The following is a 902971-nucleotide window of genomic DNA, read 5'->3' on the forward strand; positions in this document are numbered from 1 at the left end:
CGGCAACAACCGGGTCGAGGGCGCCAGCGGCTGGATCTGCCTCGACCATTACGGCAACCCCTACAACAAGACCGTCTCCATCGTCCATCTCGACCCGACGACCAAGACCGCCGTCTTCGACGGCATCGCCTGGCCCGCGGGCCACGCCCCCGACCCCAACTGCTCCATCCCCAACTGAGGCCGACGGCAAGCCCCGCCCCCGCCCGACGCGCCCGCCCGGCCGCCCGCCCGTCGGGCGGGGTTCGCTGCAGTTGTCGTCAGAGTGTCACGGCCGCATCAGGAGCGATGCGAGCGTGACGGCCGCCAGAACTGGGCGGCCCTGTCGTACCCGGTCGCAATGCCGCACCACCGCTTCAAGCCGTTGAGGCACCGTTCCACGACGTTACGGTGCTTGTAGACGCTGCGGTCGAATGTCGGCGGGCGGCCGCCGCGGTTGCCTCGCCGGGCCGGTTGCGGCCCTGGTGGGAACGCTCGGGAATAACGGCACCGACCCGGATCTCCGGTCTGTCGCCATCCGGACCTGCGGCGACGACTTCGCCCAAAAGAAATGCAGGTATCGCTCGTAAGCCGGAAGGTCTGTCCGGTTCTGGTCGGGCGAACCGCACGGGCTGGTCGCCTCTACGACTCTCGATGGAGCCCGACCTGCGGCCGCTCACGAGGTGCGAGAGCATGCGCGCAGAGTTGTGGCTCCGGTAGGCGGTGCGGCTTTGAGCACAGCGTCGGCCTGTCACCGTTCCGCGTCTTCACCCCAACGACGATGAGCACCAACCCCACGACGACGCCGAGGCAAGCGGTGGGTGGCGGAGAAGCTCAGCGATGACGTCGGCCGAATCACTGTGCCCATGTGCGCCTGGGCCGACAAGGACACGACGGCCGCAGTGGCGGTGGCCACCGCGGAGACACCGCAACCAACCCCCGAAAGCATCGATCTCACCAAGGTAGCCACCACAACACTCAAGGTGCGGGCAGAATCCGGTAGCCCATCAAATGATGGGCTACCCCCCGACCTGACCAAGTCTCACCAGCGGCGGCCCCCATTCCCCCTGGGGTGCGGCAGCCACCTGGTGTAGGCAGGCCACCGACCTGAACCGGTACCTCTGGTAACGAACCCCGCCGGGGTGCCCACTCGTCTTCACCGAGAAGTGAGCCGCGACGGGCCGCCGTGCACCGCCTGATCGGCCCGGGCCGCCCGGCAGCCCCCGCCGGACGTCATTTCACCGAGCCCGCCATCACACCCTGCACGAAGTGCCGCTGGAAGGCGAAGAAGACGATCAGCGGGACCACCAGGGACAGGAACGCACCCGGCGCGAGGACGCCGATGTTGCTTCCGAACTGCCGCATCTGGGACTGGAGGGCGACCGTGAGGGGCTGGGACTCACTGTCGGCGAAGAGCAGCGCCACGAGCATGTCGTTCCAGACCCAAAGGAACTGGAAGATGGCCAGGCTCGCGATGGCCGGGCGGCCGAGCGGCAGCACGAGCCGGGTGAAGATCCGCCATTCGGTGCCGCCGTCCATCCGGGCGGCTTCCAGCATTTCGCCCGGGATCTCGGCGAAGTAGTTGCGCAGCAGGAAGATCGCGAACGGCAGCCCGTAGGCCACGTGGAAGAGGACCACTCCCGGGATGGTCCCGAACAGGCCGACCGCACCGAACAGTTTGGCCACGGGCAGCAGCCCGATCTGCACGGGTACGACCAACAGACCGACGACCATGAGGAGGACGCCGTCCCGTCCGGGGAAGTCCAGCCACGCGAAGGCGTATCCGGCGAGTGCCGCGATGCCGACCACCAGGAGGGTGGTGGGCACCGAGATCAGGACGGTGTTCCCGAAGGCCGCCACGATGCCGGAATCCTTCAACAAGGCGGTGTAGTTGTCCAGAGAGAGCTGGGACGGGTCGGTGAGCGCGTTCCACCAGCCGTCGGAGGCGTTGTCCCGTTCGGATCGCATCGACGAAAGGAACAGCCCGGCCAGTGGGGTGATCCACACCAGGGCGATCAGGAGCAGCAGTGCCTGGACGGCCGAGCTGCTCAGCAGGCGCGACAGCCGGCCCTTGCGGGGCGGCTTGGGCCCGGATGTGGCAGGGGTGGGCGGGACAGCGGTCGTACGCCTGGGCCTTCGGCGCTCGATGGTGCCGTGGCTGCTCATGTCGCACTCCTTCGGAAGCGCCGGATGTTGAAGATCATTGCCGGGACGACCAGCAGGAGGAGCACCACGCTGAGCGCACTTCCGAGGCCCTGGTTGTTGCCTCCGCCGAAGGAGACCAGCCACATGCGGGTGGCCAGCACGTTGGCTTCTTCCTGTACGGGTCCGGGCGCGATGATGTAGACGAGGTCGAAGACCTTCATCACGTTGATCACCAGCGTGACGAAGACGACGGTGAGCACCGGCGCGAGCAGCGGCACCGTGATCTTGCGGAATATCTGGCTCTCGGTGGCACCGTCCATCCGGGCGGCCTCCAGCGCGTCGCGCGGGATGGCGGCGAGCCCTGCCCCGATGAGAACCATGGCGAAGCCGGTCCACACCCACAGGTAGGCGCCGATGATGGCCGGTGTCACCAGAGCCGGGCCGAGCCAGTTCACGCCTTGGTAGGGGGGCGCGAAATTGGCCGCGGGCAGTCGAAGGGTGTACTCGCCGTCGGCCAGCCCCGTGAGGCGGAAGGAACCGTCGGCGGCGGAGGTGGCGGTCGCGGCCGTCCGGCCGTCCCGCACGGCCTCGACCGTCATGCCGGGCAGGCCCTTCTCGCCCCGGTCCACCTCGCCCGGCGTTCCGGAGCCGCCAGGGGCGAAGTCGAGGTAGACGACGCCACCGATACCGTCGGGGCCGGGCGCCGTGGCGGCAGCCGGCTTCGCCCCGGCGGGGACCGCGTCAGGTGCGACGCCGACGAGGCCGAGGTTGACCGAGCCACCGGGACGCATCGCTTTCACTGTGCTGTAGGGGCCGCCCGCGCTCCCCGTCAGTGCCTGGCCCTCGCGGACACGGGCCGTCGGATAGGCGGCGGCGTCCTCGAAGGTGTCGTGGACACCGACGACGACCGCGTTGAGCACGCCCCTGCTGGGATCCTGCTCGTAGGCGAGTCTGAAGACGATGCCCGCGGCGAGGAAGGAGACGGCCATCGGAAGGAAGAGCGTCAGCTTGAACGCGGTCGCCCAGCGCACCTTCTCGGTGAGGACGGCGAGCATCAGTCCGAGTCCGGTCAGCAGGGTCGGGGCCACGACGACCCATATCGCGCTGTTGCGGATCGCTTTGAGGGTGGCCGGATCGTGGACGATCGCCACGTAGTTTCCGGCTCCGACGAAGCGGTCGCCGCTGGCGTCGAAGAGGCTGCGGCAGAAGGAGAAGACGACCGGGTAGACGACCAGCGCGCCGAGCAGGAGCAGGGCCGGCAGTACGAAGACGGCCGCGAGGCGGCGTTTCCTGTTGTGGGCCCGGCGCCGGGCATCGGCCGCGGCGCGGGCGGGCAGGGTGTCAGCCATGGGGTCCGCCTCAGTTCCCGTACGCCTTGGCCGCTTCGGCCTCGAGCTTCGCGGCCGTGCCCTGCGGGTCCGAAGGGTCGCGCAGGAAGTCCTGGAGGAGCTTCCACTCACCCGCACCCTTGGTGCCGCCGAAAGCCGCCGGAGCCTGGTCCGACATGTCGAAGCGGACCGAGTTCCCCGCCGCGACGAGCGACTGGGCGGTGCTGCGGCTGGTGTCGTCGCCGTACGCGCCGAAGTCGACCTTGGTGTTCGGGGACAGGAAGCCGCCCGCGCCGGCCCAGACCTCGGCTGCCTCGGGGCCGGCCAGGAACTCGAGCAGCCTCATGCCCGCCTTGCCGTTCTTCCCCGCCTTGAGGACGACGGCCGCGTCCCCGCCGCTGACGACGGGTGGCTTGCCCCCGTCCACCGCCGGGAAGGGGAAGAACTTGGCGTCTTGCCCCGGCTTCTTCCCGAACTGGTCCTTGGCCACGCCGCCGACGAAGTCGCCCTCGTAGACCATGCCGGCCTTGGGCTGGGGCCCGAATACCTGCTCGACCGAGGAAGGGAAGTCGGTGCGCAGCGCCGTCTCGGCACCGCCGGCGACGAGTTGCTTGTCCTTGAACAGTTCACCGAGGGCGGTGAGGGCCTTCACGACGCTGTCGTCGGTCCACTTGAGCTTGTGCTGGGCGAGTTGGTCGTACTTCTCGGGCCCCGCCTGGGAGAGGTAGACGTTCTCGAACCAGTCGGTGAGGGTCCAGCCGTCCTCGCCCGCCACGGCGAAGGCCGGGCGCCCGGAGTCGGCGAGGGTACGGCCGGCCTTCAGCAGATCGGCATAGCTCTTCGGCTCGCCGACTCCGGCTTGGGCGAAGGCGTCGGGGGCGTACCAGACGGTGGACTTGTGGGCGGCCTTGAAGTAGAGGCCGTAGTACGTCCCGTCGACGGTTCCGTAGTCCTTCCACACCGGGGGAAGGGTGGATCCGGCCGTCCGGGCGGCCTGGTCGGACAAGGGCTGGAGCCAGCCCTCCTTGGCGAACTGCCGGAGCACGCCGACTTGGGGGATCATCACCACGTCGGGCGCGTTGCCGCCCTCGATCTTGCTTCCGACGAAAGTGGAGACGTTGTCACCGGAGGGGACGAAGACCGCCTTGGCGCCGGTCTTCTCGGTGAAGGCGTCAAGGACCTTCTTGAAGTTCTTCTGTTCGCTGCCCGTCCAGACACCTGCCACGGTCACGGTCTGGCCGCTGAGTTCGCCACCGCTCGCGGGTGCGGTGGTACCGCCACAAGCGGTTGCTCCGATTACGAGGAGAAGGGTTGCCGACGCGGTGGCCGCGGTCCGTCGGGTCGTCTTGCCGGGTCGTTGCATGATGGGTCCTTTTCTAGGAAGCGGTCCGGGACGGCGGAGTCGCGTCCGGCGTCACCGCCAGGGGGGTTGCGTCGGCTCACGGGGATGCCGCTCGCTGGTTCAGGGAGCCGGGTACTCCGATGTCCACCAGGCGGCCGTCGCCGCCGGGAGTACGCCGTCCGGGCAGGGTCCGCTGGCGAGCAGCGGTGTTCCCGCGACGGGGGCGGGTGCCGCCTCCGTGCCGAAGTTGACCGCGCAGACCAGGCCGTCACCCCGGACGATGGCCAGCACCTGCCGGGGCGTCTCAAGCCAGCGCAGGGTGCCGTCACCGAGTTGCGGCAGGCTGCGCCGCAGTTGAAGGCCCTCCCGGTAGAGGTGCCAGAAGGAGCGGGTGTCGGCCAGGGCGCGGTCAGTGGCGTGCTCGGCGAACCACTCAGGCTGCGGCAGCCACGGCTTGGCGCCGGCCGCACCCTGGCTGAAGCCGAACGGGGAAGCGTGGCCCGACCAGGGCAGCGGTACCCGGCAACCGTCCCGGACCCGCTTGCGGCTGCCGGTGCGGTGCCATATCGGGTCGGTCAGGACCTCGTCGGGCAGGTCGAGGACCTCGGGCAGGCCGAGCTCCTCCCCCTGGTAAACGTAGGCCGCGCCGGGCAGGGCGAGCATCAGCAGGGCGGCGGCGCGGGCGCGGGCGGCTCCCAATCCGCTGCCTTCCACACCGGGCTCGCCCGCGTAGCGGGTGACGGTGCGGACCTGGTCGTGGTTGTTGAGCACCCAGGTGACGGTGGAGCCGGTGTCGGCGATGTCGCGCATCGCCTCGGTGATCGTCGAACGGAAGGCATCGGCGTCCCACGGGGCGCTGAGCAGGTCGAAGAAGAACGCCTGGTGCAGTTCGTCGGGCCGGACGTACTCGGCGTGTTCGCGCGCCGTCGGTACGGACACCTCGCCGACCAGCAGCCGCTCGCGGCCGTCCCGGGTGGTGTACTCCTCGCACACGGCGCGCCAGCGGCGCCATACGTCGTGGACCTCGGGCCGGTTCCAGGCGAGCTGGTTGACGGAGTCGCGGGCCCGCTCGTCGGCCTCCGGGTCGTCCGAGTCGGGCAGGTCGGGGTGCTTGAACAGCCCGGCGGCGACGTCGATGCGGAAGCCGTCGACACCGCGGTCCAGCCAGAAGCGCAGCACGCGCTCGAACTCGTCGCCCACCACCGGGTCGCGCCAGTTCCAGTCCGGCTGCTCGGGCGTGAACAGGTGCAGGTACCAATCGCCGGGGGTGTCGTCAGGCCCCGTGGTCCGGCTCCAGGCGGGGCCTCCGAACATGGCGCGCCAGTTGTTGGGCGGCTCCGTCCCGTTCGCTCCGCGGCCGGGTGCGAAGTGGAAGCGGGAGCGCGCGGTACTGCCGGATTCTGCGGCAAGGGCCTCGCGGAACCACGGGTGCTCGCTGGAGCAGTGGTTCGGGACGATGTCGAGCAGCAGCTTGAGGCCGAGGCGGCGGGCGTCGGCCACCAGCCGGTCGAACTCGGCGAGGTCGCCGTACACGGGGTCGACGTCGCAGTAGTCGGCCACGTCGTAGCCGTGGTCGTGCTGCGGCGACGGGTAGAAGGGGCTGAGCCAGATGCCGTCGACGCCGAGCTTCCTGAGGTAGGGAAGTCCGGCCCGTACGCCGGCCAGATCGCCGATGCCGTCCCCGGTGCTGTCGAGGAAGCTGCGGACGTAGACCTGGTAGATGACCGCGTCGCGCCACCAGGAGTCGGGTGTGGTGACGCTGCGGGAGGGGTGGCCGGTGCCGGCCGGAAGGGTGCTGAGCATCTCGCGTCGACCTGTTTCTGCTGAATGCGAGAGCGCACTGAGACATGCGCTGTTATGCATGCATGTTAGGTAGCAGCGACTGGAGAGTGTCAACGATGTGTCCGAAAGCCATGAAAAGTTGGGGTGATTAGTCCCTAAATCAGAGCGGAAGTAAGCAGGGCATCTACCTAACATGTAGGTAGATGCCCTGGAGAGGATCGCTCAGGATCGTGTGGGATCAGCCGGTGCGCGAAACGCCGGCGAGCTCACGCGCAAGCCGTGCCACCGCCTGATCGGGTGTCTCGCGCTGCGCCATCAGGTCCTGCGCCACGGCCTGTACGGCCAGGCTCACCTGGTCGTAACGGGCACTCTTGGGGCGTGGCACAGCCGACAGCACGCTCTGGCGGAGCGTCGACAGGTACGGATAGGCGCGCATCAGCTCGGGGTCTTCGTAGAGCGCGGCACGCACCGGTGGAAGCGAGCCCTCGGTCAGCACCTTCCGCTGGACCCGTTCGCTCGTGAGGTAGGAGATCAGATCGGCCGCCGAAGCCGGATGCCGGGAACGGCTGCTGACGGCCAGGTTGGAGCCGCCCAGCACGCTGGTGCCGGGCCCGTCGGGTCCGGGCAACGGCACGACGCCGAACTTCCCCGCGACCTTCGACCCCGCCCCGCTCGCGTCCGCGTAGACGTAGGGCCAGTTCCGCAGGAAGAGCAGCCGGCCCTCCTGGAACGCCTGTCGGGACTCCTCCTCCTTGTAGCCGAGGGCGTCCCGTGGGATCCAACCGTCGCGAACGCCGTCCGCGAGGAACCGCAGCCCGGCGCGCGCCGCGTCGGAGTCGACCGTCACGCGGGCGCCGTCGTCGCGCAGGATCGAACCGCCCGCCGAGTGAACGGCTTCGGTGACGTTGACGGTCAGCCCCTCGTACGGCAGGAACTGGCCGGCGTACCCGTCCAGTCCGTGCTTCGGGGCGATAGTGCGCGCCTGGCGGACAAGGTCGGCCCAGGTACGCGGTGGCTGTTCGCCTTCCGCGTCCAACACGTCCTTGCGGTAGTAGAGCAGCCCCGCGTTGGTGACGTACGGGACCGCGTACAGCCTGCCGTCGAAGGTGGCGGTGTCGACCACCGGCCGCAGGAACGCGTCCAGGGAGAAGCGGCTGCGGTCGAGCGGGGCGATCCATCCGGCGGCGGCGAACTCGGACGTCCAGGCGACATCGATGTTCAGCACGTCGAAGCGGTTGCGGCCCGATCGCAGTTCACTGATCATCTGGGCACGGGTCTCGTCGGCGGAGTCCGGAAGCTCGACGAGCGTGACGCGCTCGGCGGGATGTCCGGCGTTCCAGTCGTCGAGCAGCGGGGAGAGGTAGCCGGTCAGGTCTCCCGCCGTGACCAGCGTGATGGGGCCCCGGCCACCGGAAGCCACGGCGTCGCGGGCGCGCACGTCGAAGCCCGCGTACCCAGCCAGCACCACCGCCACGACCAGGAGAGCCCTACCCGCGGCACGCATCCACCGCATAGGTTCCTCCCAATGCACGATCCGGCTGCGTCGCCGACCATCGGGGCCTATATATACCCGTTAGGCATGGGCGATACTAGACGTCCAGGCAGACGGGCAGGAGGCGGAGCCAACCGGCCACTGCCGGGTGAACAGGCGACTACCGAGCGGGAGGGAGGCGGAGCGAGTGCGGCTGCCGCTCCTGGCACTCCTCACCCGTGGCCCCGCCCATGGTTACGAGCTGAAGCAGGACCTTGAGAAGCTCTTGGGCGCCGCGTACCCTCAGCCCAACGTCGGCCAGATCTACGTCACCCTCGGCCGACTGGAGAAGAGCGGTCTGATCGAAGGCGAGGACGTCGAGCAGTCGGGCCGGCCCAACAAGCGCACGTACAGGCTGACCGACGCCGGGCAAGAGGCCGTGCTCGCCTGGTTCGACGACACCGCCGAGGAGCCCCGGGTACGGGACGAATTCTTCATGAAACTCGCCCTGGCGCCTCAGTCGGGTCTGGCCGACCCGGTCGCGTTGATCAACAAGCAGCGACGCCAATACCTCAACACGATGCGGGACCTGTCGAAGCTGGCTGCGGCAGAAGACCGCGACAACAAGATCTCACAACTGCTGATCGAGGGCGCCATGCTGCATTTGCAGGCCGACCTCGACTGGCTGGAACGCTGTCAGGAAGAGCTGGAATGAGCGAGGACGCCGCGACCGCTCCTGCCGTGCCCATCGTTCGGGCCGAGGGCCTGTCCAAGACGCACCACGGAGAAGGCACGCCGGTGCACGCCGTGCGCGAGGTGGACCTGACCGTCCAGCCCGGCGAGTTCGTCGCGGTGACCGGACCGTCGGGCGCCGGAAAGTCCACACTCCTGCATTTGATCGGGGGCCTCCAGCGGCCCGACGGCGGGAAGCTGTGGATCGACGGGGTGCGCGTCGACGAGTACCGGGAGGCCCGCTGGGCCGTGCTCCGCCGCCGCAGCGTCGGAGTCGTCTTCCAGTTCTTCAACCTGGTCTCCAACCTCACCGTCGCCGACAACGTCGAGCTTCCCGCTCTGCTCGCCGGAGCCTCCCCCAAATCCGCGCGCGAGTCCCGCGCCGAACTTCTCGCCGAACTGGGGCTCGAAGGCCGCGAACGCTCGATGCCCGGCGAACTCTCCGGCGGCGAACAGCAGCGGGTCGCGCTCGCCCGGGCCCTGGTCAACCATCCCGCCCTGCTGCTCGCCGACGAGCCGGCCGGCAGCCTCGACAGCAAGGGCACCCGGGAGGTGCTACGGCTGCTCTCCCGCTTCCACCAGCGCGGCCAGACGATCATGATGGTCACCCATGACGCCCGGATGGCCAGCGCCGCCGACCGCGTCATCAGTTTCTTCGACGGCCGCATCGCCGACGACGCCCAGCTCGGCGACGGACGCCGCGGGCGGGCCGGCGGGGTGTCCCGCGTACTCGAACTGAAGGAGTGAGCGTGCGGGCTACTCTGCGCTGGGCGCACGCCGACTTCCGAGCACACCGCGGGGAAGCCCTCTTCGTCGTCGTGGCCAGTGCCGGGATCATCGCCTCGCTCCTGCTCGCCGGCGCGATGTTCAGCTACGCCGCGAACCCGTGGCAGCGGATCTTCAACCAGTCCCAGGGCGCGCACATCTGGCTGCACACCCGTGCCCGGGCCGCGGACGTGGCCGCCCTCGGCCACCTGGACGGGGTCGCGGCCCTCTCCGGGCCCTACCGCACAGCGGCGACGACGGTCGAGTCGCGCGGCGCGCGAGCCGGGGTGACACTGCGAGCGGCCTCGGTGCGGCCCCCCGAGATCGGACGGCCGCTCCTCACCGCGGGCAGCTGGCTGCCCGCGGCGGACAACACGGCCGCGGCCGTCGTGCTGGAGAATTCCGTCGCACGGGCGCTGTGGGCGGAGCCGGGCGAGACGGTGCGGGTCACCGGACCGGACGGCGCCCCCCACGAACTACGGGTGGCCGGCATCGCCGAGGTGCCCGAACCCCGCTACCAACCGGGCGGCGCACCGGGCATCGGCTGGGTGCTCTCCCCCACCCTCGACGCGATCGCCCCCACGGACACCGGGCAGAGTGTGGGGCTGCGCCTCAAGGATCCGGCAGACACCGACTTCATGGTCCAGCGTGCGGTGACCGCCTTGGGCGCCGACCGGGTCGCCCAGGTGACCAAGTGGCAGCAGGCCCGGGGGGAAGCGGGCGGGGACGACCGGCTCCTCGGACAAATGTTCGCCGTGTTCGGTCTCGGTGCGCTGCTCGCGGCGGCACTCGCCGCTTCCGGAGCCGTCGGTACGCGCGTTCGCGGCCAGCTCCGGGACATAGCCATCCTCAAGGCCGTCGGCTTTACTCCCGGCCAGGTGGCCCGCGGGTTTCTCGTACAGCATTCGGCCTTCGCGCTGCTCGGGGTCACCCTCGGCACGACGGCGATCGCCCTGCTGGGCGCCCGGATACCGGGGCACGTCGGGGAAGCGGCGGCGGTCTGGCAGGACCTGCCTGGACACACGGCGCTGATGATCGGCGTCCCCTGCGGCTCGGTCCTACTGATCGCGGCTGCCACGGGCGTCTCGGCCTGGCGGGCCGGTCGGGTGCCACCGCTGCCCGCGGCCCGCGCGGCGTTGCCGGCCGCAGCGCCGATGACCGCCCTGGGCAGGCGGGCCCTGGGGATGCGCGTGCCTGCCGCCTTCGTGCTCGGATGGCGCGCGGCGTTCCCGCGCCGTGCCCGGACGCTGGCATCCGTGGGCCGGCTGGCCCTGCCACTCCTCCTGATCACGGTGGCGCTCGTCGCGTGGTCGACGCTGGACCAGTTCCGCAGCCGGCCCGCGCAGATGGGCCTGTCCGCGGCCCTGACCGTACGGGCCGATCAGCCGACCGGGCCGTCGGACGCGGAGTTGGAGAAGACCCTGGCGGCGATCCCGGGCGTCGCCGCGGTCCATCCCGGCGCCGAGATGGCGGCCCTGGTGCCGGGGCAGACCGGCACCGTCACGCTCCGCGGGCTGGGTACGACCGCACGCCCCTACCCTTCCACGGTGGTGGAGGGACGGGCGATCACCGGCCCGGACGAGGCGGTGGCCGGGCAGGGACTGCTGGACCTCCTCGGCGTACGGGTCGGTGACTGGGTACGCATGACTGTCGAGGGACGACCACAGATACTGCACCTCGTCGGCCGAAGCATCGAGCCCGATTCCGGTGGCCGCGTCATCACCACCACCCTGGACGCGCTGCGCGAGCGTGATCCGCGGCTACGGCCTCACTTCCAGGCCTTGTTGCTGCGCAAGGGCGCGTATCCTCGGGCCGTGAGGAGCACGCTCGCCGCGGCGACCGGGGGAAAGCTGGAGATTCGGGAGACGCCCAATCCGGCCGACCGGCTGCAACCGGCACGCGCAGTGATCGCCGCCCTGATCGCCGTATTGGCGCTGATCGGTCTGATCGAACTGCTGACCCTGATCAGTGCGGGAGTACGCGACCGGGGCCGGGACCTGCTCGCACTCAAGGCAATGGGGCTGACGCCACGGCAGATCGGCTCGATGATCGTGGCGGCCGCCGGACTGACCGCGCTCGTTTCCGCCGTGGCCGCAACGGTGGTGGGCGTTGTGAGCGGCCGCTGGCTCGTGGACGCGCAAGGCGCGTCGAGCGGGATCGGCGCGGGCATCGCCCAGCCGCCGTCACTGCCCGTGCTGCTGACGGTGATCGTCGGAGCGGTGCTGGGTGCGGTGGCGGCGGCGACCCTGCCGGCCACGCGGACGGCGCGGCGGAGGCCGGCGGACTCGCTGAGCGAGACGCTCTGAGCCCGCCGAGGGGCTGTCAACCTTGACTCCCTGCTTCCCGCCGCCCAGGCCGTCGCCGCTGCACGGGGCGCAGCCGACAGCGGTCCCGGCGCGGCCGAAGGTGGTGGAGCCGGCGAGGACCAAACAGGGCGGGCAGCCGGCGCACACGAGCAGTAGGTCCGACGGCGGGGGGCGGGGACCGGCCGGTTCCCGCCCCCCGCTCACCGAGCGGGGCGGCTCAGCTCCAGGGCTGGGCGACCAGCCAGCTGGTCTCGGCACTCCAACCGGTGCTGTTGTCCCAGCTGTTGGCTCCCCCGTTGCCGGCGACGTAGACCGAGTAGTTGTAGTGGCGCAGGTACTTCGTTGGGTAGTTCACCGACTGGAAGGAATAGCCGGTCCCGCTGTTACCGGCGGTGGGGCAGAAGGTGGCGTCCTGGGCGAACGGGCTTCCCCCGTCGTCCGCGCCGAGGCGGCAGAGTAATACGGCTGTGACCTGCCGCTATTCAGTTGGGTCGGGTTGATCACTAAGGTTCTCGGGTGCCTGACAACAACGAGATACCCACGGGTCGGAGCGACCCGGACCCGGACGAGTGGAATGACTTCGTCCGGCGGTTCGAAGCAGAAAGCCCGGGTCAGCAGCCCGCGCCCCGGACGCGGCGCGTATGGCCGCTGAACCTGGCACTGGCACTGGTGGCGGCGGTGGCCGCATTCGCCGTGCTGAAGTACGCCGGAGCCTCGCCCGGCAACGGAACCGCCGCTCCCGCTCCGGCCGCGCCCACACCTGCCAGGGCTACGTCCGCCGCGCCGTCGACCGCGCGGCCGTCGTCCGCGCCGCCGCGGAGCACGACGGCCGCGGTCGCCGGCGCGCCTGCTGTGATGCCGCTCGCCGAATTGTTCCCGGAGCAGGTCAAGGGTGCTTCCGCGGCCACCTTCACCCGGCTGGGCTCGAGGGTGATGGACTCCTGCACGGAGCCCGAAGAGGTCGGACGCCGGCTGGCCGCCATGATCGAGGACAGCGCCGGCTGCGTCGGCGAGCAGGTCGCCCTCTACAAGGACGACCGGAACAACCAGTACAACATGGCCGTTTTCACGATGAAGGACCCGCAGGACACTCTGAGGTTGGTGACCGAACTGTCGATGGCCTTCGACGACTACCAGGTCGCTGTTCAGGCTCCGCCTCCCGGATCGGGTCTGTCGACGCTGCCCGCGGACAGCGGGCTGGTGCAGGCTTTCACCGGCCACGGCCGGGTCATGGTGGTCGCCATGGGCCAGTGGTCCGACGGCCGGACCGCTGACTTCCAGCAGCTGGTGGACCGGATGACACCGCTCCAGGACGCGGTCTCCCGGAAGGTCGGCGCGCACGAGGGCGCAGGCTGAGACCGGGCGAGAGGACTGTTCAGTCGACGGGCCAGCTGTGGACCGGGGCGTTCATGTGCATGAAGTCCATGTACTGGCACGTCATCCGACGCAACGACTCGTGGCGGCGCAGGTTGTCGTCGAGGTGGTGGAACATCTCCGACTGCCAGGTGGCGCCGTTGCGCCCGGACACACAGCGCTGTTCGATCACGCCCAGCAGCTGTTCACGCCACATGTCGTCCATGCCCGTGGCTTCCAGGCCCCGGTGCGCCAGCGGCAGCAGTCGGCGCAGGACGAGTTCGGCGGCCGGGACCTCACCCATGCCGGGCCAGTAGAGCGAGGCGTCGATTCCGTGCCGGGCGGCCAGGTGCAGGTTCTCCTCCGCGGCGGAGAAGGACATGCGGGACCACACCGGGCGCTCCTCCTCGACCAGCGCCCGGGTCAGGCCGAAGTAGAAGGCGCCGTTGGCGAGGATGTCGGCCACGGTCGGCCCGGCCGGCAGCACCCGGTTCTCCACGCGCAGGTGCGGTTTGCCGTGGGCGACGGCGTACACGGGTCGGTTCCACCGGTAGATGGTTCCGTTGTGCAGACTCAGTTCTGCCAGCTCGGGCACGTTCCCCGCGTGGAGGGTGGCGTGCGGGTCCTCGTCCTCGCAGAGGGGAAGCAGCGCGGGGAAGTAGCGCTGGTTCTCCTCGAAGAGGTCGAACACGCTGGTGATCCAGCGCTCCCCGAACCACACCCTGGGCCGTACGCCCTGCACCTTGATCTCCTCGGGGCGGGTGTCGGTGGCCTGCTCGAACAGCGGGATACGGGTCTCTCGCCACAGCTCCTTGCCGAACAGGAAGGGCGCATTGGCGGCGAGGGCGACCTGGACCCCCGCGATGGCCTGCGCCGCGTTCCAGTAGGCGGCGAAGTCGTCGGGGGCGACCTGGAGATGGAACTGGACGCTGGTGCAGGCCGCCTCGGGGGTGATCGTGTCGGCGTAGGCCCGCAGCCTCTCCACCCCGTCGAGCGCGATCCGCAGGTCCTCGCCGCGGGCCGCGAACACCTGCTCGTTCAGGAGGTGGTAGCGCGGATTCTCCGAGAGGGCGTGCCCTCCCACGTCCTTCTGCTGGAGCGTCGGCAGGATGCCGATCATGACGAGGTGGGCGCCGACCGTCGCGGCCCGTTCCTCTGCGTGATTGAGCGCGTCACGGATCTCACGCTCCCAGGCGTCAGGACCGCCCTCGGCCAGCCGCCGGGGCGGAAGGTTGATCTCCAGGTTGAAGCGGCCCAGCTCAGTCGACCAGGCGGGGTCTGCGATGGCGGCGAGAACGTCGCTGTTGCACATGGCCGGCTCGCCGGAACCGTCGACCAGGTTGAGCTCGATCTCCAGGCCGACCTGGGGCCGCTCGTAGTCGAAACGGGCCTCGCGCAGCATGCGGGCGAACGCGTCGAGGCAGGACTGCGTCTTGTTCCGGTAGCGGCGCCGGTCCTCCCGGGTGAACATCAGCGCCGGGACATCGCGTCCCATCGGACCTCCCGCGTCACCCGGCGCTCGGGTCCGGGTGCTCGTGGACGTTCTTCCTCCAGCGTCGCACGCCGCACGCCGCAGCGCCCGCGGCGGCTGGCTGCGGCGGCAGCCGTCACGGGGTGGAGATGCCCCCGCCGGGGAGGGAACGCGCGTCAGTCGATCAGAAGTCGGCCTTCCGGAAGAGGGTGGAATTCCCCGCAAGGAGACCGGTGCCCCGCAGGAAGCCCGGGGCACGATCGTGTAGGCGACTGAGTCCGGAGAGACGTCACGGCCGCCGCACGCCGGAGTGCTACCCGGGCGGCCGGACAGCAGGTACGGCTGACCGCCCTGGGCGTCGAAGCCGCCCAGGCCCCGTCCCCCTCCCCCCGGACGCGCATACGGCGAAAGGGCCGGAGCCTGGTCTCGCGGGTCTGCTTCTCCGGTCCCGCAAACCCCGGTGGTGTCTGAGCCGTCCCGGGCACTGACCGATGGGGACAGGAGCTGGTCATAGCCCTACGGCCGCGCGGATCAGACCGGCCACGGCGAGGGAGCGGCTGTGGGCGGGCCAGGCGATGTGGGTCACGATGGGCGGCGCGTCGGTCAAGGGGACGGCTGTGTGCTCGGCCCACAACCAGGAGCGGGCGGAGTCGGGGACGACCGCCACGGTGCGCCCGAGGGCGATCAACTGGGCCAGTTGCGTCTGGTTGTGGATCTCGGGGCCAGGGCCGGGTGCATAGGTGCCGCGGGTGGGCCAGCGGGCGAGCGGCAGATCGGGGACGTCCCTGACATCGGCCAGGGACAAGGTCTCGCGGGCGGCGAGGGGGTGCGCGGCAGGCAGGACGGCGACCTGCCCCTCGGTCGTCAGTGCCTCGCTGTCGAACCCGGCGAGGGAGTTCCACGGCGTGTGCATGAGCGCGACATCGGCGCGTCCGTCGCGCAGCAGCTCTTCCTGCTCGCAAATGCCGCACGGCAGCACCTCGATCTCGGCACTGTCGGGCTCAGCCGCGTAGGCGTCGAGAAGTTTCCGCAGCAGTTCGTGGGACGCGGCGGCCTTCACTGCGAGGACCAGCCGGTTACGGGGGCCGCCGGGGCTGTCGGCGCCGCCGGCGCGCCGGGTGCGGCGAGCGGCGGCGGCGGTCGCGTCGAGGGCCGCCCGGCCCTCGTGCAACAGCACCTCTCCGGCGCCGGTCAGGCGGACACCGCGGCGGTTGCGCTGCAGCAGGCAGACCCCGAGGCGCCGTTCGAGCTGCTGGATAGCCCGCGACAGCGGCGGCTGGGCCATGCCGAGGCGCTCGGCGGCGCGCCCGAAGTGCAATTCCTCGGCGACGGCCACGAAGTACCTCAACTCGCGGGTCTCCAGGGTGTCCACGGCCGCAGCATACGCGGTGATACCCGGCAGGTATGACAGGACACCGTATCGGTGTTGGCCGCACTGTTCGTCCGCGAGCCACCATCATCGGCATGAGCGAAACGATGATCGCGCTGGTGACCGGCGCGAACAAGGGCATCGGGTACGAGATCGCGGCCGGGCTGGGCAGCCTCGGCTACCGGGTGGGCGTGGGGGCCCGTGATGAGACCCGACGCGAAACCGCCGTCGGGAAGCTGCGCGCCCTCGGCGTGGACGCGTTCGGGGTACCGCTGGACGTGACCGACGACCGGAGCGTCACCGATGCCGCGGAGATGATCGAACGACTGGCCGGACACCTGGACGCCCTGGTCAACAATGCAGGCATCTCAGGGGAGATGGGCCCGGGGTGGGAGCAGGACCCGACCGCGCTCGACCTGGAGGTGCTCCACACGGTCGTGGATACCAACGTCATGGGTGTCGTCCGGGTGACCAACGCGATGCTGCCACTGCTGCGGCGCTCGGCCTCGCCACGCATCGTCAACGTCTCCAGCAGCGTCGGCTCCCTGACCCGGCAGGCGGACCCGGACATCGAGATAGGCCCGATCATGGCGGCCTACGCGCCGTCGAAGTCGTTCCTCAACGCCCTCACCGTGCAGTACGCCCGGCAGTTCACCGGCACGAACATCCTGATCAACGCCGCCTGCCCGGGCCTGGTCGCGACCGACTTCACCGGCTTCCACGGACCCCGCACCCCTGAACAGGGCGCCGCCACGGCGATCCGACTCGCCACCCTGCCCGACGGCGGCCCGACCGGTTCGTTCTTCGAGGACGACGGCGTCGTCCCCTGGTGATCACGAACGGCCCTGAGCCGACGAAGCCCCGGCAAATCCACCAAACGGTGCGGACGGACCGGATCGACTGAGACAGCGTCAGGCGCCTGCCCGACAGAGACCAGACCGACCGGGATCTCCGGCGACGCGGTGCGACCGCCAGAACCATGCCGCCCGGCGTGAACCGGATCCCGTCGGACTTCCTTAATCCTTCTTGGTCTCGCCGCAGGACGGGGCCGCCGATACAAGCGGTTCGGCGGCGGATACGTCGAGCACGGCGTCGCTGGGGTCGTCCGGTTGCCGTCCCTGCCCGCTTCAGGTCCACACTCATGGCGCCGCTCCGGATGGCGAAGCTCTGGCCTGTCGGCCGAGGGACTGCGACTGCGCGCTACCTGCCTTCTCTCACGGCAGCCCGCTGCGACCAGCGCCGGCGCAGCCGTGCCCGGAGGGAGGTAGGGGCAGCGGCCGGGAGGGGGTGCGCCTGCGTGGCGGCGGTCGTCATGCGGCCGAGTTCCGCCCGGATTCCGTCCTTTCGGAGCCATCCGTATCCGCCGTCCTGAAGGCGGCGCCACCGACGACGACGGCCCTCTCGTCGCCGCGGACCTGGGCCCGGCCGCAACCGGCCGGGTCCCGCCCCCGCCCCCGTCCGCCGAGCGAGGCGGCTCAGCTCCAGGGCTGGGCGACCAGCCAGCTGGTATCGGCACTCCAACTGGTGCTGTTGTCCCAGCTGTTGGCTCCCCCGTTGCCGGCGACGTAGACCGAGTAGTTGTAGTGGCGCACATACTTCGTTGGGTAGTTCACCGACTGGAAGGAATAGCCGGTCCCGCTGTTACCGGCGGTGGGGCAGAAGGTGGCGTCCTGGGCGAACGGGCTTCCCCCGTCGTCCGCGCCGAGGCGGAGCTCGAAGTTGTAGTGCCGGAGGAACCGGCCGGGCTTGTCGAGCGACTCGAACGTGAGGCAAGAGCTGTTCGCCAGGCCGGCACGGACGATCCACGTCGCATCGGCCTTGAGGGCGGAAGGGCTTGCGGAATCAACTGGCGAGATGGTGGCCTTGTCGTCCGCGTCGGCATGGGTGAGGAAGTCGCGGTTGCAGCACGTCGTCGTGGCTCGCAGTGACACGCGTGAACCCGGTGTCAGGGCGCCGGCTTCGGTGGCGACGCTGCTGTATCCGGTGGCGGCGATGTTGGCCTGGACAGCGTTCTCGGTAGTGTCCGAGGGGTAGCCGGAGGTCATGACGCCCTCGTAGAAGGTGCCCGCCGAGCCCTTGCTGTTGTCGCCGCCGATGCCGAGGATGATCGCACCCTCCTTGTGCATCGGGTTGTACCCCGCCACGTTGGGCCGAGGCCCGCTGTAGTACGTGGAAAGGCCGCCCGCTTGAGCGTTGCCCGCGCGAATCGCCCACTGGTTCGGCGCCCCTTTGACGACCGCGGTCAAAAAGCGGTTGCTGACACTCGGGTCGTTGGCGTTGTACCGGGCGTTGACCCCGGAGAACAGTCCGTTCTCCAGGTCTGCCATCACCCACGGCCCGGCGCCGGAACCGTACCCCCAGACCTTGATGTTGCCGAAGTAGATGGCCTCCATGTGGCCGTTGCCGGTGTCATTGCTGCTGGTCTCGGCGTTGCCGTAGTCGAAGCAGCAGCCGCCGTTGTAGTGCGTTCCGTCCAGGACCGCGTACATGCCCTCGGACTGGTCGCCGACCGCGATGCCGTTGGTGTGGTTGTTGCGATAGCCGGTTCCGGGCGCGATGTAGACGCCGTACGCCTTGTGACCGCCCACCGTGACCGGGGCCTCGACCGCGTTGGCCAGGTCGTCCGGCCCGCCGGCCGCCCCGCCGGCCGGCGCCTGGGAGAGGTGGTTGCCCTTGCCGGACTGGTCGTAGATGACGGTGATCACGCAGCTGGTGCCGGTGCAGAAGGCGTCCTGTGCGGCGGCGTTGGCGTAGCCGCCGGGGCTGAGCACGCCGATGTCCTTGAGTGCGCCGTCCGTAGCGCGCTTGACCTGGTAGAGCGCGCCACCGTACGAACCGTACAGTGACCGCGTCGTACTGTGCGCCGCCACACAGGGCGTACCGCCCGCCGCGTAGATGTCGCACGGCCCCTGCGTGGCGGCTTGCGAAGTGGCAGCCGTACCGGTGATGAACCCGGCGGTGAGTGCGACCGTCGCTCCGGCAGCGAGAAGGGTGCGCCGCGTACGGCTGATCAACTGATGGAAGGCCATAAAGAGCTCCTGCACGTCGGATGGGAGGAGAGCTTTGTTAGCGCTAACAATTTCTGGTACGAGCGATGGCAGACCTGTAATTCTGAGGGGAGGTACGCGGCTGCCCACACCAAGTGGCACTCACTATCACCACACACTGACATGGCGTCAAGACGTGCCGCACACATCAAAACTGCATGACGGCGGCCCCCACCCGTCCCGGAAGACCATCGCACCCACACCATGACCCCAACACGCCGCCGGGGGTCGTACGCGCACAGCCGAGGTGAGTCATACGAGGCACAACGCGTCATGAGCCGCAAGTTCCTGCTGTGAAGCCGATGTTCCCGGACGGCTGGAGCAGCCCTTGGCGGTCTTGATGGGGTGGGCGCAGCCGTAGGGGGCGAGCAGCGGGGCCCCCGGTCAGGTGGGTGGTGTTGGTGCCCCGAGCCAGGGTGCGGCTCACACCGAGCGCCCCGTCGGTCTCGAACCGCCTTGCCCGCGCGGCGGCTTCATCGCCACGTCACCAACCCAGCCCTGACACCGGCCGCCTGCCACCGCGAGGCTCGCCCCTACGCCGCGATGGCTGCGATCGGCTGATCAAGATCGAATGGCACGCTGTGGGCGCGCGGGCCATCCGGCACCCTGCCGGCTCGACCCCAGAGTGGGCGGGCCAGGCAGGACGGCGGAGACCGAGTCAGGTGGCGCAGCCGCTGGGTCCAGTGGTCGAGGAGACGGGTCCGTGCCCGGCCGGCGACGAACAACGTGAAGTACGCCCGCCCTCCCCGATCAATGAGCTTCTTCGAGTTGGCCACCGATCGGGTGATGGGCCGTGACGCGCAACGAGCGAGGCCCCCGAGCTGTTGATCGAGATGTCTGACGTCTCAATCACGTTGCTCGGGGGCCTCGTTGGTCATCCATCCTGCCGCACTCGACCTACCGCATGCGCTCGTGGAGTGGGTCACCATGCTGATCGTCACCCGTGAGGGCGACCGGCGGTGCAAGCTCCGTCCGTCCCAGCGCGCGATGGTGGCACTGGTGTACCTGCGCGAACACACCACTCTGGCGAAGATCGCTGCCGGTTTCGGGATCAGCGAGTCCACCGCCCACGCCTACACCAACGCGGTCGTCGACCTGCTCGCCGCACGTGCGCCGGGGCTGCTCAAGACGCTGCGCGAGCGTGATCCCGACTTCGTCCTTCTCGACGGGACCCTCGCCGAGTGCGACCGGGTCGGCGACGGCCGGGCCGACTACTCCCACAAACACCGGCGCCACGGCGTGAACGTGCAGGTCGTCACCGACCCCGGAGGCCGGCTGCTGTGGCTCTCGCCCGCCCTGCCGGGCCGCACCCACGACCTGACCGCCGCCCGCACTCACCGGATCATCCGGATCTGTGAGCGCCAGGGCGTTCCCATCGTGGCTGATCTCGCCTACCAGGGCGGCGGTCCCTGGCTGACCACCGGCATCAAACGCAGGCCCCGGCAAGACCTCACCCCCACCGAGAAGACCCGCAACCGTGCCTTGGCCGCGGCACGGGCACCCGTCGAACGCGGCGTCGCCCGCCTGAAGTCCTGGCGGATCTTCCGCAGATCCCGGTGCAGCCCCAACCGCATGACGTCAATCGCCAAGGCCGTCCTCACTCTAGAGCGGCAACGCTGAAGAAGCTCAGTGACACCGGCACCTTGGCCGGCACGTCGAGGCGGGCGGTCTACCGGCAGATCAGGGCGAGGTAGAGGCCTGGACAAGGTACCGGCGTTCAGGTAGAACTGCCGCCCGGCTGTCGCGAGTTCCCGGCCCTCCTGGCGGATCTCGCAGGTGCCCGACTCGCGGTCCGTGGCGGTGGCCGCGAACACCGCGGAAGTGCACCTGCATTGCCGGCAGCCAGGACTCCCAGGTCTCCGGTATGACCGCGCCGGGGTCGCCGATGCACCGGACGTGCGCCACCTTCAGGGGCGTCATGACCGCGCTCGTCCTGGCGCCGTGCGATGTCTCGATGGTTCCCAGCGACCGGCCCGCCCGTCAGATGGGGAATTCGCCGAGCCACCCACGGGTCAGCAGGTGGTGCGGAAGGTAGCCCGACTCGACCTCGATCGGCATCTTGCCGTCGAAGGCGAAGCACGCGATGGCCAAAGGGGCCAGCGCGAGATGACCGCCCGGGCTCTCCACCCGCTTCTCGTCAGCCGTCCAGTACGCCTTGTGTAGCTCCAGTGCCTGCACCAATGCCTCGTTGAACCCGTCCGCGTTCTGGGTGATGAACAGGTAGAAGAGGTTGATCGGAGGTGCCAGCACCCCCTCCAGCAGCTCCCGCGGAGCTTGTACGGCGATGCCCGGAGTCGACATCTCGACGGCGCGGGTCAACTTCCCCACCAAGTCCGGCCCCTGCAGCCAGTACGTCTGCAACGTGTCGACCCAGTGCCGGACGAACTCGTCGAACCCGCCCCCATGGAGCCGGTCGAGCGGGAAGCGGGCCAATTCGGTGATCCGAGCCTGGTCGCGGCACACCACGGCGAGCCAGAACGTGGTCAGCCAGGTCCCGAGGTCGGTGAGGCCCTGATCCTTACCCGTGGCCGGCAGCGTTCGGATCTGACGGTTGATCCGGCACTCCACGGTCCCCTCGGTCGCGGAAGCCGTGGCGAAGATGGCGGATCCCACCTGCAGGGCGTTGACGACCGCTTCCCAGGTCTCCAGCTTCGCCGCACGGGGGTCGACCGTGCAACGTGCGCCGAGGTGGAGGAGCGCGTTGTTGAAGACCCGCCCCAGGGCGTGGGGGCGCCGCTCCAGCTTGTCGATGTCATCGGCCAGGTCCTCACCGAGCGACTCGGCCCACTCTTCTTCCGTTGCCCCCGGTGACGCAAAGTGCCTACTGACTATGGTGGTCACCGGAGGGTCCCCTTACTGATGTCGAAGCGCTGGTACTGGTAGCCACTGTACTGGAGCCCGTTTCGGTCGCCCTTGACGACCACATATTCCAGCTTTCCGTCATCGAAGGCGTCTTCCAGCGCCTTCGCGAGCCTCCGCTCGCTCGGGATGGTCTTACCGCGCTCCTTCATTTCGCGGATTATGTCGAAGAAATATTCCTGGGAACCTTGCGAAACACTGCGGCCGTCGGGGAGGTTTCGACGGCCGAGCTGGGTGTTGACACTGCTCTTCGCTTCGACCACGACATAACGACCATCCGCAGTGCGCCACACCTGGTCGAACTGGTCATTGCCGTTCTTGGGGCCGTGCAGCGTTTCCTTCGCGGACCCGGCGTAGCGCTCGGCGATGTAGTGGTGCTCCGCGACGTACTCGCCATGGGCACCCGTCTCTTCGATCATCGACTTGTGGTAGTGACGGTACGCCTCGCGACCCTCCGCCAAGTCGTGCGCGGTGGCCTCGGTGCCGTGAAGCGCGTGGTTGGTGTCCGCTTCCTTCTTGAACGTATCGGCGAGCTGATCCGCCCATACCGAATAGAAACGCTTCCGTGTGGCTTCTTTCAGCCCGGCAAGACGTGCGGGATCGGTGACGGAACCCGGAGCCTCGTGCACGTACTTGGGATCAAGATAGTGCGGCGTAGGTGGTTCGGGAGCGTCCTTCGCGCGAATCCAGGGAGAATGCTCGTCCGCCCTGGTGAGCTGCGGTGGCGTGCTGCCGCTCTCGTCTACGAAATCGAGGTTCTTCCGATTTCCGTTGTTCTTGTAGTAGTCGTCGAAATACCCCGGTTCCTCGTTGGCCCGGTACACCTGGATCTCTTCGACTTGGGCCTCGGTCAGGTGCGGCCCGTAGGGATTGTCGCCGTGCTGCATGAAGCTGGGTCGCTCCACCGGTTCCCGGGTGACCGGGCCGTTGCCGGTCGCGTCGTCGCCCGCACGCGCCGCGTCGTCCAGGCCGCCCGCGCCCGGGGTGTCCGGGAGGTGGGGGCCGCCCGTGGACGGGCCGTCGGGGTGGGCGCCGCCGGTTGAGGGGCCGTCGGGGTGGCTTCCGGTGCCCGGGCTGTCGGGGTGGTGGCTGCCCGTGGACGGGCCGTCGGGGTGGCCGCCGATGGAGGGGGTGTCGCCGCCCGGGTGGGGGGTGCCCGGGGTGGTGTTGAGGTCGTTGCGTGGCATGCCGTCCGGGGCGTGGCCGCCGGGGGTGTGGTTGCCGGTGTGGGCGGCGTTGTCGGCCGCGTGGACCGGGTCGGACATGTCGGAGCCGAGGCGGATGGCGTTGTCGGCGTTGTGGGCGCCGACGCCCACCAGGACGGGGGCCTCCACCTTCGGGGCGTGGGCCGTGGTCGGGCCGGTATCGACCTTGGCGTCCTCGGCGCGCTGGAAGAGGCTGAATGAATCATGACTGAAAGGTATAAGGACGCCATTGAGCTTCTTCGAGTTGGCCACCGATCGGGTGATGGGCCGTGACGCGCAACGAGCGAGGCCCCCGAGCTGTTGATCGAGATGTCTGACGTCTCAATCACGTTGCTCGGGGGCCTCGTTGGTCATCCATCCTGCCGCACTCGACCTACCGCATGCGCTCGTGGAGTGGGTCACCATGCTGATCGTCACCCGTGAGGGCGACCGGCGGTGCAAGCTCCGTCCGTCCCAGCGCGCGATGGTGGCACTGGTGTACCTGCGCGAACACACCACTCTGGCGAAGATCGCTGCCGGTTTCGGGATCAGCGAGTCCACCGCCCACGCCTACACCAACGCGGTCGTCGACCTGCTCGCCGCACGTGCGCCGGGGCTGCTCAAGACGCTGCGCGAGCGTGATCCCGACTTCGTCCTTCTCGACGGGACCCTCGCCGAGTGCGACCGGGTCGGCGACGGCCGGGCCGACTACTCCCACAAACACCGGCGCCACGGCGTGAACGTGCAGGTCGTCACCGACCCCGGAGGCCGGGACCCGCAACCGTGCCTTGGCCGCGGCACGGGCACCCGTCGAACGCGGCGTCGCCCGCCTGAAGTCCTGGCGCAGATCCCGGTGCAGCCCCAACCGCATGACGTCAATCGCCAAGGCCGTCCTCACTCTAGAGCGGCAACGCTGAAGAAGCTCATTGATCCGCCCCTATGCCCACTTCACGCTCGACCACGCCGATCACGCTGGCATCGCAAGGAACGAGGTACAGGCGGCATGATCCTTCGCTTCGTCATCCGGAAGAGGCGGAAGTGGAACGCCGTCGACGAATCGTTACAGTTTGTCGTCCACAAGACGAACATTTCCTGCCGCGCAATCTCCATCCCCGCAGGCAGGAGCCCTGCACGGGCAACGCTGCCCGCCGATCTTCGCTTGGTCCCTGGGTGTACAGCCGCGGTTGTGCTAGCCTCACGGACGGCTTCAGAGGAGAGCGATCGAAAACGGGGAGATGATCGTGTTACGGGGGCGCGTGCTCGTTATTGGGGACAGCATCCGATTAGTTTCGAAGGCAAAGTCGGCCGGTATAGACGTTGCCTATATGCAAAAGCCGTCACAGTTCGATCCCACACTGATTCCACACTGCGAGCAGCTCGCCCTGGTGGACTATCAGCACGTGCCCAGCGCCGCCGCCATGGCCACCGCGCTGCACCGGATCGCACCGATCACGCGGATCGTCACACAGACCGAGGCAGCACAGCTGGTGGCCGGTCATCTGACCGACACCCTGGGAATTGCCGGCACATCGGAACGTTGCGCCCGGCTGCTGCACGACAAGTCCGCGATGCGGGCACTACTGGACGAACAGGGCATCGGGGCCGTCCCTTATGAGGTGAATCCCACCCTGGCCCGGCTCCGTGAGTTCGTCGTCTCCAACGGGGCGGCCATCGTCAAACCGACCAAAGGCTCGGGCAGCCTCGGAGTGCGCCGGATCGAGTCGGTCGAGGACGTCGACGACGTATGGGCGTGGTGCCAGTCGTTCGAGCTCGGTGAATTCCAGGTCGAGAAGCTTCTGGTCGGTCCCGAACTGAGCGTGGAAGCGTTTTCCGAATCGGGTCGGCACACGATCATCGCGGTGACCGCAAAGGACACCGAGGGCGGTACCGTGGAACTCGGGCACGTCATTCCGGCGCCCTTGGCGGAGGACCAGCTCGACCGGATCCGCGTATTGACGGTGCGGCTGCTCGACGCGGTCGGTCTTGAGGACGGCCCGTCGCACACAGAGATCATCCTCACCGCCGAGGGACCGCGGGTCGTCGAATCGCACACCCGCCGCGGGGGCGACCGGATCAATGATCTCGTCAGGATGGTGTACGGGGTCGACATGGAGGAGGCCACCTATCGCCTCGTCGGCCACGGTGCCCCGCTCGACGGTCATCTGCACCCCGCCCGCGGCGCGGCCGCCATCCGTTTCCTGACCGCGGCCCCGGGGGTCGTCACCTCCGTCACCGGCTTGGACACGGCGCGGGCCGTCGACGGGGTGGAAGAGGTGTCGGTGAGTGTGAAGGCGGGTTCGGTGGTGTCCGAACTCCGCTGGTCGGACGATCGCTGCGGGCACGTCATCGTACGCGCCGCCGACGCCGACACGGCCGTCCGTCTGGCCCGCACTGTCGCCGGACACATCTCCATCAACACCGAGCCCGTCACGGGCGAGTGTCCGGATCGGGACGCGGCGGCGCCGGACACGCTGAGCTCCATCCTGCGCCCGTACGACGAGGTGTTCGATCCGTTCCACGAGGCCGTGACGGCGCCTTAGCCGCGGTCCGGGATCCGGCCCACCCGGCCGGGTCCCGCAGGATCAGTCCCCGTCATCGCGAGGGCCCGGAAAGCACGGGCTCCTCGGCATGCCGGGACGTGGACAGCGGCGCCCCGCCCGCCGTACCGGACACCGCACGGCACGGCCCGGAGCGCGCGTCCGGAACACCCGGGTGCCCCGGACCTCGTGCGGCAGGGCGCCATCCCTTGCATCTACATCGCTCGTCACCTCAACGAGCCGAGTTTCGTTCCGAGTTTGGAGTGCGGTATGGCCGGGGAACCGGACACAGGCGCAAGCACGCTCTCGTACACCCAGGAAAGCCTCTGGCTCTTCCATGAGCTCGCCGGCTCCGACGAGCCCGCGTACAACGAATCGGTGGCCTTCGAAACGTCCGGCGACCTCGATCCGGACGCGCTACGCCACGCCATCCGTGCCACCGTCCTGCGGCACGACGCACTCCGCACGACGTTCCACGAGACGCCCGACGGACCGCGGGCCCGGGTGCACGACGCCGGCGGGGACACCCTTCCCGACAGTACGACCGTAGTCGACCTGCGCACCCTCACCGCTGCCGAAGCCCGTATCCGGGCGGAGGAGGTGCTCGCCGAACACCACCGGCGACCGTTCGACCTGAGCGCGGCTCCCTTGCTGCGGGCGGTCGTGGTGGCACTACCGGGTGCCATCTGGCTCCTGGGCCTGACAGCTCACCACATCGTCATCGACGACTGGAGCATCCGCCTGATCCTCGACGAGATAGGCGAGAACTACCGCACCCTGGCGACCACCGGAAGGCCGCCGCAGCGTCCCCTCTCCGGCGCCGCGTTCCGCGCCTTCGTCACGGAGAGCCGCTCGGCGGCCGCAGACGAGAAGCAGACAGCCGCCGTCGAGCGCTGGCGCCGGTCGCTGGCCGCCGCCCCGGAACTGCTCGGCATGCCACTGGACCGCCCGCGACCCGCGGTTCAGACCTTCCGCGGCGACAGCATGACCATCACCGTGCCCAGCGCGGACATCGAACCGCTGCTGAAGGAATGCGCCCGCGCCTGCCGCAGCACCGCGTTCCCGGTGTTCCTCGCCGCCTATGCGCTGTTGCTGCACCGCTACACACGTCAGGAAGGGTTCGCCATCGGCACCACGGTGCTGAACAGGCCGGGCGTCGAGGATTTCCAACAGGTCGGCTGCTACGTCAACACCCTGCCCCTGTTCGTACCCGTGGACCCGGAGGATACGTTCCGCACGGTGCTGTCCGGCGCCCAGAAGGCCGCCGAGCGATTGCTGGACGACGGCGACGCGCCTTATCCGAAGGTGGTGGAGGCACTCGGGGCCGAGCGGGCCCGGAACCACAACCCGGTCTTCCAGACGATGCTCACGATGCTCGACGGCCGTCCCTCCATCGACCTCGGCCCGCGACTGGTCTCCCGGTACCACCCCGTCCGCCGGACAGCCGCCAAGTTCGACCTGATGCTGTACGTCAACCGGGCAGAGGACGCGTACGAGTTCGAGCTCGAGTTCAACACGGATGTGTTCGACCGGGACACCGGGGAGCGGATCCTGCGCAACTACACGCGACTGCTGGCCTCGCTGGCCGACGCCGGCGTCGACGCACCGGTGGGCACGCCGTCGATGACCCGGGAGGAGGATCGGAACCTGATCCTCGGCGACTGGAACAACACGCAGGTCGCCCACCCGGACGGCACGATCGCCGATGTCATCGAGGAGCAGGTCCGCCGGAGCCCCGACAGCCTGGCCGTCGAGTTCGAAGACGAGGCGTACACCTACGACGAGTTGAACCGGCGGGCCAACCAGGTGGCGAGCCGCATCCGCACCATCCTCGCGGCGACCGGGGCCGGTCCCTTCGTCGGGGTGTTCATGGAGCGCTCCGCGGAAATGGTGATCGCGCTGCTCGCCGTCGTCAAGGCGGGCTGCGCGTACGTGCCCATCGACCCCGAATACCCCGCCGCCCGCGTCGAGTTCATGATCCAGGACGCCGGTGTTCCACTGATCCTCACCCAGCAACACCACCTCCCGGCCCTCGGCAGCGCCGCCGCACAGCTCCTCGTCCTCCCGGACGAGTCCCTCGACCACGAGGACGACACCGATCCCGTCCGCGAGCTGGGCCCCGACTCGCCCGTGTACATGATCTACACCTCCGGATCGACGGGGCGGCCCAAAGGCGTGATCAACCGCCATGACGCGCTGGCCAACCGGCTCCACTGGATGCAGTCCGCCTTCCCGTTGAACGACGGTGCGGGGGCGGACCGGGTGCTCCAAAAGACCCCGTACAGCTTCGATGTCTCGGTATGGGAGTTCTTCTGGCCACTGATGACCGGGGCCGCCATCGTCGTGGCCCGGCCCGGCGGACACCGGGACCCCGACTACCTCAAGGAACTCATCCGGTCCCGGGCCGTCACGACCGTGCACTTCGTCCCCTCGATGCTGAACGTGTTCCTGGAGGCGGAGGAACTCGCCCGGCACTGCGGCCCGCTCAAGCGGGTCATCTGCAGCGGCGAGGCACTCTCCCGCAAATCCATCGAGGTCTTCGCCGCCACGCTCCCCTCCTGCGAACTGCACAACCTGTACGGCCCGACCGAGGCCGCGATCGACGTCTCGCACTGGCCCTGCCGGGCCGACTACCCCGGAGAGCTCGTCCCCATCGGCAAGCCCATCGACAACGTGCGGCTGTACGTCCTGGACCGGGACCTACAGCTCCAGCCGGTCGGCGTTCCGGGGGAACTGTGCATCGGCGGCGTCGCGGTGGCGACCGGGTACCACCGGCGCGACGACCTCAACGCCAGGGTGTTCGTCCCCGACCCCTACGGAACGGCCCCGGGGGCCCGCCTCTACCGCACCGGCGACCTGGCCCGCTTCCTGCCCGACGGTCAGATCCAATACCTGGGACGCATCGACAACCAGGTCAAATTGCGCGGTCTGCGGGTCGAGCCCGACGAGATCGCCGCGGTCCTGCGCGACCTGCCCGGCGTCCAGGACGCGGCCGTCGTCGTGGACGCGTCGGGTCCCGCGCAGGCGCTGGCCGCCTACGTCGTGAGCACCGCGTTCGACCCCGACGACCTGCGTGCCCGGCTGCGGAAGCTGCTGCCCGAATTCCTCGTCCCGCACCACCTCATCGAGGTCCCCGAGCTGCCCACCACTCCCAACGGCAAGCTGGACCGGCGTGCCCTGCCTTCGCCGACGGCTCACACGGCATCGGCCGAACGGGCCGGCCGCCCGCCCGCCACGACCGCCGAACAGGACGTGGCCCGTGCCTGGCGGGACGTTCTCGGCCTTCGGGAACCGGTCGGCGCGGACAGCAACTTCTTCGCCCTCGGCGGCGACTCGATCACGGCACTGCGCGTCAGTTCCCGGCTGCGTGCGGCCGGATACGCGGTCAACCTGCGCGAAGTGTTCGCACACACGTCGATCGCGGAGCTTGCCGCCTCGCTGACCCGACAAGACCCGGCGTCTGCCCACCCGGCCGCGACCGAGGCGTTCGGACTGCTGACGGCCGACGACAAGGCCGCGCTCCCCGCGGCGGCGGAGGACGCCTGGCCGCTGACGAAGCTCCAGTCGGGCATGATCTACCACTCGCTGCTCAACGAGGACTCCCCCGTCTACCACGACATCTTCGACTACGAGTTCGCCGGCGTGGCCGACCCGGCCGAACTGGGCCGTGCCGTACGGGAAACCGTGGCACACCACGCTCAGCTACGGTCCCGCTTCGACCTGGAGCGCTACGACGAGCCGCTCCAAGTCGTGCTCCGCCCGGACGCGGCCGGCGCCGCCCCGTCCCTGGAGGTCGTGGACCTCACCGGGCTGCCCACCGACGCGCAGGACCGGGCGGTCGAGCAGTGGATCGACGCCGAGAAGCGCCGCCCCCTGGACCTCGCCGGCCCGCCCCTGCGCTTCTGCGCCCACGTACGGGGCGACGGCCGTGTCAACCTGGCCTTCTCGTTCCACCACCTGATCCTCGACGGGTGGAGCGTCGCCCTCGTCATCGAGGAGATCCGGCGCCGCTGCGCCGGGCTCCCCGCCGGACGGACGGCCGACGCCGCCCCAGACCCCGGCTACGGCACCTACGTGGCACTGGAGCGCGAGAGCGCACGACGCCCGGCGGACGAGGAAGCCTGGCGCAGGCTGCTCGACGGCTTCTCCGCGACGCTGCTGGCGGGCCACCACGGATCAGCGGCGCCGGCGACGATGGACACCGCGGTACTGGAGAAGGCCGTTCCGGCAGGGCTGGAGGAGCGGCTGCGCCTGCGCGCCGCGGCCCTCGGACTCCCGCTCAAATCCCTCTATCTGGCCGCGCACTGCGCGGCCCTGGCGGACCTGACCGGCAGGTCCCACGTGGTCACCGGGCTGGTCGGCAACGGCCGGCCGGACGTGCCCGGCGGCAGCGAGATGGTCGGCCTGTTCCTGAACACCCTTCCGCTGCCCGTCGAGGTGCGCGAGGCGGACGACGCGGAGCTGCCGGCCTCGGTCTTCGAACGCGAACGGGAACTCGTCCCGCTCCAGCGGTTCCCCCTCGCCGACATCGAGCGGCAGCAGGGCGGAGCTCTCTTCGACGTGGTCTTCAACTACACCGATTTCCACTCCTACGCGACGGCCGGTGACACGGCCGCTGCCACGCGCGACCCGGTGACGATCGAGAACGCCCGGTACTTCGAACTCACCAGCTTCCCGATGACCGTCCACGTGCACCGGGACCACTTCGCCGGTGCGACGCAGCTCGCCGTGTCGCACGACCCCGGGCGGGTCAAGACCTCCACGGCGGAGCAGTTCCTGGGCGAATTCCTGGCCGCCCTCGAACGGTACGCGGGCCAGGAAGCGGCCGACGGCCGTCCGGACGCCGCGGAGCGTACCGTCGCCGCGATCATCGCGAAGGTGGTCGGCAGCGAGACGATCGGGGCGGAGGAGAACTACCTCGACACCGGCGTGGACTCGATCAGCTCCATCCGCATCCTCGCCAAACTGCGCAGGCAGTTCCCCGGTGCCGCGCTGCGCGATGTGATGGAGGCGCGCACGGTGCGGGCCCTGGTCCGCAGGCTGGCGGCGCGGGCGCCCGAGCCCGAGACCGCGGAGTCGGTGGGCAGCGCCGGGGAATCCCCGGGCGTGTCACTCGACGGACTCCCTCCGGGAGTCGTCGACGCCTACCCCCTCACCGCCACCCAGCTCCGGATGATCAGAGCGACGAGGCGGGACCCCGCCCAGTCCGCCTACCACGACGTCTTCGCCTACTGCGTCGCGCTGCCACTGGACGCTCCCCTTCTGCGCGCGGCACTGCGGCGGATGACCGCGTCTTGCGAGACGCTGCGCGTCGCCGTCGACCTGGCGGCGTCACCCGTCCCCCGACAGCTCGTGTACGCCTCGGTCGAGCCCGATCTCACCGTGGTCGACGCCGTGGACAACCCCTCGGCGGCCGACGAGTGGTTCGAGAAGGAACGCGGTTCGGGATTCCGCTGGGAACAGCCCGGGCTCATCCGGTTCGCGGCACACCGCGTCGCACCGGACCGCTTCGTGCTCTCGCTGAGCTTCCACCACGCGGTCGTCGACGGCTGGAGCCTCTCCCTCCTCGTCCGGGACCTCCTCCTCTCGTACGCATCGGAGGTCGGCGCGTCCGCCGGCGGCGGAACAGGCGCCGATGCAGGGCCCGTCCGGTCCGACCACGAGACCGGCTCCTTCCGCGACTACGCCATGGCCGAGACGGCCGCCCGCTCCTCGACCCAGTCGCGGGAGTTCTGGCACGACGTACTCGCGGGCCACCCCGGAGCATGGCTGCCCCGCTACCCGTCCGACGGCGGCGCCCGTTGGGCCGAGGCGACCGTCGCCCTCCCGCCCGAGCGTGAAGCCCGGCTGCGCCGGGTCGCGCGCGACACCGGTCACCCGTTCAAGTACCTCCTGCTCGCGGCACACTTGAGGGTGCTGGCCCTGGTCACGGGCGAGCCCGATGTCCTGACCGGGGTGTTCACGCACGGCCGACCCGAGACCGACGACGCGCAGGAACTGGTCGGGATGTTCCTCAACTTCCAGCCGCACCGCGTCCGGATCGAAGACCAGACGTGGCCGCAGCTCATCGACCAGGTCTTCACGTTCGAGATGCGCGCGCTCGCACACCGCCGCTGCGCCGCGACCGGCGACGGCCCGGACGACTGGCCCCGCTACTGCGCCCTGTTCAACTACACGGACTTCCCCGCGTACGCGGACGCCGCCCACGGTGGTGGACACCTCACCGGCGTCCGATGGTTCGAGCACACCGACGCGCCCTTCCTCGCGACCGTGGGCCGCGACCCGGACGGTTCCGCGCTGGAGATCACCCTCAACGCCGACGGCAGGTTCCTCCCACAGGGCGTGGTGGACGACCTGGCGCGCCTGTACGAGGCCGTCCTGACGCAGATCGCCGAGACCCCCGGCGGCTCCGTCCGTGATACCACCGACCTGATCGAGATGTGTGTGGACGGCCTCGGCGCGCGCCGGAACCCGTCCGTCTGAAAGGGAACAGAACTTCCGTGAACACCTTCCGAAACCCCCAGGGGATCGCGGCGCCGCTCGCCGCCTACTCGCACCAGGCCGAGATCTCCGGGCAGGTCCGCTGGCTCGTGATCTCCGGCCAGATCGGCATGGCCCCCGACGGCGAGCTCCCCGAGGACCCGGTCGAGCAGCTCGGCATCGCGCTGGACAACGTCACGGCCAACCTCGAAGCGGCCGGAATGCGCCATGAGGACCTGGTCAAGCTGACGTTCTACTTCGCCGGCGAGGTAGATCTGCAGCGTCGGCGCCGGCGGATGGGCGAGTGGCTGGGCGACCTGCGCCCCTGCATGACCGTCATGACGGTGGCCGCACTGGCCACGCCCGCGCTGCGCGTCGAGGTCGAGGCGCTCGCGTGCACCGAGGACATCCCGGCGACACAGAGGAGAGAGCGACAGTGATAGTCCAGACCACCTTGGAAGGCGTCCACACCTTCGAGCAGCCGGACGGGTACGTCACTCACTACCGGCTCTGGGGCGCCGAGACCGCAGCGGACCTCGTGGTGATGCTGCACGGGGGCATGAGTCACGCGGGCTGGCAGGCACCGCTCGGCGCCCGGCTCACCGAACTCGGTGACGACGTCGCCTTCCTCGCCGTCGACCTGCGCGGCTCAGGGCTCAACGCCGTGCGCGGACACATCCCGGACGGCGACCTGGCCGTCCGGGACATCGCTCTGCTGTTGGGCAGTCTCAAGGAAGCCCGCCCAGGAACCCGCATCCACTTGGCCGGCTGGTGCTTCGGCGCCCAGGTGGCGACGGTCGTCGCGGCCGGGCTCGCCGACCGCGACGTACTCGCGAGCCTGCTCATGGTCTGCCCCGGCTTCTTCTTCAACGACCGCTACTCCGACGTGCTGGACCGCTCGATCGACGCCGCCCTGGAGGTCATCGAGGAGCTCGGCATCACCGTCGAGACGACGCGTCCCTTCATCAGGGTGCCACTGCGCCCGACCGACTTCACCGATCGTGCGCAGTGGCTCGCGGCCATCGAGGACGACAAGCTGAAGCTCTCGCACGTGACGGTCGGCACGATCGACTCGTGGGAGGCCATCGCCGTCAAGTCGGAGACGGACTACGGACGCATCGGGCCGCTGCCGGTACGGGCTGTGTTCGGCACCCGGGACAAGCTGGTCGACAACGACCGCGTGCGCACCTTCCTCCAAAGCCACCCCGACCTGGAGACGCACGACCTCGCCGCCGGCCACGCCGTCCACTTCGAGGAGACGGAGGCACTCACGCGCCTGCTCTCGGGCTTCGTGGCCGAGCTGAAGCGATGATCGCGGGAGTCACGCGCTACCGCACGGTCCTGTCGACCCCGGGCGCCTGGGGGTTCTTCCTCCCCGGCATGCTCGCCAGGTTCCCTCTGGGCATGACGGGCATCAGCATCCTGCTCTTCGTCTCCAGGACGCGGGGGGACTACGGCACCGCAGGCGCGCTGTCGGCCGTCTCCGCGGTCGGGTACGCGGTGACCGCACCTCAATTGGCCCGTGTGGCAGACAAGGTGGGGCAGTACAAGGTCCTGCTCTGCTGCGCGGTGCTCTGCGCGGTCAGCGGCGGCGCGTTCGTCGTGAGCACGCTGAACGACGGAACGCCGCTGTGGGTTCTGTTCGTCACGGCGGCGCTGACGGGTGCGGCGACACCCGCGTTCGGTTCGATGGTCCGGGCGCGCTGGAGCGGCCTGCTGGACGGCTCGTCCTTGAAGGGGACCGCCTTCGCACTGGAATCCCTGGTCGACGAGGTCGTCTTCATCGTCGGCCCGGTCATCGCCACCTCACTCGCCGTCGGGGTGAGCCCGGCCGCCGGCCTGGTCGGCGCGCTGATCCTGGTGTGCGGCGGCAGCGTCCTGCTCTCGTTCAGCCGGCGCACCGAGCCGCAGCGCAAGCCCGGCCCCAAGTCCGGCAGGAGCGCCCTGTTCCTGGGACCGGTCGCCCTCGTGGCGGCCCTGAACCTGTGTTTCGGCGGCATGTGGGGCTCGGTCGACATAGCCACGGTGGCGTTCTCCGGTGAGGAGCAGCAGCCCTTCATGGCGGGGGTCCTGCTGGGGATCTACGCGATCGGCAGCTCTGTGGCGGGAGTGGCGTACGGTGCGCGGGAGTGGTCGGCTCCCCTGCCGCGGATCCTGTGGGTCTCCACCCTGATCATGGCGGTCGGCATCCTGCCGATGCTCGTGGTCCACACCTTCACCGGGGCCGCCCTCGTGCTCCTCCTGGCGGGTTCCAGCTCTTGTCCGGCCATGATCGTGGCGATGATGCTGGTCGTGGACGGAGTGCCCGCCTCCCACCGCACGGAGGCACTGGCCTGGCAGTCCACCGCTCTCTGGCTCGGGGTGTCCATCGGTTCCTCGGTGAGCGGCCACCTCGCGGACTCCCGAGGCGCGCAGGCCGCCTACGCCTTCGCGGCCCTCTGCGGCGGCGTCGGCTTCGTGGTCGCCCTGGCCGGCGGCCGACGACTGCGTCCGGTACAGGCCGAGCCCATGGACCCCCCAGCCGCTGACGACCGTCTGAACCTCCCCACCGAGTCAGGTATCCGATGACCACGATGACCACCAACAGCTACATCAGTCCTCCTGTCACCACGGCAACCCCTCGATGGGTGGCCGACCGGATCGGCGCGACGGCCGGACACCCGGACACGGCGGTACGCGAGCGCGTCGCCCTACGGACCGCGGACGCGACCGTCACCTACGCCGAATTGTGGGAGCGCGCACAGAAGTCCGCCGTCGAACTGTCGACGCTGGGAGTGGGCGCCGGTGACCTCGTCGGTCTGCGGCTGCCCTCCGGCCCCGGCGCGGTCGTCGCCATGCTGGCGTGCTGGCACGTCGGCGCCGCCTTCCTGCCCATGGACGCCGGGGCCCCCGACGCGTACCGCGATCGGCTGCTGAGCCGTTCCGGAGCCCGGGCCTTATTCGGCCCCGACGGCCCCCGGGCACTCGCCGACACCGCTCCCGCCGCGCGTCCGGCGACCGGCCGCCCCCGGGAGCGGGCGGCCTACGTGATCTACACCTCGGGTTCGACCGGCACCCCCAAGGGAGTGCTCGTCGGCCAGGACCCCTTCGCCGACCACACCACCGGAATCGGCGACCTCCTCGATCTACGCGACCGCGACACAGTGCTCCAGTTCGCGGGGCTCGGCTTCGACGTCGCCCAGGAAGAGATCTGGCCGACGCTCGCCGTCGGCGGCACGGTGGCCTTCCTGGACTCCGCGGACCGCGCCCTGAGCCCGGCGGAGCTCGCCCACCGGGTACGCGACCTGGGTGTGTCGGTACTCCAACTCCCCACCGCGTATTGGCGTCTGGTCTGCGCCCAAATACAGGGGACGGAGGGCGCCGGCCTCTCCTTCGACGGCGTACGCACCGTCGTGATCGGCGGCGAGGCCGCGAGCACGAAGGACATCCACGTGCACCGGAACGGACCGATGGGCCACTGCACGCTGGTCAACGGCTACGGGCCGACCGAGACGGTGGTGACCTGCGCGGCTTTCGTCCTGCGGGCAGACGAGCCCGTCCCGGCCACGACCGGCCTGCCCATCGGCGGCCCGGTGGGCAACCGCCGGCTCTACGTCCTCGATGCCGATCAGCGTCCGACCGAGGACGAAACCCCCGGCGAGCTCTGGGTGGGCGGCAGTCCGCTCGCCGACGGGTACCTCGACGACCCGGCGCGTACCACCGAGCGCTTCCGCCCCGACCCGTTCACCACGGTGGTCGACGCGCGGATGTACCGCACCGGCGACCTGGTCGTACGCCATCAGGACGGCGCGTTGGAATTCCTCGGCCGCCTCGACAATCAGGTCAAGGTCCGCGGTTTCCGGATCGAACTCGACGAGGTGGACCTGCACTTGACGGCCACGCCAGGCGTCACCGCGGCCACTGCGGTGGCCCTCGACGACGGAAGCGGGACCGGGGGACGCATCCTGGCCGCCGCCCTCTCGGTGACCGCGGGCGGCCCGACGGCCGCGCAGATCCGCGAGGATCTGCGCGCACGCCTGCCCTCCCACCTCGTCCCCGGCCTGATAAGCGTCCGCGACGCGCTTGCGCTGACCACCTCCGGCAAGATCGACCGCCGTGCCGTGGCCGCGGTGCTCGCGCAGGAGTACGCGGGTTCCGCACCGCAGGCCACCGCACAGGAAGACCCCGCGGCCGAGGACAACGCACCCACGCCTGCCATGGCGCCCGCGGCCGACTCCGACAGGACGGACGAGGCCGCGAAACTCACCCTGGTCCTCGAACTGGCACGCACCCTGCTCCGCGCCCCGGACTTCGGCCCCGACGACGACTTCATCGCCCACGGCGGAGACTCGCTCGTCGCTCTCCGGGTGAGCGGCGCGATGCGCGAACGCGGTTGGCACCTGCGGCCCTCGGACCTCCTGACGGCGGGCGACGCACGGTCCGTAGCGACCCGCATCGTGCCGTGCTGAACGGGGAGCGCGGTACCGACGTGACGAGCCGCCGGCCCGGCCGAAGATCAAATCAGCAGACCAACAAGCACAACACGCCAGTCCGATACGCCGAGGGAGAGGTTTCATGACTGCCGTACCCGTCCGTGACCAGTTGGCGGCCTGGATCGAGAGCGAGGAGTTCTCCTGCCTGGGGGCCAAGTCGGCCCTGCGCCGCGAAAGCCTACGCCAGGCCCACGTGGGGGTCATGGGCACCGAGAGTGCGACGGCCGCGCTCCACGACGCCCTCACCGAGTTCGTCTCGCACGACCTCAACCCCGAACAGAACTTCGCCACCATCGTCGCCGTCTTCGAGGGCCCGCTGGGGCTCCCGGAGCCCGACTTCCACGCATTGCTGTGGCGGCAGCTGACGGACCTGCACGCCTTCGACGGCAACCGCGGTTTCGCCTGGGCGGAAGGCGCGGATTCGGATCCCGACTCCCCGAAGTTCGGTTTCAGCGTGGCCGGGCACCCGTTCTTCGTCGTGGGCATGCACGAGAACGCGTCGAGGATCACCCGGCGCTTCCCCTTCCCCGCGATGGCGTTCAACTCACACCACCAGTTTCGCCGACTGGTGGAGAACGGCGTCTACGGAGGTCTCCAGCGCCGCATACGTGAGCGCGAGATGCGCCAGCAGGGTTCCATCAACCCGAACCTCGCGGAATTCGGCGAGTCGTCCGAGGTGCGGCAGTATTCGGGGATGCAGACGGACGCGCAGTGGCAGTGCCCTTTCGCCCCTCGGGACGCATCAGCCGCAGGACCCGCGGCCACGCACCGGTCCGACGCGTGAGCAGTTCGCACGGCTCCGTGCTCAGCGTCAACGTCGGCCGGGCCCGCGCGGTGCCCTACACGGACGCCCCGGGCGGCGCGACGGGAATCGACAAACAGCCGGTGGACGGGCCGGTCCGGGTGGCCCCGGCAGGGCCACCCGGGGTCGCGGGCAGCGGAGTCAGCGGTGACTCGGTGTGCGACCTGCGCTTCCACGGCGGCACCTGCCGCGCCGTCTACGCCTTCGCCCGGGAAGAGCTGGACGAGTGGCAGCGGGAGCTGAACCGAGAGTTGGGCAACGGCTCCTTCGGCGAAAACCTGACTGTCCTCGGCCTCGACCTCCGCCACGCGCTGATCGGAGAACGGTGGCGGGTCGGCCGCGACACCGTTCTGGAGGTGACCGGCGGACGTATCCCCTGCCGCACCTTCGCCGGCTGGCTCGACGAGAAGGGCTGGGTACGCCGTTTCACACGCGCCGGGTCCCCCGGAGCGATGCTCCGCGTCATCGAGGCGGGCGACGTCAGCGCGGGCGACCACATCACCGTCGAGCACCGCCCGGACCACGATGTGACCGTGTCCCGCCTGTTCCGCGCGGTGACCACGGAACGGACGATGCTGCCCGACGTACTCGTGGCGGCGCCCTGGATGGAGCGCGAACAACTGGAGATCGCCCAGCAGTACACCGCCAAGTACGCCACACGCACGGACCGATAGTCCGCTCCCCCACACCCCCGGCCCCGACCCCCATGGCGATGCGGGGCTCCGGATCGAGGGCCCCGTTCGGCTCTCGCACCCCTGACAGGTCGGCGGGGGCTCGTACGACATCGTGATGGAGTCGACCGGGTGCCGCGCCCTCCCCCTGGCGCTCGCCCGGCGGGGTACCTGCCAGATCCCGCGGCACCGGCCGCATCCGAATCGCAGGCACCGGTCGCGCCGCGTATCCGCTATGGATGTGGGCCCGCCGGGGCTGTGCACCGGGTGCGGGTCAGCGGGCGATCGAGATCGCGAAGGGCGCATATCCGCCGGCCCGAATCACGTGGGGTACGAACAGCATCGCGGCCTCCGTGGCGCGGGCGGTCCCGATCCCGCCGAGATCAGTGATCCACTCCTTGCGCCAGCCGAGATCGACGAGCAGTTCACGGACGGCCTGCTTGGCCTGCGGATCGTCACCGGAAAGGAAGGCGTCGGGTGCCTGGGCGAGCATCGCCGGTGCGGTCATCACCGGGAAGAGCATGGTGTTGAGTGTCTTGACGACGCGCGTTCCGGGGAGCGCTTCCTGCAGTTGTTCGGCGAGGCTTGAACCGGGATAGAGCAGATCGGCGGGCAGCCCGTCCGGGCCGTCGACGGTGGCGTTGGACACGTCGACGAGGATCTTGTCGCGCAGTTCCCCACGCAGGGCGGCGAGCCGGTCCAGCGAGCCGGCTCCCGGGGTTGCGTTGATGACGATCTGCGCTGTCCGGGCAGCGTCGGCGGCGGCGCCCGGCGTACGGTCCGCCACGGCCACCTCATGCCCCGCCCGGGCGAGGGCGGTGGACAGGTTGCCTCCGACGCGGCCGTTCCCGAGAACTGCGATCGTGGTCATGATGATTCGGTCTTCCTTCCGTGCGTGCGGGTTGTGGTTCGCGGTCAGCGAGAGAGGGTTGCTACGGCCTCGGCGTGGACGCCGGGGGCGGCGGCCAGGAAGCTCTCGCTCTTCGGGGTCCAGGGGCGCCCCTCGGCATCGGAGATCTGCCCGCCGGCCTCGGTGACGAGCAGCGCCCCGGGCAGCAGGTCGGCGCGGGCGCCGGCGAACTGCCAGAAGGCGTCGACCCGGCCGGCGGCCACGTCCAGCAGGTGCAGGGTCGCGGGCACGGCGGCGCGGACGACGAGCGCATCGAAGAGCATCGCGGTGATCGAGGAGCCGACTCGCCGCACGACTTTCTCATCCTCGTCCGGTCGGGCTTGGCTGGTGGCCACGATGCTCAGGCCGAGTTCCGCGGTCTGGGAGACGTGCAGCGGTCGGCCGTCGAGGTAGGCGCCCGCGCCCGTGGCCGCGGTGTAGGTCTCGCCGGTCAACGGCAGGTGGACCGCGGTGAGCACCGGCTGGTTCTCCCGCACGAGGGTGGCGGTCACCGCCCACTCCGGCAGGGCGTGCAGGTGGTTGACGCTGCCTTCGGCCGGATCCACGACCCACCACTCGCCGGGCGGCAGCGCTCCGCCGTCCAGTTCGTCCTCCACCCATCCTGCGTCCGGCCGCAGGCGCGAGAGGCGGGGGCGCAGGATGTCGAGGGCCGTGTCGTCGTTGGCGGCGAGCGCGCGCATCAACTCTTCGCGGGTCTCGTAGCGGACCACCCCGCCGAAGCGCTCGCGCAGCGCCGAACCGGCCGCGCGCACGCTGTCCGCGGTTTGGGCGAGCAGGTCGGCGTCGGAAGAGACCAGGCCAATGGTCTGAAGCGTTTCGGACATGGTGGTACTCCTGTCGGAGAGGGGTTGATGAGGCAGGTGGCGGCCACGCTGTGCGTTCCGTCTTGCGCTTGTCTCGAAGGTATCCAGAGCGGCAATTAACATCAACTGCATGTAAAGCACGGCTAGGATTACTCACATGCAATTGGACTTGAATCTGCTCACCGCACTCGACGCGCTGCTGGAGGAGGGCAGCGTGGCCGGGGCAGCCGCACGCCTACATGTCACGGCCCCCGCCATGAGCCGGAGTCTGGGCCGAATCCGGCGCACGACCGGGGACCAGATCCTCGTACGCACCGGTCGCACGATGACCCCGACGCCGTACGCGATCGCCGTCCGGGAACAGGTACACGAGCTGCTGCATCAGGTCCAAGGGGTGCTGGCGCCGAGCCGTGAACTAAACCTGGCGACCTTGGAACGGGCTTTCACCCTCCGCTGGCACGATTCCCTGGTCGCCGCGAGCGGCCCCGCACTGCTCTCGGCCGTACGCGGACAGGCGCCGGGCGTGCGATTGCGCTTCGTCGCGGAATCGAGCACCGACACTCCCGCGTTGCGGCGCGGCGAGGTGGACCTGGAGGCGAACGCCAACCCCCCGAGCACACCGGACATCCGTGCCGAGAAAGTGGGCGAGACCCGCCTCGTCGTCGCCGTCAGGCAGGGGCACCCCCTCACCCGGGTCAGGACCCTCACCGCAAAGCGGTACGCCGCCGCCGAACACGTCACCGTCTCGCGACGCGGGAACCTCGGCAATGCCCTCGACGACGCCCTCGCGCGGCTGGGCCTCACCCGCCGCGTGGTGGCGACCGCGCCCACCGAAGCGGCCGCGCTGCGGTTCGCGCGCGGCTCCGATCTCCTGATCAGCGTCCCCGAAGCCACCTCGCGCTCCGCGGTCGCCGACCTCGGCTTGGTCGTGCTCCCGCTCCCCATCGAACTTCCGCCGGCGTCCGTATACCTGTCGTGGCATCAGCGCTACGACACCGACCACGCCCACGCCTGGTTGCGCAAGCTGGCACGAACCGCTCTGACCATGAACGGCGCCTCATAGCCCCTGCTGCAACGTCAGCGGCGGCCTGTCCGTGCGCGTGCCCGGCGCGGGAGCTGCCAGGACTCGGTGCTGAGCTCTCGGCAGGAGTGAAGCCCCCGGCAGAAGTGGTTGGTCTCGTCGCCGGTCGGCTCTTGCGCCGCGTCGGTCGCATCCGGGCAAGGAGCCTCTCCCTCGTGCGAGGGAGACGCCCGAACGCTCGCGCCACCCGAGCGGTGGGCAGTTCGGATCTGGGTGGGCCCCGCGGCCGCCATTACCTGGGTGGTAATCGCGTGGTCGGGCGGGGCGCGGCAGAGTGGAGACATCGGGTTCCGGGACGGCGCCCTGCGGCCCAGGACCCGAGACAACTCGCCCGACGTGTAGGGCACTTCAACCGACCAGGAGTTCTGTCATGACGATGTACGACGCTGCCGTCGCCCGCTACTTCGAAGCGTGGAACGCCCCTGACGCCGACGCTCTCATCAAGGCGGTCGCCGCAGCCTGGGCCGAGGAAGGCACCTACACCGACCCGCTGGCCGACGTGCGCGGTCACGAGGCGATCGCGGCGGTCATCCGGGCCGTACACGGGCAGTTCCCCGGCCACGAGTTCAAGCCGGTCGGTGAGGTGGACGGCAACCATCACATCGCCCGCTTCCGCTGGGAGTTGATGTCCACCGCCGACGGCTCCGCTCCGGTGGCCGGATCGGATGCGATCACCCTGGCCGAGGACGGCCGGATCACCTCCGTCCTCGGCTTCCTCGACCGGCTCCCCTGGGCATGACGTGCGAGGCACTCGTCGGGCAGGTCACTGCACCTCGATCCTGGCCTTCCATGGAACGATCACCAGTGGACAGACTCGGCCCTGGTCGGCGCGGCAGCGAGGCACGACGGTGATGGTGGCGACGCCACCGCGTTCCGCGTGTAAGACCGCTGCCGCGTCGCCGCTCGGTGTCGTACTGTCGGAGGTACGCCGGAGTACGGCGGGCTCACTGGACGTCGGAGTCCCCCATGTGTAAGTGAGTCCGTCAACGCGGTGATGCGTGAGCCGCACTTCGACGTCACCGCCAGGACTCGCGGTCACGGTCCGGCCGGCGTCGGCGTTCGTGAGCACCATGCGCTGGGCGGACCGGGCTCGGTCGGGTACCCGGCCGAGGGCAGTCGTCGGCCCCGCGGCAGCGGTGACTGCGAGCAGGGCCAGAGCCAAGCCCCATGGAGCGGCGGACCACTTCGTTCCCACGATGATTCCCTCTCTGCGATCCCGCCGGACCGGAAGTCACTCCGGACGGCAACAGCAGCGCCATCCTTTCGGGCCGCTCGACCCGGCACCGAAGAGTCGAGCCGGAAATCACCCGACCGGCGGCGGCCGTTCGGTCGGTACGACGCCGTTCCGGACGGAGCACTGTCGCTGCCCGACCGGGTCGGAAGCGATCACGAAATCCAGGGTGTCGATGGGTTCGTCGCGCAGGAAGCGCAGTACGAGGTGGGCGTATTCCGCGTCGCGCTCCAAGTGGGCCATGTGGTCGGCTTCCTTGATCAGGACCAGGCCGGCGCCGGAGATGGTGTCGGCCACGTCTTGATTCTGCTGCGGGGACGTGGTGATGTCGTGCTCTCCCGTGAAGACCAGAGTGGGGACGCGGACGATGCCACCGGGCGGGATCAGAGCGGGGTCCAGCACACGTCGGTGGCAAGCGGCGTGACGTTGTGCCTGCCTCCACGTCGTACGCAGTGCCTGTCGTCGCAGCAAGCGCTGTACGACGACCGACTGCCTGACGCGGTCGGGCTCGTCGGTGTTGACCAGGTACCGCACCAGCAGGTCGGCGTGGTCGGCGTTCCCCGAGCACGGACCGTCGAGAGGCTGTCCCGGCTCCGGAGCTGCTTTCTCGATGTGGTGGACGGCTTCCAGCAAGAAGGCCCGCATAGCGCCCGTGACCCGGTGGGTGGCCCCCGCCAGTAGGAGGCGGCTCACACGGCTGGGGCAACGCTGGGCCAGCCGGTAGGCGATCGGCACTCCGTAGGAGGCTCCGAGGACGTTGACGCGAGGCAGGCCCAATTCGTCCAGCAGGTGCGTGGCAGCGGTGGCGCGGGGACGACGATGGCGTCGGCGAGCGAACCGTCGCTGCCCCACGCCACCGGCCCCAACGCCCCCTCGGCATGCGCCGGGCCGGCCTCGAGAACGACGGCGCCGGCCCCCTCGCCGAAGATCGGAGCGGTCGCACGATCGTCGGGATTGACGATGGAGGTCATCGCCTCGGCGCCCACCACGAGGACGCGGCCCGCCGCACCCGAGGCGATCAGGCCGGCAGCAACCGTACAGGCGTAGACGAATCCCGAGCAGCCTGCCATGACGTCGAACGCCGCCACCGCGGGCAATCCCAGACGGTGCGCGACCCACGGCGCCGTCGCGGGACACGGATGGTCAGGAGTACTCGATGCCAGCACCACCGCGTCCACGGCATCGACCCAGGCGGACGCCATGGCGCGCGCACCCGCTTCCACCGCCATGTCGCCCGTCGCGATGTGCGGGTCCGCGATCCGGCGCTCGGCGATGCCGATGCGCTCACGGATCCACTGGTCCGACGTATCGATCCGGGTGCACAGCTCACTGTTGGGAACTCGGCGCGGCGGCAGCCACGCGCCCAGGCCGGTCAGCACGGCAGCGGCACCGGGGCCGGGACCAGGGCCAGGGCCGGGACCGCCATCCGTGGCACCGAGGATGTCCGTCACGGATGCTCCATTGCTCGGGCGGCGCGCAGCCGGAAGTCGACGTCTGCCTCGCTTCCACGCGAACCGCGCTGATCGGCAAATTCATAGCCAAACGCTCACCGCCACACCCCCACAGCCACACCGGGAAGGCACCACTACCCCCCGAAAGGGCCGGCGCGTCCCACGCCGAGCGGCGAATGCGCGCCCGGCGAAGGCGGCGTGGCTCGCCGCCGCAGCCCCGGGGAGGCGACGCCCGGACGCACCGGCAGTCGCTGTGGAGTGCGGGGGCACGCGGTTCCCTGATGGCGGAGCTCGATCGCCTTGCATCCGATCAGCCGTCGTGTCCCAGCGATCCGCAGGCCCTCTGTCTGTGGGGGGGGCTCGTAAGTCCCCTGGTTCTTTGCGAGGTGACCCCTGCGAACCGGCTTGGACTACGAACGGCAACGATCCGATCCTCGGACTGGTTTCCGCGCGGACACGGTGGTGCCGGCGGACGGGACCGGGCGTCGGCTCTTGACCAAGGGATCGGGTCCCAGGGGTGCCTTGCGACTCACTCCCGGCACCGACCGCTACCACCACGAACGGGCTGTGAAGCCGGAGGCAACACTCTTTTTCAAGACCTCTGGGGCCGGGTAACGGGTAGCGATCTACCGGCTTCGCTGCCCATTAGGTAACGGGGGGCCGGCCCGGCGGCTGATCGTCGGGGTGCGGTAGCGGGTCATTGTCAGTGCCTGATGACACCCTCGGGGTATGAGTGATGCGTCTTTCAACTGGCACGAGTTCCTGGGGCGGTGGCAGGAGGAGTGGGTCCCGCGCCTGGATGCGAACGAGGACGACGAGGGCGGTCTGAGTGTCGAACTCCCCGGCCGGCCCGGCGCGGACGAGTCGACGATAGCGGCGACCGAGGAGCGGTTGGGGCGGCGGCTGCCGCCCTCGTACCGGGCGTTCCTGGCCGTGAGCGACGGATGGCACGTGGACCAGGCGGCCGGGGTCTACCACCTCGGCGGCGCCGCGGACATCGACTGGTTCGGGGATCCGTTCGACATGACCCCGATGTACGAGGAGAGCCTGGGCGACGACCCGCGCCAGGAGGACGTCCTGATGGCCGGGATGTGGCGTCGGGCGCTCCAGTTGGAGACGGACTCCGACATGACGTACGCCCTCCTCGACCCGGGCGACACCGGCCCGGACGGCGAGTGGGCGCTCTACGTCTACCAGGGCTGGAGCGGTGAGTCTCCGGTCCGTTACCCGTCGTTCCGGGCGTACATGGAGGCCATGTACCGCAGCTTCCACGCCGATCGGGTGGGGCGGGCCGACTTCGTGAACGCGACCACCCGCGCCCAGGACGCTCGTGTCGAGGAGGCCCGCCTGCTGGCCCTGCGCGGACGGTACGAGGAGGCGCTGCCGATGCTGGAGGAGGCGGCGGCCTTCGGACGGCCCCGCAGCGCCTTCCTGCTGAACCAGCTTCGGCAGTTGTCGGCCCGCGGCAGCTTCCGTGGGTACGGCGACCTGGTCGCGGACCCGCGCTACCTTCCGGAGATCCTGCCGGTGGAGGCCATCGAGCCCGCCCGCGGCCAGTGGCGGCTGGGCGGCGACGACCATTGGCTGGGGATGATGGTCGCGCGCGGGGCCGCCCGGGAGTCCGCCGGGGCGATACTGAACGGGATGCGGGACGGCACCTACCGCTATGCGCCGGCCGGGGCGTGGGGCCGGTCCGTGGCCGAGGCCTGGGAGGTGGCCCGCTGGGGGGAGACCGACACCGCGTGGCGGGTGCTGCGGGAAGGGTTCCCCTCGTGGGAGGCGCCCGGGCCCTGCCTGATCGCCCCGGTCGGCCTGCTCGCCGATCCGGTCCTGGGTCCGCTGGTCACCCCGGAGCGTGGGCGGGAGCTGCTCTCGACACCGCGGTCCGGGGAGAGGGGGCCTGTTCCCGAGCCGCTGCCCGATCTCGACCCGCCGGGCCTCCTGTGGCTGACCGAGACCGTGGGGAGCCGCCGGCCGGAAGGCGGGTACCGCTGCGTCTGGATAGAAGGGGGCCACCCCTCCCGCCTGCCCGCCCTGATCGGCGAGGAGGGTGCCGTACTGAGCCCGCCCACGGATCGGTTCGGGTCCTGGCGGGTGTTCCGGCGCGACGAGCGCGAGGACGTGCCGATGTGGGAGGACCGGGCCTTGGCCGCCGTCGGCCGCACCGCCGGAGGCTGGGCCTTCGCTTTCGACGGCGACGCCCCCCACCTGAACGAACGGTTCGTGTCCCCCGCTCCGGCCGCCTCCGCCGCAGGCCGCGCGGTGGTGGTGTGGCGCGAGCCGAGGCGCTCCTCCGTCGGTGGGGGCCCGGCCGCGTTCCACCTGTCCGTGGCCGAAGGGGGCGAGGAGGTGTTCTCGTGCACCGTGCGGGGCGCGGAGATCGAGCGCTCCGGCGCCATGCCCTGCGCTCTGGACCCCGTACGTCTCTTCCGCCCGCAGGACACCGAGCCCGAGAACGAACGCCGGGTGCTGGAGGCTCTCCACGCCGAACTCGGGCTCGCGCTGCCCTGCCTCGCGCTGACCCGGGGCAGGCTCAGCACCTTCACCACACGCTCCTGGACGCGGGCGCCGCGCGAGGGCGAGCCCTTCGCCTACCTCAGCTTCTCCCGGATCCGGCACACAAGGGGAACCGTCGGGTGAGCGCATGCCCGCGTGGTCCCAAGTCAGGACGCCGTTGTCGCTTGTCTGCTCGCCGAGTGTCGTGCCGTCCCCGGTGAAGTGGACGGTCTCGAAAGGGGACTGCTTGGATCTTCGGCGGCCCAAGGGGTCGTGCGTATACCGCCAGACGGTGCCGTCCGGTGGCGTCACTGCGGTGAGACGGTCCTCCGCGTCCGATTCGTGGTGGCAGGTGTCGGGCTTGCGGGAGAGCCGGGGCTTTTGCCGCAGGACGATGCGACCTTTTGTTGTCGTGTTCGTAGCGGACGGCGCCGGCCGGCTGCGTAGGAGGACGACGGGCGACGATGTGGATCACAGGGAGTGGAGCAGGGCGAGGGTCTGCCGCAGCTCGTCCCGCAGCGCTCGTCCGGCCGCCTCGGCGTCCCCCTGTACGACGGCGTTCACCAGGGCGGCGTGCCCCGTGTCGCCGTGGTTCGGATCGTCGGAGCGCAGGTCGAGCAGCTCGACCAGATCGAGCAGCCGTTGCCGTAGCACCGGTACGAACTCGGTGAACAAGCCGGTAAGTACCGGGTTGTGGGCTGCGGCGACCATGACCTGGTGCAGGGCGATGTCGGCCTCTACGAACTCGGTGTTACCGGCGTTCGCGGCGTCACGGCGCCTGGCCAGGGCCTCGTGGAGGGCGGTGATGTCGTCCTCGGTACGGCGCTGCGCAGCCAGCTGCGCGGCCTCCACCTCAAGGAGCATCCGCACCTCGTAGACGTCCGTGATGAGCGCCTGGCGGAGCTGGGTGGACCAGTCCTCCTTGGGGTGGGACGCGATGACGAACACACCGGATCCCTGGCGTGCCTGCACCAGTCCCGCGCCGGCCAGTGCGCGCAGGGCCTCACGGACGGTGGAGCGGCCCACGCCAAGGGACTTGGCGAGGGCGGTCTCGCCGGGGAGCTTCGTCCCCACGGTCCACTCGCCGTCGGTGATCTGCTCGCGCAAGTGTTCCGTGGCTTGTTCGACCAAGGGTGACGGGCGCAAGGCGCTTAGCGACATGTGGGGTTCACCTTTCGCCTACCTCTCGGGTTGTCTGAGGAGCTGAGTTGTCGTTACTGTACCTCGCATGCTGCCGCACGAGTTCCTTCTCCTTGGCTGCCGCTGCGGGGCCTGACACGACCGGCACCCCGCAGCGGGGTACCGGGCTGTGCCGGTCACACGATGGCCGACCGAAGGAACTTCAGGACCCCATGGCAACTCCCTCTCAGAGCACGACGTTTCCCACCCTGCGTACTCCCGCCGGTGACATCTCGGCGGATGCGCCGCGTTGGAACCCCCAGCGTCCGAGCGCGATGCCGCACCACCGTTACCAGCCTGCCCACCAGCGGGTCGCCCTGCCCCTGACAGACCGCACCTGGCCCTCCCGACGGATCGAGCGGGCACCGTTGTGGGTGCCGGTCGACCTGCGCGACGGCAACCAGGCGCTGGCCGAGCCGATGGACACCGAACGCAAGCGCCGGATGTTCGACCTCCTGGTAACCATGGGCTTCAAGGAGATCGAGGTCGGCTACCCGTCCGCCAGCCAGACCGATTTCGATTTCGTACGGCACCTGGCCGACAGCGGCACCGTCCCCGACGACGTGACCATCTCCGTGTTCACTGCGGCCCGCGAAGACCTGATCGACCGGACCATCGCCTCCGTCGAAGGCCTCCCCCGCACCCTCGTACACCTCTACACCGCGACCGCGCCCACCTGGCGGAACGTGGTCCTGTCCCGCTCCCGCGCGGAGGTCCACCGGCTGATCCTGGACGCGGCCGGCCACCTGCTGCGCAAGGCCGAACAGCGGCCGGGCGCCGACATCCGGTTCGAGTTCTCCCCGGAGGTCTTCAACCTCACGGAGCCGGACTTCGTCCTGGAGGTGTGCGACAGCCTGACCGAGCTGTGGGAGGCGAGCCCCGACCGGCCTGTGATCCACAATCTGCCTGCGACCGTGGAGATCGCCACGCCCAACGTATACGCGGACCAGATCGAGTACATGGACCGCCATCTGGCGCGCCGCGACTCGGTGATCCTCTCCGTCCACCCGCACAACGACCGCGGCACCGGAGTCGCCTGCGCCGAACTCGCCGTCATGGCGGGGGCGCAGCGCGTCGAGGGCTGCCTGTTCGGCAACGGCGAGCGCACCGGGAACGTCGACCTGGTGACCCTGGCCCTCAATCTGTACGCGCAGGGCGTGAACCCGATGGTCGACTTCTCCGACATCGACGCGGTGCGCGAGGTGGTGGAGCACTGCAACCGGCTGCCGGTCCACCCCCGCCACCCCTACGGCGGCGACCTCGTGCACACCGCCTTCTCCGGCACCCACCAGGACGCCATCACCAAGGGCATGGCCCACCACGCCAAGCAGGCCGCCGAGCAGGGCCTCGCCGCCGAGGAGGCGCCGTGGGCGGTGCCGTACCTGCCCATCGACCCGGGTGACATCGGCCGTACCTACGAGGAGGTCATCCGCATCAACTCCCAGTCCGGCAAGGGAGGCATCGCCCACCTGCTGCGCACCCACCATGGCTTGGACCTGCCCCGGGCGATGCGTCCGGACTTCTCCCGCACGGTGCAGCACGTCACCGACTCCACCGGCCAGGAGCTGAGCCACAAGGAGCTGTGGGAGCTGTTCCGCACCACCTACATCGCCCCGGCTCTGGACGGCAGTATCGCCCTGGCCTCCTGGAACGCCACGGAACCCGCCCCCGGCGAGCACCGGTTGACCTGTACCTTGCGTATCGGCGGGCAGGAGCACTCCTGCCACGGCGCCGGCAACGGACCGCTGTCCGCCCTCGCCGACGCACTGCGCACCGTGGGCGTCGGCGTCGACATCCTCGGCTACACCGAGCACTCCACCGGCAGCGGGCCGGGCAGCCCCGCCGTGGCCTACGCCGAGTGCCGTGTGAACGGCGTGACCTGCTGGGGCGCGGGCTGGGACACCTCCGTCCTGACCGCGTCGGTCCACGCGGTCATGGCCGCCGTCAACCGCTGCGAACAGGCATCCTCGTGACCACAGCACCGGTACTCCGGGCGCAGGACGTGGAGGTCGTCCGCGACGGCAGCGCGATCTTGAGTGACGTGTCTTTGACCGTACGGGCCGGCGAGCACTGGGCGCTGCTCGGCCCCAACGGCGCGGGCAAGACCACCTTGCTCGCTCTCCTCGGGGCGCTCACCCACCCCACTCGCGGCACCGTCGAGGTATTGGGCCACCGGCTGGGACGTGTCGACATGCGCCAACTGCGGTCCTCCGTCGGACACGTCAACCCCCGGCACGACCTGCGCTCCTCCCTCAGGGTCCGCGACGTGGTGCTGACCGGCGTCACCAACTCCCTCGAACGCGTTCCCCGCTGGACCCCGACCCCCGAGCAGGTCGCCCTGGCCGACCGCCTCATCGAGCTGCTCGGCCTCGGCGACCGCCGCGAGGCACGGTGGCCGACCCTGTCACAGGGCGAGCGGGGCCGTACGCTGATCGCCCGGGCGCTCATGCCCAGTCCGCGACTCCTGCTGCTCGACGAACCCGCGACCGGTCTGGACGTCGCCGGCCGCGAGCAGCTCATCGACCGACTCGACACGTTGCAGCAGACCTACCCGGACCTCGCCTCGGTTTTGGTCACCCATCACCTGGAAGAGCTCCCTCCCGGGACGACCCACGTGCTGCTGCTGCGCGAAGGCCGCGCTCTGGCCTCCGGGCCCGTCGACGATGTCCTCACCAGCGACCAGGTCAGCAAGTGCTTCGACCACCCCATCCGGCTCACCCGCACCGACGGACGCTGGACCGTGACGGCCCGCCGCGCGCCCCGGCCGCACGTCGGCTGAGGCGGCCGGTAGCGGTGGTGCGCGCCGGCCGACGCGCACCACCGCTACCCCGTCCGTCAGGCCGGCGACCTCCCGGCCTTCTCCACGGCGTCCCGCACCAGGCCCCAGTCCCCGCCGAAGTGGTCCGCCGGCGCAAGCAGCCGGCGCTCGACGCCGAAGCCGACACAGCTGGTGGACGCCGGTTTGCCGGCCGGCAGCGAAATGGAGCACCGCCCACCGCAGGACGAGGCGGCACTTGAGGCGTGCCCCGGACCCACGCGGGCGCTCTCTCCCTGTAACGTCCTCCCGGTCAACCACGTCTGACGCGGTCGCCTGCTGTCGGAACCGTCGAGCCGTCCGGAACGTCGAAGTTCTGGCTCCGGTGAAAGGGGTGGTCGGCGTGTTGTGTGCGAGGGCGCGGGGTCTCAGTCTGCTGCGGCTGAGGCTCGTGCCGGTACTGGTCGTACTGGTGGCTGCGGCGACCGCCTGCGTGAACGACAGTGATGTCCACGGGGGTGCCGGGCCGCAGGGTCCGTCGCCGCTCGTCTCCACCGGGCGTGCGACCGGCTCCGGCTCGCCCGATGCCCAAGAATCAACATCGGGTGCCTCGCTGTCCTCTGCTGTGGCTTCGCCCCCGAACGACGCGAGCCCGCGCCCTGGTGGCTGCGTCTCGGGTGCGGTGACGGTCACCATGCGGCCCGGGGAGTTCGCCGTCCAGCGGGTGTGCGTGAGGGTCGGCGCCACCGTCACGGTCGTCGTGCCTGCCGGCCCGAGTGGCGCTTGGCCGGGGCCGAGCACGAGCACTCCGATGCCGGCCGTGATCACTGCGGCCACGACCGATACGGAGGGCACGGGCCACGTCACCCTTCGCGCGGCCCGGCCGGGCGTGGCCTTGGTGACCTGGGGGACACAGGGCGCGCCCGTGTTCAGCCTGCGCCTAGACGTGGCCGCCTTTCAGATCCCCTGACGGCCGGTGCGATCTCCGTGAGGGGGCCGCACCGGCCGTTTGGCCACGGGACCTGGTCAGTCGTTCGTGCGGCCCCTGAGGCGCCGAGCGTCGAAGGACCAGATGCCGCGTCCGTGGGTGGCGGCGTACAGGTTGCCGTCCGGGCCGAGGCGCAGTTGCATGACGGCCGTGGTGGGCAGTGCGTTGCCGAGTACCTGCCACTGGCTCGCGCCGGCGGGGCGGTAGAAGACGGCCAGGTCGGTGGCGAGGGAGAGGCCTGCGCCGGGTACGAGCTTCACCGAGTTGGCGGGGACATCGGGCAGGTTCGCCGAGATGTCGGTCCAGTCGGCCCCGCCGTTCTTCGATTCGAAGACGTGGCCGACGCCTGCGCCGGGGCCTTCGGTCCATTTTCGGGAGAAGCCGTTGACGGCGACGTACACGTGCCGGGCGTTGGCCGGGTCGACCTCGAAGCCGGAGATGTAGCGGTTGGGGACGGCGCCGTCGACGGGGAGGTTCAGCTGGTGCCAGCCGGTGCCGTCGGCGTTGCCGGTCGCGATGCCGCGTGCGAAGTCCTGGTTGTTGCAGGGGCCGCACCAGCCGGCGTAGACGGTGCCGCCGGAGGAGGCGACGGCGGTGGCCACGTGGCCTTCGCCCAGGTCGTAGGCGTTGTTCCACTCCGTGCCGGAGCGGATCGCGAAGCCCTTGTTCTGGACCCACACGTGGCGGCCGCCGGCCACCCAGGTGTTGACGTCCTTGGCGTCGGAGGCGATCGGCGCGATGAAGCGGGCGCCCGCGCCGCCGAGGTCCTTGTCCGGGGGTGCGACCTCGTACTCGGTGGCCTTGGCCGGGTCCGTGGCCCAGGAGCCGTTGTTCACCCCGCAGTTCTGGGTAACCCACATGTCGAGGTAGACGTACTCCTCGGCGATGTCGCAGCCGTTGTTCGGGTCGGTGATGGTGTCGCCGCCGTCACCGCCGAAGTCGGATCCCATCACCTTGTCGCGGCCGCGGAGGATGGACTGGCCGTTGTCCTGCAGGCCGCCGGTGACCGAGACGCCGCCGTAGGCGAGGTCCTTGCCGACGCCCACCGAGTAGAACTGGAGGGTGTCGATGGTGCCGTCGTTCAGCGACTGCCAGTCCTTGGCGTGGCCGCCGGAGTCGACCGCGCCGTTGACCGGACGGCGGTAGATGCCGCCGTCGTTGCCGACGTACGCGTAGGTCTTGCCCTTGTACGTGCCGATGGCGACCGCGTGCTGGTCGGAGTGCGTGGTCGGTGAGCAGTCGCCGGTCTGCTTGGCCGGGTCGATGCTCCAGCAGGGGAAGGGGAAGTTCCAGTACGGCCCCGGGGTGATCCAGTTCGCGCCGCCGTTCTTGGTCTCGAAGACCTCCTCCAGGCCGAGGTAGACGTGGTCGGCGTTGGCCGGGTCGACCTGGAGGAACTGGTTGTACCAGGACTGGATGCCCGGCATGTAGCCGTCGCCTTGGAGCGCCGAGCCGGACGCCTTCAGCTTGGGGTAGTCGGCGATCTGCGTCCACGGCCCGAAGGGCGAGCCGTTCTTGGACACGTAGACGCCCTTCAGCCCACTGTTCGGGTCTGCGGCCAACTGTGCCGGGGACTGGTCGATGGCGTACATGCGCGAACCGTCCGCGGCGGACGCGAACGTCACGTTGCCGACGTCCTCGTGGTTCGTCGGCAGGTCGCCCATACCGGCGGCCGGCTGCCAGGTGCCGTCACCCTGCTTGGAGTAGAGCCCGTTGTAGGTGTCACCGCCCCGCCAGCCGACCGCGAGCAGCACCTTGGACGGGTCCTTCGGGTCCACGGCGATGTCGTTGGCGATGTTCTTGTACGGTGCGCTGGGGTCGGAAGCCTTGGAACCGCCGGGCAGATAGTCCGGGTTGGGAGCGAACTCCAGCTTCCACGGGCCCGACAGTGTGGTAGTGGAGTGCGACCACACGCCCCGGCTGGTGGCCGCCCACACCGTGGTACCGGCGAACCGCAGGGCGTGGATGGTGGTGCTCTCCAGCTCCGCACCGCCCACCCGGCCGCCGGGCTGGAACTGTCCGTGCCGCGGATCGGCCAGCACGTAGACACCCGTACCGACGTATGAGGTCGCGCCGGTGTTGGACTCGCCTGTGGCGTACCAGAGCCGCTTGGAGCCGTCCAGGGCGAGGGTGCCCGTCGACAGCGAGGGCAGCTTGTCCGCGATGGGCTCCCACTGCCCGCCGCCGGTCTTCGACCGGAACACCCCGCCGTTGGCGCCGCCCGCGTACACGTAACCCTGGTCGTCGGCGGCGACCCCGGTGATGCGGCCGGTAACATCGCCCGAGCCGCCACTGGAGTTGGAGTTGAGGTCGCGGTAGCGGGGGTCGTCGGAGTTGTACGCCTTCTTCGTGACGTGGTTCCAGTCGCCGCGGGTGTGCTGCATCGACTGCAACTGCGCCCAGGCCGCCCCGTACGCGCCGGGCGCGACGACGCCGGGCGCCGTTCGGGCCTCGGTGTACTGGGCGGTGCCCTCGGCGGAGTTCTCCGCTTCGTCGGAACCGTCGTCCTCGCTCCCGGATGCCGCGAACGCGGACCTGCCGTGAGCGGCGTTCACCGCTCTGGTGTGCTGGCGGCCGATGTCCGCCTGGTGGCGCGCGTTCCAGGGCCGGGGTCGGGTGTCACTGGACGCTGCGAACGACTGGGTGCCCACCAGTCCGAACGCGGCGGCTACGACGGTGCAGGTGATGAACCGTCGCCGATGCCGTTGAGGCATCATGCGCTCTCCTCCCTACGGTCGGGCACCGGATGTGGCCCGACGCGGGGAGATCTTGGCGTGTCCGCGACAGGCGGGAAAGGGGGGCGGGGAAAAATGAGCCGGAGTTTGCCATTCCGCTCTGAGGCGGGCAATCGAGGCCGCCGAGGGACGCCTCGTCAACGAGCGCGGCGGGTACAGCCGGATGGTCCGGCCGTACCCGCTGGGGTTTTCAATGCTGTGCGCTCGGCGTGCGGTGGGCGGGGAGCCGAGGCCGGGAACGACCGCAGTTGTCCCAGGTGCGTGGACCGGGCGAGCACCCCGACGACTTCCGAACCCGTCCCCGCCCGAGAATCAACCACGTCCAGCGCTGGTCACACTGGCGCCGCAGACGCCAATACCCAGCCCGCACCAGCCACTACAAACGACGTGGCCACACACCACCGGAAACCATCGAACCATCAGAACAAACACCCGTGCAGTACCAGGACGTTCATCGAAAGTATTTCCGGAGCGGTCATCGGGCCACTCCGCTACGGTGCGGCCATGGCGAACTTTGTACTGATAGCAGGTGCGCGGCTCGGATCGTGGGCGTGGGACGATGTGGTGCCGCATCTGCGCGCGGCCGGCCATGGCGCCCACCCGCTGACGCTGTCCGGTCTCGCTGAGAAGCAAGGTGTGCCGGCTGGTCAGCAGACTCACGTACAGGACATCGTTGATGAGGTCGAGCGCCAGGACCTGCGTGAAGTCGTTCTGGTAGGTCACAGTTACTCGGGTGTCCCAAGCGGTCAGGCAGCCGGGCGGATCGGCGACCGGCTAGCGCACGTGGTCTTCCTTGATTCCAGTGTTCCGGCCGATGGTGAACCGTTCGTCTCCACTTGGCCGGACGGCGGGGCGATGGTGAGGGAATCGATCGCCGCGAACGGAGGATTCTGGCCGGTCGCGCCTGCGGCCCACTTCGAGGGGCACGGTCTCACCGATGAGCAGATCGCGCGGATCGTGGGCGGTGCGACGCCGCACCCGGGTGCCACGCTGACCGAACCCGCTGTGTTGGAAAGGTCGCTCGGCGACCTCCCGACGACTTACGTCAAGTGCACGCTAGGTGACCCCGAGCCGAGCGGCGACGTGGCCAAGCTGCTGACCAATGGGCACTGGCGTCTGATCGAGATGGATACCGGCCACTGGCCGATGTTCTCCCAGCCACGCGAACTGGCGCAGGTCCTCCTCGACACAGCCGGGGCGTGACCGCAGAGCCGTGCTTGCGGACGACTGGATGGTGCAGCGGATCCCGCGCCGGCCGCAGACAAGCGGCGTTCTTCCGGGAGGCGTACGCCTTGTCGGCGCACACGCGACCTGGCCGGCCTCGCGGCGGGTGCCCCCACAGGGTGGTGCGGTACTTCCCTGTGGCCACGTCCCACATTTCGACGCGCTGTCCTCGGTGGCCTTCAGCCCCGACGGCCGTACCGCTTGCCACCGGCAGCGCGGACAGGACGGCCAGGCCGTGGGACGTCCGCCGGCCCCCGCCCGGCGAGGCCATCAAGACGATCTGCCGCGCGGTCGGCCGCGACCTGACCCTCGCGGGGCGCACGGCGTACCTACCGGGGCGGTCCCCCGGCCCCGTGTGCGGCTGAGCGCCGGGTGTCGTACGCCCGACGAGGCGTGTGGGGGGACCTGCGGTTGGACGGCACCGACCGGCGCCAACGGGTTCATGCCTGCATGAGTGTGGGTTCGGGAAGCGGTGGCGTCGAGGGTACGACGGCCGTGGGCGCCGGCTTCGGGCTGTCGGACGTGAGCAGGCCGTGTCGGTGGGCCAGGTACCCGAGCTGGAAGCGGCTCGTCGCGCCCAGTTGGCGCATGAGTGCGGAGACGTGGCGCTGGCAGGTCCGCACGGAGATGCCCAGGGCGCGGGCGGTGGCACGGTCGTCGTCGCCTTGCACCAGGTGCTGCAAGATGGAACGTTTCGCCTGGTCGGCGACGTCCTGGATGAACGCCTTTTCGCGCGGTTGGCTGAGGTGCTCGCCAGTGGCCCAGAGCAGTTCGATCATCTCGGCCACGAACGCGACCAGATCCGGGCTGCGTACGAGCAGCGCCCCGCCCGTCGCGTCCTGGAGAGGGAGGACGAGGAGGGTCCGGTCGAAGACGAGGCAGCGGAGCAAGCCTCCGGAGACCGTTCTCGCCTCGGCTCCCAGATCGGCCAGCTCCGCCTCGTACCGCACGGTGGGCGGGTCGAAGCGGGCAGAGTGCTGGTAGAGGGTGCGGACTCGGACTCCGCGGGTCAGCAGGATCCGGTTGCGCTCGTGCGCACGGCGCAGGTCGGCGGTCGGCTGGGGGCCGCCGGGCTGGGCGCTGAGCACCTCCTGGTCACATTCGGCCGCTTGCTGGTCGAGTATGCGTCGTAGTTCGGCGGCAGATTCGATCCGCTCCAACGGCGGCCCCTGGAGGGTGCGTTGGCGGGCGGCGTGAACGATGGCGAGTTCTGCCAGTTGTCCCCGCATGCGCAGCAGGTCGAGTTGGGCCCCCTGAACCCTCTCCTCCCACCGTTTTAACAACTCCTCCGATACCTCCACTGGGTTGGCTGCTGCGAAGCAGTCGGGCCCGATCTGCTGCACCAGGCCGGCGGCGAGGAGGGACTCGAGGGTCAGGCGGGAGTTGCCGGGAGCAGTTCGGGTGTACAACTGACTCGTTCGGAGGGGGCCATGTTCAGCGAACTCACGATAAAGGTTCATTTCCTCGGCGGTGAGCTCCCTGGGTCGGTCGCGGTCCTGCGGGCGTTGCAGTGCGGCTGTTTCCATGTCGCTGCTCTCTCGTTCACATCCGTCGCGACCGCGATGCTAAAAGACTCTCGACCACCGCGCCCGCACCGGGAATGTGTATCAGACACGCTTTACCGGGCGGGTGGCGTTCCCACGACGGGCTCATGTCCGCGCGCGATCCGGGAAGGTAGCGGGTCTTACCTGGCGGATCGCCGAAAGCGGGCACCCCGCGCGGTTGGCTCGGGATGCCCCGAAATGCGGCTGAAACTTACCGCAACTCCTTGCCGTCGTCTTTCCGACAGTCCGCAATACGACGGTCGGACCCTGTTGGCGACGGGCGGACCGCTCCTGAATGCTGAACACGGCGCACCGGTCCCGGATGCGCGCCGCGCACGAAGGACACACCGATGTGAACCCCAGACGATCGGCCGGACCCGTTCCGGCGCCACCGCTCAGTCGTTCGCCGGATGGACCACTTCGACCCCCTGGTCCCGCAGCATCTCGATGGCGGGGGAATCGGCGGGGGCATCCGTGACGACGAGGGCGATCTCCTCCATCGAACAGATGCGGCCCAGCGCACTGCGGCCGATCTTGTCGGCGGTGGCCACGAGGATCACCCGCTGCGCGGCGGCCACGGCGGCCCGCTTCACTTGGACGTCGTCAAGGTTGTAGGCCGTGGCGCCTTGGACCGGGTCCACGCCGCAACAACCCAGGATGAAGGTGTCGAAGCACAGGTCCTTGAAGGTCTGTACGGGGGCGTGGCCGTAGAACGAGAGCTCCTCGGGGCGCACTTGCCCCCCGGGCATCACCAGTTGGACGCCGGACTGCCCGGAGAGGGCGAACGCGGCGTGCAGGGAAAGGGGGGTGACCGTGAACTGCCGGCCCGCCATGGCTTTGGCGACGGCCACGGCGGTGGTGCCGGTGTCGAGCGCAACCGTCTCACCGTCGGTGAGGAGGGCGACCACGGCACGGGCCAGCCGCTCCTTGGCCTGCGAACCGGACATCGCCCGGATCGCATAGGGCGGCTCGACGCCACCGGGCAGGCTGCTCACGGCGCCGCCGCGCACCCGGCGCAACGCCCCTCGGGACTCCAGGACCTCCAGGTCTCGCCGGATGGTCATCTCGGACGCCCCGGTGGCCTGGGCCAGCTCGGCGACGGTCGCGCGGTTCTGCTTCATGAGCAGTCCCACCACGAACTTGTGCCTCTCCATCACGTTCATGTGTCTGCTTTTAGCACAGACGGGGCACACACGGACTCCGGATGTGCGTTCCGGACACGCTATCTGTTGAAACGAACATGGCGCGTGCATATAGTGAGCGATGCAGTGTGAACTTGAGACTGCTATGAACGTGGACCATGTTCATTCGACTCTGAACCACGAGGAGAGCGATGTCCGCCACTACTGAGGCCGACCCGCCGGGAGCGGGAAAGCCTCTCCTCACCAGCCTCGCGATCGTCGCCTCGTGCGTGGCCTTCGTGGTGATCGGCGCCCTGCAGGCGCTGTACGGTCCCGCGATCCCGGCCCTGCGGGAGGAGTACGGCATCAGCCCAGCCGTGGCCGGGCTCAGCCTGAGCGCCCACTTCGTCGGCGCGCTGGCGGGCGTACTGATCTACCACCTCCTGCGGGGCCGTCTGAACAACCGGGTGCTGCTCGGCGGCTCCTACGTGCTCATGGCCGCCGGCGCCGCCGTCTTCGCCTTCTCACCGAACTGGATCATGGCCCTCCTCGGCACGTTCGTGATCGGTCTGGGCTTCGGCGGCATCGACTACGGTCTCAACCAGCTCTTCGCCGTCGGCTTCGGCCGCCGCAGCACCGCCATGCTCAACCTGCTCAACGGCCACTTCGGCATCGGCGCCATCGCCGGACCAGCCCTGATCGGGTGGCTCGGGGCGGACAAGTACCCGCAGATCTTCCTCGGCATCGGTGTGATCAGCCTGCTGATCATGGTCACATTGGGTGGAGTGGCCGCCCGGGAACCACAGCCGGCCCCGGTCGAGGGCGTCTCGACCACCGGACCCCGCGTACTTCCGATCATCGCGGTGTTCATCGGCATCTACGTGCTGCACGTCGCCATCGAGACCGGTGTCGGCGGCTGGGAGCCCACCCATCTCGAAGCCGTCGGATACGGCGCAGCCACCGCCGCCACCGCCACCTCCGCCTACTGGGCGGCCATGACCATCGGACGCTTCGTCGTCGCGCCTCTCAGCCTCCGCTGGTCCGCGCCCTCGATCCTGATCGTCTGCTGTGCCGGCATGGCGGGCTTCCTCCTCCTGGCGACCATTCCGGCCGTGGCCCCCTACGCCTACTTCGGCGTCGGCCTGATGATCGCGCCGATCTTCCCGACCTGTCTGCCCTGGCTGAACCGCGCCGTCCCCAGTGTGGCCGCGGCCGGCGCCTACGTGATCGCCGCCTCGATGATCGGCGGCGTGGCCTTCCCGCCGCTGCTGGGAGGCGTCATCGACACGATGGACGTCAAGACCGTGCCCCTGGTCCTGTTCGTGCTCGCCCTGCTCTGCGGCGTCCTGAGCCTTTGGCTGCGGCGCAACGCCCCCGACCCCGGCGGTGTGGAAGCTCCCCGCGAGGCGGGCCACACCGACGCCGTCGCCGCCCCCCGCACATGAAGAACACCGTGAAGGTGAGGAACGTGAGGAAGCCCCGCGCATGAAAGCCGTCCTCTTCGACCTGTTCGGAGTCATAGCCCGCGTCCAGTCCTCCGAGTCCCAAGCCGCCCTGGTACGCACGGCCGGCGCCGATCCCGAGCTCTTCTGGGAGGCGTACTGGTCGCAGCGCGCCCCCTACGACCGTGGTGAGGTGACGGGACCCGACTACTGGCAAAAGGTATCCGCACAGCTTGGAATCCCACTCGACGCCCGCTTGACCGCGGACCTGATCAGCGCCGACGTCGCCAGTTGGAGCGAGATCGACCCGCAAGCCGTGGAGCTGCTGGGCTTCCTGGCCGACCGCGGGTTCGCTCTCGGGCTCCTGTCCAACATTCCCGAGGAACTCGCCGCATGGTACGAGGCGACCCAGCCCTGGCTGGAGCGCTTCGCCGTCCGCGGTCTCTCCTGCCGCATCGGCAGCGCCAAGCCCGAACCGGCCGCCTACCAATGGTGCGTGCGGGCCCTCGAACTCGCCCCCGAGGAGATCCTGTTCGTCGACGACCGGGCCGACAACGTCCGGGCCGCACGCGAACTGGGGCTCCAGGCGCATCTGTTCACCTCGCCTGCAGAACTGCGCGCCACGCTGGAGGCGGCGTCGCCGTGACAACGACGCCCCTGCTCTACACCCTGTGCGCCGCCGCCGCGGACGGCCGCTTCCCGCCGGCGCACCGGGAGATCGAAGCCGGCCGGGGGCTCGTCGGCGCCCTGTTGGTCCAGGGCGCGCTGGCCGGCCGGCTGCAAGTGCGCCCGGACCGCGTCCGGTTGACCGGTGGCGGCCCACCGGACGACCCGCCACTGGACGCGTTCCTGGACCGGCTCGACACCTCATTCCCCGGCCGGCGAAGGGCCGGCCGGACACCGGCGGACCGGTCCCCGGCCGACTGGGTCCGGGAGTTGGGCCCCTGGGCGCTCGCCGCCCTCCACCCTGCTTCGCGTCCCGCTCGCCGTCCGACACCTCAAGCCCGGCTGCGCATGCGGCCCGGGGAGGCGGTGCGCACGGTGCGCACCGCCGTCGAGGAGCCCGGTCCCGCCACACTCCCCGCAGTGGCCGCGGGCGTGCTTCTCGCAGCCTCCGGCCTGCACGGGGCGGCCTGGCCGGACCTGCCCCGAGCCGAGGCGTCGCGCCGTGGCCTGCGGGCCGTAGCCGCGATGGGGGCCGCCGGTGCGCCCGTAGCCGCGGCCGCGGCCGCCGTCTGCGACTCGCTCACATCCTCGGCCACCTCTCTGACCTTTCCCGGTTAGCGCTTTTCCGGTGAGGGTCCTTCCGTTGATGCGCGTCCGGCGAAGCATGCCCCGCACGAATTTGATGCACATTCCCAAATTGCCCCTTGCCAGGGGCCCTTCGAATGTGATCACATGAATGCGAAGGCGCTGCCGCGAGATCCCTGTCTGAAAACGGGTGAAGTATTCCGGGCCGCCCCCACCGGCATCAAGCCGCATCCCATCCCCGACCTCCTGGACGTGAGTTGTCTTTCACCGTCCGCCCCGTGTTGTTTATTTCAGTGACCCGCGTGAGAGGGAACGATGGAAACCAAGGATGTTACCGAGCACATCTATTACCCCGTCAGTGACTACAAAATGGCGCGGGGTGAGGGTGTCTACCTCTACGACGAGGACGGAAAGAGTTACCTCGACTGCGCGTCGGCGACGTTCAACCTGAGCCTCGGCTATTCCCACCCGGCCGTCATCGCCGCCATGAAGGACCAGCTCGACAAGGTGATCCACATCACCTCCTCGTACCAGAGCGACCCGGTGAACGGGCTCGTCCAGCGGCTGGTGGAAGTCTCCCCCGCCGGTCTGACCAAGGTGCACCCGAAGGTGTCCGGCGGCTCGGTCGCCAACGAGGGCGCCATCAAGATGGCGCAGCTGGCCACCGGGAAGTCCGAGGTCATCACCCTGTTCCGCAGTCACGTCGGCCAGACGATGATGATGACATCGATGTCGGGCAACTCGTTCCGCCGCGAGCCGTTCCCCAGCCTCTTCCCCGGCAGCCTCCAGGTCCCCGACCCGTACTGCTTCCGCTGCTTCTACGGGCAGAAGAAGGAGACCTGCGGGATGATGTGCGTGGATCGCCTCGAAGACTTCGTCGATTACGCGAGTTCCGGCCGTGTCGCCGCCGTCCTCATCGAGCCGATTTCCGGAAACGGCGGGAACATCGTTCCGCCGGACGGCTACATGCAGAAGCTGCGCGCCTTCTGCGACGAGCAGAACATCGCCCTCATATTCGACGAGATCCAGACGGGTATCGGTCGGACCGGCCACATGTTCGCGGCCCAGTATTTCGGTGTCGAACCCGATGCCATCACCACGGCCAAGGGGCTCGGCGGATCGGGTGCCCAGGTGGCGGCGATCCTCACCAACGAGCGTCTGGCCGGTCTCCCCGCGAGCCACCATTCCTTCACCTACGGCGCCAACCTGCTGGCCGCCGCGGCGGCGAACGTCACCCTCGACATCGTGCGGCAGCCGGAATTCCTGGCGAACGTCACGCGAACCGGCGACTACATCATGGAACGCCTCGAGGACATGAAGCGCCGTTATCCGGCCATCGTCGACGTCCGCGGTGTCGGCCTCATGATCGGCTTCGAGATCGCCGAGGCGGACGGCAAGCCGGCCGTGAAGCTCACCAACCACCTGGCCGCCAAGGCCATGGACCACGGTCTGATCCTGCGCACCTCGCGCTACGGCTACGGCAACGTCCTCAAGATCCGTCCGCCGCTGATCCTCACCATGGACCAGGCCGAGGAGATCTGCGACAAGCTGGAGAACCTCTTCATCGCGGAGCTGGCCCGATGACCGTCGCCAACCCCATGAAGCACCTCCTCACCTCACTCGGGCAGTACGTCCGCTCCGAGCTGCTGTCCTACGAGGCCGGCGGCCGCGAACGTCAGGTCCACGGCGACTCCCCCGGCGGCGACGCGCAGTTCGACGTCGACGAGGTGGCCGAGAAGGCCGTACTGGACTACCTCCGCGCCCACGCCGAGGTACCGACAGCCCTGTACACCGAGGACGGCTCCTACGTCGAGCTCGCGCCCGATCCGCAGATCCTCCTGGTGGTCGACCCGATCGACGGCACCCGCCCCACCTCGGCCGGGCTGGAGATGGGCATGGTGTCCATCGCGGCCGCCCCCTACGGTGACGGTGCACCCACTCTCGCCGACGTCGACGCCGCGTGTCTGGTGGAGATCAAGAGCGGTGCGTGGCTCTACGGGGACGACACGGAGGGACTCGACAGCGGGGGCTTCCCCGCTCCGGTGCCGCGGCTGAGTCGCAACACCGACCTGACCCGGATGTTCTGGTCGATCGAGTTCAACGGCCACCCCATGGACCTGATGACCCGGGCGTACGGTCACCTCGTCGACCGTTCGGCGAACACCGGCGGCATCTTCGTCTTCAACAGCAGCACCTTCTCCATCTCCCGGATCATCACCGGTCAGCTCGACGCGTACGCCGACATCGGCAACCGCGTCCTGCGCGACCACCCGGACACCGAGGAGGAGTTCCTGCGGGCGGGCCGCGGCTCGATCCTGCACCTGTTCCCCTACGACATCGCCGCCGTGGTGTACCTCGCCCGGCTGGCCGGTGTCGTCATCACCGACGCCTACGGTGACGACCTCGGCAGCACCTCCCTGGTGGACCTCGGCCCGATGAACCAGAAGTCCTGCATCGCCGCGGCCACCCCCGAACTCCACAAGCAGCTGCTCGAATCCATCCGCTGGGACCTCGGCCGCGGCACCGACGCGTCCGCGAGGGAGGAATCATGAAGGCCCTGACGCTCACCGCCGACCGCGGGCTCGCCCTCGTCGACCACCCCAAGCCCGAGCCCCTGGCCGCCGACGACGTCATCATCCGCGTCACCCAGAGCGGCATCTGCGGCACCGACCGCAGCGTGCTCGTCGGCAAGTTCCCCGCCGAGACCGGCGTGGTGATGGGCCACGAGGCCGTCGGCGTCGTCGACGCCACCGGCCCGGGCGTAACCCGCTTCGCCGTCGGCGACCGGGTCATCGTCAACCCCACGCTGTACTGCGGCAGCTGCCCCGCCTGCCTGGAGGGCCACTGGAACTTCTGCGGCCACAAGGCGGGCACCGAGGTCGGGCTGGACTACGACGGCTCCTTCGCCGAGTTCATCCGCCTCCCCGAGCTCTTCTGCCACGCCATACCCGAGGGCATGAGCTTCGACCGCGCCGTCGTCGTCGAGCCGCTCGCCTGCGCCCTCAACAACATCGAGGCCGGCCGCCTCGCCGCGGGCGAGACCGTCGTCGTCGTCGGTGGCGGTCCGATGGGTGTCGTCACCGCCATGGCGGCCCACCTCCACGGAGCCACGGTCCTCCTCGTCGAGCCGGACCCGGTCCGGCTCAAGCTCGCACAGGGGGTCTTCGACACCCCCGAGTTCGGCAACCGCGTCAGCGTCCACACCCCCGACGACCCGGCGCTCGTCGAACGCGGCGACCTGGTCGTCGACTCCGTCGGCAACCTCCTGGAGCAGAGCATCGGGTACGCCGCGGTGCGCGGGCGGGTCGTCATCATGGGCTTCAACAGCAACGCTTCCGCCACGGTCCGCCCGCTGACCCTGCTCCAGCGGGGGCTACAGATCATCGGCGCGGGCGACTACAACAGCATGATCTTCCCCAAGGCCGTCGAACTGGCCCGCCGGCTGCCGCTGGAGCGCGTGGTCACACACCGCTTCGCCCTCGCGGACCACGAGGAGGCGTTCAAGGCACTGGCGGCCGTCCCCGGCGCCGAGTACGCCGCGCTGAAGGTCGTCCTCGTACCGCCGCACGCCGGGGCGGACGCATGAGCCCCTTCGCGCGTACCACGCTGGCCGAGGCACTGGTCCCGGGCACCACACGCCCGGTCGTCGTCGGCGAGTACCCGTACTACCGGGCCGATCCCGCCAACTGGGCGTCCAACCTGAGGGAACTGCGCCGCTTGGGCGTGGACGTCGTGTCCTGCTACCTGCCGTGGCGGTTCCACGAGATCGGTGAAGGCGCCGACCGCTCCTTCGACTTCACCGGGAAGACCGACCCGCAGCGCGACGTGGTAGGGCTGCTGGAGCTGGCCGCCGGCGCCGGGCTGGGCGTGCTCCTCAAGCCCGGCCCGTTCATCCACGCGGAGGTCCAGCTCGGCGGACTGCCCGACCGGCTGTGCGGCTCCGCGCACACGCCGTACCAGGGCCTGGACGGCACGGTCCTGACCTCCCAGGGCAAGCCCCTGCCCAGCCTCCTCGACCCGGGGGTGCAGGCCGAGACGGAGACCTGGCTGAAGGCCGTCGCCGACGAGGTCGTCGCCGGGGCGGTCGCCCCCGACGGCCCCGTGGTCGCCCTCCAGCTCGGCAACGAGGGCACCTCGGGAGACGCCCACCTGCCCGTGGACGCGCAGGACGCCTCACCGGCCGCCCGCGAGGCGTTCACCCGCTGGCTCACCGGACGCGGCCTGCACGACGAGGCCGCGCACACCGGCGAGGACGTCGCCCGGTGGACCAGTGCCCTGCGGCAGCTGTGGTCCCAGTGGGCCGGGTACGCCATCGTCGGATTGTGGGACCGGATCTCCGCGCTGTTCCCGGCAGGACCCGTCCGGCTGGCCAACGTGCCCCTGACCGATCTCACGGCACCGCGCGCGGCCTTCGACGCCTGGGCCGCCCGGCAGCGCGCCATCCAGGGCTCACGGCACCTGATCGGACACACCGAGTGGGTCGGCAACCCGGCCCGCGACACCACCGCCTTCGGCTCCCACCTGACCGGGATCCTGTTCGGCGGCACCGACGTGGTCGAGGCGAACTGGGGCTTCACCTGGACCGACGAGACCTTCGCCGAGCCGGCCACCCCGGTCTTCAACGCGCTCCTGGCGCTCCTGCTGGGCTCCACCACCCTCAGCGTCTACACGGCCTGCGCCACGGGCAACTGGGGCGACCTGGTGGACATGGACCCCGAAGGGCTGCGCTCCGAAGGCGTCGACCCGGCCCTGCACGCGCCGCCGTACAGCCCCGGGGCGCCGCTCGCCGAATCCGGCGCGCACCAGGCCAACGCCGAAGGACTGCGCCTGCTGTCCGCGTTCCTGGAACGCTTCGGCGACCTGCTGCTCGCAAGCGTGCCGGAGCGCGACGCGGTGGTCCTCGTCGACCGGACCCTGCCCGAGGCGGGAGCCTGGCAACGCACCGGACGTACCGTCCTCGCGGAGCTCGCCGACGCCGTTCACGAGCAACTGGCCGGCTCCGGCCGGCAGCTCGGCTTGGGCTGGCTCGACGGCCACCCCGGACCGGCCGCAGTCAGGGACGGGCTGCCCGTCGCCATCCTGCGCGCCGGCCACCCCGACGGCTCCGACGGCCCGCGCGAGATGACGCTGTCGGCCGGGGAGCCGGCCGACGGAGCGGTGGCCTCCTTCGTCGCCGCGTTCGCCGCCTCGCTGCCGGTCCCGGACGGCCGGCGCTGGACAACGGCGCACGGCAGGGCGCGCGTGCTGAGCCGCTCCGGCCCCGGGGGCGTCCGCATCGTCGGCGCCTTCAACCCCACCGACGGCGACGATCGGGTCACCGGCACGGGAGGCGGCTGGACGCTGGACCTCCCCGCCGGGTCCGCCGCCGTGACCGTCACCCGCGACGGCGAACTCTTGGGGTGGCTGGCCACCCCGGAGTCGGCGTCCACCTCCCCCGCCGTTCTCACCTGGGACGGCGCACAGGCCGACGCGACACGCGTGCGGGCCTCCTGAGAACGCGGGCGGCGGGAGAACGTACCTGACAGCGCGCCTCCCGCCGCCCGCTCCCCCGGGCCCACCGCCCGCACCCCACGCCTACCGGCTTCCCGCCCGGCCTTCCGCCTTACCGCATCCCGCGGACCACCTCCCACGAGCGAGACGGCACCATGCCCCCGAACCCTCCCGCCACACCCGGCCTCGAGCCGCACCTGCGCCCGGCCGGCCCGCAGACCCTCGGCATCCTGGCCGAACTCATCGCGCAGGAACAGCCGGTGTTCGCGATGCCCTCCTGGTTCGTGACCACCGAGTCCGCCCAGGCGGGCCACCTCGTCAGCGAGTTCGTCCGCGAGCTGGGCGGCCGCCCCGCCGGCGCCGGGGCCGGGGCCGACTACCGCAGCTTCTTCGCCAACTCCCGCTACGAGGCGCTGCACGGTGCCGTCAAGCTCCTGCGCCACCGGGCCGCCGCGACGTCGGCCGACCACCGGGGCCGCGTCCTGGTCTTGGACCCCGATGGCACACTCACCCGTCGCGTCGACCCGCTCGGCGAAGGCCCCGACCGCGCTCTCGCCCCGGGCCTGCTGACCCATGCCACCGTCGCCGGACTGGGCGCGGCCCTGCGAGGCACGGCCGTGTGCGGGCTCGTCGTACGGGCCGCGGAGCGGCTCGACGGGAGCGACCTCCACGCCGTCACGGAACTGGCCCGTCGGGCCCGGGCCGCCGGGGCCCGGATCGTGGTGGACCTCAGCGACATCGCCCCCGACAGTCCGGCCGTCCCGGCCGTCACCGCCCTGCGCCCCGACCTCGTCGTGCTCGGCGAGTCCCTGACGGGGCACGAGGTCCCCTTCGGTGCCTTCACCGGCACCCAGGACGTGTTCGCGCCGTGGACCACCCCGAAAACCGGTTTCCTGCACTCCAACACCTACGGCGGCAACAGCGTCGCCATGCGCGCCGTCATCGCCCGGCTGCTGCCACGCTGGGACGCCGGCGCCCCCGTGCACCGCCGGCTCGCCGCGGCCGCCGCCGACCGCCAAGCCGCGCTCGACCTCTACGCCCGGCACGTGAACCCGATGACGGTCCGCATGCACCGCAAACTGCACGGCGCGCTGAACGTCGTACGCGCCAAGGGCTCGCGGCTCACCGTCCGCCTGGACTCCGGCCGCGAACTGGACCTGGTGGACGGGTTGTGCGGAGCCGGGCTCGGCGTGGCGGGCCACAACCCCACCGACGCGTTGACCGAGGTCGTTCGTGGTCACGACCACGCCCGCGACCACGTCCGCGAGCTGGAAGAGGTGCTGGCCCGGGAGACCGGTCTGCCCCGCACCTTCCCCGCCGTCAGCGGCGCCTCGGCGGTGGAGAGCTCGCTCACCCTCGCCCGCCTCGCCCGGCCCCGGCAGCGGCGCATCATCGTCTTCAAGCACAACTACGGCGGCAAGACGCTCGTCTCGCTGCTGGCCACCGCCGCCGACCGCACGCGCGCCCCCTTCGGTCCCCTCTACGACGACATCCGCTACATCGACCCCTTCACCCCGCACGCGGTGGACGAGTTCCGCAAGGAGGTGGCCGGCGGCACCGTGGGGCTGGTGTGGATCGAGCTGGTCCACGGCAGCTCCGACGCCTACGCCCCGATCCCCGGGCCGCTCCTGGACGCCGTCACCGAGGGCCGGAGCGCCCACGGCTACCTCGTCGGCGTGGACGAGGTGCTGACGTCGTACTACCGCTGCGGCCCCCGCTTCGCCCACCACGGCCGGCTGCCCCACGTCGACCTCATGAGCCTGTCCAAAGCGCTGAGCTACGGCTGCTTCCCCACCGGCGCCGCCCTCGTCTCGCAGGACGTGTACGACGCCGCCCGCGAGAGCAACCCGCGGCTGGTCGAGGAGTTGCGCACCCACCACGCCCACGGGCTGGGCGCGCACTTCGCCCTCCAGGCCATCGCCCAGGTCGACGCGCTCGGCCTGCCCGAACGCGTCCGCGCCCTGTCGCGCACGGTGCGATCGGGGCTCGCCGCCCTGGACACCGGCCCGCGCGGCGTCGTCGGCCGTCGCTTCGCCGAGGGTCTGCTCGGCAGGCTGGAGCCCCGAGTGCCCGGGCCGCTCGGCCGCTTCATCGATCCCGAGGGCGAGTTGATGACGTACTCGCTCATCGTGTGGTGGATCACCCGCGCCCGTGCCTTCGTCGTCTACGACGTCTTCCTGCTTCCGCTGACCGCGACCGAGCGGGAGATCCGCCAGGTCATGCTCGGCGCCCGAAGGCTCTCACGCACCGGGCCGGCCCGTCTGCTGGCCCGGGCGGCGCTGTTCCGCCTCGGCCAACGCCTGTCCCGGCGGCCCGCCCCGCGCCCGTCGCGCATCCCCACGAACCCCGGGAGCACCACATGAGCACGCAGAACGTCGAAGTGATCCGTCGCTTCTTCCGGCTCTTCGAAGAGGGCCGGCTGGGCGACATCGAGCCGCTGCTGGCACCGGACTTCGAGTGGGTCTACCACGGCCCCGCCTCGCTGCCCTGGGCCGGTGTCTACCACGGTGTCGAGGGTTTCCGGGAGTTCTTCACCATTGTCCGCGAGTTGATCCAGGTCCAGGAGTGCACGGCGTACGACTACCTCGACGCGGGGGACAGGGTCGTCGTGCTGGGTCTGAGCCGGACCCTGGTCCTGGCCAACGGCTCGCGCTACGAGGCCCACTGGATGAACGTCTTCACCGTCCGCGACGGGCTCATCTCGCGCTACCTCGACCTCTACGACACCGCCAGCGTCGTAGAGGCCCTGGAACGCGCGCCGCTGGAGGTGACCTCGGCGCCGTGAACCTTCCCGCCACATCACCCGCCGCCACCTCCCTCGGCGCGGCCTTCTCCGCCGTCGCCCGCGCCCACCCCCACCGCACCGCCCTCGTCCAGGGCGACCTGAGGATCGGCTACCGCGAACTCGCGGCCCGCGCCGCCGCGGTCGCGCGCCGACTCGACGGCCGGCTGGAGCCCGACGAGCCCGTAGGAATCTGTGCCCGCCGTTCGGTCGCCGCGATCACCACCCTGCTCGGCACCGTGCTGGCCGGGGGCGCGTACCTGCCGCTCGACCCGGACGCTCCGGACGAGCGGATCCGCGCCCTCGTCGCCGACAGCCTCGTGCGCACGGTGTTCGCCGCCGGGCGGGACGTCCCGCGGCTGCGGGGCGTGCTGCCGCCCGGCGTGTCGGTACTGCCCCTCGAGGAGGAGGTGCCGGAGCCCGCTGTGCAACCTCCCTGCGCCGTTCCGGAAAAGGCCGCGGCGCAGGGTCCGGACTCGCTGGCATACGTCATCCACACCTCGGGCAGCACCGGGACGCCCAAGGGCGTGCAGGTCACACACCGTTCGGTCCTCGCCCTCGCGCACGCCCCGGAGGCCGGCCTCGGCCCCGACGACGTCGTCCTGCAACTCGCCCCCCTCCACGTCGACCCGTCGGTATTCGAGATCTGGGGGGCGCTGCTGCACGGCGCACGGCTCGTCCTTCCGCAGGCCGAACGGCCCGGGGTGCACGAGATCGGCCGGGAATGCGCCCGCCACGGGGTGAGCGTGCTCCGGCTCGCCGCACCCCTGTTCCGGTTGGCGATGGAGCACATCACGGCCGATCTGCGTGGGCTTCGGCTCTGTATCTCCGGCGGCGACCGGGCCGATGCGCACGCGGTCCGCACCGCCCTGCGCGAACTCCCCGGATGCCGGATCGTCAACGGCTACGGTCCCACGGAGACCACTGTCTACGCGTGCTGGCAGACGTTCGACGGGCCGGAGGGCTGGGACGGCGGCTGGGGGGACGTGCCCATCGGCCGTCCGTTCGGCGGGGCCACCGCGCACGTGCTGCGCGCCGACCGCACCCCGGCCGCGCCCGGCGAGGAGGGCGAACTCTGCATCGGCGGCCCCGGCGTGGCCCGCGGGTACCGCGGTCGGCCCGGAGCGGCGGCCGAGCGTTTCATTCCCGAGCCCGGCCGCCCCGATCGCACCGCCTACCTCACGGGTGACCGGGTCCGGTTACTCCCCGGCGGTGAGCTGGCCTTCCTCGGGCGCTTCGACGACCAGGTCAAGATTCGCGGCCACCGGGTCGAGCCCGTGGAGACCGAACGGGCGCTGCTGGCCCACCCGGCGGTCCGGGAGGCCGTCGCGGTCCCGTACGGCTCCGCGGACAACCGTCGGCTCGCGGCCTTCGTGGTCCTGGCGCCGGACAGCGCGCTCGGTGGCGACGCCTCCCGCGTCCTCGCCACGCACGCCGCCCGGACCCTGGCCGCGCCGGCGGTTCCGGTGCTCGTCACTTTCCTGACGGCGTTGCCGGCCACCGCCAACGGCAAGCCGGACCGCCGGCTCCTCTCCTCCATCGCGGAGCAGGCGGCCCGCGGGACCGACGCGGAGCCCCCCTTGGAACCGGGCGACGGCCCCCGACAGGCCGTCACCGCGCACTGGGAGGCCGTCCTCGGCCGGGTCGCCGGCCCGGACACCGACTTCTTCGCCGCGGGCGGCGACTCCCTGTCCGCCATGGCGATCCTGGCCCGTCTGGAACGCGACCAGGGCGTGGCCCTCACCCTCGCCGACCTCTTCGAGGCACCGACAGTCCGGGCCCTGGCCGCCCGGGTGGCCGCCGTGACCGACACGGCCGCAGACGCCGGCGAGTCGGCCGGCGCCCCGACCGCGTCCGCGCGGCGGGGCACCGGCTGGCTGCCGTTGTCCGCCGGACAGGAGGGCATCTGGTTCGAGCAGGAGGCCGCCGGGAACGCGGCCCGTTACGTCATCGGACGCGGCTTCCTGGTCGAAGGACCGCTGAACCTCGCGCGGCTCAGGGAGGCGCTCGGCCGGTTGGGACAGCGGCAGGCCGCTCTGCGGACCGTGGTACGACGCGACGCCGACGGCTGGCGACAGCGCCTGTCCGCCGACCCGGGCGCCACGATGCGCCACCTCGACCTCACCGGTATCCCGGCCGAGGACCGTGAGACCCGGGCCCGCGCCCTGGTCGCCGACGAGCTGTCCGCCGGCCCGGACGCCGACGGCACCCCCCTCCTGCGCTCCCTGGTGCTGACACTCGGCCACCACCGCACCCTCGTCCACTTCGCCATCCACCACGCCATCGCCGACGACTGGTCCCTTGACCTCTTCCTCGCCGAGCTGTCCACCCTGTATGCGGACCCGGCCGCCGCGTTGCCGCCGCTGCGCCTGACCTACCCCGACCACGTGGACCGGGCCCTCGCCCTGCCACCGGAACGGCTGGCGGTGGCGTCCGAGTTCTGGCGCGGCGCGCTGTCCGGAGGGGCCGCGACCCTCGACCTCGTGACCGACAGACCCCGGCCGGCGGTGCTCAGCGGCTCCGGCGACCGGGTGCGGCTGCGGATCGGTCCGGGGCAGCACGCCCGCCAGGCCGAGGCCGCCCGCCGGCACGGCGTCAGCCCGTACATGCTGTGCCTGGCCGGGGTCTACACGGTCCTGGCCGCGCATGCCGAGCGCGACACCCTGACCCTGGGCACCCTCACCGCCGGCCGGAGCCGGGCGGGCGCGCAGGATCTCATCGGCTGCTTCGTCAACCTGCTGCCCGTACGTGTGGAGGCCGAATCCGCCACCACGGTCTCCACCCTGCTCGGCCACATCCGTGCCGCCTGTACCCGGGCCCTACGCCACCAGGACGTGCCCTTCCAGACGGTGGGACGGGAACTGGCGCCGGTCACCGCCGCGCGTGCCGCCGTACCGTTCCAGGCCGTCGTCAACTACCACCGGCGACAGGGGCGTTCGCTCGACCTTCCCGGTACGCAGGTGGCTCCGTGGGATGCCGGGGACCGCGGCACGGCCACCTTCGAACTGGCCTTCACCTTCCAGGAAGCGGGCGACGGCCTCGACATCGAGGTCGAGTTCAGCACCGACCTCTACAGTCGTGCCACGGCCCGGCTGCTGGCAGGTCAGGTGGCCGCCGTGCTCGACCGTCTCACGGACGGCGACCCACCCCTGAGGGACGTGACGCTGTTCGAGCCGGGAGAGTACGAACACCTGTGCAGCGGTCCGGAACCGGCGCCGGAGGGAACGGACGCCAACCTGGCTGCCCTGGTCGCCCGGCAAGCCGCCGCACGCCCGCAGAAGATCGCGGTGGTCGGGGCGGGCACCAGCCTCACCTACGCCGAACTCGACCGTCTCTCCGACACCGTGGCCGCCCGCCTGAGCGCCCGGGGCATCCGGCCCGGCGACCACGTCGCCGTGTGCCTGGAGCGTTCCCCGCTGCTCGTGACCACCCTCCTCGGGGTCCTGAAGGCGGGCGCCGCCTACGTCCCGCTCGATCCGGCGTACCCCCCGCAGCGGCTTCGCCACTGCGTCGCGGACGCCGGCGCCGGCGCGCTGGTCTGCGCCAAGGACACCGCCGACACGCTGTTCCCGCACGGCCCGACCCCTCGGCCGGGACCGCCGGTGGTCGATGTCGAGGCCCTCACCGCCCCCGGCACGGCGGCCGGTCCGGCCGTCGTGCCGGCCGATCCCGGCGCGGCGGCGTACCTCATCTACACCTCCGGCAGCACGGGCCGACCCCGTGGCGTCAGCGTCCCGCACCGAGCGGTCGCCAACACCCTGCTCGGCTGTCTCGAGCGGCATCCGTTCACCGCCGACGACGTCTGGCTCCAGCTGACCTCGCCCGGCTTCGACGTGGCCGCCTTCGAGCAGTTCATGCCGCTGGTCAGCGGCGGCACCCTGGTCTACGCGGACGACGCGACCCGGACCGACGGGGCCGCCCTCACCCGCACCCTGCGAACCGCCGGGGTGACCGTCATGGTCACCGTCCCCTCGCTTCTGCGCGCTCTGGACCGTCCCGACCTGGCATCCGTACGCGTCCTGCTCGTCGCCGGCGAGCCCGCGGACGTCCATGACACCCGCCATTTCGCCCGGAACCGGGTCGTGATCAACGGGTACGGCCCCACCGAAGCCGCGATCCTCGCCACCACGCACCAGGCGCACCCCGACGACCGCCGGGTCCGGGTGCCCGTGGGCAGCGCGCTGCCCGGTACGGCCGCCCACGTCATCGACCGCCACGGACGGCTCAGCGCCACCGGGGTGCCGGGCGAGCTGTGGCTCGCGGGCGCGGGACTCGGCGCCGGCTACCACGACGATCCCGACCAGACGGACCGGTTGTTCACCACCCATCCCGCGCTCGGCCACGCCGGGCGCTGCTACCGCACGGGAGACCGGGTGCGGAGGTTGCCGGACGGCGCCATCGACTACCTCGGACGGCTCGACCACCAGATCAAGCTGCGAGGTTTCCGCATCGAGCTCGGGGAGATCGAGGCCGCCCTCACCCGACACCCCCGGGTCCGGGAAGCCGTTGTGGTCCTGCTCGGCACCGGAGCCGACGCCGAGCTGGCCGTGGGCTACGTCGGGCGGGCCACCCCGCAGGAGGCCCGCACCCACCTGGCCCGGCTGCTGCCCGACCACATGGTGCCGCGCCTCGCCGTCGCCGTGCCGGACCTGCCGACCGGCAGCCACGGCAAGGCCGACCGCCCGGCGCTCGCGGCCCGACTGACCGCCCGGCGGCAGCAGCCGCATCCCGCCGGTGGCCCCGCGCCGGACGGCCCGGCGGACGACACCGAGCGGCGGCTGCTGAGTCTGTGGGGGGAGGTCCTGGGTGGCTCCTGCGGTTCGCCCGAGGACGACTTCTTCGCCCTCGGCGGGCACTCCCTGCGCGTCGTCCGGCTCCTGGGCCGCATCGAGCACGAGTACGGAATCCGGATTCCCGTCGCCGACTTCCTCGCCGCGCCGACCGTGCGCGCGGTCGCCCATCGGCTGCGGGGGGCCTTCCCGGCAGCCGCCCGCGTTGGTCCCGAGGACGCGCGCCTCGCTCCCGACGTGGTTTTCGCCGCCCGACCGGGCCCGGCCCGTCCTCGCGACGGCGTCCTGCTCACCGGGGCCACCGGATTCGTCGGCTCCCATGTACTCGCGGAATTGCTGGACCGCACCACGGGTCCGATCCTGTGCCTGGTCCGTGCCGCCGGCTGCGAAGCGGCCCGCGCACGGCTGGCCGACGCCCTGCGCCGCCACGGGCTGCGCCCCGACGCGGCGGACCCGCGCATCGTCGCCGTCCCCGGCGACCTCTCCCTGCCGGACCTCGGCCTGGAGGACACCCGGTGGCACGGCGAGGTCCGCCGGGCAGCCGCCGTCCTGCACCTGGGCGCCGAGGTCCACCACCTGTCCGGCTACCAGCACCTGGAGGACACGAACGTCCGGGGCACCGCCGAACTCCTGCGGATCTGCGCCGAGGGCCTACCGGCCCGCTTCCACCACATCTCCACCCTCGGAGTGTTCCAGGACGGACCCCGCGGCGCCCCACCGCGCACCATCACCGAAGCCACCTCGGCGGCCGGTGAACGGCACCCGCGCGGCCGCGGCTACGCGGCCGGCAAGTGGGCGGCCGAGCACCTCGTCGTCCAGGCCCTCGACCGCGGCGCCGACGCGCGGATCTACCGGCTCGGCCGGGCCGGCGGGAGCACGACGGGAGCCGTCAGCCACGACGACTTCCTCAGCCGCCTGCTGCTCACCTCCGCCGCCCTCGGCTGCCATCCCGACGACCCGCGGCTCGCCACCGACGCGCTGCCCGTGGACACCATGGCCCGCGCGCTGGTGGCCCTCGCCCTCGCCGACGGTCGGCCGGGCGTCGTCCACCACCTGCACCATCCTCGGCGCACCCCGCTCTCGTCGCTGATCGCCGTGTACGACCGGCGTACCGGCCGGACCAATCGTGCCGTCCCGCTCGACGCGTGGTTGCGCCGCCTGGACGAGGCCGCGGCCGCCGGTACCGCCCTGCCCGCGCTCGCGTACCGCGAGCACCTTCGGGACCTTCGCGACAACCCGGGCGCGGGCCGCCTCGACCACCGCAACGACGCCACCCTCGCCGCCCTGGGCACCCTCGGCATCACCGTGCCCGCCCTGGACGACGCCCTGGTCGACGGCTGGTGGCAGAACCTCGACCGGAGCGTCCACGATGACTGACCCGACAACCCGCCCGGCGACCGACGGGACGACCGAGCTGCACTACCCCATGGACCGCCAGTGTCCGTTCGCCCCGCCCGGTGAGGTCACCAACGTCCGGAACGCGGGCGCCGTACCCCGGGTGACGTTGTGGAACGGCGTCCGGCCCTGGCTGTTCACCCGTTTCGAGGACGCCCGCATCGTCCTGTCCGACCTGCGGTTCAGCGCCGACAAGAGCCGCCCCGGGTACCCGCTCTCCAGTGCCGTCGCCCTCGCCGAGACGGCCGTCGAACCGACCCTGCTGGTCATGGACAACCCGCGGCACGACGCACTGCGCCGCCTCGTCCTGGGCGAGTTCACCGTCAAGAGGGCCGAAAGGTGGCGGCCCGCCGTACGCGCCGTGGTGGACGGGTGCATCGACCGGATGTTGCGCGGCACCGAGGCCGACCTGGTGGCCGACCTGGCGCTGCCGGTCGCGCTCACCGTCATCTGCGAGTTCCTGGGCGTGCCCTTCGAGGACCGCGAGCTGTTCCGCGACCTCACCCACACCATGAACGTGGTCGCCGGCAGCACCGAGAGCGCCGCTGCGGCCCGGCAGGCCCTTCAGGACTATCTGGAGGAACTGGTGGCCGCCCGCGCACTGCACCCGCAGGACGACTTCATCGGCCGGATGGCGGCACGACACCTGCCCGACGGGTCCATGACCCGCCGTCAATTGGCCGCGATGGCACTGCTCCTGCTGACCGCGGGACACGACACGACCGCCAACATGATCTCCCTGGGCGTGCTGACGCTGCTGCGCCACCCCGCGAACTTCGCCGCCCTCGGCGCCGGGGAGGACCCCGTACACCTCGCCGGAACCGTCGAGGAGATGCTGCGCCACCTCACCGTCGTCCAGCGCGGCATCCGCCGGATAGCCGTCGAGGACGTCGAGGTCGGCGCTCACCTGGTCCGGGCCGGGGAGGGCGTGGTCGCCGCGATCAATGTCGCGAACCGGGACCCCGAACGCTTCCCCGCAGGGGAGGCGTTCGACCCGACGCTCCGAGCCCAGGGGCACCTCGCCTTCGGGTTCGGACCCCACCAATGTCTGGGCCAGTCGCTGGCCCGGGTGGAACTCCAGGAAGTCTACGCCGCCGTGGCACGCCGGATCCCGACGCTGCGCACCTCCGTGCCCGTCGAGGAGATCCGCTTCAAGTCCGACATGGCCGTGTACGGGGTCCACGCGCTGCCCGTGACCTGGTGAGGCCGCGGCCCACCTGGCGGTAGCGCCCGTGCCCCGCCCCCGCTCCCCCACCGCCTTGACGCCCTCCTATCCACATGCCCCGAAGGAGCCGACCCGTGAAAGTCACCCTCGATCCCGAGCGCTGCGTCGGCGCCGGCCACTGCGTGCTGTCCGCCCCCGAGGTCTTCGACCAGGACGAGAGCGACGGCGTCGTCGTGCTGCTGGACCCCGAACCGGCCGCATCCCTCGCCGACGCCGTCCACGAGGCCGCCGACCTGTGTCCCGCCCAAGCCATCCTCGTCGCCGGGTCCGCCGGACGGACGGCATGAGCACCACCCTCCTGGCCGCCCTGCGCTCCGCGGTGGGCGGCGGCGGACTGATCGACTCCGCAGAGGCCACCGCCGGGTACGAGCACGACATGATGCCGCTCGCTCCGCACGGCCGGCCGCTCGCGGTCGTCCTGCCCACGTCGACCGAGCAGGTGCGGGCGTGCGTCCGAGCCTGCGCGGCGGCGGGCGTCCCGATCGTGCCCCGCGGCGCCGGCACCGGGCTGACCGGGGGCGCCAACGCCGTCGACGGTTGCGTCGTCCTGGCCACCACCCGGATGAACCGGATCCTCGAACTCGACCCGGACAACCGGCTGGCGGTCGTGGAGCCCGGCGTCGTCAACCGGGACCTGAAGTCGGCCGCCTCCGGCCACGGTCTGTTCTACCCGCCCGACCCCTCCAGCCTCGACACCTGCACCCTCGGCGGCAACCTCGCGACCAACGCCGGCGGCCTGTGCTGCGGCAAGTACGGGGTCACCGGCGACTACGTCCTGGGCCTGGAGGCCGTCCTCGCCGACGGTTCCCTGCTGCGGACCGGCCGCCGCACCGTCAAGGGCGTCGCCGGCTACGACCTCACCCGCCTCCTCGTGGGCAGCGAGGGCACGCTCGGCATCATCACGCAGGCCACCCTCGCGCTGCGACCGTTGCCCGCCGCGCCCGGCACCGTCATCGCCGCCTTCGACTCGGTGGCCCAGGCGGGCGCCAGCGTCAACCGAGTCGTGCGGGCCGGCCTGGTGCCCTCCCTCATGGAAATCATGGACGCGACCTCGCTGCGGGCCTCCTCCGCCTACCTCGGCACCGACCTGACCGGCCCGGGGGACCAAGCCCTGCTGCTGTGCCAGTCCGACGCGCCCGGAGCTGCCCGAGGGGCCGAACTCAACGAATTGGAAAGCCTGTTCCGACAGGCCGGCGCGGCCTATACGCACGCCACGCAGGACGCGGCGGAGGGCGCCCTGTTGTTGCGCGCCCGCCGGGTCAGCCTGGCCGCCCTGGAGGCCCAGGGCGCCTGCATGACCGAGGACGTCGCGGTACCCCGTACCTGCATCGCCGAGCTCATCGAAGGAAGCGCGCGGATAGGCGCCGACGCAGGGCTGACGGTCGCGGTCGTGGGCCACGCCGGTGACGGCAACATGCACCCCACCATCCTCTACGACCGCTCCAGCGCGACCCAGTTCGCGCGGGCCCGCGCGGCGTTCGACGCGATCCTCGCCCTCGCCCTCTCCCTCGGCGGCACGATCACCGGCGAACACGGCATCGGCAAACTGAAACAGGAATGGCTGGAGAGGGAGCTGGGCCCGGTGGCGCTGCGCGTGCACCGCGCGGTCAAGGACACCCTCGACCCGGCGGGTCTGTTCAACCCCGGCGGCATGCTGATGCGGCGGGCCGCCGGGACCCACCGTGATCGCTGAGACCTGGCGGACGGTGGCCGGGCTCGCACCTCCCCTCCGGACGCTCTTCCTGACCACGCTCATCTTCCGCACCGGCACCATGGCCTACCCCTTCCTCACCCCCCACCTTCTGCGGAGCGGCGGACTGGACGCGGCGTCCACGAGCCTGACCGTCACCGCCTTCGGCGTGGGGGCCCTCGTCGCCGACTTCGCCGCCGGCCGGCTACTCGGCCTGCTGCACCCGCACACGCTGATGCGGGGCGGCTTTCTGCTGGGCGCCGCCGCGGTGGCGGTGGTCCCGATGTTGCGCGGGCTGCCGGCCCTCGCCGCCGGAGTGCTGGTGTGGGGGTTCGCGTACGAGATCGTCACGCCCGCCGCGTACGCGGCGACCATCGCCGGATCGCGGCCTGAGCAGCGCAAGGTCGCCTTCTCCTGCTACCGCCTCGCGATCAACCTCGGTCTGGCGGCAGGCCCGCTGATCGGCGCGCTGGTCTTCGCGATCGACTCGTACGCCGTGTTCTGGGCCAATGCCCTGTGCGTGCTGGCGGCCGCCGCCTTCCTGCACGCCCGCTCCCGGCGCGACGCCCGCTCCCGCAGCGCTCCTGCCGGACGGGCCGACGGGCCGGGCCCGCGGCACCGGGCCCGGGACCGGCTGGCACGGCCCGAACGCCTGCGGTTCTGGACGGTGTTCGGCCTGTCGCTGCCCATCCAACTGGCGTACGCCCTGCCCTCCGTCTTCGCCGCCGGGTACGTCATCGTCGGACTCGGCCTGCCGGGCTACTGGGCCGGCGTGGTCTTCACGGTCAACGCCCTCGGGATCGTCCTGTTCGAAGTCCCGCTCAATGTCCGCATGGCGCGCGTCGGGGACCTGGCGACCCTCGTGACCGGATACGCGCTGGCCGGCGTGGGATTCCTGCTCATGGCCCTGGCGACCACCGGACCGGCGCTGGTCCTCGCCACCCTCGTGTGGACGGCCGGGGAGATCGTGGTCTTCCCCGGCCTGCTCGACTACGTCAGCCGACTCTCCGGTCCCGCGGCCGACCGCACCATGGGCCTGTACTCCGGCGGCGTCAACCTGGCCTTCATCGCGGCCCCGCAACTCGCCCTGCACCTCGCCGGCCCCGGCCACCCGGGCACCCCGTGGGCGGTCGCCGGAGCCGCGGTCGGTGCCGCCTGCCTGCTGCTCCTCGCCGCCCGCACCCACCCGTACACCTGGCACAAGGAGGAACCGTGCACAAGCGCGACCTGACTCCCTTCATCGGCGTCGAATACACCGGCCTCTCCCACGACGAGCTGACCACCCCCGAGGTCTTCGACGACATCGTCGCCTCCCTGCACCGGCGTGACCTCGTCGTCGTCCGCGGCATCGACCTCACCCCGCGACAGCAGATCGACCTCGCCGCCCGCATCGGGCGACCCGTCCCCTTCCTGCTGGCGGACTGGCGCCACCCCGAGTTCGCCGAGATCCTCGTCTCCTCGAACGAGCAGAAGGCCGGCCGGCCGGTGGGGATCGAGCGGGTGGGCCACTTCTGGCACCAGGACTCCTCCTTCGATGCCGACCCGTCCGCCTACACGGTGCTGCACGGCGTCAACGTGCCCCAAGACTGCGGACACACGGTTTTCGCCGCCGCCTCCGACGTGTACGACCGACTGCCGCACGAGTGGAAGGTGCTCCTGGAGGACCGCGTCGGACGGCACACCCTCACCAAGCAGCAGCGCATCGCCCCCGAGCACGTGGGCCTGTCCATCGCCGAAGTGCGCGCCCTGGTGGCCCGGCAGTACCCGCCCGTCGAACATCCCGTGGTCCGCCGCGACCCGCACACGGGCCACCGCTTCCTGTACGCGGCCCGGGCGTACATGGACCGGGTCGTCGGCCTCGACGCCAACCAGAACGAGGCGTTCTTCGACCTCGTGGACACCCTCCTCGCCGACCCCGAACACACCTACACCCACCGCTGGACCCCCCAGGATCTCCTGCTGTGGAAGACCGCCACCACCTACCACGTGGCCACGGACCTCCCGCCCGGCGTCCGGCGCACCGTCCACCGGGTCAGCGTCGCGGCCGCGTGACACGACCGACACCCGCTCCCGGCATCCGCCCCCACGCACCCGAGGACAGGAACCCCGTGCCCACTCCCGGCAACCACCGGCCCCCCGTCGGCGTGATCGTCGACGGCTACTCGGTCGGCAAGTACCTGCCCGCCGCCTTCAAGCGGCTCGGCGCCGACGTCGTCCACCTCCAGAGCACTCCTGCCTTTCTGGACTCCGTACCCCCGCCGGATCTTCGCCCCTACCGGGCCAACGTGGTGCAGGACTCCTCGGATCTCGGCCGCACCGCCGCGGAGTTGGCCGCATACGGTCCCTGCGGCGTACTGCCCGGCCAGGAGACCGGCGTTCCGCCGGCCGACCGGATGGCCGAACTCCTGGGCCTGCCGGGCAACCCCTCCGCGACCTCCGCACTGCGCCGCGACAAGTACCACATGATCGAGGCGCTGCGAGCCGCCGGTATCCGGTGCGCGGAGCAGCTCAAGTCCGACGACGTCGACGAGGTGCTCGCCTGGGCGCGGGCCACCGGGTACCCGGTGGTCGTCAAACCGCTCAGCTCGGCCTCGACCGACAAGGTCTCCGTCTGTCACGACCCGGGCCGGGTACGCGCCGCGGTCGCGGAGATCCTCGGCAGTCACGACATCTTCGGCCGCCACAACACCGAAGTCCTCGTGCAGTCGTTCCTGGAAGGCACTGAGTACATCGTGGACGTTGTCAGGGTCCCGGACGCCGGACGGCGCGTGTGTGGGGTCTGGCGCTACGAGAAGATCCTCATCGGGGGCCGGCCGGTGTACGACCGCGATGTGCTGCTCGACCCGGACGCGCCGCAGGTCGCGCCCCTCGTCGCTTACCTGGACAGCGTTCTGGACGCCTTGGACATCCGCTTCGGCGCCGCGCACGCCGAGATCATGCTGACGGCCGCCGGGCCCGTGCTCGTCGAGGTGGGCGCACGGCTGGACGGCCTCATGGACCCGGGCCACCACGACTCCTGCCTGGACGGCAACCAGGCCGATCTGCTCGCGCTGGCATGCGTACGTCCGGAGGAGTTCGCACGCAGGTACCCCGGCAACACCATGTATGACAAACATCGCGAGGGAATAGTGGTGCACGCGCAGACCACCCGCAGCGGCGTGGTCGAGACCGTGGACGAGGATGCCCTCGCACGGATCAGCGCCCTGGACACGGTGCACCTGGCCGTGCCCCGTCTGGCCCCCGGTGACCGGATGCGGCCCACCACCGATCTGCTGTCCAGTCCCCTGCGCGTCTTCCTGACCGGCGACAGACGGGAGGAACTCCTCGCCGATCACCGCCGGATCCGGCTGATGGCCGACGACGTGTTCCTCCTCGCCCCGCAGTGACCGGAGGTCGGACAGCACAGATCGCCCGTCCCCCCGGCCCGTCATCCCAGTCCGTCACCCCAGCCGTCACCCCAGCCGTCACCCCTGAGGAGCCCGAGGAGCCCCGTGCCCGTTTCGATCCGCGCCGACCTGGCCGCCGTACCCGACTACAACATTCCCGCCGCCGCGCCCGGCGCCGTCCGGCTCAACTCCAACGAGAGCCCGCTCCCGCCGCCGCCCGCGGTGGTCGAGGCCATCGCCCGGGCCGCCGTCGAAGGCCATCGCTATCCCCAGTGGTTCTCCGACACCTTGGTGAGCCGGTTGGCGTCCGGACTGTCCGTCCCAGCCGACTGGATCGCCGTCGGCTGCGGATCGACCAGCCTCTGCCGCGACCTGATCCAGGCGTTCTGCGGGCCCGGGGACGAGGTGTTGTTCGCCTGGCGTTCGTTCGACGCCTACCCCGTCTTCGCGCGGGTCGCCGGAGTCCGCGCCCGCACCGTTCCCCTCGATGCGGAACACCGGCACGACCTCGACGCGATGCTCGAAGCGGTCACCCCGGCCACCCGCGTCGTCTTCGTTTGCAACCCCAACAACCCCACCGGTACGGCGGTCCGCAGCCGTGAACTGCTCGACTTCCTCGACCGTCTGCCGCAACGGATCCTGGTCGTACTGGATGAGGCCTACCGGGAGTTCGTCGACGACCCGGACGTGCCGGACGGCGTCGCGCTGGTCCGTCAGCGCCCGAACGTGGCCGTGGTGCGCACGTTCTCGAAGGCCTACGGACTGGCCGGAGTGCGGATCGGTTACTGCGTGGCCGCTCCCGCGGTGGTGTCGGCAGTGCACAAGGTGTCCGTGCCGTTCGCGGTCAGCAGGCTCGCCCAGGCCGCGGCCCTCGCCGCACTCGACTGCGCCGAGCAGGCACCCGCGCGCGCCGCGACGGTGGTGCGGGAACGGAGGCGGCTGTACGCCAGGCTGGTTCAGGACGGTCTTCCGGCGACTCCCTCTCAGGCCAATTTCGTGTGGATGCCGCTGGCGGAACAGGCCGCCGAATTCGCAGACTTCTGCGCCGGCCACAACGTGCTGGTACGTGCGTTCCCGGGAGACGGGGTGCGCGTGACGGTCGGGCTCCCCGAGGAGAACGGCGCCTTCCTGACCGCAGCCGCGCAGTACCGGGTGCGCACCCGTTCTCCCTTCGGCACGGCATGAGTCGCGCCCACCCACTCCCGGCGCCGCGGGCGCGGGCGCGGGTGGGCCCCGTCACTGCTGCACGAAGGCACCGGTCTCCGGCCACCCGGAACGACGGGCGAGCGTGGCGCGACCGCCGGCTCCGCCCCACTGACCGGGGCGAGGGCACCCGTACTCGTTGGCCGGCCGGCTCCCGTAGGTGAACGAGCGTGGACCGAGGTCCTCCCGCGCGTTCCCCTCCAGCCCGACGCCCTCCACCGGCTCCCCCTCCGCGCACCGGCCACGGCCACCCATGCCCGCCTCGACGTCTACCCCGACGGAGGACTGGCCCACCTCCGACTCCACGGCGCGCTGACCACGGCAGGGATGGCGGGCCTACACGACCGCACCACCCGCGCGCGACAGGGCTGAAGGGCTGAAGGGCTGAAGGAGCCGGCCCCGGCGCGTCAGCCGGGTCGGTGCCCACGCGGTCACAGCACGAGCGGCCCCCGCCCGGCGGCCGGGGGCCGGGCGGGCGCGTCGGACAGAGGCGGGGCTAGCCGTCGGCCTCAGTTGGGGATGGAGCAGTTGGGGTCGGGGGCGCGGCCCGCGGGCCAGGCGATGCCGTCGAAGACGGCCGTCTTGGTCGTCGGGTCGAGATGGACGATGGAGACGGCCTTGTTGTACGGGTTGCCGTAATGGTCGAGGCAGATCCAGCCGCTGGCGCCCTCGACCCGGTTGTTGCCGTGCAGCCGCAGCCAGCTGTCGGCGACCTCGGAGAGGGACGGCATCTTCACACCGCCCACGGCGTCGTTGCGGATGCCCGCGATGGCGGTGGAGACCGCGTCGTAGGTGATGATGACGCGGCCGTCGGAGAGGTTGGCGGGGCCGATCGAGTCGGGCTCCTTGGTGCCGAACTTCTGGACCAGGTCGGTCAGCTCCTTCAGCGCCGCCTTGGAGCCGCCGGTCGGCGTCGTGCTCCGCTCCCCCCAGGCTTCGGGGTGGGCCAGGCCCGGGTAGCGCAGGGTGATGCCGGCGCCGTTCGTGAGGGCGCCCCACTGGTCGGTGAACTTCTCGTCGACCGTCAGGGTCGAGGCGTGCGAGCCGCTGATGACGGTGTAGTGCTTGTTGCACTTGCGGTTGCCCAACTCGACGAGGAAGAGTCGCAGTTGTACCGGACGGCCGGCGAAGTAGAGGGTCTTCGCGTCGGAGGAGCAGATGTCCGGCACCATCTGGTGGAAGTCGTTGGCGAGGTTGCCCTCGTCGTTGAAGTCGGGCGGCGACCGGAAGGTCTCCGGGGCGTTGGGCGCGCCCTTGGCCAGCTTCTCGAAGGTCTGGCGCAGGCTGGCGAGGTAGTTGTCGCCCTCGCGGATGTCCTCGACCACCAGCGTCTCTGCGGGCTTTGTGTCCGACCCGTACGAGGCGAGGGCGTCGGCCTGGTCGGTGTTGCCGGGGGCGATCCGGGCCAGGCCCGGGTAGCGGTGCGGGTCGGCTGCGGTGTTCTTGATGTCGTCCGCGGTCATGGGGCCCGCGACGACCGGGATCCCCTTGTCCTTCGTGAGGTAGCGGACGGCCTCTTCCGTCTCGGTGATACTGATGTTGATGCCGGCGACGGCGCGCAGGTTCTCCTTCTTGTCGGCCGCGGCCCCCGCGAGCTGGTCGGCGACGGTACGCCACTCCTTGTACCCCCGGCCGGGGTTGGCGAGCACCAGCCGGATGGGCGGCTGCTTGCCGTTGGCCTGGTGGTTGGCGCGGTACTGGGCCAGATAGGCGCCCTGCACCTGCTCGACGTACTCCTGCTGCTCTGCCTGGGTGTCGGAGATCATGGGGATCATCAGGGCGATCGTGGCGGCCGACTTCCCGGCGACGCTGTCGTTCTCCGCCTTGATGCGACCGGTGACCTGCTTCAGCGACGGGGCGAATACGTAGCCGCCGTCGGTGACGCCGACGCACTCGTGCCGGGGGCCTCGCTTCGCCACGCCGGGGGCGCAGGCCGGGTCCTCGGCTAGCCACCGGTCGTAGGAGACGTAGCCGCCGGTTCCCAGGACGACGGCGACGACGGCGATCAGCAGGGCGCGGTTCAGCGGTCCGGCGGGCCAGAGTGTCATGGGCGGAGCTCTCCGTAGTTCGGCAGATCGGGTGCCTGGATCCAGCGGTTCAGCAACCGGGGCCACTCCTCGTAGGCCTGGTAGAAGACCTCTTGGGGGCCGACGGCGCTGTTTTGGGCCAGGGTGAGCAGTTGCAGCCGGACGGCGTTGACCTTCCTCGCGTCGGGGTGTGCGAGGGGGTGCGACTGCCGCCACAGGTTGAGGACGAGGAGCTGCACGGCTTGGCGCACGGGGTCGTTGTCGGCCGGGAGCCGGTCTTCCACGGGAGCTGCGGCCGGGACGGCCGGGTACTCCGGGGGATGCGGTGCGGCGCAGACCAGGTTGAGAGTGGCGAGCCACCCCGGCGCGTCCTGCTCGGCCAGGCCTCGGTGCAGGGCGCGCACGACGACGTCGGTGTCGCCGATCGCGAGCGAGTGGTGCAGGTAGCAGGCCTCGCGCGGGTCGGCGGCGTCCGGCGCGTACAGGAGGCGCAGCCGCCGGTGGCTGCCCCGCCAGTCGCCGTCCCCGGGCGCCGCGCCGGTGCGGGTGCGGAGGTCGTGTACGAGCAGCGCCCGCAGGGTGGGATCACCGACGAAGGGGCCGCCGGTCCCCGGCCAGGGGTGATGGCTCCAACATTCCTTCCGTAAGAGGTGCTTGGTCTCCGCCACTGGCACTCTGGGGGCCGCCGCCACGGTCTGTCCGTCAGCTCCGTGCGGCACGTGGTCGGCGTCGAGGGCGTGGGCTGCCGCGTCGTCCAGCGCCGGGGTGTAGGAGGCGAGGCGGGCCCGGGCGTGGGGGTCGGGGATCAGGAGCCGGAGCAGCCGTTCGTACACGGGCAGTGTCGGCCCGCCGTCGAGCGGCAGATCGAGCGGCAGATCGAGCAGCGCGCCGTGGTCGACGGGCTCATGGAGGCCGATCTTCTGCCGGACGGACAGCACCAGGGCGTGGGTTATCCCGGCGCGTCCAGCGCTGAGCCGGTGGATCACGTGGGCGGTGTCGGGCCCCGGCCGATCGTCGCCGAACATCTCCTTGACCTCGTCGAGGACGAGCTGTGCCATCGGCAGCCTCAGCACCCAACCGGCCGCCGTCTGCGGACGATCCTGCCGCCAGTACGGGCCCGCCGCACTCCTCGTCGACGGGGCGGTGCCCTCGCGGTCGGGCACGGGGGACTCCTGGGCGAGGGCCGCCGCGACGACACCGGGGTGCGTCCGCGTGGGCTCGTCGTGCCAGGCGCGGGTCAGCGCGTCCAGGACCGCCACACCCAGCGGGGTGTGGACGTTGTCCAAGAGCAGCAGCGGGCGCGGCACCCGGTTCTTCAGGCGCATCCAGGTGTAGTGGTCGGCCATGTCCTCCAGGAGGGCGGCCACCAAGTGGTGCTCCGCCCGCCGCCGGTCGCCCGCGTCGCCGCGGAAACACATGGCGAGATCGGTCAACTGGGCATGTCCGTCCCCCTGGGGCCCGACCCGACGGCCGGCCCACCACCCCAGGCCCTGCTTGTTGGCGCGCGGGCCGAGCAGTTCGGTGGTGACGATGTCGGTGAGCGGCCCCACGAGTTCGCTGACCCCGGGTCCCAGCCCCGCTGCGGCGGTGATGCCCTGGGTGACCTGTCCGATCCAGCCCGACACCCGCTGGTTGCGCGCCTGGAGGTCGGGCTGGCTCTCCCGTAACAGCCCCGCGAGGCGGCGACGGGCGGCCTGCAGCTCGGCGGGCTGGACGTCCTCGGACTGCCAGCTGGTGACCGCGAGCAGCCCCTGGGTGAGCCGGGGGAAGGACAACTTCCCGGCGAACTCGTTCGGCTTCCGGCTCAACCCGTCCATGAGGTAGAAGAGCAGGTCCGAGGTGCGTGAGGCGTTCGCCGTGGTCTCGTCGGCCAGGGAGGCGAGCCCCGATTGGCCGAAGTCCGCCGCGCCGAGGTCGGCGTACGCCTGCGGTACGCGCTGCGCGTACCGCTTCGAGAGCTCCTTCAGCAGCGCGGTCTTGCCGGTGAGTCGCCCACCGCCGCACTCGATCAGCAGCGGCCTCCCGCCCGGTATCCGCAGCCGGGCGGCCCCCTGCGATTCGAGCCCCACCAATGAAGGCACGACGGCATCGAGCACCGCCGCCCGTCCGTACAGCGTCAACGTGACCCCCCAGTCATGCGGCTCGGTGGTGCACCGCCGCCGCATTGAAAGGAGCGTAAGGGGGTGGCTACATGTCGCCACCGACATTCGACGAAGCCGCACCTCCCGGTTACGTTTTCGTGACCCACAGTGGGCGGAACACTCCTTTGGCCCCTTGTGTCGCCCCTCCGAGTGAACGATCACGGTTCGTGGGCGTGGAGATCCCACGGTTGACCAGTGGGCGCTGTTGGAGCCGTTGTCGCCGAAGGGCACGCGAGCGGGTCGGACGCTTGTGCGTTCCGCCGGTGGCAGCGGGGGGCACCCGACACCACGTTCACGCCTCCGGCATGCGACTCGGTCCGCGTTCGCGGCGTCGTCAGGAGCGCGCGAGCCGGGCCGTGAGATAGGGCGCGGTGGCGCTGCGGCGGCTCCTCGCCACCTTGGCCGGTGGGCCCGCCGCGACCACCCGCCCGCCCGCGTCGCCGCCGCCCGGCCCGAGGTCGATGACCCAGTCGGCGGTGGCGATCGTGTCCAGGTCGTGCTCGACGAGGACGACCGTGTTGCCGGCGTCGACCAGTCGGTGCAGTTGGCGCAGCAGCAGAGCGATGTCCGAGGGGTGCAGCCCCGCCGTCGGCTCGTCGAGCAGGTAGAGCGCGTGCCCGCGGCGGGCTCGCTGCAGTTCGGTGGCCAGTTTGATGCGTTGTGCCTCACCACCGCTGAGTTCCGTCGCGGGCTGTCCCAGTCGCAGGTACCCCAGTCCCACCTCGCGCAACGTCTCCAGACTGCGGGAGGCGGCCGGGACGGCGGACAGGAACGTGGCGGCGGCGTCGACGGACAGCGCCAGCACTTCCGCGATGTTCTTGCCGCGGTAGGCGACCTCCAGCGTTTCGGCGTTGTACCGGGCGCCCTGGCAGGTCGGGCACGGCGCGTAGGTGCCGGGCAGGAACAGCAGTTCCACCGCGACGAATCCTTCGCCCTGGCAGGTCTCGCACCGCCCTTCGGGCACGTTGAAGGAGAACCGCCCGGCCGAGTAGCCGCGCGCCCTGGCCTCGTCCGTCGCCGCGTACAGCTTGCGCACCGCGTCGAACATTCCCGTGTACGTGGCCAGGTTGGACCGGGGGGTTCGGCCGATGGGCCGTTGGTCGACCCGGACCAGCCGGTCGAACGACTCGACCCCCGACGCGCCTTGGACGTCGACCTCCAGCCGCGCCTCGTCGGGCTCCTCGGGTTCGAGTCCGAGGTGACCGCGGACGACCTCGGCGAGGACCTGCGTCACCAGCGTCGACTTCCCGGAACCGGACACGCCCGTCACCGCCGTCAGTACGCGGAGCGGTACGTCGACGGACACGTCGTGCAGATTGTGGCGGGAGACGCCGCGCAGGTGCAGCCGGCCGTGCGGCGTACGCGGACGGTGATCAAGCGGCTGGGCACGCCCGAACAGGTACTGGCTCGTGGCCGACTCCGCGACCCGCTCAAGACCGGCGACCGGGCCGCTGTACAGCACGCGTCCGCCGCCCTCGCCCGCGCCGGGGCCGATGTCGACCACCCAGTCCGCCCGCCGTACGACGTCCATGTCGTGCTCCACGACGAACAGCGAGTTGCCCGCCGCCTTGAGCCGGCCCAGCACGTCCAGCAGCGGTTCCGCGTCAGCCGGGTGCAGGCCCGCGGAGGGTTCGTCTAGGACGTAGACGACGCCGAACAACCCCGAGCGCAGCTGGGTGGCGATCCGCAGGCGTTGCGCCTCGCCGGGCGACAGGGTCGTGGAGCGGCGCCCGAGGCTGAGGTATCCGAGGCCCAGGTCGAGCAGTACGTCGACCCGCCCGACCAGATCGCCGCAGATGCGGACCGCTACCTCGGTCGTCTCCCCGGAGCGGGCGGTCGACGTGGTGGCGTCGGCCTTGGACCGCCCCGCGACGGGCCGCAGCAGCGCCACGACCCCCGTGAGCGGCATCGCGTTGATCTCGGCGATGGAACGTCCGGCGAAGGTCACGGCGAGCGCCTCGGGCCGCAGTCCGCTGCCGTGACACTCGGGGCAGGGCACACTCCTGACGAACCGGAGCGCCCGTTCGCGCATCTTCTCGCTCTTGGAGTCGGCGAGGACGTGCATGACGTGCTTGCGGGCGCTCCAGAACTTGCCCTGGTAGCCGTAGTCGACGCGGTCCTCCTCCGGCTCGATGTACACGGAGGGCTGCTCGTCCGTGTACAGCAGCCAGTCCCGGTCCTTCTTCCCGAGCCTGCGCCACGGTCGGTCGATGTCGATCCCCAGGCCGCTCACGACACTGCGCAGGTTGGCGCCCTGCCAGGCACCCGGCCAGGCGGCGATAGCCCCCTCGCGGATGCTCAGCGAGGGGTCCGGGACGAGCAGGTCCTCGGCGACGTCGTGCACGAGGCCCAGTCCGTGGCACTCCGGGCATGCGCCGGCCGCGGTGTTCGGTGAGAACGACTCGGCTTCCAGCCGTGCGGCCCGGGGCGGATAGGTGCCGGCGCGGGAGTACAGCATGCGCAGCAGATTGGACAGCGTGGTGATGGTGCCGACCGTCGAGCGCGAGCTGGGCGACCCACGTCGCTGCTGCAGGGCCACGGCGGGCGGCAGTCCGGTGATTTCCTGCACGTGCGGTGCGCCGACCTGTTGCAACAGCCTTCGGGCGTACGGTGCTACGGACTCGAAGTAGCGCCGCTGGGCTTCCGCGTAGAGCGTGCCGAACGCGAGCGAGGACTTGCCCGAGCCGGAGACACCGGTGAAGGCGACCATCGCGTCACGCGGAACGTCGACATCGATGTTCCGCAGGTTGTTCTCACTGGCGCCCCGGACATGCACGAAGGGGTCGCTCGGGTCCTTGTTCACCGTTCCTGATTACCTGATCGCGCCGGGAACCGCGCGACAGGCGCCGTCGCCGGGCCCCCGCTCACACGAGAAACCGGAGAGTCCCGGTACGAGCCGCTCCCGGGCACGCGAACGGGCGGGGCCGCAGCTGGGTTCGCCTGCCGATTACCGTCCTGGCGGCGGGTTGGGGCCCTCGCGTTCCCAACCGGGAGAGCGGATCTCCAGGCCGACGTCCGGGTTGCGTACTTCTTCGCCGCAGGTCCGGCAGGTCCAGGCCGCGTCCAGCAGGTGGTCGGGGTGGTCCGGCCGGTCCGCCGGGTGGTGGCGCAGTACCACCGGCGGCTCCGGGGACAGCCAGCGGTCGCCCCAGGCGAGCAGTGCCTGGGTCAGTGGGGCGAGGTCCCGGCCGGCGTCGGTGAGGTGGTACTCGTAGCGCGGCGGCCGCTCGCTGTAGGCGCGGCGCTCTATCACTCCAGCCTCTTCCAGTGCCCGCAGCCGGGCGGTGAGGCGGTCCCGCGGCGCGCCGGTGTTGGTGGCGATCCGGTCGAAGCGGTGGTTGCCGTAGAAGAGCTCGCGCACGGCGAGCAGCGCCCACTTCTCGCCGAGGACCTGTAGCGCGGCGGCGATCGAGCAGGGGCGGCCCGGCAGCGGCGCGGCCGCTTGGCGGTCGGTGGTGTGGTCGGTGGTGCGGTCGGCGGCGGGCTGGGTCACTCCACCAGCCTGCCATAGCGGGTTGCGTATTCAAACTCACTTCCGCTAGCTTCCCCGGCCATGAAGATAGTTGGAATATCAAACCCACCGACTGTGCCCGCCGACCGGCACCGGCCCCACCGCCGCGCAGCGTTCCTGGTGATCGCCGCCGCGGTCTTCGTCTCGAACCTCGATCTGTTCATCGTCAACGTCGCGCTTCCTGCGATGCAGCAGGATTTCCACGGCAGCAGCCTGGCCAGCCTGTCCTGGGTGCTGAACGGCTACGCCATCGTCTTCGCCGCGCTGCTCGTCGTCGCCGGACGGCTGGCCGACCGGATCGGCCACCGAAAGGTGTTCCTCGCCGGCCTGGCCGTCTTCACCACCGCCTCCGCGCTGTGCGCGCCGGCCCCCGCCGTCGGGTGGCTGGACGCCGCACGCGTGGTCCAGGCGGCGGGCGCGGCGGCGCTGATGCCGACCTCGCTGGCGTTGCTGCTGGACGCCACTCCCCCGGCCGAGCGCCCCCGCGCCATCCGGGCCTGGGCTTCCGTCGGCGGGATCGCCGCCGGGCTGGGACCGGTCCTCGGTGGACTGCTCGTCGAGGCCGACTGGCGCTGGGTGTTCCTCGCCAACGTCCCGGTCGGCATCGCCGCCCTCGCCGTGGGCGCACGCGTACTGCCCAGGCTGCGCGGTCGGGAGAACGGGCCGCTGCCCGACCTGTTCGGGGCGGCACTGCTCACCCTCGCCATCGCCGCCCTCGCCGTGTCCCTGGTCAAGGCCGACGCCTGGGGCTGGGGCTCGACCAGGGTGCTCGGCGGCCTGCTCGCCGCCCTCCTGTTGACCGGCGGTTTCCTGCACCGCTCGGCGTACCACCCGGCGCCCATCGTCGAACTGTCGCTGCTGCGAGTGCCCGGCTTCGCCTCGGCCAACACCGCCGCGCTGCTGTTCACCGCCGCCTTCGCCGGGATGCTGCTGACCTCGGCGCTGTGGTGCCAGCAGGTCTGGGGGTACTCGGCGCTGCGCACCGGACTCGCCATCTCGCCCGGGCCGCTGCTGGTCCCGCCGGTCGCGCTGGGTAGCGCCGCTCTGGTGCGCAGGTTCGGACCCGGACGGCTCGCCGCTCTCGGCACCCTGCTGTTCGCCGGCGGCGTCGGCTGGTGGGCCGCCGACATCGCGGTCCGCCCCGGTTACGCCACCGAACTGCTCCCCGGGATGCTGCTCACCGGCCTGGGCGTGGGGCTCGTACTGCCCACGCTGATCGGAGCCGCGGCGGCGGCGCTGCCGCCCGCGCGCCTCGCCACCGGATCCGCCGTCACCACGATGGCGCGACAGATCGGGGCCGTGGTAGGCGTCGCCCTGACGGTCAGTTTGATCGGCACCCCATACGGTCCCCAGGCCACGCTGGAGGGCTTCCGGCGCGGCTGGACGGCGATAGTCGTGGCGGCGCTGCTGGCCGGAGCGGCCGCCCTGGTACTCGGCGCAACCCAACGCAGGGCGACAGCAAGGTAGCCCTGGACCACGGGCGGCATTCCGCAAGCCGATGGGCACCGGCCGTGGCCGGTGCCCGCCCGGTCCGCCGCGCCAGGACAGTCGTACGCCGGGCGCGGGCTCAGCAGTCAGACCCGAGGCCAAGTGCCGGACCACAGCCCCGTGTCGCCGGCAGCGCCTGCACGCAGATCAAAGTCATTCGTCGCTGACAGCGGAAGGTTGCGGCGGTCCCCTGTGCTGCCGCAACCTACCGCCCGTCAATGGAACGTGGGTGTGGTCGTCAGCGACGACTGCCATACCCGCTGGAACATCAAGAATCCGCGCGGAAAACCGTGCCACGGACCCAACAGTGCCGCGCCGGGAGTCTGCAGCCTCCTGGCGAAGCCCGCGTATCAGCTCAGGCGGGTGTCGGCGTAGGCGACCATCGCGTCGCGCTGGTAGGCGGCCAGGCCCTCGGCGATCTTGTCGAAGTTCTCGCGGAACTGCGGGTCCTCGACGTACGTCCGACCCAACCCCTTGTACGCGGTCGCGTTCGGAGTCCAGAACCGGCACACGCCCCGGTAGTGGGCGTCGATCTCCGCCTGCACCGCGGGATCGGCCACCGGCGTGCCGGCCGCCATGAACTCCGCGACGCGGATCATCTGCGCCGTCACCTCACGCTGCCACTGCTCCATCTCCTCGGCGGACAGCGTCTCGATGACCTGCCGGGACTGCTCCCACGCCTGCGGCCACCGCTCGCGCGCCTCCTGCGACTGGCGTGTGCCGTCGAACCCCTCGAACAGGTTCTCCGGCCTGTTGATCTTCGTCATCTCGTCCTTGCCTCTCGCTTCCTCGAGCTCGGCGATGGTGCGGCCGACGGTGCGGGCCAGCGTGTCCAGGCGATCCCGTTCGGCCACGAGCCGAAGGTGGTGCGCCCGTAGGGCCTCCACCTGGTCGACCTGCTCGGCCAGTACCGCCCCGATCTCCACCAACCCCAGGCCCAGCTCCCGCATCACGAGGATCTGCTGCAATCGCAGCAACTCGTCTTCCCCGTAATAGCGGTAGCCGTTGCTCCCCACCCATGCCGGAGGCAACAGGCCCACCTCGTCGTAATGACGCAGCGTCCGCGACGTCACACCCGACATCCGGGCCACCTCCGCGATCGACCAGGCCATCACCGACTCCCATCCCGACCGGACCCTCCGGCCACACACGACCGTAGAAGTTGCCGCAACGGCAAAGTCAACCTCCCCAAACCGGCAAGGGGCATCGCATCGGCGTCTGCCTCCGCAGCAGGACGAAAGCCGCAGCCGCCCAGACCCGTCGCCGGGAGGCCCGAACGCGCATTCCCCGGCGTAGCTTCCCGGCTACAGCGCCTACTTGTGCGCCTCATACGCGGGCCGTGCGGGCGGGTACGCATGGCCCACCTCGCGGGGGCCGGCCTGAGGGGCGGGGATCGCTCTCCGGACCACTCCCTCGGGGCGCTGCGGGTTTATGGCCGCCCGTCTTCTTCGCCGCTGCTGTTTACCAGCCGCGCCGTCTTCAAGGGGTGCGGTCTGCTGTTGCTGCCGTACGGGACGGCCGGCAGATTCATGTATCACACCCGTTCGGCTTCACCGGCCGCCGGCCGGGCCCGCGGGGCATCGGCCATGTTCTCGCCACCCGCGGCTGCGGGCTCGACCACCGCCCAGCCCACCCGGCCGTCGGGAGCGGGAACCATGACGACTCCCGGATCGGCCCGGCCATCGTATGGGCCCGGAGCAAGAGCATGAGGGTGGTCACCCGCCCATCAGCCCCGTCACCAAGCCCGCAGGCCACTACACCAGAGTGCCGCCGCCCGAGCCGGCCATGTGGTCCCTGCGACGGAAGGCAGCCCGGTAAGCGTTCGGACGGTGGCCGGCGTGGCGGGCGAAGAGGGCGGCGAACGTGCCGGGGTCCTGGTAGCCGACCGCTGCGGCGACGGCGGCGACTGTGCGGTCGGTGGTCTCCAGGAGATGGCGGGCGCGGCGGACACGAGAGGCTTGCAGATGGGCCAGCGGGCTGCGTCCGGTCTCTTCGGCGAAGCGGCGCAGCAACGTGCGCGTGCTGACCCGGAAGGCGTCCGCGAGCGCGGCGAGGTCGTACCGTTCGGCGAGGTTCTGGTCGAGCCGCCTCATGACCCGCTGGGAGAACTCCCGTCCGGGCTGCGGGAGCAACTGGGCATCGACATAAGGGGTCTGGGAGACACGGGTGTCGTCGACGAGCGCCACCCGGGCGGTGGAGCGGGCCACTCCGGCGCCGCTGTGCCGACGGATCAGGTCCAGCGCGAAGTCGTACATGGCGCTGAAGGCGGCCGTGCTCGTCACTCCCGTATCGGTGATGACCAGGTGCTCCGGGCGCACGTCGGCACCGGGGCAGCGCCGGGCCAGTTCAGCGGCGTACAGCCAGGAGGTGGTGGCCCGGCGCCGGTCGAGCAGCCCCGCCTCGGCGAGCAGGAACGCACCGACGCAGAGGGAGACTACGGCGGTACCGGCGGAGGCCTGCGCGCGGATGGCAGCTATCTCGGGGGCGAGTCGGGCGAGTCGCTCATCGAGATCCGATACCCGTGGCAGTTCGAAACCGGGGACCACGAGGACGTCGACCACGCGCAGAGGACGCACGTCCAGGCTGACGCCGCCCGAAGCGACCACGCGGCGGCGGGGCGAGAGAACAGCCACCTGATAGCCGGGGGCGTCAGGGCCCGCTATGTGCCGGGCCATCGTCAGCAGGTCGGGGATGCCGAAGATTTCGGACGCGAAACAGCCCGGGTATGCCAGTACCCCGATCCGTAACACACCCGGACCGTTGTCCGGACGTTCACCGTCCTTTGCCTGTCGCCCGGTCTCCCCCATTGCTGGTACTCCCCTGATCTCCGCCGGCATTGGGAGGCTGACCTTATCGCCCGTTCCCCTGCGAGCTGCGAGCTGCTTCGCTGTCGACGGCAAGCCCGCACAGGCCGGTAAGGCCGCAGTGGCGACCACGGGCACCCACTCCGTTTCGGTCCGGCCGAACCCGGCCGCGGTGAGCTTTTCCGATGCCGCGCGGGCGGTGCGGCCCACGGTGACGGTGCCATCAACTCCCGTTCCCGGCAGGGGTGACGTCCGGTGACTTCAACGGCGACCGCCGCGACGACGTGATCGCCGTCGCCTACGAAGGATCCCTTTTCCGCTACAGCGGCAAGGCCAAGGGCGGCCTCTGGAACAACCAGCGGCGCTTCAACTTAAACAAGGGCAACGGCCAGGGCACGACCGCCCTCGGCGAGAACGCCTGGCCCGCCAACCCGTAACCCGTAACCCGTGACACTGCCGCGGGCCGCTCTCGAGCGCGTAGGTGGCCGGGACGACCGGTCTTCACCGCGCTGGGCGATGGGCGTCAGCGCGGATAGCGCACAACCAGCAGTGCCTCGACGTCTTCCGACGGCGCCTGATACACGTGTGGGACGTCGGCGGCCCAGCCGGCGTGCATGCCGGGGCCGATCAAGGCCGGGGCGGAGAGGACGCCGACGCGTGCGGTGCCGGTGAACACGATGATGTGTTCGGTCGTGCCGGGGCCATGGGCGGCGGACTGCTGCGTCATTCCGCCACGGATGCGTACCCGGTAGGTTTCCGTCAGCGCGGCCGCGTCCTCGAACCGTTCGGTGAGGACCGCGTCCACAGCGCCGCCGGAAATCTCGACCGGGTGCGTAGGGTCGTGCAGCGCGGTACTGAGGGGAACTCCGAGCGCTGTCGTCAGGGCGTAGAGCGTCTCCAACGTGGGGTTGCGCCGACCGCCCTCCAGCTCGGAGAGCGTGCCCTTGCCGATTCCGGCTCGGCGCGCCAACTCGGACAGCGACATGTCGCGTGCCTCGCGCAACTCCCGCAAACGCGCGCCGACACGAACGGCCAGACCCATGGTGTCGTGCCCCTTCTCTTTCGCGGGGACCCGGTTGCTCCGGGCCCCCGGCACCGCCTATCGTTCCACAAACAGAACGTTCCGTATACGGAACGACTTTCAGACCCTTCGTGAAGGAGCCACATGACGCCCCAGGAAGACACGGCGGCCCTGCCCGCCCGCAGTCAACAGGTGGCCCGCCTCCTCACGGCGGCCGGCGTCACCGGCCGGGTGCGGGAGCTCACCGAGTCGACGCGTACCGCCGCCGAGGCCGCCGCCGCCCTGGGATGCGAGGTGGGCGCGATCGCCAACAGCCTCGTGTTCATCTCCGATGACGTGCCCGTCCTGGTGCTGACCAGTGGTCGGCACCGGGTGGACACCGAGGCACTCGCCGCCCGGTGGGGACGCGGCACGCTCCGGCGGGCCACCCCGGAGCAGGTACGCGAGGCCACAGGGCAGGCCATCGGAGGCGTGGCCCCTGTCGGCCACCCCCGCACCCTTCCCGCCGTGGTCGACGAAGCCCTGGCCGACTACCCCCGGGTCTGGGCCGCCGCCGGAACTCCCCGTACGGTCTTCCCCACCACAGTCGGAGAACTCCTCCGGGTCACGGGGGGCCTACTGCTGCCCGTCGGCCCGTGACCGGCGACTCGTCCGGGGCTCGACCCGCCCAGCGCGCTTCACGGCGATTGATACCCTCCCCGTCATGATCGACACGGGGGAAGAGGTACGAACTCGGCCGGAGAACCGCGCCGCCGTAATCAGCTCGGGCGCCGCTCTGGCGGCGGGCATCGTGGCGAGCGGCTCCATGTGGGCGACGGCGGTGAGCTTCTACATGCCTGCGACGATCGGTTGGTTCGTGTTCGTGGAGGTGGCCGCCCTGACCGCGATCATCTCGGGCCATGTTGCCCGTCGGCGAGCCAAGCGCCTTGGGTTGCCCGGCCGGTGGTCGGCGCTCGCCTCGATCGTGGCCGGGTGGGTGTGCGCGCTGTACGCGGGCGTCGTCATGGTGGTGGCCGTCGGGGTGTTCGCCGGCCTCGCCATGCTCTTCGGAGCCATGCAATGAGCATTCCGCCGGTGCGGAGTCGGGGAGGAGACCGAGGTGTTCGGCAAGAAGAAGGTTCACCCGCCGGTCGTCGCGTAGTCCGCAACAGGGGCTCGACCACCGCCCAGCCCGGTCGGTCGTGTGGCGGCCGCCGCGTCGTCACGACCGCCACCGAGAAGCCGCGAGGGCCCCGGGCCGGTAGAATTGGTACATCAGGCCCGCAGCGTCCAGCCGCCGAGTACGCCGCTCGATCGGTGGTCCGCGAGACCAGTGGACAGATCCTGTCGTCGCGCCGGAAACAGGCAGTCCCCCTCGCCAATGGAGGAGTTGACGCCATGAGCAACGTCGTGACCCGGGCAACGACCATCGCGGCCGCAGCCCTCCTGGCAACCGCCGGCGCCTCGGTCGGCGCCACCCAGGCATCAGCCCTGCCCAGTACCCCTACCTGCCATGTAGCCGACCTGAACCTGACGGTCGGCGAGCCGGAAGGCGCTGCGGGGTCTCTCTATTACCCGATCCTATTCACCAACACCTCAACCCGCACCTGTACATTGCGCGGATACCCCGGCGTCAGCGTCGTGGACGTCCGGCATCATCAGATCGGCACCTCGGCGATCCGCACCGGCGAGCCGGTGAACACGGTGTCCGTCTTCCCGGGCGAGACCGTGACCGCAGTCTTCCGCACCAACAGCCAGGGCGTGGTGCCGAGCTGCCGGCCGATGTCGACCTACGTCAAGGTCTACCCGCCGAACAGCTTCCAGGCCGTGCAGATCCCCTCCCACCTGCGGCTATGCGGGGCCTTCGAGATCAGCCCGGTGCACGCCTCGGAATGACCACCGAGGAGAACCCGCGTCCGGACTTCCCGAGTGCAGGTGGATTCCGGTTCTCCGGAGCGGGCCTGGCTGTCCTCGGTCTCCGCGCACGAAGCGGTGACAACTGCCGCGACCGCGCCCAGGCATCCGTCGACCGCATCGAGGCCGCACTCGCCCACCCGGCCCAGCTGGCGCCTGTTCGCGGCCGGGGGGAGCTTGCCGACTTGCTCCTCCCCGAGGGACAACGGCCCGCGCGCTCCGGACGAACTCCCAGAGCGCGCGGGCCTCTGCGGCCATCCCATCAGACTTGTCACCACACTGTGACGAGGACATCGAGGTTCATGCTCATGGGCCGTGAACCCGCGCGCGTCCCACGCTTGGTCCCCCGGCATCGCGACCTAAGGTGGCGCCGTGAGCGGTCATCAGAGAGTGCGGGACGATGAAGGCAGCGCGGCCAGGCTCCTCGCGCTGTCGGACGGCGTCTTCGCCATTGCCATGACGCTGTTGGCATTGGACATCTCGCTACCCGCCGGCCTGGATCCCCCGGGGTTCGATCGGGCGCTGGAGGAGTTGGTTCCCAACCTCTGGGCCTACGCCCTCAGCTTTTTGGTCATCGCCGCGTTCTGGCGGGGACACCACCAGATCTTCCGGTACACACGGGAGGTCGACGGGACGGTCATCAGACTCGCACTGCTGGGCCTGGGGCTCATCGCCTTGATGCCCTTCCCCACCACCCTGCTTGCCGAATACGGGGACCTGCCGCCGCCGGTCGCCATCTATTCAGCCGCCGTTGCCGCCATGGGGGCCACGCAACTCGTGTTGACGGTAGTCCTGTGGAAGCGCCCATGGCTGGCCCGTGCCGCGCTGCCCGACCCCGTGGCGTGCAACGACGTGGCCGATCTGGCGTCGACGGTCCTGGTCTTCGCCGTCGCCGTGCCGCTCGCCTTCGTTTCCCCGATGGGTGCGAAGCTGTGGTGGGCGGTGCTGATCCCGATGAAGGTGGTGACTGGGATGCGCGCCAAGCGTCTGCGTACGGCCGCCCGACGACCGGAGGCAGCCGAGTAGGACTCCGGTACCAGCGGCGCCTTCGGGCGAACGGCGGGAGATCGTACCTCCAGCCCTACCTGTCACACCAAGCTGGTCACTCAGGCAACCGACCGCCATTCTGAGCCTTCGGATGTACATCGCCGGGTGTACTGCCCGCGCGTGCACCCGCCGCAGCGGACGCCGCGACGTTGGATGAGCGCTTCGAGCTGTAGTCGGACCCGCCGCCCGGCCTGAACCGGGCAGGCGGTGCCCCGGCCGGGGCAGGGAGGGAAGGCCGACGGCGAACGGTGGCTGCATGTCCGGCAGACATCGCAGGCCTCCGATGCCGAAGCGGTCCGACGTTAAACGGCAAGGTGAGGGCGGCGGAGTCGGACAGGGCGGTCCCGGCGATCATCGACAGCACCCCGGGAGAAACAACACGAGCTCAGCCGGTACGCCCTCGCCGATCTGATCCTCAGCAGGCGCGGACCGGCGAGGCGAGGCGACTACGCCGACCCCCGTGGCGGAACCTGCAATCGTGCGCACGCCCGCGAAACTGCGACTTGGTTGCGACATTGAGGGTTTGTGGTTCTGACGTCCTTTGACCCGGGACGGCTGGCGCATGATCTGTACGCCGCCGCGAGCCGGCATGCGGCAGCCGGCCAGGTGGGGGCGGGGATCTCCCGCGTACTCGCCCCCCTCCCGTGTTGCCGGAAGACGTCCTGCGGCTGCGGAGTCGTCCGCGGACCCGCCCCGCTCCCCCGGCCGACGCCGGCTCGGCAAAGGGGCGGAAACAGGCCGCGCGCTGACCTCCCGCGTAGCGACCGCGGGCAGCACCCGTGCCGATCCGACCCGCGGGGTCGCTGTAACCGGCGCCCTTCGGTGGACCCCGAAACGGCCCACACCACGCCTGCGGCCGGGGGATGCCGCGCCTCGCACTGACGCCGGTGAGTGTCGGATCAGGATGGAGGCTGCACGGGGCTCGGTGCGCCCCAGACCCCAACCGGCCCGGGTCCCGGGGAAAACGCGCCGGCCGGCCCCTTCCACCGCCGGCGCGACGGCTGGTCACAAGCACCTGCCACGTCCCGTAGAGTAGGGATCACCGACGCGGGGTGGAGCAGCTCGGTAGCTCGCTGGGCTCATAACCCAGAGGTCGCAGGTTCAAATCCTGTCCCCGCTACAAAAGAGACCGGCCTCCTCGACGCACACGCGTCGAGGAGGCCGGTCGCGTTTACGCGGCACCCGTATGCGTCGTGCATGGCGTCGGCGGTGCGGGCCGGGTTTCCTGCCGGTAGATCGCCGCCGGCTCCGTGGTGCCGAGCCGGCCCCGCGCCCGCGGGCCAGGCGGCCTCTGCGCAAACGACGGTGGTCGCCGGGCCAACTGGTCGCGGGGACCCGGGCACGTCCTGACCGCCGCCCGTCGAGCAGGGCCAGAAGCTTCTGGCGATCGTGATCACTGCTGGACCCCGTGGTGCTTGCCCGAAGTTCGAGCGATCAAGGCCACCATCCCAGTCCCTGCGGGCCGGGTCCGCAACAGGACTCAACGGCCTCAAGCGTCACCGTGCGGTCGCCCCCCAGCTGCGGCAACTATGCCGTCCGCTACGAAGCAATCGTGCTGGTCGCAGCCATCAACGAGTGGCTGTGAGCAGCACCCGCAGAACATGCCCTAGCAGCTCGGCCGAGCTGCATCGCCACACGAACCGGCCGATGTCGCCATCACTGTCGCCGGAGTCCGCTTCGACTGGCTCGTACTCGGACCGGCCGCTCACCCTCACGGCGACCGTCCTCCGACGAGACTCGAAGTCTCACCCGCTCCCGGCTGACCACCTGGACCAGACAGGCTGCGGGCGGGTATTGAACCGGCCGGCAAGCACGACGGGCGAGTGCAGGTCGGTCATATGCAAAGGTGCCGGTCAGCTCTTGGCGCCCCGAGGTCTTGAGCCACCCGCTTTCCCTGCGTCGGACTGATGTTCCACGGCGTCCATCAGGGGCCGCGGGAAGAATTCCTCGGCGGGGTGCGCTGAGGAACGTATGACACGTGGACACGACATCACCATCGACCAGGGCACCGAGCACGTGCGCGTCGTGAAGGACGGGCAGGTGCTGGCCGAAAGTGGGCGACCTTTGGTGCTGCGCGAGACGGGTTGCCCCCCGCGGTACTACCTGCCGCCCGAGGACGTGCGCACCGACCTGCTGACCCCCTCCGACACCAGTACCCACTGTCCGTTCAAGGGGGACGCCAGCTACTGGTCCGTACCTGGCGCCCCCGACCTCGTCTGGGCGTATGCGGACCCCAAGCCGGACGTCGCCGCGATCAAGGACCACCTCTGCTTCTACGACACCGAGATCGTCTGAACCCGCCCGCGGTGATGCGACCTGTCGCACGGGCTCGACGGGGCCGTAGGATGCCGGCCATGGACACCTCAGGGGTCGGGGCGCCCTGCGGGCTCTGCGGGCAGGTGACGCGCGCCCAGCATGAGCAACACCACGAGGAATCGGTGGGCAGCGCGGGCAGGCGTGTGGAGTACGTGGTGATCGAAGTGCGGGGCGCGTGTGCCCACTATCAGGCTGCCGATACCCACTCTCGGACCCGCAAGACCGGTGCCGTCGGACTGGCGGAGGCACTAGGGATCGGCCTCGCAGATCTCCCCGGCCGCCGTTACACCTGCTGGGAGACGCCTGCGGAGTACGGTGTCATCCGGAGTGGCTTCGAGCTGTCCTGACGCGCACCCGCACCGGACTATTGCCCGTGGAACATGGATCGGCTGCTGACCGCCGGAGAGGACGGCAACCTGGAGGGGAGCGCCGCTGCTGCCGGCGGACACCGGGGAGCGGTTGTCTTGGCGGCGTCCGATGCCGGCCCGGGGCGGCCGGCGTCTGAGTACCCGCACTCATGCCGTCGACCTATCGCCGGGCAAGAATGTGCGGGTCCCTGACCGACCTCGATTCACCGGAGCCCGTGATGCGTCCGAGGCACCCGGCTCGGGCGGTGCCCGAGTATCCATACGGTCCGACGGCGCCCGGGCGACGTCGCCCACACGGCGGGTGGTACGCCGCGCCGGCCGTTATGGCACTCGGTGCGCTGCTGCTGTCTCTCTACGGCGTCCTGTGGGGCCTGCTCGCGAAGGTGGGGAAGCACGTCGTGTGAGCCTCGACCACAAGCTGCGCCGCGTCCCCCTACGAGGCGGGCCACACCGCTCCCGAGTGGCCCCGCTGGCCGTTCATCACGGCCGGGACGCTGTTCGCCCTGGCGCTGCCGGCATACGTGGGACTGCTCGTCGCCCGCCGCAGCCGGCCCTCCCGGGCGGCAGCGTGAACGATATCGCGGATGCGGAGAATGAGACCTGACCGGCCGTCAACCATCTGGTTCGGTTTCGTACTTCGCGTGGGTGGTGTCACCCCCCTGAGCACCCCTCGGCGATCCGGCCCACCTGCGCCGGCAACATCCGGCCCCGGCCCGGAACGATCGGATTAAGGGCGGCGAGCGCGGGAACAGCGGCCCGCCTCCACTGTGCGCACCGCCCGCCAATCCATCAGCGGGCGCACGACGGGCAGCAGCGCCACGTCGTCGGCGGATTCCCGTCCAGTTGGCTCAAGAAGTAGAACTTGACGGGGAAGCAGCTGCGGACTTTGCTGTGCTGCCCGGGGCGCCGCTCCCTCCTGGCTGCCCATAATTCGGCGGTGACGGACTAGGGCCGTGTCAAGAGCATTGACAGAAGATGAACACAACCGGACGCTGAGAGCGCTTCCAGGCTTCAATGCATCTACCCATGTCCGGCCGCCTCTCCAACGGCAGCCGCCCACGCAAGGAGGTAGAGAGTGTTCCGCTTATCCAAAGTGCTCGGCTTCGGTGTCTCGGCGATGGTGGCCGCCGCCGGTTTCATGTTCATCGGGCCGTCATCGTCCGCAGAGGCCGTGTCGGCGACCATCCCGCTCACGATCAGGAACACCTCGGGCCGCAGCGAGCCGGTCTACGTCTACAACCTCGGTACCCTGCTCGCGACGGGCCAGCAGGGTTGGGCCGACGTCAACGGCACGTTCCACCCATGGCCCGTTGGGGGCACCCTGCCGACCCCCGCGCCCGACGCGTCGATCGAGGGGCCGGCCAACGGTCAGACGCGGACGATCCGGATGCCCAAGTTCTCCGGACGCGTCTACTTCTCCATCGGCCAAAAAATCGTCTTCAAGGTCAGTACCGGCGGCCTGGTGCAGCCTGCCGTGCAAAATCCCACCGACCCCAACCGGGGCATCCTGTTCAACTGGTCCGAGTACACGCTCAATGACGCCGGACTGTGGATCAACAGCACCCAGGTCGACATGTTCTCCGCCCCCTACGCGGTGGGCGTGAAGGCGGCCAACGGCACGGTCAGCACCACCGGCCGGCTCAAGCCGGGCGGATACAACGCCGTCTTCAGCCGGCTGCGTTCGGCCGGCTGGGGCGGATTGATCCAGAGCCGCCCCGACGGCACGCCGGTGCGGGCACTCTCACCCGGTCACGGCATCGAGGCGGGCGGAATCCCGGCTGACGTCATGAACGACTACATCAACCGAGTCTGGAGCAAGTACAGCGCGTCCACGCTCACCGTGACGCCGTTCGTGAACGAACCGAATACCAAGTACTACGGACATGTCTCGGGCAACGTCATGAACTTCACCAACAGCTCGGGAGTGGTGGTCACCAGCTTCCAGAAGCCTGACTCCGACAGCGTCTTCGGCTGTTACAAACTCCTGGACGCACCGAACGACACTGTCCGCGGTCCGATCTCCCGCACCCTGTGCGCAGGCTTCAACCGGTCGACGCTCCTGACGAACCCGAACCAACCCGACGCGAACGGGACCGACTTCTACCGCGACGCCGTCTCCAACCACTACTCCCGCATCATCCACGAACAGATGGTCGACGGTAAGGCGTACGGCTTCGCCTTCGACGACGTGGGCGCTCACGAGTCGCTGCTGCACGACGGCAACCCGCAAGAAGCCTTCATGACGCTGGAACCGTTCAACTAAGGGATTGCAGAAAAGGTTCTTGCTTCCCGACTTGGGGCTCGTTGGTCTGCTGCTGGACGAGACCCGTGACCGACTCGGCGCAAAGTTACCGGTGTTGTTCCCGTATTCGGACGAGCGGCGGCGACGGCTGTTGATGGAAACCGAGGCCCGTCCGCCGGGGCATGGCGGCATCCGCGCTGTCGCTCGGGGAGCGCAGGTCAGTGAGACGACGGTCCGCAAGGGTGTATCCGAGTCGGAATCCGGAGGAGAGGGGCCGTTGGGGCGGATCCGGCGTCCCGGCCGGCCCGTATGATCGCGGCGGAGCCGGTCCGGGTCGGGCACCGGATCAGCGCCGACACCGTGGGCGACCTGCTGCGGGAAGGAGGCTTCAGTCTTCAGGCCAACGCGAAGACACTCGAGGCCAGTCGGCATCCGGACCGGGACGCCCAGTTCCGTTGGACAAAGGCCGTCCCGTATGGGATCTACGATCTGAACACGAACACCGGCTGGGTCAACGTCGGTACCGATTACGACACCGCCGCGTTCGCCGTGGAATCCATCCGCCGCTGGTGGCTCGGTCAGGGCCAGGCTGCCTGCCCCCAGACGACACAGCTGCTGATCACCGCCGACGCCGTCGCATCCAACGGCTACCGCACCCGGGCCCGTGACCGGCTGCGGCTCCAACTGGCCTGCCCGGTGTGGACCTGGCATTTACCGTTCAGCGTACGGACCTTGCTTTCGGCGCCGATGAACGAAGCCGGGACGGATCGGACCACCTTCCTGGAGCGATGCTCGACACCGCTGACATCGCGGTTTTCCCCGGCCTGGAGCCGGCAGGGCCCACCACCAATGCCACGGACTGACCGCCCCTGGGGAGCCCTCTACGACGAACAACTGCCCAACGGCTAACCGAGACTGAGGCCGTCTCCGACAAGCTGAGGGCGAAGATCGGGACGGTACTCGTGATCGTGGACCAGCCGGCCCGCACCGGCGCCCTACCCCTCACCGTGACTGCGGGTGAACGGTGGTTCCACATCGGCTGAACGTCAGGCCGATGTTGCGGTGGCCAACCCGCGCCACCCGTCAGGGGTATCGCGGACCGCTCCCGGCGAGTGGGAGGGTAGGCGCGTGATGAAGCGACGGGAGACGCAGACAGGGACCGGTAGTTGCAGTTCAGACCAGGGGGCGCTGGGGCGCCGTAGATTCCTGACGGCACTGGGCACCGCCGCCACCACCGTGGCCATGGGCGTTCCCGCGTACGCCTCCGGCGCAGCGCGCGACGGCGGCACCGCTGACGAGTACGTCGACGTACAACTGCTCAGCATCACGGACCTGCACGGGTATCTCCAGGGCGCGCCCGCCGGGTACTCCGTCATCCACGGCAATGGCGGTAAGAGCTATACGGTCGGTGGCGTCTCCTACATGGCCGCCCACCTCGAGCGGCTCCGCGACGGGCACCTGAACTCCATCTTCTTCGCGCCCGGAGACCTCTTCTCGGGGTGGGAGTTCGATGCGTGCGCCTTCGCCGACGAGCCGACCATCGAGGCCCTCAACCGCATGGGCCTGGCCTTCGCCACAGCGGGCAACCACGAGTTCGACAAGTCGCCCGGCATGATCCGACTGCACATGGAGAAAGGTGTTCCGTTCCCTGTGGCGGGCCGGGACACCTCCTTCCCCGACTCCTCGGGCCGTGTCTTCCACGGCGCCGACTTCCCGTACTACAGCGCGAACACCACCTGGACAGCCTCGGGGCTGAACGTCCTGCCGCCGTACAACATCGAGTGGGTGCGCACCCCCGGCGGCGGGAAGCTCCCCATCGGTTTCATCCACCTCACCGCCCTCGGTACCGAGTCGTTCCCCGGGTCCTTCCAGCCGGGCATCTCCACCCTGGAGGAGATCGCCACCGCCAACCGCTACGCGGCGGAGCTCAAAAAGCTCGGGGTCAACGCGATCGTCCTCAGCATGCACGACGGCGCCGTGGCGGGCGGTGACTTCAACAGCGGCGTCGACCCCTCCGGCCCCGCCTTCGACCTCGCACTCCGTGTCTCCCCGGACATCGACGCGATCGTCACCGGCCACTGGCACAAGCGCTTCAACATGATGGTTCCCGACCCGAACGGTGTCCCACGGCCTTTCGTCGAGGCGGGGTGCTATGGGCAGGTCATCAACGAGATCAACCTGCGGCTCGACCCGAGCACCGGCAAGGTGATCCGCCGGCTCACCACCTCCACCAACCACCCCAACAGTCACGACATCACCCCGCATCAGGGGCTCACCCAACTCACCCGCTTCTGGGCGGGGCAGGCATCCAAGCGCGATCGCAGCCGGATCGGGCGGCAGACGGGCTCCTTCCTGCGCACCCGGAACACGGCCGGGGAAAGCACCATGGGCGACTTGGCCGCCGACTGGGCGCTGTGGGCGGGCGGCAGGCCGACCGACCCCGCCAACGACGCCAACATCCACCCCAACGCTCCGGCCGAGCTCGCCGTCGTCGCCGTCGCACCCAGCGCCGGCGTGGCGATCATCGCGGGCGATCTGGTGTACGACGCCTCCTCCGACGGTGCGATGACCTTCGGCCAGGCATGGCGGGCCGTAGGGTTCGGCGACCCGGTCGTCGCGGCGTGGGTCAGCGGACAGCAGATCCACGACGCCTTGGAACAGCAGTGGACGCTCACGCCGACCGGAGAACTGCGCTTCGCGCCGCTCGCCGTCTCCCACAACGTGCGCTACAGCTTCGACGCGCTCGGCGCCCCGGGCGACCGAGTAGCGCCCACAGACATCCTGATCGACGGCCGCCGGCTCGACCTCGCCCGGAGGTACCGGCTGGCGGCCCCTTCCTACACCTTCCTCGGCTCCGACGGCTACCCGGCCTTCTCCGGCTTCCAAGAGCCCTACCGCCACCAACGCGACTTCGAAAGCTTCATCGCATTCATCCGCGACCGGCAGTCCCTCTCACCCCAGCCGACGGACCGGGTCACCGTGAAGCACTCGACAGCGGCAGCCGCGGACCCGGGAACCGTCGTGGACCCCGTGCGGCCCCTGTTGGCCGACGGCACCCCCATGCCACGCGCCGAAGCCGCCCTCCTCACTGCCGCCAGGCCCCTGACAACCGCCCGCCCCGGAGCGGACGTCTTCCGACCACCGTGCTGAATCGGGAGATCTCGTCGAGTGGCAGTCCGAGCCCCCAGACCACATAGAACTGCCGCCACACTGCGGCAGAACGAACTCCCGCCGCCGCCGACTGCGGGGGCGGGGCAGCCTCGACCGAGCGGTACTCGACGCGCCGAGAGCCCCCTTGCCACGGCACGCAACCGAGCCGCCCTGCGCAGCACAAGGCTGGAACGGCAACCGCCGGCTGATCAGCACCGCCCTCACCACCGATCGCCCGGACCGGAACCGGCTCTCGTTGGATCGCACAGTCACACATCGTGACCTGCGGTGATGCCGCTCCTTACCGGTCGGCCTCGCGGGGGTTATGGTCGTCCGGTCACGGACGGCAATCGGCCGTCTGTTCAACCCAGGGGAAGCGCCATGACTGATCTGAACTCGCTTCGGGCAAGCCTTGCGTCGGGTGAGCACGAGTTCGCCAACACCTTGGCCTTCGTCGCCGCGCACTACGAGTACCAGCCGCAGGCGTTCCGCAACGGGGGTCTGGAGAATGCCGCAGGTGAGAACGAGGGTTCCTGCAAGACGCTGGGACTGGCCCTGCTGGAAGGGCTGAGCGATCAGGAAGCGCTGCTGGCATTCGGTGAGCACTATCGCAGCGTGCTGGCGACGCCGAACGACACTGATCACGGCAACATCCGCAACCTCATGGCCCATGGCCTGGCAGGGGTGAGCTTCGCCGGGCAACCACTGACCCGCAAGAGCTGAACATCGACGGCACGGTCAGCAGGGTGAGTCCGGCCTACGCGGGACGCGCCCGAGCTACGACGAGCTACTCGCGTACCGCGGGCCCGTCTCCGCGAAGGGGGTCTCGGGCTCACGCACGGAGCATGTCCACCCCGGCAAGCTGCTGGAGGAGTACGTCCGCCGGATGGGGCTGACGGGCCGCTTCGCCGAGATGCTGCCGCAGCGGGCCCGCCGGCTGTGGGTGCGCCTGCGGCACTTGCTCGGGCAGATCCGCCAGGACAGGAGATGGCTGGCCTCAGGCCGCCGCCCGGCAGCTGCGGGCCATCGCATCGGTAACGGCCGGCCTCCCGGCATGGTGTCGTCGGCCCCTGCTCAGGGGCGGGCGCGCAGTCCTTGCCCATCCGGTGGCGGGGCGCCGGTGATGTTGGTGACGAGGTCGGTACACAGGTCGCGGAGTTTGACGTTGCGGTGCTGGGAGGCGGTGCGCAGGATCGCGAAGGCTTCCTCCGCGCCGCAGCGCTGCTGGCCCATGATGATTCCGGTGGCCTGGTCGATGACGCTGCGGGACGTGAGGGCCGTCTGTAGGTCGGCGGTGAAGGCGCGGGCGTCGGCGATGCGCTGGGCCAGGGCGATGCCTCCCGTTGCCTGGGCTGCGAGGCTGCGCAGGTCCGTGAGGTCGGCGTCGGTGACGGCGTCCGGCTTGCCCGCGTAGATGTTCAGGGCGCCGGCGGTGTCGGTGTGTGCGGCGATGGGTAGCGACATCGAGGATCGTGTGCCGAGGGCGGCGGCGTAGGCGGGGTAGGAGCCCCAGCGCGTTTCGCCGAGCATGTCGGCCACCGGCACCTCCTCGCCCGCGCGCAGGGCTTGCAGGCAGGGCCCGTCGTCCTGTCCGTACTGTGCTTCGTCGAGTTCGGGGGCGTTCTGGCCGGCGCTGACGACGGTGATGGGGCGGCTTTGGCGCTCCAGGGTGATACCGCAGCCTTCAGCCGCCGGCACCAGTGCCAGAGCAGCGTCGGCCAGGCTCTGAAGGAAGCTGTCGAGGGAATCGGTGTCCAGCAGGATCGAGGTCACATCCGGCAGACCGGGGGTGGGAGCGATGGACATGATCGTTTTCCCTTCGGAGCTGAGCCCGCAGATGGTCGACGTCGACGTCGGGTGCCGCCGGAGGTCTGCGGAGTCCAACCCGAAGGGACACCTCCAGCGCGAGCGGCCATCAGCGCCCCCAGGGGGCGTGGAAGGTGACAGCCTCTGACTTCCACTATGCGCCTCGAAATCGCCCCCTAATCGCCCCGTGATCCCCCTCCTCCCCCGGATGCGGTGGGGCGGCCTGCCGGGACGGACGGGTCCGGCTCGGCTCGGCTCGGCTCGGCTTACTGGCAGAATGAGCGGTGGGTCAGGAAGCGGCCTCTCGCTTTGTGCTGCTTCCACGGAGACACAGTTGTCCGCTTCGCCCCACAGCCGCCGTCTCGACGGCCACCGCCCGGCCATCGCACACCGGGAGTCCATCGGCTTCGACACCGAAACCTCAGACGGCAAGGCCGCCGAATGAGCGTTCCTGACGAGCTGCCTGTTTTGTTGGTGACAACCAGACCGTTTCCGCTGGATGCCGACGGCGCGAAGATCGGCCTCTCCTTGGCTGTCGTCACCGTATCCGGCCGCCTGGACCACACCGTCGGCTGGAAGCTGCGCGGTGTGATCAGCGATTGCCTGTTACAAGACGTGACCGCGCTCGTGCTGGATCTGAGCGCCCTGGATGCCTGCGACGACGCCGGCCTGAACGTCCTCAGTGGGGCTGCCACCAGCACCGCTGCCATCGGCGGCGTTCTGTACCTGGCTGCCGTTCCCGAGTATCTGCGACCCCGGCTGACGGCCATTCTCCCGCACGAGTCGTTGCCCCTGTACGCCGATGTGGATGCGGCTGTTGCCGCCGCCCAGGCGAAGGACGCGGACGGTGCACGGTAGATGACCCTGGCCTGGCCAGCCAGCCTCCGGCACGCCCTGCCCGCCCGCGACAGACCCTGGCACTGCCGCGCCGAACGCCTACGCCTGTGGTGACGTCCCGAGGTCGAACCTGCCGGCGACGTCCGCGGGGGCTGGTGCCTCGGTAGCCGCATCACCGCTACGACGCATGAAGTCGATGTCGATGGTGATCGGCGCCAAATTTCAGCTGCACCTGCGTCTGTGCCTCTTGGGCGTCGCGTCGCAACCAGCATCGGCCCGCACCCTCATTGCGATGTGACTCACGTCACATGCAGCTCCTGTCAGGAATCGAGCCGCTGTTCCGCTCAAGTCACCGGTAGCAAGCCAACCGACAAGGAGCAGCTCATGAAGCACCGCATCGTCGTCCTCGGCGCCGGATATGCCGGGTGCTACGCGGCCGGGACCCTGGCACGTCGGCTGTCCCCGGCGGACATCGAGATCACCGTGGTCAACGCCGAGCCGGACTTCGTCCAGCGGCTGCGGTTGCACCAGCTCGCCGCCGGCCAGGAGATCGAGGCTCCGCAGCTCGCCGAGGTCTTCGCGGGCACGGGAATCCGGCTGCGCGTGGCCCGCGTCACCGGCGTCGACGCCGATCGCCGGGTCGTCACTGTGGCCGGCGCCGAGGGCGGCGATGAGCTCGGATACGACACGCTTGTCTGCGCGCTCGGCAGTCACGGCGCCGACGGCGGTGTCCCCGGCGTGGCCGAGCACGCCTTCGACGTCGCCGCCCGGCCCGCGGCGCTGCGCCTGCGCGAGCGCCTCGACGGCCTGGGCGGGCGGGACGAGGGCAGGAGCGGGAGCGGGAGCGTCCTGGTCGTCGGCGACGGATTGACCGGCATCGAGACCGCCACCGAGATCGCCGAGTCCCGGCCCGGTCTTTCGGTGACGCTGGTCGCCCGGGGCGAGCTGGGTGCCCCGCTCTCCGCCGGAGCCCGCGGCCACCTGCGCCAGGCCTGCGACCGGCTGGGCGTCACGGTCCTTGAACACACCGAGGTCGCGGCCGTGGAAGCGGCGCGGGTGTTGTGTGCCGACGGCAACGTCCTGACGTCCGACGCGACTGTGTGGACGGCAGGGTTCGCGGTAAGCCCCCTCGCTGCCGCCGGCGGACTGCAAGTCACCGAGAACGGGCGGATCGTCGTCGATCGCACCATGCGGTCGCTCTCGCACCCGAACGTCTACGCCATCGGTGACAGCGCCTACGCCATCGGCGACAACGACCGGCCGCTGCCGATGTCCTGTGCTTCGGCCGGCTACACCGGCATGCAGGCCACGGCCGCGATCGTGGGACACCTGACCGGCCGCGCGATCGCGAACACCAAGCTGGAGTACGTGGGCAACCACATCAGCCTCGGACGGCGGGACGGGATCCTGCAGATGGTCGACGGCCAAGGGCGGGCCAAACCCGGTTACATGGGCGGCCGGAGGGCCGCGCGGATCAAGGCGGCCATCCTCAAGATGTCGCTGTGGGCAAACGCGCACCCGACCTTCGGCCTGCCCAAGCGCAAGCTCCACCTGGCCGCCGCCACCATGCCCTCCCCCCTGGACGCCTCCGCCGAGAAGGCGGTCGCGTAGTCGATCAAGATCCACTTAGGGTGACCCGCATGGACAGCACCGCCATCGATAGCTTCGACACCAGTCGCTTCGAGGCCGGCCGCAACCGGCTGGCCTCGCTGGCGTACCGCCTGCTGGGCTCCGCCGCCGACGCCGAGGACGCGGTGCAGGACGCGTTCTTTCACTGGCAGGCCGCGGACCGGCAGCAGATCAAGGTGCCCGAAGCGTGGCTGACCAAGGTCGTCACCAACCTGTGCCTCGACCGGCTCCGCTCGGCACAAGCCCGCCGCGAACGCACCGCCGGCGCCTGGCTTCCCGAACCGCTCCTCGACGGCGACCCGATGCTCGGCCCGGCCGACACGTTCGAGCAGCGCGAATCGGTCTCCCTGGCCGTTCTGACTCTCGTGGAGCGCCTCTCCCCGCTCGAACGGGCCGTCTACGTCCTGCGCGAAGCGTTCTCCTACAGCCATGCCGAGATCGCCGAGATCCTCGACATCACCGAGTCCGCAAGCCAGCAGCACCTTCACCGGGGACGGCGCCACATCACCGCCGCGCGCCGCGGCGGCGGCGAAGTCGACCCGGCGTCCGCCCGCGGGATCGTCGAGGAATTCCTCGCCGCTGCCGTCTCTGGCCGCACCGAACGGTTGGTGGCGCTGCTCACCGACGACGCGACCGCGATCTCCGACGGCGCGGGGGGCCTGGCCAAGATCCTGCTGCGGTACGACACCCCGCAGCGCATCGCCTCCGTCGTACGGGCCGGCTTCAAACCCACCCCCGCGAAACGGCGACTGGTCGGCGGCACGCCGGCCATTCACTACGCGGTCGTCAACGGTGCCCCCGCCATCCTCTTCGTGGTCGGCGACCAGGTCATGGGCTCCATGACGTTCGACATCGCGGACGGCAAGATCGCCACCGTGCGCGGCATCGCCGCCCCCGCCCGCCTCGCCCGCCTCACCCACGCCTGGCGTCGACACGAACCGGACACGCCGCTCATCGCCGGGTGGTGACCGGGCGCCGACCACGGCCACGCACAGATCCCCACGTTTCAGAGGTGGTCGTGAGCCACCCATTCCCAGCCCCCGACCCACCAGTCCCGGACACCGCCTCCTCGCAGTGGCACAGGCACCGCCCGTGAACGCCGTGCCGAAACACCGAGCCCTACCGGCCGCGCCCCACACCCTTGGCAGGCGCAGGCTCCGGCGGCGCGGGGGCCGTTTCGGACTGCGGTTCACGGCGGGGCGCGAGGCGAACCACGAGGGACGGGCGGCCCGTTGGTGTGGTGCGGCCATCCGGTGTCGTGAGGGCCTGGACCTCGATGTCGTTGCCGTGGTTGGCGAGGGCGACCGGGCAGACGTCGGCGGGGCCGCCGCTGACGGCAGCCCCGTGGGAGCGCGCTGCTAGGGGGCGAGGACGTCCAGCTCCTCCAGGGCCCCGAGGGCGATCTGCCGCGTCAGCGCCTCCGCGCGTTCCGCGTCCCCCTCCCGCACCGCCTCGGCGACCCGTACGTGCAGGGTGACCGCGGCCGGGTCGGGGTCGTGGAACATCACGGAGTGCTCGGTGCGCCCGGTGAGCACCTCGGCGACGACGTCGCCCAGGCGGGCGAACATCTCGTTCCCGGAGGCGTTCAGCACCGTGCGGTGGAAGGCGATGTCGTGGCGGAGGTAACCCTCCAGCTGGTGGCCGCGCGAGGTGCGGACCATGCCGAGGGCGGCCTCGGTGAGTTGCGCGCACTGCTCGGGGGTGGCCCGGGCAGCCGCCAGGCCCGCCGCGACCGGTTCGACGGCCGAACGGAGCACCGTCAGGGAGCGCAGTTGGCGGGGGCGGTCGGTGCCGGCGAGCCGCCAGCGGATGACCCGCGGGTCGTAGACGTTCCACTCCTCGTCGGGGCGCACGGTGACGCCCACCCTGCGGCGGGACTCGACGAGCTGCATCGACTCCAGGACGCGGACCACTTCGCGGACGACGGTGCGGGATGCCTCGAAGCGCCCGGCGATCTCGTCCGTGCGCAGCACGCTGCCGGGCGGGTACTCCCCCGCCGTGATCGCGAGGCCGAGAGTGTCCAGCACCTGGGCGTGGAGTCCTGGTCCCGGACTGCCTTCGGTCGTCATGGCGTAAGCGTACGGTGACGAGCCAGCGAACAAATGGTGTGATGTTTTGGCGACGGACCCTTGAATAAGTAGTACTTAATGCGGTTCAGTGGTCTCCCACCGGGCCTCCCCCTCCCGGTCCGATGTCAACGAGGACAGCGAGGTACGACGTGAGTTCCCAGCGCGTCATTGTGGTGATGGGCGTGGCCGGCACGGGCAAGACGACCGTGGGCCGACTGCTCGCGGAGGCCCTCGGCCTTCCGTACGCGGAGGGCGACGCCTTCCATCCGGCCGCCAACGTGGCCAAGATGTCGGCCGGAGTCCCGCTCGACGACGCCGACCGGCGCCCCTGGCTGGACGCGATCGGCGAGTGGATCCATCACCGGGCGGGACAAGGCGGTGGTGTGGTCGCCGCCTCCTGCCTCAAGCGGGCCTACCGGGACCGGCTGCGCGCCACCGCCCCGCACGCGGTCTTCGTCCACCTGTCCGGCGACCGGCCGTTGATCGAGAGGCGGATGACGGACCGCAAGGGGCACTTCATGCCCCCCTCCCTGCTCGACTCCCAGTTCACGGCGCTCGAACCGCTCCAGGCGGACGAGACCGGCGCCGCCGTCGACGTCACCGGCACCCCCGAAGAGATCACCGAACGGGCCCTGGCCGCCCTGCGCGACCTCGGCGTCGCTTCCTAGGACTCCCTCGGCCTGCCCCGCCCCACTCCCCGACGATCACGCCCCGAGAGGAAGCACCACCGTGACCGGTCTCAGCGTCGAGACTCTCCTGCCCCTGCCCCTGCCCCTGCCCCTGGCCGCGGCGGCCCCCGACCCCATCACCTCGGCCGGCAACGTCCAACTGGGCATCGCCGTCATCGCGGGCATCGCCGTCATCGTCCTGCTCATCACCCGACTCAAGATGCACGCCTTCCTGGCATTGACGCTGGGCTCCCTGGCCCTCGGGTGCTTCGCGGGCGCCCCGCTGAACAAGACCATCGCCAGTTTCACAGCGGGTCTCGGTACCACGGTCGCGGGCGTCGGCGTCCTCATCGCGCTCGGCGCGATCCTGGGGAGGCTGCTGGCCGACTCCGGCGGCGCCGATCAGATCGTCGACACGATCCTGGCCCGGGCCAAGGGTCGGGCCATGCCCTGGGCCATGGTGCTGATCGCCTCGGTGATCGGGCTGCCGCTGTTCTTCGAGGTCGGCATCGTGCTGCTGATCCCCGTGGTGCTCTTGGTCGCCAAGCGCGGCAACTACTCCCTGATGCGGATCGGCATCCCGGCGCTGGCCGGCCTGTCGGTGATGCACGGGCTGATCCCGCCGCACCCCGGGCCGCTCGTCGCCATCGACGCCTTGCACGCGAACCTGGGGATCACGCTCGCCCTCGGCGTGGTCGTCGCCATCCCGACCGTGATCATCGCCGGGCCCCTGTTCTCCCGGTACGCGGCCCGCTGGGTGGACATCCCGGCTCCGGACCGCATGATCCCCGAGCGCCCCTCGGCGCAGTCGCAGCGTCGCCCCTCGTTCGGCGCCTCCCTCTTCACCGTGCTGCTGCCGGTGGCCCTGATGCTGGTGAAGGCCCTGGTCGACATCGTCGTCGACGACCCCGCCAACGGGGTGCAGAAGGTGACCGACGTGGCGGGTTCCCCGTTGATCGCCCTCCTCGCCGCCGTGCTGGTGGGCATGGTCACGCTCGGCCGGCCGGCCGGGTTCACCCGGGCGCGGCTCTCGGTCACGGTGGAGAAGTCCCTTGCCCCGATCGCCGGCATCCTGCTGATCGTGGGTGCGGGCGGCGGCTTCAAGCAGACCCTGATCGACGCCGGCGTGGGCAGGATGATCCTCGACCTGTCGCAGAGCTGGTCCATACCGGCCCTGCTGCTGGGCTGGCTGATCGCGGTGGCCATCCGCCTGGCGACCGGTTCGGCCACGGTCGCCACCATCTCGGCGGCGGGCCTGGTGGCTCCTCTCGCCGCAGGCATGTCCACCACCGAAACCGCGTTGCTGGTGCTTTCGGTCGGGGCGGGCTCACTGTTCTTCAGCCACGTCAACGACGCCGGGTTCTGGCTGGTGAAGGAGTACTTCGGGATGACCGTCGGCCAGACCCTCAAGACCTGGTCGGTGATGGAGACCATCATCTCGGTGTGCGGTCTCGGCTTCGTCATGCTGCTGTCACTCGTCCTCTGAACCGGGCCCCCCGCCCGCGTCCCCGGCCCCCGGCGCCTCAGTGGCGCCGGGGGCCGGCGCCGTCCAGTCGGGCGACGGCCGGGCCGAAACCGTCGGCGGCGGTGGCAGGGTCTCGCCGGGCGCGGACAGCGGTAGGAGTCGGGTGGCCGTCACCGGGCCCTCGATGGCGGCGGCCCCCGGCTCGGGGCGGGCGGACCAGGCGGGTCCGGGGGTCCGCGGGGATGCGGGGATGCGGAAGTCAGCCGGGGAGGCGACGGTCACCAGGTGGGTGACTACGTAGGCGGCGGTGAACTCCCGGTCGCGGCCGAGGTCCATGGCGGTGAGGGCGCCCATCCGGTGTTCGACGAGGGCCAGTTCGGCGCCGGACGAGATCGGGGCGCGAACCCCCCGGGCCCTCACCCACATCTGCGCACGCTCAGTGGTCGGCTCCGAAAATCCTTCTGGGGTTGACTGTGGAGCCTGTGTCGTGGGTGGTGCGGGCGGTCAAAGGCTGGGGGCGGTGAGGTAGAGGCCGCAGGCGCAGTCGAGGGCGTCTTCGGGTGCCGGCGAAGTCGCTGGGGGTGGGCAGGATGGCGTCTTGCTACGCATCGGTGCTCGCGAGGGAGAGGGCGAGGCCTCAGGTACTGACGGAACCGCCGCCGCGCAGACGCATCCGTTCGCCGTCATTCAATCGAGGCGTTTGACAGCGAACCCAGTCGTTCAGGCTTCCTTGTCAGCGACGTTGGTCGCTCTTCGCCCGATGCCTTTCTTCCTGGTCGGGGTTCCGTCCGGGGCGAATGAGTGACGGAAGGTGAAGGCGTGCGGCGCGGAGCCGTGGTCGTGGACGTGTTCCAGCCTGGAAACCCCGTCCTGCCAGGTGGGTATCACGCCGTCGGAGACCCACCAGCACACGTAATTCGGGTGTCCTGTCCTCTCGAACCAGTCGTAACGCCTGTTCAGCGCCTCACGGTGCAGACCGGTGTAGATGGCGTCGACGGCGGGGCGCAGGTCGGTCCAGAGTGAGAGTGTCGCGGCCAGGGCGGTGGTTTCCACCATACGGCCCTTGCCGTACCAGCTCGGTACGGCGAACTCTCCCCATGCGCCCCAGTCCGCCTCGAAGATCATGCCCCGATCACCGTCTGCCGCTTCGGCACGCCCGAGGTATCCGGGGTGCTGACTGATCTTCCGGTAGACGGCCTCACCAATGTCGTAGAACTCGCGCGTGAGAGGTGCGGGATCGGCGAGTGGTGACTTCAGGACGCCGAATGTGTACAGAGCAAGATGGTGCATGCGTCTCTCCGTGGTTGGGGCCGCCTGCGCGGAGCCGGCTCGGTGGCTTACGCATGGGGGCGAGGGTTCCTGGGGCATGACCGCCTCGTCCCGTCGAGGGTGGCTCAGCCTGAAGGAACTCCTGCGCGACCTTGGGCGATCGCCGAAGACCAAGTGAAGGTAGCTGCCTCTGCGGGCCATGTCGAAGTTGCGTTTTGCCTGTCCAAGTGGCCTCTTGTACCTGCCATTTGCGAGGGCCGGGCCTGTGACGGGCAGGACAGGCTGCGGCCCCACGTCGAGGAACTCGCGTACGGGACGCGGTGCGGCTGTCCGGCCATGCAAGCGAGTGCGGGAGGCGCTTCGTACCCGTGTTGGCGTGACCGCCTTGTTTTGACGGCACCCGAGGGCTTGCGGTGCGAGGCGACCGCCGCTCCAGCCTCGGCCGGCGGCATCGGCGACTTCCTCTCTCCCTCCTTCGGCACGACGTGTGTCAACCGGGAACCGGGAGCAGGGGCGGACGGGACCACGCGCCAAGGCACCGCAACGCTTGGCGGGAACCTGGCCGGACTCCTCATTGGGTCACCCGCCAGCCAGTGCGGCGGCGCAGATCTTCCACATGTGCAACGAGCGATGCGGACTGTCATGGAACTCGGTATTGCAGAGCCGCTGAAACCAGCAGGGTGACGAGGCAGACGAGCACGCCGCCGGGTTCTCAGTCGGGCCGGTCAGCCGCGCTCTTTACGTGCCCAGTGCCGTTGCGGTTACCTGGAGGGCACGGATACGAGCCACGGGGGCGGGCATGGCGGGCCGGCACGGGGGATGGGGACGCGGGCTCTGGCGGACCGCGGTGGCTCTGGCAGCGCCGCCGCTGGCCGCGGCCATGGCGTTCGGGGTGGCCTGGGAGTCGGCGTACGGGTCGCTGGGCAACTGGGGGTTCTACCTCGGCGGGATGCTGCTCCCGCTGGTCCTGCTCGGCTGGCACGCCACCCTCGCCGGCCGCCGCGGCGCCTCGCTCATCGCTCTGTCCGCCCTCCCGGCCGGCCTCGGTGCCATCCTCGCACTCGCGTCCGTGGGGCACAGCGCGTTGGAGGACCGGGGCGTCGAAATCAGCTGCGTCGTGCTGAAGGTCACCGAGCACACCGAGACGGAGTCCTCCATGGATGCTCAGGGTCACTGGACCTCCACGACCCGGACCTCGTACGACCACCGCTTGGACTGCCCAACGGGCGGCCCGGAGCACTTGGACACCCCCTCGCGCCTCGCAAAGCAGGGCGAGTCCCTTGCGGTGGTGTACGACCCGCAGGGCAAGGTCTCGCCGCGGGCTGCCGGGGACATCCACGGCTGGGGCCTACGCACCGCGGCCGAGGTGGCGGTCGGAGCGGCAGTGCTGCTGGGGCTGGCCGGCGGAATCCGGGAGGCGTACGAGAAGCGGCGCCGCAGGCCGCGGCGGCCGGCGGCGTGACGACATGAGCGAACATCCCTCAGAGCGGGCCGCCGAAGTGAACGGCAGCCCGCTGGTTACCGAGGTCGAGGCGGCGGGCCGTGAACGTGCGGTAGACGCACCGCACTCTGCGCCACGGCGGCGTGGCCGCTGTCGAGAGTCATGATGCGGGTGGCGCCGTAGCGGCGGCGCACATCTGTGATCGCGTCCAGACGGCCACCGGTCAGGACCCCTCGGGCACGTCACGTCCGCACCGACATGCCTCCCGGCACTGCTTGGTGCTGCCGGCCGTCGCAGGCAGCCATCGTCACCGGTGGGGCCGTTAAGGACCCGCGAGTGGCCAAGTAGTGCGCTAGAGGTGGACCGGCACGCCGAATCCCATTGTCCTGAGTCACCGAGGGTCAACCGGTGTCGCCGAAGGTGAAAAAGGCAGGGCTCGGCAGGAGGACGAGAGCCGGGACGACGGGACGACGCACACCGCTGCGCCGTCGGTGCACCCTCCGGAGCGTGACGCCGGCACTGGCAGGGCAGGCGGAAGGGGACACCCCGCTGCCGGAGGTACGGCGGCGGGGGACGGAGCCGGTCGGTGAGCGCGGCACGGCGGCCGCCGAGGAGGAGAGGCATGATGGCAGCATGTGGGGAAGCGGGCGCTGCCGCGGCCCGGATCGAGCGCACCGCGGCCGACGTGTTCGGCTGGGAGGAGCTCAGGCCCGGGCAGCGGGCGGCGATGGAAGCCGTACTGGCCGGGCGGGACACCCTCGTCGTGATGCCGACGGGGGCCGGCAAGTCAGCCGTCTACCAGGTGGCCGCCCTCTGCCTGACCGGCCCCACGGTGGTCGTGTCTCCGCTGCTGGCCCTTCAACGCGATCAGATCGCCGGCCTGCTGCGGCACGGCGCCCCGGAGGGCGTCGCCGTCAACTCCGACCAGACGGCCGAGCAGACGTCGGCCGCCTGGGAGGCGGTACACGGAGGGGACGCCGAGTACCTCTTCCTCTCCCCCGAACAGCTGGCCAACGACGAGGTGTTGGACCAGTTGGCCGCGGCCCGGCCGGAACTGTTCGTCGTGGACGAGGCCCAATGCGTGTCGACGTGGGGACACGACTTCCGTCCGGCGTACCTGCGTCTGTCCCAGGCGATGCAGCGGGTCGGCCGCCCCACGGTGGTGGCCCTCACGGCGACGGCGGCGCCGCCAGTGCGCGAGGAGATCGTCGAGCGCCTGGGGATGCGTGAACCGGTGCTGGTGGTCGCCGGCTTCGACCGGCCGAACATCGCACTGGAGGTCCGCCGTTTCGCGGACGAGGCGGACAGGCGCCGGGCGGTGGTGGAGAGGGCCGCCGCCGAGCCCAAGCCGGGCATCGTCTACGCCGCGACCCGCAAGGACACCGAGGAGTACGCGGCGGAACTTTCCGGCATGGGCTTGACGGCCGCCGCCTACCACGCGGGCCTGCGCGCGGCGGAGCGCTCCCGCGTGCACGACGCGTTCCTGTCGTCGGAGTTGGACGTCGTCGTCGCCACGTCGGCCTTCGGGATGGGCATCGACAAGGAAGACGTCCGGTTCGTCCTGCACGCCGCGCTGCCCGGCTCGGTCGACGCCTACTACCAGGAGATCGGCCGGTCGGGGCGGGACGGCGGACCCGCCGTCGCCGTACTCCACTACCGGCCGCAGGACACCGGCATGCAGAAGTTCTTCGCCGCCCGCGGGCCGGGAGAGGACACCCTCACCGAGGTGGCGGTCCGCTTGCACGAGCACGAGGAGCCCCTGGCCCTGGACGACCTGCGCGAGGAGACCGGCCTGTCGCGCAACCGCGCAACCGCCGCGGCGAACCTCTTGGAGCAAGCGGGGGCCGCGATCACGGACGAGGACGGAGGAATCGCCCCGGCGGCCGACATGACTCCCGAGGAAGCCGCGGAGCGTGCCTCGGAAGCCGCGGAGGCCCGACGGAAACTGGAGCGGTCCCGCGTCGAGATGATCCGAGCCTACGCCGAGACCACCACGTGTCGGCGCCGCTTCCTCCTCGGCTATTTCGGCGAGGACTACGCGTCTCCCTGCGGAAACTGTGACGTCTGTGCCTCGGCCGGATCCGGGGCGGCGAGCACCGTCGAAGCCGGAGCGCGAGCGGACACCGGGCCCGCAGCCCACCCGGCGGCGGCCTCCTTCCCCACCGGGACCCGGGTGCGCCATCGCGAGTGGGGGGAGGGAATGGTACTCAGCGAGGACGGCGACAGGATCACCGCACTGTTCGACTCGATGGGCTACCGCACCCTCTCACTGGCCGCGATCAGCGAGCACGACCTCCTGGCCCCCCTCCCGGACGGGCCGGCCTGCGACGCCGCATCCAGCCGGGTCGGTGAAGGATCGCGCCGTGAGGCGGCGACCAGTGCGCAGCGGCGACCAGTGCGCCATCCGGAGTCGGAGCCGGCGCAAGGGGCATCCGAGGGCGCCCCTTCGGGTAGGCCGGAAGGAGCCCCCAGCCATGAGGGCGCGGTGCCGATAGGGCTGCCATCGAGCCGCCTGGGAAGCTTGCGTACCGCCCCGGCGCATCAGCAGAGGGAGACCTGACAGCCATGACAGACGACGAGGTCGGAATGTCCGCCCGGGACTTGGCGGAAGTCCAGCTGCTCAAGGAGCTGGAATCCATCCACCGCACCCGCCACGAGACTCTCCTGCACGGGTCCGACGACGCGTTGGAGACCCATACGAATCGGATGCGGGAGCTGGAGCACGAGTACCTGCGCCGGCACCCGCAGCGCGCCCAGAGCCCCGGACGCACCCGCTCGGGCGCCCGCGCCCGTAGCGGCGACGAGACGGAGGGTTGACGAGACGGAGGGTTGACGCCGCGCCGGCCGGGCAGCGGGTTTACGTTTCCCGGTACAACGCCTCACGGCACACCCTCCACCGGAACGTCGGCTGAGGAGGCCGGTGAGTATTTCCGCCGGGTTGGAAGTCCAGGTCCGTCCGTCCGTCCGTCCGTCCGTCCGTCCGTTGCGCAGCGTCAACGACCCCCTCCCCCGCCTGTCAAGGGGCACCGTCGGCCGAACTCGTGTCCCGTTCAAACGGTTCCTGGTACTTCCTCGTCGTGCGTTCCCTTCGTCGACTGGCTGCCTCGGACCGCCGTCCGGCTGTGCATCCGCCCGGGGGACCCCCGCGCTCCTGCCCGGGAGTGATGTCGTTCTCGCTCCTGTCGGCGTACGACAGGCGGGGCCGCGGGGGGGGGCGCTGCACCTACAGGTTCTCGTCCGCATCCTCATCGACGACGTGGACGGCGGCTTCCTCGGCGCTCGCGGCGCCCGAGTCGACACCGTGGTCCTCGGCGATGAGTTCCTTCGTCGTATCGGGATGCGCGCCCTCGTCCGGGGCGGTCAGACGGCCGGCGCGGGCGGTACCCGTCTCGGGGTCCGACCCTTCCGCCTCGCCCCCGGGAAGATCCCCCGGATCCTGGCCCACCTCGGGGACCTCCTGCTTCAGCCGCTCGTCCAGGGACTCGCCTTCGTGCTGTTCCGCAGCGGTCGTACCGTACTTCGTCACGCCGAGGGGCTTCTCGGGAGGCGAGTAGCCCTCGTCGAGCATGTCGTCATACGAACGCTCGTCCATGGCGTTCTGGAGATCCAACGGGGCCGCGTCCTCCTGTTCCTCGTTCGTGCCGGTGGGCTGATACACGTCATCCGCCATCTGATCGTCACTCATGGCACTTCCCTGTCGAGTCGGCCTGTGCGGCTGCTTTCTCCCTTACGTGCGGTCTGCGCCTTTCCCAGCTCAGCGGTTTTAAGCACGCCGGTGGGGTGTCTCCTTGCGCCGGTGCTGGTCGTACACGATGTCCGGCACGGTCTGCCGCATCGTGTCGCGCCCGCGCTGCGAACGGACGAGCGGCCCACCGACTGCCCGGGCTGACCTCCGTCACTGCGGCGACACACCTGGCCGCCCTACGACACCTTCACTGCGGCACCCGCACCGCACCGGCGCTGTGGAGGGACATCATGGGCCGCGGCGCGGCAGTGGCCCGCGTACACACCGAGGAAGCCGTCGTTTTGCCCTCACGATTGGGCGCGGACTCCGGCCTCATGGATCACTTGGCCGTCTCGTCGTGCCAGGTGCCGCTGAGCGCTTGACTACCTGCCCCGTGGCGCCACGCGGGCAGCACGGGACGGCGGTGCCGGTCTTCGAGGGCGAGCGCGAAGGCCGCGTACACCGCGGCGCCCGCGAGGACGAGACCGATGTGCCTGCGGCCTGCTTCCATGACGGGGAACCGGACAGCTCGTAGATACCTGTTGCGGCGAACCGGATGGATGCGAGCGTGATCACGGCGGAGGCGACGGCCTTCGTCGTCCCGGCGGCGGTGACCGGCACCCACAGCGCCAGGGCGGCGAGCAGCAGCAAGAGCCCTGCGGTTTTGCCGTGGTTGTGGCGGCCGCCACCATGCCGCCGCCGGCGCTGGTCATGCCGTGCAGAACGGCGTAGGCCATGCGTGTGCCGCGAGGGGCAGCGGTATCGGAGCAGTCGGGTACCGCTGCCTTCCACACCGCCCCGTGGCTTCCCACAGCGCCCGCGGGATCAGCGGGGCGTCACCCGACTGTTGCGCGGGCTCCAGTACGAGGTCGCGCACCCCTCCCCGTCGGACGGGCAGACTCGGTACTCGCCGCGGCCGCCCAGCAGTCCGGAAAAGACAGCGCCGCTGTGCCACGCGGGCGCGCACAGCCAGGCCACCTCTCCTCGCGGCCCGATCAACGCGCCACGCTCGCCTCGGCGATCAGCGCGTAGTCGCGTAGCATCCACGGGCCTTCGGCCGGCGTCACACGCGTCGCCTCGGTCACCGTCACTCACCGAAACCGGTAACGGTCGGCGACCGCCCGGTTCACTTCCAGCCCGTGTCCGGGCGCACCGGAGGAGCCGGGGCTGACCGCGCCGCCGCCGGGGTCGAGCACTCCGTGGAACAGCATGCTCTCGATACGGGCGTGGTCGTGGAACCACTCCAGGTGGCGGGTGTTGGGCACGGAGGCGGCGACATGGGCGTGCATGTGCGGGGCGCAGTGGCCCGAGATGTGCAGGCCGAGGGCCTCGGCCACCGCGGCGACGCGAAGCCACACCGTGATGCCTCCGCAACGGGTGGCGTCGGCTTGGAGGCAGTCGACGGCTCCTGCGCCCGCCATCCGGGCGAAATAGGGCAGGGCGTATCCGTACTCGCCGGCCGCGACATCGGCGGTGACCGCGTCGCGGACCTCGCGCAGACCGGTGAGGTCGTCGGATGAGACGGGCTCCTCGAACCAGGTGACGCCCAGGTCCGCCGTCGCGGCGGCCACCCGGATCGCCTGTTTGCGGGTGTAGCCGCCATTGGCGTCGACGTACAGCTCGGCCCGGTCCCCGATGACGCGGCGGGCCAAGCGGGTGCGGTGCAGGTCACGGCCTTCCTGACGCCCCCACGACTCGCCGATCTTGATCTTCACGCGTGCGATGCCCTGCTCGGCCCATCCGTGCAGCTGTTGCCGGAGCTGCTCGTCGTCGTAGGTGGTGAGGCCGCCACTGCCGTACACCGCCACCTCGCCGCGCGCGGCCCCGAGCAGACGCACCAGAGGCAGGCCGAGCAGTCTGGCCTTCAAGTCCCACAGCGCGTTGTCCACGGCGGAGATCGCGCCGGCCGCGACGCCGGGACGACCCGTGTTGCGCACCGCACGGCTCATCGTGTCGTTGGCGGCGGGGACGTCGAAGGCGTCGTGTCCGACGACGAGACTCGCCAGCTCCCCGTCGACGACCGGGGCGGTGGCGGGCGAGCCGTAGGTCCAGCCGATGCCCGTCTGTCCGGCCGCGGTGACCTCGACCAGGACGAGCGTGGTGGAATCCCACGTCAATGTGGCGTCCCCACCGGGCAGGTCGGTGGGAACACGGTAGACGGCAGCGGCCAGGTGTTCCACGCGCGGGCCGTGGAGCACCTGGCCGGCCTCCCTCACCTGTTCCCTTCGGCGCTGTCGTCCCGGCCGGCCCCGGGACGGTCGGCACGGTGCCGCGTGCCGGGCAGGAACTCCTGCACCTTGGCCTTGAACCCCTGCTTGATCATGGAACCCCGGTCACTGTCACCCTGCAGGATGGCGGAGGCGGCCGACTCGATCTGGTCCAAGGTGGCGTGCGGCGGGATCGGGGGAACGGCCGGGTCGGTACGGAAGTCGATGACGAAGGGGCGGTCCGCGGACAACGCCTGGTCCCACGCCGACTCCACGTGCTTGGGCTTCTCGACCCGCACGCCGTCGAGCCCGATGAGCCGGGCGATGTCGGCGTAGGGCAGGTCGGGGATGTGTTGCGACTCCTCGAACTGCGGCGCGCCGGACATGGCACGCATCTCCCAGGTCACCTGGTTGAGGTCACCGTTGTTGAGCACGGCCACGATCAAGCGCGGGTCGGACCACTCGCGCCAGTACTTGGCGGCGGTGACCAGCTCCATCATGCCGTTCATCTGCATCGCGCCGTCGCCGACGATGGCGATCGCCGGACGGTCCGGATGGGCGAACTTCGCGCCGATCGCGTACGGCACGCCAGGTCCCATCGTCGCCAGGGTGCCCGACAGCGAGCCGCGCATCGTGCCGCGCAGCCGCAGGTGCCGGGCGTACCAGTTGGCGGCCGAGCCGGAATCGGCGGCCAGGATCGCGTTGTCGGGAAGCTTTCCGTCCAGGGCGTGGACCACGTACTCGGGGTTGATCGGGTCGGCGGACACCGCGGCACGTCGCTGCATGACCTCCCACCAGCGGGCGACGTTCTTCTCTACCGTCTCCCTCCAGGCACGGCTCGTCTTGCGGTGCAGACGCGGCAGAAGCCGCTGGAGCGTCTCCCGTGCGTCACCGACGAGGTTCACCTCGAACGGATAGCGCAGCCCGATCATGTGTGGATCAATGTCGATCTGAACCGCACGTGCCTGATCCAGTTCCGGCATGAACTGCGTGTACGGGAAGCTCGAACCGATCATCAGCAGGGTGTCGCAGTCCTGCATCAGCTCGTACGACGGCCGCGTGCCCAGCAGGCCGATGGAGCCGGTCACGTACGGCAGGTCATCGGGCAGTACGTCCTTGCCCAGCAGGGCCTTGGCCACGCCCGCTCCGAGAACGTCCGCCAACCGTTCGACCTCGGCACGCGCCCCGCGGGCTCCCTGCCCGATGAGGACGGCCACCCTCTCGCCCGCGTTCAGTACCTCCGCCGCCCGCTCGATGTCCGCGTCCGCGGGCACCGGAGCGTAACGGCTCATGCCCATGCTCGAAGGCACCATCTTGAACGCGTGCGTCGGCGGGCTGTAGTCCAATTCCTGGACATCGGCCGGAATGATGATCGCGGTGACGGTGCGCCTGGCGTACGCGGTCCGCATCGCCCGGTCGATCAGGTTCGGCAGCTGCTCGGGAACGGTCGCGGTCTCACAGAAGTCCGAGGCGACGTCCTTGTAGAGGTTCTGCAGATCCACCTCTTGCTGGTACGAGCCCCCGATCGCACTGCGGTTCGTCTGCCCGACCAGCGCCACGACAGGAACGTGATCGAGCTTGGCGTCGTACAGACCGTTGAGCAGGTGGATGGCCCCCGGCCCGGAAGTGGCCGCGCACACGCCGACCTTGCCGGAGAACTTGGCGTAGCCGACCGCCTGGAAGGCGGCCATCTCCTCGTGGCGGGCCTGCACGAACTTCGGCTTGTTGCCGGCGCGCCCCCACGCGGCGAGCAGACCGTTGATGCCGTCACCGGCGTACGCGAAAACATGATCGACCTCCCACTCGCGCAGCCGGTGGAGGATGTAATCGGACACCTTCATGCTGGCCATCGACACTCCGTTCCTGCTCATAGCGGCTCCGCCCGTGGGCTGGGTCCGGATACGGACGGAGGGTGGCATGACATCTCATGGGTAAACCGCGCGAATCCAATGCAAACGTTGCCCACCAGCCGATACTGGAATGGACTCGTCGCCGGCCCGTCGAGGGCCCGGAGGTTCACGCTCCGGCTCCGTGGTCTTCACGGGGATGGGTCAGTGGCCGGCCAGTTCGCCGGTGAGCCTGCCGTGGAGGTCGGTGCTGGGGTTGTTCAGGCCGGTGATCTCCACGCTCTTGCCGCGCTGGGCGTACTTCGTCTCGATGGCGTCCAGGGTCGCGACCGAGGAGGCGTCCCAGATGTGTGCGTGGGACAAGTCGATGACGACCTTGTCGGGGTCGCCCGCGTAGTCGAACCGGCCGACGAGGTCGTTGGAGGAGGCGAAGAACAGCTACGTCGCCGAGCGCGAGATCCTGCTGGGCCGCGTGCGGGAGTACGAGCGGACCGCAACCGAGCGGGTCGACAAGCTCCGTGTCCAGTTGTCCCGCGCCGAGGACTTCGCCGCCACCCTCCGCGGCCGCCTGGACCCGAGCACCCCCGCCCTGCGTCAGGGATAGCAGAGCCAGAAGGCCCCCGTACGGAAACACTTCGAGCGCGACCTCGACGCCGTCATTGCGGGCCCCACGCCGCCCTGAAACTCAAGCGTCGTGGAGGGGGGCCACGCCAACCGGGTCAAGAGGCTCACACAAGGCCGTCACGGCCTTTGATGACGGGCGTTGTGCCGTTGCGCTTTGGCTCGGTTGCCGCACCCGGCCATCGAGCACCACCGGCGGGTGCCGTTCTTCGACACGTCGAAGAAGTGCAGGACGCATTCCGCGTTCGCGCAGGGGCGGACGCGGTCGGGCCGGCTGCTGATCATCCACAGCCAATTCTCGGCAGCGTGCCAGGCGGGCAGCCAGGACGGCGAGTCGACCTCCACGACGGTGCGCGGTGTCCCGTCGGCGTCCAGTTCCCGCAGGATCCGGCCGTGCGCCAGGACGTCGTTGAGGGCCTGGACCCCGTTCGCTGTCGGCTGGTCCGCTTCGGCGACCAGGACGTCGAGTGCCCTGCGCGCCATCAGTAGGCGGTTCAGGGTGTCGCGGTCGGCCGGAGGAAGGTTCCCGCCGACAGAGGGCCTTTACCGCCCTGCTCGCTTCAGCCCCATTGCCGCTCGACGGCCGGCGACACGGATTCGCTATCCGCCCTGCTTCGGCGTGTCGCTTGCGTGCTTGTCGTGTCCACCCCGGCCGGAGGGCCGCCTGCGCCGGCGCAGGTGCCACACGATCAGCCCTGCGATCACGAGAGCGGCGAGGACCACCGCGATGATCCGGCCGACCTGGTGCTCGACTTTGGTGTAGGCGGTGCCGGCGAAATAGCCCAGCAGCGTGAAGCCGATGCCCCAAACCAGACCGCCCAGGGCATTGAAGAGAAGGAACCTGCGGTAGGGCATACGGGACGTGCCGCCGAGGGCGGGCATCATCGCGCGAAAGAAGGCGACGAAGCGGCCGAAGAACACGGCGGCGGCCCCACGGCGGCGGATCATGTCCTGGGCCTGCTCGACCCGGTCGCGGTGTCGGCGCAGCGCCCGGGTGTCCAGAATCCGCGGGCCGAAGTGGTGGCCGACCTGGTAGCCGACGCTGTCACCGGCGATGGCGGCCACCACGACGACCAGGGCCAGCCAGTACACGGAGACCTTGCCTTGGCTTGCGAGGACTCCCCCGATGACCACCGCGGTCTCGCCGGGCAGGACGAAGCCGAAGAACAGAGCGTCCTCGCAGAACACCAGGGCGGCCACGACGGCGTAGACCACGGGTCCTGAAAGGCCGCCCAGCCAATCGGTGATCGTGTGCATCCGCCGTCCCTTCGGCGTGCGCCCGTGGACTGCCGCCCAAGGGGAAAGCCACGTCCACGTTACAAGAGCCGGCTGGTCAGGAAGTAGACGGCGGGTGCATGAGCCCAAGATCGCCCGGTACCCGTCGAGCTTCTACTCAAAGCAAGATCGAGCCCCCGCCCGCACCGGGACCACCTCGATGGCCCGCCCCGGCACCGGCTCAACAGGCGGACGCAACGTCACCCCAAAGGTGGAGATCCGACTCCGAGGGCCGGCCCGGGCAGGGACAACCACCGCGCACCTACACACCGACGGCCGCCTCGACCTCCACCGCCGCGTCGTGTACCGCACGCACCCGGATCGAAGGCGCCGGCAGGTCAGTCATCCTCCTAGTCGGCGATGTTGACGTGCATGTTGAAACGGACCCCGCCGATCTTCACCAGCAGGTCACCCTGCACCTTGCGCGTTTCCTTCGTGTCGCCCACATTCCCCTTGTTCGCCGCCGGCTTGTTCTGCGGGGGGTGGCTCACGAAATCCGTGAAGACCCCACCTGCGGCGAGCTGAGCAGCGACGTTCCATTCACCGCGCAGCTCCGCGTATCGCGTCTCGTCCATGGGATGTCCACCGAGGGTCAGATATACGCGGTGGCCGGCGACGTATGCGTCGGCGAGCTGCTGGAGGATGCCGGCCACCGTCGTCTTCAGCGAGTAGTGGCCCGTCGCCGTGGCGAGGAGGTGCGCGGCGTCCCCGTCGAGCCGGGCCCGACGCGCGTTGCGTGCCGCCGCTTTGAGAAGCTCGACTTTGTCCTCGTCGATGCTCTTGAACGCCTCGGTGTACCCCGTCGTCTTGTCCTGGGCGATCCTGATCGCCGCGTCCCACTGCGGCGCGCTGATCCACTCGTGGTCGAACGAGATGTCCTCGCAGTACGTTTTCAGCTCCGCCTCGGCTTCTTCGGCCGACTTGGCATGGCCGTTGTTCGGCATGTGAGTGCCCCCCGTCGTCATGGCGAACCATGAACGTGTCACGAGGAACGCTCCCTGTCAGCCGGATCCGAAAACCGCCGGACAGGGCCGCGCGTACGTAGTGGCCGCAGGGGAGGATGAGGCGCGAAGGGGCGCGTGGTCCAAGGGATCGTCAGCGCCGTGATCCCGTACGGGGTCAGGATCTTCTGCCCGGCGACGCCCCACGCGAGGCCGAGTCCGAGGCCCATCAGCGCGCCGTGGACGGCGATGAGCACCGATTCGAGCCGAACCATTCGGCCGATCTGTTGCCGGGAGGTGTGATCGCGCGGAGTAGGCCGATCTCGCGGGTGCGTTCGATCCGACAGGGCCAAGCCCGCGCCGCTACGGATTCGAGGCGGGTTCGTCCAGGCCCCGGCGCCGCGGGGCGGGGGAAGCGCGGAAGGCGAGTGACCGGTCCAGAGCGAGCGCGCCGGGGCCGGTGAACACCAGGAGCAGGAAGACCCAGCAGAACATCGCGGACGCTTCGCCACCGTTTTGCAACGGCCACAGGGCGCGTGGCTGGTGGACGGTGAAGTACGCGTACGCCATCGATCCCGACGCGAGGAGGGCGGCCGCCCGGGTACCCAGGCCCAAGACGATCAGAATCCCTGTGATCAGTTCGATGACGGCCGCATACCAGTCGGGCCACAGCCCGAACGGGTACGTTCCGCCGCCGTGCGCGCCGCCGAGGACGCCGAAGAGGGCGCAGGCCAAAGTGAGGCCGCGGACGATGCGCTTCACGGGTGAGCCTTTCGGTTCAAATCCGGAGCGGACGTCGATGACGCCAAGCCGACCCGTCCGGACGCGCCTGCCGATGAGGGCAGACGGATCAAAGGTGCGCCGGGGTGACGGCGTGTCCCGACGGGACCGGGTGGCGGGGGCCGGTGCAACGCGGCTTACAGGGGTAGATCGGCATGCCTGTCTCGGTGGCGATGGCCTGATGCCCGGTCACCTCCCGGCGCGGCGGCGGCCCCAGGTGGGCGTCCTGCGCAGTGGGGCGGGAACCGCGGGCACCGGTACGGCCCATGGGTCCCGCGGGTCGGTTCCGGCGAGCACCTCGTAAGCCAGTCGCAGGTCGCTGATCCTGCGGGCCGGCGGCCCCGTCGGTGACGTGCATCTGTGAGGCCGGTCCGGGGTCGTCCGGACCGAGGACGCGATGGTCGGCGGAGACCGCCCCGGGGTGGGTTTCAGCCCGACCGCGCCGCGGAACGAGGCCGGGATCCGTACTGATCCACCGGAGTCATTGCCGAGTCCTCAAAGGGCCAGCTGGCGCGCCCAGTCGGAGCCGGGGCTGGGCGCCGTAGTCGGCCGCGTTGAGCACACCTGTTGGCCAACGCGCTTGTGGCGGACGCTATACAGGAACGGCATCGCGGTCGAAGCCGGTCAGATCACAACTCGCCTCCCACAACCGCGCCGCGACCGAGGTGTCGGCGAGGTGGTTCCACACCGGTTCGCGTCGGGGCTCTCCGCGCAGCCCGAAGACGCGCGGTCCCCACAGCTGGCCTCCCCGCACATCCGGGTCGAGCACGGCCCGCACCGCGGGCCAGGCGCCGGCGTCCTTTCCTTGGACGACGAGGGCCGCGGGTGCCGCCCTCAACCGTGCGCCGAGAGTTCGCGCGTGGAGCGGCGGTCGCGACGGGGTGAGGGAGTCCAGCGCGCCGCCCGGATGGACCACCACGCTGGCCACCGTGCTGCCCGCCACGCGCAGTCGACGGTCGAGTTCGACACCGAAGTACATCTGCGCCAGCTTGGAGCGTCCGTAGGTGCGCTTGGGCCGGTAGTCCTTCCTGGACTGCAGGTCGTCCGGATCGAGCCGCTCGGACTTGGCCGCGAAGCTGCCCATGGTCACGATGCGGGCTGCCGGCGCGGCCGACAGCAGCGGCATGAGCCGCTGGGTCAACGCGAAGTGCCCCAGGTGGTTCGTGCCGAACATGAGCTCGTGACCGTCCGCGGTCGCCCTTCGCGGCGGGTCGTCGAGCGCGACGCCGGCGTTGTGGACCACCGCGTCGAGGCGTTCCACTTCCAGTGCTTCCACCGTCGTTTCGAGCGACGACAGGTCGGCGAGGTCCAGCCGCACGGCTCGCACCTGGGCATCGGGGACACGCGCGCGGATCGAAGCCATCGCGGCCTCGGCTTTCGTGGGATTCCGGCTGCCCAGGACCACGGCAGCCCCGCTTGCCGACAACTGCTCCGCGACGAAGTACCCGATGCCGGCGTTGCCGCCAGTGACCAGGAAGACGCTGCCATCGGCACGCGGCAGCCGTTGGACATCCCAGGGCGGAGTGGAAGGCGTGGACCGCATGGCGAGGGGCTCCCCTGCTGGTGAAGGCTGTACGGCTGCCCTGTTGGGCACCCGATACCCATGGTTCCAACAGCCACCGACACATCGTCTACAGATCACCGACAACACGAGGCGCTCGGCGGACGAGCCGGCTAGCGCGCCACGCGGTAGCGCAGGTAAACGACGTTTGAGCTGAAGGTGCGGGTCTCGACGAGTGCGAGATCCACCCGGCGCTCGTGCTGGGGGAAGAACGGAATGCCACCGCCGACCAGCACCGGGTAGACCCTCGCCCGATACTCGTCGATCAGGCCCGACGCGGCCGCCTCGGCGGCGAGAGTCGCACCGCCGATCGCGATGTCACCCTCTCCCGGCTCCGCTCGCAACCGCTCGATCTCCTCCGCCAGGCCGCCGGAGGCCAGGCGGGCATTGCCCTGTACCGCCGACAGCGTGGTGGAGAACACCACCTTGGGGAGCAGCTTCCAGATCGTGGCGAACTCGAGCGTCGAGAAGTCGAGCGACGGATCCTGGCCGGCGGTCTCCCAGTACAGCATCGTCTCGTACAACCGTCGTCCCATCAGGTGGACGCCGACCTCTCGCACCTCGTCTGTGGCGAAGCGAAAGACCTCCTCGTCCGGATCCGTCCAGTCGAAGCCGCCGTCCGGCCCCACGATGTAGCCGTCAAGCGAGACGCCCATCGAATAGGTCACGCTGCGCATTGGAAGTCCTCCTTGATGACGGGTTCGACACTACGACCGCCGGACGCCTCAAGGTCGGCCCGTCCGGCCATGGGACACGAACAGTCTCGCGCGCCGGCCGCAACGGCTCACCACGGCGATCGCAGTGATGCTTCATACGCCTCGCGGTGGGGGCAGCGATGCGTCCCAGGTCATTTCCGTGGCAGCCGCTCGCCCGGGCCCAGAGCCGTATTACCGCGGTCTCCGGACCGTGGCCGTACCCAGGGACTCTGGACGTTTCCGACGGGGGGCGGGGGTGCGCTCGGGCGAACGTGACGGCGTGTGCGGAGTGCGTGTGGGTGGCGCCGCCGATGGAGGGGAAGGCCCGGTAGAGGCACCAGACAGGTCCTTCAGGGTGGTCTGCGCGATGCGGGCTGCCCCTGGGAGAATTGTGAACGTTAACTCCGGTCGACAAGCCTCGATCGGTCCGGGATGTGTGCGGGCCACCGCTGGTTCGGTACCGTGAGGGAAGGCCGCTCGATGAGGAAAGGCAGAGTGTTGACCCAGCTACCGGACGTCTCGCGAGCGCCCACGATGACGGACGTCGCGCGTGTCGCCGGCGTGTCCCATCAGACCGTTTCACGGGTGCTCAGCGACCACCCGAACGTCAGCGCCAAGACCCGGGCCGCGGTGACGCAGGTCATCGAGCAGCTCGGCTACCGCCGTAATTCGGCGGCCCGGGCCCTGGCCACCCGCCGGACCCACACGCTGGGGGTCATCGCGGTCAACACCACGCTGCACGGGCCGGCCAGCACCCTGGCGGGGGTCCAGGAAGCGGCTCGGGAGCGCGGCTATCTGACGTCCGCCGTCACGCTTCGGACCGCCACGCAGACGGCCCTCGCCGAAGCCATGCAGCACCTCGCCGGATGGGGCGTGGAGGGAATCGTCGCCGTCACGCCCCAACGCGACGCGGTGAGGGCCCTGGCGGCATTGGAAGCCCCGTGCCCGGTGGTCACCGTGGAAGGCGGCCACACCCTGGACCTGCCAGGGGTGTCGCTGGACCAGAACCTCGGCGCCCGCATGATCACGGAGCATCTTCTCGCGTCGGGCCACGCCACGGTGTGGCATGTCGCGGGCCCTGCGGACTGGCTGGAGAGCGAGGCCCGCACGCAGGGGTGGGAGGACGCGCTCCGCGAGGCCGGCGCCGAGGTGCCGCCCCTGCTGCGCGGCGACTGGAGTCCGCTGTCGGGATACCAGGCCGGTCAGCAACTCGCGGGGCGGGTCCGGGCGTCATCAGGCCGGGGAGCGGGCCTGACCGCGGTGTTCGTGGCCAACGACCAGATGGCCCTCGGTGTCCTACGGGCCTTGCGGGAAGCGGGCCTGCGCACGCCGGAGGACGTGGCGGTCGCCGGTTTCGACGACATCCCGGAGGCGGAGTTCTTCCCTCCACCGCTGACGACGATCCGTCAGGACTTCGCCTCGCTCGGCCGCGACAGCATAGGGCTGCTGCTGGACCACATCGAAGGGCGGACGGACGAGTCGACGCACCTGGTGGTGGCGCCCGAGCTCATCGTGCGCGCCAGTACGGCCCGCAGGAGCTGACCGCCCGCGGAACGAACCCCGCCGCACGGGGATCCCCCCTCGGCGCGGAAATCCGGGCCCGAGTCGTTGCCTGGCCGGAGCCGCCGCCCTCAGGCGGTGACCGTGGTGAAACTGTGGATGGTGGTGGACCGGTACAGCTCACCCGGGCGCAGGAGGACGGTCGGGTAGTCGGGGCGGTTCGGGGAGTCGGGGAAGTGCTGGGTTTCCAGCGCGACCCCCGCGTAGGCGCGGTACGCACCGCCTCCCTTGCCGGTGACGTCACCGGTCAGGCCCTGGGCGGTGTAGACCTGGATGCCCGGTTCCGTGGTGCGCACCTCCATGCGGCGGCCGGATGCGGGGGCGTACAGCACGGCTGCCTTCCAGGGTCGGGATCGACGGGCGCCGTCGAGGACCCAGTTGTGGTCGAAGCCGCCGCCGGCGAGGGCCAGTTGGGCATCCGTCTGGACCAGGACGTCGGCGAGCCGCGGGCGCCGGCGAAGGTCGAACGGGGTGTCGCTGACCGGGCGGTGAGCGCCGGTGGGGATCAACTCGGCGTCGACGGGGGTGTAGCGCGAGGCCTGCACCTGAAGATGGTGGGACAGTACGTTGCCGCGACCCTCTCCTTCGAGGTTCCAGTAGGCGTGGTTGGTGAGGTTGGCGACCGTCGGCGCGTCCGCGACCGCCTGGTAGGACAGGGTCAGGTTGTCGTCACGATCCAGTGCGTAGGCGACGCTGACGCGCAGGGCACCGGGGAATCCCTGGTCGCCGTCGGGGCTGTGCAGGAACAGGCGGACGCCGGTGCGGTACGCGGAGTGGAAGGGTTCGCACCGCCACTCGCGCTGGTCGAACCCGTCGGGGCCGCCGTGCAGCGTGTGCCCGTTGTCCTGGGTCGCGAGCCGGTGGGTGACGCCGTCGACGACGATCCGGCCGCGGGCGATGCGGTTGGCGTAACGTCCCACCGTCGCGCCGAAGTAGCGCGCGGGGCCCTCGAAGTCGGCGGGGTCGCGGGCGGCGAGCACCACATCGGCCGGGTGGCCCCAGCGGTCCGCCACGAGCAGGGAACACAGGCGGGCGCCGCGCGTGTGGACCTCGGCGCGGGCCCGGCCGGGGAAGCCGAACCGCCACCTCTCCCCCGTTCCCTCATCGACCGTGCGTAGGGGACGGCCCGTCCGCGGCCAGCCGGCGATCTGCCCCGGCTCGACGGCCTGGCCGGCGGATTCGTGTGTGGATTCGTGTGCGTGTTCCATGGCGGTGTTCCCTGGAAGTCGGTCCGTCGGAGGGCGTCCGGAAGAAGACGCGGTGATCGCTGCACTCGAAGGCGGTGACACGCGCGGATGCGCGCAGGAGGCGGGAGTCAGTAGGCGGTGGGGCGGCGTCCACTCATCAGACGCTGCAGCACGATGAACACCAGCAGCAGGACGCCGATGACGATCCGGGTCCACCAAGAGCTGAGCGTGCCCTGGAAGTTGACGACCGTCTGGATCATGCCGAGGACGAGCACGCCGAGGGCGGTGCCCAGGACGAAGCCGGAACCCCCGGTCAGCAACGTGCCGCCGATCACGGTGGCGGCGATCGCGTCGAGTTCCATGCCCATGGCGTGGAGTGCGTAGCCGGAGAGCATGTAGAAGGTGAGCAGCAGGCCGCCGAGTGCGGAGCACAGGCCGCTGACGGCGTACACGACGATCTTGGTGGCGCCGACCGGAAGACCCATCAGGCGCGCGGAGGACTCGTTGCCGCCCAGCGCGTAAACGGTGCGGCCGAAGCGCGTGTGGTGCAGGACGACGAAGGCGAACACCAGCACGGCCAGGGCGATGACGACGGGGATCGAGACGAACAGCCCACCCGGGCCGTACAGCCGGGTCTGCGCGATGCCAACCGTGGTGGGATCGCTGATCGTGATCGATGCGGTGCTGATCGTGTAGCAGAGCCCGCGGGCGAGGAACATGCCGGCCAGGGTGACGATGAACGGCTGGATCTCGAAGGTGTGGATGATCCAGCCCATCAGCGCCCCGCTCGCGGCGCCGACCAGCAGGACCAGGGGGATGACGCCGGCCAGGGGCCAGCCGTGCGACTCGACCAACGAGGCGGTGAGCATGGTGGAGAGGGCCACCATGGAGCCGACGGACAGATCGATGCCGCCTGTGAGGATGACGAAGGTCGCGCCGACCGCGACGACCAGCAGGAATCCGTTGTCGACCAGCAGGTTCAGCACGACCTGCGCGGAGAGGAAACCCTCGTAACGTACGGATCCGACGCCGAACATGACGACCAGCAGGACGGCCGTGACGATCAGTGGGATACGGGTGCGGGTGCGCGGGGACACGGTCGCGAAGGGGCGGGTGCGGTGCGCGGCGGCGCTCGCGATGACGGTACTCACGCGCCTACCTCCTGCTGCTGCGGGGCGGCGCCCGCCGTGGTGTGGGATCGGGGAATGGTTGTCCGACGGCGGCCCGGGATCTTGGCCCGGAAGACCGGTGACTGCACGAGGCAGACGACGATGACGACGAAGGCCTTGAAGACGAGGGTGGTCTCGGGTGGTACGCCGAGGGTGTAAACGGTGGTGGACAGGGTCTGGATGATCAGGGCGCCCAGGACGGTGCCGCCGAGGGAGAAGCGTCCTCCGGTCAGGGCGGTGCCGCCGATGACGACGGCGAGGATCGCGTCGAGTTCGATCCACAGCCCGGCGTTGTTGCCGTCGGCGCTGGAGACGTTGGAACTGATCATCAGCCCGGCGATCGCGGCGCACAGCGCGCTGAAGACGTAGACCAGGGCGAGCAGGCCGCCGGCACGGATGCCGACCAGCCGGCCGGCGGTGGGGTTGCCGCCTACGGACTCGATCAGCATGCCGAGTGCGCTGCGACGGGTGAGGTAGGCGGTGAGCGCGACGAGGACGGTCGCCAGGAGGACGGCGAACGGCAAGGTCAGCCAGTAGCCGCCGCCGATCATCTTGTAGGGCCCGCTGGTCACCGTGACGATCTGGCCGTCGGTGATCAACTGGGCGACGCCTCGACCCGCGACCATGAGGATCAAGGTGGCCACGATGGGCTGCACTCCCAGCCCGGACACCAGGAAGCCGTTGGCGAGGCCGAGCACGAGGGCGACGCCGAGCGCGAGGGCGACGGCCGTGAGCACGGTGGCGACGCTGCCGGGACGCGTGGCGGTGGACAGGTGCCCACAGGCGACGGCGCCGGCGATGGCGACGGTGGAACCCACCGAGAGGTCGATGCCGCGGGTGGCGATGACGAGGGTCATGCCGAGTGCCACCAGGCTGAGGGGCGCGCCGAACTGCAGGATGTCGACGAGGCTGCCGTAGAGGTGGCCGTCGCGTACGCGGACGGAGAAGAAGTCGTGGTGGAAAGCGAGGTTGCCGAGGAGCAGCGCGAGCAGGATGAGCGCCGGCCACAGCAGGCGGTGGCCGGCCAGTCGTCTCCCGATTCCGCCGGCCGCCCCGGGCGAGGTGGGTTGGGGGGTCATGAGTTCGCTCCGGTGGCGATGGTCGTGAGGATCCGTTCGGGCGTGACGGTGTCGTCGTTCGTGAGGGTGGCGACCATGCGGTGGTCGCGGAGCACGGCGATGCGGTGGCTCAGGCGCAGGACCTCTTCGATTTCCGCCGAGATGAACAGCACTGCGGCGCCTTCGCTCGCCAGGCGGGCCACGAGTTTCTGGATCTCCGCCTTGGCCCCGATGTCGATGCCCCGAGTGGGTTCGTCGAGGATCAAGAGCCGGGGCTCGGTCAGCAGCCAACGCGCGAGGAGGACCTTCTGTTGGTTGCCGCCGCTGAGGTGGCGTACTTGCGCTTCGGGGTCTGCGGGGCGGATGTCCAGGGCTTCGATCCACTGCTGCGCCAGCTCGTCCTGTTTCCTGCGGGCCAGCGGCCTGGCCCAGCCACGGGCGGCCTGCAGGGCGAGGATGATGTTCTCGCGGACCGTGAGTTCGCCCACCAGTCCCTCGGACTTGCGGTTCTCGGAGCAGAACGCGATGCCTCGGGCGATGGCGTGGCGGGGCGTGCGCAAGAGCACCCTCTCGCCCTCGATGCTCACTTCTCCGGCGTCCGCGCTGTCCGCGCCGAACAGGAGGCGCGCCACCTCGGTGCGGCCGGAGCCCAGGAGGCCGGCGAGTCCGATGACCTCGCCGGCATGGATGTCGAGGTCGTACGGTTCGATCGAGCCGGTGCGGGCCAGTTGTCGGGCCTGGAGGAACGGCCGGCCGGCCGGCCGTTCGACCGCTTGCGCGTGGGCACGGTCGGAGAGCTGGTCGAGGCCTGCCAGTTCTCCGCCGATCATGCGCTGCACCAGCGTCACCGGGGTGAGTTCGCCGATGGGGTACTCGCCCTCCAGGCGGCCGTTGCGCAGGATGGTGACGCGGTCGCAGAGATCGAAGACCTGGTCGAGGAAGTGCGTGACGAACAGGATGGCCACACCGCGATCCCGTAGGCGCCGCACGAGGGCGAAGAGTTGGGCGACCTCCTCGCGGTCCAGGCTGGAGGTGGGCTCGTCGAGCACGAGCACCTTCGCCGAGACGTCCACCGCCCGGACGATGGCAACGAGTTGTTGCACCGCCAGGGAGTGCGAGCCGAGCAGAGCGGTGACGTCCAGGTCGAGGTCCAGTTCCGTCAGCAGTTCGGCCGCCCGCTGCCGCGTCGCGGACCAGTGGATGAGACCGAACCGGCGTGGTTCCCGCCCGATGAGGATGTTCTCGGCGACCGAGATGTTCGGGCAGAGGTTGACCTCCTGGTAGACGGTGCTGATTCCGGCCTGTTGCGCCTGGAGGGGGTCCGCGAACGTGTGGGGCCGGCCGTCGACGAGGACGGTGCCGTCGTCGGCGGGATGGACACCGGTGAGCACCTTGATCAACGTGGATTTCCCGGCGCCGTTCTCGCCCATCAGGGCGTGCACCTCGCCGGGGAAGAGCCGCAGGGCGACTCCGTCGAGGGCGAGCGCGCCCGGGAACTGCTTGCGGATGCCCTGGGCTTCCAGGACCGGCGGCGGGCCGCCGGTGTCCGTGGGCGGCGGGGTGGACGGCGATGCCATCCGCCCTCCTCTCGTGGGTGGGGTGGTGGAGCAGGCTCCGGACACAGTGCAGGAGTTACCGGGGCCGGGCCGGGCCTCCTCCGGCGGCGGAACGTGGCGCGTCAGGAGTTCCGGAACGTGCCGCTCAGGACTTCCGGAACGTGCCGCTCAGGAACTTGCCGCGCCGGGATTTGCGGAACGCCGGCGAGCGTCAGTAGTTCCGGGACGGCAGCGCGGCCGCGGCCTTGTCCTGCGGGAAGACGCCCTCCACGGTCTCGACGCGAGCCGGCACGCTCTCCCCCGCCGCGACCTTCTTGGTCAGCTCCATCAACTGGTCACCGAGCAGCGGGTTGCACTCCACCACGACGTTGATCTTTCCCTCGGTCATCGCGACGAAGGCGTCCTTGATCCCGTCCACCGAGATCACCTTGATGTCAGTGCCGGGCTTCTTGCCGGACTCCTCGATGGCCTGGATGGCTCCGAGTGCCATGTCGTCGTTGTGGGCGTAGAGGACGTCGATGTCCTTCTGGGACTTCAGGAACGCCTGCATGACTTCCTTGCCCTTGGCACGGGTGAAGTCGCCCGACTGCGAGGCTACGATCTTGAACTTGGCGTCGGCCCGGATGACGTCGGCGAAACCGCTCTTGCGGTCGTTGGCGGGTGCGGAGCCCGTGGTGCCCTGGAGCTCGACGATGTTGACCGGGCCCTCCTCGTTCGCGTACGCACCGGTCAGCCACTCGCCGGCGGACTTGCCCTCCTTGACGAAGTCCGAGCCCAGGAAGGTCTTGTAGAGGGAGGTGTCCTTGGTGTCCACCGCGCGGTCGGTGAGGATGACCGGGATGCCCGCGTCTTTGGCCTCCTTGAGCACCGTGTCCCAACCGGACTCCACGACCGGCGAGAAGGCGATGACGTCGACCTTCTGCTGGATGAAGTTGCGGATCGCCTTGATCTGGTTCTCCTGCTTCTGCTGCGCGTCGGAGAACTTGAGGGTGATCCCGGCCTTCTTCGCCGCCTCCTGGACGGACTTGGTGTTGGCGGTACGCCAACCGCTCTCGGCGCCGACCTGGGCGAAGCCGAGCGTGATCGGGCCGTGGGAGCCCTTCTTGGCCCCCGGGGAGGTACCGGGGGCGGGGCTCTCGGTCGAGCAGGCGGTCAACGCCGAGGAGGCGAGAAGGGCGGCGGCGAGGACGAGAGCTGCTCTGCGAGCCATGTCGAATGTCCTTTTCGGGGTGTACGGAAGAGGTGTACCGGAGAGGCGCCGCACGGCCGGTGGGCGGGGGCCGGGGCTGGGCATCCTGGTCGGGGTCGGGTCTGGTCGGCAGGGGTGGGCCCCTCGAAGAGGGTGCGTCGTCGCATTGTGAGCGCTAACAAGACGGGTTCTCAACCCCTGGGCGTGCGTTATCTGTCCGTTATCATGCCGATCCGCCAGCACTGGCCTACGGGCCGTCGATCTCCTGCCTATCCGTATTGTTAGCGCTCACACCACGGAGACCACCAGGTCCCCCGCCCCACGACCAAACGGCCCTTCGAAGGGGACAACTGGCTGAAAGTCGCATGGGTCCGACTCGATGACCGCACCAGCCGCGTCTATGTCAGTGGCGTCGACTGAACCTCGACCAGAGGTTGGCCGCAGGGGCTTCCGGGCACTCGGGCCCCCTCCCGGTCGATGTCGGGGGACAGCGCCTCCCTGTCCCCCGAGCTGCCGAAGGACGAGTCCCCCGTGCAGGCGCTGCGGCACACACCGACAGCCGAAGAAGTGGCCGAGACCGTTCCGCCGATGAAGTTGCCGGGTGGCGGTCGCGGTACCCATCGATGCGACCAGGCCAAGGCAACCCCCGGGCCATGCCCGGTGAAACGGTTGAAGACAACGACTGCTTCCGGTCCGTCCCGATGTTCGAGTGACCTCCCGTACAGCGCGACCCGCGTCCGAGCGATGCCCTCCCCTCACATCACCCCGGCCACACCCCCAATACGACTCGCGCCATTCGGTGCAAGGAAGGCAACACGCCACATTTGGGCGCATTAGTGGGATTTCCTGACACAAGGTGGAACTGTCATCACCCTGTTGATGGCACGGTGTCCGGGGGCGCCAGTGACGGTGTGCACCCGGCATGGGCAAAGCCCGCCGGCCAGAAAGTAGCCGTCGATGTCCTGAGGAGCGCCTTGATGACCGTGACCAACGTCCCGGCGAGAGTCTTCCCGGACTGCCGGGCCACCGCCGCCTTCTGGCTGATCCTCGGCGGCGGCCTCGACCAGGACCGGATCACCGCTGAACTCGTAGATGGTTTCGAAAGCGTCCTGGGCGACCGCAGTGCGGTGATGCGGACCAGTGACCTCGTACTCGGCGTGACCGGTGGGCGTCTGACACTGCACGACCTCCAAGGGGTGCCTCTGGCGGCGCCGGAGCTGGCCTATGCGCGCCTGTCCACACCCATGCTCTCCACGGACCGGGAGATCACCCTGCTGCGGCACCTGGAGGCCATGGGCACGGTACTGCTCAACCCGATCGACGCGGTGCTGGCATGCGTGAACAAGTTCTGGCACCTGCAACAGCTCGCTGTCGCCGGGCTTCCCGTACCCGATACCCGCAGCTACGTCGACGCGTCGATGACGGACGTGCTGCGCGCGGGGGTGCCTGAGCCGTGTGTGGTGAAGTCGGTACGCGGCCACCGCGGGCGACGCGTCTTCCTGGCCCCTGACGCGGCGATGCTGCACGACATCCAGGGCAGCCTCAACGACGACGCGCCCTACCTGTTCCAGGAGTATGTGCAGTACTCCCACGGGCGGGACCTACGGGTCGTCGTGGTCGACGGCCGGGCCGTCGCGGCGCAGGTCCGTGTGGCCGCCGACGGCGGGCTCAAGTCGAACCTGGCCCAGGGCGGAACCGCCACCGTGTGCACCGGCCTCCATCCGGCCGGGGAGGCACTCGCCGTGGCGGCGGCGAAGGTCCTGGGACTGGGGGTCGCGGGGGTGGACCTGCTCTTCGAGCCGGACGGCAGCTTCACCATCTGCGAGGTGAACGCCAACGTCGGATGGCGCGAACACCTGAACCAGATCGTCCCCGCCATCGCCGAAACCTGCGACGCACGACTTCGCCCCGGCAGGTGACCCGCGCCGTCGGGGTGAGCGCGGCGGGGCTGAGCGACGCGAGGGTGAGCGACGCGCCTGGGGGTGAGGGGCTGCCGCGCCGGGCCTGTTCGGGGCGCAAGCCCCCAGTGGGCCATCCACACGCCTTCCACGGCATGGCGCCCGGGAACGCGGGTGGATGGTGGGGACCGCCGCCAGGTGCAGGTCGGTCCTCCCTCGGCTTCCTCCTCGCCGACCGCAACCCCCGCGCCCGCGGCGCGTCCTGGGCGGTCTGCGCTGCTTAGGACGTCAGCCGGCTCAATACGAGGCCCAGCAGGAGGAAACGGTCGTGCGCCCGAACACACCGCCTGACGAAGACACCACCAGTCCCGGGGCCGGGCCCCCGGCGCGGGACGCCGGAAACCGACGGATGCTCAGATCGTTGCGGCACCGGGAGTTCCGGCTGCTCACCACCGGCCAGCTTGCCTCCCACACCGGGACGTGGATACAGAAGGTGGCGCAGACCTGGCTGGTCCTTGACCTGTCCCATGGTGACGGCACAGCCGTCGGCATCATCACGGCGCTCCAGTTCCTGCCGCTGCTGATCTTCGGGCCCTGGGGCGGGGCGCTGGCGGACCGCTGTCCACAGCGGCGGATCCTGCTCGTCACCCAGTCCGTGCTGTGCCTGGTCTCCCTGCTTCCGGGAGTGCTGGCCATGACCGACACGGTGAGTCTGGGGGCCGTCTACGGCGTGGCGCTGGCAATGGGACTGACCCTGGTCGCCGAGAAACCGGCCCTGCAAGCGTTCATCGCACAGACCGTTCCCGCCGCGGACCTGCCCAACGCGGTGGCCCTGGACACCGCGGTGTTCAACCTCGCCCGGATCGCCGGACCCGCCCTGACCGGTCCCCTGATCGCCGGCTTCGGTGTCGCACCCGCGTTCTTCCTCAACTCCTTCTCCTACCTCATCGTTCTCGGCGCCCTGCTGCAGATGAAGCCCGGGCACCGGGGTCCGGACCGGAACGCCTGCCCGGGCCGTCGCCGCAGGGGCCAGGTGCGGGAGGCGCTACGCCACGTGAGAGCCCGCGCGGATCTCAGCGCCCCACTCATCCTGGTCGGGGTGGTCGCCGGCTTCGGCATGAACTTCCAGATCACCACCGCCCTGATGGCAAGAGACGTCTTCCACACCCCTCCCGGCGTATTCGGACTCGGCTCCACCGCATTCGCCGTCGGCGCAGTCACCGGATCGGTGGCGGCGGCCCGCAGGGGCCAATGGGGCCGCCGCTACCTCGCGGGTACGGCGTTCGGCTTCGGGGTCCTGGAAGTCCTCACGAGCACGATGCCCACCCACGCGGCCTTCCTGCTCATGCTGGTACCCACCGGCGCCGTGCTGATGCTGTTCATGACGGCCGCCAAGTCCCAGCTACAGCTCGGCTCGGACGACGCCATACGCGGCCGCATCATGAGCCTGTACACACTCGCCTCCCTCGGCACCACACCACTCACCGCACCCCTGATCGGCTGGATCTCCAGCGCAGTCCACCCTCGCGCCGGCCTCGCAGCCGGTGGCCTCGCCTCCGCACTGGCCGCCGTAACCGTCACCGCACACCGGCGACGGCCCACGAGCCCCTCGACCGCCCCCTCCATGCCGCCCCACAGCGACGCCGCACAGGCCTTCTCCAGACCCGCGAGACGCTGAACGTGACACTGAACCACCGAAAGCAGCACATCGCCGAGTCGGGGCTCGTGGTTCTGGCCGGCGGCCTCCAGCGTCAGTGGGCCGACGCACCGAATTCCGCGTGCTGCGTATGGAAGGCGTACTCCGCGTCATCGTCCGAGGCGGGAACAGGAAACGAGATGTCGTGTGCTTCCGCCCGCGCCTGGGCCAGGAGCAGTTCGAACTCTTCGTCGGTCATGGCTCCCACCTCACAGGTCCTCTCACAGGTGATTCGCAGCGCGCCCGCGACCGGATCGGCGCGATGGCTCCCCTCCGGCCGGTCGACTCCTCGGGGCATTCCGGCCCTCTGGCCGGGCGCCGCCCATGCGCCGAGCCCGTTCCCGCAGAGTCTGTTCCCCCAGAGCCCGTTCGCGCAAAGCCCGTTCGGTCGTCGCCGGGGTGTCGATCGTGACTCAGGTCGGCAGCGGAAGCAGGACCAAGGGTGGGCTGGTGGGCTGGGCTGATCCGGCGGCGGGTTCCAGGGTGAGGCCGACTGCTCGGGCGCCGGTGGTGTCACCGTTGAGGAGTACGGCGCCGTCGTGGGGCAGGAGCCCGGCGGGGCGCATGGTGCCGTTGTGGTCTAGCCATAGTTGGTAGGTCTTGCCCGTCCCCGGGGCGGGCAGCCCGACGGCGGTGAAGACGGTCTTGTTCAGCCGTTGCGAGGACACCACTGAGGTGGCGGCGCCGTTGCCGGCGCGTGCGTGGACGGTGCGGGCGTCCGGGGCGGACAGGACCGAGTTCATCTCGTCCAGTCGCTGTTCGCTCTGCGTGGCGCGGCGTCCGGCTTCCAGGTTCTCCTGGTGCTGCCAGGTGGCCACGCCGGCGAATGCGGCGGCAGCGGTCAGGCTGGCTGCCACCGCGATCGTGGCGGCTTTGCGCCGTAGTACGCCCGCCCAGTTGACGGAGGCGGTGGTGGTGAGCCGGGGTGGGAGTTGGCGCACGGTGTCGATGCCCGCCATGACCTGCGCCTTGAGTGCTGGGGGCGGAGTCTGTGCGGTGCCGGCAGCCATCCGGGCGGCCGTGGCCTGGAATTCCGCGACCTCCCTCCGGCACGCCGCGCAGCCGGCGAGGTGCGCGGTGAACCCTTCGTGCTCGGCGGGGTCGAGGGCGTTGAGGGCATAGGCGGCGGTGAGGGCGTGCAGGTCGTCGTGGTGCTGTTTCATGCGGTCACCCCCATGCAGTCGCGCAGCCGGATCAGCCCGTCGCGCATGCGTGTCTTGATGGTCGCAAGCGGTGCGTCCAGCGACTGGGCGACTTCACGGTAGGTCAAGCCCCCGTAGTAGGCCAGCGTCACCGCTTGGCGCTGCAGTTCCGTCAGACCGCGTAGGCAGCGGCGAACCTGCTCGCTCTCCAGTCGGGTCTCCACCTGTTCGGTGACCTCGTCGAAGGGGCGCTGCTGATCGCGGACGGCGGTGGTGTGCTCTCGGTCGGCCGCGGCTTGTGCGGAGCGGACCCGGTCCACGGCCCGACGGTGGGCGATGGTCGCCGCCCAGGTCCGCACACTGGCGGTGGCCGGGCTGTAACGGGCGGCCTGCCGCCACAGATCGATCATCACCTCTTGGGTGACTTCCTCGGATTGGGCACGGTCCCGTACGACTTTCAGCACGGTTCCGTAGATCAGGGGTGCGAGGGCGTCGTAGAGGGCGGAGAACGCCCGCTTGTCGCCGCGGGCGACTTCCTCCATGGCCGCGGCCAGGTCTGTTCCGGGCGTGGGTGTGCCGCGGAAGGGCAGTGGATGGCTCATCGGCCGGCCGCCGGTTGTGGCGACCAGGCGCAGGTAGAGCCTGGGCGGGATGTCCATCGCATGGCTGTCCTTCGCTGGCGCGGTGGCCGGACGGCGCTGTGGGGGGTCCGGCCACGAGATTCGGGAGGGCGTCTCATGCTCTCTTCGTAGCGGACACGCGTACGGATGGGCGGCGCCGTCACGTCCTCTTCCCCCCCCCCCCCCCCCCCCCGGGTACGCCCTTCGGGTGAACCCTCCGTCATCGACCAGCCGTCCGGAGGTCTGGGGCGAATGGGGCGTGCAAGTCCCGGACCGTCCGGGCAGCACCGGACGCGCCGTGTGATCCGGTGCTCGCACCGTTTGTGGAGGCAGCTGTGACTGGTCTGTTCAAGAGCGCCGCGATCGCGTTGGCCGCGGGAGTGGCCGTGGTCGGCGGGGCGTCCGCCGCCATGGCCGACGCGGGAGCGCAAGGCGTGGCCGCGTATTCGCCCGGCGTGGGCTCGGGCAACCTCATCCAGATCCCGATCCACATCCCGGTCAACGCGTGCGGCAACAGTGTGAGCGTGATCGGTCTGCTCAACCCGTCCTTCGGCAACACCTGCATCAACGCCTGACCGCAGGCACATCAGGACTCCGGTCCGCCGCCGGTAACGGGGTGGCGGCGGACCGGACGACCTCGTTCCCCTCGGCGTGCGGCGCGTTCGTGCCCTGTCACTGATGCCGTCGCGGGTCCGAAGGGAAGCGGGGCAGGGTGCGGGTGACGGCAGTCGGCGCCGCCACCCGCGCTCACTCGTGGCCCCCCGCCAGGCTTCGTCAACAAGCGGGCCGATCTTCAGCTGATCGAATGAGTCGCCGGCCGGCACCCATCCGGGATCCCTGCGGCGCCGAATGCCGGGTGTGAGCAACCTCCGCGATCGATTCGCCCGCCCGGCCGCCGGGATCATGTCCGGGCTGCTGTCCGCTCTGACCGCGCTCGCGGTGGCCGAGTTGGCCTCCGCCCTCACACGGCCCCAAGCCGGGCCGGTCAACGCCGTCGGTTCGGCCGCGATCGACCTCACGCCCGCCCCGGTGAAGGACTTCGCGATCCGCACCTTCGGCGAGAACGACAAGACTGTGCTCCAGCTCGGCATCCTCACCGCTCTCACCCTGTTCGCCGCCATCTTGGGGCTGGGAGCCCTTCGCTACCGACGTGCCGCCTCGGTGGGGGTCCTCCTGTTCGGTGTGGTGGGCACCGTCGCGGCCCTGAACCGCCCCGACACCGCCGGCCCGGTCGACGCCCTGCCCTCCCTGGTCGGCGCGCTGGCGGGCGCGGCGGTGATGTACCTGCTGGCCGGCAAGGCCTCCCGCGTTGGCGCCCGCGCGCCGAGCGAGAGCGACGGGGCGGGCTTCAACCGGCGGGGGTTCCTCGCGATCTCGTCCGCCACAGCGGTGGCCGCCGTCGGTGCCGGAGCCCTGGGCCGGGCGCTGAACGGCAGGCAAGGGCGGGGAGCCGTCGCTTCCCGTCAGGCGGTGCGCCTGCCCGCTCCCGCCTCCCCCGCGCCGGCCCTGCCCAAGGGCGTCCAGCCACCCGTGGCGGGGATCAGCTCCTTCACCACGCCCGTCAAGGACTTCTACCGCGTCGATACCGCCTTGGACGTGCCCAAGGTCGACGCCGGCACCTGGCAGCTGCGGATCCACGGCAAGGGCGTACGAACCCGCGTCCACACCTTCGCGGAGCTGCTCGCCCGTCCGCTCATCGAGCGGGACATCACCTTGACGTGTGTCTCCAACGAGGTCGGCGGCCCCTACGTCGGCACCGCCCGCTGGCTTGGCGTCCCCCTCGCGGAGCTGTTGCGTGAGGCGGGCGTCCGGCCCCCCTCCCGGGGAGGGAAAGCCGACCAGCTCGTCGCCCGTTCGGTCGACGGCATGACCCTCGGCTCTCCAGTGGAGGACGTCATGGACGGCCGCGACGCGATGCTCGCCCTCGGCATGAACGGCCAACCGCTGCCCTTCGATCACGGTTTTCCCGTCCGCATGCTCGTCCCCGGTCTGTACGGCTATGTCTCCGCCTGCAAGTGGATCACCGACATCGAACTGACCACCTTCGACGCGTACGACCCGTACTGGGTCAAACGCGCGTGGGCACGCCGCGCCCCCATCAAGACCCAGGCCCGCATCGACACACCCAAGCCTTTCGCCCGCCTGAGCGAGGGAACCGTGCGGGTCGCCGGCGTCGCCTGGGCCCAGCACCGCGGCATCACCCGCGTCGAGATCCGCATCGACGACGGCCCTTGGCAAGACGCAGACCTCGCCCCCCAAGCCTCCCTCGACACCTGGCGCCAGTGGTCCCACCCCTGGCGATCCGGCCCCGGCGGACACACCATCACCGTCCGCGCCACCGACGGCACCGGACAGATGCAGACCGAACGGCGCACCCGGACCATCCCCGACGGCGCCTCCGGCTGGCACAACGTGTTCACCACCGTCACCTGACCCTCGATCCCCCATCCCTCGATCCCTCATCCCCGAACCGCCGCCCACCCGGCGCGGCACAGCACAAGGAGAAAGACCCATCATGAGCAACACCCTGAACACCCTGAAGTTCCGTCGTACCGCGATCGCCGTGGCCGCCGCGGCCATCCTGCCGTTCTCGCTGGCAGCCTGCTCCTCCGACGACGGCACGGGCAACTCCTCGCCGGCCGCCTCCGCGGACAGCTCCAACGGCGCCGCGAACCAGGCGCCGTCCCAGAACAGGGACGCGTCCATGGCTGACGCGCCGTTCGGCCCTGCCTGCGCCGGGGTGCCCAAGGAAGGCGCGGGTTCCTTCAACGGCATGGCCAACGATCCCGTCGCCACCGCCGCGTCCAACAACCCGGCGCTGTCCACGTTGGTCGCGGCCGTCAAGCAGGCCGGCCTCGTCGACACCCTCAACAACGCCAAGGGCATCACCGTCTTCGCTCCCACCAACGACGCCTTCGCGAAGATCCCCAAGGCCGACCTGGACAAGGTCCTCGCCGACAAGGCCACGCTGACGAAGATCCTCACGTACCACGTCGTCGGGCAGGAACTCGCCCCCAAGCAACTGGAGAACGGCTCCTTCGAAACCCTCCAGAAGGGCATGATCACGACCAGTGGTTCCGGTACTTCCTACAAGGTCAACGACAGCGCGAACGTGGTCTGCGGCAACGTCAAGACCGCCAACGCCAACGTGTACATCATCGACGCCGTCCTGATGCCGAAGTAGCGGTACCGACAGAGCTTCCCCTCCCGGCGAGGCCGCCCGACACGGCGGCGCCGCCGAGAGGCGCCTTCCCTGCGAGTAGCCGCACAGCTGCCGCACAGCTGATGCGGCCAAGGCGGCAGTCCGTCGAAAAGCGTGCCGTCGACGTCAACGAACCCTCAGTAGAACGCACCGCGGTCGGGGCTGATGAACATCGCACATCAACCGTTGCAAGCGGAGGTAAGTGAACGCGGCTCCGCGCTGCGCGCCGCCCTAGAACGGCAACTGAACCTGTGGGGGGCGGCAGGGCTCGCCGATGACATGGCGCTGATCGCCACCGAACTCGTGAGCAACGCCCTGCTCCATGGACAGCCACCGGTGCGGGTGCGGCTGGGGCGCCGGCAGGCAACCGACGGAGGAATGGTCGTGCGGGTCGAAGTCAGTGACACGGGCGCCGGCCTCGACGTCGCGCGCATCCGGGCTCACTGGTCCCACCCCTCCTTCAGCCTCGCCGAGGGAGGAAGGGGCCTCTACCTGGTAGACGCCCTGTGCGCCGCATGGGGAAACGTCCTCAGATCGCGCACTCACACCGTCTGGGCGGAGGTCCGTGCGCAAAGCCGTGCGGGTGAATGAGGCACCGCACCCGCCCGCGCGGAGAGAAAGGGAAGACGACTACGGCAGAGGGAGAAGAGGCGCCTCTGCCGCAGTCGTCGGGTGGCGATGCTGTGACGGCCTGCCACCAACCACTGATGATGATGTCGCGACGTGCTCGTCCGCACACGGCGCGCTGGAAAGTGCACCGTGTGGACGAAGTCCTTGCCACGGATCGTGCCGGCGTCACCGTGCGCGGCCGGCCGTGCCACTGCACAGGCTCTTGACGCAGCCGCTTGGCTACTGGTGCCGGTCCATCGCGTGCATGGAGTTCAGGGCTCCGCACAGGGCGGGCGCGGTGGCCTCCTGTGGGAGCTTCGGGTCCAGTTCGCTGGCGCCCAGGACGTTGTCGTACCTGCCGTTGTGGTTGTAGTCGATACCGTGCACCACGATCACGGCGTTGTCGGCGCGGATCTGCCGCGCCACATCCGGGGTCACGGTGATGGTGCGGGTGTAGGAGAACGACCCGCTGCTGGGGAAGCGATCGACAGCCAGGGCGCTGTTGGGGCTGGTGTCTCCGCTTGTGGTGAGCGAGGTGCCGATCTTGCCGTAGGCGGGCAGGCCGTCGGCGGTGCTGACGGCCCTGTGCCCGTTGTGCATGCGTGCCGCATCCGCCGCGGGGCATTCCCCGGATCCCTTGATGTGGATGTGCTGGGCGTGCGGTGCACTGTCGAGGAGGCGGTTCGCCTTCACGGTGATGGTGGCCGTGTTACCGGAGAGGCGGACGGACGCGCTTCCCGCTCCGTGGACCATGTTGGTGGCCACCGGCTCGAGCCGCGCCTCGTAACGGTGCCGTCGCCGCCAGTGTGGGCTGAGGCGATGGCCGGCGCGGCGAGCGGGAGACCGAACGCCGCGATGCCGAGCAGAGGCAGGAGTTTTCTGTTCATGGCTTCTCCAAGCCGGGGCCGCGCCGCGATGCGGTACCGCGTGCGCTATGCAGCCCCTGTGCCTTAGGGGAGGTGCGTCGGCCGGAGATGTTCGACCGGTCGCCGCGAAAACCTCACATCAGGCATTCGGAGCCACCCGGCGAAGGGTTTGGTCGGGTTTGGCCACATCGCGCCGGGGCCACTCGACGCAAGGCCTCCCGTAATGATCCCCGAGTCGGTGAAGACCGCCCCGCCGCGCCTCGGACCCATTTCGTGACCCATTTCGCTGACGTCACAAGCCACCGGCGTCAGGGGGCCGGCGCGGCGGCGGGCCGAGTCGGGCTGAGCGCCACGCACGCCAGCCACCTGCATGACCGGCCGCACCTCGCTCAATGACGGCCGGTCAGAAACACCGAGCGCAGCTTCAGACGGTCGCCGGCGGGCTTTCCGTGCGGGCGCAGCGTCCGGGAATCGCCTGTGCAGTCGGGCTCGGTGAATACCATCACCCACTCGTCGGTCTCGTTGTGCGGGGCGAAGGCAGGCTCGGAGGATCCGGGGTCCGCGACCTCGGGGAGCACGACGCAGCCGGGACTCGCGGGGTCGTGGAGGGTGGCCGACTGCGGCGTGCCGTCGAGCCCGACGAACCGGTAGGAGAAGTCACCGGTGGCGGCGCTCGCGGACACCGACTGCGTAAGGAGGAGTGCGAGAGCGCCGAATGCGGCGGCCGATGCGTGCCGAAGTTTCATGGCACCCGTTTCTATCGAGGATTCGGCGACTCCTCGGAGCCGGTTCCTGGCGAGCCGCCCTGGCTGCTCGTCCATCCCCTGGCAATGGCACCCCGATGCGGGATGTCACTCGCGCGGGTCCGGTGTATCGATTCTTCCTACTCCATGCAGATCGCCGAGCGGCGCGCCTGGTCAACGAGCCGAAGCCCCGGCGAGGCGTCGCCACCCATCACGACATCACACAGGCCGCGGAAGGGTGGCTGCCGGCACCGGGAGCGGGCCACGCCCTTTCGTCCCCCCGGCGTTCGCCCGCACCCGGTCCCGCAGGAGAGCAAGGACGATCAATACGTCTGGCCGGCCCGGTGGACCACCTCGCCCGCGACCACCACCGTCTCGGCCACCGTGCCCGGGATGCGCTCCGGGGCCACGGCCAGGATGTCCCGGGACAGCACCACGAAGTCGGCCGCCTTGCCCACCGTCAGCGAACCCCGTTCTTTCTCAAGGAAGTTGGCGTACGCCGAGCCCATCGTGTAGCCGTACACCGCCGTCGCGACGTCCACCGTCTCGGCCGGCTGCCACGGATCGCCGCCGCCCAGCGGGCGGCGGGTGATCGCCGTGTAGATCCCGATCATCGGGTCCATCTCCGCCACGTTCCAGTCGCTCGAGAACGCCAGCACCGCGCCGGCCTCGTACAGGCTCCGCATCGGCCAGGCCTTGTGCCAGCGGCCCTCTCCCACGTTCTCCGCCCAGTCCTGGCCGGGACCGGCGATCTCCGGCGCGCAGTGCCTCGGCTGCATGCAGGCCACCACGCCGAGCCCGGCGAAGCGCGACACGTCCGCCGGGTCCAGGCATTCCACGTGCACCACCTGATGGCGGGCATCCCGCGGGCCGTTCACCGAACGGGCGTGCTCCACCGCGTCCAGGACCGTACGGATGCCCCGATCGCCCGTGGCGTGCACGAAGCACTGGAAGCCGCGCGCGTCCAGCCGGGCCAGCAACTCCGCGAACTCCTCCGCCGGGTAGAAGGTCTCGCCCCGGTGCGCACCGCAGCCGGTGTACGGCTCCAGCAGCGCGGCCGTGCGCGGCTCGACCACGTCGTCGATGTACAGCTTGAGCGGACCCACCCGCAGGCGATCTCCCGTGTACGTCCGGGCCGCCGCCGCGAACGCGTCGAGTTCCTCGTCCGTGGTGCCGCGCGGGTGGAACAGCGCCGCCACGATCCGCGAGCGCAGCCGGCCCTCGGCGCGCGCCCGTTCGTACAGTTCCAGGTCGTCCAGGGAGTTCTGCGGTTCCACCACCGTGGTGATGCCGAAGCCGATCGCGTCGTCCAGGCTCTTGGCCAGCCGGCCGTACTGCCGGTCCGGCGAGGCCCACGGCACCCCGAGCTCGCGCAGCGCCCGGTGGCCGTCCCGGGAGAGTCCCTTGATCGCGAAGTCCTTGACGAAGCCGGTGGGTTCGCCGGTCTCCGGATCGAGGGCCGCAGTGCCGAAGGGCAGGTCGGTGCGGTCCTTCGCGACGCCCAGCCGGCGCATCGCCGCCGTGTTCAGCCAGGCCGTGTGCACGTCGTAGGAGAGCACGATCGCCGGGACGTCCCCGGTGACCGGGTCGAGGTCGGCTGCGGTGGGCATCCGGCCGCCGGGGATCGCGGAGTAGTCGAAGGTCTCGGCCTCGATCCACGCGGCGTCCGGATGGGCTTCGCGCCAGGCCCCGATCCGGTCGAGGATCGCCTCCAGGGTGCGCACCCCCGCGAGCTGTACGCACGCGTCGTCGGAGCCGAGCCGGACGTGGTTGTGGGCGTCGATGAAGCCGGGAAGCACCAGCCGACCGCCCGCGTCGATCCGTTCGGTGTCCGGGCCCGCCCATGCGGCGGCCTCCGCGTCCGGGCCGAGCCAGACGATCCGGCCGTCGGACACGGCCAGCGCCTCGGCCTCGGGGAGGTCGGGGTCGACGGTGTGGATACGGGCCCCGGTGAGCAGCAGATCGGCGGGGAGGGGGTGCGGCATGGTTGGTGCTCCTGTACAGAGATTGGCGGTGCGGGAGTGAGGGCGGGCGGGTACGTCCTTCTCGTGCACAAGGGGGCGCGCGAGGGGCGCACGTAGGCGTGGACGAGGGGCGTACGGGGCGAGTCGAGGGGCGCGGGATGCGAGTACGACGCGCTCAGACGGCAGGGGCGTACGCCGGGCGCAGCTTCCGCCGGGCGAGGGCCAAGTACGTGAGCGCGGAGACGACCGAGCCGAGCAACGTGAGGTCGGCGCCGCCGAGCGGGGCCACCAGCGGGCCGGTCCACAGCTCGGAGTCGCAGGTCAGCGCGGCAAAGGCCATGCCGGCGAGCAGTGCGGCCATGCCTGCGGGGTGGTAGCCGGCCCGGTACCAGTAGGCGCCGGCGCTCCCGGCGTGCAGTGCGTCGGAGTCGTAGTGGCAGCGGCGCAGCAGCATGTCGGCGAGGAAGACCCCGCCCCAGGGCGCGAAGACGATGATCAGCAGCGAGAGGAACGAGAGCAGCGAGGTGGTGAAGTCGGTCAGGAAGAGCGCGGCGAGCGATCCGGCCGCGGTGACCGCGGCGCTGATCACGATGGCGCGGGCGCGGCTCCACGGGATGCCGAGGACCTGGAGGTTCAGGCTGGAGGAGTAGAGGGTGATGATCGAGTTGGTGACGGAGCCACCGAGGACGAGGGCCAGGAACACCGGCTTGTACCAGCTGGGGAGCAGGCTCTCGGCCCCTGACACGGCATCGGTCATGTCGGTCTGGGTGGCGGCGGCGACCCCGGCGACGCCGAGGGCGACGGAGGAGACGAACCCGCCGAGGCCTCCCATCCAGGTGATCGACTTCAGCGAGGTGGTCCGGGGCAGGTAGCGGGTGTAGTCGGCGGGCATCGGCAGGTAGGAGAAGGGCCCGGCCAGCATCACGACGAAGGCCAGGCTCCAGCCGGACACGCCCGGGGCTGCGGCGCCGGCCGGGGCGACGGTCTCGGCGCCGGGCAGGACGAAGACGAGGAGCACGCCGAAACCGAGGGCGAGGACGTACGCCATCCAACGCTCGGCGAACTGGACGGTGGCGTGGCCCCACATCGCGACGGCGAAGGTGAGCGCGAGGGTGATCCCGAGGGCGAGGGCCCGCACCCCGGTCCCCGTGCCCAGGCCCGTCTCGGCGAAGAACACCTCCAGTGCGAGGGTGCCGACCACGGTGTTGACGATGGTGTAGCCGATGCTCACCACCCAGTTCAGGACGCCGGCCGGGAAGTTTCCGCGCACCCCGAAGGCGGCCCGGGAGATGACCAGGGTGGCGGTGCCGGTGCGGATGCCGCTGAGACCGGCGGCGCTGACCGCGAGGAAGGACAGTCCGCTGACAACGACCACGGCGGTGGCCTGCCAGAAGGAGAGGCCGAAGGCCACGGCGAGGGCGCCGTTGATCACGTAGGTGAAGGTGAGGTTGGAACCGAACCAGAGCCAGAAGAGGTCCCGGGCGCTCCCGTGCCGCTCCGCGTCGGGTATGGGGTCGATGCCGTGGGTCTCGACCCGGAACACCTCGTCGACGTCGGCCGTCGTGTCCTGTTGCGTCATGCGCCGTACCCCTGACTGTGGACCCACTGAACCTTGAACAACGTTCTAAGTTCTTGAATGGCATTCAAGATGCTTCGCCGAACGGGACCGCGTCAAGACCTCGCCCGGGATAAGGTCGGGCCACGAAGATCGGGAAGGCGGGCACGGTGGCCGGAGCAGCGGGGTCGGCGCGACGGCGTGACGGGCGGATCGCCCAGGAGCGAATGCTCGAAGAGGCCATGGCGGCGATCGCCGAGGGCGGCCTCGCGGAGCTCACCATGTCCGCGCTCGCCGAGCGCCTCGGCACCAGCGGCGGCCACATCCTCTACTACTTCGGCAGCAAGGACCGGTTGCTGCTGGCCGCACTTCGCTGGAGTGAGGACCAACTGGCGGCGGAGCGAGCACAGTTGCTGGAGCGCCGGGTCACCGCACACCGCAAGCTCGCGCTGTTCCTGGAGCTCTACCTGCCGCGCGGGCCCCGCGATCCGCGCTGGACCCTGTGGATCGAGCTGTGGGCCCGCACCCCCTCCAACGAGGACCTGCGCGCCGCCCAGCAAGAGATGGACGACGGCTGGCAGCGGGACCTGGAGGCCCTGCTCGCCAAGGGCGTGGCCCAGGGACGTTTCGCCGCCGGCCTGGACGTGGCCGCCCGCGCGTCGGAACTGCTCGCGCTGCTGGACGGGTTGAGCACCCGAGTGGTGCTCGGGCAACGCGGCGCCGACCGCGCCTCCTCCCTGAAGCACGCCGCCTCGGCGGCGGCACTTCTCGTCCCGCACACCTGAGGCTGTCCAGGGATGTTCCGTTCCGCCTCGGCCCACCCCGGGGCAACCCGACGCCCTCCTTCCACCTCGGCTCGCCCCGGGAGCAACCCGACACCCTCGCCACCCGGGAGGCGCCGACGACGACAGCCTGCCGGTGACCGAACCAAGGAGAAGACGGCCCAGGGGCCGCGCGCTGAGTAGTATTCCGGCATGGCGAAGACCACTGCGGGGAAGCTGGGCATCAAGGAGGGCGCGACCCTCCTGACGTTCGGGGCGCCGGCCGACTGGTCGTTCGGACCTCTTCCCTCGGCCGCCACCGTGGCCTCGGAGGCCAAGAGCCCGAACTTGGTGTTGCTCTTCGCTCCCGACGCCGCGACCCTCGACGCCACCGTCAAGAAGGCACTCGGCGCGGTCCCGTTCGACGGTCTGGTCTGGGTCGCCTACCGCAAGGGCGGCGTGAAGGCCGGTACCGACCTCAACCGCGACGTCCTGCAGGACCGCCTCTCCGGCCACGGGCTGGTCGGCGTCACGCTGATCGCTCTCGATGCGACCTGGTCGGCCATGCACGTCCGCCCGCTGGATCGGCCCGGCCGGCGCTGACAGCGCGCGACCTGGCGAGCGCCCGTGCCACTGCCGACTCTGCCACTGACGACTGAGGACTGACGACCGATCACAGCCGGTGGCAGAAAGCCCATGCAGGCCGATGCGACATGAGGTCCGACATGCCGCACCCCGACCGCCACCAGAGGCCGGAAGTACACCACTTCCCCACTGCCATCAAGACCATCCGCGAGATGCCGCACCGCAAAGCGGACGATAGGATGAAATCGCCATCAGTACGGCGTAGCGGCTGGCCCGCTGCCGCGGGTTTCGGAGCCGCCACGCCTCACCGGCCGCACCCTCAGCCCCCAAGGCAGGTTGAATGATGAACCGGACACGTCGTCTTGCAGCACTCACGCTTTTGATGGCCCCCGCTCTCGCGGTGGGCCCGACCCTCGCCGCCCACGCCTCGACCACCGCGGCCCCCGCCGCCGCGAAGTGCAACGTCGAGGTGGACTCAGCCGGTAAGTACCATCTGTGGGGGCAAGGATTCCCCGCCGGCACGAAGGTGACCTACTCCGGCTCCGCCTCGGGCTCGGTCTCCACCGACAAGTCGGGACGGTTCGACCTCGGCGGTCTCGCCGGAAGCAAGTACGTAGTCAAGTCAGCAGACGGCAAGACCACGGTCACCTGCACAGCGGTCCATCATTGAGGCCGCACGACCGACTGAGGGCCAGGTGGAGGAGCACCCTCTGATCTGGCCCCTTCGTCGTTCAGAGCAGTCGACGGGAATCCAAATGACGCAAGCCGCTCAAGTGGCCACAGCCATAGGCGAACTCCAAGACGCGTCTGCCGACCTTGTTCCCGACGATCTCCGGGACGCATAGCCTCCGCCCGTTCCGGCCCGGCCTGCCCGGCGCCGTAGCCACCCCGAGCCGGCGGCCACGCGTGGCGCCTGCCAGTTCGAGGTGGCCGAGACCTCCGACCCCAAACGCGTCCCCCGAACCAAGGCACGCACGGGCCGGCGCATTCGCGAGCGCCTTCCATACTGGATGCCCTCGCTCGGGCCACCGGCGGCCACCACCGCCTGCGAGCGGCCCGCCCGGCGACGGTCCGGGCCACGCCGGAATCAGCCGCCGCGACGATCGAGTCCGGATTCCTGCGGGACCGGCGGGTGGCAGGCGGCGCGGGCGTCGCCCTCCTCCGTGCGCGGCCAGTACCGCCCTTCGAGGGCCTCGGCGCTGCGGTTGAGCCGGACCAAGACGTCCTCCAGCTCCCGGATCTCCTCAGGGGACCAGTCGGCGACCACCCGCGCCAGGCAGGACCGGTTGATCTCACGGTCTCCGGCGAGCCGGCGCGCGCCTTCGGCGGTGATGCGCAGCTTGCGGGCCATGCCGCCGTCCGGGTCCGCGACGCGCTCGGCCAGTCCACAGCGCAGCAATGCGGCCGTCTGGCGGTTCACGGTCGAGGTGTCGAGCCCGAAAGCCTCCGCCAACTGCCCTATGGACATGGGGCCTTGGGTGTCGATTCGGCTGAGCAGCAGGTACGCCGACCGCTCCAGGCGTTCGGCGTCGCGCTCGCGCCGGGCCAGCACTTGGTGCCGCGAGAGCAGCATCAGCTCCCGCTCCAGTTTCTCCAGCACTACGCCTCCCACTCCCTCCGGCGCTCCATTATCGCGGACCAGTGGACCGGTGGGCCTTTTGCAGGGGCGGCCCACGGACGGCTCCGCGAGGACCGGCCACAATATGCATGATACATAGTGTGTGTACTATGCACTCCTGGTTGTCACCTCGACGAGCCACAGCCTCAATCCGGAGGACCCGCATGACCGTCACCACGTCCACCGCCTCCCGCGCGGCCGAGATCCTGTCCCGGCCCGTCACGCTGAACGGCCTGACCGTCCCCAACCGCATCGCGATGGCTCCGATGACGCGGATGTTTTCCCCGGGCGGCGTGCCCGGCGAGGACGTGCAGGCGTATTACGCCAGCCGGGCCGCCGCGGGTGTGGGCTTGATCGTCACCGAGGGCACCTACGTCGGTCACGAGTCCGCCGGGCAGAGCGACCGGGTGCCGCGGTTCCACGGCGAGGACCAGCTGGCGGGGTGGGCGAAGGTCGCCGCCGCCGTGCACGAGGCGGGCGGCACGATCGTGCCTCAGCTCTGGCACATAGGCATGGTGCGCAATCAGGGCGAGGCACCGTACGCCGACGCGCCCGCCGTCGGCCCCTCCGGCATCCGCGTCGACGGCACCGAGGGGACCGGCAAGGCGATGACCCGCGCCGACCTCGACGACGTCATCGGCGCGTTCGCCGACGCCGCCGCGGAGGCCGAGCGGATCGGCTTCGACGGCGTCGAACTGCACGGTGCCCACGGCTACTTGCTCGACCAGTTCCTGTGGGAGCGGACCAACCGCCGCACCGACGCGTACGGCGGCGACGCGGTGGCCCGTACGAAGTTCGCCGCGGAGATCGTGGCAGCGGTCCGCGAGCGCGTCTCGGCCGACTTCCCGGTGATCTTCCGCTACTCGCAGTGGAAGCAGGAGGCCTACGACGCCCGGCTCGCGCAGACCCCTGAGGAACTGGAGGCGATCCTGGCCCCGCTGACGACGGCGGGCGTCGACGCGTTCCACGCCTCCACCCGGCGCTACTGGCTCCCGGAGTTCGAGGGCTCGGACCTGAACCTGGCGGGATGGACCAAGAAGCTCACGGGCCGGCCGACCATCACCGTCGGCTCGGTCGGCCTCGACGGCGACTTCATCCGCTCCTTCGCCGGCGAGGGTGCGGCCCTCGGCGACATCGACAACCTCCTGGACCGCATGGAACGCGACGAGTTCGACATGGTCGCCGTCGGCCGGGCGCTGCTCCAGGACCCGCAGTGGGCGGCGAAGGTCCTCGGCAACCGTTTCGACGAGCTGAAGCCGTACGACGCGGCGGCGCTCAAGTCGCTCAGCCGGTAACCAGTAGCTGGTAGTCGGTGCCCGGTTCGGCTTATCGGAAGCCGGCGGCCATTCGGACGGCCGGTCCGCGAACGCCCCGCGACGTCAATGCGCCGACGTCACGGGGCGTTCGTGTTCCGGTCCGTACGGCAGTCCTCACCGGACGAAGCCGGTGGCCTCGGGTTCGCGAATCTGGGACCGGTCGATGCCCGACGCCTCCGCGAAGGTGGAAATCGCCGCCACAAGCCGATCCGGCACACCTCCTCGGCACGGTTCCGTGCGACCTCGCGCGGGCGGTGCCGGCGGCTGGGGGAATCGCAGACCCGGCGGCTCGCGTTGTGCCTCTTATGGCCGATGCATCCCCGTACGCGTACGGACACGACGTGTGCGGCCCGTCCACCGTTGCGACGGCCCGCGCACGCCTGGCGGCCGACCGCGCCGACACCCTCGCGCGGGCGGCCGCGCTGAGCCGTGATTTCGACGGGATCGTCGCGGCTAACGCCTTGGTCGCGGTCGACGACGAGCACGACCCCGAGGGTGGCAGCACCGCCTTCGAGCGAGCCCATGTGGCCGCCCTGATGGCACGGGCACGCGAGCACCTGAAGGAACTGGACCAAGCACTGGAACGACTCGAACGGGGACAGTACGGACAGTGCGAGGTTTGCGGCGGGAGTATTCCGCCCGAGCGTCTGGAGATCCGTCCGGCGGCCACCACCTGTGTGCGCTGCGCCGGGTCAGACCCGCGCAGAGCGCCGCGCCCCGCGTGACGTCGGATGCCTGACGCCTGCCGGTATCCGGCGCCCTGCCCGGCCCGATGCAGCGACCGCATAGCCGTGTCCAGACCCCGCGCCGGAGCTGGTGCGCGCCCTGGACACGGCTATGCGGAGGCTACGACCTCACCGGCCATGACCTGGGGAGGTTGAGGGAGAAGGGCAGCCAGCTTGTCGCGCACGAAGTCCGCCGCCCGCTCGATGGACTCTTCGGCGCCGGCACGGTCCTGGAAGACGCTGGTCGAAAGCATCACCCCGTTTCCGGCATCGACCCAGTAGTAGGCCACGAATCCGGGGACCTGGCGCATGAGCGGCACGAAGCCCTCTTTGACGAGGCGTCCCGCTTCGGCCGGGTCGGTCACCCCTTCATATCGCCGGACTGCTACGTACATGGTCGATCTCCTTCAACAGTTTTCGGCGTCGCCGTCGCCGTCGCCGCCGGCGTTCGCGTTGGGGTTGGCATTGAGTCGGTGTCCTACCCCGGCGATACGTGATTGCCTCGCGAGACACCCGGCAACCACCGGAAGGGCCCCCCTTGGTCATGCGAACGGTGGCTTCCATGGACCGCCCGGCCGGAGTTTGCCACCACTGCGCGCGCAGGCGGGCGCACGGACCTCGTTGGCCGGCGATATGCCGGCAGTCGCTTGTCAGGGGCGCCCGTGCCCAGCCGCGGAAGAATCCGGCGCGTAGTGAACCACTAAACTGCCAAGGCGCTGCCGCGCCCACGTCCATGCTTGATAGCACCTAGCCTGACCAGCGCGGATCTGTCAGGCAACCGAGAGGGCAAACCATGAACCACACGCTGCACGGAGACAACGTCGAGATCACCGACGCACTCCGCGGTCTCGTCAGCGAAAAGCTGGCCACGCTCGGACAGGGCACCGACACCACCAGCGCTCGCGTGGCCCTGAAGACCGACGGCTCGAAGCAGTCCGCCACGGGCACCCTCCAGGTGAACGGCCAAGACCTCACCACCATCACCGCAACAGCCTCCGACATGCGCACGGCCGTCGACCAACTCGTCAACAAGCTCTCCGCCCAGCTCAAGAGGCACAAGCAGAGGCAGCACGGACGCCCCCAGTAATAACGCCCGCCTGCGCATCAGCGGCGCGATGCACTGTGGACGCTCGACTCTCTGCCGGCGGCACGGAGTGCGCGCCGGAAGTCGCCGATGCCATCTGGTGCCGAGGCGCACTGGCCAGAAACGGTGACGATCCTCGATGACCGTCGGTGCTGGGAGCGGAGCGTCGGCCTCAGGGCTGCGGCCCGCATGTGATCGCGGTCGGTGACGAACCCACGCGGCCGCAGATCAAGCCCGTGCTCCGACACTCCGCACAGCCCCTCCATCACGGACATGCGAAGACGCTCGGCCGGGGTCCCGGCCGAGCGTCTTCGCATGTCTACCCGCTGGTGGCTTAGTACCAGTGGTTGGCCTGCCAGAAGTTCCAGGCGCCCACGGGGCTGCCGTAGCGGGAGTTCATGTAGTCCAGGCCCCACTTGATCTGAGTGGCCGGGTTCGTCTTCCAGTCGGAACCGGCAGAGGCCATCTTCGACCCCGGCAGGGCCTGGACCAGGCCGTACGCGCCGGAAGAGGCGTTCGTGGCGGTGTGGTCCCAGCCACTCTCGTGGGAGATGATCTTGTCGAAGGCGGCGAACTGGGCCGGGTCCTTGATCATCTGGTGCGCGATCGCCTTGGCGCTCGTCGGGGCCGCCTGAGCGGGGACCGTGGCGAGCATGGAACCGGCGACGCCCAGGGCGACGATGCTGCCGGCGAGGGTCTTCTTCGAAGCGGCGATGCGACGGATGACTGCGTTGGACACGGACGAACCTTCCGAAGGGGACAAGGGCGGTCGCGGTGCATGCCGAGGACATGCGTGAGCCACTCACGCGAGGGAGAGGGGTTCGTGGGCGGCGGGTGAAGCACCCGTGCCGCCCGGCGACATCAACCAGTTAGCCAGGCCCTCGCGGCCCTGGCAACGACCTCTGCTACTAGGCACTTTCATAGCTGGGCCTGGCGACCACTCACTGCTTTGACCTAGGTCCGCGCAGGTCAGCCCGGTCTCGGCGCACCGACTCGCACCTTTGTGAGTTACTAGCCACGTTCGTATGTGACGCGGGTCCTATGGGGCGAGTCACCACCGGAGCCCCCCAATCTCACCGTAAGTGACCATGCGACCCATTCAGTGATGGAAATCGAAGCGAGGCCGGCCGCGTGAGGTGCGGGGGCTCGGCCGCGACGGGGGCATATTGGTCGGCGTCCTCTACCTGCTCGTGCACAAGCGGTGTGCCAGGTCGAGCAGGCGAGCGACCGCACCGGGGAGCCCTGACGGCTGTATGGGCCGCCGGAGCCGCCGGATGGCGGGCGCTCGCCTCACGTTAGGCTTTCCCGCCTGCGGTGATGTGGAGCGAGGGGGCGCGGGGGCGTGAGCGGGACCGGTCAGATGCTGGCTTCGAAGTGGGACGCCGCGTACGGCGTCGTGGTGTTCATACGGGTCTTGCTCGGTCATCTGCCGACCTGGGCGAAGTCGACCATCTACGTGCTCCTTGGCGCCATCGCCCTCGGGGAGGGTTACCAGTGGTGGCGCGGGCGGAGGAAGGCCACCCGATAGCTGAAGCCGGGCGCTCGCGTGGGATGAGCCGCGCGCGAACCGCCACCCCACCCGTCACAACAGGACATGAGTAGAGAGCCGCATGCCCTATCACCTGCGATTCTTCTTCGAGGCCGGCGTTCCGCACACCCCGCTGTGGCCCGGCCCCAAAAACGATCCGGACATCGACAGCCCCTACGGCTCCCCCTGCGAACTGGAACGCCTGCCCATCAGCACAGCCACGCGGACCGAGCTGGAAAGACTCTGCCGGTGGTACCAGTCGTCCATCGACTGGGAGTACCCATCCGCCCCGTCACCGTGGACCCGGGAGCAACAGAACCTGTTCAGGCAGCAGACGGACGCCGCAGTGGACGCTCTCTGCCGCGAACTGGGTGACGACTGGATAGTCGAGGACCGGCGCGTCACCCCGTGACACGAAGGCGAAGGAGCACGCGGCCATCAAGACAGCCCCTGCAAGCGTGGCAGACAAAGCTCGTGCGGACTCAACGCAGTCAACCCAGGTCGACGCGCGCCAGCCTGGCTTGCACACACCTGACCTGCGGTGGAGGAGGACCGGTATCTCATGGCCCCAACGCTGTTTCCCCACCGCTCGGGGCCGGGGCGATGTATACCGAGACCTGGGTCGGCCTTCCGCCGGTGTATCGGGCTTCGGCGAGGCCGGCGACCACGTCGCCGAGGATGTCGAGCGCGATCCAGAAATCACCCTCGGCGCCCTCGACGGGCCGGGCGTCGGGCCACACGATAACCACGCGGGAAGCCTTGAGCTCATGGAGCCCGCCCCAGATCGAATCCGAGAGGGCGTCCCAAACCATCCCGAAGGTCCCGAGCGGCGGGTCCAAGACAAGTGTCTCCCGCACCGCCCCGAAGAACGCCTCCTTGTCGGTCCGCCCGGCGGTGGAGAGTGTGAACACGGGAACCTCCTGACGGGCGGCCTCATCGACTATCCCGGGAATGTCCGCGCCGGAAACCTCATGCAGCCCTCTAGTGATCACCATGCGCAGAACCGTAGCGGCAGGTCCTCCCGGTCCGGAGCGCGCCCGCTGATCAACGTACGAGCGGCTCGCGGCCGGGAGCCCAGCGGTTCGGTTGTCAATGCCACGGCACGGTAGACACCGCTTGCAAAGGAGCAGCCCCGCTACATGCACGACTTGTCGCCAGTCTGGACGACACGACACTGCCCCTGATCGTTCGAGTCGTCACCGACCGCCGGCAGGCGATTCGTTGCTCTCGGCAGCGGCGAGGCGCCAGCGCACCGCGGACAACTCGACGAAGTCGGGCCGCGAGGTGACGAACCCTACGGAGCCGGGTATGGCCTCGTCGGCCAGCCGGCCAATGTTCACAGGCGGTGGCCCTGGGCGGCGAGCCAACGATGGACAGCCGACTTGTCCGAGACGCTGATACGGGTGGGACCAGTGCGACTCGGACCCTCCTCCTCGTTGAACGCCGTCTCGGTGACACGGGCCGTCACCCAATCGGCCAACTCCAAGGCTGCTTCGGCCGACAGGCACCGGTGTTCCCAGTCCTTCGCGGCTTCGCGGGACGCGGGGGAATCATGCGACTCCGCCTCCCGCAGCCACACCGGCACGAGCCGTTCGACGACCTGCTCATCCGACGGCGCGGCGGACTCCTCACCTGATTCGCTCACCCTCATACGCTGACAGCTCAGACCACGACCCCCCGCTTTCACACTCCGCCCGATCCCCCTGATGCCACACCACGGACACTCCGAGCGCATCTGATTGGGGCTGTGGATCTTCGTACTTCAATCAGACCGGCTGGATCGCGATCTTCAGCGGTAGCGCGTGAGGAGCGCCAGGGCCCGGCGGGGCCAGGGGCAGGGGCCGCTGTGCTGTCAGCCTGCCTGCCCGGTGCGCAGCCGTCTCACATCCCGTACGAGCGTGTACAGGGCGACGAGGAATATCGCGGCTCCAGCCACGATCCACAGAGCCGATGCCTCCGAACGGAACTGGCGATTGGCAACGCCGAGCAGCATCATGCTGATGAGCAAGCCGCCGGCCGAGATCAGGGCGTTGATGCGAGTCATCACAAGGCCATCATCAACGACAACCTCAGCCGGCGGGTGTGATCTGACCGCCCTTTCAGCGGGCCCCGTGGGAGGCCCTCCGTCGTTCATCCCGCCCATCCGGCACTGGCACGGCATGGTAGAGCGGGAAGAGGCCCCCGATCGACCTGAGGGCCGCGGGTTACCACCTTTGCCTGATGTTCACGCCCGACGCAGTGCGGAGCGGCCCGCGAAGCGCGCCGAGTCGCCCAACTCCTCTTCGATCCGGATCAGTTGGTTGTACTTCGCCGTGCGGTCGGAACGGGAGAGCGAGCCGGTCTTGATCTGACCACAGCCGGTCGCCACCGCCAGATCCGCGATGGTGGTGTCCTCCGTCTCGCCCGAGCGGTGCGACATGACAGCCGTCCAGCCCGCCTGGTGTGCGGTGGTCACCGCGGCGAGCGCCTCGGTCAGTGTCCCGATCTGATTGACCTTGATCAGGACCGAGTTGCCGACGCCGGTGCGGATGCCCTCGCGCAGCAGGGTCTCGTTGGTGCAGAACACGTCGTCGCCGGTGAGCTGACAGCGGTCGCCGACGCGGGCGGTCAGCTCGCGCCAGCCGTCCAGGTCGTTCTCCGCCATCGGGTCCTCGATGGAGACGATCGGGTAGGCGTCGATGAGCTTGGTCAAGTAGTCCGCGTGCTCGGAGGGAGTGCGGCGCACCCCCTCGCCCGCGTAGTCGTACACCCCGTCGCGGAAGAACTCGGACGACGCCGGGTCCATGATCAGGCCGATGTCGGTGCCGGGGCGGTAGCCGGTGCGCTCGATGGCGGTCATGACGAAGTCGAGCGCCTCCTCAGCGGTACGCAGCGCGGGCGCGAAGCCACCCTCGTCGCCGACGCCCGTCGAGTGCCCGGAGGCCAGCAGATCGCGGCGCAGGGTATGGAAGACCTCGCTGCCCATGCGGACGGCTTCGGCGAAGGTGTCGGCGCCCACGGGTACGATCATGAACTCCTGGAAGTCCAGCGGATTGTCGGCGTGGGCACCGCCGTTGACGATGTTCATCATCGGCAGCGGCAGGAGGTGGGCATCGGCGCCGCCGAGGTAACGGTAGAGGGGACTGCGGTGTGCCGCCGCGGCGGCCTTTGCGGCGGCGAGCGAGACGCCGAGGATCGCGTTGGCGCCGAGCCGGGACTTCGTGGCGGTGCCGTCGAGGGCGACCAACGTGGCGTCGAGACCCGCCTGGTCCGTCGCGTCCCGGCCGCGCACGGACGCCGCGATCTCGCCGTTGACGTGGGCCACCGCCCGGTCGACGCCCTTGCCGTGCCAGCGGGCGGAGTCCGCGTCGCGCAGTTCCACGGCTTCCCGGGCACCGGTGGAGGCGCCGGAGGGGACAGCCGCGCGCCCCAGGGAGCCGTCCGACAGGACGACGTCGACCTCGACCGTCGGGTTGCCGCGGCTGTCGATGATCCGGCGGGCGATGACGGTCTCGATGGCGGCGTCGACGGTTCCGACTGCCTTTGCGGACATGGGAGTTCCTTCCCGTTGTCGTGTGCCGTGGCTTCCGCTGCGACAACACTGGCGCATGGCCCGACAGCACCAAACCCTACAGCAATACTGTCCAGTTTTGCTGTACAGAATCGCTGTGCAGCATTGCTGTGCAGGTCAGGCGCACAGCAACGCCGGCCAGCGGGTTAGAGTGCCCTATGCCCACGCCGGAAGCCGCCGCCATCGCCGCCGAACTGCGCACCGCGATGGGCAAGCTCACTCGACGCGTCAAACACGAGGACCGCATCCCGCTGGGTCAGGTCGCTGTGCTCGGCGCACTCGATCGCGACGGAGCCATGACCACCAGCGACCTAGCTGCCGATCAGCGCGTACGCCCGCAGTCGATGGCCCGGGCGGTGGGGCTGCTCATGGAACAGAACCTGATCACCCGCCGGGCGCACCCCACCGACGGCCGCAAGTCGCTGGTCGAACTGTCGGACGCGGGCCGGGCCGCGCTGGAGGCGGAGCGCCGGCGCAGGGTGGGATGGCTCGCCCAGGCCATCGAGGCCGAACTCACGGATGAGGAGCGGCTGTTGCTGGCACGGAGCGCCGCCCTGCTGGAGCGGCTCGCCTGCCGCTAGCGCCCCGAGGGGCGGTGTTCGCCCGGCGCATTCCCCCCCATGCCTCGGATCCGGGCTAGGCGGTTTCGTTTGGATCACCGGGCGGACCAAAGGAAGATGCCCGCAACATGTAGCCTGCCAGGTAGCTAGTCGCCGTCTTCTCGTAGCGGGTGGCGATGCCGCGCCACTGCTTTAAGCGGTTGATGCATCGCTCGACCGTGTTGCGCCGCTTGTAGGTCTCGCGGTCAAAGGCTGGTGGCCTGCCACCCCAGCTGCCTCGGCAGCTGCCTCGGCGCAGCCTGTGGCCCCGCTGGTCCGCCGGAACAGGGATCACCGCCCGGATACCGCGCCTGCGCAGGTGCTCGCGGACGGCGCGTGACGAGTACGCCTTGTCGGCCAGGACCAATCCGCGCCCACTGCGCGTCAGTCAACGGCACAACGAGACCAACGATCAGATGATCTGAAAGAAGCGGGCCTACCATCCTTCTCATGGGGACAGTGATCTTGACAGTCGGTCTGGCCTTCGCCGGTTACCTGGCGACGTACGTCAATGGGCTGAGGCTCGCGCAGCGACAGTCCCGGCTCACCCGAGTGAACCAGCAGTTGAGCGACTTCTAAGGCCCACTCTTCGCACTCATGGAGGCCAACACTCGCGCCTATGAGGGATTTTGCGAGAGGTACGCCCGCCCTGATGGGGTACATCCCTTCGACCACGACGTTCCCCCCCACCGAGGAGGAGCTCGCCGAGTGTCGCACCTGGGCCACGACTGTCTTCCTGCCCAACATCCAGAAGATGCGCGACGTGGTCGTCACCAAGGCCGACCTTCTCATCGAGGAGGAGGTGCCGCCTGTCCTGCTCGAACTGTGCGCTCATGTCTCCGGCTACGAGATCACTGCAGCGCGCTGGGCATGTGGTGAGTTCGGCGAATACAAGTCCGTCATCCAGTTCCCGGGGCCGGAGCTGAAGGAGTACACCACCACGCGCTTCGCGCGACTCAAGAAGGAGCAGGCTGCCCTTCTCGGTCGGCGCCGGTGACATCCGGCCGGGACTGGGCGTACTCGCAGATCAGAGATCGGATGCTCCGAAAGAAACGCCCTAGTCCGGCCCCGCCGGTGTTCTGGATGTCGTACGCCGCCACAAGGCGGACCTGCGGTCCCTCCTCGCGGAGCTGCCGGCCGGGACCGGCCGGAGCTGGCCGACCAGTTGCTGCTTTTGGTCGAGGGGGCGACAGCGGTGGCCGCCGTCGCCCCCGGTCCCGAACCGGCCCATCGCGCCCGCGCCGCGGCGTCCGTCCTGGCGGCAGCGGCCAAGGCGTGACGGCCCGATGGCGCGATGGCCCGATGGCGCGATGGCCCGACGCGGCAGGCACAGACCGCCGGTGGCGCAGCCCCGAACCGGGACCTGGGCCCGGGCCCGGAGCCGAGGGGTCCCGGGGCAGGCCGCCGGCTCCGGCACGTGTCGACGTAGGTCGCCGGCCGGAGCATCACGCGAGAGGCGAGACTCGAACCAGGGAGTTTCGAGGTCAGTCGCTGGACAGCGCCTGGAGGAGGTCGCCGACCTTGGGGTCGGGCAGCGCGCGGGCGACATCGGCCTGGGCGACGATGCCCACCAGGCGGTGCCCGTCGATCACCGGAAGCCGGCGCACCTTGTGCGAGGTCATCGTGCGCAGGATCTCCTCGGCGTCGTCGTCGGCGCCGATCGTGACGGCCTCGCCCTGCGCGAGGTCACCGGCCTTCACCTGACCCGGGTCCTTGCCGACGCCGAGAACCTTGACCACGATGTCACGGTCGGTGAGCATCCCCTTGAGCTTGTCGTCCGTCCCACAGATGGGCAGCGCGCCGACGCCCATCCGCGTCATCTTCTTCGCCGCCTCCAGCACCGTCTCCTCGGCACCGATGCACTCGGCGCCCTCGGTCATGATCTCGCGAGCCGTCGTCACCACAGCACTCCTTCCATCAACGGATGCGGCCCCGCCCTCCGAGCGGCGCCGCCAGGACGCACCAGATGTGCCCCGACCGGCGAACGCGTAACGACGCACCACCGAACAACCACCCCGTAGTGCATGATCCTCACCCATTGACCAACGAACCGGGTGGGCTCCGCGCGTCTCGTCCACACCCGCCCGGCGCCGGCGCTGGTCGTCCGCGGACGTCAGCCGAGCCAGACGATGTCGATGACGTACAGGCGGCCGCTGGGCCGGTTGATGAAATAGACGGCCGTCAGCTGCCCGACGGAGGCAGACCGTATGTCCTCGCCTTCAGGGTCACGGCTGTCGAAGGCCGCGAATGACCAAGGGTCACGGGAGGCGAGGTCCAGGACATCGCGGACCATCTCCACAGCGTGGTCAGGGAGCGCGGTGAGCACCTTCGCTGCCTGAGGGGAGAGCCGGGCAGGCCATGCGCTCACGGACGTGCCCCGAGAACGTCCGCCAACTCGACTCCGTCGGAGTCGTCCAGCCCGGAGGCGATGAAAGCATCGACCGCCGAGGCTGCCGCCAGGCGGCCCTTCCAGGCGCGGACGACCTGGTGGAGCGGGGTGAGGCTGTAGCTGTGCCGAGAGTCTTCCAGCGCCTGGGTCCAGTCCCGCTCGAACGCCGGCACCCACTGTGCGGCCCGGGGCGTCTCCCGGACCCGGGCCAGGAGCTCCGCGGCCGCGGTGGGAGCGGGGGCCGGGGGTGGTGCGGGCGCGTATTCGGGCTGGGCGCTCATGGGCTCCTCCAAGTGTGTCTCCCGACCACGGTACCGGGCCTGGTAACGCTCCATGGGGGATCGTGTGTTGTCCTTCGTGCTGCCGGATCGGGTGGCGGAGAGCCGGATCGGCGGGGTCTCGTGAAAGGAAGTCTGCGGCGGCCTGCGTGCGTGGACGAGGTGGAGGGATCAGTGCGTCCCGGCGGTATCGGTCCGCCGTTCGGGCGCGGTGTTCCGTCCGTCAGCCGCACGGGTCCAGCCGGACCGCACCGGCGCGAGACCCGGCGGACGCGACAGCAGGGCGCGCCGTAGCGCCTGGGGTCCGTACGCATCGTCGGGACGGACCCACGCGCTGACCGGCGACGGCGTCCCCGGCTCGGAGAACGGCGGCGTGTCCTGCCCGCAGCGCGCTCCTTCCGGGGGCAGCGCGCCGGTGGTCATGTACCGGACCACATGGTGCTTCACACACGCGCTCGGGTTGTCGAGCGCGGTGTGCCCGTAGCCGTCGAGCGTCAGCAGCCTGGCCCGGGCGAGTTCCGCGGCCATCGCCTGCCCGGCGCGATAAGGGGTGGACGGGTCGTACACCGAGTTGACCACCAGCACCGGGTGCGCGGTGATCCGGTTCCAGGGGCCCGTGTACGGGTCGGCGGCCCGGGCCGGCCACACGGCACAGGGCTCGTTCGCCCATACCCACCACCGGGCGAGCGCGCCGGACTCCTTCACCGCCTGCTGCTCCAGTACCGCGTACCGCTCGGGCGACGCGGGGTTGGGGCTCTCGGCGCACAGGACCGCCGGCGACTGCTCGAAGCCGGGGTAGCGAGCGGCCCCGGCCAGCTCCAGCGGCTCCGCCGGCGTCCGGCCCTGCCACAGCGACTGCAGGGTCGCGGCGGTTCCGCTCCAGCCCGGGTGCACGGTGTAGAGGCCGCCCCGGACCTCGCTCACGGCGCGGGCGTACGTCCAGCTCCCGATCGGCCGCTTGGCAAGGCGCGCCAGCAGTGTGTCGTACTTGGCCCGGGTGGAAGCCGGACTGCCGGCGGAGAAGGGGCAGCGGGACATCGGCGCCCGGCCGCAGAGATCGAGGAACTGCCCGAGCGTGGCGGCGGAGCCGAGGTGCGAGCCGAGGCGCAGGAACGTGTTCCGCCCGGGCTCGGCGTCCGACCCGTGATTCACCCATGCCTGAGGGTCGACATTCCCGTCGAGGACGAGCCGCCCGACACGGTCGGGGAACAGGTTCGCGTAGGTCGCGCCGAGGAGGGTGCCGTACGAGATGCCCCAGTAGCGCAGCCGGTCCTCGCCCACCGCCCGGCGCAGCAGATCCAGATCGCGGGCGGTGTCGGCGGTCGAGATGTGGCGCAGGAGCTCGGGGTCCCGCCGCTCGCACCGTTGCGCCAAGTCGGCGTACGCGGCGGTGTACGCCCGCTGTTCTCGCCCTCCGACCGGGAAGGGTGGGAGCTTCTCGTGCCAGGAGGTGGCCTGCGCGGCGGTGTCGAAACAGCGAGCCGCTGTGCTCTGGCCGACACCGCGCGGGTCCCAGCTGACGATGTCGTAGCGGTCCTTCAACTCCGGGGGGAACTTGCGGTACAGCTCGGGCAGTCCGAGGGTGCCGGGGCCGCCTGGGCCGCCGGGGTTGAAGAACAGCGACCCGGCGGCGTGACCACGGCCTGCCGCCCTGTGACGGATCACCGCCAGGTCGATCATCCGGCCCGCGGGGGCGGCGTGGTCGAGGGGCACCTTGGCCACCGCGCACTCGAAGCCCGCCTGCGCCGCTCGCAGGCACGGCCGCCAGCGCAGTACGACGTCTGCGTCGGCGTCGCCGCTGCCCGGTCCCCCGGCCCATGCGGGCCCGGCAGCCGACACCAGAGCGAGCAGGTACCCCGCCAGCAGGGCCGCAGCGCCGCGCAACGACAGCGACGTACCGCTCGTGCGCCCTCCGGTCGTTCGCATCGCCGACCCCTTAGCTGTGGGAGACCGGCATACGCAGGGCGCGGGCCTCGTGTGTCATGACATCGGCGGCCGGTTCGCCGGGCAACCGGCGCGCGTCCGAACGGGTTCAGGCACTGTTCATGTGCGTCCTGGCTTCCCCTCCCCCCTTGAGGAAGCTCCGAGCCGGGTTGAGCCGTTCGGACCAGCCGAGATGTCGTCGTACCGGGGCCGGGCTAGCTTCTGCAGACATGACAGCCATACCGAACGCCCCTGGTTCATCGCTCGCAGCGGAGACCGAAGCCGAGGCAGAGGCGGGAGCCGCCTTCGGGCCCGGTGCCACCGGCAATGGCACCACACGCCGGGCCCTGCTTGTCGCCGGAGTCGGGGTGGGAGCCGGACTCGCCGCAGGCTGCGCTCCGGCCGGTGTGTCCGCCGCGGCCGCGCCCTCTGCCGGCGGCTCCGCCTCACCCGGCGGCGCCACGAACGGCGCCACCCCCGGTGCCATGACGCTCTTCAAGGATCCGGCGTACAACTTCAACGGCCTCCTCGCCCTCGGGGCCGCCGGCGCCGGCAGCAGCGAGGTCGGTGAGGTGCTCACCGCCGTGAACGCCATCAACGGCGCCGGCCTCTCCGCGCAGAGCTACGTCGACACCTTCCGCAAGCTCGGCGACCAGCTACTCAAGGCGCCTCCCGGCGCGCCGGCCGACAGCCAGACCAAGCGGTTCCGCGCCCTGCGTGCCGCCCAGTACTACGGCCAGGCGCTGTTCTTCGTCCTTGGATCCGACGACCCGGGCAGCGAGGAGAAGCTGTACAGATCCGGGCGCGCCGCCTGGGACGCCTTTTGCGACCTGTGTGAGCCCGCCGCGGTCAAGGCCACCGTCCCCTACGGCACGACACCTCTTCCGGTGTGGTTCTTCCGTCCTGACGAGTCGAACACGCCGCGCCCGACGGTGATCCTGACCAACGGCAGCGACGGCCAGAACGTCGACATGTGGACCTACGGTGTGCCCGCCGCTCTCGAACGTGGCTGGAACGCCCTCGTCTACGACGGGCCGGGGCAGGGCCAGTTGCTCTTCGTCGACCGGGTGGTGTTCACCCCCACCTGGGAGAAGGTGGTGAGCCCCCTGATCGATTGGCTGTCCGCCCGGCCCGACGTGGACCCTCGCAAGATCGCCCTGACCGGCCTGAGCATGGCGGGAGACCTCGCGCCCCGGGCCGCGGCCTTCGACAACAGGATCGCGGCACTCGTCGCCATGCCCGGCTGTGTCGAGCCGTGGCTCGGCTTCCCACCGGAGATCCGGCAGATCCTCACCCCCGACAAGGAGAAGACGAACGACATCTGGAACAAGGAGGTCGTTCCCGAACTGCCTGCCGATGCCGCCGCCGTCATGAAGAAGCGCTTCGAGCCCTTCTCCGTACCGGCCATGCTCGACGCGCGCCAAGGCAAGCTGTTCACCGACTTCTACACGCCCGCCACCCGCGTCCAGGCGCTCTCGATCACCTCCGTCGTCAGCCGCATCAAGGCCCCCACACTGGTCCTGGACTACGACGACGAGCAGTTCTACCCGGGCCAGCCGCGCCGACTGTACGACATGCTCACCTCGCCCAAGGACTATCTGAAGCTGACCGCAGCGGAGGGCGCGCAGCTCCACTGCTCGCCGATGGCCCCGCAACTTCACTGTGAGGTCGTCTTCGACTGGCTCCAGAAAACCATTGCGGGCACGTGACGCTTCCGGCCGGGCGATCGTCAACTTCGTGGAGTTACGCCGCACGTAATGACACTTCCTGCCTCCGTGAGGAGACTCCGTGACCGACACGCCCCGCCGGATTCTGGTGACCGGTTCCGCCGACGGCCTTGGACTCGCCGCAGCGCGTTCGCTGCTGTCAGCGGGACACGAGGTGGTGGTGCACGCCCGCAATCAGGAACGCGCTGCCGGCCTCGGACCACTGCTGGAGCAGGGGGCGGGGCTCGTGGTCGGCGACTTCACCGACCGCGAAGCCGTACGGCGCATCGCCGCGGAGCTGGACGACGCACGGCCCCTCCACGCGGTCATCCACAACGCCGGCGTGTGGAGCGGCCGGCCGGTCATGCCGGTCAACATCATCGCGCCGTACCTGCTCACGGCCCTGCTGCGTGCACCGCGACGGCTGGTGTACCTGAGCAGTGGCTCGCATTTCGGCGGCCACCCCCACTCCTCACTGGCCGGCATCGACTGGGGCGGCGAGCACCCGGGCTCGTACGCGGACAGCAAACTGTTCGTCACGGCGCTCGCCGCCGCGGTGTCCCGCCTGCGCCCCGAGGTGCTGAGCAACGCCGTGGACCCGGGCTGGGTGCCGACGAAGATGGGAGGCCCGAACGCCCCGGACGACCTCGAACTGGGCCATCGGACACAGGAGTGGCTGGCGTCGAGCGACGATCCCCAGGCCCTGACGAGTGGCGGATACTGGTATCACCGTCAGCGGCGGGAACCACACGCGGCGGTCCACGACCACGGGTTCCAAGACCGCCTCCTGGAGGCGCTGGCGCATGAAACGGGCGTCTGCCTGTGAGCGGTCCGGCCCGGTGCTGTGGCCAAGGGAGCGTGGTGGTCGCACCCCGGTGTCGGGACCGGAATCCGCGGTGCCCCGACGCGCGACGCGCCGCTACGCTGCACCGCGTGATCCACTCATACACGAGCCATGACGACACCGGAGTCGCGATAGCCGCGGCAGGCGCCGGAGCGGAGGTGGTGCGCAGTTTGTACGGCCGGCGGCTGGCCCGCGTCGACAAGGGCGCCGGCGACTTCGCCACCGTCGCCGACGTCGAGGCGGAGAAGGCGATCCTCGACGTGATCCGGGCCGCCCGACCCGATGACGCGGTACTCGGCGAGGAGGGCGGCGAGCAGGGCGCCGCCGAGGCCGCGCGCCAGTGGCTGGTGGATCCGCTGTGCGGCACGCTGAACTACGCCGTCGGCAACATGCTGGTGGCCGTGAACGTGGCGCTGCGAGGCGGGGCCGCGGCGGTGGCCGACCCGTTCAGCGGCGAGGTGTTCTTCACCGACGGCGAGACGGCCACGGTGCGACGCGACGGGGTGGACACGCAGCCGGCGCCCACGTCCGCCACCCGGCTGGTGGACGTCAACCTCGATCCGCCGTTCCCGAGCGCGCCCCGCCTGCGGGCGGTCGACCTGCTGGCCCACCCCGGGTTCGTGGGCCGGTTCCGGCCGCGCGTGGTGTCCACGACGCTCGCTCTGGCCTGGGTCGCCGCCGGCAAGCGTGCCGCGTACGTCACCGATGGCGGCGACCTGTCCGGGAGCGTCCACTTCGCCGCCGGTATCGCCCTGTGCCGGGCCGCCGGCTGTGTGGTCACCGGGATCGACGGCGCACCGGTCGGAGAGGCCGGCCGCGGACTCGTCGCGGCCGCCGACGCCGAAACCCACGACCTGCTGATGTCGTTGATCGGCGGCAGCCGAGGCTAGCGAAGAGGACGAACCCGACCCCATCGTCAAGAAGACGGCCGAACCGCCGCGTATCTCGACCTACTTGAGCGCCGTCCCACCCGAGTTGTGGTAGGCGATCGTCTTGTTGATCAGGTTTGCGCCGTCGGTCTCGATCGAAGTCTGTTCCTCCTGCCCCGCGCCGAACAACAGGCCGGCGATGTGCGCCTTCGCCACTTGGTCCATGTGCGCGAAAAACCAATCCACCTTGTCGTCCTTGTAATGGTTGAGGGTGTTGTTCTGAGCCATGTTGCCCACCGGGATCTGCCACAAGACCACCGGCTTGCCAACGGACTCGGCCATCGCCTTGTAAAATCCCAGCGCCGCGGCGGCCTTGTGGTCGGTCCAGAAGTTGTCCTGGCCGCCGTGGGCCGGCTGTGCGTACCAGCCTGCATCCCGGTCCGAGACATCGGCGACCAGGAAGTCGGCGTTCTGTGCCCCGAGGTTCGCGTAGTCCTTGGCGCATCCTTGTGTGTTGCTCTGCCAGTCCCAGCAGGAAAGGCGCATCCCCACGGTGGTGCTCGGCGCGTATTTGCGCGCCATCGCGATCATGCAGCGGGTGAGTCCGGCAGCGCTGTTTTCCTGCGATCCGCAATCCGTCGGATTCGCGCCCGACACCTGCGCGGCAACCTGGTGCGGGTTCCCGAGCGACCGGACGTAGCCCCAAAAGTCAGGCTCAAGGTCGATCATGTCGTGCGAATTGCCGATCTTCTGGAGGAAGAAACGGTAGTCGTTTATGTACCGGGTGAGTAGGTCGACCCTGTTGATGGCCTTGACCTCGCCCGGGCCGCCGCCCGAGCCTGCCAGATCCCCGAGATCGCGCAATGAGTACCAAGTCCAGAAGGACTTCTGCGGACGCGGGCTGCCCTTGTAGGTCGCCTGGGCCACATGGGCGTCTGACCAGGTCACGTAAGCGCCGGGCGCCGTGGTGCTGCCGGACCAGCAGCCCCACCAGCTCGTCCACGCTTCCTGGCAGAGCGTCGCCGAATAGTAGGCAGACGAGGGCGCGGGCCGGCTGTGCACATAGGCGTACCGCACGTCGAACGGCGCGGCGGTCGCCGAGGCGTCGGCCATCGAGCCGCCGATGAGCACCGTGTTGCTCCCCATGAACCGTGTCGTCGAGCTGCCGCCACCGGCCGCAGGAGACGAGGTCGACGACGGACGGGGGCCGCTCGAACGGCTTGTGGGAACACTGCCGGCCGTCGCGGTGGGAGTGCCGGCGTTGCCGACGCTCCTGGCCGGGACGAGTTGCCACTGCTGGTTGGCGCCGCCACGGTCGCGGTCCTGGACGATGTCGCCCCCGCCGGCCTTGGCGGCGTTGTGGACCTCGACGGCCATGCCACTGAAGCGATTGATCAAGCGCACGTAGCCGTCCGAAGACTGCGCCAGTTTGAACTGCTGGTTGGCGCCGCCGGTACGCGCCCACTGCACCACCGCCGCACCGTCGTTCGTGGCATAGGCGCGGTCATCCAGCGCCTTGCCGCTGTCACGGTTGACCAGCACGTACCACGTCTTCGGGTCCACGGTTCCCGCTGAGGCACTGCTGACCACAACAGCGGAGCCGGCCACGACGGCCATGACGACGGCCGCCCAGAAACCCCGGCGCGCGAACAACCGACGGCCACGATGCCTCGGGCGACTACCGCGGGGATGACCGCCGGCACGGCGGCCCCCGGCGCGGGACGCCACCGATGAAGAGAGTGGGCGAGGGACATGTCTGTCTCGCTCAAGGGGCATGTCTGTGCTCTCTTTCACCACTGCGTCCGACCGGACCATCTGCCCGGACCACACCCAGTGGTCGCCGACGGCCGAAAAGGTTGCCGCGTCACGCGAGGATCACCCGGCGGCGGTGACGGTGCGCGGACGTCAGTCAACGGCAACCTTCCCCGCACCGGCGGCAACTTACCGGCGACCCCTGGGTGCTGACGTCCGCGTTCGCACGCACGCGGTCGTTGCGATCCCGCCCCCACACACCGCCGTGCGCGGCCGACCCGAGCGGGTCGTTCCGGGCAGGGCCGAAGCGAGGAGTAGCCCCATGAACGAGACCGACCCCACGGTGGAGGGCCGCGGCCGACGCTCCGGCCCGACCGGTGACCCGCAGCGTCCTCGGGGGCGTCATCGTCGGCGACGCACGGTACTGGGCCTTTCGCTCGGTGTGTCCGGTGTCCTCGGCCCCTATCTGCTCTTCGTGCAAGTCGACTCGCAGGCCGCCACGGTGGATCCCGGTGCCTACTACGAGTTGGTCTCCGTACGCAGCGACAAGCTGCTGGACGCGCCCGGAGCGGACACGTCGGACGGCGCGCGGATACGGCAGGCAAGCCGCGTCACGGGTGCCGCGAATCAGCAGTGGCGGCTGATCCCGGCAGGGAACGGCTACTACGAGCTGGAGAACCGCGGCAGCCACAAGGTCCTCGGAGTGCGGGGTGCGTCCAAGGACCCTGCCGCCGCCGTAGAGCAGCAGACGGACCGTGGTTCCGCCGCGCAGCAATGGAAGATGAGGGACGCCGGCGACTCCGCGGTGAAGTTCGTCTCCCGGAGCAGCGGCATGGTGTTGGACGTGCTGGGCGGCTCCGGCGCCGAGGGGGCGCCGCTCATCCAGTACGCCGACCACGGCGGCAGCAACCAGCGGTGGAGGCTGGTGAAGGCGGCCGGCTCCGGCGGGTACGCCTGGCACAACGCCCAGATCGTCGGCGGCGGGTTCGTCACCGGGCTGGTCTTCAACCCCTCCCGCAAGGACCTGCTGTACGCCCGGACCGACATCGGCGGCGCGTACCGCTGGGACGCGAGCGCCGCCCAGTGGACCTCCTTGACCGACTGGATCGGCGGAGCCGACTGGAACCTGCTGGGGATCGAGAGCCTGGCGACCGACCCGGTCGACCCGAACCGCCTGTACCTCGCGAGCGGCACCTACACCAACGGCTGGGCGGCCAACGGCGCGATCCTGCGCTCCACCGATGAGGGCAGGACGTTCCAGCGCACCGACCTGCCGTTCAAACTGGGCGGCAACGAGGACGGCCGGTCCATGGGCGAGCGCCTGGTCGTGGACCCCTCCCAGCACGGCACGCTCTACCTGGGCACCCGTAAGAACGGGCTTTGGCGCAGCACCGACTACGGCGTGACCTGGAGCCAGGTCGCCGCTTTCCCCGTCAAGGACGGTGCGAGCAGCGGCGTCGGCCTGTCCTTCGTGACCTTCGGGCCGTCCGGCAGCCGGACCATCTACGTCGGGGTGGCCGACAAGACCACCTCCCTCTACCGCTCAACCGACGGCGGCAGCACCTGGCAGGCCGTGCCCGGCCGGCCCACGGGGCAGTTGCCGCAGCACGGTGTGCTGTCCGGCGACGGCTCCCTGTACGTGACGTACACCAACGCGCCGGGCCCCAACGGGGTGACGGCCGGTTCGGTGTGGAAGTACACGCCGTCCACCGGGGGCTGGACGAACGTCTCACCGTCCAGCGGCAGTTACGGGTTCGCCGGCCTGGCGGTCGATCCCCGGCACCCGTCCACGGTCATGGTCACCACGCTGGACCGTTGGTGGCCCTCGGACGAGGTCTACCGGTCGACCGACGGCGGCGCCTCCTGGAAGGCGCTCGGCGCGACCTCGGTGCGGGACAGCTCCGCGGCGCCCTACGTGGGTACCGGCATCGGTCACTGGATGGGCGCCCTGGCCGTCGACCCCTTCGATTCCGGGCACGTGCTGTACGGCACGGGGTCGGGGATGTGGGGCAGCAACGACGTGACCGCGGCGGACGGGGGCCGGGCGACGCACTGGACCATCCCGGCCAAGGGCCTGGAGGAGACCGCGACGCTCGGACTGATCAAGCCTCCCGGTCTTCCCTTGATCAGTGCGCTCGGCGATGTGAGCGGCTTCCGGCACGAGGATCTGACGAAGGTCCCCTCCAAGGCGCTCTCCGACCCCTTGTTCAGCAACACCACCGGTATCGATTTCGCCCAGTCGAAGCCGCGGTTCGTAGTACGGGTGGGGCTCGGCGGCGCGCAGCACGGCGCCTATTCGGCCAACGGCGGGGCCGACTGGGTACCGTTCGCCGCGTCGCCGGTGAGCGACGCGGGCGGCGGCTCCGGGGCTGTCTCGGCGGACGGCGCCACCGTGGTGTGGACCCCCGCGGGCCAGGTTCCGTACTACTCGACCAGCCGCGGCTCGGCCTGGACCGCGGCCTCCGGTCTGCCCAAGGACGCGGTCGTGGTCGCCGACCGTTCGGCGGCGAACGCCTTCTACGCCCTCAGCGGCGGCACCCTCTACGCGAGCAACGACGGCGCCAGGCACTTCAGCGCCCGCGCCACCGGCCTGGGTGACGGACAGCTCAAGGCGACGCCCGGCATCGCCGGTGACCTGTGGATCGCCGGTGGAGGCAACGGCCTGCGGCACTCCACCAACGGCGGGGCGAGTTTCGTCAAGCTCGGCGGCGTGGAGCAGGCGAGCGCCATCGGGTTCGGCAAGCCGGCCCCGGGCGCCGGATACCAAGCGCTCTACCTCAGCGGGAAGGTGAAGGGCGTCACCGGGCTGTTCCGTTCCACCGACGGCGGCTCGGGCTGGGTCCGGATCAACGACGACCAGCACCAGTTCGGCGGACTCGCCGTCAACGTCATCAGCGGCGACCCCGACGTGTACGGCAGGGTGTACCTGGGCGCGTACGGCCGTGGCGTGGTGTACGGCGACCCTTCCTGACCGAGCCGGTCCGTGGACGGCGGGCCGGTTCCGGGAGGAACCGGCCCGCCGTGCCTGGCCGTCATGCTCCTGAGCACAAGGCACGCTGAGCGCACCTGCGTCCGCGCCGCCCATCAAGGGCCGGGCGGCACGGTCCGAATCGTCAACGAGTGCCCGTGGCCCCGCACCCACGCAGCTCGGCCGCGACGACCAGACCCCCGCCGGGCTCGACGATCCCACGCCGGCGGGCGTCCGGTCGCTTGGACGCCGTCAGGCGCGAGGCCGTTCTTAGATCTGACATCACTGTGCGTTTCATGAGGTGGATACGGCCCGCACCGACGGGGGCCGCCTGACGTCTCGTCCTTCTCGGGGCGGGCCGAGGGATCGTCGTGCCGCTATCGGCCGGCGGTGGTCGCGCCCGTCGCGGTCAGTACGCCCGCCCCCGTCGTCTTGGTGAGCTTGGCGGGCAGAGCGCTCGCCGGCTCCAGGCCCGCGTTCAGCTTCGGCGTCCAGTTCACGGCCGCCTCGATCTTCTTGCCGGAGTGCTCGGCGTTGTACGCGCCGACGAGGTCGGTCACCGTGCCGTTGACCAGGTTGCCGCTGCCCGCCACCGCGCCGGTGCCGTCCCCGCTGAGCAGTTGCGAGGCCTTCCGGCCGTCGGAAAGAACCCAGTAGTTGTTCTGGGCGACGACCTGCGCGTCGGCGCGCGAGTTGATGCTGTAACTGTGGGCGTAGCCGTTGAGCGTCGCCGTTTCGTAGTAGTTGTCGTACAGGTGGATCTGGCCGACCCGGGCGAGCGGGGCGCGCTGGACGATCCCTTGGAAGAGATTGTGATGGAGCGTCACCCGAAGCTTGGTGTCCTTGTCGCTGCTGCCGATGAGCATGGTCTTGTCGTGATTGGTGAACCGGTTGTACTCGACGGTCACGAGGTCGGAGGCGTTGGTGATGTCCAGGGCGCCGTCGTGGACCTGGTACTCGCGGCCGAAGTAGGAGGGGTTCGAGCTGTCGTAGTGCGGGCCGTCGCCGAACGTGTTGTGGTCGGCCCAGACGTGGGTGGAGCGGCGCACGGAGACCGCGTCGTACTGGGAGTTCCAGTTGCCGGTGGATCCGTCTGTCGGATCCCACTGGGGGGAGCAGTCACGGGTGTCGCTGAAGCTGAGATTGCGGATGATGACGTTGTCCGCGGTACTCACCTGGAGGCTGCCGCCGACGATCCCCGCGCCGGAGCCGGGCACGCCGACGATCGTGGTCGTGGAGGGAACGTTCAGGACGACGCGTGCGGCCTGCCGGGCTTGTGCGGCGGCACGCGCCGATTCCTGTGCGCCTGAGGGCAGCTTGGAGCGGCCCCAGGTGGCCGGGTCGTAGGCCTTCAGGTACGAGTTCAGCGAGTAGCCCGTGCCGGCTGCGTAGTCGGCACAGGTGAGGGGCTTGCCGGAATCGTCGGTGTTCATGTCGATCGCACCTTTGATCCGGATGATCCTCGGGGTCCCCTCGGGGCCGGCCTTGAGGGCTTTGGCCAGCTCGGCGCGGGTCGAGACGGTGAAGGTATGCGCCGCGTCGGCGGCGTGTCCGCCAGTGGTGCCCGAGCCACTGGCAGCCCAGCCGTCGTTGGCGGGCAGCACCGCGTGCGCGAGGTCGACGGTGGCGGCGCCCGCGCTCATGGTCAGCGGCACGACGGCGAGACCGGCGGCCACGAGGGAGGCGGCGCCGACCAGGGCCAGGCGTTTCGGGGCGGGCGAGCGGCGGTGCGATGAAGCAGACACGTGATGTCGATCCTTCGGTGAGGCGGACTGTCAGTGCTCAGTTGCCGCCGCAGCGCGATAGGTTGCCGCCCGTTGCCGCCGACCTGGGTCGAGGCCGCGTCATCTTGCGCCTGGCCCTTGGGGTGTCACTGGACGGGTCGGTGCCGGCACATCACGCATGGCGTCTCACACACATGCCTCGGCGCGCGGATTCCACGCGACTCCAGCCGGTACGTCCGTGAAGGACCATTCAGCTGGTGCGCGCGAAATCACCCCAGACCGCGGCCTTGCCGGCAGGGGTGGTGGCCTCGGCGCGGTAGCCGTCGTCCTTGGCGTCGCGTCCGCCGGGGGCGTGATCGTACTGACCGGCGAAGACGTGCTGGCCGGCCGGGACCGTCTTTCCGGGCTTGAGGGTCCATCGGTAGACCAGGAAGCGGCCCTCCTCGTGGACGGAGACGTCGAAGTCGGCGGCGGGGCGGGTCAGCCAGCTGCCGGTGGTCTTCACCCCGCCTCCCAGGGCGATCCGCAGTTCGACGGTGAGAGCCGAGAGCGCGCTGCGCGTCTTGAGGGTGACGTTGCTCTGCGCCCAGTAGACGTTGCTGTGGGGGTCGACGGAGCCGTCGGCCCACAGCGGACCGTCCGACGTGCGGGCGCCGGCTGCGGATGGCGTCGGGCGAGGGCCGGTCGGCGCGGAGCCGGAAGGGGACGGGCCGCCGGTGGTGGGCCCCGCGGGGGTCCGGCTGGAGTCGGGCGCGGCGGGGGTGGACGGCGGCGCGGCGGAGGGAGTCCCGGCCGGGGAGGGCGGTGCGGGGGTGGGGGTGCCGGCGTCGGTGGCGATCGTGGTCCGCGGCGCCTCGGGGGCGCGGACGACGGCGACGACCGCGAAGCCGCCCACCGCCAGGGCGCCGGTGGTGGCCAGGGTCGCGAGGATGACCTTCGGCCAGGGCAGGGCCCCGCCACGTTCGCGGTCGTGTGGGCGGCCGGGCGGCTGTGGTCGGGTCGTGCCGCGCTCCACCCGGGCCAGCATGCGGGCCCGGTCGGGCCGGTGGGTCTCGGCGCTCCCGCGCAGCAGGTGGCGAAGTCCGTCCGTCATCGGTTCTTGCTCCCCACCAGTTCGCCTGCGGCCCCGGCACCGAGCAGCCGCTGCAGTTCCGCCGTCCCCTTGGAGGTCTGGCTCTTGACCGTACCCACTGATATGCCGAGCACGTGCGCGGTGTCCTTCTCCGAGAGGTCGAACGCGTACCGCAGGACGACGCAGGCGCGCTTGCGGAACGGCAGCCGGTCCAGTGCGGCGCGTACGTCCATGACGGCGGCCACGTCCGGCCCGTCGGTACGTTCCGGGCGGTGCGACCAGAACAGCAGTACGCGCCGTCTCTCGCGCACCGTGCTCCGGATCCGGCTGCGGGCGAGGTTGGCCACGACCCCGCGGGCATAGGCGGCCGGGGAGTCGGCGCGGCGGACCCGGTCCCAGCGGTGCCAGAGCGCGACCATCGCGTCGGCGGCGAGGTCGTCGGCGGCGTCGGCCTCGCCGGTCAGCATGTAGGCGAGGCGGGAGAGTTCTGCGTGGTGGCGTTCGAAGAAGTCGTGGAAGTCATCGGACGCCTCATCGGTGGTCATGGCCTCGGTGCGGCCTCTCGGTGCGATGTGGGGCGTTCCCGGGCGGGTGCGGGAGCGTAGCAGCCCGTTCGACGGTCGTTCGGCGGCCTCGGCCGGCCGGGGGCGGTTCTGCGTGGTCGTGCCCATCAGAGCGTCGGGCTCCCGCCGTCGGCGCCGGCCGAGTAGGAGCGGGCTGTGTGGGTGGTCGCCGCCCGGGCCCCTGTCAGCCAGAAGGGGTCCGGTCCCCCACCGGCGCCGAGGCCGGTTCGGGCGTTGGCGTACTCGGCGAACAGGGCGAGCCTTCGACGGCCGACGGCGCGGTGCTGGGGGGAGGCGGGGGACATGCGTGGTCGCTCCTAGGGGTGAGGTGCACTGTTCCCCCTCAGTTGCCACCGCGTACGGAAAGGTTGCCGCTGATCGTGGAAATCCTCACGAGCGGCTCGTCCCGTCTTGAACCAGGCCTCGGGGCCGCCCGCCGTCGCGGTGTCGTGGTCGGCCGTCGGCACACCACGGGGCACCGAGCCGGCGGCCGTACTGACCGCGGCGGGCGCCTCGGTCGCGTCGAAGAATGCGGCAGACGCCGGCAGACCTCTCCGTGACCGGGCTCCCCACGAACCGAATCGGAGCGCGGATTCGGACTCACCGTCTTGTTCGTCGTCGGGCCTGCCGATGCGGCCGGCCGCCTGAAATCCGGGAGCCGGACCGTGGCGGCCAGACGACGACCCAGTGGCGTGCGGCGCCGCCACGGGGGGCAGTCGAGGGAACTGCACCGTAAACCGTGACGCGGGCAGACAACGCAACGGCGCCCGCCTGGGACGGCGGGCGCCCTGCACAGTGACTTCCCCCCGAAGGGTCAGGCGGCGCGGGTGATGTTCTCCGCCTGCGGGCCCTTCTGCCCCTGGGTGACGTCGAAGGTCACGGTCTCGCCCTCCTGCAGCTCCCGGTAGCCGTTCCCGGCGATGTTGGAGTAGTGGGCGAAGACGTCCGGGCCGCCTCCGTCCTGGGCGATGAACCCGAAGCCCTTTTCGGAGTTGAACCACTTCACCGTGCCACGCGCCATGATCATTCCCTTGTACATGCCCTTACGGCGATCCGAGGATCGCCCCGGCCCCCGGGTGGAAGCCCGTTCCCTGCCTACCCCGCTGGGCTTCGCTCCACACCCGCCGTCCCCCCGGTGGTCGCCGTTGACGTGAACGACGCCGGGCGCCGGAGCCGTGTCTACGAACCCGCGACCTGGGTCAGGACTTGTTCAGGTAGGTGAGAACCGCGCGGACACGGCGGTTGGTGTCATCGTCGTCCGTGACGCCGAGTTTGCCGAACAGGGACGTCGTGTACTTGCTGATGGCGCCCTCGCTGAGGAAGAGGCGCCGTGCGATGGCGTGGTTGGACAGACCCTCGGCCATCAGGCCGAGCACGGAGTACTCGCGCTCGGTGAGCCGCCCCAGCCCCCGGTCGGGGGCGCTGCCCGACAGGAGCTTCGCGATCACGGCCGGGTCCATGGCGGTGCCGCCCGCCGCGACGCGCTCCAGGGAGCCGATGAACTGGTCGGCGTCGAACACGCTCTCCTTGAGGAGGTAGCCGACGCCGCCGGAGCCGTCGGCCAGCAGTTCGCGGGCGTACAGCTGCTCGACGTGCTGGGAGAGGATCAGGATCGGCAGGCCGGGGGTCTCGGCGCGGGCGGTGAGGGCCGCGCGCAGGCCCTCGTCCGACTGGGTCGGGGGCATGCGGACGTCTATGACGGACACGTCCGGGCGGTGCGTCCGCAGTGCTTCGAGCGTCTCGGGCCCGGTGGCTGCCGTGGCCACCACCTCATGCCCGAACGCCTCGATCAGGCGGACCATCCCGTCGCGCAGGAGGTACAGGTCTTCGGCTACGACTATTCGCATGGCACGGCCATCCTGGCACGGGTCGGGCCGCCTTGGGGACTGGTGATCGCGAGCGTGCCGTCGAAGGCGGCCAGCCGGCGGCGCAGGCCGGCGAGTCCGCCGTCTGGCCTGATGTCGGCCCCTCCCCGGCCGTCGTCCTCGACCTCCACGACGATGCCCGTGTCGTCCCGGACGAGGGAGACGCGTGCCCGGGCCGCCCCGGCGTGCTTGACCGCGTTGGTGAGGAGCTCGGCGACTCCGAAGTAGACGGCGGACTCGATCGGCGGGTCCAGGCGCAGCGGGCCGCCGGCGCTGACGGCCACGCCGAGGGGGACGTCCAGCGCGAGCGCGCGGACGGCGTCGACGAGCCCGCGCTCGGTGAGGACGGGAGGGCTGATACCCCGTATCAGCTCGCGGAGTTCGGTCAGCGAGGCGGCGGCGCCGGCCCGCGCCTCCCGCATCAGCGCCTTGGCCTGCTCGGGGTCCCGGTCCATCAGCCGCTCGGCGGTGGCCAGGGAGAGCCCGAGTGCGACGAGCCGGGCTTGGGCGCCGTCGTGGAGGTCCCGCTCGATGCGGCGGATCTCGGCGGCCTGCGCGACGGTGGCGTCGGCGCGTTGGGAGGTCAGCTCGTCCACCCGCTCCGCCAGCGCCATCGCGGGCGAGGGCCGCAGGAAGCGGACGGCCACCCGGTGGAGGGACCGCCAGGCGTACGGGGCGCAGCCGACGGCCACGACCAGGGCGCACGCGCCAACGAGGGGCGCGACGGTTTCGGGTCGGGCGAGCCCGAGGAGGGCGACGGCCAGCGCGGCCGGCGGGAGGGCGGCCGCCACCCCCGCCGTGAACGGGGCGATGACGGCGAACCGCAGGTCACGCCAGGTGGCGGGGTCGCTCCACCACAGCCGCATCCGCTGGTCCATGACGGCGTCCCGGCGGCTGCGCTCATAGCTGAAGCCGTTCCACCAGTAGCCGGTGGACAGTTGCGTCACCGGCCCGGCCTCCCGGTACCCGGTGGGGATGTGGGTTCCGGTCCACCGCGCGACGAGGAACCGGACCGCCCGGCAGACGGTCTGCGCCAGGGCGAGCGTGCCCGCGCACACGATCACGGCGGGCCCGATCCACGACCACGGGTGCTCCGCCCCGCACCACACCCCCAACCCGACTGCGGCGGCCCACACCACCGGCACCAGCATGCAGACGGCGGCGCCGACGCATGCGCGCCCGAACCCCACCCCGGCCCGCACCACCCAGGAACCCACCTGTCCCATGACTCCCCCTCGCTTCTCGTTCGCTGCCCCCACTGTGCACTGCCCGCGGCCCGCGACGTCCCGGCTAGGCCGGGGAGTGGGGCCGGCCCCACCCCGCTGTGGGCCCAGGCCGATACCGCGTCATACGGCTGCTCCGTAGCGTCACAGCCATGGAAACCAACGCGAACACCACGACCACCGACCCGGTCCTCCTCAACTCCCCTGCTGCACGCTCTGCCTTCGGCGCGAATCGGGTCAACGTCAAGATCTACGGCGCGCTCACCGCCGCCGCACTCCTGGCGGTCATCGCGGTCGCGAGCACGGGTCACATGGTGAACCCGTTCATGTGGGTCCGCGCGATCCTGCTCCCCCTCATCGCGGTGCTGCTCCACCGCCTGACCGTCTCCGCCTCCCAGGGCTCTCGACGCGCCTTCGAGCGTCTGCGCGGCATCTCGATCGTCTTCCCGATGGCGATCGTCGGTGTGGACCTGATCCCGGGCGTCTGCCCGTGGTGGTACGCGGCGATGCAGGCTCTCTGCGTACTCCCGGTCGTCCGCGTCGCCCTCACGATGCGCGGCACGACCCTACGAGCGGTGTTTCCGAAGACGCGCTGACGCGCGCCGACCCCGAGCCGCTGCGGATGAGGCGCCGTCCTCTCGTTCCGGCTGGAGCCCGGCCGACAGGGGCGGTGCGCCACCGCTCGGTCGGCAGTAACTGCCCTATGGGAGTCGCCATCTGGCAGGCTTTGATCATGAACATGCACAGTGTGTTGCTCTATGGGTGCGCGGTGGTGGTCGTCGTGTCGGGCATCCGGCTCCTGGCGACGCTAGCGGGAGAGCGTCGCGAGGAGATGGCTCCTCCGCCGGCCTTGCTTCGGGCGTGGCAGCGGCCGGTCCCGAAGGCCGCCGCGGGTCTGGTGGCCACCATGGTGGTGCTCGGCGTGGCCCAGGCGGTTGTTCCCGCCATGATCGATGCGCTGGAGCGACACCCTCATGGTGCGTGGTGGCGAGCCGTGACAGCCTTGCTGGTGCAGTCGTCGGGATGGTTTCAGCTCTTGGTCAACCTGGCCTCGCTTGCCATCGTCGCTCCGATCGCCGAGCGGCAGTTCGGCCCCTGGCGTATGGTCCTGGTCTTCGCGACGAGCGGTGTGACGGCGCAGACGGTGAGCATGGCCGGCTGGAGCCTCCAAGGTGGCGGCGACTCGGTGGCGATCTGCGGCCTCGTGGGCGCACTCGCCACCTGGTACGCGGCGCGCGGTAGCGTCGTGGCCCTGCGCTGGGTGGCTCTCCTCATCCCGGCCGCAGGTCTTGTGCTGTGTCTCCTCACCAACAACCACGGCGTGGGCCTCCTCGTCGGCGGCGTGCTGGGAGTCGCACTGGCAGCTCCCGCTCGCCCACCCCTGGCGGCATGACTCGGGGTGGGGATGGCGGCCGGATAGCGGACGAACTCCGCCACCCACCTCTCAAGCAGGGCCGTCGGGTACAGCCCCCTGCCTCGATGCCGGGTTCACCGGTCTGTCGGCCGCCTTCGCGGGCGCCCCGAATCGGGCCAGGTAGTGCCACACCTTCTTGACCGCCGGCGGGTCAAAGCGGTCGGCACGTGCTGCGTCGCCGACGATCCTGGGATCGAGCACGCCGTCGACCGCCATCCGCGTGCCCAAGTCGACGTACTCCTGGCCGCGGTAGCCGGGGTGACGCCGGAGTTCTTCGACCCCGAGTCGAAAGCCCGGGTGCCACTCCACCGGGCAGCCAAGTCGCAGGGCCGCGGCCTCGACCGTCGTGCCGCGGTAGCAGGGGTCCAAGACCAGCGCCTCCGCATGGCAGCGCAGCCGTACCGGCCCGTGCACTTGGGCCTCGATGTAGTCGTCGAGCTCGTCCTGGCTATCGGCGAGGGCGAGTTCGAGGAGCCCCATGCGGGCCGCGACACCGAAGTTCGAGGGTTCGAGGAAACTGTCCGGGTAGCAGAACGTGGTCCGCGCCGGCGTCTCGGCACCCAGTCGAAAGTGGGCGGATCCGAATCGTGGCGCCCCGCCGACGGGCTTGCGGCGGAAGTTCAAAGCCCCGTAGACGGGCCGCTCATGAGCAGGTGCCTCGTCGTACGCCCCGTCGAAGATCCGGCTCTCCCATCGCCATCGGTCGCCACCTGGATACGCGGTCAGTCCGCCGTTGCCGGTCCCCGTGACGAACTGCGAGCGGTAGACGCCGTCCTCGGCCAAGGTGTCCAGGATCGGCTTGCCGTGCACCAGTCGGTCCGGGTGGAAGTTGAGGGTCACCCGCAGCGTCGGGTCCACAGGAGGGCCCGACGCCATTTCCGCGACGTGGTGAAGGGCCCGTTCCTGCGCTGTCCGGGAGCCTACGGAGTTCATCCGCACAGTGTTCCCCAACTCGATCGATCGCCGCACGGGGATTGTCCGCCGGCAGCTCGCACCCGTCCCGGCGTCACAGAGCGCCGCTCGCCCGGCCTGTGCGGCGACTCAACCGCTGCGCTCCCCCCGGCCAGGCGTCACACGCTCCTCAGGCGCGTGTGCGGCGCCGGTAATAGTGCACGGTGACCACGGCCAGCAGCGGGCCCCACGCCACCATCGGCACGTAACAGATGTTCATCAGCCACTCGCCCCACACCGTGATCGCCATCTCGCCGTGGAGCGTCGTCCAGACGAAGAGCACACCGTAGACCGTGCAGGCGAGTGCGCCGAGCGCCGCTGGCACGACCGCGGCGGCCACGGGGATGCGTCGGCCTCCCAGGCGCGGGATCCACCGCGGCCACATCTCGCCCCAAGGCCGGACCAACCCCAGCGTCAGCCAGGCCAGCCCCTCCTGCACCGCGCACAGCAACGGCAGGACGAGATACCCCCAACCGGGTAGGAGCATCGCGTCGTACTCCGACTCGGCAAGCCCCAGCGGAACACCGACCACCACGGCAAGCCGCCACAGCGCCGAGGGCAGGGACACCCATAAGGTCGCGGCCGCCGCGCGCCGAGCCCACAAGGGGACGGCCGGAGCACTCACGAGGTTCGAGGGCGCGGGCAGCGGCGCGGTGATGGACACGAGGGCAACTCCTAGGGTGGCGGGCTTGTTTCGACACCCCAGAGATTGTCAGGCCGCCCCGTCCGACCGCGTCCGCCCGCAGGATCGGACGACGTCCGTCTTGAGGCGCACTCACGTAGCGCGGAGTCAGACCTCGGACTCAGTATCCACCTTGAGTCATAGCCCGGTTGGGGTGGTCATCCTGCGTGGACCTCGTCGCGCTCGACGAGGACACCGCGGCCGGGGTGGGTGCGGCGTGGTCCACAGGGTGGGCGCGGTTGAGCCCGGCTGGCGGGGCGACCTGTCTGCCGGCGTACGCCGAGACCGCCCGAACGCTTCGCGCGCCCTCCTTCACGCCCTGCTGCTAATGATCTTCAAGCTTCATGATCGCCGTGTGGCATATGCGTGAGGCTTTTGCCACCAAGCTGCGAGATGAGAGAGCGGGAACACCTACGTGAGCGGTACGCAAGGAAACAGGCCTACAGGAGCATCGGTCGGCGTGGTCACCACGGCACAGCTGAAGCAGGTCGCCGACAACGGCATCTGGGGGGCCGGGGCGAGCGTCAACAGGGAGGCGGCCGACCTGGGCGAGGCACTGGTCGCCACATTGCAAGGGACCGCCACGCAGAGTCTGCTCACCCCCGAGTTGAAGGAGCTCACCGACACCGTGCTGCGCCTGGCCACGGTCGGGTTCCCGTGGATCGAGACGGCGGACGGGAAGCGGCTCGCGGCGCACACCATCAAGCTCAAGACGAGCGAGCCTCGCCCACTGGTCATCGTCCCGGCCGGGTGGACGCCGGTCGGCTGGCCGTTGTTCGAGTACGCGCACCTGTGCCTGGCACTGCGCGGCTATCACGTGCTGGCTTACACCCCGCGCGGGATCGGCCTGACCCTGCCCGCGGCCGGCGGGGGCTTCGTGGACGGCCCGTTCACCTCCGGCGGCACCATCGATGTCGGCGGCCCCAAGGACTGGGCCGACGGGACATCGGTGATCGACTACGCGGTGCGGCGCTTCGCGCCGAGCAGGATCGGCTTTCTGGGCGAGTCGTACGGATCCGGGATCGCCCAGCTCGTCGCGGCGCACGACGAGCGGGTGGACGCGGTCGTCGCGCTGAGCACATGGGGCAACCTGTCCACCAGCCTCTACGACAACGACACCCGCCACATGAAGGCCGTCGAGGTGCTGCTGAGCCTGACCGGCGGACCCGTGGAGCGCAAGTTCGACGAGAAGACCCGGCGGATCCTGGCGGACTTCGCGGCGAACCGGAACATCGAACAGGTCGTCGAGTGGGGCACGGAGCGCGCGCCGGAGTCCTACGTGGAGGCCACCAACGCCCGCGGCGTGCCGACGTTCTTCTCCAACACCTGGCACGAAGGCCTGTTCCCGGTCAACCAGGTCCTGGCCACGTTCAACCGGCTCACCGTCCCCAAGCGGCTGAACCTGTGGATCGGCGACCACGCCGTGCCGGAAGGGCCCGGGCTGACCGGGCCGCTGAACGGGCCGACCGGCCCCAACCTCGCCATGGCCGAGGCATACGCCTGGCTCGACCACCACCTGCTGGGCGCGGCGAACGACGTGCCCACGTGGCCCGAGGTCAGCAGCCAGGTCATGTTCACCTACAAGACGCAGCCGGACGCGGGCAGCGGCAACGACAGCGTCGTCACCCCGGCGGTGCGTGAGCCGCGACAGACGTGGGACGAGGTCACCACCTCCACCGAGCAGTGGTACTTGGCCGACACCGCCACCGGTGGCGACCAGGACGGCCTGCTGGGCTCCCACCCCGCCTCGGGCTGGTCGCGCGAGTTCGCCGCCGGGGCCCTGACCGACGCCACCGCGATGGACGGGATCGTGCAGACCGGCAAGGCCGAGTGGAACGGCAACCCGAAGGCCTACGCGACGCAAGCGTTCGACCGCAAGCAACTGGCAGTCTGGACCACCGGGCCGTTGAGCGCCGGCGCCGACGACCGGAAGGCGGCCCGCCGCATCCGGGGCATCCCCCGGGTCCGGCTGACCGTGCGCAGCTCCGCCCCGTCCACGACCGTGGTGGCCTACCTGTTCGACATCGCCGCCGACGCCACCGCGCGGATCATCACGCACGAGCCGTACACGCTCTCCGACCTCGTCCCGGACCAGGACGTCACCATCACCTGGGACCTCCAGGCCGCCGCCTACGACGTGCCCGCGGACCACCGCCTGGCACTGGTCGTCAACAGCAGGGACCAGCTGTACTCCCACGCAACCGTCGAGGGCAGCACGACCACCATCAGTTCCCCGCGCGGGGACGAGTCCTATCTGCGACTACCCCTCGGCTGACACACCCCACGCCCCCTTGCCCGCTGCCCAGCCGGCCTCGCGCCGGTGGGCTGCCGGCGGAGGCTTGCTCTCCGGCGAACCCCTATGTCAGGCTACCTGACATTCGGATTCCGAGGCTGGAAGAGACCCATGACGTTCGAGTACGCCACCGCCTACCGGCAGACCTCCCGCATCCCCGCCGAGCCGGGCAAGCCCTACTTCATCGAAAAGGGAGAAGGGGACCGCGCCCACCTGTTCGACGACTTGATCACCATCTACGCGGGCGGCGAGCAGACCCAGAACGCCTTCAACTTCTTCACCGTCGAAGGCCCCAAGGGCGACCTCATCCCCGCCCACCTGCACCCCGACACCTACGAGGTCTTCTACATCACCGCCGGCGCCGTCCGCCTGTTCGTCGAGGACACCGACGGCGACCAGCAGGAAAAGCTCCTCACCCCCGGTGACTTCGGCTTCGTACCCAAGAACTGCCCGCACGCCTACCGCATGGAGCGCCACCACAGCCAGGTCGTCGGCGTCGCGGCCGGCCCCGGCGGCACCTTCGAGCGGTTCTTCGAAAACCTGGGCGTCCCCGCCGAACAGTTCGGCCTGCCACGCCAGCCCGTCGTCCCCGCTCCCGAGAGGTTCGCCACTGTCCCTCGCCAGTACGACGTGCGATTCCTCCCCGACCACCAGTGGAGGACCACATGACCACCGGGATGTCCTCGCGGGAGCCGATTGCGGCCCCGCACCCGTACATCGCCCCGCTGCCGGCCGCCGCGGGCGGCGCGTCTGCTGCGCGGCGTCCCGTACGCCGTCCACGACGGCAGCCGGAGACCGGAGGCCGGTTTGGGTGACGTCGCCCGTGAGCCCCCGACCCGGTGGTCGACACCGCTGCTCGCTCGGCCTCGGGTGGTAGCGTGCCGGACGTTGCGCCTCGGGGGTCGAGGTGTCTCGCCTTGCTTGCGAAACGCGGCCGGGAGCAGCAAGCAAGGAGTCGGGTTTCCCGCTTCCCGGCAGCACACTGTCATCCGGGATGAGGCGCGATGATCGTATCGGTGGTGTCGGTGCCGGAAGGCGTCGTCACTCGCACAGCGTTGTCCGAGGCCCGGGAACGTCTCGCAGGCCCCGATTTCCTGATCGTGGACATCGACCAAGGCGAAGACCCGCTGTCCGACGAGCAGCCGCTGTCCCGCCGGTTGGGACTGGCCGACAAGAGGTGGGAGTGGTTCGGCAGACGGTACGAACCCGTACGGGCCGAGTACCACGAGGGCACTGTCGGGTGCGTCGTGCCGGTGACCGACGGCGCGGACATCACCCACATCCACGTCCTCGCCTGCGAGCGGCACCTCATCACGGTCCATCACGGGCGCGTCGCTCTGATCGAGACCTTCTTCGAGCAGTTGCCGCAGGACAGGCCCTCGAACGGTGCGATCACGGTGTTCCTCCTCCTGCACGGTGTGCTGGAGGGTTTCCGCCGGACCGCCTCGCGAACGCTGCTGGAGGTGGAGGAGCTCGAGGAGGAGATGTTCGAGCAGCGGCAGCCGCAGCACGTGCGTCGCTTGGCCAAGCTGCGCCGGCGCGCCGCCCAGCTGCACCGTGCGTTCCTGCCCTATGCCGCGGTCGCACAGGAATTCCTGACGCACCGCAGGATGGCGAATCCCGAGCTCTCGGAGGAGCGGGCGGCGCTGAACCGTACGCACGAGCGCACCGTGCAGTTCACGATGGTGGAGATCGAGTCCCTGCGGGACGAAACCCGGCGCGCCGCCGAGACTTACGCCTCTCTCGTCGCCGACCAGCAGAACCTCGTCATCAACAAACTCGCCATCGCCTCGGTGGTCTTCTTGCCGTTGTCGTTCCTGACCGGCTTCTTCGGCATGAACTTCACCTACCTGACGAACGCCTTGTCGAGCGAGCGGTCCTTCTTGGCGCTGGGCCTCGGTATGCAGGTGTGCGCCCTGCTGGTGGCCATCTACGCCGTGCTGTACCGCACGCACTGGCGCCAGCTTCGCGACGGCGGTACCCGCGCAGACGAGGACGACGAGCTACCGGACCGGTCCCGTCCGCTCCGGCCATGGAAGAGGGCCGGACGATCGACCGGGCGATGAACCCGCCCCCGATCGCCGACGGCCGCCTTGGTAGGGCGCCGCATTCGCGGACGACGCTGCGAGGGCGGCGACCACCGTCGCCCTGACGGGACCCGAGCCACGCAGCGCGGTACAGCCCCGTTGCCGCCGCCTGTGTTCACGAGCGCGGCGGCGAGCGTCGAGGGGAGGCCCGCGCCGGAAGAGGGCGGTCGACGTCAGGAGGTCGGGGTCGAAACCGTGGTCCTGGTGTGCGACGCCGCCGCTGTACCGGCGCGGCCATACGGGGTTGTGAAGCGCCCGCCAATCCCAACAATCGAGTGCGGCTTCCGTTTAGCGCACGGATTTGGGGTAGTCGGGCCGCATGTTCAGGCATCGACGTGTTCGTACGGCAGTTGTACTTGGGGTTGGTTGGGTGGCGTTGACAGGCGTGGAACGTTGGGGTGAGCACACCTCCTGGAAAGTTGCCGTGCTCAGCGGGCTGGTGTGGGGAGCCGTGATCACCGGCGCCTGGTGGTTTGCCGAATGGACGCAGATGGGCCACCCCCGCGCGCCACGGTCGGTACGCGGCGCGGGTACCGACGAGCCTCCCCCCACGGGCAGGGCGGATGACGACCGGACAACCGCAGGCCGATATCTGGAAACCTGACGCGGGAGCTCGTACGTCACGGGTGTGGTCGGCGGAGCGCGGGACCGGCGGATCGTCTGGTCAGGGTGATCGTCGTCTGGTCAGGGTGATCGTCAGGGGCCACTCAGGGGCGGGTCAGGGTGATCCCGAATCGAGCGGCGACGCCCGGGCGGGAAGACTCGAAGGCGCAAGCAACACCAGTTCCGAGCCTTCACCGAGCGGAGTCGGTATGTCCCTGCGCCATCCGTCGGCCATGTCCCTGGCCGCCCTCACGACCGCCGCCGCGCTGTGCGCCGTAGTCGTCCCGGCCGAGGCGGCCACCGGTGCCGCCCCCGGATTGAACCGCGCCGCCCTGCGCGAGGCGATCGCCCTGCGCCCGGACGACGGCGCGGCAGGCGTCGTGGCGGAGGTGCACCGCGACGGCGAGACGTGGCGGGGCACGTCCGGCGACACCGTCACCGGGAAGTCGCTGAGCACCGGGGCGCACTTCCGGATCGGCAGTATCAGCAAGCCGATGGAAGCCGTGATACTCCTGCAGCTTTCCGCCGAGGGCCGCGTCGACCTGGACCAGAGCGTCCAGCACTACCTGCCCGCGCTGCTGCCCGACGACAGGTTCAAGGAACCCGTCACGGTGCGGCAGTTGCTCAATCACACCAGCGGGCTGCCCCAGGACTTCGAGGGCTCATCTCCGGCCTCCGAGGACGAGGTCATCGACGGCCGCTTCGACTCGCTCAGCTTCGATCAGATCATCGAGCAGACACTGCGCCCTGAGGGGCGCCCCGGACCCGGCCCGCGCTTCAGCCCCGGCACCGAGCAGGAATACAACTCCTTCGGCTACCGCATCGCCGGCAAGCTCATCGAGACCCTCACCGGCCACTCCTTCCACGACGAGGTGGCCAGGCGCGTCCTCAAGCCGCTCGGGATGCACGACACGGCCGCCTCCGTGCCGGGCCGCGCCACGCCCGTCCCTCGCCCGTACCTCCCGGGCTACCTGCCACGCAGCACCGGCCGGCTCGTCGACGTCAACGAACAGGGCGGCCTGCCGTCCGGCATGACTTCCACCACCGCCGACCTCGACCGCTTCATCACCGGCCTCTTCACCGGCCGCCTCCTGCGGCCGGCCCAGCAGACCGAACTCTTCACCGTCCCGCGCGGCACCGACGGCAAGCCCCTGCCCTACGCGGGCTCCTCCAACTGCAACCAGGGCCCTGCGAAGGGAACCGCCTGCTACAGCGTCGGCCTGATGTCGTTCCCGCTCCCCGACGGCACCCTCCTGTGGGGCAAGACGGGCAGCGACCTCGGCTACAAGTCCGGTGTCTTCGCCACCCCCGACCTGAACCGCCGGGCCGTCTACGCGGCGGGCACCTCCTCGGCCGACGACCGGGCCCCGGTGATAGCCCAGCGCCTGGCCCTCGCCGCCTTCACGGGTTGAGCGCCGGCCGCCAAGGCGAACTCGCCACCCCGGACGCGGCCGGTGACCCCACGGCTCAAGTCGGCGGCTCAGGACCCGGTGGCGCGGAGCGAGCCGGTGCTCGCGCCGCTGGTGTCGCCGACGAAGCAGGTGACTTTCCGGTCGCCGAGGATCCAAGTGGCGGCCTGCGGGAAGTAGTAGTACACCTCGAGCTTCTCCGAGAGCTTGGCGTCCTTGCCCACGTAGTCGGCGAGATCCGTGCCGCCGCACTTCTCCTCGGCCATCGAGACGACCTTTTCCTTCCCCGGGTACGGACCCTGCGCCAGGTCGAACACGGCGTACGCCTCACCCTCGTGCGGCTGATCGCAGGGCACGACGCGAACCGAGGGGGCGGCTTGGCTGTCGGCCTCGTCCTGGTACTCCGCCAGGTCGCCGTCCGTGTTGAAGCAATCCCCCTCGCGGATGTCGTTCACCTTGCTGGAGCCCGAACCGGTGACCTGGCCACCCGTGTCGCGCTTCGGAGCGGGGTGGTCGCCCAGGGCTCCCGAGAGTCCGAGGGTCAGGAAGATCGCAAGAGCCGCGATGGTCACACAGTGGATGACGATCGCCGCGATGGCGAAGCCCTTGCCCTTCTCGCCGCGGGTGCGGATCTGCGAAAGGGCGATGATGCCGAGGATCAGCGGGACCAGCGGCAGCGCGCAGACGATCGACATCACGAACGCCACGATGGCCGGCACGTTGAACTTCTGCGACGGCAGCGGCGGCGCGTACCACCCCTGCGGACCACCGTACGGCCCGGGCTGCCCGTACGGCCCCGGCTGTGGGCCCGGCCCGTTGGACGACAGTGGCTGCGGGGGTATGGACATGCGAATGGAACTCCTTGCTCAGAGGGTGACGTGCGACCGACGGCAGGGCGGGTAGCAGCGCGACCGCCGGATGGAGCCTGATCGTCGCACGAAGCTCGGACCCTCCAACGACCAGGCACGGCTGCCCACCGGATCAGGAGTCAGCCATTCCTGAGCGAGCTCGTTCGAGGATCACCGTCGGGATTCGGGGCGGACGGAAGCGGAGAGGGCGGCCCAGCCCGCAACCTTGCCCTATCTATCGACTTTCGATAGATTTCCATTGCAACTCGATGGAAGGATGGACCGTGGGAAAGCTGACAGTCGGTGCTCTGCGCGCCGTGCTCGTGGTGGTGCTGGCCGGCACCGTCTTCGTCCAGGCGTTGATGGTGTGGGCGTTGGCCACCGACCCGGAGGACGGCACGCTCCCGCTGACCCCGCTGCGCGTGGTCACGATCCTGGGCATGGTGTCGGTCCAGGTCGCCCTGGTCTGCGTATGGCGGTTGGTGGCGATGGTGCGACGCGGAACCGTGTTTTCCCACGCCGCCTTCCGGTACGTGGACGGCGTGATCGGCTCGATCGTGGCGGCCGCCCTCGTGTGGTTCACGGTCACGGCCCTCAATGCGCCGGGGCAGCGGGAGGACCCGGGAGTCACCCTCATCATGGGCGGGGTCGGCCTGGCCATCCTGGGCGTCGCGCTCATCGTGCTCGTACTGCGGATGCTGCTCGCCCAGGCCGTCGCGCGCGATGTCGAAGCGGCGCGGATGCAGGCCGAGTTGGACGAGGTCATCTGATGCCGATCGTCGTCGACATCGACGTGATGCTGGCCAGGCGGAAGATGCCCGTGGGTGAGCTCGCGGAGCGCGTGGGGATCACGCCCGCCAACCTGGCGGTGCTCAAGAACGGCCGCGCCAAGGCGGTCCGCTTCGCGACGCTCGCCGCGCTCTGCGAGGTGCTCGAGTGCCAGCCGGGCGACCTGCTGCGCTGGGAGGCCGAGGACGCCGCAGGCGCATGACGGGCGGAGTGCCGCACGTTCGCCCGAGCGTCATATCCACCCGAAGATACTAGCCATGTACATACTAGCCATGTACCCTATCTGCCATGAGCAAGGGTTCACCGGGCACCACCCCCGGCTTCCTGGTATGGCGGCTCGCCAACAAATGGCGTGTCACGGTCGATCGCGCAGTGGCTCCGCTGGGCCTCACCCATGCCCAGTACTCACTGGTCGCATCGCTGCACGGCATGCAACGCGCCGGCGAGCGGCCCAGTCAGCGCCGACTCGCCGACCACACCGGCCTGGAGGCGCTGTACGTCTCGAAGCTGGCGCGCACCCTGGAGTCGGCCGGCCTGATCGAGCGCACCCGCGATCCCCGCGACCCGCGCGCCGTACAGCTCGCCCTCACCGAGCAGGGCATGACCATCACGCGGCAGGCCATCACAGTGGTCCAGGAACTGCTTCAGCAGTTGCTGGAGCCGCTCGGCGGTCTGGACGCCCCCCGGACGCGCTCTTTCACCGACGAGCTGACGACCCTGCTCGACGCACCTCTCGCACCATCCGTACCGAACGACGAGAGAACTCGGGGAACAACACCATGACCGCCACCGCATCCACCACCGACTCCACCGCACCCGTCGCCGACGGCCGCGCGCTCGGCTTGGCCCACTACGCCGCCCGTGGCGTCCTGGAGCACGTCCTGGCCGGGCACGGCATCACGTTCCCGCAGCAGATCGCACTGCGCGCCGCCGTCACCGCCGACTCCCCACAGACGCCGGAGCATCTCATCACCCGGGTCCGGGGTTCCCTCAAGGCCGATCCGGCCGACATCAGCGCCACTCTCGACGAGTTGCTCGCCAAGCGGCTGCTCGTAGCGGACGGCGCGTACTTGCGGCCCACCGAGGCGGGGCGCGAGCTGCCGGCCGCGATCGGGGCGGAAACCGCCCCCATCACCGCCCGCATCTGGGGCGGAATACCCGCCGAGGACCTGGCCGCCGCCGGCCGCGTCCTCGCCCTGGTCAACGAGCGCGCCGACGCGGAACTCAAGAAGCTGACCGCCTGACCGCCTGACTGGCTCTGCAGGCAGCGGCCGGCTCATGGCCCGAGGTCGCTGGTCAGAGTGCACTCTGCCGTCGCCCGTGCGTCCAGCCGGGACCGGGATCGGTCGCGCCCTAGCGTGGGTCCGGAACAATCCGGGCGTACCGCTGCCCGGATCCCGGTCCTTCGGAGGCATCTCAACCATGACCGACAACATCGCAGAGCTCACCGGGGACTACGTCCTCGACCCGGCCCACACCCGGATCGGCTTCGTCGCCCGCCACGCCATGGTGACCAAGGTCCGCGGCGCGTTCCACGAGTTCGAGGGAACCGCCCACCTCGACGGCACCGATCCGGCCCGCTCCAGTGCCCAGGTGGTGATCAAGACCGAGAGCATCGACACCGGCGTCGAACAGCGCGACCAACACCTGCGCACCAACGACTTCCTGGACGCCCCGGCCTTCCCCGACATCACCTTCCGCAGCACCTCGGTCGAGCCGCGCTCCGACACCGAATACCGGGTCACCGGCGACCTGACCGTCAAGGACACCACCCGCCCCGTCACCATCGACTTCGAGTACACCGGCAATGCCGTCGATCCCTATGGCAACCTGCGGGTCGGCCTGGAGGGATCGGTGGCGATCTCCCGCAAGGAGTTCGGTGTGACCTGGAACGCGGCCTTGGAAGGCGGCGGTGTGCTGGTCGGCGACAAGATCGTCTTGGAGTTCGACATCTCCGCGATCAAACAGGGGTAACCGCGACCGGCCGCCGCACGCGCTCGAAGGCGCGGCAGACACCGTGACGGTGAGGGGTCACGCCCCTATGGGGCTGATACCGGTTCGGACACCGCCGCAGCCGAGCACCCGCACAGGGGCTCGGGCGGGCGGCGGTGTCCCGGGTGCTGTCGCCGCCTGCCGATCCGAATCACCCCCCGACCCGGAGCCGATCCCGCCCGACCGGCGCACCACGCCCGCCCCCCACCGCTCACGGGGCTCCGTGGGTGCATCGCAGCATCAGTCATCACCGGACTCCCGGTCCCGGCGCAGCCGGCCCGACCAGCGCGGTTCGACGCGGTCCCATTCGCGTTCCCACTGCACGAGGTTTCGTGCTTCGACGCGGCGGAGTCGCAGGAAGACGACGCCGGCGGCCGCGAAGGTGATCAGGCCCGCGCTCGCGGCTCCGGCCGCGACGGCGTCCGCCGCGATCTCGCTCGTGGAGCGGGAAGCCCGTGTGGCCTCCCCTTTGTCGTCCACCCACAACGGGACCGGCGTCCCCGCTCGTGTTCCGGGCGGGACCGGAAGGCGGGCGATGTGGCCGGAGGCGGCGGGGTACTGCCACCGCACCCGGGCCGTCGTGGGCGGCGCGCCATTGATTCGGGTGGCGGTGCGCGGCGAGGCTGCGTCGATGGTGGTCGCCACCACCCCGTGCCGGTGTCGTGCCTGCTCGGCGGCGGCGCGGAGACCGGAGTCCATGACGGTCAGCCCCGCCGTGATCCCACCGGCCACGGCGAGCAGGCAGGAGAGTGCGAAGGCGAGCAGCCAGCGGGTGCGCGTGCGGTCCGCCGGCCGCCGCAGCGTGTTCGTCTCCGCCTGGTGCCGGTGCCCCGTCACGTGGGGCACACCCTGTGAACGTCTGTGCCCCGGTCGGGGCGAACTCCGGTGGAACATGACGGGCCTCCGCGCTGCGGCCGTGCCGATCCGCTCAGTTGGTCGCGGTGATTTCGCCGCTGGTGTGATGTGTCCGGTTCCGGATCCGCTCGGGAGTGCGGAAGTCTCCGTCCTTGCGCGCAGTCGCGCCATGCTTGTGTCGGTGTGCGCCGGGCGGTTTCTCGTGATCCACAACGGCCCTCCGTTGCTCGCTCTTCTCTCAGTCTGCTCCGTCCGCGTCCCTGACACCGCCTGTGGTCCCTCCTCGCCGTCCGGCAGTGCCGTGCCCCGCGCGGTGCGGCCGGCAGTACGCCGAGGTCGCGGGGGGGAGGAGGGATGATGCCCGTTCGCACCAGAGCCCGTTACGCGCCCTCGCCCGGTCTCAGACGGCGAAATCCCGGCCGAAGTCGCCTGAAGCGACCGCGAGCGGGAATCCGCCGCTTCGGCGGGCCTGCCCGTCGAGGTCGACCGTGAGGAGCTCGTAGCCCGGCTGCGAGGCCATCCACGCGTGCGCTTCGGGCCCCAGGACGACGGCAGCGGTGGCCCAGCTGTCGGCCCAGGTCAGGTCAGGCCCGGTCACCGTGGCGGCGAGGAGGCGGTGGGCGGGGCGGCCGGTGTGGGGATCGAGGATGTGCGGGCCGCGCTCGGCGCCGCCGGACGTGGCCACGGCGAAGTCGCGTCCCTCCACCGTGGTGAGCAGCCCACCGGGTCGGCAGGGGTCGGCGATGCCGATGCGCCAGGGCCGGCCCGGGGCCGGTTCACCGCCCAGCCGGAGGTCTCCTCCGCCGTTGACCATGCTGTTGGGTGCTCCGGCGGCACGGAGGAGAGCGTAAGCCTGTTCGACGGCCCAGCCTTTGACGAGCCCCGACGGGTCCAGGCGGTTCCCGGCGCGTGCCGAGAAACATCCCCTGGTCGCGCTCTGCGCCCGCTCGCACATCCACAGGACGTGCTCGACTTCCCGCGGGGCATCGGCGAGGTTCATCGATCCGTTGCCGATGCGGCTGATGGCGCTGTCGGGGCGATAGGTGGAGAAGACTCGGTCCACGTGGTGCAGCCAGACGACCGCCTCCCTCAGCGCGTCCCGGGCCGCTCGCGTGGGGCGGTGGCGCAGGTCGAAGGAGAAGACCGTGCCCATGACATGTTCGGTGTGGCGCAGGCGCTCCGTCGGGCGGGGCTGGTGCTCAGGCACGGGCTTCGTCCAGGGCGCTCTGGAGGGAGCGGATGTATCCCTCGCTGGTGTAGGTGGCACCGGACACCGCGTCGATCTCCGCGCTCTGCGCACCTATCGCCTCGTCGGTGAGGCGGGGTACGGCGTAGGAGGCGATCTCGCGGTCGCGCCGGTTCTCCGTGGGGACCTGGATCACCTCGACGGCCGTCAGCCTGCCCGTACTCATCGTGACGGCGACCTGTACGGGCCCGTAGCGCGTGTCGATCACGCTTCCGGTGAATGTGCCGGAGCGGCCGGCCCCCGTGGGTCCCTGCGTCGCGCCGGACGTGGGATCCGTTGTGGGCGACGGCCGCGCGGAGACGGCGGGGTGGGCGCTGTGGTGCGGTTTGAGCGCGAGCAGCGAGACGATGCCGGCCACGGTTGCCGTGGTGGTGAGGGCTGTACGGCGCACGAGCGGCTCCTGGGGGTACGGGCGGATGCCGCCGCGACGACGAGCGGGCGGCCGGTCGGGCGACATGGACGGGCGGCGCGGCATGGACGGGCCGCGGGGAGCGGTGTCACAGGGCGAAGGACTCCTGGTGTATTCGACGGGCCGCGACACCGGCCGCACGCAGGGCTGTGTCGGCGGCTCGGGTCATGCCGGGCGGCCCGCACAGGTACACGTCGCGCCGGCCGAGGTCCGGTACGAGAGCGGTGAGGTGTGATGCGGTGAGCGGCAGCGCGTGCCCGGCCGGTTCGTCGACCGAGTAGTACACGCGGGCCCCGCGCGCGGCGGCGATGGCGTCCAATTCCCGGCGCAGGACCAGGTCGGCCGGTGTACGGGCCCAGTAGACGAGGGTCAGGTCGCCCGGCAGCGTCTCGAACAGGGTGCGTAGCGGGGTGATCCCGATGCCTCCCGCCAGCAGCAGGGTGCGGTCGGCGCGGGTGTTGCGAGGGACGAGAGCGCCGTACGGGCCCTCGGCCCACACCCGGGTGCCGGGAGTGAGGCGTGCCAGGGCGGCACTGTGACCTCCGAGGGCCTTCACCGTGATCCGCAGGAAGTCCGGGTCGGCGGGGGCGGACAGCGAGTAAGGGCTCGCCGTCCACCACATGCCCCGGGCCAGAAAGCGCCAGCGGAAGAACTGCCCGGGCAGGGCGGTCAGTTCGTCGAGGTGTTCTCCGGTGACGTACACCGAGACGACGCCCGGTCCCTCGGGTCGTACCTCCGCGATGGCGAGGCGGTGTCTGCGAGCCGACCGGATCGGGACGAGGAACCGGAACCAGAGCACGAGGGCGGCGGCCGACAGGTACATCGCGTACCACAGGACCTGTGCGCTGCGGTTGCCGACGAAGTCGGCTCCGTTCGCGAGCTGGTGGCCGAAGCCGAGGAAGATCGCCGCGTACGTGGCGAGGTGGAGGAACTGCCACGTCTCGTAGGAGAGCCGGCGCCGGGCGGCCCGGGCGGAGACGACGGCGGTGAGGAGGAACAGGAGAAGGGCCGCTGTGGCCTTGAGCATGTCGGGATAGTGCAGGACCAGAGTGGTGGTCTGGTCCACCAGGCCGGCGTGGCCGGTGAGTGCGTACCCCCAGATGATCAGCAGGGCGTGGGCGACGATCAGCGATATCGCGTACCGGCCGCCGGCCGCGTGCCAACGTGCGAGCCGGTCAGTCCCGACCGTGCGGTCCAGCCAGGGGACACGGGCCATGAGGACGACGGTGACGGCGCACGCATAGCCGGCGAGCAGGCCCGTGATGCGGCCCGCGTCGGTGAGCCAGCCGGCCGGGCCGACCACGGAGGTCGTGTCGGCCCACCACAGGCCGAGCACCCCGGCCGCGCCGGCCCACCCGAGCACGTGGACGACTACGGGAACGAGACGCGGTGCGAGCGACTGCCCGACGGCCCGGTGCGTGGATGTCCGGGTGGCGTCGACGGCTGGATGAACGGCCACGGCGTCTCCTGTCTCGATCGGGAGCCGGCCCGCCATCGTGGGCGGCGCGGCTGCTGGGGCAGGGTCACACCCTGACGGAACTTGCTCTGAGAACCCTTTGAACGGGCACCTTCCGAGGCGATTCAGAGGAAACTCAAAGGTTGGACGGCCCCGGCGAGACGCCGTCATCGGCGATGCTGGACGGACCATGCACCCTGCCACCTCCCCTTCCCCACTGCTTCGACCTGACGGCACCGCGGTCCGCGTCCTGGTCGTCGACGACGAACCGGACCTCACCGACGTGCTCGGCGCCGCTTTGCGGGCGGAGGGCTGGGACGTCCGTACCGAGGGCGACGCGGCCGGAGCCCTGTCGAGCGCGGCACGGTTCGAGCCGGACCTCGTCGTGCTGGACTGGATGCTCCCCGACCTGGACGGCCTCTCCGTGCTGCGCTCGCTCCGGGAGCGCTGTCCCGGCGTGTGCGTCCTGTTCCTGACGGCGCGGGACGCGGTGGAGGACCGCATCGCGGGCATCACGGCGGGTGGTGACGACTACGTCACCAAGCCGTTCAGCCTGGAGGAGGTGCTGGCCCGGCTGCGGGGGCTGATGCGGCGCGCCGGGATGGCCCGCGGCGACCAGAGCCCGCGTCTGGTGGCGGGCGATCTGGTGATGGACGAGGAAGCACGCGAGGTCACCCGGGGCGGGGAGGTCGTGGAGCTGTCCCGCACCGAGTTCGAGCTGCTGCGGTTCCTGATGCGCAACCCCCGGCGGGTACTGTCCAAGGAGCAGATCCTCGACCGGGTGTGGTCCTACGACTTCGGCGGCCGCGCGCACGTGGTCGAGCTGTACATCAGTTACCTCCGCAAGAAGATCGACGCGGGGCGGCCACCGGTCATCCACACCGTCCGCGGACTGGGCTACGTACTGAAGCCGGAACCGCGATGACCCCGCTCCCGCGCCGGCTGCGTCCGCCCCGCTCGCTGCGGGCCCGGCTGACGGCCGGGCTGGTGGTGCTCCTGGGCCTGGCTTGTACGGCTGTCGGACTGGTCACCGTCCTCGCGCTGCACGGGTTCCTCATCGGTCGGGTCGATCAGCAGCTCACCGCGAGCGGCGGCCGGTTCGCGGCCAGCCTGGAACACGAGGCCAGGCCCGACTCCGACAATCTTCCCGACACCCGGGGCCAGGCGGCCGGAACCTTCGGTGCCCGCCTGCTGGGCGGCCGGGTGACCCAGGCCGCCGTGGTGGACGACACCAGCCAGCGGTCCGTCCCCCTCGGCCCGGGGGACATCCGCACGTTGGGCGGGGTGCGACCCGACGCCCAGGGGCACAGCGTGAGGCTGTCCTCCCTCGGCCGCTACCGGGTGGTCGCCGCGCCGGGCGACGACGGCGACGTCCTGATCACCGGACTCCCCCTGCACCCCGTCGAGGAGACGGTCCACCGTCTGGAAGCGGTGGAGGCCATCGTCTTCGGCGCCGCCCTGATCACCGCCGGATGCGCCGCAGCGCTCTGGGTCCGGTTCTCCCTGCGTCCGCTGGAACAGGTGGCCCGGACCGCGACCGAGGTCACCCGGCTGCCGCTGGCGACCGGCGAGGTCGCGATGCCCGACCCCGTCCCGTACGCGGATCCGCACACCGAGGTCGGCCGGGTCGCCACCGCCCTCAACCGCATGCTCGGCCACGTCGGCGACGCGCTGACCCGCCGCCACGTCAGCGAGGAGAGGTTGCGCGCCTTCGCCGCGGACGCCAGTCATGAGCTGCGCACCCCCGTGGCGACGATCCGGGCCCACAGCGAGCTGGCGTTGCGCCACCCCGGCGCCGTCCCCGACGAGGTACGCCATGCCCTCGCCAGGGTGGCGGCGCAATCGCACCGGATGAGCGCCCTGGTCGACGACCTGCTGCTGCTCGCCCGTCTCGACGCCGGCCGCCCACTGGACCGCCGGCCGGTCGACCTGACCCGCGTCGTCCTCGACGTACTCGACGACGTCCACGCCCTGTCCCCCGGCCACCGCTGGGAACTGGACCTGCCCGAGGATCCCGTGATCGTCCCGGGCGACGAGCACCGGCTGCACCAGGTCGTCGCCAACCTCCTCGCCAACGCCCACCTCCACACCCCGTCCGGTACCCACGTCGTCGTGGCACTGACCGCCGACACGGAACGAGCCGACCTCGCCGTCACCGACGACGGCCCCGGCATCCCGCAGGACCTGTTGCCCGACATCTTCCGCCGCTTCTCCCGGGCCGACACCGGACGCTCCCGCCGCACCGGGTCGACCGGCCTCGGACTCGCCATCGTCGACGCCGTCACCCACGCGCACGGCGGCACCGTCACGGTCGAAAGCCGCCCCGGACTCACTCGATTCCGGCTGCTCCTGCCGATCCGTCCGCACCCGGCGGCCGACGACGAGGGGACGGCTCGACCGAACCTCCCGTAGCAGCCTCGTAGGAGTGCCCGCAGCAGATGTCGACTCCTGCCGCCGCGATCGGGGCCGGGACGGCCGCCGATCGTTGGAGGTGAGCAGGTTCCCTGCTGCGTCACGGCGACCGCCCCGACTGTCCCCCGATTACCCCCGGCGTCCGCTTTCACCCGGTACACATCCGTGTCCAATGCCCGGAGCCCTTGCCCGGGTGCCCGGGTGCGACGACGCGGCGGTGGCCCGCACCCTTGGGAAGGGTGCGGGCCACCGCCGTGCAAAACCGGTACCGCGTCGGTGTCGTTCGGCTACCAGCGATACCAGCGGCCACTGCCACCCTTCGGGCGGGCAACGAAACCGATCAGCCACAGGACCAGAACCGCGATGGCGACCCACCAAAGGATCTTCACCGCGAATCCGGCACCGAACAGGATCAGAGCGAGCAGGAGAACAAGAAGCAGGGGAACCATAGTTATCAACCTCCGAAGCGCCTACTGCCCGGCAACCCTCCGACCATGCGCTCGATCTTTACGTGTTTCTTATCCGCTATGGCGGGCAAGAGAAGCCGCCGCGTTCCAGGCCGGTAGTAGGCGTCGATGGGGGGCGTGCCCCGCCGTACCCGATCGGGCCGTCCCGCGGCGCCGCCGGCCCGTCGTCGGACCGCGTCGCCTGGATGGCGGAGGTCGATCGGGCGCACGATGGGAGAGGGGCTCCTCGCCTGCAGCTTTGCCCCGGAGGTGGCGCGATGAACCGCGCGGAGGTTGTGGTACGGCGCGTCGACCAGTTCCAACAGCGTCACGCGATCGTGGGACTGCCGTTCGCGGTCATGCAGAAGTTCGGCAATGACCAGGCCGGGGGCAAGGCCACGCTCATCGCCTGGTACGGGATGTTCGCGCTCTTCCCCCTGCTGCTGCTGTTCTCGACGATCCTCGGCTTCGTGGCCGGTGGGCATCCCGCCCTGGAGCATCGACTGGTGACCTCCGCGCTGGCCAACTTCCCCGTTCTCGGCAGCCAGCTGCGCAGTTCCGCGCACCCGCTACGAGGCAGCGGCATGGCGCTGGCACTGGGTCTGCTCGGCGCGATCTACGGCACCCTGGGGCTCGGTCAGGCGTCCCTGAACGCGATGAACACCATATGGAACGTTCCCTTCAAGCATTGGCCGGGATACGTCAGCCGGCAGCTGCGGGGATTCACGGTCCTGGCGTTGCTGGGTTTGGCGATCTTGATGTCCACCACCCTGGCCGGCCTCGGCTCGGGGCTCGGGGTGCTGGCCGGTCCGTGGACGTTGGCGGTGGCGGCGGTGGTCAATTTCGGGGTCTTCCTCGCCGCCTTCACCATGCTGACCGCGGTCACGGTGCGCGTACGTGACGTCCTGGTGGGCGCGGCGCTCGCCACCGCCTTCTGGCAGGCGCTACAGGCCGCGGGCACCTTCTACGTCCGTCATGCCATCGCCCATGCCACCGACGTCTACGGCTTCTTCGCGATCGTGATCGGGCTGCTGTCCTGGTTGTACATCGGGGCCCGGCTGACGTTGCTCGCGGCGGAGATCAACGTGGTCCTGCGCTACCGGTTGTGGCCGCGCTCGATGACCCAGCCCCCGTTCACGGCGCAGGACAAGGCCGCGTTCGTCCTGTTGGCGAAGATGGAGGAGCGCCGGCCTGAGGTGACGGTGGGGGTGTGGTTCAGCGCGGAGGCGGACCGGCAGCCGCTGACCGATCCGCCGCCATCGGACTCCGCGTCTGCTCCCGGCCCGGCATCCGTCGCTTCCGGGTCCGACGGCCCGCACAAACCCCGGCCCGCCGCCGACCCGGCACTGGCCCGCGAACGGCTGCGGAACGCGACGCGACGCCTGGCAGCCGATGCGTGCAGGCTGGCCGCGGCACCCGCGGCGGTGCGTGAGAAGGGGCTGGCGAGCCCGATCGCCGACCTGCGGAAGGCCGCGCAGGCCGCCGCCCGCGCCGGCGTCCCCGCCGCGTTGATCGCCGCGGACAGCGGGCTGGACACCGCGACCGTCGGGGAGTGGACCGCCGTTCACCCACGGGGCGACCGTCCTCGACCGTCGCCGGAAACGCCGCGTTCCAAGACCGAATGACCCCCGCTCGCCGGCCTCCCCTGCCCGAGGAACTGTGCGCCCGGATCGACGCCTGGGAGGAAGCCCTTGAAGAGGAAGCCGAGCAGACCGCGGACGAGGACACGACAGAGCCGCCCGGCTACCGGTACGACCTGTCCATCCCGCCCGGCCGGCGCGTCGGCGGCTTCGCGTCCCGGCACGCGACCGACCCGTATCCCATGGCCTGTCGGACCTGCACGACGCCGACGCACCCGCTGCTGACCATCGACAGCTCGGAATGGGACGGCGGTACCGGCAGCTGGAAACCGGTGGAGGACCAGGACCAGCCCACTCACCGTTGCGCCACTCCCACGGAGCTCACCGTAGGCCGCTGGGGCGAGCTCAACGTATTCGCCTGTCCCAACGAGCCCGATCATCGCCACCGTTGGAGCATCCAGTAGCTCGTCGTGCCGTCGGAAGGCGCGGTGCGTGTCCGACGGGGCATTGTTCAAGAGTCCTCGCGGTGGCCGCTACGGCCGTTCGTACGGGGAGGGCACCGGAAAGTAGGCCTCCAGGAACGCTGTCACCGCGCGGTGTTGGTCGCGGGGTGAGAGTTCGGAGCCGGCGTCGTCCGCCAGGCAGATGGCGTCGGTCGAGCGCGCGTGGAGTATGTCCGGCAACTGCCGGATCCGCTCCGACCTGTCGGTGGCGATGTAGGCGTGGGAGAGGTCGCCCTCGACGGCCCGGCCCTCGGCGAGGGCCAAGTGGGCTGCGAGGGTGACCGGGGCGATGTCGGCGGCGCTGCGGAACACGGAGCGGGCGACGGACTCGAGCAGGTCGGGCAGGCGTGCCTCGACGGCCGCGTACAGACTTCGGCTGAGCGGGTACGGGGCGTGCGCCAGGATGTAGGGGTAGGTACGCCCTGCGGCGCGCTCGACGGCCTGTCGGGTGGCCTTCTGCGAAGCGGTGAAGACGTCGTCCCCCTCGTCGGTGTCCGGGTGCCCCGGGGGCACGGCCCGCTGGTCGTGGAAGACCTTCGGCAGCCCGGACGCGAGGAAGTAGTTCTGGGGCTGTTGCTCGCGCCCCAGGAAGATGTCGTCGTTGAAGTAGAGGAAGCGTTCGGCGAGGCCGGGAATGCGGTGGAGCCGGCTCTCGATGGCGTGGGAGTTGAACACGGGCAGCGCAGCCGGGTCGGTGAAGAGGTCCTGATGATCCACAACGGTGATCCGCGGGTGCTCGGTTGCCAGCCAGTGCGGGACCTGGTTGTCGGTGACGATGAAGACGCGTCGGATCCAGGGGGCGTAGGCGGCGATGGAGCGCAGGCAGTAGCGGAGCTCCCCGCGATCGCGGTACCGGTGCTCGGCTCGGTCGGTCCTGGCCGCCGCGGCGCCGGCGGCGGCCAGGTCGCGGCGGCGACGCCACTGGGGGTCGGAGGAGTCCACCCAAGTGATCACGGCGTCGATGGGAAAGGTGATGTCGTGGGGGAAGCGGCCCGCCAGCGCGTCGATGACGGGGTAGCCGCGTTCGCCTATTCGGCGCGTGACCGAAGCCGTCATGGAGGGGACCCACCAGCCGTACGGTGTTTCGCGAAGTGACGCCACCCCGCCCGCTCCGGACCCGGAAGGTTCCCAGAACTCGACGTCACAGCCGTGGTCGGCCCCGTATCGGAGGGTTCTGCCGGAGGTGACCACCGGCTGGTAGACGCGCAGTCCCGTGACCCTCGCGTGCGGCCTTCCGTCCGTCGTCGAGGCGTGTGGCCCCTGCTTATCTTCGGCATCCGCAACGGCGCTGAGCAGCGTTTCGGCAAGCACATCGACCGGCTCGCCCGCGAGCCCGAGCAACCGGACGTAGACGAGCCGTCCGGCGAAGGCCGCGGCGAGTGCCCGCAAGGCGTGGGGACGGTCGCCCGGAGAGATCGCCACACGGTGGACCAGCCCGCCGTCCGGGACCAGACCGTAGGGGACGCGGGCTGCCTCCAGCGCCTCCCCGACCACCCGGAGGTTCGCCTCACGGGCGGCGGAGGGCAGCAGGTCATCGCGTACACGGGCGAGACGTCCCCGGTGACGGACCACCCCCGGCAGACTCTCCAGCAGCTCCTCCTCCCGGGTCCGGCGCACCGCGGCCCCCGCTGCCGCCGGAATCGTCTCTCGAAGGACCGGAGCCGGTTGGGCGGGAAGCTTCAGCAGACGCAACGTCGGAGTGACCACTCTGCGGAGTCCGCCGGGGAGCGGGATGCGAACAGGGCGGGACATGCGGACTTCCACCTCACGAGAAGGCTGTACAGCGGGGGTCGCCGCCGAGTGGAGGGTGGCCGTCTGGCCGGGCATGGAGCGGGGGAAGGATGTGGTCCAACCTTCCACTACCGTTCACGTCCGGCACAAGGCTCTCGGATGACCGTGACGTCACACCGCGGAGCGCGGGCGACGACGCCCGGAGCCTGGACACCCGGCCGTTCCCCGCGCCCCACCGCCGCCCCGGCCGGGCGGCCGACGTGAGACATGGCCCCGAAAATGGGTAAATCCCTCATGCAAGGTTTTATATCCATTTGCGCTTTGGTCGGCGCCCAGGAGTCAGGAGGGGCTCCCGTGGATCCGTGGTTGATCTGGCTGATAGTCGCCGCGGTGCTGGCTGTGGCGGAGGTCTTCAGTTTGACCGCGGCACTGGGATTGCTGGCGGGAGCCGCGGCCATCACCGCCGCCTGCGCCGCGATCGGGCTTGCCCTGCCCCTGCAATTCGTCGTCTTCACGCTGGTCGCGACGCTGAGCCTGTGGTTCGTGCGTCCCCTCGCCGTGCGCCACCTCCAACCGCCGGGAGAGCGGTTCGGCGTGGAGGCGCTGGTGGGCAGGGCGGCCTATGTCGTCTCGGAGGTGTCCGCGCGGGGCGGCAGGGTCCGTATCGGCGGGGAGGAATGGACTGCCCGCGCGTACGACGAAACGCTGGTGATCGCGCCGGGAACGACCGTCGACGTCATGGAGATCAGCGGCAGTACCGCGCTCGTCTATCCCCGGGAGTGACCATGGAAACATCGGCGGCCCTCATCGTCGGCCTACTCGCCGCGCTCCTCGCCGTCTTCACCGTCCTGCGGGCGGTACGCATCGTGCCTCAGGCCCGTGCCCGCAACGTCGAACGGCTGGGCCGCTACCACCGCACGTTGACGCCCGGCCTCAACGTCGTCATCCCCTACATCGACCGCGTCTATCCCGTGATCGACCTCCGGGAACAGGTGGTTTCCTTCAGACCCCAGCCGGTCATCACCGAGGACAACCTCGTCGTCGAGATCGACACCGTCCTGTACTTCCAGGTCACCGACCCCCGAGCGGCCGCCTACGAGATCGCTAACTTCCTCCAGGCGGTCGAACAACTTACGGTCACCACTCTGCGTAACGTCGTCGGTTCCATGGACCTGGAGAAGACCCTCACCTCGCGGGACACGATCAACAACCAGCTGCGCGGTGTCCTGGACGAGGCGACGGGCAAGTGGGGCCTGCGGGTCAACCGGGTGGAGATCAAAGCCATCGACCCACCGCAGTCGATCAAGGACGCGATGCAGAAGCAGATGCGCGCCGAGCGGGACAAGCGGGCCGCCGTCCTGGCCGCCGAGGGACAGCGCCAGTCGCAGATACTCACCGCCGAAGGGGACAAGCAGTCCGCCGTGCTGCGGGCGGAAGGCGCACGCACCGCGGAGATCCTGAGGGCCGAAGGCCAGTCCCGTGCCATCGACGAAGTCTTCCAGGCCGTCCATCGCAATGATCCCGACCCGAAGCTCCTGGCCTACCAGTACCTGCAGGTGCTCCCCCAACTCGCCCAGGGGCAGGGCAGCACCTTCTGGGTGATCCCCGGCGAGCTCACCTCCGCACTGGAAAACGTCTCCCGCGCCTTCAACGAGGTGTTGCCGAAGTCGCCTGCCACCCGGGAGGTCTCCGCGGCCGAGGACAGGACGACTCAAGCCGCCAGCGACGCGGCCCAGGCGGCGGCAGCGGCGGCCAAGGCGCTCGCCGACGCCGCCGAAGCAGACACCACACCCCAGCAGCCCTTGCCGTAGCAGGGGTGCGAGGGCGCCCGCCGCGCGGTTCGCGGGACGCGGCTTCGATCCGGCTCGCGCCTCAGGGCTCCCAGAGGCGTACGGCGAGGGCGGCGATGTCGTCGTCAAGGCGTCCTCTGCTGTAGCGCAGGAGGTCGCGGTGAAGCGCCGTGAGCAGTTCCCGGGGCGGTGTCGCGGGCTGTCGACGCATCCAGGCGGCCAGCGGGAAGAACTCGCCGTCGCGGGCGCGGGCCTCGGCGATCCCGTCGGTATAGAGAAGCAGGAGATCGCCGGGGGCGAAGTCGAAGGTGTCGAGGTAGTAGTGATCACCGATCAGCTCCGCCAGGCTGAGCAGTGGCGAGGGGGTGGCGGGCTCGAGGACGCGCAGGCCCCTGCGGTTCAGGAGCAGCGGTGGGGGGTGGCCGCAGTTGAGGATGTCGATACGTCCGCCCTCGTGCGGGATCTCGACGAGAAGGGCGGTGGCGAAGCGCTCCATCGGCCCCTCGGGGGGAAAGGCCGCGTTGTACCGGGTACTGCTGGCGTCCAGCCGGCGGGCGACGTCGATCATGTCGGTCTCGCCGTAGGCCGCCTCGCGGAAGGCGTTGACGATCGCCGCGGCCGCCCCCACCGCCGGCAGGCCCTTGCCGCGCACGTCACCGATGAGCAGCCTGACCCCGTACGGCGTGTCGACCACCTCGTAGAAGTCTCCGCCGATGCGGGCCTCCGCCGCGGCCGCGAGGTACAGCGACTCGATCTCGACGTGCCCCAGGCGGCGCGGCATGGGGCTCAGCACCACCTGCTGCGCCGCGTCGGCGACGAGCCGGACCTGAAAGAGGGTGCGCTCCCGCTGGAGCCGGACGTGGCTGCCGTACGCGGCGGCCACCGTGACCGCGATGATCCCCGCGGCGGTCCACCACGTTCCCAGGTCGGGGAAGACGAGGCTGAGGCCGATCATCAGGAGGAGGCAGACCGTCCCCAGCAGGACGGTGGGGAGCACGGGCCACATGGCGGCGGCGAGGGCGGGCGCCGCGGGCAGGAGGCGACTGAAGGCCAATTCCGGCGGCGTGGCGTATGCCAGGCTGGCGATGATGACGGTCAGGACGACCGGCGACAGCCGCACCAGTCTCCCTTGGCCGCGGCGCCAGCGGAGCAGGGGCCGCCCGGATTCGATCACACTTCACAGAATATCGACTTAATCAGGGCATAGCGCTCTGAGGAATCGGACCCGACCACCCACCCCGCAGCCACTCACCGGGCCGGGCCGGCTCGCCTGACGGCACAACGGCCCCAAGATCTGGGGTGCGGTCCAGGTGGGCCACTCCCCCGCGCGCCTCCTGTACCCCCGCCCCGGGCAGGCCTCGCGGCGGGCTACCGGATCAGGCCTACGGCGGGAGGGACGCCTTTTTTCGGTCGTTGCACCACGACTGGAGCCTTCGGATCGAAGGTGACGGCGGTGGCCGCTCCGCCGCCCGGCCGCTCAGGGCGCTTCCACGAGCGGGGGCTCCCCCATGGGGACGGTCAGCGTCTCGCGCAGGGCGGCGACGGCCTCGGCGCCGATGCGTTCCGCCAGGACTCCCTCGATGACGGCGAGGGTGTTCTGGGCGCGTCGGTGGACGCGGGCGCCCTCGGCGGTGGGGCGGATCAGGCGACTGCGGGCGGATGCGGGGTCGGGCGCCTGCTCCAGCAGTCCCATGCCGATCAGGGCGTGCACGGCCTGATGGGCGGTCTGCCGGGTGACACCCATCCGGCGGGCGAGCCCCGAGACCGTGGTGCCGTCTTCGTCGAGGGCGGCGAAGACGGCCGCCTGCCCGACGGTGACGGACTGTTCGCCGGCGGCCCGCATGCTGGCCAACAACGCGTCGTCGAACCAGCGCTTGGCTTCGGCGAGGAGCTGGGGCAGGTTGCGTGCGGGGGTGGCCATGGCTCCTCACGGGACGGGGCTTCGAGCATAGCGACCGGACGGGCGGCCGGGCCTACTCGTCTCGGGTGGACGCGCTGATCAGGGCGCGGACCGCGTTGTCGTCGGAGTCCGTTCCTTGCGCGTCGGCGCCCTCCAAGGTGGCGGCCTCGGCACTACGGGGGAACATCGCCTGCTCGTACTCGGTGATCGCGGCCTCGATGCCGTCGGGGTGCGTGGCGATGGCCCTGCCGAGTTCGGCGCCGTCCAGCATGGCCAGGTTCGCGCCTTCGCCGTTCGGCGCCGCGAGGTGGGCCGCGTCGCCGAGCAGGGTCACCCCCGGCGCCCGGTCCCATCGGTGCCCGGTCGGCAGGGCGTAGAGGGGGCGCAGGACCGGTGCGGTGTCGCTGTCGGCGATCAGGGCGGTGAGCTCCGGCGCCCACCCGTCGAACTCCCGCGCGATCTTGGCGGTGGCCACGGCGGCTGCGGTGAAGTCGATGGCGGCGAACCAGTCCTGGGGCTCCGTCAGCCCGACATAGGCGTGCAGTGTGTCGCCCCGTTCCCGGTGGACGAAGATCTGCCGGCCCGGAGTGGCGGCGATCATCGATCCGCCGCCGACCGTCTTCGCGGCGGCCGGATGCCGGGTGTCGGCGTTGAACAGGTAGGTTTCGACGACCGACTTGCCGGTGTACTCGGGTGTGACGGGGGAGAGCAGCGGCCGGACCCGCGACCACGCGCCGTCCGCGCCGACCAGCAGGTTCGTGATGACAGCGCCGCCGCCGGCGAACGTCACCTCGTGGCGGCCCTCGCCGAGGGCTCGGGTGCTGCTGACCTTGTGCCCCCAGCGGACGGTTCCGGCCGGGAGCGAGTCGAGCAGGACCTGCCGCAGCTCGCCGCGTTGCACTTCGGGGCGTCCACCCGTGCCGTCGTCGGCTTTGTCGAACAGGATGGCCCCGTCCGGGTCGAGGACCCGCATGGCCTGGCGCCCGTGCAGGATGAGGCCATGGAACTCGTCCATCAAGTCAGCTTCTTGAAGGGCGAGTTGGCCGTTGTAGTCGTGGATGTCAAGCATCCCGCCCTGCGAACGCGCAGCGGGGGACGGCTCCGCCTCGTAGACCGTGGCCGGTATTCCGTGGACGTGCAGGACGCGGGCGAGGGTGAGGCCACCGAGCCCGGCGCCGATGATCGTGATGTCAGTGGTCATGGGGTTTGGGATTTCCTTGCCGGTCGCGGACCTCCGGGTGGGCACCCGGAAGGTCACATATGTAGTGCCGCTCCGGCCAGTTGGGACGACGCGATGCTGGTGGCGGTGCGGTTGCCGGCCGATGACAACCACCTCCAATGTCACGGCAGTCACCGACATGTCACCGATAGGCCTCCGACACGGACCGACCACCGCCGACAAGCCGGCGATATCCCGCCGACAACCACCGCCACCGGTGCGGGCGCGGGCGCGGTTCCGTGGCCTTGAGCGGCAGGTCGAACGGGCGGGCGTCGCAGTCCGGCAGGCGACCGGCTGCGCTCCTGACCGTCCGGTAACGCCGCGGAGGGCTGGTGGACGGGCAACTGGGCCCAGTCCGCCACCGTGTGGTTGGTGCTCCAGAAGGACAACAACCTCGTCATGTACCGCAAGAGCGACGGCAAGGCCATCTGGAGCAGTGGCACCTACGGGGGCAACTACCGGGTGACGCTGCAGATGGCACCCAAGGACCGGGGTGACCTGACCCTCGTCGAGGAAGGCCGCGGCACGGTCCGCTGGCGGACCGGCACGGGGAACAACGTCGGCGCCTACGCCCTGCTCCAGGACAACGGCAACTTCGTCGTCTACAAGAAGGACGGCGGCCCCGGGAAGGGCGGCGCCCTCTGGGCCACCGGGACCTACAACAAGATCTGACCGACCGGTCACGGAGCGGACCCTGAAGGGGCGGGACGCGAAGGCACCCGCCCCTTCGAGTTTCCTGTGGGTGCCTCGGACGCCCCGTCCTCGGCCGGATCGCGCGTGCGACGGGAATGTCCCGACGCTGCGGCCCGGCGCCCCGTGGATCGGTGCACCTGGGGTGGCTGACGAGTCGACGCGGCGTACGGGTCATGCCGGCGCACGTACACTCGGCCCATGAACCGCACGCGACGCGTCACGGGAGAGTGCCTGCCGCAGGCCGCCCCTGTCGCGCGTGCGGCCGGCGCGGGTCGGTCCGGCGTCAGCTGCCGGACCGCTGCCGACGGCCATGCCCCAACGGTCGGCCGCGGCGTCCTGCACGGCCACGGCTAGCGCGCTCCCCCGCCGCGCCGCGGCCGCTCCCTCCCGCCGCACCACATGCCGCGACGGTCTTGATAACCGACCCCCCGACCGGCCCCGCCGCCTCGCGGGCGACACATCGCCTCCCACCCCACCACCGCAGTTCCGATATTCCGTCGGCGCTGCCGCCAGGCGAGGGCCGCACGCCGGGCCGTAGCCGTCTTCGAAGGGACCACCGTGAAGTTGAGCGGGTTGTTGACCGGCCACGAGCACCACGTCATCCAGGGCGACACCGAGTCGACTAGGATCACCGCGGGCACCACCTTCGACGTCGAGCGAGTGGTGCCGGGTTCGCTGTTCATCGCCGTACCCGGCCACCGGGGCGGCGGACCCGCCTCCATCGGTGCGGCGCTCGCGCGCGGGGCGGTGGGAGTGCTCGTCGACGCGGTGGGAAGTGCCGCCGCGTCCCCCGCACGGGAACTGCTGCCGGCGGTGTGCGTCGTGCAGGTGCCTGACACCCGCAAGACGGCCGCGGTCGTCTCCTCCCGCTACTTCGGCGAGCCGGGCCGGCACATGGACGTGGTGGCGGTGACCGGAACCAACGGGAAGACCTCCATCTCCTACATGGTCGAGTCGCTGCTGAGGATCTCCGAGGGCGCCTCGGTGGGCGTGATCGGTACGTCGGGCAGCCGGATCGGCGACGAGGTGATCCCCATGCCGCCCTCGGTGCTGACCACACCGGAAGCTCCCGACCTGCAGTACCTCTTGGGCCATATGCGGGACCAGGGCACCGGCAGCGTGGTGCTGGAGGCCACCTCGATGGCGCTGCAGACGTACCGGATGGACGAAACCTTCGTCGACGTCGGCGTGTTCACCAACCTCACCCAGGACCACTTGGACGATCACGGCACGATGGCCCGGTACACGGAGGCCAAACTGCGGCTGTTCCAGGGGCTCTGCCGGCATGCGGTGGTCAACGCGGACGACCCCGTGGGCGCCGGCATCCGCACGATGATGCCGGACGCGGTGACGACCTACGGCCTCGACGAGGAGGCGGACTTCCGGGCCGCGGACCTTGTCGCGGACGCGTCGGGCACTCGGTTCACCCTCCGCCACGCCGGCCGGGAGTATCCGGCGACGATCCCGGTTCCCGGCCGCTTCTCCGTGTCCAACGCGTTGGCGGCCGTCGCGGCATGCCACGTATTGGGGCACGACCTGGAGGGACTGGTGGCCGCGCTCTCCCATATGCCGCCGGTACCGGGTCGGTTCGAGCGGTTCGTGACTCCCACCGGCACGTCGGTGATCGTGGACTACGCGCACTCGACCGACTCCCTCGACAAGGTCCTCACGGCCATCCGCGGCTTCGCCCGGGGCCGGGTCATCACCGTTTTCGGCTGCGGTGGGGACCGCGACACCACCAAGCGCGCCGAGATGGGTCGTATCGCCGGGACCCACTCCGACCTGTGCGTCCTGACCTCGGACAACCCCCGCACCGAGGACCCCGAGGCGATCCTCGACCAGATCACTCCCGGCATCGAGGCCACCGGCACGCCGTACGAGCGTTGTGCCGACCGCCGCCGGGCCATCGCTCACGCACTGTCCGCGGCCCGGCCCGAAGACATCGTCCTCATCGCAGGAAAGGGCAGCGAGCCGTACCAGATCGTGGGCGAGGACCTGCTCCCCTTCAGCGACATGGCAACCGTCCGCGACCTGGCGTCCCGCCTGCTCCCCTGAACCCGTGACCTGGTGCAGTACGCCCTCGTGGGCGGAGGGGTGCCGCGGGGCGGCGGCGCTCCCGCGGACGCGAGGCCTGCACCGCCGGGGTGTGGGGCGTCTCGCGCAGGTCAGGTCGCGATGGTGGCGAGGCCTGCGATGCCGATGAGGTAGATGAGCACTGCGGCGACGCTGTCGATGCCCATGCGCGCGTACTGGCGGCGCGGGCGGAAGATCAACCCTGCCATGTAGACCACGGTCAGGATGATCCCGAGTGCGGTCAGGTAGATGTCGGTGTGGTGTGCGGCCGGCAGCACCGGTTTGTCGGAGATGACGGTGGCGAGGAGGAACAGGACGGGCAGGAAGGCGTTGCCGCCGAAGATGTCGCTGATGGCGAGCTGGTAGTCCCCCAGTTTCGTCGAGGTCAGACCGGTGCTGACCTCGGGCAGGGAGGTGGCCGCCGCGAGCACGGTCGCGCCGAACAGTACGCCGCTCAGGCCTTGACGGGCGAAGAACTCCTCGCCGCTGCGTTCGATCACTACACCGGCCACCAGGGTGGCGAGCGCGGAAACCCCGAAGACGATCCCGGCGCGCCGGGTGCTGACCCCCTTGTCGCTGGCGGCCTTCTCCTTCTTGCCCTTTGAGTGGCCGCGGGGTTCGGGCTGGCTCTCGGGTGCGTTGCCGCCCTCGCGCCACGGCAGTCCCCGGCCCGCCCGGTCGAGGAGGAACAGTCCGCCCACCCACAGGAGGGCGACGGCAACCGGGACGGGGTCCAGGCGGGCGGCGTGCAGGTCCGCGGGTAGCTGGGTGCCCATCACCACGACGGCCAGGATGACCACCACCAGCGCACCCTCGAGAACCAGCACCAGGCTGGCCGCCAGACGGGTCAGCGGGGCACGCGGGCGGACGCCGGCGGCGTCCAGGATGGCCAGGACCACGGTCTGGATGGCGATACCGCCCAGGATGTTGCCCACCGCCACATCGAGCTGACCGGCGATCGCCGCACTCACCGTGATCGCGATCTCCGGGAGGTTCGTGGCGATGGCCAGCAGGATCAGACCGCCCAAAGCGCTTCCCAGACCCAGCCGTTGGGCAAGCACGTCCGTGGTGTCCGACAGCTTGATCCCCGCGAACCAGATGACGGCCGCACTGGCCACGAACAACACCAACAACACCGGCGAGCCCAAAGATCCCATACCGCCTGGACTACCCGCGCATCCATGCCTTAACCAGCAGCCGCGCCGCGTGACAACACCTCACAACCCACTCGCACGGCACGAGCGAAGACCGGGCGGACAGCGGGACGAAGGCCTCGCACCCCCGGCGGCAAAGCGGCCGGAGCGTCGTCCGGTCGTCCCCGCGTCACGCCTACGGGGCGTCGGGAGCGGCGGCTTCCAGGTCCGCGATCGTACCCGACATGATCGTGCGCACGTGCTCGGTGATGTGCTCCGCGGGCCAGTTCCACCAGGCGACCGCCAGCAGACGGACGATGTCGCGGTCGTCGTAGCGGGTGCGGATGAGACGGGCCGGGTTGCCGCCGACGATGCCGTAGTCGGGGACGTCGGTGGTGACCACGGCCCCGGCGCCGATGATCGTGCCGTGTCCGATCCGCACCCCGGGCATGACCGTCGCACCGTGGCCGAACCAGACGTCATTGCCGACGACGGTGTCCCCGCGGTTCGGCAACCCCGTGAGCAGGTCGAAGTGTTCGGACCAGGAGCCGCCCATGGCCGGGAAGGGGAAGGTCGAGGGGCCGTCCATGCGGTGGTTGGCGCCGTTCATGATGAACCGCACCCCGGTTCCCAGCGCGCAGAACTTGCCGATGACCAGCCTCTCGGGCCCGTAGTGGTAGAGGACGTTGCGCGTCTCGAACGCGGTCGGATCGGCCGGGTCGTCGTAGTAGGAGTACTCCCCCACCTCGATCAGCGGGGACTTCACGAGCGGCTTGAGCAGCACCACCCGCGGTTGTCCGGGCATCGGGTGGAGGACCGTCGGGTCGGCAGGTACGGGCATCGCTCGGGTTCCTCCTCGGTCGCGGGTCGTGTCCGCACCATGATCGGCACAAAGGAGCCGTTCCGGGGAACCCTCACGGCGGGCACCCGCGCCGCCCCCACGCGGTGCCCGCGCCGGGAACCGGTACGACGCCGCGGCCCGTCCCCCCTGGCGGGCCGCGGCGTCGCGCTTCAGGCCGGCGGTATCAGCTCACGCCGCCGGGAACCACACCGTCCCGTTGCCGCCGTGCCGGGTGAGGGTGGTCTCGATGATGCTGCCGGGCTGGAAGTAGCGCGGGTGCTGCTGCAGGAAGCCCGGGAAGGAGTCCAGGGACGTCGCGTCACAGACGCCGTCGGTCTGGATGCAGAAGCGCTGGACCGGGACGCCGGCGAACTCCTCCGGCCCGGTGCCGGGGGAATACGCCACGAAGGGGATGAGAGTCCCCTGGGGAACCAGGCGCCAGAATCCGGTGCCGGGCTGCATCGGGTCGGAGTAGAGCATGCCGTCGACCTGTGAGCGGGGCACCTTGGTGCCGTTGGCGGCGATCTTCTGGAGCAGCAGGTCCCCGACCCAGGCGCCCTGCGAGTAGCCCGCGATGGTGAAGTGGGCTGTGGGGTCGGCGCGGTAGGTGCTCTCCAGCGCGGCCAGGGCGTTCCAGTAACCCTGGTTCACGCTGTCACCGAAGCTCGGGGTCCCCCAGGGGGCCGGCTGTTCGTTGTGGCTCCCGACGAACGGGCCGCCGCTGGCGACGTAGCAGACGGGTACCGCGATACCGCCGTCCAAGTGCTGGTTCGCGGCCGTGAAGCTGCTGGTGCACTGGGGCGCGTCCGCGGCCGCGCCGGTGCCGCCGATCTCGATGTAGTAGTGGTGGGCCGGGTCGGCGTGTGCGGCCGACGGCACGACGGCGGCGCCGGCCAACAGCAGCGCCGTCGAGGCGATCACGGACTTCAGGCGGCGGGCGAACCTGCTCGGCTTCGTGGTGAACATTTACCGGTCATCTCCCTCGGTCGGGACGAGCTCCGCCGCATCGGGTGCGACGGCAGGTGCCCATCGTGGTGTTCGCGCTGGTCGACGGACCATGTCAGCGACCGGCCATATATGGCCGGTCCCCGTCGGGCGGTGTTCCGACCGGTATCCGGCGGGGCATCCGTCACGAGTGGCAGGTCCGTGACGGGGCGAGAGGCAATCCAAGTGACCAACCGGTTCGGCGCGTCGCTCCGAGGGTTACGACTCGAGGCGGGGATGACCCAGGAGCAGTTGGCCGAGCGGGCCGGGCTGGGAGTACGTACGATCCACCGGTTGGAGACCGGCAAACCCACCGATGCCCGTTTGGGAACGGTGAAGCAGGTCGCGCACGCGCTGGCCGACGCCCTGGGGCGCGACCGTGACGGCGTGTGGACGGATCTGCTGGCCGCTCACCGGGGCAACAGCCCGGCCGTCGAAGACGCCCGCCCGACGCCCGTCCCGGGGAGCGAGGCCTCGCCCGAACCGGAAGCCTTGCCCGCTCCCCGACCCGTGCCCCGTCCCCGACCCCTGCCTGATCCCGGACCCGTGGCCGTGCCGGTCCGGCCGGTGCGACCCGGCCGACTGCCACCGTCTCGGGGAGCCCTGGTCGAGGTGGCCGAGTCGCTGGCCCTCGACGTGTACAGCCGCTGTATCCGCGAGGAGGAGCAGCGCCGCGTCCACGACCCGTTCCCGCTGCCCGTGCGTTGGCGATCGGCGCCCGAGGAACTGCTGGACCACGGGGACGACATCGGTGACACCATCCCCGGGGCCGTGTCCGGCCCGCTGTCCGCGGGGCCGCCGTCCCTGGACGGCGGTCTGGCCGACATCGCCGACGTCTACCGGCGCGTCCGGTCCGGACGGTTGCTGGTGCTCGGGCGGGCCGGCTCCGGCAAGACCGTCCTGGTCATGCGGTTCGTCCTCGACTATCTGGTCAAACGCTCCGACGACGAGCCCGTCCCGGTGGTTTTCGGCGTCGGGTCGTGGGATCCGACCGCCGGCACGCTGCGCGACTGGCTGATCGCGCGCCTGCTGCGCGATCACCCCAATCTCGACGCGCGCGGCCCCGGCGGCGCGCCCCTGGCCGCCGCGCTCGTGGACGCCGGGTGGATCCTGCCCGTGCTGGACGGGTTGGACGAGATCGCCACCGGACTGATCGGCCCGGCCCTTCGGGAACTCAACGCGAGCGCGCTGCCGCTCGTCCTGAGCAGCCGTACGGAGGAGTTCGCGGAGGCCGTCGCGGTCGAGGTCCTCCGCAAGGCCGCCGGCATCGAACTCCTCGACCTGAACACCGAGGACCTGCTCCGCTACCTGCCCCGCACCGCGCGCCCGACCGCTCCGGCCCCTCCGGGCGTCCGGGACGGACGGGCCGCCACCGTGTGGGACCCCGTCCTGGAACGGCTGGGCGCCGCCCCGGACGAAGGACCCGGCGCCAACCTCGCGAAGGTGCTGAGCACTCCGCTGATGGTCCTGCTGGCCCGGACCGTTTACAGCGACAGCGACAGCGACAACGAAGGCAACAGCGACGGCGAAGCCCCGGCCCGGGATCCGGCTGTGCTGCTGGACACCACCCGCTTCCCGACCCCGGAGTCCATAGAGGACCACCTGTTGGCCGACTTCGTGCCGACCGTTTACCGCCGCCGCGCCACCACCGCGCCCGGTGCCCGCCACCCGCATCGGTCCCGGACCTGGGACCCGCGCCGCGCGCGGCACTACCTGGGCCATCTCGCCCGGCACCTGGACCGGCCCGAGCAGCGCGAACACCAGGACCTGGCGTGGTGGCAGCTGCGCGATTCGCTGCGGTTGTCCTCGCGGGTCCTGGCCGTCGTCCTCGCCTGCTCCCTGGTCACCGGCGTGGCCGATTGGCTGGTCTTCCCGGTGAAGAACCTGGCCGCCGGCCACAGTGCCGCGTTCGCGCTGGGCTCGGGCCTGCTGGACGCGTTGTTGTTCGGCCCTGCCGTCGGTCTCGCCTTCGGGCTGGTCTACGGACTCGTGTGCGTGCTTCGGATCAGAGTGTTCGAGCCGTCCCGGGTGAGGATGCGCCTGCCCGGCCGGCCCCGCCGGGCCGGCGCCGACGGCCCGTCCGCCCGCAGGTACGTCACACTGTTCTCGGCCGGACTGTTGGGCGGCTCGGTCATGGGCTTCGGCTGCGGTCTCGGCTTCACCACGGGAGCCTTCCTGACCGGCGGGCACTTGACGGTGAACATCGCGGTGATCGAGGCGACGCTCGTCAACTCGCTGGTGTACGGCGTCACGTTCGGGTTGGCCGGCGGGCTGGTGCTCGGACTCGTCGCCGCCCTGGAGGTCCCCATCGACCTGGGCTCCGCCGCCACCCCGGTGGACCTACTGACCGTCAACCGCAGCATCATGGTGCGCCAGACGCTGTTCCTGGCGCCCATGCTCACCCTGGTGATCGCGTTCGGCGGTCGGCTGGTCACCGAGCTCTTCCAGGGAGTCCTCGGTCCCCTCTCCTGGCCCATGGCCGACGGGCTCGCGCTCGGCGCCGTCGGTGGCCTGGCCGGCGCGCTCTCGTACGCACTGGCCTTCACCGCCTGGGGCCAGTGGGTGCTCCTCACACGCGTGTGGCTGCCCCTCACCGGCCGTCTCCCGTGGGCGATCGTCGCGTTCCTCGACGATGCCTACCGCCGCGGCGTCCTGCGCCAGGTCGGCGCCGTCTACCAGTTCCGCCACGCGCGCCTCCAACGCCACCTGGGCAAAGCGGCCGACGGCTGAGACCGGCACACCCTCCCGGACGACGGCCCCCCGCTCGGGCCGGCTCAGGCCGAGGCGTTCCAGGCCATCAGCAGCCCCTCCAGCCACGCCGGTGGCAGCTCCGCGGCGTCCCACTCCTCCCGCAGACCCGCCGGGGCGGCGACGAGCCGCTCCAGCACGGCGATGCCGCTGGCCGAGTGGACGAGCGAATAGCGGCCGTGGAGCGTGATGGCGCTGCCCGGTCCGTACTCCTCGAAGAGCCGCTCCAAGCGGGGCCGGTGTACCGAGGCGAACTCCGTCAGCCGCCCGGGGTACCCGGCCCGCTGCCGGGGACTCATCGTGCCGAGGACGGCGACGAGCACCTCGTCGGTCACCTCCGGATCGAGCTCCGAGTCCGAGGTGAACGACCGGTACAGCGGCGTCAGCGCCACTCGGGCCCGCTCCACCTCCATACGCCCGGCGCGCGGGTGCTCCTCGGCCGGGCCCTGCCGGCCGTCCGCCCCCACGACCCGCACCAGGCTCCGCTCGGCGAGGTCGCCGAGTTCTTCCAGGAGGTTCTCGGCCCCGTCGAGCCAGCCCGACTCGTACGCCGCGCCCTTGTCCCCCGGCGCACCGCGGTCGCCGCCGCTCAGCTCCTTGTGCGCGAGGGCCAGCGCTCCCGCCTCCAGCAGCCCGATCAGTTGCCGCGCGTCGTCGGAAGGGACTCCCGCCCGCGCGAGGAGCCGCAGCAGCGTCGTCCTCGCGTTGTCGACGCTCGCCTCGTCCGGCCACTGCCGTCCCTCGTCGGCCGTGCTCATCAGTTCCTCCCTCATCGCTCGGATGGTAGCGCGGTGGGTGCGCCCGATCGTTGCCCCGTACGGTCCAACGTCCGACGGCCTGCCCGTGCTCCCCGCAGGCGCATCGATGACCACGGGGTCGCGCCCACCGGCGGCCCGTAGATCCCCGCCTTCCCCGAGCACGTCCGCCGTCCCCCGATACGCACCGCACCGACCCTCGCGGCCCCCGCTTCGGATCGTCAGGGCCGCCCGTGACGGGCGGCGGCTGCCACGATCCGCCGGCACGCGCGGCCGGCACCCGCAGGTCCTTCCGTGCCGTTGCGCAGGGCGATGGACGTGTTGAGGGCCGTGGCGAAGGCGCACCAGGCGGCGTAGGGCAAGAGTGCCGCGGCCGCGCCGGCGTCCGTGCGGGAGGTTCGACGGATCAACTCCGCGTTGCTGAGGTCCAGCAGCCACGTTCCGGCCGCGCCGGCCCGCGGGCTGCGCAGGCCGAAGAACATCCAGGTCCGGGCCGCGTTCACCGTCAGGTTCACCCCGAGGCTGACGGCCAGACGCCGCCGCGCCGGCCCCCGGGCGTGTGACAGGGCCCGGCCGCCGGCCCAGGCGATCGACGCGTACAGCGGCGTCCACACCGCGCCGAACGCCCGGGGCGGTGGCTGCCAGGACGGCTTGCGGAGCCCGCGGTACCAGTGGCTTTCGGCGTCCACCGCCCGCGCCCCCAGGAAGGCGGCCGCGGTGACCGCGGCCGCCGTGAGCGCGTACGTCCTCTTCGACGTGCGCCGTCCGTTTTCCTCGTCATCCATGAGCGGCTTCATGGTCATGCGTCTTCCCTCGGTCGGTGGGTGGAAGCGCCATGGGTTCCGCACGATCGCGTCCATGTCCGGCTCCTCCCGCTGTGGCGCGCGCACCCTCGGCGTTCCGGGCACGGGCACCACCATCGCCCGGCGCAGGACCTGAGCCGCTCCGCTCGGTACGGGACGCACGGGAGACCGCCCGCCCGGACCAGCCCCGCCCCGGCCGGCCGTACCCCGGCGTACGCGTCAGTCCGCGCAAACGGCGCTCACCACCCGATCGGCATGACACGCGGCCCGCGCACCAGCATCTCCGTCTTCCACGTGAGGTCGCCGACGACCTTGAGTCGGGGGAAGCGCAGGAGGAGCGCGCCCAGGGCCTCCTGGAGTTCCATGCGGGCCAGCTGGGCTCCCAGGCAGTGGTGGACGCCGTGGCCGAACCCGAGGTGCTGGTTGGAGGGACGTCGGATGTCGAGGACCCCGGGGGCGGTGAAGCGCAGCGCGTCGCGGTTGGCCGCGCCGGTCGCGACCAGCACCGGGTCTCCGGCCTTGACGAGGGTGCCGCCGACCTCGATGTCCTCGGTGGCGTACCGGGCCTGGCCGGCGCCACTGCCCAGCGGCACGAACCGCAGCAGTTCCTCCACCGCGCTCGCGATCAGGGCGGGCTTCTGCCGCAGCAGCGCGAGCTGGTCCGGGTGGTCGAGCAGGGTGAGGACGAAGTTGGGGATCTGGGACGCCGTGGTTTCGTGCCCGGCCACCAGGACCGCCACGCACAGGTCGATGAGCTCCAGCTCCGAGAGCCGGTCACCACCGCCGTCCCGGGCCTCGATGAGCGCCGTCATCAGGTCGTCCTGCGGGTCCTGCCGGTGGAGGTCGATGAGGCCCGCCATGTAAGCGCGCAGTTCCTCGCGGTTGGCGTGGAACTCCTCGGCCGTCAGCGAGCTGGTCGAGAGCGCGGCGTCGCTCCACACCCGAAAGCGCGGGCGGTCCGCGACCGGTACGCCGAGCATGCGGCAGATCACGGCGACGGGGATGGGCAATGCGTAGCGGTCGACGAGGTCTACCGGGGGCCCGGCCGCCTCCAGTTCGTCGAGCAGCTCGGCGGCGAGCGCGCGCACCTGCGGGCGGAGCCTCTCGACCTGCCTGACGGTGAACGCCTTGGCCACCAGGGTCCGCAACCGCGTGTGGTCGGGCGGGTCCATACCCAGGATGCCGCTGTCGGCGCGGCCCTCGGACTGCCGGGGCTCGTCACGGGTGTTGCCCGCGGCGCGGCTGAAGCGCGCGTCGCCCAGTACGAGGCGGGCGTCGGCGTAGCGGGTGACCAGCCAGGCCGGCTCGCCGTACGGCATCCGCACGCGTAACAGGCCGGTCCGGTCGCGTACGCGCTCGTACTCCTCGGCGAGCTGAAGTCCCTCGGTGGTGTTGAAGGGGTAATTGAGGACGGGGGTGTCCGAGTTCGTCACTTCGGCCTCCTTGACGCGGGTTGTAAGCAGCTGCTTACAACCTAGGACGGGCCTCCCGGCCGGTCAACGACGCTTTGTGGCCGTTATCCTGACGGGCCTTCGGAGAGGACGATCAGTGTGGACCAATCCCCCCGGCCGCGACCCGCGGAGCGCCCCCGCAACGCCGCGGCCACCCGCCTCAGGCTGCTCGAAGCGGCCGGCGACCTGTTCGCCGAACAGGGCTACGAACGGACCACTGTGCGGGCGATAGCCGAGCGGGCCGGGGCCAACCAGGCTCTGCTGTTCCGCTACTTCGGCTCCAAGCACGGGCTGCTGACGGAGGTCGTCGCACGTGGGGACCTGGAGCAACTGCGCGCGACCGCGCCGGAGGACCTGTTCGAGACGGCGCTGCGCTCGCTGCTCACGCGCAGCGCCGCGGGGACCGACCGCACCGACCGCTCCTTGGAGGTGTACCTGCGATCCGTCGGGAGGGGCGACGAGGCGACCGGGACCCTGCGGGAGCTGGGCGAGTCGTACCAGAAGGTGTTGGCCGGCCTGGCCCCCTGCGGCGACGGGGCCTTGCGCGCGGATCTGGCCATGGCCTGGCTGTTGGGGATCGGGCTCATGCGGACGGTCGCCGCCCGCGAACCCCTCTCCGGCGCCGATCCGGACACGGTCTGCCGGCTGGTCCTCGCGGCTCTCGACCGCTTGTGGACCGCGCCGGCGAACGGGCCGTGCCGAGACACGGGCGGTGACGGGGGTGGCGAGGGGGCCGGCGCCGAGGCCGGGCCCGGGACGGACTGAGCCCGGCGGTCCACCCCCGCCGGGCTCCACGTCCGCGAGCCCGGGCACGCGGCACGCCCGGGTTCGCGTCCTCGTCCGTCTCAGACGCCGACCGCTTCCTCCATTTCCTCCTCCGCGTCCGTCTCCCTCTCCTGCTCGTCCTTCTCGGCCCCGCGCGGGTCGGTCGGCCGCGGAAGGGCAGTGGTCCCTTGAGCGGCCCGGCGACGTTCGTAGAGCCCGGCAGCGGCCGTGATCACCAGGCCGAGGAGCAGCCAGAGCAGGAGGGTGCCCACCTGGCGGGAGAGACCGTCGCTGTCGAAGTAGACGAGGCCGCGCAGGCCGTCGACGTAGCCGGCTCCGTTCCAGAAGGCGTGCAGGGAACCGAAGAAGCCGTTTTGCAACTCGGGGCGGAACAGGCCGCCGGAGCTGGTGAAGTTGAGCATCACGAAGAGCACCATCATGGTGAGCGTCGTCCAGCGCTTCAGGAAGGTGTGCAGCCCGACTCCGACGAAGAGGATGCCCGCCGAGTAGAGCCAACTCAGACCCCAGACTCCGGCCAGGCCGTGGTGGGCGAGGTGGAAGACCGGCCCGGCCAGTAGCGCGCCGATCGCGCTGACGACGCCCGACACGCCCACGGCCAGCAGGGCCCGACCGCGCATGCGCAGTGCGGCGCCGGCGCCGCCGAGGACCGCCACCGAGGCGTAGGAGCCGATGCTGACAGCGACGAGCAGGAAGAACAGACCCTGACCGGTCGGGTCGTCGTCGACGGTGCGGACGACGTCGGTCACCTTGAGCGGCACGCCCTGCCGGGCGGCGACCGGAGTGAAGATCTTCTCGGCCACGGTGGCGCTCGTGTCGGAGGCGGCAGTGGCGACGATCAACTCGGGCGCGGTGTCACTCGGCACGTAGGCGGCCGCGATACGTCGATCCTTGAGCTCGTCCACCGCGTCGGCACGGTGGGAGAGCGTGCGCACGTCGAGGGCGTCACCGGCGTCGTTCTTGACCGTCTGCGCGAAGACCATGGCGCGGGGCCCCTCGCCGACGACCGCGACGGGGAGGTGGTGGGGCTCCGGCTGGACGAAGGCACCCATGTAGGCGAGCCCCATGCCGAGACACATCAGCAGCGGGGTCAGGAGATGGGTGAGCACGTGGCGGAGCACGGGGTCCGCGGCGTGGTGGTGTACGGATGTGCGGCCGGACATACGACAGGACCTCCGGTGTCGGCTCGGGCTGCGGGGCAGTCGCCGCCGAAAAATAGTCGAAACATAGTTGGCATATACAACTTCTCTTACGTTGTACTATACAACCAGTTGCGAAAGGAGTCGGCGTGACCACGGAGACATCGGACACCCCCCGACCTGACGACGAGCGGCGGACAACGGCCGTCGAGACGATCCAGCGCGAGATGACGGCGTTCGCCCGGCGGGCCCGGTCCGCGGCCGCCCGGATGCACCCGGAGCTCTCCCTGGTGTCGTTCACCCTGCTCAGCCACCTGGAGGAGCGGAAGGGCTGCCGGGCCTCCGACCTCGCCACCCACTACGCGTTGGACAAGTCCACGGTCAGCCGCCAGGTCGCGGCGCTGGAGCGCGCGGGACTGGTCGTACGGCGCGCCGACCCGGACGACCACCGGGTGTACGTACTGGAGCTCACCCCCGAGGGCGCCGCGATCCTGGCCAAGACGACCAGGGACCGACGGGCGATGTTCGACGAGCGACTCGCGGACTGGGACCCCGTCGACCTCGACCGCTTCGCCACCTACCTGCTGCGCTACAACCGACACCCCGCCGATCCGCAGGACGCGACGCCCGGGGTCGGAGCGGACTGACCCCCGCCCCGAGCGCACGTCGGGAAATACACCCCATTCATTAGTTGTTATTTACAACGGAAATGCGGCGCCGCCGTGCGCCGCGCGACCCCAGGAGACACACATGTCGGACCAGCCTTCCGCAAAGCCCGCCGAAGTCGTCGCACGGCTGCGCGACACCTTCGACACCGGCCGCACCAAGCCCCTGACCTGGCGCACCAGCCGGCTCGAAGCCCTGCGGAAACTGCTGACCGAGCGGGGAGACGAACTGGCCGCCGCGCTCCACGCCGACCTCGGCAAGAGCCCGCAGGAGGCCTACCGCACGGAGATCGACTTCACCGTGCGCGAGATCGACCACACTCTGGAGCACTTGGCCGACTGGTTGCGGCCGCAGCCGGCCCCCGTCCCCGAGCGGCTGAGCCCCGCCGTCGCCCACACCGTGCAGGACCCGCTCGGCGTGGTCCTCGTGATCGCCCCGTGGAACTACCCGGTCCAGTTGCTGCTCTCCCCGATCGTGGGCGCGCTGGCCGCGGGCAACTGCGTCGTGGCCAAGCCCAGTGAGCTGGCGCCCGCCACCTCGCGCGCGGTCGCCGAGCTCCTGCCGCGATACCTGGACCGCGACGAGGTGGCCGTGGTGGAAGGCGCGGTCGCCGAGACCACCGAACTGCTCGCGCAGCGGTTCGACCACATCTTCTACACGGGCAACGGCCAGGTCGGCCGGGTCGTGATGCGTGCGGCGGCCGAGAACCTCACGCCCGTCACCCTCGAACTCGGCGGCAAGTCCCCCGCCTTCGTCGACCGCGGCACGGACCTGGGCGTCGTGGCGGCCCGGTTGGCAGCCACGAAGTTCATGAACGCGGGCCAGACGTGCGTCGCGCCCGACTACGTGCTGACCGACCCCGGGACCGCCAGGGAACTGGAGAAGGCACTGGCCGAAGTCCTGCGCACGATGTACGGCGACGACCCGGCGGCGTCCTCTGACTATGGTCGGATCGTCAACGAACGCCACTTCGACCGGCTGACCGGCCTGCTCGACTCCGGTCGCACCGTCGTCGGGGGAACCCACGACCGCGCCGACCGCTACATCGCCCCGACCGTCCTCGCCGAGGTGGCGCCGGACTCCCCCGTCATGCGCGAGGAGATCTTCGGCCCGATCCTGCCGGTGGTCGAGGTGGCCGGACTGGACGAGGCCATCGCCTTCATCCGCGATCGCGACAAGCCCCTGGCGCTGTACGCCTTCACCGAATCCGACACCACGCGCGAGCGCCTCACGCGGGAGACCTCCTCGGGCGGTCTGGCGTTCGGACTGCCCGTGGCCCACCTCACGGTGTCGGACCTGCCCTTCGGGGGCGTGGGCGAGAGCGGCATGGGCAGCTACCACGGTCGCTACTCCCTGGAGACCTTCAGCCACCGCAAGGCCGTACTGGACAAGCCCCTGAACTGACGGCGGGGCGGTTCACGGCCCGACCCCCACCGGCGTCCGGCCCCGGCGGGGATCGGCGTAGGCAAGGGGTGGGGACAGGTGGGGAATCGGGATCGGCGCGGCAGTGGATCGCCGCGTTGGTGGGGTCGGTCGGGCCGGATGGACGGGCCGAGGCTGGGCACCAGCGGGGCATGGCTGTCCTTCGAAAGCTCGCCCGTCCCCTGCTGGCCGCCCAGTTCGTCTCCGGCGGACTGCGCACCCTGCGCCATCCCGAGGCCGCCGCGGAACTCGCCCAACCCGTCGTCCGGGCGGTCGGGAAACGCGTCCCGGCGCTGTCCGGAGACCCGCTGAGGCTGGTACGCGTCAACAGTGCGATCCAGGCCGGAGCCGGCCTGCTGTTCGCCACGGGACGCGCCCCACGCCTGGCCGCGCTGACGCTCGCCGCCACTTTGGTACCGACCACCCTCACCGCGAACGCCTTCTGGACGGTGGAGGACCCCCAGGAGCGGGCACGGCAGCGCTCCCGCTTCCTCACCGACCTGTCCGCTTTGGGCGGGCTGCTCATCGCCGTCGCCGACACCCACGGAAAGCCCTCGCTCGCCTACCGGTCCCGGCACGTCCTCGACCACCGGCACCCGGTGCGGGCCGTTCACCGCCCCGTCGAGGCGGCCGCGGCGAGCACCGCCGCCCGGGTCAAGGCGGTGGCGCGCGGTTCGCGCTGAGCGCCGCGGCGGACGACCTGCCGGCTCCGGCGCGGGGACGGGACACCTCCCCCCGTCGGGGCCGGCCCGGACCTCCCGGTCAGCCGACTTGGCGGCGGACCAGTTCGTGGAAGGGGCCGTCCGTGTCGGCGAGCAGTTCCGCGGGCGTGCCTTCTTGGGCGATTCGGCCTCGCGACATCACGACGACCCGATCGGCGTCCATGATCGTGGACAGTCGGTGGGCGATCACGACGCGGGTGCACCGCTCGGCGCGGGTCGACTCGATGACCACCCTCTGGGCCGCGTTGTCGAGCGCGCTGGTGGCTTCGTCCAGGAAGAGGATGCGCGGCTTGCGGATCAGGGCCTGGGCGATCATCAGCCGTTGGCGCTGGCCACCGGAGACCGTCCCGCCACCGTCCGACAGCACGGTGTGCATTCCCATGGGCATCGCCTTGATGTCCTCGGCCAGGCCCGCGCGCGAGGCCGCCTCCCACGCCTCCTCCAATGAACACGACTCGGCGCCGCCGATGCACTCCAGGATCGAGCCGGACAGCGGCTGCGCGTTCTGCAGCACGACGCCGCACTGGCGGCGCACCGCCGCCCGGTCGAGTGCCGCCAGGTCCTGGCCGTCGTAGAGAACGCTGCCCGAGGTGGGTGCGTCGAAGCCGATGAGAAGGCGCAGCAGGGTCGATTTGCCACAGCCGCTGGCCCCGACGATCGCGACGAACTCCCCGGGGCGCACCCGCAGCGACACGTCGTCGAGGACGACCGGGCCGTCCTCGGCGTAACGGTAGGAAAGGTTGCGCACCTCGACGGCGCCGCCGAGCGGGCCCGGCCGGATGCCGGAGCCGCTCACCTCGGGGCTCGTCTCGAGGATCGGTTTGACCTCCTCGAACATCGGCTGCACGGCGGCGGCCGACAGGAGCGCGCCGGTCAGTTGCGTCACGGCGGACAGCATCATCGTCACGGCGGTGCTGAAGGTGAGGAACCCGCTCGCGGACATGCTTCCCCGGGCCGGGCCGGCCAGCAGCATGAACATCACGAGCGAGCACACCGGCAGGCACACCGCGTTGAGTACGGTGACGGCGTTCTTGATCCGGCCGATGCGCTGCTGCAACTCCCGGGTCCGGGCGAACTCGCGCGCCCAGGCGGCGTAGGCGAAACTCTCGGCGGCGGCCACGCGCAGCTTGGGCAGACCGCGAAGGGTCTGGAACGCCTGGTTGCTCAGCTTGTTTCCGAGTTTCACCAGCCGCCGCTGGTAGCGCAGTTGCCACAGGCCCAGCCCCAGGAAGACCGCGGCGATGACGAGCAGCATGGCGACGGCCGCCAACGCCAGCGGCACGCTGTAGACGAGCAGCAGGACGAGGTTCATCGCGGCGACCGCGACCGCTTGTACCGACACCGCGCCGATCCCGGAGATCGCACGGCGGATGGAGCTGATCCCCATGGCGGCGCCGGCCAGTTCGCCGGTGGAACGGCCCGCGAAGAAGGTCACCGGCAGCCGTAGCAGCCGATCCCACACGGCCGGCTGCAAGGTGGCTTCGATGCGGCCCTCGATACGCAGGACACTGATGTTTTGCAGCAGCATGAAAGCCGCCGACACGACGCTCGTCGCGATGAGCGCCAGGGCGCTCTGCACGATGAGGCCGCCCTCGGCTTGGGGGACGTACGTGCCCAGTACCCGACCGGTGGCCAGGGGGACCAGCGCCCCCAGCCCCACAGCGACGAGGCCGCCCAGGACGAGGGCGCGCAGGTCGTTGCCCGTGCCGCGGAGGCTGAAGCGGACCAGCGCGAGCAGGCTCTGCTTGCCCTCGGGCAGCGGGCGGCACAGCATCACCGCGCCCGGTTCCAAGGCGGCGGCGAGTTCCTTGCCGACCCGTTCGCGCAGGCCGGTGGCGGGGTCGACGGCCGTGTACCCGCCGCGTCGCCACAGCAGCGCGACCGGTGCCTGGTCGTCCGTGCGGCGGCCCACCAGGGGCCCGCTGTTCTCCCGCCACCAGTGGCCGGCGAGTTTGACGGGTCGGGTGCGTATCCGGGAGGCGAGCGCGATGCGTTCGAGGGGGTCGGCGCCCTCGGACGCGCCCTCGGACGCGCCCGAGGAGGCGGGGGCGGTCGCGCCCGGTTCGGACAGGGTGACACCGGCGTCTCGGGCGACCAGGCGGCACACCGCGAGAGTCGCGTCGTCGCTGGCGGGGCGGCGCCGACGCGGGCCCCTGCCCGCGCGGCCGATGGAGGCCAACAGGGCCCGGTCCGCCTGGGTGCGGGCCGCCTCGCCCGCCTCGATACCGGCGGCCGTGCGGTCCTCGTGGGCCCGCTCCAACTGCTCGATCCACCGGTCCAGGGCGTGCAACAGCCGGTACTGCTGGTCGACCATGCCCTGCCACATCGCCCCGTCGACGAGGAGCGTGCCGGCCATGCCGTGGCCTTCGTAGGCCGCCCCGTACTGCACGCTGCCCGGGGTGATCTGCATCCACAGGACGTCGTCGTCACGGCCGGGGCCGGTGCCGGGTCGGCTCTCCAGCGGTGCCTGGTAGAGCGCGCGCAGTCCGCGGCCGACCCCGAGCGCGAACGCCTCTTCGAGGGGGCTCAGCGCCCCACCGGCGAAGCCGGGGGCGCCCTGGTCGACGTACCATCCCCAGGAACCGTCCTGGGGACTTCCCGCGCCCGCGTGCTCGGGGCGCAAGAGTTCGCGCAGCTCGATGCGGCGCAGCCGGCAGCCCTGGAGGGGCCGGCCGACCAGTGTGTGCGCGCAGCCGTCGGCGGGGCCCAGGAGCAGGGAGCCCTCCTCCAACCTGCCCAGGAAGTGCCAGTGCCCCTCCAGCGCGGCGTCGACGGCGAACAGGTCGAGCGCCCCGTCCTCGACGAGCCACAGCACGAGCGGGCCCTCCAGGGACAGGCTGCGCAGACCCGAGCAGTCGACCGGGGAGCCGACGGCGCCGAGGGCGGTCACTACGGGATCGGGTGCGGCCTGCGTCCGCGTCTGCCACGTGGCGGTCATCTCAGTGCTCCTTGACCAGTGCGGCGTAGGCACCCTGCCGGGCGAGCAGGTCTTCGTGCCGTCCGCGTTCCACGACGGTTCCGCGGTCGAGTACGACGATCTCGTCGCTGTCGCGGACCGTGCTCAACCGGTGCGCGATGACCACGCAGGCGCAGCCCCGGCGGCGCAGGCTGTCCATGACCGTCCGCTCGGTCGTCGCGTCCAGGGCGCTGGTCACTTCGTCGAGGACCAGGACGCTGGGGCGGCGCACCAGGGCGCGGGCGATCTCCAGGCGCTGGCGTTGGCCGCCGGAGAAGTTTCGGCCGTCCTGCTCGACCCGGCTGTGGATGCCGCCGGGGCGGCACGCGACGTCGTCGTACACGGCGGCGTCCCGGAGGGCCGCGATCACGGCCTCGTCCGAGAGGGAGGGGTCCCACAGGGCGACGTTGTCGCGGACGGTGCCCTCGAAGAGGAAGACGTCCTGGTCGACGAAGGACACGGAGGCGGCGAGTGCTCCGCGCGGGATGTCCTCCAGCCGCATCCCGTCGATACGGATGGCGCCTTCCCAGGGGGTGTGGAGGCCGGACATCAGCCGCGAGACGGTGGATTTGCCGCTGCCGGAGCCGCCGACGAGCGCGACCTGCCGCCCGGGTCCGACCGTGAGGGAGAAGTCCTTCAGCAGCGGGGCGTCCAGCGGGTTGTAGCCGAAGGTGACGTGCTCCAGCTCCACGTGGCCCTTGAGCCGTCGGGTGGCGGCGGGGGGCTCGCGCCGTGAGTACAGCGGGTCGACGGGGAAGTTCTCGACGTCCTTGAGGCGGGCGACGTCGGCCGCGAAGTCCTGTATTCGTCCGGCGACCCCGCCCAGGCGGCTGATCGGTGCGGTGAAGCTGGTCACCAGCGCCTGGAAGGCGACGAGCAGGCCGACCGAGAGGTGGCCTTCCACCGCCCGCAGGCCGCCGATCATCAGGATCAGGGCGCTGTTGAGCGCCGCCAGCGTGGGCGCGACGATCGCCAGCCACGCGCTGGGCACTCCGAGCCGCTGCTGCACGTCGAGCGTGACGGCGTGCCGGCCCGCCCAGCGGCGGAAGAAGCCGTTCTCGCCACCGGTGGCCTTCATCGTCTCGATGAGCTGGAGACCGCTGTAGGAGGTGTTGGTGAGCCGGGCGCTCTCCGCGCGCAGCTTCTGGGTGCCGGTGGCCCGAAGTCGCATCGTGATCCGCAGGGCCACCACGTTGAGCAGCGCCATCAGGATGCCGACGAGGGTGAGCCCGGGATCGTAGGTCCACAGCAGCACGGCGTAGAGGACGACCACCACGGCGTCGACCCCCGCGGCGGTCAGGTCCCGTGCGAGGGTCTCGGCGACGGCGTCGTTGGACTGGAGGCGCTGGACGAGGTCGGCCGGGCTGCGCTGGGAGAAGAACGTGACCGGCAACCTCAGCAGGTGCCGCAGGAAGCGGGCGCTGCCGAGGGTCGAGGAGATGATGCGCCCGCGCAGCAGATTGGCCTGCTGGAGCCAGGTCAGCACCGCCGTGAGGACGAGGGTCACCGCCATCGACGCGAACAGCGCGCCGAGCAGGGAGGTCTGGTCCCCGATCAGGAACATGTCGATGTACGTGCGGCTCAGTGCGGGAACCGTCGCGCCGACGGCCACCAGCAGGAGGCTTGCGACCACGGCGGCGAGCATGGAGGCGGAGGTGCCGCGCAACCTGGCGGGCAGGGCGCCGAGGACGCCGGGCTTGCGGCCGGAGCGGCGGAATCCCGGGCCGGGTTCGAAGGTGAGGACGACGCCGGTGAAGCTGGTGTCGAACTCGTCCATCGGCACGAACCGGCGGCCCTTGGCCGGGTCGTTGACGTGGACGCCCCTGCGGCCGAAGCGGCGGCCCATGCCGTCGTAGACGACGTAGTGGTTGAACTCCCAGAAGAGGATGGCCGCGGGCCGCACGCCGGCGAGCGCGGCGAGGTCCATCTGCATGCCCTTGGCCTGGAGACCGTAACCGCGGGCGGCGCGCAGGAGGTTGGCGGCGCGGGAGCCGTCGCGGGAGACTCCGCAGGCGATGCGCAGTTCCTCCAGGGGGACGAAGCGGCCGTGGTGGCCGAGCACCATGGCCAGTGCCGCGGCTCCGCACTCCACCGCCTCCATCTGGAGCACGGTGGGGGTGCGAACGACCCGGGGGGTGCGTCCCTTGGGGGCGGGGGCGGGCTTGCGCCGGGAGGAGCGGTGCCCGGGGGTGGGGGTGGTCGCCTGGGCGGCGGGGGCCGTCACGGGAGCAGCCAATCGACGGGGCGCTGCACGGAGAGGTGGACGGCGCCGGTGACCGGTGTGGTGGAGTCGAGGGTGTACGGGGGGCCGTCGGTGGAGGACCACCGGTAGCCGGACTTGGTCCGTGTGGTGCGGTCGAGCTGTACGAGGACCGAGACGGGGTTGCCCTGTCGGGTGAACTGCGCGGCGAGCCCGGTGTCGCCGAGGAACCCGCCGATCCGCGCCGGGGTCTGCGGCGTTCGGCCGACCTCCTTGACGCGGCCGCGCAGTACGCCGTACCGCTGCTGCGGCACCGACTGGACGGTGACGTCGACGGCGGCGCCGACGGGGATGGCCGCGCCGCTCGCGGCGGGTACGTACAGCACCGCGACCAACGGGTCGTCGGGGTTCTTCACACGTTCCACGGTCGCCACGTCCGCGCCGGTCGTGACCACGGCCCCGACGCGTGCGACGAGCGCGGTGACCCGCCCCCCGGCGACCGCGCGCACGGTGCGGTCGCCCTGCTCGGTATTGACCTGCAACAACGGGGCCCCGGGGGGCAGCAGTTGGCCCTCCTTGGCGTGGACGGCGGTGACTTGTCCGGCGAAGGGGCTCTGCAACAGGTAACTGCCGTCGGCGTGGGTGAGGATGCCGGGTGCGCTCAGCTTGGAGGACACCGATCCGGTGAAGGCCCAGAAGGCGGCGGCCGCCATGACGACTACCGTGACGGCCAGGACGAGCCGGCCCTGCGGGCGCGCGAACCGCACGGGGAGATCGAGCTCCTCGGGCGATTGCAGCTTGGAGAGCGCCTTTTGACGGAACTGCACGGACGGGGACTCTTCCTTCGACTGCCTTCGGTACACGGGGTGAACCCCGGAACGGTCGCGTTCCGGGGTTCACTGGTCGAGCAGGACTGCTCAGAGACCGGCGACACCCGCGCGGACGCCGACGATGCCCTCGACCTGGCCGGGCAGGGCCAGCGCGCCGTGGACGGTCTGCAGGGAGGTCACGGTGCCGAGGACGTGCTGGACGTCGCCGGTCACGCCGCCGAGGAGGCCGCCGCCGAGGGCGATACCGCCGGAGATGGCGTCCAGCTCGTCGTCGGCGATCTCGCGGGTCTCGATGTCGTTACGCATGGGAGCGCACCCTTCATTCGTAAGAAAGTGTTTTTGATGGGGGGTGTGGCAGGCCGCGACAGGGCGGTCCGACCACCTGCGCGAGGGCCTCGGCCGGCATGGGACGCCGTTTCCGAAACCGCTGCGGTGCGCCGATGTAAGCACGCCAACGGGTGACCGGGCGAACCGTGTTGACGCCCCTGGGCGGGTAGGGCAACCGGTGAGTAGGGAAGGTTTTTCGAATTGCCCCGAAGATCGCCACACACTCCTCACAAGATCGAGTAACACATCTGCGCCACGCGTTGACTTGGACGGAAAAAAGCGACATCACGGGATCAATCGGCTTGCCTATATCCGATATGTCGCCCGGCTACACAAAGGGAGTCATCCACTCCACTCTCACCGTGTGAAGATTTTCGACAGCGACCACCAGTGTCCGGTCAATCACTCCACGCGACGACCGACCGGGCGCGCACCCCGTCCCGAACCCTCGCCCGGCCGCCGGGCCGGCAGGCCCGGACGCCGGCGGTGCCGATACGGCGTGCCCTCCCACCTGCCCGCGGTTACCCTGCTTCGTCGGAACAGGCCACGGAGGACCCCCACCATGAACAGCACAACGTCGTCGTTTCCCGAGCGGATCGAGCTTTCGGGAGAAGGCCTGATCCTGCGCGACTGGACGGAGGCGGACCTGGCCGCGATGCCGGAGCTCTTCGACCACCCCGACATCGCGTACTGGACACCGATCGTCTCCCCCTTCGACGACGCGGCCGCCCGCGCGCGCCTGGACCGCGACCGGAAGCTGCGGGCGGAAGGCACGACCATCCTTCTCGCCATCACCGTCGACGGCGGGGCCCCGCTCGGCGAGGTGATGCTGCGGCGGGCCCCCGAGGGAACCGAGATCGGCTACGCGGTCGGCCCGGCGCACCGCGGCCAAGGGCTGGCGGCGCGGGCCGTGCGGGTCATGGCCGCCTACGCCTTCGAGCAACTGGGCGCGGAGCAGGTGATCCTGGAGCTGGAGGCGGAGAACGCCGCCAGCGTCGCCGTGGCCACCAAGGCCGGCTTTCGACCGCTCGACGTACCGCTGATCACGGGCGAGGAGAAGGGGCGGCCCTACAGCCTTCAGACATGGGGCCTCACCGCTCCTGAGGCCTCCTGAGACCTCCTGAGACCTCCTGCGATCGGCGCCGTACCGCCCGCGACCTCCACCGCCCGTCCGTCCCGCTCCCGCCCCGTTGTCCTACCCGTTCCGTACGCTGGCAGCATGCGCACGCGCCCCACTCTGAGCTGGACGCCCACCGAGGATCTGCCGCCCGGCACCACTGAGCCGCAGCCGATCGCCGATGCGCTGCGGACCGGCGGTGTGCTGGTGCTCAGCGGGGCGGGCATCTCCACGGAGTCGGGCATCCCCGACTACCGGGGTGAGGGCGGGAGCCTGAGTCGGCATACGCCGATGACGTACCAGGAATTCACCGCCGGCGCTGATGCCCGGCGCCGGTACTGGGCACGCGGTCACCTCGGCTGGCGCACGTTCGGCCGCGCCCGGCCGAACGCCGGACACCGGGCCGTGGCGGCGTTCGGACGGCACGGTCTGCTCTCCGGTGTGATCACCCAGAACGTCGACGGTCTGCACCAGGCCGCCGGGAGCGAGGGCGTGGTGGAACTCCACGGGAGCCTGGAGCGCGTCGTCTGTCTGTCCTGCGGCGCCTTCACCTCGCGCCGGGAGGTCGCCCGGCGGCTGGAGGAGGCCAATGCGGGCTTCGAGCCGGTGGCGGCAGGACTGAACCCGGACGGCGACGCCGACCTCACCGACGAACAGGTAGGGGACTTCTCCGTGGTGCCCTGCTCCGAGTGCGGGGGCATCCTCAAACCGGACGTGGTGTTCTTCGGCGAGTCCGTGCCGCCGCTGCGGGTCGAGCGCTGCCGCGACCTGGTCGACGCGGCCACGTCGCTGTTGGTCCTGGGCTCCTCGCTGACGGTGATGTCGGGGCTGCGGTTCGTCCGCCAGGCAGCCCGGGCCGGGAAACCCGTACTGATCGTCAACCGGGACCCGACCCGGGGCGACCGGCACGCCGTCACCCGGGTCGCGCTCCCCCTGGGGACAGCCCTCACCGCCGTGGCCGACCGACTGGGCGTCCCGGTGGACGACCGCGGGGCGGAGCCGACGCGCCGGCCTTGAGGAGGACCCCAAGGCCGGCTCGGCCTCGGCCCGGCGCGGGAATGCCGCGGCGCGCCGAGGGCTCGTTTGCGTCCCGGCCGCGTCAGGGCGCCATCTCGTACGCCCCGGCCAGCGCCTCCACGCGCGCCCAGACGCGCGCCGAGCGGTCGGCGTCGACGACCGGGCGCCGAACCGCCCCGAGTGCCCAACTCTGCTGGTCCGCCGTGGCGGAGTCCTTGCCGTACAGCTCCACCGCGTGCGCGGAGAAGTCGCGCACGAGGACGGCGAAGAGTTCGTCGAGCACGTCCTCGTCCAGACCGGACAGGCGTGCCTGCTCCAGGATCAGCTGACCGTGGACGACCAGGGCGAAGAGCTGTCCCACGGCCAGGAGGAGGTCGAGGTCACGGCTCTGCTCCTCGTCGGGGGCGGCGGTCCTCACGAACTCGCACAGGGCGTCGGCCTGCTCGCGGAAACGGCCGACATTGGGCAGGGCGGCGTACGCGTCGAAGGCCGGGCGCCAGTCGTGGAACCGTACGGAGCCCAGACCGCGCGCGGGCCCCTGACGGAACAGGAACGCGTCGTCCGCCGCGTCGAGGCGGGTCGGCACGGGCGCGTACTCGGCGGGCTCCAGCAGGTGGTTGCGCATGAACTTCAAGATCAGCGCGAGGTTCACGTGGACCGTGCCCTCCAGCTTCGGCAGGCTGCGGATCTCCACGGCCGCCTGGGCGAAGTAGGTGTCCTTCTCGAAGCCCTTGGCGGCGATGACGTCCCACATGAGGTCGATGACCTTCTCGCCCTCCGTGGTCACCTTCATCTTCGTCATCGGGTTGAACAGCAGATAGCGGCGGTCGTCGGGACCGGCGGAGCGGAAGTAGTCGACGGCGCGGTCGCTGAACAGCTTCATCCCCACGAGGCGCACGTAGGCGTCGGCCAGTTCGCGGCGCACGTGCGGGAAGGCGGTGACGGGGCGGCCGTAGAGGATCCGGTTGTTCGCGTGGGTGACGGCCTCGTACATCGCGTGCTCGCAGATGCCGATCGAGGCGGTGCAGAGGTTGAACTTGCCGACGTTGACGGTGTTGAGCGCGGCGTCGAAGGCGGCGCGGCCGGTGTGCAGGACGTCCTCGGCGCGGACCGGGTAGTCGTCGAGGCGGAACTCGCTGACGTACTTGGACGAGTCGACGACGTTCTTCACCAGGTGGTACGCCGGGTGGCGGCTGTCGGCGGCGAAGAAGACGTACCCATCGGGGCCCTCGACGTCGGTGCGCCGGCCGAAGACGGACACCAGGCCGGCGGCGTTGCCGTTGCCGATGTAGTACTTGGACCCGCGGGCTCGGAAGCCGCCGTCGCCGTCGGGCTCCAGCAGCATGTCGGTGGAGTAGATGTCGGCGCCGTGCGTCTTCTCGGACAGGCCGAACGCGAACACCTCACCTTCGTCGAGGAGCCGCGCCGCGCGCGAGCGGGCGGCGGCGTTGTCGCTCTGCCAGACCGGGCCGAGGCCGAGGATGGTGACCTGCCAGGCGTACCAGTAGTCGAGGCCGTAGAATCCGAAGATCTCGTTGAGGGCGGCGATCCGCGCGGTGTCCCAGCGCTTGTCCGGCTGGTCGTCGCCGGCCTCGGGCGCCGGGGTCAGGAAGCTCGCGAAGAGCCCCTCCTTCGCGGAGAACGCGAGGAAGTCCGCCAGCCAGGCGCGGGAGCGGTAGTCCTCGATCAGCTTGCGCTTGCCGCGGTCCTCGAACCAGTCGACGGTGGCGCGCAGCAGCCTGCGGGTCTCGGGGTCGAAGTGGGCGGGGTCGTAGGTGTGCGGGTTGAACAGCAACGTGTCGGTCATGAGGGTTCGCCTTTCGGGCCCGGGTGCGGACCGGGCCCCGTCGGGGGATCGGGGCGTCGAGGGACTGGAGGCCGGAATGCCGGGGGCAGGGACGGGGGCGGTGCGGACGGTGGCACGGTTACGGACGGTGGCACGGTTCGCGCGGCCGTTCGGCGTATCAGGCGATCCGGCGGAGCGTGGCGAGGACGTCCTCGAGCCAGGCGAGCATCATCCGCTCGTAGGCGATGCCGCCGCGCAACACGACGTGTTGCAGCTCCTGACCGGCGTCCGGTGTGATGGGCGCCGCCGGGCCGGTGAAGTCGCGCAGCTCCCCCGCGAGGTAGTGCGTGAGCCGGTCGGCGTGCGCCTGATGGTGCCGCTCGACCTCGCGGATCAGCGCGGCCGGGTCGTCGTCGAAGGCGGCGCCACGGATCTTGACGGCGATCTCGTGGCGGACGCTGTCGGGCTGGACGGGGTCGCGGAGCCAGGCCGAGAGCGCGGCGCGGCCGGCCCGGGTGACGGAGTGTTCGTTCTTGTCCGGCCTCGCCTGTTGGGGAACCGTGCGGACCTCGATCCAGCCGTCGCTCTCCATCCGCTTGAGCACGCGGTAGATCTGTTGGTGGGTCGCGGTCCAGAAGTAACCGATGGACCGGTCGAACCGCCGGGCCAGCTCGTAGCCGGAGCCCGGCTGCTCCAGCAGGGAGACGAGGATCGCGTGCTCAAGCGCCATACCCAGATCTTTATATGCAACTTGTTGCATAGACAAGCGTCACCGCCCCGATGAGACGCGCCTCACCCCGGGCGACGGCCGCCCGTCAGGCGCACGTGTCCCGCCGCTTTCAGAGCATGATGAGCAGATGCCGATCGCCTTCTCGACTCCCTTCTGGGTGTCGGCGTCCCAGAGAGCGATGTTTCCGGCCGGGAAGCCGTACTTCTGGGCGGTTCGACCCGGAAGTGCGGCCGTCTTCGCCGTGATCTTGTCGAGCCAGGGGCCGAGGACGGTCATGTCGCCGTCATGCCGCCGGTCGCCGCCGGAGGCGTTCTCCTCGCCGTCGGTCACCACGATCCGGAGGAAGCTGTGCTCGCCGTAGGTGGTGCCCGCTCGCGGCCTACCCGCTCAGCCCCACGACTCCCCAGCCCCGCCGGGCCGCTTCGGACAGGACCCGGTCCCAGTCGTCCAGCAGGTCGGCGAACTCGTCGAAGTCGCGGATCCACCCGTGCGGGGTGGCGGCGTACTCCTGGAAGGCTCGACGCAGCCCGCCCAGCCGGGGCCGTATCCGCCCCGACATCGCGGCCAGTTCCCTTGCGCTGTCCGGCGAACGCGCGAGCAACACTCCACGGGTGAGGGCGGGGTCGTCACAGAAGAAGCCCGGATCGACGTGCTCCGCCTCGCCGTCCATCCCTCCCCAGATCAACCCGAGCAGCAAGGCGTCCAACTCGACGCGCACCGAGGGATCGGCGTGGTCGCGTACGGACCCCCAGCGCTCCCCTGCCCAGAAGTGGGCCTTGAACGAACCGAGGGTGTTTCGGAACTCGTAGACGGAGAATGAACCGCGGTGGGGCCCTCGTGGCCAGTGCCAGTCGCCTTCGACCTCCGGCGCGCCGTCGTCCCACAGCCCGGTCTCGTCGGCGTACCAGGCGTGCCTCAACCTCGACAGCCTCTCCCCCTGCGGGACTTCACCCAGCCAGGACCAGTCCGCAACCAGCACAGTCATGTCCATCCCCATGCCGCGGAGCGTACCAATCCACCCGTATTGCGGGCCTGGTCAGGAGCGGTGTGCACGCCTGGTCACGTGGTGCGCCCCGGACGGCTTCCTCACGCTCGGGCTTGGGTGAGACCGCTCCAGCCGTGTTCCAACAGGTCGAAGGCGCGAGTGATGGCCTCGCGGGGGTCGGCCGGCAGGTCGTCGCGCGAGTGCACCGCGCGGGGGGCTTCGAGCGCGAAGTGGGCCAGGGCGGTGCAGGCGGGATCGTCCGCGGCAAGGCCGCTCTCCTCGGCGATGACCCGGGCGAGTGCGGCGGTGTGGCGCAGCCACATGTTCTGGGCGTAGTCGCGCAGGGCCGGGGTGGTGTTCACCAGGTTGGTGAAGCCGGTGAACCGGGCGTCGCCGCCGCTGTCGGCCAGCCGGGTGCGCAGAGCGTGTTGCCGCAGGGCCGCGGGGATGGACCGGCCTTTCGGCCGTTCCCGGACGGCGGCGAGGAGGCAGGACTCCTGGTCGGCGTCCTCGTCGAAGACGAGGGCTTCCTTGACAGGGAAGTGCTTGAAAAGCGTGGTGGTGGAGACGTCGGCCGCGTCGGCGATCTCGCGGATGCCGACGTTGTCGTAGCCGCGCTCCAAGAACAGGCGCAGGGCCGCGTCGGCGAGGGCCTGACGGGTGGCGGCCTTCTTCCGCTCGCGGCGGCCCACCGCAGGCGCCGAAGCGGTCGTGGTGTCGGTCGTGGTGTCGGGCATGACCACACCTTACCGCTTCGGTTGTCCAGATCTAAAAGTTGACTCGTTGCACTTATTGGCTTGTTGTGTTTTTGTGGAGAGGCGGTCCCGAGGCCGCCCATACACCGCCCCACGAACGGACGGAAGCCCCACCGTGAACACCACCCCGAAGACCACCCCCGCCCCCCGCATCGCCATCATCGGAGCCGGCCCCGGCGGCCTGACCTGCGCCCGCATCCTCCAACGGCACGGCATCGGCGTCACCGTCCACGACCGCGACGCCGGCCCAAACGCCCGCGACCAGGGGGGCACCCTCGATCTCCACGCCGACAACGGCCAGGTCGCCCTGCGCGAAGCCGGCCTGCTCGACGAGTTCTTCCGACTGGCCCGTCCCGAGGGCCAGGAGATGCGCCAGATGGACCCGACGGGCACCGTCCATTTCCACCACCTCCCCGACAAGGACGAGCTGTTCAAGCCCGAGATCGATCGCGGCCGGCTGCGCGACCTGCTGCTCGACTCCATCGACCCGGGTACCGTGCGCTGGGGCCACGCCTTGCAGAGGGTCAGCGCGCCGATCAGCGGCCCGATCGGCGATGCCAGGCGGCTGCACTTCACCGACGGCACCACCGTCGAGGCCGATCTCGTCATCGGCGCCGACGGCGCCTGGTCCAAGGTCCGGGCCGCCCTCTCCCCCACCACTCCCCGGTACAGCGGAGTGAGCTTCCTGGAAGCCTGGTTCCACGACGTCGACCACCGGCATCCCGACATCGCGGCGCTGGTCGGACAGGGCGGCGCGGCCGCCGCCGACGGCGACCGAGGCCTGTTCGCCCAGCGCAACGGCGGCGACCACATCCGGGTCTACATCGTGCAGCGCGTCCCGGCCGACTGGATCACCGCGAACGGCCTCACCCTCCATGACACCGACCGCATCCGCGCCCTCCTCTCGGACCGCTACCGAGACTGGTCACCCCTCTTGCGCCGGCTGATCACCGACAACGACGGGCTCTACGTCGACCGCCCGATATACGCCCTGCCCGTACCGCACACCTGGGACCACGACTCGACGGTGACCCTGCTCGGCGACGCCGCCCACCTCATGCCGCCGCTGGGCGTCGGCGTGAACCTGGCCATGCTGGACGCCGGCGACCTTGCCCTCGCCCTCGCCCGCCACGACACCGTCGACGACGCCGTACGCGCCTATGAGGAGACGATGCTGCCCCGCTCGGTGGCGATGGCACGGCTGCTAGACGGTGGAGCCGAGGAACTGTTGTCCACCGAGTTGCCCGACTTCGCCCGCGAAGCCGGCCATTGACGAACTCCCGCAACACGCTGAGCGATTGTATTTCCTAGAGGCCTTAGGTTATACCTAGAGTACTCAGGAACTGCCGATCAGCAGGAGGGGACATGGCACGGGCCGGACTGACGGCGGAGCGGGTGACCCTCACCGGCGCCGAGTTGGCGGACGAGGTGGGGTTCGAGCAGGTGACGATGTCCCAGGTGGCTCGGCGGCTGGGGGTGAAGGACGCGAGCCTCTATACCCACGTGCGCAATCTGGAGGATCTGCGCGGGCGGATCGCACTGCTCGCGGCGGACGAGAAGACCCTGCGCATCGCGGAGGCGACCGCCGGTCGGGCGGGCAAGGACGCCCTGACCGCGTTCGCCAACGCTTGGCGGGAGTACGCCCACCGGCATCCGGGCCGCTACGCCGCGACGCAGACCGCCATCCGGATCGATCCCGAGCTGGTCGCGGCGGCTCCAGGGCCACGGCGCGCGGTCGCACTGACCTACGGCATGCTGCGCGGCTATCGACTCCCCGAGCCCGATCTCACGGACGCCGTCCGGTTGCTGCGCAGCACGTTCCACGGGTTCGTCGCCTTGGAGGCGACGGGCGGGTTCGGGCACGAACGTTCGCCGCAGCAGTCCTGGGTCCGCGCCCTCGACGCCCTGCACACCCTGTTGGAGCACTGGCCCACGCCAGGAGAAGGAGACCCCGCATGACCGACCCGGCCACCGGAGGACTGCGCGCACCCGGCGCGACCCTGCACTACGAAGTGCGCGGCCAAGGCCCGCTCCTGCTGCTGATCCCCGGAGGTACGGGCGACGCCGCCTCACTGGCCGGTGTCGCCGAGGACTTGGCCGTCGATTACACCGTCGCGACCTACGACCCGCGTGGCATGTCCCGCAGTGCGTTGGACGCCCCTTGGGCCGAACAGCGGGTGGCCGAGCACGCCGATGACGCGTTCCGCCTGTTGGAACTCCTCTCCCCCGGTGAGCCCGCCCGGGTGTTCGGCTCCAGCTCGGGCGCCATCACCGCTCTGCATCTGCTCATCACACATCCCGAACGCGTGGTACGCGTCATCGCGCACGAGCCTCCGTTGGTGGAGGTCCTCCCGGACGCCGCCGAACACCGCGCGCTCATCGCACGCGTACAGGAGACGCTCCGCGCCCAAGGGCTCATGCCGGCGATGGCCCTGTTCGCCGCAGGTCTGAGCAAGGATGAGAGCGCGGTGGCAAGGGAACCCGAGGACGGGATCGAGCTTCCGCCCCGGGCGACGGAACGGGTCGAGCAGATGATGGCCAACCTGCCGTACTTCATGGGTCGAATCGTGCCCGGTTTCATGTCCTACAGCCCGGACATGCAGCGGATGAAGGCTCTGGCGGACCGAATCGTGCTCGCCGGCGGGGAGGACTCGCGCGGCGAGTTGCCCTACCGTCCGGCGGCCCTCATGGCCGAGCGTATCGGCACGGAACTCCTGCACTTCCCCGGCGGACACACCGGCCTGACCACCCACCCCGCCGAGTTCTGCGAGCTCCTTCGGAGGACCCTCCGCTCGTAGCCTCACGGCCGGCCGTCGCCGCGACAAACAGGGCGGTGGCCTGCCCCCCCGTTCGGGAAGGGGCGGGCCACCGCCCTGGATGTCACCACTGCGCGGACGCCGAGCGGCTACCAGCGGTACCAGCGGCCACTGCCTCCCTTGGGACGGGCGACGAAGCCGATGAGCCAGAGCACCAGAACGGCGATGGCGACCCACCAGAGGATCTTCACCGCGAAACCGGCACCGAAGAGGATCAGAGCGAGCAGAAGAACGAGAAGCAAGGGAACCATTGTTATCAACCTCCGAACCGCCTTCTGCCCGGCGGCCCCCCACCCATGCACGCGATCCTTATCGGTTTCTTATCCCGGCAGGCGGGCAGGAGAGCGCGCTTGACGCCCAGGCATGTCCGGAACATGTCTCGGGGCCCGGGAGGGCCTCGCGGAGTGAGGGGGCGTCAGGGGCCGTCGCCTGGGCACACGAGGTTCATGTCCGGAGAACACGCACGTCCCACGAGCGCACTGTTCCGTTCCGCCGCCGACCCCGACGCCGCCCCCCATGGGGCGCGCCACGGGCGGCGCGGAGGGTTCGGCAGGCGGCTGCGCGGCAGGATCCGCGCCTATCGCGACATCGCTCTCCTCTCCACCCACATCCCCGGCGACGGAGCCGCGGATGTGGCCGGGGAGGAGTGCCTGCTCCTGGTTCACGGCCGCAAGGTCGTCGGTCAGATCCATTACCGGATCTGCACCGCCTGCGCGGAAGGCGTCGTGACCGGCGTCGACCTGGACGGGCACCTCCATTCCACCGGGATAGGTACCCGCGCCCTGTCGCACCTGCGATCCCGGTACCCGGGCACCACGTGGCGCAGCACGCTCACCCTGCGCACCACACGAGACCTGTTGCGTCGCATGCGCATCCCCGCCGCTTCGGCCGACGTCGTGTGCGCGCACGCTCACGCCGTGCGGGACTCGTTGCAGACGACGGGCTGACCGGTCCCACCGCCAGGAAGGCGGGGCAGTGTCCATTCCGGGTCCCAGCGCCAAGCAGCCCAGGCTTCGGCCGCCGCGAAGACCCCGGTCCGGTCGCCGAGCATAGCGAGGACCTGGCCGCGGGCGAGTTCCACCTCCCGGTGCTCGGCGTCGGTGACGATGCCCAGCCGCCGCACGTGGGCGTACTCGTCCTCGTCCTTCCACTCGAACCGCTCCAGGTCGGGGTCGATGACCAGGTCGACAGTCAGGTCGAGGGTGTCGAAGCCGGTTTCGGCCGGCGGGCGGGATGCTCGAAATTGGCGTACCAATTGCGAAGTCCTGCCGCGGTGTAGAAGGCGTTGACGCTGAACCAGGCCGCCGGCGGCTTCCACTGCATCAGTTCGGTCCGCTCCCACCGCGCCGAGGCGAGTTCCCACTCCCCCGTCGCCATCGCGTCGAACGCCGCCTTGCGCGCCGAACGGTCGTTCTCTCCATGGGCCTTGGCGTACAGGGTGGGCCAGCACACGTCCGCGCCGGGCGCGCAGGCGGCCACCAGCGCTTCCGGGGTGTCGGCGACGACGCGCAGCGCCTGCTCGCTCCAGACCCGACCGCGGTACAGGTCTCGCCGCACCACCGTCTCCCCGGTACCGAACGACCGCTCCCGCGTCCTCGCCACCCCGCTTCCTTCGACCGCCGCCTGCGCCGTGGGCGCGCCGCCTACGCGTCCCACCGTACGGCCCTGCTCGCCGCGCACGCACCCGAACGGCCGGTCAGTGGGGTGGCTCGTCCGCGGGGGCGAGGGCCGAGGAGGGGGGAGGTGGCCTGCCGGTCGCATGAGGCGTACAGGTACACGATCGCCTCCGCCTCGGCACCGATGACCGCCGCCAGATCCCCGCGACGGTCCACAGGCGGCAGACCGGTGGGAAAGCCGTCCGTGCCGTAGAACGCGTGGCAGAGGCCCGCGAGTTGGAGGGCCGGGCGGGCATTCCAGGCGGGCGGGTCGCGCCCGCGCTGGAGGTGGGCGAGGAGGGGGCCCCGGGGTGGGCGATGCCTTCGGCGTCGAACTCGCGCAGAAGGGCCAGGGCCCGTTCGGCGGCAGGGGGCTGAGCGGGCACGGTGTGCACGGTGTCGGTGTCCTTTCGGCCGCGGTTGGTCGGCACCCGTAGGGCGCCTCGCCCGGTCCGGACGTGTGTGATGGCGCCGGGCGGTGCACCGCCCCGGGCCTCCCGGTGATCCTCTCGGCCGATGGACGCTCCGGTCAATGCGTGGGATTCCCTGCCCGGCCCGGGCCACGGCTCGGCCTCCTCCAGCCCGCGCCCACGGCCGGACCCGCGACCCGCGACGGGAGGGGCGGGGCGGGGCGGGGCGGGGCGGCGGGAGGGTGAGGGCGGGCGGAGTCAGGACGGTTCGGACGGCGTGGACGCCGCCCAGGCGAATCCGTCCGGGTCGGTGAAGGACCCGGCGGTGCTGCCGAGGACGATGCGGTGCGAGCCGGTGCCGTCGGCCGGGACGCCGAGGTCCTTGGCCAGGCCGGCGCGCTTGTACAGCGCGAGCTTGACGGGACCGTCGCCGCCGGCGAACTCGGTGTACTTGCCGCCGAAGCTCTTGGCCACGGTCAGGCCCCGGTCGATGTAGAACTGCTTGCTCGCCTTCATGTCCTCGACGCCGAGCAGGAGGACGACCTCGTCGATCTCTCGCGTGGCGGGGCCGGTGTCCTTCCTCGCCGAGGTCGCGACCTTCCAGATCGTCCCGTCCGGCGCTTGGACGACGCCGCCGTAGCCCCACAGCGACTTCGTGGCGGGCTTGAGAACCGTGGCGCCGGCGTCCGCGGCGGCGTCGAGGAAGCTGTCGACGGTGGCCCGACGGGACACCGTGAGCGCCAGGGTGAAGCCGCGAAATCCGGTGGAGGGCGCTTCGGAGGCCCGCAGGCGTACGTGAGCGTCCACCCCGAAGGCGGTGTGGAAGCGGTGGGCGGCCTCGAAATCGGCCACCTCGAGGGTGACCGACGAAAGGAAGGCTGTGGATGCGGGGGACACGGTAGACGCGGTGGATGCGGTGGATGCGGTGGATGCCATGACCATCACGCTAGGGGCCGCTCGACGCCCGGCGCTTCTCGAATCCTGACCGGTCTTGTCACCTGCTTCGCCACGCACGCGGGCATTCCCTCGACCATGACCGCGGGCCCCGCCTCGGCGCCGTCCGGACCTGCGGCGTCCGTGCCGTCGGCCGCCGCAGCGGCCATGCGGCGCCGGAAGACCCCTGGCGGCATCCCGACCAGCTCGGTGAAGCGGGTCGTGAACGTGCCCAGCGACGCGCAGCCGACGGCGAAGCAGACGTCGGTGACACTGAGGTCGCCACGCCGCAGCAGCGCGGTCGCGCGCTCGATGCGGCGCGTCATCAGGTACGCGTAAGGCGACTCGCCGTAGGCGGCCCGGAACTGCCGGCTGAGGTGCCCGGCGGACATGTTCGCACCGCGGGCCAGCGCCTCCACGTTCAGCGGCTGCGCGTACTCCCTGTCGATCCGGTCCCGGACACGGCGCAGCCGCGCGAGATCGGTCAGGCGCTGTGACTCGACGCGTGCGCGCCGCCATTCGGGCTTGCACATGCGATCCCTCCCCTTCCCTTCTTCTGCCATCGACGCCCGCGAGCGCCCGGGGTGGCTCGGGGCAGGCACTCCGGGAACTCGGGGACCGGGACCGGCCCCGCCGAGCCGGCCGCACCGGTGCCCGGGTGGAACTCAGAGAATTTCCTGGATGCGGACCAGATTGCCGGCCGGGTCGCGGAAGGCGCAGTCGCGGACACCGTACGGCTGCTCGGTCGGCTCCTGTACGACCTCGGTGTCGCCGGCCTGCACCTTCTCGAACGTCGCGTCGAGGTCGGCGGTGGCCAGCAGGATCCAGCCGTACGTGCCCTTGGCCATCATCTCGGTGATGGTGCGGCGCTCGTCCTCGGTGATTCCCGGGTCCGCGGCCGGCGGCGCGAGGAGGAGGGACGTGTCGGGCTGACCGGCCGGACCGACCGTGACCCAGCGCATCCTGCCCTGCCCGACGTCGCTGCGGACTTCGAAGCCGAGAACGTCGCGGTAGAAGGCGATCGCCGCGTCCGGGTCGTCGTGCGGCAGGGTGGTCGTGTAAATGGTGATGTCCATGACGAGAGGTTAAAACCGTTGCCCCGTGGGGCGCTTGTCGATTCCTGATCGAACCGTCCGCCGGCACCCACCCGCCCCACGCCCGCATGAGCTATCGCATATGCGGCGCATTTCCATTCATTATGGCGCATGTGCGGCGCTGCATCGCCGCTGCGGCACGCATGTAAGGAGTTGCCGGTGGCCGTCGTAGTCCTACGGCACACACCCGGGGCCGCGCCCCGCCCCGTCGTCGTCGCCACCCGAGCCGCGGGATTGGACCTCCGCGTCCACCGGGTTTGGACGGATGACCTGCCGAGCGGCCTCACCGGAATCGAGGCGCTGGTGGTGACGGGCGACCCGGACGACTCCTGTGCGGACGAAGACGCCACCGGCCGCCGCGCCGAGCTCGCACTGCTGCGGGCCGCGCTGGAAGCGGAGGTGCCCGTGCTCGGGGTCTGCCATGGCGCCCGGTGACTGGCCGTCGCGGCGGGGGGCGCTGCCCGCTGCCCGGCGAACCCCCGGCCTGGCTGGACGCGGTTGGAGGTCACTCCGGCAGCGGCCTCTGATCCACTGTTCGCCCATGTGCCCGGGCAGCCGTGCGTGCCGCGCCGGGGGCGACCGGCTGGAACTCCCGCAGGGCGCCGTCGTCCTGGCCTCCGACGACCGGCACGCCGTACAGGCGTTCCGTATCGGCGCCTGCGCCTGGGGGCTGCGGTTCCCCGTGGAAGTCGATCGCGCGGCAGCGGACGAGGAGTCCGCCACGAGACTCACCACACCGGAACCGTGGTGGGATCGCGTGCCGGCCCGGTTCATCGCGCTCGCGGCGGATCGCGCGGGGACCACGGCCATCCGTGCCTTCTTCACCCACCGGGCCGAGGCGTGGGAGGATCGCTTCTCCCACCAGACTCCGGCCTACGAGGCCGCCGTCGCCCGGATGGGGTTGGGGCACGGGCAGACCGCTTTGGATCTGGGCTGCGGCACCGGTCGAGCCATGCCCGCGCTGCGCGCGCAGGTCGGCGGCGCAGGTCGCGTCCTCGGTGTCGACGTCACCCACGCCATGCTCACCGCGGCCGCCCGCGTCGGCCGTGGGGAGTCGGGGCGGCTCCTCCTCGCGGACTGCACCCGACTCCCCCTCACCACGGCGTCGGTGCACGGCGTCTTCACCGCGGGCCTCCTCGACCACCTGCCCCACCCGCGCGCCGCGTTGAGCGAATGGGCACGGGTCGGCGCGGCCGACGCCACCCTCCTGCTCTTCCACCCGGCGGGCCGCGCCGAGCGGGCCGCCCGCCACGGCCGCCCCCTCAGCCCCGACGACCTGCTCGCCGAACCGAACCTCCGGCCGATGCTGGACGCGAAGGGTTGGCGGCTGACGGTCCCCCAGTTGGACCGGCCGGTGTGCGCCCTCACCGAGGAAGAGGCCGCAGGGGCCCGACTCACCCGCTTCGAGGGGATCAAGGTGGCCGTCGAAAGGCTGCTCGGGATGCAGAAACGCGGCTGGGAAAGGGGGGAACCGCAGGACGCCGGCGTGGAGAGATGGTTCTCGCGCCGACTGGGTCCCGAGTGCCATCTGGTGATCGCGCTGGATGAGGGCACCGCCGCGGGCATGGCCCAGGAGTTCCCCGAGCAAACACTGGAGACCGTCTGGCTGGACCGCCGGCCCTGCGACCACTGGCCTTCGCGTACCCATCCGCTGAAGTTCGGTGACCTGGACCCGCTCGTCGTCTGTGAGGTACTGGCCGACCTGACGGAGCTGACGTCCTGAACCGTCCGGTCATCGGTCGCGTGCGCGCGGTGCGGGCTCACCGGCTGAGCCGGTGATCCGTCGGACGCGCCGGGGAGCGGCTCGCGAGTACCGCGAAACCGCTCCCCAGTCGTTCGGGCGTCCGCGCCGGGTCAGATGCGGCCGCCGGTGAGCCGTGAGAGCGGGCCCCGGCGGCGCAGGCCCGAGCGGCGTCCCAGGGTGTAGGCGGTGGTCACCGCTGCCGCACCGGCGGTGGCGGCTCCGGCCGCGATGGCCTTTCGGGCCCGGATCGCGGTCCAGATCCAACCGGCCCGGCCGACACTGCCGCGCAGCGCCTGCGCGGCGGCCACGGTCTTCTGTGCCAGTGGTGCGGGCAGGGCGGTGAAGGCGCCCGTGGTGCCGCTCGCCGCGTCGGAGGCCGCCTTCGCGCCCTCGCGCGCCGCGCCGGCGGCCCGAGAGCGGGCCTTGGTCCCGTTGGAGGAACTCGCTGACGTGGAACTGCTGTTGGTGGACTTTCCCGATTCGGTCATGTCCAGCGTGTGACCGCAACTCCGTACGATAAACCCTCCGCAGGGGTGAATCCGGCGTTCACAGCAGCTTTCCCAGGGGACCGAGGTCGATGTTGAGGTCCTCGGGTCGCAGTCCGAAACGACTGCGCAGGAGTTCCATCCGGTCTTCGAGGAGCATCAGCGTCAGGCCGAGGCGCTCCTCCTGGTCCTCCGAGAGACCTCCGGTCTCGACCCGGCGCAGCGCTTGGCGCTCCATCAGCTGTCGCAGCAGTTCGATGACGGTCAGCACGAGACGGGCCAGGTCGCGTTCGACGGTGTCGGGGTCGAGGTCCACCCGCTGCGGACGGCTCATGGCGTTCCTTCCATCCAGGGTGTGGGCACGTTGTCGTTCACCGAGCTGATCAGGGCTTTGAGGTCGATGCGTACAAGATCGACATCGGCGATGCGCAGGGTGATGTCACCGGCGAGGACCACACCGCCCGCCAACAGGCGGTCGAGGAGGTCCACGAGGGCGACGTCCTGATCCCCGATCATGTGGGCTCGGCCGACGGGACGGGCGCGGTCGTATGGGTGAACGAGTAGGGCACCCAGGGGCCGGTGACCTCCACCCGGACGCCCGGCGGCAGGTCATCGGCCGCCGGGACGCGGTCGAGGAACGCCTGGCGGTGCGCCGTGGGCACGAGGTAGGCGGCGTTGAGGACGTTCTGTCCGGGAGTCTTGGACAGTTGCTGCTGCTGGGGCGGGTGGAGCACCGCCCCGGACGCCTCGACGGTGAGCCGTTGGTGGAGGGCTTCCGCCGCTCGCCGGGCCTGGCCCGTGCGGTCGGCTTCCGCTCGCCGGTCGGCCAGTCGGCGGCGCAGGTAGTCGCGCCCGGAGGCGGCCGGAGCGGCCTCCGTACCCGAGTCGGCGGGCGGGGGGTCGGCCGAGGCCGGCTGGGCGGTGGGCTGGGCGTAGAGCTTGACGCCCCACTCCTCCGCGTCCGTCACCCGTTCCAGCGCCTCGCCGAGGGCCTCGTAGGCATCCGCCAACATGCGCCGGACCCCGGAGCGGCCCCGACACAGGGTCGCCAGCCGGAGGGGCACCGTGGTGGTCCGGCGGCCGACGTGGGCGACCACCTCGTGGTGGGCCCGCGCCACGTCGGCGAGCCAGTCCAGGTCTTCCAGGTGCGCGCGCAACGGCTCCTCGTCGAAGTCGGCCGCCTCCACCGGTTCCACGACTGCCGCGAGCCCCTGGTACTCGACCAGTCGGAGGCCTTGCCCCAGAGGGGCCCGGGCGTCGAGGGCCAGGGGCGGGGACGGCGGCGTCGCGCTCCGCAGGACGGCGTAGACGTAGAGCAGTTCGTCCGTCACGGGAGTTCCTCCTGGCGCGCTTCCAGCTCCGCGACGCGTCGGCGCAGTTCCTCGTTCTCCTTGCCCAGTTCGCGGTGTCGGGCCTTGGAGGAGAGGGCGGGGTCCTGTTCCCACCAGTCGATCCCCATCTCCTTGGCCCGCTCGACGGACGCGACCACCAGGCGGAGCTTGATGGTGAGCAGTTCGATGTCGAGGAGGTTGATGCGGATGTCCCCGGCGATGACCACACCCTTGTCGAGGACGCGTTCGAGGATGTCGGCGAGGTTGGCGCTGGAGTTGTCGTCGTAGGACCGGGGCAGGCCGGGGGGCATGGTCATGCGCGTCGTCGGTTTTCCCGGCGGCCGCGCGGCTGGGCGGCTTCCGGCTCGTCCTCGGGCTCGGGCTCCTCTTCCGGTTCATCTTCCGGTTGCGGTTCCGCCCGGTCGTCGTCGGCGGCGGGAGCGTCGGCCTCGTCCTCGTAGGCCTCGTCCTCGTAACCGTCGTCCTCGTAGGCGCCCTTCTGTTCCCCTTCCTCGACCTCCTCCTCGTCCTCGCCGTCGTAGGCGTCGTCGTACGCGGTTTCGTCGGCCTCGTCGGCGTCGGGGTCAGGTGCTTCCTCGTCGTAGTGGTCGCTCGCGTCCTCGGCGCCGATCTCGTCGGGCTCCTCCTCGTCGTCCCGATGGGGCTCTACGAGTTCGCCCTCGTGGATCTCGCCGCGCCAGCCGTCGGAGGCGCCGCCCTTCACGGTGAGGTAGCGGGCGTAGTTCTTCAGGTCCAGGCGTACGCGTCGGCCCTGGGCGCGCCAGAGATTGGCGGTCTTCTCCATGAGGCCCTGCGGGTGGTATTCGATGACCAGCAGGACGCGGGTGAGGTCGACCGTCAGCTCGTGGAAGGTGACCACGCCGCGCGTGGTGCCCTTGGCGCCTTCGGACGTCCAGGCGATGCGCTCGTCGGGCACCTGCTCGGTGATGTGCGCCGTCCAACTGCGTTTCGACCAGAAGATCTTGGCGTTCCACTTGCTGGTGGTCTCATCGGCGGCCTCGGCACTGGTGACCGCTCGCGCGAAGTCCGGGAACTCGCGGTATCGCGTCCACTGGTTGTAGGCGTCCTTGACGGGTACGCCCACGTCCACCGATTCGAGGATGACGGTGGGACGGCCGCGGCCGGGCTTGCCGCCCCGCCGGCCCAGCCGCTCGCGCACCGCGTCCGCCGTCTTGTCCTTGGCCTGCTTGGCCCCGGCTTCGATGACCGCCCGGAGGGGTCCGCGCCCCTTGCCCATCTTGCGGGCGCCGTCCAGGGCCAGCGCCTTGAGTCCGGGGCTGCTGCCGTCGGCCAGGGCGTTCAGGTGCGCGGTGGAGCGGCCCATGGCCCGGCCGGCGCCCGCCAGGAGGCGTTCGGCCTGGGCCATGAAGTAGGCCTCCAGCTCCTGCTTGGCCCGGTCGGCGGCGGGGCTGTCCTTGAGTCGTGCGAGTGCGGTCTCAGGCATCGCCGTCACCGCCCCGGCCGCGGCCGGCGGACCGCTTCGCGGCGGTACGTCGGGCCGGCGGCTTGTCCGTGTCGGCCTCGGCGCTCTTGCGCTTCGCCCTGCCCGGACTCTTGGCAGCGGAGGTCGCGGTACGGCGGCTGCCGCTGCGACCGGCCGTCTGTTTGCGGGCCGCTCGCTTGCGCGCCGGCCGCTCACCGGCGCCGTCCTCGTCGTCGTCGGTCTGGTCGGACCGGTCGGCCTGGTCCGTGGCGCTGTCCTCGTCGCCTTCGTCAGGGGCGCGGTCCTCGTCGGCCTCATCGTCGACGCGGTCCTTGTCGTCCCGACCGGTCAGCCCCGCGAGGCGGTCCTGTACGTCCAGCGTGCGGTCGTGGAGCCGGTCGGCGACCGCCTCCAACCGGCGGTCGACCAGGGCGCTCGCCGCCGCCGAACCCACCCCGCGCAAGTCCGTGCGCAGTTGCTCGCGTATCTCCTTGAACTGGGGGCTGTCACCCAGGCGGCTGCCGATGAAAGACGCGACCGAAGCTCCGTCGGGGGCGAGTTTCCGGCCGAGCACCAAAGTCGTCAGACCGAAGGCGAGTTTGGCCTTCTTGGTGCGGCCCAGCACATAGCCGGCGCTCACTGCCAGTCCCATTGCCATGCGGTTGTTCATTGCGGTCGCATCCTGCTTTCCAGTCGGGCCAGGAGTTCGTCCTCCCGGCGGTCGAATTCGGACTCGTCCATACCGCCTGCCTCGAAGGCCTCCACGAGCCGGGCGAGTTCACGCTGGACCACGGCGGGGTCGTAGTACTGCCGCTCCGCTTCCGCGACGACCTGGCGCAGGACCCATCCGGTCCCGCGCAGTGGCGCGGCAGGGAGCAGCAGTACTTCCTTGAGCAGGCCCACGGCCCTCAGCCCGCCTCGGCGAAGCTGTACGGGGGCAGCGGTCCGGTCGCCTGTACCTGGAGGTGTTCGTGCTGCTCGTGCAGGCCGCGGACGGCGGCGAGGAAGTCCTCCCGACGCTCGCGGTCCACGAGGAACGAGAGGTTGGCCAGCCGGCCGGTGCCCTCGGGGCCCCGGCGCACTCCTTCGGCCAGTGGTGCCAGGGTCTGCTCGATCAGTGCGGCGTCGGTTCGCTCCCGCTCGGAGACGGCCCGGGCGACGAGTTCACCGAAGGCGAGCTTCTCCTCGTGGGTGCCGCCGCCTGCCGCTCGGTTGGCCTGGTGGCGGGCGCGGAGTTCGGGATCGGCGGCCAGTACGGCGTACAGGACGGCTTCCTCGTGGTGGTTGGCCTTGACGTTGTACTCGTCACGACCGGCCAGGACGCCCAGGCGCTCCAGGTAGGCGTCGTGGTGCTCACTGAGGACCGCGCCCACGGCCTCGTCGTCGGGCGAGACGCCGCCGAAGCGCATGGGCAGGACGGGTCCGCTCACCTGCGCCTGGATCACCACCCGCTGGTGGGCGAGGAGGTCGCGCCGTTTCGCCTTGAGTTCCGTGGGGGCGTCGCTGACCAGGGCGACGAGCTCTCCGGCCCGTACGGTTCGGACGGGCAGGGGCGGCTCGCCTATGCCCTCGATGCTGTCGGGCAGTTTCTGCGAGGCACTCGTGATGCCGTAGACGTAGGTGCTCATTCCTTCTCCTCCCGGCGGGTGGTGGTACGCCGGCGCGGCCGGCTCTCGCTCTTCTCCTCGGAGTTCTCCTCGCGGGCCTGGCTGAAGGCGTCGGAGATGGTCTGCGCCGCGCCGCTCAGGGCGCCCTTGGTCTTGCCCCGCGCCCCCGACTCGGTCATTTCGCCGACGAGGTCGGGCAGGCCCGGGCTCTTGCGGGGGCCCGCTTCGAGGTCGAGTCGGTTACAGGCTTCGGCGAAGCGCAGGTAGGTGTCCACGCTGGCCACGACCACGCGTATGTCGATCTTGAGGATCTCGATGCCGACCAGGGACACGCGTACGAACGCGTCGATGACGAGGCCTCGGTCCAGGATGAGTTCGAGTACGTCGTACAGGCCGCTGGAACCGCCACCACCCGAGGCGGCGGGCGCGGGCTGGGCAGGAACGACAGTCATAGTTTCCGGTTCCCTTCTCTGGGGTCGGGCCGGGAGGTGCCGCCGGGTCAGCGACGGTCCGCACGGCCCCTTTCGTAGCGGCGGGTGCGCCGGTAGCCGATGAGCTCGCCCTCGCCGTCGACTTCCACGTCGTACGAGGCGAGCAGCGTCATCGTGTCCGGCACGCGGGGCAGTTCGACGATCTCGACCTTCAGCTTCCAGGTGCCGTCTTCGGCGCGCTCACAGGAGCTCACCCCCTCGGCCGGTAGGCCGAGCAACTGGGACAGCTGCTGCATCGCCGAAAGGATCACCGCTGCCGGGCGCGGGGGCTTCCCCCCGTCCGCCTTCTTCTGTGTGTCGTTGTCAGATGTGTTGGCCATGACTTCCTCCCTGCCGCGTATGACCGACTGCCCCGGCCTCAAACCGTATGGAATGCAGGGCGAGTTGGAATGTGAGGTTTGGGCGTTTTGATATTTCGCCTGTCAAAAAAAAGCGGGTAGCGATCGTGCATGCTCGCCGGCGGCGCAGTGATCAGCACGGGGGGCGCCTGCCTCGGGTGGCGGTCGTACACCGCCACCGGGGGCGCGGTACGAAGCCGCACGCCGAGGGCCCCACGCGCAGGAAACCAACGCGGTCGCGGCACGGTCCTGTGTCGGGCCGGGCCCGGCCGGGTGCCGCACGAGAAGCGCTCCTGCGGACAACGAGAACGGCTCCGCCCTAGGGAGGCGGAGCCGTTTCGCGCTGAGGTGCGTGGGGCGTTCACGCGTGGCTGTGGTGGCGGCGGTTGCCCGTGACGAGACGGTAGACGGCGAGCAGGATGACGGAGCCGATGATGGCGGCGATCCAGGTGGAGAGATCGAAGAAACCGTCGATGGAGTCGACGCCGAAGATGACCTTGCCGAGCCAGCCGCCGAGCAGTCCGCCCGCGATTCCGATCAGCATGGTGATGATGATGCCGCCCGGGTCCTTGCCCGGCATCAGCGCTTTGGCGATGAGACCCGCGAAAAGGCCTATGAAGATCCACGCCAGAATGCCCATGATGCGTCTCCTGCCTCGTTGGATAAAGCTGTTGTCAACGACCGTCTGCGCCGTACGGACGGTTTCAAACGCCCTGATATCCCGATCGTTTCCGCTCGCCACGACGGGCTCGGGGGGAAGGATCAAGGGCACGTTTCCGGGCAGTGGAGTCGCTGTATGCCCGCGCCACGGAGAGTTTCGCCGCCCCGGTGGGGCCCTGAGGCCCAGTGAAGGAGAATCCGATGTCTGTGCAGGACCTGCGTCACCGGCTGGAATCGCTGCGCGAGCAGCTCGACGAGCAGCCGGCTCTCGCGCCGAGGGAGCGTGAGGACATCCGCGCACTGATCGACAAGATCGAGGACCGGCTCCGGACCGGTGACACCGCCTCGCACTCCGGCCTGACCCACGGGGTGAACCTGTCGGCGGAACGCTTCGAAGCCGACCATCCCAGGGTCGCCGGGACACTGCGCGGAATCGGTGTGGCTCTGGCCAACATCGGCATCTGACATCCGCGTTGCCCCTGTGTCCCGGTCACGATCACGGTCACGGTCACGGTCACGGCCACGATCCCGGTGACGGTTTCGGTCCCGGTCACCCAGTGGCGGTCAGCGGGAACAGTCGGCCGTACCCGTCGATCCCCTCGGCCGGCTTCCCGGCGGCCCGCAGCGCGGCCCACAGCAGTACCTGGTTGGCGGCGAGCACGGGCCGGTCCAAGGTCCGTTCCATGCTCTCCACCGCTCCGACTGCGCGGAATCCGTTACCGCCGACGACCACTGCCTCGGCATCCGACGGCACGTGCCCGACGACCCAGTCGTGCAGTTCGGCGGGCCGGATCAGCTGCTGTCCGCTGGGGAGCGAGCACGCAGCGGCGTACACCACGCCGAAGCCCGCGGCTTCGTAGTAGGCCCGGCCGAGGCCGTTCAGTTCGGCGCTGAACCACGGCGGGTCGATCAGGGCGATGCGGCCCGCGCCCAGGGCCCTCAGCGCCTGCGTGACGGCGGAGCAGGTGGCGACCACCGGCAGGCCGTGCGCCCGCGCGGACAGCCGCTCCAGCATCGCCGCCTCGGCATCGGCTCCCGTGACGTAGGCCGAGCTGGTGAACGCGAACGCGAGCACGTCGACGGGCGCGGCGGCCAGTAGTTCCGCCGCGTCATCGACATGGGGAGGCTCCGCGAAGGCCCGTACGGGAGCCAGCGGGATCGCCGGGTCCATGGCACCGCCCTGCCGCATCGCGCCGAAGGGGACCCTGGCCGTGTGAAGGCCGACATCGTCGGGCGCCATCGCCCGCAGCTCGGATTCGGGCCCCACATCGGCATGCGGGGTGAGCACCCCGATGCGCACTTGCGTGTCCCAGCCATCGGGTCGGTACACCCGTTCGCCCTCCGCGTCGAAGCGTCCTGGTCCGTCCGCCCCAGTGTCTCCCCGACACCCGCCAACCTCGTGGAATCGCCGCGCCGACGGGCGTGTGACCCCGGGGCGCGCGCCATGGCGGTGTTTGCTGGCGGCAGGATGACCCCACCCGCGGGGCCGCCACGCGCAAGGAGGACCCGGGCACATGAAGTTCGCACAGATCATCGACTTCGAGACCGAGCGGATCAGCGAGGTACGTGACGTCCTGCGTGAGTACGAGGAGCGCGCCCGTTCGGAGAGCCGGACCGGCACCCCGGCCGCCCGCACCCTGCTCAAGGACCGGGCCGATTCCAACCGCTACTTCGCGGTGGTCCAGTTCGAGTCCTACGAGGCCGCCATGGCCAACAGCAACGCGCCCCAGACCGACGAGCTGGCTCAGCGGCTCTCGGCGCTGATGACCAGGCCGCCGGTCTACACCGACTGCGACATCGTGGACCACCAGAGCATCGGCTGAGTCGGGTCCCGGCCGGGGAGGGCAGGCGACGGAGCGGGCCGCGGCCAGCCCCGTCGCGGCTCAGTGGACGGACAGTCCGCCGTCGACGAAGATCGATTGGCCGGTGAGGTAACCGGAGGCGCGGCCGGCCAGGAACACCGCCGCCCCGGCGAAGTCCTCGGCCAGACCGTTGCGGCCGACCATAGTGCGCTCGGCCAGCGCCGCCACCTTCTGCGGGTCGGAGGACAATCGCGCGTTGAGCGGGGTCATCACGAAGCCGGGCACCAGCGTGTTGCAGGTGACGCCGTAGGGCGACCAGGCCTCGGCCTGAGAGCGGGCCAGCGATTCCAACGCGCCCTTGGAGACCCCGTAGGCGCCGCTCTGCACGAAGGCCCGGTGTGCCTGCTGGGAGGTGACGTGGATGATCCGCCCGAATCCCCGTTCGGCCATTCCGGGCCCGAACCGCTGCCCCAGCAGGTAGGGCGCCTCCAGGTTCACCGCCATCGTGGCGTCCCACACCTCCTCGCCCAGCTCGTCCATTGGCGGTCGCAGGTTGATCCCGGCGCTGTTGACGAGGATGTCGGGCTCGCCGAACACCCCGGCCGCCTGCTCCGCCGCCGCCCGCACCCCGTCGCGGGTGCTCAGGTCGGCGCTCGACCAGGCCGCCCGGCAGCCCTCCGCCGTCAGCTCGTCGACCGTCGCCGCCAGTTCGGACTCCTTGCGCGCCACGATCACCACGCTCGCCCCCGCTCGGGCGAGAGCGCCGGCGATCGCTCGGCCGATCCCGGAGCTACCGCCCGTCACGACGGCGACCCGGCCTTCCAGCGAGAAGAGTTCGCAGAGGTAGCGCTGTGAGGTCATGTTCGTACCCTAGACGGCACGTCCACGGCAGAGGCCGCCCAGGCCACGACACCCGCGGCACCTCCCTGCGGGAACGGACCGCCAGGTTACGCCGGTCAATGCCCCGTGAGGGGGAATTGCCAGGTCGAACCGGTCGGCGCCGTGCAGGATGATGACGCCATGACCTTTGCCCGAAGAAGAGCCGAGTTGTTCGACGGTGTGCAATACGACCGCCGGTTCAGTGGTCCCTCGACCGGTGACGAGAAGAGCATGCTGCTGGGCTTCCTTGCGGACCAGCGCGCGACACTGCAGTTGAAGTGTGCGGGCCTCGGTGCGGAAGTGTCCCGGTGCTCCGTGGAGCCGTCCACGCTTTCCCTGCTCGGCCTCGTCCGGCACCTCGCCGATGTGGAACGCCGCTGGTTTCGCCGGGTATTGGCGGAACAGGACGCCCCCGCGCTGTTCTCCTCACCCCACCAACCCGACGGGGACTTCGATCACGCCTCGTCGGCTCCCGCTGACATCGCCACGGCTTGGCAGGTGTGGCGGGACGAGGTGGCCTTCGCCGACGACTACGTCCGCCAGGCGCCGCACCTGGACGTCCAGGGTCTGGACACGTGGCGCGGAACGGTGTCCCTGCGCTGGGTGCTCATCCACATGGTCGAGGAGTACGCCCGGCACAACGGACATGCCGACTTGCTCCGCGAGCGGATCGACGGAGCGCGGGGGATGTAGCGGGTGCGCGGGAAGTAGCGGGTGCGCGGGAAGTAGCGCGTGTGCGGCGCGTCACGGTCTGACGTCTCCTGCTCGCGCGGCCGGTGGGCCGCGGGTGTTCACGGGGCTTGCGTCGGGGTGAACCTCGTGAGGATCAGCAGGGTGTCGACGAGGTCCTCGGCGGGGGCGCCGGTGGCCAGGCGGCGCAGTTGCTGTCCGAAGACGAGGGCGACGGCCGCGCCGGCCAGACGTTCGGGATCGGGCACTGCGAGTTGGGCGAGGATTCGGGTGGCCAGCAGGTCGTAGGCGGCGAAGCACTCGGCCGCGGCGGCGCGCAGCCGCTCGTCGCGGCCGGCCTCGACGTACAGCTCGAAGGGCGCGATGTGGCGGCTGTCGAAGGCGTTGCCGCCCGCGACCCGCGCCACCACCTCGGCCGCCTGCCCGATGTCGAAGCGCTCGTCGGTGCACGCGTCGGCGAGCGTCGTGAAGTGCCGGGTCTCCTCGGCCACGAAGTGCAGCAGGCTCTCGCGGAGCAACTCGTGTTGGGTGGCGAAGTGGTAGGTGACGGAACCGAGGGAGACTCCGGCCTCCTTCGCGATCCGACGGTTGGTGACGGCGGCGATGCCGTCCTGCCCGATGATCCGCAGTACGGCGTCGATGATGCTCTGGCGGGTCTCGGAAGCATGGGGCATGTCGGCATTGTGCCCCATCGGCCGACGCGAGTGCCCTTGCGGGGACGGGGAATTGGGGCGTCCGGGGTGTGGACAGGGAGCGGGGCGATCCCTACTGTTCGTTCGAACGAACAGTAGAAGGCCGCCGTACGGGAGAATCGTCGTGGACATATCCGGATCGAACGTTCTGCTCACCGGGGCCACCGGGGGGATAGGTTCCGCCCTGGTCGGGCGCCTGACGGCGGAGGGGGCCAGGCTGACGGTCACCGGGCGGCGGGAGGAAACCCTCAAGGCCACCGCGGACGCCTGGGGCGCCCGTACCGTGGTCGCCGATCTGGCCGTCCGGTCCGATGTCCTGCGGCTCTCCGAGAGTTGCGCCGACGCCGACGTCCTCGTCGCCAACGCCGCCCTCCCCGCCAGCGGCGACCTCTTGGACTACACCGAGGAGCAGCTCGACCGCGCCCTCGACGTCAACCTGCGTGCGCCCATGCAGTTGTGCCGGCTGCTCGCGGCGCACATGGTGGCCCGCGGTCGCGGCCACATCGTGCTGGTCGGTTCCATTTCCGGGAAGGCGGCGACCAAGTCGACCTCCCTGTACAACGCGACCAAGTTCGGGCTGCGTGGATTCGCCCTCGCCCTGCGCCAAGAGCTTCGGGGTACGGGGGTGGGGGTGTCGCTGGTCCAGCCCGGCTTCGTGCGCGACGCCGGGATGTTCGCGGCCACCGGTGCGGGCACGCCGAACGGCATCAGGACCGTGACGCCCGGCCAGGTCGCCGACGGCGTCGTGCGGGCCGTCCGCGGCGACCGGTGCGAGGTCAACGTGGCGCCCCTGGAACTGCGGCTGCTGAGTGCCATCGCCGGGCAGTTCCCCGGTTTCGCCGAACGGGTCCAGGCCCGGGCGGACGTCGACGGCTCCGTGCGACAGATCGTCGACGCCCAGCGCTCGCAGCGGTAGGCGCCGTCGGTCCCGTGCCGCCGGGCGGGACCGACGCTCGCCCCTCTCCCCCGCCCTCGCCCGGCTCCGCACCCGCACGCCCCCGCGCGCTCACCCACATGATCCGTGCGTCGAAGCGGCTGTCCGGGCCGGTCGTCGAGGCCCGCCCGGGCGGTCCGTCGAGGTGGCTCCCGGCGCGAGCGGAATCCTCAGTGCCCCTGCGGGTCACCGCCTTCGCGACGCCTGCGGTTGCGTCGGCTGAGCGTGCCCACCACGCCGATCGAGGCGCCCGAGAGCGTGCCGGCCACGAGGATGCGCAGCAGGTCTTCCATCGCTCGCCGAGGCTGATCACAACGACGGCCCGCCCCGTGGGGACCAGCCGCACCCGGTAGGGCGAGGTCGCCGCCTCCCAGTAACCGGCGTAGCTGTGCACGTACGGCGCAATTGGGCGGGCCAGGGGCGATGCACCCGCCACCGGTCGCACGGGCTCGCGACCCTCGGCATACCTCCCCCCTCCGGCGCCGACTCACCGGCATCCTAGAGAAGGCTCGGGACGAGGGATGCCGGGGGACCTCAGGCTCGGCTCCGCACCTCGGGCGCGCGGCTCCGCACCTCGGGCGCGCGGCTCCGCACCTCAGGTGTCCGGGTCGGCGGCCGCTATGGCCGCGAGGGCCGACCCCGGGTCGCGCTCCACCGCGAGATCACCCAGGGTGACGACTCCGACCAGTTCCCCGTCCCCGGTCTGCACGGGCAGGCGCCGTAGGGCGTGGCGACGCATGAGGTCGTTGGCCTGATCGACGCCGTCGTCGGGCTTGATGGTGATCGGTTCGGTGCTACAGATGTCCCGCACCGTCGTCCGGGCGGGGTCCCGGTTCTCGGCCATGGCGCGTATGACGAGGTCCCGGTCGGTCAGGATGCCGCGCAACCGACCTTCGTCGACGACCAGGACATCCCCGATGTCGGCGTCCCGCATCACGCGCGCGGCCTCCGCCAGTGAGGTCAGCTTGTCGACGGTCACCGGCTTCCCCGTCATCACCTCGTGGACTCGTCGGGTCATGGCTCCTCCCGCTGCTGCAAGCGGTTCCTGCCGGGCGCCTACCCTCACCGGCCGGCCGCTACGCACACGTGCCCGTCCCCGCCCTCAGCTGCCCCTCGGCGGCCACCGGGACCTGCGCCCGCCCTGCCGTGACCCGGTCCGGCCCGGTTCTGTCCGTGTGGTGCGGGACGACGGTGCACGCGCCTACGCATCGCGGCCGGACGTACGGGCGGGGACGACCGCCGGTCGCCGATTGGGCCGTCCGGGCGGAAGCACCGTCCGGACGCCGTCCGATGGCCGCCCCGCGGGAAGGGACACAGGTGGATCACGGCCGCGCGGACGACAGGAATCCGGGCGGAATCCGGGCGGCCACGTGCATCCGACGGCGCGTCGGCCGCCGAACAAACGAGAGCGCAGCCGCCCACCCGACGGAGGACCGCAATTGATTCCGAAGGCCGTTCTCGAACACGCACCCATCGCGGCACGAGCCGGGTCGACGGGCCCTCGATGCGACCGGGTGGACTCGGACGTGCCCGCAGCGGTGCGAAGGGAACTCGAAACCGTCCTCGACGGTCTGCTGGCCCGGGCCCGGTCGCTCGACCCGGTCTTCGCCTCCGACGTGGCCGAGCGCCTCGCCGCCTTCACCCTGCGCGGCGGGCGTCGCAACCGGTCCAGGTTCCTGTGGTGGGCCGCCCGTGCCTGTGGGGCCGGTGAGGACCTGACGTCCGCGCTGCTGCGTGTCGCCGCGGCACTCGAACTCATCCAGGCGTGCGCCCTCGTACACGACGACGTGATGGACCGGTCCGCGCTCCGTCGGGGCGGCCCGTCCTTCCACACGCAGCTCGAAGCACGGTACGCCGACAGGTGCGCGACCCCCGGGGGCTTCGGCGCGTCCGCCGCCGTCCTCGCCGGCGACCTGGCCCTCGCGTGGGCCGACGACCTCGTGGCCGCGGTCGACCTGCCCCGTGGGACACGGGACTCCGTGCTGGAGATATGGCGGCTCATGCGGACCGAGATGGTGGCCGGGCAGTACCTGGACCTGTACACGCAGGCCACCGGCACCCGCTCCGCCACGCTGGCCCTACGCACCGCCTGCCTCAAGACGGCCCGCTACACGGTGGAGCGGCCGATGGCCCTGGGTGCCGCGATGGCCGGGGCGGACGCCGCCACCGCGGCGGCGCTGGGAGCGGCGGGGCGTTGCGCCGGGGTCGCCTTCCAGCTCCGAGACGACCTGCTCGGCGTGTTCGGCGATCCCGAGGTCACGGGCAAACCGGCGGGCGATGACATCAGGGCCGGCAAGAACACCTATTTGGCGGCGCTGGCGCTCTCCCTCGCCGCCGCCGGTCCTGACGCACGCGCACCGCACCTCCTCGACCGGTCCCTGGGTGACCGCTCCCTCACCGAGGACGGCCTGGCCGAGGTCAGGGAGGTCCTTTCGGCCACCGGTGCGGTCGCCCGCGTCGAACGGCGCATCCGGAGGCTGGCCACGACCGCCGAGCGCCACCTGTCTCGGGCGGAGCTGCACGGCCCGGGGCAGGAAGCCCTGGTACGGCTCCTGCGCCAGGTGGCCTGCCCTGATCCCGCCCAGGAAGCGGGCCCCTTCCACCTCGCGTCACCCCCCACCGGGGCGGCCCGGCGCGCGGGGGGTGGCCGATGAGGACCGTCACGGGACGCACTGACCACGTGGTCGTGGTGGGGGCCGGTCTCGCGGGTCTCGCCGCCGCCCTGCACCTGCTGGGCGCGGGGCGGCGGGTCACCCTGGTGGAACGCGCGGCGGTGCCGGGAGGCAGGGCGGGATACCTGGAGAAGGGCGGCTTCCGCTTCGACACGGGTCCGACCGTGCTGACCATGCCCCACCTGCTGGAAGAGGCTTTCGCGGCTGTCGGCGACAGCGTGGCCGACCGGCTGGAACTCACGCCCCTGCACCCCGCCTACCGGGCTTCCTTCGCGGACGGGAGCACGCTGGACGTCCACACCGGCGCGGAGGCGATGGAAGCGGAGATCGAGCGGTTCGCCGGCGGCCGCGAGGCGCTGGGGTACCGGCGGCTGCGCCGCTGGCTCCAGGACCTCTACCGGGCCCAGATGCGGCGGTTCATCGACACGAACTTCGACTCGCCCCGGCAACTGCTGCACCCCGACCTGGCCCGGCTGGCGGCGCTCGGCGGCTTCGGCCGCCTCGACCCCGCCATCGGACGCTTCGTCAAGGACGAGCGGCTGCGCCGGGTCTTCTCCTTCCAGGCCCTGTACGCGGGCGTCCCGCCGGCCCGCGCCCTGGCCGCCTACGCGGTCATCGCCTACATGGACACCATCGCCGGTGTCTACTTCCCCACGGGGGGCATGCACGCCCTGCCGCGGGCCATGGCCCGGTCCGCCGCGGACGCGGGCGCCACCCTCTTGTACGGGCAGGAGGTGACGCGGCTGGAGCGGCGCGGCGAGAGGATCACCGCGGTCGTCACCGACCGGCAGCGCATCGCCTGTGACGCGGTCGTCCTCACTCCCGACCTGCCGGTCGTCTACGGGCTCCTCGGCGGCTCGCCACGACGGCCCCTCCGGTTGCGGCACTCCCCCTCGGCCGTGGTCCTGCACCTGGGCACCGACCGTAGCTGGTCCCGGCTCGCCCATCATTCGATCTTCTTCGGGACGAAGTGGAAGGAAACCTTTCACGAGGTGACACGGTCGGGACGGCTCATGAGCGACCCCTCGCTCCTGATCACCCGGCCCACCGCCACCGACCCGTCGCTGGCGCCGGCCGGGCGGCACAGCCACTACGTCCTGGCGCCGTGCCCGAACACAGACATCGGCCCCTCGGCCGACAGGTGGGCCGTGCTCGGGCCCCACTACCGCCGGGAACTCCTCGACGTGCTCGAACGCCGGGGCCTCACCGGTCTGGAGGCCTCCGTCGAAGAGGAAGCCCTGGTCACACCGGCCGACTGGACGGCGCAAGGTCACGCCGCGGGCACTCCTTTCTCCGCGGCGCACACCTTCGCCCAGACCGGTCCCTTCCGCCCGCGCAACCTCGTTCGGGGCACGTCGAACGCCGTGCTCGCGGGCTGCGGCACGACACCGGGTGTCGGCGTTCCCACGGTCCTGATCTCGGGCAAGCTCGCCGCCGCGCGCATCACGGGCGCGGGGGTACGTCCGCTGCCGCGCGCCCGATCCACCGAGAACGGAGCACCGGCGTGACGCGACGCGAACTCGACGCGGCCGGCATCACCGAACCGGCCCTGCGCGCCGCGTACACCGCCTGCCGCCGCCTCAACGCCCGCCACGGCAAGACCTACTTCCTCGCCACGCGCCTGCTGCCCGCCGACCGGCGCCCGGCGGTCCACGCCCTCTACGGCTTCGCACGCTGGGCGGACGACATCGTGGACGACCTGGGCGGCGCCACGGAGGAGCAGCGCTCGCGGCTCCTGGGCGACCTCACCGCCTCCCTCACGGCGGTGCTGACCGGCGGCCGTACCGAGGACCCCGTCGTGCGGGCCCTGGCGGACACGGCGGTGCGCTACCGCATCCCGGCCGTCCACTTCACCGACTTCCTGGCCTCCATGCACAGCGACCTCAGCGTCACCCACTATCCGACGATGCGGCACCTGCGCGACTACATGCACGGCTCGGCCGCCGTGATCGGCCTACAGATGCTGCCCGTCCTCGGCACGGTCGGTCCCCCGGAGGAGGCAGCGCCGTACGCCGCCGCGCTCGGCGAGGCCTTCCAGTTGACCAACTTCATCCGGGACGTGGGCGAGGACCTCGACCGAGGCCGTGTCTACCTGCCGTCGGACCTCCTCGGCGCGCACGGCGTGGACCGCGACCTGCTGCTGTGGAGCCGAGGCACGGGGCGCGGCGATCCGCGCATCACCGAGGCGCTCAAGGCCGCGGCCGCGCACACCAAGGGCGTGTACGCGCGGGCGGAGCCCGGCATCGGCCTGCTGCACCCCGCGAGCCGCCCCTGTGTCCGTACCGCTTTCGTGTTGTACGGGGACATCCTCGACGCCGTCGCCCGTGACGGGTACGCCTCGGTCCACCTCCGCTCGACGGTGCCCCGGCGCCGGCGCGCGGCGATCGCCGGACGGGGCCTCGTGCGCGCCATCGTCGCCCGCCGGCGCCGCTGCGGCGCGCCACCGCGGCGGACGCGGGCCCGACCCGCGCCAACGCCCCCGCCGATGCCGGGAGGCGCGGCGCAGAACGTGACGGAGAGAGCTCGGTGAGCACGCGACGCGGCCGCCGTGGCCGCTACCCCATCAGCCTTCGTCGGGCACCCGTCCCCTGGGAGCGGCAGGAACCCACCTGGCGCGCCGCCGCTCCCCGGGCCATCGGTGCGTCGCTGGAGCGCGCGCTCGCCCGGCCGTCGGGCAACTGGTACGTCCTGGGCGCCTCCTGTGGCATCGGGCGGGACAAGCCGCACGGATTCACCGTGGCCGGCGAGGAGATCGTCGCGTGGCGCGACGGGCGGGGCCGCCTGCTGGCCGGCTCCGGGATCTGCCCCCACCTGGGGGCCCCGTTGGCGCAGGCCCGGGTCCACTGCGGAACACTGGTCTGCCACTGGCACGGAATGGCTCTGGACGGTGGCCCCTCGGCGGGCTGGACCCCCTATCCGGCCCACGACGACGGCGTCCTGTGTTGGGTCCGGCTCGACGCTCACGGGCAGGAGGAGCCGTTGCCGCTGCCCGTCGTGCCCCGGCGCCCCGGCCTCGGCCGCGCGGTGGCCTGCGTCTACGAGGCCATCGGGATCTGCGAGCCCGAGGACATCGTCGCCAACCGCCTCGACCCCTGGCACGGCGCCTGGTTCCACCCGTATTCGTTCGTCGACCTGCGTGTCCTGGACACCCCCGGCCCGTCATCGACGTCCTCATCGTCGTCTCGGGACGACGCCCTGGTCGTCCGGGTGTCCTTCCGCCTCACCGACCGGATCGTCATCCCCGTCACCGCCGAGTTCACCGCCCCGGAGCCCCGGACCGTCGTCATGCACATCACCGAGGGCGAAGGGCGGGGCTCCGTGGTGGAGACCCACGCAACCCCCTTGGGGCCGGCCCGGGACGGCCGTCCCCGGACCAGGGTGACGGAGGCCGTCGTCGCGGCCTCCGAGCGTCCCGGATTCGCCGTCGCCCGGGCCGGCGCGTCCCTGCTGCGGCCGCTGATGCGCCGGGCGGCGGCTCGGCTGTGGAAGGACGACCTGGCCTACGCCGAACGCCGGTGGCACCTGCGCAGCTCCGGCCGCTTCCCCGGCTGACCTCAGGCGGGGGAGCGCGCGCCGACCCGACCGTCCTGTCCCGGGGTGCGGCCCAGCCGCGCCAGCGTCCGCAGCGGCGCGGACCGCCCCCGTAGCGGCACCGTCCACAGCGTCTCGCCCCGTACGCCCCACTGCTCCAACAGTGCGTTGGCGGCCAGGAACCCGCTGGTGGCCGCCCGTTCCATCAGCGCGACGGGCAGCCCGGTGCGGACCATGTCGCCGGCCACCAGCAGCCGCGGATCGGGAGTGCGCACGCCGGGACGGGAGGCGTAGCCGCCGATCTCGAACAGCGGGCAGTCGTCGCGCCATTCGTGCCGTACGTCGACCGTCCCGGCCCCTCGGGTCTCCCCGTACACCGCGTGCAGCTGCTCCACCAGCCTTGCCTCGACCGTCGAGCGCTCCTGCGCCGGTTCCACGGCGTAAGCGTGCAGTTCCACCACCGAGCCACCGGTCCGCAGCGCCCACCGGTGGGCCTCCCCTTCCCAGCGGTCGAGGACGCTGACGTTGTCCAGGTCCCCGTAACCGCTCGTCCCGAGGAAGCCCGGCCGTTCGGGCCGGACCGGACGGTCCAGCCACAGCCGCGAGACGAGGAACGGCGCGGCCGTGCGCAGCCCGGCGATGTCCTCGCGCCACCGTTCGTCACCGAGGTCTGGCGAGGCTGCCACGACCCGCCGAAGACCCTGGACGTCCATGGCCAGGACCACGGCGTCGAACCGTTCGTCCCGGCCGGCCACCCGTACCTCGAAGCCGGCGGCCCCCGCCGGGCGGACCTCCTCCACGGCCGTGGCCGTGCGCACGTCGGCCCCCAGTCGGGCGAGGTGACGGCCCAGCGGCTCCCACAGGGCCTGCGGGAACGGCTCGCGCGGCACGTCGAAGAGCAGGCCCTCGGCGGAACCGAGGAAGTAGATGTGGAACATCAACACCAGTTCCGCGGCCGACAGTCGGGCCGGGTCGGCGAAGAAGCTCCGGGAGAACACCTCGAACGCGAGGTGGTGCGCGGCTTCGGGGAAGCGGATGGCGGCCAGGAACTCCTCGGCGCTCACCCCGTCGAGCCTGCGGTAGACCTCGGGCACCGCCACGTCCAGCAGCGGCAGCGCGGCCCCCGCGTCCATCCTCGTCAGATCGCGCAGGCCGAAGGACGGGCTTCGGGCGACGAACCCCAGCGCGCTCAGCGGAGGGGTGCGGGGTACGCGTGCGAAGCCGTCCTCGCCGCCGTCCCTGTGTCGGAGGGGGTAGTCGGGCAGTCCGACGAGACCGTGCAGGCCCGGATCGGTCCGCCTCAGCAGCGCGCGCAGGTTGTAGTACTGGCGGAAGAAGGCGTGGAACCCGCGGCTCATCGTGGCCGGCGAACCGTCGGCGAGCCGGACCGGCCACCCGGCCAGTCGGCCGCCGAGTCCGTTCTCCCGCTCGAACAGGGTCACCGCCACCCCGCGCTCCGCCAGCGGTACCGCAGCGGCCAACCCCGCGATGCCGCCGCCGACCACCGCGACGCGGGGCTCCTGCCCGTCGATCCGCTCCCGGCCCGGGCGCCCGGGCACCTCGTGGGCGCGCCGGTCCCTTCCGGGGAAGCGGCGATCCCGGCCCTTGGGCGTCATGCCGTCTGCCTTCCGAGCCCCGGGGTCCGCGCCACGAACGTGTGGGTGATGCCGCCCTGCCATCCGGCGAGCGGCAGGGCCCGTACGTCGACGAAGCCCGCGCGGCGCATCCGGTCCGCGAACTCCGGGGCCGTGTCGAAGGCGACGACGCTGCGCCACAAGTGCGCGTACAGTGCCCCGTTTCCCGTCGCCCGGCCGAGCGGCATCACCACGCCCCGACACACGGCGCCCCAGGCGGCCCGGTCCACCGCGCGGCCGCTCAGCGCGTACTCGTGCACGGCGATGCGCCCGCCCGGTGCCATGGCGGCGCGGACCGCCGCCAGCGCACCGTCGGTGTCGGTGACGTTGCGGAAGAGGTAGGCGGCGAAGACGGCGTCGAAAGGACCGTCCGCCACGGCGTCGCCCAACCGGTCGGCCGGAGTGTGGACGAAGGAGACGTTCGCCGGCCATCGCTTCGTCGCGGCCCGCTCCAGCATTCCCGCCGACGCGTCGACGGCCGTGATCCGGCACCGCTGGGCACCCGCGGCGAACAGGGCGGCGGTCGAGGCGCCCGTTCCGCAGCCCAGATCGAGCAACCGGCTGCCGGGGGGCAGCGACCGGACACCGAGGCGGCGGGCCGAGCGGCGCAGTTGGCTGTGATAGCCGGGATGGGCACCGACCAACAGGTCGTAGGTCGACGCGGCGTGGTCGAACGCCGCGGACAGGTCGTCGTCGCGCAGGACGGGGAGGGTGCGCATGGCGTGCGTGGGTCCTTCCATGGGGCGGCCGCGGAAACGTCCTCGGCGGTTCACGGGTGCGTCCGTCGTCGCAGCAGGGGTAGTTCCAGCAGGGACAGGAGCATGGGCGTGATCGGGGTGCGCAGGCCGAGCAGGAAGTCCTCCCGCCGGCTCGTCGTGCCGTCCAGGAACCTCAGCAGACGGTCGGCCGGCACGGTCCGGAAGAGGTCGGTGAAGAAGCGCGCCCCGTCCATCCGTCCCGTGGCGAGGGCCCGCAGCAGCACCGCGTCCATGGCCAGCGGACGGGCACCGTAGGGAGCGGGGGCGACCGGGTCGCGACCGCGGCGCAGCGCCGAGTCGATGGCGCGGGTCTGGCGTTGGATCGCGGCGAAGGTGTAGCCCGTCGAGGGCCGGGTCGCACCGCCGGCTGCCCCGATGGGCACGACGGAACGGCCCCGCCGGCGCGGGAAGCGGGAGTCGGTCATGGGGATGACACCCGATTCGGTGCCGGTGACCGTGAAGGCGCCGAGGCCCAGGACGCCGCGGCAGTAGTCCCGCAGTTCCCTGTCGTAGGCGGCGTCGGGCAGCACGCGCGGCGAGAACCGGGTGTACTCCACGAGGGCTTCGCTCCGGCTGAACGGCAGCACGTAGGCGAAGGACAGGCCCGATGGGGGCTGCGCGGTCCTGAAGTCCATCAGGTGGGCGTAGGACGGATCGAAGGCCGGGGTCGGGGTGCGCACGAACCACCCCTTGAAGTGCTGGAGCAGCACGGTGCGGGACGGGGGCAGGGGCCGCGGGGGGCGCGAGTCGAACACCCACCGGGCGCGGAACGTCCGCGGACGCCCGTCCGGGTCGTGCCCGCGCGCCTGTGCCCCGCCCGGGCGGTCCCGCACCGACGCGACATCGACCTGGACGCACTCGCAGCCACGCTCCGCCAGCGTCCGGCGGGCGGCCGCCTCGAACCGGGCGGAGCGCAGCATCTTGTACCGCCAGGCACCGAGTTGCGAGTCGGCGGGGCGACCGTCGGGGCCGGTCACCCTGAGCCTGTCCCAGCGGCCGGTGAGCAGCGGGTCGTGTTCGCCCGGTCCCTCCTCCCAGAAGCACCAGGTCCGCTCCGGGACGCGCAAGGGACCGGGGCACGCCTCCAGGACGACCACCGAGGGTCGGGGCGTGGCCCACGTGCCGGGCGCGCTCAGCCGCATAGCGAGGCTCAGCCCGGCGGCGCCCGCCCCGATGATCACCACGTCCGCGTCCTCGTCCACGCGTCCCGACCCTCTCGCTCCGCCCCGCACCGACCGCTGCCCCCGTTTCCCTTCCCCCCGTCCGGCCGTCATGGATGCACCGGCTCGCCCATGTGGCCGCGTCGTCGCCCGTACTGCCCGTGGCTCGGGTATCACCGTGTATCACCGTGAAGGGTGGACCACGGGAGAGCGGATACGCCGGTGCGCCACGAACTGGCGCGCGTGCCGCGTGGACTGGAAGGCGGCTGGTGTACGTGGAACGACAGGATCGCCGGGATCACCATCCCGGACTCGAAACGGCGAAGGCGGCGATCGGTGCGCTGCCCCCGCGGTGGACGGCGGCGTCGGAGCGGGCGGCGGGCGGCCTGTGGCGGCTGCCGAGGGCGGCCGATGCCGTGGAGTACGCGCTGGGGCGGGGAGAGGAGGCACTGCGGGAGCGCGGCTGGGTGATGGTGCGGGCCCGGGTGGCGGAGGAGATCGGCTCGGGGCGTGACTGGACTCGGGAGGCCGCCGTATGGCTGGCGCGGGGCGAGGCGTCGTGGCGCGAGTCGGCCCGGGTGACGGGTGACCTCGCCTGGCGGGCGCGGGCCGAGGGATTCAGCGCCCTGCTGTTCCTGGACGCGGCCCACGTGATGTCGTTGGATCCGGGCCGCGCGTTCGGGCGCGGCCTGTGGCACGCGTACCTGACGACCCTGCGGTACGACTTCCGCTGCGCCGCCATCGAGGAGTTCTTCGCCGGGCTGCCGTCCGGCCGTGGCTCCGAGGACCCGTACACCGACGCCCTGCGCGCCTTCGCCCTGCTCGGGCGCTCGCGGACGGAGGGGCTGGAGCTGATGGAGGCGGTGGTGGCCCGGGCCGGCGGCGACGACAAGGTGGTGCACGCGTTGCTGCACGGCCTGTGGCTCGGCGAGAACCTCCCCCGACAGGCATCGCTGATGCTGGAGCTGTTGGAGACCTCCGCCTTCTCGGAGGGCGGGCCGGGGCCGGAGGCGCTCTTCCGCAAGGCGGGGGCGCTGCGCAGGCTGAAGCAGTACGAGCCCGCCCTGGCGGCCGTGCAGAGCGCGATCGACTGTCTCGATCCCGGCGAGGTCGTCGTGCACGCCGACTGCGTCCGCGAGCGGTCCCTGATCCTGGCGGAACGAAGCCTGCACGCCGTCACGGGCGTCCCGGCCGAGCACGACCGCGGTGAGCGGCTCGCCCCCCGGGCGCGCCCCTGAAACAGCCGCTCGCAGAGGAGGGCCGCTCACCGGCCGTCCGACTCGCGCACGATACGGACGGCCGCGTCCGGTTGTCGCCGGCGGGACTTCGGCGACGGCGGGGCCGCGGCGCGTCAGTCGCGGCGTCAGTCGCGGCGTCAGTCGCGGCGTCAGTCGCGGCGTCAGTCGCGGCGTCAGTCGCGGCGGCGCAGGGTCTCGGCGACCGCGGTGTTGGCGACGACGACCGCGGCCCACACGAGTGCGAGGGTGTGGTGGTCGAGGTGGTACAGGGCGACGGCGCTGCCGCCCAGTACCAGGGCCTTGACCGTAAGGACTCCCGCCAGGGGCACGGCGAAGCGGGCCTTCGGCGCGGCGAACAGCCCCCAGAGCGCGACGGCCACGGCCAAGGTCCCGGCCGTGAGCAGCACTCCGGTGAGACCTCCACCGCCGAGCCGGTAGCCCCACCAGGCGAGGATCGCCAGGGCGACCAACTCCACCAGGAAGGCGAGCCCTTCGTTGGCCGTGAACCAAGGCCGGCCGCCGTACGCGGGCAAGGCCGGTTTCCGCTCGGACATGTTCACTCCCCCTGTGACACCCGGATCCGCAGGATAGGTGGCGAGAGGTCGTTCCGGTACGACAGCGCCGCGCCCGATCCGACCGGTTCCGGCGCCGGCGCCGCAGTGGGTCCACGGCGTGTGGGCCGTCGGGGGCGAAGTCGCCCCCGGCCGCGTGTGCCTACCGCCGGGTCACCCGCCCGACGCTGAACAATCGCCGTGGTCGACACACGGACGTGTCTCGGCGGCACCGAGGGGAACGGAACGATCGATGGACACTGCGGGACGGCCGGATCGCAGGACCGTGCTGGCCGGCGCGCTCGCGAGCGCCACGGTCGGGCTCGCCGGGTGCACGACGAAGAGCGTCGCCACGCCGGCGACCGGTCCTTCGTCGACGGCGCGGCCGACCACGCCGGCCGCGGCGTTCACCCGGCTGATGGAGGGCAACGAGCGTTGGGTGAGCGGAGACCTGCACCACCCCGACCGCGATCCGGACCGGCGTCAGCTCGTGGCCCAGGCACAGGAACCCTTCGGGTCGGTCCTCGCGTGCATCGACTCCCGGGTGCCGCCCGAGCTCCTCTTCGACACCGGGCTGGGCGACCTGTACGTGATGCGCACGGGCGGGGAGGCGATCGGCCCCGTGGTCACCGGTTCCGTCGAGTACGGGCCGATGACCAGCGGTACTCCGCTGATCGTGGTCCTCGGGCACCAAAGGTGCGGCGCGGTGGAGGCGGCGTACAAGTCGCTGCGGGACGGCAAGCCGCTGCCCGGCAACCTGCAGGCGATCGTCAAGGCCCTCCAGCCGGCGTACGAGCAGGCGGTGAAGCAAGGCGGCGCGGACCCCGTCGAGACCATGGCCCGGGACCAGGTCACGCTGACCGCGGCCGCCCTGCGCTCCAACCCGGACCTCGCGCCGCTGGTGGGCAAGGGCGCCCTCGCCGTGGTCGGCGCCTACTACTCGCTCGACACGGGAAAGGTGGAAGTCCTGTCGGGCGCGCCCCGGTAGGGCGGCCGACGGCTCTCTCCGGGCTGACGGCTCTCGCCGGGCTCGCGGCGGCCGACGGCCGTCCGGGCACCGTACTTGCCCGCGCACGGGCGAGCGACCTACTCTCGCGGGCATGCCGCACGAGAAGGAGGCCGCGGAGCCGGCCGAGGTGTTGCGCGCGGCGTACGGCGCCTTCGAGGCCGTCGTCACGTCGCTCACGGACGAGTGGTCATGGTTGCCGACCGACTGTGTCGGCTGGTCGGTACGCGACCTCGTCTTCCACTGCCTGGGCGACGCGCAGCGTGGTCTGGTGGCGCTGCACACGCCTGCCGAACGGATGCCGGACCGTGACGCCGTCACCTACTGGGCGGACTGGCGCCCGGGGACCGTGGGCGCGGCCCACGGCCGGAGGTTCAACCGCGTGGTCGCCGGCATGTTCCTGCACGTCGAGCAATTGTGCGAGCTGTACGCGGAGACCGCCGCCGCGGTGGTGCACGCCGCGGCCGGCGCCGCGGTCGACCAGCCGGTCGCCACCCAGGGCCACGTTCTGCGGGCCGGGGATCTGATCCGCACGCTGGCCGTCGAGGCGACGATCCACCACCTCGACCTCGTCGTGTCCCTCCCCGACGCCCGGGGGCCCTCGGCCGAAGGGCTCGGTGAAGTGCGCCGCACGCTGGACGGGCTGCTCGGCCGTCCCGTGCCGGTGGCCTGGGACGACGCGCGGTACGCGCGCGCGGCGACCGGGCGCGCGCCGCTGACCGACGCGGACCGGGACCGTTTGGGTCCGGACGCCGCCCGGTTCCCCCTGTTCGGGTAGAACGGCCGTCGCGAACGTCCGCGCCTCGGCAGGGGTGCCGGGCACGCAGGGGCCCACACCGTCGTCCCAGGTGACTCCGGTCACTTAAGTGACGGATGGGACATGTCTTCCGGGGCACCGGGCACGCGGGGGGATTCCAGCTCACCGTGGGCCCGCCGCGGTGCCGGAACCGGAGGTACAGCGCGCCGTGTCGGAGCAACAGACCATTCACACAGCCGGGACGTGGCGGTCCGCGGTCTCAGGAGCGACCAGGGAGGTCCTGAACCCGGCGGACGCCACCGTCCTCGCCGTGGTCGCCGAGGGTGACACCACCGACACGGACGCGGCCGTCAGCGCCGCCCGGGCCGCCTTCGACGGCGGACAGTGGCCCGGGACCCCGGTCTCCGAGCGTGCGGCGTTGCTGCGCCGCACCGCCGACCTGCTCCAGCGCGACCGTGAGCGGATCGCCCTTCTGGAGAGCCGGGACGCGGGCAAGACCCTCGAAGAGGGCCGCGTGGACGTGGACTGTGTCAGCGACGCGTTCCGCTACTTCGCGGACCTCGTGATCGGGGAAGGCGCCGGCCGGGTCGTGGACGCCGGATCGCCCGACATCCACAGCGTCGTCGTCCATGAACCGGTCGGGGTGTGCGCCCTGATCACGCCGTGGAACTACCCCCTGCTCCAGGCGAGCTGGAAGATCGCACCGGCCCTGGCCGCGGGCAACACCTTCGTCGTCAAGCCGAGCGAGCTGACCCCGCTGACCACGGTGGTCCTGATCGAGCTGCTGGTGGAGGCGGGCCTGCCCGCCGGGGTCGCCAACCTGGTCACCGGACCCGGCGATCCGGTGGGCGCGCGCCTCGCCGCCCACCCCGACGTCGACCTGATCTCCTTCACCGGCGGCCTCACCAGCGGTACGAAGGTCATGCGGGCCGCCGCCGACACCGTCAAGAAGGTCGCGCTCGAACTGGGTGGCAAGAACCCCAACGTGGTGTTCGCCGACGCCTGCGCCACGGAGGAGGGCTTCGACACCGCCGTCGACCAGGCCCTCAACGCCGCCTTCATCCACAGCGGCCAGGTCTGCTCGGCCGGCTCCCGGCTGATCGTCGAGGAGTCGCTGCGCGAGCGGTTCGTCGCCGAACTCGCCCGCCGGGCCGAGAAGATCCGCCTCGGGCGCGGCACGGACCCGGGGGTCGAGTGCGGCCCGCTGGTCTCGGCGGCCCAGCTCGAGCGGACACAGTCGTACGTCGCCTCCGCGCTCGCCGAGGGCGCGGTCCTGCGCGCCGGGGGCGAACGACCCGAGGGGCCGGGGTACTTCTACCGCCCGACCATCCTCGACCGCTGCGACCGGCGCATGCGCGTCGTGCGCGAAGAGGTCTTCGGGCCGGTCCTGACCGTGGAGACCTTCCGTACCGAGGACGAGGCGATCGCCCTCGCCAACGACACCGAGTACGGCCTCGCCGGTGGCGTCTGGACGGCGGACCAGGGCCGCGCCCGCAGGGTGGCCGGGCGGCTGCGCCACGGCACCGTGTGGATCAACGACTTCCACCCCTACCTGCCGCAGGCGGAGTGGGGCGGCTTCGGGAAGTCCGGCATCGGGCGCGAGCTCGGCCCGTCGGGACTGGCCGAGTACCGCGAGACCAAGCACGTGTACCAGAACCTCGCCCCGCGCCCCGTGCGCTGGTTCGCGGGCTGACGGGGGCAGGAGAGACATGACCGGCACCACGCACCAGCATGACCGTCACGAGCACGGAACCGAGCACATGGACGAGCAGGAGTACGACTACGTCGTCGTCGGCGGGGGCACCGCCGGTTCCGTGATCGCCTCCCGGCTCACCGAGGACCCGAGCGTCACCGTCGCCGTCATCGAGGGCGGCCCGAGCGACGTCGACCGCCCCGACGTCCTCACCCTGCGCCGCTGGATGGGCCTGCTCGGCGGGGAACTCGACTACGACTACCCCACCACCGAGCAGCCGCGCGGCAACTCGCACATCAGGCACAGCCGGGCCCGCGTCCTGGGCGGCTGCTCCTCGCACAACACCCTCATCGCCTTCAAGCCGCTGCCTTCCGACTGGGACGAATGGGCTGAAGCCGGCGCCGACGGGTGGCACGCGGCCGCCATGGACCCGTACTTCGATCGGCTCCTCAACAACATCGTGCCCGTCGGCGAGGCCGACCGTAACGCCATCGCCCGCGACGTCGTGGACGCCGCCCAGGAAGCGCTGGGCGTGCCGCGGGTCGACGGCTTCAACCGGAAGCCGTTCCACGAGGGCGTGGGCTTCTTCGACCTCGCCTACCACCCCGAGGACAACAAGCGCTCGTCGGCGTCAGTGGCCTACCTGCATCCCGTCATGGACGACCGGCCGAACCTGCGGCTGCTGCTGGAGACCTGGGCGTACCGCCTGGAGCTGGACGGGACCCGGGCGCGCGGAGTCCACGTCCGCGCCAAGGACGGCGCCCGCTCGTTGATCACGGCCCGCCGTGAGGTGTTGGTGTGCGCGGGCGCGGTCGACACCCCTCGACTGCTGCTGCACTCCGGCATCGGTCCGCGCCGTGACCTGGAGGCGCTCGGCATTCCCGTCGTCCACGACCTGCCGGGCGTCGGCGAGAACCTGCTCGACCACCCCGAATCGGTGATCGTCTGGGAGACCGACGGCCCCATCCCGGAGAACTCGGCGATGGACAGCGACGCCGGGCTGTTCGTCCGGCGCGACCCGGATTCCCCCGGCCCCGACCTGATGTTCCACTTCTACCAGATCCCCTTCACCGACAACCCGGAGCGGCTCGGCTACGAACGCCCCGCGCACGGCGTGTCGTTGACCCCCAACATCCCCAAGCCGCGCAGCCGCGGCCGGCTCTACCTCACCAGCGCGGACCCCGAGGTCAAACCGGCGCTGGACTTCCGTTACTTCACGGACGAGGAGGACTACGACGCCCGCACCCTGGTGGACGGGATCAAGCTGGCCCGCGAGATTGCCGCGACCGAACCGCTGGCGGGTTGGCTGCGGCGCGAGGTCTGCCCGGGTCCGGAGATCACCGAGGACGAGGCCCTGAGCGCGTACGCACGCTCGGTGGCGCACACCGTCTACCACCCCGCGGGCACCTGCAAGATGGGCGCCGCCGACGACGAACGGGCAGTCGTGGAACCTGACTTGAAGGTGCGGGGCCTGGACGGTCTGCGCATCGCGGACGCCTCCGTCTTCCCGACGATGCCGGCCGTCAACCCGATGATCGGAGTACTCATGGTGGGCGAGAAAGCCGCTGATCTGCTGCGGGGCGGTGAGGCCCGGTGAACGCGCTCTCGACCGACACCGCCGCGCCCGACGCCGACTCCCCCGTCTTCTCGGTCGACGGACTGTGGAAGGTCTTCGGGCCCCGGCGCAAGGCCGTCCGGGTCCCGGGCTCCGAGTACGCCGCTCTGCCGGCGGCCGAGCTCCGCGAGCGGACGGGCTGTACCGCCGCCGTCCGCGACGTCACCTTCGACGTCCGCAAGGGCGAGGTGTTCGTCGTCATGGGCCTGTCCGGCTCCGGCAAGTCCACCCTGGTGCGCTGTCTGACCCGGCTGATCGAACCCACCGCGGGGTCGCTCTCCATCGACGGCGAGGACGTCCTCGCCATGGACACCGGCCGCCTGCGCGAACTGCGCCGACACCGCGCCGCCATGGTCTTCCAGCACTTCGGCCTGCTGCCGCACCGCACCGTGCTGGACAACGTTGCCTACGGTCTGGAGATCCAGGGCGTCAGCCGCGTCGACCGGCGTGCCAAGGCCGCCGAGATGGTCGCCAAGGTAGGCCTCGACGGCCTGGAGGAACGCCGGCCCGGTCAACTGTCCGGCGGCCAGCAACAGCGCGTCGGCCTGGCCCGCGCCTTGGCCGCCGATCCGGAAGTCCTCCTGTTCGACGAGCCGTTCAGCGCACTCGACCCGCTGATCCGCCGGGAGATGCAGGACGAGGTGGCGAGGCTCCACCACGACGAGGGCCGCACGATGGTCTTCATCACCCACGACCTGACGGAGGCGTTGCGGCTCGGCGACCGGATCGCGCTGATGCGTGACGGCCGGATCGTGCAGTTGGGCACGCCCGAGGATATCGTGGGCTCGCCCGCCGACGACTACGTACGGGACTTCGTCCGCGACGTCCCGCGCGAGCAGGTGATCACCGTACGCAGCGCGATGCGCCCCGCGGTGGCCGACGAGGCCGAACACGGACCCGCGCTCGCCCCCGCGGCCACCGTCGTGGAGGCGATCGAGGCCGTCGCGCGCAGCGGCGGCCCGGCGAGGGTCGTCGACCGCGGCCGCTGTCTCGGCGTCGTCGACGACGCCGGGCTGCTCGCCGTGGTGGCGGGCCTCCCCGCACCGGACGGTCGGGGGGTGGCGGCATGACGCCCAGCGCCCACCCCGCTGCCCTCGTCCCCGACGACGGGCGGTGGTGCGGATGACCCCGACCACCGCGCCCGTGCGCGAGCAAGATCCGGCCGGCCCGATTCCCACGCCCGACGGGCCCACGGGGTCCGGCGGAGACAGACGGCCCGAACGCCGGCCCCCCGCCGCCGCCGCCTCGCCCGGCGCCCGGCTGCGGGCCCTGCTGCTCCGCCACCGCGCCGGCCGCAGGGCCCTGCCCCTCGCCGTCGTCGCCGTGGTCCTCGTGCCGCTCGCGATCCTCCTCCCCGGCGCCGCCGGTTGGCCCGGCTCGCTGGCCGTCGACCTGTCCGGGCCGCTCGGCCGGGCCGGTGACTGGATCATCGACAACCGGGACCACCACCCGCTCTTCCTCTATTTCTTCGGACACGTCAGCAACGCCGTGGTGGTGTCGGTCCGCGCGGTGTACGTCGTGCTGCTCGCCGCCGGCTGGACGGGCGTGACCGCCCTGGCGGGCCTGGTGGCCCTGCGCCTCGCGGGCGTGCGCCTGGCCCTGACCTGCGTCGCCGCGTTCGCCGCGTGCGGGCTGCTCGGCATGTGGGTGCCCACCATGCAGACACTGGCCCTGATGGTCGTGGCCGTCGCCGCGTCCGTCGTGTTCGGCGCCCTGCTCGGCCTGGCCGCCGGGATGTCGGACCGGGCCGACCGCGCACTGCGCCCCGTACTCGACACCATGCAGGTGCTGCCCGCCTTCGCGTACCTGCTGCCGATGGTGCTGGTCTTCGGCATCGGCGTGCCCGCCGCGGTCCTGGCGACCGTGGTGTACGCGGCCCCGCCCATGGCGCGGCTCACGGCGCTGGGCCTGCGCGAGGCCGACGCCGGAGTGCTGGAAGCCGCGGCCTCGCTCGGTGCCACGGGACGACAGCGCCTTCTCACGGCGCGTGTGCCCTTGGCCCGACGACAGCTCATGCTGGGTGTCAACCAGGCCGTCATGATGGCGCTGTCGATGGCCGTCATCGCCTCCGTGATCGGCGCCGGCGGCCTCGGTGACCGGGTCTACCAGGCTCTTGCCTCCGTCGACGTCGGTGCGGCGCTCGCCGCCGGCATTCCCATCGTGCTGCTCGCCGTGGTCCTCGACCGGACCGCGGACGCGGCGGGCGAACGGCTGGGCGCCGCCCCGGTCCCGGCCGCGGAGCGGCATCCGCTGCGACGCGTGTTCGCGGGCTGGTACGGGTGGTCGCTCACGCTCCTCGCGGCGGTCGCCGCGGCCGTAGTGGGCCGCATGGCCGACTCCCCCCTGTGGCCCGGGTCCTGGACCGTGCCGATCGCGGAGCCCGTGAACAGGGCGGTCGCCTGGATGACCGACCACCTCTACTCCGGAGTGCCCGTGGTCGGTGGCACCGCCGACTGGGCGGCCCGCTTCACCGGCTGGATCCTCGACCCCCTGCGCTCCGGGCTCCAGGCCACTCCCTGGTGGCTGCTCCTGGCCCTGGTCGGCGCCCTCGGTCTCCTCGTCGGCACCTGGCGCACGGCGCTGACCGCCGTCCTCGCCCTGGCCGCCATCGGGGTCCTCGGTGTGTGGGAGCCGTCCCTCGACACCCTCTCCCAGGTGCTGGCCGCCGTCGCGGTGACCCTCGTGCTCGGTTTCGCCGTCGCCGTCGGCGCCGCCCGTAGCGCCCGGGCACAGCGCCTGCTGCGTCCGGTGCTCGACGTGTGTCAGACCATGCCCCAGTTCGTCTACCTCATCCCGGTGGTCGCGCTGTTCGGCGTCGGGCGCGCGCCGGCCGCGGCAGCCGCCGTCGTGTACGCGCTGCCCGCCGTCGTGCGCATCACCGCCGAGGGCCTGCGCGGGGTGAACCCGGCGGCCCTCGAATCGGCCCGCTCGCTCGGCGCCACGGGTACCCAGCAGCTACGTCATGTCCAACTCCCGCTGGCCCGGCCCGCGTTGCTGCTCGCCCTGAACCAGGCGGTCGTACTGGTCCTCGCCGTCGTCATCATCGGCGGCCTGGTCGGCGGTGGGGCCCTGGGCTACGACGTCGTCCTCGGCCTGGCCCAGGGCGACCTGGCCACCGGCCTGGTGGCCGGCGCCGCGATCGTCTGCCTGGGCCTGGTTCTCGACCGCGTCACCCAGCCCGCGAAGGAGGCCTGACATGCGGATCTCCCGCCACCACCGCCGAGGACCGGTCCCCGGCCGGCGCGCGGTCGCCGCGCTGGCCGCCGCCGCGTCCCTCGTCGCGCTCACCGCCTGCGGGGCGGCCGACATGACCCGCCAGGCCTCGCCGTACGCCGCCGCGCGGGGCGCGAAGACCGTGACCCTCTCCGTCCAGTCGTGGGTCGGCGCGCAGGCGAACACCGCTGTCGCCGGCTATCTGCTCGAACACGAGCTGGGCTACCGCGTCGACACCGTCCAAGTGGACGAGGTGCCCGCGTGGGACGCGCTCAGCCAGGGCAGGGTCGACGCGATCCTGGAGGACTGGGGACACCCGGAGCAGGAGAAACGGTACGTCGAGGGCAAGAAGACGATCACGCCGGGCGGCGATCTCGGCGTGACCGGCCACATCGGCTGGTTCGTCCCGACGTACTTCGCCAAGGAGCATCCGGACGTCACCGACTGGAAGAACCTCGGCAAGTACGCCGACCAGTTGCGCACCGCCGAGAGTCGCGGCAAGGGCCAGCTGATGGACGGCTCGCCCTCGTACGTCACCAACGACAAGGCGCTGGTGAAGAACCTCGGCCTCGACTTCGAGGTCGTCTTCGCCGGGTCCGAGGCCGCGCAGATCACCCAGATCAGGCAGTTCGCCAAGGAACACAAGCCGTTCCTGACCTACTGGTACGAGCCGCAGTGGCTGTTCGAGCGGGTTCCCATGACGGAGGTGAAGCTGCCCGAGCACCGGGAGGGCTGCGACGCCGATCCCGAGAAGGTGGACTGCGCCTACCCGCGGACACCACTGCGGAAGTACCTGAACACGCGCTTCGCGCAGAGCGGCGGGAAGGCGGCCTCGTTCCTGAGGAAGTTCCACTGGACCGTCGCGGACCAGAACGAGGTGGCGTTGATGATCGCCGAGGAGAAGCTGACGCCGGAGCAGGCCGCCCGGAAGTGGGTGGAGCGCCACGAGGCGGTGTGGAAGCCGTGGACGCGCTGATCCGTCCGCCGCTCTGACGCGTGCCGCTCCGCTGGAACCGAGGCCGTCGCGACCCCCGAGGGTTCGACGGCCTCGGCGCGTTCTGTGCCCATGGCTGCCGTTGCGACGTCCGCCGCATCGCTAGGGCATGGACGCGGGACGCCGTAGGGCACCAGGGAGGCTTACGGCAGGCCCGGGACATGGGGTGCACAATCGTTTACCCTGGGGGTGAACAGCCGTGCACCCTGCCGCGCCCCGCTCCCCCCGGCCTCTCGACCCCGCGTCTGGAGCAGCATGCCCCCCGCGATACCCGCCCCCGCTCCCGCCCCCTCGTCGTCCTCCCCGCACCCCCGGGCCGTCGTCCCCGTCCTCGCCTTCTGCGGGATGGTCGTCGCCGTCATGCAAACCCTCGTGGTTCCCCTGCTCCCCCACGTCCCGGACCTGACGGGCGCGAGTCCCGGCGCCGCGGGCTGGCTGGTGACCATCACGCTCCTGACGGGCGCGGTCTTCACACCGGTACTGGGCCGCGTCGGCGACATGTACGGGAAGCGGCGCGTACTGCTGGCCTCCCTGGGCGTGCTCACCGCCGGCTCCGTGCTGTGCGCGGTCAGCTCCGACATCGGCGTGCTGATCACCGGCCGGGCCCTCCAGGGCGCGGCCCTCGCGGTGATCCCCCTGGGCATCAGCATCATCAGCGACGAACTGCCCGCGGACCGGGTCCTGTCCTCGATCGCCCTCATGAGCTCGACCCTGGGCATCGGTGCCGCGATCGGTCTGCCGGTGGCGGCGGTGGTCATGGAGAACTTCGACTGGCACACCATGTTCTGGGCGTCGGCCGCTCTGGGGCTGCTCGATCTGGTCCTGGTGCTGTGGATCGTGCCCGAGTCGGCGGTGCGCTCCCGGGGCAGCTTCGACGTCCTGGGGACCCTGGGGCTGACCGGTTCGCTCGTCGGGTTGCTGCTCGCCATCACCCAGGGCGCGGACTGGGGCTGGACCTCGGCCCGCACGCTGGGTCTGCTCGGCGCCTCGGCGGTGGTGGGTCTGCTCTGGGGGCGATTCGAACTGCGCACCGCCTCCCCCATGGTGGATCTGCGGGTCTCCGCCCGGCCCGCCGTGCTGCTCACCAATGTCGCGGCCCTGCTGATCGGGTTCGCCTTCTACGCGAATTCCCTGGTCACCGGGCAGATGGTGCAGGAGCCCACGAGCACGGGGTACGGGCTCGGCGCCTCGATCGTGGTGAGCGGCCTGTGCCTGCTGCCCGGCGGCCTGGCCATGGTCGCGCTCTCCCCCGTCTCCGCGCGGATCTCCGCCGCCCACGGGCCCCGTACCGCGCTCGCGCTCGCCGCCGTCGTCATGGCCGTCGGCTACGTGGCCCGTTTCTTCACGAGCCACAGCCTCTGGCTGATCGTGGCCGGGGCCACCGTGGTCGCCTCCGGTACCGCGATCGCGTATTCGGCGCTGCCCGCACTCGTCATGCGGGCCGTGCCGGTGAGCGAGACGGCCGCGGCCAACGGCCTGAACACCCTGATGCGGTCCGTCGGTCAGGCCTGCTGCAGCGCCGTGGTCGCCGCCGTGCTGGCCCACGTGACCTTCATGGCCGACGGCCGCACCGCGCCGACCCTGCACGCGTACCTGTTGATCTTCTTGATCGCCGCCGGAGCCGCGCTCGCCGCCCTCGTCGCCACGCTGTTCCTGCCGTCGGACCGGCCCGGACGAGGCGCCCCGGCCGATCACGGCCGCGCCGGCGGTACGGTCACGGTGTCAGCGTCCGTGACCGCCGCCCGGGAGAGCGCATGAGCAGCACCGAGGAATCCGTCACCGCCACGACCGGCGGGGAGGCCGGTGGCGAGAGCGGACGCGAGGCCATCGTGCGCGCCGCGCGCAGGGCGTTCACGCTGCGGCCGTACGCCGAGGTCACGATGCGCGGCATCGCCGCCGACGCCGGGGTGAGCCCCTCGCTGATCGTGAAACGGTTCGGCAGCAAGGAAGCCCTGTTCAACACGGTCGCCGACTTCCGGGCAGCCGCCGACGAACTCTTCGCCGCTCCCCCGCCCGCCCTCGGGCGACATCTGGTCTTGACCATGGTCGGGCTGCGCACCCGGTTCCGGGGGGACCCACTGCTACGGGTCGTGTTCTCGCTGGGCATCGAGGACGAACGCACCCTGCTGCGCGCCCGGTTCCGCGAGCAGGTCACCGATCGGCTCACGGCGACCCTGACCGGCCCCGACGCCCGGCTGCGGGCCGAGCTCGTCGCCGGTCAGCTGTTGGGCCTGGGGGCCACCTTGAGTCTGCACCGGCCGGACGGCGCGAGTGCGCACGCGAGCGCCGAACGGCTGGCCGACCTGTACGCGCCCGGACTCCAGCGGCTCATCGACGGCGCCTGACACCGGCGCGCCCGCGGGCCGCGGCCGGGGTGAGCTCGGCGCGCAAGCTCGGGGCCGGCGTGCGGGGAAGCGGCCGAGAACGCATGAAATCGGCGCGCTGAAGCATGCGGGTGGCATGGAATGCGTGATGTACGAGGAACGCTCCGGCCGGTCGGAGACGGTGGAGTGCGGCCTGGAGGACGAGGCCTGTCAGCTCGTGTTGAAGCGGCTGCGCGGGTTGGGCGACGGCGAGTTCGGATGGGTGCGCCTGGTCGACCCGGCCGAGTCCGAGCTGGTTCGGCTGGCGGAGGAGCTGGGCCTGCATCCCCTCGCGGTCGAGGACGCGGTGCAGGCACGGCAGCGCCCCAAGCGCGAACGCTTCGGCGATGTGCTGGCCGTCGCGCTGAAGACGCTCTGGTACGTCGACGCGGACGCCTCGGTGGAGACCGGGCAGCTGATGGTCGTCGTCGGCCCCCGGTACGTGCTGACCGTGCGCCACGGCCCGGTCGACCCGGCCGCCGAAGCGGCCCGCCGGCTCGCGGCCGACCCCGGCATGTTGCGTTTCGGCCCGCTGTCCGTTCTGCACGCCGTCCTCGACGTGGTGGTGGACGCCTACGGCGACGCCGCGGACAAGGTGCGGGCCGCGCTCACCGAGCTGGAGGACTGCGTCTTCTCCACCTCCCGCGTCGACCACACCGAGGCGATCTACTCCCTCAAGCGGGAGGTGCGCGAGTTCCGTGACGCGGTGGCGCCCCTCGTCCCCGTCCTCCAAGGGCTCCTGGCCGGCCCGGGTGAGGGTGGCCAGGGCCATCCGCCGAAAGTGCTGCCCTACTTCCGGGACGTGGCGGACCACCTGAGCCGCACCGACACCGAGGTCCGGTCCCTGGACGAGCTGCTGACCTCGGTCCTGGACGCGCAACAGGCGCGGGTGGGTACCTGGCAGAACGACGACATGCGCCGGATCTCGGCCTGGGCGGCGATCTTCGCGATCCCGACCATGGTCGCCGGCGTCTACGGGATGAACTTCGAGCACATGCCCGAGCTGGGCTGGAGCTACGGCTACCCGCTCGCCCTCGGACTCATGGCACTGGCATCCGGACTCCTCTATCGCGCCTTCCGCCGCAACGGCTGGCTCTGACCCCTGCTCGGGGGGGCTCGGCCGCCCCGGCGGGTGGTGTCCGGGAGACCTTCGATCCCGCAACCCTTGACCTCAACCCGACTTGAGGTCCGAGGATGATCCACATGACCGACGACACCGCGGAGATCAAGGCCATCGAACAGGTCGTGGCCACCGTCGCGCGCACCCAGCGCTCCAAGGACGTGGAGGGTTTCCTCGCGCTTTTCCATCCCGATGCCCTCTGGACGACCGCCCACGGGAAAGTCCTCGTGGGTCTCGACGCAATAGCCGAGTTCACTCGCGCCGTGCTGCCCGCCGCGAACTGGGACGGCGCCGTCACCTACGAGCCGGTGCACATCCGATTCCTTCGGCCCGATGTGGCGGCCGTGAAAGTGCGCCAGGTCTATCACTCGGCGGAAGGCGACACGGAAGGCGCCCCGCTCTACGTCATGACCAAGCAGGGCGACGGGCGGTGGCTGCTGCACGCGTGCCAGAACACCCAGGTGCACGCCGGATAGCGGACGGCCGGGCGATCCGCGCGCGGCGGGGAGCTATGGGTTGGCTGTGAAGCGACGGTCCAGGAGGGTCTGGGTGCGGGAGGAGTGCGGACAAGTTCTATATTCGTATGAACCATCCACACGCGGCCCTGCTGCGGTGAGCAGGGGGGACGATAGCGATGGCCGACGCCCACACAGACGCCGCTGTCCGCAGCCGGACGGAGTCCCGGAGCAGCCGCAAAGTACGCAGGAAGGCACAGACCCGCAAGCGCCTGGGCATAGGCGTGGCCGTGCTCGCCCTGGGCGGGGCCGCGGCCACCGCGTACGCCTTCACCACGGGCTCCTCGGGGTCGGCCCGCAGTGACGCCAAGCTCGCGGCGCCGGGTGCCGCGGCCAACGGCGCCGCCGCCGCGAAGGGGTCGGAGCAGGACTGGGACGGCAAGGTCAAGGTCCTGGGAGACGGTTCCACCTCCTACACCGGCCCGCAGCCGGGGCAGCTCAAGCCCGAGCGGCTGAAGCCGGGCGAGAAGCCGCCACAGTTCGTGGTGTTCTCGTGGGACGGCGCGCTGGAAGGCGACGACCACCTCTTCTCGCACTTCCGCCAGGTGGCCCGCGAGACCAAGGCCCACATGACCTTCTTCCTCACCGGCATCTACCTGCTGCCGGAGAGCAAGAAGGCGCTCTACCACCCGCCCCAGCACAATCCCGGCGCGTCCGCCATCTCCTACCCGACCGTCCCGCACGTGAAGGACACTCTCGGCCAACTGCGCGGCGCCTGGAGCGACGGCGACGAGATCGGGTCGCACTTCAACGGTCACTTCTGCGGGCCCAAGGGCGGTGGGGACTGGAGCCCCGTCGAGTGGAAGAGCGAGATCGACCAGACGTACTCCTTCGTGAAGAACTGGAAGACCAACACCGGTTTCACGAAGGAGGCGCCCCTGCCCTTCGACCCGGACCGGGAGGTGGTCGGTGGTCGCGCGCCCTGCCTGGAGGGCCAGAAGAACCTGCTGACCGCGATCAAGCCGTACGGCTGGCGCTACGACGCGAGTTCCTCGGGAGACTTCCAGTTGTGGCCGTCCAAACTGGACGGGATATGGAACTTCCCCCTCCAGCTCGTGCCCCTCCAGGGCAAGGAAGTCCAAGTCCTCTCCATGGACTTCAACTTCCTCTACAACCAATCGGGGGACAGCACCCAGGGCGACCCGACGAAGTTCGCGGCGTGGCAGGCGCAGACGCGCAGCTCGTACCTGAACGGCTTCAACCGCGTCTACAACGGCAGCCGGGCGCCGATGTTCATCGGGAACCACTTCGAGGACTGGAACGGCGGTATCTACATGAAGGCCGTCGAGGACGTGATGAGGGACGTCTGCCCGCGCCAGGAGGTGCGCTGCGTCTCGTTCAAGGAGCTGTCGGACTGGCTCGACGTCCAGGACCCCAAGGTCCTGGCCCAGCTGCGGATGCTCGACCCGGCGCAGGCACCGGACTGGTCCGCGCTGATCAAGTAGACCCGCCCGCCGACGATCCGCGGGCGGCCCGCCGGCCGGCGCCCGCCTCCCCCCTTACTTCACCGCCTTGATGTAGTCGGACCACAGGCGCAGCGCCCGGTCGCTGCCGGGGGTGTTCTGCGGATCACCTCCGAGTCCCGTCAGCGGAAGCGGCATCAGGTCGGTCAGCGACATCCGGTACACCACCACCGCCGTGGACTCGTGCTCGGTGCTGCCCACGAACCAGCCCGCCGTGTTCGCGGCGGTCGTTCCGGTCTTGGCCGCCGTGCCGGGGTGCGCCTTGGCCACCGCCTTCGCCGATCCCTCGGTTACCGCGGACCGCAGGGCCTCCGTCACCGCGCGGGCCGTCTCCGGCTTCACGGCCCGGACCGGCTTCGGCGCGTCCAGCGGCACCGCGGCGCCGTTGCGGCTGACCGAGCGCACCGAGTAGGGGTCGGTGTGCATGCCGCCCGCGGCGAACGTCTCGTAGGCCCCGGCCATGCGGATCGCGCTGGGGGTCGAGTTCTCGCCGAGCGAGAACGTGGGTATTCGCGGTCCGAGGCTCGATCCGAGCAGGCCCGAGCGCTCGGCGAACGCATCCACCCGGTCGAGGCCGACGTCGAGACCGAGCTGCATCATCGGGGTGTTGACGGAGTTGGCGACGGCCTGGCGCAAGGTCACCTGGCCCCAGTTGCGACCCCCGTCGTTGCGCCCCTTCACCACCTTGCCACTGCGGTCCCAATAGGGGCCCTCGGGCGTCTGCACGGTCACCTGGTCGTTGCCGTCGTACGGCGTGGAGGGGGAGACGGGCGTACGGGCCTTGTCGCGCGTGCGCTGCACCCCTTCCTCCAGCGCGGCTGCGTAGACGAACGGCGTGAACGCCGTGCCGGCCGGGATCGTCGTCGCGTTCGACTCGTTGAAGCCCTGCTTGAGGTAGTCGGGGCCGCCGTACACGGCGAGCAACCGCCCGTCCGGGGCGACGCTCGCCGCGCCGATCTTGGCGTGTTTGTCGGTGTCGGGCCGCCGTTCGGCGTCGAATCCCTTCTGCGCCTCCTGGACTGCGGCGGTCAGGGCCGTCATCCGGGCCTTGTCGAAGGTCGTGTAGATCTGATAACCGCCGAGGTCGAACTCCGCGTCCGGGATGTGGCCGGTCTTGATCGCGTACGCCTTCGCCAACTCGACCAGGTAGCCGGTCTGCGCTCCGGGGGTGCCCGGCTGGGACGCGGCCGTGGGTTCGGGGAACTTGGTGTAGCCGGCGCGCTCGGCGCGCGAGATCTGTCCGGTGTCCACCATGCGGTCCAAGATCCAGGACCACCGCTCGACGGCCCGTGCGTGGTTCTCCTTGCCGAGCGCGGGGTCGTACAGCCCGGCGCCCTTGAGGAGGGAGGCCAGGAAGGCGCCCTCGCTGGCGTTGAGCTGGGAGACGTCCTTCCCGTAGTAGGCCTGGGACGCGCGCTGGATGCCGTACGTGCCGCGCCCGAACCAGCTGGTGTTGAGGTAGTCCTCCAGGATCTGCTTCTTGTCCGTCTGGTTGTCCAGCTTCACGGCGAGCAGGATCTCGGTGAACTTCCGGGAAAGGGTGCGGTCCTGGCTGAGGTAGGCGTTCTTCACGTACTGCTGCGTGATGGTGGAGCCGCCCTGGGTCTCGCCGCCCGTCACGGCGGCGCGCAGGGCGCGCAGGACTCCGGACGGCGAGACCCCGGGATCCGAGTAGAAGCTCGCGTTCTCGGCCGCGAGCACGGCGCCCTGGACCTTGGGGGGGACCTTGTCCAGTGGCATCTCCTGCCGGCTGACCCAGCCGGTGCGGGCCATCGTGGAGCCGTCCGCCCAGTAGTAGACGTTGTCCTGTTGCCGGGCGAAGGAGTTGAGGTCGTCGGGTATGTCCGTGGTGGCGTACGCGAGTGCGACGAAGCCCGTCATGGCGACGCACGCGTACAGGCAGGCGCCCAGCCACTGGCGCCACGAGGGCACCCATCGGCGCCAACCGGTGCGGCCCGGCCTGGGGTAGGCGGGCCGCAGGCGTCGCAGTTGGGTACGCGCCACGACGAGGGCGGGGGCGAGGGCGGGGGCGAGGGCGCCGAGCCGGCCGGCGACGGCGCGCGCCAGAGCGCCCGGCCTCCCGGCCCGCGCGCGGGGGCGGCGCCGTGTGCCGGCCGCGCCCCGGCGGCCGGACGGGGTCCCGTCCGTGCCCTCCGGAGCCGCCCGCCCGCCCCGCCATCGCCCTCTTGCGGCCGAATCCTGCCTGCCCACTCCGAATGCCCCCTGTGCCGTGCTTTCCCGCACACCCTAGATGCCCTTGCTGTGAGAGCGGCAGGTGGCGTCCGCATCGGACAACGACTCTCGTCGGCGCTCCGTTCCCGGTGTGAAGCGGAGGCAGGGCCGCCGCGCGGGCGCGGCGAGCGCGCCCGGGGCCGCCGACTAAGCGGAACGCGACGAAACCGTCGCCCAGTTGTGCGAAGATGCCGTCCCCCGGTTCGTGCGTACCGGGTGACAAGGGGAAACACAGTGATACCTAAGAGGTTCAGGCCCGCCGCCATCGCGGCCCTGACCGTGGCCCTGGCGTCCGGCAGCATGCTCGCCTACTCGGCGAACGCCGGCACCGGCCCCGAGGCGGCCGACCGAGCCACCGCCGATACCTTCGCCCACATAGCCGACGATGTGCTCTCCCAGCGCAACCAGGCTCTGGTCGAGGACCAGCCGGGGCACCACAATTCCCGACAAAACTCCGCGAAAACGCGGTTGTCGGCGCAGGTGAAGAAGGACGAGGACGCGACGATCTCTTCGTTGCGGTCCCGCAAGACGCGGCTCGCGGAGCTCGGCGAGGCCTATACGGGCGCCAACAGCAGCGTCCACGTCGACCAGGCCACGGTCACCGGTGGGAAGGCTACCGTCCAGGTCACCGAGCAGACCACGCTCGTCTACAAGAAGCTGCGTGGTGACGAACCCCCCACCACCGACTTCCGGACGCGCTACGAGCTCACGCTCACCAGCAAGCGGGGCGGCGCCTGGGAAGTGACCTCGATCAAGTCCCAGGACAGCGGCCCCGTAGCGATCAACGTGCCCGTCGTGGCCGAGGCCAAGGTCGTCAAGGACGACGGCAACCAGTACCCGGACGGCACGCCCGCGTCCACCAAGTACCCCGCCCCGGCCAAGCCCAAGGCGAAGACCGGCGGTGCCTACGACTACGCGGCCATGGCCACGTACGCGGAGAAGTACTGGAGCAACTACAACCCGGCGTACCGGAAGTTCACCGGCGCGGGGGGCGACTGCACCAACTTCATCAGCCAGGCCCTGAAGGCGGGCGGCTGGAAGGCCGTTCCCGGCTCCTCGTCGGACTACCGGAACTGGTGGTACGACGGCGCCCACCAGTCCGACTCCTTCGTCGGCGCCAACGAGTGGGCGTGGTTCACGCTGTCCAACCACCGGGCCGCCAACCTGGCCGATGTCTACCAGGCGGACGTCGGCGACATCGTGCAGGTGGACTTCAACAGGGACGGGTCCAAGGACCACTCCATGATGGTGACGTACCGCAGCGGCGCGGGAATGCCGTACCTCACCTACCACTCCACCAACACGTACCGGAAGTCCCTCGCGAGCATCATCGCGTCCTACCCGAACGCGATCTACTACGCGTACCGCACCTGACGGGTGCTTCCCGGCCCTCCCGTCGCGCGACCGCGCGGCGGGAGGGCCGGTCGCCAAGAGTCCCGCTCGAGGGACGATCCATCCGGGGTGTCCGTGATCGCGGCCCCGGGTAGGGCCCCGGGATGAGCTCTGTGAACCCCTCCAAGGGGTACTCCCGCGACAGCCGTTACATAACCACCCGGATCACCGCAGACGGACGCGACGGCTTCCCGGTGGAACCCGGTCGTTACCGTCTCGTCGTCAGCCGCGCCTGCCCCTGGGCGCACCGCGCGATCATCGTTCGGCGCCTCCTGGGGCTGGAGAAGGCCCTGCCCATGGCCGTCGCCGGGCCGACGCACGACAAGCGCAGCTGGACCTTCGACCTCGACCCGGGGGGACGCGACCCGGTACTGGGCATCGAGCGCCTCCAAGAGGCGTACTTCGCCCTTGATCCCGACTACGACCGGGGCATCACCGTGCCCGCGATCGTGGACGTGGCGAGCGGCGCGGTGGTCACCAACGACTTCGACCGGATGACCATCGACCTGTCGCTGGAGTGGGCGGCGTACCACCGTGCCGGGGCGCCGGCGCTGTACCCGGCCGCGCTGCGGCCGGAGATCGACGCGGTCAACGAGGAGATCTACACGGACGTGAACAACGGCGTCTACCGGGTCGGGTTCGCCGGGTCGCAGGAGGCGCACGCCACGGCGTACGAGCGTCTCTTCGCCCGCCTCGACCGGCTCTCCGAGCGACTGGAGCGCTCCCGCTACCTCGTCGGCGACACGATCACCGAAGCGGACGTACGGCTGTTCACCTCGCTCGTGCGCTTCGACGCCGTCTATCACGGCCACTTCAAGTGCAACCGGCAGAAGCTCTCGGAGATGCCGGTGCTGTGGGCGTACGCCCGTGACCTGTTCCAGACCCCCGGCTTCGGGGACACGGTCGACTTCGACCACATCAAGAAGCACTTCTACATCGTCCACAACCACATCAACCCGTCCGGGATCGTCCCCGTCGGACCCGACCCGTCGGGTTGGTCCACCCCGCACGACCGGGCGGAACTGGGCGGCCGCCCGTTCGGGGACGGTACGCCGCCGGAGCCCGTGACCCTCGCGGAGGCGATCCCGCCCCGGCACCCGTGACCGACAGGTAGGCTGCTCGCTTCGATCGCACCGGCCGACCTCCCGGTCGTCCGGTGTGCGGGAGCGGGGGTGTGGCGATCATGATGGGCAGGAGGTCGCTGGGGCGGCAGTTCCGGTGGCTCTGGGCGGCGTACGCGGTCAGTACGGTCGGTACGTGGCTGGCGTTCGACGCCTTCCCCTTGATCGCGATCCGAGTGCTGCACGCGGGGACGACCGAGGTGTCGGTGCTGGCGGCTTCGGGGCTCGCGGTCGCCGCGGCGGTCGCGGTCCCGCTCGGCCCGTGGGTCGAGTTCCGTCGCAAGCGGCCGGTGATGGTGGCCATGGACCTGATCCGGTTCGCGGCGTTGATGAGCGTCCCTGCCGCGTTCGCGCTCGGCCGGCTCGGCTTCGCCCAGCTCGTGGTCGTGTCGGTCGTCGTCGGGGCGGCCGACATCGCCTTCACGGCGGCCGGCGGCGCGTGCTTGAAGGCATTGGTACGACCGGAGGACCGCCTCGTCGCCAACGGGCGGTTCGAGTCCACGACGTGGACCGCGACCGTGCTCGGACCGCCGCTCGGCGGGGCGGCCATCGGACTGTTCGGTCCTGTGTTGACCGTCACGGCCAACGCGGTGAGCTACCTCCTGTCGGCGGTGGCGATCCGCGCGATCGGCGGACGGGAACCGCGGCCCGCGCGACCCGAGGCGCCGCCGCGGCTGCGCGCCGGCGACCTGCTCGACGGGTGGCGCCACATCCTCGCCGACGCCGTGCTGCGGCCGCTGTTCTTCAACACGGTCCTGGTCAGTGGCCTGATCATGGCGACCATGCCGCTGCTGGCCGTCCTGATGCTCGGCACCCTCGGGTTCACCCCCTGGCAGTACGGCCTCGCTTTCGCCGTGCCCTGCGTCGGCGGACTGATCGGCTCACGCCTGGCGTCCCCGCTCGTCAACCGGTTCGGACAACACCGGGTCATGCGCACCGCCGGTGCGCTGCGGGCGTGCTGGTCCCTCGGCCTGGCCTTCATCGGCCCCGGCACGGCCGGGCTGGTGCTCGTCATGGCCGCCGAGTTCGCACTGATCACCTGCATGGGGGTCTTCAACCCGGTGTTCGCCACCTACCGACTCGAGCGGACCCCGACGGACCGGGTCGCGCGCACCCTGGCCGCGTGGTCGATCACCAGCAAGGCCTCCATCGCCGCGCTGACCGCCCTGTGGGGCCTCCTGGCCGCCTTCACCGGCCCCCGTACCGCCATCGCGGTCGCGGGTCTCCTCATCATGACGACGCCGTTCCTGCTCCCTGGGCACGAGGACCACCCGGCGCAGCGCGAGCCGGAACCGTCCCGCGGCCACAGCCCCTGAGGCACCGCGGGCTGTTCCCCCTGTGGCATCACTCGGCCGGTGCGGCGCCGCCCCCACCGGACGGCACGCCCGCGGCGACATCGGGCAGGTCGAGCTGGTGGTCGGCCCAGACGTAGGTTTCGGGCAGCAGCTCGTTGATGCGAACCGCGCGGAGGCGGTCCCCGTTGCCGACGATCACCTCCAGGGCGGGGAAGTAGTCGAGGAGGACCTGGCGGCACCGGCCGCACGGGGGAACCACCCCCCGGTCCCGGTCGCCCACGGCGACGACGGTGTCCAGCTCATAGGCACCCTGGGCGGCTGCCGCGCCGATCAGGACCAGCTCGGCACACGGGCCGCCCGTGAAGTGGTACGCGTTCACCGCGGTGATGACGCGGCCGTCCCGGGCGCGGGCCGCGGCCGCCATCGTGTGGTCGTCACCCCGGCACCGCGTACGGGCGACCTCGGCCGCCGCCGCGACGAGTTCGTGGTCGACGGGACTGGTCCGCGTGGTCATCTTCTCTCCCTCGTTGCCGTGCCGGGGCGCCTGGTGGGCCCCCGTGGCGTGGCCTCGGCGCGAACCGGGCCGAGGACGGGTATATCCCATGGAGGCGGTACTCGCGCACCGAATATCGGGCACGCAGCCCCGCCCCCTCGGCCCGGCCACCGCCCGCGGACGTAAAGACTTCGTCAAGCGCGGGGAAGGACACACCCCGGGCGATGTGTCGAGAGATCCATTCCGCAAACACGCAAAGGAAGAAGGGTGATTGCGTTCGGCGAGTGGCGCCCGAAACGGAGGACTTCTCACCGCGCAGACCCGGACATAGCAGAACAAAATTTCTGCGTGACGGAACTCATGCTGTGTGCATGGCCATTGTTCGGCCGGGCCGAGTTTGCACATAGTTGCCACTGCTACGCCCTGTCGGTGGTGCCCGGTGTCGCGCCCGGACAGCGGACAGGGACCGTCGATCACCGACCGACAGCACTGCCACGACTGAAACGGACATGGCATGACTCGCCGACCCCGCCCGATGCCCGACGCCCGTAGGCAGCCCGAAAGACCGTGTGTTCCCGGCGCGGCGCCTCGCGCATGAGGGCCGCGCACGAACGGTTGCGCGCCGGCCTGGTGGCCGGGGCGGCCGTGGTGACCCTGTTGTGGGCGGCCCAGGTGCGGCCGTCCGCCCGCCCCGACGAGCTCATCGGGGCGGCGGCGCACCTCTCCGGGCTCCTCGCCGGCTACGGAATCCTCGCCATGCTCTTCCTGATGGCACGCGTACCGGCCGTCGAGCACGGGGTCGGGGCCGACCGCCTCGCCCGCTGGCACGCCTTCGGCGGCCGGTGGGTGCTGCTCCTGTGCGCCGCCCACGGGCTGTTCGCCCTGCTCGTCCACGCCCTGCGCACGGGGACCGACGTACTGACCGCCACCGGAGCCCTGTTCCGTTACCCGGCCGTCGCGGCGGCGTTCCTGGGAGCGGCCCTGTTGGCCGGGGTGGGCTTGTGCTCCGCCCGGGCCGTGCGCCGCCGGGTCTCGCACGAGGCGTGGCGCGGGGTCCACCTGCTCACCTACCTCGCCGCCGCGCTCGGCTTCGTCCACCAGCTCGCCGGCCCCGACGTCAGCGTCACCGCCTTCACCACCTGGTTCTGGGCGCTGCTGCACACCGTCGTCGGCGTGCTGCTCGTCTGGTACCGCGCCGTCGTTCCGGTACGTCAGGCCCTGCGGCACGGATTGCGCGTGGCCACCGTCGAACGGGAAGGCCCCGGCGTGGTCTCCGTGACCATCCGAGGGGGCGAGCTCCGCGAACTCCGGGCGGAGTCGGGCCAGTTCTTCCGTTGGCGATTCCTCAGGAGAGGCCTGTGGCACACGGCGCTGCCGTTCTCCCTCTCCGCGCCCGTACGCGACGACTGCCTCCGCATCACGGTGAAGGCGCTCGGCGGCCACTCCCGGCGGGTCCGCGGGCTGCGCCCCGGCACGCGAGTCCTCGCGACCGGTCCTTTCGGCGCGCTCACCGAACGGCGCCGCACGCGCCCCAAGGTCCTGCTGATCGCCGGCGGTATCGGGATCACCCCGATGCGCGCCCTCTTCGAGTCCCTGCCCGCGGGCCCGGGCGACCTGACCCTGCTCTACCGCGCGGGTGACGCCGACCAACTGGTGCTGCGGGACGAGCTGGAGGCCATCGCGGCCGACCGCCAGGCCGCCCTGCACTACCTGGTGGGACGCTCCGACGCCGCCTACGATCCGCTGGCCCCCCAGGCCCTGCGCGCACTCGTGCCCGACCTGTCCGACCGGGACGTCTACCTCTGCGGGCCGCCCGGCATGGCCGACGCGACGACCGCGGCGCTGATCAGGGCGGGCGTACCCGCCGTCCGCATCCACTCCGAGTGCTTCACCTACTGAGGATCCAGGTCTTCCGATGAACCGGTACGTCGCGCCCCAGGAGCCCTTCGACCACGGCCACGGCGCCGAACCGGCCGGGACGCGAGCCACGCAACCGCTGCCGCCCGCCCCGACGGCCGGGCCGCGGCGGGCCGGCCGCCCCGCCGGGGCCCGGCACCGGAAGAGCCGGCGGTCCCGATGGCTCGTCGCCGGGCTCGGCCTGGCCAGCGTGCTGACCGCGACGGTCATCACATTCACCGTCCAACCGGCTGCCCCGGCCCCGGCCCCGAGCCGCGAGCCGAGCCCGCAAGCCCAGCACTGAGACCGGGCCGTCACCCCGGCCCCAGGACCGATCCCGTACCGCTCCGCTCGTCGCCCCGGCTCGCCCGCGAGCGGGTGGGGCCGGCGTCCCCGCCCTCGGCCGGACCACGGCACGAGCCGCGCGGGGTCCTCGGTCACCGCGGGACCATCGGGGGGTGGACCGGCGTGATCCGGACAGCCTGGATGGACGTTCGATGAACCGGACACGGCCCACGGCAGGTCAGCGGGCCTCCTTCGGCAGCCGAACAGGCCGTCACCCTGCGTCCTCGCACGGTCGCGGAGGGCATGCCGACGCTCTGAGCTGCCTGAACGACCGTTCGGTCGTCGATAATCGAACGTGGTGTCTGTAAATCGGTCATCGATGTGCGCGCGCCCTTCACACACGACAGACTCTGGACCGTCCAGCCGACAGAACGCAGCCAAGTGCTGTTTTCAACCTTCGAATTGAAAGAGAGTCACGTCGTGCGTCACCGCATCGCTGCCGTCTCCGCTGCCGCCCTGCTCACCGTGGCCGGCGCCACCGGCATCGCGGAGGCCAAGCCGGCCAGCCTGTACGCCCCGTCCGCCGTGGTCCTCACCGTCGGCCAAGGGGAGAACGGTGCCACCGTCGTCAGGGCGTCCACCCTCAGTTGCGCTCCGACCGCGCAGGGAACGCACCCCGACCCCAAGGCCGCCTGTACCGCCCTCGCCGCCACCGCCGGCGCCTTCGACACTCTCCTGGCCGCCCCGGATTCGACCCGGGTCTGCCCGATGATCTACGACCCCGTCACCGTCACCGCGGACGGGGTCTGGCAGGGCCGCCGCGTCTCCTGGAAGCACACCTTCTCCAACACGTGCGCGATGTCCGCGACCTTCAACGGGAACGCGCTCTTCTCCTTCTGACGTCCCGTCCGGGCCCACACCCTCCCCGCCCGCCCGCCCCCGCCCCCTCCCCGGGGACGGGGGCGGACGCACGCGCGGCGTCCACGGCCGCCGAGCCGCTCCCGGGGCGCGGTGGCGGGCGGCTCGCGCCGCCGGGGCCCCGCGTACCCTCTGTGTGTGTCAGCCTCCCGCCTCCACCGCGTCGCCGTCCTCGTACTCGAAGGGGCGAAACCCCTCGACGTGGGCATTCCCGCGCAGGTCTTCACGACCCGGGCGAGCATGCCGTACGAGGTGCGGGTGTGCGGCGCGGCGCCCGGCCTGGTGACCGGCGGCGACGGCCTGTCGTACGCCGTCTCCCACGGACTGGACGCCCTGGCGTGGGCGGACATCGTCTTCGTCCCCGGCTACCGGTTCCCTGACCGTGACGACCCGCCGCCGGCCGTGATCGACGCGCTGATCGCCGCTCACACCCGGGGGGCGCGCCTCGCCGCCATCTCCACGGGCGCGTTCGCCCTCGCCGCCACGGGACTGCTCGACGGCAAGCGCGCGACGACCCACTGGCACTACGCGCGGGCGCTCGTGGCGAAGCATCCGCTGGTCCGGTTGGACGAGAACGTGTTGTTCGTCGACGAGGGCAGCGTGCTGACCTCGGCCGGCGCCGCCTCGGGGATCGACCTGTGCCTGCACATCCTGCGCCGTGACCTCGGGGTGGCCGCGTCCAACCACGCGGCCCGGCGCCTGGTCGCCGCCCCGTACCGCAGTGGCGGTCAGGCGCAGTACGTGCCGCGCAGTGTGCCCGAGCCGCTGGGCGAGCGGTTCGCGGCCACCCGCGAATGGGCGCTGCACCGGCTCGGCGAGCCGCTCACGCTGGAGGCGCTCGCCGAGCACGCGGCCGTGTCGCCCCGCACGTTCTCGCGGCGCTTCGCCCAGGACACCGGGTACACCCCGATGCAGTGGGTGATGCGCGCCCGGCTCGACGTGGCCCGTGAGCTGCTCGAACGTTCGCAGCGCAGCGTAGAGCGGATCGCCGCCGACGTCGGGCTCGGTACGGGGGCCAACCTGCGGTTGCACTTCCAGCGCATCCTCGGCACCACCCCGAGCGAGTACCGGCGCACCTTCACCCGGGGCGCCTAGTCGACCGGTCGGCCACCCGCCCGGCGAGATCCTCTTCGCGGGACGTTTTGGCGAGATCCTTGTGAACCATGGCAATCTCGCCGCTGTCACGCGCGGGTGCCGGGGGCGAACCTGGAGGCGAACAGAGAAGGGGACACCGCTCATGACTCGAATCGCCATCAACGGTTTCGGCCGCATCGGACGCAATGTGCTGCGCGCGCTGCTCGAACGTGACAGCGACCTCGAGGTCGTCGCCGTCAACGACCTCACGGAACCCGCCGCCCTCGCGCGGCTGCTCGCCTACGACACCACGTCCGGCCGGCTCGGCCGTCCGGTGACCGTCGACGGGAACGTCCTGGTCGTCGACGGCCGCCGCATCACGGTGCTCGCCGAGCGGGAACCGGAGCGGTTGCCGTGGGCCGAGCTCGGTGTCGAGATCGCGCTGGAGGCGACCGGCCGCTTCACCTCGGCCGAGGCGGCCCGCTCCCACATCAAGGCGGGCGCGAGGAAGGTGCTCGTCAGCGCGCCGTCGGACGGCGCCGACGTCACGCTCGCGTACGGCGTCAACCACGACGCGTACGACCCGGCCACGCACACGATCGTCTCGAACGCCTCGTGCACGACCAACGCCCTCGCGCCGCTGGCCGCCGTACTGGACCAACTCGCGGGCATCGAGCACGGGTTCATGACGACGGTGCACGCCTACACGCAGGAACAGAACCTGTTGGACGGACCGCACCGCGACCCCCGCCGGGCCCGCGCGGCCGCCGTCAACATCGTGCCGACCACGACGGGCGCGGCCAAGGCGATCGGCCTGGTGCTGCCGAACCTCGACGGCAAGCTGTCGGGCGACTCGATCCGCGTACCGGTCCCGGTGGGCTCGATCGTCGAACTCAACACCACCGTCGCCCGCGACGTGACGCGCGACGAGGTACTGGCCGCCTATCGCGCCGCCGCGCAGGGACCGCTGTCCGGGGTGCTCGAATACTCCGAGGACCCGCTCGTGTCGTCCGACATCACGGGCAATCCCGCCTCGTCGATCTTCGACTCGGCGCTCACGCGCGTCGACGGCCGTCACGTCAAGGTGGTCGCCTGGTACGACAACGAGTGGGGCTTCTCGAACCGTGTGATCGACACGCTCACCCTCCTCGCCACGCGCTGACCCGCGACACCGGGGACGCACTCGGCGCGGGTGCGTCCCCGGCCCTGCGCGGGAGCGGCGATGGTACGATGAGGTGTTTTATCACGTTTCAACCTCCTCGGGGTTGTGCCGCGACGTCCCTCCCGTGTCGCTCTCGATCGCGCCTCGCTCTCGTTGCGGTGATCGAAGCCGAGTTCGAGGGCCGTGATGCCGGTATGAGAGTCCTCCGCACCGCAGACGACACCACGCGCAGCGCCCGCCGTCGCGCCGCGGCGCCGGCGGCGGCCACCGTCTTGCTGATGCTGGTGTGCGGGCCGCCTGCCGCGGTCCCCGCCGCCGCGACGGCGTCCGTCGCGGCGGTGAGGGCCACAGAACCGTCGCCGTCCCCGTCCGCCCCGTCCGCCCCGTCGGCGCTGAAGCCCGTCGACCCGGCCGCGCTGAGATCCGCGGTTGAGCAGGCGGCGAAGAAGCTCATGGTGCCCGGTGCGGTGGTGCTGCTCCGCACACCCCAAGGAACCTTCCGCGCGGCCGTGGGCACGGCCGCGCGGGGCGCGACCCGACCGCCCGGCACGGCCGATCACTTCCGGGTCGCCTCCAACACCAAGACCCTGACGTCGGCGCTGGTCATGCTGCTCGCCCAGGACGGCAGGCTCCGACTCGGCGACCCGGTGTCCGACTACGTTCCCTCGGTGCCGGGCGGCGACCGCATCACCATCGCCGAGCTGCTGGAAATGCGCAGCGGCCTGTACAACTACACCAACGCGCCCGAACTCGCCGCGACGCTGGACTCCGAACCGGGCAAGACGTGGACACCCCGGGAATTGTTGGACATCGCCTTCCGGCACCCGCCGAACTTCGCACCCGGCACGGCCTACGAGTACAGCAACACCAACTACGTGCTGCTCGGCCTCGTCGCCGAGAAGGCGGGTGGACATCCGGCGGCCCGCCAAATCCGCGACCGGCTGCTCACCCCGCTCGGCCTGACCGGAACCTTCCTGCCGGGCGCCGAAGACGTGTCCCTGCCCACCCCGTACGCGCACGGCTACATGTACGGCGGTTCGCGGCACGCGTTGACCGACTCGCCCTATCCCGCCGACGTGCGGGCCGCGGCCCGCTCCGGGAAGCTCGCGCCGCTGGACTACACGTACCAGAACCCCTCCTACGCCTTCGCCGCCGGCAACGCCGTCTCCACGGCCGACGACATGGCCGCCTGGATCAAGGCCCTGGTGACGGGCAAGGTGTTGAGTCCCGCCTCTCAACGACAGTGGCTGCGCAGTCCGCGCGCCGAAGACCCGGCCGCCCCGGAAGGGCTCAAGTACGGCTACGGCATCTCCCACCAACGGTTCGCCCCTCGGGCCGCGATGTATTACCACGGCGGTGAAATCCCCGGCTTCAACTCCTTCATCGGGCACGACCCGGACAACGACGTCACCCTCGTGATCTGGACGAACCTCACCGTGTCGCCCGACGGCAAGACCACGGCCAACGCCCTGCTGCCCACGGTCCTCAACCAGGTCTACCGCGGCGTCCACTTCCCCACCGTCACCGACCCGGACCGGCGTCCCTAGCGAGCGTGTGGGTCATGAGAAGACGCGGGAGAACGGCCGTGTCGGGGACCGCCCGCGTCGGCGGGCGGTCCCCGACAGGCTCACGCGGTTCGCACGGCCCGTACGGCTCACAACGCGGGCGAGCGGTCACGGTCCGTGTTGCACAGCGCCCAGATCACGAAGACGCCGATGATGATCGAGATGATCGCCCAGAAGGGCGTGTAGGGCAGCCACATGAAGTTGAGGATGATGCTGCATCCGGCCAGCACCACACCGGCGACCCGCGCCCAGAGCATCCTCTTGAGGAGTCCGACGCCGACGACGACGAGGATGACGCCCAGGACGAGGTGGATCCAGCCCCAGGCGGTCAGGTTGAACTTGAAGACGTAGTTGCCGAGGCGCGCGTACACATCGTCGTTCGCGACGCCGGCGATGCCCTTGATGATGGCCAGTACGCCGTCCACGAGGAGGAGGACGCCTGCGAACATGGTGCCGCCGGCGGCCCAGGCCCCACGGCTGGTGTGGGGCTCGTGACCGCGGGGCGCTCGTGCGGTGGGCTCGGGGGTCGAAGGCTGTGCCACGACAAGCTCCTTCATCGGGCGGTGCGCCGGAACCTGGCGCGGTTATCAGCATCCGGCCACGGCGGCCTCACGGCACCCGGGCGCGTCCATTCGGGTGACGCTCCCAACGGGGCCACTCCCGACTCCCCCGGCGGGGCGGCTCACGTCCTGCGGCCGTGCGCCGCCTCCTCCACCGCTCGCAGGACGAGCCGGAGCTCCGCCTCGTCGAGCGCTTCGACGACCTGCCGGAGCTGGACGGCGCACCCGCCGACGAGGGAGGCCGCGACCTCCAGCACCGCGACTTCGCTCCTCGATGCCCGGTGGGACCACCCCAGGGTGAGCATGAGACGGCCGAGCGCGTCCCAGTCCACCGACCGGTGCTCGCCGGACCGTTTGATCATGGGCCTGTCGGCGGCGGTTTCCAGCGTGCGGTCCTCCATGAGGCGCCGCAGCCAGGAGCCGTCGTCGTACGCGCCCAGGAGCCGGGTCGCGGCCCTGACCCCTTCGTCGTCCGTTTCCCGCAGCAGGCTCTCCGCGAGCTCGGGACCAGTCATGCTCTCGGCCGTCACCGGCTTCTCCGATACTTCCGGGTTCGAGGGCCGGGACCAGCCCAGCTGCCACTCTCCTCGACGCGGCCCCGGCCCGGCGCGCGCCCACGCCGTAGGTGCGCCCGGCCGGCCGATTCCGAAGGGCGACGTTCCGCCCGGCAGCTCGGACATCCTGGCGTCCGGGTCCGGCGGTCCGGCGGGCCGCCCACCGCGGGCCCGCCGTGAGGAACCGCCGCTGCCCGGCCGTGTCGAGCCGGTGGTGGACGTCACCGGTGCGTGAGGATGGGTCTCTCGCCGGCCGGTCCAGTCCCCGCGTTGACCGCCGCGGGTCGGGTGAGGCGTTTCCAGCTGGCGGGGCTCATGGCGCGCGGGTCGCATTGCTCGCGACCGGCAGGGCACCCGACGTCACGAGCAAGCAGCCAGCAGAAGGAAACACCGACACAGGAAGAAGGACGGACGTGTCCGGCAGCGAAAGCGAGAACCCGGTAATCCCCTCCCCGACCCCCGCGCCGAGTCGACCCAGGTCGAACCGGGACTGGTGGCCGAACCAGCTGGACCTCCAAGTGCTCCACCAGCACTCGCCCCGCTCCAATCCCATGGGCGAGGACTTCGACTACGCGCGGGAGTTCGCGACGCTCGACCTCGACGCCCTGAAGCGGGACGTCTTCGAGGTGATGACGGCGTCCCAGGACTGGTGGCCCGCCGACTACGGCCACTACGGGCCGCTCTTCATCCGCATGAGCTGGCATTCCGCGGGCACCTACCGCATCGCCGACGGCCGGGGCGGTGGCGGCGCCGGCGCCCAGCGCTTCGCCCCCCTCAACAGTTGGCCGGACAACGCGAGCCTGGACAAGGCCCGCCGCCTGCTGTGGCCGGTCAAACAGAAGTACGGCCGGAAGATCTCTTGGGCGGACCTGCTGGTCTTCGCCGGCAACTGCGCGATGGAATCGATGGGGTTCGAGACGTTCGGGTTCGGCTTCGGACGCGAGGACGTCTGGGAGCCCGAGGAGATCTTCTGGGGGCCGGAGGACACCTGGCTCGGGGACGAGCGCTACAGCGGCGAGAGGGAGCTCTCCGGTCCTTTGGGCGCGGTGCAGATGGGGCTGATCTACGTCAATCCCGAAGGCCCCAACGGCAACCCGGACCCCATCGCCGCCGCCAGGGACATCCGCGAGACCTTCGGGCGCATGGCGATGAACGACGAGGAGACGGCCGCGCTCATCATCGGCGGTCACACCTTCGGCAAGTGCCACGGTGCGGTCGACGCCGAGTACATCGGCCCGGAGCCCGAGGGCTGCCCCATCGAGCAGCAGGGCCTCGGCTGGAAGAACACGTACGGCAGCGGCGCCGGCCCCCACGCGCTCACCAGCGGGCTGGAGGGCGCGTGGACGAACGAACCCACGAAGTGGGACAACGGGTACCTGGACAACCTGTTCCGGTACGACTGGGAGCTGACGACCAGCCCCGCCGGTGCCAAGCAGTGGACCCCCAAGGACCCCTCGGCGCGGGACACGGTACCCGACGCGCACGATCCGTCGAAGAGGCACGCTCCGATGATGCTGACGACGGACCTGGCGCTGAAGGTGGATCCGATCTACGGGCCGATCGCGAAGCGCTTCCACGAGAACCCTGACGAGCTCGCGGCAGCGTTCGCCAAGGCCTGGTACAAGCTGCTGCACCGCGACATGGGCCCCCTCTCGCGCTACCTCGGCCCGTGGATCCCCGAGCCGCAGCTCTGGCAGGACCCCGTCCCCGAGGTCGACCACGAACCGGTCACGGACGAGGACATCGCCACCCTCAAGCTCACCATCCTCGCCTCCGGGCTGTCCGTCTCCCAACTGGTCAGCACGGCGTGGTCGTCGGCGGCGAGCTTCCGGGGCACCGACAAGCGTGGCGGCGCCAACGGGGCGCGGATCCGGCTGGAGCCGCAGAAGTCGTGGGAGGTCAACGACTCGCCCGAGATCAGCGAGGTGTTGGAGACGCTCGAACGGATCCGAGAGGACTTCAACGGCGCGCGGACCGGCGGGGTGCGGGTCTCCCTCGCCGACCTGATCGTCCTGGGCGGCTGCGCGGCCGTGGAGCGGGCCGCGAAGGACGCGGGGCACGACGTGAGGGTGCCGTTCGCACCGGGGCGCACGGACGCCTCGCAGGAGCAGACCGACGTGGAGTCGTTCGCCGTGCTCGAACCGAGGGCCGACGGGTTCCGCAACTACCTGCGGGCGGGCGAGAAGCTGTCGCCGGAGACACTCCTGCTGGACCGCGCCAACCTGCTGAACCTCACCGCTCCCGAGATGACCGTTCTGGTCGGTGGCATGCGGGCCCTCGACGCCAATGTCGGGCGCTCGCCCCACGGGGTGTTCACGCGACGGCCACAGACATTGACCAACGACTTCTTCGTCAACCTGCTCGACATGGGCACGGAATGGAAGGCTTCCACCTCCACGGAGAACGTCTTCGAGGGCCGGGACCGCGCCACGGGCGAGGAGAAGTGGACCGCCACCGCCGTCGACCTCGTCTTCGGTTCCCACGCGCAGCTCCGTGCCACCGCAGAGGTCTACGCGTGCCAGGACGGCGAGGAGAAGCTCGTGCATGACTTCGTGGCGGCGTGGGACAAGGTCATGAACCTCGACCGGTTCGACCTCGCCCGAGCCGAGCGCACCCGGGTCCACCCCGCGTGAGTCGGGTGTCCGGGTCGGCCGCCCCGCGGCCGACCCGGACGTCGCGCCCGCTTCGGGCATGGTCAGGCCGGGAGTGCGCTGTGAGCGCCCCGGCCGGCGGTGGTGTACCAATTCCTTCGTGAAGGAACAGAAACCCGCCTCGACCGTCCGCGTGTTCATAGCGCTCGCCCCGCCCGACGACGCCAAGGAAGAGCTGGCTCGTGAACTGGCGCCGTCCTACGAGGCGTACCCGCGCATGCGGTGGAACCGCATCGAGGACTGGCACATCACCCTGGCGTTCCTCGGGGAACTCCCCGTCTCCACCGTTCCCCTCCTGCGGCCGCCCCTCGCTGAGCTCTCGGCCCGCAGCCGGCCCGTGGAACTGGCGCTGCGCGGCGGCGGCCACTTCGACGAGCGCGTGCTGTGGAGCGGACTCGAGGGGGACCTCGAAGGGCTGCACCGCCTGACCGGCGAGGTCCGGCGGGTGGTCAGGCAGTGCGGTGTCGCCTTCGAGGAGCGGCCCTTGCGCCCCCATCTGACGTTGGCCCGGTCGCGGCGCGACGACCCTTCCAGTGTGGTGAAGGCCGCCGGCGAACTCGCCGGGTTCGCCGGACGGCGGTGGTGGGCCGAGCGACTGCACCTCGTCGGCAGCAACATCGGCCGCGGGCCCGGTCCGATCCACTACCGCGACATCGAGGCGTGGGACCTGCGCGGCGGGCGGTGACACCGGTGGGACTCGGTCCGGGCCCGTCCGGCGCGCCGACGTAGGGCGACCCACTCCGGGAGGACACGCCCGCGGGACAGGGGCCGCCGTAACGGCGGGACCCGGCCTGGCGACGGCTCAGGGCGTCATGACACCCGAACCCTCCGCGCCGGACCGTTCGACCGTGGACACGACCCGCACCACCGCCGGTTCGGCGGGGGCCGACCCGAAGCCGAACCGCACGGGCGGGACGACCGGTGCGAGCGGGCCGAGGTCCACCCCGTCCAGGCTCGCGGCTGCACGGTCGATCGGCCGCAGGTCCCGGGCCGCGTACCACTGGCGGCAGCCGGGGCGCGAGCTGCCTCGGGTGCGTACGCCGGGCAGCAGGCGGGCGGGCACATCGACCAGGGCCGCCCATGCCGGACGGCGCGCGAGCGGCGGCGGGACGGCCCGCAGCGCGAGGCCGAGGACGCCCCTGCGGCCGACGGCGAAGCGCAGCGCCAGGGGCCCGGCGGCGACGTCCCATACGGGGTCCGCCCTGTGCACGCTCACGGGCACGGTGCGCACCTCGTCGAAGTGGTAGACGGCCGCGACGTACTCGGCGGTGCGGTCCGTGGGCGCCAGCAGCAGGCGCTGCCCGTCGGCGCCTTCCAGCATCACGTCGCTGAACGTCCCGAAGGGTGAGCGGAGCCAGTGGCCGACGACCACTCGGGTGCCGGACCCCGTTCCGACGGCGGCGATCCAACCGTCGAACGTCAGCCGCTCACGTCTCACGCAGGGCGTATGCCCGCGTCACCCACGGGGCAAGCAGGCGGCTCGTCGTCCGGCGCTACCGCTGTGGGACGTCCTTGACGAACACGATCCCGTCGCAGCCGGGCAGGTGGGCCGGGTCGAACGAGGCGTAGCCGAACCAAGGGGACACCCGGTGTCCGGGCGTGGTGTCGCCGAGGGCGGTGGCCAACCGGCGGGTGTCTATGACGCAGCGGTCTTGCGGGAGCGCGTGGAGGAGCCCTTCGACGGTGTCGGGCGGCGGTGTGCCCACCCCCCGGTGCCGGATCGTGCCGAGGGCCGTTGCCACGAAGGCGTACTCCTCACCGAGCCGGGCGCTCACGAGCGCACCGGCGCTCCACCACTCCAGCTTCGTTCCGCCCATCCGCATCGCGCTCTTCTCCCGCTGGAGATGGGCGTTGTGGGCGTGGACGAGCACCGGGCCCCGTTCGGCGAGGGCGAGGAGGTTGTCGGCCATCATCAGGTCCCGCAGGCCCACCAGTCGGCTCATGCGGGCCGGTGAGGCGTCGGCCATCCAGTGGTGGTAGCGCAGCAGGCCGACGGCGGTACGCCCGTGCAAGCGCGCCCGCTCCAGCTCCTCCGGGGAGGTCGCCTCGATCAGGTGCGGTGTCAGCGCGTCGATCAGCGCCACCAGATCGTCGGCGAGCAGCCGCAGCTGCCCGGCCTCGACCGACTGCCCCACGGACCGGGCCGGGTCCGTCATCGCGGCGGGATCGGTCCACCGTTCGTCGGCGCCGAGCAGGCTGTCGCGGGATTTGGCGGTGCGGGGCAGCAGTTCCGGGTCCACCCGGGCCGCAAGGTAGTCGTGGAGTGCCGTGAGGGCCTGCCGGGGGCTCTCGGCGCCGGTGATCTCCAGTGGGCCGTCGAAACCGGCGAAGCGGAGCCGCTCGGACGCGGGCCGGCCGTCGTTGTGGGCGCGCATCCAGCGTACGAGTTCGCGGTTGGCCGCGGAGGCGCCCCAGCCGTGGCTGAATCCCCGCTCCATGACCTCGTCCAGAGTGCCCGTGCCCGAGGTGACGTAGTCGTCCACGATCAGGCCCCGCAGGCAGTCGCTCTCGATCGCGATCGTCCCGTAGCCCTCCTGCTCGACGAGTTGCCGGAAGAGTTCGTTGCGCAGTTCGAGCAGAGCGTCCTCGCCGTGCGTGGGTTCGCCGAGAGCGAGCAACCGCGGCCGGTTCGCGAACGGCTTCATGACGGCGGCGGCATCGACGGTGCGGGCGGTGTCCTTCAGATCGGTGGCCATGCCTTCAACGGTATCGTTGAACCTTCGTTTGAAACTTTGCCGGGATTTCCTCTGCTCCATGGGAAGAAACCTTCAAAGGGGTGGTCACCTGAGGCCGATCGATCTGGCGCGCGGGCACGGTCTGTCCACCCAGGCGGTCAGGAACTACGAGGAGGCCGGCATCCTCCCGGCCGCCGGCCGCACACCTCACGGCTACCGCACCTACACGCCGCTGCACGCGCGGGCCCTCGCCGCGTTCCTCGCGCTGGCCCCCGGGCACGGTCACCGGACGGCGGCGTCGATCATGCGGGCCGTGAACCGGGACGCGGTCGACGAGGCGTTCCGCCTCATCGACGAGAGCCACGCCCGCCTCATGGAGGACCGCCGGACGCTCCACGCCGTGGAGAGCGCCCTGCGCGACCTCACGGCCGGCGCGGCGTCCGGACCCCACGCGACGCTCCCCGGGCCCGGCGCCGCCGGTGGGCCTCGCGGCCCCCGCGGCACGTTCATCGGGCCGCTGGCCGAGGAACTGGGTATCCGGCCCGCGACGCTGCGGGCGTGGGAGCGCGCCGAACTGGTGCGGCCCCGACGCGACCCGCTCACCGGATACCGCGTCTACGACGAGGCCGACGTACGGGACGCCAGGCTGGCCCACCAGCTCAGACGGGGCGGCTATCTGCTGGAGCAGATCGCCCCGCTGATCACCCAGGTGCGGGCGGCCGGTGGGCTCAAGCCGCTGGAGGCCGCGCTGCGGGACTGGCACGGCCGGCTGTCCGCCCGCGGGCGGGCGATGCTGACCGGGGCCGCGGAGTTGGAGGCGTACCTCCGCGAGCGCGGATGACGCCGGTCGACGGATGCCCGGGGTGATGTCCCGCCGCCGGGCTCGCCCCGGCCGGCCGACGGGGCATCAGGTCGACGGGTGTCAGATCGACAGGTGTCAGGTCGACGCGGAACCCTCGCTCTCCTCGCCGGCCTGCGTCGTCTCGAAACCCTTCAGCGCGTCCTTCAGCGCGGCGAGGGTCTCCTCCGCCAGATCGCGCAGGAAGGCGGGGCACACCCAGGCGTCCAGGGGCTCGTCCTCGCCGGCCGTCCCGTCGGCCTCGTCCTCGTCGTCCCACCCGTAATCCTCGGCCATCTCGGCGCGGCCGCCGGGGCTGCGCAGCAGGTAGCCGACGCGGGAGGCGTGATCCGGATCACCGGTGTCGGGGTGCTCGTCCGAGTCGTGGGCGCACGGACCGTCAGGCAGCGACGCGACGGCTTCCTCCACGCCCTTGATCATGGCGTCCGGTACCGAGCGGTCGGTGATCCTCTCCGATGCCGCGTACCAACACGTCGCGTTCATCGTCACGAGGAAGCCGGCCGCCACCCCGCGGGTCGGCCGGGACGGAAGGCAACCGGCCTCGTCCGTCAGCACGTCGTGGGGGTCGTCATAGGGGTAGTCGTTCACTATGCCGGAAAGGACTTTGATGCAACTGCGGTGGTACTTGGGGGCTCCCGCGGGTATGCGCCGGACGGTGAACGGGGCGATCACGTCCTGGGCCAGGCGCGCCCAGCCAGCGACGTTGCCCGGGCACAGCACCCGCTCGGTGTCGATGTCGGCGGGGTTCGGGGGCAGTTCGCCGAGCAGCCCCGTATCACCGGCCGAGATCTCGTCCTCCAGCGCGTCCATCTCGCTCTCGTACGGGTGACGGTCGTGCGAACAGGGTCGCTCCCCCAGTGCCTTCGTCGCGGCGCGCAAGGCGTCGAGGGCGGCGCGCTCGACGGTCGGCCCGGGGCGCCACGCGAGGTAGCCCGACATCGCCACGAGGCCGCCCACCCACAGGTGTGCCTGTTCCCCGCCCGGGTCCGCGAGGAGCCTGCGCGAGCACTCCAGGACGAGAGGGTCCGCTTCGGCCGCCGGGGACGTGTCGTGGATCTTTCGACAGGCGTCGGCGAGCCGGTCGACGGGGAGGCCGGTGATTTCGATCATGGACGGTACGACGGCCCGGGCCCTCGTTCGGTTCCCGGCACCGCCGCGATCGCCGCCGCGCCGACCGGCGCCGCCGGGAGCGGCTTCGGCGCGGCCGCAGGCGCCGCCCCCATCACGCGAACTCCTGCCCCGCGGCCGTCCGCCCGGCACGTGTGGTCCGGTCGCCTCAGACTTCGTCCAGGATCGCCCGGATCACGTGCCGGGCGTTGCGGGCCATGGCGGGATTGGTTTCCCGGTAGTGGGGCAGCGCGATGAGCGCCTGTGAGAGCGTCCGCCCGCGGCCCCGCGTCCAGGTCGCGTCGTCCACGGCCAGCGCCTCGCGGAAGGTCTTTCTGGCCTCGGGCGGCAGCAGGTTCCACGCGGGGAACAGATCGCAGGCCGGATCTCCCGTCCCCGCGCACCCGAAGTCGATCACCGCGGCCAGCCTGCCGTCTTCTACCAACAGGTTGCCCGGCATGAGATCGGCGTGCAGCCATACCGGCGGCCCATCCCACAAGGGGGCGCCCAGCGCCTCCTCCCATACGGCGGTGACGGCGTCGCAGTCGACACCCTCCTGCGCCATCCCGCGCAGTTCCCCGATCGCTGCCAGGGTCTCCGCCTCGAGCGTGGCGAGCGGGCCGCCCCGGTGCGCCTTCGGCCCGCCCGGCAGCCTGATGGCCCGCATCGCCGTCACGAACGCCGCCAGATCCTCGGCGAGCGACACCGGCTCGTCCAAAGCCCCCTCTTCGGGATGCCGCCCGGCCAGCCACCGGTACACCGACCACGGCCACGGGTACCCCTGCGCCGGTTCCCCGACCCCGAGCACCTCCGGGATGCGCGTGGGCAGGTGGGGCGCGAGGCGGGGCAGCCACTCCCGCTCCATCACCACGTCCTCGACCCCGCCCCGCAGCAACGGCAGCCGCACGACCATGTCGTCACCCAGCCGGTACATGGCATTGACCGTGCCACCGGACGGCCGTCTCTCCACCGGCAGCGCCGCCCACCCGGGGAACCGTCCGGCGATCAACCGTCGGACGAGGCCGTCGTCGATGGGGTACGTACCGGGATGGATCTGCCCCGCGCTCATGGCCGTCATCCGACCACCGGCCGGCGACGGGCGTCAAACGGCTTTGTGTCCTGGGGACTTCGGCGGCGGCGGCTTGCGGACAGGGGTGTTCTAGCTTTGCGTCCAGCGTTGCGACGCCTCTCCGGCGCACGTGGAGGTGACCAGGCCGCTGCTCATGCCCAGGTCGAGGCAGCCGCCGCCGTAATCGCTGCGGAGGCTGCCGCCGGAGCCCGTACGCCACAGGCGCGAGACGCCCTGGGCGCAGTCGCCGACGAAGACGGCCTGGCCGAGCCCGTTGGAGTAGAGGCACTGGCCGCTCTGCTGGTTGACGAGTTTGAAGCTGCCGTCCGAGGCGCTCTTGACGGTCCAACGGGCCGTCGCGTCCGAGCAGTCGCCGCTGTCGGAGGATCCGTAGACCTGGGTGATGCACCTGCCGTTGTCGCCGTTGCGGTAGCGGTGGGTGCCGGAGGCGGGGGGTGGGGCGGCAGGGGAGGTCGCGCCACCGGCGCCGCCGCCCGGGTTGCCCGCGCCGCCGCCCGGGGTTCCCGCGCCGTTCTGCGGGCCGGTGCCTGACCCTGTGCCCGACCCGGGGCCCGGGCCGGGTCCGGCGCCCGTGCCGGGAGCCGTGCCTCCCGCCACACCGGTCTGGGTTCCGCCCGCCCCGCCCTGCCCCGTGCCGGCGGCGCCCCCTTGCGCCGCGCCCTGGGCGGCGGAGGCCCCGGGGGACGCCGTACCCGGCGGGCTGCCGGCCGGCGCCGAGGACGGTGGTGCGGCCGACACCGGCGCCGCCGGCGCCGAGCCGGGCGGCCCCGCCTTCTCATCGGCCTGGGCCCGGGCCTGGGGCGTCGACGCGAAGGGCAGGTGCTGGATGACGAGTGTCGTGCCGCCCGCGACCAAGACGATCGGGACGACGGCGAGCAGGACACGGGTACGGCGACGCCGGTCCGCTCGCTCCGTAGGGGGCACGGGCGTGGGGGCGGGTTCGGCTTCCTTCCCCTGTTCCGGGCCCGGCTTCCCGCCGGCGAGCGGAAGCGTCGGTACGTCGATCTCCTGCACTTCCTTGGCGAAGGCCGCACGCTCGGACAGCCGCTCGGTGATGGCCGCGGGCCACAACGGATCGGTGAACGGGCCCTGTCGCGAAGCGCGTTCGAGGAGTTCGGCAGCGGTGGGACGGCCCTCGGGGTCCTTGTCGAGGCAGGCGGCGACCACCTCGGCGAGATCCGGTTCGAGTTCGCGCAGCGGCTCCAGATCGGGTTCCTCGTGCACGATGCGGTACAGCACGCCGTGCCCCGATTCGTCGCCGAAGGGCGGCCGGCCGCACGCCGCGTAGGCGAGTACCGAGCCCAGCGCGAAAACGTCGGTGGCGCCGCTCAACCGCTTCTTTCCGGAGGCCTGTTCGGGTGCCATGTACGCGGGGGTGCCCACGACCATGCCGGTCCTGGTCAGCTGACTCTGTTCGGCGGCTCGGGCGACACCGAAGTCGATCAGGGTGAGACCGTCGAGGGTCAGCATGACGTTGGACGGCTTGATGTCACGGTGCACCATGTCCAGCGCGTGCACCGACGCCAGGCCCGCCGCCGCCTCCCGCAGCAACAGCCACAGGGCGTGCGCGGACAGCGGACCGCCGTGGATCTCGATGGCCTCCCGCAGGGTGATGCCGGGGATGTACGCGGTGGCGAACCACGGGGGCCGCGCGCCGCGATCGCTGTCGATCAGCGGCGCGGTGGCCCGCGCCGGGAGCCGGGAGAGGTTGTCCAACTCGTGGCCGAAGCGGCGTACGAAGTCCTCGTCCTCGCCGACGACCGAGGCAAGCAGTTGCTTGACGGCCACGTACCGACCCTCGTGGACGCCGAGGTACACCCGCCCCATCCCGCCGGCCCCGAGCCGTCCCGCCAACGCGATCGACCCGATCCGCGGCGGGTCCTCCGCCTCCAACGGCCCGGCCCCGCTCCCCCTCAGCTGTAACACGTCAGCCCCGCTCGAATTGGAGTCAGTTTCCAGGAATCTACCCGATGGGGCCGACCGTGGGTTTCCGGGTGGCTGCGCACCGGGGACCGTGCACAAACCTCTTGCGCGAAAGCGGTGTTGACGTGCCAGGATCAGGCCCATGACCGTTCGATATCCGCGTCCCTTGCGCCCCGGCGACCGTGTCGCAATCACCTCTCCTTCCAGCGGGGTCGACGACGCCCTCGGCGAGCGCCTGCGCGTGGCCGTCCGCGTGGTGGAGGCACGCGGGTTCGAGGTGGTCCTCGGAGAGTGCATGGACGGCTCGGGGCACGTCAGCGCCTCCGCCGCCGCCCGCGCGGACGAGCTCATGTCGATGCTGACCGATCCCGACATCAGGGCGGTCGTACCCCCGTGGGGCGGGGAGTTGGCGATCGACCTGCTGCCGCTGTTGGACTGGGACCTCCTGCGCGACACCGAACCCACCTGGGTGGTCGGGTTCTCCGACCTGTCCACCATCATCACCCCGCTGACCCTCCTCACCGGGGTGGCGACCGTCCACGGCAACAACCTCATGGACACCCCCTACCGCGTGCCCGACGGGCTGCTCTCCTGGCTCGACATCGTCGAGGCCCCGCGAGGTCACCGGTTCACCCAGGAACCGCCGGGCCGGTACAGGTCGACGGGCTGGGACGACTACGCCACCGAGCCCGAGGTCCGCGCCCTCGCACTCGACGCCACCGGGACCTGGACACGGTTGGACGCAAACGGCGACGTGGACGTCGTGGGCCGGTTGATCGGGGGCTGCGTCGAGACGCTGTGCAACCTCACCGGGACCGGCTACTTCGACGTGTCCGCATTCGCCCGAGCCGAGGCCTCGGACGGGCTGCTGGTGTACGTGGAGGCCGGCGGGGACGACGCCTTCACCATCTGCCGCAACCTGCACGGCATGCGGCTGTCCGGTGTCTTCGACGCGGCGAACGCGGTGCTCGTGGGACGGACTTCGGCACCGGACTCCCCGTCGCTTTCCCAGCACGAAGCCGTGCTGGACGCGCTCGGCGCGTTGAAGTGCCGATCATCGCCGATGTGGAATGCGGACACGTCCCGCCCTACATGCCGGTGGTCAACGGCGCCCACGGACGCCTGGTGCACACGTCGGCGCGGAGCGCGCTCACCCAGACCCTGGTCTGACGCCCCGGCCCCGCCCTGGGGCCCAGTCGATGGGTAATGGTCGCCAGGGCATTTCGCCCTTCGCAGTCCGGTGAGCGCGCGGCCCTGGGCGGTGGACGGGGCGGACCGGCCGTTGCGGTGAACTTGGCCAAGGCGGCGTGGGGACGGCGTGTCCGTGCGGAAGGAATGGTTCTCGGGTGCTATACGGCGCCCGTTCCATGCCTGCCGGTGCGTCGTCGCGCCGGAGCGCGTAGAGGGAGTACCACCATGTCGAACCGACTCGTGGCCACGGCCACCCTCATAGCCGCCGCGAGTGTCCTGTGGGTGCCCGCGGTCGCGGCCGCCGCCGATCAGGACACCGCCTTCGTCAAGACGGCGCACCAGGGCAACCTCGCGGAGATCGCCGCCGGCAACGACGCGCAGAAACACGCGACGACGGCGTGTGTGAAGGCCGTGGGCGCCGTGCTGGTCCGCGACCACGGCAAACTCGACGCGGATCTGAAGACCTTGGCCGGCAAGCTGAACGTCGAGCTGCCGCCGTCCCCCACCGCCGAACAGCAGAAGGACCTCGCCACCGTGCAGGCCAAGGCCGGCACCGCCGCCTACGACACCGGTTGGCTCGCCGACCAGGACGCGGCGCACACCAAGACCCTGGCATTGATCGACAAGGAGGTCTCCTCGGGCGGCAACACCGACGCGGTGGCCGCCGCCCGCGCGGCCCGCCCGGTGGTGGCCGCGCACCTGGAGATGGTCCGCGGGGGCACCTGCCACCACGACAAGGAAGCCTCGATGATCGGCGCCGGCGACGGCGGGCAGTTCGCCACCCGGGGGAACGACCTCAACGCGATCGGCGCGGTGGGTCTCACCGGGGGGATCCTGGTGACGGCCGGCGTCACCGTGTGGCTGGCCCGCCGCCGCCCCACCGGATTCCGCTGAGTCCGTGCGCCCTCGTCAGGTCATCGTCGCGGGCGCGGTGATGACCTGCGGTTTCGTTCTGGCGGCCGGCTGCGTCCCGCCGGCCGCTCCGCACCGGGTGGGCGATTCGGGCGCCCTGCCCGTCGCCGCGAACACCGCCTCGAACGCCTCCTCGCGCGCCGCGACCGATGTGCGCACGCCCCGGCCTTCGCCGCCTCGGTCCGTCCGGGGCGCGCACGGCTTCGCGGCCGAGGTGGTGCCCGTGGCCGCCCGACCGGACGGCAGCATGGACCTCCCCCGCCAGGGCTCGCTGGGCGGATGGTGGGCGCTGGGCGCCGCACCCGGCGCCGCGCAGGGCACCGTGCTGATCGCGGGTCACGTCGACACCCGCGAGGGGCTCGGCGCCTTCGCCGCCCTGCACTCCCTCGCCCTGGGCAGCCGGATCGACGTCACCGGTACGGGCGGACGCCTCTACCGCTACCGCCTCGTCGCCCGTCGGACCTATCCCCGGACGCGGTTGCCCGCCGACCTGTTCACCCCCCGGGGCGCCCACCGGCTCGTGCTGGTCACCTGCACCGGTGCCTATGACCACGACGCCGGTCGCTACGCCGACAACCTCGTCCTGTACGGCGTACCCGATCGCTCCTCATGAGCCCGGCCGGGCCGACCCCGCCTCGCCGCCGAGGTACTGCTCCAGCCAGTCCGCCGCCGCCCGCCGGTAGAGACGGCGATTGTCCGCGCGGAGGAACTCGTGCCCCTCGTTGCGCAGGGTCAGCAGTTCGGCCGGCACCCCCCGGTCGCGCGCGGCGCGGACGAACTGCTCCGATTCCGTCGGGGGCACGTTCGTGTCGTGTTCGCCGTGGACGGCCAGCACGGGCGCGCGCAGCCGGTCGATGCGGCTCATCGGGGAAAGGGTGCGCAGGAGGTCCCGGTCCCGCTCGGGGTGGCCGTACTTCGCCGCGGCCGACTGGGCGATCCACGGCTCGGTACCGGCGAAGAAGGTGGCGAAGTCGGACATGCCGCAGACGGCGACGCCGGTGCGGAAGAGCTCGGGGTGCCAGACGAGGGAGGCCATGGTGAGGTAGCCGCCGTAGGAGCGGCCCATCACCGCCAGCCGCAGCGGGTCGGCGTAGCCGCGGGCGACCGCGTGGGCGGCGCAGTCCGCGACGTCGTCGATGGCCGCGAACCGGCCCGCGCCGAGGTCGGCGTCGACGAAGGACCGTCCCCAGCCGGAGGAGCCCCGGACGTCGGGCGCGAACACGTCCATGCCCCGGCCGAGGAGTTCGTGGTAGAGCGGGCTGAACACAGGCCGCTCCTGCTCTTCGGGGCCGCCGTGGAGGTGGATCACGCATGGCGCGGGGCGGCCCGGGTCACGTTCCGGAGCACGGTAGTACCAGCCGCCGAGCATCAGTCCGTCCCGGGCCCGGCAGCGCAGGGGCACCGGGCTGACGGGGGGCCGTCCTGGTGGCGCGGCCTCCTCGTCGCGCGCCGTCCAGCCGGTGCGCAGTGGGGCGAAGCCACCCGTCAGGTCCCAGATGCCGGGCCTGCGCCGGGAGCCGGACAGGGCGGCGAACAGCCCGCCGCGGCCTACGGGGGCCATGCGGGTCACCACCTCGTGCGGCAACGTGGACCGGTGGTTCGGTCCCACGCCGTCGTCCGAGTCCGACGGCGGGAGGGCGACGCTCTCCAGTTCGCTCGCGCCGTGCACGTTCCAGGCGAGCAGGGCCCACCCGCCGTGGTCGGGAAGGCTCAACAGGTCCAGCGCCGTATCCCGCCGCTCTGCGGCCACCGACAGGTCGCGAAGCACACCGCCCTCGTCCAGCCGGGCCCTGAGGAGTGCGGCGAACTCGCGGTCGGCGTCGCTGCGCAGCCACACGGCGCGCGAGTCGGCCGAGAGCCTGCCGATCCAGGGGTCGCCGTCGGCGACGTGCAACCGGAAGGTGGTGCGTCCGGAGGCCCTGTCGAGCAGGAGGGCCTCGCGGCGTCCGCGCGGCCCGCGCCGCAGCAGTACGAACCGGCCGTCCGCACCGATGTCACAGACGCGCAAGGAGGCGGCGCCCGCCTCGCTGAACAGCAGGACGGGCGCTTGGGCGCCGTCCGGGTCGAGGAGGTACGAGGCCAGTCCCCCGCTCGGGGCCGCTCCCCCGTCGGCCGCCGCCGGCGATCCCGTGGCCAGGCGGGGAAGGCCCGTCGCGTACGGGGCCGGCGCGGCCGGGGGCGCCGGCCCGAGCAGGGTCGCGCGGCCGTCGCGTTCGGTCCAGGTCGCCCCGGTCGGTCCCTCGGGGACGGCCGGGCCGGCGTCCTGGGGGAGGTGGCCCGCGCCGGTGTGGGCGCCCGGGGCGTCGGACGGCTGGGCGACGGTGACGGCCAGCGCCGCCCCGTCCCGGGTCCAGCAGCCCAGGTGGGCCGAGGCGCCGGGTTCGGCGCCCGCGAGGACCCGACGGCCGGTCCCGTCGGGGCGCACCACCAGCACGCGTGTGTGCTCGCCGCCTCCGGGCGCGGAGGTGTAGGCGATCCAGCGGCCGTCGGGCGACCAGGACACCTCGGTCACCGGGTCCGGGTCGGCGTCCAGGATGTGCGCCTCGTCGCCGTGGGCCGGACCGCTCCACAACTGCGGCACGCCGGCGCGGTCGCAGATGTACGCGACGTGGTCGCCGCCGGGATCCGTCGAGGGGTACCAGCAGCCGTGGGCGGTGAGCAGCGTCGGCGGGTCGGCCGCGCCCGTCTCGGCCAGGTGGACGGTGGCGGGGGCCTGCGCGGGAGCCTGGAGCGGGCCCCGCACGGGGGCCGGTCCGGCCCCCGCGGGTCGGGCGTCGACGCCCGCCTCCCCTGCCGCAGTGGCGGCGGGGGTTTCGGGCGCCGGGCCCGGTTCGGGTGCCGAACCCGGCGCCCAGGCGTCGGCGGGTCGGGAACGGTACTGACGTGGGGAGCGATCCAGGGGCATGTCCGCCTCTTCGAGGGCTTCCGGGGCTGTCACCGTTCAGTGTGTGGCGATGCCGTGGGTCTGCAACCAGATCTCCAGCGACGCCACCTGCCACAGGGTGCTGGCACCCCGCTTGGTGCGGTGGCGGGCCGGTTCCGCGAGCATCTCCGCCACGCGGCGCCGGTCGAAAAGACCACGCCGCCGCGCTTCGGGGGCGGTCAGCGCCTCGCGTACGCGGCTGAGCACCGGCTCGGCCATGTGCCTGACCGCCGGTACGGGAAAGTATCCCTTGGGGCGGTCGACGACCTCGCGCGGCAGGACGCGCCGGCCGATGTCCTTGAGGACTCCCTTGCCGTCCTGCGCGAGCTTGAGTTCGGGAGGGCAGGCCGCGGCCAGTTCGACCAGCTCGTGGTCCAGGAACGGCACCCGCGCCTCCAAGCCCCAGGCCATCGTCATGTTGTCGACCCGCTTCACCGGGTCGTCGGGCATGAGCGCGTGCACGTCCAGGCGCAGCGCGGCGTCGAGCGTGCTCTGGGCGCCGGGGTCCGCCATGTGAGCGCGGACGTAGTCCAGGGAGGCGTCGTGAGCGGGCGCCACGTCCGGATGCAAAAGGGCGGCCACGTCGTCGTGCGGGCGGTCGAAGTAGACGTCCGCGTACGCGTTCGGCGCGTCGGGACGGGCGGCCGCGGCGATCGGCGGATACCAGTTGTAACCGGCGAACACCTCGTCGGCGCCCTGGCCGCACAGCACCACCTTCACATCCTTCGCGACCTGCTCCGCCAGCAAGTGGAACGCGACGGCGTCGTGGCTGACCATCGGCTCGTTCATGGCGCCGATGGCCGTCTCCAGCGCGGCCGGGAGCCGGTCGGAGGGGATCATGTACTGGTGGTGGTCGGTCGAGAACCGGCGTGCGACCAGGTCCGAGTAGTGGAACTCGTCGCCTTCCTGCCCGTTCTCCGACTCGAAGCCCATCGCGAAGGTCGCCAGGTCGTCGTGGCCCTCCTCGGCGAGCAGGGCCACGATGAGGCTGGAGTCCAGTCCTCCGGAGAGCAGGACGCCCACGGGTACGTCGGCCACCGTGCGGCGGCGCACCGCCGTGCGCAGGGCGTCGTGGACGGCTTCGCGCCAGCGCACCGGGTCGCTGCCGAGTTCGGGGCGGCGGGTGTAGGAGGGCTGCCAGTAGCAGTGGTCGCGGTGGGTGCCGTCCCGCTCGACCACGCGGACGGTGGCGGGCGGGAGCTTGCGTACGCCGGCCAGCACGGTCCGGGGCGCCGGTACCGTGCCGTGCCAGCTCAGGTACTGGTGGAGGGCCACCGGGTCGAACGAGGTGTCCACGCCGCCGCCCGCCAGCAGGGCGGGCAGGGTCGAGGCGAAGCGGAGGCGCTCGCCGTCCTGGGTGAGGTAGAGCGGCTTGATGCCGAGCCGGTCACGACCCAGCACCACGCGGCCGGTGTGGTGCTCCACCACCGCGAAGGCGAACATTCCGGTCAAGTGTTCGACACACTCGTGTCCCCACTGACCGTAGGCCTTGAGGAGCACTTCCGTGTCCGAGTCCGAGAAGAAGCGGTGCCCCAGGCCTTCGAGCCGTCCGCGCAGCTCGCGATAGTTGTAGACGCAGCCGTTGAAGGCGGCCGTGAGGCCCAGCTGCGGGTCGGTCATCGGCTGGGCGCCGCTCTCCGAAAGGTCGATGATCTTCAACCGGCGGTGGCCGAGGGCGACAGGGCCCTGCGACCAGGCGCCTCTGCCGTCAGGACCGCGGTCTTCCATCTCGTCGGTCATGCGTTCGACCGCGGCGAGGTCCGCCCGCCCGCCGTCGAAGCGCACTTCCCCGCTCAGGCCACACATGAGGCACCCCCCACTCGACTCGCACCTCGGGGCCGCCGCGTCAGAGCGGCCGCCCGTTCGCCCGGGGTCCAGGCCACCTCCACCATGTACGTTCACTCCCGTTGCCCTGCCGGTCCGCGCCACGCGACGCGCACCGAACAGGCGATCGACGTACCAGGCGCCTGCCCATCCGCGCGGCGCTTAAGCCCGGGTTCGATCTCCGGCCGCCATCAGGCCGTGGTCAGGCAGAACGGGTGCCCGGCCGGGTCCAGCAGGACCCGCCACCTGCTCTCGTCCGGCTGGTGCGCGGGCTTGGTCGCACCCCACCGCAGCAGCAGGACCTCCGCCTCCTCCAGGTCCTCGACCTCGAAGTCGAGGTGGATCTGCTGGGGCACCGTCCGGTCGGGCCAACGGGGAGCCACGTAGCCGTCGACCCTCTGGAATCCGAGGAAGAGGCCATCCCCGCGGGTGAGGCCGGCGAAGTCCGCGTCGGACTTCCCGTGCGGTTCGAATCCGGTGGCCCGGTGGTAGAACGCGGCGAGCGCCACGGGGTCCGCGCAGTCCAGGGTGACGGCGGTCAATTTCATCTTCAGCGGCATGGCGCCCCTTCCGGCGTCGGGCATCTGGCATCTGGCATCTGGCATCTGGCATCTGGCCGGCTACGGTGCGGCGATCAGCCCGGGGAGCTCGCGCATGTCGTGGAAGACCACGGTGCCGTCGCCTTCGAGGCGCTCCGCCGGGGTCATGCCGCCCGCGTAACCGAAGGCCCGCATCCCGGCGGCGCGGGCGGCCTGGACACCGGGGCGACTGTCCTCCACGACCGCGCAGGCGGCCGGTTCCACGCCCATTCGTCGGGCGGCGTACAGGAACAGGTCGGGCGCGGGCTTGCCGCGGGAGACCTCGGCGGCGCTGAAGATACGACCTTCGAAGCGCGCGTGGAGTCCGGTGCGGCCGAGGGTGTGGCGCATCTTGTCGTGGGAGCCGCTGGAGGCGACGCACGTGGGCAGGGCCAGCGCGTCGAGCGCTTCGGGCAGACCCTCGACGGGGGTGAGCCCGGCGTCCACGGCTTCGCGGTGGAGCCGCTCGAACCGTTCCGACCAGGTCGCGGCCGTCTCCCGGCCGAGCCGTGCGGCGATCTGTTCGCCGATGTCGGCGTGTGAGCGTCCGACGAAGCGGTCGATGACCTCCTCCCGGGTGAGCGGCCAGCCCAGCTCCGCGCCGAGCGCGACCTGGACCCGTACGGCGATGCGTTCGGTGTCCACCAGCACACCGTCGCAGTCGAATATCACCAGTTCCACCGGCTTGATCATCCCGGCAGCATAGGCGCCGGCCGCCCCGCCCGGTGAGGCGCGGGCGGCGTCGGGACGCTCCGGTCCCCGGCTACGCACATCGGCTGATCTGTACTGCCGAGTGGGCTGACGGGAGGCCCACGAGGTGCCACGATGATCCGTGCTTCAACAGTGTGCCGGTCGGGACGCGGTGAGAGCGGCGCCAGCGTGCCCGGGGACCGGCCCCAGCTACGAAAGGGCGAGCGTCCCATGCGCGTTACACCCCTCGTATCCTCATTAGGCACCGACCGGGACTCGTCCGCGGACGACCAGGTGCGGCTCTACTACAGCGGCAAGACGCAGGACATCATCCAGAAGTACGGTCCGGGACCCCGCGTGCACTTCCATGTGGGGCTGTTCCCGGACGATTCCCCACCCCATACCACTGTCGCGCAGGGTGTGTTGAAGCAGCACCTGCTCGACGCGCAGGAACGGATAGTCGAGCACGCGGCCCGTTCCTGGGGGGCGTACGAGGCTCCCCCTCGGCGGGTCCTGGACATCGGCTGCGGACTAGGCGGCACCTCCCTCTACTGGGCCCAGGAGCACGGCGCTTCGGTCACCGGGCTCACCGTCGCGGCCGAACACCTCCCGATCATCAGGCGGTTCGCCCGTCAGGCGGGCGTCGCGGACCGGGTGCGTCCGGTCGTGGCCGATGTGCACGAGCTGCGCGACTCCCGCGCGTACGACGCCGCCTACGCCAACGAGAGCAGCGGGTACACCGACCGGGCGCGACTCTTCGAGGTCGTCGCCGAGGCGCTCGAACCGGGAGGGTGGTTCGGCATCCAGGAGCATTTCGTGTGTCGCGCCGAGTGGCTCGATTTCATCGACGGCTACTACAGAACACGGCTGGGAACACGCGCCGAGTACCTGGCGGCGGCCGAGGCGGCCGGCTTCGAGCTGGTGCGGGACGAGGAGGTGACCGACTCCGTGGCGGAGTTCTGGGTGCAGTCCATGGCCTGGAACACCGCCGAACTCGACCGGTTGCGGGCGGGCGGCGAGCCCGGCGCCTGGAGCGGCGAACGGCTCCAGCAGTCGACGATCGCGCACAGCAAACTCTTCCGGTTGTGGCGTGACCACGCGATGGAGACGCGGTTGCTGTGCTTCCGGAAGCGGGGCGGCCGATGACGGCGCCACCGCGTCCCTCACGCCTCGGTCCGGAACTTCCCGCTTTCTACTGCCCCTTGGAGCGCGACCTCGTCCATCCCGAGGCGAAACAGGTGGAGGAGCGGGCGGTCGAGTGGGTGGACTCCTTCGGCCTGTACCCCGATGCGGTCGAGCGCGCGTGGGGTCTGGCCACGCACAGCGCGGACTTCACCTGCCGCATCGTCCCCGAGGGGAAGGTGGAGGCCCTGCTGCTGTTCGCCGAGTGGAACTACTGGGCCAACGCCGTCGACGACTGGCAGGACTCGGGCTCCGATGAGGTGGGTACGGGCGCCGTCGTCGAACACGGTGTACGACTGCTGCGGACCATCGAGAACCCGGGAGCGTCCCTGCTGCCCGACGGCCCCATGACCCGCGCGCTGGTGGACCTGGTGAGCCGCACCCACGCCATGCTCAGCCCCTTCGAGCTGCACAGGTTCACCGAAGGGACCCGGGACTGGCTGCTCGGGGCGGTCTGGAGGGCGGCGCGGGCCGAGGAGGGGGCCATGCCTGGGTTGAACGACTTCGCCGCCTTGGGACCGCTGGCGAACGGCACGCGCTTCTCGCTCACCTGGTCCGACGTCGCACGCGAGGACCGGTTGCCGGCCGAGGTGCTGTACTCGCCCGCCCTCACCGCGCTCACCGACGCGGCCGGCTTCGTCGTCAGCGCGGACAACGACCTGTTCTCCTACGACAAGGACGACCACCTGGAGCCGCCGGAGGTGAATCTCGTCAACGTCGTCGCCCACCGGGAAGGCTGCTCCCCCGCCGAGGCGGTCCCGCTCGCCGTGGCCCTGCGTGACCGGGTGATGGTCCTCTTCACCACGCTACGGGCGCGGCTCGCGGACGGGGCCGATCCCCGACTGCGCCGTCACCTGGCGGCGTTGGGCCACTACGTGGCCGGCTGCATCGCGTGGCAGAGCCGGGCGCCCCGGTACGCGAGTCCGCGCAACCGGTACGCCCTACCGCTGACGGAAGCCGGTCTCGCGGTCCGGTACGCCGACGGGCCGAGCGTTCCGGGCCGCGAGGCACCGGATCTGCCGGCGCTCGCCTCCTGGTGGCAGTGGGTGCGCGACTGAGCGACAACGCACCCGGCGGACCCCGCGCCGGGCGACACCGAGGGGCCCCGGCCGTGCGGCCGGGGCCCCTCGGGCGCGGATCGGCGCCGGGCTCAGCGGCGGCCGAACAGCCGGCGCCACCAACCGCCGCCGCGCCGGTGGCCGGCGGCGGGGGCCGCCGTCGGCTGTGGCGGGATCGGGGTGTGCGGAGGGTGCTCGGAGGCCCGCTCCGTGTGGGGTGCGGCGTTCTCGACGGAGCGCGGGGTGAACCGTACCGGCAGTCCCAACAGGTGGCGCGACATCAGGGTGCCGCGCCACTGGAGTTCGTCCGCACCGATCGCCAGTTGGAGGTCGGGCAGCCGGTCCAGCAGGACCTCGATGCCGGTGTCCGCGATGGCGCGGCCGATGTCCTGGCCGGGGCACTCGTGCGGTCCGCTGCTGAACGCCAGGTGGGAGCGGTTGCCGTGGACCGAGACGTTCGGATCGGGCCGGATCTGCGGGTCGGCGTTCCCCGCGGCGAGGCCGAGCAGCAGCATGTCACCGGCCTTCACCTGCTGACCGCCCAACAGGGTGTCCCCGGTCGCCCAGCGGCCGATGATCGTGTTGATCGGCGGGTCGTCCCACAGGACCTGTTCCAGGGCGTCGGGCAGCGTCATGTGCCCTCCGGACAGGCTCGCCCGGAAGCGCGGGTCGGTCAGGACGGTCCGCAGCGTGTTGGCGATCAGGTTGGCGGTGGTCTCGTACGCCGCGATCAGTACCACGCGCAGGTGCATCAGCACTTCGGTGTCGCTGAGGTCCGCCGGGTGCTCGATGAGCCAGGAGGCGAGGTCGTGCGCGGGCTTGACCTTGCGCTCCATGACCAGTTGCTCCAGCGTGAGCGTGACGTAGCGGTCGCTCTGGAGGGCCGTCTCGGTCCCCTGGAGCATGTCGCGCGCCGCCTTCACCAGCCGGGGCCCGTGTTCGTCCGGGGCTCCTACGAGCTGGGTCATCACCAGCATGGGGAGCTGGTCGGAGAAGGAGGCGACCAGGTCGGCGTAGCCGTCGCCAGCGATCCGGTCGACGAGCTGGTTGGCGAAGCGGGTGACGTAACGGCGGATGCCGCGCTTGTCGAAGCGCTCCAGGGAGTCCACGACGGTTCCCCGCAGCCGCTCGTGGACCGGCCCGTCGGTGAAGTTGCACACCGGCACCCAGGTGACCATGGGGCCGAGCGGGGTGTCGGCCGGTACCCGGCCCTCCCTCATGTCGCGCCAGCCCCGGGGATCGCGGGCGAACCGCGAAGGGGTGCGCGCCACGTCCAGGTTCTCCCGGTGGCCGAGCACCAGCCAGGCCGGAAGGTCTCCGCTGACCAGCACGGGCGCCACGGACCCGTACTCGGCCCGCAGCTTCTCGTACAGCCCCAACGGGTCGGCTTCGGCCTCCGGCCCGTGGAGGCGGTGGAGGGCGCCGCCCCCGGCTGCCGCCGCGTGGGCGGGGCACTGGGGCGGAGGGGTGGGTCCGGTACTCACATTGCCTCCTGGGTCGCTGCCTGGGAGTGCAGGTAGCGCATGAGGGTCAGCAGGACGTCGCGGGACGAGTCCCGCCGCCTGGCGTCGCAGACGAGGATCGGGACGGCGTTGGGCAGGTCGAGGGCTTGACGCAGCTCCTCCAGCGGGTGCTCGGGGGCGTCGGGGAAGGAGTTGACGGCCACGACGAAGGGGACGCCCCGTTCCTCCAGACGGCCGATGACGTCGAAGCTGGTCTCCAGCCGACGGGTGTCGAGGAGGACGACCGCTCCGAGTGCGCCCTCGAAGAGACCGCGCCAAAGGAACCAGAAGCGCTCCTGCCCTGGGGTTCCGAACAGGTACAGCACGAGTTCGTCGTTGATGCTGATGCGGCCGAAGTCCATGGCCACGGTGGTGGTGGTCTTGCGCGCCACCCCCCGGGTGTCGTCGACGCCGATACCCGCCTTGGTCATGGTCTCCTCGGTCGTCAGCGGCCTGATCTCGCTGACCGCGCCGACCATCGTCGTCTTGCCCACGCCGAAACCGCCGACGATGACGATCTTGACGGCGGCCGCCGCCGTCTGGGGGAGTATGTCCGCGGGGAGCGGCCCGCGGGGCGGGTCAGAGCTTTTGAAGTCCATTGATCACTGCCTCGATCAGAGCAAGGTCGGGTAGCTGGGCGGCGGGAACGGGCGGGCGGACGCGTACGCGCCGAGCGGCCATCAAGTCCCCGACCAGCACGGTGACGGCGCTCACGGGCAGACCGGCGTACGCGGCGATCTCGGCCACCGACAGCGGCGCCTGGCACATCCGCAAGATGGCCGCCTGCTCGGGCTGCATCTCGGGCATGGCGGGCGCTTTGGCGACGACCAGGGTCACGAGGTCCAGGTCGACGGCGGTGGAAGGTCCGCTCCGTCCGCCGGTGATGACGTAGAGCCGTTCGGGACTGTTGTCCTCCCAGCTCGCGGGTGGCTCACTCACGCGGGCTGCCCGTCATGTCGGGGCGGGCTGCTGAGGTGGTCCCCCATCCGGGTCACCAGGTTGCGCATCTGGGCGCCCATCAGCCCCGCGTCGACTCCCTCGTCGGCGAGCACCGCCAGGTAGGAGCCGTCGCCGGCGGCCATCAGGTAGAAGAACCCGCCGTCCATCTCGATCACGACCAGTCGCATTCTGCCCTCGGAGCGGGGCAGTTCGGAGGCGACCGCCCCGGCGAGGCTCTGCAGGCCGGCGCAGGCTGCCGCCAGACGGTCCGCCGTGTCGGTCTCGGCCCCGTACTGCGCCACGCAGAGCCCGTCCGCGGACAGCACGATCACGTGCCGTGTCTGCGGCACGCCGGCGGCCAGGTCCTTGAGCATCCAGTCCATACCGCTTCGCTGAGTCATCACTGTTCATGCCCCTTTGGTCGCTGAGCCGGACGCGTCCTGGGCGCCCTCGGCGTCTTGGCCGGACGCGCCGGACAGTCCACTGTGGAACGCCTCCAGCCACATGCCGGGGCCGGGATCCTCCGCCGACTGCGGCTCCGCCGCCGGCTGGGCGTCGGGGAGGGTGGCGCGGTCCTTGCGGCGTCGCTGCGGCAGGCCCGTCGCCGTACGTCCGGTGGCGGGGCCGGGGGCGGCGACCGCCGGCCTCGGCACGGGGGCCGGTGTCGACCGGGGCGCGGAGAATCCGGCGGACGAGCGGTCGACGGGGTGTTCGCGGGGTGCGGCGGGCACGGCCCTGGGACCCGAGGAGGAACCGATGCCGTGGGCGAGGCCGGTCGCCGCGGACGCCGTGGTGATGAGGTGCTGCGGGACGATGACCACCGCGCGGACGCCGCCGTACGCGGAGGAGCGCAGCGACACCTGGAAGCCGTACGCCTGCGCCAGACGGCCGACCACCGCCAGGCCCAGCCTCGGCGTCTCGCCCAGGTCGTTGAGGTCGATGCCGGACTGCGCCTGCGCGAGCATCCTCTCGGCCCGCCTGCGGGCCTCGTCGCTCATGCTGAGGCCGCCGTCCTCGATCTCCACCGCGATGCCCGACTGCACCTCGGCGGCCGTGAGGTGGACCCGGGTGTGCGGCGGCGAGTACCGGGTGGCGTTGTCCAGCAACTCCGCCAGGGTGTGGATCAGGGGCTCCACGATGGGGCCGACGACGGCGACCTCGGACACCGAGTGGAGCTCCACCCGCTGGTAGTCGATGATCCGGGACATGGCGCCGCGCAGCACGCTGTACAGGGGGACGGCCCTGCTCCACTGGCGACCGGGGCGCGCGCCGCCGAGAACGGAGATCGAGTCGGCGAGCCGGCCGATCAGGGCGGTTCCGTGGTCCAGGCGCAGGAGGTCGCCGAACACGTCCGGGTCGCGGCCGTGGCGGTCCTCCATCTCGCGCATTTCCTGGGCCTGTTGATGGACGATCGCCTGTACGCGACGGGCGATGTTCACGAAGGCCCGCTGCGCCGAGTCGCGCAGGTTCTCCTCGTTGTCGACCGCGTCGATGGCCTGGGCCAGCACGGATTGCAGGGCGGCTCTGAAACGCGGTGTCAGGGCGGTGTCGTTGCCCCAGCGGTTGCCCTGTCCGCCGCGGCCGCCCAGGGAGTTGAGCACCTCTTCGGGCAACTCGCCCTTGCGCAACCGCTCGATGGCCTCGCTGAGCACCACATCGGACAGGCGCACCGCTTCGGTTTCCTGTCGGGACAGGGCGTGCCGCAGGGCCGCGACCTGGGAGCGGCGGGCGGAGAGAGAGCGGCCGCGCCGGAGCGCCTCGGCGACGGCCACGGCGGTGCACGCGGCGCCCAAGGCGGCGCACAGGGCGCGGACCGGTTCCGGGGAGGGCACGAGCCCCCCGACGAGGCACAGGGCGGCCACGGCCGCGATCGCGGGCATCATCCGGCTCGTTCCCGCTTCGGGGCGGGCGGCTTCGGGTGGAATGTCTTTTTGCGCCATCGGCGTCCTCGAACCATCGAAAGTGGGGATCTCATGACCGGTGGGCGGGAGCATAACTACGCCCAACTTCCCGCATGGGTACTTTCGTTGGAGTTCATCGGACCGGAGGACCCAATACGCGCCATCTCCGGGGCCGGATTGCGGCGCCGCCCGTGGCGCGTTCGTTGTGCACGGCGTCAAAGGGGGAGGTGGAAGGCTTTCCCCCATACAAACAGGCGGGGCAATTCGAACTTGCATTCCGCTCTATTTCGGCCGCATTCCGTTGTTCGGATGTGGTACCGCGCACCGAATTGCGCTATGGACCCGACGGGGCGCCCGCACCGGTGACGGCGGGGCGGGGCGCCCGGCGGGAGTGGTTCAGAAGGCGTATCGCACGCGCAGCCACGGCGCGCGGGTCGCGATCATCCGGCGCATCGCCTCGACGGCGGACGCCTTGACCCCGCCCCGGTAACGCACGTTCCAGCTGCCGTTCTCCGACCGTTTGGGCTGCTGGAGGTCCTCGCGCCACAGCAGGTCCTCGGCGCGGGGGTGCCAGCCGAGGTTGACCTCGTGCAGATCCCGGTTGTGGGTGAGCAGGATGATCTCCGCTGCGGCCTGGTCCTTGACCCGGCGCGGCAGTACGTCGTCCATGGCGCGCAGCAGATCGCCCCAGTCCTCCTCCCACCCCGGGCGGAGCACCACCGGGGAGAGGTTGAAGTGGACCTCGTACCCCGCGTCCAGGAAATCCGCCGCCGCCGCGAAACGCTCGGGGACCGGGGTGGTCCTGATGTCGAGGAGACGGGAGTCGTCAGGCGGCATCAGCGAGAAACGGATTCGGGTACGGCCGCGCGGGTCGAGCCGCAGCAGGTCCGGATTGACGAACCTGGTGGCGAAGGACGCCTTGGCGGTGGGCCACCGGCGGAACGCACGCACCAGGTCGGCGGTGTTGTCGCTGATCAGGTCGTCCACCGAACAGTCGCCGTTCTCCCCGATGTCGTACACCCACGCGTGCTCGTCGCACTGGTCGGGTTCCGGTTTGGGACCGGCGGCCGCGATGTGCCGTCCCAGGCTGCCCAGGACGCGGTCGACGTTGGTGAAGACGGTGATCGGGTTGGCGAATCCCTTGCGGCGCGGGACGTAGCAGTAGGCGCAGGCCATGGCGCAGCCGTTGGAGAGGCCGGGGGCGATCCAGTCCGCGGACCGGCCGTTGGGCCGGATGCCGAAGGACTTGCGCTCGCCCAGGACCAGCACCTCCCGTTTGACCCGCACCCACCGCTCGACGTTTCCCTCGTTGCCGTGCAGGTGCGGAATGCGCCAGTGGGAGTCCGTCTCGACGAGGCGGGCGCCCGGGAACCGGGCGATGATCTGCCGCCCCCGCAAGGAGTCGGCCGCGGCGGGCTCGGCGTGGATCTCCGCGACCTGGAGCAGGTTGCGCGCCCGCGGCCCGTCACGGAAGGGTCTGCGACCGGTGTCCTCGGCCGGTGCGGCGGCCGCCGCGAGGTCGTCCATGGTGAACAGGCCTTCGGCGCCGTCCGGCGGTTCCTCAGGACGCTGACGCATGGCCACTCCGGGAGCAGGCACGGGGCTGGTTCGCGGCGGGCGGGGTGAGAGGGGCGCGGGGCCGCCGTCGGCCGATGGATCACGTACTCCCAGTGTACGGAGGCGGGCCGCCGTCCCGGTCGGACGGCGGCCATACGTAGGGAAGGTCGTCTGGCACGCCCGGGAAGCGGCGGTCGTAGAGCTCCGGGGCCTTGCGCAGCAACGCGGACTGGTGGCTCCGGTGGAAGGCGGGGTCGCCCAGCCAGGGCGGCAGCTCGCCGTCCGCCGCGAGCCGGCGCTGTTCCCGCGGGGCGGCTCCGGGACGCCAGGCGAGGTAGCCGCCCAGCAGCGTGGCCGCACACGTGTCGGAGCGCCCTTCGGCGGTCCAGACCCCGCAGACGTCCAGGCCGTAGCGCACCAGGGCCTCCTCGTACCCGGCCCACATCCGTACCGCCGGGTGGTGGCGCCAGCCGTATCCGGGCACCGTGAGGCCCCGGAAGACCTGGAGGGCCTCGACGCGCTGTTTGCCCAGGCGCCTGGGGTCCAGCACGGTCGCCGAATCGAAGAATCCCGGGTAGGGGAGGAATGTCTGCATGGGGTGGATCTACCCCTTACCGCCGGGGTTCCCCGGCGCCCCGCGTCACCGGGCGTGTCATCCGTCGCGGTCGTGGGGGCCCCGGTGGGCCCACGGGTGCCGCAGCCGGATCCAGACGTCCCTGGCCTGCCGCCCGGCCGCCGAGCGGCTTCCGGCCACCAGCCGGTCCGCCTCGTGCGGTGTCTCGACCATGGGGCCGGAGCCCCGCAACGGTTTGCCGGCGGTCTCGTGAAGGAAGAGCGTCGAGACGAAGCCGACGACGCCGGCGACCATGAGGTAGTACGCCGGGACCATGGTGTTGCCGGTCGTCTCCACGAGCGCCGAGGCGACCAGCGGCGTGGTCCCGCCGAACAGCGAGACGGAGATGTTGAAGGCCAGGGACAACGCCCCGTACCGCAGTCGGGTGGGGAACAGGGCGGGCAACGTGGCCGCGGCCGTTCCGGCGAAGCAGACCAGCAGCAAGCCGAGCACGGCGCAGCCGACGGCGGGGAGCACGATCCCGCCCTGGCGGATGAGCAGGAACGCCGGAGCGGAGAGCGCCACCAGGGCGACGCTGCCGACGAGGAACACCGGACGTCGGCCCCAGCGGTCCGAGGAGTGGCCGACCGTGGTGATGGTCAGGACCACCAGCAGCATGGTCGCGAGGACGAGGAGCTGCGCGGTGGTGTCGCTCTGGCCGAGGGTGACGGTCATGTAGGTCGGCAGGTACGAGGTCACCATGTAGTTGGTGACGTTGTAGAGCAGGACCAGTCCCATGCAGATGAGCACGGCCTGCCAGTGCTGGGTGAAGATCTCCTTGAGGCGTCCCTTGCCGGACTCGCGGGCGGCCTCGACGGGGTCCTCGCCGTCCTCGCTCTCCGCGCGCTCCGACGCGGCGTAGGCCGCCTCCTTCTTGAAGGCGGGGGTCTCCTCCAGTTTCATGCGCATGTAGAGCCCGATCAGGCCCAGCGGACCCGCCAGGTAGAAGGGGATGCGCCAGCCCCAGTCCTCCAGGCCCCGGGTGCCCAGGACCAGGGTCAACACGGTGACCAGGCCCGAGCCCAAGGCGTAGCCGACGAAGGTGCCGAAGTCGAGCCAACTGCCGAGGAACCCGCGCCGGCGGTCGGGGGCGTATTCGGCGATGTAGGTGGTGGCGCCCGCGTACTCGCCGCCCGTCGAGAAACCCTGTACCAGACGGCAGACCAGGAGCAGGAGCGGCGCGGCGACGCCGATGGACTGGTACGTCGGCAGGAAACCGACGGCGAAGGTGCTGGCCGCCATCATGATCATCGTGGCGGCCAGCACCTTCTGCCGCCCCACACGGTCGCCGAGCGGCCCGAAGACCAAACCGCCCAGGGGTCGGACCAAGAACGCCGCGGCGAAGGTGGCGAAGGCGGAGACCACCTGCACCCCGGGGGAGCTGTCGGGGAAGAAGACCTTGCCCATCGTTCCCGCCAGGTAGGCGTACACGCCGAAGTCGAACCACTCCATCGTGTTGCCCAGCGCCGCGGCGGTCACGGCGCGGCGGACCTGCGGCCGATCGGAGACGGTCACGTCCTCGCTGCGCAGCGACGTCTTGCGGCGCCGCAGGAGCGTGCGCAGCATCCGGTCGGTCGCCGGGTGGCCGCCGCGGGGCAGCCTCTTCCCCGGCCCACTGCCCGGGTCGCGTGACGGTCCCGCCATGCTGTCGGCCTCCTGGCTGGTCGCCGCTGCCTCGCCGGACTCCGATTCTGACGTCTTCGCCCGGGCGCGGCCCGCCGGCCGGTCCGAGAGGGTGAACTCGGCGGCGAGGCCACCGCCGCCGCCGCTGGACGCCCGGGTGCGACGCGGCGTTGCACCACGCCGGGGAAGCCCGACTCGCCTCGGGCTTCCCACTCACGGGGTGACGCGTTCAGCCGCCCTTGGGCGCCGACGGTTCGTGGCCGGGATACACGTGCTGGGGGGTCACGATCCGGGTGACCGCCTCGCCGAAGAGCGTGCTCGGCTCCTGGCCCTCGTGCAGGACGTCGGTGTTGAGGACGATGACCATGGTCGCCCGCGCCTGGGGCAGGTAGACCGCGAGGCATTCGTAGCCGGGGAGCGAGCCGTTGTGGCCGATCCAGCCCTGGACGTCGAAGATGCCCAGACCGTAGCCGTCACCCGCGGCGTTGATCGGTCGGGTCTTGAGACGCTCGGCTTGTGTCGCGGGGGTCAACAGGGCGCCGGTGGCGAGGGTATGGGCCCAACTGCGCAGGTCCTGAAGGTCGGAGATCATCGCTCCGGCGGCCCATGCCCAGGAAGGGTCCCAGTCGGTCGAGTTCTCGATCTTGCCCGATGCCGTCTGGTTGGTGTAGCCCTGGGCGTGCGGGGCGGGGAACTCGGCGCCCGTGGGGAAGAGCGTCTGGTGCAAGCGCGCAGGCCCGACGACGTCCCGCATGACGACCTCGTGCAGCGGCCGGCCGGTGACCTTCTCGATCACCAGGCCCAGGAGGATCAGGTTCGTGTTGGAGTAGTCGAACTGCGCGTCCGGCTGGAACTGGATGCCGTGCTTGAAGCTGTAGTCGAGCAACTGCCGCGGGGCGAAGGGCTTGTCCGGGTGGGCGAGGAACGCCTTGGAGAAGTCCGGGTCCTCACTGTAGTTGAACAGCCCGCTCCGCATGCCCGCCAGTTCGCGCAGGGTGATGCGGTCCCCGTTGGGAACGCCCGTGACGTACTTGCCGATCGGGTCGTCCAGACCGACCTTCCGCCGGTCGACCAGCCGGAGGAGGGCGGTGACCGTGAACGTCTTGGTCTCGCTGCCGATGCGTACGTACAGTCCTTCGGTCATCGGCGCGCCGGTCGCCTTGTCCGCCACGCCGAAGGACTTCACATAGCTTCCCTTGCCGGGTGCCCACAGTCCCACGGTGACGCCCGGAACCCGCGCGTCGTGCAGGACCCGGCGTACCGCCGCGTCCAGCTCTGCGGCGACGGCCGGGGTGAGTTGCCGGAAGTCCGTGTCCGGGGAGGGGGCGGCCGGGGCGGGGGCCCGGGCGGGCCGCGCGGGATCGGTCGCGCCCTGCGCGGACCCCGCGACGGCCGGGGCGATGAGCAAACCTGCGGCGGCGGCCACGCAGGCCCGACGCAACCGAATCCGGTACGGCTTCACGGCCTGGCCTCCAGTCGTACGAGGGCCCGAGCACGATCAGGGTAGGCCCGCGCCACCGGGGCCGCGAGGTGAGCCGCACGTCACGGCAGGGCGCGGAGCGCCGAAAGCCGCTCGAAGGCCGCCCGGTGGGGACCGGAACACCGGCCGCGCACGGTTCGTTGGGCCTCGCATGACCACACCTGTGACAACGGGACAGGCCCTGACGTTGGACCGCCGGCAGGGCCGGTTCGGCGAGGTCGTGCTGCGGCGACGGAGCGCCACGTACGAGATCATCGCCAACGGCTGCTTCCTCATGGACACCTCCGACGGACGGTCGGAGCGACTGCTCGTCGATGCCGCGCGCCTCGCTCTCGATCCGCCGCCGGGCGGTGGACCGCCGGCCCTGCTGATCGGAGGGCTGGGCGTGGGCTTCTCACTCGCCCACGCCGCCGAGCAGCCGCTCTGGGGGCGGATCGCCGTCGTCGAACGGGAGGACGCGATCATCGACTGGCACCGGAGGGGGCCGCTCGGCGCGATTTCCGCCCGGTCCCTCGCGGACCCTCGGACGACGATCCTCCATACCGACCTCGTGAAGTACCTCGCGTCGTCCGCGGACCGGTACGACGCGCTCTGCCTGGACATCGACAACGGCCCGGACTGGACGGTGGACGAGGAGAACCGGAACCTCTACTCCCGCGCCGGACTCGCGGCCTGCCGTGAACGACTCAACCCCGGCGGGGTACTGGCCGTTTGGTCGGCGCAACACTCCCCCGCCTTCGAAACCGCCCTGCGCGAGGCGGGTTTCACCGGTGTCCGGTCCTCGGAGGTCCCCGTGGCGCGCGGGGTCCCGGACGTGATCCACCTGGCCCGCAAGGCAGCCTGAACGCGCTGTCGGACTACTGTCCTAGGGTTCACCGCATGAGCGACCTGTACGAGCTGACGATTGCCGTCGATCTGAGGGACGAGCTCGGCGGGCAGGAGCCGGCCGAGCTGAGGTGGCATCTGGGGACCGGGCCGATGCCGGGCGGCTGTCCATCGTGACCGGGTTCCCCTTCGTGGTGGAGGACGATGAGGGGAACCCGGTGATCGAGGACGCCCCCTGTCCCCTGCTGGGCACAAGCGGTACTGCCTCGCGGGTCGCCGGCGTGCTCCATTCGTCCCTCACGGAGCGCCCCGACCTGCCCGGCGGCGGCTGGTCGCTGACGTCCAGGCAGGAGATCCATCCGGACGAGTTCGAGAAGGTGGGCGAGCTGCTCTCCTGGTTGGCCGCGAGAGCCCACGACACCCACCTGCTCGGGGACGGCGCGGTCGGGATCGGGCACCTCCGCTTCCTCGAAGCGGAGGTCCCGCAACCGCTCCGGGTCCAGAACGGCCGGGTCGAATGGCCGCGGTAGGGAGCGGGTCCAAACGATCGCGGAGCGAGCGGGAGAACATGTCAGACGACCAACACCGCGTGAGCGTGGAGGCCGGCGTGGAGATCCCGGTCCCCGCCGCCGGCGAGGTATGGACGGTCGGTGCGGTCATCCTTGACGCGGACGGCAAAGCCTTCGCTCAAAAGCGCGGACCGCACCGGCGCCTCTTCCCCGACTGCTGGGACGTCGTCGGTGGTCACGTCGAACCGGGCGAACCCCTCCTGGACGCCCTCGCCCGGGAGGTCGAGGAGGAGACGGGTTGGCGCCTGACTCGGGTCCGGCGCCTGCTCGGCGTCACCACCTGGACCGGCGACGACGGCGCCGGAGAGCGGCACGAGGCCGATTTCCTCGTCGAGGTCGACGGCGACTCGGACCGTCCCGAGCTCGAGTGGTCCAAGCACACCGCGTACGGCTGGTTCGGGCCGGAGGACCTGCCCCGCCTCAAAGAGAACCGGGCGCCCGGCGAGCATCTCGTCCATGACCTGATGTCGCGGGCCCTGAGGGGCTGAGGGCACCGGATGCGGATCGCGGGGGTCTGGAACATCCTGGGAGCGCTGGACAACGAACTTAAGGAGACGGCCATGTCCATGATGGACAAGCTCAAGCAGATGCTCAAGGGTCACGAAAAGCAGGCCAACCAGGGCGTCGACAAGGCCGGCGACTTCGTCGACGGGCGGACCCAGGGCAAGTACCGCACCCAAACCGACATGGCGCAGGAACAGCTCAAGCGGCGCATCGGACCGGAAGACCCGCCGCCGCCGCCCGCGCGGTAGTCGCAACACCGCCCGCGCGGGCCGCGGCGTCCGCCCGCGCCGGTGAGTCCCACGGTGCGGGCATGGGGCGTGGGACGCGAGATGATGGCGGGCATGACGAGTTGGCTGACGCGCCACGCCACGCTGATCGTGGCGTGCTCAGCGGTCGCACATCTGGTGGTCGTCTTCTGTTCGGCCGACATGTTCGACCTGCGGGTGTACCGGGAGGGCGCGCCCGGCGTCCTGACCGGCCATCTCTACGATTTCCGGCTGACCCGCGACGATCCGGGGGCCCAGGCGCTCCCCTTCACGTACCCGCCCTTCGCGGCCCTGGTGTTCCTGCCCCTGGCATACGTACCGTGGTGGCTGGCGCAGGTGTCGTGGCAGGTACTGTCCCTGGCGGCCGCGCTGTACCTCGTCCGCGGCTCGTTCGCGCTGTCGCGTCCGGGCCGGCCGGTCGATCCCGCCCCCGTCCACCTCTGGGCGGCCGCCGTGTTGTGGCTGGAGCCCGTGCTGCACGGGATCGCGCTCGGCCAGGTCAGTCTGCCGCTCGCCGCGCTGTCACTGGCCGCCGCGCTGCGGCCGGGCGCCCTCTCGGCGGGCGCGGGGATCGGATTCGCGGCCGGCGTCAAGCTGACGCCGGCCGGCGGCGTCGTGTACCTGTTGGCGGCGGGCCGACGCCGGGCCGCCGTGTACGCGGCCTGCGCCTTCGCGGCGACGGTGGTCCTGGCCGCAATCGTGGCTCCCGTGGAGTCCTGGCGGTACTGGTTCCATCTTCTCGGCGACAGCGGGCGTATCGGACCCATGGCTTCGGCGGAGAACCAGTCGCTGCGCGGCTGCCTGGCCCGGCTCCTCGGGTACGACGGCGGTGTCGCGGGCCTGTGGTGGCCGGCGCTGGTGCTGCTGGCGGCCGCCGCGACGGCGCTCGCGCTCCGGGCCGCGATGGTGCGGGGCGACCGGTTGGCCATGTTGCTGGCCGCGCAGCTCTTCGTCCTGTTGGCGAGTCCGATCTCGTGGAGCCACCACTGGGTGTGGTCGGTTCCGGCACTGATCTGGCTGCTCTACGGTCCCCTGCGCGATCGGCGGCTCAGTGGCGCGGCCGCGGCGGTGTGGGCACTGACGGCCGGAACCTGGGTGGTGCCGGCGCTCCACACTGTGGCCCCGGCCGGCCGGCCGGTGCCATGGCCCGTCGCGGTGGCCGCCTGCGCGTACCCGCTGGCGGCGGCCCTTACGCTGGCGGCGGTCGCGACCGCGCGGCCGGCCCGTCCTACCCGGCCGCCGAACGCCTTCCCCGTGAAGGCCCGAACCGCCTCCCACTGACCGGCGTCCGGCGACCGCCGGCCGAGCTCGCCAACCCACCGGTGGCCACCCGCCGTCAGGCCTGCCCGGTCTCGAAGCGATCCCCTTGCCGCCGTCCCTCGCGGCGCCGCCCGCACTCGCTACGCTCTTGACGTGAGCAGCGCAAAGTTGGACCGTCGGCGGGTGGTGGGGGCGGGGCTCGGCGCCCTCGCGTCCGCCGTCGCGGGGTGCTGCGTCGGATGCGCCGCCACAGCGGGTCCGCCGAGTCGGCTGCTGCTGGCGACGGGGCCGGAGGGGGGCCCGTACAACGCGTTCGGGAACGCGCTCGCGCGGGCCGTCGCGGCGAGCGGCAGCCGCCTGCGGATCGTTCCCGTGAGCACGGCTGCCAGCGTGGACAACCTGCGCGAGTTGGAGGCCGGCGACGTCGATCTGGCGCTGGCCATGGCCGACGTGGCCGAGGACGCGGCGGTGGGGCGCGAGCCCTTCGCCCGGCCCGCCGCCTCGGCGAACGCGCTGGCGCGCGTCTACGTGAACTACACGCACCTCCTGGTCCCGGTGGGTGGACCGGTGCGGTCGGTGCGGGACCTGGCTGGGCGTCCGGTGGCGGCGGGCGCGGCGGGTTCGGGCGTACAGGTGGTGGCGGGGCGCCTGCTGCGGGAGGCCGGGCTGAGCGAGGGCCCCCTCCCTGCCCGCGAGCGGCAGTTGGGCCTCGCCGAGTCGGCGCGGGCCCTGCGCGAGGGCGCCGTCGACGCGCTGTTCTGGTCCGGAGGCGTACCCACCCCGGCGCTGTCGACACTGTCCCGCGAGATGCCGCTGCGGTTCCTCCCGCTGGACGGGTACGTGGCGCCGCTCCGGGATCGCTACGGGCCCGTGTACACGGCCGTCACCCTCCCGAGCGGGGCGTACGGCCTGACGGAACCCGTGGGAACCCTCGGGGTCGCCAACTACCTCCTCGCGCGTGCGGACGTACCGGCGAACACGGCGCGCGAACTGCTGGCGGTCGTGTTCGAGCGGTGGGGTGACCTGCTGCGGGAGGTGACGGCCGGAGCGCGGCTGGAGCCCCGGTTCGCCATCTCCACCGGCCGCGTGCCGCTTCACCGGGGTGCGGTGGCGTACTACCGGTCCGTGTACGGGTGAGGGCTCCGCGAGGGCGGCAGCCGCAGCTCGAAGGTCAGGCCCCGGGGCGTGTTGTGGCCGACGTCGAGCCGGCCGCCGCTGACGCGGGCGATCTCGTCGGCGATGGCCAGGCCCAACCCGCTGCCGGGGACGTTCTGGTGTTCCGGCGACCGCCCGAAGCGCCGCAGCAGTAGGTCGAGTTGATCCTCGGCGGCTCCCGGACCGTCGTCCGTGACGCGAACGACGACCTGCCCGTCGGTCTCGTCCCGCGCGGCGCCCACGACGACGCGGCGGCCGCCGGGCGGGACGAACTTGACGGCGTTGTCGAGGAGGGCGTCCAGGACGCGGCCCGCCGCGTCGGGCAGGGCGACCGCCCGCAGGTCCTCGGGGAGGCCGGAGACCGTCAACTCCAGTCCGGCGGCGCGGAACACCGGAATCCAGGCCGTCACCCGCTCCCGCACCGCCCGCGACACGTCCTGGTCGGCGGGCTCCGCGGTGCCCGACTCCACCCGCGCCATCGCCAGCAGACCGTCGAGCAGTTCCTCCAGACGTTCCGCCTCGTCGAGGGCGCGGGCGTGCTCTGCGCGGCCGGGACCGGGGGTGATGTGCGGCTCGACGTTCTCCAGCCGCAGGACCAGGGTGGCCAGCGGATTGCGCAGTTGGTGCGAGGCGTCCGCGACGAAGTCGCGCTGGCGGCCGATGGAGTCTGCCACGGCCTGCGCCATCGTGTTGAAGTGTTCTCCCAGGCGCCGAAGTTCGGGCGGACCGGTGTACGAGACGGTCCGAGCCTGGAGGCGCCCGGCGGTCAGTCCCTCCACCGCCCGGTCGAGGTCGAGGACGGGGCGGATCAGCCAGCGCGCGGTCCCCGCCGCGACGAGGCCGGCCGCCGCGAAGGCGGCGAGCGCCCCGGCCGCGGTCAGCGACCAGCGGATCGTGACGTCCCGGCGGGCCGTCCCCGTGGGGACGGACATCAGGACCGCCCCGCTGACCCGCTCGTCGCGGCCCACCGGTTCGGCGACGACGACGTTCTCTGGCCCCCAGGGGCGAAGGGTGGGCAGCCGGTCGGTGGAGCGGCCGGTGAGGGCGCGGCGCCGGGCGTCCGCCGTCCCGCCGGTGGAGGAGGTGGGGGAGGCGGGTCCGGCCTGGGCGAGCGTCCGCCCGGCCGTGTCGACGACGATCACCGAGGCGCCGTACAACTGGGTGTACCGGTTGATCTCGGCAGTCAGTTCCGACCGGTCGGCGCCGGTGCGCATCCGGTCGGCGAGGTCCGCGAACCGCACCGCTTCCGAGCGGCGTTGCAGGAGCAGGTGCTCGGTCCGTCCCCGCGCGTACGCCTCGGCCAGCGGTAGGCAGAGCAGCAGCGCGGCGGCGCCCATGAGCACCGTCAGCACGACGAGGAGCCGGCGCCTCACCGGCCGCCGTCCCCGCGGTCTTCGTCGTCATTGCCCGCGCCGCCGTTCCCCGCGACGTTCCCCGCGCCCTTCCCCGCGTCGTTCCCTTCGTCCTGCACGGCGGGGCAACCGAGCTGGTAGCCGAACCCGCGAACGGTGCGGACCAGCCCGGAGCGTCCGGTCTTGGCTCGGACGCCCGCCACGTGGACGTCCAGCGATCGTGAGGCTCCGAGGAAGGCGTCACCCCAGATCCGGTCCAGAATCTCCTCGCGGGAGTGCACTTCGTCGGGGCGCGCGGCCAGGAAGGCAAGCACGTCGAACTCGCGGCGGGTCAGGCTGACCGCGCGTCCGGCCACGGTGACCGTACGGCCCGCGAGGTCGACCTCGACGTCCCCGGTGCGCACCGGCCGGCCGCCGGGGTCGGAAGGACCGGCCCCCGTACGCCCCGAGGGGGTGCCGGTCCTGCGGCGCACGGTGTCGATGCGGGCGATCAACTCGCCCATCCGGAACGGCTTGACGACGTAGTCGTCGGCCCCGGCCCGCAAGCCCTGCACGATGTCACGCTCCTCGCAGCGCGCCGTCACGACGATCAGTGGCGCGTCGCAGACGGTCCGCAGCCGACGCAGCAGTTCCAAGCCGTCCAGGTCGGGCAGGCCCAGGTCCAGGAGCACGAAATCGGCCTCACGGACGTGCCGCAGGGCGTCCAGGGCGCGGCCGACCCGGCGGACCGTGTGCCCGCGCTGCGCGAGCGCGGTGCCGAGGGCCTGGGCCATGCGGTCGTCGTCCTCGACGAGAAGAGCGTGCATGGGCGGTCTTCCTCGTCACGCGCGCGGACCGGGGGGCGGGCCCGCCCGACCGGTCGGCCCGGGGCAGCAGCTTACGCGAGCCGCCGCCCGGGCCCGTCGGATCGGGCCCGTCGGATCGGGCCCGTCCGCCCGCGCGGTTCAGCGGGCGGCGTCGCGAGCGCCCGCGGTCGACTGCCCGTGGTGGTCGGCCCGGCCATCACCGCGGTTGTCGTCACCGCGGTTGCCGTCACCCCGGCCACCGTCACCGTCGGCGTCCGCCTCGGCGCGGCTGAGCGCGGCGTCACGGGTGTCCGGCATCAGGACGTAGGTCACGAGGGAGACGAGTGCGCAACCGGAGACGTACCAGAAGAACATCTTCTCGTGGCCCGCGTCCTTGAACCACAGCGCCACGTACTCGGCCGTGCCGCCGAAGAGGGCATTGGCGACGGCGTACGGCAGTGCCACGCCCAGGGCGCGGACCCGGGTCGGGAACAGCTCGGCCTTGACGGCCGCGTTGATGGAGGTGTAGCCGGTGACGATCACCAGGGCGAGCAGGGACAGCCCCAGCGCGGACCAGTACGAGGACGCCGACCCGAGCGCGGTCATGATCGGGTACGTGCCGACGGTGCAGCCCACGGCGAAGGTGATCAGCAGGGGGCGACGGCCGATCCGGTCGGACAGCATTCCTGCGAAGGGCTGGAGCACGGCGAAGAGGGCCAGGGCTGTGAAACTGACCAGGGTGGCCGTCGTCTTCGCCATGCCCGCGCTGCCGACGAGGTACTTGGTGAGGTAGGTGGTGTACGTGTAGTAGGCCACGGTTCCGCCGAGCGTGAGCGCCATGACCAGACCGGCTTGCCGCCTGTACTGCCACAGGGCCTTGAGCGTGCCGCGCGCGCTGTCGTCGTGCGCCTCGCCGGCTGAGGACTCCTCCTGGAAGGCGTCGGTCTCCTGGAGCCTGCGTCGCAGCCAGAAGACGACCACCGCGAACAGGGCCCCGAAGACGAAGGGGACGCGCCAGCCCCAGTCCTTCAGCTGGGCGTTGGTGAGCGTGTGTTGGAGCGTGATGAGGATGCCGAGTCCGAGCAGTTGACCACAGGTCATCGACACGTACTGGAAGGAGGAGCCGAGTCCCCGCCGGTCGCGGGCGGACACCTCCGTGAGATAGGTGGCGCTGGCCGCGTACTCGCCGCCGATGCTCATCCCTTGGAGCAGGCGCGCGAGGAGCAGCACGAGGGCGCCCGCGTAGCCGGCCTGCCCGTAGGTCGGGGCGACGGCGATGAGGAGGGCCGCCCCCGACATCATGGCGACGGTGAGCGTGAGCGCGCTCTTGCGGCCGTGCCGGTCGGCGGCACGGCCGAGGATCCAACCGCCGACGGGGCGCATCAGGAATCCGACGGCGAAGATCCCGGCCGTGTTCATCAGTTGGGTGGTGGGATTGTCGCCGGGGAAGAACGAGTCGGCGAAGTAGATGGCGAAGCTGGCGTAGACGAACCAGTCGTACCACTCCACGAGGTTGCCGAGGGAACCACCGACGAGGGCGAGACGACGCTTCCTACGGGCGTCCCCGGGCGGCACGGGAGACAGCGGGGCGGACGAGGACATGGCGGCTCCAGACGGAACTCCCCGAGGGGAGGGGACGAGGGAGAAGGACCCCGACGGTGGGCAAGTGTCCAGAGCATGCGTCGGTCCGCGTACCGGGACAAGGAGCGACGCCCAGATCTAACGTCCCGCTAAGGAAGCCCGACCCACGAGGTTCGTCCGACGCCCCTCGACGGTCACCGTCCGCCCGGGGATCTCGGCTCAGCCGACGCCGACGACCGTCTCCACGGGACGCCGGCGGCGTATCGCCCACACGCTCGGGGCCAGCAGCAGGACGAGCGTGGCCAGCGTCATCACGACGGCACTGGCGAGCAGCACGGAGGTGGGCCCCAGGGCGGAGGCCGTGGCGCCCACGACGAGGTACCCGAGCGGCACCGCCATGAGTTCGCCGGTCGAGCTGAGGGAATTGACCCGGCCCAGCACCTCCGAAGGCAACTGCTCCTGTAGCGCGGTGTGCCAGCAGACGATGGCGATGTCCAACCCGATGCCGGCCAGTACCGCTCCGGCCGCCACGACGACGAGCGGGGCCCGGACGGCCAGCGCGAGCAACGGAAGCGCCGACGGCAGATTCGCGCAAACGCACACGACCATGATCCGGGACGGTTTCCACTTGAGGGACACGAACCCCCCGGCGAACAGACCGACGGCGAAGGCTCCCTGAACGGTCCCCCAGGCGGCCGGGCCCAGATGTCGCTCCTGCGCCACCACCGGACCCAGGAGCTGGTACCCGCCCAGCCACAGCGCGACGACGACCGTCCCGGACGCGACGTACGACCACAGCCAGAGTCGGCCCGAGAAGGCCGCCCAACCGTCCTTGAAATCCCCCAGAACCGACGATGTCCGCTTTTCCCGTACGGAAATACCGATGCGGGCGACAAGAACGGCCGCTATCGCGAAGCTGGCGGCATCCCAGGCCAGGGTCCATTCCGGTCCGACCAGGGCGACGAGCAGACCTCCGAGTGCCGGCGCGATGATTTTGACCGCGTTGACGGGAAGGCGCATGAGTGCGTTCGCCTCCTGGACTTCTCCCTCCTCGACGAGATGGGGAAGGAGACTGTTCATCGCGGGCTGCGCGAGGGCCGAGGCGCCGCCGGCGAGGACGGCGAAGGCCGCGACCCGCGTGACGTCCGCCGCCCCCGAGGCCACCAGCAGGGCAACTCCCGCCTGCGTGAAGGCGGATGTGAGGTTCCCGAACACGATGACACGCCGTCTCGACAGCCGGTCGGCGATCACGCCTCCCACGAGAAGCATGACCAACTGGGGAACGGTGTTACAGGCCAGGACGATCGCGAGCGAATTCGGGCGGTCGTCGAACCCGAGCACCGCGAAGGCCAAGGCGACCGGCGCCATCGCCGATCCGCTCATGGAAATGATCCGGGCCAGGACAAACAAACGGAACGGCTTGTGCCGCATTACGGAGAAGGAAGATCGAAAAGCCACTCGGCGCACAGTACTACCCGCCCGACACACCGCCTCCGGAGGTGCGGAGCGCGCGTGTGCCATCGTGGACGGCACCGACGTCCTCGGAGGCCGAACGACCGTGACCGTGATCGCCTGGCTCGTAGAAGGCACCTGGGCCGCCTGTGTCGAGGCCGCCCGCAGGTTCGCACCGGCCGGTGCGGACATCGTGCTGCTGCACGTCGACGCCCCCGACGTGGGGGACGTAGGACACGGGGCCTTCGCCGGGCTCCTCGGCCGGGTACGGGCCGAACGCGACCCCGGCACGGCGATGGAACACCTCGCGTCCGCCACCTCCGACCGTGTGCTCACCGCCGCGGGCGAACTCCTCGGCCGGCCCTGCCGACCGGTCAAGCTGACCGGTCGCCCCGAGAGGGAGGTCGTGGCCGCCGCCGAAGGGGCGGACCTGCTGATCCTCGTCCGCGACGGCGACCACAGCCGCCTGGGCCCACGCAGTCTCGGCCCCACCAGCCGCTTCGTCGTCGACCACGCCCCCTGCCCCGTGTTGTTGGTGTGGCCCGACGCCGTCTCGCTCAGCGCAGCGGACGCTCGTAGCGGAACTCCGTGAGGGTGACCTCGTCGTAGACGTCCTCCTGGGTCCCGCCTTCGTGCCGGTAACCGGCTCGTTCGTAGAAACGCCGCGCCCGCCGGTTGTCGCCGAGCACCCACAGGGCCACGCCCTGGAACCCCTGCTCGCCCAGACGCGCGTGGGCCTCGCCGAGCAGTGCCCGGCCGACTCCCCGCCCGATGAGGTCCGGTCGGACGTAGAAGGCGTAGATCTCGCCCGTTCGCCGACCGGCGGGCGCCGGCTCCCGGTACGGGCCGCAGCTGATCCAGCCGACGGGGGCGCCGCCGGCGTCGAGGGCGACCAGCTCCGTCGACCGCCGGAGCGGATGCGAGAACCACGCCCGTCGCCCCTCGGCGTCGCTCTCGACCGTCATCGCGTCCAGATACCTCCCCGGAACGATCCCCACGTACGCGGACTGCCAGCCCCGTACCCGGATCGCCGATACGGCGTCGACGTCGGCTTCTTCCATCTCCCGCACTTGCACCATCACGCCACCCTAGGATCACGGGCGTCTCGAGCGAACTGCTTTACGCGCGGGCCCGGCTCGGCCGGCTCAGCGGGTCGACGTGCCGGACGGCGGGATCCGCGAGCGGGCCGGACACCGCTTGGGGTTCGCGGCCGCCGGGCGGACGAGCGCACGGCGGTGCCTGCGCGATCGGGTGACATACCGCCACATCGCGGCCCGCTCGGCGTTAGCAGGACGACTACCCCTCAGGGGCCCGTTTCCGCTCAAGCTAAGGAACGCTCGAGAATGCTGAAGAACATGATGATCACCGCAGCTGCCACCGCCGCCGCGATCGGCGCGGGCGCTGCCGTGGCCGCCCCGGCCATGGCCATCGGCAACGACAACGGGATCAACACCGTCAACGGCAACGGCGCCTCCCAGATCTACGGCAACCAGAAGACCGACGGCGTGATGAGCCCGCAGCTGAGCCTGGTCCAGGGCACCCTCAACAAGCCCTGCATCGGTCTGCCGGCCAAGGTCAACGCCCAGTCGCTGGTGGCGATCATCGCCAACATCGGTGTCCAGGACATCAACGTCCTGTCCAACCCGCAGAACCAGCAGTGCACCGAGAACTCCACCCAGGCCAAGGGCGACGAGTCCCTGTCGCACATCCTGGACAACATCCCGGTCCTGTCGGGCAACCTCTCCAGCGGCAGCTGATCTGCCCGCACCACCCGAGCGCGGGTCGGCCGTGGGCGCCCGCACGAACCCCCCTGGCCGGCCCCGCCGGCCACCCACCGCGCACGTCCGCTCCCGGCATCCGCCGTGGGCGCGCGGTACGAAGGACCCCGGCCCCCTCAGGGAGGCCGGGGTCCTTCCCGTGCGGGGGCAGGGAGCAGCGAGCAGGGAGCAGGGAGCAGGGAGCAGGCGATGGTGACCGTCGCCGCGGTTCGGCATGATGACGTCATGATCACTTCGATAGCCCCCGTGGTCGCGGCCGGCAGCATGAGCGACGGCGAACAGCCGTCCTTCCGTCTCCGCAGCGGCTTCGTCCTGCGTCCGTGGCAGCCCGACGACGCCCAGGCGCTGGTGGCTTCCTGCCGCGACCCGGAGATCCGGCAGTGGAACCGGCCGGTGGACCCCTCGTCGGACGCCGCCGGCGAGAAGATCGCGGGATGGCGGCAGCGTTGGCAGGCCGAGGAGGCCGCGATCTGGGCGGTCTGCCGGCCCGGCGGCAGCAGGCCCGTGGGCCTGGTCGGTCTGGCGGACATGGATCTGCGCGGCGGTAGCGCCGAGTTCGTGTACTGGCTCCTGCCGGCCGGGCGCGGTCATGGGGTCGCGGTCGACGCGACGGTCCGGATCAGCCGGTGGGCGGTGGACGAACTGGGCTTGCACCGGCTGCGGATCACTCATTCCGTCGCCAACCCGGCGTCCTGCCGCGTCGCGATGAGGGCGGGCTTCGCCTTGGAGGGGTTGATGCGGAGCGCTCTGCTCCACGCGGACGGATGGCATGACGAACACCTTCACGCGCGCGTCGAGGGCGATCCCTGGCCGTCCGACTGAATCCGACCGAGACCCGGTCCGGCCATGGCCCCGTGGCTCGCCTCCGAAACGGCACGGCCGGCCGAGCGGGCGAGGGGGCGCTCAGGCGGGGTGGCCCGGTTCGAAGTCCTTGACGTCGCTGAACCGGAGCAGTGCGGGGGCGTCCGGGGCCGGCGGTGACTGCTCGGTGGGGGTCAGGAGGAAGCCCACGTGGTCACCGCCCGCGATCCGCTCCTCGATCCGTCCCACGAACCAGACGCAGGCGTCCCTCAGCACCGGACTTCCGTCGGCGCTCTCGTGCCAGGCGACCCGCTCGAACTTGTCCACCCGGTCGCCGGTCTCGCTGCCGAACCACCTCGCCAGCTCGCGCTGCTCGCGCCGCAGTACGTGCACCGTGAGGTGGGTGGCCCGGAGGGCGACCTTGAAGGTGTGGTTGGCCTCGGACAGCCACACCATGTAGCGCGCCGGGTGGATCGAGCACTGCGAGGCGAAGCCGACGAGGCACCCCGCGCGGTCGTCGCCCGCCGCCGCGGTGACCACGTACATGGGGACGTCCAGTACGTCCGTGAACGGATCAAGGTCCAGCTGCGCCATCGCGGCTCCTCACGTCGTCCCGGCCCTGCACCCGGCGGCTACCCCGCGGGCGGGTGTCCAACCCCGCGCGCGCTCCCTCCAACAGGTGGAGCACATCACCCTTCGGTGACATTGCGCCGAATGGCGGCAAGTCGCCGGCCCGCCGCCGCGAACGCGGAAGCCGCCGCACCCGCGAACGGCGACGGCCTCGGGGGTCCGGCAGCCCGGTCCGGCACGGGCCGTCCGCTCTCGCGCAACCGGATCGCCGTCCCCCTCGACCGGGGGCTCGCCCATCCGACGCAGGGCGTGTTTCCGGGAAGGCGGCGGGGGTGATTTCTGATGAGCACATCAACCCCTCCCACTCAAGGAGCAGACATGCGCATCCGCGCCGCAGTCACGACCCTGACCCTCGCCGCCACCATGGTTCTCGGAGGCGCCGCCACCGCGCTCGCCCACGATGACGACGACCACAACAGCGGTTCGGCGCACTACGGCGCCTGCCACCTGTCGGGCGCCGTCATCCACGGCAACCCGGGCTTCGACGGTGCCTGCGCCTGGGGAGCCATCGACTGGCGCTGACGCACGCGCGCGCCGCGTGGCCCGGAGTCCGCTCCGGGCCACGCGGCTGCGTGAACCGGCTCGGTGGCGTTCGCCGTTCACGCGTAGCTGACGGTCACCTTGTGGAATCCGAGCGAGCGCAGCAGGCCCTCCAGCATCGCCGTGGTGTTCTGCTCCGCCCTCGCCGCGAGGCCGCTGTCGCGGGCCGCCTCGGTGATGTGCTGGACCGCGAGCCGTTGTACGGCCTGTTCGCCGGCCGGATTGTCGGAGAAGAAGTCACCGAGCCGGTCGAGCAGGCCGCGTTGCTTCGACACGGCGTAGGAGCGGTTCGGGTCGAGGGCGGCGGGGCCGAGGGTCGCGTGCGGTAGCCGCACCGTGGCCTCGGTGCGGTCCGCGTTCACCTTCACGCTCTGCTCGCCGAGCCCGCCCAGTTCGACGTAGCCACTGACCGCGCCCGCGCCGACGTACAGCGTGCGGGTCCCGCGGATCGCGTCCGGCAGGAAGGCCGCGTCCTTCTCCAGGTCGACCACCACCTGGAAGTTGCCGACGGCGCCCTCGTAACGGTGCATGTCCTGGATCGACTTGAGCAGCGCGGGGCCGGAGCGGTCCCGGGTGTCCTCGCCGAACAGGCCGCCGAGGCCCGGGATCAGGCTGAAACGACCCACGAGCACGAACAGCGCCAGCAGCAGGGCCACTCCCCCGGCCACCAGCGCCCAGCGCGGCTTCCTGCTCCCGCGCGGCGGGGGGAGCGATTGCCCGGTGGAACGCGAAGAGGTCTCCATGACTCTCGTCTACCCCCGTGAGTCCTTCGCCACCTCCGATCCCGCGAGTCCGTGACGCCGCGATTCACGATCCCCGCACGGGACTTGACGGAGCGAGTCCGGCGGTGGCCGCCGGTGGGGCATGGGACGGGGCGTTTCGGGCACAAGGGCACGATCCGATTCCGATGAGGTGCTGTGAGGTGATGCCCCCATGCCCATGAGCAGTGGCCCGGCGAGCAGTGGTCCGGCACGACGGTCATACGCGGCGGCACGCCAGGCCGTCGCGTACGTCCGCAGAGGAGCCTCGTCGCCGGGCGCCGAACGCGACGACCTGATCCGTCAGGCGAAGACGGTGGTGGCGGCGATGGTCGCCTGGGCCCTGGCGCACCGCCTGCTGCCGCCGACGGTCACGACGTTCGCGCCGTTCACCGCGATCGTCGCCCTCCAGGCGACGCTCTACCGCTCCGTGCGCGAATGCGTCCGGTACCTGGGTGCGATGGTGCTCGGCGCGGCCCTGGCCGCCGGGCTCGCGGCCGTGATGGGCATCCACGCCTGGTCCTTCGGGCTGCTCGCCCTCCTCGCGCTCGTGGCCGGCCGGGCGCGGCACCTGGGTTCCCAGGGGCTCCAGGTCGCGGTCGTCGGCTTCTTCGCCTTCACGGCGGGACACGGCCGCATCGACTACATCGGCCACCTCGCCGGTTCGGTCGCCCTCGGCGCGCTGTGCGGGCTGTCGGCGCACTTGCTGCTCGCGCCGGCCCGACACGTACGCCACCGCCAGCAGGCCGTGGCCGATCTCTACGGGAGGCTCCGGCAGGTCGTCACCGAGCTGGCGTCGGCGGTCGGTGACGGCGGCGCGCCCTCCCGGGAGCAGGTCGGGCGGTGGCGTCGCGCCTGCGACCAGGTGGCGGCGGACGCGCCGCACGTCCGGACCTCCGTGGACGCCGAGGCCGAGAACAGCCGCCTCAATCCGCGTCGCGCCGACGGGAGGGACCGGGACGTCCTGCCGCGCGCCCAGGAGGCGGTCCAGGCGGCCGACCGGAGCGCCGCGCACCTGCGCTCCCTGCTGCGCAGCCTGTCCCACTCCCTCGACTGCGGCCACGACGCCCACGTCCCGCGCCGCTTCCTGTCCGGGTACGGCGCCCTGCTGGACACGGTCGCCGCGGCGATGGCGCAGGTGGGCCGGCCCGCCCGGACCGACCTGCGGGAACTCGAAGCGCTGGTCGGGGACGGGCTGTCGCTCCACGAGGACCTGGAGTCCACCGTCCAGCAGGACACCGGTGTCCCGGCCCCGGTACGGACGCTGTGCGGCGCGCTCCTCACGGACGCCGGACGCCTGCTCCACGAGCTCCGCGGTGCGCTTCCAGAAGCCACCCCCGCCGGCTGAGGCCGCTGTCGGGCCCGGGCGGCGGGTTGTGGACGGGCTGCCGGCGGGCCCGGGACGCTAGCGCGCGATGTCCGTGTGGAGGCGGACGGTGGTTCCCCGCTCGGCCGTGGAGCGGATCTCGACGAGGTCGCACAGCTGGTGGGCGAGCCACAGGCCGCGTCCGCCGATCTGGTCGGGGGTCGGCCTGCGCCGTCCGGCCATCACGTCGGCGATGTGGCCGCGGTCGCGGAACTCGCAGAGGAACGTCGCGTCCTGCGACCACGTGCGCAGGGTTCCGCCGCCTCCGCCGTGACGGATGCTGTTGGTCGCGATCTCGGTCACGGCCACGGCCAGTTTCGGCAGCCGTTCGGCGGACACCCCGGCGTCGGCCGCGCACTGGGAGACCTTCGCCCGGATCGCGGCCAGGTCACCGTGCGTGTAGCCCATCTCCTGGTAGGGGTCGCACGGATCGGTGAGCGCGTCGAAGGGGTACTCCTCGCCGGCGAGGTAACCCTCGTTGGGTACGTACTGCCCGTCCCGGCGGATCATCGGGTGGCAGCGGCTAAGGGACCGGAGGGCGGCCTGGTCGCCGTCGGCGGCGTCGTAGGGGCAGAGCATGGACCAGGCGGGGCTCCGGGCGAAGGCCCTGTTCAGGAGCCACTCGTGGTAGCGCAGCTCGGAGAGTTGCGCGGCGCTGCGCGCCGTGCGCCAAGCCGTCTCGCCGATGCCTCGTACGGGCCTTCCGCCCTCGCCCCGCTCCCTCATCCACGCCTCCCAGACGGCGACGAGGCGGCCGGGGTTGGGTCCGATCGTCGAGGTGTCGACGAAGGTGACGGCGGGCTCGTCGGCGAGTTCGCCGCGCAGCAGGGACGTCTTGTCGGAGGGAACGGCGACCACCACCGCCTCCCCGCCGTCCAGGGCTTCGTGGATGAAGCCGAGGGTGCCCGACAGGAACTGCGCGTCCCCGTCGTAGGGGTACAGCTCGTGACGGAACGGGGTCTCGTTCCGCCCGGACGCCCGCCGGGGCACGGTCTCGCTCATGCGGCCATCACCACCGGCATGCCGGGGGCCGCGTAGCCGGCGAGTTCCCAACACAGGCGCACGGTGTCGTTGGCGCCTTCCACGATGATCCGGCGGTCCGGCAGATGGCGGGCGGCCTCGACGAGCGCGTGCATGCCGGCGGCGTCGATCATCTCCAGGGTGTCGAACCGCAGCCTCACCTTGGGTGTGTGCCGTATCGCTGCCCGTACGGCGGCGTTGAACGCCGCCGCGCCTTCCGAGTCGATCACTCCGTCTACGCTCCACCTGTCCGCGCCGCTGCTGAACATCCGGAAGGCCGGACGTTCCGCGCGAATGCCCATCTCGTGCGGGTGCACGCATGCCACCCGTTCCAGAGTAGGCGCGTCCCACAGCGACGGGCGGAACGCGCACACCACCATGGCGCCGCTCTCGGAGGCGAACTCGTCGAGCTTGAGTTCTTGGGCCAGCAGTTCCTCGGCGCCGCCGGCCGCCGTCGCGGGCATCCGCTCGGCGAGCACCCGAACCGAGCGGAACCCTTCCCGAGCCGCGGAACGGGCTTCGCGGCGCACAGCGGCCAGGACCGAGTCGGGGTCGGCGGGACCGCGGAAGTCGAGGATCACGGAAGCGAGGGACACGGTGTCACGCGGGACGCCGGAGGCGACCCCGGCGGGCCCGACGACCACGATCTTGTCCCCGTAGAGGGCTCCGTCGGCCACGTAGGCCCGCGCGTCGGCGGGGAACGCGCCCCCGGGCCCCATGCGCCAGCAGACGTGGTCGCCGTGCTCGACCTCGTCCAAGGTAGCCAGTGCTCGCGCCGCTCTCACTCGTCCCCTTCCGGCCCTGCCGAACCACCCGGCCCGCTCGGGCCCCACCGGTACGCCACCCTACTGGGCGCCGCATGCCGGCCGGAGGGGGCCGTGCCCGGCGCACCGCCGGCGGGGTGCTCCACGCCCTGCGACTGCCCGCCCCGGGCGGCGTCAACCATCGACGGCCGCGGGCGGGCAGCGGCGCACCGACCTGCCGGGCGCGGACCACGAGAGGCGGCCCGCGGCCCCGCGCCTAGGGTGTTGTCCATGACACGGACCGGCGCCCCGTCCCGTACCCGTCGCCCGCGCCGGCTCGGCTACGGGGGCGCCGGGGCGGTGTTCGCCATCGGCATGGCCGGTACGACGCTGCCCACCCCGCTGTACGGGCTGTACCGGCAGGAGCTGGGTTTCTCGGAGCTGACGGTGACCCTGGTCTTCGCCGCCTACGCGGTCGGCGTGATCTTCACCCTCTTGGTGGCCGGGGGCTACTCCGACGAGGCGGGGCGCCGCCCGGTCCTGCTCTACGCGCTCGCCCTGGGCGCCCTGAGCGCGGTCTGCTTCCTCCTGGAGGGCGGGTTGCCGCTGCTGTTCGCGGGGCGGGTGCTGTCGGGGTTCTCTGCCGGGCTGCTCAGTGGGGTGGGGACGGTCGCGGTGCTGGAGCTGGCTCCGCCGGGGCGCAAGGCGCGGGCGGCTCTCGTCGCGACGGCGGCCAACATGGGCGGGCTGGGGTGCGGCGCGCTGCTCGCGGGGGTGTTGGCCGAGTACGCCCCGGCTCCGCTCGTCCTCCCCTTCGTCACCCATCTGGCCCTGCTGGCGGTGGCGTGTGTGATGGTGTGGGCGCTGCCCGAGACGGTGGACGATGCCCGCCCGGGGGCTCGGCTTCGGCCTCAGGGCCTCTCGGTACCGGCGTCCGTCCGCGGGGTGTTCGTGCCCTGCGCGCTGGCGGCCTTCGCCGGATTCGCGCTGCTCGGGCTGTTCACGTCGCTGGCCCCGAGCTTCCTGGCCGAGACCCTGGGCGTGCGCAACCACGCGGTGGTGGGGCTCGTGGTGTTCTCGGTGTTCTTCTCTTCGACGGTGGGTCAGTGGCTGGTGGGACATCTGGCGGTCGCGCGGGCGCTGCCGCTGGGTTGTCTCGTCCTGGTGGTCGGTCTGCTGCTGGTCGCCTCCTCGCTCTGGGTCGAGTCCGCCACGCTGCTGGTGGCGGGCGCCGTTTTCGGCGGGCTGGGGCAGGGCGTGGCCTTCCGCGCGGGGCTGAGCGCGGTGGGCGACGCGGCGCCGGCCGCGCACCGGGGCGCCACGATCTCCTCGTTCTTCGTGGTCGCCTACACGGGCATCTCACTGCCGGTGGTGGGCGTCGGCGCCCTGACATTGTGGCTGGGGCTGGTGGGGGCGGGGCTGACGTTCAGCGCGTGCGCGATCGTGGTGACCGCCGCCACGGGCCTGTACCTGCTGCGCCACGCGCCCACCTCGTCCTGAGGCGCTCGTCCGACGGCGCTGTCGGCGCCCGCCGGCGCAAGCGGGCGGTGATGAGACACCCTGAGACCGGGACCGTGAACGGCGGGCGGAGACCACATGGACATCCCCACGGAGCCTGGCACCGGAACGGATGCGGGCACCGGTACGGGCAAGGGAGGCGGCGGCGCGGGCCACCGGACCTGGCGGGCGCTGACGGCGTTGCGCACCGGGACCGGCGCGCTGCCCGCCGCGGCCCGCAGGTCCGTGCGCGTCACCCTCGCCGCTTGCGTCGGCTTCTACACCTTCCTCTACGTCTTGGGTCTCCCGGTGCCCGCCACCTACGCGCTGTTCGCCGCCGTCGCGCTGGCCGTGCTGTCCCGGATACCGGGCGCGGGACGTCAGCGGTCGGCGCAGCTCGTGCGGGTGTTGCCGGTGGCGTGCGTGCTGGTCACCCTCGGCACCTTGCTCGCCGTGCGGAACTGGGCGGCCGTGGCCGGCATGCTCGTCATCGGTTTCTGCCTGGCCTTCGGGTCGGCGGCCGGACCGCGCCAGGCCGGGGCCGCGCCGGGCCTGCAGTTGCTGTTCATCCTGCCCTGCTTCCCCCCGTACGCCCCCGACGAGCTGGGCGAGCGGCTCCTGGGGACCGTCGTCGGAATCCTCCTGCTCGTCATCGCCGAGGCATGGGTGCTGCCCGATCCGCCCGAGCCCCCCTACCTCGACCGGGTGGCCGGGGCGGCCGAGGTCGCGGCCCGGTGCGCGGCAGCGCTGGCTGCGCCGCCCTACGCGCTGTCGCGGGCGGCGGCGGAAGAGGCCGTCGCTGCCGGTGACTCGTTGCGGCCCTCCCGGTGTCCGGAAGCGGAGCGGCCCGCCGGGCCCGGGGTCCGCGAGCGGGCGTCGGCCCACAGCGGTCTCGGCGCGCGGACGCTCCTCGCCCGGCTGCACGCGCTGCCCGTCCCGGCGGCGGGCGTCACGCCGCTGCCGGAAAGCCTCGGCCTGCTCCGGGGTGTGGAGGCCGCGGCGCGGGAGATCGGCGCGCTCCTGACGGCCCCGTCCCCCGAGCCCGCGCGCTCCGGCGAGCTCGACGGGGAGGCCCTGGCCGCCCTGGGGCGGGCGCGCGCCGGGGCGGCGACCACCGTCCCGCCGCTGCCGGCCGACCGGCGCCGGCAGGCGAGCGTGCTGGAGGTGGCCGACGCCGCGCTGGTGCTGGGCGAGGCGGTGGACATCGCCGTCCGGGGTCGCCGCGCCGCCGGCGAGGGGCGTGACGCGCGACGTTTTTGGTACGCCCACCGCAGTACGCCCTATCTGTGGTGGCACCGGCTGGCCGCTCACGCGGGACCGAGGTCGGTGTACTTCCAGAACGCCGTGCGGATCGCGCTCGCGCTCGCGGTCGCCCGGACGATCGCGGGGCTGGACACCCTGCCCCACGGCTTCTGGGCCATGCTGGCGGTGCTGAGCCTGACCCGCACCACGGCCGTCCAGACCAGACACACCGTCCGCAGCGCCCTGATCGGTACCTTCCTCGGCGCGACGGCGGCGGGCGCCGTCTTGACCCTGGCGGGCTCGGCGAGCACCGCGTACGCGTTCATCCTGCCGCCCCTGATGCTCTTCGCCTTCACCACCGGTCCGTTGCACGGCATCGGGTGGGGGCAGGCGATGTTCACCAACGTGGTGGCCATGGCCTTCGCCCAGCTGTCGCCGTCCGACTGGAGACTGGCCGAGTACCGGTTCCTCGACGTGCTCATCGGGAGCGGCATCGGTCTGGTCTTCGGTCTGCTGGCGTGGCCGCGCGGGGCGCACGACGAGCTGGGCCGGGCCGTGGCGCGGCTGCTGCGGGCCGCCGCCGGCGAGGTCACGGCCACCACCCGGGGCGCCGGGCCCGCCGAGCCCGAGGACTTCGACAGCGCCGAGGTCCTACGGGCGCTGACCCTCGCCGAGTCCGCGTACGCGCAGTACCAGGGCGAAGCCCAACGGCCAGCCGGGCCGGGCCCCGACTGGCAGGGTGCGCTGATGGCCGGTCACCACGTCCTGTGGGGCGCCCGGCGGGTCCGCGCGTCGCCGGGCGGCGCACCGCCCGCGCCGGTCGCCGAGCGGCGGATGCGGGACTACGGCGCGTGGGTGGCCGAGGGATTCGTGACCGCGTCCGAGCGCTACGACGTGCTCCGACGCGCGAGCGCGCCGCCGGGGCGGTCTCCCGCCGGCTCCGGACCCGAGGAGGCCGACTCCTCCCTCGACGCTCCGCCGCGCTATTACACCGCCCTGGCCTGGCTCGACTTCCTCACCGCCGACCTGGTCCGCATGGCGGCGTCGCATCCGGCGCAGCGCCGGCCGGTCCCGCCGTGACCTCGTCGGGGCCGGCGGCGAGGCGGGCCGCCCGGAGGCTGAGATAGTCCCGTTCGGGGAGGCTCGCGGTGCGCCGGGCGGCGGCGCGGTAGTCGGCGACGGCGGCCTCGTGGTCCCCGGCCAGCTCGTGGAGGTGGCCGCGTACCGCGTACAGGCGATGGTGTTCCCGAAGGTCCGGCGCGGCGGCGAGCAGGGAGAGTCCGGCGCGCGGACCGTCGACCATCGCGGTCGCTACGGCCCGGTTCAAGGTGATCAGCGGATTGTCCGACATCCGCTCCAGGACCCCGTACAGGGCGAGGATCTGCGGCCAGTCGGTCTCCCGCGCGGTGGGGGCCTCGTCGTGGACGGCCGCGATGGCGGCCTGCACCTGGTAGGGGCCGACGGGGCCCCGCGGCAGGGCGGCGGTGATCAGCGCGACGCCCTCGGCGATCGCGGTGGCGTCCCAGCGGGTGCGGTCCTGCTCCGCGAGCGGGACGAGTTCGCCGCCGGGCCCGGTGCGGGCCGGCCCTCGGGCGTCGGTGAGGAGCATCAGCGCGAGCAGTCCGGTGACCTCAGCGTCGTCCGGGAGCAGCGCGTGGACGGCCCTGGCCAGGCGGATCGCCTCCCGGGCGAGCTCGACGCGTTGCAGGTCGGGACCGGCGCTGCCGGCGTAGCCCTCGTTGAAGATCAGGTACAGCACGTGCAGCACCGCGTCCAACCGGGCCGGCCACTCGTCGGCGCCGGGCATCCGCAACGGCACGCCCGAGGTCTTGATCAGCTGCTTGGCCCGGCTGATCCGCCGACCCATGGTCGCCTCCGGCACCATGAAGGCGCGGGCGATCTCCCCCGTCGTCAGCCCGCCCACCGTGCGCAGGGTGAGGGCGATCGCGGAGGCGGACGAGAGCGACGGGTGGCAGCACAGGAACAGCAGGGTGAGGGTGTCGTCGCGACCGGCCCGGTCCTCGGCGTCCGCGGGCGGAGCGGTCTGCCGGCCGGCCGGGACCCGCGCGGCCACCAGGTCCTCCCTGCGCCGCCGCGCCCGCTCGCCGCGCACCTGCTCGGTCATCCGCCGGATCGCGACCTGGATCAGCCAGCCGCGCGGGTTGTGCGGCAGCCCCTCTTCGGGCCACTGGCGGGCGGCGTCCAGCAAGGCCTCCTGCGTGGCGTCCTCGGCGGCGGCGAAGTCGCCGTAACGGCGGGTGAGTACGCCGACGACCTGCGGCGCGAGTACGCGCAGCAGGTCCTCGACGGTGCGGTCGGCAGTGGTCACAGCTCGGCGGGCGGCGCCGACATCACCTGACGCACCTCGATCGGCATGTTCAGCGGCCGACCGCCGGGCCCGGGTGCGGCGGAGACGCACGCGGCGATCTCGATGGCCCGCTCCTCGCCGTCACAGTCCACGATCCACCAGCCGGCCAGGAACTCCTTCGTCTCCGGGAACGGTCCCTCGGTGATCACCGGCGCACCGCCGGCGTGCGAGCGGACGATGCGCGCGTTCTCCGGCATCGCCAGGCCCTGGGCGTCGACCAGCTCACCGGTCTCGGCCAGCTTCCGGTTGGTGTCCTTCATGAAGCCGATGTGGGCCCGCAACTCCTCGGGCTTCCACTCCTCGATCCCCGGGAAGTCGACGCTCTTCTGGCTGAACTGCATCAGCAGCATGTACTTCATGGTCCGTGCCTCGTCTCGTCTGGTGCGCCGGCCCTCGTCGCGTCGGAGGGCCGCTCTCACGGGGAGGTAGAAACAGGTTCCGGGATTGCGACATCCCCGCCGGAGGATTTCGAAAAAAGTTAGCGGATGGGAGGTCCGCCTCCACCGCGGCGCCCCCTTGGCGCGGGACGGGCGACCCCCGCCGTCGCCTGCCGCTGGGCGGGCGGGCGAAGGCGGTGCCAGGGTGGAACCTGTGGCTCCTCGGGCGGCCATCGAGCCGTGGAGGGAGCGCCACGCGGACAGCGAGGAGGCTGACGATGACCGAATCCGCGAGCGGCGGGTCCTATTGGAACGTGGTCGTGTCACCCGTCATGGCGGGCAGCCCGCCGTTTCGGATCGTCCAGGTCCACGGGGAGGTGGCGGGCCGGGCGCACGACGTGGTCGACGTGGTCCAGCTGCTGCGGGCCGTCGGCATCCCGCACCCCGACCTCGACGACCCGTCGGTGGTGCGCTGGGAAGGCGGCGACAAGTTCACCTGGGGCTTGCGGCACAAGTGACCAGGGGCCCGACCCGCAGGCGGCGATGAGGAGGGGCCGCCGACGGCCGTGCGGGCCGGAGGGGCGACCGGCCGTCCCGGAAACTCCGCCGCAGGGTCCCGGGCGCGCCGGCCGCCGGCCCGCGTGAGTCGGTCAGCCGTTCAGCGCGGCCATCATCTCGGGGGCGTAGCGGTCGCCCGAGACGGCGCCGTGCGGGGCCACCGCGTCGAGGGCGGCCAGGTCGGCGTCGGTGATCGTCACGTCGGTGGCGGCGATGTTCTCCTCCAGGTAGCGGCGCCGCTTGGTGCCGGGGATGGGCACCGCGCCCTGGCTCAGCGTCCAGGCCAGGGCGAGCTGGGAGGGGGTGACGCCCTTCTCCGCCGCCAGCCGGCGCACCTGGGCGACGAGGGCCAGGTTGCGGTCGAAGTTCTCGCCCTGGAAGCGGGGGTCGGTGCGGCGGAAGTCGTCGGCCGCGAAGTCGTCCGGGCTGGTGACGGCGCCGGAGAGGAACCCCCGGCCCAGCGGGGAGTAGGCGACGAGGCCGATGCCGAGTTCGCGCAGGGTCTCCAGGACGCCGTCGTGCTCGATGCCGCGCTCGAAGAGGCTGTACTCGGTCTGTACCGCGGCCAGCGGGTGGACGGCGTGGGCGCGGGCGATGGTGGCGGGCGCGACCTCGCAGAGGCCGATGTGGCGCACCTTGCCCGCGGCCACCAGCTCGGCCATGGCGCCGACGCTCTCCTCGACGGGCACGGCCGGGTCGACGCGGTGCAGGTAGTACAGGTCGATGTGGTCGGTGCCCAGGTGGCGCAGCGAGCGGTCGGCGGCGTGGCGGATGTACTCCGGGGTGCCGTTGTGGCCGCGGAATTCGCCCTGGTCGCTGAATTCGACGCCGGTCTTGGTGGCGACCACGGCAGCGTCCCGGCGGCCCGCGAGCGCCTTGCCGAGGAGTTGTTCGTTGATGAAGGGGCCGTACCCTTCGGCGGTGTCGAGCAGGGTGACGCCCAATTCGAGGGCCCGGTCGATGGTGGCGAGGGACTCGATGTCGTCCGTGGCCCCGTAGTGGGCGCTCATGCCCATGAGGCCGAGGCCCTCGGCGCCTACGGTGAGGCCCTGGTTGCCCAGCGTGCGCTTCTCCATGGTGTTTCCCTTCCGCTCCCGCCGCTTCCGCCGGGTAAGTAACTAACTGGATAGTTCGAGAATGGTGCAGCTACCGTACTTTGTCAATAACCGGATAGTTACTTGCTAGGCTGGCGCCATGGCACGGGACTCCAGCGCAACAAGGGCACGGCTCCTCGACGCGGCCTTCGCCGAGTTCGCGGCGTACGGCATCGCCGGCGCCCGCGTCGACCGCATCGCGGAGGCCGCGCAGGCGAACAAGCGGCTCATCTACGTCTACTTCGGCAACAAGGAGGAGCTCTTCGACGCCGTCCTGCGACGCGCCCTTGAGAGCGGTTCCGAAACGGTGCCGTTCGACGCGGGGGACCTCCCCGGCTACGCGGGCGCCGTCTACGACCACCTCGTGGAGCGACCCTCCCTGATGCGGCTCGTGGCGTGGAAGCAATTGGAGCGTCCCGGGGTCACCGATGCCGAGGCCGAGTCCTACCGCGGCAAGATCGCGATGGTGGAGGAGGCCCAGCGGGCCGGACTGATCGACCCCGCGCCGGACCCCGCCGATCTGCTGACCCTGGTGATGGGGCTCGCCCAGTCATGGTTCGGCGCGGTGGGCGGCCCGGCGGGGGGCGCGTCGGAAACCGGCTGGTCACCGGAGCGACTGGCCCGTCACCGCACGGCGGTCGTGGAGTCCGTACGCCGCGTCACGGCCCCGGCCCCGGCCCCGGCCCCGGCCCCGGCTCCGACTCCCGCCCCGTGAGCCGAGCGGTCACGGAGGCCTGAAGGATGGACACGGCAGCGCTGGAGGCACGGGCCCGCTTGCTCGCGACGGCGGGCGGCCGTCGCATCCTGGGCATCGCGGGAGCGCCGGGCGCGGGGAAGTCCACGCTCGCGGAGGAACTGGCCCGCGCATTGGGTCCGGGGTCGGCGGTGGTGGTGCCGATGGACGGTTTCCACCTGGCGCGGGCCGAGCTGGAACGGCTGGGCCGGGCCGATCGCAAGGGCGCGCCCGACACCTTCGACGCGGCGGGGTACGTGGCCCTGCTGGAACGGCTGCGCGAGCGGGCGGCCGATGCCGTATACGCCCCCGCGTTCGACCGCACCCTGGAGGAACCCGTCGCCGGGAGCATCCGGGTGGAGCCCGACGTACCGCTGGTGATCACGGAAGGCAACTACCTGCTGCACGGGGCGGGGGCCTGGGCGAGGGTCAGGCCGCTGCTCGACGAGGCGTGGTTCGTCGCCCCCGACGACACGGTACGGGTGCGGCGGCTGGTCGAGCGTCATGTGCGGCACGGCAAGGAGGAGGCGTACGCCCGGCGTTGGGTGGCCCGCTCCGACGAGGCGAACGCCCGCCTGATCGCACCGGGGCGCGGCCTGGCGGATCTCGTCGTCGAGGAGGACGGGTGCCGAGAACCCCGTCGGCCTCGGGCGCATCTCCCCCGGACGCCGCCGGATCCCTCGTAACCACCCGGTCCGTGGCCGCCCGGTCGTCGGCACCGGGTCCCTCCGGCGCCCACGCACGAGCGACCGGGGCCGACGGGCGATTCGCCCGGCCGCTGTGCGGGGCCCGGCGTCGGCGGAGGCGGCGCTCAGCCCCCGCCCGGCGGCTCCGGTTCGTGACGGCCGAAGACCTGATCGAGTCCGACGATGCCCAGTACCCGGGTGATGTTGTCCGGTACGGCGGCGAGCGCCATGGCCGCCTGCGCGGCCGCCGCCCGGTTGTGGGCGGTGATCAGGGCACTGATCCCGCTGGAATCGCAGAACTCCAGGCCTCCCAGGTCCAGGACCAGCAGCTCGCCCGGGGCGAGGGTGATCTCGTCCACGGCCTGACGCAGGCGGGGCGCGGTGTCGAAGTCAAGGTCACCGGTGACTCGCAGTACGGGACCGCTGTCGGCGTCTCGGACGGTGATCGTCAACGGGCTCATGTCAGGTCGTGGCTCCGGGTTGTGTCGGGGATGTGGGAACGCCGAGGGCGAGGAGGGCGGTGTCGTCGTCCAGCCCGTCGCCGAACCCGGCGAGCAGACCGGTCAGGGCGCCGACCAGCCCGTGCGGGCCGACGGCGGGGTGCGCGGCGGCGAAGTCGCGCAGCGCCTCGTCACCGTACAGTTCGCGGCTCTCCCCGATACGGGCCTCCGTCAGGCCGTCGGTGTAGAGGAGGAGCGTGTCACCCGGCCCGAGGACGGTCCGGGCGGCCGCGAACGGAGCGCTGGGCATGATACCGACCAGCAGACCGCCGGGGGTGGAGAGGTACTCGGCCCGACCGTCCGCGCGCACCAGGAGCGCCGGCGGGTGACCGCCGGAGGCCAAGTCGACGGTGACGGTGTCGCCCTCGGGTTCCAGTACCCCGAATATGGCGGTGCAGTAGCGGGGGTCGGCCCCGGTGTACCGCTCGTGCAGGACGGCGTTGAGCGTGGTGAGCGCGGCGATGGGATCGGGGTCGTGCAGGGCGGCGGCGCGCAGGGTGTACCGCGTCAGGGAGGTCACGGCGGCGGCCTCGGGGCCCTTGCCGCAGACGTCCCCGAGGAAGAAGGCCCAGCGTTTGCCGTCGATCGGGAACAGGTCGTAGAAGTCGCCACCGAGCCGGTCCAGGGAGGCGGTGTGGTAGTACGACGCCGCCTCCATGCCCGGTACGTCGGGGAGCGTGGTGGGCAGCAGGCTCTGCTGGAGGACCGCCAGTGCCTCCTGGAGCCGTTGGCGGTCGGCTTCGGCCTGGGCCCGTGCTTCCTCCGCGGCCTTCTGGCGGCGCAACAGCTCCGTCTCGTAGGCGCGTCGTTCGCTCGCGTCGAAGACGGTGGTACGGATCAGCAGGGGCTCGCCCTCGCCGCCGGTCTTGACCACGGAGCTGACCAGGACCGGAAGGCGGCCGCCGGCCGCCTTGATCTCGAAGGCGATGCCGCTGACCTCCCCCCGCATGCGCAGCAACGGGGCGAAGTGGGTCTCGTGGTAGAGCTTGCCGCCGACCGTCAGCAGGTCGGCGAAGCGCATGCGGCCCACGACGTCCTCGCGGTCCAGGCCGAGCCAGGTCAGCAGGGTGGTGTTGATCTTGGCGATCGTGCCGTCGAGGAGGGTGGAGAGGTAACCGCAGGGGGAGGACTCGTACAGGTCCTCCACGCTGTCCTCCAACAGGGAGGTGAACAGGGCGTCGGTACCGGCCTTGTCTCCGGGCTGCTCGGCGCTGTGCCCGGTACAGGACATCACCGCAACATCCGGGCGAAGGCGAGGATCTCCGCGCTCGTGGCCTCGGGGGCGCTCAGCTGGGGGCAGTGGCCGGTGGCGTCCAGGGTGACCAGGCGGCTTCCGGGGATGGCGGCGTGCACGTAGGCACCCACCTCGCGCGGGGCTATCACGTCCTGGGAACACTCCAGCACGAGCGTGGGGACGGAGACCTTCTTGAGGTCGTCGCGGCTGTCGGTGAGGAACGTGGCGCGGGCGAAGACGCGCGCGATGTCGGGGTCGGTGGCGCAGAAGGCGGCGGTGAGTTCCGCGCCGAGTTCGGGCCGCTCCGGGTTGCCCATGATGACGGGCGCCATTGCCGCGGACCAGCCCAGATAGTTGGATTCCAGTGCTTCGAGCAGTTCGTCGATGTCGTCGGCGCCGAAGCCGCCGCGGTAGCCCTCGTCGTCGATGTAACGAGGTGAGGGACCCACCATGACGAGGGAGGAGAACCGCGAGGGGGCGGCCTGCGCGGCGAGCACGCCGATCATGGCGCTGACCGAGTGGCCGACGAACACCACGTCCCGCAGATCGAGCTCGTCACAGATCTCCACCACGTCCCGCGCGTAACCGTCCAACGAGGCGTAGCGTTCCTCGTCCCACGCGGAGAGGTCCGAGCGGCCCGAGCCCACGTAGTCGAACCGCACCACACGGAATTCCTCCGCCAGCGCGGGCACCACCAACCGCCACATGTTCTGGTCGCAGCCGAACCCGTGCGCCAGCATGATGACGGGGGCGTCCTCGCGTCCGCTCACCGTGACGTTGTTCCTGCGGAGGATGTCCATGTCCATATCCTCCCATCCCGCCCCACGGGACCCGAGGGCGCCTCCCCACACCGCCCGCGGGGCGCTCCGCGGGCGGTGTGGGCGCCACCACCGGTAGGGCCGGCTACGGGCGGGAGGCGACGGCGTCGGCCCGTCGGGGCGGGGTGAGCCGCAGTTTCGTCACCACGGCCGGGACCGCGATCTCCAGGGTCAGGTCCTGGTCCGTCGTCCACGCCTGGGTGGTGACCTCGGCCGGCCCCGTGGCGAAGCGGGCGCTCATCGCCGGGTCGGTGATTGCCTGCCAGGGCACGGGTTTGCCGGGGGCGCAGACGACGATGACACTGTAGTAACTCGTCACGGCCCCCGCGTACCGCTTCTGGTCCAGGCGCCCGGACAGGTCGAGGTCGGCAGGTTTGGAGCAGGTGGCCGTGCCGTGCACCGTGACCAGCCCGTCGGCGGTCACCACCGCGTCCCGGGCCGTCGTGAAGGCGACGCGCAGGACCGGGGGCGCCGGACGGTTCTTCAGGTGGACGCGTCCGTGGGCGGCGGCCGGCGCGCCGTCGCAGCGGCTGTCGAAGGTGGCGTCGAAGTCCTCGACCCAGCCGTTGGTGCCGAGCTTCACCTTGGTGACGGTGAAGTCGGCTTTCAAAGACCGGCAGAACCCGCCGGCGCCGGTGAGGCCGAGGGCAGGGCCGGTGCCGGGACCGTTGCCGTTGAAGGGGTCGTACAAGGTGGCCCCGATGTAGGTCCCGGCGGTGAGCTTCGTGCCCGGGGCCACGGCCAGGTCGACGGACCACGAGCTGCCGTCCGCCGCCTCCACCCGCAACCCGACGTGGCTGCCGTCCGGGTCGCCGTAGGCCCGCAACCGGTCGTGTCCGGCGGAGAAGGCCAGGGACCGGCCGCCGGTGATGTGTTCCCCGGGGTCGCCGACCAGGCTCAACGAGCCCTCGTCGACGGGCTGTTGCTCGACCGCCGAGGCCGGGGTCCCCGAGGTGGCTCCCGTGACCGTCAGCCCGAACAGCAGCCCGGTCGCGAACGCCGCGCGTGCGAAGGCGCGCCGCACCCCCGCACGTCCGACCCGTCCCGTACGCCCCCCACTTCCCGCACTGCCCGCACTTCCCGCATGTCCCGCGCTGCCCGCACGTCCGCTCATCGAGGAGTCCTCCCGCGTTCCGCTCGTGGCGCTCCGGACCGTCGAGAGTAGGCCCGGGCGACGGCGCCGGTGCGGGAGTGGCCTGGAGTCGCGGCTGGTTGTCCCGAACCGCTCGCGGCGGTACGGCCCGGAGAGGGTCCCCCGGCGGCAGGACGACACGTGCGTTCTGCACACCCGGTCGGTGACAGCCGTGACTGTCGCGGCGCCCGGCCCGGATGGCACGGTGGTTTGGCCGCCGACCGACCGAGGGAGTACGGGTGAACAAGGGGTACGCCGCCTTCTGCGACGCAGACCGCTGGTTCTACGACGCGCCGTACCGGCGGGTCGAGGAGAGCTACCCGGCCGCGCTCGCCCCCGTACCGGAGGGCTGGCGGTCCCACCGCACGGGCAGCTGGTACGCCCTGCGGCCGCTCGGACTGGAACTGCCCGCCCAGGGCTGGAAGATCCACGTTTCCGCCACGCTCGACAACGCCGAGTCCGTCCTGGCGCGTGTGTACGACTACTGCCTGGACGGCCGCGTCGCCTTCAAGTTCGTACCGAGCCGGTACCTGCTGCACCTGCGCAACGCCAAGTACGCCGACCGGGGCGCCGCCGGCAAGTTCATCACGGTCTACCCGGCCGACACCGAGGAGTGCCGCCGCATCGCCGAGGACCTGGACGGCCTGCTGTCCGGGGAGCCCGGCCCGTACATCCTCAGCGATCTGCGCTGGGGCGCGGGTCCGGTCCACCTGCGCTACGGCAGCTTCACCCTCCGGCACTGCTACGACGAGCACGGCGAGGTCGTCCCGGCGATCGAGGCTCCTGACGGGCGCCTCGTGCCCGACCAGCGCGGGCCGGTGTTCCAGCCCCCGGAGTGGGTCGAACCGCCCCCCTTCCTGAAACCGCACCTCGACGCGCGGTCCGCCGTCAACCTCGCCGGTCTCCCCTACACGGTGGAGCGGGCCCTGCACTTCTCCAACGGCGGGGGCGTCTACGCCGGGCGCGACACCCGCACCGGCGAGGCGGTGGTCCTCAAGGAAGGCCGGCCGTACGCGGGCCTCGCCTCCGACGGGGCGGACGCGGTGGCCCGGCTGGACCGGGAGCGGTCGGCGTTGGAACGGCTGGCCGGACTGGACTGCGTACCCGCCTTCCGCGAGATGTTCACGGTCGGCGACCACCACTTCCTGGTCATGCAGTACCTGGAGGGGAAACCGCTCAACACCTACTTCGCCCGCAAACACCCGCTGATCCACGCGGACCCGACGCCGGACGCGCTCGCCGACTACACCGCGTGGGCCCTCAAGATCCACGAGCGGGTCACCGAGGCCGTGGCGGCCGTGCACGCCCGCGGGGTGGTCTTCAACGACCTGCACCTCTTCAACATCATGGTCGCCGAGGACCCCTCGGGCGAACCGTCCGTCGCACTGCTTGACTTCGAAGCGGCCGCGCACGTCGACGAGGGACTGCGACAGACGGTGGCCAATCCCGCCTTCGTCGCCCCACCCGACCGCCGCGGCTTCGCGGTGGACCGCTACGCCTTGGCGTGCCTGCGGCTTGCCCTGTTCCTCCCGTTGACGAGCCTGCTCGTCCTGGACCGGGCGAAGGCCGTGCACCTGGCCGCCATCGCCGGCGAACTCTTCCCCGTGCCGCGCGGTTTCCTGGACGAGGCCGTCGAGGAGATCCTCGCCGGGCCGGACGGGGAACCGGCCGAGGCGGTGCGGGGCGACGCCACGGCGATACCGGGTGGCCCGGTGCCCGCGCCCGCCGGGCCGTACCTCCCGGCGGAGCCCGGGGACGGGGACGGAGCCCGCCGCTCCATGGCGGCGGCGTTGCGCGCCTCGGCCACGCCGGAGCGCGAGGACCGCTTCTTCCCGGGCGACATCGCGCAGTTCACCAACGAGGGCGGTGGCACCGGCTTCGGGTACGGCGCCGCCGGGGTGCTGTACGCGTTGGCCGAGACCGGCGCCGAGCCCTGGCCGGAAGCCGAGGAATGGTTGCTGGCACGGGCGGGCCATCCAGGCTCGGGTACCCCGCTGGGCTTCTACGACGGCCTGGCCGGCACCGCCTGGACCCTGGACCGGCTCGGCCACCGTGAGCAAGCGCTCGCCCTGGCCGGGGAACTGCTGCGCCAGTCGTGGCAGGAGACCGGCCCGGACCTCCACAGCGGGTTGTCGGGCATCGGGCTGGCCCTGGACGCGCTGGGCACGGCGACCGGTGAGGGCGAACTGCACGCGGCCGCTCTGCGCTGCGCCGAACTCGTCGCCCGCTCGGCTCCCCGGCTCACCCGTGCGGGACTGCTGTACGGAAACTCCGGTCCGGCGTTGTTGTTCCTGCGCCTCTACGAACGCACCCGCGAGGAGGAGTACCTCGTACGCGCCGGGCAGGCCCTGCACCGCGATCTCGACCGCTGCGTGACCAGCGCGTTCGGCACCCTGCAAGTGGACGAGGGCTGGCGCACCATGCCCTATCTCGGCGCCGGCAGCGTGGGCATCGGCATGGTGCTCGACGACTGGTCGCAGCACGCCCGGGACCCGCGCTTCGAGCAGGCCCGGCGCGAGATCGTACGCGCCGCCCGGTCCAACTTCTACGCCCAGCCCGGCCTGTTCCGCGGCGCCGCCGGAATGGTGCTGCACCTGGCACGGACCAGCACTCCCGACCCCGACGGCACCCGGGCCGACGACCTCGACCGCCAGATCGCCGCACTGGCCCGGCACGCCGTGCCGTACCAGGGCCATCTGGCCTTCCCCGGCGAGCAGTTGATGCGCCTGTCCATGGACCTGTCCACGGGCACGGCCGGCGTCCTGCTCGCCCTCGGCAGCGCGACGCCCGACGGGCGCGCCCAACTGCCGTTCCTCCCACCGCCGCGGCGCGCCGCGGTGGTCCCAGAGCCGGTCCCGCACCCCCGCGGGGCCGTGACCCCATCGCACCAACTCATCGAGAGGAACATGACATGACCCTTCTTGACCTGCAGTCGATGGAGACCGTGAAGGAAGAGACCACCGAGGCGGCGCTGCACGGCGGCGGCAGCCAGGCGAGCCTGCTGCTCTGCGGCGACAGCAGCCTGAGCGTCACGACCTGTCACTGATCGGGTAGCTTCCGGGCCCGGGCGGTTCACCGCCCGGGCCCGGAGCCATCTCCGGAGTCCTGGGAGCCTCGACGATGACCCCGCCCCCACCGCCGTCCCCATCCCCATCCCCATCCCCGTCCCCGTCGCCGTCCCCGTCCTCGCCCGCAGGTCCGACCACCGGACCGCCCGACGGGGAAACGTCCGGCGAGGGAACGTCCGGACGCGCCGGCGACCGGGCGCTTCGGGCGGCCGCCCGGCACAGCGCGGTGCGCACGGCCGCCGTGGGCGCGTGCGCGGTCGCCGCCGCCCTCACCGCCCTCGTCGAACCCGCCGTGCTCGGCCACGCGCTCGACCTCCTGCTGCGGCGCGACCCGGCCGGGGGCTCGTGGACCCTGGGGTGTGCCGTCGTCGTCGCGGTCGAGGTGCTTCTCGACGCCCTCACGACGCGGCTGACCGGGCAGGTCAACGGCCGTACCACAGCCTGGCTGCGCCGCAGGGGGCTGACCGCGCTGCTGCGGGCGTCCCCCCACCACGCGGGCCGCCACTCCCCCGGTGACCTCACCGCGCGACTGACCGCGCACTCCACGGAGGCCGGTACGGGGCCCGCCGCCGCCGCGATGGGTGTCGCCTCGTTGCTGCCACCGCTCGGCGGACTGGTCGCGCTCTTCCTCATCGACACCTGGACCGCTCTCGCCTTCCTCGCCGGACTGCCCGTCCTGCTGTGGCTGTTGCGTTCCTTCGCACGTGACTCGGGATCGAGTGTCTCCCGGTACCAGGAGGTCCAACTGGGCATGGCCACACGTCTCGTGGAGGCCCTGGCCGGGGCGCGGACCATCGCCGCCGCCGGCACCGTCGGCCGCGAACGCGCCCGCGTCCTGCGCGACCTGGCCGAACTGGACGCACAGGGGCGGCGAATGTGGCGCGTCTACGGCGGCACGACGGCCCGGACCTCCGCCCTGATGCCACTGCTGCTGTACGTGGTCCTCACGGTGGGCGGGCTGCGGCTGGTGGCGGGGGCGCTGGGGGTCGGGGAACTGCTCGCCGCCGTACGTTACGCCGGACTGGCCGCCGGCATCGGCGCGGTCACCGGCCGGATCGCCGCCGTCGTACGGGCCCGGGCCGCCGCGGGCCGGACGGCGACGGTCCTGGAGCTACAGGAACTCACCTACGGGGACGGAGAGTTGCCTGAGGGCGGGCCGGGGAGGCTGGAGTTGGACGGGGTCCGGGTGGTGCGCGAGGGCCGGACCGTCCTGGACGGCATCGACCTCGTGGTGCCTGGCGGCGCCACGCTCGCCGTGGTGGGCCGTTCCGGTGCGGGCAAATCGCTGCTCGCGGCGGTGGCCGGCCGCCTCACCGACCCCGACTCGGGCCGCGTCCTGCTCGACGGGGTACCACTGGAGCGGCTTTCGGCGGCGGCGCTGCGCCGAGAGGCGGGTCATGCCTTCGACCGGCCCGCGCTGATCGGGGAGAGCGTCGCCGACGCCATCGCCTTCGGCCGGAGCCCCGCCCCCACGCGGGAGGAGGTGCGGGCCGCTGCGCGGGCGGCGGGGGCGGAGCCGTTCGTGCTGCGCCTGCCCGACGGCTACGACACGGCCCTCGCGGACGCCCCGCTGTCGGGCGGAGAACTCCAACGCCTCGGTCTGGCGCGGGCGTTCGTGCGTGCGGGTCGGCTGCTGGTGTTGGACGACGCCACCTCCAGCCTCGACACGCTGACCGCCCGAGAGGTCGAACGGGCGTTGGCGCGGTGTGTCGGGGGAGGAACCCGGATCGTGGTGGCGCACCGGGTCTCCGCGGCAGCCCGGGCCGACCTGGTCGTGTGGCTGGAGGACGGCCGTATCCGGGCCACCGGCGTCCACGCCGACCTGTGGCGGGACCCCGCGTACCGGGCGGTCTTCGCGGTGGAGGCGGAACGGGGACGACAGGAGGGGCCGCGCCCGGAGCCCGCCGCGGCACACGGCTCGGGATCGGCGGCCGGGGCCGCTGTCGGCCCGGGCGCGGGCGGGCTCTCGTGAGTCGCCCCCGGCCCGGGAGCACGGTGGCAGCCGACGCCCGGCGCTTCCTGCGTTCCCGCGTCCGACCGCTGGCCGCCCTCGCGCTCTGGTCGCTGCTGGAGTCCGCGCACACCTTCCTCGGCGGCTACGGCGTCGCCCGCGCGCTGGACGACGGCTTCCTCGCGGGCCGCGCCGCGACCGGCGCGGCGTGGCTGGCGGTGGCCGGATGCGGCGCCCTGCTCGGCGGTTTCGCCCTGCGGGGGGTGTTCGCCGCACTCGCGGACCTCGTGGAACCGCTGCGCGACGGGCTCGTACGTCGGGCCGTGGGCCAGGCCTTGGCCGCGGCGGTCGCCGATCCCGCCCGGGCCGCCGACGCGCGAGGGGTCTCCCGGCTGACGCAGCAGACCGAGATGGCACGCGACTCCTTCGCCGGTCTGGTCCTGACGGCACGCTCGTTCCTCTTCACCGCCGTGGGCGCGCTCGTCGGCATGGCCGCGCTCGCGCCCGTACTGCTGTTGGTGGTGTTGCCGCCGCTGCTGCTGGGCTTGGCCGCGTTCACGGCCACGTTGCGCCCGATGGCGGCCGTACAACGGGAGGCGCTGGACACCGAGGAGGCGCTGGCCTCACGGGTGGGGGAGGCGGCGGGCGCGCTGCGCGACATCATGGCGTGCGGCGGCGGCACGGCCGTGGCCCGCGCGGTGGAACCCCTGATCGCCGCTCAGGAACGACTGACCGGACGGCTCGCCGGCTGGGGGGCGGTGCGGACCGTCGCCCTCGGCGTGGCCGGCCGGGCGCCCGTCGTGGCGTTACTGGCCGCCACGCCCTGGCTGCTCGGGCGCGGCATCACGGCGGGCGCGCTCGCCGGCGCCGTGACCTACCTGACGCAGTCCCTGCTGCCCGCGCTCGACACCCTGATGGCGGCCCTGGGTTCGGCGGGGACGCGACTGTTGGTCGTACTGGACCGCTTCTGCGCTCCCCCGCCGGCCGCGCCGCCCCGTCCGACGGCCGATCCGAGCGGGCCGAGCGGGCCGAGCGGTCGGGCCCCGCACGAGGGCGCCCCTGCCGCCGCCGAGTTGCGGTCGGTCGGCTTCGCCTACGGGGCCCACGCCCATCCCGTGCTCCGGGGGCTCGACCTGCGCGTGCGGCCCGGCGAGCACCTCGCGGTGGTGGGACCGAGCGGTATCGGGAAGTCCACGCTCACCGCCTTGCTCGCCGGGCTGCTGGCCCCCGACCGGGGCCAGGTCCTGGTCGCGGGGGCGCCCGCCCGTGCGACGACGGGGGACGGGCCCGATCCGCGCCGGACGCTGCTGCCGCAACAGGCGTACGTCTTCACCGGCACCGTGCGCGAGAACCTGACACACCTCTGCCCGGGTCCTGTGCCCGGCTCCGGGCTGGACGCGGCCGTCACCGCCCTGCGGCTGCGGGGGCTCATCGACCGGTTGGGCGGGTACGACGCGGCCCTCGACCCCCGACGACTGTCCCAGGGCGAGCGGCAGTTGCTCGCACTCGGCGCGGCCTACCTCTCCCCCGCCCCGCTGCTCCTGCTCGACGAAGCCACCTGTCACCTCGATCCGGAGGCCGAGGCGCGGGCCGAGCGCGCCATCGCCGCGAGACCGGGCACCCTGATCGTGGTGGCCCACCGGATCTCGTCGGCGGCGCGGGCCGACCGGGTCCTCGTACTGGACGGGACCCGGGCGGTGTGCGGCACCCACGCGGAGCTTCCGGGGCGGTCGGCCCTCTACCGGGACCTCGTGGGCATGTGGGGCGAGGAGGAGCCGGCCGCGCCCGCCGCGCCCCGTTGAATCAGCCTGTCCGGTACCGCCCCCGGCGTCGCCCCTACACCCAGCCGGCGCTGCGGGATATGCGGATCGCGTCGATGCGGTTGCGCGCGCCCGTCTTGCGGGTCACGGCCGCCATGTAGTTGCGGACCGTCCCGCTTGCGAGGTGCAGGGCGCGGGCTATCTCGGCGACGGAGTCGCCTTGCGCGGCCCGGGCCAGGACGCTCAGCTCGCGCGGGCTGAGGGGCACCGGGTCCGCCTCCATGAACGCGGAGGCCAAGGCGGCGTCGATGAACCGTTCCCCCGCGGCCACTTTGCGGACGGCGCGGACGAGCCGGCCGGGGGAGCCGTCCTTGTCGACGTAGCCGAGGGCCTTGGCCTGGAAGGCGCGGCCGAGCGTGCCGGGCGTCTTGGTGGTCGCCAGGACGAGCAGGGGCGTGCGCGGGTCCAGCATCCGCGCGGGGCCCGGGCCTTCCCCGGCGAGGGCGGCCGTCGCCCCCGGACAGTCGACGTCGACAACGGCCACGTCGGGCCGTAACGACTCGGCGCGGCGGGCTGCCGTGCGCCACCCCGCGGCCGTGACGTCGAAGTCGCTTTCGGATCTCAGCAGGGCGGCCAGGGCGGACCCGACAAGACTGACGCTGTGCAGTACGAGGACCTTGGTCATGGTGACTCTCCGAACGTCGGTGGGAGCGGACGGTCAAGGCTTCATCAGCACCAAGCGGTTGCCCACGTACCGCTCCCCGGAACGTGACCATCGCGGGCGCGCGGGGGCGCATGGCCGTAATGAGTCGACGCCTCGGGTGCCCGCGCAGGGCATGTCGTACTTGTCTCCGCACTCCACCGCCGCCCCGGACCGCCCGTCTCCACGATGTGTCCTGATTCCGCCGGCGGACGGGATGTGGACGGCCGAGGCGCGCCCGTTCGAAACACGACGCATGATCGAACACGTGACGGATCGAGACACACGTGATCGAAATACCTGTGCTGTCTCGAACTCACGTGGAGAAGGTCGAGTCACCGGGTGCGGACACGACGCAGGCGGGCGGCGCCGGATGAACCGGTGCCGCCCGCCTGCTGGATCGGGGAAGGAGAGCCGGGCGGTCAGCCCAGGAAGCCGCTGTAGTAGCCGCCCACCTGACCGTGGTAGTCCTGGTCGTCGAGGTGCTTCTCCCGCTCGAACTCGGGAGCGTTCTTGATCTGCTCCTTCGTCCCGTCCACGTAGATCTTCTGCTCCTGCGGGTCGATGCGTGTGATGGTGCCCGCCGGGAGCAGGACTTCCCGGCCGAAGATCCACGGCCCGGTGTCGACCACGATGTAGGAGGAGCCGACCTCGTCGGAGTGCTTGTCCACCTTGCCGATGCTGCCGTCGGTGGCCTCGACCTTGTAGCCCGTCAGGTCCGCGCCCGGCGCTCGGCCGGAGGTCTCGCGGTAGCCCCACACGTTCCCAGACATGCGAACATCTCCTTGATCGGTTCGTCGGCCCCTTGCTCCGCCGACCTGTTCGAGAGGTACGGAGGGGCGGGGGCCTCGTATCGGCCCGCCTGCCCCGGCACGCGGTTCCCACACGCGGGGAACCGGGTTTCCCGCTGCTCAGACCTCGCCGCGCCAGGACCCCGTCTCGTGGCCGCGCGCCTCGATGTACTCCTTGAACCGCTTGAGGTCACCGGTGATCTGCCGCTTGACGAAGCCGAGCTTGTCACCGACGGTCTCCGTGAAGCCCTCCGGGTCGTAGTCGAGCTGGAGCATGACCTTGGTCTTGCTGTCCTCCAGGCGGTGGAAGGTGACCACACCGGCCTGCTTGACCTCTCCGCCGAGGGTCGTCCACGCGACCCGCTCGTCGGGGATCTGTTCGGTGATCTCCGCTTCGAACTCCCGCTGCGTACCGCCCACCTTGGTCACCCAGTGGGTCATGGTTTCGGTCCGCTGGTCGATCCGCTCGACCCCCTCCATGAAGTGGGGGAACGTCTCGAACTGCGTCCACTGGTTGTAGGCGGTACGGACGGGGACCTCGACCTCGATGGACTCTTCGACCTTGGACATGGCCACGCCTTTCCGATCACGGCCGCCGCCGGCTTCCACCGCCGGGCGCACCGGGGAGTCCGTCTCCCGCCTCCGCCCGTGCCCCGTTTCCGCCGTCTCATCACCCGGGGCCGACGAAACCCGTGACCCGGAGGACGGCGTGGCAAATGTCCGGCGCCGAAGGGGGTTTGCGGGTGCGGGAGCGGGTCATACGCGGGGATGTCGGTGTACGGCGCCGCTCCTTCGGCGTCGAGGCGTTACACCGAGGACCGGTGGCCGCGCGCTGAGCCCCTCCCCCCGGTACGCGCGCGGTCCACAGGCCCGACACCATGCTGCCGCCCCGCCGCATCGGTCCCCCGGCCCCGCCCTGCTGCCCCCGCGCAGCGACGCGGATCCGGGCAAGCCCCCGGCGGCCACTGCCCCGCAGAGACCCCCGGGCCCGGACGGGGCGGCAGCACTCCCCTCCGCGCCTCCGTTTCCCCCGCCCCCGCGCGCCCGAGCGGCCGCACGCTCCCACGACGACGTAATATGCACCGCCCTCGGGTCATCGACCCGCCACACCGCAGGAAGGCAGCCGTCGTCGTGTCCCCTACGAGAACCGATGCCCGCACCCGCCACCCGCGGCACGAGCGGCGCGGCGAAGCCCGGCTTCCCGCGGTCGTCGCCACACTGGCGGCGATCTTCCTCTACCTCGCGTTGCCCCAGAAACTGTTGATCGCTCCGCGCTACGTACTACCGGCCCTGGAGGTACTGCTGCTCCTGCCGTTGATCGCGATAAACCCGCGCAGGCTGACCCGCCAGACCAAGTCGTTCCGCGTCCTGTCGGTGGTACTGGTCCTGCTCATCGTGGCGAGCAATCTGACCGCCCTGGGCATCCTCGTCCACGAGCTGGTCTACGCCGGGGTCGACGACGGACGCTCCCTGCTCGTGGCGGCGCTCCAGGTGTGGCTGACCAACATCATCGCCTTCGGCCTGGCCTACTGGGAACTCGACCGGGGCGGCCCCGTCAGTCGCACGCAGACCCCCCGCGAAGAGCTCCAACTGGCGGACTTCCGCTTCTCCCAGGACGAGAACGACGACGCCGTCCAGGAGGTCGCGGACGGCGCCAGCAAGGTCGCCGACTGGGTGCCCACCCTGATCGACTACCTGTACGTGTCGGTCACCAACTCCACCGCGTTCAGCCCGACGGACACGATGCCGCTCTCCGCCCGCGCCAAAGTGCTCATGACGGTCCAGAGCGTGGCGGCCCTGCTGACCTCGCTCCTGGTCATCGCCCGGGCCGTCAGCATCCTGCACTGACCCCCCGCGGGTCGTCGGCCACGTGGTCCTCGCGGGCGCTTCGCAGGACGACTGTGCTGTGTGACTCCAGGCGCAGGGCGGCGCCCGGCTTCAGTTCCCGCTCGTCGGGGGTGTCCGTCGTCGCGGTGTCGAAGAGCGGCGTCCACCGCGCGGCGAAGCGGCTCCCGGGGAGGCGGAAATCCACGGCGCAGTCCGAACTGTTGAACATCAGCAGGAACGAATCGTCGGTGACGCGGTTGCCGTAGCGGTCGGGCTCGGTGATCGCCTCGCCGTTGAGGAACATGGTCAGGGCGCCGGCGTGCGGCCACGTCCAGTCCTCCTCCTCCATCGGCGAGGCGTCCGGTCGCAGCCATTCGACGTCCGCCGGGAGCCCGGTGTGACCGGCGGCGCGTCCGGAGAAGAAGCGTCGGCGGCGCAGGACGGGGTGTCGACGGCGGAGGTGGACCAGCCGGGAGGTGAAGTCGAGGAGGCGTCGACCGCCTTCGTCGAGGTCCCAGTCGATCCAGGCGGTGGGGTTGTCCTGGCAATAGGCGTTGTTGTTGCCTCCCTGCGTGCGGCCGAGCTCGTCCCCGTGGCTGATCATCGGGATGCCCTGGGAGAGGATCAGCGTGGTCATCAGGTTGCGCTGTTGCCGTTCGCGCAGGGCCGGCACCCCGGGATCGTCCGTCTCGCCCTCGGCCCCGCAGTTCCAGGAGCGGTTGTCGTCCTCACCGTCCCGGCCGTCCTCGCCGTTCGCGTCGTTGTGCTTGCGGTCGTAGGAGACGAGGTCGCGGAGGGTGAAGCCGTCGTGGGCGGTGACGAAGTTGACGCTGGCGAGGGGTCGGCGCCGGTCGTGTTCGTAGAGGTCCGCGGAGCCGGTGATGCGGGAGGCGAATTCACCGAGCGTGCCTTCGCGACCGCGCCAATAGTCCCGGACGGCGTCCCGGTAGCGTCCGTTCCACTCCGACCACAGGGGCGGGAAGTTGCCGACCTGGTAGCCGCCCTCGCCGAGGTCCCAAGGTTCGGCGATGAGTTTGACGCGGCTGATGACGGGGTCCTGCTGGATGACGTCGAAGAAGGCGGAGAGCCGGTCCACCTCGTGGAACTGGCGGGCGAGGGTGGCGGCGAGATCGAAGCGGAAACCGTCGACGTGCATCTCCTGCACCCAGTAGCGCAGCGAGTCCATGATGAGTTGCAGGACGTTGGGGTGGCGCATCAGCAGGCTGTTGCCGGTGCCGGTGGTGTCGTAATACTGGGAGCGGTCCTCGTCGACCAGCCGGTAGTACGCGGAGTTGTCGATGCCCTTGAAGGCGAGGACGGGCCCCTTGTCGTTCCCCTCGGCCGTGTGGTTGTAGACGACGTCGAGGATGACCTCGATGCCGGCCGCGTGGAGCGCCTTGACCATCTGCTTGAACTCGGTGACCTGTGCTCCGCGGCCGCCGGTGGCGGCGTAGGCGTTGTGCGGTGCGAAGAAGCCGATGGTGTTGTAGCCCCAGTAGTTGGACAGGCCCTTTTCGGCCAGGTGGCCGTCCTGGACGAACTGGTGCACCGGCATCAGTTCCAGGGCCGTCACCCCGAGTCCGGTCAGGTGGTCGAGGATGGCCGGGTGGGCGATCCCCGCGTACGTGCCGCGCAGTTCCTCGGGCAGGGCGGGGTGGGTGCGCGTGAGACCGCGTACGTGGCCTTCGTAGATGACGCTCTCGCCGTAGGCGTGGCCCGGCGGCTTGTCGTCGCCCCAGTCGAAGCCGCGGTCGGTGACCACCGACAGCATGGTGTGGCCCGCGCTGTCCAGGGTGTTCGGTTCGGCGCCGTCCGAGAAGCGGTGGCCGTAGAGGGATTCGTGGTGGTCGAGCTGCCCGTCGATGGCGGTGGCGTACGGGTCCAGCAGGAGCTTGGCCGGATTGCAGCGCTGCCCGGCGGCGGGGTCGAACGGGCCGCGTACGCGGTAGCCGTACCGCTGGCCGGGACCCACGTCGGGCAGGTGGATGTGCCACGCGGACCGGTCGATCTCCGTCATCGGGACACGGGTCTCGCGTCCGGCGTCGTCGAGCAGGACGAGGTCCACGCCCTCGGCGGCCTCGGAGAACAGTGCGAAATTGGTTCCGGAGCCGTCGTACGTCGCTCCCAGGGGATACGGTTTGCCCGTCCATGTGCGCATGGGCTCACGCTACTGTCGCGGAGGGTGTCCCGCCGGGCGGCCCGGCGGGACACGGGGCGACGTGTCCCGGCGCGTGGGCACCGCCGACGCCGGCGCGTCGAGCCCCCGCCGAGGGATGTCCACCTGATGGCCGCGGAACGCGCATGAGCGGGCCGTCGCGGGTAACACGGCGGCAATGAGACCCGCACCCGGCGCGGCCGTACGGCCCGGTCGCCCTTCCGTACTGTTGTTCCTGCCGGTTCAGGCGGCCCTGATGATGGGCGTGGGGCTGCTGGTGACGGGGCCTCTGGCGGACCAGTGGCCGTTGGCGGCGGAGGACGGCGTCAACCGCGCCCTGGCCGCGCACCGCGGCGGCTTCGCCACGCCGCTCTCCGCGTGGTTGTCCCTGCTGGCCGGCACGCGGAGCGTCATCGCCCTGACCCTCCTGGCCGTCGTCACCCTCCTGGCCGTGTCGCGGGGGCGGCGGCTGCGGGAGGCCCTCTTCCCGGCCGTGGCCGTCGCCGCCCAGTCGGCGGTGTTCCTGTTGGTGACGCTGGTCGTGGAGCGGCCGCGTCCCGACGTACCGCACCTGGACGCCGCGCCGCCCACCTCCAGTTTTCCCTCCGGGCACGTGGGCGCCTCCGTGGCGCTGTTCGGGGGCTTGGCCGTCCTGGTGGCCGTCCGCCTGCGCGACGGCCGGCGGTGGGTGCGGTACGTCGCGGTCGCGGTCCTCCTGCTGATCCCGGTGGCCGTGGCGTGCTCGCGGGTGTACCGGGGCATGCACCACCCGTCCGATGTCGTGGGCGGACTGCTCAACGGGGCCTGCACGCTGTTGGTCGTGACGCACGCGTTGTTGCTGCCTCGTCGACCGGAAGCGGTCGGCGAGGTGCGCGCGGAGCCGCTTCCCTCGGCCCGAACCCCGTACGGGGGCAGTACGGGCGACGAACCGGACGGTGCGCCGGCCGGTCCCGCCGGTGGGCGGCGGGCCGTGGTGGTGCGTCACCCGCTCGGCTGCGGCGCCGAGCGGGCCGAGCGCGTGCGCGCCGTCCTGGGCCGCCACGGCTACGTCGATCAGGTGTGGACGTCGACGTCCGCCGAGCGGCCGGCCGGCGCTCTCGCCGGGCGGATCGCCGAGGCGGAGACGGCGCTGGTCGTGGTCTGCGGCGGTGACGGCACCGTACGCGCCTGCGCCGACCTGCTGTCGGGCACCGGTGTCCCCCTCGCGGTCGTCCCGTGCGGCACCGGCAACCTGCTCGCGCGCAACCTGCGCCTCCCCTCCGATCCGGCCACCGCCTTGGAGGCCGCCCTGTCGGGGGAGACCGCCCGGATCGACCTGGCCCGGGTGTGGGGTGACGGACTGGACCCCGCCCGGTTCACGGTGATGGCGGGAGCCGGCTTCGACGCCGCGATGGTGGCGGACGCGTCGGAGCGGGCGAAGGAGCGTCTGGGCTGGGCCGCGTACGTCCTCTCGGCGGTCCGCCACCTCGGGGACCCGCGGATGCGCCTGTCGATCCGGGTGGACTCGGGTCCCGTGCGGGAGCGGCGGGCGCGGATGGTCGTCATCGGCAATGTCGGCACCTTGCAGGGCGGGTTGCCGCTGCTGCCCGACGCCCGCCCCGACAGCGGGCGTCTGGAGGTGGTGTTGCTCGACCCCAGGGGCGCCCGCGGCTGGCTCGCCGCCGCGGGGCATCTCGGCTCGCACATGCTGCCGGGCCGGGCGGCCCGGACTCCGGGCGGGGCACGGGGGGCGGTGGCCGGCGGCGCGCTGGAGTACTTCAGCGCGGCGCGCGTCGAGATCCGCTTCGCGAAGCCGCAACCGCGCGAGCTCGACGGCGATCTCGTGGGCTCCGGAACCCGGCTGACGGCCGAGGTCGAGCCGGGCGCGCTGCGGATCTGTCTGCCGCCGCGGCCCCGGGCCGTCGAGGCGCCCGAGGCACCCGAGGCGACGACCGAACAGGCCCCGTTCACCGTCGGCGGCTGAAGCCGACCTCGCAGCGCATCGGTCGACACAGGGGGTTACGCACATGGGCACGGCGACGCGGGTACCGCAACGCGACGAGGTGGCGGTCGTTCAGACCGCACCGGAAGTGGAGGGCGAGGAGCTGTCCGCGGAGGAGGCGTGGTCGACGCTGCGCCGGTACGGGGGCTGGAGCCTCGTACGGGACTCGTTCATCCGGTTCCGGTACGCCGACGGATTCAGCCACTCCAGGGCGCTGGCCCTCCAGACGGTCCTGTCGATCGTCCCGCTCGCCATCGCCCTCATCGGCCTGTCGGGCGTACTGCACACCGAGGGCATCGGGCGGGTGGCGGAGCTGACGATCCGCCGACTCGCGAGCGGGCCGAGCCAGGACGTCGTGGACGACGCGCTGGCGCAGAGTCACCACCGGGCCGGGGACGGCAGCCAGGTCGCCCTCTGGCTCGGCCTGCTGTTCTCCGTCGTGAACGTGACCACGAGCCTGTGCCAGGTCGAGCGCGGGGCCAACCGCATATACGGGACGGAACGCGATCGGCCGTTCCTGGCCAAGTACACCCGCGGGCTGGTGATGTCCGTGCTGGCCGGGCTGCCCCTGGGGCTCAGCTTCGCGGTCACCGTGCTCGGGGCGGAGCTGAGCCGGGCCGTGGCGGAGGTCTACCACCTCGGCCCCGACACGGTCCACGCGTGGGACCTGCTGCGCCGGCCGATCGGGGTGTTGTTGGCGATCCTCGCCACCAGCGCCATCTTCCGTCTCTCCCCCCGCCGCACCCAGCCCGGCTACACCTGGCTGGCCTTCGGCGCCGCGGTCTATCTGGTGCTCTGGCTGGTGGCGACGTGGGGGTTGGGCCTGTACGTGGGGGCGGGCGGCTCCTTCGCCACCGTGTACGGGCCCCTCAGCGCGTTCGTCTCGCTGCTGCTGTGGTCCTACCTCACCTCGATGGCCCTCTTCCTGGGCCTGGCGTTCGCCGCCCAACTGGAGGCCGTGAGGGCCGGGGTGAGCGAACCGGTCTCCGAGGACCCCGGCGTCTGACACCGTGCCCCTGTCGGGCACCGCGGCCGAACCGAAGAAACCACCGAGAGGAAACACGAAGACCATGGCACGACGCTCCACCCGTCCCCGGCGAGCCGTGGCCCGCCTCCTGTCCGGCCGCTTCGGCCCAGACGCGCGGTTCGGTGTGCGGCTGGTCACGACGGTGGCCGCCACCGCGCTGGCGTCCGTGCCCTTCGCGCTCGCCCTGGTGCTGGTGGAGTCCCAGTGGGCGCCGTTGCACAGGCTGGACCAGGGCACTGCCGAGCGGCTGCACCGTACGGCGCTGGAGCACCCCGCCTGGGTGCGGGTGCTCGATTTCCTCACGCACGTGGTGTGGGACCCGGTGACCATGCGTCTGCTGGTGGCCGCGCTGGTGGTGTGGCTCCTGCTGCGCGGGGCGGTGCGCCTGGCGATCTGGGCGACGGTCACCGCGACCGCCGGCGGCCTGCTGGGTCTGCTGGTGAAGAACGTGGTCGAGCGGACCCGACCCCACCTGCCGGACCCCGTCTCGCACGCGCCCGGGTTCTCCTTCCCTTCCGGTCACGCCATGACGGCCACCACCTCGTGTGCCGTTCTGCTGTTGGTCCTGCTGCCGCTGGTGCCGCGTGCCTGGCGTCCGCTTCCGTGGGCCCTCGCGGTGGTCTCGGTCGTCGGCGTGGGCTACACGCGCGTGGCCCTGGGGGTGCACTGGGTCAGCGATGTGGTGGGGGGCTGGCTGCTCGGTGTGGCCGTGGTCACGGCGACCACCTTGGCCTTCGAGGCCTGGCGGGTGGAGGTGGGGCGCGACCGGACCACGCCCGCCGAGGGTTTGGAGCCGGAGATCGTGTCCGAACGGCCCGAACCGCCGGCCGGCTCGACGGATGGCCGAAATCATTCGTCGGGTTCCTCGCGCATACCTCACGACCAGCCGGGGCAATGCGACAAGAACCCGGGGTGAGTTCTAGCGGATGCACCCCTTCCCTTGGTCGATCATCCGAACGAGGATCATGTGCGGTCGGAACTACTACGTCCGCTTGGTTGACCAGGCACGCCTACCCGATGAGGATCCATGCACTCCCGCCACTACACCCCCTGCCCGCACTCGATATGGAGATGTGGTGAAGGTTCCGGCCCCGGCGCGACCCCGGAGCCCGCCGACTCAAGGGAGGGCGTCCACCGTTACACCCGGCCCGGGCCGGCCGGTAGGGCGAGCGGAGGAGCGCTGGTCCGTTGAAGTTCCGGATCGGCCGCCCCGGCAGTGCACCCGACAGACAGCCCGCGGAAGAAGGCCAGTACTCCCCCGTACCCGGCGAGGCGGCGTCGCCGCCCCCGCAAGCGCCTCTGTCCGATCACGAGATACACCTGATCAAGACGTCGGCGTCGATGGTCGCGCCCGTGGCCGAAGAGATGACGGTCTACTTCTACGCGATCCTCTTCTCCCGGTACCCCGAGGTGCGGCCCATGTTCCCGCCCGGGATGGACGCCCAGCGCGGCCGCCTGCTGCGCGCGCTCCTGCACATCGTGGACGTGGTCGACGACCCCGAGAACCTGGTCCGCTTCTGTGGCCACCTCGGCCGCGACCACCGCAAGTTCGGCACCGTCGCCGCGCACTTCCCGGCGGTGGGCGAGTGCCTCCTGGCCTCCCTCGCCCGTTACGCGGGCCCGGCCTGGACGCAGGACGTCGCCGACGCCTGGACCAAGGCGTACGGCGTGGTCTCACAGGTCATGATCGGCGCCGCCGAGGAGGACGAGGCCCTGCGACCCGCCGTCTGGCCCGCCACGGTGGTGCACCGCGTCGCGCGCGGGCACGGCATCGCCGAGATCACCGTGCGCCCCCACACGCCCTACGACTACCAGGCCGGGCAGTACGTGAGCATGGAGACTCCGTGGTGGCCGAAGCTGTGGCGCTACTACTCCCCCGCCAACGCGCCGCGCGTGGACGGCACGCTCACCTTCCACGTCCGCGCGGTGCCCGGTGGCGCGGTCAGCAACGCGTTGGTGCACCGTGCCGCGGTCGGCGACGTACTGCGGCTGGGCCCCCCGATGGGCGACATGGTCCTGGACGCGGCGGTCCACACCGACCTGCTCTGCGTCGCCGGCGGTACGGGCCTCGCCCCGATCCGCGCCCTCATCGAGGAAGTGGCCCGGCGCGGGGGACGCCATCAGGTGGACCTGTTCCTCGGCGCCCGCACCGGAGCCGAGCTGTACGGGGTCGACGCCATGCTGCGGATGGCCCAGAAGCACCACTGGCTGACCCTCAGGGGCGCCGTCTCCCACGAGCACGTCCCCGGCATCCGGGGGTCGCTGCCGGAGGTACTGGCCGAGTACGGACCGTGGTACCAGCACGACGTGTTCCTCAGCGGACCGGCGGCAATGGTGGCATCTGCCGGCGAGACGCTCACCCGCCACGGTACGTTGCCCGACCGCATCCATCACGACCCGTTCGAGACGCCCGTCCTTTCCGCTCGCTGAACCGCTTCCCCGTTCCCCTCCCCAGGAGAAGTCCCGTGATCTTCCCTCCACCGTCGTTCGGTTCGGCCGGTGAGCACCGGCTCCAGCAGCACCTGGGTACGGCCGAGCGCGCCGCCCGCTTCTACGACCAGCAGGTGCGCCCCCACCTCACGTCCGAGATGCGGGAGTTCATCGGCCGCCAGACCATGGTCTTCCTGGCGACCGCCGACTCCCACGGGGAGTGCGACGCCAGTTTCCGCGCCGGGCCGCCCGGATTCGTCCACGTCATCGACGAACACACCCTCGCCTACCCCGAGTTCCGCGGCAACGGTGTGCTCGCCAGCGCGGGCAACATGAGCGAGAACCCCCACCTGGGCATGCTCTTCGTGGACTTCACCCACCACCACGTGGGACTGCACGTCAACGGCGTCGCCCGGCTGTGCGACGACGCGGAACTGCGCCGCGTCCACCCGGGCCTGCCCACCGACGTCGCGCCCGGGCGCAGCCCCCACCTGTGGGTCCACCTCACGGTCGAAGAGGCGTACATACACTGTTCGAAGTACATACCCCACCTGGAACCGGCTCCCCGTCCCGTCGGGCACGACCCGGCCCGACCCAAGGACGCGGAGTACTTCACCAAGCCCCGCAGGCCGATGTGGTCGAGCTTCTCGTAAGCGGGACGATCCCCCGCGCGAGGCCCCTTCCGGCCCGTGCGCGCGATGTGGGGGCACACGACGCGCCCGGGCGCATGCGCCCGGGCCTGAGGGGCACGAGCGCGCTGTGACAACGACTCCGCACACCGAAGGGCGCCGTGGGCCGGCCCCCGCCGCGGCGATCGCGGCGCGTGCCCGCGGCGCGCTGCGCGGTACGGCCGTACGGCTCTGGCACGACAACGTCGCGGACTCCGCGGCGGCCCTCACCTACTACGGCCTGCTCGCGCTGCTGCCCGCGCTCGTGGTCGCCGTCTCCCTGGTGGGGCTGCTCGGGGACGCGACGCGGCAGCGCCTCGTGGCGGAGCTCACCTCCTACGCCCCTCCCCAGTCCGCCCAGGTGCTCCAGGACGCGCTGAACGGTCTGTCGGCGGCCCACACCTCGGTATGGACCCTGGCCTTCGGCGGCGTGGTGAGCGCGCTGTGGTCCGCATGCAGTTACCTCGCCGTGTTCCGCCGGGCCCTGCACACGATGCACCGCGTCCCCGACACCCGCCCGCCGCTGCGCGCGGCGCACACGCTGCTCATCACCGCGTCCCTGCTCCTGCTGCTCCTCGTGGTCGGCGCCGTGGGTCTGGTCGCCTCCGGTCCGCTCGCCCACCGGCTCGCCACGGCAGCCGGAGTCGACGTGGGGAGCCTGACCGTCCTGCGGTGGCCGGTCCTCCTCGGTGTGGTCACGCTGCTCATCCTGATCCTCTTCCGTACCGGACCGACGGGAACCCGCGGCACCCGGCGCGGACTGCCGGGCGGTGTACTGGCGGCGGTCCTGTGGCTCGGCGCGTCGTTGGTCTTCACCCTGTACACGCAGCTGAACACCTACGGCCGGCTCTACGGCTCCCTGGCGGGGGTCATCGTCTTCGTCGTCTGGCTGTGGTTCGCCAACCTCGCGCTGCTGGCGGGGGCCCAGTTCAACCGGGAGCTGGCGCGGGGCCGCGCCGGGTGAGGGGCCGGGGCCGGACGGAGCGGCGGCAGCCGTCGGAGCTTGACGAACATCCGTTGGCCGCGCGCCGGTTCGGACGTAGGGTGTCCGGTGATCGTTCCCGCCCCCAGGAAGGCGTGTCACGTGGTTGAGAACAGCGCTCCGGCCGAGGTGGTCTGCGATCCGGTCGGCCGGGTCGTCGGCGGCCGGACCGAGGTCCACGACGACGCCTGGGAGGACGTGTCGGCGGTGATCCGGCTGGACGAACGGTTCGGGCCGGAGGCGCTCGCCGGGCTCGACTCCTTCTCGCACCTGGAGGTCGTCTACCACTTCGACCGGGTTCCGCCCGAGAAGGTCGAGGCCGGGGCACGGCACCCGCGCGGCAACACCGACTGGCCACTGGTCGGCATCTTCGCCCAGCGCGGCAAGAACCGCCCCAACCGGCTCGGGGTCTCCCGCTGCCGACTGCTGGGCGTCGAGGGGCTCGATGTCCACGTGCGGGGTCTCGACGCGGTGGACGGTACGCCCGTGCTCGACATCAAGCCCTACATGAGCGAGTTCGGCCCCCGGGGCGCCACCCGCCAACCGGCCTGGGCGACGGAGATCATGCGCCGGTACTACTGACGGACGAAGCCGGTCCCACCGACGGCGAAGCCGGTCCCGTCAGCCGGCGGGGGCGCGTTCCACGACGAGGCGGACCGCGGCGATCGTGAGGTCCGGGTCGTGGAGCTGGACGTAGTGGTCGCTGCCCGTGGCGAGCAGGTGCGGGGTCTGCGGCGCCAGTGCGACCAGCGACTGCTGGGCTTTGGGCCAGGCCGCCTCCAGCCGGGCCAGGAGCTGCTTCGACATCGAGGCGGGCGCGGCGAACGGCCGTGTCTTGCTGAGGACCGCGAGCGGGACGCGCGGCAGCGGACCGGCCCGGTCGACGGCCGTCACCGCTCCGTCGACATCGACCTGTTCGAACGCCGGATCGCCGTCGTACGGGGTGCCCGGCCGGCGCAGCGCGCTCACGTACTCGGACCAGGAGGCGCCGAGTTCCCGTCTCAGGGCCGGGGCGAGGGCGTCGACGAGGACGAGGCCGCGGGCCCGGTCCGGGTGCCGCTTGGCGTACAGCAGGGTGATCATGCCGCCGTAGGAGTGGCCCACCAGTACGTACGGTCCCGGGACCCGGCCCACCGTCAGGACGCGGTCGAGGTCGCGCACCGCGTCGGGGAGTTCGCGGACGCCGGTCTCCGGGCTGCTGCGGGTGGTGAGCGTGGGCGGATCGGTGTAGCGCAGGGTGCCGGGCCTGTCGTACAGGCACACCCTGGTGAACGCCGCCACGCCGGGGAAGACGGCCGGCGCCCCGGGCACGGGCGGGGCGGTGTCGGTCAGCGTCCAACTGTCGGACGATTCGTGCAGGCCCGACACCAGGACGACCGTCGGCGTACCCGTGCCCCGGCAGTGCAGGTACATGGTGCGCCCGCCGCCGACGTCGACGTGTTGCACGGTGTCGCCCCCGTCCGCGGAAGGGGCGGGGGGCGGCGGCCGGGCGCCGGCGGCCGGCCCCGCACAGAGGCTCAGCGCGGCGGTGACCGCCGCGAGGACGGCGGCGCGGGGACGTCGTCGCATTCTCGGGTCTCCTTCCGGGCCGGGCCCCGGCCGGACCGTGCCCGGTCCGGAGCGTCCTACGGGGCGAAGACGCGTGAGAGGTACGAGCCGAGGCCGGGTCCGGCCGGCGGGCACAGGCGGGCTCCCAGGTAGCCGTCGGGCCGCACGACGAAGGCCGCGGACTCCTCCCCCACCCCGTACGACCGGGCGAACTCGCCCGCCGAGTCGCGGTAGACGGGGAAGGGGGCCGCCCTGCCCGCGTCGGTGGTGGTGAGCACCGCGCAGATGTTCACCCGGTCGGGCGCCAACTCGTGTACGACCGCGGTGACGTGCGCGAGATCGGGCACCTCGGGCCCCCGGCCGTAGAGCACCAGGGTGTGTTCGCGGCCGCGCAGCACGTCGAACAGGCGCAGCGGGTACGTCGCGACGGCGGTGAGGAGCCCACCGCAGTCGGGCGCGCGGTCGCCGGGCCGCGGGCCCGGGCCGGAGTCGGGCTCCGCCGGCTGCACGAGGGGGCTGTCCGGGTAGCCCACGAGCAGTTGCGCCTCGCGACGCAGCACGCTCATCGGGTCCCCGCGGCCGGCGTGCATGCCCTCGGCGGCGTGTCGGACGGTGCGCCCGACGACCTCCTCGCCGACGGGGCGGCGCTCCGCGTCGTAACTCGCGGGGAGCTCCGGGTCGGCGGCGCCCTCGACGGCCAGGGCGAGCTTCCACGCCAGGTTCCAGGCGTCCTGGATCCCGGTGTTCATGCCCTGGGCGCCGGTCGGCGGATGGATGTGCGCGGCGTCCCCGGCGACGAAGACCCGGCCCCGCCCGTACCGGTTCACCAGCCGGTGGCTGATCCGGAACACGGAGGACCAGCGCAGCGCGGACGCGGTGGTGGGCTGCGGCGACAGCCGGTCCAGCACGTCCTGTACGTGCGTCAGCTCGGGCGCCCGGCCGCCCTCCAGACCGTGCGCCACCTCGCCGCCGCCGGGGTGCCCGGAGGTGGACAGGTCCGGCGGCACCAGCATGGACACGCGGTAGCGGTGTTCGCCCGGCAGCGGGATGCACACCAGGATGTCGTCCACGGCGCCGTCGGGGTTCCGGTGCTCGCTGCGCACGCCGTACCCGTAGGGCATGTCCCAGTCGACCTCCACGTCGGCCAGCATGTACTCGTCGGGCAGGGCGCCCCCTTCGAAGGTCAGTCCGAGGCCCTTGCGCACGACACTGTGCGCGCCGTCGCAGCCGACGAGGAAGCGCGTACGGACCTCCTCCTCGCCGTGGGGCGTCCGCAGCAGGCTGGTCACGCCCGTGGCGTCCTGGGTGAAGGAGACCAGTTCGGTCTCGCGTTCGATCTCGGTCCCGAACCGGTTCAGGTACTCCTCCAGGACGCGCTCGGTCTCGTACTGCGGGAGGGCGGCGAAGCCGTACGGCACCTCGGGGGGCAGCGCCAGCTCGATGCGCGCCTTCGCGCCGCCGTTCTCGTACATGAGCTGCCCGCGCATCGGTATGGCGACGTCGAGGACGGCCTGGACGAGGCCCATCCGGTCCCAGAGCTCCAGGGTGCGGGGCTGGATGCCGACGGCCTTCGCGTAGGGGAGCCTGGCCGGGAGCCGGTCGACGATGCGGCACGGGGTCCCTCGGCGACGGAGCTCGGCGGCGGCCGACAGGCCGACCGGTCCGGCTCCGGCCACCAGGACGTCCGCGGGGGCCGCGTCGTGGTGCGCCATGGCGTTCTCCCGGGGGGTGTGGTCCGCCGCGAAGGGTGCACCTCCATGGTGGCCCGGCGGCCCCGGACCGGCCATCGCACGGCCGGCACCCCGGGCCCGGGGGCCGTGGGGTCGGGGCCGTGGAGCTCGTATGGCGGCGGCGAGCCGCGGGTAGTCCACGAACAGGCCGTAGGCGTCGAAGGTGACGTCACCGCGGAAGCCGTCGTACGAGGTCCGGCACGCCGACCCTGGCCATCGGGCAGGTACCCGCGACGGCGTCGGGCCGCCGGTGGGAGCCGTGCCGGAGCACGGGCACGGTCTGGGTGAGGGGGCACAGGCCCAGGTCTCGGTCGAGGGCTCCGCCGAGGTCGGGTCGGGCCGAGCCGTTCGCCGTCCACCGCCCCTCGTCGTCGCCCTGGTCGTCGCGGCGCGGGTCCGGGCCGGCCGTCGAGTCGTGCGTCTCGACGCTGACGGAAAGCGCCGGGTCACGAACCTCGGCCCGGTCTCCGGCTCGTACGCCGGCCAGTAGGGCGCCGGTTCCAGGCGCATGGCCCGGCCCCGGCGCGCAACCGGCCCCGACGAGCTCCGCCCACGCCCTCGTGCGTCCTCGCGGGGGCGGGAGGCCCCGGGTCCGCCCCAGTGCCCGCGTGTCGGGTCGCGCCATGGCGGCAGTCCGGGCCCGCCCGGCCGGCTCCTTGTGCGACCGCGTGGAAGAGCGCCGCCGCCTCGTACCGGGAGGCGACGCGAGCTCGTCGACAACGGGCCCGTTCGTCTTCACCGGCGGCGGTACGGCCGCTGGGGGCCGCCCGCGGGCGCGGCTCGGGGAGGGTTCGACCTACCGGACGCCGTGAAGGCGCGGGAGCCGAGCGAGTCGGGTGCGGCCCGCGGCCGGCTGCCGATCCGGCCCCGAACCCCCGGTCCGCCGCGGTGGGGGCCGCGGGCCTGGACCCGGGGTGCGGGACCGGGCCCGGGGACCGTTCGCGGGCCCGGCTTCCGGGTCCGGCCGGGGGCGTGAGAGGGTCGGGCCCGACAGGAGGTGAGCGGGGTGACCGGTGGGACGTCCCATGGGCTGGTGCTGGTGGCGGACGACGACGCCGCCATCCGTCGCTCGCTGGAGCGCGGGCTGCGACTGAGCGGCTTCACGGTGCTCCTCGCCGAGGACGGTCCGTGCGCGCTGCGGCTGCTGGCCGACCGGAACCCGGACGTCGTGGTCTTGGACGTGTCCATGCCCGGCTTGACCGGAACGGAGGTCTGCCGTGACCTGCGGGAGCGGGGTGACGAGACCCCCGTCCTCATGTTGTCGGCGCTCGACGAACTGGCGGACCGGGTCGCCGGCTTGCAGGCCGGCGCCGACGACTACCTGGTGAAACCGTTCGCGTTGGAGGAACTGGTGCTGCGGCTGCACGCCCTGCTGCGGCGCCGGCCGGCCCACGCCCCCTCGGGCGTGCTGCGGGCCGGGCCCCTGGCAGTGGACGAGGCGACCCGGCAGGTGCGCCACGGCGAAGCCGAAGTACGCCTGACGAGGCGGGAGTTCGAACTTCTGGTGCAGTTCGTGCGGAACACCGGGATCGTCCTCACCCGCGACACGCTGCTGGACCGTGTGTGGGGCTACGACTTCGAGGTGCGCACCGACGCCGTCGACACCTTCGTCAGCTACCTCCGGCGCAAGCTGGAGGAGGGCGGCCGGCCGCGGATGATCCACACGGTGCGCGGCGTCGGCTTCGTCCTGCGCGTTCCGGACGATCGGGATCGGCCGTGAAGCTCGCCACCCGCATCGCGCTCTCGGTGACCGTGGTGGTACCCCTGCTGGTGCTCGCGGCGGGTCTGCTCGTGCTCGGGCTGGTCACCCGTGACCTGCACCAACAGCAGGACGCCCGGTTGCGGGACCGGGCCTCCGCCGTCCTCCCCGATGTCAGGACGCTGCTGTCGGCCGAGCTGAAGGGCCGACCGAAGGTGGAGCAGAACCAGCACCGCAAGGTCCTCGGAGACGCCCTCGACGCGGGGATCAGGGTGCTGGCCGCGGACGGGACCGTCGTCCTGGAGGGCGGCCCGCAGCTCTCCGATCCGGCGCGGCTGCCCGCGCGGACGCCGGAGGGACCCGTCACGGTCCGCGCCAAGGGGCATGCCTGGCGGGTGCTCGCCGTCCAGGTGAGCGGGGCGGCGCCGGGCACGCTCTGGCTGGTCACCCCGGCCTCCGCCGCCGACCCGCAACTCGTCGCCGTGCGCGGCCGGGTCCTGCTCGTCGCACTGCTGTCGGCCCCGGTGTCCGGGTTGATCGCGTACGGCCTGGCCGGGCGCGCCACCGCCTCCGTACGGCGGTTGAGCCGCCGGGCCGCCACGCTCGACCCGCGGGCGGGCGCGGCGGCCTTCGCCACGGCGCCGGTGAACATCACCGAGGTGGACGAACTGTCCTTCGCCATCGGCCAGTTGCTGGCCCGTTACGACGAGCAGGCGGCCCGGACGGCGCAGGCGCTGGAGACCGCCCGCTCGTTCTCCTCCGCCGCCTCGCACGAGCTGCGCACACCGCTGATGAGCATGCGGACGGACCTGGACGTTCTGGCGGCCCACCCCGACCTCTCCCCCGCCGAACGGGCCGAGGTGGTCCGGGACCTCCAGGCCGACCACGCACGGCTGCTGGAGCTGTTGACGGCGCTGCGGATGCTGGCCCGGGGCGACCTGGTGGAGGCGTCCGCGTTCGCTCCGCTCGACTTGGCGGAGCTGGTGGACGTGGCGGTGGGCGAGGCCGGCCGGCGCAGTCCCGAGGCGCGGCTGCGCGCCGAGGTCCCCGCCGAGTTGCGGGTACGGGGTTGGGAGGCCGGGCTGCGCATCCTGCTCGACAACCTCCTGGGCAATGCCGTGACCCACGGGCGCCTGCCGGACGAGCCGCCCGAGGTCGCGGTGCGGCTGCGCGCGGAGGGCGGTCACGCGGTCCTGACGGTGGACGACGCGGGGCCGGGTGTCCCGCCCGGGGATCGCGAGGCGGTCTTCCGGCGCTTCCACCACCGTCCGGGGAGCCCCGGTTCCGGGCTCGGGCTGACGCTGGTCGCCCAGCAGGTGGCGCTGCACGGGGGCACGGTCGCCGTCGGGGCGGCGCCCGGCGCGCGGGGCGCGCGCTTCGAGGTGCGCTTGCCGTTGTCGGCCCCGGACACCCCTGCCGGGCCGCTCCCGTACGGACGGAACTGGATCTCGCGCGGCGACTGAGGGCCGTCCGGCGGCCGGTTCCCGGACCCACAAGAAAACCACAAAGACTCCCCCTACCGTCCTGCACGGCCGGACCGTTCACGGAGCCGGCCCAGTCCGTACGAAGGGGATACCACCATGCTCAACAGCCGTAGGACCGCCGCCGCGATCGGCGCCGTCGCGCTGACCGGCGCCCTGTTCGCCGCCGCTCCCGCGCAGGCCGACGCCGGCGCGAAGCCGTCGTCGTCCCCGAAGTCCGCGCCGAAGGGCGACGGCTCCAAGGCCGTCTGCAAGCGTCTGCCCAAGACCGAGGCCCGCGTCAACGCCGCGGTGACCCGGCTGAACGGTGACGCCACGGTCTCCGGGTCGATCGCCCGGCTGGAGCAGCGCGTCGCGAACGCCAAGACCGAGGGTCACACCGAGATCTACACCTACCTCAACGACCGGTTGACCGCCCGCAAGAACCTGCTGCCCACGCTGCAGAAGCGGCAGACGGACCTCAAGGCGGTCAGCACCTGGTGCGCCGCGCAGAAGTCCAAGTGACCGGGCGCGCCGCCGCCGGTCTCGCCGCGTTGGCCGCCGGGGCGGCCTTGCTGCTCACCGGCTGCGGACCGGGCGCGACCGCCCAGCCCAAGGCCCCCACGTCGGTGTCCGACGACGCCAAGGTCAAGGAGATGCAGGACACGCTGGACGCCGCAGACAACGCGGCCGCCCAGGCGGACGCGGACGCCGCACAGAACAACTGAACAACCGGGTACCCGAACGGCCGGCAGTGGCCGGGACAACCGGACGGCTGAGCGGCTGAGCGGTTGAGCGGCTGAGCCATTCGGCTGCGGTGGCGCGCGCGGGGGGCGGGACCGGGTGAGGCTGGCGGTCAGGTCTTGTTTCGGTCTCCTGCCCAGGGAAAGGTCCGGCCCATGCCGTTCAGCCATCGCAAGGACCTCGGACTGTTGGCCTTGCGCCTCGGTACGGGCGGCGTGCTCATCGCCCACGGCGCCCAGAAGCTCTTCGGGTGGTTCGGCGGGGGTGGCCTCGAAGGCACCACCAAGGCGATGGAGCACATGGGGTTCGCCCCGGCGCGCCCCAGCGCCATCGCCGCCGGGCTCGGTGAGGCCGGCGGCGGTGCGCTGCTCATGCTGGGGCTGGCCACGCCCGCGGCGGGCGCCGCGGCGGCCGGCGCGATGGCGGGGGCCGTCTCCGTGCATGCCCCCGCGGGGTTCTTCGCCCAAGGTGGCGGTTTCGAGTACCCGGCCTTCCTCGGCTTCGTCGCGGCCGGCCTCGGTCTCGCGGGGCCGGGCGAGTTCTCCCTCGACCACTTCACGCGTCACCGGCTGGACCGGCCGGCCGTCCTGTTGCTGGCCTTCGCCGTCAGCGCGGCGGCGGCGACCGTCGTCGTCACCCGTCGAAACGCGGCCGTGGCCGCCGCGGCGGCCGACGAGGGCACGGACGACGGCGCGTAATGTCCGGGCGACCCGCAGCGCGCCCGGCGCGCCCTGATACGGACGACACGCGCGCCCGTATCCGCAGCGCCGCCCGCAAGGCCCGCGGCGCTCACCCGGCCGCCGGTCCGGCGGCGGTGGCACCGACGCTGGTCACGGTGGCGGGGTACGCCTGGCGCGTCCTGATCCTGGCGGGCTTCGCCTACGGAGTCTTCGTCGTGCTGGGGCGGTTCCACGAGGTGGCCGTGGCGGTCTTCCTGGGGCTGGTCGTGACGGCGCTGCTCCGACCGCTCGCCGATCTGCTGGCCCGGCGCGTTCCGCGACCGCTCGCCGTCGCCGGCGCCCTGATCGGCACCATCGTCCTCGTCCTGGGCGTACTGGCGTTCGTCGGGGAGACCGTGGCCGGTGAATGGGACACGCTGGTGACCGAGTTCAGGGACGGCCTTACCCGGATCCAGCCGTGGCTGGAGCGCCCGCCACTGCGGCTGAACGCGCACGCGCTGAGCGATGCGCAAGCCAAGATCGGCGAGTACCTCTCCACCCACCGGTCGGACATCCTCAACACCGCCGTCAGCGGGGCGGGCCGGCTCGTGGAGGTCCTCACGATCGCCGCGCTCGCCTTGTTCTGCTCGGTCTTCTTCATCCACTCCGGCGACCGGCACTGGCGGTGGTTCTGCGACCAGCTCCCGGTCCGCGCGCGCCACCGGGTCGCCGTCGTCGGCCGTGCGTCCTGGCGGACCTTCACCGGCTACACCCGTGGCATCGTGCTGGTCGCCGGCACCAACGCCATCCTCGTCGGCGTCGCCCTGCTCGCCCTGCGCGTGCCGCTCGCGGTGCCGCTCGCCCTGCTGGAGTTCGTCGCCGCGTTCGTCCCGCTCATCGGCTCGCCCGTCGCCCTCGCGGTCGCCGCCATCATCGCGCTGGCCACCCGGGGGCCGCTGATCGCAGGGGTGGTGGTCGCACTGATCGTGGTGATCGGCCAGATCGAGGGGCACCTGCTGCACCCCCTGGTAATGAGCTGGGCCGTGCGTCTGCACCCGGTGATCGTGGCGCTGTCGGTGGTCGCGGGCGCGATCGCCGCCGGGGTGGTGGGGGCGGTGGTCGCGGTTCCGCTGGTCTCGGTCCTGTGGTCGGCCGGTCAGGCGCTGCGCTCCACCGCCCCGCCCTGATCTCCCCGGAGGCAACCGCCGGCCCAGGACCACGAGCGGCCGGGCCCGCCGGCGGTGCCCGGGCCGTCGAAGCGGGGACGGCCCGAGACCCACGGCCGGCCCCGCCACACCGTACGGCGCACGGCCGTGACGACCGTGACGATCACCGCCGCCCGGATCAGGGCCCTGCCGGTCACGCCGAGCGGCTCGCGGCCCGGCTGTGTTGGCTCGGCCCATCCGCTCCCGACGAGGGCGATCGCGGCCACCAGCACCGGGTACCGCCGGGGAGGTCCGCCGGGCCCGTCCATCGCGCCGCGCCGCCACTCCGCCATGCGGCCACGCCGGACGGGCGCGGCCGTCCGGGGGCACGCGCGCGACGCGCGTTCAACGCGTGGTCAGCGGGTGGTTAGCGGGTGGTTAGGGGCGAGGATCTGAGCGAGGCGCGAGGCGACCGTCTGGCCCGGGTTGCCTTCGGTGGCCCCGGGGCCCTGCGTCGTGCTGATGGCGATGGTCAGCCGCTGCGCCGGAAGGTAGGCCTGGACGGCCGCATAGCCGCTGAACGACGGGTTCTGGATGATCCAGTCGTCGACGACGAGGACGCCGAACCCGAAGTGTTTGGCGGCGGTGTTCTTCAGGCAGACGTCCGCGGGGCAGGTGTCGGTCTTGCCCCCCAGGCCGACGGTGCCGGGGTCGAGCTGCGTCTTGAAGCCCTGCGGGGAGAGCAGTTCACCGCTGCCGATGGCGCCGGCGGTGCGGGCGAGGTCACAGATGTCACTGGTGAGCACTGCCCCGGCGGCGGTCGTCCAGGACGGGTTCCAGTAGCTGGACTCCTCGTAGACGCCGCGTTCGGAGGTGAAGGCGTGGAGCGCGGGGGCCGGGATGTCGGGGGTGAAGGAGTTGTGCGTCCCTCGCAGTCCGAGCGGGGTCGTGACCCGTTCGCTCAGCAGCCGGTCCAGGCGCGTGCCGGTGATCTTCTCCAGTACGGCGCCCAGGATCTGGAAGTTGGCGTGGGAGTAGCTCCAATTCGTGCCCGGCTTGTACCAGAGGGGATGGGCCGTGGCGATGTCGACCGTGTCGGAGAAGGTCCAGTGTCGGAAGGGCGCCGCCTCGAGTTCGGCGAGGAACTTCTTGTCGGTGACGTAGTCGTGGAGTCCGGAGGTGGAGCTGCCGAGCATGCGCAGGGTGATCTCGGACGCGTGCGGCAGCGTGGGCAGCCAGCGCGAGACCGGGTCGTCCAGACCCACTTTGCCTTCGTCGACGAGTTGCAGCAGCACCGTCGTCATGTACTCGATGGCGACGGAGCCCGAGCGGAAGTGCATGGCGGGGTCGGCGGGGACGCCCGTCATGGACTCCCCCACGGCCCCGGTGACGACGTCCTTGCCACCGGAGACCACCTTGAAGATCACCGAGTTCAGGTGCAGGTCGTGGGAGGCCTGCCGGACGGTGGCCCTGATCCGGGCCGCCTGATCGCCCGCGGACTCCGGCGAGCCGACGCAGGACTGCGGCGCGCTCGCTGCGGCCGCCGGGTAGGTGATGCCGGTGGGGAGGATCGCGGCGACGATTCCGGCAACGCTGAGCAACGCCGTTCGGGTACGCCTCACGCTCCTCAGTATCTGTGGAAGGCCCCCGTTCCGCCCCTTCACCCCGTCGGAGGCCTTGGCCTTCCCCGCCCGCGCCTGTTCCCCGCCCGCGAGCCCGTCGGCGCGCCCGTCGGCAGCGCCTACGAGGCCGGGGCCCGGGAGGGCCGTGTCTGGTCGAACCGGCCGAAGAGCGCGTGGAGCAGCACCGCGGCGAGCGTGCCGGCCACGACCCCGCTGCCGAGGACCGTCCGGGCCCAGCCGGGAAACCCCTGGTAGAGGTCGGGTGCGACCACCGGAAGCAGGCCGGCCGTCAGGGCCAACGCCGCGACGGTCGCGTAGGGGCCCTCACCCGAGGCCGGCTCGGCCGCGGCCGGTAGCGCCCGCCCCAGCATGGTGACGCCCATGACCGCGATGATCCCGTAGATCACGAGGGCGGACCCGCCGACCACCGGCGGCGGGATCGCCGCCAACAGCCGGGACAGGGGCGCGACCAGGCCCACCAGGACCAGCAGTACGCCCGCTCCCGCCGTGACGAACCGGCTGCGCACGCCCGTCAGACGGCCGATGCCGATGTTCTCCGCGCTGGTGACCAGCAGGGAGGTACCGAACAGGGCGCCGAAGACCGAGACCAGCGCATCGGCCCTGGCGACGCGCGGCACGTCGCGTCCGAGTTCGGCCTCCCGGCCCACCGTCCGGCTGTTCAAGGCGGTCTGTCCGGTGACTTCGGCGAGGGTCGTGAGACTGAACACGAGCAGCGGCAGCGCGGCGAGCACGTCGAAGTGGGGCGCCCCGTAGGGGAGGAGGCGCGGGAGCGCCGGAGCGCCGAGGCTCCCCCCGCCGGCCGGCGCGAAGCTCCCCAGTCCCGTGGTCAGCGCGATCAGTGCGCCCGCGCCCATGCCGAGCAGCACCGCCGTCTGCCGCCAGACCCCGCGCAGCACCAGGAGCAGCACCACGGTGCAGCCGATGGTGGCGGCCGCAAGGATCACCGACGACGGTTCGGCGTAGCCCGGGGCGCCGCGCCCACCGGTGATCAGCTGGGCGGCGACCCGGATCATCGCGATGCCGATCAGGAGCACCGTGGTGCCCATGACGAGCGGTGGGAAGAGCCGCACGATCCTCGCGTAGAACGGGAGTACGGCCAGCAGCAGGGCCGCCGCGATCAGGACGGAGCCGGTGGCGGTTGCAGGACCGTGGTCCTTGGCGATCTGGAGGAAGAGGGCGGTGGCCGCGCCGCCGGGCAGCATCACGAACGGCAGCCGGGCGCCGATCCGCCACGGCCCCAGCGACTGGAGCAGCGCGCCCGCCCCGCACAGCAGCAGGGTGGCGCTGAGCAGGGACGCGGTGCGGGCCGCGTCGAGCCCGAGGGCCTGGCCCGTCAGGAAGGTGGTGGAGACGGGGGCGGCGATCATCGCCAGGACGTGCTGCGCTGACAACGGCACCAGCCGGCGCAGCGGAAGCCGCTCGTCCACGGGCCGTACCGGCTCCTTCGGCCTGGAGTCCAGGGTGTCCGGGGCGCTCACGACGTGCTCTCCACGTTCAGCCACGGCAGCTCGCTCGCGGAGTAACGGTAGGCGCGGAAGACGGCGTTGGGCTCGGAGGGGAACAGCCCGCGCACCTCGGATTCGCGGTAGCCGCCGAAGTACGGGACGACGTACTCCCAGCAGAGGTAGCCCTCGGGGGTCACTTCGAAGAGCCTGCCGGACGGTGAGTCGGTGACGAGCGTGTTGCCGCCGGGGAGGCGCTGCGCGCTGCCCATGAACGGGGCGAAGAACGCCTCGCGCGCCGGGTCGTGGTACTCCCAGACGACCTTGCCCGAGGAGCGCTCGATCTCGATGACGCGCGAGTACGGAACGTCCGCGTGGGGGCGGAAGACGCCGTTGTCGAAGACGAGCACGTTCCCGTCGGCCAGTTCGGTCGGCGCGTGCTGCTGGGAGACCACGCCGGGCTCGGTGCGCCACAGGATGTCGCCGGTCTCGCGGCTGATGACGACGACCGCGGACACGCTGCGCAAGCTCGCCAGGACATTGCCGTCGGCGAGCGGTACGACGCTGTTGACGAGGGGCCAGTGCTCGCGCGAGTACGCGGGGTGGAGTGCGTACTCCTCGCGGTCGAGGTGTTCGGCGGCGCTCCAGGTCCAGGTCACGGCGCCGTCCGCGTCGACCTCCCGGATGGTGTCGGCCCATACTGTGGCGCCCGTCTCGGAGCCGGGTACGCCGCCGCGAACGGCCTCCGCGTCGGCGCCGCGCAACGGTTCGAGCGCGGTGTACAGGAGCCGGCCGTCGCCGAGGTGGTGGGCGTCGTGGTGCTGGAGCGGGTCGCGGTACTCGCGCAGGATCGTGCCGTCGGGGGCGGCTTCGAGCATCACGCCGCCGCGGTACTTGTGCCACATGGGGAAGAGGGCCGGCTCGCCGGGGAGCACGCCGCTGTAGGCGAGGTTCCCGTTGGCCAGGACGCGGGCGTGCCGTCCGGGGCGGTAGGGGAGGTTCCATTGGTGGACGACCGTGCCGAGCGGGTCGATCAGGTACACCTCGCCGCTGCCGGTGAGTGGGGCGAAGAGGGTGTAGCCGCCTTCGGAGGCCTCGGGGTCGAAGGCGATGAGGCCGGTCCCCCGGCGACGGCGGAAGTTCTGGTCGACTGCGGACATGCGGTCCTCCTGTGAAACTTTCTTTGATCACACCAACTGGGTTAGAAGGTAGTGGTGAAGTATTGCGGCACTGTGACGGCGGTGCGAAGGCCGGCGCGGACTGCGAGAAGATGATCCGCAGAGCGGACCGGACCCGAGGAGCCACGTGACAGACGAAGCCTCCGCCCCACGGCTCGGGGCGGGCATCCGCCGGCGGCGCAGGAGCCTCGACCTGACCCTGGCCGAGGTGGCCGCCGCGACCGGCCTCTCCTCCCCGTTCCTCAGTCAGATCGAGAACGACCGGGCCCGGCCGAGCATGCGCTCGCTCCAACTCGTCGCGGACGCGCTGGGGACGACGGCGGTCCGGCTGATGGCCGCCGCCGAGAGTCCGCGCCGGGTGGACATCGTGCGCGCCGACGCCGATCCCGGCCTGGACCCGGCAACCCGCGTGCGTCCGCTGGTGCGCGGCCACCACCAGATGCACGCCCTGGAGTTCACCGGGGACCACGACGCGGACCGGGCGTTCGAGCACCGCAACGACGAGCTCATGTACGTCGCCGACGGCACGGTGGAGGTCGAGGCGGACGGCCGCACCCACCGCCTGGGCCCTGGCGACACCCTGTACTTGACGGGCGGTGTCCGCCATCGCTGGCGCGCGGTGGAACAGGGCACGCGGGTACTGCTCGTCGCCGTCGCCGACCACGTCGAGGCCCCACCGGACCCCCGCGCCTGACCGGGCCGGGGCCGGCCCGGGGCGCCGCCCGCCGGCACGGCCCTCGCGGACGGCCGTAGGTTACTCGCGAGGAAAGCCCACATGTGGCTATGGTGAGCGCCCTCGGTCGAACCCTCCTTCGGATTCCAAGGAGAACTGCGCCTTCGCGCGCCGATCGAAAGGCGTCCTGCCAATCCAGGGCCCATATCCCAGTACAGAGCGACGTGGTGTCGGCAACACCGCCCGGCGTCGGCTCGGTACGAGCCGACCTGCCCTCGCCCCGTCATCCCCAGGGGCTGGAGGGCGGCGGACTTCTCATTCACCTACCTCGCGAAGGCAAGGCAGAGATGGCACGAGTCACCCGACAGTCCTCCCGGCACCAGCAGACGCATCCCGTCGACGAGTTGCTGCCGTTCCCTCAACTCGCCCTGTACGGCTTCCAGCACGTCCTCGCGTTCTACGCGGCGGCCGTCATCGTTCCCATCCTCCTCGGCAGCGCCCTCGGACTCTCGCGCGCCGAACTCGTCCACCTCATCAACGCGGACCTGCTCACCTGTGGCATCGCCTCGATCATCCAGGCGCTCGGCGTCTGGAAGATAGGCGCCCGGCTGCCGCTGGTCCAGGGCGTCACCTTCACCGCCGTCTCCCCCATGATCGCCATCGGCCTCGGAGCGGGCGGCGGCACCGCCGGCCTGCTCGTCGTGTACGGCGCGGTGATCACGGCAGGCATCGCGACCTTCCTGTTCGCGCCCGTGTTCAGCAAGCTGGTGCCGTACTTCCCGCCCGTCGTCATCGGCACGATCCTCACGATCATCGGCATCACCCTCATCCCGGTGGCCCTCCAGGACGCGGCCGGCGGTTCGCGGCTGATCGGCACCCCCGCCTACGGCGAGCCGAGGAACCTCGCGTACGCCCTGGGCACCCTGCTGTTCATCCTGGCCATGGCCCGCGTCGGCAGGCCGTTCCTCAGCAGCGTCGCGGTACTGCTGGGCCTGATCGGCGGCACCGCCATGGCCTGGCTGTTCGGGGACGCCGACTTCTCGGCGGTGGGCGACGCCGACTGGTTCGGGGTCACCACCCCGTTCCACTACGGCATGCCCCGGTTCGAACCGCTGCCGATGATCGCCATGCTCGTCGTCATGCTGATCACCATGGTGGAGACCACCGGGGACGTGTACGCCATCGGTGAGATCACCCGCAAGCGGGTCGACACCGACACGGTGGCCAGGGCGCTGCGGGCCGACGGCGCCGCGACGGTGCTGGGCGGAATCCTCAACTCGTTCCCGTACGTGGCCTTCGCCGAGAACATCGGCCTGGTCCGGATGTCCAAGGTGATGAGCCGGTACGTGGTCGTCGCGGCCGGGGTGTTCATGGTCCTGCTGGGATCGCTGCCCAAGGCGGGCAGCCTGGTCGCCTCGATCCCCAACCCCGTGCTCGGCGGGGCCGCGCTGTCCATGTTCGGCATGGTGGCCGCCGTCGGCATCCAGATCCTGGGGAAGGTCGACCTGCGCGAGGAGCGCAACGCCCTGATCCTGGCGGTCAGTCTGGGCGCGGCGCTGTTGCCGACCACGGTGGCGCCGTTCTTCGATCGGATGCCGGACAACGTCCGGGCCGTGCTGGACAGCGGCATCACCCTGGGGGCGTTGTCGGCGATCTCCCTGAACCTGCTGTTCAACGTCTTCACCAGCCGCTCGACGATGGAGATCGACTGGGACGACATCGAGGACGACGGCGTCGTCGAACCGCGTTACGCCGCCGGCGCCGGCTGAGCCCGTGCGACCGAGGGCGCCGGGCCGGGGTGGACCCATGGGTCCGTCCCGCGCCCGCGCCCCGCGCCGGCCGTGTGGGCCGCTCAGCGGTCGAGGGGCAACGGTGACGCCTCGCCCGCCTCGCCGATCAACTCCCAGAAGTGGTCCACGAGTCGGCGCAGGTACGCGGACCGCTCGGCGGCGATCTCCTTGAGTCGGGTGTCGTCGTTGCGGGCCACGAGGTGTCCCATGTAGCGCTCGGCGAAGTCCGAGAACTCGGCGTTCATCGTGCGCAACGCGTCGCCCACGCTCGTCGCGTCGACCACGACGATCTCCGCCACCGGTCCCACGTACGCCTTCCAGCGTCCTTCGACGGCCGTGCGCAGGAGGCCGGCCAGTTCCTCGACCCGGCCCATGATGCCGGTGAGGGCGCGCAGAGACAGGCCCAGCGCTTCCACCAGCGCTCGGGTCTGCCAGGTGTCCCCCTGCCACTGCCGACCGGCTTCCGCCGCGCGGTACTCGTCGGGGTCCATGCCTATGCGGTAGGCCAGCCGTTCCACGGTGAGTTGGCGGGCGAGGCGGTACTCGGCGAGGGTGCGCGGCGCGACCCCCATCAGGGTCGTGGTGTCGCACCACAGCGCGTTGGCGAGCGCGAAGAGCTGCTGGTCGGTCGGCGCGTAGGAGCCCAGCTCCCAGGCGGCGACCAGTTCGGGGTGGACGGGGGTGCCGCAAGCCGCCATCGACTGCGCCACCTGGGCGGTCGTCAGGCCCACGCGTTCGCGTGCGGAGCGGGCCTCGGCGGGGGAGAACGGAGTGCTGTACACGTACAAGACACCTCGCAACGCCCTCGGAGCGCGAAGCGTTCGAGGGGAGACGGATCGGTGGATGAACATCCAGGAGCGGGCACACTAACAGACGTTCCTTCGGTGTGATCGCCCATAGCCCTTGGATACGAAGGCGCGGGGCGGGCTCTGGAAATGATCATCAGAAACGCGCCCGAGGGGCCTCGGAGCACCACAACGCCCGGCCCGACGCACCTGTCCATCGCGGCGCAGCCCGGCACTCGCTTTCCGCCACGGCGGCAGGTCCGCCTTCCGTCCGGCTCGCGCATGATCGGTCTCCACGACCGGAAGGAGTCCTACCGCATGTCAGCCGATGACCGAGCGTGGGACGTCGCTCGGGCCGGGCGCCGCCCCGCGCGGCCGGCTCAGCCGCCGATGGTCTCGCGCACCCCGCCCAGAGCCTCGTCGAGGGTCGGTGCGATCAGCTCGTGGCCGGTGAACCCGTCGTCCGTACCGGGGTCGACGGTCCATCCCCACCCGGAGGAGTCGTCGCCGTCGATGGTGGCGGTGTGCTCGCCGCTCGTCACCCTGATGGCCAGGTTCCCCGCCGGGAAGGTGGTCACATCGGCATGCGCCTCCTCGCCCAGGATGCGGCGGACGGCGTCACGGGCGGTCTCTGCGGTGGTCATGGGTGGGCCCTCCTCGCAGGCGGCGGCTACCGGTACACCTCCAGTACACCGCGCGCCGGGCGGCGCCGCGTGCCCGAAGGCAAGGGCGGCGGGCGAAGAAGGCCGAGAAGGGGAAGAAGGGGCCGTCGCGGCGCTGCGCCGCGGCGGCCCCTTCGCGTCAGCCGCGGGGCGAGGGGCGGCCCGATCCGCGGGTGAGACGGTATCCGGCGATCCCGGCGAGGCCGCCGAGGAGTCCCCCGGCCGCGGTCCAGATCCAGCGATCGGACCACCAACCGCCGGCCCAGCCGTCCTCCGGTTCGGTGCCGGCGACGGCCGCGGCCCCGGTCTGCCGGGTCGCGGCGATGCCCGGGACCAGCGGGGCGGCTACGGCGCCGTCCACCGCGTAGGCGCCGCCCAGGTCCCTCGCGTCCGCCCGGACCTGCGCCCGTACGGGCTGACCGAGGTCCTCCTGCGCGAGGTCCACGACCGTCAGGCGCAGGTAGTAGGTGCCCGGAAGCGGGTCGTCGGACCACGTGTCGGCGCCGGTACGGACCGGGCTGAGCGTGCAGGACAGCTCCAGTGTGGTGCTCTCCTTGGGCGCCGGCGCCGCCTGGACCCCGTACATGCAGGGCCGGCGGCGGCGCAGTCCGTCGTAGACGTCGATCCGCCAGGTCGAGGCGGCGTGCCGGGAGGCGGACGGCGGAAGCTCCACCTTGGCCCGCACCGTGCTCCGCTGCCCCGCGTCGAGCGGGAACGACCAGTAGAGGTAGTCACCCGTGGAGGCGTCGGCGGTCGCGTCCTGGCCGAGCTTGATCGGCGTGGCGGTACGGAAGGCGGTGCCGGCCTCGGTCGGTCCGGCCGCGGAACCGCTCGGTTTCGGCGAAGGGCCGTCGGCCAGGGCGGCGCCCGCCGGGCCGAGCAGGCCGACGCCGGTCAACAGGGCGGCGGTCAGTACGCGTACGGTACGCATCAGTTGGTCCTCCAGACCGAGATACGCCAGCGGGAGATCCAGCCCCAGACCAGACCGACGACGAGGCCGGTGAGGACCAGCACACCGAGCAGCCACCAGCCCCGGCCGAGACCGAAGGCCGCCACGTCGGACGCCCGGTCGGGGCCGTCCACCAGGTCGATCGTCAGCTCCAGCGGCATGCCCGGCGTCGTCTTGACCGACGCCGGCGCCGAGAAGGAATTGCTGACCTGGAGGCAGACGGTCTCGGGGGCCGTTTCGGCGTTCCCGTCGGCGTCGTCGAGGACCGGCTTCGGGTAGCGCAGGCCGGTGGAGATCAGGTCGGTTCGTCCGTCGCCGGCCTCGGAGCCGCGGACGATCTCCCGGCCGTGCGCGGTCGAGGCGCGCAACATCACGCCGTAGTCGTTGTTGACGGCCCGGTCGGCGGCGAGACTCACCGAAGCGCGGAGCTCCTGGCCGGGCTTGACGTCGACCTTGTACCAGCGGTGCTCGCCGAAGGTCTCGCGGTCGCTGTAGAGCCCCGCGCCCAACTTCGGCGCGTCGCGGCACTCCTTGGCGCCCTGGGCGGCGACCGGGGTGACGACGGGAGCCGCCGCCCGGTCGACGAGTTGCCGTACGCGGCCGGAGAGTTCCTGCTTGTGCTGCACGGAGGTGTAGGTGCCGCCGGTGGCCTCGGCGATGCAGACGAGCTGGTCCCGCGTCTTGGCGTCCGGGACGAGTCCGAGCGTGTCGATGGTCAGGTGGATGCCCTGGGCGGCGATGTCCCGGGCCACCTCGCACGGGTCGAGCGGGGCGCAGGTGTCCTCGCCGTCCGTGATGAGTACGATCCGACGGGTGGCGTCACCGCCCTTGAGGTCGTCGGCGGCGCCCAGCAGGGCCGGCCCGATGGGTGTCCAGCCGGTGGGGGCGAGGGTGGCCACCGCCGTCTTGGCCTCGGTCCGGTTGAGCGGTCCGACGGGGTAGAGCGCCTTGGTGTCCTTGCAGCCGACGTTCCGGTCGTCACCGGGGTAGGTGGCGCCCAGGGTCCGTATGCCGAGCCGTACTTCGTCGGGTACGGCGTCGAGCACCTCGTTGAACGCCTGCTTCGCGGCGGACATCCGGGACTGGCCGTCGATGTCGGTGGCCCGCATGGAACCGCTGACGTCCAGTACCAGTTCGACCTTGGGGGGTTCCTTGGATACGGGTTCACCGGCAGAGGCGGTCGCCGGGAGGAGCCCGACGGCCAGTGTGGCCAGCAGGCCACAGGCCCCGGCCGCCACCCATTTTCTTGTGATCATCGCCGGATCGTATTGAGGATGGTCCGCCAAACCAAAACCCGCGCGCCCCGGTTGAGGACGAGGGGTGGGCGGCGCCACCCTCACACGAGCGGCTCCGCGCTGCGCGGGGCACCGGCACCCTCGGGGAACACCTCGGGGAGGACGGTCTCGAACAGGGCGACCACCTCGGACGCTCCGAGGCCCTTCTCGCGCGCGTCCCGCATCCATGCCGCGAGCCCGCCGCGCAGGGCCGGGTCCGCCTTCGTGCCGGCCGGTCGCGGGACGTGGGTGACGAACGTCCCGGCGCCCTGACGGACTTCGACGAGGCCGGCGCGTTCCAGTTCCCGGTAGGCCTTGAGCGTGGTGTTGGGGTTGACCTTGGTGGCCGCGGCGACCTGCGCGGCCGTGGGCAGCTTGTCGCCCTCGACCAATGCGCCCATGCGCAGTGCCCGTTCCACCTGCCGGACGATCTGCAGGTAGGCGGGCAGCCCGCCGCGCCGTTCGATGTGGAATACGACCATGTGCCCGCCTCCTTCGTCGTCGTGTGGTGGCCTGTCACTCTATGACGTGAGCGGGGCCCGGCGGAGCCGCGCGAGGAACAGGGTGACGAGGACGGCGCTCGCCGCCAGCAACACCCCGGCGGCGGTCCACTGCATACCGAGCCGCTGGTCGTCGCCGAAGTAGTCCCAGACCGAGTTGACGATGCCGAGCCGTGCCCGGCAGGCCTGGGGGGACGCGTCCGAGACGCAGGTGCCCCATCCGTAGAGCTTCCCGGACGCGGTGCCCACCCACTGGTCGACCTGCACGACGTGGTCGAGTGCGGGCGGCTGGTCGGCGCCGAGCGGGAAGGAGATCCGGCGCGGCGTGGCCAACCTGTTCTTGCACACGTCGGCCATGGTCAGGGCGACCCAGGAGGTGATGAAGGTCAGCACCATCGCGCTCACCACGCGCCGGGTCAGTGCCCCGATGGCGAGGCCCAGCGAGGTGGTGAAGAGGGCGGTCGCCGGCAGTACCGGTCCGCCGGCGTCGAAGGTGGGGTCGTGCAGCCAGTCGGCGCCGGCGAACGGCCCGAGGGCGTCCCGCCACCAGCCGAAGAGCAGGCTCAGGGGCACGGTCGTGACGGTGACGACGGTCAGGGCGAAGCCGAGCTTCGCCATCAGCCAACGGTCCCGGGACACGGACTGGGTGGTGACCAGGCGCGCGGTGCCGTGCTCCAGGTCGGAGGCGATGAGCGAGGCGCCCAGGACCACCCCCAGCATCGCGGGCAGGAAGGCCAGGGTGTTCGCGTAGGAGCCGAAGCGGTTGGTGAGCCGGTTGGCCACTTCACCGTCCAGGGTGTCGGCGGATTTCCCGGGCCAGCCGGCCGCGTGCAGCGTGTCGAGCATCGCGCCGCGCTGGTACACGATCCAGGCGGCGGCGAGGACGGTCACGGCCAGACAGGCGAGCAGGGCGATGCGGTGCACGCGCACCATCAGCCAGAGCAGTCCGCGCGGCCCCCGGCGCCGGGTGTCGGTGTACGGGTCGGCCTCGGAGTGGGTGAGCGTCGTCATGCCGCGTGCTCCTCTCGATGTGCGGGCGCCGCCGTCGGGGCGATCAGCGCGGGGGCGTCGGGCGAGCGGAGGTAGGCGAGGAGTACGTCCTCCATACCGGGCTCGGTGAGCTGCCACTCCTCGTTCAACGGTCCTTGGCGCAGCACGAGGGCGGTGAACTGACGGCCGGCCGTGCGCGTTTCGATGACGGTGTGGGCGGCCAGGGCGTCCGGAAGCGCTCCGTCGGGGGTGGTCACCCCGGTGACCAGGGTGTGCATGGGTACGAGTTCCTCGGTTTCACCGGCCATGCGGACGCGTCCGCCGTCGAGGACGAGCAGGAAGTCGCACATCTGCTCCAGCTCGCCGAGGAGGTGCGAGGACATCAGCACGGTCGTGCCGTGTTCGGCGGCCTCGGACATCAGCAGCGCGCCCATCTCGTCCCGGGCCACCGGGTCGAGGTCGGCCATGGGTTCGTCCAGCAGGAGCAGTTCGGGACGCTTGCCGAAAGCGAGCGCGAAGGCGACCCGCGTGCGCTGGCCTCCCGACAGCTCGGCGACGCGGCTGTCCGGCCGGAGCCTCCCGGCCCGCACGATCCGTTCGGCGACCCCCCGGTCCCAGCCGGGGTTGAGCTCCTCGCCCATGCGCAGTGTCTGCGCCACCGTGAGCCTCTTGAACAGCGGCTTGTCCTGCGCGAGGTAGGCCCAGCGTGGCATCGCGGCGGGCTCGCCGGCCGGGCCGCCGAAGATCCTCAGTTCACCTGCCGACGGTTCGGTGAGCCGGGTCGCCAGGCTCAGCAGTGTGCTCTTTCCCGCGCCGTTGGGGCCCACGAGGGCACAGACACGGCCGGCGGGGATCCGGAAGGTGCAGTCGCGCAGCGCCCACCCCCGGCGGTACTTCTTCCCCAGCCCACGCGCTTCGAGCGCCCACCGGGTGTCGGCGGGAACGGGAACGGTCGCTTCCCCCACGCCTCCCCCTCTCCATGAATCCATTAAGTGATTAGTGGAATCATGGAGTGTGGACCCGAGCCTGTCAACCGGGTCCCGGGCATGCGCGGGGCCCGCCACCCGCCGCCGGAGCGGCAGTTGACGGGCCCGTGGGGCACGACGGAACGACGGGTCAGTCGTTGACGCAGACGGTGCCGCCCGCCGGGTTCAGCGCGCCGATGACGCTGACCGAGTTGCCGCAGAGGTTGATCGGGATGTGGATCGGAACCTGGACGACGTTGCCGGAGAGCACGCCCGGCGAACCGACGGCGACGCCCTCCGCATTGGCGTCGGCCGACGCCGCCGAGGCTCCGCCGACGACCAGGGCACCGGCAGCCAGGGCCATCGCGACACTCTTCAGAACACGCGACACGAGGTGTCTCCTTCAGACGCATCCAGCGACCCGCGACAAGCGCGTCGCACGGCCCGGTTCGGGTCCGCACTCCTTCTTCGTCCGCGACCGGGTCCCGGCTTTACCCCTGGGGCGGCTTTCCCGCGAACGGATGAGCCCGACCGGCGCAGCCTCGGACACGCGTCCGGATCCCCCGCCACGGATGGCGGTGCGCGCCACAGCGGTCCGGACGGCTGTGTGGGCGTCACCCATGGGCGCCGCCCGGCGCCGCGCCTACTGTGTGCGGTCATGACGAGCACACTTCCCACCCCCTGCGCCGCCGATCTCGGCGGGCGGGTGGCACTGGTGACCGGTGGCGGCAGCGGCATCGGCCGGGCCTGCGCCCACGCCTTGGCCGCGGCCGGCGCGACCGTACACGTGGTGGACATCGCCGAGGAGGCCGCGAAGACCGTCGCGGCGGCGATCGGCGGCCGGGCGCACACCGCCGACCTGGCGGACGCGGCGGCCATCGGAGCGCTGCCCCGCGAGGTGGACGTGCTGGTCAACAGCGCGGGACTCCAGCACGTCGCCCCGATCACCGAGTTCGCCCCCGAGCGGTTCGCCCTCATCCAGCAGGTGATGGTCACCGCGCCGTTCCTGCTCCTGCGTCACGTACTGCCGCACATGTACGCGGGCGGCTGGGGCCGGGTGGTGAACATCTCCAGCGTGCACGGTCTGCGCGCCAGCCCCTACAAGTCGGCGTACGTGGCCGCGAAGCACGCCCTGGAGGGGCTGAGCAAGGTCGCCGCCCTGGAGGGCGCCCCGTACGGCGTCACCAGCAACTGCGTGAGCCCGGGGTACGTCCGCACCCCCCTGGTGGAGGGCCAGATCCGGGACCAGGCGCTGGCCCACGGGGTCAGCCCCGACGACGTGCTGAACGAGGTGCTCCTCGCCCGGTCCCCGGTCGCACGGCTCATCGAGCCGGAAGAGGTGGCCTCGGCGGCCCTCGTGCTGTGCGGCCCGCACTCGGGCTCCATCACCGGCACCTCCCTGGTCATCGACGGCGGCTGGACGGCGCGTTGACGGACCGTGCCGGTACGCGGACGAGCGGCCCCGCCGCGCGGGGGCCGCTCGTCAGGTCCCTGCGGCTCAGCAGATGCGCGGCAGCTGCTCCCCGATCGGCAGGTCCACCACGCGGGTGCCGCCCAGGCCCGTGCGGGCCACGACCAGGCCCGGATGGGCCTCCACCGCCTCGCCGATCACCGCCGCGCGACGGCCCAGGGGGTGGGCGCGCATCGCTTCGAGCACCGCCTCGGCGTGTTCCCGCGGTACGAACGCGACCAGCTTTCCCTCGTTGGCCACGTACAGGGGGTCGAGGCCGAGGATGGCGCACGCGTTGGCCACCGGGTCAGGGATCGGGACCGCGCCCTCACGGATGACGACGCCCGCCCCCGAGGCGGCGGCGATCTCGTTCAGGGCGGCCGCCAGACCGCCGCGGGTCGGGTCCCGCAGGACGTGCAGGTCCGGGGTGACCGCGAGCATGGCGTCAACGAGGCCGCCGAGCGCGGCGCAGTCGCTCTGGACGTCCACGCCGAACTCCAGGCCCTCGCGCACGCTCATGATGGCCACGCCGTGCAGTCCGATCTCACCGCTGACGATCACGACGTCGCCGGGGACGACGCGCTGCGGGCGCAGGTCCACGCCGTCCGGGATCAGCCCGATCCCGGCGGTGTTGACGTAGACGCCGTCGCCGTGCCCGGCTTCGACCACCTTCGTGTCGCCGGTCGCCACCTCCACCCCCGCCGCGCGTGCCGCGGCGCCCAGGGTCTCGGCCACCTTGGCCACCACGGACATCTCCACGCCCTCTTCGAGGATGAAGCCGCAGGAGAGGTAGGCGGCCCGGGCGCCGCTCATCGCCAGGTCGTTGACCGTGCCGTTGACCGCGAGATCGCCGATGCTGCCGCCGGGGAAGAACAGCGGCCGCACCACGTAGGAGTCGGTGGAGAAGGCCAGCCGGACACCGCCCAGCGAGAGCACGGCGGAGTCGCCGAGCTGCGCCAGCGTCTCGCCGCCGAAGGCGGGCGCGAAGAGGTGCTCGACCAGTTCGGCGGAGAGCGCCCCGCCGCCGCCGTGGCCCATCACCACGCGGGGGCGGTCCCGCAGCGGGGCCGGGCAGGTCCACCCCGTGACGTCCAGCGTGGTCCCGGACTGCGTGGGCAGTGTGGTCCCGGGCTGTGTGGTCTCAGGCAACGGGGCTCGCCTCCATCGGTGCGGCGCTCTCGCGCGGGTCCGCCGGCGCGGGCGGCCCCGTACGGGCCGGGGTGAGTTCGAGGCGCCGGTAGAGGTAGTACGCGGCGCAGGCGCCCTCGCTGGAGACCATGGTGGCCCCGAGCGGGGTGCGCGGCGTACAGGTGGTGCCGAAGGCCTCGCACTCGTTCGGTTTGATGAGGCCTTGGAGAACCTCGCCGCTGCGGCACTCGGCGGGCTCACTGGTGGTGATGCCGGTCACCGAGAAACGGTGCTCGGCGTCGAACTCCCGGTAGCGCTCGGACAGTCGCCAGCCGCTGTCGGGGATGACGCCGATACCGCGCCACGCCCGGTCGGTGACCTCGAAGACGTCCTCCAGCATGGCGAGCGCCGCGGGGTTCCCCTCCGGGCGGACGGCGCGCGCGTAGGCGTTGTCGACGGTGTGCTCCCCGCGCTCCAACTGCCGGACCGCGCGGCGCACGCCCTCCAGGATGTCCAGCGGTTCGAAGCCGGTCACCACGATCGGCACCCGGTGACGGGCCGCCAATTCGGGGTACTCCCCCATGCCCATCACGCTGCACACGTGACCGGCGGCGAGGAAACCCTGGACCCGGCAGCTCGGCGAGCGCATGATCGCCTCGATCGCCGGGGGTACCCGGACGTGGGAGACCAGCAGGCTGAAGTTGGGGATGCCGAGCCTCTTCGCCTGGTACACCGTCATCGCGTTCGGCGGCGCGGTGGTCTCGAAGCCGATCCCGAAGAAGACGACCTCGCGCCCCGGGTTCTGCCGCGCGATCTTGAGCGCGTCCAGGGGGGAGTAGACGACCCTGACGTCACCGCCCTCGCCGCGCACCTGGAACAGGTCGCGGCCCGTTCCCGGCACGCGGAGCATGTCGCCGAAGGAGCAGAAGATCACGCCGGGGCGGGAGGCGATCTCCAGCGCCTTGTCGATCACCTCCAGCGGCGTGACGCACACCGGACAGCCCGGGCCGTGGATCAACTCCACCTGCTCCGGCAACAGTTGGTCGATGCCGTGTCGGATGATGGTGTGCGTCTGGCCACCGCAGACCTCCATCAAAGCCCACGGCCGGGTGACCGTGGCGTGGATGTCGTCCAAGAGCCGGCGGGCGAGGTCGGGGTCCTGGAACTCTTCGATGTACTTCACTGCCGTGCCTCCTGCGGTACGTGCCCTGCGGCCGGCCCCTCGGTCCGGCCGTCTCCCTCGGTCCGGCCGTCTCCCTCGGCCTGGGCCTCTTGCTCGGTCCGGCCGCCTTGGTCGGTCGGGGCGGCCTCCTCGAAGGGCCAGACAGCACCGCCCGCCTGCGCCGCCTGCTCCCAGGGGTCGCCGAACTCCTCCTGGAGCATTCCGAGTTGGGTGAAGAGCTCCAGCGTCTGGCGGGCGGATTCCTCGTCCAGGCGCTGGAGGGCGAATCCGACGTGGACGATCGCGTACTCGCCCACCCGGAGATCCGGCAGGTACTCCAGGCACACCTCCTTGACCACGCCTCCGAAGTCGACGGTGGCCATTCGGGTGCCGTTCTCCTCCGCGATCTCAAGCACTCTGCCGGGTACCGCCAGGCACATGGACTTCTCCTCGCTGTGGGTGTTCCGTGGTGTGGCCGGCGGCGTCCGTGGTGTCACCGCGCGCCGCCGCCACCATGAGCTGGCCGAGCGCCAGACCCCCGTCGTTCGGCGGGACCAGGCGGTGGCGCAGTACGGTGAAGCCGCTCTCGCGCAGCCCGGTGGCGCAGGCCGAGGCCAGCAGGCTGTTGCCGAAGACCCCGCCGGTGAGGGCGACGGTGTCCGAGCCGTGTCGCTCGCGCGCCGCCGCGCAGACGGTGGTGACGAGCGAGGCGACCGCGCCGTGGAAGCGCGCCGCGATCGTGGACGGTCCGGCGCCCGCCCGCAGGTCGGCCACGACGGCCCGCAGGACGGGGGCCGGGTCGGCGACGAGCGGCGCGTCCGCCGCGTCGCCTCGCGCCGGTCTCAGGGTGAAGGCGTACACGGGCCCCGCCCCGGGAGCGTCCAGCGCCGCGGACTCCAGCTCGATCGCGGCCTGGGCCTCGTAGCCCGCGTGGTGGCAGATGCCCGCCAGCGAGGAGACGGCGTCGAAGAGCCGCCCCATGCTGGAGGTGGGCGCGCAATTCAGGTCGCGATCCAACTGGACGCGCAACAGCCGTAGTTCGTCCGCAGGGCAAACCTCGACGCACGGCAGGTCGGGCGTCCAGTCGATGCCCGCCGCGCGCAGGTGGGAGAGGGCCATGCGGTACGGGCGCCGTACGGCGGCGTCACCGCCGGGCAGCGGGACGTAGGCCAGGTGTGCGAAGCGGGTGTTCTCCGCATAGTCCGCGAGGAGGAACTCGCCGCCCCATACCGCGCCGTCGTCGCCGTAACCGGTGCCGTCGAACGCGACGCCGATGACCTGTCGCTCGCCGGTCAGGCCGTGTTCGGCCATCGCGGAGGCGATGTGCGCGTGGTGGTGCTGGACGCGGAGCAGCGGTCGGGAGCCGGCGTTGCGCGCCGCCCATCGTCCCGAGCGGTAGCCGGGGTGCCGGTCGGCGGCGAGCAGGGCGGGGACGACCCCGGTGATGCTCTCCAACTGCCCGACGGCGCGCTCGAAGGCGTACTGCGTGGCGAGGTCGTCCATGTCCCCGACATGGGCGGACGGCCAGGCCCGGCGCCCTTCCCCGAGGCAGAAGGTGTTCTTGAGGTCCCCTCCGACGGCCAGCGTCGCCGGGACGGTCACGGGGAGCGTGAGGGGCAGTGGCGCGTAGCCGCGGGAGCGCCGCAGGACGAGCGGTTGGCCGTCGCAGACGCGCACCACGGAGTCGTCGCAGGGTACGTGTACGGGGCGGTCGTGGGTGAGCCAGGCGTCGGCGAGCGGGCCCAGTCGCTCCAGGGCTTCGGCGTCGTCGGTGACGATCGGTTCGCCCGCCAGGTTGCCGCTGGTCATGACGAGGAGCCGGGGGCCCGGAAGGTCACCGGGCAGGCCGAGCAGCAGGTGGTGCACGGGCGTGTACGGGAGCATCACCCCGAGGTCGGGGCTGCCCGGGGCGACGCCTTCGGCCACCGCCGGGTCGCCCGGGCCGGCGGCACGGCGGCGCAGCAGCACGATGGGGCGGACGCCTCCGGTGAGCAGGGCGCGCTCCTCGGGGCCGATCACGACGAGGGCCGCGAGGTCGTCGGGGTCGCGGGCCATGAGGGCGAACGGCTTCTTCCCCCGGGCCTTGCGGCGGCGCAGGGTGGCCACGGCTTCCTCGTTGGAGGCGTCGCAGGCGAGGTGGTAGCCGCCGAGGCCCTTGACCGCGAGGACCGCTCCCCGGGCCAGCAGCCGGCGGGCCTCCGCCACCGGGTCCACGTCCGGCACCTCCCGCGGCGGTGTTCCGGCCACCAGTCGCAGGCGGGGCCCGCAGGCGAGACAGGCGACGGGCTGGGCGTGGAAACGGCGGTCGGCGGGATCGGCGTACTCGCGGGCGCAGTCGGGGCACATGGGGAAGGGCGCCATGGTGGTGTGGGCCCGGTCGTAGGGCAGTCCGGTGACGATGGTGAAGCGCGGGCCGCAGTGGGTGCAGGTGATGAAGGGGTGGCGGTGGCGGCGGTCGGCGGGGTCGGCCAGCTCGGCGAGGCAGTCGGCGCAGGTGGCGACGTCCGGGGAGACCAGCGTACGGGCGGGGCCGCCGCTCCTGGAGGCGATGATGGTGAAACCCGCGCCGCCCGCGAGGGGGACCTCGCAGTGGTCGACTGTGTCGACGAGCGCGAGGGGCGGGGCGTCCGTCGCGAGCCGTTCGCAGAACTCGGTGACCGCCGCCCGGGCGCCCTCGACCTCCGCGACCACGCCCTCCGGGGTGTTGGTGACGTGGCCGGCCAGGCCGAGCGCGGTGGCCCGACCGTAGACGTACGGGCGAAAGCCCACGCCCTGGACCACGCCCCGCACCGTGACCCGGCGGCGTTCGACGGCGTCCATCAGCGCGTCCGCACCACGGGAGGGTGCGCGTGGTCGTGGTGGGCGTCGTGGCCGTGGTCGTGGTGGGAGTGGCTCCCGGCCGCCATCACCGGCGTGTGCGCGGGGCGGCCGTCCGCGACGGAGAGCGCCCGTTCCAGCAGGGTGCCGACGCCCGCGCCCGTGCGGGCGGAGGTGAGCACCACCTCCACACCGGGGTTGACCTGCCGGACGTTGGCACGGAAGGCGGCCTCGTCGAACTCGACGGCCTCGGCGATGTCGGTCTTGGTGACCACCACCAGTTGCGCGAGCCCGAAGGCGGTCGGGTACTTCAACGGCTTGTCCTCGCCCTCGGTGACGGAGGCGAGGGCGACCCGCAGCGACTCCCCGAGGTCGTAGGAGGCCGGGCACACCAGGTTGCCCACGTTCTCCACGAACAGCAGCCGGGTGTCCTCGGGCAGCCACCCGTCCAGGTGCCGGCTCAGCATCGCCGCTTCCAGGTGACAGAGTCCGTCGGTGAGGACCTGCTTGACGGGAACGCCCGAACGACCCAGGCGCAGCGCGTCGTTCTCGGTCGCGAGGTCCGCGGTGAGGGCCGCGACGGGCACGCCGCGCCGGCGGGCGAGGTCGAGTTCGGCTTCCAGCAGGGCCGTCTTCCCGCTGCCCGGGCTGGACAGTAGGTTGACCACGGTCGTGCCGCGTGCGGTGAGTTCGACGCGCAGGGTTTGCGCGGCCGCCTCGTTCTTGGCCAGTACCGCCTGTTTCAGGTCGACCACTCGGCACATGGTTCAGCGCTCCTCACAGATCGGTGGGCGGGGCCCGGTTCGCGTGCCTGATCGTCTTCCCAGGTGACACTGAGGATCTGCAGCTCGCGGCCGGAGAGCAGTTCGACGTCCGTTGCGGTGCCGCAGCCGGGACAGCACAGGGCGGGCGGCATGCCGACGGGCCAGTCCCCCGGACACGAACGGCACCGAGCGCGGCCCGGTACGGATTCGGTGGTGAGCGCGGCGCCTTCCAGGACCGTCCCGGCGCAGGCCAGCTCGAAGCAGAAGGCGAGTGCGTCGGGTACGACTCCGGCCAGTTCCCCGACCTGGAGCCGGACCTCGGTCACCTCACTCGCGCCGGCGGCCCCGGCCGCCTCTTCGACCTGGTTGACCACGGCCATGGCGATCGACATCTCGTGCATGGGACTCCGTCCTGCCGGGCCTCATTAGACCGGCAGGAAGCGGGCCGCACGCGCGGCCACGCCGACGCGCCGCACGCCCCGTACGCCATTCGGGCGCGGGGCGTGCGGTGGGCGTGCGCGGGTCACCGGGTCACCGGGTCACCGGGTCACCGGGTCACATGCTGCGGATGCGCAGATAACGCTTGATGTCCGGGTACTGCGCGGCGATCACGAGCAGGGTCACGGCGGTGATGCCGAGGCAGAGGGCCTTGGTCACCGGGCCCTTGGCCGCGTGGGTATTCCTACAGTGCTGCTTCATCGGGTTCTCTCCTCGGTTCGCACCAGGTCTTCGTGTACGAGTTCCACGAGCATCCGCACGGCCTCCGGCACCGAGGCGGCCACGGCGGGGCTCAGCCCCATGCCCTCCTCGACGGTGGCGGGTTCGCAGCCCAGCACCAGGGTTCGGCGGGGCGGGGTGCCACCCGTGCCGGCGCACAGCGTGTCGAGCAGGGCCAGTACGGCGTCCGGGGACATGTGGTGGCCGTCCAGGACGGCCGGGCCCCCGATCCCGCCCGGTTCCCCGACCTCGATCAGGTAGAGCGTGCCGGGCTCGCCGCCGCGCGCGGTGGCGTCGACCAGGACGAGGGTGTCGTAGCCGTCGAGGAGCTGGTAGGCGAGGTGGACGCCGCGGACGCCGAAGTCCACCACCTCGACATGGCCGGGCAGCGAGTGAGCGGTCAGCCGGCGCACGGTCTCGACGCCGAACCCGTCGTCGCCGAGGAACACGTTGCCGATTCCGGCGATCAGCGTTCCGCGCGTCACGGCTCCTCCAGGGGTGCGACCTCGTCGGGTTGGAAGTAGAGGAACCGGCCCTGCTCGCGCCGGATGTCGGCGCCCGGGTCCCCTTCGACGGTGACCGCGAGGTGCACGCCGCCGTCGACGTCGTGCAGGACGGCCTCGACCTGGGCGGCGCGGCCCTGGACGAACAGGTCCTGGGCGTCGGTGCGCCGCAGGCCGGGCCGCAGCAGGACGCGGCTGCCCACACCCACCGGGACGCCGTCGACGAGGACGTGGTCGGGGACCGGTTCCGCGGCGTCCGCGCCGGCCGGGTCCCACCAGGGGGTCTCAGGCTTGAACACGGTCTGTGCGCCGCGGGGTTCGAGACCGGTGGGGGCGTCCGACGGCACGTCGGGGTCGGTGATCTCGCGCAGGGCCCGCACCGCGCCGTGCAGCCGTTCGAGCACCTCGGGCGGCATCGACTCGGCGAGGTCGATCACGGCGGCGGCGCGGGGGTCCGTACCGCGCGCCTCGCGCTTCTCCTGGTCGGTCAGGGCCGCGGTGCGCAGGGCGAGGATCTCGTCGATCTCGGTGGCGTCGTACATCGCGCCGATGCTTTCCGGGGCGATGCCGGGGTGGTCCTCCAGGATGATCGGGGAGGACAGGACGACGTCGGCGCGGCCGGGTTCCCCGGCGAGGACGGGCCAGGTGTGTCGGTTGACGCAGCCCGCCGTGGCCGACTTGGCCCATTCCGGCGGGTCGGTCATCGACAGGAACCGGCCCGCGCCCAGTCCGAGCAGGAGGTGGGCGGCGACGAGGGAGCGGGACAGGGCCGCGTCGCGGCCCGTGCCCCCGGCCCCGGGCTGCCAGCCGCCGGTGTTCTCCACGACCGCGGTGAGTTTGAACACCCGGTAGGCACAGTCCAGTTCGCTCGCGCGCAGGCGCAGGACGCCGCTGATCTCCTCGGTGCGCCGCACCAACCGACCGACCGTCCGGCCGTCGGCGTCGAGGACCGGTTCGGTTTCCTCGCCGGCGGGGCGGGTGAAGGGCAGGGTCACGCCGTCGCCGGTCAGTTCCCCGAGGTCCACGGCGAGCTCGACGCGTTCCTCGGTTCCCTCGTCCCACGGGACGAGGACCCGGTCGACGAGGTGCAGTTCGTCGACGTCCGAGAAGGTCCCGTCGGGCGCGGCCTCTTGGACGGTACGCCGCTGCGCGTGCAGGAACCGGAGCTCGACGGCGAGGGTGGCGTCCCCCTTGGGTTCCATCAGGAGTTCGGTCTGCTGGAGGCAGTGCTCATCGTGCACGGGCGCCCAGGCCGGGGGCACGAGCACGCCGAACTGCCAGCGCAGCCGGTTCTTGGCGGCCGAGGCCCGGTACGGGTAGAGCACGTACCCCTCGAAGAGGACCGCGTCGGCCACCTGCCGGGCGGTCTCGAAGCGCGCGTCGAGCGCGGCGGTCGTCATGGCGCCGTCCGTTCGCCGACGCGCTGCGCCGGTCCCGCCCGCAGGCGCTCGGGCGGGGAGGGCCGGACCGGTACGGGGGCGGCCTCGGCGAGGAGGGCGCGTACGGTCGCCTCCCAGGAGGCGAGCGCGTGCCGGGAGCGGTAGGCGAGCAGTTCGTCCATGGCGTCGCGGGGCAGGCGCAGCCAGCCGCAGCCGGGGAAGTGCTGCTCGATCATCTCCCGCCACACCGTCACCGGCATCCGGTAGGCCGCCTCCCGGTCCCAGGGGACGGGCTCGACGTGGAAACCGCCTGCCCCGGTGAAGGCGGTGCCGGAGAACAGCATCAGCAGGGGTGCCTCGCCGTCCTCCAAGGCGGTGAAGTACCGGGACGCGGCGATGTCCATGTCGTAGGTGCACGGCACGGCCAAGTCCACCTCGGTCGATCCGGTGAAGCTCGGCACCATCAGCGCCACCTGGGCGAACTGCACGGGCCGCAGGGTGTTGCCCCAGCGTGAGCGCTCGCCGAACAGGTCGGCCAGGCCCTCCGCCTCGGCGTCCCCGTAGCTCCGGCGGGCCGGTTCGACGCGGATCTGGCAGCGCAGCGCGAGGGCGTGCACCCGGGTGTTCGCCGAGGCGGTGACGGCGAGGCGGAAGACGAGCGTGGGGCCGGCGGCATACGGGTCCGCGCGCACTCCGGTGCAGGTGAAGCCGAACTCGGTCATGGCGCGACCTCCGCGGGCACGGCCCTGGCGCGCCGTTCGACACCGGCGAAGAACTCCTCCAGCGCGGCGCGGGCTTCGGCGCCGCCGTCGAAGCCCTGCCACAGGAGGCGCATCCGGCCCACCAGTTCGTAGCAGATGTCGATGGGGACGAGGTAGCAGTCGACGCGTCCCTCCCGGCGGCGCAGCAGCAGCGCCTCGACGTCCGGCAGCAGCAGGCCGGCCAGGGCGCTGCCGCCCAGCGCCGTCTGCCAGGTGCCGGGATCGAGTTCGCTCTCGGTGGCCCCGGCCGGGCTCGGGTAGAGCGCGACGAGCCGGTCCAGGGCGGCGTTGCGGAAGAAGAACGCGACGCCCACGGGGATCTGGAGGAGGTCCCAGGCGCCGTCGTCGAGGCGGTGGCCCGGGTCGTGGAGGTAGCGGTCGGGGACGGCACGGTAGCGACCGGTGGCGGCGCCCGGCCGGTCGAACAGCAGGGCGCAGGCCGTGCAGGCGCAGACCAGAGCCCGCTTCTCGGTCTCGACCAAGTGGCGGTGGCTTTCTTCGGCGACCGCCGCCCCGCACAGTTCGCAGCTCTCGGTCCGGGGTTCCCGCGGGCGCGTGAAGCGGCGCAGGCCGGGCGGCCCCGCCGTCCGCGCGGACGGCGGGGACCAGGTGCGGGGCGCGCTCACGGCACCCGGACCGGGGCCTGCGGGCGGGTGCCGATCTGGAGCAGCGGTTGCGGCGGTGCCCCGGCCGGCTCCACTTCGACGGCGGTCACCTCGGGTGCGAAGGAGGCCAGCACCGCCTCGGCGGCCTCGCGTAGGCCGTCGCCGGTACCGCCGCAGCCGCAGCCTCCGCTCGCCGCGGCCCGCAGGCGCAGCGTTCCCGACGCTTCGTCGAAGCCGAGGAGCTCCACCGGGTCGCCCAGGCCGTCCAGGGCTCGGGCGATCCGGGTGTGCACGTCCTCGGGGTGCAGGTCGTGCAGGGCCAGCAGGCTGGAGACGAGTTCGTCGTCCAGCAACGGGGCGAGGGCGTCCGCGTCGAGCCGCGAGGTGATCCGGGCCAGGCCGGAACCGTAGAGGTCCATCAGGACGCGGACCAGTTCCTCGGCGGCGGCGCAGACCTCGCGATCGCCGGTGTCGGCCAGCCGGTCGAGGACCTCCTCGATCCGCAGGCCGGTCCGGAGGGTGGCGGCGGGGGCGCTCATCCGCCCAGTCCGCTCAGGCCGGTGGGCACGTGCATCTGCTTCACGGTCTGCCCGTTGCCGACGTACATGTGGACGCCGCAGGGGAGGCAGGGGTCGAAGCTGCGCACGGCGCGCATGATGTCGATGCCCTTGAAGTTCTCCGGGGGGTTCTCCTCGAAGATCGGCGTGTTCTGGACCGCGTCCTCGTAGGGGCCGGGAGTGCCGAAGGTGTCGCGGGTGCTGGCGTTCCACGGGGTGGGTGGGTAGGGGTGGTAGTTGGCGATCTTGCCGTCGCGGATCACCATGTGGTGCGAGAGCACGCCCCGGACGGCCTCGGTGAAACCGACTCCGATGGACTCGTCCGGCACTTCGAACTTCTCCCAGGTCTGGGTGCGTCCGGCGCGGACCTCTTCCAGTCCCTTCTCGGCGCAGTGCAGGGCGATGGCGGCGGCGTACGCCTGGAAGTACGTGCGGGCGCGGTTGCGCTCCAGCGCGTTGCTCCACTTCGGGATCTTCCACTCGAAGGTGGTCTCCGGCTTGGTCATCGTCCGGGGCAGGTTGATGACGACGCTGTGCCCGGTGGCCTTGACGTAGCCGACGTCGACCAGCCCGGACAGGGCTGTGGACCACAGGCGGGCGATGGGGCCGCCGCCGGTGTCGAGGGCCAGGTGGTCCTTGCCGTCGAACCAGCGCGGTGACATCACCCAGCTGTACTTGCCGTCGAAGTCGCGCTTCTGCGGGGCGGGGATGGTGTGTTGGTTCCAGGGGTGGCGGGGGTCGACCGGGTTGCCGAGCGGGTCGTGGGTGACGAACTTCTCCTGGCCGGCCCAGTCGTCGTAGTACGAGCTGCCGAGCAGGATGCGGATGCCGAGGTTGATCTCGGTGAGGTCGTTGGTGACGAGTTTGCCGTCCACGATGACGCCCGGGGTGACGAACATCTTCCGACCCCAGTCGGACATGTTGGCGTAGGTGAAGTCGCAGTACTCGGGGTCGTTGAGGGCGCCCCAACAGCCGAGCAGCACGCGGCGCCGACCGACCTCCTCGTAGCCGGGCAGGGCCTCGTAGAAGAAGTCGAAGAGGTCGTCGTGAAGCGGGACGACGCGCTTCATGAACTCGACGTACCTCATGAGGCGGCTCATGTAGTCCGTGAAGAGCTGGACGGAGGCGATGGTGCCGACGCCGCCCGGGTACAGGGTGGAGGGGTGCACGTGGCGCCCCTCCATCAGGCAGAACATCTCGCGGGTGTAGCGGCTGACCTGGAGGGCCTCGCGGTAGAACTCGCCCTCGATGGGGTTCAGGGAGCGCATGATGTCGGCGATGGTGCGGTAGCCGTGGTCGCCGGCGTGCGGGGCCTCGGTGCGCTCGGCCAGTTCCAGGACTCCGGGGTTGGTCTCGCGGACCATCTTCTCGCAGTAGTCGACCCCGACCAGGTTCTCCTGGAAGATGTTGTGGTCGAACATGTACTCCGCCGACTCGCCGAGGTTGATGATCCACTCGGCGAGGTGGGGCGGCTTCACGCCATAGGCCATGTTCTGCGTGTAGACGGAACAGGTGGCGTGGTTGTCCCCGCAGATCCCACAGATGCGGCTGGTGATGAAGTGCGCGTCGCGCGGGTCCTTGCCGCGCATGAAGACGCTGTAGCCGCGGAAGACCGACGAGGTGCTGTAGCACTCCGCCACCCGCTTCTGCTTGAAGTCGATCTTCGTGTGGATGCCGAGACTGCCCACGATCCGAGTGATCGGATCCCAGGCCATCTCCACCAAGCCGTCGCCGGACGCCTTCGTCTTCGGTGCCATCGTGTCTGCCGTGACCCTTCTTCGGAGCGGGCTCTGCGGGGACCGCGGGGGTGTGCGCGGGGGACTGCGGGTGGGGCGCGCCGGTCACCAGGGCGGGCGGTATCCGGTGGTGAGTTCCTCCCCGGTGTGACGCCACTTCGGTTCCTTGTCGACGGTTCGCGCCGTCATCTGGCGCAGCTTGCGGACGGCGGCCCCGTACGCGCCGCTGGCCTTGCTGGACACCTTGGCCCCGGGCGGCTCGTCCATGAACGGCATGAACTTGTCGGGGAAGCCGGGCATGGTGCACGCGATGCAGATGCCGCCGACGTTGGGGCAGCCGCCGATGCCGTTCATCCAGCCGCGCTTGGGCACGTTGCACTTGACGACGGGGCCCCAGCAGCCCAGTTTGACCAGGCACTGCGGCGAGTCGTAGACGTGCGCGAACTGGCCCTGCTCGTAGTACCCGGCCCGGTCGCAGCCCTCGTGGACGGTGGCGCCGAACAGCCAGGTGGGGCGCAGCTTGTCGTCGAGCGGGATCATCGGCGCGGAGCCGGCCGCCTGGTAGAGCAGGTAGGTGAGCGTCTCGGAGAAGTTGTCCGGTTGGATGGGGCAGCCCGGCACGCACACGATCGGGATGCCGGCCTTCGAGGTCCAGTCCCAGCCCAGGTAGTCGGGCACGCCCATGGCGCCGGTGGGGTTGCCCTCCATCGCGTGGATGCCGCCGTAGGTGGCGCAGGTGCCGATGGCGACGACGGCCAGGGCCTTGGGCGCCAACCGGTCGATCCACTCGCTGGTCGTGATGGGCTGGCCCGTCTCGGGGTTGTCCCCGAAGCCGCACCAGTAGCCGTCGGCCTTGATCTTCTCGTTGGGGATGGACCCCTCGATCACGAGGACGAAGGGGTCGATCTCGCCCCGCTCGCCCTTGAAGAACCACTCGATGAACGTGTCCGCGCCGCCGACTGGCCCGCACTCGAAGTCGATCAGGGGCCAGTGCACCGCGATCTTGGGCAGACCCGGCAGCACGCCCATCACGATCTCTTCGATGCTGGGCTGCATCGCCGCCGTCAGGGACACCGAGTCACCGTCGCAGCTCAGCCCCGCGTTGATCCAGAGGATGTGGATGGGGGGATCCTCTACCGTGCTCGGCGCTGCTGCATCCATGAGGATGCCTCCTTGGGCAGGAATTGGAGGTGGGGGTGAGGGGGAGCCGGGGACGGGCACTCCGCTCTCATTCCTTCTTGGTAACAGGGCCCGGCGGGCGGTGTGCTGTCTTGTACGGCCAGTCCGGTGACGGCGTCCGGCATGTGGCGTCGATCCGCCGGGACCGACCGGGCCAGGTGCGGCGGGGTCGCGGAGGCCGGCTCCTTGCGGACGAAGGCGCGGCGCAGCGCGTGGTACGGGGCCCGCGGGTCGAAGAAGGTGGCGCGCATCCGGGCCAGCTCCGCCTCCCGGTACGCGGCGAGCGGGGTCCTCGCCTCGTCCCGCTCGCGCAGCGCCTTCTTCGCCGCGATGCGGGACCCGGCGGCGGGCGACGCCGCCAGCAGCCCCGCCAGCCGGACGGTCTCGTCGGCGAACTCCGCGGCCGCGCAGGGCAGCGTGCGGTCCACCAGGCCCAGCTCGACCGCCGCGGCGGCGCTCAGCGGCAGCGCGTCGCAGGTGAGCCGCTCGGCGACGGCGGGACCCACGCGGCGGGGCAGGGTGTACGTCCAGTACTCGGAGCCGTGGAGGCCCATCAGCCGGTAGTGCGGGTTGAGGACGACGCCCGAGCGGCACCAGACCTCGTCGGCCGCCAGCGCGAGCATCGCGCCCCCCGCGGCGGCGTTGCCGCCGAGGGCCGCGACGACGAGCCGGTCGGTGGTGGTCAAGACGGCCTCGACGAGGTCGTCCATCGCCGTGATGTTCGCCCAGGACTCCGCGGCGGGGTCGGCTGACGCCTCGATGACGCCGAGATGGATGCCGTTGGAGAAGAAGTCGCGGCCGCCCCCGAGCACCAGCACCGAGGTGGGGCGGGCGCAGGCGGCCCGGTACGCGTCCAGCAGACGTCGGCACCGGTCGGTGCTCATCGCGCCGCCGGGGAAGGAGAACGACAGGAAACCGGCCTGCCCCTCCTCCCGGTAGGTGATGTCGGACCACGTACGCCGCGGCGGGCCGGCGAACGCCGGCGCGGGGTCTTCCGGCAGCGGGGGCAGCCGGTCGCCCAGCGCCAGGGTCGCGGGCAACTTGACCGGGACCGGTTCTCCCGGCGCCCGGCAGGCCCGCAGCTCGGGAATCCACACCGCGCCGTCGGTGGTCGCCCGGCAGAGCGCGCCCGCCCGGGTGGCCAACAACTCGCCGGGGCGGCCGCGCAACCGGTCCTCGCGGTGTCCCCCGTGCAGGAACCACACCCCGCCGAGCAGGTCGTCCCGTACGCCGGGCTGTGAGTCGGCGGCCCGCAGGAGGCGCAGGACCCGATCGGTGGAGTCGTTCGCCCAGTCGATGCGACGCTCGTCCTGGCGCAGGTAGGGCCGGGTGCGGTGGGTGGTCTGCGGGGCGGGGGTGTACGTCCCCGAGGCGAAGCGTTCGACCGCGAGCATGACGGCCCGTAGCGCCGCGTCGGCGATCTCGCCGCGGTAGAGGTCGCTCTTGGCCAGCTCCGGCAGGGGGCACTCGGCGAAGGCCCAGACGTCGCCCGCGTCCATCTCGGCGTCCGCCTGCAGGACGGTGACTCCCCAATGACCGGCGCCCTCCTGGACTGCGCGGTCGAGCGAGGAGGGACCGCGGTCCCCGACCGGTCCCGGGTGGACGATCAGACAGGTGTGGGTGGACCAGACCTCGCGGGGCACGGCGGTCTTGAGCATGGGAGCGATGATCAGGTCGGGCCGGTGGCGTGCGGCGGCATCGGTCAACGAGGCGCCGCCCAAGGCGAGTTCGACGGCCACACGGTGGCCGTGGTCGCGCAGCTCCGCGTGGACGCGCTGCGTCAGGCTGTTGAACGCGCTCGCGACGAGCAGGATGTACACCCGGTCTCCCAGCGGCCATGCGCCTTCGCGCACCGTCGGCCGGGGGTTCTCCGGCCGCCTGCGATGTTCGGGGACCACCGGGCGGCGCGGCGTGACGCCGAGCGCCGGCGTCACTCGAAAGCGGGCAGGACGCGCTGCCACTCGGCGGTGCGGCGACGCCCCCGGGGATACGCGATGGGGTGGAGTCCCGTGCGTCGGGCGCGCCCGTTCCCGGACCGGCCGGGCCGCGCGCATACAGTCCGAAACCATCCGTCCGGTCGGGCGCGGAGGTTTCGAGAGGGAGGTCGGCGATGGTCGGGGCACGCGTCATCACGGTGTTCGGCGCGACGGGCGCGCAAGGCGGAGGACTGGTACGGGCGATCCTCGACGACCCGGAGAGCGGGTTCTCGGTGCGCGCGGTCACCCGTGACCCGGAATCGGACCGGGCACGGGAACTGGCCCGGCTCGGCGCGGAGGTGGTCCGGGCCGACCTGGACGACGGGGCCACCCTCGGACCCGTCCTCGAAGGCGCGTACGGGGCGTACCTGGTGACCGACTTCTGGGATCACATGTCGGCGGAGCGGGAGAAGCGGCAGGCCGCCTCCCTCGCCCGGGCGACCGGACACGCGGGGGTGCAGCACGCCATCTGGTCGACGCTGGAGGACACCCGCGAGTGCGTCCCGCTCGACGACGACCGCATGCCCACGCTCCAGGGCTCGTACAAGGTGCCGCACTTCGACGCCAAGGCGGAGGCCGACCACTACTTCCCCGAGGCCGGCGCGCCGACCACCTTCCTGCGCACGACGTTCTACTGGGAGAACCTGTACTCGACCTTCGCCCCACAGCGGGGCGAGGACGGCGTCTTGCGGCTGGTCTTCCCGATGGGCGACAGCCCCCTGTCTGGCATCGCCGTCGACGACATCGGCAGGACCGCGCTGGCCGTGTTCAAGCGGGGCACCGACCTGATCGGCGCGACGGTCGCCATCGCCGGCGAGCACCTTCCGGTCGCGGACATCGCGGCGGCGTTGACCGATGTCGTCGGCGAGCCGGTGCGGTACGCGCCGATGGAACCCGATGCCTTCCGCGCCCTCGGTTTCCCGGCGGCCGACGAGATCGGCAACATGTTCCAGTACTACGCCGAGTGCGCGGACCGCTTCACCCACGCGAGGGACCTGGCGGCCGTCCGGGCACTTAACCCGGCGCTACAGGACTTCGCCACCTGGCTCGCCGGGCACCGCGAGGCCTTCCGGTCCCTGTGACCACCGCCGACCGGGCCGGGACGCACCGTCCGGCGGGGTGTGGTCCGGACGGGTGAGGTCGCGTGTGGCGCCGTTTTGTGTTCGAAACCGGTGCGCTCACGTTGTACCTTCCCGTCGTTCGGGCGTTCCACGTGGTGTGGAGGGCCGACCGTCGAGGAGAGGGACCTGTGTGGCTACCGGAACGGTGAAGTGGTTCAGCGCGGAGAAGGGCTTCGGCTTCATCGCGCAGGACGGGGGCGGCCCCGATGTCTTCGCCCACTACTCAGCGATCAACGCTACCGGTTTTCGGGAACTGTGGGAGGGACAGGCGGTGACCTTCGATGTCACCCAGGGGCAGAAGGGGCCGCAGGCCGAGAACATCGTGCCCGCCTGATCGCGGTTCGCCCCCGGTCGGCCGCCGGGCCGGTCCCCCGTCACCGGCCGGGCCCCGGGGGCCCGTGCGCCGCGGGAGCGGACCCTCGGGTCTCGGGGTCCGGGGGCCCGCTCTGCGTCATCATGTGCCATTCGCTCATCCCCGGCCGGTACCACCGGGCGGCCGGCGGCGATTCTCACCCCTTCGGCCACTCCCGCCGCCGCGCGCGTGCGTCACGGTACGGACCGCCCGGACGGGCACACCGATCGAAGGAGTCGGCGGATGAACGACACACCAGCAGGTCACCGGCCCCCGGCGACCCTCGCTCCTGTCGCCGGGGCGGGGCCGGTGGCGGCGTCGTCGGCCGCTGCCGTCGGCGCCGCCACCGGGGTCCTGATGGCGTTCGTGCCGTGCGGCCACGACACCGCGCGCCGCATCCTGCTCGACACGGCCCGCAGGAGCGGTGCGGGGTTGAGCGCGGCCGCGCGCGCCGCGATGGCACTGCGGGGCGAGGGGGGCCACGGGCCCTCCCCTTCACCGCACGTGGAAGAGGTGCTCCGCTCGCTGATCGACGACACCCTCACGGCGCCGGCTCCCTTGTCCGGTCCCGCCTCCCCCGGGCTGCTCCCGGACCTCACGGTCCTGCGCGGGCACCTACAGCACTTCCGTACGCTGCGGCGAGGCACCTTCGCGGCCCCGGACGACGCGGTGCTGCGCAGCCGGCTGGAAGACGCCTCGTACACCCTCTGTGTCCTGATGGGCCGGCGCAGCACCCATCTGGCGCTCCAGGCGGCCGAGGAACTCCTCACCGCCGACCGCCTCGACCACCCCTACCGGTCACGGGCCCCGTACCGGTGAGGGCGGGTCCGCGAAGGCGCGTACGGGCCGGGTGGTCCTTCCCCCGCACCAGTTCCCGGCACGCCGGCGGGTTGGCACGCCCGTTTCCCCCTACTCTCGCCGGATGACCGAGAACGAGATCAAGCTGAAGGCCATCGCGGTGCTCACCGGGGTGCGCGGCGACGTCGGCACGGATTACGTCTCCGCCCTGCTCAGCGAGGTGACACCGGCGGAGTTCCTGGTTCCCGCCGAGGCGGACCCGGCGGAGATCGGACTCGCGGTGCTGGACCAGCTGTCCGGGCCGTGGAGCGCTCTGGTCACCGGTTTCGTGCTGGCCTTCGAAGCGGTCGCGGACGCCTACGACGAGGCGGACCCCGAGATGTCCGCGCAGGAGATCCTGCAGGCGCTCGCCCTCGAACTCGCCGCCGGGGACGACTGAGCCCGGGCCGCCCCACCGCCCGGCCGGGCGTGCGTCTTGATCGACCGTCGTGTCAGAGGGCGCGCCGCGGGTAACCGCCTGACGAGGATTCACCGTCAGCGCCGGTCGTCCGTCACCGGCCCGAGTCGAGAAGGGCACCATGGCCACCCCTCCGAACGATCCCGTACCTCCCAACCCGACGCCCGCGCCCGGTCCCGGCCCCGGACCGCAGCCGGGTCCCCTGCCGGGCCCCGTCCCGGTACCCGGCGGCCCCGACCCGGTACCCCCGGCTCCGCCGCAACCGCAGCCCGACCCTCAGCCCGAGCCCGCGCCGGGACCCGATCCGCTCCCCGCGCCCGGCCCGCTGCCCGGCCCGGTCCCGGCCCCCGATCCCGTGACCTGAGGCCGCCGCCCGGGCGGAGGCGGCCCCGTCTCATACCGCGTGCCCGGCCCATTCGGCCGGGACGCCGGCGCCGCCTCCGCCGCGGAGCGCCTCCACCACCGCTTGGTGGAGGTCCCGGCTCTCCTGTTCCGAATCGCACTCGACGGGGCTGCCGGCCAGCGTGAACCAGTCGGACGAGCCGCTGTACTGGACGGCCACCTGGGCCGCCGCGCCCGTCCACGTGGTGTGCAGCGTCAGGTTGCCCGAGATGACGCCCGCTTCCCTCGTACGGACGCCGCCGGCCCCCGGATAGATCCCCGTCGTCGTCCACGACGCCCAAGCCATGGGGCACTCCTCCCGTGCCGATGTCGTCGGCGAAGCCGACCTGCCCGCCAAACCTCCCCCGCCTCGTTTTCCTTCTCCTGGTCTACCCCCATTGGTCCCTTTCCGCACGGCGCGCTCTCATGGACACAGGCCGTTCCCTCTGCCGCGTCGAGCATGAAAGAGGTACGCCGATGTACGAGATGCGCGCCGAGCCCAGCGCCGAGCTGGGCCGGCTCCTGTGGCACGTGATAGCGAAGGACACCACCCTCAGCACGCTGTGCGGGTCCCTCCTCAGCCCCGACCGGGCCCCGCTCCCTGTCGCCGGACCCACCGCCGACCACTACTGCGCCGCCTGCATGCACGCCGTCCGCGCACAGGGCGACGCCGGGACGGACCACCTGTCCTGAAGGGGTTTGGCCGCGGGGCCGGTGGGCAGACGCCGCGTGCCGCCCGGTGTGACGAACTCGGGGCGGTCCGACGTCGAGTGGGGCGCGGCAGGAGGTGGGTCCCATGGTCGACGGCACGAGTGCCAACCCCGGCACCCTGCCCTCGGTGGGGCGGCAGTACGACGCCGACCCCTACGTACCGCGCCACGGCGGCCTCGGTGCCATGCGCCGGGCCGCCGCCGGCTGTCAGGGCTGTCCCCTGTTCGAGCCCGCCACCCAGACGGTGTTCGGCGCCGGAGCGGCGCACGCCCGCCTGCTACTGGTCGGTGAGCAACCCGGGGACCAGGAGGACCGCCAAGGCGAACCTTTCGTCGGCCCCGCGGGCCGGCTGCTGCACCGGGCGTTGGAGGAGGCGGGCCTCGGCGACGAGGACACGTACGTGACCAACGCGGTCAAGCACTTCAAGTTCACGACCTCCGCCGGTGGAAAGCGCCGCATCCACAAGGCGCCCACCCTGCGGGAGGTGTCCGCCTGCCGGCCGTGGCTGGCGGCGGAACTGCGCCTGGTGGCGCCCGAAGTGGTGGTCGTGCTCGGCGCCACCGCGGGACGCGCCCTCCTCGGGAGCTCCTTCAAGGTCGGGGAGCAGCGCGGGGTCCTGCGTCCGATGCCCGCCCTGGGGAACGACCCGGCGGACTCGTGGCAGGGGCAGCTGTTGGCGACCGTACATCCCTCCGCGGTACTGCGTTCCGACGATCGGGAGGCGGCGTTTCGCGGGCTGGTCGGCGACCTGTCGGTGGCCGCTTCCGCGCTGGGCTGACCGGGCAGGCCGGCTCGCTCACCGGTCGTCTTCCTCGGCCTCGGCGTTCATCCGTGGCCCTCGGCGTTGCCCGAGGCGCCTCGGCGCTCCCCGCGGGCGAGGTTCCCGGTGGGCGAGGCCGACCGGGAGCGGGCCTCGGCGAGGGTCGGGGCGATCTCCAGCTCCGACCGGGCGTCGAAGAGGCGCAGGAGCTGTGCGAACTGCTCCGGCACGGGGCCGGCCAGGACGAGATGGTCCTCGCGGTCACCGGCGAGCAGGGTGTTCAGCAACGAGGAGTCGGCGAAGGTGACCCGGGCGATGTCCACCACCCGCCGCACGCCCTCCCGGGCCGCGTCGGCGAGTACCTCCGCCAGCGGCCCGACGCTGTCGATGTCGAACTCGCCCGACAGCACGACCACCCGGACGCCCTCCTCGTCGAGGAGGACCCGCACTCTCGGGTGGTCGTACGTCATGGCCTTGCCTGTTCTACGGGGTGCATCCACCGGGCGCGTTCACGGGCCCGTCGTACGGGTCCCGCGCCCCGTGTGGGCCGGGGTGTCAGCCGCCGCGGCGTCCGCCGGACTGGTCCTGGGGGTCGACGCCCGTGTACGCGGAGGCGTCCTTGGTCCCGCTGGGGCGCTTCGAAGCGCCCTTCTCGCCCATGTCGTGGTGGCCCTTGTCGCCGGAGCGCGCTCCCTTGCTCTTGTCCTCCCCGCGCCGGCCGCCGGTCTTGACCGGGGTGCCCTCGTCGGCCTTGGTCGGCGAGGCCTTGGTCTCCGAGCGCCGGTCCGGGCCCTCGCCGGCGTACTCGTCGGTGTGGAAGGAGCGGTGCGCGCTCGGGTTGTCCTGTTGCCGGGTTGCGTCCACGTCGGGAGCCCATCCGTGCTGGTCGGTCCCTTCGTGCCGGCTGGGACCCTCACCGTGTGACGGGTGTCCTGACTTCCTGTTCTTGGACATGTACTACACCTCCTGGGCCCTTGCGGGTTCTTGCGCGGGCCGAGCACCCGTTTCAGCGGGGGGACGACCGCGGGGTGTGGAAACGGCGCAGCCGCGCCTCGACGTGGCCGTCGACCTCGCGCGTCTCGAACGACGGCTGAGGGGCGGTGGCCGGTCCTTTGACGTTCCAGCCGTCGGAGAGCCGGAAGACACTGCCGTGCCAGGGGCAGCGTACGCAGCCGTCGGTGATCTCGCCTTCGGAGAGCGGGCCGCCCATGTGCGAGCAGAGGTCCGCGAGGACGTGCACGGCCCCGCCCGAGGCGCGCACGACGAGTACGTCCACTGCGTCCACCCGGGCCCTGACGGGCTTGTCCACGGTGAAGTCCGCGACCGGGCCGACGCGGTGCCAGCCCTCCGCCACCAGATGGGTCACCTGTTCGGCGTGGTTGGCTCCCGCGGCCTGGCGGTAGGCGAGGTGGCCGCCGAGCGCGCCGCCCGCGGAGACGGCCGCGAGCCCCGCCATGGACAGCGCCCGGCCCTTCCAGGTCCGGCCGCGGGAGCGGGCCAGGAAGGAGCCGGCGTAGAGGCAGAGTCCGGCGCTGTTGGTGAGGGCGTGGACGAGTCCCACGCGGGCCTGCTCGGGCGGCAGCTCGGCCCAGTCCGTCCACCCGGCGAGGGCCGCGGGCACCGCCGTGACCACTCCCACCCCGATCAGGGCGCGGGCCGCCCGGCGCCGGCCGGGCAGCAGGTCCAGGAAGGCGGCGGAGAACCAGGCGCCGAGCGGCACCTGGACGAGCGGCGGGTGCGCCGGGTGGCCCAGCGGGCGGCCGTGCAGGACGTCCCGGGCCGCTCCCAGCGGGAGGGCGCGCACCGCGCGGCGTACGGCCTCGATGAGACCGTCGGCCACCGTGGTCTGCTCCAGCCGCTCCATGGCGGTCAGGACGGGTCCGGGGCCGTTGCCGGCGGTGCCGAGTGCGGTGCTTCGTAGGTCCATGGCGGGCGCCTACCCCGAGCGGGGCGTGCTATGGCGTCCTGTCGCGGAACGGTTGCGGCTCGTCCCTCCGGGGCGCGTGCTCGCGGGGTTCCGTGGCCTTGTTGCGGCCCACCACGTGCATCGCCGCCTCCTCCGCCGACTCCGCTCCGCCGTCCTCGCCGACGTCGTGGGCCAGTACGTCGATGGAACGGCGGGGGTCGTCCTCCACCGGGGCGAGCCGGCCGACGGTGTCGTCGCGCAGCGGCTCGGGGTGCGGACCGCTGTCCGGGCCGCTCTGGCCGACATCGGGCGTCTCCTGCGCGAGACGCTGGTCCAAGGTCTCGCCCTCCCGCTGCTCGGCCGCCGTCGTGCCGTGGCGGGAGACGGCTCGGGGCCGATCGGGGGTCTGGTAGCCCTCGTCCAGGCTCTGGTCGGCATCAGGCTCGTCCAACGCGTTCTCCATGTCGGGCTGGTACTCGGCGCGCTGGTCGCCGTTCTGCGGCTGGTACACCTCGTCGCCCTGAGTGCTGCTGTCGTCGGCCATGATCGTCGCCTTTCCCGGGTCTCCCGTAACGGCCCTCCGCGGACGCCTACCCCGTCCTGACCGGCCCACACGGCCGCCGGCGCCCCTCCGGCATGTCCGGGGGCGGGGCGGGTAGCCGCCCACGGGCGACGGGCGCGGACCCCCAGGGTGGACGCGACCGCCGTGTCAGCAGCCGGACCGCACGGAGGGCCGGACCGCACGGAGGGAGAGAACCATGGACGACCAGGGCGGCGCGGGCGGCGCGCCCCTGCACCACGACGAGGGCGAGGCGAGGCGCCGCAAGCCCCACGTGGAGCAGCCGGCGAAAGAGGGACCCGAGAAGGGCGGCGAGCCGCACGGCCGGCGTTCCGAGCACGACGACCACGACGACCACAAGCGCGGCCGCGGCCACGTACGCGGCAGCGAGCCCGACGCGGAGCCGAGGAGTCCGGTCAAGGGTCCCGAGTAGATCGGACGGAACGCGGCGCCGGGCGAGCGGGTCTCAGCGTGGGTATCAGCGTTCGGAGAAGCTGAAATCGCCCATCGTCCAGGCGCTGACGTCCTTGATCGCGATCCGGTACATCCCGCCGGTCTCCGGGATGCCGACGGTGCCCTGGAGGATCCGGGCCACGTGGAAGTGGAGGTAGGCGGGCGGGGCCACCCGCGGGGAGGGGGACATGGTTCCCGCGTCCAGGAAGATGTTCGCGAAGGCGCCGAGCTGGTCCGAGTCCTTGAGGACCTCGGCCACGCGCTGGCGCCAGACGCTCTCCGGGGCGAGGCGGCCCGTGATCACGGCGCCGTGCGCCACGACGGTCAGGGCCATCTGATTCGTCGGCTCGGACTCCACGGCGGCGGCGATGGCGACGAGCAGGTCGTCAGGCTTCGACATGGGTACGGAGTCTACAAGGTCCCGCCCCGGGGACCCACCCCGGCTGCGCCGGAACGGGCCGGGGCCGCGCAGGGGTTGGCGGGGGCGCGGCTCACGGGTCACCGGTCACGGAGCACGGAGCACGGGTCACGAGGAGCTGAGCAGCAACTCGATCTCGCGCTCCTGGTCTCCCGCGACGGTGCCCTTCGCCTCGACGGTGAAGGATTCCGACAGCGCGAAGAGGACCCGATCCACGGCGCGCGGGCCGCCCTGCACACCGACACGGACCGTGCCGTCGAGGGTGACGGTGCCGATCCGCACGGCCGGTCGGCCGGCGTCGACGGTCGTGCTCCAGACGGTGGGGTGCCCCGCGTGGGCCCCGGCCGGCGCCTGCTTCTCCTCCACGACGTCGCCCGGGAAGGCCCCTTCGAGGAACCCGATGAGGGTACGGGCGTCATCGGGCGAGCAGTCGGTGGCCGTCACCAGCACCGCGTCGTCCGCGTGCCTTGATTCGCTGTTCATCAGGTCGCCTTTCCTTCGGGTCCTGCGGAACCCCTTCGGGGGCCGGTCACGCGCGGCGCGGCGGACCGGCCGGAGCCGGTCCGCCGCGGCGGCGGCGTTCCACGGCTCAGCGCCCGAGGGCCTTCTTGAGCTGCTCCTTGTTCATCGTGGAGCGGCCCTCGACGCCCCGCTTCTTCGCCTCCTCGTACAGCACCTCGCGGGTGGGCCCCGAGGAACCGCTCCCGGAGCTGCGGCCGCCACCGCTGCCCGAACCCGACGAACCACGGCTGGTGGACTTGGTCTCGCCGGACCGCGCCCGCTCCTTGTTCACCGTGCGACCGGCCATCTCCTTGGCCCCGTCCTCCGACATGCCGCGCTCCTGACCGGACTCCTTGATGTGGTCGTACTGGCGCTCGCGCTTACCGCTGGATCCTCGGGGCATCGCAGTTCTCCTCACGCATAGGGGTGGACACGGCCATGCTGCGGGCCGGCGCCGACTCCCGCACCCCGGATCGGCCACCGGAGGGACGCCCGCGCCATCGGCGCGCCCCGTCCGGTCCGGCGTCGAAACCGGGCGCTTCCAACGGCTTTGGCGTACGGGTGAAACCTTCCGCCGTTCCACGCGCCCCCGGCCCCCGCCGGGGCACCCCGCCGGCACAGTGGCCGCACCCACCTCCGGCCAAAGGAGTTTCACGTGCTCGAACGCAAGCGGCGCAAGAACGGGACCGAGGTCACCTTCGTCCTTCCGGCCGACACTCCGCCCGGGCCGGTCAGCGTGGTGGGCGACTTCAACGACTGGCAGCCGGGCACCCACGTACTGGAGCCCCGCGAGGACGGGCTGCGCGCCGTGACCGTCGCACTCAGCGGGAAGAAGACGCACACGTTCCGATACCTGGCAGCCGGGGACTACTGGTTCGACGAGGAGCACGCCGACGGTCACGACGGCACCAACAGTCACCTGCGCACCTGAGGACGCGGCACCCGTCCGTCCCGTCCGGGAGGTCCGGGGGTGCCGGGCCGAGCGGCTCAGGAGAGCGGCTCCAGCACCGCCGCCTCCACCTCGCCGTGGGTGGCCGGGTGCCCGAAGACGACGTCGAGGAGCGGCAGACCGCGGGGGTGTTGCCCAGGTAGCCGCTCACTTCGCGCACCGCCCGTGCCGGCGCCTTCGTACGCCGGGCCCGGGACTCCCCCGCGACCTCGACCGACACGGCGAGGGCGACGGCGGCCGGGACCGTGGCGTGCCAGGTCCGGAAGTCCTTCGCGGTGATGTCGGTACCGGACCTGCTGCGCAGGTAGTCGTTGACGTCACCGGCCCGCACGTCGTGCCAGAGGCCGGCCTGCCGGTACACGAAGAGCTGTGACTGCCCGTCGCGCCGGTACGCGGCTCCGCCGACGCGGAAGAAACCGAGGTCGAGCAGGCGCGCCGAGCAGCCCAGGACCCGGTCCCGGCCGAGGCGCCGCGAGGTCCTGGGCGATGCCCTGGCGCAGGCGCGGCAGGCGCGTCGCGACGTCCGGGGCGATGCCCTGGCGCAGGCGCGGCAGGCGCGTCGCGACGTCCGGGGCGTGTTCGTGTTTGGCCGCCTCCTGCCGTTCACGGAACGCCGGGTAGTAACTGCCGACGGCCCGCTTCGTCGGTGCCCATGGCCTGGATGTGACCGGCGGGCCAGGGGCAGATCCACACGTCGGTCCAGGCGGGCGGGATGACGAGGGAGCGCGGCCGCTCGCGCTCCGACGGGTCGGTGATCGACGTCCCGGTCGGATCGAGGTAGCGAAAACCCCGGCCGTGGCGTACCCGGGTGTAGCCGGGCCGGTCGGGGTGGCTCGTGCGCAGCCGCATGTCCTCCTCCGGCAGGTGCCGGGCGTCTGCCCGACCGCGCCGCACGTACTCACGGGTAGGCACGCCTTCGCCCCGGCCGGGGCATAGATTCGTCCGCATGGTGCACGTACTGGGCAGCAGGGTCCTGCTGCGCCCCACCGATCCGGACCGTTCGCGTGCGTTCTACGGCGGGGCGCTGGGCCTCGCCGTGTACCGGGAGTTCGGTACGGGACCCGAGCGCGGGACGGTGTACTTCCTCGGCGGCGGGTTCTTGGAGGTCTCGGGCCGCGCCGAGAGCCCGCCGGCCCCCGGCATGCGGTTGTGGCTCCAGGTCGCCGATGTCCAGGCGGCGTACGAGGAGCTGCTGGGGCGGGGTGTCGCGGTGTCGCGGCCGCCGCTGCGCGAGCCGTGGGGGCTGATCGAGATGTGGATCGAGGACCCCGACGGCGTGCGGATCGCCGTCGTGGAGGTCCCGGCGGACCATCCGCTGCGAGTGCGCGTCTGAGGCCGGTGCCGGCGGCCCGTGGCCGGGGGCACCGTGGTCCGGCCGTGGCGTAGGCCACGATCCGGGCGGGACCATTCCAATGGGGCGAATGCGGCCGTTATCGTGAGGATTCACCCTCTCCTCTCCACCCGGATGGTCACCAGTGCCCGCAGACTCCTCTCTGTCCCCGCTGATGGCGGCGACGACGCACTGGCTGACCCGCGCCTACCCGGCCGGCAGCGGCGCGCTCCAGCGTGGCCTGGCGGAGGCGCAGGCCCGGCAAGCGGTGACGGTCGCCGCGTGGCTGCGGTACCCGACGGACCTCGACGCGGAGCTGGTGGCGCTGACGGGGCCGGGCGGCTCGGCCCGCTTGGACTGGATCAGCGGGGCGGACGCCCCCTGCGACGAGGAGGAGCGGGAGCACGGGTGGCGCAGCTGGGTCGACGAGGTCGTGGCCAGTTGGGCGGCCTGCCTGCTGACCACGCCGTCGCTGGCCGCGGCGGCGGTGGCCGCGCTGGCGGGGACCGATCACGCCGACGCCGTTCCGGTGGCCTTCCGCCGTCTGACGCAACCGGCGGCGAGCGACCGGGACGCGGCGGCGCTGCTGCGCCACCCGGACCTGCTCGCGCCGATAGCGGAACTGCATCGCCCGGGACTGCTGGACTGCCTCGGCGCGGACACCGCCCTGGCCGGCTGAGCGGGGCGGCGCGTCCCTGACCATCCGTTTCCGGGCGACCGGGACGGGTAGGGGCCGGCTGCGGGGTGCGGTCTTGGCCGACCCGGCCGCGACGGAGGCCGCACCCCGCCCGGGCCGCCGGGACCCGGCGCCCCGGGGCCCGTGCAACCCGTACGCGCGACAGCGGGCGCCGCGGACGGCGCCAGGACCGAGGATGGGGGCATGTCCGCCCGACTGGTCATCTATCCTCCCGACGAGAACGGCTGGCGCCGGGTGCGTTACGACGGCGTCGCCATCGGCGTGGCCCACAAGCCGTCCGACATCCTCGTCTTCCTCAGCGCGGCCGGGATGGAGGATCCGGAGGAACTGGACCTCACCGATCCCGCGCTCGTCGACTGGCGCGGCCCCGGGCCGGAGTTCTGGGCGGAGTCACCCCCCTGAGCACGGGCTCCCGCCGCGGGGTCCGCCGACTCCCGGCGGGCACGACCGCAGACGTAGGAAAGGAATCGCGCGCCGTGGGACAGCTGCCCGAGGACGTACCGCCCCAGCCGACCCGGGAGAAGGCGGCCCAGCTCGCCCTCTCGCTCCAGGACGGCCGCCGGGTGGCGCTGACGGCGGCCGCCGTGCTCGTCGCGGCCGCCGCCTTCCTGGTACACCACCACCGCTGCCGCCCGTAGGCCACTGCCGGGGCGCCACGCGCGGGGCCGCCCCGGCCCGCTCGGGGGCGCGCGGTGACACCGCTCCTTTCGCCGCCCCCGGCTCCCGAGCCCTGGGTCGACGGTGACGCCTGCCCGGAAGCCGCCCTACGGCTCGGGGTGGTCGCGCCGGGGATGACGACGAGTTCCGGCTCGCCGGCCGAGGAGACAGCGGGCCCGAGACCTGTCCGGTCCCCCGGCGCACCGGTCTTGGCGCGGGGAGGGACCGCCCTTCGCGGCGCGGAGGGCGCCGGCTCCGGTCCGGTGGGCGCATGGGGGGCGGGCGGAAGGGGCGCCGTAGGCGCCCTCGCGCCCGGTTCCGGGTGGCGCGACGGGGCACGCGTGTCAGGGACACGCTCGTCCGACGAAAAGGACCTCCATGCTCGCCGTCGCGCTGCTCACTCCCCCCGCCCTGCTGGCCGCGGTACTGGCCCTCGGACGGTACGAAGAACGCCTCCTGGGGGCACCGTCCGCTTCGCCCCCGTCGCCGCGACCGCACCCCGCCGGCCGTCGCTACCCCCTCCCCCTCCCCCGCGGGCCCACCGGCCGCCCGGCGCACACGCCCGGCACGCGGCCGCCGGCAGGCTCACCCGCTTCCCCGCCCGGAACCAGTTGGTTTGAGATGACCGCCGCCCGGCAAAGGGCGATAGACGACAGACGAAATAGGAACCTCGTCCCGATTTCACACAGGAAGGACCGTCCCATGCGTGTGGCGTTTTTGACGGCTACGGAGGGCGTCGAGCAGGTCGAGCTCACAGAGCCGTGGCAAGCGGTGATCGACGCCGGCGGGCACCCCCAGCTCGTCTCGACCGAGTCGGGTCACGTCCAGGCGTTCAACCACCTCGACAAGGCGGACACCTTCCCCATCGACCTCGTCGTCTCCCAGGCTTCGGCGGCCGACTTCGACGGACTGGTCCTTCCGGGTGGTGTGGCCAACCCGGACGCGCTGCGGACGGACGCCGCAGCGGTGGCCTTCGTACGGAGCTTCTTCGACGCCGGCAAGCCGGTCGCGGCGATCTGCCACGCGCCGTGGACCATGGTCGAGGCGGACCGCGTCCGGGGCCGCACGCTGACGTCGTGGCCGAGCCTGCGCACGGACATCGAGAACGCGGGCGGGTCCTGGGTCGACGAAGCCGTGAAGGTGTGTACGGCCGGCCCCAACACGCTCGTCACGAGCCGCAAACCGGATGACCTGCCGGTGTTCTGCAAGACCTTCCTGGCCGAGTTCAACCGCTGAAGGGACACGCTCGCCCATGGGCATCATCGCCTGGATTCTGATCGGCCTCCTGGCCGGGCTCATCGCCAAGGCCATCACCCCCGGGAGAGACCCCGGGGGCTGCCTGGTCACCATGTTGATCGGCATCGTCGGCGGTCTCCTCGGCGGTTGGCTCGGCAAGGTCATCTTCGGGGTGGACTCGATCAACGGCTTCTTCCACCTCTCGACGTGGATCGCGGCCGTCGTCGGTTCCGTCATCGTGCTGCTGGTCTACCGGCTGGTCGCCGGACGCAGGAACGCCTGACGGCGTCCCCGCTCGAAGCCGGCCCCCGCTCCGTCGCGGGGGCCGGCTTTCGTCCGTGCGAAACCGTGCGGGGCCATGGCCGTGCCAGACCCGCCGGCGCCACCGCCCGCCGGTGGCGCCGGCACGCCGGGAGGGCTCCGCTCACCACCAGCGCAGCCGACGGCCACGGCTCTCCTCCGCCGCGGGGCGACCGCGCAACTGGCCGGCCAGGCGGTGCAGCCGCGGGAAGCGCTCGCGCCGCATCCGCGAGTGCCGGTCGAGTTCCTCGATGAGCCGCTCGGAACGTTTCTCCACGCCGAGTTCATCCAAGACCCGGTCCGCTTCGGCGAGCAGCGCGCCCGAGAGCTGCCACTGGGCGGGGTGGGTGCGGACCCGCTCCAGAAGCAGGTCCGCGAGGTGGTCCCGGCTCAGGCGGGCCGTCTTGAGCTCCTGCGTCAGCCGGCTCTCGGCCTCCTCGGCATTGGCGCTGACCTGAGCGGTGATCAGCTGGGCGAAACTCTCGACGGCCACGGCCGTGTGCGCGTACAGCTCGCGCAACGCTTGCGCGATGGGCGTCGGGAACAGGGGTTCCGCGGGTCGCTCGTGGGCCAGGTCGGTCAGTGTCCGGCAGGAGACGCGCAGCACCACCGCGCAGATCTCCAGGGTGTCCAGCCCGGTGCGCAACACCAGACGGAACAGGAGGCCTTCGCGGACGCGCGGGTTCAGTCGCAGGCTGTCCTCGGCCTGTCGGAGCGCGGCGTCGACCTGGGCGATGTCGTTGTCGAGCCGGCGCGCCTCGTGCAGCCGGGCGGCCGCCTTCTCCACCGTCGTGTGCTCGTCGAGTTCGTCGGTGATGTGCACCATCAGGGCCCGCATCCGCCGGGCGAGGTCGGTGATCGCCTCACTGGCCGGCCCGACCCACACGGGCGGTACGAACAAGAAGTTGAACAGCAGACCGACGGCCGCGCCGATCAGGGTCTCCAACACCCGGTCCCAGGCGGTGTCGGCCACCCGGGTGACGCCGAGGACCAGCATGGCGCTGATCGCGACCTCCGGCACGAACTCGCCGGCCTTCACCAGGGGGCCGATGGTGAGCGAGACCAGGATGATCAGACCGAGGCTCCACCAGGTCAACCCCACCAGCGCGCTGAACCCGATCGCGAGCAGCACCCCGGCCACCACGGAGTTGACCCGACGGATGCCGGTGGTGAGGGTCGAGTAGAGGGTGACCTGTACGACGAGCAGCGCGGTGAGCGGGGCGGTCAGCGGGGCGGGTTCACCGCTGAGCCGCAGGGCGACGACGTACGCGATCACGGCGGCCGCGGTGGAGCGGACGGTCTGGACGACGGCGGGCTCCCGGTGTCGGCGCACCAGCTGACGCAGTGGAGCAGAGAATGACATGACCCGCCCCTTCCCCCTCACATGAAGATCAACGCCGCACCGAGCGAGCGGTACACACCGGATATGTCACGACACGCTACGTGAGGAGCAATCCGCCGGGCGCTCACCTCGCGGCGCTTCACTGGGTGGCCGGACCGGACCGGCCGAACGAGCAAGGAGAGACGCATGGGACACGGCGGCGACGTCATCGCGGAACTGACAACGGACCACGAGGAGGTGGAGGAGCTCTTCACCAACATCCAGGAACTGCCGCCGGGCGACGCGCGCAGGAAGCACTACGCGGACCAGGCCATCATGGAGCTGGTCCGGCACTCGGTGGCCGAGGAGTCGTACCTCTACCCTGCCGTCCGCGAGCACCTCCCCGAGGGCGACAGCATCGCGGACAAGGAGCTGGAGGACCACGCGATGGCCGAGCGCACCATGAAGGACCTGGAGGGCTGCGCCGCGGACGACCCTCGTTTCGACGCCCTGATGACCAAGCTCATGGCGGAGATCCGGGCGCACGTGGCCGACGAGGAGAACAACCTGTTCCCCCAGCTGCGCGCGGCCTGTACGCCGGACATGCTGAACAAGCTCGGCGACAAGGTCCGCCAGGCGAAGAAGATGGCGCCGACCCGTCCGCACCCCTCCGCGCCCGACAAGCCGCCGGCGAACAAGCTGCTCGCTCCCGGCATGGGTCTGGTCGACCGGCTGCGCGACGCGATGAGCGGACGCGGCAAGGACTGACACTCCCGCGAGCGGCGGCTCCGCGGGCCGCGATGTCCGGCCTCACGGCCGCCGCTCGCGCTCGGCCGCGGGCAGCGGCCGTGCTGTCCGCCGCCGCGACGGGCAAGGACTCCGGTGACCGCCGCGCATCGCCGAAGGAAGTTTCGGGAAACCCCCGCACGCGCGGCACATGGCCGGTACGGCCACGGGCAGGCGGAGAAGACGAACCTCAAGGCGCCCTCAGGGAGAACGCGCCCATGGACACCTCTCTCGCCCGGCACAGTGTCACGCTCCGCCCGGAGCCGGGGGCCAACGCCGCCGCCCGTGAGACCGCCACCCGTTTCCTGGCCGACGCCCGGGATCACGGCCGTCCCGTACCGGACCCGGCACCGGACACGCTGCTGCTCCTGGTCACCGAGCTCGTCACCAACGCGCTGCGTCACACCCAGGGTCCCTGCACCCTGCGTCTGACGCTCCACCCCGGGGCCATCGACATCGACGTCACGGACACCAGCCCGCACCCGCCCACGCCCCGCCCACCCGACCACAGGGGGAACGGAGGTTGGGGCTGGAACCTCGTACACCACCTCACCGAGTACGTGGACATCCGGCCCACCCCGGACGGGGGCAAGACGATCCACGCCCGGATCTCCCTGGAGTGAGCTCCCGGCCGGCCGGAACCCGCCGCTGACCGTGATTTGACCGCATACCGGGATACGGGATGCCCGATACCGGGCAGTCTGGCGTGTAACGGCATGACAAGCGGAGGCGACGAGCGGATGACCGAGACACCCACACCCCGCCGCCGCCGAACGTCCGCGGCGGCCGGCGATCCCTTGCTCGACGCCGCGTCGGCGGCACGCGCGCGCATGGCGCGGGCGACGGGAATCCTCATGGCCCTGGTCCCGTGCAGCGCCGAAACGGCCCGGCGGCTGCTGACGGCGGTCGCGCAGGAAGCGGGCACCACGGTGGAGGAGAGCTGCGGGGCGGCCGTCGCGCTGCTCTCCGGCCAGGACGAACCCACTTCGGTACAGCAGGCGCTGCGCACGGCGATGCGTCGTGCCCGGTCCGGGCCGGAGCAGGGGCCGGGGGCGCGACTGCTGCCCGGCGCGGAGGTGTTGCGCGAGCACATCGCGCGCTTCCGGGCGTTGCGCCGGGAGGTGCTGGCCGCCCCGGAGGACCTCACCCTCCAGAGTCGGCTCGACGACGCCACGTACACGTTGTGCGTGATGATGGGCCGCCGGACGCCCCATGACGCCCTCAAGGCCGCCGAGTCGCTGGTGGGCGCGCGGCCACGGCCCGGCGAGGGCTCGGGGGGCCGCAGCGGCCCACGCGAGAGCTGAGGCCCCCTGGTGTGACGCACCCGGCCGGCGCGACGTCAGGACGACTGACGAGTGGTACGACGACGGCTCCGCCCGCTACACACCGGGCGGAGCCTTTCGACTTTCAGGTCCTGCTGTCGGGTCCGACGGGTGTCAGAGCGAACCCTTCGTGCCCTTCGTGCCCTTCGTGCTCTTCGCGCCCTTGGCCTTGGCCTTGGTGTCTTCCAGCGCGTCCTTCGCCTTGCCCTTGGCCTGGTCCATCTTGCCTTCGGCGGCCATCCGGTCGTTGCCGGTGGCCTTGCCCGCGGTCTCCTTGATCTTGCCCTTGGCCTTGTCCATACCGCTCTTGCCGGCCATGAGGACCTCCTCCTCGGCTCGAATCGAATCGACTGGGTCGCCCGCCCGTCAGGCGGGCCAGGTGCCCGAAACTCGTCGTACCGCGGTGGCCCCGCCGCGTTCGACGGCGGCCTTGACCACGGCGAAAATCGCCCCTTGCAGGGCGGCCGCGAGCAGGATCTCGCGCCATGCCCTGCCCTCGTCCGTGGCGTCCGGCGCGTCGTCCTCGTGGCCCGCCAGCTTCCAGACCTGCTTGAACGTCACGCCCGCCAGCATGCCGGCGGCGGCGCCGAGCGCCAGTCCCACCGGCTTGTAGGCGATCTTGGCCTTGTTCACCGTCCGCGCTCCTTCCGTCGGCCCCGCGATGGTGTCCGGAGCGACCTCCGCAGCGGCGTCTGCCCCGCCGTCCCCGGGTTAAGCCCGGCGTCCGACGGGATTTCGCGCCGTCAGCGGGGCTCGCCCGGCTCCCCGCGGGGGGGCAGGGAGCCCATCGCCCACCGGATGCTCCCGGTCAACGCCCGCCCGGACAGGCGCACGAGGTCGTCGGGCAGGTAGGGCACGGCACTCAGGCCCAGCATCGTGCGGGCCCACGGCGGGAGCGAGCGGACCGCATTGGCCGCCAGGACGGTGTAGGGGCCGCGGGCCGGCCAGGGCAGGGGCGGCTCGCGGAGGATGAAGCGCGCCGCGTCCAGCGCCTCCGGTGTGGCCCGCAGTTCCGGGCGGTAGGCGGCGAGCCGGGCAGCGAGGGAGGCGCGGTCGCACGGTGGATCGGGTACGCCGAGCGCGCGGGCGACCCGGGCGGTGTCGGCGACGTACGCGTCACAACCGGCGCCGTCCAAGGGGTGGCTGCCGAACCGCTGGTGGGCGCGCAGGAAGCTGTCGACCTCCGCCACGTGCACCCAGCACAGCAGGTGCGGGTCCGCCGCGTGGTAGGGCTCCCCGGAGGCCGTGGTGCCCCGGACCCGTTCGTGCACCTCGCGCACCCGGTCGACGGCGCGCTGGGCGTCCTCGGCGGTGCCGTAGGTGGTGAACGCGAGGAAGGCACTGGTGCGCTGGAGACGCCCCCAGGGATCGCCCCTGAAACCCGAGTGCGCGGCGACGGCGGCCATCGCGCGCGGGTGCAGGGACTGCAACAGGAGCGCGCTCAGACCGCCGATGAACATGGACGCGTCCCCGTGGACGGTGCGGATGGGCCGTTCGGGGCCGAACCAGCGGGGGCCGGGGGTGCCGTGGATGCGGGCGCGGTTCTGCGGCCCCGCCGGTCCGGCCACGTGGGCGAACAGGCTCGTACCGACCCGCTCCCGCAGGCCCTGGCCCGCTCTCTCGGACATCTTCACGCTCCCATCCTCCCGCGTGGCCGGGCGGCCCGGGAAGCCCCGGACCGCCCGGCTCGCGCCGGTCCGGCTCGCGCGGGGTCAGGCGGACAGGGCCGCGGAGACCACCGAGCGCGCCGCTTCCTGGACTTCGGCGAGGTGCCCGGGGCCGCGGAACGACTCCGCGTAGATCTTGTAGACGTCCTCGGTGCCCGAGGGGCGGGCGGCGAACCAGGCGTGGTCGGTGGTGACCTTGATCCCGCCGAAGGCCGCGCCGTTGCCCGGGGCGGTGGTGAGCACGCCGGTGACCGTGTCACCGGCCAGGGTGTCAGCGGTGACCTGCTGCGGGGACAGCCGACCGAGGACGGCTTTCTCCTCCCGGGTGGCCGGGGCGTCGATCCGGGCGTACGCCGGCTCGCCGAACCGGGTGGTGAGCCCGGCGTACCGCTCGGAGGGGCTCTGTCCCGTCACCGCGAGGATCTCGGAGGCGAGCAGGGCGAGGAGGATGCCGTCCTTGTCGGTCGTCCACACGGAGCCGTCGCGGCGCAGGAACGAGGCGCCCGCGGACTCCTCGCCGCCGAACCCGAGGGTGCCGCCCGCCAGCCCGTCCACGAACCACTTGAAGCCGACCGGGACTTCCACCAGCTCCCGGCCGAGATCGGTGGCCACCCGGTCGATCATCCCGGAGGACACGAGGGTCTTGCCGATGCCGGCGGAGTCCGGCCATCCCTCGCGGTGGCGGTAGAGGTAGTCGATCGCGGTGGCGAGGTAGTGGTTGGGGTTCATCAGGCCGCCGTCCGGGGTGACGATGCCGTGCCGGTCGGCGTCGGCGTCGTTGCCGGTCGTGACGTCGAACCGGTCCCGGCCCTCGATGAGCGAGGCCATGGCGTGCGGGGAGGAGCAATCCATCCGGATCTTCCCGTCCCAGTCCAGCGTCATGAAGCGCCAGGTGGGGTCGGTTTGCGGGTTGACGACGGTCAGGTCCAGGCGGTGCTCCTCGGCGATGCGCCCCCAATAGGCGACCGATGCGCCGCCGAGCGGGTCGGCGCCGATGCGTACGCCCGCCGCGCGGACGGCGTCGAGGTCGAGCACGGAGGGCAGGTCGCGGACGTAGGTCCCGAGGAAGTCGTACCTGGCGGTGGTGGGGGCCGCGAGGGCCCGCGCGTACGGCAGTCTCCGTACCTCCTTCGAGCCGCCGGCGATGATCTCGTTGGCCCGGTCCTGGATCCAGCCCGTCGCGTCCGATCCGGCGGGGCCGCCGTGGGGCGGGTTGTACTTGAACCCGCCGTCGCCGGGCGGGTTGTGCGAAGGGGTGACGACCACCCCGTCGGCCAGGGCGTCGGTGCGGCCCCGGTTGTGGGTGAGGATGGCGTGGGAGACCGCGGGCGTGGGGGTGTAGCCGTCGGCGGTGTCGACGAGCACGTTCACGCCGTTGGCGGCGAAGACCTCGACGGCCGTGACCCGGGCCGGTTCGGACAGCGCGTGGGTGTCGGCGCCGAGGAACAGCGGCCCGTCCACGCCCTGCCGGGCCCGGTACTCGCAGATGGCCTGGCTCGTCGCGGCGATGTGGTCCTCGTTGAACGCCGTGGCGAGGGACGATCCGCGGTGGCCCGAGGTACCGAAGCTGACGCGCTGGGCCGGATCGGCGGGGTCCGGATGCAGGGCGTAGTACGCGGTCACCAGCCGGGACACGTCGATGAGGTCCTCCGCTCGCGCCTGCTGCCCAGCTCGCTCGTTCGGCATCCGTTCGCTCCTCCGTACTGGTCGGGACTCCCGGCGGGGTCCGCGCCGCTCCATGGTCGTGCCGGAGGCGGACGCGGCCGGGCCCGGGGCCCCGCCGCTCCGATCCGCCCCCCACACGGCCTACCCAGCGGGAACGACTCCTACCAGACCCGTTCGCTGCGTTCGTCCGGGTTTGGGGCAGCGGTGAGCGGTTAGCCGCAGCGTGCCGGGGCACGCGCGGCAGCGTCCGCGTGCTTCGGCACGCTCCCCGCGAGCGGGGGCGTCGGAGCGCTTTCGAGGAGGTTGTGCCACGTGGAACGCAGCAGCGGGGCCCCTGACCCCACCACCATGTACCCCCGGCCGGAATTCCCCCAGCAGGAGCAGGAACACCCGGGACGGACCGGGGCGATGGAGCCGGTGCCCGACCACGGCGAGACGTCCTACCGGGGCCACGGCCTGTTGGAGGACCGCAAGACCGTGATCACGGGCGGGGACTCCGGCATCGGCCGGGCGGTCGCGATCGCGTTCGCGCGCGAGGGCGCCGACGTGCTCTTCACCTACCTGCCCGAGGAAGAGGAAGACGCCCGGCAGACCGAGCGGCTGGTGGAGGAGGCGGGCCGCAAGGCGGTCGCCGTGGCCTGTGACATCCGCGAGGAGGAGCAGTGCCGGCTGCTGGTGGAGCGGGCGGTCACCGAGTTCGGTCGCATCGACGTGCTGGTGAACAACGCCGCCTACCAGATGGCACAGCCCGAGGGGATCTCCGCGATCACCACCGAGCAGTTCGACCGGGTCGTGCGCACCAACCTGTACGGGATGTTCTGGCTGTCGAAGATGGCCCTCCCCCACATCCCGTCGGGCGGGAGCATCATCAACACCACCTCGGTCCAGGCCTACAAGCCGAGTCCGCCGCTGCTGGACTACGCCATGACCAAGGGCGCCATCGTCACCTTCACGCAGGGCCTGGCCCAGATGACGGCGTCCGACGGCATCCGGGTCAACGCCGTCGCGCCCGGGCCCGTGTGGACTCCGCTGATCCCGGCGACGATGCCGGAGACCGGCGACTTCGGCGCCCAGTCGCCGCTGGGCCGGCCGGCCCAGCCCGCCGAACTGGCCCCCGCGTACGTCTTCCTCGCCTCGACCCGGGCGAGCTACCTCACCGCGGAGATCCTCAACGCCACCGGCGGGACGCCGCTCCCCTGACATCGGAGGACATGTGTCACACGACCACAAGGCCCACGAGGCCCTGTACGCCCGGATCGACGAGGAGGTGGGACTGCGCGCCGACCGGCTCTGGGACATCAGTTGCGCCCTGCACCGGGACCCGGAGACCGCCTACGCGGAGCACCGCTCCTCCGCGCTGCTGAGCGCCGAGTTCGAGCGGGAGGGCTTCGCCGTCGAAAGGGGCACGGCCGGGCTGCCGACCGCGTTCGTCGCCCGCTCCGGCAGCGGCGAGGGGCCTCGCGTGGCCCTGCTGATGGAGTACGACGCGCTGCCCGGTCTGGGGCACGCGTGCGGCCACAACCTGATCGCTGCCGCCGGGCTGGGCGCGGCGGCAGCGGTCCGGGCGGTGCTCGGGGACGCCGGGGGGACGGTGCTGGCCGTGGGCACGCCGGCCGAGGAGCGGGGCGGCGGCAAGGTGGAGCTGGTGTCGGCGGGGGTCTTCGACGGCGTGGACGCCGCGCTGATGTTCCACCCGGGGGTCCACAGTTGGGCGTGGGCGCCGCTGACGGCGCAGCGTCAGGTCAGGGTCGGGTTCCACGGCCGCGCCGCCCATCCCACCGGCAACCCCACGGAGGGCGTCGACGCGCTCGCCGCGCTGGTACAACTGTTCAACACCACCGCGGTGCTCGGCAGGCGGCTGCCCGCCGGCTCGCACGTCCAGGGCATCGTGACGGACGGCGGCGAGTCCACCAATGTCGTACCCGCCTACGCCGAAGGGCTGTTCGGGCTGCGCGGTGCGACGACGGGCGCGTTGGAGGAACTGGCGGCGGAACTCGATTCCTGCGCCCAGGGGGTCGCCAAGGCCACGGGCACCAAGGCCGAGGTCACCCCGGTCGGTACGGGCTACCGGCACTTCCGCAACAACCGGGCGCTGTCGGACCGGTTCACCCACCACATCGGGCGGGCCGGTATCGCGGTCGGTGATCCGGCGCCGGGTGTGTACCTGGGCTCCTCCGACATCGGTGACGTGAGCCACCGGGTTCCGGCCATCCACCCGTTCGTCGCCATCATGGACGAGTCGGGCTCCGATCACACTCCCGGGTTCGCGCTCGCCGCGGCGGCCCCGCCGGGGCGGCGGGCGATGCTGGCCTCGGCGCGGGCGTTGGCCTGCACGGCGGCGGACGTGTTGCTCGACGCCAGGTTGAAGGAGACGGCCTGGGAGCAGCTGCGGCAACAGGCCGCGGCTGGCGCGTGACCGTACGGTGGCGGCATGCGCCTGTTGCTGATCTCCGACACGCATCTGCCCACTCGCGCCATGACGCTCCCGAGCACCTTGGTGGAGGAGCTCGGGCGGGCGGACGTGGTCATCCACGCGGGTGACTGGGTCGACGAGGCCGCCTACGCGTTGGTCGCGGGCCACGCCCGCGAGCTGATCGCGGTGCACGGGAACAACGACAGCCCGGCGCTGTGCGAGCGGCTGCCGGAGGTGGCGCGGGCGGTGTTGGAGGGAGTGCGCGTCGGGGTGGTGCACGAGACGGGGGCCGCCGCGGGGCGGGAGGCGCGGTGTGCCGGGCGCTTCCCGGATCTGGACGTCCTGGTGTTCGGGCACAGCCACATCCCCTGGGACACCACCGCCCCCGGTGGCCTGCGGTTGCTGAACCCCGGTTCCCCTACCGACCGCCGCCGCCAACCGTTCCACACGTACATGACGGCCGTGGCCGCCGGCGGCGAGCTGACCGGAGTCCGGCTGCACCGGTTGCCGCCCGCGCGCTGACGCTCGGTCTCGGGCGCTCACCAGGGGTCGTCCGGGCCGCTCCGCCCCTCGGGTTCCGAGGCGCCGTCCCCGAGGAGGGCCGGGGCCAGGCCGCTGATCTCCAGCAGTCTCAGCAGGTGGGCGGGCACGCTCGTGAGGACCACCGATCCGCCCGCGTCGAGGGCCCGGTGGCGCAGTTGCACCAGGACGCTGAGGCCGGAGGAGTCGCAGAAGGTGACCGCGGAGACGTCCAGGACGAGCCGCGGGTTGATCTCGACCAGACTCGCGGTCTCCTCGCGCAGTTGGCGAGCGGTGTGCCAGTCCAGGGCGCCGGCGAGCGCGGCGACCAGCCGGGGCCCGTCCGGTTCCCGGACGCTCAGGCGCAGGACGCTGTGGTTCACGGGCCGGCTCCTGACTGGTTCCCGGGACGGGTGTGCCCGGATCTGGCTTTCGGCGCTCGCCCCGCTGTCATCGGTCGGCCGTGCCCGTGTGCGCCGCCGCCTCCCGCGTGGGTTCGGGCCTCGGTCCGAGCCATTCGCACAGCAGGATGGTCGCGTCGTCGTTGAGTTGTCCCTCGTGGTGCTCCATGACGGCCTGGATGAGGCGTCTGAGGGTCTCCGGCACCGGCAGCCCGTCGGCGTGCCGGCGGATGAGGAAGTCGCTGAACCGTTCGAGGCCGAACTCGTTCGAGCCGGGTCGGCGCGCCTCGGTGATGCCGTCGGTGTACAGCACCAGCCGGTCGCCGGGCTCCAACTGCTCCCGGCAGACGGTGACCGGCAGTTTGAGGTCGGTGCCCATGGGGTGGGCCGGCGGACACGTCAGCCGGCTGGTCCATCGGCCGCCCCTGATCACGAGGGGCGGATGGTGGCCCCGGTTGACCCAGGTCAGCTCGCCGGTCGCGGTGTCGAGATCGGCCAGGATGCCGGTCACGTAGGAGTCGTGGCGGAACTGCTCCAACAGCAGTTCCTCCACCCGCTCGCTCGTGCCGACCAGGTCCGACCCCTGACGCCGGGAATTGCGGCAGGCGCCGACCGCGAGGTTCGCCGCCAGACCCGCGGCGGTGTCGTGTCCCATCGCGTCGAAGATCGACAGGTGCACCACCGAACCGGCCATGGCGTAGTCGAAGGCGTCGCCGCTGATCTGGTAGGCGGGCTCCATGACGGCCGAGATCACCACCCGGCCGTCCGCGTAGGTGCGCGGGGGCATCAGGTGCCATTGCATCTCCGCGGCGACGTTCATGGGAGCGGTCCGCACGAGGCGGGCGTACGAATCGCTGTGGTCCCGCTTGGTGACGACCAACAGGGCGAGAAGCGAGGCGAGCGACTCGGCGTCCTGCCTGGCCTGGTCGTCGTCGTAGGCGGTCGTCAGCCTGACCACGCCCAGCCGCTCGGTGCCGTCCAGCATGGGCAACCACCATTGGAGGCCGTCCCCCGCCGTCACGGGCACGATCTCGCCGTACTGGTAGACGCGGCCCGCCAGCGTGCCCTCGATCGGCAGCTCGGCCGCCTCCGGCTCGCAGGCCGCCGGGCCGGGCACGTCCAGCCCCATGCCGGTGAGCAGCCGCAGCACGCTGTCCTGAACGTCGGCGACGTAGACGCACACGTCGGTGAAGCCGGCGTACGCGCCGTGGACACGGGCCTGCTCCGGTACGCGTTCCATCGGCATGAGGTGGCTCGCCGCCAACAGGCCCATCAGCATGCGGCGGCTGCCGTGCTCGCGCTCGATCGTCACCGGGTCCTCTCTCCCGCATCGTCCGCTCGCAGGCCGGTACGTCGCGGCCCCCGCTACGTCACAGCCCAGTCCAGCACACCGGGCCCGGCGCCGCCCTTCAGGAGGCCGCGCCGCCCCGGAGCCGGAGGGACCTCAGGGCGGTGCGGGCGGCGTTGGCACCGGGGGCTCCGTGTACGCCGCCGCCGGGGTGGGCGGTAGAGGAGGCGAGGTAGAGGCCGCGGACGGGGGTGGCGGGGCGGCCGGTGCCCGGGACGGGACGGAAGAGCAGTTGCTGGTGCAGATTGGTGGTGCCCTGGTTGACGGCGCCACCGATCAGGGCCGGGTTGAGGCGTTCCAGGTCGGGGGGCGCGAGGACGCGGCGGGCCCGCACCCTGGCGCCGAAGCCAGGTGCGTAACGCTCGATCTGCGCTTCGACGCGGGCGGCGATCGCCTCCCTCTCCCGTTCGTCCCACTTGCCGGTGATGGCGCCCGGGCCGTCGTCCGCGGCGTCACCGACGATGTCCTGCGGGACGTGGGTGTACGCCCACGCGGATTCGGTGCCCGCGGGCGAGCGGGCGGCGTCCGCCGTGGTCATCTGGCCGAGGACCACGAACGGGACGCTCGGCACCCGGCGCATTGCGATCTGCGCGGAGAACATGGTGAGCTCGTCCAGGCCCTCGGCGAGATGGACCGTCCCGGCCCGCCGGGCGCCCTCGGACCGCCAGGGGATCGGTCCGGACAGGGCCCAGTCCACCTTGACGGTGGCGAAGTCCCACTGGAAGCGCCGCAGATCGGAGCGCAGCCGCGCGGGCAGGTGCTCCCGGCCCACGAGTCGCTCGTACAGGAGCGGGGCGGGCACGTCGGCGAGGACGGCCCTGCGGACCGGGATCTCGCCGCCGTCCTCGGTGCGCACGGCGACGGCGCGACCGCCCCGGACCACGACGCGGGTGGCCGCCCGCGAGCAGTACAGGGTGCCGCCGCGCGCCTCCAGGCGGCGCACCATGGCCCGGGTGAGGGCCTGGGCCCCACCGACGGGAACGGGGAAGCCGTACGCCTGGCCGAGCATGCACATCAGCCATCCGAAACCGCCGCCGAGGGCCGACTCGGGGCCGAGGTCGGCGTGCAGGGCGTTGCCCGCGATCAGCAGCCGGCCACCCTCGCCCGAGAACTCCTCCTCGCCCAGTCTGCGGGCGGGCAGCAGCATCCTGCGGGCCAGCCGCAGCCCCTCCGCCGCGCGCAGCCGGGCGGCGAGCCGCACCCCGGCGCGGACGGGCGGGAAGGGGGTGAACAGGCAGCCCAGGATGTCGTCGCCCGTGCGCTGCCACAGGGCGTACAGCCGCTCCCAGGCGGCTCCGTCACCCGGGGCGAAGGCTTCCAAGGAGGCCGCGGTGTCGTGGACGCCGCTGCCGAGGACGGCGCAGCGGCCGTCTTCGAGGGGATGGGCGACCACCGCCGGGGCGCGGCTCCAGCGCAGCCCCTGTTCTTCCAAGCGCATGTCCCGGATCACGGGGGAGGCCGCCGCGAGCGGGTAGAACGCGCTGAACAGGTCGTGGACGTAGTCGGGGTGGAGCCCCCGGTCGCTGCGGACCGCCCCGCCGGGTTCGGGACCCGCCTCCAGGACCACGACCCGCCAGCCCGCGTCGGCGAGGACGTTGGCGGCGACCAGGCCGTTGGGGCCGGCGCCGATGACCACCGCGTCAGGAGTCGCCATCGGGCCGCGCTCCCTTGGACTCGACGGCTCTGGAGAGGCGTCCCAGCATGGTGCGGTGACGGAGCTGGACGAGGAGGTCGATGGCGGCGTTGTGGAAGGAGCCGTTGCGGCCGCGCAGGGGGTGCTCGTCGATGACGACGAGGGTGTCCTTGCCCCAGGGTTTGATCTCGATGGCGATGCGGGCGCTGCCGCCCTTGCCCGCCATCGCCTCCAGTTCCAGCCGGTCCGGTGGCTCGCAGACCCGCACGACGGTCCGTCCCTCGTAGGTGACGGGGCCGAGCTTGACGCGGTAGCCGAGGGTGGCGCCTTCCATCGGCCAGTGTCCGTGGTCCTCCCACGAGTCCTCGGTGCCGACCACCCAGTCGGCGTACCGGCTGCCGTCCCTGAGGACGTCCCACACCCAGGCGGGCGGACGGCGTATGAGCCGGTGCTGCACTGCCATGGCTCCTCCAGGGGTTCGGTGGCGCGTCGGTGTCCGGCGCCTACCCCGGGCGTTCGGGTTCATACGGCACGGGGTCACACGGCGCGGGGTCATACGGCACGCGCCCCGGGGGGCCCGGGGAACCTCCCGGCGCGTACGGCGGCTCACCGGGCGGTTCATCGGGGTACGGCGGTTCACCGGCGTCCGACGACGGCGCGGGCCCCGAACAGGGCGGCGCAGCCGACGGCGGCGGCCGCCGCCGTCCTGCGGGCCGCCGTGCGCGTCCCACTGCGGCGCCCGCCCCGTATCGCCGAGCTCCCCCCGGACGGCTCGCGCAGGGTGCCCGTCCCGTCCGGCGCGCTCCCGGCGCGGCCCAGGTACGCGTGTTCGGTGCGCCAGGCGAGCGCCCCGCGGGTCAGACCCGGGGCGAGGGTGTGCGCGGCCGCCAGGGACCGGGCGTAGGGGCCCACCAGCACGCGTGGCCTGGGGCGGCACATCGCGGAGGTGAGGGCACGGGCGACCCGCTCGGGCGTCGCCACGGGCGGCAGCGAGCGCAGTTCGCGGCCGGTGTGGTTGGCCGCGTGGTGGAAGAAGGGGGTGTCCACACCGGCGGGGAGCACCGTGCACACGTGGATGCCGTCCGCCCCCATGAGCGCCAGCTCGGCGCGCAGCCCCTCGTCGAAGGTCACGAGGGCCGCCTTGGACATCGCGTAACCGGACATGTAGGGCGCCTGCACCACCGCCCCGAGCAGGGAGGCGACGTCGATAAGGACCCCTTCTCCCTGCCGGCCCTGCCGGCGCATGACGGGCACCGCGGCCCGGGCCCCGTTGACGGCGCCGATGACGTTGACGTCCAGGAGGCGGCGCAGTTCGGCCGGGGGCGTCTGGTCGAACCGGCCGAGGATGCCGACCCCCGCCACGTTGGCCCAGACGTCGATCCGGCCGAAGCGGGCGGTGGCGGCCGCGGCGAGGGCGGTCACGGCCTCGGGGTCGGTGACGTCGGTGGGGACGGCCAGCGCCTGTCCCCCGTGGCGCCGGCACCGCCGCGCGACGTGGTCGAGTTCCCGGGCGCTGCGGGCGGCGAGGACGACGTGCGCTCCGCGTCGGGCGCAGGCCAGGGCGGTGGCGCGGCCTATGCCGCTGGACGCGCCCGTGATGACGACGACACGGTTCTCGAGCTTCACACCGGGGCGTCTCACCGGTACGGGGTGATTCATGCCGCCCGGCGGTACCCGGTCGAGCGTCCGGCGGAGCGCCGTTGCCGCCGGGCGGGCGTCGTGGCCGTCCGTTCCGGGGGCGCGCGACCGCCATCCTCCTCACCCTCCGTGATTCACCGCAATGGCGTGCTTCCGAATGCCCCTTCCTCCCCGCCGGCGGAGGCTGATGCCAATCCCGGGGCTCCAGCCGCCCGCCGCACAGTGCGGGACCGCTGAGGGAGTTGCCCACCTGCCGACACGGGCGGGTGGAGAGCCGGACCCACGTGCCAGAGGAGAGCTTCGATGAGCGCCGTCTCGAAACAACGCTGGGAGCACGCCGTCGTCACCGGCGGCGCCGGTTTCGTGGGCTCCCACCTGTGTGCCGCGCTACTGGACGCGGGCACGGACGTGACGTGCGTGGACGACTTCAGCACGGGCCGGCCGGAGAACATCGCCGCCCTGACCGACAGACCGGGCTTCACCCTGTGCCGGGCCAACGTCTCGGAGCCGTTCACCGTGCCCCGCCCGCCGGACCTCGTGCTGCACCTGGCATCGCCCGCCTCCCCGGCGGACTACCTGCGGCTGCCGCTGCACACCATGGAGGCCGGCAGCCTCGGCACCCGCAACGCCCTCGAACTCGCCCACCGGTCCGAGGCGCGCTTCCTGCTCGCCTCCACCTCCGAGGTCTACGGCGACCCGCAGGAACACCCGCAGAACGAGCGCTACTGGGGCAACGTCAACCCCGTCGGGCCGCGCAGCGTGTACGACGAGGCGAAGCGCTTCGGTGAGGCCCTCACGACCGCCGAGGCCGGTTTCCACGGGACGGACACCGCCATCGTGCGGCTGTTCAACACCTACGGTCCCCGGATGCGCGGTTACGACGGTCGGGCCGTGCCCACCTTCATCCGCCAGGCCCTGGCGGGCGAGCCGCTCACGGTCACCGGTGACGGGCTGCAGACCCGCTCGCTCTGTTACGTGGACGACACCGTCGCCGGCATCCTCGCGATGGCGGCCCACGGCATGCGGGGCCCCGTCAACATCGGCAATCCGACCGAGATCACCATGCTCGAACTGGCCCGGGTGATCATCGAACTCACCGGCTCCGCTTCCGAGATCCGCTTCATCGAACGGCCCACGGACGACCCGAGCGTGCGCTGCCCCGACATCACGCTGGCCCGCGACAAGCTCCAGTGGGAGCCGGAGGTGGCCGCCGAGGACGGTCTGCGGCGCACCATCGCCTGGTTCCGCGCCCAGCCGGACGGCTGACGCCGAAGCAACAGGGCGCGTCCCCGTCCGTCCCCGCGCCCGCCGCTCCCTCCGCCGAAAGGCCGCCAGACATGCGCATTCTCGGAATCAACGCCCTCTTCCACGACCCCGCCGCCGCGCTCGTCATCGACGGCCACATCGTCGCCGCCGCCGAGGAGGAACGTTTCTCCCGACGGAAGCACGGCAAGCGCCCGGTGCCCTTCTCCGCCTGGGAACTGCCCGTACAGGCCGCTTCCTGGTGCCTGCACCGGGCCGGTCTGCGCCCCCGGGACCTCGACGCCGTGGCCTACTCCTTCGACCCGGACCTCGCCCGGCCCGCCGGGGAGATGGGCCTGGACGACCCCTGGGACCACCTGCGGCTGACCTACGCCCGCGAGGCGCCGAACTTCCTGCGCAGCGCCCTGCCGGGGCTGGATCCCGCCCTCGTGCGTTTCGTACCGCACCACATGGCGCACGCCGCGTCCGCCGCCTTCGCCGCCGCCGGGGCCGAGACCTCCTCGGTACTGGTCCTGGACGGGCGCGGCGAGCGGGCCTCGCACCTCGCGGCCCGCCGCATCCACGACCGGCTGGAGCCCCTGCACTCCCAGGAACTCCCGCACTCCCTGGGCCTGGTGTACGAGGAGCTCACCGCCCACCTGGGATTCCTGCGCTCCTCCGACGAGTTCAAGGTCATGGCCCTCGCCTCGCACGGCACCCCGCGGATGCTGGCGGAGCTGCGCCGTCACGTGTACCCCACCGGCGACGGCGGGTTCCACGCCTCCGGGGTCCCCTGGCACGAACTGTGCTCCCCCCGCGGGCCCGAGGAGGCCTGGACGCGCGAGCACGCCGATGTCGCCGCCAGTGCGCAGGCCGTTTTGGAGGAGACGCTGCTCGACCTGGCGCGTTGGCTGCACGGCAAGACCCACGACAGCGTCCTGACCTTGGCCGGCGGTGTCGCGCTGAACTGCGTCGCCAACTCCCGCATCGCCCGCGAGGGGCCCTTCTCCCGGGTCTGGGTACAGCCGGCCGCCGGTGACGCGGGGACCGCCCTCGGTGGCGCCCTCCTGCTGGCCGCCGGCGCCGGGGACGACCCGGAGCCGATGACCGGCGCCGACCTGGGACGCGACTGGTCCGACGCCGAGCTCGGCGCCTGGCTCAAGACGGCCGCCGTGCCCTTCGAACGGCCCCCGGACATCGCCGAGACGGTCGCCCGGGCGCTTGCCGACAACGCCATCGTCGCCTGGTTCCAGGGGCGTTCGGAGTACGGACCGCGGGCTCTGGGCCACCGTTCGTTGCTCGCGCACCCGGGACACGCGGGCAACCTGGAGCGGCTCAACGACGTGAAGGGGCGCGAGCAGTTCCGGCCGGTGGCGCCGATGGTGCTCGCCGACCGCGCCGCCGAGATCTTCACCGGGCCCGTCCCGAGCCCGTACATGCTGTTCGTGCACGACGTGGCGCCCGAGTGGCGCGAGCGGATTCCCGCCGTCGTACACGTCGACGGCACCGCCCGCATCCAGACCGTCGACCCGGCGTCCGAGCCGCTGGTGGCCCGGATGCTGGGCCACTTCGAGCGGCTCACCGGGGTACCCGTCGTGGTCAACACCAGCCTGAACACGGCCGGTCGGCCCATGGTGGACGATCCGCGCGACGCGTTGGAGTGCTTCGGTTCGTCGCCCGTCGACCTCCTCGCGATCGGACCGTACGCGATCCGGCGCGGTTCGTTCTTCCGTACCGACGACCGCTCCGACGACGAAGGTTGGTCCCGATGACCGCGTACGCCCCTCCCCGCACTGCCCCGCCGTACGCCGTGGTGGTACCGACCCTGGGCCGCCCGAGCCTGAGCCGGTGCCTGGCCGCGCTGGCCGCCTGCGCCGGGCCCAAGCCGGTCCGGGTCGTCCTCGTGGACGACCGCCCCCGCGCCGAGGGGACACCCCTGCCCGTCGACGTCCCGGACGCACTGCGCGACGTCACGGTGACGGTGTCCGGCGGGGGCCGCGGGCCCGCCGCCGCGCGCAACACCGGCCGCCGCGAGGTGGGCGGCGTCGCCCACTGGATCGTCTTCCTCGACGACGACGTGCTGCCCGGACCGGAATGGGGCGAGGAACTGGCCGGTGACCTCGCCGCGGCCTCCGAGCGGACCGGCGGGATCTCCGCCCGGATAGCGGTGCCGCTGCCCGGCGACCGCCGCCCCACCGACTGGGAGCGCGGCACGGCCGGGCTGGCCACCGCGCGGTGGATCACCGCCGACATGGCCTACCGGCCGGAAGTGCTGGAAGCGGTCGGCGGGTTCGACGAGCGGTTCCGGCGGGCCTTTCGCGAGGACGCCGATCTGGCGCTGCGGGTCCTGGACGCAGGCTGGAGCCTGGACGAGGGCCTGCGACGCACCACCCATCCCGTGCGCCCGGCCGACCGCTGGGTCTCCGTACGCCAGCAGGCCGGCAACGCCGACGACGTCCTGATGAACCGGCTGCACGGCGGCGGCTGGTGGAGCCGGGCGAGCGCGCCCCGCGGCCGGCTGCCGCGCCACCTGTTGGTGACCGGAGCGGCGGCCGGGGCGGTGTCCTGCGCCGTCCTCGGCAGGCGCGGCGCCGCCGTCGCGTGCGCGACCGGGTGGCTGGCGGGTACGGCCGAGTTCGCGGGAGCGCGGATCGCGCCGGGACCCCGCAGCCGGCAGGAGGTGCTGTCCATGGCGGTGACCAGCGTGCTGATCCCGCCGGTCGCCACCTGGCACTGGCTGCGCGGACAGGTGCGCCACCGCCGGGCGCTGCCGTGGCGCCCCCGGCCGGAGGCGGCGCCGGCGCGTACGCCGCGCACACCGGTCCGGGAACCGGTGCCGCGATGACCCGGCCGCTGCCGCCCGGCCCCTGGCTGTTCGAGGCGTCCCCCCGGGTCCGGCCCGGCCACGAGGCGGACCCGGAGCTGCCCCGGGCGGTGCTGTTCGACCGGGACGGCACCCTGGTGGCCGACGTGCCCTACAACGGCGACCCCCGGCGGGTGGCGCCGATGCCCTCGGCCCGCGAGGCCGTGGCCGCCGTACGCGCCCTCGACATCCCGGTGGGGGTCGTGAGCAACCAGTCGGGCGTCGCCCGCGGTCTGTTGTCGCGCTCCCAGGTGCTGGCCGTGCGCGAGCGGGTCGACGGGCTCTTCGGACCGTTCGCGGTGTGGGCGGTGTGCCCGCACGGTCCGCGCGACGCCTGCGGCTGCCGAAAGCCCGCCCCGGGCCTGGTGTTGGCCGCCTGCCGGTACCTCGGGGTGCCCGCCGGGCGGACCGTGGTCATCGGTGACATCGGGGCCGATGTGGAGGCGGCGCGCGCGGCCGGCGCCCGGGGTGTCCTCGTACCTACCGGGCGGACCCTGCCGGAGGAGGTCCTGGCGGCCGGCGAGACGGCGCCCGACCTGCTCGCGGCGGTCCGGCTGGTGCTGGGAGACCGGACCCCGGCGGTGGCGGCCACGAGCCCGCGGAGCGCGCCGTGAGCGGCCCCCGCACGCTGGTGGTACGGCTGGACAGCGCGGGTGACGTGCTGCTGGCCGGGCCGGCGGTCCGGGCGGTCGCGGCGGGCTCCTCGTACACCGCGGTGCTCTGCGGGCCGCTCGGCGAGCAGGCGGCCCGGCTGCTCCCCGGGGTGGACGACGTGCTGGTGTACGACGCGCCCTGGGTGGGGCTGGAGCCCGCCCCGGCCTCCTACCGGGAGTGCGCCGGGCTGCTGGAGGCGATCGGGGCGGGCCGCTTCGACCGGGCGTTGATCCTCGTCTCCTACCACCAGAGCCCGCTGCCGGCGGCCCTGCTGCTGAAACTGGCGGGGGTCCCCTGGGCCGCCGCCGACTGCGAGGACTATCCCGGCTCCCTGCTCGACCTGCGTCACCGGCGCCTGCCGCACCGGCACGAGACGCGGGCCGCGCTGGACCTGGCACGGGACTGCGGGTTCTCGTTGCCGCGCGGCGACGACGGGGCGCTGCGCGTGCGCACCCCGCCCGACACCGCGCACCTGACCGGGCCGCAGCCGTACGTTGTGCTGCATCCCGGGGCGGCCGCCCCGGCACGCGCCTGGACCGCCCCGCGGGCGGCGCGCGCCGCCGAGGCGCTCAGTGGAGCGGGCTACCGGCTGGTGGTCACCGGCAGTCGCGCCGAGAAGGACCTGACCGCCCGGGTGGCGGGTGACCACGCACTGGACCTCGGCGGGGTCACCGCCGATCTGGCCGAGTTGGCGGGCGTCCTCGCGGGCGCCCGGGTGGTCCTCACCGGCAACACCGGTCCCGCGCACCTCGCCGCCGCGACGGGCACCCCCGTCGCCTGTCTGTTCGCGCCGGTGGTTCCCGCCGAGCGCTGGCGTCCGTACGGGGTGCCCCACGTCCTGCTCGGCGACCAGGAGGCGCGCTGCGCGCGGACCAGGGCCCGCCGTTGTCCGGTGGAGGGTCACCCCTGCCTGGACGGGGTGAGCGACGTGGAGGTGCTGGCGGCGGTGGCGACGCTGGGCGGCGGGACCGCGTTGGGGACGCGGCCGGCCCGGGCGGGCGGCTCATCCGAAACGGAGCGAGGAGCGAGGGTATGAAGATCCTGCTGTGGCACGTGCACGGGTCCTGGACCACCGCCTTCGTCCAGGGGCCGCACACGTATCTGGTGCCCGTCACCCCGGAACGCGACCCGGACGGCCTGGGGCGCGCCCGCACCTTCTCCTGGCCGGATTCGGTGAAGGAGGTGACGCCCGGGGAACTGCGCGAGACGCCCGTCGACCTGGTCGTCCTCCAACGCCCGCACGAGGTGGAGCTCGCCGAGCGGTGGTTGGGCGGGCGCCGCCCGGGCCGGGACGTGCCCGCCGTCTACCTGGAGCACAACGCGCCCGATGGCGACGTCCCCCGCACCCGGCACCCCTTCGCCGACCGCGACGACCTCCTCCTCGTCCACGTCACCCACTTCAACCGGTTGTTCTGGGACAACGGCTCCACCCGGACCGAGGTGATCGAACACGGCATCGTCGACCCGGGACACCTGTACTCGGGCCGGCTCGCCCGGGCCGCCGTCGTCGTCAACGACCCCGTCCGCAGGGGCCGCTACACCGGGACGGACCTGCTGGCCGCCCTCGGCGAAGCCGTACCGCTCGATGTGTTCGGCATGCGGACCGAGGGCCTCGCCGGACACCTGGGCGTACCGGCCGACCGGTGCCGCAGCGCCGATCTGCCGCAACGGGCCCTGCACGAGGCGATGGCCGCGCGGCGGATGTACATCCACCCGGTGCGCTGGACCTCACTGGGGCTCTCCCTCCTGGAGGCCATGCACCTGGGCATGCCCGTCGTCGCGCTGGCCACCACCGAGGCGGTGGAGGCCGTACCGCCCGGCACGGGGACGCTGTCGACCCGTCCCGAGGTGCTGGCGCGGGCCGCCCGGCTCTATCGGGAGGATCCGCAGGCGGCGGCCGAGGACGGCGCGCGGGCCCGCCAGGCCGTCTTGGAACGGTACGGACTCAAGCGCTTCCTGGCCGACTGGGAGCGCGTGATGACGGAGGTCCGCTCATGACAGCGCGACGGCGCCCCCTTCTCACTCGCCCCGCCGGGAGGAGCCTGTCCATCGCCCTGGTGTCCGAGCACGCGAGTCCCCTGGCCGCCCTGGGCGGAGTCGACGCCGGCGGCCAGAACGTACACGTCGCCCGGCTGGCGGGGGCGCTCGCCGACCGGGGCCACCGGGTGACCGTGTACACCCGCTGGGACTCCAGGGAACTGCCGGTCACCAAGCCGCTGCGCCCGGGCGTAGTGGTACACCACGTGCCGGCCGGGCCGGCGGAGCAACTGCCCAAGGACGAACTGCTGCCGCACATGCTGGAGTTCGCCCGCTACCTGGCCCTGGAATGGCAGGAGCGGGGGCCCGACCTGGTGCACTCCCACTTCTGGATGTCGGGGCTCGCCTCGCTCCAGGTCGCGCGCGAGCTCCGGCTGCCGCTGCTGCACACCTTCCACGCGCTGGGCACGGTGAAGCGGCGCCACCAAGGGCACGCCGACACCAGCCCGCCGGCCCGCGTCCCGTGCGAGGTGCAGGTGGGGCTCGGCTGCGACCGGGTGGTCGCCACCTGCCGTGACGAGGTCGCGGAGCTCGCCGGGATGGGGGTGCCGACCGAGAAGGTCGACGTCGTGCCCTGCGGGGTGGACCCGCGGGAGTTCTCCCCGGAGGGGCCGGTGGCCGAGCGCGGCCGGTACCGCCATCGGTTGCTCCAACTGGGCCGACTGGTCCCCCGCAAGGGCGCCGCCGTCTCGATCACCGCCCTGGCCGCGCTGCCCGACGCGGAACTCGTCGTGGCGGGCGGTCCCCCGCCGGAGCGGATCGACGCGGACCCGGAGGTGCGCCGCCTGCGGGACCTGGCGCGGGCCGCCGGTGTCGCCGACCGGGTCCGCTTCACCGGCGCAGTGGCCGGCGCCGATGTACCGGCCCTGCTGCGCAGCGCCGACGTCGTGCTCTGCCCCGCGGACTACGAACCCTTCGGCATCGTCCCGCTGGAGGCGATGGCCTGCGGCAAGGCGGTCGTCGCCAGCGAGGTCGGCGGACAGGCCGACACCGTCGCCGACCGCGTCACCGGCCGGCTGGTACCGCCGGGCGACGCCGGGGCCCTGAGCGCCGCCGTCGGCGAACTGCTGGCCGACCCCGCGCTGCGGGAGGCGTACGGGGCCGCGGGCCGCCGCCGTGTACTGAGCCTGTACGGCTGGGCGAACGTCGCCTCGGCCACCGAGACGGCGTACCGCTCGGTGCTCAGCGCGCGCACGGCCGTGGCGGGAGCCCGCTGACACCCCATCCTCCGGACCCCACCGGGCACCACCGACCACCGAAGGAGGGACGGGTACGGCCGCGGCCCCAAGGCCCGACCGGCGCCCGGCCGCCATGACCGATCACTTCGCACTCGACGGCGCTCACCGACACTGCCAGTCGCTCCAGGACGCCCTTGAGCGACTGCGCAGCCACGGCCTCGGCCGGCTCGGCGACTGGGGCGCGCGGCTCGCGGCCGTGCTGCCCGCGGGCGGCCGGCTGCTGGCCGCCGGCAACGGGGGCAGTGCCGCCCAGGCCCAGCACCTGACCGCCGAACTGGTGGGACGCTTCCGACAGGAAAGGCCGGCCTACTCCGCCATCGCGCTGCACGCCGAGACCTCCAGCCTCACCGCGATCGGCAACGACTACGGGTTCGACCAGGTCTTCGCCCGCCAGGTGGCGGCGCACGGCCGTCCGGGCGACGTCCTCGTGCTGCTGTCCACCTCGGGCCGCAGCCCCAACCTGATCTCGGCCGCCATCGCGGGCCGGACCGCGGGGATGGAGGTGTGGGCGATGACCGGCCCGGGACCGAACCCGCTGGCCGAGGCCGCCCACGAGGCGCTGCACGTCGACGCGCCCGCCACCGCCACCGTGCAGGAGACCCACCTGGTGGCGGTGCACCTGCTGTGCGAGGCCTTCGACTCCGCCGCCGCCACTCCGGGCGCCGCCCGTCCGGTGAGCCGCGGGCGCGAGGGCCGCGACCGCGCCTCGGCGCCGAAGCGGTCCGGGGCGGTCCCGGTCTTCAGGCGGCTGCCGTGACCGGGCACGAACCGCTCGTGGTGGTGGGCGACGTCCTGTTGGACGAGGACATCGAGGGTGTCTCCACCCGGCTGTCCCCCGACGCCCCGGCGCCCGTCGTCGACGTCACGGGCGAGCGGCGCCGGCCCGGCGGCGCGGGGCTCGCGGCCGTGCTCGCGGCCCGGGGCGGCCGGGAGGTGGTCCTGGTCACGGCGCTGGGCGACGACGAGGCCAGTGAGACCGTACGGACCGCGCTGCGCGGGCGGGTTCGGGTGGTGGAGATCCCGCTCGAAGGCAGCCTCCCGGTAAAGACCCGGGTCCTGGCGGGCGGGCGGCCTCTGGTCCGTATCGACCGCGGCGGAGGCACCCCCGGTTCCCCGGCGCGCGCGGTCCGGGAGGCCTTGGAGCAGGCCGGGACGGTGCTGGTGGCCGACTACGGGCGGCTGACGGCCCGCGCCGTACGGGAGGCTCTGGAGGCGGTGGCCCCGCGGGTGCCGCTGGTCTGGGACCCGCACCCCAGGGGCGACGCCCCGGTGGTCGGGGCGCGACTGGTGACGCCGAACGCGGCGGAGGCACGGGCACTCAGCCCTGTCGAGGGCGTCTGCCTGCGGGCGTACGCGGAGCGGGGCGCCGAACTGGCGGACCGGTGGCGGGCCGCCGCGGTGGCGGTGACCCTGGGCGAGCGCGGGGTGCTGCTGACGCGGCCCGGCGCGCAGACGCCGATGCTGGTCCCCGCGCCGTACCGCGCCGTGGGCGACCCGTGCGGGGCGGGCGACTGCTTCGCCGCCGCGACGGCGGCGGCGCTGGCGGACGGGGCGCTGCCGGAGGAGGCGGTGGAGCGGGGGGTGGCCGAGGCGGCCGCCTTCGTCGCGGCCGGCGGGGCGGCCAACCGCCTGCTGTGGCGGAGCGGCGCCGCCACGGCCCCGCGACCGGCCCGGGAGCGGGACCCGTTCGCACTGGCCAGGGAGGTCCGGGCGCGCGGCGGCACGGTGGTGGCCACGGGCGGCTGCTTCGACCTGCTGCACGCCGGGCACGTGGGGCTGCTGGAGAGCGCCCGGCGCATCGGGGACTGCCTGATCGTGTGCGTCAACTCCGACGCCTCACTGGGCCGGCTCAAGGGACCCGGGCGGCCGCTGAACCCGCTCGCGGACCGGGTGCGGGTGCTGGAGGCGCTCGGCAGCGTCGACGCCGTCGCCCCGTTCGGGGAGGACACCCCGGCGCGACTGCTGAACCGGCTGCGGCCCGACGTGTGGGTCAAGGGCGGCGACTACTCGGCCGGGGAGCTCCCGGAGGCGGAGGTGCTGCGGCGGTGGGGCGGCCAGGCGGTGGTCCTGCCGTACCTCGACGGCCGTTCCACCACCACCCTCGCCCACCGCGCCGCCCGGGCCGCCGCACCCGTGGCCCCGACGACGCCCTGACGTGCGCACGCTATCCCGGGAGGTCCCATGAGCCACCATCGACGCGATGTCCTCGGGAACCCGCCCCGCCCCGCGGTGCTGGTGTTGCGGGCGCTGGGGCTGGGGGACCTGCTGACCGCCGTGCCCCCGCTGCGGGCGCTGCGCGGAGCCCTGCCCGGCCGGGACATCGTGCTGGCCGCGCCCGCCCGCTTGGCGCAGGCCGCCGCCGCCACCGGCCTGGTGGACCGGCTGCTGCCCGCGTCCGCGCCCGGCCGGGCGGTGCCCGCCGCGCTGGCCTGGGAGGGTCCGCCGCCGGAACTGGCCGTGGACCTGCACGGCAACGGGCCGCCGAGCCATCTGCTGCTCCAGCGCCTGGGGCCACGGCGGCTGTTCGCCTACCGGCATCCCGAGACCCCGGACATCGAGGGCCCCGAATGGTTGGCGGACGAACACGAGCGGGAGCGCTGGTGCCGGCTCCTGGGCTGGTACGGGGTCCGGGCCGATCCCGAGGACCTGCGCATCCCCGCCCCGGACGGGCCCTCACCGGCCCCGGGCGCCGTCGTCATCCATCCCGGAGCGGACGCCGGGGCCCGGCGCTGGCCCCTGGAGCGGTTCGCGTCCGTGGCGCGCACGCTGCGGGCCTGCGGCGAGGAGGTCGTGGTGACGGCGGGCGCGGGTGAGGCGCGGCTGGCCGGGCGGGTGGCGGAGGAGGCGGGCCTGCCGCCCGGGGCGGTGCTGGGCGGCGCCGGCGACGTGCCCTTCGCGACGCTGTGCGCACTCGTGGCGGCGGCGCGCTGCGTGGTGGTGGGGGATACCGGGCTCGCGCACCTCGCGACGGCCTTCGGGACCCCTTCCGTGGTGCTGTTCGGGCCCGTGGCGCCACGGCTGTGGGGACCGCCCCAAAGCACCCGGCACCGCGCCCTGTGGCACCGAGGGCCGGGCGAGGACGCGCTGCGGCCGGGCGACGCGCACGGCTCGCTGCCCGATCCCCGGCTGCTTCGGATCACCGTGGAGGAGGTCGTCGAGGCGGTACGGGGCTTGCCGGCGCCCGCGCCCGCCCGCTGACTCCCCCCGCCGCGCCCCGGCCCGGTCTGGCGAGTTCAGGCAGCGGCCTCCAGGTGCGACCGGACCGGAGTCAGTACCATCGCGGTCGCCGGGACGACGACCGGTGCGTCGCGTCGGCCGCGCAGCAGCAGGCCCGAGGTCAGTACGGCGAACACGACGAGTCCGCCCGCGACCAGTGCGCCGCGCACCCCGGCCCACTCCATCAGCAGGCCGAGCGTGGGAGGCGCCGCGAGACCCCAGAGGGTCTTCACGGTGCTCCAGACGCCCAGCACGCGCCCGCGCATGTGGGCGGGCGGGTCGGTCTGCAAGACGGTGGCGCCGGCCGTCTCCGATACCGACTCGGCCACCGCCATCGGCAGGACCAGGACCAGGAGCACGGTGAGCGAGGGCGACAGCCCGGCCAGTACCTGGAGCAGCGCCCCGGCGGCGGCCAGCACGCCGACGAAGCGCACGGTGGGCTTGCGGAGCCGGGCTCCGAGCACGGCGCCCAGGATGCCGCCGACGGCCAGAACCGTGGAGACCGTGCCGAAGGCCGCGGCGTCGCCCGCGAGCGGGCCGGTGACGAGCACCACGAGGGTCAGACCGTAGTTGCGTCCCAGCAGGGCGCTGAGGCCGCTGATGGCCGCCAAGGCGACCAGCCGGGGGCGGCGCAGGAAGAACACCAAGCCGTCGCGGGCGCCCATGCCCTGCGGGGCGTCCACGGGCTCCGCGGCGCCCTCGCGCTCCGCGGCCTTCGCACGCGGCCGGGCGGCCCGCTCGGCGGCGCTCGGCGCGGCGGCGGGTCCGTTCTGTCGGACGGCCTTGAGGAAGGGGATGACGGCGGCGACGAAGAGGAAGGAGGCGCCGTTGGCGGCGTAGGCGGCGCCGGTGCCGAGGAAGCCGACGACGACACCGGCGAGGGCGGCCCCCGCCAGCCTTCCGGCGTTGGAGACGAGGGAACCGACACCGATGGCGGAGGGCACGTCCTCGGTGGGGACCAGGTCGTTGCCGAGCAGGGCGCAGGCCGGCCCGTCGACGGTGGCGATGATCCCCGTGGTGGCGGCGAGCACCATGAGGACGGCCAGGTTCAACTGGTCGAACGCGACGAGGAACGCGGTCAGGAAAGCGACGGCTCCCAGCAGTGCCTGGCTGACGGCGGCGGTCAGCTTGCGGGGCCAGCGGTCCACGGCGGAGCCGCCGGCCAGCCCCATCAGCAGGCCGGGCGCCGCCTGGACGGACATCGACAGTCCGGTGGCGGCGACGGAGCCCGTGATCTGGAGCACCAGCAGGTTCTGGACCGTCAGCTGCATCCACGTTCCGGTGTTGGAGACGAGGTTGGCGACGGACCACCAGCGCATGCCGCGGTAACGCAGGGAGCGCCACGGGGAGCGGGAGGCGGAGGCCGAGGCAGAGGGGGTGGCGGGCGGCGCGGGGCGGGGGCCGGGCACGAGGGGCGTCGAGGAGGGCACAGTCGATTTCTTCGTGGAGCAGCCCGGGGCTCGGCAGGCTGGGATGGAGTGGCCGGGAGGAAGTGGCCAGTGTGGCGGTGGCCGGGGGCGGCGGTTCGGGCGGGGTGCGCGCGAGCCGCGCGGCCGGCGCACCGGCCCGGGCGGTGCTGCGGCGCCGGCGGTGCTGTCCCGGCGAAATATCGTGGCAGACGAAAACCCCCGCCGGGGTGTGAGCCGTCTCCCCCGCCCGTCGTTCGCGGCCGAATCCCTTGCCCCGTACGGTCCCTGGACTTCTGGTGGGTTTCATCACAGGAACCGTCACTGCCGCGAAGTCGGTTCGGGCTGTGGCGCGGGTCACCGGAGCGGCGACCGCAGGCGGCGTAGTCCGGCGTGCCCGGCGGGAGGGTCGCGCTCACAGTGGGAGACGAGAGGCGACCGGCCGCTCACTCACCGCGACCGGTCTGCGCGGTCGGTGCGGCCCGTCTGCGCGGTCGGTGCGAGGAAGGGCAGGAGATGGAGAGTCGGGTGCAGGTCGATCTTCACGGCAAGCGGGCGCTCGTGACGGGCGGGGCGCGCGGGCTGGGCGCGTCGATCGCTCGGCGGCTGTCGTCCTCGGGCGCCTCCGTCGTGGTGGCGGACGTACGCAAGGACCTGGCGCAGGAGCTGTGCGCCGACCTGATGGTCACCGGGGGCGAGGCCCGGTTCGTCGAGCTGGACGTGTGTGACCCGACGGCGGTGGCGAGGGTCTTCCGTGACCTCGACGAGGAGGGGCAGTCGCTGGACATCCTGGTGAACAACGCCGCCGTGGACGTCTCGAAACCGATCGAGCACCTGACGGCGCAGGAGGTGACCCGGGTCGTCACGACGAACCTGCTCGGGCCGATGTACCTGTGCCTGGAGGTCTACCGGCGCATGGTCGCCCGGGGCGGCGGCCACATCGTCAACATCCTCTCCACCGCGTCCAACCGCACTTGGACCGAGGCGGGCCCGTACTCGGCGAGCAAGTCGGGGCTGCGGGCGTTCACGCACACGCTCTTCAAGGAGGCGCAGCGGGACTGTACGGGGATCGGCGTCACGGGGGTCATCGCGGGCGGCATGGAGACCCCGTTCATCATGGAGCGCTTCCCCGACGCGGACGTGTCGATGCTCCAGAGCCCGGACGTGGTCGCCGACACCGTGTTGTACGCCTTGTCGGCGCCGACCGGCAGCGTGGTCTCCGAGTTGGTGGTGGTTCCGCGCAAGGAGCCGTCGTGGCCGTGACCGGACGGTGGGCGCCGTGACCGGACGACGGGCGCGGGGTCAGCCCTCCACGCCGGTGGCGTCGTGCGGGGCGCCCACGGGCTTGGACTCGGGGGACCCGCGCTGGCGCAGGTAGACGGAGAGGATGGCCATGGACGCGACGGCCAGGAACTCCGATTGCCAGTTCTGCAGGGTCCGCGACCAGAAGTCCGCCGAGGCCACGTACTGGTGCCAGGCGATGGGGTCCTGGAGGTCGCGCAGCTGCTGTTCGTCGTAGGCGGCGGTGCCCGCGATGGACTGGGCGAGCCAGGAGAGCAGGAAGAGCACGGCCATGACGATGCCGAGGGACCGCGAGTACACGCCGCCGCGCCATCCCGCGGCGGCGGCCCAGCGCGGCGAGTCCGCGTCGGCGTGCCGGCCGGTCTTCTGCTCCGCGTCCGATTCGGTGCCCGCCTTGTGCAGTTCCTTGGACTCCGGCGAGCCGCGCTGCAACAGCCACACCGTGGCGAAGATGAAGGCCAAGGTGAGCGAATTGTCTCGAACGAAGCGGCGCATGCCCACGGCTCCTCCGTTCCTCGGTGCGACACGGGCGGCACGACCAAGCGAGGTCATCGGTGCATCAGACCCAGGGCGCTGAAGTACACGACTCCGCCCACCACAACGAGCAGGCACAGCACGAACAGGGTGCGCATCGTCCTCACCCGTCCTTCACCGCGCACTGGTACGGCTGCCCCTGCCGGGCCTCGCAGCCCGCGGCGACGACCTTCCAACCGTGGTCGAACTGCGACAGGAACAGCGTGTCGCCGGGTCCACCGGCCTGCGCCTGGCGTCCGTACACCCGCACGCGTACCAGGTCACCGGCGGCCGGCAGGGCCAGGCCCCGGACCGCGTCCGCGCAGCCCTTGCCCTCGGAGTCCTCCACCTCTTGGCGGGTCTGTGGCGTCAGCCGGGTACAGACGCCCGTGAAGTCCTTGGCGTCCAGGGACTTTTCGAATGCCGTGGCGGCGCCCCGCGCGTCGTCCTCGCGCACCCCGGCCGTCCCGCATCCGCTCGCCGACCCCGTGACGAGGAGGGCGACGGCCACCGCGGCGACGGCACCGGGCCTGCGGGGCCGAGCCACTCTTCCTCCGTGCGTCGTGCCCCGGTCTGCCACAGTGCGCCCCTACCCGCTCCCCGCGCCCCAATGCAACCCGGCAATAACGGCGCATACCTGCCCTCACACCGGTTGCGGCGCGTCCCCATACCGGTGGATACGTACCGGCGCATGCCTTTCGCGGCCGGGGGTAGCCGCCGATCGGTGGCGCCCCTCGGGGCACCGGGACGCAGGAGGCACCGACATGGGATGGGCATCGTGGACGACGAACGCTGTCGCGACGGGACGGGGCGGAGTCGCGACGCGCGAGGCGGGCGCCCTGACGGGGACCGTCGACATCCATACCGGCTGGGCCGACGGGTACGCCCGGGTCACCGTCCGCCGCACCGGCGAACCGCAGTGGTTCACCATCGCCGGCAGCCCCGCCCCGTGCCCCTCGGGATACCAGAGCCGCCTCCTGCACGACCGTGTCGTACGGGCCGTCCGCGCCGGTGACGGCGCGAGCGTCCCGGAGCAGCCCGGGGAACCCCGCGTCTGGTACGACGCGAACGACCCGCGGCCCAGCACCGCGTGAGCCCCGGGACGGCCCCCCCTCCGTCCGACGCTCGCGCACACACCCGACCGACCCACCGGAAGACACACCCGACCGGAAGGCAACCCGTAATGGTTCAGAAGAAGGCGAAGAAGGCGATCGCGGCGAAGAAGAGCGCTCCGAGGACCTCTCCGGTCGAACCGGCCGGCACCGGCGCCCCGGCGGACGGCGTCCCGGGCAGGCCGGCGCCCGAGCCCCCGGCCTTCGCCGAGCCGACCGAGCCCCGTGACCCGCTGCCGCCCAAGGCGGACCAGAGCGGTCCGGACACGCTCAGTCCGACCGGGCAGCCGACCGGCGTCCCCCAGGAGGCGGTGGCCCAGACCGGTTCCTACCTGACGACCGCGCAGGGCGCCCGCCTCCACGACACGGACCACTCCCTCAAGGCGGGACCGCGCGGACCGGTCCTGCTCCAGGACCACCACCTGCGCGAGAAGATCACCCACTTCGACCACGAGCGCATCCCCGAGCGCGTGGTCCACGCCCGCGGCGCGGCGGCGCACGGCGTTTTCCAGGCCTACGGCACGGCGGCCCGGATCACCAAGGCGGCCTTCCTGGCGAAGGGCGCCGAGACCGAGGTCTTCGTACGGTTCTCCACGGTGCTCGGCTCGCGCGGCAGCGCCGACACCGTCCGCGACACCCGGGGCTTCGCGACGAAGTTCTACACCCCCGAGGGCACCTTCGACCTGGTGGGCAACAACATCCCGGTCTTCTTCATCCAGGACGCCGTGAAGTTCCCGGACGTCATCCACGCCGGGAAGCCGCACCCCGACCGGGAGATCCCGCAGGCGCAGAGCGCGCACGACACCTTCTGGGACTTCGTGTCCCTGCACACCGAGGCCACGCACCACACCCTGTGGAACATGTCGGACCGCGGCATCCCGCGTTCCTACCGGATGATGGAGGGATTCGGCGTCCACACCTTCCGGCTGGTCAACGCCAAGGGCGCGACCACCCTGGTGAAGTTCCACTGGAAGCCGAAACTCGGCGTGCACTCCCTGGTCTGGGAGGAAGCACAGCTGACGAACGGCATCGACCCCGACTTCCACCGGCGCGACCTCGCCGACGCCATCGAATCGGGTGCCTACCCGCAGTGGGAGCTGGGCGTTCAGACCTTCCCCGACTCCCCCGACCAGATGTTCGAGGGGATCGACCTGCTCGACCCGACGAAGATCGTGCCGGAGGAGCTCGCGCCGGTCCAGCCGATCGGCGTGATGACGCTCAACCGGAACCCGTCGAACTTCTTCGCCGAGACCGAGCAAGTCGCCTTCCACCCGGGTCACTTGGTGCCCGGCATCGACATCACGGACGACCCGCTGCTGTCGGGGCGGCTCTTCTCCTACCTCGACACGCAGATCAGCCGGCTGGGCGGCCCCAACTTCGCCCAGATCCCGATCAACCGCCCGCACGCCCCGGTCAACGACATGCTGCGCGACGGCATGCACCAGACGGCCGTGCACTCCGGGACGGCGCCGTACCGGCCCAACTCCCTCGACGGCGGCTGCCCGTTCCTCGCCGGAGCCGACACGGGTGCCTACATCGAGGTGCCGGTCGAGACGCCCGCCGCGCACAAGGTCCGGGAGGCGCCCGAGTCCTTCGCGGAGCACTTCCGCCAGCCCCGGCTGTTCTGGCTCAGCATGACGCCGGTCGAGCGTGAGCACATCATCTCGGCCTACACGTTCGAGCTGAGCAAGTGCTACGAGCCCACCATCAGGCAGCGCGTGCTGGCGGTGCTCGCCAACATCGACACCGAGCTGTGCGAGCAGGTCGCCGCCGGTCTCGGGCTGCCCGCCCCGGCCGCCACGCAGCAGCTCGCGGAGCCGGAGCCGAGTCCGGCGCTCTCGCAGATCGGGCAGACCTGGCCGCTGGACGGGCGGGTCGTGGGCATCGTCGCCGGAGCGGACAGCGACTTGAAGGGGCTGCGCGCGTTGCGGCAGTCCGTGCTCGACGCCGGCATGGTTCCCCTGATCATCGCGCCGACCGCAGGCGCCCTCGGCACCGGCAAGAACGCACTGCCCGTACAGCGCACCTTCGCCAACGCCCGCTCCGTCGAGTTCGACGCCCTGCTGGTGGCGGGCGCCCCGGCGCCGGGCGCGGACGCGAAGGGCCCGCGCGACGCGAAGGCCGGGGCCAAGAAGAGCGGGCGCAAGGCCGTCCCGGGGAGCGCCGTGGGCACCGACCCGAGGGTGCTCCTGCTCGTCTCGGAGGCCTTCCGGCACGCGAAGGCGATCGGCGGCTGGGACGGCGCCGAGTCGGTCTGGCAGGAGGCCGGTCTGCCGGCCGGCGCCCCCGGCCTGGTCACCGCGAAGAACGGTTCGTCGGCGCTCGCGGAGGTCATCGCACTGCTGGGCACCCACCGCGTCTGGGACCGGTTCCCCGCCTCGGCGTGACGGCGAGCCGCCGGCGGCCCCGCCCGCCCGTCAGCCGCCCCCTTCCGGGGCGCGATCGGCGGGCGGGCGGGGTTCCGCCGGCAGGTGGATGTCCAGGACGCAGACGTCGTCACGCCGGCCCGGGCGCAGCTCCGCCAGAAGCCTGGCCAGTGGTTCGGGGCGGTCACCGCCCACGGTCTCGACGGCGGCCCGCGCGAGCCGTTCGAGCCCCCGGTCGATGCTCTCCCCCGGTACCTCGATCAGCCCGTCGGTGTAGAGCAGCAGGTGGTCGCCGGGCTCCAGGCGGAGGGTGACCTCCTCGTAGGCGGAGGCGAATGCGGCACCGAGCAGCCCGCCCTCGGGCAACGGCAGGTACTCCGCGCGGCCGTCGCGCACCAGCAGCGGCGGCAGGTGCCCGGCCCTCACCCAGGACAGCCGGTGCTCCTCGGGCCGGTAGCGCGCCATGATCATGGTGGCGGTGGCCGAGGTGCCGAACCCGTCCGGAGGCGTGTGGATCAGGAGGGTGTTGAGTCGGGTCAGGGCGTCGGCGAGTGCCGAACCGGTGACGATCATGCCCTTGGCCGTGAACCTGAGCTGGGCCATGGTGCCGACGGCGTCCAGCCCATGTCCGGCGACGTCACCGACGACGAACAGGGCGCTGCTGTCGGGGAGTTCGATGGCGCTGTACCAGTCCCCGCCGACGTTCACCCCGCTGTCGGAGGGCAGGTAGGCCACGTCGACGCGCAGACCGGCGAGTTCCATCGACCGTTCGGGGGTCGGCAGCAGGGCGTGTTGGAGGCGCGCGGCGAGGGTGCGTTCGGCCTGGAGCATGCCCCGCTGTACGAGCACGGCCCGTTCGCTCTCCCGGAGGGCCAGTTCGGCGTCGCGCTGCGCGGTGAGGTCCTGGAAGAAGCCGTGCACCTCCACCGGTGTGCCGTCGGCGTCGGTCTCGGCTTCGGCGACGATGCGCAGGTGCCGCAGGCCGTCCGGGACGACCACGCGGAACTTCCGGTCGATCGGGCCGCCGTCGCGCAGCAGCCGCTCGACATCGGCGGCGAGCGCGGGCAGGTCGTCGGGCAGCAGGTGTTCGGGCAGCTCCTCCAGCGTCATGGGACCCTGCGCCGGGTCGCGGTGGAAGATGGCGTAGACGTGCTCGGACCACTGGATGGTGTTCGTGGTCAGGTTCCAGTCGGCCCAGCCGAGGTTGCCCAGGCGCTGCATGGCGGCCAGCCGTCGTTCCTCGCGCCGTGCGACGTCGTGGCGGATCCAGGTGACCACGAGCCGGCCGCCGAGCCGCGTCGCCCGTACCGAGTACGAGGACTGCTCGGGGACGCCCGCCACCACCTCCTGGTAGGAGAACGGCTCGCCGACGTACGTCGTCCCGGTGGCGAGGGCGTCGAGGTAGCCCTGCCACAGCGCGGTGCCGGCCACGGTGGGGTAGGTCTCCAGGACGCGCCGGCCGATGAGTTCCTTGCCCCGGCGGCCCGCCACGTCCACGGAGCCGGGGGCGGCCGCCTCGATCCGGTAGTCCTCGACCTCGCCGGTCGGCGCGCGCAGCGGCGAAAGCAGGATGGCCGTGCCGGGAAGGGCATCGAAAACGGCCTGGATGGCGGCCACCTCTTGGTCCATGGGGACGGCGAGGGGTCCGCGGACGGCCCGCAGGGGTCCGGCGCACAGCGCCGCGGCCTCGCACAGTACGGTGCGGGCGTCCCCGTCGAAGGGGCCCGGCCGGCCCCGGAAGAAGCCGACGACGAGGTCGGCCGTACCACCCGCGCCCGGTAGGGGAATCCAGGCGCGGGTGGGCCACCGCCCGGGGTTGTCGCCGATGAGCTGGTAGCGCTCGGCGTCCGCCGTGGCGTCTTCCAGCCAGACGGGCCGGGCGCCGGCGATCGCGTCCAGCGCGGCGATGTTCGCGAGCGGCGGGATGTCGCGCCATTGGCCGACCAGGGCCCGGTCGACGCCCGTGTGGCCGACCAGCTCCAACCGGCCCGCTTCGGCCAGCGCGTAGATCATCAACCCTTCGATGCCCAAGTCGTGGCCCACGGCATCGCAGAGGAAGTCCGCCACGTCGTCGGCGGTACGGGCGTCCGCCAGCCTGCCGGCCAGCCCGGCCAGCAGCCGACGCGGGTCGGGACGTCCGCCCACGACGGCGGGAACGCCGAGGGCACGGCTGCCGCGGGGGAGGTATCGACCGGAGCTGAACACCGATCCTCGCGGCTCCGCGTTCTCGGAGGGCAGGACGATGCGGGTTGCCGCCGGGTCGGGGGCGGGTCGTGAGCGGCCCTGGCCCAGGGTGATCCAGCACTGTTCCATCAGCGTGCGGCCCTGCACCTCGGCCGCGGCGACCAGCGCCTCGTACGCCTCTTCGGCCGAAGCACCCGTGCGGGCCATCAGGACGCCCTTGGCCCGTTCCAGTACCGCCGCGGTGGAGGCCAGGGCCTCCAGGCTCGCGATCTCCGAGCGGAGTCTGGCAACGACCTTGGCCAACGCCAGCACCTCGGGCGCCGAGCCGTCGTCGGGCCCCGACGCGTCCCTCTCGGGGACCGCGCCGTCTTCGGGAACCGCGGATTCGGCCTGCACCCTTTGAGCATGGCACGAGGACCGCGCCGGAGAGGAACCGCCCTGATGATCAATGGATACGGCCTCGTAGAAATCTCCAATCGGCCAGGTCCCGGCCGTGGAGGCGGATCGCTCACCGGGACACGAGGATGATCGCGTAGGCGAGGAAGAAGGCCGCACAGAGGATGGCGACGACGCAGATGGCCACCAGGGGCCCGTTGCCCCAGCCGGGCTTCAGCGGTCGGTAGGGCCCGGCGCCGGAGCTGGTACTGGACTCCGCGGGCGGGGTCTCGCCGGGCGGCACTCCGCCGCCGGGTTCGAGTCCGGAGGTGTTCTTGGGGTCGGGGTCGGGGTTGTGTGCTCGCATGCCCGGCGTCTGCCCATCGGGGGCCGACGAAACCTGCCGCGCCCGCCGCGCCGGGAGCGGCGGCGCGGCGGGCGGCGCGGCGGGCAGCGGCGTCAGGGAGTACGCCAGCGGTCGTTCTCCAGGTGGGAGCCCGCCATGGGCCCCATGCGGAGCATGCCGCCGTCCACGGCCCACGAGGCTCCGGTGACGTAGCCGGCCTCCTCCCCGGCGAGGAAGGCGATGACCGCGGCGACCTCCCGGGCGTCCCCTGGCCGCCCCAGCGGCACGCCCGGCCGGCGTTCGCCGCGCACGTCCTGGTCCTCCTGGCCGGTCATCGGCGTGGCGATCTCCCCCGGCGCGACGGAGTTGACGGTGATCCCGTGCTCCGCGAGCTCCAGCGCCATCACCTGGGTGAGCAGGCCGAGACCGCCCTTCGCCGCGCAGTAGGGTCCGGCCCCGACGCGCGGCTGGTGCTCGTGCACCGAGGTGACGTTGACGATCCGACCTCCGTCGCCCTGGTCGATCATGCGGCGCGCCGCGCGCTGGGAACACAGGAAGGGTCCGACGAGATCCACGTCCAGGACGTGGCGGAGCCGGTCGAGGCCGATGTCGAGGAACGGTTCGGCGGTGCCGGTGCCGGCGTTGTTGACCAGAACGTCGACCCGGCCGAGTTCGTCGGCGAGCGCGTCGATCACGTCGGCCGCCCCCGGCAGTTCCGTCAGGTCGAGCCGGGCGACGGCCGCCTTGCGGCCATGGCCCCGCACCTCTTCCGCCGTGGCCCGCGCTCCCTCCTCGTCGGTGTGCCAGGTGATGCCGATGTCCAGCCCGGCGGCCGCGAGCCGAACGGCGGTCGCACGGCCGATCCCGGAATCGGCTCCGGTGACCACGGCGACCGTGGGCCGGTGCGCGGCGGCTCCGAGGGGAGTGGTCATGTCAATGCCCTTTCTCGTCCGGCCGTCGGGCCCCGTCGTCTCGCCTCGGCGGCGACGACGGGGCGCGGGAGATCCTGCGCACGACGCGGGAGCACGAGGTCCGTCGACTGCCCGGCCGTCATCCCGTGGGCCCCGCCCCGGCCGGGTCGCCGGCGAGGGCGGCCAGGACCCGGTCGGGGGTGAGGGGCAGCTCGCGCAGGCGCCGTCCGGTGGCATGGCTCACGGCGTTGCCGATGGCCGCCGCGGCGCCGACGATGCCGATCTCCCCGATGCCCTTGCTGCCCATCGGGTTGAGGTGCTTGTCGTGTTCGTCGATCCAGTGGGCCTCGACGGCCGGGACGTCGGCGTTGGCCGGCACGTGGTAGGCGGCCAGGTCCCGCTCCGCGAAGTCGCCGAACGCCGGGTCGATGTCGCCGTGTTCGGTCAGGGCCATGCCCAGCCCCATCACCATCCCCCCGATGAACTGGGAGCGTGCCGTACGGGGGTTGAGGACACGACCGGTGGCGAAGACGCCGAGCATCCGGCGTACGCGTACCTCTCCGGTGACCGTGTCCGCCTGGACCTCGGCGAAGTGCGCCCCGAACGCGTGGCGCGCGTACGGTGACTTCTGCTTCGCCGACTGGGTGGTGTCGGCGGACGCGGAGAGCCCCGCGGCGGGCAGCGACCCTTCGTGCCGGGCGAGCCGGTCGGTCAGGGCGGTGCACGCGTCGTGTACCGCCCAACCCCAGGAGGCCGTTCCGGTGGAGCCGCCGGCGACGGGGCCCGGAGGCAGCGCGCTGTTCGCGATGGACAGCGAGACGGCGTCGAGCGGGACGCGCAGCGCGTCGGCGGCGATCTGGGAGAGGACCGTACGGGCGCCGGTCCCGATGTCCGTGGCGTTGACCTCGACGAGGTAGCTCCCGTCGGGGCGGGCGTGGGCCCGGGCGCCCGCCGGGGCGATGTACACGGGGTAGGTGGCGGCGGCCACGCCGGTGCCGATGAGCAACGGCCCCTCCCGCAGGGGCGGCCGGCGGCCGGGCCAGCCGAAGCGGCGCGCACCCTCGCGCAGGCACTCCACGAGGTGGCGGCTGCTGAAGGGGCGGCCGCTGTCGGGCTCGGTGTCCGGGTCGTTGCGTACGCGCAGTTCGACGGGGTCCATGCCGAGGGCGTCGGCCAGCTCGTCCATGGCCGACTCCAGGGCGTACATGCCGGGTGTCTCGCCGGGGGCCCGCATCCAGGAGGGGGTGGGCACGTCGAGCGCGGTGACCCGGTGGGTGGTTCGGCTGTCCGGGGCCCCGTACATCACCCGGGCGGGTACGCCGGCCTGCTCGACGAACTCGCGCACCTGCGAGGTGTGCGTGGTGACCTCGTGGCTGAGGGAGGTGAGGGTGCCGTCGGGGCGGGCGCCGAGCCGGACGCGGTGCAGGGTCGGCGCGCGGTGGCCGACGACGGCGGCCATGTGCTGTCGGGGCAGGGCCAGGGTGACGGGACGTCCGCAGTGCCGGGTGGCCATGACGGCGAGGACGACGTGGGGGCGCGGTGTGCCCTTGGAGCCGAATCCGCCGCCCACGTGCTCGGCCAGGACGGTGATGCTGTCCTCCGGCAGCCGGAACAGCCCGGCGAGGACGGCGCGCACCACCGTGGTGCCCTGGCAGGAGTCGTACACGGTGAGCCGGCCTCGCCCGGCGTCCCAGTCCGCGGTGGCGGCGTGCGGCTCCATCGCGTGGTTGTGCAGGGGCGGCACGGAGTAGCGGGCGTCGACCCGTACGGGCGCGGCGGCGAACGCCGCGTCCGGGTCGCCCTGTTCCCGGTGGGCGGGGTAGCCGCCGTTGACTTCCTCGGGGGTGTACAGGCCGGGGTGGTCCTCGCCCAGGGTGACGTCGTGCGGCTCGGCCTCGTAGGTGACGCGCACCGCGTCGGCGGCGGCCCGGGCCCCCTCCAGGGTGTCGGCGATGGCCAGCGCCACGTACCACCCGTGGTGCGGTACCCGCAGGTCCTGGAGCAGTTGGAGGGTCGGGTCGTCGGAGGGTCCCAGGCGCGGTGCGTCGTACGGGGTCAGGACGCCCAGGACGCCCGGCAGGGCGAGGGCGGCGGCGGTGTCGACGGCGGTGATCCGGCCGCGGGCGATCGTCGCGGGCACCGGCCAGGCGTAGGCCCGTCGGGGCAGGTGCTGTTCGGCGGCGTAACGGGCGGCGCCGGTCACCTTCTCCCGGCCTTCGCGCCGCGGGACGGGGGCACCGAGCAAGGCCTGGGCGGCGGTGTCGAGGGTGGCGGAGGTGGGGCTCATCGTGGTCCTGTTCCTGGTCGGTGGCGCCGCTTACGGCGTGGCGGGGGAACCGGGGTGCGTACCGGCCAGCGCGGCGACGGCGTCGCAGGCGAGGTTGCGGGCGAGGGGGATCTTGTACGCGTTGTCGCGCAGCGGCTGTGCCCGGGCGAGTTCCGCGTCGACGGCCGCGCGGACGGTGTCGGGGTGCGGCTCGGCGCCGATCAGTCGCGCCTCGGCCGTGGTGGCCCGCCAGGGTCGGTGGGCCAGGCCGCCGAAGGCAAGGGCGATCCGGCGTACGCGGCCGTCGTCGAGGTCGAGGACGACGCCGATCGACACGAGGGCGAAGGCGTACGAGGCGCGGTCGCGGGCCTTGCGGTAGAGCGAGACGGCGCCGGGCGCCGGGGGTGGCAGGAGTACCCCGGTGATGATCTCGCCGGGGCGGATGACGGTGTCCTGCTCGGGGTGGTCACCGGGCAGCCGGTGGAACTCGCCGGCCGCGACGGTGCGGGTGGTGTCCGGTCCGCCGTACAGCTCGACTTCGGCGTCCAGCGCGGCCAGGGCCACGGCCATGTCCGAGGGCTGGGTGGCGATGCAGCGCTCGGAGTGTCCGAGCACCGCGTGGTCGCGGTGGATTCCGTCGCGGGCCCCGCAGCCGCTGCCGGGTTCGCGCTTGTTGCACGGCTTGGAGAGGTCCTGGAAGTAGGTGCAGCGGGTGCGCTGGAGCAGGTTGCCTCCGGTGGTGGCGACGTTGCGCAGTTGTCCGGAGGCGCCGGCGAGCAGCGCCTGGCTGAGGAGCGGGTAGCGGGTGCGCACGCGTGGGTCGGCGGCCATGTCGCTGCCCCGCACCGTGGCCCCGACGCGCAGGCCGCCGTCGGGGAGTTCGGTGATCTCCTCCAGGGGCAGCCGGGAGATGTCGATGAGGGCGGTGGGGGTCTCGACGCCCAGTTTCATCAGGTCCACGAGGTTGGTGCCGCCGGCGAGGTAGCGGGAACCGGGGTGGGCGGCGTAGGCGTCGGCGGCCTCTTGGAGGCTGGTGGCGCGTACGTAGGCGAAGGGCTTCATGCGATCACGTCCGCGCCGGCCTTGGTGGCCGTGGCGTCCGCGCCGGCCTCGGCGACGGCCCGGACGATCCCGGGGTAGGCACCACAGCGGCACAGGTTCCCGCTGAGCCGTTCCCTGATCTCCTCGGCGGTCAGCGTCGCGGGCCCGGCCTGCGCGGCGGTGGCGGTGACGTGTGAGGGGTGTCCGGCGGCGGCTTCGCGGAGCACGCCCACGGCGGAGCACAGCTGACCGGGGGTGCAGTAGCCGCACTGGAAGGCGTCGTGTTCGATGAAGGCGTGCTGGAGCGGGTGGAGGGCACCGTCGGGGGCGGCGAGGCCTTCCACGGTGGTGATCTCGCAGCCGTCGAGGGCGACGGCCAGCAGCAGACAGCTGTTGGCGCGCCGGCCGTCCACCAGGACGGTACAGGCGCCGCATTGCCCGTGGTCGCATCCCTTCTTGGCGCCGGTCAGGTCCAAGTGCTCGCGCAGTGCGTCGAGGAGCGTGACGCGATGGTCCAGGTCCAGGTCGTGGTGGACGCCGTTGACGCGCAGGGTCACGCGGGAGCGGGAGGCACCGGCGACCGCGTCGTCCGGCGTGCGCGACCCCGGTCCGGGGTCACCGCCGTGCGCCGGCCGGGGTGCGGGCGGGTCGGTTGCGTGGGCCACGACGAACTCCCTTGTCGTCCGTTTGGGGAGGGAACATCCGTCCCGTTGCCCAGCCTGGCGCCTCTCACGCCCGCGCGCTCTCCACGCCCCGCCCCCTCTCCTCCGGGCTCCCCCATACGGCCGACGGTCAGGTTTCGTACGGGGCCGGACCGGTAAGACGCGGCCCATGGTGCGAATCGGGTACACGATGATGACCGAGCAGGCAGGCCCCCGGGAACTGGTCGAGCACGTGGTCGGCGCGGAGCGGGCGGGTTTCGACTTCTCCGTCACCTCCGACCACTACTTCCCCTGGCTGGAGGAGCAGGGGCACTCCCCGTACGCGTGGAGCGTCCTCGGTGCGGCGGCGCAGGCCACTTCGCGGATTCCGCTGATGACGTACGTGACGTGTCCGACCATGCGCTACCACCCCGCGGTCGTCGCCCAGAAAGCCGCGACCATGCAGTTGCTGTCCGGTGGGCGGTTCCGGCTGGGCCTCGGTTCGGGCGAGAACCTCAACGAGCACGTGGTCGGCCCCGGCTGGCCCGCGGCGCACGTCCGGTTGGAGATGCTGGAGGAGGCCGTCGAGATCATCCGGGGCCTCTTCGAGGGCCGGTCGGTCAACCATCACGGGCAGTACTTCGACGTGGAGAACGCCCGACTGTGGGACCTGCCGGCCGACCCGCCGCCCATCGGCATCGCGGTCTCGGGCAGCAAGTCCTGCGACCTCGCGGGGCGGCTCGCCGACCTCGTGATCGCCATCGAGCCCGAGCGGGACCTGCTGGACGCCTTCGACCGCGCCGGGGGCGCCGGGAAGCCGCGTGTCGGTCAGCTGCCCGTGTGCTACGACCCCGACCGTGACGCGGCCGTCAAGCGGGCCCACGAGCAGTTCCGCTGGTCGGCGGGCGGCTGGAAGGTCAACGCGGAGCTGCCCGGGCCCGCCGCCTTCGACCAGGCCGCCCAGCACGTCCGGCCCGAGGACATCGCGCGGTCCGTGCCCTGCGGTGACGACGTGGACGACTTCGTGGACGCCGTACGTCCCTTCGTGGAGGCCGGCTTCACCGAGGTGGCGCTCGTCCAGGTGGGCGGCCGACACCAGGAACCGTTCCTCGAATGGGCTCAGTCGACCCTGCTCCCCGCGCTGCGGGACCTGCGGGCCGACAACTCCTCCGGGTGAGCCGACACGGGACCGACGTCCCGGAACTCGGGGCCGGACGGCCCCATTGTGCCCGGGAGAGGGGTGGACGGCGGACAGGGCGGGCAGGCGCTCGCCCACGAGCCTGACCCCGATCGAAGGAGGCGCGTCGTGCGCAGCTCCCCCACCCGCCGCCGTCGTCCCGCGGTCCCCCGGCCCGGCGGTGTGACCGGATGACCCCCGTCGTCCCGCAGGACCCCGCCTCCCTCAAGCTGCTCATCGCGCGGGAGGTGGCGGCGCTGCGCGCCGCCGCCCGCCGGGACGCCGGGGTGCGAGGGGACGACGCCCCGCGGCCCGAGGGGCCCCCGACCGGCTGCCCGTGCGGCGGGGGCGAGGGGGCCTCGCACTCCTGCTCCCCCGACGACGACGGGCAGGGCGAACACGATCCCTGGGGGTGCGTCTGCGCGGCCCTGCCCGCCATCCCGGTATCGGCGGCCCTGCTGGCCCCCGTACGGGACGAGGACGGCCGGGTCGTGGACTTCACCGTCCGCGCGGGCAACCACGTCCGGTCCGCCCAGTGGCTCGACGCCCCCTACACCCAGGTCGGCCGGAGGCTTTTGGAGGTACAGCCGGGCGCTGCCGCGGGCGGTCTGGTCGACTCCCTCAGCGAGGTGCTGGAGACGGGGCGGGCCGTCCACTCCTACGCCGTGGACTACACCGAACAGCAGCGTGACGGGCTGCACCGCACCAAGCTGCTGTACGACGCCGCTTCCTGCGGGGACAGGGTCCTGACGACCTGGCGTCCGGCCCTGAACCGGACGGAGGCGATGTCGCTCGACGCCCAGTACATCGCCTCCATGGGGTGGGGCACCTGGGACCTGCTGTCGGGCACCGTCACCTGGTCCGAGGGGCTGGCGTCGATCTTCCGGACGGACCCGGCCAGGCCGCTGTCCCTCATCGACCTGTGCGACGCGGTGCTTCCGGAGGACATCCCCCGCTTCGCGAACGTGATGACGGCCCTGCTCGACGGTGAGGAGCCGCCCGGCGCGGACGTCCGGTTCACGGTGCTCGGCGAGGTCCGCACCCTGCGGCTGGTCGGACACCCGGTCATCGCCACGGACGGACTCCCGTGGCTGTTGCGGCTCATCGCCCGCGACCTCACGGCGCAGGTGCGCAGCCGGCAACGGCTGGCGGCGACCAGGCGCCAGACGGAACGGCTGCGCGAGGAGGCGGCGGCCGAGCACCGGGTGGCGTCGGCGCTCCGGGAAGCCCTGCTGCCCACGCACTCCGCCGAACTGGAGGCGCTGGGCATCTCGGTCGCGGCCACGTACCTGCCGGCGGAGGCGGTCGGCGGCGACTGGTACAAGTGCCGCCTGCTGCCGGACGGCCGCATCCTGCTGGCGATCGGGGACGCGTGCGGCCACGGGCTGGACGCGGTGGCCCGCATGGCGCAGCAGCGGCACGCCCTCGCGGGCCTGGCGCACTCCCCCGGCACCCATGCCGGGCAGCTGACCACCTGGCTCAACGAGCTGATCTGCTCCGACCCGGCCGCCGAGACCGCCACCGCGATCATCGGCCACATCGACGCCGAGCGGAACCTGCGGTGGGCGAGCGCCGGGCATCCCGCTCCCCTGCTTCTGCGCGGGCACACGGCCACGACGCTCGACACGGAGCACCGCGGGCCGCTGTTCGGCCTGCTGCCGGGGCACGAGTACGCGACGGCGACCGTCCGGCTGCTCCCCGGGGACCTGCTGCTGCTGTACACCGACGGCATGGTGGAGCGGCGCGGCGAGGACATCACGTCCGGGATCGAGACCCTGCGCAAGGTGCTGGAGACGTGCGCGGGTTCGGGGGTGCGGGAGACGCTCGATCGGGTGATGTCCGCCGATCCGGCCGAGGAGCACGAGGACGACGCCTGCCTGCTCGCGATCCGCCTGGACTGACCGGCCGCGCCCCGACCGGGCGGCCGGCGCCGGAGGCGGGGCGCCCTTCACCCTTGCGGGCGGTCCGGGCCGAGGGTCGTTTCGTGCCGGTGCGGCCGGGCAGGCGCGAGCCATGGACCAGTCAGAAGCCCCCGTACTCGACGCACTCGCGGCCTACCACGCCAGTGGCCAGACGCCCTTCACGCCACCCGGACACAAACAGGCGCGCGGCGCCGACCCACGGGTCCGCGCGGTGCTGGGGGACGCGGTGTTCCACTCCGACGTCCTCGCGACCAGCGGGCTCGACGACCGCACGTCCTCGCAGGGGGTGCTGGAGCGCGCCCAAGAGCTCATGGCGGACGCCGTCGGGGCCGACCACGCCTTCTTCTCCACCTGCGGCAGCTCGCTGTCGCTCAAGTCGGCCATGCTGTCGGTGGCCGGACCGCACGAGGAACTGCTGGTGGGCCGGGACGCCCACAAGGCCGTGGTCTCGGGGCTCATCCTCTCCGGCATCCGACCGGTGTGGGTGGAGCCCAACTGGGACGCGGAGCGCCACATCGCGCATCCGCCGTCGGCGCAGGCGTTCGCCGACGCCTTCGCCGCGCACCCGGACGTCAAGGGCGCCCTGGTCACCAGTCCGACGCCGTACGGGACGTCCACCGACCTCGCGGCGATCGCGAGGGTCTGCCACGAGCACGGGAAACCGCTGATCGTGGACGAGGCGTGGGGTGCGCACCTGCCGTTCCACCCCGACCTGCCGACCTGGGCGATGGACGCCGGCGCCGACGTGTGCGTCACCTCCGTGCACAAGATGGGCTCGGGGCTGGAACAGGGATCAGTGTTCCACCTCCAGGGTGATCTCGTACGGCCGGAGGTGCTCAAGAGCCGCGAGGACCTGTTGGGCACCACGAGCCCCTCGGTCCTGATCTACGCCGCCCTCGACGGTTGGCGCCGCCAGATGGTCGAGCACGGCCGGGCCCTCTACGACGACGCGCTGTCGCTCGCGGAGTCGGTCCGCAAGCGGATCGCGGAGATCGACGGGATGCACGTCCACGGCCCCGAGGACTTCTGCGGTCCGGGTCTGGCGCACGACCTCGACCCGCTCCAGATCATCATCGACATCACCGCGCTCGGTACCACGGGCTACCGGGCCGCCGACTGGCTGCGCGAGCACCACCGGATCAACCTGCACCTGTCGGACCACCGGCGCATCAGCGCCCAGCTGACGCACGCGGACGGACCGGACACCACCGACCGGCTGCTGGAGGCACTGCGGGACCTGGTCGCGCACGCCGACGACCTGCGTCCGGCGCGCCGGGTGGAGGTGCCGGACCCCGAAGGACTGCGGCTGGAGTCCGTCGCGCTGCCGCGCGACGCCTTCTTCGGCCCGGCCGAGCAGGTTCCGCTGGACCGGGCGGTGGGCCGTGTCTCGGCCGAGATGCTGACCCCGTACCCGCCCGGCATCCCCGTGGTGGTGCCCGGCGACCGGCTGACGGAAGAGGTGCTGCGCTACCTGCGCACGGGCGTCGAGGCGGGGATGGTGGTACCGGACGCCGCCGACGGCGAGGTCAAGAGCGTCCGGGTGACGGCCGAGGATTGAGGGACACCGCCCCCGAGAGTCCTGGGCGTATCCGTACCGGCGCCGGGTAGCCGCAGCCACATGGAGAACAATCGCCCTCTGGCCGTTGTCACCGGCGCCTCCAGCGGCATCGGCCTGGAACTCGCCCGCGTATGCGCCGGACACGGATACGACCTGCTCGTGACCGCCGAGGACGGCGGCCTCGCCCTCGCGGCGGAGGAATTGCGCGAGCAGGGCACCGAGGTCACCGCCGTGCGCGCCGACCTCGCCCTGGACGACGGGGTGGAGGCCCTGTGCCGGGAGATCTCCGGCTTGGGCCGCCCGGTGAGCGCCCTCGCCCTCAACGCGGGCGTCGGACACGGCGGAGCCTTCCTGGACACCGACCTCTCGGCCGACGCCCGCGTCATCGACCTGAACGTCACCTCCACCGTCCACCTGGCCAAACGGCTACTGCCCGACATGGTCGCCCGCGGCCACGGCCGGGTGCTGATCACCTCGTCGATCGCCTCCACGATGCCCGGGCCCTATCAGGCGGTGTACAACGCGTCGAAGTCCTTCCTCCAGTCATTCGCCCAGGCTCTGAGCGACGAACTGAAGGGGACCGGCGTCACGGTCACCTCCCTGATGCCCGGCGCCACCGCCACGGACTTCTTCCGCCGGGCCCACATGCTCGACACCCGCGTCGGGCGCGCGAAGAAGGACGACCCGGCCCTGGTCGCGGAGCAGGGCTACGAGGCCATGACGGCCGGCCGGCGCAAGATCGTCGCGGGTTCGGTGAAGACCAAGCTCCAGGGCTCGATCGCCAACCGTGTCCTGCCCGACCGGTTCAAGGCCCTCATGCACCACCGGATGGCGGAGCCCGGCGGTGGTCGCTGAACCGCCCCGGAGCGTACGAGGCCTCCGAGGGGGTAAGCGTCCTTCACGAAGCGCTCAAGGCACCCGAGGAGGTGGCCGTCGAGCCCGCGCGCCGTGGCCCCCGGTGGAATATCGTGCGCGATGAGGACTGACTGCCGGCCTCCGCGGTCCCGGACGCCCCCGCGGCCGCTCAGGAACGAGCCAGTGGACGAGTGATTGCAGTGAGCCACTCTGCGAAGAACCGTTCTGCCCGACACGGCGACGTGGACGTCGTCCGGCCCGACGACCCGCGTGGTCCCGCCCGGACCGACGGGTCGTTGCCGCACGACCACACGCAGGCCATCTTGGAGACCACAAAACGGGTCGCGGCGCTGCTGAAGGCGTCGGGACAACGGTTCGCGCTGGCCGGCAGCGTGGCCGCGTTCGCCCACGGCCTGCCACCGCGCTTCCAGCACGACACCGACTTCTGCGTCATGCGCGAGGACGCGGAAACCGTGATCAAGGCGCTGGAGGAGGGCGGGATCTCCATGCGCCAGGCACCCGAGGACTGGCTGGTCAAAGGCCGCTCGGGCGGGGAGGAGATCGACCTGATCTTCGAACTCGCCCGCCGCCCGGTGAGCAAGGAGCTCCTCGATCGCGCGGTGGTGCTGCCCGTGGACTCCGTGTGGATGCCGGTGCTGTCCCCCACCGACCTCATGGACAGCCGGCTCGCGGCTCTGTGCGAGCACTACTGCGACTTCGGCGACCTGCTGCCGATGGCCCGGATGCTGCGCGAACAGATCGATTGGGACCGGATGTACCGGGACCACCAGGACGCGCCCTTGGCGGACGCGTTTTTCTACCTGCTCGAACGGCTGCGGGTCATACCGCCGCGACGAGCCCGTGGGACGACTCAGGGGATGCGAGGAGCCGAAACGGACGACACCGACGTCTTCAACGGCATCAGGGCCATGAGCGGAGCGAGGGCGCAGTGAGGGGACAACACGCATGAACGGTATGGACACCGCCGAGCCGATCGAGTACCGCATCCAGCACCTGCGGGACCGGCTGGCCCGCGAGGACATCGCCGAGCTGGGCGTACGGATCGAGATGCACGGCGCCACCGCCCACATCTCGGGCAGTGTCACCAGCACCGACTGCCGGGCGGAGGTCCTGCGCATCGCCGGGGAGGAACTGGCGGGTGTGGCCTGGCACCAGGACCTGACGGTGAGCTGCGCCGCACCGCCCGACCACTCCGAAGAGCTGTCATGATCCGCGTCGCGGCCGTCGGGGACATCCACCTCGGTCCGGGCAGCGAGGGAACGCTGCGGCCGGCCTTCGAGACGCTCGGCAACCATGCCGACCTGCTGCTGCTCGCCGGGGACCTCACTCGGCACGGCACCGCCGAGGAGGCCCGCGTCGTCGCCCACGAAGTGGCCGGGCTGCCCGTCCCGGTCGCCGCGGTGCTGGGCAACCACGACTACCAGAGCGATCAGGAAGCCGCCGTCACCGAAGAACTCGCCCGGGTGGGGGTGCACGTCCTCGAAGGCGACAGCGTGGTGCTCGACATCGCCGGAACGAAGGTCGGCGTCGCCGGCACCAAGGGCTTCTGCGGCGGCTTCGCCGGGCGCTGCGCCAGTGAGTTCGGCGAACCCGAGATGAAGTCCTTCGTCCAGTACACCCGCCGCAGCGCCGACAGCCTCCGGCAGTCGCTCGATGCGCTCCGCGGCGCCGAATGCGTCCTGCGGATCGCGCTGACGCACTTCTCCCCGGTCGAGGACACCCTGGCGGGCGAACCGAGGGAGATCTACCCCTTCCTCGGCAGCTACCTGCTGGCGGAGGCCGTCGACGAGGCGGGCGCCGACCTCGCGGTCCACGGTCACGCGCACGCCGGCAGGGAGCACGGGATGACCGCGGGCGGCGTCCGGGTGCGCAACGTCGCCATGCCGGTCATCGACCGGGCCTTCGCCGTCTACCACCTCTCACCGAACGGGCACTCCCGGCACTGAGCGCGCCGCCCGAGCGTGCGGCTGCCCGACGAGGTCGCCGGGGACGCCGGGGACGCCGGGGACGCCGACGCGTACGGCCGTTCCCAGCCGTCACACCCATCGCGTCTCCCGCGTCTCCCTGCCGTTTCACCCCCCGCGTGGCGGGCAGCCGCGCCGTGGGAGAAGAGGACGTCCGCCCGGGCCGAACACGCCCCGCGGCGGCGCCCGACGAAAGGAAACGGCTCCATGATGAACTCGGCCACCGCGCTCGCGATGAGCGCTTCGGGAACCGCCTTCGCCTTGGCGGTCGGCGTGATCGTCGTCGTCCTGCTGATCGGTGCGGTGTGGTGGGGCATGAAACGGCGCGCCGCCGAGCCCAAGCCGCCCACCCCCGCCCAGCAGCCCCGACGGCCGGCGGACGCCGGGCGACCCGAGGAACGCCGCGAGGTCGAAGCGCAGACGTTCCCCTCCGACGGCAGCCGGCGTACGGCGCACGACCTCAAGGGCTACGGCAACTTCGGCTCCCCCGAGGACGAGCGCTCCTGATCCGGGAGCCTGATCCGGGAGCCTGACACGAGAACCCGCCGTGCGAACCTGACGCGCCGGGACCGGCGATGAGCCGGACCGGCCGCCGCGAGGGCCGCTTGCGACATCGCGGGGCCGAGCTGGTCTACGACGACCTCGGCGAAGGCCCGCTCGCCGTGTACGCGCACGGCGGATTCGTCAGCCAGGCCGTCGAGGACCGGATGGGGCTGTTCGACTGGGCTCCGCTCACCCGTGCGGGGCGGCGCCTCGTGCGCTACGACGCCCGGGGGCACGGGCGGTCCACCGGCGGCCCCGTGGACACCGACTACACCTACGAGAGCCTCGCGGAGGACCTGCTCGCCCTGCTCGACCACCTGGGCGAACCGGGCCCGGCCGACGCCCTGGGCTCCTCGATGGGCTGCGCAACCGTACTGCACGCCGCGGTCCGCGAGCCGGGACGGTTCTCGGCGCTGGTGCTGCTGATCCCGCCCACCGCGTGGACGACGCGGGCGGCGTACGCGCGGGCCAACCGGTCGGCCGCCGAGACCATCGAACACCGGGGGGTGGGCGCGTGGCTCGCCGGGAGGGCCCCGGGGCCGCGACCGCGGCTGGTGGCCGACGTCCCGGAGTTCGTGCCCACACCCCGGGCGGAGGTCCTTCCCGCGGTCCTGCGGGGACTCGCCCTCTCGGACCTGCCCGAGCCGGCCTCGCTCGCCGCGCTGCGCCTGCCGGTTCTGATCCTCGCTTGGGAGGGTGATACCGGGCATCCGTTGTCGACCGCACGGACCTTGGCCCGATCGCTGCCCGAGGCGGAGCTGCGCGTCTCCCGCACCCGGGCCGAGGTGGCCGCGTGGGGGGAGCGCGCGGCCGTCTTCCTCACCGCGCGGGGGCGTCCTCCAGCAGCTGGGGACCGTTGTTGCGGACGCTGTTGACCTCGGTGGACACCGCCCGGACCGCGAGCCGGCCGTCGGCCGGGGTGTGCAGCAGGGCCCGGAGGGCGTTGACGTCCTGGTGGGCGGGGTCCAGCCAGGCCTCGTAGTCCGCGGCGTCCAGGGCCAAGGGCATACGGGGGTGGATGCGGCCGGCCGCGTCGGCGGCCTCGGTGGTGATGACGGTCGCCGTCGCGAGCCAGGCCGCCGGGTCGTCGTCATCGGCGACGCCGCGGTCCCGCCAGAACTCGTACAGTCCGGCCATGGCCATCACGGAGGCGTCCTCGGGACGGATGAAGTAAGGCTGTTTGTAGGTCTTCCCGTCGTTCCCGGCCGGCTCGGTCCGCCACTCGTAGAAACCGTCCGCCGGCAGTAGGCACCGCCGTTTGGCGAGTGCCCGGCGGAAGGCCGGTTTCTCGTGGACCGTCTCGACCCGCGCGTTGATCATCCGGGCTCCGACGCCCGGGTCCTTGGCCCAGGAGGGCACCAGGCCCCAGCGCACGGCGCGCAGCCTGCGCTCCACCACGCGGGTGGCACGTTCCTTTCGTTCGACGACGGCCCAGACCGGGTCGGTGGGGGCGACGTTCCAGCTCGGGGCGAGCGTCTCGCGGGGGTCCCAGCGGGCCTCGAAGAGGTCCGCCAGATCGGCGGGGGCGCGGGTGGATGCGTAACGACCACACATGCACCCCACTGTGCCACCGGCGGCGCGGTCGCGGGCGCCTGCCGCGCAGGCGGGACGGGGCCGGTCAGTCGTGGCCGGGCGCCCAGAAGGCGGCCAGGCGCGCCGCACCGGGCGCGACGCCGTCCCAGCCCGGTCAGTCGTGGCCGGGCGCCCAGAAGGCGGCCAGGCGCGCCGCACCCGGCGCGACGCCGTCCCAGCCCCCGTCCACGGTCAGCACGGCGACGGCGGAGGTGGGGAAGGCGGTCCGCAGGCGCTGTACGAGCTTCTTCGGGCCTCCGCCGCACAGGCTCTTGGCCACCTCGTGCACGGCCGGATTGTGGCCCACCAGCACCAGGCCGGTCACCTCGGCCGCGGCCTCCGTCACGGCGGAGAGCAGATCGTGCGCCTCGGCCTCGTAGAGACGGGCCTGGTAGAGGGTGGGGGGCGGTTCGCTCAGCCGGGGCAGCATCAGCTGCCAGGTCTGGCGGGCCCGCCGGGCCGAGGAACACAGGGCCAGGTCCACCGCGAAGTTGGACCGCTTCAGCCAGTCGCCCGCCAGGGGTGCCTCGTGGGTGCCCCGGTCGGAGAGCGCGCGCTCGAAGTCGTCGGTGACGTGCTTGGGCACCGCCTTGGCATGCCGGACCAGCACGATCCGGCGTGCACCCTGTTCCGGCACGGTCCGATCCTCTCGCCTGCGCCGACCCCGGGGCCGGCCGCGTCGTCACCGGGGCGTGAGCCGGCTCGCGGGCGCGGTGGTTCGGAGAGGGGTGCGCGCCCGTGGCCGGGCCCGGCGGCCGGGAGGCCGCTCGCGCTTCCGGCCGCCGTCTCCAGCATAGGTCGCACCGCCCCACCTCGCGGGGCCGGGCGTGGCGGCGGGGCGACGCCGCCCACCGGTCACGTCGGCGAGACGCTCCGACGGTGGGTGCCGTGCGCCGCCGCTTCGTGCGGGTCCAGCAGGCCGCACAGGGTCTCGGCGGCGCGTACGGCGGCGTCGCCGCAGCAGTTGTTGAACAGGACGTGCAGTTGGTCGACCCGGTCCGCCAGCGAGCGCAGGCGCGGCAGCCACGCGCGCAACTCCTCCCGGGTGTACGTGTGGCGGAAGCGGTCCTCCTTGCTGCCGGTCCCCCACGCGGCGCTGCGGCCGTGGAAGCGGACCACGCCGAGCTTCGGGGACGTGACCGGTGTGACGGGGGGCATGGAGCCGGGCAGCCCCTGGGCCGTGTCCACGGCCACCGCGGTGGCGTCCAAGTCCCGCAACAGGGCGGTGGTGCGCTCCCGCCGATCGTCCCGCCACCAGTCGGGATGGCGGAACTCCACGGCCATCGGCCACCCCGGCGCCCGCTTCCGGGTGCGGTGGAGCACGGTCTCCGCCCGCGCGCCGGGGGCGAACCAGGGCGGGAACTGGAACAGTACGGCGCCCAGTCGACCGGCCTCCCCCAGCGGCCGCAGGGCCGCGCCGAAACGGTGCCAGACCTCGTCGAGGAGTTCCGGGTCGCCGGCTTCGTGGCCGCGGAGGTCGGCGGGCAGGGCGGCCTTGCGGGTCGGATGGCCGGTGAGGAGGGAGAACGCCTTGACGTCGAAGCGGAAGTCCGGTGGGGTGCGTTCGGCCCAGAGCGTGCTGTTGCGCACGCTGGGGAGGGCGTAGTAGCCGGCGTCGACCTCCACGACGGGGAACCGTTCGGCGTAGTGCCGCAACCGCCCCTCCGGGTCGCGCCGCCCGGGTGGGTACCACCCGCTGCCCACAAGGGCCTTGTCCGTCCAAGAGCACGTCCCGATCAACATCTCGCCCATCTCGGCCGTCCTTTCCTCACGGCCCGTCTACCCCGGAACGCCGTCGGCCCCCCGGCTTTCCCGGACCCGCTCGCGGGGCCGACGGTGGGCGGCGTCGGCCCCGTTGCCAGGGTGCCGGGCCACGCGGACCGTGACCGACGGCAGTTCGCCGGCGGCGCCGCGAAACAACCCACGGATGGTGGGGCTTGACTGCGGGTCCGGGCGCCGGGCTCGCGCGGGGCGATCAGGCGCCCACGTACGCCGCGAGGTGTTCGCCGGTGAGGGTGGAGCGGGCGGTGACGAGGTCGGCGGGTGTGCCCTCGAAGACGATCCGGCCGCCTTCGTGACCGGCGCCGGGACCGAGGTCGATGATCCAGTCGGCGTGCGCCATGACCGCTTGGTGGTGCTCGATGACGATGACCGACTTGCCGGAGTCCACGAGGCGGTCGAGCAGGCCGAGCAATTGCTCGACGTCGGCGAGGTGCAGTCCGGCGGTCGGCTCGTCGAGGACGTAGACGCCGCCCTTCTCCGCCATGTGCGTGGCCAGCTTGAGCCGCTGCCGCTCGCCGCCGGAGAGGGTGGTGAGCGGCTGGCCGATGTTCAGGTATCCGAGCCCGACGTCGGCGAGCCGTTCGAGGACGCGGTGCGCTGCGGGGGTGCGCGCCTCGCCGTCGCCGAAGAACGCCTCGGCCTCGGTCACCGACATCGCGAGGACCTCGCTGATGTCGCGTCCGCCCAGGTGGTACTCCAGTACCGACGCCTGGAACCGCCTGCCCTCGCACTCCTCGCACGTCGTGGCGACGCCCGCCATCATGGCCAGGTCGGTGTAGACGACCCCGGCGCCGTTGCAAGTGGGGCAGGCACCCTCGGAGTTGGAGCTGAAGAGGGCCGGTTTCACCCCGTTGGCCTTCGCGAACGCCTTGCGGATCGGGTCGAGCAGGCCGGTGTAGGTGGCCGGGTTGCTCCGCCGTGAGCCGCGGATCGGACTCTGGTCGACCGACACCACACCCGTGTCGGCCGAGCCCCGCCCCTTGACCAGCGATCCGTGCACGAGGGAGCTCTTGCCGGAGCCGGCGACGCCGGTGACGACGGCCAACACCCCGAGCGGGATGTCGACGTCGACCCCCCGCAGGTTGTGCGTCTTCGCGCCGCGGATCTCCAGCGTGCCGGTGGGCGTCCGCGGCTTCTCCTTGAGGGCGGCCCGGTCGTCGAAGTGGCGGCCGGTGACGGTGCCGCCGGTGCGCAGCTGCTCGACGGTGCCCTCGAAGCAGACGGTGCCGCCGGCCGTTCCGGCGCCCGGACCGAGGTCGACGACGTGGTCGGCGATCGCGATAGTCTCCGGCTTGTGCTCCACCACGAGCACCGTGTTGCCCTTGTCCCGCAGCCGCAGCAGCAGGTCGTTCATCCGCTGGATGTCGTGGGGGTGCAGGCCGGTGGTGGGCTCGTCGAACACGTAGGTCACGTCGGTGAGCGAGGAGCCGAGGTGGCGGATCATCTTGACGCGCTGTGCCTCGCCGCCCGACAGCGTGCCCGACGGCCGGTCGAGCGAGAGGTAGCCGAGGCCGATCTCCCCGAAGGAGTCGAGGGTCTGACGCAGCGCGGCGAGCAGCGGCGCCACCGAGGGCTCGTCAAGGCCGCGGACCCAGTCGGCGAGGTCGCTGATCTGCATCGCGCAGGCGTCGGCGATGCTGATCCCCTTGATCTTCGAGGAACGGGCGCCCTCGCTGAGGCGGGTGCCGTCGCACTCGGGGCAGGTGGTGAAGGTGACGGCCCGGTCCACGAACTCCCGGATGTGCGGCTGCATCGCCTCCTTGTCCTTGGAGAGCATCGACTTCTGGACCCGCGGGATCAGTCCCTCGTAGGTCATGTTGATGCCCGCGATCTTCATGCGGGTCGGCTCGTGGTGGAGGAAGTCGTGCACTTCCCTCTTGGTGTACTCGCGGATCGCCTTGTCCGGGTCGAGGAAGCCCGACTCCTTGTAGAGCCGCATGTTCCAGCCGTCCGTGCCGTAGCCGGGGATGGTGACCGCGCCGTCGGCGAGCGACTTGGAGTCGTCGTAGAGCTGGGTGAGGTCGAGGTCGGAGACCGTGCCGCGGCCTTCGCAGCGCGGGCACATGCCGCCGGTGCGGCTGAAGGTCGCCTTCACCGCCTTCTTGGCTCCGCGCTCGACGGTGATCGCACCGCTCGCCCTGACGGAGGGCACGTTGAAGGCGTACGCGCCGGGCGGGCCGATGTGCGGCAGTCCGAGGCGGCTGAAGAGGATGCGCAGCATCGCGTTGGCGTCGGTGGCGGTGCCGACGGTGGAACGGGGGTCGCCGCCCATCCGCTGCTGGTCGACCGTGATCACTGTCGTCAGCCCGTCGAGCACGTCGACTTCGGGGCGTGCCAGGGTCGGCATGAAGCCCTGGACGAACGCGCTGTACGTCTCGTTGATCAACCGCTGCGACTCGGCGGCGATGGTGGCGAACACCAGGGAGCTCTTGCCCGAGCCGGAGACGCCGGTGAACACCGTCAGCCGGCGCTTGGGGATCTCGATGCTGACGTCCTTGAGGTTGTTCTCGCGCGCGCCGTGCACGCGGATCACATCGTGGCTGTCGGCAACGTGCGGCGCGGGCCGGCCCGTCTTCGTGGTCATGCTTCTCGTTTCCCCATCCTCACGACCGGTGTCCATGCGGGTCACGCTACGGGCGGCCGAGGGGTTCCGCTTCTCCATTCCTGACCGGTTCCGACCGGTCGACCGGACGGTGGCCCTCGGTCGGCGGAAAGCGAAAGGCCCCGACCTCCATAAGGAGGCCGGGGCCTTGATCGAGCGCTGGGCAGGCCTTGCACCTGCATCCCCCCACGGGAAGTGGGGTGTCTTTCCTTGGACCACCAACGCGTGTTCCCCGAGCCGTGTTTCGCGGCCCTGAGCTCAAGGTCGACTATAGCGCAAAGATCGCGGCGCTCGCGCCGACCGGCCCCGACTCGCCGAGGACCGCACTCGCCGCCTGTCGGGCCGGGGTCGGGTCGTTCAGGCCTCCCGGGACGGTCCCCGCTTCGCCCGGGCGATCGTCGCGCTGAGCGCGAGCAGGACGGCGGCCCACGCGGCGGCCTTCCACGGGGCGGTCTCGCCCTCCAGCTCGGGGGAGACCCGGTGCGCGGGGTCGTAGGCGACCCGGAGCTGCGCGCCGACCGCCGCCACGGCCCGGTCCTCCTTCAACTCGGCCGGGTAACCTCCCGGGCAGCCCAGCACGAAGCGGTACACCGTCCGCTCGGGCGGAGCGCCGGCACCGGCAGAACGGCCGTCACCACCCGCCGCACTCGACGTTCCTCCGGCACGACCGTCACCCCCGCACGGGAGGACGCTCGGAAACCCGCCCCGGTTGCCCGGATCAGAGGCGCTTGGCGCTGCGCAGGGTGGCGGCGTAGTAGCCGTTGCCGTCCAGGCGCGACGCGCCGCCCTTGTCACCGATGGTGGGGCCGTTGGCCTCCTCGCGGCTCGATATGAAGATCTTGTGGCCGTCCGTGTCGTTGCCCAGGTACATGCCGGCGTGGTCCAGCCGCTCGCCGGTGCGCGCGTCGAGTTTGAAGAACACGAGGTCGCCCGGCTGGAGGACGTCGATGGAGGCGGGCCGGTCCTTCGCGGCGACGCCCTTGAGCGGAAGGACGTCCACGCCGATCTTCGAGCGGGCCATGCCGTTGGCGGTACGGGGCAGCCCGGTGCCGGCCGCGTCGGTGGCCATGAGCGGGAAGCGGCTGCGGTAGCCGAAGACGGTGCGCACGAATCCGGAGCAGTCCATGGCCCGGAACTTGTTCTTCTCGGGCTGCTCCGTCGTGCCGTTGCGGAAGGTGTACGGGATGCCGAGGTAGTCGTAGAAGTCCGACTGCTCCAGGCGCAGGTCGTTGCCCTCGGAGCCGCTCGGGTTGATCGGCCCGAAGGCCGCGTCGCCCGCGTACTGGACGCCGGCCGCGTCCTTCTTCACCGGGGCCTTGTCGCCGTACTGGAAGGCGATCGCGAAGATGTCGTCCTCCTCGCTGGCGTAGTACTTCTTGAACCAGTCCTGGAACCACTGTTCGCGTTCCGCGCCGACCCGCCAGGGCTCGGGCAGGAGGCGGACCCAGGTGTCGGTGACGACACGGGTCTGCGTGGTGGCCGGCTCGGTGAAGGTGCGGCTCTTGCCGGTGAGCGTCGCGGTCCGGGCCCCGTCCGTGAACGTCGCGAGGACCGCGCCGTCCCCGCTGCGCAGCACCGAGCGCTGCGGGTTCTGCAGCCGCTCCCACTTCTGGGTGCCGTCCTGGCCGCCCTTGGCACCGCCCTTCGCCGCCTGGTCGGTCACGCGCACGGCGACGGGGGCCTGGTCCTGCTCCTCCTTGCGCAACTCGTAGGTGAAGTAGGCGCTGGCGGCCAGCAGGCTCGTCACCACGAGGGCGTGCAGGACGGGACGGGCGCGACGGGCGGGTTTGACGGTCATCGTTGCTCCGGGCGGTACGGCAGGCGGTGGTCGGGCGCGGCGTCGGTCAGGCGTGCGGCAGGAAGCCCAGCAGGATGCCCGAGGTCAGGACGACGTACGTCATGAGGGTCGCGGACCCGGTGGCGAGGAGCGTGGCGCCCTTGGGCTGGCGGACCAGCTGGTAGGCGATCAGTCCCGGGACGATGAAGCCGAGGGTCTGGTTGGCGTACAACAGGGGGAACTTCATCTGCAGCACGATGACCACCGTGGCCTGCAAGAGCACGCCGATGAGGACGACGGCGGCGAACAGCCGCTTGCCGTAGAGGATCACGAACTTCTGCGTGACGAGCGTCAGCACGTACGTCAGGACGGTGATGCCCACGACGAGTGCCGCCCGCTGCAGGTCCTCGATGAGGGTGAGGGCGAGCCATCCCGGGGTGATCATGCCGCCGGGCGAGAGGTTCGTGGTCAGGTAGCACAGCAGGGAGAAGAGCAGACCCAGTGCGATGCCGATCGCGGCGATCTCGGGGGTGAGGACTGCGGGGATCAACGGGGCTCTCCTGGATAGTGCTGTTGCGGGTCGTGCCACTGCGGGTCGTGCCACTGCGGTTGGTGCGACTGCGGGTGCCCGGGCCACGACTGTTCGAGCGGCGGGTGCTGCCCGGGCCGGGGGTACGGCGGCTGGGGGTACTCGGCCTGCGGGTGCTCCGCCTGCGGGTACGGCTGGTGGTGGCCCGGCTGCCGGTACTGCGGCCGTTGGTTCTGCGCCGCTTCCCCGTAGGGCTGCTGCTGTACGTACTGTCTCGGCACGAGCGGCTGCGCGTAGCGCGCCTCCTGAGCCGCGGTGAGGTCCTCGTACGGGTCCAGGTGCGGGGCGTACTGGGGCTGGGGCTGTTGCGCTCGGTCCTGCCGGGCCGGCTCGGGCGCGGGTTCGTCCTCGAAACCGGGGAGTTCCGCGAGGTGCTCCAGGAGGATCTCCCCCTGACCGTGGATGTTGCCGATGGCGACCAGCGAGGAGTGCTCGCCCAGATGGCCGAGCAGCTCGTGCATGAACTCCTCGCCGTCGCGCTGGTCGCCCCCGAGGTCGACGGCGCGCGAACGCCACTCGGCGGGGATGGCGTCGATGGCGCTCTTGGCGGGGTGCCCGATCACGAAGACCTTCTCGGGCATCAGGTCGGGCACGATCTGGCCCATCTGACCGTTGCGCTCGACCCGGTCCGGCCGGCAGTTGATCACCACGTTCAGCGGGCGGTCGACGGCCCCGAGGTCGAGGAGCTGGTTGATGTTCATCAGTGTGGACTCGGGGTCGTTCGCGGCGAAGACGTTGGCGAAGCGCACCCGCTTGCCGCCGGGCGCGACGTACCGCTCCACGGACAGCACGCCCGGGTCCGGTGGGGCGTCGTACATCCCCTGGAGGGCGGTCTCCCGGTCGACGCCGAGCAGCTCGGCGACGGTGAGCGCGATCGCGACGTTCTCCTTGAAGGTGAACCAGCTGAACCCGCGCAGCTCCTCGTCGCTGACCGTGTCGGGGTCGGCGTAGACGAGCTTGCAGTCGCGCGCGTCCGCCTCCTCCTGGAGCACGTGGAAGCGTTCCTTCTCCGCGGTGACGCAGATCCCGCCGTGCGGCATCGACCGCGACAGGGAGCGCCCGATGTCGTCGAGCGTGGGGCCCATCTCGGCGACGTGGTCCTCGCGGACGTTGCACAGCACGCCGATGGTCGACTGGATCAGCTTGGACTGGTTGATCTCCTGGAGTGCCGGCATGACCGCCATGCATTCCATGACCAGCGCGTCCGGCCGGTAGGCGGCGGCGCGCCGGACGATGCCGATCTGTTCGACGACGTTGGCGATGCCGAACTTGCGGTAGACGGGCTCCTCGGTCGCGTCCGGGTGGATGAAGCGGGCCGCCGTGCCGGTGGTCTTGGCGACGGTGCGCAGGCCGCCGCCGCGCAGTGCCCCGGCGCAGAGCCGGGTGATGGAACTCTTGCCGCGGATGCCGTTGACGAGGACCCGGTGGGGTATCCGGTCGAGGTTGGCGTAGTGCCGGCGCTGCTCGACGATGCCCGCGCCCAACATGACCAGGCAGCTGAGGAGCAGCACGCAGTAGAGGAAGAGCACGGCGGATCAGTTCCTTCCGGCCGGGGCGGCGCCGGTCCGGCCGGTGCCGCCGGCGTCCCGCTTGCGCTGCTCCTGCAGCTGCTGACGGATGACTTCGAGGCTGCGGGTGACGGCCCCGACCTCGTCGTGGTGGGTCGGGTAGAGGACGGTGCGGCGGTCGCCGTCGGCGAGGGCCTCCGCCCGCTCGGCGAGGGAGCGCAGCGGTCGCACCACGATGATGTGCAGCCACCCCAGGCAGGCCGCCGCGCCGGTGAGGCCGAGCAGCCCGGCCAGTACGGTGCGGTTCTGCGCGGTGTACGCGGCGATCTCCAGGCCCTTGGCGGGTTGCAGGCTGACGACCGTCCAGCCCAGCGGCTGGGCCACTCCCCCGCCGTTCAGGGGCGCGGCGGCGGCGATGGAGGTCCCGCCGTCGCGGATGACGCCGCCGCGGGCGCCGGGGCCCTTGCCCGTCTTCTGGTTCGCGCTCGTCACCAGCGCGTCGAGCCGGCCGTTGGGCAGCCGTGCGAACGCGAGGTAGCCGCTGTTGCCGCCGACCACGCGGTGCTTGGCGTCGACCACGCGGACCTCGCCCAGGCCCGGCCGCCTGAGCAGTGCGTTGATGAAGTCGACGCGCAGCTCTCCGACCACCGCCGCGCCGCCCAGGGCGGGTGCCTCGGCGTACTCGGTGATCACCGGCTCGTGGCCGCTGTCGATCACGGTCACCGGTTCGTGGGAGGGGCCCTTGCCGCCGAGGTGGTGCGGCGTGCCGCCGGCCCGGGCCATGACGGTGCCGTCGGGCTTCAGCACGTAGAGCGACGCGTACCGCGCGTGTTCGGCGCGGGTGCGTTCCAGTACCTCGGTCATCTCGGCGGGGGTGGTCTTGGCGCTGAGGACGGAGGCCACGGAAGAGAGGTCGGCGTGGCCTTCGTTGAGGGCGCGGCGGACCCGGTCGGCGAGGGTGTCGGTGCGCTCGCGCTGGTCATCGACGATCGTCTGGGGCACCTTGACGGAGGTTCCCGCGCGGTTGAGCGTCAACAGGAGCGGTGCGGACCAGGCCAGCAGGAGGACGGCGCACACCGCGATCAGGGCGCGCGTTCCGATCCGGCCGCGGCGGCCCGGGCGCGGGCCGTCGGCGGGTGCGCCCGGCTCGCCCAGCGACTGGCGGCGCAGCCGGTCGAGGGCGGCGCCGATGCGGGCCGCCTCTCCGTACTTCGGGAGGGTGACCGGCCGGTGCAGGTCACCGCGGCCTATCCGGCGGCTTTCGAGGAACAGCTGGAGCAGCGGGCGCTGCACGGTGACGACGAGAAGGGCCACGGCGAGCGCACCGAGGACCAGCAGGGCGCCGGCGGCGGCGAGCCAGAAGAAGGAGTCGCCGACGGCGGTGCCCTGTTCGGTGACGCCGACGAACGAGACGACGGTGAGTCCGAGGGTCGTGGCATCGGTTCCCTCGCCGGGTGTCGATCCGGCGAGCTTGGCGTAGCCGGCCACGGAGCGGTGACCGGACGCGGCGTCTCCGAGCAGACTGCCGCTGACGCCGGGGAAGCCGCCGGAGCCCGGCTCCTTGGACTGGAGCGGGTGCTGCTTCGCCTTCTGCGCCGTCGTCTTCGCGAACGCGTCGAGCTGCTTGCGTTCCCGTCCCGAGTCGCCGACGCCGCTGCTGTCCAGGACCTGTCCGGAGGCGTCGAGGACGGCGATCGCGCGGCCGTTGCCCAGGCTGACGCCCGGCACCTTCAGGCTGCTGGAGGCGACCAGGAGCTGTTGCGGGCGGCCCTGCCAGGAGAGCAGGGCCAGGGTCAGGAGGCGGGTCTCGCCGTTTTCGAGCCGCACCATGCGGGGGGCGAGACCGTTCGGGGCGTTGAGGGTGGTCAGGTCGAGGGCGGTCAGGGGGAGGTTCTCGCCGCGCTGCGCTTCGAGCCTTCCCGACTTGATCTCGATCACTGCCGCGCCGCGCCACTTCTGGTACACGTTGCCGAGCTTGTCGAGCACCGAGTCCGGTGAGACCGGCTCGCCCGCGCTGAACAGCGACGCGGTCCGGCCGATGTCGGTGACGCTCTCGTCGAGCGAGGCGCGCAGGGCGATGGCGCCGTCCTCCGCGAAGTGCTGCTGGGAAGTGAGGACGGCGGGCGTTACTGTGCCCTTGCCCACGTGGCCGAGTTGGAACGCGGTGAGGGCGGCGAGGGTTAGCAACAAGGCGGACAGGGCTGCGATGGGCGGGCGGATGCCACCCAGCAGGGACATGTCCGCCCTACGGCGGGTCCGGCGCCGCCGCCTCGATCGCGACGCGGCCAACAGGGGCTCCTCTTCGTTCTGTCCTGGAGCCGGTGTGGCCGAGGGATTGCGACGATCGTGGTCACGGGGCGGTCCGGAGAAGCTCGGGTTGTCGTGCCGCCGGGTAAACGGAGTGCGCCACTCCGCTATTTTTATATGACTATGAGCGCACCGGCGACCAGGCGAATAACAATTGCACTACTGTGCACAGTGTTTGCTCTGCTATGTACCGGTTTGACGCTTTTCATGGTGTGGCCGGACGCGACACCGTCCCCTCGGCAGGCCGCAGCGGCGCCACAGCCCTCCCCCGACAGCGACCTCGTGCGCCGGATCGCCCTCTTCACCGCGGGCTTCGGCGAGCACGGGGGCTACCGCGTCCCCACGACCGAGGAACGATCGACGCTCACCCGGGGCGTCGCCCTCCTGCTCGACGGTGACCCGCAGGCCGCGCGGGCACGGCTCGAGACCGTCGGCTACGCCCTGCACACCGTGACGGACGGCGTCAGCGGCCGACGGTACGCGGAGGTCGCGGACGCGGCGGGGGAATCGGGCCGCGGCAGCCGCGGCTGGGGCCGGGTGTACGTGGACCTCGACCACCCCCCGCGCTGGTCGGTACAGGTCCCCCACCCCATCGCCGACGCCCGCACCGAACTCCTCGGCGCCCGCGTGCTGCGCGGGGCTCCCGGCGGGGTGATGGTGATCGCCGGGGCCCACCGCAACGCGGCCAAGGACGGGTCGGCCGACATGGCCCACCGCACGGACTCCGTCTTCCACGGCGTGATCGACGAGCTGATGCGCCGCGACCTCCCGGGCATCCAGTTGCACGGCTTCGCCAACGAGTCCTTCCCCGGCCGCGACGCGGTGGTCTCCACGGGCGCCGGCGACGAGGCCGTGGCGGACGCCGCCCGGTTGACCGCGGCCCTGCGGGGCGACGGCCGCCAGGTCTGCACCGCGTACTCCGAGCGGTGCCGGCTCTCGGGGACGGAGAACGAACAGGGTCAGGCCGCGGCCGGGGAGAACGTACGGTTCCTGCACCTGGAGCTGAACAGGTCGGTCCGGGGGGACGACGGGGGACTCGACCGGACGGCGGCGGCGATCGCGACCCTCACGAACAGCTGGGCCGCGGGCTGACGGCGCCGACCGGGGTCCGCCCGCACGGCGTCGCCGGCGCCGCCTCCGTCCGCGTCTCACCGCCGCGTCCGGACGGCCCCCGCCGCTCTCAGCGTTTCGCCGTCGCCTCGATCCGGTCGGCCGCCCACCGCGCCCAGTCGCGGCGCATGGCGTTGAAACGCAGGCCGTACTCCAAGGCGATCCGGCCGTAGAGCGACAGGTCGTCATCGCCCCATTCGATGCCGTCGGCCAGCCGGCGCAGTTCCTCGCCGCCCTGTTCCGACATCTCGACCAGGTCCGCCAGGTACGCCTGCGCCTCCTCCGGCTCCAGCACCCCGAGGAAGAACACCCTCAGCAGGACGTCACTGCGGGTGCTGCGCTGGGGCTTGGTCCCGGTCAGCCAATGCCGCAGTTCGGCGAGCCCCTCGTCGGTGAGGGTGTACTCCTTGCGGCCGCGGGGCCCCTCGGCCGCCACCGAGATCCAGCCGACGCCCGCCAGCTTGGTCAGCTCCGTGTAGATCTGGCTCTGCGTGGCCGGCCAGACGTCGGCCAGTGAGGTCTCGAACCGCTTCAGCAGGTCGTAGCCGCTGGCGGGACCCTCCGACAAAAGACCGAGAAGTGCGTGTTTGAGGCTCATGCACCGCAGTCTACATTCCACAATTGACAGGTCCACACGTGACGTTCTATTTTTGACATGTCGAAGCAGAAATCCGACCGAGCGTCATCACGAAACGGGGAATCATGACCTACCTGCGCACCTTCCTGCCGTGGATCGTCTTCGCAGTCCTGCCGTCGGGGAGCTGGCAGTGGGCGGCCCTGGCCGCTCTGGCGGTCGCCGTGGCGGTCATCGCCCAGCAGGTGCGGGCCGGCACCGGATTCGAGGCGCTGATCATGGAACTGGGCTCGGCCGTCTTCTTCGCCGTGCTGGCCGCGATCGCATTCGCCGATCCGCGCTCCGGCGTCCACGACTACTCGGCCGCACTCTCCTCGGGCACCCTCGCGGTCATCGCCGGTGTCTCGCTGGCCATCCGCAAGCCCTTCACCCTGGGCATCGCCAAGCGCACCACTCCGCGCGAGGTGTGGGGCCTGCGGCCCTTCGTCCGCACGAACGTCGTCATCACCGCCGTTTGGACCGCCGCCTTCGCGCTGACCGCCGCGGTCCTGGCCTTCGTGGCACACGCCGGGAACGCCCACTCGACCGCCGCCACGGTCATCCAGGTCGCCGGGTTCGCCGTCCCGATGCTCTTCACCGTCCGCTACGTCGCCCACGTGCAGGCGAAGGCCGGGCTCGCGGGTCGCTGAGCCCGCTCCCTCGTTCGGCGCCCGTGGGCGGTGAGGACCGGTCAGACCAGGGCGGGCGAAAGGGATTGCAGGAGTTCGAGGCGTTCACGGGTCTCCGCGTCCAGCGGGACGTAGGTCACCAGGCGCGGGCCCGCGGCGGGTCCCAGCCACAGGTTCGTGTGCTCCAGGTGCAGCAAACCCACGTGGCGGTTGCGGATGTACTTCGACTTCCCGCCCTGACCGACCACCTCGTGACGCGCCCAGATCTCCCGGAACTCGGGCGACGCCGCTTCCAGCCGCGCCAGCAACGACTTCCACGCCGGCTCGGCCAGGTGCTCGGCCATCGAGGCCCGGAACTTGGCGGCCATCAACCGGTTCGTCTCGGGCAGCTCCACGACGGCCGCCCGCCATTCATCGTCGGTGAAGGCCAGCCACATGCAGTTGCGGTCCTCGGGCGCCACCCGGTCGAGGTCGCACAGCAGGCGCCCGTACGTGGTGTTGTACGCGAGGATGTCGTACCGGCTGTTCTGCACGGCGGCCGGGATCGGGCCCAACTGGTCGAGCAGCGCCCGCAGGGCCGGGGTCACGCTCGGGCAGGGGGTGAACGGCGCCGGGTCGACGCTGCCGGCCAGGGCGAACAGGTGCGCGCGCTCGCTGCGGTCCAGCAGCAGGGCGCGGGCCAGCGCGTCGAGCACCTGCGTGGACACCTGGATCTCGCGCGCCTGCTCCAGCCAGGTGTACCAGGTGACCCCGACGGCGGCGAGCTGCGCGACCTCCTCGCGACGCAGCCCCGGGGTGCGCCGGCGGCGGCCTCGTACGAGACCGACCTGCTCGGGAGTGATGCGCTCGCGGCGGCTGCGCAGGAAGTCCGCCAGTTCGTGCCGGCGCATGTCGCTCTCCGGGGCCACAGTGCTCATGGGTCCAGGGTGCCGCACCGCGCAGCCGGTTGCCAGGTACTGCCTGTACCAGGATAAGAAGACTCTGGTACCAGGCTGGGCGCGGGTGGATCGTCTACCTCGTGAGCGAAGCAACCGAAACCATCCAAGCGAACGTACGCGAGAACCCCGCGTCCTCGCCGACCGCGACGGGCCCGGTCACCACCCCGGGACCCACCGCCGTCCCCGTCGTCCCTCACGAAGCGGTACTGGGCCGCCTCGGGCTGTTCACCGTGCTGCTGGGCGCGGCCCTTCCCCTGATCGACTTCTTCATCGTCAACGTGGCGCTGCCGGCCATCGACAGCGACCTCGCCGCCGGCCCGGCCCTGCTGGAACTGATCGTCGGCGGCTACGGGGTCACCTACGCCGTCCTCCTGGTCCTCGGGGGCCGTCTCGGGGACACGATCGGTCGCCGCAGGCTGTTCCTGACCGGCATGGCCGCCTTCGGAGTCACCTCCCTGGTCTGCGGCCTGGCCCCCACCGCCTGGACGCTGGTGGCGGCGCGGGTGGCCCAGGGCGCCTCGGCCGCGCTGATGCTGCCTCAGGTGCTCGCCACCATCCAGGCCACCACGCAGGGGCCGCGCCGCGCCCGCGCCATGAGCTTCTACGGTGCGACCGCCGGACTCTCCATGGTCGCCGGGCAGATCCTCGGCGGCGTCCTGGTGGCCGCCGACGTGGCGGGCACCGGCTGGCGTTCGGTGTTCCTCGTGAACGTCCCGGTCGTACTGGTGGGACTGGTGCTCGCCTTCCGCGCCGTCCCGGAGACCCGTTCCCACCGGCCCGCCTCGGTCGACGTACCGGGAACGCTGCTGCTGGCCCTGTCGCTCGTGTCCCTCCTGTTGCCGCTGACCGAGGGCCGGGCCGCCGGCTGGCCCGTCTGGACGTGGGTCTCGCTCGGTGTATTCCCGCTCGCGGCCGGGGCGTTCTACGTCACCGAGCGCCGCGCCGACCGCCTCGGCCGGACCCCGTTGGTCCCGCCGAGCCTGCTGCGACTGGAATCGCTGCGGCGCGGGTTGTTGATGGTGGTGCCGTTCTCGATCGGCTTCAGCGGGTTCATGTTCGTCATCGCCGTGACGTTGCAGCAGGGGTTGCGCATGGGGCCGGTCTCCGCCGGGCTCGCGCTGGTACCGATGGCGGTCGCCTTCTTCGCGGCCTCGCTCGCCGGCCCGCGACTGATCGGCAGGTACGGCAGTCGGGTCGTCACCGTGGGCGGCGTGCTCCAGGCTCTCGGCATCGTCTTGTTGGTCCTCGCGGTCCTGCGCGACTGGCCGGAGCTCGGCCTCCTCGGGCTCGCACCGGGCGTTGCCGTGGCGGGCCTGGGACAGGGGCTCCAACTGCCCGTGCTGATGCGCCTGATGCTGTCCGACGTACCGGCCGACCGGGCCGGGGTGGGCGGCGGTGTCATGGTCACCACGCAGCAGTCGGCTCTGGCGCTGGGTGTCGCGACCCTGGGCAGTCTGTTCCTCGCGCTCGCCCCCTCGATCGGGATGCGGGACGCCCTCACGACGACCCTGTCTGTGCAACTGGGCCTGATCGCGCTGACGGTGCTGCTGAGCCTGCGCCTCCCGCGTGTCATGCGGTGAACCCGAAGGGGGCCCGAGGGTGCGCCGGAGCAACCGTGCCGGCGCCCGCTCCCCCCTGTCGCGCGGCGCCGGCGCCGAACGGTCCGTGTTTTCCCGGCGATGACGAGGAGCAACAGTGCGGCTTTCGGGTAAAGAAGGGCTTGCGGCTGGGTAGCATCCGACAGCACCACCGTGAGGTATGAGGAAAGTGAGCCGCACATGGCCAACGAGCCTGTCACCACGCCCATCCACGACCTGTACGCACAGCGGTTCGCCGCCGATCTCGAAACCAATCGCAAGGAACAGGCGGACCTCACCGCGCAGATCGAGGAACTGGAAGGGCGCCTGAACCAACTCAAGGCGGACGAGCTCTGGCTCTGCGGCGCGCAGGGTGTACTGCCGACCGCCGGTGAGAGCGCACCCGCGTCCGAGACGCCGGCGCCCGCGAAGGCGCCGACGACGGGCGCCGTCCCGCGGCCCCGTCAGGCGAGGAAGAGCACGGGTGGAACGACGCGGGCGAGGAAGGCGACCCAGACGAAGAAGGCCTCCGGCACCGCCGCGTCGGACACGGAGACCAAGGCCGCCGTCCACAAGCCCGCGGCCCGCAAGCCCGCCGCCAAGCCGGCCGCCGCCAAGGCCACCGAGGGCAAGGCCGCCGAGGGCAAGACGAAGCCGACCGGCGCGGCCGAGCGAACCGTCGCCGCCGCGTCCACCCCCGCCACGGAGAAGACCGCCGGGGTCACGAGGCCCGCTGCGCGGGCCAAGAAGACGGCCGGGACGGATGAGCCCCCGTTGCGTGAACTCGTCCACGCCATGCTCGTCAAGGCTGCGGAGCCCCGCATGGTGAGCGAGGTCACCGCCGAGCTGACGCAGGCGTACCCCGGCCGGGCCGCCTCCGGCCAGGTCGTCCGCAACACGCTGGAAGGCCTGGTCAAGAAGGGGCAGATCGAGAAGGAACACCGTCAGGGCTCGGTGATGTACACCGCCGTCCAGCCCGCCACCGCCGATCCGGCGGCCGGGGTGACGGTGGCCGCGGGGCAGGGGGCCGAAGGGCCGGTGGCCGACGCGGTCGCAGAGCCCGTCGCGGACACCACGACCGCGCCCGCCCCGGCCTCGTAGCCCTCGGGCGACCGCGTCAGACCGGGTCCGTGCGGCCGAACAGGAGCGCGTACCCGGGCGGGAGTCGGTCGAGCGCGCGCCGCAGCACGTCCGCGTCGACCACGTCGGCGACGGTGCTGAGGACCGCGCCGCTGTCCCAGTGGGCGGTGTCAGGGGTCGCGCCCTCGATCAGGAGCGCGACCGCTCCCGCGAACTCCGGCGGGGCCAGTGGCGCGGTCGCCGGGACGGCGTCCAGGAGCGGCGGCCCGCAGGGGGCGGGCAGTTGGGCGGCGAGTTCCGTGCGCTCCCTGTCCGCGAGGTGGCCGCCCAGGGTGGCCAGCACGGCGCGGGTGGAACGCTCGGCCTCCCGCGCGGTCGGGTATTGACCGCGTTCTTGGACCTGGGCCAGGTACTCGTCCCATGCGATGGCCACGGTGGTCTCCTTCGTCAGCGTCGGGTGTGGAGCTCTCTTACAGGGCGAGCCTGCCCAGGACCGTCCTGCGCAGACCGCCGGCCGGGTATTCCTCCCGGCCCGCTTCAACGCAGGTGGGTCTTGACCTCTTCGTAGACCCGGGCGTCGACCGGGAAGTCCGTGTGCCGGATGCACCCGGTCTCGGTGTTCACCGCGCCGCTGAGGGCGACGGTGCTGCTGTCGGGGTTGATGACGCTGTCACACGGCGACCACCACGTGGCGTAGCGGGGTGCGCCGGGGGTCTCGTCATCGGCGTTGAGCTCGTTCAGGAACGGCGAGCCGGGACGCATTTCGGCGCAGGACGCGCCTCCGCAGAAGTAGGCGGTGTTGGTGCCGTGGTTGGGCCCGGCGAGGGAGACCCAGGCGTCGACCTTGCGGTCCCCGCCGAGGTGCTTCAGGTAGTAGCGGGAGGAGAGGGCGCCCATGGAATGGGTGACCAGGTCCACTTTGGCGGCGCCGGTGGCGGCGAGGACGCGGTCGATCTCGGCGGCGAGTCGGTGGGCGGTCGTGACGTTGGACTGGCTGGTCGGGTAGGTCCACTGGTCCAGGCGCCCGGCGGGCCGGCCGTCGGCGCGGAAGCGGCCGGCCATGGTGTCCCAGGTCGAACCGTCGCTGTTCCAGCCGTGTACGAAGACGATCGGATCGGGTGTGGCCGTCGCGGGCGCCGCCGGAGTGGCGGCGGCCTGGGGAACGGACGCGGCGAAGGCGAGGAGAACGGCGGGCACGGCCCGCAGACGGTTGGGGTTCACGCCGCCAGGTTGTAGCGGAGCCGACCGGCCGGGACGCGGGGCCCGGGAATCCCGTCACCCGACTGGAGGCCACATTTCACCGCAGGAACGTTTCCGTGCGCCGGGCCCGGTCACGGCGACGGCCGGCCGGCCCGCCCGGATCGAGCCCCGCCCCCGGAGTCGGCCTCAGACCCCCTCCCGCCCCAGCGCCTCGCGGAGGGCGGCAAGCACGAGCCGGGTCGCGGGAGCGCGCTGGTCGGGCCGGATCGCGAGTCCGAGGCAGGCCGGCGTCGCCGCGTCGCGGACGGGTACGGCACTCATCCCCTCCTCCGCGCCGGAGGACCGCGTCAGGACGGCGACCCCCGCACCGCGCCGGGCCAGACCCGTCAGCGCCGACGGTGAAGCCGCCTCGATCGCGACCTGCGCCCCGAGGCCGACCCGCGCGCACGAGCGGTCGTACGCCGCCCGGATGCCCGTACCCGGCGGCAGGCAGAGCACCTTCTCCGTCCGGAGGTCGGCCAGGCGCACCGACGCCCTGTCCAACCGGTGGCCGACGGGCACCACCGCCGTCAGGGGCTCCCGCAGGAAGACGGACACGTCCAGGCCGGCACTCTCGGCGCCGGTCTCCTCTCCACCCGCGAAGGCGATGAGCGCCAGGTCGAGGGAGCGCGCCAGGACCCGTTCGCGCAACGCCTCCGAATCGTCCTCGTACAGGCCGAGTTCGACACCCGGGTGGGAGGTCGCGAGCCCCGCCACGACGTCGAGGAGCCCCGGGATCGAGCAACCCCTGATCATCCCGAGGCGCACCCGCCCCCGTACGGCCTCGGCGAACTCGGCGGCCGTGTGCGCGATGGAATCCAGCGTCTCCAAGGCCTGCCTGGCCAGCGGCAGCACGGCCTCCCCGGCCGGAGTGAGCCGCGGCCTGCGCCCCGAGCGCTCCAGCAGCCGCTGGCCCAGCTCCCGCTCCAGCTTCCCCACCTGCGTGCTGACACCGGACTGGCTGACGTGCAGCCGCGCCGCCGCAGCGGTGAACGAGCCCTCTTCGACCACGGCCGCGAAGTAGCGCAGCTGATGCATCTCCATAATCGAAAATGATACGAGCCATCACTACCATCTGTTGGACAGATGGATCACCGGCGGACAGCATGGAGTCATGACGATGACTCCGGCTGAGATCTCCGAGACCTACTTCACCGCCTGGGAGGCGGGCGACTACGACACCATGGGCGCCCTGCTCTCCCCCGACGTCGACTTCGTCGGCACGCTCGGAACCGCGCGGGGCGCCGAGGAGTGCCTCCAGGGCCTGAAGCGCATGGGGCAGATGCTGGAACGGATCGAGGTGCACGCCCGCGTCGCCACCGACACCGACGTGATCACATGGTTCGACCTGTACGTGCCCGGCGCGCCGGCCACCCCGACCGCCAACTGGAGCCACGTGGAGGACGGCAGGATCACCCGCATCCGCGTCACCTTCGACCCCCGGTCCATCCTCGCGACCCTCACCTGACCGCCACCCCCGCCGTCGGTCCGCGCCGCCCCGGGCCGCCGCCCGGGGCCCCGAGTGCGACGGGCGCGTCACGGAACTGCCACGACGGGGTGCCCGGGAGAACCGCGGTGGGCATGACGGCGTGTCCGAGGGCGGGTGCCGGCGCGGGACCGGTCAGGGACATCGGGGAGAACTCATGCAGTACTCAGCAGGCGTCGGCCGGACCGCGGGGGCGCTGGCGGCGGCGATGACGGTCACCGCCCTGATGACGGGCTGTACGCCGACCGGCGCGGACGCCGCGACCGCCAAGCCGTCGTCCACGTCGTCGACGCCATCGGCGCCCGCGGCCCCGGAGCCGGGCAAGCCGGCCCCCACCGGCGGTACGTCCCCCGGCGGCGGCACCGGTCACGTCACGCCGAGCCCCTCGGCTCCCGGCCCGACCGGTGGCCCCAAGGCCTGCACGATCGACGAGATCAAGGTTTCCGCGGCCCACCAGGCCGATGTCCGACCGCCGGGTACGGGCACGGGAGCGGCCGTCGTCTCCGTCACCAACACCTCGAAGAGCCCCTGCACGCTCCACGGCTTCCCTACGGTCGCCGGCGCCGGCAACGGCTCGCCCGACCACAACGTCCCACTGACGACCACCCCCAGCGGTTCGGCCGCCACGGTGTCCCTCGCCGCGGGCGCCCGCGCGTGGACCAAGCTCACCTTCGTCAACGTGCAGGGTGAGGCCGACGGCTACTGCGTGTCCGGCGCCACGCCCGCCACCTTCCCCACCGTCGTCCTGGGCGTTCCCGGCGCGGGTTCGCACCAGATCTCCATGGACGACGGCGTCTTCGCGGAGTGCGACAACAAGGCGACCGTCACCGCCTTCTCCCCGACCAAACCCTCCTGAGGGCCGGTCCCTACGACGCGGTCGCGGCCTCGGAGTACTTCTTGACGAGCTCGTAGGAGCGCAGGCGGTCGCCGAGGTCGTGGACGGGCGTGGTCACCATCAGTTCGTCCGCCCCGGTCTCGCGCACCAGCCGGTCGAGCCGGTGCACGACGGTCTCGGGCGTCCCGACGGCCTGCTGCGCCCGGAAATGGGCCAGCGCCGCTCGCTCCGCCTCCGTGAAGGGGTGGGCCGCGGCCTGCGCCGGGGTGGGGAAGGGCACGTCGCTCACGCCCTTGAGGAGTCCGGCCTTGACGACGTCCATCGGCCCCAGTCGCCACACGGCTTCTTCCTCCGTGTCCGCGCACACCGCCTCGACGCACAGCAGCACCCGAGGCCGCTCGCACCACCGGGACGGGGTGAACTCCGCGCGGTAGCGCTCCAGTACCGCACGGGTGTTGTCCGGCCGGATGTGGTGCGCCACGGCGACCGGCAGGCCGAGTGCCGCCGCGAGAGCTGCGCCCGCGGCGCTGGAGGCCAACAGCCAGGGCTCCGGCAGTGGGCGTACGGCCACCTCGTCCACCAGGAAGGACAGGATCGAGGCCACGTCGCCCCGGTACTCCGCGTCGGTCGTCGGTCCGGCGCCGCGGCGAAGCGCCCGCGCGATGGCCTCGTCGAAGGTGCCGGGGCCGCGGCCGATGCCCAGGTCGACGCGGCCCTCGTGCAGGGCGGCCAACGTCCCGAACTGCTCCGCCAGCATGAGGGGAGCGTGGTTGGGGGCCAACACCCCGCCCGAGCCGAGACGGACGGCCGAGGTCATGGCGGCGGCGTGCGCGATCAGCACGACCGGCGGGAACGCACCGATCGCGGGCGAGTGGTGGTGCTCGGCGTACCAGATCCGGTGGTATCCCAGCCGTTCCAGTCCCTGTGCGAAGGCCGCGGTGTCCCGCAAGGTGTCCACGGCGCTGGTGCCCGTCTGGACCATCGCGACTTCCAGCGCTGAAAGAGGTACGTCAAGCATGGCGCCAGCATAATGATCACCCGTTCGGCGGGAAGGTCGTTGATCACTTTTGCGCCACGGGCGGGGCGGGTGCCCTACACGACCGTGTGAAGCGGTCCATTCCGGCCGTCCTCGGTTCGACACAGGCCACGGGTCCGCGCCCGCACCGGGCGGGGGCGCGGATGGTGCCAGACTGGCCGGGGCGGTACGGCCGCGCTTCGCCCGTTACCAGGAGGTGTCACGAGGTGGCATTCGGTGCCCAGGAGTCCTTCCCCGTCGTGCGGCCCGCGGTGCGGGAGACGTACGGACCCGCCGACCTCAGCAGGGAGCCGGTCTTCGCGGGCGGTTTCATCACCTTCGGCTACTGGCGGGGGATCGATCTGAAGGCCCCGCTCGGTGAGGCGGAGCGCGTCCGCAGCCAGCAGGACCTCTACCGGCGGGTCCTGGACGCCGCGGCGCCGCTACGGGGACAGCGGGTGCTCGAAGTGGGCTGCGGGCTCGGCATGGGCTGCGCGCTGGCCCTGCGCGAGCACGGTCCCGCCCACGTCACCGGCATGGACATTCACCCCGCCCAGCTGGGGCGGGCCCGTGAGGCGCACGCGAGCCTCCTGGAGGAAGTACCGCAGCGGTTGACCTTCGTACAGGGCGCGGCGCAGCAGATGCCCTTCGAGGAGGGCGGGTTCGACATCGTCGTCAGCGTGGAGGCCGCACAGCACTTCCCGGACCTGGTCGCCTTCGCGCGGGAGGCGGCGCGCGTGCTGCGTCCGGGCGGACGGGTCGCCGTCGCCAGCTTCTTCGCCGCGGACGACGCGCCCGCCCGGGACGAGGAACTGTCGCGGCTGCTGGACACCTACGCGAAGGGCCTGGACATCGCACGCCCGGTGACGGCGCTCACGGACGCGCTCACGGCGTCCGGGCTCTCGGGGGCGCGGGCCGAGTCGATCGGCCCGCAGGTCTGGGCCGGCTGGGACGCATGGCTGTCCCGCCTGTGGGCGCCGGACACCTGGCCGCGGAACTTCCTGCGGGCGTACCAGCGGCGCATCCTGGACTACTACGTCGTCACCGCACGCCGCCCCTAGGGCGGCGTCGGCGTCCCCTCGGCGCGTGTTCCGACTCGCCCGGACGGTCGCGGGGACGACAGCATGGAGAGAGGGCGGTCGGCGGGACGCACCCGAGAGGAGGCGATACGGACAGTGAGCGGTCCTCGCTTTGCGTTCTGCGGGGCTGAGCTCGCCGCTGTCTACGTGGTCGCCGACCAGGGCAGGGAACTCCATCTGGCCGAATTGACCGGAAACCGCGCCATCCTCTACGGACTGCCCGCGATCCTCGCCGTGGGCGGCCATTCGCCCACCGCCGACGCCTTCCGCTCCGGTCGGCCGCTGTGGCTGACCCCCAGGGAACTCGCCACCTTCATCGAGCGCGATCCCCACCACTTCCCGACGCAGGTCCGCGACGGTGCCCCCAACTCGCCGGCCAGGATCTCGCTGGGCGCGCTGCCCCTGGGACACGGTGACCAGGAGCTGGGTTGTCTGATCGTCGCCGGGGAGGTCGGGAACGGCTTCAGCGCCGACGACCGCAGCCTCCTGGAGCTGTACGCCGATCAGGTGGCCGCCGGACTCGCGTCGGTCGCCGCGCGCGTCCCCGGACGTGAGGCTCCCCAGGCGCATCTGAGTCAGTCCCTGGTGCCTCACCAGGGCGGCGCGTTCATCGTGGACCTGGGCACCGGCCGCATGGAGGCCCACGCGCACGTGCTGGAACTGCTCGGGCTGCCTCCGGAGCAGTTCGACGGACAGGTGGAGACCCTGCTCGCCTGCGCCGTCCCCGACGACATGCCCGCGCTGATGGCGATCGTCGAACCGGACCGCCTGGCGGCCGCCGGACAGCAGCTGGCGTTCCGCATCCGCCGTCCGAACGGCGAACTGCGCTGGCTGGGGCTGCGTTGCCGCGTGGAGGTGGACTCCGACGGCACACCGCGGCGGGTCCTGGGTGTGGTGGCCGATGCCACCTATTTGCGTCCCAGCGCCGACGAGGTCTCCCTCGTGCAACGGCTGTCGGCGACTTTGGCGGGAGCGGCGACCATCCGAGAGGTTAGCCGGCTGGTGGTCGCCTCGCTGCGCGAGCCGCTCGGCGCCTCCCGGGTCGCGGTCGGTGAACTGGAGCCCGAACGGCTCATCATCACCGCCCTCGACCCTCCGGAGCCCGATGCCTGGCCCGAGGTCTGGCGCTCCGAATGGCGGTCCGAGTGGCCCGACGTATCGCTCGGCGACCTGCCCACCCTGCAGAGCGCGCTTCGTGGGGGGCACCTGAGTCTCTGGCCGCCGGGCGCGGTCCTGGAACCCGGTCTGCTGGGTGTCGGGCCCGGCGGTCTCGCGGTGGTGCCGCTGCCCGCGGACGGCCGGTTGGTCGGGGTCTGCCTGGTGGGCTGGGACGCGGAGCACCGGTTCGGCCCGGAGGAGCGGTCGCTGCTCACCGCGACCGCGGGGCTGGCGGGGCAGGCGCTGGTGCGCGCCCACGCGCTGGACGCGGGCCACGAACTCGCCACCATGCTCCAGCGCAGTCTGCTGCCCCGTAAGCTCCCGGAGCTGTCGGGCGGGGTCGCCGTCGCCCGCTACCTGCCCGCGACGGCCGGACTGGAGGTCGGCGGCGACTGGTATGACGTCATTCCGCTCGCCGACGGTCATGTGGCTTTCGTCATCGGGGACGTACAGGGGCACAGCGCGGGAGCCGCCACCATCATGGGCCAGATGCGTACGGCCGTCAGGGCCTATGCGGTCGAGGGCCACCCGCCCGATGTGGTGGTCGCGCGGGCCAACCGTCTGCTCGTCGGCATGGAGACCGATCTCTTCGCCACCTGTGGGTACGTGGACCTGGACATGGAGGAGGGAATCGCCAAGGTCGTACGGGCCGGCCATCTGCCGCCGATCCTGCGCCGTCCCGACGGCCTCACCGAGGAGATGGCGGTCGAGGGCGGCCCTCCGCTGGGAGTGATCGCGGAGGCCGAATACCCGATGACCGAGGTGGGGTTGGCGCCCGGCACCCTGCTCGTTCTGCTGACGGACGGTCTGGTGGAGTCCGCCAGGCTTCCCCTGGAGGAGGGCATGCGGCGGGTGTGCGGTGTCCTCGCCTCGGTCAACCCGGTCGATGCGGGAGCGGTCGCCGACGAGTTGGTCGTCGGCGTGGGCCGCCGCGACGACGACGTGGCATTGCTGTTGCTGCGCTACGACGGCGCCCGGGGCCGGCCGATGCGGACCCACTGGACGGTGTGGCGGGTGCCCAACGCGGTCCTGCACGCGCGCCGCTTCACCACGCGCACCCTGCGGTCCTGGGGGGTGGAGGAGGAGCTGGACTCGGCTCTGCTGGTCGTCTCCGAGCTGGTCACCAACGCCATCGCGCACACGCAGGGCGAGGTGGGGATGGATCTGACCCTGTCGGCGGACCGGTTGCGGATCGCCGTGAACGACGCGTCGCCGCGCAGCCCGGTCAAACCGGTGTGGGTGAGCTGGGAGTCGACCGGCGGTCGCGGGCTGCTCATCGTCGAGGCCACGACGGCGGCTTGGGGTTCGGTCCCGCTCAGCGGCGGCAAGCAGGTGTGGGCCGAGATCCCCTGGCGGCGCGCGAACGGCGGGAACACGGGATGAGCCCTCCCGTGTCGGCCGGGTGAGGTGATTGTTAGCGTTAACAATCCTGCCGTCAAGCCCGTCGTCGATCACGCTCCGACCACCCCCATCGCTATATGCAACGGTGATCTCCGAGCCCTTGACGCGGTTTCTGTGAGCGTTAACACTCATGTAACGCCAGCCCCGAGCGGCACCCATCCGGGCCGCCGGCAGGGTCCGCTCACCTCGCCGCCCGGTCGGCCGCGCCGACCGCGAGCGAACCCGGCCACCCCCACCCCGGCCGGCGCTCGACCCCGCTCGATCCGATCCGAGGCTTCGCCGAGGTCGCGTCGATCGCGTCTCACCACTGGAGGAAGAGTGCGAAAGGTTTTGACGGGCCTCGCCGCCGCGGGCCTCACCTTGGCCCTGACGGCCTGCGGCCAGAGTGCCAACGGTGTCGGCGACGGAGCGAAGGGCGGTGACGCCAAGGGCGGTCTCGTCGGCATCGCGATGCCCACCAAGTCGTCGGAACGCTGGATCAACGACGGCGACAACATGGTCAAGCAGTTCCAGGCCAAGGGTTACAAGACCGACCTGCAATACGGCGACAACGTGGTCGAGAACCAGGTGTCGCAGATCGAAAACATGATCACGAAGGGTGCCAAGCTGCTGGTGGTCGCCGCCATCGACGGCTCCTCGCTCACCAACGTCCTCCACAGGGCCGCCGAGGCGAAGATCCCCGTGATCTCCTACGACCGCCTCATCCGCGGCACCGGGGACGTCGACTACTACGCGACCTTCGACAACTTCAAAGTCGGTGTGTTGCAGGGCACTTACATCGTCGACAAGCTGGAACTCGCGAACGGCAAGGGGCCGTTCAACATCGAGCTGTTCGCCGGCTCGCCGGACGACAACAACGCCACCTTCTTCTTCCAGGGCGCCATGAGCGTGCTCCAGCCGTACATCGACCAGAAGAAGCTGGTCGTCCAGAGCGGTCAGACGGGCTTCAACCAGGTCGCCACCCTGCGCTGGGACGGCGGCGTCGCCCAGTCCCGGATGGACAACCTGCTCAGCAAGTCGTACACCTCCGCCCGGGTCGACGCGGTGCTCTCCCCCTACGACGGCATCTCCATCGGCATCCTGTCCTCCCTCAAGGGAGTCGGCTACGGCGGCTCGGGCAAGGCGCTTCCGATCGTCACCGGCCAGGACGCCGAGCTGGCCTCGGTGAAGTCCCTCATCGCGGGGGAGCAGACGCAGACCGTCTACAAGGACACCCGCGAACTGGCCAAGGTCGCGGTACAGATGGGGGACGCGCTGCTCACCGGCGGCAAGCCCCAGGTCAACGACACCAAACAGTACGCCAACGGGGTCAAGGTCGTCCCGGCGTTCCTGCTGCCCCCGGTCAGCGTCGACAAGGAGAACTACCGGAAGGTCCTGGTCGACGGCGGGCAGTACACCGCCGACCAGCTCAAGTAGCCCTCGCGACCCGCACGCGGGGCCGCACCAGAGCCGGGCGCGTCCGGGCGGGGCAGTCGACCTGACAGGCCCCGCCCGCCGCGCCCCTGTCGAACGGATGCACCACCATGGCCGGACCCGTCCTCGAGATGCGTTCGATCAGCAAGTCGTTCCCGGGGGTCAAAGCGCTCTCCGACGTCAACCTGAGCGTCGCCCCCGGTGAAGTCCACGCCGTCTGCGGTGAGAACGGCGCCGGGAAGTCGACCCTGATGAAGGTGCTCAGCGGGGTCCACCCGCACGGCTCCTACGAGGGCGAGATCCTCTTCCAGGGCGAGCCCTGCGCCTTCAAGGACATCCGGGCCAGCGAACAGCGCGGCATCGTCATCATCCACCAGGAACTCGCCCTGGTGCCGTACCTCTCCATCGCCGAGAACATCTTCCTCGGCAACGAGCACGCCACCCGGGGCATCATCAGCTGGAACGAGACGCTCACCCACGCCACGGCGCTGCTGCGGCGGGTGGGCCTGGACGAGAGTCCGCACACCCGGGTCGCCGACATCGGCGTGGGCAAGCAGCAGTTGATCGAGATCGCCAAGGCGCTCGCCAAGGAGGTCAAGCTGCTGATCCTGGACGAGCCGACGGCCGCCCTCAACGGCGAGGACAGCCGCAAGCTCCTCGACCTCATCCTGGAGCTCAAGGCCCAGGGGATCTCCTGCATCCTCATCTCGCACAAGCTGGGTGAGATCGCCCAGGTCGCCGACTCGGTGACGATCCTGCGTGACGGCCGGACCATCGAGACCATCGAGGTCGGCACGGAGGGCATCTCCGAGGACCGGATCATCCGGGGCATGGTCGGCCGCGATCTCGAGCACCGCTATCCCGAGCGCACCCCCGAGGTGGGCGAGGTCGTCTTCGCCGTCGAGGGGTGGACCGTTCAACACCCCATCGACCACCAGCGCAACGTCGTCGAGGGGGTGTCGCTCCAGGTGCGGCGCGGCGAGATCGTCGGGATCGCCGGCCTGATGGGCGCGGGCCGCACCGAGCTCGCGATGAGCGTCTTCGGCCGCTCGTACGGACGCCATACCGGGGGCCGGGTGCTGATGAACGGCAAGGAGATCCGCACCCGCAGCGTCCCGGAGGCGATCGGCCACGGCCTCGCGTACGTCACCGAGGACCGCAAACACCTCGGCCTGAACCTGATGGACGGCATCAGCCGCAACATCTCGCTGAGCGCGCTCGGCAAGGTCGCCCGGCGCGGCTGGGTGAGCGAGCACGAGGAGACCCGGGTCGCGGAGTCCTTCCGCGAGGCCATGCGCATCAAGGCACCGTCGGTGTTCGCGCAGACCGGGAAGCTCAGCGGCGGCAACCAGCAGAAGGTCGTCCTCAGCAAGTGGATCTTCTCCGAGCCGGAGGTGCTGATCCTCGACGAACCCACCCGGGGCATCGACGTCGGCGCGAAGGCCGAGATCTACGCGGTGATCGCCGAACTCGCGGCCCAGGGCAAGGCGGTGCTGATCATCTCCTCCGAACTCCCCGAGCTGCTCGGCATGTGCGACCGCATCTACACGATGGCCGAGGGCCGGCTCACCGGCGAGGTGGACCGCGCGGACGCGACCCAGGAATCACTCATGCGCCTCATGACCGTGAGCGCTGCGACCCGGAACGAGCAGGTGTAGGGCATGGCCCAGACAGAAACCACGGACACCACGGGCACCACGGACCTCAAGGGCGCCCGGCCCGCGCAGCCCGGGGGCGGTGGCGGCCTCAGGCCCCTGCTGGCGCGGGCGCTGCGCGGCAACATACGCCAGTACGGCATGCTGGTCGCGCTGGCGCTGATCGTCGCGGTGTTCCAGATCTGGACCGACGGCATCCTGCTCCAGCCGCTCAACGTCACCAACCTGATCCAGCAGAACAGTTACATCCTGATCCTGGCCATCGGCATGATGATCGTGATCATCGCCGGGCACATCGACCTCTCGGTCGGTTCGCTGGCCGCCTTCGTCGGCGCCGCCGCGGCCGTGATGATGGTCAAGCACGACGTGCCGTGGCCGCTCGCGTTGGCCGCCGCCCTGCTGATCGGCGCGGCCGCCGGGGCCTGGCAGGGGTTCTGGATCGCGTACGTGGGCATCCCGTCGTTCATCGTGACGCTGGCTGGCATGCTGCTGTTCCGCGGCGGGACGCAGATCGTGTTGCAGGGCCAGTCGGTGGCGCCCTTCCCGAAGGGCTTCCAGGAGATCAGCAGCGGCTTCCTGCCGGAGGTCGGCCCGCACACCGACTACCACAACCTCACCCTGCTGCTGGGGCTCGGCGTACTCGCCCTGGCCGTGCTCCAGGAGGTCCGGGGCCGCCGGCAGGCCGCCCGTTACGGACTGGAACTGCTCCCGCCGGTCTTCTTCCTTGCGAAGCTGGGCGCCATCGCGGCCGCGGTACTGGCGTTCACGCTGCTGCTGGCGAGCTACCACGGCTTCCCGATCGTGCTGCTGATCCTGGGCGTGCTGCTGGTCGCCTTCGGTTACCTGATGCGCAACTCCATCCTGGGCCGCCACACGTATGCGATCGGCGGCAACGAGGCCGCGGCGAAGCTGTCGGGCGTCAAGAGCAAGCGGGTCGTCTTCCTCGCCTTCGTCAACATGGGCGTGCTGGCGGCGCTGGCCGGGATGGTCTTCGCGGCGCGCCTCAACGCGGGTACGCCGCAGGCCGGCATCAACTTCGAACTGGAGGCCATCGCCGCCGCGTTCATCGGCGGCGCCTCGGCGTCGGGCGGTGTCGGCACCGTGCTCGGCGCGATCATCGGCGGCCTGGTGCTCGGCGTGCTCAACAACGGCATGTCGCTGGTCGGCATCGGCACCGACTACCAGCAGGTCATCAAGGGTCTGGTGCTGCTTGCCGCGGTCGGGTTCGACGTCTACAACAAGCGCAAGGCCGGTTCCTGAGCGGTCACGGCCGGGTCCGGCGCGTCCCCCGCGGGGGGGGGACGCGCCGGACCCGGTTCTCACTGCTGTCGGTAGCGGGTGGCTCCGCCGGGTTCGGCCGACGGGCGGGACGCGGAGCGGGGGCCGTGGAGCCCCCGCCGGGGCCCGTCAACGGGCGGCCGAAGAGGCGCCCGGTGTGGACGTGCAGTAGCCCGCGCCGGCCGGGCCGGGGCAGGCGTGGTCGGCCGGGTCGACGCCCGTGGGTGCGTCGGTGGCGGCCGAGAAGACGAGGGTGAGCGGGTCGCCCGAGCCGTGAGCGCGCCGGGGCGACCTTGGTCGCCGTCCGGGGCATGCGGGGCGAGGCGGACCCCCGACGCGGCCAGGTTCGCACGCCTCGGTGGCGTCCCGGACGCGCGCGTCGAAGTCGCCTTCGTGGCCGCCGTGCGGTACGTGGCCGCCTCCCCGGGTCAGCGGCCGGTGGGCTGCGCCTTCGAGGGCCAGTCGGCCGTCAGCGGCCGGGCTCGCGCGGCGGCAGGACCGCCGTGCGTGTGCACTTCGCCCCGCCGAGCGGGCGCTCGCGTCCCCCGGCATGACGTCGGCACGCCGCCCGTCCCGGTCCGGGAGGGGCAGCGCCGGACGTGCTCGGGCGTCAGAAGCCCTGGGCCAGGCGGTGGTACGCCTGGTTCCAGCGGATCTCCTGGGTGAACCGGCGGATCGTGGTGTCCGCGTCGATGACCAGCAGTTCGGTGGCGAGGATCTCGGCGAGGTCGGCCAGTTCCTCGGTGCCCAGCGCGCCGGACAGCACGGTGTGGTGGGGCGCGCCGGCGGTCAGCCACGCCTCGGTCGAGGTGCGCAGGTTCGGTCGCGGCTGCCAGACCGCACGCGCGACCGGGAGGCGGGGCAGCGGTTCGAGGGGCTCGACCACGTCGATCTCGTTCACGACCATACGGAACCGGTCGCCCATGTCGGCGAGTCCGACCACGACCGCGGGTCCGGTGCGGGCGTCGAAGACGAGCCGGACCGGGTCCTCGCGGCCGCCGATGCCCAGCGGGTGGATCTCGCACGACGGCACGTCCGACGCGATGGTCGGGCAGACCTCCAGCATGTGCGCGCCGAGGATCAGCTCCCGCCCCGGCTCCAGGTGGTAGGTGTAGTCCTCCATGAACGAGGTGCCCCCCACCAGCCCGCTGGCCATCACCTTCAGTGTGCGCAGCAGGACGGAGGTCTTCCAGTCGCCTTCGCCGCCGAATCCGTAGCCGTCGGCCATCAGTCGCTGCACGGCCAGGCCGGGGAGCTGACGAAGCCCCCCGAGATCCTCGAAGTTCGTGGTGAAGGCCTGGAAGCCGCCGTCCGCGAGGAAGCCGCGCAGGCCGAGTTCGATACGGGCGGCGTAGCGCAGCGAGTCGTGCCGGTCCCCGTACGCGCGCAGCTCGGGCGCGAGGCGGTAGGTGTCCTCGTACTCCTTGACCAGTTCGGTGACGTCGGCGTCGGTGGCCGCGTCGACGGCCTCGACCAGGTCGTTGACGCCGTAGGTGTTGACCGAGACGCCGAAGCGGAGCTGGGCTTCGACCTTGTCGCCCTCGGTCACGGCGACGTCGCGCATGTTGTCGCCGAACCGCGCCACCTTGAGGGCGGCCAGTTCGGCGCGGCCCGCGGCGGCCCGGGCCCAGGAGGCTATCCGGGCGGCGACCGAGGGGTCGGTGACGTGCCCGGCGACGGTCTTGCGCGCGACGCCGAGACGGGACTGGACGTAGCCGAACTCGCGGTCCCCGTGGGCCGCTTGGTTCAGGTTCATGAAGTCCATGTCGATCGACGCCCAGGGCAGCGCGGCATTGGCCTGGGTGTGCAGGTGGAGCAGCGGCTTGCGCAGCGCGTCCAGGCCCGAGATCCACATCTTCGCTGGGGAGAAGGTGTGCATCCATGCGATCAGGCCGATGCACCCGTCGTCGGCGTTGGCGTCCAGGCAGACCCGCCGGATGGCCCCGGCGTCGGTGAGCACCGGTTTCCAGACGATGTGCACCGGCATGCCCGCGTGGTCGCCGAGCGCGTCGGCGATCCGGCGGGACTGCTCCGCGACCTGACGCAGGGTGTCGTCGCCGTAGAGGCCTTGGCTGCCGGTGAGGAACCAGACCTCGCGGCCCTCGATTGCCTTCAGTGCCTTCATGGGGGCGGGTGTCTCCTTAGCGGGCGGCGGGGCGCTGGCCGTACACGTTCCGGTAGCGGTGGTTGAGACGGTCGATGTCGTCCTGCGCTATCGGCAGGGGTTCACCGAGCTGGCGGGAGATGTGGACGGTGCGCGCGACGTCCTCGCACATCACGGCGGCCTTGACGGCCGCCTTGGCGTCCTTGCCGATGGTGAAGACGCCGTGGCTCTTCATCAGGACGGCGGGTGAGCGGTGGCCCTGGAGGGTCTCGACGATGCCCCGGCCGATGGAGTCGTCGCCGATCAGCGCGAAGGGGCCGACGGGGATCGCGGCGCCGAACTCGTCCGCCATGGCGGTCAGTACGCAGGGCACTGCCTCACCGCGCGCGGCCCAGGCACTCGCGTACGTCGAATGGGTGTGGACCACTCCACCGACCTCGGGCATGTGGCGGTAGACGTAGGCGTGCGCGGCGGTGTCGGACGACGGGGAGTGGTTGCCCTCGACGACCTTGCCCTGCAGGTCGCAGACGATCATGTTCCAGGGCGTCAGTTCGTCGTACGGGACGCCGCTCGGCTTGATGACCAGCAGGTCTTCGCCGGGGACGCGGGCCGAGACGTTGCCCGCCGTCCAGACGACGAGCCCGTAGCGGACCAGCTCCTGGTGGAGCTCGCTCACCTGGCGGCGCAGCAGGTCGATCGGGGAACTCATGGGCGGACCTCGCTCTCGTGGACGGCGGCGGCCGGGGCGGCGCCCTCGGTGGCCTTCGGATCGGCTCGCCCGGCGCCCAACGCCGCGTTGCGCAGGGCGCGCAGGCGGTGGAGGAGCTTGTCGGGGCCGGCCCCGAAGTGGTCGTGCAGGGCGCGGTATTCGTCGTAGAGGCGGTCGTACGCGTCGGCCCGCGCGGGGTCCGGCCGGTAGGCGTCGCGCCGCACCCGGCCCATGGCCGCGGCCGCGGTGCGTACGTCGGGGTGGGCGCCGGCGGCCACGGCGGCGTGTATGGCGGAGCCGAGGGCCGGGCCCTGGTCGGATTCGGCGAGGGAGACGGGGCGGCGCAGCACGTCGGCGTAGATCCGCATGAGCAGGGGGTTCTGCTTCAGTCCGCCGGCGACGATGAACTCGGTGACGGGGACGCCGCCCTGCTCCAGGGCTTCGACGATGGTGCGGGTCCCGAAGGCGGTGGCCTCCAGCAGCGCGCGGTAGATCTCCTCGGGGCGGGTGGCGAGGGTGAGGCCGACGATGACACCGGAGAGGTGGTGGTCGACCAGGGTGGAGCGGTTGCCGTTCATCCAGTCGAGGGCGACCAGGCCGTGGCCGCCGACGGGCTGGCCGGCGATCTTGCGGGAGAGCAGTTGGTGCAGGTCCTCCCCGGTGGTCTCGGCCTCGGCCAGGTAGTCGGCGGGTACGCCCTGGCGCAGCCACCAGGCGAAGATGTCCCCGACCGCGCTCTGTCCGGCCTCGTAACCGTAGGCGCCTTCGATGATGCCGCCGTCGACGACTCCGCAGATGCCGGGGACGTCGGCGAGGGCGGGACCGTTGACGACGTGGCAGGTGGAGGTGCCCATGATGGCGAGGAGTTGCCCGTTCTCGACGGCTTGGGCGGCGGGGGCGGCGACATGGGCGTCGACGTTGCCTGCGGCGATGGCGATGCCCTCGGGCAGCCCGGTCCAGGCGGCGGCCTCGGCGGTCAGGGAGCCGGCCCGGGAGCCCAGGGGGGAGAGCGGGTGCTCCAGGCGGGTGCGCGCGAAGTCGGCGAAGTCGGGGTGCAGGGCGGCGAGGTAGTCCTCGCTCGGGTAGTGGCCGTCCTGGTGGATTCCCTTGTACCCCGCCGTGCAGGTGTTGCGGGTCTCGACGCCGGTCAGCTGCCAGACGATCCAGTCGGCGGCCTCGATCCAGCGCTCGGTGGCGGCGTAGGTCCGCGGGTCCTCCTCCAGCACCTGGAGCGCCTTGGCGTACTGCCATTCGGCGGAGATCCTGCCCCCGTAGCGGGAGATCCACTTCTCGGCGCGGAGGTGGGCGAGGTGGTTGATCCGGTCGGCCTGGCTCTGGGCCGCGTGGTGCTTCCAGAGCTTGGGCCAGGCGTGCGGGCGCACGCCCAGCGCGGTCTCGGCGAGGGGGGTGCCGTCGCCCCGTACGGGCAGGACGGTGCAGGCGGTGAAGTCGGTCGCGATGCCGATGACGGTGGCCGGGTCCACACCGCTCGCGGCCACCGCGGCGGGAACGGCGGTGCGCAGCACCTCGCGCCAGTCCTCGGGGTGCTGAAGGGCCCAGTCGGGCGGCAAGGGGCGTCCTGTGGTGGGCAGTTCACGCTCGATGACGCCGTGCGGGTACGCGTGGACGGCGGAGCCGAGCTCCTCGCCGTCCCGTACGCGGACCACCACGGCCCGGCCGGAGAGCGTGCCGAAGTCGACACCCACGACATGGCTCTCCGCGGTCTGGGTGGTTGGGGTCACGGTCACTTCACATCCTTCGTACGGAGCGCCGCGCGGGCGGAAGGGGCGAGGGCGGGACACCCGCTCGGCGATTGTTAGCGTTAACATTCGCCGTGTCAAGGGTGCGCAAAGCGCGTACGAGACGGCGGCGCGCGGTGGCCTCGGCGCCGCCGCCCGCGAGGCGACCGCGCCGCACCGCCGACTACGGGCGCGCCACGGGGGGACCGCCGACCACGGGCGCCGCCGACCAACGGCGCGCCGCGGGGCCCGCGCTGTGGCGCAGCACCATCTCCGGGGAGATCAGCACATGACTGCGGGCGTGATCGACGCCGGTCAGTTCCTCCACCAGCAGCTCCAGGGCGCGCCGTCCCAGTTCACCGAAGTCCTGACGGACGGTGGTCAGCGGCGGGGCGAAGTACGCGGCCTCCGGGATGTCATCGAACCCCACCACGCTGATGTCGCCCGGAATCGCGCGGCCCGCCTCATGGAAGGCGCGGAGCAGACCGAGGGCCATGTGGTCGTTGGCGCAGAAAACCGCCGTGACGAGGGGGTCCTCGGCGATCCGCAGGCCGGCCTCGTACCCGGACCTCGCGCTCCAGTCCCCGCTCAGCACCGGCGGCACCTCGGCGCCGCAGGCCTCCAGGGCCTTGCGCCAGCCGTCCTGCCGGGTCTTGGTCTCCAGCCAGCCGGACGGGCCGGCGACGTGCTGGACCGTGGCGTGCCCGAGGTCGAGCAAGTGGCGGGTGGCGGCCAGCGCGCCCGCCTCGTTGTCGACGGCGACCACCGGCACCCGGGACTGGCTGCCGGACCCGACGGCGACCACGGGCACCACGCTGGACAGCTTCGCCACCGCGCTCACCGCGGAGATCTGCGGGGCGATGACGACGATGCCCTCCACGCCCTGGTCGCGGAGCCGGTCAACCGCCTCCTGTACGGAGCGGCTGTCCAGCGACCGCAGGCTGGCCACGCTGACGAAGTACCCCGCGCTGCGCGCGGCCTGTTCGATCCCGTCCAGCATCGAGGCGGGCCCGTACAGCGCGCTGCCGAAACTGACCACACCGAGGGTCTGGGAGCGTCGGGTGACCAGCGCGCGAGCCGCCGAGTTGGGGCGGTAGTCCAGCTCGCGGATGGCGGCGAGGACCCGGTCCCGGGTATCGGGCCGGACGTGCGGTGCGCCGTTCAGCACCCGCGACACGGTCTGGTGGGAGACGCCGGCGACCCGCGCCACATCCGCCATCACGGGCTGACGGGACTCCGGCTCGGTGCTTGCGGTTCCCACTCAAGGCCCCCCTCGTCGGTCATGCGGTGCGGATCGGCCGCCGGTGTCCGCACGTGACGGCGTTCGCGTTCGGACCGTTCCCCGGATCCGGTCACCGGTCGTCCGTCACGCGGGCCGCGCGGACACTACGACTGTCTCACGAGTGCCGACGAGAGTGTATTTGTTCGCGATCACATCGCAACCGTCCCCGCGGCCCGCGAGGGAAGGGCGCAGGGGTAAGTCTTGCGGGCGGAACGGCCCGCTTGCTCCACCCCACCTGAAGCCGGGGCGGAGCAAGCGGGTGCGGACGGTACGGCTCTCCGTTCGACGGGGTCCTCGTTCCGCGCGGTCGGTGAGCGGGAGACGAATGGCGCGCCTGACCGAACACAAGCACAAGTCCTGAACCAGTGGGAGCGCTCCCACTGTGCAGAGCGGACCCGGCGGCGTCAAGGTGTGCGAAGAGTCGAAGCCATACGACGGGGAATTTGAGCGATCCCTCTGTTGCTTCGCGCCGGTTGCCGCTACGGTCTGGCCGAACCAGTGGGAGCGATTCCGTCAGTCGGCGCGTCGTCAGCACGCGCCCTCGCTGCAAGGAGTCGCTCATGCGACGCCCCCCACGTCTGTCCGCGCTGTTCACCGGAGCGGCGCTCGCGATGGCGAGCTGTGTGTTCGCCGTCGTGGGTACGGCCCCAGGAGCCGCGGCCGCACCCGTCTGCACGGTGAAGTACTCCGTCGTCGGCCAGTGGGCCGGCGGCTTCCAGGGTTCGGTCACGGTCACCAACAACAGTTCCGCGCTGAACGGCTGGAGTCTCGGCTTCGGCTTCCCCGCAGGTCAGACCATCAGCCAGGGCTGGGGCGCCAAGTGGTCCCAGACCCGGACGGCCGTCACGGCCGTGAACGAGGAATGGAACGCCGCCCTCGGCGCCGGCGCGAGCGTGACGACCGGATTCATCGCCTCGTGGTCGGGCTCGAACACGACGCCCACGGCGTTCACGCTGGGCGGAGCGCCCTGCGAGTCCGCTTCCGGCCCCGAACCCACCCCGACCTCACCCACCCCGACCTCACCCACCCCCACCGACCCGACCGGGCCCCCCGGTCCGGCCTCCGGAGCACCCGAACTGGCCGTCACCGGCAACCGGATCACCGATCGGAACGGCACCACTCGCCGCCTCCTGGGTGTCAACCGCTCCGGGGCCGAGTTCATGTGCGTCCAAGGTCACGGCATCTTCGACGGTCCTGTCGACGACGCCTCCGTGCGGGCCATCGCCGACTGGAAGGCGAACACCGTCCGCATCCCCCTCAACGAGGAGTGCTGGCTCGGTCTGGCGAACATCAAGCCCGAGTACGGCGGCGCGCGTTACGTGAACGCCGTCAAGGGCCTGGTCGACCGGGTCATCGCGCACGGCATGACGCCGGTCGTCGAGCTGCACTGGACGTACGGCCAGTACACCGGCAACTCCTCGGGCTGCGCCGACGTCCACGCCTCCTGTCAGAAGCCGATGCCCGACGCCCAGTACGCCCCCGCGTTCTGGACCTCGGTGGCGAACACCTTCAAGAACGACCGCCGGGTCGCCTTCGACCTGTTCAACGAGCCGTATCCCGACCGGGCGACAGCCGGCGCCGCCCAGGCCTGGAGCTGCTGGCGCGACGGCGGCACCTGCCCGGGCATCGGTTACGAGGTCGCCGGCATGCAGGACCTGGTGGACGCCGTCCGCTCGACGGGGGCCCGCAATCTCGTCCTCGTCCCCGGCATCGCGTACTCCAACGACCTGAGCCAGTGGCTCGCCCACTCCCCCACCGACCCCACGGGCAATCTGGCCGCTGCCTGGCACGTCTACAACTTCAACACCTGCGCCGACGAGGCGTGCTGGGACAGCACCCTCGCCCCGGTCGCCGCCCACGTGCCCCTGGTCACCGGCGAGATCGGTGAGAACACCTGCGGCCACGCGTTCATCGACCGCGTCATGGCCTGGTCCGACGCCCACGCCCTCTCGTATCTCGGCTGGACCTGGAACACCTGGAACTGCTCCTCGGGTCCCTCCTTGATCACCTCGTACGACGGCACACCCACCCCGTTCGGCACCGGGCTGCGCGACCATCTGCGCGCCCTGAACTGAAAGGCACCCACGAGATGAGCCGCTTACCCCGCCGCACCGCCCTGCTGGCGGCCCTCGGGCTGATCAGCGCGACCGGCGTCACCGCCACCGTCCTGACCACCGACGCCGGAGCCGCCACCGCCGGCTGCAAGGTCGAGTACCGGATCACCAGCCAGTGGGGCACCGGCTTCGGAGCCGATGTCGTCATCACCAACACCGGCGACCCCGTCGGCGCCTGGACCCTGGAATGGTCCTACGCGGGCGACCAGAAGGTCACCCAGGGCTGGAACGCCTCGATCACCCAGTCAGGGCAGGCCGTGACCGCCAGGAACCTCTCGTACAACGCCAACCTGGCCACCGGCGGTTCCACTTCCTTCGGCTTCAACGGCTCCTACAGCGCAACGAACTCCGTCCCCGCGACGTTCAAGCTCAACGGCGTCACCTGCGACGGCACGACACAGCCGACCGAACCGCCGACCACTCCCCCGACGACACCGCCCACCACCCCGCCGCCTTCGGGCGGCAAGGCCGACAACCCGTACGCCGGCGCCAAGGTGTACGTGAACCCCGAGTGGTCCGCCAAGGCCGCCGCCGAGCCGGGCGGCACCAAGGTGTCGAACCAGCCCACCGGCGTCTGGCTGGACCGCATCGCCGCCATCGCCGGTGCGAACGGCGGCATGGGTCTGCGCGATCACCTGGACCGGGCACTCGTGCAGAAGGGCAGCGGTGAGCTCGTCGTCCAGCTCGTGATCTACGATCTGCCCGGACGCGACTGCGCCGCGCTCGCGTCCAACGGCGAGCTGGGTCCCACCGAGATCGACAAGTACAAGACGCAGTACATCGACCCGATCGCCTCGATCCTGGCCGACCCCAAGTACGCGGGGCTCCGGATCGTCACCACGGTCGAGATCGACTCGCTGCCCAACCTGGTCACCAACGTCTCCGGGCGCCCGACGGCCACCGCCGGCTGCGATGCGATGAAGGCCAACGGAAACTACGTCAAGGGCGTCGGCTACGCGCTGAACAAGCTGGGGTCGATCGCCAACGTCTACAACTACCTGGACGCGGGCCACCACGGCTGGCTCGGCTGGGACGACAACTTCGGAGCCTCCGCCGAACTCTTCAAGCAGGCCGCCACCGCCGAGGGCTCCGCACTCTCCAAGGTTCACGGCTTCATCGTGAACACGGCCAACTACAGCGCGCTGAAAGAGGACCACTTCACGATCGGCGACTCCGTCAACGGGACCTCCGTACGCCAGTCGAAGTGGATCGACTGGAACCGGTACACGGACGAGGTGTCGTACGCGCAGGCCATGCGGGCCAAACTGATCTCCCTGGGCTTCGACGCCAATCTCGGCATGCTGATCGACACCTCCCGCAACGGTTGGGGCGGCGCGGCCCGGCCGACCGGTCCCGGTGCTCTGACCAGCGTCGACACATACGTCAACGGCGGTCGCTACGACCGGCGCATCCACCTCGGCAACTGGTGCAACCAGGCCGGCGCCGGGCTGGGCGAGAGGCCGCAGGCCGCACCGGCCGCGGGCATCGACGCGTACGTGTGGATGAAGCCGCCGGGCGAGTCGGACGGCTCGAGCAAGGAGATCCCGAACAACGAGGGCAAGGGCTTCGACCGGATGTGCGACCCGACGTACACGGGCAACGCCCGCAACGGGAACAGCATGTCGGGCGCACTGCCGAACGCGCCCCTCTCGGGCCAGTGGTTCTCGGCCCAGTTCCAGGAGCTCCTGAAGAACGCCTACCCGGCGCTGTGACACGACGTCGGTGAGCAAGCCGCGGCCGTACGGGACCCGAGGGTTCCGTACGGCCGCGGGGGCCGTACCCCCGAGCGGGTGGTGACGGGCGGATCGCCGCTTCGGGCGGTGATCCCCACGGGCTCCGCGCGAGTGGCCGAAATACCGCGCTGCCGGCCCTGGTTGGGGGGCGCGATTGTTTGGCGAACGTCTAATCGAGTAGGCGTACCTCTGCGCGTCCACCGTTCTCCGCCGTGCTCTCGTCACCCGCGGTCGGTGCGTGGTGACACCGCGTGCGGACCGTCCGCCGGCGACGCCGTCGCACCACGCGGCGTCCGCCCCGACCCCAGGAGCACCATGACCCCGATCCTCTTCGTCTACGCCAAGGGCGGCCCTCCCCTCGAGTACGCGCTCCCGAGAATCGCGGCTCACGCCGAGGTGCACGTCCTGGCGCTCGCGCCCCTGCCCCGAACCACCGAGTCGGCGTGGCTGCCCGGGTGCGCGTCGGTCACCACGGCCGCGCCGGGCGAGGGGGTGGAATTGGTCGATCTGATCTGCTCCCACGCCCGCCGCGTCGGCGCGGCGGCGGTGCTGACCCTGTCGGAGTACGCGGTGGTGGCCGTCGCCCACGCGTGCTTGCGGCTCGGTCTGCGCGGCGCCGGCGAGCGGGTCGCGGGAGCCCGGGACAAGCGTCTGATGCGCCGGATCTGGCGTGACGCCGGGGTGCCCGTACCGGGATTCGTGGAGGTCCACGACCCGGAGGACATCGCGACCGCCTTCGAGACCCTGCGGCCGCCGCTCCTGCTGAAGGCCGCCTGGAGCGCGGGTTCCACGGCCCACCTCACCGTGTGGAACGAGCAGCAGGCCGAGGAGGCCTGGAAGACCGGACGCTCCGTCATGGAGGCCTCCTCCGCACAGGGTTACGCGGAGCTGCACGCGGCGGACGAGGGCGTCAGCGATTTCCTACTGGAGGAGATCGTGACCGGGCAGGCATCCGACTGGTTCGACGCGCCCGGTTGGGGCGACTACGTCAGCGTGGAGGGGATCGTCGCCGACGGCCGCTACCACCCGTTGTGCATCACGGGGCGGATGCCGACCGTCGCGCCCTTCACCGAGCGGGCGAGCCTGGCTCCGGCCGCGCTCCCGGAGGCGTCGCAGCGCCGGATCGAGGAGGTGTCGCGCGCCGCCGTCGACGCCCTCGGACTCGACACCTGCGCCACCCACACCGAGATCAAACTCGGCGCCGACGGGGCGATGTGGCTGATCGAGACAGCGGCCCGCTTCGGTGGGGTGATGACCACCCGGCAGGTGGAGACCGTCTTCGGGTTCGACATGATCGGCATGCTGGTGCGCCAGTTGCTCGGCCGGGACGTCGCCTACCCGGAGCGGATGGCGATCGAGGGCGTGGGGGCCGCCGGGTCCCTCGTCGTGCTGGCCGTCGACCCCGAGGGCCGGCCCTGGACCGAGTTACCGGCCTGGGACTTCGGGGCGGTCGACTGGCCCTCCCTGGTGGCGCCGGGATCCCGCGTGGAGCCGGTGCGCGAGCACAGTCTCGCGCCGGGCAGTCCGGTCCCGCCGTACGAGGAGGCCGGAGGGGCCAATTCCATGGCGGCGCTGTGCTTCCTCACCGCCGAGTCCGGGCCGGAGCTGCTGGCCGACTGCGGCCGCATCCTCGCGGCCCTGCCCAAAGCCCTCACCGCCGCGTCCGCCGGCCCCCCGGCCGCCGACCCCGCCGCCGCGTCCGCCGACCGCTCGACGCCCGGGAGCACCGTATGACGAACGCCGGCACCATCACCCCCGCGCCGTCCCCCCGGGGCGCCGCCGTGGACACCCTGCTCACGCTCCCCCTGTTCGAGCAACTGGCCGGTGTGCTGGGCGGCCACCCGTACGTGAAGGTCGTCGTGGACCGGGAGCAGGGCCTGTGGCACGTCCTCGACAGCGCCGTGCACTCCTTCCACGTCAACTACATAGCCACCGAGATCCAGGGGCTGACCCTCGACCAGCTCGACGCCGAACTCGACCGCTTCAACCACGACGTCTACCAGGACCCCGCACGGCGCTTCCTGCTCGGCGTCCTGTCGCTGCACTCCCGGGGCGGCCCGGAGCGGGACGAGCCGTTCATGGTCCTGGAGACCACCGAGGCCGACACCATGGGCGCCGACCTGTTGATCGAGTTCCACGCCTTCGTACGGGCTCACCTCGATCCCGCGCTGGAGCTGTTGGTGAAGCCGGCCAACCACGGCCAGGAGAACGCCCTCGCGGCGGTGCCGGAGACCGTGGTGCCCCGCGCCCGGGGACACGCGCTCCTGGCCACCGCGCCCTTCGTGCCGTTGACGCTCGCCTCCGCCACCGGTCGGCTCCGCGCCTTCGCCTCGGGCGAGGAGTACCGGGCCGCCCGCGCGGAGCTGACCTGGTACGACATCGTCGCCATGCCGGTGGTTCCCGACGACATCCCGCGGCTCGCCGGTCTGATCAACGCCCTGCCCACCACCCCGCTGTCGCACACCAACATGCTCGCGGCCGGTTGGGGCATCCCCAACGCCATCGTCCGCGGAGTCCTCGACACGATCGCCGACGAGAAGCTGGACGGTGCCTGGGTCCGTTACGAGGTGACCGCCGAGGGGTACGTCATCGAGCGCGCCGAGGAGCCTTCGGACCTCGCCGAACCGACGTGGCACACGCAGCGGGTCCGCCTCGACGCGCCGCACGTGACGGACGTACCGCTCGTGCCGCTGGCGGCGTTGCGCGCCGGGGACCGGAACCGCTACGGCACGAAGGCGGCCAACCTGGGGGAACTGCACCACGTGCTGCGCCACGGCTCGTCCCGACTGACCGGCTATTACTCCGTGCCCCGCCCGCCCCGGGCCGACCTGCTCGGTCACCTGGCCGCGCGGCTGGGGATGCCCGAGGACGGCGACCTCGGCCAGTACGCGGGCGAGTTCCTGAGCCGCCACGTCCGGGCGCCGGCGGGCATCGCCGTCCCCTTCTCCGTCCAGCGGCGTTTCCTGGACTCCTCGCCGGCGGTGCAACAGAGCATCGGGAAGCTGAAGATGGCCCTGGAGCTGAACGCCATGGACGCCGTGGACACGGTCTGCGTCCAGTTGCAGCACCTCGTGCGCACCCTTCCGGTGCCCGAGGACCTGGTGCGCGCCCTGGACACCCGGGTGGTCGAGCACCTGGCGGGCACGAGCCGCTTCGCCGTGCGGTCCTCCTCGAACGCCGAGGACCTCCCGGGCTTCTCCGCGGCCGGCATCTACGAGTCCCACACCAAGGTCACCGATCTGCCGGGGCTGCTGGACGCCGTCCGCCAGGTGTGGGCCTCGCTGCTCTCCCCGCGCAGCGTGCGGCTGCGCCATCAGGCCGGCATCTCCCTGGACGACACCTACATGGGGGTGATCGTCCAGCGCTACGAGCCGTCCCCGCTCGGAGGCGTCATGGTGACCTGCAACCCGACCAACCGGGCCGACTTCCGCAATGTGTACCTCAACTGCGTCCACGGGTCCACGGCCGACGTCGTCGACGGCCGGACGATGCCCCTGCAGTACCTGTACAACACGGTCGAGGGCGGCGGCCGCACGATCTCGCTGGGCGCGGCCGACGAGGACCTGACGCGGGAGACGCGGGAGCACCTGGGGCGGCTGGCGCTGGCGGGCCGCCTGCTCCAGTCCCATTTCGCCACGGACTACACCTTCGCGGGGCCGCTCGACATCGAGTGGCTGCTCGGGCCGGGGGGCGCGCTCCACATCCTCCAGCTCCGGCCCTACAGCGCCTGACCTTTTCCGTACTTCCCCGCGTACCGCCCCACCCGAAGGTCACCGATGCCCCTCTCCCCGCCCCCGCGCGTGAAAGACCGCGTCCGGCCGCCCGCCGCGGCGCTCCGCGTCATCCGCCTGAACAACGGCTTCCAGTTGCTGTTCAACCTGCTGTGGTGGATGCCCGTCTTCTACCAGTACCAGAGGCAGGCAGGCCTGTCGGACGGCCAGATCTTCGGCATCCAGAGCGTCTACTACGTGGCGTTCTGCCTGCTGGAGATACCCACCGGCTTCATCGCCGACCGCATCGGGCAGCGCCGTTGCATGCAGCTCGGGGCGGCGGCGATGACCGCGGCGAACCTCCTCCCGGTCGTCTCGCCGTCCTTCGCGGGCTTCATGGCGCACTTCCTGGCCATCGCCGCCGCCCGCTCGCTGGTGTCCGGGGCCTCCAGCGCCTACCTGTACGAGTACCTGCACGAGCACGGTGCGCGGGCGCACTACGTACAGGCCGAGGGCACCGCCCGAGCGCTCGGCCTCTGGGCGAAGATCGCCTGTTGGCCCCTGGTCGGCGTGCTGATGCACGTCCGGCACGAGGCCCCTTACGTGCTGACCGCGCTCTCCGCGCTCGGTTCGCTGGCCTGCGCCGCGGCCCTCCCCGCGATCGCGGCGCCCCGCGAGGGCGCTCACCCGCCGCCGGAGCGCTTCGGGCTCCTGACCTCGGCCCGCCAGGCCGTGAGGGTGCTCGGAACGTCACGGTCCCTGGGACCGTTGATGGTGCAGGGCGTGGCCGTGTTCACGCTCGCCCGTGTCTGCCAGGTCAACCTCTTCCAACCGTTGCTCCTCGAAAAGAGCATCCCCGTCGCCGACCACGGTGCGGTGCTGTCCGCGATGACGGTCGCCGAGGCCGTCGGATCGGCCAGGACCGGCTGGTTGCGCGGAAGACTGTCCGACACCACCCTGGTCACCGTCCTCAGCGTGGTCATGGCGCTCACGCTCGCGGCCACCACACTGTCGGGGGGCCTGGGCACGATCCTTTGGCTGTGCGTGTTCGCCGCCGCGGCGGGTCTGGCGTACCCGGTGCAACGCAACCTGATCAACGCGGCCATCCCGCCGACCCCGTACCGGGCGACCCTGCTGTCGGTGGAGTCCATCATCGACCGCGGTGTGTGCGCGCTGGTGGCCCTGGCCGTCGGCGCCTACCTGGCGGCGGACCGTCTCGACGCGCTCCTCGTGCACGCGGCGGCGGGTACCTGTCTGCTGCTGCTCGTCGTGGGCGTGGTCCTGGGGCGGCTCCGCAGGCGCGGGGTACGGCCGGCCGCCGGACAGCCCTGACGTCACGGTAGGCCACCCCTCGCGGCCCGATGGCCGGAAGACGGCGGCGCCATCGTGGACTTGGTCCAGACCTATTGACCCCGGGTGTGGACCTCCCTAGCGTCGAATCCGCTCCCCCACGCACCTCCCCGGGTTCCCCACGTCCAGGAGGCACCTCGTCATGCTCCTTCGCGGCTCACGCCTGTTGACGGCCTGCCTGGCCGCCCTCTTCGCCGTGCCCGATCCGATCGCGGCCGCCCAGGAGCCCACGCCGGCGCCCGCACCGCGGGCCGACACCTGCGCGGTCAAGTCCAGGCCCTCGGGCAAGGTACTGCAGGGCTACTGGGAGAACTGGGACGGCGCCGCCAACGGCGTGCACCCTCCGCTCGGCTGGACACCCCTCACCGACAGCCGCATCCGCAGCCACGGCTACAACGTGGTCAACGCGGCCTTCCCCGTGATCCGCTCGGACGGCACCGCCTTGTGGGAGGACGGGATGGACTCCACGGTGAAGGTGCCCACGCCGGCCGAGATGTGTCGGGCCAAGGCCTCCGGGCAGACCGTCCTGATGTCCATCGGCGGCGCGGCGGCGGGGATCGACCTGGGTTCCGGCGCGGTCGCCGACCGATTCGTCGCGACGATCGTGCCGATCCTTGAGAAGTACAACTTCGACGGCATCGACATCGACATCGAGACCGGCCTCGTCGGCAGCGGCAGCATCACCGCGCTCTCGGCCTCACAGGCCAACCTCATCCGCGTCATCGACGGCGTGCTCGCGCAGATGCCGCCGAACTTCGGACTCACGATGGCGCCCGAGACGGCATACGTCACCGGCGGCAGCGTGGCGTACGGCTCGATCTGGGGCGCCTACCTCCCCATCGTGAAGAAGTACGCGGACAACGGCCGCCTGTGGTGGCTGAACATGCAGTACTACAACGGGAGCATGTACGGCTGCTCGGGCGACTCCTACTCCGCCGGCACCGTGCGGGGCTTCACGGCCCAGACCGACTGCCTGAACAAGGGACTGGTGATCCAGGGGACGACCGTCAAGGTCCCCTATGACAAGCAGGTCCCGGGCCTGCCGGCCCAACCGGGCGCGGGCGGCGGTCACATGACCCCCGACCTGGTGGCGCAGGCCTGGAACACGTACGGGAACGGCCTGAAGGGACTGATGACCTGGTCCGTGAACTGGGACGGCTCGAAGGACTGGACGTTCGGCGACAACGTCAAGGCGCTTCAGGGGCGATGACACCCCATCGGACGCTCCCGGACGTCGCCGACGCCCTCACCCCCGACGGGGGAGAGTGGGTCAGCCGCGGAGACAGCGGCCCAGTTCCCGCAGTTCGTAGAAGTGGCCGCCCTCGGAGACCGGCTTGCAGGCGGGCTTGAAGGCGGTCTCCCGCTCGTTGTAGAGCATGCGGACCAGGAAGGTGGCCGGTTCACCCGCGGAGGGGGTGTTCCGGTAGAGGTCCCACTGGATGTTCGCGGCCATCGGCGCGACGTCGGCGCCGCGCCAGGGGTTGTTCCGGTAGGAGTAGGGCTCGCCCGGCTCGGTCGGTTCCGTACTGCCCGGCAGACCCATGAGCGCCGCAAGGGGTTCGATCTCCTCCGCGTGGGTGAAGCGGAGCACCGCGCCCTTGTCGCCGGCGCCGGCGGCCTTCGTCTCGGCCTGGGTGAGGAAGTCGTCGAGGAGGACGCCGGCCATCTTGTAGGTGATGGTGCGCCCGCTGAGGGCGGGGCCCTTCCGGTAGAACTCCTCGGCGTCGTCGAGGTAGGCGAACCACCGGGCGTCGCGAGGGGCGAGGAAGCGGGTGAGGTCTACGTCCGGCGCCTCGACGCGGAGGTCCGGCGCCGCGCTGTAGAGCTGGTAGAGCGAGCGCGCGAAGGAGACCTGCGTGGCGGTGGGCAACGAGGCGGTGAAGTCGTCGTGGAAGAGGGACGCGACGACGTGGTGCGCCGCCTCGGCGGTGCGCGGGTCGGCGTCGATCCCCGCGAGGACCGCGGCGAGGTCCGGGTCGTGCGCCAGGTAGTCCTGGTAATCGGCGTTCTGCGGCTGCTTGTGGAAGTACAGCAGGTCCTTGTCGGTGACCGGCGCCTGGATCAGACCGGTCAGCTCCGGATCGCCGGCGGCCAGACCGCCCGTGAAGGCGTCGGCGCTGGCCACGGCGCGCGCCACGCCCGACGTCTCCACGACGATGGGCTCGTGCTCGGCTGTGATCGTCTCGAACAGCGACGGCAGTCGCTGTTCCATGCGCAGCGCCGTCTGCCGCTGCTCTTGGGCCCCGCGGCCGGAGAGGTTGCCGTAGCCGATCGCCGAGGCGGCGCCAAGCAGTGACCGCACTTGCGGGCCCAGTCGGGCGCCGAGGCCGGTGAGCGCGCCGCGCTCCTGTGCCGTCCCCAGGACGGCCAGTACGGCGTCACCGTCTCCACTGTCCGACATGGCGCGGGAGCCGTGGCGGGCGACGGTCTCGGTGAAGATCGGGCTGAACCCCTCGGGCGGTTTTTGGTACCGGCCGGGCTTCTCCTTCGGCTCGTACGGCGTCTTCGTGCCGTAGAGGCCCGGTTCGGTGTGCGAGGGGCCGGGCCGCTCGCGCGCGGATGCGACTCCCGTGGCGGAGATCAGGCCGACAGCCAGGGAGACGGCGATGGCGGCGGAGAGGGGAGCGGTGCGCTTCAAGGTGGCCCTTCGAGTCGTCCCGGTCTGCCGGTCGGCAGGGTGGGTCCACCGCACGTTCGCCCCGGAGTCGGACGTCGCGCCCACGTCCGGTCGTGGCCCGGATGAACGACGGTTGAACGACGTCTGCCCGGGCGCGCCCCGAAGCGCTCCCCGGTCACGCGGGGGCCCGCGGATCGGCGGCGCCGTCCGGGGGGAGGCCGTGTTCAGCGGTGGAGGGCATCGAGTGCCTCGTTCAGGGTGGTCGCCGCCATGATGAGCGACAGGTGGGTGAAGGCCTGGGGGAAGTTGCCGAGTTGCTCGCCGCTGGGGCCGATCTCCTCCGCGAAGAGACCGACGTGGTTGGCGTACGTGTGCATCTTCTCGAAGGTGTAGCGGGCCTGCGGCAGCCGTCCGGCGCGGGCGAGCGCGTCGACGTAGAGGAACGTGCAGAGGCTGAAGGTTCCTTCCGAGCCGCGCAGACCGTCGGGGGAGGCCTGGGGGTCGTACCGGTAGACCAGGCTGTCGGAGACCAGGACGCGGTCCATGGCGTCGAGCGTGGACAGCCAGCTCGCGCTCCTCGGCGCGAGGAACCCGACCCGGGGAACCAGCAGCAGCGAGGCGTCGAGGACGTGGCTGCCGTAATGCTGGACCAGGGACCGTTCCTTGTCGCTCCAGCCGCGTTCCATGACCTGTTCGAGGATGTCGTCGCGGGCCTTGGTCCACAGGGCGGTGTCGGCCGGCCTGCTGAAATCGGCGGCGATCTTGATTCCGCGGTCGAAGGCGGCCCAGCACATCACGCGGCTGTAGGTGAAGTCCTTCCGGCCGCCTCGGGTCTCCCAAATGCCCTCGTCGGGACGGTCCCAGGAGTCGGCGAGCCAGTCCAGGGTCCGGGCGAGCGCCTTCCAGCCCTGGTAGTCGGCTTGTCCGGCGACCTCGCGACCTTGTGACAGGGCGTACAGCGCCTCGCCGTAGATGTCGAGTTGCAGCTGGTCCATCGCCGCGTTTCCGGCCCGGACGGGGTACGAGCCCCGGTAGCCCTCGAAGTGTTCGAGGATCTCCTCGGTCAGGTGAGGGTCGCCGTCGACCCGGTACATGATCTGGAGGGGCTCCCCGTCCGGACCCTCATGGGCGCTCAGGCGGTCGCCGAGCCAGTGGGTGAAGCGGGTCGCCTCCTCCACGAAGCCGAGGTCGAGCAGGGCCCGCACGGACAGTGACCCGTCCCGTACCCAGGTGAAGCGGTAGTCCCAGTTGCGCTCGCCTCCGACCTGCTCGGGAAGGCCCATGGTGGCGGCGGCGACCGGCGCGCCCGAGGGGGCGTAGGTGAGGAGCTTGAGCGTGATGGCCGAGCGGTACACCATCTCCGCCCAACGGCCGTGGTAGCGCGAAGTGCGCACCCACTGCTGCCAGTAGTCGATCTGTTCCCAGATCTCCTCGGTGATCCGGTCGCCGTCCGGAGGCGGCGGCGCCACGCCGTCCTCGCCGTCGGTGGTGAACACCGCCGCCGCCACCTCGCCCGCGTTGAGCGTGATCGACGCCCGGACGTCCCGGCCGTCGCGTTCGAGCGGAAAGGTGCTCTGCAGGAACGCGGTGGCCCCGGGCGCCCGGAAGGTCGCCGTGTTCCCCGCCAGGTCGAGCCGGTGGGCCGCCCGCGCGTAGTCGAACCGGGGGCGGCATTCGAGGGTGAAGTTCACGGTGCCGCGTACCGCGCGGATCGCACGCACCAGGGTGTGCCGGTCGGACGCGGTGAGACCCCGGTGGACCGGCATGTAGTCGATGGTCTCCCCGACCCCGTCGGGCGACATGAAGCGGGTCACCACGACCGCCGTGTCCGGGTAATAGAGCTGTTTCCACGTGCCCTCGCCCTGTTCCGGCGCGAGCAGGAAATACCCGCCCCCATCGTGGTCGAGCAGCGAGGCGAAGACGCTGGGGGAATCGAATCGTGGCGCCGCGAACCAGTCGACGACTCCCTGGGACGACACCAGAGCGGCGGTCTGCAGGTCCCCCACGAGTCCGTGGTCGGCGATGGGCGGGTAACGGTCCATGTCTCTCCTCCTCCGGGCGCCTCAGTCGTGCCCGGTCGTGGCGGCTCGGCGGCGCCCGGTCATCGCGGCTCGGCGGCGCCCGGTCATCGCAGCCGCTCCGCGAGGTGGTCCCCCACGCGCAGGGCGTTGGCGATGGCGGTCAGCGAGGGGTTGACCGCGCCGATGCTCGGGAAGAAACTCGTGTCGACGACGTAGAGGTTGTCGAGGTCGTGGGCCTTGCAGTCGACGTCCAGGGCGGAGCTCCGCGGGTCGTGGCCGAAGCGGACGGTGCCGGCCTGATGGGCCGTGGCGCCGATGGGCATGCCCTTGTGCAGGTAGATGCTGTGTGACAACAGATGGTGCTCGTGCATGCCCAGATGACCGAGCATGTGCTGCAGTTTGCCCCGCAGCCGGTCCAGGCCGGCGATGTTGTTCTTCTCGTCGAGGGCGAGGTGGATGCCGCCGTCCCCGCCGAGGGTGACCCGGTTGTCCGGCGTAGGCAGGTCCTCACCGCACAGCCAGAAGTCGACGGCGTGGTGTGCGAGCACTTCGAAGGGCATGTCCGGGGTGACGGCGCCGGCCCAGCGGGGTGCCTCGCCGTGGATCTGCTCGGAGTCGGATTTGCCCAGCATCTGGATGCCGCCGAGGGGGTAGTCCCAGTCGTCGGATCCCAGGTACCAGTCGTGCAGCGCCAGGGTCTTCTGGAACCTGGTGGGGTTCGGTTCCTTGGAGACCGCCATCAGGGCCAGGTTGTTGTGCCGCATGTAGTGCCGGCCGACCACGTCCGAGCTGTTGGCCAGGCCCCGAGGGTGCCGGTCGTCTGCCGAACGCAGCAACAGAGCGGCGGAGTTGACCGCCCCACAGGCCACGACCACGATGTCGGCGGCGAACCGGACGGTCGAGCCGTCCCCCAGTTCCGCGACGACCGTGGTGACGCTCCGCCCGGTGGTGTCCGTTTCGAGCCGGCGCACATCGGCACGGGTGAGCAGTTCGACGTTGGCGTGTTCCAGGGCCGGGTCCACACAGATGACCTGGGCGTCCGACTTCGCTCCCATCAGGCAGGGGAAGCCGTCCACACGGTCGCAGCGGATGCAGGCGCTGCCGTGCGCCGCCCGCCCTTGCTCGTCTTGGAGCAGGTTCACCCCGATCGGGAGGTGAAAGGGGTGCAGGCCCCGCTTCTCCAGGTCGTCGCTCAACTGCTGGATGCGCGGCTCGTGTCGCACGGGTGGGTACGCGTACGGGGCACTGGCCGGTCCTTCGGTGGGGTCCTCGCCGTGCCTGCCGTGCACGAGGTAGAGGTGCTCGGCCTGCGTGTAGTACGGCTCCAGGTCGCCGTAGTCCAGTGGCCAGGCGGGTGAGATGCCGTCATGGTGCCGGATCTCGCCGAAGTCCTCGGGGCGCAGGCGGAACAGCGCGGCGCCGTAGAACTTGGTGTTCCCGCCGACGTAGTAGTTCACCTCGGGCGGGAACCGCTTTCCGTGCCGGTCGTACCAGAACTCCGCTGCGCGGTACTTCGCCTTGACGAAGACCTGGGTGGAGTCCCAGTTGTCCCGTTCGCGCGGCAGGTAGTCACCGCGTTCGAGGAGGAGTATCCGTTTGCCGGTGGGTGCCAGGCGGTGGGCGAGCGTGCCGCCGCCGGCACCCGTCCCGATGATGATGACGTCGTACTGCCGCGCCTCGGCCATGCCGGCCACCGTCTCCGGAGCACGGTGTGCTCCTGTCAGGTGAGTTGGGTCCGCTCGCAGGTGAGGTGGGTCCGCTCTCATTCACTCCGCTCGCATCTACAACGTAGCCCCGCACGTGTGGCCCGGCGAGTCGGCTCGGCGGGGGCGCCGACCCCGCGGGCCGGTCACAGGATCGCCAGCGGATTGACGGGAGAACCGGTCGCCGCCGGCAGTCGTAGCGGCGCGATCACGCAGAGGAACGACCAGCGCCCCTCGTCCGCGCAGAGGCGGGCCAGTTCCTCGAACCGCAGGTAGTCGAGCAGGTGCAGTCCCATCGCGTGGATGGCCAGCACGTGCACCGGGTACGCGACGCCCCGCACGGCGCTGGGGGCCGTGTCGTTGTTGCCGTCGCTGCCGAGGACGGCGACCCGGCGGTCGGCCGGATGACGCAGAGCCGTCGGATGGAGCCCGGCGCGCGCGGCGGCCGCGTCCCAGGCGCCGAGTTCCTCGCGCCTGCGCCGGTGCCCGACGCGTACGAGGAGGATGTCGCCCGCGCCGACCCGTACTCCCTGTCGCGCTTCGGCGGCGACGAGGTCCTCGGCGGTGACGTGCGATCCCGGTTCGAGCCACTCGGTGCCGTGCAGACGAGGGATGTCCAGGAGCACGCCCCGGCCCACGATCCCGTCGCGGGCCAGGTCGATGGTCAGGGCCCCCGATCCGTCCGGGGACAGGACGTCGGCCGCGGGCACGCCGCCGTGCAGGGTGCCGTCGTAGATGACGTGGCAGAGCGCGTCGATGTGGCTGTCGACGTCGCCGTGGACGTTCAGGGCGATGCGGTCCCGGGCGAACTGCAGGCCGTGCGGGTCCGGGACGCCGCCGGCGGGCGCGGTGAGCCGGTGCGCGGCCGGTTCGTCGTTGTCGGGTCCCTTGCGGGTGTCCAGGGGCGCGGCGAGCGAGACCGTACGGCCGGAGCGGACCTCGCGGACGGCCGCCAGGGTCCGTTCGGGGGTGAGGGTGACCAGGGCTCCACGGGGCGCCCCGCCGCCGGGTGCGGTGCCGCGCAGTTCGCGATAGAGCGACCGGAACGCGGCCTCGCTCATCTCGTCGGGCGTACCCATGCCCTCACCATCGTCCACACCGGCGGCTCGCGCGCGCCGAACGGCGAACCGGCCGAACCCGAATTGCCGAGCCCCGGGGGCGCGACGTTAATGGACGAGCGGCCCGCGTCCGGGCCCCGCGCACCCGTGCGCCCGCCTCTCACGTGTGGAGATCCGCTTGGACATGCTGCGGGTTCGTTCCCGTCGCCGCCGGACACCGCCGTGCTGATGCCGGACGGAACCGGGGCACGCGCCTGCCGACGGACCGGGTCGTGAGCCCCGCCTCCGCCCTTTCGGATGACCAGGTGCTCCTGGGTCTCGGCCTGATCGTCGTGCTGGCCGTGGGCTCCCAGCTGCTGGCGAGCCGGCTGCGCGTCCCCGCGCTGATCATCCTGCTGCCCGTCGGGTTCACCGCCGGCGCGCTGACCGATGACGTGAACCCCGAGGAACTGCTGGGAGCCGGCTTCTCCCAGTTGGTCTCGCTGGCCGTCGCGGTGATCCTCTACGACGCCGGGCTCGGCCTGGACCTGAAGCGGTTCAGGGCGCACACCCGCACGGTGGTGGTGCGGCTGATCTGGTGCGGCGGGCTGCTCACCGCGGTATCGGCGGCCCTGCTCGCCCGGGCCCTGCTGGGGACGTCCGTCGGTGCGTCCGTGATGCTCGGGGCCATCCTGATCGTGTCCGGACCCACGGTCGTCGGACCGTTGCTGCACTTCGTGCGCCCCACGGACCGCCTCCAGCACGTCCTCATCTGGGAGGGGACGCTCATCGACCCCGTGGGGGCCGTCCTGGGCGCCCTGGTCTTCCACGGTGTGGTGGCGGGAAACCGCAAGGGCCTGGGGAGTCAGCTGGCGGAGTTCGCCGTCAGTGCCGCGGTGGGCCTGGCCGGCGGCGTCGTGGGGACCGCGGTGCTGGTGACGATCCTGCGCAGACTCCGCCCCGGAGCGGTCCTGGGTACCACCGTCCAGTTGGCCGCGGTGATCGGTGTGACGGCGGTCTGCGGGGTGATCCGGGAGGACACGGGCCTGATCGCCGCCGTCCTGATGGGGCTGGCGGTGGCGAACCTGCCCGGCTCCGCTGTCGCCGCCCGGGATTCCTTCTTCGAGACCCTGGTCCATCTGATCATCGGTCTGCTGTTCATCTCCATCTCGGCCACCGTCAGCCCGCAGTCGCTGCGGCACGTGGTGCTGCCGACCCTCGGCCTCGTCGCGGTCCTGGTCCTGGTCGTCCGGCCGCTCGTGGCGGCCGTCGCGTCCGTCGGTACGGATCTGACACGCGGGGAGCGGGGGTTCCTCGGGTGGATGGCGCCGCGCGGCATCGTGGCCGCGGCCACCGCCTCGACGTTCTCCGCCACACTGGCCGACAAGGGCGTGGGCGGCGCCTCGAAGATCCTTCCCGCCACGTTCCTGGTCATCGTGGCGACCGTCACGCTGTACGGGTTGACCGCCGCGCCGGTGGCGAAACGATTGGCGGTCGTGCGCCCGTCGCGCTCCAGGCCGCTGCTGGTGGGCGATGATCCGTGGGTGGTCGACCTGGGACGGGCCCTGCGGTCGGCCGGGCTGGAGGTCGTCATGTGGGCGGGGCACGACGCGCAGCGGGAGCGGATCGCGGCCGCCGGGCTCGAACTCGCCCCCGGGGAACTGTTCGCCGCGGCCACCGGCTCGGGCGCCGAATTGGAGGGCCTCACCGGCGTCCTGCTCCTCACCGACGAGCCCGACTTCAACGCCCTGGCTTCCGTCAGCCTCCAGGGCGGTGTCGAGGGCGCGGTGTACCGCCTCGGACCTGACACCGACAGCCAGGGGGTCGTCGCCCCGTACACCGGTGGCCAGGTGCTCTTCGACGCCCCGCTGACCGGAGCCGAGCTGGCCCGCCGCCACGACCGGGGCGCCCGCCTCGTCACGCGTCGCCTCGACGGGCCGGTCCCCGCCGGGCACCACCTGCTGTTCCTGGTGCGCCCGGACGGCACACTGCTGCCCGTGACCCGGTCCGGCGCCCCGACGCCGCGGTCCGGGGACATCGCCGTACTCCTGGGCGACTGACCCCGGCCGGGAAGAACCGGTTCCTCACCGCTCCGGCCCCCCGCCGAGGCGGGCGACGGCGCCGCGTGCCCGGGCCACGGTGTCCTCCAGAGCGGCCGTGGCGTCGACGGTCGCGCCGGGCTCGTCCGGTTCCAGCGGGTCGAGCGCCTCGAACTGGGAGTCGACCAGCAGGGCGGGCATGAAATGGCCGGGACGCCGGGAGACCCGCGCCCGGGCGGTGTCGCGGTCCAGCGCCAGGTAGAGGAACCAGACGTTCGGGGCGGCCCCGCGGAGTTCGTCGCGATACGCGCGCTTGAGCGCCGAGCAGGAGACGACCAGCCCCCGGCCCGCCCGGGAGGACTTCCGGATCCGCTCCCCGAGCACGCCGAGCCAGGGGGCGCGGTCCGCGTCGTCCAGGGAGCGGCCGGCGGCCATCTTGGCGATGTTCGCGCCGGGATGTACCTCGTCACCCTCCAGGAACGGCACTGCGAGTGCCTCTGCCAGGGCTTTGCCGACGGTGCTCTTCCCGGCGCCGGAGACGCCCAGCACCACCACGATCACCGGTTCGCGCCCGGGCCCCGTCACGCGTCACCCGCTCTGTCCGCATCGGCCCCGACGGTCGGCCGCCGAGGCCCGGTCACGACGGTGGGGTGCCGGACCCACCCCGGTCGGCGGCCGTGCGCCGCAGGTCGTTCTCGGCGAGGGGTTGCAGGGCGCCCCCGGTGTCCAGCCGGTAGAGCAGGACCAGGGGCGGTCCGACGAGCACCACCGCGATGACCGTGACGAGGAGCAGCCAGCGCAGTGTCGTCGACGCTCCGGCCGCCTGGTCCACGGTCAGCGAGGTGGGGATGAGGTACGGCCGTTGGGCCAGCCCCCAGGCGACCACGACGAGGGCGACGCTGCCGACCGCCGTCAGCCTCGCCCAGCCTGTCGCGGTGCGGTACAGCAGTGCGGCGGTGGCCACCGCGCTGACCGCGGCCGCCAACACCAGGGCCAGGCCGATGCCGCCGGTGAGGCCGTCGTAGACGTAGCGCGCGTCGTGATGGGTGACGGCGAGGCCGACGACAGCGAGGACGGCGATCACCGCGAGGCTGCACCAGGCCCGCAGCCGGAAGTAGCGGACGAGGTCCGGGGCGTCGAAGCGGCGGGCGTCGGCGGTCAGGAACACCGCGCCCAGGAAGGCCGTCGCCGCGACGGCGAGCAGCCCCGCGAGCACGGAGGTCCCGTTGGACCACGCGTCGGCGGAGGCCTTCGTTCCCGGAGCGACCCGGCCCGTGGCCAGGCCGCCGACCACCGCTCCGAGGAAGAAGGGTGTGAGCAGTGAGGAGACGGCGAAGGCGGCGCCGTAGATCCTGCGCCGCGAGAGGCGTGTCATGGGTTTGCGCAGGGCGAAGCCCGCACCGCGCAGGACGAGCCCGACGGCCGCGAGCGCCAGAGGCAGCCACATCGCCGTGAAGACGGTCTGGAACAGGACCGGGAACCCCGTCCACATGATCACCAGGACGAAGATGAGCCAGACGTTGTTCGTCTCCCAGACCGGCTCCATGGCGTGGTCGATCAGCCACCGGGGACGCCTGCCCCGTTCGGGGCCGCCCGCGAACAGGTCCCAGAAGCCGGCGCCGTAGTCGGTCCCGCCGGCGCAGGCGTAGGCGGCCACCGCCGCCAGCAGCACCCACGCGACGACGTCCTCGATCATGGCCCTCCTCCGTCATCGTGCGCGGTGCCGTGGTCCGGTGCGGCCGCGGCGGCCGACCGGCGCGGACCGTAGGGCGTGTCGCCCTCCGGGGAGCCCTCGGGGTGGGAGCCGACCAGTTGTTCGTCGGCGGCCCGCCACCGGGTGCGCATCGTGAGCAGGACGGCCAGGAAGGTGCCGAGGATCAGTGTGTAGACCACGACGACGATCGCGAGCATCGCCCACAACGACGCGGCCCGGGTGTCCGTGACGGCTTCGGACACCCGCATGTTCTGGTAGACGATCCAGGGCTGGCGGCCCACTTCGGTGGTGATCCAGCCGCATTCCACCGTCACCAGGCAGGCCGCTCCGGCCACCGCGGCGCACCGGAAGAACCAGGGTGAGCGCGGCAGTTCACGGCGGCGCAACCAGCACCAGCCGTACCAGAGCGCGAGCAGGACGAGCAGGCTCCCGATCGTCACCATGATGTCGAACGCCCAGTGGGCGATCGTGGCCTGGGTCGCCGTCGGGCGGTCGCTCGCGGGCACCGCCGTCAGTCCCGTCACCCGGGTGTCCGGGCTGAAACCGGCGAGGATCGAGTCCAGTTGGGGGATCTTGATCCCGCCGGAGATCGACCCGTCCGAATGAAGGCGTCCGAACATGTACTCGGGTACGTGGGTACCGGTCTTCCAGACGATCTCGGTGGCCGCGAACTTCACCGGCTGCTTGTGGAAGACGGAGCGGGCGATGGAGTCGCCGAGCACGAACTGTACGGGGGTGAGGATCGCGGCGACGGTGAACGGCACGGTGAAGCCGAGCCGGTGGTAGCGGTCACGCCGACCGCGCAGCCAGCCGACCGCGTACACCCCCGCGACGACGTACCCGGCCGTGAGGACGACCCCCGCCACGAAGTGCCAGTATTCGGGACCGAACATCGGCGTGAAGATCGCCCTGCGCACGTCGACGTCCACGGGGTTGCCGCCCGCGTCCAGCGTGAAGCCCCGCGGCGTGTTCATCCAGGAGTTCGCTGCGATGATGCCGAACGCCCCCATCAGCGCGGTCAGCGGCAGGGGCAGACCCAACCAGAAGTGCGTCCACGGCTTGAGCCTGCGCCAGCCGTAGAGGTAGATCGCGATGAGGACGGCTTCCAGGAAGAAGGCCCACGCCTCGACCCCGAATCCGAGGCCGAAGACATCCCCCCAGCGGCCCATCAGTCCCGGCCACAGCAGGCCGAACTCGAAGGAGAGCACGGTACCGGTGACGATGCCGATGGCGAACTGCACGGCCATGACCGCCGACCAGCGGCGGGCGAGCAGCAGGGCGACCGCGTCGCCCTTGCGCAGCCCGCGGTAGTGCATCAGGAGGGTGATGGCGGGCAGGGCCACGCCGAAGGGCACGAGCAGGATGTGGGAGGCCAGGGTGAAGGCCATGAGCTCACGGGCGGGGAGCAGCTGCGGCGGGGTGTCCGCCATGATCGCGATCGCGCTGTTCATGTGGGCCTTGGCGGTTCGTGTCGGACGGCGGGCGGACTGCGGGCTCAGCCGCCGGTGGCGAAGCCGGGGAACAGCGTCATTCCCCCGTCCACGAAGATCGTCGTCCCCACGACGTAGTCGAGCAGGTCGGAGGCGAGGAGGATCACCGCGTTCGCGATGTCCTCGGGGTCGCCCACCCGGCGGTACGGGATGAGCCGCAGCAGGTCGGCCTCCGCTTCGGGGGTGTCCCAGGCGCTGCGGTTGATGGGGGTGCGGATCGCGCCCGGAGCGACGGCGTTCACCCGGATCCGTTGCGGGGCCAACTCCTGCGCGAGCGTCTCCATCAGCATCTGTACGCCGCCCTTGGACGAGGCGTAGTTCACGTGCCCGGCCCAGGGGATGACCTGGTGCACCGAGCTCATGCAAATGATCTTCCCGGCGGAGCGGGACACTTCCGGGACGACGCCGCGGCGCAGGAACTCCTTGGTGGCCTCGCGGGCGCACAGGAACTGACCGGTGAGGTTGACCTCCAGCACCTGGCGCCACTGGTCCACGGTCATGTCGGTGAACGCGGCGTCCCTCTGGAGGCCGGCGTTGGCCACCATGACGTCGATGGTCCCGAACTCCTCCACCATCCGGGCGACCATGTCGACGACCTGGTCCTCCTGCGACACGTCGGCCTCGTGCGCGTACGCGCGGACCCCGAAGCCCTCGATCTCCCGCACCACCTCCTCGGCGGCGTCCTTCCCGGCGACGTAGTTCACGACCACGTCGGCGCCCGCCCGCCCGAGGCCGATGGCGGTGGCCTTGCCGATGCCGGAGTTCGCTCCCGTCACCAGCGCCTTCTGCCCCTTGAGGATCCGGGGAACGAGGAGCGTTGGACCGTCACTGCCGCTGGCTTCCACTGAATCTCTCCCTGAGTGCCGACGGGGACATGCAATCCGCGCCACCACCAGAGCATCGCGGCCCCGCCCCGGCCCGGTGGCACGACGGCGGCTGCCCCTATGGAGTGCTCCCCCCGGCCGAACGGCTCAACAGCGGCTCGGGAGCCCCGCCGGCGAACGCGCCCAGGGCGGGGCCGCCCCGGCCGAGGTGCGCCGCGATCGGGCCGGTGCTGCAATGGAACCACCCGGTGTGCGGGCTCCACGTGCTGTTCCCCCGCATCCTGACCGCCACCGGCGAGGACGGCGAAGATGCATCGGACGGGTGCCCAGTTCCGGCTGACCTGTGGTCCACAGACCGTCGTGGTCGTGGAGTTGGGCGGCGCCCTGCGCCATTACGCGGTCGCCGAGCGCCCGATCATCGACGGCTTCGACGCCGACGACCCGATCGAGGGCGGACGCGGACAACTCCTCGTGCCATGGCCCAACCGGATCGGAGACGGCCGATACCGTTGGCGCGGGCGGGAACTCCAATTGCCCGTGAACGAGGTCGAGCACGCCAACGCCATCCACGGCCTGCTGCGCTGGACGTCGTGGCAGCCGGTGGAACAGACGGATGGCCGCGTGGTGCTGAGGACCACGCTGTGGCCGCAACCGGGGTACCCGTTCCATCTGGTGGCCCGGGCCGAGTACGCCCTCGACCGCCAAGGCCTGACGGTCACGCTGACCGCACGGAACGTCGGCGACGCCCCCGCGCCGTACGGAGTGGGCCAGCACCCGTATCTCGCCGTGGGACCCGGCACGGTCGACGACACCCTGCTGACCGTCCCTGCCCGGACCTGGCTCCGCACCGACGACCGCGGCCTGCCCGTCGCGACCGAGGCGGTCTCGCAGACCTCCAACGACTTCGGCGCGCCTCGGCCCATCGGCCCGCAGCGGCTGGACACGGCCTTCACCGACCTGCGACGGTCCGCTGACGGGCGCGCCGTCGTACGTCTGTCCGAGCCGTCCGGTGCGTACGGTACCGATCTGTGGCTCGGCCAGGGTGCCGACTTCGTGCAGGTGTACACCGGGGACACGCTGGCCGAGCGCTACCGGCGCCGGAGCGTCGCCGTCGAGCCGATGAGTTGCGGACCCGACGCCTTCCGCCGCGACCCGGCCCAGGTGCGTCTCGAGCCGGGGGCCCGGCACACCCTGCGGTGGGGGCTCGCATCCTGGCGGGGGTAGGGGGTGGGGGGCGCCCACATGCGGTGGGCGGGAAGTGTGGTGGCGGGCTACATGTGCGGCTGACCTGGGCGTTCCTATGGTGTGGCGACACGGAACGTCCCCGTCAACGCCCCCGGAAGTGGTGCACATGGCCTCCAGCGCAGGCATGAGAAAGATCGTCGCCGCAAGCCTCATCGGGACCACCATCGAGTGGTACGACTTCTTCTTGTACGGCAGCGCCGCCGCCCTGGTGTTCAACAAGTTGTTCTTCCCGACCGCCGACCCGCTGACGGGGACACTGATCGCCTTCGTCACCTACGCCATCGGCTTCCTGGCCCGCCCGCTCGGCGGGGTCGTCTTCGGGCACTTCGGGGACAAGGTCGGCCGCAAGAAGCTGCTCGTGCTCAGCCTGTTGATGATGGGGGGCGCCACCTTCGCGATGGGGTTGCTGCCGACCTACGCGGGGATCGGCGTCGGGGCGCCGGTGCTGCTGACGGTGCTCCGGCTGGTGCAGGGGTTCGCGCTGGGTGGTGAGTGGGGAGGCGCCGTACTGATGGTCTCCGAGCACGGCGGCGAGGAGCACCGGGGGTTCTGGGCCTCGTGGCCGCAGTCGGGCGCCCCCGGCGGGAACCTGCTCGCCACCGGGGTGCTGGCGCTGCTGGCGTCCGTGCAGTCGGAGGAGGCCTTCCTCTCCTGGGGCTGGCGCGTCCCGTTCCTCCTGTCGGGTGTGCTGGTCGCGGCCGGTCTGTGGATCCGGATCTCCGTCGCGGAGTCCCCCGTCTTCCTCGCCGCGCAGGCCCGGGCCCGGCGGGACGAGAGCGCGGGCAGGGCGAAGGCCCCGGCCGTCGAGGTGCTGCGCGGGAGTTGGCGCGAGGTGCTGACCGCCATCGGCACCCGGTTCGGCGAGAACATCTCGTACTACGTGCTGACCTCCTTCCTCCTCGTCTACGTCACCACCCACCTCGGCTTGCCCAAGAGCGACGCGCTCGACGCCGTGCTGATCGGTTCGGCCCTGCACTTCGTCACCATCCCCGCCTGGGGCGCGCTGTCGGACCGGATCGGCCGCCGGCCGGTGACGATGATCGGCTCGGTGGGCATGGCCGGCTGGGCGTTCGCCTTCTTCGCCCTGGTCGACTCGCGGTCCTTTGCGGTGATCACGGCGGCGGTCACCGTCGGGTTGCTGCTGCACGGGGCGATGTACGGTCCGCAGGCCGCCTTCATCTCGGAGATGTTCGACACCGAGGTCCGCTACTCGGGTGCCTCGATGGGCTCCCAGCTCGCCTCGATCGTCGCGGGGGCGCTCGCCCCGATCATCGCCGTCGAGCTCCTCAAGGACTTCGGCTCCTCCGTGCCGGTCTCCGTCTACCTCTGCGGCGCGGCCCTGATCACCACGCTCACGGTGGCGTTCGCGAGGGAGACCCGCGGCCGGAACCTGACGGCGATCGGCAGCGCCCCGGCGGTGCCCGGTCGGCGGACCATTGCCACCGCGGGGCAGCCTTTCGACGCGGCCTGAGCGCGAAGCGCCGGCGACCGCGGAAGCGAGGCCCGCGAGCCCAGTCCGCGAGCCGGGTCCGCGGAACCGGAAAACCGGCCTCCCCGTCGGAGGGGCTGTCAGCATGGGCCGCGTGAACGATTCCCCCAGCCCTCACCCCCGCGTCGACAACCCGGCGGCGGCCGCGCTGCGCACGCTGCTCGACCTGCTGGCCGAGGGCGCCCCCGCCGAGCGGTTCGCGGCTGCCGCCGGGCAGGCCCGTACCGACGGCGCCGACCAGACGGAACTCGCCTTCGTCGAGGACGCCACGCGCGTCGCGTCGGCCGTCAACCGGACCCTGGGTCAGCACCGGCGCAGGGAGGCGGAGTTGACCGCCTTGTTCGACACGGCCGGTGATCTGGCCGCCCTGCGCGACCTGGACGCCGTACTGCGCGCGATCGTCCGCCGGGCGAGGACCCTGCTGGGTACCGACGTCGCCTACCTCACCCTCAACGACCCGGCCGCGGGCGACACCTTCATGCGGGTCACGGACGGCTCGGTCTCGGCCGCGTTCCAGCAGTTGCGCCTGGGCATGGGCGAGGGGCTCGGCGGTCTCGTCGCACAGACGGCCCGGCCCTACGCGACCAGCGACTACGGGTCGGACGGCCGGTTCAAACACACCGCGACCATCGACCGCGGCGTCGGCGAGGAGGGGCTGCGGGGCATCCTGGGCGTCCCGCTGCGGGTGGGGACGCGGGTGATCGGTGTGCTGTACGCGGCCGACCGCGCGGTCCGGGCGTTCGCCCCCGACGCGGTCGCCCTGCTGTCCTCGCTCGCCGACCACGCCGCGGTGGCCATCGACGGCGCCCGACTGCTGGAGGAGACCCGGGCCGCGCTCCGCGAGCTGGGCGAGGCCAACGAGACGGTCCGCGCGCACAGTGAAGCGATGCGCCTGGCGACCGAGACGCACGACCGGCTCACCGATCTCGTGCTGCGCGGCGGTGACGTGGGCGACCTCGCGCGGGACGTCGCCGGCCTCCTCGGCGGCGGCATCGTGGTCCACGACGCCGACGGCACCGAACTGGCCCGGGTCCGCGCCGACCCCCTGGCCGCGCCGGACCGGGGGGTGGCGGACTCCCGTGCCGGCGGGCGCGCCGTGGTCGTGGACGGCGTATGGGTCTGGGCGGTCATGGCGGGCACCGAACTCCTCGGCAGCGTCGCCCTGACCGGGCGGGCCGGCCTCACCGACTCCGAACGACGCCTGTTCGAACGGGCCGGCCTGGTCACGGCCCTCCTCCTGCTGCTGCGGCGCTCCATAGCGGAGGCGGAGGACCGGGTACGCGGCGAACTGCTCAGCGATCTGCTCACGCCGGAAGCCGCGGGGCGCTCGCAGGACGGGGCGAGCCGGCACATCCGGGCCCGCCGGCTGGGCCTGGACCTGTCCCGGCCGCACGCGGTGCTGGCGCTCCACTGCGACGCGGGGATACGGGACCGCCTCGCCTCGGAGGCGGCCCGCCGCGCTCGCGCCGCCCACGGTCTGTCCGGTGTGCACCAGGGGCTCGTCGTGATGGTGACCCCGGCGCAGCGCCCCGGTGAGCTCGCCCGTTCGCTGGCCGCCGAACTGGGGCTGGTGCTCGGAGCCCCGGTGACGGTGGGCGCCGCCGGCCCCGCGGACCGCCCGGGCGCCTTGCCGGCCGTGTACGCGGAGGCCCTGCGGTGCGTGGAGGCCCTGCACTGCCTCGGGCAGACCGGCCGGGGCGCCGGCCCGGCCGATCTGGGATTCCTCGGAGTGCTGCTCGGGGAGCGCGCCGATGTGAGCGGCTACGTCGAGCGGGTGCTGGGCCCCGTCATCGCGTACGACGCCCGGCGCGGGACCGAACTCGTACGTACGCTGGATGCCTACTTCGCCCACGGCGCGAGCCTGTCCAAGGCGAAAGAGGCCTTGCACGTCCACGTCAATACGGTGGTGCAGCGGCTGGACCGGATCGGTCGGCTCCTCGGTGACGACTGGAACACCCCCGCCGCCGCGTTGGAACTCCAGCTCGCTCTGCGTCTGTACCGTCTGACCTCGTGACTCACAGGTGAGCTATGTTTGATCACGAGTGATGAGAAGGAGGCCCGTCGGTGTCATCGGGGCAGCAGGAACGCGCTCAGGCGGCCGCCATCACGCCGAGCGGGCAGGCCGCGGAGCACGAGCGCGCCCCCGCCGACCGGGTCCGGGCGCTGTTCGACGGGCACCCCCTGTCCCCGGGTCAGCGGCGAATCGCCCAGTACCTGATCGACCACCTCACCGAGGCCGCGTTCCTCTCGATCACCGAACTCGCGGAACGGGTCGGGGTGAGCCAGCCGTCCGTGACCCGTTTCGCCGCGGCGCTCGGCTTCAGTGGTTATCCCGCCCTGCGCGAGGTGTTGCAGCCGATCGCGCTGAACGCGGTCGCGGGCTATCCGGAGAGCCGGGAGCAGATCCGCCACAACGAGCTCCAGGCGGCGGTGGACGCAGAGATCCAGAACCTGGAGAACGTGCGCCGGTTGCTGGCCGACACCGATCAGATCCTCGACATCGGCCGGGATCTGGCCCGCTCGGTCCCCCTCACCGTGCTCGGTCTGCGGATCTCCGTCTCCCTCGCCGAGTACTTCGCCTACGCGGCCCGGCGCATCCACCCCGACGTACGCCTGGTGACGGGCGGTGGCAGCGTCGCCTACGACGCGTTGCTCCAGGCCCGGGCGGCGGGCGGCACCTGGGTGTTGGCCTTCGCCATGCCCCGGCACGCCAAGGAGACCCTGTCGGCCGTCCGGGCGGCCCACAGCGCCGGGCTGCGCGTGGCGCTGATCACCGATCCGACGCTGGGCCCGCTGGTCGAGGAGGCGGACGTGGTGCTCACCGCCGGTACCGGGTCGCGGCTGGTCTTCGACTCGTACGCGGCGCCCGGGGTACTGTCGGCGGCCCTCCTACAGGCCATGGCGGACGCGGACCCGGAACGGACACAGGCGCGCCTCGAAAGCTATGAGCAGGCGGCTGACCTGCACGGTTTCTTCCTCTAGAGCGGAGTCCGCGCCTCCCTTTCCGGATGAAACCGTTCATTCAACAGAGGTATGAATTTTTTCATACGCTTGCTTACTCGACGGTATATATGTTTACTGAACGCGCGGCCGGAATCCACCAGATGCCAGGGAGAGCGACCCCACGCCTTCCCGAGCGAGCACCCAGCAGCGAGCGCCTCCTCCTCACGCCCGCTTCCGGGTACCCGATCCGGGCTTTCGGATCCCGTCGACCGCCGTGGCGGCCTCGATCAACCCCTGGGTCGAGGCCGCCCACCTCCTCTCGATCAGAGTTCGACACCACTCGGAAGCGACGAGAATGCCCCAGACGGCCTCTGTCACCCTCAGCCCGGACTGGCCCTGTCAGGTCAAGGCCCCCGGAAACCACGACTGGGAGCGCACCGCCATCCGCTGGCTGCGCGACCTGCTGCCGGCCCGGTACGCGGGCTACTCGACGCTCAACCGTCACCCCGTGCTCCTGACGCGGCACGCGCGCCTCCAGCTCCAGCACGAGATGCGCGCCGTGCGGGTGGCCCTGGAGACCTGCCGGGCCGAACTTCCCTCGTTGGGCGTGGCCGAGTCCGTCATCGAGAACACCATCCGGATGTACGCCGTCGAACTCGACCAACTCGCCCGGCTGGCCAGGGGCGTACGCCTGATCACCGACGCCCTGCTCGTCGGCGGCGCGCCCCGCCGACGCTAGGCCCCTCCCCCGCCGACGCCGGGCCTCGTCCCCCCGCCGGCCGCGCCGGTGCCGTCAGGCGGGCATCCGGGGCAGGGTCGCCACCAGCCGGGCGCCGCCCGCCGGGGCGGTGTGGACCGCGAGGGAGCCGCCCAGGCTGCCGGCGATGTCGCGCGCTATGGCCAGACCCAGGCCCGACCCTCCCTCGTCCCGGCTGCGGGCGTCATCGAGCCGGGTGAACCGTTCGAAGACCCGTTCCCGGTCCGCGACCGGGATGCCCGGACCGTCGTCGCACACCTCCAACACCACGACGTCCCGGTCCTCGTCCACCCGCAGGCCCAACGAGACCCGCCGGGCGGCGTGCCGTTGGGCGTTGTCCAGCAGGTTCGTGACGAGCCGGGACAGCCACAGCGTGCTGCCGCGCACCGTGACGTCGGGCGCGAGTTCCGCCTCGACCGGGACCCGGTCGCCACCGCGCGGGCGCGCCGCCTCCCGGGCGACGCCGGTGAGGTCGACAGCGCCGGCCGGAGCCGGTTCGGCGGTGTCCAGACGGGCCAACAGGAGCAGGTCCGCCGCGAGGTCCTGGAGCCGGACCGTGTCCTCCAGCGCGCCGCTGACCAGCTCGCCCCACAAGTCCGGGTCGGGATGTGCCTGCGCGACCTCCAACTGCGTACGGAGCACGGTGATGGGGCTGCGCAACTCGTGCGAGGCGTCCGCGATGAACTGCCGCTGCCTGATGCCGGCGGCTTCGAGCCGGTCCAGGGTGGCGTTCACCGTCACGGCGAGCCGAGCCACCTCGTCCTCGCTGCGCGGTACCGGCACCCGTCGGTGCAGGTCACGCTCGCTGATCTCGGCGACCTCCGCGCGGATCGCCTCGACGGGCCGCAGCGCCCAGCCCGTCACGCGCCAGGTGACCAGGGCGACGGTCAGGACGAGCAGCGGCGCCATGACCGCCAGCGCTGCGGTGATCATGTCGCCGGCGGCGTCGGCCTGCCGCAGTGAGGTGCCCGCGTAGACGGTGACCAGCCCGGACGCGGTGGCGGTGGTGACCTGTACGACGCGCTGGCGGTGCTCGTCCCGCACCGGGCGGCCGGGCCACGTGCCCCGCACGGTCCCGGGGCTGCCGGGGCGCAGCCCGGAGACGGCGGGGCGGCCCACGAGGTTGGGGCTCGCCGCCAGCACCCGACCTCCGGCGTCCACGACCTGGAGGAAGTCCGTTCCGCGACCGGCGGCCAGTACGGGAACGAGCCGGCCTCCCGCCGCCATCGAGGCGGTGGCCACGGCCTGCCGTTCGGCGTCGGCCTGGGCGCTGCGCATCAGGTTGCCGTGGAGCAGCCCGAGCAGGGCGAAGGAGACCGCCCCGAGGGCCAGGGCGACCACTGCGGACGCGCCGAGCGTCGCCCGGGCGCGGACGGAACGGGGCCGCAGCCCGCCGGCCAGTGCGCGTACCGATCGGGCCCGCGCGCGCAGCCGTGCGCCGGGGCGGGGCGTCCCCTCAGCCACCGTCGGCCGCCAGCCGGTAACCGGCGCCGCGCAGCGTCTCCACCGCGGTCCGCCCGAAGGGCGCGTCGATCTTCCGGCGCAGGGCGCTGACGTGGACCTCCACGACGTTCAGGTCACCGTCGTAGGCGGCGTCCCACACGTTCTCCAGGATCTCCCGCTTGGGAACCACCTCCCCGGCCCGCCGGGCAAGGTACTCCAGCACGGCGAACTCCCTCGCGGTGAGGCGGGCCTCGGTCCCGCCCCGGGTGCACCGTTGCGCGGCCGGGTCGACCACCAGGTCTCCCAAGGTCATGATCTGCGGGCCGCGGCGGCCGGTGCGCCGGATCAGCGCCCGGAGCCGGGCCACGAGCACGACGTAGGAAAACGGCTTGGACAGGAAGTCGTCCGCGCCGGTGTCCAGGGCTTCGGCCTCGTCGTACTCGCCGTCCTTCGCGGTGAGCATCAAGATGCCCGACTCGCAGCCCGCCGCGCGCAGCCGGGCGCAGACCCGGTAGCCGTTGAGGCCGGGCAGCATGATGTCGAGCACGATGGCGTCGTAGTCGTGCTCCGCCGCCAGCCACAACCCGTGCGTTCCGTCGTGGGCGACGTCCACCGAGAAGCCCTCGGCTCCGAGCCCCCGCTGTAGGGCGGCGGCCAGCCGCCGCTCGTCCTCCACCACCAGTACGCGCATGGGTCAAGGTTCGCAGGTCGCCCCGCGGGGTTGCTGAAGAGGTCTTCAGCTCGCTTCAGCGCAGCTTCAGGATGCGCGGCGCACGATCTGCCCTGCCGGGCGGAGCGCCCGGAGTACGCGAGGAGCAGCCAGATGACCCAGTCCACTCCCCAGCCTCCCGAATACCCGGCGGATGCCGGTGAGACGAAAGCGGTCCCGGCGGACGCCGCGGCGAGGCGTCCTCGCCGGTTCGTCCGGCTGACCCGACAGGGACGCACGCGCTGGGTGGCCCTCGGGCTGGTGGTGCTGGCAGGAGGCGGGGCCGCGGCGGCCGTGGCCGTGGCGGAGCACCGCCACGAGGCACGTGAGGGGCACTCGTACTCCGCCGGGGAGCACGAGCAGGATCACGGGCCGAAGGGCGACCGGAAGGACGGGAAGTCCCGTGCCGGTCACCGTCCGGACGGCGGCGGCGCGCCCGGGCGGGTCCGGCCGGGCCGGGAGTCCTTCGGCGGCGGCACCCAGGCGACCGCTCCCGCGCCGCTGCCGGCGCTGCCGGCCGCGCAGGCCGTGGACAAGGCGGCGGGCGCCGTGTCCGGCGGCAAGGTGGAGTCGCTGAGCGTGGTGGTGGAGCAAGGTGGCGCGAGCGCGTGGGATGCCGTGGTCCTCGGTCCGGACGGGGTCCGGCACGAGGTCACCCTCTCCGGCGGCGACGGCACGGTGACGGGCAACTCGGTCCTGGACAAGGGCCCCAAGGCGCCGCGCCTCTGAGGTTCAGCCGGTTCCGAGCAGGCGGTTGGCCGTCTCGCGCATCTCGACCTTGCGGATCTTCCCGGTGACGGTCATCGGGAACTCGTCCACGACGTGGACGTAGCGCGGGATCTTGAAGTGGGCGAGGCGGCCGGCGCAGTAGGCGCGGACGGCTTCCGCGGTCAGCGGCTCGGCGCCCTCGCGCATCCGGACCCAGGCCATCAGCTCCTCCCCGTACTTGGCGTCGGGAACACCGATGACCTGGACGTCGAGGACGTCCGGGTGTCCGTGGAGGAACTCCTCGATCTCGCGCGGGTAGATGTTCTCGCCGCCGCGGATGACCATGTCCTTGATCCGGCCGGTGATGCTCAGGTAGCCGTCGTCGTCCATGACGGCCAGGTCCCCGGTGTGCATCCAGCGGGCCGCGTCGACGGCTTCGGCGGTCCGCTCGGGCTCGCCCCAGTAGCCCAGCATGACGGAGTAGCCCCGGGTGCACAGTTCGCCCGGCTCGCCGCGGGGCACGGTCCGTCCGGAGGACGGGTCGACGACCTTGACCTCCAGGTGCGGGCCGACCCGGCCCACGGTCGACACCCGTCGTTCGACGGAATCGTCCGCGCGGGTCTGCGTCGACACCGGTGAGGTCTCCGTCATGCCGTAACAGATGGAGACCTCCGTCATGCCCATCCGGCCGATGACCTCCTTCATCACCTCGACGGGGCACGGCGAGCCCGCCATGATGCCGGTGCGCAGGCTGGAGAGGTCGTACGCGGCGAAGCCCGGGTCGGCGAGTTCGGCGATGAACATCGTCGGCACGCCGTACAGCGACGTGCACGACTCGGCCTCCACCGCGGCCAGGGTGGCCGCCGGCTCGAAGGACGGCGCGGGGATGACGAGCGCCGCCCCGTGGCTCGTACACGCGAGCGCGCCCATCACCATGCCGAAGCAGTGGTAGAAGGGGACCGGGACGCAGACCCGGTCCTGTTCGGTGTAGTGGCACAACTCCCCCACGAAGAAACCGTTGTTGAGGATGTTGTGGTGGGACAGGGTCGCGCCCTTGGGGAAGCCGGTGGTCCCGGAGGTGTACTGGATGTTCACGGGGTCGTCCGGGCTCAGCGCGGCCTGCGCCCGGGCCAGTACGGTCGGATCTCCCAGCCGGCCGCGCTCCAGCAGGGAGGTCCACAGGTCGCCCTCCAGCAGGACCACGAACTCCAGCTCCGGGCAGCGCGGACGCACCTCCTCGATCATGGCCGCGTAATCGGAGGTCTTGAACCGGTCCGCCGCGGCCAGCAGCCGGATGCCCGACTGCCGCACCACGTGCTCCAACTCGTGCGAGCGGTACGCCGGGTTCACGGTGACGAGGATCGCACCGATCTTGGCGGTGGCGTACTGCACCAGCGTCCACTCGGGGCGGTTGGGCGCCCAGATTCCGACCCGGTCGCCCTTGGCGATGCCGAGGTCCAGCAGGCCGAGCGCGAGCGCGTCGACGTCCGCCGCCAGCTCCGCGTACGTCCAGCGGCGCCCGGAGGTCATGTCGACGAGGGCGTCCCGCTCGGGGAACCTGCGCACGGTGCGGTCCAGGTTCTCGCCGATCGTGTCGCCGAGCAGCGGCACCTCGTGGACCCCGTACGCGTAGCTGGACTCTGCGGACACACGACCTCCCGGAATCGGTGGTGCGCACGGGGCCCGGTGGGCCGGCGCCCCCCTATGATCACCGCGCGGGGCCGTCGGGGCCAGGGGCTCGCGGGTGATCATGAGGGCGCCGGTTCAGGCCGAGGGGAGCTCTCGCGCCAGTTCCCGCGCCAGCTCCTGCGGGAGGCGGCCGGTGTGCAGGACCCCGAGCGTCTGCGTCGCACGGGTCAGTGCCACGTACAGGTCGCTCGGCGCGATGTCCGCCGGCTCCGCCACGAGCACCGTGTCGAACTCCAGTCCCTTGGCCTGGCGCGGGTCGAGGAGCACGACCGTGTGCGTGAGGTCCGGTTCCGCGCCGGCCCGTACGCCCGGCAGCGCCGCGGCCAGGGCCTCGTGCAGCGGGCGCGGGGCGATCACCGCGAGCCGACCCTCCGCCGGGGTACCCGCGCGCACCGCCTCGGCGACCGCCGCGGGCAGGTCGTCGGCCGCCCGCGCCCAGGGCCGTACGCCGGTGGAGCGCACGGAACGGGGCGGCTCGAATCCCGGGTGCCGGGCCAGCAGGACGGCGGACGCGACGTCCATGATCTCCGCGGGCGTACGGTAGTTCACGCCGAGCCGCACCAGGTCCCAGCGGTCGCCGACGTACGGCGCCAGGATGCGCTTCCAGGAGCCGCAGCCCGCCTCGTCGCCCGTCTGGGCGGGGTCCCCGACCAGCGTCATGGAGCGGGTGGGGCAGCGCCGCATCAGCAGCCGCCACGCCATCGCGGACAGCTCCTGCGCCTCGTCGACGATGACGTGGCCGAAGGCCCAGGTCCGGTCGGCGGCGGCGCGTTCGGCGGCGCTGCGGTGGTCGGCCTCCTCGTGCCGCTCGGCCATGCGCTCGGCGTCGATGATGTCGTGCGCGGCGAGGTACTCGTTCTCGGTGTCCTCGAACTCGTAGGACTCCGATCCCTGCGAGAGGTCCAGGACGCCCTGCGCGTACGCGATGCGCTCCAGCCGCTCCCGCTCCCGAGCGGCGCGCCGCGCGCTGTCGTCCTCGCCGAGCAGTTCGGCGGCCTCGTCGAGCAGCGGGATGTCGGCGATGGTCCAGCCCGTCTCCGTCGCGGACCGGCGGATCAGCTCGGCGTCGGCGGCGTCCAGGTGCGCGGGGTCTTCCAGGAAGTCGGCGATCAGCTGTTCGGGGGTGATCGGCGGCCAGAGGGTGTCGATGGCCGCGTGCACCTCGGAGCTGGTGGCGATCTCCTTCCCGAGCTGGGCGAGGTCGTCGGGTCCCAGCAGGTTGGGCCCGCCGTAGGGGTCCGCGCCGAGCCGGTCGGCGAGCTGCTCGGTGAGCGCGTCGATGATCCGGAACGCGAAGTAGGGCCGCGCCAGGTTGTGCGGGAGGCCGGTGCCGCGTGCCCGGTCGCGGGCCTCGTGGGCCATCGTCCGGTCCAGCAGCAGCGTCCCGTAGTCGTCGTGGTCGATCTCCACGGCCGGCTCCGGGACCACGGAGCTGTCCTCGCCGCTGCCGGCCGGGACGGTCTCCGGCAGCGTCTGCCGGTCGCTCACGACGCGGGCGAGTACCTCCGCCATCGCCGCGCGACCCTTCACCGCCGCGGCGCCGGGACGGTCGAGGCGGGTGGCGTGGACGCCGGGAAAGAGCTCGCCGACCGTGGCGAGGAGCACGCCCGTCTCGCCGAGCGAGGGGAGCACCTCGCCGATGTAGCCCAGGAACGCCGGGTTGGGGCCGACGATCAGCACGCCGCGCTTGGCGAGGAGTTCCCGGTACGCGTACAGGAGGTAGGCGGCGCGGTGGAGGGCGACCGCGGTCTTGCCCGTGCCGGGGCCTCCCTCGACCACCAGGACGCCGGCGTGCGGGGAGCGGATGATCCGGTCCTGCTCCGCCTGGATGGTCCGCACGATGTCGTGCATCCGCCCGGTCCGGGCGGCGTCGAGGGCGGCGAGCAGGACGGCGTCAGCGTCGGCCCCTTCGAGGCCGGTGCGTTCGGTGTCGCCGAGGTCGAGGATCTCGTCGTGCAGTGCGGTGACCTCACGGCCCCGGGTGGTGATGTGCCGGCGCCGGCGCAGCCCCATGGGATGGTGGCCGGTGGCGAGGTAGAAGGGGCGGGCGACGTCGGCGCGCCAGTCGAGGACGAGCGGGGTGCGGTCCGGGTCGTCCTGCCTTATTCCGATGCGGCCGATGTGGTGGTCCCGGCCGTCGGAGAACTCCAGCCGCCCGAAACACAATCCGTTCTCCCCGGAGTTCAGAGCGGAAAGCAGACCGGACTGCTCGGCGACCAGCACATCCCGTTCCAGGCGCGCCTGGAACCCGCTGCCAGGCTCGGCGAGCGCGCCCCGGACGGCGCGTTCGGCCTGGTCACGCAGGTCGTCGAGGCGTGCGTAGAGCCCGGTGATGAATTGCTGCTCATTCCGGAATTCCTCGGTTGACAATTCCACTCCTGACGCGATACTGTGTCCACGTAAAGCTTCTCCACGTTTCACCCGTGGGTCGACGTGAAACAACCAATATACGCAGAGAATCACCCCGGCCGCCATTGAGGCCCGGGGTTTTTTGTTGTGGGCGCCCGGCTCCCGTCCGTCTCGGCCGTCCCACTAGGGTGGGGCGGCCGAAGTACCGAGAGATGCCGGGCCGCGGTGTGGCCGTGTGGCAGGAGATGGAGCCCCCATGGACGTTCAGCACTTCACGCGGATCACCGCATTCATCGAGGCGCGCCTCACCCCGCTGTTCGCCGCCGAGACCGGCAGCGAGAACGGCTTCGCGATGGACGACACCTCCCGTGCGCTGCGCGCCCTGCGCAACGCGGTGCTGGAGGCGTCCGCCGTCAAGGGCCTCATCGAGAAGCGGGCGGAGGCGGAGCCCGCCGTCCGCCGCGTCATCGACCAGTCGGTGGAACACCACTGGGACGTCCTGCGCGGCGTCGCCCGCCAGTGGGAGGACCACCCCGACTTCGCCCGTGAGTTCAAGCGTCACGCCTGGGAACTCGACGGGGCGCCCGCCGCGGGCTGACCCCGGCCGCGGGCCGACGCCGCCCGACACAGCCCCTCCTGACGCCCCGCGGGCGCTCGGTACGTCATCGTGACCGTATGACGGAGCACAGGTACGACGTGTGGGCGGCGGGAGACGCCTACGAGAGGTACATGGGGCGCTGGAGCCGCCTCGTCGCCGGCCGCTTCGTGGACTGGCTGGGCGTCGGGGACGGCGGGGTGTGGCTCGACGCGGGCTGTGGCACCGGCGCCCTGACCGCTTCGATCACCGGTCTGGCCCGGCCGCGGCTGGTCGTGGGGGTCGACCGGTCCGCCGGGTTCCTCGCGGCGGCCCGCGCCGCGGCGGGTCCGGCGGCGCGGTTCGTGCGGGCCGACGCGCTGTCGCTGCCCGTGCGCGACGGGACCTGCGACGCCGTGGTCAGCGCGCTCGCCCTCAACTTCCTGCCCGCACCGGGCGCCGCGGTCACCGAGGCGGCGCGCGCGGCGCGCCCGGGCGGACTCGTCGCCTGTTACGTGTGGGACTACGCCGAGGGCATGGGGCTCCTGCGCCGCTTCTGGGACGCGGCCGCACTGCTGGACCCGGCCGCGGTCGAGCTGGACGAGGGGCGCCGCTTCGGACTCTGCCGCCCGGAGGCACTGCTCGCCCTGTGGACGTCGGCTGGGTTGGAGGCCGTGCACGTCGCCCCGATCGAGGTGCGGGCGGAGTTCGCCGCCTTCGCCGATCTGTGGGAGCCGTTCCTGTCCGGCCAGGGCCCGGCCCCCGGCTACGTCGCCGCCCTCGACCCGCCCGACCGGGAGAGGCTGCGCGAGGCGCTGCGTTCTTCCTTGCCGGCCCGGCCGGACGGGTCCCTCGCCCTGGATGTGCGCGCGTGGGCCGTCCTGGGCCGGAAGCCGTCCGCCGGCGCGGCCTGAGGCCGCCGCGTGGGGTCAGGAGATGCGCATGTTCGCCATCATGCCCATCGCGCCGTGATCGAACAGGTGGCAGTGGTAGACGTACGTGCCCCGGTAACCGGTGAAGGTCGCCTGGATCTTCACCGTCTCGCCCGGCTTCAGCGGCACGGTGTCCTTGAGCCCAGTCTCGGGGCCCTCGGTGACCGGCAGGCCGTTGCGCTCCAGCACCCGGAACTGCACCAGGTGCATGTGGAAGTTGTGCGGGGCGAACTGGTTGGAGTTGTGGACGGTCCAGATCTCGGTGGCACCGTAGGCGATCTCGGTGTCGATCCGGTTCATGTCGTACGTCTTGCCGTTGATGTACGCCATGCTGCTCGGGGCGCCGGTCTCGTCCATCTTCATGTCGACGGTGCGGTTGACGGTGGGCGTGGGCAGCGCCGGAAGCGTCCGGAGCGCGTCGGGGACCACGCTGTCGTCGTGCGCGGTGCGGGTGACGCGGAACTGGAGGACGGCGCCGATCTCGTTGGCCGGCTCGTCCCGGTCGATGTGCTTGTTGCGGAGCTCGATGGTGGTGCCCACGGGGTAGCGGGAGAAGTCGATGACGACGTCGGCCCGCTCGCCCGGGGAGATGGACACCGTGTCGGTGCGGTAGGGCGCGGTCAGCAGGCCGCCGTCGGTGCCGATCTGCACGATCTCCGAGCCGTCCGCGAGGCTCAGGCCGAAGAACCGCTGGTTGGCCGTGTTGGTGAGGCGCAGCCGGTACTTGCGCGCCGCGACCTCGAAGAACGGCCAGGCCTTGCCGTTGGCCAAGATGACGTTGCGGTGGCGGAAGTCGCCCATCTCGTAGACGAGTTCGCCGGTGTCGGTGAAGCGGGCGTCGCGCAGCGCGATGGGGATGTCGTAGCCGCCGGACGGCAGGCCCAGCCGGCGTTCGGTGTCGTCGGTGAGGATGTAGGTGCCCGTCATCCCGCGGAAGACGTTCTCCGACTCCATGTGGTGGGCGTGGTCGTGGAACCACAGGTTCGCGTGCGGCTGGGTGTTGGGGTACGTGTACGTCTTGGTGCCGCCCCCGGCCGCGATGAGGTCCATCGGGGAACCGTCGCTGTCCTGCGGGACGTGGGCGCCGTGCAGGTGGATCGAGGTGGGGACGTCCAGCGAGTTGGTCTGCCTGATCACGACGCGGCGGCCCGACTCGGCCTTGATGACGGGGCCGGGGAAGGAGCCGTTGAAGGTGCGCAGCGTGGTGCTCAGGCCCGGCACGACCTCCTTGGTGGCTTCCTTCAGGGTCATCCGGTAGTAACTGGTGGTGCCGTTGGTGAGGTAGGGCCGGAGCACCGGCGCCAGTGGCATCCGCTGCGTGAACTTCGCTATGCCGGCCGGGTCGAGCTCGGCTCCGGCGACACGGGGTTCGTTCGCCGCCGCGTTCACGACGGGCAGCAGCATGCCGCCGGTTCCGATGACGCTGGTGGCGGCCACGCCCGCCCGGACGACGGTCCTACGACTGATCACTGTTCCCCCGAGGGTGCTGCCGTGGCGACTGACGCGCCGGCGGGTCGGCATGTAGGTGCCAGGCCGATACGACCTAGCGGATGGGGTCAAGTGTGCGAGTGGCCGGTCGTGACTCGCTCGTGCCCCGCACAAGCCCCGCACGACCCGGGGGCGGCCTCCCGCCGACTGGCGCCATCCGGCCAAATTGTTGACATGGGCCTGACATTTCAAGACCCCTGTGACACCTTCCGTGGACGTGACCGGACCGCACCGCTCCCCCGTACGTCTCCGGTCCGCGCACGAAGGCTCTCTCCCCCGGCCGGCCCGCGGGAACCCCATCCCGCGACGGCCGGGCGCACCGCGGCGCGGCCTCCCGGGCCCCGCCCGTACATCCCCACACGTACGTGGCAAGGAGGAGCGACATGAGGAAGTTCTCGACCTGGCCGGGCGTCACCGCCGTGGCCGCCGCCGTGGTGCTCGGCGGTTCCACGACGGCTCTGGCCCTCGGGCCCACCGTCGACCAGAAGGTGGACGGCGTCATCGTCGTCGCCGGCAGCACCTGTAGCTGGACGAACGCGCGCACCAGCGCCGCCCCGCCCGCCGCCCTGACCGTCGACAGGAGCACCATCAACGCCCCCGGCGGCAATCTGGCCTGCGGGGGCGGCATCACCGCCACCCTCAACAACAACCCGGCCTTCACCTTCGACGACGCGAGTGGTGTCGCGAAGATGGACGCCATCGACATCAGCGGCAAACAGAGCTTCGTCTCCTGCCGGTTCAAGGCAACCGGCATCGTGTGGAACCGTGACGCCGCCACACGCAAGTACGTCAACCAGGCCTTTACGGCGACCAAGGTCTCGGGCAGCTTCCTCTGTCCGGGCTCGGTCACCACGGCCGCGGGCGACGCCTCCATGCTGTTCCACTGAGCGTGCCGTCCCCCTGAGCGGGGTGCGCGCCGCCGGCCGGCGAGGCCGCGGCGCGCACCGGCTCACCGCGGACGCTCCGGCCCCGGCGCAGACCGGTCGTCAGTGGCGCGGCGTCAGCCTGACCACGGCCGTCCGGCCGCCGGCGCGGAGCGCGCGGGCGCCGGGATCGGTGACCGAGACGGCGTCGTAAGGGCCGAGTCGGACACGGTCACCGAGCGCCGCCGGCCCGTCCAGGGCCACGACCAGCAGCGCCGTGTGGGGCGCTACGGTGAGCGACAGATCTCCGCGCACCACGGCGACTTCGGCCTCGACGGCCTCCCCCCGGTACATCACGTTGAAGTTCACGACGGGACCCCCGAGGAGCCGGCATTCGGTGGGCCGGCCGCCGGGGAAGTGCTGCGGGACGAAGCGTTCGTCCACGAGGCGCCGTACGCCGCCGACCGTGAGGTCCATGCCCGCGCCCTCGGCGAGGGTGAGGGTCCGGTCCACTCCGGGAAAGACGGAGAACGGCCCGTCGGCGGTCACGTCGGCGACGCTGACCCGCCAGAGGAAATCCTCCGTCCCGGCGCCCTCGGGCCAAGCGGCGATCTCCCGGGTGACTCCACCGCCGTTCTTCCAGGGAGCCGCCGGCCGGCCGGCCGCGCGCAGCACGCGCACCCCGCCGCCGGCGTCGTCGGTCGTGCCGTCCGTCATGTCGCCCTTCCGGGCCCGGGGTACGCGCCCGGGCCCGGCCGAGCCTACTCCTCAGGACACCGCGAGGTCGTCCGCGTAGACGGCGCCCTGCCCGTACCAACCGTGCACGTAGACGGTGACCGTGCCGGAGGCTCCGGTGGTGAACGGCACGCTGAGCTTGGTCCAGCCCGCCGAGTTGGTCCACGTACTGCCGGTGGCGCCGCCGCGCACGCCGAGGTAGGCGTAACCGCCCTGCACCCAGCCGCTGAGGGTGTAGGCGGTGTTGGGCGCGAGGGTGAGGGTCTGCGCGCACTCGCCGGTCTGCGCGGAGTTCGGAGCGGCCTTGAGGGCGTACGAGCCCCCGTGCGCCGGGGTGTTGACGACCGCTCCACCGTTCTCGCAGGTCCACGGCGCGAGCGAGCCGCTCTCCAGGCCGCCGTTGACCAGTGCCCCGCTGCCGCCGCCGGGCCCGGGGACGGTCAGGGTGAAACCGGCGGAGTGGGCGAGCCCGCCCCCGTTGGCGGTGACGGTGAGCGGATAGACGCCCGGCGCGGCCGAGGCGCCGACGGCGAGGGTGAGCCGGGCGGCGCCGCCCGCCGTGACGGTGGTGGGGGCCAAGGTGGCCGTCACCGCGGCGGGGGCGCCGGTGACGGTCAGGGCGAGGGATCGCGCGGCGCCGGAGACGACCGCCGTGGCGACCGTCGCGGTGGCGGCGCCGCCGGGGGCGACGGAGGCCGAACCCGGCGTGACCGAGACGGAGAAGTCGTCGACGGCGGGTCCTCCGCCGCCCGTGAACGGCGCGAAGGTGTGGCTGAAATACCAAGGGTCCTGGGCAATGCCCGAACAGGTGTCGGAGCCGCCGGTTCCGGGGCAGCCTCCGTTGTCGCGCTGGAGGGCCCAGAACGAGAGGGTGTTGATGCCCTTGGCGGTGGCCCAGTCGTAGACGGCGGTCGCGTCGGCGGTGGTGAAGGTCTCGGCGGGACCGTAGTCGTCGATGCCGGGCATCTCGGTGACGCCGACCATCCCCCAGAGTTGGGCGGGGGTCTTGGTCGGGTACAGGGTGGCGAGCTGGTTGTAGAGGCCTTCCGCGGCGGTGCGGGTGTCGTCGGCCATGTGGTGGGTGGCGCCGTCGTAGTAGTCGAAGGTCATGAGGTTGACGACGTCGACCCGCGCGCCCGCGGTCTTGGCGCTCTTGAGCACGGCCAGTCCGCTGCTCGCCAGGCCGCCCGTGGTGGTGGGGAGGGTGTAGGAGACCTGGAGGGGGCGGCCGCCCGCCGCGGCCCAGTCCTGCACCTTCTTGATCGCCTGGTTGCGGCGGTCGATGCCCGCCTTGTCGGTCAGCGAGTTGTCCTCGATGTCCATGTCCAGACGGGTGACGTCGTACGTGGTGATGACCTTCTCGTACGCGGCGGCGACGGAGTCCGCGTCGGTGCAGCTGTCGGCGATCTCGGTGCCGCCGTTGTCGGCCGCGTAGCCGCCGAAGGACGGGATGACGTCCCCGCCGCGCGAGCGGATGGTGGCGAAGTCGGCGCCGAAGACGGAGGCGGAGACGGGCTGGGCGGTACTGCCGTTCCAGTACGGGGTGCAGGAGCCCTTGGCCTCGGTCTGGACGAAGGCCATGGTCAGGTACTTGGCACCGGACTTCTGGGCGAGGTCGGCGGGGCTGTCGGAGGAGTACGCCTCGAAGTACGGGGCGAAGACGTGGGCGGGCAGCGGCGTCGCGGCGTGGGCGGCGCCGCTGCCCGCTCCGAGGACCAGGCCGGCCGAGGCGGTGGCGGTGGCGAAGACGGCGAGTAAGGAGTGGACGGCGTGGGGACGTCGTCGTGTCATCGAAGCTCCCGGTGGGGCGCGAGCGAACGGGCGGACGCCTCATGATTGGTCTGGACCAGCCTGAGGTCAAGGGGTCCGGACCCATCCGCACCGCCACGCTCGCCCCGGCAACCCCGGCCTGGGCGGCGGCGGTTCGAGCGGCCTCCCCGGTCAGCGCAGGATGCCCGCCTGGCGTGCGGCGCGCATCCAGGACGGGAACTCCGACAGGAGCCGGTCGTACAGCTCGGGGTCGGAGATCCGGTCGATGTCGTCCACGGCGAAGAAGCCGACGTTGTCGACACGCCGGCCGGGCATGGTGTCGAAGCGCTCCAGCACCCCGAACCCGGCCCGGCCGAGCCCGACGAACTGCCAGAACACCGGCTCCTCCACGGCGGCGCGCAGCTCCCGCTCGATCTCGTCGTCGCGGTAGACGCCGCCGTCGGAGAAGAACAGCACGAGGGTGGGGGCGGGTACGGGGTGGTCGCGCACGTAGGCGCGCACCTCGGCGATGACGCGCTGTTCCTCGTTCTGGAAGCCGACGTCCCGCATGTCGACCTGTCCGGGCAGAAGTCCCCTGTCCGGCTTGTTCCGCCCGAAGAGACTCATCCGGCCGACCCGGACGTGCAGCCGCAGCCATTCGGGGAGTTCGGCGATCGTGAGGTCGGGCAGCCTGGCGGGGTGGGTGGCGAACGTCCAGGCCTGCATCTCGCCGTCGTCGTCGAGTTGGGCGGCGACGGCGGCCATGCGCTCGACCACGCCGGCAACCGTGCCGCGCGCGTACAGCGTGGACATCGAGCCGGACGCGTCGAGCACGAGGACGACCCGGGCGCTGACCCCGATGGCGCCGCTCTTGGTGAGGCTGACGGCGACCTGCCGCTTGCGCAGGGACAGGCGCTCGCGCATCTCCGGGGGCAGCCGCTCCTCGCCCTTGACCAACCGGACGGGAACCGCGGGCTCCGGCCCGGGCGCGGGAAGCGGCCTGGGCGTGAGGGCCGGCGCGGGGGTGGGCGCGGGCGCGGGGGCGGGGGCCACCGCCGGGGCCATCGCCCGTGGCGTCGGCGGCTCCGCGTCGACGGTGATGCCGAAGTCGGTCGCCAGCCCGGCCAGACCGCTCGCGTACCCCTGCCCGACCGCCCGGAACTTCCAGGCGCCGGCGCGACGGTAGAGCTCGCCGCTCACGTACGCGGTCTCGGTGTCGGCGGTCATGTCGAAGCGGGCGAGCTCGGCCTCGGACACCGCGTCGAGCAGCCGCAGGTGCAGCCCGGGCACCTGACCGAAGCTGCCACCATCGGCGGAGGCGCACAGGACGACCCGTTCGATCCCGGGTTCGAGGGCGGCCAGATCGACGTCGAGCGCGTCCGCACCGGGCCGTTTGCCGAGGTGGCGTACGGCGCCCGAGGCGTGCCGCGGCTGGTTGTAGAAGACGAAGTCACCGTCGGAGCGCACGCGCCCACGGTCCGTCAGCAAGAGCGCGGAGGCGTCCACGTCCGGCACGCCCGGCCCGGCCGACCAGCCGAGCACCGCTCTGACGCAGGAGGCCCCGACGGGCAGATTGGCACCTTTGCTCAGTATCGTCACGGCGCACAGTCTGCCCCGCCGCCCCGCCCGGGCGGAACGCGTCCGGGGCATGAGGCTCCCCCGACAACGCGGCGAGGCCCGCACCTCACGGTGCGGGCCTCGACGACGGTCACACGCCCAGAGGCGTCAGGCGGGAACGATGTTCTCGGCCTGGGGGCCCTTCTGGCCCTGCGTGACATCGAAGTTCACCTTCTGGCCTTCCTGAAGCTCACGGAAGCCCTGGGTGGCGATGTTCGAGTAGTGGGCGAACACGTCAGCGCCGCCACCGTCCTGCTCGATGAAGCCGAAGCCCTTTTCCGCGTTGAACCACTTCACGGTGCCAGATGCCATATGAGTTTCTCCTTTGGGGCTGTTCCCGGACCCACACTGTGCGGGCACCGGAGTCGAAGTAATGATTGCCCCGTCCGAAAATCATCGGAAATAAAAAGTGCACCCGGCGGAAGAGGATCCGAGGGAGCACTTGAAGTCTTTGGGAACCACAACTGCAACTGCGTTGACCGTAGCACAGTGCAGGGGCTCCGGCACGGAAGGCTTCCCCCTCTTTTTTCCCGCCGGCGCGAATCTCGACCGGCATTCGATGAATTTCTATACCGGCGGCGACAGATATTCGGGGGCCACCGGATTACGACCGGTGCGGGCGGGGCCGCGGGGAGCGGTCGACTCCCTACGGTCCCACCCCGCCCGGGTCAGCCGCGGAAGGCCTGCGGGCGCTCCGGGGAGGCCTCGGCGAGCGCCTTGGTGACGGCTTCGACGCCCGCGCGCATGCCGTACACCGGGGCGTCGGGCTGCTGGCGCCACGACTCGTCGATGCCGCCCGCGTCGACGGTGTCGAAGCCGAGTTCGTCGATGAGGGCCCGCACGGTCTTCTTCGCCGTCTCGTCGTCACCGGCGACCGGCAGTGCCATCCGGTCGGGATCGCCGGCCGGACGGTGCCGTTCGAGGATGTCGGCCGCGTAGGTGCCGTTGAAGGCCTTGACGACCGGGTGGCCCAGGTGGCGTTCGGTCCAGCGGCTTTCGGTCAGGCCCTCGTCCTCGATGCCGGGGATGCGGCCGTCCCGCTCCCGGGGGTAGTAGTTGCACGTGTCGATGAGCGCGAAGCCCTCCGCGGCGCCGTCGAGGAGCCCGGCGGGCAGGTCGGGCACGTTCTTGAGGGGGACGGTGACGACCACGACCTCCGCGCCGCGGGCCGCCTCGGCGACCGTGACGGGCGTGGCGCCGGTCTCCTCGGCGAGCGCCGCGAGGGTTTCGGGTCCGCGCGAGTTCGCCACGGAAACCTCGTGTCCGAGGACGGTGAGCCGTCGGGTGAGGTTGCCGCCGATGTTGCCGGCGCCGATGATGCCGATCTTCATGAGCTCTCCAGTGCAGTACGCGGTTTCGGGTATCGCTTTTCTCCGAACCCCGCCGGGAGCCACGGCATTCCGGCTCACACCACACCACCGGGTGGATTTTCGGCCATTTTCCGTAGTAGGAGAACCGACGTGTCACCAGTGGCGGTCTTCGGTTACAGCGCCGGGGCTCGTACCGGCACGTATCGCATCACGGGGAAAGGTACGAAAAAATGTTCAAGCGTCCGACCAAGCGCACGACCATCGCCCTCGCCACCGCGGCGACCGCCGCCGCGGCCGCGCTCTCCCTCACCTTCGTCGCCGGCGCGTCCGCCGCCACCCCGAGCACCGCGCCGGCTGCGACCGCGCTGCCGTCCGTGTCGGGCAGCCCCGAGGGCGCGTTCACCCGGATCGCCGACTTCTACGGCTCCTACATCGACGCCGTGTACGACGGCGACGGCAAGACGGCCGACCAGCTCCGCGCCTTCTACCTCTCCAAGCCCCTGCAACTGGAACTGAGGCAGTGGGAGGAGGCGAACCACGCGAACGGCGTTCTGCGCGCGCAGAACGTCCCCCTCCAGTGGAAGGTCGCCTCCACCGGCAGCGGTACGGGCAAGACCAATGCCACCGTCACCCTCACCTGGGGCGGCGGCGACACCACGGAGATCCACGTCCAGGCCGACCTCAAGACGCGGAAGATCACCTCGATCAAGGACTGATCTACGGCCGGACGCGCGAGGGGGCCCGCCGGCGGCGGGCCCCCTCGCTGTAATGCCTGCTGTGATACCTCGCGGTTACGCCCCGCTCGCGTCGAGCATGTCCTCGCGCTCCACCAGCTTCACGCGCTCGCGGCCCTGCGGCTCGCCCAGCGCCTTCTCCGCAGCGTCCAGCTTGTACCAGCCCTCCCAGGTGGTGTAGCGGACCCGGCGCTCCGCCAAGAACGCCTCCACCGCCTCCGGCGCCGGCGAGACCGGGGTGAGCAGGCGGCCTTCGGCGTGGTCGGAGAGGAGGTTCGCCACGGTCTCGTTCGCGTCGCCCTTGGTGTGGCCGATCAGGCCGATGGGGCCGCGCCGGATCCAGCCGGTGACGTAGGTCGAGGGCAGGTGCGCACCGGCCTCGATCACGCGGCCGCCCTCGTCGGGGACGGTGCCGGACTCGACGTCCCAGGGCAGCTTGGGCAGTTCGTCGGAGAGGTACCCCACGGCCCGGTACACCGACTGGACGTCCCAGTCCGTGAACCGGCCGGTGCCCGCGACGTTGCCCGTGCCGTCGAGTTCGGTCCGCTCGGTGCGCAGTGCGACGACCTTGCCGTCCTCGCCGAGCACCTCGACGGGGGATTCGAAGAAGTGCAGCAACAGCTTGTGCGGGCGGTCGCCGATGTCGCGGATCGCCCAGTTCTCCAGGGTCTTGGCGACCATGTCCGCCTGCTTGTTGGCGCGGCGGGTGGCGATCGAGCCCTCGTCGTAGTCGATGTCCTCGGGGTTGACGATGACCTCGATGTTCGGCGAGTGGTCCAGTTCGCGCAGTTCCATCGGGCTGAACTTCGCCTGCGCCGGGCCGCGACGGCCGAAGACGTGCACTTCGAGCGCGCGGTTGGCCTTGAGGCCTTCGTAGACGTTCGGCGGGATCTCGGTCGGCAGCAGTTCGTCGGCCGTCTTCGCGAGGATGCGGGCGACGTCGAGCGCGACGTTGCCGACACCCAGCACCGCGACCTTCTCGGCCTCCAGCGGCCAGGTGCGCGGCACGTCCGGGTGGCCGTCGTACCAGGAGACGAAATCGGCCGCGCCGAACGAGCCCTCCAGCTCGACGCCGGGTATCCGCAGCTCACGGTCGGCGGTGGCGCCGGTGGAGAAGATCACCGCGTCGTAGAAGGCGCGCAGCTCGTCGAGGGAGATGTCGTTCGGGTAGTCGACGTTGCCGAAGAGGCGGACCTGCGGCTTGTCGAGCACCTGATGCAGGGCGGTGATGATGCCCTTGATCCGCGGGTGGTCGGGGGCGACGCCGTAACGGATCAGGCCGAAGGGGGCGGGCATCCGTTCGAAGAGGTCGATGGAGACGCCCGGTTCGGCGGCCGCCTCGGACTTCAGCAGCGCGTCGGCCGCGTAGATCCCGGCGGGGCCGGCGCCGACTATCGCTACCCGCAGAGGGCGAGGCATGGTGTGGGTTCCCTTCGACCGACAAACTGGCTGATCAAGGGAACCCTAAGCTAAGGCCACCCTAACCCGGCACCCGGCCCCCGCTTATGACCTCATAAACAGCTCTTATGACACCCCAAAGCGCCGCTTTGGGTTCGGGCCGGGTGGCCGGCCGAGGGCTCAGGCCTCGTACTCGGTGAGGTCGATGGAGTGGACGTCGAGCAGGGCCCCCGACTCGGGGGCCTCGACCCGCCGCTCGGACTCCATGCCCAGCTTGCGGATGACGTTCTCGGACTCCTCGTTGCCGGCCCGGTTGATCGCGATCACCCGGTCCAGGCCCCGGTCTTGGAGGGCGAACTCCAAGGTCGCCTGTGCGGCCTCCGAGGCGTACCCCTGACCCCAGAACTGCCGGCCGAGGCGCCAGGTGATCTCCACCGCGGGCGTAACCGCGGGCAGCCACTGCGGCACCGTCAGACCCACGACGCCGATCAGCTCACCGGAGCCCAGCAGCTCGACGGCGAACAGGCCGAAACCCTCCTCGTCCCACTCGTCCTCCCAGAGCTCGATGGCGTCGGCCGTCTCCTCCAGGTCGAGCGTGGAGCCGTCACCGATCCAGCGCATCACCTCGGGATCGGCGTTGATCTCCGACAGGGGGACGAGGTCGTCGTCGGTCCAGCGGCGGAGCAGGAGGCGGGGGGTACGGATCTCGGTCATGCCCTCATCCTGCCGAACACGGCCCCGCCGGGGTTAATCGGGCCCCGCACCGGCCCGCACGGGCCCCGCACCGGCCCCCCGCTCGGCACCCCGCAGGCCTCAGGAGCGGTGCAGGAGGTAGCGGACGGTGCCGTCCTCGCAGCCGTCCCGCCGGAACCCGGCCCGCCGGACCACGGCGTGCGAGGGCGCGTTGCCCTCCTCGACCACCGCGCGCAGCGCGGTCAGGTTCGGCCGCGCGAAGGCCCGGGCCGCCAGGGCGCGCACCGCGTCCGTGGCGTGTCCGCGGCCCCGGGCCGACGGGACGAGGTCGTAGCCGATCTCCGCCTGCCCCTCGGGGTCGGGGGCGCCGTGGAAGCCGATGCCGCCGATCGCCAGGCGGTCGGCCGCGCGGACGATGGCGTACGGGCCCCAGCCGGGGTGGTACTCACCGACCTCGCGCGCCAGGCCCAGCATCCCGGCGGCGATCCGGGTCCCCTCGGGCGGCCCGTCCCCGGCCCACACGAAGCCTCCCGGCCCGCCGGTGTGCAGGTCGGCGGCGGCCGAGGGGCCGATCTCGCACAGTACGACGCCCTCTCCCCTGATCGGGTCGCCGTACCAACGCCAGATCCGCCGACGGGGCAGGTCCGGGAGGTCGGCCCGGCCGGTCGCGGCCAGAAGGGAGCCCCACGCGTCGGCCGAGGCGGAGCGCGGGGCGTGCGGGAAGAGCCGGTCGAGGATCAGGGCGCCGGTGCGCGCGGAACCGGTCCAGTCGGTGCGGCCCAGGCCGTGCACGATGTCGTGTACGTGCAGCAGCAGCTCGGTGGCGCCCATGGCGGCGAACCCGTCGGCGCCGGCCGCGCCCGCCGGGTGCCAGGCCCGGTCTTCCGCGTCGGCGGCGAGGACGGTGGCCGCCAGCAGGCGCCCGCTCGCCGCCACGAGGTCGATCAGGGCTCCGGGGGCGACTTCGGCGCGTGCGCCGACCGTCAGCGGCAGCCAGGAGTCGGCTCGCCCGGCCAGTTGCGCGGCGAACGCGGTGAGGTCTCCGGTCAGGTGGACGGCCGTGTCGCGGCAGCTCCACTCCAGCCCCGCCGCCGGTACGGACCAGTCCCGGTCCGCCACCTCGCGCAGGGCGCCGACCGCTTCCGCGACGGTGCGGGTGAGGTCGCCGGCGGTGAAGAGCGTCATGAGGCGACCTTAGGCCGTACGCGGCGGGCCGGAGCCGGCGGGACCGCGGGCCGGCTCGATCGGGCTCTGGAGCCGGCCGGCCCGGTCCGGCTCAGTCGGGGAGGGCCGCCCCGCAGCGGGAGCAGTGGCGGGCGTCCCGTTCGGAGGCGAGGCGGCCGCAGTCCGCGCACACCCGGTGCAGGAGGCAGGCCGTCTCGCCGCCTTCGGCCGGCGCGGGCGGCGCACCGATGCCGAGGCCGGGGCGGCGCGGGTGGACCGTGAGGTAGGCGATGCCGTCCGGGCCCGCGGTGAGGGAGCGCAGGGTGTTCTTGGCCAGCAGGGCCGCGGTGTGGGGCCGCAGGTGGTGCGCGCCGGCGTCGGTGTCGAGCCGGCCGCTGCCCTCGACCACGACCAGCAGCACGTCGAGCACCGGTTCGCGGTGCTCCGCGATGACGCCGCCAGGCGTCAGGCGGATCAGGTTCGCGTCGAGAACGCGCCCCGCCTCGGTCAGCCGCCACAGCGCGCCGGTGGCTCCGGCGGGGGCCTGCGCGATGACCGCGTCCAGGTCGGTGGGGGCACCGGCGAGGTGCGAGGGCGTCGTCATGTTCGTCCTTCCTGGTCCCACGGCGGGACTGCCCGGTGACCCCCGCAGTCATACACGATCGGTTCCGGTCATTCGTGTCCGATGGGCTCTTTGCCCACCCCGGCGACGGTCGTCGTACTTCTGACCGATAACATCAGGACACCGCCTCCTGCCCTGCCTTCGCCGCCGTGTACCCCGGCCCGGCCCCCAGCACCGGAAAAGTTCCACCGTCACATGAGTTCCGACACCGCCCTGTACCCGTCCCCGGCCGCCGCCGACAGCTTCGCCCCGGCCGGTCCCGTCGCCCCGGAGCCGTCCCGGCAGATCCGGGTCCTGACCGGCAGCGCTCCGGCGCGGCCGACCCCGGCCGCCGCTTTCCACAGCGTCAGCGCCGTGACCACCGTACTCCTGGCCCTCGTGGCGATCGGCGCGATGATCCACGAGCCGGTGCTGATCCCGCCCCTCGCCGCGAGCGCCGCCCTGGTGCACAGCGCGCCCACCCTGCCGCTGGCGCAGCCGCGCGGGGTCGTGCTGGGCCACCTGCTCGGCGCGGGCGTCGGCTACGCGGTCCTCGCCCTGGCCGGCAGCAGCGCCTGGGCGGCCGCCATCGCCGCCGGCGTGACCCTGGCCCTGCTCATCCTCGCGCGGACCCCGCACTCGGCCGCCTGCGCCACCTCCGTCATCGTCGTGCTCCAGACCCCGGCGCCGGCCAGGTTCGTGCCATTGCTGTTCGGTTCGACCGTGCTGCTCGTGCTCACCGGCTACGCCGCCTCCCGCATCCGCCGGAAGGCCCCGAAGTACCCTGCCTATTGGTGGTGATTCCGCAGTGGCGCGCCTGCGCGCCACCGAGGGTGCTCGGGCGCTACTTCTTGTGACCGGACGGGGCGGTCAAAGTGGCGGTGAAGGGCGGAACAAGCGGTGGAGATTTCAACCAAGGACGTGTTCGGGGCACCCTGCTGGGTGAGTCTGATGGCCCGCGACATGGAGGCCTCACAACGCTTCTACGCGGAGGTGGTGGGCTGGAGCTTCCGGCGGACGCGCCTCGGCGAGGGCTTCTCCGTCGCCCGGGTCGACGGCGCGCCGGTGGCGGGCATCGGCGCCCTCGCCGGAGATCTGGAGGTGGCCGTCGCCTGGACGCCGTACTTCGCCGTGGACGACGCGGACGTGGCGGTGAGCCGGATCCGGGAGCGCAGCGGCACGGTCGCCGTCGGGCCGGTCTCCTTCCCCATCGGCGGTCGCGGCGCGTTGGCGGCCGATGTGGACGGCGCGGTGTTCGGCATCTGGGAGGGCCCGGTGGCCTCCGACTGGCGGGTGGGACGCGGCCCCGCCCCGGCCTGGCTGGAGCTGCGGACCCGCAACGCGTTCGACGCGGCCCTGTTCTACGGGGCGGTGCTGGAGTGGGCCACCGGCCGTCCGGGCTGCTGCGAGGTCTCCTACGAGGAGGACCAAGTCGTGCTGCGGCAGAACGGGGAGCCCGTGGCCCGGCTGAACAGCGGGCCCGTGGAGGCGGCCTCGTACAGCCCGCACAGCCGGCCCCGCTGGCACGTCCACTTCCGGGTGCCTCGCCTGGAGCCGGCCATCGAGGCGGCCGTCTCGCTCGGCGGGCGCACCGTCTCGGACATCACCTCCAACGCCAGGGAGCGTTGGGTGGCGCTGCGCGACCCCGACGGGGCCCTGTTCACCCTCACCACGTCCCTGTCGACGCCGCTGTCGCCGTGATCTCCGATGTGCCCGGTCCGGCGTCCCTTGCCACACTGGGCCCAGGAGGTGTGCGATGGACCCGGTGGCGGCGCTGAACCGCATCGCCTTCCTGCTGGAGCGCGGCCAGGCCCCCACGTACCGGGTCCAGGCCTTCCGCACGGCGGCGGGTGTCGTCGAACGGCTCGGCGCGGACGAGGTGGCCGGCCGGGTCGCGGCGGGTTCGCTGGAGGCCGTGAAGGGGCTGGGGCCCAAGACCGCCCAGGTGGTACGGGAGGCGCTCGCCGGGGAGATCCCGGGCTACCTGCGCAAGCTGGAGGACGAGGTCGCGGCGCACCCCGAGGGACCGCCCGCCTCCGAGGCCGCCCGCGCGCTGCGGGCGGCGCTGCGCGGGGACTGCCACCTGCACTCCGAGTGGTCCGACGGCGGCAGTCCCATCGAGGCCATGGGCCGCACGGCCGCCGAGCTGGGTCACGAGTGGGCCGTGCTGACCGACCACTCGCCGAGCCTGAAGGTGGCCCGGGGGCTCTCGCCCGAGCGGCTGCGCGAGCAGTTGGACACGGTGGCGGAGCTGAACGCGGCCTGGGCGCCGTTTCGACTGCTCACGGGAATCGAGTGCGACATCCTGGCCGACGGGTCGCTCGACCAGGAGCCGGAGCTGTTGGACCGGCTCGACGTGGTGGTGGGCTCCGTCCACTCCAAGCTGCGCATGGACGCCCCGGCCATGACCCGGCGGATGCTCGCGGCGGTGCGCAATCCGCTGATGGACGTCCTGGGGCACTGCACCGGACGCCTGCTCACCGGCCGGACCCGGCCGGAGTCGGAGTTCGACGCCGCCGCCGTGTTCGCCGCGTGCGCGGAGTCCGGTACGGCCGTGGAGATCAACAGTAGGCCGGAGCGGCTGGACCCGCCCCGCCGCCTGCTCCGGCGGGCCGTCGAGGCCGGCACCCTCTTCGCCATCGACACGGACGCGCACGCGCCGGGGCAGTTGGACTGGCAGCTGACGGGCTGCGAACGGGCGGTGGAGTGCGGGGTGACGGCCGACCGGGTGGTCAACACGTGGCCCGCGGACGACCTGCTCGCCTGGACCCGCACCCGCCGGCCGCCCGTACGGCGGTCCGCATCCCGCTCTTAGCGCCGGGACCGGCACCGCCTCGTATACACGGGCGGGCGCCGGGGTTCACGTTCCCCGGTGGCGGGGCAGACGTACCCGACACAGCAACCGACCTCTTGCGAAGGGACCTACACCGTGTCTCGATCGAGGATTCTCGTAGTGGGCGCCGGCTTCGCCGGGGTGGAGTGCGTACGGCGGCTGGAGCGTCGGCTGTCCCCCACCGAGGCCGAGATCTCACTGGTCACGCCCTACTCGTACCAGCTCTACCTGCCGTTGTTGCCACAGGTGGCGGCCGGGGTGCTGACCCCGCAGTCCGTCGCCGTATCGCTGCGCCGCAGCAGCAAACACCGGACCCGGATCATCCCGGGCGGGGCGATCGGCGTGGACCCCAAGGCCAAGGTCTGCGTGATCCGCAAGATCACCGGTGAGATCGTGGACCAGCCGTACGACCTGTTGGTCCTCGCCCCGGGCAGCGTCACGCGTTCGTTCGACATCCCCGGGCTGGGCGAGCACGCCCGTGGCATGAAGACCCTCGCGGAGGCCGCGTACCTGCGCGACCACGTGATCGCCCAGCTCGACCTCGCCGACGCCGGCCAGGACGAGGCGGAGCGCACGGCGCGGCTGCAGTTCGTCGTGGTCGGCGGCGGTTACGCGGGGACGGAGACGGCCGCCTGCCTCCAGCGTCTGACCTGCAACGCGGTGGGCCGCTACCCACGGCTGGACCCCCGCCGGATCAAGTGGCACCTGGTGGACCTGGCACCCAAGCTGATGCCCGAACTGGGTGACAAGCTCGGCAAGGTGGCCCTGGACATCCTGCGCGCCCGCGGCATCGAGGTCTCGCTGGGCGTGTCGGTGGCCGAGGTGGACGCGGAGAAGGTGACGCTCACCGACGGCCGGGTGCTGCCGAGCCGGACCCTGATCTGGACGGCGGGGGTGGCCGCGAGCCCACTGGTGGCAACCCTGGGCACCGAGACCCTGAAGGGCCGACTGGTGGTGCGCCCGGACCTGACGGTGCCCGGCGTCGACGGGGTGTTCGCCCTCGGGGACGCGGCCGCCGTACCGGACCTCGCGACGGGCGGCGACGCCATGTGCCCGCCGACGGCGCAGCACGCCATGAGGCAGGGGCGGGCCGTCGCCGAGAGCGTGATCTCGACGCTGCGGGGCGAGACGCCGCGCCCGTACGTGCACAAGGACCTGGGCCTGGTGGTGGACCTCGGCGGACGCGACGCCGTCTCCAAGCCGCTCGGCATCGAACTGCGGGGCCTCCCGGCGCAGGCGGTGGCGCGCGGCTACCACTGGTCGGCGTTGCGGACCAATGTGGCCAAGACCCGGGTGCTGACGAACTGGCTGCTCAACGCCGTGGCCGGGGACGACTTCGTCCGTACCGGCTTTCTCGCCCAGCGGCCGGCCACGCTGCGGGACTTCGAGCACACGGACGCCTACCTGACGCCGGAGCAGGTCCGCGAGCACACGGCGGCGTTGCACGCGCGGAGCTGACCGGTCCCGGACGCAGGGGCAGGACGCCGAGACAGGACGCGAGGCGGGACAACGCCTAGAGCCGGCCCGCGCCGCGGGCCAGCAGGAGGGCGACGTCGGCGGCGGCGACCGCCAGCGTGCCCACGAACGGGACGCGGCCCGGGCCCCGGCTGGTGGCGAGCAGCAGGGCCGCCGTGAGGGCCAGCAGCACCCACCGCTGCGGGGTCACCGGCCCAGGCGGTCCCACGACCAGCGCGGCGGCCGAGCCGAGCACGAGGAGGGCGGCCAGCACGGCGGAGCGGCGGGCGCCCAGCCGTTGTGGGAGTCCGGTCACGCCGGTGGCCAGGTCGTCCGCGATGTCGGGCAGCACGTTGGCGAAGTGGGCGCCCGCGCCGAGCGACGCGGCGGCAGCGACGAGCCAGAGCGGCGGCCACGGCTGCCCCGGGAGGCCGAGCGTCACGAAGGCCGGCAGCAGGCCGAAGGCGAGGGCGTACGGGAGCCAGGACGCGACGGTGCTCTTGAGCCACAGGTTGTACGCCCAGGCGGCCACGACCGCGCAGAGGTGCGCGCTGCCCGCGAGCAGCCCCGAGGCCAGTGAGAGCGGTACGCACAACGCCAGCGCGGTGAGCGCGGCGGCGCTGACGGTCGCGGGCCCCACGCTTCCGACCGCCAGGGGCTTGTCCGCTCGGCCCGTGGCCCGGTCGCGCCGCAGGTCGGCGCGGTCGTTGCACCAACCCACCGAGAGCTGGCCGAGGGCGACGGCGCCGGCGGAGGCCGCACAGCCGGCGGCTCCCCGGCCGGTGGCGGCGGCCAGCACGGCGGTGAAGAGGGTGACGGCGGCGGTCGGAAGCGGGTGGCAGGCGGCCAACAGCGCCCCGGCGACGCTCCCCCGGCCGACGCGTGCGGGGGCCGGCGTGGGCGGGGCGGTCTCGCGGGTTGCGGGCACGGCCCCACGTTAGGCCTTCGGGCCCCCGGGAGCGGGCCGGACGGGCGGCGGCACGCCCGGTTCGTACGATTCAGCGGAAAATGCCCGTACTTGCCTAGAGTTAGGGCGATGACACGTGTCCTGGCAGTGAGCAGCGTGTTCCCGCCCCACGCGTACCGACAGTCCGAGATCACGGAAGCGCTCGCCGGCTGCCTGCCCCCGGGCTGCGACGCCGGCCCGCTGCGCCGGGTGCACGCCTCGGTGCGGGTCGACAGCCGTCATCTCGCGCTCCCGCTGGAGCGCTACGGCCCCTGGAACGACTTCGGGACCACCAACGCCCTGTTCGTCGAGGCGGCACTCGACCTCGGCGAGCGCGCCATCGGGCTCGCCCTGGCCGAGGGCGCGCTCGCGGCCCGGGACGTGGACCTGGTCATGTCGACGACGGTGACCGGGCTCGCCACTCCCTCGCTGGAGGCGCGGCTCGCCGCCCGCACCGGCCTGCGGCCCGATGTGCGGCGCCTGCCACTGTTCGGGCTGGGCTGCGCGGCGGGCGCGGCCGGCCTCGGTCACCTGCACGACCACCTCACGGGCCGGCCGGGGCAGGCCGCCCTGCTGCTGTCCACGGAACTCTGCTCGCTCACCCTCCAGCCCACCGACACCTCGATGGCGGCCCTGGTGGCCGGTGCGCTCTTCGGGGACGGGGCGGGGGCACTGCTGGCGGTGGGCGCCGACCATCCGCTGTACGAGCACGCCGCCGGGCCCACGGTGGTGGACGCGCGCAGCCGCCTCTACCCGGGGACCGAGGACCTGCTCGGCTGGGACATCGGCCACTGGGGCTTCCGCATGGTGATGGGCCGCGAACTGCCGGGGCTGGTCCGGCTGCACGTCGCGGAGGAGGTCGAGGCCTTCCTCGCCGGGCACGACCTCAAGCCCGCCGACGTGACCGCGTGGATCTGCCATCCGGGTGGTCCGAAGATCCTCGACGTCCTCGGGGAGGCCCTGGGGCTCCCGGACTCGGCCCTCGCCGCGAGCCGGCGTTCCCTCGCGACGGCGGGCAACCTCTCCTCGGCGTCCGTGCTGCACGTCCTCGGCGACGTCCAGAGCGCCGGTCCCCCACCGCCCGGCTCGGTCGGGCTGATGCTCGCCTTCGGCCCGGGCTTCGCCTCCGAACTCGTCCTCCTGCGCTGGTGACGCCCGCATGCCGATGACCTCGTACCTGCTGCTCCTCGCCCTCGTGGCGGGCGAGCGCCTCGCCGAACTCGCCGTGGCCCGTCGCAACACCGCCTGGAGCCTGGCGCGCGGCGCCCGGGAGTACGGCCGCGGCCACTACCCGGCCATGGTCGCCCTGCACACGGCGCTACTGGCCGGATGCGCCGTCGAACCGTGGGCCGCGGGCCGCCCGTTCCTTCCGCTGCTCGGCTGGCCCGCGCTCGTCGTGGCCGTGGCCGCGCAGGGGCTGCGCTGGTGGTGCGTGGCCACCCTCGGCCCGCGCTGGAACACCCGGGTGCTGGTCGTGCCCGGCCTGACGCCGGTCACGGCCGGGCCCTACCGACGGCTTCGGCACCCGAACTACCTGGCGGTGGTGGTCGAAGGGCTCGCGCTTCCGTTGGTCCACTGCGCGTGGCTGACGGCGGCCGGCTTCTGCGTACTGAACGCGCTGCTGCTGCGGGTGCGCGTTCGCTGCGAGGATTCCGCTCTCGCCCACGCCAGTACCGGCGGCAGCCTCGTGGGCACCGCGCCGTGATCGACCTGCTCGTGGCGGGCGGGGGTCCGGCCGGCTTGGCGACGGCCATCCACGGGGCCCTGGCCGGGCTGGAGGTGGTGGTGGCCGAGCCTCGCCCGACGCCGATCGACAAGGCCTGCGGCGAGGGACTGATGCCCGGCGCCGTGCGCCGGCTGGCGGAGTTGGGCGTCCCGGTGGCGGGCCGTGAATTCCATGGCATCCGCTACGTCGACGGGGTCAGCGGACTGCGCGCGGAAGGCCTGTTCCGAGAAGGCCCCGGGCGCGGCGTACGGCGTACGGAGCTCCACGCGGCGCTCGCGGGCCGGGCCGAGCGCCTGGGCGTACGGGTCGTCGCGCGGCGCGTGGAGGAGGTCCGCCAGGACGAACACCGCGTCGGGGCGGCGGGCCTGACCGCCCGCTATCTGGTGGCGGCGGACGGTCTCCACTCCCCGGTGCGGCGCGCCCTGGGCCTGTCGGCACCGCCCGCGCCGGGGCGGCGGCCCCGCTACGGGCTGCGCCGCCATTACGCGGTGGCGCCGTGGAGCGACCTGGTGGAGGTGCACTGGGCCCCGCGGTGCGAGGCGTACGTCACGCCGCTCGGGCCGGACCGGATCGGGGTCGCGGTGCTGACCTGCGAACAGGCTCCGTTCGAGGAGCAACTGGCCCGGTTCCCGCTGCTGGCGGACCGGCTGCCGCCGCCGAAGCCGGGTGACGCGGTGCGCGGGGCGGGGCCGCTGCGCCAGCGTTCCCGCGTCAGGGTGGCGGGGCGGGTGCTGTTCGTCGGCGACGCGGCGGGGTACGTCGACGCGCTGACCGGGGAGGGGCTCTCGCTGGCGCTGGCGGCCGCGGCGGAACTCGTACGGTGCGTGCGGGCGGGGCGGCCGCAGGAGTACGAGCGGGCCTGGCGGGAGGTGTCGCGGAGCTACCGGGCGCTGACCGGGTCCCTGCTGTGGGCGCGTGGGCAGCCCTGGCTGGCCGGGCGGATCGTGCCGCTCGCCGCCCGCATGCCGGGGGTGTTCACCCGGGCGGTGAACCTGCTCGCCTGACGACCCTCGGGGCCCGGGCGACGTCCTGACCACTCACGACGGCCTGGGCGACGACCTGAACGACCCTTGCCCCGGGCTACGTCCTGCCGCCCGGGCCCCCTGAGGTGGGCCGATCCGGGGATCGCCTCAGGCGCCGTCGCCCTCCTCGGCCACCGCCGCCCGGCGGGGGCCGTACATCAGGGCCAGCCCGGCGAGGACGGAACCCGCGCCGGCGCACAAGACGGTCGTGACGCCCGCCCAGGGGTGGGGGCCGCCCAGGGCTCCCGCCAGCGGGTCGAACACGGCGATCCCGCCCGCCAGGTGCAGCGCGACGACCGCGAGCGCGGCGACGGCCGTCGCCCGCCACACCACCGCGGTGTCCCATACCGCCAGGAGCAATCCGAGCCCCAGACACAACACCGAGACCGCGGTGGGCAGATAGCCCACCGGGTCCACTGCCGGCAGGTCGGCGAGGTTCCCGGGCAGGTGCATGACTCCGCACAGCAGCAGTGCGGCGGCCGCCGGCCAGCGCAGGACGTGGTGCAAGACGTCGCCCCGCGGCGCCTTGGGACGTCGCCCGGGCGGTGGGGGCGGGGCCGGCCGGCCGCCCGGCGCCGCGCCCGGGTCCTCGGGGAGGTCACCGCCCGTGCCGTCCCCGCCCTGGTCCTCGCCGTTCTCGCCGTTCTCGCCGTTCTCGCCGTTCTCGCTGTGGACGGCGTGGGGCACGTGGGTGCGGGGGTCCAGAGTGCGGGGGTCGTGGGCGGGCGGCCCACCGGCGGGGGCTTGGCCGGCGGACCCTTCGGGCGGCGCGGCGGCGGGTTCTACGTGCAGGTCGGGGCCCGCGCCGAGGGACCTGGCCAGGAGGGCCACGTCCTCGATGGGCCGGCCGAGGGCCGCCGCCCGGAGCGTGATGCCGGCCTCGACCTCCCCGTCCGGAGGCTCGCCCAGCAGGGCGACCATGTGCCGGACGTCGTCGACGGAACGCGACACGGCGGCCGCGGCCAACGCCTCCTGACCCGACCGGGACAGCAGACCGGTCTCCTTCAGGAGGCCGACCAGGGCGGTGACCTCCTCGACGGGCCGGCAGGCGGCCGCCGTGTCCAAGAGGGTCCGTACCGACTCCGGTGGGTCGTCGGACGGCCCGGCGGCCGCGGGAGGCCCGGGGCCGTCGGATTCCTCGGCCCGCTCCCGAAGGGCGTGGGCGCGGTCCTCGTCGGTTTCGGGGATGCCGTCGCGGTCGTCGTACTGCGCCGCCGCGCGGGTGTTGCGGTCATTCATGGAAAGCTCCGTTCGCCGACGCACGGGGTCTACACGACGCGCGCCGGTCATCGTGCGTCATGGGAATCGCACGCTTGGTTGCATTGAGCGGCATATGCGACCACTGCGCCATTCGGGGCGGGCAAACGGGGGGTGACGCGGGCGTCGGTGATTTCGCGGGCCGCCCGGGGGCAAGCGGTCTTCCATGACTGTTTATCTCGTCACCATCCCCGGCACCTTGTTGACCGATCTCAGCCCCGACGCCCGGAGGCGGCTGGTGGGCGCGCTGCGGCCGGCGGACCCGCGGGGCACCGAGCTGGGGGTCGCGGAGGACCTGGACATCCTGTCGTTCTACTCCGGCTCCTCCGCGTTCAGCCTCCACCTGGAGGTCGAGGCCTCCGACACCGCGTCGGCGACGGACAAGGCCCGGGACCTGGCCTCGTCGGCGCTGCGCGGGGCCGGGCTGGACACCGAGGCCGCCCCGCTGGGCGATCCCGTGATCACGGGGATCGCCGGCGAGTAGCCCACCTGCGGCGACGGGCCCGGGAGCGGCTTCGAGATGCGTGCGTGCCGCGCTGCTGATTCCCTGGTTCCGCCCGCTCTCCACCAATGAGCCAAGGAGCAGATCATGAGCGTTGCAGGCGAATCCGGTGGCCGGTCGCGGCAGTTGCGCGAGAAGGCCCAGGAGATGAGGACGGCGGCGGCGCGGTCCGGCGACCCCCAGGAGCGCAAGCGCCTTGAGGACAAGGCCCGCCGACTCCAGGAGCAGAGCGAGATGGAGAGTCGCATGATCGACGATCCCGGCATGGACCTGCGGTAGCGGACCGGCGCGCCGTGAGGCCCACGGAGGTGCCGTGAAGGCTACGGAGGTACTGGCCGACGCCTACGGACGTGTCCGTGAGGTGGTGCACGAGGTGCTGGACGGGCTCTCGGCCGAGGAACTGAACGCGCGGGTCGACCCGGCGGCGAACTCCGTCGCGTGGCTCGTCTGGCACCTGACCCGGGTGCAGGACGACCACGTGGCGGACGCGGCCGGGCTGGAGCAGGTGTGGCACGCCCAGGGCTGGGCGGAGCGGTTCGGCCTCCCGCTGCCGGCCGACGCCACCGGTTACGGGCACACCGCGCGGGAGGTGGGAAAGGTCCGTGTCGATTCGGGTGAGTTGCTGCTCGGCTACTTCGACGCGGTGCACGAGCAGACCCTGCGGTTCGTACGGGGTCTGGGCGCCGCCGACCTGGGCCGGGTGGTGGACGAGCGGTGGGACCCGCCGGTCACCCTCGGCGTGCGCCTGGTGAGCGTACTGACCGACGACCTGCAACACGCCGGGCAGGCCGCGTTCGCCCGGGGCGTGCTGGACCGCCGATAGCGGCGGCGGACCGTCCGGGTCATGGCCGCCCCTTCCGCCACGCGCGCCCGGGCCCTCGCGCACGGGCGGCGCGTGGCGGAAGGCATTGGCGTTTGCGTTGGCGTCGGACCGATGAGTACGGGTGGTCAGGGGAGTCCTGACTTCCAAAGGGGCCGGTCCACCGCCGGCCGCGCACCCGTCAAGCCATCGGGAAGGTGGAGTCATGACCAGCCTGCGCGAGATCCTGGCATCGCACGTGAGCAGCGGATACCTGCCGGGGGCGGTGGGTTTGGTGGCCCGCGGCGACCGGGTGGAGGTGGCGGCGGTCGGCTCGGCCGGGATCGGCGACTTCGCCCCCATGGCCCGGGACACGATCTTCCGGGTGGCCTCGCTGACCAAGCCGATCGCGGCCGCGGCGGCGCTGCTCCTGATCGAGGAGGGCCGGCTCGCGCTCGACGAACCCGTCGGCGGGTGGCTCCCGGAACTCGCCTCGCCCGTGGTCGTCCGTACGCCGTCGAGTCCGCCGGACGATGTCGTGCCGGCGGAGCGGCCCATCACCGTGGAGCACCTGCTGACGTTCCGGGCCGGGTACGGATTTCCCTCGGACTTCTCGCTGCCCGCGGTACGGCCGCTGTTCACCGAACTGAAGCAGGGTCCCCCGCAGCCCCTCATGGTCGCGGAGCCGGACGCCTGGATGAAGACGCTGGCCCGGATCCCGCTGCTGCACCAGCCGGGCGAGGCCTGGCTCTACAACGCCTGCTCCGACATCTTGGGCGTGCTCGTGGCCCGAGCCTCGGGCCGGCCCCTGCCCGAGTTCCTCGCGGAGCGGATCTTCGAGCCGCTCGGGATGCGGGACACGGGCTTCGCCGTTCCGGCCGCCGACCTGGGCCGCTTCACCGGGTACTACCGGGGCTGCGGCGAGGGCGGCTTGGAGCTGGTCGACGCCCCCGACGGACAGTGGAGCCGGATGCCGGCCTTCCCGTCCGCGGCGGGCGGACTGGTGTCGACGGCGGACGACCTGTACGCCTTCGGCCGGATGCTGCTCGCCGGCGGCACCGTCGACGGACGCCGACTGCTCTCCGCCGGGTCGGTCCGGCAGATGACCACCGACCGGCTGACCGCGGACCAGCGGGCCGGGGGCGCGCTCTTCCTGGAGGGCCAGGGCTGGGGGTTCGGAGGCAGCGTGGACGTGGAGCGCCTGAACCCCTGGAACGAGCCGGGCCGCTACGGATGGATCGGCGGCACCGGGACGGCGTCGCACATCGTCCCGGCCACCGGCTCGGTCACGGTCCTGCTCACCCAGCGTGAACTGGCCGGCCCGACCTCGCCCGCCCTGATGCGCGAGTTCTGGCGGCACGCGGCCGGATCCTGAGCCGGTCACCCGACCAGGTCTCCAGGCCACTCCGCACCCGGTAGGCGGTCAGCGCCTGACGCGCCATCCCAGGGTGGTGCGCAGGTTCGCGGAGATCTTCGGGTCGCGCACCGAGGGGGTGCGGTCCTCGGCCGTGACCGTCAGCTCGTGTGTCCGCGACCCGGAGAGGGAGAGCTCCCCCACCCGTACGTCGGTCCGCCCGGAGAATCGTTTCAGCTCATGGCCGTCGAGATACCAGCGCACCACCAACTGCCGGCCGTCGGGACCGGTGAGGCGGGGCACGGAGACCTTCGCCCGGTCGCGCGGGCGCAGGGTGCGCTCGGTCGGGGTGAGCGGGGTGAGGGTGCGGGCGTGCCGGTGGAAGCCCGCGATCATCGCCTCGACGCCGGGCAGACTGAAGGGCTTGCCGAGCACCCTCATGATCGAGGCGTCGGTCGGCCGGTAGAGGCCGGTGACGAAGTACCCGCCGCCCTCGTACGCGCCCACCGTGCCGCCGTCCGGGGACTGCTCGCCGAGCCAGCGGTACCACTTGGACCGGGCGTCGCGCATGCGGTCGGCGGTGAGGACGGAGGTGTTGGACTCGGCGGTCTCGGGGCCGGTGTACTCCTCGTAGCCGGGGGTGCCGGGGTAGAAGTACTCGTCGGCGAGCTTGCCGAGCGAGTGGCCGGTCTCGTGGACGGCGACCTGGCCGGACTTGGCGTTGCCGGCGGAGGCGGTGGAAATGCCCTCGTAGCCGAGGGTGGGGCTGGGTTCGTTGTAGCCGGCGCCTCCGTACTTGGCGCTGTTGGACAAGACGATGACGAGATCGGCGGCGGGCGCCTTCGCCACGTACGCGTCCACCTTCGGCTGGTCCACGCACAGCAGCCGTTCGACGCCGTCGCACCAGAAGTACGACCCGAGGGCGGTGTCGCGGGTGGTGGCGGCGTCCGGGTCGCCGGAGACGCCGGACTCGCGGGAGACGGCGTCGACCGTCCAGACGTTGAACAGGTTGCGGTACGTCGCGTACGGCTCGACGGCCGTGACCTCGGCCCACTTCCGCCGGGCGTCGTCGTGGAACTTCCCCAGTTCGGCGGCGGTGTAGCCGTCACCGATGACGACGACGTCGAGGCGGTCGGCGGTGGGGCCGTTGTCGACGGTCTTGGTGACCTCCCCGTCCACCTCGCGTTCGGCGGCGGACAGCTTGGGCGGGGCCTTGTCTCGGCCGGCGGCCGGGACGCGGATGTGACCGGAGCCGGCCTCACCGCCCTGTTCGGGCCCCGGCACCTCGACCTCCACCGTGTGGGACGCGGGTGATCCGGGCGGCGGGGCGGCCGCTCCGGCGGGAACGGCGGCCAGCAGTACGGCGCTCGCGCCGAGGACGGCGACGGCCAGGCGGACGGTCGAGCGGACGGGTGACCCCATGAAGCCCCTCCCCGAGGAACATAAACAATAAGATAAGCAGGCTTAACCGGGTGCTTAAGTTAGGGGCGTCCGGATGACGCGCGCAATGGGCATCTCCCGCTGAATACTGGGGAGTTCACGTGACCAGGGGGAATTTCATGGACGAACCGGCCGAAATCGGCCGCCGTGTTCAGCGCCTGCGCGCCGAACGCGCCCTGACGCAGAGGCAACTGGCCGAGCCCGTGTACACACCGGCCTACATCTCCACCCTGGAGTCAGGCCGTGTCCGCCCCTCCGAGGCCGCCCTGCGTTTCCTCGCCGGGCGTCTCGGCACGTCCTACGAGGAACTCGCCACCGGTCGCCCCGCCCACCTGGCCACCGAGCTGCGCCTCGCGCTGACCGACGCGCAGCGGGCCCTCGCGACGGGCACCGCCGACGAGGCCGCCGTCCTCTTCCGGCGGCTGCTCACCGACGCCGAGCAGCTCGGTCTGGACCCCGAGCGAGCGGAGGCCCTGCTGGGGCTGGGGGACTGCGCCCTGGAGTGCGGCGAACTCCCAGACGCGATACGTCACTTCGAGTCGGCCGAGCGGCTCCTGGGACACGAGCCGCTGCCCCGCCGCGCCCGCGCCGTCCGCGGCCGGGCCGTGGCCCACCTGCTCGCCGGGGAACTGCGCTACGCCTGCTACCTCCTGGAGACGGCCATCGACGAGCTGAACTCCGGCGGGCTGGGAGACCCCGAGGCGCTGGTACTGCTCTACGCCGCGGCGATCAGCCCCTACATGGACATGGGGGCCCATGCCCGCGCGGCCCACGCCGCCGAACTCGCCCTGGCGCTGGCTCCGCAGGTCCAGGACCCGGCGCTGGTCGCGGGAATGCACCGGCAGGTCGCGCGGACGTTCCTCGCCGAGGGCCGGACCGCCGACGCCGACGCCTCACTCGCCAAGGCCCAGGCGGTCTACCGGCAACTGAGCTTGCGCACCGATCTGGCGCACTGCCACTGGATGCGCGGCTACGTCCAAGCGCAGCGGGGGGAACTCGCGGAGGCCGAAGCCCAGTTGCGTACGGCACGGGACATGCTCGCCGCCAAGCGGGCGACGCTGTACACCGCCCAGGTGGAGGTGGAGCTGGCCGACGTACTGCGCCGGCTCGGCCGGTACGAGGAGGCCACGGAGCTGCTGTCGGCGCTGCTGGAGCTCGATGAGCGCCACGGCGCCGTGCACGCGGGCGGCGCGCACCGGTTGCTCGGCCTCATCGCGGAGGAACGCGGGGACCCCGAGGGCGCCGAGGGGCACTACGTTCGGGCGTTGGCCCTGCTCGAGCGCAGCGGGGCCGACGGCGATCTCGCGGACCTGTGCCGGCTCCTCGGAGACCTGCTGCGGCGCGCCGGCCACACGGAGGCGGCCCTCGACGTGTACCGCACGGGCCTCGGGCACCGGGCGGTCCCGGGCACCACGACCTTGGGGCCGGCCCCGGCGGCGCCGGCGGGCGCCCCGTCCGCGCCGCGGGACCCCGACTGAGGGGCACCGCCCAACTGCGGTGGGCCAACCCGGTCAGGTCCGCTCCGATCGGGACCCGTGCGGGGTCCGCGGGTCGGCGGCGGCGCGGGCGGTGCAGGAGCGGGCGACCTCGTCGGCGAAGAGACGGGCCGGTGGGGTCAGGGCGCTCCAGCGGCGGACGGCCCAGCCCACCGCGAGGGGCGGAAGGGCGGGGACGGGCAGCAGTCGGAGCGGCCCCTCGGACCCGGGGACCCGCCAGCCCGGCAGGGCCGGTACCAAGGCGTGTCCGAGGCCGAGTTCGGCCAGGAGCAGGGCGGTGTCCCAGTCGGCCACGCTGGTGTCGGAGCGGCTGATGCGGACCCCGCGGGCGGCGAGGGCGGTATCGAGCTGGGCGCGGGAGGCGGAGTTCTCCGGGAGCCGGATGTGGCGGATGCCGCCGAGTTCGGCGGGTTCGATGCGGGGCCGTCCGGCGAGGGGGTCGTCGGCGCCGACGGCGAGGACCCAGGGCAGGTGCATGACGGGGCGCTGTTCGATGCCGCGGACGGGGTCGCCGATGGTGATCCAGGCGAGGTCCAGGTCGTCGGCGGCGAGGGCGGCGAAGCAACTGCTGCTGGAGTTCTCGGTTTGGAACTCCAGGCTCACCTCGGGGTGGCGGCGTCGGAAGGTGACGACGGCCTCGGACATGAAGTGCCGGACGGTCGTCGCGCCGGTGGTGACGCGTACCGATCCGGCGTCCCCGTGGACGAGGTCGTCGAGGCGGCGCAGGGCGCCGTCGAGGCCGGCGATGCCGTCGGCAGCGGCGGCGAGCAGGATTCGGCCGGCTTCGGTGGGGACCACCCCGCGGGCGTGACGTTCCAGCAGCGCGGCGCCGGTCTCCTTCTCCAGGCGCCGGACGTGCTGGCTGACGGCGGGCTGGGTCCGGCCGAGATCGCGCGCGACGGCGCTCAGGCTGCCGGTACGGCACACGGCGACGAAGACGCGGAGGTCGTCGAGGGTCATGAGAGCCAAGCTACAGCTTGGGTCTGTGGACGAAACCCGGGGATTGACTTGGGTTTTCGGCTCGGTGACGATCGAAGCAGGGCCCGGGCGGCAACCCGGAACCGCGCGCGCCGGGGAGTCCGGACTCCAGGCGGGCGCGGTTCCGGGTGTCGACCCACTACGGGCGTGTCCGGGAGTTAAGGCACGGAGTCGGCGGGGGTGGCGTCGGCGGGGAGGGGAGCCGCCCGTCCGGTGGCGGTGAGTTCGGCCGCGCTCGTCCAGGGTCCTCGACCGCCCGCCTCGCCCAAGGCGCGCAGGCGCAGGTAGCGGCCCGTCTTCGCGGGCAGGTTGATCCGTTTCTCCGACGCGGTGTCGGCGAAGGTCCCGGTGGCCACCGGTGCGCCCCAGTCGGTGGTGGTGTCGGACAGGTAGATCTCGTAGGAGCCGATCCGCCCGTTGACCCCGCCGTCCTGCCGGGGCAGGTAGCCCAGGCCGTCGACGGTGTAGCGGGCGCCCAGGTCGATCCACAGGTCGTGCGGCAGTGGGGCGGCGGCGCCGGAGGACCACGCCGTGTGCCACATCGTGGACGGGTCGCCGTCGAAGGCGTTCACGGCGGCACCGTTCTCGGCGGCGCTCTCCTGACTGTCGGCGGAGATCAGGCTCCAGGCCGACTGCGGCAGGGGGCCGGAGCCGGTCGGGACGGCGCCGGCCGCGGGGAGGCGCACCCCGGAGGCCGTGACGCTGAAGGCACCTTGTTTCGTACCGGTCTTGACCCACAGGACGCCCGAGCGGTCGGCCGGGTCGAAGAACCATCCGGTGGTGGCGGCGTCGTACGCGCTCTTGGAGGCGAGCGGGGGGAGGGCTGCGCCGTCGACGGTGAGGGCGGTGGGAGCGGAGGCGACGTGCAGGGTGAACTCGTATCCGCGCGAGGCGGATTGGCTGGCGTAGCTGCCGACGGGCGCGCCCACGGACACGGTGACGGCGCCCGTACCTGCGGTGGGGGCGCTGACGTCCACCTGTTGGCGGGCGAACGCGCCCGACTCGTACGCGCGGGTGCGGCCGTCGTCCTCGTAGAGGTTGAAGGCGGAGTTCCCGCGCGGGTGGATGTCGTAGGTGAGGGTGGAGACGGGCTTCTCGCCGGTGTAGTTCATCTGCGGCCACATCGGCACGATGGCGCCGCCCTTCACGAAGAGCGGCAGCGTGTCGAGGGGCGCCCGGTAGCCGTTGAGCCAGCCGGGGCCCGAGTAGGTCGTGCCGGTCCAGTAGTCGGTCCAGGTGCCGGCGGGGAGGTAGATGCCGTCGCGTACGGAGGTGTCGGAGACGACGGGTGCGACGAGGAAGGAGTCGCCCGCCATGAACTGGCCGCTGGTGAGGTTGCCGCGGGCCACCGGGTCGTCCGGATACTCCAGGACCAACGCGCGGGTGCTGGGCACGCCGGTGTCGTGCGCGACGCGACTCATCGTGTACAGGTACGGCATCAGCCGCATCTTGAGCTGGAGGTACTTGCGGTTGACGGACAGGTAGGGCTCGGCGAACCGCCAGGGCTGCTTGTCCTGGTAACCGGCGGCCGGGTTGGTCGCGCCCCAGCCGGACATGGTCATGAACGCCGGGGTGAAGGACTTCCACTGGAGGTCCCGGACGTAGGTCTCGGGGCTCCCGCCGAAGATCCCGTCGATGTCACCGGAGGCGTAGTTGAGGCCGGACAGCCCGGCGCCCGCGATGGCGGGGACGTGCCAGCGCATGTCGTCCCAGGTGCCGTTGGTGTCGCCGGTCCAGACGACGGCGTTGCGCTGGGTGCCGGCCCAGCCGTCCACGGTCCAGACGTAGCGCCGGGCATCGGAGTTCTTCTCGATGCCGTCGACGGCCTGCCGGACGCCGGTGAAGGCGCTCTTGTACCCGCCGCCGATCCAGGCGACGTCCGTCTTCACGCCCCGGGTGCCGGCGGTGGCGACCTCGGTCGCGATGTCGGTGAGGCCGGTGGAGGTCCACAGGCCGGTCTGGAACCCCTTGGCCTTCAGGGCGTCGACGGTGGACTTCAGGGGCGCGGTGTAGCCGCAGCCGTAGCCGTCGTTGGGCAGGAACCAGCCCGAGGGCATGTCGGCGGCGCGGGCGTCGGCGGCGTAGCCGACCACGTCCGGGGTGCTCTGGTGGCGCGGGCGGTCGTGGTTCCCCTGGTAGGCGGGGTTCGACGCGTTGAAGCAGTCGGCGTTGCCGAGTTCGAAGCCCCACATGGGCGCCATGAAGGGTTTTCCGCTGACGTCGGTGTAGGCGTCGAGGACCGACTTGAGGGAGTCGCCGGTGAAGTACCAGGCGTCGAAGCGCTTCTCGTCGTGGGTGAGGGTGGTGGGCGCGTTGAACCCGTACGAGCCGGGGGCCCAGGTGTTGCGCATGACGCCGTAGCCGTTGGTGGACATGTAGAAGGGGGCCGGGCTGGCGTTGTCGTTCTCGCGCCACTTGTTGTCGACGGCCACGGGGACGGTCTTGCCGCGCAGGGCCCATTCCCCGAGGCGCAGGCCGGTTCCGTAGAACTGCTCGTCGGCGCCCCGGGCGAGGTACTGGGTGGTCCGTGTGGCGGTCCAGGAGGTGGGCCGGCTCTCCTGCCAGACGAGGGTGGCGTTGTCGGCTCGGTAGACGGAGAACCGCAGGGGCGTCTTGTTGACGCGTACGGACAGGGCGCCGGTGTTGATCCGGTAGTAGCCGCCCGCATCCGTGTAGGTGGCGTCGACGGGGCCGAAGTCGGTGGTGGGGGCGAGGTCGGTGCCCGCCGGGTCCTGGGTGAAGGCCCCGTCGGGCGAGAGCCACAGCCGGAAGATGTCGGCGCGGGCGACGACCACGCGCGCCTTGGCGCCGGAGGAGGTGGTCACGGTGAAGGTGTTGCCGGACCGGGTGACGCCGGTGGCGTTGCCCGCCGTGGCGGGGGCCGGGGCCGCGTCGGCCGGTGGGGCCATGGGGCCGGCGGCGGCCAGTCCCGCCACGGCGAGGACTCCGGCGAGCAGGGCGGCGCCCGGTATGCGGCGGCGCGTGCGGGCCCGGTGTCTCCTGGGGGTGGGACTGGGGAAGGAAGGGACGCGCCTCAGGGTCAGTGTCATGGGGCAGCTCCTCGTGCGGTCCGGGTCAGGGACTCACCGCTTTGGCATGCGCCTGGCAAACAACAACGCCAAGATAGCGGCTCCCGGGCTCGCCATGAAGAAAGATGCTTGAAATCGCGCTCTACCACGCAACTTCGCGCATGAAGGGGGCGTGGCCTCAGACTCCGTCGAGCCGCTCGATCGCCACCAGCGCCGCGTCGTCCCCCAGCCGCCCCCCGGGGGAGTGTCGGAGCAGGTCCGCGCAGAGGTGGCGCAGCAGGCCCTCCGGACCCTCGCCCGGCCAGGCGGCGGCCCGCTCGGTCAGGGGGTAGAAGGCGCCGGCCGCGTCCCGTGCCTCGATGACCCCGTCCGTGTACAGGAGCACCACGTCGCCCGGTTCGAAGGGGAACGACTGCGCGGTGAAGCCGCCCGGCACGAGGCCCGAGAGCCCCAGCGGCGGTGCGGGGTGGTCCACCTGGAGCGGGACGGCCCTGCCGTCGCGCAGCAACAGCGGCGGGGGGTGACCGCAGCTGACGACCCGCAGGATCGTCTCGGCGTCGGGGATGTCGACCACGGCGGCGGTGGTGAAACCCTCCCCCGGCGGCCGGCCCCCGTCGTCTCGCGTCTCGTCGTCCATGTCCGCGGCGACCGCGCCGTCGAGGTAGGCGACCAGCTCGGGCAGACCCGCCTTGCGGTGTGCGGCCGAGCGGAAGGCGCCGAGGACGATCGCCGCCTCGCCGACCGCCTCCAGGCCCTTGCCCCGGACATCCCCGATGAGCAGCCGGGTGCCGTCGTCCGTACGGGTCGCGGCGTAGAGGTCACCGCCGATCTGCGCCTCGGCCTCGGCCGCCAGGTAGACCGAGGCCAACCGCAGGGGGCCCAGGCGCTCCCGCAGGGGCCGCAACAGGACCTGCTGCGCGGTCTCGGCGACCGAACGGAGCTGGGTGAGCTGCGCCTCGTGCACCTCCCGCAGGTGTGCGAAGAAGGTGACGAACACCGAGATGAGGATGAGCGTGATGATCTGGACGGTGTGGTTCAGGTCGGTGGCCGTGGTCCTGGCGACCGCCACCGCCACCTGCGCCGCGACCGCCATGGCGCCGACGAACGCGGTCGCCCTGGGCCCCGCGAACGAGGCGGTGACGGCCGGGGCGGCGGCGAGGAAAGGGCCGAGATGCACGTCGGGCGGCGCGAGCACGTCGACGGCGGTGACGATCGCGATCAGCGCCAGGGGAACGGACAACATCGCCATGCGCGCTTGCGGGTACCGGCGAGTCCCTCCGTGCTGCGGGCGTAGGTCCATGACTCCTGCATACACCCGGGCCGCTCCTTCCCGACGCAGGGGCGCGCACGCGGCCGAGCGGTACCAGCCCCGCCGTGCCGGGCACGTCCCGCCGGCCCCGGGGGGCCCTGGCCCGTGTGGGGACGCGGGGTGCGGGGGTCAGATGTCGAGCGTCATCCCGGGGGCGACGGCCAGGAGCGGCGGGGACGGTGTGGCGTGGCGGTGGCCGCAGGGATCGAAGACCAGGACCAGAGGCTCCCCCGGGCGCCCGCGCCAGGAGATCCGTTCCGCGCGGCCGGCGCACACCGGGCAGGGCGGCAGGGCGGGGTGGGCCCCGGCGGCTCCGGGCGCCACCCGGAGCCTCGGCGGCGCGGTGTGCGGGTCGGGCATGGCTACTCCCTGGTCCGGCGGTCGTGCTGCCGGCACTGTGTCATGCGCGGCTCGTCGTACGCACGGCCGGTCCGCCCGGGGTTCCGGCCGGCACCGCCTCGCTCGCGGGGTCGCGCGCCGGCCCCGGCCTCAGGAGCCCCCGCCCTCGACCGCGACCAGGCCCGACTCGTAGGCCGCGATGACCGCCTGGGCGCGGTCGCGTACGCCCAGCTTGCCGAACACGCCGGTGAGGTGGTTCTTCACCGTGGAGACGCTGATGTCCAGTTCCCCGGCGATCTCGGCGTTGTCGAGGCCCTGGGCGAGCAGCCGCCAGATCTCCAGCTCGCGCGGGGTCAGACCGTCCTGTCCCGCCGGGACGCACACGGGCCGCGGGGACGGGGCGGGGGTGCGGACGTAGGTGGAGATGAGCCGGGTGAGCAGCCGCGGTGCGACGGCCGCCTCGCCCGTGTGCACGGTTCGGACGGCCGTGATCAGTTCCTCCGGGGAGACGTCCTTGGGGAGGAAGCCGTACGCGCCCGCGCGCAGGGCGCCGACCACGTACTCGTCCATGTCGAAGGTGCTGAGGGCCAGTACCCGGGACCCGGACGCGGTGCGGGCCAGTTCGGCGGTAGCCGCGACTCCGTCGAGCACCGGCATCCGGATGTCCATCACCACCACGTCGGGCCGCAGTACGCGTACGAGTGCCACCGCCTCGGCCCCGTCCCCGGCTTCGCCGACGACCTCGACGTCCGGCTCCGGCGCAAGGATCAGCGCCAAGCCGCGCCGGACGAGCGGCTGGTCGTCCGCGATGAGCACCCGGATCATGTGTGGTCCCCTTCCCCTACCGGGCCGGTGCCCGTCACCTCCGTCACGCCCGTCACGACGCCGGCAGGACGGCCGCCACCCGGAAGCCGCCGCCGTCGAGCGGCGCGGCCTCCAGGGTGCCGCCTTGGAGGGCGACCCGTTCACGCATTCCCAGCAGACCGTACCCGGAGCCGGGTGCCGCTGGTGAGGGCGCCGGGTGCGCGGGCGGACGTCCGGCCGGCGCGCCGCCCGCCGGGCCGCCGGGACCGTCGTCGGACACCTCCACGAGGACGTGGTCGGGGCGGTAGCTCAGCCGTACGTCGGCCTTCGCCCGGCCCGCGTGCCTGCGGGTGTTGGTCAACGCCTCCTGCACGATCCGGAACACGGTCAGGCCCACGCTCGGCGGAAGCTGCCGGACGGGACCGTCGACGGTGAACGCCGTCTCCGTCCCGGCGAGCCGGGCTTCGGTCACGATGCGGTCGAGGTCCGCGGTTCCGGGCTGGGGGGCCGGCGGGGCGCTCTCGGGGTCCTCGCCCGCCCTCAGGACGCGCAGGAGTTGGCGCATCTCGCCCAGCGCCGTCCGGCCCGACCCCTCCAGGACGACGAGGGCCTCACGGGCCGCCTCTGGGTCGTGGACCAGGTTGGCCCTCGCCCCACCGGCCATCAGCTGCATGGTGGTGATGTGGTGGGCCACGATGTCGTGGAGCTCCCTGGCGATCCGGCGGCGTTCCTCGGCCACCGCCCGGTCGGCCAGCAGCACGCGTCTCGCCTCCCCCTCGCGCTGCCGGCGGCCCATCGACAGGCCCGCGCCGATGCTGAGGGCCGCGGCCAGCGCGGTGTTGAGCGCGCCCCATCCGGCGGCGGTCCAACTCTCGGTCCGGGCGAGGAGCGGCATCGCCACGGTCAGGGCGGCGGCCCCCGCGACGGTTCGGGGGCCGCTCATCCTGCCGACCGAGTACAGGGCGACGGCGAGGGCGCCCGTGAAGTGCTGGGGCAGCGGGGCGGTGAGTTCCATGGCGAGGTCGACCACCAGGACCGCGGCGGCCACGGGACCCGGATGACGCCGGCGGGCGAGCAGGCAGAGCGCGGCGAGCACGAGGAGGGCGAAGCCGGGAACGCGCAGAACCGTCCCGTCGATCGTGGCGGAGGCCGAGTAGCCCAACACGTCCACCGCGGCCGCGCCGACGACCACGAGCGCGTCGTTGCGGGTCCAGGCGAAGGGCCCGGTCGGGGTGCGCGGGCCACCCTCCGGCCTCGTGCGCGGGCCACCCCCAAGCAGTGTCGGCATGCTGCCCGGTCCTCCCCCTCGTCGACGCGCGCCACCCGATCGGTACCGGCCGCGCTCTTTCGCTCCGGACACATTGTCTCGCGCGCACCGCCCTCCGCCGCCGTACCCCGGGGCGGAGCCGGACCCGGGACTCGGGTCCCGGTCGGCGGCGCGTGCCCGGCCACGGTCCCGGGTGCGGACTCCTCCCCCGTCCCGACGTTTCCCGGCGCGTGCGGTGATGGGCTGATGAGCGGCCGGGAACCACCGGTCCAGTGACGTGATGGAGGACCCTTTGATCCGCGCCCTGACCGGCTTCGCCGCCCGAAGTCCATGGAAGGTCATCGCCGTCTGGGCGGTGTTGGGCATCGCCCTGGCCGTGCTGGGCCAGGCTTTCGCCCCCCGCGCCACCGAGGCGAGCACCGGCGAGTTCCTGCCCGCCGGCTACGACTCCGCCGCGGCCCTGCGGGTGGCCGAGCGGCACTTCGGGACCAGGCCCGACGCCAATCCGCTGACGCTGTTCGTGGCCCGCTCCGACGGCGGCGCGCTGACGGCCCAGGACGAACGACGGATCGACGCCGAGGCCGCGGAACTGGCGCGGCGACGGGTCGCGATGCCCAAGACCGAGGACTCGGCGCCGTTCGGCCGGGACTATTCCCAGCGTCCGCGGATCAGCCCGGTCATGACGGCGCCGGACCGCGGTTTCCGGCTGCTGGCGGTGGAGTTGACGGGAAACCCGACCGATCCGGGCATGCAGGACCTGTACCGGGCCTTCCGGGACACGACCCGGGCCGAGTTCGCCGGGGAAGGGCTGCGCACCGGGTTCACGGGCGCGCTCCCCGAGTCCGTGGACACCGCCGACGACGGGAAGACCCGGTCGACGGTGGTGGGCGCGCTGGTGCTCGGCGTGATCGTGCTGCTGCACCTCCTGGTGTTCCGCAGCGTCATGGCGGCCGTGATCCCGCTGTTCGCGGTGAGCGTCGTCGGCGGCGCCGCGACGGGCGCGGTGGTCGGCGCCGCACTGCTGACGGGGGTGCGGCTGGACACGTCGACACCGCAACTGATCGGCGTGGTGCTGCTGGGCATCGGCATCGACTACTTCCTCTTCCTGCTGTTCCGCTTCCGCGAACAGCTGCGGGCGCGGCCCGGGCAGAGCGGCCGGGAGGCGGCGGCCGAGGTGGCGGGCCGCGTGGGTACGGCCGTCACCTGCGCGGCGTTGACCATCGTCGCCGCGTTCTCGACCCTGGGGGTCGCCACCTTCGGGCAGTTCAGGGTGCTCGGTCCGGCGATCGCGGTGTCCGTCCTGGTGATGCTGCTGGGCAGCCTGACGCTGATGCCGGCCCTCCTCGCGGTCGCCGGGCGCAAGATGTTCTGGCCGTCGCGCGCGTGGGAGCGGGAACCCCGTCCGGGCGTGGCCGCCCGGACGGGCGAGTGGATCGCGCGGCGCCCGCTGACGGCGGCGCTCGCCTCGGTGGCCCTGCTCGGGGCACTGGCCGCCGGTCTGGTGGGGATACGGATGGACTACGGCCAGGGCGGCCCGGACGGGCCGCGCACGGCCGCGTCGGACACGGCCGCCGAGATCGCCCGCGCGTTGCCGGCCGGGGTCTCGGACCCGGCCGGGGTGTTCGTGACCGCCTCCGACGGGGGCGCGCTGGCCGCCGGGCGGCTGGACGGCCTGGCACGGGCGCTCGCCCGGGTCCCCGGGGTGGGGCAGGTGGCGCCGGTGGTGTTGAGCGATGACCGCCGGGCGGCTCGCATCGATGTGCTCCTCACCGTCGACCAGCGTCGGCAGGAGGCCCGGGACTTGGTCGCCGGTCCGCTGCGGAAGGCGGTGGCCGAGCACCGACCTGAGGGTACCGAGGCCCACGCCGGCGGCACGGCGGCGGTCTTCTCCGACATCTCGGTCGCGGTGGACGAGGACCTGCGGGTGGTGTTCCCGGTGGCTGCGGTATTGATCGCGCTGATCCTGCTCCTGCTGCTGCGGAGCCTGCTCGCGCCGGTCGTCCTGATGCTGTCGGTGGGGCTGGGGTTCGCCGCCACGCTCGGCGCCGCCGCGCTGGTGTTCCAGCACGCACTGGAGCGGCCGGGCGTGGACTTCACGCTGCCGCTGGTGTTGTTCCTGTTCGTGGTGGCGTTGGGCACCGACTACAACATCCTGATCACCGACCGGATCCGGGAGGAGATGGAGCGGCCCGGTCCGGTCCGCGCGGCGGTGGCCCGGGCGGTCCGGCACACGGCGCCCGCCATCGCGACGGCGGGGCTGGTCCTGGCGATCTCCTTCGGCAGTCTGGCCGCGGGCCCCGGTTCCTCGACGCGGCAGATCGGCTTCGCGACGGGGCTCGGCATCCTGCTCTCCGCCTTCCTGCTGTCGATCGTGCTCGTGCCGGCGCTCGCCGCGCTGCTGGGGCGCTCCCTCTGGTGGCCGCTTCGGCCGGGCGGCGCCGCCCGGCGGTCGCGGGCGACCGAGCCCGAGCGGGTCATGGCCGGCTGAGGGCCGGCCGCCGTCGCCGAAGCGCCGGTGCGCGAAGGACCGTAGGGTCCCTCGCGCACCGGCGCCCGTGTACCTGGCCGTCAGCCGAGCTTGGCGACCTCCGGGTGGGCGTCCAGCCAGGCGCGGACGGCCTGTTGTTCCTTGCCCTTGCCGGTCTCCTGGATCTTGGCCTCCAGGCCGGTCAGCTGCTGCTCGGTCAGCTTGAACGAGCGCATCCGGGCCGCGACCTCGGGCTCGTCGGCGGCGAAGCCCTTGCGGGTGACGGTGTGGATGCCGTCGCCCTTGCCCCATGCGCCCTGCGGGTCCTGGAGCTTCTTCATGTCGTAGGAGGCGTAGGCCCAGTGCGGCGACCAGAGCACGACCGCGACCGGCTCCTTCTTGGCGTAGGCCCGCTTGAGTTCGGCGAGCATGCCGGGGGTCGAGCCGTCCACGACCTGGTACTCGCCGTCGAGGCCGTACTGCGGCAGCACCTTGTCCTTGAGCATCTTCATCTCGCCCGCGCTGGGCTCGATGCCGATGATCCGGCCCTTGAACCGGCTGCCCTTGCCCTTGAGGTCGGCGAGGGAGGTGACGTCCCTCATGTACGAGGGGACGCTCACTTCCAGGGACGTCGGGCCGTACCAGGCACCCAGGTCGTCGAGCTTGTTCCCGTACTTCTTCCAGTACTCGGACTGGGTGACCGGCAGCCACGCGTCGGTCTGGACGTCGATCTGGCCACCCGCCAGGCCGGTGAAGAGCGCGCCGAGCTCCAGCTGGCGGGCGTCGACCTTGTAGCCGCGTCGCTCCAGGAGCTCCTTCCACAGGAAGGTGGAGGCGATGCCCTCGTCCCAGGGGATGTAGCCGATGCTGACGGTGCGGCCCTTGCCGGTGTCGGGCAGGCCGGAGGCGGTCGACGTCTTCGTCCCGCCGCCGAACACGCCCAGGCCGCCCGCGACGAGGGCCAGGACCACGACGCCGCTCAGGGCGTGCACGGGCTGCGGCCGGTGCTGCCACACCCGGGCGGCGCCCCGCGTGGCGGCGCGGGCCTTGGCGAGGGCGCGCCTGCCGAGCGGGGAGACCTGCCGCCCCAGGGCGCCGGTCATCCGGTCCAGGTACATGGCGAGGATGACGATGGAGATGCCCGCCTCGAAGCCGAGGCCGATGTCGACGCTGCCGATGGCGCGGTAGACGGCGCCGCCGAGCCCGCCGCCGCCGACCATTCCGGCGATGACGACCATGGAGAGGCCGAGCATGATGACCTGGTTGATGCCGGCCATGATCGTGGGCAGCGCCAGCGGCAACTGCACCCGCATGAGGGTGTTGCGCGGGGTGGTGCCGAAGGCGTTGGCGGCCTCGACCAGCTCGCCGTCGACCTGGCGGATGCCGAGCTCGGTCATCCGTACGCCCGGGGGCAGCGAGAAGATGATGGTGGCGATGATGCCGGGCACCACGCCGACCCCGAAGAAGATGATGCCGGGAATGAGATAGACCATGGCGGGCATGGTCTGCATGAAGTCGAGGGCGGGCCGCAACACCGCGCTCGTCCGGTCGGATCGGGACGCCCAGATGCCCAGCGGCACCGCGATCACCAGGGTCACCAGGGTGGCTACCAGGACCAGGGAGAGCGTGGACATCGCGTCGTCCCACAGGCCGACGGAGTCGACGAGCGCGAACCCGGCGAAGGCCGACAGGCCGGCGAGCAGCCCGCGCAGCCACCAGGCGCCGATGGCGAGGATGCCCGCGAACAGCAGGGGGGCGGGGGCGGACAGGACGGCGTCGATGCCGTCGTAGAGGCCGTTGACCAGCGAGCTGATCGCCTCGAAGAGCCAGGACAGGTGGCGCTGGAGGAAGTCGACACCGCTGTCGACCCAGGCGCCGAGAGGGATGCGGGGCATCAGGCGGCCACCTCCGTCGCGCAGTGCATCGGGGGTCGCTGTTCGTCACCGATGAAGGCGATGAGGCGGTCCTGTCCCACCGAACCCACGACGGAGCCGTCCGCGCCGGTGACGGCGACGGGGTGCGGGACGCGGGCGCTGACCGCGCACAGGTCGGCGAGCGGGGTGGCCGCGCTGACGGTGGGGCAGTCGCAGGCGTCGGCGCCCGGCTCGGGTTCGTCCATGACGGCGTCGGCCGTCAGGACCCGGGAGCGGTCGACGTCCTGGATGAAGGAGGCGACGTACTCGTCGGCCGGCCGGACCAGGATGTCCTCGGCGGTGCCCTGCTGGACGATCCTGCCGTCGCGCATGACGGCGATCGAGTCACCCAGTCGCATGGCCTCGTTGAGGTCGTGGGTGATGAAGACGATCGTCTTCTTCAGCGTGCGCTGGAGTTCGAGCAGCTGGTCCTGCATGTCGCGGCGGATCAGCGGGTCGAGGGCGCTGAAGGACTCGTCCATCAGGAGCAGGTCGGCGTCCGTGGCGAGGGCGCGGGCGAGGCCGACGCGCTGCTGCATGCCGCCGGACAGCTCATCGGGCCAGGACTTCTCCCAGCCGCCGAGCCCGCACAGCGCCAGCGCCTCGGCGGCGCGCCGTTCGCGCTCGGCCCGGGGGACACCCTGGACCTCCAGACCGTAACCGGCGTTCTCCAGCACGTTCCGGTGCGGGAACAGAGCGAAGTGTTGGAACACCATGCTGATCTTCGTGGAACGGACCCGGCGCAGCTCTGCCGGGGCGAGCGCGGTGAGGTCCTCGCCGTCGAAGAGGATGCGTCCCGCGGTGGGCTCCAGCAGCCCGTTGAGCATGCGCAGGAGGGTGGACTTGCCCGATCCGGACAGGCCCATGACGACGAAGATCTCGCCGGGCTCGACGCGGAAAGAGGCGTCGATCACGGCGGCCGTGACCCCCTCGGCCCGCAGTTCCTCGCGGTCGGCGCCGCTTTCGAGCGTACGGATCACCTCCGCGTCGCCTTCGCCGTCGCCGGGCCGTCTGCCGAACACCTTGTACACGTGCTCGGCCTGGAGCGTGGACACATACACCTCGCGGGTCGTGGGGAAACGACGCGCGTTCCGGTGGGGCGGTGCGCGCCGTGGAAGCGGTGCGGGATCCGCCCGCCCCTCCGCCGGCGCATGACAGGCCGCTGGAAGGTTCCGTTCCGGATGCGCTCATTCCCACCTTTATTCAGTGCAAACGCAAAGGTGATCTACCTCACGGTGAGACCGAGGGAGTCGGCGGGCACACGACGACGCACGCCGCCGGGGGTGGCGACGTGCGTCGGGGGTGGTGGCGGGTTTCGGCGGCGGCTTCGCGGAAGCGAGGCCGGCGTCCTTTTCGAGCCTGTCGGACCGCGAGACCTCGAAAGACCCTCGAGGTTCGAACCCGTCAGGCGCGGGGGGCGGCCGCGGCGGCGCGCCCGGCAGCGGCCTCGGACGGCTCCGGATCGGCCAGCATCGATGCGCGCAGGTGCGCGAGCAGCCGGGTCAGCAGACGAGAGACCTGCATCTGTGAGATGCCGAGGGCGGCGCCGATCTGGGCCTGGGTGAGTTCCTCGCCGAAGCGCAGCTGGAGCATCTTGCGCTCGCGGTCGGTGAGCTGTTCGAGCAGCGGGGCGAGGGTCTGGATGTCCTCGACCAGCTCCATGGCCGGCTCCTCCTCGCCCATTACCTCGGCGAGGCTCTGACCCTCGGTCGCGTCACCGTGCTCGGACGGGGCGTCCAGGGAGCCGCTGGTGTGACCGTTGGCCGCGACCAGCCCCTCGACGACCTCTTCCTCGGTGAGGCGCAGGTGCCCGGCGAGATCGGCGACGGTCGGCGAGCGGTCCAGCCGTACGGTCAGCTCCTCCTTCGCCTTGGCGATGTCGATGCGCAGTTCCTGGAGCCGGCGCGGGACGTGGACGGCCCAGCTCGTGTCACGGAAGTGCCGCTTGATCTCGCCGGTGATGTACGGCATGGCGAGGGTGGAGAACTCGTTCTCCAGGGTCGGGTCGAAGCGGTCGATGGCCTTGATCAGGCCGATGGTTCCGACCTGGACGATGTCCTCCATGTCGCCGCCCTCGCCGCGGCCGCGGAAGCGGCGGACGGCGTACTGGACGAGCGAGGCGTTCATCTCGATCAACGTGTTGCGGACGTACTGGTACTCCGGGGTGCCCTCGGACAGTTCCCGCAGGCGCGCGAAGAAGACCTTCGAGAGCTCCCGCGCGTCCGACGGGGCCACCTCCCGCGGGTCCTCGATCAACGGCAGACCCGCGGTGTACGCGCGGGGGCGGGGGACGGGGACTCCCGTGTCGGCAGGACGAGCGGTTTCGGCGGTGCGGGCAGTAGGGGTGGGGACCGGCATGGGGGTTCGCTCCTTGGGCTGGTCGGCTTGCGGCGCGGGACCTTGACTTCGGTAGATGTTGGACTGCTTCCGCTCTTACGTCAAGAAATACCGGAAACACTTTTCACGTATTGCGCCACCTGAATCCGGTGACGCATCATGAGCGTATGGGCAGTCCGTCTCAGCGACATAATTGGACATTCTTGACGAACCATGCTCGCGTGCTCGTGGCCATCGCCCGCGATCCCGGCGTCCGCCTCAGGGACGTGGCGATGAGCTGCGCCCTGACCGAGCGCACCGTCCAGGCGATCGTCACCGACCTCGAGACGGACGGCTACCTCCGTCGCGTGCGCGACGGCCGCCGCAACCGGTACGAGATCTCCGACAACGCGCTGTTCCGCCACCCCGCCGAAGCGGGAGTCCAGGTGGCGGGTCTGCTCGCCCTCCTCGCCGGCGCCCCGGCCTCGGGCCGGACGCAGGCCGGCGAGGGGTCCGAGGCGGGGGCGCAGCCGGAGGCGGGGGCGGGCGTCGTCGGCATCGGGTAGGCGCCCCGGGCCGCCCGTACGCGCAACCGGCACCCGGTCCGGAGCGCGGGTCACGGCTCCGCGGACGGGTGGCCGTGCCTCAGGTCACGCGGAACGCCGCGGCCGAGCGGTCACGGTGGAAGGTCAGCCGGTCCCAGGCCGGGAAGGCCAGGTCGGTGAGGGCGAGAAGGCGCCCGGACGGGTCGTGGAGCGCGCGGCGCACCGTGAGCCCGCCGGCGGGCGCCGAGGGGGACGGCGGGTGGGTGACGCGGGTCATGGTGAGCGTCTCGACGGTCCGGCCCTGTGTCGCCGCGCGCTCCAGCCAGCGTTCGAGCGGTGTGAGATCCAGGTCGCGGGCGCCCACCCGCTCGCGCAGCTCCGCCAGCTCCGTGGTCCGCGCCACGACGCGCGGGCAGAGGTACGTCACCGCGTGCCGGCGAGTCTCCCCCGCGGGACCGAGTTCGCGGTGGTGGTGGACGAGCGTCCGCTCCCCTCCGCGCATCCCGAGCAGGGCGGCGAAGGACGGCGGCACGCTGACGAGCGTGAGCCGCCCCTGGGGGACGGCGGCCCGGGCGGCCCCGGTAGGCGGGGCGCCTGTCGCCGGCGCCGGCGCGAGGGAGGCGGGGTCGGTGGCGGCCGGTGTCGGGCGGGTGCCGCGCCGACCGGTGACGATCAGTCCTTCCGCCCGCAACTCCTGGAGGGCTGCCCGGACGGTCTGCCGGTTGACCTGGTAGCGGGCCGCGAGGCTGCGCTCGGACGGCAACTTCCCGCCGGGACTCCCCGCCGCTCGGGCGAGTTCCCGCCGCAGCGCGGCGGCGATCCGCTGGTACTTGGGCATGGCGGCCGGGCCGGGCATGACATCTCCTCTGACGGGGGCCAAGGGCTGCGGGTCCGCCGACCAACGTAGCAGTGGTCTATACCTTTGACACGGGGGTGGCGGCCAACCGGAATCACCTTGGCCGAATCCCTACCCCCCTTGCGTTCGCAGCGGATTCGGCAGCGGCAGGTAGCGCGCTTCCGCGCCGTCCGCCCCGGTCCACCGCAGCAATAGGTTCGTCTTCGCCGGCAGCGTGGGCACGGCCAGCAGCCTGGCGATCTCGGGCAGGTCGTGGGCCGCGTCGAAGCGCAGCAGCTCCTCGCGGGCCGCGGGCCACAGCTGCCCGGCGGCGTCGGGGTGCCGCTCCGCCAGCGCCTGCGCGATCTCGGTCAGGTGGTTGACCACCAGGCAGTAGACGAGCCGCTGCCAGGCCTCCTCGCGCGGCAGGTCGGTCGGCAGCTTGACGCCCTCCGCGTCCCGGAACAGCGCCTGGACCGGCATGCCCCGGCCGTCGACCGCGACGAGGCAGTTCTGCAGGTGGGCTTCCAACACGATCCCGTGCCGGGCGAACAGGCCCAGCACCGGCGGCACCACCTGGCGCAGGTACGCCCGCCACCACTCGACCGGGCGGGGGGCGGCCGCCAGCGGGCTGCCCTCGAACCCCTCGGCGAGTGCGGCCGCCAGCAGCGGGCCGGACCCCGGCGCGAGCCGCCCGTGCAGGCCGTCCCTGACCAGGACGGCGAGTTCCTCGAAGGCGAAGCCGGCCGTACGGTAGCCCCGGTCGGAGAGCCAGACCGCGTTCGATCCGGCCCGGCGCAGGTCGGCGAACCCGGCGCGGACCGCGGCGTCCGTGCGCCCCAGCCGCAGCAGGTCGTGCCGCCACAGCCGGCGCACGTCGTTGGTGATCCGGACGTCGAGGCTGAACTTGACGAACATGTCCCGGGCCGGGTCCGGCACGTAGAGGGTCCGTACGGAGGCGGTCGGCCACACGGGCCGCCGGCCCGGACCGAGCCGCAGCAGCCGCCCGTCGGCGAAGGCCTCGCGCAGCGCGGGGCGGCCGCCGACCAGGGACGACTGCCACGGGTGCGCGGGCAGCAGCCGGTACCCGGCGGGCGCCCGGGGGCCGTCGAGGATCCCGGCGAGCGCCTCGATCGCGTCGGCGGTGGCGGGGCCCCCCTCCTCCACGACTTGGTCCTCTCGCACCGCGAGGAACAGGAGCGGGAATCGGGCGTGCGCCTCGGGGGCGTACGGCAGCCAGCTCGCGGCCGGGGCGCCGCCGCGCGCCTTGGGGGCGGGGTGGTGCGGATGCCCCATGACCAGGGCCTGCTCCGAGAGGACGTACGGGTCCGCGGGGGTCTCGGCCGCGGCGCGGGCCGCCAGCAGCGCCGCGACCGTGTCCCGGCTGTCGTTGATCTCGGCCGGCAGTTCGTCGTTGGGGACCCCGGTGTACTGGCGCAGCTCGTCGGAAGTCAGCTTCACCAGCTCGGTGTGGCTGAGCGGGCGCCAGCCCCGCGCGGTGCCCAATTCGGGCCGTACGGGCCGGCGGCCGGCGCGCACCCGCAGCAGCCGCCCGCTGCCGCGCAACCGGTGGACGCCCTCCTCCCCCGTGGGATCGGCCGTCTCCCGCAGCAGACAGTTCAGCAGCGGGGTGGAGGCGTACGCGTCGGCGGCGGCGTTGAGGTCCACGGGTTCCATTCGATCCATTCGGTGATCATCACCGATCATCGGGTAAGTCAATTATGAGAGAGGACAGGACCCTGGACCGCAGCACGCACGCCCGCACGCACTCCCCCCGCCCCTCGGCCGAGGAGACGGTCGCCGCCGAACTGGCCGAGGTACGCCCTGGGCTCGGCGCCTCCTACGCCGCCGCGCTCGGCGGCGCGCGGGCGGCCGTGCTGACCCGGCTGTGGCGCGCGTTGGCCTTCGAACCGCTGCCGTGGGTGGAGCGCCGCGAGAGCGGGCCGGATCACGTGGTCGTGTTCACGACGGGGGGCGGCCGGTTGGAAGGTCCGCTGCCCGACCCGTACGCCACCGGTGACCGGGTGACGGAGCTGCGCCTCGACGGGCGCGCCCACTACCGGGCCGACCGGTTGGTCGAGGCGCTGGGCGTGCCGCACGGCGCCGAGTTCGCAGCCGAGCTGGACCACAGCACGGCCTCGCTCGCGCTGTCCCGGGCGGGACAACCCCGGGAGGAACCCGGCGACGCCCCAAAGACCGGATGGCAGTGGGAGCAGCGGGTGGTCGACGGGCACCCGTACCACCCCAACTGCCGTTCCCGCCCGGGGTTCTCGGTCGCCGAGCAACTGGCGTACGCACCTGAGCACCGGCCGCTGGTGGAGCTCGCGACGGTCGCCGTCGACGCCGGGGAGTGCCTGCTGACGGGGGCCTGGCCGGACCGGCTGCGGGACGGGAGCCGCATCCTGATCCCGATCCACCCCTGGCAGGCGGAGCACGTCCTGAAGGGGCCGGCCGGGGGGCGCCCGGCCGGGGCCGGCCTCACCGCGCATCCGCTGATGGCGCTGCGGACCCTCGCCCCGGCCGGGGGCGGCGCCCATGTGAAGACGGCGCTCAGTACCCGGTTGACCTCCTCGGTGCGGGACATCTCCGTGACCTCGATCGAAACGGCCGCCGCCCTCTCGGACTTCGCGCAGGTACTGTGCGAGCGGCTCGACGGGCGCTTGCACGTGACCCGTACCCTGGGCGCGGTCACCGCTCACAGCCCCGATCTGGCGGCCGTCCTCCGCGAGCCGCCGGAGGCGTACGCGCGCCCGGGCGAGCGGGTGGTTCCGGTCGCGGCCCTCGCGGGGACGCCGGCCGCACGGTCGGCGGCCTGGCGGGAGCGGTTCGCCCGGCTCGTGCTCTCGGTGTGCCTGGAGGCGCTTGACCTCGGGGTCGCCCTGGAGGCACACGGGCAGAACCTGCTGGTGGTCCTCTCCCCCGCCGGCGCCCCCGTGCGGCTCGTCTACCGCGACCTGGGCGACATCCGGCTCAGCCCGGCCCGGCTGGCCCGGCACGGCCTGCCCGTACCCGCGGTGACGGGCCGGCAGCTCACGGACGACGTGACGGCGCTGCGGCGCAAGGTGTTCGGCTCGGCCGTGGCCGGGGCCCTCGCGGCCACGGCGGGCTCCGGGCGGGCGCTCGGCGAGGCCCTGGCGCAGGCCGACTCGCTCGCGCCCACCGCCGACAGCGAGGCGTTGGCTCGGGAGCCGCTCCCGGTGAAGGCCCTCACCCTGATGAGGCTTTGCCCGGACGTGCCCGGTGACCAGTGGGCGGAACTGCCCCATCCGATCGCCGGGTCGGGGGCGACGGACCAGGGTGCGCGGGCATGACCCTCACCTCGCACGCCCGCACCGGAACCGGGGCCGTGGGGCCGGCAGTCGGCCCGGGTGCCCGGGTCCGGCCGGGTTCGTGGCCGGGTTCGTGGGCGTGGCATGGCATGGCTGTCGCCGGAGCCGGGGTGTGACGAGGAGTCCCACGGGGGTTCCGGGCGGCGCCGGGAGGTAACAGCGGTTTGGGCCGTTCGGGGGGCAACCGTGGCTTTGTCCGCCCGCCTTCGGCCCGAACGCTCCGGCCGATGGCAGGAAGGAGGGATGAGTCTCCACCGCCGTCTGGTCCTGATAAGCGCGGCCGCCGCCGCTCTCTCCACCGTGGGGGCGGGTGCCCGGGCCGCATCCCGCAGGTCCTCGGGCGGCCCCGATTTCGGGGCGCTCGCCCGTGCGACGGACGGCCGGGTGATCGTCCCCGGTGACCGGGACTACCCGGAGGCCCGGCAGTCGTTCCAGCCCCGCTACGACGCCGTCGCGCCTGGCGCCGTGGCCTACCCGGCGCACGCCGGTGACGTGGCCGTCTGCCTGGAGTTCGCCCGGCGCTGCGCCGTACGCGTGGTGCCGCGCGGCGGCGGCCACAGCTACGCGGGCTGGTCCACCACCGCCGCCGGGTTGGTGGTCGACGTCGGGGCCATGGCCGCACTGGCCGTCGAGGGAGACGGTGTTCGCATCGGCGCCGGGGCGAGGCTCGGGGACCTCAACAGTGACCTCGCCGCACGGGGGCTGGGCATCCCGACCGGCCTGTGTCCTTCCGTCGGGATCGCCGGACTGGCGCTCGGCGGCGGCATGGGCCTGGCCTCACGGGCCTACGGGACCACCTCCGACGCTCTGACCGGGGTGCGGGTGGTCACCGCGGACGGGGTCGTCCGGGAGGCCGACACGGAGCGGGACCCCGATCTGTTCTGGGCGTTGCGCGGCGGCGGGGGCGGGAACTTCGGCGTCGTGACCGAGTTCCGCTTGCGCACCCACCCGGTCGGTGACGTGGCTTCGGCGGAACTTCGCTGGCCCGGCGCGGATTCCGGAGCCGTGCTCGACGGCTGGCAGCGCTGGCTGGACGGGCTCCCGGACCCGTTCTGGAGCCACTTGGAGTTCATCATCGAGGCGGGTGGCGACGACGCCCCGGCCGTCCGGGTGCTCTGCTTCGACGGTCGCCACGAACTGGAGCGGGAGCTGACCCGGCTGTCCGACCTGATCGGTCGCGAACCGCAGGACGGTTCGGTCACCGTCCAGGGGTACGGCGACGCGGTACGGACCATGTCGGGGTGCGCCGAGCGCAGCGCCGCGCAGTGCCGGCTGCCGGGCAGGTTGCCGGGCCGGGGCCCCCAGGGACAGGTCGACCGGCACTCCTACGCGGGCCGCTCCGACTTCTGGGCGCGGCCGGGACTTCCGGAGGCGGCCGTGCGGGCGGTGCTGGACGCCGTACGCCGTTACCGGGACGCGGTACCCGCGGGCGGCCGCGGGGTGGTGCAGTTCCTCGGGGAGTGCGGCGGCGCGATGAACCGGCCGGCCGCCACGGACACCGCCTTCGCCCACCGCGACCATGCCTTCCTTGCCCAGTACCTCGCCTACTGGCCGGACTCCGCGCCGGCCGCCGAGGTGGCCCGGCACCAGGAGTGGCTGGACGGTCTCTGGCGGGACCTGCGGCCGTGGGCGAGCGGCAGCGCGTACCAGAACTACGTCGATCCGAAGCTCGTCGGCTGGCGCCGGGCGTACTACGGCCCGAACCTCGCCCGGCTGGAAGAAGTCCGCCGCGCCTACGACCCCGCCAGGCTGTTCCGCTTTCCCCAAGCCATCTAGGGAGCCCTTGCATGCGACGTACGTTGACGATGGCGGCGGCCACGGCCGCGCTGGCGCTGGTGGGCGGGCCGCTGGCGGCCACCGAGGCGCACGGCGCCCCCGTCCTCGGGCGCTGGTCGGCCGTGGAGGCGCAGGCCTTCTGGACGCCCGAGCGGATGGCCGCGGCGGTTCCCGCGCCCCCGGAGCCGCAAGCGCCGGCGATGGCCGAGCCCTCGCCGGATGCCGCGGCGGGCCCGGACGTCCCGGCTCCGTCCCCCTCCCCGACCCCCACGCCTTCGCATTCCGTCGCGGCCGTCCAACCCGGTCCGGCCCCCGATCCGGCCTACGCCGCCGCGGCCGCCCACCCGGGGGTGGGGCGCGACTTCGACGGCATGCCGGTCGTCGGGCGGATGTTCGTCATGACGGGCGGCGGGGCCTACTTCTGCACCGCGAGCGTGGTCTCCTCCCCCGGCCGGGACCTGGTGATCAGCGCGGCGCACTGCCTGCTCGGCGCGGACGCCCGACAGGTGGCCTTCGTGCCGCACTACACGGCCGACAAACCGCAGCCGTACGGCATGTTCCCGGTGCTGCGCGACTCGGCAGAGCGCGCGAAGGTCTGGATCGCCCCCCGCTACCGGAGCGAGGGCGCGGACCGGGCGGCCACCCTCGACGTGGCCTTCGCCCAGGTGGGGCCCAACTCCTCGGGCGCCCTGGTCGAGGACGTCGTCGGCGGGAACCGGCTGGTGACCGGCGCCGCCTACGCACAGACCTCCGTCACGCTCGTCGGCTACCCGGCGTCCGCCGCCCGGCCGCGCCTGTGCGTGAACCGTACGACGAAGTTCACCAGCTCCGATCCGAAGATCCCCGGTTCGTTCCAGCGGATCGACTGCACCGGCTACCCGGGAGGGACGAGCGGCGGGCCCTTCCTGACCCACTTCGACCCGCGCACCCTCACCGGTGACGTGGTCGGGGTCATCGGCGGCTGGAAGACCGGCGGCGACACCGACGACACCTCGTACAGCTCCTACTTCGGCGCGGAGATCAGGGCGTTGTACGAGACGGCGGTCGCCTCGGCGCGGGTGGCGCGGGCGACGGAGGTGACCCGGACCGGGTGAGCGGTGCGGGCTGGGCGTGCACCCGTACCCAACGGGTCCGGCGCGGATTGCCGACGGTGGGCGGGGTCGCCGGGACCTCGTCGGCGCTCAGCGGGTCCGCCGGGGCGAGGGCGAGTCGGCGGCGCAGTTCCGCGAGGGCCGCGTGCACGGGGGCGAGGATGACCTCGGCACGCGGGTGGATGCGGGCCAGCGCGTGCGCGGTGGTCTCGATGGTCTCGGCGGCGTCCTCGGCGGCGGTCCGGCTCCAACCGCCGGTCTCGCCGGCGGCCCAGGGCGCGACGGCGTCGTAGAGGTCACAGGCGGCATCCGCCGCGGCGTCGGCCCGTTCACCGACACCCGGCGCCGCGTTCATCGGCAGCAGCTCCATGCCGGGTCAACGACCGCGGCCCGCCGGGGGAACGAACCGGCGACCACCGGGCCCGCCGGACCCCGGCGTACGCGGTGGGGTACGCGGTGGGGTCGAGCCGCTCACGAGACGACGGCCCGCAGCCACAGGGGCAGCAGCAGGAGGGAGACGACGGAACTCTTGATCACGACCGAGGCCGAGAGAGCGACCCCCACGTCGTAGCGCTGCGCGAAGACGAACAAGTTCTGCGGGGTCGGCATGGCGGCGATCAACACGAGGTAGGCGAGCCAGTCGCCGCGGACGCCGAACAGGGCCCCGCAGACCAGCCACGCCAACAGCGGGAAACCCAGGCACTTGACCGCGATCAGCGCCATCTCCTCGCGCGTGGTGTCCCGCAGGCCCAGTCCCGCACCGCCGAGGTGCAAGCCGAGCGCGAACAGGGCGACCGGGGACGCGCTGTCGCCGACGAACGCGGCTCCGTCGAGCACCACCTTCGGCAGGTGCACCGACAGCAGGTTGAGCACGATGCCCGCGTTGCAGGCCAGCACGAGCGGGGTGACGAGGGAGGCGCGGACCGCTCTGGCGAGGCGGATGCCCGGCCCGCCGCTCGCCGCGCCGGCGCGGCCGAGCTCCATGATGGCGATGACCACGAGGGACAGTACGCAGACCTGGAACAGCAGCACCGGGAAGATGGGCGCCGCCGTCCCGAACACGGTGATGAAGACGGGGACGGCGAAGTAGGCCGTGTTCACCTGGACGCCCGCCATGACCCGCAACGCGATGGCGCGGGGCTCGCGTATGCCGCAGGCGGCCGCGCCGAGGACCACTGCGAGCACCGCGAGGGCCGCGGTCGCCGCGTAGCCGCCGATGGCGCGCCAGTCGAAGAGGGCGGCGAGGTCGCCGGCGTAGATGTTGCCGAACAGGTAGCAGGGGACCGCGAAGAGGAACGCGTAGTCGGCGAACATCTTCGACGCCTCGGAGGGAACGATCTTGCGTCGCGCGAGCAGCACCCCGCCACCGAAGGCAAGCAATACCGGCACCAGCTTTTCGAGTGCGGCTGCTCCGCCCATGGGTACGGTCCTCCTTGATCGACCGGGTGCAGCGTATCCATCCCGTCGCGGCGGTCATCGGCCGCATACGCTGGTCCGTCATGAGCGACGCACCCGGGCCGACGGCCCCTCCCCCCGCCCCCGTCCCGGGGCCGCGCGCGGTCACCCGGTTCGCCGTGGTGCTGCGGACACCGGCCCGGCCCGGAGAGCCGCTGTTCGCGCGGGCGCCGCGGCCGTGGCAGCGGTGGTCGCCGCTCGTCGTGAGCGCCGTCTTCGTCGTGACGCTGCTGCCGGTGACCATCGTGGTACTGGCCGACGACTACGGCGCGGGCGGCGGTTGGGCGGGAGCGCTCGGCGTGGCGCAGACGGTGCCGCTGGTGCTCGCCGCGACCCGGCCGCTGGCCGCCTGGGGCATGGTGCTGCTCGCCGACACCGTCGGGGCCGTGCTGCTGATCCACGCCGACAAGGTGGCGGGACACGCTTGGCCCTGGACACCGATGGGCATCATCGGCTACCTGCTGCTGATGATCTGCCTGGGGCTGCGCGAATCGGTCCGGACGCTGGTCGGCGTCTGGTTGGCGACCGGAGCCGTCGGGGTCGTCCTGGGCTTCTTCGCTCCCGCCGGGGTGACGAACACGGTCGCGCTCCTCTTCGTCCTGGGCGGAACGTTCCTCGCGCTGACGGGGGCGCTGCGCCTGCTCGGCGACGCCCAGCAGCGGATCGTGGAGCAGGAGGGCATCAGTGAGGCGGAGCGGTCCCGGCGCACCCTGCTGGAGGAACGCGCGCGCATCGCACGGGAGTTGCACGACGTGGTGGCGCACCACATGTCGGTGATCACGGTGCAGGCGGATTCCGCGCCGTACCGGCTGCCGGGCATGGCGGAGCCGGTGCGGGAGGAGTTCGCGGCGATCGCGGCCAGTGCCCGCGAGTCGCTGGGCGAGATGCGGCGGCTGCTCACGGTGCTGCGCGGCGACGGCGGCGACGCGGCTACCGGTGAACGGGCTCCGCAGCCGGGGATCGACCGGCTCCAGCAGTTGGTGGAGGCGACCGTCCGGGCGGGGCAGCCGGTGGAGTTGTCCCTCGCGGCGGGAGCGGGACGGGGCGTGCCGCCGGCGGTCGACCTGTCGGCGTACCGGATCGTGCAGGAGGCGCTGGCCAATGTGGTGCGGCACGCGCCGGGGGCGCCGATCCGGGTCTCGGTGACCCGTTCCCCCGAGGAGCCGGACGAGGTGCTCGTCCTGGTCGTCAACGGCCCCGCCCCGGGCGCCGTGGTGGCGGTGGAGACCTCGGGGACGGGCCACGGTCTGGTGGGGATGCGCGAGCGCGTACGGTTGACCGGCGGGACGCTCGACACCGGCCCGCTGCCCGAGGGCGGCTTCCGCGTCGCCGCCCGACTGCCCGTGAACCCTTCGGCCGAGGAGCCCAGTTGACCATCCGCGTGATCATCGTCGACGACCAGGCGATGGTGCGTGCGGGGTTCGCCGCACTGCTTTCCGCCCAGGCCGACATCGATGTGGTGGGTGAGGCGCCCGACGGGCGCGAGGGGGTGCGCGTCTCGCGCACCGTCCACCCGGACGTGGTGCTGATGGACGTGCGGATGCCGGAGATGGACGGCCTCTCGGCCGCCCGGGATATCCTCGCCCCGCCGCCGGGCGTGGTCCACCGGCCGAAGGTGCTGATGCTGACCACCTTCGACATCGACGACTACGTCTACGAGGCGCTGCGCGCGGGCGCGTCCGGGTTCCTCCTCAAGGACGCGCCGCCGGCCGACCTGATCGCGGCGGTGCGGATCGTCGCCTCGGGCGAGGCCCTGCTGGCGCCCTCGGTGACGCGTCGGCTGATCGCGAACTTCGTGCAGCAGCGGCCCGCGCCCCGCAAGGACCCGGCGCTGCGCCTGAACGGGCTGACGCCCCGTGAGACCGAGGTACTGGAACTCATCGCGCGCGGGTTGTCGAACCAGGAGATCGCCGGGCACCTGGTGGTGGCGGAGCAGACCGTCAAGACCCACATCGGGCGGGTGCTGGGCAAGCTGGACCTCCGGGACCGGGCCCAGGCGGTCATCTTCGCCTACGAGGCGGGGCTGGTCCGGCCCGGCGACAGCGCCTGAATTCCGCGCCGCTCCTCCTCCACCCCCTACCCGGGTATGAGGCGCGGCTTGGCTCCACGGTCCGATGTCCGGGCCGCCGTCTGCTTCCTACCTTCTGCCTCACCACGAGGAGAGGGGAAAGCGGATGCGCCGCTTCGGAAGGGCGTCGGCCGCCGCCGCGCTGACTGTGACGCTGGTCGCGGGGACGGCCGGTTGGGCGGGCGCGGACAGCGTGACGCCGGTCACCGGTCCGCCGCCGGGTACGGCCGCCTGGCTGTCCGAGGCGCTGCCGGGCCGGCCCCTGCCCGACCCGGCGACGGCTTCGGCTCCCGAGGTCGCGCGGTTCTTCGCGGGCCTCGGCGACGCCCGGCGGCGCGAACTCCTGAGCCGCCACCCGCTGGTGGTGGGCAATCTGGACGGGGCGCCGCCCGCCCTGCGGTACGAGGCCAACCGGCTGGCGATCACCGCCACGGGTGACGCCCGCTACGCCTCCCTGGCCCGTCCCGGCCGGCAGGTCCTGTCCTTCGATCCGCGCGGGCGGGGCCAGGTCGCCGAGGTGTTCGGGGACCTGGAGCACGCGGCCCACGTCGCGGTGATCGTCCCGGGTTCCGACAACGACGCCGCCGGCCACGACGCCGCGCGCGAGCCCGCCACCGGGCCCGCCGGGATGGCCCGGGCGCTGCGCACCGCGACCGAGGGCTCCGACACCGCCGTGGTGGCCTGGACGGGCTACACCACTCCCGTCGGGGTCGGCCTCGACGCGGCCGAAGGGCGGCTGGCCGAGGCGGGCGCCGTACGGCTGGCCCGGTTCACGGCCGGGCTCGACGCGGTCGGCGCCCCTGACCCGGCGCTGTTCTGCCACAGCTACGGCTCGGTGGTCTGCGGGCTCGCGGCCCGCCACACCGACGCCGCCGACATCGTCGCGTTCGGCTCGCCCGGCATGCGGGCCGCCAACGTCGCCGCGCTGCGCACCGGCGCCCGCGTCTGGGCCGCCCGGGGTCCCTCCGACTGGATCGCCGACATCCCGAACGTGGAACTGGCCGGCCTCGGCCACGGCACCGACCCCACGTCCGCAGCGTTCGGCGCCCGCCGGGTACCCGCCACCGATGTGGCGGGCCACACCGGCTACTTCGCGTCCGGCACCCGGTCCCTGGCGGCCTTCGCCGCGATAGCGGCGGGAGACGTCCGATGAGCGCCACGACCACCCGGCGGACGCCGGGGGTCGCGCTGCGGGCCGCGGCCGCCCGGATCGACCGTCGCACCCCCGCGCACCGGGACCGGGCGATCGACGGACTGCGCGCCCTCGCGCTGCTCGCCGTGCCGACCGGACACTGGCTGCTCGGTGGCTTCACCCTCGACTCCGAGGGCGCACTGCACAACACGAGCCCGCTGTCGGCGTTCGGCGCCCTGGCCCCGGCGAGCTGGGTGCTGCAGATGCTCGGCGTCTTCTTCCTCGTCGGCGGCTACGCCTCCGCCCTGTCCTTCCGGCGCCGCCCGGGTTCGACCGGGGCCTGGCTGAAGGGCCGGATCGCCCGGCTCGGGCGGCCGGTGCTCGGGGTGACGGCCGTCTGGGCGCTGGCGGCTCCGGCGCTGTTCGCGGTGGGGGTGCCGGAGACCACGTTGCGCACCGGGGCGACGCTCGTGGTCCAGCCCCTGTGGTTCGTCGGCGTGTACGTGGTGGTCACCGCGCTGACCCCGTACTGCGTGCGGGCGGCGCACCGGCTCGGCGGGTGGGCGGCGGCCCCGCTGCTCGCCTCCGTCGCGGTGGTGGACGCCCTGCGCTACGGGCCGCTCGCCGACTCGTCGCCCGACCGGCTGTCGCTGCTCAACATCCTGCCCGGTTGGCTGTTCGCGTACCAGCTGGGCGTGGCCTGGGGCGAGGGCCGGATCGGGCGGCGCGGGGCGTGGGCGCTGCTGGTGGGCGGCGTCGCACTGTTCGCGACGCTGCTGACGGTCTTCCACTACCCCGCGTCGATGGTCGGGGTGCCCGGCGAGGCCCGGACCAACTCGCACCCGCCGTCGCTGTTGGTGCTCGCGCTGGCGGCCGTCCAGTCGGGTGCGGCGATGCTGCTGCGCGAGCGGCTGGCGAGGCTGCTGGCGAGGCCCGCGCTGTGGGCGCCGGTCGTGGTGGTCAACCTGTGCGCGATGACGATCCTGTGCTGGCACCAGAGCGCCATGCTGGCGGCTGCCGTCCCCGGCTCGTTCGTCGGGGAGGTGGCGGGCCTGACGACGGCTCCCGACAGCCTGGGGTGGATCGCGGCCCGGCTGGCCTGGATGCCGTTGTTCGCGGCCCTGTTGGTGGGCATCGCCCGCTACGCGCGCCGTTTCGAGGAACCGTGGACCCGGGCGAGCGCCGTGCGCCGGACCGTGGCGGGCGTCCTGGCGGCGGGGTTCGCGGTGTTCGCCCTCGGCCTGGCTTGAGGGGGCCGCTCAGGCGATGGAGGCGGCGACGATGGCGGCCACGGCGAGGTTGCAGGAGGCCGTCACCCAAACCGCGGGGTGCGGCTCCGGGTCGACCACGATGGCGCCGAGCTTGCCGGGGGTCACCAGGTCAAGCACCAGGAAGGCCACCGCCATCAGCACCAGGCCGAGCACGCCGAACGCCGCGGTGGACAACAGGCCCTTGCCGAAGTCCTCGTACGTCGTCCAGATCGAGGTGAACACGATGCCTCCGACGCCGAGCAGCGCGGAACTGAGCAGCAGCGCCGCGTTGCGGTTGCGCTCCTCCCAGATCTGCCGCCGGAGCTTCCCCGGCGTCAGTACGTCCACCAAGACGATGCCCAGGACCAGCAGCACCAGGCCGAGGGCTCCGAAGGCACTGGTCCGGCCGAGTCCGTCGAGGATGTCGCTCATGGGGAAACCTGTCTGCGCGTGGGAGGGAAGGCGTGGGTAGGAAGGGGTTGCACCCCGCCGCGGGCCGGGCGAATCTACCGCACGTCCGGGCGGTGGACCATGGGGAGGTCAGTACGTGGAACGGCTCAGGGCCGCACGGCCCGAGGAGGCGCGGGCACTGACCGCGCTCGTCCTTCGCTCCAAGGGCCACTGGGGCTACGACGCGCGGTTCCTGGCCTCCTGCGCAACCGAGTTGAGGCTCCGCCCGGACGATGTCACGGCCCGGCGGGTGGTGGTCGCGCAGGACGGGCGCGGCGCCGTGGTGGGACTGGCCTCCCTGGAGGGTGAGGGGGTACGGGCGCGGCTCGGGCTGCTGTTCGTGGAGCCGGCGGTCATCGGTCGGGGCGTGGGGCGGTTGTTGTACCGGGACGTGCTGCGCCGGGCGGCCTCTTTGGGCATGGGCCGGTTGCTGATCGACGCCGATCCGCACGCGGCCGGGTTCTACCGGGCGATGGGCGCGGTCGCCGCCTCGGGAGGGCCGGAGGGGCTGGTGCGGTTCGAGGTGGCGCCCGTCGCCCTGCCCGGGTGGGCGCGGGCATGGACGGGCGGGGCCCGCGCGGTGCACGTCGGCAACGTCGCCGAGTTCAACGCGCAGTTCGCCGACGCCTCCCTGGACCGGGAGCAGCTCGCCGCGCACCACTACGCCGCGCTGGCCGCTTTCTACAGTCCCGAACCGGCGGCCCTGGTGCTGCCGGTTCGGGTACCGGCGGGGTGGGCGGCCCTGGTGGGGCGGCAGTTGGGCTGGGGCGAGGTGGAGGTGTACGACGCTCTGGTGGAGTCGGGGCCGGGCCTGTCACGGGCCGTACGGGCCCGGCCGGCGTTGGTCGAGCGGCTGACGGGGGCCGGGCTGCCCCTCGTGCCGTGGGGGCTGACGGAGCCCTTCGGGCGACTGGCGGGCCGGCCCTGGCGACCGGACGAGCTGTGCCACGAGTCGAAGTCGGCCTCGCACGCCCTGTTCGGCCGCGTCCTGGCGGGCGGTGGGCACCCCGGGATCAGGCTGCCCGCGCAGTGGCGGGCCGAGACCCGGCGGGCGGCGGCGCGGATGCTGGCGCGACGGGCCGCCGTCGGAGCGGGCTCGGTGCTCAAATCGGAGTACGGCGTGGGCGGTTCGGGGGTCACCGTCATCACGCCGGAGCGGCTGCGTTCGGCCGGCGGGGCGCGGGCGCTGCTCCGGCGGCTGCCGCGCGGCCCACTGCTCGTGGAGGAGTACGTGCCCGGCCCGGCGGCGGGTGAACCCGGCGGTGACCTGCGGGACCTCACCTACGACGGGTTCGTGGACGGCGCGGGCCGCGTCCACGAGGTGGGGGCGGCGGTGATGGACGTGGCCGACGGCGGCTACCGGGGGGCGACGATCGGGCCGGGGGTGGTGCCCGCCGGGACGAAGGGGCCGCTGCTTGCCTTCGGCGCGGCGGTGGGCCGGGAGTTGGCGGCGGCCGGCTACCGGGGCTGGTTCGACGTGGACTTCGTCACGGACGGGGCGGGCCGCCTGGCGCCTACCGAGACCAACCTGCGCCTGACCGGGCCGGCCATCGCCTTCATGGTGGCGGCCCGGCTCGACGCGCTGCGGGGCGCGGGACACCTCGTACGGATCGCGGACCGGGTGGACCTGGGGGCAAGGCTGCCGGACGCACAGCTCGACGAGCTGTGCGGGGAGCTGGCGAGGGCCTGCGCGCGGCTCGGGGCGGTGTTCGTCCCGGCGATCCCGACCGCGGCGTTCGAGCCGGCGCCCTGGTTGGGCGTTCTGGTGGCCGCGCACAGCAGGGACGTGCTGGACGCGGCGGAGGCACTGGTACGGGCCGAGGCCCTGGCGGTGGGGCGGCCATTCACGGACGGTCCCGCGGGAGCGGACGGCGGGTGGTGACGGGCAGGCGGGCGCCTCAGCCGTCCGATTCGCCGGCTGAGGCCGGTTTCCGGGTGAGGTAGCAGGCCACGACCGCGCCGGCGATCATCAGAGGGACGTTGAAGGTGTAGACGAGGGCGGCCTGGCGCGGCCAGTCGTGTTTGGCGGCGAGCCGGTAGAGGTTGTCCTGGGGCCACCAGGCGACGAGCAGGTAGACGACGGCCAGGTGGGCGGCCCGGGTCAGGGCGCGGCCCCGGCCGTGACGCCGCATCCGGGCGCCGCCACCGAACAGGAAGACGACGCCCAGCGCGAAGGCCAGCGCCTCGAAGACGTAGAGGACGAAGAAGAGGGCCGACCAGGGGGCCGGCACCCCGGTGAGGTCGGTCGAACCGGGCCAGAACACGTCGGTGAGCGCGAGACCGACGAGCGTCAGGGCGAACACCACGCAGCCGGAGGCGCAACCGGGCGAGAGTGTCGCGCCGCCGGCGCCCGCGTATTTGCCCGCGCCGCGGGCGGCCCGCGCGGGGTCGTTCGGCCGGGCCGGCCGGGGAAGGGCGGTGCGGTCCTCGCGGCCCGCCCGGTCCCGGGGCAGGGCGCGCAGCGGGACGACGGTCTGCGGGAGGTGCTCCTCGGGCACCTCCTCGGCGAGGCGGGCCCGCAGCGCGGCGATGCCGGGCAGCCCGTCGCCGGGGGTCCCGGGTGGTGGGGCGAGGTAGGCGACGAGGCCGCGGGCGCCGGCCCGAGGGCCTTTGCCGGGATCGTCGTCCCGGGCGTCGGCGACGAGCGCGGATCCCACGCCGTCGTGTCCCCGGATCAGGGACTCCAGGTGGTGGGGGTCGATGTGGCCGCGGTCGACGGTGATCCGGTCCCGGAGGCGGCCACGGAATTCCAGCAGGCCGTCAGGGCCGAGCAGGCCGATGTCGCCGGTGGGCATCGCGTCCCCGCCGTCGGGCGGGCCGAGCAGGATCTGCCCCGCCCGCAGGTCGACGCGGCAGCCGGGGAAGGGGGCCCCGAGCAGCGCGAGGCGTTCGGGGGCGGCGGGCGGCTCGAGCAGTCGGGAGGGCTCGAACCAGGTGCCGATTCCGGCGCTCTCGGTGGTCCCGTAGAGGGCGAGCACGCGCGCGCCGGGCCGCAGTCGGGCGTGCAGGGCGGCGTGTTCGTCGAGGTAGAGACGGTCCCCGGTGACAGTGACCATGCGCAGCGACCGGGCGGGCGCACCCGCGCGGGCCGGGGTCCCGGGGGTCTGCGGGCGGTCACCGAGCAGCAGTCGGACGGCCCCGGCCGGGTCGGTGTGCAGGACGGTGACGGCGTGGGCCTCGACCGCCGAGCGGACGCTCTGCGTCGACCAGGGGCCGCGCTCGGCCAGGACCAGGGCGCCGCCCGTGCACAGGGCTCGGGGCCAGCCGACGGCGAAGGCGGTCACATCGGGCCCGACGGTGATCAGGTGTCGGTCGCCGGGGCCCGGTGCCGCGACCTCGGCCCAACTGTCGCAGGCGGCGAGCAGCAGGGGGTGGCTGATGGGCACGGGCCGCGGTGTGGTCGCACCGGTGAACACGAGCGCGGCGGTGCGCCGCTCACGCGTCGCGGGGGTGGGCCGCTCGGTGGACCGCTCCGCGATGGCGGCCGCCTCGGCGTCCAGGCGGAGGAACCGCAGGCCCCGGCCGTCGTCGAGGCGGGGGTGGTGCGTGCCGTCGGTGAGGACTGCGTCGGGCCGGATCGCGGTGAGCTGCCGTTGTCCGGTGTGCGCGTCGGCGACGTCGATCAGGGCGTAGGTCGCGCCGGCTTTGAGGACGGCCAGGAGGGCGACGACGAGCTCCGGCTGTCGCGCGGCGCCCACGACCACCAGGCCCTGGTCGGGCAGCCCGGCGGCGATGAGGTGGTGGGCCAGCTGGTTGGCGCGGGCATCGAGCTGCCCGTAGGTGAGACGGTCCGGTCCGGTGATGAGCGCGCCCGCGTCGGGGGCGTCCTGCGCCCACTGTTCGAAACGCCGGAGGACACTGCCGAGGGTCTGCCGTCCTGGACGGGTGGTCTCTGATCCCTGCGTCATGGACCGATGATGCCACCTTGGAAGGACAACGCAGAGAGCGTGAACAGACATGCGGTGAAGCGGAGTTGAGGAATGTGGGAGGCACGGTCCACCTGCGACCGTTGACCTCAAGCATGGTTGAGGTCTTAACCTTCGGTGCATGGATATGGAAGTCACCGCTTGGACATCGCTGCACAGCGCCATGAACGCGCAGCAGGACCGCCGCCCCCTCTCCCGGGCGAGCCTGCGCCGGGTCGCCGCCTTCGCCCGCCCACACCGGCGGGGCCTGACCGCCTTCCTGTTCCTCAGTGTGGTGACCGCGCTGCTCGCCGTGGCGACCCCCCTGCTCGCGAGCCGGGTCGTGGACACGATCGTCGCCGGCGGCAGCAGCGCCACCATCACCCGCCTCGCCCTGCTCATCGCGGTGATCGCGGTGGCCGAAGCCGGCCTCGGCCTGCTGACCCGCAAACTGTCCGCCACCCTCGGCGAGGGGCTGATCCTGGACCTGCGGACCGCGGTCTTCGACCACGTGCAGCGGATGCCGGTCGCCTTCTTCACCCGCACCCGTACCGGCGCCCTCGTCAGTCGACTCAACAACGACGTGATAGGCGCGCAACGCGCCTTCAGCAACACCCTGTCCGGGGTGGTCTCCAACATCGTCACCCTGCTGCTGACCCTCGCCGTGATGCTGAGCATCTCCTGGCAGATCACGCTGCTGGCGCTGGTCCTGCTGCCGGTGTTCGTACTGCCGGCGCGGCGGATGGGCGCGCGGATGGCCGCGATGCAGCGGGAGGCCGCGGCGCTCAACGCCTCGATGGGCACCCAGATGACGGAGCGGTTCTCCGCGCCGGGCGCCACCCTGGTCAAGCTCTTCGGACGCCCCTCGGAGGAGTCCGCCGAGTTCGCGGCGCGGGCGGCCCGGGTGCGGGACATCGGCATCCGCACGGCCATGGCCCAGTCGGCCTTCATCACCGCCCTCACCCTGGTCTCGGCCCTCGCCCTCGCGCTGGTCTACGGCCTCGGCGGGTATTACGCGGTCCACGGGCGCCTGGAGGCGGGCTCCGTCGTTGCCCTCGCCCTGCTGCTCACCCGGCTCTACTCGCCGCTCACCGCCCTGGCCGGAGCCCGGGTGGAGGTGATGAGCGCCATGGTGAGCTTCGAGCGGGTCTTCGAGATCCTCGACCTCGAACCGCTGATCGCCGAGAAGCCCGACGCCCGACGGGTGCCGGACGGGCCGGTGACCGTGGAGTTCGACCGGGTCTCCTTCGGCTACCCCTCCCCCGACAAGGTCTCGCTCGCCTCGCTGGAGGAGGTCGCCACCCTCGACGCGCGGGGCGGCACGCAGGTGCTCCACGACGTGTCCTTCCGCGCCGAGCCCGGCCAGATGATCGCGCTGGTCGGTTCCTCCGGCGCGGGCAAGTCGACCATCGCGCAACTCCTCCCCCGCCTGTACGACGCCGACGAGGGCGCGGTCCGGCTCGGCGGGATCGACGTACGGGACCTCACGGCCGACTCGGTCCGCGAGACCCTCGGCATGGTCACCCAGGACGGCCACCTGTTCCACGAGTCGGTACGGGCCAACCTGCTGCTGGCCCGGCCCGAGGCGAGCGAGGAGGACCTCTGGGAGGCCCTGCGCCGCTCGCGCCTGGACGGGCTCGTCGCCTCGCTGCCGGACGGTCTGGACACCGTCGTCGGCGAACGCGGCTACCGGTTGTCGGGCGGCGAGCGCCAGCGGCTGACCATCGCGCGGCTGCTGCTGGCCCGCCAGCGGGTGGTGATCCTCGACGAGGCCACCGCGCACCTCGACTCCACCTCGGAGGCGGCCGTTCAGGAGGCCCTCGCGGAGGCCCTCGCGGGCCGGACCGCCGTGGTGATCGCACACCGGTTGTCGACCGTCCAGGCGGCCGATCTGATCCTGGTGGTGGAGGACGGCCGGATCGTGGAACGGGGGACGCACGCCGAACTGCTGGCGGCGGCCGGCCGCTACGAGGAGCTGTACCGGACCCAGTTCGCCCCGGCCGAGACGGGCGGAGCCGCCCCGGACGGCGCGGTGCCGGTCTCGGGCGGCTGACGCCGAGGCCGGCGGGGTGGGGTCCGGGCCACCCGGACCCCACCCCGCCGGCCCGCCGGCCGGACTCGCGTCGGGTGCCCCGCGCGCCGCCGCCCCGACAAGCGCACCCGCACCCGCACCCGCACGCAGCCGGCGCCCCGGATCACCGACGGCAGTCCGCGCCACGCTGCCGCGGACAGTTCCCGCGGCGCCGCCGAGCAGAGCTCGCCCTGAGCGACCGATGCCGGAGGGATCGCCCAGCGGGCCTCGGCCACCGCCACCCGAGCGGGACGACGCCGCGCTCACCGATCCGCCGGCCCGACCGCTGGGCCGCGGCTCGTCCCGGCCCGGTGACACCCGCCGGGACGACGCCCGCGAGTCCCGTCCCACACCTGCTCAACGCCTCGTGCGGACCGCGCCCACCGCCGCCTTCCGCCGGTCCAACCGGTGACATCCTTCCCCGGCCCGCTTCCGTCACGGCGCCGACCTAACGCCGCGTGCCGCCGGCGCCGGAGGACTTCCATCCCTGCCGGTGGAGCTTTTCGAAACCGTCCAGGAGCAGGTCCAGCGCGAACTCGAACTCGAACTGGTCGTCACAGCCCTGCCCCACCACCGACCCCCGGTCGTGTGCCACCGCCCCGGCCAGCTCGGCGACATGGGGATACCGCTGCGCGGCCGCGGCGAGCGCCTCGGTCGACGGGTCGACCGACGGGTCGGGTTCCGCCGGCGGGGGGTCGAACAGCTCCTGGGTGAAGCCCAGTACCCGGCTTCCCAGGGCGTGCATCACGTGGTGGGTGAGGTCGAGGGAGAGTCCGCCGGCGCGGAACGCGCCGATCACCGAATCCAGATGGGCCAGCACGGCGGGCGTCGGTCGGGACCGGGACCGGAGTACCTGCGACGCCCAGGCGTGCACGCGGAGCGTGTCGCGCGCTCCGAGAATCCGGCTGCGGACCGTGTCCTTCCAGTCGGCCCCCTGCGGCTGCCGGTCGATGCCCCCGACGACGACGTCCAGCATGCCGTCCAGCAACTCTTCCTTGTTGGCGACGTGTTTGTAGAGCGCCATCGGCACGACGCCCAGTTCCTGGGCGAGCTTGCGCATGCTCAGACCTTCGATCCCGGTGGCGTCGGCCAGCGCGACGGCCGTGCGCAGCACCCGGTCGCGGTTCAGGGGGGACCGGCGTGCGGCCCCGGTCGGTTCGGCCATCCCGGTGGGCTCCCCTCGCAGTCGGCGCCGGAGACCCGGCTTGACGAGTGTACGCCGTACACCTACTCTGCACGCCAGGTGTACGCCGTACACCTCCAAGGAGGTCCACATGAGCTCAACCAGGAGAACGGCCGTCGTCGCGGGCGTCTTGTTCCTCGTCACCGAGGTCGCGGCGATCGGCGGGCTCACGCTCTACGGCCCCGTACTCCACGGCGCGGCGTACGTCACAGGCTCCGGCGCGGACACCCGGGTGTTCCTCGGCGCGCTGTCCGAGTTCGTACTCGCCCTCGCGGTGACGGGTACGGGCGTCGTCCTGTACCCGATCGTGAAGAGGCACGGCGAGGGAGCCGCCCTGGGTTATGTCTGCGGGCGCCTGCTGGAGGCGGCAGTCATCGTGCTCGGCATCATCAGCGTGCTGTCGGTCGTGACGCTGCGGAGGGACTCGGCGGGCACCGGCGCCGAGCCCGCCTCGCTCGCCATGGCCGGAGACACCCTGATCGCGGTCCACGATTGGACGTTCCTCTTCGGCCCCAACTTCGTCCTGGGGGCGAACACGCCGGTGTTGGCGTCCCTGATGTACGGCTCCCGGCTCGTGCCGCGTTTCATCGCCGTGTTGGGGCTGGTCGGCGGGACCATGATCTGCGCTTCGGCGGTCGCCGTGCTGTTCGGCCTCTACCCTCAGGTGTCGGCGGCGGGCTCGCTCGCGGCGCTGCCGGTGTTCGCTTGGGAAGTGACCCTGGCCGTCCGACTCATCACCAAGGGCTTCGATCCGGCGCCGGGGGGCGGGCCCGTCGGCTGACGTGCCCACCCCCGTCGCCCGACGTTCGCCGATCGCCGATCGGCAATCGGCAATCGGTCAGACGCGGTCGGCAGCGATCAGGACGTACTGGAAAGAGCCGTCCTTGTACGAGTTGATGAACGCCTCCTCAATGCCGGTGACCAGGGAAGACGTGGCCCGCAGCTCCCAGTAGGGCAGGGTTTGCGGGGTCAGGTCGATGACCGCCTGCGGTACGAGCCGGTTGTCGGCCATGGCCCGCAGGTATTCCCGGCGGGAGTGGATGTTGCACTCGAAGTGCGCGTTGATCTGGGACACCCACTTCGAGGGCTGCCCGTACCGCGGGTTCCAGCAGCCGGTGATGGTCACGTAGCGACCGCCGACCGCGAGGACGCGGGAGTGCTCGGCGAACAGGTCGTGCAGGTCGACGTACATGCTCGACTCGTTGTTCCAGGAGGCCGCGGCCTGCCCCGTCTCGAAGGGCGTTCCCAGCATGTTGCAGACCCGGGCGCGGACGTGGTCGTCGATGCCGAGTTCCTGGGCGCGCTGGTTGGCGAAGTCGGCCTGCTTCGCGGACAGGGTGACGCCCTCGACCTTGCACCCGAACCGCTGGTGGGCCATGACCATCGAGCCGCCGCGGCCGCATCCGGCGTCCACGAGCGTGTCGTCGCGCCCGATCGGGCCGAGGTGGTCGAGGAGCAGCTCGGCCTGCGCCGATTCGAGACGGTGGAGCTCGGCGATCAGCCTCTTCTCGTACGCGCGGTCCTGAGGGTCGCCGAGGGCCTCGTGGTCGACGTCGCCGATTCCGTAGTGGTGGTGGTAAAGGCCGTCGACGTCACCGAGACGCAGGTTCACGGGCCTGGCCTCGACGTCCCAGTACCGGGCGATGTCCCCTTGGTAGGGCGTCGCCGGACCGGGGATGAACACGGAGGTGCTGGAGGCCGTGGAGAGATCGGTGCTGGTCACAGAGGAGTCCCATTCCTTACCAGAAGTCGGGCAGGCTGTATCGATAGGTGTTGGTCTGGTGCCAGTAGTGGTTGCCGTCGACCCAGACGGCCACTCCCCGCAGGAAGCGCAGCACGCTCGGGGCGGGGAAGGCGGCGGCGACGGCGGCGGCTTCGGATTCGAAGTCGCGCATCAGGTCGTTGTGCACCTCGACCGCCCTCAGATAGCCCTCGCGGTCGGAGAGGCCCTCGCGTTCGGCGATCACCACGGGCAGGTTGAGGTGCTTGCCGGGGCCGGCGAGTTCCTTGGTGTACGAGTACAGGTCGTTGACGATCGTGGTGGCGTTGCCCGCGAGCGCGATGACCCGCTGCATGGCGGGCTGCGCGTGCAGGTCTGCCGGCAGCTCGTAGCCACCGACGGTGTCCGTGATGGTCGGGCAGGGGCGGAAGTTGTTGAACTGCCGCATCGCCAGGTATTCCCACACCTCGGGGACGTGGTCGGTCTGGGCCCAGGCGGCTTCGGCGAGGTAGCCGAGGTGGAGTCGGGCCATGTCGTGCCGGAACCGGTCGGCCTGGGAGGGCGTGGACTGCCGGACGAAGTACTCCATGGCGGAGCGGTAGGCGCGTCGCGGGGCGTCCGCGTGCAGCGACTGCGCCCACGGCGGCTGGTAGTCCTTCGTCGTGTGGAGGGGGTCGAGGGCGGTGTGCGCCAGCAGCAGGCGTCCGCCGAGACCGATGGGCGATCCTCCGTGGTCCTCGCAGTAGCAGTCGTCGACCGCGTTCTCCGCGACCATCAGCCGTGTGGCGATCATCAGGTGGTCGACGGTCGGGGCGTCCGGATGGCAGGCGACCATGTAGCGCCCGACGGAGAAGCCGTCGAACTGGTCCTCCCAGTCCTCGGGGTAGAGCTCCACCTCGTCCAGGGCCCAGTCCTTGATCCTTCGGCTGACCTCTTCCACCCGCGCCGGGTCGGGCTCCGGCACCGGGTGGTAGTAGAGGCCGGGGATCGGGTGGCCCGCCACCCTCGGCTCGGATTCCGCGACAGCCTGCGGCTCCGCGCGCCGGCCCGGGTACAGGCCGGCCGTGCCCAGACCGTTGGGTCCGCGCAACATCCGTTCCACGACGGGGCCGTTCGGCACGGACGCCTCCACCGGCACGTCCACGGGTGCGGCCCCCCTTGAGGGGACGACGGTCGGGACGGCGGTCGGGAGGACGGCGGCGTGGAGGAAGGACAACGGGGGCCCGGACGGCAACGCGGGCTTGGCGGCCGCCGCGCTCTCCGGGGCGTTGGCGAGGACGTTGGTGAGGAGATCGACCCCGAAGCGGGCGGCGGCTGCGGGCAGGCTCGATCGCACAGGGGAAGGCCCGGGATCGGGCATCCATGGCTCCTTGGTGTGGGGGTGGGCTTTCCCGGGCCGATCCCGGGCATGCTCGGTCCGCCCTGGACGGTCCGGGGGCTGTCGTGACGGTCGGCGCCGTCGCGCGAATCCGCTACTCGCTCTTGCGGGCGATCTGTACGTTCTCCAGCACACCGAGCGCGTCGGGAACGAGGATCGCCGCCGAGTAGTAGGTGGTGACCAGGTACGAGATGATCGACCGCTCGTCGATGCCCATGAAGCGCACCGACAGACCCGGTTCGTACTCCTCCGCCAGACCGGTCTGGCGCAGACCGACTACGCCCTGGTTGTCCTCGCCGGTGCGCATGGCGAGGATCGAGCTGGTGTTCTCCTTGGTGATGGGGATCTTGTTGCAGGGCAGGATGGGGACCCCGCGCCAGGCCGGGACCTGCTGTCCGCCCACGTCGACGTGGTCCGGATAGAGCCCGCGTGCGTTGAACTCGCGCCCGATCGCCGCGATCGTCCGGGGGTGGGCGAGGAAGAGTTTGGTGCCCCGGCGACGGCAGAGCAGCTCGTCGAGGTCGTCCGGCGTGGGTGGGCCCGAGTGCGTCTGGATGCGCTGCTTGAAAGCGGCGTTGTGGAGCAGACCGAACTCCCGGTTGTTGACCAGCTCGTGCTCCTGGCGCTCACGCAGCGCCTCGATGGTGAGCCTGAGTTGCTCCTCGGTCTGGTTCATCGGTTCGTTGTAGAGGTCGGCCACCCTGGTGTGGACCCGCAGCACCGTCTGCGCGATGGAGAGTTCGTACTCCCGGGGCTTGAGCTCGTAGTCGACGAAGGTACCGGGCAGCTCCGCCTCGCCGGTGTGGCCGGCCGACAGCGCGATCTCGGCCTCGCCGTGCCGGTTCTGCCGCTGACGGGGCAGCGAGTTGAACTCACGTACGTGGTCCTGGAGGTGTGGTGCCCCGGCCAGCACGGTGGCGAAGTCTTCGCGGGACAGGGTGAGCAGGGTGCCGCCGGTCTCGGCGGTGGCCGTGTAGTCCCACCTGGCGTCACCGTCCAGCAGGGCGTTCTCCCCGAACCGGTCTCCGTCCGCGAGTACGGCGACACGCACCTCGTCGCCGTACTTGCCGATGGAGGTCTGCTTGATCCGGCCGTGGGCGATCAGGTGGATCTGCTCGGCGGGGTTGCCGCGCTCGACCAGTACCTCGCCGGCACGGAAATCGCGCTGGACGCACCGGCCGGCGATCGTCGTCAGCACCTCCACGTCGTCGAATCCGCGCAGCAGGGCCAGTTCGCCGAGTTCGCGCGGGATGACCTGGACACGGGCACCGTCCTGGACGAACTCGATGCGACCGTCCCCGACGGTGTAACTGAGCCTGCGGTTCACCCGGTAGGCGCCGCCCTTGGTCTCCACCCAGGGGAGCATCCGCAGCAGCCACCGGGAGGTGATCTCCTGCATCTGCGGGGCGGACTTGGTGGTGGTGGCGAGGTTGCGGGCGGCCGCCGTGCCCAGACTGGACTGCCGAGGGGGCTCCAACTGGGATTCCGGGCTGGTGTCAACGGTCATCGGTCGAGCTCTCCTTCGCAAGGGCGGTGATCGGCGGACCCGCGCGTCACCGTTGAAAGAGGAAATAAGAGGGCGAACGTTCGGCAACCCGTCCAGATCCTTGGGAACCGTAACGGTCGGTACGCCCGACCGGCCCTGAGAAGCCGTGGGTTTACCTCAAAGCGGTGATCTTGCGTGGCGGGGTGTTTGCCCGGGCTTTCGACGGTATTCGGCCCGTGACCGAGAGTGCGTCCGGTGCGCCGGCGGAAGCACGGCCGCGCCGTGGGCCAGGCTTGAACACGTCGTGGGCGACGGCCGGCTTCGGCGGGAAATACCGGCGGCCGTGGAGAGCGGGAGGCAGACGGCGTGGGGCGAGGCCCACAACCGGGCACGTCATCGTGGTGATGTGGGTGGCCGGCTCGGCGAAGACGTCGGTGGGCCGGTTGCTCGCGGACGCGCTCGGCGTCCCCACCCGCGGGGCGACGCGTTCCATCCGGCGGCCGACCTCGCCGAGATGTCCGGGAGCACCCCGCTGGACGTCGCCGACGGGTGGCCGTGGCTGGATGCCGTCGGCGCGTGGATCGGCGACGGGGCGGTGGGCACGGGCTGCGTTGGCGTCTCAGCGTCCGCCCTCGAGTGCGCTGGAACCGCTCCCGAACGATCTGACCGCCGACCGCTAGCGCTCCTCTCGGGAGAGGGCCGGCTGGGAGGTGCGCCGGGGCCGGCGCCGGACGTCGAGTTGGGCGGCGGCGAGGGTGAGGCCGCCGGCCGCGACGGCGCAGCGGTCGGCGAGGGCGGTGACCTCGGCCCTGAGGGGGTCGGTGTGCGGGCCGCGGCGTTCGAGGTCCGCGGCGACGGAGCGCAGGCGCTCGGCGTGTGAGCGCAGCGCGGCGGAGTGGGCGCGGAGCCCTTCGACGGGGCCGGGCGGGTGCGGGCGCGGGCCCCTCGGGGTGGTGGGCAGGTGGTTCACGTGGGGTCTCCGGGGTGGATGGGGACGGACGGTCGCCCTCACGGGGTGGCGAGGCGGTGGAGGTGGCTGCCGGTGACCCGGCCTCGGTAGTCGGCGAGCGAAGCCTCGCCCGGCGCCCGGTCGGGGGGCAGGGCGAAGACGGCGGTGCGGGGGTCGGCGGGCCGGACCGCGGAGGACGGCGAGCCGACGGTGACGACGTGGGTGACCGTGTAGAGGGTGGTGAAGTCCCGGTCCGCGGCGAGTTCCACGACTGTTCGGGCGCCCCAGCCCCGGCCCAGCAGGGCGAGATCGGTGCCCGAGGGCACCGTCGACCGGACCACCCGGGCCACTTCACGCCGGTGGTGGTCGCTCCCGGTGCGCGGGTGGGACGGGCCGGCGAGCTGGACGACGTGGCGCGGGACTCCGTCCGGACCGATCACCCGCTGGACGAGGAGGGCGCCGGTCGCGGCTCCGATCAGGGCGAGGTTGCGGGTGTATCCGACCGCGGTGCCGGAGGTGTCCGGCACCTCGAACCCATCGAATCCGTCGAGTCCGTCGAGTCCGTCGGGCGCGTCGCGTGGGACGTCGTCCGGGGCGGCGCCGGCGGCGGGGCGCGGGCCGCGACCGACGAAGGCCCGGAAGGCCGCGCCGAGAGCGAGCAGTGGTGGGGTGGGCCTGCCCCGGCCGGTGGCGATCCGCCAGCCCGCGTGGTCGTTGAAGGGGTTGTCGTCGGTCAGCGCGTCCCAGGCCAGGACGTCGGCGAAGGACGGGGTGAGCAGGCCGAAGGCGCGCTCGGCCCCCCGGTCGCGCAGGATCGCGCGGAACAGCCGGGCGGCCTCGCCCTGCCGGTCGTCCTCGGCCGCCCGGAACACGGCGGCGGCGTCCGGGTCCGCCATCAGCTCGGGGTGGGTCGCGCGCGCGGCCCGGATTCTGCTCTTGAGGCCACAGACCGCGAGGCTGACGGCGAGGCTCTCACGGCGGGTCAGGATTCCGGCGAGCCACCCCGCCCGGGCCGCGCCTCGGCCGCGCGCGCCCCAGCCCAGCCCCGCCGGGTCGGTGAGGGTATGGAGCAGGGTCCGCCATGCGCGGCGGGGGCCACCGCCCCGGCGGAGGGCGGTGGCCGGCAGGCTGGTGCCGAGCGCGAGGGCGGAGGCGTACCGGGCGGCCTCGTCCACGGCGTCGGCGGCCTCGGCCAGCTCCCGGCACAGGGCGCGCAGCAGTTCGGCGTCCTCGGTGGGGGACGCGTGGCTCGGGGCGTCGGACATGGGCACCTCGGTGGTTCGGACGCGGCGGCGGGCTCCTGCGTGGGGGTTCGAGGACGGCGTCGCGTGGGGGCGTTCACCGGCGGGGCGACTCGAAGAGGTTCGACGGCGGGATGGGCCGCTGGTTCGACGGCGGCTCGTCCTCGGGGGTCGACGGCGGGCTCATCGGGGGGCGAGCCGCAGCCGGATTCCCCGCGGGTCGAGTGTCGCGGGCAGCGGTCCCATCGGTTCCAGCGCGGGCCGTCCGTCCCGTACCCGGTGTCCGCGCAGCACCGCCGCGCAGAAGGCGGCCACGACGAGCAGGCCCAGTTGGTCGCCGGGGCAGCGTCCGGCGCCGTGGCTGAACGGGGCCATCCGGACGTCCTGGCGGGCCCCGTGGGAGGACCACCGGCCGGGTACGAAGACGTGGGCGGCCGGCATGTGTTCGGGGTCGCGCTGATGGAACAGGACGGGCAGCAGGACGGCGGTTCCGGCGGGGTGGCGCACGCCGCGCCACTCGGTCTCGGCGCGCGTGACGCGGATCAGGTCGGCCACGACCGGGTAGAGCCGAAGCGATTCCCGGACGCAGCACCGCAGTCGGGGAAGCTCGCCCGAGGCGGCGTCGGCGGCCCGGGCCTCGGCGGCGGCCACGTCCTGCTCCGCGGGGTGGGCGGCGAGGAGCAGCAGCGTGCGAAGCAGGGTCGCGGGGACGGTGTCCATGGCCTGGAGCCAGTGGCGGGCCTGGCCGGTGGGGTCGGCGTGCCGGCGGGCCCGCCCGACCAGGGTGTACGGCTCGGCGTGGCCGGCGTACCCCGCGATGCGGGCGGCGGTCTTGTCGGAGAGTTCGCGGACGGCGCGGGGGCGGCCCGCGCCCCGCAGGCCGATCCAGGTCCCTTCGCCGCGCAACCGGCGGAGCCAGCCGCTCAGTTCCTCGTCTCCCGCGGCCGCGTCACCGAGCACCATCCGGCGGCCGGCCCGGGCGACGGCGCGCCGGGCGCCGGCGAGCCGGAGGGTGCCGCCGGCGGTGAGCCGCCGGGTCTCTTCGGCGATGACGGTGAGGAACGGCCCGTAGGAGGGGTGGACGGCGGTGCCGGACGCGAGGACGAGGTCGTCGATCCCGCGCCGGTCCTCGGGGACCGGACCGGACGGCGTCCCACCGCTCGGCGCCGCACAGGTGCGCGGCGGGTCCGGGGCGGGGGCGGCGCCGGATTGCGCGTAGAACTGGTGCAGGTCCTGCGGGTCGAGGATGACCAGCAGGGTTCCGGACAGGCCGCGGACGAGGACGGGCGCTCCGCCGTGCCTGGCGCGCATGGCCCGCAGGGTGGCGGCGGACCAGTCGGGTCGGACGAGTGCGGGCCAAGGCCGCGTCGTGTGGGGGCGGCCGCCCACGAACCCGCGCAGGAGCTCCGGCAGCGCGTGGGTGGCGGCGAAGCGGACCGTCTCGGCCCGTCCCGCCCTGGCGGGCTGCCCGGCTCCGGCCCCGGCCGCCGCCGAACGGCCGGCCGTCGTGGTCGACTGGGTCATTGCCGGGACCACCTTGCCTGGTCGGGCGGGCTCCCGGGGGTCGGGGGGCCGCAGCCATGGGTCAACGGTCGGTGACATCGGGATCACCGTACGTCGGAGGTGGTGGGTGCGCGCCCCGGGTGCGCTACGTGAGTGGACCGGCCGCCGGGGGCCGCGGGGTGGCGAAGGCCGTCTCACGGAAGGCGGTGGGCGGCGGTCCGCCCGGGGCGGCGGGGACGAGTACCGCCCAACGCGGCCGGCGGGGCGAGACCCATACGGCCGGACCGTCACCGTGCGACCAGACGCCGGAGGGGGCGGGGCGCCACAGCAGGCCGCGCGCCGGGATGAGTTCGCCGGTGCGGATGCGCAGCGACTCGGCGGTCCAGGCGCGGGGGATGGGGTGGTCGGCGGTGGAGAGCAGGTGCCGCAGGAACCGGGCGAGGTCGGCGCCGGTGGTGTGCAGGCCGGCGCCCATGAGGCGGGTACGGGTCATGCCGAGAGGCCGCCAGATCCGGGCGGGGGCGTACTCGGCGAGCGGTCCGCCGCAGAGGTGCTCCGCGAGCCGGGCCAGGAGGGGCACACCGCCGGGGCGGGTGAGGAGGTGGTGGGCGGTACTGCCGTCCGGTGCCTCACTCCCGGGGGCGGTGGGCAGGTCGCGGGGGACGAGGGGCCCGTGGGCGCCGGGTGCCCCGTGTACGCCGAGGGGCTCGTGGGCGCCGAGGGGTCCGTAGGCGCTGAGGGGCCTGTGCAGCGCCAGCTCGCCCCGGGCGACCAGGTCGCCGACGACGGGCCAGACAGCCAGCACGGCGGCGAGGCCGCTGACGTCGAGGCCCGCGTCCTGGTCACCGCCGGCGGCTTGGACGCCGTCGGCGTTTCCCACGGCCCACACGGCGCCGGGACCGGCGGCCCGGGCCAGCACCCGCTCCCAGGCCTGTGGCTCGTCGCCCCACCCGGCTGGGTCCACCTGCTCGCTCCGCAGCGTCATGGTCCGCCACGCTAAGGGCCGCCGGTCCACCGCCGGGCGCGCCGCCCGGCGCGGTCGTGCCTCTCCACCCGGATGCCGGTAAGACAATCCGTGTGCGGGTCGGTGCCGGGTCTGGCAGGGTGCCCGGATGATCGTTTTTCCTCCCCGTCTCACCGCTTCGGCCGTCCGACTGCGCGACGCTGCCCACGCGCGCGGGCTGGAGACCGTACAGCTGGACTCCTTCCTGCCGCCCGCGGGTCTGCGCGCGGCGCACGTGCACGCGGGCCCGGGGTTCGCGGACGCGGTGGCGCCCCGCCTGGGCATCGGCTTGTTGGAGGCTCCCGAGGATTGGCTGGCCCGGCTGCCCGCCCGGTTCACCGGCCGGGAGATCCGGCTGATGTCCTTGCGCGAGGCGTACGGGCTGCGTGGGCCCGCCTTCGTGAAGTCGCCGAACGACAAGGGGATACCGGCGCTGGTGTACACCGACGGCTCCCGGCTGCCGGGGCCGGACGCCGTAGATCCGCAGACGCGGGTGTTGGTCAGCGACGTCGTCCGGTTCACCTCCGAACATCGGATGTACCTGCTGGACGGCGCCGTACACACGGCGAGCCGCTACGCGCGGGACGGCCGTCTGAGCCTCGGTCCGGCGTCGGCCGAGGCCCTGGCCTTTACGGCGGGGCTCCCCCGGGCGACGCTCCCGTCCGCGATCGTGGTCGACGTCGGTCTCGCGGACGGCCGATGGTCGGTGATCGAGGCGAACGCCGCGTGGGCCGCCGGGATGTACGCCTGCGACCCGCAGCGTGCCCTGGACGTGGTCCTGCGGGCCTCCGCACCGGTCGAGTCCGTGGCCGACCGGGACCGGGAGTTCCTGCGGGGAGGTGCGGCCGTCGCCTAGGTCGCCGGGCCGGGTGTGCTTCGGTCGCCGGGCCGGGTGGCCTTTCCGGGGCGCCCGCGTCAGCCTGGGGGCATGACCGCACCCGCTGAGCCGCCGCCCGAACAGTCTCCCGGCGTGCCGGGGGAACAGTCACCGGCACGGCCGGTTCCGCCGGCGGTCGGGTCCGGCGTCCCGGACGTGCCGATCGCTTCGGCCCGGGGGCGTTGGATCCTGCTCACCACGGTCCTCGGGTCGAGCATGGCGTTGCTGGACTCGACGGTGGTGAACGTCGCGCTCCCGCGGATCGGCCGGGACCTCGGCGCCGATCTCGCGGTGCTCCAATGGACCGTCAACGCCTATCTGCTGACCCTTGCCGCCCTGATCCTGGTCGGCGGGGCGCTCGGGGACCGCTTCGGGCGGCGACGGATCTTCGTACTGGGCGTGGTCTGGTTCGCCGTCGGCTCCCTGCTGTGCGGCATCGCGCCGAACGAGGGCGTGCTGATCGCCGCCCGCGCCCTCCAGGGCATCGGCGGGGCGCTGCTGACGCCCGGTTCGCTGGCCCTGATCCAGGGTTCGATCAGGTCCGAAGACCGGGCCCGGGCGATCGGCCTGTGGTCCGGGCTGGGCGGGGTGGGCGCCGCCGTGGGGCCGTTCCTCGGCGGGTGGCTGGTCGACGGGCCCGGCTGGCGGTGGGTGTTCCTGCTGAACGTGCCGGTGGCCGCGCTGTGCGTGCCGGTGGCGCTGAGACACGTACCGGAATCGCGTGATCCGCAGGCGCACGGGCGGTTCGACGTGGCGGGCGCCGTGATCGGGGCGGCCTCACTGGGCCTGCTCACCTACGCGCTGATCGAGGCACGGAACGGCACGGCGCAGGCCGTGGCGACGGCGGTCGGCGGGCTGCTGCTGGGTGCCCTGTTCGTCTGCGTCGAGCGGCGGCGACAGTACCCGATGGTGCCGCCGTCGATCTTCGCCTCCCGGCAGTTCACCGCCGTCAATCTCGTCACCCTGTGCGTGTACGCGGCCTTCGGCGGCTTCTTCTTCCTGGTGGTGCTCCAGCTCCAGGTGGTCGTCGGGTATTCGGCCCTGGCCTCCGGGGCCGCGTTGCTGCCGACCACCGCGCTGATGCTGCTGCTGTCAGCGCGCATGGGCGCGCTCGGGGAGCGGATCGGGCCGCGCATCCCCCTGACGGTCGGGCCGCTGCTGTGCGCGGGCGGGATGCTGCTGATGCTGCGGGTCGGGCCGGGCGCCTCGTACCCGACGGACGTGCTGCCGGCGCTCGTCGTGATGGGGATGGGGATGGTGACCTTGGTGGCCCCGCTGACGGCGACGGTACTGGCCTCGGTGGATCCCGGCCGGGCGGGTCTGGCCAGCGGCATCAACAACGCCGCCGCGCGGGCCGCCGGGTTGCTCGCGGTGGCCGCGTTGCCGCTGCTGGCGGGGATGGGTCCCGACTCCTACCTCTCCGCGCCGGCTTTCGACGCGGCCTTCGGACGGGCCATGCTCTGGTGCGCGGGCATCCTCGTGGTGGGGTCGGTCCTGGCGTGGGCGACCGTACGCAAGCCCGCGCCGGCGTCCTGCCACCCGCTGTGCCGTACCTGCTGCGGGGTGACCTCGCCCCCGCTCGAACCGCCGCGCGCGGCGGAGCGGTGAGGTCTACCCGCCGCGATGTGCTGGAGCGCCACGGCCGACCTGACGGCGGGCACCGTCATCACCGCCGTCGGAGCCGTGTGCGTGCTCCGCGTCCGGCGGACCCGTGACCTGCCCCTCGCCGCGCTGCCGCTGCTGCTCGGCGCGCACCAGCCGGTGGAGGCGGCGGTCTGGGCTTCCGGCGGGGGTGGGGGCGCGGCGGCCACCGCGTGGGCGGTGATCGCGCTGCCGGCGCTCCCGGTGTGGGTGTCGCCGGCGGTGCTGCTCGCGGCCGGGCCGGGGGCTCCACGGCGGCTGTGGGGGCCGGCGACCGTCGGTCTCGCCACGGCGGGGGTCCTGGCGTACTGCCTGGCCGCCGGGACGGTTTCGGCGCGGATCAGGGGTCACACCGTCGGCTACGGCGTCGACGTGCCGTACCCGGCGCCGGTCGTCGCCGGGTATCTGTTCGCCACGCTGGGGGCCCTGTTGCTCACCGATGACCGCAGGTTGCGGCGGTTGGGGGCGGTTCTGGGCGTCGGCGCGCTGGTCTGCGCGGGGCTGTGGCGGCTGGAGTTCGCCTCCACCCGGTGCGCGTTCGCGGCGGTCGCCTCGGTGCTGGTGCTCGACTGGGTGCGCCGCCGGCGCTGAGCCATCGGCCGCCGGCGCCGAGCCGTCACCGGCCGCCGGCGCCGAGCCGTCACCGGTCGCCGGCGCGTCACCGGTCGCCGGCGCCGGGGCGTCACTGGTTGTGGGCGCCCAGGACGAAGAGCAGGTAGACGAAGCCGGCGAAGAGGTGGCCCACGAAGAGGTAGGCCACCAGCCGGATGACCAGTCCGCGCGGGAACTTCGACTCGATCCGCTTGAGCACGCTCAGGGACTGGTCGGGCGGGGTGTGGGACACGGTGCGGCTCCTCGGTCAGCGGCGGTCGGTGGGCGCCCCGCCGAGGCACAGCCCGGCGAGACTGCTCTGCAACAGGGTGTGGACGAACAGGAGGTCGGCCCCGGCGGCGGTGGCCGCACCGATCCGGTGCGGGGTCAGCGAGTCGAAGTGTGCGCTGTCGCCCGGCTCCAACAGGTACTCGCTCTCCCCCAGGTGCAGCCGGAGCGTGCCGGTGAGCACGTACAGCCACTCCTCGCCGGGATGGACGCGGACCAGCTCGCCCTGGTCCCGGCCGGGCGGGACGTGGACGCGCAGCGCCTGCATTCCGCGGCCCGAGCCGCCGGCCTGCCAGTACGTCCAACCGTCCGCCTCTCGGGCCCCCGGCCCACCCGCCCGTACGATGGGATCGGCCACGGCCGGGGTCTCGCCGAGCAACTCGGAGACGGTCGTGCCGTAGGTGCGGGCGAGGCCGAGCAGAAGCGGCAGGGAGGGTTGGCGCCGGCCGGTCTCCAGCCGGGACAGGTGGGCCGGTGAGAGCCGGGCCCGGGCGGCGGCGGCTTCCAGGGTGAGTCCGGCGCGGCGGCGCAGCTCGCGCAGCTGCGGGGCCACGGCGGGCAGCTCTTCCCCCGCGGCCGCGTCGTCGGCGCCGGGGGCGGGACCGGTTGTCATGCCTCGATTGAGCCAGACCTTTACCCCTGTGACAATTCTCCTTGCCTCTGAGGCAAAAGCACCTCAGTCCGTCCGGTCGCGGAGCACCGTCTCCACCGTGTCGGCCTCCTGCGCGTTCTTGTCCGGGCGGTGCCGCAACACCCGCGCGAAGCGCAGCGCGACACCGGCCGGATAGCGCGAGGAGCGCTGGAGGCCGTCGTAGGCGATCTCCACCACCAGCTCCGGCCGCACCCACACCGTGTAACCGTCTTCCCGTACCGCGAGTTCCCGAAGCCGCTCGGTCTGCCAGCGCAGCATCTCGTCGGTCAGCCCCTTGAAGGTCTTGCCGAGCATGGCGAAGCCGCCGTCGGCGGCCCGCGCCCCGAGGTGCAGGTTGGACAGCGTGCCGGTGCGCCGCCCGTGGCCCCATTCGGCGGCGAGCACGACCAGGTCGAGGGTGTGCACCGGTTTCACCTTGAGCCACTGTTTGCCGCGCCGGCCGGCGGCGTAGGACGAGTCGAGGGCCTTGACCATCACGCCCTCGTGGCCCCGGCGCAGCGCTTCGGCCGCGAACGCCTCGGCGTCGGCCGCCTGGGCGGCCGGTTCCTCGACCACCAGTCGGCGCACCCGGGAGCTCTCGGGCACCAGCTCCGCGAGCACCGCGTACCGTTCGCGGACGGGCAGGTCGAGCAGGACGTCGTCGCCGGCGGCGAGGACGTCGAAGAAGTAGGCGCTGACGGGGAGGGTCTGGCGGGCGGCGGCCACGTCGAGCCGGGAGCCGACCCGGCTCGCGATCTCCTGGAAGGGGACCGGGCGGCCGTCGGCGCCCTCGCCGATGACCTCGCCGTCGAGGATGAAGCGGTCTCCTGGCAGCTCCCGGGCCAACGCGGCGACTTCGGGCAGCCGGCTGGTGATCTCGTCGAGGGAGCGGGTGTAGATCCGTACGTCGTCGCCGTCGCGGTGGACCTGGACGCGGATGCCGTCCAGTTTCTCCTCCACGGCGCAGGGCCCGAGCGCGGCGACCGCTTCGCCCACCGAGGGGCCGGTGCCCGCGAGCATCGGCTGGACCGGCTGCCCGACGCGCAGGGTGATCGCCCGCAGCGCGTCGGCGCCCTCGGCCAGGACGGCGGCGCCGACGCGGGGCAGTGAGCCGTCCAGCATCACGGCCCGGCGCAGGGCGGCGGCGGGCACCCCGGCGGCGGAGGCCACGCCTTCCAGCGCGACGGCGTCCAGGGCGCCCTGGCGTACCTCTCCGGACAGCAGGCTGCGCAGGAAGCGTTGTTCGGGCTCGGTGGCGGCCCCGAGCAGGCCGTCCAGGAGGCGGCGCCGCTCGGCCTGCGATCCCGTGCCGGAGACGGCGGCGAGGCGGGTCACGGCTTGGTCGACGGCGTCGACGGTGAGGGTGGGCCGGTCGGCGGGCGCGGTCTCCCGGCCGAGGGCGCTCCAGCCGATGCCGGGGCGGCCCTGTGGGAGCCGACCGGCGAGGTACGCGATGACCAGCGCGGCCTCCTCGGGCCGCGCTGCGGCGAACAACTCCGCGAGGAGGGCGGTCTTGCGGGAGCGGGCGGAGGTCTCGGCGACCTCCCGGGACACGCGAGCGACGTCGGCCAGCAGCATGCGGACCATAGTGCCGCCGCCCGACGTCCGGCGCAGGTCGGGACTCGGGACGGCGGCGCGCGGAGTGCCAAAACGGGGGCAGGCGCCGGGGCAGCGCCGGGGCGGCGGGCGGGCGGAGACCGCGGGCGGGGGCACCGCAGGGCTGGCGGATACCGCGAGTGCGGTACCCGGGGCCGCCGGTGTAGTCCTCGAGGAGGTCCCGGGCTCCGCCTGAGGACGCTCGGGCGCGCGCGGGCGGACCCGTAGGGTTCCCGTATGAAGCTCCGACTCCCCCGGCGCCGCCGGGACCGCCTCCTCGCCGGCGCCGCCGCGCTGGCCGTCCTGGCGGGAACCGGCACGGTGACGGCCGTGGCCTCCGCCGACGGGCCGACGGTGCACCGCCTGGACAACGTGGTGCGGATGCCCGACGCCGGGATCGACATCTCGTACTTCACCGCCGGCGGGGGCGAGGAGGGAACGGGCAAGCGTCCCGCCGTCCTGCTCGGTCACGGCTTCGGCGGCAGCAAGGACGACGTCCGCGCACAGGCGGAGCGGCTGGCCCGCGACGGGTACGCCGTCCTGACCTGGTCGGCCCGTGGTTTCGGCCGTTCGGGGGGCCGCATCGGCCTGAACGACCCCGACTACGAGGTGAAGGACGTCTCCCGGCTCATCGACTGGCTCGCCCGGCGGCCGGAGGTGCGGCTCGACGCGCCCGGCGACCCGCGCGTCGGGGTCGCCGGCGCCTCGTACGGCGGCGCGGCGGCGCTCCTGGCCGCCGGGTACGACCACCGCGTCGACGCCATCGCCCCGCAGATCACGTACTGGAACCTCGCCGATTCCCTCTTCCCGAACGGCGTGTTCAAGAAGCTGTGGGCCGGTGTCTTCTTCACCACCGGCTCGGCGCAGGGCGTGACGCCGAACGCGCCGCCCGCCGGCCCGGCCGCCGCCCCTCCCACCGGCTGCGGGCGGTTCCAGCCGGATCTGTGCGCGATGTACGAGCGGATCGCGGTGTCCGGGAAGCCCGACGCCGAGGCCCGCGCGCTGCTGGAGCGCCGCAGCCCGTCCGCCGTGGGCGACCGGATCAAGGTGCCGGCGCTGATCGTGCAGGGCCAGGACGACTCCCTCTTCCCGCTGGACCAGGCCGACGCCATGGCCAGGGCCATCGCCGCCAACGGGGCGCCGGTGGCGGTGGACTGGGCCGCCGGCGGCCACGACGGAGGCATGCGCGAGGCGGACCGTGTGGAGAACCGGGTGACGGCCTGGTTCGACCGGTACCTCAAAGGCGACGAGGGCGCGTCCACCGGTCCCGCGTTCCGGGTCTCGCGCTCGGGCGGCCTGGACTCCACGGACGGCGCCGTGCGGCTGCGGGGCGCGAGCGGCGACCGCTATCCCGGCCTGACCTCCGGCGCGCGCGGGTTCGCCCTCGCCGGCCGGGAGCAGAGCTTCGCGAACCCGGCCGGCGGGAGCCCGCCGTCGCTGTCCTCCCTGCCCGGCATCGGTGGACAGCTCGCCGCCTTCGGAGGCGGCCTGTCGCTGGACTTCGCCGGGCAGAACGCCCGGTTCGAGTCGGAGCCGCTCGGCGAGGGCACCCGGATCACCGGCACCCCGACCGTCAGGCTGAGGGTGCGGTCGACGGCCGCGGACGGTTCGGCCGTGCTGTTCGGCAAGGTGTACGACGTCGCGGCCGACGGCCGGCAGGCGGTGCTGCCGAGCCAGTTGGTGGCTCCGGTGCGGGTGACCGACGCGGGGCAGGGCCGGAGCGTGGAGCTGCGCCTTCCCGCCGTCGACCACGCCGTCGAGGCGGGTCACCGGCTGCGGCTCGTGGTCGCCGCCACGGATCTGGGCTACGCGTCCCCCGCCGAGCCGGCCACGTACACCGTGGCGGTGGAGGGACCGCTGGCGGTGCCCGTCGCCGACGGCGTCCGGGCCTCCTCCAGCGGGTTGCCCGCCTGGACCTGGGGGTTGCCGCTCGCGGCGGTGGCGCTGGCCGCGGGGCTGTTGCTGATCCGCAGGACCGGCGGGGGCCGCGGCGGCACCCGGCCGGGCGCACCGCGGCCGGGCGCACCGCGGCCGGACCCCGCACTGGCCGACGTACCACTGGAGATCACCGGGCTGACGAAGCGCTACGCGAAGGCTCGCGACCGGTACGCGGTGCGGGACCTGTCGTTTCGCGTGGAGCAGGGGCAGGTGCTCGGGCTGCTCGGACCCAACGGCGCCGGGAAGACCACCACCTTGCGGATGCTGATGGGGCTGATCAGCCCGGACGCCGGGGAGATCCGGGTGTTCGGGCACCCGGTGCGGGCCGGGTCGCCGGTCCTGTCCCGGGTGGGGGCCTTCGTCGAGGGCGCGGGCTTCCTGCCGCACCTGACGGGCCGCGCCAACCTGGAGCTGTACTGGCGGGCCACCGGCCGGCCGGCCGAGGACGCGCGGATGACGGAGGCCCTGGAGATCGCCGGACTCGGCGACGCCCTGGAGCGCGCGGTACGTACGTACTCGCAGGGCATGCGGCAGCGGCTGGCGATCGCCCAGGCCATGCTGGGGATGCCGGACCTGCTGATCCTGGACGAGCCGACGAACGGTCTGGACCCGCCCCAGATCCGGGAGATGCGGGACGTGATGATCCGGTACGCGGCCGGCGGGCGGACCGTCATCGTCTCCAGCCACCTGCTGTCGGAGGTCGAGCAGTCGTGCACGCACCTGGTCGTCATGGACCGCGGGCGGCTCGTGCGGGCGGGCGAGGTCGAGGAGATCACGGGCGGCGGGGACACCCTGCTGGTGACCCTGGCCGGGCCGGTGGACGAGACCGTGGTCGAGAAGGTGGCGGCGCTGGAGGGAGTGGGTTCCGTGGTGGGCGCCGACGCGGGGCTGCTCGTACGGCTCGACGGTGCGAGCGCCGCCGGGCTGATCGCCGAACTCGTCCGACTGGAGGTGCCGGTGTGTGCCGTGGGGCCGCACCGGCGGCTGGAGGACGCGTTCTTGACCCTGATCGGAGGTGCGGCGTGACGACTGCCGTGGACACGGCCCCGGGCTATCGGCCCGGGCGGACGCTCCCGCTGCGCGTGGAGGCCCTGCGGCAGTGGCGCAGGCGGCGGACGCTGGTGATGGGCGGGGTGCTGGCCGCGCTGCCCTTCGTCATGATCATCGCGTTCGCGGTGGGAGGAGGCCGAAGCGGCGGCCGGGGCGGCGCCGACGGACGGGTCACGCTCATCGACACCGCCACCGCCTCGGGCGCGAACTTCGCCGCGACCTGCCTGTTCGTATCGGCGGGATTCCTGCTGGTGGTGCCGGTGGCCCTGTTCTGCGGGGACACGGTGGCGTCGGAGGCGAGTTGGTCCTCGCTGCGCTACCTGCTGGCCTCGCCGGTGCCGAGGGCGCGGCTGCTGTGGAGCAAGCTCGTGGTCGCGCTGGGGTTCAGCCTGGCTGCGATGGTGTTGCTGCCGGTGGTGGCACTGGTGGCGGGCACGGCCGCGTACGGGTGGGGGCCGCTGAGACTTCCCACGGGCGGGGCGCTGGCCGCCGGGGACGCGGTGCCGAGGCTGGCGCTGGTCGTCGCGTTCGTCTTCGTGTCGCAGTTGGTGACGGCGGGGTTGGCGTTCTGGCTGTCGACGCGGACCGACGCTCCGCTCGGCGCGGTGGGCGGAGCCGTCGGGCTGACGATCGTCGGGAACGTGCTGGACGCGGTCACGGCGCTCGGCTCGTGGCGTGAGTTCCTGCCCGCGCACTGGCAGTTCGCGTGGGCGGACGCGCTCCAGCCGCAGCTGGAGTGGGACGCAATGATCAAGGGGGCGGCGGTGTCGGTGTCGTACGCGGTGGTGCTGTTCGCCCTCGCGTTCCGCGGGTTCGCCCGCAAGGACATCGTGTCCTGAGGGCGCTGATCGCCCGAGGGCGACCGGGCGCACGCGGAAGCCGTCGAGGCTCACCGGGGCTTCGACGGCTTCCGCGCGGCGCGACCCCGCCGGGCGGGGGCGGCCGGGCGGGGCGACGCGGCTCAGGCGACGGCGTCGATCTCGGCGAGCAGCTCCGTTTCCAGGGGGTTGTCGGCGACCGCCGCGTTGGCGCGGACCTGCTCGGGGGATGTGGCACCGGCGATGACGGAGGCACAGCCGGGCTGGGCGGACAGCCAGCCGATGGCGAGTTCCAGGACCGTGCGGCCGTACTTCTCGGCGATCGCGGCGAGGGCCTCGACGGTGTCGAGCCGCTCCTCGGTGAGGTAGGCGTCGCGCCCTTCGAGGCGGGAGCCGGACGGGACCGGCGCCCCGCGGCGGATCTTTCCGGTGAGCAGGCCGTTGGCGAGCGGGAAGTAGGGCAGGACGCCGACGCCGTAGTGCAGCGCGGCCGGGACGAGGTCCGCTTCCGCCGCGCGCTGGAGCAGTGACCATTCGTTCTGCGCCGATACGAAGGGGGTCGCGCCGCTCTCGCGGGCGACGTGGGCGGCTTCGGCGAGCTGCCAGCCGCTGAGGTTGGAGTGGCCGATGTAGCGGACCTTGCCCTCGGTGACGAGTTCGCCGAGGGCGGCGAGGGTCTCGGCGATCGGGACGGTCGGGTCGGGGCTGTGCAGCTGGTAGAGGTCGATGTGGTCGGTCTCCAGGCGGCGCAGGGACTCCTCGACGGCGCGCCGGATGTAGGCGCGGCCGCCCCGTGACCCGGCGGCGGCCCCGTACCCCATGTCGACGCCGTGGAAGCCGAATTTCGTCGCGAGGACGACCTGGTCGCGGCGGCCCTTGAGGGCCTGCCCGAGGTGGCGTTCGGAGCCTCCGGCCCCGCCGTAGATGTCGGCGGTGTCGAGCAGGGTGACCCCCGCGTCCAGTGCGGCGTCCACGACGGCTCGGGTGGCCGCCCCGTCCAGGCGCCCGCCGAAGTTGTTGCAACCGAGGCCCACGGCGGAGACCTGGAGCCCTGAGTTGCCCAGGGGGAGATAACGCATAGGGGTTCTTCCTCCACACTCGTCCGGCACGTGATGGATCAAGCCGGCAGTGTACGCAATGATCTTGGGCCGGGGGCTCCGAAGGTCCGGGGGGTGCGTCTGGGGTCGCGGCAGCGCGGTGCGGCAACCTGGTGCACGTGTCGAACTCCTTCCGCGGGGACGCGGGCCGCGTCCTGAACCTGAGCAACAGCGCCACGGCCGTCTTCGTCGACGTGCTGGTCCTGGCCGTGTCCACCCTGGCCCGGGAGCCCTGGCACTTCCGCTTCGCCTCCCTGCTGACCCTCCAGGACCAGAGCGTCATGGGCCGGGGCGCGGTCGGCTTCGACCTCGCGGACCTGGACTGGGGTGACACGGCCGAGGAACGCGCCGCCGCGAGGGAGTTCGTGCTCGATGTCGTCGATCTCGCGCTCGGGCGCCACCGGTGGGAGGAGCTCTCGTACGAGCCCGCGCGCGCGGAAGGGTACCTGCGGGAGTTCCGTGCCCTGGTGGAGGAGTTCGCCCCCGAAGGCGCCGGCTCCCCGAAGCGGACGCCGATGCCCGGCGCGCACGAGGCGGCGTGTGCCTCGTGCGCGCGCCACCGGGTGCTGGACGCACTGCCCTGGTGGCAGGGGTGCGTCTTCTGTACGGCGGGGTGTTGAACCGACAGGACCTACGCGACGCGGGCCGCGCCCGCCGACGGGGTGACCGGGGTGATGCGGGGCGGGGCGTGGCCCGCCCGGGTGAACGCGTCCGTCACGGCCCGGGCCACCGCCGGTTCGGCTTCCGCGTCGATCAGGGCCAGGGCGGAGCCGCCGAAGCCGCCTCCCGTCATGCGGGCTCCGTACGCGCCCGCCGCGTTCGCGGTGGCCACGGCCAGGTCCAGCTCCGGGCAGGACACCTCGTAGTCGTCGCGCAGGGAGGCGTGGCCCTCGGTGAGCAGGGCGCCCGTCTCGCGCAACCGGCCGGCGCCGAGCAACTCGCCCACACGCAGGACGCGTTCGTTCTCGGTGACGACGTGCCGGACCCGCTGTCGTGCGACCGGATCGTCGAGCCGGCCCAACGCTCCGTCCAGCTCCTCGTACGGGAGGTCGCGCAGCGCCGGCAGGCCCAGGCGGGCGGCCGCCCGGTGACAGGAGGCGCGGCGCTGCGCGTAGGCACCGTCGGCGAGGTCGTGCTTGACGCGGGTGTCGATGACGAGGAGGCGCAGGCCCGCCGCCGCGCAGTCGAAGGGGAGGTGGCCGTGTCGGGGGCCGCGTGTGTCCAGACGCAGGACGTGGCCCTCGGTGGCGCAGGCGGAGGCCGTCTGGTCCATGATCCCGCAGGGCACGCCGACGTACGCGTTTTCGGCGCGGCGGGCGAGGGCGGCCAGTTCGGGGCGGGTGGGGGTGAGCCCATACAGCTCGGTGAGGGCCAGGGCGGTCGCCACCTCAAGGGCGGCGGAGGAGGACAGTCCGGCTCCGGCCGGCACGTCGGACCGTACGTGGAGGTCCGCACCCCCGACCGGGAGCCCCGCCTCGCGCAGCGCCCAGGCCACCCCGGCCGGGTACGCGGCCCAGCCGTCGGCGCCCCGCGGCCGGTGCGCCGGGTCGAGGGTGGCGAGGTCGAGGGTGACCACGCCGGAGGCGGACGCGGCGGAATGCAGTCTCAGCAAGGTGTCGGAGCGCGGGGCGGCGGCGACCTCGGTGCGGTGCGGCAGGGCGAAGGGCAGGGCGAAGCCGTCGTTGTAGTCGGTGTGTTCGCCGATCAGGTTGACCCTGCCGGGAGCCGCCCAGACCCCGTGGGACGGATGCCCGTACAGGTCGCGGAACGCGCGAGCCGTGTCGTTCACCGGCTCGCCACCTCGCGCAGGCGTGCGGCGGCGTCCTCGGGCCGGACGTCGTTCATGAACGCCTCCATGCCGGATTCGGTTCCGGCGAGGTACTTGAGCTTGTCCGCCGCGCGACGGACGGTGAACAGTTCGAGGTGCAGCGCGAAATCGTCGCGGTCACGGCCGGCGCCCGTGGGCGCCTGGTGCCAGGCCGAGATGTACGGGGTCGGTTCGGGCCGGTCGAAGAGCCGGTCGAAGCGCCGCAGCAGTTCCAGGTAGAGGCGGGGGAACTCGGCGCGCGCGTCCTCGCCCAGGGCGGGCAGGTCCGGGACGCGCAGCCGCGGGTAGAGGTGCACTTCGTAGGGCCAGCGTGCCGCGTAGGGTACGAAGGCGGTCCAGTGCTCGCCTTCGAGGACCACCCGGCTGCCGTCCGACAACTCCCGCGCCACCACGTCCTCGAAGAGGTTGCCTCCGGTGCGCTCGCGGTGGGCGGCCACGCCGGCGAGCATGCGGGTGGTGCGCGGGGTGACATAGGGGAAGGCGTAGATCTGGCCGTGGGGGTGGGCCAGGGTCACGCCCGTCTCGGTGCCCCGGTTCTCGAAGCAGTAGACCTGCCGAACGCCTTCGCGGGCGGCGAGTTCGGCGGTGCGGTCCGTCCAGGCCGCCAGGACCAACGCGGCGCGCCCCTCGTCGAGTCCGGCGAAGGAGGTCCCGTGGTCGGGGGTGAAGCAGATGACCTCGCAGCGTCCGGTGTCTCCGGCGAGGGAGGGGTACCGGTTCTCGAAGACGGCGACCTCGTAGTCGGGCGCCGGGATCTCACTGGTCCGGCCGGGGGTGCTGGGGCAGAGGGGACAAGCGTCGGCGGGCGGCAGGTGGGTGCGGCCCTGGCGGTGGGAGGCGATGACGACGGCGTCGCCGAGCAGCGGGTCGCGGCGCACCTCGGAGGTGGTGATGGTGGCCGACGAGTCGAGTGCGCGGGTGTCGGGGAATGCGCGCGCGGCTCCGTCGTCGGTGTCGTAGTAGAGGATCTCGCGGCCGTCGGCGAGCCGGGCGGCGGTGCGCTTCACGTACGGGCCTTCTCTCACTGGAGGTTGACGACCGTGGGGCGGCCGAGGTCGGGCTGGTCACGCAAGGGCAGTTCGGCCCCGGGGCGCTCCAGTTCGAGGACGACGAGTTCGTTCTCGCCGGTCCGCCAGAGGGGCGCGGGGGCGTACAGGGCGCGCTGCGGGCCGCGCGGGGAGTCGTAGTGCCCGAGGAGGAAACCGTTGAGCCACAGGAGACCGGTCCCCCAGTCGGAGACGTCCACGAAGCCGTCGGCCGGGGCGGTGGGGAGGGTGTGGGTGTAGCGGTGGAAGGCGGGGTGGCCCTGCTCCGGGGCTTGGGACGACCACCGCAGCCCGGCGAGGTCGGTGAGCGGCAGGGGCCGCATCTCCCACTCGAAGAGGTGCTGGTGGCCGTGGCGGACGCCGCGCCGAATGCCTTTTCGATCGTCCAGGAGAGGACCGTAGTTGACGCGGCCCTGGGCGCGGACGAGGACGTCGAGGACTACACCGCTCTCGCCTACGGGCAGGTCGAGGCCGTCGTCGGGGGTGTTGCGGTCGAGGACGCCGAGGAGCCGGCCGTCGGCGAAGAGGTAGGCGCGGTCGCCGAGGCCGTCGATCCGTACGGGCATGGCGGGGCGGGGTCCGGTGACGGTGGTGCGGTAGTGGATCAGGCCGTGGGCCTGGCCGAGTTTCTCCATGGGCTCGGGCGCGGGGCGGGTGACGGGGGCGCCGCCGAGAAACGGGAGGTGGGCGAGGAGCGGCGCGGCGCCGGCGGGGGTGGCGAGGGCCGGTGCGATGCGGGGCGGGGGTTCGGGCAGCGGGCCGTCGGGGAGGGGTACGTACTTTCCGATCACCTCGCGGAAGGCGTGGAACTTGGGGTTGAGTTCGCCGGCTTCGCCGATCGGCGCGTCGTAGTCGTAGCTGGTGGTGGTGGGCTGGTAGCCGGGATCGTCGGGGCGGGAGCCGGTGTGGTTGGCTCCGGCCCAGAAGCCGAAGTTGGTGCCGCCGTGGGCCATGTAGAGGTTGACGGAGGCGCCGGTGGCGAGGAGTTCGTCGAGCGAGCGCGCCGCCTCCTCGACGGAGCGGACGTGGTGCTGTTCGCCCCAGTGGTCGAACCAGCCGATCCAGAGCTCCATGGCGGCGAGCGGGCCGGTCGGCTGGTAGCGGCGCAGGTGGGCCAGGCGTTCGGTGGGCTTGGCCCCGAAGGTGGCCGTGGCGAGCCGGCCGGGCAGCATGCCCCCTTGGAGCATGGCGTCCTCGGGGCCGTCGGCCGTGAACAGCAGGCAGTCGACGCCGCGTTCGATCAGCGCCCGCTCGACGTGCGCGACGTAGCGGGCGTCGTTGCCGTACGAGCCGTACTCGTTCTCGATCTGCACGGCGACGACCGGGCCGCCCCGGCCGGCGAGCAGCGGCAGGAGTTCGGGGACGACGGCGTCGAACCAGCCGTCGACCTCGGCCAGGAAACGGGGGTCGGAGCAGCGCAGGCGCAGGCCGTCGAGGGCGAGGAGGCGGGCGGGAAGCCCGCCGAAGTCCCATTCGGCGCAGATGTAGGGGCCGGGGCGGACGATGGCGTCGAGACCGAGGTCTCGGGCGAGGGTGAGGAACCGGGCGAGGTCGCGGGGGCCGGTGAAGTCGGCCTTGCCGGGGGCGGTCTCGTGGAAGTTCCAGGGGACGTAGGTGTCGACGGTGTTGACGCCCAGGGCTCGCAGCCGGGTGAGCCGGTCCTCCCACAGGTCGGGGTGGACCCGGAAGTAGTGCAGGGCACCCGACACGACGCGGTGGGGGCGGCCTGCGCGCCGGAATCCATCCTGGTCGTACGTGAGCATGCGCGGGCTCCCGGGAGAAGGTCGTGGTGCCGACGTGGACGCGGCGGGCGGGAAAGGTGGCCGCCGCCGCGTATGTGAAGCCGAATATATGAAGGTCACGGCCGCGCCGTCAATGACCGGTTGAACGCATTCGATCGAATCGATCGTATCGATTCTCTATGATGGGCGGTGACCGGCCGCGGCTGTCGCCCCGGACGCACGAGGACCGCGGGGAAGACCGCGCGAACAGGGGGAAGACCTTGAGACCACATGTCGACCAGCGTCAGGCGCGGGTGCTCGCGCTCGTCCGGGAGCGGGGCAGCGTGCGCGTCGCGGATCTGGCCCGGGAGCTCGGCATCTCGCCGGTGACGCTGCGGCGGGACATCGAGGCGATGGCGGCTCGGGGCGAGATCCACCGGATGCACGGGGTGATCAGCCGGGTGGAGGGGCGGGCGCCCGTGGTGTCGCCCGTCGGAGCCGCAGAGCAGTCCGGCGGCCGGAGCGGCGGGCGGACCGGCGGGGGGCCGGGGCTGGTGATCGGGATGGTGGTGCCGACCACCGAGTACTACTACGCCGATGTCGTGCGGGGCGCCCGGGAGGTGGTCGAGGCGCGGGGCGCGCGGCTGACGGTCGGGTTGACCCGGTACCTGCCGGGCGAGGACCGCACCCAGGCCGGCCGGCTGCTTTCGACCGGGGCCGACGGGCTGCTGCTGACGCCGAACTGGGTCGGTTCGCCCGGGCCCGGGGAAGGGGCGTGGACGGCCGGGCTGGCGGTGCCGACGGTGCTGGTCGAGCGGTGGGCCCCGGCCGGGCATCCGGCGGCCGCGCTGGACCGGGTGGGGTCGGACCACGCGCACGGGGCGGCGCTGGCGGTGCAGCACCTGGTGGAGCGGGGACACCGAAGGATCGCGCTGGCCAGCCAGGAGACACCCACGACGGCGCGGCTGCGGTCGGGGTACGAGGCGGCGGTGGCGGCGCTCGGGTTGGAGCCGGCCCCTGCATGGCCGGCGGGCGGCTCCGCGGAACCGCTGTCGGTGGCGGACCGGTTCGCCCGGACGTTGGACTACCTGTGCGAGGCGGTCACGGGGGGCGGGGTGAGCGCCGCCCTGATCCACAGCGACACGGACGCCATCATGCTGATCCCGCGCCTACAGGCGCGGGGGGTGCGGGTGCCGGAGGACCTGGAGGTGATCACGTACGACGACGAGGTGGCGGGACTGGCCGACGTACCGCTGTCGGCGGTGGCACCGGCGAAGCGGGAGGTGGGCGCGCGGGCCGCGGCGCTGCTGCTCGACCGCCTGGGGGGTGCCGGGAGCGGGGGGCCGGGCCAGCACCTGGAGCTGTTGCCTCGGTTGACCATTCGTTCATGACGAGCGGGTTCGAGAAGTCGAACTGATTGTTTTGATCGAGTTGCGCATTCGCTCTTGACGGTCGGCTCGTTCGCGCAAAAGATGGGCCGCGTTCTGCATCCGCCGTGTCCAGCGGTCGTCCGTAGGAGCCGTCCATGCCGCGCAGCTTCCTTCTTCCTTCCTCTTCACTCCTGCCGGAGACCGCGCGCCGGTCCCGTCCGTCGCGCCTGACCCGACCGCCCGGCTCGTCCCGCTCGTCCCATCTGACTCGTCTGGCCCTCACCGCCTCGGCCGCGTCCATGGCCCTGCTCTCCACGGCTTGCGGCGGTGGGCGGGCCGCGCCGGAGTCCGGTCCGGTGGGTGCTGTGGGCGCCTCGGGGAGTCCCGTGACGGTGACGTACTGGTCCTCCTCGGCGGGCGCGCAGCAGACCGCCGACGCCTTCAACAAGACGCACCCGGGCATCCAGGTGAAGTTCTCCTCGGTACCGGGCGGCCCCGACGGGGCGGCGAAACTGGCGAACGCGGTCAAGGGCGGGAACGCGCCCGACGTCGCGACTATGGACTACTCCGCGCTCCCGGAGTTCGCGAGCGGCGGCAACCTGGAGGATCTCAGCGGCACGTCCGGCGCACTCGTCGCCGAGAAGTTCCCGGCGGCCGTCCAATCGCTGGTGAAGCTCGGAGGCAAGACGTGGGCGGTTCCGTTCGACGTCACACCGCTCGAACTCTTCTACCGCAAGGACATCTTCGACAAGTACGCGGTGCCGGTGCCGAGGACGTGGGGCGAGTACAAGGCGGCGGCGGAGGAGATCCACCAGGCCGACCCCTCCGTGAAGATCACGAACATGGGCGGCGGCGATCCGGCGGTGTTGGCGGGGCTGTCGTGGCAGGCGGGTGCCAAGTGGTACGGGACGCAGGGCGACAAGTGGAGGGTCGCCATCGACGACCCGGCCTCGAAGAGGGTGGCCGAGTACTGGACCGGGCTGATGGCCTCCGGGGCCGCCTCGAAGACCCCGTTGTGGGGCGAGGGTGAGGCGAAGGAACGTTCCTCAGGGCAGGTCGCGACCGTCATCGGCGCCGCTTGGACGGCCGGCACCTTCCTGGCGAACTACCCCGACCTGAAGGGGAAGTGGGGCATCGCGCCGCTGCCGACCTGGGACGGCAGAGCGGCGACCGGCATGTACGGCGGCACCTCGTACATCGTGCCCAAGGGCAGCAAGCACACGAAGGCGGCGGCCGAGTTCATCCGCTGGGTGACCACCGAGCCGGAGGCGATCCGGGCCCGGCTCAGCTCGCTGAAGTCCCCGAGCAGCGCCCTGCCGGCCAACCCGGGGATGCGGGCCGAGGCGGCGAAGCTGTTCGACGCCTCGTACTTCGAGGGGCAGGACCCGTACGCCGTGGCGGGTGAGGCGGCGGCGACGATCGTGCCCGGCTGGACGTGGGGGCCGGCCCAGCTCCAGGTGAACGCGGCGCAGAACGCGACCGGCGCGGACCTGGTGAAGGCCCTGACCGAGGGCCAGTCGGCCGCCGAGAAGGCCATCAAGGACCGCGGCCTGGGGTTGGCCGGCTGATGCCCGCCAACCCGTCCGCGAACGGCGCCGACCGGGCGAAAGCCCCCACCCGGTCCGGGGGCCGGCGTCGCTCCCCGACAGACGGTGCGGCAGGCGGCGCGACGCGCATTCCGGGAGGCGGGCCGGGCGGCGACGGCTCGGCCCGGGCCGGCGGGGCGGTGGGCGCCGCGCGGGCCGCAGCCGTCGATCGCCACCACGGACCCGCGACCGGGCCCGGCCCCCACCCCGGCGGCGGAGCGCGTACCGCCCGGACCACCCATACCGCCCGGACCGCCCGCCGCCCCGGGCCGGGCGTCGCGGCCCTGTTCATGGCGCCGTTCTTCGCCCTGTTCGGTCTCGTCACCGTCGCCCCCGTCGGCTACGCCGCCTGGCTGGGCCTCTTCCACGAGGAACAGTCCGGACTCGGTTTCGGCGGTACGGAACGGGTGTTCAGTGGCGTCGGGAACTACACCAAGGCGCTGACCGATCCGCTCTTCCTGTCCTCGTTCCGTCACATCGCCCTCTATTGCGTCTTCTACATACCCGCCATGGTCGGCGGCGCCCTCGTCCTCGCCCTGCTGCTCGACTCGGCCCTCGCCCGGGCCAAACGCTTCTTCCAGATCGCCTTCTACCTGCCGCACGCCGTGCCCGGTCTCATCTCGGCAGTCATCTGGCTCTACCTCTACACGCCCGGACTCAGCCCCGTCCTCGACCTCCTCGACTCGGCCGGCCTGTCCTGGAACTTCTTCGGTCGTGACGAGGCCCTGCTGTCCGTGGTCAACGTCTCGGCGTGGCAGTGGACGGGTTACAACGTGATCATCTTCTTTGCCGGGCTCCAGGCCATCCCCCGCGAAACCCTGGAGGCCGCCACCATGGACGGCGCCGGCGCGCTGCGCACCGCCTTCCAGATCAAGGTGCCAAGCATCAAACCGACCGTCGTACTGACCGTCCTGTTCACCTGTGTCGGCGCCGTCCAGCTCTTCGACGCCCCTCAGCTGCTCCAGCTCCGCGCCACCGAGATGGGCGAGTCGTGGTCGCCGACCATGTACGTCTACAGCGCCGCCTTCAAACGCCACGACTACGGGCTGGCGGCGGCGAGCGCGCTGCTCCTCGCCCTCGTCGCCGGCGCGGCCTCCTACGTCGTCACCAGGCTCGGCAACCGCTGGAGGACCGCATGACCACCGTCCTGGCGCCCGGCAGGCCACACCCGAGCACCACCCGCCCCCCTCGGCCCCGTACCCGGCCCGGCCCCCGTCTCCTGTCCCGGGCCGCCGTCAACGCCGCGCTCCTCCTCGTCGCGGCCTACACCCTGATGCCCCTCGCCTGGGTGGTGCTGGCCGCGACCAAGGACCACCGGGACCTCTTCGCCACCGCCCCCTACTCCCTGGGCCGCTTCCACTTCCTCACCAACCTCGGCGACGTCTTCACGTACGACGACGGCATCTTCGGGCGGTGGCTCGGCAACAGCCTCTTGTACACCGTGGTCGGCTCGACGCTCTCCGCCCTGATCAGCGTGGCCTGCGGCTACGCCTTCCACGCCTACGAGTTCCGCCACAAGGAACGCCTCTTCGGCGTGGTCCTCGCGGGAGTGCTCGTACCGGCCACCGTGCTCCAGTTGCCCCTGTACCTGATGGCCTCGGCCGCCGGGGTCGTGAACACGTACTGGGCGTATCTGGTGCCCGCCCTCGTCAACCCCTTCGGGGTCTATCTGGCCCGTGTCTTCGCGGAGGGCTACGTCCCCGACGAGGTGCCGGCCGCCGCGCGGGTCGACGGGGCGGGTGAACTGCGACTCTTCGCCCACGTGTCGCTGCCCATGCTGTGGCCGGGCTTTGTGACGATCTTCCTGTTCACCTTCACTGCCATCTGGAACAACTTCTACGGCGCCCTGACCATGCTGAACGACGAGCGGCTCTACCCCGTCAGTCTGGGCTTGTTCATGTGGAACCGCAGCGTCTACCAGCAGCCCGAGCTGTACCCGCTCGTCATCACCGGTTCCCTCGTCTCCGTCGTCCCGCTCGTGCTCGCCTTCCTCGGCCTCCAGCGCTTCTGGCGCTCGGGTCTCACCGCAGGAGCCGTCAAGTGACCCCTCCCTCTTCGTATGCGGTGCGGCGCCCGGTCACGGTCCTCGCCATGAGTGCCGGTACCCGCGCGGCCGTCCTGAGCGATCGGGTGCTGCCGAAGCTCGTACGCGTCGCCGACCTGGACCCCGAACTGCTGCTCACCGACTTCGGTGACGACGAACCGGCGCTCAGCCGCCGGCTCGCCGAGGCCGAAGTGCTGTTCACCGGTTGGGGCTGCCCGCCGCTCGACGCCGCGGCGCTGGGACGGATGCCCCTGCTGCGCGCCGTCGTCCACGCCGCCGGCAGCGTCAAGCACCATGTGACGGCCGCATGCTGGGAACGTGGCCTGAAGGTTTCCAGTGCCGCCGCGGCCAACGCCGTGCCGGTCGCCGAGTACACGCTCGCCGCGATCCTGTTCGCCAACAAGCGGGTACTCGAATCCGCGCACGCCTACCGCTCGGCGCGCGGTCCGCTGGACCTGCTGGGTCGCTATCCGGCCGTCGGCAATTACCGCCGCACTGTCGGGCTCGTCGGCGCGTCTCTCATCGGGCGTCGGGTCATGGAGTTGCTGCGCCCCTTCGACCTGCGCGTGCTGGTGCACGACCCGTACGCCGATCCGGGCGAGATCGCGGCGCTCGGCGGTGAGGCCTGTGCCCTCGACCAACTGCTGCACCGCAGTGACGTGGTGAGCCTGCACGCGCCCGCGCTACCGCAGACCCGCCACCTCCTGGACGCCGCGGGACTGGCCCTGATGCCGGACGGCGCCACGCTGATCAACACCGCGAGGGGTTCGCTCGTGGACACCGCGGCGCTGACGGAGGAGCTGGTCACCGGACGCCTGCACGCCGTGCTCGACCACACCGAGCCCGAAGTGCTGCCCGCCGGTTCGCCGCTCTTCAACCTGCCGAACGTGCTCCTCACCCCCCATGTGGCCGGCTCACTGGGCGGTGAGCTGGACCGCTTGGCGGCGACGGCGGTCGCGGAGCTGGAGCGCTACGCATGCGGCCTGGCCTTCCGCCACCCCGTCGACCCCGCCCGGCTGGCCTACTCGGCCTGAGCGCCGTCGGCCGCCGAGCCACGCCGAGGGGCCGTCCCGCCTGTCGGGATGGGCCAGGCGGCCGAGCAGGGCGACCGCAGCGCGACCGGCACCGACTGGAAGAACACCGCGTCGGCTTGCCCGACCGCAGCCGCCCGGCCCGCCCGCCCTCCTCTGCTGGCCCTGCCCACCGGGCCCCTCTGCTGGCCCTGCCCACCGGGCCCCTCGGCTGGACCCCCTGCCCATCTGGCCCCCGCCCACCAGACGCCCTCCGCCGGGCCCCCTGCCCGCCCGGCCCCCGCCCACCGAGCCCCCTCGGCTGGACCCCCTGCCCATCCGGCCCCCGCCCACCAGACGCCCTCCGCCGGGCCCCCTGCCCGCCCGGTCTACCCACCCGCTCCGCCCCGCCCGCACCGCCTGCCCAACCCCGGCCAGCCCGGCCCGGCCCGACCGGTCCGCCGCGGCAGGCCAGCACGGCTGGCCGATCACGGTGGTCGTGTCGGGGCTCCTCTCGGCTCACCGGGGTTGGCGACCGACCCCTCGGCCGGGGCGCTCCGTTCCCGGGACAGCCGCACCAGGTGTTTTCGCCCACGCGTCAGTTGCGCCGGCAATTCCGCGGCTTCCGGGTACCAGCGTTTCTCGTACTCCCAGCACAGCCAGCCCGCTGACGGTACGTGGGCCGTCACTTCCTCCAGCGGCAAGACTCCCGCGCCGAGGGTCAAGGGCGTGAGGTCATGAGCCGAAGCCACATCCTTGACCTGTACGTAGCCCAGGTGTGGGGCGAGGCCGCGCCATGAGTCGCCCGGCTGTTCGCCACCCAGCCAGGTGTGCAGTACGTCCCACAGCGCTCCCGCGCCCGAATGCCCGACCCGATCCAGCACCCGGGCCGCGGCGGCCCCGGTGGCGTGCGAATCGTGGGTTTCCAGTAGGAGCCGCACGCCCTGCCGCTCGGCATACGGCGCCGCGGCGCGCAGCCGGCGAACGGCGTGGGCGTCCGCGTCCACCTCGGAGAGGCCCCCGCCGCCGGGGAAGACGCGTACGTACGGGGCTTCGAGATCGGCGGCGAGCCGGACCAGGGAGCGCAGCGCGGCAAGGACCGGCCCGTCGTCCCCGGAGGCGGCGACCTTGGCGTATCCCGCGACCCCCAGGACGGCGACCCCGGTGGCGGCGAGGGCGCGCCGGGCCGCGACCCGGTCACCGCCGGGGCTCTCGGGATGCAGGGCTTCTTCCGCATGGGCCCGCAGTTCCAGGCCGTCGTACCCGTGCTCGGCGGCGAGGGCTGCGCTGCGTGCGAGCGGGGTTCCGGGCAGGCCGAGCGTGGAGAAGGCGTACTTCACGGCCGGCTCCCTTCGCGGGGCGGTGGTCCGGTGGAAGCCCGCACCAGCAACTCGGTGGGCAGGGTGGTGATGCGGCCCGGCGGCGCGGGTCTGCGGCCGGTGACGAGTTGGGCCGCGAGCACGCCCGCCTCACGCAACGGGACCCTGACGGTGGTGAGGGCGGGCGCGGTGTCCACGCTGAACGGCAGGTCGTCGAAGCCGGCGACCGAGACGTCCTCGGGGATGCGCATCCCGGCTTCCCCCAAGGCGGCGGCCACACCCACTGCGACCGTGTCGTTGGCCGCCGCGACCGCGGTGAAGGGTCTCCCCCGGCGCAGCAGTTCCCGGGCGGCGTCGTAGCCCGCGGCGCGCTCGAAGCCGGCGTGCAGGGTGAGAGGGGCGCAGGCGTCGGGCAGTGCGGGGTCGTGCCGTCGCAGCGCGGCGGTGTGTCCTGCGAGCCGCTCCCGGGTGGTGCTCAGGCCCGGCGGTCCGGCGACGTAGGCGATGTCTCGATGGCCCAGGGCCAGGAGGTGTTCGGCGAGGCGGAAGGCGCCTCCGTGGTCGTCGAACGTAACGGTGGCGACGGGCAGTGCGGCAGGTACCGGAAGCGCAGGTCTCCCGCACAGCACCACGGGGGTGCCGGCGAGTGCCATCCGGCTGATGCGGGCGGTGAGCGCGGTGCTGTGGTCCGGTTCCTCGACCGCCCCGCCCGTCAGGACGACCCCGCCTGCCCGCTGGCCCTCCAGCAAGGTGAGATAGGCGAGTTCGGCCGAGGGGGAGCCCTCGGTGTTGCAGACGACGGCGAGCCTGCGGCCGTCTCCGTGACCCGCCGGCGCGAGCGCCTTCTGCAGGGATCCGGCGAGGATGCCGAAGAAGCTGTCGGCGACATCGTGGACGAGCACGCCCACGAGGTCCGAGGTGGCGGCCGCCAGGGCCCTGGCCGGACCGTTGGCGATGTACCCGAGTTCCTCGACGGCCCGTTCCACTCGGGTCCGGGTGCCGCCCGCCACCGGGTGTCCGCCGTTCAGTACACGCGAGACCGTGGCGGGCGAGACGCCCGCGTGCGCCGCGACCTCGGCGAGAGTCACCGCCATTTCGCACCCCTCCTCCTGCCCCACGCTCGGTGGCGGGGCCGTCGTTTCATCCGTCGTGATCTCAGTCTGCCCCATTGAGAAAGCGCTTTCCATCACTCGTACGGGTGTTGTGCACGAGCTCCCACCGCTCCTAGCCTGGAAGCATGAAAGCGCTTTCCGTCGTTCTCCAGGCGCTTTCCCTTGCAGCTTTCCAACCCATTGGGCGTGACACACAGGAGGGGACCCGTGGAAGACAAGACAGTCGACAAGTCACACCGGTCGACACGAACGATCAAGATCGCGATGAACGGCGTGACCGGTCGGATGGGATACCGCCAGCACCTGGTGCGCTCCGTCCTCGCGCTGCGCGAGCAGGGAGGACTCGACCTCGGGGACGGCACCGTGCTCTGGCCCGAGCCGCTCCTGGTCGGGCGAAGGGAGGCAGCACTGAGGGCGATCGCCGACCGGCACGGCCTCGAACACATCAGCACCGATCTGACGGAGGTGCTGGCCGATCCGGATGTGGAGGTCTACTTCGACGCGCAGGTGACCGGGGCCCGTGAGGCGGCCGTCCGTCAGGCCCTCTCGGCGGGCAAGCACGTCTACTGCGAAAAGCCGACCGCCCTCTCCTTCGCTGCCTCCCTGGAGCTGGCGCGGCTGGCGGAGGCGGCCGGAGTCAGACACGGCGTGGTGCAGGACAAGCTGTTCCTGCCGGGGCTGCTGAAGCTGAGGCGGCTGATCGAGGGCGGTTTCTTCGGGGAGATCCTCTCGGTGCGGGGGGAGTTCGGCTACTGGGTGTTCGAAGGGGACTGGCAGCAGGCCCAGCGGCCCTCCTGGAACTACCGCGCGCAAGAGGGCGGCGGCATCACCGCCGACATGTTCCCGCACTGGGAGTACCTGCTGCACGAGCTCTTCGGCCGGGTGCGCTCGGTGCAGGCCCTCACCCGCACCCACATCGGCCGCCGTTGGGACGAGGAGGGCAAACCGTACGAGGCCACCGCGGACGACGCGGTCTACGGCGTCTTCGAACTGGAGGGCGGCGCGGTCGCGCAGATCAACTCCTCCTGGGCCGTCCGCGTCCATCGCGACGAACTGCTGGAGTTCCAGGTGGACGGGACGCACGGCTCCGCTGTGGCGGGTCTGCGCGACTGCCGGATCCAGCATCGGGCGGGGACTCCCAAACCCGTGTGGAATCCGGATCTTCCCCAGACGGAGTCCTTCCGCGCCCAGTGGCAGGAGGTACCCGACAACACCCCGGCGGACAACGGATTCAAGACCCAGTGGGAACTGTTCCTGCGCCACGTCGTCCGGGGCGAGCACTGGCAGTGGGACCTCCTGGCCGGGGCGCGCGGGGTGCAGCTGGCCGAGCTCGGGCTGCGGTCCTCGGCGCAGGGCCGTCGGCTGCAGGTGCCGGAGGTGGTCCTGTGAACGCCATCCTCCTGCCCACACCGGAAGGCGGGTACCGCGCGTACCGGCCGAACCCTGACCCACTCCCGCCCTTGACCTGCGGGCCCGCCCGCAGTCGGACGTTCTACGCGGCGGCGCACGTCGTCGCCGAGCCACGCGCCGCCTCCGCCGAGGCGGGATACGAGGTGGACTGGGAGGCCACGTTGGCCTTCCGGCACCGACTGTGGGCGCAGGGGCTCGGGGTCGCGGAGGCCATGGACACGGCGCAGCGCGGGATGGGCCTGGACTGGCCGGGCGCGGCCGAGCTCATCCGCCGCTCGGCGGCCGAGGCGCGCGCGGCGGGAGGCCGGATCGTCTGCGGCGTCGGGACCGACCAGCTGCCACCAGGCGGGACCCACTCGATCATCGAGATCACCGCGGCGTACGAGGAGCAGCTCGCGCACGGCGAGGCCTGCGGGACGCCCGTCGTACTGATGGCGTCCCGGGCGCTCGCGAGGGCTGCCCGGGGCCCGGAGGACTACCTCGAGGTGTACGGGGAGTTGCTCCGGCAGAGCGCCGGACCCGTCGTACTGCACTGGCTGGGCCCGATGTTCGATCCGGAACTCGCCGGGTATTGGGGCCACGACGACCCGGACCAGGCCACCGAGGTCATCTTGAAGATCATCGCCGAGTACCCCGGGAAAGTGGACGGGCTCAAGGTCTCGTTGCTGGACGCGGACCGGGAAGTGGGCATCCGGCGCCGGCTGCCGGCCGGCGTCCGCTGCTACACGGGCGACGACTACCACTACCCGGAGCTGATCGGTGGGGACGGCGAGCTGGCGAGCGACGCCCTGTTGGGCATCTTCGATCCGATCGCACCGGTCGCGGCGCGCGCGGCGCGGGCACTCGACCGCGGCGACCCGGGCGCCTTTCGTACGCTGCTGGACCCCACCGTGACCCTAGCGCGGCACCTGTTCTCCGCGCCGACCCGCCACTACAAGACGGGGGTGGTCCTTCTGGCCTGGCTGGCCGGATTCCAGGAGCACTTCACGATGCTGGGCGGGCTCCAGTCGGCCCGCTCGCTCCCCCATCTGGCCACGGCATACGAACTGGCCGACCGGCTGGGTCTCTTCCCCGATCCCGAGCTCGCCGAAGCCCGGATGAGGCAGTTGTTCGCGGTGTACGGGGTGACGTCGTGAACCGCGAGCCGGCTCCCGCGCGGTTCAGTCTCAACCACGAGACGATCCGCCAGTGGTCGCTCCCCGAACTGGTACGCGGCTGCACGGAGGCCGGGGTGGGGGCGGTGGGCCTGTGGCGGGAGCCGGTGCAGAAGTTCGGGGTCAGGCAGACCGCGAAGCTGATCGCCGGGGAGGGATTGCGCGTCAGCTCGCTCTGCCGGGGAGGGTTCTTCACGGCCACCGACCCGGTGGGGCGGACCATGGCCCTGGAGGACAACCGGCGGGCCGTCGAGGAGGCCGCCGAACTCGGGGCGGACGTTCTGGTCCTGGTATCGGGCGGGCTGCCCGACGGGGACCGGGACCTGGTCGGTGCGCGCGGTCGGATCGTCGACGTCCTTGGCGAGTTGACGCCGTGGGCCGCCGCCCACGGGGTTCGGTTGGGCATCGAAGCCCTCCATCCGATGTTCGCCGCGGACCGCTGCGTGGTCTCCACGCTGGGCCAGGCGCTGGATCTGGCCGAACGGTTCCCCGCGGAGCGGGTGGGAGTGGTGGTGGACAGCTACCACCTGTGGTGGGACGAACGGCTCCCGGCGGAACTGCGCCGGGCGGGGGCGGGGGGCCGCATCGTGTCGGTCCAGGTGGCCGACTGGGTGACCCCGCTCCCCGAAGGGGTGTTGTCGGGGCGGGGCCAACTCGGCGACGGGTGCATCGATCTCCGCGGCTTGCGCGAGCTGAGCGACGAGGCGGGATATCGCGGGCCGATCGAAGTGGAGATCTTCCATCCGGGGCTCTGGGCCCGCGAGGGATCGGAGGTACTGCGGGAGGTGATCGAGCGCTATCGCCGGCACGTCGCATGAGGTGGGGACGACGGCACCGCCAGGGCCGACCTGTGCGGTGAGGACCAGCGGCGTAGAACGAACGACGAGGGGCCGTAGCAGGCGGACCAAACGGTGAGTGTCGGAAAAGGAGAATGCGATGACGGACCCATGGAGTCGGCGCGCCTTCCTCTCCACCGCGGGCGGAGGGGCGTTGTGGCTCGGCGTCCCCCCGGCACGTGCCGGGGCCGGGCTGGCCAAGGACACGGACGCAAACGCGGACTCGGACGTTGACACGGACACGGACACGGACACGGACACGGACATCTACGAAACGATGCGCTCGGTCTGGCGCGGGCTCTACCTGGGTGGCGCATTCCCCGCGGCGAGCGAACCGTTCCGGTCTCGGCTCGGCGAACTCGGCGACCAGGCCGAGGACTGGCGCGCCACGATGGCTCCGGCGCCCGGAGCGCTCTGGCCCGATCTGGGGTTCACCGCGGACCCCGAGAAGATGATGCAGAGCTACTACCGGCTGCGCACGATGGCAGAGGCCTACGTCCGGCCCGGCACCGGACACACCGGCGAGGCCGCGCTGCGCACGGCGCTGCTGACCGGGTTCGACCACCTGCGAACGGAGGTCTACCACGCGGGGCAAGCACCTTACGGGAACTGGTACTGCTGGCAGATCGGAGCCCCGCAAGCGCTGCTCGACCTGTGTGTCCTGCTCCAAGCGGACCTGTCACCCGCCCAACTGGCCGACTCCTGCGCCGCGGTCGACCACTTCGTGCCCGACTCCGCCGTCGCCTCCTACAGCGGGACGAGTACGGGAGCGAACCGGGTGGACCTCTGCCGGGTCCTGGCCCTGCGCGGGGTGGTCGGCGCCGACGCGGCGAAGATCGCTCTGGCCCGGGACGCCCTCGCGCCGGTCTTCCCGTACGTCTCCTCCGGTGACGGTCTCTACCGGGACGGTTCCTTCGTCCAGCACGCTTGGGTCCCGTATACGGGGACCTACGGCGCGGTGCTGCTCGGCGGACTCGGCACGATGTTCGCCCTGTTGCGGCAAACCCCCTGGGAGGTGACCGACCCGGGCGCGCGGATCGTGTTCGATGCCGTCGAGCGGGCCTGGGCACCGTTCCTCTTCAACGGGCTGATCATGGACGCCGTGTCCGGCCGGGCGATCAGCCGCGGCGTGTCAGCGCTGGACGCGCGGCAGGTCCAGCAGGACGACCACGGGCGGGGTCACGCGGTGCTGGCCGCGATCCTGCTGCTGGCGGAGGGAGCGAGCAGCGCCGAGCGGGCCCGTTGGCGGGGACTGGTCAAGGGGTGGATGGCCCGGGCCTACTACAACCCGCCCATGGCGGATCGCAGCATGGGGCTGTCCGCCCTGGCCCGACTGGCCGAGGTGGAGGCCGATACGACGGTGTCCGCACTGCCCGAGCCGGTCGCTCACCGACTGTTCGCGTCGATGGACCGGGCCACGCACCGGCGGCCGGGTTGGGCCGCCTCGCTCTCCATGGCGTCCCGGCGGATCGCTCACTACGAGACGGGCAACGGCGAGAACCTGCGCGGATGGCACACCGGGAGCGGGATGCTCGCCTGGTGGGGAGCGACCTACGGCAACGGCCAGTACTCGGACGCCTTCTGGCCCACGGTTGACCCCTACCGTCTGCCGGGTATCACCGTCTCGCGGCGGGTGCTCGCCGATGGCGCGGGAGGCGACTGGGGCGCCTCGCGGCCGGACGCGGTGTGGGTGGGCGGCTCGACGGACGGGGAGTTCGCGTCGATCGGTCAGCATCTGCGGGGTCTCGGCAGCACGCTGACGGCCCGGAAGTCGTGGTTCTTCCTCGCGGACACGGTCGTCTGCCTGGGCGCGGGGATCGCCTCGACGGACGGGGTGCCGGTGGAGTCGGTCATCGACAACCGCAACCTGGGCGCGGCCGGCACGCACGCCCTCACGGTCGGCGGCGCGGTACAGCCGGCCGCATTGGGCTGGTCGGCCTCATTTCCCTCCCCCGGTTGGGCGCACCTGGCCGGATTCGGTGGGTACGTGATATCGGGATCGGGATCGTTCAAGGCGTTGCGGGAGGCGCGCACCGGCCGGTGGAGCGACATCAACCGGGGCAGCGCCACCACCGCGCTGACGCGGCGCTACCTCACCCTCTGGTACGACCACGGTACGAATCCGGTGGCCGCCGGGTACGTCCATCAGCTGCTCCCGGGAGCCACGGCGGCGCAGACGGCCGCGCGGGCCGCCTCCGCGGGCTGGCTGCGGGTGCTCGCCAACAGTGAAGCGGCCCAGGGCGTGGCCGTGGCCTCCTTGGGCTTCACGGGGGTCAACTTCTGGCAGTCGGGGACGGTCGGCGCGGTGGAGGCGAGCGGCGCGTGCTCGGTGACGGTGCGGGAGAGATCCGACGGCACTGCCGTCCTGTCCGTCGCGGACCCGGCCAGGGCGCTGACGGCGCTGACCGTGGTGTGGGACCGGCCAGTGTCCTCGGTGCTGTCCCGGCCGCCGAGCGTGTTGTCGGCGGAGACGGGCGCCCGACTGCGACTCACCTTCGCGGATCTCACGGGTGCGGCCGGAGCCGGCCAAGAGGTGGTGGTCCGCTTGGGATGACACGCCGTGGGGGGATGGCTCGGACGCTCGGCTCGGCTGCCGGCTTCCATGCGGGTGAGGACGTGGGATCGGCCGATGGTGGTGGCACCGACGCTGTAGCGGGCCGGCACGACTGCCGCGGGGCCACGGCGGGCTCGGGCCGGCACGGCGGGCTCGGGCCGGCACGGCGGGCTCGGGGCAGGTGGCATAGCGTTCCCCGCATGGAACAGGAGCAGACGGCCGGTGTGGCCGAGGGTGCGGGGAGGCGACGGTTCCTGGTGATCGTCGCGACGGGGGCGGCCACCGCCGGGCTGGGGACGCTGGCGGGCTGCGGAAGTGGTGGCGGCGCGCCCGAGGGGCCGGCCCCCAGTGGCTCGGCGTCCGCCTCGGCGAGCGCGGCGCGGGGGTTCGACGTCAAGGCCGAGAACGCGCGGCCGGGGAACGCCGACTGGCGCGTGACGAACCCCGGACCGGCCCGCGCGATCGAGGGCTTCGCCGACAAGGTCAGCGTCCTGCAAGGAGAATCGTTTGGCCTCCATGTGTCCACCACCGCGCCCCGTTTCACCGTCTCCGCGTACCGCATGGGCTGGTACGGCGGCGCACGGGCCCGGCTGGTGTGGCGTTCGCAGGCCCTGACGGGCGTCCGGCAGCCCGAGCACACCGTCGACCCCACGACCCGGATGGTCCGCGCCCCCTGGGCCCGCACCGCCACGGTCGACACGAAGGACTGGCCCGAGGGCTGCTACCTCCTGCGGCTCGACGCGCAGGGGGGCGAGGGCCGGCGCTTCGTACCGCTCACCGTCCGCTCGGCGGCCACGACCGGGCGTACCGTCATCGTGAACGCGGTGGCCACCTGGCAGGCCTACAACCGCTGGGGCGGTTACGGCAGCTACGACGGCCCGAACGGCGGGTACGCCACCCGCTCGCTGGCCGTGACCTTCGACCGGCCGTACGAGTACGACGACGGGGCGGGTCTCTTCCTGGTGTACGAGGCGCCCCTGATCGCACTCGCCGAGCGGCTCGGCATCCCCCTCGCCTACGCGACGACCACCGATGTCGCGCGCGACAAGCGGCTGCTGGAGGGGGCCGCCGCGGTGTTGTCGCTCGGGCACGACGAGTACTGGTCGCCGGAGCAGCGGGCGCACTTCACCGCCGCGCGCGACGCCGGGACGAACATCGCCGTCCTCGGCGCCAACTGCTGCTTCCGCCGGATCCGGCTGGAGGCGTCCGACCTGGGACCGGACCGTACGGTGGTCTGCTACAAGTCCTCCTACGAGCAGGACCCGGGTTTCCGGCGCGGCCATCCGGCCACCGTGGACTTCCGCTCTCCCCCGGCCGCCGACCCGGAGAGCTCGCTGCTGGGAGTGATCTACGACGGCTACCCGGTGGACGCCCCCTACGTCGTGACCAACCCCTCCCACTGGCTGTTCGAGGGCACCGGGGTGAAAGCGGGCGACGGTTTCCCGCACCTGGTCGGCGTCGAGTACGACAAGGTCAACACCGGTTTCCCGACGCCCCGCCCGATCGAGATCCTCGCCCACTCCCCCGTCGTGTGCGAAGGCCGGCCCAGCCACCAGGACACGGCGTACTACACGGTCGCCAGTGGCGCCGGGGTCTTCGCCACGGGGACGATGCGCTGGGTCGAGGCGCTCGACGCCACCGGTGACGGGCACAGCGGGGCGAACCACGGCCTGGACGCCCGCGCGGGCGCGCTGACGACGCGGGTGACGGAGAACCTGCTGCGCGCCTTCGCGGCCGGTCCGGCCGGGCGTTCGCATCCCGCCCGGGACAACGTAGAGGCGGTGTACGGGCGTTCGTGAACCACCCGGTCCTCGGGACCGGCCGCGAACAGCCGCGAACACGGAGAAACGCCGGACGCCCGGCCGGGAGAAGTTCCCGGCCGGGCGTCCGGCGTGCGTTCGTTCTTGCAGGGGCGGCAGGAGTCGAACCTGCGACCTACGGTTTTGGAGACCGTTGCTCTGGCCAGCTGAGCTACACCCCTTCGGCGAGACCAACCATGACACGGGACGGCCCGAAGATCCAACGAAATCCGCAGGGTGTCCGCTGCGTGAGACAGCCCACGGCCCACGCGTCCGGGACCGCGGGCACCGGGTCCGCGCAACCTCCGGAACCAGCCGGAACCAGCCGGAAAATATCCCGCCACGTGTAGTGACTTACCACGCCGTCGACAGTAGAACTTGTTCCCACTCCGTCGAGAGTGAGGAACGTCACATGAGTGACAAATCCCTGCACAGCAAGGTGTCCAGAGGCGTATCGCGCCGTGGCTTTATCGCTGGAACCGGTTCCATTCTTGGGGCCATGGCCCTGGCGGTCAACCCCACCCCCGCCCTGGCGGGAAACGCCACCACCTCGTCCGCGCCCATCGACAGCGGCACTCACGTCCCGGCCCTCGTCATCGGCACCGGGTACGGCGGCTCCGTCGCCGCGCTGCGCCTCGCACAGGCGGGTGTCGACGTGCACATGGTCGAGATGGGCATGGCCTGGGACACCCCGGGCCCGGACGGCAAGATCTTCTGCAACACCCTCAGCCCCGACCAGCGCTCGTACTGGCTCCGCACGCGGACGAAGGCCCCGCTGAACTACTTCCTCGGCTTCCCCATCGACCGGGACATCCCCACGTACGCGGGCATCCTGGACGCCGAGGAGATGGGCGGCATCATCGTCTACCAGGGCCGCGGCGTCGGGGGCGGTTCCCTCGTCAACGGCGGGATGGCCGTCACCCCCAAGCGGGAGAACTTCGGCGCCGTACTCCCGTCCGTGAACGCCGACGAGATGTACGACGTCTACTACCCGCGCGCGAACGCCGGGCTCGGCGTCGGCCTCATCGACCCGAACTGGTTCGACTCCGTCGACTGCTACCAGTTCGCCCGGGTCGGCCGCAAACACGCACAGCGCTCCGGCTTCCCCTTCGTCTTCGTACCCGACGTCTACGACTGGGACTACATGAAGCGGGAGGCGGCCGGCACGGCCACCAAGTCGGCGCTGGACGGGGAGATCCTGTACGGCAACAACAACGGCAAGAAGTCTCTCCAGAAGACCTACCTCGCGGCCGCCAAGGCGACCGGCAAGATCTCCATATCGCCCCTGCACAAGGTCACCACGGTCACCCCCACGACCGGAGGCGGCTACACCGTCGTCATCGAGCAACTCGACACCACCGGCGCCACCGTCACCACCAAGACCGTCACCGCCGACCGGGTGTTCTTCGCCGCCGGCAGCGTCGGCACCAGCAAACTGCTGGTCAAGCTGAAGGCCACCGGCGCCCTCCCCCAACTCAACAACGAGATCGGCAAGGGCTGGGGCGACAACGGCAACGTCATGTGCGGCCGCGCGAACCACCTCTGGGACCCGACCGGCAAACTCCAGGCGACCATCCCGTGCGGCGGCATCGACAACTGGGCGGCGGGCGGTGCGTTCGCCGAGGTCGCGCCATTGCCGACGGGCATCGAGACCTACGCCTCGTTCTACCTGTCGATCACGAAGAACCCCAACCGGGCCGAGTTCAACTGGAACGCGGCGGCGGGCAAGGTAGAGCTGAACTGGCAGACCGCCTGGAAGCAGCCCGCCATCGACATGGCCAAGACCATTTTCGACAAGATCAACGCGAAGGAGGGAACCATCTACCGGAGCGACCTCTTCGGCACCAACAAGATCTGGGGCGACCACCTCACCTACCACCCGCTCGGCGGCGCGGTCCTGAACAAGGCCACCGACAACTACGGGCGCTTGCACGGCCACCCCGGCCTGTACGTGATCGACGGAGCGCTGATCCCCGGCAACACCAGCGTCAATCCGTTCGTCACCATCACGGCGCTCGCCGAACGGAACATCGAGCGGATCATCGCCACCGACCTGTAGGACCCCGTAACGCGTTGCGGCGGCTCCCCGCGGGAGCCCCGTAGCGGCGCGCCGACCCGAAACCGGGGCCGACCGGACTCCGCCCGCGGGGCGGCGGCCCGACCGGCCCCGGACCGTGTCAGCTCCCCGGCAGCACGCAGACGCCGTCGAGACCCAGGACATGGTTGAGCCGCCCGAAAGCGAGCCAGGAGCCGATGCTCATGCTCAGCTCCACGATCTCGACCTGACTGTAGTGCGCCGTCATCCGCTCCCAGAACTCCTCGTCGAGACCGTGGTGGTCCAGCGCGTAGCGCTCCGCGTACTCGGCGGCCAGGCGGGTGCGGTCGTCGAAGACCTTGGTGGTGCGCCACTCGGTGACGGCGTCGGCGAACTCCTCCTCGACCTTCTCGCCGTCCCGGTCGGTCCGCCAGTCGAGGCAGAAGACGCACCCGTTGATCTGCGCTATCCGCAGCCGGGCCGCCTCGAACTCGCGCAGGCCCAGGGTGGTGTGGGCGTAGACCGACAGGGAGAAGTTCGCCGCGGCCATACCGATGCCGGGGACCAGGTCGCCCCAGACGTACTCGATGGGGTGCTGACCTTCCGGGACGTCGATCCTCATGGCTGCTTCCTTCCGAGTTTGCCGACTGCGGGCCGCAGCGGGACGTCGAGCGCGTCGTAGATTCCGGGAGGCGCGTCCACGAGCCAGTCGATCGCCCCCACCAGCCGGCCGACGGCGGTGGCGTTGCCACCGGCGGAACGGTTCTCCCCCTCGTCGGTGGCCTCGATCGTCACCTCGATGCGCGGGCGGCCTTCGATGATCACCCGGTGTGCGCCGGCCCCGTCGGGCGGCTGGGGCCAGTCGGGGGCGCAGGAGGGGTGGATGCGGGTGACGTGCTCGATGACCAGGCGCGCCTCGCCCGCGACGATGCCCTGTACCTCGAACCGGATCGCGCCCTGGGTGCCGGCCTCGAACGCGCCCATCGTGCGGGTGGTCACCGTCGCGTCGAGCGCGCGTCGGGCGGACGTCTCGCGGATCTCTTCAAGCTCGACGTCGAGGGCCCGGGCCATCATCCGTATCTGGCCGCCCCACACCATGGTAGGAACGGACGGCATGAGCATCATCGGTTCGAAGTCCATGGGTTGGCCCATGCCGACCAGGTAGCGGACGGAGTCGGGCTGGTCGTACGTGGAGTAGTCGAAGATCTCCTGGCAGCGGATCACGTCCACGGTGCTGCCGAGTCCGCTGATCAGCAGCGGCAGCACGTCGTTGCCCCAGCCGGGGTCGACGCCGGAGGCGAACAGCGAGCCCCCGCCCGCCGCGACGGCGGCGAGCACCGGATCACGGAACTCCGGCGGTGCGCCTCGGTGGTCGTAGAGGGGGTACAGGGCAGGGCTGACGACGACGGCGCCGGCCGTGATCGCCCGGGTGATGTCGGCGAGGGCGTCGTCGGGGCGGGTGTCACCGGAGGCCGCGTACACGACGGCGGCCGGCCGGGCGGCGAGCACCGCCTCGCTGTCGGAGCTCGCCGCGACGCCCAGTAGGCGCCCAAGGCCGGCGAGTTCACCCGCGTCACGACCGGCCTTGACGGGGTTGTGGACGATGACTGCCGTCAGTTCGAGCTCCGGATGCGCGTCGACGGCGCGGATCGCCGCGCGGCCGACGTTGCCGGTGCCCCAGACCACCGTGGGAATCATGCGCGGAGGGTAGCGAGGGGCCGTGGAGGTGCCCAGTGCCGTGAAGGAGGTTTCGACCCGGCCCCGGCCCGGCCCGGGGCCCCGCCGAGGCCGCCGACGCCGACGCCGACCGCTCCGACCCGGCCGGCCCGGTCAGAGTTCCGCCAGGGCCGCCGTCTCGGCGAACCTCGGGACGCGGCCCGTACCGCCGCGGCGGGATACGGAGAGGGAGGCGGCGGCCGCGCCGTAGGCCACCGCGCGCGCGAGCGGGTCGCCCAAGGCGAGCGGGTGGTGGTGGCGCCGGTGAAGCAGTCGCCGGCGCCGGTCGCGTCGACCGGCGGGGTTGACGGGAACCGGGTGGCTGGTGGCGCGCTGACCGTCGTGCGGCAACAGCCGGCCGGCGCCCGCGGTCACGGCGACGGCTCGGGCCCCGAGCGCGCGGTAGCGGTCGGCCGCGATGCGGGGATCGTCGGTGTCGACCAGCGCCACGGCGTCAACGGGACAGGAGGTCTTGAGCAGCCCCGTCAGCGGGGCGGCGTGCGCCGGCAGTGCCCGGGCCGCTGCCCGGCCGGTCGCCGGGGGCGAAGTTGGGGTCGTACGAAGGGTGCCCGCCGGCGGCGTGCACGATTTCGGCGGCGGCGAGGACGGCAGCGCGGGCGCGCCGGGTGCGAGGGCGCCGGTGATGCCGCTAGCGGTGAACACCGTGGAGGTGGTGAGCAACTCCCGACAGGAGTCGGCGGGGCGCGGGGAGAGGGCGGGGCGGGCAGTGCCGGTGCGCCAGTAGACGAACCCGCGGTCGCCGTCCGGGTCGGCGCACAGCAGGTGGGCGCCGTTGGGCCGTGGGGAGCGGCGCACGCGGGGTACGTCGATGCCGAGTCGGGTGGCCCGGTCCAGCAGGGGCACGCTCAGGCACGGCCGGACCAGGTCGGCGAAGGCAGCGGCCAGTTCGCCCAACGTCGGCGGGCAGGCCGTCGCCGATTCCGACGGCGGTTGCCCCGGCGGCGAGCCGGTCCCGGGCCCGTGTCGGGCGGATGCCGCCGGTCGGGAGAATGACGGCCTCGGCGAGCACTGCCTTGAGGGAGCGGATGAAGGCCGGCCCGCCGACGTGGGCCGGGAGGACCTTCGCCCCGCTCCCGTACCGCACGGCGGGGGCGACCTCGCCGGGCGTGAAGGCGCCCTCGATGACACCGCCCCGCGCTCGACCACGACGGCGCGTACCTCGGAGGCCGGGTACGGAGAGGCCAGGAAGTGGGCGCCGGCGGCGAGGGCCCGGTCGGCCGGCGCGGCGGTCGTGACGGTACCGACGGCGAGCGGGAGGGTACGGGCAACGGCGGTGGGCCGGTCAGGGTCGTTCTGGTGAGTTCCAACGGCCCGGCGGCCAGGAGGGCGGTGGTCCGGCGGGCCGACTCCGCGGCGTCGGCGGCACAGGACCGACATCAGGACCGGCAGGACCAACTGCGGGCGTTGGGCGGCCGGCGCCGCACACGGATGACGGGACAACGGACCCCTACCCGTTGCCCGCAGCCCAACTCGGCCTGTTTCCAGGGGCCTTCACGGGTCCAGACCATAGCGTCACCGGGATGGCCCGCTGTCAACGGGGCGGGTCCGAACACCGATCTCCGGCCCTCGCGGCGTCCCCCGGAAGACCGCCCGGGGTCGCGGCCGGTCCGACTTCCGGATAAGAGTTACCGGATAAGTGTTATCCGGGCCCCTCTCGACGGTCTCCGAGTTATTGGGCATCATCGACCGCCGGCACGGACAGGGAAACTTCATATGAGTACACAGCACACGGCAGCTCTGGTGGCAGCGGCCCGCGCGGGCGATCCCCGGGCGCAGGACGAGCTCGTCGGCGCCTGCCTCCCGCTCGTTTACAACATCGTCGGGCGGGCCCTGAACGGGTCCTGCGACGTGGACGACGTGGTGCAGGACACCATGCTGCGGGCGCTCGACGGGCTGTCCGGTCTGCGCTCGGACGAGAGCTTCCGGTCCTGGCTGGTGGCGATCACCATGAACCGGATACGGGCCCACTGGCAGGACCGCAGCGCCGGTGCGACCGGTCTGGAGGCGGCCGAGGACGTGGCCGACCCGGGCGCCGACTTCGCGGACCTGACGGTCGTCCGGCTCCAGCTGGCCGGCCAACGCCGCGAGACCGCCCGCGCCACGCGGTGGCTGGAGCCCGACGACCGGGCGTTGCTGTCGCTGTGGTGGCTGGAGTGTGCGGGGGAGCTGACGCGGGCCGAGGTCACGGCGGCCCTGGAACTCCCACCGCAGCACACGGCGGTCCGGGTGCAGCGCATGAAGGCCCAGTTGGAAGCGGCGCGGGTGGTGGAGCGCGCGCTGGAGGCGCAGCCGCCCTGCGAGGCGCTGCGGGCGTTGACGGGAACCTGGGACGGACGGCCGTCGGCGCTGTGGCGCAAGCGCATGGCGCGGCACGCCCGTGAGTGCGTGCGGTGTTCCGGTCTGTGGAACGGGCTGGTTCCGGCCGAGGGGCTGCTGGCCGGGCTGGCGCTGGTGCCGGTCGGGGCGGCGCTGCTGGAGGGCGTACGGTCGGCCGCCGCGGGCGCCGGTCTCGCCCCGGCGGGCGCGGCGTACGCGGTCCCGGGCGCTGTGGCGGGCCCCAAGCTCGGCACCGGCACCGGCACCGGCACCGAGGCGGCGTTCTCGGACGCCGCGACCCAGCTCGCGCCCGTGGCGGCGGGCCCCGGCCGGGCGGCCCGCCGCAGGTCGGGCGACTCGGGAGAAACGGGCGGCGGCGTTGCGGGCACCGACCCGGCCGCCGGCCGCGGGGCGCAGCGCAGACGGCGCCGGCAGCGCCGCCGGGTCATCGCCTACGCGGCGATCGCCGCCTGTGTCGCGGGGGGCGGGCTCGCCTACCTCGGCACTCTTCCCGGCTCGGGCTCCAAGGAGGCGGACGGCGCGGCGCCCGCGTCCCCGCTGGCCGCCCTCTCGGCCACCGGTGCGGGGGCAGCGTCCCCCTCGACCGCCGGCGCCTCCCCCTCGGGTTCCCCGTCCGCATCGGCTTCCCCCTCGGCGTCCGCGTCCCCGTCCCCTTCGACGAGTTCGAGCCCCGCCGCGGCGCCATCGCGGACCAAGAGCGACCCGCCCCCGGCGCGTACGGCGGCCCCCGCGCCGGCGCCCGCCGCGCCGAGCGGCACCGCGGCCCAGGTGATAACCCTGGTGAACAAGGAACGGGCGGCCGCCGGGTGCGGCCCGCTCAAGGAGGACTCGCAACTTCGCAACGCCGCCCAGGGGCACTCGGACGACATGGCACGGCGGGGATACTTCGACCACACCGACCCCGACGGCGGCGACCCGGGCACGCGGACGACCGCCGCCGGGTACCGCTGGTCGACCTACGGGGAGAACATCGCGAAGGGCCAGCAGACGCCGGACTCGGTGATGAACTCGTGGATGAACAGCCCCGGTCACCGCGCGAACATCCTCAACTGCTCCTTCAAGGACATCGGCGTGGGCGTCCACCAGGGCCCCGGCGGCCCGTGGTGGACGCAGAATTTCGGCGCCCGCATGTGACGTCGGCGCTCCCGGGCCGGCGATCACGGCCGCCCGCCTCCCCCCGCCGACTCGGATTGCGGGCAAGATGGGAGCCGGAGCAGCGGATCAGCGGCAGGGCAGGGCAGGGCAGGGCAGCGGGCAGGGTGAGGCACGTGACACAGAGGGAACTGCGCCCGCACCAGCGCGAGGCCGTGGACGCGGTGCTGCGCGCCTTGGAGGTGCCCGCGACCGGCCGGGTGCCCGAACGGGGCCTGCGCACCCAGGTGATCATGGCCACCGGTTCGGGCAAGTCCCTGGTCGGCGTGCGCTCCGCCGAGGAACTGCGGGCGGCCCGGGTCCTCGTGCTGGTCCCGTCGCTCGACCTGCTCGCGCAGACGACGGCGGCCTGGCGGGAGGGCGGCCGCGGCGGGCGGGCGCTGGCGGTGTGCTCGCTGCGGTCCGAGGACGCGGGTGTGCCCACCACCACCGACCCGGGCGAGTTGGCGCGTCGGGGCGCCGGGCCGGTCCGGCGGCTGACGGTGTTCGCCACGTACGCGTCCCTGGGGCTGGGCACCATCGAGAACGCCCACCGGGCCGGGCTGCCCGGCTGGGACCTGATCGTGGTCGACGAGGCGCACCGCACGTCGGGGCGGATCGGCAAGCCGTGGGCGGTGGTGCACGACAACGCCCGGATCCCGTCCGTGCGGCGGTTGTACATGACGGCCACGCCCCGGGTGTGGCGGGACGGCGAACCATCCGGTGAGCTCCTGCCCAGGGAAGGGGCGCGGTCCCCGAGCGGCGCGGGCGGCCGGGCCGACCGCGGTCGTGGGGAGCTCGTCGCCTCGATGGAGGACGACGCGGACGGCCCGTTCGGATCGCGCTGTCACACCCTCTCCCTGTCCGAGGCCATCGACCGGGGCATCTGCGCGCCGTACCGGGTGGTGTGCGTCGACGTGTCCGACCCGGCGTTCCAGTCGGCCGTCCTGCTCGGTCCCGAGGGGCGTTCGGACGCGGTGCGCGGGGCCCGGCTGGCGGCGCTCCAGGCCGCGCTGGTGAAGGCGGCGGCGGACCAGGGGTTCAGGCGGACGCTGGTCTTCCACCACCTGACCAAGGAGGCGGAGGCCTTCGCGGCCGGACTCCCCGCGGTCGCCGCGCGGCTGCGGCAGGCGAGCCGTACCGCGTTGCCGGAGTATCCGCGTACGGTCTGGGCGGACTGGCTGTGCGGGCAGCACCCGGCCCCGCACCGGCGGCGGGTCCTGGAGGCGTTCGCCGACGGCCGGGTCGCCGACAAGGCCTTCCTCGGCAGCGTCCGGGTGCTGGGCGAGGGCGTCGACACCAAGGAGTGCGATTCCGTCTTCTGGGCCGACCTGCGGGGTTCGATGCCGGACCTGGTCCAGGCGGTGGGCCGGGCGCTGCGCGTCCGGCCGGGCGAGGGGAAGGTGGCCTCGCTGGTGGTACCGGTACTGCTGGGACCGGGCGAGACACCGGATTCGATGCTGACGTCCAGGGCCTACGGGGACCTCGCGCGGCTCTTGGAGGCGCTGCGGGCGCACGACAGCCGGCTCGTCGAGGACCTGGCCCAGCCACAGGCGCCGGGCGGCAGGACGGGTTCGCAGGCGCACCGGCCGGGCGCCGAGGCACTGCTGAGCTTCTCCACCCCCCGGGACCCCGCGCTGCTGGCGGCGTTCATCCGTCTGCGGGTGTTGAACCCGGAGCACGAGCAGTGGCGGCGCGGGGTCGAGGCCGCACGGACGTACGCCGCCGTGTACGGGGACCTTAGGGTGCCGTTCGCGTTCAGGGTGCCGGCGGGCGACGAGCGGTGGCCCGCCGGGACGGCCCGGTTCCCGCTGGGGCAGTGGATCGCGGACGCGCGGCGCGCCCATCGGCGCGGCGGGCTGGGCCGGGATCGGACCGGGCAACTGGACGGGATCGGCATGGTGTGGAGCCATTTCGACGTGGCCTTCGAGGAGGGCCTGTCCGCGGCCCGGGGGTGGGCGGCGGAGCACGGGCACCTGCTGCCACCCGTCGACGCGACCTGGCGCGGGGTGCCGGTCGGGGTGTGGGTCAAGAACAACCGGGCGGCGGCCCGCCGGGAGGGGCCGGGGGCACTGTCGTGGGAGCGGCGGGAGGCCCTGGAGGAGATCGACGCGTCCTGGTGCCCGGCGTGGGACATCTCCTGGCAGCGGGCCTTCCACCTGACGCGCGTCCACCTGGACGCGGGCGGGCGGCTGCCGCTCGGTCCCGGTGAGGTGCGGGCGCAGGGCGAGGACCTGGGGCGGTGGGTGCGTGCCCAGCGGTTGTCCTGGGACCGCCTGTCCTGGTCCCAGCGCTGGCTGCTGGAGCACACCCTGGGGGTGACGCCGGCCGGCGGGGCGGAGCGCCCCCGGCCACGGCTGAGCCATGCCGCCGCGTGGGCGGCGCACCTGGAGGCCGCCCGCCAGTTCCACGGCCGCGAGCGGCACTTGCGGGTGCCGCGCACGCACGTGGAGCGGGTGGGCGGCCGGGCGGTCCGGTTGGGATCGTGGATCGCCAACCAGCGGGCGCGGGCCGCCTCCCTCGGCGCGGAGCGCGTGGCGGACCTCACGGCCCTGGACATGGTGTGGTCGTCGTCGTCCTCGTGAACGCGGCGGGCGCGGGGAGACCCGCTCAGTGGTGGAAGCCGGAGCGGGCCTCCCCGGCGGGGACGGCCCGCGGGGCGGCCTTCAGCAGTTCCACGGACCGTTCGAGGTCGGCGACGAGCAGGGCGATCTGATCGCGGGTCACCCCGTGGCGGATCAGCACGCGCTGGATCACGGTGTCGCCCCGGTCGGCCGGGAGCGGGTACGAGGGCACCTGCCAGCCGTGTGACCGCAGCCGGTCGGAGAGGTCGTAGAGGGTGAAACCGGCGCCCTCGGGGTCGGCGAGGGTGTAGGAGACGGCGGGCAGCGCGCCCTGTCCGTCGTAGAGCAGGGTGAAGGGCCCGAGTGCCTCGATCTCCCGTGCCAGGTAGCGGGCGGTGTCGGCGCAGGCCTGGTGGACACGGCGGTATCCGCCCCGGCCCAGGCGCAGGAAGAGGTAGTACTGGGCGATGACCTCGCCGCCGGGGCGCGAGAAGTTGAGGGCGAAGGTCGGCATGTCGCCGCCCAGGTAGTCCACGTCGAAGACGAGTTCGTCGGGGAGCAGGTCCGCGGTGCGCCACACGATCCAGCCGACGCCCAGGGGCGCCAGGCCGTACTTGTGTCCGGAGGCGTTGACGGAGGCCACGCGCGGCAGCGTGAAGTCCCAGACGACCTCGGGGTGGAGGAACGGCGCGACGAAGCCGCCGCTGGCGCCGTCCACGTGGATCGGCACGTCCCAGCCCCGTTCGGCTTGGATGCGGTCGAGTTCGGCGGCGATCTCGGCGACGGGCTCGTAGACGCAGGTGTAGGTGACGCCGAGGATGGCGACGACGCCGATCGTGTTCTCGTCGACGTAGGCGGCGAGCTGGTGGGGGCGCAGGCCCGTCGCGCCGGGTTCCAGGGGGATCTGGCGCAGTTCCACGTCGAAGTAGCGGGCGAACTTCTCCCAGCAGACCTGGACCGGCCCGCACACGAGGTTGGGGCGGTCGGCGGGGAGTCCGGCGGCCTGCCGCCGGGTGCGCCAGCGCCATTTGAGGGCGAGGCCGCCGAGCATGGCGGCCTCGCTGGAGCCGGTGGTGGAGCAGCCGGTGGCGGCGCCTCCGGTGGGCGCGTTCCACAGGTCGGCCAGGATGCTGACGCAGCGGGCCTCGATCTCGGCGGTCTGCGGGTACTCGTCCTTGTCGATCATGTTCTTGTCGAGGCACTGGTTCATCAGGCGGTGCACGCCGTCGTCGGACCACGTGGTGCAGAACGTCGCCAGGTTCTGGGCGGCGTTGCCGTCGAGGAGGAGTTCGTTGCGCAGCAGTTCGTAGACCACCTCGGTGGGCGAGTGGTCCTCGGGCATCCGGTGCTTGGGCAGGACCTGGCCGCTGAGGGCGGACGCGAACACGTCCGTTTCGGCGTCGTCGGCGTGCGCGTCCTTCATCTCATGAAGTGGCATATCGGAACTATATGTGACATCACGTGGCAAACCGGTCTTGGTGGAGGTCATATCTTCAGGCCGAGTCGCCGATGTGACCCCGTTCATGCCGGCGCCGCACGGCCGCAATAATTACTGGCGAGTAGGCTTTTCGGAGCAGTTGTTCCCGCGAGGGCCCCGCCCTTCCGGCCAGACGAGAAGATCGCCCAATTCGTTCTATGCGCAACTTGTCAGCCGATGTCCGGATAGCGGTCAACTGGAGCCGGCTTGCTGGTAGTTCTTCGTCCATGAACAAGATCACCCGCCGGCAGGCCCTGGGCACCACCGCCGGCGCACTCAGCGTCCTCGGCCTCGCGGGCGCCACCGCGTACGCCGCCGGCACCGACTCGCGCGCCGCGATATCCGCCGGCGCCGTCGACGAGGTCTACCAGGGCCGTCGTATCGAGATCACCCCGGCGACGTCGGGCACCCATCACGGCGGCCACCACTCGGCCGCCCTTCCCGAGGTCCGGATAGACGGCCGCGAACTGCACGTGATGCAGAACGCCGACGGCACCTGGATCAGTGTCGTCAACCACTACGAGACGTACTCCGACCCGCTCGCGCTCGCCCGCGCCGCCGTACGCGAACTCCAGGGCGCCGCCCTCGTCCCGATGGGTGGCATGTGATGACCGTCCGCAAGAACCAGGCAGAGCTCACCGCCGAGGAGAAGCGCGCCTTCACCAACGCGCTGCTCGAACTCAAGCGCACCGGCCGCTACGACCGCTTCGTCACCACCCACAACGGCTTCATCATGGGGGACACCGACGCGGGCGACCGCGTCGGTCACCGCTCCCCCTCCTTCCTCCCCTGGCACCGCCGGTTCCTTCTCGAATTCGAGGCGGCGCTGCAAGCGGTCGACAAAAGCGTTTCGCTCCCTTACTGGGACTGGACCGCGGACCGCACGCCCCGTGCCTCCCTCTGGGCCGCCGACTTCCTCGGCGGCACCGGCCGGGCCCGGGACGGACAGGTCCTGGACGGACCGTTCGCCCACGCGGCGGGCAAGTGGGAGGTGAACGTGCGGGTGGACGCACGCGCGTACCTCCGGCGGGCGCTCGGTGAGGGCGTCGCCCAACTGCCGACCAAGGCCGAGGTCGAGGCCGTCCTCGCCATGCCGGTCTACGACGCGGCCCCGTGGAACAGTTCCTCGGCGGGATTCCGCAACAACCTGGAGGGCTGGCGGGGCGCCAACCTGCACAACCGGGTGCACGTGTGGGTCGGCGGCCAGATGGCCACCGGGGTCTCACCCAACGATCCGGTGTTCTGGCTGCACCACGCCTACATCGACAAGCTGTGGGCCGAGTGGCAGGCCCGCCACCCCCGGTCCCCGTACCTGCCGGCAGCCGGTACGCCGAACGTGGTCGACCTGAACGACACCATGCGGCCCTGGAACGACGTGACCCCGGCCGACATGCTCGACCACCGGAAGTTCTACACCTTCGACGTGGAACCGGCCGCCGTCAGCCAGCGGTAGTGCAGTTCGGGCCGGCCGACCTGTCCGTACCTCGGGGCGCGGTCCGCTCGGCCGGTGTCCACCAGGTGTTCGAGGTAGCGGCGGGCGGTGATCCGCGAGATCCCGGCCGCCTCGGCCGCCCCGGTCGCGGTCAACCCGTCCGGGGCCGCCCGCAGCAGCGCCGCGACCCGGTCCAGGGTCGGGGCGCTCAGGCCTTTGGGGAGTTCGGCGGGGCCCGGGGCGCGCAGCGCGGCGAGCGCCCGGTCGACGTCGCCCTGGCCGGCCGCCTCCCCCGCCGTCGCGCGGAAGGCGGCGTAGCGCAACAACCGTTCGCGCAGGGTGGGGAAGGCGAAGGGCTTCAGGACGTACTGGACCACTCCGAGCGAGACGCTCTCGCGGACGACCGCCAGGTCCCGCGCGGAGGTCACGACGATCACGTCGACGGGGTGTCCGGCGGCCCGCAGTCCGCGCGCGAAGCGCAGACCGTCGCCGTCGGGCAGGGCGAGATCGAGCAGCAGCAGGTCGACGGGGGTGCGCTCCAGGACCCGGGTGGCCCCGGCCAGCGAGTGGGCCACTCCGACCGTGGTGAAACCGGGCACCCGACCGACGTACAGCGCGTGCGCGTCGGCCACGACGGGGTCGTCCTCGACCACGAGCACCCGCACCTGCTCGGCGGCGCTCACGGTCGCTCCGCCGCGACGACCAAGGGCAGCGTCACCGTGAAGACCGCCCCGCCCTCCGGCCCCCGCGCGGCCTCGGCCGTCCCGCCGTGCCGGTGCGCGACCTGACGGACCAGCGCGAGGCCGAGCCCGCGCCCGTCGCCCTTGCCGGACCAGCCGCGCCGGAACACATCCGCCCCGGACCCCTGCGGCAGTCCGGGCCCGTTGTCGGCGACGCGGATCAGCAGCGTCCGGTCGTCACGACGGACCGTGACCGCGACCCGCCCTCCCGGGACCCCGGAGAGCGCGTCCACGGCGTTGTCGAGGAGGTTTCCGAGCACCGTCACCAGGTCCCGGGCGGGCGGGTTCCCCGCGCCACCGTCGACGCCGCTGCTGTCGGGGGTGACGACCAGCTCCACGCCGCGCTCGTGCGCCTGCGCGGCCTTGCCGAGCAGCAGCGCCACCAGCACCGGCTCCCCGACCGCGGTGACCACCTCGTCGGTGAGTGCCTGGGCCAGTTCCAGTTCGGCCGTTGCGAATTCCACCGCCTCGTCCACCCGGCCGAGGCCGATCAGGGAGACCACCGTGTGCAGGCGGTTGGCCGCCTCGTGGGCCTGGGAGCGCAGCGCCTGGGTGAATCCCCGCTCATGGTCCAACTCCCCTGTCAGGGCCTGCAATTCGGTGTGATCGCGCAGGGTGACCACGGTGCCGCGGCGGCCGCCGCCCGCGACGGGGGAACTGTTGACCACGAGCAGCCGCTCGGCGGTCAGGTGGACCTCGTCGACCCGGGGCCGGTCGGCGAGCAGGGCGCCGGTGAGCGGCGCGGGCAACCCCAGGTCGGCGGCGCCGGCGCCGCGCACCTCCCCGGACAGGCCCAGCAGCTCGCGCCCGGCGTCGTTGATCAAGGTGATCCGCCGCCGGCCGTCCAACAGCAACAGCCCCTCGCGGACGCCGTGGAGGGCCGCCTGGTGGTAGTCGTACATCCGGCTGAGCTCGGCGGCGTTCATGCCGTGGGTGTGGCGACGCAGCCGGGCGTTGACGACGTACGTACCGGCGCCGCCGAGGGCGAGGGCCCCGGCCGCGACCCAGGCGAGCGCCGTGAGCTGCCGGGCGAGACGGGCGCTTATCGCCCGGATGGTGATGCCCGCGCTGACCATGCCGACGACCCGACCGTCGTCGAGCAGCGGGGTGACCACCCGGATGGACGGGCCGAGGGTGCCGGTGTAGGTCTCGCTGAAGGTCTCGCCGCGCAACGCGGGAGCGGTGTTGCCCAGGAAGGGTTCACCGATGCGCCTCGGGTCGGGGTGGGTCCAGCGCCGTCCGTCCGGCGCCATGATCGTCACGAAGTCCACGCCCGAGTCGGCTCGGACCCGCTGCGCGTAGGGCTGGAGGGCGGCCGAGGGATCGCTCCCGCGCCCCGCGCCCCGTACGGCCTCCCGGACGGAGGGTGAGTCGGCGACTGCCCTGGCCACGGCCCCGGCCTGACGCCGGGCGGCGTCCTCGGCCTGCCCTCGGGCGCTCGCGTAGGCGAAGACGGCGCAGCCCGCGACGACGACGGCGACCAGCAGTACCTGCATGGCGAACAGCTGCCCGGCGAGACTGCGGGGTGGTCGGGGGAGGCGGAACATGCCGTTCAGTGTGCACCGGGTCGTGAACTCAATGAACGCAACGGTGACCGGGGTCACAGGGTGGGCGATGGTCTCCCGGAACGCATTCACCACCAGGAGGCATCGTGGCCGCCAGGCGCGACAAGACCCACTATCTCTACATCGCGGTGATCGCCGCGGTGCTGCTCGGCATCGCCGTCGGCTTCGCCGCGCCCGGCGTGGCCGTCGAACTGAAGCCGTTGGGCACCGGCTTCGTGAACCTCATCAAGATGATGATCTCGCCCGTGATCTTCTGCACGATCGTGCTGGGCATCGGCTCGGTGCGCAAGGCCGCGAAGGTGGGCGCGGTCGGCGGTCTGGCCCTGGGCTACTTCATGGTGATGTCCACGGTGGCCCTGGCCATCGGACTGTTGGTGGGCAACCTGCTGGAGCCGGGCAGCGGTCTGCACCTGACCGAGGCGGCACGGCACGCCGGTGAGGCACAGGCCAAGGCGGGCGGGGCGCAGAGCACCCCCGAGTTCCTGCTGGGGATCATCCCGACGACGCTGGTCTCCGCCTTCACCGGGGGCCAGGTGCTGCAGACGTTGCTGGTGGCGCTGCTGTGCGGGTTCGCGCTCCAGGCGATGGGAACGGCGGGCGAACCGCTGCTGCGGGGGATCGGGCACGTGCAGAAGCTGGTGTTCCGGGTGCTCGCGATGATCATGTGGGCGGCGCCGGTGGGGGCCTTCGGTGCCATGGCCGCGGTGGTCGGGGCGACGGGCGTCGACGCGCTGAAATCACTGGCCGTCATCATGATCGGCTTCTACGTGACCTGTCTGCTGTTCGTGTTCGTGGTGCTCGGGACGCTACTGCGGCTGTGCACGGGGATCAGCGTCTTCTCCCTGCTGCGCTACCTGGGGCGGGAGTTCCTGCTGATCTTGTCCACCTCCTCGTCGGAGTCCGCCCTGCCGCGACTGATCGCGAAGATGGAGCACGTCGGCGTCTCCCGTCCGGTCGTCGGCATCACCGTGCCGACGGGCTACTCCTTCAACCTCGACGGGACGGCCATCTACCTGACGATGTCCTCCCTCTACGTCGCCGAGGCCATGGACAAACCCCTCGCGCTGGGCGAGCAGATCTCGCTGCTGCTGTTCATGATCGTGGCCTCGAAGGGCGCCGCCGGTGTGACCGGCGCGGGGCTCGCCACCCTGGCCGGAGGCCTCCAGTCCCACCGGCCGGAACTGGTCGACGGAGTGGGCCTGATCGTGGGCATCGACCGCTTCATGAGCGAGGCGCGGGCGATGACGAACTTCGCGGGCAACGCGATCGCGACGGTACTCATCGGGACGTGGACCAAGGAGTTCGACCGCGCCCGCGCCGCCGAAGTCCTTTCCGGACGGCTCCCGTTCGACGAGAACGCGCCCACCGGGGACGGGCACGCGCCGCTGCCGGGCGAACCGCCCGCGCCCGTCCCCGTCCCGACCGGAGCCGAGAAGGACGGCGTACCGGCCTGAAACCGGGACCGGCCGGGCGGGGCTCGCCCCCACGGTGCCCGGCCCGGCCGGCTCCCCCCACCTTCCGGAGCGCCCTGGAGCGCCCCGGCCTGTCCCCCCCCCGGTGATTTTCAGCCACTCCCCTCGCAACCTCTCGGCGCCGAAAGGTACTTCCGCGAAGGGGCACGCGTCTGACATCTTGCGTCCACCACTCGTTTCGTACGGCCCGGCCGGTGCCACCAGCACCGGCCGGGCCGTCTTCGGAGGACGCATTGATACCCCACATATCCAGCCGCCCCCGACGCACCCTGGTGCTGGCGGCCGCCCTCGGCGCCGCCCTCGCGTTCGGCGCCCCCGGCGCCCTCGCGGGCACGCTCCCCGTCGCCCCGTCCGGCGCACCGGCCGCCAAGGCCCACGCCCCGGCCGCCGCCCCGACTTCCCAGAGTGCGACCTGGGTTGCCGGCACGCGCGCCTACCTGGTGCTCACCGCTCCCGGTGACAGCTCGGCGGTCCGTTCCGCCGTCACGGCCAACGGCGGCACCGTCTTCTCCGCCTTCGACGCCATCGGCGTGATCGTCGCCCATTCGGCGTCCGGCGGGTTCGCCGCCGCGATGCGTGGTGTCGCGGGCGTCCAGCAGGTCGGTGCCACCCGTACCTCCGACGTCCCGGCCGACGCCTACAACCCGGCGCTGCCCGCCAACCCCGCCCAGGCCTCGACCCCGGCCGGCGAGCCGGTCCGCGCCGACATGAGCCAGATCAAGGCGGACCAGGCCTGGGCCGTGAACCCCGGCTCCCCGTCCGTCAAGGTCGGCATCCTGGACACGGGCGTGGACGACCAGCACCAGGACCTCGCGCCCAACTTCGACGCGGCCGACTCGGTCTCCTGCGCCTACGGCAAGCCCGACACCCGGACGGGTGCCTGGCGGGACGTGGACACCCACGGCACCCACGTGGCGGGCACCATCGCGGCGGCCAAGAACGGCAAGGGCGTCGTCGGCGTGGCCCCCGGCGTGAAGATCTCCGCGGTCCGGGTCGCCGAGCCCGGCAACTCCTTCTTCTTCGCCGAGAACACCATCTGCGGCTTCGTCTGGGCCGGTGACCACGGCTTCAAGGTCACCAACAACAGCTACTACACGGACCCGTGGCAGTTCAACTGCCCGGACAACATCGACCAGGCCGCCATCATCGAGGGCGTCAAGCGCGCCCAGGAGTACGCCGAGGGCAAGGGCTCGCTCCAAGTCGCCGCGGCCGGCAACGAGGACTACGACCTCGCCCACAAGACGACCGACTCCGCGAGCCCGAACGACTCGACGCCGGTCACCCGCACCATCACCAACGCCTGCCTGGACATCCCGACCGAACTGCCTGGCGTGGTCACGGTCGCCGCCAACGGCACGGGCGTCACCAAGGCCTCGTTCTCCAACTACGGCCAAGGCGTCATCGACGTCGCCGCCCCCGGCAGCAACGTGTACTCCACCGTCCCGGGCGGCGGCTACGGCACCAAGAGCGGCACCTCGATGGCCACCCCGCACGTGGTCGGCGTGGCGGCGCTCATCGCCAGTGCCAACCCGGGCATCACCCCGGCGCAGATCCGCGCCAAGCTGGCGGCCCAGGCCAACGACACCGCCTGCCCGTCGGACAACCGCTGCACGGGCACCACGGCCAACAACTCGTTCTTCGGCGAGGGGCAGGTCGACGCCCTCAAGGCGGTCGGGACCACCCCGCCCCCCGGCAAGTACTTCGAGAACCTGTCGGACTTCGCCATCAACGACAACGCGACCGTGGAGAGCCCGATCACCGTCTCGGGCGTGACCGGCAACGCCCCGGCCACCCTCAAGGTGGGCGTGGACATCAAGCACACCTACATCGGTGACCTGAAGGTCGACCTGGTGGCACCCGACGGCACGGTCTACACCCTGCACAACCACGCCGGCGGCAGCGCCGACAACATCGCCCAGACCTACACCGTGAACGCCTCCTCGGAGGTCGCGAACGGCACCTGGAAGCTGCGCGTCAACGACAACGCCGCCTCCGACACGGGCAAGATCGACGCCTGGAACCTGACCTTCTAGGCACCGCGCCCCACGGGCGCCGGGGTGTGGTCCTGCCACACCCCGGCGCCCCGTCACCTCGTCCGCAGGACGCAGTCCCCGCAAAGACCCCCGCCGGGCACCCGGTAGTAGAGGCAGCAGCTGCGGCGGACGAAGGCCACGCCGAGACCCTCCTCGTGGACGAAGGTCCCCGTCCCGGCGAGCGGCCCGCCGTCGCCGAGCAGGGCCTCGGCCCACCGCACCGCCGCCCCTCCCGGGACCCGGTCCGTCAGTACGCGCACGGCGCCGACCAGCGCCGACGCCGAGTTCCCGCGCAGCACACGGGGCGATACCCCGAATCCCTCGCGCAGCCGCGCGTCCAGGACGTCGAGGTGGCCGGGCACGCCCTCCCCGAGGGCCTCGGCGGGCCGCGCGCCGGGATCGGGGCGCGGCAGCCACAGTTCCAGGGAGCCCGCCTCGGGCAACCTCCACCACACGCGGTCCGGCCCCAGGTCCGGCACGCGGCCCGAGAGCGCCGCGCACCCCAGCCCGAGCGACCACAGCCGGGAGGCGATGGCGAACTGCGCGGTCGAGGCGGCCACCCGGCCGGGCCCGCACCCCATCCGCCGGCCGATCTCGGCGACATAGGGCCCGAGAGGTTCCCCGTACAGCTCGTCCAGCGGACGAAAGCCCGGACCGGGCGGCTCGTCGCCGTACGGCACGCGGAAGAACGGCCCGACGGCGGCCAGCCGCTCCAGCACGTCCCCCATACCGGTCTTCTCCATCATCCGGCGATGATCTCAGGCGGCCTCCTGACGCGGGACCTCACCCCGCCACGACGGCTGCCCGGGGCTCGCCGCCCCGGTGGGCCGCCCCGGCCCGGCGCACCGCCGGGCCCATGGCGTAGGACGCGGCCAGCAATACGGCTCCCAGCAGCAGCCAGCCGGGTATCCCCCACAGCAGGAGCAGCGAGGTCAGCAGCAGCGGTCCCAGGGTGCGGGCGACGGGCACGCCCGTCCCGAAGAAGCCCTGGTACTGGCCGACCCGCCCGGCGGGGGCCAGCGAGAAGCCGATCTGCCAGGACCCGGCCGACTGGCGCATCTCGGCGTCGACCTGGAGCACGGCGCCCGCCACGAGCAGCAGGGCCGCCGCCCATCCGGCAGCCGGCAGCGCGGAGAGGGCGAACACCGCGCACGACGCCGCCATCACCAGCCCGGAGCGGCGTACGGCCCGACCCGCGCCGTCCAGGCCGGTGACCGGGCGGGCCACGCGTACCTGGAACAGCATCACCGCCACCGTGTTGAGCACGAACAGCGCCGACACCAGCCATCCGGGGGCACTGGTGCGCTCCACGATCCACAGCGGGATCGCGAGGCTCAGCAGCGGCATCCGCAGCAGGAGTACCGCGTTCAGCAGGGTGACCAGGGCGTACGGCCGGTCGCGGAGCACCGCCAGCCGGGGTTCGCCCGCCTCCCGAGCCGGTACGGGGGCCACCGCGGGCAGCCGGAGCAGGAACCCGGCGCACACCAGGAAGCTCGCCGCGTCCAGCGCGAACACCGCGAGGTAGGCCCGCTCGGTGCCGGCGCTCAATGCGAGGCCGCCCAAGGCGGCGCCGACCGCGAGTCCGGCGTTGAGGACGGCTTGGAGGTGGGCCAGAACGCCGGTCCGCTCCCCCGGCGCGACCACGCCGGCGAGCAGCGCCTGACGGGCGGCCGCGAGCCCGCACTGGGCGGTGGCGTAGCAGACCACGGCGAGCAGGAACGCCCAGTAGGACCGGATCACGGGGAAGGAAGCGACCGAGCCGGCGGTGGCGAGGGCGAGGAGCACCGAGGTGCCGCGCGGACCCCGACGGTCGGCGAGCGACCCGAGCGGCACCCCGGCGACGGAACCGACGGCCCAGGCCATGGTGAGACCGAGGCCGATCTGTGCGGGCGAGAGGCCCACGACCCGGGTGAAGTAGAGCGCCGAACACACGTAGTAGGCGCCGTCTCCGACGGAATTGCTCAACTGCGCGGCGGCCAGTCGGCGCGGCGCTCCGGGAGCGGGCAGGAAGCGCGGGGGCAGGAAGCGTAAGGTCACCGGATCATTGGACCAGCCCACTGGCCCGTCCCCGTGGGCCAGTGGGGCATCGATTCAGTGGGCCACTTGACGCCCGGCCGTCCGGTCCGCGAGGAAGTCGGGCAACGCCTGCTGAAGGCCTCCGGGCGCCCCACACCCGACCCGGGTGGCGCAACCGGAATTCCATCGCTGTCCGACCACCCGTGCCCACTCCGCCGACGACCGCCTGTTCGATGTCCAGGTCGTGGTCAAGCGCGACGAGGTCGTCCGCGAACGCGGCGAACGGCGTGACACCACGCCGCTCCGGGTTTTCACCCTATCCCCGCAGGTCAGGAGTGATGGCACGGTAACCGGCGGTGGCGAGTGGGGTCGCCTGGGGAGCCCGCGCCGTGCGATTGGACGGGTGCCCGTGGAGAAGGATCACGGGCTCCGTACCCCGGGGCCCGAAGCCGTCGAAAAAGATGGTCGCGGCGTTGCCATTTTGGGGGTTCATGGGAGCACATTAAGGGGCTACATTGAGCCACTCGCGTTCACCTGACAGCCCGTTGCCTTTCACCCGCGTTTTGCGCGGGGGGTGACGTCAGGAGCGCAGACTGTGCAACCACCCCACCGCCCAGAAGGACCGAAGGCTCCGTGCCCGTACCCGTACTCCTCGCCGGCCGCTCCGTGCGGCTGGAGCCCCTCGCCCCCCACCACACCGAGGCCCTGGCCGTGGCCGGTGCCGAGGATCGTACGACTTACGCCTTCACTCCCGTGCCCCACGGGTTGCAGGCGTCCCACGAGTACATCGACCGCGCGCTTTCCGATCAGGCGGCCGGTCGATCCCTCCCGTTCGCGGTGGTCAGAGCCACCGACGGGCGGGTCGTCGGTTCGACCCGGTTCCTGGAACTCGATTACTGGCAGGGGCCGCTCGTGTGGCCGGCCGTGCCGGGGGTCCCGTTCGGCGATCCGGCGACGGCGGTCCCCGACGCCGCCGAGATCGGCAATACCTGGCTGTCGCCGCAGGCCCAGGGCACCGGAATCAACACCGAGGCGAAGCTGCTCATGCTCCGCCACGCCTTCGAGACCTGGGGCGTGCGTCGCGTCTCGTTGCGCGCGGACGCCCGCAACGGACGCTCGCGGGCCGCGATGGAACGTCTCGGCTTCACCTGCGAAGGGGTGCGCCGGGCCCATTCCAGGGGGCTGGACGGCGCGGTACGCAGCACGGCCTTCTACTCGGTCCTCGACGAGGAGTGGCCGACGGTCCGCTCCATCATCGAGCTCCGGCTGGCGCCCGCCGCGCCGCGCAGGCGGCGGCGCAAGACGCTGGTCCCGGCGTAGCGGTCCTGCGTCCGACTGGGCGGTCCCGCTCCATCGGCCCTCGCCCCGGACCTTCCCGGCTAACTCCCGAGGAAGGCCGGGGCGAGGGCCGAGGTCATCAGCGGGGTCGGGGCGCCCGTGCCGTCGGCGGGCAGTGCGTACAGGTCGGCGCCGAAGTCGCCGGGCAGTGCGTAGACGACGGTCCGGTCGTCCTTCCACACCACCTGGTCGTCCACGCTGCGCTGCTCGGCGAGCGGGGTCTCCTTCATCGAGGCCAGGTCCAGGGCGTAGAGCCGCCACGGCGCGTCGGCGGACAGGCCCGGCACCCGCTTCTTGAACACCAGCCTCGTCCCGTCGGGCGACAGGGAGGGGCATTCCAGGTTCTCGCGGAGCGTGGTGACCGTGCGCGCGGTGAGGTCCCCGCGGACCAGGTAGGTGCTGCCGCCGGTGGCGAGCGTCGCGTAGAAGGTCCGTTCGTCGGCGGCGAAGGTGACCCCCCAGAAGTTGACGTCGGAGTTCCGGTACGTCGTGCCGTCCTTGACGATGGTGAAGTCCTCCAGCGAGGCGTCGTACCGGCCGGTGCGCAGGTCGAGCAGGGAGGTCCGGGTGGAGAAGTTCGTACCGGCGTAGGAGTCCCCGCCGACGAACACGGTCCACGCGACGAGGTGACCGCCGGGCGAGACCCGGGCCCGGGTCGGTATCCCGGCGAGCGGGCGCGCCGTGACCTCTTTGAGGTGGGCGTCCAGCACGACGGCCCGGTACTGCTCCTGGACCCCGCCCTTCTCGGCCCGTAGGCAGACCCCGGTGCCCGCCGCCGAGTGGAAGCGCAGGCAGCTCACGCCGGAGGCGGTACGGGGTCCACCGGGCGCGCCGGCCGAGACCGTGACGAGTTCGTCACGGTGCGGGCCCCACGCCATGTTCCGGAACACGATCCGCGGTCCCCCGTCCGCCGGGGTCAAGGACACCGCGCCCCGGGTGACTTCGGGCCCTCCCGCCCGGGCCTCGTTCTTCTCGTCCGCCCGCGAGGAGGCCCGGACGAAGGCGAGCACCCCCACGGCGGTGAGCACCACGACGGCGGTGACGAGGATCAAGATCCGGCGTTGGAGGGTCATGGGGGCCTTTCGGGCACGCGGGGGAGTCGGCGCGGCGGGGTTCGGGGGCGGCGGGGGTTCAAACAGCGGGGGTAGTGGCCGCGTCGGCGTTCGTTTCGGCGGGGTAGAGCCGTGCGCAGCCGGCGAGGGCGACGGCCAGCAGGACCGCTGCCACGGCCAGCGCGGGGCGGGCGCCCCAGACGGTCCAGGCTGCGCCGAAGCCGAGGGAGGCGGCGAACCGGGCCAGGGCCTGCCCGGTCTGGACGAGGGCGAGGCCGCCCCCGCGGTGTTCCTCGGGCACGACGGCGGCCGCGGCCGCCATGAGCACCCCGTCGGTGGCCGCGTAGAACGTGCCGTGCAGCAGCAGCACCGCGTACGGCAGCGCGGGGTGTGAGCCGCCGGTCAGCAGCAGCCCGTAGGCGGCGAGCAGGGCGAGGTGGCCGCCGAGGAAGACGCGGCGGCGCCCGACGCGGTCGGCGAGCCTGCCCAGCGGCAGCGCGAGGAGCAAGAACGCGGCGGCGGTGCCCAGCGGCAGCAGCGCGAACCAGCGGTCGGGGATCTGCCCGGCCCGCTGGAGCAGCAGGAAGACGAAGGCGTCGCTGACGGTGCACAGACCGAGGAACAGCGCGGCGAGGGTGATGCGGCGCAGGCCCGGGCCGCGCAACAGTGCGACGGAGGCCTTCAGCGAGACGGGGGCCGCGTCGGCCGCCGGCGGGGTCCTGCGGCCGGGCACGAAGAGCACCAGGACCAGCACGCCGAGGGCGGCCACACAGGCGCTGACGGTGAAGACGGCGTCGTAGCCGTCGGCGGCGCCGCGCAGGATCAGGAAGGCCAACAGGGGCCCGATGAGCGCGCCCGCCGTGTCCATGGCCCGGTGCACGCCGAAGGCGCGCCCGCGTTCGGCGGGTGCGGCGGCCAGCGAGATGAGGGCGTCGCGGGGCGCGGTGCGCAGGCCCTTGCCGGTGCGGTCGAGGGCGAGCACCGCCCCGATGGCGGGCAGCGTGTGCGCGAGCAGCAGCAGCGGCTTGCACAGGGCGGAGAGCCCGTATCCGACGCCGGCGAGGGCCTTGTGCCGGCCGAGCCGGTCTCCGAGGTGGCCTCCGGTGAGCCGGACCAGGGCGCTCACGCCGTTGTAGAGGCCGTCGAGGAGTCCGAAGCCGAGCGGGGTGAGGCCCAGTCCGGCGACGAGGTAGAGCGGCAGCACGGCCGTGACCATCTCGGAGGAGACGTCGGTGATCAGGCTGACCGTGCCGAGGGCGAGGACCGTGGACCCGATCGCGGCGCGCCGCCCCGGGCTGGTGCCCGGGGCGGCGGCCTGCGGCTCGCGGGTCACGGTGGGTGCGGGGGTTCCGCGACTGTCCGCGACGTACATGGTCAGGACGTCCAGATGCCCGTGATGTCCTTGGCGGCGGCGGCGTTCCCGGCGTGGGAGGTCAGTCCGGCCAGGCCTTCCAGGGTCCGCAGCATGTCGTAGTGGTTGTAGGTGGTGGCGGAGGTGCTGCCGGGGGTGACGGGCTGGCCGTAGAGCACGGTCGGGATCTTGTTGCCGGCGAGCCGGTTGTCCTCGTCGAAGGTGACGACGAGCAGGCTGTTGTGGGTCTTGGCCCAGTCCGCGTAGGCCTTGAGGTTGTTCTTGAGCCAGGTGTCGCCGGTGCCGACGGAGCAGTCGTGCATGTCGTTGCAGAGGTTCGGGACGACGAAGGACACCTTGGGCAGGGTGGTGAAGTCCGTCGGGAACTGCGCCATGGTCTTGGCCGTGCCGGTGGGCACGTTGGAGAAGGCGAACCAGGGGTTGTGCTTGCGGGCGTAGTTGCCGCTGCTGCAGGTGGTGGAGCCCTGGCTGGGGAGGGTCTCGTTGTAGCTGGTCCAGCTCTTGCCGGCGGCTATCAGCTCGGAGGCCAGGTTGGGCGCGGAGCTGAAGGCCGGGGTGTAACAGCTGTCGTCCGTGACTCCCTGGTTGGAGCCGGAGAAGAGCTGGAGGTAGTTGGGCTGGCTGGGGTGGGTGACGCCGAACGAGTTGGTGAGGTTGGCGCCGTCGGTCTTCAGGGAGTTGATGTACGGGGCGCTGGAGCTGCCGATGACCTGGTTGTAGGCGTGGTTCTCGAAGACGGCGACGACGATGTGGTCGGGGGCCGGGAGACCCGCCGCGTGGGCGGGCTGGGCCGCGGCTCCGATGCCGGCCCACAGCGCGGCGCCCGCGGCGGTGACGCCGAAGGCGGTGGCGAGGGCGGTCTTGCGACGGGGACGTGAGAGGGGCATGCCAAACACGGTTTCTACCTCCGGGCGCGGGGGGACTTGGGGCGGCGCGGAGGCAACATACCCAGGGGCATGTGCATGGGCCAGGGATACTTGGCGAACAGAACGGGAACTCCGCCCTCCTTCTTGACCACGGGCAATGCCATGGCCCCGGGAAGGTCAAGAGAAGGCAAAGCGAGGAACCAACAGGTAGTTTCGTTCATCATTCGAACGGAAGCAGTCCACCCCGCCCCGACGGGGCAGTACCAGCCGGAGAAGCCACCGCACATGTCGTACTCACCCGACGGGCAGCAGTACCAGCCGCCGTACCGGCCGGAAGGACAGCAACCGCAGCCACCACAGCCGCCCTACGGGCAGCAGCAGCAGGGCCGGCCGTACGGTGGCCGCCCCACCGGGCAGCAGGGCCAGGGCGGTGGTCAGCGGCCGCAGCAGCAGTACGGCAACGAGCAGGGGTACGACCGGCCGGGCCCGCAGGGCTACGACCAGCAGACCCAACAGGGATACGACCAGCGCGGGTACGGGCAGCAGGGCTACGGCCAGCAGCCGCCCCCGCAGCGCGGGCCGTCCCCGTACGAGCAGCAGCCCCAGTACCACCGACCCGACCAGCAGGGGCAGCAGGGGCAGCAGTACGAGGAGCAGTACGACCAGACCCGGGCGTACGAGACGTACGGCGAGCCTCCCTACGAGGAGCCCCCGCGCCGCAAGTCCAAGGTGAAGCGCTGGCTGATCGCGGGCACCACCGTCCTCGCCCTCGCCGGCGTCGCGGCGTTGGTGATGAGCCACTTCGACATACCTCCCTTCAGCGACAAGGGCCAGGACGTCACCTTCGGGAAGCCGGCCGCCGGCTCCGGAGAGGCGGCCAAGCCCCCGGCGAGCTCGAAGATGTCGATGCCGACGAACCCGACGGCCGTCTTCAAGAACGAGTCGACCCTTTCCGACGGTACCCACGTCGCGGTCACGACGCTGGACGGCAAGAAGTCGGGCTTCAAGGGGAAGGTGTGGGTCTGGGCCCCGAAGGAGTACAACGACCCCAAGTTCGCCAAGAGCGGCTTCCCGGTCATGATCGCCCTGCCCGGCGGCTCGGGTTTCCCGATCAACTATTGGATGGGCGCCGACCTCAAGCTCCAGGCCAGCATCAGCAAGTGGTACAGCGAGGGCAAGAGCAAGCCCTTCATCCTGGCCATGCCGGTGCTCAACCCGGAGGGCGAGAAGTCGAACAAGTACTGGGACGCCTCGGACATCCCCGGTCAGCCCAAGATGGGCACCTGGCTGACCGACGACGTCCCCGACCTGATGCGGGAGAACTTCCGCACGATCAAGTCGCGCGACGGCTGGGCCTTCATGGGCTCCTCGACCGGCGGCTTCGCCAGCCTCAAGGCCGTGCTCAAGTACCCGGAGAAGTTCAAGGCCGCCATCTGTTCCGGCCCGGACATCGTGCCCGACTCCTTGATGTGGAAGGGCCACGACAAGGAGAAGGCCGAGAACAACCCGGAGCTGCTGGCGAAGCAGCTCATCGACAAGAAGGGCAGCCCGGACGTCTACCTGGCCTTCCAGGTCGGTGACAACGAGAGCAACAAGAGAACCCTGCCGGACGTGCAGAAATTCATCGCCACTTACGGCAAGGGGCCGATCCACACCAGCCTGAGGGTGATCCCCGGTGGCCAGCACAACGCCATGACCTATGTGCCGAACATGGGCGAGGGCCCGATCCAGTTCATCAGCAAGGTCCTGGAGGGCCCCGTCGAATGACGGGACCGGGTGCCCCGCGGCCTACGGGGTGACCCCGACGGCCCGCTGAGCGTCACGCTCCCCCAGCGACGGCCCGCCGAACACCTTCGGCGGGCCGTCGCCGTCCCACGGCGCCCATCCCGGGTCCCCCTCCACGGCGAAGCGGACCCAGGCCGCGTGCATCTCGTCGGCGAGGGCCTGCGGCGCGTCCGGCCCCGCTAGCCACGCCGACTCCGGCTTGTGGAGGGTGTCGAAGACGAAGCCCAGCTCCAGCGCGTGACAGGCGCCCAGGCCGGGCACCCCGCTGGGCCAGCGGAACTCGTAGACGTGGCTCGGCGCGACCCTGCGGGCTCCGGCGAGCCGGCGCAGCGGATCACGCAGCAGCCGGTCGGTGAGCAGGTGCCCGGCGAGATCCGCCGGTCCGGCCCCGGGCAGGGCGGCGCGCAGCGCCCGTACGGCGGCGCGGTCCTTGCCACCGCGGACTCGGGCCAGTTCCACCGCGAGCGGGCCCATCCGGTCGAGCAGCCGCATCGCCCCGGTGGGTGCGAGCCAGAGCCGGTACTCCTCGGCCGTCCAGCCGAGGAGCAGTGGTACGGCGGAGGCGGCCGCGGCGGCCATGGGGTCTTCCGGCAGCGAGTCCGGGTCGGCGACCAGGCCGAAGGCGGGGCCGCCGGTGACCGGTCCGGACCGGCGCAGCACGACCCCCTGGGCGGTGAGCAGGTCCGCCAGGGCGACGGCGCCGAAGGCCTTCGCGGTGGCGGGCACCTTGAGCAGGGAGGCCATCTTGCGGACCATCGGGCGGGTCCGCTCACGGGGCAGCACCTCGGGCGGCCCGCTCTGCATCACGGCCCCGGCGAACAGTCCGGCTGCGCGGGGCGCGGCGAGCAGGGCGCCGACGCTGATGGCGCCGGCGGACTCCCCGAAGACGGTGACCCGCTCGGGGTCGCCGCCGAACGCCCCGATGTTGTCCCGGACCCAGGTGAGGGCGGCGATCTGGTCCAGCAGACCGCGGTTGGCGGGGGCGTCGGGGAAGACGCCGTAGCCGAGGACGCCGAGCCGGTAGTTCAGGGACACCAGGACGACCCCGTCCCGGGCGAAGGCGGCCCCGTCGTACACGGGCACGGCGGAGGAACCGCGGGTGAGGGCGCCACCGTGGATCCACACCATGACCGGCAGCCGGGCCCAGGGTGAGGGATCCGGGGTCCACACGTTGAGGTTGAGGCAGTCGTCGCCCGGGATCTCCGGGTCGGGGAGCAGCGCCGCGTAGCGGTCCGGGTAGGGCACCTTGGGCGCGGTGGGCCCGAAGGCGCCCGCGTCGCGTACGCCGTCCCAGGCGGCCGGCGGCCGGGGCGCGGCGAAACGGAGGGCTCCCACGGGCGGGGCGGCGTAGGGGATGCCGCAGAAGACGCGAATGCCACCCGCTTCCGGTCGGCCCTCGACCACGCCGTACCGGGTGCGGACCCGGGGCCGGGCGTCGCCCGCTGTACTCATGGTGTCCTCCTGGGGGCGTCTCCCCCGTTTCGGGGCGCCGAGATCCGGTGTTCCGGGCACGGTCGCACAGCCGCCCGAAGGGTGACAAGGCGTGACCCGGAGCGGTGCGGACCGGGTTGGTCCGGCCATGCGAGCCATGAGGATCGGCCTCACCCTTCGAAGCGTCGTGCGGACCGGCGTGGTGCCCGTGCTGCTGCTGGCGGCCGCCGCGGCCGCCGGTGGCACGGCGGCGGCCACCGGCCCCGACTTCCAGTACCTGGGCCAGGACGACAAGGTCCACGGCCTGAGCGCGCCGCGGGGCTGTGTGGCGGCGCGGGGCGGCGGGGGCCGGGCCGTCACCAACCATGGTCGGACCACCGCGACCCTCTACCGGGAGCCGCACTGCGCCGGTGCTCCGGTGGCGGTGCTGCGGCCCGGGACGGTCACCCCGGTCCGGCCGTACTTCGCGTCGGTGCGTTTTTCCGTCACCGGGTAGGACCAGCGGCCGTGACCCCTGGGCGGCAACGGCGTTGTATGCCATGTCAAATGCCGCAGCTCTGCGGCGATCCAATGTCACGAGGAGATCTTGATGTCGCGTATCGCGAAGGCATTCGCCATCACCGCTGTCGCCGGTACCGCCGTGGCGGCCGGTGCGGGTCTGGCCGTCGCCGATGCCGGAGCGCACGGTGCGGCGATCGGTTCCCCCGGTGTCCTGTCGGGCAACCTGGTCCAGGTCCCCGTGCACGTCCCGGTCAACGTCTGCGGCAACACCGTGAACGTGATCGCCCTGCTCAACCCGGCCTTCGGCAACACCTGCGTCAACGCGTCGGGTGGCGACGAGCACCACACCGAGGGCTACGGCGAGTGATCACCAGCCGCCGGACCGTGTGACCGAATCACCGAGGGCCCCCGCCGGACGGCGGGGGCCCTTTTCGCGCGGTGTCTCATTCGTAGCGGTACTGGCCCTGGTGCCGGAGCATCTCGCGCGGCGTGACGTTCCACGGGGGCATCGGCTCGTCGAGGGCGATCACCCTGCCGTGCTGGAGGTCGCCCACCGGAGGGGGCTCTGCGGGCAGGTAGCCGGACTCCGGGTGCTTTTGCTGCCAGCGGTCCCAGACGAGGTCCACGAAGGCGTGGTGCAGCCAGAACACCGGGTCGTTGGGAGCCGTGCCGCCCGTCATGTGGCCGCCGATCCACTGGTGGACCTTGTTGTGGTTGCGCCAGCGCTCGCTCTTGGGCGCGGCCCAGCCCTCCAGCTTGTTGCGGAAGCCGCCGTCGCGCGCCGTGGAGTCCCACGGGGCGGTGTCGTAGGTGGGGTCGTCGATCGCCCACTGGAGTTCGGCCTTGGTGGGGAGCTTGATCGGGTTCTGCGGGCGGCCCAGGTTGCGGGTGAGGTAGGCGGCCTCCGACACGCCGACGGTCACGGTCCAGTTGCCCGTCGCGTAGGCGAAGGGGCCGGTCGTCACCCGGTGGTCGCCCTCGCGGCCGGTACCCCCCAGGAAGTCCTCGGCCCACAGGGACGAGGCTGGGCTGTTGTCCGTGGTCCAGTCCCAGTAGGGGATGGAGACGCCGGCGTCGACGGAGCGAAGTTGCCCCTCGAACTCCAACAGGAAGCGCCGGTGCCAGGGGAAGAAGGACGGGGACATGTGCCCGACACGCAGCTTGCGGTCGCGGTCCGGCACGAAGTACTTGACGTGGGTGCGGACGAACTGGTCGTAGGTGCCGTTGCGCTTGAGTTCGAGCACGGCTGCCGTGAACCGCTGCTTCTGGGCGCGGGTCAGGTCCTTCTGGTTCTGCCGGGTGTACAAGGCGGGGCTCCTGCCGTCAGCCGTGGTGGGGGGCGGCCATCGCCAGGTTCGTCGTGCCGAGCTCGTCCACGGCCGCGCGGGCCAGCTCCATCGGGGTCGCGAAGGACTCGAAGTGGTTGATGCCGCTCAGGTAACTGCCGTCGGCCCGGCGCATCACGTGCAGGGGCCGCCCGTCGATGCGTACGGCGGCCGCGGCGAGGTCGACGCTGATGTGGCGGCCTCGGTACGACTCCTCCACCAGCGGGGCCGGGGTGAGCGTCTGGCGGGGGCGCCGGGCGCGCAGTACGGGTCCCAGCGCCGCGGCCGTTCCGGCGAGCACCGCCGCGGTGAAGGCCGAACGGAGGACCGTGCGACGGGTGAGTGGTGCGGCGGCGGATGCTGCGTACATGCGTTCTCCTCGCTCGATGGCCCGTGCTACGCGGTCTAACGCGGCCCGGCGGGCGAGGTCACCCCCGGGGTACGAGTACCCCGGGGGTGCGGGGAGGGTTTACGGCGCGGGGAGTTCGGCGAAGTCGGCGACGAGGCCGCGATGGTGGCCCGCCGTGCCCAGCGCCGTTGAGTCGGCCTTGGCCCGCTTGAGGTACAGGTGCGCCGGGTGTTCCCAGGTCATCCCGATGCCGCCGTGCAGCTGAACGCACTCCTCCGCGGCCCGCACCGCGACCCCGGAGCAGTAGGCCTGGGCGACGGCGATCGTCAACGGTGCGTCGGCGGTTCCCGTCGCGAGGGCGTCGGCGGCCGCGCGGGCGGCGGCCCTGGCGGAGGCGACGTCGAGCCAGAGCCGGGCCAGGCGGTGCTTGAGAGCCTGGAAGGACCCGATGGGCCGGTTGAACTGGTGGCGGGTCCGGACGTGGGCCACCGTCTCTGTCAGGCACCACTCCGCGACGCCGACCTGTTCGGAGGCGAGCAGCCCGGCCCCCGCGAGCAGCGCGCCGGCGACGGCGGCGCGCGCGGTGGCGGGGTCGGCCAGCCGTGTTCCGGCGGCGCCGTCGAGGCGCACGGCGGCGAGCGGGCGCGTCAGGTCCAGCGGGACCAGCGGCGTGAGCGAGACCTCCGCCGCCGGCACGGCGTAGAGCCCTGTGTCGGCCAGGACGAGCAGCACGTCGGCGGCGACGGCGTCGGCGACGAAGCCGACGGAGCCGCTCAGCGACCCGCCTCCGGCGTCCCGTACCGGCGCGGGCAGCGGTGCGCCGGGGGCCAGGGTCAGCGGCACGGCCGGTACGCACACCTGCCGACCGGCGGCCACCTCCCGCAGCAGCGTGCCCACCTCGGTCGAGGACGGATCGCAGCCGAGGAGGATCTCCGTCGCCAGGACCCCGCTCGTGAGGTACGGGACGGGTGCCACGGCCCGCCCCAGCTCCTCCAGCACCACCGCCGCCTCGCGGTGACTCGCGCCCTGACCGCCGAGCTTCTCCGGGACGAGCAGCCCGGCGGCGCCGATCCCGGTGGCGAGGGTGTGCCACAGCTCGGGGTCGTGGGGCCGGCCGCTCTCGATCCGGGCGAGGATCGCCGCGGGCGGGCACCGGTCGGCGAGCAGGGCCCGTACGGCGGAGCGCAGTTCCTCCTCCGTCTCGGAGTAGAGCAGGTCGAAGGGTGCGCTCATCGGGCCAGGTCCTTCCAGGCGAGGTCCTTGTCGTCGCGCGGCTCGGGCGGCAGGCCCAGGACGCGTTCGGCGACGATGTTGAGGAGGATTTCGCTGGTGCCGCCCTCGATGCTGTTGCCCTTGGCGCGCAGGTAGCGGTATCCGGCGTCCCTGCCGGTGAAGTCGACGATCTCCGGACGGCGCATGGTCCAGTCCTCGTAGAGGAGTCCCTCTTCGGCGAGGAGTTCCACCTCCAGCCCGCTGATCTCCTGGTTGAGGCGGGCGAAGGTGAGTTTCATGCCGCTGCCCTCGGGGCCGGGCTGTCCCGCGGCGAGCTGCTGGCGCAGCCTTTCACCGGTGAGCCGGGCCACTTCCGCCTCGACCCACAGTTCCAGGAGCCGCTGGTGCAGGGCGTGGGTGCGTAGTTCGGGGCGCTCGCGCCAGGTCGCGGCAACGGGGGCGATCATGCCGCCTTCGCGGGGGATGCGCATGCCGCCGATGGAGACGCGTTCGTTCATGAGGGTGGTGCGGGCGACCGCCCAGCCCTGGCCGACGGCGCCGAGCCGGTGGCCGTCGGGGATGCGGACGCCGGTGAGGAACACCTCGTTGAACTCGGCCTCGCCGGTGATCTGGCGCAGTGGGCGGACCTCCACGCCGGGGGCGTGCATGTCGCAGAGGAAGTACGTGATGCCCTGGTGTTTGGGCAGCGTGGGGTCGGTGCGGGCGATGAGGATCGCCCAACGGGCGGTGTGGGCGCTGGAGGTCCACACCTTCTGGCCGTCGACGATCCACTCGTCGCTCGCCTCGTCGTGGACGGCACGGGTGCCGAGCGCGGCGAGGTCGGAGCCGGCCCCGGGTTCGCTGAACAGCTGGCACCAGACTTCCTCGCCGAGCCACAGGGGGCGCAGGAAGCGGCGTTTTTGCCCCTCGGTGCCGTAGGCGAGGATCGTGGGCGCGGCCATGCCGAGGCCGATGCCGATCCGCCGGGGGTCGTTGTCGGGGGCTCCGGCGGCCTCCAGTTCGGCGTCCACCACGGCTTGCAGGGAGCGGGGTGCGCCGAGGCCGCCGAGGCCCTCGGGGTAGTGCACCCAGGCGAGTCCGGCGTCGAAGCGGGCGCGTAGGAAGGCGTCCCGGTCGGTGGTGGCGGGCGGGTGGTCGGCCAGCAGGGCGCGGACGCGGGTCAACAGGTCCTCCGCGGTGGTCACCGGGTGCCTCCGTCGAGGGAGGGTACGACGACCAGCCGTCCGGTGGTCGTTCCGTCGGCGACGCGCTGTACGGCGTCGGCGGCCGCGGCGAGCGGGACGCGTTCGCTGACGAGCGGTCTGACGGCCCCTTCGGCGGCGAGGCGGGCGAGTTCCCCGTGGCAGGCGAGGATCGCGGCGGGGTCCTTGGTCGCGTACAGGCCCCAGTGCAGACCCAGGATCGCGTAGTTCTTGACGAGGGCGTGGTTGAGGGCGGGGGCGGGGACGGTGCCGCCGGCGAAGCCGACGATCACGATCCGGCCCTCGAAGGCCACGCACTTGGCGGAGGCGGTGTAGGCGTCGCCGCCGACCGGGTCGTAGACCACGTCGACCCCGCGTCCGCCGGTGAACTCCTTGACGCGGGCGACGATGTCTTCGGCGGTGCGGTCGATGACGAGGTCGCAGCCCAGTTCCTCGGCGGTGCGGACCTTCGCCTTGCCTCCGACGACGCCGATGACGGTGGCGCCGGCGGCCTTGCCGAGCTGTACGGCCGCGCTGCCGACCCCGCCGGCCGCGGCGTGCACGAGCAGCGTCTCGCCGGACCGCAGGCGGGCCCGGCGGTGGAGGCCGAACCATCCCGTCTGGTAGCCGATGTGCAGGGCCGCGGCCTCGGCGTCGTCGAGGGTGTCGGGGGCCGGCAGCAGGGCGCGCGCGGGCGCGGTGACGTACTCGGCGAAACCGCCGTGCGGCAGGCTCGGGTTGGCGATGACGCGGCGGCCGTCCTCGGTCTCGCCGCAGATCTCCACCCCGGGGGTGAAGGGCAGCGACGGCCGGATCTGGTACTGGCCGCGCGCGAGCAGCGCGTCGGGGAAGTTGACGTTCGCCGCGAGTACCTTGAGCCGTACCTCGCCCTCGCCCGGTACCGGTTCGGGAACCTCCTCGAGGCGCATGGCCTCTCGGGGCTCGCCGGGGGTATGTACGCGCCATGCCTGCATCCGGGGCCTCCAGCCGCCGTCGAGGAACCACACTCCGAGCGCATACTAAGCGGTCGCTTGCCGATATGGGAACGGTTGGGTCCACCGCGTCGACGCGACCCCGCGCCGCGCCGGCCCTCCACCGATCTGAGCGCCGACACGGCCAAGTGCCGTTTCGAGGAGACGACCTTGCCGGACCGGGCGCAGGTGTGACCGGCATCGGGCCCGGTCACGGCGCTGCGGCGGCTCGCGCCGGGCAAGGCCGGCGCGGCCGACGCCGTCTCGGACGACGGCCGGGTCGGCGGGGCGGCCGTGAACGCGGCCGGCAGGCTCAAGCCGGTCGTCCGGCCCGCCCGACCAAGCCGGCCCACCACCCGGGAATTCAGCCGCCGCCCACGCATGGCGATCTGCGCGCCCGCACGGTACCGATGGGCGCATGGACTCCCCAGACTCCCCCGACTCCCCTACACCGCCGCCGGGCCCGCGCGGGCTGCCCGCGCCGCCTCCGTACGGCGCCGCCGCGCTGCCCGCCGGTACGTACGCCGGGCAGACGGTCCTGGTCACCGGCGGCGGGACCGGACTCGGCAAGGCCATCGCCCTGGAGTTCGGGCGGCTCGGCGCGGACGTGGTGATCGCCGGGCGCCGCTCGGCGCCGCTGGCGGCGGCGTGCGCGGAGTTGACCTCGGTACCCGGAGTGGGGCGGGTGACGAGCGCCGTCTGCGACATCCGGGACCCGCGACGGGTCGCGGACGCCTTCGACGCGGCCGCCGCGGCGTCCGGGCGGACACCGGACGTCCTGGTCAACAACGCCGCCGCCAACTTCCCCTGCCCGGCGGAGGACTTGTCGCCCAACGCCTGGCGGTCGGTGGTGGACATCACCCTGACCGGCACCTGGTTCACGACCCGCGAGTTCGGCCGTCGACACCTCGCGGCAGGCACTCCCGGGGCGATCGTCAGCATCGGGGCCTCCTACGCCTGGACCGGCGGCCCCGGCTTCGCGCACAGCGCCGCCGCGAAGGCCGGAGTGAAGAACCTGGTGGAGACGCTCGCCGTCGAGTGGGGCCCGTACGGCATCCGGATCAACGGTCTGGTGCCGGGGCTGTTCCCGCACGAGGACATGAGCGCCGACATCCGCGAGGGCCTGGACCGGGCCGGGGCGCAGCGGGCCCGGCCGCACCCGGACGGGCACGGTGGCGGGAACAACGCCCGGCAGCCCGCCCTGCGGGTCGGGGAGCCGCGCGAACTGGGCTGGGCGGCCACTTTCCTGGCCTCGCCCTACGCCCGCTTCATCACCGGACACACCCTGGTGGTCGACGGCGCGAACTGGCAGCGCCGGTCCCTGGTCAACCCGGACGTCGTCACGGTGCGGGAGCAGTTGGGGCGCGGCCCGTTCACCCCGTGAGCGCGAGACCGCGCCGGGCGGCGTTGTCAGTGGTGTGAGGCAGCATCAGGCGCATGAGGATCTACGACTGGGAACCCTTCCTGCGGACCTGGAGCGCCGAGCGGCACGCCGTCGTGGGCGCCGATCAACCGGCGGACGCCGCGGAGCACAGCGCCGGATGGCTGGGCTTCGCGCCGGCGACCGAGGACCGGCTGGCGGCGCTGGAGTCGAGACTGGGAAGACCGTTGCCGCCGTCGTACCGGCAGTTCCTGGCGGTCACGGACGGTTGGCGGATGGCGGGCGAGTTCGTCTCGCTGCTCGGATCGACGGAACAGGTCGGTCCGCTGTCCGAGCTGGGCCCCGGCGTACGGGCCTGTCTGGACGAGTGGGACGCCGAGGACGCCGAGGACGCCGACGACCTGTCCGAGGAGCCGGTCGGCGACGCCGCCGACGACCCGGTCGACGAGGAGGTCCCGCACTCCGAGCGGTGGGCGCGGGCGGTACTGATATCCGCGGAGGGGGACCAGACCTGGCTACTGCTCGACCCCGAGGACATCGACGCACACGGGGAGTGGGCGGCCTACAGCTGGTCGAGCTGGAGCGGTCAAGGCCCCGTACGCCACGACTCGTTCGCCGAGCTGATGGACCGGCTCTACGCGCAGTTCCGCGCCCTGCGGTGCACTCCTGCCGCCACCGACGCCGCGCCCGTCGACTCCCCGGGGAGCGGCCCGGCCGTCGTGGACCGCTGACGACTCACGCGCGGCGCGGTGGACCCACCCGGGGGGGCTCATACGGGGGGCTCACCCTCCGGTGAACCGCGGGGGCCGGCGGGCCGCCTTGGCACCGTAGCCCTCGCCCGCGTCCCGGGAGGTGAGGGTGAGGGCCGCCGTCATCGCCACCCGGTCGAGGGCTGCCGGGAGGGCGGCGTCCGCGTAGGCGTCGACGGCGCGCTTGATTGCCTGTACGGCCAGGGGCGCGTTGGCGGCGATCTCCGCGGCCACCGCGCGGGCGGTGGCGTCGAGTTCCGTCCCCGGAACGACGAGCTGGACCAAACCCCGGCGTTCGGCGGTGGCGGCATCGATGCGGCGGCCCGTCAGGGCCAGGTACTTCGCCCAGCCCGCACCCGCGTCGCGGGCGATGCGCAGGTCGCCGCCGGCGTCCACGGCCACGCCGAGGCCCGCCTCCGGCAGCGCGAAGACGGGGTCCTCGGCGGCCACCCGGATGTCGGCCATCAGAGCCAGCTCGAAGCCGAAGCCCAGGCAGTAGCCCTGCACCGCGGCCACCACCGGTTGAGGGAGTCCGGCGAAGACCGCGAAGCGCTCGTGGGCCCAGCGGATGCCCTCGTAGTAGTTCCGCGTGCGTTCGGCGGCGGTCTTGCCCGTGATGGCGCCGCCCGGGGCCTTGACGTCGATCCCGGCGCAGAACGCCCGGCCCTCGGCCCGCAGGAGGACCACCCGCACGTCCTGGTCGAAGCGGACCAGGTCGGCCAGCAGACCCAGTTGGCGGGTGGACTCCCAGCTCCAGCCGTTGAGCCGGTCGGGGCGGCAGAGGGTGAGGACGGCGACCTCGTCCACCACCTCCAACCGGATCCGTTCCTCGCCCTCCGCGACGCCGGTACCGGTGGTGTCGATCACGGAACCCCCATGTGGCTGACGGTTAGTCAGTTTACCGCCGGGTCGGTCAGCGCGGGAAGAGCTCGAACGCGACCGCCGGGCGTCCGCCGAACCGGGGTGCCACCTGCCGGGCGTTGCCCGTGAGGAAGGAACGGACGTACTCCTCTGGGTCCTGGTCGGTCAGCACCTCGATGTACGCCTTGTGCCGCAACAGCGACTCGACGGAGCGTTCGAGGCCGGGGCCCGCGTCGGCCGCGTGCGTCGGCGTGGCGGTGCCCGACACCGCGACCCAGCGCACCCCGTCCCAGGGTTCCAGCCCCTGATCGGCGATGAGTTCCGGGAAGATCCAGCGGTTTCCCGCGTCACCCGCCGCGTCCAGCGCGGCCCGGCCGACGGCCTTGTGGTCGGGGCTGTTCCAGACGCCGCCGCCGTCCGCGCCGCCCCAGGTGTCCCGGTGGTTGAGGGTGATCACGAGCTCGGGGCGGTGGCGGCGAATGGCCGCGGCGATGTCCCGGCGCAGACCGAGTCCGTACTCGATGACGCCGTCCCGGTAGTCGAGGAACTCCACGGTCGAGACTCCGACGACCGACGCGCTCGCCCGCTGTTCCGCCTCGCGGACGGAGGCGCACTCGGCGGGTGCGATGGTGTCGATGCCCGCCTCGCCGCGCGTGGCGAGGAGGTAGACGACCTCCCGTCCGCCGTCCGTCCAGTCGGCGATGGCGGCCGCGCAGCCGTATTCCAGGTCGTCGGGGTGGGCGACGACCGCCAGGGCGCGCTGCCAGTCGGTGGGCATGGGCTGCAAGGGGGCGGCCTGCGGGGCCTGTTGTTCGGTCATGCCTCGCACCCTAGGCGAAGCGACGGAGCCGACGCGGTACCCCCGGGCCGTACGGCCGGCCGGTGGGCGGCCGGCTTGGCCGGCACCGGCCCCGGCCCCCGCGTCGGCGCGATCGCGGGCACCGCCCACCCGACCTGCGGCTTCGGCGTCAGAAGACGACCACCGAGCGGAGCACCTCGCCCCGGTGCATCCGGGTGAAGGCCGCTTCGACCCCGTCCAGGGGGATCGTCTCGGAGACGAAGGCGTCCAGGTCGAGCCGGCCCTGGAGGTAGAGGTCGATGAGCATCGGGAAGTCACGCTCGGGCAGGCAGTCCCCGTACCAGGAGGACTTGAGGCTTCCGCCGCGCCCGAAGACGTCGAGGAGGGGAAGTTCGAGACGCATCTCCGGCGTCGGGACGCCGACGAGCACCACGGTTCCGGCGAGGTCGCGCGCGTAGAAGGCCTGCCGGTAGGTCTCGGGGCGACCCACGGCCTCGATGACCACGTCCGCGCCGTTGCCGCCGGTCAGTTCCCGGACCGCCTCCACCACGTCCTCGGTGCGGCCGTTGACGGTGTGGGTGGCGCCCAGGCCCCGCGCCCACTCCAGCTTCCGCTCGTCGAGGTCGACGGCGATGATGCGGGAGGCTCCGGCCAGCCGGGCGCCCGCCACCGCCGCGCTGCCCACTCCCCCGCAGCCGATGACGGCGACGGAGTCGCCCCGGCCGACGTTGCCGGTGTTCAGCACGGCGCCCAGGCCCGCCATCACCCCGCACCCGAGCAGCCCCGCGGCGGCGGGCGAGGCGGCCGGGTCGACCTTGGTGCACTGCCCGGCCGCCACCAGGGTCTTCTCGGCGAAGGCGCCGATGCCGAGGGCCGGGGAGAGGGGCGTGCCGTCTTCCAGGGTCATGGGCTGCGTCGCGTTGTGCGTGGCGAAGCAGTACCACGGGCGACCTCGCCGGCACGCGCGGCAGTCACCGCACACGGCACGCCAGTTGAGGATGACGAAGTCACCGGGCGCCACGGAGGTCACGTCCGGGCCGACCGCTTCCACGACCCCGGCCGCTTCGTGGCCGAGGAGGAACGGGAACTCGTCGTTGATGCCGCCCTCGCGGTAGTGCAGGTCGGTGTGGCAGACCCCGCAGGCCCGCACGGTGACCAGCGCCTCGCCGGGACCCGGGTCCGGCACGAGGATCGTGGTCGTCTCCACCGGCGCGCCCTTGCCCCGCGCGATGACCCCTCGTACGCGATGCGTCACTTCGTACCCCGCTCCTGTCGGCTCTGTCCGGATCACCGAACGTACAGGGACGGCGCCCGGTGCGGGAGTTGTGTCACCCGGCGGCGCGGGATTCGGCCGGTTCGGGCGGTAGGGGCGGTAGGGGCGGTACGGCCTCCAGGAGGGCCGCCCTCAGCGCGGCGACGGCGGGATGGCCGGCCGCCCCGCTGCGGAAGGCGAGCATGGTCCGGCGTTCCATGAGCAGCCGGGTGAGGACGACGCCGTCGTGTCCGGAGCCGGGGACGCCGAGTTGCGGGACGACGGCCACTGCGTGCCCGGCGGCGACGAGGGCGAGGACGGTGGCGAACTCGTCGACCTGATGGCGGATCTCGGGTTCGAAGCCCGCCGCCCGGCACGCCCGTACGGTCATGGCGTGGCAGAGGGTCCCGGCGACGGCGGTGATCCAGGGCGCTTCGGCGTGGCGTCGCAGGACCTCGTCCTGGCCGGCCCGGGGGTCCGCCCGGGCGCGGTCCGGCCCGGCGGAAACGGGTGCGGGGGCCCCGGGGGCCGGTGTCCCACAGGCCGGGGCTGCCAAGTACATGGCCTCCCCGAACAGCGGCTGCGTTTCCAGGCCCGGCTCCCGCGTCGCCGGGACGAAGTCGTACTCGTGGACCAGGGCCACGTCGAGGTCACCGGCGCGCAGCGCGTGCGCGACCGCCGCCGGGTCGGTTTCGCGGACCATCGGCTCCAGCCCCGGATGTCGGCGGGAGAGGGCGGTCAGAGCGGACGGGACGATGGCGCGCGTGGCGGTGGGGAAGGACCCGATGCGAAGGGCTCCGGCCAGGCCGCGGCGTGCCCGCGCGAGTTCGGCGTCGGCCTGCTCCAGCCGCTCCAGGACGGCTTCCGCGTGCCGGACGAGGTTCTGGCCGGCGGGCGTCAGCCGGACCCGGCGGCCGGTGCGCTCCAGCAGGGGCAGACCGGCCTCGCGTTCCAAGACCGTGAGTTGCTGGGACACCGCCGAAGGGCTGAAGGAGAGGGCCTCGGCCACGGCGGCGATGGTGCCCCGGCGGGCGAGTTCGCGCAGCAGGCGCAGGCGGCGTACGTCGAGCATCGGCACAGCTTACGGTTCCGATAAGAAACGTGAACTGGATTTGACGCCGGGGCGCCGCGAAGCTGCTCGATATGACACAGGACACGACACAGGGCACGGAGGCGCACACGGCGCGGGACGTACAGGATCTTTCGCTCCACGGGATTCACGTTCCCTTGATCACTCCCTTCGATTCCGGCGGGCACGTCGCCGTCGAGGCGCTGGAGGCCCTCGCGCACGAGGTGCTCGACGCGGGCGCCACCGGCATCGTGGCCCTCGGCACCACCGCGGAGGTCGCCGCCCTCGACGAGACGGAGCGGGATCTCGTCACCTCCGTCTGCGCGCGGGTCTGCGGCGAGCGGGGCGCGCCGCTGACGGTGGGCGCCGGGGCGAGCGGGACGCGGGCGGCGGAAGCCGCCCTCGCACGGCTGGCGCGGTGGCCGCGGGTGGGGGCGGCGCTGGTGACGGTGCCGCCGTTCGTGCGGCCCTCGGCGGCGGGGGTGGCGGCGCACTTCGCGCGGCTGGCCGAGGTGAGTCCGGTGCCGTTGATCGTCTACCACGTCCCGTACCGGACGGGGCAGCCGCTGGACGTCTCCGCGCTGCGGGCGCTCGGGGAGCTGCCAGGGGTGGCGGGGGTGAAGTACGCGGCAGGCGGGATCGACCAGGACACGGTGGCGCTCCTCGGGGAACCCCGCGCCGGTTTCGCGTTCCTGGCGGGTGACGACGTGTACCTCTCGCCGCTGCTCGCGCTCGGCGCGGCGGGCGGGGTGCTCGCCTCGGCGCACGTGGCGACGGACCGGTACGCGGAGCTCGCCGCGGCCTGGCGGTCGGGGGACGTCCCGCGGGCCCGACCCCTCGGCCACGAACTGGCGCGACTCTCGGCGGCGTTGTTCGCCGAGCCCAATCCGGCCGTGATCAAGGCGGTGTTGCACGCGAAGGGCCGGATTCCCTCCCCGGACGTGCGCCTCCCGCTGCTGCCGGCTTCAAAGCCCGCGGTGAGGCACGCCTTGGCGGCGCTCGCGGCAGTCACGGACCCCCGGCGCGCCGCCGGGCCCCTCACCGGATCCGCCGAACGACGCCTCTGAGAGGCCGAGCGGTCGGCGGAGTGCCGGAAAGAGTCCATGGTGGGCGATTCGCGCGTAACAGGCGGGTCGCCCGAATCTGCTCCCGCGAAGGGCGAGTTGTCCGATTTGAGGCATCGGCCGCCAGTCCGTGATGTGAGTCACGCCGGACGCATCAACATCAATTCCGGCAAAGGCCGGATTCCCTTTCCCCCGAAAGAAAGTTGGCATTCGCGGGAAGACATTCCCAAGGTCATTTACCAGGCGCCCTGCGGGAAGTCGATCACACGGCGGAATTCACGCCTTGTTCCGGCCGCTCGGATTCGCCTACGGTCACCTCGTTCCCAGTGGCCGCCCCTCGAAACCGGTCGCCGCCAGGGCTCTCCCGTACCCCCACGTGAGGAATAGCGCCATGCCCCCAAAGGGTAAGCACCGTCGGCCCAAGCAGCACCCGATCGCCCGCAAGCTGGCCGTCGCCGGCACGGGCGGAGCGGCACTCGCCCTCCCGCTGGTCAGCGCGACCACGGCCGGTGCGGCCGAGACGACCGTCGCTCCCACCACGTACTCCGTGGTCGCCGGTGACACCCTTTCGCGGATCGCCGCCGAGCACTCGGTGGCAGGCGGCTGGCAGCAGCTCTACCAGGCGAACAAGAGCGTCGTCGGCGCCAACCCCTCGATCATCCAGCCGGGCATCAAGCTGACCCTCGCAACGGCGCCCAAGACGGCGACGACCGCGGCGACGACGGCGACGGCGGTGCAGGCCGTGGCCCGGCCCGCCACCTCCTACACCAACAATCTCGACGGCTGGATTCGCCAGTCGCTGGACATCATGGCCCAGCACGGTATTCCGGGCAGCTACAACGGAATTCTGCGCAATGTGATGCGCGAGTCCTCGGGCAATCCCATGGCGATCAACAACTGGGACTCCAACGCCGCGGCCGGTATCCCTTCCAAGGGACTGCTCCAGGTCATCGACCCGACCTTCCGCGCCTATCACGTGCCCGGTACCCCGCTGAACTCCTACGACCCGGTCGCCAACATCACCGCCGCGTGCAATTACGCGGCCGCCCGTTACGGCTCGATCGACAACGTCAACGGCCCTTACTGAAGAGGCCCTTCACCGCCCGGGTACCCGATGTACGGGTACCCGGGCGGTTTTGCGTCAGCAGCGGCGGCGGTCCTGGGTGAGGACGCCCTGCGCGGTGGCGACCGTACGGTCGTAGCAGCCGGCCGCCGACCCCGACAGTCGGTAGCGCACGGTCGTGGTGCCCACGGCGTGTCGCTGCTCGCGCGGCACGCCGGCCGTGTAACTTGCGTCTCCCGCGTACGTGTTCTCCAGGCGGGACCAGCCGACCTGCCGGCCGCCGCGCAGGGTGGCGGTGTCGGCCCGGTCGCCCAGGGAGAGGACGGTGCGCAGCCGGTCCCCCGTGCCGAGGGTGGTTCGGCCGTCCATCGTGTAGGTGCGCCGGGTGGTGGTGACGGTCGCGTCGTGGGCCACGGTCTCCTCGTCGGTCCACCGCGCCGTGAGCGCGTCGAGGTTCTCCCCCTCGGTCCATCGGTGGACGGAGGTGTTGTGCACGGTCCGGGTGACCGTGGTCGGGACGCGGCCGTGTGAGGTGTCGAGGTGTCCGGCGACGGTCAGGGTGTGACTCCCTTCGGTGTCCAGTCGGTGCTCGGTAGCGGGGGTACCGGGCGTCCAGTGGACGGAGTTGGCCGGATCGCTCTCCTCGTGCCGGGTCAGGGCGCCGGTGACCACCTCACGGCCGCGGTCCTGCCACAGCAGCAGGTTCGCCGCGGTGCTCCAACCGCCCTGTCCGGCCGGGACACCGGCCACGGACACCTCGATCCGGTGCGGGCGGCCGTCGTTGAGGAGCGCCGCGTACGGCGTGAGGTCGTAGCGCAGGGGTTGGACGTCGAAGGCGCGCGGTGCGGGGGTGACGTACCACAGGAACGGGTTGGACCAGCCGCCGGTCCAGACGTTGGGGAACGGTGCGGCCAGTCCGGCGAGCCGGCCGTCGACCAGCACGCGGACCTCGCGGTAGGGGCCGTCCGTCGCCTTGCAGGAGTACGGGGCGGCGTCCGGGGTGGCCAGGTACCAGAACTCCTCGCAGCCGCCGCCCGAACCGGTGGCGTACACCTCGGCGAGGAGCCGTTCGGTGTTGCGCGGGGTGGTCACGGAGGGGGTGTTGAGCGGAAGTACGCGGTCGGGGGTCTCGGCGGGCCGGTCGCGGCCTTCGGCGGCGTAGAAGGTCAGGGTGACCTTGACGTCGATGACGCCGGTGTAGGTGTCGTCGACGACGTTGCCGATCAGCATCTCCACGGGTTGGGGGCCGCTGAGGGTGTCCCGGTAGGCGGTGACGTCCTTCTCGACGGACCAGGAGACGCCCTCGGGTGAGGGTTCGGGGGTGGAGGTGCGCAGGATCTCGACGCCGCCGAGGGTGAGGTTGCCGAGGCGGTCGTACTGGCGGCCCTTGACCTCGCCGTCGAGCCGGAGCACCACTTTCGCCCAGCCGTCGTGGCCGCAGCCGGTGGGGGGCGTGTAACCGCCCCGGTAGGGGGTGAAGTCACGGAAGCGGGCCTCGGCCAGGGTCACTTGGCAGGACCGGGTTCCGGGCCGGGACACGGGCGGGGCGGCGGTGAGCGGGTCGTGCCAGTCGGTGCCGAACTCGGCCGGCGGGTCGCCCCCGGGCCGGGCCTCGCCGAGGGCCGCGGTACCGGCGGGGGCGGTGGCCGTGGCCCTGGTGGCGGCCGTGGTGGCGGCCCTGGTGGACGCGCCGGCGGGTCCCGCGGCGGCCAGGGTGCCCAAGGCGAGCGCGAGCGCGCCGAGCAGGCCCATGATCCTGTGTCGTCTCATGGCCCCGCAGTGAAACCCGACCTGCCCGGGGGACGCCAGGGCGTCCCGCGCGGCACTGGCCGGAAATCACCCCCGGCCGGTGCCGCGGGTGGGTCAGGCGGCGGGCGAGCCGGCCGGGAGGACCGCCACCCCGTCGTCGTCGGCGTACACGGTGTCCCCGGCGCGGAAGGTGACCCCGCCGAAGGTGACGGGCTCGTCGACGGTGCCCGCGCCCGTCTTGCCGCTCTTGCGCGGGATGGTTCCCAGCGCCTTGATGCCCAGGTCGAGGCCGCCGAGCGCGACGCTGTCGCGGACCGAGCCGTTGATGATCAGTCCGGCCCAGCCGTTGCGCAGCGCCGCACCGGCGATGAGGTCGCCGACGAGCGCCGTCCGCGGGGACCCGCCCCCGTCGACCACCAGCACGGCGCCCTCGCCTGGCGTGTTGACGAGCTCCCGCAACAGGGCGTTGTCCTCGTGGCAGGAGAGGGTGCGCACGGGTCCGGCGAATACCGCGCGGCCACCGATCCGGCGCAGCGGCGTCATGCACAGGGCCAGGGCCTCTCCGTACTGGTCGTACAGGTCGGCGGTGGGGATCGGCTTGACGGTCATCTCGCTCCGGCTCCTGGCTGCTCTACGTCGGGGCTGCTGCGCGACGGGCGGTCGCGGACCCAGCGTACGCGTCGGCCGCCGGCGCGGTCAGCGGCGGGAGTTGCCGAACAGGAGGCGGTAGCCGATCAGCAGGACGAGCGAGCCCGCGATGGCGGAGCCCCAGGTGGCGGCGTCGAAGAACTGGTTCTGAATGGGTCGGTCGAGGAACTTCGCCGAGAGCCATCCGCCGATGAAGGCTCCGGCGATGCCGATGAGGGTGGTTCCGATCAGTCCGCCCGGGTCCCGGCCGGGCAGCAGCAGTTTGGCTATGCCTCCGGCCAGCAGCCCCAGGATGATCCAGCCGATGATGCCCATGCCCGCTCACTCCGCTTCGTTCGTTCGCTTACTCGGGGAGGAGGACGCCGGGCGGGCGGGATCGGTTCTCCGGCGGGATCGGTTCTCCGGCGGGTCGGCGAGCGTGGTGGGAGGGGCGGGGGCGGGGGTGGTCAGACCGCCACGCGGCTCGCCGGGGCGGCGGCCGTCGCGGAAACCTGCTCGGCCACCCGGTCGCCGGGGCTCGTCCTGGTCAGCAGGAGCACCCCGCGGGCCGCGGCGAGGGCGCCCGCGCCGGCCAGCAGGATGCCGACGGCGCCGCCTTGGAGCCGTTCTCCGAGAAGGACCGTGCCGATGGCGGCGGCGGCGAGCGGGTTGGAGAGGTTGACCACGGCGAGCGGGGCGCCGAGGCCGCCACGGTAGGCCCGCTGCGACAGGAGCATGCCGCCGACGGCGAAGACCACGACGAGCAAGGCCACCGTGACCACTCGCAGGCTCAGCAGGGCGCCTCCCCTGCCTCCCGCCACCGCCACGGTCTGGGTCAGCGCGGAGGCGGCGGCGGAGGCCAGCCCCGACGCCGTGGCGTGCCGCAGGCCGGAGCGGACGTCGCCCCGCGTCAGCAGGGTGATCACGAGGGCGGTGGCGCCCGAGACGGCGAGGGCCTCGGCCAGGGTGAGGGTGTCCTCGGGCGCGGGCCCGGACGCCGGCAGGAGCAGCAGGCCGAGCCCGGCGACGGTGGCCAGGGTGCCCCGCCACTCGGTGGCCGCGACCCGGCGTCCCGCGCCGTGCGCCCCGAGCGGGACGGCCGCCACGAGGGTGAGGGCGCCCAGCGGTTGGACCAGGGTGAGCGGCCCGTACCGCAGAGCGGCCGCGTGCAGCAGCGCCGCGGCGGCGTTCAGTCCGGCCGACCACCACCAGGCGCCGTTGCCGAGCAGCGCGGCGGCGCTGCGGGCGACGGCGCGGCGGGCGAGGCGTTCCTGGGCGACGGCGGCCGCCGCGTAGGCCACGGCGGAGGCGAGGCAGAGGGCGACGGCGAGGGCGGTGGCGTTCATCGTCGACTCCCCGCGCCCGCGGCGGCGGGCTCGCCCCGGCGCGGCCCCGGCAGGCGCGCGCCGTCGGGTGGCGCGGCCATGGGGGAGCCGGCCCCGCCGTCCCCGGCGGCCGGGGACGCGGGTCGCGGGGGCAAGGGGTCCGCAGGGACGGCCTCCGCCGGCCCGCCCCCGGCGGACACGCGCACGGCGACCGGGGAGGCGCCCGCGACCCGGGACCCGGCAACGCCGGGGCGCGGGACGAGCAGCAGCGCGGCCCCGAGCAGGGCGGCGGCCACGATCGCGTCGAGCCAGTAGTGGTTGGCCGTGCCGACGACCACGAGCAGCGTCACCAGCGGGTGCGCCAGCCACAGGTACCGCCACCGGGACCGGCTGGCCGCGATCATGCCAAGGGCCAGCATCAGCGCCCACCCGAAGTGCAGCGAGGGCATCGCGGCGAACTGGTTGGCGAGGGTGTCGGTGGCGGGCGCGGCCCGGTAGACGGTGGGCCCGTAGACCTGGCCGGTGTCCACCAGCCCGGCCGCGTCGAGCATCCGCGGCGGTGCCAGGGGGAACGCCAGGTGGAGGGCGAGGGCGGCGCCGGTGAGGACCGCGAGCACGCGGCGGGTCCACAGGTAGTGGGCGGGGCGGCGGACGTACAGCCAGACCAGGAAGAGGGCGGTCGCCGGGAAGTGCACGGCGGCGTAGTAGCCGTTCGCGGTCTGTATGAGGGCGTCGCCGTGCAGCAGCAGCCGCTGTATCGCGCCCTCGCCCGGCAGGCGCAGCGTGCGTTCGGCGTCCCAGATCCGCGCGGCGTTGCGGAAGGCCTCGTCGGTGCGGCCGGTGGAGAGCATCCGGCCCGCCTTGTAGACGGTGAAGAGTCCCGCGACGAGCAGCAGCTCGCGCAGGAGCCGGCGCCGCTCCCGCCCGCGTCCGGGTGGACCGGTGGGGGGCTCCGCGGGGGTGGTTTCGGTGGTCATCCCACGGTCTCGCTTCCTCTGCTCGGCGGGCGGCCGGCCGGGACTCGCCCGATCGGTCGCCACACATCGACACGCCAGTGTATCGATACAAGAGCGTATCGATACGCCGGTGTACCGATACGCTCGCGTAGTCGTACACTCGACATCCGGACCACGCCGCCGAGGAGGAGCGCACCCATGACGCAGACAGCGCCGACCTCCGCGCGCCGCTCCAAGATCAGCCCGGAGCGGGTGCGGGAGTTCTACGACGCCGTCCTGGACCAGTTGCGCGAGAACGGCTACGAGGCCCTGACCATGGAGGGCATCGCCGCCCGCGCCTGCTGCGGCAAGTCCACGCTCTACCGGCAGTGGAAGACCAAGCCCCGGCTGGTGGCCGCCGCCCTGCGGGCGAACCGGCAGGGCACCCTGGCCGCCGTGGACACGGGCACCCTCGCCGGGGACCTGCGCGAGGCGGCCCGGATCGCGGCGGGAACCTCCGGTCGAGACACACGGCTGAGCCAGGCCCTCGGGCACGCGGTGCTCGGCGACGAGGAGCTCCAGGCCGCGCTGCGCGAGGCGCTCGTCGAGCCCGAGCTGGCCGCGTTCGACGCGATGCTGGCGCGGGCCGTGGCGCGCGGCGAGATCACGGCGGACCATCCGGCGGTGGAGTTCCTGCCCGCGCAGCTGATGGGTGTCATGCGGATCAGGCCGGTGCTGGAGGGCCGGTACGCCGACGCCGACTATCTGGTGCGCTTCGTGGACGCGGCCCTGCTGCCCTCGCTCGGCATCTCCCCGGACACCACCCCTTAGACCGGCGGGCCCCCGTCCCCGATGACCGGACGGAGGCCTGCCCGCGCTGCCTCGTGGGGACGGCGGCAGCGCGCCACCCGGACCGGGCGGCGGTCACTCGCACGACGAGTGGCCGCCGCCCGATCTGAGCGGAGCGGCGCCCGCCTCAGGGCCGGGGCGCCGCCATCAGTCGGGTGTACTGCTCGGGATCTGCGTCGAAGCCGCGCGGCCGGGCGTCCAGGGACCAACCGCCCGAGGGGTCCCGGAGGAATTCGGCGACCGTGGCGGCACTGAACCGTCCGACCTCCGCGAGGTCGGACACGGCCAGGTCGGTGTAGCCCTCGCGGATGCGCACTCCCGTCCCGGCCACCTCGGCGAAGGTCTTGGTACGGGCGCCCTCGGGCCCGGGGTCCTGGATCACCACGCCCACGACGACCCGGCCCAGCTCGGGAGCCAACCGGTTCAGTTCGAGGGTCATCACCTCGTCGAAGCCGAGTCCCTGCCCCGTCTCGCTGTCCCGGTCGAGGGTGATCGTGCCGTCGGGGGCGCGGCTGCCGAAGTGCACGAGGTAGACGGGCTCCCCGTACGGGGCCGCCGCGCCGTACACGGCGGCCAGTATGTCCAGATCGTGCGCCGGCGTCCCCGCCGGGCTGGGGTCCCAGCGCAGGGCCACCTCCACCTTGGCCAGGCTCTTGCGTACTCCGCTCACCGAACTCCCCCTCCGCTCACCGGATATGACCCGACCATGCTGTCATGTACCGGTGATCACGGCGGCGGAAACGCACGATACCTGCCGAAGCGGCGGCGAACTCCCCGTCGCCCAGTCATGAGGCATTTGAGGCATTTGAGGCCATCTATCCGAACCATTCCGGTATCTTCACAATTGGCCATCGGCCCATGCGCGCGCCGACCTTGACGGACCACAGGATCTCCGGCCGAGCCGGATCGTTATCCTCAAATTTCCCTCAGATCTAGTGACGCTGCGCCCGTCACCTTCCTAGCTTCCTCATACACGTGCCCTTGCGGACCGTGTGGTTCCGCACGTGCCCGGCACTGCGTACCGACCCCGTACTCCGTGTCGCACCCCGGCACCCGGTACGTCCCCGCTCCCCGCGTGATCCGCGGACCCCAGGAAAGAGTGCAGCATGAAGGTTCCCAAGGCCGGTGCGGTCGCCGCAGTGATCGCCCTCGCCGCGACCGCCTCGGGGTGTGCGGGGAGCGGCCCCAAGGAGCCGCTCGCGATCGGCATCAAGTTCGACCAGCCCGGTGTCGGGATGCGCGAGGACGACGGCACGTTCACCGGGTTCGACGTCGACGTGGCCACGTACGTCGCGAAGGAACTCGGCTACAAGCCGAACGAGATCGAGTTCAAGCAGGTCTACAGCTCCGACCGGGAGCTGCTGCTCCAGTACAACGAGGTCAAGTTCGTGGTCGCCAGCTACTCGATCAGCGACAAGCGCAAGGAGAAGGTCGACTTCGCCGGCCCCTACTTCGTCGCGCACCAGGACCTGCTCGTACGGTCCGACGACGCGACGATCACCAAGGCCGAGGACCTCAACACCAAGAGGCTGTGCGCGGTGACCGGCTCCACCTCCGCCGACAACGTGCGCAAGACCCTGGCCCCCAAGGCGAGCATCCTGGAGCTCGGCAGCTATTCGGACTGCGTCGTCGCCCTGCAGGACAACCAGGCCGACGCCATGACGACCGACAACTCGATCCTGGCCGGGTACGCGGCCAAGAAGGGCAACGAGGGCAAGTTCAAGCTGCTCGGACTGAACCTGAGCAACGAGAACTACGGCATCGGCGTCAAGAAGGGCGACACCGCCCTCCAGCGCAAGATCAACACCGCGCTGTCGAAGATGGTCGCCGACGGCTCCTGGAACGCGGCGGTCAAGAAGAACTTCGGTCCGGCCAACTACAAGTACGACCCGGCGCCGCAAGTGACCTCGGGCAGCTGACACCGGGTACGGCTCCCGGCCCCCGAACCCGTCACCGCCGAGGGCCGGGAGCCGGAGCCGGTTGTCGCGCTTCCTCCCGACACATGGTCTTCATCTGTTGGATACATGACAATGTGAGCCTCGCTCTGCCACCTGACACCCCGCCAACTGCACCGGCGGGGACGGTGCGTGTGGAGAGGTACCCCCACGTCATGAGATTCTCCCGCCTCACCCCCTGGGCGGCCGGCGTCGCGGCCGCCGCCCTGGCCCTCATACCGGCCACCGCCTCGGCCGGACAGCAGCGGACGGCGGCGGCTCCCCACGCCGCCACGTCCGTGACCGCGGACTACTACGCCGCGGCCCAGGGCAAGACCGGCGCCGCGCTGAAGACCGCGCTCCACGGGATCATCAAGAACCAGTCCACGGTCACCTACGACGGCGTGTGGAACGCCCTGAAGGTCACCGACCAGGACCCGGCCAACCCGAACAACGTCGTCCTCGTCTACTCGGGCCGCTCCCAGGCCAAGAACACCAACGGCGGCAACCCCGACGACTGGAACCGCGAGCACGTCTGGGCCAAGAGCCACGGCGACTTCGGAACGGCCACCGGCCCCGGCACCGACCTGCACCACCTGCGGCCCGAGGACGTCACCGTCAACAGCGTCCGCGGCAACAAGGACTTCGACATGGGCGGCAGCCCCGTCGCCGAGGCCCCCGGCAGCTACACCGACTCCGACTCCTTCGAGCCGCGCGACGCGGTCAAGGGCGACGTGGCACGGATGCTGCTCTACATGGCCGTCCGCTACGACGGCGGGGACGGTTTCCCCGACCTGGAACCGAACGACAAGGTCAACAACGGCACGGCGCCCGCCATGGGCCGGATCAGCGTGCTCAAGCAGTGGAACCAGATGGACCCGCCGGACGCCTTCGAACAGCGTCGCAACCAGGTCATCTTCGACACGTACCAGCACAACCGGAACCCGTTCATCGACCACCCGGAGTGGGTCAACTCCATCTGGTGACCGACGACGCCAACCACGACGCCCTCCGCGGGATTGGCGCGCGCCAGGCCGGGTATTCGCAGGTCAGAGGCTGCGGTCCGCGCCCGACGGCGGCAGCCCGCGGAGGTACGTCGTGATGGACGGAGCCGGACTCTCCGATCACGAGAGGCGAGCCCTCTCGGCGATCGAGTCGCAACTGAAGGGTGACCGTTCCCTGGACCGCCGGCTGCGTTCCGCGCACCATCGGAACCACGCCGTGGCGGCCTGGCTGCTCGGGGCGCTGACGGTGGCCCTGCTGATCGCCGCCTCGGTGACGGTGTCGCAACCGCTGATCTGGGCGTTCGCCGCCACATGGATCGTCACGGTTTTCACGGCCCTGCCGCTGCTGGGCCAATGGATCAGGCGGCGCTGGCAGCAACGCGACCGTACGGTCCGGCGCGAAGCCCCGTGACGCCGGGCCCCGACAGGACGGACTGGCTGGGCGAGGACAGGACCAACTGGCTAGGCGAGCCTTTCCGCGAGGGTTTGGAAGGCGGGCCAGGTGAGCTGCGGTGTCCGGGGGTCCCAGACCTTCTGCGCGAGGGCGGCCAGCGGTAGCCGTATGCCGTCGGCCACCTGCGCCTGAGTCTGGGCGCCGGACAGGTCGCACCAGACGGCGAGTCGGGCGCCCAGGACCTGCGCCCCGTACCCCGCGGGCACCGCCGTGGTGCCGCGCAGGACCAGCGGGGTCCACTGCTCGTAGATGCGCCGGCCGGTCGGGTACGTGAACTGGTTCGGCTCGCCGAGCACGTAGTACAGGTACTCGTCGTTGAGGTTGACCACCTTCCGGCCGGCCCGCAGGTAGTCCAGCGGCGGGCGGGCGCCGATCTCCTTGCCCGTCCAGTACTCGACCTGGAGGTCGGGGGCGGCGGCGACCACTCCCCCGGCGAAGAAGCCGTCGTTCCACGCCTTGAGCGCCTTGCCCGAGGGACGCACGACCGCGGCCCGGTCGTTCAGCCAGCCCGTCGCCAAGTCCTGTACACGGGCGGTCGGGCCGTACCGCTGCCGCGCCGCGCGGGCGAGCTGCGGGAAGGAGGCCTGTGGGTCGCGGACGACGAGCGCCTGGTACTCGTCGGCGCCCAGGTGCCAGGCCCCGCCGGGGAACAGCGGCAGGTACTCGCGCAGCAGTTCGTCCACCAGCTTCGCCGACGCCGGGTTCGATATGTCGACGGCGCCCTTGACCGCCCGGCCCTGTACGTCGCGCAGCTGGAGCGACGGGTGCGCGCGCAGCACCGCCCCCAGGTGGCCGGGCGAGTCGATCTCCGGGACCACGGTGATGTGCAGGCGGGCTGCGAGCGCCGTGATGCGGCGGACCTCGGCCTTGGTCAGGTGGGGGGTGGAGACGATCTCGGGGTGGGTGTCGGACTCGATCCGGAAGGCCTGGTCGTCCGAGAAGTGCAGGCCGAGCTGGTTGAGCTTGAGGTCGCCCATCTCCCGGAGCCTGGCCTCGATCCAGTCGGGGGTGAGGTTCTTGCGGGCGATGTCGAGGTTGAGGCCGCGCTGGGGCCGGTCGGGGGCGTCGCGGACGGTCCCTTCGGGGGCGGAACCGGCCGCGCGTATCTCCTGTTTGAGGGTGCGGGTTCCGTAGAACACGCCTGCTTCGTCGTGGCCGCTGATCCGGACCCGGCCGTTTTGGACGGTGAGGGTGTACGACTCCGGTTTCCCGGACGGGGCCGCGTCCAGGGAGAGTTGTACGTCGCCGGGCCCCGGGTCGGGGGCCTCCGCGAAGCCCAGGCCGAGTTCTCCGGCTATCAGCCGGGCCTCGTCGGTCAGAGTCGCGCGGTCGGCGGGCGCGATGACCACCCGCGCACCGGAGGCGGGCTTCCAGCCGGGGCCGCGCGCCGGAACGTGTTCCCGTACGGCGGGAATGGTGCGGGGGGCCGTGGAGAGCGGGTACGAGGGCGGGGGCGGTGACGGGACGGGCGCCGCCGTGGCGGCCCCCGGGGTGGTGGCCGCGGCGGACGGGGAGGCGGCGCGGGCCTCGCCCCGGCCGCCGCCCGTACATCCGGGAACGGCGAGGGTGACCAGCGCGGCGACCGTTGCCGTCGCGATGGCGTGGACCCTCCTGCGCTGCCTGGTCTCTCGCATCATGCACCGTTTTCCCCGTACCAACGTGGCACGGGGATCGGTGCGGCGCGACCGGGACCCGGTGCTCAGGCCGACGCGGCGAACCCGGTGGCGGCGAGTGCGGCGGCGGCGAACTCGTGGTCTTGGGCGGGGGCGCCGCCGCCGACCCCGATGGCGCCCACGGGGCGGCCGGCGCGGTGGACGGGCAGTCCGCCGGCTATGAAGAGCAGCGGCCGGTCCAGGGCGGTGGGCAGGGTGTGGAAGGGGCCGCCGGGCAGGACGGCGTCCGCGAGGTCGGCCGTCGGCGCGTTCAGCTGGAGGGCGGTGAAGGCCTTGCGGGTGCTGGTCTCGCCGGAGATGAGGACGGCCCGGTCGTCGCGACGGAAGGCGAGGAGGTGACCGCCCGCGTCGAGGACGGTGACGCTGACCGGGGTCCCGGCGGCTTCGGCTGCCGCGCGGGCGGCGTCGAGGAGGGCTTCGGCGTCCTCGGTGGTCAGGGGGGCGACGGCGGTGGTGGTGGCGGACACAGGGTCTCCTCGTGGATCGATCGGGTCGGGTCGGGTCGGGAAGGTTTCGGGGCGGTTCGCGTCGGTCAGGTCGGTTGGCGTAGGTCAGGTCTGTTCAGTGGTGCGCGGGGACCGCCCGGTTCTGTTCAGTGGTGCGCGGGGACCGCCCGGTCGTGCGAGGGGGCGCCCGTGACGACCCGGCTCGCGGCGGCGCTCCGGCCCGTACGCCGTTCCAGGGCGCCCGAGACGAGGGCGAGGACGAGCGCCGAGGCGGCCAGCGCGGCTCCGACCCAGTTCGGGGCGGTCAAGCCGAGTCCGGCGGCGATGACCAGGCCTCCGAGCCAGGCGGCGAGGGCGTTGCCGAGGTTGAAGGCACCGATGTTGACGGCGGAGGCGAGAGTGGGGGCGCCCGCCGCCTGGTCGAGGACCCGCTTCTGGAGCGGCGGTACGGTCGCGAAGCCGAGGGCGCCTATGAGGACGATGGTGACGGCGGCGCCGACCTCGCTGTGCGCGGTGAGGGTGAAGACCGCCAGGACGAGGGCCAGCCCGCCCAGCGACACGTACAGCATCGGCATCAGCGCGCGGTCGGCGAACCGGCCGCCGATGAGGTTCCCGGCCACCATGCCGAGCCCGAAGAGGACCAGCAGCCAGGTGACGGAGGTATCGGCGAAGCCGGCGACGTCGGTCATCATCGGGGTGATGTAGGTGATGGCGGCGAAGACCCCGCCGAAACCGAGGACGGTCATCGCCATGGCGAGCAACACCTGCGCGTTGCGGAACGCGGCCAGCTCGTGACGGACGCGGACGCCCTCGGGCCGCGGCAGTTCGGGGACGAGTTTGGCGATCCCCAGCAGACCGAGTACGCCGAGCGCGGCCACGATCAGGAAGGTGACGCGCCAGCCGAGCCTCTGGCCGACGAGTGTTCCGAGGGGGACGCCCACCACGTTGGCCACGGTCAGGCCGGTGAACATCATGGCGATGGCGCCGGCCTTCTTCTGCGGGGCGACGAGTCCGGCCGCGACGACCGAGCCGATGCCGAAGAAGGCTCCGTGGGCGAGGGAGGCGACGACGCGACCGGCGAGCATGACGCCGAAGGTCGGAGCGAGCGCCGAGAGCACGTTGCCCGCGATGAACAGGCCCATGAGCAGCATCAGCATCCGCTTGCGCGGGACGCGGGTGCCCAGGACGGTCATGAGGGGGGCGCCGAGGACGACTCCGAGGGCATAGCCGGTGACCAGGAAGCCCGCGGTCGGGATGGTGACGCCGTAGTCGGCGGCGACCTCGGGGAGGAGGCCCATGATCACGAATTCGGTGGTGCCGATCCCGAAGGCCCCGATGGCGAGGGCGAGGAGTGCGAGAGGCATGAGGGGGCTGCTGCCCTTCCGGGGAGGGGGTGGTGCGGTTGGCGGCACCGGGCCCACTGGGGCCGAATGAATTGCCGGCGCCGCTTACGTGCGTCCACATTAATTGCAGACGCGGGTTAATTGCAAGCGCGGGCTATTGCGCGCGTCGCCTATCCTGGTGGGGTATCCAGCGGAACGCACCCGAGGAGAGGCCCATGACGGCCACCGACAGCGCCCTCACCGCCCTCGCCCAGGGATGGTGCGCCCTCTCCCTCCTGCACGGGCGGATCGAGGCGCACATCGAACGCTCGCTCCAGAGCGCCCACGGGCTGAGCGTGCGGGAGTACTCGCTGCTGGACGTGCTCAGCCGTCAGCACGGCGGACCGGGCGGGCACCTGCGGATGCACCAGGTGGCGGACTCGGTGGTGCTCAGCCAGAGCGCGACGACCCGCCTGGTCAGCAGGTTGGAGGACCGCGGCCTGCTGAACCGCTACCTGTGCGACACCGACCGGCGGGGCATCTACACCGACGTCAGCGAGGCTGGCCTGGCCCTGCTCGCCGAGGCCCGTCCGACGAACGACGCCGCCCTGCGCGAGGCGCTGGACGCGGCGGCGGAGGTACCCGAGCTCGCCCCGCTGGTGGCGGCCGTGGAGAACACCCGCACGGCCGCCGTCGCCTGAGCCGGCGCTACGGCTTCCCGGCGCCGGCCGTCGCGGGCTGCGCGCCACCTGCCGTCGCAGAGGGCTGCCCGACGCCGGCCGGGGGCTTGGAGGCCGACGCCGGGGTGGTGGGCAGCGACCACGACGGCGAGGCCGAAGGAGTGCCCTTGCCGGGCGAAGTGGCCGTGGGCGTCGGCGTGGGCGGTGTCGTCCCCCCGGTGGGCAGCCCCGGCGGGGGTGACGTGGGAACGGGCGAGGGCACCGCATCGCGTTCGGGCGAAGGCGACAGCGTGCTCGGCGTCGGCGACGGGATCTCCACGGGCGCCGCGGGCGGTACCGGCCGGACCGGCCGCTGCTCGGGCGCCGCCGCGAGGTACCCGGCCAGCGCGGCCGCGGCCCCGGCCAGCCCGGCGGCCGACCAGGTCAGCCGCCGCAGCCACACGGCCGCCACCGGTCGACGCTTCGACGCCCCCGGCGGATCGGCGGCCCGCAGGTCACGGACGGTGACCGTGTCCGCCCGCGCGCCCAGGGCCTGACGCAGTCGCTGTTCGACCGGACGTTCGCCGTCGCGCGTCATATCCGTCCCTCCAGAATCCGTTCCAGCGCGTCCAGTGCGCGGCTCGCGTTCGACTTCACCGAGCCCCTGCTGATCCCGAGGGTTTCGGCTATCTCCGCCTCGCTGAGCTCCGCCCAGTAGCGCAACACCAACACCTGGCGGCGGCGCGGCGTCAACCGGCCCAGCGCGGCCAGCACCTCCCGATGCGCCTCGTCGAGTACGACCGACGTCTCGGCGGAGGGTACGTCGGCCGCCACGGGCGGAATCCAGGCACGGGCCGTCCGCCTGCGGCGCAACACGGAGCGCGAGGTGTTCACGACCGAGGTACGGAGATAGCCCAGGGCGTTGTCCACGCCCTTGATCTGCTCCCCGTGGCGTCGGTAGAGGGCGGTGAAGGCGTCCTGGACCACGTCCTCGGCCGTGGCCAGGTCGTCCACGAGCAGCACCGCCAGGCGGACCATGCCCAGCCGGTGCGCGTGGTACAGGTCGGTGAGCGTGGGCGCCGGTGACGGGCTGCCGGACCCCCGGCGTTCACCGGGTTGCGGGGACGGGTACGCGATGGTGGCCGGCGCGGGGACGTCGCGCCGCAGCAGGAACGACCACAAGCCCCTTCGCGTCCGGCCGGAGCCGGGCGCGAAGGGGCTCACCGTCGGGGCGAGTGCGAACACGTGCGTCCTCAGTTGCCGGCGCGGCGCCGCACCGTGTACAGGGCTCCGGCGCCGACGGCCACGAGCCCGGCGGCCCCGGCTCCCAGCGCCATGGTGGTCGAGGAGGAGCCGGTGTGCGCCAACTCGGAGCCGGCGGGCGCCCCGGACGGCTGGGCGGACGGCGCCGCGCTCGGGTCCCCGCCGCCCGGGGCGACCGTCGGGGTGGCGGCGCCCGCGGACGCGCTCGGGGCAGGGCTGGGCGTGGCGCCGCCCGGCGACGTGGGGGACGCGCTGGGCTTGCCGCCGGCCGGCGTCGTCGGGGACGCGCTGGGCGCGCCGTGGCCGGCCGGGACGGTCGAGGTGGCGGGGGCCGGGGTGCTGCTCGCGGCGACCGTCGGGCGGACGGACGGCGCCGTCCCGGCGAAGGCCGGGCCGCCGAGTGCGACGGCCACCCCGGCGGCGGCAGCGGTGACGAGCGCTGCCCGGCCGACGGACGAGGTGGCGCGCTTCAGGTTCATCACGGTTGGTCTCCACGGTGGTGCGGTCGGGACGAGGACGCGGAACTACGCCCTACACCCCGCACGACGCGCGACTGTCCGCGAGGTTGCCGGTGTTCCGGAAAAAGTTTCACGCGGTCGGCAGGGGGATGCGACGGACCACTTCGAGGCTGAGGTTGCCGTAGCCGGTGAAGAAGGGGGACACCGCGAGTTCCGTCGCCCCGCCCGGTTCGGTGGCGAGGACGCGGGGCCGGCGCGCCGTCCGGTCGAGCTCCTCGGCGTGCCGTCGGCCCAGGCGGACGGTGCGCGTGACGCCTTCGGCCCGTACGTTCAGGAAGCAGTCCCAGGTGCCGGGCGCGATCGGGGCGCCCCCGGCGAGGGTGGCCAGGTCGATCTCGGCGAGGAACCCCGCCATGGTCAACTCGGTTTCGTCCTCCGCGAGTTCCGGCGCCGGGCGGGCGAGGAGCGGGGCGGTGTGCTCGGCGCCCGTCTCGCGGGCCCGCAGCACGATCTCGCTCTCCATCCGGCCGGTTCCGAGCGTGTGGATGTACGCGTGCCCGGTCAGCGCCAGCCGGGACCCCTTCCAGGTCATCGATTCCAGCCGGTGGTGTGCCTTGAGCCGGTCGGTCACGTCGAAGAGGACGTCAGGAAGGCCCGCGGCCGGGTCACGGAAGAGCGGATAGCAGCGGTACACCCGACCGTTCTCCACGATCTCGCGCGGCGCCGGCGCCTTCGCGGGGTCGTACTCGACCAGTTGCTCGAAGGCGGACAACGGGCCGCAGGCGAAGGCGTACAGCCTGATCCAGTCGATCGGGGCCAGCTCGCCGCCCATGTCGGGCGTCCAGTACGTCTCCACCAACGCCCGCGCCCGCCGGTAGACCTCCGCAGTGAAACCGGGGTCGCGCAGGCGCGCCGCGACGGCCGGACGCAACGCCGTGCCCAGCAGGCTTCGGAAGTGCCGTCCGAGCATCCGCCGCCGGCCCACCGGGTCCTGTACCCGATCGGAGACCAGCGACATGACGCGTTCGATGTGCGCCACGGTCTCGTGCGCGGTCCGCTCGCGCGAGGTGAGGTTCTGTCCGTCGGAGCGGCGGCGCAGGTAGTAGCAGTCGTAGTCGCCGACCACCGAGATCCGCCCGGCCGCCAGATACGCCTCGGTCACGAAGACCTGGTCCTCGCCGTACCAGAGGTCCTCCGGGTAGCGCAGGTGTCCGTCCTCGATGACCGCGCGGCGGATCAGCTTGGCCGAGTGCAACGACCGGTACACCTCCGAGGTGTACAGGTCGGCCTGTTCGGTGTGCCGGTAGGGCTTCTCGGTGACCTGCCGGCCGAGCCCGACCTGCTTGGCCAGGACGAGGTCGCTGTCGTGGCTGTCGGCCATGGCCAGCAGCCGCTCCAGGGCCTCGGGCCCGAGGTGGTCGTCGGCGTCGACGAAGAACACGTAGCGGCCCCGCGCCACGTCGAGGGCCCGGTTGCGCGGGCCGCCCGCCCCGCCGGAGTTCGCCTGGTGCAGTACCCGTATCCACGGGTACCGGGCGGCGTAGCGGTCGAGTTCGGCGCCGCCGCCGTCCGTCGATCCGTCGTCGACCGCGATGACCTCCACCCGCTCCGCGCCCAGGGTCTGCCCCACGATCGAATCGAGGCACTCGCCGAGGTAGGGCATCGCGTTGTAGACGGCGATGATCACGGATATGTCGGGAGCGGACGTGCGGCGCATGCGACGAGCATAGGGTTCGCCTCCCGGCCCACCGTGCCGAGGTCTCCGACACGGCTCGGGCGGCGGGGCCCGGGTGAGCTGCCGCGATGTGCTCAACCGACCTGGCGGAGCGCGCGGGCGAGCAGGGCGATCCCCTCCTCGATGTCGCTCACCGGGCCCGCCGCGTAACCGAGCACCAGGCCCGGGGGTCCCGGTTCGACGCGGTGCCAGGACAGCGGATGCGCTTTGACCCCGAAGGCGAGCGCGGCCGAGGCGAGCGCGGTGTCCGGGAAGTCGGCTCCGTCGAAGGTGACCATCAGGTGCAGCCCGGCCGCCGCGCCGTGTACCCGGGCGCCGGGGAGCCGGGCCCCGACCGCCCGGAGCATGGCGTCCCTGCGGCGCCGGTGGCGGCGCCGGACGAAGCGCAGGTGGCGTTCCAACTCGCCGGAGTCCATCAGCCGGGCCAGTACGAGCTGCGCCAGGACCGGGCTGCCGAGGTCGGCGTACCGCTTCTCCGCCACGACTGCGTTCAGCAGCCGCGGCGGGACCAACAGCCAGCCCAACCGCAGCGCGGGGGCCAGCAGTTTGGACACGCTGCCGGCGTAGCAGACCGCCTCCGGCAGCAGTGCCCGCAGCGCGGGCACGGGGGCGCGGTCGTAACGGTGCTCGGCGTCGTAGTCGTCCTCGATGACCAGTCCGCCGGCGGCGGCCCAGGCCAGTAGTTCCCGGCGGCGTTCGCCGTCGAGTACGACGCCCGTCGGGAACTGGTGGGCCGGGGTGAGCAGGACCGCGGCCGCGCCGCCGGCGGCCAGGGCGGCGACGTCGAGCCCGGCCGCGTCCACCCGTACCGGGACGGTCTCCAGCCGCCCGTACTCCAGTTGCCGGCGGGCCCCGAGGGAACCGGGGTCCTCCACCGCCACCCGGCGTACGCCGTTCTCGCGCAGGACCCGGGCCAGCAGGGCGAGGGCCTGGGCGACGCCGGAGACGACGACCACCTCGCCCGGGTCGGCGCGAATCCCCCGGTTGCGGGCGAGCCAGCCGACGACCGCCTCGCGCAGCGCGGGCGCTCCCTGGGGGTTCCCGTAGCCGAAGTCGGCCGGGGTGAGCCCGGCGAGCACCCGGCGTTCCGCCTGGAGCCAGGCCGTGCGGGGGAACGCGGTCAGGTCCGGTACCCCCGGCGAGAGGTCGATGCGGCAGGGAACGGCGCGCAGCGCGTCGATCAGGGCGACGCCGGGCAGGGGCGCGAACGGATCGGCGGGGGCGGCCGGAGGCCGGGCCGGTACGGCGGGGGCGGCCGGAGGCCGGGCCGGTACGGCGGGGCCTCCGGACGGGACGGGCCCGCGGGACGGCGCGGGGACGACGGGGGCCGCGACGACGACCGTCCCGGCGCGGCCCCGGCCCGCCACCTGCCCGGCGTCGGCCAGGCGTTGGTAGACCTCGGTGACCAGGCCCCGCGAGACGCGCAGTTCGGCGGCGAGCACGCGGCCCGCCGGGAGTCGGCTGCCGACGGGCAGGGTGCCGTCCGCGATGGCGGAGCGGATGCGGGAGGTCAGCCAATCGGTGCGGCCTCGGGGCGGCGCCTGGCCGATGTCGAGCAGCAGGAAGTCACAGCCCGCGCTTTTGGACCCCTTGGAATGGCCTTCTTCGGTACTGCTCACGGGTCCAATACTGGCAGAGCCTGAACGGTATGTACCCCTCCGCCGCCACGTCCCCGCCCACCCCCGCTCCTGCTCCCGCGCCCTCCTCCGCCTTCCGTGACCTGCTTCCGGGGGTCGTCGGCATGGTGCTGGTCGGGGGCAGCGTCACCGTCTCCCGTTCCCTCGTCGCCGCCCCCCTCTTCGCTCCCCAAGCCGTCCGTTACGCGGCCGCCGCCGTGATCCTCTTCGTCCTGGCGCGTGTCGCCCGTGTGCCCGTGAAGCGTCCCCGCGGCCGTGAATGGCTGTGGCTGGCCGGTATCGCCGCGAGTGGACTGGTGCTGTTCAACGTGGCCGTGGTGCGGGGCGTCGCGCACGCCGAGCCCGCCGTCATCGCGGTCGCGGTCGCCTCCGTACCGGTCCTGCTCGCGCTGGTCGGTCCCCTGCTGGAGCGGCAGCGGCCCAGTCCGCGGGTGCTGCTCGCCGCCCCCGTCGTCGTCGCCGGCGCCGTCCTGGTCGAGGGGACCGGCCGCACCGACGCGGCCGGGGTGGGCTGGGCCGCGCTGGCGCTGGCCTGCGAGGCAGGGTTCACTCTGCTCGCGGTACCGGTGTTGGGCCGCCACGGCGCGTGGGGGGGTCTCCTTCCACACGGTGTGGCTGGGGGCGGTGATGCTGACGGGACTGAGCCTGCTCGTGGAACGGCCCGGCTCCCTCTCGGCGCTGGGACCGCGGCAGTGGACGGCGGTCGGGTACCTGGCGGTCATGGTGACGGCGGTGGCCTTCCTGCTCTGGTACCGCACGGTGGCCGCCGTGGGCGCCGGACGCGCCGGGCTGCTGACCGGGTTCGCGCCGCTCGCCGCCGCCGGGGCGGGGACGGCCGCGGGCGGTGGCATCCCGGGGCCGACGGTGTGGCTGGGGCTGGCCCTGGTGATCGCCGGGCCGGCGATCGGACTGCGGCCGGCCGCCACGCCCGCCCCGGAACCGGAGCCGGCGCTCACGTCCCCTTGAGGGTCCCGGAGCCGTGGATCACAATCCGCAGATGCCGACGCCCCCGTACCGCACCGACCCGTACCGCACCGACCCCGCCGGCGCCCACGCGTCCGAGGCGCGCCCGGCCGGCGCCACCCGCTGCCACCCCGCCCCGTACAGCAGTTGGATGCGGTACTTCTCCCCCACCGCCAACCACCGGCGGCTCGGGCTGGTCTGCCTGGGCGTGGGGGTGCAGCAGGGCGCGCTGCCCGTGGTGGGACCAAGGGCGCTGGACCACCACGTGGCGGTGGTCGTCTCCCGAGGACGTGGCTGGTTCAGCCACGGCGGACGCCCGCCGCAGCCCGTGACCGCGCCCGCGCTGCTGTGGCTGGTGCCCGGCGTCGAACACCACTACGGACCGGACCCGCGGACCGGCTGGGACGAGTGCTTCGTCGACTTCGCGGGCCGCAGCGTGGAGGCCTACACCGACCTCGGGTACCTCACCCCCGACCGGCCGCTCGTCCCCTTGAGCGGCACCGCCGGGGTACGGCACGTCGTGGACGGGATCGTCCGGGCGGCCCGCGCCGGCGGGCCGCTGCTGGAGGTGGAGGCGGCGGCGGCCGTGCACGGGCTGCTGGTGGCCCTGCGCTACGCCCGCGCCGAGGTGTCCCGGCACGGCGACGCCGTGATGGACTCCCTGGCGCGCGACGCGCTGCTGCCGATCTCCGTCGCCGAGCACGCGGCGCGGCTCGGCATATCCCTGCCGGAGCTGCGCGGGGCGGTGCGGCGCAGCACCGGTGAGGGCGTCAAGGAGTACCTCCTCGGGATCAGGCTGAGCCGCGCCAAGGAGTTGCTGGCCCGGACCGACCTGCCGGTCGCCGGGGTCGCCCGCCGGGTCGGGTACGACGACCCCGGATACTTCAGCCGGTTGTTCAGCCGCCGCGTCGGCATGGCGCCGGGCCGCTTCCGTGCCCAGCAGTCCGTCAACGAGGCGGGGCCGTACGGTCAGGGCGTCGCGGCGGGGCGTCGGGCGTAGCAGAACAGGTGCTCCTCAGGGTCGGCGAGGCCGCCCTCGGGGTGGAACAGGCTCGTACGGTGGTGCAGCAGCTCCAGGCCGGCCGACTCGATCCGGGTCTTGTACTCCTGTGCGGACAGGCTGCTGACGGTGACCTGGTGTCCCATCCACTCGATGGCGAGGCCGCTGATGTCACCCGGCACCGTGGCGAGGAGGAGGTAACCGCCAGGCGCCACCCACGAGGCCATCCGTTCCAACGAGGCCGCCACTTCCCGCTGTTCCATCATCAGCAGCGGGAAGAAGGCGCACACCGCGTCGAAGGCCGCCTCCCCGGGGGTGTACGTGCGCACGTCCGCCTGTTCGAAGCGCGCCCGCGGCACCCGCTCGCGCGCGAGGGCCACCATCGTGGCCGAGACGTCGATGCCGGTCACCGCGCAACCCGCCGCCGCCAGCCGCTCGGCGGTGGGGCGGCCGGTGCCGCTGCCCACGTCCAGGACGCGCGCACCGGCGGGCAGCCGGTCGGTGAGCCAGTCCAGGGCCTCCATTTGCGCGGGCACCCGCCCGAACGCCTCCTCGTAGCGCCCCGCGAGCGCGTCGAACACCGCTGCCGCCGACTCGTTTCCACTCATCGTGATGCCCCGTTCCTTCTCTTCCCCACGGCCCCACGGCCCCACGGCACTACGGCAGGTAGCCGACGTTGAGTTCGGCCATCGAGGTCCACGGGTTCCCGTTCACCTCGCTCGTGGCCCTGAGTCTGACGTACCGGGCCGCCCGGGGCGAGAAGGAGACCTCCTGCTGTGCGGCGCTGTCCGGAAACCGTCCGGAGGCCGCGGCCCGGCCCCAGGTCACCCCGTCGGCGGAGGTGAACACCTGGTAGTCCGCGACGCGCCCGTTGCTCTGCGTCTGCCGGGGCAGGCAGTGCAGGGCCGAGACGTTGTAGGAGGAGCCCAGGTCGAGGGTGATCTCGTGCGGCATCGGCGCGGTGGACGCGTACCACTGGGTGTGCCAGATGGTGGCGCCGCTGCCGTCCAGGACGTTGGCGGCGCTGCCGTTCTCGCCCGCCGTCTCCTGGCTGTCCACTGCCTTGACACTCATCTTGTCCTGTGGGACGAGGAGTTCCCCGCCGCCCGGACCGAGGTCGTCCACGGTGAGATCGTCGAGGATGAGGTCCGCCTCGTTGTGGGAGTCCTCGCCGGTGACCTTCCGTACGCCGATCCAGGCGTCCGCCCCGGCGGTGAACGATGTGGTGAAGGTGGTGGCGGTGCGTGCCTGGCCGAGGGCCGTGGTCGTCTCCTTGGTGCCCGTGCCGATGACGAACCGGTAGTCGCCGTCGAAGCCGTTCTCGTAGGCGAAGGACACCTTGTAGGTGCGTCCCTTGATCAGGCGGAGCGTCTGCGGGAGCGTGCGGTAGACCAGGCCCTGGCGCTCCTCGTGCGACTTGAGGGAGTTGCCGCCGCTGATCACGTCGCCGACCGGCTTGCCGTTCCAGCCGGCCTGCGTGTACGGGGCGTTGCGCTGGGCGATGTGGGTGCGCGGGTCGGTGGCGGAGCCGCCCGCGCCGCCGAAGGCGAACGGACCCCAGCCGGCGTCCACGTGCTCGAAGTCCTCGGCGAAGTAGTGGCCGCCGAGCGGCGTACGGGCCGAGCGGACCACACGGACGTCATCGAGGGAGACCGTGCCCGGGCCGGCTGCGGCGGACAGGGTGAGGGTGGCGGTGGACCGGCCGGCGGGGACGTCGAAGAGCACCTTCATCCGCTGTGCGCCGGTGCCGTTCTTCTCGCTCCCGCCGAGGTCGTTCGCAAGCGGCGAGGAGTCGGCGTACACGGACTCGGCGGCGCCCCCGGTCGGGGTGACGGTGAGGGTGGCGGCCCGGCCGGTGGGGGTGGAGACCCAGACGGAGGCGGCGTAGGTGCCCGGGGTCAGGCCGGTGAGTCGCTGCGCCACCGCGGGGGCGGTCCCGGGCGCCATGGTCAGCTCGTTCTGGCCCAGGGCGTTGCGGGTGACGGCCGCGCCGGTGCCGGTCACCGTCCAGGAGTTCAGGTTGCCGGAGTAGAAGGACGGGTCGTTCACGGGGGTCCCCTCGCCCCACCGGGGGTCGGCCTGGGCGGGCGCGGCGCCGTTGGTGACCAGGTAGGCGGTCTTCGCCGCCGCGTCGAGGGTGATCCGGCCCTGGCTGACGGTGAGGTCGCCCACCAGCCGGCGTCCGGTGTCGGTGAGCCGGTACAGCTTGGGTGCGCTCCAGCCCGCCGGCAGGGTCCAGGTGGTGGGGCCGCCCGCGTCGTTCCAGTGGTAGAGCTTGCCGTCGCGCGGCAGGAGGTAGGCGCCGCCGCGCAGGACGGTGCGGCCCGCGGTGGTGATCGTGCGGGTGCCCCCGGCCGTGCTGACGGTGGCGCCGTTCGCGAGGGTGACCGTGTCGGCGGTCCACTTCACGATCGGGGATTCCTGGAGGAACTTCGTCGGCAGGTTGACGGCGAAGGTGGTGTTCAGGAAGGCCGGGTAGTCCTTCTTGCCCTGCCAGCCCTCGTACGCGGCGAGTTCCGCGCCGCCGAGCAGCGGGTCGCGGGCGATCCAGTCGTCCTTGGCGTGGTTGGCGATGAATCGGACGATGGTGGAGTTGATGCCCTTGAGGTCGCTGCCGCCGTAGTCCACGTCGGCGGCCCAGTGGTGCCACAGGGATTGCTCGGTCAGGGTGTCGGGGAATTCGGTGGCGAGTTGGAGGCCCAGGCCGCCGATCTCGCGCTGGAGCTCGCGGGAGACGTATCCGTCGCCGTACCAGACGTCGACGTAGAGGAAGTCGAGGCCGGGGGCGGCCGCCTTGAGGTCTTGGAGCCGCTTCAGCCGCTGCCCGGACTGGCCGTCCTTGCGGGTGTCGACGTAGTACGACTGGTCGAGCCAGTCCCAGCCGAGCCCTCCGCCCTGGTGGGACGGGTCGAAGGTGGCCGAGACGGGGTACTCCTCGGTGGCGTTGATGTGCACGCCGAAGTCGGCGTTGTAGGCGTGCCCCGCGCTGGTCAGGGTGTTCAGGTCGACCGCGCCGCCGACTTTGGCGCCGATGTTCTTGTAGTCCATGTGGGCGGAGTCGTGGCCCTCCGAGGCGTAGCCCTTGAGCAGGACGAACTGGCCGAGGCCGTCCGTGGCGAGGTTGACGCGTTTGGTCTCGTCCAGGGTCTGCGCGAACGGGTGGGTGGCCTGGGAGGCGAAGTTGAAGGGGATGCGCTGGACGACCCGGTTCGCGGTGTCCTGCCAGCCGGTGGGCGGGGTCCAGATGTCCCGGTAGGCGACGGCGGCGTCCTGCCAGTCCACGACCGAGTCCGCGTTGCGGTCGGCGGTGATCGCCACCCGGGCGTACGGGAGGGGCTCGGTGTCGGTGGCGCCCGCGGCCCGGTACAGCCAGTCCCCGCTCCACAGGGCGGCCCGGCGGTAGGAACCCTTGTCCGTGATCTGCTCGCTGATGCGGCCGTTGTCGTGGGCGGTGCCGCCCGAGGGCCGGTCGTAGAGGGAGTTGGAGTCGATGGTGGCGGCCAGCTTGCCGGTGTTGACCAGCCCGTACATCACCGTGGTGGCGGTGGCGTCGACGGGCGTGGACGCGGTGACGGGTGTGAAGGTGTCCCCGGTGCCCGTGGTGGCGGTGTGCATGCGCGCGGTGGAGAGCGTGGCGCCGGGCTGGTCGCTGCGGACGCTGACGAGGCTGTGATCGGGGATGGCGAGGCTGCGCACGCGCAGGGCGGCGGTGTCCTCGATCGCGGTGACCTTGAACTCCACGACCGAACCGGCCACGGAAAGCCGGGATCTGATGGTCACTCCGGAGAAGGCCAACGCGTAGTCGACGGCGGAGGCGGCGGGCGTCGCGGTCACGGTCACGGTGGGCGTGTAGGGGACGCCGTTGACGACGATCGTGGTGAGCGGGTCCTCGTTGCCGTTCAGTACGTCGCCGGTGGCCCGCCTGGTGTAGCCGATGACGCGGGGGAAGGCGCTGTCGACGCTCACGGCGAGTTCGGGCGAGGTGATGGTCAGGGGACCGGCCGCCGGGGCCGCGGACACGGGCCCGGGTGCGGACACGACGAGGGTGGCGATGAGACCGGCGACCGCGGCTGCGGCCGGCCAGAGGGGGGTGCGCATCGGGCCTCCGGGAGTCGGCGCTTCCTTGCACGGAAGACCGCACGGCTCCGGAGCCCCGCGGTCCGCTCACTGGTCTGCCAGCTTGCGGACCACGGCGCGGCGGGCCCATGGACAAAGCGGAGCTCCGTCATGGACTTACGTCGGGCACGGAGCCGACGCGGGACCCGGACGCCTCGGGAACCGGACGCCTCGGGACATGGACGCCTCGGCGCGCGGGCTCAGGCTCTCGTGTCGGGCGCCAGCACCACGGCCGTCCCGTACGCGCACACCTCGGTCCCGATGTCGGCGGCCTCGGTCACGTCGAACCGCATGGCCAGGACCGCGTTGGCGCCGCGCGCCTTGGCCTGCTCGATGAGCCGGTCCATGGCTTGGTTGCGGGTCTGTACGAGGGTCTTGGTCAGCCCCCGGAGCTCTCCGCCGATCATGGACTTCAGGCCGGCGCCGATCTGACTGCCCAGGTGGCGCGAGCGCACGGTGAGGCCGAAGACCTCCCCGACGACCCGCTCGACCCGGTAGCCGGGGGCGTCGTTGGTCGTCACCACCATGACCCCGGTCTCTTCGGCCCCGGGACCTCCGCCAAAGTCGTCGATACCCATGGCACCCACTGTCGCGCCGGGGGGCGACGCCCGCATCCCGAGGGGCGCGACGGCGGGTCGACGGCGGCGCGGAGATGGCTGGCGCGCGCCCCCCGCGACTCTCTACGATGAACCACCCCCACGCCGCGGGCCCCGCAGGGCCATCAAGGAGGGCACATGGAGTCAGGGCCGAATCCGTCCCAGCCGCCGTTCATCGACATGCACACCCCGAGCGTCGCCCGTATGTACGACTGGCTCCTGGGCGGTGTGGAGAACTACGCCAGTGACCGCGAGGCATGCGCCAGGCTGCTGGAGATCGCACCCAGCACCCAGTTATTGGCCCGCAACAACCGGGCGTTCCTGAGCCGAGTCGTGCGCATCCTCGTCGAGGACTACAGGATCACGCAGTTCCTGGACCACGGGTCGGGCCTTCCCACCCAGGACAACGTCCACGAGGTGGCCCAGCGCATCGACAAGGACTGCAAGGTCGCCTACATCGACAACGACCCGATGGTCCTCGCGCACGCCCAGACCACGCTGCACGACAACTCCGGCACCCTGGTGCTGCCCATGGACATGCGTGAGACCGAGCGCATCCGCGAGGCCACCGGTGGGTTCCTCGACTGGAACCGTCCCATCGCGGCGCTGTTCGTGTCCGTACTGCACTGCATCCCGGACTCGGACGACGACCGTTCCCCGTCCGCCGTCGTGCGCAAGACCGCGGCCCTGTTGCCACCCGGCAGCTTCATGGTGATCTGCCAACTCGTCAGCGACGACCCCGTGGTGCGGGACGACGTGACCCGGCTGATGGACGTCACCACGCACGGGAACTGGGGACGCGTACGCGAGACCCACGAGGTGCGGCGGTACTTCGACGGGCTGGAGATACTCGAACCGGACCTCGTCGACGTGGTCGACTGGCGCCCCGACGCCTCGCCGCCTCCGCGCGAGCTCCGGCCGAAGGACTGGGTCGAGTGGGGCGGCGTGGGCCGCCTCCTCCCGCCGGCCCGGCAACCGGCCGAATGAGCTGAATCACCGGGGGCACGCGGGGAGTTCCGGACCGCCGGAAGGCCGGGGGACCTCATGAAGGGGATGGCGCGATGACCATCGTCGTCACCACACCGACCGGACACGTGGGATCGCGCGTGGTACGGCTGCTGCTCCAGGCCGGCGTGCGCCCCCGCGTGCTGGTCCGTGACCCGGCCCGCCTGGACGAGGAGACCCGTGCGGGGGTCGACGTGCGCCGAGGCGACCTGACGGACGCCGGATTCGTGCGCGCGGCGGTGTCGGGGGCGCGGACCGTTTTCTGGGTGGATCCCACCCCCCACACGTCGCCGGACCCGATCGCGACCTCCCTGGCGACCGCGGCGCCGCTGGTGGAGGCCGCCCGGGCCGGTGACATCGGCCGGGTGGCGCTGCTCAGCAGCGTCGGGGCGGAGAAGCGGCACGGGGTCGGGCACATCGACGCCTTGGCCGGGATCGAGGAGCGGCTGGACGCCACCGGAGCGGACGTGCTGCACCTGCGCTGCGCGTACTTCTTCACCAATCTGCTGCTCGACCTCGAAGGACTCTCGCGAGGCGTCCTGACCACGGCGTTCGACCCCGGGCGGCCGATGCCGTGGGTCGATCCGCGAGACATCGGCGACGTCGTCGCGGCCCGGTTGCTCGGCGATTCCTGGCGGGGCCGGGTGGTGCAGGCCGTGCACGGACCGGAGGACCTCACTTTCGAGCAGGTCGCGCGCATCCTCACCGAGGTGCTGGGGCGGGAGGTCCGGCTCGAACCGGTCGACGACGACGCGGTGCGGAAGGCCCTGCGGGCGGCCGGATTGTCGCCGTCGGCGGTGGAGGGCATCGTCGGCATGGCCGCCGGATCGCGCGATCTCGTGCCCGAGCAGCCCCGTGACCTGATGACCACCACCCCGACGCGGCTGGACGGGTGGGCCCGCAGCGAGCTGCTTCCGCTGCTGCGCCGGTGACGGACCCCGGTGTGACCGTCCGTGTCCCCGTCACCGTTCCGGAGCTCCCGACCGTGGCTGTCAACGTGCCTCTGCGGCGGCGAGGTTGTTCCCCTGGCCGCGGGTCAGCCGCCAGATCTGCTCCTCGCCGGTGGCGGCCGGGGCGAGGCGCTCGGCGGGGCGGCGGAGGTGTTCGGTGAACCCGAGGCGGGCCGGGACGGCACCGCTGGCACGGTTGGCCGGGTCGTGGACGACCTCGACGTAATCGACGCCGGGGAGGCGGAAGGCCTGCGCGACCAGGGCGCGGGCGGCCCGAGTGGCCAGTCCGCGGCCGGTGGCGGCAGGGTGCAGCCAGTAGCCGATCTCACGACCGTTGTCCGGGCTCTCCCCGTGCCGAAACAGCGTGCAGGCGCCGACGATGGCCCCGTCAACCACGATCGCATAGCTGAACGCCTCGCCGGCGGACCAGAGTTCCGGGCGGCGGACCAGGAACTCGGTGGTCCTGGCCAGGCTGTGCTCGGCGACCCAGGGCATCCACGGGCGCAGGTGCTCCAGCGACTCCTCGATGACCCGGAAGAACTCCGGAGCGTCCGCCTCGCCGTTGAAGCGGCGCAGCGTCAGGCCGTCCAGTTCGATCACCCGCTGTGGAATTCCCATGCCAGGAGGATCATGTGCGGGCACTACCGCCGGCAACGGGATTTCGAAACAGGGCCTAATCCTCCATGTACTGCCGCAGTGCTTCCTCGACGAGTTCGCGGCTGCGCTCGCGGGACGCCGCCGCCTTGCGGAGGTTGCTGAGGGCGTTGCGGTGGTCGTCCAGGGCGCGGGGGCGGGTGACGTAGTTGGCGCCGTTGATGTGCTCGACGTACGCCAGCTCGCCCGGTCCCCCGTCGGCGAACTTGAGGTGGGTGATGGGGTAGGGCGGGGCCGCCGAATAGCCCCAGGACATCTCCAGGACACGGATGTTGACCTTGGCGACGTCCCCAGCACGGAGCAGGTGCCACAGTTGTTCGCGCATCACCTCGGCGTTGCCGCAGCGGCGCTGGAGGACCCCTTGGTCGAGGAGGACCGTCAGACGCGGCACCTCACCCTCCATCAGGCGCAGTTGGCGCTGGGTGCGAAGCTGTACGACGCGGTCCATCTCGTCGTCGGACGCGCTGGGCATCACTGCCCTGACCATGTGCCTCGCGTAGGCCGGCGTCTGGAGGATTCCCGGTACCACGAGGTTCTCGTACACGCAGATCTCCTGCGCCTCGCCCTCCAGCTGGATCAGGCGCTTGAGGAAGGTGGGGGTCACGTCGCTGTACTGCTCGTACCACTCGCAGTCCTGGGCGTGCTCCAGGAGACGCTCGACGGTCCGCATCTCCTCGCCGTCCAGCCTGTAGTGGCGGGCCAGGTCGAGGACGTCCCGCGCCTTGGGCGGGCTCTCGCCCCGCTCCAGTCGGCTGATCTTCGACACCGATCCGCGGATGACGGGTGCCACGTCCTTCAGGGTGAGGCCGCGCGCCTCGCGCCACCCTCGGAGCTCCTGTCCCAACATCCGTGCGGCCGCCGCCCGGCCTTGCTCCCGCTCCAGCGGCAGGACCGGGGCGAGCGGGTCGGGGAGGGCGTCGCCCGGTCGAGCGGGCAGCGGATCGTGCAGGGGTTCGGGCAGCGCGGGCATGCGGAACTCCAATGTGACCGGGGCGGATCTCAGTCGTCAGAATGGGGCGCGGACGCCCGCCCGTCCAAGCTTTGGCCTAAGCCTTGGACTTCATCCGGTCAGTTGATCGAATTCGGCGCGCTTGACGCCGTCGAGGAACGCCTCGATCTCCCCGGCGGTGAAGATGAGGGCCGGACCGTCGGGGAAGCGCGAGTTGCGCATCGCCACGGCGCCGTCGGCCAGTGACGCCACCTCCACACAGTTTCCGTTGCCGACGCTGGCGCTGCTCTTGACCCAGACCGCACCGGGAATCTCGCTCGCCACCACACCATTGCGTAACTGCATGATGAGACCTCTCCTCGTTCCGACGCGCATGATCGGGCAATCGCATATGGGATTGCCCGACAAGCAGTTGTGAGAATGCTAGCCGGCACGGGCAGCCGTGGAAGTCCCCCGAAAGGGTGCCTCCCCGCCGCCGTTCCCCCACAGATCATCCCATGAAGCAACCATCCGCCCCAAACATGCCTGATTGGGCAAATCGGGCTAAATGGCGGTGCGCCGCCGGGGTGTCGAGGCATCTGCTCGCCATAGTCGTCCGTGGCGACCGCCTGGTCGCCGGCCCGAGCCGCGTGGCGCGGTCGGGCGATTGTCTTCGTAGAGGAGTCGGCTCATGCTGAAGCCCACCAGGACCGTCCTCGCACTTACCGCCGGAAGCCTGGTGCTCGGCCTCGTCAGCGCGGGCGCCGCCGTCGCCGACGAGGACCCGATGACCGATGTCCCGGCACACCACGAGCACGGCAGCGTCCACCGGGAGATCTGGGGCAAGGTCGTCTCGTCCGGCCGGCTCACGATCCGCAGCAAGCCGAGCACCCGCTCGTACTCCCTGGGCAAGATCGAGTCGGGCAGGAGGATCGCGCTCGAATGCAAGCAGCGCGGGGAGAGCGTCAACGGCAATGACCTCTGGTACCTCCTGGACAACCGCAAGGACCGGGACGAGTGGAACGACGGCAACAACGGCCGCGATCCCTGGGACGACGGCCGCGAGGACGGCCGTGACGACTTCAACGACGGTCGTGACGGGGAGGGCAAGGCCGTCAAGAAGGCTTCCAAGAAGGACCGGGACTACGGCTGGGTGGCCGCCCGCTACGTCAAGAACCTCGACACGGTGCCGTGGTGCCGCTGATCTGCGCGCAGGACCGCTGATCGCCGAGCCGTTCGCCCGGAGGCCGGCTCCTCTCGGAGGAGCCGGCCTCCCGGCTGTCGTCAGTCGGCCGGGTGGACGGTGCGCGGGCCCACGCACCGCGCTCCGTACGCCCGCACCCGCTCGCGCAGTTCCCGGTCCGCCGTGACCACGACCAGGCCGGCGCCGGCGCCGCGCTCCGCGTAGGCCGCCACCAGCTCCACGATCCGGTCGTCACCGCTCCCGGGCGCGGCGTCCACCCGTACGCCGGGCACGGAAGCGACGCCCTTGGCCGCGCCCTCGACCACGAGGACGATCTCCTCGCCCGCCCCGCGCCGTGCCAGCCGGTCGCGCAGCCGCTCGGCGGCGCCGCGCCGGTCGCGCCACCAGCCGTCCGGCACGGACCCGACCACGTTCGCGGCGTCCACGATCAATACGTCCACGGGTACGACTGTCCCAGATCGGCTCAGAAAGCGCCGTAGTTGACCTGCCAGGTCGGCAGGCCCATCCGGCGCCAGATGGCGACGACGCGGTCGCGGTCGTCGAGCGAGACGCGGACGGCGTAGCGGTGGCGCACGTGGGCGTCGAACAGTTCCGCCTTCACCACGTCGTCGCGGCGCTGGTCGCCGGCCGCCCGCATCCACAGCTCGTCGTAGGGGACCCCGTGCCGTTCCAGCCAGTCCTCGGTCTGCGGCCGGTGTTCCTCGCTCCGCCCGGACAGCAGCACGATGACGTCCCCGTCGGCGCGCCGGAAGGCGTCCAGGGCGCGCCGCACCGGCTCGTTCGGCAGGTCCAGTCCGCAGCGGGAGAAGTCGTAGGGGCCGCGGTCGCCGGTGAGCGCCAGTGTCCCGTCGATGTCGCACATCACGGCGGCGGGCAGCGTGGGATCGGCGACGTACGGCTCGACCGGGGGTTGGTCGTTCAGCCACTGCGCGGTCAGTTTCCAGCCGCCCTTGCGGGACTTGGCGTGCTTGCCGGCCAGGATGCGGATGACCTCCTCGCCCACCTGCCGCTCGCGGGCGGCGTCACGGCGCACGCATTCCTCGACGGGCACGTCGGTGAAGTCGTGGACCACGAAGGTGGCGAGGCCGGCGACGGCGGCCTTGAGCCGCTTGGGGATGTGCGGGGTGAGGTGGGTGTTGTCGACGACCACGTCGAATCCGGCCTCGACGGCCGCCCGCAGCGCCGCGTCCTGGACGTCCAGCGCGGTCTGTTCGTGGGCGTACGACAGGCCGCGTCCGTGGTCGGGGCCGTCGAGCATGACCCGGAGGTCGTCGAGGTTCACGCGGCGCATCCGGCCGCCGGACTCGGCCTGGAGGGCCCGCGCGGCGGTGGTCTTGCCCGAGGCGGGCAGGCCCGTCATGACGTGCACGAAGGGTCGGGTGGGGGCCGCGGTGGGCGCCGGGGCGGTGTCGGGGGCCGCCGGGGTCGCGGGGGCCGCCGGTTCTGCGGACACGGTGCTCAGTTCTCCTCGTCGGTGGTGAAGGGGTCGGTCGATTCCGGGCGTACGGCCCGCCAGGTGACGAGCTCGGTCGGCCTGTCGTCCAGACGCAGGAACAGCGCGGCACGCATCCGGCTGTCGGGCAGTGCCTTCGCGGCCCGGGCGAAGGCACCGCGGTCGGGGGCCAGGTGGACCAGCGCCCCGAAGGCCTCGTCGACGGCGCGTTCGCGCCGCGCGGCGGCTTCCTCCAGGTGGCCGACGACCTCGCGCACCCATGCGTCGAACTCGTCGGGCACCTGCTCCAGCAGCGCGTCGAGCGGCTTGCCGCCCCAGGCCTCGATGTCCGCGACGGTGCAGCCCAGGCCCTGCGCGAGCTGCTTGGCGGGCAGACCGGCGAAGCGCTGGACGCCGTGGGCGCGCCAGATGTCGCGCTCGGTGACGCCGGTGAGAACCTTGTGCAGGCGCACGTACTCGGCGATCTTGGCCTTGGCGCGGACGCCGGAGGCGAAGCGCAGCACGAAGCCCTCGGCGTCGGTGCCGGTGGCCGGGGCGCCGCCGGGCAGGGTGTTGGACTCGGTGAGCGCGAGGAGTTCGGCGAGGGGCATCGCCGGCCATACGGTGACGACCGAGCCGATCTCCCGCCAGTGCCCGGCGGCTTCGGCGAGCGGCACCTCGGCGCCGTCCTGGCGGAAGGCGGCGAGGAGTACCAGGTCCCGGCGGTCCCCGTAGTTGACGACGATCCGGTTCAGCGGGTAGAGGATCTCCGCGAGGTAGGTGACGCCCGGTACGAGATGCGCGGTGTCGCTCGCGTCGAGCCGGCGCTGCGCCCAGCTCGCCTGCTCGCTGACGAAGGAGCCCTTGGAGGCGACCCGCCAGCGGCCCGCGTAGTGGAACACGACCCCCAGGCTGCCGTCGACCTTGTCGTACACCTCGAACGGCTCGTCGGGCAGGACCGCCGCGTACGGTTGACCCGACTCGTGCTCGCCCACGTTGAAGAACTTCGGCAACGGCAGGGCGACGATCCGTCCGGTCGCGTCGTCGGCGACGAGGCCCCGGCAGCGCGTGGTGACCTGGTTCCAGACCCGCTCGTACTGGGCGGTGCGGGTGTAGGTGTAGATCGACAGCGGCAGTTCGGGGTGTGCCTTGCGGGTCACATGGCCGGATTCGATGGCCGCCTGGAGCTCCTGCGCGGGCAGCAGGTCATGCAGAGTCAGGAACGCCTGGCTCATGGGGGTCCTCCCGGTTTGAGATGGTTCATTCTCACGTGCGGGAGAGTGGCCCGGTACTCAATTATGACCGGCCGGCGGGCCTGCCGGCGGTGCGGGCGTCGGGCAGTTGGCGTCGGGCGCCCTGGCTCGCGCATCCGGCGCCCGGCATCGCCCCATCGGGCTGGGCGTCAGTGGGAGACGCAGAGTTCGTTGCCTTGGGGGTCGGCGAGGGTGGTCCAGGCGAAGGGGCCTTGCCGGTTTTCGTGGAGGAGGGTGGCCCCCTTCGCGAGGAGGCGGTCCACCACGGCCTTCGGGTCGTCGTCGCCGGTGCGGACGTCGAGGTGGACGCGGTTCTTGACCGTCTTGGTCTCCGGCACGAGCTGGAAGAGGATGCGGGGCGCCCGTTCCGGTCCTTCCGGGTGACGGATGGCGGCTCCGGCCTTCCAGACGAGCCTGCCGCGGTGGAAGGTGGTGTCGTCCTCGCCGGCCCGACCCTCCTCGACCATGCGGCGGATGAACTCCTCGTCGCCCGGCTCGACTTCCCAGCCGAGGGCGTCGGCCCACCAGTCGGCGAGGGAGTGCGGGGCGGTGGAGTCGACGGTGACCTGGAATGTGTACGCCATGGCGGGACCGTACGGGGAACCGCGCTCCCCCGCTACGTGGTTCCCGGCTGTTCGCCGAGGCGGGCCGCGAGGAGCGCCGCGAGAGTCAGGAACCAGGCGGCCACGGCGACCCACAGGAGGACCTCGCCCACGGGCCGGAGCCAGGCGGCGCCGGTGGGCGCGGCGGCGGAGAGGCAGGCGGTGGCCGTCATGCCGAGGGGGAACACGGTGGACCAGCGGCGGATGTCGTAGCGGGGGCGGGGGCTGCGCAGCTCGGCCGCGAGGAGGACGACGTACCAGGCGAGCGAGGAGCCGAGCAGGGCCAGGGTGAGCGTCCGCAGGGCGGTGTGCCCGGCGCCCGTCCAGACGGGTGACGCGGTGAGCTTCGATCCGGCGAGGGCGCTGATGGACAGTGCCCCGCCGGCCACCCAGTGGTCGCCCGCTCCCCCGGTCACCTCGCGGAGGTCGAAGCGGGCGAGGGCCACCCCGTACAGCAGCAGCCCGAGTCCGAAGAGGGCCAGGGCCGCCCGGCCGAGCCAGTCCTGGTGGCAGGCGGTGGACAGCGCCGCCGCGAGGACGGCGAGTCCCTGGGTCGCCACGCAGACGAGGAAGGCGGCGCCGGGCAGCCGGCGCCGGGGCCAGTTCCGCAGGACCGCGTACAGCAAGCCAGGCCAGAGCGCCGCCGCCAAGGCCGGCAGGACGGCGGCAGCGCCCTGCCAACCGAGCGCGGAGAGGCGGGCGCCGAGGATGGTGGTGGCGGCCACGGCGGTGAGGGCCGGCGGGGTGTCCGCTTCGACGCGGAAGCGGCCCCGGTCTCCGATCAGCCGGGTCGCGAAGTCGACCGTAGCACCAGCCAGAGCGCCGTGGCGACGGCCAGCGCGACGAGGGAGAGCAGGTCGTGGCCGATCAGGGCGAGGCCGACGGAGATGATGCCGCAGGCCATCACGGCGGCGCCGGCGGCGGGCGGCAGGCCGGTCCACCACCGGCGTACGAGCAGGGGGCTCACCTCTCCAGCGGACACCAGTCACGGACGGCCCGCCATCCGACCCGGCCCTGCCGGGGGAGGCGGGAGGCGCGCCGCGGGTCTCGCGGTGCGGTCCCGAGCCCGATGCGCCGAGCTGACGTACCGAGCCAGACGTACCGGGCCTGACGTACCGAGTCTGGGGTCCCGAGCCCGGGGTACCGAGCATGAGGTGCCCGCGGGCGCCCCCACCGTGTCAGCCGACGCCCCTGGTGCGGAACTGGATGCTGATGCGGGGTCCGACGGCCCGCGTCGATTTGGGCACCGCGTGCTCCATGGTGCGCTGGCAGGAGCCGCCCATCACCACCAGGTCGCCGTGGCCCAAGGGCAGCCGGAGCAGCGTGGGGCCGCCGTCGCGGGGGCGGATCACCAGGTCGCGCGGGTCGCCCACGGAGAGGATGGCGACCATGGTGTCCTCGGTGGCGGAGCGGCCGGTGCGGTCGCCGTGCCAGGCGACGCTGTCGCGGCCGTCGCGGTAGAGGCACAGACCGGCGGTGACGAACTGCTCGCCCAGTTCGTCGGCGTAGTACCGGCTCAGTGTCGTGCGGGCCTCGGCGAGGACGGGGTGCGGGAGCTTCTCCCCGGCGCCGTAGTAGGACAGCAGCCGGGGGACGGCGACCTCGCGTTCGTACATCCGACGCCGCTCGGCGTGCCAGGGCACGTCGGCGGCGAGCCGCTCGAACAACGCGTCGGAGCCGGTCAGCCAGCCGGGCAGGTGGTCGGCCCAGGCGCCGGCCCCCAGGTCGGTGCGGCGCAACCCGGAGAGCGGGCCGAGCCGGATCTCGTCGGTCTGGTCGAAGAGGGACGCCTGGAGCGCGTGCATGCCTCCAGCCTACTCCCGGTACCGAACACCTGCTCGATTTATCAGCGGCCCCGGCGGGGCTTGCCGCGGCCTGCGCCCTTGGCGCCGCCCGATCCGCCGCGCGCGTTCTTGCCCGGCGCCGGCTTGGCCGTCTTGCGGGCTCCTCCGGCCGCCTTGTCGGGGCGCTTGCCCTTCGCCGCCTCGGGAGTGGCGGCCGGGCTCTGCCGGCGGCCCCGCGTGCTGTTGACCGTACGGCCGCGGACGATCCCGATGAACTCCTCCACCAGGTCGGGGGTGGCCTCCGCCTCGGGCCACGACAGCGCGACGCGCGATTCGGGCGCGCCGGTGACGGGCCGGTACGTGAGGTCCCTGCGGTGGTGCAGCCGGGCGAGCGACTGCGGGACGACGAGGACGCCGACCCCTGCCGCGACCAGCTCGATGGCGTCCGCCGTCGTCTCGGGGCGCTCGATCGCGGGCCGGCCCGGGAGGCTCTCCCAGTCCAGGGTGTCGTCCAGTGGATGGAGCACGATCTCGTCGGCGAGGTCCCCGGTGGAGATCTCCTCGACGGCCGCGACGACGTGGTCCTTCGGGATCACGACCACGGTGGTCTCGGTGTACAGGGGGATCGCGCTGAGTTCCGTACGGTCGACCGGCAGCCGGACGAAGCCCGCGTCGGCGCCGCCGGCCCGCAGCACGCCGGGCGCCTCGGCCGGGGACACCGGGACGAGGGTCAGCGGGACGTCGGGCAGTCGCTCGTTCCAGATCCGCACCCATTTGGTGGGCGTCACCCCTGGAACGTAGGCGAGCCGGAACTGGGGAGGTACTTCCGAGCCTGTCACCCGGCCAGATTACCGGCCGTGGTCAGAGGTAGCGCACATGCTCGATACCCTGGGGACATGACGTCGCACAAGACCGCCCAGACCATGAAGCCCGCGACCGCGGCGAAGAAGCTGGGTGTGTACCTCCAGGCCACACCCGCCGAGTTCCAGGAGGGTGTCGTCTCGCGCACCGAGCTGGACGCCCTCCAGGCCGACCCGCCCGCCTGGCTCCAGGAGCTGCGACGCAACGGCCCGCACCCGCGCCCCGTGGTCGCGGCGAAGCTCGGGGTCTCGATCGCCGGTCTCGCCCGCGGCGGGATCACCGAGGCGCTCACCACCGAGCAGATCGACGCGCTCAAGGACGAGGCGCCGGAGTGGCTCGTCAAGGAGCGCGCCACGCAGGCGGAGGTCCGCAAGGAAGCGGTACGGATCAAGGAGAAGCAGGCGGAGCGCGCGGCCAAGGACAACTGACCACGCGCGAGGGCCGCGGCCAGGCATGCGGGAGGGGCCCAGGAGTTGGTCCGGGCCCCTCCCGCATGCCTGGCCGCGCCGCCGTCAGCGGTCGGGGACCGAGGCCGTGATCAGGTCGGCCAGGGCCGACATGCCTCCCTCGGCGAGCGCACGGCGTTGACGGTCGGCCGGAGTGCCCTCGCGCAACAGCCGGTGTGTGAGCGCGCTGACCTCCCGGAGGTCCCCGGACTCCTCCAGTGCCTCGCCGATGTAACCGGTCAGCTGGACCAGCACGTCCCCGGCGCTGCGCGGCTGCCCCCGCGGGTCCACCAGGGTGCTGTTCAGCCCGTGCCGTGCGGCGTACCAGTTCGCGGCCTGTAGGAGCTCGTGCGAGCAGGCGGGCGGCGGGGCGCCCGCCTGCTCCTCGGCGATCGCGGTGGCGACGAGCGCCCGCACGATGCCGGCGAACAGGACGGCGTCGTCCGCCTCCAGTTGGACGTCCAGGCAGCGCACCTCGATCGTCGGGTAGCGGTCCGAGAGCCGCGCCTGCCAGTACAGCTGGCCCCGGTCGGTGATGACCCCCGACTCCAGGAGCGCCCCGATGCGCTTCTCGTAGTCCGCGAGGTCGGTGAAGCAGGGGGGCGGCCCGCTGACGGGCCAGCGGCCGAAGACGATGGTGCGCCAGCTGGCGAAGCCGGTGTCCCGCCCGTCCCACAGCGGCGAGTTCCCGGACATCGCCAGCAGGGTGGGCAGCCAGACGCGAATCCGGTTGAGCACGGCCACCCCCATCTCCCGGCCCGGGACCGCGGCGTGGACGTGCATGCCGCAGATGAGCTGCTCGTCGACCAGCCGCCGGGCCTCCTCCCGCATCCGCAGATAGCGCGGCTTCTGGGTGACCGCGGGCGGCGTGCCGTCCTTGAGGGGCGCGGTGGCGGTCATCGCGACCCGGCACCCCTTGTCCTCCGCCGCGGAGGCCACCGCGTGCCGCAGGCGCAGCAGGTGGCCGCCCACCTCGCCGAGGTCCGTGCAGACGGGCGTGGCCACCTCGATCTGGGCTTGGAGGAGCTCGTCCTGGACCTCCCCCTCGTCCACGAACGACCCGAGGCCGGCCGCGGCGCGCACTTCTTCCGCGAGGGGCATCGGCAGGTGGGTGAGAGGGTCCAGCAGGACGTACTCTTCCTCGACCCCGACAGTGATCATGTCCGTCGGCCGCCCGTCCATTCCGTGATGAATTCCGTCGCTCCGGGTTTGCGGCGGCCATTCGTGGTCAGACGCTTCAAAGTCCGCATTTCCCTTTCGGATGGAGTGGAAGCCATGTCCGGTGACGAGAAGGCGAAGTCCAAGGGCGAGCAGGCCAAGGGCAAGGTCAAGGAAGCAGCGGGCCGCGCCGTCGGCAACGAACGACTTACCGCGGAAGGCCGTGCCGAACAGGCCAAGGGCGATGCCCGGCAGGCCAAGGAGAAGATCAAGGACACGCTCAAGGACTGACTCCTTTGCCGGCTCTTCCCGCTTTTCCCGTGCCTCCCGAGCACCCTCGCGGTGCCGGGAGGCACCTTCCGTTCCCCAGGAGGTCCGATGCCGATCGATGACGCCGAGGGCAAGGCCGCCGGTGGCGCGCAGGACCGGGGAGGCAGCGGTCGGGACGACGGGCGCCACGAGAGCCCCGAACAGCGGGCGGACCGCCAGTGGGGCGAGCTGGTGCAGGAGATCCGCGTGGCCCAGACCGGCGTGCAGATCCTGTTCGGCTTCCTCCTGACGGTGGCCTTCACCCCCGTCTTCCAACATCTCGCACAGACGGACCGGACCATCTATCTGATCACCGTCATCCTCGGTTCGCTGGCCACGGGCGCCCTCATCGGCCCCGTCGCCTTCCATCGGATCGTCTTCCGCCGCCGCATCAAGCCGCAGGCGGTGACCTGGGCCTCGCGGCTCACGATGACGGGCATCGTGCTGCTCCTGATGACCCTGTGCACGGCCCTGCTTCTCATTCTGCGCGTGGCGACACACGACGCGCTCGTCCCGTGGCTGGTGGCGGGTGTGCTGGCCTGGTACCTGCTGTGCTGGTTCGCGCTCCCGATGTGGGTGCGCCACCGGCACACGACGGAGCGCGACTAGCGTCCGTGCCCGGGGCGTCCGGCGCGGACGCCCCGGGGCCACACACCCGACCCGCGCCACTTCGGCGAAGGAACTAGTCCGGGGGCTCTTGGGCGGGCGGCCGTTCACCGGGCGACGGCGTCACGGGGGCGGGCTCGGGCGGTGTCTCGTCGGGCTCGGCGGGCCTCGGGTCGCGGGGCACCGCGCCGGGGCCGGGGGTGGGGCCGGGGCCCTCGGGCTGCGGGGTCTTCGGGTCGTGGCCCGGCGTGTCCGGCCTTGGCGCGTCCGGGTTCCGGCCGGTTTGTAGCGGCTGCGTGGTCCGCTCGTCCATACGGCTCACCTCGGCTTTCCGTCTCGTGCGCGCCACTCGGTGCGGCCCGCGCGTCCCTCCGCTTGCCCTGGGACGCGATCTCCAACCGCATCGGCCGCTGTGGTTCCGACGTTCCGAGTAGACCCGGTTCGAACGGTTTCCGCATGGTTTCGTACGCCGTCGCGTACGTGTCGCTTGGCGGGTGTTGCTCGGGAGGTGTCGCTTGGCGCGCGGCGACGCTTGGTGCGTGCGGGTGGTACGCGAACGGCCCCCGGGCCGCAGGCGGCTTCCGGGGGCCGTGTCGGGGGAAGGGGCTCAGCCGCCCGCCGGCTCCGCGGCCGGGGCGGAGGGGGCGGTCCGGGCCGAGAGCGGGGTGGCGATCTGCTCCAACGAGCGGCCTTCGGCGGCGACGGCGAGGAAGACCGCCACCACCCCGGCCGCCACCATGAGCGTGGCCCCAACGCAGAAGGCGATCACCGCGTCGGACACCACGCCGCTGGAGGTCAGGTCGGCGAAGATCAGAGGGCCGGAGATGCCCCCGGCCGCCGTGCCGACGGCGTAGAAGAAGGCGATCGCCATCGCCCGCGTCTCCATCGGGAAGATCTCGCTCACGGTCAGGTAGGCCGAGCTGGCTCCCGCGGAGGCGAAGAACAGCACCACGCACCAGCAGGCGGTCATGGTCCCCGCGCTCAGGTACCCCGCGCCGAAGAGCCACGCCGTCACGAAGAGCAGCAACCCGGAGAGGATGTACGTGCCTGCGATCATCGGGCGGCGTCCGACGGTGTCGAAGAGCCGGCCCAGCAGCAGCGGTCCGAGGAAGTTCCCGAAGGCGATGACGGCGAAGTAGTAGCCGGTGTGACCGGTCGGGACGTCGAAGAAGCGGACCAGGATGGTGCCGAACCCGAAGGTGATCGCGTTGTACAGGAAGGCCTGGCCGATGAAGAGGGACAGTCCGAGGACGGCCCGCCGCGGATAGGACCGGAAGATCGTCTTGGCGATCTCCCCGAAGCCGGTGCTGCGGCGCTGGGTGACGGTGATGGCGTCGCCCGCCTCCGGCAGGGGCCGGCCCTTCTCCTCCTCCACGCGCCGCTCGACGTCGGTGACGAGTTCCTCGGCCTCGGTCGCCTTGCCGTGGATGAACATCCACCGTGGGCTCTCGGGTACGTGCCGGCGTACGAGGAGGATCACCAGACCGAGGACCACACCGAGGGCGAAGGTCAGTCGCCAGCCCAACCACGTCGGGAACAGGTCGGTGTCCAGGGCGAGGACGGACAGCAGTGCCCCGGCCACCGCGCCGAGCCAGAAGCTGCCGTTGATGACGAGGTCGACGCGGCCGCGGTACTTGCCGGGGATCAGCTCGTCGATCGCCGAGTTGATCGCGGCGTACTCCCCGCCGATGCCGAAGCCGGTGAGGAACCGGAAGACGAAGAACCACCACGAGGAGTAGGAGAACGCGGTCAGCGCGGTCGCCGCCAGGTAGACGCCGAGCGTGACGAGGAACAACTTCTTGCGCCCGAAGAGGTCGGTCAGCCGGCCGAAGACCAGGGCGCCGGAACACGCTCCCGCCACGTACAACGCGGCTGCCATCCCGGTGACTTGGGCGCCCGTGATGGCGAGCCCACTGCCGTGTTCGGAGAGTCGGCCGGCGATGTTGCCGACGATGGTGACTTCCAGACCGTCCAGGATCCACACGGTTCCCAGCCCGATCACGATCATCCAGTGCCATCGGGACCAGGGGAGCCGGTCCAGCCGCGCGGGGACCTTGGTCGTGACGGTCCCTTGTTCCACAAGATCAGCCATGCCACGGCGTGTGCCCTGCGCGTCCGACTGTAAACGCGCCGTAAGGCCCGCCCGTTGACCGACCGTGAGGGGTCGGTGGCAGCCTGCTCGGGCGATTCGGGGCACCCGTTCGGGCGACCGAGGGCGTGCGCGGGCCCGTGTCGGGTAGGCGTCGACGGACACCACGTACGGCGACGAGGAGTCTTCCATGAACGTCACCCGAGCACTGAGCGGTGTCCGGCGCCGCGCGGACCACGAGGAGCGGGCCTACGCGGGTGAGGAGGAACGCCCGCTCAAGGGGTACCTCGCGCTGATGGGGGCGTACGGCGCGGGGGTCGCGGGGCTTGTGGCCGCCGCCCGCGCCGCGCGGCGGCCGGTGCCGCGGCTGTCCCCGGTCGACGTTCTGCTGCTCGGCGGCGCCACGCACTGGGTGGCGCACACGTTCGCCAAGGACCCGGTCACCAGCCCGCTGCGGGCCCCCTTCACCCGCTACCGGGGTACGTCGGGGCCGGCCGAGCTGAGCGAGGACGTCCGGGGGTCGGGGACCCGGCACGCGGTGGGCGAGCTGCTGACCTGCCCGTTCTGTCTGGGCCTGTGGGTGACCACGGGATTCGGCGCCGGGTACGTGTTCGCCCCGGCCCTCACCCGCTTCGCGGTCGGTTCGCTGGCGGCGCTGACGGGCGCGGACCTGCTGAACCTGTTGCGCGGCCGGCTCCAGGACGCGGAGTAACGCAGCGGGACGCCTGGAAGCGAGGCGGGCACCCGGTCGCCTCAGAGGGGGAGGTCGTCGGCGTCGGCGCCGCGGATGCGGGCGGACATGTTGGTCTCCATCATCCTGAGGGCCGCGTCGGCGAGGTCCCGGTGCAGGTGCGCCACCGCGTCCCGGACGACGGTGACGTCGATGTGGCGGATGTGCGCGTCCAGCGCCGAGTAGAGCACGCACTGTTCGGTCGCCTGCCCGCAGAGCACCAGGTGGTCCACGTCCAGTTGCCCCAGCAGGTAACCCAGCGGCGTCTCGAAGAAGATCGAGTGGCGTGCCTTGAGCACGAAGAGGGAGTCCTCGTCGGGCAGCAACGGCTTCACGAGGTCGGCGTGCGGGCCGTCGAGGGCGGTTTCCACGATCTCCCCGTGGTGGGAGCGCCATTGCCCGAAGTTGTCGTTGACGTAGATGATCGGGGTGCCACCGCGTCTGGCGCGTTCCAGGAGGTGCTGGATGCGGGGCACGGCCCGGCGGGCGGAGGGCAGGAGCAGGTCCGCGTCGGCGTGCTCGTACCGGTTGATCATGTCGATGACGACGAGTGCGCTTCCTCCCATGCCCTGACCTCCCGTTCGTGCGCCGGCCTCGCGGAGGCATCCTCCGGCCCTCGGCTGCTACCCATCCAATCGCCCCCGATGCCCTCGGCGAGCACGCGTGCCCCGGGGTTTGTCCCGTCCCTGGCGGGTTAGTCGCGAAGCAGGGCGCGACCCGCGCCCCGGCCCCCGCCGGCCGCCCCGTCGCGAACGGAGCCGCGCGCATGAAAGTCTCGGATCACGTGCTGGAACGGCTGCGCGATCGGGGCGTGGAGCACGTCCAAGCGGTGGGGTACGCGAAGTTCTCCGGACGCACGGGTGTCTGCGCCGCGACCTCGGGTCCGGGCGCCATCCACCTGCTCAACGGCCTCTACGACGCGAAGCTCGACCACGTGCCGGTGGTGGCCATCGTCGGGCAGACCGCCAGGACCGCCATGGGCGGCTCCTGTCAGCAAGAGGTGGACCTTCTGGCCCTGTACAAGGACGTGGCCTCGGAGTTCTGCGAGATGGTCACGGTCCCGCAGCAGCTGCCGGGCGTCTTGGACCGCGAGCAGTCGCAGCGGTTGCCCGACGTGCGCTACGCGGACTTCGCCGCCGGGCTGGGACTGGGCGGGGTGCGGGTGGAGGATCCCGAGGGCGTCACGGCCGCCTGGCAGCGGGCGCTGGCGGCCGACCGGCCGTTCGTGATCGATTTCCGGACCGACCCGGCGGTGCCCCCGATCCCGCCGCACGCCACCTGGGAGCAGTTCAAGGCCTCCGCGGCATCGGTGCTGCACTGTGACAGCGACCGCTCCTCCATGGTCAAGCAGGGGCTCAAGGCGAAGGTCCGGGAGTTCCTGCCCGGCCGCGGAAAGGAGTGAGGCGCATGGAGCCGACACTTCAGGACATCCGGCACGGCCGCTTCGAACGGTCGCTGTCGCTGCTCACCTCCGCGGGCGCGCTGGTGACGGCGGCCGAGATCTACCTGGAGCACGACCGGGCGAGCTTCGGCAACCGGATGATGTGGTGGCCGGTCGTCCTCGGGCCGCTGGGGGCGGCCGCGGGGATCGCCGGGTTCTACAGTCCCCGGGCGGCGCGCACCGTGCTCCCGGTGGCGTCCGCCGCGATCTTCGCCAATGGGTTGCAGGGCACGTACCTGCACGTGCGGGGCATCGCCCGTAAGCCCGGCGGCTGGTCCATGGCCCGCTTCAACGTGGAGACGGGCCCTCCGTTGTTCGCGCCGTTGCTGGTCACCATGGTCGGCGGCATGGGGCTGCTGGCGTCCGTCCTGCGACGGGAGCCGTGACCGTGTCCCCGCGCAAGCCGCGTCCCGGCCCGCGGAGGGGTTCCACGCAGCCCCGGACGGTGCCCTCCGGGGAGTCCGGCGGGCGTTTCCCCGGGTTCGACGTGTTCGACCAGGCCGACACCTGGGACGGCGCGACCCGCGCCGTCGTGACGGGACGCCTGACGCTCCAGCCCGACCTGCGGTTCTTCACCCTCGCCGAGGAGGCGACCGCCTCCGCGCTCTTCGACCGGCTCCTCGCCCAGGACGGCCCGCCCGGCGATCCGAAGGTGCCGGTCCTGCAGATGGTCGACTCCCGCTTGGCGGAGGGACAGACCGACGGCTGGCACCACCGGGACATGCCCGAGGACGGCGACGCCTGGCGGGCGTCGCTGCGCGGGCTGGACGTGGAGGCCGCCGAGCGGTACCGGACGGACTCCTTCGCGGGACTGACGCCCGAGCGGCAAGGCGAGCTGGTCGAAGGCGTCCGGGTGACGGCGCGCGAGAAGCCCGGCAAGGAGTGGCACGGGATGCCCGTCGGGCACCTGTGGGACCTGTGGATGCGCTACGCCTGTACGGCCTTCTACGCGCACCCCTGGGCGTGGAACGAGATCGGCTTCGCCGGCCCGGCCTACCCACGCGGGCACTCCCGGCTCGGCGTGGGGCTGCGCGAGCCCTGGGAGCACCCCGACGAGGCGCCCGAGGACCCGGCCGCGCCCGCCGGCGGGGAAGGACGGCCGCGGTGACCGGGCACGGGCCCAAGGGATCGGCCGGAGCGGGCGCCCGCAGGGCCCGGGCCCTGCGGGACACCCTGAGGCTGACCGCCGGCTCGCAGCGGGCGGTCCGGGAACGCAACGCATCGGCTTGGCTGCTGCCCGACGGCGACGCCCGCTTCGACGCCCGCCTAATCCGGGACATGCGCCGGTTCGAGGACTCCGACGAGGTCGATCTCGTCATCGTCGGCTGCGGCGCCGGCGGCGCCACCCTGGCCCAGCGCATGGCACGCGCCGGCTGGTCGGTGGTGTGCCTGGAGGCGGGCCCGTTCTGGGACCCCGACCGGCACTGGGTCAGCGACGAGGCCGGGTCCCACCACCTCTACTGGACCGAGCCGCGGGTCCTGTCCGGAACCGACCCCGTACCGCTGGGCTCCAACAACTCCGGTCGGGGGGTGGGCGGTTCCACGGTGCACTTCGCCGGGTTCGTGCCGCGACTGCACCCGTCGGACTTCTCCATGCTCACCGACGACGGGATCGGCGCCGACTGGCCGATGTCATACGAGGACCTGCGCCCGTTCTACGAGCGGATCGAGCAGGAATTGCCCGTCGCGGGCCAGTACTGGCCCTGGGGCGACCCGCACCCCTACCCGCACGCCCCGCACCCTGTCGGGGGCAACGGCGAGATCTTCCTGCGGGGCGCGGCGGCCCTCGGCGTCGAGGCCCGGGTCGGTCCGGTGGCCATCACCAACGGCCGCTTCGGGAACCGTCCGCACTGCGTCTACCGCGGCTTCTGCCTCCAGGGCTGCAAGGTCGACGCCAAGGCTTCCACCCTGATCACGCACGTTCCGGACGCGCTCGCGCACGGCGCGGAGATCCGTACGCACTGCATGGCGACGGCCGTGGTGACGGACGACGAGGGGCGCCTCGCCACGGGCGTGCGGTACCTGCGCGACGGCCGCGAGCACCTCCAGCGGGCCCGTACGGTGGCGGTCGCGGGGTACGCGATCGAGACGCCCCGACTGTTGCTGAACTCCGCCAACCGCCGCTTCCCCGACGGGCTGTGCAACGACCACGACCTGGTCGGCCGGTACGTGATGGTGCAGGGCGCGCCGCAGACCGCGGGCCGTTTCACGGAGGAGATCCGCGCGTACAAGGCGCCGCCGCCCGAGGTCTCCACGGAGGAGTTCTACGAGAGCGACCCCAGCCGCCCGTACCGGCGGGGGTACGCGATCCAGACGGTCTCCCCCCTGCCCGTCACCTGGGCCGAGCACGTGGCCGCCCAGGGCCACTGGGGCCGCGACCTGCGCCGCTACATGCAGGACTACATCCACTGGGCGACGCTGGGCGCGCTCTGCGAGTTCCTGCCACAGGCCACGAACCGGGTGACGCTCAGCGGCCGGCGGGACCGTTACGGGTTGACCGTCGCCGAGTTCTCACACAGCCTCTGCGACAACGACCGGGCGCTGGTGCGCGCCGCCCGCACCACGATGGAGGAGATCCTCCGTGCGGCCGGTGCGACGGAGGTGATCACCATCGAGCGGTTCGCCCATCTGGTCGGCGGCTGCCGGATGGGCGACGACGCCCGGCACGGGGTCGTGGACGCGTCCCTGCGTTCATTCGCGATCCCGAACCTGCTGGTCACCGACGGCAGCGTGCTGCCCACACAGGGCTCGGCGAACCCGGCGCTGACCATCATGGCGCTGGTCGACCGCGCCGCCTCGCGGCTGGCCGCCGGCGCCAGGAGCGGCCTGCGCGCCCCGCTCCCCGCCGAAGGAGGCGGGCGGTGAACGTACGCGGTGACGCGGTGGTGGAGCGGCCGGAGGGCCCGGGCCGTACGTACGGGGCCGCCGCCACCGCCGACGTCGTCCGCGGGCCCCTGCGCGAACCGGTGCTCGGACACCACACGCGCGCCGACCGGGCGGGCTGAGGCGGCCGTCGTGGTCCCCCGGTCCGATCCCCCGCCGCCCCGGTCGCTGCGTGACTACGCCCTCCTCGCCGACGGCGAGCGCGGGGCCCTGGTCGGACCGGAGGGCGACCTGGTCTGGTTGTGCGTGCCGCGCTGGGACAGCGACGCGGTGTTCGCGGCGCTGATCGGCGGCCCGGGCTGGTACCGGATCGCACCGGAGGGGCCTGGTGTCCGCGGTGGCTGGTACGAGGAGGGATCGCTGATCTGGCGCGGACGCTGGACCGGGCGGACGGGTACCGCCGAGTGCCGACAGGCGTTGGCCTACCCGGCCGACCCCCACCGCGCGGTGGTGCTCCGGCAGGTGCGGGCGGTGGAGGGCCCGGCCCGTGTTGCGGTGTCCTTGCAGCTGTCGGCGGGGTTCGGGCAGACGCCCGTACGGGAGCTGCGGCGCGCGGAGGACGGCAGCTGGACGGCGCGGGCCGGCGGGCTGCACCTGCGCTGGTCGGGGGCGCCCGGGACACGGGTCGAGGAGGAGGCCGGCGGGCCGCTGCTGACGGCCGGGCTGCGGCTGGAGGAGGGCGGCGTCCACGATCTGGTCCTGGAGTGCTCCGACCGCCCGCTCGGCCCGCCCGAAGCCGCCCGGCGGCTGTGGCGGGCCACCGAGGAGCACTGGCGCGAGCGGGTCCCGGGCCGCTTGGACGGCGCTCTCGGGGCCCGGGACGCCCGCCTCGCCTACGCCGTGATGCGCGGGATGACCGGCACGGACGGCGGGACGGTGGCCGCGGTCACCACCAGCCTGCCCGAAGGGGCCGAACAGGGCCGCAACTACGACTACCGGTACGTGTGGATCCGGGACCTGTGTTACGTCGGGCAGGCCGTCGCCGCGGCGGGACACCACCGCCTGCTGGACGACACGGTGCGGTTCCTGACCGCGCGGCTGCTGGACCACGGCGCCCGGCTGCGCCCGGCCTACACCGCCGCGGGAGGACCGGTCCCGGGCATGCGACGGCTGGACCTGCCGGGCTACCCGGGCGGGTACGACGTCGTCGGCAACCGGGTCAACCGGCAGTTCCAGCTCGACGCGTTCGGTGAGGCCCTGCTGCTCCTGGCCGCGGCCGCCCGGCACGACGCGCTGGACGGCGACGGGCTGCGGGCGGTGCGGATCGCCGCGGACGCGATCGCCGAACGGCACATGCGTCCCGACGCCGGGATCTGGGAACTGGAGGACGCCCACTGGACCCACAGTCGCCTCATCTGCGCCGCCGGACTGCGCGCCGCCGCCGCCGATTGCGCGGCCGGCGCCGGTCAGGCGGCCCGCTGGGCGGCCCTCGCCGACCACATCGTGGCCCGGACCGCCGCGGAGGGCCTGCACCCGACGGGCCGTTGGCAGCGCTCCCCCGACGACCCGGGCTGTGACGCCGCGTTGCTGCTGCCGGCGCTGCGCGGGGCCCTGCCGGGCGGCGACCCGCGCAGCCGGGCGACGGTGCGGGCGGTGGCCGAAGAACTCGGCCGGGACCACTACCTCTACCGGTTCCGGCACGACGACCGTCCGCTCCAGGACGCGGAGGGCGCGTTTTTGCTGTGCGGGTTCCTGATGGCGCTGTCGGAGCACCAGCAGGGGCGGCCGGTGGAGGCCGTGCGCTGGTTCGAGCGCAACCGCGCGGCCTGCGGGCCTCCCGGCCTGTACGCGGAGGAGTTCGACGTCGTGCGCCAGGACCTGCGGGGCAACCTGCCACAGGCCTTCGTGCACGCGCTGCTGCTGGAGTCGGCGGTGCGGCTCGCCGGGCCGTCCGGCGGCGGGCTCGGGGAGGCTCGGGGATGAGCTCAGGGAGGCTCGGGGATGAGCTCAGGGAGGCTCGGGGATGAAGGGGAGGTACTCCTCCTCCTCTTCCTCGCCGGTCGGGATGGCGACGTAGCTCGCCTCGGGGAGCTCGTTCCACACGCCGGGCAGGTCGCCGAGGGGTTCGGAGACCACCAGGCGGGTGTCGTCCGAGACCTGTCGCAGATAGGGCAGCTCCGGGTAGAGCTCGCGCACGGTGTCGGCCCTGCTGCTGTAGAAGAGCGAGCGGGACTTGCGCCCGCTGGAGTAGCGGAACGCCCACATCTTGTGTCCGTCGCTGACGGCGACGGTCATCTGGAGCGGGTCGTCGACCCCGTGCTCCTTGCCGAGGCGTTCGACCAGGCCGGCCATCCGGGCCACCGCGCCGGGCACGTCCTGGTCGAGACCGAAGGTGACGGCCAGGTAGAACATGACCTCGGAGTCGGTCGAGCCCTCGATGGAGGGGAAGAGGGCCGGGTCGACGGCCATGCACAGGTCCCGCTGGAGCCGGTGGAAGTCGGTGATCGCCCCGTTGTGCATCCACAGCCACCGGCCGTGCCGGAAGGGATGACAGTTGGTCTGCTGAATGGCGGATCCCGTCGAGGCCCGGACGTGGGCGAAGAAGAGCCGCGAGCTGACGTGGGCCGCCAACTCGCGCAGGTTCCGGTTGTTCCAGGCCGGCCCGATGTCACGGAACACCGCCGGGGTGCCGTCGCCGTGCTCGCTGTACCAGCCGATCCCGAAGCCGTCGCCGTTGGTCGTCTCGACGCCCAGCCTGGAGTGCAGGCTCTGGTTGATCAGCGAGTGCTCGGGACGGTACAGGACGGTGTCGAGCAGGACCGGCGATCCCGAGTACGCGAGCCAGCGGCACATCGGCGGCACCCCTTTCAGCACATGGTTCGAGCCTAACGCGGCGGACGGCGGCGGGCCCGGCGGTCACAGGGGTGTCCGCAGCGCGCTCGCGCCCTGCCGCCACCGCTCCAGCAGCAGCTCCCCGAGGCGGTCCTCCAGCAGGACGGTGGCGTCGGCGCCGAAGGCGATGTCGCCCTCCAGTTCGGGTTCGTCCTCCAGCAGACCGGCGATGACCTCGCGGCGCACCAGTTGCTCGTGGACGGCGTCGGCCTCGACGTGCTCGTCGTAGAAGTGCTCGGCGGCGGGGCCCGCCTCCAGGCGGCGCATGGCCGCCGCCAGCCGGCGGGAGCCGGGCGAGGAGGTGACCTCGACACAGGCGAAGTGGCCGACGAGCGCTCCGCGCAGCGCCCGGTGCAGCCCGAACAGGGACATGAGGTTCACGATCGCGAGGGCTTCGGCCGGCGCCGCGTCGAGATAGTGGCCGTAGTCGGTGTTCAGGCGCAGGTCCGCCATCAGACGGGCGAACAGCTCGGCGTGCACCCGGTCGGCGTGGCCGGCGCCGAACTCGTCGTACTCGATGGCGACCATGGCGGCCTTCGCCCGGCCGCGAAGGCGCGGGACGACCCATATGTGGGGGTCGGCCTCCTTGAGGTGGTACAGCGAACGCAGGGCGGCGTACTCGCGCACGTGCCGCAGTTCCCCGTCGCGCTCCAGGTACCCGCTGACGCTCCCCGAGTGGTCGACCGGCTCCAGCAGCAGCTCTCCGAAGACCTGGTCGACGGTGCGGCCGGCGGGGGCGTCGGCGCGCAGGGCGGTGAGGAAGCGCTGCTCCAGGGCGCGCCGCAGCTCCAGGAGGCCCGGGTCCCACTCCCGGCTGTCGGCGACGCCTTCGAAGCCCCGGTAGTGCAGCTCGTAGAGCTGGTAGAGGGCCAGGTGCAGGTCGTCACCGTACGGGTCCGCGGTGTGGGCGGCGGCGGGGTCCGGGGGCGGGCCCGCCGGGTCGCGCAGGGCCTCGGCCACCGCGGCCGAGAGGGGGCCGCGCGGGAGGGGGAGGCGGGGGGCGGTGGACGTGTGGGCGCGGGTGGTGCTCGCCGTCACTGGTTGATCCTCCTCAGGTGCCGGTGGGCGTCGCGGGGTGCGGGGGCGGTGGGCGCGACGGCGCGGATGACGACCAGTTCCTCGGTCGTCTCCTGCGGTCCCAGCAGTCCCCGCTCGCGCAGCCACGGGAGCCGGGAGCGCAGTACCGGGCCGAAGGGGATGCGGGTCCGGTCGACGACCTCGGCCCGCATCCCGGCGGCGGTCAGTCGCTCCAGCGTCGTCTCGGTGCCGCACAGGGCCGAGTGGACGATCAGCAGGGTGCCGTGCGGTTTCAGGAGGCCTGGGGCTGTGGCGCAGATGCGGTCCACGATCTGGCGCCCGTCGTGGCCCGCGTCCCAGGCCCGGGCGGGCCCCCGGGTGGGAAGGTCCGGGTCCGGGGCGGGCACGTAGGGCGGGTTGCTGACGACGAGGTCGAAGGGGCCGAGACTCTCGGCGGTCGCCACGCTCCCCCGGCGTACGGTGATCGGCTGCCGCATCCGCAGGGCGTTGATGCGTACGGTCAGGGCCGCGCGCCAGGAGACGTCCACCGCCGTCACCCGGGCCCCTCGGCGCGCCGCGTACAGGGCCAGTGCCCCGCTGCCGGCGCCGATGTCCAGCACGTCCATGCCCGGTGCGACCTCGTCCCGTACGGCCTCGGCGAGGAGGCAGGTGTCCTCCTGGGGGGCGTAGACCCCTGGAAGGGTCCACAGGCGGGCGAATTCGTGACGCGCCTTGGGGAATCCGAGGCTCAGCGACATCCAGCACCTCCGTTGTCGGTCGGTCAACGGGCGGCTACCCCGTCCCGGGCACACCACACGTGCCCGTCAGGTGTGCGGCCGCTTGAGATGGGGAGGGGCGGAGAGCAGAGTCCACTTCTTCCACGGAGGCAAGACCATGCGCGCATTGACCTGGCAGGGCACGCGGGACGTGCGGGTGGAGACCGTTCCGGATCCCGGGATCAAGGACCCGACGGACATCGTCGTCAAGGTGACGTCCACCGGTATCTGCGGCTCCGATCTGCACCTGTACGGGGTCCTCGGGCCGTTCCTGGAACCCGGGGACATCCTCGGCCACGAGGCGATGGGGGTGGTCGAGGAAGTGGGCGCGGACGTGACGACGCTGCGGCGCGGGGACCGGGTGGTCGTCCCGTTCAACGTGTCCTGCGGCGACTGCTTCATGTGCGACCAGGGCCTGCACTCGCAGTGCGAGACGACGCAGGTGCGCGAGTACGACAAGGGCGCCTCGCTGTTCGGCTACACCAAGCTCTACGGGCAGGTGCCCGGCGGACAGGCCGAGTACGTGCGGGTGCCGTTCGGTGACCGCCTGCCCGTCAAGGTGCCCGAAGGACCGCCGGACGAGCGTTTCGTGTACCTGTCCGACGTCCTGCCGACCGCCTGGCAGGCGGTGCGGTACGCCGCCGTCCCGCCGGGCGGCAGCGTCGCCGTCCTCGGTCTCGGGCCGATCGGGCAGATGGCCGCCCGGATCGCCCTGCACCTGGGGGCGGAGCTGGTCATCGGTGTGGACCTGGTGCCGGCCCGGCTGGAGCGGGCCAAGGGCTTCGGGGTCCACACTCTGGACCTGAAGGAGCACGGCAAGCACTTGGTGGGGGCCGTCCGCGACCTGACGCACGGCCGTGGCCCGGATTCCGTCATCGACGCGGTGGGCATGGAGGCCCACGGAGCCCCGCTGGCCGCCGCCGCCCAGCGCTTCACGGGGCTGCTGCCGGACGCAGTGGCCAGGCCGCTGATGGAACGCGCCGGAGTGGACCGGCTGAGCGCCCTGCACACCGCGATCGACCTGGTCCGGCGGGGTGGCACCGTGTCCGTGTCCGGTGTCTACGGCGGCGCGGCCGACCCGATGCCGCTGCTGACCATGTTCGACAAGCAGATCCAGCTGCGGATGGGGCAGGCCAATGTCCGCGCCTGGGTGAACGACATCCTGCCGCTCCTGGAGGACTCCGACCCGCTGGGCGTCGAGGGCTTCGCCACCCACACCATGGAACTCGAGGAAGCGCCCCGGGCCTACGCCATGTTCCAGGCCAAGGAAGACGGCATGATCAAGACCCTGCTGAAGCCCTGAGCCGCCCATGCCGAAACCCTGGGCGGCGCAATGCCGTTCAGGGCTTCGGGACGTCCGCGGGGGGGGCGGCCGGTCCTTGCTACGGGGCGAGGGGGGCGGTGGCCATTCCCGCGCTCTCGCGCAGACCTTCGAGGAACTCCTCGACCGCCTCCACCGCGGTGTGGCGCGGCTCCCAGCCGAGCTCGGCGCGGGCCCGGGCGCTGTCCAGCAGCGGGAGTCGCAGCACGGCGTCGAACAGGTCGGGCGACGCGGGCACCGCGCGCAGCCGCCAGGCGGCGGAGAGCACGGCCCGCACCGGCGCGGCAGGCATCCGCACGGTCCGGGCCTTGAGGATCTCGGCGAGCCGTGCCGCGTCGAGCGGCGGGTCGCAGGCGAGGTTGAAGGCACCCCGTACGGGCCGGGTGACCGCGGCGGCGTAGGCGGCCGCCGCGTCGTCGGTGTGCAGCGCCTGCACGCGCAGTCCGGGCAGGTCGGGGACGAGCGGGATCAGGCCGGGGCGCACCAGCCGGCCGGGCAGCAGCCTGCCCGCGAAGATCCGGCGCTGTTCGGAGGCGGCCTCGCGCTTGAAGAGGAACGCGGGGCGCATCCGTACGACGCGGATGTCGGGGTGGACGCTCTCGTAGGTGTCCAGGACCCGCTCCAGGTACGACTTCTCCCGGGTGTAGGCGGCCTGCGGCCACCCGTGGGTGGGCCAGGTCTCGTCCACGGCACGGTCCTTGGGGCCGGGCGAGTACGCGCCGACCGAGGAGGCGTGGACGAGCGCGGGAACGCCGGCGGCGGCCACGGCGTCGAACACGCGGATGCTGCCGAGGACGTTGGTGCGCCAGGTCTCGGCCGGATCGTGCGTGGGCTGGAACTTCCAGGCCAGGTGGACCACCGCGTCGGCGCCCTCGAAGAGGGGGACGAGGTCCGCGCCGCCGGGTTCGATGTTCACCGCGCGCCACTCGCTCGCGCCCGGCCGCCAGTCGGGGAGTCTGCGCGCGAGGCCGAGGACGGAGCCCACGGCGGGGTCGTCCACGAGGGCCCGCACCACGCTGGTGCCGACGTTGCCGGTGGCGCCGACGACCACGACGCGCAGACCGCCGCCCGCCGTGCCCGACCCTGCCGAGGGTGTCGCGGTCATGCCGGTCCCCTTCCCGCGGCGGACCGCGTCCCGGAGGACGGTGGCGTCTTTGCCTCCCGGCCTTCCTCGACCCGGGCGAACGGGCTGTCGTCGAGCCGGGCGAGCAGCTCGGCCGGGTCCTGGTACACCGCGCGGGCCCCGGCCTCTTCGAGGTCGCCGCGCGCGATGCCGCCGCACAGCAGGCCGACGCAGGTGACGTCGGCCCGGGTCGCGGCCTTCATGTCCCACACGCTGTCGCCGACGAACACGGCGGCGTGGGCGGGGGCGTCGGCGAGGTCGAGTGCGTGGTGCACCGGGTCGGGCGCCGGCTTGCCCTCGCTGACGTCGTCGGAGCTGGCGGTGGCGGTGATGGCGTCGTCGGCGCCGATCGCCCGCCGCAGCGCCTCCAGTTCGTTGCTTCCGGCCGAGGTGACCAGCACCACCCGCCAGCCGCGTCCGTCGAGGGCGCGCAGCAGCTCGGCGGCGGAGTCGAAGGCCGGCAGCCGGTCGAAGTAGGTGCCGTAGAGGGTGTCGTGGGCTGCCTTCAACGCGTCGTCCTGGTCGGTGTCGCGGCCGTCGCCGAGCAGGTGGGCGATCAGGTCCTCCCCGGGGAGGCCGATCGCGTGGTGGATGGCGTGCATCGGCACGTCGTGGCCGGCTTGGCGCAGGGCTTCCCACCAGGCCGTCACGTGCAGATGGTTGGTGTCGGCGAGGGTGCCGTCGACATCGAACAAGGCGGCGCGGTTCATGTGGTTCCTCCCGTACGGCCGGCGGGGCGGCGGCTCGGTGCCCGTGTGGCCCGCGGACCGGGCGACCTCGGGCCCGCACCGCCGGTCCCGCCGGGGTGGGGCAATGCCGGGCCTGTGCGGCCCGGCCTACGACCGGGGCTCACTTGCCCAGCTTCTCCTTCAGCTCCGCCTTGTTCATGGAGGAGCGGCCGTGCAGGTTCTTGCGCTTCGCCTCTTCGTAGAGTTGGTCGTACGTCGGGCCCTGCGCGCCGGTGTGGGAGTGCCGACCTCCGCGCTCGGACGAGGACATGTCCTCCAGCGAGGTCTTGCTCGCCGTCTTCGACTCCCCCGACCGTGCCCGCTCCTTGTTGACCGTGCGGGCGGCGATCTCCTTCGCGCGCTCGGGGTTCTCGCCGCGCTCCTGCGCGCTCTCCTTGATGTGTTCGTACTGCCGCTCACGCTTCGGGCTGGATCCGGCAGGCATGGTCGCTCCTCATCTCGTTGACACTTTTTTGCGGCTCTACTGGTGTGGGGCCCACACGCTGCGCGACGGCACGCCGTCGGCGCGGACCGCCGTGCGCGCGCGGGAGACGACGAATCCGCTGCGCGGCCGGGTGGGCATCCGGTGGAGCGGGATCGTCAGATCCTGCTCCGGGACGTCACAGTCCAACTGGGCGAGCGCGGTGACGATGGCCGTCAGCAGACTGACGGCGACTTCCTCGCCCGGGCAGCGGTGCCCGGTCCGGGCGTCTCCGCCGCCCTGGGGCACGAGGTCGTTGGGCGGTGGCTCCCGGCCCACGAAGCGGCAGGGGTCGAAATCGCACGGCCGCGGCCACACGTCCGGGTCGTGGTCGCGCCCGTACAGGTCGAGCAGGAGCAGGCTGCCCTCGGGTACGGGCGTGTCCCGCCACCGCAGGTCCCGGGCGGCGAGGCCGCCGACGAAGGGCGCGAACGGGTAGAAGCGCCGGACTTCGTGGGCGAAGGCTCGGGCGTACGTGCCGTCGTCCGCCAGGAGCCGGTCCCGGTGGACGGGCGCGCTGTGCAGGGCGTGCGCGGCGAAGACAGCGAACCAGGACAGGGCCACCGTGGGGCGGATGATGTTGAGCAGTTCCACGGCCGCGGTCTTCGGGTCCAGCAGGCGCCCGTCGGCGTCGCGGTGCCAGGCCACCGTGGCCAGGGCCGAGCGGGGCCGGCCGTCGGTCCGCACGGGAGCGGCCGCAGCGCGCAGCTCCGTCACCACCCGGCACAGCGCCCGCTCCTGCCGGGCCCGGGCCCGGCGGGCCTTCCAGTGGCGGGGCCCCGCGGTGGCGAAGCCGTCGACGGCGGCCACGCAGTCCTCGCCGATCGAGCGCGCCGCTCCCTCCGACAGGGGAAGTCCAATCCAGTCGCACACGGCTCCGGCGAGGACGGCGCTCACCTCGTCGAACAGCACCACCTCGCGTCCCTGCCAACCGGCCACGGCGCGCGGCCAGCGGGCGGTGAACCGTTCGGTGAGCGCGGCGATGCCGCCCTCGGCCATGAGGAGGGAGACGAACAGGTCCTTGCGGACGCGATGGCGGTCACCGTCGAGCGTGTGCACCGCGCCCCGGCCGAACAGGGTGTCGAGGACCGGGCCGGGGAGGGCGCCCTCGCGCAGGACGTGCTGTTCGTCGTAGAAGAACTCCACGGCTCCCGGACCGTCGAGGACGACCGTCCGCCGACCCATCAAGCGGGTGACGACCGGTTCTCGTCCGGCACGCTCCTGGAGGCCCGGCAGCCATGCGTAGCCGCGGGCCAGCAGTGAGGCGGTGCTGTCCATCACGGAAGCGAACATACGCGCCGCCTACCCCCTTCGCCGCTCGGCACTCCTGCCGTTCGGCGTGGGGCCGGGGTGCCGGCCGGGTCCCCGGGGTAGACGGGGACGGGAAGGGGTCCGCGAGGACCCCCGATGGCGGCGGCGAGGAGGACGGCGATGAGCGGGACGGCGCGCACGGGCGACACGGGCGCGGGCGGCGGCCTGGAGGACAAGGCCCAGCGGCCCGGGATCGGGCGGGAGGAGCAGGTGGAGGAGGTCCCCGGACAGGAGGGCGGCACCCGCGGCCGGAGCAAGGAGGAATCGACGCGACGTCGTCCCGGGGAGGGGAGCCCTCCGCGGGACGAGCGCATGGAAGGGGGCGGGGAGGGCCATGGCGCGGACAGCCCCTAGATCGGCGGGGAAACCACCGGGAGCGCGCGTCCGAACGGGTGCCGAACGGGTTTCGACGGCCCCCGACCGGCAAGGCGGACCGTATGAACGTGAACCGATCCGAGGTATCCGAGGCGAAGCCGGCATCCGAGGCGGTCGGGGCGCCTGCCGCCGCCGGCAACGGCAGCCCGGTGCGGCGCGTGACCGAGCCCGACGGCCCCGAGCTGGTCGAGGGGCCCGTGGAACGCCCCCGGCGGGACGGTTCCACGGCCCGCTCGGAGCGCCCGGTCGTGGCCGTGTGCACCTGCCGGCGAAGTCGGATCTACCCCTGGTGTGACACCAGCCACCGCACGCGGGTTCGGGGGGACGAGGCCGCGGACGGTACCGAGCGGGAAGGAGAACGGTCATGAGCGGCTCCCCCGCCTCGGGCCGGGTCGTGGTCGTCACCGGCGCCAGCGGCGGCGTGGGGCGCGCGGTCGCCCGGGCCTTCGCGGCCCGCGGCGACCGCCTCGCCCTGATCGCGCGCGGCGGCGCGGGCCTCGAAGGGGCCGTCCGGGACGCCGAGGAACTGGGCGCGAAAGCCCTCGCCATCGAAGCGGACGTCGCGGACCCGGAGGCGGTCGAGGCCGCCGCGCAGCGGGCCGAGGACGAACTCGGCCCCCTCGACATCTGGGTCAACGTCGCCTTCACATCGGTGTTCGCCCCGTTCACGGAGATCGACCCGGTCGAGTTCCGCCGGGTCACCGAGGTCTCCTACCTCGGTTACGTGTACGGGACTCACGCCGCCCTGCGCCGGATGCTCCCGCGCGATCGCGGCACCCTGGTCCACGCCGGTTCCGCGCTCGCCTACCGGGGCATTCCGCTGCAGAGCGCGTACTGCGGTGCCAAGCACGCCATCCAGGGCTGGCACGAAGCGCTGCGGTGCGAACTGCTCGCCTCGGGCACGGGCGTGCGCACCACGATGGTGCAGCTCCCGGCTCTCGACACCCCGCAGTTCGACTGGGTGCTGTCGCGGCTGCCGAGGCGCGCGCAGCCGGTGGCGCCGATCTACCAGCCGGAACTCGCCGCCCGGGCCATCGTGTACGCGGCGGACCACCCGCGGCGGCGGGAGTACTGGGTGGGCGGCAGCACCGCGGCGACCCTGATGGCGAACGCCGTCGCGCCGGGGCTGCTCGACCGTTACCTGGCCCGTACGGGCTTCGACTCCCAGCAGACGGACACCCCTCGCGCGGCGGACGAGCCGGCGAACCTGTGGGAACCGGCCGACGCCCGGCGGGACTTTGGGGCGCACGGCCGCTTCGACGCGTCGTCTCATCCGCGCAGCTTCCAGTGGTGGGCCACTCGGCACCGGGGCGCGCTCGCCGCGGCGACGCTGTTCGGGGCCGGGGCCACCGCCCTCGCCTGGACCCGTCGCGCCGGCGGCCGCTGAGCCGGCCGGGCCGTCCGGGCCCCGCTTCCCAGACCCCGAAACTGAGCCGGCCGGGCCGTCCGGGCCCCGCTTCCCAGACCCCGAAAAGGGCAGTCGGCCGGCGCACGAGGTGCGCCGGCCGACTGCTGTCCGGTCGGACCGCTCGGCCCCGTCAGGCGGAGTCGGCGGCCGGGGGACGGTCAGGTGGTGAGGAGGCGGTTGAAGAAGGAGCGGTAGCGCTGGAGCGCGATGCGCAGGTCCTCCGTCACCACTTCCTCGCCCTTGCTCCACTGGCCTTCCAGTTCCTCCTTGTGGGAGGCGAACGTCCCGGCCAGCGTCTGCATCACCTCGGCGACGAGGGTGTCGGCGGACCGCACGGCGTCCTGCGGGTCGTCGACGAAACGGCCCTGGATCTCGCTCCACCGCCTGCGGAACTCCTCCGCGTCCCGGCCCGCGAGCAACGGTTCGTTCCCGCCGTCGCCTCCGGCGCCCGTGCCGTTCCCGGCGCCGGCGGCCGTCGCGTTCGCCCCGGCCGGTGCGTCCGCTGTCGCCCGGCCGCCTTCCCGCAGGTCGTCCGTGGTCGTGCCGCGCACGCCCGCGGCTTCTCCCCGCCCCTCCTCGTCCCCGTACTCCCCGACGTCTTCCCGCGCGCCCTCGCCCACGCCCGTGCCGGCATCGCGGTCGCCCGTCGCCTCGCCCGGGTAGACGGCGGTGCTCGGCTCGTCGGCTCCGGGGTGCGCGAGGCGCTCCGTGGTCAGCCCGCCCTCGTCGGGCCGGCCGACCGTCTCGTCGCGGTCCTGCATGTCATCGGCCTCCTTGATCGCCGAGGAGCTCGTGGAACAGGGCGCGGTAGTGCACCATCGCCCCGCGGAGCTCCTCCGTCGTCGCCTGTCCTTCGCTGCTGCGCGCGTTGACCGCGTGGGCGGCGCGGTAGTGTTCCAGCGTGCCTCCGTGCTCGACCGAGAGGTCCCGCACTTGGTCGCCGAACCCGTTGGTCGGGTAACCGCGCTCCCTCATGAGCCGTGTCACCAGCTCGTCCGCCTGGGCGACGGCCCCCTCGGGACGGTCCACGAAGCGTTCCTGGACGCCCTGCCATTCCTCGGCGTACTGGGTCCGGCGCGCGGGCGGCAGTTCCTTGATGTCCAACTCCGCGTGGCGCTGCTCGCGGGCGCGCAGTTCACGCTCGGCGGCCAGCCGGCCGCCCTCGTCCTCGACCGTGCGGTCGTACTCGGGCCCGAACCGCTCCCTCAGGTGCCGTCTGCGCGAGAGCAGCCAGAACCCGACCGCGATGGCGATCACCACCACCACGATAACGATGATCGCGATGAGCGTGCTTGTCGACATTGGGGGCCTCCACTCGGGGCCGTGCTTCGCATCGGTGTCGTCGTTGGCGCGTGCCCGCCCGCAGGGCTCGCAAACCCGCCGCGCGGCGTCCCGGGGCGGTGTTCCGCCGCGCCGGCGGTCGCGCGGTCAGTCGCCGGAGGCCGGTTCGGCCACCATCACTAAGGCAGGGCGGAGCAGCCGACCGCCGACGCGGTAGCCGGGGCGGAGGACCCGAACGCAGGACGGGGTGGTGCGGTGGGGGTCGGGGGCGGAGGTGACGGCCTCGTGGACGCGGGGGTCGAAGGGGTCGCCGGGTTCGCCGAAGGTATCCAATCCGAGGGCGGCCAGGCAGGACGTGAGCAGGCGGGCGACGGAGTGGAAGCCCTCGGCGTCCTCCCCGCACGCGCGGGCGGCCTCCACCGCGTCGAGGACCGGCAGCAGCCCGTTGAGCACGTTGGCGACGGCCGCCTCGCGCACGGCGAGGCGGTCACGACGGACGCGTTTGCGGTAGTTGTCGTACTCGGCTTTGACCCGTTGCAGGTCGGCGGTGCGTTCGGCGAGCGCACGGGACGTTTCGGACGTCTCGTCCGGGGGCGCGGGCGACCGCCGGGGCGCCGCGTCCGGGAGGTCGGCGCGGTCCGGGCGGCCGGGGGCGCGGGGGGTGAGGGCCGGCGGCCCGGTGCCCCGCCGGTCGCCGAGGACGACCACCGTCGGGGCGTCGGTGCGCTCCCGGCGCGGGGGCTCGGCCGGGTGGTTCATGCCGTGCCTCCCTTCGGTTTGTCGTCGTCGACGATCTCGGCGTCGACGACGTCGTCGTCGACCGCGTCGTCTTGTGTCTCGGCCTGGCCGGTGCGGGCCGAGCCGCCGGCGGCCTGGGCCGCCTGGGCGTCGGCGTAGATGGCCTGGCCGAGCTTCTGGCTGACGGCCGCGACCTTCTCGGTGGCCGTACGGATCTCGGCGGTGTTGTCGCCCTCGGCGGACTCGCTCTTGAGCTTCTCCTTCAGCTCGGCGAGCGCCGCCTCGACCTCCGTCTTGACGTCACCCGGGACCTTGTCCTGGTTGTCCTTGACGAACTTCTCCGTCTGGTACACGAGCTGCTCGGCCTGATTGCGCGTCTCCGCGGCCTCCTTGCGACGCAGGTCCTCCTCGGCGTGCTGTTCGGCGTCGTGGACCATGCGCCGGATGTCGTCCTTGGGCAGCGAGGAGCCGCCGGTGACGGTCATCCGCTGTTCCTTGCCCGTGCCGAGGTCCTTCGCCGTGACGTGCATGATGCCGTTGGCGTCGATGTCGAACGTGACCTCGATCTGCGGGACGCCGCGCGGGGCCGGCGGCAGACCGGTCAGCTCGAACATGCCGAGCTTCTTGTTGTACGCCGCGATCTCGCGCTCGCCCTGGTAGACCTGGATCTGCACCGACGGCTGGTTGTCCTCGGCCGTCGTGAACGTCTCCGACCGCTTGGTCGGGATGGTCGTGTTGCGCTCGATGAGCTTGGTCATGATGCCGCCCTTGGTCTCGATACCGAGGGACAGCGGGGTCACGTCCAGGAGCAGGACGTCCTTGACCTCACCCTTCAGAACACCGGCCTGCAGACTGGCGCCGATGGCCACGACCTCGTCCGGGTTGACGCCCTTGTGCGGGTCCTTGCCGGTGAGTTCCCGGACGAGGTCCGTCACGGCCGGCATTCGGGTGGAGCCGCCGACCAGGATGACTTCGTTGACGTCGCCGACCCGGATCTTGGCGTCCTTGACGGCCTGGTGGAAGGGGGTCTTGCAGCGGTCGAGCAGGTCTGCGGTCAGCTGCTGGAACCCGGTGCGGGTGAGCTTCTCCTCCAGGTGCAGCGGGCCCTCGGCGGAGGCCGTGATGTAAGGCAGGTTGATGTTCGTCTCGGTGGCGGAGGACAGTTCGATCTTCGCCTTCTCGGCGGCCTCGCGCAGACGCTGGAGCGCCATCTTGTCCTTGGTGAGGTCGATTCCGTAGCCGTTGCGGAACTGCGTGGCGAGGTGCTCGACGATCCGTTGGTCCCAGTCGTCGCCGCCCAGGTGCGTGTCGCCGTTGGTGGCCTTGACCTCCACGATGCCGTCGCCGATCTCCAGGAGGGACACGTCGAAGGTGCCGCCGCCGAGGTCGAAGACGAGGATCGTCTGGTCCGTGGCCTTGTCGAGACCGTAGGCCAGGGCGGCGGCCGTCGGCTCGTTGACGATGCGCAGGACCTTGAGGCCCGCTATCTCGCCGGCCTCCTTGGTGGCGGTGCGCTGGGCGTCGTTGAAGTAGGCGGGGACCGTGACCACGGCGTCGGTGACGTCCTCGCCGAGGTAGGCCTCGGCGTCCCGCTTGAGTTTCTGCAGGACCCGCGCGGAGATCTCCTGCGCCGTGTACCGCTTTCCGTCCACGTCCCCGTGCTCCGGGAAGCGCCACCGCGGATCGCCCATGTGCCGCTTGACCGAACGGGCCGTGCGGTCCACGTTCGTGACCGCCTGGCGTTTGGCCACCTCGCCGACGAGGACCTCCCCGCCCTTGGCGAAGGCCACGACCGAGGGGGTGGTCCTGGCCCCCTCCGCGTTGGGGATGACGGTGGGTTCGCCGCCTTCGAGGACGCTGACGACCGAGTTCGTCGTCCCGAGGTCGATGCCGACCGACCGTGCCATGGTCCGCTCCCTTCGCGTTCCCGCGGGCCGGTCACGGATCTCGTCGGCGCGGGAACTCCCCCCGTCGCGCGGGACGGTTGTGGACAGCCGTCGGGCATACGGGGCCGGCCCTCACTTCCTGGATACGTCGGCGGCGCACGCCCTGTCAACGCGCCGCCGCAACCCGTACGACCGACGCGCTCGGGCAGGTCGCACGGCGGTTTCGGCCGGGTCGCACCGGGCAGGCGCCCGCACAGGCGGTCCGTCGCGGCAGCGGAGGTGACCATGCCCGTGTTCGTCGGGACGTCCGGCTGGCAGTACCGGGACTGGGCGGGGACCTTCTACCCACCGGGGGTGCCGCAGCGTCTGTGGCTGGAGGAGTACGGGCGCCGGTTCGGCACGGTCGAGAACAACAACGCCTTCTACCGGCTGCCCGCCCCGGAGACCTTCGCGGCTTGGCGCGCGCGGACCCCTGACGGCTTCGTCATGGCCGTCAAGGCGAGCCGCTTCCTGACCCACATCAAACGACTGCGCGACCCCGAGGAACCGGTGCGGCGGCTGATGACGCACAGCGCCGCCCTCGGGCCCCGGCTGGGACCCGTGCTCCTGCAACTGCCGCCCACCCTGCGCGCGGACGCGCGATCCCTGGACGCCTGTCTCGCCTGCTTCCCGGCCGGCGTCCGGGTGGCGGTGGAGCCCAGGCACGAGTCGTGGTGGACGGAGGAGATCCGGTCGGTCCTCGCCGAGCGGGGTGCCGCGCTGTGCTGGGCGGACCGGCACTCCCGGCCGGTGACCCCGCTGTGGCGCACCGCCGACTGGGGGTACGTACGGTTCCACGAGGGCCGTGCGCAGCCGTGGCCTCGGTACGGGCCGGGCGCGCTGCGTTCGTGGGCGGGGCGGGTCGCGCAGACCTGGCCGGCGACGGCGGACGTCTTCGCCTACTTCAACAACGACCCGGGCGGGGCCGCCGTCAGGGACGCCGAGGCGTTCCGGCGGATGGTGGGCGCGGCGGCCGTACCCGCCTGAGCGGCGGAACCACCCCGTCCGTGGGCCGGGCGGCGCTACCGTCGTCCGCCCGAGCGGGCGGCTCCGGGCGTTCACCCGTCCGCTCCCGCCGGACGGACGCAGGCGCGGCGGTCATGGTGGTGTCGGCACACGGACCGTCCGGCACCTGAGAGGCTGGCGCCATGGTGCTGACGACCTCCCCTCCCACCACCGGCCAGGAGCAGCATCGGCGGGTACGACGCAGACCGGACCCGCAGAGCGTGGCCGCGGCGGTCTCGGCGGCGGTTTCGATGGGCGCCTACTGCCTGGCGATGGCCGTGCACGGGACGTACCCCTTCGGCGCCCGCTCGCGTGCGGTCAACGACCTGGGCAACCAGTTCGTGCCGTTCCACGCGCACCTGTGGGACCTGATGCGCGGGGGGACGGAGGGGGACCTCCTCTTCAACTGGGGCAGCGGGTACGGGGTCCCCTTCCTCGCCGACTTCCTCACGTACCTGATGAATCCGTTCTCCTGGCTCGTCGCGCTGTTCCCCCGCGACCGGGTCGAGTTTCCGGTCTTCCTCGTCACCCTGCTGAGCATCGGTCTGGCGACGGCCCTGATGACGGTGTGGCTCGGCCGGTTGCGGCCGGGCCCGCCGTGGCCGCGCGCGGCGCTGGCGGTGGGCTACGGCGTCAGCGCCTGGACCGTGTCGAACGGTTTCGCCGACCCCATGTGGATGTGGGGGCCGGTGGCCCTTCCGCTGATCGGGTTCGCGTACGACTGGTGCCTGCGCCGCCGGCGCTGGGTTTCGGGAACGCTGCTCGTCGCCGTGTGCTGGGCCGGCAACTTCTACACCGCCGCGATGGCCACCCTCGGGATGGGGCTGGTGCTGCTGGTCCGGCTGCTGCTCGACCGGCGGCCGTGCCCCGTCCGCCGCCGGGTCCTGTCGCGGGCCGCGTCGATGACGGGTGTCGGGGTGGCGCTGGTCGCCCCGGTGCTGACGGTGACGTTCCCGGCCTCACGGGCGTCGCAGCCGGGCCCCGAGGTCCACTACGGGGGACCGCCCGCCTTCCACGACTACCTCGCCCATCTGCTGCCGGGCGGCTTCCACGCGAGCGCGCCCCAGATCTCGGTGGGGATGCTGCCGCTGCTGCTCGTCCTGGCGTATCCGTTCGTCCGCCAGGTGCCTGGGAGGGAGCGGGCCGCCTGGTGCGCGCTGCTCGTCCTGGTGGCGCTGTCCTACGTCTGGACGCCGACGATCCTGCTCTGGCACGGCCTTGCCCTGCCCAACGGGGGCCCCTACCGGGCATCGTTCACCCTCGCCGGGATGCTGGTGGCCGTGGCGTGGATGGCGCTGACCGCCCGGCCGCGCCCCCGTGAGCTGCTGGCCGGGGCCGGGGTGCTGGGTGTGCTGCTGGTCGCGGCCGGGACCAGCGCGTACGTCACCGCCACCACCTGGACGCTGACCCTGGCCGGCGGCGCCGTGGTCCTGGCCCTGCTGCTGTCACTGTCCCGGCGCCGCGGCCGGACGGTGCGCGTCGCCCTGACGGGTGCGCTGATCGGCACGGTCTTCGTCTCCACCGTGTTCACGGTGGTGTCCGTGACCGAGCAGCGGGACCGGGACGAGTGGTGGCGGCCCAAACGGACACTGGACGCGCAGTCCCTGGCCGCGCGGGAGGCGGTACGGGCGCAGAACCGCTGGCCGGACCTGCGCAGCGAGCCCGGTCCGCACGAGTTCGCCGACAACGACCCGCTCCTGCTGGGAGGCCAGGGCGGCGCGTACTACAGCAGCTACCTGCCGGCCCGGACCGCGCGGACCCTGAGCGGGTTGGGGGCGGGCTGGTACATGGCGGGCCGTCACACGGTCGGCTTCGAGGATCCGGTCGGCCGGGCCGTCATGGGCGTGGGCAGCTACCTGGATCACGGTGGCGCGGACGGGTTCACCCGGCGGGCGTCGAACGCGTCCCCCGTGGTGACCTTGCGGCAGGGCACGCCGCCGCCCGCCGCGGACACCGTCTTCGCCCGTCAGGAGCAGGCGCTGGGGGCGCGGGTCTACACCGTTCCGGCCGCCCGGCCGGTGGCCGGCACGGCGGCGGCCCTGCCCGACGGCTCGTGGCGGCTGCCCCGCGGCGTCCGGGGCACGTTCGCCTTCACCTGCGCCCCGGGCAGCTCGGCGCTCGTGTACGTGCCCTGGTTCTCCGGCACCGTCGAGGCGCTCGGGGCCACCGAACGGCTGTCGGGGGGATACCCCATGACGAACAACGGTCTGCTGCCGCTCGGTACCGTCACGGGCGCCGGCGAGGTGGTGCTGACGCTGACCGGCGACCGCGCCCAGGACATCCCGCGCTTCCCCGTGGGCTGCCTGGACCGGGGCGCCCTGGACACGGCGGTGGGACGCCTGCGGGCCTCCGGCCCGACCCGGGTGACGGCGGGCGGCCATGCCATCGAAGCTGTCTTCCCGGCGCGGACCTCCGCAGGGACCGCCGTCGTGGCCGTTCCCGCCGTGCGGGGATGGCGGTGTTCGGTGAACGGGGCGACCGCGAAGGCGCCGGGCACGCTCGGTGGGCTGATCGCCGTGCCGTTGGGGTCGGGGGCGACCCGGGTGGCCTGCGCGTACCGTACCCCCGGCCTGGCGGCGGGGCTCGCCGTGAGCGGGGTGGCGCTGGCCGTGCTGGTCACCGTGCTGTCGTGGTCCTCGTCACCGCTGGAAGGCCGGCGACGTGCCCTGTCCGCGTACGCGGCCCGCCGGCTGAGGCGGCCGAGGCGGCTGAGCGGCACGGACCCCGCGTGACGGATCGGAGCCGCGCGCGGGGGCTCCCGCGGCGGGCGGCGGGATCTTGCGCAACGGCGGCTCAGGCGGAGCCCCTCGCGCCCTCGGCGGCTTCCGCGGCGGCTTCGCCGGTGCGGGCCTCCATCGCCCGCAGCCGTCGCAGGCCGGCGCGCCGCTGGACGAGGGAGAGCGCCGTGACCGCCGCGCCGAGCACCACCCATCCCGCCGGTCCGGCCGGCATCACCGCGCCCGTCAACAGCAGCGGCCCGGCCGACTTCTGCACGGACTGGGACATCCCCGCGACCCCCAGGTAGGCCGCCCTCTCACGGACCGGGGCGAGACTGACCGCCAGCTCCCAGGAACTCACCGACCGCAGCAGCTCCGCCGCGGTGGCGAGCACCGCCGCGACGAGCAGGCCGGCCGAGGCGGCCGCGGCTCCGGCACCGGTGGACAGCGCCAGGAACACGCAGCAGGCGAGCAGCGTGACCCCGTACAGGGCCACCGCTCCCGCGGCCCGGCGCGGTTGGCCCACCTTCGCCGACACCCGTAGTTGGAGCACCACGACGAGCACCGTGTTGACCACGAGGAAGGCCGGGACGAGGGCGCCCGGCGCGTGGGTGTGGGCGACCAGCCACAGCGGCAGCCCGACGGCGAGGATCGAGTCGTCCAGGTTCATGGCGACGTCCAGCAGGACGAACCTCAGGTAGCCGCGGTCGCGCCACGGACTCGACGCGGCCGGCGGCGGGGCCGCGGGATCACCGTTCCGCGCCGCGACACGCCCGTGTTCGCACGGCTCTCGGGTGCGCCGGACCAGGAGGGCGGCCACGAGGAAGGAGAGCGCGTTGGCCAGGATCAGGGCCTGGTAGGCCTCGCGGGTGCCCAGGGCGAGCCCGATCGCGGCGACGCCCGCGCCGATGGCGTAGCCCGCGTTCGCCGAGCTCCGGACGAGGGCCTGGTAGGTGGCCCGGCGTTCGCCCGCGACGCGGGTCGCGAAGAGCATCTCCAGCGTCTTGGCGGCCCTGTCCCCCAGGCTGGTGAGGGCCACGACCGCCAGGAGCAGCTCGTACCGCGTGACGACGAGCAGCGCGCACAGCGTGCCCAGGCGCAGGAGGTGGGCGGCGATCAGCAGGCGGCGGACGGGGAACCGGCCGGCCAGGTGCCCGGCGAGGGGTGAGCCCGCTATGCCGGCCACTCCGGCGGCGCCGAGCAGGATTCCGACCTGCCGGGCGTCCAGTCCGACGACGAAGGTGAAGTACAGGACGCAGGCCGCGGCCCACACACCCGTTCCCGACCGGTCCAGGAATTGCGCGAGGAGCATGATCCTCGCGTCCCGGCCGCCGGGCGGCCTTCGCAGCAGGCCCAACAGGCCCTCCGGCCGGTCCTTACGGGTCATCGCGCCGCCCCGCATCCCATGTCTCCGTTCCCCCGGGCCGTGTATCTCGATATCGAGATACACGCGGGAGCCTGCCCGATGAGAATCTTGACGTCAAGATATTTCTGGGTGTTCCGGAGGCCCGGCACGAGCGACCACCACGCCGAGGGCCGCCGATCAGTGCTACAACTGGGTTCGTGACCGATCCTTGCCACCCGTGCCGGGGATGTCGGTGCGGTCACTGAGCAAAAATCGCCCGCGTAGCGTCGCCCGACAGGTATTCGTCCTCCAGGTGGCGATCGTGGTGCTGCTCGCGGCCGGTGCGGTCCTGGCCCTGGTGCTCCAGTCGAGCCACGACGTCGACCGCGAGGCGCGCAACCGATCCGTCGCGGTCGCCCAGACCTTCGCGCACTCGCCCGGGCTCCTGCAGGCGCTGCGCTCCCCCGACCCCTCCAAGATCCTCCAGCCCGTCACCGAGGCCACCCGCACCGAGGCCGGGGTGGACTTCATCGTGGCGATGGACACCAACGGCATCCGCTACACCCACCCGCTGCCCGACCGCATCGGCAAACGGTTCGTCGGCACGATCGGCCCCTCCCTGGCCGGTCACGTCCACACCGAAAGCGTGAACGGCCCCCTCGGGAAGGAGATCCAGGCCGTGGTGCCGGTCTTCTCCCCGGACCACAAGGTGGTGGGCCTGGTGTCCGCCGGCCTCAAGGTCAAGAACGTCACCGGCGTCGTGAACCGGCAGCTCCCCGTCATCCTCGGCGCCAGCGCCGTGGGCCTCGCACTGGCCACCGCCGGATCGGCGCTGATCAGCCGGCGTCTGCGGCGGCAGACCCACGGCCTGGGCCCGCTCGAGATGACCCGGATGTACGAACACCACGACGCGGTGCTGCACGCCGTGCGCGAGGGCGTGCTGATCACCGACGGGACCGGGCGGCTGCTGCTCGCCAACGACGAGGCCACCCGGCTGCTGCGCCTGCCCCCGGACGCCGAGGGCCGGCTCGTCGGCGAGCTGCCGGGGCTGGACCGGCAATTGGGGGAGCTCCTGAAGACGGGCCGGGAGGCCACCGACGAGATGCACGAGGCCGGAGACCGCCTGCTCGTGATCAACCAGCGGCCGACCCGGCTGCGCGGGCGCCGGGAAGGCGCCTCGGTGACCATCAGGGACTCCACGGAGATGCGCGTCCTCAGCACCCGCGCCGACGCGACCCGCAGGCGTCTGAAGCTGCTGTACGACGCCGGTGTCGGCGTCGGAACCACCCTCGATGTGGAACGCACGGCCCAGGAACTGGCCGACGTGGCCGTCCCCCGCTTCGCGGACTTCGTCACCATCGACCTGGCCGAGCCCGTCCTGCACGGAGACGAGCCCACTTCGACGGCCGACCTGCGCCGCACCGCCGTCAGCGGGATCCGGGAAGACTCGCCGCTCTACGAGCGCGGCATACTGATCGACTTCCTGCCCTCAACCCCCCAGGCCCGCGGCCTCAGCAGCGGCCGGGCGGAGGTGGTGACCGACCTCGCCGACGCGCCCGGCTGGTACGCCCAGGACCCGCCCCGGGCCCAGGCCATCATCGACTACGGCATCCACTCCCTGATCACGGCGCCCCTCAAGGCCAGGGGCACGGTGCTCGGGGTGGTCAACTTCTGGCGCTCGCGCAAACCCGAGCCCTTCGACGAGGAGGACCTCTCGCTCGCGGAGGAACTCGTCGCCCGGGCCGGGATCACCATCGACAACGCGCGCAGGTACACCCGTGAACACGCCCTCGCCGTCACCCTCCAGCACAGCCTGCTGCCCCGCGACCTGCCGGAGCAGAACGCCGTCGAAGTGGCGCACTACTACCAGCCCGCGCAGTCGGGGGTGGGCGGCGACTGGTTCGACGTGATCCCGCTGCCCGGCAGCCGCGTCGCGCTCGTCGTGGGAGATGTCGTCGGACACGGCCTGCACGCCGCCGCCACCATGGGCCGGCTGCGCACCGCCGTGCTCAACTTCTCCTCCCTCGACCTGCCGCCGGACGAACTCCTCGCCCGGCTCGACGACCTCGTCCAGTACATCGACCAGAGCACGGACGGCGCGGGCAGCGGCGCGGGCCTGCTCGGGGCCACCTGCCTGTACGCGGTGTACGACGCGGTCACCCAACGCTGCACGATCGCCCGGGCCGGCCACGTTCCGCCCTTCGTCGTGCGCCCCGACGGCCGGGTGGAGATGCCCGAACTGCCGCCTGGCGCCCCCCTGGGGCTGGGCGGGTTCCCCTTCGAGTCGGCCGAGCTGGACCTGAGCGAGGGCACCCAGCTGGTGCTGTACACCGACGGGCTGATCGAGGACCGGGCCAGGGACATCGAGGAGGGGCTCGCCCTGGTCCGCGCGGCGCTCGGACATGCCGACCGGGAACCGGAGGAGACCTGCCGGGCCCTGCTCAAGGCGATGCTGCCGGTACGCCCCCGCGACGACGTGGCCCTCCTGGTGGCGCGGACGTCGGCGCTCGGCGCGGACCGCATCGCGGAGTGGGCGGTGCCGTACGAGCCGAGCGCCGTCGGCGAGATGCGGGCCCTCGCGGTCGCGAAGCTGGAGGAGTGGGGCCTGTCGGAGCTCGCTTTCGGCACGGAACTGGTGCTGAGCGAACTCGTCACCAACGCCATCCGGCACGGCGCCGCCCCCGTACGGCTGCGCCTGCTGCACGACCGGGTGCTGACCTGCGAGGTCTTCGACAGCAGCAGCACTTCACCGCACCTGCGGTACGCCGCCACGACGGACGAGGGCGGCCGGGGACTCTTCCTGGTGGCGCAGATCAGCCGCAGGTGGGGGGTCAGGTACACCCCCGAGGGCGGCAAGGTCATCTGGTCGGAGCAGCAGCTGCCGGACGGCCCGGACGCGGGGGGCCCTTGACCGTCACGTCAGTCACGTCACGTCCTCACTTGGGGCACTTCGGGGTCGGGTACACGCGGGACTGCTTGACGCTCCCGTACGCGAAGCTCGACTCGATGGACGCGATGCCCGGGATGGCGTGGATCCGGTCGCGCACGAGGGCCTCGTAGGCCTGGAGGCTCTCGATGACGACCCGCAACAGGTAGTCGCTGCTGCCGGCCATCAGGTAGCAGTCCTGGATGTGCTCGATCCCGGCGACGTGCTCCTCGAAGAGCCGGACCGCCTCCCCCGTGTGGCGTTCCAGCCGTATCCGCACGAAGACGGTGATCGGCAGTCCGAAGCCGACCTGGTCGACCATCGCGGTGTAGCCGCGGATGAGACCGGCCTCCTCCAGCCTGCGCACCCGGCGCAGGCACGGCGAGGGGGAGAGCCTCACGCGGTCGGCGAGGTCCTGGTTGGACAGGCGACCGTCGGCCTGCAATTCGCGAATGATCTGGAGATCGACCGCGTCCATCATCACTCCTTGGCAGATTCTGCCCCCAAGGTAGGCGTGGAGGGCAGAAGTGGCAATCGGCTGCCCCGGCTCAAGCCCTAGCGTTGCCTTGTGGCCGGATTCGGCCCTCTCAGGCTGGAGGAACCTCCTTGGCAACGACGGAAAGCCGCCCCCCGGACGCGCCGCCGCGAGGCGCCGACGCGCCCGCCCCGCGCGTCTCGCCCCAGGCGCGCGGCATGCTGGCCTTGGCGGCGACGGTGGCGATCTGGGCCGCCTTCGCGCTCAGCGCGCGGGCCCTGAGCACCTCGTCCCTGCGGCCCGCCGACGCCGCGCTGCTGCGGTTCGGCGTGCCCGTCGTGGTCCTGGCCCCCGCGCTCTGGCGCCGCCGCCGCGACATCGTCGCCGTACCGCCGGCCACCGCGGCGAAGATCGTCTGCGGGGCCGGCGTGCCGTTCTTCCTGGCCGCGATGTACGGCGGTTCCCTGACGTCCGCGGCCTTCGTGGGCTCGCTGATACCGGGCATGGTGCCGCTGTTCGTCTCCGCGCTCATGGTGGCCGGCGGGCGCGGCGCGCCGCGCGGCACACAGGCGGCGGGACTCGCGCTGATCGCGGCGGGCGTCCTCGCCCTCGTGTGGCGCTACGTGGTGCCGGTGGACACCGACGTGCTGGCGGGAGCCGGGGTGCTGCTGCTGGCCAGCGGGCTGTGGGCGCTGTACACGGTGGGGCTCAAGGAGGTCACCCTCGATCCGGTCGGGTCGATCGGGCTGCTGTGCGTGCCGTCGTTCGTCGTGATGGCGCTGCTGGTGGCGACCGGTGTGCTGCCCACCGGTCTGGCGTCGGCCGCGGGCGGTGACATCGCCTTGTTCCTGGTGGTCCAGGGGTTGGGGGTCGGGCTGTGCGCGGGCCTGCTGTACGCGTTCGCCATCCGGCGGCTGGGGGCGGAGCGCAGCTCCGTCTTCGGCAGCCTCAGCCCGGTCGCGGTCGTGCTGCTGGCCGTACCCCTGCTGCACGAGTCGCCGACGGTGAGCGTGCTCGTCGGCGTACCCGTGATCACCGCGGGCGTGGTCCTCGCCAACCGGCGCCCGGCCCCCGTGTCCGCCCCCGTGTCCGCCCCCGTCACCCCGAGGCTGCCGTAGATGCTTGAGCTCCTCCTCCCGCCGCCCGTCGACCCCCTGTGGGACCTCACCGAGGCCTTCGGGGCCGACACGCGGCCCGAGCGGTTGAACCTCGTCCTCGGGGTGTACCGCGACGAGAGCGGCGGCACCCCGGTCATGGCGGCCGTCCGCGAGGCCGAGATACGCCTGGCGGAACGTTCCGCCTCGAAGGAGTACAGGGGGCTCTCCGGGAACCTCGGCTTCAACCGCGCGATGCTCTCGATGATCCTCGGTCCGGACGGTCCGGTGGAGCGGGCCGTGGCGGTCCAGACCGTGGCCGGCAGCGGCGCCCTGCGCCTGCTGGCCGATCTGATCTGCCGGACCCGTCCGGGCACGACGGTGTGGATCAGCGACCCCGCCTACGTCAACCACCGCCCCATCCTGGAGGCGGCCGGCCTGACGGTGCGCACGTACCGGTGGCTGAATCAGGACGGCATGTTGGACGACCTGGCCGGAGCCCGCCGCGACGACGTGGTGCTGCTCCAGGGGTGCTGCCACAACCCGACCGGTGTCGACCCGACGCCCGACGCCTGGGAGGCGCTGGCGGGGCTGGCCGTGCGCGACGGCTGGGTGCCGTTCGTCGACCTGGCCTACCACGGGCTCGGCGACGGCCTCGAAGCGGACCTGGCGGCGACCCGGATGCTGGCGGAGCGGGTGCCGGAGATGCTCCTCGCGATCAGCTGCTCCAAGAACTTCGGCCTCTACAGCGACCGCACCGGCTGCGCCGTCGTCCTCGGGGCGTCCCGGGAGTCACTGCGGCACGCGGAGACGGCCCTGCAGAACGCGGCCCGCACGCAGTACTCGATGCCCCCGGAGCACGGGGCGGCGGTCGTGACGGCCATCTGGGAGGACCCCGGCCTGCGGGCTTCCTGGCGGTCGGAGCTGGACGCCATGCGGGGACGGATCTCGGCCAACAGGCGGGCTCTGGTGGAGCAGTTGCGCGCGCTCGGCCGAGACGCCGAAGCGGCCTCCCTGGCGCGGCAGAAGGGGATGTTCTCGATGCTGCCGCTGTCGCCCGAGCAGATGCTGCGGCTGCGCGGGACGTTCGCCATCTACGGGACGACCGCCGGCCGGGTGAACATCGCGGGGATCGGGCTGGAACGGATCCCCTGCCTCGCGCGGGGCATCGCGGGCGTACTGGAGGACCGGGGCGCGGCGCTGGTCCGTTAGGCCGTCCCTTCGGGCAGGCCGTCGCTCCCCGGGACAGGCCGTCCCTCCCGGAGCGGCGACCTGCCCCTCTCCTCGTTCGGCCGTCATCCCACCGGGTGCGCAGCGGATGCCTCCCGGCGCGCGACGGGCCAGGCTGCGATGACGGGCAAGCCATCACCGCACAGACGAGGACCGAGCCATGTCCCATCTCCGGCGTATCGGCGTCATCACCGGGGCGGCGCTGCTGCTCACGGCCACGGCCACGGCCTGCTCCGCGGGCAAGACCACCGTGGGCAGCCTGAGCTTCCGCGCCCAGGACGGCCCGGTGGAGATCACGTACCTGAACACGTCCGTCCAGGGCTGCCACACCATCGGCCTGCCGCGCGGAGCCGCGCACGTGGACAACAACACCCTGGTCGACGTCATCTTGTACCGGACGCCGAAGTGCCAACGGACCGACGCGGCGGACGGGATCTACATCCCGACGTCCAGCTCGAACGTGACCGCCCCCGGCAGCCTGCCGTGGCGCAGCTTCAGCGTCGTCCACTGATCGGCCGCGGCGACGGTACGCAAAAGGGCCCGCCCTGGCCGGGCGGGCCCTTCCTGCGGGCCGTCTACGGTCAGACCGCCGGGGCCGGGTAGGTCGGGTACTCCACCCCGGAGACGTGCTGGACGACGCGGATGACCTGGCAGGAGTAGCCGAACTCGTTGTCGTACCAGAGGTAGAGGATGGCGTTGTCGCCGTCGACCTTGGTGGCGCCCGCGTCGACGATCGAGGAGTGGCGCGAGCCGACGAAGTCCATGGAGACGGCGTCGGGTGCGGTGGTGAAGTCGATCTGGCGCTTCAGCGGCGAGTGCAGCGAGACGTCGCGGAGGTAGTCGAGGACCTCTTCGCGGGTGGTCTCGCGGCCCAGGCGCAGGCTGAGGATGGCGATCGAGACGTCCGGGACGGGGACGCGGATCGAGCTGCCGGTGATCGGCGCCTTGAGGTCGGGCAACGCCTTCGCGACGGCCGAGGCGGCACCGGTCTCGGTGATGACCATGTTCAGCGGCGCGGAGCGGCCGCGACGGTCCGCCTTGTGGTAGTTGTCCAGCAGGTTCTGGTCGTTGGTGAACGAGTGGACGGTCTCCACGTGGCCGCGCAGCACGCCGTACTCGTCGTCCATGGCCTTCAGCGGCGGGACGATCGCGTTGGTGGTGCAGGAGGCGCAGGACAGGATCTGCTCGTCCGGCTTGATCGTGTCGTGGTTGACGCCGTGCACGATGTTCGGGACGTCGCCCTTGCCCGGGGCGGTCAGGACGACCTTGTCGATACCGGGGCGCAGGTGCTTGGAGAGGCCCTCGCGGTCGCGCCACTTGCCGGTGTTGTCGATGAGGATGGCGTCCTTGATGCCGTACGCCGTGTAGTCGACCTCGGAGGGGTCGTTGGCGTAGATCACCTTGATCGTGTTGCCGTTGGCGACGATCGTGCTGTTCGCCTCGTCCACGGTGATGGTGCCCTGGAACTGGCCGTGGATCGAGTCGCGGCGCAGCAGCGAGGCGCGCTTGACGAGGTCCTGCTCACCGCCGCCGCGGACGACGATGGCGCGCAGCCGCAGGCCGTTGCCGGAGCCGGCCTTCTCGATGAGCAGGCGGGCGACGAGGCGGCCGATGCGGCCGAAGCCGTAGAGGACGACGTCGCGCCCCGCGCCGCGCTCGATCTTGTTGGCGCCGGTGGCGCCTGCGACGGCCTCGGCGGTGAAGGCGTCGACCGACAGGCCGCGGTCATCGGCCTTGTACGTGGCGGCGAGCATGCCGATGTCGATCTGGGACGGGCCGAGATCGAGCGCGGAAAGGGCCTGGAGGAACGGCAGCGTCTCGGTGACCGAGAGCTCCTCCCCGTCGATCTGCCGGGCGAAGCGGTGGGTCTTGAGGATGCTGACCACCGACTTGTTCACCAAGGAGCGGCTGTGGAGGAGGACGGTCACGTCCCGCTCCCGGTGCAGCTTCCCGATGATCGGGATCATCGACTCCGCGATCTCCTCGCGGTTCTTCCAGTGGGTGAACGAGTCGTCGTTGACAGTCACAGGTTTATCTTTCGAGCTAGGCGGCGCTCAGATGCTAACGCACCACCTGTTCGGGCCATCGAACGGGTGCCCCGGAGCAGGCGCCCAACGGGCGTTTTGCCTGAGTGGCTCCCGTTTTCCGGCGGTGCCGCGCCAATTACCGGCGACGACGCGCGTTTGCCGGCGGTGCCGCGCGACGGGCGGGTGCTCAGCGGACGGCGCCGGCGTAGTAGCGGCGGCAGGCGCGGAGCATGCCCTCCTCGGAGAGGGTGAAGACGTCCACGAATTCCCGCTGCTGGGGGGCGACGCGGCCCATCGCCACCACGCAGTCCCCGTCGGCGACGATCCGCGTGATGTGGTGGCGGGCCCCGATCGCGGGGCGCTCCAGTTCCGCGACGCCGAGCAGGCCCGCGTGCAGGAGGGACCCGTAGCCGTCGAGGTCGCCCGAGTCCAGGTAGTGGTAGGCCAGGCGTACGTGGTCGACTCCGGAGTCGGTGACCACGGGGCTCGGCGGAACCCGCCCGGCGTGCCGACTGTTCATCTGGGAAGTCCTTTCGACCTGCCGCATCCCGTCCGGTGCGGCGAGTACACCGTGCGCCGGGCCCACAACCCGGGGCTATCCCCGCCCTATCACCGCGCGCGCAGGCCTCTGACCGGCGCGTCGCGGGGACGGTGAGCGACGGCCGACGGTGCGTGAGCGGCAGCTCACCCCGGGTCCACGATCACGAAATCTCCACACCATGGACAACCGTGGAGATGTTCGGGGAGACTGACCCTCCCGCTCCACCATTTCTCTGGCGTTCCCCCGGCTGGGAGACTCATGACCGTTTCGCCCGGCGGCGCTGCCGACAACCCGGATGCGGTGGTTTTCCGGATCCTCGGCCCCTTACAGGTCGCCGGTCAGAGCGGGCCGGTGCGCATACCGCCGGGTCGGCAGGAGGTCATCCTCGCCGCCCTGCTGCTGGAGACGAACCGGGTGGTCAGCACCGACTACCTGGTGGACCTGATCTGGGACGACGAACCACCGGACACCGCACGCACCCAGGTGCAGATCTGCGTGTCCCGCCTGCGCAAGCTCTTCTCGAAGGCCGCGATCGCGGCGGCCATCACGACCCGGCCCCCCGGATACGTCCTCAAGACCGAGGGTGACCTGGTGGACGCGGCGGTGTTCGCACGCCACGTCGCGGACGCACGGACCCTCGGCCGCCAGGGGGCGATGGCCGAAGCCGCCGAGCTGCTGCGCTGCGCCGGGGAGTTGTGGCAGGGCGACTGCCTGAGCGGGGTGTCGAGCGAGACGCTGCGCAGCAAGGCGCTGCAACTGGACGAGGAACGGCTGACGGCGGCGGAGACCCGGATCGACCTGGAGCTGGCCCTGAGTCGACACCACCAACTGGTCGGCGAGATCCAGCTGCTGGTACGGGTACACCCGCTGCGGGAGCGCCTGCGCGGACAGTTGATGCTGGCGCTGTACCGCTCGGGACGCCAGGCGGAGGCCCTGGAGAGCTACCGGGTCGGGCGCGAGCTGCTGGTGGAGGAACTCGGGCTGGAGCCGGGGGCGGAGCTGCGCCGCCTGGAGTCGGCGATCCTGTCGGGCGAGGTCCCGCCGGTCGCGGCGGCCGGGACGGGCGGCGGTTATGGTTCCGCCTCCGCCGGTACGGGCTCCGGCGCGGCCCGGCTCGGGGGCACGGCTGTGGGTACGGGCGACGCGGACAGGGACAGGGGTGCGGCCGGTACCGCCGGCCCGGTCGACGAGGGCTCCGCGACGCGGGGCGACGGCGGCGCGGCGGCCCGCCCCGACGGCTCCGCGACGCGGGCCGGCGGGGAGAGACCCGACGGCCGCGCTTCCGCTCCCGCCGCCGGCGCGCCGGCCGGTGGCTCCCCGTACCGCGAGGAGGTCCCCCGGCAACTTCCGGCCGACACCTCGGACTTCGTGGGGAACGAGGATCAGATCGCCCACATCGGGCAAACCCTGCTGGGCGGGGGCGGCCGCCGCGCGGTCGGGCTGGCGGTCATCGTCGGCAAGCCCGGCACCGGCAAGTCCACCCTGGCCACCCACATCGCGCACCGTCTCAGCGAGACCGGCTTCCCGGACGGGCAGTTGTACTGCGATCTGCGCGGCACCGGCACCCCCGCCACCTCCACCGAGGTCCTCGGCCGGTTCCTACGGGCGCTCGGCATCCCCGGGCCCGTGATCCCCGACTCGCAGGACGAGCGGGCCGAGATGTACCGCACCCTGCTGGCCTCGCGCCGCGTCCTGGTCGTGCTCGACGACGCCGCCTCCGAGAGCCAGATCCGGCCCCTGCTGCCCGGCAGCAACCGGTGCGCCGTTCTCGTCACCAGCAGGGTCCGACTGACCGGCCTGCCCGGGGCGCACCGCGTCGAGCTGGACGTCATGAGCACCGAGCACGCCCGGGAACTGTTGGCCCGCGTCGTCGGCGCGGACCGCGTGGGGTGCGAGGAGGTCGCTGCCGAGGCGCTGATCCGGACCGTGGGCGGTCTGCCGCTCGCGCTGCGGATCGTCGCGGCCCGGCTGGCGGCGCGCCCGCACTGGACGCTGGCGTCGATGGTGCACCGCCTCGCCAACGAGCGGCACCGGCTCGACGAGCTCACCCACGGCGAGATGACGATGCGCGCCAGCCTCTGCCTGACCCATGACGGGCTGGCGCCGGAGGACCGGCGACTGCTGCGGCTGCTGAGCCTGGCGAAGGGTCCGACACTGCCCGGCTGGCTGGCCGGGGCCCTGCTCGACGACCGGCGCCCCTTCCCGTCCGACCTGCTGGAACCACTGGTCGACGTACAGATGCTGGACGTCGTCGGCGTCGAGTCCACGGGCGGGTTCCGCTACCGCTTCCACGAGATCATCCGGGTGTTCGCGCGCGAGCAGCTCGCGGCCCACGACGAGCCGGCCGCGCAGTCGCAGGCCCTCGGCCGGATGCTGGGCGGCTGGATGTCCCTGGCCGAGCAGGCCCACCGGCGCATCTACGGCGGCGACTTCACCGTCCTGCACGGCAGCGCTCCGCGCTGGGAGCCGCCGGCGAGCTGTGTGGACGAGCTGCTGGTGGACCCGCTGGAGTGGCTCGACAGCGAGCAGGCCAACCTGGTCCAGGCCGTCGAGCACGCCGCCGAACAGCAGCTGCACGAGCTGTGCTGGGACCTGGCGACGACCTTGACGACCCTGTTCGAGGGGCGCGGCTACTTCGACGAGTGGGAGCGGACGCACGAACTCGCCCTGACCGCCGTACGGTCGGCCGGCAACACGCGGGGCACGGCGGCCCTGCTCGGTTCGCTCGGCGTGCTGTACCTCGGTCGCAGCCAGCTGGCGGAGTCCCACGCCTCGCTGACCACGGCGCTGGGCCTGTTCCGGGAACTGGACGACCGCCAGGGGCTGGCCCTGTGTCACCGGGATCTGGCGCTGCTGGAGCGGATGCGGGGCGACGAGGAGTCGGCGCTGTCGTTGTACGACCGGGCGCTGCGGGATTTCGACCGGGTCGGCGACGTGGTGGGCCGGGCCATCGTGCTGACGCAGAGCGCGCAGATCTGGATGCGGCGCGGACAGACGGCGACCGCCCAGAGCCGGTTGGACGAGGCCCTCGGCATTTACCGTTCGGTGGGCTATACGGGCGGTCAAGCCAGGACCCTGCGCCGGGCGGGGCAGTTGCAGCAGGCCCAGGGTGAACACGAGCACGCCGTGCGTACGTTCACCGAGGTGCTGGAGCTGTGCCGGGACAACGGGGACGTGATAGGCGAGGGCCATCTGCTGCGGGATCTGGGCGCCGCGCACGCCGAGATGGGCCGGGGCGAGGCGGCCCGGGGCTTCTACGCCCAGGCGCTGTCGGTGCGGGAGCAGATCATGGACCAGGGAGGAGCCGCGGTGATCCGACTGGATCTGGCCCGGCTGCTGGCGGCGAGCGGCGGGACCGGCGAGCGCTCACGCTCGCGGGAGCTGCTGGAGAGTGCCGTACGGGCCTTCCGCGAGCGGCGGATGCAGCCCGAACTCGATGAGGCCGAGCGGATGCTGGGCACCCGGACGGTCGTGGTGCGCGCACCGGCGACGGAGACCGCCGCCGGGGTCTGACGACCGCCTGGCGGGTGTCAGTCCCAGGGGTTGGTCTGGCCGGTGGCGGTCGGCGACGGCGTGGCCTGGGGGGCGGTCACGCCGGTCGTGCCGGCCGGCGCGGTGGAGCCGTTGTCGGCCTGGGCGACCTGCGTGCCGAGCGCGGCGGCTCCGGCGATGGCGGCGGTCACCAGGGCGGCGCGCAGAGCGTGGGTGAGGCTCATGTCGGTTCCTTCCGTCGGTGCGCTCCGGCCGTCCGGGGCGCTTCGTTCTTTCTGGACACCAACGTAGGAACAGCGGGAATCCCCGGACCGGCCCCGCTCCTATCGCCGCGTTATCACGGGCCGCTCGTGGGACGCCCGCACCGCGATAGGGGGAGCCGGAGGCGATAGCGGCCGGCGTCCGCGGGGCGATGCCCGTGGGATAGCGCGCTGCCGACGATGGGGAGCAGGAACCAGGCCACGTCCGCTCAGGCCCCGCCGTTCCCCCACCGTCTTCGCCGGGAGCGCCCATGACCGCGCATTTGTACGCCGTGCCCCTGACCAGAACCACCGAGCCCGCGCCGGCACCGCCCGCCACGACGCCGGCGCCGCCCGGATCCTCGCAGGTGGGCGCCCTGATACGGGCGCACCGGCTGCGGATCGGACTCACCCAGCGGGAACTGGCCGACCTCTCCACGATCAGCGTGCGGGCCATCCGTGACTTGGAGCAGGGCAAGGCGAGACGCCCCCGCACCGAAACGGTCCGGCTCATGGCCGACGCGCTGCGGCTGGGCCCCCGGGCCCGAACGGCACTGGAGACCGCGGCCCAGCAGGGCCGGACCGGCGCGCACGGCCTGACCGAACCTCCCGCCCCGCCTACGGCTCTGCACGCGATGGTCGGCCGCGAGGCGGAGCTGGCCGTGCTGACGGGCGAGTTGGCGTCGGGGTCGGAACGGCTGGTGCACGTGGTGGGGTTGACCGGTATGGGCAAGACGCGGTTGGCGCTGGAGGTCGCCGACCGGCTGCACGCGTCGGGGATGCCGGTGCTGTGGCACACGTTCCGGGGGACGGGCTCCGACCATCACGGCCCGGACCATCTCGGGTCGGACGAGGGACCCTGGTCGCAGCGGGTCGGCGCGGCGGTCTCCGCACTGTGCCCGACCTCCCCCGCGGGACCGACGGACAGCGGCGGTGACCCGATGGCCGATCTCGGGGAACTGCTGGGCGATCAGCCCGTGTTGCTGGTGCTGGACGGGGCACAGGCCGGGGCGCCGCGGTTCGAGCGGCTCACCGGGCTCCTGCGCGCCTGTCCGGGACTGCGCCTGCTCGTCACCTCCGACCAGCCGTGGCGGGTACCGGGCGAGCGGATCTTCCTGTTGTCCCCGCTGGAGGTACCGGCCGAGGAGACCGACGAGGACACCGCCGAGTACACCGCAGACCACGGCCCGGCGCCGGCCGCCGTACGGGTCTTCCTCGGGCATCTGCGCCGGGTGCGACCGGAGTTCGTCCCGGCGGTGGCCGACCTGCGGTACGCGGCGCGGGTCTGCCGCGGCCTCGACGGACATCCGGGGGCCCTGGCCGCCGCGGCGTCCTGGCTGGTGGTGTGCGACCTCGCGGCCCTGTGTCACAGCCTCGACGCGGACCCGACGGCGCTGCTCGACCACCTCGGCGGGGGTGAGGGGGCGGAGGATTTCCGCAGGACGCTGTGCCTGCGGCTCGACCGGTTGCCCGAGGACGCGTCCGCGCTGCTGGGCGCCCTGTGCGGCGGCCCGGAGCGCGGGTTCGAGCTCGCCGACGTGACCGCGCTGACCGGGCGGAGCCTGCCCGAGTGCGGCCGGATGCTGCGGGAGCTGCTGCTGGCGGGCGCCGTCCGGGCCACCCATGAGGGCGGCGGCTCCCGGTTCCGCGTCCTCGGGCTGGTGCGCGCGGTGTGCCGGGGACGGGCCGTGACTGCCGCCCGTACGTGAACTGCTTCCGGAGTGCCGGAGCAACTGCCGCCGGGGCCGATGGCCCGCGGGTTGGATGACGTACAGCCGCAAGGAGGGCCGCGGGCACGACACGGCCACCCGGCTCCCACACCCTCACCTCTCCACCTCTCCGCCTCTCGACCTCTCCGCCTCTCACCGCCGCAGCAGCAACGATTCCAAGGAGCCTCCGCATGTCCCCCTCCGCGTCCCCGCAGGGCACCGCGCACCGGCCGGCCGCTGTGCGGCTGCCCCTGTCGGCGGCGCAGCGCGACATCTGGATGGCGCACGGCCTCGACACCTCGGGCTGCCGCTACAACATCGGCGAATACCGGGAGATTTCGGGAGCCCTCGATCCGGATCTCTTGGCCCGCTGCTGGGACCGGCTGGCCCGGGAGGCGGATGTCCTGCGCATCCGGGGCACCGGATCGGACGAGGACGGCGGCCTGTGGCAGGAGCTGTGGGCGGAGCCCGGCGACCGGGCGCTGCGGCTGCTCGACCTCAGTGACGAGGAGGACCCGGCCGCGGCGGCGCGCGCCTGGATGCGGAGCGAACTGGCGCGGCCCTTCGACCTGGCGGAGGGATGGCTGACCCGGCACGTCCTGATCAAGGCGGGTACGACCGCGGCGGGCGAGGAGCGGTGGTTCTACTTCCACGCCTTCCACCACCTGGCGATCGACGGCATGGGCGTGGCCTTGCTCGACCAGCGCCTGGTGGAGCTGTACGAGCAGGCGTCGGCGGGGGAGCCGTGGGGGCCGAGTCCCTTCGGGGCGCTGGCCGACGTGCTGGCGGAGGACGAGGCGTACCGGGCCTCGGTCGAGGGAGCGGAGGACCGCGCGCACTGGGCCGCGCACCTCGCCGGACTTCCGCCGACTCCCCGCCTCGCGGAGGGACGGACCGGCCGAAGGGTCCCCGGCGAACTGCCCTTCGTACGGCGCACGGTCGTGCTGGACCCGGCGCGTGCGGACCGGTTGAAGGAAGTGGCGCGTACTCACCGTGCGCCGTGGACCATGCTGGTGATCGCGCTCGTGGCGGCTTACGTGCACCGGGTCAGCGGGAGCCCCGAGCTGGCGCTCGGCCTTCCGGTGACCGGCCGGCGCAGCGAACTCGCCCGCCGCACACCGGGCATGCTGTCGAACGTCGTACCACTGCGGCTGCGGGTCGGCGCGGACGCGACGCCGGCCGGGCTGCTGGCCACGGTGGTCGCCGAGACACGGCAGGGCCTGCGCCACCAGCGGACGCGGTACGAGGACGTCTGCCGCGACCTGGGCTTGGCGGAGACCGAGCGGCGGATCACGGCGCCGCTGGTGAACATCATGGCGTTCACGCCCGGCATGCGGTTCTGTGGTTTCCCCACCGCGCAACACAACTTGAGCAACGGGCCGGTGGAGGACCTGGCGGTCGGCGTCTACGACCTGGGGCCGGAGGGCGGGCTGCGCGTCGACTTCGACGCCGCGCCGGAGGTATGTGACATCCCGGCGGTCGCGAGTCACCAGGACCGGTTCGTACGGTTCGCGGAACAGGTCCTCGATCACTTCGAACTCCCCTTGCCTGAAATCGAGTTGTTGGATGAGGTCGAGCGGCGGCAGGTGTTGGAGGAGTGGACGGGTGTCCGCCGGGAGATCGGGGAACGGACCCTGCCGGACCGCTTCGAGGAACAGGTCCGACTGCGCCCCCAGGCACGAGCGGTCGTCTTCGAAGGACGCGAACTCTCCTACGGCGACCTCAACACCCACGCCAACCGCCTCGCCCGACACCTCACCGAAACCGGACTGCGCCGCGGTGACCTCGCCGGAATCCTCCTCGACCGAGGCATCGACTTCACCATCGCCCTCCTCGCCGTCGCCAAGACCGGCGCCGGCTACGCGCTCTTGGACCCCGAGTTCCCCGACACCCGCCTGACCGCCACGGCGGCCGACGCGGGACTGAGGCTGCTGGTGACCGGCGGCGACCACCGGGACCGACTGACGGGCCCCTGGCGGACGGTGGTGCTCGACGCGGAGCGGGAGCTGATCGCGGAGCGGAGCGAGGACAACCTCCACATCCAACTGTCCGCGGACGACGTCGCCTGCGTGATGTTCACCTCCGGCTCCACCGGCAAACCCAAGGGCATCCTCTCCTCACACCGCAACCTGGTCTCCACCCTCACCGCCCAGACCTACGCGACCTTCGGCCCGCAGGAGACCTTCCTCCAGTGCTCACCCGTCTCCTGGGACGCCTTCAGCCTCGAATTCTGGGGAGCACTCCTCCACGGCGGAACCACCGTCCTCCAACCCGGCCAACGCCCCGAACCCGCCCTCATCGCCACCCTCGCCCAACAACACGCCGTCACCATGCTCCAACTCTCCTCCAGCCTCTTCAACTACCTCACCGACGAACACCCCGACACCTTCACCACCACCCGCATCGTCTACACCGGCGGCGAACCCGCCTCCCCCACCCACATCCACCACCTCCACCAAACCCACCCCCACCTCACCATCACCAACGGCTACGGCCCCGCCGAATCCATGGGCTTCACCACCACCCACACCATCCAACCCTCAGACGAAACACTCACCACCGTCCCCATCGGCCGCCCCCTCACCAACAAACACGCCTACATCCTCGACACCCACCTCAAACCCACACCCCCCGGCACCACCGGCGAGCTCTACCTCACCGGCGACGGCCTCGCCCACGGCTACCTCACCCAACCCACCACCACCGCAACCCACTTCATCCCCAACCCCTACGGACCCCCCGGCACCCGCCTCTACCGCACCGGCGACCAAGCCCACTGGGACACCCAAGGCAACCTCCACTACACCGGCCGCACCGACACCCAAATCAAAATCCGCGGCTTCCGCATCGAACCCACCGAAATCGAAACCGTCCTCACCACCCACCCCCACATCACCCAAGCCACCCTGGTCCACGACAGGCACCTGACGGCGTACGTCGTCGCGACGCCCGGTTCCGCGCTGAGCGCGGACGCCCTGCGCGGCTGGCTCCGCGAGCGGCTGCCCGAGCACATGGTTCCCGCACAGTTCGCGGTCCTCGACCGGCTCCCGCTGACCGCGAACGGAAAGATCGACAAGCGGGCCCTGCCGGCCGTCGAGGCGCCGCTCGTCGCCGCCGGCCGCCAGCCCCGTACAGAGCTGGAAGAGATCGTCCGCACCCTCATCAGCGAGGTGCTCGACTCCCCCGCCCCGCTCTCTATCGACGACAGCTTCTTCGACCACGGCGGCCACTCACTCCTCGCCGCCCGCCTCACCAACCGCATCTCCACCACCCTCGGCGTCACCCTCACCCTCCGCGACGTCTTCCAACACCCCACCCCCGCCACCCTCGCCCGCCGGATCACCGACTGCTCCGGCCGGCCGGCGCTCGCCCCCCTCACCCGGGTGGAGAGCCGTCCCGAGTCGCTGCCGCTGTCCTTCGCCCAGCAGCGCCTGTGGCTGGTGGCCGGACTCTCGGCAGGCGGCAGCTCGTACAACGTCCCGATGACCGTCCCCGTGGAAGGGGAGCTGGACGTCGCCGCGCTGCGCGCCGCGTTCGGTGATGTCGTGGCACGCCACGAGCCGCTGCGGACCCGGTTCGCCTTCGTAGGAGACGGCGCCCCGTACCAGGTCGTCGCACCACCGACCGAAGCACCCTGGTTCGAGGTGCGCCGTGTCACGCCCGAGGTCCTCGACGCCGAACTGCTCGCGGCTGCCGGACACCCCTTCGACCTGGCCACCGAACTGCCGCTGCGGGTGACGCTGTTGCGGTCCGGCGATGACCGCTACACCCTTCTCGTCCTGCTCCACCACATAGCCACCGACGGGCAGTCCCTGCGCCCCCTGTTCGCGGATCTGTCGGCGGCCTACGCCGCCCGGCTCGCCGGTGACGCCCCCGACTTCCCCCCCCTGCCCGTCGACTACGCCGACTACGCCCTGTGGCAGCGCGCGGCCCTCGAAGGGCCGGCGCTGGAGGAGCAGCTGGGCTACTGGAAGACCGCGCTGGAAGGTCTCCCCGAGGAACTGGGCCTGATCCACGACCGGCCGCGGCCGCCCGTCGCCGGCCAGCGCGGCGGAGTCGTCCGGGTGGACTTCGGCGCCGAGTTGCTCAAGCGGGTGCGCGAGCTGGCTCGGGCGGAGCGCTGCACGCCCTTCATGGTGCTCCAGGCGGCGCTGGCGGCGACGTTGACCCGGCTTGGGGGCGGTACCGACATCCCCCTGGGGTCGCCCGTCGCCGGACGCGCGGACGAGGCCCTGTCCGATCTGGTCGGCTTCTTCGTCAACACGCTCGTCTTGCGGACCGACACCTCCGGCAACCCCACCTTCCGGGACTTGTTGGCCCGGGTCCGCGCCACCGACCTGGACGCGTTCGCGCATCAGGACGCCCCGTTCGACCTGGTGCTGGAGGCGGTGAACCCGGCCCGTTCCCTGGCGCGGCACCCGCTGTTCCAGGTCTGTCTCGCGCTGGAGTCCGGTACCGCGGTCGAACCGGAGCTGGCGGGCGTGCGAGCCGGCGCCGCGGAGCCGCTGGCGACGGGAGCGGTGAAGTTCGACTTGGAGTTCCTGCTGCGCGCGGAGGAGGACACCGGCTTGACCGGGGCGGTGCTCTACAGCTCGGACCTGTACGAGCACGACACCGTGGAGCGGATCGTCTCCATGCTGCGGCGCACGCTGGAGCAGGTGGTGGCCGGACCGGAACTCGCCCTTTGCGACATCGAGTTGTTGGGTGAGGTCGAGCGGCGGCAGGTGTTGGAGGAGTGGACGGGTGTCCGCCGGGAGATCGGGGAACGGACCCTGCCGGACCGCTTCGAGGAACAGGTCCGACTGCGCCCCCAGGCACGAGCGGTCGTCTTCGAAGGACGCGAACTCTCCTACGGCGACCTCAACACCCACGCCAACCGCCTCGCCCGACACCTCACCGAAACCGGACTGCGCCGCGGTGACCTCGCCGGAATCCTCCTCGACCGAGGCATCGACTTCACCATCGCCCTCCTCGCCGTCGCCAAGACCGGCGCCGGCTACGCGCTCTTGGACCCCGAGTTCCCCGACACCCGCCTGACCGCCACGGCGGCCGACGCGGGACTGAGGCTGCTGGTGACCGGCGGCGACCACCGGGACCGACTGACGGGCCCCTGGCGGACGGTGACCGTAGACGACGAGCGGGAGCTGATCGAGGAGCGGAGCGAGGACAACCTCCACATCCAGCTGTCCGCGGACGACGTCGCCTGCGTGATGTTCACCTCCGGCTCCACCGGCAAACCCAAGGGCATCCTCTCCTCACACCGCAACCTGGTCTCCACCCTCACCGCCCAGACCTACGCGACCTTCGGCCCGCAGGAGACCTTCCTCCAGTGCTCACCCGTCTCCTGGGACGCCTTCAGCCTCGAATTCTGGGGAGCACTCCTCCACGGCGGAACCACCGTCCTCCAACCCGGCCAACGCCCCGAACCCGCCCTCATCGCCACCCTCGCCCAACAACACGCCGTCACCATGCTCCAACTCTCCTCCAGCCTCTTCAACTACCTCACCGACGAACACCCCGACACCTTCACCACCACCCGCATCGTCTACACCGGCGGCGAACCCGCCTCCCCCACCCACATCCACCACCTCCACCAAACCCACCCCCACCTCACCATCACCAACGGCTACGGCCCCGCCGAATCCATGGGCTTCACCACCACCCACACCATCCAACCCTCAGACGAAACACTCACCACCGTCCCCATCGGCCGCCCCCTCACCAACAAACACGCCTACATCCTCGACACCCACCTCAAACCCACACCCCCCGGCACCACCGGCGAGCTCTACCTCACCGGCGACGGCCTCGCCCACGGCTACCTCACCCAACCCACCACCACCGCAACCCACTTCATCCCCAACCCCTACGGACCCCCCGGCACCCGCCTCTACCGCACCGGCGACCAAGCCCACTGGGACACCCAAGGCAACCTCCACTACACCGGCCGCACCGACACCCAAATCAAAATCCGCGGCTTCCGCATCGAACCCACCGAAATCGAAACCGTCCTCACTACCCACCCCCACATCACCCAAGCCACCCTGTCGACCCACCTCGACCACCACAACACGCCGCAGCTCAGCGCTTACGTGGTCGCCACGGACCCCGAGCTCGCCCCGCAGGACGTGCGGCTGTGGCTTCGCACCCTGCTGCCCGACCACATGGTCCCGGCCTTCGTCGTCCTGCTCGACCGGTTGCCGCTGACGCCCAACGGCAAGATCGACAAGCGGGCCCTCCCCGTCCCGCAGGCGGTGTTGAAGGCGGGCGGGCGCACTCCGCGCACCCCGCTTGAGCAGCAGGTCCACACCTACTTCGCGGAAGCGCTGAACACCTCGGTCGCGCTCTCGATCGACGACAGCTTCTTCGACCACGGCGGCCACTCACTCCTCGCCGCCCGCCTCACCAACCGCATCTCCACCACCCTCGGCGTCACCCTCACCCTCCGCGACGTCTTCCAACACCCCACCCCCGCCACCCTCGCCGAGCGCATCGAGGCGCTGCGGCAGTCGGCGCCCGAGAAGCCCCGGCGGGCCAGGCCGGCGCTGCGCCGCCGCACCCCCGACCAGGAACGGAGTTCCTCATGAGCCACGACCAGTACCGCGACGCCACCCCCGCACCCGACGACGTGGTCTGGGACCTGCCGGGCGAGGGCCCGCAGCGCACCTCGCTGCTCGTCCTCCCGCACGCCGGCGGCAACGCCCACGCCTACGCCGAATGGCGCGCGTACCTCCCGGCGGACGTACGGCTGCTCATCGGCCAGTACCCGGGCCGCGGCGCCCGTTTCGCCGAGGACCTGCCGCGCGACATCGCCGACCTGGCCGGGCCCGTCGTGGCCGCCCTGCCCGCCGGGACCACCGACGACCTGGTGGTCCTCGGGCACAGCATGGGTTCGCTGGTGGCCTTCGAGGTCGTACGGGCCCTCCAGGCGTCGGGCCGCACCCCCCGGGCGCTGGTGGCCTCCGCCTGCCGGGCCCCCTACCTCGCCAACCCGTGCGCCGTGTACCCGGAGCGTCTGGACGACGACGAGTTGGTGGCCGCCATCAAGCAGCGCGGCGGTACCGACGACGGCATTCTCGACGAGCCGGAGCTGCGCGAGATCATCCTGCCCTCCATCCGCGCGGACTTCGCCATCGACGACGTCTACCGCTGCGAGGAGTCCTCCGCCCGGGTGGACTGCCCGGTGACGGTGATCGGCGGGGACGCCGACCCGGTCGCGCCGGTCGCCTCGCTGGGCCGCTGGGCGCAGATCACCGACCACGCGTTCGCCTCGTACGTCCTGCCCGGCGGCCACTTCTACTTCCAGCAGCAGCTGCCCGACTTCTTCGCCGTCTTGGCCGAGGTGGTCGGCGCGCCCGCCACCGCCGCCGCCTGAGCCGCTCGTCCGGGGCCGCTCCTCCGGGCCGCCCGCCACTTTCCCGACTCCGCACCCTCCTAAGGAACTTCCCATGACCACGTTCGCTGACGCACCCACCGCGACCGGCATCGACCCGGTGCGCGAGCTCGGCAAGCCCGTCGTCGTCCACACCCCGGCCGGCGCCGACCTCGCCTCCGCCGTGGCCTGGCTCACCACCCACCGGGGCGACATCCAGGCCGAGTTGCACCGTAGCGGCGCCGTCCTGCTGCGGGGGTTGCCCGTCGAGGACGCCGCCTCCTTCGCCGCGGCGCGAGACGCCCTGATCGAGCGGCGCGCCGGCTACAAGGAGAAGGCCACCCCGCGCACCGACTTCGGCGAGGGCGTGTTCTCCTCCACCGACCTTCCGGCCGTGCAGCCGATCCGGCTCCACAACGAGAACAGCTACACCCTCGACTTCCCGGGAGTGCTCCTCTTCGGCTGCGTGATCGCCCCCGAGGAGGGCGGCGCGACCACCATCGGCGACATGCGCGAGGCGCTGCGCCTGCTGCCCCCGGAGTTGGTGGAACGCTTCGCGCGGGCCGGTTGGCTGCTCGTGCGCAACTACTCGGAGCTGGCCGGCCTGCCCTGGTACAAGACGTTCGCGACGCGGGACAAGGCCGTCGCCGAGGCGTATTGCGAGGAGAACACGGTCGGCTACGAATGGGTCGACGGGGATGACTCGATGATCACCCGCCAGCGTCGCTCCGCGATCGTCACGCACCCGGTGACCGGCGAGGAGACCTGGTTCAACCACTTCGCCTTCTGGAACAGCCGCACCCTGGACCCGGACGTCCGCGAGGTGCTCGTGGAGACGTACGGCGAGGACGGCCTGCCGTTCAACACCTACCTGGGTGACGGGTCCCGGCTCACCGACGCCGAGGTCGACGCGATCAACGCCGTCTACGACCGCGTCACCGTACGGGAGACCTGGCAGCAGGGCGACCTGATGCTCGTGGACAACATCCTGTGCGCGCACGGCCGCGAGGCGTACAAGGGCGACCGGAAGATCCTCGTCGCGATGGGCGAGCCGGTCGCGCTGGCCGACTGCTCCCCGCGCACCCAGCCGTCCACCACCGTTTTCGCCGGGGAGTGACCACCATGACCGCCGTGCTTACCGAGCGTCCCCGTACTTTCGAGGGCCCGGACGCCCCCGCCGACCTGCTGGCCCGCCTCGCACTGGCGCCCGCCGCGCGCACCGCCGTCGTGGCCGGGGACCGTGAACTGACCTTCGCCGAACTGCGCGCGGAGGCGATGCGCTTCGCCGGGCGGCTCACCGCCCGCGGCATCGGTCCGGAGAGCGTGGTCGCGCTGTGCCTGCCCCGGGGCGCCTCGCTGGTCTCCGCGCTGATCGGCACCCTGGCCGCCGGCGCCGCCTATCTGCCCGTGGACCCCAAGCTGCCCGCCGAGCGACGCCGTTACCTGGTGGAGGACTCGGGCGCCGACCTGGTGGTCGTCGCGGACTCGGCGGACGGGCCGCCCGCACCGGGTGTGGCGGTCGTGCCGGTGGCCGAGCTGAGCGCGCCGGACGGCCGGGAGCGGGCCTTCGCCCCGGTGCCGGTCACCGGTGACACCCTCGCGTACGTCATCTACACCTCCGGCTCCACGGGCCTGCCCAAGGGCGTCGAGATCGGCCGGGGCGCGGCCTCGGCGCTGCTGGCCGAGTTGGAGGGCGCGGGCATCGCCGTCGGCGAGGGCGGCCGGGTCGGCTGGAACGCCTCGCCGTCCTTCGACGCCTCCGTGCAGCAGTGGGTGCGCGTGTGCCGGGGCGACACGCTGGTGATGATCGACGACGAGACCCGCGCGGACCCCGCGCTGCTCGCCGCGCTGATCGACGAGCGGGCGCTGACCGATCTGGACATCACGCCCTCGCACGCCGACCCGCTGCTCGACCTGCTGACCGCCGACGGCGGCCCCCGCCCGCTGACGCTGCTGGTGGGAGGCGAGGCGATCGGCCTCGCGCTGTGGCGGCGGCTCGGCGAGCGCGGCGCGCGGGGGGTGCTGCGTACGGTCAACCTGTACGGGCCCACCGAGTGCACCGTCGACTCCACGGCGGGCTGGGTCGACCCGGCCGACGCGCCGCACATCGGCAGCGTGCTGCCGGGCCTGCGCATGCGGGTGCTGGACGAGAGGCTGCGCCCGGTGGCCGAGGGCGGGAGCGGTGAGCTGTATCTGGCGGGCCCTCGCGTGGGCCGCGGCTACCGGCGCCGACCGGGGCTGACGGCGGAACGGTTCGTGGCGGACTCCGGGGAAGGCGCCGCGTACGGCGGCCGGATGTACCGCACCGGTGACCTCGTACGGCTCCTGCCCGGCGGCCGGCTGGCCTATCTGGGCCGGGCCGACGGACAGGTGAAGCTGCGTGGGCACCGGATCGAACTGCCCGAGATCGAGGCGGCGTTGACCGCCATGCCGGAGGTCGCCGAAGCGGCCGTCGTACTGCGCGACGACGTCCACGGCGCGCCCGGCCTGGTCGCCTACCACCGCGGCTCCGCCACCGCGTCCGAGCTGCGGTCCCGGCTCACCTCCGCGCTCCCCGCCTATATGGTCCCGGCGGCCTTCGTGGCCCTGGACCGCTTCCCCACCACCACCAACGGCAAGCTGGACCGGGCCGCGCTGCCCGACCCGGCCGCGACCGCTCCGGAGGGGGCCGCCCCGGCGGCGGCCGAGGGCATGACGCGCTCGCAGGAGCTGATCGCCGGGGTGTGGGCGAGCGTCCTGGGCGCCTCGCGCATCGGACCGGACGACAACTTCTTCAAGCTGGGCGGCCATTCGCTGCTCGCCATCAAGCTGGTGTCGCGGGTCCGCGCCGAGCTGCGCGTCGCGCTCCCGGTGAAGGCCGTGTACGCCAACCCCCGGCTGCGGGACCTCGCCGCCCACATCGACACCCTCGTGGAGGCGACCGCCGCCGCGTCCGCCGAGCGCCAGGACGGATGAGGACATGACCGTGATCCCGTTGTCGTTCGCCCAACGGCGGCTGTGGTTCCTGGGCAGGCTGCACGGCCCGTCCGCCGCCTACAACGCCCCCGTCGTCCTGCGCCTCGACGCGGAGCCCGACGCCGTCGCCCTCGGAGCGGCCCTCGCCGACGTGGTGGAGCGGCACGAGGTGCTGCGCACCGTCCTGTCCGCCGGCGCGGACGCGGAGCCGTACCAGCGGGACGCGGAGCCACACCAGCGAGTACTGGGGACGGCCGCCGTGCCGGGACTCGTGTCGGTGCGGTGCGCGGCGGCCGAACGGGACACGGCCGTGGCCGCGTTCGTCCGCGAGACGATCGACATCACCGCCGAACCGCCGCTGCGGGCAAGCCTGTTCACCTCCGGCGACGGGAACCCGGTCCTGGTCCTGCTGATCCACCACGTGGCCACGGACGGGCTGTCCGTACGCCCCCTGCTGCGCGATCTGGCCCTGGCCTACGAGGCCCGGCTGGGCGGGCGGGCCCCCGGCTGGGAGCCGCTGCCCGTGCAGTACACGGATTACACCCTGTGGCAGCACGAACTGCTCGGGGACCCCGCCGACCCGGACAGCCTGGCCCGGGAGCAACTCGACCATTGGCGGGCCGCCCTCGCCGGCGCTCCGGCGGTGATCGACCTGGCCGCCGACCGGCCTCGCCCCGCCGAGCCCTCGGGCCGGGGCGCCCTGGTGACCGGCCGCCTCGACGCGGCGGCGCACGGCGGGCTGCTCGCCCTGGCCCGCGGGCGCCGGGCGAGCCTGACCATGGTGGCCCGGGCGGCGCTGGCGGCCGCGCTGTCCGCCTGCGGGGCGGGCGAGGACGTGGTGATCGGCGCCCCGGTGGCGGGCCGCCCGGACGAGGACCTGTACGACCTGGTCGGGTTCTTCGTCAACTCCCTCGCCCTGCGCACCGATCTGTCGGGTGACCCGTCCGTCGGGGAGCTGGTGGGGCGGGTCCGGGACGCGGACCTGGCGGCGTTCGAGCAGCAGGAGCTCCCCTTCGACCTGCTGGTGGAACACCTGGCCCCCGAGCGGTCACTGGGACACCACCCGTTCTTCCAGGTGATGCTCACCGTGGAGGCCGGCGGCGAGACGGCCGGACCGGTCGCGCTCGGTGGCGGTGTCGGCGCCCGGCTCGCGGATGTGGGCCTGGACTCCGCGAAGTTCGACCTCACGTGGTACTGCGCCGAACGGCACACGGCGGACGGGCGCCCGGACGGGATCGGGATCTCCCTCCAGTACGCCTGCGACCTCTTCGACGAGGCGACGGCCCGGCTGCTGCTGGAGGTCTACGTACGGACCCTGGAGGGCTTCGCCGCCGACCCGCTGCGCCGGCTGGGCGAGCTGGGGCTGCCGGGGGCCGAGGAGTCGGCGGCCCTGGCCCGGCGGCCCGCCCGGACGGCCGCCGCGCCCCGCCCGGAGACCGCCGCGCCGGCGCCGGCGCGGCGGGACGTCCTGTCGCCCCGCGAGGAGATCCTGTGCGGACTGTTCGCGGAGGTGCTGGGCCGCGACGAGCTTGCCGCCGACGCCAACTTCTTCCGCAACGGCGGTCATTCCCTCCTCGCGGGCAAACTGGTCAACCGCGTCAGGGGCGCGCTCGGCCTGGAACTCGGCATCCGCGACCTGTTCCTCGCCCCGACCCCGACCGCCCTGCACCGGCGCCTGGCGGAGCGGGGCCCGGTGTCGGCGTCGCGGCCCGCACTGGCCGCCGCGCCCGACCGCCCGGAGCGGATCCCGCTGTCCGCCGCGCAGCGCGCGCTGTGGCTGGTCGGCCGGATCGAGGGCCCGTCGGCCACGTACAACGCACCGCTGGTGCTGCGCCTGGACGGCGTCCCCGGGCAGGAGACCCTCCGGGCCGCGCTCGCCGATGTCGTGGAGCGGCACGAGGTGCTGCGCACCGTGTACGGGGCCGAGGGCGGTCAGCCGTACCAGCGGGTCCTGGACGCCCCGACGGACTCGTTGGAGACGGTCGAATGCACCCCTGCGGACCTGGAGGAGCGGGTGGCCCGCTTCGGCCGGGAAGCCTTCGACCTGGAGGTGCGGACGCCACTGCGGGCCCGGCTGTTCCTTCCGGGCGACGGCACCTGTGTGCTGGTCCTGCTCGTCCACCACATCGCCACCGACGGATGGTCGCTGGCACCGCTGCTGCGTGATCTGGGTGAGGCGTACGAGGCCCGGTGCGCGGGCCGGTCACCTCGGTGGCGCCCGCTGCCGGTGCAGTACGCCGACTACGCGCTGTGGCAGGCCGAACTGCTGGCCGACCCGTCCGCGCTGCTGGACCACTGGAAGACGGCCCTGGACGGGATGCCCGCCCGCACCGCGCTGCCGGCCGACCGGCCGCGTCCCGCCGAGCCCTCGGGGCGCGGCGCCACCCTGACGGCCCGGCTCGACGCGGTGGCGCACCGAGGGCTCGCGGCGCTTGCCCGCACCCGTCGGGCGAGCCTGTTCATGGTGGCCCGCTCCGCCCTGGCGGCGGCCCTGTCAGCCACCGGCGCCGGTACGGACCTGGCGATCGGGACACCGGTGGCCGGCCGGCCCGACCAGGATCTGCACGAGCTGGTCGGTTGCTTCGTCAACTCCCTCGTCCTGCGTGTCGATCTGTCGGGCGACCCGGCGGTCGGCGAACTGGTCGAGCGGGTCCGCGACGCGGACCTCGCGGCCTTCGACCACCAGGACCTGCCGTTCGACCTGCTGGTGGAACACCTGTCCGAGGACGGCGGGCGCGTCCTCGGCGAACACCCCTTCTTCCAGGTGATGCTGACCGTGCAGGAGGCCGTGGGCGACGCGATGCGACTCGGGCCGTTCACCGGGCGGGCCACGAGCACCGATCTGGGCGCCGCGAAGTTCGACCTGAGTTTCCACTGCGCGGAGCGCCGGGCGGCGGACGGCGGACCCGGCGGGTTGGACGTGTACGTCCAGTACGCAGAGGACCTGTTCGACGCGTCCACCGCGCGGCTGTTGCTGGAGGTGTACGTGCGGGCGCTGGGCGCCTTCGCCGCCTCCCCGGACGTCCGGCTCGGCGAACTGGGGCTGCTTTCGGCGGAGGAGCGGCAGGGGATCACCGAGCGCCGGACCCGGCTCGCCGCCGCGGCGGCGACTTGCGTACCGGCCCCGGAGGCGGCTCGTGGCACGGCGGGGCTCTCCCCGCGCGAGGAGATATTGTGCGGCCTCTTCGCGGAGGTGCTCGGCCGGGACCGGGTCGGGCCCGCGGAGAACTTCTTCAAGGCCGGCGGGCACTCCCTGCTCGCCAGCAAGCTCGTCAACCGCGTCCGGTCGGTGCTGGGCGTCGAGGCGGGCATCCGTGACCTGTTCCTGGCCCCCACGCCCGCCGCCCTGTACCGCCGGTTCGGCTCCCTCGCGGGGCCGGCGCGGCCCGCGCCGGCGCCGGTAGCGCCGGAGCGGCGGCCCGCGCGCGTCCCGCTGTCGTACGCGCAGCGCCGGCTGTGGTTCACGGACCAGTTGGAGGGGCCCTCCCCCACCTACAACATCGCACTGGTCCGGCGGCTGGAGCGGCCGTTGGACCCGGCGGCGCTCGCCGGGGCGCTGGCGGACGTCGCCGCCCGGCACGAGGTGCTGCGCACCGTGTACGGCGCCGAGGGCGGGGAGCCGTACCAGGAAGTGCTGGTCGGCGCCCGACCCCAGTTGGAGTTGGCCCGGCCGGCGGACGTGACGGCGGCCGTCGACGAGGCGGCCGGGTACCGCTTCGACCTCAGCCGTGAACTACCCCTCCGCGCCTGGTTGTTCCTGCCCGAGGGGGACGGTCCGCAGACGCTGGTGCTGTTGCTGCACCACATCGCGGCGGACGGCTGGTCGACGGGTCCGCTCCTCGCGGACCTGGCGGCGGCCTACGAGGCCCGGCTCGCCGGGGGCGCACCGGGCTGGGAGCCGCTGCCGGTCCAGTACGCCGACTACGCGCTGTGGCAGCGCGCCCTGCCCACCGAGCGGGAGTTCGGCCACTGGGAACGCGCCCTGGCCGGCCTGCCGCCCCTGATCGACCTGCCGACGGAGCGGGAGCGGCCGGCCGAGCCCTCGGGCCGGGGCGCGGTCACCGGTTTCGCGGTGGGCCCGGACACGCACCGGCGGCTGGTCCGGGTGGCGCACGCGCACGGCGCCACCCTGTTCATGGTGGTGCAGGCGGCGCTCGTCGCCGCTCTGACCCGGCTCGGCGCGGGAACCGACCTCGCGGTGGGCACGGCGGTCGCGGGACGGGCCGACGAGGCCCTGTCGGAGCTGGTCGGCTTCTTCGTGAACACTCTGGTGCTGCGTACCGACACCTCCGGCGACCCGGCGTTCGGGGAGCTCCTGGGCCGGGTGCGGGAGGCGGACCTGGCCGCCTACGAGCACCAGGACCTGCCCTTCGACCGGCTGGTGGAGCACCTCAATCCGCACCGCTCGGCCGCTCACGAGGCGCTGGTGCAGGTCATGCTCCAGGTGAACCCCGCGGGCGCGGCCGAGGCCGGCGCGGGAGGTCCGCTGGCCGGCGAGGAACTGACGTACCGGGCCGGATCGGCCAAGTCGGACCTCACCTTCGCGCTGACGGAGAACGCGCACGGCGGGATGTCCGGGGTCCTGGAGTACGCGACCGACCTCTACGGTCCGTCGGGCGCCCGACGACTGGCGGACCTGTTGGTGGCGGCGCTGGACCTGTTCGCGGTCGACCCGTCGCTGCGGATCGGGGATCTGCCCGCGCCGGCCGACCGGCGACCGGTCGAGCGGCCTCTGATCGGCGGCTACCGCATCGACCCGGCACACGTGGCGGCGGTGCTGTCGAGGCACCCGGCGGTGACCCGGGCGCGGGCCGAGGCGATGGACGGGCGACTGGTCGCCCACGCCGAGGGGGCGGTGACGGAGGCGGAACTCCAGGCCTGGGCCGCGGAGCGGCTGCCGGAGTACGCGGTGCCGTCCGCGGTCCACCTCCCCGCCGCCGCGGCGCGGCCGGAGCCGGCGGCGCCTGACGAGGGCCTGACCACGGCTCTGCTGCGGCTGTTCGCGGAGGTCTTGGAGAACGGGCGCGTCACCCCCGACGCGAACTTCTTCAAGTCGGGCGGGCATTCGCTGCTCGCGGTCCGGCTGGTCAACCGGGTGCGGGCGGAGCTGGGTCGGGAGCTGACCATCCGGGAGGTGTTCCGTCACCCGACCCCGGCGAAGCTGGCGGCGCTGCTCGCGGCGGCCGCCCCGGCCGCCGCCCCCGCCCCGGCCCTGCGCCGCCGCACCCGGGCGGGAGCGCGCGTGCACCAGTAGGCCCGGGCTCACCGGAAGCGGCCCGGGGGTCCGACGCGCGGGCGTCGGACCCCCGGGCCGAGGCGGTTCACACCGACCGGGGCACTAGCAAACAGGGCCGAATGCTCACACGATGGGCGTAACCGGAGCATCCCTCGCCTTCGTGGCGCCTCGGGCCGACTAGCGTGGCGCGTGTACACACCACCGATGGCCGGCGGCCGGTGCGCTCCCCGGCAGGTCGTCGCGAGCTGCCCGAAGGACCCCGGTTGACGGATCGCAGGACGACACGACAGCGCGGCGGCCCCAGGTGGCCGCGTACCCGGTACCGGTTCGACACCGTCATGGCCCGGGGGACGTCCGTGCTGATCGGCTGGCTCACGCTGGTGTGCCTCGCCATCGTCGTCCCCGCCAGTGCGGCGCTGGTCTGGGCCGACCCCGGCGCCCCGCGCGGCCGGCTCGGCCGGCTCGTCGCGATCTGGGTCAGCGTCGGTCAGACCCTGAAGATCGGCGGCGCCGTCGGGAACCCGCTGTACGTACTGTTCTCGGTCGTGCTGGCCCTGGTCGCGCTGCTGTTCGTCTCCACTCTCGTCAGCCTGATCACCACCGGCCTCAACGACAAGATCCTGGCGTTGCGGCGCGGCCGGTCGACGGTGCTGGAAGAGGGGCACACGGTGCTGCTCGGCTGGTCGGACCAGGTCTTCCCCATCGTCTGCGAACTGGTCGCCGCCAACTCCAACCAGCGCAGGGCCGTCGTCGCCGTCCTCGGACCGAAGGACAAGGCGGAGATGGAGGACGAGATCGCCACGGCGATCGGCCGGCTCGGCCGCACCCGGCTGATCTGCCGGAACGGGGTGACCACCGATCCCGCGGTGATCGCCCTGGTCAGCCCGGATACCGCGCGGTCGGTGCTGGTCCTCACCCACGACGGCGAGGACGGTGACGCGCACGTGGTGAAGACGCTGCTCTCCCTGGAGGCGGCCGTACGCGGACGCGGCAGGCCCACGGTGGTGGCGGCGGTCCGCGACGGCCGCCACCACCGCGCCGCGCGGTTGGCCGCCGGGCCTCACGGGCGGGTGCTGAACATCGAGGAGGTCACCGCCCGCCTGATCGCGCGGACGTCCCGGCAGCCAGGGCTGTCGTTCGTGCACCAGGAGCTGCTGGACTTCGCCGGGGACGAGTTCTACACGGTCAGCGAACCGGCCCTCGTCGGGCGCGCCTTCGGGGAGTTGCTGCTCTCGTACGCCACGTCCAGCGTCGTCGGCGTCCTGCGGTCCTGCGGCGCCGTCGAACTGTGCCCCGCGCCCGACTCCGTGCCGGGCCGCGAGGACCGCGTCATCCTCATCACCGAGGACGACGACACGGCGGTGCCGTTGGAGCGGCCGCTCGTCGTCGACGAGGACGCGATCGTGCCGCCGGGTCCGGTGACCGAGTCACCGGAGCAGGTCCTGCTGTTGGGCTGGAACCGGCGTGCCCCGCTGATCCTGGACCAGTTGGACCTGAGCGTGCCGGAGGGTTCGGTGCTGACGGTCGTGGCGCAGGGCGGGGAGGCGCTCCGGGAGGCCGGTCACCGGGGACGGTCGGCGCGACGGTTGACGGTCCGGGTGCACGACGGGGACATCACCGACCCCGGGGTGCTGGAGCAGTTGGGCGTCCTGTCGTTCGACCGGGTGATCGTCCTCGGGTACGACGCCACGGACGGGACGGCGGGCGCGCTCAGCGGGGACGACCGGACCCTGGTGACACTGCTGCACCTGCGGGCGCTGGAGGAAACCTCGGGCCGCGAACTGGCCGTGGTGACCGAGATGACGGACGACCGCAACAGGCTGCTCGCCCCGGCCCGCGCCGGGGCGGACTTCATCGTCGGCGGCCGTCTCGTCGGTCTCCTGATGACCCAGATCGCCGAGAACCGCCACCTCGCCGACGTCTTCGAAACCCTGTTCGCGGCCCACGGCCCCGGCCTGCACCTGGCACCCGCGACGCACTTCGTCCGGCCCGGGCGGCCCGTCACCTTCGCAACGGTGGTGGAGTCCGGGCGACGGCGGGGGCAGTGCGTCATCGGGTACCGGCTCCAGGAGGACAGCGCGCTCGGTCCCTCCTACGGTGTGCGCCTCAACCCGGACAAGCGGGAGCGCGTGTCCTTCGGGGCCGAGGACTCGGTCGTCGTGCTGGCTCCGGAACCCGTGCGCCGTGCCGCCCTGCCCGGCCCGACGCAGCCCGGTGAACGGTCCTCCGCCCCGGCCGGCCCGGGCGGACCCTGACGACGGGCCCCGACGACGAACCCTGACGACCGACCCGCCGCGTCGTGCGCGGACGGGCAGCGGTCCGGCGGCAGTTGCGGGCGGCAGCACCGGATACGGGAGCTGCCGCGGGGACTGCCCGCCGAGGGCCCGAGGGTTACCTAGCGTGGAGGCCACGGAGTCCTCTCCGCACCCTTCCCCTCGCCTGGAGGCCCCGCGATGCCCTCGACCGCCCCCACCGCCTCCGCCGTCCTGGACGGCGGGCCGGCGATCACCCCCGCGCCCGGTGTGCTCGACCGGATCGCCTCCCAGGACGCCGAGCGCGTCGCACTGGTGCACGGCGAGCGCCGGGTGACCTACGGGCAGCTCGCCCTCGCGGTGGCCTTCCGCGCCGACGAGCTGGCGGACGCGGGAGCGGGTCCGGGCCGGCTGGTGGCCGTGCACCGGACCCGGGGCGTCGACGCGGTGGTGGGGCTGCTCGCGGCGCTGCGGACCGGGGCCGCGTACCTGCCCCTGGACCCGGGCGCGCCGGCGGCCCGCAACGCCTCGATCCTCGCCGACTGCGCGGGAGCCGATGTACGGCTGTCAGAAGGGGAGTTCGTCCTGGCCGGCCCGGGGGTGGCCGAGGACGCCGCCTACGTGATCTACACCTCTGGCTCCACGGGCACTCCGAACGGCGTCGTCATAGGGCGCGAGGCCTTGGCCCATTTCGTCGCCGGGGCCACCGTCCGGTACGGCATCTCCGCCGAGGACCGGGTCCTGCAGTTCGCGCCGCTGCACTTCGACGCGAGCGTCGAGGAGGTCTTCCTGACCCTCGGCGCCGGAGGCACGCTCGTCCTGCGCGACGAGGACATGCTCGACGTCCCCGGGCTGCTGGCCGGCTGCGCGGCGAACGGCATCACCGTCTTGGACCTGCCGACCGCCTACTGGCACGAGCTGGCCCACGCCCTCGCCACCGGTGTCGCCGAACTGCCGCCGACGCTCCGCACGGTGATCATCGGCGGCGAGGCCGCGCTGCCCGAGCGGGTAGCCCAGTGGTGCCGGGCCGTGGATCCGGACCGGGTGCGGCTGCTGAACACCTACGGCCCCACGGAGGCGACCGTCGTGGCGACGGTGGCCGACCTGTCCCGCTACGGGAACGGCCCGGTGCCGATCGGCCTGCCCCTGCCGGGAGTCACGGCGGCCGTGGTCGACGGGGAACTGTGGCTGCTCGGCGGCGCGTTGGCCGACGGCTACCTGGACCGGCCCGAGCTGACCGGCGCCCGCTTCGCCGCGCTGGAAGGCCGGCGCGCCTACCGGACCGGCGACCTGGTCCACGTACGGGAGGACGGGCAGCTCGGCTTCCGGGGTCGCGCCGATGACGAGGTGAAGATCAACGGACACCGGGTGGACCCCGCGTCCGTGGAGTCGGTCCTCACCTCCCACCCGGGCGTGCGGGAGGCGGCCGTCGTACCGCGGGAAACCCCCGACGGCGTCAAGCGGCTCGTCGCGTTCGTGGTCGCCGACGCCGGGGTGACCGCGGCCGCCCTGCGCTCCCGCGTCCGGGCCGAGCTCCCGGCGGCGGCCGTGCCGAGCGCCGTGAACCTGGTCGAGGCCCTCCCCCGGACCTCCTCCGGGAAGATCGACCGCAAACTCCTCAAGGCGCCGGTTGACGCCGGCGCCGCCGACAGCCTCGCCGAAACCGAGACCGGCACCGACGGCGGCGCGGTCCGCGTCTTCGACGGCGTGGTGCCGGCCGCCGAGGACCGGCTCCCCCTCTCGTACGCCCAGCGCCGCCTGTGGTTCCTGGCCGGGCTGGAGGGACCGTCGGCCACCTACAACCTGCCGCTCGTCCTGCGCCTGGACTCCGTCCCCGACGACCGGGCGCTCGCCGCGGCCCTCGCCGACCTGGTGGAGCGGCACGAGGTGCTGCGCACCGTGTACCCGGCCGTGGACTCCGAGCCCTACCAGCACGTCCTCGCCGCGCCCGAGGTGCCGCTGACCGTGCGCAAGTGCGCGCCGGCCGAACTGGCCCCCCTGACCGCCCGCTTCACCTCCGGCACCTTCGACCTCGGCGCACACCTGCCCCTGCGCGCGGCGCTGTTCGTCCCCGGCGACGGCTCCGCCACCCTCGCCCTGCTGACCCACCACATCGCCACCGACGGCTGGTCCGTCGCTTCGCTGCTGCGCGACCTCGGGCAGGCCTACGAGGCCCGGCGGGCCGGAGACGCGCCGGCGTGGGAGCCGCTGCCGGTGCAGTACGCGGACTACACGCTGTGGCAGCGCGAACTCCTCGCCGATCCCGCCCCGTTGCTGACCTACTGGCGGGACGCGCTCGACGGCATGCCGACCGTCCTGGACCTGCCAGCCGACCGACCCCGGCCCGCCGAACCGAGCGGCGAGGGCGCCACGCTGGTCGCCCGGTTGGACGCCGGCGCGCACCGGCGGCTGGCGGCGCTGGCGGAGGACCGCGGAGCGAGCATGCTGATGGCCCTCCAGCCGGCGCTGGCCCTGGCCCTGGCCGCCGTCGGGGCCGGTACGGACATCGCGATCGGCACCCCGGTGGCCGGGCGCGGCGACGAGGCCCTCTCCGACCTCGTCGGTTTCTTCGTCAACACCCTGGTCCTGCGTACCGACGTGTCCGGCGGCGCCCCGTACGCGGAGCTCGTGGACCGGGCGCGGGAGGCGGACCTCGCGGCCTACGCCCATCAGGAACTCCCCTTCGACCTGCTGGTGGAGCACCTCAACCCGGAGCGCGGCCTGGCCGTGAACCCGTTCTTCCAGGTGATGCTGACCGTGCAGGAGGAGGGCGACACGGCCCTCGCCCTCGGCGGCGGTCTGACCGGGCGCTTCGTCGAACCGGGCCTGGAAGCGGTGAAGTTCGACCTCAGTGCCTCGTGCGTGGAGCTCGCGGACGGCGGACTGGAGGTGTGGTGGCAGTACGCGGCGGACCTCTTCGACGCCCCGACCGCGCGACTGCTGCTGGATGTGTTCCTGCGGGCCCTCGCCCGCGCGGCGGACGACCCCGACGGGCCGACCGGCGCCGCCGCGCCCGCGCTGCTCACCGCGGAGGAGAGCCGGGACCTGTCGGAGTGCCGGGAGCGCCTCGCGCGCGCCCGCGCCCTGGAGCCGGCCCGGACCGACCGGGCCGGGGACCCGGCCGCCGCGGCTGTGCTGTGCACGCTCTTCGCCGAGGTGATCGGGCTCGGCCGGGTGGCCCCCGACGAGAACTTCTTCTCGGTGGGCGGGCACTCGATGATGGGGGTGCGCCTCGTCAACCGCATCCGGGCCACGCTCGGCGTCGAGGCCCGCATCCGGGACCTGTTCCTCGCCCCGACCCCGGCCGAGTTGGCGGTACGCCTGCTGCGGGAGGCGGCGCCGGCGGGGCGCCCCGCGCTGGTCCCCGTACCGGCGGACGAGCGACCCGAGCTGATCCCGCTGTCGTACGCGCAGCGCCGGCTGTGGTTCGTGGACCAACTGGAGGGGGCGAGCCGCTCCTACACCATCGCGTTCGCGCTGCGGCTGGAGCGACCGCTGGACCCGGCGGTGCTGGCCGAGGCCCTGGCCGATGTCGCCGGGCGGCACGAGGTGCTGCGTACCGTGTACCCGGCCGTGGACGGCCGGCCCTACCAGCGCGTCCTGGACGCGGCCCGGCCCGTGCTCGACCTGGTCACCGCGGATCCGGCCGGACTCGACGCGGCGGTGGACGCGGCCGCCGGGCACGTCTTCGACTTGGCCGGCGAACTGCCCTTCCGCGCCTCGCTGATCGACGCGGGCCCCGCTCAGGTCCTGGTGCTGCTCGTCCACCACATCGCGGCCGACGGCTGGTCCACGGGCCCCCTGCTGGCCGACCTGGCCGCCGCCTACGAGTCCCGGCGGGCCGGGGCGGCCCCCGCCTGGCAGCCCCTGCCGGTGCAGTACGCCGACTACACGCTGTGGGAGCGCGCGGCCCTGGAGGGGGAGGGGGCCGCCGGGCACCTCGCCTACTGGGAGCAGACCCTCGGCGACGCGCCACCCGTCCTGGAGCTCACCTCCTCCCGCACCCGACCGGCCGACGCCTCGCACCGGGGCGCGGCCACTGCCCTGGACCTGGACGCAGGGACGCACGCCCGGCTGGAGAGGCTCGCCCTGGAACACGGGACCACGCTTTTCACAGTGGTCCAGGCCGCCTTCGCGGCCGTGCTGACCCGGCACGGCGCGGGCACCGACCTGCCGCTGGGCACGGTGACCGCCGGCCGGGACGACGAGGCCCTGAGCGATCTGGTCGGCTTCTTCGTCAACACCCTCGTCCTGCGCTGCGACACCTCCGGCGACCCGCGCTTCACCGAGCTGCTGCGCCGGGTCCGGGACACCGACCTCGCGGCCTACGCCCACCAGGACGTGCCGTTCGACCTGGTGGTGGAACGGCTGAACCCGGTGCGTTCCACCGCCCACCATCCGCTGGTCCAGGCGATCGTCCAGGTCCATCCGGCCGAGCCGCAGACCCCGCCCGGGGCCGCGCTGGCCGGGACGCCGTTGGGCACGGCCTCCGGGTTCACCAAGTTCGACCTCACCGTGTCCCTGCGGGAGACCCGGGGCGCGGACGGGACGCCGGGCGGGCTGGTCGGTGTACTGGAGTACGCGACGGACCTGTACGACGAGGGCACGGCGGTCCTGCTGGCGACGCACCTGGCCCGCACCCTGCGGGCGGTGGCCCAGGACCCGGAGCAGCGCATCGGCGACGTGGGACTCCTGACCGCGGAGGAGGAGTTCCGGCTGGTCACCGAGTACAACGACACGGCGACCCCGCGGGCCCGGTGCGGGCTGGTGCACGAACGGTTCGCGGCGCAGGCCCGGCGCACCCCCGACCGCGTCGCCCTCTCGTACGAGGACGACACCCTCACCTTCGCCGAGCTGGACTCCCGGGCGAACGCTCTGGCGCACCGCCTGATCGAGGCGGGCGTGGCGCGGGACGGGGCGGTCGCCGTGCTGATGGACCGCACGCCGCACCTGCTGGTGGCGGCGTTGGCGGTGCTCAAGTGCGGCGCGGCGTACGTGCCGTTGGACCCGCGGCTGCCAGACGCCCGGGTCCGTATGATCTGCGAGGACGTGGCGGCGACGGTCCTGCTCACGCAGGAAGCACACCTCGGCCGGACGTCGGTGGAGCGGGAACGGGTCGCCGGCGTGCGGGTCGTGGCCGTCGACACCCTCGTCCTCGAACCGGACGCCGGCGACCCGGGGATCGCGGTCGGCGAGGACGCCCTGATGTACGTGATGTTCACCTCGGGCTCCACCGGCCGACCCAAGGGCGTCGGAGTCACCCACCGCAACGTGGTCGAACTCGTCACCGACCGGTGCTGGAACCTCGCCCACCACCGTCGGATGCTGGTCCACTCGGCGATCGGGTTCGACGCCTCCACCTACGAGCTGTGGGTGCCGCTGCTGAACGGCGGGCAGCTCGTCATCGCACCCGGTGACGGGACGGACGTCGCGGAACTCGACCACACCGTCCGCACCTACGACGTCACCGCCGCGTACTTCACGATGGGCCTCTTCCACATCATGGCCGACGAGGGCCTGGACACCCTCAAGCTCCTCGACGAGGTCTGGACGGGCGGCGACGTGGCCTCGCCCAGTGCCCTCCAGCGGGTCCTGACCCACTGCCCGGAGACCGTGCTGGTCCACTCGTACGGTCCGACGGAGACGACCTTCGCCTCCCACCAACAGCGCTTCCCCACGGCGCGGCGCACGCTGCGGGGGGTGTACCTCGGCGCGGCGCTCGACAACACGCGCGTCCACGTCCTGGACGAACGGCTGCGTCCGGTACCGCCCGGGGTCGCCGGGGAGATGTACATCGCCGGGACCCAGGTGGCCCGCGGCTACATCGGCCGGCCCGGGCTGACGGCGGAGCGGTTCGTGGCCGACCCCTTCGGCGCCGACGGCGGCCGGATGTACCGCACGGGAGACCTCGTGCACTGGACGGCCGACGGCGAACTGCGGTTCATCGGTCGGGCCGACGGCCAGGTGAAGCTGCGCGGCTTCCGGATCGAACCCGGCGAGATCGAGGAGACCCTGGCCCGGCACCCGGGGGTGGGCCAGGTCGCCGTGGTGGTGTTCGAGGATGGCCCCGGAGGCAAACGGCTCGTGGCGTACGCGGTCCCGCGCGCGGGTCACACCCTGACCGAGGGCGCGCTGTTGCGCTGGGCCGCGGACGAACTGCCCGAGCACATGGTGCCGTCGGCGGCCGTCCTGCTCGACGCGATCCCGTTGACCGTCAACGGCAAGCCCGACCGCAAGGCCCTGCCCGCACCCGCCCCCACCGCGAGGCCCTCGGGACGGCCCGCGCGCACCCCGCGCGAGGAGATCCTGTGCGGACTGTTCGCCGAGGTCCTGGGCATCGAGGGGGTCGGCATCGACGACAACTTCTTCGGTCTGGGCGGCCATTCGCTGCTCGGGGTGCGGCTGGTCAGCCGGATGCGGACCGTGCTGGGCTTGGAGCGCGGGGTCCGCGACCTGTTCCGGACGCCGACCGTGGCCGGGCTGCTGGGCGACGAGCCCACCGGGTTCGACCCGATGGGGGTGGTGCTCCCCCTCAACCCGCGCGGCTCGCGGGCTCCCCTGTTCTGCGTCCACCCGGGTACGGGCGTGGGCTGGCCCTACGCCGGCCTCGCCCGGCACCTGGGGCCCGACCAGCCTCTGTACGCGATCCAGGCACGGGCGCTGAGCGAGCTGGGCCACTCCCCCGAGTCGGTGGAGGAGATGGTCGAGGACTACCTGCCGCTGATCCGGGAGGTCCAGCCGCACGGCCCGTACCGTTTCCTGGGCTGGTCCTTCGGCGGGACCGTCGCGCACGCGCTCGCCGTCCGGCTGGCGGAGCTGGGTGAACGCACCGATCTGCTCGCCATGATGGACGTCCACCTGTTGCCCACCGAACCGGTGCGCCGCCGGATGACGCCCGCGCAGAAGCGGGACATGCTCGTCGGCGACGCCACGGACGAGCCCGAGGACGCGCCCTTCGACGTCGACGCGCTGATCGACCTGGTCCGTCTGAAGGACCCGGTGCTCGGCGCCTTCTCCGACGCCGAGATCCGCTCCGTGATCGGCGCCTCCGTCAACCACGCCGAAATCATGAACCTGTACGCCCCGCGCCCGGTCGCCACCGACCTTCTCTTCTTGGCGGCCATCGAGGACGGGGAAACGGAAAACACTCTCGCGCAGCACTGGATTCCCTACGTCGAGGGCCGCGTGGAGAATCACGTGATCGGGGTCCCGCACACCAGAATGGGTGAACCGGAACCGCTCGCTTTGATCGGTCGTATTCTTTCCGAGAAATTGAGGAGTCTGTCATGACCAACCCGTTCGACGACACCGAGGGCACCTTCCACGTCGTGGTCAACACCGAGGGACAGCACGCGCTGTGGCCCGTCTTCGCCGAAGTGCCCGCAGGTTGGGACGTGGTGTGGGGAGAGGGGACGCGGGCGGACGCGCTCGCGTACGTGGAGGAGAACTGGAGGGACATCCGCCCCAAGAGCCTGGTCGCGCAGTACGCGTGAACAGGTTCCCGTGAACGGAAGTCCCCCGAATCGGGAAAACGAGAAGCCGCGCCCCGCACTTGCGGGTCGCGGCTTCTCGTTTTCCCGTATTGACGCCTCCCGCCGGAATTCCTCCATACTGCCGCCGGAACTTCCCCTCGCCGGGTCCGGCGCTTTCTATATTTCTCGGTATGCGACGAAGGAATATGAACATCCTGCTGACCGGCACGGCATCCGATTCCCACACCTGGAATCTCGTCTACCTCCAGCTGCTGCTGGAGGAGTCCGGGCACCGGGTCCGGAACCTGGGCCCCTGCGTACCGGACGACCTGCTCGTCGGTGTCTGCGCGGACCGTGACCCGGACCTCGTCGTGGTCAGCAGCGTCAACGGCCACGGTTACCGCGACGGCCTCGGAGCCGTCCGGGCCCTGCGGGACGCCGGGCTGACGGTGCCCCTCGTCATCGGCGGGAAGCTCGGCGTGGCGGGCGAGGTGGACCCGCGGCGGCGGGCCCGGCTCCTGGACGCGGGCGTCGACGCGGTCTTCGACGACGGCGACGTCGGGCGGCTGCGCGCCTACCTGGGCTCCCTGGCCGAGGTACGCGTCCGCGCCGGCGCCGGCGCCGCTGGGCAGGCCGTCGCATGACCGCCGCCACGCTCGCCGCACCGAACGTGGCCACGCTCTTCCCCACGACCCCGGACCGCGGTACCGCCTCGTTCGGCGCCTTCGTCGGCGCGTGCGCCGCCGCCGGGCAGCTCGTCGTACAACCCCGGATGGGCTTCGGCGATCCGCGCCGGATGCGGGACGGACTGGAGCGGACCAAATCCGCCGTCGCCACCACCGTCGGCACCCTCACCATCGACAGCTACACCCGGGTCGGCGCCCACGCCGCCGCCCGGGCCGCCCTGGCCGAGGGCACCCCGCTCAACGGGTACCCGATCGCCACCCACCGCACCGAGCGCACCCGATCCCTGCTCGACGGCGTCCTCGACGCCCGCTTCCCCGTCCAGGTCCGCCACGGCTCCTCCCGCCCCGAGGCCATCGTCCGCGCGCTCACAGCCGCCGGTCTGGACGCCACCGAGGGCGGACCGGTCTCCTACTGCCTGCCCTACGGGCGGACCCCGCTCGCCGAGTCCGTGGACAACTGGGCCCGCTGCTGCGAACTGCTGGCGGCACTGGCGCCGCCTCCGCGCACCCCCCACCTGGAGAGTTTCGGCGGATGCATGCTGGGGCAACTCTGCCCGCCCGGACTGCTGGTGGCGCTGAGCCTGCTGGAGGGGATGTTCTTCGCGCGGCACGGCATCCGCTCCGTGTCCCTCAGCTACGCACAGCAGACCGACCCCGCCCAGGACACCGAGGCGGTGCGCGCCCTGGGCCGGCTGGCCGAGGAGTTCCTGCCGCGCGGGGTGGACCGGCACATCGTGCTCTACACCTACATGGGGGTCTTCCCGCACACCGCCCACGGCGCCACCCGGCTCCTGGAGGCCTCGGCGCGGTTGGCCGTCCGCGCCGGGGCTCAGCGCCTGATCGTGAAGACCGCCGCGGAGGCGCACCGCATCCCGACCGTGCGGGAGAACGTACGGGCGCTGGAGACGGCGGCGGCGACCGCCGCGCTGACGGAGCGGCCCGCCCTGACCGGCGACCCGGCGGACAGCGAGGTCTACCAGGAGGCCCGGGCCTTCGTGGAAGCCGTCCTCGACTTCGGCGAGGACCTCGGGCGCTCGCTGCGCACGGCCTTCGCGCGGGGCGTGTTGGACGTCCCGTACTGCCTGCACCCGGACAACGCGGGCCGCTCGCGCAGCTTCGTCGACCCGGCCGGAAGGCTGCGGTGGTCCGCGGTCGGCGCGATGCCGGTCGCACCCACCGCCCTGCACGCCGGCCACTCGCCGATGACCTCGGACGGACTGCTCGCGGCCGTCCACGCGGTGGCCCGGCGTTACGACGAGGACGGGGTCGCCGCGTGAACCGGCCTTTGCCCGACCCGTCCCACCCCTCGACATCCCCACGCATCCCGCTCTCGACAGGAGTCGACATGGAGTTCCACGCCCCTCCCCCGATCGGTGAGCACCTGCGCTCCCCGCAGTTGCGCTCCGCGATGCTGGTCCAGCAGGAAGCCCTGTACGCGGTGCGGGAGTTCCTGCGCGGCGAGGGCTTCGTGGAACTGCTGCCGCCGCTGGTCGGTCCGGTCACCGATCCGGGCGGCCGGGGCGCCAAGGCCCTGGACGTCGACTACTACGGCGAGCCGTACAAGCTGATGACCAGCGCGATCCTCTACAAGCAGGCCTCGCTGGGGGGGTTCCCGCGACTGTTCTACATAGCGCCGAACGTGCGCGTGGAGCCGCCGGAGACGGCTTCCACCGGCCGCCATCTCGTGGAGTTCCACCAGATCGACGTCGAGATGGCCGGCGCCACGCGCCACGACGTGCAGGAGATCGTGGCGGGCCTGCTGACGCACGTGGTGGACCACGTGTGGACGGCGGCAGGGGACGTCCTGCGCGGACTGGGCCGCGACGAGAGCGACTTCGCCGAACTCCGGCAGGGCAAGTTCGACTCCTGCACCCACGAGGAGGCGGTTGCCCGCCTGCTGGGCCGGGGCCACCCGCAGAGCCCGGACGCGGAGATCGACTGGGCGGGCGAGAAAGTGCTCTCGCTGGAGGCGGACCGCCCCTTCTTCATCGACGACTACCCCAAGGGCTCCCGCGGGTTCTACGACCGCGAGGACCCCGAACGTCCCGGCGTGCTGCGCAACTTCGACCTGATCGCGCACGGCGGTTACGGAGAACTGGTCAGCGGCAGCGAGCGGGAGTCGAACTACGCGGCGATCGTCACGCGGATGCGGGAGAGCGGAGAGAACCCCGCCAAGTACGCCTGGTACCTGGAGCTGGCCCGCGAGGGCATCGAGGCCAGTGCCGGTTTCGGCATGGGCCTCCAGCGCCTGGTCCGCTTCCTGACCGGGCTCGACGCCCTGTGGCAGGTCAGCGCCTACCCCAAGCTGCCGGGGGTGATCGCGCCGTGAGCGGGTCACTGGGCGCGGCGGGCTTCCCCGAGCAGGCGGTACGGGCCCGGGCCCGGGCGGGCACGGCCGAGGCGTTCCCGGCGGCGGACTCCTACGGCGCGCGGCTTTACGGGGCCTCGGCGCGGGGGACGGCGGCGGACCCGCTGGACGAACTGCGCGTCGTGCCACCGGTGTTCATGCCCCGGCGGCTGGAGAAGCTGATCGAGTTGGGTCGCGAGCCTTCGTACGAGGACGTGGACCTGCGGACGAGCGTCGGTGGCTTCGCCGCGGAGCTACCCCTCTACCTCTCGGCGTTCGGGTCCACGCGGGCGGGCAGCGGGGACCTCGGCGTGGCGGCCGGCCGGCAGGCGGCGCGGCTCGGCATCCCGATGGTGATCGGCGAGAACATGGTGCCGGTGCACGGGTACGCCCGCGGCGGCGACGGCACGCGGTCGGCGCTGCTGGAGCGGATCGCGGCGTACGCGGACAGCGTCCCGGACGGGGTCGGCGGAGTGGTGGTGCAGCAGTCCACCGAGGACGCCGACTCGGAGGTGTGGAACCTCCTCTACAGCGACCCCGGCACGCGGGCGCTACGGGACTCCGGCCGGCTCGGCTTCGAACTGAAGGTGGGCCAGGGGGCGAAGCCCGGGCTGGGCGGGATGACGGTGGTCGGCGCCGACGAAGGCCGCCGACTGGCGGGGCGGTTCACCGTGAGGGACCTGCTGGGCGACGGCGAACGGCTGCTGCGGTGCGCGACCCCGGGCACCTTCACCGAGGAGATCGTCCGCCAGCAGTTGCGGTTCATGCGGAACAACTTCCCGCTGGCCCGCACCTGGGTGAAGTTCCATCCCGGCCGGGACATCGCGCGGGCCGCGGCCACCGCCTGGGCGGCGGGCGCCGACGCGGTGACGGTGGACGGCGCGGAGGGCGGCACGGGCTGGGCGCCGTCGGTCTTCCTCGATCAGGTCGGGCTGCCGCTCGGGGAGTGCCTGCGCCGCATCGGCCCGCCGGCCGGTGACCTGCTCGCAACGGGCCGGATCTGGGAAGGCGGCCGGGCCGTGCGGGTGCTGGCGCTCGGGGCCACCGCCGTGGGCCTGGGCCGGGCGGCGCTGCTCGCGGTGGACGAGGACCCGCGCGAGGGGCTGGTCCGGCTGGCGCGGGCCTTGGCGCTGGAGACCCGGCTGCTGGTGAGCGCCGTCGGCAAGTACCGGGTCGCGGACCTGGGGCCGGAGGACCTGTGGGCGCCCGGGGCCCCCGAACAGGAGGCACCGGCCGCGGGGGCCGGCGCCGTCGGCACCACGGCCGCCGGGAGCCCGGCGGCGGCCGGCGCCCCGGAGGCCGTCGCGGCCGGGGGGATGTCGTGACGGGCCGCCCGGTCCCCGCGCCCCGACCCGGGGGCGGGGCCCGGCTCCGGTCGCGGCTCCGTGACCGGGGCGGGGCCGTGACCCGGCCCCGGAGCGGTCGGCCGTCCCGGCGCGGACCCCGCCTGGTACGGGCACGGTTCCGGCTCTCCGACCTCCCCGGGGTCACGGTCGCCCCCGCTTCGGGCGCCGGCGCGGCCGGCGAAGCCGCCTCGCGGGCCCTGACCCGGGCGGGGCTCGGTCACCTCGGCGGCCACCTCGCCCTGCGCGGCCTCGGCGGACCGCCGCGCGTCGCCGATCTGGCCCGGGCGGCGGAGCGGGCCGTCGCCGTCGCCCTGCGGCGCGCCCGCTGAGCCGGGCCGCCGCCCCCCGCAGTCCCGTACCGCCCCCGCGGTCCCGCACCGCACCGCGCACGCAGTCCCCTACCGCCCGCGCGGCTCCGTACCGCCCACGCGGCTCCGTACCCTCACCCGCCCCTCACCGAGAACAGGTCGACCATGGAAACCCCCGTACAGACGCCCCCCGCGGCTCCCACCGTCCAGTGGGGCCGCGTGAGTTCACTGGTCGGCGGCCAGGCCGCCGTCCAGCTCGGCAGCTTCGCGCTGCTCATCGCCATGAACTGGACCGCCGTCCAACGCGGCGGCACCGGCGCCGTCACGCTGCTGACCCTGGCCGCCACCGTCCCCCGGGCCCTGATGCTGATCTTCGGCGGGGCGGTTGCGGACACCCTCGGCCCGCGCTTCGTCCTGCTGCGGACCACCTCCGCCCGGGTCGCCGTGCTCGGCGCCGGCGCGGTCGTCACCGCGACCACCCAGCAGCTGTGGCCGCTGGTGGTGATCGCGCTGGTCGAAGGGGTCCTGCTGGGCCTCGCCGGTCCGGCCTCCGGCGTACTGCTGCCGATGTTCGCCCGCGGGGATCAACTGGCGCGGGCCAACTCCCTCTACTCCATGGTGCTGCGGGTCGCGCCGATCCTCGGCGCCCCGGCCGGCGCGTTCCTGATCACCGTCGGGGAGCTGTGGCTGGCCATGCTCGTCGGAGCCGTCACCGGCGCCATCTGGCTCGGTTGCCTGCTGCACGTCACCCACGGCTTCGTCCGACCCGCGCCGGAGCCCGGCGTCTCCCTGGTCAAGCGCTCCGGGGACGGTTTCCGGCTCTTGGCGCGTCACCCCAGGCTGCGCTGGATGTTCGTGGCGGCCTTGTGCCTGGACATGGCGTTCAGTTGGCCGGCCGAGGTGGCGCTGCCGCTGCTGGTCTCCGAACGCGGTTGGGGAGTCGGCGCGGTCGGTGTGGTCCTGGCCGCGTTCAGCGTGGGAGCGCTCGGCTCCAGCGCGGTGGGCGCCGCCATGGCGCACCGGATCCCGATGTTCGTACGGCTCGTCGTCACGGGTGCGGGACTCGCCGCCGGAATCCTCGTGATGGCCCTCATGCCGTCGGTGGTCTCCCTCACCGCGGTCGCCGCCGGGGTCGGCCTGCTGTCCGGGCTGAACGGGCCGGCCATCGTCACGCTGTACCAGCAGTCGGCGCCCGAGGAGCGGATGGGCGCCGCGATGTCGACGCTGTCCCTCGCCGGGATCGGCACGGCCCCCATCTCCATCGCCGTGTTCAGCTCGCTGTCCCTGGCCCTCGGCGTGCAGACCACCTGGCTGCTGTGCGGGGCCATCGCGTTCGTCTCGCCGCTCGCGGCCGTCCTGGCGCTGCGGCACCCCGCGAAGGAAGCGGAGCCCGCGCCGGTGCGGCTCCCCGTCCCCGCGGCCGTATGAGGAGGCTCTCGCGATGACATCGGGCACTGCTCACCTGCTCGTACCGACCCCGCTGTCCGTCCCCGCAGGGGGACGGGAGCCGGGCCCGCGACCGGCCGAGGCCGTGCTGGTGGCGGCGAGTCCGCAGCTGTGGCTCGTGGACACCACCGCCTACCGGGTGCACGCGGCCCGGCACGCGCCCGGCACCCTGGACGCCCAGGAGCTGGCCCGCGCGGCCGAGTTCGTCCGGGCGGCGGACCGCGACAGTTACGTCTGCGCCCACGTCGCGCTGCGCCGGCTGCTCGGCGCCTACCTGGGCATGCCGGCGCGGGACGTGGTCGTGGAACGGGCGCCCTGCGCGCACTGCGACGAGCCGCACGGGCGGCCGGTACTGCCGGGCGGGGCCCTGCACTTCTCGCTCTCGCACTGCACGGGGATCAGCCTGCTGGCCTTCGCGACCGCCCCGGTCGGGGCGGACGTGGAGGAGCTGGTCCTGCCGCAGGCCATCGCGGAGACGGCCGACGTCCTGCACCCGAGGGAGGCGGCGGAGCTCGCCGCCCTCCCGGCGGGGGACCGTTCACTGGCCTTCACCCGGGTGTGGACCCGCAAGGAGGCGTACCTCAAGGGGCTGGGGGTGGGGCTCTCGGAGGATCCGGCGGCGGACTACGTGGGTTCGGGCCCCGTCCCGGCCCGCCTGCCGGGGTGGACCCTGACCGACGCCCTGGTCCCGGACGGCCACTGCGCCGCGGTTGCCCTACGGGACCCGTGACCGGCGGCGGGCGTGTCGGAGCGGGCGGTTACCCTCCTGCGAGCCCTACGGCTCCTTCGACTCCGCCGAGGGGGTGGTGCTCGGCGCGCGGGCCGAGTTCCCGACGTTCGCGCAGGACATCGGGTCCCTCTGCCGCTGAGCGGGTCGACCACCCCCGGATGGGCGTGTCCGGTGGGCGGGTGAATCGTTTTCGCAGGCATGACGACGACGCACTCCACGCCCACCACCACGGCGCGGCACCGGGCTGCGGACGATGGCGTCCGCAGCCTGTTCGTGCCCCGCCGGCCGTCGCACGCCGCCGGGTCCGCCCCGTTGTTCGACGAACTCGCCCGGGAGTGGGCGGCGCGCGGCGCCACCGTGCCGAACCGGCCGGACCCGACCTGGCTGCGGCTGGTCTCCTGGGAGCACTTCCAGCGCGAGACGGCGGCCACGGTCCGGGACCTGCACCTGCGCGGCGCCGAGCCGACGCCCGAGCCCGCCGCCCGGGACGGCCGCCCCCGCTGGCGTCGGGTGTGACGCCGGCGGCTTGAGCGCGCCTTCGTGCGCCGGCTTCCTCGCCTTCCTGGTTCCCCTCAGTCGCCGACGTGGATGCCCGGGCGCCGGTCGGGGCGGGGCTCGTGCTTGCGGATGATCTCCCGGGTGACGGGCGCGGTGTCGCCCCGGCCGAGCAGGAAGTAGCGGAACATGTGCCGCAGCGGGCTGCCTTCCGCCCAGGCGAAGTAGCAGTGCGGCCTGACCCCGGTCGTGTCCCGCAGGGCCAGGAGGATCGCGGCGATGGCGTTCGGCGCGGCCGGCGCGTCGGCACGCAGGATCCGGTACCCCTCGACGTCGACACCGCGAACGGTGAGGGTCTCGCTGAAGTCGGAGGGATCGACGACGTCGATCTCCAGGAACAGGACGTCGGCCGGCCCGGGGACCGGGTTGGTGCCACGCTGTTCCCGCTCCTTTCCGGCGTACTCGGCGCGGTCCCCCGTCTCGCGCCGGTTGGCGATGATGTTGATGGCGTTGTCGTGGGCGAGGGTGTCCGTGACGAAACGGCGCGCCGTGTCGTCGAAGACGATCCGGTCGGCCCGCAGTTCGGTGGTGCGCGAGACGCGGGAGATCAGGGACACCAGCACGATGCCGGCGATGAACATCCCCGAGATGGTGATGCCGTCGGGCTTGTCGACGATGTTGGCGACGAGCGCGTAGAGCAGGACCGCCGTCAGGACCGCGAAACCGGCCGTCGCGGTACGCCGGCGGCGGCGCAGGGCCGAGACGGTCACGGCGAAGGCCCCGGAGACCATCATGGCGAGGATGCCCGTGGCGTACGCGCCGGCCTGGGCGTTGACGTCCGCGTCGAAGGCGATGGTGATGCCGACGCACAGGGCGGTGTAGACCAGCACGACGGGTCGCACCGCGCGGCCCCATTCGGGGGCCATCCCGTAGTCGGGCAGGTAGCGGGGCACGATGTTGATCAGGCCCGCCATCGCCGAGGCTCCCGCGAACCACAGGATCAGGATGGTGCTGATGTCGTAGGCGGTGCCGAAGGCTTCCCCGACGTGCTCGTGGGCGAGCCAGGCCAGCGCACGGCCGTTCGCCGCGCCGCCGGCTTCGAACTCCTTGTGCGGGATGAGGACCGTGGTGACGAAACTCGCCGCGAGCAGGTAGACGCTCATCACGAGCGCGGCCGTGGTCAGGAGCTTACGGGTGTTGCGGATACGGGACCGCAAGCGCTCCTCGGGGTCGGCGCCCTCGGCGGCGACGAGCGGCATCATGCTCACCCCGGTCTCGAAGCCGGACAGGCCGAGGACCAGCAGGGGGAACGCCAGCAGTGCCGGTCCCGCCAGATCGCCGATGCCACCTCCGCCCGAGGCGAGGGCCTCCGTCCACCCCGACCACGCGCCGGGGGTGGTGAAGACGTCGACCAAGCCGACGCCGATGGTCACCGCGTTGAGGAGCAGGAAGACGGCGACCAAGGGAATGGCCACGCTGACCGCTTCGCTGAACCCGAGCAGGAACACGCCGCCGAGGAGCAGCAGCATCGCCACCGTGATGGCCACTTCGTGGCCGTGCAGCGCCTGGGGGAAGAAGGGGTTCTCCACGACGTGCACGGACGCGTCCGCCGCCGAGAGCGTGATGGTGATCACCCACGAGGTGGCGACGAAGCCCAGCAGCACCAGCACGAACAACTTGCCGCGCCAGAAGGGCAGCAGGTCCTCCAGCATCGCCACCGAGCCGGCGCCGTGCGGGCTCTCCCGCGTCACCCGCCGGTACATCGGGAGCATGCCGAGCAGGGTCAGCGCGACGATCACCAGTGTGGCCAGGGGCGAGACCGCGCCGGCCGCGAGCGCCGCGATCGCCGGTACGTAGGCCAGGCTGGAGAAGTAGTCGACCCCGGTCAGGCACATCACCTTCCACCAGGCGTGCGGCTCGCTGTGCCCTTCGCCTGCCGCCGGCCCGACCGGCTGTACCCGGTGGCGCAGCAACCACCGCGCCAGGCCTCCGCTCGGTTGTGGTCGCAGTGCGGGGCTGTCCACCACTTCCGGCACGGCCAGTTCGTTCATTTCCCTCATGTACCCCATCAACCCTTCCCGGCCCGGAGCGCGGGGCGCGGCCGCCGTCGCGGACACACCTGCGCGACGATCACCGAGTATGCGGCCTGCCGCTCGCGGCGTCCCAGGCAGGGGCGCCCCGACGCCGGGCGGGGCGGGGCGCGAGGGCGGGGCGGGGCCGGCCACCGCGAAGCCGCTCCGGGCCCGGGGTTGCGGCCCGTTCCGAGGTCTGCCTATAAACCACCATGTCTTCGAATGCGGAACAGCAGACCGTCGGTGATCCCCCGAAACCCATGGTCCCCCCGAGTCCGACCCCGCAACCCCTCAGGAAACTGAGGGGTTTTCGCTTTCTCCTCCTGTCCAGGACGATCTCCGCGCTGGGCTCGGCCGTCACCACGGTGGTGCTGCCGGTCCTGACGTACCAGCAGACGCGATCGCCGCTCCTGCTGTCCCTCGTCGCCGCGGCCGCGACCCTGCCGTACCTCCTCTTCGGGCTGGTGGCCGGGGTGGTGGCCGACCGGGTCGACCGTCGGCGCCTCATGGTGGCCTCGGACACACTGAACGCAGTCTGCCTGGCGACCATTCCGGTGGCCGCCGCGCTCGACGCGCTCACCGGGGCACAGGTGATCACCGTGGCGCTGCTGTCCTCCAGCCTCGCCCTCTTCTTCGACGCCGGGGGGTACGGGTTCGTGCCCGAGGCCGTGGTCAAGGAGAACCTCGCCCGGGCCAACGGGTTCGTCCAGGGCGCGGAGTCCCTCGTCCGGATCACCGGCACCGCGGTCGCCGGCGCCCTGATGGTCCTGCTGGGCCCGGCCGACTCCGTGGTGGTCGACGCGGTGTCCTACGTCGCCTCCGCCCTGCTCGTGCGGGCCATCGCCCGCGGGCCGCACCGCGGCGCACCGGCCGCCGGCCGCCCCGGCTTCGGGGAGTCGGTCGGTGAGGGGCTGCGGTTCCTGCGGGGCCACCGCGTGCTGCGCACGATGACCGTGGTCGGCATGCTCCAATCCTTCTCCGGGGGTGCGATCGTCGGACAGATGGTCGTCTGGGCGGACCGCGGGCTCGGGATACACGGCACGGACTGGCGGATCGGATTCCTCTACGCGGCGTGGAGCGCCGGCGGGATCGGCGGTTCGCTGCTCCTGCCCGGGCTGCGGCGCCGGATGGACGCCTCCCGCGTCCTCCTCCTGGTGCTGCCGGCGGGCGCGTTGCTCGGTCTGGTCGTGGTGTCCGTCGCCGACTGGCGGGTCGCGGTGGTCGCCCTCGCCCTGTGGGGGTCGGCCTATCTCGTGGTTCTGGTCAACACCATGACCTACTCGCAGGAGGTCACCCCGGCGGAGCTCCAGGGCCGGGTGAACACCACGCGCCGGATGCTCTCCTCGGGTTTGGGGGTTCCGCTCGGGGCCCTGGTGGCCGGCGCCGTCACCGCGCGCTTCGGAATCCGTGCGGGGATGTCGACGGCGGTCGTCTCGGTCGCCCTGGCGGCCGTACTGGTCTGGTCGGTTCACCTGCGAAAGTCCGCCGGGAATGCGAAACCCCGTCGGGGAACTTCGCCGGGCGGTCGGGGGCCCTCAGGCCGGTCGGGGCTCGGCGCCGCCCGGCCGGCGGCCCCAAGCGGTGATCAATCCGGGTGAGAGGGCGGCGCATTCGGGCGAGTCGAGGTAGCGGATCGCCGCGTCGATGTCCGCGTCGTCGACCAGACCGGTCGCGGTCATGGCCTGTCTCGCGCGGTCCCAGGTGTCCGCCCAGAAGCGGCTGATCGCAGAGCCGGGGACGAGGGGCGGGACGTGGATCTCGGCGGCCACGGCGTCCAGTCCGAGGTCGTGGAGCATCTGCGGGTAGCGCGGCGTCCATGAGACGTCGGTGCCGATGGTGTCGCGCAAGCCCTGCCACATGGCTTGGACGGCCCGGGTGTACGGGCTCGGGGGCGCGGTGTCGGAGGCCGGGTCGACCGCGTCGCCGAGGACGAGCACCCCGCCCGGGATCAGCAGCTCGCTCAGGCGCGCCATCAACCGGCGTCGGGTGGGCAGGTGCATCAGTACGAACCGGGCGTGGACCAGGTGGAACCGCCCGGGATCGAAGCCGGAGTCGGCGAGGTCCGCCTCCAGGACGTCGAGACCGGGCTGCGGGTGGGCGGCGAGGAAGCGGGTGTCGCGGTCCACGGCCAGCACGCCGGCGACCTCGAGCTCACCCAGCAGGCGCCGGGCCACGCTGCCGGTGCCGGCCCCCACGTCGAGGCAGCTCCAGCCGGGGCCGACGCCCAGCGCCCGCAGCCGGGCGATGGTGGTGTCGTCGTAGGCCAGCGCGCCGAGGTCGATGCGCTCGTCCTCGCCGGCCCTACCGGGCTGGAACACCGCCTCGCCGTACGCGCCGGAGGTGGCGGCAGGGGGGCGCGCGGGCGTTCCTCCGTCGGTCGGACGCATACGGCCACCGCCTCCCGTGCCCGGCGGGCCCGATGCCCGCGAAAGCCCGTTGTCCCCAGTATCGACCAGTTGCTCCGGGAACGCCGCGGGGGCGGCAGCGGGCGGAGGCGCGAGCCGGACTTCCGCCGCTGTTTCGAGCAGGAGGTGCGGGCGGCCCGGCGCGTGCGTGGGTATCGCGTCGTCCCGGTGGTCGACCACGACACGAGTGGCGAAATGCGGTGGCTCGCCTCGACGTTCGTGCCCGGTCTCGCGCTCCACGACGCGCTCGCGGCATACGGGCCGCCGCTCACGGCCGTCTTCCGGCAAGTCGGGTGCACCGCCCGGCGCCTCGTTGCTCGTCCTCGCCCTCGCGGCGTCCCTCTACATCACCCTCCGGACCTCCGACGCCCTCGCCCGGCGCGCGGTCGCGGTCGTGGCCGTGGCCTGGGGCACGCCGACCGACGGGAGGGGATCGGCTTCTCCCGGTAGTACCGGCCTGGCCCGTGAGTACCGGCCTGGCCCGTGGGCGGTGCCCCGGCGCCCGTAGGTCACGTGTGCGTGCCCACCGGGCAGCCGGTATCGTCCCTTATGTGCGATCCGCCCGAACTGCGGTCATGCGGTCGGGCAGCCGTGAATGCAGGCATGCCGGCGGAGGAACGCGATCACATGGCACCTCACAGCATCGGCCCGCAGGGCACGTCGGCCGCAGTGACCATGGCGGCCGTCGCGGCGGCCATGGTCCTGCTGACGGGGGCCGCCACCGCACCGGGGGGCGGCCCGGCGGCACCACACGACGCACACGGATACCTCCGCGCGGCCGTCCACGGTGCCCCGATCCCGAACGCGTCCGCCGCCCCGGCGCGCTTCACACCCGGCCCCTGCCCCAAGACATCGGAGCCCGTCGAGGCGCTGAACCACGCACGGTGCGGATTCCTCGAAGTCCCGGAGAACCGCGCTCATCCCGGCAAGCGCACCATCCGGCTGGCCGTCGCGGTCATTCCCGCCACGTCGGCGAAGCCCGCCGCCGACCCGGTGGTCTTCATGGCGGGCGGCCCCGGAGGCGACGCGTTCGACGACATCCCCTTCCTCGTCGACGCCGGCCTGAACCGCGACCGCCCGCTGATCGTCATGTCCCAGCGCGGAAACGTCCACGCGCAGCCGAACCTCGCCTGCCCCGAGATCGACCGGTCTTCCGCGCGGGCCGTCGGGTTGCGCTACGACGAACCGGCCGCGCAACGGCTCCTGCTGCGCGCGGCGAAGGCGTGCCGGGACCGCCTGGCAGCCGACGGCACCGACCTGAGCGCCTACAACACCATCGAGAACGCGGCCGACTTCGCCGACCTGCGCACAGCGCTCGGCCTGCGCCAGTGGAACGTCTACGCGTACTCCTACGGCACCGACCTCGCCCTCACCTACCTGCGCCTGCATCCCCAGGGCGTCCGTGCGGTGGCGCTCGACTCGGTCACGCCTCCGCAGACCGTGAGCCTGCCGTGGACGTGGGCCGGCGCCCGTGAGGGCATCGACACCGTCCTCGAGGCGTGCGCGGCGCAGCCCGCCTGCGAGAGCCGCTACCCCGACGTCGCCCGTACGCTCACGGAGCAGGTGCGCAGGCTGGAGGCGCACCCCCTGACCCTCGACGCCGTCCCGCCGCGCGGCGGCGCGCCGGTGAAGGTCGTCCTCGACGGCGGGACCCTGGTGAACCTCCTGGTCGCCAACGCCGTCCCGGCCGCCGACGTCCCGGCGGCCCTCGACGAGCTGGCCCGCGGGCATCCGGAACGCTTCGCGCGGGCCCGCGCGGCCGACGCGCGTCCCGCCGTCGGGCGGACCGCGCACGGCCTGACGGAGTCGGTGGCGTGCGCCGAATGGGTGCCCGGGTATTCACGGTCCGATCTGCTCGAAGCGGGACGCAAGGCCTTCCCCGGTCTGCCGGACACGGTCTTGGCCCAGGCACCGCAGCTTCCCTTCCAGCAGGAGGTGTGCCGGGTCTGGGACGTCCCCGACCGGACCGCCTCCCAACGGGTGGCCACCGTCAGCTCCGTGCCGGCGCTCGTCATCTCGGGGACGTTCGACGCGAAGACCGGGGCGAGTTGGGGGGCGCGTACGGCCCGTGGCCTGTCGCACTCGACCGTCGTGCGCATCCCCGGGATCGGGCACTTCGTCGTTCCCCAGTCGCCGTGCGCGGCGCGCGTACTGGCCTCGTTCCTCGCCCGACCCACCGCACCCGACACCGGCTGCGTGGCCGACCTCAAGCCGAAACCGTTCGCGGTCACCCCGAAGTAGCCGGGAGGCGCCCGATGGCAACCAACGACGTGCCCCGCCGTCACCGCACGACCGTACGGCGCATGCGTGCCGTACCGGCCGGGTTGGCGACCGGGCTCCTCGTCACCGGCCTCGTCGCGGTACCGGCCCACGGCGCCGGCGGCGGCCGGGCCACCGGCGACCCCGGGACGGCCATCGGCACGACCGCGAAGACGGTGGGCGACGCCAGCTACACCCCCGGCCCCTGCCCGAAGACCCCGGACCCGGTCCCGGCCCTCAAGGCGGCCCGCTGCGGAACGCTCACGGTGCCCGAGAACCGCGCCAGGCCCGGGGGCCGGAAGATCAGACTCGGGGTCGCGATCGTGCCGGCGGCCACGCGGCACCCCAAGCCCGACCCGGTCGTGTGGTTCGCCGGAGGCCCCGGAGACGACGCCGTGGGGGAGATCCCGCTGGCGATCGACGGTGGCCTCAACCGCGACCGGGACGCCGTCTTCATGTCGCAGCGGGGAACGTACTCCGCCGAACCGGCTCTGACCTGCCCCGGTGTCGACGAGTTCGCGGCGCGCGCGGTCGGTCTCGTCTACGGCGCGCCGTCCACCGGGCGCCTGCACGTCGACGCGACGCGGACCTGTCGCGAGCGACTCGCGGCCCGCGGGGTGGACCTCGCCGCCTACGACAGCACCGAAAGCGCCACCGACTACGCGGACTTGCGCGTGGCCCTCGGCATCGCTCAGTGGAACGTCTTCGGCATCTCCTACGGCACCGACCTGGCCCTCATCTACATGCGGCAACACCCGCAGGGCGTCCGGTCCGTCGGCCTCGACGGTGTCCTCCCGCCGTCCACGGCCGGATCCGCCCTGACCTGGGGCAGCGCCCGCCAGGGCTTCGACGGCCTGTTCCAGGCGTGTGCGCGGCAGCCCGCCTGCGACAAGCGCTACCCGCACCTGTCGGCCACCTTCGACCGCCTCGTCCGGGAGTTGGAAGCCCGACCGGTCACCACCACCGTCTCGGTCCCCGGTCGCCCCGGACCGGTGAAGGTCGTCCTCGACGGCGGGGCACTGGTGACCTGGCTGACGTCCGCCACCCACCTGGCGGCCGGCGTGCCCCGTTCCCTCGACGAGCTGGCACACGGCAAACCGCAGCGGATCGCCCGGCAGTGGGCGGACGGCAAGCTCAGCCCCCAGGCCGTCGGCCGGTTGGCCCACGGGGTCGCCTACGGCGTCTTCTGCCGTGAGTGGACGCCCTTCGAGGCCCAGGCCGCCGGACTGCGGGCCGGGCGGCAGGCGTTCCCGTCGTTCCCCCGCTCCGTCCTGGCCCAGGCCCCGCAACTCGCCTTCCTCTATCCGGACTGCGCCGCATGGAACGTCCCGGCCGCGCCGCGCTCGATCCGGGACGTGACGCACAGCGACATCCCGACCCTCGTCATGTCGGCCGGCTTCGACGCCCAGACCGGTGCGGGCAACGGACCGTACGTCGCCCGAACGCTGAGCCGGTCCACGGTCGTCACCATCCCCTACGTCGCCCACGTGGCCTTCGCCGCCTCGCCGTGCGCGCGGGAGATCACCCTCTCCTTCCTAGACACCCCGACGGCCCCGAAGACCGGCTGCGTCGCCACCCTCAAGCCGCCCACGTTCGAGATCGCACCGCAGCAGTGACACTCCCCACGGCCGCCGGTCCCGGCGCGGTGGGCGTGCTCCGCACGTAGACCCGGTCACCCGGTCTCCGCACGTGGACCCGGTCCGACGACGCACGGGCCGGGCCGCACGCGCACGGGCGCGTGTCCGGTCACGGACTCGCGGGACCGCGATCGGTCAGCGGGGCCCGCAGGCCTGTCAAGGGGCGTATTCGTGGGACTTTCAGGTCTGTGCACCGGTCACGGACAGTGGCGTCACGTCGTCGTTGATCGACCGATCCGACTGAGGAGACTGACCACCGCATGGCCACTCACGACCACGGGTTCCTGCCCCTGACCTCGCCGCAGACCGGCGTCTGGTTCGCGCAACAGCTCGATCCCGCCCGCAGCGACTACACCATCGGCGAGTACCTGGAGATCGACGGGGCGCTGGACGTCGAGCTCTTCGAGCAGGCTCTGAGCCGCACGCTGACGGAGACCGAGGCGCTCGGCATGCGGTTCGCCGAAGTGGACGGCGTGGTAGGGCAGACGCCCGCCGACCGGCCGCCGTTGCGGCTCGCGACCCCCGATGTCGGCGACCGCCCCGACCCGGCCGCCGAGGCCGAGGCGCTGATGCGCGCCGAGCTGGCCCGGCCGGTCGACCTCGCGACGGGGGACGTGACGCGCCAACTCCTCGTACGGACAGGGCCCCGGACCCACCGCTGGCTCCAGGCGTACCACCACATCGTGGCCGACGGGGTGAGCGGTTCCCTCCTCGCCCGCCGGACGGCCGAGGTCTACACCGCCCTCGCGACGGGCGCACCGGTGCCCGTCTCGGACGCGGCGCCCTGGGAGGCGATCGTCGCGGAGGAGCAGGCCTACCTGGGGTCCGAGGAGCACGGGCGGGACCGGGAATTCTGGCGGGCGAAGCTCGCCGACGCCCCCGAACCGGTGAGTTTCACGGGCCACACCCCGGCCCGCCCGACCGGGACGGCCGTGCGGGTCAGCCGCGATCTCGACGCCGTGGACGCCTGCGCCCTGCGGGATGCCGCCCCGCGGCTCGGCACCCGCTGGTCCGCGTTGGTCATGGCGGCCGCCGCCGGCTGCCTGCACCGCGTCGGCGCCACCGAGGACGTCGTCCTGGGGCTGCCCGTCACCGGGCGCACCACACCCGCCGCGCGCCGTACGCCGGGGATGTTCTCCAAGGTGCTTCCGCTGCGCCTGCGGGTCACCGGGACGATGTCCGTGGAGGAGCTGGTCCGCAGCACCTCGGCGGGCATCAAGGAAGCGCTGCGGCACCAGCGCTACCGCGTGGAGGAGCTGTACAGCGGCACGGACGGGTCGGGGGCCCGGCCCTGGGACGCCGTGGTCAACCTGATGTCGTTCGACTACGGGCTCTCCTTCGGTGACGCGGGCGCCACCGCCCACAACCTGGCGGTCGGCCCGGTGGACCACGTCTCGGTCAACGTCTACGACCGTGGCGGGGACAGCCCGCTCACCGTGCAGGTCGAGGGGGACGCGGCGGAGGGCGGGACGGACGCACTCGCGGCCCACCGGGAGCGGTTCGTCCGGTTCTTGGTGGCGCTGGCCGCCGCCGATCCGTCGGCCTCCGTCGACTCGCTCGGCCTGCTGACCGCCGCCGACGAGGAGCGGCTGGCCGTCCTCGGTGACGGCGGCAGCACCGCGACCGCACAGGAGCGCCTCCTGCACGAACTGTTCGAGGAGCAGGCGGTGCGCACCCCGGACGCCGTCGCCGTCGTCTGTTCCGGCGAGCGGCTCAGCTATGCCGAACTGGACGCGTGGGCGGAGGAGATCGCGGACCGGCTGCGCCCGTCGACGACCCCGGGAATGCCCATCGGTGTCAGCGTGGGCCGCTCCCCCGCCATGGTCGCGGCGCTCCTCGGCATCCTGAAGGCGGGCGGCTGCTACGTGCCGCTCGACCCCGCCCTGCCGCGGGGCCGGATCGCGTACATCGTCCGGGACGCGGGCATCCGTACGGCCGTCGCGGGCCCGGAGGCCGGCGGCTGCCTGCCGGCCGACTTGGAGAACGTGGTGGCGACGGGCGAGCGGCCCGCCGGAGCGCTCGCCGCGGCCCGCCGCCCGGGCGCCGCGGCCTCCTGCGACCCTGCCGTCCGCGCCGACAGCGCCGCGTACCTCCTGTACACCTCGGGCAGTACGGGTGAGCCCAAGGGTGTTCTCGTGCCACACGCCGCGGCGGCCGACTTCGTCCTCGGTCACCTGGCCTTGTGCGGCGTCGCCCCGGTGACGGCCGCGGGCTCCGGCGAGCGGTTCCTCGGCTTCGCGTCGCTGTCCTTCGACGTCTCGGTCCTCGACGTCTTCGGCGCGCTGCTGAGCGGCTCCGCCCTGGTGCTCGCCACCGAAGAGGAGCGCACGGACGTCGACCGCCTCCAAGCGCTGCTGGCCGGGGAGCGGGTCACCGTCGCGGACCTGCCGCCGGCCCTGCTGCCGCTGCTCGACCCGGCCGCCGTGCCCGCCCTGCGCTTCCTGTCCACCGGCGGGGAGGCGCCCTCTGGGGACGCCGTCGACCGGTGGGCGCGCGACGGGCGCGAGGTGTGGAACGCCTACGGCCCGACCGAGGCCGCGGTGTCCGTCACCATGCACCGGTGCGTGTCCCCCTCGAACGGGCAGGTGCCGCCGATCGGCCGGCCCATGGTCAACCACCGGGCGTACGTGCTGGATCCGCGGCTGCGTCCGCTGCCGCCCGGCGCGGCCGGCGAGTTGTGCGTGGCGGGCGCCGGATTGGCCCACGGCTACGCGGGCCGCCCCGCGATGACCGCCGACCGGTTCGTGCCGGACCCCTTCGCCCAGGTGCCCGGGGCCCGGATGTACCGCACCGGTGACCTCGTACGCTGGTCCGCCCAGGGACAGTTGGAGTTCCTCGGCCGCATGGACCAGCAGGTCAAGGTCAACGGTCACCGCATCGAGCTGGGCGAGATCGAGAGCGTGCTGGTCCGCCACCCCGCGGTGGGCCAGGCCTCGGTCACCGTCCACGAGGCGGCGGGCGGCGGGCGACGGCTGGTCGCCTTCGTGGCGCCGGCCTCCGCAGCGATCGTGGTCGAACCCGCGGAGCTGGCCGCCCACTTGGCGCAGGCGGTTCCCCGCTACATGGTCCCGCACACCTTCGTGGTGCTGGACCGGCTGCCGCTGACCGCCGGCGGCAAGGTGGACCGCAAGGCACTGGTCGTCCCGGCGACCGCGGACGCACCGCCCGCGACCACCAACCCGCAGCGCCCGTACAGCGCGGCCGAGCGGACGCTGAGCACGCTGATCGGCGAGGTCCTCGGCTGCCCGGCCGGCCCCGACGACAACTTCTTCGAGCTCGGCGGCGACAGCATCGCCGCCCTCGGCCTGGTCAGCCGGGCCCGGGCGCGCGGGTACTCCTTCACCCTGCGCGAGGTCTTCGAGCACAAGACCGCGGCCGCGCTCGCCGCCGCCGTCGGCGACCCCGCGAACGCGAGCCGGGACGGCGGCCCCGGCGCCGCCGGGGCCGCCGGCGAAGAGGAGTACGGCGAACTGCCCGCGACCCCCGTCATGCGGTGGCTGCTGGACGGCCCCGGCCCCTACGGCCGCTTCAGCCAGTCGGTCGTACTCGCCCTGCCCGAGGGCGCCGACGACGCCCGACTGGTCCGGGTCCTGCAAGCGATCATCGACCACCACACCGCCCTGCGACTGCGCACGACCGAGGGCCCCGAGGGCACGATCTGCTCGGTCGGCGCCCCCGGGACGGTGGACGCGGCCGGGCTCTACCGCGGCGTCGACACCATCGGGCTGGACGACGCGGCTCGCGCCGCACTGACGGAGCGGGCGGCCGACGACGCGGCAGGTGAACTGGACCCCGCCGCGGGGGTGGTGCTGCGGGCGGTCCGCTTCGGCGGCGCCGGCACGCCCGGGCGGCTGCTGCTGTGCGTGCACCACCTCGCGGTGGACGGAGTGTCCTGGCGAATCCTGATGGACGACCTCGCCGAGGCCTGGTCGGCGGTGTCCGAGGACCGGCCGGTACGGCTCGCACCGGCCGGCGCCTCCTTCCGCGACTGGACGGCGCACCTGCGACGTCAGGCCCACACCCCCGAGGTGCTGGCCCAACTCCCCTTCTGGCAGGCGACGCTGGCCCCCACGACGGAGGCCGACGAGTCCGGGACCGCCGCCCCCGCGGCGGCGCCCGCACTGTGGGACCGGGTACCCGACCCGGTACGCGACACCGTCGGCTCCACCCACACGCTCACGCTGGACCTCCCCGCGGAAGTGGCCGCCCCGCTGCTCTCGGCGGTGCCCGCGGCCTTGCGCACCGGACCCGCGGAGATCCTGCTCGCGGCCCTGGCCCTGGCGGCGCGGAACCCCCTTCTCACCGGCGGCAACGAGCCCGGAACCCTGCTGCTCGACCTGGAGGGCCACGGTCGGGACGACCGTACGGGCCGGCACGACCTGTCCCGTACCGTGGGCTGGTTCACCACGCAGTACCCGGTCCGGCTCGACCTGCGCGGCCTCGACCCGGCCGAGGCGCACTCGGGCGGCGTGGACGCGCTCGCCGAGCTGGTCGGACGGGTCCACGACACCCTGGCGGCCGTGCCCGACCACGGCACCGGCTACGGCCTGCTGGCCCGGCTGAACCCGGGGACCGCGCGGGAGCTGGCCTCGGCCGCGCAGCCGCGGGTCCTGTTCAACTACCTCGGCCGGTTCGACGCCTCGGGCGACGCGCCCTGGGGCCCGGCCGCCGAGGCGGGCGGGCTGCGCGCCGCCTGCGATCCGGGGATGCCCGTCGACCACTGCCTGCAGATCGACGCCCTCGCCCTGGACGGCCCGGCGGGCCCCGCCTTCCGCGCCGTCCTGACCTGGCCGCGGGAGCTGGTCGAACGGTCCGAGGTCGAGGCCCTGGCCGGCGCGTGGGAGGAGTCCCTGCGGCTGCTGGCCCGCTGGACACCGCCGTCCGGCGGGGCCGGGCGTCCGGCGCCCCGCGACTTCCCCCTGGTGCGCCTGACCCGGCCGGAGGTGGACGCGCTCGCGGAGCGCTACCCCGCCATGACGGACGTCACCACGCTCTCCCCGCTGCAGGAGGGCCTGTTCTTCCACGCCTCCTACGACGCGTCGGGCGTGGACGCCTACACCGGTCAGCTCGTGCTGACCTTGGACGGCGCCCTGGACCCGCGGGCCCTGGCCTCGGCCTGCCGCGGCCTCCTGACCCGCCACAGCGCGCTGCGCGCCGCCTTCACCGACCGCGGGCTGGACCGGCCCGTACAGGTGGTCCTCGGTGTGGTGGACGTCCCCTGGGAGAGCGCCGACCTCTCCGGCCTGGACGAGGAGGCCCGGGAGCGGGCGTGGGCGGAACTGTTGGCCGCTGACCGGGGGCGCCGCTTCGACCTGGAGCGGCCGCCGTTGGTGCGCTTCACCCTGGTCCGGCTGGGCGGCGACCGCCACCGCCTGGTGATGACGAACCACCACATCCTGTGGGACGGCTGGTCCTCCGCCGTCCTGCTGCGCGAGGTGCTCGCCGGTTACGCGGCGGCCACCGGGTCGGAGCCGGCCGCCGCCGTCGCGGGCGTCCCCTACCGGGACTACCTCGACTGGTTGGCCCGTCAGGACCGGGACGCGGCCGCCGCCGCCTGGGGCTCGGCCCTGGCCGGCCTGGAGGAGCCCACCCTGCTGGGGGCCGCCGACCCGCACCGGCTCGACGCACTGCCCGAGCGGATCTCGCTGGAGCTGTCGCGCGGGCTGACCGAGCGCCTCACCGAGCGGGCCCGGTCCGCGGGCATCACCCTCAACAGCGTCGTGCAGGGCGCCTGGGCGGTCCTGCTGTCCCGGCTGACCGGCCGCGACGACGTGGTCTTCGGCGGTACCGTCTCGGGCCGCACGGCCGACCTCGACGGCATCGAGGAGTTGGTCGGCCTGCTGATCAACACCCTGCCCGTCCGCATGAGGGTGCGGCCGACGGAGCCGCTGATCGCCGCGCTGACCCGGTTCCAGGACGAGCAGGCCAGGCTGATGGACCACCAGCACCTGGGGCTGGCGGAGATCCAGCGGGCCACCGGGCTGGGCACGCTGTTCGACACCACCGTGGTCGTCGAGAACTACCCGCTGGACCTGGAGTCGATGCGGGAGCCGGTCGGCGGGGTGCGGCTGACGGAGGTCGACGGCTCGGACGCCACCCACTACACAGTCAACCTCATCGTCCTGCCGGGCGAACGGCTGCGGCTGCACCTGGACCACCGCCCCGACGTACTGGACGCGCGGGCCGCGCGCAGCGTGGCGGACGCGCTGGAGCGGCTGCTCGTCACCGCGGCCGACGAGCCGCGGACCCCGGTCGGGGAGATCGACCTCCTCTCCGCCGATCAGCACCGGCTGATCGAGGAGTGGAACAGCACAGCGGTCCCGGTGCCCGCGACGACGCTGGTGGACCTGTTCCGGCGTCAAGTCGCCGCCACGCCACAGGCACCGGCGACCGTGTTCCGCGAGGAGCGGTTGTCGTACGCGGAGCTGGACGCGCGCGCCGAGCGGCTCGCCGGGGCGCTGCGGGCCCACGGGGCGGGTCCCGAGCGGATCGTGGCGGTCGCGCTGCACCGCTCGACGGAGATGGTGGTGGCGCTGCTGGCCGTACTGAAGTCGGGCGCGGCGTACCTGCCGGTCGACCCGACCCTCCCGGCGGACCGGGTGGCGTACCTGCTGTCGGACGCGCAGCCGGTCCTGCTGATCACCACCGAGGACGTGGAGCCGCTGCTTCCGACGGGCCCCGGGCCGGTGCGGTTGCGCCCCGACGCCGACGGCGGGAGCGGCGGGTGCCCCGTGCGGGCGCCACTGCCCTCGCATCCCGCGTACGTGATCTACACCTCCGGTTCGACCGGCCGGCCCAAGGCGGTCGTGGTGGAACACGCGGCCATCGTCAACCGGCTGCTGTGGATGCAGGACCGCTACGGACTGGGCGCCGACGACCGGGTGCTGCAGAAGACCCCCTTCGGCTTCGACGTGTCGGTGTGGGAGTTCTTCTGGCCGCTGCTGACGGGAGCCGTGCTCGTGGTCGCCGAGCCCGGCGGGCACAAGGACCCGGCCTATCTGGCCGAGCTGATCCGGCGCGAGTCGGTCACCACCGTGCACTTCGTGCCGTCGATGCTGGCGGTCTTCGCGCAGGAGCCGGCGGCCGGCCGGTGCCGGTCCTTGCGCCGGGTGGTGTGCAGTGGCGAGGCACTGCCGGAGGAGCTGAAGAACCGGTTCCTCGATGTGCTGGACGTGCCGCTGCACAACTTGTACGGGCCCACGGAGGCGGCCGTCGACGTCACCCACTGGGACTGCCGGCGGGCGGACGAGGGGCCGGTGCCGATCGGCAGGCCGATCTGGAACACCGCGCTTTACGTCCTCGACCCGGCGGGACGCCCCGTGCCGGTGGGCCTGCCGGGCGAGCTGTATCTTGCCGGGGCCGGGCTTGCCCGCGGCTACCTGCGGCGGCCGGAGCTGACCGCGGAGCGCTTCCCGCTTGACCCGTTCGGGCCACCGGGCTCCCGGATGTACCGCACGGGCGACATCGTCCGCCGGCGCGGTGACGGCGCGGTGGAGTACCTGGGCCGGACCGACGACCAGGTGAAGATCCACGGTTTTCGGATCGAGCTCGGCGAGATCGAGACCTCGCTCGCCCGGCTGCCCAGGGTGGGCCGCGCCGCGGTGGTGGTCCGCGAGGACGTGCCGGGCGAGCGCAGGCTCGCCGGGTACGTGGTCCCGGCCGCCGGGGCGGCGCTCGACCCGGCGGGGATGCGCGCGGAACTGGCGCGGTCGCTGCCGGAGTACATGGTGCCCCTGCTGGTCGTGGTCGACGGACTGCCGGTCACCCCCAACGGCAAGCTCGACCGCAAGGCGTTGCCGGCGCCCGCGTCCGGGGCCGCTCCCACCGCGCACGAACCGCCCGTCGGGGAGACCGAGGAGTTCGTCGCCCAGGTCTGGCAGGCGGTCCTGGACCGCGCGGACATCGGACGCCACGACGACTTCTTCGCGATCGGCGGGCATTCGCTGAGCGCCACCCGGGTCGCGGCCCGGCTGCGCCAGGCGCTCGGCCTGGAACTGCCGCTGCACACCCTCTTCGAACACCGGACGGTCGCCGGCCTCGCCACGGCGGTCGAAACGGCCCTCTTCGCCGACATCGCCGCCACGGCGGACGACGCAGCGCTTTCACTCGTATCCCAGGGAGAGACCTCGTGACCACCCAGGAGAGCTCGCCGGCGGCTGTGCCGGCGGCAGTCGACAGCCGGCTCGCCGCAGCCCGCGAGCTGCTGCGGAGCCGGGTCCGGGCCGCGCTGACGGACCCGTCGGCCGGCCGGGGGACCGCGGCCGACGGCGCTGCCGCGCCGGCCGGGAGCGGTGCACCGGCCCGTGAGCCGGTCGCCTCGTTCGCCCAGGAGCGGATGTGGCTCGCGGACCGGATGGCCGACGGCCGCTCCGGGTACGCGATCCCCCAGGTCGTGCGGATGCGTGGCACGCTGCGCCCGGAGCCGCTGCGGCAGGCGCTGACGACCGTGGTGGAACGCCACGCCACGCTGCGCACCGTCTTCGAGGAGCGCGACGGGCTGCCGCACCCCGTGGTCCTGCCGGCGCCGGACTCCGTACCGCTGCCGGTCCTCGATCTGGGTGCGGGCCCGCTGAAGGAGTTGGAGCTCCGGGCCCGCGGGCTGGCCCTGGAAGAGGTCCGCAAGCCCTTCGACCTGGCCCGGGGCCCGCTGCTGCGCGCCCTGTTGATCCGGCTGGGCACCGAGGACCACCTGCTGGTGCTGGTGGTCCACCACATCGCCACCGACGGCTGGTCCATGGGACTGCTGTGGCAGGAGCTGGCCGACGGGTACACCGCCCTGGTCCAGGGAAGACCGCTGCCGACACCGACCCTGCCGCTCGACTACCAGGCGTATGCCCGCTTCCAGCGCGAGCGCTTCGAACACGGCTTGATGGACGCCCAGTTGAGGTTCTGGGAGCGTTCGCTCGCCGGTCTCGAACCGTTGGAGCTGCCCACCGACCGGCCGCGGCCCACCCGTCGGAGCGGCGACGGGCAGAGCCTGCCGTTCACCCTCGATCCGTCGTTGACGCGGCGGCTGCGCCGACTCGCCGAAGCCCGCGGCGTCACCCTGTTCATGACGCTGCTCGCCGGTTTCCAGGCCGCCTTGGCCCGGTACGGCGGCAGCACCGACATCGCGGTGGGCACCCCGGTCGCGGGGCGCGACCGGGTCGAGTTGGAGCCGCTGATCGGCTTCTTCGTCAACACCCTGGTGCTGCGCACCGACCTGTCGGGCGAGATCGGCTTCGACGGGCTGCTGGACCGCGTGCGCCGCGTCACCCTCGACGCGTACGACCACCAGGAGGTGCCCTTCGACCGGGTGGTGGAGCGGCTGAGCCCCGAGCGGGTCGGCGACCGCAACCCGCTGGTGCAGGTCATGTTCGCCTCGGCCCAGGACGAGACGGCCGGGCTGCGCCTGCCGGGGGTCTGCGCCGAGGCGGTGACGGCCGACTTCGGCGGTTCCCTCTTCGACATCAGCGTGTTCGTTGCGGAGGGCGCCGACGACTGCACCGGCTCCTTCGTCTTCGACACCGACCTGTTCGACCGGGCCACGGCCGAACTGATCCTCGCCCACTACCTGGAGCTGCTCGCCGCGGCCGTCGCCGAACCCGGCCGCCCCCTCGGGGAGCTGCTGCCCTCCGCCGCCACCGCCGAGCGGCTGGTCGGCACGGGGCACGGCGCCGTGCGCGCCGACCTCACCCCGGCGACGCTGACCGAGCTGTTCGCCGACCGGGTGCGCACCTCCCCGGGCGCCGTGGCCGTCGTGTGCGGGGCGCAGCGGCTCACCTACGCCGAACTCGACGCCCGTTCCGACGCTTTGGCCGCCCGGCTGGTCCAGGCGGGAGTGGTCCGGGAATCGGCGGTGGCGCTGCTCTTGGAGCGCTCCCCGCAGGTGCCGGTGGCCATGCTCGCCGTCCTGAAGGCGGGTGGCGCGTACGTCCCCCTCAACGCGGACTTCCCCGTCGAGCGGCTGCACTGGATGCTGGAGCGGACCGGCGCCCGGGTGCTGCTCGCCGACCCGGGCACCGCCGGCCACGAGGCCGTCGCGACCGCGCCGGCCGGGGTACGGGTGCTCGACGTGACGGCGGCGGCGCCGGACCCGGCCGCCGCGCAGGTTGCGCCCTGTGTCCCGGACCAGCTGGCCTACGTCATGTACACCTCCGGCTCGACGGGTGAGCCCAAGGGCATCGCCGTCACCCACGCCAATGTGGCCGCGCTCGCCCGGGATTCCGCCTTCGGTCCGGCGCACCGCCGGGTGCTCGCCCACTCTCCGCTGTCCTTCGACGCCTCGACGTACGAGCTGTGGGTGCCGCTGCTGGCCGGGGGCACCGTCGTCATGGCACCGCCCGGCCGGATCGACACGGCCGCCCTCGCGGACCTCGTCCGGGAGCACGGGATCACCACCCTGTGGCTGACCGCCGCCCTGTTCAACCTGGTGGTCGAGGAGTGCGTGGAACTCCTCACCGAGGTCCGGGAGGTGTGGACGGGCGGCGAGGCGGCCTCGCCCGAAGTGTTCCGCCGCGCCCTGACGGCGGCCCCCGGCACTCTGCTGACCAACGCGTACGGCCCCACGGAGACCACCACCTTCGCCACCCGGCACACCCTGGACGCCCGCGCGGGCGGCGGAGTCGACGGGCGCGTCCCGATCGGCACGCCGCTCGACGACACCCGGCTGTACGTGCTCGACGAGAAGGGCCGTCCGGTGCCCGAGGGCGCGGTCGGTGAACTGTGCGTCGGCGGCACCGGCCTGGCCCGCGGCTACCTGGGGCGACCCGGGCTGACCGCCCGCCAGTTCGCCGTCGACCCGTACGGGCCGCCCGGCGCCCGCGTGTACCGCACCGGCGACCTCGCCCGGCGCCGCCCCGACGGCACCGTCGACTACCTGGGACGCGCCGACGAGCAGGTGAAGATCCGCGGTTTCCGCATCGAACCCGGCGAGATCGAGGCCGAGCTGCTGCGCGGCGCCCAGGTCGGCCAGGCTGCCGTCGTCGTGCGTGCGGATGCCTCCGGCGAGCAACAGCTCGTCGCGTACGTGGTGGCCGCGCCGGGCGCCTGCGCCCAGCCCGACGATCTGCACCGCGCGCTGGCCGCTCGACTGCCCGCCTATATGCTCCCGGCCGCGATCGTGGTCCTGGACGCATTGCCGGTGACCCCGAACGGGAAGCTGGACCGCCGGGCCCTGCCCGCTCCGCCCGAAGGGGACGTGCGGCGGGCCGGTTTCACCGCTCCCGCCTCCGCCACCGAGGAGCTCGTCGCCGAGGTCTGGGGCGAGGTGCTCGGCCGCGACCGCATCGGGCGCCAGGACGACTTCTTCGACCTGGGCGGCCACTCACTGCGCGCCACCCGGGTGGTGTCCCGGCTCGGCGGTCGGCTCGGCAGGGCCGTCCCCTTGCGGCTGCTGTTCGAGAACCCGGTGCTCGAAGCGTTCGCCGCGGCCCTGGATCGGACGCGCGGCGAGAGCGCGCAGGCGGACCCGGCGGACACCGCCGCCGACGTGATCGCGGCGCGCCCCGCCGGCGCACCGGCGCCGCTGTCCTTCGCCCAGCAACGCCTCTGGTTCCTCGATCAATTGCAGCCGGGTCGCCCCGACTACAACATCCCCGTCGTCACCCGACTGCACGGCGTCCTCGATACCGCCGCCATGCTCGACGCCCTGCGCACCGTCGTCGAGCGGCACGAAGTGCTCCGCTCGCGGATCACCGAGGGCCCCCTGGGTCCCGTACAGGCCGTCGAGCCGCCCGGGGTGTTCGCCCCGCTGCTCACCGACCTCGGCGAACTGCCCTTGGAGCAGGCCCGCTCGCGGGCCCTGGGGTTGGCGCACGCGGACGCGGCCGCCCCCTTCGACCTGACGACGGCGCCGCTGCTGCGCGCCCGGCTGGTACGGACGGCCTCCGACGAGCACCTCCTCGTGCTGGTCCTGCACCACACCGTCGGCGACGGTTGGTCGATGCCGGTGCTGTGGCAGGAGCTCTCGCGCTCCTACGCCGCGCTGAGTCGCGGACAACGGCCCGCCCTGCCCGCCCTGCACGTCCAGTACGGGGACTTCGCGCACTGGCAGCAGCAGCGCCTCGCGAGCGGCGCCGCCGACCGCGGGATCGCCCACTGGCGCGCCCGGCTGGCGGGGCTCGCACCGCTGGAACTGCCCACCGACCGGCCGCGTCCCGCCACCCGCTCCGGCGCCGGCGACACCGTTTCCTTCGAGGTGCCGGCCGAGCTCGCCGCACGCTTGGGCGCAGTGGCCCGGGAGCAGGGAGCCACCCTGTTCATGGTGCTGCTGGCCGGGTTCCAATCGCTGCTGGCCCGCTACACCGGGCAGTACGACGTCGCGGTGGGCTCACCCATAGCGGGCCGCGACCGCACCGAACTGGAGCCGCTGATCGGCTTCTTCGTCAACACCCTGGTCCTGCGCACCGACCTGTCGGGCGATCCCGCCTTCACCGCGCTGCTGGGCCGGGTCAGGGAGACCGCGCTCCAGGCGTACGAGCACCAGGACGTCCCCTTCGACCGACTGGTGGAGGAGCTCCGGCCGGAGCGCGACCTCAGCCGCAACCCGCTGTTCGACGTGCTCTTCCAGCTCCACCCCGAGCAGCCGGACGCGCTGCCGCTGGAAGGGGTGCGGGTGGAGACCGTCGAGACCGCCAACGGGACCGCCAAATTCGACCTCAGTCTGGCCATGACGGAGCACCCGGGCGGGCTGACCGGCACCCTGAGCTACGCCACCGACCTCTTCGACCGCGGCACGGCCGAGCGGTTCGGCGCCCACTACCTGCGCCTGCTCCGCTCGGCCGCCGACCGGCCGGACGCGCCCCTGTCCCGGCTGGAGGTGCTGTCGGTGGGCGAGCGGGCGGCCCTGCTCGGCGAGGACTCCCCCACCGCCCCGCAGACCACCGCCCCGGCGGCGACCCTGCACTCCCTGGTGGAGGAGCAGGCCCGGCTGCGGCCCGCCGCGACCGCGGTGAGCTGCGCGGGACGCTCCACCAGTTATGCCGGGCTCAACGCGGCGGCCAACCGGCTGGCCCGGCGGCTGCGGGAGCGCGGCATCGGCCCGGAGACCACGGTCGCGGTGATGACCGGCCGCGACACCCGCATGGTCGTGGCCGTGCTGGCCGTGCTCAAGGCGGGCGGCGCCTACGTCCCCGTCGACCCGAGCCACCCGGCCGAGCGCATCCGTACGGTGCTCGCGGACAGCGGGGCCCGTCTGCTCCTGACCGGCGGGCTGCCCGAGGAGGCGACTCCCCGGCTGCCGGACTCCGTACCCGTACTGGAACTGGAACTGGAACTGGAACTGGACGAGGTCCTGCCGACGGACGGCGCCGCCGACGCGGACGACCCGGACACGGCGGACCTGCCGGCCCTGGCCGGACCGGACCACCTGGCCTATCTGCTGTACACCTCGGGATCGACCGGCAGGCCCAAGGGCGTCGCCGTCCCGCACGCCGCGATCACCGGCTACCTCGCGGCGCTGACCGCCACGTTCGGGATCGGCGCCGGGGACACGGTGCTCGCCCGCACCGCGCTCACCTTCGACCCCTCGGTCCGTGACCTGTTCGCCCCGCTCACCACCGGCGGGCGGGTCGTACTGGCCTCGCAGGACGAGGCCGCGGACCCGGACGCCCTCGCCGGGCTGCTGCGCGCCGAGCGGGTCTCGGCGCTGCTGTCGATCGTGCCCTCGATGCTGGCGCCGCTGGTCGAGGCCGTTTCGGAACCCTGCCCGGACCTGCGGCTGGTGATGACCACGGGTGAGGCGCTCACCGCCGGACTGGCCCGGGCGGCCCGCGCGCTGGGTCCGGCCGAACGGCTGCGACTGGTCAACCAGTACGGCCCGACCGAATGCACCAACACCACCACCTACCACGTGGTGACGGACGCCGACATCGACAGCGGCCGCATCCCCATCGGCCGCCCGCTGCCGGGTGCCCGCGTCCTCGTCCTGGGCGAGCGGCTCGAACCGCTCCCGCGCGGCGCGATCGGCGAACTGTTCATCGCAGGCCGGGGAGTCGCGCGAGGCTACCTGGGTGACCCGGGCCGCACCGCCGAGGCCTACCCGCCGGACCCCTACGGGCCGCCCGGTGCGCGCATGTACCGGACGGGGGACCTGGCGCGACTGCGCTCCGACGGGGTCCTGGAGTTCCACGGCCGCCGTGACAACCAGGTCAAGGTCAGGGGGCACCGGATCGAGCTGGGCGAGGTGGAGGCGGCCCTGCTGCGCCACCCGGACGTGGCCCGCGCCGTCGCCGCCGCCCACGGCGAGGGCGCCGACCAGGCGCTCGTGGCGTACGTGGTGTTCGAGCCGGGGACCGACGGTGAACCGGGGGCCGTGCTCGACGCGGTGCGCGAGGTGCTCCCCGCCGCCCTGGTGCCCTCGGTGCTCGTCGCTCTCGACGCCCTCCCGCTGACTCCCAACGGCAAGGTGGACCGCCGGGCCCTGCCGGCGCCGGAGCCCGGCGCGGGCAGGCCGGCCCGGGCGTACCTCGCCCCGCGCACCGCGCTGGAGCGGACGGTCGCCGAGGTGTGGCAGGAGGTGCTCGGCGACGGCCCGGTGGGCCTGCACGACCACTTCTTCGAACGCGGCGGCCACTCCCTGCGGGCCACGCGGGCCATCTCGCGGCTGCGGACCCTGCTGGGCCTGGAGATCCCCGTACAGCTGCTGTTCCGCCACCCCGTCGCCGGAGATCTGGCGCGGGCTCTGGCGGGCCTCGGGAACAGCGGGGAGCCCGCGATCCCGGCGCCGGCCGCCGGGCCCGGACCGCTCTCCTTCGGACAGCAGCGGTTGTGGCTCCTGGACCGGCTGCAACCCGGCCGGCCCGACTACAACATGCCGGGGGCGATGCGACTGAGCGGGACGCTCGACACCGACGCGGCCCTGGGGGCGCTGCGGGACGTCGTCGCCCGCCAGGAGGTGCTGCGCTCCCGGATCGAAGCCGGCGGGGGCGGTGTGGAGGAGGCCCGTCTCGTCGTGGAGCCGCCGGAGGTGTTCTCCCCTCGGTTCACCGACCTGACCACGGCTCGGTTCACCGACCCGACCACGGCGGGTCCCGCCCGGGCCACCGGGCAGGACCCGGCGCGGGCGGCCGAGGAGCGCGCGCTCGAACTGGCCGCGGCCGACGCCGCCCGGCCCTTCGACCTGGCCGCCGCGCCGCTGCTCAGAGCCCGGCTCGTCCGGGTCGCCGAGCGGGAGCACCTGCTGGTGATCGTCGCCCACCACATCGCCTTCGACGGCTGGTCGGTCGCGGTGTTCTGGCAGGAGTTCTTCGCCGCCTACCGAGCGCGGACCGAAGCCGACGCCGAACCGCTCCCGGAACTTGCCGTCTCCTACGGCGCGTTCGCGGCCTGGCAGCGGCAGCGGCTGACCGGCGACCTGCTGGCGGAGCAGCTCGACTACTGGCGCGGGCGCCTGGCCGGGTCGGCCCCCCTGGACCTGCCCACCGACCGGGCGCGACCGTCAACCCCCTCCGGGCGCGGCGACCAGTTGCCCTTCACCGTGCCCGCTCCGCTGCTGGAGCGGCTGCGCGCCCTGGGTCGCCGGCATGACGCCACCCTGTTCATGGTGCTGCTGGCCGGCTTCCAGGCGCTGCTCGCCCGCTGGTCGGGCGCCCTGGACGTGGCGGTGGGCTCGCCCATCGCGGGCCGTGACCGCAGCGAACTGGAGCCGCTCGTCGGCTTCTTCGTGAACAACTTGGTCCTGCGCACGGACCTGTCCGGCGATCCGGACTTCGCGACGCTGATCGGCCGGGCCCGGGAGACCTGCCTGGGGGCCTACGCCCATCAGGACGTTCCCTTCGAGCGGCTGGTGGAGGAGGTCCACCCGCAGCGCGACCTCAGCCGCAACCCCCTGTTCCAGGTGATGCTGGTGCTGAACGAGGAGGCCGCGGCCCCGCCGGCGCTGCCGGGTCTGGCCGCGGAGCCGCTCGCCCTGGCGAGCGGCGCCTCGAAGTTCGACCTGTCCCTGTACTTCTCCGAGGAGGACGGGGAGCTGCACGGGGAGGCGGTGTTCGCCACCGACCTCTACGACCGGCAGACCGTCGCCCGGATGACGGACGCCCTCCTGGAACTGCTCGCCTGCGCGGCGGACGCCCCGGACGCACCGGTCGGCTCGTTGGCCCTGCTCGGCGCGGCCGAGGAGCAGCGGGTGCTGCACGAGTGGAACGACACCGCCGAGACGGGGGCGGACCGGCCGCTGCACGAACTCGTCGGGGAGCAGGCCGCGCGCACTCCCGCCGCGGTCGCGGTCCACGACGGCCTGCGGAGCCTGGACTACGGCGGCCTGTGGGAGGCCGCCGGGCGCCTGGCGGGGGAGCTGGCCCGGCACGGGGTCGGCCCGGACACCGCCGTGGCGGTCTGCGTGGAGCGCTCGGTGCTCCTGCCCGCCGCGCTCCTGGGTGTACTGCGCTCGGGCGGGATGTACGTGCCGGTGGACCCCGAATACCCGGCCGACCGGGTCGAGTACATGCTGTCCGACAGCGGGGCGCGGGTGCTGGTGGTCGCCGGCGACACCGCCGCCCGGCTCCGGACGCCCGACGGGGTGCGGGTGGTCGACCTGGAAGCGCTCCTCGCGACCGACGGCGCGGCCGGCCCCGCCGGTGCTCCCGCGCCCGTCGCCCTCCACCCGGAGCACCTCGCCTACGCCATCTACACCTCCGGCTCGACCGGTCGCCCCAAGGGGGTCATGGTGCCCCACCGCGCCCTGGCGAACTTCGCCCGGGACATGACGCGCCGGCTGGCGCTCGCCCCGGGGGAGACGGTGGCCGCGGTCACCACGGCGTCCTTCGACATCGCCGTTTTGGAGCTGCTGGTGCCGCTCACCGCCGGCGCCGCCGTGCGGGTCGTGGGCCGGGAGACGGCACGGGACGGAGTCCTGCTGGGCAGGGAACTGCACGCCTGCGCCGCCACCGTGGTGCAGGCGACCCCGGCCACCTGGCACCAGCTGATGGAGACGGGTTGGCGCGCCCCGGGAGTGCGGGCGCTGTGCGGCGGCGAAGCCTTGCCGCCGGCGCTCGCCGAGCGGATGCGCACGGCCCTGGGCACCGTGTGGAACGTCTACGGGCCCACCGAGACGACCGTCTGGTCCACGGCCCACGAGCTGTCGGGGCCGGCGGGCGAGGGGGCGGTGCCGATCGGCTCGGCGCTCGCCAACACCCGGCTGTACGTGCTCGACGAGCGGATGCGGCCGGTTCCGGTCGGCGTGTTCGGCGAGCTGTTCATCGCGGGTGACGGGGTGGCCCGCGGCTACCACGGCCGGCCCGGGCTGACCGCCGACCGTTTCGTCCCCGACCCGTACACGTCGGGCGGCCGGCTGTACCGCACGGGGGACTTGGTACGCCGGCTCCCCGACGGGGGCCTGGAGTACCGGGGCCGGGCCGACGGCCAGGTCAAGGTGCGCGGCCACCGCATCGAGCTCGGCGAGATCGAGGCGGCGCTGGCCCGTCACCCGCTGGTGCTTGCGGCGGCCGTGGCCGTGCACGGCGAAGGCGTCGACGCGGTGCTCGCCGGTTACGTGACCTGGCGGGACGCCGAGGGCGACCTGCGGGCGCTGGGCGACTTCCTGCGCGAGGACCTGCCCGAGTACATGGTCCCGCGGGTGCTGAGCGCGCTGGAGCGGCTGCCGCTCACCCCCAACGGCAAGCTCGACCGGCGGGCCCTGCCCGCCCCCACGGCCACCGCGGCCCTGGCGGGCCGGGCGAGGCGGGTGGCGCCGCGCGACGCGGCGGAACTGCGCATGGCACGGCTGTGGGAGGAGGTCCTCGGGGTGGCGCCGATCGGTGTCCGCGACGACTTCTTCGACCTGGGCGGCCACTCCCTCAAGGCGTTCGAGCTGATGGGCGCCGTACAGCGGGAGTTCGGGGTGGAGCTGCCGCTGAACCTGTTGTTCCGCCGGCGCACCGTGGAGCTGCTCTGCGAGGCGCTCCCGGAGGCGGCCGCGGCGGCCGCCCGGCTGCTGGTCCCGCTCGCCGAGGGGGACCCGGCGCGGCCTCCGCTGATCCTGGTGCACCCGCGCGGCGGTGACGTCGTCTGCTATCGGGACCTGGTGCGCGGCCTGGCCGCCGCCCCCGCCGGCGACCGGCGGGTCCTGGGTCTGGAGTCGGTCGGCTACAACACCGCCGACGCACCGCTGGAGCGGGTGGAGGAGATGGCCGAGCGCTACCTCGCCGCCGTACGGGAGGAGGTGCCGAACGGCCCCTACCTGCTGGCCGGTTGGTCCTTCGGCGGTACGGTCGCCTTCGAGATGGCGGCCCGCCTCGAAGCCGCCGGGGAGACCGTGGCCTTCCTCGGCCTCGTCGACACGGCCGCTCCCGGCCCCGTGCCCCGGGAGGACGCCACGGCGGGCGATCCGGACCTGCTCCGGTACGGGATCGCCGCCGGGCTCGACGCCGGCGAGGCACGCGGGCTCGACGAGGAAGGCCTCCTCGACGCGCTGGTCCGGCGCGGTCGCGAGGACGGCGGCCTCCCCAGCGGTTCGGCCCCGGAGGCACTGCGACGCCTGCTGCGGGTCGCGGAGGCCAACGGCGCCGCGTCGGCGGCGTACCGCACCGAAGCCGTCCTGGACACCGACGTCCACCTCTGGACGGTGGCCGAGGTGCACGGCGAACTCGCCACCCCGCTGGTGGACCCGGAGCCCTGGCGGCAGCGCACCGGCGGAGCCCTGCGCCACGCCGTGGTCCCGGGCAACCACCACACCGTGATGGACCCCCCGCACGCCGGCGCGGTCGCGCGGGCCCTCGGCGGGGCCCTGCCCGCCTGACATCGATCCGTACCCCGACACAACAACCAAGGAGAGACAACCATGAACGACTCGACGACCCAGCAGTTCCTCGTGGTGGCCAACGACGAGGAGCAGTACTCCCTCTGGGACACGGACCGGCCCGTTCCGCTCGGCTGGCACGGCCAGGGCTTCCAGGGCACCAAGGACGAGTGCCTGGCGCACATCGACCGCGTGTGGACCGACATGCGCCCGCGCAGCGTCCGCCTGGCCGCGGCCGGCTGACCGTCCCCCATCCGCCGTCCCACTGATCACCGCGGCGCCGCGGCGCCCGGGCCCCCGGGGGCCCGGGCGCCGCGGCGCGCCGAGGAAGGACCGAAGAACCGCCATGAATCCGCCCACGCCACCCGTGTCCCCGGCCGAATCCGCGCAGTCGCCTCGGCGGCTGCTTCCCCTGATCACGCTGGTGGCCGTCTCCGGCGTCTCCTCCCTCGGCGTCGCGATGACGCTGATCGCCGTTCCCTGGTTCGTCCTGCACAGCACCGGCAGCGGCGCCCGCACCGGCGTGGTGGCCGCGGCGGAGATGCTGGGCCTGCTGTGCTCGGCCGTGCTCGCCGGCCCCGTCGTGGACCGGCTGCCCGCGCGGGCCGTGAGCACCGGCGCCGACGTACTGACCGCCGCGGCCCTGGCGCTCGTTCCGCTGTTGCACGCCCGGAACGCGCTGCCGCTGCCGGCCTTGGTCTGCCTGGTCTTCGTCGTCGGCGCGGCGCGCGGACCCGCCGACACGGGGAAACAACTCCTGCTGACCGGGGCGATGGAGAGCGCCCGTGTCGGGGCGGAGCGGGCGACCAGCGCCGTCGAGGGAGCCCGCCGGATCGGCATGATGACCGGCGCCCCACTGGCGGGGCTGCTCATCGCGACCGTCGGACCGGTCCGGACCCTGAGCGCGGACGTGGCCGCGATGCTGCTCTGCGCCCTGCTCGTGACCTTGCTGGTACCGGCCGCCGGCGGGGCCGGCGCCGGGGCTCGGGGGGCGTCCTCGTACGTACGGGACCTGCGCACCGGCTGGACGCGGTTGCGCGGCGACCGGCTGCTGCGGGCCATGACGACCGTCCTGCTGGTCACCAACGCGCTCGACGGAGCGCTGAACGGAGTGCTCTACCCGGCGTACGGCACGCGCGTGCTGCACAGCAGCTCACTGTTCGGGGCGATGGTCACGGCGATCGGGGCGGGCGCGCTGCTGGGCGCGGCCCTCTTCGGCTGGACCGGTCACCGCCTCCCGCGCCGGGCCCTGTTCGTGGGGGCCTTCGTCCTGGTGGGCGCGGTGCGGTGCGCCGCCCTGGCGGCCGAGCCGGCGCCGGGGGTGCTGCTGGCGCTGCTGGCCGTCTCCGGGATCGGGTCGGGGGTCGTCGGGCCGCTGATGATGTCGGTGGCGTACGAGCGGGTTCCGCGGGACGTGCGCGGGCGGGTCTTCGGCCTGCTCGTCGCCTGCGCCCTGGCGGCCACCCCGCTCGGCATGCTGGGGGCGGGTGTGCTGCTGGACCACTGGGGGCTGACCTGGTCGTTGGTGGCGACCGGGGCGGTCTACCTGGGGGTCACGCTGGCGCCGTTGGTGCTACGGGTGTGGCGCCAACTGGACATACCGGTTTCGGCCGGGCCCGAACGGGAACGGGCCAAGATCGCGGTTGCGGCACCCGTCCCGACTTCGAGCCATTGAGCCGTTCATCCCGTTTCGATGAGTTTTGCCACCCCTCACCTTAACGCCAGGCAGCTTGATGAACGCTTGAACGCGCTCTCAGCGGCCCCCGGGGACGGCAGAGTTGGTTTCGCAGGACAAGGACCGGCGCGGTTCACCCACGAGGGGGACCGCGTCACCACCAGACCACCTTCCTGGGGGGAACCCAATGCTGAAGCGCTACCTTCTCGCCGTCACCGTCACGGCCGCCGCCCTGCTCGCGCCGGCCGGCGCGGCTTCGGCCGACACCGGCCCGGCCGACCCGGCCGCCACGGCGGAGGCTCCCGCCCCGGCCCCGCACCACGTGATCGTGCGGAGCACGACCAACACGGGCACGGAACGGGGCAAGACCCCCACCGACAGCTCCTGGGGCGGCTGACCCGCACCCCGCAGGACCAGCGGGGGTGCACGTACAGGGAGGGGCCGCCTCGTCGAGGCGGCCCCTCCCTGTACGTGCACCCGTACGTCCGGCCGTCGGGATCGACGGGCCGGGCGGCTCAGACCGCCGGGTCGCGGAGCCGGGTGACGGCGTAGCGCACGCCCGCGGTGAACTCGGCCCGGCGCGACCAGTACGCCGGGACGTACAGCACCTCCCCCGGGCGCAGGCGGCACGCGAAGGACGTGGGGCCCGGCCCGGTGTCCGCCGCGGTACGCGTACGGGACAGCCGCCAGGTCGCGGCGCCCGCGATCTGGTGGACCAACAGGTGGTCTGCGGTGTCGGCGCCCGGCCGGACCGCGTGGGCGGCGTCCCCCTCGTCGTCCGCGGTGTCCACGGCGACGGTGCGGACCGAAAGCCCGGTCAGGCAGCCCAGTCCGGCCGTGAGCAGGCCCAGTTGGGCGGTGATCAGCTCCGGATCGCACTCCCCGGGCTCTTCGACGAGGGCGGGATGGTCGTTCTCGGGCCACAGGATGCCGGGGGCGCGCCCGAGGTGGACCGACAGGAAGAGACCCAGCTCCCGCAGGTGCAGCGCCGCCGGTTCGTCCACGGGGCGACGCCCCGACCAGCACCCCGTGGATCCGTCGTCCGGCATGTCCATGTACCCGTCCCTTGACTCGCGCCGATCGGCCGCTTTTCGGCGTAGGCCGCCTCCCGGCACGGCACGCGGGCGACGGACCGTCAGCTCACGGCTCTCATCGGGGAAGCATCCGGCACGGGGCCTGGCGGGCACCAGACACGTAAGCGCGTTCCCGGATTCGCGCGACTGGAACTCCAGCGCCGAGGGGGGTCACTCCTCGGGCACGTCGACGGCGGCGAGGTCGGGTGCGGCCAGGTCCGGGCCGGCGCCGAGCAGCCCGCGCATGGCCGCCGCGACCCCCGCCTGGAAGCGGCTGCCTGCGCCCAGTTCCTCCATGATGTCGGCGATGTGCCGGCGCGCGGTACGCAGGGACATGCCGAGCCTCCTCGCGATGGCCTCGTCCTTCAACCCCGCGCCGAGCAGCTTGATGATCGTCTCGTGGATCTCGCGGGCCACTTCCTCCAGCCCCTGGCCCGCCGCGTTGGAGAACGGCGTGGCGAGGTCCCACGTCTGCTCGAAGATGGAGCAGAGGTAGGCCACGGTGGAGGGTTCACGGATGACCACCGCCCCCCAGCTGCCGTCCTGGGCCGGGATGAAGGCCAGTTCACGGTCGAAGACGATCAGGCGGCCGAACAGCTCGTGCGCGGTGCGGTACTCCGCGCCCAGGGCCGAGGCCGCGGCGACATAGGCCTGGCTGGGGCCGTTGAACCGAGCGGTGTGGTGGTAGAGGCTGCGGATGGATATGCCGCGTTTCAGCATGGCTTCGTCACGGCGCAGCGCCTCCTGCATGGCCTCGGGCACCCGGCTGCCGCCGCCCGGTTGCGAGGTCAGCATCTCCCTGACGCAGGCGTCCGAGGCCCGGTTGAGGGCGCCTCGGACATCCTGGAGGTTCTCCAGGACCTCCAGGGACTCGCCCGTCGAGCGGCGCTGGAGGTAGTGCGGTTCGAAGCGGCCGAGTTCGGCGCGGATTCCGCTGATCATCCGCTCGCGCTCGCGGATCTGCACCTCCAGCGGCGCGACGAGTTGCGACGCGGCGGTGTCGGGCGCGACGGCGAAGGCCACCGAGGCGTCGTCGGCGGACGTGTGGAGCAGGTGGGCCCGGCGCAGCCGCTGCGTGCTGCGGCGGACCTCCTCCGGGTCGCGGCCGGTCGCCGAGGCGATGGCTTCCACTTCGAGACTCCGGTGTTCGAGCACCCATCCGTAGACGTCCAGGTCGGCGTCCTCCAGATCGGGCACCAGGTCGGAATCCACACTTGCACCATTTTGCACTTTTTACCCCGGGTCGCTTTGCTGCCAGGCATTTTGGTGAGGTGCCCGCCCCCTGGCCCCAGGATAGACAAGACGAAAGTCTGTTCCTACGGAACGCGGCGGCCCCGCCGCCCCGTCACCACGCGCCCGAGCGACCCGAGGAGCAACGCGATGCGCCCCCTGCCCCACCGCGGACTCCCTTTGCCCCACCCGGAGTCGACGCCTCCACCGGTGCCCGCGACCCTTACCGCACCGACCCCGCGCCCCAGCGCCGACCCCGTCGGCGCGACCCCGACGAGGGCCGCAACCGGCCGGCCGAATGACGGGATTTCACACCGGGCCGCCGGTGCGACGCTCCCGTCCGGACGGCGGGTGCGCCTCTCGCCGTGTCCTGTCACCGCCCCGCACCACCCCACACCTCCGGAGAACCCCGTGCCCGACACCGCCGTGAACACCGTCACCCTCACCCCGCGCGAGCGGGAGGTCCTCGCGTACCTCGCGCAGGGGGACACGTACCGCATCATCGCCCGCCGGATGGGGCTCAGTCCGCACACCGTGGACACCTATCTGCGCCGGCTGCGCAGCAAGACCGGGGCCGTCAACCGCACCCAGCTCACCCACCTGGCGTTCCAGCTCGGCTACGGCTTCGGCTACTGAGCGGCGGCCGGGACGGAGGGCTGCTCCTCGAACTCGCGCATCCGCCGCAGCGGTGAGCACACCAGGACCAGGGGGGCCGCCGACAGCGCCGCGGTGAAGATCCACAACGCGGTCCGGACGCCGAACAGTTCGCCGAGTACGCCGGCGAGCACACCGCTGACCGGCATGACCCCCCACACCAGGAAGCGCATGGTGGCCGTCATCCTCCCCAGCAGGTGCGGCGGGCAGACGGTCTGCCGGTAGGCCACCTGGCAGATGTTGTACACGGTGACTCCGGCCGATTGGACCAGCGATCCCAGCACGAACAACGCTATGCGCCAGTCGTCGCCGGCCCACGGCAGGAGGAGCCCGAACGGCATCGTGACCAGCAGCGACAGCCAGGTCAGCCGGGCCGCTCCGACGGCGCGCGTCAGGCGCTCCGTGGCGAGCGCGGCGAGCAGCGAGCCGACGGTGGCCGTGGTGAGCACCCAGCCGACCGCCGCGGGCGCCAACCCCACGGTCCGGGTGAGGAAGAGGACTTCGACGGCGAAGACCCCGCTCAGGAACAGGTTCACCGAGGCGGTGCTCAGGGCGATGAGCCGCAGGACCCGGTGTCCCAGTACGAAGCCCAGGCCCTCGCGGATGTCGCGCAGCAGGTGGCGCCGCCCGGTCGGGGCGGGTCGCTCCTCCCTCACCCCGATCCGTCCCAGGAGGACGGCGGAGGCCAGCGAGGTGACGGCCTGACCGGCGAGGGTGCCGACCGGTCCGAACAGTTGGACGAGCAAACCCGCGACACCGGGCCCACTGAACTCGGCGGCCGAACGCACCGTCTCCAACTTGGAGTTGCCGCTGATCAGGGTGGACTCCCCCACCAGGGTCGGCAGGTAGCTCTGGTCGGCCACGTCGCCGAACAGCCGGGCGCAGCCCAGCAGCAGGGCCACCGCGTACAGCAGCGGCACGGAGTGCAGGTCCAGTGCGTACGCGATCGGCAGCCCGGCCAGCAGTACGGTGCGGGCGAGGTCGGCGGCGATCATCACGCTGCGCCGGCGCATCCGGTCGACCCACGCACCCGCGGGCAGCCCGAGCAGCAGGAAGGCCGCCTGTTCGGCGGCGGCCAGCAGGCCGACCTCCATCGCCGAGGCGTGCAGGGTGAGGACCGCCATCAGGGGCAGGGCGACGTAAGTGATGCTGTTGCCCAGCTCGTTGCAGATGTGCGAGGACATGAACAGGCGGAAATCGCGCCGCCGCCGGCGTTCGAGGGCGGGCGGCTCGGCCGCGGGGCTTGACGGGGGCACGGACGCGGACGCTGGTTCCGCGGCGGGGACGGGCACCTGGGGGTTCCTTTTCCGGAGGGGAGGGGTCGGGGGTGGGTCCGCGTCAGCGGGACGCGGCGGCAGCGGCGGCCGGGCGGGGCAGTGCGGGCAGGGCCCGCGGATCGAGCTTGCCACCGGGCGTACGGGGCAGTTCCGCCAGGACCACCACATGGGCGGGAACCAGATGTCCCGGCACCCGGTCGGCGAGGTGGCCGCGCAGCCCCGGCGCGTCGAGCGTGCTGCCCGGAACGACCGTCACGTAGGCCGCCACCTGGGGTTCGCCGTGGTCACGCACCGCGCGGGCGACCACGTCGAGGACATCGGGGTGGGCGGAGACCGCCGCCTCGACCTCCTTGAGCTCCACCCGGAAGCCGCGGATCTTGACCTGATCGTCCGCGCGGCCCAGGAACTCCAGCGTGCCGTCCGCCGCGCGCCGGACCCGGTCGCCAGTGCGGTACATGCGCTCGCCCGGAGTACCGGCGAAGGGGTCGGCGACGAAGCGCTCCGAGGTCAGCGCCGGCCGGCCGTGGTAGCCGCGGGCCACGCAGTCGCCGGCCAGGTACAGCTCGCCCGCCGATCCGGCCCCGGCCTCGGCCAGCGCCTCGTCCAGGACGTACGCCCGCACGCCCGCGAGCGGGGTGCCCAGCGGGATGACCTCGTCGCCGGTGAAGGCCGAAAGTCGCTCCGGTCCGGCCTCGAAGGAGGTTGCGGTGATCGTGGATTCGGTCAGGCCGTAGCAGCTGACCACGGGCGGACCGCCCGCGGCGGCCCAGCGCTTGAGGTCGGCGGTGCGTCCGGCGTCACTGCCGATGACCACCCGGCGCAAGGCCGCGGGCAGGGGCCTGGGCCGACGCTCCAGGTCCTTGGCCCACTGGGCCCAGTACGGGGTGGGCAGGTTCACCACGCTCACCGCGCGTTCGGCCAGGAAGGCTTCCAGTTCGGCGGGCGAGAGGACGTTGTCCTCGACGAAGACGGCCGAGCCTCCCGTGCACCAGGTGGGCAGCGCCTCTTCCAGCGCCACGTCGAAGGCGGGCGCCGCGAACTGCAGCACCCGGTCCGCCGCGGTCAGTCCGTAGCGCTCCGCCAGGACCGCGCTCTGGGCGGCGAGACCGCGGTGGGCCACCGCCACGGGCTTGGGCTGCCCGGTCGACCCCGAGGTGAACAGCACGTAGGCGAGCGAATCCGGATCGCACCGCACCGGCTCGGGCAGTTCCGTCCGCTCCCCTTCCTCCAGGGCCCGTGCGCCGGTGTCCGCCCAGAACAGCTCACGACCGCAGCGCCGTTGCAGGACGGCTGCCGCGAGGTGCCCGGGGGCGCCCGCGTACCGGGTGCCGGCGGCGCGGGTCAGCGTACGGAGCCTCTCGTCCGGGGCGTCCAGGTCCACCGGGAGCAGCGCGGCGCCCGCGTACCAGATGCCGAGGACGCCGACCGCCCAGTGCGGGCCCCGGCGCACGCCGAGCAGCACGGTGTCCTCCGGGCCCGCGCCGGCTGCCCGCAGCTCCCGGGCGAGGGCGCGGGCCCGGCGGTCGAGCAGGCGGTACGTCAGCTCGCCCTCGGGCCCGCGTGCCGCGGTCGCTTCGGGGGTGAGGCCCGCCTGCCGCGCGATGCTGAGCGGTACGGGGGGCGCGGTGCGGGTCATGGTGTTCTCCAGGTCGGTACGGGTGGCTCGCGGCCGGGGCCCGCAGGCCCCGGCCGTCGAGCGGTCGGACGGGTGGGGCGGCCGGTCAGGCGTGGTCCCGGGCGCGCGGGCGCAGCGCGGGACGGGCGGAGCGGGCGGGTCCGGCCGCGGCGGCCGCCCCGGCGGCGGCGATGCGACCGCCGAGTCCGGCGGGGGTGGGGGTCTCGAAGAGGTCCCGGATGGTCAGCTCTACACCGCATTCGCTGCGGACGCGGCCCATGAGCCGGGTGGCGAGCAGGGAGTGCCCGCCGTGCGCGAAGAAGTCGTCGTCCGGGCCGGCGCCGGGCAGGCCCAGCACCTCGGCGAAAATCGTGCAGACCGTCCGCTCGGCAGGGGTCGCGGGGGCCCGGCCGGCGGGCCGGGCCACGGTGGCCGGGTCGGGCAGGGCCTTGCGGTCGAGCTTTCCGTTGGTGGTGAGCGGGAAGGCGGGCAGGGCCAGGAACATGGCCGGGACCATGTAGTTCGGCAGGGCAAGTCCCAGGGCGGAACGTACCTCCTCGGGCGTGGGAGAGCCGGTGTAGTAGGCGATCAGCCGCTGCTGCCCGGCGTGGTCGCGGTCGACGGCGACCACCGCCTCGGTGACGCCCGGGACGCCGCGCAGCGCCGTCTCCACTTCGCCGAGCTCGATGCGGTTCCCGCGGATCTTGACTTGGTGGTCCTGGCGGCCGAGGAAGTCGAGCTGGCCGTCCGCACGGAGCCGGGCCAGGTCGCCGGTGCGGTACATCCGGCTGCCCGGCTCGGCCGCGAACGGGTCGGGTACGTAGCGCTCGCTGGTGCGGCGGGGATCGCGCAGGTACCCGGGGCCCACGCCGGTCCCCGCGATGAACAGTTCGCCCGGGACGCCCGGCGGCACGGGGGCGAGGCCGGGATCGAGGATGTACAGGCGGTTGTTGCGCAGTGGCCGGCCGACGGGCAGCCGCCCGTGTTCGAGCAGGGCGCCCACGTCGTGGCCGATGAACGCGTGGGTGTTGTCGTCGGAGCACTCGGTGAGGCCGTAGGCGTTGACGATCGCCGCGTCCGGGTGGCGGGCGTACCAGCGTTCGCACAGTTCCGGCGGCAGGACCTCGCCGTTGACGATGAACCAGCGCAGGTCGGGGAGGGCGGGCGGGACCGCACCGGCGTCCCAGAGGTCCACCGCCGCGCGGACGAAGGAGGGCACCGTCTCCAGCACGGTGATGCCCTGGTCCGCCGCGTCCGCGAACAGTACGGCCGGGTCCCGGGCCGTGTCCCGGCTGACGAGGTGCACCCGGCCACCGCTGATCAGCGGGGCGAGCATCTGCCAGACGGAGATGTCGAAGGTCAGCGGGGCGTTCATCACCACCCGGTCGCCGGGGGTCAGTTCCAGGTCGTCCAGTTTGGCGAGCAGGTGGTTGTTCATGCCCCTCCGGTGCACCATGGCGCCCTTGGGCTTGCCGGTGGAGCCGGAGGTGAAGCAGACGTACGCGAGGGCGTCGGGGCCGCCGGCGAGGGGGGCACGCGTCGCCGGGGCCGTGTCCTCCGTGTCCTCCGTGTCCGCCAGGGTCAGCACACGGACGGCTCCCGCGCACGCGTCGGCGATCTCCCGGGCCCGTTCCCGCTGGGCGGGTGCCGCCAGCAGCCAGCCGATCCCGCCCGCGCCGAGCAGGTCGGCGGTGCGGCCGACGGGGCCCTCGGGGTCGAGCGGTACGTAGGCGGCGCCCGCGCCCAGGATGCCGAGCAGGGCGACGGGGACGGCGGCCGTGGGCTCGCTGAGGACCGCGACGAGGTCGCCGGCGCCCACGCCGGCTTCGAGCAGCCGCAGGCTGAGCGTGTCGGTGCGGGCGACGAGCCCGGCGTAGCCGATCTCCCGGCCGCGGTCGTCGGTCACGGCCGTCGCCCCCGGGTTCAGCTCGGCCTGCTCCCGTACCCGCTCGACCACTTCGGCGTAGTCCTCGTCGCGGGCGGTGTCGTTCAACTCCACCAGCACGCGCCGGCGTTCGGCGACGGAGAGCAGGTCCAGCGCGCCGACGGGCAGGTTCGGTTCCCCGACCACCGCTTCCAGGAGGCGGACCAACCGGTCGAGCATGGCCCGGGCGTGCTCCGCGCCGAAGACGTCCGGGCGGTAGTCGATCTGGAGGCGCAGCCGGGCGCCGGGGACGGCGGTCAGAGTGAGCGGGTAGTGAGCGGCGTCGTGGGGGTCGACATCGACGACGCGGAGATCGCCGGCGGAGAGGGCGGCCAGTCCGTCGGCGTCGACAGGGTAGTTCTGGAAGGCGACGCAGGAGTCGAAGAGTTCCCCCGCCCCGGCGAGGCGCTGGACTTCCGCGAGGCCGAGGTGGTGGTGCTCGATCAGCGCGGCCTGCTCCTCTTGGAGACGTCCGAAGAAGTCGACGAGGGGCTCGGCGCGGTCGATCCGCACCCGCACCGGGACGGTGTTGATGCACAGCCCCACGATGTCGGCGACGCCGGGCAGCTCCGGGGAGCGCCCGCTGACGATGGCGCCGAACACCACGTCCTCGGAGCGGATCTGCCGGCCGAGCAGCAGGGCCCAGGCGCCCTGGAGCACGGTGCCCGGCGTCAGCCGGTGGGCACGAGCCAGTTCGCCCAGCCGGTCGGTGGTCGTCTCGGTGAGCTGGGTCTCCACCCGGTCCGGGAGTACGGATCCGGGGGGCACGGACACCGGCGCCGTCCGGGTGCCGCCGGCGAGGCCGGCCAGCGAGCGGCTCCAAGCGGCCCGTGCGGCCTCGGTGTCGCGGGTGTCGAGCCAGCGCAGGAAGGCGGAGTAGGGGGTGACGGGCGCGGGCGCCGGGGCGTCGGGTCCGGCGGCGTGGGCGGCGAGCAGTTCGCGGACCAGGACGGGCCAGGACCAGCCGTCCATCAGGATGTGGTGGTAGGTGAGCAGCAGCCGGTGACTGTGGGGACCGGTGCGGATGAGGGTGAAGCGCAGCAGCGGGGGCCGGGCGAGGTCGAAGCGGCGGGCCCGGTCCTCGGCGAGCAGGGTGTCGAGGGCGTGGCGCAGGGCGGGGCCGTCGAGAGCGGACAGGTCCTCGTCCCGCCAGGGGACGTGGACGTCGCGCCGGACCACCTGGGCGGGTTCGCCGGAGGCGCGGCGCAGGAAGCCGGCGCGGAGGTTGGCGTGCCGGGCGAGGACACCGTCGGCGGCGGCCCGCAGCCGGCCGGCGTCGAGGGGCCCGGTGAGTTCGAGGAGCAACTGGGCGACGTAGACGTCCCGTTCGCTCTCGTCGAAGAGGGAGTGGAAGAGGATGCCGTCCTGGAGCGGGGACAGCGGCAGCACGTCCTCGACGCGGGACCGGACGGAGTCGGCGGACGGCTCGGTCGGTGGGCGGTTCATGGCGGTTCCTCCGTGGTGCGGTGCGGTGCGGGACGGGACGGTTCGGGGGGAAGGGCCGGGTCGGGCCGGGTCGGGGGGAACGGCCGGGTGGGTCAGCCGGTTTGCGGGCGGCGGGGGCGGCGGACCACCGCCGGTTCGTCGGCCGGCGCGCCCGCCGTGCCCGCCGCGCTCGCGGCCAGGGACCCCGCCAACTGCTCCACCGTCGGCGCGGCGAAGAACGCACGGATGCCCACGGTCGTCCCGAGCGCGGAGCGGACCTCGGCGAGGAGCCGGGTGGCGAGGAGCGAATGGCCGCCGAGGTCGAAGAAGTTGTCGCGGACTCCGATGCGCTCGTAACCGAGGACGGACTCCCACACGGCGCACAGGGCGCGCTCGATGTCGGTCCGCGGGGCCACGTGGGCCCGGTCGGGGGCTGCCGGGCCGGGAGCGGGCAGGGCCCCCGTGTCGATCTTGCCGTTGGGTGTCACGGGGAAGCGGTCCAGCAGCGTGATCGTGCCGGGCACCATGTAGTCCGGCAGGGCCCCGGCGAGGTGTTCGCGCAGTGCGGCGGCTCCGGGGGCCTCGGCGCCGTCGGCCGGCACGACGTAGCCGGCGAGCGCGGGGCCCGCGGGACCGGCCACCACGGTGACCGCGGCCTGTCCCACCGCGGGGTGCGCGGCGAGCACGCTCTCGATCTCGCCCGGTTCGATGCGCAGACCGCGGATCTTGACCTGCCGGTCGGCCCGGCCGAGGTACTCCAGTTGTCCGGTCGCGTTCCAGCGGGCGCGGTCGCCGGTGCGGTACATCCGTTCCCCCGCGGGCCCGTGGGGGCAGGCCACGAAGCGTTCCGCCGTCAGCGCGGGGCGGCCCAGGTAGCCCTGCGCCAGGCCGCTGCCGGCGATGTAGAGCTCGCCGGCGACCCCCGGGGGGACGGGGTCGAGCCGGTCGTCGAGGACGTACAGCCGGGTGCCGTCCAGGGGCCGGCCGATGGGGACGCGACCCTCGGGGACCGGCACGCCGGGCGCGACGGGGAAGGTGGCCGAGAAGGTGGTGGTCTCCGTCGGCCCGTACGCGTTGGTGACGGTGGTGTCCGGGCAGGCCTCGCGCACCCGGCGGACCATGGGCGGCGAGGCGGCCTCGCCGCCGGTCATCACCTCGCGCAGCGAGGCCAGTTCGTGCAGGTGCGCGTCGGCCAGCACGTTGAAGAGGGTCGCGGTGAGGAAGGTGCCGGTGACCTTCCGGTCGGCGATCAGGCGGGCGAGTTCCGCGACGTCCAGGTCCCCGGGCGGGGCCACTACGACGAGTCCGCCGTTGAGCAGCGGCACCCACAGTTCGTAGGTGGAGGCGTCGAAGGCGTGCGGGGAGCGGAACAGCACCCGCTCGTGGGCGCCGCCGCGCCAGCGGCCGTCCCGCGCGAGGGCGACGACCTCACGGTGCGGGACGGCGACCCCCTTGGGGGTGCCGGTGGAACCGGAGGTGTACATCACGTAGGCGAGGGCGTCCGCGTGGCCGGGGCCCCGGACGGCGGTGCGCGCGGAGCGGACGGGCTCCGTACCCGGTCGGGGCCGCAGCACGCGGCCCACACCGAGGGCCTCGACGAGCTCGTCGTCGGGCCGCGCGGAGTCCGTGACCAGTACGGTCGCACCGGCTCCGCCCACGACCGCGGCGGACCGTGCTCGCGGGGCCCGCGCGTCCAGCGGCAGGTAGGCGGCGCCGGCCTTCAGCACGCCCAGGCAGGCGGCGATCAGTTCGACGGAGCGTTCCATCAGCACGGCGACGGCGTCGCCGGGGCGCACCCCGAGGTCCTCCAAGCGGTCGGCGATCGCGTCGGAGAGCAGGTCGAGTTCCCCGTACGTGGCCTCGCGGTCGGCGCAGACCACGGCGGTGCGTCCGGGGTGCTCCGCGGCCCGCCGCGCGAACAGTCCGTGCACGGTCGAGCGGTGATCCTGTGGCTGCGCGGGACCGGCCGGGCGGCCCGCCAACAGCTCCGCGCGTTCCTCGGGTGCGAGGACGTCGAGGGCGGCGAGGGGCGCGGCGGGCTCGTGCACGGCGGCGGCGGTCAGCCGTACCAGCCGGTCGAGGAGTCCCTGCGCGGTGGCCGCGTCGAAGAGGTCGCTCGCGTATTCCAAGGCCAGTCGGATCCCGGCGGGGGCCCCGGTGGCGGGGTCGCGCCGCTCGTCGACCTCCAGGGTCAGGTCGAACTTGGCGGTCGCCGTACGGACCGCCTCCACCCGGGTGAGCAGGCCCGGCAGTTCGGGGTCGGGGCCCGCGCCGCGCTGTCCGGCGACGGCGACCTGGAAGAGCGGGTGCCGGGAGGCGGAGCGGGCCGGGTTCAGTCGTTCGACCAGGGCCTCGAAGGGAACGTCCGGATGGGCGTGGGCGTCCAGGACCGCATCGCGCACCCGGTCGAGCAGCTCTTCGAACGTCGGGTCCCCGGAGGTGTCGGCGCGGACGACGAGGGTGTGCACGAAGAGGCCGATGACATCGTCCAGGGCCTCGTCGTCCCGCCCGTCGACGGGGCAGCCCAGCGGTAGGTCGGTGCCCGCGCCGAGCCGGGTGAGCAGGGCCGCGAAGGCGCACTGCACCGCCATGAACGGTGTCGCCCGACGCGCCTGCGCGAGGTCCGCGAGCGCGGTGTGCAGGGCGGGGTCGAGGAGCGCGGTCACCAGCGCTCCGCGGTGGGAGGCGACGGGCGGCCGCGGCCGGTCGGTCGGCAGCTCCAGTTCCTCGGGCAGTCCTTCCAGGACACGGGTCCAGTGCGCGAGCTGCCGGGCGTGCAGGGACCCCGGATCACCCGCGTCCCCGAGCAGTTCCCGCTGCCAGATCGCGAAGTCCGGGTATTGGAGAGACAGTTCGGACCACTTCGGGTCCTCGTCGCGGACCCGGGCGGTGTAGGCGGCGGCGAGGTCCCGGACCAGCAGGTCCAGGGACCGGCCGTCCCCGGCGATGTGGTGCAGGACCAGCAGCAGGTAGTGGTCCTCGTCCCCGTGGGCGAACAGGTGGGCGCGCAGCGGGATCTCGGCCGTGAGGTCGAACGACTGCCGCAGGGCCGCGGCGACGAGTCGCTCGCGCTCCCCTGCGGTGCAGGGGGTGACGGGCAGGTCCGGTCTGGCGGCTCCGGCGGCGAGGACCTCCTGTCGGGGGCGGCCCTCCTCGTCCGGGAAGAGCGTCCGGAGCGCTTCGTGCCGGTCCGTGACGTCGGCGAGGGCGCCGCCGAGTGCGTCGCGGTCGAGCGTGCCGTGCAGCCGCAGCCCCACGGGGATGCTGTACTGCGCGCCGTCCTCGCCGTCGCGGCCGAGGAACCACAGCCGCTGCTGGGCGTGGGACAGAGGGATCACAGCAGTTCTCCGAGCTGGGATTCGAAGTCGTCGAGGTCCGCCTGGCTGATGTCGGCCAGCGACACGTCGGACGGGGTCAGTCCGGCCGCGCCGGGCCGGGTGGTGTGGCGGGCCAGGGCCCGCAGCATGGCGAACCACTCCTCGGCGAGGGCGCGGACGCGATCCCCCGGGTAGGCGTTGCCGGCCCAGGTCCAGGTGGCGCTGAGGGTCAGTCCGTCCGGCCCCTCGTGGGCGGCCGCGTTGACCTCCACGGCGTGGGCCATCGGGAAGCCCTCGTCCGCGTCGTCGAGGGCGAAGGCGTGCCCGGGGGCGGCGGACCAGTCCCCGTCGTCGCCCATCGGGAAGCGGCCGAGGTAGTTGAAGCCGATCTCGGGGATTCCGCGCCGGGCGAGCGCCGGGCCGGTGCACGAGTTCAGGTGGCGCAGCAACCCGAAGCCGATGCCCTTGTCGGGTACGGCGCGCAGCTGCTCCTTGACCAGCCGCAGGGCGGCGCCCAGGGCGGGGCCGGCGGCGCGGGCGTCGGCGAGGTCGGTCGGTCCCAGGTCGAGGCCGACCGGGTAGACGGTGGTGAACCAGCCGACGGTGCGGGACAGGTCCAGGCCGTCGACCACGTCCTCCCGGCCGTGTCCCTCCACGTCGACGAGGACGCGCCCGCGGGCGGGGTCGTGGGCGGCGTCCTCCTGGGCGCCGCCGGGGAGTGCGCGGCGCCAACTCAGCACCGCCAGGGCCAGCGCGGTCAGCAGCACGTCGTTGACGGTGCCGTTGACCAGGCCCGGGGCGGCCGTCAGCAGGGGGCCGGTGAACTCCGGTGGCAGGGTGAGCACATGGGTGTTCCGCTCGGCCTCGGAGTCGAGGCCACCGGGTTCGCGCACGCCGGCCAGTGGGGCGGCGGCCGTGCGCAGCACGTCCTCCCAGCGGGCGGCTTCGGCCATCCGGCGGCCCGAAGTGGCTTCGGCGCGCAGCAGGTCCGCCCAGTGCGCGAACGGGGTGTGCACCGCGTCGGGTACCGGGACGGCGCCCTCGGCCAGGGCCGCCCAGCAGGTGCGCAGGTCGTCCTGGAGGATGCGCCAGGACACCCCGTCGACGGCCAGGTGGTGGACGACCAGGGCGAGGCGACCCTGGCGTTCGGCGCCGCGGTCGAGGAGTACGGCCCGCAGCACGGTCCCGTCCCGGGGCGAGAGCAGCCCCCGGGCCGTCCGCATGTGGCGGCGCATCAGGGCGGGCAGTTCCTCTTCGGCGACGGCGCGGGCGTCCACCCGCTGGACGAGCCCGGCGGCGGCCACCGTCCCGGGTTCGGGGATCTCGGCCGCCGGCACCGGCGTCGCCAGGCCATCGGGCAGCCGGAGCCGCAACACGTCGTGGGTGTCGAGCAGGGCCTGTACGACGCGTTCGGCCGCGGGGGCGTCGAACCCCGCCGGCGTCCGGACCACCAGCGACTGGTTGTAGCTGTCGACGGGGCCGTCCAGCTCGCCCAGCCACTCCATGATCGGGGTGGGGGTGAGCGGGCCGAAACGTCGCGGCGGCTCCACCGGCCCGCGCTGCCCGCCGGCCCGGTCGTCGGTGCGGGCCGCGGCGGCGAGGACGCTCACGCTCTCGCTGCGCAGCACCTCGCGGGTGGTGACGACCACGCCCGCCAGGCGGGCCCGGCTGACGACCTGGATGGCTTGGATGCTGTCGCCGCCAAGGCCCGTGAAGCTCTGCGCGGGGTGGACCGCGGGCAGGCCCAGGACTTCCTCGAACAGCGTGCGGAGGATGGTTTCGTGGTCGGTCACCGGGGGGTGTTCCCGGAGAGGGCGGCGACCAGCGAGGCCGGCCGCATGTCGGTCCAGTTCTGCTCGACGTAGTCCAGGCAGCTCTGGCGCCCGTCGGGTCCGTGCACCGCGGTCCAGCCCGCGGGGACGGGCTGGGCGGCCGGCCACAGCGAGTGCTGGAGCTGCTCGTTGCGCAGGACGGTGTAGGAGGCCTGGTCGTTCTCGAAGGGGTTGCTCATGGTCAGTCACCTCAAGGTGTGTGGGATCGAAAGGCAGGAAGGAAAGCAGAAGGAAGGACGGGTGGCGGGACCCGCGGGGGCCGGCGGGCCGCGTCGTCAGGGACGGGGCGCGGGGCCCACGGACAGGCGCACCAGGCTCCGGGCGGCGTCGAGGGCCTCGGTGACCCCCCGCGCCTCGGGGTGCCGGGCGATGAGGTGCCCGAGCCGGTCGGCGGCGTTCTGCGCGCGCCGGACGTGGGCACCGGGGGCGGCGGTGACCGTGACGGCCTCGATGTCCTCGCTCCGGGCAGCCGCCTCGACGCCTTCGACGGCCTCCAGGATCCCGTCGGCGTCGGCGAGCAGGAACTGGATGCCGGCGTGGCCCTCGTGCGCGGGCTTCAGCTCGGGCGGCAGTCCGACGGCCACCCTCAACTGCTGCTCCAGGAGCCGTACGCCGGTGGCCAGCCGGACCAGTTCGGGGATCATGCCGCCGGCCGGCCGGGGGTTGATCTCGATGACGGCGGGCCCCTCGGGGGTCAGCTTCACCTCGGTGTGGGTGGCGCCGAGGCGGACGTCGGCCGCTTCGAGGGCCGCGGTCACCGTCTCGGTGATCCGCTGCGCCACCGCGGCCGGGAGCGGCGCGGGGAACAGGTGGCGGTGCTCCACGAAGTGCGGGCTTCCGGTGACGGACTTGGCCGTGATGCCCACGCACTCGGCGCGCCCGTCCCAGGTGAACATCTCCACGCTGTACTCCGGCCCGTCGAGGTACTCCTCGACGAGTACGGTGCCCACGGTCGGCATCCCGCGGACGTTGGTGGTGACGGCGAGGATACGGGCGGCCTGGGCGGCGGCGGAGGCTTCGTCGGAGCAGAGCAGGACGTCGGTGGAGCCGGAGTCGTCGGCGGGCTTGACGACGCAGGGCAGTCCGGTGCGGGCCACGGCGTCGGCGATCCGCGCCGGGTCCCGGACGATCGCGTACCGCGGCTGGCGCACACCGGCGGCGTGCAGGGTGGCGCGCAGGGCGGACTTGTCGCGGCAGACGACCATGGCCTCCTCCGGGTTGCCGGGCAGGCCGAGCCAGCGGGCCAGGGCCGCCACGGCCGGTACGTAGAAGTCGCTGGTGGTGGTGACGCCGGCGATCTCCTCGCGGCGGAAGCGCTCTTGGACCGCCGTGCGCAGGGCGACCGCCGAGTTGGTGTCGCAGCGCACCACCTCGGCGCCGGTGGCGTCGAGCCCCCGGTAGCGGTCCGGGTCCGCGGTCAGCAGGACGGGTACGCAGCCGGTCTCACGGGCCAGGTCCAGGGCCATCATCCCGGTGCCGGTGGTGTTGGACTCCACGAACAGCAGGTGGCGCCGGATTCCGGCGGGCGCCTCGTAGTCCCTGCGCGACCAGGTGTGCGCGATCGTGTCGGCGGGGACGGTGGCCGGGCGGGTCGCGCGCGGCACCTCCCGAAGGGCGTGGGCGGCCCAGTGCGCCTCGTCGTACACCGTGTCGGCGTAGCGGTCGCCCCGGTCGGGCAGGATGCCGACGATGCGGGTGCCCGGTTCGGCACGCTCGGCGAGGTCGCCCAGCACACGGTAGACGGAACCGGAGGTGTTGCCGCCGAAGATCTGCTGCTCGCGGGCGAGGTCCCAGGCCGCCGCGAACGCCTCGTGGTCGTTGAGCCAGTGCACCTCGTCGACGAGCGGGCGGTCGAGGTTGGCCGGCAGCAGGCTGTTGCCCAGTCCGCTCTGCAGGCGCCGGGGTACGTCGGGCTGGCCGAAGAGGGCGCTGCCGACGCAGTCGACGCCGACCACGCGCAGCCCCGGCAGGGTCTCCTTGACGGCGCGGGCCGTGCCGCACAACGAGCCGCCGCTGCCGACCGCACCGGCCAGGACGTGGAACTCACCGAGGTCGTCGATGAGTTCGGCGGCGAGCCCGCGGTAGGCGCCGGGGTTGTCGGGGTTGGTGTACTGCTGCGGCCAGAACGCGCCCGGCAGTTCGCGCATCAGCTCGGCAAGCCGCTCCAGGCGGGCGCTTTGCCAACCGTGGCTGGTCATCGCCTCGACGATGTGCACCCGGCAGCCCAGGGCGCGCAGTTTCGCGAGGGTGACGGGGTCGATGCGGGGGTCGGTGACGATGTGGACCTCGTGGCCGAGCGCCCGGCCGACCAGCGCCACGCCCAGGGCCATGGTGCCGGACGAGCTCTCGATGACGGGGGCCCCGGGTGCGAGGACGCCGAGCCGGCGGGCCTCGAAGAGGATGTTGCGGGCGACGCGGTCCTTCATGGCGAACAGGTTCTGCAGTTCCAGCTTGGCGTATACCTCCACCCCTCGTGCCTCGCCCAGGCGGAGCCGGACCAGGGGGGTCCGGCCTATCGCGTCGGTGACGGTGTCGAACAGCATGGTCAGGTCTCCAGCTCGGGAAGGCGGTGGGGAGCGGTGGCGCCAGCCCCGGACGGCGCAGTGGCGGCGGGGAGGGCCGGTACGGGCTCTCCCCGGGCCGGGGTCCAGCAGTCGCCGGCTCCGAGCGAGCGGTGCACGGACACCTCCCCGCCGAGGGGGGCGCAGGCGGTCCGGATCCGGTCGGTCTTCGCGGCGAGCTCCGGGTCGCCGGCGTCCAGGAGGACGCCGAGCATGGTGCCGCTGTGGGCGAGCACCAGCCCGAGGCCGTCGACCTCGCGGCACACGGCCCGCAGGTCGTGGAAGCCGGAGCGGGCCCGCCGCGCGGCGTTCATCTCGGCGCTGCGGGTGGCGACCGCGCCCACCTCGGGCAGGTCGGCGCCGGCGATCGCGGCGGCGAGCCGGTCCAGCAGCCCGGCGTACTCGCGCCGTTCGTCCGGGCCGATCGCCCGGGCCCGGAGGTTGTGGGCGACCGTGTCGACCTGGCCGCCCTCGTCGTGGGCGACGACGGTGAGCGGGGGCAGGACCCCGAGCCGGCGGCGCAGGCGCACCTCGCGGTGGTGGAAGGCGACGATCTCGTCGTACATCACTCCGTCGGCCGGTTCGATGCCGCGCAGGAACGCCTCGGTGCGGGCCGGGCCGAAGGAGCGGCCGAAGGCGGCCCCGACGGCCCGCACGGTGGCCACCAGGTCGGCGGAGGAACTGGCCAACCCCTTGCCCTCGGGCAGCCCGCCACCGATCTCCAGCAGGCCGCCGCCCTCGACCCCGAGCGAGGCCAGGACCGTCTCGGCGACACGCCGGGACTTGCCCTTGTGGGCCGGGTGCACACGCACGCCGCGCTGTCCGGGCCGGTGGTGGAAGGTGGCCGTGGCCCAGCGGGCCAGCGGGAAGGTGACCAGGAAGTCCCCGTCCGGCTCCGGCAGCGCGCCTTGGAGCAGTTCCCCGAACGTGCCGAAGGCGTGGCCGACGGCGGGTGCGGGCGAGCCCGGTTCAGTGCCCGGACTGTACGTCGTCGCCGACGGCATCGTCGCCCTCCTCCGCTGCGGTCTCGCGGTCCTGCGTCCGGGCCGCTCCGTACAGCGCCCGGTCCCTCTCCTCGGCTCCGTCGCGAACGGCGCGGGCCCGCCGCGCCCAGTCGGCGCGCAGCAGTCGCAGCTCGTCCCGTTGGGCTTCGAGCAGTTCGCGTACGCGGGCGGGGCGGGCCGAGCCGGCGGAGACCATGCGTTCCAGCCCGAGGTCCACGTCGAAGGCGGCGTCGAGCAGGGCCTTGGGGGCGGTGAGGACGACTCCGTGGGCGGCGGCGGCCTCGGTGAGCAGGTCGGGTTTCCCGGGCGCGGGGGCGGCGCCGGCCGCGACGGCGAGCACGATGTACTTGCCGGCGATCACCTGTGCGGTGCGCCAGGGCACCTGCTCGGTGAGGGTGAGGGCGTTGGCCAGGCTGAAGCCGCCGAGGAACTCGCGCTCGCACACGGCGCGCATCGCGTCGGGGCGGAAGGCCGTCCTGCGCAGCACCTCGGTGAGCAGGCGGACGGTGCCGTGCGCCGAGTCGAAGGCGTTCAGCAGGTGGGTGCCGGCCTCCTTGGAGACCTCGACCAGATTGCAGAAGGGGGTGTTGCGCTGGCCGAGCAGCACGTCGAAGTGGAAGGCGGCCAGGTGCGCGGTGCGTCCCCGGATGCGTTCCAGGACCGGGTAGTTCTTCTTCTGCGGCATGGCGGAGGAGATGCCGGACAGTTCGTCGGGCAGCTCGATGAAGCCGTACTCGCTGCCGCCCCAGGTGAGCAGGTCGGTGGCGAAGCGGCTGAGGGCGGTCCCGAGGAGGCTCAGTTCCGCGGTGAGTTCGGCGCTCCAGCGGCGTGAGGCGACCGCCGTCAGGGCGTGCGGCTGCGGTCGGGAGAAGCCCAGCGACCGCGCCATCCGGTCGCGGTCCCACGGCAGTTCCTGCCCGGCCATGGCGCCGGCGCCCAGCGGGCAGGCGTCGATGCCGTCGTACGTCCGCACCAGCCGGCGCTGGGTGTGCAGGAGGTGCTCGGCGACCGCGGTCAGGTAGAAGCCGGGGGTGATGACCTGCGCGGCCTGGAAGTGCGTGTAGCCGGGCATCGGCAGTTCACAGGTGGCCTCGGCCAACTCCATTGTCACGGCGACGAGTTCCGTCAGCGCGTCCGCGAACCGGGTGAGCTGGTCGCGTCCGTACATCACCTGGGCGCAGGACTGGAGGTCGTTGCGGCTGCGGTCCACGTGCCAGTTGACGACCGGACGGGGCAGTCCCGCCTCGACGTGGCGTTCGAGGGCGAAGGCGATGTCCGACATGTTGGCGCCCGGTTCGGCGGTCAGGGTGTCGGCCCCCACTGCGTCCAGGCGGACCGCGATGTCCCGGGCCTCCCCGGTGGTGACCAGGTCCATCCGGGCGTACTCGGCGGTGAGGGTCTTCTCGATGGCGACGTAGTGGTGCAACAGGTGGCGGGATTCGAACCCGAACTGCGGGGCGAGCACCTCTTCGTGCAGCAGTTCGCTCGGGCCGCTGCGGATGCGGCCGCTGAGCGCGGCGGTGGGTCCCGTGGCTTCGCTCGTCACGTGGTGGGGTTCCGTTCTGTTCGGTCCGGTGCGGTGGCACGGCGGGAGGGGCCGCCCGCGGGTGCACGGCGGGCGGCGGTCGGGAAGGGGGCGGGGCGCAGGGGTACTGGCCGGGCCGGCGCGCGCCCCGTCGCGGCCCCGGGGGCGCCGCGCCGGGTCAGCGGGCGTCGGCGGCGTCGAGCGCCGCGCGGACGGCTGCCGCGATGTCGGCGGCGTGCGGGAGCCGCATCATCCCGTAGTGGTCGGTCGGGAGCTCGTAGGAGGTGAAGCCGTCCGGCACCCGGGCGGCCCACCGCTCGGCGGCGCGGTCGGCGGCGCCGGTGGCACTCTGGTGGAAGTGGAGGGGGCCGTGGCCCGCGGGCGGCCGGTAGCGGGCGGCGGCCAACAGACCGGTACGGAAGACCGTGTAGTACCGGGCCAGTTCGGCCGCTTCCACACCGGGTGCGATGCCGCTGCTCGCGACCTGTTCGGCGAGCGCCCCGATCCGTCCGGCCGCGGTCGTCCGCGCGGACAGCGCGGTGCGCAGGGCCGCCCGCGTCTCCTCCCCCGGGTCGGCGCCGGCGGAGCGGGCCAGGTCCTCGTGGAACCACTCCAGGAGGGCGCTGTCGTCGTCGGGCACCCGGTCCGACTCGGGGTAGGCGGTGTCCAGGAGCGTGAGGGTGGTCACCTCCTCGCCCGCGGCCCGCAGTTGGACGGCCATCTCGTAGGCGAGCAGTCCGCCGAAGGACCAGCCGGCGAGGTGATAGGGCCCGGCCGGGCGGATCCGGCGCAGCACGGCCACATGCGCGGCGGCGAGCTCCTCGACCGAGGCGGTCCCGGTGTCGCCCTCCGCCGTGGCCGGGGCTTCGCCGGCGGTGGGGGCGAGCCCCGGCGCCGTGAGTCCGTAGACGGGCCGTTCCCGGCCCAGGGCGCCGGCGAGCGCGCGGTAACAGAAGACGTGGCCGCCGATCGGATGGACGAGGAAGAGCGGGTCGCGGTCTCCGTCGGGCTGGATGCGCACCACCGGGTCCGTCGTGGCGCCCCGGGCCTTGTCCCTGTCCCTGTCCCTGTCCCGCAGCAGCGCCGCCTGGCGGGCCACCGTGGGGTGCTCCATGACGGCCTGCACTCCCAGGCGTTCACCGAACTCCCGGTTGATGCGCCCGATCAGCCGCAGGGCGACGATGGAGTGGCCGCCGGCGGCGAAGAAGTCGTCGTGGACACCGACGGGGCCGGCGTCGAGCAGCTGTTCCCAGATACCGACGAGGCGCGACTCCGTCTCGTCGCGGGGCGGCGCCGGTGGCCTCCCGCCACGGGCGTCCGCCGGGTCCGGATCGGGCAGGGCGGCGCGGTCGAGCTTGCCGTTGGCGGTCAGCGGCAGGGCGTCGAGCCGGACCCAGGCACCCGGGACCATGTACTGCGGCACCCGGTCGGCGGTGTGGCGGGCCAGTTCCGCCGGGTCGGCGGCGCCGTCCGGGGAGACGACGTAGGCCACGAGCCTCTCTCCGCGCGCCAGGACGGCGCAGGCGCGCACCGCCGGATGTTCGGCCAGGGCGGCTTCGATCTCGCCCGGTTCCACCCTCAGCCCGCGGATCTTCAACTGGTGGTCGGTGCGGCCCGCGTACTCGATGGCGCCGTCCGCCCTGTACCGGGCCAGGTCGCCGGTGCGGTAGAGACGGCGGACCGTCCCGTCGGGAGCGGTGTGCGCGATGAAACGATCCGCGGTGAGGTCGGGGCGGCCGTGGTAGCCCTCGGCGAGGCCGACGCCCTCCAGCATCAGCTCGCCCGTGACCCCCAGGGGGACCTCGGCGAGCCGGGGGTCCAGGATGTGGGTCCGCATGTTCGCGATCGGCCGGCCGATGGGGACCGTGTCGCCGCCGTCGGGACGACAGTGCCAGGAGGTGACGTCGACGGCCGCCTCGGTCGGACCGTACAGGTTGTGCAGCTCCACTCCGGGAAGCAGTCGCAGGAACCGGTTCTGCACCTCGGACGGAAGTGCCTCCCCGCTACACACCATCCGAGTGAGCCCGGCGGCTCCCGCGACGGCCCGCGGGTCGTCGAGGAACACGCTCAGCATCGAGGGCACGAAGTGTGCCGTGGTGACGGACTCGGAGCGCACGAGCTCCGCCAGGTAGGCCGGTTCGCGGTGGCCTCCGGGACGGGCGACGACGATCGTGGCGCCGGTCAGCAACGGCCAGAACAGCTCCCACACGGAGACGTCGAAGGTGTAGGGGGTCTTGTGCACCACCCGCTCCCCCGGCCGCAGGCCGTACTCCTCCTGCATCCACAGCAGCCGGTTGGCGATCGCCCGGTGCGAGACGACGACGCCCTTGGGCTTGCCGGTGGACCCGGAGGTGAAGATCATGTAGGCCGGGTCCTCGGGCGCGGCGTGCCGTAGGGGGCCGGTGGCAAGGCGGTCGCCGTCGTCGCCGTCGTCGCCGTCGTCGCTGCCGTCCGCGCGGACGACGGTGGCTCCGGCGGCGCGCAGCGGCGCCTCCCACCGCTCGTCGGCCACCACCACGCCGATCCCCGCCTCGGCGACCAACGCCAAGACCCGCGCCCGCGGGTGCTCGGGGTCCAGTGGTACGTACGCGGCACCTGACTTCAGCACGGCGAGCAGTGCGACCGGTAGGTCCAGGGAACGGTCCAGCAGCAGCCCGACGAAGGACCCGGGCCCAGTCCCGGCCGACCGCAGCCGGACGGCGAGCCGCTCGGCGGCCTCGTCCAGCTCCCGGTAGCTCAGCTGGGCACCCTCGAAGCGGACCGCCGGCGCGTCGGGGGTCGCGCGGGTCTGCGCCTCGATCAGCCGGGTCAGGACGTGCGGGCGGTCGTACGTACGGCCGGTGTCGTTCCACTTCGCGTAGCGGGCCAGTTCGGCCGCGGACAGCAACCCGCGGCCGCGGACATCGCCGTCCGGGGTGTCCGCCAGGTCCTGGAGGGCGGCCGTGTAGTAGCCGTGGACTTCGGCGATCTGCCCGGCGGAGAACTGTGCCGCGTCGAAGCGCAGGCCCAGTTCCAGGAGCTCGCCGTCGGGGGTGCGGGAGAACTCGGCCCCGAAGGCGAAGTCCGTACCGGCCTCACCCGTCTCTTCCAGTACGGCGAACGCGGCGTCGGCCGGCCCGTCGCGCTCGATGTGGAAGTGAGTGAAGTTGAAGAAGGTCTCGAAGAGCGGGGCGCCGCCGGTCGTGCGCAGGATCTCGGCGAGCGGGAACCGGCGGTGCTCGTGGACGGCCACCTCCGACTCCGCTATGTGTCGGACGAGTCCGCGCCAGGTCCGCCCGGCCGCGTCCAGGTCGACTCGCAGGGGCAGGGTGTTCAGGAAGACGCCGATCACCTTGTCCGCGTCGGCCTCCTCCGGGCGGCCGTTGTGCACGACTCCGGTGGTCACGTCGTCACTGCCGCCGAGCACGGCCATGACGCGCACGTGCGCGGCGAGCAGCACGGTGCGCAGCGGCACGCCCAGTGCGGCCGCCACGGCGGCCAGCCGCTCCTGGAGTCCGGCCGGCAGCGGCCGCAGGCACCACTCCATCCGGGAAGGGCCGCCCCGGGCCTCGGGCCGGGGCAGACGTGCGACGGTGGCGCCGGCCGTCCGCTCGGTCCAGAAGGCCCGCTGGGCCGGGTCGGCCAGGGCCGCCCGCTCCAGCGCGACGAACGAGGCGAAGCGCGAGCGGGGGCCACCGGCCTGCGGCGCCGGGCCCTCGGCGCCACCGGGGTCACCGGGGTCACCGGGGTGGTCCGCCGAGCAGAACTCCACGTAACAGGAGCTGAGTTCGGTGAACAACGACCGCTCGCTCCAGCCGTCCATGACGGCGTGGTGCTCCGCGATGAAGAGCTGGAAGTCCTCGTCCGAGCGCCGCTGGACGTGCAGGCGCATCAGCGGGGCGCTGTTCCAGTCGAAGGGGCGCCCGCGTTCCGCCGCGTAGCGGGCCGCGATCGCCGTCTCCCGGGCCTGCGGGTCGAGGCCGCCGAGGTCCTCGAAGGTGACCTCGGGCCGGGCGCCGCGGCGGACGAGCTGCAGGGGCTCGCCGAAACCGTTCAGGTCGAAGGAAGTACGGAGCATCTCGTGGCGGGCGGCGACCGTGGCCACCGCGCGCCGCCAGGCGCGCTCCGAGTACGGGGCCTTGACGTGGTAGGACGCGACGTTGTGGTACATCGGCCCACCGGCGGCGGGCAGGTCGCTGTGGAACAACATCCCGGCCTGGAGCCTGGTCATGGGATAGGCGTCCTCCAGACCCTCCGGGAGCGCCGCCCGGTCGCGGTCGGCGACCAGCGAGAACGGCTCGTACGGGACCAGCCCCCGGGGGTGCGCCGCCTCGGACGGCGCCGCGTCCTCCACGACCACGGTGGGCGCGAGGGCGCGGACCGTCTGGTGGCGCATCAGGTCGACCACCGCGAAGCGCATGCCCCGCTCCCGGGCGCGGGCCAGCACCTGTAGGGAGCGGATGGAGTCCCCGCCGAGCGAGAAGTAGTTGTCCTCGGCGCCGACCCGCTCGTGGCCCAGCACCTGCCCGATGATCTCGGCGAGCGCCGTCTCGACGGGGCCGCGCGGCGGCTCGTACGACCGGGCCGGTGCCAGGCCCGCGGTGCCGGGTGCGGGCAGCTCGCGCCGGTCCACCTTCCCGTTGGCGGTGAGGGGGAAGGCGGGCAGCGTGACGAAGGCGCCCGGAATCATGTACGCGGGCAGGCGTTCGGCGAGGTGGGCCCGCAGGGCCTCGACGGTGGGGCTCTCGTCCGCGCCCGGCACGGCCAGGTAGCCGACCAGGGTGTCGGTGCCGGAGGCGTCCCGGGTGACGAGCGCGACCGCCGCGTCGACGAGGGGATGGGTGGTGAGGGCCGCCTCGACCTCGCCGAGCTCGATCCGGAAGCCGCGCAGTTTGACCTGGCCGTCCATCCGGCCCAGGTATTCGAGGTCGCCGTCGGGGAGCACTCTGGCGAGGTCGCCGGTACGGTACAGCCGCTCCCCCGCTCCGGCGGCGGGGACCTCGGCATCGGCCCGCCCGGGGGCCGTGCCGGTCGCCGTTCCGGTCGCCGTGCCGTCGGCCGGGAAGCGCTCGGCGGTGAGCGCCGGGCGGTGCAGATAGCCACGGGCCAGACCGGCGCCCGCGACGAAGAGCTCGCCCACGGCGCCGCGCGGAACGGCGCGCCCCCGGTGGTCCAGGAGGTGGAGACGCAGGTCGGGGATGGGTACGCCGATGACGCTGCCCCGGCCCTCGGCCGCGTCGCGGGCGGTGAGCGGCCGGTAGGTGACGTGCACCGTCGTCTCGGTGATCCCGTACATGTTGACCAGGCGGGGGCGGGTGTCGCCGTGGCGCCGGAACCAGCTGGCGAGCGCGCTGACGTCCAGCGCCTCACCCCCGAACACCACATGACGCAGCGCGAGTCCCGGATCGTCGGCGGTCCGCCGGTCCTCGTACTCCTCGTCGGCGCGCGCCAGTTGGTAGAAGGCCGAGGGGGTCTGGTTCAAGACGGTGACCCGCTCGTCGCGCAGCAGCCGGTGGAACTCCTCGGGCGAGCGGCTGGTGGCGTACGGCACCACGACGAGCCGGCCGCCGTGCAGGAGGGCGCCCCACAGCTCCCAGACGGAGAAGTCGAAGGCGATGGAGTGGAACAGCGTCCAGACGTCGTCACGGCCGAAGCCGAACCAGTGGTCGGTCGCGGAGAACAGCCGGGTGATGTTGCGGTGCGGTACGAGGGTGCCCTTGGGGCGGCCCGTCGAGCCCGAGGTGTAGATGGCGTACGCGAGCTGGTCGGGGGAGACCGTGACGGCGGGGGCGGTCTCCGGTTCGGCCGCGAGTACGGCGGCGTCGGCGACGAGGTCGACGGTGTGCAGGGAAGGCGAGTCCCACAGCGGACGGGTGTCGTCGGCGCCGACCACGTGCGCCAGCCGGGCGTCCCCGATGATGTAGCGCAGCCGCTCGGACGGGTTGTCGGGGTCGAGCGGCAGATAGGCGCCGCCCGCCTTGAGGATCCCGAGCAGGCCGGTCACGAGGTCGACGGAGCGGCGGACGCAGAGGCCGACCAGGGTGTCGGGACCTACGCCCTGCTTGACCAGCCGGTGCGCGACCTGGTTGGCCCGCCGGTCCAGTTCGCCGTAGGTGAGCCGGGTGGAGCCGTGGACGAGGGCCACGGCGTCCGGGGTGCGGGCGGCGTGCTCGGCGAAGCGCTCGTGCGCGCAGCCGGGGTGGGACTCACCGGTGCGGGCCGGCTGCGGGGAGGTGAGGCCGGCCTGTTCCGCGGCGGACAGGATCGGCAGCCGACTGACGCGCTCGCCGGGGCGGTCCGTGGCCGCGTCCAGCAGACGGGAGTAGTGCCGGGCGAACTGCTCGATGGTGGCGGCCTCGAAGAGGTCGGCGCGGTACTCCAGCCGGCAGCGCAGCGCGCCGCCGACGGTACGCACGACGTCGAAGGTGAGGTCGAACTTGGCGGTGCCGGCGGGCCCTTCGAGCAGTCGGGCGCGCGGTCCCGGCAGCCCCTCGGTCATCCCGCCTTCGTCGTGGAAGCCGAACATGACGTCGAACAGCGGCGGCCCGTCGCCGGTGCGCACGGGGCCGAGGAGCTCGACTATCCGCTCGAACGGCAGGTCCTGGTGGTCCTGCGCGTCCAAGACCGTGTCCCGTACCCGCTCCAGGTGCTCGCGGAAGCCCGGGTCGGCCGAGAGGTCCGCGCGCAGGACGAGGGTGTTGACGAACAGCCCGACGGTGTCCTGGAACTCCTCGCGGTTCCGGTTGGCCACCGGGGTCCCGACGAGAACGTCCTCGGTACCGGTGTAGCGGCTCAGGACCACCTGGAAGGCGGCGAGCATCGCCATGTACGGCGTGCTGCCGGTCGCGCGGCAGAGCGTCTGCATCCGGGCGACGACGGGAGCGGGGACCTCGAACTCATGCGTCGCGCCGGCCCCGCGCTCCGGGCCGTCGCCCGCGGCGGGCCGCTTGTCGCGGGGCAGCGGCGCGACTGCGAGTTCGCCGTCCAGTTGGCGGGACCAGTGCTCCAGTTGTTGCCGGGCGGCCCCCGTGTGCAGCCATTCCTCCTGCCACTCGGAGAAGTCGGCGTACTGGAAGGCGGGCTCCTGCTGCGGGTCCGCGGTCTCGATCGCGGTCACGCTCTCGGTCTCGGTCTCGGTCTCGGTCAGGGCCGCGTAGTCGGTGAGGAGTTCCCGGATCAGGATGGCGGACGACCAACCGTCGCCGACGATGTGGTGCATGCCCAGGGCGAGTACGACGCCGGTGCCGTCCCGCCCGGCGTCCTCCCGGGTGTGCAGCGCCGCGGCCCGGAAGAGCGGGCCGGTGCGCAGGTCGAAGGGCCGGTGGTGTTCGGTGGAGAGCCATCGCGTGACTTCCTCGGGCGTGCGGGCGGTATCCGTCGACCAGTCCAGCCGCGCGGCGGCGTCGACGCACTGGAGCAGTTGCCCGTCGCGAAGCTCGAAGCGGGTGCGCAGGGCTTCGTGACGGTCCAACAGCCGCTGGGCGCACCGGCGCAGGATGTCGGTGTCCACCTCGCCGTCGAGGGCGTAGAACACCGGCATGTGATAGGTCGGCCGGCCCTCCTCCATCTCGTGGAGGAAATACATCCGCTGCTGGGCGCGCGATGCACGGAATACGCTGACCGACGGCCCGGTGGGCCGGCCGGTCGGATCCTGAGTGGCCAAGACAACTCCCTCGGCCGCACGCCCTGGGACGCGCGGCGCTGACTCCGCTTGCTTGCCACCTCACCGTATGGACGGGCCGCCGCCGCGATAAGTCCCGTTTCGCCGGTCCCTGGTTCCCGGGACATGAGAAGAACCTGCCTCGGCCGAGTACGTACGCCGACGCCGGACGTGCCGGCGGGCCCGGTTTGGTGACCCGGGCCCGCCGGCACTCCGATGAGGAGCGTCAGCCGAGGAGGCGGCGCTTCTGCTCGGCGAATTCCTCCTCGGTCAGCACACCCTGTTCCTTCAGGGTGCTGAGCTGCTTGAGCTGGTCGATCCTGGCGCTCATGTCGTCGGCGGCAGGGGCCGCCGCAGGGGCCGGGGGCGGCGGGGGCGGGGCCTCTGCGTACTGCTGGGTGTCCTGCTCGGCCCACCGGCCCGCCTGCCGCCGGGACACCCGGTTGGACACGGCGGTGGCGGTGCCGGCGACGACGGCGGTGCGGGCGATTCCGCGAAGAAGTCCGGGCATGGTGCTCATCTCCAGGGGTGCGGCGACGCGGGGGCCGCGGCAGTGGTCACTCGTCGGCCGACGGGATCTCCATGGCGTCCAGCGAGGCGAGCAGCGCCTGGACGGGAATCCGGCCGCCCGCCACGAGCTGGGCACCTCCGCGTCGCAGTTCACGGGCGAACGGCGCCGCCCACGTGTTCTCGTACACGATGATCCCCGCCGAGTTCCCGGGTTCCAGCGCACTGCCGGCGTCGTCGATGTCGCTCTGGTCCAGCAGACCGGACGAGGCCCCTTCGAAGACGGTGAGGTCGACCTCACCGCCGAAGTCCCGCAGCTCAACCGCCTTGACCGAGCCGTCCAGCTCCTTGCGGACGAACATCAGGTCGAAGATCCGGATGATGCCGCGATCAACGAGGTCGACGAGGAGGGGGAGCCCCTTGCCCGTCATCCGGTTGCCCGGAAACTCGATCACGACGTAGTCGATGGGGCCCATGTCGTCGATGTCCCCGGCGTCGCCTATGTCACCGATCCCGAAGGGTTCCTCGGCCTCGCTGGTCATCGCTGCTCCTGTGGGGTTCGGAAGGAACGGATGCGACATCGGACTCCGGCCGCCGGTCCGCCGGCGCGAGCTCGGACGACGTGGACGGGAGCGAAACGTCACCTGTGTCCATTCCAACACCGCGCGGGCACCCGCGCACGTCCTGCCTCTTGCCGGTCAGCCACAGGCCGAGCAGCAGGGGCGCGGGATGGAGGACCACGCGCCCCGCGTCCGGGCACGCCCCGTGGCCGGCCCGAGATGCCGTCCCCGGCCGCGTCCTCCAACCTGGACGCACACGAAGGAGGCACCCATGACGACGACCGCATCATCGGCGCCGGTGTGGGCGCCGAGCAGTCCGCCTCCCTCTCCACCGGCCTCCTCCCCCGTGCGCTGATGCCGCTCGCAAGGCCCGGGCGCCGGCGCACGCGCACCGCCCCGCACCCCTCGTGGTGGCGGACCCGATCGCGCAAGGCGGTGGCGGACGCGCAACGCCTCCAGCACGAGGCCGAGACGCGCTTCCCGGTGATCACCCACCTGGCGGAGCGCATGGTGGCGGTGAACATCTTCGACTCCGCGACACGGCTCGCCGCGCAGTGCTTCCTGACCGCCGTACCGCTGCTCTTCGTCGTCGCCTCGTTCGCCCCGTCGGGCGTACAGGAGCAGTTGGCGAAGTCGGTGCGCGCCCTGTTCGGCCTCGGCAGTGAGGCGAGCAAACAGCTGGACGAGGTCTTCCACAGTCCGCAGGGGGATTTCCAGAACGCGGTGGGACTCGTGGGTGGCCTGATGGTGCTGCTGTCCGCCACCGCGGTCAGTCGTGCCATGCAGCGCCTGTGCAAGCGGGCGTGGGAGATCCCGCGCACGGGGGTCAGGATCGCGATCTGGCGCTGGGTCGCCTGGATCGCCGCGTGGATCGTCGTGCTGGTCTTCCAGGGGCCCGTGCGGGACGGGTTCGGCCTCGGGTTGTGGCTGGGCATCCCACTCACCCTCGTCCTCCAGACGCTGGTGTGGTGGTGGTCCCAGCACCTTCTGTTGGGTGGTCTGGTCGGCTGGCTCCCGCTGCTGCCCGGAGCGGTGACCACCGCCGTGTTCACCACGGCCCTGTGGGTCACCGGGCAGTTCTACATGCCGCGCGCCCTCGACCGGGCCCTGGGCGACTACGGACCGGCCGGTTCCGTCTTCGTCCTGCTGTCCTGGCTGATCGTGGTGTGCGTGGCCGTCGCCATCGGTATCACCACGGGCGCCGTGCTGGCGCAGGAGCCGTTCCTCGCCCGGCGGCTGGGCAGTCCGCCCCCGAAGGGGTGGAGGTCCCCGCGGGACTGAGAGCCGGTGTCACGGCCGGCGGCCGTGACCGAGAGGGCCGCACGGCACACGGGTGTGCCCGGTCGGCCGACTTCCTCGGCGAGCCGACAGGCGACCGTGCGTGACCGTGGGAGGCTCCGTCCATGGCAGCGAAGGCACGTACGACGCCCGCGTCCGGGAAAGCGAAGGCCACGCAGACCGTCCTGCTGACGCTGGCGGCCGGTCAGTTCCTGATGGCCCTGGACAGTTCGGTCATGAACGTCTCGATCGCCACGGTGGCGCAGGACGTCGGCACCACGGTGAGCGGCCTCCAGGGCGCGATCACGGCCTACACGCTGGTCATGGCGATGCTGATGATCAGCGGTGGCAAGGTCGGCGCGCTCATCGGTCGCAAACGGGCCTTCATGATCGGCTGTGTCATCTACGGGTGCGGGTCGCTCACGACGTCCCTCGCCCCGAACCTCCCCGTCCTCCTGCTGGGCTGGTCGTTCCTGGAGGGGGTGGGAGCGGCGCTGATCATGCCGGCGATCGTGGCGCTGGTCGCCTCGAACTTCGCGGTGGAGCGCCGTCCGGCCGCCTACGGGCTCGTCGCGGCCGCGGGCGCGGTGGCGATCGCGGTCGGCCCGCTCATCGGCGGTGTGGCGACCACCTACTTCTCCTGGCGCTGGGTGTTCGCCGGCGAAGTGGTGGTCGTACTGGCCATCCTCGTGCTCGCCCGCCGGGCAGCCGACGCACCCCCCGACCACCGGCCGCGCATCGACGTCCCGGGCGCGATCCTGTCCGGTCTCGGCATCGGGCTGTTCGTCTTCGGCGTGCTGCGCACCAGTGAGTGGGGCTGGTTCCGGCCCAAGGCCGGTGCGCCGTCCTGGTTCGCCCTCTCCCCCGTCGTCTGGCTGATGCTGGCCGGCGTCCTGCTCGTCTGGCTCTTCTTCCGCTGGGAGGAGCGCCTCGTCGCACGCGGCACCGAACCACTGGTCGATCCGGAGCTCTTGCGCAACCGGCAGCTCACCGGCGGTCTCACGATGTTCCTCTTCCAGTACCTCGTGCAGATGGGCGTGTTCTTCGTCGTCCCGCTCTACCTGTCCGTCGCGCTGGGCCTGTCCGCCATCAAGACGGGCGTGCTGATCCTGCCGCTGTCGATCTCGCTGCTGGCCGCCGCGATCGGGATCCCCCGGTTCCGTCCGAACGCCTCACCGCGGCGCGTGGTGCAGCTCGGGATCCTGCTGATGCTGGCCGGCGCCGTCGTCCTGCTGGCGGCCCTGGACGAGGAGTCCGGAGCCGCCGTCGTCACCGTCCCGCTGCTGCTGATCGGACTGGGCATGGGGGCACTGGCCTCCCAGCTCGGAGCGGTGACCGTGTCGGCCGTCCCGGACGAGCAGAGTGCCGAGGTCGGCGGGATCCAGAACACCGTCACCAACCTCGGGGCCTCGATCGGCACCGCCGTCGCGGGGTCCATCCTCATCACCGTACTGACCGCGTCCTTCCTCTCGACCATCGAGGACAACCCGGCTGTCCCGGCCTCGGTCAAGGAGCAGGCGAACACGCGACTCGTGGGAGGGGCGCCCTTCCTGTCGGACGCCCAGCTCACCGCCGCCCTCGACGGGGCGGGGACGCAACCGGCGGTCTCCCAGGCGGCCCTCGACGCGAACGCCACCGCGCGGATCGACGGACTGCGGGCCGCACTCGCCGTCCTCGCCCTGGCCGCGCTGACCGCGCTGTTCTTCACGCCGCGCATTCCCACGAGCCAGCCCGGGGCGGCGCGCCCCTGAGGCCGCCGGCCTACCGCGGACCGACCGGCGGTCCTCCCCCGGCGGTCACCGGGTGCTCGGGATCGCCGGCGTCCTCGGCGAGGAAGTCCGTGACCGCGAAGGCGAAGAGGAGCGCGAGGGCGAGGCCGACGACGACCCAGCCGGTCGGGTGCGGCCACAGGACGAAGGCGATGACGGCGGCCGCCACCAGGATCCAGGTGATCCAACGGCGGTGGCGTCCCACGAAGACGCCGACCGGGCCCGTACGCATGCCCGCCCGGTCGGCCGTGGACCGGGTGGCGGCGATCCCGGAGTGCCAGGACTGGCGGACCACCGTGGCGTACCGGCCCGGCCCGCAGAGCCACGCGGCGAGCGCCAGCACCACGCCGAGAACCACGACCATGCGGACGGTGACACGCAGGAACCGGACCAGCGCGTCGTACACGGAGGCGGCGGCCGGCTGGGAGACGGTGTCGGGCAGCGCGTTGAGGTAGACCGTGCGGAAGACCGTCAGGGCGATGCCGAGGACGAGGGCCGCGGCGGCGAAGCCGATGGCCGACGCGATCAGTGTGCGGCGCCGGTGGGCGGCGAGGAGGATGCCGACGGCGACGAGCACGACGGCCAGCACGGGCAGCCACAGGCCGATGAGTTCGAGCAGCCTGAAGCCCGTCTTGACGCGGCCGATGTCGTCCGACCGGAGGATGGTGAAGTCGGTGTGGATCTGAGGGATCTTGGCTGCGACGCCGAGCCCGGCGTCCACCAGCCGGGTCTTCACCTGTTCGATCACGGGGGCGAGGTCGAGGGTGACCGAGTCGTTCTTGATCTGCACGGCCCCCTCGTCGTTGCCGGTCAGGGCGCGGACGAGCGAGGTGTGGACCGTACGGTTGGCCCCGGTCCAGATGGTTTCGAAGGCCTGGGACGAGACGACGTCCTCCGCCTTGTCGTGCACGAAGCTGCGAACCGCTCCCTCCAGCCCGTCGCCCAGCTTGCCCAGTGCCTTCTGCGCCAGCGGTCGTTGGTCGGGCGCCACGCCCTCCAGCAGGGACGGCAGGTCGATGTGCTCCATGACGGCGCCCGTGACGCGGTTCGCGACGGCCGCCTGCACATCGGGGTCCGAGGCGAGCGGGGCGACCGTGGACACATAGCGGTCGGTGTCGCCCACGATGTCCGCGGTCCAGGCCGCGACGATGCCCAACGGGGCCAGGACACAGCCGATCACGATCAACAGTGCGGACAGGAACGAACGCAGCCGGGGTGGTCGGTGTCCCGGTCGTTTCGCGGCCTGTGCCTCCAGCGTGGCGATCCGCGCCCGAAGGGCGGCGATCTCGCTCTGGTTTCCTTCGTCCGGCATGGCAGCCCTCCTGCGGGTCGTGTCCCAGACAACCGCGACCTACTCGCCCCGGCGAGCAGAGGCGGCCCGACCGGGTGAGGCGAAGCCGGTGGAGAACCGGGCCGTGGACGCGCGGGGTCCGAAGGACCGGGCCGTCACCGAGCCCGTCCCGCGCGCGAAGGGCGGGGCGGGCTCGGGGCGGGGCGTCGCGTCCGTGGCCGCGACGCCGATTCGATCCCGTCGGTTCGCTCCGCCGGTCTGGCCCGCCGGTCTGGTCCGCCGGCGGGAGGTGGCGGACCGTGAGCGGGAGGCAACGGGCGATCAGCCCTCGGCCGTCGGTACCCGGCCGGTGCGCGCGGCCTCGACGAGCAGGTCGTAGTCACGTTGGTTCTGGTCGGCGTACGCTTCGGCGAATCCGACGAGCGCGCGGTCGAAGGCGTCCCCCGCGCCGAGGTAGGCGGCGATGGCGACGGGATCGCCGGAGCGGGCATGGCCCCGGGCGAGCGAGAGACCGCAGGCACGGGCCAGGAGGCCCAAGCCCTCCGGGCGCATGGTCTCCGCGGGCAGGGCACCCTTCCAGTCGAGCAGCTGCCTGACGTAGAAGTCCCGACGCCGGCCGTCGATGCCCGTGACCTGCGCCCAGCCGAGGAAGATGTCGCTGGTGGCCTGCATCAACCGTTGCCCGGTCACGACACGCCGGCCCTGGCTCTCGTACGCGACCGGGGCGACGTAGGGGGCCAGCACGGACTCGCCGGCCTCCTTCGCCTGGAGCAGCAACGGGTCGTCGTCGTCCCGGCCGACCAGCACGACGACCCAGCAGCGGGTGCCGACACTTCCGACGCCCACCACTTTGCGGGCCGTGTCGACGACGTGGAAGCGAGCGAGCAGCTCCCGGCGCTCGGGCGGGAGGCTCTGCCCGTAGGCGTCGATGATCCCGCGCACGGCGGTGTCCGCGTCCGGCCCGGCGGACTCCCCCAGCAGCTCGGACAGCGGAACGATCAGTGGCGGATCGGGCACGATGCGCAGTCTCCCGTCGGCCCGGTGGGTGAGCTTGGCGAACGCCTGGAGGTGGTCCCTGGCGCGGGCCTTGGCGAAGACCCGGTCGGTCCGGCGCAGGGCGCGCTCGCCGCCCTGGGCCGCGATCCGGCGCAGGGCGTCGGAGTCGTCCTGGGCGTACCAGATGTCCAGGACGCGCATGCCGGCGAGACGTTGCATCCGCCGTCGGTACGCGGACACGGCCTCGCGCACGACCGCGGCCCGTTCCTCGGCCGAGAAGCCGTTCTCCCGACCGGCGACGGCGAGGCTCGCCGCGAGACGTTTGACGTCCCATTCGAAGGGGCCGGGGTGGGTCTCGTCGAAGTCGTTCGCGTCGAAGACCAGGGACCGCTCGGGCGAGGCGAAGAGGCCGAAGTTCAGGACGTGGGCGTCGCCGCACAGCTGCACGGTCAGGCCCGTGTGGGGTGCCGCTCCGAGGTCGGCGGCCATGACGGCGGCGGCCCCGCGGTAGAAGCGGAAGGGCGACTGGAGCATGCGGCCGTACCGGACGGGGACCAGCTCCGGCACGCGCGTCGCGGCCTGGCCCTGGAGGACGTCGACGGGGTCGGGTCTCTCCGTGGCCGGCTCGAACCGGGCGTGTTGGGAGCGCGGTACGTTCGCGCGCGCCCCTTTACCGCGCTGGGCGCGCTCGGCCGGCGTGAGCGCGCTCGGCGCGCCGTTCCCGGGTACTCCGGACATGACCATGGCCCTGCCGCCTCCTGCCTGCGTCGTCCGGCGGATCGGCGGCGGGCGGTGGGTCCGCTCCGGGCCCGTCGGAGCCGCTGCCGGCGCCGGCGGGCCCGGAGCTCTGCCTCCATGCTCACGTCCCGCCGTCTTGATCGCATGCCACGCGCCTCACCGGGGGCGGGGCGACGCGCACGCAGTACGGTGACCGTACGGGTCCGGCCCGAAACGGGAGGTGGCAGCGTGAGCATGCACGCCAAGGCGCGAGTGGCCCTGTTGTCCGGCGCGGCGGCGCTCGTCGTCATGCTGGTCTTCGCCGGGTTCCGGAGCTTCGCCCTGATCGCGGTGGGGCTGGCCGGGCTGGCCGTCACCGCCGCTTCGGGTTGGCTGTTCCTGGCACACCGCGGGCCGGTCCGGTGGCTTTCCCTGGCGCTCGTCCTCGCCGCCCCCGTCGCCCTGGTCGTCGCGTACGCGCACGCGGAACTCCTGTGGGTGGTGCTGTGCTCGCTGGCTCTGTGGGCGTTGGCCGTGGCGGCCGGGCGGTCCGCGTTGGCCGACGAGGCGCGGTCCGGGATGCCCGGGCGTCCGGCACGGCCGCCGCGACACCCGTTCCTGATCATGAATCCCCGGTCCGGAGGCGGAAAGGTCGGTGCCTACCACCTCCAGGAGAAGGCCGAGGCGCTCGGCGCGGAGGTGGTGTTGCTCGACCCGGAGCACCACCAGGACGTCGCAGCCCTCGCGCGGAGCGCCGTGGACCGCGGCGCCGATCTGATCGGTGTGGCCGGTGGTGACGGCACCCAAGCCCTGGTCGCCGCGGTCGCGGCGGAGCGCGACGTGCCCTTCCTGGTCATCAGTGCCGGCACGCGCAACCATTTCGCCATGGATCTCGGACTGGACCGGCGGGACCCGTCGACCTGTCTGGACGCGCTGACCGACGGGGTCGAACTCCGGGTGGACCTCGGTCGCATCGGCGACCGGACCTTCGTCAACAACGCCTCTTTCGGAACCTACGCGGAGGTGGTGCGGGACCCCGCGTACCGCGACGACAAGGTCCGTACGACGCTGGGCCTGCTGCCGGACCTGCTGGCCCACCAGAGCGGGCCCCGGCTGACGGTGCGCGCCGACGACGCCGCCGTCGAGGAGCCACAGGCCGTGCTGGTCAGCAACAACCCCTACGGCACGGGTGACCCGGCCGGCCTCGGCCGACGCCCCCGCCTCGATTCGGGCCTCCTCGGCGTCCTCGGGCTGAAGGTGGACAACGCCGCCCAGGCCGCCGGCATCCTGCGCGGCCGGAACTTCACGGGGCTGACCGCGATGACCGCCCGCGAGGTGGTGGTGGAATCGGACGCACCGCGCGTCCCCGTCGGGATCGACGGCGAGTCGCTCACGATGCCGGCGCCGGTGCGTTGCCGTGTGGAGCCCGGTGCGCTGCGTGTGCTGGTGCCGAGGCACCGGCCCGGCAACCGCGGGGGTGTCCCGATGAACTGGGCCGGCGTACGCAGACTGGCCCTCGACATGGGCCGCGCCGCGGGCACGAGCCCGCAACCCCCGAACGCCTGAACCACCTCCGCCGCCTGCCAGCGGCTCAGCGCACGCGCCCCCGCGGCTTCAGGTGGGTCGGCGGGAGTGCCGGGGCGGGGATCGGGGGGCCGTCGTAGCCCTTCACCTCGCCGAAGCGGGTGCCGTTCATCCAGTCCTCGCGGGCTTGCGCGACGTCCTCGTGGGACCGGCCGATCCAGTTCCAGAACATGACGATCTCCTCCTCGAACGGTTCGCCGCCCAGGAGCATCACGCCCGCGTCCGAGGAGGCGCGCAGGGGGAGTTCCGTGCGTCCGCAGCCCAGGTAGAGCATCGAGCCCGGCAGGAGCGGGACACCGTCGACGTGGGTTTCACCCGACATCGACAGCACCGCGTACTCGAAGTCCGGGTCGAGCGGCAGCCGGGTTTCGGTGCCCGCCGCCAGGGCGAGGTCCGCGCCCACGATGGGGGTGTAGGCCGTGCCCGGCGAGGTGGCCTTGTCCAGGGTGCCCAGGATGACCGTCGCGGTCAGGCCCGGGGCCGTGACCCGGGGCAGGTCCGCGTGGTGCTGGAAGTGCGGGGCCACGTCGCGGTGGGCGTCCGGGAGGGCCACCCACAGCTGGGCGCCGTGCAGGAGCCGGGCGTGCGGGCGCGGGCTCTCCTCGGAGTGGCTGATGCCGCGGCCCGAGGTCATCAGGCCCAGCTCGCGCGGGCGGATCGTGGCGAGGCTGCCTTCGCTGTCGCGGTGCAAGACCTCCCCCTCGTGCAGCCAGCTCACGGTCTGAAGACCGCAGTGCGGGTGGGGCGCCACCTGCATGCCGGGCTCGTCGGCGATGTCGTCGGGGCCGTAGTGGTCGACGAAGCACCAAGCGCCCACCATCCGGCGGCCCAGGTTGGGCAGCAGTCGACGGACCTCGGTGGACTCCCCGAGCTTGACCGTACGCGGGCTGAGGAGCTCGCGTACCGGCTCGGCGACGACGAAACCGCGGCCGCCGCAGACGGAGAGAGCGGGCTGGCGATCGAGATTGCTCATACCGCACAACTTAGTACCGCCGGGGCCGCTTCGTTCCACGGAATGCGCGGGGACGCCGCCGCGTTGGAGCGACCGGACACACCACCGGAACGGCGGAAGGAGCGGTCATGGACGCCGAGGAGGTCCGGGACACCCAGGACGCCGTGCACGAGGCGCGGCAGGCGTACTACGGGCACGGGACGGCGGCGGAGCGCTGGGAGCGGGGCGGCCTCTTCTTCGAGGCGAAGGAGTACGCGACCGCGGCCCGGGTGCTGGCCACGCTGACCGCCGAGGTCCCGGAGCAGCTCGCGCCCCGGCTGCTGCTGGCCCGCGCCTACTACCACTCCGCCCAGCTCTCGCGCGCCGAGGAGGAACTGCGGGCCATCCTGGAGCGCTGGCCGGTGGAGGACTACGCGCAGCTGATGCTGGGGCGGACCCTGGAGCGCCAGGGCCGCGCCGCCGAGGCGGCCCCCTACCTGCGGATGGCCGCCGCGATGGCGGGCGAGCCGCTCGCGTAATACGCCGCCCGCGGCGCCCGTCCCGCGGCCGCCCGGCCCCGTCCATTGGGGGCCGGGCGGCCGTCTCGGATAGCCTGGGGCCAATATGAACCGTCTGACCACGCCTTTCGGCTCCTACGAGCTCACCCGCTTCCCCCAGGACCCGCGCGACCGGCTGCGCGCCTGGGACGCGGCCGACGAGTACCTGCTGCACCACCTCGCCTCCGGTACGGGGGACCGCGGGCCGGTGGACCTCGGCGGCGGCCGGCAGATCACCGTGCTCGGCGACCGCTGGGGCGCGCTGACGACGGCCCTGGCGGCCCACCGACCGACGCAGATCACCGACTCCTCCCTGACCCGCTCGGCCACCATGGCCAACCTGGACCGGGCCGGGATCGGCACCGCCAAGGACACGGTGACCCTGCTGACCACGCAGGACGAGCCGCCCGCGCGGATCGACGTGCTCCTGGTCCGGGTGCCCAAGAGCCTGGCGCTGCTGGAGGACCAGCTCCACCGGCTGGCGCCGCGGCTGCACGCGGACAGCGTCGTGGTGGGCACCGGCATGGTCAAGGAGATCCACACCTCCACGCTGCGCCTCTTCGAGCGGATCCTGGGGCCGACGAAGACCTCGCTCGCCGAGAAGAAGGCCCGGCTGATCTTCTGCACGCCGAGCACGCCGAGCACCGCGGGCACCTCGGGAACGGCGGCCACGGCGGGCGCCTCCCCCGACCCCTGGCCGGTGACCTACACCGTGGACGCGGAGGGCGGCTCGGGCGCCGGCCTGACGGTGGTCAACCACGCGGGCATCTTCTGCGCGGACCGGCTCGACGTCGGCACCCGCTTCTTCCTGCAGTCCATCCCGAACAACACGAACGGCGCCCGCGTCGTGGACCTGGGCTGCGGCAACGGCGTCGTCGGCACCGCGGTCGCGGTCGCCGACCCCCGGGCGGAGGTCGTGTTCACCGACGAGTCGTACCAGGCGATCGCCTCGGCGAAGGCCACGTTCCGCGCCAACGTGACGCAGGACCGGGATCGGGCCGACTTCCTCGTGGGCGACGGCGTGGCCATGCTGGACCCAGCTTCGGTGGATCTCGTCCTGTGCAACCCGCCGTTCCACTCCCACCAGGCCACCACGGACGCGACCGCGCTGCGGATGTTCGCCCAGTCCCGCAAGGTGCTGCGGCCCGGCGGCGAGCTGTGGGTGGTCGCCAACCGCCACATGGGCTACCACACCCATCTCCAACGGCTGTTCGGCAACAGCGAAGTGGCCGCGAGCGAGCCCAAGTTCGTGGTGCTGCGGGCGGTCAAGCGGATGGAACGGGAACGACGCCCGTAGAGGCCATGTGACCTGCCGGTACGTCCTACACTCCTCCGCGTGGGCAGCCAGGGGGAACAGGACGGCCGGAGTACCGGCGGGCGCGGCGACGACGGCGAGCGCGACGGCGACGGCCGGGGCCACGGCGGCGGGCGCTATCGCCGCGACGACGTGGCGCGGGCGGCCGGCGTCAAGGTGCGCAACCTGCGCTACTACCAGGAGCGCGGGCTGCTGCCCCCGCCCCGCCGTGAGGGACGGGTCGCCTGGTACTCCGACGACCACCTGACGCGGCTGCGCCTGATCAGCGACCTGCTGGGACGCGGCTATTCCGTCAACGGCATCGCCGAGTTGCTGAACGCGTGGGAGCAGGGCGGCGGCCTGTCACAACTGCTGGGCCTGGAACGGGCGATGACCCGCGACTGGGAGCACGAGGAGCCGGTCACCCTGACGGCGGCCGAGATGCGCGACCTGTTCGGCCCGGCCGCGACCGCCGAAGACACCCGGCGGGCGGCGGAGTTGGGGTACCTGCGGATCGACGGGGACCGGATCACGCACCGCAGTCGGCGGTTGCTGGAGGCGACGCTGGCGCTGGTGCGCCAGGGCGTGCCGCTCGCGGAGGTCCTGGACGCGGGGGACTTCGTACAGGATCAGGCGGCGGCGCTCGCCGACCGGTTCGTGGGGCTCTTCCGACAGCACGTGATCGGTCCGGACGGGCTCGTCGGCCCGGACGGGACGGAGCGGCTTTCGGCCACTCAGCTGGATCACATCTCCGAGGCGGCCGCGGCGCTGCGGCCGGTGGCCGGCGAGGTCGTGGCCGCCGAGTTCGCCCGCGCCATGGCTCGGCGGGTCGAGGCGGAGGTGGCGGAACTGCTGCGCGCGGAGGCCGCACAGCGGCGTACGGGGCAGTAGGACTCGGCCGAAAAGGTACGTTCGAGCAACCTTGCCAACCTCCATTGGCACTCTTACATTCAACTCGTCGGTAACAAAGGTGCACAGCCGAGATACAGGGACGATCTCATGGCAAGCTCACCGAACTTATCCGAACCACCAGGCACCGGGCACACCCCCGGCCCCACCCCCGAGCACGCGTCCGGCGAGGACGACCGCAGCGGTACCGGACGGGTCCGGTGGCGGCGTTTCGCCCTCCTGACCGTTCCGGCCGTGGCCGTGACCGCGGGCCTCGGCATCGCCCTCGCCCAAGGCGCCCTCGCCGCTTCCTTCGCCGTCTCCGGACAGCAGTTCAAGGTGTCCGCCAAAAGCCTTGAGGGCGAGGGTTTCGCCCAGTACGGCAGCGTCGACGTCAACGCCCGCCAAGACCTCATCCCCGTGGCGGTGACCGCCATCAAGGAGGCCAAGCTCCACAGCCTCTGCCAATCGGTGGTGACCACCCTCCCCCTCATCGGGGACATCTCGCTCAACCTCACCGCGGGCCAGAGGGACCCGGTGGAGGCGAGCAACCTGTTCGTCGACGCCACCCAGCTCTCCGGCGACGCCGTGTTCAGCAACATCGAGATCGGCCGCGACGCGTCGACCCTCGACAAGGGGCCGGCCGAGGCCGTGGGCATGCAGGACCTGTTCGCCCAGCAGGCCGACACGGTGGCCATCTCCGATCTGCACCAGACCGCGTGGGCCACCAACGCGGGAACCTTCAAACTCTCCGGGCTGAGCATGGGGATCAGCAAGGGGAAGAAGGAATGCTTCTGAGAGGTCGCCGGCCGTCGTGGCGGGGGTGGCGGCGTTGGCGGCGCGGCAGACCCTTCTGGGGCGGCCTGGCCGCCGTCGCGGCCGGGGCCTGGATCTGCGTCCTGCCGCTGGCACCGTTGAAGATCATGCTCCAGCAGGGGGTGGCGGGCATCCCGTCCGTCCTGATGGGGATCGTCATGATCGTCCTCGGGCTCACGGCGTGGTTCGCCCCTCAGCAGCGCACCCTCGCCGGCGTCCTCACCACCTTGATCGCGACCGCCGCCCTGGTGCTGTCGAACCTCGGCGGCTTCCTGATCGGCACCCTGCTCGGCATCCTCGGCGGCGGGTTGATCTTCGCCTGGCAGCCCTACGCCGCGTCGCGTGCCCCGTACACCACCCCGCGATCCCAACGCTCCCCGCGCGCCCCGGACGCCACCGAGGCCGCGGAGCCCACCGCCTCCCGGGACCCCATCCCCACCCCGGACGCGACAGCGGACCCCACCCGCTCCCCCACCCCGCACCACGATTCCCAAGGAGTACAGCCATGAGCCGTACGCGCACCGCCCTCGCCCTCGGGATGGCCGCCGCAGCCGCACTGACGGTTGCCTCCGCCTCCGCGACCGCCGCGCCGTTACCACTGGCCGGGTCGACCACCGTCACCCCGGCCGGGCACGCCTTCAAGGCCACCCTCAGCGGCAAGGCCACCCTCAAGGCCGGGTCGGTCACCGTGACCTGCTCGGTCTCCGTCTCCACCGGCACGGTGCCGGCCGCCCCCGGCAATCACAACGCGGCCGGGCCGGTCTCCTCGCCGATCTCCGCCCCGACCTACAGCTCCTGTACGTCGAGCATGCCCGGCGTGACCCCGACGGTCACCACCAGCGGCGCCTGGTCGGTGTCCATGCAGAACGGCTCGCCCGTCACCGCGACCATGACGGTGCCGACCGGGGGCCTGGTCGTCCACACCACCGGCCTCGCCACGTGTACGGTCACGGCCGCCCCCTCGGGCCCGGCGAGCGTCGCCGGCTCCTGGGCCAACGGCGCCCCGTCCGCCCTGACCTTCACGAACGCCTCGGTGCCGGTCACGGTCGTCGGCGGGTTCGGCTGCCCGACGAGCGCGACGTCGTCCACCTTCAACGCCGTCTACAAGGTCACCGACACCACGGACCCGGCGCAGCAGATCACCGTCGCTCCCTGAGCCGCAGAACCCGAGCCGCAGAACCCCAGCGGCCCGCCGGCCCCGGAGGACGTCCGGGGCCGGCGGGCCGCCCGCTCGCCGGCCGGCCCGCGCCGGGGCGCACCGCCCGCGCCGGCAAATGTGTTGCGCGGCGCGCGCCGCCCGCGCGAAGCTGCACGGCATGTCACAGAACCCCCCGACGTCACCGCACACCGCGCCGCAGGACAGCAGCGCAGAGCCGCGCCCCCTGCGGGGCGTCGACGACCTCTTCTCGCACGGCCGCCTCACCGCCATTCCGCGCAAGGCGGCCCGGCGTGAGCAACTGCTCGCCCACCTCGCCGAAACCCTCTTCGTCCATGGGCGGGAGTACACCGAGCCCGAGGTGAACGACGCACTGCGCACCGTGCACGAGGACTGCTCGGCACTGCGCCGGTACCTGGTCACCTCGGGCCGTCTCACCCGCACCCGCGACGGCAGCAGCTACCGGGCCTAGACGCAGTGCACCGCCCTTTGGGGCGGTGGTGAAGCGGTGTCGCCAAGGCCGCAGGACTTGCGGTATCAGCCCGTCGAGCGCTGGTAAGACCGGGACCTGTCCCGGCACAGCGCGCAGACGCAGGAACCCACCGAGACGGTCAGCCGACCGTGGTAGGAATCCCGTCCCTTTAGGGACGGGAGCGGAAGTCAACGGCGGTCCACGACCACCCGGTAATGGGTGGTCAACCGTCCGTCCTCGCCCAGTACGTGGAACGCGACGACCGGCGGTTCGTCGAGGTGTACGTGTTCGTCGGGGCCGCTCTGCGCCTCCCACGGCAGCCGTGTCGTGGACACCACGCCCGGCGCCACCAGCAGCGGCCGGCCGGCGAACGTCGTGACGGCCCCGGTGTGGGCGTGACCGCACAGGAACGCCTTGAGGTGCGGGTGCCGTTCGGCGAGCGCGGCGAGCCGCTCCTCACCGAACTGCCGGATGCCGTCCACGTACGGGATGTGCAGGGTGACGGGCGGGTGGTGGAAGGCCACCAGGACGGGCACCTCGCGCGGGGTGTCGGCCAGTACCCCGTCCAGCCACTCCAGCGTCGACTCCTCCAGGAAACCGTGGTGTTCGCCGGGGACGGAGGAGTCGCACACCGCCAGGACGAAGCCGTCACCCCGCACGACCCGGTCCACCGGTCGCGCGGTCGGCCGCGTCTCGGCGAGCAGTCCCCGCCGGAAGGCGACCCGCTCGTCGTGGTTGCCGGGACACACGACCAGCGGGTGGCGCGAGCGCAGCACCTTGCGGGCCACCTCGTACTCGTCGGGGGCGGCGCGGTCGGCGGTGTCACCGCTCACGAGCACCGCGTCGAGGTCGTACGGCAGGCCGTCGAGGTACTCCATGACCAGGCGGGCGCGGTCGGTGGCCCGCGCCTCGCCGTCGAAGTGGACATCGCTGAGGTGGGCGATCACTATCACGGACGGTGGCTCCTTCGTTCGTCGGTGCCCACATTCAACCGACCCCCACCGCACGCCTTCCAGGGCCAATCGATCACCGGCGGCCCCGAACTCCCCCGGCGTCAGCCGCGGTACGTCTCCAGCAGCCTCAACCAGATCTCGCTCACTGTCGGGAACGCCGGCACCGCGTGCCAAAGCCGGCTGATCGGTACCTCGCCCGCGACGGCGATGGTCGCCGCGTGCAGGAGTTCCGCCGCGCCCGGGCCGACGAAGGTGGCGCCGAGCAGCACCTCCCGGTCCAAGTCGACGACCATCCGGGCCCGACCCGGGTACGGGTCGGCGTACAGGCCCGCGCCGGAGACCTTGCCGAGGTCGTAGTCGACGGCGCGGACGCGGTGGCCGGCCTTCTGCGCCTCGGCCAGCGTCAGGCCCACGGCCGCGGCCTCGGGGTCGGTGAACACCGCCTGCGGGAGGGCGGCGGTGTCGGCGGTCGCGGTGTGCGCGCCCCAGGGGCCGGTGTCGGCCGGTTCCCGGCCCGCCGCACGCGCGGCGATGACGGCGCCGGCGATCCGGGCCTGGTACTTGCCCTGGTGGGTGAGCAGGGCGCGGTGGTTGACGTCGCCGACGGCGTAGAGCCAGTCGTGGCCGGGGACCCGGCAGCTGTCGTCGACACCGATCCAGTCGCCGGGAACCAGACCCACGGTGTCGAGCCCGATGTCGTCGGTGCGCGGGGCGCGGCCGGTCGCCATCAGCAGTTCGTCGCCCTCCACGGTCTCACCGCCCTCCAGCACGACGGTGACGGGCCCCGTCGCCCCGTCCCGTACGACCGCCTCCACCGCGACGTCCGTACGGATCTCCGCGCCGGCCTCGCGCAGCGCCTGGGCGACCAGTTCCCCGGCGAACGGCTCCATGCGCGGCAGCAGTCCCGAGCCGCGTACGAGGACGGTGACGCGGGAGCCGAGGGCCTGCCATGCGGTGGCCATCTCGGCGGCGACCACCGAGCCGCCGACGATCAGCAGCCGCCCCGGCGCCTGACGGGCGGAGGTCGCCTCCCTGCTGGTCCACGGGCGGGCCCCGGCGATGCCGGGGAGCTGGGGGATCACGGCCCGGGTGCCCGTCGCCACCACCACGGCGTGTCGGGCCGTGAGGACGTGGTGCTCGCCCTCGGGGCTGGTGACGGCGACCTTGCGGACGCCGTAGAGCCGGCCGTGGCCCCGGTACACGTGGGCGCCGATGGAGTCGAGCCAGTCGATCTGGCCGTCGTCCTTCCAGTTCCCGGTCCAGTAGTCGCGGTGGGCGTACACCGCCTCCGCGTCGAGGGGGCCCTCGACCGCTGCCGCGAGGCCCGGGACCCGGCGCGCGTCGGCCCGGGCCAGCACCGGGCGCAGCAGCGCCTTGCTCGGGATGCAGGCCCAGTACGAGCACTCCCCGCCCACGAGCTCGCTCTCCACCAGGGCCGTGGTGAGCCCGGCGGCCCGGGTCCGGTCCACGATGTTCTCGCCCGCCGGTCCCCCGCCGAGCACTACCACGTCGTACTCCACCGCTTCAGTCATCCGGCCAGTCTCGCCGCGAGCCGGGCACGGCGGGTAATTTCACACCTCCGGCGTGCCGGAAGTCCCCTGGTCGCCGCCCGTTCCGCCGCCACCCGGCCCCTCGGGCCGGTCCGAGGGGGCGATCTTCGCCCGGACCTCGTCCATGTCCAGGGCGCGGGCCTGCGCGATGAGGTCGGTCAACGTCGCCTCGGGAAGCGCGCCGGGCTGCGCGAAGATCGCCACCTGGTCTCGGACGATCATCAGGGTCGGGATGGAGGTGATCTGGAAGGCACCGGCCAGCTCCTGCTGCGCCTCGGTGTCGACCTTCGCGAAAAGGAGGTCCGGGTTGGCCTCGGACACCTTCTCGTAGACCGGCGCGAACTGCAGGCAGGGCCGGCACCAGCCCGCCCAGAAGTCGATCAGCACGAACGGGTTCTCGCTGACCGTCCGGTCGAAGTTCTCTTTGGTGAGCTCGACTGTCGCCACGATGTCCAAGCCTCCTGATAGCCGGTTGTCCTGCGTGAACGAACAATCCACCCCGCGCATTCCGCCCGCGCGGCGACCCGCCCGCGATCCCCGGCCGGATCCGGAGGAGCCGGCCTGCAACGGGCCTAGAACGGGTGGGCGGGCGCCGTCGAGCGGAGCGTGGTCCAGCGCAGTTCGGTGAAGGCCTCCACGTTCGCCTCGCCGCCGAAGCGGGCTCCCGTGCCCGACGCGCCGACCCCGCCGAAGGGGGCCACGGCCTCGTCGTTGACCGTCTGGTCGTTCACATGCGCGATGCCGGTGGGGATGCGACCGGCCAGGTCGAGCCCGTGCGCCGCATCGCGCGTGACGATCCCCAGGGAGAGCCCGTACGGGCCCGCCGAGGCCAGCGCCACCGCCTCGTCCTCCGTCGCGAAGGACCGTACGGGCGCCACGGGACCGAAGACCTCCTCCGTGTATGCGGGGCAGTCGTCGGACACGCCCGCCAGCACCGTCGGCCGGTAGAACAGGTCGCGATGGCTGCCGCCCGCCACCACCTTGGCTCCCTGCTCGGCACTCGCCTCGACCAGGGCGTGGACCCGCTCCACCTGGCCCCGGTCGATGAGCGGGCCCAGGTGCACCCGCTCGCGGTACGGGTCACCCACGACCAGCGCCTCCGCCCGCGCGGCGAGCCGCTCGACGTACTCGTCGTACAGGGAGGCGTGCACCAGGTGGCGCCCGGCCGTCATGCAGATCTGGCCCTGGTGGAAGAAGGAGCCCCAGGAGGCCTGCGCCACGGCGGCCTCCACATCGGCGTCCTCCAGTACGACGAGGGCCGAGTTGCCGCCCAACTCAAGGTGCGCGCGTGTGAGATGACGACCGGCCAGCTCGCCGACCGAGCGCCCGGCGGCGGTCGAGCCGGTGAACGACACCACCCGCACGCGGGGATCGGCCACGACCGCCGCTCCCGTCGCGGAACCTCCGGGCAGCACGTGCAGCAGCCCCGCCGGGAGCCCCGCCGCGGCGAACACGGCGGCGAGGGCGATGCCGCCGCAGACGGCGGTGCGCGGGTCGGGCTTGAGGAGCACCGCGTTGCCCAGGGCGAGGGCCGGTGCCACCGAACGGATCGACAGGATCAACGGCGCGTTGAACGGCGCGATGACCCCCACCACCCCGGCCGGCACCCGGCGGGTGAAGGACAACCGGGGCGCCTCGCTGGGCAGGACCTGGCCGGTGGGACGCGAGGCGAGCGCGGCGGCCTCGTAGCACTCCTGCGCGGCGACGTGCAGCTCGAAGTCGGCCTTGCCGGGTATGGAGCCCGACTCCCGCACCAGCCAGTCCCGCAACTCGTCGGCGTGGGCCGCGAACAGGTCTCCGGCGCGGCGCAGCACGGCCGCGCGCTCCGGGTGGGTGGCCCTGGCCCAGTCACACTGTGCGGCCCGGGCGCGTACCGCGGCCTCGGCGACGTCGGCGGGCGCGGCGAGGTCGAGGGTGGCGAGGGTACGCCCCGTGGCGGGTTCGACGACCGGGGCGGTGCCGCCGGTCAGGGTGGGTCCGTCCTGCCAGAGCGTCGGGTCGAGGAGCGGCATGGCGCGGGGCCTCCGGGTCTGGGGTGGGGCGGGGGCGGGGGGCGGGGGGCGGCAGCACGCGCCATCGTGCCAGACCCGGGGCGGCACTTCTGTTCAGTTATTGGGCAGTTGAGGGGCCGCCCTGACCGGAAATGATCGACGGGCGGCCCGGCTCGGCACTCCAGGGCGCCGGCGCCCCGGGAGGCTCGGCGTCCAGGGCACCGGCGCTCCGAGGGGCGGGTCAGCGCTCCAGGACCAGGGCGATGCCCTGCCCGACGCCGATGCACAGCGCCGCCATGCCCGTACCGGAGCCCGCCGCCGCGAGCTGGTGGGCGACGGAGCCCGCCAGCCGGGCGCCCGAAGCGCCGAGCGGGTGCCCGATCGCGATCGCGCCGCCGCGCGGGTTGACCACCGCCGGGTCCAGCTCCGGCCAGGCCGCCAGACACCCCAACGCCTGCGCGGCGAAGGCCTCGTTGAGCTCCAACACGGACAGGTCGGCCAGGCCCCGGCCGGCCTTGGCGAGTGCCCGCTGGACGGCTTCCACCGGGCCGAGCCCGAACAGCTGCGGCTCGATCCCCGTGACGGCGCTCGCGCTGATGCGGGCCAGCGGCTCCCGACCGGTGGCGGCGAGCCCCGCCTCGTCCGTCAGCAGCAGGGCCGCGGCCCCGTCGTTGAGCGGTGAGGCGTTGCCCGCGGTGACGGTGCCGGAGCCGTCCGTCCGGAACGCGGGCTTGAGCCGGGCCATGGCCTCCGGCGTGGAGCCCTCCCGGATGGACTCGTCCCGTACGAGGTCCACGCCCGCGTACGGGACGACCTCGCTGTCGTAGAGCCCCCCGGCCCAGGCGGCGGCGGCCTTGCGGTGGCTTTCCAGGGCGAACAGGTCCTGCGCCTCGCGCGTGACGGCGTACTTGTCCGCGACGAGCTCGGCGCCTTCACCGAGCGAGCCCGTCCACTCCGCGGGCATGGCGGGGTTGGTCATCCGCCACCCCAGGGTGGTGGACCACATCTGCTGGTGCCCGGCCGGGAAGGCCCGCTCGGGCTTCTGCACCACCCACGGCGCACGGGACATCGACTCCACGCCGCCCGCGATGGCGACGGAGGCGTCACCGACCGCGATGGCGCGGGCGGCCTGGATCACGGCTTCCAGGCCGGACCCGCAGAGCCGGTTCACGGTGACCCCGGGGACGGACACGGGCAGCCCGGCGAGCAGCACCGCCATGCGCGCGACGTCACGGTTGTCCTCGCCCGCGCCGTTTGCGTCGCCGAAGACGACGTCGTCGATACGGGCCGGGTCGAGGTCGGGCGTGCGGTCCACCAGCGCGCGCACCACGTGGGCCGCCAGGTCGTCCGGGCGGACGCCGGCGAGCGCCCCGCCGAACTTGCCGATCGGGGTGCGGACGGCGTCGACGACGTAGACGTCGCGGACGGTGCGGATGCTCATGGGGTCTCTCCTGGGCGGATCCGTACGGGCGGTGCCGCGCAGGCGCCGGTGTCGGCGCCGGCGTGCGGCGCCGGTCACGCCCGGATGGGGCGCGCCCGCAGTCTCCGTCCGCCGATCACCGCCTGTCAACGGCCGGCGGGGGCCGCAGGGGGCTCGGGGGCGCCTCCGTGTGCTCGTGCACTCCGTGCGGCTCCGTGCGCTTCCTGCGCTCCGGGAGGCGGGGCGTGGGGAGGGTGGGACGGTGCAGGGCTCAGGTGGACTCGCGCCGGACCGCCACGACCGTCATCAGCTCGCGCCGCTCGGTGATCTCGGAGGGCTCCCGCACCGCACGGTCGACCAGGGCCGCCAGGTGGCCCCCGGTGGGCATCTCGATCCGCACGGTGCCGAGCCGGTGCCGCAGCAGCCTTCCGAGCAGCAGGTCGTCGGCGCCCATGACGACCACGTCCTCGGGTATCCGCAGACCGGCGTCCTGGAGGGCCCGCATCAGGAGCATCGCGTACTCGTCGTTGTAGGCGAAGGCCGCGTCCAGCCCCAGCGACCGCCAGCGGGCCGCGAGCGCCGCCGCCGACTCCTCGGTGAAGGCCAGCGGCAACGGTTCCACCCGGGCGGAAGCCACCGACCGGGCGGCCAGCCGGGCACCCGAGAACAGTCCCAACCCCTCCTCCTGCCGGACGATCACCCCGATCCGGCGCCGGCCCCGCTCGGCGAGGTGGGCAGCGGCCCGGGCGCCGACTTCCGCCTGGTCCATGACCAACGCGTGTGGCCCCGGCACCCGTTCGGACCCCAGCGTCATCACCGCCGGGCCCCGGCCCGCTTGAGCGTGGCGACATCGCGTGCGGAGAGGGCGATCCCGCCCACCGAGATCACCGCGACCGGGCGCAGTTCGGCCCAGGCGCGGGCGGCCTCGTCCCCGGTGAGGCCGAGGCTGCCGTACTGCACCACGGTGTAGTCGAGGCGGCGCAGGGCCCACTGGAGCTGGTTGAGGAAGGCGCTGTAGAGGGGGCCGGCAGGGACGTGGGAGGTCGGCAGCAGCACGATCCGGGTGTGCCCGGCGCGCAGGCTGCGTGCGGCGGCGTGCGGGACGTAGCCGAGCTCCTCGGCGGCTTCGCGGACCTTGCGGCGGGTCGGCTCGCTGATGCGTACGGCCTCGGCGTTGTTCAGCACGTACGAGACCGTCGCGCGCGACACGCCGGCGAGGCGGGCGACATCCCCGCTGGTCGGCACGGACGCGGCCGGACCGTTCGCCGACGGGGCGTTGGCCGACTGGGCCTTGGCCGACTGGGCGTTCGCCGAGGGGATGTCCGCGGATGGGGTGTTCGGTTTCATGGCGTCGTTGGAGGGGTGGGCCTAGAAGGGCCAAGGTGTTGGGTTGGGCGGGGTTTTGGGGGCGGTGTTCCCCCTGGGCGGGGTCGGGTGGTGCCGGGGGCTGGAACGGTCAGGAGGGTCCCGGAGGGGGCCGGCATTTCCAGCCCCGCCGGCGTTTGAGGCGCGGGGTCCGGGGCGGAGCCCCGAAAGGAGGCCCCGAGCGCAGCGAGGGGGTGCCCCAATGGCGCCGCAGATCGCTAGGTACTCGATACCTCGGCGGCCATCACGACGGCGGCCAAGTCCGTGCCGGCCTGTAGCAGCGCGACGGTCCGCGTGGCGATCTGATCGAGACGTCGGCTCAGGACGCGCCGGGTCTCCTCCGGGCCGCCGATCTCTTGGAGGGAGCCCATGACCTCCCGGACTGCGGGAATGCCGTAACCGGCCCCCCGGAGGGCCGCGACGATCCGGGCCGCCCTGATGGCGGGAAGCCCGTAGCGACGTGCCCGCAGTGACGTCACCCGCTCAGGGGTGACGAGCCCTTCCTCCTCCCAGAACCGGAGGGTGGAGGGACGCAGACCGAGGGCTGCGGCGAGCTCGGTGATCGTCATGGCGTCACCCTCCTGCTCGCGGTCGGTGCCGTCCGTCTCCGCCGCGATGGCGCGCAGTGCCTGTTGGGCGCGCAGCGCCTCGTCCCGTTCCCGCGCGAGCCGTACGTGTACCTCGTTGACGGCCGACGCGGCCTCCGCGATCGGCCGCGTTCTCAGCTCCGCGAGCATCCGCCGTGCGACCACGGGGCCTACGGCCGCCGCCAGTCCCCGGTAGGCGCGCAGCGCCCGGACGTGGAGCGGGGTGTAGGACCGGTAACCGTTGTCCGATCGGGCGGCGGGAGGGATGACGCCGAGCCGCTCCAGATCGCGGACCTGCTGCACCGAGTAATCGGATTCCCGGGCGACATCGACTGTTCGCAGAAGTTCCCGCTCGCGCATCCGCCAACCCCACATGAGCACTTGAAGGTAATGCTTGAACCATGAGTATGGAACAGATCATCGCGACCGTGCGGGGCTTCGCCGGTGCACTCGTTGTCGTCCCCGAGTGGGGCGGCGACGTCCCCGAGGTTGCCTGGGGGGATGCGTTCTTCTACTACGCCCCCGATGGGCAGGTGCCCGGGAACGTCCAGCCGTACGGGACGGTCGTCACCAAGGACTACCCGGACGACACCGCATCCGACCTTGATGCACCGGGGCGTTGGAGGGTGAACGTGCTGGTCGAGCGTGCAACTTTGCGGGAGCTCACCGGAGAGGGGCCGTACGACTTCGCGGCCGTCGACCGCGTGCTGCCGCACCCGGTGTACGGCGCGCTCGGTTGGATCTGTGTCGTCAATCCCGGTGAGCGGACGACGGAGGCGGTCGTAGGGCTCCTGCGCTGCGCGCACGACGCCGCGCGTCACAGGTACACGAGGCGGCACGCGCCGAACGACCAGCCGCGCGGCAGCGGGCTCCTCCCGGCCCATGGCGGGCTGCGGACGCGTGACGGGAGGAGCGCGTAGCGATCTGGCGCCGTGGGCCCCTCGCTGCACAACACCGCCCCCGAAGTCCCCACCCGACTCCGCCCACCCCGGCCCTCTCACCCCCGCTCGCGCAGGACCCGCACCGTGCGTTCGTACCAGGCACGGTTGGCCCGTTCGAAGTCCAGGCCGCGCAGGCAGGTCAGGTAGGGGCCGATGCGGTTGCCGTGGCGGAGGAATTCCTCCTCCGCGAGGTCCCCGCGCATCGTGCGCAGGAGGGCGTCGAACAGCTCGATCTTGGCTTCGGCGAACGTGATCCGTTCCGTGAGTTGGGCGACGAGCGTCTCTGTGTCCACGTGATCGGCGGCCTGGACCTTGACCAGAAGGTCATCGCGGATGAACGAGGGTTTGCCGGCGGCCTCCGCGAACCGTTCGAGTGCGTCCAGTCCTGCCCCGGTGACCTTGAACAGGCGCTTGTTGGGCCGGGTTTCCTGCACCACCTCTCGGCCCACGATCAGGCCGTCCTGTTCGAGTTTGGCCAGTTCGGCGTAGACCTGCTGCGGCATCGCGTGCCAGAAGTTCGCCACGCCCATGTCGAACGCCTTGGCCAGCTGGTATCCGCTCAGCTCCTCGTCGAGCAGGGCCGCCAGGACGGCATGGCGCAAAGCCATCGGACCGTTTCCTTCCTCTGGTCAGGGGATCACCCACATGATAGTCAAGGAAATGACTAATCAATTAAAGGAGTGTGTGTGCCCATGATGCCCATGACCACCGCCGACCGCTTCCGCTCCGCCGTCGACAGCCGCGACCTGGCCGCCTTGGGGGAACTGTTCACCGAGGACGTACGACTCAACAGCCCCGTGAAGTTCGCGCCGTTCAAAGGCAAGGCGATGGTCCTCGCACTGTTCGGGGTACTCCTGCGCACCTTCGAGGACTTCCGCTACGTCGGGCGGTTGGACGGCACCGCCGAAGCCGGCGCCCCCGAGACGGCCCCGACCCCGGCAGAAGTCGCCGGAGGCGCTGAAACCCCCGCCTCGGTGCTGGTCTTCCGGGCCACCGTGAAGGGGAAGCAGATCCACGGCATCGATCTGCTCCACCTCGACGCGGACGAGCGCATCGAGGGGATCACGGTGATGGTCCGCCCGCAGTCCGCCGTGCAGGCCCTGGGCGAGGCGGTACTGGAAGGGCTGGTGGCCGACGGCCTGGTCCCGACCGCGTAGGGCACACCCTGGCCCCGACCACCAGGTAGGGCACGCCGGCCGTGGGCGCCGCGCCTCGGTCGGGAAGCAGTAACCTCACCCGCATGACGGCACTTTCGCACCACGATCACCACGACGGCCACGGCCAGGACCAGGTCGAGCAGCCCGGCCGAGGCGGTCTCACCGCCACCACCGAGGCCGATCCGTACGCCATCGGCCCCGTGCGGACCTCGTACGCCCCCGACAAGGACGGTGACCCCGACCCCGGGGAGATCGTCTGGACCTGGGTCCCCTTCGAGGAGAACGACGGGCGCGGCAAGGATCGGCCGGTGTTGGTGGTCGCGCGGGAGGCGGGTCGGCAGACGTTGCTCGCGGTGCAGCTGTCCAGCAAGCGGCACGACCAGGACCGGGAGTGGGTGCCGATCGGCACCGGGCCCTGGGACGGTGCGGGGCGGGAGTCCTGGGTGGATGTGGACCGGGTACTGCGGGTGCACGAGTCGGGCATGCGCCGCGAGGCGTGCGCGCTGGACCGGGGCCGGTTCCAGCTGGTGGTGAACCGACTGCGGGAGCGTTACGGCTGGCAGTAGCCGAGCGGGCGCCGGCGCGTCACGCGGCCCGGCGGCCCCGCCCGTCTCCCGGGTGGGGCCGCCGGCCGTTCGTCGGAGCCCATGGGATCTATGGTCAGCCGCCGCAGTGCGCGATGTTGCCGGCGCAGTTGGTGGTCAGGTTGTGGATGATCTTGCTCTCCCTGAGCTCCACCAGCGCGTTCAGCGCGTTGTTGATACCGCCGCCGTCCTCCGCCGCCCGGTTCTCCGCGACGAGGGAGTGGATGAGCGTGAGCCGGGTGGCGGGTACGCGCGCGCTCGCCTGCCCGTTGTTGATGCCACCGCCGTCCCGGCCGGCGGAGTTCTTCTCGACCTTGCTGCGCTCCAGGGTGGCCACGCCCACGTTGTTGATCGCGCCGCCGTCACGACCCGCCTTGTTCAGCTCGAAGACCGTCTCGCGGGCCTCCAGCGTCGCACCGGGGGCGTTGTAGACGGCGCCACCGTCGAAGGCGGCCCAGTTCGCGATGAACCTGCTGTCGCTGATCGTCGCGATGCCGTCGTTGTGGATGGCGCCGCCGTCGTGCTCGTGGGCCTCGTTGTGCGTGAACACGCTGTGGTCCTGGACCCGGAGCGTGCCGTCGTTCTCGATGCCGCCGCCGTCGGTGTTGGCCGTGTTGCCGGCGACGGTCGTCTTCTTCAGGGTGGCGTTGCCAGTCGAGGTGTTGAAGAGGCCGCCGCCCTGGGTGAGGATGGCGATGTTGTTCAGGATCTTGCTGTCGACGGCGGTGACGTGGCCATTGCTGTTGTAGATGCCACCGCCGCTCACGCCGGCCTGGTTGCCGGAGACGGTGCTGTCCTCCAGCAGCAGCGTGCCTTGGTTGCTGATGCCGCCGCCGCTCGTGAGGACGCGGCCCCCGTTGACGACGACGCCCCGCAACGTCAGGTAACCGGTCGGAGCCACGTTCAGCAGCCGGAAGAGGGAGGTGACCGGCGCGGATCGCATCAGGGTCGAATCCTTCCCCTTGATGGTGACCCTGCTGGTGATGGGCGGCAGTGCGTTGGAACTGATGCCGGTCGTGAAGCGGTAGACACAGCGGTGGGCCAGTGAGATCGTGCCGCCGTCGGGATTGGCGTTGGCCTGATTGACGGCCGTGATGAGTCCGGCGACGTCACCGCACCGCACGTTCAGGGTCAGGGGCTGCGCCACAGCGGGAACTGCCGCGACGCCCAGGCCCAGGCTTGCCACCACAGCGGATCCGGCGAGCACGAGACGCTTCTTCATTCGCTTGTCTTCCTCTCGGTACCCAGGCGGGCCCCCGCGCCGTCGTCCTGCGTCCAGCCGTGGTGGAGTGGAGTGGGAGGGAAGTGAGGGGCGCCGTCATGACGTGACAGGGGTAGCCCATGCGTCCTGGCGTGTTTCCGTACCCGCGTGCGGACTCTCCGGAAATTCATACGAATGGTGGCCGCTGCCCGTCACCCTCTACGCCGACGGCCGCGCGCCCCTCTCCCGCCGCATGATCAGAAGCCGGCGAAGGCCCGCTCGAAGGCCTCCCGCGGCCCCGAATCACGGTCGAGGATCCCGAACACCACCTGCTCGAATACGTTCTCGAAGCGCCCGGCGAGCAGTTCCCGGAAGGCCTCCGCCACCTCCGCCGGGTCGTTGCGGAACACCCCGCATCCCCACGCCCCCAGCACCAGCCGCCGGTAGCGGTGCAGTGCGGCGACCTCCAGCACCCGTTCGGCCCGCCGGGCGAGGGCGGCCGGGATCTCGTGGGCCCGCTCCGGTTCCTGGCGGCGGATGGTGCCCGCGTTCGGCGCGGGGGAGGTGAGGAATCCGACCCGGAAGGGGACCTCCAGGAGTTCGCCCCGGTCATCGCGGAAGACGGGGACCCCGGGCGAGTGAATCACCCGGTCGGTGTAGAAGGTGCTTCGGCCGGCGCGGTGCGTCTCGTAGTACTCCGGCGCCTCCAGCAGCGTCTCGTAGAGCGCCGAGGCGCGGCACAGCGCCTCCTCCTGCGCCTTGGCCCCGCGCACGTATCCACCGCCGGGATTGCGGGCCGAGGCGAAGTTGAGGACTGCCACGGCGGCGCCCGCGTCCGGGGCGCCGGCGAGCCTGCGGGCCGCGACCGTACTGCTCTCCCCCGTGACCTCGACGACCGTCCGGTCGGAACCGGCCGCCGGCTCCTCGTCTGGAATGACCTGGTTTGGTCCATATATTCTGATTCCCGCCTTGGCTTCCGCCAGGGCGGCGGCCAGGGAGACCTGGCGTCCGGAGCGCGTCCGGTAACCGCCGGCCGCCAAGATGACCGAGTTGTGCCGCGCGATGTCACGCAATCTGCTGCTCACGGCGTGATCCTGCGGTGCGGGACTCGCCGCGGCAAGGGAATTTCCGGTGCGGCGGCGGGTAGGCACGGGTGACATCCGAGCCGTCGACAGGGACGGCCGACGACAGGAGATGAGGTTCCGGTCATGCGCCAGGACTCACCCGCTCCGCCCTGCCAGCCCCCTCCCGATTCCCCCCTGACCGAATCCGAGGCCGAGGACCTGGTCCACGGCATCTGCTTCAAGACGGGTCCGCCGCGTCTGGTCGGCGCCGAGCTCGAATGGCTGGTGGTGGACGCCGAGCGCCCCTGGCTGCCGCTGGCCGCCGACCGGCTGACCGCGGCGCACGACGCGGCGGGCGCCCTGCCGCTGCGGTCGCGGTTCACCGTGGAGCCCGGCGGCCAGCTGGAGCTCAGCTCCGCCCCCGCCGGCTCCCTCACCGGCTGTGTCGACGGGCTCCAGGCCGACCTGGCGGCCGTCCGGGGCGCCCTGCGCGAGCGGGGCCTGGCCCTGCGGGGGCTCGGCCGCGACCCGCGCCGCCCCTACCGCCGCCTCCTCGACAGCCCTCGGTACCGGGCGATGGAGAGCTACTTCGACCGTACGGGCCCGGCCGGGCGCGCCATGATGCGTGCCTCCGCCTCCGTGCAGGTCTGTGTGGACGCCGGTCTGGAGGAGCCCGGCCCGCTCGGGCACGGCCGGCGCTGGCGGCTGGCGCACCTGCTGGGCGCGGTGCTGGTGGCCGCGTTCGCCAACTCCCCGGCGCGCGAGGGTCCGTACGCCGGATGGCGGTGTGCGCGGCAGGGTATCTGGAGCGACATCGACGCGCGTCGGGCGCTCGCCCCGCCGCTGGACGTCGAGCCGCGCGCCGCCTGGACCCGGCACGCGCTGGACACCGAGGTGATGTGCGTGCGCTCCCCCGACCCGTCGTGGGAGGTCCCGGGCGGGTTGACGTTCCGCGACTGGGTGCGCACCGGGGGTCCTCGTCCGCCCACTCCGGCGGATCTGGACTACCACCTGACGACGCTCTTCCCGCCGGTCCGGCCGCGCGGTCACCTGGAACTGCGGATGATCGACGCCCAGCCGGGCGAGGACGGCTGGCTGGTCCCGGTGGCGGTCACGCACGCGCTGTTCGACGACCCCGAGGCCACCGAGACCGCCTACCGGGTGGTGAAGGCGCTGGCCGATGCCTACGGGGGCCGATGCGCGCCCCGCAATCCGCTGTGGCGGACCGCCGCCCGGGTGGGGCCGGCCGACCCCGACCTGCGCGCGGCCGCCGTCGCCTGCTTCACGGCGGCCCGGGAGGCACTGCCGCGACTGGGCGCGAGTTCCCACGTCCGGGACACGGTCGGCGCCTTCACCGAGCGCTACGTACTGCGCGGCCGCTGTCCGGCCGACGATCTGGATGAACGGCGGCCCGCCGGGAAGGAAACGCGATCGTGACCACCGAATCCCGCCCCGCCGTCACGCGTGAGCGGGCGGCCGCGGAGCTGACCGCCGCGCGCGCCCGTACCGCCGCGCTGACCGACGCCGTGACCGACGAAGACCTCACCGCGCAGCACTCCCCGCTGATGTCGCCGCTCGTCTGGGACCTCGCGCACATCGGGAACCAGGAGGAGCTCTGGCTGCTGCGCCGGGTGGACGGGCGCGAGTCCATGCGCCCGGAGATCGACCCGCTCTACGACGCTTTCCAACACCCCCGCGCCGAGCGGCCGAAGTTGCCGCTGCTGGGGCCCGCAGAGGCACGCCGGTACGCGGCGGAGGTGCGGGGCCGCGTCTTCGACCTGCTGGAGCGCACCCCCATGGAGGGGAGCCCGCTGTTGGACGACGGCTTCGCCTTCGGCATGATCGCCCAGCACGAGCAGCAACACGACGAAACGATGTTGATCACCCATCAGCTGCGGCACGGCGCGCCCGTGCTGACCGCTCCGGACCCCGATCCCCCGCAGGGGCCACCGCCGCCCACGGCGGAAGTCCTGGTCCCGGGCGGGCCGTTCACCATGGGCACGTCCGCCGAACCCTGGTCCCTGGACAACGAACGTCCCGCGCACGTCCGGGACGTGGCGCCGTTTTGGATCGACACGGCTCCGGTCACCAACGCCGCCTACCTGGCGTTCATGGCCGACGGCGGCTACCGGGACGCCCGCTGGTGGGCCCCCGAGGGCTGGGAGCAGATCCGTGCGCACGCCATCGAGGCGCCCTTGTTCTGGCACCGGGAGGGCGGGATCTGGCTGCGCCGCCGCTTCGGCGTCATCGAGCCCGTGCCGGACGACGAGCCCGTGCTGCACGTCAGTTGGTACGAGGCCGACGCCTACGCCCGCTGGGCCGGACGCCGGCTGCCCACGGAGGAGGAGTGGGAGAAGGCGGCCCGCCACGACCCCCGCTCCGGGCGCTCCACCCGCTACCCCTGGGGCGACGCCGATCCGACGGCCGCCCACGCCAACTTGGGCCAGCGCCACCTGCGCCCCGCCCCGGCGGGCAGCTACCCGGCCGGCGCGTCCCCGCTCGGGGTGCGCCAGTTGATCGGGGACGTGTGGGAGTGGACCGCCTCGGACTTCCTCCCCTACCCGGGGTTCAGGGCGTTCCCGTACCGGGAGTACTCGCAGGTGTTCTTCGGCCCGGAGCACAAGGTGCTGCGCGGCGGGTCCTTCGCCGTGGCCCCGGTGGCCTGCCGGGGCACGTTCCGCAACTGGGACCTGCCGGTGCGCCGGCAGATCTTCGCCGGCTTCCGAACCGCGCGCGGCGGTGACGCCTGATGTGTCGTCATCTCGCTTATGTCGGGCCCCCGGTGTGCCTGGGCCGGTTGCTCAGCGAGCCCGAGTACTCCCTGGTCCGGCAGTCCTACGCGCCCCGCCGCCAGCGGCACGGCACGATCAACGCCGACGGCTTCGGGGTCGGCTGGTACGCGGGGGTCGATCCGGTCCCGGCCCGATACCGGCGCCCCGGGCCGGTCTGGGGTGATCTGACCTTCGCGGACCTGGCCCGGGTGGTGCGCAGCGCGGCGGTGTTGGCCGCCGTACGGGACGCCACGCTGGCCGGGGCGGACGGGGAGGCTGCCGCCTCGCCGTTCGCGTCGGGGCCCTGGCTGTTCAGCCACAACGGGGCGATACGCGACTGGCCGGACGCGGTGGGCCCGCTGGCTGCGGGGCTGCCGCCGCACGAGCTGCTCCAGCTGTCCGCGCGCACCGATTCGGCGCTGATCTGGGCGCTGGTGCTGCGCCGCCTGCGGGAGGGGGACGATCTCGGCGAGGCTCTCGCGGGGCCGGTGCGGGAGCTGGCGGCCGCTTCCCCGGGCTCCCGGCTGAACCTGCTGTTGACGGACGGGACGGTGATCGCCGCGACCGCGTGGGGCGACTCCCTGTGGTACCTGTCCGATCCGGGGGCCGGGCGCACGGTCGTGGCGTCCGAGCCGTACGACGACGACGACCGCTGGACCGAGGTAGCCGACCGCACCCTGTTGACCGCCACCCGTACCCAGGTCGATCTGACCCCGCTCAAGGAGAGCCTGTCGTGAGTGACTTCCAGTTGACCCGGACCCTCGACGAGCACTCCGCGGACACCGCGCTGCGGGCGGACGTGCGGAGCGGCCTGACCCGCTCGCCGAAGGAACTGCCCCCCAAGTGGTTCTACGACGCCCGGGGCAGTGAGCTCTTCGAGGAGATCACCCGGTTGCCCGAGTACTATCCGACGCGCGCCGAGCGGGAGATCCTGCTGGGGCGGGCCGGGGAGATCGCCGCGGAGACGGGCGCCCGTACGCTCGTGGAGCTGGGTTCCGGCTCCTCGGAGAAGACTCGGCACCTGATCGAGGCGTTGCCCGCGCTGGAGACGTACGTCCCGGTGGACGTCAGCGAGAGCGCCCTGCGGGGCGCCGCGCAGATCTTGTTGGCCGCGCATCCGGCGCTGCGGGTGCACGCCCTGCTGGCGGACTTCACACAGCCGCTGCGCCTGCCGGAATCGGCCGGTCCGCGGTTGGTGGTGTTCCTGGGCGGCACGATCGGGAACCTGCGGCCGCCGGAGCGCGCCGCGTTCCTGGCCTCCGTACGGGCGATGCTGTCGCCGGGTGACGCGCTGCTGATGGGGACGGACCTCGTGAAGGACGAAGAGGTCCTGGTGGCCGCGTACGACGACGCCCAAGGGGTGACTGCGGAGTTCAACAAGAACGTACTGGCCGTGATCGACCGGGAGTTGGGCGCCGATTTCCACACCGCCGACTTCGAGCACCTGGCGGTGTGGAACCGGGAGGAGGAGTGGATCGAGATGCGGTTGCGGGCCCGGTCGGAGGTGCTGGTGAAGATCCGGGCCCTGGATCTGGTGGTGCCCTTCGAGTCGGGTGAGGAGATCCTGACGGAGATTTCCGCGAAGTTCCGTCAGGAGGGCGTGCGGCGCGAGTTGGCCGCCGCCGGGCTGGAGCTCACGCGGTGGTGGACGGACGCGGAGGGCCGGTTCGCGCTGTCCTTGTCGGTGGTCGACGGCTTGGAGGGCTGAGTCGGGATGCCGGGGAGCGTCGGCTGCCCGGTGTCGCCGCGGACGGCTTCCTGAGCGGCCCGCGCGAGGTCCCGCCGGTCCGGGTGCCGGCCCGGCGGGATGCGCGGCAGCAGCCGCACCTCGGCGCGGATCCCCCGGGCCCGGGCGATCCGCCACAGGGAGGCGGTCAGCGGATCGTCCCCGACGAAGGCGGGCGCCGCGGCGAGGGCCCCGTCGGCCGCTAGCCGGTAGGCGAGCCGCACCGGTTGTACGGGGACCCGCGCGTCGAGCGCCGCCTGGAACGCGGCCCGTCGGAAGGGTCCTTGGGCGCGCCCGCACCAGGTCGAGCCCTCCGGGAAGACTGTGACCCGGTCCCCGGCGAGTAGGGACCGGGTGAGCGTGTCGACGGTGTGGGGCAGGGCCCTTATCCGGTCGCGTTCGATGAACAGGGTGCCGGCCCGGGCGGCGAGGCGGCCCAGTACGGGCCAGGCGCCGATCTCGCTCTTGGCCAGCATCCGGCAGGGCAGCACGGCGGCCACGAGCGGGATGTCCACCCATGAGATGTGGTTGGCGACGACCAGGCGACCGCCGTCGGGCCCGGGGCTGCCGTGCACGGTGATCCGTATCCCCAGGGCCCCCAGCAGTGCCGTCGCCCATGCCCGGACCAGGGCGTGGCGCAGGCGCCCCGGCAGGAGCCGGACCGGCGGGGCGGTCAGCACCGCGAGCAGGGTCAGGGCGGCGGCGCAGGCGAGCCGCGCCACCGCGTGCGGGATGCCCGCCCGCCGTCCCTCGTGGGCCGCGCAGGCTTCGGGCGTGCAGGGCGCGGTGGGCAGCCAGACGCTCATGCGCCCGGGGCGAGCGAGAGGAAGTGGTTGAGGTAGCGGGGGTTGGTCCGGCGCAGCGAGAGCAGGACGTACAGGTCGGCGCAGCCGAACCCGGCGTCGAGGGCGGGCTCGCCGCACACCCACGCGCCCAGGCGCAGGTAGCCGCGCAGCAGCGGGGGCAGTTCCGTGCGGTCGGGGGCGGTGATGCCTTCGGGGCTCCAGGGGAGGTGGGGGGTGACCCGGTACTCCTCGGGCGCGAGGTTGCGGGTCAGGACGCTCGCACGGGTGGCGGCGGCCAGGAGCCCGCCGTCGGCCAGCGGGATCGAGCAGCATCCGGCGAGCCAGTTGTGGCCGGAGCGGTCCATGTAGCGGGCGAGTCCGGCCCAGATGAGGGCGATGACCGCGCCGTTGCGGTGGTCGGGGTGGACGCAGGAGCGGCCCACTTCGACGAGGTCGGGCCGGATGGGGTCCAGCGAGGTGAGGTCGAATTCGCCCTCGGAGTAGAGGCGGCCGGCGATCGCGGCGCGCTCCGGCGGGAGCAGCCGGTAGGTGCCGACGACCTGTCCGGTGTTCTCGTCCACCACCAGGAGGTGGTCGCAGTACGCGTCGAAGGCGTCGGCGTCGAGGCCGGGCTCGGGGCCGTCCAGGCGGGCGCCGAGCTCCCCGGCGAAGACGAGGTGGCGCAGCCGCTGGGCGGCGCGTACCTCGTCCTCGTCGCGGGCGAGCCGCACGGCGTACCGGGGGGTGGTGGTGGGGGGTGCGAGGGGGGACGGGGACAGGGGGGCGATGGTCATGGCTGCTCCTGATCCGGGCACGGTGGCCGGGCCGGCAGGTCGGCGACCTGGCTCCCTTACTTCTTCCGTGACCGGCTGGATTCGACATGACCGCTCAGCGGCGGCGGGATGTGCGGACGCTGAACTCGGCGCCCGGACGGCGTGGCGGCCTCAGC

The 902971-nt window shown here is 72.3% G+C and carries 787 protein-coding genes, 2 tRNA genes and 20 pseudogenes (2 of these 809 only partly in view); 394 read left to right on the plus strand and 415 right to left on the minus strand.

Going from position 1 to position 902971, the window contains the following annotated elements:
- Positions 1–178, plus strand: the 3' end of a protein-coding gene (locus ACV7NM_RS01445; protein ID WP_463408468.1) for a hypothetical protein. It extends 185 nt beyond the left edge of the window; 178 of the gene's 363 nt are visible here — the last part of the coding sequence; its start codon lies beyond the left edge, outside the window; its stop codon occupies positions 176–178.
- 1031 nt (positions 179–1209) lie between these two features.
- Here ACV7NM_RS01445 and ACV7NM_RS01450 read toward each other — a convergent pair.
- The 5 genes from ACV7NM_RS01450 to ACV7NM_RS01470 form a co-directional block, all read right to left on the minus strand.
- A complete protein-coding gene (locus tag ACV7NM_RS01450; RefSeq protein WP_463408469.1) occupies positions 1210–2142 on the minus strand; it encodes a carbohydrate ABC transporter permease in 933 nt (310 codons plus the stop codon).
- Positions 2139–3470 carry a carbohydrate ABC transporter permease gene (locus ACV7NM_RS01455; RefSeq protein WP_463408470.1) on the minus strand — a complete coding sequence of 444 codons (1332 nt, stop codon included), beginning with the start codon at positions 3468–3470 and terminating at the stop codon, positions 2139–2141. The genes ACV7NM_RS01450 and ACV7NM_RS01455 overlap by 4 nt, the downstream gene beginning before the upstream one ends.
- Positions 3471–3480: 10 nt before the next feature.
- Entirely contained in the window at positions 3481–4812 is a 1332-nt protein-coding gene (locus tag ACV7NM_RS01460) for an ABC transporter substrate-binding protein (protein ID WP_463408471.1), read from the minus strand.
- Between the two features lie 99 nt (positions 4813–4911).
- On the minus strand, positions 4912–6594 hold the full coding sequence (locus ACV7NM_RS01465; protein WP_463408472.1) for a glycoside hydrolase family 13 protein: 1683 nt from the start codon (positions 6592–6594) through the stop codon (positions 4912–4914).
- Between the two features lie 217 nt (positions 6595–6811).
- Positions 6812–8086, minus strand: coding sequence for an ABC transporter substrate-binding protein (locus tag ACV7NM_RS01470; protein WP_463408473.1), 1275 nt, complete (start codon positions 8084–8086; stop codon positions 6812–6814).
- Positions 8087–8252: 166 nt separating this feature from the next.
- Between ACV7NM_RS01470 and ACV7NM_RS01475 the strand changes: the two genes are divergently transcribed.
- From ACV7NM_RS01475 to ACV7NM_RS01485, 3 genes are read left to right on the plus strand one after another with little or no spacing between them, the layout of a single operon-like run.
- Entirely contained in the window at positions 8253–8759 is a 507-nt protein-coding gene (locus tag ACV7NM_RS01475) for a PadR family transcriptional regulator (RefSeq protein ID WP_463408474.1), read from the plus strand.
- On the plus strand, positions 8756–9523 hold the full coding sequence (locus ACV7NM_RS01480; protein ID WP_463408475.1) for an ABC transporter ATP-binding protein: 768 nt from the start codon (positions 8756–8758) through the stop codon (positions 9521–9523). The genes ACV7NM_RS01475 and ACV7NM_RS01480 overlap by 4 nt, the downstream gene beginning before the upstream one ends.
- Before the next feature lie 2 nt (positions 9524–9525).
- The gene (locus ACV7NM_RS01485) at positions 9526–11847 is read left to right on the plus strand and encodes an ABC transporter permease (RefSeq protein ID WP_463408476.1); all 2322 of its coding nucleotides are present in this window, start codon (positions 9526–9528) and stop codon (positions 11845–11847) included.
- Positions 11848–12064: 217 nt separating this feature from the next.
- Here the strand turns inward: ACV7NM_RS01485 and ACV7NM_RS01490 are convergent.
- Positions 12065–12286: pseudogene (locus tag ACV7NM_RS01490) on the minus strand (AbfB domain-containing protein); the annotation flags it as partial.
- Between the two features lie 77 nt (positions 12287–12363).
- Between ACV7NM_RS01490 and ACV7NM_RS01495 the strand changes: the two are divergent.
- Complete coding sequence (locus tag ACV7NM_RS01495; RefSeq protein WP_463408477.1) at positions 12364–13203, plus strand: hypothetical protein; 840 nt, start codon at positions 12364–12366, stop codon at positions 13201–13203.
- 19 nt (positions 13204–13222) lie between these two features.
- Here the strand turns inward: ACV7NM_RS01495 and ACV7NM_RS01500 are convergent, their stop codons facing one another.
- Positions 13223–14695 carry a glutamate--cysteine ligase gene (locus ACV7NM_RS01500; protein ID WP_463408478.1) on the minus strand — a complete coding sequence of 491 codons (1473 nt, stop codon included), beginning with the start codon at positions 14693–14695 and terminating at the stop codon, positions 13223–13225.
- 484 nt (positions 14696–15179) lie between these two features.
- A complete protein-coding gene (locus tag ACV7NM_RS01505; RefSeq protein ID WP_463408479.1) occupies positions 15180–16043 on the minus strand; it encodes a LysR family transcriptional regulator in 864 nt (287 codons plus the stop codon).
- A gap of 92 nt (positions 16044–16135) precedes the next feature.
- Between ACV7NM_RS01505 and ACV7NM_RS01510 the strand changes: the two genes are divergently transcribed.
- The gene (locus ACV7NM_RS01510; RefSeq protein WP_463408480.1) at positions 16136–16873 is read left to right on the plus strand and encodes an SDR family oxidoreductase; all 738 of its coding nucleotides are present in this window, start codon (positions 16136–16138) and stop codon (positions 16871–16873) included.
- Positions 16874–17515: 642 nt separating this feature from the next.
- Here ACV7NM_RS01510 and ACV7NM_RS01515 read toward each other — a convergent pair.
- A complete protein-coding gene (locus ACV7NM_RS01515) occupies positions 17516–19069 on the minus strand; it encodes an alpha-L-arabinofuranosidase B (protein ID WP_463408481.1) in 1554 nt (517 codons plus the stop codon).
- Positions 19070–19957: 888 nt separating this feature from the next.
- On the opposite strand from ACV7NM_RS01515, the gene ACV7NM_RS01520 reads away from it, so the two are divergent.
- Positions 19958–20707 (plus strand): transposase, encoded by a 750-nt coding sequence (locus tag ACV7NM_RS01520; RefSeq protein WP_463408482.1) that lies wholly within the window; start codon positions 19958–19960, stop codon positions 20705–20707.
- A 360-nt stretch (positions 20708–21067) separates the two neighbouring features.
- Here the strand turns inward: ACV7NM_RS01520 and ACV7NM_RS01525 are convergent, their stop codons facing one another.
- Together ACV7NM_RS01525 and ACV7NM_RS01530 are read right to left on the minus strand one after the other, a co-directional pair.
- Positions 21068–21928 carry an immunity 49 family protein gene (locus tag ACV7NM_RS01525; RefSeq protein WP_463408483.1) on the minus strand — a complete coding sequence of 287 codons (861 nt, stop codon included), beginning with the start codon at positions 21926–21928 and terminating at the stop codon, positions 21068–21070.
- On the minus strand, positions 21925–23403 hold the full coding sequence (locus tag ACV7NM_RS01530; protein ID WP_463408484.1) for a hypothetical protein: 1479 nt from the start codon (positions 23401–23403) through the stop codon (positions 21925–21927). The genes ACV7NM_RS01525 and ACV7NM_RS01530 overlap by 4 nt, the downstream gene beginning before the upstream one ends.
- Positions 23404–23497: 94 nt before the next feature.
- On the opposite strand from ACV7NM_RS01530, the pseudogene ACV7NM_RS01535 reads away from it, so the two are divergent.
- The 9 genes and pseudogenes from ACV7NM_RS01535 to ACV7NM_RS01575 all read left to right on the plus strand — a co-directional run bounded on the left by ACV7NM_RS01535 (position 23498) and on the right by ACV7NM_RS01575 (position 38095).
- Positions 23498–24047 (plus strand): annotated as a pseudogene (locus ACV7NM_RS01535) (helix-turn-helix domain-containing protein).
- A gap of 318 nt (positions 24048–24365) precedes the next feature.
- A complete protein-coding gene (locus tag ACV7NM_RS01540) occupies positions 24366–25670 on the plus strand; it encodes an ATP-grasp domain-containing protein (protein WP_463408485.1) in 1305 nt (434 codons plus the stop codon).
- A 267-nt stretch (positions 25671–25937) separates the two neighbouring features.
- Positions 25938–32150: an amino acid adenylation domain-containing protein gene (locus ACV7NM_RS01545; protein WP_463408486.1), complete on the plus strand. Its 6213-nt coding sequence runs from the start codon at positions 25938–25940 to the stop codon at positions 32148–32150.
- A 17-nt stretch (positions 32151–32167) separates the two neighbouring features.
- A complete protein-coding gene (locus tag ACV7NM_RS01550) occupies positions 32168–32587 on the plus strand; it encodes a RidA family protein (protein WP_463408487.1) in 420 nt (139 codons plus the stop codon).
- A complete protein-coding gene (locus ACV7NM_RS01555) occupies positions 32584–33459 on the plus strand; it encodes an alpha/beta hydrolase (RefSeq protein WP_463408488.1) in 876 nt (291 codons plus the stop codon). Before ACV7NM_RS01550 ends, ACV7NM_RS01555 begins: the two co-directional genes overlap by 4 nt.
- The gene (locus ACV7NM_RS01560) at positions 33456–34715 is read left to right on the plus strand and encodes an MFS transporter (RefSeq protein ID WP_463408489.1); all 1260 of its coding nucleotides are present in this window, start codon (positions 33456–33458) and stop codon (positions 34713–34715) included. Before ACV7NM_RS01555 ends, ACV7NM_RS01560 begins: the two co-directional genes overlap by 4 nt.
- 5 nt (positions 34716–34720) lie before the next feature.
- Complete coding sequence (locus ACV7NM_RS01565; RefSeq protein WP_463408490.1) at positions 34721–36595, plus strand: non-ribosomal peptide synthetase; 1875 nt, start codon at positions 34721–34723, stop codon at positions 36593–36595.
- Between the two features lie 106 nt (positions 36596–36701).
- Entirely contained in the window at positions 36702–37403 is a 702-nt protein-coding gene (gene gntA / locus ACV7NM_RS01570; protein ID WP_463408491.1) for a guanitoxin biosynthesis heme-dependent pre-guanitoxin N-hydroxylase GntA, read from the plus strand.
- The gene (locus ACV7NM_RS01575) at positions 37400–38095 is read left to right on the plus strand and encodes an MOSC domain-containing protein (protein WP_463408492.1); all 696 of its coding nucleotides are present in this window, start codon (positions 37400–37402) and stop codon (positions 38093–38095) included. The genes gntA and ACV7NM_RS01575 overlap by 4 nt, the downstream gene beginning before the upstream one ends.
- Positions 38096–38366: 271 nt before the next feature.
- Here ACV7NM_RS01575 and ACV7NM_RS01580 read toward each other — a convergent pair whose 3' ends face one another.
- A complete protein-coding gene (locus ACV7NM_RS01580) occupies positions 38367–38963 on the minus strand; it encodes an NADPH-dependent F420 reductase (protein WP_463408493.1) in 597 nt (198 codons plus the stop codon).
- A gap of 44 nt (positions 38964–39007) precedes the next feature.
- Positions 39008–39826, minus strand: a complete 819-nt coding sequence (locus tag ACV7NM_RS01585; protein ID WP_463408494.1) for an inositol monophosphatase family protein — start codon at positions 39824–39826, stop codon at positions 39008–39010.
- Between the two features lie 136 nt (positions 39827–39962).
- Between ACV7NM_RS01585 and ACV7NM_RS01590 the strand changes: the two genes are divergently transcribed.
- Together ACV7NM_RS01590 and ACV7NM_RS01595 are read left to right on the plus strand one after the other, a co-directional pair.
- Entirely contained in the window at positions 39963–40868 is a 906-nt protein-coding gene (locus ACV7NM_RS01590) for a LysR family transcriptional regulator (RefSeq protein WP_463408495.1), read from the plus strand.
- Positions 40869–41256: 388 nt separating this feature from the next.
- Positions 41257–41625: a nuclear transport factor 2 family protein gene (locus tag ACV7NM_RS01595; protein WP_463408496.1), complete on the plus strand. Its 369-nt coding sequence runs from the start codon at positions 41257–41259 to the stop codon at positions 41623–41625.
- Positions 41626–42189: 564 nt separating this feature from the next.
- On the opposite strand, the gene ACV7NM_RS01600 is transcribed toward ACV7NM_RS01595, so the two are convergent.
- Both ACV7NM_RS01600 and ACV7NM_RS01605 read right to left on the minus strand, forming a co-directional pair.
- Complete coding sequence (locus ACV7NM_RS01600; RefSeq protein WP_463408497.1) at positions 42190–42852, minus strand: alpha/beta fold hydrolase; 663 nt, start codon at positions 42850–42852, stop codon at positions 42190–42192.
- Entirely contained in the window at positions 42807–43568 is a 762-nt protein-coding gene (locus ACV7NM_RS01605) for a ketoacyl-ACP synthase III (protein WP_463408498.1), read from the minus strand. The genes ACV7NM_RS01600 and ACV7NM_RS01605 overlap by 46 nt, the downstream gene beginning before the upstream one ends.
- 729 nt (positions 43569–44297) lie before the next feature.
- Here ACV7NM_RS01605 and ACV7NM_RS01610 point away from each other — a divergent pair.
- On the plus strand, positions 44298–46208 hold the full coding sequence (locus ACV7NM_RS01610) for an SMI1/KNR4 family protein (protein WP_463408499.1): 1911 nt from the start codon (positions 44298–44300) through the stop codon (positions 46206–46208).
- Here the strand turns inward: ACV7NM_RS01610 and ACV7NM_RS01615 are convergent.
- Both ACV7NM_RS01615 and ACV7NM_RS01620 read right to left on the minus strand, forming a co-directional pair.
- A pseudogene (locus ACV7NM_RS01615) lies at positions 46209–46500 on the minus strand (RHS repeat domain-containing protein); the annotation flags it as partial.
- Between the two features lie 35 nt (positions 46501–46535).
- On the minus strand, positions 46536–47225 hold the full coding sequence (locus ACV7NM_RS01620; RefSeq protein ID WP_463408500.1) for a FadR/GntR family transcriptional regulator: 690 nt from the start codon (positions 47223–47225) through the stop codon (positions 46536–46538).
- A gap of 191 nt (positions 47226–47416) precedes the next feature.
- On the opposite strand from ACV7NM_RS01620, the gene leuA reads away from it, so the two are divergent.
- Together leuA and ACV7NM_RS01630 are read left to right on the plus strand one after the other, a co-directional pair.
- Positions 47417–49216 carry a 2-isopropylmalate synthase gene (leuA, locus tag ACV7NM_RS01625; protein WP_463408501.1) on the plus strand — a complete coding sequence of 600 codons (1800 nt, stop codon included), beginning with the start codon at positions 47417–47419 and terminating at the stop codon, positions 49214–49216.
- Positions 49213–50022 carry an ABC transporter ATP-binding protein gene (locus tag ACV7NM_RS01630; RefSeq protein WP_463408502.1) on the plus strand — a complete coding sequence of 270 codons (810 nt, stop codon included), beginning with the start codon at positions 49213–49215 and terminating at the stop codon, positions 50020–50022. Before leuA ends, ACV7NM_RS01630 begins: the two co-directional genes overlap by 4 nt.
- Positions 50023–51024: 1002 nt before the next feature.
- Here the strand turns inward: ACV7NM_RS01630 and ACV7NM_RS01635 are convergent.
- A complete protein-coding gene (locus ACV7NM_RS01635) occupies positions 51025–53703 on the minus strand; it encodes a glycosyl hydrolase (protein ID WP_463408503.1) in 2679 nt (892 codons plus the stop codon).
- Positions 53704–54225: 522 nt separating this feature from the next.
- On the opposite strand from ACV7NM_RS01635, the gene ACV7NM_RS01640 reads away from it, so the two are divergent.
- A complete protein-coding gene (locus tag ACV7NM_RS01640) occupies positions 54226–54924 on the plus strand; it encodes an alpha/beta fold hydrolase (RefSeq protein ID WP_463408504.1) in 699 nt (232 codons plus the stop codon).
- A 461-nt stretch (positions 54925–55385) separates the two neighbouring features.
- On the opposite strand, the gene ACV7NM_RS01645 is transcribed toward ACV7NM_RS01640, so the two are convergent.
- Positions 55386–56354: a helix-turn-helix transcriptional regulator gene (locus ACV7NM_RS01645; protein ID WP_463408505.1), complete on the minus strand. Its 969-nt coding sequence runs from the start codon at positions 56352–56354 to the stop codon at positions 55386–55388.
- 530 nt (positions 56355–56884) lie between these two features.
- Entirely contained in the window at positions 56885–57652 is a 768-nt protein-coding gene (locus tag ACV7NM_RS01650; protein WP_463408506.1) for a DeoR/GlpR family DNA-binding transcription regulator, read from the minus strand.
- A 170-nt stretch (positions 57653–57822) separates the two neighbouring features.
- Here ACV7NM_RS01650 and ACV7NM_RS01655 point away from each other — a divergent pair, with 170 nt between their 5' ends.
- From ACV7NM_RS01655 to ACV7NM_RS01740, 18 genes are all read left to right on the plus strand, one after another.
- A complete protein-coding gene (locus tag ACV7NM_RS01655; protein WP_463408507.1) occupies positions 57823–59055 on the plus strand; it encodes an MFS transporter in 1233 nt (410 codons plus the stop codon).
- Between the two features lie 40 nt (positions 59056–59095).
- The gene (locus ACV7NM_RS01660; RefSeq protein WP_463408508.1) at positions 59096–59698 is read left to right on the plus strand and encodes an HAD family hydrolase; all 603 of its coding nucleotides are present in this window, start codon (positions 59096–59098) and stop codon (positions 59696–59698) included.
- Complete coding sequence (locus ACV7NM_RS01665; protein ID WP_463408509.1) at positions 59695–60336, plus strand: GPP34 family phosphoprotein; 642 nt, start codon at positions 59695–59697, stop codon at positions 60334–60336. The genes ACV7NM_RS01660 and ACV7NM_RS01665 overlap by 4 nt, the downstream gene beginning before the upstream one ends.
- Positions 60337–60618: 282 nt before the next feature.
- On the plus strand, positions 60619–61887 hold the full coding sequence (locus ACV7NM_RS01670) for an aspartate aminotransferase family protein (protein ID WP_463408510.1): 1269 nt from the start codon (positions 60619–60621) through the stop codon (positions 61885–61887).
- On the plus strand, positions 61884–62855 hold the full coding sequence (locus ACV7NM_RS01675) for an inositol monophosphatase family protein (protein WP_463408511.1): 972 nt from the start codon (positions 61884–61886) through the stop codon (positions 62853–62855). The genes ACV7NM_RS01670 and ACV7NM_RS01675 overlap by 4 nt, the downstream gene beginning before the upstream one ends.
- On the plus strand, positions 62852–63889 hold the full coding sequence (locus ACV7NM_RS01680; RefSeq protein WP_463408512.1) for a zinc-dependent alcohol dehydrogenase: 1038 nt from the start codon (positions 62852–62854) through the stop codon (positions 63887–63889). Before ACV7NM_RS01675 ends, ACV7NM_RS01680 begins: the two co-directional genes overlap by 4 nt.
- On the plus strand, positions 63886–65796 hold the full coding sequence (locus ACV7NM_RS01685) for a beta-galactosidase (protein WP_463408513.1): 1911 nt from the start codon (positions 63886–63888) through the stop codon (positions 65794–65796). The genes ACV7NM_RS01680 and ACV7NM_RS01685 overlap by 4 nt, the downstream gene beginning before the upstream one ends.
- Positions 65797–65948: 152 nt before the next feature.
- The gene (locus ACV7NM_RS01690; protein ID WP_463408514.1) at positions 65949–68156 is read left to right on the plus strand and encodes an aminotransferase class III-fold pyridoxal phosphate-dependent enzyme; all 2208 of its coding nucleotides are present in this window, start codon (positions 65949–65951) and stop codon (positions 68154–68156) included.
- Complete coding sequence (locus tag ACV7NM_RS01695; RefSeq protein WP_463408515.1) at positions 68153–68578, plus strand: nuclear transport factor 2 family protein; 426 nt, start codon at positions 68153–68155, stop codon at positions 68576–68578. The genes ACV7NM_RS01690 and ACV7NM_RS01695 overlap by 4 nt, the downstream gene beginning before the upstream one ends.
- Positions 68575–74742, plus strand: coding sequence for a non-ribosomal peptide synthetase (locus ACV7NM_RS01700; RefSeq protein WP_463408516.1), 6168 nt, complete (start codon positions 68575–68577; stop codon positions 74740–74742). Before ACV7NM_RS01695 ends, ACV7NM_RS01700 begins: the two co-directional genes overlap by 4 nt.
- Entirely contained in the window at positions 74735–75964 is a 1230-nt protein-coding gene (locus tag ACV7NM_RS01705; protein ID WP_463408517.1) for a cytochrome P450, read from the plus strand. Before ACV7NM_RS01700 ends, ACV7NM_RS01705 begins: the two co-directional genes overlap by 8 nt.
- A 95-nt stretch (positions 75965–76059) precedes the next feature.
- On the plus strand, positions 76060–76272 hold the full coding sequence (locus tag ACV7NM_RS01710) for a ferredoxin (protein ID WP_463408518.1): 213 nt from the start codon (positions 76060–76062) through the stop codon (positions 76270–76272).
- Positions 76269–77678, plus strand: a complete 1410-nt coding sequence (locus ACV7NM_RS01715) for an FAD-binding oxidoreductase (RefSeq protein ID WP_463408519.1) — start codon at positions 76269–76271, stop codon at positions 77676–77678. Before ACV7NM_RS01710 ends, ACV7NM_RS01715 begins: the two co-directional genes overlap by 4 nt.
- Positions 77668–78906: an MFS transporter gene (locus ACV7NM_RS01720; RefSeq protein ID WP_463408520.1), complete on the plus strand. Its 1239-nt coding sequence runs from the start codon at positions 77668–77670 to the stop codon at positions 78904–78906. Before ACV7NM_RS01715 ends, ACV7NM_RS01720 begins: the two co-directional genes overlap by 11 nt.
- Positions 78888–79727, plus strand: a complete 840-nt coding sequence (locus ACV7NM_RS01725; protein WP_463408521.1) for a TauD/TfdA dioxygenase family protein — start codon at positions 78888–78890, stop codon at positions 79725–79727. The genes ACV7NM_RS01720 and ACV7NM_RS01725 overlap by 19 nt, the downstream gene beginning before the upstream one ends.
- Positions 79728–79783: 56 nt before the next feature.
- Positions 79784–81061, plus strand: coding sequence for an ATP-grasp domain-containing protein (locus ACV7NM_RS01730; RefSeq protein WP_463408522.1), 1278 nt, complete (start codon positions 79784–79786; stop codon positions 81059–81061).
- 105 nt (positions 81062–81166) lie between these two features.
- Positions 81167–82246: a histidinol-phosphate transaminase gene (gene hisC, locus ACV7NM_RS01735; protein ID WP_463408523.1), complete on the plus strand. Its 1080-nt coding sequence runs from the start codon at positions 81167–81169 to the stop codon at positions 82244–82246.
- A 129-nt stretch (positions 82247–82375) separates the two neighbouring features.
- On the plus strand, positions 82376–82636 hold the full coding sequence (locus ACV7NM_RS01740) for a hypothetical protein (RefSeq protein WP_463413801.1): 261 nt from the start codon (positions 82376–82378) through the stop codon (positions 82634–82636).
- Between the two features lie 137 nt (positions 82637–82773).
- Here ACV7NM_RS01740 and ACV7NM_RS01745 read toward each other — a convergent pair whose 3' ends face one another.
- The 4 genes from ACV7NM_RS01745 to ACV7NM_RS01760 form a co-directional block, all read right to left on the minus strand.
- On the minus strand, positions 82774–84312 hold the full coding sequence (locus ACV7NM_RS01745) for an ABC transporter substrate-binding protein (RefSeq protein WP_463408524.1): 1539 nt from the start codon (positions 84310–84312) through the stop codon (positions 82774–82776).
- The gene (locus tag ACV7NM_RS01750) at positions 84309–86372 is read right to left on the minus strand and encodes a hypothetical protein (protein ID WP_463408525.1); all 2064 of its coding nucleotides are present in this window, start codon (positions 86370–86372) and stop codon (positions 84309–84311) included. The genes ACV7NM_RS01745 and ACV7NM_RS01750 overlap by 4 nt, the downstream gene beginning before the upstream one ends.
- 394 nt (positions 86373–86766) lie before the next feature.
- Positions 86767–89235, minus strand: a complete 2469-nt coding sequence (gene uvrA, locus ACV7NM_RS01755) for an excinuclease ABC subunit UvrA (RefSeq protein WP_463408526.1) — start codon at positions 89233–89235, stop codon at positions 86767–86769.
- A gap of 144 nt (positions 89236–89379) precedes the next feature.
- Positions 89380–89925, minus strand: coding sequence for a winged helix-turn-helix transcriptional regulator (locus tag ACV7NM_RS01760; protein WP_463408527.1), 546 nt, complete (start codon positions 89923–89925; stop codon positions 89380–89382).
- 93 nt (positions 89926–90018) lie between these two features.
- Here ACV7NM_RS01760 and ACV7NM_RS01765 point away from each other — a divergent pair, with 93 nt between their 5' ends.
- Positions 90019–91410: an MFS transporter gene (locus tag ACV7NM_RS01765; protein WP_463408528.1), complete on the plus strand. Its 1392-nt coding sequence runs from the start codon at positions 90019–90021 to the stop codon at positions 91408–91410.
- 371 nt (positions 91411–91781) lie between these two features.
- Here the strand turns inward: ACV7NM_RS01765 and ACV7NM_RS01770 are convergent, their stop codons facing one another.
- From ACV7NM_RS01770 to ACV7NM_RS01780, 3 genes are all read right to left on the minus strand, one after another.
- The gene (locus ACV7NM_RS01770) at positions 91782–92543 is read right to left on the minus strand and encodes a MerR family transcriptional regulator (protein ID WP_463408529.1); all 762 of its coding nucleotides are present in this window, start codon (positions 92541–92543) and stop codon (positions 91782–91784) included.
- A 422-nt stretch (positions 92544–92965) separates the two neighbouring features.
- Positions 92966–93088, minus strand: a complete 123-nt coding sequence (locus ACV7NM_RS01775; protein ID WP_463408530.1) for a hypothetical protein — start codon at positions 93086–93088, stop codon at positions 92966–92968.
- 97 nt (positions 93089–93185) lie between these two features.
- Positions 93186–94181 carry a GlxA family transcriptional regulator gene (locus ACV7NM_RS01780; protein ID WP_463408531.1) on the minus strand — a complete coding sequence of 332 codons (996 nt, stop codon included), beginning with the start codon at positions 94179–94181 and terminating at the stop codon, positions 93186–93188.
- A gap of 299 nt (positions 94182–94480) precedes the next feature.
- Between ACV7NM_RS01780 and ACV7NM_RS01785 the strand changes: the two genes are divergently transcribed.
- Entirely contained in the window at positions 94481–94672 is a 192-nt protein-coding gene (locus ACV7NM_RS01785) for a hypothetical protein (protein WP_463408532.1), read from the plus strand.
- Between the two features lie 86 nt (positions 94673–94758).
- On the opposite strand, the gene ACV7NM_RS01790 is transcribed toward ACV7NM_RS01785, so the two are convergent.
- A complete protein-coding gene (locus ACV7NM_RS01790; protein ID WP_463408533.1) occupies positions 94759–95277 on the minus strand; it encodes a helix-turn-helix domain-containing protein in 519 nt (172 codons plus the stop codon).
- 123 nt (positions 95278–95400) lie between these two features.
- Here ACV7NM_RS01790 and ACV7NM_RS01795 point away from each other — a divergent pair, with 123 nt between their 5' ends.
- The 12 genes and pseudogenes from ACV7NM_RS01795 to ACV7NM_RS01850 all read left to right on the plus strand — a co-directional run bounded on the left by ACV7NM_RS01795 (position 95401) and on the right by ACV7NM_RS01850 (position 106995).
- Complete coding sequence (locus ACV7NM_RS01795) at positions 95401–95895, plus strand: YbaK/EbsC family protein (protein ID WP_463408534.1); 495 nt, start codon at positions 95401–95403, stop codon at positions 95893–95895.
- A 64-nt stretch (positions 95896–95959) separates the two neighbouring features.
- Positions 95960–96319, plus strand: a complete 360-nt coding sequence (locus ACV7NM_RS01800) for a DUF4190 domain-containing protein (protein WP_463408535.1) — start codon at positions 95960–95962, stop codon at positions 96317–96319.
- Between the two features lie 314 nt (positions 96320–96633).
- Positions 96634–97131 (plus strand): DUF4232 domain-containing protein, encoded by a 498-nt coding sequence (locus tag ACV7NM_RS01805; protein WP_463408536.1) that lies wholly within the window; start codon positions 96634–96636, stop codon positions 97129–97131.
- Positions 97132–97521: 390 nt separating this feature from the next.
- The gene (locus ACV7NM_RS01810; protein ID WP_463408537.1) at positions 97522–98175 is read left to right on the plus strand and encodes a TMEM175 family protein; all 654 of its coding nucleotides are present in this window, start codon (positions 97522–97524) and stop codon (positions 98173–98175) included.
- A gap of 1067 nt (positions 98176–99242) precedes the next feature.
- A tRNA-Met gene (locus ACV7NM_RS01815) sits at positions 99243–99316 on the plus strand.
- Positions 99317–100167: 851 nt separating this feature from the next.
- On the plus strand, positions 100168–100491 hold the full coding sequence (locus ACV7NM_RS01820) for a DUF427 domain-containing protein (protein WP_463408538.1): 324 nt from the start codon (positions 100168–100170) through the stop codon (positions 100489–100491).
- 59 nt (positions 100492–100550) lie between these two features.
- Positions 100551–100859, plus strand: coding sequence for a hypothetical protein (locus tag ACV7NM_RS01825; protein WP_463408539.1), 309 nt, complete (start codon positions 100551–100553; stop codon positions 100857–100859).
- A 1138-nt stretch (positions 100860–101997) separates the two neighbouring features.
- Complete coding sequence (locus ACV7NM_RS01830; RefSeq protein ID WP_463413802.1) at positions 101998–103143, plus strand: glycoside hydrolase family 64 protein; 1146 nt, start codon at positions 101998–102000, stop codon at positions 103141–103143.
- Between the two features lie 52 nt (positions 103144–103195).
- A pseudogene (locus tag ACV7NM_RS01835) lies at positions 103196–103785 on the plus strand (ISAzo13-like element transposase-related protein); the annotation flags it as partial.
- Between the two features lie 125 nt (positions 103786–103910).
- Positions 103911–104132, plus strand: a pseudogene (locus ACV7NM_RS01840) (IS110 family transposase); the annotation flags it as partial.
- 121 nt (positions 104133–104253) lie between these two features.
- A complete protein-coding gene (locus ACV7NM_RS01845; protein ID WP_463413803.1) occupies positions 104254–106272 on the plus strand; it encodes a bifunctional metallophosphatase/5'-nucleotidase in 2019 nt (672 codons plus the stop codon).
- A gap of 381 nt (positions 106273–106653) precedes the next feature.
- Positions 106654–106995: a HopJ type III effector protein gene (locus ACV7NM_RS01850; protein ID WP_463408540.1), complete on the plus strand. Its 342-nt coding sequence runs from the start codon at positions 106654–106656 to the stop codon at positions 106993–106995.
- Between the two features lie 351 nt (positions 106996–107346).
- Here the strand turns inward: ACV7NM_RS01850 and ACV7NM_RS01855 are convergent, their stop codons facing one another.
- Complete coding sequence (locus ACV7NM_RS01855; RefSeq protein ID WP_463408541.1) at positions 107347–108078, minus strand: GAF and ANTAR domain-containing protein; 732 nt, start codon at positions 108076–108078, stop codon at positions 107347–107349.
- Positions 108079–108519: 441 nt separating this feature from the next.
- Here ACV7NM_RS01855 and ACV7NM_RS01860 point away from each other — a divergent pair, with 441 nt between their 5' ends.
- The 3 genes from ACV7NM_RS01860 (at position 108520) to ACV7NM_RS01870 (ending at position 111512) form a co-directional block, all read left to right on the plus strand.
- Entirely contained in the window at positions 108520–108936 is a 417-nt protein-coding gene (locus ACV7NM_RS01860) for an STAS domain-containing protein (protein WP_463408542.1), read from the plus strand.
- Between the two features lie 363 nt (positions 108937–109299).
- The gene (locus ACV7NM_RS01865; RefSeq protein WP_463408543.1) at positions 109300–110526 is read left to right on the plus strand and encodes an NAD(P)/FAD-dependent oxidoreductase; all 1227 of its coding nucleotides are present in this window, start codon (positions 109300–109302) and stop codon (positions 110524–110526) included.
- Positions 110527–110555: 29 nt separating this feature from the next.
- Positions 110556–111512, plus strand: coding sequence for a sigma-70 family RNA polymerase sigma factor (locus ACV7NM_RS01870; protein ID WP_463408544.1), 957 nt, complete (start codon positions 110556–110558; stop codon positions 111510–111512).
- Between the two features lie 390 nt (positions 111513–111902).
- On the opposite strand, the gene ACV7NM_RS01875 is transcribed toward ACV7NM_RS01870, so the two are convergent.
- The gene (locus ACV7NM_RS01875) at positions 111903–112613 is read right to left on the minus strand and encodes a FadR/GntR family transcriptional regulator (RefSeq protein WP_463408545.1); all 711 of its coding nucleotides are present in this window, start codon (positions 112611–112613) and stop codon (positions 111903–111905) included.
- A gap of 122 nt (positions 112614–112735) precedes the next feature.
- Here ACV7NM_RS01875 and ACV7NM_RS01880 point away from each other — a divergent pair, with 122 nt between their 5' ends.
- Together ACV7NM_RS01880 and ACV7NM_RS01885 are read left to right on the plus strand one after the other, a co-directional pair.
- Positions 112736–113281, plus strand: coding sequence for a gluconokinase (locus ACV7NM_RS01880; protein WP_463408546.1), 546 nt, complete (start codon positions 112736–112738; stop codon positions 113279–113281).
- A 61-nt stretch (positions 113282–113342) separates the two neighbouring features.
- A complete protein-coding gene (locus tag ACV7NM_RS01885) occupies positions 113343–114767 on the plus strand; it encodes a GntT/GntP/DsdX family permease (protein ID WP_463408547.1) in 1425 nt (474 codons plus the stop codon).
- On the opposite strand, the gene ACV7NM_RS01890 is transcribed toward ACV7NM_RS01885, so the two are convergent.
- Together ACV7NM_RS01890 and ACV7NM_RS01895 are read right to left on the minus strand one after the other, a co-directional pair.
- A complete protein-coding gene (locus tag ACV7NM_RS01890) occupies positions 114753–115172 on the minus strand; it encodes a hypothetical protein (protein ID WP_463408548.1) in 420 nt (139 codons plus the stop codon). The two genes, ACV7NM_RS01885 and ACV7NM_RS01890, sit on opposite strands and share 15 nt — an antisense overlap.
- Before the next feature lie 294 nt (positions 115173–115466).
- Complete coding sequence (locus ACV7NM_RS01895) at positions 115467–116036, minus strand: DUF3291 domain-containing protein (RefSeq protein ID WP_463408549.1); 570 nt, start codon at positions 116034–116036, stop codon at positions 115467–115469.
- Positions 116037–116862: 826 nt separating this feature from the next.
- On the opposite strand from ACV7NM_RS01895, the gene ACV7NM_RS01900 reads away from it, so the two are divergent.
- The 3 genes from ACV7NM_RS01900 (at position 116863) to ACV7NM_RS01910 (ending at position 120273) form a co-directional block, all read left to right on the plus strand.
- Positions 116863–117477, plus strand: coding sequence for a hypothetical protein (locus tag ACV7NM_RS01900; protein ID WP_463408550.1), 615 nt, complete (start codon positions 116863–116865; stop codon positions 117475–117477).
- Between the two features lie 601 nt (positions 117478–118078).
- Entirely contained in the window at positions 118079–120016 is a 1938-nt protein-coding gene (locus ACV7NM_RS01905) for a RecQ family ATP-dependent DNA helicase (RefSeq protein WP_463408551.1), read from the plus strand.
- Between the two features lie 5 nt (positions 120017–120021).
- Complete coding sequence (locus ACV7NM_RS01910; RefSeq protein ID WP_463408552.1) at positions 120022–120273, plus strand: DUF6158 family protein; 252 nt, start codon at positions 120022–120024, stop codon at positions 120271–120273.
- A gap of 406 nt (positions 120274–120679) precedes the next feature.
- On the opposite strand, the gene ACV7NM_RS01915 is transcribed toward ACV7NM_RS01910, so the two are convergent.
- The 6 genes and pseudogenes from ACV7NM_RS01915 to ACV7NM_RS01940 form a co-directional block, all read right to left on the minus strand.
- Positions 120680–121141, minus strand: coding sequence for a DUF5709 domain-containing protein (locus ACV7NM_RS01915; RefSeq protein ID WP_463408553.1), 462 nt, complete (start codon positions 121139–121141; stop codon positions 120680–120682).
- 379 nt (positions 121142–121520) lie between these two features.
- Positions 121521–121691, minus strand: a complete 171-nt coding sequence (locus ACV7NM_RS01920; RefSeq protein ID WP_463408554.1) for a hypothetical protein — start codon at positions 121689–121691, stop codon at positions 121521–121523.
- A 314-nt stretch (positions 121692–122005) separates the two neighbouring features.
- Positions 122006–122275 (minus strand): trehalase-like domain-containing protein, encoded by a 270-nt coding sequence (locus ACV7NM_RS01925; protein ID WP_463408555.1) that lies wholly within the window; start codon positions 122273–122275, stop codon positions 122006–122008.
- Positions 122272–123396 carry an enolase C-terminal domain-like protein gene (locus ACV7NM_RS01930; protein WP_463408556.1) on the minus strand — a complete coding sequence of 375 codons (1125 nt, stop codon included), beginning with the start codon at positions 123394–123396 and terminating at the stop codon, positions 122272–122274. The genes ACV7NM_RS01925 and ACV7NM_RS01930 overlap by 4 nt, the downstream gene beginning before the upstream one ends.
- Positions 123393–125228 (minus strand): thiamine pyrophosphate-requiring protein, encoded by a 1836-nt coding sequence (locus ACV7NM_RS01935; protein WP_463413804.1) that lies wholly within the window; start codon positions 125226–125228, stop codon positions 123393–123395. The genes ACV7NM_RS01930 and ACV7NM_RS01935 overlap by 4 nt, the downstream gene beginning before the upstream one ends.
- 210 nt (positions 125229–125438) lie before the next feature.
- Positions 125439–125672: pseudogene (locus ACV7NM_RS01940) on the minus strand (STAS domain-containing protein); the annotation flags it as partial.
- Here ACV7NM_RS01940 and ACV7NM_RS01945 point away from each other — a divergent pair.
- Positions 125653–125838 carry a hypothetical protein gene (locus ACV7NM_RS01945; RefSeq protein WP_463408557.1) on the plus strand — a complete coding sequence of 62 codons (186 nt, stop codon included), beginning with the start codon at positions 125653–125655 and terminating at the stop codon, positions 125836–125838. The pseudogene ACV7NM_RS01940 and the gene ACV7NM_RS01945 sit on opposite strands and share 20 nt — an antisense overlap.
- 137 nt (positions 125839–125975) lie before the next feature.
- On the opposite strand, the pseudogene ACV7NM_RS01950 reads toward ACV7NM_RS01945, so the two are convergent.
- The 8 genes and pseudogenes from ACV7NM_RS01950 to ACV7NM_RS01985 all read right to left on the minus strand — a co-directional run.
- Positions 125976–126374 (minus strand): annotated as a pseudogene (locus ACV7NM_RS01950) (CGNR zinc finger domain-containing protein); the annotation flags it as partial.
- 81 nt (positions 126375–126455) lie between these two features.
- The gene (locus ACV7NM_RS01955; protein WP_463408558.1) at positions 126456–127112 is read right to left on the minus strand and encodes a DedA family protein; all 657 of its coding nucleotides are present in this window, start codon (positions 127110–127112) and stop codon (positions 126456–126458) included.
- Positions 127113–127480: 368 nt separating this feature from the next.
- The gene (locus ACV7NM_RS01960; protein WP_463408559.1) at positions 127481–128116 is read right to left on the minus strand and encodes a hypothetical protein; all 636 of its coding nucleotides are present in this window, start codon (positions 128114–128116) and stop codon (positions 127481–127483) included.
- A gap of 92 nt (positions 128117–128208) precedes the next feature.
- Positions 128209–128411 (minus strand): annotated as a pseudogene (locus tag ACV7NM_RS01965) (FtsX-like permease family protein); the annotation flags it as partial.
- Between the two features lie 23 nt (positions 128412–128434).
- The gene (locus ACV7NM_RS01970) at positions 128435–128833 is read right to left on the minus strand and encodes a DoxX family protein (protein WP_463408560.1); all 399 of its coding nucleotides are present in this window, start codon (positions 128831–128833) and stop codon (positions 128435–128437) included.
- Between the two features lie 207 nt (positions 128834–129040).
- Positions 129041–129334, minus strand: a pseudogene (locus ACV7NM_RS01975) (amidase family protein); the annotation flags it as partial.
- Positions 129335–129443: 109 nt separating this feature from the next.
- A complete protein-coding gene (locus ACV7NM_RS01980) occupies positions 129444–130394 on the minus strand; it encodes an SDR family NAD(P)-dependent oxidoreductase (RefSeq protein WP_463408561.1) in 951 nt (316 codons plus the stop codon).
- A 131-nt stretch (positions 130395–130525) separates the two neighbouring features.
- On the minus strand, positions 130526–131089 hold the full coding sequence (locus tag ACV7NM_RS01985) for a dihydrofolate reductase family protein (RefSeq protein WP_463408562.1): 564 nt from the start codon (positions 131087–131089) through the stop codon (positions 130526–130528).
- Between the two features lie 498 nt (positions 131090–131587).
- On the opposite strand from ACV7NM_RS01985, the gene ACV7NM_RS01990 reads away from it, so the two are divergent.
- Positions 131588–132649 (plus strand): LacI family DNA-binding transcriptional regulator, encoded by a 1062-nt coding sequence (locus tag ACV7NM_RS01990; RefSeq protein WP_463408563.1) that lies wholly within the window; start codon positions 131588–131590, stop codon positions 132647–132649.
- Positions 132650–132738: 89 nt separating this feature from the next.
- On the opposite strand, the gene ACV7NM_RS01995 is transcribed toward ACV7NM_RS01990, so the two are convergent.
- The 5 genes from ACV7NM_RS01995 to ACV7NM_RS02015 all read right to left on the minus strand — a co-directional run bounded on the left by ACV7NM_RS01995 (position 132739) and on the right by ACV7NM_RS02015 (position 138847).
- Positions 132739–133875 (minus strand): aldose epimerase family protein, encoded by a 1137-nt coding sequence (locus tag ACV7NM_RS01995; RefSeq protein WP_463408564.1) that lies wholly within the window; start codon positions 133873–133875, stop codon positions 132739–132741.
- Between the two features lie 107 nt (positions 133876–133982).
- Positions 133983–135005, minus strand: coding sequence for a galactofuranose ABC transporter, permease protein YjfF (gene yjfF / locus ACV7NM_RS02000; RefSeq protein WP_463408565.1), 1023 nt, complete (start codon positions 135003–135005; stop codon positions 133983–133985).
- Positions 135002–136102: an ABC transporter permease gene (locus tag ACV7NM_RS02005; RefSeq protein ID WP_463408566.1), complete on the minus strand. Its 1101-nt coding sequence runs from the start codon at positions 136100–136102 to the stop codon at positions 135002–135004. The genes yjfF and ACV7NM_RS02005 overlap by 4 nt, the downstream gene beginning before the upstream one ends.
- Positions 136099–137658, minus strand: coding sequence for a sugar ABC transporter ATP-binding protein (locus ACV7NM_RS02010; protein ID WP_463408567.1), 1560 nt, complete (start codon positions 137656–137658; stop codon positions 136099–136101). The genes ACV7NM_RS02005 and ACV7NM_RS02010 overlap by 4 nt, the downstream gene beginning before the upstream one ends.
- A 190-nt stretch (positions 137659–137848) precedes the next feature.
- Positions 137849–138847 (minus strand): ABC transporter substrate-binding protein, encoded by a 999-nt coding sequence (locus ACV7NM_RS02015; protein WP_463408568.1) that lies wholly within the window; start codon positions 138845–138847, stop codon positions 137849–137851.
- Positions 138848–139803: 956 nt separating this feature from the next.
- Between ACV7NM_RS02015 and ACV7NM_RS02020 the strand changes: the two genes are divergently transcribed.
- Complete coding sequence (locus tag ACV7NM_RS02020; protein WP_463408569.1) at positions 139804–140745, plus strand: RimK family alpha-L-glutamate ligase; 942 nt, start codon at positions 139804–139806, stop codon at positions 140743–140745.
- Between the two features lie 388 nt (positions 140746–141133).
- The gene (locus ACV7NM_RS02025) at positions 141134–142402 is read left to right on the plus strand and encodes an MFS transporter (RefSeq protein WP_463408570.1); all 1269 of its coding nucleotides are present in this window, start codon (positions 141134–141136) and stop codon (positions 142400–142402) included.
- Between the two features lie 73 nt (positions 142403–142475).
- Here ACV7NM_RS02025 and ACV7NM_RS02030 read toward each other — a convergent pair whose 3' ends face one another.
- From ACV7NM_RS02030 to sigK, 3 genes are all read right to left on the minus strand, one after another.
- Positions 142476–142619 carry a hypothetical protein gene (locus tag ACV7NM_RS02030; RefSeq protein WP_463408571.1) on the minus strand — a complete coding sequence of 48 codons (144 nt, stop codon included), beginning with the start codon at positions 142617–142619 and terminating at the stop codon, positions 142476–142478.
- Between the two features lie 214 nt (positions 142620–142833).
- On the minus strand, positions 142834–143583 hold the full coding sequence (locus ACV7NM_RS02035; RefSeq protein ID WP_463408572.1) for an anti-sigma factor: 750 nt from the start codon (positions 143581–143583) through the stop codon (positions 142834–142836).
- Positions 143580–144164 (minus strand): ECF RNA polymerase sigma factor SigK, encoded by a 585-nt coding sequence (gene sigK, locus ACV7NM_RS02040; protein ID WP_463413805.1) that lies wholly within the window; start codon positions 144162–144164, stop codon positions 143580–143582. The genes ACV7NM_RS02035 and sigK overlap by 4 nt, the downstream gene beginning before the upstream one ends.
- Before the next feature lie 362 nt (positions 144165–144526).
- Here sigK and ACV7NM_RS02045 point away from each other — a divergent pair, with 362 nt between their 5' ends.
- The 4 genes from ACV7NM_RS02045 to ACV7NM_RS02060 all read left to right on the plus strand — a co-directional run bounded on the left by ACV7NM_RS02045 (position 144527) and on the right by ACV7NM_RS02060 (position 147975).
- On the plus strand, positions 144527–144757 hold the full coding sequence (locus tag ACV7NM_RS02045) for a chaplin (RefSeq protein WP_463413806.1): 231 nt from the start codon (positions 144527–144529) through the stop codon (positions 144755–144757).
- 274 nt (positions 144758–145031) lie between these two features.
- Positions 145032–146615: a molybdopterin-dependent oxidoreductase gene (locus ACV7NM_RS02050; RefSeq protein ID WP_463408573.1), complete on the plus strand. Its 1584-nt coding sequence runs from the start codon at positions 145032–145034 to the stop codon at positions 146613–146615.
- A gap of 82 nt (positions 146616–146697) precedes the next feature.
- Entirely contained in the window at positions 146698–147366 is a 669-nt protein-coding gene (locus ACV7NM_RS02055; RefSeq protein WP_463408574.1) for a fasciclin domain-containing protein, read from the plus strand.
- A 183-nt stretch (positions 147367–147549) separates the two neighbouring features.
- On the plus strand, positions 147550–147975 hold the full coding sequence (locus ACV7NM_RS02060) for an ATP-binding protein (RefSeq protein ID WP_463408575.1): 426 nt from the start codon (positions 147550–147552) through the stop codon (positions 147973–147975).
- Positions 147976–148233: 258 nt separating this feature from the next.
- Here the strand turns inward: ACV7NM_RS02060 and ACV7NM_RS02065 are convergent, their stop codons facing one another.
- The 4 genes from ACV7NM_RS02065 to ACV7NM_RS02080 all read right to left on the minus strand — a co-directional run bounded on the left by ACV7NM_RS02065 (position 148234) and on the right by ACV7NM_RS02080 (position 153145).
- The gene (locus ACV7NM_RS02065; RefSeq protein ID WP_463408576.1) at positions 148234–148758 is read right to left on the minus strand and encodes a hypothetical protein; all 525 of its coding nucleotides are present in this window, start codon (positions 148756–148758) and stop codon (positions 148234–148236) included.
- Positions 148759–149248: 490 nt separating this feature from the next.
- Complete coding sequence (locus ACV7NM_RS02070; protein ID WP_463408577.1) at positions 149249–149605, minus strand: hypothetical protein; 357 nt, start codon at positions 149603–149605, stop codon at positions 149249–149251.
- A 320-nt stretch (positions 149606–149925) separates the two neighbouring features.
- Positions 149926–151587 (minus strand): amidohydrolase, encoded by a 1662-nt coding sequence (locus ACV7NM_RS02075; RefSeq protein ID WP_463408578.1) that lies wholly within the window; start codon positions 151585–151587, stop codon positions 149926–149928.
- A gap of 154 nt (positions 151588–151741) precedes the next feature.
- On the minus strand, positions 151742–153145 hold the full coding sequence (locus tag ACV7NM_RS02080) for a purine-cytosine permease family protein (protein ID WP_463408579.1): 1404 nt from the start codon (positions 153143–153145) through the stop codon (positions 151742–151744).
- 203 nt (positions 153146–153348) lie between these two features.
- Here ACV7NM_RS02080 and ACV7NM_RS02085 point away from each other — a divergent pair, with 203 nt between their 5' ends.
- The 3 genes from ACV7NM_RS02085 to ACV7NM_RS02095 all read left to right on the plus strand — a co-directional run bounded on the left by ACV7NM_RS02085 (position 153349) and on the right by ACV7NM_RS02095 (position 155137).
- Complete coding sequence (locus ACV7NM_RS02085; protein ID WP_463413807.1) at positions 153349–153906, plus strand: TetR/AcrR family transcriptional regulator; 558 nt, start codon at positions 153349–153351, stop codon at positions 153904–153906.
- Positions 153907–154095: 189 nt separating this feature from the next.
- Complete coding sequence (locus ACV7NM_RS02090) at positions 154096–154485, plus strand: hypothetical protein (RefSeq protein WP_463408580.1); 390 nt, start codon at positions 154096–154098, stop codon at positions 154483–154485.
- A gap of 364 nt (positions 154486–154849) precedes the next feature.
- Positions 154850–155137, plus strand: coding sequence for a hypothetical protein (locus ACV7NM_RS02095; protein ID WP_463408581.1), 288 nt, complete (start codon positions 154850–154852; stop codon positions 155135–155137).
- Between the two features lie 417 nt (positions 155138–155554).
- On the opposite strand, the gene ACV7NM_RS02100 is transcribed toward ACV7NM_RS02095, so the two are convergent.
- Positions 155555–156040 carry a MarR family winged helix-turn-helix transcriptional regulator gene (locus tag ACV7NM_RS02100; protein WP_463413808.1) on the minus strand — a complete coding sequence of 162 codons (486 nt, stop codon included), beginning with the start codon at positions 156038–156040 and terminating at the stop codon, positions 155555–155557.
- A 209-nt stretch (positions 156041–156249) separates the two neighbouring features.
- Here ACV7NM_RS02100 and ACV7NM_RS02105 point away from each other — a divergent pair, with 209 nt between their 5' ends.
- Together ACV7NM_RS02105 and ACV7NM_RS02110 are read left to right on the plus strand one after the other, a co-directional pair.
- On the plus strand, positions 156250–157380 hold the full coding sequence (locus ACV7NM_RS02105; RefSeq protein WP_463408582.1) for an NADH:flavin oxidoreductase: 1131 nt from the start codon (positions 156250–156252) through the stop codon (positions 157378–157380).
- A gap of 326 nt (positions 157381–157706) precedes the next feature.
- Entirely contained in the window at positions 157707–158126 is a 420-nt protein-coding gene (locus tag ACV7NM_RS02110) for a TraR/DksA family transcriptional regulator (RefSeq protein ID WP_463408583.1), read from the plus strand.
- Between the two features lie 110 nt (positions 158127–158236).
- Here ACV7NM_RS02110 and ACV7NM_RS02115 read toward each other — a convergent pair whose 3' ends face one another.
- A complete protein-coding gene (locus tag ACV7NM_RS02115) occupies positions 158237–158521 on the minus strand; it encodes a hypothetical protein (RefSeq protein ID WP_463408584.1) in 285 nt (94 codons plus the stop codon).
- Positions 158522–158919: 398 nt separating this feature from the next.
- Between ACV7NM_RS02115 and hpf the strand changes: the two genes are divergently transcribed.
- Positions 158920–159213 (plus strand): ribosome hibernation-promoting factor, HPF/YfiA family, encoded by a 294-nt coding sequence (gene hpf, locus ACV7NM_RS02120; RefSeq protein ID WP_463408585.1) that lies wholly within the window; start codon positions 158920–158922, stop codon positions 159211–159213.
- Positions 159214–159544: 331 nt separating this feature from the next.
- Here hpf and ACV7NM_RS02125 read toward each other — a convergent pair whose 3' ends face one another.
- Positions 159545–159949, minus strand: a complete 405-nt coding sequence (locus tag ACV7NM_RS02125; RefSeq protein WP_136215757.1) for an aggregation-promoting factor C-terminal-like domain-containing protein — start codon at positions 159947–159949, stop codon at positions 159545–159547.
- A 603-nt stretch (positions 159950–160552) separates the two neighbouring features.
- Between ACV7NM_RS02125 and ACV7NM_RS02130 the strand changes: the two genes are divergently transcribed.
- Both ACV7NM_RS02130 and ACV7NM_RS02135 read left to right on the plus strand, forming a co-directional pair.
- Positions 160553–160738, plus strand: coding sequence for a hypothetical protein (locus ACV7NM_RS02130; RefSeq protein ID WP_463408586.1), 186 nt, complete (start codon positions 160553–160555; stop codon positions 160736–160738).
- A gap of 82 nt (positions 160739–160820) precedes the next feature.
- Positions 160821–161150, plus strand: coding sequence for a hypothetical protein (locus tag ACV7NM_RS02135; protein ID WP_463408587.1), 330 nt, complete (start codon positions 160821–160823; stop codon positions 161148–161150).
- Between the two features lie 148 nt (positions 161151–161298).
- Here the strand turns inward: ACV7NM_RS02135 and ACV7NM_RS02140 are convergent, their stop codons facing one another.
- From ACV7NM_RS02140 to eno, 5 genes are all read right to left on the minus strand, one after another.
- Positions 161299–161733, minus strand: a complete 435-nt coding sequence (locus ACV7NM_RS02140) for a barstar family protein (protein WP_463408588.1) — start codon at positions 161731–161733, stop codon at positions 161299–161301.
- A gap of 201 nt (positions 161734–161934) precedes the next feature.
- Complete coding sequence (locus ACV7NM_RS02145) at positions 161935–162078, minus strand: hypothetical protein (protein WP_463408589.1); 144 nt, start codon at positions 162076–162078, stop codon at positions 161935–161937.
- Complete coding sequence (locus ACV7NM_RS02150) at positions 162075–162383, minus strand: hypothetical protein (RefSeq protein WP_463408590.1); 309 nt, start codon at positions 162381–162383, stop codon at positions 162075–162077. The genes ACV7NM_RS02145 and ACV7NM_RS02150 overlap by 4 nt, the downstream gene beginning before the upstream one ends.
- A 207-nt stretch (positions 162384–162590) precedes the next feature.
- Positions 162591–162782: a hypothetical protein gene (locus ACV7NM_RS02155; RefSeq protein ID WP_463408591.1), complete on the minus strand. Its 192-nt coding sequence runs from the start codon at positions 162780–162782 to the stop codon at positions 162591–162593.
- A 180-nt stretch (positions 162783–162962) separates the two neighbouring features.
- Positions 162963–164270, minus strand: coding sequence for a phosphopyruvate hydratase (gene eno / locus ACV7NM_RS02160; RefSeq protein ID WP_463408592.1), 1308 nt, complete (start codon positions 164268–164270; stop codon positions 162963–162965).
- Between the two features lie 176 nt (positions 164271–164446).
- Here eno and ACV7NM_RS02165 point away from each other — a divergent pair, with 176 nt between their 5' ends.
- Positions 164447–164869 (plus strand): MarR family winged helix-turn-helix transcriptional regulator, encoded by a 423-nt coding sequence (locus tag ACV7NM_RS02165; protein ID WP_463408593.1) that lies wholly within the window; start codon positions 164447–164449, stop codon positions 164867–164869.
- A gap of 74 nt (positions 164870–164943) precedes the next feature.
- Here the strand turns inward: ACV7NM_RS02165 and ACV7NM_RS02170 are convergent.
- Positions 164944–165251 (minus strand): annotated as a pseudogene (locus ACV7NM_RS02170) (transposase); the annotation flags it as partial.
- A gap of 86 nt (positions 165252–165337) precedes the next feature.
- Here ACV7NM_RS02170 and ACV7NM_RS02175 point away from each other — a divergent pair.
- A pseudogene (locus ACV7NM_RS02175) lies at positions 165338–165884 on the plus strand (hypothetical protein).
- Positions 165885–166371: 487 nt separating this feature from the next.
- Here ACV7NM_RS02175 and ACV7NM_RS02180 read toward each other — a convergent pair.
- The 4 genes from ACV7NM_RS02180 to ACV7NM_RS02195 all read right to left on the minus strand — a co-directional run bounded on the left by ACV7NM_RS02180 (position 166372) and on the right by ACV7NM_RS02195 (position 169480).
- A complete protein-coding gene (locus tag ACV7NM_RS02180) occupies positions 166372–166788 on the minus strand; it encodes a CBS domain-containing protein (RefSeq protein ID WP_463408594.1) in 417 nt (138 codons plus the stop codon).
- Between the two features lie 212 nt (positions 166789–167000).
- Entirely contained in the window at positions 167001–167255 is a 255-nt protein-coding gene (locus tag ACV7NM_RS02185; RefSeq protein ID WP_463408595.1) for a hypothetical protein, read from the minus strand.
- Positions 167252–167557: a DUF6247 family protein gene (locus ACV7NM_RS02190; protein WP_463408596.1), complete on the minus strand. Its 306-nt coding sequence runs from the start codon at positions 167555–167557 to the stop codon at positions 167252–167254. Before ACV7NM_RS02190 ends, ACV7NM_RS02185 begins: the two co-directional genes overlap by 4 nt.
- 168 nt (positions 167558–167725) lie before the next feature.
- Complete coding sequence (locus ACV7NM_RS02195) at positions 167726–169480, minus strand: alpha/beta hydrolase (protein ID WP_463408597.1); 1755 nt, start codon at positions 169478–169480, stop codon at positions 167726–167728.
- Between the two features lie 227 nt (positions 169481–169707).
- Between ACV7NM_RS02195 and ACV7NM_RS02200 the strand changes: the two genes are divergently transcribed.
- The 3 genes from ACV7NM_RS02200 (at position 169708) to ACV7NM_RS02210 (ending at position 172917) form a co-directional block, all read left to right on the plus strand.
- The gene (locus tag ACV7NM_RS02200) at positions 169708–171186 is read left to right on the plus strand and encodes an alpha/beta hydrolase family protein (RefSeq protein WP_463408598.1); all 1479 of its coding nucleotides are present in this window, start codon (positions 169708–169710) and stop codon (positions 171184–171186) included.
- Positions 171187–171265: 79 nt separating this feature from the next.
- Positions 171266–172009, plus strand: coding sequence for an SDR family NAD(P)-dependent oxidoreductase (locus tag ACV7NM_RS02205; RefSeq protein ID WP_463408599.1), 744 nt, complete (start codon positions 171266–171268; stop codon positions 172007–172009).
- A 107-nt stretch (positions 172010–172116) separates the two neighbouring features.
- Entirely contained in the window at positions 172117–172917 is an 801-nt protein-coding gene (locus tag ACV7NM_RS02210; protein ID WP_463408600.1) for an inositol monophosphatase family protein, read from the plus strand.
- 60 nt (positions 172918–172977) lie between these two features.
- On the opposite strand, the gene ACV7NM_RS02215 is transcribed toward ACV7NM_RS02210, so the two are convergent.
- Entirely contained in the window at positions 172978–174459 is a 1482-nt protein-coding gene (locus ACV7NM_RS02215) for an RICIN domain-containing protein (RefSeq protein ID WP_463408601.1), read from the minus strand.
- Between the two features lie 511 nt (positions 174460–174970).
- Here ACV7NM_RS02215 and ACV7NM_RS02220 point away from each other — a divergent pair.
- The gene (locus tag ACV7NM_RS02220; RefSeq protein WP_463408602.1) at positions 174971–177619 is read left to right on the plus strand and encodes an RICIN domain-containing protein; all 2649 of its coding nucleotides are present in this window, start codon (positions 174971–174973) and stop codon (positions 177617–177619) included.
- Positions 177620–177993: 374 nt separating this feature from the next.
- Here the strand turns inward: ACV7NM_RS02220 and ACV7NM_RS02225 are convergent, their stop codons facing one another.
- The 7 genes from ACV7NM_RS02225 to ACV7NM_RS02255 form a co-directional block, all read right to left on the minus strand.
- Positions 177994–179361: a pectate lyase family protein gene (locus ACV7NM_RS02225; RefSeq protein ID WP_463408603.1), complete on the minus strand. Its 1368-nt coding sequence runs from the start codon at positions 179359–179361 to the stop codon at positions 177994–177996.
- A gap of 229 nt (positions 179362–179590) precedes the next feature.
- A complete protein-coding gene (locus tag ACV7NM_RS02230; protein ID WP_463408604.1) occupies positions 179591–180433 on the minus strand; it encodes a hypothetical protein in 843 nt (280 codons plus the stop codon).
- Complete coding sequence (locus tag ACV7NM_RS02235; protein ID WP_463408605.1) at positions 180430–180957, minus strand: SigE family RNA polymerase sigma factor; 528 nt, start codon at positions 180955–180957, stop codon at positions 180430–180432. Before ACV7NM_RS02235 ends, ACV7NM_RS02230 begins: the two co-directional genes overlap by 4 nt.
- 125 nt (positions 180958–181082) lie before the next feature.
- Positions 181083–181280, minus strand: a complete 198-nt coding sequence (locus ACV7NM_RS02240) for a hypothetical protein (protein ID WP_463408606.1) — start codon at positions 181278–181280, stop codon at positions 181083–181085.
- Between the two features lie 509 nt (positions 181281–181789).
- Positions 181790–181996, minus strand: coding sequence for a cold-shock protein (locus ACV7NM_RS02245; protein ID WP_136215775.1), 207 nt, complete (start codon positions 181994–181996; stop codon positions 181790–181792).
- A 178-nt stretch (positions 181997–182174) separates the two neighbouring features.
- A complete protein-coding gene (locus tag ACV7NM_RS02250) occupies positions 182175–182822 on the minus strand; it encodes a response regulator transcription factor (RefSeq protein ID WP_463408607.1) in 648 nt (215 codons plus the stop codon).
- Positions 182813–184066: a sensor histidine kinase gene (locus ACV7NM_RS02255; RefSeq protein ID WP_463408608.1), complete on the minus strand. Its 1254-nt coding sequence runs from the start codon at positions 184064–184066 to the stop codon at positions 182813–182815. The genes ACV7NM_RS02250 and ACV7NM_RS02255 overlap by 10 nt, the downstream gene beginning before the upstream one ends.
- 149 nt (positions 184067–184215) lie before the next feature.
- Here ACV7NM_RS02255 and ACV7NM_RS02260 point away from each other — a divergent pair, with 149 nt between their 5' ends.
- Positions 184216–184659: a hypothetical protein gene (locus ACV7NM_RS02260; protein WP_463408609.1), complete on the plus strand. Its 444-nt coding sequence runs from the start codon at positions 184216–184218 to the stop codon at positions 184657–184659.
- A 137-nt stretch (positions 184660–184796) separates the two neighbouring features.
- Positions 184797–185456, plus strand: coding sequence for a rhomboid family intramembrane serine protease (locus tag ACV7NM_RS02265; protein ID WP_463408610.1), 660 nt, complete (start codon positions 184797–184799; stop codon positions 185454–185456).
- Between the two features lie 51 nt (positions 185457–185507).
- Here ACV7NM_RS02265 and ACV7NM_RS02270 read toward each other — a convergent pair whose 3' ends face one another.
- Positions 185508–186410, minus strand: coding sequence for a DUF3626 domain-containing protein (locus tag ACV7NM_RS02270; protein ID WP_463408611.1), 903 nt, complete (start codon positions 186408–186410; stop codon positions 185508–185510).
- 148 nt (positions 186411–186558) lie between these two features.
- Positions 186559–187092: a hypothetical protein gene (locus tag ACV7NM_RS02275; RefSeq protein WP_463408612.1), complete on the minus strand. Its 534-nt coding sequence runs from the start codon at positions 187090–187092 to the stop codon at positions 186559–186561.
- 478 nt (positions 187093–187570) lie between these two features.
- Between ACV7NM_RS02275 and ACV7NM_RS02280 the strand changes: the two genes are divergently transcribed.
- The 4 genes from ACV7NM_RS02280 (at position 187571) to ACV7NM_RS02295 (ending at position 193505) form a co-directional block, all read left to right on the plus strand.
- Complete coding sequence (locus tag ACV7NM_RS02280) at positions 187571–189385, plus strand: CocE/NonD family hydrolase C-terminal non-catalytic domain-containing protein (RefSeq protein ID WP_463408613.1); 1815 nt, start codon at positions 187571–187573, stop codon at positions 189383–189385.
- A gap of 129 nt (positions 189386–189514) precedes the next feature.
- Positions 189515–190072, plus strand: a complete 558-nt coding sequence (locus ACV7NM_RS02285) for a quercetin 2,3-dioxygenase (protein ID WP_463408614.1) — start codon at positions 189515–189517, stop codon at positions 190070–190072.
- A gap of 335 nt (positions 190073–190407) precedes the next feature.
- Positions 190408–191469 (plus strand): CorA family divalent cation transporter, encoded by a 1062-nt coding sequence (locus ACV7NM_RS02290; RefSeq protein WP_463408615.1) that lies wholly within the window; start codon positions 190408–190410, stop codon positions 191467–191469.
- An 833-nt stretch (positions 191470–192302) separates the two neighbouring features.
- Positions 192303–193505, plus strand: coding sequence for a serine hydrolase domain-containing protein (locus ACV7NM_RS02295; RefSeq protein ID WP_463408616.1), 1203 nt, complete (start codon positions 192303–192305; stop codon positions 193503–193505).
- A 68-nt stretch (positions 193506–193573) separates the two neighbouring features.
- Here ACV7NM_RS02295 and ACV7NM_RS02300 read toward each other — a convergent pair whose 3' ends face one another.
- Positions 193574–194350, minus strand: a complete 777-nt coding sequence (locus ACV7NM_RS02300) for a DUF4190 domain-containing protein (protein ID WP_463408617.1) — start codon at positions 194348–194350, stop codon at positions 193574–193576.
- Positions 194351–194634: 284 nt separating this feature from the next.
- Between ACV7NM_RS02300 and ACV7NM_RS02305 the strand changes: the two genes are divergently transcribed.
- The 5 genes from ACV7NM_RS02305 (at position 194635) to ACV7NM_RS02325 (ending at position 197113) form a co-directional block, all read left to right on the plus strand.
- Entirely contained in the window at positions 194635–195120 is a 486-nt protein-coding gene (locus ACV7NM_RS02305) for a DUF2975 domain-containing protein (protein ID WP_463408618.1), read from the plus strand.
- Positions 195120–195341: a helix-turn-helix domain-containing protein gene (locus ACV7NM_RS02310; RefSeq protein WP_463408619.1), complete on the plus strand. Its 222-nt coding sequence runs from the start codon at positions 195120–195122 to the stop codon at positions 195339–195341. Before ACV7NM_RS02305 ends, ACV7NM_RS02310 begins: the two co-directional genes overlap by 1 nt.
- An 86-nt stretch (positions 195342–195427) precedes the next feature.
- The gene (locus ACV7NM_RS02315; RefSeq protein ID WP_463408620.1) at positions 195428–195922 is read left to right on the plus strand and encodes a MarR family winged helix-turn-helix transcriptional regulator; all 495 of its coding nucleotides are present in this window, start codon (positions 195428–195430) and stop codon (positions 195920–195922) included.
- Positions 195919–196383, plus strand: a complete 465-nt coding sequence (locus ACV7NM_RS02320; protein ID WP_463408621.1) for a MarR family transcriptional regulator — start codon at positions 195919–195921, stop codon at positions 196381–196383. The genes ACV7NM_RS02315 and ACV7NM_RS02320 overlap by 4 nt, the downstream gene beginning before the upstream one ends.
- A 178-nt stretch (positions 196384–196561) precedes the next feature.
- The gene (locus tag ACV7NM_RS02325) at positions 196562–197113 is read left to right on the plus strand and encodes a YceI family protein (RefSeq protein ID WP_463408622.1); all 552 of its coding nucleotides are present in this window, start codon (positions 196562–196564) and stop codon (positions 197111–197113) included.
- Positions 197114–197371: 258 nt separating this feature from the next.
- Here ACV7NM_RS02325 and ACV7NM_RS02330 read toward each other — a convergent pair whose 3' ends face one another.
- The 4 genes from ACV7NM_RS02330 to ACV7NM_RS02345 form a co-directional block, all read right to left on the minus strand.
- The gene (locus tag ACV7NM_RS02330) at positions 197372–197968 is read right to left on the minus strand and encodes an Rv1733c family protein (protein WP_463408623.1); all 597 of its coding nucleotides are present in this window, start codon (positions 197966–197968) and stop codon (positions 197372–197374) included.
- Between the two features lie 418 nt (positions 197969–198386).
- Complete coding sequence (locus ACV7NM_RS02335; protein WP_463413809.1) at positions 198387–199139, minus strand: FAD:protein FMN transferase; 753 nt, start codon at positions 199137–199139, stop codon at positions 198387–198389.
- A 46-nt stretch (positions 199140–199185) separates the two neighbouring features.
- Positions 199186–199623 carry an FMN-binding protein gene (locus tag ACV7NM_RS02340; protein ID WP_463408624.1) on the minus strand — a complete coding sequence of 146 codons (438 nt, stop codon included), beginning with the start codon at positions 199621–199623 and terminating at the stop codon, positions 199186–199188.
- Positions 199624–199729: 106 nt separating this feature from the next.
- Positions 199730–201100, minus strand: a complete 1371-nt coding sequence (locus ACV7NM_RS02345) for a ferredoxin reductase family protein (protein WP_463408625.1) — start codon at positions 201098–201100, stop codon at positions 199730–199732.
- A 187-nt stretch (positions 201101–201287) separates the two neighbouring features.
- Here ACV7NM_RS02345 and ACV7NM_RS02350 point away from each other — a divergent pair, with 187 nt between their 5' ends.
- Both ACV7NM_RS02350 and ACV7NM_RS02355 read left to right on the plus strand, forming a co-directional pair.
- Complete coding sequence (locus ACV7NM_RS02350) at positions 201288–202022, plus strand: response regulator transcription factor (protein ID WP_463408626.1); 735 nt, start codon at positions 201288–201290, stop codon at positions 202020–202022.
- Entirely contained in the window at positions 202019–203509 is a 1491-nt protein-coding gene (locus ACV7NM_RS02355) for a HAMP domain-containing sensor histidine kinase (protein WP_463408627.1), read from the plus strand. Before ACV7NM_RS02350 ends, ACV7NM_RS02355 begins: the two co-directional genes overlap by 4 nt.
- A gap of 287 nt (positions 203510–203796) precedes the next feature.
- Here the strand turns inward: ACV7NM_RS02355 and ACV7NM_RS02360 are convergent, their stop codons facing one another.
- A complete protein-coding gene (locus ACV7NM_RS02360) occupies positions 203797–203958 on the minus strand; it encodes a hypothetical protein (protein WP_037792689.1) in 162 nt (53 codons plus the stop codon).
- A 275-nt stretch (positions 203959–204233) separates the two neighbouring features.
- Between ACV7NM_RS02360 and ACV7NM_RS02365 the strand changes: the two genes are divergently transcribed.
- Both ACV7NM_RS02365 and ACV7NM_RS02370 read left to right on the plus strand, forming a co-directional pair.
- Positions 204234–205580, plus strand: coding sequence for a YihY/virulence factor BrkB family protein (locus ACV7NM_RS02365; protein ID WP_463408628.1), 1347 nt, complete (start codon positions 204234–204236; stop codon positions 205578–205580).
- Positions 205577–205999: a hypothetical protein gene (locus ACV7NM_RS02370; protein ID WP_463408629.1), complete on the plus strand. Its 423-nt coding sequence runs from the start codon at positions 205577–205579 to the stop codon at positions 205997–205999. The genes ACV7NM_RS02365 and ACV7NM_RS02370 overlap by 4 nt, the downstream gene beginning before the upstream one ends.
- A 69-nt stretch (positions 206000–206068) precedes the next feature.
- Here the strand turns inward: ACV7NM_RS02370 and ACV7NM_RS02375 are convergent, their stop codons facing one another.
- Positions 206069–207790 (minus strand): stealth family protein, encoded by a 1722-nt coding sequence (locus tag ACV7NM_RS02375; protein ID WP_463408630.1) that lies wholly within the window; start codon positions 207788–207790, stop codon positions 206069–206071.
- A gap of 333 nt (positions 207791–208123) precedes the next feature.
- Between ACV7NM_RS02375 and ACV7NM_RS02380 the strand changes: the two genes are divergently transcribed.
- Positions 208124–208552: an NfeD family protein gene (locus ACV7NM_RS02380; RefSeq protein WP_463408631.1), complete on the plus strand. Its 429-nt coding sequence runs from the start codon at positions 208124–208126 to the stop codon at positions 208550–208552.
- 2 nt (positions 208553–208554) lie between these two features.
- Complete coding sequence (locus ACV7NM_RS02385) at positions 208555–209580, plus strand: SPFH domain-containing protein (protein WP_463408632.1); 1026 nt, start codon at positions 208555–208557, stop codon at positions 209578–209580.
- Positions 209581–209641: 61 nt separating this feature from the next.
- Here ACV7NM_RS02385 and ACV7NM_RS02390 read toward each other — a convergent pair whose 3' ends face one another.
- From ACV7NM_RS02390 to ACV7NM_RS02400, 3 genes are all read right to left on the minus strand, one after another.
- Entirely contained in the window at positions 209642–210733 is a 1092-nt protein-coding gene (locus ACV7NM_RS02390; RefSeq protein WP_463408633.1) for a PP2C family protein-serine/threonine phosphatase, read from the minus strand.
- 303 nt (positions 210734–211036) lie between these two features.
- On the minus strand, positions 211037–211480 hold the full coding sequence (locus tag ACV7NM_RS02395; protein ID WP_463408634.1) for a MarR family winged helix-turn-helix transcriptional regulator: 444 nt from the start codon (positions 211478–211480) through the stop codon (positions 211037–211039).
- Positions 211481–211532: 52 nt separating this feature from the next.
- Positions 211533–212660 carry an FAD-dependent oxidoreductase gene (locus ACV7NM_RS02400; protein WP_463408635.1) on the minus strand — a complete coding sequence of 376 codons (1128 nt, stop codon included), beginning with the start codon at positions 212658–212660 and terminating at the stop codon, positions 211533–211535.
- A 390-nt stretch (positions 212661–213050) separates the two neighbouring features.
- Between ACV7NM_RS02400 and ACV7NM_RS02405 the strand changes: the two genes are divergently transcribed.
- Both ACV7NM_RS02405 and ACV7NM_RS02410 read left to right on the plus strand, forming a co-directional pair.
- Entirely contained in the window at positions 213051–213350 is a 300-nt protein-coding gene (locus tag ACV7NM_RS02405) for a hypothetical protein (RefSeq protein ID WP_463408636.1), read from the plus strand.
- Between the two features lie 579 nt (positions 213351–213929).
- Positions 213930–215426 (plus strand): UDP-N-acetylmuramoyl-L-alanyl-D-glutamate--2,6-diaminopimelate ligase, encoded by a 1497-nt coding sequence (locus ACV7NM_RS02410; protein WP_463408637.1) that lies wholly within the window; start codon positions 213930–213932, stop codon positions 215424–215426.
- Positions 215427–215536: 110 nt separating this feature from the next.
- Here the strand turns inward: ACV7NM_RS02410 and ACV7NM_RS02415 are convergent, their stop codons facing one another.
- From ACV7NM_RS02415 to ACV7NM_RS02425, 3 genes are all read right to left on the minus strand, one after another.
- Positions 215537–216601, minus strand: coding sequence for a hypothetical protein (locus ACV7NM_RS02415; RefSeq protein WP_463408638.1), 1065 nt, complete (start codon positions 216599–216601; stop codon positions 215537–215539).
- Positions 216602–216773: 172 nt separating this feature from the next.
- Positions 216774–217418: a CatB-related O-acetyltransferase gene (locus ACV7NM_RS02420; protein ID WP_463408639.1), complete on the minus strand. Its 645-nt coding sequence runs from the start codon at positions 217416–217418 to the stop codon at positions 216774–216776.
- A gap of 189 nt (positions 217419–217607) precedes the next feature.
- Positions 217608–218384: a PE-PPE domain-containing protein gene (locus tag ACV7NM_RS02425; protein WP_463408640.1), complete on the minus strand. Its 777-nt coding sequence runs from the start codon at positions 218382–218384 to the stop codon at positions 217608–217610.
- Positions 218385–218639: 255 nt separating this feature from the next.
- Here ACV7NM_RS02425 and ACV7NM_RS02430 point away from each other — a divergent pair, with 255 nt between their 5' ends.
- Positions 218640–221132 carry a helix-turn-helix domain-containing protein gene (locus ACV7NM_RS02430; RefSeq protein WP_463408641.1) on the plus strand — a complete coding sequence of 831 codons (2493 nt, stop codon included), beginning with the start codon at positions 218640–218642 and terminating at the stop codon, positions 221130–221132.
- 44 nt (positions 221133–221176) lie between these two features.
- Here the strand turns inward: ACV7NM_RS02430 and ACV7NM_RS02435 are convergent, their stop codons facing one another.
- The 3 genes from ACV7NM_RS02435 to ACV7NM_RS02445 form a co-directional block, all read right to left on the minus strand.
- Entirely contained in the window at positions 221177–221923 is a 747-nt protein-coding gene (locus ACV7NM_RS02435) for a hypothetical protein (RefSeq protein ID WP_463408642.1), read from the minus strand.
- A gap of 203 nt (positions 221924–222126) precedes the next feature.
- The gene (locus ACV7NM_RS02440) at positions 222127–222708 is read right to left on the minus strand and encodes a TspO/MBR family protein (protein WP_463408643.1); all 582 of its coding nucleotides are present in this window, start codon (positions 222706–222708) and stop codon (positions 222127–222129) included.
- 239 nt (positions 222709–222947) lie between these two features.
- On the minus strand, positions 222948–224141 hold the full coding sequence (locus ACV7NM_RS02445; RefSeq protein WP_463408644.1) for a cytochrome P450: 1194 nt from the start codon (positions 224139–224141) through the stop codon (positions 222948–222950).
- 117 nt (positions 224142–224258) lie between these two features.
- Between ACV7NM_RS02445 and ACV7NM_RS02450 the strand changes: the two genes are divergently transcribed.
- Entirely contained in the window at positions 224259–224924 is a 666-nt protein-coding gene (locus ACV7NM_RS02450) for a TetR/AcrR family transcriptional regulator (protein WP_463408645.1), read from the plus strand.
- A gap of 80 nt (positions 224925–225004) precedes the next feature.
- Here the strand turns inward: ACV7NM_RS02450 and ACV7NM_RS02455 are convergent, their stop codons facing one another.
- Complete coding sequence (locus ACV7NM_RS02455) at positions 225005–226105, minus strand: hypothetical protein (RefSeq protein ID WP_463408646.1); 1101 nt, start codon at positions 226103–226105, stop codon at positions 225005–225007.
- A gap of 203 nt (positions 226106–226308) precedes the next feature.
- On the opposite strand from ACV7NM_RS02455, the gene ACV7NM_RS02460 reads away from it, so the two are divergent.
- The 3 genes from ACV7NM_RS02460 to ACV7NM_RS02470 all read left to right on the plus strand — a co-directional run bounded on the left by ACV7NM_RS02460 (position 226309) and on the right by ACV7NM_RS02470 (position 228852).
- Entirely contained in the window at positions 226309–226728 is a 420-nt protein-coding gene (locus ACV7NM_RS02460; protein ID WP_463413810.1) for a MarR family winged helix-turn-helix transcriptional regulator, read from the plus strand.
- 103 nt (positions 226729–226831) lie between these two features.
- Positions 226832–228151 (plus strand): aldehyde dehydrogenase family protein, encoded by a 1320-nt coding sequence (locus ACV7NM_RS02465; RefSeq protein WP_463408647.1) that lies wholly within the window; start codon positions 226832–226834, stop codon positions 228149–228151.
- A 170-nt stretch (positions 228152–228321) separates the two neighbouring features.
- Positions 228322–228852, plus strand: a complete 531-nt coding sequence (locus ACV7NM_RS02470; RefSeq protein WP_463408648.1) for a DoxX family membrane protein — start codon at positions 228322–228324, stop codon at positions 228850–228852.
- A 79-nt stretch (positions 228853–228931) separates the two neighbouring features.
- On the opposite strand, the gene ACV7NM_RS02475 is transcribed toward ACV7NM_RS02470, so the two are convergent.
- The 4 genes from ACV7NM_RS02475 to ACV7NM_RS02490 all read right to left on the minus strand — a co-directional run bounded on the left by ACV7NM_RS02475 (position 228932) and on the right by ACV7NM_RS02490 (position 235183).
- Positions 228932–231829 (minus strand): NHLP bacteriocin export ABC transporter permease/ATPase subunit, encoded by a 2898-nt coding sequence (locus tag ACV7NM_RS02475; protein ID WP_463408649.1) that lies wholly within the window; start codon positions 231827–231829, stop codon positions 228932–228934.
- A 1-nt stretch (position 231830) separates the two neighbouring features.
- On the minus strand, positions 231831–234071 hold the full coding sequence (locus tag ACV7NM_RS02480) for an NHLP family bacteriocin export ABC transporter peptidase/permease/ATPase subunit (RefSeq protein WP_463408650.1): 2241 nt from the start codon (positions 234069–234071) through the stop codon (positions 231831–231833).
- The gene (locus tag ACV7NM_RS02485; protein WP_463408651.1) at positions 234068–234874 is read right to left on the minus strand and encodes an HlyD family efflux transporter periplasmic adaptor subunit; all 807 of its coding nucleotides are present in this window, start codon (positions 234872–234874) and stop codon (positions 234068–234070) included. The genes ACV7NM_RS02480 and ACV7NM_RS02485 overlap by 4 nt, the downstream gene beginning before the upstream one ends.
- 90 nt (positions 234875–234964) lie before the next feature.
- Positions 234965–235183, minus strand: a complete 219-nt coding sequence (locus ACV7NM_RS02490) for a hypothetical protein (protein ID WP_136215408.1) — start codon at positions 235181–235183, stop codon at positions 234965–234967.
- 583 nt (positions 235184–235766) lie between these two features.
- Here ACV7NM_RS02490 and ACV7NM_RS02495 point away from each other — a divergent pair.
- Positions 235767–236318: a GNAT family N-acetyltransferase gene (locus tag ACV7NM_RS02495; protein ID WP_463408652.1), complete on the plus strand. Its 552-nt coding sequence runs from the start codon at positions 235767–235769 to the stop codon at positions 236316–236318.
- A gap of 105 nt (positions 236319–236423) precedes the next feature.
- The gene (locus ACV7NM_RS02500; RefSeq protein WP_463408653.1) at positions 236424–237338 is read left to right on the plus strand and encodes an NAD-dependent protein deacetylase; all 915 of its coding nucleotides are present in this window, start codon (positions 236424–236426) and stop codon (positions 237336–237338) included.
- An 82-nt stretch (positions 237339–237420) separates the two neighbouring features.
- On the opposite strand, the gene ACV7NM_RS02505 is transcribed toward ACV7NM_RS02500, so the two are convergent.
- The 5 genes and pseudogenes from ACV7NM_RS02505 to ACV7NM_RS02525 form a co-directional block, all read right to left on the minus strand.
- Positions 237421–239145, minus strand: a complete 1725-nt coding sequence (locus tag ACV7NM_RS02505) for an acyl-CoA dehydrogenase family protein (RefSeq protein ID WP_463408654.1) — start codon at positions 239143–239145, stop codon at positions 237421–237423.
- Between the two features lie 157 nt (positions 239146–239302).
- Positions 239303–239854 carry a PadR family transcriptional regulator gene (locus ACV7NM_RS02510; RefSeq protein WP_463408655.1) on the minus strand — a complete coding sequence of 184 codons (552 nt, stop codon included), beginning with the start codon at positions 239852–239854 and terminating at the stop codon, positions 239303–239305.
- A gap of 105 nt (positions 239855–239959) precedes the next feature.
- Positions 239960–240214, minus strand: a pseudogene (locus ACV7NM_RS02515) (VWA domain-containing protein); the annotation flags it as partial.
- Positions 240215–240233: 19 nt separating this feature from the next.
- The gene (locus ACV7NM_RS02520; protein ID WP_463408656.1) at positions 240234–240839 is read right to left on the minus strand and encodes a hypothetical protein; all 606 of its coding nucleotides are present in this window, start codon (positions 240837–240839) and stop codon (positions 240234–240236) included.
- Positions 240840–240940: 101 nt separating this feature from the next.
- Complete coding sequence (locus tag ACV7NM_RS02525; protein WP_463408657.1) at positions 240941–241576, minus strand: TetR/AcrR family transcriptional regulator; 636 nt, start codon at positions 241574–241576, stop codon at positions 240941–240943.
- 133 nt (positions 241577–241709) lie between these two features.
- Between ACV7NM_RS02525 and ACV7NM_RS02530 the strand changes: the two genes are divergently transcribed.
- The 3 genes from ACV7NM_RS02530 to ACV7NM_RS02540 all read left to right on the plus strand — a co-directional run bounded on the left by ACV7NM_RS02530 (position 241710) and on the right by ACV7NM_RS02540 (position 244392).
- On the plus strand, positions 241710–242867 hold the full coding sequence (locus ACV7NM_RS02530; protein WP_463408658.1) for an FAD-dependent oxidoreductase: 1158 nt from the start codon (positions 241710–241712) through the stop codon (positions 242865–242867).
- Between the two features lie 92 nt (positions 242868–242959).
- The gene (locus ACV7NM_RS02535) at positions 242960–243553 is read left to right on the plus strand and encodes a TetR/AcrR family transcriptional regulator (protein ID WP_463408659.1); all 594 of its coding nucleotides are present in this window, start codon (positions 242960–242962) and stop codon (positions 243551–243553) included.
- Positions 243550–244392 (plus strand): alpha/beta fold hydrolase, encoded by an 843-nt coding sequence (locus ACV7NM_RS02540; RefSeq protein WP_463408660.1) that lies wholly within the window; start codon positions 243550–243552, stop codon positions 244390–244392. Before ACV7NM_RS02535 ends, ACV7NM_RS02540 begins: the two co-directional genes overlap by 4 nt.
- A gap of 107 nt (positions 244393–244499) precedes the next feature.
- Here the strand turns inward: ACV7NM_RS02540 and ACV7NM_RS02545 are convergent, their stop codons facing one another.
- Complete coding sequence (locus ACV7NM_RS02545) at positions 244500–244661, minus strand: hypothetical protein (protein ID WP_037792689.1); 162 nt, start codon at positions 244659–244661, stop codon at positions 244500–244502.
- 195 nt (positions 244662–244856) lie between these two features.
- Here ACV7NM_RS02545 and ACV7NM_RS02550 point away from each other — a divergent pair, with 195 nt between their 5' ends.
- Positions 244857–245357: a hypothetical protein gene (locus ACV7NM_RS02550; RefSeq protein WP_463408661.1), complete on the plus strand. Its 501-nt coding sequence runs from the start codon at positions 244857–244859 to the stop codon at positions 245355–245357.
- Here ACV7NM_RS02550 and ACV7NM_RS02555 read toward each other — a convergent pair.
- The 6 genes from ACV7NM_RS02555 to ACV7NM_RS02580 all read right to left on the minus strand — a co-directional run bounded on the left by ACV7NM_RS02555 (position 245321) and on the right by ACV7NM_RS02580 (position 248484).
- Positions 245321–245665: a hypothetical protein gene (locus tag ACV7NM_RS02555; protein WP_463408662.1), complete on the minus strand. Its 345-nt coding sequence runs from the start codon at positions 245663–245665 to the stop codon at positions 245321–245323. The genes ACV7NM_RS02550 and ACV7NM_RS02555 overlap by 37 nt on opposite strands.
- A complete protein-coding gene (locus ACV7NM_RS02560) occupies positions 245602–246012 on the minus strand; it encodes a hypothetical protein (protein WP_463408663.1) in 411 nt (136 codons plus the stop codon). Before ACV7NM_RS02560 ends, ACV7NM_RS02555 begins: the two co-directional genes overlap by 64 nt.
- 41 nt (positions 246013–246053) lie before the next feature.
- On the minus strand, positions 246054–246629 hold the full coding sequence (locus tag ACV7NM_RS02565) for a DUF6817 domain-containing protein (RefSeq protein ID WP_463408664.1): 576 nt from the start codon (positions 246627–246629) through the stop codon (positions 246054–246056).
- A 104-nt stretch (positions 246630–246733) separates the two neighbouring features.
- Positions 246734–247417: a glyoxalase gene (locus tag ACV7NM_RS02570; protein WP_463408665.1), complete on the minus strand. Its 684-nt coding sequence runs from the start codon at positions 247415–247417 to the stop codon at positions 246734–246736.
- The gene (locus tag ACV7NM_RS02575) at positions 247417–247941 is read right to left on the minus strand and encodes a helix-turn-helix transcriptional regulator (protein WP_463408666.1); all 525 of its coding nucleotides are present in this window, start codon (positions 247939–247941) and stop codon (positions 247417–247419) included. Before ACV7NM_RS02575 ends, ACV7NM_RS02570 begins: the two co-directional genes overlap by 1 nt.
- Before the next feature lie 132 nt (positions 247942–248073).
- Positions 248074–248484: a VOC family protein gene (locus tag ACV7NM_RS02580; RefSeq protein WP_463408667.1), complete on the minus strand. Its 411-nt coding sequence runs from the start codon at positions 248482–248484 to the stop codon at positions 248074–248076.
- A 177-nt stretch (positions 248485–248661) separates the two neighbouring features.
- On the opposite strand from ACV7NM_RS02580, the gene ACV7NM_RS02585 reads away from it, so the two are divergent.
- Positions 248662–248937: a gamma-glutamyl-gamma-aminobutyrate hydrolase family protein gene (locus ACV7NM_RS02585; protein WP_463408668.1), complete on the plus strand. Its 276-nt coding sequence runs from the start codon at positions 248662–248664 to the stop codon at positions 248935–248937.
- Positions 248938–249043: 106 nt separating this feature from the next.
- Positions 249044–250225, plus strand: a complete 1182-nt coding sequence (locus ACV7NM_RS02590; RefSeq protein ID WP_463408669.1) for a methyltransferase domain-containing protein — start codon at positions 249044–249046, stop codon at positions 250223–250225.
- A 131-nt stretch (positions 250226–250356) separates the two neighbouring features.
- Here the strand turns inward: ACV7NM_RS02590 and ACV7NM_RS02595 are convergent, their stop codons facing one another.
- The 12 genes from ACV7NM_RS02595 to ACV7NM_RS02650 form a co-directional block, all read right to left on the minus strand.
- On the minus strand, positions 250357–250734 hold the full coding sequence (locus ACV7NM_RS02595) for a hypothetical protein (RefSeq protein ID WP_463408670.1): 378 nt from the start codon (positions 250732–250734) through the stop codon (positions 250357–250359).
- A 58-nt stretch (positions 250735–250792) separates the two neighbouring features.
- Positions 250793–251065 carry a gas vesicle protein K gene (locus ACV7NM_RS02600; protein WP_136215421.1) on the minus strand — a complete coding sequence of 91 codons (273 nt, stop codon included), beginning with the start codon at positions 251063–251065 and terminating at the stop codon, positions 250793–250795.
- The gene (locus ACV7NM_RS02605) at positions 251062–251247 is read right to left on the minus strand and encodes a gas vesicle protein (RefSeq protein ID WP_463408671.1); all 186 of its coding nucleotides are present in this window, start codon (positions 251245–251247) and stop codon (positions 251062–251064) included. The genes ACV7NM_RS02600 and ACV7NM_RS02605 overlap by 4 nt, the downstream gene beginning before the upstream one ends.
- A complete protein-coding gene (locus tag ACV7NM_RS02610) occupies positions 251244–252062 on the minus strand; it encodes a GvpL/GvpF family gas vesicle protein (protein WP_463408672.1) in 819 nt (272 codons plus the stop codon). Before ACV7NM_RS02610 ends, ACV7NM_RS02605 begins: the two co-directional genes overlap by 4 nt.
- The gene (locus tag ACV7NM_RS02615) at positions 252059–252379 is read right to left on the minus strand and encodes a gas vesicle protein (protein ID WP_463408673.1); all 321 of its coding nucleotides are present in this window, start codon (positions 252377–252379) and stop codon (positions 252059–252061) included. The genes ACV7NM_RS02610 and ACV7NM_RS02615 overlap by 4 nt, the downstream gene beginning before the upstream one ends.
- Positions 252376–253527: an SRPBCC family protein gene (locus ACV7NM_RS02620; protein WP_463408674.1), complete on the minus strand. Its 1152-nt coding sequence runs from the start codon at positions 253525–253527 to the stop codon at positions 252376–252378. Before ACV7NM_RS02620 ends, ACV7NM_RS02615 begins: the two co-directional genes overlap by 4 nt.
- Entirely contained in the window at positions 253520–254164 is a 645-nt protein-coding gene (locus ACV7NM_RS02625) for a DNA primase (RefSeq protein WP_463408675.1), read from the minus strand. Before ACV7NM_RS02625 ends, ACV7NM_RS02620 begins: the two co-directional genes overlap by 8 nt.
- 8 nt (positions 254165–254172) lie before the next feature.
- Complete coding sequence (locus ACV7NM_RS02630; RefSeq protein ID WP_463408676.1) at positions 254173–254409, minus strand: gas vesicle protein GvpG; 237 nt, start codon at positions 254407–254409, stop codon at positions 254173–254175.
- A gap of 5 nt (positions 254410–254414) precedes the next feature.
- Positions 254415–255134, minus strand: a complete 720-nt coding sequence (locus ACV7NM_RS02635; RefSeq protein ID WP_463408677.1) for a GvpL/GvpF family gas vesicle protein — start codon at positions 255132–255134, stop codon at positions 254415–254417.
- The gene (locus ACV7NM_RS02640) at positions 255131–255565 is read right to left on the minus strand and encodes a gas vesicle structural protein GvpA (RefSeq protein WP_463408678.1); all 435 of its coding nucleotides are present in this window, start codon (positions 255563–255565) and stop codon (positions 255131–255133) included. Before ACV7NM_RS02640 ends, ACV7NM_RS02635 begins: the two co-directional genes overlap by 4 nt.
- Before the next feature lie 47 nt (positions 255566–255612).
- Positions 255613–255924, minus strand: a complete 312-nt coding sequence (gvpO, locus tag ACV7NM_RS02645) for a gas vesicle protein GvpO (protein ID WP_463408679.1) — start codon at positions 255922–255924, stop codon at positions 255613–255615.
- Between the two features lie 379 nt (positions 255925–256303).
- Positions 256304–256582 (minus strand): GlsB/YeaQ/YmgE family stress response membrane protein, encoded by a 279-nt coding sequence (locus ACV7NM_RS02650; RefSeq protein WP_136215431.1) that lies wholly within the window; start codon positions 256580–256582, stop codon positions 256304–256306.
- A gap of 221 nt (positions 256583–256803) precedes the next feature.
- On the opposite strand from ACV7NM_RS02650, the gene ACV7NM_RS02655 reads away from it, so the two are divergent.
- Positions 256804–257067, plus strand: a complete 264-nt coding sequence (locus ACV7NM_RS02655; RefSeq protein ID WP_463408680.1) for a DUF4404 family protein — start codon at positions 256804–256806, stop codon at positions 257065–257067.
- 85 nt (positions 257068–257152) lie between these two features.
- Here ACV7NM_RS02655 and ACV7NM_RS02660 read toward each other — a convergent pair whose 3' ends face one another.
- Positions 257153–257932 carry a maleate cis-trans isomerase family protein gene (locus tag ACV7NM_RS02660; protein WP_463408681.1) on the minus strand — a complete coding sequence of 260 codons (780 nt, stop codon included), beginning with the start codon at positions 257930–257932 and terminating at the stop codon, positions 257153–257155.
- Positions 257933–258116: 184 nt separating this feature from the next.
- Here ACV7NM_RS02660 and ACV7NM_RS02665 point away from each other — a divergent pair, with 184 nt between their 5' ends.
- Positions 258117–258425 carry a hypothetical protein gene (locus ACV7NM_RS02665; RefSeq protein ID WP_463408682.1) on the plus strand — a complete coding sequence of 103 codons (309 nt, stop codon included), beginning with the start codon at positions 258117–258119 and terminating at the stop codon, positions 258423–258425.
- Positions 258426–258485: 60 nt separating this feature from the next.
- Here the strand turns inward: ACV7NM_RS02665 and ACV7NM_RS02670 are convergent, their stop codons facing one another.
- Complete coding sequence (locus ACV7NM_RS02670) at positions 258486–259265, minus strand: SDR family NAD(P)-dependent oxidoreductase (RefSeq protein ID WP_463408683.1); 780 nt, start codon at positions 259263–259265, stop codon at positions 258486–258488.
- A 159-nt stretch (positions 259266–259424) separates the two neighbouring features.
- Here ACV7NM_RS02670 and ACV7NM_RS02675 point away from each other — a divergent pair, with 159 nt between their 5' ends.
- Positions 259425–259976 (plus strand): DinB family protein, encoded by a 552-nt coding sequence (locus ACV7NM_RS02675; protein ID WP_463408684.1) that lies wholly within the window; start codon positions 259425–259427, stop codon positions 259974–259976.
- 98 nt (positions 259977–260074) lie between these two features.
- Here the strand turns inward: ACV7NM_RS02675 and ACV7NM_RS02680 are convergent, their stop codons facing one another.
- Positions 260075–260647 (minus strand): TetR/AcrR family transcriptional regulator, encoded by a 573-nt coding sequence (locus tag ACV7NM_RS02680; protein WP_463408685.1) that lies wholly within the window; start codon positions 260645–260647, stop codon positions 260075–260077.
- Positions 260648–260789: 142 nt separating this feature from the next.
- Here ACV7NM_RS02680 and ACV7NM_RS02685 point away from each other — a divergent pair, with 142 nt between their 5' ends.
- Positions 260790–261581: an SDR family NAD(P)-dependent oxidoreductase gene (locus ACV7NM_RS02685; RefSeq protein WP_463408686.1), complete on the plus strand. Its 792-nt coding sequence runs from the start codon at positions 260790–260792 to the stop codon at positions 261579–261581.
- A gap of 188 nt (positions 261582–261769) precedes the next feature.
- On the opposite strand, the gene ACV7NM_RS02690 is transcribed toward ACV7NM_RS02685, so the two are convergent.
- Both ACV7NM_RS02690 and ACV7NM_RS02695 read right to left on the minus strand, forming a co-directional pair.
- On the minus strand, positions 261770–261892 hold the full coding sequence (locus tag ACV7NM_RS02690) for a hypothetical protein (RefSeq protein ID WP_463408687.1): 123 nt from the start codon (positions 261890–261892) through the stop codon (positions 261770–261772).
- 302 nt (positions 261893–262194) lie between these two features.
- Complete coding sequence (locus tag ACV7NM_RS02695) at positions 262195–262617, minus strand: CBS domain-containing protein (RefSeq protein ID WP_463408688.1); 423 nt, start codon at positions 262615–262617, stop codon at positions 262195–262197.
- Between the two features lie 508 nt (positions 262618–263125).
- Between ACV7NM_RS02695 and ACV7NM_RS02700 the strand changes: the two genes are divergently transcribed.
- The 4 genes from ACV7NM_RS02700 to ACV7NM_RS02715 are packed head-to-tail and all read left to right on the plus strand — an operon-like array spanning position 263126 to position 267823.
- On the plus strand, positions 263126–264253 hold the full coding sequence (locus ACV7NM_RS02700) for a polyprenyl synthetase family protein (RefSeq protein ID WP_463408689.1): 1128 nt from the start codon (positions 263126–263128) through the stop codon (positions 264251–264253).
- Positions 264250–265779, plus strand: a complete 1530-nt coding sequence (crtI, locus tag ACV7NM_RS02705) for a phytoene desaturase family protein (RefSeq protein ID WP_463408690.1) — start codon at positions 264250–264252, stop codon at positions 265777–265779. Before ACV7NM_RS02700 ends, crtI begins: the two co-directional genes overlap by 4 nt.
- Positions 265776–266801 carry a phytoene/squalene synthase family protein gene (locus ACV7NM_RS02710; RefSeq protein WP_463408691.1) on the plus strand — a complete coding sequence of 342 codons (1026 nt, stop codon included), beginning with the start codon at positions 265776–265778 and terminating at the stop codon, positions 266799–266801. Before crtI ends, ACV7NM_RS02710 begins: the two co-directional genes overlap by 4 nt.
- Positions 266798–267823 carry a DUF5914 domain-containing protein gene (locus ACV7NM_RS02715; protein ID WP_463408692.1) on the plus strand — a complete coding sequence of 342 codons (1026 nt, stop codon included), beginning with the start codon at positions 266798–266800 and terminating at the stop codon, positions 267821–267823. Before ACV7NM_RS02710 ends, ACV7NM_RS02715 begins: the two co-directional genes overlap by 4 nt.
- Positions 267824–267825: 2 nt before the next feature.
- Here ACV7NM_RS02715 and ACV7NM_RS02720 read toward each other — a convergent pair whose 3' ends face one another.
- Genes ACV7NM_RS02720 through ACV7NM_RS02730 form a run of 3 tightly spaced genes read right to left on the minus strand, consistent with a single transcriptional unit; the run spans position 267826 to position 271396 of the window.
- Positions 267826–269418 carry an FAD-dependent oxidoreductase gene (locus tag ACV7NM_RS02720; RefSeq protein WP_463408693.1) on the minus strand — a complete coding sequence of 531 codons (1593 nt, stop codon included), beginning with the start codon at positions 269416–269418 and terminating at the stop codon, positions 267826–267828.
- Positions 269415–270155 carry a class I SAM-dependent methyltransferase gene (locus ACV7NM_RS02725; RefSeq protein WP_463408694.1) on the minus strand — a complete coding sequence of 247 codons (741 nt, stop codon included), beginning with the start codon at positions 270153–270155 and terminating at the stop codon, positions 269415–269417. The genes ACV7NM_RS02720 and ACV7NM_RS02725 overlap by 4 nt, the downstream gene beginning before the upstream one ends.
- Positions 270156–270205: 50 nt before the next feature.
- Positions 270206–271396, minus strand: coding sequence for a lycopene cyclase family protein (locus ACV7NM_RS02730; RefSeq protein WP_463408695.1), 1191 nt, complete (start codon positions 271394–271396; stop codon positions 270206–270208).
- 233 nt (positions 271397–271629) lie between these two features.
- Between ACV7NM_RS02730 and ACV7NM_RS02735 the strand changes: the two genes are divergently transcribed.
- Entirely contained in the window at positions 271630–272592 is a 963-nt protein-coding gene (locus ACV7NM_RS02735; protein ID WP_463408696.1) for a hypothetical protein, read from the plus strand.
- A 173-nt stretch (positions 272593–272765) separates the two neighbouring features.
- Here ACV7NM_RS02735 and ACV7NM_RS02740 read toward each other — a convergent pair whose 3' ends face one another.
- Positions 272766–273146: a YrdB family protein gene (locus tag ACV7NM_RS02740; RefSeq protein WP_463408697.1), complete on the minus strand. Its 381-nt coding sequence runs from the start codon at positions 273144–273146 to the stop codon at positions 272766–272768.
- Positions 273147–273396: 250 nt separating this feature from the next.
- On the opposite strand from ACV7NM_RS02740, the gene ACV7NM_RS02745 reads away from it, so the two are divergent.
- From ACV7NM_RS02745 to ACV7NM_RS02800, 12 genes are all read left to right on the plus strand, one after another.
- Positions 273397–274131: a carbonic anhydrase gene (locus tag ACV7NM_RS02745; RefSeq protein WP_463408698.1), complete on the plus strand. Its 735-nt coding sequence runs from the start codon at positions 273397–273399 to the stop codon at positions 274129–274131.
- 112 nt (positions 274132–274243) lie between these two features.
- Positions 274244–274927 carry a maleylpyruvate isomerase N-terminal domain-containing protein gene (locus tag ACV7NM_RS02750; protein ID WP_463408699.1) on the plus strand — a complete coding sequence of 228 codons (684 nt, stop codon included), beginning with the start codon at positions 274244–274246 and terminating at the stop codon, positions 274925–274927.
- Between the two features lie 187 nt (positions 274928–275114).
- Entirely contained in the window at positions 275115–276599 is a 1485-nt protein-coding gene (locus ACV7NM_RS02755; protein WP_463408700.1) for an aldehyde dehydrogenase family protein, read from the plus strand.
- Positions 276600–276666: 67 nt separating this feature from the next.
- On the plus strand, positions 276667–278196 hold the full coding sequence (locus tag ACV7NM_RS02760) for a GMC family oxidoreductase (protein ID WP_463413811.1): 1530 nt from the start codon (positions 276667–276669) through the stop codon (positions 278194–278196).
- A complete protein-coding gene (locus ACV7NM_RS02765; protein WP_463408701.1) occupies positions 278193–279284 on the plus strand; it encodes a quaternary amine ABC transporter ATP-binding protein in 1092 nt (363 codons plus the stop codon). Before ACV7NM_RS02760 ends, ACV7NM_RS02765 begins: the two co-directional genes overlap by 4 nt.
- 52 nt (positions 279285–279336) lie before the next feature.
- Positions 279337–281409: an ABC transporter permease subunit gene (locus ACV7NM_RS02770; protein ID WP_463408702.1), complete on the plus strand. Its 2073-nt coding sequence runs from the start codon at positions 279337–279339 to the stop codon at positions 281407–281409.
- A 1-nt stretch (position 281410) separates the two neighbouring features.
- The gene (locus ACV7NM_RS02775) at positions 281411–282403 is read left to right on the plus strand and encodes an ABC transporter substrate-binding protein (RefSeq protein WP_463408703.1); all 993 of its coding nucleotides are present in this window, start codon (positions 281411–281413) and stop codon (positions 282401–282403) included.
- A gap of 273 nt (positions 282404–282676) precedes the next feature.
- Positions 282677–284179, plus strand: a complete 1503-nt coding sequence (locus tag ACV7NM_RS02780; protein WP_463408704.1) for an MFS transporter — start codon at positions 282677–282679, stop codon at positions 284177–284179.
- Entirely contained in the window at positions 284176–284766 is a 591-nt protein-coding gene (locus ACV7NM_RS02785; protein ID WP_463408705.1) for a TetR/AcrR family transcriptional regulator, read from the plus strand. Before ACV7NM_RS02780 ends, ACV7NM_RS02785 begins: the two co-directional genes overlap by 4 nt.
- Before the next feature lie 115 nt (positions 284767–284881).
- On the plus strand, positions 284882–285883 hold the full coding sequence (locus tag ACV7NM_RS02790; protein ID WP_463408706.1) for a magnesium and cobalt transport protein CorA: 1002 nt from the start codon (positions 284882–284884) through the stop codon (positions 285881–285883).
- Between the two features lie 95 nt (positions 285884–285978).
- Positions 285979–286380, plus strand: a complete 402-nt coding sequence (locus tag ACV7NM_RS02795) for an SgcJ/EcaC family oxidoreductase (RefSeq protein WP_463408707.1) — start codon at positions 285979–285981, stop codon at positions 286378–286380.
- A 158-nt stretch (positions 286381–286538) separates the two neighbouring features.
- The gene (locus ACV7NM_RS02800; protein WP_463408708.1) at positions 286539–287864 is read left to right on the plus strand and encodes a polysaccharide deacetylase family protein; all 1326 of its coding nucleotides are present in this window, start codon (positions 286539–286541) and stop codon (positions 287862–287864) included.
- A 54-nt stretch (positions 287865–287918) separates the two neighbouring features.
- On the opposite strand, the gene ACV7NM_RS02805 is transcribed toward ACV7NM_RS02800, so the two are convergent.
- Entirely contained in the window at positions 287919–290093 is a 2175-nt protein-coding gene (locus ACV7NM_RS02805) for a transglycosylase domain-containing protein (protein WP_463408709.1), read from the minus strand.
- 255 nt (positions 290094–290348) lie between these two features.
- Here ACV7NM_RS02805 and ACV7NM_RS02810 point away from each other — a divergent pair, with 255 nt between their 5' ends.
- The 3 genes from ACV7NM_RS02810 (at position 290349) to ACV7NM_RS02820 (ending at position 293943) form a co-directional block, all read left to right on the plus strand.
- Positions 290349–291488 carry an amidase domain-containing protein gene (locus ACV7NM_RS02810; protein WP_463408710.1) on the plus strand — a complete coding sequence of 380 codons (1140 nt, stop codon included), beginning with the start codon at positions 290349–290351 and terminating at the stop codon, positions 291486–291488.
- Between the two features lie 122 nt (positions 291489–291610).
- The gene (locus ACV7NM_RS02815; RefSeq protein ID WP_463408711.1) at positions 291611–292609 is read left to right on the plus strand and encodes a glutathione S-transferase family protein; all 999 of its coding nucleotides are present in this window, start codon (positions 291611–291613) and stop codon (positions 292607–292609) included.
- 80 nt (positions 292610–292689) lie between these two features.
- On the plus strand, positions 292690–293943 hold the full coding sequence (locus ACV7NM_RS02820) for an MFS transporter (RefSeq protein WP_463413812.1): 1254 nt from the start codon (positions 292690–292692) through the stop codon (positions 293941–293943).
- Between the two features lie 28 nt (positions 293944–293971).
- On the opposite strand, the gene ACV7NM_RS02825 is transcribed toward ACV7NM_RS02820, so the two are convergent.
- Positions 293972–294436, minus strand: a complete 465-nt coding sequence (locus ACV7NM_RS02825; protein ID WP_463408712.1) for a cytidine deaminase family protein — start codon at positions 294434–294436, stop codon at positions 293972–293974.
- A 573-nt stretch (positions 294437–295009) separates the two neighbouring features.
- Between ACV7NM_RS02825 and ACV7NM_RS02830 the strand changes: the two genes are divergently transcribed.
- From ACV7NM_RS02830 to ACV7NM_RS02855, 6 genes are all read left to right on the plus strand, one after another.
- Positions 295010–296314: a ferredoxin reductase family protein gene (locus ACV7NM_RS02830; protein WP_463408713.1), complete on the plus strand. Its 1305-nt coding sequence runs from the start codon at positions 295010–295012 to the stop codon at positions 296312–296314.
- 16 nt (positions 296315–296330) lie between these two features.
- Positions 296331–296615, plus strand: a complete 285-nt coding sequence (locus ACV7NM_RS02835) for a hypothetical protein (RefSeq protein WP_463408714.1) — start codon at positions 296331–296333, stop codon at positions 296613–296615.
- 461 nt (positions 296616–297076) lie between these two features.
- On the plus strand, positions 297077–297496 hold the full coding sequence (locus ACV7NM_RS02840; RefSeq protein WP_463408715.1) for a subtilase-type protease inhibitor: 420 nt from the start codon (positions 297077–297079) through the stop codon (positions 297494–297496).
- Positions 297497–297652: 156 nt separating this feature from the next.
- On the plus strand, positions 297653–298609 hold the full coding sequence (locus ACV7NM_RS02845) for a GlxA family transcriptional regulator (RefSeq protein WP_463408716.1): 957 nt from the start codon (positions 297653–297655) through the stop codon (positions 298607–298609).
- A gap of 142 nt (positions 298610–298751) precedes the next feature.
- Positions 298752–299750: a type I glyceraldehyde-3-phosphate dehydrogenase gene (gene gap, locus ACV7NM_RS02850; RefSeq protein WP_463408717.1), complete on the plus strand. Its 999-nt coding sequence runs from the start codon at positions 298752–298754 to the stop codon at positions 299748–299750.
- Positions 299751–299944: 194 nt separating this feature from the next.
- On the plus strand, positions 299945–301297 hold the full coding sequence (locus tag ACV7NM_RS02855; protein WP_463408718.1) for a serine hydrolase domain-containing protein: 1353 nt from the start codon (positions 299945–299947) through the stop codon (positions 301295–301297).
- A 107-nt stretch (positions 301298–301404) separates the two neighbouring features.
- Here the strand turns inward: ACV7NM_RS02855 and ACV7NM_RS02860 are convergent, their stop codons facing one another.
- Positions 301405–301857: a DUF7144 family membrane protein gene (locus ACV7NM_RS02860; RefSeq protein WP_463408719.1), complete on the minus strand. Its 453-nt coding sequence runs from the start codon at positions 301855–301857 to the stop codon at positions 301405–301407.
- Between the two features lie 140 nt (positions 301858–301997).
- Positions 301998–302390 carry a hypothetical protein gene (locus ACV7NM_RS02865; protein WP_463408720.1) on the minus strand — a complete coding sequence of 131 codons (393 nt, stop codon included), beginning with the start codon at positions 302388–302390 and terminating at the stop codon, positions 301998–302000.
- A gap of 452 nt (positions 302391–302842) precedes the next feature.
- Between ACV7NM_RS02865 and katG the strand changes: the two genes are divergently transcribed.
- Positions 302843–305062 (plus strand): catalase/peroxidase HPI, encoded by a 2220-nt coding sequence (gene katG / locus ACV7NM_RS02870; RefSeq protein ID WP_463408721.1) that lies wholly within the window; start codon positions 302843–302845, stop codon positions 305060–305062.
- Positions 305063–305180: 118 nt separating this feature from the next.
- Entirely contained in the window at positions 305181–305765 is a 585-nt protein-coding gene (gene thpR / locus ACV7NM_RS02875; RefSeq protein WP_463408722.1) for an RNA 2',3'-cyclic phosphodiesterase, read from the plus strand.
- Between the two features lie 117 nt (positions 305766–305882).
- Here thpR and ACV7NM_RS02880 read toward each other — a convergent pair whose 3' ends face one another.
- The gene (locus tag ACV7NM_RS02880; protein ID WP_463408723.1) at positions 305883–306518 is read right to left on the minus strand and encodes a hypothetical protein; all 636 of its coding nucleotides are present in this window, start codon (positions 306516–306518) and stop codon (positions 305883–305885) included.
- Between the two features lie 55 nt (positions 306519–306573).
- Positions 306574–307776 (minus strand): erythromycin esterase family protein, encoded by a 1203-nt coding sequence (locus ACV7NM_RS02885; protein WP_463408724.1) that lies wholly within the window; start codon positions 307774–307776, stop codon positions 306574–306576.
- Between the two features lie 58 nt (positions 307777–307834).
- Between ACV7NM_RS02885 and ACV7NM_RS02890 the strand changes: the two genes are divergently transcribed.
- The gene (locus ACV7NM_RS02890) at positions 307835–308596 is read left to right on the plus strand and encodes a TioE family transcriptional regulator (RefSeq protein WP_463408725.1); all 762 of its coding nucleotides are present in this window, start codon (positions 307835–307837) and stop codon (positions 308594–308596) included.
- Between the two features lie 96 nt (positions 308597–308692).
- On the opposite strand, the gene ACV7NM_RS02895 is transcribed toward ACV7NM_RS02890, so the two are convergent.
- The 3 genes from ACV7NM_RS02895 to ACV7NM_RS02905 form a co-directional block, all read right to left on the minus strand.
- Positions 308693–309724 (minus strand): hypothetical protein, encoded by a 1032-nt coding sequence (locus tag ACV7NM_RS02895; RefSeq protein ID WP_463408726.1) that lies wholly within the window; start codon positions 309722–309724, stop codon positions 308693–308695.
- A 166-nt stretch (positions 309725–309890) separates the two neighbouring features.
- Positions 309891–310790 (minus strand): aminoglycoside phosphotransferase family protein, encoded by a 900-nt coding sequence (locus ACV7NM_RS02900; protein WP_463408727.1) that lies wholly within the window; start codon positions 310788–310790, stop codon positions 309891–309893.
- Between the two features lie 90 nt (positions 310791–310880).
- Entirely contained in the window at positions 310881–312737 is a 1857-nt protein-coding gene (locus ACV7NM_RS02905) for a serine/threonine-protein kinase (RefSeq protein WP_463408728.1), read from the minus strand.
- A gap of 139 nt (positions 312738–312876) precedes the next feature.
- On the opposite strand from ACV7NM_RS02905, the pseudogene ACV7NM_RS02910 reads away from it, so the two are divergent.
- From ACV7NM_RS02910 to ACV7NM_RS02920, 3 genes and pseudogenes are all read left to right on the plus strand, one after another.
- Positions 312877–313904, plus strand: a pseudogene (locus ACV7NM_RS02910) (S66 family peptidase).
- A gap of 246 nt (positions 313905–314150) precedes the next feature.
- Positions 314151–314819 carry a DUF4142 domain-containing protein gene (locus tag ACV7NM_RS02915; protein ID WP_463408729.1) on the plus strand — a complete coding sequence of 223 codons (669 nt, stop codon included), beginning with the start codon at positions 314151–314153 and terminating at the stop codon, positions 314817–314819.
- Positions 314820–314823: 4 nt separating this feature from the next.
- On the plus strand, positions 314824–315450 hold the full coding sequence (locus ACV7NM_RS02920; RefSeq protein ID WP_463408730.1) for a class F sortase: 627 nt from the start codon (positions 314824–314826) through the stop codon (positions 315448–315450).
- Here the strand turns inward: ACV7NM_RS02920 and ACV7NM_RS02925 are convergent.
- The 4 genes from ACV7NM_RS02925 to ACV7NM_RS02940 all read right to left on the minus strand — a co-directional run bounded on the left by ACV7NM_RS02925 (position 315445) and on the right by ACV7NM_RS02940 (position 320855).
- Positions 315445–317742, minus strand: a complete 2298-nt coding sequence (locus ACV7NM_RS02925; RefSeq protein ID WP_463408731.1) for a S9 family peptidase — start codon at positions 317740–317742, stop codon at positions 315445–315447. The two genes, ACV7NM_RS02920 and ACV7NM_RS02925, sit on opposite strands and share 6 nt — an antisense overlap.
- A gap of 36 nt (positions 317743–317778) precedes the next feature.
- Positions 317779–319566, minus strand: coding sequence for an N-acetylglutaminylglutamine amidotransferase (locus tag ACV7NM_RS02930; protein WP_463408732.1), 1788 nt, complete (start codon positions 319564–319566; stop codon positions 317779–317781).
- A gap of 209 nt (positions 319567–319775) precedes the next feature.
- The gene (locus tag ACV7NM_RS02935) at positions 319776–320144 is read right to left on the minus strand and encodes a VOC family protein (RefSeq protein ID WP_463408733.1); all 369 of its coding nucleotides are present in this window, start codon (positions 320142–320144) and stop codon (positions 319776–319778) included.
- Between the two features lie 60 nt (positions 320145–320204).
- On the minus strand, positions 320205–320855 hold the full coding sequence (locus ACV7NM_RS02940) for an HAD family hydrolase (RefSeq protein WP_463408734.1): 651 nt from the start codon (positions 320853–320855) through the stop codon (positions 320205–320207).
- Positions 320856–321083: 228 nt separating this feature from the next.
- On the opposite strand from ACV7NM_RS02940, the gene ACV7NM_RS02945 reads away from it, so the two are divergent.
- Together ACV7NM_RS02945 and ACV7NM_RS02950 are read left to right on the plus strand one after the other, a co-directional pair.
- Entirely contained in the window at positions 321084–321998 is a 915-nt protein-coding gene (locus tag ACV7NM_RS02945; RefSeq protein WP_463408735.1) for an SAM-dependent methyltransferase, read from the plus strand.
- A complete protein-coding gene (locus ACV7NM_RS02950; protein ID WP_463408736.1) occupies positions 321995–323092 on the plus strand; it encodes a terpene synthase family protein in 1098 nt (365 codons plus the stop codon). The genes ACV7NM_RS02945 and ACV7NM_RS02950 overlap by 4 nt, the downstream gene beginning before the upstream one ends.
- Before the next feature lie 92 nt (positions 323093–323184).
- Here ACV7NM_RS02950 and ACV7NM_RS02955 read toward each other — a convergent pair whose 3' ends face one another.
- From ACV7NM_RS02955 to ACV7NM_RS02995, 9 genes are all read right to left on the minus strand, one after another.
- Complete coding sequence (locus ACV7NM_RS02955; RefSeq protein ID WP_463408737.1) at positions 323185–324576, minus strand: cytochrome P450; 1392 nt, start codon at positions 324574–324576, stop codon at positions 323185–323187.
- A complete protein-coding gene (locus ACV7NM_RS02960) occupies positions 324573–325193 on the minus strand; it encodes a GTP-binding protein (RefSeq protein ID WP_136215486.1) in 621 nt (206 codons plus the stop codon). The genes ACV7NM_RS02955 and ACV7NM_RS02960 overlap by 4 nt, the downstream gene beginning before the upstream one ends.
- Entirely contained in the window at positions 325174–325533 is a 360-nt protein-coding gene (locus tag ACV7NM_RS02965; protein ID WP_463408738.1) for a DUF742 domain-containing protein, read from the minus strand. The genes ACV7NM_RS02960 and ACV7NM_RS02965 overlap by 20 nt, the downstream gene beginning before the upstream one ends.
- Positions 325530–325934 (minus strand): roadblock/LC7 domain-containing protein, encoded by a 405-nt coding sequence (locus ACV7NM_RS02970; protein ID WP_206308822.1) that lies wholly within the window; start codon positions 325932–325934, stop codon positions 325530–325532. Before ACV7NM_RS02970 ends, ACV7NM_RS02965 begins: the two co-directional genes overlap by 4 nt.
- Positions 325935–325940: 6 nt before the next feature.
- Entirely contained in the window at positions 325941–327473 is a 1533-nt protein-coding gene (locus ACV7NM_RS02975; RefSeq protein WP_463408739.1) for a sensor histidine kinase, read from the minus strand.
- A gap of 357 nt (positions 327474–327830) precedes the next feature.
- Positions 327831–329012 (minus strand): spore photoproduct lyase family protein, encoded by a 1182-nt coding sequence (locus ACV7NM_RS02980; protein ID WP_463408740.1) that lies wholly within the window; start codon positions 329010–329012, stop codon positions 327831–327833.
- A gap of 79 nt (positions 329013–329091) precedes the next feature.
- Positions 329092–329586 (minus strand): MSMEG_6728 family protein, encoded by a 495-nt coding sequence (locus ACV7NM_RS02985; RefSeq protein ID WP_463408741.1) that lies wholly within the window; start codon positions 329584–329586, stop codon positions 329092–329094.
- Between the two features lie 57 nt (positions 329587–329643).
- On the minus strand, positions 329644–331170 hold the full coding sequence (gene proP, locus ACV7NM_RS02990) for a glycine betaine/L-proline transporter ProP (protein ID WP_463413813.1): 1527 nt from the start codon (positions 331168–331170) through the stop codon (positions 329644–329646).
- A 286-nt stretch (positions 331171–331456) separates the two neighbouring features.
- The gene (locus ACV7NM_RS02995; protein ID WP_463408742.1) at positions 331457–332689 is read right to left on the minus strand and encodes a serine hydrolase domain-containing protein; all 1233 of its coding nucleotides are present in this window, start codon (positions 332687–332689) and stop codon (positions 331457–331459) included.
- A 169-nt stretch (positions 332690–332858) separates the two neighbouring features.
- Here ACV7NM_RS02995 and ACV7NM_RS03000 point away from each other — a divergent pair, with 169 nt between their 5' ends.
- The 7 genes from ACV7NM_RS03000 (at position 332859) to ACV7NM_RS03030 (ending at position 337268) form a co-directional block, all read left to right on the plus strand.
- Positions 332859–333551: a spermidine synthase family protein gene (locus tag ACV7NM_RS03000; protein ID WP_463408743.1), complete on the plus strand. Its 693-nt coding sequence runs from the start codon at positions 332859–332861 to the stop codon at positions 333549–333551.
- A 35-nt stretch (positions 333552–333586) separates the two neighbouring features.
- Complete coding sequence (locus tag ACV7NM_RS03005; protein ID WP_463408744.1) at positions 333587–333709, plus strand: hypothetical protein; 123 nt, start codon at positions 333587–333589, stop codon at positions 333707–333709.
- Positions 333706–334062: a hypothetical protein gene (locus tag ACV7NM_RS03010; RefSeq protein WP_463408745.1), complete on the plus strand. Its 357-nt coding sequence runs from the start codon at positions 333706–333708 to the stop codon at positions 334060–334062. The genes ACV7NM_RS03005 and ACV7NM_RS03010 overlap by 4 nt, the downstream gene beginning before the upstream one ends.
- Positions 334063–334100: 38 nt before the next feature.
- Positions 334101–334589, plus strand: a complete 489-nt coding sequence (locus tag ACV7NM_RS03015) for an NUDIX hydrolase (RefSeq protein WP_463408746.1) — start codon at positions 334101–334103, stop codon at positions 334587–334589.
- A 72-nt stretch (positions 334590–334661) separates the two neighbouring features.
- Entirely contained in the window at positions 334662–334853 is a 192-nt protein-coding gene (locus ACV7NM_RS03020) for an antitoxin (RefSeq protein WP_463408747.1), read from the plus strand.
- A gap of 93 nt (positions 334854–334946) precedes the next feature.
- Positions 334947–336152, plus strand: coding sequence for a glycosyltransferase 87 family protein (locus tag ACV7NM_RS03025; protein WP_463408748.1), 1206 nt, complete (start codon positions 334947–334949; stop codon positions 336150–336152).
- A gap of 132 nt (positions 336153–336284) precedes the next feature.
- Positions 336285–337268, plus strand: coding sequence for a TAXI family TRAP transporter solute-binding subunit (locus ACV7NM_RS03030; protein WP_463408749.1), 984 nt, complete (start codon positions 336285–336287; stop codon positions 337266–337268).
- On the opposite strand, the gene ACV7NM_RS03035 is transcribed toward ACV7NM_RS03030, so the two are convergent.
- The 4 genes from ACV7NM_RS03035 to ACV7NM_RS03050 form a co-directional block, all read right to left on the minus strand.
- Positions 337247–338659, minus strand: coding sequence for a HAMP domain-containing sensor histidine kinase (locus tag ACV7NM_RS03035; protein ID WP_463408750.1), 1413 nt, complete (start codon positions 338657–338659; stop codon positions 337247–337249). The genes ACV7NM_RS03030 and ACV7NM_RS03035 overlap by 22 nt on opposite strands.
- On the minus strand, positions 338656–339444 hold the full coding sequence (locus tag ACV7NM_RS03040; protein WP_463408751.1) for a response regulator transcription factor: 789 nt from the start codon (positions 339442–339444) through the stop codon (positions 338656–338658). The genes ACV7NM_RS03035 and ACV7NM_RS03040 overlap by 4 nt, the downstream gene beginning before the upstream one ends.
- 138 nt (positions 339445–339582) lie before the next feature.
- Positions 339583–341025: an MFS transporter gene (locus ACV7NM_RS03045; protein ID WP_463408752.1), complete on the minus strand. Its 1443-nt coding sequence runs from the start codon at positions 341023–341025 to the stop codon at positions 339583–339585.
- Between the two features lie 198 nt (positions 341026–341223).
- Entirely contained in the window at positions 341224–342648 is a 1425-nt protein-coding gene (locus ACV7NM_RS03050) for an MFS transporter (protein ID WP_463408753.1), read from the minus strand.
- Here ACV7NM_RS03050 and ACV7NM_RS03055 point away from each other — a divergent pair.
- Complete coding sequence (locus tag ACV7NM_RS03055; protein WP_463408754.1) at positions 342563–343048, plus strand: universal stress protein; 486 nt, start codon at positions 342563–342565, stop codon at positions 343046–343048. The genes ACV7NM_RS03050 and ACV7NM_RS03055 overlap by 86 nt on opposite strands.
- On the opposite strand, the gene ACV7NM_RS03060 is transcribed toward ACV7NM_RS03055, so the two are convergent.
- The gene (locus tag ACV7NM_RS03060) at positions 343014–343535 is read right to left on the minus strand and encodes an N-acetyltransferase family protein (protein ID WP_463408755.1); all 522 of its coding nucleotides are present in this window, start codon (positions 343533–343535) and stop codon (positions 343014–343016) included. The genes ACV7NM_RS03055 and ACV7NM_RS03060 overlap by 35 nt on opposite strands.
- Positions 343536–343799: 264 nt before the next feature.
- Between ACV7NM_RS03060 and ACV7NM_RS03065 the strand changes: the two genes are divergently transcribed.
- Together ACV7NM_RS03065 and ACV7NM_RS03070 are read left to right on the plus strand one after the other, a co-directional pair.
- The gene (locus tag ACV7NM_RS03065) at positions 343800–344213 is read left to right on the plus strand and encodes a rodlin (protein WP_463408756.1); all 414 of its coding nucleotides are present in this window, start codon (positions 343800–343802) and stop codon (positions 344211–344213) included.
- 246 nt (positions 344214–344459) lie between these two features.
- The gene (locus ACV7NM_RS03070; RefSeq protein WP_463408757.1) at positions 344460–345056 is read left to right on the plus strand and encodes a GNAT family N-acetyltransferase; all 597 of its coding nucleotides are present in this window, start codon (positions 344460–344462) and stop codon (positions 345054–345056) included.
- Between the two features lie 81 nt (positions 345057–345137).
- On the opposite strand, the gene ACV7NM_RS03075 is transcribed toward ACV7NM_RS03070, so the two are convergent.
- Positions 345138–345629, minus strand: a complete 492-nt coding sequence (locus tag ACV7NM_RS03075; protein ID WP_463408758.1) for a flavin reductase family protein — start codon at positions 345627–345629, stop codon at positions 345138–345140.
- 354 nt (positions 345630–345983) lie between these two features.
- Here ACV7NM_RS03075 and ACV7NM_RS03080 point away from each other — a divergent pair, with 354 nt between their 5' ends.
- Entirely contained in the window at positions 345984–346187 is a 204-nt protein-coding gene (locus ACV7NM_RS03080; protein WP_463408759.1) for a hypothetical protein, read from the plus strand.
- A 77-nt stretch (positions 346188–346264) separates the two neighbouring features.
- On the opposite strand, the gene ACV7NM_RS03085 is transcribed toward ACV7NM_RS03080, so the two are convergent.
- Positions 346265–346948, minus strand: a complete 684-nt coding sequence (locus tag ACV7NM_RS03085) for a DUF4230 domain-containing protein (protein ID WP_463408760.1) — start codon at positions 346946–346948, stop codon at positions 346265–346267.
- A 190-nt stretch (positions 346949–347138) separates the two neighbouring features.
- Here ACV7NM_RS03085 and ACV7NM_RS03090 point away from each other — a divergent pair, with 190 nt between their 5' ends.
- Entirely contained in the window at positions 347139–348311 is a 1173-nt protein-coding gene (locus tag ACV7NM_RS03090; RefSeq protein ID WP_463408761.1) for an aromatic acid exporter family protein, read from the plus strand.
- A 57-nt stretch (positions 348312–348368) separates the two neighbouring features.
- Here the strand turns inward: ACV7NM_RS03090 and ACV7NM_RS03095 are convergent, their stop codons facing one another.
- Both ACV7NM_RS03095 and ACV7NM_RS03100 read right to left on the minus strand, forming a co-directional pair.
- Entirely contained in the window at positions 348369–349331 is a 963-nt protein-coding gene (locus ACV7NM_RS03095) for an anti-sigma factor RsbA family regulatory protein (RefSeq protein WP_463408762.1), read from the minus strand.
- Positions 349328–350107 (minus strand): MEDS domain-containing protein, encoded by a 780-nt coding sequence (locus ACV7NM_RS03100; protein ID WP_463408763.1) that lies wholly within the window; start codon positions 350105–350107, stop codon positions 349328–349330. The genes ACV7NM_RS03095 and ACV7NM_RS03100 overlap by 4 nt, the downstream gene beginning before the upstream one ends.
- A gap of 276 nt (positions 350108–350383) precedes the next feature.
- Here ACV7NM_RS03100 and ACV7NM_RS03105 point away from each other — a divergent pair, with 276 nt between their 5' ends.
- Both ACV7NM_RS03105 and ACV7NM_RS03110 read left to right on the plus strand, forming a co-directional pair.
- Positions 350384–351592 carry an MFS transporter gene (locus ACV7NM_RS03105; protein WP_463408764.1) on the plus strand — a complete coding sequence of 403 codons (1209 nt, stop codon included), beginning with the start codon at positions 350384–350386 and terminating at the stop codon, positions 351590–351592.
- A 96-nt stretch (positions 351593–351688) separates the two neighbouring features.
- Complete coding sequence (locus tag ACV7NM_RS03110; RefSeq protein WP_463408765.1) at positions 351689–353911, plus strand: FUSC family protein; 2223 nt, start codon at positions 351689–351691, stop codon at positions 353909–353911.
- Here ACV7NM_RS03110 and ACV7NM_RS03115 read toward each other — a convergent pair.
- The gene (locus tag ACV7NM_RS03115; protein ID WP_463408766.1) at positions 353847–355160 is read right to left on the minus strand and encodes an RNA polymerase sigma factor; all 1314 of its coding nucleotides are present in this window, start codon (positions 355158–355160) and stop codon (positions 353847–353849) included. The genes ACV7NM_RS03110 and ACV7NM_RS03115 overlap by 65 nt on opposite strands.
- Positions 355157–355558 carry a YciI family protein gene (locus ACV7NM_RS03120; protein ID WP_463408767.1) on the minus strand — a complete coding sequence of 134 codons (402 nt, stop codon included), beginning with the start codon at positions 355556–355558 and terminating at the stop codon, positions 355157–355159. The genes ACV7NM_RS03115 and ACV7NM_RS03120 overlap by 4 nt, the downstream gene beginning before the upstream one ends.
- Positions 355559–355854: 296 nt before the next feature.
- Here ACV7NM_RS03120 and ACV7NM_RS03125 point away from each other — a divergent pair, with 296 nt between their 5' ends.
- Positions 355855–356094 carry a hypothetical protein gene (locus ACV7NM_RS03125; RefSeq protein ID WP_463408768.1) on the plus strand — a complete coding sequence of 80 codons (240 nt, stop codon included), beginning with the start codon at positions 355855–355857 and terminating at the stop codon, positions 356092–356094.
- Positions 356095–356226: 132 nt separating this feature from the next.
- Here ACV7NM_RS03125 and ACV7NM_RS03130 read toward each other — a convergent pair whose 3' ends face one another.
- Positions 356227–357210 (minus strand): aldo/keto reductase, encoded by a 984-nt coding sequence (locus ACV7NM_RS03130; protein ID WP_463408769.1) that lies wholly within the window; start codon positions 357208–357210, stop codon positions 356227–356229.
- Positions 357211–357328: 118 nt separating this feature from the next.
- On the opposite strand from ACV7NM_RS03130, the gene ACV7NM_RS03135 reads away from it, so the two are divergent.
- Positions 357329–357943 carry a TetR family transcriptional regulator gene (locus ACV7NM_RS03135; protein WP_463408770.1) on the plus strand — a complete coding sequence of 205 codons (615 nt, stop codon included), beginning with the start codon at positions 357329–357331 and terminating at the stop codon, positions 357941–357943.
- A 26-nt stretch (positions 357944–357969) separates the two neighbouring features.
- Complete coding sequence (locus ACV7NM_RS03140) at positions 357970–358647, plus strand: nucleoside/nucleotide kinase family protein (RefSeq protein WP_463408771.1); 678 nt, start codon at positions 357970–357972, stop codon at positions 358645–358647.
- 125 nt (positions 358648–358772) lie between these two features.
- Here ACV7NM_RS03140 and ACV7NM_RS03145 read toward each other — a convergent pair whose 3' ends face one another.
- From ACV7NM_RS03145 to ACV7NM_RS03160, 4 genes are all read right to left on the minus strand, one after another.
- The gene (locus ACV7NM_RS03145; protein WP_463408772.1) at positions 358773–359108 is read right to left on the minus strand and encodes an STAS domain-containing protein; all 336 of its coding nucleotides are present in this window, start codon (positions 359106–359108) and stop codon (positions 358773–358775) included.
- A gap of 1 nt (position 359109) precedes the next feature.
- Positions 359110–360378 (minus strand): PP2C family protein-serine/threonine phosphatase, encoded by a 1269-nt coding sequence (locus tag ACV7NM_RS03150; protein ID WP_463408773.1) that lies wholly within the window; start codon positions 360376–360378, stop codon positions 359110–359112.
- Positions 360378–361181, minus strand: a complete 804-nt coding sequence (locus ACV7NM_RS03155; protein WP_463408774.1) for an alpha/beta fold hydrolase — start codon at positions 361179–361181, stop codon at positions 360378–360380. The genes ACV7NM_RS03150 and ACV7NM_RS03155 overlap by 1 nt, the downstream gene beginning before the upstream one ends.
- 103 nt (positions 361182–361284) lie before the next feature.
- Entirely contained in the window at positions 361285–362313 is a 1029-nt protein-coding gene (locus ACV7NM_RS03160) for a hypothetical protein (RefSeq protein WP_463408775.1), read from the minus strand.
- Between the two features lie 257 nt (positions 362314–362570).
- Here ACV7NM_RS03160 and lanKC point away from each other — a divergent pair, with 257 nt between their 5' ends.
- The 4 genes from lanKC to ACV7NM_RS03180 all read left to right on the plus strand — a co-directional run bounded on the left by lanKC (position 362571) and on the right by ACV7NM_RS03180 (position 369152).
- Positions 362571–365246, plus strand: a complete 2676-nt coding sequence (gene lanKC, locus ACV7NM_RS03165) for a class III lanthionine synthetase LanKC (protein ID WP_463408776.1) — start codon at positions 362571–362573, stop codon at positions 365244–365246.
- Positions 365243–365377, plus strand: coding sequence for a SapB/AmfS family lanthipeptide (locus ACV7NM_RS03170; protein WP_463408777.1), 135 nt, complete (start codon positions 365243–365245; stop codon positions 365375–365377). The genes lanKC and ACV7NM_RS03170 overlap by 4 nt, the downstream gene beginning before the upstream one ends.
- 248 nt (positions 365378–365625) lie before the next feature.
- Positions 365626–367371, plus strand: coding sequence for an ABC transporter ATP-binding protein (locus ACV7NM_RS03175; protein ID WP_463408778.1), 1746 nt, complete (start codon positions 365626–365628; stop codon positions 367369–367371).
- A gap of 23 nt (positions 367372–367394) precedes the next feature.
- A complete protein-coding gene (locus tag ACV7NM_RS03180) occupies positions 367395–369152 on the plus strand; it encodes an ATP-binding cassette domain-containing protein (protein ID WP_463408779.1) in 1758 nt (585 codons plus the stop codon).
- Positions 369153–369186: 34 nt separating this feature from the next.
- On the opposite strand, the gene ACV7NM_RS03185 is transcribed toward ACV7NM_RS03180, so the two are convergent.
- The 3 genes from ACV7NM_RS03185 to ACV7NM_RS03195 form a co-directional block, all read right to left on the minus strand.
- Complete coding sequence (locus ACV7NM_RS03185; RefSeq protein ID WP_463408780.1) at positions 369187–369795, minus strand: response regulator transcription factor; 609 nt, start codon at positions 369793–369795, stop codon at positions 369187–369189.
- A 437-nt stretch (positions 369796–370232) separates the two neighbouring features.
- Positions 370233–370583 (minus strand): PRC-barrel domain-containing protein, encoded by a 351-nt coding sequence (locus tag ACV7NM_RS03190; protein ID WP_463408781.1) that lies wholly within the window; start codon positions 370581–370583, stop codon positions 370233–370235.
- A gap of 138 nt (positions 370584–370721) precedes the next feature.
- Positions 370722–371171, minus strand: coding sequence for an SRPBCC family protein (locus tag ACV7NM_RS03195; RefSeq protein ID WP_463408782.1), 450 nt, complete (start codon positions 371169–371171; stop codon positions 370722–370724).
- 561 nt (positions 371172–371732) lie between these two features.
- Here ACV7NM_RS03195 and ACV7NM_RS03200 point away from each other — a divergent pair.
- Positions 371733–372449 (plus strand): hypothetical protein, encoded by a 717-nt coding sequence (locus ACV7NM_RS03200; RefSeq protein WP_463408783.1) that lies wholly within the window; start codon positions 371733–371735, stop codon positions 372447–372449.
- Here ACV7NM_RS03200 and glgX read toward each other — a convergent pair.
- Positions 372433–374586 carry a glycogen debranching protein GlgX gene (gene glgX / locus ACV7NM_RS03205; protein WP_463408784.1) on the minus strand — a complete coding sequence of 718 codons (2154 nt, stop codon included), beginning with the start codon at positions 374584–374586 and terminating at the stop codon, positions 372433–372435. The genes ACV7NM_RS03200 and glgX overlap by 17 nt on opposite strands.
- A 175-nt stretch (positions 374587–374761) precedes the next feature.
- Here glgX and ACV7NM_RS03210 point away from each other — a divergent pair, with 175 nt between their 5' ends.
- From ACV7NM_RS03210 to ACV7NM_RS03240, 7 genes are all read left to right on the plus strand, one after another.
- Positions 374762–376546 (plus strand): bifunctional phosphatase PAP2/diacylglycerol kinase family protein, encoded by a 1785-nt coding sequence (locus tag ACV7NM_RS03210; RefSeq protein ID WP_463408785.1) that lies wholly within the window; start codon positions 374762–374764, stop codon positions 376544–376546.
- 43 nt (positions 376547–376589) lie between these two features.
- Complete coding sequence (locus tag ACV7NM_RS03215; RefSeq protein WP_463408786.1) at positions 376590–377570, plus strand: YihY/virulence factor BrkB family protein; 981 nt, start codon at positions 376590–376592, stop codon at positions 377568–377570.
- Between the two features lie 64 nt (positions 377571–377634).
- Complete coding sequence (locus tag ACV7NM_RS03220) at positions 377635–378507, plus strand: phosphatase PAP2 family protein (protein ID WP_463408787.1); 873 nt, start codon at positions 377635–377637, stop codon at positions 378505–378507.
- Positions 378508–378944: 437 nt separating this feature from the next.
- Entirely contained in the window at positions 378945–380021 is a 1077-nt protein-coding gene (locus ACV7NM_RS03225) for a globin domain-containing protein (protein WP_463408788.1), read from the plus strand.
- Between the two features lie 35 nt (positions 380022–380056).
- On the plus strand, positions 380057–380674 hold the full coding sequence (locus ACV7NM_RS03230; RefSeq protein WP_463408789.1) for a pyridoxamine 5'-phosphate oxidase family protein: 618 nt from the start codon (positions 380057–380059) through the stop codon (positions 380672–380674).
- Positions 380675–380780: 106 nt separating this feature from the next.
- Positions 380781–381653 (plus strand): YihY/virulence factor BrkB family protein, encoded by an 873-nt coding sequence (locus ACV7NM_RS03235; RefSeq protein WP_463408790.1) that lies wholly within the window; start codon positions 380781–380783, stop codon positions 381651–381653.
- A gap of 120 nt (positions 381654–381773) precedes the next feature.
- On the plus strand, positions 381774–382253 hold the full coding sequence (locus tag ACV7NM_RS03240) for an SAM-dependent methyltransferase (RefSeq protein ID WP_463408791.1): 480 nt from the start codon (positions 381774–381776) through the stop codon (positions 382251–382253).
- Positions 382254–382292: 39 nt separating this feature from the next.
- Here ACV7NM_RS03240 and ACV7NM_RS03245 read toward each other — a convergent pair whose 3' ends face one another.
- The 3 genes from ACV7NM_RS03245 to ACV7NM_RS03255 form a co-directional block, all read right to left on the minus strand.
- On the minus strand, positions 382293–383240 hold the full coding sequence (locus ACV7NM_RS03245) for an alpha/beta fold hydrolase (RefSeq protein ID WP_463408792.1): 948 nt from the start codon (positions 383238–383240) through the stop codon (positions 382293–382295).
- Between the two features lie 56 nt (positions 383241–383296).
- Complete coding sequence (locus ACV7NM_RS03250; protein WP_463408793.1) at positions 383297–384931, minus strand: FAD-dependent monooxygenase; 1635 nt, start codon at positions 384929–384931, stop codon at positions 383297–383299.
- Between the two features lie 187 nt (positions 384932–385118).
- Positions 385119–385574 (minus strand): putative glycolipid-binding domain-containing protein, encoded by a 456-nt coding sequence (locus ACV7NM_RS03255; RefSeq protein ID WP_463408794.1) that lies wholly within the window; start codon positions 385572–385574, stop codon positions 385119–385121.
- Between the two features lie 381 nt (positions 385575–385955).
- Between ACV7NM_RS03255 and ACV7NM_RS03260 the strand changes: the two genes are divergently transcribed.
- The 6 genes from ACV7NM_RS03260 to ACV7NM_RS03285 all read left to right on the plus strand — a co-directional run bounded on the left by ACV7NM_RS03260 (position 385956) and on the right by ACV7NM_RS03285 (position 390698).
- Positions 385956–386669 (plus strand): response regulator transcription factor, encoded by a 714-nt coding sequence (locus ACV7NM_RS03260; protein ID WP_463408795.1) that lies wholly within the window; start codon positions 385956–385958, stop codon positions 386667–386669.
- Complete coding sequence (locus tag ACV7NM_RS03265) at positions 386666–388111, plus strand: sensor histidine kinase (protein WP_463408796.1); 1446 nt, start codon at positions 386666–386668, stop codon at positions 388109–388111. Before ACV7NM_RS03260 ends, ACV7NM_RS03265 begins: the two co-directional genes overlap by 4 nt.
- A 117-nt stretch (positions 388112–388228) precedes the next feature.
- A complete protein-coding gene (locus ACV7NM_RS03270; RefSeq protein WP_463408797.1) occupies positions 388229–388633 on the plus strand; it encodes a hypothetical protein in 405 nt (134 codons plus the stop codon).
- Positions 388630–388836, plus strand: a complete 207-nt coding sequence (locus tag ACV7NM_RS03275) for a hypothetical protein (protein WP_463408798.1) — start codon at positions 388630–388632, stop codon at positions 388834–388836. Before ACV7NM_RS03270 ends, ACV7NM_RS03275 begins: the two co-directional genes overlap by 4 nt.
- A gap of 171 nt (positions 388837–389007) precedes the next feature.
- Positions 389008–389550 (plus strand): DoxX family protein, encoded by a 543-nt coding sequence (locus ACV7NM_RS03280; RefSeq protein WP_463408799.1) that lies wholly within the window; start codon positions 389008–389010, stop codon positions 389548–389550.
- Positions 389550–390698, plus strand: coding sequence for an AI-2E family transporter (locus ACV7NM_RS03285; RefSeq protein WP_463408800.1), 1149 nt, complete (start codon positions 389550–389552; stop codon positions 390696–390698). Before ACV7NM_RS03280 ends, ACV7NM_RS03285 begins: the two co-directional genes overlap by 1 nt.
- On the opposite strand, the gene ACV7NM_RS03290 is transcribed toward ACV7NM_RS03285, so the two are convergent.
- From ACV7NM_RS03290 to ACV7NM_RS03305, 4 genes are all read right to left on the minus strand, one after another.
- The gene (locus tag ACV7NM_RS03290; protein WP_463408801.1) at positions 390668–391009 is read right to left on the minus strand and encodes a hypothetical protein; all 342 of its coding nucleotides are present in this window, start codon (positions 391007–391009) and stop codon (positions 390668–390670) included. The genes ACV7NM_RS03285 and ACV7NM_RS03290 overlap by 31 nt on opposite strands.
- Positions 391010–391072: 63 nt before the next feature.
- Positions 391073–392278: a serine hydrolase domain-containing protein gene (locus tag ACV7NM_RS03295; protein ID WP_463408802.1), complete on the minus strand. Its 1206-nt coding sequence runs from the start codon at positions 392276–392278 to the stop codon at positions 391073–391075.
- A 119-nt stretch (positions 392279–392397) separates the two neighbouring features.
- Entirely contained in the window at positions 392398–393777 is a 1380-nt protein-coding gene (locus tag ACV7NM_RS03300; protein ID WP_463408803.1) for a uracil-xanthine permease family protein, read from the minus strand.
- Positions 393774–394901, minus strand: coding sequence for an aryl-sulfate sulfotransferase (locus ACV7NM_RS03305; RefSeq protein ID WP_463408804.1), 1128 nt, complete (start codon positions 394899–394901; stop codon positions 393774–393776). The genes ACV7NM_RS03300 and ACV7NM_RS03305 overlap by 4 nt, the downstream gene beginning before the upstream one ends.
- Before the next feature lie 145 nt (positions 394902–395046).
- On the opposite strand from ACV7NM_RS03305, the gene ACV7NM_RS03310 reads away from it, so the two are divergent.
- Both ACV7NM_RS03310 and ACV7NM_RS03315 read left to right on the plus strand, forming a co-directional pair.
- A complete protein-coding gene (locus tag ACV7NM_RS03310) occupies positions 395047–395613 on the plus strand; it encodes a helix-turn-helix domain-containing protein (protein WP_463408805.1) in 567 nt (188 codons plus the stop codon).
- Positions 395614–395939: 326 nt separating this feature from the next.
- Positions 395940–397361, plus strand: coding sequence for a nucleobase:cation symporter-2 family protein (locus tag ACV7NM_RS03315; protein WP_463408806.1), 1422 nt, complete (start codon positions 395940–395942; stop codon positions 397359–397361).
- Positions 397362–397444: 83 nt separating this feature from the next.
- Here ACV7NM_RS03315 and ACV7NM_RS03320 read toward each other — a convergent pair whose 3' ends face one another.
- The 8 genes from ACV7NM_RS03320 to ACV7NM_RS03355 form a co-directional block, all read right to left on the minus strand.
- Positions 397445–398164: an XRE family transcriptional regulator gene (locus ACV7NM_RS03320; protein ID WP_463408807.1), complete on the minus strand. Its 720-nt coding sequence runs from the start codon at positions 398162–398164 to the stop codon at positions 397445–397447.
- A gap of 383 nt (positions 398165–398547) precedes the next feature.
- Complete coding sequence (locus ACV7NM_RS03325; protein WP_463408808.1) at positions 398548–398811, minus strand: hypothetical protein; 264 nt, start codon at positions 398809–398811, stop codon at positions 398548–398550.
- A 157-nt stretch (positions 398812–398968) separates the two neighbouring features.
- Positions 398969–399760 (minus strand): hypothetical protein, encoded by a 792-nt coding sequence (locus ACV7NM_RS03330; protein ID WP_463408809.1) that lies wholly within the window; start codon positions 399758–399760, stop codon positions 398969–398971.
- Positions 399760–401034 carry a VWA domain-containing protein gene (locus ACV7NM_RS03335; RefSeq protein WP_463408810.1) on the minus strand — a complete coding sequence of 425 codons (1275 nt, stop codon included), beginning with the start codon at positions 401032–401034 and terminating at the stop codon, positions 399760–399762. The genes ACV7NM_RS03330 and ACV7NM_RS03335 overlap by 1 nt, the downstream gene beginning before the upstream one ends.
- An 80-nt stretch (positions 401035–401114) precedes the next feature.
- Positions 401115–401534 (minus strand): GntR family transcriptional regulator, encoded by a 420-nt coding sequence (locus ACV7NM_RS03340; RefSeq protein WP_463408811.1) that lies wholly within the window; start codon positions 401532–401534, stop codon positions 401115–401117.
- A 39-nt stretch (positions 401535–401573) separates the two neighbouring features.
- Positions 401574–402563, minus strand: a complete 990-nt coding sequence (locus ACV7NM_RS03345) for an ABC transporter permease (protein WP_463408812.1) — start codon at positions 402561–402563, stop codon at positions 401574–401576.
- A complete protein-coding gene (locus ACV7NM_RS03350; protein ID WP_463408813.1) occupies positions 402560–403507 on the minus strand; it encodes an ABC transporter ATP-binding protein in 948 nt (315 codons plus the stop codon). The genes ACV7NM_RS03345 and ACV7NM_RS03350 overlap by 4 nt, the downstream gene beginning before the upstream one ends.
- A 151-nt stretch (positions 403508–403658) precedes the next feature.
- Complete coding sequence (locus ACV7NM_RS03355) at positions 403659–403898, minus strand: chaplin (RefSeq protein ID WP_463408814.1); 240 nt, start codon at positions 403896–403898, stop codon at positions 403659–403661.
- Between the two features lie 267 nt (positions 403899–404165).
- Between ACV7NM_RS03355 and ACV7NM_RS03360 the strand changes: the two genes are divergently transcribed.
- A complete protein-coding gene (locus tag ACV7NM_RS03360; RefSeq protein ID WP_463408815.1) occupies positions 404166–404939 on the plus strand; it encodes a 3-hydroxybutyrate dehydrogenase in 774 nt (257 codons plus the stop codon).
- Positions 404940–405005: 66 nt separating this feature from the next.
- Here the strand turns inward: ACV7NM_RS03360 and hypE are convergent, their stop codons facing one another.
- The 15 genes and pseudogenes from hypE to ACV7NM_RS03435 form a co-directional block, all read right to left on the minus strand.
- On the minus strand, positions 405006–405995 hold the full coding sequence (gene hypE, locus ACV7NM_RS03365; protein WP_463413814.1) for a hydrogenase expression/formation protein HypE: 990 nt from the start codon (positions 405993–405995) through the stop codon (positions 405006–405008).
- Between the two features lie 103 nt (positions 405996–406098).
- On the minus strand, positions 406099–407268 hold the full coding sequence (hypD, locus tag ACV7NM_RS03370; protein WP_463408816.1) for a hydrogenase formation protein HypD: 1170 nt from the start codon (positions 407266–407268) through the stop codon (positions 406099–406101).
- Positions 407269–407402: 134 nt separating this feature from the next.
- Positions 407403–407687: pseudogene (locus tag ACV7NM_RS03375) on the minus strand (HypC/HybG/HupF family hydrogenase formation chaperone); the annotation flags it as partial.
- A complete protein-coding gene (gene hypF / locus ACV7NM_RS03380; RefSeq protein ID WP_463408817.1) occupies positions 407656–410067 on the minus strand; it encodes a carbamoyltransferase HypF in 2412 nt (803 codons plus the stop codon). The gene hypF and the pseudogene ACV7NM_RS03375, both read right to left, overlap by 32 nt.
- Complete coding sequence (gene hypB, locus ACV7NM_RS03385) at positions 410067–410828, minus strand: hydrogenase nickel incorporation protein HypB (protein ID WP_463408818.1); 762 nt, start codon at positions 410826–410828, stop codon at positions 410067–410069. The genes hypF and hypB overlap by 1 nt, the downstream gene beginning before the upstream one ends.
- Positions 410807–411229, minus strand: coding sequence for a hydrogenase maturation nickel metallochaperone HypA/HybF (locus ACV7NM_RS03390; RefSeq protein ID WP_463408819.1), 423 nt, complete (start codon positions 411227–411229; stop codon positions 410807–410809). The genes hypB and ACV7NM_RS03390 overlap by 22 nt, the downstream gene beginning before the upstream one ends.
- 154 nt (positions 411230–411383) lie before the next feature.
- Positions 411384–411527, minus strand: a complete 144-nt coding sequence (locus tag ACV7NM_RS03395; RefSeq protein ID WP_463408820.1) for a DUF6893 family small protein — start codon at positions 411525–411527, stop codon at positions 411384–411386.
- Entirely contained in the window at positions 411524–412030 is a 507-nt protein-coding gene (locus tag ACV7NM_RS03400) for a hydrogenase maturation protease (RefSeq protein WP_463408821.1), read from the minus strand. Before ACV7NM_RS03400 ends, ACV7NM_RS03395 begins: the two co-directional genes overlap by 4 nt.
- Positions 412027–413448 (minus strand): hypothetical protein, encoded by a 1422-nt coding sequence (locus ACV7NM_RS03405; RefSeq protein ID WP_463408822.1) that lies wholly within the window; start codon positions 413446–413448, stop codon positions 412027–412029. The genes ACV7NM_RS03400 and ACV7NM_RS03405 overlap by 4 nt, the downstream gene beginning before the upstream one ends.
- On the minus strand, positions 413445–414149 hold the full coding sequence (locus ACV7NM_RS03410; RefSeq protein WP_463408823.1) for a DUF6084 family protein: 705 nt from the start codon (positions 414147–414149) through the stop codon (positions 413445–413447). The genes ACV7NM_RS03405 and ACV7NM_RS03410 overlap by 4 nt, the downstream gene beginning before the upstream one ends.
- A complete protein-coding gene (locus ACV7NM_RS03415) occupies positions 414146–414814 on the minus strand; it encodes a DUF5947 family protein (protein ID WP_463408824.1) in 669 nt (222 codons plus the stop codon). Before ACV7NM_RS03415 ends, ACV7NM_RS03410 begins: the two co-directional genes overlap by 4 nt.
- Positions 414811–415332 carry a hypothetical protein gene (locus ACV7NM_RS03420; RefSeq protein WP_463408825.1) on the minus strand — a complete coding sequence of 174 codons (522 nt, stop codon included), beginning with the start codon at positions 415330–415332 and terminating at the stop codon, positions 414811–414813. Before ACV7NM_RS03420 ends, ACV7NM_RS03415 begins: the two co-directional genes overlap by 4 nt.
- Positions 415329–417107, minus strand: a complete 1779-nt coding sequence (locus ACV7NM_RS03425) for a nickel-dependent hydrogenase large subunit (RefSeq protein ID WP_463408826.1) — start codon at positions 417105–417107, stop codon at positions 415329–415331. Before ACV7NM_RS03425 ends, ACV7NM_RS03420 begins: the two co-directional genes overlap by 4 nt.
- A gap of 84 nt (positions 417108–417191) precedes the next feature.
- Positions 417192–418247, minus strand: a complete 1056-nt coding sequence (locus tag ACV7NM_RS03430) for an NADH-quinone oxidoreductase subunit B family protein (protein WP_463408827.1) — start codon at positions 418245–418247, stop codon at positions 417192–417194.
- Complete coding sequence (locus ACV7NM_RS03435; RefSeq protein WP_463408828.1) at positions 418220–420085, minus strand: enoyl-CoA hydratase-related protein; 1866 nt, start codon at positions 420083–420085, stop codon at positions 418220–418222. Before ACV7NM_RS03435 ends, ACV7NM_RS03430 begins: the two co-directional genes overlap by 28 nt.
- Positions 420086–420375: 290 nt before the next feature.
- Between ACV7NM_RS03435 and ACV7NM_RS03440 the strand changes: the two genes are divergently transcribed.
- The 4 genes from ACV7NM_RS03440 (at position 420376) to ACV7NM_RS03455 (ending at position 422951) form a co-directional block, all read left to right on the plus strand.
- Complete coding sequence (locus tag ACV7NM_RS03440) at positions 420376–421323, plus strand: NmrA/HSCARG family protein (protein WP_463408829.1); 948 nt, start codon at positions 420376–420378, stop codon at positions 421321–421323.
- Between the two features lie 169 nt (positions 421324–421492).
- Entirely contained in the window at positions 421493–421696 is a 204-nt protein-coding gene (locus ACV7NM_RS03445; protein WP_136215879.1) for a cold-shock protein, read from the plus strand.
- Positions 421697–421957: 261 nt separating this feature from the next.
- The gene (locus ACV7NM_RS03450; protein WP_463408830.1) at positions 421958–422533 is read left to right on the plus strand and encodes a DUF5133 domain-containing protein; all 576 of its coding nucleotides are present in this window, start codon (positions 421958–421960) and stop codon (positions 422531–422533) included.
- A 103-nt stretch (positions 422534–422636) separates the two neighbouring features.
- On the plus strand, positions 422637–422951 hold the full coding sequence (locus tag ACV7NM_RS03455; RefSeq protein WP_329200849.1) for a hypothetical protein: 315 nt from the start codon (positions 422637–422639) through the stop codon (positions 422949–422951).
- 412 nt (positions 422952–423363) lie between these two features.
- Here ACV7NM_RS03455 and ACV7NM_RS03460 read toward each other — a convergent pair whose 3' ends face one another.
- The gene (locus ACV7NM_RS03460) at positions 423364–423657 is read right to left on the minus strand and encodes a hypothetical protein (protein WP_463408831.1); all 294 of its coding nucleotides are present in this window, start codon (positions 423655–423657) and stop codon (positions 423364–423366) included.
- A 170-nt stretch (positions 423658–423827) separates the two neighbouring features.
- On the opposite strand from ACV7NM_RS03460, the gene ACV7NM_RS03465 reads away from it, so the two are divergent.
- Together ACV7NM_RS03465 and ACV7NM_RS03470 are read left to right on the plus strand one after the other, a co-directional pair.
- Positions 423828–424043 (plus strand): hypothetical protein, encoded by a 216-nt coding sequence (locus tag ACV7NM_RS03465; RefSeq protein WP_463408832.1) that lies wholly within the window; start codon positions 423828–423830, stop codon positions 424041–424043.
- Between the two features lie 103 nt (positions 424044–424146).
- Positions 424147–424839 carry a UdgX family uracil-DNA binding protein gene (locus tag ACV7NM_RS03470; protein ID WP_463408833.1) on the plus strand — a complete coding sequence of 231 codons (693 nt, stop codon included), beginning with the start codon at positions 424147–424149 and terminating at the stop codon, positions 424837–424839.
- 47 nt (positions 424840–424886) lie between these two features.
- On the opposite strand, the gene ACV7NM_RS03475 is transcribed toward ACV7NM_RS03470, so the two are convergent.
- The 4 genes from ACV7NM_RS03475 to ACV7NM_RS03490 form a co-directional block, all read right to left on the minus strand.
- A complete protein-coding gene (locus ACV7NM_RS03475; RefSeq protein WP_463408834.1) occupies positions 424887–425291 on the minus strand; it encodes an STAS domain-containing protein in 405 nt (134 codons plus the stop codon).
- Between the two features lie 85 nt (positions 425292–425376).
- Entirely contained in the window at positions 425377–425685 is a 309-nt protein-coding gene (locus ACV7NM_RS03480) for a hypothetical protein (protein ID WP_463408835.1), read from the minus strand.
- A gap of 142 nt (positions 425686–425827) precedes the next feature.
- Positions 425828–426748: a Rieske (2Fe-2S) protein gene (locus ACV7NM_RS03485; RefSeq protein WP_463408836.1), complete on the minus strand. Its 921-nt coding sequence runs from the start codon at positions 426746–426748 to the stop codon at positions 425828–425830.
- A 28-nt stretch (positions 426749–426776) separates the two neighbouring features.
- Complete coding sequence (locus ACV7NM_RS03490; RefSeq protein WP_463408837.1) at positions 426777–427271, minus strand: DUF5709 domain-containing protein; 495 nt, start codon at positions 427269–427271, stop codon at positions 426777–426779.
- Between the two features lie 214 nt (positions 427272–427485).
- Between ACV7NM_RS03490 and ACV7NM_RS03495 the strand changes: the two genes are divergently transcribed.
- On the plus strand, positions 427486–427719 hold the full coding sequence (locus ACV7NM_RS03495) for a hypothetical protein (RefSeq protein ID WP_463408838.1): 234 nt from the start codon (positions 427486–427488) through the stop codon (positions 427717–427719).
- Positions 427720–427764: 45 nt separating this feature from the next.
- Here ACV7NM_RS03495 and ACV7NM_RS03500 read toward each other — a convergent pair whose 3' ends face one another.
- The 3 genes from ACV7NM_RS03500 to ACV7NM_RS03510 all read right to left on the minus strand — a co-directional run bounded on the left by ACV7NM_RS03500 (position 427765) and on the right by ACV7NM_RS03510 (position 429061).
- The gene (locus ACV7NM_RS03500) at positions 427765–428139 is read right to left on the minus strand and encodes a hypothetical protein (protein ID WP_463408839.1); all 375 of its coding nucleotides are present in this window, start codon (positions 428137–428139) and stop codon (positions 427765–427767) included.
- Between the two features lie 126 nt (positions 428140–428265).
- Positions 428266–428640 carry a hypothetical protein gene (locus ACV7NM_RS03505; RefSeq protein ID WP_463408840.1) on the minus strand — a complete coding sequence of 125 codons (375 nt, stop codon included), beginning with the start codon at positions 428638–428640 and terminating at the stop codon, positions 428266–428268.
- Positions 428641–428746: 106 nt separating this feature from the next.
- Positions 428747–429061, minus strand: coding sequence for a plasmid stabilization protein (locus tag ACV7NM_RS03510; protein ID WP_463408841.1), 315 nt, complete (start codon positions 429059–429061; stop codon positions 428747–428749).
- Between the two features lie 252 nt (positions 429062–429313).
- On the opposite strand from ACV7NM_RS03510, the gene ACV7NM_RS03515 reads away from it, so the two are divergent.
- Complete coding sequence (locus ACV7NM_RS03515) at positions 429314–429589, plus strand: isoamylase early set domain-containing protein (protein WP_361306948.1); 276 nt, start codon at positions 429314–429316, stop codon at positions 429587–429589.
- On the opposite strand, the gene ACV7NM_RS03520 is transcribed toward ACV7NM_RS03515, so the two are convergent.
- Together ACV7NM_RS03520 and ACV7NM_RS03525 are read right to left on the minus strand one after the other, a co-directional pair.
- Positions 429480–430298, minus strand: coding sequence for a hypothetical protein (locus tag ACV7NM_RS03520; RefSeq protein WP_463408842.1), 819 nt, complete (start codon positions 430296–430298; stop codon positions 429480–429482). The two genes, ACV7NM_RS03515 and ACV7NM_RS03520, sit on opposite strands and share 110 nt — an antisense overlap.
- Positions 430211–430456, minus strand: coding sequence for a hypothetical protein (locus ACV7NM_RS03525; protein ID WP_463408843.1), 246 nt, complete (start codon positions 430454–430456; stop codon positions 430211–430213). Before ACV7NM_RS03525 ends, ACV7NM_RS03520 begins: the two co-directional genes overlap by 88 nt.
- A 97-nt stretch (positions 430457–430553) precedes the next feature.
- On the opposite strand from ACV7NM_RS03525, the gene ACV7NM_RS03530 reads away from it, so the two are divergent.
- The 6 genes from ACV7NM_RS03530 (at position 430554) to ACV7NM_RS03555 (ending at position 433810) form a co-directional block, all read left to right on the plus strand.
- Positions 430554–430940, plus strand: a complete 387-nt coding sequence (locus ACV7NM_RS03530) for a VOC family protein (protein WP_463408844.1) — start codon at positions 430554–430556, stop codon at positions 430938–430940.
- Between the two features lie 172 nt (positions 430941–431112).
- Entirely contained in the window at positions 431113–431616 is a 504-nt protein-coding gene (locus ACV7NM_RS03535) for a hypothetical protein (protein WP_463413815.1), read from the plus strand.
- A 201-nt stretch (positions 431617–431817) separates the two neighbouring features.
- Positions 431818–432036: a hypothetical protein gene (locus ACV7NM_RS03540; protein ID WP_463408845.1), complete on the plus strand. Its 219-nt coding sequence runs from the start codon at positions 431818–431820 to the stop codon at positions 432034–432036.
- Between the two features lie 74 nt (positions 432037–432110).
- On the plus strand, positions 432111–432272 hold the full coding sequence (locus ACV7NM_RS03545; protein ID WP_463408846.1) for a hypothetical protein: 162 nt from the start codon (positions 432111–432113) through the stop codon (positions 432270–432272).
- Positions 432273–432993: 721 nt separating this feature from the next.
- Entirely contained in the window at positions 432994–433527 is a 534-nt protein-coding gene (locus ACV7NM_RS03550) for a type 1 glutamine amidotransferase domain-containing protein (protein WP_463408847.1), read from the plus strand.
- Between the two features lie 16 nt (positions 433528–433543).
- Positions 433544–433810: a GlsB/YeaQ/YmgE family stress response membrane protein gene (locus tag ACV7NM_RS03555; RefSeq protein ID WP_463408848.1), complete on the plus strand. Its 267-nt coding sequence runs from the start codon at positions 433544–433546 to the stop codon at positions 433808–433810.
- Positions 433811–433951: 141 nt separating this feature from the next.
- Here ACV7NM_RS03555 and ACV7NM_RS03560 read toward each other — a convergent pair whose 3' ends face one another.
- Complete coding sequence (locus ACV7NM_RS03560; protein WP_463408849.1) at positions 433952–435190, minus strand: FUSC family protein; 1239 nt, start codon at positions 435188–435190, stop codon at positions 433952–433954.
- 165 nt (positions 435191–435355) lie between these two features.
- Here ACV7NM_RS03560 and ACV7NM_RS03565 point away from each other — a divergent pair, with 165 nt between their 5' ends.
- From ACV7NM_RS03565 to ACV7NM_RS03575, 3 genes are all read left to right on the plus strand, one after another.
- On the plus strand, positions 435356–435916 hold the full coding sequence (locus tag ACV7NM_RS03565) for a hemerythrin domain-containing protein (protein ID WP_463408850.1): 561 nt from the start codon (positions 435356–435358) through the stop codon (positions 435914–435916).
- Positions 435917–436152: 236 nt separating this feature from the next.
- On the plus strand, positions 436153–436557 hold the full coding sequence (locus ACV7NM_RS03570) for an ATP-binding protein (protein ID WP_463408851.1): 405 nt from the start codon (positions 436153–436155) through the stop codon (positions 436555–436557).
- Positions 436558–436674: 117 nt separating this feature from the next.
- Positions 436675–437238 (plus strand): DUF5133 domain-containing protein, encoded by a 564-nt coding sequence (locus tag ACV7NM_RS03575; RefSeq protein WP_463408852.1) that lies wholly within the window; start codon positions 436675–436677, stop codon positions 437236–437238.
- A gap of 132 nt (positions 437239–437370) precedes the next feature.
- On the opposite strand, the gene ACV7NM_RS03580 is transcribed toward ACV7NM_RS03575, so the two are convergent.
- The 4 genes from ACV7NM_RS03580 to pgm all read right to left on the minus strand — a co-directional run bounded on the left by ACV7NM_RS03580 (position 437371) and on the right by pgm (position 440609).
- Positions 437371–437574 carry a CsbD family protein gene (locus tag ACV7NM_RS03580; RefSeq protein ID WP_463408853.1) on the minus strand — a complete coding sequence of 68 codons (204 nt, stop codon included), beginning with the start codon at positions 437572–437574 and terminating at the stop codon, positions 437371–437373.
- 48 nt (positions 437575–437622) lie between these two features.
- Complete coding sequence (locus ACV7NM_RS03585) at positions 437623–437889, minus strand: DUF4235 domain-containing protein (protein WP_136212974.1); 267 nt, start codon at positions 437887–437889, stop codon at positions 437623–437625.
- 110 nt (positions 437890–437999) lie between these two features.
- Positions 438000–438884, minus strand: a complete 885-nt coding sequence (locus ACV7NM_RS03590; RefSeq protein ID WP_463408854.1) for an oxygenase MpaB family protein — start codon at positions 438882–438884, stop codon at positions 438000–438002.
- Positions 438885–438968: 84 nt separating this feature from the next.
- Positions 438969–440609, minus strand: a complete 1641-nt coding sequence (pgm, locus tag ACV7NM_RS03595) for a phosphoglucomutase (alpha-D-glucose-1,6-bisphosphate-dependent) (RefSeq protein ID WP_463408855.1) — start codon at positions 440607–440609, stop codon at positions 438969–438971.
- A 327-nt stretch (positions 440610–440936) separates the two neighbouring features.
- Here pgm and ACV7NM_RS03600 point away from each other — a divergent pair, with 327 nt between their 5' ends.
- Genes ACV7NM_RS03600 through ACV7NM_RS03610 form a run of 3 tightly spaced genes read left to right on the plus strand, consistent with a single transcriptional unit; the run spans position 440937 to position 443523 of the window.
- Positions 440937–441788: an SDR family oxidoreductase gene (locus tag ACV7NM_RS03600; RefSeq protein ID WP_463413816.1), complete on the plus strand. Its 852-nt coding sequence runs from the start codon at positions 440937–440939 to the stop codon at positions 441786–441788.
- Between the two features lie 13 nt (positions 441789–441801).
- Positions 441802–443004: an amidohydrolase gene (locus tag ACV7NM_RS03605; protein WP_463408856.1), complete on the plus strand. Its 1203-nt coding sequence runs from the start codon at positions 441802–441804 to the stop codon at positions 443002–443004.
- Between the two features lie 15 nt (positions 443005–443019).
- Entirely contained in the window at positions 443020–443523 is a 504-nt protein-coding gene (locus ACV7NM_RS03610) for a metallophosphoesterase family protein (protein ID WP_463408857.1), read from the plus strand.
- A gap of 17 nt (positions 443524–443540) precedes the next feature.
- On the opposite strand, the gene ACV7NM_RS03615 is transcribed toward ACV7NM_RS03610, so the two are convergent.
- From ACV7NM_RS03615 to ACV7NM_RS03635, 5 genes are all read right to left on the minus strand, one after another.
- Positions 443541–443903: an STAS domain-containing protein gene (locus ACV7NM_RS03615; RefSeq protein WP_463408858.1), complete on the minus strand. Its 363-nt coding sequence runs from the start codon at positions 443901–443903 to the stop codon at positions 443541–443543.
- 67 nt (positions 443904–443970) lie between these two features.
- The gene (locus tag ACV7NM_RS03620; RefSeq protein ID WP_463413817.1) at positions 443971–445200 is read right to left on the minus strand and encodes a PP2C family protein-serine/threonine phosphatase; all 1230 of its coding nucleotides are present in this window, start codon (positions 445198–445200) and stop codon (positions 443971–443973) included.
- A gap of 130 nt (positions 445201–445330) precedes the next feature.
- Positions 445331–446923, minus strand: a complete 1593-nt coding sequence (locus tag ACV7NM_RS03625; RefSeq protein ID WP_463408859.1) for a phytoene desaturase family protein — start codon at positions 446921–446923, stop codon at positions 445331–445333.
- Entirely contained in the window at positions 446910–447365 is a 456-nt protein-coding gene (locus tag ACV7NM_RS03630; RefSeq protein WP_463408860.1) for an SRPBCC family protein, read from the minus strand. Before ACV7NM_RS03630 ends, ACV7NM_RS03625 begins: the two co-directional genes overlap by 14 nt.
- 173 nt (positions 447366–447538) lie before the next feature.
- A complete protein-coding gene (locus tag ACV7NM_RS03635; RefSeq protein WP_463408861.1) occupies positions 447539–448528 on the minus strand; it encodes an SDR family NAD(P)-dependent oxidoreductase in 990 nt (329 codons plus the stop codon).
- A gap of 315 nt (positions 448529–448843) precedes the next feature.
- On the opposite strand from ACV7NM_RS03635, the gene ACV7NM_RS03640 reads away from it, so the two are divergent.
- The 10 genes from ACV7NM_RS03640 (at position 448844) to ACV7NM_RS03685 (ending at position 459772) form a co-directional block, all read left to right on the plus strand.
- Positions 448844–449806 (plus strand): UDP-glucuronic acid decarboxylase family protein, encoded by a 963-nt coding sequence (locus ACV7NM_RS03640; RefSeq protein ID WP_463408862.1) that lies wholly within the window; start codon positions 448844–448846, stop codon positions 449804–449806.
- 71 nt (positions 449807–449877) lie between these two features.
- Positions 449878–451554, plus strand: a complete 1677-nt coding sequence (locus tag ACV7NM_RS03645) for a carbamoyltransferase family protein (RefSeq protein WP_463408863.1) — start codon at positions 449878–449880, stop codon at positions 451552–451554.
- Positions 451551–452627: a glycosyltransferase family 2 protein gene (locus ACV7NM_RS03650; RefSeq protein WP_463408864.1), complete on the plus strand. Its 1077-nt coding sequence runs from the start codon at positions 451551–451553 to the stop codon at positions 452625–452627. The genes ACV7NM_RS03645 and ACV7NM_RS03650 overlap by 4 nt, the downstream gene beginning before the upstream one ends.
- Entirely contained in the window at positions 452624–453259 is a 636-nt protein-coding gene (locus tag ACV7NM_RS03655; RefSeq protein WP_463408865.1) for a D-glycero-alpha-D-manno-heptose-1,7-bisphosphate 7-phosphatase, read from the plus strand. Before ACV7NM_RS03650 ends, ACV7NM_RS03655 begins: the two co-directional genes overlap by 4 nt.
- Complete coding sequence (locus tag ACV7NM_RS03660) at positions 453256–454335, plus strand: glycosyltransferase family 9 protein (RefSeq protein ID WP_463408866.1); 1080 nt, start codon at positions 453256–453258, stop codon at positions 454333–454335. The genes ACV7NM_RS03655 and ACV7NM_RS03660 overlap by 4 nt, the downstream gene beginning before the upstream one ends.
- Positions 454332–455297, plus strand: a complete 966-nt coding sequence (locus tag ACV7NM_RS03665) for a glycosyltransferase (protein WP_463408867.1) — start codon at positions 454332–454334, stop codon at positions 455295–455297. Before ACV7NM_RS03660 ends, ACV7NM_RS03665 begins: the two co-directional genes overlap by 4 nt.
- Positions 455294–456553: a glycosyltransferase gene (locus ACV7NM_RS03670; protein WP_463408868.1), complete on the plus strand. Its 1260-nt coding sequence runs from the start codon at positions 455294–455296 to the stop codon at positions 456551–456553. Before ACV7NM_RS03665 ends, ACV7NM_RS03670 begins: the two co-directional genes overlap by 4 nt.
- A 94-nt stretch (positions 456554–456647) precedes the next feature.
- Entirely contained in the window at positions 456648–457331 is a 684-nt protein-coding gene (locus ACV7NM_RS03675; protein ID WP_463408869.1) for a D-sedoheptulose-7-phosphate isomerase, read from the plus strand.
- Positions 457328–458728, plus strand: a complete 1401-nt coding sequence (locus ACV7NM_RS03680) for a PfkB family carbohydrate kinase (RefSeq protein ID WP_463408870.1) — start codon at positions 457328–457330, stop codon at positions 458726–458728. Before ACV7NM_RS03675 ends, ACV7NM_RS03680 begins: the two co-directional genes overlap by 4 nt.
- A gap of 27 nt (positions 458729–458755) precedes the next feature.
- Positions 458756–459772 (plus strand): glycosyltransferase family 9 protein, encoded by a 1017-nt coding sequence (locus ACV7NM_RS03685; protein ID WP_463408871.1) that lies wholly within the window; start codon positions 458756–458758, stop codon positions 459770–459772.
- Positions 459773–459807: 35 nt separating this feature from the next.
- Here the strand turns inward: ACV7NM_RS03685 and ACV7NM_RS03690 are convergent, their stop codons facing one another.
- Complete coding sequence (locus ACV7NM_RS03690; RefSeq protein WP_463408872.1) at positions 459808–461220, minus strand: MFS transporter; 1413 nt, start codon at positions 461218–461220, stop codon at positions 459808–459810.
- A 504-nt stretch (positions 461221–461724) separates the two neighbouring features.
- On the opposite strand from ACV7NM_RS03690, the gene ACV7NM_RS03695 reads away from it, so the two are divergent.
- Positions 461725–462459 (plus strand): SDR family oxidoreductase, encoded by a 735-nt coding sequence (locus tag ACV7NM_RS03695; RefSeq protein WP_463408873.1) that lies wholly within the window; start codon positions 461725–461727, stop codon positions 462457–462459.
- A 39-nt stretch (positions 462460–462498) separates the two neighbouring features.
- On the opposite strand, the pseudogene ACV7NM_RS03700 reads toward ACV7NM_RS03695, so the two are convergent.
- Together ACV7NM_RS03700 and ACV7NM_RS03705 are read right to left on the minus strand one after the other, a co-directional pair.
- Positions 462499–462954: pseudogene (locus tag ACV7NM_RS03700) on the minus strand (DUF6766 family protein); the annotation flags it as partial.
- A 181-nt stretch (positions 462955–463135) separates the two neighbouring features.
- Positions 463136–463558: a hypothetical protein gene (locus tag ACV7NM_RS03705; RefSeq protein WP_463408874.1), complete on the minus strand. Its 423-nt coding sequence runs from the start codon at positions 463556–463558 to the stop codon at positions 463136–463138.
- 217 nt (positions 463559–463775) lie between these two features.
- Here ACV7NM_RS03705 and ACV7NM_RS03710 point away from each other — a divergent pair, with 217 nt between their 5' ends.
- A complete protein-coding gene (locus ACV7NM_RS03710) occupies positions 463776–464105 on the plus strand; it encodes a hypothetical protein (protein WP_463408875.1) in 330 nt (109 codons plus the stop codon).
- A gap of 89 nt (positions 464106–464194) precedes the next feature.
- Positions 464195–466510 (plus strand): catalase, encoded by a 2316-nt coding sequence (locus ACV7NM_RS03715; RefSeq protein WP_463408876.1) that lies wholly within the window; start codon positions 464195–464197, stop codon positions 466508–466510.
- Between the two features lie 30 nt (positions 466511–466540).
- Here the strand turns inward: ACV7NM_RS03715 and ACV7NM_RS03720 are convergent, their stop codons facing one another.
- From ACV7NM_RS03720 to ACV7NM_RS03745, 6 genes are all read right to left on the minus strand, one after another.
- Positions 466541–469069 carry a SpoIIE family protein phosphatase gene (locus ACV7NM_RS03720; RefSeq protein WP_463408877.1) on the minus strand — a complete coding sequence of 843 codons (2529 nt, stop codon included), beginning with the start codon at positions 469067–469069 and terminating at the stop codon, positions 466541–466543.
- Positions 469070–469181: 112 nt separating this feature from the next.
- Complete coding sequence (locus ACV7NM_RS03725) at positions 469182–469415, minus strand: DUF6480 family protein (protein ID WP_463408878.1); 234 nt, start codon at positions 469413–469415, stop codon at positions 469182–469184.
- Between the two features lie 92 nt (positions 469416–469507).
- Entirely contained in the window at positions 469508–470326 is an 819-nt protein-coding gene (locus ACV7NM_RS03730; RefSeq protein ID WP_463408879.1) for an SDR family oxidoreductase, read from the minus strand.
- Positions 470327–470444: 118 nt separating this feature from the next.
- Positions 470445–472592, minus strand: coding sequence for a xanthine dehydrogenase family protein molybdopterin-binding subunit (locus tag ACV7NM_RS03735; RefSeq protein ID WP_463408880.1), 2148 nt, complete (start codon positions 472590–472592; stop codon positions 470445–470447).
- A 30-nt stretch (positions 472593–472622) separates the two neighbouring features.
- Positions 472623–473633: an FAD binding domain-containing protein gene (locus tag ACV7NM_RS03740; RefSeq protein WP_463408881.1), complete on the minus strand. Its 1011-nt coding sequence runs from the start codon at positions 473631–473633 to the stop codon at positions 472623–472625.
- Positions 473630–474277 carry a 2Fe-2S iron-sulfur cluster-binding protein gene (locus ACV7NM_RS03745; RefSeq protein ID WP_463408882.1) on the minus strand — a complete coding sequence of 216 codons (648 nt, stop codon included), beginning with the start codon at positions 474275–474277 and terminating at the stop codon, positions 473630–473632. Before ACV7NM_RS03745 ends, ACV7NM_RS03740 begins: the two co-directional genes overlap by 4 nt.
- Positions 474278–474443: 166 nt before the next feature.
- Between ACV7NM_RS03745 and ACV7NM_RS03750 the strand changes: the two genes are divergently transcribed.
- The 9 genes from ACV7NM_RS03750 to ACV7NM_RS03790 all read left to right on the plus strand — a co-directional run bounded on the left by ACV7NM_RS03750 (position 474444) and on the right by ACV7NM_RS03790 (position 483168).
- Complete coding sequence (locus ACV7NM_RS03750; RefSeq protein ID WP_463408883.1) at positions 474444–475430, plus strand: LLM class F420-dependent oxidoreductase; 987 nt, start codon at positions 474444–474446, stop codon at positions 475428–475430.
- A gap of 191 nt (positions 475431–475621) precedes the next feature.
- Positions 475622–477331: a PP2C family protein-serine/threonine phosphatase gene (locus tag ACV7NM_RS03755; RefSeq protein WP_463408884.1), complete on the plus strand. Its 1710-nt coding sequence runs from the start codon at positions 475622–475624 to the stop codon at positions 477329–477331.
- A gap of 112 nt (positions 477332–477443) precedes the next feature.
- Positions 477444–478910 (plus strand): aminotransferase class I/II-fold pyridoxal phosphate-dependent enzyme, encoded by a 1467-nt coding sequence (locus ACV7NM_RS03760; RefSeq protein ID WP_463408885.1) that lies wholly within the window; start codon positions 477444–477446, stop codon positions 478908–478910.
- 60 nt (positions 478911–478970) lie between these two features.
- Positions 478971–479765 carry an SDR family NAD(P)-dependent oxidoreductase gene (locus tag ACV7NM_RS03765; RefSeq protein ID WP_463408886.1) on the plus strand — a complete coding sequence of 265 codons (795 nt, stop codon included), beginning with the start codon at positions 478971–478973 and terminating at the stop codon, positions 479763–479765.
- Between the two features lie 200 nt (positions 479766–479965).
- On the plus strand, positions 479966–480718 hold the full coding sequence (locus ACV7NM_RS03770; RefSeq protein ID WP_463408887.1) for a nucleotidyltransferase family protein: 753 nt from the start codon (positions 479966–479968) through the stop codon (positions 480716–480718).
- Positions 480719–480731: 13 nt separating this feature from the next.
- The gene (locus ACV7NM_RS03775) at positions 480732–480995 is read left to right on the plus strand and encodes a hypothetical protein (RefSeq protein ID WP_463408888.1); all 264 of its coding nucleotides are present in this window, start codon (positions 480732–480734) and stop codon (positions 480993–480995) included.
- Positions 480992–481732 (plus strand): metallophosphoesterase family protein, encoded by a 741-nt coding sequence (locus tag ACV7NM_RS03780; protein WP_463408889.1) that lies wholly within the window; start codon positions 480992–480994, stop codon positions 481730–481732. Before ACV7NM_RS03775 ends, ACV7NM_RS03780 begins: the two co-directional genes overlap by 4 nt.
- A 225-nt stretch (positions 481733–481957) precedes the next feature.
- On the plus strand, positions 481958–482257 hold the full coding sequence (locus ACV7NM_RS03785; RefSeq protein WP_463408890.1) for a DUF6479 family protein: 300 nt from the start codon (positions 481958–481960) through the stop codon (positions 482255–482257).
- Positions 482258–482325: 68 nt separating this feature from the next.
- Positions 482326–483168: an alpha/beta fold hydrolase gene (locus ACV7NM_RS03790; RefSeq protein WP_463408891.1), complete on the plus strand. Its 843-nt coding sequence runs from the start codon at positions 482326–482328 to the stop codon at positions 483166–483168.
- Here the strand turns inward: ACV7NM_RS03790 and ACV7NM_RS03795 are convergent.
- The 9 genes from ACV7NM_RS03795 to ACV7NM_RS03835 all read right to left on the minus strand — a co-directional run bounded on the left by ACV7NM_RS03795 (position 483113) and on the right by ACV7NM_RS03835 (position 494361).
- On the minus strand, positions 483113–483847 hold the full coding sequence (locus ACV7NM_RS03795; protein WP_463408892.1) for an SOS response-associated peptidase: 735 nt from the start codon (positions 483845–483847) through the stop codon (positions 483113–483115). The genes ACV7NM_RS03790 and ACV7NM_RS03795 overlap by 56 nt on opposite strands.
- A 133-nt stretch (positions 483848–483980) precedes the next feature.
- Positions 483981–484502, minus strand: coding sequence for a SixA phosphatase family protein (locus tag ACV7NM_RS03800; protein ID WP_463408893.1), 522 nt, complete (start codon positions 484500–484502; stop codon positions 483981–483983).
- 218 nt (positions 484503–484720) lie between these two features.
- Positions 484721–485617, minus strand: a complete 897-nt coding sequence (locus tag ACV7NM_RS03805) for a DUF72 domain-containing protein (protein WP_463408894.1) — start codon at positions 485615–485617, stop codon at positions 484721–484723.
- Positions 485618–485840: 223 nt separating this feature from the next.
- Positions 485841–488231, minus strand: a complete 2391-nt coding sequence (locus tag ACV7NM_RS03810; RefSeq protein WP_463408895.1) for an ATP-binding cassette domain-containing protein — start codon at positions 488229–488231, stop codon at positions 485841–485843.
- Positions 488232–488606: 375 nt separating this feature from the next.
- Entirely contained in the window at positions 488607–488795 is a 189-nt protein-coding gene (locus ACV7NM_RS03815) for a hypothetical protein (protein ID WP_463408896.1), read from the minus strand.
- Between the two features lie 172 nt (positions 488796–488967).
- Complete coding sequence (locus ACV7NM_RS03820) at positions 488968–490047, minus strand: C40 family peptidase (RefSeq protein ID WP_463408897.1); 1080 nt, start codon at positions 490045–490047, stop codon at positions 488968–488970.
- A gap of 46 nt (positions 490048–490093) precedes the next feature.
- Positions 490094–490576 (minus strand): poly-gamma-glutamate biosynthesis protein PgsC/CapC, encoded by a 483-nt coding sequence (locus ACV7NM_RS03825; RefSeq protein WP_136213015.1) that lies wholly within the window; start codon positions 490574–490576, stop codon positions 490094–490096.
- Positions 490573–492144 (minus strand): poly-gamma-glutamate synthase PgsB, encoded by a 1572-nt coding sequence (gene pgsB, locus ACV7NM_RS03830; RefSeq protein WP_463408898.1) that lies wholly within the window; start codon positions 492142–492144, stop codon positions 490573–490575. The genes ACV7NM_RS03825 and pgsB overlap by 4 nt, the downstream gene beginning before the upstream one ends.
- Before the next feature lie 6 nt (positions 492145–492150).
- Positions 492151–494361, minus strand: coding sequence for a HAMP domain-containing protein (locus tag ACV7NM_RS03835; protein ID WP_463408899.1), 2211 nt, complete (start codon positions 494359–494361; stop codon positions 492151–492153).
- 264 nt (positions 494362–494625) lie between these two features.
- On the opposite strand from ACV7NM_RS03835, the gene ACV7NM_RS03840 reads away from it, so the two are divergent.
- Positions 494626–495522, plus strand: coding sequence for a hypothetical protein (locus ACV7NM_RS03840; protein WP_463408900.1), 897 nt, complete (start codon positions 494626–494628; stop codon positions 495520–495522).
- Positions 495523–495610: 88 nt separating this feature from the next.
- Here ACV7NM_RS03840 and ACV7NM_RS03845 read toward each other — a convergent pair whose 3' ends face one another.
- Entirely contained in the window at positions 495611–496138 is a 528-nt protein-coding gene (locus ACV7NM_RS03845; RefSeq protein ID WP_463408901.1) for a PadR family transcriptional regulator, read from the minus strand.
- 104 nt (positions 496139–496242) lie between these two features.
- On the opposite strand from ACV7NM_RS03845, the gene ACV7NM_RS03850 reads away from it, so the two are divergent.
- Positions 496243–496803 (plus strand): hypothetical protein, encoded by a 561-nt coding sequence (locus ACV7NM_RS03850; protein ID WP_463408902.1) that lies wholly within the window; start codon positions 496243–496245, stop codon positions 496801–496803.
- Positions 496804–496844: 41 nt separating this feature from the next.
- Here ACV7NM_RS03850 and ACV7NM_RS03855 read toward each other — a convergent pair whose 3' ends face one another.
- A complete protein-coding gene (locus ACV7NM_RS03855) occupies positions 496845–497699 on the minus strand; it encodes an MmyB family transcriptional regulator (protein WP_463408903.1) in 855 nt (284 codons plus the stop codon).
- A gap of 227 nt (positions 497700–497926) precedes the next feature.
- On the opposite strand from ACV7NM_RS03855, the gene ACV7NM_RS03860 reads away from it, so the two are divergent.
- On the plus strand, positions 497927–499300 hold the full coding sequence (locus ACV7NM_RS03860) for an MFS transporter (protein WP_463413818.1): 1374 nt from the start codon (positions 497927–497929) through the stop codon (positions 499298–499300).
- Between the two features lie 198 nt (positions 499301–499498).
- Positions 499499–500398, plus strand: coding sequence for a hypothetical protein (locus ACV7NM_RS03865; RefSeq protein WP_463408904.1), 900 nt, complete (start codon positions 499499–499501; stop codon positions 500396–500398).
- A 16-nt stretch (positions 500399–500414) separates the two neighbouring features.
- On the opposite strand, the gene ACV7NM_RS03870 is transcribed toward ACV7NM_RS03865, so the two are convergent.
- The 3 genes from ACV7NM_RS03870 to ACV7NM_RS03880 all read right to left on the minus strand — a co-directional run bounded on the left by ACV7NM_RS03870 (position 500415) and on the right by ACV7NM_RS03880 (position 502660).
- Positions 500415–500810, minus strand: a complete 396-nt coding sequence (locus ACV7NM_RS03870; protein WP_463408905.1) for a DUF2267 domain-containing protein — start codon at positions 500808–500810, stop codon at positions 500415–500417.
- 104 nt (positions 500811–500914) lie between these two features.
- Positions 500915–501598 (minus strand): esterase/lipase family protein, encoded by a 684-nt coding sequence (locus tag ACV7NM_RS03875; RefSeq protein ID WP_463408906.1) that lies wholly within the window; start codon positions 501596–501598, stop codon positions 500915–500917.
- Between the two features lie 165 nt (positions 501599–501763).
- The gene (locus ACV7NM_RS03880; protein ID WP_463408907.1) at positions 501764–502660 is read right to left on the minus strand and encodes a LysR family transcriptional regulator; all 897 of its coding nucleotides are present in this window, start codon (positions 502658–502660) and stop codon (positions 501764–501766) included.
- 70 nt (positions 502661–502730) lie between these two features.
- Between ACV7NM_RS03880 and ACV7NM_RS03885 the strand changes: the two genes are divergently transcribed.
- Together ACV7NM_RS03885 and ACV7NM_RS03890 are read left to right on the plus strand one after the other, a co-directional pair.
- Positions 502731–503084 (plus strand): nuclear transport factor 2 family protein, encoded by a 354-nt coding sequence (locus ACV7NM_RS03885; protein WP_463408908.1) that lies wholly within the window; start codon positions 502731–502733, stop codon positions 503082–503084.
- Positions 503085–503259: 175 nt separating this feature from the next.
- Complete coding sequence (locus tag ACV7NM_RS03890) at positions 503260–503958, plus strand: DUF4232 domain-containing protein (protein WP_463408909.1); 699 nt, start codon at positions 503260–503262, stop codon at positions 503956–503958.
- Positions 503959–503968: 10 nt separating this feature from the next.
- Here ACV7NM_RS03890 and ACV7NM_RS03895 read toward each other — a convergent pair whose 3' ends face one another.
- Positions 503969–504955, minus strand: coding sequence for an MsnO8 family LLM class oxidoreductase (locus ACV7NM_RS03895; RefSeq protein ID WP_463408910.1), 987 nt, complete (start codon positions 504953–504955; stop codon positions 503969–503971).
- A 224-nt stretch (positions 504956–505179) separates the two neighbouring features.
- On the opposite strand from ACV7NM_RS03895, the gene ACV7NM_RS03900 reads away from it, so the two are divergent.
- The 5 genes from ACV7NM_RS03900 (at position 505180) to mmsB (ending at position 512918) form a co-directional block, all read left to right on the plus strand.
- Complete coding sequence (locus ACV7NM_RS03900) at positions 505180–506013, plus strand: class I SAM-dependent methyltransferase (protein ID WP_463408911.1); 834 nt, start codon at positions 505180–505182, stop codon at positions 506011–506013.
- A 114-nt stretch (positions 506014–506127) separates the two neighbouring features.
- Positions 506128–508572 (plus strand): SpoIIE family protein phosphatase, encoded by a 2445-nt coding sequence (locus ACV7NM_RS03905; RefSeq protein WP_463408912.1) that lies wholly within the window; start codon positions 506128–506130, stop codon positions 508570–508572.
- 336 nt (positions 508573–508908) lie between these two features.
- Positions 508909–510006 carry a multiple monosaccharide ABC transporter substrate-binding protein gene (chvE, locus tag ACV7NM_RS03910; RefSeq protein ID WP_463408913.1) on the plus strand — a complete coding sequence of 366 codons (1098 nt, stop codon included), beginning with the start codon at positions 508909–508911 and terminating at the stop codon, positions 510004–510006.
- A 107-nt stretch (positions 510007–510113) separates the two neighbouring features.
- Positions 510114–511661 carry a multiple monosaccharide ABC transporter ATP-binding protein gene (gene mmsA / locus ACV7NM_RS03915; protein ID WP_463408914.1) on the plus strand — a complete coding sequence of 516 codons (1548 nt, stop codon included), beginning with the start codon at positions 510114–510116 and terminating at the stop codon, positions 511659–511661.
- 3 nt (positions 511662–511664) lie between these two features.
- Entirely contained in the window at positions 511665–512918 is a 1254-nt protein-coding gene (gene mmsB / locus ACV7NM_RS03920; RefSeq protein ID WP_463408915.1) for a multiple monosaccharide ABC transporter permease, read from the plus strand.
- A 628-nt stretch (positions 512919–513546) separates the two neighbouring features.
- On the opposite strand, the gene araA is transcribed toward mmsB, so the two are convergent.
- The 4 genes from araA to ACV7NM_RS03940 all read right to left on the minus strand — a co-directional run bounded on the left by araA (position 513547) and on the right by ACV7NM_RS03940 (position 518707).
- Positions 513547–515061 carry an L-arabinose isomerase gene (gene araA, locus ACV7NM_RS03925; protein WP_463408916.1) on the minus strand — a complete coding sequence of 505 codons (1515 nt, stop codon included), beginning with the start codon at positions 515059–515061 and terminating at the stop codon, positions 513547–513549.
- 16 nt (positions 515062–515077) lie between these two features.
- Positions 515078–515749 (minus strand): L-ribulose-5-phosphate 4-epimerase, encoded by a 672-nt coding sequence (locus ACV7NM_RS03930; RefSeq protein WP_463408917.1) that lies wholly within the window; start codon positions 515747–515749, stop codon positions 515078–515080.
- On the minus strand, positions 515746–517578 hold the full coding sequence (locus tag ACV7NM_RS03935) for a ribulokinase (protein ID WP_463408918.1): 1833 nt from the start codon (positions 517576–517578) through the stop codon (positions 515746–515748). Before ACV7NM_RS03935 ends, ACV7NM_RS03930 begins: the two co-directional genes overlap by 4 nt.
- Before the next feature lie 94 nt (positions 517579–517672).
- Positions 517673–518707 (minus strand): LacI family DNA-binding transcriptional regulator, encoded by a 1035-nt coding sequence (locus tag ACV7NM_RS03940; RefSeq protein ID WP_463413819.1) that lies wholly within the window; start codon positions 518705–518707, stop codon positions 517673–517675.
- A gap of 623 nt (positions 518708–519330) precedes the next feature.
- On the opposite strand from ACV7NM_RS03940, the gene ACV7NM_RS03945 reads away from it, so the two are divergent.
- The 6 genes from ACV7NM_RS03945 (at position 519331) to ACV7NM_RS03970 (ending at position 528887) form a co-directional block, all read left to right on the plus strand.
- Complete coding sequence (locus ACV7NM_RS03945) at positions 519331–520845, plus strand: cellulase family glycosylhydrolase (RefSeq protein WP_463408919.1); 1515 nt, start codon at positions 519331–519333, stop codon at positions 520843–520845.
- Positions 520846–520859: 14 nt separating this feature from the next.
- A complete protein-coding gene (locus ACV7NM_RS03950; protein ID WP_463408920.1) occupies positions 520860–522596 on the plus strand; it encodes a glycoside hydrolase family 6 protein in 1737 nt (578 codons plus the stop codon).
- Positions 522597–522932: 336 nt separating this feature from the next.
- A complete protein-coding gene (locus ACV7NM_RS03955) occupies positions 522933–524351 on the plus strand; it encodes an ATP-grasp domain-containing protein (RefSeq protein WP_463408921.1) in 1419 nt (472 codons plus the stop codon).
- Positions 524348–526348 carry a PEP/pyruvate-binding domain-containing protein gene (locus ACV7NM_RS03960; RefSeq protein ID WP_463408922.1) on the plus strand — a complete coding sequence of 667 codons (2001 nt, stop codon included), beginning with the start codon at positions 524348–524350 and terminating at the stop codon, positions 526346–526348. Before ACV7NM_RS03955 ends, ACV7NM_RS03960 begins: the two co-directional genes overlap by 4 nt.
- 45 nt (positions 526349–526393) lie before the next feature.
- Positions 526394–527659, plus strand: a complete 1266-nt coding sequence (locus tag ACV7NM_RS03965; protein WP_463408923.1) for an MFS transporter — start codon at positions 526394–526396, stop codon at positions 527657–527659.
- Positions 527660–527819: 160 nt separating this feature from the next.
- Positions 527820–528887, plus strand: a complete 1068-nt coding sequence (locus ACV7NM_RS03970; protein ID WP_463408924.1) for a chitinase — start codon at positions 527820–527822, stop codon at positions 528885–528887.
- Between the two features lie 60 nt (positions 528888–528947).
- On the opposite strand, the gene ACV7NM_RS03975 is transcribed toward ACV7NM_RS03970, so the two are convergent.
- From ACV7NM_RS03975 to ACV7NM_RS03990, 4 genes are all read right to left on the minus strand, one after another.
- Positions 528948–530315, minus strand: a complete 1368-nt coding sequence (locus ACV7NM_RS03975; protein WP_463408925.1) for a histidine-type phosphatase — start codon at positions 530313–530315, stop codon at positions 528948–528950.
- A 203-nt stretch (positions 530316–530518) separates the two neighbouring features.
- Positions 530519–532336, minus strand: coding sequence for a glycoside hydrolase family 15 protein (locus ACV7NM_RS03980; RefSeq protein WP_463408926.1), 1818 nt, complete (start codon positions 532334–532336; stop codon positions 530519–530521).
- 83 nt (positions 532337–532419) lie between these two features.
- The gene (locus ACV7NM_RS03985) at positions 532420–534000 is read right to left on the minus strand and encodes a GMC oxidoreductase (RefSeq protein ID WP_463408927.1); all 1581 of its coding nucleotides are present in this window, start codon (positions 533998–534000) and stop codon (positions 532420–532422) included.
- Positions 534001–534164: 164 nt separating this feature from the next.
- Positions 534165–535097, minus strand: a complete 933-nt coding sequence (locus ACV7NM_RS03990) for a cyclase family protein (RefSeq protein ID WP_463408928.1) — start codon at positions 535095–535097, stop codon at positions 534165–534167.
- 251 nt (positions 535098–535348) lie between these two features.
- Between ACV7NM_RS03990 and ACV7NM_RS03995 the strand changes: the two genes are divergently transcribed.
- A complete protein-coding gene (locus tag ACV7NM_RS03995; protein ID WP_463408929.1) occupies positions 535349–537115 on the plus strand; it encodes a cation:proton antiporter in 1767 nt (588 codons plus the stop codon).
- 24 nt (positions 537116–537139) lie between these two features.
- Here ACV7NM_RS03995 and ACV7NM_RS04000 read toward each other — a convergent pair whose 3' ends face one another.
- Genes ACV7NM_RS04000 through ACV7NM_RS04015 form a run of 4 tightly spaced genes read right to left on the minus strand, consistent with a single transcriptional unit; the run spans position 537140 to position 541143 of the window.
- Complete coding sequence (locus ACV7NM_RS04000) at positions 537140–537679, minus strand: gluconokinase (RefSeq protein WP_463408930.1); 540 nt, start codon at positions 537677–537679, stop codon at positions 537140–537142.
- 52 nt (positions 537680–537731) lie between these two features.
- On the minus strand, positions 537732–538790 hold the full coding sequence (locus ACV7NM_RS04005) for a cytochrome d ubiquinol oxidase subunit II (RefSeq protein WP_463408931.1): 1059 nt from the start codon (positions 538788–538790) through the stop codon (positions 537732–537734).
- Positions 538787–540259: a cytochrome ubiquinol oxidase subunit I gene (locus tag ACV7NM_RS04010; RefSeq protein ID WP_463408932.1), complete on the minus strand. Its 1473-nt coding sequence runs from the start codon at positions 540257–540259 to the stop codon at positions 538787–538789. The genes ACV7NM_RS04005 and ACV7NM_RS04010 overlap by 4 nt, the downstream gene beginning before the upstream one ends.
- A 44-nt stretch (positions 540260–540303) precedes the next feature.
- On the minus strand, positions 540304–541143 hold the full coding sequence (locus tag ACV7NM_RS04015) for an SDR family oxidoreductase (RefSeq protein ID WP_463408933.1): 840 nt from the start codon (positions 541141–541143) through the stop codon (positions 540304–540306).
- Positions 541144–541431: 288 nt separating this feature from the next.
- Here ACV7NM_RS04015 and ACV7NM_RS04020 point away from each other — a divergent pair, with 288 nt between their 5' ends.
- From ACV7NM_RS04020 to ACV7NM_RS04040, 5 genes are all read left to right on the plus strand, one after another.
- Positions 541432–542346 (plus strand): aldose 1-epimerase family protein, encoded by a 915-nt coding sequence (locus ACV7NM_RS04020; RefSeq protein WP_463408934.1) that lies wholly within the window; start codon positions 541432–541434, stop codon positions 542344–542346.
- A gap of 127 nt (positions 542347–542473) precedes the next feature.
- A complete protein-coding gene (locus ACV7NM_RS04025; protein ID WP_463408935.1) occupies positions 542474–543838 on the plus strand; it encodes an MFS transporter in 1365 nt (454 codons plus the stop codon).
- 103 nt (positions 543839–543941) lie between these two features.
- Positions 543942–545870, plus strand: coding sequence for a helix-turn-helix domain-containing protein (locus ACV7NM_RS04030; RefSeq protein ID WP_463408936.1), 1929 nt, complete (start codon positions 543942–543944; stop codon positions 545868–545870).
- Positions 545871–545920: 50 nt separating this feature from the next.
- Positions 545921–546838: a MurR/RpiR family transcriptional regulator gene (locus ACV7NM_RS04035; protein ID WP_463408937.1), complete on the plus strand. Its 918-nt coding sequence runs from the start codon at positions 545921–545923 to the stop codon at positions 546836–546838.
- A 316-nt stretch (positions 546839–547154) separates the two neighbouring features.
- Positions 547155–547538, plus strand: a complete 384-nt coding sequence (locus ACV7NM_RS04040) for a hypothetical protein (RefSeq protein ID WP_463408938.1) — start codon at positions 547155–547157, stop codon at positions 547536–547538.
- 54 nt (positions 547539–547592) lie between these two features.
- Here the strand turns inward: ACV7NM_RS04040 and ACV7NM_RS04045 are convergent, their stop codons facing one another.
- Together ACV7NM_RS04045 and ACV7NM_RS04050 are read right to left on the minus strand one after the other, a co-directional pair.
- Positions 547593–548945, minus strand: a complete 1353-nt coding sequence (locus ACV7NM_RS04045; protein WP_463413820.1) for a sensor histidine kinase — start codon at positions 548943–548945, stop codon at positions 547593–547595.
- A gap of 67 nt (positions 548946–549012) precedes the next feature.
- Positions 549013–549690, minus strand: coding sequence for a response regulator transcription factor (locus ACV7NM_RS04050; RefSeq protein WP_463408939.1), 678 nt, complete (start codon positions 549688–549690; stop codon positions 549013–549015).
- A 132-nt stretch (positions 549691–549822) separates the two neighbouring features.
- Between ACV7NM_RS04050 and ACV7NM_RS04055 the strand changes: the two genes are divergently transcribed.
- Entirely contained in the window at positions 549823–550437 is a 615-nt protein-coding gene (locus tag ACV7NM_RS04055) for a hypothetical protein (RefSeq protein ID WP_463408940.1), read from the plus strand.
- Positions 550438–550440: 3 nt separating this feature from the next.
- Here ACV7NM_RS04055 and ACV7NM_RS04060 read toward each other — a convergent pair whose 3' ends face one another.
- Entirely contained in the window at positions 550441–552168 is a 1728-nt protein-coding gene (locus tag ACV7NM_RS04060) for an AMP-binding protein (RefSeq protein WP_463408941.1), read from the minus strand.
- Between the two features lie 12 nt (positions 552169–552180).
- Positions 552181–554475: a HelD family protein gene (locus ACV7NM_RS04065; protein WP_463408942.1), complete on the minus strand. Its 2295-nt coding sequence runs from the start codon at positions 554473–554475 to the stop codon at positions 552181–552183.
- 235 nt (positions 554476–554710) lie between these two features.
- On the opposite strand from ACV7NM_RS04065, the gene ACV7NM_RS04070 reads away from it, so the two are divergent.
- Complete coding sequence (locus ACV7NM_RS04070; protein WP_463408943.1) at positions 554711–555052, plus strand: hypothetical protein; 342 nt, start codon at positions 554711–554713, stop codon at positions 555050–555052.
- 77 nt (positions 555053–555129) lie between these two features.
- Positions 555130–555942, plus strand: coding sequence for a class I SAM-dependent methyltransferase (locus tag ACV7NM_RS04075; RefSeq protein ID WP_463408944.1), 813 nt, complete (start codon positions 555130–555132; stop codon positions 555940–555942).
- Positions 555943–555957: 15 nt separating this feature from the next.
- Here the strand turns inward: ACV7NM_RS04075 and ACV7NM_RS04080 are convergent, their stop codons facing one another.
- Positions 555958–557430 (minus strand): multicopper oxidase family protein, encoded by a 1473-nt coding sequence (locus ACV7NM_RS04080; RefSeq protein ID WP_463408945.1) that lies wholly within the window; start codon positions 557428–557430, stop codon positions 555958–555960.
- Positions 557431–557831: 401 nt separating this feature from the next.
- Here ACV7NM_RS04080 and ACV7NM_RS04085 point away from each other — a divergent pair, with 401 nt between their 5' ends.
- A complete protein-coding gene (locus tag ACV7NM_RS04085; protein ID WP_463408946.1) occupies positions 557832–558335 on the plus strand; it encodes a hypothetical protein in 504 nt (167 codons plus the stop codon).
- A 99-nt stretch (positions 558336–558434) separates the two neighbouring features.
- Here ACV7NM_RS04085 and ACV7NM_RS04090 read toward each other — a convergent pair whose 3' ends face one another.
- The 5 genes from ACV7NM_RS04090 to ACV7NM_RS04110 form a co-directional block, all read right to left on the minus strand.
- Positions 558435–559028, minus strand: coding sequence for a HutD/Ves family protein (locus tag ACV7NM_RS04090; RefSeq protein WP_463408947.1), 594 nt, complete (start codon positions 559026–559028; stop codon positions 558435–558437).
- Between the two features lie 51 nt (positions 559029–559079).
- Positions 559080–560837, minus strand: a complete 1758-nt coding sequence (locus ACV7NM_RS04095; protein ID WP_463408948.1) for a glycosyl hydrolase family 18 protein — start codon at positions 560835–560837, stop codon at positions 559080–559082.
- 150 nt (positions 560838–560987) lie between these two features.
- Positions 560988–562445 carry a VWA domain-containing protein gene (locus tag ACV7NM_RS04100; protein WP_463408949.1) on the minus strand — a complete coding sequence of 486 codons (1458 nt, stop codon included), beginning with the start codon at positions 562443–562445 and terminating at the stop codon, positions 560988–560990.
- A gap of 75 nt (positions 562446–562520) precedes the next feature.
- Positions 562521–562724, minus strand: coding sequence for a cold-shock protein (locus ACV7NM_RS04105; RefSeq protein WP_030228921.1), 204 nt, complete (start codon positions 562722–562724; stop codon positions 562521–562523).
- 356 nt (positions 562725–563080) lie between these two features.
- Positions 563081–563743: an NADPH-dependent F420 reductase gene (locus ACV7NM_RS04110; protein ID WP_463408950.1), complete on the minus strand. Its 663-nt coding sequence runs from the start codon at positions 563741–563743 to the stop codon at positions 563081–563083.
- 209 nt (positions 563744–563952) lie between these two features.
- Between ACV7NM_RS04110 and ACV7NM_RS04115 the strand changes: the two genes are divergently transcribed.
- Positions 563953–564438 (plus strand): hypothetical protein, encoded by a 486-nt coding sequence (locus ACV7NM_RS04115; protein ID WP_463408951.1) that lies wholly within the window; start codon positions 563953–563955, stop codon positions 564436–564438.
- Positions 564439–564513: 75 nt separating this feature from the next.
- Here the strand turns inward: ACV7NM_RS04115 and ACV7NM_RS04120 are convergent, their stop codons facing one another.
- From ACV7NM_RS04120 to ACV7NM_RS04135, 4 genes are all read right to left on the minus strand, one after another.
- A complete protein-coding gene (locus ACV7NM_RS04120; protein WP_463408952.1) occupies positions 564514–565875 on the minus strand; it encodes an FAD-dependent oxidoreductase in 1362 nt (453 codons plus the stop codon).
- A gap of 159 nt (positions 565876–566034) precedes the next feature.
- The gene (locus ACV7NM_RS04125; RefSeq protein WP_463408953.1) at positions 566035–566568 is read right to left on the minus strand and encodes a GNAT family N-acetyltransferase; all 534 of its coding nucleotides are present in this window, start codon (positions 566566–566568) and stop codon (positions 566035–566037) included.
- Between the two features lie 99 nt (positions 566569–566667).
- The gene (locus ACV7NM_RS04130) at positions 566668–567732 is read right to left on the minus strand and encodes a GNAT family N-acetyltransferase (protein ID WP_463408954.1); all 1065 of its coding nucleotides are present in this window, start codon (positions 567730–567732) and stop codon (positions 566668–566670) included.
- Between the two features lie 91 nt (positions 567733–567823).
- Positions 567824–568315 carry a hypothetical protein gene (locus ACV7NM_RS04135; protein ID WP_463408955.1) on the minus strand — a complete coding sequence of 164 codons (492 nt, stop codon included), beginning with the start codon at positions 568313–568315 and terminating at the stop codon, positions 567824–567826.
- 213 nt (positions 568316–568528) lie between these two features.
- Between ACV7NM_RS04135 and ACV7NM_RS04140 the strand changes: the two genes are divergently transcribed.
- From ACV7NM_RS04140 to ACV7NM_RS04155, 4 genes are all read left to right on the plus strand, one after another.
- Positions 568529–569113, plus strand: a complete 585-nt coding sequence (locus tag ACV7NM_RS04140; protein ID WP_463408956.1) for an HPP family protein — start codon at positions 568529–568531, stop codon at positions 569111–569113.
- 150 nt (positions 569114–569263) lie between these two features.
- Entirely contained in the window at positions 569264–570013 is a 750-nt protein-coding gene (locus ACV7NM_RS04145; protein WP_463413821.1) for a VOC family protein, read from the plus strand.
- A gap of 55 nt (positions 570014–570068) precedes the next feature.
- Positions 570069–571127 (plus strand): PHP domain-containing protein, encoded by a 1059-nt coding sequence (locus tag ACV7NM_RS04150; protein WP_463408957.1) that lies wholly within the window; start codon positions 570069–570071, stop codon positions 571125–571127.
- 114 nt (positions 571128–571241) lie between these two features.
- Entirely contained in the window at positions 571242–572603 is a 1362-nt protein-coding gene (locus ACV7NM_RS04155) for an NAD(P)/FAD-dependent oxidoreductase (RefSeq protein ID WP_463408958.1), read from the plus strand.
- A 55-nt stretch (positions 572604–572658) separates the two neighbouring features.
- On the opposite strand, the gene ACV7NM_RS04160 is transcribed toward ACV7NM_RS04155, so the two are convergent.
- On the minus strand, positions 572659–573528 hold the full coding sequence (locus tag ACV7NM_RS04160; protein ID WP_463408959.1) for a UbiA family prenyltransferase: 870 nt from the start codon (positions 573526–573528) through the stop codon (positions 572659–572661).
- A gap of 108 nt (positions 573529–573636) precedes the next feature.
- On the opposite strand from ACV7NM_RS04160, the gene ACV7NM_RS04165 reads away from it, so the two are divergent.
- Genes ACV7NM_RS04165 through ACV7NM_RS04175 form a run of 3 tightly spaced genes read left to right on the plus strand, consistent with a single transcriptional unit; the run spans position 573637 to position 576276 of the window.
- On the plus strand, positions 573637–574698 hold the full coding sequence (locus tag ACV7NM_RS04165; RefSeq protein WP_463408960.1) for a type III polyketide synthase: 1062 nt from the start codon (positions 573637–573639) through the stop codon (positions 574696–574698).
- A gap of 13 nt (positions 574699–574711) precedes the next feature.
- A complete protein-coding gene (locus ACV7NM_RS04170; RefSeq protein WP_463413822.1) occupies positions 574712–575251 on the plus strand; it encodes an isoprenylcysteine carboxyl methyltransferase family protein in 540 nt (179 codons plus the stop codon).
- A complete protein-coding gene (locus tag ACV7NM_RS04175) occupies positions 575248–576276 on the plus strand; it encodes an NAD(P)/FAD-dependent oxidoreductase (protein WP_463408961.1) in 1029 nt (342 codons plus the stop codon). Before ACV7NM_RS04170 ends, ACV7NM_RS04175 begins: the two co-directional genes overlap by 4 nt.
- A 126-nt stretch (positions 576277–576402) precedes the next feature.
- On the opposite strand, the gene ACV7NM_RS04180 is transcribed toward ACV7NM_RS04175, so the two are convergent.
- Complete coding sequence (locus ACV7NM_RS04180) at positions 576403–577533, minus strand: hypothetical protein (RefSeq protein ID WP_463408962.1); 1131 nt, start codon at positions 577531–577533, stop codon at positions 576403–576405.
- Positions 577534–577717: 184 nt separating this feature from the next.
- On the opposite strand from ACV7NM_RS04180, the gene ACV7NM_RS04185 reads away from it, so the two are divergent.
- The 4 genes from ACV7NM_RS04185 to ACV7NM_RS04200 all read left to right on the plus strand — a co-directional run bounded on the left by ACV7NM_RS04185 (position 577718) and on the right by ACV7NM_RS04200 (position 580227).
- The gene (locus tag ACV7NM_RS04185) at positions 577718–578035 is read left to right on the plus strand and encodes a hypothetical protein (protein ID WP_463408963.1); all 318 of its coding nucleotides are present in this window, start codon (positions 577718–577720) and stop codon (positions 578033–578035) included.
- A 105-nt stretch (positions 578036–578140) separates the two neighbouring features.
- The gene (locus ACV7NM_RS04190; protein WP_463408964.1) at positions 578141–578332 is read left to right on the plus strand and encodes a DUF6381 family protein; all 192 of its coding nucleotides are present in this window, start codon (positions 578141–578143) and stop codon (positions 578330–578332) included.
- Between the two features lie 34 nt (positions 578333–578366).
- A complete protein-coding gene (locus ACV7NM_RS04195) occupies positions 578367–578876 on the plus strand; it encodes a mycothiol transferase (RefSeq protein WP_463408965.1) in 510 nt (169 codons plus the stop codon).
- Positions 578877–579078: 202 nt separating this feature from the next.
- Positions 579079–580227 (plus strand): serine hydrolase domain-containing protein, encoded by a 1149-nt coding sequence (locus ACV7NM_RS04200; protein ID WP_463408966.1) that lies wholly within the window; start codon positions 579079–579081, stop codon positions 580225–580227.
- Between the two features lie 48 nt (positions 580228–580275).
- Here ACV7NM_RS04200 and ACV7NM_RS04205 read toward each other — a convergent pair whose 3' ends face one another.
- Entirely contained in the window at positions 580276–581628 is a 1353-nt protein-coding gene (locus tag ACV7NM_RS04205) for a M64 family metallopeptidase (protein WP_463408967.1), read from the minus strand.
- A 137-nt stretch (positions 581629–581765) separates the two neighbouring features.
- On the opposite strand from ACV7NM_RS04205, the gene ACV7NM_RS04210 reads away from it, so the two are divergent.
- The gene (locus ACV7NM_RS04210; RefSeq protein WP_463413823.1) at positions 581766–583124 is read left to right on the plus strand and encodes a helix-turn-helix domain-containing protein; all 1359 of its coding nucleotides are present in this window, start codon (positions 581766–581768) and stop codon (positions 583122–583124) included.
- 33 nt (positions 583125–583157) lie between these two features.
- Here the strand turns inward: ACV7NM_RS04210 and ACV7NM_RS04215 are convergent, their stop codons facing one another.
- The 6 genes from ACV7NM_RS04215 to ACV7NM_RS04240 form a co-directional block, all read right to left on the minus strand.
- A complete protein-coding gene (locus ACV7NM_RS04215) occupies positions 583158–584102 on the minus strand; it encodes a LysR family transcriptional regulator (RefSeq protein WP_463408968.1) in 945 nt (314 codons plus the stop codon).
- Positions 584103–584278: 176 nt separating this feature from the next.
- Positions 584279–587170 carry a TIM-barrel domain-containing protein gene (locus ACV7NM_RS04220; protein ID WP_463408969.1) on the minus strand — a complete coding sequence of 964 codons (2892 nt, stop codon included), beginning with the start codon at positions 587168–587170 and terminating at the stop codon, positions 584279–584281.
- Positions 587171–587327: 157 nt separating this feature from the next.
- Positions 587328–588398: a PP2C family protein-serine/threonine phosphatase gene (locus ACV7NM_RS04225; protein ID WP_463408970.1), complete on the minus strand. Its 1071-nt coding sequence runs from the start codon at positions 588396–588398 to the stop codon at positions 587328–587330.
- 189 nt (positions 588399–588587) lie between these two features.
- Positions 588588–588818: a hypothetical protein gene (locus ACV7NM_RS04230; protein WP_463408971.1), complete on the minus strand. Its 231-nt coding sequence runs from the start codon at positions 588816–588818 to the stop codon at positions 588588–588590.
- A gap of 129 nt (positions 588819–588947) precedes the next feature.
- A complete protein-coding gene (locus ACV7NM_RS04235; RefSeq protein WP_463408972.1) occupies positions 588948–589622 on the minus strand; it encodes a response regulator in 675 nt (224 codons plus the stop codon).
- Positions 589623–589674: 52 nt separating this feature from the next.
- Positions 589675–590889, minus strand: a complete 1215-nt coding sequence (locus ACV7NM_RS04240) for a sensor histidine kinase (RefSeq protein WP_463408973.1) — start codon at positions 590887–590889, stop codon at positions 589675–589677.
- 259 nt (positions 590890–591148) lie between these two features.
- On the opposite strand from ACV7NM_RS04240, the gene ACV7NM_RS04245 reads away from it, so the two are divergent.
- A complete protein-coding gene (locus tag ACV7NM_RS04245) occupies positions 591149–593356 on the plus strand; it encodes an MMPL family transporter (protein WP_463408974.1) in 2208 nt (735 codons plus the stop codon).
- An 80-nt stretch (positions 593357–593436) separates the two neighbouring features.
- On the opposite strand, the gene ACV7NM_RS04250 is transcribed toward ACV7NM_RS04245, so the two are convergent.
- The 3 genes from ACV7NM_RS04250 to ACV7NM_RS04260 all read right to left on the minus strand — a co-directional run bounded on the left by ACV7NM_RS04250 (position 593437) and on the right by ACV7NM_RS04260 (position 597606).
- Complete coding sequence (locus ACV7NM_RS04250; protein WP_463408975.1) at positions 593437–595230, minus strand: ABC transporter permease/substrate binding protein; 1794 nt, start codon at positions 595228–595230, stop codon at positions 593437–593439.
- The gene (locus ACV7NM_RS04255; protein WP_463408976.1) at positions 595230–596303 is read right to left on the minus strand and encodes a quaternary amine ABC transporter ATP-binding protein; all 1074 of its coding nucleotides are present in this window, start codon (positions 596301–596303) and stop codon (positions 595230–595232) included. Before ACV7NM_RS04255 ends, ACV7NM_RS04250 begins: the two co-directional genes overlap by 1 nt.
- A gap of 349 nt (positions 596304–596652) precedes the next feature.
- Positions 596653–597606, minus strand: a complete 954-nt coding sequence (locus tag ACV7NM_RS04260) for a SigB/SigF/SigG family RNA polymerase sigma factor (RefSeq protein ID WP_463408977.1) — start codon at positions 597604–597606, stop codon at positions 596653–596655.
- A gap of 182 nt (positions 597607–597788) precedes the next feature.
- On the opposite strand from ACV7NM_RS04260, the gene ACV7NM_RS04265 reads away from it, so the two are divergent.
- Positions 597789–598130 (plus strand): MarR family transcriptional regulator, encoded by a 342-nt coding sequence (locus ACV7NM_RS04265; RefSeq protein WP_463408978.1) that lies wholly within the window; start codon positions 597789–597791, stop codon positions 598128–598130.
- 79 nt (positions 598131–598209) lie between these two features.
- On the opposite strand, the gene ACV7NM_RS04270 is transcribed toward ACV7NM_RS04265, so the two are convergent.
- Positions 598210–598965 (minus strand): GntR family transcriptional regulator, encoded by a 756-nt coding sequence (locus tag ACV7NM_RS04270; protein WP_463408979.1) that lies wholly within the window; start codon positions 598963–598965, stop codon positions 598210–598212.
- Between the two features lie 111 nt (positions 598966–599076).
- A complete protein-coding gene (locus ACV7NM_RS04275) occupies positions 599077–600630 on the minus strand; it encodes an IucA/IucC family protein (RefSeq protein WP_463408980.1) in 1554 nt (517 codons plus the stop codon).
- A gap of 35 nt (positions 600631–600665) precedes the next feature.
- On the opposite strand from ACV7NM_RS04275, the gene ACV7NM_RS04280 reads away from it, so the two are divergent.
- The 3 genes from ACV7NM_RS04280 to ACV7NM_RS04290 all read left to right on the plus strand — a co-directional run bounded on the left by ACV7NM_RS04280 (position 600666) and on the right by ACV7NM_RS04290 (position 605143).
- Positions 600666–602255: an IucA/IucC family protein gene (locus tag ACV7NM_RS04280; protein ID WP_463408981.1), complete on the plus strand. Its 1590-nt coding sequence runs from the start codon at positions 600666–600668 to the stop codon at positions 602253–602255.
- Between the two features lie 261 nt (positions 602256–602516).
- Positions 602517–604049: an FAD-binding oxidoreductase gene (locus tag ACV7NM_RS04285; protein WP_463408982.1), complete on the plus strand. Its 1533-nt coding sequence runs from the start codon at positions 602517–602519 to the stop codon at positions 604047–604049.
- Between the two features lie 11 nt (positions 604050–604060).
- The gene (locus tag ACV7NM_RS04290; protein WP_463408983.1) at positions 604061–605143 is read left to right on the plus strand and encodes a hypothetical protein; all 1083 of its coding nucleotides are present in this window, start codon (positions 604061–604063) and stop codon (positions 605141–605143) included.
- Here ACV7NM_RS04290 and ACV7NM_RS04295 read toward each other — a convergent pair.
- Entirely contained in the window at positions 605070–605510 is a 441-nt protein-coding gene (locus tag ACV7NM_RS04295) for a hypothetical protein (protein WP_463408984.1), read from the minus strand. The two genes, ACV7NM_RS04290 and ACV7NM_RS04295, sit on opposite strands and share 74 nt — an antisense overlap.
- A 101-nt stretch (positions 605511–605611) precedes the next feature.
- Entirely contained in the window at positions 605612–606559 is a 948-nt protein-coding gene (locus ACV7NM_RS04300) for an AEC family transporter (protein WP_463408985.1), read from the minus strand.
- A gap of 80 nt (positions 606560–606639) precedes the next feature.
- Between ACV7NM_RS04300 and ACV7NM_RS04305 the strand changes: the two genes are divergently transcribed.
- From ACV7NM_RS04305 to ACV7NM_RS04320, 4 genes are all read left to right on the plus strand, one after another.
- Positions 606640–607968 (plus strand): sensor histidine kinase, encoded by a 1329-nt coding sequence (locus ACV7NM_RS04305; protein ID WP_463408986.1) that lies wholly within the window; start codon positions 606640–606642, stop codon positions 607966–607968.
- The gene (locus tag ACV7NM_RS04310) at positions 607965–608645 is read left to right on the plus strand and encodes a response regulator (RefSeq protein WP_463408987.1); all 681 of its coding nucleotides are present in this window, start codon (positions 607965–607967) and stop codon (positions 608643–608645) included. The genes ACV7NM_RS04305 and ACV7NM_RS04310 overlap by 4 nt, the downstream gene beginning before the upstream one ends.
- Before the next feature lie 124 nt (positions 608646–608769).
- A complete protein-coding gene (locus tag ACV7NM_RS04315; RefSeq protein ID WP_463408988.1) occupies positions 608770–609816 on the plus strand; it encodes an alpha/beta hydrolase in 1047 nt (348 codons plus the stop codon).
- On the plus strand, positions 609813–611045 hold the full coding sequence (locus ACV7NM_RS04320; RefSeq protein WP_463408989.1) for an acyltransferase family protein: 1233 nt from the start codon (positions 609813–609815) through the stop codon (positions 611043–611045). Before ACV7NM_RS04315 ends, ACV7NM_RS04320 begins: the two co-directional genes overlap by 4 nt.
- 9 nt (positions 611046–611054) lie before the next feature.
- On the opposite strand, the gene ACV7NM_RS04325 is transcribed toward ACV7NM_RS04320, so the two are convergent.
- Complete coding sequence (locus ACV7NM_RS04325) at positions 611055–611477, minus strand: DUF350 domain-containing protein (protein ID WP_463408990.1); 423 nt, start codon at positions 611475–611477, stop codon at positions 611055–611057.
- 115 nt (positions 611478–611592) lie between these two features.
- Between ACV7NM_RS04325 and ACV7NM_RS04330 the strand changes: the two genes are divergently transcribed.
- Entirely contained in the window at positions 611593–613377 is a 1785-nt protein-coding gene (locus ACV7NM_RS04330) for a GNAT family N-acetyltransferase (RefSeq protein WP_463408991.1), read from the plus strand.
- A gap of 16 nt (positions 613378–613393) precedes the next feature.
- On the opposite strand, the gene ACV7NM_RS04335 is transcribed toward ACV7NM_RS04330, so the two are convergent.
- Positions 613394–615403 (minus strand): AMP-binding protein, encoded by a 2010-nt coding sequence (locus ACV7NM_RS04335; RefSeq protein WP_463408992.1) that lies wholly within the window; start codon positions 615401–615403, stop codon positions 613394–613396.
- A 139-nt stretch (positions 615404–615542) separates the two neighbouring features.
- Between ACV7NM_RS04335 and ACV7NM_RS04340 the strand changes: the two genes are divergently transcribed.
- The gene (locus ACV7NM_RS04340; RefSeq protein WP_463408993.1) at positions 615543–617453 is read left to right on the plus strand and encodes an ABC transporter ATP-binding protein; all 1911 of its coding nucleotides are present in this window, start codon (positions 615543–615545) and stop codon (positions 617451–617453) included.
- 466 nt (positions 617454–617919) lie between these two features.
- Here the strand turns inward: ACV7NM_RS04340 and ACV7NM_RS04345 are convergent, their stop codons facing one another.
- Complete coding sequence (locus ACV7NM_RS04345; protein ID WP_463408994.1) at positions 617920–618636, minus strand: TetR/AcrR family transcriptional regulator; 717 nt, start codon at positions 618634–618636, stop codon at positions 617920–617922.
- 109 nt (positions 618637–618745) lie between these two features.
- Between ACV7NM_RS04345 and ACV7NM_RS04350 the strand changes: the two genes are divergently transcribed.
- Positions 618746–619435: a DUF4386 domain-containing protein gene (locus ACV7NM_RS04350; RefSeq protein WP_463408995.1), complete on the plus strand. Its 690-nt coding sequence runs from the start codon at positions 618746–618748 to the stop codon at positions 619433–619435.
- Positions 619436–619492: 57 nt separating this feature from the next.
- Here the strand turns inward: ACV7NM_RS04350 and ACV7NM_RS04355 are convergent, their stop codons facing one another.
- From ACV7NM_RS04355 to ACV7NM_RS04365, 3 genes are all read right to left on the minus strand, one after another.
- Positions 619493–620377, minus strand: a complete 885-nt coding sequence (locus ACV7NM_RS04355; RefSeq protein ID WP_463408996.1) for a geranyl diphosphate 2-C-methyltransferase — start codon at positions 620375–620377, stop codon at positions 619493–619495.
- Between the two features lie 16 nt (positions 620378–620393).
- Positions 620394–621734 carry a family 2 encapsulin nanocompartment cargo protein terpene cyclase gene (locus tag ACV7NM_RS04360; protein ID WP_463408997.1) on the minus strand — a complete coding sequence of 447 codons (1341 nt, stop codon included), beginning with the start codon at positions 621732–621734 and terminating at the stop codon, positions 620394–620396.
- A gap of 112 nt (positions 621735–621846) precedes the next feature.
- Positions 621847–623259: a family 2B encapsulin nanocompartment shell protein gene (locus tag ACV7NM_RS04365; protein WP_463408998.1), complete on the minus strand. Its 1413-nt coding sequence runs from the start codon at positions 623257–623259 to the stop codon at positions 621847–621849.
- 383 nt (positions 623260–623642) lie between these two features.
- Here ACV7NM_RS04365 and ACV7NM_RS04370 point away from each other — a divergent pair.
- Positions 623643–623881 (plus strand): annotated as a pseudogene (locus ACV7NM_RS04370) (gluconokinase); the annotation flags it as partial.
- 33 nt (positions 623882–623914) lie between these two features.
- On the opposite strand, the gene ACV7NM_RS04375 reads toward ACV7NM_RS04370, so the two are convergent.
- From ACV7NM_RS04375 to ACV7NM_RS04390, 4 genes are all read right to left on the minus strand, one after another.
- Complete coding sequence (locus tag ACV7NM_RS04375; RefSeq protein WP_463414154.1) at positions 623915–624208, minus strand: hypothetical protein; 294 nt, start codon at positions 624206–624208, stop codon at positions 623915–623917.
- 38 nt (positions 624209–624246) lie between these two features.
- Positions 624247–625452 (minus strand): hypothetical protein, encoded by a 1206-nt coding sequence (locus ACV7NM_RS04380; RefSeq protein WP_463408999.1) that lies wholly within the window; start codon positions 625450–625452, stop codon positions 624247–624249.
- A gap of 159 nt (positions 625453–625611) precedes the next feature.
- Entirely contained in the window at positions 625612–626952 is a 1341-nt protein-coding gene (locus tag ACV7NM_RS04385) for a cytochrome P450 (protein WP_463409000.1), read from the minus strand.
- Positions 626953–627076: 124 nt separating this feature from the next.
- Positions 627077–627916: a serine hydrolase domain-containing protein gene (locus ACV7NM_RS04390; protein WP_463409001.1), complete on the minus strand. Its 840-nt coding sequence runs from the start codon at positions 627914–627916 to the stop codon at positions 627077–627079.
- Positions 627917–628043: 127 nt separating this feature from the next.
- Here ACV7NM_RS04390 and ACV7NM_RS04395 point away from each other — a divergent pair, with 127 nt between their 5' ends.
- The 3 genes from ACV7NM_RS04395 (at position 628044) to ACV7NM_RS04405 (ending at position 631043) form a co-directional block, all read left to right on the plus strand.
- Complete coding sequence (locus ACV7NM_RS04395; RefSeq protein ID WP_463409002.1) at positions 628044–628790, plus strand: ATP-grasp domain-containing protein; 747 nt, start codon at positions 628044–628046, stop codon at positions 628788–628790.
- A 72-nt stretch (positions 628791–628862) separates the two neighbouring features.
- Positions 628863–630419, plus strand: a complete 1557-nt coding sequence (locus ACV7NM_RS04400; RefSeq protein WP_463409003.1) for an MFS transporter — start codon at positions 628863–628865, stop codon at positions 630417–630419.
- Positions 630420–630434: 15 nt separating this feature from the next.
- Positions 630435–631043 carry a DUF6629 family protein gene (locus ACV7NM_RS04405; protein WP_463409004.1) on the plus strand — a complete coding sequence of 203 codons (609 nt, stop codon included), beginning with the start codon at positions 630435–630437 and terminating at the stop codon, positions 631041–631043.
- 91 nt (positions 631044–631134) lie between these two features.
- On the opposite strand, the gene ACV7NM_RS04410 is transcribed toward ACV7NM_RS04405, so the two are convergent.
- The 3 genes from ACV7NM_RS04410 to ACV7NM_RS04420 form a co-directional block, all read right to left on the minus strand.
- The gene (locus ACV7NM_RS04410; RefSeq protein WP_463409005.1) at positions 631135–631296 is read right to left on the minus strand and encodes a DUF6126 family protein; all 162 of its coding nucleotides are present in this window, start codon (positions 631294–631296) and stop codon (positions 631135–631137) included.
- Between the two features lie 15 nt (positions 631297–631311).
- Positions 631312–631944, minus strand: a complete 633-nt coding sequence (locus ACV7NM_RS04415; RefSeq protein ID WP_463409006.1) for a helix-turn-helix domain-containing protein — start codon at positions 631942–631944, stop codon at positions 631312–631314.
- A gap of 63 nt (positions 631945–632007) precedes the next feature.
- Complete coding sequence (locus ACV7NM_RS04420; protein WP_463409007.1) at positions 632008–633540, minus strand: ATP-dependent DNA ligase; 1533 nt, start codon at positions 633538–633540, stop codon at positions 632008–632010.
- A 255-nt stretch (positions 633541–633795) separates the two neighbouring features.
- On the opposite strand from ACV7NM_RS04420, the gene ACV7NM_RS04425 reads away from it, so the two are divergent.
- Complete coding sequence (locus ACV7NM_RS04425) at positions 633796–636522, plus strand: alpha/beta fold hydrolase (RefSeq protein ID WP_463409008.1); 2727 nt, start codon at positions 633796–633798, stop codon at positions 636520–636522.
- Positions 636519–637385 carry an ABC transporter permease gene (locus tag ACV7NM_RS04430; RefSeq protein WP_463409009.1) on the plus strand — a complete coding sequence of 289 codons (867 nt, stop codon included), beginning with the start codon at positions 636519–636521 and terminating at the stop codon, positions 637383–637385. The genes ACV7NM_RS04425 and ACV7NM_RS04430 overlap by 4 nt, the downstream gene beginning before the upstream one ends.
- A gap of 122 nt (positions 637386–637507) precedes the next feature.
- Here the strand turns inward: ACV7NM_RS04430 and ACV7NM_RS04435 are convergent, their stop codons facing one another.
- Positions 637508–638443 (minus strand): aldo/keto reductase, encoded by a 936-nt coding sequence (locus ACV7NM_RS04435; protein WP_463409010.1) that lies wholly within the window; start codon positions 638441–638443, stop codon positions 637508–637510.
- Between the two features lie 137 nt (positions 638444–638580).
- Between ACV7NM_RS04435 and ACV7NM_RS04440 the strand changes: the two genes are divergently transcribed.
- Positions 638581–639081 (plus strand): hypothetical protein, encoded by a 501-nt coding sequence (locus ACV7NM_RS04440; RefSeq protein ID WP_463409011.1) that lies wholly within the window; start codon positions 638581–638583, stop codon positions 639079–639081.
- Between the two features lie 11 nt (positions 639082–639092).
- Here the strand turns inward: ACV7NM_RS04440 and galK are convergent, their stop codons facing one another.
- The 3 genes from galK to ACV7NM_RS04455 are packed head-to-tail and all read right to left on the minus strand — an operon-like array spanning position 639093 to position 643098.
- A complete protein-coding gene (gene galK, locus ACV7NM_RS04445; RefSeq protein ID WP_463409012.1) occupies positions 639093–640250 on the minus strand; it encodes a galactokinase in 1158 nt (385 codons plus the stop codon).
- Complete coding sequence (gene galT, locus ACV7NM_RS04450; RefSeq protein WP_463409013.1) at positions 640247–641296, minus strand: galactose-1-phosphate uridylyltransferase; 1050 nt, start codon at positions 641294–641296, stop codon at positions 640247–640249. The genes galK and galT overlap by 4 nt, the downstream gene beginning before the upstream one ends.
- 14 nt (positions 641297–641310) lie before the next feature.
- Positions 641311–643098: a glycoside hydrolase family 35 protein gene (locus ACV7NM_RS04455; protein ID WP_463409014.1), complete on the minus strand. Its 1788-nt coding sequence runs from the start codon at positions 643096–643098 to the stop codon at positions 641311–641313.
- A gap of 239 nt (positions 643099–643337) precedes the next feature.
- Between ACV7NM_RS04455 and ACV7NM_RS04460 the strand changes: the two genes are divergently transcribed.
- The 5 genes from ACV7NM_RS04460 to ACV7NM_RS04480 all read left to right on the plus strand — a co-directional run bounded on the left by ACV7NM_RS04460 (position 643338) and on the right by ACV7NM_RS04480 (position 649090).
- The gene (locus tag ACV7NM_RS04460) at positions 643338–644447 is read left to right on the plus strand and encodes a LacI family DNA-binding transcriptional regulator (protein WP_463409015.1); all 1110 of its coding nucleotides are present in this window, start codon (positions 643338–643340) and stop codon (positions 644445–644447) included.
- 278 nt (positions 644448–644725) lie between these two features.
- Positions 644726–645994 (plus strand): ABC transporter substrate-binding protein, encoded by a 1269-nt coding sequence (locus tag ACV7NM_RS04465; RefSeq protein ID WP_463413824.1) that lies wholly within the window; start codon positions 644726–644728, stop codon positions 645992–645994.
- Positions 645995–646302: 308 nt separating this feature from the next.
- Positions 646303–647151 carry a carbohydrate ABC transporter permease gene (locus ACV7NM_RS04470; RefSeq protein ID WP_463413825.1) on the plus strand — a complete coding sequence of 283 codons (849 nt, stop codon included), beginning with the start codon at positions 646303–646305 and terminating at the stop codon, positions 647149–647151.
- Complete coding sequence (locus ACV7NM_RS04475) at positions 647148–648056, plus strand: carbohydrate ABC transporter permease (protein ID WP_463409016.1); 909 nt, start codon at positions 647148–647150, stop codon at positions 648054–648056. The genes ACV7NM_RS04470 and ACV7NM_RS04475 overlap by 4 nt, the downstream gene beginning before the upstream one ends.
- A gap of 47 nt (positions 648057–648103) precedes the next feature.
- The gene (locus ACV7NM_RS04480) at positions 648104–649090 is read left to right on the plus strand and encodes a hydroxyacid dehydrogenase (RefSeq protein ID WP_463409017.1); all 987 of its coding nucleotides are present in this window, start codon (positions 648104–648106) and stop codon (positions 649088–649090) included.
- A 464-nt stretch (positions 649091–649554) separates the two neighbouring features.
- Here the strand turns inward: ACV7NM_RS04480 and ACV7NM_RS04485 are convergent, their stop codons facing one another.
- Positions 649555–650406, minus strand: a complete 852-nt coding sequence (locus ACV7NM_RS04485) for a sugar phosphate isomerase/epimerase family protein (protein WP_463409018.1) — start codon at positions 650404–650406, stop codon at positions 649555–649557.
- A complete protein-coding gene (locus ACV7NM_RS04490) occupies positions 650403–651479 on the minus strand; it encodes a LacI family DNA-binding transcriptional regulator (RefSeq protein ID WP_463409019.1) in 1077 nt (358 codons plus the stop codon). The genes ACV7NM_RS04485 and ACV7NM_RS04490 overlap by 4 nt, the downstream gene beginning before the upstream one ends.
- A 282-nt stretch (positions 651480–651761) precedes the next feature.
- On the opposite strand from ACV7NM_RS04490, the gene ACV7NM_RS04495 reads away from it, so the two are divergent.
- The 5 genes from ACV7NM_RS04495 (at position 651762) to ACV7NM_RS04515 (ending at position 659250) form a co-directional block, all read left to right on the plus strand.
- Positions 651762–652886 (plus strand): Gfo/Idh/MocA family protein, encoded by a 1125-nt coding sequence (locus tag ACV7NM_RS04495; RefSeq protein ID WP_463413826.1) that lies wholly within the window; start codon positions 651762–651764, stop codon positions 652884–652886.
- Positions 652883–654043, plus strand: coding sequence for a dihydrodipicolinate synthase family protein (locus ACV7NM_RS04500; RefSeq protein ID WP_463409020.1), 1161 nt, complete (start codon positions 652883–652885; stop codon positions 654041–654043). The genes ACV7NM_RS04495 and ACV7NM_RS04500 overlap by 4 nt, the downstream gene beginning before the upstream one ends.
- Positions 654040–654879, plus strand: a complete 840-nt coding sequence (locus ACV7NM_RS04505) for a sugar phosphate isomerase/epimerase family protein (RefSeq protein ID WP_463409021.1) — start codon at positions 654040–654042, stop codon at positions 654877–654879. The genes ACV7NM_RS04500 and ACV7NM_RS04505 overlap by 4 nt, the downstream gene beginning before the upstream one ends.
- A 118-nt stretch (positions 654880–654997) precedes the next feature.
- The gene (locus tag ACV7NM_RS04510; RefSeq protein ID WP_463409022.1) at positions 654998–657451 is read left to right on the plus strand and encodes a polysaccharide lyase 8 family protein; all 2454 of its coding nucleotides are present in this window, start codon (positions 654998–655000) and stop codon (positions 657449–657451) included.
- A gap of 200 nt (positions 657452–657651) precedes the next feature.
- The gene (locus ACV7NM_RS04515) at positions 657652–659250 is read left to right on the plus strand and encodes a N,N-dimethylformamidase beta subunit family domain-containing protein (protein ID WP_463409023.1); all 1599 of its coding nucleotides are present in this window, start codon (positions 657652–657654) and stop codon (positions 659248–659250) included.
- Between the two features lie 108 nt (positions 659251–659358).
- Here the strand turns inward: ACV7NM_RS04515 and ACV7NM_RS04520 are convergent.
- Positions 659359–659432: transfer RNA gene (locus ACV7NM_RS04520), tRNA-Trp, on the minus strand.
- A 317-nt stretch (positions 659433–659749) separates the two neighbouring features.
- Here ACV7NM_RS04520 and ACV7NM_RS04525 point away from each other — a divergent pair.
- A complete protein-coding gene (locus ACV7NM_RS04525; protein WP_463409024.1) occupies positions 659750–661309 on the plus strand; it encodes a GMC oxidoreductase in 1560 nt (519 codons plus the stop codon).
- 118 nt (positions 661310–661427) lie between these two features.
- Here the strand turns inward: ACV7NM_RS04525 and ACV7NM_RS04530 are convergent, their stop codons facing one another.
- The 4 genes and pseudogenes from ACV7NM_RS04530 to ACV7NM_RS04545 form a co-directional block, all read right to left on the minus strand.
- Complete coding sequence (locus ACV7NM_RS04530) at positions 661428–661907, minus strand: carboxymuconolactone decarboxylase family protein (RefSeq protein ID WP_463409025.1); 480 nt, start codon at positions 661905–661907, stop codon at positions 661428–661430.
- Complete coding sequence (locus tag ACV7NM_RS04535; protein WP_463409026.1) at positions 661904–662983, minus strand: NAD(P)H-dependent amine dehydrogenase family protein; 1080 nt, start codon at positions 662981–662983, stop codon at positions 661904–661906. Before ACV7NM_RS04535 ends, ACV7NM_RS04530 begins: the two co-directional genes overlap by 4 nt.
- Positions 662984–663115: 132 nt before the next feature.
- On the minus strand, positions 663116–663916 hold the full coding sequence (locus ACV7NM_RS04540; protein ID WP_463414155.1) for a hypothetical protein: 801 nt from the start codon (positions 663914–663916) through the stop codon (positions 663116–663118).
- A 76-nt stretch (positions 663917–663992) separates the two neighbouring features.
- Positions 663993–664106: pseudogene (locus ACV7NM_RS04545) on the minus strand (aldolase); the annotation flags it as partial.
- Positions 664107–664735: 629 nt separating this feature from the next.
- Here ACV7NM_RS04545 and ACV7NM_RS04550 point away from each other — a divergent pair.
- The gene (locus ACV7NM_RS04550; protein WP_463409027.1) at positions 664736–666493 is read left to right on the plus strand and encodes a sigma-70 family RNA polymerase sigma factor; all 1758 of its coding nucleotides are present in this window, start codon (positions 664736–664738) and stop codon (positions 666491–666493) included.
- A gap of 134 nt (positions 666494–666627) precedes the next feature.
- The gene (locus ACV7NM_RS04555) at positions 666628–669075 is read left to right on the plus strand and encodes a helicase associated domain-containing protein (protein WP_463409028.1); all 2448 of its coding nucleotides are present in this window, start codon (positions 666628–666630) and stop codon (positions 669073–669075) included.
- A 25-nt stretch (positions 669076–669100) separates the two neighbouring features.
- On the opposite strand, the gene ACV7NM_RS04560 is transcribed toward ACV7NM_RS04555, so the two are convergent.
- Positions 669101–670492 (minus strand): glutamate decarboxylase, encoded by a 1392-nt coding sequence (locus tag ACV7NM_RS04560; RefSeq protein ID WP_463409029.1) that lies wholly within the window; start codon positions 670490–670492, stop codon positions 669101–669103.
- 266 nt (positions 670493–670758) lie between these two features.
- On the opposite strand from ACV7NM_RS04560, the gene melC1 reads away from it, so the two are divergent.
- Positions 670759–671139 carry an apotyrosinase chaperone MelC1 gene (gene melC1, locus ACV7NM_RS04565; protein WP_463409030.1) on the plus strand — a complete coding sequence of 127 codons (381 nt, stop codon included), beginning with the start codon at positions 670759–670761 and terminating at the stop codon, positions 671137–671139.
- Positions 671139–671984: a tyrosinase MelC2 gene (gene melC2 / locus ACV7NM_RS04570; RefSeq protein ID WP_463409031.1), complete on the plus strand. Its 846-nt coding sequence runs from the start codon at positions 671139–671141 to the stop codon at positions 671982–671984. Before melC1 ends, melC2 begins: the two co-directional genes overlap by 1 nt.
- On the opposite strand, the gene ACV7NM_RS04575 is transcribed toward melC2, so the two are convergent.
- Entirely contained in the window at positions 671942–672646 is a 705-nt protein-coding gene (locus ACV7NM_RS04575) for a response regulator (RefSeq protein WP_463409032.1), read from the minus strand. The genes melC2 and ACV7NM_RS04575 overlap by 43 nt on opposite strands.
- Positions 672643–674250 (minus strand): sensor histidine kinase, encoded by a 1608-nt coding sequence (locus tag ACV7NM_RS04580; protein ID WP_463409033.1) that lies wholly within the window; start codon positions 674248–674250, stop codon positions 672643–672645. Before ACV7NM_RS04580 ends, ACV7NM_RS04575 begins: the two co-directional genes overlap by 4 nt.
- Before the next feature lie 104 nt (positions 674251–674354).
- Here ACV7NM_RS04580 and ACV7NM_RS04585 point away from each other — a divergent pair, with 104 nt between their 5' ends.
- Both ACV7NM_RS04585 and ACV7NM_RS04590 read left to right on the plus strand, forming a co-directional pair.
- Complete coding sequence (locus tag ACV7NM_RS04585; protein ID WP_463409034.1) at positions 674355–675722, plus strand: cation:dicarboxylate symporter family transporter; 1368 nt, start codon at positions 674355–674357, stop codon at positions 675720–675722.
- 290 nt (positions 675723–676012) lie between these two features.
- A complete protein-coding gene (locus ACV7NM_RS04590; RefSeq protein ID WP_463413827.1) occupies positions 676013–677773 on the plus strand; it encodes a S8 family peptidase in 1761 nt (586 codons plus the stop codon).
- A gap of 53 nt (positions 677774–677826) precedes the next feature.
- Here ACV7NM_RS04590 and ACV7NM_RS04595 read toward each other — a convergent pair whose 3' ends face one another.
- The gene (locus tag ACV7NM_RS04595; RefSeq protein WP_463409035.1) at positions 677827–678519 is read right to left on the minus strand and encodes a (2Fe-2S)-binding protein; all 693 of its coding nucleotides are present in this window, start codon (positions 678517–678519) and stop codon (positions 677827–677829) included.
- 37 nt (positions 678520–678556) lie between these two features.
- Positions 678557–679810 (minus strand): MFS transporter, encoded by a 1254-nt coding sequence (locus ACV7NM_RS04600; protein ID WP_463409036.1) that lies wholly within the window; start codon positions 679808–679810, stop codon positions 678557–678559.
- A 612-nt stretch (positions 679811–680422) separates the two neighbouring features.
- Here ACV7NM_RS04600 and ACV7NM_RS04605 point away from each other — a divergent pair.
- Positions 680423–681109: a GNAT family N-acetyltransferase gene (locus tag ACV7NM_RS04605; RefSeq protein WP_136212256.1), complete on the plus strand. Its 687-nt coding sequence runs from the start codon at positions 680423–680425 to the stop codon at positions 681107–681109.
- A gap of 59 nt (positions 681110–681168) precedes the next feature.
- On the opposite strand, the gene ACV7NM_RS04610 is transcribed toward ACV7NM_RS04605, so the two are convergent.
- Genes ACV7NM_RS04610 through ACV7NM_RS04620 form a run of 3 tightly spaced genes read right to left on the minus strand, consistent with a single transcriptional unit; the run spans position 681169 to position 684438 of the window.
- Positions 681169–682200, minus strand: a complete 1032-nt coding sequence (locus ACV7NM_RS04610) for a TolB family protein (RefSeq protein WP_463409037.1) — start codon at positions 682198–682200, stop codon at positions 681169–681171.
- Positions 682201–682258: 58 nt separating this feature from the next.
- Entirely contained in the window at positions 682259–683551 is a 1293-nt protein-coding gene (locus tag ACV7NM_RS04615; protein ID WP_463409038.1) for an MFS transporter, read from the minus strand.
- Positions 683552–683553: 2 nt separating this feature from the next.
- Positions 683554–684438 carry an alkaline phosphatase family protein gene (locus tag ACV7NM_RS04620; protein WP_463409039.1) on the minus strand — a complete coding sequence of 295 codons (885 nt, stop codon included), beginning with the start codon at positions 684436–684438 and terminating at the stop codon, positions 683554–683556.
- A 264-nt stretch (positions 684439–684702) separates the two neighbouring features.
- Between ACV7NM_RS04620 and ACV7NM_RS04625 the strand changes: the two genes are divergently transcribed.
- On the plus strand, positions 684703–686184 hold the full coding sequence (locus tag ACV7NM_RS04625; protein WP_463409040.1) for an alpha/beta hydrolase: 1482 nt from the start codon (positions 684703–684705) through the stop codon (positions 686182–686184).
- A 21-nt stretch (positions 686185–686205) separates the two neighbouring features.
- Here ACV7NM_RS04625 and ACV7NM_RS04630 read toward each other — a convergent pair whose 3' ends face one another.
- The gene (locus tag ACV7NM_RS04630) at positions 686206–687654 is read right to left on the minus strand and encodes a carboxylesterase/lipase family protein (RefSeq protein WP_463409041.1); all 1449 of its coding nucleotides are present in this window, start codon (positions 687652–687654) and stop codon (positions 686206–686208) included.
- 136 nt (positions 687655–687790) lie between these two features.
- Between ACV7NM_RS04630 and ACV7NM_RS04635 the strand changes: the two genes are divergently transcribed.
- Positions 687791–688129, plus strand: coding sequence for a hypothetical protein (locus ACV7NM_RS04635; RefSeq protein ID WP_463409042.1), 339 nt, complete (start codon positions 687791–687793; stop codon positions 688127–688129).
- 93 nt (positions 688130–688222) lie between these two features.
- Positions 688223–688501: a chaplin gene (locus ACV7NM_RS04640; RefSeq protein ID WP_136212270.1), complete on the plus strand. Its 279-nt coding sequence runs from the start codon at positions 688223–688225 to the stop codon at positions 688499–688501.
- Positions 688502–688577: 76 nt separating this feature from the next.
- Here the strand turns inward: ACV7NM_RS04640 and ACV7NM_RS04645 are convergent, their stop codons facing one another.
- From ACV7NM_RS04645 to ACV7NM_RS04665, 5 genes are all read right to left on the minus strand, one after another.
- On the minus strand, positions 688578–689441 hold the full coding sequence (locus ACV7NM_RS04645; protein WP_463409043.1) for a tyrosinase family protein: 864 nt from the start codon (positions 689439–689441) through the stop codon (positions 688578–688580).
- 16 nt (positions 689442–689457) lie between these two features.
- Positions 689458–689829 carry a tyrosinase family oxidase copper chaperone gene (locus tag ACV7NM_RS04650; RefSeq protein WP_463409044.1) on the minus strand — a complete coding sequence of 124 codons (372 nt, stop codon included), beginning with the start codon at positions 689827–689829 and terminating at the stop codon, positions 689458–689460.
- A gap of 99 nt (positions 689830–689928) precedes the next feature.
- On the minus strand, positions 689929–691041 hold the full coding sequence (locus ACV7NM_RS04655) for an acyl-CoA dehydrogenase family protein (protein WP_463409045.1): 1113 nt from the start codon (positions 691039–691041) through the stop codon (positions 689929–689931).
- Entirely contained in the window at positions 691038–692225 is a 1188-nt protein-coding gene (locus tag ACV7NM_RS04660) for an acyl-CoA dehydrogenase family protein (protein WP_463409046.1), read from the minus strand. The genes ACV7NM_RS04655 and ACV7NM_RS04660 overlap by 4 nt, the downstream gene beginning before the upstream one ends.
- On the minus strand, positions 692222–693196 hold the full coding sequence (locus tag ACV7NM_RS04665; RefSeq protein WP_463409047.1) for an NADPH:quinone oxidoreductase family protein: 975 nt from the start codon (positions 693194–693196) through the stop codon (positions 692222–692224). The genes ACV7NM_RS04660 and ACV7NM_RS04665 overlap by 4 nt, the downstream gene beginning before the upstream one ends.
- 415 nt (positions 693197–693611) lie before the next feature.
- Here ACV7NM_RS04665 and ACV7NM_RS04670 point away from each other — a divergent pair, with 415 nt between their 5' ends.
- On the plus strand, positions 693612–694577 hold the full coding sequence (locus tag ACV7NM_RS04670; RefSeq protein ID WP_463409048.1) for an SDR family oxidoreductase: 966 nt from the start codon (positions 693612–693614) through the stop codon (positions 694575–694577).
- A gap of 53 nt (positions 694578–694630) precedes the next feature.
- Entirely contained in the window at positions 694631–695305 is a 675-nt protein-coding gene (locus ACV7NM_RS04675; protein WP_463409049.1) for an SMI1/KNR4 family protein, read from the plus strand.
- Between the two features lie 51 nt (positions 695306–695356).
- Here the strand turns inward: ACV7NM_RS04675 and ACV7NM_RS04680 are convergent, their stop codons facing one another.
- From ACV7NM_RS04680 to ACV7NM_RS04695, 4 genes are all read right to left on the minus strand, one after another.
- Positions 695357–696190: an enoyl-CoA hydratase/isomerase family protein gene (locus tag ACV7NM_RS04680; protein WP_463409050.1), complete on the minus strand. Its 834-nt coding sequence runs from the start codon at positions 696188–696190 to the stop codon at positions 695357–695359.
- Positions 696191–696236: 46 nt separating this feature from the next.
- The gene (locus ACV7NM_RS04685) at positions 696237–697004 is read right to left on the minus strand and encodes a PIG-L deacetylase family protein (RefSeq protein ID WP_463409051.1); all 768 of its coding nucleotides are present in this window, start codon (positions 697002–697004) and stop codon (positions 696237–696239) included.
- Between the two features lie 148 nt (positions 697005–697152).
- Positions 697153–698238 carry an S-(hydroxymethyl)mycothiol dehydrogenase gene (locus ACV7NM_RS04690; protein ID WP_463409052.1) on the minus strand — a complete coding sequence of 362 codons (1086 nt, stop codon included), beginning with the start codon at positions 698236–698238 and terminating at the stop codon, positions 697153–697155.
- Positions 698239–698311: 73 nt separating this feature from the next.
- Complete coding sequence (locus ACV7NM_RS04695) at positions 698312–699307, minus strand: LysR substrate-binding domain-containing protein (protein WP_463409053.1); 996 nt, start codon at positions 699305–699307, stop codon at positions 698312–698314.
- A gap of 71 nt (positions 699308–699378) precedes the next feature.
- Here ACV7NM_RS04695 and ACV7NM_RS04700 point away from each other — a divergent pair, with 71 nt between their 5' ends.
- Together ACV7NM_RS04700 and ACV7NM_RS04705 are read left to right on the plus strand one after the other, a co-directional pair.
- Positions 699379–700371 carry a dihydrodipicolinate synthase family protein gene (locus ACV7NM_RS04700; protein WP_463409054.1) on the plus strand — a complete coding sequence of 331 codons (993 nt, stop codon included), beginning with the start codon at positions 699379–699381 and terminating at the stop codon, positions 700369–700371.
- A gap of 388 nt (positions 700372–700759) precedes the next feature.
- The gene (locus ACV7NM_RS04705) at positions 700760–701455 is read left to right on the plus strand and encodes a LysM peptidoglycan-binding domain-containing protein (protein ID WP_463409055.1); all 696 of its coding nucleotides are present in this window, start codon (positions 700760–700762) and stop codon (positions 701453–701455) included.
- Between the two features lie 54 nt (positions 701456–701509).
- Here the strand turns inward: ACV7NM_RS04705 and ACV7NM_RS04710 are convergent, their stop codons facing one another.
- The 5 genes from ACV7NM_RS04710 to ACV7NM_RS04730 all read right to left on the minus strand — a co-directional run bounded on the left by ACV7NM_RS04710 (position 701510) and on the right by ACV7NM_RS04730 (position 706109).
- Positions 701510–703201, minus strand: a complete 1692-nt coding sequence (locus tag ACV7NM_RS04710; protein ID WP_463409056.1) for a peptide-N4-asparagine amidase — start codon at positions 703199–703201, stop codon at positions 701510–701512.
- A 93-nt stretch (positions 703202–703294) separates the two neighbouring features.
- Entirely contained in the window at positions 703295–703789 is a 495-nt protein-coding gene (rraA, locus tag ACV7NM_RS04715; RefSeq protein WP_463409057.1) for a ribonuclease E activity regulator RraA, read from the minus strand.
- An 87-nt stretch (positions 703790–703876) separates the two neighbouring features.
- Entirely contained in the window at positions 703877–704143 is a 267-nt protein-coding gene (locus ACV7NM_RS04720) for a GlsB/YeaQ/YmgE family stress response membrane protein (protein WP_463409058.1), read from the minus strand.
- 131 nt (positions 704144–704274) lie between these two features.
- Positions 704275–705153 carry a hypothetical protein gene (locus ACV7NM_RS04725; RefSeq protein ID WP_463409059.1) on the minus strand — a complete coding sequence of 293 codons (879 nt, stop codon included), beginning with the start codon at positions 705151–705153 and terminating at the stop codon, positions 704275–704277.
- Positions 705150–706109, minus strand: a complete 960-nt coding sequence (locus ACV7NM_RS04730; RefSeq protein WP_463409060.1) for a phosphatase PAP2 family protein — start codon at positions 706107–706109, stop codon at positions 705150–705152. Before ACV7NM_RS04730 ends, ACV7NM_RS04725 begins: the two co-directional genes overlap by 4 nt.
- A 177-nt stretch (positions 706110–706286) precedes the next feature.
- Between ACV7NM_RS04730 and ACV7NM_RS04735 the strand changes: the two genes are divergently transcribed.
- Positions 706287–706898, plus strand: a complete 612-nt coding sequence (locus tag ACV7NM_RS04735) for a TetR/AcrR family transcriptional regulator (RefSeq protein ID WP_463409061.1) — start codon at positions 706287–706289, stop codon at positions 706896–706898.
- A gap of 145 nt (positions 706899–707043) precedes the next feature.
- Here the strand turns inward: ACV7NM_RS04735 and ACV7NM_RS04740 are convergent, their stop codons facing one another.
- Positions 707044–707586 (minus strand): TerD family protein, encoded by a 543-nt coding sequence (locus ACV7NM_RS04740; RefSeq protein ID WP_463409062.1) that lies wholly within the window; start codon positions 707584–707586, stop codon positions 707044–707046.
- A 436-nt stretch (positions 707587–708022) separates the two neighbouring features.
- Between ACV7NM_RS04740 and ACV7NM_RS04745 the strand changes: the two genes are divergently transcribed.
- From ACV7NM_RS04745 to ACV7NM_RS04755, 3 genes are all read left to right on the plus strand, one after another.
- Complete coding sequence (locus ACV7NM_RS04745; protein WP_463409063.1) at positions 708023–708835, plus strand: glutamate ABC transporter substrate-binding protein; 813 nt, start codon at positions 708023–708025, stop codon at positions 708833–708835.
- A 191-nt stretch (positions 708836–709026) separates the two neighbouring features.
- Positions 709027–709836, plus strand: a complete 810-nt coding sequence (locus tag ACV7NM_RS04750; RefSeq protein WP_463409064.1) for an endonuclease I family protein — start codon at positions 709027–709029, stop codon at positions 709834–709836.
- Between the two features lie 115 nt (positions 709837–709951).
- Positions 709952–710266 (plus strand): DUF3040 domain-containing protein, encoded by a 315-nt coding sequence (locus ACV7NM_RS04755; RefSeq protein ID WP_463409065.1) that lies wholly within the window; start codon positions 709952–709954, stop codon positions 710264–710266.
- 50 nt (positions 710267–710316) lie between these two features.
- Here the strand turns inward: ACV7NM_RS04755 and ACV7NM_RS04760 are convergent, their stop codons facing one another.
- The 3 genes from ACV7NM_RS04760 to ACV7NM_RS04770 all read right to left on the minus strand — a co-directional run bounded on the left by ACV7NM_RS04760 (position 710317) and on the right by ACV7NM_RS04770 (position 713791).
- A complete protein-coding gene (locus ACV7NM_RS04760) occupies positions 710317–711942 on the minus strand; it encodes a beta-N-acetylhexosaminidase (protein WP_463413828.1) in 1626 nt (541 codons plus the stop codon).
- A 65-nt stretch (positions 711943–712007) separates the two neighbouring features.
- A complete protein-coding gene (locus ACV7NM_RS04765; RefSeq protein ID WP_463409066.1) occupies positions 712008–712448 on the minus strand; it encodes a GlcG/HbpS family heme-binding protein in 441 nt (146 codons plus the stop codon).
- Between the two features lie 125 nt (positions 712449–712573).
- Complete coding sequence (locus ACV7NM_RS04770; protein WP_463409067.1) at positions 712574–713791, minus strand: MFS transporter; 1218 nt, start codon at positions 713789–713791, stop codon at positions 712574–712576.
- 194 nt (positions 713792–713985) lie between these two features.
- On the opposite strand from ACV7NM_RS04770, the gene ACV7NM_RS04775 reads away from it, so the two are divergent.
- Entirely contained in the window at positions 713986–714450 is a 465-nt protein-coding gene (locus ACV7NM_RS04775) for a MarR family winged helix-turn-helix transcriptional regulator (RefSeq protein ID WP_463409068.1), read from the plus strand.
- Between the two features lie 7 nt (positions 714451–714457).
- Here ACV7NM_RS04775 and ACV7NM_RS04780 read toward each other — a convergent pair whose 3' ends face one another.
- The 5 genes from ACV7NM_RS04780 to pdxR all read right to left on the minus strand — a co-directional run bounded on the left by ACV7NM_RS04780 (position 714458) and on the right by pdxR (position 719483).
- On the minus strand, positions 714458–715006 hold the full coding sequence (locus ACV7NM_RS04780; protein ID WP_463409069.1) for a hypothetical protein: 549 nt from the start codon (positions 715004–715006) through the stop codon (positions 714458–714460).
- Positions 715003–715653, minus strand: a complete 651-nt coding sequence (locus ACV7NM_RS04785; protein ID WP_463409070.1) for an RNA polymerase sigma factor — start codon at positions 715651–715653, stop codon at positions 715003–715005. The genes ACV7NM_RS04780 and ACV7NM_RS04785 overlap by 4 nt, the downstream gene beginning before the upstream one ends.
- Positions 715654–715661: 8 nt before the next feature.
- The gene (locus tag ACV7NM_RS04790; RefSeq protein ID WP_463409071.1) at positions 715662–716150 is read right to left on the minus strand and encodes an LAETG motif-containing sortase-dependent surface protein; all 489 of its coding nucleotides are present in this window, start codon (positions 716148–716150) and stop codon (positions 715662–715664) included.
- 109 nt (positions 716151–716259) lie between these two features.
- A complete protein-coding gene (locus ACV7NM_RS04795) occupies positions 716260–717846 on the minus strand; it encodes a glycosyltransferase family 2 protein (protein ID WP_463409072.1) in 1587 nt (528 codons plus the stop codon).
- Between the two features lie 92 nt (positions 717847–717938).
- On the minus strand, positions 717939–719483 hold the full coding sequence (gene pdxR, locus ACV7NM_RS04800) for a MocR-like pyridoxine biosynthesis transcription factor PdxR (RefSeq protein WP_463409073.1): 1545 nt from the start codon (positions 719481–719483) through the stop codon (positions 717939–717941).
- 122 nt (positions 719484–719605) lie between these two features.
- On the opposite strand from pdxR, the pseudogene ACV7NM_RS04805 reads away from it, so the two are divergent.
- The 3 genes and pseudogenes from ACV7NM_RS04805 to ACV7NM_RS04815 form a co-directional block, all read left to right on the plus strand.
- Positions 719606–719917, plus strand: a pseudogene (locus ACV7NM_RS04805) (EamA family transporter); the annotation flags it as partial.
- Between the two features lie 211 nt (positions 719918–720128).
- Complete coding sequence (locus ACV7NM_RS04810; RefSeq protein ID WP_463409074.1) at positions 720129–720467, plus strand: EamA family transporter; 339 nt, start codon at positions 720129–720131, stop codon at positions 720465–720467.
- 148 nt (positions 720468–720615) lie between these two features.
- Positions 720616–721464: a helix-turn-helix domain-containing protein gene (locus ACV7NM_RS04815; protein ID WP_463413829.1), complete on the plus strand. Its 849-nt coding sequence runs from the start codon at positions 720616–720618 to the stop codon at positions 721462–721464.
- Here the strand turns inward: ACV7NM_RS04815 and ACV7NM_RS04820 are convergent.
- The 3 genes from ACV7NM_RS04820 to ACV7NM_RS04830 all read right to left on the minus strand — a co-directional run bounded on the left by ACV7NM_RS04820 (position 721434) and on the right by ACV7NM_RS04830 (position 726158).
- The gene (locus tag ACV7NM_RS04820) at positions 721434–722072 is read right to left on the minus strand and encodes a class I SAM-dependent methyltransferase (protein WP_463409075.1); all 639 of its coding nucleotides are present in this window, start codon (positions 722070–722072) and stop codon (positions 721434–721436) included. The genes ACV7NM_RS04815 and ACV7NM_RS04820 overlap by 31 nt on opposite strands.
- Positions 722073–722121: 49 nt before the next feature.
- Positions 722122–725562, minus strand: coding sequence for an endo-alpha-N-acetylgalactosaminidase family protein (locus ACV7NM_RS04825; protein ID WP_463409076.1), 3441 nt, complete (start codon positions 725560–725562; stop codon positions 722122–722124).
- A 218-nt stretch (positions 725563–725780) separates the two neighbouring features.
- On the minus strand, positions 725781–726158 hold the full coding sequence (locus tag ACV7NM_RS04830) for a YbjQ family protein (RefSeq protein WP_463409077.1): 378 nt from the start codon (positions 726156–726158) through the stop codon (positions 725781–725783).
- Positions 726159–726314: 156 nt separating this feature from the next.
- Between ACV7NM_RS04830 and ACV7NM_RS04835 the strand changes: the two genes are divergently transcribed.
- Positions 726315–727163, plus strand: a complete 849-nt coding sequence (locus ACV7NM_RS04835) for an SAM-dependent methyltransferase (protein WP_463409078.1) — start codon at positions 726315–726317, stop codon at positions 727161–727163.
- A gap of 74 nt (positions 727164–727237) precedes the next feature.
- A complete protein-coding gene (locus ACV7NM_RS04840; protein WP_463409079.1) occupies positions 727238–728113 on the plus strand; it encodes an NmrA family NAD(P)-binding protein in 876 nt (291 codons plus the stop codon).
- Between the two features lie 60 nt (positions 728114–728173).
- On the opposite strand, the gene ACV7NM_RS04845 is transcribed toward ACV7NM_RS04840, so the two are convergent.
- The 3 genes from ACV7NM_RS04845 to ACV7NM_RS04855 all read right to left on the minus strand — a co-directional run bounded on the left by ACV7NM_RS04845 (position 728174) and on the right by ACV7NM_RS04855 (position 730079).
- Positions 728174–728749, minus strand: a complete 576-nt coding sequence (locus ACV7NM_RS04845) for a GNAT family N-acetyltransferase (RefSeq protein WP_463409080.1) — start codon at positions 728747–728749, stop codon at positions 728174–728176.
- 55 nt (positions 728750–728804) lie between these two features.
- On the minus strand, positions 728805–729755 hold the full coding sequence (locus tag ACV7NM_RS04850) for a helix-turn-helix domain-containing protein (RefSeq protein WP_463409081.1): 951 nt from the start codon (positions 729753–729755) through the stop codon (positions 728805–728807).
- A 90-nt stretch (positions 729756–729845) separates the two neighbouring features.
- Positions 729846–730079, minus strand: coding sequence for a DUF397 domain-containing protein (locus ACV7NM_RS04855; protein WP_463409082.1), 234 nt, complete (start codon positions 730077–730079; stop codon positions 729846–729848).
- Positions 730080–730404: 325 nt separating this feature from the next.
- Here ACV7NM_RS04855 and ACV7NM_RS04860 point away from each other — a divergent pair, with 325 nt between their 5' ends.
- Complete coding sequence (locus ACV7NM_RS04860) at positions 730405–730917, plus strand: hypothetical protein (protein WP_463409083.1); 513 nt, start codon at positions 730405–730407, stop codon at positions 730915–730917.
- Between the two features lie 80 nt (positions 730918–730997).
- Here ACV7NM_RS04860 and ACV7NM_RS04865 read toward each other — a convergent pair whose 3' ends face one another.
- The 8 genes from ACV7NM_RS04865 to ACV7NM_RS04900 all read right to left on the minus strand — a co-directional run bounded on the left by ACV7NM_RS04865 (position 730998) and on the right by ACV7NM_RS04900 (position 736827).
- On the minus strand, positions 730998–731357 hold the full coding sequence (locus ACV7NM_RS04865) for an NYN domain-containing protein (RefSeq protein WP_463409084.1): 360 nt from the start codon (positions 731355–731357) through the stop codon (positions 730998–731000).
- Positions 731358–731380: 23 nt separating this feature from the next.
- The gene (locus ACV7NM_RS04870) at positions 731381–732370 is read right to left on the minus strand and encodes a phosphatase domain-containing protein (RefSeq protein WP_463409085.1); all 990 of its coding nucleotides are present in this window, start codon (positions 732368–732370) and stop codon (positions 731381–731383) included.
- 5 nt (positions 732371–732375) lie between these two features.
- On the minus strand, positions 732376–733584 hold the full coding sequence (locus ACV7NM_RS04875; RefSeq protein ID WP_463409086.1) for an RNA ligase: 1209 nt from the start codon (positions 733582–733584) through the stop codon (positions 732376–732378).
- 167 nt (positions 733585–733751) lie between these two features.
- Complete coding sequence (locus ACV7NM_RS04880) at positions 733752–734186, minus strand: VOC family protein (RefSeq protein WP_463409087.1); 435 nt, start codon at positions 734184–734186, stop codon at positions 733752–733754.
- Between the two features lie 32 nt (positions 734187–734218).
- Entirely contained in the window at positions 734219–735022 is an 804-nt protein-coding gene (locus tag ACV7NM_RS04885; protein ID WP_463413830.1) for an SLAC1 family transporter, read from the minus strand.
- The gene (locus tag ACV7NM_RS04890; protein ID WP_463414156.1) at positions 734986–735171 is read right to left on the minus strand and encodes a hypothetical protein; all 186 of its coding nucleotides are present in this window, start codon (positions 735169–735171) and stop codon (positions 734986–734988) included. Before ACV7NM_RS04890 ends, ACV7NM_RS04885 begins: the two co-directional genes overlap by 37 nt.
- 211 nt (positions 735172–735382) lie before the next feature.
- Complete coding sequence (locus ACV7NM_RS04895; RefSeq protein WP_463409088.1) at positions 735383–736009, minus strand: alpha-ketoglutarate-dependent dioxygenase AlkB; 627 nt, start codon at positions 736007–736009, stop codon at positions 735383–735385.
- 41 nt (positions 736010–736050) lie between these two features.
- Complete coding sequence (locus ACV7NM_RS04900) at positions 736051–736827, minus strand: LysR substrate-binding domain-containing protein (protein ID WP_463409089.1); 777 nt, start codon at positions 736825–736827, stop codon at positions 736051–736053.
- Between the two features lie 57 nt (positions 736828–736884).
- Between ACV7NM_RS04900 and ACV7NM_RS04905 the strand changes: the two genes are divergently transcribed.
- Positions 736885–737277, plus strand: coding sequence for a DUF5997 family protein (locus tag ACV7NM_RS04905; protein ID WP_463409090.1), 393 nt, complete (start codon positions 736885–736887; stop codon positions 737275–737277).
- 84 nt (positions 737278–737361) lie between these two features.
- Here ACV7NM_RS04905 and ACV7NM_RS04910 read toward each other — a convergent pair whose 3' ends face one another.
- A complete protein-coding gene (locus ACV7NM_RS04910) occupies positions 737362–738456 on the minus strand; it encodes a carboxylate-amine ligase (RefSeq protein ID WP_463409091.1) in 1095 nt (364 codons plus the stop codon).
- 114 nt (positions 738457–738570) lie between these two features.
- On the opposite strand from ACV7NM_RS04910, the gene ACV7NM_RS04915 reads away from it, so the two are divergent.
- Together ACV7NM_RS04915 and ACV7NM_RS04920 are read left to right on the plus strand one after the other, a co-directional pair.
- Entirely contained in the window at positions 738571–738744 is a 174-nt protein-coding gene (locus ACV7NM_RS04915; protein WP_136212348.1) for a CsbD family protein, read from the plus strand.
- A gap of 87 nt (positions 738745–738831) precedes the next feature.
- Positions 738832–739371, plus strand: a complete 540-nt coding sequence (locus tag ACV7NM_RS04920; protein WP_463409092.1) for a DUF6328 family protein — start codon at positions 738832–738834, stop codon at positions 739369–739371.
- 73 nt (positions 739372–739444) lie between these two features.
- Here the strand turns inward: ACV7NM_RS04920 and ACV7NM_RS04925 are convergent, their stop codons facing one another.
- Entirely contained in the window at positions 739445–739681 is a 237-nt protein-coding gene (locus ACV7NM_RS04925) for a hypothetical protein (RefSeq protein ID WP_463409093.1), read from the minus strand.
- 294 nt (positions 739682–739975) lie between these two features.
- Positions 739976–741460, minus strand: a complete 1485-nt coding sequence (locus tag ACV7NM_RS04930; protein WP_463409094.1) for an MFS transporter — start codon at positions 741458–741460, stop codon at positions 739976–739978.
- 187 nt (positions 741461–741647) lie between these two features.
- Here ACV7NM_RS04930 and ACV7NM_RS04935 point away from each other — a divergent pair, with 187 nt between their 5' ends.
- Complete coding sequence (locus tag ACV7NM_RS04935; protein WP_463409095.1) at positions 741648–742169, plus strand: DUF1360 domain-containing protein; 522 nt, start codon at positions 741648–741650, stop codon at positions 742167–742169.
- 41 nt (positions 742170–742210) lie between these two features.
- On the opposite strand, the gene ACV7NM_RS04940 is transcribed toward ACV7NM_RS04935, so the two are convergent.
- Complete coding sequence (locus ACV7NM_RS04940) at positions 742211–742753, minus strand: cysteine hydrolase family protein (RefSeq protein WP_463409096.1); 543 nt, start codon at positions 742751–742753, stop codon at positions 742211–742213.
- Positions 742754–742953: 200 nt separating this feature from the next.
- On the opposite strand from ACV7NM_RS04940, the pseudogene ACV7NM_RS04945 reads away from it, so the two are divergent.
- From ACV7NM_RS04945 to ACV7NM_RS04975, 7 genes and pseudogenes are all read left to right on the plus strand, one after another.
- Positions 742954–743277: pseudogene (locus tag ACV7NM_RS04945) on the plus strand (thiamine pyrophosphate-binding protein); the annotation flags it as partial.
- Positions 743278–743301: 24 nt separating this feature from the next.
- Positions 743302–743589 carry a hypothetical protein gene (locus tag ACV7NM_RS04950; RefSeq protein ID WP_463413831.1) on the plus strand — a complete coding sequence of 96 codons (288 nt, stop codon included), beginning with the start codon at positions 743302–743304 and terminating at the stop codon, positions 743587–743589.
- Positions 743590–743594: 5 nt separating this feature from the next.
- A complete protein-coding gene (locus ACV7NM_RS04955; RefSeq protein WP_463409097.1) occupies positions 743595–744014 on the plus strand; it encodes a hypothetical protein in 420 nt (139 codons plus the stop codon).
- A gap of 2 nt (positions 744015–744016) precedes the next feature.
- The gene (locus ACV7NM_RS04960; protein WP_463409098.1) at positions 744017–744736 is read left to right on the plus strand and encodes a gluconate 2-dehydrogenase subunit 3 family protein; all 720 of its coding nucleotides are present in this window, start codon (positions 744017–744019) and stop codon (positions 744734–744736) included.
- Positions 744733–746493, plus strand: a complete 1761-nt coding sequence (locus ACV7NM_RS04965; RefSeq protein WP_463409099.1) for a GMC family oxidoreductase — start codon at positions 744733–744735, stop codon at positions 746491–746493. The genes ACV7NM_RS04960 and ACV7NM_RS04965 overlap by 4 nt, the downstream gene beginning before the upstream one ends.
- Positions 746490–746633, plus strand: coding sequence for a hypothetical protein (locus ACV7NM_RS04970; protein ID WP_463409100.1), 144 nt, complete (start codon positions 746490–746492; stop codon positions 746631–746633). The genes ACV7NM_RS04965 and ACV7NM_RS04970 overlap by 4 nt, the downstream gene beginning before the upstream one ends.
- Positions 746634–746643: 10 nt before the next feature.
- On the plus strand, positions 746644–748434 hold the full coding sequence (locus tag ACV7NM_RS04975; RefSeq protein ID WP_463409101.1) for a glycoside hydrolase family 15 protein: 1791 nt from the start codon (positions 746644–746646) through the stop codon (positions 748432–748434).
- 24 nt (positions 748435–748458) lie between these two features.
- Here ACV7NM_RS04975 and ACV7NM_RS04980 read toward each other — a convergent pair whose 3' ends face one another.
- The 3 genes from ACV7NM_RS04980 to ACV7NM_RS04990 form a co-directional block, all read right to left on the minus strand.
- The gene (locus ACV7NM_RS04980) at positions 748459–749304 is read right to left on the minus strand and encodes a class II glutamine amidotransferase (RefSeq protein WP_463409102.1); all 846 of its coding nucleotides are present in this window, start codon (positions 749302–749304) and stop codon (positions 748459–748461) included.
- Between the two features lie 63 nt (positions 749305–749367).
- Complete coding sequence (locus tag ACV7NM_RS04985) at positions 749368–750381, minus strand: iron-containing redox enzyme family protein (RefSeq protein WP_463409103.1); 1014 nt, start codon at positions 750379–750381, stop codon at positions 749368–749370.
- Complete coding sequence (locus ACV7NM_RS04990) at positions 750378–751118, minus strand: HemK2/MTQ2 family protein methyltransferase (RefSeq protein ID WP_463409104.1); 741 nt, start codon at positions 751116–751118, stop codon at positions 750378–750380. Before ACV7NM_RS04990 ends, ACV7NM_RS04985 begins: the two co-directional genes overlap by 4 nt.
- Positions 751119–751254: 136 nt before the next feature.
- Between ACV7NM_RS04990 and ACV7NM_RS04995 the strand changes: the two genes are divergently transcribed.
- Entirely contained in the window at positions 751255–752439 is a 1185-nt protein-coding gene (locus ACV7NM_RS04995; RefSeq protein WP_463409105.1) for a zinc-dependent alcohol dehydrogenase, read from the plus strand.
- Positions 752440–752518: 79 nt separating this feature from the next.
- Here ACV7NM_RS04995 and ACV7NM_RS05000 read toward each other — a convergent pair whose 3' ends face one another.
- From ACV7NM_RS05000 to ACV7NM_RS05015, 4 genes are all read right to left on the minus strand, one after another.
- Positions 752519–753562 (minus strand): NAD-dependent epimerase/dehydratase family protein, encoded by a 1044-nt coding sequence (locus ACV7NM_RS05000; protein WP_463409106.1) that lies wholly within the window; start codon positions 753560–753562, stop codon positions 752519–752521.
- Positions 753559–754290: an HAD family hydrolase gene (locus ACV7NM_RS05005; protein ID WP_463409107.1), complete on the minus strand. Its 732-nt coding sequence runs from the start codon at positions 754288–754290 to the stop codon at positions 753559–753561. Before ACV7NM_RS05005 ends, ACV7NM_RS05000 begins: the two co-directional genes overlap by 4 nt.
- 139 nt (positions 754291–754429) lie before the next feature.
- Positions 754430–754753 carry a plasmid stabilization protein gene (locus tag ACV7NM_RS05010; RefSeq protein WP_463409108.1) on the minus strand — a complete coding sequence of 108 codons (324 nt, stop codon included), beginning with the start codon at positions 754751–754753 and terminating at the stop codon, positions 754430–754432.
- A 36-nt stretch (positions 754754–754789) separates the two neighbouring features.
- Positions 754790–756067, minus strand: a complete 1278-nt coding sequence (locus tag ACV7NM_RS05015) for a cytochrome P450 (RefSeq protein WP_463413832.1) — start codon at positions 756065–756067, stop codon at positions 754790–754792.
- 153 nt (positions 756068–756220) lie between these two features.
- On the opposite strand from ACV7NM_RS05015, the gene ACV7NM_RS05020 reads away from it, so the two are divergent.
- The 3 genes from ACV7NM_RS05020 (at position 756221) to ACV7NM_RS05030 (ending at position 757862) form a co-directional block, all read left to right on the plus strand.
- Positions 756221–756454: a hypothetical protein gene (locus ACV7NM_RS05020; protein ID WP_463409109.1), complete on the plus strand. Its 234-nt coding sequence runs from the start codon at positions 756221–756223 to the stop codon at positions 756452–756454.
- Between the two features lie 83 nt (positions 756455–756537).
- Positions 756538–756843: a CDGSH iron-sulfur domain-containing protein gene (locus tag ACV7NM_RS05025; RefSeq protein WP_463409110.1), complete on the plus strand. Its 306-nt coding sequence runs from the start codon at positions 756538–756540 to the stop codon at positions 756841–756843.
- Positions 756840–757862, plus strand: a complete 1023-nt coding sequence (locus tag ACV7NM_RS05030; RefSeq protein ID WP_463409111.1) for an SDR family oxidoreductase — start codon at positions 756840–756842, stop codon at positions 757860–757862. Before ACV7NM_RS05025 ends, ACV7NM_RS05030 begins: the two co-directional genes overlap by 4 nt.
- 179 nt (positions 757863–758041) lie before the next feature.
- On the opposite strand, the gene ACV7NM_RS05035 is transcribed toward ACV7NM_RS05030, so the two are convergent.
- From ACV7NM_RS05035 to dnaK, 4 genes are all read right to left on the minus strand, one after another.
- Positions 758042–758644: a hypothetical protein gene (locus ACV7NM_RS05035; protein ID WP_463409112.1), complete on the minus strand. Its 603-nt coding sequence runs from the start codon at positions 758642–758644 to the stop codon at positions 758042–758044.
- Position 758645: 1 nt separating this feature from the next.
- On the minus strand, positions 758646–759185 hold the full coding sequence (locus ACV7NM_RS05040; protein WP_463409113.1) for a hypothetical protein: 540 nt from the start codon (positions 759183–759185) through the stop codon (positions 758646–758648).
- A 126-nt stretch (positions 759186–759311) separates the two neighbouring features.
- Positions 759312–759923 carry a nucleotide exchange factor GrpE gene (gene grpE, locus ACV7NM_RS05045; RefSeq protein WP_463409114.1) on the minus strand — a complete coding sequence of 204 codons (612 nt, stop codon included), beginning with the start codon at positions 759921–759923 and terminating at the stop codon, positions 759312–759314.
- Complete coding sequence (gene dnaK, locus ACV7NM_RS05050; protein WP_463409115.1) at positions 759920–761809, minus strand: molecular chaperone DnaK; 1890 nt, start codon at positions 761807–761809, stop codon at positions 759920–759922. Before dnaK ends, grpE begins: the two co-directional genes overlap by 4 nt.
- 264 nt (positions 761810–762073) lie before the next feature.
- Here dnaK and ACV7NM_RS05055 point away from each other — a divergent pair, with 264 nt between their 5' ends.
- The gene (locus tag ACV7NM_RS05055; RefSeq protein WP_463409116.1) at positions 762074–762814 is read left to right on the plus strand and encodes a DUF72 domain-containing protein; all 741 of its coding nucleotides are present in this window, start codon (positions 762074–762076) and stop codon (positions 762812–762814) included.
- 161 nt (positions 762815–762975) lie between these two features.
- The gene (locus ACV7NM_RS05060) at positions 762976–765564 is read left to right on the plus strand and encodes a YfhO family protein (protein WP_463409117.1); all 2589 of its coding nucleotides are present in this window, start codon (positions 762976–762978) and stop codon (positions 765562–765564) included.
- Between the two features lie 61 nt (positions 765565–765625).
- Here the strand turns inward: ACV7NM_RS05060 and ACV7NM_RS05065 are convergent, their stop codons facing one another.
- Positions 765626–766936, minus strand: coding sequence for an MFS transporter (locus tag ACV7NM_RS05065; RefSeq protein ID WP_463409118.1), 1311 nt, complete (start codon positions 766934–766936; stop codon positions 765626–765628).
- A 205-nt stretch (positions 766937–767141) separates the two neighbouring features.
- On the opposite strand from ACV7NM_RS05065, the gene ACV7NM_RS05070 reads away from it, so the two are divergent.
- Positions 767142–769805 (plus strand): SpoIIE family protein phosphatase, encoded by a 2664-nt coding sequence (locus tag ACV7NM_RS05070; protein ID WP_463413833.1) that lies wholly within the window; start codon positions 767142–767144, stop codon positions 769803–769805.
- 25 nt (positions 769806–769830) lie between these two features.
- Here the strand turns inward: ACV7NM_RS05070 and ACV7NM_RS05075 are convergent, their stop codons facing one another.
- Positions 769831–770301 carry an Lrp/AsnC family transcriptional regulator gene (locus ACV7NM_RS05075; RefSeq protein ID WP_463409119.1) on the minus strand — a complete coding sequence of 157 codons (471 nt, stop codon included), beginning with the start codon at positions 770299–770301 and terminating at the stop codon, positions 769831–769833.
- 125 nt (positions 770302–770426) lie between these two features.
- On the opposite strand from ACV7NM_RS05075, the gene ACV7NM_RS05080 reads away from it, so the two are divergent.
- The 3 genes from ACV7NM_RS05080 (at position 770427) to ACV7NM_RS05090 (ending at position 773130) form a co-directional block, all read left to right on the plus strand.
- The gene (locus ACV7NM_RS05080) at positions 770427–771413 is read left to right on the plus strand and encodes a DMT family transporter (protein ID WP_463409120.1); all 987 of its coding nucleotides are present in this window, start codon (positions 770427–770429) and stop codon (positions 771411–771413) included.
- The gene (locus ACV7NM_RS05085) at positions 771414–772601 is read left to right on the plus strand and encodes an aromatic amino acid transaminase (RefSeq protein WP_463409121.1); all 1188 of its coding nucleotides are present in this window, start codon (positions 771414–771416) and stop codon (positions 772599–772601) included.
- Between the two features lie 178 nt (positions 772602–772779).
- Positions 772780–773130: a hypothetical protein gene (locus tag ACV7NM_RS05090; RefSeq protein ID WP_463409122.1), complete on the plus strand. Its 351-nt coding sequence runs from the start codon at positions 772780–772782 to the stop codon at positions 773128–773130.
- Between the two features lie 70 nt (positions 773131–773200).
- On the opposite strand, the gene ACV7NM_RS05095 is transcribed toward ACV7NM_RS05090, so the two are convergent.
- Together ACV7NM_RS05095 and ACV7NM_RS05100 are read right to left on the minus strand one after the other, a co-directional pair.
- Positions 773201–774646, minus strand: coding sequence for a glyceraldehyde-3-phosphate dehydrogenase (locus ACV7NM_RS05095; RefSeq protein ID WP_463409123.1), 1446 nt, complete (start codon positions 774644–774646; stop codon positions 773201–773203).
- A gap of 187 nt (positions 774647–774833) precedes the next feature.
- The gene (locus ACV7NM_RS05100; protein WP_463409124.1) at positions 774834–775166 is read right to left on the minus strand and encodes a nuclear transport factor 2 family protein; all 333 of its coding nucleotides are present in this window, start codon (positions 775164–775166) and stop codon (positions 774834–774836) included.
- A 279-nt stretch (positions 775167–775445) separates the two neighbouring features.
- On the opposite strand from ACV7NM_RS05100, the gene ACV7NM_RS05105 reads away from it, so the two are divergent.
- A complete protein-coding gene (locus tag ACV7NM_RS05105) occupies positions 775446–778700 on the plus strand; it encodes an AfsR/SARP family transcriptional regulator (protein ID WP_463409125.1) in 3255 nt (1084 codons plus the stop codon).
- A 17-nt stretch (positions 778701–778717) separates the two neighbouring features.
- On the opposite strand, the gene ACV7NM_RS05110 is transcribed toward ACV7NM_RS05105, so the two are convergent.
- The gene (locus ACV7NM_RS05110) at positions 778718–778903 is read right to left on the minus strand and encodes a hypothetical protein (protein ID WP_463409126.1); all 186 of its coding nucleotides are present in this window, start codon (positions 778901–778903) and stop codon (positions 778718–778720) included.
- Positions 778904–779190: 287 nt separating this feature from the next.
- On the opposite strand from ACV7NM_RS05110, the gene ACV7NM_RS05115 reads away from it, so the two are divergent.
- The 17 genes from ACV7NM_RS05115 (at position 779191) to ACV7NM_RS05195 (ending at position 813293) form a co-directional block, all read left to right on the plus strand.
- Positions 779191–780627, plus strand: coding sequence for an AAA family ATPase (locus ACV7NM_RS05115; protein ID WP_463409127.1), 1437 nt, complete (start codon positions 779191–779193; stop codon positions 780625–780627).
- Between the two features lie 191 nt (positions 780628–780818).
- A complete protein-coding gene (locus ACV7NM_RS05120) occupies positions 780819–787214 on the plus strand; it encodes an amino acid adenylation domain-containing protein (protein WP_463409128.1) in 6396 nt (2131 codons plus the stop codon).
- Positions 787211–788002, plus strand: coding sequence for a thioesterase II family protein (locus tag ACV7NM_RS05125; RefSeq protein ID WP_463409129.1), 792 nt, complete (start codon positions 787211–787213; stop codon positions 788000–788002). Before ACV7NM_RS05120 ends, ACV7NM_RS05125 begins: the two co-directional genes overlap by 4 nt.
- A gap of 73 nt (positions 788003–788075) precedes the next feature.
- Complete coding sequence (locus ACV7NM_RS05130; RefSeq protein WP_463409130.1) at positions 788076–789116, plus strand: TauD/TfdA family dioxygenase; 1041 nt, start codon at positions 788076–788078, stop codon at positions 789114–789116.
- 5 nt (positions 789117–789121) lie between these two features.
- Positions 789122–790954, plus strand: coding sequence for a non-ribosomal peptide synthetase (locus tag ACV7NM_RS05135; protein ID WP_463409131.1), 1833 nt, complete (start codon positions 789122–789124; stop codon positions 790952–790954).
- Positions 790955–790964: 10 nt separating this feature from the next.
- Positions 790965–796208 (plus strand): condensation domain-containing protein, encoded by a 5244-nt coding sequence (locus ACV7NM_RS05140; protein ID WP_463413834.1) that lies wholly within the window; start codon positions 790965–790967, stop codon positions 796206–796208.
- Between the two features lie 320 nt (positions 796209–796528).
- The gene (locus tag ACV7NM_RS05145; RefSeq protein WP_463413835.1) at positions 796529–798445 is read left to right on the plus strand and encodes a CASTOR/POLLUX-related putative ion channel; all 1917 of its coding nucleotides are present in this window, start codon (positions 796529–796531) and stop codon (positions 798443–798445) included.
- Positions 798446–798643: 198 nt separating this feature from the next.
- The gene (locus ACV7NM_RS05150; RefSeq protein ID WP_463409132.1) at positions 798644–805732 is read left to right on the plus strand and encodes an amino acid adenylation domain-containing protein; all 7089 of its coding nucleotides are present in this window, start codon (positions 798644–798646) and stop codon (positions 805730–805732) included.
- Positions 805729–805935 (plus strand): MbtH family protein, encoded by a 207-nt coding sequence (locus ACV7NM_RS05155; protein ID WP_463409133.1) that lies wholly within the window; start codon positions 805729–805731, stop codon positions 805933–805935. Before ACV7NM_RS05150 ends, ACV7NM_RS05155 begins: the two co-directional genes overlap by 4 nt.
- A gap of 170 nt (positions 805936–806105) precedes the next feature.
- Entirely contained in the window at positions 806106–806558 is a 453-nt protein-coding gene (locus ACV7NM_RS05160) for a cobalamin B12-binding domain-containing protein (RefSeq protein ID WP_463409134.1), read from the plus strand.
- Complete coding sequence (locus tag ACV7NM_RS05165; protein WP_463409135.1) at positions 806555–807877, plus strand: methylaspartate mutase; 1323 nt, start codon at positions 806555–806557, stop codon at positions 807875–807877. The genes ACV7NM_RS05160 and ACV7NM_RS05165 overlap by 4 nt, the downstream gene beginning before the upstream one ends.
- 68 nt (positions 807878–807945) lie before the next feature.
- Positions 807946–808929: an asparagine synthetase A gene (locus ACV7NM_RS05170; protein WP_463409136.1), complete on the plus strand. Its 984-nt coding sequence runs from the start codon at positions 807946–807948 to the stop codon at positions 808927–808929.
- Entirely contained in the window at positions 808926–810272 is a 1347-nt protein-coding gene (locus ACV7NM_RS05175; protein WP_463409137.1) for a glutamate synthase-related protein, read from the plus strand. Before ACV7NM_RS05170 ends, ACV7NM_RS05175 begins: the two co-directional genes overlap by 4 nt.
- 77 nt (positions 810273–810349) lie before the next feature.
- Positions 810350–810622, plus strand: a complete 273-nt coding sequence (locus ACV7NM_RS05180) for a hypothetical protein (protein WP_463409138.1) — start codon at positions 810350–810352, stop codon at positions 810620–810622.
- Positions 810623–810766: 144 nt separating this feature from the next.
- Positions 810767–812029, plus strand: coding sequence for an MFS transporter (locus tag ACV7NM_RS05185; protein ID WP_463409139.1), 1263 nt, complete (start codon positions 810767–810769; stop codon positions 812027–812029).
- 13 nt (positions 812030–812042) lie between these two features.
- A complete protein-coding gene (locus tag ACV7NM_RS05190; RefSeq protein ID WP_463409140.1) occupies positions 812043–812777 on the plus strand; it encodes a 4'-phosphopantetheinyl transferase family protein in 735 nt (244 codons plus the stop codon).
- 198 nt (positions 812778–812975) lie between these two features.
- Complete coding sequence (locus tag ACV7NM_RS05195; protein WP_463409141.1) at positions 812976–813293, plus strand: hypothetical protein; 318 nt, start codon at positions 812976–812978, stop codon at positions 813291–813293.
- Positions 813294–813349: 56 nt separating this feature from the next.
- Here ACV7NM_RS05195 and ACV7NM_RS05200 read toward each other — a convergent pair whose 3' ends face one another.
- Entirely contained in the window at positions 813350–815332 is a 1983-nt protein-coding gene (locus ACV7NM_RS05200; protein ID WP_463409142.1) for an APC family permease, read from the minus strand.
- Between the two features lie 272 nt (positions 815333–815604).
- On the opposite strand from ACV7NM_RS05200, the gene ACV7NM_RS05205 reads away from it, so the two are divergent.
- Positions 815605–816942: an MFS transporter gene (locus ACV7NM_RS05205; protein ID WP_463409143.1), complete on the plus strand. Its 1338-nt coding sequence runs from the start codon at positions 815605–815607 to the stop codon at positions 816940–816942.
- On the opposite strand, the gene ACV7NM_RS05210 is transcribed toward ACV7NM_RS05205, so the two are convergent.
- Positions 816880–817731: a methyltransferase domain-containing protein gene (locus ACV7NM_RS05210; protein WP_463409144.1), complete on the minus strand. Its 852-nt coding sequence runs from the start codon at positions 817729–817731 to the stop codon at positions 816880–816882. The genes ACV7NM_RS05205 and ACV7NM_RS05210 overlap by 63 nt on opposite strands.
- A gap of 645 nt (positions 817732–818376) precedes the next feature.
- On the opposite strand from ACV7NM_RS05210, the gene ACV7NM_RS05215 reads away from it, so the two are divergent.
- The 7 genes from ACV7NM_RS05215 (at position 818377) to ACV7NM_RS05245 (ending at position 842432) form a co-directional block, all read left to right on the plus strand.
- A complete protein-coding gene (locus ACV7NM_RS05215; protein ID WP_463409145.1) occupies positions 818377–819990 on the plus strand; it encodes an alpha/beta fold hydrolase in 1614 nt (537 codons plus the stop codon).
- A gap of 14 nt (positions 819991–820004) precedes the next feature.
- Complete coding sequence (locus tag ACV7NM_RS05220) at positions 820005–821624, plus strand: alpha/beta fold hydrolase (protein WP_463409146.1); 1620 nt, start codon at positions 820005–820007, stop codon at positions 821622–821624.
- 281 nt (positions 821625–821905) lie between these two features.
- A complete protein-coding gene (locus ACV7NM_RS05225) occupies positions 821906–829777 on the plus strand; it encodes an amino acid adenylation domain-containing protein (RefSeq protein WP_463409147.1) in 7872 nt (2623 codons plus the stop codon).
- Complete coding sequence (locus ACV7NM_RS05230) at positions 829774–840360, plus strand: non-ribosomal peptide synthetase (RefSeq protein WP_463409148.1); 10587 nt, start codon at positions 829774–829776, stop codon at positions 840358–840360. Before ACV7NM_RS05225 ends, ACV7NM_RS05230 begins: the two co-directional genes overlap by 4 nt.
- Before the next feature lie 42 nt (positions 840361–840402).
- Positions 840403–840603: an MbtH family protein gene (locus ACV7NM_RS05235; RefSeq protein ID WP_463409149.1), complete on the plus strand. Its 201-nt coding sequence runs from the start codon at positions 840403–840405 to the stop codon at positions 840601–840603.
- 103 nt (positions 840604–840706) lie between these two features.
- The gene (locus ACV7NM_RS05240) at positions 840707–842035 is read left to right on the plus strand and encodes an MFS transporter (protein WP_463409150.1); all 1329 of its coding nucleotides are present in this window, start codon (positions 840707–840709) and stop codon (positions 842033–842035) included.
- Between the two features lie 187 nt (positions 842036–842222).
- Positions 842223–842432, plus strand: a complete 210-nt coding sequence (locus ACV7NM_RS05245; RefSeq protein ID WP_463409151.1) for a hypothetical protein — start codon at positions 842223–842225, stop codon at positions 842430–842432.
- 118 nt (positions 842433–842550) lie between these two features.
- Here ACV7NM_RS05245 and ACV7NM_RS05250 read toward each other — a convergent pair whose 3' ends face one another.
- Positions 842551–843090, minus strand: coding sequence for a hypothetical protein (locus tag ACV7NM_RS05250; RefSeq protein WP_463409152.1), 540 nt, complete (start codon positions 843088–843090; stop codon positions 842551–842553).
- A 189-nt stretch (positions 843091–843279) separates the two neighbouring features.
- Positions 843280–844320, minus strand: coding sequence for a LuxR C-terminal-related transcriptional regulator (locus ACV7NM_RS05255; RefSeq protein ID WP_463409153.1), 1041 nt, complete (start codon positions 844318–844320; stop codon positions 843280–843282).
- A 429-nt stretch (positions 844321–844749) separates the two neighbouring features.
- Between ACV7NM_RS05255 and ACV7NM_RS05260 the strand changes: the two genes are divergently transcribed.
- On the plus strand, positions 844750–844974 hold the full coding sequence (locus ACV7NM_RS05260) for a response regulator transcription factor (protein WP_240801517.1): 225 nt from the start codon (positions 844750–844752) through the stop codon (positions 844972–844974).
- Here the strand turns inward: ACV7NM_RS05260 and ACV7NM_RS05265 are convergent.
- From ACV7NM_RS05265 to ACV7NM_RS05320, 12 genes are all read right to left on the minus strand, one after another.
- On the minus strand, positions 844968–846248 hold the full coding sequence (locus ACV7NM_RS05265; protein WP_463409154.1) for an MFS transporter: 1281 nt from the start codon (positions 846246–846248) through the stop codon (positions 844968–844970). The genes ACV7NM_RS05260 and ACV7NM_RS05265 overlap by 7 nt on opposite strands.
- An 82-nt stretch (positions 846249–846330) precedes the next feature.
- Positions 846331–847905: an amino acid adenylation domain-containing protein gene (locus tag ACV7NM_RS05270; RefSeq protein WP_463409155.1), complete on the minus strand. Its 1575-nt coding sequence runs from the start codon at positions 847903–847905 to the stop codon at positions 846331–846333.
- A gap of 85 nt (positions 847906–847990) precedes the next feature.
- Complete coding sequence (locus tag ACV7NM_RS05275; RefSeq protein ID WP_463409156.1) at positions 847991–851254, minus strand: amino acid adenylation domain-containing protein; 3264 nt, start codon at positions 851252–851254, stop codon at positions 847991–847993.
- A gap of 92 nt (positions 851255–851346) precedes the next feature.
- Positions 851347–854571: a non-ribosomal peptide synthetase gene (locus tag ACV7NM_RS05280; RefSeq protein ID WP_463409157.1), complete on the minus strand. Its 3225-nt coding sequence runs from the start codon at positions 854569–854571 to the stop codon at positions 851347–851349.
- Positions 854568–856343 (minus strand): condensation domain-containing protein, encoded by a 1776-nt coding sequence (locus ACV7NM_RS05285; RefSeq protein WP_463409158.1) that lies wholly within the window; start codon positions 856341–856343, stop codon positions 854568–854570. The genes ACV7NM_RS05280 and ACV7NM_RS05285 overlap by 4 nt, the downstream gene beginning before the upstream one ends.
- Positions 856340–856561: an MbtH family protein gene (locus ACV7NM_RS05290; RefSeq protein WP_463409159.1), complete on the minus strand. Its 222-nt coding sequence runs from the start codon at positions 856559–856561 to the stop codon at positions 856340–856342. Before ACV7NM_RS05290 ends, ACV7NM_RS05285 begins: the two co-directional genes overlap by 4 nt.
- Positions 856562–856657: 96 nt before the next feature.
- Positions 856658–858925 (minus strand): pyridoxal-phosphate dependent enzyme, encoded by a 2268-nt coding sequence (locus tag ACV7NM_RS05295; RefSeq protein ID WP_463409160.1) that lies wholly within the window; start codon positions 858923–858925, stop codon positions 856658–856660.
- A gap of 2 nt (positions 858926–858927) precedes the next feature.
- Entirely contained in the window at positions 858928–859947 is a 1020-nt protein-coding gene (locus ACV7NM_RS05300; RefSeq protein ID WP_463409161.1) for a GHMP family kinase ATP-binding protein, read from the minus strand.
- Positions 859913–861493 (minus strand): lyase family protein, encoded by a 1581-nt coding sequence (locus ACV7NM_RS05305; protein ID WP_463409162.1) that lies wholly within the window; start codon positions 861491–861493, stop codon positions 859913–859915. The genes ACV7NM_RS05300 and ACV7NM_RS05305 overlap by 35 nt, the downstream gene beginning before the upstream one ends.
- A 157-nt stretch (positions 861494–861650) precedes the next feature.
- Positions 861651–869114 carry an amino acid adenylation domain-containing protein gene (locus tag ACV7NM_RS05310; RefSeq protein WP_463409163.1) on the minus strand — a complete coding sequence of 2488 codons (7464 nt, stop codon included), beginning with the start codon at positions 869112–869114 and terminating at the stop codon, positions 861651–861653.
- Between the two features lie 223 nt (positions 869115–869337).
- Positions 869338–869622, minus strand: a complete 285-nt coding sequence (locus ACV7NM_RS05315; RefSeq protein ID WP_463409164.1) for an SHOCT domain-containing protein — start codon at positions 869620–869622, stop codon at positions 869338–869340.
- A 46-nt stretch (positions 869623–869668) separates the two neighbouring features.
- Positions 869669–870094 carry a DUF6325 family protein gene (locus ACV7NM_RS05320; RefSeq protein ID WP_463413836.1) on the minus strand — a complete coding sequence of 142 codons (426 nt, stop codon included), beginning with the start codon at positions 870092–870094 and terminating at the stop codon, positions 869669–869671.
- Positions 870095–870397: 303 nt separating this feature from the next.
- Between ACV7NM_RS05320 and ACV7NM_RS05325 the strand changes: the two genes are divergently transcribed.
- Positions 870398–871459, plus strand: coding sequence for a YhjD/YihY/BrkB family envelope integrity protein (locus ACV7NM_RS05325; RefSeq protein ID WP_463409165.1), 1062 nt, complete (start codon positions 870398–870400; stop codon positions 871457–871459).
- A 122-nt stretch (positions 871460–871581) separates the two neighbouring features.
- Positions 871582–873207, plus strand: a complete 1626-nt coding sequence (locus ACV7NM_RS05330) for an MFS transporter (protein WP_463409166.1) — start codon at positions 871582–871584, stop codon at positions 873205–873207.
- Between the two features lie 10 nt (positions 873208–873217).
- Here the strand turns inward: ACV7NM_RS05330 and ACV7NM_RS05335 are convergent, their stop codons facing one another.
- The gene (locus tag ACV7NM_RS05335) at positions 873218–874537 is read right to left on the minus strand and encodes a hypothetical protein (protein WP_463409167.1); all 1320 of its coding nucleotides are present in this window, start codon (positions 874535–874537) and stop codon (positions 873218–873220) included.
- A 300-nt stretch (positions 874538–874837) separates the two neighbouring features.
- On the minus strand, positions 874838–876250 hold the full coding sequence (locus ACV7NM_RS05340; protein WP_463409168.1) for a DUF2252 domain-containing protein: 1413 nt from the start codon (positions 876248–876250) through the stop codon (positions 874838–874840).
- A gap of 234 nt (positions 876251–876484) precedes the next feature.
- Between ACV7NM_RS05340 and ACV7NM_RS05345 the strand changes: the two genes are divergently transcribed.
- On the plus strand, positions 876485–877795 hold the full coding sequence (locus ACV7NM_RS05345; protein ID WP_463413837.1) for a diacylglycerol/lipid kinase family protein: 1311 nt from the start codon (positions 876485–876487) through the stop codon (positions 877793–877795).
- A 25-nt stretch (positions 877796–877820) separates the two neighbouring features.
- Here ACV7NM_RS05345 and ACV7NM_RS05350 read toward each other — a convergent pair whose 3' ends face one another.
- Entirely contained in the window at positions 877821–878786 is a 966-nt protein-coding gene (locus ACV7NM_RS05350; RefSeq protein ID WP_463409169.1) for a pirin family protein, read from the minus strand.
- 107 nt (positions 878787–878893) lie between these two features.
- Here ACV7NM_RS05350 and ACV7NM_RS05355 point away from each other — a divergent pair, with 107 nt between their 5' ends.
- The 7 genes from ACV7NM_RS05355 to ACV7NM_RS05385 all read left to right on the plus strand — a co-directional run bounded on the left by ACV7NM_RS05355 (position 878894) and on the right by ACV7NM_RS05385 (position 883927).
- Positions 878894–879283 (plus strand): tetratricopeptide repeat protein, encoded by a 390-nt coding sequence (locus ACV7NM_RS05355; protein ID WP_463409170.1) that lies wholly within the window; start codon positions 878894–878896, stop codon positions 879281–879283.
- Between the two features lie 94 nt (positions 879284–879377).
- Complete coding sequence (locus tag ACV7NM_RS05360) at positions 879378–880598, plus strand: methyltransferase (RefSeq protein WP_463413838.1); 1221 nt, start codon at positions 879378–879380, stop codon at positions 880596–880598.
- A gap of 39 nt (positions 880599–880637) precedes the next feature.
- Positions 880638–881486 (plus strand): MerR family transcriptional regulator, encoded by an 849-nt coding sequence (locus ACV7NM_RS05365; RefSeq protein WP_463409171.1) that lies wholly within the window; start codon positions 880638–880640, stop codon positions 881484–881486.
- A gap of 237 nt (positions 881487–881723) precedes the next feature.
- Complete coding sequence (locus ACV7NM_RS05370) at positions 881724–882281, plus strand: DUF6230 family protein (RefSeq protein WP_463413839.1); 558 nt, start codon at positions 881724–881726, stop codon at positions 882279–882281.
- On the plus strand, positions 882272–882808 hold the full coding sequence (locus ACV7NM_RS05375) for a DUF6114 domain-containing protein (RefSeq protein ID WP_463409172.1): 537 nt from the start codon (positions 882272–882274) through the stop codon (positions 882806–882808). Before ACV7NM_RS05370 ends, ACV7NM_RS05375 begins: the two co-directional genes overlap by 10 nt.
- Positions 882805–883455 (plus strand): hypothetical protein, encoded by a 651-nt coding sequence (locus ACV7NM_RS05380; protein WP_463409173.1) that lies wholly within the window; start codon positions 882805–882807, stop codon positions 883453–883455. Before ACV7NM_RS05375 ends, ACV7NM_RS05380 begins: the two co-directional genes overlap by 4 nt.
- A 160-nt stretch (positions 883456–883615) precedes the next feature.
- On the plus strand, positions 883616–883927 hold the full coding sequence (locus ACV7NM_RS05385; protein WP_463409174.1) for a DUF2087 domain-containing protein: 312 nt from the start codon (positions 883616–883618) through the stop codon (positions 883925–883927).
- 188 nt (positions 883928–884115) lie between these two features.
- On the opposite strand, the gene ACV7NM_RS05390 is transcribed toward ACV7NM_RS05385, so the two are convergent.
- The 7 genes and pseudogenes from ACV7NM_RS05390 to ACV7NM_RS05420 form a co-directional block, all read right to left on the minus strand.
- Positions 884116–884880: a metallophosphoesterase gene (locus tag ACV7NM_RS05390; protein ID WP_463409175.1), complete on the minus strand. Its 765-nt coding sequence runs from the start codon at positions 884878–884880 to the stop codon at positions 884116–884118.
- 101 nt (positions 884881–884981) lie between these two features.
- Positions 884982–886412 carry a dihydrolipoyl dehydrogenase family protein gene (locus tag ACV7NM_RS05395; RefSeq protein WP_463409176.1) on the minus strand — a complete coding sequence of 477 codons (1431 nt, stop codon included), beginning with the start codon at positions 886410–886412 and terminating at the stop codon, positions 884982–884984.
- A 39-nt stretch (positions 886413–886451) separates the two neighbouring features.
- Positions 886452–886880, minus strand: a complete 429-nt coding sequence (locus ACV7NM_RS05400) for a thioredoxin family protein (protein WP_463413840.1) — start codon at positions 886878–886880, stop codon at positions 886452–886454.
- Positions 886881–887002: 122 nt separating this feature from the next.
- Positions 887003–888442: an aldehyde dehydrogenase family protein gene (locus ACV7NM_RS05405; protein WP_463409177.1), complete on the minus strand. Its 1440-nt coding sequence runs from the start codon at positions 888440–888442 to the stop codon at positions 887003–887005.
- Positions 888443–888662: 220 nt separating this feature from the next.
- Positions 888663–889862, minus strand: a complete 1200-nt coding sequence (locus tag ACV7NM_RS05410; protein ID WP_463409178.1) for a thiolase family protein — start codon at positions 889860–889862, stop codon at positions 888663–888665.
- Between the two features lie 250 nt (positions 889863–890112).
- Positions 890113–891188, minus strand: a pseudogene (locus ACV7NM_RS05415) (LacI family DNA-binding transcriptional regulator).
- A 236-nt stretch (positions 891189–891424) separates the two neighbouring features.
- On the minus strand, positions 891425–892153 hold the full coding sequence (locus ACV7NM_RS05420; RefSeq protein ID WP_463409179.1) for a MerR family transcriptional regulator: 729 nt from the start codon (positions 892151–892153) through the stop codon (positions 891425–891427).
- Positions 892154–892200: 47 nt separating this feature from the next.
- Here ACV7NM_RS05420 and ACV7NM_RS05425 point away from each other — a divergent pair, with 47 nt between their 5' ends.
- Positions 892201–892713 carry a DUF6194 family protein gene (locus ACV7NM_RS05425; protein ID WP_463413841.1) on the plus strand — a complete coding sequence of 171 codons (513 nt, stop codon included), beginning with the start codon at positions 892201–892203 and terminating at the stop codon, positions 892711–892713.
- Between the two features lie 77 nt (positions 892714–892790).
- Here ACV7NM_RS05425 and ACV7NM_RS05430 read toward each other — a convergent pair whose 3' ends face one another.
- Positions 892791–893342 carry a PadR family transcriptional regulator gene (locus ACV7NM_RS05430; protein ID WP_463409180.1) on the minus strand — a complete coding sequence of 184 codons (552 nt, stop codon included), beginning with the start codon at positions 893340–893342 and terminating at the stop codon, positions 892791–892793.
- Between the two features lie 93 nt (positions 893343–893435).
- On the opposite strand from ACV7NM_RS05430, the gene ACV7NM_RS05435 reads away from it, so the two are divergent.
- Together ACV7NM_RS05435 and ACV7NM_RS05440 are read left to right on the plus strand one after the other, a co-directional pair.
- Positions 893436–893891 (plus strand): nuclear transport factor 2 family protein, encoded by a 456-nt coding sequence (locus ACV7NM_RS05435; protein ID WP_463413842.1) that lies wholly within the window; start codon positions 893436–893438, stop codon positions 893889–893891.
- Between the two features lie 83 nt (positions 893892–893974).
- Positions 893975–894457 (plus strand): type II toxin-antitoxin system PemK/MazF family toxin, encoded by a 483-nt coding sequence (locus ACV7NM_RS05440; protein ID WP_463409181.1) that lies wholly within the window; start codon positions 893975–893977, stop codon positions 894455–894457.
- Positions 894458–894551: 94 nt separating this feature from the next.
- Here ACV7NM_RS05440 and ACV7NM_RS05445 read toward each other — a convergent pair whose 3' ends face one another.
- Together ACV7NM_RS05445 and ACV7NM_RS05450 are read right to left on the minus strand one after the other, a co-directional pair.
- Positions 894552–895697, minus strand: coding sequence for a hypothetical protein (locus ACV7NM_RS05445; RefSeq protein ID WP_463409182.1), 1146 nt, complete (start codon positions 895695–895697; stop codon positions 894552–894554).
- Positions 895698–895933: 236 nt separating this feature from the next.
- The gene (locus ACV7NM_RS05450) at positions 895934–896761 is read right to left on the minus strand and encodes a TIGR02452 family protein (RefSeq protein WP_463409183.1); all 828 of its coding nucleotides are present in this window, start codon (positions 896759–896761) and stop codon (positions 895934–895936) included.
- Between the two features lie 123 nt (positions 896762–896884).
- Between ACV7NM_RS05450 and egtA the strand changes: the two genes are divergently transcribed.
- The 4 genes from egtA to egtD are packed head-to-tail and all read left to right on the plus strand — an operon-like array spanning position 896885 to position 901219.
- Entirely contained in the window at positions 896885–898177 is a 1293-nt protein-coding gene (gene egtA / locus ACV7NM_RS05455) for an ergothioneine biosynthesis glutamate--cysteine ligase EgtA (RefSeq protein WP_463409184.1), read from the plus strand.
- Positions 898174–899490 (plus strand): ergothioneine biosynthesis protein EgtB, encoded by a 1317-nt coding sequence (gene egtB / locus ACV7NM_RS05460; protein ID WP_463409185.1) that lies wholly within the window; start codon positions 898174–898176, stop codon positions 899488–899490. Before egtA ends, egtB begins: the two co-directional genes overlap by 4 nt.
- Positions 899490–900248, plus strand: coding sequence for an ergothioneine biosynthesis protein EgtC (egtC, locus tag ACV7NM_RS05465; protein ID WP_463409186.1), 759 nt, complete (start codon positions 899490–899492; stop codon positions 900246–900248). The genes egtB and egtC overlap by 1 nt, the downstream gene beginning before the upstream one ends.
- A complete protein-coding gene (gene egtD, locus ACV7NM_RS05470; RefSeq protein ID WP_463409187.1) occupies positions 900245–901219 on the plus strand; it encodes an L-histidine N(alpha)-methyltransferase in 975 nt (324 codons plus the stop codon). The genes egtC and egtD overlap by 4 nt, the downstream gene beginning before the upstream one ends.
- Here the strand turns inward: egtD and ACV7NM_RS05475 are convergent.
- From ACV7NM_RS05475 to ACV7NM_RS05485, 3 genes are all read right to left on the minus strand, one after another.
- Positions 901102–902043, minus strand: a complete 942-nt coding sequence (locus ACV7NM_RS05475; RefSeq protein ID WP_463409188.1) for a lysophospholipid acyltransferase family protein — start codon at positions 902041–902043, stop codon at positions 901102–901104. The genes egtD and ACV7NM_RS05475 overlap by 118 nt on opposite strands.
- Entirely contained in the window at positions 902040–902816 is a 777-nt protein-coding gene (locus ACV7NM_RS05480) for a GNAT family N-acetyltransferase (RefSeq protein WP_463409189.1), read from the minus strand. The genes ACV7NM_RS05475 and ACV7NM_RS05480 overlap by 4 nt, the downstream gene beginning before the upstream one ends.
- A 150-nt stretch (positions 902817–902966) precedes the next feature.
- Positions 902967–902971 carry the end of an extracellular solute-binding protein gene (locus tag ACV7NM_RS05485; RefSeq protein ID WP_463409190.1) on the minus strand. Its footprint extends 1276 nt past the window's final position, so only the last 5 of its 1281 coding nucleotides appear in the window; the start codon falls outside the window, past its right edge; its stop codon occupies positions 902967–902969.

The organism is Streptomyces sp. Tek67B01 (assembly GCF_055231995.1).

What these genes read in the sequence shown, in the direction of transcription:
- ACV7NM_RS04110 (WP_463408950.1), bottom strand. Translation starts at nt 563,743, where the DNA reads ATGAAGATCGGCATCATCGGCGCCGGCAACATCGGCGGCAACCTCACC.
- ACV7NM_RS02520 (WP_463408656.1), bottom strand. Translation starts at nt 240,839, where the DNA reads ATGACTGTGCTGGTTGCGGACTGGTCCTGGCTGGGTGAAGTCCCGCAG.
- ACV7NM_RS03135 (WP_463408770.1), top strand. Translation starts at nt 357,329, where the DNA reads ATGGCACGGGACTCCAGCGCAACAAGGGCACGGCTCCTCGACGCGGCC.
- ACV7NM_RS05020 (WP_463409109.1), top strand. Translation starts at nt 756,221, where the DNA reads ATGAGCGGGACGGCGCGCACGGGCGACACGGGCGCGGGCGGCGGCCTG.
- ACV7NM_RS04705 (WP_463409055.1), top strand. Translation starts at nt 700,760, where the DNA reads ATGCCCCCAAAGGGTAAGCACCGTCGGCCCAAGCAGCACCCGATCGCC.
- ACV7NM_RS05375 (WP_463409172.1), top strand. Translation starts at nt 882,272, where the DNA reads ATGCTTCTGAGAGGTCGCCGGCCGTCGTGGCGGGGGTGGCGGCGTTGG.
- ACV7NM_RS01465 (WP_463408472.1), bottom strand. Translation starts at nt 6,594, where the DNA reads ATGCTCAGCACCCTTCCGGCCGGCACCGGCCACCCCTCCCGCAGCGTC.
- ACV7NM_RS03050 (WP_463408753.1), bottom strand. Translation starts at nt 342,648, where the DNA reads ATGTCCGCACCGGCCGGTGCGAACCTGCGGGCGGCCTCGACACAGGCG.
- ACV7NM_RS04615 (WP_463409038.1), bottom strand. Translation starts at nt 683,551, where the DNA reads ATGTACGTCGCGGACAGTCGCGGAACCCCCGCACCCACCGTGACCCGC.
- ACV7NM_RS04535 (WP_463409026.1), bottom strand. Translation starts at nt 662,983, where the DNA reads ATGATTCCCACGGTGGTCTGGGGCACCGGCAACGTCGGCCGCGCGGCG.
- ACV7NM_RS01920 (WP_463408554.1), bottom strand. Translation starts at nt 121,691, where the DNA reads ATGGAAGCAGGCCGCAGGCACATCGGTCTCGTCCTCGCGGGCGCCGCG.
- hypE (WP_463413814.1), bottom strand. Translation starts at nt 405,995, where the DNA reads ATGGGCCACGGCGGCGGCGGGGCGCTCTCCGCCGAACTGGTCGAGCAC.
- ACV7NM_RS04955 (WP_463409097.1), top strand. Translation starts at nt 743,595, where the DNA reads ATGGAGCCGACACTTCAGGACATCCGGCACGGCCGCTTCGAACGGTCG.
- ACV7NM_RS05170 (WP_463409136.1), top strand. Translation starts at nt 807,946, where the DNA reads ATGGAGTTCCACGCCCCTCCCCCGATCGGTGAGCACCTGCGCTCCCCG.
- ACV7NM_RS05385 (WP_463409174.1), top strand. Translation starts at nt 883,616, where the DNA reads ATGTCACAGAACCCCCCGACGTCACCGCACACCGCGCCGCAGGACAGC.
- ACV7NM_RS02310 (WP_463408619.1), top strand. Translation starts at nt 195,120, where the DNA reads ATGCCGATCGTCGTCGACATCGACGTGATGCTGGCCAGGCGGAAGATG.
- ACV7NM_RS05135 (WP_463409131.1), top strand. Translation starts at nt 789,122, where the DNA reads ATGACCGCCGTGCTTACCGAGCGTCCCCGTACTTTCGAGGGCCCGGAC.
- ACV7NM_RS02290 (WP_463408615.1), top strand. Translation starts at nt 190,408, where the DNA reads ATGATCGTATCGGTGGTGTCGGTGCCGGAAGGCGTCGTCACTCGCACA.
- ACV7NM_RS04620 (WP_463409039.1), bottom strand. Translation starts at nt 684,438, where the DNA reads ATGCCCCTCTCACGTCCCCGTCGCAAGACCGCCCTCGCCACCGCCTTC.
- ACV7NM_RS05200 (WP_463409142.1), bottom strand. Translation starts at nt 815,332, where the DNA reads ATGAGGGAAATGAACGAACTGGCCGTGCCGGAAGTGGTGGACAGCCCC.
- ACV7NM_RS02255 (WP_463408608.1), bottom strand. Translation starts at nt 184,066, where the DNA reads ATGGGACAGGTGGGTTCCTGGGTGGTGCGGGCCGGGGTGGGGTTCGGG.
- ACV7NM_RS01590 (WP_463408495.1), top strand. Translation starts at nt 39,963, where the DNA reads ATGCAATTGGACTTGAATCTGCTCACCGCACTCGACGCGCTGCTGGAG.
- ACV7NM_RS02350 (WP_463408626.1), top strand. Translation starts at nt 201,288, where the DNA reads ATGCACCCTGCCACCTCCCCTTCCCCACTGCTTCGACCTGACGGCACC.
- ACV7NM_RS05090 (WP_463409122.1), top strand. Translation starts at nt 772,780, where the DNA reads ATGTCCCATCTCCGGCGTATCGGCGTCATCACCGGGGCGGCGCTGCTG.
- ACV7NM_RS05245 (WP_463409151.1), top strand. Translation starts at nt 842,223, where the DNA reads ATGCTGAAGCGCTACCTTCTCGCCGTCACCGTCACGGCCGCCGCCCTG.
- ACV7NM_RS01685 (WP_463408513.1), top strand. Translation starts at nt 63,886, where the DNA reads ATGAGCCCCTTCGCGCGTACCACGCTGGCCGAGGCACTGGTCCCGGGC.
- ACV7NM_RS04245 (WP_463408974.1), top strand. Translation starts at nt 591,149, where the DNA reads ATGGAGGACCCTTTGATCCGCGCCCTGACCGGCTTCGCCGCCCGAAGT.
- ACV7NM_RS02100 (WP_463413808.1), bottom strand. Translation starts at nt 156,040, where the DNA reads ATGCTGCTCTCGCGGCACCAAGTGCTGGCCCGGCGCGAGCGCGACGCC.
- ACV7NM_RS05125 (WP_463409129.1), top strand. Translation starts at nt 787,211, where the DNA reads ATGAGCCACGACCAGTACCGCGACGCCACCCCCGCACCCGACGACGTG.
- ACV7NM_RS04490 (WP_463409019.1), bottom strand. Translation starts at nt 651,479, where the DNA reads ATGGCGGTGACTCTCGCCGAGGTCGCGGCGCACGCGGGCGTCTCGCCC.
- ACV7NM_RS03675 (WP_463408869.1), top strand. Translation starts at nt 456,648, where the DNA reads ATGACCGATCACTTCGCACTCGACGGCGCTCACCGACACTGCCAGTCG.
- ACV7NM_RS02740 (WP_463408697.1), bottom strand. Translation starts at nt 273,146, where the DNA reads ATGTCCGAGCGGAAACCGGCCTTGCCCGCGTACGGCGGCCGGCCTTGG.
- ACV7NM_RS04980 (WP_463409102.1), bottom strand. Translation starts at nt 749,304, where the DNA reads ATGTGCCGCTGGCTCGCGTACTCGGGATCGCCGGTCCTGCTCGACACC.
- ACV7NM_RS04730 (WP_463409060.1), bottom strand. Translation starts at nt 706,109, where the DNA reads ATGACCACCGAAACCACCCCCGCGGAGCCCCCCACCGGTCCACCCGGA.
- ACV7NM_RS05335 (WP_463409167.1), bottom strand. Translation starts at nt 874,537, where the DNA reads ATGCCGGACGAAGGAAACCAGAGCGAGATCGCCGCCCTTCGGGCGCGG.
- ACV7NM_RS04320 (WP_463408989.1), top strand. Translation starts at nt 609,813, where the DNA reads ATGAGCGCCACGACCACCCGGCGGACGCCGGGGGTCGCGCTGCGGGCC.
- ACV7NM_RS02895 (WP_463408726.1), bottom strand. Translation starts at nt 309,724, where the DNA reads ATGATCGAAATCACCGGCCTCCCCGTCGACCGGCTCGCCGACGCCTGT.
- ACV7NM_RS01890 (WP_463408548.1), bottom strand. Translation starts at nt 115,172, where the DNA reads ATGTGGGTGAGGGCCCGGGGGGTTCGCGCCCCGATCTCGTCCGGCGCC.
- ACV7NM_RS04835 (WP_463409078.1), top strand. Translation starts at nt 726,315, where the DNA reads ATGGAGTCAGGGCCGAATCCGTCCCAGCCGCCGTTCATCGACATGCAC.
- ACV7NM_RS02750 (WP_463408699.1), top strand. Translation starts at nt 274,244, where the DNA reads ATGCCGCACGAGAAGGAGGCCGCGGAGCCGGCCGAGGTGTTGCGCGCG.
- ACV7NM_RS04920 (WP_463409092.1), top strand. Translation starts at nt 738,832, where the DNA reads ATGCCGATCGATGACGCCGAGGGCAAGGCCGCCGGTGGCGCGCAGGAC.
- ACV7NM_RS04085 (WP_463408946.1), top strand. Translation starts at nt 557,832, where the DNA reads ATGAGGAAGTTCTCGACCTGGCCGGGCGTCACCGCCGTGGCCGCCGCC.
- ACV7NM_RS03045 (WP_463408752.1), bottom strand. Translation starts at nt 341,025, where the DNA reads ATGTCCTCGTCCGCCCCGCTGTCTCCCGTGCCGCCCGGGGACGCCCGT.
- ACV7NM_RS04755 (WP_463409065.1), top strand. Translation starts at nt 709,952, where the DNA reads ATGGACGGAGCCGGACTCTCCGATCACGAGAGGCGAGCCCTCTCGGCG.
- ACV7NM_RS01540 (WP_463408485.1), top strand. Translation starts at nt 24,366, where the DNA reads ATGATCGTGTTACGGGGGCGCGTGCTCGTTATTGGGGACAGCATCCGA.
- ACV7NM_RS03935 (WP_463408918.1), bottom strand. Translation starts at nt 517,578, where the DNA reads ATGTTAACGCTAACAATCGCCGAGCGGGTGTCCCGCCCTCGCCCCTTC.
- ACV7NM_RS03270 (WP_463408797.1), top strand. Translation starts at nt 388,229, where the DNA reads ATGCTCAACAGCCGTAGGACCGCCGCCGCGATCGGCGCCGTCGCGCTG.
- ACV7NM_RS03550 (WP_463408847.1), top strand. Translation starts at nt 432,994, where the DNA reads ATGCGTGTGGCGTTTTTGACGGCTACGGAGGGCGTCGAGCAGGTCGAG.
- ACV7NM_RS01635 (WP_463408503.1), bottom strand. Translation starts at nt 53,703, where the DNA reads ATGATGCCTCAACGGCATCGGCGACGGTTCATCACCTGCACCGTCGTA.
- ACV7NM_RS04695 (WP_463409053.1), bottom strand. Translation starts at nt 699,307, where the DNA reads ATGCTCGACGTACGCCGCCTGCGCCTGCTGCGCGAACTCGCCCGCCGG.
- ACV7NM_RS04665 (WP_463409047.1), bottom strand. Translation starts at nt 693,196, where the DNA reads ATGCAGGCATGGCGCGTACATACCCCCGGCGAGCCCCGAGAGGCCATG.
- ACV7NM_RS05350 (WP_463409169.1), bottom strand. Translation starts at nt 878,786, where the DNA reads ATGAGCAATCTCGATCGCCAGCCCGCTCTCTCCGTCTGCGGCGGCCGC.
- ACV7NM_RS04515 (WP_463409023.1), top strand. Translation starts at nt 657,652, where the DNA reads ATGGAACAGGAGCAGACGGCCGGTGTGGCCGAGGGTGCGGGGAGGCGA.
- ACV7NM_RS03650 (WP_463408864.1), top strand. Translation starts at nt 451,551, where the DNA reads ATGACCGCGTACGCCCCTCCCCGCACTGCCCCGCCGTACGCCGTGGTG.
- ACV7NM_RS02510 (WP_463408655.1), bottom strand. Translation starts at nt 239,854, where the DNA reads ATGGCGCTTGAGCACGCGATCCTCGTCTCCCTGCTGGAGCAGCCGGGC.
- ACV7NM_RS04285 (WP_463408982.1), top strand. Translation starts at nt 602,517, where the DNA reads ATGAGTCTCCACCGCCGTCTGGTCCTGATAAGCGCGGCCGCCGCCGCT.
- ACV7NM_RS01980 (WP_463408561.1), bottom strand. Translation starts at nt 130,394, where the DNA reads ATGCGGTCCACGCCTTCCACTCCGCCCTGGGATGTCCAACGGCTGCCG.
- ACV7NM_RS03625 (WP_463408859.1), bottom strand. Translation starts at nt 446,923, where the DNA reads ATGGCGACTCCTGACGCGGTGGTCATCGGCGCCGGCCCCAACGGCCTG.
- ACV7NM_RS03440 (WP_463408829.1), top strand. Translation starts at nt 420,376, where the DNA reads ATGGTCGGGGCACGCGTCATCACGGTGTTCGGCGCGACGGGCGCGCAA.
- ACV7NM_RS04260 (WP_463408977.1), bottom strand. Translation starts at nt 597,606, where the DNA reads ATGCCGGTCCCCACCCCTACTGCCCGCACCGCCGAAACCGCTCGTCCT.
- ACV7NM_RS01795 (WP_463408534.1), top strand. Translation starts at nt 95,401, where the DNA reads ATGACGCCCCAGGAAGACACGGCGGCCCTGCCCGCCCGCAGTCAACAG.
- ACV7NM_RS02600 (WP_136215421.1), bottom strand. Translation starts at nt 251,065, where the DNA reads ATGAGCCGTCCGCAGCGGGTGGACCTCGACCCCGACACCGTCGAACGC.
- ACV7NM_RS04130 (WP_463408954.1), bottom strand. Translation starts at nt 567,732, where the DNA reads ATGACGCTCTTCACCGCCGGCGACCTCACCCGCACCGTCGCGGAAGCG.
- ACV7NM_RS04295 (WP_463408984.1), bottom strand. Translation starts at nt 605,510, where the DNA reads ATGGAGCTGCTGCCGATGAACGCGGCGCCGGGTGTCGGTGAACGGGCC.
- ACV7NM_RS05290 (WP_463409159.1), bottom strand. Translation starts at nt 856,561, where the DNA reads ATGAGCAACCCCTTCGAGAACGACCAGGCCTCCTACACCGTCCTGCGC.
- ACV7NM_RS03095 (WP_463408762.1), bottom strand. Translation starts at nt 349,331, where the DNA reads ATGAGCGAGACCGTGCCCCGGCGGGCGTCCGGGCGGAACGAGACCCCG.
- ACV7NM_RS04560 (WP_463409029.1), bottom strand. Translation starts at nt 670,492, where the DNA reads ATGCCACTTCATGAGATGAAGGACGCGCACGCCGACGACGCCGAAACG.
- ACV7NM_RS04405 (WP_463409004.1), top strand. Translation starts at nt 630,435, where the DNA reads ATGTGCTGGAGCGCCACGGCCGACCTGACGGCGGGCACCGTCATCACC.
- ACV7NM_RS04270 (WP_463408979.1), bottom strand. Translation starts at nt 598,965, where the DNA reads ATGCCCGGCCCGGCCGCCATGCCCAAGTACCAGCGGATCGCCGCCGCG.
- ACV7NM_RS04145 (WP_463413821.1), top strand. Translation starts at nt 569,264, where the DNA reads ATGGCCCGCGACATGGAGGCCTCACAACGCTTCTACGCGGAGGTGGTG.
- ACV7NM_RS04480 (WP_463409017.1), top strand. Translation starts at nt 648,104, where the DNA reads ATGAGTGCCGGTACCCGCGCGGCCGTCCTGAGCGATCGGGTGCTGCCG.
- ACV7NM_RS02085 (WP_463413807.1), top strand. Translation starts at nt 153,349, where the DNA reads ATGCTCGAAGAGGCCATGGCGGCGATCGCCGAGGGCGGCCTCGCGGAG.
- ACV7NM_RS03570 (WP_463408851.1), top strand. Translation starts at nt 436,153, where the DNA reads ATGGACACCTCTCTCGCCCGGCACAGTGTCACGCTCCGCCCGGAGCCG.
- ACV7NM_RS04335 (WP_463408992.1), bottom strand. Translation starts at nt 615,403, where the DNA reads ATGACGCAGGGATCAGAGACCACCCGTCCAGGACGGCAGACCCTCGGC.
- ACV7NM_RS05070 (WP_463413833.1), top strand. Translation starts at nt 767,142, where the DNA reads ATGTCGGTGCGGTCACTGAGCAAAAATCGCCCGCGTAGCGTCGCCCGA.
- glgX (WP_463408784.1), bottom strand. Translation starts at nt 374,586, where the DNA reads ATGCGCACATGGACGGGCAAACCGTATCCCCTGGGAGCGACGTACGAC.
- ACV7NM_RS03945 (WP_463408919.1), top strand. Translation starts at nt 519,331, where the DNA reads ATGCGACGCCCCCCACGTCTGTCCGCGCTGTTCACCGGAGCGGCGCTC.
- ACV7NM_RS03620 (WP_463413817.1), bottom strand. Translation starts at nt 445,200, where the DNA reads ATGCTGATGGGCCTGTTGGCGGCGAGCCACCTCATGCCGATGGAACGC.
- ACV7NM_RS04875 (WP_463409086.1), bottom strand. Translation starts at nt 733,584, where the DNA reads ATGAGCCAGGCGTTCCTGACTCTGCATGACCTGCTGCCCGCGCAGGAG.
- ACV7NM_RS04850 (WP_463409081.1), bottom strand. Translation starts at nt 729,755, where the DNA reads ATGCCCGCGCTGCCCGAACCCCTGCACGATCCGCTGCCCGCTCGACCG.
- ACV7NM_RS04165 (WP_463408960.1), top strand. Translation starts at nt 573,637, where the DNA reads ATGACACGTGTCCTGGCAGTGAGCAGCGTGTTCCCGCCCCACGCGTAC.
- ACV7NM_RS04475 (WP_463409016.1), top strand. Translation starts at nt 647,148, where the DNA reads ATGACCACCGTCCTGGCGCCCGGCAGGCCACACCCGAGCACCACCCGC.
- ACV7NM_RS02110 (WP_463408583.1), top strand. Translation starts at nt 157,707, where the DNA reads ATGGCCGATGCATCCCCGTACGCGTACGGACACGACGTGTGCGGCCCG.
- ACV7NM_RS02980 (WP_463408740.1), bottom strand. Translation starts at nt 329,012, where the DNA reads ATGCGTCAGCGTCCTGAGGAACCGCCGGACGGCGCCGAAGGCCTGTTC.
- ACV7NM_RS01825 (WP_463408539.1), top strand. Translation starts at nt 100,551, where the DNA reads ATGGACACCTCAGGGGTCGGGGCGCCCTGCGGGCTCTGCGGGCAGGTG.
- ACV7NM_RS03390 (WP_463408819.1), bottom strand. Translation starts at nt 411,229, where the DNA reads ATGCACGAGATGTCGATCGCCATGGCCGTGGTCAACCAGGTCGAAGAG.
- ACV7NM_RS02945 (WP_463408735.1), top strand. Translation starts at nt 321,084, where the DNA reads ATGCGCGTTACACCCCTCGTATCCTCATTAGGCACCGACCGGGACTCG.
- ACV7NM_RS04830 (WP_463409077.1), bottom strand. Translation starts at nt 726,158, where the DNA reads ATGGGTATCGACGACTTTGGCGGAGGTCCCGGGGCCGAAGAGACCGGG.
- ACV7NM_RS03715 (WP_463408876.1), top strand. Translation starts at nt 464,195, where the DNA reads ATGGTTCAGAAGAAGGCGAAGAAGGCGATCGCGGCGAAGAAGAGCGCT.
- ACV7NM_RS04315 (WP_463408988.1), top strand. Translation starts at nt 608,770, where the DNA reads ATGCGCCGCTTCGGAAGGGCGTCGGCCGCCGCCGCGCTGACTGTGACG.
- ACV7NM_RS02830 (WP_463408713.1), top strand. Translation starts at nt 295,010, where the DNA reads ATGAGGGCCGCGCACGAACGGTTGCGCGCCGGCCTGGTGGCCGGGGCG.
- ACV7NM_RS04750 (WP_463409064.1), top strand. Translation starts at nt 709,027, where the DNA reads ATGAGATTCTCCCGCCTCACCCCCTGGGCGGCCGGCGTCGCGGCCGCC.
- ACV7NM_RS03580 (WP_463408853.1), bottom strand. Translation starts at nt 437,574, where the DNA reads ATGGCCGGCAAGAGCGGTATGGACAAGGCCAAGGGCAAGATCAAGGAG.
- ACV7NM_RS03080 (WP_463408759.1), top strand. Translation starts at nt 345,984, where the DNA reads ATGCGCATCCGCGCCGCAGTCACGACCCTGACCCTCGCCGCCACCATG.
- ACV7NM_RS04845 (WP_463409080.1), bottom strand. Translation starts at nt 728,749, where the DNA reads ATGGGAATTCCACAGCGGGTGATCGAACTGGACGGCCTGACGCTGCGC.
- ACV7NM_RS03195 (WP_463408782.1), bottom strand. Translation starts at nt 371,171, where the DNA reads ATGTCCAAGGTCGAAGAGTCCATCGAGGTCGAGGTCCCCGTCCGTACC.
- ACV7NM_RS05480 (WP_463409189.1), bottom strand. Translation starts at nt 902,816, where the DNA reads ATGACCATCGCCCCCCTGTCCCCGTCCCCCCTCGCACCCCCCACCACC.
- melC2 (WP_463409031.1), top strand. Translation starts at nt 671,139, where the DNA reads ATGACCGTCCGCAAGAACCAGGCAGAGCTCACCGCCGAGGAGAAGCGC.
- ACV7NM_RS01640 (WP_463408504.1), top strand. Translation starts at nt 54,226, where the DNA reads ATGGCGAACTTTGTACTGATAGCAGGTGCGCGGCTCGGATCGTGGGCG.
- ACV7NM_RS04495 (WP_463413826.1), top strand. Translation starts at nt 651,762, where the DNA reads ATGAACGGCGTGACCGGTCGGATGGGATACCGCCAGCACCTGGTGCGC.
- ACV7NM_RS02725 (WP_463408694.1), bottom strand. Translation starts at nt 270,155, where the DNA reads ATGCGCACCCTCCCCGTCCTGCGCGACGACGACCTGTCCGCGGCGTTC.
- ACV7NM_RS01580 (WP_463408493.1), bottom strand. Translation starts at nt 38,963, where the DNA reads ATGACCACGATCGCAGTTCTCGGGAACGGCCGCGTCGGAGGCAACCTG.
- ACV7NM_RS04225 (WP_463408970.1), bottom strand. Translation starts at nt 588,398, where the DNA reads ATGGCGATGTTGTCCGTTCCCCTGGCGCTGATCGCGATCGTCACCGCC.
- ACV7NM_RS01880 (WP_463408546.1), top strand. Translation starts at nt 112,736, where the DNA reads ATGTCAACGAGGACAGCGAGGTACGACGTGAGTTCCCAGCGCGTCATT.
- ACV7NM_RS03155 (WP_463408774.1), bottom strand. Translation starts at nt 361,181, where the DNA reads ATGGACATCCTCCGCAGGAACAACGTCACGGTGAGCGGACGCGAGGAC.
- ACV7NM_RS01565 (WP_463408490.1), top strand. Translation starts at nt 34,721, where the DNA reads ATGACCACCAACAGCTACATCAGTCCTCCTGTCACCACGGCAACCCCT.
- ACV7NM_RS05355 (WP_463409170.1), top strand. Translation starts at nt 878,894, where the DNA reads ATGGACGCCGAGGAGGTCCGGGACACCCAGGACGCCGTGCACGAGGCG.
- ACV7NM_RS01855 (WP_463408541.1), bottom strand. Translation starts at nt 108,078, where the DNA reads ATGTCCATCGCTCCCACCCCCGGTCTGCCGGATGTGACCTCGATCCTG.
- ACV7NM_RS05330 (WP_463409166.1), top strand. Translation starts at nt 871,582, where the DNA reads ATGGCAGCGAAGGCACGTACGACGCCCGCGTCCGGGAAAGCGAAGGCC.
- ACV7NM_RS03820 (WP_463408897.1), bottom strand. Translation starts at nt 490,047, where the DNA reads ATGACCGTCAAACCCGCCCGTCGCGCCCGTCCCGTCCTGCACGCCCTC.
- ACV7NM_RS02260 (WP_463408609.1), top strand. Translation starts at nt 184,216, where the DNA reads ATGGAAACCAACGCGAACACCACGACCACCGACCCGGTCCTCCTCAAC.
- ACV7NM_RS01800 (WP_463408535.1), top strand. Translation starts at nt 95,960, where the DNA reads ATGATCGACACGGGGGAAGAGGTACGAACTCGGCCGGAGAACCGCGCC.
- ACV7NM_RS03990 (WP_463408928.1), bottom strand. Translation starts at nt 535,097, where the DNA reads ATGGGTACGCCCGACGAGATGAGCGAGGCCGCGTTCCGGTCGCTCTAT.
- ACV7NM_RS01845 (WP_463413803.1), top strand. Translation starts at nt 104,254, where the DNA reads ATGAAGCGACGGGAGACGCAGACAGGGACCGGTAGTTGCAGTTCAGAC.
- ACV7NM_RS04905 (WP_463409090.1), top strand. Translation starts at nt 736,885, where the DNA reads ATGACGTCGCACAAGACCGCCCAGACCATGAAGCCCGCGACCGCGGCG.
- ACV7NM_RS02320 (WP_463408621.1), top strand. Translation starts at nt 195,919, where the DNA reads ATGACCGCCACCGCATCCACCACCGACTCCACCGCACCCGTCGCCGAC.
- ACV7NM_RS02625 (WP_463408675.1), bottom strand. Translation starts at nt 254,164, where the DNA reads ATGGCAATGGGACTGGCAGTGAGCGCCGGCTATGTGCTGGGCCGCACC.
- ACV7NM_RS04655 (WP_463409045.1), bottom strand. Translation starts at nt 691,041, where the DNA reads ATGAGCGCACCCTTCGACCTGCTCTACTCCGAGACGGAGGAGGAACTG.
- ACV7NM_RS05040 (WP_463409113.1), bottom strand. Translation starts at nt 759,185, where the DNA reads ATGTCGACAAGCACGCTCATCGCGATCATCGTTATCGTGGTGGTGGTG.
- ACV7NM_RS02440 (WP_463408643.1), bottom strand. Translation starts at nt 222,708, where the DNA reads ATGACCATGAAGCCGCTCATGGATGACGAGGAAAACGGACGGCGCACG.
- ACV7NM_RS01595 (WP_463408496.1), top strand. Translation starts at nt 41,257, where the DNA reads ATGACGATGTACGACGCTGCCGTCGCCCGCTACTTCGAAGCGTGGAAC.
- ACV7NM_RS03005 (WP_463408744.1), top strand. Translation starts at nt 333,587, where the DNA reads ATGAGCGACCTGTACGAGCTGACGATTGCCGTCGATCTGAGGGACGAG.
- ACV7NM_RS05075 (WP_463409119.1), bottom strand. Translation starts at nt 770,301, where the DNA reads ATGATGGACGCGGTCGATCTCCAGATCATTCGCGAATTGCAGGCCGAC.
- ACV7NM_RS04150 (WP_463408957.1), top strand. Translation starts at nt 570,069, where the DNA reads ATGGACCCGGTGGCGGCGCTGAACCGCATCGCCTTCCTGCTGGAGCGC.
- ACV7NM_RS04995 (WP_463409105.1), top strand. Translation starts at nt 751,255, where the DNA reads ATGCGCGCATTGACCTGGCAGGGCACGCGGGACGTGCGGGTGGAGACC.
- ACV7NM_RS04465 (WP_463413824.1), top strand. Translation starts at nt 644,726, where the DNA reads ATGGCCCTGCTCTCCACGGCTTGCGGCGGTGGGCGGGCCGCGCCGGAG.
- ACV7NM_RS03865 (WP_463408904.1), top strand. Translation starts at nt 499,499, where the DNA reads ATGGCCAACGAGCCTGTCACCACGCCCATCCACGACCTGTACGCACAG.
- ACV7NM_RS04530 (WP_463409025.1), bottom strand. Translation starts at nt 661,907, where the DNA reads ATGAGGATCGACGTCCCGGAAGGTCAGCACCCCATCGAGTACGTCTGG.
- ACV7NM_RS02460 (WP_463413810.1), top strand. Translation starts at nt 226,309, where the DNA reads ATGACGGCGTTCGCCCGGCGGGCCCGGTCCGCGGCCGCCCGGATGCAC.
- ACV7NM_RS01820 (WP_463408538.1), top strand. Translation starts at nt 100,168, where the DNA reads ATGACACGTGGACACGACATCACCATCGACCAGGGCACCGAGCACGTG.
- ACV7NM_RS02695 (WP_463408688.1), bottom strand. Translation starts at nt 262,617, where the DNA reads ATGACCCGACGAGTCCACGAGGTGATGACGGGGAAGCCGGTGACCGTC.
- ACV7NM_RS03955 (WP_463408921.1), top strand. Translation starts at nt 522,933, where the DNA reads ATGACCCCGATCCTCTTCGTCTACGCCAAGGGCGGCCCTCCCCTCGAG.
- hypF (WP_463408817.1), bottom strand. Translation starts at nt 410,067, where the DNA reads ATGGACGCCGTCGAACGCCGCCGGGTCACGGTGCGGGGCGTGGTCCAG.
- ACV7NM_RS03930 (WP_463408917.1), bottom strand. Translation starts at nt 515,749, where the DNA reads ATGAGTTCCCCGATCGACCTGCTGCGCCGCCAGGTGAGCGAGCTCCAC.
- ACV7NM_RS02820 (WP_463413812.1), top strand. Translation starts at nt 292,690, where the DNA reads ATGATGGGCAGGAGGTCGCTGGGGCGGCAGTTCCGGTGGCTCTGGGCG.
- ACV7NM_RS02550 (WP_463408661.1), top strand. Translation starts at nt 244,857, where the DNA reads ATGTCCGGAGAACACGCACGTCCCACGAGCGCACTGTTCCGTTCCGCC.
- ACV7NM_RS03485 (WP_463408836.1), bottom strand. Translation starts at nt 426,748, where the DNA reads ATGGACCTACGAAGCACCGCACTCGGCACCGCCGGCAACGGCCCCGGA.
- ACV7NM_RS02825 (WP_463408712.1), bottom strand. Translation starts at nt 294,436, where the DNA reads ATGACCACGCGGACCAGTCCCGTCGACCACGAACTCGTCGCGGCGGCG.
- ACV7NM_RS04720 (WP_463409058.1), bottom strand. Translation starts at nt 704,143, where the DNA reads ATGGGCATCATCGGCTGGATCATCCTGGGGCTGCTGGCCGGAGGCATA.
- ACV7NM_RS02240 (WP_463408606.1), bottom strand. Translation starts at nt 181,280, where the DNA reads ATGTCCCCCGCCTCCCCCCAGCACCGCGCCGTCGGCCGTCGAAGGCTC.
- ACV7NM_RS02655 (WP_463408680.1), top strand. Translation starts at nt 256,804, where the DNA reads ATGTCTGTGCAGGACCTGCGTCACCGGCTGGAATCGCTGCGCGAGCAG.
- ACV7NM_RS05295 (WP_463409160.1), bottom strand. Translation starts at nt 858,925, where the DNA reads ATGCTGTTCGACACCGTCACCGACGCGATAGGCCGGACCCCCCTGGTC.
- ACV7NM_RS04325 (WP_463408990.1), bottom strand. Translation starts at nt 611,477, where the DNA reads ATGAGCGACATCCTCGACGGACTCGGCCGGACCAGTGCCTTCGGAGCC.
- ACV7NM_RS04710 (WP_463409056.1), bottom strand. Translation starts at nt 703,201, where the DNA reads ATGAGACGACACAGGATCATGGGCCTGCTCGGCGCGCTCGCGCTCGCC.
- ACV7NM_RS04040 (WP_463408938.1), top strand. Translation starts at nt 547,155, where the DNA reads ATGCCCCAGACGGCCTCTGTCACCCTCAGCCCGGACTGGCCCTGTCAG.
- ACV7NM_RS03455 (WP_329200849.1), top strand. Translation starts at nt 422,637, where the DNA reads ATGACCGAGAACGAGATCAAGCTGAAGGCCATCGCGGTGCTCACCGGG.
- ACV7NM_RS02795 (WP_463408707.1), top strand. Translation starts at nt 285,979, where the DNA reads ATGATCCACATGACCGACGACACCGCGGAGATCAAGGCCATCGAACAG.
- ACV7NM_RS01510 (WP_463408480.1), top strand. Translation starts at nt 16,136, where the DNA reads ATGAGCGAAACGATGATCGCGCTGGTGACCGGCGCGAACAAGGGCATC.
- ACV7NM_RS02375 (WP_463408630.1), bottom strand. Translation starts at nt 207,790, where the DNA reads ATGTCCCGCCCTGTTCGCATCCCGCTCCCCGGCGGACTCCGCAGAGTG.
- ACV7NM_RS03885 (WP_463408908.1), top strand. Translation starts at nt 502,731, where the DNA reads ATGACGATGACTCCGGCTGAGATCTCCGAGACCTACTTCACCGCCTGG.
- ACV7NM_RS02745 (WP_463408698.1), top strand. Translation starts at nt 273,397, where the DNA reads ATGGACACTGCGGGACGGCCGGATCGCAGGACCGTGCTGGCCGGCGCG.
- ACV7NM_RS03790 (WP_463408891.1), top strand. Translation starts at nt 482,326, where the DNA reads ATGAGCCGGACCGGCCGCCGCGAGGGCCGCTTGCGACATCGCGGGGCC.
- ACV7NM_RS02720 (WP_463408693.1), bottom strand. Translation starts at nt 269,418, where the DNA reads ATGACGCCCAAGGGCCGGGATCGCCGCTTCCCCGGAAGGGACCGGCGC.
- ACV7NM_RS01745 (WP_463408524.1), bottom strand. Translation starts at nt 84,312, where the DNA reads ATGACACTCTGGCCCGCCGGACCGCTGAACCGCGCCCTGCTGATCGCC.
- ACV7NM_RS05430 (WP_463409180.1), bottom strand. Translation starts at nt 893,342, where the DNA reads ATGGCTTTGCGCCATGCCGTCCTGGCGGCCCTGCTCGACGAGGAGCTG.
- ACV7NM_RS03965 (WP_463408923.1), top strand. Translation starts at nt 526,394, where the DNA reads ATGCCCCTCTCCCCGCCCCCGCGCGTGAAAGACCGCGTCCGGCCGCCC.
- ACV7NM_RS04455 (WP_463409014.1), bottom strand. Translation starts at nt 643,098, where the DNA reads ATGCTCACGTACGACCAGGATGGATTCCGGCGCGCAGGCCGCCCCCAC.
- ACV7NM_RS04670 (WP_463409048.1), top strand. Translation starts at nt 693,612, where the DNA reads ATGGACTCCCCAGACTCCCCCGACTCCCCTACACCGCCGCCGGGCCCG.
- ACV7NM_RS04640 (WP_136212270.1), top strand. Translation starts at nt 688,223, where the DNA reads ATGTCGCGTATCGCGAAGGCATTCGCCATCACCGCTGTCGCCGGTACC.
- ACV7NM_RS02095 (WP_463408581.1), top strand. Translation starts at nt 154,850, where the DNA reads ATGGCCCCCGCTCTCGCGGTGGGCCCGACCCTCGCCGCCCACGCCTCG.
- ACV7NM_RS01805 (WP_463408536.1), top strand. Translation starts at nt 96,634, where the DNA reads ATGAGCAACGTCGTGACCCGGGCAACGACCATCGCGGCCGCAGCCCTC.
- dnaK (WP_463409115.1), bottom strand. Translation starts at nt 761,809, where the DNA reads ATGGCACGGTCGGTCGGCATCGACCTCGGGACGACGAACTCGGTCGTC.
- ACV7NM_RS04305 (WP_463408986.1), top strand. Translation starts at nt 606,640, where the DNA reads ATGAGCGACGCACCCGGGCCGACGGCCCCTCCCCCCGCCCCCGTCCCG.
- ACV7NM_RS04075 (WP_463408944.1), top strand. Translation starts at nt 555,130, where the DNA reads ATGACGGAGCACAGGTACGACGTGTGGGCGGCGGGAGACGCCTACGAG.
- ACV7NM_RS02960 (WP_136215486.1), bottom strand. Translation starts at nt 325,193, where the DNA reads ATGGACTTCAAAAGCTCTGACCCGCCCCGCGGGCCGCTCCCCGCGGAC.
- ACV7NM_RS02420 (WP_463408639.1), bottom strand. Translation starts at nt 217,418, where the DNA reads ATGCCCGTACCTGCCGACCCGACGGTCCTCCACCCGATGCCCGGACAA.
- ACV7NM_RS02505 (WP_463408654.1), bottom strand. Translation starts at nt 239,145, where the DNA reads ATGACCGACACGTTGCTGTTCAACCCGCACACCTACGACCCCGCCCAC.
- ACV7NM_RS02885 (WP_463408724.1), bottom strand. Translation starts at nt 307,776, where the DNA reads ATGGCCACCGATCTGAAGGACACCGCCCGCACCGTCGATGCCGCCGCC.
- ACV7NM_RS03880 (WP_463408907.1), bottom strand. Translation starts at nt 502,660, where the DNA reads ATGGAGATGCATCAGCTGCGCTACTTCGCGGCCGTGGTCGAAGAGGGC.
- ACV7NM_RS04380 (WP_463408999.1), bottom strand. Translation starts at nt 625,452, where the DNA reads ATGTCCGACGCCCCGAGCCACGCGTCCCCCACCGAGGACGCCGAACTG.
- ACV7NM_RS03125 (WP_463408768.1), top strand. Translation starts at nt 355,855, where the DNA reads ATGACCGAATCCGCGAGCGGCGGGTCCTATTGGAACGTGGTCGTGTCA.
- ACV7NM_RS05000 (WP_463409106.1), bottom strand. Translation starts at nt 753,562, where the DNA reads ATGACCGCGACACCCTCGGCAGGGTCGGGCACGGCGGGCGGCGGTCTG.
- ACV7NM_RS02950 (WP_463408736.1), top strand. Translation starts at nt 321,995, where the DNA reads ATGACGGCGCCACCGCGTCCCTCACGCCTCGGTCCGGAACTTCCCGCT.
- ACV7NM_RS04390 (WP_463409001.1), bottom strand. Translation starts at nt 627,916, where the DNA reads ATGACGCTGCGGAGCGAGCAGGTGGACCCAGCCGGGTGGGGCGACGAG.
- ACV7NM_RS01695 (WP_463408515.1), top strand. Translation starts at nt 68,153, where the DNA reads ATGAGCACGCAGAACGTCGAAGTGATCCGTCGCTTCTTCCGGCTCTTC.
- ACV7NM_RS03845 (WP_463408901.1), bottom strand. Translation starts at nt 496,138, where the DNA reads ATGAGCCTCAAACACGCACTTCTCGGTCTTTTGTCGGAGGGTCCCGCC.
- ACV7NM_RS02250 (WP_463408607.1), bottom strand. Translation starts at nt 182,822, where the DNA reads ATGCGAATAGTCGTAGCCGAAGACCTGTACCTCCTGCGCGACGGGATG.
- ACV7NM_RS05425 (WP_463413841.1), top strand. Translation starts at nt 892,201, where the DNA reads ATGGAACAGATCATCGCGACCGTGCGGGGCTTCGCCGGTGCACTCGTT.
- ACV7NM_RS01770 (WP_463408529.1), bottom strand. Translation starts at nt 92,543, where the DNA reads ATGGCCTGGTCGATCGCGGAGGTGGCCCGGATGTCGGGTGTGACGTCG.
- ACV7NM_RS01650 (WP_463408506.1), bottom strand. Translation starts at nt 57,652, where the DNA reads ATGAACGTGATGGAGAGGCACAAGTTCGTGGTGGGACTGCTCATGAAG.
- ACV7NM_RS02435 (WP_463408642.1), bottom strand. Translation starts at nt 221,923, where the DNA reads ATGAGGGAGGAACTGATGAGCACGGCCGACGAGGGACGGCAGTGGCCG.
- ACV7NM_RS02360 (WP_037792689.1), bottom strand. Translation starts at nt 203,958, where the DNA reads ATGGTTCCCCTGCTTCTTGTTCTCCTGCTCGCTCTGATCCTGTTCGGT.
- ACV7NM_RS03470 (WP_463408833.1), top strand. Translation starts at nt 424,147, where the DNA reads ATGGTCGACGGCACGAGTGCCAACCCCGGCACCCTGCCCTCGGTGGGG.
- ACV7NM_RS02365 (WP_463408628.1), top strand. Translation starts at nt 204,234, where the DNA reads ATGAACCGCGCGGAGGTTGTGGTACGGCGCGTCGACCAGTTCCAACAG.
- ACV7NM_RS03160 (WP_463408775.1), bottom strand. Translation starts at nt 362,313, where the DNA reads ATGAGCGGACGTGCGGGCAGCGCGGGACATGCGGGAAGTGCGGGCAGT.
- ACV7NM_RS02500 (WP_463408653.1), top strand. Translation starts at nt 236,424, where the DNA reads ATGCGCACGCGCCCCACTCTGAGCTGGACGCCCACCGAGGATCTGCCG.
- ACV7NM_RS05275 (WP_463409156.1), bottom strand. Translation starts at nt 851,254, where the DNA reads ATGAACCGCCCACCGACCGAGCCGTCCGCCGACTCCGTCCGGTCCCGC.
- hypB (WP_463408818.1), bottom strand. Translation starts at nt 410,828, where the DNA reads ATGTGCCGAGTGGTCGACCTGAAACAGGCGGTACTGGCCAAGAACGAG.
- ACV7NM_RS05220 (WP_463409146.1), top strand. Translation starts at nt 820,005, where the DNA reads ATGGCAACCAACGACGTGCCCCGCCGTCACCGCACGACCGTACGGCGC.
- ACV7NM_RS05300 (WP_463409161.1), bottom strand. Translation starts at nt 859,947, where the DNA reads ATGCCGTCGGCGACGACGTACAGTCCGGGCACTGAACCGGGCTCGCCC.
- ACV7NM_RS05240 (WP_463409150.1), top strand. Translation starts at nt 840,707, where the DNA reads ATGAATCCGCCCACGCCACCCGTGTCCCCGGCCGAATCCGCGCAGTCG.
- ACV7NM_RS04610 (WP_463409037.1), bottom strand. Translation starts at nt 682,200, where the DNA reads ATGACCCTCCAACGCCGGATCTTGATCCTCGTCACCGCCGTCGTGGTG.
- ACV7NM_RS04180 (WP_463408962.1), bottom strand. Translation starts at nt 577,533, where the DNA reads ATGAATGACCGCAACACCCGCGCGGCGGCGCAGTACGACGACCGCGAC.
- ACV7NM_RS04685 (WP_463409051.1), bottom strand. Translation starts at nt 697,004, where the DNA reads ATGACCGAACAACAGGCCCCGCAGGCCGCCCCCTTGCAGCCCATGCCC.
- ACV7NM_RS02425 (WP_463408640.1), bottom strand. Translation starts at nt 218,384, where the DNA reads ATGTTCACCACGAAGCCGAGCAGGTTCGCCCGCCGCCTGAAGTCCGTG.
- ACV7NM_RS02615 (WP_463408673.1), bottom strand. Translation starts at nt 252,379, where the DNA reads ATGACCATGCCCCCCGGCCTGCCCCGGTCCTACGACGACAACTCCAGC.
- ACV7NM_RS04940 (WP_463409096.1), bottom strand. Translation starts at nt 742,753, where the DNA reads ATGGGAGGAAGCGCACTCGTCGTCATCGACATGATCAACCGGTACGAG.
- ACV7NM_RS01870 (WP_463408544.1), top strand. Translation starts at nt 110,556, where the DNA reads ATGGACAGCACCGCCATCGATAGCTTCGACACCAGTCGCTTCGAGGCC.
- ACV7NM_RS05105 (WP_463409125.1), top strand. Translation starts at nt 775,446, where the DNA reads ATGACCGTTTCGCCCGGCGGCGCTGCCGACAACCCGGATGCGGTGGTT.
- ACV7NM_RS05210 (WP_463409144.1), bottom strand. Translation starts at nt 817,731, where the DNA reads ATGCGTCCGACCGACGGAGGAACGCCCGCGCGCCCCCCTGCCGCCACC.
- ACV7NM_RS03785 (WP_463408890.1), top strand. Translation starts at nt 481,958, where the DNA reads ATGATGAACTCGGCCACCGCGCTCGCGATGAGCGCTTCGGGAACCGCC.
- ACV7NM_RS03775 (WP_463408888.1), top strand. Translation starts at nt 480,732, where the DNA reads ATGAACGGTATGGACACCGCCGAGCCGATCGAGTACCGCATCCAGCAC.
- ACV7NM_RS01610 (WP_463408499.1), top strand. Translation starts at nt 44,298, where the DNA reads ATGAGTGATGCGTCTTTCAACTGGCACGAGTTCCTGGGGCGGTGGCAG.
- ACV7NM_RS03665 (WP_463408867.1), top strand. Translation starts at nt 454,332, where the DNA reads ATGAAGATCCTGCTGTGGCACGTGCACGGGTCCTGGACCACCGCCTTC.
- ACV7NM_RS02270 (WP_463408611.1), bottom strand. Translation starts at nt 186,410, where the DNA reads ATGAACTCCGTAGGCTCCCGGACAGCGCAGGAACGGGCCCTTCACCAC.
- ACV7NM_RS03970 (WP_463408924.1), top strand. Translation starts at nt 527,820, where the DNA reads ATGCTCCTTCGCGGCTCACGCCTGTTGACGGCCTGCCTGGCCGCCCTC.
- ACV7NM_RS02455 (WP_463408646.1), bottom strand. Translation starts at nt 226,105, where the DNA reads ATGTCCGGCCGCACATCCGTACACCACCACGCCGCGGACCCCGTGCTC.
- sigK (WP_463413805.1), bottom strand. Translation starts at nt 144,164, where the DNA reads ATGAGCCATCCACTGCCCTTCCGCGGCACACCCACGCCCGGAACAGAC.
- ACV7NM_RS03410 (WP_463408823.1), bottom strand. Translation starts at nt 414,149, where the DNA reads ATGACCGAGTTCGGCTTCACCTGCACCGGAGTGCGCGCGGACCCGTAT.
- ACV7NM_RS02570 (WP_463408665.1), bottom strand. Translation starts at nt 247,417, where the DNA reads ATGGTCATGGCATCCACCGCATCCACCGCATCCACCGCGTCTACCGTG.
- mmsB (WP_463408915.1), top strand. Translation starts at nt 511,665, where the DNA reads ATGGCCCAGACAGAAACCACGGACACCACGGGCACCACGGACCTCAAG.
- leuA (WP_463408501.1), top strand. Translation starts at nt 47,417, where the DNA reads ATGGCAACTCCCTCTCAGAGCACGACGTTTCCCACCCTGCGTACTCCC.
- ACV7NM_RS02835 (WP_463408714.1), top strand. Translation starts at nt 296,331, where the DNA reads ATGAACCGGTACGTCGCGCCCCAGGAGCCCTTCGACCACGGCCACGGC.
- ACV7NM_RS03360 (WP_463408815.1), top strand. Translation starts at nt 404,166, where the DNA reads ATGACGAGCACACTTCCCACCCCCTGCGCCGCCGATCTCGGCGGGCGG.
- ACV7NM_RS03555 (WP_463408848.1), top strand. Translation starts at nt 433,544, where the DNA reads ATGGGCATCATCGCCTGGATTCTGATCGGCCTCCTGGCCGGGCTCATC.
- ACV7NM_RS02165 (WP_463408593.1), top strand. Translation starts at nt 164,447, where the DNA reads ATGCCCACGCCGGAAGCCGCCGCCATCGCCGCCGAACTGCGCACCGCG.
- ACV7NM_RS05340 (WP_463409168.1), bottom strand. Translation starts at nt 876,250, where the DNA reads ATGTCCGGAGTACCCGGGAACGGCGCGCCGAGCGCGCTCACGCCGGCC.
- ACV7NM_RS04120 (WP_463408952.1), bottom strand. Translation starts at nt 565,875, where the DNA reads ATGCCTCGCCCTCTGCGGGTAGCGATAGTCGGCGCCGGCCCCGCCGGG.
- ACV7NM_RS02545 (WP_037792689.1), bottom strand. Translation starts at nt 244,661, where the DNA reads ATGGTTCCCTTGCTTCTCGTTCTTCTGCTCGCTCTGATCCTCTTCGGT.
- ACV7NM_RS02080 (WP_463408579.1), bottom strand. Translation starts at nt 153,145, where the DNA reads ATGACGCAACAGGACACGACGGCCGACGTCGACGAGGTGTTCCGGGTC.
- ACV7NM_RS03280 (WP_463408799.1), top strand. Translation starts at nt 389,008, where the DNA reads ATGCCGTTCAGCCATCGCAAGGACCTCGGACTGTTGGCCTTGCGCCTC.
- ACV7NM_RS02975 (WP_463408739.1), bottom strand. Translation starts at nt 327,473, where the DNA reads ATGGCGCAAAAAGACATTCCACCCGAAGCCGCCCGCCCCGAAGCGGGA.
- ACV7NM_RS02620 (WP_463408674.1), bottom strand. Translation starts at nt 253,527, where the DNA reads ATGCCTGAGACCGCACTCGCACGACTCAAGGACAGCCCCGCCGCCGAC.
- mmsA (WP_463408914.1), top strand. Translation starts at nt 510,114, where the DNA reads ATGGCCGGACCCGTCCTCGAGATGCGTTCGATCAGCAAGTCGTTCCCG.
- ACV7NM_RS03020 (WP_463408747.1), top strand. Translation starts at nt 334,662, where the DNA reads ATGTCCATGATGGACAAGCTCAAGCAGATGCTCAAGGGTCACGAAAAG.
- ACV7NM_RS03330 (WP_463408809.1), bottom strand. Translation starts at nt 399,760, where the DNA reads ATGCGTACCGTACGCGTACTGACCGCCGCCCTGTTGACCGGCGTCGGC.
- ACV7NM_RS02075 (WP_463408578.1), bottom strand. Translation starts at nt 151,587, where the DNA reads ATGCCGCACCCCCTCCCCGCCGATCTGCTGCTCACCGGGGCCCGTATC.
- ACV7NM_RS04725 (WP_463409059.1), bottom strand. Translation starts at nt 705,153, where the DNA reads ATGAACGCCACCGCCCTCGCCGTCGCCCTCTGCCTCGCCTCCGCCGTG.
- ACV7NM_RS03810 (WP_463408895.1), bottom strand. Translation starts at nt 488,231, where the DNA reads ATGACCACGAAGACGGGCCGGCCCGCGCCGCACGTTGCCGACAGCCAC.
- ACV7NM_RS05010 (WP_463409108.1), bottom strand. Translation starts at nt 754,753, where the DNA reads ATGCCTGCCGGATCCAGCCCGAAGCGTGAGCGGCAGTACGAACACATC.
- ACV7NM_RS02010 (WP_463408567.1), bottom strand. Translation starts at nt 137,658, where the DNA reads ATGGCATCGCCGTCCACCCCGCCGCCCACGGACACCGGCGGCCCGCCG.
- ACV7NM_RS01670 (WP_463408510.1), top strand. Translation starts at nt 60,619, where the DNA reads ATGGAAACCAAGGATGTTACCGAGCACATCTATTACCCCGTCAGTGAC.
- ACV7NM_RS04435 (WP_463409010.1), bottom strand. Translation starts at nt 638,443, where the DNA reads ATGCGTTATCTCCCCCTGGGCAACTCAGGGCTCCAGGTCTCCGCCGTG.
- ACV7NM_RS02115 (WP_463408584.1), bottom strand. Translation starts at nt 158,521, where the DNA reads ATGTACGTAGCAGTCCGGCGATATGAAGGGGTGACCGACCCGGCCGAA.
- ACV7NM_RS02315 (WP_463408620.1), top strand. Translation starts at nt 195,428, where the DNA reads ATGAGCAAGGGTTCACCGGGCACCACCCCCGGCTTCCTGGTATGGCGG.
- ACV7NM_RS04215 (WP_463408968.1), bottom strand. Translation starts at nt 584,102, where the DNA reads ATGACCCTCGACGACCTCCGCGTCTTCGTCGCCGTGTGCCGTACCGGC.
- ACV7NM_RS01620 (WP_463408500.1), bottom strand. Translation starts at nt 47,225, where the DNA reads ATGTCGCTAAGCGCCTTGCGCCCGTCACCCTTGGTCGAACAAGCCACG.
- ACV7NM_RS02295 (WP_463408616.1), top strand. Translation starts at nt 192,303, where the DNA reads ATGTCCCTGCGCCATCCGTCGGCCATGTCCCTGGCCGCCCTCACGACC.
- ACV7NM_RS04360 (WP_463408997.1), bottom strand. Translation starts at nt 621,734, where the DNA reads ATGCCCGATCCCGGGCCTTCCCCTGTGCGATCGAGCCTGCCCGCAGCC.
- ACV7NM_RS03075 (WP_463408758.1), bottom strand. Translation starts at nt 345,629, where the DNA reads ATGGCGCAGCTGGACCTTGATCCGTTCACGGACGTACTGGACGTCCCC.
- egtA (WP_463409184.1), top strand. Translation starts at nt 896,885, where the DNA reads ATGCGCCAGGACTCACCCGCTCCGCCCTGCCAGCCCCCTCCCGATTCC.
- ACV7NM_RS04395 (WP_463409002.1), top strand. Translation starts at nt 628,044, where the DNA reads ATGATCGTTTTTCCTCCCCGTCTCACCGCTTCGGCCGTCCGACTGCGC.
- melC1 (WP_463409030.1), top strand. Translation starts at nt 670,759, where the DNA reads ATGAACAAGATCACCCGCCGGCAGGCCCTGGGCACCACCGCCGGCGCA.
- ACV7NM_RS04185 (WP_463408963.1), top strand. Translation starts at nt 577,718, where the DNA reads ATGACTGTTTATCTCGTCACCATCCCCGGCACCTTGTTGACCGATCTC.
- ACV7NM_RS04230 (WP_463408971.1), bottom strand. Translation starts at nt 588,818, where the DNA reads ATGCCCGACCCGCACACCGCGCCGCCGAGGCTCCGGGTGGCGCCCGGA.
- ACV7NM_RS03755 (WP_463408884.1), top strand. Translation starts at nt 475,622, where the DNA reads ATGACCCCCGTCGTCCCGCAGGACCCCGCCTCCCTCAAGCTGCTCATC.
- ACV7NM_RS02785 (WP_463408705.1), top strand. Translation starts at nt 284,176, where the DNA reads ATGAGCAGCACCGAGGAATCCGTCACCGCCACGACCGGCGGGGAGGCC.
- ACV7NM_RS04860 (WP_463409083.1), top strand. Translation starts at nt 730,405, where the DNA reads ATGCTGAAGCCCACCAGGACCGTCCTCGCACTTACCGCCGGAAGCCTG.
- ACV7NM_RS02680 (WP_463408685.1), bottom strand. Translation starts at nt 260,647, where the DNA reads ATGCCCCATGCTTCCGAGACCCGCCAGAGCATCATCGACGCCGTACTG.
- ACV7NM_RS05005 (WP_463409107.1), bottom strand. Translation starts at nt 754,290, where the DNA reads ATGAACCGCGCCGCCTTGTTCGATGTCGACGGCACCCTCGCCGACACC.
- ACV7NM_RS03500 (WP_463408839.1), bottom strand. Translation starts at nt 428,139, where the DNA reads ATGTCGAAGCCTGACGACCTGCTCGTCGCCATCGCCGCCGCCGTGGAG.
- ACV7NM_RS03950 (WP_463408920.1), top strand. Translation starts at nt 520,860, where the DNA reads ATGAGCCGCTTACCCCGCCGCACCGCCCTGCTGGCGGCCCTCGGGCTG.
- ACV7NM_RS03335 (WP_463408810.1), bottom strand. Translation starts at nt 401,034, where the DNA reads ATGATCACAAGAAAATGGGTGGCGGCCGGGGCCTGTGGCCTGCTGGCC.
- ACV7NM_RS01690 (WP_463408514.1), top strand. Translation starts at nt 65,949, where the DNA reads ATGCCCCCGAACCCTCCCGCCACACCCGGCCTCGAGCCGCACCTGCGC.
- pgm (WP_463408855.1), bottom strand. Translation starts at nt 440,609, where the DNA reads ATGCCGAACGAGCGAGCTGGGCAGCAGGCGCGAGCGGAGGACCTCATC.
- ACV7NM_RS04425 (WP_463409008.1), top strand. Translation starts at nt 633,796, where the DNA reads ATGAAGCTCCGACTCCCCCGGCGCCGCCGGGACCGCCTCCTCGCCGGC.
- ACV7NM_RS03850 (WP_463408902.1), top strand. Translation starts at nt 496,243, where the DNA reads ATGACCTACCTGCGCACCTTCCTGCCGTGGATCGTCTTCGCAGTCCTG.
- ACV7NM_RS02900 (WP_463408727.1), bottom strand. Translation starts at nt 310,790, where the DNA reads ATGAGCGCGGGGCAGATCCATCCCGGTACGTACCCCATCGACGACGGC.
- ACV7NM_RS04250 (WP_463408975.1), bottom strand. Translation starts at nt 595,230, where the DNA reads ATGCCCCGCATCCCTCTCGGCGCCTGGGTCGACAGCGGTGTCGACTTC.
- ACV7NM_RS02540 (WP_463408660.1), top strand. Translation starts at nt 243,550, where the DNA reads ATGACCGACCCGGCCACCGGAGGACTGCGCGCACCCGGCGCGACCCTG.
- ACV7NM_RS03795 (WP_463408892.1), bottom strand. Translation starts at nt 483,847, where the DNA reads ATGTGTGGTCGTTACGCATCCACCCGCGCCCCCGCCGATCTGGCGGAC.
- ACV7NM_RS05035 (WP_463409112.1), bottom strand. Translation starts at nt 758,644, where the DNA reads ATGCAGGACCGCGACGAGACGGTCGGCCGGCCCGACGAGGGCGGGCTG.
- ACV7NM_RS04060 (WP_463408941.1), bottom strand. Translation starts at nt 552,168, where the DNA reads ATGATCACCCGCGAGCCCCTGGCCCCGACGGCCCCGCGCGGTGATCAT.
- ACV7NM_RS01480 (WP_463408475.1), top strand. Translation starts at nt 8,756, where the DNA reads ATGAGCGAGGACGCCGCGACCGCTCCTGCCGTGCCCATCGTTCGGGCC.
- ACV7NM_RS03040 (WP_463408751.1), bottom strand. Translation starts at nt 339,444, where the DNA reads ATGCACGCTCTTCTCGTCGAGGACGACGACCGCATGGCCCAGGCCCTC.
- ACV7NM_RS04220 (WP_463408969.1), bottom strand. Translation starts at nt 587,170, where the DNA reads ATGACACTGACCCTGAGGCGCGTCCCTTCCTTCCCCAGTCCCACCCCC.
- ACV7NM_RS03185 (WP_463408780.1), bottom strand. Translation starts at nt 369,795, where the DNA reads ATGACCAAGGTCCTCGTACTGCACAGCGTCAGTCTTGTCGGGTCCGCC.
- ACV7NM_RS04095 (WP_463408948.1), bottom strand. Translation starts at nt 560,837, where the DNA reads ATGACACGACGACGTCCCCACGCCGTCCACTCCTTACTCGCCGTCTTC.
- ACV7NM_RS02135 (WP_463408587.1), top strand. Translation starts at nt 160,821, where the DNA reads ATGCCCTATCACCTGCGATTCTTCTTCGAGGCCGGCGTTCCGCACACC.
- ACV7NM_RS03855 (WP_463408903.1), bottom strand. Translation starts at nt 497,699, where the DNA reads ATGAGCACTGTGGCCCCGGAGAGCGACATGCGCCGGCACGAACTGGCG.
- ACV7NM_RS02635 (WP_463408677.1), bottom strand. Translation starts at nt 255,134, where the DNA reads ATGAGCACCTACGTCTACGGCATCACGAGTGCCTCGCAGAAACTGCCC.
- ACV7NM_RS02200 (WP_463408598.1), top strand. Translation starts at nt 169,708, where the DNA reads ATGACAGCCATACCGAACGCCCCTGGTTCATCGCTCGCAGCGGAGACC.
- ACV7NM_RS02395 (WP_463408634.1), bottom strand. Translation starts at nt 211,480, where the DNA reads ATGGCCACCCCCGCACGCAACCTGCCCCAGCTCCTCGCCGAAGCCAAG.
- ACV7NM_RS02590 (WP_463408669.1), top strand. Translation starts at nt 249,044, where the DNA reads ATGTGCCCGGGCAGCCGTGCGTGCCGCGCCGGGGGCGACCGGCTGGAA.
- ACV7NM_RS01680 (WP_463408512.1), top strand. Translation starts at nt 62,852, where the DNA reads ATGAAGGCCCTGACGCTCACCGCCGACCGCGGGCTCGCCCTCGTCGAC.
- ACV7NM_RS04200 (WP_463408966.1), top strand. Translation starts at nt 579,079, where the DNA reads ATGACCAGCCTGCGCGAGATCCTGGCATCGCACGTGAGCAGCGGATAC.
- ACV7NM_RS05420 (WP_463409179.1), bottom strand. Translation starts at nt 892,153, where the DNA reads ATGCGCGAGCGGGAACTTCTGCGAACAGTCGATGTCGCCCGGGAATCC.
- ACV7NM_RS02575 (WP_463408666.1), bottom strand. Translation starts at nt 247,941, where the DNA reads ATGTGCAAGCCCGAATGGCGGCGCGCACGCGTCGAGTCACAGCGCCTG.
- ACV7NM_RS03425 (WP_463408826.1), bottom strand. Translation starts at nt 417,107, where the DNA reads ATGGCACCGAAGACGAAGGCGTCCGGCGACGGCTTGGTGGAGATGGCC.
- ACV7NM_RS02650 (WP_136215431.1), bottom strand. Translation starts at nt 256,582, where the DNA reads ATGGGCATTCTGGCGTGGATCTTCATAGGCCTTTTCGCGGGTCTCATC.
- ACV7NM_RS03960 (WP_463408922.1), top strand. Translation starts at nt 524,348, where the DNA reads ATGACGAACGCCGGCACCATCACCCCCGCGCCGTCCCCCCGGGGCGCC.
- ACV7NM_RS04840 (WP_463409079.1), top strand. Translation starts at nt 727,238, where the DNA reads ATGACCATCGTCGTCACCACACCGACCGGACACGTGGGATCGCGCGTG.
- ACV7NM_RS04190 (WP_463408964.1), top strand. Translation starts at nt 578,141, where the DNA reads ATGAGCGTTGCAGGCGAATCCGGTGGCCGGTCGCGGCAGTTGCGCGAG.
- ACV7NM_RS03610 (WP_463408857.1), top strand. Translation starts at nt 443,020, where the DNA reads ATGCGCCTGTTGCTGATCTCCGACACGCATCTGCCCACTCGCGCCATG.
- ACV7NM_RS03560 (WP_463408849.1), bottom strand. Translation starts at nt 435,190, where the DNA reads ATGTCATTCTCTGCTCCACTGCGTCAGCTGGTGCGCCGACACCGGGAG.
- ACV7NM_RS05235 (WP_463409149.1), top strand. Translation starts at nt 840,403, where the DNA reads ATGAACGACTCGACGACCCAGCAGTTCCTCGTGGTGGCCAACGACGAG.
- ACV7NM_RS04005 (WP_463408931.1), bottom strand. Translation starts at nt 538,790, where the DNA reads ATGATCGAGGACGTCGTCGCGTGGGTGCTGCTGGCGGCGGTGGCCGCC.
- ACV7NM_RS03090 (WP_463408761.1), top strand. Translation starts at nt 347,139, where the DNA reads ATGCCCATGAGCAGTGGCCCGGCGAGCAGTGGTCCGGCACGACGGTCA.
- ACV7NM_RS02025 (WP_463408570.1), top strand. Translation starts at nt 141,134, where the DNA reads ATGCTCAGATCGTTGCGGCACCGGGAGTTCCGGCTGCTCACCACCGGC.
- ACV7NM_RS03070 (WP_463408757.1), top strand. Translation starts at nt 344,460, where the DNA reads ATGATCACTTCGATAGCCCCCGTGGTCGCGGCCGGCAGCATGAGCGAC.
- ACV7NM_RS05320 (WP_463413836.1), bottom strand. Translation starts at nt 870,094, where the DNA reads ATGGGCCCCATCGACTACGTCGTGATCGAGTTTCCGGGCAACCGGATG.
- ACV7NM_RS04700 (WP_463409054.1), top strand. Translation starts at nt 699,379, where the DNA reads ATGACACAGGACACGACACAGGGCACGGAGGCGCACACGGCGCGGGAC.
- ACV7NM_RS04135 (WP_463408955.1), bottom strand. Translation starts at nt 568,315, where the DNA reads ATGACGACGCCCTCGCACCTCGCCGGTGCCCCCACCGACCTGGACGCG.
- ACV7NM_RS01450 (WP_463408469.1), bottom strand. Translation starts at nt 2,142, where the DNA reads ATGAGCAGCCACGGCACCATCGAGCGCCGAAGGCCCAGGCGTACGACC.
- ACV7NM_RS01935 (WP_463413804.1), bottom strand. Translation starts at nt 125,228, where the DNA reads ATGAAGGTGTCCGATTACATCCTCCACCGGCTGCGCGAGTGGGAGGTC.
- ACV7NM_RS01830 (WP_463413802.1), top strand. Translation starts at nt 101,998, where the DNA reads ATGGTGGCCGCCGCCGGTTTCATGTTCATCGGGCCGTCATCGTCCGCA.
- ACV7NM_RS02855 (WP_463408718.1), top strand. Translation starts at nt 299,945, where the DNA reads ATGAGAGTCCTCCGCACCGCAGACGACACCACGCGCAGCGCCCGCCGT.
- ACV7NM_RS04420 (WP_463409007.1), bottom strand. Translation starts at nt 633,540, where the DNA reads ATGCTGCTGGCCGACGTCGCTCGCGTGTCCCGGGAGGTCGCCGAGACC.
- ACV7NM_RS03535 (WP_463413815.1), top strand. Translation starts at nt 431,113, where the DNA reads ATGGCGGCGACGACGCACTGGCTGACCCGCGCCTACCCGGCCGGCAGC.
- ACV7NM_RS05325 (WP_463409165.1), top strand. Translation starts at nt 870,398, where the DNA reads ATGCCGTCCCCGGCCGCGTCCTCCAACCTGGACGCACACGAAGGAGGC.
- ACV7NM_RS02930 (WP_463408732.1), bottom strand. Translation starts at nt 319,566, where the DNA reads ATGTGTGGCCTGAGCGGGGAAGTGCGCTTCGACGGCGGGCGGGCGGAC.
- ACV7NM_RS04745 (WP_463409063.1), top strand. Translation starts at nt 708,023, where the DNA reads ATGAAGGTTCCCAAGGCCGGTGCGGTCGCCGCAGTGATCGCCCTCGCC.
- ACV7NM_RS02915 (WP_463408729.1), top strand. Translation starts at nt 314,151, where the DNA reads ATGTCGAACCGACTCGTGGCCACGGCCACCCTCATAGCCGCCGCGAGT.
- ACV7NM_RS02055 (WP_463408574.1), top strand. Translation starts at nt 146,698, where the DNA reads ATGAGCAACACCCTGAACACCCTGAAGTTCCGTCGTACCGCGATCGCC.
- ACV7NM_RS02770 (WP_463408702.1), top strand. Translation starts at nt 279,337, where the DNA reads ATGACCCCGACCACCGCGCCCGTGCGCGAGCAAGATCCGGCCGGCCCG.
- ACV7NM_RS04770 (WP_463409067.1), bottom strand. Translation starts at nt 713,791, where the DNA reads ATGCCTCTCGCACTCCTCGCCCTCGCCATCGGGGCCTTCGGGATCGGC.
- ACV7NM_RS04580 (WP_463409033.1), bottom strand. Translation starts at nt 674,250, where the DNA reads ATGTTCCGCCTCCCCCGACCACCCCGCAGTCTCGCCGGGCAGCTGTTC.
- ACV7NM_RS02335 (WP_463413809.1), bottom strand. Translation starts at nt 199,139, where the DNA reads ATGGGCACGGTCTTCTCCTTCGACCTGCGCCACCGCCCCACGCGAGCG.
- ACV7NM_RS03730 (WP_463408879.1), bottom strand. Translation starts at nt 470,326, where the DNA reads ATGACCACTCCCCTCGGAGCCGCCGCGCACCGGCCCACGGTCGCCGTG.
- ACV7NM_RS02815 (WP_463408711.1), top strand. Translation starts at nt 291,611, where the DNA reads ATGAGCTCTGTGAACCCCTCCAAGGGGTACTCCCGCGACAGCCGTTAC.
- ACV7NM_RS04385 (WP_463409000.1), bottom strand. Translation starts at nt 626,952, where the DNA reads ATGACCCAGTCGACCACGACGGCCGGCCGTTCGGCGGCGGCCGGGGCC.
- ACV7NM_RS03670 (WP_463408868.1), top strand. Translation starts at nt 455,294, where the DNA reads ATGACAGCGCGACGGCGCCCCCTTCTCACTCGCCCCGCCGGGAGGAGC.
- ACV7NM_RS05435 (WP_463413842.1), top strand. Translation starts at nt 893,436, where the DNA reads ATGACCACCGCCGACCGCTTCCGCTCCGCCGTCGACAGCCGCGACCTG.
- egtC (WP_463409186.1), top strand. Translation starts at nt 899,490, where the DNA reads ATGTGTCGTCATCTCGCTTATGTCGGGCCCCCGGTGTGCCTGGGCCGG.
- ACV7NM_RS03190 (WP_463408781.1), bottom strand. Translation starts at nt 370,583, where the DNA reads ATGTCTGGGAACGTGTGGGGCTACCGCGAGACCTCCGGCCGAGCGCCG.
- ACV7NM_RS04810 (WP_463409074.1), top strand. Translation starts at nt 720,129, where the DNA reads ATGCTGACGGGACTGAGCCTGCTCGTGGAACGGCCCGGCTCCCTCTCG.
- ACV7NM_RS03170 (WP_463408777.1), top strand. Translation starts at nt 365,243, where the DNA reads ATGACCCTTCTTGACCTGCAGTCGATGGAGACCGTGAAGGAAGAGACC.
- ACV7NM_RS01655 (WP_463408507.1), top strand. Translation starts at nt 57,823, where the DNA reads ATGTCCGCCACTACTGAGGCCGACCCGCCGGGAGCGGGAAAGCCTCTC.
- ACV7NM_RS03065 (WP_463408756.1), top strand. Translation starts at nt 343,800, where the DNA reads ATGCTGAAGAACATGATGATCACCGCAGCTGCCACCGCCGCCGCGATC.
- ACV7NM_RS02265 (WP_463408610.1), top strand. Translation starts at nt 184,797, where the DNA reads ATGAACATGCACAGTGTGTTGCTCTATGGGTGCGCGGTGGTGGTCGTC.
- ACV7NM_RS01990 (WP_463408563.1), top strand. Translation starts at nt 131,588, where the DNA reads ATGAGGAAAGGCAGAGTGTTGACCCAGCTACCGGACGTCTCGCGAGCG.
- ACV7NM_RS03495 (WP_463408838.1), top strand. Translation starts at nt 427,486, where the DNA reads ATGGACGACCAGGGCGGCGCGGGCGGCGCGCCCCTGCACCACGACGAG.
- ACV7NM_RS04400 (WP_463409003.1), top strand. Translation starts at nt 628,863, where the DNA reads ATGACCGCACCCGCTGAGCCGCCGCCCGAACAGTCTCCCGGCGTGCCG.
- ACV7NM_RS03315 (WP_463408806.1), top strand. Translation starts at nt 395,940, where the DNA reads ATGGCACGAGTCACCCGACAGTCCTCCCGGCACCAGCAGACGCATCCC.
- ACV7NM_RS02400 (WP_463408635.1), bottom strand. Translation starts at nt 212,660, where the DNA reads ATGACCACTGACATCACGATCATCGGCGCCGGGCTCGGTGGCCTCACC.
- ACV7NM_RS04070 (WP_463408943.1), top strand. Translation starts at nt 554,711, where the DNA reads ATGGACGTTCAGCACTTCACGCGGATCACCGCATTCATCGAGGCGCGC.
- ACV7NM_RS03505 (WP_463408840.1), bottom strand. Translation starts at nt 428,640, where the DNA reads ATGAACAGCGAATCAAGGCACGCGGACGACGCGGTGCTGGTGACGGCC.
- ACV7NM_RS02155 (WP_463408591.1), bottom strand. Translation starts at nt 162,782, where the DNA reads ATGACTCGCATCAACGCCCTGATCTCGGCCGGCGGCTTGCTCATCAGC.
- ACV7NM_RS05030 (WP_463409111.1), top strand. Translation starts at nt 756,840, where the DNA reads ATGAGCGGCTCCCCCGCCTCGGGCCGGGTCGTGGTCGTCACCGGCGCC.
- ACV7NM_RS04895 (WP_463409088.1), bottom strand. Translation starts at nt 736,009, where the DNA reads ATGCACGCGCTCCAGGCGTCCCTCTTCGACCAGACCGACGAGATCCGG.
- ACV7NM_RS05130 (WP_463409130.1), top strand. Translation starts at nt 788,076, where the DNA reads ATGACCACGTTCGCTGACGCACCCACCGCGACCGGCATCGACCCGGTG.
- ACV7NM_RS04300 (WP_463408985.1), bottom strand. Translation starts at nt 606,559, where the DNA reads ATGGGCGGAGCAGCCGCACTCGAAAAGCTGGTGCCGGTATTGCTTGCC.
- ACV7NM_RS03220 (WP_463408787.1), top strand. Translation starts at nt 377,635, where the DNA reads ATGGCACGACGCTCCACCCGTCCCCGGCGAGCCGTGGCCCGCCTCCTG.
- ACV7NM_RS03215 (WP_463408786.1), top strand. Translation starts at nt 376,590, where the DNA reads ATGGGCACGGCGACGCGGGTACCGCAACGCGACGAGGTGGCGGTCGTT.
- ACV7NM_RS02090 (WP_463408580.1), top strand. Translation starts at nt 154,096, where the DNA reads ATGGCGAAGACCACTGCGGGGAAGCTGGGCATCAAGGAGGGCGCGACC.
- ACV7NM_RS04930 (WP_463409094.1), bottom strand. Translation starts at nt 741,460, where the DNA reads ATGGCTGATCTTGTGGAACAAGGGACCGTCACGACCAAGGTCCCCGCG.
- ACV7NM_RS03565 (WP_463408850.1), top strand. Translation starts at nt 435,356, where the DNA reads ATGGGACACGGCGGCGACGTCATCGCGGAACTGACAACGGACCACGAG.
- ACV7NM_RS04990 (WP_463409104.1), bottom strand. Translation starts at nt 751,118, where the DNA reads ATGTCGCTGAGCCTCGGATTCCCCAAGGCGCGTCACGAATTCGCCCGC.
- ACV7NM_RS02105 (WP_463408582.1), top strand. Translation starts at nt 156,250, where the DNA reads ATGACCGTCACCACGTCCACCGCCTCCCGCGCGGCCGAGATCCTGTCC.
- ACV7NM_RS04735 (WP_463409061.1), top strand. Translation starts at nt 706,287, where the DNA reads ATGACGCAGACAGCGCCGACCTCCGCGCGCCGCTCCAAGATCAGCCCG.
- ACV7NM_RS04050 (WP_463408939.1), bottom strand. Translation starts at nt 549,690, where the DNA reads ATGCGCGTACTGGTGGTGGAGGACGAGCGGCGGCTGGCCGCCGCCCTA.
- ACV7NM_RS04910 (WP_463409091.1), bottom strand. Translation starts at nt 738,456, where the DNA reads ATGATCACTGTCGGGGTCGAGGAAGAGTACGTCCTGCTGGACCCTCTC.
- ACV7NM_RS04635 (WP_463409042.1), top strand. Translation starts at nt 687,791, where the DNA reads ATGAGGATCGGCCTCACCCTTCGAAGCGTCGTGCGGACCGGCGTGGTG.
- gap (WP_463408717.1), top strand. Translation starts at nt 298,752, where the DNA reads ATGACTCGAATCGCCATCAACGGTTTCGGCCGCATCGGACGCAATGTG.
- ACV7NM_RS02760 (WP_463413811.1), top strand. Translation starts at nt 276,667, where the DNA reads ATGGACGAGCAGGAGTACGACTACGTCGTCGTCGGCGGGGGCACCGCC.
- ACV7NM_RS03110 (WP_463408765.1), top strand. Translation starts at nt 351,689, where the DNA reads ATGGACATCCCCACGGAGCCTGGCACCGGAACGGATGCGGGCACCGGT.
- ACV7NM_RS02470 (WP_463408648.1), top strand. Translation starts at nt 228,322, where the DNA reads ATGGCTGTCCTTCGAAAGCTCGCCCGTCCCCTGCTGGCCGCCCAGTTC.
- ACV7NM_RS04280 (WP_463408981.1), top strand. Translation starts at nt 600,666, where the DNA reads ATGAGAGAGGACAGGACCCTGGACCGCAGCACGCACGCCCGCACGCAC.
- ACV7NM_RS05025 (WP_463409110.1), top strand. Translation starts at nt 756,538, where the DNA reads ATGAACGTGAACCGATCCGAGGTATCCGAGGCGAAGCCGGCATCCGAG.
- ACV7NM_RS04790 (WP_463409071.1), bottom strand. Translation starts at nt 716,150, where the DNA reads ATGAACCTGAAGCGCGCCACCTCGTCCGTCGGCCGGGCAGCGCTCGTC.
- ACV7NM_RS01585 (WP_463408494.1), bottom strand. Translation starts at nt 39,826, where the DNA reads ATGTCCGAAACGCTTCAGACCATTGGCCTGGTCTCTTCCGACGCCGAC.
- ACV7NM_RS04010 (WP_463408932.1), bottom strand. Translation starts at nt 540,259, where the DNA reads ATGAACAGCGCGATCGCGATCATGGCGGACACCCCGCCGCAGCTGCTC.
- ACV7NM_RS04760 (WP_463413828.1), bottom strand. Translation starts at nt 711,942, where the DNA reads ATGCGAGAGACCAGGCAGCGCAGGAGGGTCCACGCCATCGCGACGGCA.
- ACV7NM_RS01560 (WP_463408489.1), top strand. Translation starts at nt 33,456, where the DNA reads ATGATCGCGGGAGTCACGCGCTACCGCACGGTCCTGTCGACCCCGGGC.
- ACV7NM_RS02415 (WP_463408638.1), bottom strand. Translation starts at nt 216,601, where the DNA reads ATGGGATCTTTGGGCTCGCCGGTGTTGTTGGTGTTGTTCGTGGCCAGT.
- ACV7NM_RS05380 (WP_463409173.1), top strand. Translation starts at nt 882,805, where the DNA reads ATGAGCCGTACGCGCACCGCCCTCGCCCTCGGGATGGCCGCCGCAGCC.
- ACV7NM_RS01455 (WP_463408470.1), bottom strand. Translation starts at nt 3,470, where the DNA reads ATGGCTGACACCCTGCCCGCCCGCGCCGCGGCCGATGCCCGGCGCCGG.
- ACV7NM_RS04510 (WP_463409022.1), top strand. Translation starts at nt 654,998, where the DNA reads ATGACGGACCCATGGAGTCGGCGCGCCTTCCTCTCCACCGCGGGCGGA.
- ACV7NM_RS03780 (WP_463408889.1), top strand. Translation starts at nt 480,992, where the DNA reads ATGATCCGCGTCGCGGCCGTCGGGGACATCCACCTCGGTCCGGGCAGC.
- ACV7NM_RS02430 (WP_463408641.1), top strand. Translation starts at nt 218,640, where the DNA reads ATGACCCAGGAGCAGTTGGCCGAGCGGGCCGGGCTGGGAGTACGTACG.
- ACV7NM_RS05055 (WP_463409116.1), top strand. Translation starts at nt 762,074, where the DNA reads ATGCCCGTGTTCGTCGGGACGTCCGGCTGGCAGTACCGGGACTGGGCG.
- ACV7NM_RS02325 (WP_463408622.1), top strand. Translation starts at nt 196,562, where the DNA reads ATGACCGACAACATCGCAGAGCTCACCGGGGACTACGTCCTCGACCCG.
- ACV7NM_RS04595 (WP_463409035.1), bottom strand. Translation starts at nt 678,519, where the DNA reads ATGATGGAGAAGACCGGTATGGGGGACGTGCTGGAGCGGCTGGCCGCC.
- ACV7NM_RS04125 (WP_463408953.1), bottom strand. Translation starts at nt 566,568, where the DNA reads ATGACCGAGATCCGTACCCCCCGCCTCCTGCTCCGCCGCTGGACCGAC.
- ACV7NM_RS03345 (WP_463408812.1), bottom strand. Translation starts at nt 402,563, where the DNA reads ATGACGACGCTCACCCACTCCGAGGCCGACCCGTACACCGACACCCGG.
- ACV7NM_RS04290 (WP_463408983.1), top strand. Translation starts at nt 604,061, where the DNA reads ATGCGACGTACGTTGACGATGGCGGCGGCCACGGCCGCGCTGGCGCTG.
- rraA (WP_463409057.1), bottom strand. Translation starts at nt 703,789, where the DNA reads ATGACCGTCAAGCCGATCCCCACCGCCGACCTGTACGACCAGTACGGA.
- ACV7NM_RS02020 (WP_463408569.1), top strand. Translation starts at nt 139,804, where the DNA reads ATGACCGTGACCAACGTCCCGGCGAGAGTCTTCCCGGACTGCCGGGCC.
- ACV7NM_RS02495 (WP_463408652.1), top strand. Translation starts at nt 235,767, where the DNA reads ATGAACAGCACAACGTCGTCGTTTCCCGAGCGGATCGAGCTTTCGGGA.
- ACV7NM_RS01860 (WP_463408542.1), top strand. Translation starts at nt 108,520, where the DNA reads ATGAGCGTTCCTGACGAGCTGCCTGTTTTGTTGGTGACAACCAGACCG.
- ACV7NM_RS04025 (WP_463408935.1), top strand. Translation starts at nt 542,474, where the DNA reads ATGGCCTCCAGCGCAGGCATGAGAAAGATCGTCGCCGCAAGCCTCATC.
- ACV7NM_RS04140 (WP_463408956.1), top strand. Translation starts at nt 568,529, where the DNA reads ATGAGTTCCGACACCGCCCTGTACCCGTCCCCGGCCGCCGCCGACAGC.
- ACV7NM_RS05145 (WP_463413835.1), top strand. Translation starts at nt 796,529, where the DNA reads ATGGCCCGGGGGACGTCCGTGCTGATCGGCTGGCTCACGCTGGTGTGC.
- ACV7NM_RS03600 (WP_463413816.1), top strand. Translation starts at nt 440,937, where the DNA reads ATGTACCCCCGGCCGGAATTCCCCCAGCAGGAGCAGGAACACCCGGGA.
- ACV7NM_RS03465 (WP_463408832.1), top strand. Translation starts at nt 423,828, where the DNA reads ATGTACGAGATGCGCGCCGAGCCCAGCGCCGAGCTGGGCCGGCTCCTG.
- ACV7NM_RS02490 (WP_136215408.1), bottom strand. Translation starts at nt 235,183, where the DNA reads ATGCGTAACGACATCGAGACCCGCGAGATCGCCGACGACGAGCTGGAC.
- ACV7NM_RS04820 (WP_463409075.1), bottom strand. Translation starts at nt 722,072, where the DNA reads ATGAGTGGAAACGAGTCGGCGGCAGCGGTGTTCGACGCGCTCGCGGGG.
- grpE (WP_463409114.1), bottom strand. Translation starts at nt 759,923, where the DNA reads ATGAACCACCCGGCCGAGCCCCCGCGCCGGGAGCGCACCGACGCCCCG.
- ACV7NM_RS02525 (WP_463408657.1), bottom strand. Translation starts at nt 241,576, where the DNA reads ATGCCCGACACCACGACCGACACCACGACCGCTTCGGCGCCTGCGGTG.
- ACV7NM_RS02605 (WP_463408671.1), bottom strand. Translation starts at nt 251,247, where the DNA reads ATGATCGGGGATCAGGACGTCGCCCTCGTGGACCTCCTCGACCGCCTG.
- ACV7NM_RS01515 (WP_463408481.1), bottom strand. Translation starts at nt 19,069, where the DNA reads ATGGCCTTCCATCAGTTGATCAGCCGTACGCGGCGCACCCTTCTCGCT.
- ACV7NM_RS01675 (WP_463408511.1), top strand. Translation starts at nt 61,884, where the DNA reads ATGACCGTCGCCAACCCCATGAAGCACCTCCTCACCTCACTCGGGCAG.
- ACV7NM_RS02780 (WP_463408704.1), top strand. Translation starts at nt 282,677, where the DNA reads ATGCCCCCCGCGATACCCGCCCCCGCTCCCGCCCCCTCGTCGTCCTCC.
- ACV7NM_RS05165 (WP_463409135.1), top strand. Translation starts at nt 806,555, where the DNA reads ATGACCGCCGCCACGCTCGCCGCACCGAACGTGGCCACGCTCTTCCCC.
- ACV7NM_RS03985 (WP_463408927.1), bottom strand. Translation starts at nt 534,000, where the DNA reads ATGGCCGAGGCGCGGCAGTACGACGTCATCATCATCGGGACGGGTGCC.
- ACV7NM_RS04100 (WP_463408949.1), bottom strand. Translation starts at nt 562,445, where the DNA reads ATGCCCCGGACGCGTTCCGCCCGGGCGGGGCGGCGGGGCAGACTGTGC.
- ACV7NM_RS03290 (WP_463408801.1), bottom strand. Translation starts at nt 391,009, where the DNA reads ATGGCGGAGTGGCGGCGCGGCGCGATGGACGGGCCCGGCGGACCTCCC.
- ACV7NM_RS03805 (WP_463408894.1), bottom strand. Translation starts at nt 485,617, where the DNA reads ATGGGCGAGATGTTGATCGGGACGTGCTCTTGGACGGACAAGGCCCTT.
- ACV7NM_RS03255 (WP_463408794.1), bottom strand. Translation starts at nt 385,574, where the DNA reads ATGGCGCGACCCGACACGCGGGCACTGGGGCGGACCCGGGGCCTCCCG.
- ACV7NM_RS04350 (WP_463408995.1), top strand. Translation starts at nt 618,746, where the DNA reads ATGAGCTCAACCAGGAGAACGGCCGTCGTCGCGGGCGTCTTGTTCCTC.
- ACV7NM_RS02675 (WP_463408684.1), top strand. Translation starts at nt 259,425, where the DNA reads ATGACCTTTGCCCGAAGAAGAGCCGAGTTGTTCGACGGTGTGCAATAC.
- ACV7NM_RS01660 (WP_463408508.1), top strand. Translation starts at nt 59,096, where the DNA reads ATGAAAGCCGTCCTCTTCGACCTGTTCGGAGTCATAGCCCGCGTCCAG.
- ACV7NM_RS04030 (WP_463408936.1), top strand. Translation starts at nt 543,942, where the DNA reads ATGGGCCGCGTGAACGATTCCCCCAGCCCTCACCCCCGCGTCGACAAC.
- ACV7NM_RS02890 (WP_463408725.1), top strand. Translation starts at nt 307,835, where the DNA reads ATGGGAAGAAACCTTCAAAGGGGTGGTCACCTGAGGCCGATCGATCTG.
- ACV7NM_RS04170 (WP_463413822.1), top strand. Translation starts at nt 574,712, where the DNA reads ATGACCTCGTACCTGCTGCTCCTCGCCCTCGTGGCGGGCGAGCGCCTC.
- ACV7NM_RS02235 (WP_463408605.1), bottom strand. Translation starts at nt 180,957, where the DNA reads ATGACCACCGATGAGGCGTCCGATGACTTCCACGACTTCTTCGAACGC.
- ACV7NM_RS04935 (WP_463409095.1), top strand. Translation starts at nt 741,648, where the DNA reads ATGAACGTCACCCGAGCACTGAGCGGTGTCCGGCGCCGCGCGGACCAC.
- ACV7NM_RS02935 (WP_463408733.1), bottom strand. Translation starts at nt 320,144, where the DNA reads ATGCCGCTGAAGATGAAATTGACCGCCGTCACCCTGGACTGCGCGGAC.
- ACV7NM_RS04855 (WP_463409082.1), bottom strand. Translation starts at nt 730,079, where the DNA reads ATGCAGTTACGCAATGGTGTGGTGGCGAGCGAGATTCCCGGTGCGGTC.
- ACV7NM_RS03460 (WP_463408831.1), bottom strand. Translation starts at nt 423,657, where the DNA reads ATGGCTTGGGCGTCGTGGACGACGACGGGGATCTATCCGGGGGCCGGC.
- ACV7NM_RS04240 (WP_463408973.1), bottom strand. Translation starts at nt 590,889, where the DNA reads ATGCCGACACTGCTTGGGGGTGGCCCGCGCACGAGGCCGGAGGGTGGC.
- ACV7NM_RS04105 (WP_030228921.1), bottom strand. Translation starts at nt 562,724, where the DNA reads ATGGCATCTGGCACCGTGAAGTGGTTCAACGCGGAAAAGGGCTTCGGC.
- ACV7NM_RS03150 (WP_463408773.1), bottom strand. Translation starts at nt 360,378, where the DNA reads ATGTCCTGTACCGGGCACAGCGCCGAGCAGCCCGGAGACAAGGCCGGT.
- ACV7NM_RS05440 (WP_463409181.1), top strand. Translation starts at nt 893,975, where the DNA reads ATGACGGCACTTTCGCACCACGATCACCACGACGGCCACGGCCAGGAC.
- ACV7NM_RS04205 (WP_463408967.1), bottom strand. Translation starts at nt 581,628, where the DNA reads ATGGGGTCACCCGTCCGCTCGACCGTCCGCCTGGCCGTCGCCGTCCTC.
- ACV7NM_RS02940 (WP_463408734.1), bottom strand. Translation starts at nt 320,855, where the DNA reads ATGATCAAGCCGGTGGAACTGGTGATATTCGACTGCGACGGTGTGCTG.
- ACV7NM_RS03060 (WP_463408755.1), bottom strand. Translation starts at nt 343,535, where the DNA reads ATGGTGCAAGTGCGGGAGATGGAAGAAGCCGACGTCGACGCCGTATCG.
- ACV7NM_RS02640 (WP_463408678.1), bottom strand. Translation starts at nt 255,565, where the DNA reads ATGACTGTCGTTCCTGCCCAGCCCGCGCCCGCCGCCTCGGGTGGTGGC.
- ACV7NM_RS03405 (WP_463408822.1), bottom strand. Translation starts at nt 413,448, where the DNA reads ATGACGACCGCCGCGCTCGACGCGCGCTTCGAGACCGCCCGGCAGGTG.
- ACV7NM_RS04675 (WP_463409049.1), top strand. Translation starts at nt 694,631, where the DNA reads ATGAGGATCTACGACTGGGAACCCTTCCTGCGGACCTGGAGCGCCGAG.
- ACV7NM_RS05060 (WP_463409117.1), top strand. Translation starts at nt 762,976, where the DNA reads ATGGTGCTGACGACCTCCCCTCCCACCACCGGCCAGGAGCAGCATCGG.
- araA (WP_463408916.1), bottom strand. Translation starts at nt 515,061, where the DNA reads ATGAAGGCACTGAAGGCAATCGAGGGCCGCGAGGTCTGGTTCCTCACC.
- proP (WP_463413813.1), bottom strand. Translation starts at nt 331,170, where the DNA reads ATGCTGCGCACGCTCCTGCGGCGCCGCAAGACGTCGCTGCGCAGCGAG.
- ACV7NM_RS04815 (WP_463413829.1), top strand. Translation starts at nt 720,616, where the DNA reads ATGCGGTACTTCTCCCCCACCGCCAACCACCGGCGGCTCGGGCTGGTC.
- ACV7NM_RS01995 (WP_463408564.1), bottom strand. Translation starts at nt 133,875, where the DNA reads ATGGAACACGCACACGAATCCACACACGAATCCGCCGGCCAGGCCGTC.
- ACV7NM_RS05120 (WP_463409128.1), top strand. Translation starts at nt 780,819, where the DNA reads ATGTCCCCCTCCGCGTCCCCGCAGGGCACCGCGCACCGGCCGGCCGCT.
- ACV7NM_RS04625 (WP_463409040.1), top strand. Translation starts at nt 684,703, where the DNA reads ATGTCGTACTCACCCGACGGGCAGCAGTACCAGCCGCCGTACCGGCCG.
- ACV7NM_RS02190 (WP_463408596.1), bottom strand. Translation starts at nt 167,557, where the DNA reads ATGAGCGCCCAGCCCGAATACGCGCCCGCACCACCCCCGGCCCCCGCT.
- ACV7NM_RS04825 (WP_463409076.1), bottom strand. Translation starts at nt 725,562, where the DNA reads ATGCGCACCCCCCTCTGGCCGGCCGCAGCCGCGGTCGCCGGTCTCATC.
- ACV7NM_RS03140 (WP_463408771.1), top strand. Translation starts at nt 357,970, where the DNA reads ATGGACACGGCAGCGCTGGAGGCACGGGCCCGCTTGCTCGCGACGGCG.
- ACV7NM_RS03450 (WP_463408830.1), top strand. Translation starts at nt 421,958, where the DNA reads ATGAACGACACACCAGCAGGTCACCGGCCCCCGGCGACCCTCGCTCCT.
- ACV7NM_RS03325 (WP_463408808.1), bottom strand. Translation starts at nt 398,811, where the DNA reads ATGACCACCGCAGAGACCGCCCGTGACGCCGTCCGCCGCATCCTGGGC.
- ACV7NM_RS05160 (WP_463409134.1), top strand. Translation starts at nt 806,106, where the DNA reads ATGCGACGAAGGAATATGAACATCCTGCTGACCGGCACGGCATCCGAT.
- ACV7NM_RS04795 (WP_463409072.1), bottom strand. Translation starts at nt 717,846, where the DNA reads ATGCGCCGCACGTCCGCTCCCGACATATCCGTGATCATCGCCGTCTAC.
- ACV7NM_RS05250 (WP_463409152.1), bottom strand. Translation starts at nt 843,090, where the DNA reads ATGGACATGCCGGACGACGGATCCACGGGGTGCTGGTCGGGGCGTCGC.
- ACV7NM_RS03145 (WP_463408772.1), bottom strand. Translation starts at nt 359,108, where the DNA reads ATGAGCCCGTTGACGATCACCGTCCGAGACGCCGACAGCGGTCCCGTA.
- ACV7NM_RS04090 (WP_463408947.1), bottom strand. Translation starts at nt 559,028, where the DNA reads ATGACGGACGGCACGACCGACGACGCCGGCGGCGGGGTGCGCGTGCTG.
- ACV7NM_RS03835 (WP_463408899.1), bottom strand. Translation starts at nt 494,361, where the DNA reads ATGTCCCTGCTGGGTGGCATCCGCCCGCCCATCGCAGCCCTGTCCGCC.
- ACV7NM_RS02285 (WP_463408614.1), top strand. Translation starts at nt 189,515, where the DNA reads ATGACGTTCGAGTACGCCACCGCCTACCGGCAGACCTCCCGCATCCCC.
- ACV7NM_RS02665 (WP_463408682.1), top strand. Translation starts at nt 258,117, where the DNA reads ATGAAGTTCGCACAGATCATCGACTTCGAGACCGAGCGGATCAGCGAG.
- ACV7NM_RS05205 (WP_463409143.1), top strand. Translation starts at nt 815,605, where the DNA reads ATGGTCCCCCCGAGTCCGACCCCGCAACCCCTCAGGAAACTGAGGGGT.
- ACV7NM_RS03420 (WP_463408825.1), bottom strand. Translation starts at nt 415,332, where the DNA reads ATGAGCGCCCCCGCCGCCACCCTCCGGACCGGCCTGCGGATCGAGGAG.
- ACV7NM_RS05225 (WP_463409147.1), top strand. Translation starts at nt 821,906, where the DNA reads ATGGCCACTCACGACCACGGGTTCCTGCCCCTGACCTCGCCGCAGACC.
- ACV7NM_RS01875 (WP_463408545.1), bottom strand. Translation starts at nt 112,613, where the DNA reads ATGACGACCGAAGGCAGTCCGGGACCAGGACTCCACGCCCAGGTGCTG.
- ACV7NM_RS03395 (WP_463408820.1), bottom strand. Translation starts at nt 411,527, where the DNA reads ATGAAGCAGCACTGTAGGAATACCCACGCGGCCAAGGGCCCGGTGACC.
- ACV7NM_RS02670 (WP_463408683.1), bottom strand. Translation starts at nt 259,265, where the DNA reads ATGACCTCACAGCGCTACCTCTGCGAACTCTTCTCGCTGGAAGGCCGG.
- eno (WP_463408592.1), bottom strand. Translation starts at nt 164,270, where the DNA reads ATGTCCGCAAAGGCAGTCGGAACCGTCGACGCCGCCATCGAGACCGTC.
- ACV7NM_RS03340 (WP_463408811.1), bottom strand. Translation starts at nt 401,534, where the DNA reads ATGGTCGTATTCCACATCGAACGGCGCGGCGGGCTGCCCGCCTACCTG.
- ACV7NM_RS02865 (WP_463408720.1), bottom strand. Translation starts at nt 302,390, where the DNA reads ATGACTGGTCCCGAGCTCGCGGAGAGCCTGCTGCGGGAAACGGACGAC.
- ACV7NM_RS05155 (WP_463409133.1), top strand. Translation starts at nt 805,729, where the DNA reads ATGACCAACCCGTTCGACGACACCGAGGGCACCTTCCACGTCGTGGTC.
- ACV7NM_RS01955 (WP_463408558.1), bottom strand. Translation starts at nt 127,112, where the DNA reads ATGCACACGATCACCGATTGGCTGGGCGGCCTTTCAGGACCCGTGGTC.
- ACV7NM_RS02220 (WP_463408602.1), top strand. Translation starts at nt 174,971, where the DNA reads ATGAACGAGACCGACCCCACGGTGGAGGGCCGCGGCCGACGCTCCGGC.
- ACV7NM_RS02370 (WP_463408629.1), top strand. Translation starts at nt 205,577, where the DNA reads ATGACCCCCGCTCGCCGGCCTCCCCTGCCCGAGGAACTGTGCGCCCGG.
- ACV7NM_RS05100 (WP_463409124.1), bottom strand. Translation starts at nt 775,166, where the DNA reads ATGAACAGTCGGCACGCCGGGCGGGTTCCGCCGAGCCCCGTGGTCACC.
- ACV7NM_RS05395 (WP_463409176.1), bottom strand. Translation starts at nt 886,412, where the DNA reads ATGACTGAAGCGGTGGAGTACGACGTGGTAGTGCTCGGCGGGGGACCG.
- ACV7NM_RS04235 (WP_463408972.1), bottom strand. Translation starts at nt 589,622, where the DNA reads ATGATCCGGGTGCTCATCGCGGACGACCAGCCGCTCGTCCGGCGCGGC.
- ACV7NM_RS02355 (WP_463408627.1), top strand. Translation starts at nt 202,019, where the DNA reads ATGACCCCGCTCCCGCGCCGGCTGCGTCCGCCCCGCTCGCTGCGGGCC.
- ACV7NM_RS05185 (WP_463409139.1), top strand. Translation starts at nt 810,767, where the DNA reads ATGGAAACCCCCGTACAGACGCCCCCCGCGGCTCCCACCGTCCAGTGG.
- ACV7NM_RS03250 (WP_463408793.1), bottom strand. Translation starts at nt 384,931, where the DNA reads ATGGCGCACCACGACGCGGCCCCCGCGGACGTCCTGGTGGCCGGAGCC.
- ACV7NM_RS03285 (WP_463408800.1), top strand. Translation starts at nt 389,550, where the DNA reads ATGTCCGGGCGACCCGCAGCGCGCCCGGCGCGCCCTGATACGGACGAC.
- ACV7NM_RS02070 (WP_463408577.1), bottom strand. Translation starts at nt 149,605, where the DNA reads ATGAAACTTCGGCACGCATCGGCCGCCGCATTCGGCGCTCTCGCACTC.
- ACV7NM_RS03475 (WP_463408834.1), bottom strand. Translation starts at nt 425,291, where the DNA reads ATGACGTACGACCACCCGAGAGTGCGGGTCCTCCTCGACGAGGAGGGC.
- ACV7NM_RS02030 (WP_463408571.1), bottom strand. Translation starts at nt 142,619, where the DNA reads ATGACCGACGAAGAGTTCGAACTGCTCCTGGCCCAGGCGCGGGCGGAA.
- ACV7NM_RS05115 (WP_463409127.1), top strand. Translation starts at nt 779,191, where the DNA reads ATGACCGCGCATTTGTACGCCGTGCCCCTGACCAGAACCACCGAGCCC.
- ACV7NM_RS02595 (WP_463408670.1), bottom strand. Translation starts at nt 250,734, where the DNA reads ATGACCGAATCGGGAAAGTCCACCAACAGCAGTTCCACGTCAGCGAGT.
- ACV7NM_RS04525 (WP_463409024.1), top strand. Translation starts at nt 659,750, where the DNA reads ATGGCCCTGGCGGTCAACCCCACCCCCGCCCTGGCGGGAAACGCCACC.
- ACV7NM_RS02775 (WP_463408703.1), top strand. Translation starts at nt 281,411, where the DNA reads ATGCGGATCTCCCGCCACCACCGCCGAGGACCGGTCCCCGGCCGGCGC.
- crtI (WP_463408690.1), top strand. Translation starts at nt 264,250, where the DNA reads ATGAGGACCGTCACGGGACGCACTGACCACGTGGTCGTGGTGGGGGCC.
- ACV7NM_RS05475 (WP_463409188.1), bottom strand. Translation starts at nt 902,043, where the DNA reads ATGAGCGTCTGGCTGCCCACCGCGCCCTGCACGCCCGAAGCCTGCGCG.
- ACV7NM_RS05410 (WP_463409178.1), bottom strand. Translation starts at nt 889,862, where the DNA reads ATGAGCATCCGCACCGTCCGCGACGTCTACGTCGTCGACGCCGTCCGC.
- ACV7NM_RS02050 (WP_463408573.1), top strand. Translation starts at nt 145,032, where the DNA reads ATGCCGGGTGTGAGCAACCTCCGCGATCGATTCGCCCGCCCGGCCGCC.
- ACV7NM_RS04550 (WP_463409027.1), top strand. Translation starts at nt 664,736, where the DNA reads ATGAGTACACAGCACACGGCAGCTCTGGTGGCAGCGGCCCGCGCGGGC.
- ACV7NM_RS03530 (WP_463408844.1), top strand. Translation starts at nt 430,554, where the DNA reads ATGGTGCACGTACTGGGCAGCAGGGTCCTGCTGCGCCCCACCGATCCG.
- ACV7NM_RS01985 (WP_463408562.1), bottom strand. Translation starts at nt 131,089, where the DNA reads ATGCGCAGCGTGACCTATTCGATGGGCGTCTCGCTTGACGGCTACATC.
- ACV7NM_RS02035 (WP_463408572.1), bottom strand. Translation starts at nt 143,583, where the DNA reads ATGAAACAGCACCACGACGACCTGCACGCCCTCACCGCCGCCTATGCC.
- ACV7NM_RS04365 (WP_463408998.1), bottom strand. Translation starts at nt 623,259, where the DNA reads ATGACCGTTGACACCAGCCCGGAATCCCAGTTGGAGCCCCCTCGGCAG.
- ACV7NM_RS05085 (WP_463409121.1), top strand. Translation starts at nt 771,414, where the DNA reads ATGCTTGAGCTCCTCCTCCCGCCGCCCGTCGACCCCCTGTGGGACCTC.
- ACV7NM_RS03000 (WP_463408743.1), top strand. Translation starts at nt 332,859, where the DNA reads ATGACCACACCTGTGACAACGGGACAGGCCCTGACGTTGGACCGCCGG.
- ACV7NM_RS04775 (WP_463409068.1), top strand. Translation starts at nt 713,986, where the DNA reads ATGACGGCCACCGACAGCGCCCTCACCGCCCTCGCCCAGGGATGGTGC.
- ACV7NM_RS05215 (WP_463409145.1), top strand. Translation starts at nt 818,377, where the DNA reads ATGGCACCTCACAGCATCGGCCCGCAGGGCACGTCGGCCGCAGTGACC.
- ACV7NM_RS01705 (WP_463408517.1), top strand. Translation starts at nt 74,735, where the DNA reads ATGACTGACCCGACAACCCGCCCGGCGACCGACGGGACGACCGAGCTG.
- ACV7NM_RS03085 (WP_463408760.1), bottom strand. Translation starts at nt 346,948, where the DNA reads ATGGAGACCTCTTCGCGTTCCACCGGGCAATCGCTCCCCCCGCCGCGC.
- ACV7NM_RS04020 (WP_463408934.1), top strand. Translation starts at nt 541,432, where the DNA reads ATGCATCGGACGGGTGCCCAGTTCCGGCTGACCTGTGGTCCACAGACC.
- ACV7NM_RS03655 (WP_463408865.1), top strand. Translation starts at nt 452,624, where the DNA reads ATGACCCGGCCGCTGCCGCCCGGCCCCTGGCTGTTCGAGGCGTCCCCC.
- ACV7NM_RS03890 (WP_463408909.1), top strand. Translation starts at nt 503,260, where the DNA reads ATGCAGTACTCAGCAGGCGTCGGCCGGACCGCGGGGGCGCTGGCGGCG.
- ACV7NM_RS03540 (WP_463408845.1), top strand. Translation starts at nt 431,818, where the DNA reads ATGTCCGCCCGACTGGTCATCTATCCTCCCGACGAGAACGGCTGGCGC.
- ACV7NM_RS04055 (WP_463408940.1), top strand. Translation starts at nt 549,823, where the DNA reads ATGACCCAGTCCACTCCCCAGCCTCCCGAATACCCGGCGGATGCCGGT.
- ACV7NM_RS05065 (WP_463409118.1), bottom strand. Translation starts at nt 766,936, where the DNA reads ATGACCCGTAAGGACCGGCCGGAGGGCCTGTTGGGCCTGCTGCGAAGG.
- ACV7NM_RS04915 (WP_136212348.1), top strand. Translation starts at nt 738,571, where the DNA reads ATGTCCGGTGACGAGAAGGCGAAGTCCAAGGGCGAGCAGGCCAAGGGC.
- ACV7NM_RS05195 (WP_463409141.1), top strand. Translation starts at nt 812,976, where the DNA reads ATGACGACGACGCACTCCACGCCCACCACCACGGCGCGGCACCGGGCT.
- ACV7NM_RS04275 (WP_463408980.1), bottom strand. Translation starts at nt 600,630, where the DNA reads ATGGATCGAATGGAACCCGTGGACCTCAACGCCGCCGCCGACGCGTAC.
- ACV7NM_RS03630 (WP_463408860.1), bottom strand. Translation starts at nt 447,365, where the DNA reads ATGGCAGTGCAGCACCGGCTCATACGCCGTCCGCCCGCCTGGGTGTGG.
- ACV7NM_RS03430 (WP_463408827.1), bottom strand. Translation starts at nt 418,247, where the DNA reads ATGGATGCAGCAGCGCCGAGCACGGTAGAGGATCCCCCCATCCACATC.
- ACV7NM_RS05110 (WP_463409126.1), bottom strand. Translation starts at nt 778,903, where the DNA reads ATGAGCCTCACCCACGCTCTGCGCGCCGCCCTGGTGACCGCCGCCATC.
- ACV7NM_RS04630 (WP_463409041.1), bottom strand. Translation starts at nt 687,654, where the DNA reads ATGAGTACAGCGGGCGACGCCCGGCCCCGGGTCCGCACCCGGTACGGC.
- ACV7NM_RS02475 (WP_463408649.1), bottom strand. Translation starts at nt 231,829, where the DNA reads ATGACCGCCACGTGGCAGACGCGGACGCAGGCCGCACCCGATCCCGTA.
- ACV7NM_RS03980 (WP_463408926.1), bottom strand. Translation starts at nt 532,336, where the DNA reads ATGGACCGTTACCCGCCCATCGCCGACCACGGACTCGTGGGGGACCTG.
- ACV7NM_RS01775 (WP_463408530.1), bottom strand. Translation starts at nt 93,088, where the DNA reads ATGGTTCCCGCTCCCGACGGCCGGGTGGGCTGGGCGGTGGTCGAGCCC.
- ACV7NM_RS02985 (WP_463408741.1), bottom strand. Translation starts at nt 329,586, where the DNA reads ATGCAGACATTCCTCCCCTACCCGGGATTCTTCGATTCGGCGACCGTG.
- ACV7NM_RS02060 (WP_463408575.1), top strand. Translation starts at nt 147,550, where the DNA reads ATGAACATCGCACATCAACCGTTGCAAGCGGAGGTAAGTGAACGCGGC.
- gntA (WP_463408491.1), top strand. Translation starts at nt 36,702, where the DNA reads ATGACTGCCGTACCCGTCCGTGACCAGTTGGCGGCCTGGATCGAGAGC.
- ACV7NM_RS04115 (WP_463408951.1), top strand. Translation starts at nt 563,953, where the DNA reads ATGTTCAAGCGTCCGACCAAGCGCACGACCATCGCCCTCGCCACCGCG.
- ACV7NM_RS02195 (WP_463408597.1), bottom strand. Translation starts at nt 169,480, where the DNA reads ATGCGAACGACCGGAGGGCGCACGAGCGGTACGTCGCTGTCGTTGCGC.
- ACV7NM_RS02015 (WP_463408568.1), bottom strand. Translation starts at nt 138,847, where the DNA reads ATGGCTCGCAGAGCAGCTCTCGTCCTCGCCGCCGCCCTTCTCGCCTCC.
- ACV7NM_RS01915 (WP_463408553.1), bottom strand. Translation starts at nt 121,141, where the DNA reads ATGAGTGACGATCAGATGGCGGATGACGTGTATCAGCCCACCGGCACG.
- ACV7NM_RS03750 (WP_463408883.1), top strand. Translation starts at nt 474,444, where the DNA reads ATGGTGCGAATCGGGTACACGATGATGACCGAGCAGGCAGGCCCCCGG.
- ACV7NM_RS03245 (WP_463408792.1), bottom strand. Translation starts at nt 383,240, where the DNA reads ATGCGACGACGTCCCCGCGCCGCCGTCCTCGCGGCGGTCACCGCCGCG.
- ACV7NM_RS03015 (WP_463408746.1), top strand. Translation starts at nt 334,101, where the DNA reads ATGTCAGACGACCAACACCGCGTGAGCGTGGAGGCCGGCGTGGAGATC.
- ACV7NM_RS04650 (WP_463409044.1), bottom strand. Translation starts at nt 689,829, where the DNA reads ATGTACGCAGCATCCGCCGCCGCACCACTCACCCGTCGCACGGTCCTC.
- ACV7NM_RS05405 (WP_463409177.1), bottom strand. Translation starts at nt 888,442, where the DNA reads ATGCCGCTCCTCGACCCGACGCTCTGGCAGGACGGACCCACCCTGACC.
- ACV7NM_RS02690 (WP_463408687.1), bottom strand. Translation starts at nt 261,892, where the DNA reads ATGGAAGACCTGCTGCGCATCCTCGTGGCCGGCACGCTCTCGGGCGCC.
- ACV7NM_RS04925 (WP_463409093.1), bottom strand. Translation starts at nt 739,681, where the DNA reads ATGGACGAGCGGACCACGCAGCCGCTACAAACCGGCCGGAACCCGGAC.
- ACV7NM_RS03640 (WP_463408862.1), top strand. Translation starts at nt 448,844, where the DNA reads ATGAGCGCCGTCTCGAAACAACGCTGGGAGCACGCCGTCGTCACCGGC.
- ACV7NM_RS02245 (WP_136215775.1), bottom strand. Translation starts at nt 181,996, where the DNA reads ATGGCGCGTGGCACGGTGAAGTGGTTCAACTCCGAAAAGGGCTTCGGG.
- ACV7NM_RS01790 (WP_463408533.1), bottom strand. Translation starts at nt 95,277, where the DNA reads ATGGGTCTGGCCGTTCGTGTCGGCGCGCGTTTGCGGGAGTTGCGCGAG.
- ACV7NM_RS03940 (WP_463413819.1), bottom strand. Translation starts at nt 518,707, where the DNA reads ATGGCGGATGTGGCGCGGGTCGCCGGCGTCTCCCACCAGACCGTGTCG.
- ACV7NM_RS03725 (WP_463408878.1), bottom strand. Translation starts at nt 469,415, where the DNA reads ATGCGAGCACACAACCCCGACCCCGACCCCAAGAACACCTCCGGACTC.
- ACV7NM_RS01470 (WP_463408473.1), bottom strand. Translation starts at nt 8,086, where the DNA reads ATGCGGTGGATGCGTGCCGCGGGTAGGGCTCTCCTGGTCGTGGCGGTG.
- ACV7NM_RS03760 (WP_463408885.1), top strand. Translation starts at nt 477,444, where the DNA reads ATGGACCAGTCAGAAGCCCCCGTACTCGACGCACTCGCGGCCTACCAC.
- ACV7NM_RS05445 (WP_463409182.1), bottom strand. Translation starts at nt 895,697, where the DNA reads ATGAAGAAGCGTCTCGTGCTCGCCGGATCCGCTGTGGTGGCAAGCCTG.
- ACV7NM_RS02465 (WP_463408647.1), top strand. Translation starts at nt 226,832, where the DNA reads ATGTCGGACCAGCCTTCCGCAAAGCCCGCCGAAGTCGTCGCACGGCTG.
- ACV7NM_RS02385 (WP_463408632.1), top strand. Translation starts at nt 208,555, where the DNA reads ATGGAAACATCGGCGGCCCTCATCGTCGGCCTACTCGCCGCGCTCCTC.
- ACV7NM_RS03525 (WP_463408843.1), bottom strand. Translation starts at nt 430,456, where the DNA reads ATGCGGCTGCGCACGAGCCACCCCGACCGGCCCGGCTACACCCGGGTA.
- ACV7NM_RS01850 (WP_463408540.1), top strand. Translation starts at nt 106,654, where the DNA reads ATGACTGATCTGAACTCGCTTCGGGCAAGCCTTGCGTCGGGTGAGCAC.
- ACV7NM_RS03490 (WP_463408837.1), bottom strand. Translation starts at nt 427,271, where the DNA reads ATGGCCGACGACAGCAGCACTCAGGGCGACGAGGTGTACCAGCCGCAG.
- ACV7NM_RS03120 (WP_463408767.1), bottom strand. Translation starts at nt 355,558, where the DNA reads ATGAAGTACATGCTGCTGATGCAGTTCAGCCAGAAGAGCGTCGACTTC.
- ACV7NM_RS02230 (WP_463408604.1), bottom strand. Translation starts at nt 180,433, where the DNA reads ATGACGGACGGACTTCGCCACCTGCTGCGCGGGAGCGCCGAGACCCAC.
- ACV7NM_RS01545 (WP_463408486.1), top strand. Translation starts at nt 25,938, where the DNA reads ATGGCCGGGGAACCGGACACAGGCGCAAGCACGCTCTCGTACACCCAG.
- hpf (WP_463408585.1), top strand. Translation starts at nt 158,920, where the DNA reads ATGAACCACACGCTGCACGGAGACAACGTCGAGATCACCGACGCACTC.
- ACV7NM_RS02970 (WP_206308822.1), bottom strand. Translation starts at nt 325,934, where the DNA reads ATGACTCAGCGAAGCGGTATGGACTGGATGCTCAAGGACCTGGCCGCC.
- gvpO (WP_463408679.1), bottom strand. Translation starts at nt 255,924, where the DNA reads ATGGCCAACACATCTGACAACGACACACAGAAGAAGGCGGACGGGGGG.
- ACV7NM_RS03735 (WP_463408880.1), bottom strand. Translation starts at nt 472,592, where the DNA reads ATGAGCCCCACCTCCGCCACCCTCGACACCGCCGCCCAGGCCTTGCTC.
- ACV7NM_RS03025 (WP_463408748.1), top strand. Translation starts at nt 334,947, where the DNA reads ATGACGAGTTGGCTGACGCGCCACGCCACGCTGATCGTGGCGTGCTCA.
- ACV7NM_RS03510 (WP_463408841.1), bottom strand. Translation starts at nt 429,061, where the DNA reads ATGCCCCGAGGATCCAGCGGTAAGCGCGAGCGCCAGTACGACCACATC.
- ACV7NM_RS03685 (WP_463408871.1), top strand. Translation starts at nt 458,756, where the DNA reads ATGAGCCACCATCGACGCGATGTCCTCGGGAACCCGCCCCGCCCCGCG.
- ACV7NM_RS03645 (WP_463408863.1), top strand. Translation starts at nt 449,878, where the DNA reads ATGCGCATTCTCGGAATCAACGCCCTCTTCCACGACCCCGCCGCCGCG.
- ACV7NM_RS03710 (WP_463408875.1), top strand. Translation starts at nt 463,776, where the DNA reads ATGGGATGGGCATCGTGGACGACGAACGCTGTCGCGACGGGACGGGGC.
- ACV7NM_RS05270 (WP_463409155.1), bottom strand. Translation starts at nt 847,905, where the DNA reads ATGACCCGCACCGCGCCCCCCGTACCGCTCAGCATCGCGCGGCAGGCG.
- ACV7NM_RS04345 (WP_463408994.1), bottom strand. Translation starts at nt 618,636, where the DNA reads ATGGCCGAACCGACCGGGGCCGCACGCCGGTCCCCCCTGAACCGCGAC.
- ACV7NM_RS03210 (WP_463408785.1), top strand. Translation starts at nt 374,762, where the DNA reads ATGAGACCCGCACCCGGCGCGGCCGTACGGCCCGGTCGCCCTTCCGTA.
- ACV7NM_RS01715 (WP_463408519.1), top strand. Translation starts at nt 76,269, where the DNA reads ATGAGCACCACCCTCCTGGCCGCCCTGCGCTCCGCGGTGGGCGGCGGC.
- ACV7NM_RS03130 (WP_463408769.1), bottom strand. Translation starts at nt 357,210, where the DNA reads ATGGAGAAGCGCACGCTGGGCAACCAGGGCCTCACCGTAGGCGCCGAG.
- ACV7NM_RS02580 (WP_463408667.1), bottom strand. Translation starts at nt 248,484, where the DNA reads ATGGACATCACCATTTACACGACCACCCTGCCGCACGACGACCCGGAC.
- ACV7NM_RS04470 (WP_463413825.1), top strand. Translation starts at nt 646,303, where the DNA reads ATGGCGCCGTTCTTCGCCCTGTTCGGTCTCGTCACCGTCGCCCCCGTC.
- ACV7NM_RS05345 (WP_463413837.1), top strand. Translation starts at nt 876,485, where the DNA reads ATGCACGCCAAGGCGCGAGTGGCCCTGTTGTCCGGCGCGGCGGCGCTC.
- ACV7NM_RS02535 (WP_463408659.1), top strand. Translation starts at nt 242,960, where the DNA reads ATGGCACGGGCCGGACTGACGGCGGAGCGGGTGACCCTCACCGGCGCC.
- ACV7NM_RS05190 (WP_463409140.1), top strand. Translation starts at nt 812,043, where the DNA reads ATGACATCGGGCACTGCTCACCTGCTCGTACCGACCCCGCTGTCCGTC.
- ACV7NM_RS01500 (WP_463408478.1), bottom strand. Translation starts at nt 14,695, where the DNA reads ATGGGACGCGATGTCCCGGCGCTGATGTTCACCCGGGAGGACCGGCGC.
- ACV7NM_RS02005 (WP_463408566.1), bottom strand. Translation starts at nt 136,102, where the DNA reads ATGACCCCCCAACCCACCTCGCCCGGGGCGGCCGGCGGAATCGGGAGA.
- ACV7NM_RS02925 (WP_463408731.1), bottom strand. Translation starts at nt 317,742, where the DNA reads ATGCCCCTGGATCGCTCCCCACGTCAGTACCGTTCCCGACCCGCCGAC.
- ACV7NM_RS03765 (WP_463408886.1), top strand. Translation starts at nt 478,971, where the DNA reads ATGGAGAACAATCGCCCTCTGGCCGTTGTCACCGGCGCCTCCAGCGGC.
- ACV7NM_RS04340 (WP_463408993.1), top strand. Translation starts at nt 615,543, where the DNA reads ATGGATATGGAAGTCACCGCTTGGACATCGCTGCACAGCGCCATGAAC.
- ACV7NM_RS03895 (WP_463408910.1), bottom strand. Translation starts at nt 504,955, where the DNA reads ATGCTTGACGTACCTCTTTCAGCGCTGGAAGTCGCGATGGTCCAGACG.
- ACV7NM_RS02140 (WP_463408588.1), bottom strand. Translation starts at nt 161,733, where the DNA reads ATGGTGATCACTAGAGGGCTGCATGAGGTTTCCGGCGCGGACATTCCC.
- ACV7NM_RS05015 (WP_463413832.1), bottom strand. Translation starts at nt 756,067, where the DNA reads ATGGACAGCACCGCCTCACTGCTGGCCCGCGGCTACGCATGGCTGCCG.
- ACV7NM_RS04780 (WP_463409069.1), bottom strand. Translation starts at nt 715,006, where the DNA reads ATGACGCGCGACGGCGAACGTCCGGTCGAACAGCGACTGCGTCAGGCC.
- ACV7NM_RS01910 (WP_463408552.1), top strand. Translation starts at nt 120,022, where the DNA reads ATGACAGACGACGAGGTCGGAATGTCCGCCCGGGACTTGGCGGAAGTC.
- ACV7NM_RS05150 (WP_463409132.1), top strand. Translation starts at nt 798,644, where the DNA reads ATGCCCTCGACCGCCCCCACCGCCTCCGCCGTCCTGGACGGCGGGCCG.
- ACV7NM_RS02790 (WP_463408706.1), top strand. Translation starts at nt 284,882, where the DNA reads ATGGAATGCGTGATGTACGAGGAACGCTCCGGCCGGTCGGAGACGGTG.
- ACV7NM_RS04210 (WP_463413823.1), top strand. Translation starts at nt 581,766, where the DNA reads ATGGACGAACCGGCCGAAATCGGCCGCCGTGTTCAGCGCCTGCGCGCC.
- ACV7NM_RS04880 (WP_463409087.1), bottom strand. Translation starts at nt 734,186, where the DNA reads ATGGCGTACACATTCCAGGTCACCGTCGACTCCACCGCCCCGCACTCC.
- ACV7NM_RS01865 (WP_463408543.1), top strand. Translation starts at nt 109,300, where the DNA reads ATGAAGCACCGCATCGTCGTCCTCGGCGCCGGATATGCCGGGTGCTAC.
- ACV7NM_RS02300 (WP_463408617.1), bottom strand. Translation starts at nt 194,350, where the DNA reads ATGTCCATACCCCCGCAGCCACTGTCGTCCAACGGGCCGGGCCCACAG.
- ACV7NM_RS03305 (WP_463408804.1), bottom strand. Translation starts at nt 394,901, where the DNA reads ATGTCCGCAGTCGACCAGAACTTCCGCCGTCGCCGGGGGACCGGCCTC.
- ACV7NM_RS05315 (WP_463409164.1), bottom strand. Translation starts at nt 869,622, where the DNA reads ATGCCCGGACTTCTTCGCGGAATCGCCCGCACCGCCGTCGTCGCCGGC.
- ACV7NM_RS01895 (WP_463408549.1), bottom strand. Translation starts at nt 116,036, where the DNA reads ATGCACCATCTTGCTCTGTACACATTCGGCGTCCTGAAGTCACCACTC.
- ACV7NM_RS03105 (WP_463408764.1), top strand. Translation starts at nt 350,384, where the DNA reads ATGACACGGACCGGCGCCCCGTCCCGTACCCGTCGCCCGCGCCGGCTC.
- ACV7NM_RS04415 (WP_463409006.1), bottom strand. Translation starts at nt 631,944, where the DNA reads ATGACAACCGGTCCCGCCCCCGGCGCCGACGACGCGGCCGCGGGGGAA.
- ACV7NM_RS01905 (WP_463408551.1), top strand. Translation starts at nt 118,079, where the DNA reads ATGATGGCAGCATGTGGGGAAGCGGGCGCTGCCGCGGCCCGGATCGAG.
- ACV7NM_RS03590 (WP_463408854.1), bottom strand. Translation starts at nt 438,884, where the DNA reads ATGTCCGAGAGAGCGGGCCAGGGCCTGCGGGAGCGGGTCGGTACGAGC.
- ACV7NM_RS02800 (WP_463408708.1), top strand. Translation starts at nt 286,539, where the DNA reads ATGGCCGACGCCCACACAGACGCCGCTGTCCGCAGCCGGACGGAGTCC.
- ACV7NM_RS01460 (WP_463408471.1), bottom strand. Translation starts at nt 4,812, where the DNA reads ATGCAACGACCCGGCAAGACGACCCGACGGACCGCGGCCACCGCGTCG.
- ACV7NM_RS03740 (WP_463408881.1), bottom strand. Translation starts at nt 473,633, where the DNA reads ATGAAGCCCTTCGCCTACGTACGCGCCACCAGCCTCCAAGAGGCCGCC.
- ACV7NM_RS03575 (WP_463408852.1), top strand. Translation starts at nt 436,675, where the DNA reads ATGACCGAGACACCCACACCCCGCCGCCGCCGAACGTCCGCGGCGGCC.